At 37.9% G+C, this 922,746-nt stretch carries 805 protein-coding genes, 9 tRNA genes, 6 rRNA genes, 3 pseudogenes and 1 CRISPR repeat array (2 of these 824 only partly in view); of the genes and pseudogenes, 403 read left to right on the top strand and 420 right to left on the bottom strand.

Features of this window, described 5'->3' with window-relative positions; translation table 11 throughout:
- On the top strand, nucleotides 1–701 hold the 3' end of the coding sequence (locus ACFOOI_RS08775) for a DUF885 domain-containing protein (protein ID WP_379837131.1). It extends 1,072 nt beyond the left edge of the window; only the last 701 of its 1,773 coding nucleotides appear in the window; its start codon lies beyond the left edge, outside the window; its stop codon occupies nucleotides 699–701.
- 12 nt (nucleotides 702–713) lie between these two features.
- The gene (locus ACFOOI_RS08780; protein WP_379837133.1) at nucleotides 714–1,139 is read left to right on the top strand and encodes a GNAT family N-acetyltransferase; all 426 of its coding nucleotides are present in this window, start codon (nucleotides 714–716) and stop codon (nucleotides 1,137–1,139) included.
- Between the two features lie 960 nt (nucleotides 1,140–2,099).
- Here the strand turns inward: ACFOOI_RS08780 and ACFOOI_RS08785 are convergent.
- Complete coding sequence (locus ACFOOI_RS08785; RefSeq protein WP_379837135.1) at nucleotides 2,100–5,576, bottom strand: M4 family metallopeptidase; 3,477 nt, start codon at nucleotides 5,574–5,576, stop codon at nucleotides 2,100–2,102.
- Nucleotides 5,577–5,837: 261 nt separating this feature from the next.
- Between ACFOOI_RS08785 and ACFOOI_RS08790 the strand changes: the two genes are divergently transcribed.
- The 3 genes from ACFOOI_RS08790 to hpf all read left to right on the top strand — a co-directional run bounded on the left by ACFOOI_RS08790 (nucleotide 5,838) and on the right by hpf (nucleotide 9,448).
- The gene (locus ACFOOI_RS08790) at nucleotides 5,838–7,286 is read left to right on the top strand and encodes a TonB-dependent receptor (RefSeq protein ID WP_379837137.1); all 1,449 of its coding nucleotides are present in this window, start codon (nucleotides 5,838–5,840) and stop codon (nucleotides 7,284–7,286) included.
- Nucleotides 7,279–8,835: an Ig domain-containing protein gene (locus ACFOOI_RS08795; RefSeq protein WP_379837139.1), complete on the top strand. Its 1,557-nt coding sequence runs from the start codon at nucleotides 7,279–7,281 to the stop codon at nucleotides 8,833–8,835. Before ACFOOI_RS08790 ends, ACFOOI_RS08795 begins: the two co-directional genes overlap by 8 nt.
- A 265-nt stretch (nucleotides 8,836–9,100) precedes the next feature.
- A complete protein-coding gene (gene hpf, locus ACFOOI_RS08800) occupies nucleotides 9,101–9,448 on the top strand; it encodes a ribosome hibernation-promoting factor, HPF/YfiA family (protein ID WP_379837141.1) in 348 nt (115 codons plus the stop codon).
- Between the two features lie 17 nt (nucleotides 9,449–9,465).
- Here hpf and tsaB read toward each other — a convergent pair whose 3' ends face one another.
- Both tsaB and ACFOOI_RS08810 read right to left on the bottom strand, forming a co-directional pair.
- Entirely contained in the window at nucleotides 9,466–10,146 is a 681-nt protein-coding gene (tsaB, locus tag ACFOOI_RS08805; RefSeq protein WP_379837143.1) for a tRNA (adenosine(37)-N6)-threonylcarbamoyltransferase complex dimerization subunit type 1 TsaB, read from the bottom strand.
- The gene (locus ACFOOI_RS08810; RefSeq protein WP_379837145.1) at nucleotides 10,146–11,798 is read right to left on the bottom strand and encodes a S41 family peptidase; all 1,653 of its coding nucleotides are present in this window, start codon (nucleotides 11,796–11,798) and stop codon (nucleotides 10,146–10,148) included. Before ACFOOI_RS08810 ends, tsaB begins: the two co-directional genes overlap by 1 nt.
- A gap of 166 nt (nucleotides 11,799–11,964) precedes the next feature.
- Between ACFOOI_RS08810 and ACFOOI_RS08815 the strand changes: the two genes are divergently transcribed.
- Nucleotides 11,965–12,294, top strand: a complete 330-nt coding sequence (locus tag ACFOOI_RS08815) for a hypothetical protein (RefSeq protein ID WP_379837147.1) — start codon at nucleotides 11,965–11,967, stop codon at nucleotides 12,292–12,294.
- On the opposite strand, the gene rnpA is transcribed toward ACFOOI_RS08815, so the two are convergent.
- Together rnpA and rpmH are read right to left on the bottom strand one after the other, a co-directional pair.
- Nucleotides 12,278–12,652: a ribonuclease P protein component gene (gene rnpA, locus ACFOOI_RS08820; RefSeq protein WP_379837149.1), complete on the bottom strand. Its 375-nt coding sequence runs from the start codon at nucleotides 12,650–12,652 to the stop codon at nucleotides 12,278–12,280. The genes ACFOOI_RS08815 and rnpA overlap by 17 nt on opposite strands.
- Nucleotides 12,653–12,787: 135 nt before the next feature.
- Entirely contained in the window at nucleotides 12,788–12,943 is a 156-nt protein-coding gene (gene rpmH, locus ACFOOI_RS08825) for a 50S ribosomal protein L34 (protein WP_379837151.1), read from the bottom strand.
- A gap of 84 nt (nucleotides 12,944–13,027) precedes the next feature.
- Between rpmH and ACFOOI_RS08830 the strand changes: the two genes are divergently transcribed.
- The 4 genes from ACFOOI_RS08830 to glmS all read left to right on the top strand — a co-directional run bounded on the left by ACFOOI_RS08830 (nucleotide 13,028) and on the right by glmS (nucleotide 18,779).
- Nucleotides 13,028–14,449 carry a M61 family metallopeptidase gene (locus ACFOOI_RS08830; protein WP_379837153.1) on the top strand — a complete coding sequence of 474 codons (1,422 nt, stop codon included), beginning with the start codon at nucleotides 13,028–13,030 and terminating at the stop codon, nucleotides 14,447–14,449.
- 163 nt (nucleotides 14,450–14,612) lie between these two features.
- A complete protein-coding gene (locus tag ACFOOI_RS08835; protein WP_379837155.1) occupies nucleotides 14,613–15,422 on the top strand; it encodes a glycogen/starch synthase in 810 nt (269 codons plus the stop codon).
- Nucleotides 15,423–15,430: 8 nt separating this feature from the next.
- Complete coding sequence (locus ACFOOI_RS08840; RefSeq protein ID WP_379837157.1) at nucleotides 15,431–16,768, top strand: hypothetical protein; 1,338 nt, start codon at nucleotides 15,431–15,433, stop codon at nucleotides 16,766–16,768.
- A gap of 172 nt (nucleotides 16,769–16,940) precedes the next feature.
- Nucleotides 16,941–18,779 (top strand): glutamine--fructose-6-phosphate transaminase (isomerizing), encoded by a 1,839-nt coding sequence (gene glmS / locus ACFOOI_RS08845; RefSeq protein ID WP_379837159.1) that lies wholly within the window; start codon nucleotides 16,941–16,943, stop codon nucleotides 18,777–18,779.
- Nucleotides 18,780–18,838: 59 nt separating this feature from the next.
- Here the strand turns inward: glmS and ACFOOI_RS08850 are convergent, their stop codons facing one another.
- A complete protein-coding gene (locus ACFOOI_RS08850; protein ID WP_379837161.1) occupies nucleotides 18,839–19,441 on the bottom strand; it encodes a M23 family metallopeptidase in 603 nt (200 codons plus the stop codon).
- Between the two features lie 84 nt (nucleotides 19,442–19,525).
- Here ACFOOI_RS08850 and panC point away from each other — a divergent pair, with 84 nt between their 5' ends.
- Nucleotides 19,526–20,362, top strand: coding sequence for a pantoate--beta-alanine ligase (panC, locus tag ACFOOI_RS08855; protein ID WP_379837163.1), 837 nt, complete (start codon nucleotides 19,526–19,528; stop codon nucleotides 20,360–20,362).
- Between the two features lie 51 nt (nucleotides 20,363–20,413).
- Nucleotides 20,414–20,752, top strand: a complete 339-nt coding sequence (gene ytxJ / locus ACFOOI_RS08860; protein WP_379837165.1) for a bacillithiol system redox-active protein YtxJ — start codon at nucleotides 20,414–20,416, stop codon at nucleotides 20,750–20,752.
- Here the strand turns inward: ytxJ and ACFOOI_RS08865 are convergent.
- Entirely contained in the window at nucleotides 20,749–21,372 is a 624-nt protein-coding gene (locus ACFOOI_RS08865) for a 4'-phosphopantetheinyl transferase family protein (protein WP_379837167.1), read from the bottom strand. The genes ytxJ and ACFOOI_RS08865 overlap by 4 nt on opposite strands.
- A 62-nt stretch (nucleotides 21,373–21,434) precedes the next feature.
- Here ACFOOI_RS08865 and ACFOOI_RS08870 point away from each other — a divergent pair, with 62 nt between their 5' ends.
- The 7 genes from ACFOOI_RS08870 (at nucleotide 21,435) to ACFOOI_RS08900 (ending at nucleotide 28,992) form a co-directional block, all read left to right on the top strand.
- Nucleotides 21,435–22,340 carry a WD40 repeat domain-containing protein gene (locus tag ACFOOI_RS08870; protein WP_379837169.1) on the top strand — a complete coding sequence of 302 codons (906 nt, stop codon included), beginning with the start codon at nucleotides 21,435–21,437 and terminating at the stop codon, nucleotides 22,338–22,340.
- Nucleotides 22,341–22,477: 137 nt separating this feature from the next.
- The gene (locus ACFOOI_RS08875; protein WP_379837171.1) at nucleotides 22,478–23,674 is read left to right on the top strand and encodes a DivIVA domain-containing protein; all 1,197 of its coding nucleotides are present in this window, start codon (nucleotides 22,478–22,480) and stop codon (nucleotides 23,672–23,674) included.
- A gap of 4 nt (nucleotides 23,675–23,678) precedes the next feature.
- Nucleotides 23,679–24,035, top strand: a complete 357-nt coding sequence (folB, locus tag ACFOOI_RS08880; RefSeq protein ID WP_379837173.1) for a dihydroneopterin aldolase — start codon at nucleotides 23,679–23,681, stop codon at nucleotides 24,033–24,035.
- Complete coding sequence (locus tag ACFOOI_RS08885; protein WP_379837175.1) at nucleotides 24,035–25,207, top strand: MFS transporter; 1,173 nt, start codon at nucleotides 24,035–24,037, stop codon at nucleotides 25,205–25,207. Before folB ends, ACFOOI_RS08885 begins: the two co-directional genes overlap by 1 nt.
- A 79-nt stretch (nucleotides 25,208–25,286) precedes the next feature.
- Nucleotides 25,287–26,168: a bifunctional 5,10-methylenetetrahydrofolate dehydrogenase/5,10-methenyltetrahydrofolate cyclohydrolase gene (locus ACFOOI_RS08890; protein WP_379837177.1), complete on the top strand. Its 882-nt coding sequence runs from the start codon at nucleotides 25,287–25,289 to the stop codon at nucleotides 26,166–26,168.
- Between the two features lie 179 nt (nucleotides 26,169–26,347).
- On the top strand, nucleotides 26,348–27,184 hold the full coding sequence (locus ACFOOI_RS08895; protein WP_379837179.1) for a S1 family peptidase: 837 nt from the start codon (nucleotides 26,348–26,350) through the stop codon (nucleotides 27,182–27,184).
- Between the two features lie 146 nt (nucleotides 27,185–27,330).
- The gene (locus tag ACFOOI_RS08900) at nucleotides 27,331–28,992 is read left to right on the top strand and encodes an AMP-binding protein (RefSeq protein ID WP_379837181.1); all 1,662 of its coding nucleotides are present in this window, start codon (nucleotides 27,331–27,333) and stop codon (nucleotides 28,990–28,992) included.
- An 85-nt stretch (nucleotides 28,993–29,077) separates the two neighbouring features.
- Here ACFOOI_RS08900 and ACFOOI_RS08905 read toward each other — a convergent pair whose 3' ends face one another.
- Nucleotides 29,078–30,694 carry a sodium/sugar symporter gene (locus ACFOOI_RS08905; protein WP_379837183.1) on the bottom strand — a complete coding sequence of 539 codons (1,617 nt, stop codon included), beginning with the start codon at nucleotides 30,692–30,694 and terminating at the stop codon, nucleotides 29,078–29,080.
- Nucleotides 30,695–30,841: 147 nt separating this feature from the next.
- Here ACFOOI_RS08905 and ACFOOI_RS08910 point away from each other — a divergent pair, with 147 nt between their 5' ends.
- From ACFOOI_RS08910 to ACFOOI_RS08930, 5 genes are read left to right on the top strand one after another with little or no spacing between them, the layout of a single operon-like run.
- Complete coding sequence (locus tag ACFOOI_RS08910) at nucleotides 30,842–32,101, top strand: sensor histidine kinase (protein WP_379837185.1); 1,260 nt, start codon at nucleotides 30,842–30,844, stop codon at nucleotides 32,099–32,101.
- 8 nt (nucleotides 32,102–32,109) lie between these two features.
- Complete coding sequence (locus ACFOOI_RS08915; protein WP_379837187.1) at nucleotides 32,110–32,790, top strand: response regulator transcription factor; 681 nt, start codon at nucleotides 32,110–32,112, stop codon at nucleotides 32,788–32,790.
- Nucleotides 32,791–32,793: 3 nt separating this feature from the next.
- The gene (locus ACFOOI_RS08920) at nucleotides 32,794–33,138 is read left to right on the top strand and encodes a DoxX family protein (RefSeq protein ID WP_379837189.1); all 345 of its coding nucleotides are present in this window, start codon (nucleotides 32,794–32,796) and stop codon (nucleotides 33,136–33,138) included.
- Nucleotides 33,139–33,143: 5 nt separating this feature from the next.
- Nucleotides 33,144–33,608: an FKBP-type peptidyl-prolyl cis-trans isomerase gene (locus tag ACFOOI_RS08925; protein ID WP_379837191.1), complete on the top strand. Its 465-nt coding sequence runs from the start codon at nucleotides 33,144–33,146 to the stop codon at nucleotides 33,606–33,608.
- A 33-nt stretch (nucleotides 33,609–33,641) separates the two neighbouring features.
- Nucleotides 33,642–34,526 carry an SMP-30/gluconolactonase/LRE family protein gene (locus ACFOOI_RS08930; RefSeq protein ID WP_379837193.1) on the top strand — a complete coding sequence of 295 codons (885 nt, stop codon included), beginning with the start codon at nucleotides 33,642–33,644 and terminating at the stop codon, nucleotides 34,524–34,526.
- A gap of 78 nt (nucleotides 34,527–34,604) precedes the next feature.
- Here the strand turns inward: ACFOOI_RS08930 and htpG are convergent, their stop codons facing one another.
- The 5 genes from htpG to ACFOOI_RS08955 all read right to left on the bottom strand — a co-directional run bounded on the left by htpG (nucleotide 34,605) and on the right by ACFOOI_RS08955 (nucleotide 42,486).
- Nucleotides 34,605–36,404: a molecular chaperone HtpG gene (htpG, locus tag ACFOOI_RS08935; protein WP_379837195.1), complete on the bottom strand. Its 1,800-nt coding sequence runs from the start codon at nucleotides 36,402–36,404 to the stop codon at nucleotides 34,605–34,607.
- Nucleotides 36,405–36,557: 153 nt separating this feature from the next.
- Nucleotides 36,558–38,195 (bottom strand): amidohydrolase, encoded by a 1,638-nt coding sequence (locus ACFOOI_RS08940; protein ID WP_379837197.1) that lies wholly within the window; start codon nucleotides 38,193–38,195, stop codon nucleotides 36,558–36,560.
- A complete protein-coding gene (locus ACFOOI_RS08945) occupies nucleotides 38,182–40,728 on the bottom strand; it encodes a M14 family zinc carboxypeptidase (RefSeq protein WP_379837199.1) in 2,547 nt (848 codons plus the stop codon). Before ACFOOI_RS08945 ends, ACFOOI_RS08940 begins: the two co-directional genes overlap by 14 nt.
- Nucleotides 40,729–40,899: 171 nt before the next feature.
- Entirely contained in the window at nucleotides 40,900–41,751 is an 852-nt protein-coding gene (locus ACFOOI_RS08950; protein WP_379837201.1) for a pirin family protein, read from the bottom strand.
- An 18-nt stretch (nucleotides 41,752–41,769) separates the two neighbouring features.
- Entirely contained in the window at nucleotides 41,770–42,486 is a 717-nt protein-coding gene (locus tag ACFOOI_RS08955) for a pirin family protein (RefSeq protein ID WP_379837203.1), read from the bottom strand.
- 118 nt (nucleotides 42,487–42,604) lie between these two features.
- Here ACFOOI_RS08955 and ACFOOI_RS08960 point away from each other — a divergent pair, with 118 nt between their 5' ends.
- From ACFOOI_RS08960 to aspS, 4 genes are all read left to right on the top strand, one after another.
- Nucleotides 42,605–43,132 carry a DsrE family protein gene (locus tag ACFOOI_RS08960; RefSeq protein ID WP_379837205.1) on the top strand — a complete coding sequence of 176 codons (528 nt, stop codon included), beginning with the start codon at nucleotides 42,605–42,607 and terminating at the stop codon, nucleotides 43,130–43,132.
- 57 nt (nucleotides 43,133–43,189) lie between these two features.
- Entirely contained in the window at nucleotides 43,190–43,606 is a 417-nt protein-coding gene (locus ACFOOI_RS08965; protein WP_379837207.1) for a hypothetical protein, read from the top strand.
- A gap of 83 nt (nucleotides 43,607–43,689) precedes the next feature.
- The gene (locus ACFOOI_RS08970; protein ID WP_379837208.1) at nucleotides 43,690–43,887 is read left to right on the top strand and encodes a PspC domain-containing protein; all 198 of its coding nucleotides are present in this window, start codon (nucleotides 43,690–43,692) and stop codon (nucleotides 43,885–43,887) included.
- A gap of 136 nt (nucleotides 43,888–44,023) precedes the next feature.
- On the top strand, nucleotides 44,024–45,769 hold the full coding sequence (gene aspS, locus ACFOOI_RS08975; RefSeq protein ID WP_379837209.1) for an aspartate--tRNA ligase: 1,746 nt from the start codon (nucleotides 44,024–44,026) through the stop codon (nucleotides 45,767–45,769).
- Nucleotides 45,770–45,800: 31 nt separating this feature from the next.
- On the opposite strand, the gene ACFOOI_RS08980 is transcribed toward aspS, so the two are convergent.
- The 3 genes from ACFOOI_RS08980 to ACFOOI_RS08990 all read right to left on the bottom strand — a co-directional run bounded on the left by ACFOOI_RS08980 (nucleotide 45,801) and on the right by ACFOOI_RS08990 (nucleotide 48,361).
- On the bottom strand, nucleotides 45,801–46,178 hold the full coding sequence (locus ACFOOI_RS08980; protein WP_379837210.1) for a VanZ family protein: 378 nt from the start codon (nucleotides 46,176–46,178) through the stop codon (nucleotides 45,801–45,803).
- Nucleotides 46,175–47,299: a hypothetical protein gene (locus tag ACFOOI_RS08985; RefSeq protein ID WP_379837211.1), complete on the bottom strand. Its 1,125-nt coding sequence runs from the start codon at nucleotides 47,297–47,299 to the stop codon at nucleotides 46,175–46,177. Before ACFOOI_RS08985 ends, ACFOOI_RS08980 begins: the two co-directional genes overlap by 4 nt.
- A 78-nt stretch (nucleotides 47,300–47,377) precedes the next feature.
- The gene (locus tag ACFOOI_RS08990; protein WP_379837212.1) at nucleotides 47,378–48,361 is read right to left on the bottom strand and encodes an acyl-ACP desaturase; all 984 of its coding nucleotides are present in this window, start codon (nucleotides 48,359–48,361) and stop codon (nucleotides 47,378–47,380) included.
- A gap of 165 nt (nucleotides 48,362–48,526) precedes the next feature.
- On the opposite strand from ACFOOI_RS08990, the gene ACFOOI_RS08995 reads away from it, so the two are divergent.
- The 11 genes from ACFOOI_RS08995 (at nucleotide 48,527) to ACFOOI_RS09045 (ending at nucleotide 59,049) form a co-directional block, all read left to right on the top strand.
- On the top strand, nucleotides 48,527–49,279 hold the full coding sequence (locus ACFOOI_RS08995; RefSeq protein WP_379837213.1) for a lysophospholipid acyltransferase family protein: 753 nt from the start codon (nucleotides 48,527–48,529) through the stop codon (nucleotides 49,277–49,279).
- A gap of 109 nt (nucleotides 49,280–49,388) precedes the next feature.
- A complete protein-coding gene (locus ACFOOI_RS09000) occupies nucleotides 49,389–50,168 on the top strand; it encodes an alpha/beta fold hydrolase (RefSeq protein ID WP_379837214.1) in 780 nt (259 codons plus the stop codon).
- A 4-nt stretch (nucleotides 50,169–50,172) separates the two neighbouring features.
- A complete protein-coding gene (locus tag ACFOOI_RS09005) occupies nucleotides 50,173–50,832 on the top strand; it encodes a CBS domain-containing protein (protein ID WP_379837215.1) in 660 nt (219 codons plus the stop codon).
- 12 nt (nucleotides 50,833–50,844) lie between these two features.
- Complete coding sequence (locus ACFOOI_RS09010; protein ID WP_379837216.1) at nucleotides 50,845–51,732, top strand: NAD kinase; 888 nt, start codon at nucleotides 50,845–50,847, stop codon at nucleotides 51,730–51,732.
- A gap of 61 nt (nucleotides 51,733–51,793) precedes the next feature.
- Nucleotides 51,794–52,846 carry a hypothetical protein gene (locus tag ACFOOI_RS09015; protein WP_379837217.1) on the top strand — a complete coding sequence of 351 codons (1,053 nt, stop codon included), beginning with the start codon at nucleotides 51,794–51,796 and terminating at the stop codon, nucleotides 52,844–52,846.
- A gap of 67 nt (nucleotides 52,847–52,913) precedes the next feature.
- The gene (gene porG, locus ACFOOI_RS09020) at nucleotides 52,914–53,666 is read left to right on the top strand and encodes a type IX secretion system protein PorG (RefSeq protein ID WP_379837218.1); all 753 of its coding nucleotides are present in this window, start codon (nucleotides 52,914–52,916) and stop codon (nucleotides 53,664–53,666) included.
- A gap of 124 nt (nucleotides 53,667–53,790) precedes the next feature.
- Nucleotides 53,791–54,537 carry an isoprenyl transferase gene (locus ACFOOI_RS09025; protein WP_379837219.1) on the top strand — a complete coding sequence of 249 codons (747 nt, stop codon included), beginning with the start codon at nucleotides 53,791–53,793 and terminating at the stop codon, nucleotides 54,535–54,537.
- A 4-nt stretch (nucleotides 54,538–54,541) separates the two neighbouring features.
- Nucleotides 54,542–57,151 carry an outer membrane protein assembly factor BamA gene (gene bamA, locus ACFOOI_RS09030; protein WP_379837220.1) on the top strand — a complete coding sequence of 870 codons (2,610 nt, stop codon included), beginning with the start codon at nucleotides 54,542–54,544 and terminating at the stop codon, nucleotides 57,149–57,151.
- Between the two features lie 122 nt (nucleotides 57,152–57,273).
- Nucleotides 57,274–57,798: an OmpH family outer membrane protein gene (locus ACFOOI_RS09035; protein ID WP_379837221.1), complete on the top strand. Its 525-nt coding sequence runs from the start codon at nucleotides 57,274–57,276 to the stop codon at nucleotides 57,796–57,798.
- A 27-nt stretch (nucleotides 57,799–57,825) separates the two neighbouring features.
- The gene (locus ACFOOI_RS09040; RefSeq protein WP_379837222.1) at nucleotides 57,826–58,392 is read left to right on the top strand and encodes an OmpH family outer membrane protein; all 567 of its coding nucleotides are present in this window, start codon (nucleotides 57,826–57,828) and stop codon (nucleotides 58,390–58,392) included.
- Between the two features lie 57 nt (nucleotides 58,393–58,449).
- Entirely contained in the window at nucleotides 58,450–59,049 is a 600-nt protein-coding gene (locus ACFOOI_RS09045) for an IMPACT family protein (protein ID WP_379837224.1), read from the top strand.
- Here ACFOOI_RS09045 and proB read toward each other — a convergent pair.
- From proB to ACFOOI_RS09070, 5 genes are all read right to left on the bottom strand, one after another.
- Complete coding sequence (proB, locus tag ACFOOI_RS09050; protein ID WP_379837226.1) at nucleotides 59,044–60,078, bottom strand: glutamate 5-kinase; 1,035 nt, start codon at nucleotides 60,076–60,078, stop codon at nucleotides 59,044–59,046. The two genes, ACFOOI_RS09045 and proB, sit on opposite strands and share 6 nt — an antisense overlap.
- 6 nt (nucleotides 60,079–60,084) lie before the next feature.
- Entirely contained in the window at nucleotides 60,085–60,654 is a 570-nt protein-coding gene (locus ACFOOI_RS09055; protein ID WP_379837228.1) for a hypothetical protein, read from the bottom strand.
- A 3-nt stretch (nucleotides 60,655–60,657) separates the two neighbouring features.
- Nucleotides 60,658–61,746 carry a complex I subunit 1/NuoH family protein gene (locus tag ACFOOI_RS09060; RefSeq protein WP_379837230.1) on the bottom strand — a complete coding sequence of 363 codons (1,089 nt, stop codon included), beginning with the start codon at nucleotides 61,744–61,746 and terminating at the stop codon, nucleotides 60,658–60,660.
- A 19-nt stretch (nucleotides 61,747–61,765) separates the two neighbouring features.
- Nucleotides 61,766–63,208, bottom strand: a complete 1,443-nt coding sequence (asnS, locus tag ACFOOI_RS09065) for an asparagine--tRNA ligase (RefSeq protein WP_379837232.1) — start codon at nucleotides 63,206–63,208, stop codon at nucleotides 61,766–61,768.
- Between the two features lie 134 nt (nucleotides 63,209–63,342).
- Entirely contained in the window at nucleotides 63,343–64,389 is a 1,047-nt protein-coding gene (locus ACFOOI_RS09070) for a DUF4056 domain-containing protein (RefSeq protein WP_379837234.1), read from the bottom strand.
- Nucleotides 64,390–64,513: 124 nt separating this feature from the next.
- Between ACFOOI_RS09070 and ACFOOI_RS09075 the strand changes: the two genes are divergently transcribed.
- Nucleotides 64,514–65,464 (top strand): threonine ammonia-lyase, encoded by a 951-nt coding sequence (locus tag ACFOOI_RS09075; RefSeq protein WP_379837236.1) that lies wholly within the window; start codon nucleotides 64,514–64,516, stop codon nucleotides 65,462–65,464.
- Nucleotides 65,465–65,470: 6 nt separating this feature from the next.
- On the opposite strand, the gene ACFOOI_RS09080 is transcribed toward ACFOOI_RS09075, so the two are convergent.
- The 6 genes from ACFOOI_RS09080 to ACFOOI_RS09105 form a co-directional block, all read right to left on the bottom strand.
- The gene (locus tag ACFOOI_RS09080; protein WP_379837238.1) at nucleotides 65,471–66,427 is read right to left on the bottom strand and encodes an OmpA family protein; all 957 of its coding nucleotides are present in this window, start codon (nucleotides 66,425–66,427) and stop codon (nucleotides 65,471–65,473) included.
- 88 nt (nucleotides 66,428–66,515) lie between these two features.
- The gene (locus ACFOOI_RS09085; protein WP_379837240.1) at nucleotides 66,516–66,728 is read right to left on the bottom strand and encodes a PspC domain-containing protein; all 213 of its coding nucleotides are present in this window, start codon (nucleotides 66,726–66,728) and stop codon (nucleotides 66,516–66,518) included.
- A gap of 121 nt (nucleotides 66,729–66,849) precedes the next feature.
- Complete coding sequence (locus ACFOOI_RS09090; RefSeq protein ID WP_379837242.1) at nucleotides 66,850–69,270, bottom strand: endonuclease MutS2; 2,421 nt, start codon at nucleotides 69,268–69,270, stop codon at nucleotides 66,850–66,852.
- A 168-nt stretch (nucleotides 69,271–69,438) separates the two neighbouring features.
- Nucleotides 69,439–69,759, bottom strand: a complete 321-nt coding sequence (locus tag ACFOOI_RS09095) for a heavy metal-binding domain-containing protein (RefSeq protein WP_379837244.1) — start codon at nucleotides 69,757–69,759, stop codon at nucleotides 69,439–69,441.
- Nucleotides 69,760–69,880: 121 nt separating this feature from the next.
- Nucleotides 69,881–70,789: a DUF58 domain-containing protein gene (locus ACFOOI_RS09100; protein WP_379837245.1), complete on the bottom strand. Its 909-nt coding sequence runs from the start codon at nucleotides 70,787–70,789 to the stop codon at nucleotides 69,881–69,883.
- The gene (locus ACFOOI_RS09105; RefSeq protein WP_379837247.1) at nucleotides 70,790–71,281 is read right to left on the bottom strand and encodes a septal ring lytic transglycosylase RlpA family protein; all 492 of its coding nucleotides are present in this window, start codon (nucleotides 71,279–71,281) and stop codon (nucleotides 70,790–70,792) included. It lies immediately after the preceding gene.
- 241 nt (nucleotides 71,282–71,522) lie between these two features.
- On the opposite strand from ACFOOI_RS09105, the gene ACFOOI_RS09110 reads away from it, so the two are divergent.
- Nucleotides 71,523–71,867, top strand: coding sequence for a DUF3276 family protein (locus ACFOOI_RS09110; RefSeq protein ID WP_379837249.1), 345 nt, complete (start codon nucleotides 71,523–71,525; stop codon nucleotides 71,865–71,867).
- On the opposite strand, the gene ACFOOI_RS09115 is transcribed toward ACFOOI_RS09110, so the two are convergent.
- From ACFOOI_RS09115 to crtD, 14 genes are all read right to left on the bottom strand, one after another.
- Entirely contained in the window at nucleotides 71,864–72,496 is a 633-nt protein-coding gene (locus ACFOOI_RS09115) for an oxidoreductase (RefSeq protein ID WP_379837250.1), read from the bottom strand. The genes ACFOOI_RS09110 and ACFOOI_RS09115 overlap by 4 nt on opposite strands.
- Nucleotides 72,497–72,499: 3 nt before the next feature.
- Nucleotides 72,500–74,014 carry a GH3 auxin-responsive promoter family protein gene (locus ACFOOI_RS09120; protein ID WP_379837251.1) on the bottom strand — a complete coding sequence of 505 codons (1,515 nt, stop codon included), beginning with the start codon at nucleotides 74,012–74,014 and terminating at the stop codon, nucleotides 72,500–72,502.
- A 15-nt stretch (nucleotides 74,015–74,029) separates the two neighbouring features.
- Nucleotides 74,030–74,932 (bottom strand): glycerophosphodiester phosphodiesterase family protein, encoded by a 903-nt coding sequence (locus ACFOOI_RS09125; RefSeq protein ID WP_379837253.1) that lies wholly within the window; start codon nucleotides 74,930–74,932, stop codon nucleotides 74,030–74,032.
- A gap of 4 nt (nucleotides 74,933–74,936) precedes the next feature.
- A complete protein-coding gene (locus ACFOOI_RS09130) occupies nucleotides 74,937–76,991 on the bottom strand; it encodes a TonB-dependent receptor (protein WP_379837255.1) in 2,055 nt (684 codons plus the stop codon).
- Complete coding sequence (locus ACFOOI_RS09135) at nucleotides 76,981–77,628, bottom strand: gluconate 2-dehydrogenase subunit 3 family protein (RefSeq protein ID WP_379837257.1); 648 nt, start codon at nucleotides 77,626–77,628, stop codon at nucleotides 76,981–76,983. The genes ACFOOI_RS09130 and ACFOOI_RS09135 overlap by 11 nt, the downstream gene beginning before the upstream one ends.
- A 65-nt stretch (nucleotides 77,629–77,693) precedes the next feature.
- Nucleotides 77,694–79,436, bottom strand: a complete 1,743-nt coding sequence (locus tag ACFOOI_RS09140; protein WP_379837259.1) for a GMC family oxidoreductase — start codon at nucleotides 79,434–79,436, stop codon at nucleotides 77,694–77,696.
- A 150-nt stretch (nucleotides 79,437–79,586) separates the two neighbouring features.
- Entirely contained in the window at nucleotides 79,587–80,222 is a 636-nt protein-coding gene (locus ACFOOI_RS09145; RefSeq protein ID WP_379837261.1) for a hypothetical protein, read from the bottom strand.
- Between the two features lie 169 nt (nucleotides 80,223–80,391).
- Nucleotides 80,392–81,492 (bottom strand): DNA polymerase III subunit delta', encoded by a 1,101-nt coding sequence (gene holB / locus ACFOOI_RS09150; RefSeq protein WP_379837263.1) that lies wholly within the window; start codon nucleotides 81,490–81,492, stop codon nucleotides 80,392–80,394.
- Nucleotides 81,493–81,501: 9 nt separating this feature from the next.
- Nucleotides 81,502–82,668 (bottom strand): putative sugar nucleotidyl transferase, encoded by a 1,167-nt coding sequence (locus ACFOOI_RS09155; RefSeq protein ID WP_379837265.1) that lies wholly within the window; start codon nucleotides 82,666–82,668, stop codon nucleotides 81,502–81,504.
- Nucleotides 82,669–82,759: 91 nt separating this feature from the next.
- Nucleotides 82,760–84,343 (bottom strand): S8 family peptidase, encoded by a 1,584-nt coding sequence (locus ACFOOI_RS09160; RefSeq protein ID WP_379837267.1) that lies wholly within the window; start codon nucleotides 84,341–84,343, stop codon nucleotides 82,760–82,762.
- 71 nt (nucleotides 84,344–84,414) lie between these two features.
- A complete protein-coding gene (locus ACFOOI_RS09165; protein ID WP_379837269.1) occupies nucleotides 84,415–85,554 on the bottom strand; it encodes a trans-sulfuration enzyme family protein in 1,140 nt (379 codons plus the stop codon).
- Between the two features lie 162 nt (nucleotides 85,555–85,716).
- On the bottom strand, nucleotides 85,717–87,021 hold the full coding sequence (locus tag ACFOOI_RS09170) for a DUF937 domain-containing protein (RefSeq protein ID WP_379837271.1): 1,305 nt from the start codon (nucleotides 87,019–87,021) through the stop codon (nucleotides 85,717–85,719).
- 275 nt (nucleotides 87,022–87,296) lie between these two features.
- Nucleotides 87,297–88,097 (bottom strand): hypothetical protein, encoded by an 801-nt coding sequence (locus tag ACFOOI_RS09175; RefSeq protein WP_379837273.1) that lies wholly within the window; start codon nucleotides 88,095–88,097, stop codon nucleotides 87,297–87,299.
- Between the two features lie 253 nt (nucleotides 88,098–88,350).
- Complete coding sequence (gene crtD / locus ACFOOI_RS09180) at nucleotides 88,351–89,811, bottom strand: 1-hydroxycarotenoid 3,4-desaturase CrtD (protein ID WP_379837274.1); 1,461 nt, start codon at nucleotides 89,809–89,811, stop codon at nucleotides 88,351–88,353.
- A 218-nt stretch (nucleotides 89,812–90,029) separates the two neighbouring features.
- Here crtD and ACFOOI_RS09185 point away from each other — a divergent pair, with 218 nt between their 5' ends.
- Entirely contained in the window at nucleotides 90,030–91,193 is a 1,164-nt protein-coding gene (locus tag ACFOOI_RS09185) for a sigma-54-dependent transcriptional regulator (RefSeq protein ID WP_379837276.1), read from the top strand.
- A gap of 55 nt (nucleotides 91,194–91,248) precedes the next feature.
- Here the strand turns inward: ACFOOI_RS09185 and ACFOOI_RS09190 are convergent, their stop codons facing one another.
- From ACFOOI_RS09190 to ACFOOI_RS09215, 6 genes are all read right to left on the bottom strand, one after another.
- Nucleotides 91,249–93,747, bottom strand: a complete 2,499-nt coding sequence (locus ACFOOI_RS09190; RefSeq protein ID WP_379837278.1) for a glycosyl hydrolase — start codon at nucleotides 93,745–93,747, stop codon at nucleotides 91,249–91,251.
- A gap of 137 nt (nucleotides 93,748–93,884) precedes the next feature.
- Nucleotides 93,885–95,057, bottom strand: a complete 1,173-nt coding sequence (locus ACFOOI_RS09195; protein WP_379837280.1) for an AIR synthase-related protein — start codon at nucleotides 95,055–95,057, stop codon at nucleotides 93,885–93,887.
- A gap of 73 nt (nucleotides 95,058–95,130) precedes the next feature.
- On the bottom strand, nucleotides 95,131–95,421 hold the full coding sequence (locus ACFOOI_RS09200) for a winged helix-turn-helix domain-containing protein (protein WP_379837282.1): 291 nt from the start codon (nucleotides 95,419–95,421) through the stop codon (nucleotides 95,131–95,133).
- The gene (locus ACFOOI_RS09205; protein ID WP_379837284.1) at nucleotides 95,418–96,041 is read right to left on the bottom strand and encodes a hypothetical protein; all 624 of its coding nucleotides are present in this window, start codon (nucleotides 96,039–96,041) and stop codon (nucleotides 95,418–95,420) included. The genes ACFOOI_RS09200 and ACFOOI_RS09205 overlap by 4 nt, the downstream gene beginning before the upstream one ends.
- Nucleotides 96,038–96,400 carry a diacylglycerol kinase family protein gene (locus ACFOOI_RS09210; RefSeq protein WP_379837286.1) on the bottom strand — a complete coding sequence of 121 codons (363 nt, stop codon included), beginning with the start codon at nucleotides 96,398–96,400 and terminating at the stop codon, nucleotides 96,038–96,040. The genes ACFOOI_RS09205 and ACFOOI_RS09210 overlap by 4 nt, the downstream gene beginning before the upstream one ends.
- On the bottom strand, nucleotides 96,384–97,034 hold the full coding sequence (locus ACFOOI_RS09215; protein ID WP_379837288.1) for a DUF1361 domain-containing protein: 651 nt from the start codon (nucleotides 97,032–97,034) through the stop codon (nucleotides 96,384–96,386). Before ACFOOI_RS09215 ends, ACFOOI_RS09210 begins: the two co-directional genes overlap by 17 nt.
- A gap of 115 nt (nucleotides 97,035–97,149) precedes the next feature.
- Between ACFOOI_RS09215 and ACFOOI_RS09220 the strand changes: the two genes are divergently transcribed.
- The 3 genes from ACFOOI_RS09220 to ACFOOI_RS09230 all read left to right on the top strand — a co-directional run bounded on the left by ACFOOI_RS09220 (nucleotide 97,150) and on the right by ACFOOI_RS09230 (nucleotide 99,274).
- Nucleotides 97,150–97,665 (top strand): acyl-CoA thioesterase, encoded by a 516-nt coding sequence (locus tag ACFOOI_RS09220; protein ID WP_379837290.1) that lies wholly within the window; start codon nucleotides 97,150–97,152, stop codon nucleotides 97,663–97,665.
- Nucleotides 97,666–97,710: 45 nt separating this feature from the next.
- Nucleotides 97,711–97,782, top strand: a tRNA-Arg gene (locus ACFOOI_RS09225).
- Between the two features lie 199 nt (nucleotides 97,783–97,981).
- On the top strand, nucleotides 97,982–99,274 hold the full coding sequence (locus ACFOOI_RS09230) for a serine hydrolase domain-containing protein (RefSeq protein WP_379837292.1): 1,293 nt from the start codon (nucleotides 97,982–97,984) through the stop codon (nucleotides 99,272–99,274).
- 69 nt (nucleotides 99,275–99,343) lie between these two features.
- Here the strand turns inward: ACFOOI_RS09230 and ACFOOI_RS09235 are convergent, their stop codons facing one another.
- Together ACFOOI_RS09235 and ACFOOI_RS09240 are read right to left on the bottom strand one after the other, a co-directional pair.
- Nucleotides 99,344–99,859: a hypothetical protein gene (locus ACFOOI_RS09235; protein ID WP_379837294.1), complete on the bottom strand. Its 516-nt coding sequence runs from the start codon at nucleotides 99,857–99,859 to the stop codon at nucleotides 99,344–99,346.
- Nucleotides 99,860–99,996: 137 nt separating this feature from the next.
- A complete protein-coding gene (locus ACFOOI_RS09240) occupies nucleotides 99,997–100,527 on the bottom strand; it encodes a hypothetical protein (protein WP_379837296.1) in 531 nt (176 codons plus the stop codon).
- 183 nt (nucleotides 100,528–100,710) lie between these two features.
- Here ACFOOI_RS09240 and ACFOOI_RS09245 point away from each other — a divergent pair, with 183 nt between their 5' ends.
- The 3 genes from ACFOOI_RS09245 (at nucleotide 100,711) to ACFOOI_RS09255 (ending at nucleotide 104,943) form a co-directional block, all read left to right on the top strand.
- Nucleotides 100,711–101,493: a transglutaminase domain-containing protein gene (locus tag ACFOOI_RS09245; protein WP_379837298.1), complete on the top strand. Its 783-nt coding sequence runs from the start codon at nucleotides 100,711–100,713 to the stop codon at nucleotides 101,491–101,493.
- Between the two features lie 171 nt (nucleotides 101,494–101,664).
- Complete coding sequence (pta, locus tag ACFOOI_RS09250) at nucleotides 101,665–103,749, top strand: phosphate acetyltransferase (protein ID WP_379837300.1); 2,085 nt, start codon at nucleotides 101,665–101,667, stop codon at nucleotides 103,747–103,749.
- 9 nt (nucleotides 103,750–103,758) lie between these two features.
- Nucleotides 103,759–104,943 carry an acetate/propionate family kinase gene (locus ACFOOI_RS09255; protein WP_379837301.1) on the top strand — a complete coding sequence of 395 codons (1,185 nt, stop codon included), beginning with the start codon at nucleotides 103,759–103,761 and terminating at the stop codon, nucleotides 104,941–104,943.
- A gap of 208 nt (nucleotides 104,944–105,151) precedes the next feature.
- Here ACFOOI_RS09255 and ACFOOI_RS09260 read toward each other — a convergent pair whose 3' ends face one another.
- The 3 genes from ACFOOI_RS09260 to ACFOOI_RS09270 are packed head-to-tail and all read right to left on the bottom strand — an operon-like array spanning nucleotide 105,152 to nucleotide 110,185.
- Nucleotides 105,152–105,643, bottom strand: coding sequence for a hypothetical protein (locus ACFOOI_RS09260; protein WP_379837303.1), 492 nt, complete (start codon nucleotides 105,641–105,643; stop codon nucleotides 105,152–105,154).
- Between the two features lie 21 nt (nucleotides 105,644–105,664).
- A complete protein-coding gene (locus ACFOOI_RS09265; protein WP_379837304.1) occupies nucleotides 105,665–107,086 on the bottom strand; it encodes a SusD/RagB family nutrient-binding outer membrane lipoprotein in 1,422 nt (473 codons plus the stop codon).
- A 12-nt stretch (nucleotides 107,087–107,098) separates the two neighbouring features.
- Nucleotides 107,099–110,185, bottom strand: coding sequence for a SusC/RagA family TonB-linked outer membrane protein (locus ACFOOI_RS09270; protein WP_379837306.1), 3,087 nt, complete (start codon nucleotides 110,183–110,185; stop codon nucleotides 107,099–107,101).
- Between the two features lie 310 nt (nucleotides 110,186–110,495).
- On the opposite strand from ACFOOI_RS09270, the gene ACFOOI_RS09275 reads away from it, so the two are divergent.
- The 5 genes from ACFOOI_RS09275 (at nucleotide 110,496) to ACFOOI_RS09295 (ending at nucleotide 117,083) form a co-directional block, all read left to right on the top strand.
- The gene (locus ACFOOI_RS09275; RefSeq protein ID WP_379837308.1) at nucleotides 110,496–112,169 is read left to right on the top strand and encodes an APC family permease; all 1,674 of its coding nucleotides are present in this window, start codon (nucleotides 110,496–110,498) and stop codon (nucleotides 112,167–112,169) included.
- Nucleotides 112,129–113,622 carry an APC family permease gene (locus ACFOOI_RS09280; protein WP_379837310.1) on the top strand — a complete coding sequence of 498 codons (1,494 nt, stop codon included), beginning with the start codon at nucleotides 112,129–112,131 and terminating at the stop codon, nucleotides 113,620–113,622. The genes ACFOOI_RS09275 and ACFOOI_RS09280 overlap by 41 nt, the downstream gene beginning before the upstream one ends.
- 199 nt (nucleotides 113,623–113,821) lie before the next feature.
- Entirely contained in the window at nucleotides 113,822–114,847 is a 1,026-nt protein-coding gene (locus ACFOOI_RS09285; protein WP_379837312.1) for a glycoside hydrolase family 5 protein, read from the top strand.
- Nucleotides 114,848–115,582: 735 nt separating this feature from the next.
- The gene (locus tag ACFOOI_RS09290; RefSeq protein ID WP_379837314.1) at nucleotides 115,583–116,140 is read left to right on the top strand and encodes a hypothetical protein; all 558 of its coding nucleotides are present in this window, start codon (nucleotides 115,583–115,585) and stop codon (nucleotides 116,138–116,140) included.
- Between the two features lie 730 nt (nucleotides 116,141–116,870).
- Nucleotides 116,871–117,083, top strand: coding sequence for a hypothetical protein (locus ACFOOI_RS09295; protein ID WP_379837316.1), 213 nt, complete (start codon nucleotides 116,871–116,873; stop codon nucleotides 117,081–117,083).
- A 57-nt stretch (nucleotides 117,084–117,140) separates the two neighbouring features.
- On the opposite strand, the gene rrf (ACFOOI_RS09300) is transcribed toward ACFOOI_RS09295, so the two are convergent.
- The 15 genes and pseudogenes from rrf (ACFOOI_RS09300) to ACFOOI_RS09370 all read right to left on the bottom strand — a co-directional run bounded on the left by rrf (ACFOOI_RS09300) (nucleotide 117,141) and on the right by ACFOOI_RS09370 (nucleotide 138,083).
- Nucleotides 117,141–117,252, bottom strand: a 5S ribosomal RNA gene (gene rrf / locus ACFOOI_RS09300).
- A 112-nt stretch (nucleotides 117,253–117,364) separates the two neighbouring features.
- Nucleotides 117,365–120,182, bottom strand: a 23S ribosomal RNA gene (locus ACFOOI_RS09305).
- 209 nt (nucleotides 120,183–120,391) lie between these two features.
- Nucleotides 120,392–121,897, bottom strand: a 16S ribosomal RNA gene (locus ACFOOI_RS09310).
- The 16S, 23S and 5S rRNA genes sit together here, the layout of an rRNA operon.
- A 967-nt stretch (nucleotides 121,898–122,864) precedes the next feature.
- The gene (locus ACFOOI_RS09315) at nucleotides 122,865–123,896 is read right to left on the bottom strand and encodes a hypothetical protein (RefSeq protein WP_379837318.1); all 1,032 of its coding nucleotides are present in this window, start codon (nucleotides 123,894–123,896) and stop codon (nucleotides 122,865–122,867) included.
- 142 nt (nucleotides 123,897–124,038) lie between these two features.
- Nucleotides 124,039–125,364 (bottom strand): lysyl oxidase family protein, encoded by a 1,326-nt coding sequence (locus ACFOOI_RS09320; RefSeq protein ID WP_379837320.1) that lies wholly within the window; start codon nucleotides 125,362–125,364, stop codon nucleotides 124,039–124,041.
- 49 nt (nucleotides 125,365–125,413) lie between these two features.
- Nucleotides 125,414–126,868 carry a hypothetical protein gene (locus tag ACFOOI_RS09325; RefSeq protein WP_379837322.1) on the bottom strand — a complete coding sequence of 485 codons (1,455 nt, stop codon included), beginning with the start codon at nucleotides 126,866–126,868 and terminating at the stop codon, nucleotides 125,414–125,416.
- A 13-nt stretch (nucleotides 126,869–126,881) separates the two neighbouring features.
- The gene (locus ACFOOI_RS09330; protein WP_379837323.1) at nucleotides 126,882–127,013 is read right to left on the bottom strand and encodes a hypothetical protein; all 132 of its coding nucleotides are present in this window, start codon (nucleotides 127,011–127,013) and stop codon (nucleotides 126,882–126,884) included.
- A gap of 406 nt (nucleotides 127,014–127,419) precedes the next feature.
- Nucleotides 127,420–128,631, bottom strand: a complete 1,212-nt coding sequence (locus tag ACFOOI_RS09335) for an alginate lyase family protein (RefSeq protein WP_379837325.1) — start codon at nucleotides 128,629–128,631, stop codon at nucleotides 127,420–127,422.
- Nucleotides 128,631–129,803 carry a glucuronyl hydrolase gene (locus ACFOOI_RS09340; RefSeq protein ID WP_379837327.1) on the bottom strand — a complete coding sequence of 391 codons (1,173 nt, stop codon included), beginning with the start codon at nucleotides 129,801–129,803 and terminating at the stop codon, nucleotides 128,631–128,633. Before ACFOOI_RS09340 ends, ACFOOI_RS09335 begins: the two co-directional genes overlap by 1 nt.
- Nucleotides 129,804–129,857: 54 nt before the next feature.
- Nucleotides 129,858–131,363 carry a RagB/SusD family nutrient uptake outer membrane protein gene (locus ACFOOI_RS09345; RefSeq protein ID WP_379837329.1) on the bottom strand — a complete coding sequence of 502 codons (1,506 nt, stop codon included), beginning with the start codon at nucleotides 131,361–131,363 and terminating at the stop codon, nucleotides 129,858–129,860.
- 12 nt (nucleotides 131,364–131,375) lie between these two features.
- Nucleotides 131,376–134,729, bottom strand: a complete 3,354-nt coding sequence (locus ACFOOI_RS09350) for a TonB-dependent receptor (protein WP_379837331.1) — start codon at nucleotides 134,727–134,729, stop codon at nucleotides 131,376–131,378.
- A 215-nt stretch (nucleotides 134,730–134,944) separates the two neighbouring features.
- Nucleotides 134,945–135,985 carry a FecR family protein gene (locus ACFOOI_RS09355; RefSeq protein WP_379837333.1) on the bottom strand — a complete coding sequence of 347 codons (1,041 nt, stop codon included), beginning with the start codon at nucleotides 135,983–135,985 and terminating at the stop codon, nucleotides 134,945–134,947.
- A gap of 9 nt (nucleotides 135,986–135,994) precedes the next feature.
- Entirely contained in the window at nucleotides 135,995–136,588 is a 594-nt protein-coding gene (locus ACFOOI_RS09360; RefSeq protein ID WP_379837335.1) for an RNA polymerase sigma factor, read from the bottom strand.
- A 224-nt stretch (nucleotides 136,589–136,812) separates the two neighbouring features.
- A pseudogene (locus ACFOOI_RS09365) lies at nucleotides 136,813–137,217 on the bottom strand (malate:quinone oxidoreductase); the annotation flags it as partial.
- A gap of 11 nt (nucleotides 137,218–137,228) precedes the next feature.
- Nucleotides 137,229–138,083, bottom strand: a complete 855-nt coding sequence (locus ACFOOI_RS09370) for a hypothetical protein (protein ID WP_379837337.1) — start codon at nucleotides 138,081–138,083, stop codon at nucleotides 137,229–137,231.
- Between the two features lie 528 nt (nucleotides 138,084–138,611).
- Between ACFOOI_RS09370 and ACFOOI_RS09375 the strand changes: the two genes are divergently transcribed.
- From ACFOOI_RS09375 to ACFOOI_RS09385, 3 genes are all read left to right on the top strand, one after another.
- Nucleotides 138,612–138,935, top strand: a complete 324-nt coding sequence (locus tag ACFOOI_RS09375; RefSeq protein WP_379840214.1) for a PHP domain-containing protein — start codon at nucleotides 138,612–138,614, stop codon at nucleotides 138,933–138,935.
- A gap of 206 nt (nucleotides 138,936–139,141) precedes the next feature.
- The gene (locus tag ACFOOI_RS09380; protein WP_379837339.1) at nucleotides 139,142–139,855 is read left to right on the top strand and encodes a tryptophan-rich sensory protein; all 714 of its coding nucleotides are present in this window, start codon (nucleotides 139,142–139,144) and stop codon (nucleotides 139,853–139,855) included.
- 110 nt (nucleotides 139,856–139,965) lie between these two features.
- Nucleotides 139,966–142,131 carry a penicillin acylase family protein gene (locus ACFOOI_RS09385; protein ID WP_379837341.1) on the top strand — a complete coding sequence of 722 codons (2,166 nt, stop codon included), beginning with the start codon at nucleotides 139,966–139,968 and terminating at the stop codon, nucleotides 142,129–142,131.
- Between the two features lie 6 nt (nucleotides 142,132–142,137).
- On the opposite strand, the gene ACFOOI_RS09390 is transcribed toward ACFOOI_RS09385, so the two are convergent.
- Entirely contained in the window at nucleotides 142,138–142,557 is a 420-nt protein-coding gene (locus ACFOOI_RS09390) for a secondary thiamine-phosphate synthase enzyme YjbQ (protein WP_379837343.1), read from the bottom strand.
- Between the two features lie 4 nt (nucleotides 142,558–142,561).
- Entirely contained in the window at nucleotides 142,562–143,326 is a 765-nt protein-coding gene (locus tag ACFOOI_RS09395) for an alpha/beta fold hydrolase (RefSeq protein ID WP_379837345.1), read from the bottom strand.
- A gap of 401 nt (nucleotides 143,327–143,727) precedes the next feature.
- Here ACFOOI_RS09395 and ACFOOI_RS09400 point away from each other — a divergent pair, with 401 nt between their 5' ends.
- The 4 genes from ACFOOI_RS09400 to trhA are packed head-to-tail and all read left to right on the top strand — an operon-like array spanning nucleotide 143,728 to nucleotide 147,626.
- Complete coding sequence (locus tag ACFOOI_RS09400) at nucleotides 143,728–144,777, top strand: hypothetical protein (protein WP_379837347.1); 1,050 nt, start codon at nucleotides 143,728–143,730, stop codon at nucleotides 144,775–144,777.
- Entirely contained in the window at nucleotides 144,774–146,144 is a 1,371-nt protein-coding gene (locus tag ACFOOI_RS09405) for a hypothetical protein (protein ID WP_379837349.1), read from the top strand. The genes ACFOOI_RS09400 and ACFOOI_RS09405 overlap by 4 nt, the downstream gene beginning before the upstream one ends.
- 53 nt (nucleotides 146,145–146,197) lie before the next feature.
- Nucleotides 146,198–146,983, top strand: a complete 786-nt coding sequence (argB, locus tag ACFOOI_RS09410; protein ID WP_379837351.1) for an acetylglutamate kinase — start codon at nucleotides 146,198–146,200, stop codon at nucleotides 146,981–146,983.
- 7 nt (nucleotides 146,984–146,990) lie between these two features.
- Nucleotides 146,991–147,626 (top strand): PAQR family membrane homeostasis protein TrhA, encoded by a 636-nt coding sequence (gene trhA / locus ACFOOI_RS09415; RefSeq protein ID WP_379837353.1) that lies wholly within the window; start codon nucleotides 146,991–146,993, stop codon nucleotides 147,624–147,626.
- Here the strand turns inward: trhA and ACFOOI_RS09420 are convergent, their stop codons facing one another.
- Nucleotides 147,627–148,016: a hypothetical protein gene (locus tag ACFOOI_RS09420; RefSeq protein WP_379837355.1), complete on the bottom strand. Its 390-nt coding sequence runs from the start codon at nucleotides 148,014–148,016 to the stop codon at nucleotides 147,627–147,629.
- Nucleotides 148,017–148,154: 138 nt separating this feature from the next.
- On the opposite strand from ACFOOI_RS09420, the gene ACFOOI_RS09425 reads away from it, so the two are divergent.
- Nucleotides 148,155–149,228, top strand: coding sequence for a M20 family metallo-hydrolase (locus tag ACFOOI_RS09425; RefSeq protein ID WP_379837356.1), 1,074 nt, complete (start codon nucleotides 148,155–148,157; stop codon nucleotides 149,226–149,228).
- Between the two features lie 2 nt (nucleotides 149,229–149,230).
- Here ACFOOI_RS09425 and ACFOOI_RS09430 read toward each other — a convergent pair whose 3' ends face one another.
- A complete protein-coding gene (locus ACFOOI_RS09430) occupies nucleotides 149,231–149,989 on the bottom strand; it encodes an SDR family NAD(P)-dependent oxidoreductase (RefSeq protein ID WP_379837358.1) in 759 nt (252 codons plus the stop codon).
- A 252-nt stretch (nucleotides 149,990–150,241) separates the two neighbouring features.
- Here ACFOOI_RS09430 and ACFOOI_RS09435 point away from each other — a divergent pair, with 252 nt between their 5' ends.
- Nucleotides 150,242–150,691 carry a regulatory protein RecX gene (locus ACFOOI_RS09435; RefSeq protein WP_379837360.1) on the top strand — a complete coding sequence of 150 codons (450 nt, stop codon included), beginning with the start codon at nucleotides 150,242–150,244 and terminating at the stop codon, nucleotides 150,689–150,691.
- Here the strand turns inward: ACFOOI_RS09435 and ACFOOI_RS09440 are convergent, their stop codons facing one another.
- Nucleotides 150,692–150,883, bottom strand: coding sequence for a hypothetical protein (locus tag ACFOOI_RS09440; protein ID WP_379837362.1), 192 nt, complete (start codon nucleotides 150,881–150,883; stop codon nucleotides 150,692–150,694).
- 186 nt (nucleotides 150,884–151,069) lie between these two features.
- Here ACFOOI_RS09440 and ACFOOI_RS09445 point away from each other — a divergent pair, with 186 nt between their 5' ends.
- Together ACFOOI_RS09445 and ACFOOI_RS09450 are read left to right on the top strand one after the other, a co-directional pair.
- Complete coding sequence (locus ACFOOI_RS09445; RefSeq protein WP_379837364.1) at nucleotides 151,070–152,932, top strand: Nramp family divalent metal transporter; 1,863 nt, start codon at nucleotides 151,070–151,072, stop codon at nucleotides 152,930–152,932.
- Between the two features lie 125 nt (nucleotides 152,933–153,057).
- A complete protein-coding gene (locus ACFOOI_RS09450) occupies nucleotides 153,058–155,031 on the top strand; it encodes an Ig-like domain-containing protein (protein ID WP_379837366.1) in 1,974 nt (657 codons plus the stop codon).
- Here the strand turns inward: ACFOOI_RS09450 and ACFOOI_RS09455 are convergent.
- On the bottom strand, nucleotides 155,028–155,552 hold the full coding sequence (locus tag ACFOOI_RS09455; protein WP_379837368.1) for a YdeI/OmpD-associated family protein: 525 nt from the start codon (nucleotides 155,550–155,552) through the stop codon (nucleotides 155,028–155,030). The two genes, ACFOOI_RS09450 and ACFOOI_RS09455, sit on opposite strands and share 4 nt — an antisense overlap.
- A gap of 135 nt (nucleotides 155,553–155,687) precedes the next feature.
- Between ACFOOI_RS09455 and sppA the strand changes: the two genes are divergently transcribed.
- From sppA to ACFOOI_RS09485, 6 genes are all read left to right on the top strand, one after another.
- The gene (gene sppA, locus ACFOOI_RS09460; RefSeq protein WP_379837370.1) at nucleotides 155,688–157,451 is read left to right on the top strand and encodes a signal peptide peptidase SppA; all 1,764 of its coding nucleotides are present in this window, start codon (nucleotides 155,688–155,690) and stop codon (nucleotides 157,449–157,451) included.
- A gap of 154 nt (nucleotides 157,452–157,605) precedes the next feature.
- Entirely contained in the window at nucleotides 157,606–159,972 is a 2,367-nt protein-coding gene (locus tag ACFOOI_RS09465; RefSeq protein ID WP_379837373.1) for a TonB-dependent receptor domain-containing protein, read from the top strand.
- A gap of 6 nt (nucleotides 159,973–159,978) precedes the next feature.
- Complete coding sequence (locus tag ACFOOI_RS09470) at nucleotides 159,979–160,761, top strand: sulfite exporter TauE/SafE family protein (protein ID WP_379837375.1); 783 nt, start codon at nucleotides 159,979–159,981, stop codon at nucleotides 160,759–160,761.
- Nucleotides 160,762–160,889: 128 nt separating this feature from the next.
- Nucleotides 160,890–161,471: a PhnA domain-containing protein gene (locus tag ACFOOI_RS09475; protein ID WP_379837377.1), complete on the top strand. Its 582-nt coding sequence runs from the start codon at nucleotides 160,890–160,892 to the stop codon at nucleotides 161,469–161,471.
- A gap of 310 nt (nucleotides 161,472–161,781) precedes the next feature.
- Nucleotides 161,782–162,351, top strand: a complete 570-nt coding sequence (locus ACFOOI_RS09480; RefSeq protein ID WP_379837379.1) for a serine protease — start codon at nucleotides 161,782–161,784, stop codon at nucleotides 162,349–162,351.
- 9 nt (nucleotides 162,352–162,360) lie between these two features.
- On the top strand, nucleotides 162,361–163,881 hold the full coding sequence (locus tag ACFOOI_RS09485) for a flotillin family protein (protein ID WP_379837381.1): 1,521 nt from the start codon (nucleotides 162,361–162,363) through the stop codon (nucleotides 163,879–163,881).
- Between the two features lie 346 nt (nucleotides 163,882–164,227).
- Here the strand turns inward: ACFOOI_RS09485 and ACFOOI_RS09490 are convergent, their stop codons facing one another.
- The 4 genes from ACFOOI_RS09490 to ACFOOI_RS09505 all read right to left on the bottom strand — a co-directional run bounded on the left by ACFOOI_RS09490 (nucleotide 164,228) and on the right by ACFOOI_RS09505 (nucleotide 169,180).
- Nucleotides 164,228–166,345: a hypothetical protein gene (locus ACFOOI_RS09490; RefSeq protein WP_379837383.1), complete on the bottom strand. Its 2,118-nt coding sequence runs from the start codon at nucleotides 166,343–166,345 to the stop codon at nucleotides 164,228–164,230.
- A 73-nt stretch (nucleotides 166,346–166,418) separates the two neighbouring features.
- Nucleotides 166,419–168,146 (bottom strand): TonB family protein, encoded by a 1,728-nt coding sequence (locus ACFOOI_RS09495; protein ID WP_379837385.1) that lies wholly within the window; start codon nucleotides 168,144–168,146, stop codon nucleotides 166,419–166,421.
- A gap of 21 nt (nucleotides 168,147–168,167) precedes the next feature.
- A complete protein-coding gene (locus ACFOOI_RS09500; protein WP_379837387.1) occupies nucleotides 168,168–168,665 on the bottom strand; it encodes an energy transducer TonB in 498 nt (165 codons plus the stop codon).
- A gap of 146 nt (nucleotides 168,666–168,811) precedes the next feature.
- The gene (locus ACFOOI_RS09505) at nucleotides 168,812–169,180 is read right to left on the bottom strand and encodes a BlaI/MecI/CopY family transcriptional regulator (protein ID WP_379837389.1); all 369 of its coding nucleotides are present in this window, start codon (nucleotides 169,178–169,180) and stop codon (nucleotides 168,812–168,814) included.
- A gap of 256 nt (nucleotides 169,181–169,436) precedes the next feature.
- On the opposite strand from ACFOOI_RS09505, the gene ACFOOI_RS09510 reads away from it, so the two are divergent.
- The 3 genes from ACFOOI_RS09510 to ACFOOI_RS09520 all read left to right on the top strand — a co-directional run bounded on the left by ACFOOI_RS09510 (nucleotide 169,437) and on the right by ACFOOI_RS09520 (nucleotide 173,611).
- A complete protein-coding gene (locus ACFOOI_RS09510; protein ID WP_379837391.1) occupies nucleotides 169,437–170,147 on the top strand; it encodes a glycosyltransferase family 2 protein in 711 nt (236 codons plus the stop codon).
- Between the two features lie 187 nt (nucleotides 170,148–170,334).
- A complete protein-coding gene (locus tag ACFOOI_RS09515; RefSeq protein ID WP_379837393.1) occupies nucleotides 170,335–172,617 on the top strand; it encodes an FdhF/YdeP family oxidoreductase in 2,283 nt (760 codons plus the stop codon).
- 166 nt (nucleotides 172,618–172,783) lie between these two features.
- The gene (locus ACFOOI_RS09520; protein ID WP_379837395.1) at nucleotides 172,784–173,611 is read left to right on the top strand and encodes a hypothetical protein; all 828 of its coding nucleotides are present in this window, start codon (nucleotides 172,784–172,786) and stop codon (nucleotides 173,609–173,611) included.
- A 57-nt stretch (nucleotides 173,612–173,668) separates the two neighbouring features.
- Here ACFOOI_RS09520 and ACFOOI_RS09525 read toward each other — a convergent pair whose 3' ends face one another.
- Together ACFOOI_RS09525 and ACFOOI_RS09530 are read right to left on the bottom strand one after the other, a co-directional pair.
- Nucleotides 173,669–174,232 (bottom strand): YceI family protein, encoded by a 564-nt coding sequence (locus ACFOOI_RS09525; RefSeq protein ID WP_379837397.1) that lies wholly within the window; start codon nucleotides 174,230–174,232, stop codon nucleotides 173,669–173,671.
- A 27-nt stretch (nucleotides 174,233–174,259) separates the two neighbouring features.
- Nucleotides 174,260–176,794, bottom strand: a complete 2,535-nt coding sequence (locus ACFOOI_RS09530) for a TonB-dependent receptor domain-containing protein (RefSeq protein ID WP_379837399.1) — start codon at nucleotides 176,792–176,794, stop codon at nucleotides 174,260–174,262.
- Nucleotides 176,795–177,424: 630 nt separating this feature from the next.
- Between ACFOOI_RS09530 and ACFOOI_RS09535 the strand changes: the two genes are divergently transcribed.
- Both ACFOOI_RS09535 and ACFOOI_RS09540 read left to right on the top strand, forming a co-directional pair.
- Nucleotides 177,425–178,156 (top strand): sensor histidine kinase, encoded by a 732-nt coding sequence (locus tag ACFOOI_RS09535; protein ID WP_379837401.1) that lies wholly within the window; start codon nucleotides 177,425–177,427, stop codon nucleotides 178,154–178,156.
- Nucleotides 178,157–178,172: 16 nt separating this feature from the next.
- Nucleotides 178,173–178,925: a LytR/AlgR family response regulator transcription factor gene (locus ACFOOI_RS09540; protein ID WP_379837403.1), complete on the top strand. Its 753-nt coding sequence runs from the start codon at nucleotides 178,173–178,175 to the stop codon at nucleotides 178,923–178,925.
- A gap of 20 nt (nucleotides 178,926–178,945) precedes the next feature.
- On the opposite strand, the gene ACFOOI_RS09545 is transcribed toward ACFOOI_RS09540, so the two are convergent.
- The 10 genes from ACFOOI_RS09545 to ACFOOI_RS09590 all read right to left on the bottom strand — a co-directional run bounded on the left by ACFOOI_RS09545 (nucleotide 178,946) and on the right by ACFOOI_RS09590 (nucleotide 188,503).
- On the bottom strand, nucleotides 178,946–180,172 hold the full coding sequence (locus ACFOOI_RS09545) for a DUF3570 domain-containing protein (RefSeq protein ID WP_379837405.1): 1,227 nt from the start codon (nucleotides 180,170–180,172) through the stop codon (nucleotides 178,946–178,948).
- Between the two features lie 27 nt (nucleotides 180,173–180,199).
- Nucleotides 180,200–180,412, bottom strand: a complete 213-nt coding sequence (locus ACFOOI_RS09550) for a DUF4266 domain-containing protein (RefSeq protein ID WP_379837407.1) — start codon at nucleotides 180,410–180,412, stop codon at nucleotides 180,200–180,202.
- A gap of 18 nt (nucleotides 180,413–180,430) precedes the next feature.
- The gene (locus ACFOOI_RS09555; protein WP_379837409.1) at nucleotides 180,431–181,324 is read right to left on the bottom strand and encodes an FAD:protein FMN transferase; all 894 of its coding nucleotides are present in this window, start codon (nucleotides 181,322–181,324) and stop codon (nucleotides 180,431–180,433) included.
- A 32-nt stretch (nucleotides 181,325–181,356) separates the two neighbouring features.
- Nucleotides 181,357–181,788, bottom strand: coding sequence for a thioredoxin family protein (locus tag ACFOOI_RS09560; protein WP_379837411.1), 432 nt, complete (start codon nucleotides 181,786–181,788; stop codon nucleotides 181,357–181,359).
- Nucleotides 181,789–181,802: 14 nt separating this feature from the next.
- Nucleotides 181,803–182,384 (bottom strand): (2Fe-2S)-binding protein, encoded by a 582-nt coding sequence (locus tag ACFOOI_RS09565; RefSeq protein WP_379837413.1) that lies wholly within the window; start codon nucleotides 182,382–182,384, stop codon nucleotides 181,803–181,805.
- 194 nt (nucleotides 182,385–182,578) lie between these two features.
- Nucleotides 182,579–183,550, bottom strand: coding sequence for a DUF4382 domain-containing protein (locus ACFOOI_RS09570; protein WP_379837415.1), 972 nt, complete (start codon nucleotides 183,548–183,550; stop codon nucleotides 182,579–182,581).
- Between the two features lie 216 nt (nucleotides 183,551–183,766).
- On the bottom strand, nucleotides 183,767–184,228 hold the full coding sequence (locus ACFOOI_RS09575; protein ID WP_379837417.1) for a GNAT family N-acetyltransferase: 462 nt from the start codon (nucleotides 184,226–184,228) through the stop codon (nucleotides 183,767–183,769).
- A gap of 231 nt (nucleotides 184,229–184,459) precedes the next feature.
- The gene (locus tag ACFOOI_RS09580; RefSeq protein ID WP_379837419.1) at nucleotides 184,460–185,098 is read right to left on the bottom strand and encodes a hypothetical protein; all 639 of its coding nucleotides are present in this window, start codon (nucleotides 185,096–185,098) and stop codon (nucleotides 184,460–184,462) included.
- Between the two features lie 44 nt (nucleotides 185,099–185,142).
- A complete protein-coding gene (locus ACFOOI_RS09585) occupies nucleotides 185,143–187,314 on the bottom strand; it encodes a TonB-dependent receptor (protein WP_379837421.1) in 2,172 nt (723 codons plus the stop codon).
- Between the two features lie 136 nt (nucleotides 187,315–187,450).
- Entirely contained in the window at nucleotides 187,451–188,503 is a 1,053-nt protein-coding gene (locus ACFOOI_RS09590; protein ID WP_379837423.1) for a patatin-like phospholipase family protein, read from the bottom strand.
- 132 nt (nucleotides 188,504–188,635) lie between these two features.
- Between ACFOOI_RS09590 and ACFOOI_RS09595 the strand changes: the two genes are divergently transcribed.
- The 4 genes from ACFOOI_RS09595 to ACFOOI_RS09610 are packed head-to-tail and all read left to right on the top strand — an operon-like array spanning nucleotide 188,636 to nucleotide 191,912.
- On the top strand, nucleotides 188,636–189,385 hold the full coding sequence (locus tag ACFOOI_RS09595) for a glycosyltransferase family 2 protein (protein ID WP_379837425.1): 750 nt from the start codon (nucleotides 188,636–188,638) through the stop codon (nucleotides 189,383–189,385).
- 1 nt (nucleotide 189,386) lies between these two features.
- Nucleotides 189,387–190,151, top strand: a complete 765-nt coding sequence (locus tag ACFOOI_RS09600) for a methionyl-tRNA formyltransferase (protein ID WP_379837427.1) — start codon at nucleotides 189,387–189,389, stop codon at nucleotides 190,149–190,151.
- On the top strand, nucleotides 190,151–190,993 hold the full coding sequence (locus ACFOOI_RS09605) for a polysaccharide deacetylase family protein (protein ID WP_379837429.1): 843 nt from the start codon (nucleotides 190,151–190,153) through the stop codon (nucleotides 190,991–190,993). The genes ACFOOI_RS09600 and ACFOOI_RS09605 overlap by 1 nt, the downstream gene beginning before the upstream one ends.
- Nucleotides 190,994–191,018: 25 nt before the next feature.
- Complete coding sequence (locus ACFOOI_RS09610; protein ID WP_379837431.1) at nucleotides 191,019–191,912, top strand: sterol desaturase family protein; 894 nt, start codon at nucleotides 191,019–191,021, stop codon at nucleotides 191,910–191,912.
- 53 nt (nucleotides 191,913–191,965) lie between these two features.
- On the opposite strand, the gene pruA is transcribed toward ACFOOI_RS09610, so the two are convergent.
- From pruA to ACFOOI_RS09640, 6 genes are all read right to left on the bottom strand, one after another.
- On the bottom strand, nucleotides 191,966–193,594 hold the full coding sequence (pruA, locus tag ACFOOI_RS09615; RefSeq protein ID WP_379837433.1) for an L-glutamate gamma-semialdehyde dehydrogenase: 1,629 nt from the start codon (nucleotides 193,592–193,594) through the stop codon (nucleotides 191,966–191,968).
- Between the two features lie 138 nt (nucleotides 193,595–193,732).
- Nucleotides 193,733–194,932, bottom strand: a complete 1,200-nt coding sequence (locus ACFOOI_RS09620; protein ID WP_379837435.1) for a hypothetical protein — start codon at nucleotides 194,930–194,932, stop codon at nucleotides 193,733–193,735.
- 100 nt (nucleotides 194,933–195,032) lie between these two features.
- Nucleotides 195,033–195,416, bottom strand: coding sequence for a LytTR family transcriptional regulator DNA-binding domain-containing protein (locus ACFOOI_RS09625; RefSeq protein ID WP_379837437.1), 384 nt, complete (start codon nucleotides 195,414–195,416; stop codon nucleotides 195,033–195,035).
- A gap of 212 nt (nucleotides 195,417–195,628) precedes the next feature.
- Nucleotides 195,629–196,924 (bottom strand): M20/M25/M40 family metallo-hydrolase, encoded by a 1,296-nt coding sequence (locus tag ACFOOI_RS09630; protein ID WP_379837439.1) that lies wholly within the window; start codon nucleotides 196,922–196,924, stop codon nucleotides 195,629–195,631.
- Nucleotides 196,925–197,068: 144 nt separating this feature from the next.
- Nucleotides 197,069–197,461: a thiol-disulfide oxidoreductase DCC family protein gene (locus ACFOOI_RS09635; protein WP_379837441.1), complete on the bottom strand. Its 393-nt coding sequence runs from the start codon at nucleotides 197,459–197,461 to the stop codon at nucleotides 197,069–197,071.
- 30 nt (nucleotides 197,462–197,491) lie between these two features.
- Complete coding sequence (locus ACFOOI_RS09640) at nucleotides 197,492–197,926, bottom strand: hypothetical protein (protein ID WP_379837443.1); 435 nt, start codon at nucleotides 197,924–197,926, stop codon at nucleotides 197,492–197,494.
- A gap of 186 nt (nucleotides 197,927–198,112) precedes the next feature.
- Between ACFOOI_RS09640 and ACFOOI_RS09645 the strand changes: the two genes are divergently transcribed.
- From ACFOOI_RS09645 to ACFOOI_RS09670, 6 genes are all read left to right on the top strand, one after another.
- Nucleotides 198,113–199,501 (top strand): YfcC family protein, encoded by a 1,389-nt coding sequence (locus ACFOOI_RS09645; RefSeq protein ID WP_379837445.1) that lies wholly within the window; start codon nucleotides 198,113–198,115, stop codon nucleotides 199,499–199,501.
- 6 nt (nucleotides 199,502–199,507) lie between these two features.
- Entirely contained in the window at nucleotides 199,508–200,665 is a 1,158-nt protein-coding gene (gene argE, locus ACFOOI_RS09650; RefSeq protein ID WP_379837447.1) for an acetylornithine deacetylase, read from the top strand.
- A 126-nt stretch (nucleotides 200,666–200,791) separates the two neighbouring features.
- On the top strand, nucleotides 200,792–201,568 hold the full coding sequence (locus tag ACFOOI_RS09655; protein WP_379837449.1) for a polyphosphate polymerase domain-containing protein: 777 nt from the start codon (nucleotides 200,792–200,794) through the stop codon (nucleotides 201,566–201,568).
- Nucleotides 201,552–202,172: a DUF4956 domain-containing protein gene (locus ACFOOI_RS09660; RefSeq protein ID WP_379837451.1), complete on the top strand. Its 621-nt coding sequence runs from the start codon at nucleotides 201,552–201,554 to the stop codon at nucleotides 202,170–202,172. Before ACFOOI_RS09655 ends, ACFOOI_RS09660 begins: the two co-directional genes overlap by 17 nt.
- A 37-nt stretch (nucleotides 202,173–202,209) precedes the next feature.
- A complete protein-coding gene (locus ACFOOI_RS09665) occupies nucleotides 202,210–202,872 on the top strand; it encodes a DUF2490 domain-containing protein (protein ID WP_379837453.1) in 663 nt (220 codons plus the stop codon).
- A 106-nt stretch (nucleotides 202,873–202,978) separates the two neighbouring features.
- Nucleotides 202,979–203,446 carry a hypothetical protein gene (locus ACFOOI_RS09670; RefSeq protein WP_379837455.1) on the top strand — a complete coding sequence of 156 codons (468 nt, stop codon included), beginning with the start codon at nucleotides 202,979–202,981 and terminating at the stop codon, nucleotides 203,444–203,446.
- Here the strand turns inward: ACFOOI_RS09670 and ACFOOI_RS09675 are convergent.
- The 6 genes from ACFOOI_RS09675 to ACFOOI_RS09700 form a co-directional block, all read right to left on the bottom strand.
- The gene (locus ACFOOI_RS09675) at nucleotides 203,443–204,282 is read right to left on the bottom strand and encodes a mechanosensitive ion channel family protein (protein ID WP_379837457.1); all 840 of its coding nucleotides are present in this window, start codon (nucleotides 204,280–204,282) and stop codon (nucleotides 203,443–203,445) included. The two genes, ACFOOI_RS09670 and ACFOOI_RS09675, sit on opposite strands and share 4 nt — an antisense overlap.
- Before the next feature lie 126 nt (nucleotides 204,283–204,408).
- A complete protein-coding gene (locus tag ACFOOI_RS09680; RefSeq protein ID WP_379837458.1) occupies nucleotides 204,409–205,950 on the bottom strand; it encodes an acyl-CoA carboxylase subunit beta in 1,542 nt (513 codons plus the stop codon).
- A 4-nt stretch (nucleotides 205,951–205,954) separates the two neighbouring features.
- Nucleotides 205,955–208,072, bottom strand: coding sequence for a methylmalonyl-CoA mutase (gene scpA, locus ACFOOI_RS09685; protein ID WP_379837460.1), 2,118 nt, complete (start codon nucleotides 208,070–208,072; stop codon nucleotides 205,955–205,957).
- Nucleotides 208,069–209,544: an acetyl-CoA carboxylase biotin carboxylase subunit gene (accC, locus tag ACFOOI_RS09690; RefSeq protein WP_379837462.1), complete on the bottom strand. Its 1,476-nt coding sequence runs from the start codon at nucleotides 209,542–209,544 to the stop codon at nucleotides 208,069–208,071. Before accC ends, scpA begins: the two co-directional genes overlap by 4 nt.
- 21 nt (nucleotides 209,545–209,565) lie before the next feature.
- Nucleotides 209,566–210,588: a methylmalonyl-CoA mutase family protein gene (locus tag ACFOOI_RS09695; RefSeq protein WP_379837464.1), complete on the bottom strand. Its 1,023-nt coding sequence runs from the start codon at nucleotides 210,586–210,588 to the stop codon at nucleotides 209,566–209,568.
- Nucleotides 210,585–211,064 carry a biotin/lipoyl-containing protein gene (locus ACFOOI_RS09700; RefSeq protein WP_379837466.1) on the bottom strand — a complete coding sequence of 160 codons (480 nt, stop codon included), beginning with the start codon at nucleotides 211,062–211,064 and terminating at the stop codon, nucleotides 210,585–210,587. The genes ACFOOI_RS09695 and ACFOOI_RS09700 overlap by 4 nt, the downstream gene beginning before the upstream one ends.
- Before the next feature lie 644 nt (nucleotides 211,065–211,708).
- On the opposite strand from ACFOOI_RS09700, the gene ACFOOI_RS09705 reads away from it, so the two are divergent.
- Together ACFOOI_RS09705 and ACFOOI_RS09710 are read left to right on the top strand one after the other, a co-directional pair.
- Nucleotides 211,709–212,491, top strand: a complete 783-nt coding sequence (locus ACFOOI_RS09705) for a hypothetical protein (RefSeq protein WP_379837468.1) — start codon at nucleotides 211,709–211,711, stop codon at nucleotides 212,489–212,491.
- Nucleotides 212,492–212,608: 117 nt separating this feature from the next.
- A complete protein-coding gene (locus ACFOOI_RS09710) occupies nucleotides 212,609–213,664 on the top strand; it encodes a phosphotransferase enzyme family protein (RefSeq protein WP_379837470.1) in 1,056 nt (351 codons plus the stop codon).
- A gap of 11 nt (nucleotides 213,665–213,675) precedes the next feature.
- Here ACFOOI_RS09710 and ACFOOI_RS09715 read toward each other — a convergent pair whose 3' ends face one another.
- A complete protein-coding gene (locus ACFOOI_RS09715; RefSeq protein WP_379837472.1) occupies nucleotides 213,676–214,233 on the bottom strand; it encodes a lipocalin family protein in 558 nt (185 codons plus the stop codon).
- Between the two features lie 188 nt (nucleotides 214,234–214,421).
- Between ACFOOI_RS09715 and ACFOOI_RS09720 the strand changes: the two genes are divergently transcribed.
- Nucleotides 214,422–217,412 (top strand): PVC-type heme-binding CxxCH protein, encoded by a 2,991-nt coding sequence (locus tag ACFOOI_RS09720; protein ID WP_379837473.1) that lies wholly within the window; start codon nucleotides 214,422–214,424, stop codon nucleotides 217,410–217,412.
- Between the two features lie 9 nt (nucleotides 217,413–217,421).
- Here ACFOOI_RS09720 and ACFOOI_RS09725 read toward each other — a convergent pair whose 3' ends face one another.
- The 6 genes from ACFOOI_RS09725 to ACFOOI_RS09750 form a co-directional block, all read right to left on the bottom strand.
- On the bottom strand, nucleotides 217,422–218,108 hold the full coding sequence (locus ACFOOI_RS09725) for a YjjG family noncanonical pyrimidine nucleotidase (RefSeq protein ID WP_379837475.1): 687 nt from the start codon (nucleotides 218,106–218,108) through the stop codon (nucleotides 217,422–217,424).
- 6 nt (nucleotides 218,109–218,114) lie between these two features.
- Nucleotides 218,115–218,417, bottom strand: a complete 303-nt coding sequence (locus tag ACFOOI_RS09730; protein WP_379837477.1) for a (2Fe-2S) ferredoxin domain-containing protein — start codon at nucleotides 218,415–218,417, stop codon at nucleotides 218,115–218,117.
- A 77-nt stretch (nucleotides 218,418–218,494) separates the two neighbouring features.
- Nucleotides 218,495–219,232, bottom strand: coding sequence for a shikimate dehydrogenase family protein (locus tag ACFOOI_RS09735; protein WP_379837479.1), 738 nt, complete (start codon nucleotides 219,230–219,232; stop codon nucleotides 218,495–218,497).
- Entirely contained in the window at nucleotides 219,232–219,882 is a 651-nt protein-coding gene (locus tag ACFOOI_RS09740) for a VTT domain-containing protein (protein ID WP_379837481.1), read from the bottom strand. The genes ACFOOI_RS09735 and ACFOOI_RS09740 overlap by 1 nt, the downstream gene beginning before the upstream one ends.
- A gap of 9 nt (nucleotides 219,883–219,891) precedes the next feature.
- Nucleotides 219,892–220,716, bottom strand: coding sequence for a phosphosulfolactate synthase (locus ACFOOI_RS09745; protein ID WP_379837483.1), 825 nt, complete (start codon nucleotides 220,714–220,716; stop codon nucleotides 219,892–219,894).
- Between the two features lie 143 nt (nucleotides 220,717–220,859).
- Nucleotides 220,860–222,200 carry an MFS transporter gene (locus tag ACFOOI_RS09750; protein ID WP_379837485.1) on the bottom strand — a complete coding sequence of 447 codons (1,341 nt, stop codon included), beginning with the start codon at nucleotides 222,198–222,200 and terminating at the stop codon, nucleotides 220,860–220,862.
- A gap of 117 nt (nucleotides 222,201–222,317) precedes the next feature.
- Here ACFOOI_RS09750 and ACFOOI_RS09755 point away from each other — a divergent pair, with 117 nt between their 5' ends.
- The 8 genes from ACFOOI_RS09755 to ACFOOI_RS09790 all read left to right on the top strand — a co-directional run bounded on the left by ACFOOI_RS09755 (nucleotide 222,318) and on the right by ACFOOI_RS09790 (nucleotide 231,859).
- The gene (locus tag ACFOOI_RS09755) at nucleotides 222,318–223,709 is read left to right on the top strand and encodes a BamA/TamA family outer membrane protein (RefSeq protein WP_379837487.1); all 1,392 of its coding nucleotides are present in this window, start codon (nucleotides 222,318–222,320) and stop codon (nucleotides 223,707–223,709) included.
- A gap of 89 nt (nucleotides 223,710–223,798) precedes the next feature.
- Nucleotides 223,799–224,254, top strand: a complete 456-nt coding sequence (locus tag ACFOOI_RS09760) for a hypothetical protein (protein ID WP_379837489.1) — start codon at nucleotides 223,799–223,801, stop codon at nucleotides 224,252–224,254.
- Nucleotides 224,255–224,398: 144 nt separating this feature from the next.
- Nucleotides 224,399–226,243, top strand: coding sequence for a DNA mismatch repair endonuclease MutL (gene mutL, locus ACFOOI_RS09765; RefSeq protein WP_379837491.1), 1,845 nt, complete (start codon nucleotides 224,399–224,401; stop codon nucleotides 226,241–226,243).
- A gap of 127 nt (nucleotides 226,244–226,370) precedes the next feature.
- Entirely contained in the window at nucleotides 226,371–227,030 is a 660-nt protein-coding gene (locus ACFOOI_RS09770) for a rhomboid family intramembrane serine protease (RefSeq protein ID WP_379837493.1), read from the top strand.
- Between the two features lie 30 nt (nucleotides 227,031–227,060).
- Nucleotides 227,061–227,960, top strand: coding sequence for a rhomboid family intramembrane serine protease (locus tag ACFOOI_RS09775; RefSeq protein WP_379837495.1), 900 nt, complete (start codon nucleotides 227,061–227,063; stop codon nucleotides 227,958–227,960).
- A 154-nt stretch (nucleotides 227,961–228,114) separates the two neighbouring features.
- The gene (dxs, locus tag ACFOOI_RS09780) at nucleotides 228,115–230,052 is read left to right on the top strand and encodes a 1-deoxy-D-xylulose-5-phosphate synthase (RefSeq protein ID WP_379837497.1); all 1,938 of its coding nucleotides are present in this window, start codon (nucleotides 228,115–228,117) and stop codon (nucleotides 230,050–230,052) included.
- Between the two features lie 88 nt (nucleotides 230,053–230,140).
- A complete protein-coding gene (locus tag ACFOOI_RS09785) occupies nucleotides 230,141–231,052 on the top strand; it encodes an EamA family transporter (protein ID WP_379837499.1) in 912 nt (303 codons plus the stop codon).
- Between the two features lie 15 nt (nucleotides 231,053–231,067).
- A complete protein-coding gene (locus ACFOOI_RS09790) occupies nucleotides 231,068–231,859 on the top strand; it encodes an AAA family ATPase (protein ID WP_379837501.1) in 792 nt (263 codons plus the stop codon).
- 40 nt (nucleotides 231,860–231,899) lie between these two features.
- Here the strand turns inward: ACFOOI_RS09790 and ACFOOI_RS09795 are convergent, their stop codons facing one another.
- From ACFOOI_RS09795 to ACFOOI_RS09830, 8 genes are all read right to left on the bottom strand, one after another.
- Nucleotides 231,900–233,054, bottom strand: a complete 1,155-nt coding sequence (locus ACFOOI_RS09795) for an MFS transporter (RefSeq protein WP_379837503.1) — start codon at nucleotides 233,052–233,054, stop codon at nucleotides 231,900–231,902.
- 114 nt (nucleotides 233,055–233,168) lie between these two features.
- Nucleotides 233,169–234,719, bottom strand: coding sequence for a DUF1501 domain-containing protein (locus tag ACFOOI_RS09800; protein WP_379837505.1), 1,551 nt, complete (start codon nucleotides 234,717–234,719; stop codon nucleotides 233,169–233,171).
- 2 nt (nucleotides 234,720–234,721) lie between these two features.
- The gene (locus ACFOOI_RS09805; protein WP_379837507.1) at nucleotides 234,722–236,314 is read right to left on the bottom strand and encodes a DUF1800 domain-containing protein; all 1,593 of its coding nucleotides are present in this window, start codon (nucleotides 236,312–236,314) and stop codon (nucleotides 234,722–234,724) included.
- 211 nt (nucleotides 236,315–236,525) lie between these two features.
- The gene (tyrS, locus tag ACFOOI_RS09810; RefSeq protein ID WP_379837509.1) at nucleotides 236,526–237,842 is read right to left on the bottom strand and encodes a tyrosine--tRNA ligase; all 1,317 of its coding nucleotides are present in this window, start codon (nucleotides 237,840–237,842) and stop codon (nucleotides 236,526–236,528) included.
- 9 nt (nucleotides 237,843–237,851) lie between these two features.
- Nucleotides 237,852–238,037 carry a hypothetical protein gene (locus ACFOOI_RS09815; RefSeq protein WP_379837511.1) on the bottom strand — a complete coding sequence of 62 codons (186 nt, stop codon included), beginning with the start codon at nucleotides 238,035–238,037 and terminating at the stop codon, nucleotides 237,852–237,854.
- Nucleotides 238,038–238,183: 146 nt separating this feature from the next.
- Nucleotides 238,184–238,489 (bottom strand): hypothetical protein, encoded by a 306-nt coding sequence (locus ACFOOI_RS09820; RefSeq protein ID WP_379837513.1) that lies wholly within the window; start codon nucleotides 238,487–238,489, stop codon nucleotides 238,184–238,186.
- Nucleotides 238,490–238,631: 142 nt separating this feature from the next.
- Nucleotides 238,632–240,122 (bottom strand): hypothetical protein, encoded by a 1,491-nt coding sequence (locus ACFOOI_RS09825; RefSeq protein WP_379837515.1) that lies wholly within the window; start codon nucleotides 240,120–240,122, stop codon nucleotides 238,632–238,634.
- On the bottom strand, nucleotides 240,115–240,693 hold the full coding sequence (locus tag ACFOOI_RS09830) for an RNA polymerase sigma factor (protein ID WP_379837516.1): 579 nt from the start codon (nucleotides 240,691–240,693) through the stop codon (nucleotides 240,115–240,117). Before ACFOOI_RS09830 ends, ACFOOI_RS09825 begins: the two co-directional genes overlap by 8 nt.
- Nucleotides 240,694–241,126: 433 nt before the next feature.
- On the opposite strand from ACFOOI_RS09830, the gene ACFOOI_RS09835 reads away from it, so the two are divergent.
- The 3 genes from ACFOOI_RS09835 to ACFOOI_RS09845 all read left to right on the top strand — a co-directional run bounded on the left by ACFOOI_RS09835 (nucleotide 241,127) and on the right by ACFOOI_RS09845 (nucleotide 242,806).
- Entirely contained in the window at nucleotides 241,127–241,744 is a 618-nt protein-coding gene (locus ACFOOI_RS09835; RefSeq protein ID WP_379837518.1) for a PepSY-like domain-containing protein, read from the top strand.
- 67 nt (nucleotides 241,745–241,811) lie between these two features.
- Nucleotides 241,812–241,955: a hypothetical protein gene (locus tag ACFOOI_RS09840; RefSeq protein ID WP_379837520.1), complete on the top strand. Its 144-nt coding sequence runs from the start codon at nucleotides 241,812–241,814 to the stop codon at nucleotides 241,953–241,955.
- A 203-nt stretch (nucleotides 241,956–242,158) separates the two neighbouring features.
- Nucleotides 242,159–242,806: a carbohydrate-binding family 9-like protein gene (locus ACFOOI_RS09845; protein ID WP_379837522.1), complete on the top strand. Its 648-nt coding sequence runs from the start codon at nucleotides 242,159–242,161 to the stop codon at nucleotides 242,804–242,806.
- An 8-nt stretch (nucleotides 242,807–242,814) separates the two neighbouring features.
- Here ACFOOI_RS09845 and ACFOOI_RS09850 read toward each other — a convergent pair whose 3' ends face one another.
- Nucleotides 242,815–243,366: a cob(I)yrinic acid a,c-diamide adenosyltransferase gene (locus ACFOOI_RS09850; RefSeq protein WP_379837524.1), complete on the bottom strand. Its 552-nt coding sequence runs from the start codon at nucleotides 243,364–243,366 to the stop codon at nucleotides 242,815–242,817.
- A 108-nt stretch (nucleotides 243,367–243,474) separates the two neighbouring features.
- Here ACFOOI_RS09850 and ACFOOI_RS09855 point away from each other — a divergent pair, with 108 nt between their 5' ends.
- From ACFOOI_RS09855 to ACFOOI_RS09880, 6 genes are all read left to right on the top strand, one after another.
- Complete coding sequence (locus ACFOOI_RS09855; RefSeq protein ID WP_379837526.1) at nucleotides 243,475–243,978, top strand: hypothetical protein; 504 nt, start codon at nucleotides 243,475–243,477, stop codon at nucleotides 243,976–243,978.
- Nucleotides 243,978–245,183, top strand: coding sequence for an S-adenosylmethionine:tRNA ribosyltransferase-isomerase (locus tag ACFOOI_RS09860; RefSeq protein WP_379837528.1), 1,206 nt, complete (start codon nucleotides 243,978–243,980; stop codon nucleotides 245,181–245,183). The genes ACFOOI_RS09855 and ACFOOI_RS09860 overlap by 1 nt, the downstream gene beginning before the upstream one ends.
- A gap of 27 nt (nucleotides 245,184–245,210) precedes the next feature.
- Nucleotides 245,211–245,687 (top strand): hypothetical protein, encoded by a 477-nt coding sequence (locus ACFOOI_RS09865; protein ID WP_379837530.1) that lies wholly within the window; start codon nucleotides 245,211–245,213, stop codon nucleotides 245,685–245,687.
- Between the two features lie 107 nt (nucleotides 245,688–245,794).
- The gene (locus ACFOOI_RS09870) at nucleotides 245,795–246,139 is read left to right on the top strand and encodes a hypothetical protein (protein WP_379837532.1); all 345 of its coding nucleotides are present in this window, start codon (nucleotides 245,795–245,797) and stop codon (nucleotides 246,137–246,139) included.
- Nucleotides 246,140–246,267: 128 nt separating this feature from the next.
- Nucleotides 246,268–249,204, top strand: coding sequence for a protein translocase subunit SecDF (secDF, locus tag ACFOOI_RS09875; protein WP_379837534.1), 2,937 nt, complete (start codon nucleotides 246,268–246,270; stop codon nucleotides 249,202–249,204).
- Between the two features lie 158 nt (nucleotides 249,205–249,362).
- Nucleotides 249,363–250,640: a DUF5690 family protein gene (locus ACFOOI_RS09880; RefSeq protein WP_379837536.1), complete on the top strand. Its 1,278-nt coding sequence runs from the start codon at nucleotides 249,363–249,365 to the stop codon at nucleotides 250,638–250,640.
- A 1,185-nt stretch (nucleotides 250,641–251,825) separates the two neighbouring features.
- Here the strand turns inward: ACFOOI_RS09880 and ACFOOI_RS09885 are convergent.
- Together ACFOOI_RS09885 and ACFOOI_RS09890 are read right to left on the bottom strand one after the other, a co-directional pair.
- A complete protein-coding gene (locus ACFOOI_RS09885; RefSeq protein WP_379837538.1) occupies nucleotides 251,826–252,968 on the bottom strand; it encodes a TIGR03364 family FAD-dependent oxidoreductase in 1,143 nt (380 codons plus the stop codon).
- Nucleotides 252,968–253,699 (bottom strand): HAD hydrolase-like protein, encoded by a 732-nt coding sequence (locus tag ACFOOI_RS09890; protein WP_379837540.1) that lies wholly within the window; start codon nucleotides 253,697–253,699, stop codon nucleotides 252,968–252,970. The genes ACFOOI_RS09885 and ACFOOI_RS09890 overlap by 1 nt, the downstream gene beginning before the upstream one ends.
- Before the next feature lie 303 nt (nucleotides 253,700–254,002).
- Here ACFOOI_RS09890 and ACFOOI_RS09895 point away from each other — a divergent pair, with 303 nt between their 5' ends.
- The 9 genes from ACFOOI_RS09895 to ACFOOI_RS09935 all read left to right on the top strand — a co-directional run bounded on the left by ACFOOI_RS09895 (nucleotide 254,003) and on the right by ACFOOI_RS09935 (nucleotide 264,924).
- Nucleotides 254,003–257,224: a SusC/RagA family TonB-linked outer membrane protein gene (locus ACFOOI_RS09895; protein ID WP_379837542.1), complete on the top strand. Its 3,222-nt coding sequence runs from the start codon at nucleotides 254,003–254,005 to the stop codon at nucleotides 257,222–257,224.
- Between the two features lie 55 nt (nucleotides 257,225–257,279).
- The gene (locus tag ACFOOI_RS09900) at nucleotides 257,280–258,863 is read left to right on the top strand and encodes a SusD/RagB family nutrient-binding outer membrane lipoprotein (protein WP_379837544.1); all 1,584 of its coding nucleotides are present in this window, start codon (nucleotides 257,280–257,282) and stop codon (nucleotides 258,861–258,863) included.
- A 67-nt stretch (nucleotides 258,864–258,930) separates the two neighbouring features.
- Nucleotides 258,931–259,494: an HD domain-containing protein gene (locus ACFOOI_RS09905; RefSeq protein ID WP_379837546.1), complete on the top strand. Its 564-nt coding sequence runs from the start codon at nucleotides 258,931–258,933 to the stop codon at nucleotides 259,492–259,494.
- A complete protein-coding gene (locus ACFOOI_RS09910; protein WP_379837548.1) occupies nucleotides 259,491–260,561 on the top strand; it encodes an alkaline phosphatase family protein in 1,071 nt (356 codons plus the stop codon). Before ACFOOI_RS09905 ends, ACFOOI_RS09910 begins: the two co-directional genes overlap by 4 nt.
- Before the next feature lie 270 nt (nucleotides 260,562–260,831).
- Nucleotides 260,832–261,608 (top strand): YHYH protein, encoded by a 777-nt coding sequence (locus ACFOOI_RS09915; protein ID WP_379837550.1) that lies wholly within the window; start codon nucleotides 260,832–260,834, stop codon nucleotides 261,606–261,608.
- Nucleotides 261,609–261,684: 76 nt separating this feature from the next.
- Entirely contained in the window at nucleotides 261,685–262,233 is a 549-nt protein-coding gene (locus ACFOOI_RS09920) for a toxin-antitoxin system YwqK family antitoxin (protein ID WP_379837552.1), read from the top strand.
- A complete protein-coding gene (locus ACFOOI_RS09925) occupies nucleotides 262,230–262,862 on the top strand; it encodes an SCO family protein (protein ID WP_379837554.1) in 633 nt (210 codons plus the stop codon). The genes ACFOOI_RS09920 and ACFOOI_RS09925 overlap by 4 nt, the downstream gene beginning before the upstream one ends.
- Before the next feature lie 164 nt (nucleotides 262,863–263,026).
- Nucleotides 263,027–264,100, top strand: coding sequence for a serine hydrolase domain-containing protein (locus ACFOOI_RS09930; protein ID WP_379837556.1), 1,074 nt, complete (start codon nucleotides 263,027–263,029; stop codon nucleotides 264,098–264,100).
- Nucleotides 264,101–264,453: 353 nt separating this feature from the next.
- Complete coding sequence (locus tag ACFOOI_RS09935) at nucleotides 264,454–264,924, top strand: hypothetical protein (protein WP_379837558.1); 471 nt, start codon at nucleotides 264,454–264,456, stop codon at nucleotides 264,922–264,924.
- Between the two features lie 106 nt (nucleotides 264,925–265,030).
- Here ACFOOI_RS09935 and ACFOOI_RS09940 read toward each other — a convergent pair whose 3' ends face one another.
- Nucleotides 265,031–268,429 (bottom strand): DUF7133 domain-containing protein, encoded by a 3,399-nt coding sequence (locus ACFOOI_RS09940; protein WP_379837560.1) that lies wholly within the window; start codon nucleotides 268,427–268,429, stop codon nucleotides 265,031–265,033.
- 303 nt (nucleotides 268,430–268,732) lie between these two features.
- Here ACFOOI_RS09940 and ACFOOI_RS09945 point away from each other — a divergent pair, with 303 nt between their 5' ends.
- The 4 genes from ACFOOI_RS09945 (at nucleotide 268,733) to ACFOOI_RS09960 (ending at nucleotide 273,085) form a co-directional block, all read left to right on the top strand.
- Complete coding sequence (locus ACFOOI_RS09945) at nucleotides 268,733–269,473, top strand: DUF6503 family protein (protein WP_379837562.1); 741 nt, start codon at nucleotides 268,733–268,735, stop codon at nucleotides 269,471–269,473.
- Nucleotides 269,474–269,804: 331 nt separating this feature from the next.
- Nucleotides 269,805–270,761, top strand: coding sequence for a Fic family protein (locus ACFOOI_RS09950; RefSeq protein WP_379837564.1), 957 nt, complete (start codon nucleotides 269,805–269,807; stop codon nucleotides 270,759–270,761).
- Nucleotides 270,762–270,806: 45 nt separating this feature from the next.
- Entirely contained in the window at nucleotides 270,807–271,259 is a 453-nt protein-coding gene (locus tag ACFOOI_RS09955; protein ID WP_379837566.1) for a hypothetical protein, read from the top strand.
- 104 nt (nucleotides 271,260–271,363) lie between these two features.
- Nucleotides 271,364–273,085, top strand: coding sequence for a glycoside hydrolase family 13 protein (locus ACFOOI_RS09960; RefSeq protein WP_379837568.1), 1,722 nt, complete (start codon nucleotides 271,364–271,366; stop codon nucleotides 273,083–273,085).
- Between the two features lie 71 nt (nucleotides 273,086–273,156).
- Here the strand turns inward: ACFOOI_RS09960 and ACFOOI_RS09965 are convergent, their stop codons facing one another.
- Nucleotides 273,157–273,621, bottom strand: coding sequence for an Lrp/AsnC family transcriptional regulator (locus ACFOOI_RS09965; RefSeq protein WP_379837570.1), 465 nt, complete (start codon nucleotides 273,619–273,621; stop codon nucleotides 273,157–273,159).
- Between the two features lie 166 nt (nucleotides 273,622–273,787).
- Between ACFOOI_RS09965 and ACFOOI_RS09970 the strand changes: the two genes are divergently transcribed.
- The 6 genes from ACFOOI_RS09970 to ACFOOI_RS09995 all read left to right on the top strand — a co-directional run bounded on the left by ACFOOI_RS09970 (nucleotide 273,788) and on the right by ACFOOI_RS09995 (nucleotide 280,506).
- A complete protein-coding gene (locus ACFOOI_RS09970) occupies nucleotides 273,788–275,047 on the top strand; it encodes a cystathionine gamma-synthase family protein (RefSeq protein ID WP_379837572.1) in 1,260 nt (419 codons plus the stop codon).
- Nucleotides 275,048–275,180: 133 nt separating this feature from the next.
- Entirely contained in the window at nucleotides 275,181–275,393 is a 213-nt protein-coding gene (locus ACFOOI_RS09975) for a helix-turn-helix domain-containing protein (protein WP_379837574.1), read from the top strand.
- Between the two features lie 4 nt (nucleotides 275,394–275,397).
- Entirely contained in the window at nucleotides 275,398–275,727 is a 330-nt protein-coding gene (locus ACFOOI_RS09980; protein ID WP_379837576.1) for a HipA N-terminal domain-containing protein, read from the top strand.
- Nucleotides 275,724–276,704, top strand: a complete 981-nt coding sequence (locus ACFOOI_RS09985; protein ID WP_379837578.1) for a type II toxin-antitoxin system HipA family toxin — start codon at nucleotides 275,724–275,726, stop codon at nucleotides 276,702–276,704. Before ACFOOI_RS09980 ends, ACFOOI_RS09985 begins: the two co-directional genes overlap by 4 nt.
- 245 nt (nucleotides 276,705–276,949) lie before the next feature.
- The gene (locus tag ACFOOI_RS09990; RefSeq protein WP_379837580.1) at nucleotides 276,950–277,924 is read left to right on the top strand and encodes a hypothetical protein; all 975 of its coding nucleotides are present in this window, start codon (nucleotides 276,950–276,952) and stop codon (nucleotides 277,922–277,924) included.
- Nucleotides 277,925–278,208: 284 nt separating this feature from the next.
- A complete protein-coding gene (locus ACFOOI_RS09995; protein WP_379837582.1) occupies nucleotides 278,209–280,506 on the top strand; it encodes a DUF7133 domain-containing protein in 2,298 nt (765 codons plus the stop codon).
- Between the two features lie 83 nt (nucleotides 280,507–280,589).
- Here the strand turns inward: ACFOOI_RS09995 and ACFOOI_RS10000 are convergent, their stop codons facing one another.
- The 6 genes from ACFOOI_RS10000 to ACFOOI_RS10025 form a co-directional block, all read right to left on the bottom strand.
- Nucleotides 280,590–281,243, bottom strand: a complete 654-nt coding sequence (locus ACFOOI_RS10000) for an ATP-binding cassette domain-containing protein (protein WP_379837584.1) — start codon at nucleotides 281,241–281,243, stop codon at nucleotides 280,590–280,592.
- 454 nt (nucleotides 281,244–281,697) lie between these two features.
- Nucleotides 281,698–283,077, bottom strand: coding sequence for a c-type cytochrome domain-containing protein (locus tag ACFOOI_RS10005; protein ID WP_379837586.1), 1,380 nt, complete (start codon nucleotides 283,075–283,077; stop codon nucleotides 281,698–281,700).
- The gene (locus ACFOOI_RS10010) at nucleotides 283,074–283,985 is read right to left on the bottom strand and encodes a sugar phosphate isomerase/epimerase family protein (protein ID WP_379837588.1); all 912 of its coding nucleotides are present in this window, start codon (nucleotides 283,983–283,985) and stop codon (nucleotides 283,074–283,076) included. Before ACFOOI_RS10010 ends, ACFOOI_RS10005 begins: the two co-directional genes overlap by 4 nt.
- Before the next feature lie 19 nt (nucleotides 283,986–284,004).
- Nucleotides 284,005–285,504, bottom strand: coding sequence for a DUF1501 domain-containing protein (locus tag ACFOOI_RS10015; RefSeq protein WP_379837590.1), 1,500 nt, complete (start codon nucleotides 285,502–285,504; stop codon nucleotides 284,005–284,007).
- Nucleotides 285,504–288,182: a DUF1553 domain-containing protein gene (locus ACFOOI_RS10020; RefSeq protein ID WP_379837592.1), complete on the bottom strand. Its 2,679-nt coding sequence runs from the start codon at nucleotides 288,180–288,182 to the stop codon at nucleotides 285,504–285,506. Before ACFOOI_RS10020 ends, ACFOOI_RS10015 begins: the two co-directional genes overlap by 1 nt.
- Before the next feature lie 256 nt (nucleotides 288,183–288,438).
- Nucleotides 288,439–288,756: a hypothetical protein gene (locus tag ACFOOI_RS10025; protein WP_379837594.1), complete on the bottom strand. Its 318-nt coding sequence runs from the start codon at nucleotides 288,754–288,756 to the stop codon at nucleotides 288,439–288,441.
- Nucleotides 288,757–288,760: 4 nt separating this feature from the next.
- Here ACFOOI_RS10025 and ACFOOI_RS10030 point away from each other — a divergent pair, with 4 nt between their 5' ends.
- Entirely contained in the window at nucleotides 288,761–289,501 is a 741-nt protein-coding gene (locus ACFOOI_RS10030; RefSeq protein WP_379837596.1) for a hypothetical protein, read from the top strand.
- 10 nt (nucleotides 289,502–289,511) lie between these two features.
- Here ACFOOI_RS10030 and ACFOOI_RS10035 read toward each other — a convergent pair whose 3' ends face one another.
- Entirely contained in the window at nucleotides 289,512–291,212 is a 1,701-nt protein-coding gene (locus ACFOOI_RS10035) for a tetratricopeptide repeat-containing sensor histidine kinase (RefSeq protein WP_379837598.1), read from the bottom strand.
- A gap of 32 nt (nucleotides 291,213–291,244) precedes the next feature.
- Nucleotides 291,245–291,886, bottom strand: coding sequence for a response regulator (locus ACFOOI_RS10040; protein ID WP_379837600.1), 642 nt, complete (start codon nucleotides 291,884–291,886; stop codon nucleotides 291,245–291,247).
- Nucleotides 291,887–292,018: 132 nt separating this feature from the next.
- On the opposite strand from ACFOOI_RS10040, the gene ACFOOI_RS10045 reads away from it, so the two are divergent.
- The 5 genes from ACFOOI_RS10045 to ACFOOI_RS10065 all read left to right on the top strand — a co-directional run bounded on the left by ACFOOI_RS10045 (nucleotide 292,019) and on the right by ACFOOI_RS10065 (nucleotide 296,012).
- Nucleotides 292,019–292,525 carry a hypothetical protein gene (locus ACFOOI_RS10045; protein WP_379837602.1) on the top strand — a complete coding sequence of 169 codons (507 nt, stop codon included), beginning with the start codon at nucleotides 292,019–292,021 and terminating at the stop codon, nucleotides 292,523–292,525.
- Between the two features lie 150 nt (nucleotides 292,526–292,675).
- The gene (locus ACFOOI_RS10050) at nucleotides 292,676–293,848 is read left to right on the top strand and encodes an MFS transporter (protein WP_379837604.1); all 1,173 of its coding nucleotides are present in this window, start codon (nucleotides 292,676–292,678) and stop codon (nucleotides 293,846–293,848) included.
- Between the two features lie 32 nt (nucleotides 293,849–293,880).
- Entirely contained in the window at nucleotides 293,881–294,318 is a 438-nt protein-coding gene (locus tag ACFOOI_RS10055; RefSeq protein WP_379837606.1) for an SRPBCC family protein, read from the top strand.
- A gap of 101 nt (nucleotides 294,319–294,419) precedes the next feature.
- The gene (locus ACFOOI_RS10060) at nucleotides 294,420–295,316 is read left to right on the top strand and encodes an NmrA family NAD(P)-binding protein (protein ID WP_379837607.1); all 897 of its coding nucleotides are present in this window, start codon (nucleotides 294,420–294,422) and stop codon (nucleotides 295,314–295,316) included.
- A gap of 84 nt (nucleotides 295,317–295,400) precedes the next feature.
- Nucleotides 295,401–296,012, top strand: coding sequence for a class I SAM-dependent methyltransferase (locus ACFOOI_RS10065; RefSeq protein WP_379837609.1), 612 nt, complete (start codon nucleotides 295,401–295,403; stop codon nucleotides 296,010–296,012).
- Nucleotides 296,013–296,088: 76 nt separating this feature from the next.
- Here the strand turns inward: ACFOOI_RS10065 and ACFOOI_RS10070 are convergent, their stop codons facing one another.
- Together ACFOOI_RS10070 and ACFOOI_RS10075 are read right to left on the bottom strand one after the other, a co-directional pair.
- Complete coding sequence (locus ACFOOI_RS10070) at nucleotides 296,089–297,051, bottom strand: sodium-dependent bicarbonate transport family permease (RefSeq protein WP_379837611.1); 963 nt, start codon at nucleotides 297,049–297,051, stop codon at nucleotides 296,089–296,091.
- Between the two features lie 32 nt (nucleotides 297,052–297,083).
- Nucleotides 297,084–297,350: a hypothetical protein gene (locus ACFOOI_RS10075; RefSeq protein WP_379837613.1), complete on the bottom strand. Its 267-nt coding sequence runs from the start codon at nucleotides 297,348–297,350 to the stop codon at nucleotides 297,084–297,086.
- Nucleotides 297,351–297,481: 131 nt separating this feature from the next.
- Here ACFOOI_RS10075 and ACFOOI_RS10080 point away from each other — a divergent pair, with 131 nt between their 5' ends.
- Nucleotides 297,482–298,402 (top strand): LysR family transcriptional regulator, encoded by a 921-nt coding sequence (locus ACFOOI_RS10080; RefSeq protein WP_379837615.1) that lies wholly within the window; start codon nucleotides 297,482–297,484, stop codon nucleotides 298,400–298,402.
- Between the two features lie 16 nt (nucleotides 298,403–298,418).
- On the opposite strand, the gene ACFOOI_RS10085 is transcribed toward ACFOOI_RS10080, so the two are convergent.
- Nucleotides 298,419–298,907, bottom strand: coding sequence for a hypothetical protein (locus tag ACFOOI_RS10085; protein WP_379837617.1), 489 nt, complete (start codon nucleotides 298,905–298,907; stop codon nucleotides 298,419–298,421).
- Nucleotides 298,908–298,935: 28 nt separating this feature from the next.
- A complete protein-coding gene (locus ACFOOI_RS10090; RefSeq protein WP_379837619.1) occupies nucleotides 298,936–299,388 on the bottom strand; it encodes a DUF1801 domain-containing protein in 453 nt (150 codons plus the stop codon).
- 287 nt (nucleotides 299,389–299,675) lie between these two features.
- Between ACFOOI_RS10090 and ACFOOI_RS10095 the strand changes: the two genes are divergently transcribed.
- Nucleotides 299,676–301,001, top strand: coding sequence for a carbohydrate porin (locus ACFOOI_RS10095; protein WP_379837621.1), 1,326 nt, complete (start codon nucleotides 299,676–299,678; stop codon nucleotides 300,999–301,001).
- Between the two features lie 102 nt (nucleotides 301,002–301,103).
- Nucleotides 301,104–302,144 carry a PA0069 family radical SAM protein gene (locus ACFOOI_RS10100; protein ID WP_379837623.1) on the top strand — a complete coding sequence of 347 codons (1,041 nt, stop codon included), beginning with the start codon at nucleotides 301,104–301,106 and terminating at the stop codon, nucleotides 302,142–302,144.
- A gap of 2 nt (nucleotides 302,145–302,146) precedes the next feature.
- On the opposite strand, the gene ACFOOI_RS10105 is transcribed toward ACFOOI_RS10100, so the two are convergent.
- Genes ACFOOI_RS10105 through ACFOOI_RS10120 form a run of 4 tightly spaced genes read right to left on the bottom strand, consistent with a single transcriptional unit; the run spans nucleotide 302,147 to nucleotide 305,159 of the window.
- Nucleotides 302,147–302,884: a LytR/AlgR family response regulator transcription factor gene (locus ACFOOI_RS10105; RefSeq protein ID WP_379837625.1), complete on the bottom strand. Its 738-nt coding sequence runs from the start codon at nucleotides 302,882–302,884 to the stop codon at nucleotides 302,147–302,149.
- Nucleotides 302,881–303,933 (bottom strand): sensor histidine kinase, encoded by a 1,053-nt coding sequence (locus tag ACFOOI_RS10110; RefSeq protein ID WP_379837626.1) that lies wholly within the window; start codon nucleotides 303,931–303,933, stop codon nucleotides 302,881–302,883. The genes ACFOOI_RS10105 and ACFOOI_RS10110 overlap by 4 nt, the downstream gene beginning before the upstream one ends.
- A 6-nt stretch (nucleotides 303,934–303,939) precedes the next feature.
- Nucleotides 303,940–304,404 carry a LiaF domain-containing protein gene (locus ACFOOI_RS10115; protein WP_379837628.1) on the bottom strand — a complete coding sequence of 155 codons (465 nt, stop codon included), beginning with the start codon at nucleotides 304,402–304,404 and terminating at the stop codon, nucleotides 303,940–303,942.
- Between the two features lie 44 nt (nucleotides 304,405–304,448).
- Nucleotides 304,449–305,159, bottom strand: a complete 711-nt coding sequence (locus ACFOOI_RS10120) for a LiaI-LiaF-like domain-containing protein (protein ID WP_379837630.1) — start codon at nucleotides 305,157–305,159, stop codon at nucleotides 304,449–304,451.
- A 284-nt stretch (nucleotides 305,160–305,443) separates the two neighbouring features.
- Here ACFOOI_RS10120 and ACFOOI_RS10125 point away from each other — a divergent pair, with 284 nt between their 5' ends.
- The 9 genes from ACFOOI_RS10125 to ACFOOI_RS10165 all read left to right on the top strand — a co-directional run bounded on the left by ACFOOI_RS10125 (nucleotide 305,444) and on the right by ACFOOI_RS10165 (nucleotide 314,217).
- The gene (locus tag ACFOOI_RS10125; RefSeq protein WP_379837632.1) at nucleotides 305,444–308,014 is read left to right on the top strand and encodes a zinc-dependent metalloprotease; all 2,571 of its coding nucleotides are present in this window, start codon (nucleotides 305,444–305,446) and stop codon (nucleotides 308,012–308,014) included.
- A gap of 208 nt (nucleotides 308,015–308,222) precedes the next feature.
- Nucleotides 308,223–308,480, top strand: coding sequence for a hypothetical protein (locus tag ACFOOI_RS10130; RefSeq protein WP_379837634.1), 258 nt, complete (start codon nucleotides 308,223–308,225; stop codon nucleotides 308,478–308,480).
- Between the two features lie 39 nt (nucleotides 308,481–308,519).
- Entirely contained in the window at nucleotides 308,520–308,771 is a 252-nt protein-coding gene (locus tag ACFOOI_RS10135; protein WP_379837636.1) for a hypothetical protein, read from the top strand.
- A gap of 107 nt (nucleotides 308,772–308,878) precedes the next feature.
- Nucleotides 308,879–309,352: a hypothetical protein gene (locus ACFOOI_RS10140; protein ID WP_379837638.1), complete on the top strand. Its 474-nt coding sequence runs from the start codon at nucleotides 308,879–308,881 to the stop codon at nucleotides 309,350–309,352.
- A gap of 21 nt (nucleotides 309,353–309,373) precedes the next feature.
- On the top strand, nucleotides 309,374–310,489 hold the full coding sequence (locus ACFOOI_RS10145) for a sensor histidine kinase (RefSeq protein WP_379837640.1): 1,116 nt from the start codon (nucleotides 309,374–309,376) through the stop codon (nucleotides 310,487–310,489).
- Complete coding sequence (locus ACFOOI_RS10150) at nucleotides 310,486–311,172, top strand: LytR/AlgR family response regulator transcription factor (protein WP_379837642.1); 687 nt, start codon at nucleotides 310,486–310,488, stop codon at nucleotides 311,170–311,172. The genes ACFOOI_RS10145 and ACFOOI_RS10150 overlap by 4 nt, the downstream gene beginning before the upstream one ends.
- 65 nt (nucleotides 311,173–311,237) lie before the next feature.
- Nucleotides 311,238–311,969 carry an alpha/beta fold hydrolase gene (locus ACFOOI_RS10155; RefSeq protein ID WP_379837644.1) on the top strand — a complete coding sequence of 244 codons (732 nt, stop codon included), beginning with the start codon at nucleotides 311,238–311,240 and terminating at the stop codon, nucleotides 311,967–311,969.
- 7 nt (nucleotides 311,970–311,976) lie between these two features.
- Nucleotides 311,977–312,891: an AAA family ATPase gene (locus ACFOOI_RS10160; RefSeq protein ID WP_379837646.1), complete on the top strand. Its 915-nt coding sequence runs from the start codon at nucleotides 311,977–311,979 to the stop codon at nucleotides 312,889–312,891.
- A 3-nt stretch (nucleotides 312,892–312,894) separates the two neighbouring features.
- Nucleotides 312,895–314,217, top strand: a complete 1,323-nt coding sequence (locus tag ACFOOI_RS10165) for a hypothetical protein (RefSeq protein ID WP_379837648.1) — start codon at nucleotides 312,895–312,897, stop codon at nucleotides 314,215–314,217.
- On the opposite strand, the gene ACFOOI_RS10170 is transcribed toward ACFOOI_RS10165, so the two are convergent.
- Nucleotides 314,207–317,224 (bottom strand): aminotransferase class III-fold pyridoxal phosphate-dependent enzyme, encoded by a 3,018-nt coding sequence (locus ACFOOI_RS10170; protein WP_379837650.1) that lies wholly within the window; start codon nucleotides 317,222–317,224, stop codon nucleotides 314,207–314,209. The two genes, ACFOOI_RS10165 and ACFOOI_RS10170, sit on opposite strands and share 11 nt — an antisense overlap.
- 94 nt (nucleotides 317,225–317,318) lie before the next feature.
- Entirely contained in the window at nucleotides 317,319–318,887 is a 1,569-nt protein-coding gene (locus ACFOOI_RS10175) for a protein adenylyltransferase SelO (protein ID WP_379837652.1), read from the bottom strand.
- A 183-nt stretch (nucleotides 318,888–319,070) separates the two neighbouring features.
- On the opposite strand from ACFOOI_RS10175, the gene ACFOOI_RS10180 reads away from it, so the two are divergent.
- Nucleotides 319,071–320,414: an amidohydrolase family protein gene (locus ACFOOI_RS10180; protein WP_379837654.1), complete on the top strand. Its 1,344-nt coding sequence runs from the start codon at nucleotides 319,071–319,073 to the stop codon at nucleotides 320,412–320,414.
- 72 nt (nucleotides 320,415–320,486) lie between these two features.
- Here the strand turns inward: ACFOOI_RS10180 and ACFOOI_RS10185 are convergent, their stop codons facing one another.
- Nucleotides 320,487–321,023 (bottom strand): hypothetical protein, encoded by a 537-nt coding sequence (locus ACFOOI_RS10185; RefSeq protein WP_379837655.1) that lies wholly within the window; start codon nucleotides 321,021–321,023, stop codon nucleotides 320,487–320,489.
- 345 nt (nucleotides 321,024–321,368) lie between these two features.
- Between ACFOOI_RS10185 and ACFOOI_RS10190 the strand changes: the two genes are divergently transcribed.
- Nucleotides 321,369–322,106: a hypothetical protein gene (locus tag ACFOOI_RS10190; protein ID WP_379837657.1), complete on the top strand. Its 738-nt coding sequence runs from the start codon at nucleotides 321,369–321,371 to the stop codon at nucleotides 322,104–322,106.
- On the opposite strand, the gene menD is transcribed toward ACFOOI_RS10190, so the two are convergent.
- On the bottom strand, nucleotides 322,099–323,805 hold the full coding sequence (gene menD, locus ACFOOI_RS10195; RefSeq protein ID WP_379837659.1) for a 2-succinyl-5-enolpyruvyl-6-hydroxy-3-cyclohexene-1-carboxylic-acid synthase: 1,707 nt from the start codon (nucleotides 323,803–323,805) through the stop codon (nucleotides 322,099–322,101). The genes ACFOOI_RS10190 and menD overlap by 8 nt on opposite strands.
- A 246-nt stretch (nucleotides 323,806–324,051) precedes the next feature.
- Between menD and ACFOOI_RS10200 the strand changes: the two genes are divergently transcribed.
- The 5 genes from ACFOOI_RS10200 to ACFOOI_RS10220 all read left to right on the top strand — a co-directional run bounded on the left by ACFOOI_RS10200 (nucleotide 324,052) and on the right by ACFOOI_RS10220 (nucleotide 330,248).
- Nucleotides 324,052–325,467, top strand: a complete 1,416-nt coding sequence (locus ACFOOI_RS10200; protein WP_379837661.1) for a S41 family peptidase — start codon at nucleotides 324,052–324,054, stop codon at nucleotides 325,465–325,467.
- A 167-nt stretch (nucleotides 325,468–325,634) separates the two neighbouring features.
- On the top strand, nucleotides 325,635–326,702 hold the full coding sequence (locus ACFOOI_RS10205) for a branched-chain amino acid aminotransferase (RefSeq protein WP_379837663.1): 1,068 nt from the start codon (nucleotides 325,635–325,637) through the stop codon (nucleotides 326,700–326,702).
- Nucleotides 326,703–326,936: 234 nt separating this feature from the next.
- A complete protein-coding gene (locus ACFOOI_RS10210; RefSeq protein ID WP_379837665.1) occupies nucleotides 326,937–327,410 on the top strand; it encodes a thioredoxin family protein in 474 nt (157 codons plus the stop codon).
- 53 nt (nucleotides 327,411–327,463) lie between these two features.
- On the top strand, nucleotides 327,464–328,483 hold the full coding sequence (gene hemE, locus ACFOOI_RS10215) for a uroporphyrinogen decarboxylase (protein WP_379837667.1): 1,020 nt from the start codon (nucleotides 327,464–327,466) through the stop codon (nucleotides 328,481–328,483).
- Between the two features lie 151 nt (nucleotides 328,484–328,634).
- Nucleotides 328,635–330,248 carry an OmpA family protein gene (locus ACFOOI_RS10220; protein ID WP_379837669.1) on the top strand — a complete coding sequence of 538 codons (1,614 nt, stop codon included), beginning with the start codon at nucleotides 328,635–328,637 and terminating at the stop codon, nucleotides 330,246–330,248.
- Here ACFOOI_RS10220 and ACFOOI_RS10225 read toward each other — a convergent pair whose 3' ends face one another.
- The gene (locus ACFOOI_RS10225) at nucleotides 330,249–331,856 is read right to left on the bottom strand and encodes an acyl-CoA carboxylase subunit beta (protein ID WP_379837671.1); all 1,608 of its coding nucleotides are present in this window, start codon (nucleotides 331,854–331,856) and stop codon (nucleotides 330,249–330,251) included.
- Between the two features lie 152 nt (nucleotides 331,857–332,008).
- Between ACFOOI_RS10225 and ACFOOI_RS10230 the strand changes: the two genes are divergently transcribed.
- Genes ACFOOI_RS10230 through ACFOOI_RS10240 form a run of 3 tightly spaced genes read left to right on the top strand, consistent with a single transcriptional unit; the run spans nucleotide 332,009 to nucleotide 334,830 of the window.
- Nucleotides 332,009–333,148 carry an acyl-CoA dehydrogenase family protein gene (locus ACFOOI_RS10230; RefSeq protein ID WP_379837673.1) on the top strand — a complete coding sequence of 380 codons (1,140 nt, stop codon included), beginning with the start codon at nucleotides 332,009–332,011 and terminating at the stop codon, nucleotides 333,146–333,148.
- Nucleotides 333,149–333,197: 49 nt separating this feature from the next.
- Entirely contained in the window at nucleotides 333,198–334,040 is an 843-nt protein-coding gene (locus ACFOOI_RS10235; protein ID WP_379837675.1) for a hydroxymethylglutaryl-CoA lyase, read from the top strand.
- The gene (locus tag ACFOOI_RS10240) at nucleotides 334,033–334,830 is read left to right on the top strand and encodes an enoyl-CoA hydratase/isomerase family protein (protein WP_379837676.1); all 798 of its coding nucleotides are present in this window, start codon (nucleotides 334,033–334,035) and stop codon (nucleotides 334,828–334,830) included. The genes ACFOOI_RS10235 and ACFOOI_RS10240 overlap by 8 nt, the downstream gene beginning before the upstream one ends.
- A 2-nt stretch (nucleotides 334,831–334,832) precedes the next feature.
- Here the strand turns inward: ACFOOI_RS10240 and ACFOOI_RS10245 are convergent, their stop codons facing one another.
- Nucleotides 334,833–335,351, bottom strand: a complete 519-nt coding sequence (locus ACFOOI_RS10245) for an FKBP-type peptidyl-prolyl cis-trans isomerase (RefSeq protein ID WP_379837678.1) — start codon at nucleotides 335,349–335,351, stop codon at nucleotides 334,833–334,835.
- Nucleotides 335,352–335,471: 120 nt separating this feature from the next.
- Between ACFOOI_RS10245 and ACFOOI_RS10250 the strand changes: the two genes are divergently transcribed.
- The gene (locus ACFOOI_RS10250; RefSeq protein ID WP_379837680.1) at nucleotides 335,472–337,670 is read left to right on the top strand and encodes a DUF5916 domain-containing protein; all 2,199 of its coding nucleotides are present in this window, start codon (nucleotides 335,472–335,474) and stop codon (nucleotides 337,668–337,670) included.
- Between the two features lie 339 nt (nucleotides 337,671–338,009).
- Here ACFOOI_RS10250 and ACFOOI_RS10255 read toward each other — a convergent pair whose 3' ends face one another.
- Entirely contained in the window at nucleotides 338,010–338,924 is a 915-nt protein-coding gene (locus ACFOOI_RS10255) for an AraC family transcriptional regulator (protein ID WP_379837682.1), read from the bottom strand.
- Between the two features lie 227 nt (nucleotides 338,925–339,151).
- On the opposite strand from ACFOOI_RS10255, the gene exaC reads away from it, so the two are divergent.
- Together exaC and ACFOOI_RS10265 are read left to right on the top strand one after the other, a co-directional pair.
- On the top strand, nucleotides 339,152–340,675 hold the full coding sequence (exaC, locus tag ACFOOI_RS10260; RefSeq protein ID WP_379837684.1) for an acetaldehyde dehydrogenase ExaC: 1,524 nt from the start codon (nucleotides 339,152–339,154) through the stop codon (nucleotides 340,673–340,675).
- A gap of 69 nt (nucleotides 340,676–340,744) precedes the next feature.
- Nucleotides 340,745–341,095, top strand: coding sequence for a DUF779 domain-containing protein (locus tag ACFOOI_RS10265; protein WP_379837686.1), 351 nt, complete (start codon nucleotides 340,745–340,747; stop codon nucleotides 341,093–341,095).
- A gap of 83 nt (nucleotides 341,096–341,178) precedes the next feature.
- Here ACFOOI_RS10265 and ACFOOI_RS10270 read toward each other — a convergent pair whose 3' ends face one another.
- Together ACFOOI_RS10270 and ACFOOI_RS10275 are read right to left on the bottom strand one after the other, a co-directional pair.
- A complete protein-coding gene (locus tag ACFOOI_RS10270) occupies nucleotides 341,179–342,495 on the bottom strand; it encodes a TldD/PmbA family protein (RefSeq protein ID WP_379837688.1) in 1,317 nt (438 codons plus the stop codon).
- Nucleotides 342,496–342,582: 87 nt separating this feature from the next.
- On the bottom strand, nucleotides 342,583–344,220 hold the full coding sequence (locus tag ACFOOI_RS10275; RefSeq protein WP_379837690.1) for a TldD/PmbA family protein: 1,638 nt from the start codon (nucleotides 344,218–344,220) through the stop codon (nucleotides 342,583–342,585).
- 222 nt (nucleotides 344,221–344,442) lie between these two features.
- Between ACFOOI_RS10275 and ACFOOI_RS10280 the strand changes: the two genes are divergently transcribed.
- Nucleotides 344,443–345,216 carry a DUF3050 domain-containing protein gene (locus ACFOOI_RS10280; RefSeq protein WP_379837692.1) on the top strand — a complete coding sequence of 258 codons (774 nt, stop codon included), beginning with the start codon at nucleotides 344,443–344,445 and terminating at the stop codon, nucleotides 345,214–345,216.
- A 67-nt stretch (nucleotides 345,217–345,283) separates the two neighbouring features.
- Here ACFOOI_RS10280 and ACFOOI_RS10285 read toward each other — a convergent pair whose 3' ends face one another.
- Together ACFOOI_RS10285 and ACFOOI_RS10290 are read right to left on the bottom strand one after the other, a co-directional pair.
- On the bottom strand, nucleotides 345,284–345,877 hold the full coding sequence (locus tag ACFOOI_RS10285) for an OmpH family outer membrane protein (protein WP_379837694.1): 594 nt from the start codon (nucleotides 345,875–345,877) through the stop codon (nucleotides 345,284–345,286).
- A gap of 82 nt (nucleotides 345,878–345,959) precedes the next feature.
- Nucleotides 345,960–347,078, bottom strand: coding sequence for a flavin-containing monooxygenase (locus ACFOOI_RS10290; protein WP_379837696.1), 1,119 nt, complete (start codon nucleotides 347,076–347,078; stop codon nucleotides 345,960–345,962).
- Between the two features lie 77 nt (nucleotides 347,079–347,155).
- Between ACFOOI_RS10290 and ACFOOI_RS10295 the strand changes: the two genes are divergently transcribed.
- The gene (locus tag ACFOOI_RS10295) at nucleotides 347,156–347,929 is read left to right on the top strand and encodes an SUMF1/EgtB/PvdO family nonheme iron enzyme (protein ID WP_379837698.1); all 774 of its coding nucleotides are present in this window, start codon (nucleotides 347,156–347,158) and stop codon (nucleotides 347,927–347,929) included.
- A 13-nt stretch (nucleotides 347,930–347,942) separates the two neighbouring features.
- Complete coding sequence (locus tag ACFOOI_RS10300) at nucleotides 347,943–348,227, top strand: putative quinol monooxygenase (RefSeq protein ID WP_379837701.1); 285 nt, start codon at nucleotides 347,943–347,945, stop codon at nucleotides 348,225–348,227.
- Between the two features lie 97 nt (nucleotides 348,228–348,324).
- On the opposite strand, the pseudogene tgt reads toward ACFOOI_RS10300, so the two are convergent.
- Nucleotides 348,325–349,454 (bottom strand): annotated as a pseudogene (gene tgt / locus ACFOOI_RS10305) (tRNA guanosine(34) transglycosylase Tgt).
- A 127-nt stretch (nucleotides 349,455–349,581) separates the two neighbouring features.
- Here tgt and ACFOOI_RS10310 point away from each other — a divergent pair.
- Nucleotides 349,582–350,787: a glycosyltransferase gene (locus ACFOOI_RS10310; protein ID WP_379837703.1), complete on the top strand. Its 1,206-nt coding sequence runs from the start codon at nucleotides 349,582–349,584 to the stop codon at nucleotides 350,785–350,787.
- Here ACFOOI_RS10310 and ACFOOI_RS10315 read toward each other — a convergent pair whose 3' ends face one another.
- The 6 genes from ACFOOI_RS10315 to ACFOOI_RS10340 form a co-directional block, all read right to left on the bottom strand.
- Entirely contained in the window at nucleotides 350,788–351,873 is a 1,086-nt protein-coding gene (locus ACFOOI_RS10315) for an LptF/LptG family permease (RefSeq protein ID WP_379837705.1), read from the bottom strand. It abuts the gene before it with no gap.
- A gap of 149 nt (nucleotides 351,874–352,022) precedes the next feature.
- A complete protein-coding gene (locus tag ACFOOI_RS10320; protein ID WP_379837707.1) occupies nucleotides 352,023–352,610 on the bottom strand; it encodes a peroxiredoxin-like family protein in 588 nt (195 codons plus the stop codon).
- A 22-nt stretch (nucleotides 352,611–352,632) separates the two neighbouring features.
- Entirely contained in the window at nucleotides 352,633–353,043 is a 411-nt protein-coding gene (locus ACFOOI_RS10325) for an OsmC family protein (protein WP_379837709.1), read from the bottom strand.
- Nucleotides 353,044–353,152: 109 nt separating this feature from the next.
- On the bottom strand, nucleotides 353,153–353,701 hold the full coding sequence (locus ACFOOI_RS10330; protein WP_379837711.1) for a carboxymuconolactone decarboxylase family protein: 549 nt from the start codon (nucleotides 353,699–353,701) through the stop codon (nucleotides 353,153–353,155).
- A 90-nt stretch (nucleotides 353,702–353,791) separates the two neighbouring features.
- Nucleotides 353,792–354,640 (bottom strand): AraC family transcriptional regulator, encoded by an 849-nt coding sequence (locus tag ACFOOI_RS10335; RefSeq protein ID WP_379837713.1) that lies wholly within the window; start codon nucleotides 354,638–354,640, stop codon nucleotides 353,792–353,794.
- A gap of 64 nt (nucleotides 354,641–354,704) precedes the next feature.
- Entirely contained in the window at nucleotides 354,705–355,454 is a 750-nt protein-coding gene (locus ACFOOI_RS10340; protein ID WP_379837715.1) for a DeoR/GlpR family DNA-binding transcription regulator, read from the bottom strand.
- 55 nt (nucleotides 355,455–355,509) lie between these two features.
- Between ACFOOI_RS10340 and nudK the strand changes: the two genes are divergently transcribed.
- Nucleotides 355,510–356,082: a GDP-mannose pyrophosphatase NudK gene (gene nudK, locus ACFOOI_RS10345; RefSeq protein WP_379837717.1), complete on the top strand. Its 573-nt coding sequence runs from the start codon at nucleotides 355,510–355,512 to the stop codon at nucleotides 356,080–356,082.
- Here nudK and ACFOOI_RS10350 read toward each other — a convergent pair.
- Together ACFOOI_RS10350 and ACFOOI_RS10355 are read right to left on the bottom strand one after the other, a co-directional pair.
- Complete coding sequence (locus ACFOOI_RS10350; RefSeq protein WP_379837719.1) at nucleotides 356,079–358,478, bottom strand: TonB-dependent receptor domain-containing protein; 2,400 nt, start codon at nucleotides 358,476–358,478, stop codon at nucleotides 356,079–356,081. The genes nudK and ACFOOI_RS10350 overlap by 4 nt on opposite strands.
- Before the next feature lie 148 nt (nucleotides 358,479–358,626).
- Nucleotides 358,627–359,565, bottom strand: coding sequence for a hydrogen peroxide-inducible genes activator (locus ACFOOI_RS10355; protein WP_379837721.1), 939 nt, complete (start codon nucleotides 359,563–359,565; stop codon nucleotides 358,627–358,629).
- A 167-nt stretch (nucleotides 359,566–359,732) separates the two neighbouring features.
- Between ACFOOI_RS10355 and ACFOOI_RS10360 the strand changes: the two genes are divergently transcribed.
- The 15 genes from ACFOOI_RS10360 (at nucleotide 359,733) to ACFOOI_RS10430 (ending at nucleotide 375,852) form a co-directional block, all read left to right on the top strand.
- Nucleotides 359,733–360,275, top strand: a complete 543-nt coding sequence (locus ACFOOI_RS10360; RefSeq protein ID WP_379837723.1) for a peroxiredoxin — start codon at nucleotides 359,733–359,735, stop codon at nucleotides 360,273–360,275.
- Nucleotides 360,276–360,367: 92 nt separating this feature from the next.
- Nucleotides 360,368–360,955: a carboxymuconolactone decarboxylase family protein gene (locus tag ACFOOI_RS10365; RefSeq protein WP_379837725.1), complete on the top strand. Its 588-nt coding sequence runs from the start codon at nucleotides 360,368–360,370 to the stop codon at nucleotides 360,953–360,955.
- Nucleotides 360,956–361,213: 258 nt separating this feature from the next.
- On the top strand, nucleotides 361,214–362,854 hold the full coding sequence (locus tag ACFOOI_RS10370; protein WP_379837727.1) for a TldD/PmbA family protein: 1,641 nt from the start codon (nucleotides 361,214–361,216) through the stop codon (nucleotides 362,852–362,854).
- Nucleotides 362,855–362,914: 60 nt separating this feature from the next.
- On the top strand, nucleotides 362,915–364,252 hold the full coding sequence (locus ACFOOI_RS10375; RefSeq protein ID WP_379837729.1) for a TldD/PmbA family protein: 1,338 nt from the start codon (nucleotides 362,915–362,917) through the stop codon (nucleotides 364,250–364,252).
- Between the two features lie 93 nt (nucleotides 364,253–364,345).
- A complete protein-coding gene (locus ACFOOI_RS10380; protein WP_379840215.1) occupies nucleotides 364,346–364,525 on the top strand; it encodes a T9SS type A sorting domain-containing protein in 180 nt (59 codons plus the stop codon).
- Between the two features lie 2 nt (nucleotides 364,526–364,527).
- Entirely contained in the window at nucleotides 364,528–365,892 is a 1,365-nt protein-coding gene (locus tag ACFOOI_RS10385; RefSeq protein WP_379837731.1) for a S41 family peptidase, read from the top strand.
- An 82-nt stretch (nucleotides 365,893–365,974) separates the two neighbouring features.
- Nucleotides 365,975–366,589: a DUF4159 domain-containing protein gene (locus tag ACFOOI_RS10390; protein WP_379837733.1), complete on the top strand. Its 615-nt coding sequence runs from the start codon at nucleotides 365,975–365,977 to the stop codon at nucleotides 366,587–366,589.
- A gap of 5 nt (nucleotides 366,590–366,594) precedes the next feature.
- Nucleotides 366,595–367,566, top strand: a complete 972-nt coding sequence (locus ACFOOI_RS10395; RefSeq protein ID WP_379837735.1) for an AAA family ATPase — start codon at nucleotides 366,595–366,597, stop codon at nucleotides 367,564–367,566.
- Nucleotides 367,567–367,579: 13 nt separating this feature from the next.
- Nucleotides 367,580–368,440, top strand: coding sequence for a DUF58 domain-containing protein (locus ACFOOI_RS10400; protein WP_379837737.1), 861 nt, complete (start codon nucleotides 367,580–367,582; stop codon nucleotides 368,438–368,440).
- Nucleotides 368,431–369,552 (top strand): BatA domain-containing protein, encoded by a 1,122-nt coding sequence (locus tag ACFOOI_RS10405; RefSeq protein ID WP_379837739.1) that lies wholly within the window; start codon nucleotides 368,431–368,433, stop codon nucleotides 369,550–369,552. Before ACFOOI_RS10400 ends, ACFOOI_RS10405 begins: the two co-directional genes overlap by 10 nt.
- Nucleotides 369,539–371,722, top strand: coding sequence for a hypothetical protein (locus ACFOOI_RS10410; protein ID WP_379837741.1), 2,184 nt, complete (start codon nucleotides 369,539–369,541; stop codon nucleotides 371,720–371,722). The genes ACFOOI_RS10405 and ACFOOI_RS10410 overlap by 14 nt, the downstream gene beginning before the upstream one ends.
- A 1-nt stretch (nucleotide 371,723) precedes the next feature.
- On the top strand, nucleotides 371,724–373,337 hold the full coding sequence (locus ACFOOI_RS10415; RefSeq protein WP_379837743.1) for a hypothetical protein: 1,614 nt from the start codon (nucleotides 371,724–371,726) through the stop codon (nucleotides 373,335–373,337).
- A gap of 12 nt (nucleotides 373,338–373,349) precedes the next feature.
- The gene (locus ACFOOI_RS10420; RefSeq protein ID WP_379837745.1) at nucleotides 373,350–374,417 is read left to right on the top strand and encodes a DUF2891 domain-containing protein; all 1,068 of its coding nucleotides are present in this window, start codon (nucleotides 373,350–373,352) and stop codon (nucleotides 374,415–374,417) included.
- A 108-nt stretch (nucleotides 374,418–374,525) separates the two neighbouring features.
- Nucleotides 374,526–375,185: a peptide-methionine (S)-S-oxide reductase MsrA gene (gene msrA / locus ACFOOI_RS10425; protein ID WP_379837747.1), complete on the top strand. Its 660-nt coding sequence runs from the start codon at nucleotides 374,526–374,528 to the stop codon at nucleotides 375,183–375,185.
- Complete coding sequence (locus ACFOOI_RS10430) at nucleotides 375,178–375,852, top strand: DUF2461 domain-containing protein (RefSeq protein WP_379837749.1); 675 nt, start codon at nucleotides 375,178–375,180, stop codon at nucleotides 375,850–375,852. The genes msrA and ACFOOI_RS10430 overlap by 8 nt, the downstream gene beginning before the upstream one ends.
- Here ACFOOI_RS10430 and ACFOOI_RS10435 read toward each other — a convergent pair.
- The 12 genes from ACFOOI_RS10435 to aroB all read right to left on the bottom strand — a co-directional run bounded on the left by ACFOOI_RS10435 (nucleotide 375,849) and on the right by aroB (nucleotide 386,196).
- Complete coding sequence (locus tag ACFOOI_RS10435) at nucleotides 375,849–376,565, bottom strand: NRDE family protein (RefSeq protein ID WP_379837751.1); 717 nt, start codon at nucleotides 376,563–376,565, stop codon at nucleotides 375,849–375,851. The genes ACFOOI_RS10430 and ACFOOI_RS10435 overlap by 4 nt on opposite strands.
- Nucleotides 376,566–376,567: 2 nt before the next feature.
- The gene (locus ACFOOI_RS10440) at nucleotides 376,568–377,062 is read right to left on the bottom strand and encodes a hypothetical protein (RefSeq protein ID WP_379837753.1); all 495 of its coding nucleotides are present in this window, start codon (nucleotides 377,060–377,062) and stop codon (nucleotides 376,568–376,570) included.
- Nucleotides 377,059–377,766, bottom strand: coding sequence for a hypothetical protein (locus ACFOOI_RS10445; RefSeq protein ID WP_379837755.1), 708 nt, complete (start codon nucleotides 377,764–377,766; stop codon nucleotides 377,059–377,061). Before ACFOOI_RS10445 ends, ACFOOI_RS10440 begins: the two co-directional genes overlap by 4 nt.
- Before the next feature lie 8 nt (nucleotides 377,767–377,774).
- Nucleotides 377,775–378,221, bottom strand: a complete 447-nt coding sequence (locus ACFOOI_RS10450) for a DM13 domain-containing protein (protein ID WP_379837757.1) — start codon at nucleotides 378,219–378,221, stop codon at nucleotides 377,775–377,777.
- A gap of 68 nt (nucleotides 378,222–378,289) precedes the next feature.
- Nucleotides 378,290–378,982 (bottom strand): Crp/Fnr family transcriptional regulator, encoded by a 693-nt coding sequence (locus ACFOOI_RS10455; protein WP_379837759.1) that lies wholly within the window; start codon nucleotides 378,980–378,982, stop codon nucleotides 378,290–378,292.
- A 126-nt stretch (nucleotides 378,983–379,108) separates the two neighbouring features.
- Complete coding sequence (locus tag ACFOOI_RS10460; RefSeq protein ID WP_379837761.1) at nucleotides 379,109–380,131, bottom strand: hypothetical protein; 1,023 nt, start codon at nucleotides 380,129–380,131, stop codon at nucleotides 379,109–379,111.
- A gap of 12 nt (nucleotides 380,132–380,143) precedes the next feature.
- A complete protein-coding gene (locus ACFOOI_RS10465) occupies nucleotides 380,144–380,683 on the bottom strand; it encodes a YceI family protein (protein WP_379837763.1) in 540 nt (179 codons plus the stop codon).
- A gap of 135 nt (nucleotides 380,684–380,818) precedes the next feature.
- Nucleotides 380,819–382,366: a DUF1501 domain-containing protein gene (locus ACFOOI_RS10470; protein WP_379837765.1), complete on the bottom strand. Its 1,548-nt coding sequence runs from the start codon at nucleotides 382,364–382,366 to the stop codon at nucleotides 380,819–380,821.
- A gap of 5 nt (nucleotides 382,367–382,371) precedes the next feature.
- On the bottom strand, nucleotides 382,372–383,853 hold the full coding sequence (locus tag ACFOOI_RS10475) for a DUF1800 domain-containing protein (RefSeq protein ID WP_379837767.1): 1,482 nt from the start codon (nucleotides 383,851–383,853) through the stop codon (nucleotides 382,372–382,374).
- 62 nt (nucleotides 383,854–383,915) lie between these two features.
- Nucleotides 383,916–384,473 (bottom strand): DUF4136 domain-containing protein, encoded by a 558-nt coding sequence (locus tag ACFOOI_RS10480; protein ID WP_379837769.1) that lies wholly within the window; start codon nucleotides 384,471–384,473, stop codon nucleotides 383,916–383,918.
- A 1-nt stretch (nucleotide 384,474) separates the two neighbouring features.
- Nucleotides 384,475–385,029 (bottom strand): DUF4136 domain-containing protein, encoded by a 555-nt coding sequence (locus ACFOOI_RS10485; protein ID WP_379837771.1) that lies wholly within the window; start codon nucleotides 385,027–385,029, stop codon nucleotides 384,475–384,477.
- Between the two features lie 138 nt (nucleotides 385,030–385,167).
- Nucleotides 385,168–386,196, bottom strand: coding sequence for a 3-dehydroquinate synthase (aroB, locus tag ACFOOI_RS10490; RefSeq protein ID WP_379837773.1), 1,029 nt, complete (start codon nucleotides 386,194–386,196; stop codon nucleotides 385,168–385,170).
- Nucleotides 386,197–386,357: 161 nt separating this feature from the next.
- Here aroB and rsmG point away from each other — a divergent pair, with 161 nt between their 5' ends.
- The 4 genes from rsmG to ACFOOI_RS10510 all read left to right on the top strand — a co-directional run bounded on the left by rsmG (nucleotide 386,358) and on the right by ACFOOI_RS10510 (nucleotide 388,457).
- Nucleotides 386,358–386,978 carry a 16S rRNA (guanine(527)-N(7))-methyltransferase RsmG gene (gene rsmG / locus ACFOOI_RS10495; protein ID WP_379840216.1) on the top strand — a complete coding sequence of 207 codons (621 nt, stop codon included), beginning with the start codon at nucleotides 386,358–386,360 and terminating at the stop codon, nucleotides 386,976–386,978.
- A gap of 3 nt (nucleotides 386,979–386,981) precedes the next feature.
- Nucleotides 386,982–387,659 (top strand): hypothetical protein, encoded by a 678-nt coding sequence (locus ACFOOI_RS10500; RefSeq protein ID WP_379837775.1) that lies wholly within the window; start codon nucleotides 386,982–386,984, stop codon nucleotides 387,657–387,659.
- A gap of 96 nt (nucleotides 387,660–387,755) precedes the next feature.
- Nucleotides 387,756–388,094 (top strand): hypothetical protein, encoded by a 339-nt coding sequence (locus ACFOOI_RS10505; RefSeq protein ID WP_379837777.1) that lies wholly within the window; start codon nucleotides 387,756–387,758, stop codon nucleotides 388,092–388,094.
- A 24-nt stretch (nucleotides 388,095–388,118) separates the two neighbouring features.
- Nucleotides 388,119–388,457, top strand: a complete 339-nt coding sequence (locus ACFOOI_RS10510) for a hypothetical protein (protein WP_379837779.1) — start codon at nucleotides 388,119–388,121, stop codon at nucleotides 388,455–388,457.
- A gap of 179 nt (nucleotides 388,458–388,636) precedes the next feature.
- Here the strand turns inward: ACFOOI_RS10510 and tamL are convergent, their stop codons facing one another.
- The 4 genes from tamL to ACFOOI_RS10530 all read right to left on the bottom strand — a co-directional run bounded on the left by tamL (nucleotide 388,637) and on the right by ACFOOI_RS10530 (nucleotide 399,800).
- Nucleotides 388,637–390,946 carry a translocation and assembly module lipoprotein TamL gene (gene tamL, locus ACFOOI_RS10515; protein WP_379837781.1) on the bottom strand — a complete coding sequence of 770 codons (2,310 nt, stop codon included), beginning with the start codon at nucleotides 390,944–390,946 and terminating at the stop codon, nucleotides 388,637–388,639.
- Nucleotides 390,943–395,757, bottom strand: a complete 4,815-nt coding sequence (locus ACFOOI_RS10520; RefSeq protein ID WP_379837783.1) for a translocation/assembly module TamB domain-containing protein — start codon at nucleotides 395,755–395,757, stop codon at nucleotides 390,943–390,945. Before ACFOOI_RS10520 ends, tamL begins: the two co-directional genes overlap by 4 nt.
- Nucleotides 395,758–395,923: 166 nt before the next feature.
- Nucleotides 395,924–397,264: a xylose isomerase gene (xylA, locus tag ACFOOI_RS10525; RefSeq protein ID WP_379837785.1), complete on the bottom strand. Its 1,341-nt coding sequence runs from the start codon at nucleotides 397,262–397,264 to the stop codon at nucleotides 395,924–395,926.
- Between the two features lie 91 nt (nucleotides 397,265–397,355).
- The gene (locus tag ACFOOI_RS10530) at nucleotides 397,356–399,800 is read right to left on the bottom strand and encodes a DUF5686 and carboxypeptidase regulatory-like domain-containing protein (RefSeq protein WP_379837787.1); all 2,445 of its coding nucleotides are present in this window, start codon (nucleotides 399,798–399,800) and stop codon (nucleotides 397,356–397,358) included.
- A gap of 200 nt (nucleotides 399,801–400,000) precedes the next feature.
- Here ACFOOI_RS10530 and ACFOOI_RS10535 point away from each other — a divergent pair, with 200 nt between their 5' ends.
- From ACFOOI_RS10535 to ACFOOI_RS10545, 3 genes are all read left to right on the top strand, one after another.
- A complete protein-coding gene (locus ACFOOI_RS10535; RefSeq protein WP_379837789.1) occupies nucleotides 400,001–400,954 on the top strand; it encodes a helix-turn-helix transcriptional regulator in 954 nt (317 codons plus the stop codon).
- Nucleotides 400,947–401,417: a YdeI/OmpD-associated family protein gene (locus tag ACFOOI_RS10540; RefSeq protein WP_379837791.1), complete on the top strand. Its 471-nt coding sequence runs from the start codon at nucleotides 400,947–400,949 to the stop codon at nucleotides 401,415–401,417. The genes ACFOOI_RS10535 and ACFOOI_RS10540 overlap by 8 nt, the downstream gene beginning before the upstream one ends.
- Nucleotides 401,418–401,512: 95 nt before the next feature.
- Nucleotides 401,513–402,010, top strand: coding sequence for a DinB family protein (locus tag ACFOOI_RS10545; RefSeq protein WP_379837793.1), 498 nt, complete (start codon nucleotides 401,513–401,515; stop codon nucleotides 402,008–402,010).
- Nucleotides 402,011–402,073: 63 nt separating this feature from the next.
- Here ACFOOI_RS10545 and ACFOOI_RS10550 read toward each other — a convergent pair whose 3' ends face one another.
- The 5 genes from ACFOOI_RS10550 to ppgK all read right to left on the bottom strand — a co-directional run bounded on the left by ACFOOI_RS10550 (nucleotide 402,074) and on the right by ppgK (nucleotide 408,041).
- A complete protein-coding gene (locus ACFOOI_RS10550) occupies nucleotides 402,074–403,993 on the bottom strand; it encodes an acetoacetate--CoA ligase (protein ID WP_379837795.1) in 1,920 nt (639 codons plus the stop codon).
- Between the two features lie 9 nt (nucleotides 403,994–404,002).
- The gene (locus ACFOOI_RS10555; protein ID WP_379837797.1) at nucleotides 404,003–404,701 is read right to left on the bottom strand and encodes an MIP/aquaporin family protein; all 699 of its coding nucleotides are present in this window, start codon (nucleotides 404,699–404,701) and stop codon (nucleotides 404,003–404,005) included.
- Between the two features lie 862 nt (nucleotides 404,702–405,563).
- Nucleotides 405,564–406,160 (bottom strand): 3-keto-disaccharide hydrolase, encoded by a 597-nt coding sequence (locus ACFOOI_RS10560; protein WP_379837799.1) that lies wholly within the window; start codon nucleotides 406,158–406,160, stop codon nucleotides 405,564–405,566.
- A gap of 140 nt (nucleotides 406,161–406,300) precedes the next feature.
- Nucleotides 406,301–407,107: a mechanosensitive ion channel family protein gene (locus ACFOOI_RS10565; protein ID WP_379837801.1), complete on the bottom strand. Its 807-nt coding sequence runs from the start codon at nucleotides 407,105–407,107 to the stop codon at nucleotides 406,301–406,303.
- Between the two features lie 199 nt (nucleotides 407,108–407,306).
- Complete coding sequence (gene ppgK / locus ACFOOI_RS10570; protein ID WP_379837803.1) at nucleotides 407,307–408,041, bottom strand: polyphosphate--glucose phosphotransferase; 735 nt, start codon at nucleotides 408,039–408,041, stop codon at nucleotides 407,307–407,309.
- A 349-nt stretch (nucleotides 408,042–408,390) separates the two neighbouring features.
- Here ppgK and ACFOOI_RS10575 point away from each other — a divergent pair, with 349 nt between their 5' ends.
- Nucleotides 408,391–408,918: a septal ring lytic transglycosylase RlpA family protein gene (locus tag ACFOOI_RS10575; protein ID WP_379837805.1), complete on the top strand. Its 528-nt coding sequence runs from the start codon at nucleotides 408,391–408,393 to the stop codon at nucleotides 408,916–408,918.
- Between the two features lie 335 nt (nucleotides 408,919–409,253).
- On the opposite strand, the gene ACFOOI_RS10580 is transcribed toward ACFOOI_RS10575, so the two are convergent.
- From ACFOOI_RS10580 to ACFOOI_RS10610, 7 genes are all read right to left on the bottom strand, one after another.
- The gene (locus tag ACFOOI_RS10580) at nucleotides 409,254–409,613 is read right to left on the bottom strand and encodes a hypothetical protein (RefSeq protein WP_379837807.1); all 360 of its coding nucleotides are present in this window, start codon (nucleotides 409,611–409,613) and stop codon (nucleotides 409,254–409,256) included.
- 288 nt (nucleotides 409,614–409,901) lie between these two features.
- Nucleotides 409,902–410,912: a PDDEXK nuclease domain-containing protein gene (locus tag ACFOOI_RS10585; protein WP_379837809.1), complete on the bottom strand. Its 1,011-nt coding sequence runs from the start codon at nucleotides 410,910–410,912 to the stop codon at nucleotides 409,902–409,904.
- A 441-nt stretch (nucleotides 410,913–411,353) separates the two neighbouring features.
- Nucleotides 411,354–411,998: a DUF2490 domain-containing protein gene (locus ACFOOI_RS10590; RefSeq protein WP_379837811.1), complete on the bottom strand. Its 645-nt coding sequence runs from the start codon at nucleotides 411,996–411,998 to the stop codon at nucleotides 411,354–411,356.
- Nucleotides 411,995–412,615 (bottom strand): DUF4956 domain-containing protein, encoded by a 621-nt coding sequence (locus ACFOOI_RS10595; protein ID WP_379837813.1) that lies wholly within the window; start codon nucleotides 412,613–412,615, stop codon nucleotides 411,995–411,997. Before ACFOOI_RS10595 ends, ACFOOI_RS10590 begins: the two co-directional genes overlap by 4 nt.
- On the bottom strand, nucleotides 412,587–413,384 hold the full coding sequence (locus ACFOOI_RS10600) for a polyphosphate polymerase domain-containing protein (protein WP_379837815.1): 798 nt from the start codon (nucleotides 413,382–413,384) through the stop codon (nucleotides 412,587–412,589). The genes ACFOOI_RS10595 and ACFOOI_RS10600 overlap by 29 nt, the downstream gene beginning before the upstream one ends.
- Nucleotides 413,374–413,847, bottom strand: coding sequence for a hypothetical protein (locus tag ACFOOI_RS10605; RefSeq protein WP_379837817.1), 474 nt, complete (start codon nucleotides 413,845–413,847; stop codon nucleotides 413,374–413,376). The genes ACFOOI_RS10600 and ACFOOI_RS10605 overlap by 11 nt, the downstream gene beginning before the upstream one ends.
- 4 nt (nucleotides 413,848–413,851) lie before the next feature.
- Complete coding sequence (locus ACFOOI_RS10610) at nucleotides 413,852–415,336, bottom strand: CotH kinase family protein (RefSeq protein WP_379837819.1); 1,485 nt, start codon at nucleotides 415,334–415,336, stop codon at nucleotides 413,852–413,854.
- 196 nt (nucleotides 415,337–415,532) lie between these two features.
- Between ACFOOI_RS10610 and ACFOOI_RS10615 the strand changes: the two genes are divergently transcribed.
- Complete coding sequence (locus ACFOOI_RS10615) at nucleotides 415,533–416,615, top strand: sensor histidine kinase (protein WP_379837821.1); 1,083 nt, start codon at nucleotides 415,533–415,535, stop codon at nucleotides 416,613–416,615.
- A complete protein-coding gene (locus ACFOOI_RS10620; RefSeq protein WP_379837823.1) occupies nucleotides 416,608–417,288 on the top strand; it encodes a LytR/AlgR family response regulator transcription factor in 681 nt (226 codons plus the stop codon). The genes ACFOOI_RS10615 and ACFOOI_RS10620 overlap by 8 nt, the downstream gene beginning before the upstream one ends.
- 451 nt (nucleotides 417,289–417,739) lie before the next feature.
- On the opposite strand, the gene ACFOOI_RS10625 is transcribed toward ACFOOI_RS10620, so the two are convergent.
- The 12 genes and pseudogenes from ACFOOI_RS10625 to ACFOOI_RS10680 all read right to left on the bottom strand — a co-directional run bounded on the left by ACFOOI_RS10625 (nucleotide 417,740) and on the right by ACFOOI_RS10680 (nucleotide 427,726).
- The gene (locus ACFOOI_RS10625) at nucleotides 417,740–418,279 is read right to left on the bottom strand and encodes a hypothetical protein (RefSeq protein WP_379837825.1); all 540 of its coding nucleotides are present in this window, start codon (nucleotides 418,277–418,279) and stop codon (nucleotides 417,740–417,742) included.
- Nucleotides 418,263–418,733 (bottom strand): N-acetyltransferase, encoded by a 471-nt coding sequence (locus ACFOOI_RS10630; RefSeq protein WP_379837827.1) that lies wholly within the window; start codon nucleotides 418,731–418,733, stop codon nucleotides 418,263–418,265. The genes ACFOOI_RS10625 and ACFOOI_RS10630 overlap by 17 nt, the downstream gene beginning before the upstream one ends.
- A 241-nt stretch (nucleotides 418,734–418,974) precedes the next feature.
- A complete protein-coding gene (locus ACFOOI_RS10635) occupies nucleotides 418,975–419,331 on the bottom strand; it encodes a hypothetical protein (RefSeq protein ID WP_379837829.1) in 357 nt (118 codons plus the stop codon).
- A gap of 383 nt (nucleotides 419,332–419,714) precedes the next feature.
- On the bottom strand, nucleotides 419,715–420,119 hold the full coding sequence (locus ACFOOI_RS10640) for a hypothetical protein (protein ID WP_379837831.1): 405 nt from the start codon (nucleotides 420,117–420,119) through the stop codon (nucleotides 419,715–419,717).
- A 168-nt stretch (nucleotides 420,120–420,287) separates the two neighbouring features.
- Nucleotides 420,288–420,896, bottom strand: coding sequence for a hypothetical protein (locus ACFOOI_RS10645; RefSeq protein ID WP_379837833.1), 609 nt, complete (start codon nucleotides 420,894–420,896; stop codon nucleotides 420,288–420,290).
- A gap of 278 nt (nucleotides 420,897–421,174) precedes the next feature.
- The gene (locus tag ACFOOI_RS10650) at nucleotides 421,175–422,158 is read right to left on the bottom strand and encodes a PDDEXK nuclease domain-containing protein (RefSeq protein ID WP_379837835.1); all 984 of its coding nucleotides are present in this window, start codon (nucleotides 422,156–422,158) and stop codon (nucleotides 421,175–421,177) included.
- Nucleotides 422,159–422,694: 536 nt separating this feature from the next.
- Nucleotides 422,695–422,910 (bottom strand): hypothetical protein, encoded by a 216-nt coding sequence (locus tag ACFOOI_RS10655; protein WP_379837837.1) that lies wholly within the window; start codon nucleotides 422,908–422,910, stop codon nucleotides 422,695–422,697.
- 60 nt (nucleotides 422,911–422,970) lie between these two features.
- The gene (locus ACFOOI_RS10660; RefSeq protein WP_379834224.1) at nucleotides 422,971–424,335 is read right to left on the bottom strand and encodes an IS110 family transposase; all 1,365 of its coding nucleotides are present in this window, start codon (nucleotides 424,333–424,335) and stop codon (nucleotides 422,971–422,973) included.
- Nucleotides 424,336–424,746: 411 nt separating this feature from the next.
- Nucleotides 424,747–425,370: pseudogene (locus ACFOOI_RS10665) on the bottom strand (NAD(P)H-dependent oxidoreductase).
- On the bottom strand, nucleotides 425,370–426,230 hold the full coding sequence (locus tag ACFOOI_RS10670; protein ID WP_379837839.1) for an NmrA family NAD(P)-binding protein: 861 nt from the start codon (nucleotides 426,228–426,230) through the stop codon (nucleotides 425,370–425,372). Before ACFOOI_RS10670 ends, ACFOOI_RS10665 begins: the two are co-directional and overlap by 1 nt.
- A gap of 93 nt (nucleotides 426,231–426,323) precedes the next feature.
- Nucleotides 426,324–427,214 (bottom strand): helix-turn-helix domain-containing protein, encoded by an 891-nt coding sequence (locus ACFOOI_RS10675; RefSeq protein ID WP_379837841.1) that lies wholly within the window; start codon nucleotides 427,212–427,214, stop codon nucleotides 426,324–426,326.
- Between the two features lie 167 nt (nucleotides 427,215–427,381).
- On the bottom strand, nucleotides 427,382–427,726 hold the full coding sequence (locus tag ACFOOI_RS10680; RefSeq protein ID WP_379837843.1) for a winged helix-turn-helix transcriptional regulator: 345 nt from the start codon (nucleotides 427,724–427,726) through the stop codon (nucleotides 427,382–427,384).
- A gap of 213 nt (nucleotides 427,727–427,939) precedes the next feature.
- Between ACFOOI_RS10680 and ACFOOI_RS10685 the strand changes: the two genes are divergently transcribed.
- The 3 genes from ACFOOI_RS10685 to ACFOOI_RS10695 are packed head-to-tail and all read left to right on the top strand — an operon-like array spanning nucleotide 427,940 to nucleotide 430,024.
- Nucleotides 427,940–428,707, top strand: coding sequence for a type 1 glutamine amidotransferase domain-containing protein (locus ACFOOI_RS10685; protein WP_379837845.1), 768 nt, complete (start codon nucleotides 427,940–427,942; stop codon nucleotides 428,705–428,707).
- Nucleotides 428,708–428,724: 17 nt separating this feature from the next.
- Nucleotides 428,725–429,381, top strand: a complete 657-nt coding sequence (locus tag ACFOOI_RS10690) for a hypothetical protein (protein WP_379837847.1) — start codon at nucleotides 428,725–428,727, stop codon at nucleotides 429,379–429,381.
- A gap of 13 nt (nucleotides 429,382–429,394) precedes the next feature.
- Nucleotides 429,395–430,024 (top strand): NADPH-dependent F420 reductase, encoded by a 630-nt coding sequence (locus ACFOOI_RS10695; protein WP_379837849.1) that lies wholly within the window; start codon nucleotides 429,395–429,397, stop codon nucleotides 430,022–430,024.
- Between the two features lie 474 nt (nucleotides 430,025–430,498).
- Here ACFOOI_RS10695 and ACFOOI_RS10700 read toward each other — a convergent pair whose 3' ends face one another.
- The 10 genes from ACFOOI_RS10700 to ACFOOI_RS10745 form a co-directional block, all read right to left on the bottom strand.
- Nucleotides 430,499–431,392, bottom strand: a complete 894-nt coding sequence (locus ACFOOI_RS10700) for an NAD-dependent epimerase/dehydratase family protein (protein WP_379837851.1) — start codon at nucleotides 431,390–431,392, stop codon at nucleotides 430,499–430,501.
- 115 nt (nucleotides 431,393–431,507) lie between these two features.
- The gene (locus ACFOOI_RS10705) at nucleotides 431,508–432,218 is read right to left on the bottom strand and encodes a YqjF family protein (RefSeq protein ID WP_379837853.1); all 711 of its coding nucleotides are present in this window, start codon (nucleotides 432,216–432,218) and stop codon (nucleotides 431,508–431,510) included.
- Between the two features lie 453 nt (nucleotides 432,219–432,671).
- Nucleotides 432,672–435,191: a magnesium-translocating P-type ATPase gene (mgtA, locus tag ACFOOI_RS10710; protein ID WP_379837855.1), complete on the bottom strand. Its 2,520-nt coding sequence runs from the start codon at nucleotides 435,189–435,191 to the stop codon at nucleotides 432,672–432,674.
- Between the two features lie 70 nt (nucleotides 435,192–435,261).
- Complete coding sequence (locus ACFOOI_RS10715; protein WP_379837857.1) at nucleotides 435,262–436,251, bottom strand: 2-hydroxyacid dehydrogenase; 990 nt, start codon at nucleotides 436,249–436,251, stop codon at nucleotides 435,262–435,264.
- Nucleotides 436,252–436,333: 82 nt separating this feature from the next.
- Nucleotides 436,334–438,844: a cation-translocating P-type ATPase gene (locus ACFOOI_RS10720; RefSeq protein WP_379837859.1), complete on the bottom strand. Its 2,511-nt coding sequence runs from the start codon at nucleotides 438,842–438,844 to the stop codon at nucleotides 436,334–436,336.
- A gap of 463 nt (nucleotides 438,845–439,307) precedes the next feature.
- Nucleotides 439,308–440,585, bottom strand: a complete 1,278-nt coding sequence (locus ACFOOI_RS10725; protein ID WP_379837861.1) for a M24 family metallopeptidase — start codon at nucleotides 440,583–440,585, stop codon at nucleotides 439,308–439,310.
- 38 nt (nucleotides 440,586–440,623) lie between these two features.
- On the bottom strand, nucleotides 440,624–441,217 hold the full coding sequence (locus tag ACFOOI_RS10730; protein WP_379837863.1) for a hypothetical protein: 594 nt from the start codon (nucleotides 441,215–441,217) through the stop codon (nucleotides 440,624–440,626).
- Complete coding sequence (locus ACFOOI_RS10735) at nucleotides 441,207–441,677, bottom strand: RNA polymerase sigma factor (RefSeq protein WP_379837865.1); 471 nt, start codon at nucleotides 441,675–441,677, stop codon at nucleotides 441,207–441,209. The genes ACFOOI_RS10730 and ACFOOI_RS10735 overlap by 11 nt, the downstream gene beginning before the upstream one ends.
- Before the next feature lie 8 nt (nucleotides 441,678–441,685).
- Nucleotides 441,686–442,531: an alpha/beta fold hydrolase gene (locus ACFOOI_RS10740; protein WP_379837867.1), complete on the bottom strand. Its 846-nt coding sequence runs from the start codon at nucleotides 442,529–442,531 to the stop codon at nucleotides 441,686–441,688.
- A 396-nt stretch (nucleotides 442,532–442,927) separates the two neighbouring features.
- Nucleotides 442,928–443,587, bottom strand: a complete 660-nt coding sequence (locus ACFOOI_RS10745) for a hypothetical protein (protein ID WP_379837869.1) — start codon at nucleotides 443,585–443,587, stop codon at nucleotides 442,928–442,930.
- Nucleotides 443,588–444,115: 528 nt separating this feature from the next.
- On the opposite strand from ACFOOI_RS10745, the gene ACFOOI_RS10750 reads away from it, so the two are divergent.
- Nucleotides 444,116–444,592, top strand: a complete 477-nt coding sequence (locus tag ACFOOI_RS10750; RefSeq protein ID WP_379837871.1) for a hypothetical protein — start codon at nucleotides 444,116–444,118, stop codon at nucleotides 444,590–444,592.
- Nucleotides 444,582–444,791 (top strand): helix-turn-helix transcriptional regulator, encoded by a 210-nt coding sequence (locus ACFOOI_RS10755; RefSeq protein ID WP_379837873.1) that lies wholly within the window; start codon nucleotides 444,582–444,584, stop codon nucleotides 444,789–444,791. The genes ACFOOI_RS10750 and ACFOOI_RS10755 overlap by 11 nt, the downstream gene beginning before the upstream one ends.
- A 162-nt stretch (nucleotides 444,792–444,953) precedes the next feature.
- Here ACFOOI_RS10755 and ACFOOI_RS10760 read toward each other — a convergent pair whose 3' ends face one another.
- The 6 genes from ACFOOI_RS10760 to ACFOOI_RS10785 form a co-directional block, all read right to left on the bottom strand.
- Nucleotides 444,954–446,027: an ATP-binding protein gene (locus tag ACFOOI_RS10760; protein ID WP_379837875.1), complete on the bottom strand. Its 1,074-nt coding sequence runs from the start codon at nucleotides 446,025–446,027 to the stop codon at nucleotides 444,954–444,956.
- Nucleotides 446,028–446,341: 314 nt separating this feature from the next.
- The gene (locus ACFOOI_RS10765; RefSeq protein ID WP_379837877.1) at nucleotides 446,342–446,800 is read right to left on the bottom strand and encodes a MarR family winged helix-turn-helix transcriptional regulator; all 459 of its coding nucleotides are present in this window, start codon (nucleotides 446,798–446,800) and stop codon (nucleotides 446,342–446,344) included.
- A gap of 3 nt (nucleotides 446,801–446,803) precedes the next feature.
- Nucleotides 446,804–447,220 (bottom strand): hypothetical protein, encoded by a 417-nt coding sequence (locus tag ACFOOI_RS10770; protein ID WP_379837879.1) that lies wholly within the window; start codon nucleotides 447,218–447,220, stop codon nucleotides 446,804–446,806.
- 180 nt (nucleotides 447,221–447,400) lie between these two features.
- The gene (locus ACFOOI_RS10775; RefSeq protein ID WP_379837881.1) at nucleotides 447,401–448,285 is read right to left on the bottom strand and encodes a hypothetical protein; all 885 of its coding nucleotides are present in this window, start codon (nucleotides 448,283–448,285) and stop codon (nucleotides 447,401–447,403) included.
- A 158-nt stretch (nucleotides 448,286–448,443) separates the two neighbouring features.
- Nucleotides 448,444–449,025 (bottom strand): hypothetical protein, encoded by a 582-nt coding sequence (locus ACFOOI_RS10780; protein ID WP_379837883.1) that lies wholly within the window; start codon nucleotides 449,023–449,025, stop codon nucleotides 448,444–448,446.
- 338 nt (nucleotides 449,026–449,363) lie between these two features.
- Complete coding sequence (locus tag ACFOOI_RS10785; RefSeq protein WP_379837884.1) at nucleotides 449,364–449,633, bottom strand: hypothetical protein; 270 nt, start codon at nucleotides 449,631–449,633, stop codon at nucleotides 449,364–449,366.
- 246 nt (nucleotides 449,634–449,879) lie between these two features.
- Here ACFOOI_RS10785 and purB point away from each other — a divergent pair, with 246 nt between their 5' ends.
- Nucleotides 449,880–451,223 carry an adenylosuccinate lyase gene (gene purB, locus ACFOOI_RS10790; protein ID WP_379837886.1) on the top strand — a complete coding sequence of 448 codons (1,344 nt, stop codon included), beginning with the start codon at nucleotides 449,880–449,882 and terminating at the stop codon, nucleotides 451,221–451,223.
- A 45-nt stretch (nucleotides 451,224–451,268) separates the two neighbouring features.
- Nucleotides 451,269–453,314, top strand: a complete 2,046-nt coding sequence (locus tag ACFOOI_RS10795) for a hypothetical protein (protein WP_379837888.1) — start codon at nucleotides 451,269–451,271, stop codon at nucleotides 453,312–453,314.
- A 451-nt stretch (nucleotides 453,315–453,765) separates the two neighbouring features.
- Here the strand turns inward: ACFOOI_RS10795 and fabD are convergent, their stop codons facing one another.
- Nucleotides 453,766–454,650, bottom strand: coding sequence for an ACP S-malonyltransferase (fabD, locus tag ACFOOI_RS10800; RefSeq protein ID WP_379837890.1), 885 nt, complete (start codon nucleotides 454,648–454,650; stop codon nucleotides 453,766–453,768).
- A 531-nt stretch (nucleotides 454,651–455,181) separates the two neighbouring features.
- Here fabD and ACFOOI_RS10805 point away from each other — a divergent pair.
- Nucleotides 455,182–456,618 (top strand): NADP-dependent isocitrate dehydrogenase, encoded by a 1,437-nt coding sequence (locus tag ACFOOI_RS10805; protein ID WP_379837892.1) that lies wholly within the window; start codon nucleotides 455,182–455,184, stop codon nucleotides 456,616–456,618.
- A 36-nt stretch (nucleotides 456,619–456,654) separates the two neighbouring features.
- Nucleotides 456,655–456,828 carry a hypothetical protein gene (locus ACFOOI_RS10810; protein WP_379837894.1) on the top strand — a complete coding sequence of 58 codons (174 nt, stop codon included), beginning with the start codon at nucleotides 456,655–456,657 and terminating at the stop codon, nucleotides 456,826–456,828.
- A gap of 102 nt (nucleotides 456,829–456,930) precedes the next feature.
- Here the strand turns inward: ACFOOI_RS10810 and ilvC are convergent, their stop codons facing one another.
- From ilvC to ACFOOI_RS10845, 7 genes are all read right to left on the bottom strand, one after another.
- Nucleotides 456,931–457,974 (bottom strand): ketol-acid reductoisomerase, encoded by a 1,044-nt coding sequence (ilvC, locus tag ACFOOI_RS10815; protein WP_379837896.1) that lies wholly within the window; start codon nucleotides 457,972–457,974, stop codon nucleotides 456,931–456,933.
- A 303-nt stretch (nucleotides 457,975–458,277) separates the two neighbouring features.
- Nucleotides 458,278–458,811 (bottom strand): acetolactate synthase small subunit, encoded by a 534-nt coding sequence (ilvN, locus tag ACFOOI_RS10820; protein ID WP_379837898.1) that lies wholly within the window; start codon nucleotides 458,809–458,811, stop codon nucleotides 458,278–458,280.
- 98 nt (nucleotides 458,812–458,909) lie between these two features.
- Nucleotides 458,910–460,658: a biosynthetic-type acetolactate synthase large subunit gene (gene ilvB / locus ACFOOI_RS10825; protein ID WP_379837900.1), complete on the bottom strand. Its 1,749-nt coding sequence runs from the start codon at nucleotides 460,656–460,658 to the stop codon at nucleotides 458,910–458,912.
- A 21-nt stretch (nucleotides 460,659–460,679) separates the two neighbouring features.
- Nucleotides 460,680–462,365 carry a dihydroxy-acid dehydratase gene (ilvD, locus tag ACFOOI_RS10830; RefSeq protein WP_379837902.1) on the bottom strand — a complete coding sequence of 562 codons (1,686 nt, stop codon included), beginning with the start codon at nucleotides 462,363–462,365 and terminating at the stop codon, nucleotides 460,680–460,682.
- A 427-nt stretch (nucleotides 462,366–462,792) separates the two neighbouring features.
- Nucleotides 462,793–464,001: an argininosuccinate synthase gene (locus tag ACFOOI_RS10835; protein ID WP_379837904.1), complete on the bottom strand. Its 1,209-nt coding sequence runs from the start codon at nucleotides 463,999–464,001 to the stop codon at nucleotides 462,793–462,795.
- 134 nt (nucleotides 464,002–464,135) lie between these two features.
- Nucleotides 464,136–464,876, bottom strand: coding sequence for a glycosyltransferase family 2 protein (locus ACFOOI_RS10840; RefSeq protein ID WP_379837906.1), 741 nt, complete (start codon nucleotides 464,874–464,876; stop codon nucleotides 464,136–464,138).
- Between the two features lie 57 nt (nucleotides 464,877–464,933).
- The gene (locus ACFOOI_RS10845) at nucleotides 464,934–467,189 is read right to left on the bottom strand and encodes a TonB-dependent receptor (RefSeq protein ID WP_379837908.1); all 2,256 of its coding nucleotides are present in this window, start codon (nucleotides 467,187–467,189) and stop codon (nucleotides 464,934–464,936) included.
- A 107-nt stretch (nucleotides 467,190–467,296) separates the two neighbouring features.
- Between ACFOOI_RS10845 and ACFOOI_RS10850 the strand changes: the two genes are divergently transcribed.
- Nucleotides 467,297–467,953 carry a metal-dependent transcriptional regulator gene (locus ACFOOI_RS10850; protein ID WP_379837910.1) on the top strand — a complete coding sequence of 219 codons (657 nt, stop codon included), beginning with the start codon at nucleotides 467,297–467,299 and terminating at the stop codon, nucleotides 467,951–467,953.
- Here ACFOOI_RS10850 and ACFOOI_RS10855 read toward each other — a convergent pair.
- The gene (locus ACFOOI_RS10855; RefSeq protein ID WP_379837912.1) at nucleotides 467,943–468,389 is read right to left on the bottom strand and encodes a hypothetical protein; all 447 of its coding nucleotides are present in this window, start codon (nucleotides 468,387–468,389) and stop codon (nucleotides 467,943–467,945) included. The two genes, ACFOOI_RS10850 and ACFOOI_RS10855, sit on opposite strands and share 11 nt — an antisense overlap.
- A 177-nt stretch (nucleotides 468,390–468,566) precedes the next feature.
- Here ACFOOI_RS10855 and ACFOOI_RS10860 point away from each other — a divergent pair, with 177 nt between their 5' ends.
- Nucleotides 468,567–469,070, top strand: coding sequence for a GbsR/MarR family transcriptional regulator (locus ACFOOI_RS10860; protein WP_379837914.1), 504 nt, complete (start codon nucleotides 468,567–468,569; stop codon nucleotides 469,068–469,070).
- A 56-nt stretch (nucleotides 469,071–469,126) separates the two neighbouring features.
- Here ACFOOI_RS10860 and ACFOOI_RS10865 read toward each other — a convergent pair whose 3' ends face one another.
- From ACFOOI_RS10865 to ACFOOI_RS10880, 4 genes are all read right to left on the bottom strand, one after another.
- Nucleotides 469,127–469,270, bottom strand: coding sequence for a hypothetical protein (locus ACFOOI_RS10865; RefSeq protein ID WP_379837916.1), 144 nt, complete (start codon nucleotides 469,268–469,270; stop codon nucleotides 469,127–469,129).
- Entirely contained in the window at nucleotides 469,263–469,778 is a 516-nt protein-coding gene (locus tag ACFOOI_RS10870; protein ID WP_379837918.1) for a SixA phosphatase family protein, read from the bottom strand. Before ACFOOI_RS10870 ends, ACFOOI_RS10865 begins: the two co-directional genes overlap by 8 nt.
- Before the next feature lie 39 nt (nucleotides 469,779–469,817).
- Nucleotides 469,818–470,615 carry an SDR family oxidoreductase gene (locus ACFOOI_RS10875; protein ID WP_379837920.1) on the bottom strand — a complete coding sequence of 266 codons (798 nt, stop codon included), beginning with the start codon at nucleotides 470,613–470,615 and terminating at the stop codon, nucleotides 469,818–469,820.
- Between the two features lie 90 nt (nucleotides 470,616–470,705).
- The gene (locus ACFOOI_RS10880; protein WP_379837922.1) at nucleotides 470,706–471,983 is read right to left on the bottom strand and encodes a Glu/Leu/Phe/Val family dehydrogenase; all 1,278 of its coding nucleotides are present in this window, start codon (nucleotides 471,981–471,983) and stop codon (nucleotides 470,706–470,708) included.
- A 379-nt stretch (nucleotides 471,984–472,362) separates the two neighbouring features.
- Between ACFOOI_RS10880 and ACFOOI_RS10885 the strand changes: the two genes are divergently transcribed.
- The 6 genes from ACFOOI_RS10885 (at nucleotide 472,363) to ACFOOI_RS10910 (ending at nucleotide 479,982) form a co-directional block, all read left to right on the top strand.
- Nucleotides 472,363–472,749, top strand: coding sequence for a TraR/DksA family transcriptional regulator (locus ACFOOI_RS10885; RefSeq protein WP_379837924.1), 387 nt, complete (start codon nucleotides 472,363–472,365; stop codon nucleotides 472,747–472,749).
- Nucleotides 472,750–472,900: 151 nt separating this feature from the next.
- Entirely contained in the window at nucleotides 472,901–473,719 is an 819-nt protein-coding gene (locus tag ACFOOI_RS10890; protein WP_379837926.1) for a formylglycine-generating enzyme family protein, read from the top strand.
- Between the two features lie 468 nt (nucleotides 473,720–474,187).
- Complete coding sequence (gene atpD, locus ACFOOI_RS10895; RefSeq protein WP_379837928.1) at nucleotides 474,188–475,693, top strand: F0F1 ATP synthase subunit beta; 1,506 nt, start codon at nucleotides 474,188–474,190, stop codon at nucleotides 475,691–475,693.
- A 41-nt stretch (nucleotides 475,694–475,734) separates the two neighbouring features.
- A complete protein-coding gene (atpC, locus tag ACFOOI_RS10900) occupies nucleotides 475,735–475,977 on the top strand; it encodes an ATP synthase F1 subunit epsilon (protein WP_379837930.1) in 243 nt (80 codons plus the stop codon).
- 257 nt (nucleotides 475,978–476,234) lie between these two features.
- On the top strand, nucleotides 476,235–478,031 hold the full coding sequence (locus ACFOOI_RS10905; RefSeq protein WP_379837932.1) for a family 16 glycoside hydrolase: 1,797 nt from the start codon (nucleotides 476,235–476,237) through the stop codon (nucleotides 478,029–478,031).
- Between the two features lie 19 nt (nucleotides 478,032–478,050).
- Nucleotides 478,051–479,982 (top strand): hypothetical protein, encoded by a 1,932-nt coding sequence (locus tag ACFOOI_RS10910; protein ID WP_379837934.1) that lies wholly within the window; start codon nucleotides 478,051–478,053, stop codon nucleotides 479,980–479,982.
- 61 nt (nucleotides 479,983–480,043) lie between these two features.
- On the opposite strand, the gene ACFOOI_RS10915 is transcribed toward ACFOOI_RS10910, so the two are convergent.
- From ACFOOI_RS10915 to trpD, 3 genes are all read right to left on the bottom strand, one after another.
- Entirely contained in the window at nucleotides 480,044–480,397 is a 354-nt protein-coding gene (locus tag ACFOOI_RS10915) for a hypothetical protein (protein WP_379837936.1), read from the bottom strand.
- A 91-nt stretch (nucleotides 480,398–480,488) separates the two neighbouring features.
- The gene (locus ACFOOI_RS10920; protein WP_379837938.1) at nucleotides 480,489–481,400 is read right to left on the bottom strand and encodes a sugar phosphate isomerase/epimerase family protein; all 912 of its coding nucleotides are present in this window, start codon (nucleotides 481,398–481,400) and stop codon (nucleotides 480,489–480,491) included.
- Nucleotides 481,401–481,418: 18 nt separating this feature from the next.
- A complete protein-coding gene (gene trpD / locus ACFOOI_RS10925) occupies nucleotides 481,419–482,402 on the bottom strand; it encodes an anthranilate phosphoribosyltransferase (RefSeq protein ID WP_379837940.1) in 984 nt (327 codons plus the stop codon).
- Nucleotides 482,403–482,704: 302 nt separating this feature from the next.
- Between trpD and recJ the strand changes: the two genes are divergently transcribed.
- Nucleotides 482,705–484,432 carry a single-stranded-DNA-specific exonuclease RecJ gene (gene recJ / locus ACFOOI_RS10930; RefSeq protein ID WP_379837942.1) on the top strand — a complete coding sequence of 576 codons (1,728 nt, stop codon included), beginning with the start codon at nucleotides 482,705–482,707 and terminating at the stop codon, nucleotides 484,430–484,432.
- Between the two features lie 83 nt (nucleotides 484,433–484,515).
- Nucleotides 484,516–485,256, top strand: a complete 741-nt coding sequence (gene lptB, locus ACFOOI_RS10935; RefSeq protein ID WP_379837943.1) for an LPS export ABC transporter ATP-binding protein — start codon at nucleotides 484,516–484,518, stop codon at nucleotides 485,254–485,256.
- Nucleotides 485,257–485,328: 72 nt separating this feature from the next.
- Here the strand turns inward: lptB and ACFOOI_RS10940 are convergent, their stop codons facing one another.
- The 4 genes from ACFOOI_RS10940 to ACFOOI_RS10955 all read right to left on the bottom strand — a co-directional run bounded on the left by ACFOOI_RS10940 (nucleotide 485,329) and on the right by ACFOOI_RS10955 (nucleotide 489,813).
- On the bottom strand, nucleotides 485,329–485,925 hold the full coding sequence (locus tag ACFOOI_RS10940; protein WP_379837945.1) for an OmpH family outer membrane protein: 597 nt from the start codon (nucleotides 485,923–485,925) through the stop codon (nucleotides 485,329–485,331).
- Nucleotides 485,926–486,049: 124 nt separating this feature from the next.
- Entirely contained in the window at nucleotides 486,050–486,853 is an 804-nt protein-coding gene (locus ACFOOI_RS10945; protein ID WP_379837947.1) for a glycoside hydrolase family 16 protein, read from the bottom strand.
- Between the two features lie 122 nt (nucleotides 486,854–486,975).
- Complete coding sequence (locus ACFOOI_RS10950) at nucleotides 486,976–487,335, bottom strand: hypothetical protein (RefSeq protein WP_379837949.1); 360 nt, start codon at nucleotides 487,333–487,335, stop codon at nucleotides 486,976–486,978.
- Between the two features lie 27 nt (nucleotides 487,336–487,362).
- On the bottom strand, nucleotides 487,363–489,813 hold the full coding sequence (locus ACFOOI_RS10955) for a penicillin acylase family protein (protein ID WP_379837951.1): 2,451 nt from the start codon (nucleotides 489,811–489,813) through the stop codon (nucleotides 487,363–487,365).
- Nucleotides 489,814–489,915: 102 nt separating this feature from the next.
- On the opposite strand from ACFOOI_RS10955, the gene ACFOOI_RS10960 reads away from it, so the two are divergent.
- Nucleotides 489,916–490,422, top strand: a complete 507-nt coding sequence (locus ACFOOI_RS10960; protein WP_379837953.1) for a rhodanese-like domain-containing protein — start codon at nucleotides 489,916–489,918, stop codon at nucleotides 490,420–490,422.
- Nucleotides 490,423–490,476: 54 nt separating this feature from the next.
- Here ACFOOI_RS10960 and ACFOOI_RS10965 read toward each other — a convergent pair whose 3' ends face one another.
- The gene (locus ACFOOI_RS10965; protein ID WP_379837955.1) at nucleotides 490,477–491,958 is read right to left on the bottom strand and encodes a DUF4301 family protein; all 1,482 of its coding nucleotides are present in this window, start codon (nucleotides 491,956–491,958) and stop codon (nucleotides 490,477–490,479) included.
- Between the two features lie 497 nt (nucleotides 491,959–492,455).
- Between ACFOOI_RS10965 and ACFOOI_RS10970 the strand changes: the two genes are divergently transcribed.
- The gene (locus ACFOOI_RS10970) at nucleotides 492,456–493,139 is read left to right on the top strand and encodes a response regulator transcription factor (RefSeq protein WP_379837957.1); all 684 of its coding nucleotides are present in this window, start codon (nucleotides 492,456–492,458) and stop codon (nucleotides 493,137–493,139) included.
- Here ACFOOI_RS10970 and ACFOOI_RS10975 read toward each other — a convergent pair.
- The 4 genes from ACFOOI_RS10975 to ACFOOI_RS10990 all read right to left on the bottom strand — a co-directional run bounded on the left by ACFOOI_RS10975 (nucleotide 493,136) and on the right by ACFOOI_RS10990 (nucleotide 498,762).
- Nucleotides 493,136–494,506 (bottom strand): HAMP domain-containing sensor histidine kinase, encoded by a 1,371-nt coding sequence (locus tag ACFOOI_RS10975; protein WP_379837959.1) that lies wholly within the window; start codon nucleotides 494,504–494,506, stop codon nucleotides 493,136–493,138. The two genes, ACFOOI_RS10970 and ACFOOI_RS10975, sit on opposite strands and share 4 nt — an antisense overlap.
- A 25-nt stretch (nucleotides 494,507–494,531) precedes the next feature.
- Nucleotides 494,532–495,206 (bottom strand): response regulator transcription factor, encoded by a 675-nt coding sequence (locus tag ACFOOI_RS10980; RefSeq protein WP_379837961.1) that lies wholly within the window; start codon nucleotides 495,204–495,206, stop codon nucleotides 494,532–494,534.
- 122 nt (nucleotides 495,207–495,328) lie between these two features.
- The gene (locus ACFOOI_RS10985; protein ID WP_379837963.1) at nucleotides 495,329–497,953 is read right to left on the bottom strand and encodes an MGH1-like glycoside hydrolase domain-containing protein; all 2,625 of its coding nucleotides are present in this window, start codon (nucleotides 497,951–497,953) and stop codon (nucleotides 495,329–495,331) included.
- Entirely contained in the window at nucleotides 497,953–498,762 is an 810-nt protein-coding gene (locus tag ACFOOI_RS10990; protein ID WP_379837965.1) for an SDR family oxidoreductase, read from the bottom strand. Before ACFOOI_RS10990 ends, ACFOOI_RS10985 begins: the two co-directional genes overlap by 1 nt.
- A 190-nt stretch (nucleotides 498,763–498,952) precedes the next feature.
- On the opposite strand from ACFOOI_RS10990, the gene ACFOOI_RS10995 reads away from it, so the two are divergent.
- The 8 genes from ACFOOI_RS10995 (at nucleotide 498,953) to ACFOOI_RS11030 (ending at nucleotide 510,799) form a co-directional block, all read left to right on the top strand.
- Entirely contained in the window at nucleotides 498,953–500,914 is a 1,962-nt protein-coding gene (locus ACFOOI_RS10995) for a KUP/HAK/KT family potassium transporter (RefSeq protein ID WP_379837967.1), read from the top strand.
- A gap of 533 nt (nucleotides 500,915–501,447) precedes the next feature.
- Nucleotides 501,448–502,287 carry a polysaccharide deacetylase family protein gene (locus ACFOOI_RS11000; protein WP_379837969.1) on the top strand — a complete coding sequence of 280 codons (840 nt, stop codon included), beginning with the start codon at nucleotides 501,448–501,450 and terminating at the stop codon, nucleotides 502,285–502,287.
- A 176-nt stretch (nucleotides 502,288–502,463) separates the two neighbouring features.
- Nucleotides 502,464–503,012, top strand: a complete 549-nt coding sequence (locus ACFOOI_RS11005; protein WP_379837971.1) for a hypothetical protein — start codon at nucleotides 502,464–502,466, stop codon at nucleotides 503,010–503,012.
- 6 nt (nucleotides 503,013–503,018) lie between these two features.
- Complete coding sequence (locus ACFOOI_RS11010) at nucleotides 503,019–503,549, top strand: hypothetical protein (protein ID WP_379837972.1); 531 nt, start codon at nucleotides 503,019–503,021, stop codon at nucleotides 503,547–503,549.
- 157 nt (nucleotides 503,550–503,706) lie between these two features.
- Entirely contained in the window at nucleotides 503,707–505,071 is a 1,365-nt protein-coding gene (locus ACFOOI_RS11015) for a hypothetical protein (protein ID WP_379837974.1), read from the top strand.
- A 205-nt stretch (nucleotides 505,072–505,276) separates the two neighbouring features.
- The gene (locus ACFOOI_RS11020; protein ID WP_379837976.1) at nucleotides 505,277–506,536 is read left to right on the top strand and encodes a TolC family protein; all 1,260 of its coding nucleotides are present in this window, start codon (nucleotides 505,277–505,279) and stop codon (nucleotides 506,534–506,536) included.
- A 7-nt stretch (nucleotides 506,537–506,543) separates the two neighbouring features.
- Nucleotides 506,544–507,620, top strand: coding sequence for an efflux RND transporter periplasmic adaptor subunit (locus tag ACFOOI_RS11025; RefSeq protein WP_379837978.1), 1,077 nt, complete (start codon nucleotides 506,544–506,546; stop codon nucleotides 507,618–507,620).
- Nucleotides 507,621–507,685: 65 nt separating this feature from the next.
- Nucleotides 507,686–510,799 (top strand): efflux RND transporter permease subunit, encoded by a 3,114-nt coding sequence (locus ACFOOI_RS11030; protein WP_379837980.1) that lies wholly within the window; start codon nucleotides 507,686–507,688, stop codon nucleotides 510,797–510,799.
- A 77-nt stretch (nucleotides 510,800–510,876) separates the two neighbouring features.
- Here the strand turns inward: ACFOOI_RS11030 and ACFOOI_RS11035 are convergent, their stop codons facing one another.
- From ACFOOI_RS11035 to ACFOOI_RS11055, 5 genes are all read right to left on the bottom strand, one after another.
- Entirely contained in the window at nucleotides 510,877–511,554 is a 678-nt protein-coding gene (locus tag ACFOOI_RS11035; protein ID WP_379837982.1) for a hypothetical protein, read from the bottom strand.
- A gap of 271 nt (nucleotides 511,555–511,825) precedes the next feature.
- Nucleotides 511,826–512,563 (bottom strand): AcvB/VirJ family lysyl-phosphatidylglycerol hydrolase, encoded by a 738-nt coding sequence (locus ACFOOI_RS11040; protein WP_379837984.1) that lies wholly within the window; start codon nucleotides 512,561–512,563, stop codon nucleotides 511,826–511,828.
- Between the two features lie 34 nt (nucleotides 512,564–512,597).
- Nucleotides 512,598–515,222: a phosphatidylglycerol lysyltransferase domain-containing protein gene (locus tag ACFOOI_RS11045; protein ID WP_379837986.1), complete on the bottom strand. Its 2,625-nt coding sequence runs from the start codon at nucleotides 515,220–515,222 to the stop codon at nucleotides 512,598–512,600.
- A gap of 207 nt (nucleotides 515,223–515,429) precedes the next feature.
- Nucleotides 515,430–515,500 (bottom strand) — tRNA-Gln (locus ACFOOI_RS11050).
- A gap of 99 nt (nucleotides 515,501–515,599) precedes the next feature.
- Nucleotides 515,600–516,430, bottom strand: a complete 831-nt coding sequence (locus ACFOOI_RS11055) for an NAD(P)-binding domain-containing protein (protein WP_379837988.1) — start codon at nucleotides 516,428–516,430, stop codon at nucleotides 515,600–515,602.
- 291 nt (nucleotides 516,431–516,721) lie between these two features.
- Between ACFOOI_RS11055 and udk the strand changes: the two genes are divergently transcribed.
- Nucleotides 516,722–517,345, top strand: a complete 624-nt coding sequence (udk, locus tag ACFOOI_RS11060; protein ID WP_379837990.1) for a uridine kinase — start codon at nucleotides 516,722–516,724, stop codon at nucleotides 517,343–517,345.
- Between the two features lie 267 nt (nucleotides 517,346–517,612).
- Here the strand turns inward: udk and ACFOOI_RS11065 are convergent, their stop codons facing one another.
- On the bottom strand, nucleotides 517,613–518,599 hold the full coding sequence (locus ACFOOI_RS11065) for a ribonucleotide-diphosphate reductase subunit beta (protein WP_379837992.1): 987 nt from the start codon (nucleotides 518,597–518,599) through the stop codon (nucleotides 517,613–517,615).
- A 251-nt stretch (nucleotides 518,600–518,850) separates the two neighbouring features.
- Between ACFOOI_RS11065 and ACFOOI_RS11070 the strand changes: the two genes are divergently transcribed.
- Together ACFOOI_RS11070 and ACFOOI_RS11075 are read left to right on the top strand one after the other, a co-directional pair.
- A complete protein-coding gene (locus ACFOOI_RS11070) occupies nucleotides 518,851–519,642 on the top strand; it encodes a M48 family metalloprotease (RefSeq protein WP_379837994.1) in 792 nt (263 codons plus the stop codon).
- Nucleotides 519,643–519,790: 148 nt separating this feature from the next.
- Nucleotides 519,791–520,609, top strand: coding sequence for a mechanosensitive ion channel family protein (locus ACFOOI_RS11075; RefSeq protein ID WP_379837996.1), 819 nt, complete (start codon nucleotides 519,791–519,793; stop codon nucleotides 520,607–520,609).
- Between the two features lie 20 nt (nucleotides 520,610–520,629).
- On the opposite strand, the gene ACFOOI_RS11080 is transcribed toward ACFOOI_RS11075, so the two are convergent.
- Nucleotides 520,630–521,997, bottom strand: coding sequence for an MATE family efflux transporter (locus ACFOOI_RS11080; protein WP_379837998.1), 1,368 nt, complete (start codon nucleotides 521,995–521,997; stop codon nucleotides 520,630–520,632).
- 66 nt (nucleotides 521,998–522,063) lie between these two features.
- On the opposite strand from ACFOOI_RS11080, the gene ACFOOI_RS11085 reads away from it, so the two are divergent.
- On the top strand, nucleotides 522,064–522,480 hold the full coding sequence (locus tag ACFOOI_RS11085) for a hypothetical protein (protein ID WP_379838000.1): 417 nt from the start codon (nucleotides 522,064–522,066) through the stop codon (nucleotides 522,478–522,480).
- 7 nt (nucleotides 522,481–522,487) lie between these two features.
- Here ACFOOI_RS11085 and ACFOOI_RS11090 read toward each other — a convergent pair whose 3' ends face one another.
- The 4 genes from ACFOOI_RS11090 to ACFOOI_RS11105 form a co-directional block, all read right to left on the bottom strand.
- Nucleotides 522,488–523,732 carry a metallophosphoesterase gene (locus ACFOOI_RS11090; protein ID WP_379838002.1) on the bottom strand — a complete coding sequence of 415 codons (1,245 nt, stop codon included), beginning with the start codon at nucleotides 523,730–523,732 and terminating at the stop codon, nucleotides 522,488–522,490.
- Between the two features lie 110 nt (nucleotides 523,733–523,842).
- A complete protein-coding gene (locus tag ACFOOI_RS11095) occupies nucleotides 523,843–524,301 on the bottom strand; it encodes a redoxin domain-containing protein (protein ID WP_379838004.1) in 459 nt (152 codons plus the stop codon).
- Nucleotides 524,302–524,385: 84 nt separating this feature from the next.
- Nucleotides 524,386–528,177 (bottom strand): AAA domain-containing protein, encoded by a 3,792-nt coding sequence (locus ACFOOI_RS11100; protein WP_379838006.1) that lies wholly within the window; start codon nucleotides 528,175–528,177, stop codon nucleotides 524,386–524,388.
- Entirely contained in the window at nucleotides 528,177–529,232 is a 1,056-nt protein-coding gene (locus ACFOOI_RS11105) for a LuxE/PaaK family acyltransferase (protein ID WP_379838008.1), read from the bottom strand. Before ACFOOI_RS11105 ends, ACFOOI_RS11100 begins: the two co-directional genes overlap by 1 nt.
- Before the next feature lie 76 nt (nucleotides 529,233–529,308).
- Here ACFOOI_RS11105 and ACFOOI_RS11110 point away from each other — a divergent pair, with 76 nt between their 5' ends.
- The 3 genes from ACFOOI_RS11110 (at nucleotide 529,309) to purL (ending at nucleotide 535,023) form a co-directional block, all read left to right on the top strand.
- On the top strand, nucleotides 529,309–529,830 hold the full coding sequence (locus ACFOOI_RS11110) for a hypothetical protein (protein ID WP_379838010.1): 522 nt from the start codon (nucleotides 529,309–529,311) through the stop codon (nucleotides 529,828–529,830).
- Between the two features lie 129 nt (nucleotides 529,831–529,959).
- Nucleotides 529,960–531,168 (top strand): dipeptidase, encoded by a 1,209-nt coding sequence (locus tag ACFOOI_RS11115; RefSeq protein WP_379838012.1) that lies wholly within the window; start codon nucleotides 529,960–529,962, stop codon nucleotides 531,166–531,168.
- A 171-nt stretch (nucleotides 531,169–531,339) separates the two neighbouring features.
- On the top strand, nucleotides 531,340–535,023 hold the full coding sequence (purL, locus tag ACFOOI_RS11120; protein ID WP_379838014.1) for a phosphoribosylformylglycinamidine synthase: 3,684 nt from the start codon (nucleotides 531,340–531,342) through the stop codon (nucleotides 535,021–535,023).
- 60 nt (nucleotides 535,024–535,083) lie between these two features.
- Here purL and ACFOOI_RS11125 read toward each other — a convergent pair whose 3' ends face one another.
- Both ACFOOI_RS11125 and ACFOOI_RS11130 read right to left on the bottom strand, forming a co-directional pair.
- Nucleotides 535,084–535,299, bottom strand: coding sequence for a DUF4177 domain-containing protein (locus ACFOOI_RS11125; protein WP_379838016.1), 216 nt, complete (start codon nucleotides 535,297–535,299; stop codon nucleotides 535,084–535,086).
- A 90-nt stretch (nucleotides 535,300–535,389) separates the two neighbouring features.
- Nucleotides 535,390–536,988: a hypothetical protein gene (locus ACFOOI_RS11130; protein WP_379838018.1), complete on the bottom strand. Its 1,599-nt coding sequence runs from the start codon at nucleotides 536,986–536,988 to the stop codon at nucleotides 535,390–535,392.
- Between the two features lie 1,002 nt (nucleotides 536,989–537,990).
- Between ACFOOI_RS11130 and ACFOOI_RS11135 the strand changes: the two genes are divergently transcribed.
- Nucleotides 537,991–538,914 (top strand): fasciclin domain-containing protein, encoded by a 924-nt coding sequence (locus tag ACFOOI_RS11135; protein WP_379838020.1) that lies wholly within the window; start codon nucleotides 537,991–537,993, stop codon nucleotides 538,912–538,914.
- A gap of 173 nt (nucleotides 538,915–539,087) precedes the next feature.
- Here ACFOOI_RS11135 and ACFOOI_RS11140 read toward each other — a convergent pair whose 3' ends face one another.
- Nucleotides 539,088–539,906, bottom strand: coding sequence for an enoyl-ACP reductase FabI (locus ACFOOI_RS11140; RefSeq protein ID WP_379838022.1), 819 nt, complete (start codon nucleotides 539,904–539,906; stop codon nucleotides 539,088–539,090).
- A gap of 260 nt (nucleotides 539,907–540,166) precedes the next feature.
- Between ACFOOI_RS11140 and ACFOOI_RS11145 the strand changes: the two genes are divergently transcribed.
- Nucleotides 540,167–543,106 (top strand): DEAD/DEAH box helicase, encoded by a 2,940-nt coding sequence (locus ACFOOI_RS11145; protein WP_379838024.1) that lies wholly within the window; start codon nucleotides 540,167–540,169, stop codon nucleotides 543,104–543,106.
- A 182-nt stretch (nucleotides 543,107–543,288) separates the two neighbouring features.
- On the opposite strand, the gene ilvA is transcribed toward ACFOOI_RS11145, so the two are convergent.
- A complete protein-coding gene (ilvA, locus tag ACFOOI_RS11150; protein ID WP_379838025.1) occupies nucleotides 543,289–544,539 on the bottom strand; it encodes a threonine ammonia-lyase in 1,251 nt (416 codons plus the stop codon).
- Nucleotides 544,540–544,902: 363 nt separating this feature from the next.
- Between ilvA and ACFOOI_RS11155 the strand changes: the two genes are divergently transcribed.
- Complete coding sequence (locus tag ACFOOI_RS11155) at nucleotides 544,903–545,919, top strand: DUF4097 family beta strand repeat-containing protein (protein WP_379838027.1); 1,017 nt, start codon at nucleotides 544,903–544,905, stop codon at nucleotides 545,917–545,919.
- Between the two features lie 165 nt (nucleotides 545,920–546,084).
- Here ACFOOI_RS11155 and ACFOOI_RS11160 read toward each other — a convergent pair whose 3' ends face one another.
- The 10 genes from ACFOOI_RS11160 to ACFOOI_RS11205 all read right to left on the bottom strand — a co-directional run bounded on the left by ACFOOI_RS11160 (nucleotide 546,085) and on the right by ACFOOI_RS11205 (nucleotide 556,525).
- Nucleotides 546,085–546,732 (bottom strand): alpha/beta hydrolase, encoded by a 648-nt coding sequence (locus ACFOOI_RS11160; protein ID WP_379838029.1) that lies wholly within the window; start codon nucleotides 546,730–546,732, stop codon nucleotides 546,085–546,087.
- Nucleotides 546,733–546,744: 12 nt separating this feature from the next.
- On the bottom strand, nucleotides 546,745–547,626 hold the full coding sequence (locus ACFOOI_RS11165) for a restriction endonuclease (RefSeq protein WP_379838031.1): 882 nt from the start codon (nucleotides 547,624–547,626) through the stop codon (nucleotides 546,745–546,747).
- Between the two features lie 182 nt (nucleotides 547,627–547,808).
- The gene (locus ACFOOI_RS11170; RefSeq protein WP_379838033.1) at nucleotides 547,809–549,320 is read right to left on the bottom strand and encodes a hypothetical protein; all 1,512 of its coding nucleotides are present in this window, start codon (nucleotides 549,318–549,320) and stop codon (nucleotides 547,809–547,811) included.
- Nucleotides 549,321–549,332: 12 nt separating this feature from the next.
- Nucleotides 549,333–549,884 (bottom strand): RNA polymerase sigma factor, encoded by a 552-nt coding sequence (locus tag ACFOOI_RS11175; RefSeq protein WP_379838034.1) that lies wholly within the window; start codon nucleotides 549,882–549,884, stop codon nucleotides 549,333–549,335.
- A 153-nt stretch (nucleotides 549,885–550,037) separates the two neighbouring features.
- Nucleotides 550,038–551,078 (bottom strand): bifunctional diaminohydroxyphosphoribosylaminopyrimidine deaminase/5-amino-6-(5-phosphoribosylamino)uracil reductase RibD, encoded by a 1,041-nt coding sequence (gene ribD / locus ACFOOI_RS11180; protein WP_379838036.1) that lies wholly within the window; start codon nucleotides 551,076–551,078, stop codon nucleotides 550,038–550,040.
- Nucleotides 551,078–551,368, bottom strand: a complete 291-nt coding sequence (locus ACFOOI_RS11185) for a YciI family protein (protein ID WP_379838037.1) — start codon at nucleotides 551,366–551,368, stop codon at nucleotides 551,078–551,080. Before ACFOOI_RS11185 ends, ribD begins: the two co-directional genes overlap by 1 nt.
- 127 nt (nucleotides 551,369–551,495) lie before the next feature.
- Complete coding sequence (gene typA, locus ACFOOI_RS11190) at nucleotides 551,496–553,322, bottom strand: translational GTPase TypA (RefSeq protein ID WP_379838039.1); 1,827 nt, start codon at nucleotides 553,320–553,322, stop codon at nucleotides 551,496–551,498.
- A gap of 258 nt (nucleotides 553,323–553,580) precedes the next feature.
- On the bottom strand, nucleotides 553,581–554,756 hold the full coding sequence (locus tag ACFOOI_RS11195) for a glutathionylspermidine synthase family protein (RefSeq protein ID WP_379838041.1): 1,176 nt from the start codon (nucleotides 554,754–554,756) through the stop codon (nucleotides 553,581–553,583).
- Nucleotides 554,753–555,415, bottom strand: a complete 663-nt coding sequence (locus ACFOOI_RS11200) for a hypothetical protein (protein WP_379838043.1) — start codon at nucleotides 555,413–555,415, stop codon at nucleotides 554,753–554,755. The genes ACFOOI_RS11195 and ACFOOI_RS11200 overlap by 4 nt, the downstream gene beginning before the upstream one ends.
- A 144-nt stretch (nucleotides 555,416–555,559) precedes the next feature.
- Nucleotides 555,560–556,525, bottom strand: a complete 966-nt coding sequence (locus ACFOOI_RS11205; RefSeq protein WP_379838045.1) for a YpdA family putative bacillithiol disulfide reductase — start codon at nucleotides 556,523–556,525, stop codon at nucleotides 555,560–555,562.
- Nucleotides 556,526–556,605: 80 nt separating this feature from the next.
- Between ACFOOI_RS11205 and ACFOOI_RS11210 the strand changes: the two genes are divergently transcribed.
- The 3 genes from ACFOOI_RS11210 (at nucleotide 556,606) to ACFOOI_RS11220 (ending at nucleotide 558,564) form a co-directional block, all read left to right on the top strand.
- On the top strand, nucleotides 556,606–557,115 hold the full coding sequence (locus ACFOOI_RS11210) for a GNAT family N-acetyltransferase (RefSeq protein ID WP_379838047.1): 510 nt from the start codon (nucleotides 556,606–556,608) through the stop codon (nucleotides 557,113–557,115).
- Between the two features lie 165 nt (nucleotides 557,116–557,280).
- Nucleotides 557,281–558,024 (top strand): ABC transporter ATP-binding protein, encoded by a 744-nt coding sequence (locus ACFOOI_RS11215; protein WP_379838049.1) that lies wholly within the window; start codon nucleotides 557,281–557,283, stop codon nucleotides 558,022–558,024.
- Between the two features lie 42 nt (nucleotides 558,025–558,066).
- The gene (locus ACFOOI_RS11220; protein ID WP_379838051.1) at nucleotides 558,067–558,564 is read left to right on the top strand and encodes a DUF2911 domain-containing protein; all 498 of its coding nucleotides are present in this window, start codon (nucleotides 558,067–558,069) and stop codon (nucleotides 558,562–558,564) included.
- Between the two features lie 58 nt (nucleotides 558,565–558,622).
- On the opposite strand, the gene ACFOOI_RS11225 is transcribed toward ACFOOI_RS11220, so the two are convergent.
- Entirely contained in the window at nucleotides 558,623–559,567 is a 945-nt protein-coding gene (locus ACFOOI_RS11225; protein WP_379838053.1) for a D-2-hydroxyacid dehydrogenase, read from the bottom strand.
- A gap of 307 nt (nucleotides 559,568–559,874) precedes the next feature.
- On the opposite strand from ACFOOI_RS11225, the gene ACFOOI_RS11230 reads away from it, so the two are divergent.
- Together ACFOOI_RS11230 and ACFOOI_RS11235 are read left to right on the top strand one after the other, a co-directional pair.
- Nucleotides 559,875–560,723, top strand: a complete 849-nt coding sequence (locus tag ACFOOI_RS11230; protein ID WP_379838055.1) for a glycosyltransferase family 25 protein — start codon at nucleotides 559,875–559,877, stop codon at nucleotides 560,721–560,723.
- A 122-nt stretch (nucleotides 560,724–560,845) separates the two neighbouring features.
- Entirely contained in the window at nucleotides 560,846–563,227 is a 2,382-nt protein-coding gene (locus ACFOOI_RS11235; protein ID WP_379838057.1) for a glycoside hydrolase family 95 protein, read from the top strand.
- Nucleotides 563,228–563,385: 158 nt separating this feature from the next.
- Here the strand turns inward: ACFOOI_RS11235 and ACFOOI_RS11240 are convergent, their stop codons facing one another.
- Nucleotides 563,386–563,976: a hypothetical protein gene (locus tag ACFOOI_RS11240; protein ID WP_379838059.1), complete on the bottom strand. Its 591-nt coding sequence runs from the start codon at nucleotides 563,974–563,976 to the stop codon at nucleotides 563,386–563,388.
- Nucleotides 563,977–564,551: 575 nt separating this feature from the next.
- Nucleotides 564,552–564,968 (bottom strand): hypothetical protein, encoded by a 417-nt coding sequence (locus ACFOOI_RS11245; protein WP_379838061.1) that lies wholly within the window; start codon nucleotides 564,966–564,968, stop codon nucleotides 564,552–564,554.
- 202 nt (nucleotides 564,969–565,170) lie between these two features.
- Between ACFOOI_RS11245 and ACFOOI_RS11250 the strand changes: the two genes are divergently transcribed.
- Complete coding sequence (locus ACFOOI_RS11250) at nucleotides 565,171–566,820, top strand: ArnT family glycosyltransferase (protein ID WP_379838063.1); 1,650 nt, start codon at nucleotides 565,171–565,173, stop codon at nucleotides 566,818–566,820.
- 81 nt (nucleotides 566,821–566,901) lie between these two features.
- Here the strand turns inward: ACFOOI_RS11250 and rnr are convergent, their stop codons facing one another.
- Nucleotides 566,902–569,208: a ribonuclease R gene (rnr, locus tag ACFOOI_RS11255; protein ID WP_379838065.1), complete on the bottom strand. Its 2,307-nt coding sequence runs from the start codon at nucleotides 569,206–569,208 to the stop codon at nucleotides 566,902–566,904.
- Between the two features lie 83 nt (nucleotides 569,209–569,291).
- Here rnr and ACFOOI_RS11260 point away from each other — a divergent pair, with 83 nt between their 5' ends.
- Entirely contained in the window at nucleotides 569,292–571,604 is a 2,313-nt protein-coding gene (locus tag ACFOOI_RS11260) for a DUF5916 domain-containing protein (protein WP_379838066.1), read from the top strand.
- Nucleotides 571,605–571,612: 8 nt separating this feature from the next.
- Here the strand turns inward: ACFOOI_RS11260 and ACFOOI_RS11265 are convergent, their stop codons facing one another.
- The 6 genes from ACFOOI_RS11265 to ACFOOI_RS11290 form a co-directional block, all read right to left on the bottom strand.
- Nucleotides 571,613–573,103: an alpha-amylase family glycosyl hydrolase gene (locus tag ACFOOI_RS11265; protein ID WP_379838068.1), complete on the bottom strand. Its 1,491-nt coding sequence runs from the start codon at nucleotides 573,101–573,103 to the stop codon at nucleotides 571,613–571,615.
- 182 nt (nucleotides 573,104–573,285) lie between these two features.
- The gene (locus ACFOOI_RS11270; protein ID WP_379838070.1) at nucleotides 573,286–573,510 is read right to left on the bottom strand and encodes a hypothetical protein; all 225 of its coding nucleotides are present in this window, start codon (nucleotides 573,508–573,510) and stop codon (nucleotides 573,286–573,288) included.
- Entirely contained in the window at nucleotides 573,510–573,899 is a 390-nt protein-coding gene (locus ACFOOI_RS11275; RefSeq protein WP_379838072.1) for a rhodanese-like domain-containing protein, read from the bottom strand. Before ACFOOI_RS11275 ends, ACFOOI_RS11270 begins: the two co-directional genes overlap by 1 nt.
- Nucleotides 573,896–574,090: a DUF6132 family protein gene (locus ACFOOI_RS11280; protein ID WP_379838074.1), complete on the bottom strand. Its 195-nt coding sequence runs from the start codon at nucleotides 574,088–574,090 to the stop codon at nucleotides 573,896–573,898. Before ACFOOI_RS11280 ends, ACFOOI_RS11275 begins: the two co-directional genes overlap by 4 nt.
- Nucleotides 574,091–574,144: 54 nt before the next feature.
- Nucleotides 574,145–574,381, bottom strand: coding sequence for a hypothetical protein (locus ACFOOI_RS11285; protein WP_379838076.1), 237 nt, complete (start codon nucleotides 574,379–574,381; stop codon nucleotides 574,145–574,147).
- 70 nt (nucleotides 574,382–574,451) lie between these two features.
- Nucleotides 574,452–574,757, bottom strand: coding sequence for an ArsR/SmtB family transcription factor (locus ACFOOI_RS11290; RefSeq protein WP_379838078.1), 306 nt, complete (start codon nucleotides 574,755–574,757; stop codon nucleotides 574,452–574,454).
- 241 nt (nucleotides 574,758–574,998) lie between these two features.
- On the opposite strand from ACFOOI_RS11290, the gene ACFOOI_RS11295 reads away from it, so the two are divergent.
- From ACFOOI_RS11295 to ACFOOI_RS11310, 4 genes are all read left to right on the top strand, one after another.
- Nucleotides 574,999–575,466, top strand: a complete 468-nt coding sequence (locus ACFOOI_RS11295) for an META domain-containing protein (protein WP_379838080.1) — start codon at nucleotides 574,999–575,001, stop codon at nucleotides 575,464–575,466.
- A 19-nt stretch (nucleotides 575,467–575,485) separates the two neighbouring features.
- Entirely contained in the window at nucleotides 575,486–576,772 is a 1,287-nt protein-coding gene (locus ACFOOI_RS11300; RefSeq protein WP_379838082.1) for an LVIVD repeat-containing protein, read from the top strand.
- Between the two features lie 2 nt (nucleotides 576,773–576,774).
- Entirely contained in the window at nucleotides 576,775–577,416 is a 642-nt protein-coding gene (locus ACFOOI_RS11305; RefSeq protein ID WP_379838083.1) for a hypothetical protein, read from the top strand.
- A 160-nt stretch (nucleotides 577,417–577,576) separates the two neighbouring features.
- A complete protein-coding gene (locus ACFOOI_RS11310; protein ID WP_379838085.1) occupies nucleotides 577,577–578,113 on the top strand; it encodes a hypothetical protein in 537 nt (178 codons plus the stop codon).
- A gap of 152 nt (nucleotides 578,114–578,265) precedes the next feature.
- Here the strand turns inward: ACFOOI_RS11310 and ACFOOI_RS11315 are convergent, their stop codons facing one another.
- Nucleotides 578,266–578,442 (bottom strand): hypothetical protein, encoded by a 177-nt coding sequence (locus tag ACFOOI_RS11315; protein WP_379838087.1) that lies wholly within the window; start codon nucleotides 578,440–578,442, stop codon nucleotides 578,266–578,268.
- A gap of 234 nt (nucleotides 578,443–578,676) precedes the next feature.
- Between ACFOOI_RS11315 and ACFOOI_RS11320 the strand changes: the two genes are divergently transcribed.
- Together ACFOOI_RS11320 and ACFOOI_RS11325 are read left to right on the top strand one after the other, a co-directional pair.
- Complete coding sequence (locus ACFOOI_RS11320; RefSeq protein ID WP_379838089.1) at nucleotides 578,677–578,820, top strand: hypothetical protein; 144 nt, start codon at nucleotides 578,677–578,679, stop codon at nucleotides 578,818–578,820.
- A gap of 326 nt (nucleotides 578,821–579,146) precedes the next feature.
- Nucleotides 579,147–579,275: a hypothetical protein gene (locus tag ACFOOI_RS11325; RefSeq protein WP_379838091.1), complete on the top strand. Its 129-nt coding sequence runs from the start codon at nucleotides 579,147–579,149 to the stop codon at nucleotides 579,273–579,275.
- A 140-nt stretch (nucleotides 579,276–579,415) separates the two neighbouring features.
- Here the strand turns inward: ACFOOI_RS11325 and rrf (ACFOOI_RS11330) are convergent.
- The 5 genes from rrf (ACFOOI_RS11330) to ACFOOI_RS11350 form a co-directional block, all read right to left on the bottom strand.
- A 5S ribosomal RNA gene (rrf, locus tag ACFOOI_RS11330) occupies nucleotides 579,416–579,527 on the bottom strand.
- Nucleotides 579,528–579,639: 112 nt separating this feature from the next.
- Nucleotides 579,640–582,457: ribosomal RNA gene (locus tag ACFOOI_RS11335) — 23S ribosomal RNA — on the bottom strand.
- 106 nt (nucleotides 582,458–582,563) lie between these two features.
- Nucleotides 582,564–582,637, bottom strand: a tRNA-Ala gene (locus ACFOOI_RS11340).
- Nucleotides 582,638–582,659: 22 nt separating this feature from the next.
- Nucleotides 582,660–582,733 (bottom strand) — tRNA-Ile (locus ACFOOI_RS11345).
- Nucleotides 582,734–582,893: 160 nt separating this feature from the next.
- Nucleotides 582,894–584,399: ribosomal RNA gene (locus tag ACFOOI_RS11350) — 16S ribosomal RNA — on the bottom strand.
- 982 nt (nucleotides 584,400–585,381) lie between these two features.
- On the opposite strand from ACFOOI_RS11350, the gene ACFOOI_RS11355 reads away from it, so the two are divergent.
- From ACFOOI_RS11355 to ACFOOI_RS11395, 9 genes are all read left to right on the top strand, one after another.
- The gene (locus ACFOOI_RS11355; RefSeq protein WP_379840217.1) at nucleotides 585,382–585,774 is read left to right on the top strand and encodes a nuclear transport factor 2 family protein; all 393 of its coding nucleotides are present in this window, start codon (nucleotides 585,382–585,384) and stop codon (nucleotides 585,772–585,774) included.
- Between the two features lie 6 nt (nucleotides 585,775–585,780).
- Nucleotides 585,781–586,371 carry a GNAT family N-acetyltransferase gene (locus ACFOOI_RS11360; protein ID WP_379838093.1) on the top strand — a complete coding sequence of 197 codons (591 nt, stop codon included), beginning with the start codon at nucleotides 585,781–585,783 and terminating at the stop codon, nucleotides 586,369–586,371.
- A 200-nt stretch (nucleotides 586,372–586,571) separates the two neighbouring features.
- Nucleotides 586,572–587,378: a ThuA domain-containing protein gene (locus ACFOOI_RS11365; RefSeq protein ID WP_379840218.1), complete on the top strand. Its 807-nt coding sequence runs from the start codon at nucleotides 586,572–586,574 to the stop codon at nucleotides 587,376–587,378.
- A gap of 11 nt (nucleotides 587,379–587,389) precedes the next feature.
- Entirely contained in the window at nucleotides 587,390–590,548 is a 3,159-nt protein-coding gene (locus ACFOOI_RS11370; RefSeq protein ID WP_379838094.1) for a PVC-type heme-binding CxxCH protein, read from the top strand.
- 11 nt (nucleotides 590,549–590,559) lie between these two features.
- Entirely contained in the window at nucleotides 590,560–591,447 is an 888-nt protein-coding gene (locus ACFOOI_RS11375) for a sugar phosphate isomerase/epimerase family protein (RefSeq protein WP_379838095.1), read from the top strand.
- 21 nt (nucleotides 591,448–591,468) lie between these two features.
- The gene (locus ACFOOI_RS11380; RefSeq protein ID WP_379838096.1) at nucleotides 591,469–592,632 is read left to right on the top strand and encodes a mandelate racemase/muconate lactonizing enzyme family protein; all 1,164 of its coding nucleotides are present in this window, start codon (nucleotides 591,469–591,471) and stop codon (nucleotides 592,630–592,632) included.
- Nucleotides 592,633–592,685: 53 nt separating this feature from the next.
- Entirely contained in the window at nucleotides 592,686–593,171 is a 486-nt protein-coding gene (locus tag ACFOOI_RS11385) for a VOC family protein (protein ID WP_379838097.1), read from the top strand.
- Nucleotides 593,168–594,127 carry an NAD(P)-dependent oxidoreductase gene (locus ACFOOI_RS11390; protein WP_379838098.1) on the top strand — a complete coding sequence of 320 codons (960 nt, stop codon included), beginning with the start codon at nucleotides 593,168–593,170 and terminating at the stop codon, nucleotides 594,125–594,127. Before ACFOOI_RS11385 ends, ACFOOI_RS11390 begins: the two co-directional genes overlap by 4 nt.
- Nucleotides 594,124–596,763, top strand: a complete 2,640-nt coding sequence (locus ACFOOI_RS11395) for a c-type cytochrome (RefSeq protein WP_379838099.1) — start codon at nucleotides 594,124–594,126, stop codon at nucleotides 596,761–596,763. The genes ACFOOI_RS11390 and ACFOOI_RS11395 overlap by 4 nt, the downstream gene beginning before the upstream one ends.
- Before the next feature lie 5 nt (nucleotides 596,764–596,768).
- On the opposite strand, the gene ACFOOI_RS11400 is transcribed toward ACFOOI_RS11395, so the two are convergent.
- The 8 genes from ACFOOI_RS11400 to ACFOOI_RS11435 all read right to left on the bottom strand — a co-directional run bounded on the left by ACFOOI_RS11400 (nucleotide 596,769) and on the right by ACFOOI_RS11435 (nucleotide 607,518).
- Nucleotides 596,769–597,749, bottom strand: a complete 981-nt coding sequence (locus ACFOOI_RS11400) for a hypothetical protein (RefSeq protein WP_379838100.1) — start codon at nucleotides 597,747–597,749, stop codon at nucleotides 596,769–596,771.
- A 4-nt stretch (nucleotides 597,750–597,753) separates the two neighbouring features.
- On the bottom strand, nucleotides 597,754–600,048 hold the full coding sequence (locus ACFOOI_RS11405; RefSeq protein ID WP_379838101.1) for a kelch repeat-containing protein: 2,295 nt from the start codon (nucleotides 600,046–600,048) through the stop codon (nucleotides 597,754–597,756).
- Nucleotides 600,049–600,330: 282 nt separating this feature from the next.
- Nucleotides 600,331–600,915 carry a TMEM175 family protein gene (locus ACFOOI_RS11410; RefSeq protein WP_379838102.1) on the bottom strand — a complete coding sequence of 195 codons (585 nt, stop codon included), beginning with the start codon at nucleotides 600,913–600,915 and terminating at the stop codon, nucleotides 600,331–600,333.
- 463 nt (nucleotides 600,916–601,378) lie between these two features.
- Complete coding sequence (locus tag ACFOOI_RS11415) at nucleotides 601,379–603,985, bottom strand: TonB-dependent receptor domain-containing protein (protein WP_379838103.1); 2,607 nt, start codon at nucleotides 603,983–603,985, stop codon at nucleotides 601,379–601,381.
- A 1-nt stretch (nucleotide 603,986) separates the two neighbouring features.
- Entirely contained in the window at nucleotides 603,987–604,424 is a 438-nt protein-coding gene (locus ACFOOI_RS11420) for a MarR family winged helix-turn-helix transcriptional regulator (RefSeq protein ID WP_379838104.1), read from the bottom strand.
- A 157-nt stretch (nucleotides 604,425–604,581) separates the two neighbouring features.
- Complete coding sequence (locus ACFOOI_RS11425) at nucleotides 604,582–605,274, bottom strand: LytR/AlgR family response regulator transcription factor (RefSeq protein ID WP_379838105.1); 693 nt, start codon at nucleotides 605,272–605,274, stop codon at nucleotides 604,582–604,584.
- Nucleotides 605,264–606,328 (bottom strand): sensor histidine kinase, encoded by a 1,065-nt coding sequence (locus ACFOOI_RS11430; protein WP_379838106.1) that lies wholly within the window; start codon nucleotides 606,326–606,328, stop codon nucleotides 605,264–605,266. Before ACFOOI_RS11430 ends, ACFOOI_RS11425 begins: the two co-directional genes overlap by 11 nt.
- A gap of 161 nt (nucleotides 606,329–606,489) precedes the next feature.
- A complete protein-coding gene (locus ACFOOI_RS11435; RefSeq protein ID WP_379838107.1) occupies nucleotides 606,490–607,518 on the bottom strand; it encodes a sugar phosphate isomerase/epimerase family protein in 1,029 nt (342 codons plus the stop codon).
- Nucleotides 607,519–607,656: 138 nt separating this feature from the next.
- Between ACFOOI_RS11435 and ACFOOI_RS11440 the strand changes: the two genes are divergently transcribed.
- Genes ACFOOI_RS11440 through ACFOOI_RS11450 form a run of 3 tightly spaced genes read left to right on the top strand, consistent with a single transcriptional unit; the run spans nucleotide 607,657 to nucleotide 609,158 of the window.
- Complete coding sequence (locus ACFOOI_RS11440; RefSeq protein ID WP_379838108.1) at nucleotides 607,657–608,160, top strand: RDD family protein; 504 nt, start codon at nucleotides 607,657–607,659, stop codon at nucleotides 608,158–608,160.
- A gap of 26 nt (nucleotides 608,161–608,186) precedes the next feature.
- Nucleotides 608,187–608,759 (top strand): hypothetical protein, encoded by a 573-nt coding sequence (locus tag ACFOOI_RS11445; RefSeq protein WP_379838109.1) that lies wholly within the window; start codon nucleotides 608,187–608,189, stop codon nucleotides 608,757–608,759.
- A 27-nt stretch (nucleotides 608,760–608,786) separates the two neighbouring features.
- Nucleotides 608,787–609,158: a GtrA family protein gene (locus ACFOOI_RS11450; protein ID WP_379838110.1), complete on the top strand. Its 372-nt coding sequence runs from the start codon at nucleotides 608,787–608,789 to the stop codon at nucleotides 609,156–609,158.
- Nucleotides 609,159–609,166: 8 nt separating this feature from the next.
- On the opposite strand, the gene ACFOOI_RS11455 is transcribed toward ACFOOI_RS11450, so the two are convergent.
- The 7 genes from ACFOOI_RS11455 to ACFOOI_RS11485 all read right to left on the bottom strand — a co-directional run bounded on the left by ACFOOI_RS11455 (nucleotide 609,167) and on the right by ACFOOI_RS11485 (nucleotide 619,067).
- Entirely contained in the window at nucleotides 609,167–609,775 is a 609-nt protein-coding gene (locus ACFOOI_RS11455) for a DNA-3-methyladenine glycosylase family protein (RefSeq protein ID WP_379838111.1), read from the bottom strand.
- 61 nt (nucleotides 609,776–609,836) lie between these two features.
- Complete coding sequence (locus tag ACFOOI_RS11460) at nucleotides 609,837–610,187, bottom strand: DUF5655 domain-containing protein (protein WP_379838112.1); 351 nt, start codon at nucleotides 610,185–610,187, stop codon at nucleotides 609,837–609,839.
- A gap of 222 nt (nucleotides 610,188–610,409) precedes the next feature.
- Nucleotides 610,410–613,328 carry an FAD-binding and (Fe-S)-binding domain-containing protein gene (locus tag ACFOOI_RS11465; RefSeq protein ID WP_379840219.1) on the bottom strand — a complete coding sequence of 973 codons (2,919 nt, stop codon included), beginning with the start codon at nucleotides 613,326–613,328 and terminating at the stop codon, nucleotides 610,410–610,412.
- Nucleotides 613,329–613,473: 145 nt separating this feature from the next.
- The gene (locus ACFOOI_RS11470; protein WP_379838113.1) at nucleotides 613,474–618,225 is read right to left on the bottom strand and encodes a 3-coathanger stack domain-containing protein; all 4,752 of its coding nucleotides are present in this window, start codon (nucleotides 618,223–618,225) and stop codon (nucleotides 613,474–613,476) included.
- Complete coding sequence (locus ACFOOI_RS11475; protein ID WP_379838114.1) at nucleotides 618,222–618,503, bottom strand: hypothetical protein; 282 nt, start codon at nucleotides 618,501–618,503, stop codon at nucleotides 618,222–618,224. Before ACFOOI_RS11475 ends, ACFOOI_RS11470 begins: the two co-directional genes overlap by 4 nt.
- Nucleotides 618,504–618,558: 55 nt before the next feature.
- Entirely contained in the window at nucleotides 618,559–618,855 is a 297-nt protein-coding gene (locus ACFOOI_RS11480) for a LytR/AlgR family response regulator transcription factor (protein ID WP_379838115.1), read from the bottom strand.
- The gene (locus ACFOOI_RS11485) at nucleotides 618,852–619,067 is read right to left on the bottom strand and encodes a hypothetical protein (RefSeq protein WP_379838116.1); all 216 of its coding nucleotides are present in this window, start codon (nucleotides 619,065–619,067) and stop codon (nucleotides 618,852–618,854) included. The genes ACFOOI_RS11480 and ACFOOI_RS11485 overlap by 4 nt, the downstream gene beginning before the upstream one ends.
- Before the next feature lie 152 nt (nucleotides 619,068–619,219).
- On the opposite strand from ACFOOI_RS11485, the gene ACFOOI_RS11490 reads away from it, so the two are divergent.
- On the top strand, nucleotides 619,220–621,139 hold the full coding sequence (locus tag ACFOOI_RS11490) for a tetratricopeptide repeat-containing sensor histidine kinase (protein WP_379838117.1): 1,920 nt from the start codon (nucleotides 619,220–619,222) through the stop codon (nucleotides 621,137–621,139).
- On the opposite strand, the gene ACFOOI_RS11495 is transcribed toward ACFOOI_RS11490, so the two are convergent.
- The 8 genes from ACFOOI_RS11495 to ACFOOI_RS11530 form a co-directional block, all read right to left on the bottom strand.
- Nucleotides 621,119–622,792, bottom strand: a complete 1,674-nt coding sequence (locus tag ACFOOI_RS11495; RefSeq protein ID WP_379838118.1) for a T3SS effector HopA1 family protein — start codon at nucleotides 622,790–622,792, stop codon at nucleotides 621,119–621,121. The genes ACFOOI_RS11490 and ACFOOI_RS11495 overlap by 21 nt on opposite strands.
- A gap of 11 nt (nucleotides 622,793–622,803) precedes the next feature.
- Nucleotides 622,804–623,856, bottom strand: coding sequence for a phosphotransferase (locus tag ACFOOI_RS11500; protein ID WP_379838119.1), 1,053 nt, complete (start codon nucleotides 623,854–623,856; stop codon nucleotides 622,804–622,806).
- Nucleotides 623,857–624,198, bottom strand: a complete 342-nt coding sequence (locus ACFOOI_RS11505; protein ID WP_379838120.1) for a hypothetical protein — start codon at nucleotides 624,196–624,198, stop codon at nucleotides 623,857–623,859.
- Nucleotides 624,199–624,240: 42 nt separating this feature from the next.
- Nucleotides 624,241–624,897, bottom strand: a complete 657-nt coding sequence (locus ACFOOI_RS11510) for a response regulator (RefSeq protein ID WP_379838121.1) — start codon at nucleotides 624,895–624,897, stop codon at nucleotides 624,241–624,243.
- Between the two features lie 278 nt (nucleotides 624,898–625,175).
- Complete coding sequence (locus tag ACFOOI_RS11515) at nucleotides 625,176–626,459, bottom strand: 3-coathanger stack domain-containing protein (protein ID WP_379838122.1); 1,284 nt, start codon at nucleotides 626,457–626,459, stop codon at nucleotides 625,176–625,178.
- A gap of 2 nt (nucleotides 626,460–626,461) precedes the next feature.
- Nucleotides 626,462–627,505, bottom strand: a complete 1,044-nt coding sequence (locus ACFOOI_RS11520; protein ID WP_379838123.1) for a hypothetical protein — start codon at nucleotides 627,503–627,505, stop codon at nucleotides 626,462–626,464.
- 296 nt (nucleotides 627,506–627,801) lie between these two features.
- Nucleotides 627,802–628,719: a hypothetical protein gene (locus ACFOOI_RS11525; protein ID WP_379838124.1), complete on the bottom strand. Its 918-nt coding sequence runs from the start codon at nucleotides 628,717–628,719 to the stop codon at nucleotides 627,802–627,804.
- An 11-nt stretch (nucleotides 628,720–628,730) separates the two neighbouring features.
- On the bottom strand, nucleotides 628,731–629,015 hold the full coding sequence (locus ACFOOI_RS11530) for a LytR/AlgR family response regulator transcription factor (RefSeq protein WP_379838125.1): 285 nt from the start codon (nucleotides 629,013–629,015) through the stop codon (nucleotides 628,731–628,733).
- A gap of 138 nt (nucleotides 629,016–629,153) precedes the next feature.
- Between ACFOOI_RS11530 and ACFOOI_RS11535 the strand changes: the two genes are divergently transcribed.
- From ACFOOI_RS11535 to ACFOOI_RS11550, 4 genes are all read left to right on the top strand, one after another.
- Nucleotides 629,154–629,870: a hypothetical protein gene (locus ACFOOI_RS11535; protein ID WP_379838126.1), complete on the top strand. Its 717-nt coding sequence runs from the start codon at nucleotides 629,154–629,156 to the stop codon at nucleotides 629,868–629,870.
- Nucleotides 629,871–630,489: 619 nt separating this feature from the next.
- Entirely contained in the window at nucleotides 630,490–631,278 is a 789-nt protein-coding gene (locus ACFOOI_RS11540) for a sensor histidine kinase (protein WP_379838127.1), read from the top strand.
- Between the two features lie 6 nt (nucleotides 631,279–631,284).
- Nucleotides 631,285–631,929 (top strand): response regulator, encoded by a 645-nt coding sequence (locus tag ACFOOI_RS11545; RefSeq protein WP_379838128.1) that lies wholly within the window; start codon nucleotides 631,285–631,287, stop codon nucleotides 631,927–631,929.
- A gap of 195 nt (nucleotides 631,930–632,124) precedes the next feature.
- On the top strand, nucleotides 632,125–632,901 hold the full coding sequence (locus ACFOOI_RS11550; protein WP_379838129.1) for a glycosyltransferase family 25 protein: 777 nt from the start codon (nucleotides 632,125–632,127) through the stop codon (nucleotides 632,899–632,901).
- Nucleotides 632,902–633,036: 135 nt separating this feature from the next.
- Here the strand turns inward: ACFOOI_RS11550 and ACFOOI_RS11555 are convergent, their stop codons facing one another.
- From ACFOOI_RS11555 to ACFOOI_RS11615, 13 genes are all read right to left on the bottom strand, one after another.
- Nucleotides 633,037–634,569, bottom strand: a complete 1,533-nt coding sequence (locus ACFOOI_RS11555; protein ID WP_379838130.1) for a hypothetical protein — start codon at nucleotides 634,567–634,569, stop codon at nucleotides 633,037–633,039.
- Nucleotides 634,570–634,590: 21 nt separating this feature from the next.
- Nucleotides 634,591–636,201, bottom strand: coding sequence for a hypothetical protein (locus ACFOOI_RS11560; protein ID WP_379838131.1), 1,611 nt, complete (start codon nucleotides 636,199–636,201; stop codon nucleotides 634,591–634,593).
- 4 nt (nucleotides 636,202–636,205) lie between these two features.
- Complete coding sequence (locus ACFOOI_RS11565; RefSeq protein ID WP_379838132.1) at nucleotides 636,206–637,771, bottom strand: SBBP repeat-containing protein; 1,566 nt, start codon at nucleotides 637,769–637,771, stop codon at nucleotides 636,206–636,208.
- A 5-nt stretch (nucleotides 637,772–637,776) separates the two neighbouring features.
- Entirely contained in the window at nucleotides 637,777–639,264 is a 1,488-nt protein-coding gene (locus ACFOOI_RS11570) for a hypothetical protein (RefSeq protein ID WP_379838133.1), read from the bottom strand.
- A gap of 20 nt (nucleotides 639,265–639,284) precedes the next feature.
- Nucleotides 639,285–639,983: a hypothetical protein gene (locus ACFOOI_RS11575; RefSeq protein ID WP_379838134.1), complete on the bottom strand. Its 699-nt coding sequence runs from the start codon at nucleotides 639,981–639,983 to the stop codon at nucleotides 639,285–639,287.
- A 253-nt stretch (nucleotides 639,984–640,236) separates the two neighbouring features.
- On the bottom strand, nucleotides 640,237–641,067 hold the full coding sequence (locus ACFOOI_RS11580) for a helix-turn-helix domain-containing protein (RefSeq protein ID WP_379838135.1): 831 nt from the start codon (nucleotides 641,065–641,067) through the stop codon (nucleotides 640,237–640,239).
- A 40-nt stretch (nucleotides 641,068–641,107) separates the two neighbouring features.
- The gene (locus tag ACFOOI_RS11585) at nucleotides 641,108–641,653 is read right to left on the bottom strand and encodes a cupin domain-containing protein (protein WP_379838136.1); all 546 of its coding nucleotides are present in this window, start codon (nucleotides 641,651–641,653) and stop codon (nucleotides 641,108–641,110) included.
- Nucleotides 641,654–641,743: 90 nt separating this feature from the next.
- The gene (locus ACFOOI_RS11590) at nucleotides 641,744–642,244 is read right to left on the bottom strand and encodes an SgcJ/EcaC family oxidoreductase (protein ID WP_379838137.1); all 501 of its coding nucleotides are present in this window, start codon (nucleotides 642,242–642,244) and stop codon (nucleotides 641,744–641,746) included.
- A gap of 126 nt (nucleotides 642,245–642,370) precedes the next feature.
- Nucleotides 642,371–643,201 (bottom strand): helix-turn-helix domain-containing protein, encoded by an 831-nt coding sequence (locus ACFOOI_RS11595; RefSeq protein ID WP_379838138.1) that lies wholly within the window; start codon nucleotides 643,199–643,201, stop codon nucleotides 642,371–642,373.
- 470 nt (nucleotides 643,202–643,671) lie between these two features.
- Nucleotides 643,672–644,280 carry an arsenate-mycothiol transferase ArsC gene (locus ACFOOI_RS11600; RefSeq protein ID WP_379838139.1) on the bottom strand — a complete coding sequence of 203 codons (609 nt, stop codon included), beginning with the start codon at nucleotides 644,278–644,280 and terminating at the stop codon, nucleotides 643,672–643,674.
- A 10-nt stretch (nucleotides 644,281–644,290) separates the two neighbouring features.
- Complete coding sequence (locus ACFOOI_RS11605) at nucleotides 644,291–644,779, bottom strand: GNAT family N-acetyltransferase (protein ID WP_379838140.1); 489 nt, start codon at nucleotides 644,777–644,779, stop codon at nucleotides 644,291–644,293.
- Nucleotides 644,780–644,782: 3 nt separating this feature from the next.
- Complete coding sequence (locus tag ACFOOI_RS11610) at nucleotides 644,783–645,250, bottom strand: DUF6428 family protein (RefSeq protein WP_379838141.1); 468 nt, start codon at nucleotides 645,248–645,250, stop codon at nucleotides 644,783–644,785.
- Nucleotides 645,251–645,254: 4 nt separating this feature from the next.
- Entirely contained in the window at nucleotides 645,255–645,587 is a 333-nt protein-coding gene (locus ACFOOI_RS11615) for an ArsR/SmtB family transcription factor (RefSeq protein ID WP_379838142.1), read from the bottom strand.
- 324 nt (nucleotides 645,588–645,911) lie between these two features.
- Between ACFOOI_RS11615 and pckA the strand changes: the two genes are divergently transcribed.
- Both pckA and ACFOOI_RS11625 read left to right on the top strand, forming a co-directional pair.
- Nucleotides 645,912–647,498: a phosphoenolpyruvate carboxykinase (ATP) gene (pckA, locus tag ACFOOI_RS11620; protein WP_379838143.1), complete on the top strand. Its 1,587-nt coding sequence runs from the start codon at nucleotides 645,912–645,914 to the stop codon at nucleotides 647,496–647,498.
- A gap of 57 nt (nucleotides 647,499–647,555) precedes the next feature.
- Nucleotides 647,556–650,156: a KAP family P-loop NTPase fold protein gene (locus ACFOOI_RS11625; protein ID WP_379838144.1), complete on the top strand. Its 2,601-nt coding sequence runs from the start codon at nucleotides 647,556–647,558 to the stop codon at nucleotides 650,154–650,156.
- A 77-nt stretch (nucleotides 650,157–650,233) separates the two neighbouring features.
- Here the strand turns inward: ACFOOI_RS11625 and ACFOOI_RS11630 are convergent, their stop codons facing one another.
- The 3 genes from ACFOOI_RS11630 to ACFOOI_RS11640 all read right to left on the bottom strand — a co-directional run bounded on the left by ACFOOI_RS11630 (nucleotide 650,234) and on the right by ACFOOI_RS11640 (nucleotide 652,599).
- Nucleotides 650,234–651,631: an alpha/beta hydrolase family protein gene (locus tag ACFOOI_RS11630; RefSeq protein WP_379838145.1), complete on the bottom strand. Its 1,398-nt coding sequence runs from the start codon at nucleotides 651,629–651,631 to the stop codon at nucleotides 650,234–650,236.
- Nucleotides 651,632–651,715: 84 nt separating this feature from the next.
- Nucleotides 651,716–652,327, bottom strand: a complete 612-nt coding sequence (locus ACFOOI_RS11635; protein WP_379838146.1) for a hypothetical protein — start codon at nucleotides 652,325–652,327, stop codon at nucleotides 651,716–651,718.
- A complete protein-coding gene (locus ACFOOI_RS11640) occupies nucleotides 652,324–652,599 on the bottom strand; it encodes a DUF2089 family protein (RefSeq protein ID WP_379838147.1) in 276 nt (91 codons plus the stop codon). The genes ACFOOI_RS11635 and ACFOOI_RS11640 overlap by 4 nt, the downstream gene beginning before the upstream one ends.
- A 558-nt stretch (nucleotides 652,600–653,157) precedes the next feature.
- On the opposite strand from ACFOOI_RS11640, the gene ACFOOI_RS11645 reads away from it, so the two are divergent.
- The 5 genes from ACFOOI_RS11645 to creD are packed head-to-tail and all read left to right on the top strand — an operon-like array spanning nucleotide 653,158 to nucleotide 656,517.
- On the top strand, nucleotides 653,158–653,754 hold the full coding sequence (locus ACFOOI_RS11645; RefSeq protein ID WP_379838148.1) for a hypothetical protein: 597 nt from the start codon (nucleotides 653,158–653,160) through the stop codon (nucleotides 653,752–653,754).
- On the top strand, nucleotides 653,751–654,044 hold the full coding sequence (locus ACFOOI_RS11650; protein ID WP_379838149.1) for a winged helix-turn-helix domain-containing protein: 294 nt from the start codon (nucleotides 653,751–653,753) through the stop codon (nucleotides 654,042–654,044). Before ACFOOI_RS11645 ends, ACFOOI_RS11650 begins: the two co-directional genes overlap by 4 nt.
- 50 nt (nucleotides 654,045–654,094) lie before the next feature.
- Complete coding sequence (locus tag ACFOOI_RS11655) at nucleotides 654,095–654,469, top strand: ribosomal maturation YjgA family protein (protein WP_379838150.1); 375 nt, start codon at nucleotides 654,095–654,097, stop codon at nucleotides 654,467–654,469.
- Entirely contained in the window at nucleotides 654,462–655,223 is a 762-nt protein-coding gene (locus ACFOOI_RS11660; RefSeq protein WP_379838151.1) for an oxygenase MpaB family protein, read from the top strand. The genes ACFOOI_RS11655 and ACFOOI_RS11660 overlap by 8 nt, the downstream gene beginning before the upstream one ends.
- Before the next feature lies 1 nt (nucleotide 655,224).
- Complete coding sequence (gene creD / locus ACFOOI_RS11665; protein ID WP_379838152.1) at nucleotides 655,225–656,517, top strand: cell envelope integrity protein CreD; 1,293 nt, start codon at nucleotides 655,225–655,227, stop codon at nucleotides 656,515–656,517.
- A 172-nt stretch (nucleotides 656,518–656,689) separates the two neighbouring features.
- On the opposite strand, the gene ACFOOI_RS11670 is transcribed toward creD, so the two are convergent.
- Nucleotides 656,690–657,322, bottom strand: coding sequence for a hypothetical protein (locus ACFOOI_RS11670; RefSeq protein ID WP_379838153.1), 633 nt, complete (start codon nucleotides 657,320–657,322; stop codon nucleotides 656,690–656,692).
- 4 nt (nucleotides 657,323–657,326) lie between these two features.
- Here ACFOOI_RS11670 and ACFOOI_RS11675 point away from each other — a divergent pair, with 4 nt between their 5' ends.
- A complete protein-coding gene (locus tag ACFOOI_RS11675) occupies nucleotides 657,327–658,235 on the top strand; it encodes an RluA family pseudouridine synthase (protein WP_379838154.1) in 909 nt (302 codons plus the stop codon).
- Between the two features lie 29 nt (nucleotides 658,236–658,264).
- On the opposite strand, the gene ACFOOI_RS11680 is transcribed toward ACFOOI_RS11675, so the two are convergent.
- The 6 genes from ACFOOI_RS11680 to ACFOOI_RS11705 form a co-directional block, all read right to left on the bottom strand.
- Nucleotides 658,265–659,680 (bottom strand): hypothetical protein, encoded by a 1,416-nt coding sequence (locus ACFOOI_RS11680; RefSeq protein WP_379838155.1) that lies wholly within the window; start codon nucleotides 659,678–659,680, stop codon nucleotides 658,265–658,267.
- Nucleotides 659,681–659,828: 148 nt separating this feature from the next.
- Complete coding sequence (locus ACFOOI_RS11685; RefSeq protein WP_379838156.1) at nucleotides 659,829–660,926, bottom strand: hypothetical protein; 1,098 nt, start codon at nucleotides 660,924–660,926, stop codon at nucleotides 659,829–659,831.
- 10 nt (nucleotides 660,927–660,936) lie between these two features.
- On the bottom strand, nucleotides 660,937–661,983 hold the full coding sequence (locus ACFOOI_RS11690) for a hypothetical protein (RefSeq protein ID WP_379838157.1): 1,047 nt from the start codon (nucleotides 661,981–661,983) through the stop codon (nucleotides 660,937–660,939).
- Between the two features lie 22 nt (nucleotides 661,984–662,005).
- Entirely contained in the window at nucleotides 662,006–663,091 is a 1,086-nt protein-coding gene (locus tag ACFOOI_RS11695) for a hypothetical protein (RefSeq protein ID WP_379838158.1), read from the bottom strand.
- A gap of 12 nt (nucleotides 663,092–663,103) precedes the next feature.
- Nucleotides 663,104–663,415: a LytR/AlgR family response regulator transcription factor gene (locus ACFOOI_RS11700; RefSeq protein WP_379838159.1), complete on the bottom strand. Its 312-nt coding sequence runs from the start codon at nucleotides 663,413–663,415 to the stop codon at nucleotides 663,104–663,106.
- Nucleotides 663,416–663,486: 71 nt separating this feature from the next.
- Nucleotides 663,487–664,065: a hypothetical protein gene (locus ACFOOI_RS11705; protein WP_379838160.1), complete on the bottom strand. Its 579-nt coding sequence runs from the start codon at nucleotides 664,063–664,065 to the stop codon at nucleotides 663,487–663,489.
- A gap of 120 nt (nucleotides 664,066–664,185) precedes the next feature.
- On the opposite strand from ACFOOI_RS11705, the gene ACFOOI_RS11710 reads away from it, so the two are divergent.
- Entirely contained in the window at nucleotides 664,186–664,986 is an 801-nt protein-coding gene (locus ACFOOI_RS11710) for a response regulator transcription factor (RefSeq protein WP_379838161.1), read from the top strand.
- A gap of 13 nt (nucleotides 664,987–664,999) precedes the next feature.
- Here the strand turns inward: ACFOOI_RS11710 and ACFOOI_RS11715 are convergent, their stop codons facing one another.
- From ACFOOI_RS11715 to ACFOOI_RS11725, 3 genes are all read right to left on the bottom strand, one after another.
- Complete coding sequence (locus ACFOOI_RS11715; RefSeq protein WP_379838162.1) at nucleotides 665,000–665,659, bottom strand: response regulator; 660 nt, start codon at nucleotides 665,657–665,659, stop codon at nucleotides 665,000–665,002.
- A 50-nt stretch (nucleotides 665,660–665,709) separates the two neighbouring features.
- On the bottom strand, nucleotides 665,710–667,587 hold the full coding sequence (locus ACFOOI_RS11720; protein ID WP_379838163.1) for an ATP-binding protein: 1,878 nt from the start codon (nucleotides 667,585–667,587) through the stop codon (nucleotides 665,710–665,712).
- Nucleotides 667,588–667,743: 156 nt separating this feature from the next.
- A complete protein-coding gene (locus ACFOOI_RS11725) occupies nucleotides 667,744–668,067 on the bottom strand; it encodes a LytTR family transcriptional regulator DNA-binding domain-containing protein (RefSeq protein ID WP_379838164.1) in 324 nt (107 codons plus the stop codon).
- 384 nt (nucleotides 668,068–668,451) lie between these two features.
- On the opposite strand from ACFOOI_RS11725, the gene ACFOOI_RS11730 reads away from it, so the two are divergent.
- Nucleotides 668,452–669,201 carry a LytR/AlgR family response regulator transcription factor gene (locus ACFOOI_RS11730; RefSeq protein ID WP_379838165.1) on the top strand — a complete coding sequence of 250 codons (750 nt, stop codon included), beginning with the start codon at nucleotides 668,452–668,454 and terminating at the stop codon, nucleotides 669,199–669,201.
- Nucleotides 669,202–669,204: 3 nt separating this feature from the next.
- Here the strand turns inward: ACFOOI_RS11730 and ACFOOI_RS11735 are convergent, their stop codons facing one another.
- On the bottom strand, nucleotides 669,205–671,229 hold the full coding sequence (locus ACFOOI_RS11735) for a tetratricopeptide repeat-containing sensor histidine kinase (RefSeq protein WP_379838166.1): 2,025 nt from the start codon (nucleotides 671,227–671,229) through the stop codon (nucleotides 669,205–669,207).
- Between the two features lie 239 nt (nucleotides 671,230–671,468).
- Here ACFOOI_RS11735 and ACFOOI_RS11740 point away from each other — a divergent pair, with 239 nt between their 5' ends.
- Nucleotides 671,469–672,620 carry a hypothetical protein gene (locus ACFOOI_RS11740; RefSeq protein WP_379838167.1) on the top strand — a complete coding sequence of 384 codons (1,152 nt, stop codon included), beginning with the start codon at nucleotides 671,469–671,471 and terminating at the stop codon, nucleotides 672,618–672,620.
- An 80-nt stretch (nucleotides 672,621–672,700) separates the two neighbouring features.
- Here ACFOOI_RS11740 and ACFOOI_RS11745 read toward each other — a convergent pair whose 3' ends face one another.
- Nucleotides 672,701–674,059, bottom strand: a complete 1,359-nt coding sequence (locus tag ACFOOI_RS11745) for a M20/M25/M40 family metallo-hydrolase (protein WP_379838168.1) — start codon at nucleotides 674,057–674,059, stop codon at nucleotides 672,701–672,703.
- A gap of 1,832 nt (nucleotides 674,060–675,891) precedes the next feature.
- On the opposite strand from ACFOOI_RS11745, the gene ACFOOI_RS11750 reads away from it, so the two are divergent.
- The 5 genes from ACFOOI_RS11750 (at nucleotide 675,892) to ACFOOI_RS11770 (ending at nucleotide 679,505) form a co-directional block, all read left to right on the top strand.
- Nucleotides 675,892–677,346, top strand: coding sequence for a leucyl aminopeptidase family protein (locus ACFOOI_RS11750; protein ID WP_379838169.1), 1,455 nt, complete (start codon nucleotides 675,892–675,894; stop codon nucleotides 677,344–677,346).
- Nucleotides 677,347–677,600: 254 nt separating this feature from the next.
- Nucleotides 677,601–677,798 (top strand): hypothetical protein, encoded by a 198-nt coding sequence (locus ACFOOI_RS11755; protein ID WP_379838170.1) that lies wholly within the window; start codon nucleotides 677,601–677,603, stop codon nucleotides 677,796–677,798.
- A 4-nt stretch (nucleotides 677,799–677,802) separates the two neighbouring features.
- Nucleotides 677,803–678,315, top strand: coding sequence for a M23 family metallopeptidase (locus tag ACFOOI_RS11760; RefSeq protein ID WP_379838171.1), 513 nt, complete (start codon nucleotides 677,803–677,805; stop codon nucleotides 678,313–678,315).
- Nucleotides 678,316–678,368: 53 nt separating this feature from the next.
- Nucleotides 678,369–678,575 carry a hypothetical protein gene (locus ACFOOI_RS11765; protein WP_379838172.1) on the top strand — a complete coding sequence of 69 codons (207 nt, stop codon included), beginning with the start codon at nucleotides 678,369–678,371 and terminating at the stop codon, nucleotides 678,573–678,575.
- Nucleotides 678,576–678,632: 57 nt separating this feature from the next.
- Complete coding sequence (locus tag ACFOOI_RS11770) at nucleotides 678,633–679,505, top strand: hypothetical protein (protein ID WP_379838173.1); 873 nt, start codon at nucleotides 678,633–678,635, stop codon at nucleotides 679,503–679,505.
- A 41-nt stretch (nucleotides 679,506–679,546) separates the two neighbouring features.
- Here ACFOOI_RS11770 and ACFOOI_RS11775 read toward each other — a convergent pair whose 3' ends face one another.
- Entirely contained in the window at nucleotides 679,547–680,413 is an 867-nt protein-coding gene (locus tag ACFOOI_RS11775) for a LysR family transcriptional regulator (RefSeq protein ID WP_379838174.1), read from the bottom strand.
- An 89-nt stretch (nucleotides 680,414–680,502) separates the two neighbouring features.
- Here ACFOOI_RS11775 and hppD point away from each other — a divergent pair, with 89 nt between their 5' ends.
- The 6 genes from hppD to ACFOOI_RS11805 all read left to right on the top strand — a co-directional run bounded on the left by hppD (nucleotide 680,503) and on the right by ACFOOI_RS11805 (nucleotide 687,962).
- Nucleotides 680,503–681,627 (top strand): 4-hydroxyphenylpyruvate dioxygenase, encoded by a 1,125-nt coding sequence (gene hppD, locus ACFOOI_RS11780; RefSeq protein ID WP_379838175.1) that lies wholly within the window; start codon nucleotides 680,503–680,505, stop codon nucleotides 681,625–681,627.
- Nucleotides 681,628–681,638: 11 nt separating this feature from the next.
- Nucleotides 681,639–682,793, top strand: a complete 1,155-nt coding sequence (locus ACFOOI_RS11785) for a homogentisate 1,2-dioxygenase (RefSeq protein WP_379838176.1) — start codon at nucleotides 681,639–681,641, stop codon at nucleotides 682,791–682,793.
- Nucleotides 682,784–684,019 carry a fumarylacetoacetase gene (gene fahA / locus ACFOOI_RS11790; RefSeq protein ID WP_379838177.1) on the top strand — a complete coding sequence of 412 codons (1,236 nt, stop codon included), beginning with the start codon at nucleotides 682,784–682,786 and terminating at the stop codon, nucleotides 684,017–684,019. The genes ACFOOI_RS11785 and fahA overlap by 10 nt, the downstream gene beginning before the upstream one ends.
- 11 nt (nucleotides 684,020–684,030) lie before the next feature.
- Complete coding sequence (locus ACFOOI_RS11795; RefSeq protein WP_379838178.1) at nucleotides 684,031–684,873, top strand: flavin reductase family protein; 843 nt, start codon at nucleotides 684,031–684,033, stop codon at nucleotides 684,871–684,873.
- A 3-nt stretch (nucleotides 684,874–684,876) separates the two neighbouring features.
- Complete coding sequence (locus ACFOOI_RS11800; RefSeq protein ID WP_379838179.1) at nucleotides 684,877–686,499, top strand: aromatic amino acid hydroxylase; 1,623 nt, start codon at nucleotides 684,877–684,879, stop codon at nucleotides 686,497–686,499.
- Nucleotides 686,500–686,912: 413 nt separating this feature from the next.
- A complete protein-coding gene (locus tag ACFOOI_RS11805) occupies nucleotides 686,913–687,962 on the top strand; it encodes a flavin monoamine oxidase family protein (protein WP_379838180.1) in 1,050 nt (349 codons plus the stop codon).
- A gap of 248 nt (nucleotides 687,963–688,210) precedes the next feature.
- On the opposite strand, the gene ACFOOI_RS11810 is transcribed toward ACFOOI_RS11805, so the two are convergent.
- A complete protein-coding gene (locus ACFOOI_RS11810; RefSeq protein ID WP_379838181.1) occupies nucleotides 688,211–689,341 on the bottom strand; it encodes a PepSY-associated TM helix domain-containing protein in 1,131 nt (376 codons plus the stop codon).
- Between the two features lie 5 nt (nucleotides 689,342–689,346).
- Complete coding sequence (locus ACFOOI_RS11815) at nucleotides 689,347–691,677, bottom strand: TonB-dependent siderophore receptor (protein WP_379838182.1); 2,331 nt, start codon at nucleotides 691,675–691,677, stop codon at nucleotides 689,347–689,349.
- A 424-nt stretch (nucleotides 691,678–692,101) separates the two neighbouring features.
- On the opposite strand from ACFOOI_RS11815, the gene ACFOOI_RS11820 reads away from it, so the two are divergent.
- From ACFOOI_RS11820 to ACFOOI_RS11915, 20 genes are all read left to right on the top strand, one after another.
- On the top strand, nucleotides 692,102–694,894 hold the full coding sequence (locus tag ACFOOI_RS11820) for a TonB-dependent receptor (protein ID WP_379838183.1): 2,793 nt from the start codon (nucleotides 692,102–692,104) through the stop codon (nucleotides 694,892–694,894).
- Entirely contained in the window at nucleotides 694,891–695,760 is an 870-nt protein-coding gene (locus tag ACFOOI_RS11825; RefSeq protein ID WP_379838184.1) for a DUF4249 family protein, read from the top strand. The genes ACFOOI_RS11820 and ACFOOI_RS11825 overlap by 4 nt, the downstream gene beginning before the upstream one ends.
- A 671-nt stretch (nucleotides 695,761–696,431) precedes the next feature.
- Nucleotides 696,432–697,385, top strand: coding sequence for an arginase (gene rocF / locus ACFOOI_RS11830; protein WP_379838185.1), 954 nt, complete (start codon nucleotides 696,432–696,434; stop codon nucleotides 697,383–697,385).
- Between the two features lie 143 nt (nucleotides 697,386–697,528).
- Nucleotides 697,529–698,452 (top strand): tetratricopeptide repeat protein, encoded by a 924-nt coding sequence (locus ACFOOI_RS11835; protein ID WP_379838186.1) that lies wholly within the window; start codon nucleotides 697,529–697,531, stop codon nucleotides 698,450–698,452.
- A 157-nt stretch (nucleotides 698,453–698,609) separates the two neighbouring features.
- Nucleotides 698,610–698,828: a helix-turn-helix domain-containing protein gene (locus tag ACFOOI_RS11840; protein WP_379838187.1), complete on the top strand. Its 219-nt coding sequence runs from the start codon at nucleotides 698,610–698,612 to the stop codon at nucleotides 698,826–698,828.
- 2 nt (nucleotides 698,829–698,830) lie between these two features.
- Entirely contained in the window at nucleotides 698,831–701,170 is a 2,340-nt protein-coding gene (locus tag ACFOOI_RS11845) for an ATP-binding protein (RefSeq protein ID WP_379838188.1), read from the top strand.
- Nucleotide 701,171: 1 nt separating this feature from the next.
- Nucleotides 701,172–701,819 (top strand): hypothetical protein, encoded by a 648-nt coding sequence (locus tag ACFOOI_RS11850; RefSeq protein ID WP_379838189.1) that lies wholly within the window; start codon nucleotides 701,172–701,174, stop codon nucleotides 701,817–701,819.
- A gap of 2 nt (nucleotides 701,820–701,821) precedes the next feature.
- Nucleotides 701,822–702,421, top strand: a complete 600-nt coding sequence (locus ACFOOI_RS11855; protein WP_379838190.1) for an HNH endonuclease — start codon at nucleotides 701,822–701,824, stop codon at nucleotides 702,419–702,421.
- The gene (locus ACFOOI_RS11860) at nucleotides 702,414–703,988 is read left to right on the top strand and encodes an Eco57I restriction-modification methylase domain-containing protein (protein ID WP_379838191.1); all 1,575 of its coding nucleotides are present in this window, start codon (nucleotides 702,414–702,416) and stop codon (nucleotides 703,986–703,988) included. Before ACFOOI_RS11855 ends, ACFOOI_RS11860 begins: the two co-directional genes overlap by 8 nt.
- Before the next feature lie 60 nt (nucleotides 703,989–704,048).
- Nucleotides 704,049–704,414 carry a DUF2200 domain-containing protein gene (locus ACFOOI_RS11865; protein WP_379838192.1) on the top strand — a complete coding sequence of 122 codons (366 nt, stop codon included), beginning with the start codon at nucleotides 704,049–704,051 and terminating at the stop codon, nucleotides 704,412–704,414.
- 318 nt (nucleotides 704,415–704,732) lie between these two features.
- Nucleotides 704,733–708,815 carry a hybrid sensor histidine kinase/response regulator transcription factor gene (locus ACFOOI_RS11870; RefSeq protein WP_379838193.1) on the top strand — a complete coding sequence of 1,361 codons (4,083 nt, stop codon included), beginning with the start codon at nucleotides 704,733–704,735 and terminating at the stop codon, nucleotides 708,813–708,815.
- Nucleotides 708,816–709,191: 376 nt separating this feature from the next.
- Nucleotides 709,192–712,347, top strand: coding sequence for a SusC/RagA family TonB-linked outer membrane protein (locus tag ACFOOI_RS11875; protein WP_379838194.1), 3,156 nt, complete (start codon nucleotides 709,192–709,194; stop codon nucleotides 712,345–712,347).
- 12 nt (nucleotides 712,348–712,359) lie between these two features.
- On the top strand, nucleotides 712,360–714,171 hold the full coding sequence (locus ACFOOI_RS11880; RefSeq protein WP_379838195.1) for a RagB/SusD family nutrient uptake outer membrane protein: 1,812 nt from the start codon (nucleotides 712,360–712,362) through the stop codon (nucleotides 714,169–714,171).
- 260 nt (nucleotides 714,172–714,431) lie between these two features.
- Nucleotides 714,432–716,039 (top strand): endo-1,4-beta-xylanase, encoded by a 1,608-nt coding sequence (locus ACFOOI_RS11885; RefSeq protein ID WP_379838196.1) that lies wholly within the window; start codon nucleotides 714,432–714,434, stop codon nucleotides 716,037–716,039.
- An 82-nt stretch (nucleotides 716,040–716,121) separates the two neighbouring features.
- Nucleotides 716,122–718,674: a glycosyl hydrolase 115 family protein gene (locus tag ACFOOI_RS11890; RefSeq protein ID WP_379838197.1), complete on the top strand. Its 2,553-nt coding sequence runs from the start codon at nucleotides 716,122–716,124 to the stop codon at nucleotides 718,672–718,674.
- A gap of 113 nt (nucleotides 718,675–718,787) precedes the next feature.
- Nucleotides 718,788–719,909: an endo-1,4-beta-xylanase gene (locus ACFOOI_RS11895; protein ID WP_379838198.1), complete on the top strand. Its 1,122-nt coding sequence runs from the start codon at nucleotides 718,788–718,790 to the stop codon at nucleotides 719,907–719,909.
- A 27-nt stretch (nucleotides 719,910–719,936) separates the two neighbouring features.
- The gene (locus tag ACFOOI_RS11900) at nucleotides 719,937–721,352 is read left to right on the top strand and encodes an MFS transporter (protein ID WP_379838199.1); all 1,416 of its coding nucleotides are present in this window, start codon (nucleotides 719,937–719,939) and stop codon (nucleotides 721,350–721,352) included.
- Nucleotides 721,353–721,537: 185 nt separating this feature from the next.
- The gene (locus ACFOOI_RS11905; protein ID WP_379838200.1) at nucleotides 721,538–722,575 is read left to right on the top strand and encodes a glycoside hydrolase family 43 protein; all 1,038 of its coding nucleotides are present in this window, start codon (nucleotides 721,538–721,540) and stop codon (nucleotides 722,573–722,575) included.
- A gap of 457 nt (nucleotides 722,576–723,032) precedes the next feature.
- A complete protein-coding gene (locus tag ACFOOI_RS11910) occupies nucleotides 723,033–725,681 on the top strand; it encodes a sialate O-acetylesterase (RefSeq protein WP_379838201.1) in 2,649 nt (882 codons plus the stop codon).
- A gap of 19 nt (nucleotides 725,682–725,700) precedes the next feature.
- Nucleotides 725,701–727,374 carry a glycoside hydrolase family 43 protein gene (locus ACFOOI_RS11915; RefSeq protein WP_379838202.1) on the top strand — a complete coding sequence of 558 codons (1,674 nt, stop codon included), beginning with the start codon at nucleotides 725,701–725,703 and terminating at the stop codon, nucleotides 727,372–727,374.
- Between the two features lie 67 nt (nucleotides 727,375–727,441).
- Here the strand turns inward: ACFOOI_RS11915 and ACFOOI_RS11920 are convergent, their stop codons facing one another.
- Genes ACFOOI_RS11920 through ACFOOI_RS11940 form a run of 5 tightly spaced genes read right to left on the bottom strand, consistent with a single transcriptional unit; the run spans nucleotide 727,442 to nucleotide 732,017 of the window.
- Nucleotides 727,442–728,806 (bottom strand): hypothetical protein, encoded by a 1,365-nt coding sequence (locus ACFOOI_RS11920; RefSeq protein ID WP_379838203.1) that lies wholly within the window; start codon nucleotides 728,804–728,806, stop codon nucleotides 727,442–727,444.
- A gap of 12 nt (nucleotides 728,807–728,818) precedes the next feature.
- On the bottom strand, nucleotides 728,819–730,093 hold the full coding sequence (locus ACFOOI_RS11925) for a hypothetical protein (RefSeq protein WP_379838204.1): 1,275 nt from the start codon (nucleotides 730,091–730,093) through the stop codon (nucleotides 728,819–728,821).
- A gap of 4 nt (nucleotides 730,094–730,097) precedes the next feature.
- Nucleotides 730,098–730,985 carry a DUF4097 family beta strand repeat-containing protein gene (locus tag ACFOOI_RS11930; RefSeq protein ID WP_379838205.1) on the bottom strand — a complete coding sequence of 296 codons (888 nt, stop codon included), beginning with the start codon at nucleotides 730,983–730,985 and terminating at the stop codon, nucleotides 730,098–730,100.
- A 1-nt stretch (nucleotide 730,986) separates the two neighbouring features.
- Nucleotides 730,987–731,511: a hypothetical protein gene (locus ACFOOI_RS11935; protein ID WP_379838206.1), complete on the bottom strand. Its 525-nt coding sequence runs from the start codon at nucleotides 731,509–731,511 to the stop codon at nucleotides 730,987–730,989.
- On the bottom strand, nucleotides 731,508–732,017 hold the full coding sequence (locus tag ACFOOI_RS11940; protein ID WP_379838207.1) for an RNA polymerase sigma factor: 510 nt from the start codon (nucleotides 732,015–732,017) through the stop codon (nucleotides 731,508–731,510). The genes ACFOOI_RS11935 and ACFOOI_RS11940 overlap by 4 nt, the downstream gene beginning before the upstream one ends.
- A gap of 208 nt (nucleotides 732,018–732,225) precedes the next feature.
- Here ACFOOI_RS11940 and ACFOOI_RS11945 point away from each other — a divergent pair, with 208 nt between their 5' ends.
- Nucleotides 732,226–733,578 (top strand): glucuronyl esterase domain-containing protein, encoded by a 1,353-nt coding sequence (locus tag ACFOOI_RS11945; protein WP_379838208.1) that lies wholly within the window; start codon nucleotides 732,226–732,228, stop codon nucleotides 733,576–733,578.
- A gap of 72 nt (nucleotides 733,579–733,650) precedes the next feature.
- On the opposite strand, the gene ACFOOI_RS11950 is transcribed toward ACFOOI_RS11945, so the two are convergent.
- Nucleotides 733,651–734,367 (bottom strand): NUDIX hydrolase, encoded by a 717-nt coding sequence (locus tag ACFOOI_RS11950; RefSeq protein ID WP_379838209.1) that lies wholly within the window; start codon nucleotides 734,365–734,367, stop codon nucleotides 733,651–733,653.
- Nucleotides 734,368–734,444: 77 nt separating this feature from the next.
- On the opposite strand from ACFOOI_RS11950, the gene galE reads away from it, so the two are divergent.
- From galE to ACFOOI_RS12025, 15 genes are all read left to right on the top strand, one after another.
- Nucleotides 734,445–735,482, top strand: a complete 1,038-nt coding sequence (gene galE / locus ACFOOI_RS11955; RefSeq protein ID WP_379838210.1) for a UDP-glucose 4-epimerase GalE — start codon at nucleotides 734,445–734,447, stop codon at nucleotides 735,480–735,482.
- A complete protein-coding gene (gene galK / locus ACFOOI_RS11960) occupies nucleotides 735,479–736,588 on the top strand; it encodes a galactokinase (RefSeq protein WP_379838211.1) in 1,110 nt (369 codons plus the stop codon). Before galE ends, galK begins: the two co-directional genes overlap by 4 nt.
- A gap of 433 nt (nucleotides 736,589–737,021) precedes the next feature.
- Nucleotides 737,022–738,587 carry a sulfatase family protein gene (locus tag ACFOOI_RS11965; RefSeq protein WP_379838212.1) on the top strand — a complete coding sequence of 522 codons (1,566 nt, stop codon included), beginning with the start codon at nucleotides 737,022–737,024 and terminating at the stop codon, nucleotides 738,585–738,587.
- A gap of 4 nt (nucleotides 738,588–738,591) precedes the next feature.
- Entirely contained in the window at nucleotides 738,592–740,142 is a 1,551-nt protein-coding gene (locus tag ACFOOI_RS11970) for a sulfatase-like hydrolase/transferase (protein WP_379838213.1), read from the top strand.
- Between the two features lie 69 nt (nucleotides 740,143–740,211).
- Entirely contained in the window at nucleotides 740,212–741,651 is a 1,440-nt protein-coding gene (locus tag ACFOOI_RS11975) for an arylsulfatase (protein ID WP_379838214.1), read from the top strand.
- Nucleotides 741,652–741,830: 179 nt separating this feature from the next.
- Entirely contained in the window at nucleotides 741,831–742,166 is a 336-nt protein-coding gene (locus ACFOOI_RS11980; protein ID WP_379838215.1) for an L-rhamnose mutarotase, read from the top strand.
- 130 nt (nucleotides 742,167–742,296) lie between these two features.
- On the top strand, nucleotides 742,297–743,322 hold the full coding sequence (locus ACFOOI_RS11985; protein WP_379838216.1) for a zinc-binding alcohol dehydrogenase family protein: 1,026 nt from the start codon (nucleotides 742,297–742,299) through the stop codon (nucleotides 743,320–743,322).
- Between the two features lie 60 nt (nucleotides 743,323–743,382).
- Entirely contained in the window at nucleotides 743,383–744,666 is a 1,284-nt protein-coding gene (fucP, locus tag ACFOOI_RS11990; protein WP_379838217.1) for an L-fucose:H+ symporter permease, read from the top strand.
- Nucleotides 744,667–745,034: 368 nt separating this feature from the next.
- Nucleotides 745,035–745,361, top strand: a complete 327-nt coding sequence (locus ACFOOI_RS11995; protein ID WP_379838218.1) for a hypothetical protein — start codon at nucleotides 745,035–745,037, stop codon at nucleotides 745,359–745,361.
- Between the two features lie 8 nt (nucleotides 745,362–745,369).
- On the top strand, nucleotides 745,370–746,320 hold the full coding sequence (locus ACFOOI_RS12000; protein ID WP_379838219.1) for a 2-dehydro-3-deoxygalactonokinase: 951 nt from the start codon (nucleotides 745,370–745,372) through the stop codon (nucleotides 746,318–746,320).
- Nucleotides 746,283–746,948, top strand: coding sequence for a bifunctional 4-hydroxy-2-oxoglutarate aldolase/2-dehydro-3-deoxy-phosphogluconate aldolase (locus ACFOOI_RS12005; protein ID WP_379838220.1), 666 nt, complete (start codon nucleotides 746,283–746,285; stop codon nucleotides 746,946–746,948). The genes ACFOOI_RS12000 and ACFOOI_RS12005 overlap by 38 nt, the downstream gene beginning before the upstream one ends.
- Nucleotides 746,949–747,425: 477 nt before the next feature.
- Nucleotides 747,426–748,214 (top strand): DUF4393 domain-containing protein, encoded by a 789-nt coding sequence (locus ACFOOI_RS12010; protein ID WP_379838221.1) that lies wholly within the window; start codon nucleotides 747,426–747,428, stop codon nucleotides 748,212–748,214.
- Nucleotides 748,215–748,368: 154 nt separating this feature from the next.
- Nucleotides 748,369–749,412: a hypothetical protein gene (locus ACFOOI_RS12015; protein ID WP_379838222.1), complete on the top strand. Its 1,044-nt coding sequence runs from the start codon at nucleotides 748,369–748,371 to the stop codon at nucleotides 749,410–749,412.
- Between the two features lie 281 nt (nucleotides 749,413–749,693).
- The gene (locus ACFOOI_RS12020; RefSeq protein ID WP_379838223.1) at nucleotides 749,694–749,858 is read left to right on the top strand and encodes a hypothetical protein; all 165 of its coding nucleotides are present in this window, start codon (nucleotides 749,694–749,696) and stop codon (nucleotides 749,856–749,858) included.
- A gap of 98 nt (nucleotides 749,859–749,956) precedes the next feature.
- A complete protein-coding gene (locus tag ACFOOI_RS12025; protein WP_379838224.1) occupies nucleotides 749,957–750,391 on the top strand; it encodes a toll/interleukin-1 receptor domain-containing protein in 435 nt (144 codons plus the stop codon).
- 103 nt (nucleotides 750,392–750,494) lie between these two features.
- Here the strand turns inward: ACFOOI_RS12025 and ACFOOI_RS12030 are convergent, their stop codons facing one another.
- Nucleotides 750,495–750,665, bottom strand: a complete 171-nt coding sequence (locus ACFOOI_RS12030; protein WP_379838225.1) for a hypothetical protein — start codon at nucleotides 750,663–750,665, stop codon at nucleotides 750,495–750,497.
- A 304-nt stretch (nucleotides 750,666–750,969) separates the two neighbouring features.
- Here ACFOOI_RS12030 and ACFOOI_RS12035 point away from each other — a divergent pair, with 304 nt between their 5' ends.
- From ACFOOI_RS12035 to ACFOOI_RS12065, 7 genes are all read left to right on the top strand, one after another.
- Nucleotides 750,970–752,283, top strand: coding sequence for an amidohydrolase family protein (locus ACFOOI_RS12035; RefSeq protein WP_379838226.1), 1,314 nt, complete (start codon nucleotides 750,970–750,972; stop codon nucleotides 752,281–752,283).
- An 881-nt stretch (nucleotides 752,284–753,164) separates the two neighbouring features.
- Complete coding sequence (locus tag ACFOOI_RS12040; protein ID WP_379838227.1) at nucleotides 753,165–753,857, top strand: hypothetical protein; 693 nt, start codon at nucleotides 753,165–753,167, stop codon at nucleotides 753,855–753,857.
- 302 nt (nucleotides 753,858–754,159) lie between these two features.
- Nucleotides 754,160–754,525 (top strand): sulfatase-like hydrolase/transferase, encoded by a 366-nt coding sequence (locus tag ACFOOI_RS12045; protein ID WP_379838228.1) that lies wholly within the window; start codon nucleotides 754,160–754,162, stop codon nucleotides 754,523–754,525.
- Between the two features lie 2 nt (nucleotides 754,526–754,527).
- Nucleotides 754,528–754,791: a helix-turn-helix domain-containing protein gene (locus ACFOOI_RS12050; protein WP_379838229.1), complete on the top strand. Its 264-nt coding sequence runs from the start codon at nucleotides 754,528–754,530 to the stop codon at nucleotides 754,789–754,791.
- A 349-nt stretch (nucleotides 754,792–755,140) separates the two neighbouring features.
- Nucleotides 755,141–755,791: a phosphoribosylanthranilate isomerase gene (locus ACFOOI_RS12055; RefSeq protein WP_379838230.1), complete on the top strand. Its 651-nt coding sequence runs from the start codon at nucleotides 755,141–755,143 to the stop codon at nucleotides 755,789–755,791.
- A gap of 299 nt (nucleotides 755,792–756,090) precedes the next feature.
- On the top strand, nucleotides 756,091–756,234 hold the full coding sequence (locus tag ACFOOI_RS12060) for a hypothetical protein (RefSeq protein ID WP_379838231.1): 144 nt from the start codon (nucleotides 756,091–756,093) through the stop codon (nucleotides 756,232–756,234).
- 209 nt (nucleotides 756,235–756,443) lie between these two features.
- Complete coding sequence (locus tag ACFOOI_RS12065; RefSeq protein ID WP_379838232.1) at nucleotides 756,444–756,932, top strand: DUF2306 domain-containing protein; 489 nt, start codon at nucleotides 756,444–756,446, stop codon at nucleotides 756,930–756,932.
- A 235-nt stretch (nucleotides 756,933–757,167) separates the two neighbouring features.
- Here the strand turns inward: ACFOOI_RS12065 and ACFOOI_RS12070 are convergent, their stop codons facing one another.
- Nucleotides 757,168–757,491: a winged helix-turn-helix transcriptional regulator gene (locus tag ACFOOI_RS12070; protein ID WP_379838233.1), complete on the bottom strand. Its 324-nt coding sequence runs from the start codon at nucleotides 757,489–757,491 to the stop codon at nucleotides 757,168–757,170.
- A 129-nt stretch (nucleotides 757,492–757,620) separates the two neighbouring features.
- Here ACFOOI_RS12070 and ACFOOI_RS12075 point away from each other — a divergent pair, with 129 nt between their 5' ends.
- The 12 genes from ACFOOI_RS12075 to ACFOOI_RS12130 all read left to right on the top strand — a co-directional run bounded on the left by ACFOOI_RS12075 (nucleotide 757,621) and on the right by ACFOOI_RS12130 (nucleotide 766,866).
- Nucleotides 757,621–758,475 carry a CPBP family intramembrane glutamic endopeptidase gene (locus ACFOOI_RS12075; protein WP_379838234.1) on the top strand — a complete coding sequence of 285 codons (855 nt, stop codon included), beginning with the start codon at nucleotides 757,621–757,623 and terminating at the stop codon, nucleotides 758,473–758,475.
- A complete protein-coding gene (locus ACFOOI_RS12080) occupies nucleotides 758,472–758,831 on the top strand; it encodes a cupin domain-containing protein (RefSeq protein WP_379838235.1) in 360 nt (119 codons plus the stop codon). Before ACFOOI_RS12075 ends, ACFOOI_RS12080 begins: the two co-directional genes overlap by 4 nt.
- Nucleotides 758,832–759,386: 555 nt before the next feature.
- Entirely contained in the window at nucleotides 759,387–759,758 is a 372-nt protein-coding gene (locus ACFOOI_RS12085) for a hypothetical protein (RefSeq protein ID WP_379838236.1), read from the top strand.
- Between the two features lie 21 nt (nucleotides 759,759–759,779).
- Nucleotides 759,780–760,067 carry a hypothetical protein gene (locus tag ACFOOI_RS12090; RefSeq protein ID WP_379838237.1) on the top strand — a complete coding sequence of 96 codons (288 nt, stop codon included), beginning with the start codon at nucleotides 759,780–759,782 and terminating at the stop codon, nucleotides 760,065–760,067.
- A 213-nt stretch (nucleotides 760,068–760,280) separates the two neighbouring features.
- A complete protein-coding gene (locus tag ACFOOI_RS12095; RefSeq protein WP_379838238.1) occupies nucleotides 760,281–760,856 on the top strand; it encodes a zeta toxin family protein in 576 nt (191 codons plus the stop codon).
- A gap of 1 nt (nucleotide 760,857) precedes the next feature.
- Entirely contained in the window at nucleotides 760,858–761,022 is a 165-nt protein-coding gene (locus tag ACFOOI_RS12100; RefSeq protein WP_379838239.1) for a hypothetical protein, read from the top strand.
- Between the two features lie 121 nt (nucleotides 761,023–761,143).
- Nucleotides 761,144–761,656: a hypothetical protein gene (locus tag ACFOOI_RS12105; RefSeq protein WP_379838240.1), complete on the top strand. Its 513-nt coding sequence runs from the start codon at nucleotides 761,144–761,146 to the stop codon at nucleotides 761,654–761,656.
- A gap of 461 nt (nucleotides 761,657–762,117) precedes the next feature.
- Nucleotides 762,118–763,047, top strand: a complete 930-nt coding sequence (locus tag ACFOOI_RS12110) for an STM4504/CBY_0614 family protein (RefSeq protein ID WP_379838241.1) — start codon at nucleotides 762,118–762,120, stop codon at nucleotides 763,045–763,047.
- 158 nt (nucleotides 763,048–763,205) lie between these two features.
- Complete coding sequence (locus tag ACFOOI_RS12115) at nucleotides 763,206–764,747, top strand: S1C family serine protease (protein WP_379838242.1); 1,542 nt, start codon at nucleotides 763,206–763,208, stop codon at nucleotides 764,745–764,747.
- Nucleotides 764,748–764,873: 126 nt separating this feature from the next.
- Nucleotides 764,874–765,194, top strand: a complete 321-nt coding sequence (locus ACFOOI_RS12120) for a DJ-1/PfpI family protein (RefSeq protein ID WP_379838243.1) — start codon at nucleotides 764,874–764,876, stop codon at nucleotides 765,192–765,194.
- A 262-nt stretch (nucleotides 765,195–765,456) separates the two neighbouring features.
- Nucleotides 765,457–765,759, top strand: a complete 303-nt coding sequence (locus ACFOOI_RS12125) for a DUF1330 domain-containing protein (RefSeq protein ID WP_379838244.1) — start codon at nucleotides 765,457–765,459, stop codon at nucleotides 765,757–765,759.
- Nucleotides 765,760–765,972: 213 nt separating this feature from the next.
- The gene (locus ACFOOI_RS12130) at nucleotides 765,973–766,866 is read left to right on the top strand and encodes a sugar phosphate isomerase/epimerase family protein (protein ID WP_379838245.1); all 894 of its coding nucleotides are present in this window, start codon (nucleotides 765,973–765,975) and stop codon (nucleotides 766,864–766,866) included.
- A gap of 75 nt (nucleotides 766,867–766,941) precedes the next feature.
- On the opposite strand, the gene ACFOOI_RS12135 is transcribed toward ACFOOI_RS12130, so the two are convergent.
- Nucleotides 766,942–767,337, bottom strand: coding sequence for a hypothetical protein (locus ACFOOI_RS12135; protein ID WP_379838246.1), 396 nt, complete (start codon nucleotides 767,335–767,337; stop codon nucleotides 766,942–766,944).
- 233 nt (nucleotides 767,338–767,570) lie between these two features.
- Here ACFOOI_RS12135 and trxA point away from each other — a divergent pair, with 233 nt between their 5' ends.
- The 3 genes from trxA (at nucleotide 767,571) to ACFOOI_RS12150 (ending at nucleotide 769,213) form a co-directional block, all read left to right on the top strand.
- Nucleotides 767,571–767,897 carry a thioredoxin gene (gene trxA, locus ACFOOI_RS12140; protein WP_379838247.1) on the top strand — a complete coding sequence of 109 codons (327 nt, stop codon included), beginning with the start codon at nucleotides 767,571–767,573 and terminating at the stop codon, nucleotides 767,895–767,897.
- 364 nt (nucleotides 767,898–768,261) lie between these two features.
- Nucleotides 768,262–768,657, top strand: coding sequence for a hypothetical protein (locus ACFOOI_RS12145; RefSeq protein ID WP_379838248.1), 396 nt, complete (start codon nucleotides 768,262–768,264; stop codon nucleotides 768,655–768,657).
- A gap of 379 nt (nucleotides 768,658–769,036) precedes the next feature.
- A complete protein-coding gene (locus ACFOOI_RS12150) occupies nucleotides 769,037–769,213 on the top strand; it encodes a hypothetical protein (RefSeq protein WP_379838249.1) in 177 nt (58 codons plus the stop codon).
- Nucleotides 769,214–769,268: 55 nt separating this feature from the next.
- On the opposite strand, the gene ACFOOI_RS12155 is transcribed toward ACFOOI_RS12150, so the two are convergent.
- Nucleotides 769,269–769,604, bottom strand: coding sequence for a winged helix-turn-helix transcriptional regulator (locus tag ACFOOI_RS12155; RefSeq protein WP_379838250.1), 336 nt, complete (start codon nucleotides 769,602–769,604; stop codon nucleotides 769,269–769,271).
- A 104-nt stretch (nucleotides 769,605–769,708) separates the two neighbouring features.
- Between ACFOOI_RS12155 and ACFOOI_RS12160 the strand changes: the two genes are divergently transcribed.
- The 12 genes from ACFOOI_RS12160 to ACFOOI_RS12215 all read left to right on the top strand — a co-directional run bounded on the left by ACFOOI_RS12160 (nucleotide 769,709) and on the right by ACFOOI_RS12215 (nucleotide 784,498).
- Nucleotides 769,709–770,383, top strand: coding sequence for an NAD(P)H-dependent oxidoreductase (locus ACFOOI_RS12160; RefSeq protein WP_379838251.1), 675 nt, complete (start codon nucleotides 769,709–769,711; stop codon nucleotides 770,381–770,383).
- 622 nt (nucleotides 770,384–771,005) lie between these two features.
- Nucleotides 771,006–772,031 carry a serine hydrolase domain-containing protein gene (locus ACFOOI_RS12165; RefSeq protein ID WP_379838252.1) on the top strand — a complete coding sequence of 342 codons (1,026 nt, stop codon included), beginning with the start codon at nucleotides 771,006–771,008 and terminating at the stop codon, nucleotides 772,029–772,031.
- A gap of 353 nt (nucleotides 772,032–772,384) precedes the next feature.
- Nucleotides 772,385–772,939, top strand: coding sequence for a GrpB family protein (locus tag ACFOOI_RS12170; RefSeq protein ID WP_379838253.1), 555 nt, complete (start codon nucleotides 772,385–772,387; stop codon nucleotides 772,937–772,939).
- Between the two features lie 252 nt (nucleotides 772,940–773,191).
- Nucleotides 773,192–774,946, top strand: a complete 1,755-nt coding sequence (locus tag ACFOOI_RS12175) for a hypothetical protein (protein ID WP_379838254.1) — start codon at nucleotides 773,192–773,194, stop codon at nucleotides 774,944–774,946.
- 174 nt (nucleotides 774,947–775,120) lie between these two features.
- On the top strand, nucleotides 775,121–776,569 hold the full coding sequence (locus ACFOOI_RS12180; protein WP_379838255.1) for a S41 family peptidase: 1,449 nt from the start codon (nucleotides 775,121–775,123) through the stop codon (nucleotides 776,567–776,569).
- Nucleotides 776,570–776,929: 360 nt separating this feature from the next.
- Complete coding sequence (locus ACFOOI_RS12185) at nucleotides 776,930–777,484, top strand: GrpB family protein (RefSeq protein ID WP_379838256.1); 555 nt, start codon at nucleotides 776,930–776,932, stop codon at nucleotides 777,482–777,484.
- A gap of 349 nt (nucleotides 777,485–777,833) precedes the next feature.
- Nucleotides 777,834–779,186 (top strand): hypothetical protein, encoded by a 1,353-nt coding sequence (locus ACFOOI_RS12190; RefSeq protein WP_379838257.1) that lies wholly within the window; start codon nucleotides 777,834–777,836, stop codon nucleotides 779,184–779,186.
- A 123-nt stretch (nucleotides 779,187–779,309) separates the two neighbouring features.
- Nucleotides 779,310–779,909: a hypothetical protein gene (locus ACFOOI_RS12195; RefSeq protein ID WP_379838258.1), complete on the top strand. Its 600-nt coding sequence runs from the start codon at nucleotides 779,310–779,312 to the stop codon at nucleotides 779,907–779,909.
- A gap of 470 nt (nucleotides 779,910–780,379) precedes the next feature.
- Nucleotides 780,380–781,828, top strand: a complete 1,449-nt coding sequence (locus ACFOOI_RS12200; RefSeq protein WP_379838259.1) for an MBOAT family O-acyltransferase — start codon at nucleotides 780,380–780,382, stop codon at nucleotides 781,826–781,828.
- Nucleotides 781,829–781,830: 2 nt separating this feature from the next.
- Entirely contained in the window at nucleotides 781,831–782,838 is a 1,008-nt protein-coding gene (locus ACFOOI_RS12205; RefSeq protein WP_379838260.1) for a hypothetical protein, read from the top strand.
- 250 nt (nucleotides 782,839–783,088) lie between these two features.
- Nucleotides 783,089–783,829 (top strand): gamma-glutamylcyclotransferase family protein, encoded by a 741-nt coding sequence (locus ACFOOI_RS12210; protein WP_379838261.1) that lies wholly within the window; start codon nucleotides 783,089–783,091, stop codon nucleotides 783,827–783,829.
- 72 nt (nucleotides 783,830–783,901) lie between these two features.
- Nucleotides 783,902–784,498, top strand: coding sequence for a phosphatase PAP2 family protein (locus ACFOOI_RS12215; protein ID WP_379838262.1), 597 nt, complete (start codon nucleotides 783,902–783,904; stop codon nucleotides 784,496–784,498).
- A gap of 87 nt (nucleotides 784,499–784,585) precedes the next feature.
- Here the strand turns inward: ACFOOI_RS12215 and ACFOOI_RS12220 are convergent, their stop codons facing one another.
- Together ACFOOI_RS12220 and ACFOOI_RS12225 are read right to left on the bottom strand one after the other, a co-directional pair.
- Nucleotides 784,586–785,215, bottom strand: a complete 630-nt coding sequence (locus ACFOOI_RS12220) for a hypothetical protein (RefSeq protein WP_379838263.1) — start codon at nucleotides 785,213–785,215, stop codon at nucleotides 784,586–784,588.
- A complete protein-coding gene (locus ACFOOI_RS12225; RefSeq protein WP_379838264.1) occupies nucleotides 785,212–786,354 on the bottom strand; it encodes a glycoside hydrolase family 26 protein in 1,143 nt (380 codons plus the stop codon). Before ACFOOI_RS12225 ends, ACFOOI_RS12220 begins: the two co-directional genes overlap by 4 nt.
- Before the next feature lie 419 nt (nucleotides 786,355–786,773).
- On the opposite strand from ACFOOI_RS12225, the gene ACFOOI_RS12230 reads away from it, so the two are divergent.
- The 11 genes from ACFOOI_RS12230 (at nucleotide 786,774) to ACFOOI_RS12280 (ending at nucleotide 798,707) form a co-directional block, all read left to right on the top strand.
- Nucleotides 786,774–788,096, top strand: a complete 1,323-nt coding sequence (locus ACFOOI_RS12230) for a WG repeat-containing protein (RefSeq protein WP_379838265.1) — start codon at nucleotides 786,774–786,776, stop codon at nucleotides 788,094–788,096.
- A 525-nt stretch (nucleotides 788,097–788,621) separates the two neighbouring features.
- Nucleotides 788,622–789,773: a hypothetical protein gene (locus ACFOOI_RS12235; RefSeq protein ID WP_379838266.1), complete on the top strand. Its 1,152-nt coding sequence runs from the start codon at nucleotides 788,622–788,624 to the stop codon at nucleotides 789,771–789,773.
- A 405-nt stretch (nucleotides 789,774–790,178) separates the two neighbouring features.
- The gene (locus ACFOOI_RS12240) at nucleotides 790,179–791,543 is read left to right on the top strand and encodes an IS110 family transposase (RefSeq protein WP_379834224.1); all 1,365 of its coding nucleotides are present in this window, start codon (nucleotides 790,179–790,181) and stop codon (nucleotides 791,541–791,543) included.
- Nucleotides 791,544–791,589: 46 nt separating this feature from the next.
- Nucleotides 791,590–791,979: a hypothetical protein gene (locus tag ACFOOI_RS12245; protein ID WP_379838267.1), complete on the top strand. Its 390-nt coding sequence runs from the start codon at nucleotides 791,590–791,592 to the stop codon at nucleotides 791,977–791,979.
- Nucleotides 791,980–792,034: 55 nt separating this feature from the next.
- Nucleotides 792,035–792,979, top strand: coding sequence for a DUF5829 family protein (locus ACFOOI_RS12250; RefSeq protein WP_379838268.1), 945 nt, complete (start codon nucleotides 792,035–792,037; stop codon nucleotides 792,977–792,979).
- Between the two features lie 761 nt (nucleotides 792,980–793,740).
- The gene (locus ACFOOI_RS12255; RefSeq protein ID WP_379834224.1) at nucleotides 793,741–795,105 is read left to right on the top strand and encodes an IS110 family transposase; all 1,365 of its coding nucleotides are present in this window, start codon (nucleotides 793,741–793,743) and stop codon (nucleotides 795,103–795,105) included.
- A gap of 35 nt (nucleotides 795,106–795,140) precedes the next feature.
- On the top strand, nucleotides 795,141–795,788 hold the full coding sequence (locus ACFOOI_RS12260; protein WP_379838269.1) for a hypothetical protein: 648 nt from the start codon (nucleotides 795,141–795,143) through the stop codon (nucleotides 795,786–795,788).
- 107 nt (nucleotides 795,789–795,895) lie between these two features.
- Nucleotides 795,896–796,426, top strand: a complete 531-nt coding sequence (locus ACFOOI_RS12265) for a hypothetical protein (RefSeq protein ID WP_379838270.1) — start codon at nucleotides 795,896–795,898, stop codon at nucleotides 796,424–796,426.
- 539 nt (nucleotides 796,427–796,965) lie between these two features.
- Complete coding sequence (locus ACFOOI_RS12270; protein WP_379838271.1) at nucleotides 796,966–797,400, top strand: DUF4304 domain-containing protein; 435 nt, start codon at nucleotides 796,966–796,968, stop codon at nucleotides 797,398–797,400.
- A gap of 273 nt (nucleotides 797,401–797,673) precedes the next feature.
- The gene (locus ACFOOI_RS12275) at nucleotides 797,674–798,087 is read left to right on the top strand and encodes a hypothetical protein (protein WP_379838272.1); all 414 of its coding nucleotides are present in this window, start codon (nucleotides 797,674–797,676) and stop codon (nucleotides 798,085–798,087) included.
- Nucleotides 798,088–798,173: 86 nt separating this feature from the next.
- Nucleotides 798,174–798,707: a hypothetical protein gene (locus ACFOOI_RS12280; RefSeq protein WP_379838273.1), complete on the top strand. Its 534-nt coding sequence runs from the start codon at nucleotides 798,174–798,176 to the stop codon at nucleotides 798,705–798,707.
- Nucleotides 798,708–798,722: 15 nt separating this feature from the next.
- Here ACFOOI_RS12280 and ACFOOI_RS12285 read toward each other — a convergent pair whose 3' ends face one another.
- Nucleotides 798,723–799,613, bottom strand: coding sequence for an alpha/beta hydrolase (locus tag ACFOOI_RS12285; protein WP_379838274.1), 891 nt, complete (start codon nucleotides 799,611–799,613; stop codon nucleotides 798,723–798,725).
- Nucleotides 799,614–799,677: 64 nt separating this feature from the next.
- Complete coding sequence (locus ACFOOI_RS12290; protein ID WP_379838275.1) at nucleotides 799,678–800,115, bottom strand: GNAT family N-acetyltransferase; 438 nt, start codon at nucleotides 800,113–800,115, stop codon at nucleotides 799,678–799,680.
- Between the two features lie 629 nt (nucleotides 800,116–800,744).
- Here ACFOOI_RS12290 and ACFOOI_RS12295 point away from each other — a divergent pair.
- On the top strand, nucleotides 800,745–801,020 hold the full coding sequence (locus ACFOOI_RS12295; RefSeq protein ID WP_379838276.1) for a DapH/DapD/GlmU-related protein: 276 nt from the start codon (nucleotides 800,745–800,747) through the stop codon (nucleotides 801,018–801,020).
- Nucleotides 801,021–801,180: 160 nt separating this feature from the next.
- Here the strand turns inward: ACFOOI_RS12295 and ACFOOI_RS12300 are convergent, their stop codons facing one another.
- Nucleotides 801,181–802,149, bottom strand: a complete 969-nt coding sequence (locus tag ACFOOI_RS12300; RefSeq protein ID WP_379838277.1) for a hypothetical protein — start codon at nucleotides 802,147–802,149, stop codon at nucleotides 801,181–801,183.
- Between the two features lie 172 nt (nucleotides 802,150–802,321).
- Nucleotides 802,322–803,341, bottom strand: a complete 1,020-nt coding sequence (locus tag ACFOOI_RS12305) for a S66 peptidase family protein (RefSeq protein ID WP_379838278.1) — start codon at nucleotides 803,339–803,341, stop codon at nucleotides 802,322–802,324.
- A gap of 208 nt (nucleotides 803,342–803,549) precedes the next feature.
- On the opposite strand from ACFOOI_RS12305, the gene ACFOOI_RS12310 reads away from it, so the two are divergent.
- From ACFOOI_RS12310 to ACFOOI_RS12360, 11 genes are all read left to right on the top strand, one after another.
- The gene (locus tag ACFOOI_RS12310; RefSeq protein ID WP_379838279.1) at nucleotides 803,550–804,320 is read left to right on the top strand and encodes a LuxR C-terminal-related transcriptional regulator; all 771 of its coding nucleotides are present in this window, start codon (nucleotides 803,550–803,552) and stop codon (nucleotides 804,318–804,320) included.
- 345 nt (nucleotides 804,321–804,665) lie between these two features.
- Nucleotides 804,666–805,343, top strand: coding sequence for a DUF4386 domain-containing protein (locus tag ACFOOI_RS12315; RefSeq protein ID WP_379838280.1), 678 nt, complete (start codon nucleotides 804,666–804,668; stop codon nucleotides 805,341–805,343).
- Nucleotides 805,344–805,530: 187 nt separating this feature from the next.
- Complete coding sequence (locus ACFOOI_RS12320) at nucleotides 805,531–805,920, top strand: hypothetical protein (RefSeq protein WP_379838281.1); 390 nt, start codon at nucleotides 805,531–805,533, stop codon at nucleotides 805,918–805,920.
- A 102-nt stretch (nucleotides 805,921–806,022) separates the two neighbouring features.
- Nucleotides 806,023–806,517, top strand: a complete 495-nt coding sequence (locus tag ACFOOI_RS12325; protein ID WP_379838282.1) for a GyrI-like domain-containing protein — start codon at nucleotides 806,023–806,025, stop codon at nucleotides 806,515–806,517.
- 47 nt (nucleotides 806,518–806,564) lie between these two features.
- Nucleotides 806,565–807,170, top strand: a complete 606-nt coding sequence (locus tag ACFOOI_RS12330) for a class I SAM-dependent methyltransferase (protein WP_379838283.1) — start codon at nucleotides 806,565–806,567, stop codon at nucleotides 807,168–807,170.
- Between the two features lie 83 nt (nucleotides 807,171–807,253).
- Complete coding sequence (locus ACFOOI_RS12335) at nucleotides 807,254–807,820, top strand: Crp/Fnr family transcriptional regulator (protein WP_379838284.1); 567 nt, start codon at nucleotides 807,254–807,256, stop codon at nucleotides 807,818–807,820.
- A 52-nt stretch (nucleotides 807,821–807,872) separates the two neighbouring features.
- Entirely contained in the window at nucleotides 807,873–808,610 is a 738-nt protein-coding gene (locus ACFOOI_RS12340; RefSeq protein WP_379838285.1) for an SDR family oxidoreductase, read from the top strand.
- A gap of 931 nt (nucleotides 808,611–809,541) precedes the next feature.
- On the top strand, nucleotides 809,542–810,108 hold the full coding sequence (locus ACFOOI_RS12345) for a helix-turn-helix domain-containing protein (protein ID WP_379838286.1): 567 nt from the start codon (nucleotides 809,542–809,544) through the stop codon (nucleotides 810,106–810,108).
- 171 nt (nucleotides 810,109–810,279) lie between these two features.
- Entirely contained in the window at nucleotides 810,280–810,870 is a 591-nt protein-coding gene (locus ACFOOI_RS12350) for a hypothetical protein (protein ID WP_379838287.1), read from the top strand.
- Nucleotides 810,871–810,892: 22 nt separating this feature from the next.
- Entirely contained in the window at nucleotides 810,893–812,059 is a 1,167-nt protein-coding gene (locus ACFOOI_RS12355) for a serine hydrolase domain-containing protein (protein WP_379838288.1), read from the top strand.
- Between the two features lie 367 nt (nucleotides 812,060–812,426).
- A complete protein-coding gene (locus ACFOOI_RS12360) occupies nucleotides 812,427–812,864 on the top strand; it encodes a DsrE family protein (RefSeq protein WP_379838289.1) in 438 nt (145 codons plus the stop codon).
- 266 nt (nucleotides 812,865–813,130) lie between these two features.
- Nucleotides 813,131–813,553: direct repeats of the CRISPR family, unit length 30 nt; unit sequence GTCTTTATAGCACCACATTGGAATTGAAAC.
- 197 nt (nucleotides 813,554–813,750) lie between these two features.
- Here the strand turns inward: ACFOOI_RS12360 and ACFOOI_RS12365 are convergent.
- Nucleotides 813,751–813,824: transfer RNA gene (locus ACFOOI_RS12365), tRNA-Asn, on the bottom strand.
- Nucleotides 813,825–814,182: 358 nt separating this feature from the next.
- Between ACFOOI_RS12365 and ACFOOI_RS12370 the strand changes: the two genes are divergently transcribed.
- Entirely contained in the window at nucleotides 814,183–815,553 is a 1,371-nt protein-coding gene (locus ACFOOI_RS12370) for a tryptophanase (protein WP_379838290.1), read from the top strand.
- A 49-nt stretch (nucleotides 815,554–815,602) separates the two neighbouring features.
- On the opposite strand, the gene ACFOOI_RS12375 is transcribed toward ACFOOI_RS12370, so the two are convergent.
- Both ACFOOI_RS12375 and ACFOOI_RS12380 read right to left on the bottom strand, forming a co-directional pair.
- Nucleotides 815,603–816,847, bottom strand: coding sequence for an NAD(P)/FAD-dependent oxidoreductase (locus tag ACFOOI_RS12375; protein ID WP_379838291.1), 1,245 nt, complete (start codon nucleotides 816,845–816,847; stop codon nucleotides 815,603–815,605).
- A 114-nt stretch (nucleotides 816,848–816,961) separates the two neighbouring features.
- Entirely contained in the window at nucleotides 816,962–817,498 is a 537-nt protein-coding gene (locus ACFOOI_RS12380; protein WP_379838292.1) for a pyridoxamine 5'-phosphate oxidase family protein, read from the bottom strand.
- 520 nt (nucleotides 817,499–818,018) lie between these two features.
- Between ACFOOI_RS12380 and ACFOOI_RS12385 the strand changes: the two genes are divergently transcribed.
- Nucleotides 818,019–819,509 carry a GH3 auxin-responsive promoter family protein gene (locus tag ACFOOI_RS12385; RefSeq protein ID WP_379838293.1) on the top strand — a complete coding sequence of 497 codons (1,491 nt, stop codon included), beginning with the start codon at nucleotides 818,019–818,021 and terminating at the stop codon, nucleotides 819,507–819,509.
- Between the two features lie 48 nt (nucleotides 819,510–819,557).
- Here ACFOOI_RS12385 and ACFOOI_RS12390 read toward each other — a convergent pair whose 3' ends face one another.
- The 5 genes from ACFOOI_RS12390 to ACFOOI_RS12410 form a co-directional block, all read right to left on the bottom strand.
- Nucleotides 819,558–820,535: an alcohol dehydrogenase catalytic domain-containing protein gene (locus ACFOOI_RS12390; RefSeq protein WP_379838294.1), complete on the bottom strand. Its 978-nt coding sequence runs from the start codon at nucleotides 820,533–820,535 to the stop codon at nucleotides 819,558–819,560.
- Nucleotides 820,536–820,797: 262 nt separating this feature from the next.
- Entirely contained in the window at nucleotides 820,798–821,496 is a 699-nt protein-coding gene (locus tag ACFOOI_RS12395) for a hypothetical protein (protein ID WP_379838295.1), read from the bottom strand.
- A 169-nt stretch (nucleotides 821,497–821,665) separates the two neighbouring features.
- Nucleotides 821,666–822,469, bottom strand: a complete 804-nt coding sequence (locus ACFOOI_RS12400) for an anti-sigma factor (protein ID WP_379838296.1) — start codon at nucleotides 822,467–822,469, stop codon at nucleotides 821,666–821,668.
- The gene (locus ACFOOI_RS12405) at nucleotides 822,466–823,008 is read right to left on the bottom strand and encodes an RNA polymerase sigma factor (RefSeq protein ID WP_379838297.1); all 543 of its coding nucleotides are present in this window, start codon (nucleotides 823,006–823,008) and stop codon (nucleotides 822,466–822,468) included. Before ACFOOI_RS12405 ends, ACFOOI_RS12400 begins: the two co-directional genes overlap by 4 nt.
- A 150-nt stretch (nucleotides 823,009–823,158) precedes the next feature.
- Nucleotides 823,159–823,719 carry a fasciclin domain-containing protein gene (locus ACFOOI_RS12410; RefSeq protein ID WP_379838298.1) on the bottom strand — a complete coding sequence of 187 codons (561 nt, stop codon included), beginning with the start codon at nucleotides 823,717–823,719 and terminating at the stop codon, nucleotides 823,159–823,161.
- A 113-nt stretch (nucleotides 823,720–823,832) separates the two neighbouring features.
- Here ACFOOI_RS12410 and ACFOOI_RS12415 point away from each other — a divergent pair, with 113 nt between their 5' ends.
- Nucleotides 823,833–824,303, top strand: coding sequence for a hypothetical protein (locus tag ACFOOI_RS12415; protein WP_379838299.1), 471 nt, complete (start codon nucleotides 823,833–823,835; stop codon nucleotides 824,301–824,303).
- Entirely contained in the window at nucleotides 824,296–824,922 is a 627-nt protein-coding gene (locus ACFOOI_RS12420; protein ID WP_379838300.1) for a hypothetical protein, read from the top strand. The genes ACFOOI_RS12415 and ACFOOI_RS12420 overlap by 8 nt, the downstream gene beginning before the upstream one ends.
- 12 nt (nucleotides 824,923–824,934) lie before the next feature.
- Here the strand turns inward: ACFOOI_RS12420 and purU are convergent, their stop codons facing one another.
- The 5 genes from purU to ACFOOI_RS12445 form a co-directional block, all read right to left on the bottom strand.
- Entirely contained in the window at nucleotides 824,935–825,774 is an 840-nt protein-coding gene (gene purU / locus ACFOOI_RS12425; RefSeq protein ID WP_379838301.1) for a formyltetrahydrofolate deformylase, read from the bottom strand.
- A gap of 9 nt (nucleotides 825,775–825,783) precedes the next feature.
- Nucleotides 825,784–827,097: a ribosome biogenesis GTPase Der gene (gene der / locus ACFOOI_RS12430; RefSeq protein ID WP_379838302.1), complete on the bottom strand. Its 1,314-nt coding sequence runs from the start codon at nucleotides 827,095–827,097 to the stop codon at nucleotides 825,784–825,786.
- Nucleotides 827,098–827,323: 226 nt separating this feature from the next.
- A complete protein-coding gene (locus ACFOOI_RS12435; protein ID WP_379838303.1) occupies nucleotides 827,324–828,226 on the bottom strand; it encodes an EamA family transporter in 903 nt (300 codons plus the stop codon).
- Between the two features lie 3 nt (nucleotides 828,227–828,229).
- Nucleotides 828,230–830,578 carry a hypothetical protein gene (locus tag ACFOOI_RS12440; protein ID WP_379838304.1) on the bottom strand — a complete coding sequence of 783 codons (2,349 nt, stop codon included), beginning with the start codon at nucleotides 830,576–830,578 and terminating at the stop codon, nucleotides 828,230–828,232.
- Nucleotides 830,559–831,554 (bottom strand): hypothetical protein, encoded by a 996-nt coding sequence (locus ACFOOI_RS12445; RefSeq protein WP_379838305.1) that lies wholly within the window; start codon nucleotides 831,552–831,554, stop codon nucleotides 830,559–830,561. Before ACFOOI_RS12445 ends, ACFOOI_RS12440 begins: the two co-directional genes overlap by 20 nt.
- Before the next feature lie 70 nt (nucleotides 831,555–831,624).
- On the opposite strand from ACFOOI_RS12445, the gene ACFOOI_RS12450 reads away from it, so the two are divergent.
- Nucleotides 831,625–833,454, top strand: coding sequence for an ABC transporter ATP-binding protein (locus ACFOOI_RS12450; RefSeq protein ID WP_379838306.1), 1,830 nt, complete (start codon nucleotides 831,625–831,627; stop codon nucleotides 833,452–833,454).
- Nucleotides 833,455–833,456: 2 nt separating this feature from the next.
- Here ACFOOI_RS12450 and ACFOOI_RS12455 read toward each other — a convergent pair whose 3' ends face one another.
- From ACFOOI_RS12455 to ACFOOI_RS12470, 4 genes are read right to left on the bottom strand one after another with little or no spacing between them, the layout of a single operon-like run.
- Entirely contained in the window at nucleotides 833,457–833,828 is a 372-nt protein-coding gene (locus tag ACFOOI_RS12455) for a DUF423 domain-containing protein (RefSeq protein ID WP_379838307.1), read from the bottom strand.
- A gap of 11 nt (nucleotides 833,829–833,839) precedes the next feature.
- A complete protein-coding gene (locus tag ACFOOI_RS12460) occupies nucleotides 833,840–834,505 on the bottom strand; it encodes a YggS family pyridoxal phosphate-dependent enzyme (RefSeq protein ID WP_379838308.1) in 666 nt (221 codons plus the stop codon).
- Nucleotides 834,502–835,755: a peptidase T gene (gene pepT / locus ACFOOI_RS12465; protein WP_379838309.1), complete on the bottom strand. Its 1,254-nt coding sequence runs from the start codon at nucleotides 835,753–835,755 to the stop codon at nucleotides 834,502–834,504. The genes ACFOOI_RS12460 and pepT overlap by 4 nt, the downstream gene beginning before the upstream one ends.
- Before the next feature lie 6 nt (nucleotides 835,756–835,761).
- Entirely contained in the window at nucleotides 835,762–836,229 is a 468-nt protein-coding gene (locus ACFOOI_RS12470; protein ID WP_379838310.1) for a pyrophosphohydrolase domain-containing protein, read from the bottom strand.
- A gap of 134 nt (nucleotides 836,230–836,363) precedes the next feature.
- Between ACFOOI_RS12470 and ACFOOI_RS12475 the strand changes: the two genes are divergently transcribed.
- The 3 genes from ACFOOI_RS12475 (at nucleotide 836,364) to ACFOOI_RS12485 (ending at nucleotide 839,532) form a co-directional block, all read left to right on the top strand.
- Entirely contained in the window at nucleotides 836,364–836,996 is a 633-nt protein-coding gene (locus ACFOOI_RS12475; RefSeq protein WP_379838311.1) for a hypothetical protein, read from the top strand.
- 66 nt (nucleotides 836,997–837,062) lie between these two features.
- Nucleotides 837,063–838,187, top strand: coding sequence for a hypothetical protein (locus ACFOOI_RS12480; protein WP_379838312.1), 1,125 nt, complete (start codon nucleotides 837,063–837,065; stop codon nucleotides 838,185–838,187).
- A gap of 4 nt (nucleotides 838,188–838,191) precedes the next feature.
- On the top strand, nucleotides 838,192–839,532 hold the full coding sequence (locus ACFOOI_RS12485; protein ID WP_379838313.1) for a dihydroorotase: 1,341 nt from the start codon (nucleotides 838,192–838,194) through the stop codon (nucleotides 839,530–839,532).
- A gap of 40 nt (nucleotides 839,533–839,572) precedes the next feature.
- Here the strand turns inward: ACFOOI_RS12485 and ACFOOI_RS12490 are convergent, their stop codons facing one another.
- Both ACFOOI_RS12490 and ACFOOI_RS12495 read right to left on the bottom strand, forming a co-directional pair.
- A complete protein-coding gene (locus tag ACFOOI_RS12490) occupies nucleotides 839,573–839,776 on the bottom strand; it encodes a hypothetical protein (protein WP_379840220.1) in 204 nt (67 codons plus the stop codon).
- A gap of 108 nt (nucleotides 839,777–839,884) precedes the next feature.
- Nucleotides 839,885–841,108, bottom strand: coding sequence for a 4-hydroxy-3-methylbut-2-enyl diphosphate reductase (locus tag ACFOOI_RS12495; protein ID WP_379838314.1), 1,224 nt, complete (start codon nucleotides 841,106–841,108; stop codon nucleotides 839,885–839,887).
- Between the two features lie 140 nt (nucleotides 841,109–841,248).
- On the opposite strand from ACFOOI_RS12495, the gene ACFOOI_RS12500 reads away from it, so the two are divergent.
- Entirely contained in the window at nucleotides 841,249–842,955 is a 1,707-nt protein-coding gene (locus ACFOOI_RS12500) for a capsule assembly Wzi family protein (protein ID WP_379838315.1), read from the top strand.
- 227 nt (nucleotides 842,956–843,182) lie between these two features.
- Here the strand turns inward: ACFOOI_RS12500 and ACFOOI_RS12505 are convergent, their stop codons facing one another.
- A complete protein-coding gene (locus ACFOOI_RS12505; RefSeq protein ID WP_379838316.1) occupies nucleotides 843,183–843,794 on the bottom strand; it encodes an RNA polymerase sigma factor in 612 nt (203 codons plus the stop codon).
- Nucleotides 843,795–844,236: 442 nt separating this feature from the next.
- Between ACFOOI_RS12505 and ACFOOI_RS12510 the strand changes: the two genes are divergently transcribed.
- Nucleotides 844,237–845,700, top strand: a complete 1,464-nt coding sequence (locus ACFOOI_RS12510) for a hypothetical protein (protein ID WP_379838317.1) — start codon at nucleotides 844,237–844,239, stop codon at nucleotides 845,698–845,700.
- 9 nt (nucleotides 845,701–845,709) lie between these two features.
- Here the strand turns inward: ACFOOI_RS12510 and ACFOOI_RS12515 are convergent, their stop codons facing one another.
- The 7 genes from ACFOOI_RS12515 to ACFOOI_RS12545 all read right to left on the bottom strand — a co-directional run bounded on the left by ACFOOI_RS12515 (nucleotide 845,710) and on the right by ACFOOI_RS12545 (nucleotide 859,694).
- Complete coding sequence (locus ACFOOI_RS12515) at nucleotides 845,710–847,272, bottom strand: serine hydrolase (RefSeq protein ID WP_379838318.1); 1,563 nt, start codon at nucleotides 847,270–847,272, stop codon at nucleotides 845,710–845,712.
- Nucleotides 847,273–847,375: 103 nt separating this feature from the next.
- Nucleotides 847,376–848,683, bottom strand: a complete 1,308-nt coding sequence (gene rimO, locus ACFOOI_RS12520; protein WP_379838319.1) for a 30S ribosomal protein S12 methylthiotransferase RimO — start codon at nucleotides 848,681–848,683, stop codon at nucleotides 847,376–847,378.
- Between the two features lie 66 nt (nucleotides 848,684–848,749).
- Nucleotides 848,750–853,477 (bottom strand): hypothetical protein, encoded by a 4,728-nt coding sequence (locus tag ACFOOI_RS12525; protein ID WP_379838320.1) that lies wholly within the window; start codon nucleotides 853,475–853,477, stop codon nucleotides 848,750–848,752.
- Between the two features lie 11 nt (nucleotides 853,478–853,488).
- Nucleotides 853,489–854,319 carry a 50S ribosomal protein L11 methyltransferase gene (gene prmA / locus ACFOOI_RS12530; protein WP_379838321.1) on the bottom strand — a complete coding sequence of 277 codons (831 nt, stop codon included), beginning with the start codon at nucleotides 854,317–854,319 and terminating at the stop codon, nucleotides 853,489–853,491.
- 75 nt (nucleotides 854,320–854,394) lie between these two features.
- Entirely contained in the window at nucleotides 854,395–855,603 is a 1,209-nt protein-coding gene (porV, locus tag ACFOOI_RS12535; RefSeq protein ID WP_379838322.1) for a type IX secretion system outer membrane channel protein PorV, read from the bottom strand.
- Nucleotides 855,604–855,621: 18 nt separating this feature from the next.
- Nucleotides 855,622–858,876 (bottom strand): type IX secretion system sortase PorU, encoded by a 3,255-nt coding sequence (gene porU, locus ACFOOI_RS12540; protein WP_379838323.1) that lies wholly within the window; start codon nucleotides 858,874–858,876, stop codon nucleotides 855,622–855,624.
- A gap of 155 nt (nucleotides 858,877–859,031) precedes the next feature.
- A complete protein-coding gene (locus ACFOOI_RS12545; RefSeq protein ID WP_379838324.1) occupies nucleotides 859,032–859,694 on the bottom strand; it encodes a transcription elongation protein SprT in 663 nt (220 codons plus the stop codon).
- 120 nt (nucleotides 859,695–859,814) lie between these two features.
- Here ACFOOI_RS12545 and ACFOOI_RS12550 point away from each other — a divergent pair, with 120 nt between their 5' ends.
- The gene (locus ACFOOI_RS12550) at nucleotides 859,815–860,090 is read left to right on the top strand and encodes a hypothetical protein (RefSeq protein ID WP_379838325.1); all 276 of its coding nucleotides are present in this window, start codon (nucleotides 859,815–859,817) and stop codon (nucleotides 860,088–860,090) included.
- Nucleotides 860,091–860,171: 81 nt separating this feature from the next.
- Nucleotides 860,172–860,870, top strand: coding sequence for a hypothetical protein (locus ACFOOI_RS12555; protein WP_379838326.1), 699 nt, complete (start codon nucleotides 860,172–860,174; stop codon nucleotides 860,868–860,870).
- Here the strand turns inward: ACFOOI_RS12555 and ACFOOI_RS12560 are convergent.
- The 12 genes from ACFOOI_RS12560 to ACFOOI_RS12615 form a co-directional block, all read right to left on the bottom strand.
- A complete protein-coding gene (locus tag ACFOOI_RS12560) occupies nucleotides 860,865–861,431 on the bottom strand; it encodes an anthranilate synthase component II (protein WP_379838327.1) in 567 nt (188 codons plus the stop codon). The two genes, ACFOOI_RS12555 and ACFOOI_RS12560, sit on opposite strands and share 6 nt — an antisense overlap.
- Complete coding sequence (locus ACFOOI_RS12565; RefSeq protein ID WP_379838328.1) at nucleotides 861,428–861,886, bottom strand: hypothetical protein; 459 nt, start codon at nucleotides 861,884–861,886, stop codon at nucleotides 861,428–861,430. The genes ACFOOI_RS12560 and ACFOOI_RS12565 overlap by 4 nt, the downstream gene beginning before the upstream one ends.
- A gap of 24 nt (nucleotides 861,887–861,910) precedes the next feature.
- Nucleotides 861,911–863,335, bottom strand: coding sequence for an anthranilate synthase component I family protein (locus tag ACFOOI_RS12570; RefSeq protein WP_379838329.1), 1,425 nt, complete (start codon nucleotides 863,333–863,335; stop codon nucleotides 861,911–861,913).
- 336 nt (nucleotides 863,336–863,671) lie between these two features.
- Nucleotides 863,672–864,283 carry a superoxide dismutase gene (locus ACFOOI_RS12575; protein ID WP_379838330.1) on the bottom strand — a complete coding sequence of 204 codons (612 nt, stop codon included), beginning with the start codon at nucleotides 864,281–864,283 and terminating at the stop codon, nucleotides 863,672–863,674.
- A gap of 129 nt (nucleotides 864,284–864,412) precedes the next feature.
- Nucleotides 864,413–864,553, bottom strand: coding sequence for a hypothetical protein (locus ACFOOI_RS12580; RefSeq protein WP_379838331.1), 141 nt, complete (start codon nucleotides 864,551–864,553; stop codon nucleotides 864,413–864,415).
- A gap of 70 nt (nucleotides 864,554–864,623) precedes the next feature.
- Nucleotides 864,624–865,085 (bottom strand): nucleoside deaminase, encoded by a 462-nt coding sequence (locus ACFOOI_RS12585; protein ID WP_379838332.1) that lies wholly within the window; start codon nucleotides 865,083–865,085, stop codon nucleotides 864,624–864,626.
- A 94-nt stretch (nucleotides 865,086–865,179) separates the two neighbouring features.
- Nucleotides 865,180–866,088 (bottom strand): ROK family protein, encoded by a 909-nt coding sequence (locus tag ACFOOI_RS12590; RefSeq protein ID WP_379838333.1) that lies wholly within the window; start codon nucleotides 866,086–866,088, stop codon nucleotides 865,180–865,182.
- 41 nt (nucleotides 866,089–866,129) lie between these two features.
- The gene (yihA, locus tag ACFOOI_RS12595; RefSeq protein ID WP_379838334.1) at nucleotides 866,130–866,729 is read right to left on the bottom strand and encodes a ribosome biogenesis GTP-binding protein YihA/YsxC; all 600 of its coding nucleotides are present in this window, start codon (nucleotides 866,727–866,729) and stop codon (nucleotides 866,130–866,132) included.
- 10 nt (nucleotides 866,730–866,739) lie between these two features.
- Nucleotides 866,740–867,153, bottom strand: coding sequence for a Fur family transcriptional regulator (locus ACFOOI_RS12600; protein WP_379838335.1), 414 nt, complete (start codon nucleotides 867,151–867,153; stop codon nucleotides 866,740–866,742).
- The gene (locus ACFOOI_RS12605; RefSeq protein WP_379838336.1) at nucleotides 867,154–868,968 is read right to left on the bottom strand and encodes an ABC transporter ATP-binding protein; all 1,815 of its coding nucleotides are present in this window, start codon (nucleotides 868,966–868,968) and stop codon (nucleotides 867,154–867,156) included.
- Nucleotides 868,969–868,972: 4 nt separating this feature from the next.
- Entirely contained in the window at nucleotides 868,973–869,947 is a 975-nt protein-coding gene (gene gldB / locus ACFOOI_RS12610; RefSeq protein ID WP_379838337.1) for a gliding motility lipoprotein GldB, read from the bottom strand.
- Nucleotides 869,948–870,026: 79 nt separating this feature from the next.
- Nucleotides 870,027–871,085 carry a hypothetical protein gene (locus ACFOOI_RS12615; RefSeq protein ID WP_379838338.1) on the bottom strand — a complete coding sequence of 353 codons (1,059 nt, stop codon included), beginning with the start codon at nucleotides 871,083–871,085 and terminating at the stop codon, nucleotides 870,027–870,029.
- Between the two features lie 64 nt (nucleotides 871,086–871,149).
- Here ACFOOI_RS12615 and ACFOOI_RS12620 point away from each other — a divergent pair, with 64 nt between their 5' ends.
- On the top strand, nucleotides 871,150–871,515 hold the full coding sequence (locus tag ACFOOI_RS12620) for a DUF3127 domain-containing protein (RefSeq protein ID WP_379838339.1): 366 nt from the start codon (nucleotides 871,150–871,152) through the stop codon (nucleotides 871,513–871,515).
- Between the two features lie 173 nt (nucleotides 871,516–871,688).
- Here the strand turns inward: ACFOOI_RS12620 and tpiA are convergent, their stop codons facing one another.
- A complete protein-coding gene (tpiA, locus tag ACFOOI_RS12625; protein WP_379838340.1) occupies nucleotides 871,689–872,456 on the bottom strand; it encodes a triose-phosphate isomerase in 768 nt (255 codons plus the stop codon).
- Between the two features lie 215 nt (nucleotides 872,457–872,671).
- Here tpiA and ACFOOI_RS12630 point away from each other — a divergent pair, with 215 nt between their 5' ends.
- Nucleotides 872,672–873,073 carry a hypothetical protein gene (locus tag ACFOOI_RS12630; protein ID WP_379838341.1) on the top strand — a complete coding sequence of 134 codons (402 nt, stop codon included), beginning with the start codon at nucleotides 872,672–872,674 and terminating at the stop codon, nucleotides 873,071–873,073.
- Nucleotides 873,074–873,139: 66 nt separating this feature from the next.
- On the opposite strand, the gene ACFOOI_RS12635 is transcribed toward ACFOOI_RS12630, so the two are convergent.
- From ACFOOI_RS12635 to ACFOOI_RS12645, 3 genes are all read right to left on the bottom strand, one after another.
- A complete protein-coding gene (locus ACFOOI_RS12635) occupies nucleotides 873,140–873,862 on the bottom strand; it encodes a YebC/PmpR family DNA-binding transcriptional regulator (RefSeq protein ID WP_379838342.1) in 723 nt (240 codons plus the stop codon).
- A 103-nt stretch (nucleotides 873,863–873,965) separates the two neighbouring features.
- Nucleotides 873,966–874,577 (bottom strand): hypothetical protein, encoded by a 612-nt coding sequence (locus tag ACFOOI_RS12640; protein ID WP_379838343.1) that lies wholly within the window; start codon nucleotides 874,575–874,577, stop codon nucleotides 873,966–873,968.
- 51 nt (nucleotides 874,578–874,628) lie between these two features.
- Nucleotides 874,629–875,630 (bottom strand): NADP-dependent oxidoreductase, encoded by a 1,002-nt coding sequence (locus tag ACFOOI_RS12645; protein WP_379838344.1) that lies wholly within the window; start codon nucleotides 875,628–875,630, stop codon nucleotides 874,629–874,631.
- 200 nt (nucleotides 875,631–875,830) lie between these two features.
- On the opposite strand from ACFOOI_RS12645, the gene rpmG reads away from it, so the two are divergent.
- From rpmG to ACFOOI_RS12660, 3 genes are all read left to right on the top strand, one after another.
- Nucleotides 875,831–876,013, top strand: coding sequence for a 50S ribosomal protein L33 (gene rpmG / locus ACFOOI_RS12650; protein WP_379838345.1), 183 nt, complete (start codon nucleotides 875,831–875,833; stop codon nucleotides 876,011–876,013).
- Nucleotides 876,014–876,072: 59 nt separating this feature from the next.
- Nucleotides 876,073–876,225: a DUF4295 domain-containing protein gene (locus ACFOOI_RS12655; RefSeq protein WP_379838346.1), complete on the top strand. Its 153-nt coding sequence runs from the start codon at nucleotides 876,073–876,075 to the stop codon at nucleotides 876,223–876,225.
- A gap of 64 nt (nucleotides 876,226–876,289) precedes the next feature.
- Nucleotides 876,290–876,685: an acyl-CoA thioesterase gene (locus ACFOOI_RS12660; protein WP_379838347.1), complete on the top strand. Its 396-nt coding sequence runs from the start codon at nucleotides 876,290–876,292 to the stop codon at nucleotides 876,683–876,685.
- Nucleotides 876,686–876,770: 85 nt separating this feature from the next.
- Here ACFOOI_RS12660 and ACFOOI_RS12665 read toward each other — a convergent pair whose 3' ends face one another.
- Together ACFOOI_RS12665 and ACFOOI_RS12670 are read right to left on the bottom strand one after the other, a co-directional pair.
- Entirely contained in the window at nucleotides 876,771–878,249 is a 1,479-nt protein-coding gene (locus ACFOOI_RS12665; RefSeq protein ID WP_379838348.1) for a RagB/SusD family nutrient uptake outer membrane protein, read from the bottom strand.
- A 12-nt stretch (nucleotides 878,250–878,261) separates the two neighbouring features.
- Nucleotides 878,262–881,411, bottom strand: a complete 3,150-nt coding sequence (locus tag ACFOOI_RS12670) for a SusC/RagA family TonB-linked outer membrane protein (RefSeq protein ID WP_379838349.1) — start codon at nucleotides 881,409–881,411, stop codon at nucleotides 878,262–878,264.
- Between the two features lie 279 nt (nucleotides 881,412–881,690).
- On the opposite strand from ACFOOI_RS12670, the gene ftsY reads away from it, so the two are divergent.
- The gene (ftsY, locus tag ACFOOI_RS12675; protein WP_379838350.1) at nucleotides 881,691–882,647 is read left to right on the top strand and encodes a signal recognition particle-docking protein FtsY; all 957 of its coding nucleotides are present in this window, start codon (nucleotides 881,691–881,693) and stop codon (nucleotides 882,645–882,647) included.
- 81 nt (nucleotides 882,648–882,728) lie between these two features.
- On the opposite strand, the gene rocD is transcribed toward ftsY, so the two are convergent.
- Entirely contained in the window at nucleotides 882,729–884,006 is a 1,278-nt protein-coding gene (gene rocD, locus ACFOOI_RS12680) for an ornithine--oxo-acid transaminase (RefSeq protein WP_379838351.1), read from the bottom strand.
- Nucleotides 884,007–884,139: 133 nt separating this feature from the next.
- Here rocD and ACFOOI_RS12685 point away from each other — a divergent pair, with 133 nt between their 5' ends.
- Both ACFOOI_RS12685 and ACFOOI_RS12690 read left to right on the top strand, forming a co-directional pair.
- A complete protein-coding gene (locus tag ACFOOI_RS12685; RefSeq protein ID WP_379838352.1) occupies nucleotides 884,140–884,595 on the top strand; it encodes an Lrp/AsnC family transcriptional regulator in 456 nt (151 codons plus the stop codon).
- A 102-nt stretch (nucleotides 884,596–884,697) separates the two neighbouring features.
- Nucleotides 884,698–885,849: a cysteine desulfurase family protein gene (locus tag ACFOOI_RS12690; RefSeq protein ID WP_379838353.1), complete on the top strand. Its 1,152-nt coding sequence runs from the start codon at nucleotides 884,698–884,700 to the stop codon at nucleotides 885,847–885,849.
- Between the two features lie 47 nt (nucleotides 885,850–885,896).
- Here the strand turns inward: ACFOOI_RS12690 and ACFOOI_RS12695 are convergent, their stop codons facing one another.
- Nucleotides 885,897–888,299 carry a penicillin acylase family protein gene (locus ACFOOI_RS12695; protein WP_379838354.1) on the bottom strand — a complete coding sequence of 801 codons (2,403 nt, stop codon included), beginning with the start codon at nucleotides 888,297–888,299 and terminating at the stop codon, nucleotides 885,897–885,899.
- A 269-nt stretch (nucleotides 888,300–888,568) separates the two neighbouring features.
- Here ACFOOI_RS12695 and ACFOOI_RS12700 point away from each other — a divergent pair, with 269 nt between their 5' ends.
- A complete protein-coding gene (locus tag ACFOOI_RS12700) occupies nucleotides 888,569–888,874 on the top strand; it encodes an isoamylase early set domain-containing protein (RefSeq protein WP_379838355.1) in 306 nt (101 codons plus the stop codon).
- Nucleotides 888,875–888,939: 65 nt separating this feature from the next.
- Here the strand turns inward: ACFOOI_RS12700 and ACFOOI_RS12705 are convergent, their stop codons facing one another.
- Genes ACFOOI_RS12705 through fcl form a run of 4 tightly spaced genes read right to left on the bottom strand, consistent with a single transcriptional unit; the run spans nucleotide 888,940 to nucleotide 892,673 of the window.
- Nucleotides 888,940–890,310 (bottom strand): deoxyguanosinetriphosphate triphosphohydrolase, encoded by a 1,371-nt coding sequence (locus ACFOOI_RS12705; RefSeq protein WP_379838356.1) that lies wholly within the window; start codon nucleotides 890,308–890,310, stop codon nucleotides 888,940–888,942.
- A 2-nt stretch (nucleotides 890,311–890,312) separates the two neighbouring features.
- A complete protein-coding gene (locus tag ACFOOI_RS12710) occupies nucleotides 890,313–890,987 on the bottom strand; it encodes a TVP38/TMEM64 family protein (RefSeq protein ID WP_379838357.1) in 675 nt (224 codons plus the stop codon).
- On the bottom strand, nucleotides 890,984–891,739 hold the full coding sequence (locus tag ACFOOI_RS12715) for a class I SAM-dependent methyltransferase (RefSeq protein WP_379838358.1): 756 nt from the start codon (nucleotides 891,737–891,739) through the stop codon (nucleotides 890,984–890,986). The genes ACFOOI_RS12710 and ACFOOI_RS12715 overlap by 4 nt, the downstream gene beginning before the upstream one ends.
- 4 nt (nucleotides 891,740–891,743) lie before the next feature.
- Nucleotides 891,744–892,673: a GDP-L-fucose synthase gene (fcl, locus tag ACFOOI_RS12720; RefSeq protein ID WP_379838359.1), complete on the bottom strand. Its 930-nt coding sequence runs from the start codon at nucleotides 892,671–892,673 to the stop codon at nucleotides 891,744–891,746.
- Nucleotides 892,674–892,742: 69 nt separating this feature from the next.
- Between fcl and ACFOOI_RS12725 the strand changes: the two genes are divergently transcribed.
- The 3 genes from ACFOOI_RS12725 to ACFOOI_RS12735 all read left to right on the top strand — a co-directional run bounded on the left by ACFOOI_RS12725 (nucleotide 892,743) and on the right by ACFOOI_RS12735 (nucleotide 897,051).
- Nucleotides 892,743–893,717, top strand: coding sequence for a toxin-antitoxin system YwqK family antitoxin (locus ACFOOI_RS12725; protein WP_379838360.1), 975 nt, complete (start codon nucleotides 892,743–892,745; stop codon nucleotides 893,715–893,717).
- Nucleotides 893,718–893,760: 43 nt separating this feature from the next.
- A complete protein-coding gene (locus ACFOOI_RS12730) occupies nucleotides 893,761–894,972 on the top strand; it encodes a TlpA family protein disulfide reductase (RefSeq protein ID WP_379838361.1) in 1,212 nt (403 codons plus the stop codon).
- A gap of 276 nt (nucleotides 894,973–895,248) precedes the next feature.
- A complete protein-coding gene (locus ACFOOI_RS12735; RefSeq protein ID WP_379838362.1) occupies nucleotides 895,249–897,051 on the top strand; it encodes an acyl-CoA dehydrogenase family protein in 1,803 nt (600 codons plus the stop codon).
- 72 nt (nucleotides 897,052–897,123) lie between these two features.
- On the opposite strand, the gene fmt is transcribed toward ACFOOI_RS12735, so the two are convergent.
- Genes fmt through ACFOOI_RS12750 form a run of 3 tightly spaced genes read right to left on the bottom strand, consistent with a single transcriptional unit; the run spans nucleotide 897,124 to nucleotide 899,114 of the window.
- Nucleotides 897,124–898,065, bottom strand: coding sequence for a methionyl-tRNA formyltransferase (gene fmt, locus ACFOOI_RS12740; protein WP_379838363.1), 942 nt, complete (start codon nucleotides 898,063–898,065; stop codon nucleotides 897,124–897,126).
- Between the two features lie 9 nt (nucleotides 898,066–898,074).
- The gene (locus ACFOOI_RS12745) at nucleotides 898,075–898,548 is read right to left on the bottom strand and encodes a DUF4293 domain-containing protein (RefSeq protein ID WP_379838364.1); all 474 of its coding nucleotides are present in this window, start codon (nucleotides 898,546–898,548) and stop codon (nucleotides 898,075–898,077) included.
- A gap of 44 nt (nucleotides 898,549–898,592) precedes the next feature.
- Nucleotides 898,593–899,114, bottom strand: coding sequence for a cupin domain-containing protein (locus ACFOOI_RS12750; protein ID WP_379838365.1), 522 nt, complete (start codon nucleotides 899,112–899,114; stop codon nucleotides 898,593–898,595).
- Between the two features lie 62 nt (nucleotides 899,115–899,176).
- On the opposite strand from ACFOOI_RS12750, the gene gldG reads away from it, so the two are divergent.
- Complete coding sequence (gldG, locus tag ACFOOI_RS12755) at nucleotides 899,177–900,829, top strand: gliding motility-associated ABC transporter substrate-binding protein GldG (RefSeq protein ID WP_379838366.1); 1,653 nt, start codon at nucleotides 899,177–899,179, stop codon at nucleotides 900,827–900,829.
- 45 nt (nucleotides 900,830–900,874) lie between these two features.
- Here gldG and ACFOOI_RS12760 read toward each other — a convergent pair whose 3' ends face one another.
- The 12 genes from ACFOOI_RS12760 to ACFOOI_RS12815 form a co-directional block, all read right to left on the bottom strand.
- Entirely contained in the window at nucleotides 900,875–901,252 is a 378-nt protein-coding gene (locus ACFOOI_RS12760; protein ID WP_379838367.1) for a hypothetical protein, read from the bottom strand.
- A gap of 288 nt (nucleotides 901,253–901,540) precedes the next feature.
- On the bottom strand, nucleotides 901,541–902,092 hold the full coding sequence (gene nusG, locus ACFOOI_RS12765; RefSeq protein ID WP_379838368.1) for a transcription termination/antitermination protein NusG: 552 nt from the start codon (nucleotides 902,090–902,092) through the stop codon (nucleotides 901,541–901,543).
- 15 nt (nucleotides 902,093–902,107) lie between these two features.
- Entirely contained in the window at nucleotides 902,108–902,299 is a 192-nt protein-coding gene (secE, locus tag ACFOOI_RS12770; RefSeq protein ID WP_379838369.1) for a preprotein translocase subunit SecE, read from the bottom strand.
- A gap of 50 nt (nucleotides 902,300–902,349) precedes the next feature.
- Nucleotides 902,350–902,420, bottom strand: a tRNA-Trp gene (locus tag ACFOOI_RS12775).
- A 53-nt stretch (nucleotides 902,421–902,473) separates the two neighbouring features.
- A complete protein-coding gene (locus ACFOOI_RS12780; RefSeq protein ID WP_379838370.1) occupies nucleotides 902,474–903,685 on the bottom strand; it encodes a TCR/Tet family MFS transporter in 1,212 nt (403 codons plus the stop codon).
- A gap of 62 nt (nucleotides 903,686–903,747) precedes the next feature.
- Entirely contained in the window at nucleotides 903,748–904,935 is a 1,188-nt protein-coding gene (gene tuf, locus ACFOOI_RS12785) for an elongation factor Tu (RefSeq protein ID WP_379838371.1), read from the bottom strand.
- Nucleotides 904,936–905,035: 100 nt separating this feature from the next.
- Nucleotides 905,036–905,107 (bottom strand) — tRNA-Thr (locus ACFOOI_RS12790).
- A gap of 18 nt (nucleotides 905,108–905,125) precedes the next feature.
- Nucleotides 905,126–905,198 (bottom strand) — tRNA-Gly (locus ACFOOI_RS12795).
- A 19-nt stretch (nucleotides 905,199–905,217) separates the two neighbouring features.
- Nucleotides 905,218–905,300, bottom strand: a tRNA-Tyr gene (locus ACFOOI_RS12800).
- A 365-nt stretch (nucleotides 905,301–905,665) separates the two neighbouring features.
- Nucleotides 905,666–906,721, bottom strand: a complete 1,056-nt coding sequence (locus ACFOOI_RS12805; protein ID WP_379838372.1) for a hypothetical protein — start codon at nucleotides 906,719–906,721, stop codon at nucleotides 905,666–905,668.
- Nucleotides 906,722–907,636, bottom strand: a complete 915-nt coding sequence (locus ACFOOI_RS12810; RefSeq protein WP_379838373.1) for a hypothetical protein — start codon at nucleotides 907,634–907,636, stop codon at nucleotides 906,722–906,724.
- Nucleotides 907,620–908,201: an RNA polymerase sigma factor gene (locus ACFOOI_RS12815; RefSeq protein WP_379838374.1), complete on the bottom strand. Its 582-nt coding sequence runs from the start codon at nucleotides 908,199–908,201 to the stop codon at nucleotides 907,620–907,622. The genes ACFOOI_RS12810 and ACFOOI_RS12815 overlap by 17 nt, the downstream gene beginning before the upstream one ends.
- A gap of 82 nt (nucleotides 908,202–908,283) precedes the next feature.
- Here ACFOOI_RS12815 and ACFOOI_RS12820 point away from each other — a divergent pair, with 82 nt between their 5' ends.
- The 4 genes from ACFOOI_RS12820 to trpB are packed head-to-tail and all read left to right on the top strand — an operon-like array spanning nucleotide 908,284 to nucleotide 911,597.
- Complete coding sequence (locus ACFOOI_RS12820) at nucleotides 908,284–908,862, top strand: Crp/Fnr family transcriptional regulator (RefSeq protein ID WP_379838375.1); 579 nt, start codon at nucleotides 908,284–908,286, stop codon at nucleotides 908,860–908,862.
- 40 nt (nucleotides 908,863–908,902) lie between these two features.
- Complete coding sequence (locus tag ACFOOI_RS12825; protein ID WP_379838376.1) at nucleotides 908,903–909,718, top strand: indole-3-glycerol phosphate synthase TrpC; 816 nt, start codon at nucleotides 908,903–908,905, stop codon at nucleotides 909,716–909,718.
- A 7-nt stretch (nucleotides 909,719–909,725) separates the two neighbouring features.
- Complete coding sequence (locus ACFOOI_RS12830) at nucleotides 909,726–910,361, top strand: phosphoribosylanthranilate isomerase (RefSeq protein WP_379838377.1); 636 nt, start codon at nucleotides 909,726–909,728, stop codon at nucleotides 910,359–910,361.
- 39 nt (nucleotides 910,362–910,400) lie between these two features.
- The gene (gene trpB / locus ACFOOI_RS12835) at nucleotides 910,401–911,597 is read left to right on the top strand and encodes a tryptophan synthase subunit beta (protein ID WP_379838378.1); all 1,197 of its coding nucleotides are present in this window, start codon (nucleotides 910,401–910,403) and stop codon (nucleotides 911,595–911,597) included.
- 4 nt (nucleotides 911,598–911,601) lie between these two features.
- Here the strand turns inward: trpB and ACFOOI_RS12840 are convergent, their stop codons facing one another.
- Nucleotides 911,602–913,095 (bottom strand): ComEC/Rec2 family competence protein, encoded by a 1,494-nt coding sequence (locus ACFOOI_RS12840; protein ID WP_379838379.1) that lies wholly within the window; start codon nucleotides 913,093–913,095, stop codon nucleotides 911,602–911,604.
- 111 nt (nucleotides 913,096–913,206) lie between these two features.
- Entirely contained in the window at nucleotides 913,207–914,217 is a 1,011-nt protein-coding gene (locus ACFOOI_RS12845) for an acyltransferase family protein (RefSeq protein WP_379838380.1), read from the bottom strand.
- A gap of 197 nt (nucleotides 914,218–914,414) precedes the next feature.
- Between ACFOOI_RS12845 and ACFOOI_RS12850 the strand changes: the two genes are divergently transcribed.
- The 3 genes from ACFOOI_RS12850 to ACFOOI_RS12860 all read left to right on the top strand — a co-directional run bounded on the left by ACFOOI_RS12850 (nucleotide 914,415) and on the right by ACFOOI_RS12860 (nucleotide 916,774).
- Nucleotides 914,415–914,756 carry a Dabb family protein gene (locus ACFOOI_RS12850; protein WP_379840221.1) on the top strand — a complete coding sequence of 114 codons (342 nt, stop codon included), beginning with the start codon at nucleotides 914,415–914,417 and terminating at the stop codon, nucleotides 914,754–914,756.
- A gap of 3 nt (nucleotides 914,757–914,759) precedes the next feature.
- A complete protein-coding gene (locus ACFOOI_RS12855) occupies nucleotides 914,760–915,341 on the top strand; it encodes an alpha-ketoglutarate-dependent dioxygenase AlkB family protein (protein ID WP_379838381.1) in 582 nt (193 codons plus the stop codon).
- Between the two features lie 521 nt (nucleotides 915,342–915,862).
- The gene (locus tag ACFOOI_RS12860) at nucleotides 915,863–916,774 is read left to right on the top strand and encodes a hypothetical protein (RefSeq protein WP_379838382.1); all 912 of its coding nucleotides are present in this window, start codon (nucleotides 915,863–915,865) and stop codon (nucleotides 916,772–916,774) included.
- On the opposite strand, the gene ACFOOI_RS12865 is transcribed toward ACFOOI_RS12860, so the two are convergent.
- Both ACFOOI_RS12865 and tnpA read right to left on the bottom strand, forming a co-directional pair.
- The gene (locus ACFOOI_RS12865; RefSeq protein WP_379838383.1) at nucleotides 916,771–917,652 is read right to left on the bottom strand and encodes a DNA-3-methyladenine glycosylase family protein; all 882 of its coding nucleotides are present in this window, start codon (nucleotides 917,650–917,652) and stop codon (nucleotides 916,771–916,773) included. The genes ACFOOI_RS12860 and ACFOOI_RS12865 overlap by 4 nt on opposite strands.
- A gap of 232 nt (nucleotides 917,653–917,884) precedes the next feature.
- Entirely contained in the window at nucleotides 917,885–918,322 is a 438-nt protein-coding gene (gene tnpA / locus ACFOOI_RS12870) for an IS200/IS605 family transposase (RefSeq protein ID WP_379838384.1), read from the bottom strand.
- Between the two features lie 252 nt (nucleotides 918,323–918,574).
- Between tnpA and ACFOOI_RS12875 the strand changes: the two genes are divergently transcribed.
- Nucleotides 918,575–921,520, top strand: coding sequence for a DNA polymerase III subunit alpha (locus tag ACFOOI_RS12875; protein WP_379838385.1), 2,946 nt, complete (start codon nucleotides 918,575–918,577; stop codon nucleotides 921,518–921,520).
- A 188-nt stretch (nucleotides 921,521–921,708) separates the two neighbouring features.
- Here ACFOOI_RS12875 and ACFOOI_RS12880 read toward each other — a convergent pair whose 3' ends face one another.
- Nucleotides 921,709–922,401 (bottom strand): DsbA family oxidoreductase, encoded by a 693-nt coding sequence (locus tag ACFOOI_RS12880; protein ID WP_379838386.1) that lies wholly within the window; start codon nucleotides 922,399–922,401, stop codon nucleotides 921,709–921,711.
- Between the two features lie 53 nt (nucleotides 922,402–922,454).
- Here ACFOOI_RS12880 and ACFOOI_RS12885 point away from each other — a divergent pair, with 53 nt between their 5' ends.
- Nucleotides 922,455–922,746, top strand: partial view of a S9 family peptidase gene (locus ACFOOI_RS12885; protein ID WP_379838387.1) — the 5' end (the start) only. Its footprint extends 1,868 nt past the window's final position; the window shows 292 of its 2,160 coding nt (coding positions 1–292); it begins with the start codon at nucleotides 922,455–922,457; its stop codon lies off the right edge, out of view.

Below are 922,746 nucleotides of genomic sequence, written 5' to 3' on the forward strand. Positions count from 1 at the left end.
TTACACCAAAGACCAAGTTTGAAATAAGAAGAACAGAAGCATTTAGAGAGGCTTCGGCAAGTGCAGAGTATATGCAAGGCTCGGCAGATGGAAGCCGTCCCGGCATTTTTTATATTCCAATACCTGACGCAAAAACATTTAATGTTACCTCTGGTATGGAGTCACTGTTTCTTCACGAAGCCATCCCTGGCCATCATTATCAAATAAGCCTACAACAAGAAAACCAAAAACTACCAAAGTTTATGCGTTTTGGTGGATACGGAGCCTATGCCGAAGGCTGGGCTTTATATTGCGAGTCACTGGGTAAAGAACTTGGACTTTACACAGACCCTTTTCAGTACATGGGAGCACTCGGTGATGAAATGCACCGTGCAATCAGATTGGTGGTAGACGTAGGTATACACGCCAAAGGTTGGACCAGAGAAGAGGCACTAAAATATATGATGGAAAATGAGGCTATTTCAGAACAAGGAGCAACCGCCGAAATAGAGCGATACATGGCATTGCCTGGCCAGGCACTTTCATATAAAATAGGAGCTATAAAAATAAGGGAACTTAGAAATAGATACACGAAACAAATGGGCGACAAGTTTAATTTGGCTGAATTTCATGACCAAATACTAAAAAACGGATGTCTGCCACTTAGTGTGTTAGAAGAAACAATGGATATTTGGGCTGGCACAAAAGGAACAGTTCAATAAATAAAGATGAAGATGAACATTCGGGAAGTGCAAGTTGGAGATTTGGAAACAGTGAAAGTTATGATTGAAGAACTGGAAGAGTTAAAGTTTGACTCTTTAGTTTTCGAAAAATACTTCATTTCAAATTTAAACGACCCGAATGTTCATTATTATATAGTTGAAAATCAAAATCAAAGCTTAGGGTTTCTAGGAATGCGGGTATTTTATCCTTTACATCATTGCGAGCCCTTACTTGAAATTACGGAGCTAATCGTGATGCCTGGTTTTAGAAATCAGAAAATTGGGGAATTGTTAATAAAGTTTGCAGTTGGTTTTAGTAAAACCCACAATTGTAGCCAAATAGAGCTTAGCTCTAACTTAAAACGTACAAAAGCCCATGCATTTTACATTAGAAATGGTTTTACAAAAGGGCATTTTAAATTCAGTAAAAGACTATAATTTAAACACTACCCTAAAGGCATATTTTTTAATACCTATTATAGGTTATAAGGTATTTAATTCCTTATATTTACTATGTATTCCATAAAGAATTATTTTTTTCTAAAATAAAAATAGCCGCTTAGGAAAAATTAATATACTACCAAAAAGCATTAAAAGGTTTCAAATTGATGAAACCCGTTTTTTTTATTTCATTCATAAAAAAATAATGAACAGGTATTATAGCACCCTAGACAGCCCTTCCAGAAAAGTTCTAAAATTAGCCTTTTTGCTAGTTTCCTTAGAAATTATCTTTTTATCCTTTTCTCAATTTAAAATAAGCTACCTGATTAGGGCTACTACATTCTTTTGCTTTTCATTACTACTTTCAAGGCTAAATAGCCTACCCAAAAGTGCTCGAATATTATTTTCTATTTCTTATTTACCATTGGTAGTGGGTCCATTACTACTATATTTTTTTTCAAGTAAAAATGCATACAACAACATCCAACTAAGCACAAACGGACTAAACTTATTATTCCAAACGGTAGGCTTAATTTTGATAAACAAAAAGTTTAAACCTGTTACAAAATTCAACCTGAAGGTATTAAACCAATATTTGTTATTTATTTCTTTGCCTATTATTTATTTCATCACAAACTTCTTGTTTATACTACCCGCTAAACAACTGACCGTAATAGTAATAATGCATACTATTTTTATCATTTGGACCATAAATTTATTAAAGCTAAACTACTTGCAAGTAAGTAACAATTTGATTTGTTTAACCTTATTTTTCTTGTTCTTTACCTACCTATTTGGTTCACAACACATATTTTCAGATGACTTTAAATTTGTATTACCAATGGTAAGGACCGCTCACTTTTGTTTTGACTTTTTATTTTTTTATACCATAGCCGAACTCAATAGCCTTAGCACAAACATTCTCACAAAAAAGTGAATTCAGCTTTTATTAAATCATTACTTTTTAATGACTTTTACCGAATAGTTTCCTACTTCAGTATTAATATTTAACAAATACACACCAGTCGATATATCTTTTAAAATCATTTGGTTTGTTAATGTTTCGATTAGTGCCTTCCCGTTTTGATCAAAAAGCACAGCCTTTATTAATTTCTCATTATTTGGTATTTCAAAAAACAGTTTCTCTTCCGTAGGGTTTGGCCAAACATTGACTTGAGGACCATTTTCCGGCTCATTAGCTAAGGCCGTAACACCAATTAAATTTGAAAAATCACTCAAGCAGCCATCTGCAGTTACATTTCTAACCGAATACGAACCAACAAAATCTTTCTTAAAAGTAGGATTAGTAGTTTGACCACCAATTGGGCTATTGTTGATATAAAACTGATACAGAGTACCTCCTGAAGCCGTAACAGTGGTGCCATTATCTACCAAACTTGGCTTTGGCGGAACTATACAAAAAGAAACCTGAGCACTTGACTCTGAATATTGTGAATTACCTAATTGGATTACCTGAATGGTAACTTTCCCTGGCGTATTTCCCAGTTTTATGGTAGTTCCGTTTATAGTCGCATCGCCTGATTTTACCACATAATTTAAGGCTAATTTAGAAGTTGTGGTTGCAACTATATTAAAACTTGCTCCGGGCTGTTTGTCTGTAATTGAGTTTACAGTTATTACTTGTTCTACTTTACTAGGCAATGCTCGGGTTCCTGCTGCAAACCAAACTGCCCATTTGGCATCAGTAAATAAAGTAACCGGAGTTCCAGAAACTGTAATTTTATCGGAGGCCATTGTAGCCGCTTTCACTATAAATGTATTTCCGTCTTTGGCATTAAAGGCCAAAAGTTTATCTGATTTATTAAAATCCGGATATCCAATCTCATTATTCTCAGCCACTACTTTAATATTGTCTGTACTTTTACCAAAGTTTATAGCCAAGACATAAAATTGATCGTCAGTAGAACTAAAATAATCAAATGCATAAATATTAGAATTGGTCTTTGCTAATGCAGGATTTCCGATATTGTCGCCTTCGTCTAAATTGGTAAACATTTTTTCGATACTACCAGTACCAAAGTCTTTTTTGCCTGCATCCCATGCTTTAAGAATACCCACATCCCAGAATTCGATATTTGAAAACAAACTTTTGGCACTATTAAAGGCATCGTAAACTATATATTCGCCCGTGTAGTCCCACTCAAAAGAGTCGGCATACTGCACCTCGCCCGTGCTAACACCGGTAGAGTATGTTGGGTTAAATAATTTAAACTTCGCATTCTTTCCATTCTCAAGATTAAAAACATACACGTTATTATCAATTTGACTTGACAAGGCCGCCAGTCTTTTCCCATCTTTCGAAATAGCCGCATTTCTCCATGAAGGAGAATCAGTAAGTTTAACCGGATTTCCTCCTTTAACAAGGTCTACTCTATAAATATGTTTGTCGTTACCAACAAAATACACGAAACTGCCATCATCTGTAACGCTTGGCTTATTTAAACATCCCAAAGCGTTTGTGATTTTTGCATAATTGGCATTATTTGTAAATGGCCCTGAATATAAACTTTGATCCACATTTCTAGGGTCAAAAACCACCAATGATTCTGTACCTGGATTTACAGGCAAAGTATTCTCATTGGTATTGTCTGTGGGAGCCGTGGTTCCACCTGTGTTTCCATTTGTATTACTCGGATCTAAAATACCTACGGCATCGAAAGCGGCCTTTGCAGCAGCAAACTCCTGTCCTTCTCCATACAGATCTTTGGCAGATTGTACCACAGCAAGTCGTAGGTCTACAAACTTAGACGTACGCGTTAGGTAGTTAGTCAAAACCCTATAATATACCTTTTCGGCTTTGTCTTTGTTCATGCCAGCAGCAGTGGCAAATCTATAAAAAGCATAGTTGGGTATACCACTATTGATATGCACACCTCCGTTGTCTTCGCTCGGTGTATCTCTTAAATATTCATATTGAGCCATGGTTTTAGGTTGATAACCCGGGTCATTTTTGCCACCTTGGTTTGGATTTTCTAGTGATCGCAATGCCCCCGAAGGAAACACATTTGATTTCACAACATCCTCGCCAAGTGTCCAATCGTCGCGGTCAATTAATGCCCCAAAAATATCTGCAAAAGATTCATTTAAAGCTCCTGACTGATTCCGATATTCTAGTTTTGCAGTATTCTCAACCACTCCGTGTGTCATTTCATGGCCAGCCACATCTAATGCTCCAGCCAAGGGCTTAAAGCCATCGCGACCATTTCCATAGCCCATAAACTGCCCATTCCAATAGGCATTGTCCATACCCTTACCATCTTCATCCGCAATATTTATCACAGAAATAATGTTTCCGCCTGAGGCATTGAGTGAGTTTCTGTTAAACTTGCTCAAATAATAGTCGTAACAAACAGAGGCATTTGTATGAGCAGATACCGCAGTAGGGCTCCAGGAGATACCATTTGAAGAAGTTATCTGCGAAAGTTGCATATTATCATCGCTAATTTTTGAGTTAGAAGCGTCGATTGTCCAAATAGCTCCCACGGGTTTATTAGGCAAAGAAGATTGCGTAGCTGCATACATTTTTTTTGTAGGGTCTACCATAAAGTAGTTTTGCCCACTTTGCACAATATTAAAAGTTTGATTTATTCCATTTAAATCTTTCGCTGTGGTTTTAAAAGTACCGTCTAAAGTACACGTATGATTATATTTTGAAAGCACTTTCCCACTTTTGGCATCTATCATATATACCCATCTTTCTAAAATATTAGGTTTCACAAAAACTTCGTAAACAAGCGTTGGTTTCTGATTTTCTATTAAAATCTTTAGCTCTGCTTTATCGGCTTCCATTTCAAGAAAACTATTGACCATACCTTTTTTTTGTACGATTGTTATCTTCTTTAAATCATTAATAGCATAGACAATAGCCTTATTTTTAGAAAACATAGGTTCTACATTAAGCTTAGGTGTTTTAAATATTTTTCCACTTAAAATCTCTAAGTTTCCTTGTTTATTGGTATGTAATATGGCCTCACCTCCATATATGGGTAGCCCTTTATAAGCTTGATTTATTCTTATGTGGGTAATTCCATCCGCATCGGTATTTTCAGCAACAAGTCTAAATTCATCTTGCGGTTTTCCGATTTTCAAATCAGCCTTTATACTTTCTAAAAAATCGACTCTTTGCTGACTTATATTTACTTTCGCATTTTTTATGTTTTTTGAAAAGCTCGGATAGCTCACAAAGATTACCGAACCGTCTTCCGGGTCTCTGATCACATTTTTCGTATTAACAACTGGAAGCGTTTTGCTAAATTTCGGACTTAAAACGGCTTCTCCTCTTCCATCGATACTTAAAAACTCACCCACAGGTTTTGTGCCAGATGAAGTCCTTTTCTTTTCTTTAAAACTATTTTGAGCAAATAATAAAGAAGTATTTAAAATGTAAAAGGTGAAGAATATATATTTTTTCATAATTTTCAATTTAAATTGAATTTTCTAAAATTATAGTATTTTTTATTATTTTTATATTTCCAATAAAATAAATAGAGATTGTGAGCTTTACAAAAATAACATATTTGTATTTGAGAGAATACATCAACTTCGATATTTATCAAATAGTCTACAAATTAGAGGAACAAATAGTGGTATTTTTCACATAAAAGTCAAATTATAGTATATTTGCATACCTTCAAATACAAAGATTTTGAATTCAAAAACTCCAATTATAATTATATGACTTTAATTCACGACGTAGGTCTCGGCACAAATCAAAAAGCATTAAAAATAAACTTAGATAGCAAAATCTATGGGACATTTGCAGAAATAGGTGCTGGACAAGATGTGGCGGCGGCTTTCTTTAAGTCTGGTGGGGCTTCAGGTACAATAGCGAAGTCGATGTCAGCCTACGATATGAAGTTTTCGGATGCCATTTATGGTCCTGTAAAAGACGGCCGATATGTATGCGAAGAGCGATTAATAAGCATGCTTGACCACGAATACAATCTTTTGATTGAAAGACTGGATGAACAGCGAGGCTCAGATACGCAGTTTTTTTCTTTCTCAAATACCGTAGTAGCACTAAACTACCACAAAACCAACCAACCGCATGGCTGGATCGGATGCAGATTTCAACTGGAACCCCAAGGCAAGTTTCACGACATCGTGATTCACGTCAGAATGTTAGATAACGACACCCTAATGCAGCAGCAGGCATTGGGAATAATAGGAGTTAACCTAATCTACGGCTGTTTTTATTACCACAAAAACCCTGAAATTTTATTAGAGTCGCTAAGAGATAACCTTTCAAAAGATAGGATTCAAATAGATATGATCCGGTTTGATGGGCCCGAGTTCAAGGATGTTGACAGTAGGCTGATGTCACTAAGATTGGTAAAAAATGGTTTTTGCGACTTGGCACTTTTTGGGCCAGATGGCAAAATCTTACAACCATCGGATTCTTTATACAAAAAACACATATTTGTACTTAGAGGTAGATTCCGCCCGATCATCAATGTGCATCTGGACATGCTCGAAAACGGCGTAAAACAGTTTATTCAAGAACCAGATGTAGACGAGTCGAAATTGGTGGTAGTTTCTGAACTTACTCTTCAGTCTCTGCAAGAAGGTGCCGAAGACCGAATCGACGAAAAAGACTTTTTGGACCGGGTAGACATACTTTGCTCGCTGGGCCAAACCGTTATGATCACCAATTATGTAGAGTATTATAAATTGGTGGCATATCTTTCAAAAATCACTCGCTTAAAAATAGGCCTTGTGATTGGTTACCCTAACCTAGAGTATATTTTTGAAGAAGAAAACTACAAAAATCTTCCAGGTGAAATTTTAGAGTCATTTGCAACGTTATTTAGCAGGAAAGTCAAACTGTTTGTGTATCCTACCATGCGAAATAACTTAATTATGAATTGCATGAAGTTTTCACCACCTGCACATTTGAATGATTTATATAGATTTTTAATAACTAACAATAAAATCGAAGATATATATCATTACAACAAATCAAACCTTAGCATACAAACCGACAATATGCTAGGCTTGATACAAAAAGGAGAAAGTGGATGGGAAGAAAACGTACCAAAAGAAGTGGTAACCATGATTCAAGACCGCTGCTTATTTGGCTTTCCGTGTGTAGTTATTCCTAAAAAAACCGAAAAGAATGCATAAAAACTTAATAAAAACACTTGTTTTTTTAATATTCATAACCTTTAATTCAATAGCTCAAAATCACCCTGTACGAATAGAACTTCCGACTCAGCCTAAATGGAATTATATACCAGAAGGCAAACTTTTTTCATTTAACTGTGCCTCACCTGTAGACACCCTAGACAATGAAGTGAAGTATAGCATTCAGCAAGGCAAACAGCCAGGCATGAGTTTAGATAGCACGGGGCTTTTTAAATGGACACCAGGTTATCACTTAGTAGATAGAATCGAAGAAGAACGAATTTTTCAAATAATTTTAGAAAGGATTTCGGGAGAAGGTCAAAAAACCACAAAAAACGTAGACTTGCACGTATTGCATGTAAATAGACCTCCGATTCTAAACGATCTGCGACCTTTCTATTTGAAATATAATACCACTAATACCTATAACATTAGTGCCGAAGAAGCCTACGACGAAGACAATGACCCCATAGCATTTATACCTACATTGGAGACACTGCCAGAAGGCCTAACCATGAGTACCAAAGGTGAAATAAAATGGTCGCCTTCGTATAATCAATTTAAGGCCATCAAAGATAAGCCTACTTATATTGAGTTTTTTGTACAAGACCAACCCTCCAAAGCTCAAACTAAAGGTAGGATAAAGCTGGAAGTAACGCAAATGGACCTGCCACCGCAGATAACCATCATACCTAAAAATGAGTATCTGAGAATAAAAGAAAATGAAAATGTCAATATAAGATTCTACCTATCAGACCCAAATGGCGATGAAGATATCGAAGTTTTTGATTTTCTAACTAATCAACCCGGATTAGATAAAGCCTCTTTGGTAAAAAACACAAACAATCAGTACGAGTTTATCTGGATGCCGGGGTATGATTTTGTGCAAGACCCAAAAGATTCCGTAAACTTTGAAATTGACTTTTTTGTATTAGACAAAACTCAAAAAAGAGAGGTAAAAAGAATGCAATTTTCGGTAAAAAACACCATAAACGAAGCCGAAACTGACAAAAAACTATATAGCCTTTATTTTGGTACTTTAACGCGTTCTTGGGAATTATTAGAACAACTAAAAGAAAAAGAAGAAGAGCTAAAAAAAGCATATAATAAAGCCAGAAAAGGAAAGAAAAACAGATCTGTGATAAATGCATCGTTGGGAGCTACCACTGGTTTGTCTTCTATATTTACTAAAAAAACACCCGATACCCAGCGTTTAATATCAACAGTGGGCGGCACTACTGTTTTAACAATCGGAACATTAGAAGCCACTGAAGTAATCGGTAGGTCTATGAAAGACCTAATAGACAGACTCAACTATGTGATAGAAAAGAAAAATGAATTACAAACCAAAGGCGACATATTTGCGAGGGATTTTTCATTGAAATCGGCAAGAAGAAATCAAGACTTTATTAGAAAAGTAGATGATTTTATGGCAACAATGAACCTAAAAGGGCTAGTTGCATTGGAATTAAATGCTACTTGGGAGGCCAAACACAAAGCCACAGAAGCAAACATTAAAAAGTCATTTAAAGATTTCAATCCTTGGTAAAACTACAGTAATATAACTACTGCCACTTATATAGCTTCTCAATGGGTAGTTCTTCAAACCAAAATGCGTATTTTATTGATTCTAAATCGATTAAATACGCATTTATTTTTAAGCTAAAAACCAACCCTACCGCTTAACTATTTTATGATAAAAAATAGCAAAAAAAGCTTGCTTCAAATTACATAATTAACTACCTTCAATTATGCGAATCACCAAAAGGTTCGTTAAAATAAATTAGTGTTTCACTTAAAAAAGAATCGCAAATATGAAGATCCAAGTTAATGCAGTGCACTTCAGTGCCGACAACTCTCTAAAGTCATTTATTGAAAGAAAATTAAATAAATTAGAAACATTTTACGACCGAATAATCGGAGGAGAAGTATTCCTCAAATTAGATAAAGGAGACAAACTTAACACACATAAAAAACAAATAGAAGTAAAGCTAAACGTACCCGGCAATACTATATTTGTAAAAGAAACCGCCGACACATTTGAAGAGGCAACAGACATCGCACTGGATACATTAACCAGAAAAGTTAAACAGTTTAAACAAAAAACAAATAGCGTAAGTAGAGAAAAACCAGAGATAGCATTGATAGAGGAAATAGAATAAAAAAAAGCCCTGAGAAATCAGGGCTTTTTTGTTTTAAACATATATTCTTTTAAATAGAATGGCTCGAACGTCACTAAATCTTCAAACTCTCCATTTTTATATTTTTCATACAATATCTTACCTGAAAACTTAGCATTAGGACTTATATTTTCACCATAAAATACGGCATTAGAATGTGTAAGTGTAGTTTTACATTTAGCAGAACCTTCGCCGAAAAATACAATTTTATTTCGAGCTAAAATATCAGCAAAACTTTCAGCATCAATAATATTTGCTGACACTTCTTCCACTACTTCGAAATTGTCCTTTTGGTAAATTCCCGAAAAAACCTCCATCCGACGTGCATCTATCATTGGGCATAACAAATAAGAGTCTAAAGGTAAATCAGCAACTTGATGCAACATCCCTTCTAATGTACCAAAAGAAAGCAATGGCTTGCCTAGGCCTACACAAAGCCCCTTAGCTGTGGAAACTGCTATACGCAAGCCAGTGTATGAACCCGGGCCTTTTGCCACCCCTATGGCATCTAACTGAGCAAACTCCACTTTAGAGATTTGCAAAACATGCTTAATCATATTAGTCAGAGACTCGGCAGAAGACCGCTCCACATTAGACTCAAAAGACGCTAGTAAAGAATCATTTTCAAAAACCGCAACCGAACACCCCTGAGTAGAGGCATCTATAGAAAGTACAATCATTACTTACCAGCTAAAATAGATTTATATTTATTCATGTCTTTAAATAATAGCAAGGCTTGTTGTACTTCCTCATCTTTTTCGAAAGAAACAAACTTCATTGCTTTTTGGTAATAAAACCTACTCAATATCTCAAGTTCAAGCTGTTCCTTTATTTCACTTCTATACTTGACCGTAAGTTTACTAGCTGATGCATCTGCAATTTTATTTAACTCTGCTATTTTGCCTTTCATAGCCTCATACTCACCTTCTTTTTTGGAAACCTTCTCAAGTTCTTCTACGGCCTTTTGATTTCCGGTTTTGTATTTATTGGGCTGAGAATTGTACCAGGCATCAAATTCATTCATATCAGCATTCGATAGCGAAAAGTTTTGCTCAGGTTTTTTATCAATGTGCGTAAAATAATATTTGGTGGCGAAATCAAACAAAACCTTTTTACTGATAAGAAATTTAGTAAAATCAGACATCTCGGCACCTTTGGTTTTAATATCTGGGTCTACTCCACCACCGTCTAATACCAAACGACCATTTTTAGTTTTAAAAACACTTCTTAATGAATCAGGAAGTTTAGAAACCGACCCATCAGCACCTCGATGCCCGTAATCTACAGCTTGAATACATCTGCCCGAAGGAATATAATATTTAGAAGTAGTAATTTTCATTTTAGTATTAAAACTCAAATCGCGGGTAACCTGCACAAGGCCTTTACCAAACGAACGCTGCCCGACCAGCACACCCCTGTCGTAGTCTTGAAGGGTACCGCTTACTATCTCAGAGGCAGAAGCACTCTTGCCGTTTATTAGCACTATCACAGGCATTTCAGTATCAAGTGGATTTGCATTGGTTCCGTATTTCTTGTTCCACTCTTTTACTTTACCTTTGGTTTCTACCACTACCACACCTTTAGGAATAAAGAAATTACAGATTTCCACCGCTTGGTTTAATAGCCCACCCGGATTCCCTCGCAAGTCAAGTATAAGTTTTTTCATTCCCTTATCTTTCATTTCGAGTGTAGCGGACTTAATGTCCTTTGCTGCGGTAGCACTAAATTCCGAAAGATACACATAGCCAACTTCATCGTTTATCATTCCAAAGTGAGGCACATCTGAAGTTTTGACCACTCCCCTTGCAAGCGAAAAGTCAAGTATTTTTTTCTCTCCAAATCTCTTTACTTGTACTTTTACTGATGAACCCGTTTGGCCTTTTAACAACCTCCCAAACTCAGCATCGTTTTTGTCTGTAACATCTACATTGTTTATTTTTAAAATATCATCGCCAATCTTAATCCCCGCTTTATCAGCAGGCGAACCTTCAATTAGCATCACCACAGTGTGCTTTCCTTCAAAAAACTCCACAGTGGCTCCTATACCGTTATAAGTACCGGTATTCATAGTGAAATAGTCTTCTATATCATCTTCTGCGTAAAAAACTGTGTAAGGGTCTAATTCCTTCAGCATAGCCACAATACTCGTCTTCATGGCTTTTGTAGGATTTATCTCATCTACGTAATATGCATTTAGTTCCTTATACATGGTAGAAAAAACATCCAGATTTTTGGCTATTTCAAATAGTCTGTCCTCGACTTTATACGCCGAAAAAGCTAAACTAGCCACCAAAAAACCTACAATTATTCCTACTTTATTTTTCTTAAACATATAATTTTAATTCAATTGAGCTATTTACAGAAAACGACAAAAAAGGCAGATAGTTATTTAAACTCATATAAAATATCTGCTTTGAAATAGTTTTACCAAAATTCAGACCATTAGTGAAATTTGAATTAACTACTTTTGTGATTATTACACAAAGTAGTAGCAATCAATGAAAATACCAAAAAACAATATAGGAACTAATATTTTTATCACGGTAATTTTGAGTTTAATCCAATTACCGATTATCCATTTTGCCACAATCGTATACGTGCCGTTGTTTTTTATGCTAGTTTTTGCTTTTTTCTATGGTCTTTTGGAGCCAAAATGGGGCTGGGTGCTATCGTTTTTGCAGGTCATCATTCTGATTTCAGGCTATTGGGTCATAAATAAAATGGGATTTGAAGCTGCAAATAAGGATTACGCCATTTTTGCTACACATGTAAGTATTTTCCCCTCATTTGTTGCGGCGTTTTTCGGCAGCTTTATTTATCGGCTTTAAGTCGAGCCAATACTTTTATCATTGCTTTTTCTAAATCAGTAAATGGCAGAATTTCCTTGGCAACATAGATAAATGCGATGGCAGTAGATTGCTTGACCTCTACTTTGTTAAGACGATAAGTTTCTTTTATCCTTCGTTTAATCAAATTTCTATCTACTGCTCTTTTGAAGCGTTTTTTTGACACCGAAATAAGAACTTCAGGAAACAAACCCTTAATAGCTTCTGCGTCTTTGGTTTGGATAATCACTTTATATGGGAATACCAAAAAATCAATCTTGGCCTTACTGGTCCTGTCAAACAGACTGTCAATAGTTTGCTTGCTGCAAATCCGCTCGAGCTTACCGAAAGATTGGTCCATTTAAAAATATTGATTTGACTTGATTACAATTTCACTAAAATACAAATAAACTAGATTAAAATGAAACCAAAAAAGCCGCACCAAAAGGGCGGCTTCCATATAAGTATCAAAGCTGTCTTTTAAATAAGACTGTGCTTATTTGTGAGTTTTCTCATCAGATACTGTAAGCTTCCATCTGCCTCTAGCACGACGGGCTTTCAATACTCTGCGACCACCTGGAGTTGAGCTTCTCTCACGAAATCCATGTTTGTTGGCACGCTTTCTATTTGATGGTTGGAATGTACGTTTCATCTCTTTTTTATATTAATTTTGTCCTCGATTCGAAATAGGACTGCAAAGGTACAATATTTTTTAAAATAAAAAAACTTCCTACTAATGATTAAGTATTTTTTTTCATTTGACTCTTCAAAGCACATCGCTGAGGTGCAAATAATCTTTCCTTCAAACACTAAAAACTCACTTGAAATCAACCTTCCGGCATGGAGACCAGGCAGATACCAACTGCAAAACTTCGCAAAAAACATATTAAATTTTGAGGCATTTGACGGTAGCAACAATCCATTAGAGTGGAGAAAAACTAGCAGAAACGTATGGAAAGTAGAAAATGAGTCACAAAGGGAAGTAACTGTAAAGTATAAATACTACTCCACCGAACTAAACGCAGGAGGGAGTTTCGTAGATCAATACTTAAATTATATAAATCCAGTAAACGCTTGCATGTTTTTACCCGAATTGATGGACTCGCCTATTCAATTGCAAATTTCGAAAACCGAAAGTGACAAAATTGCAAGTGGACTTACCGTAAATGAAGACAAAGACAAATTTATCATAGACATAAAAGACACATACGAACTTTTTGACAACCCTTTTATAGTGAGTCCATACTTAGAAAGACTTGAATTCAGAGTTCAAAATGTTGATTTTTCATTTTGGATACATGGGAGAATAGACATAGACACCAAGCAACTCATAGCAGATTTAACAAAAATAGCAGATTATCAAATCACTTTGTTTGGTGAATTTCCTGAAAAGAACTACCACTTTATGCTAATTGTGCCTGAGCACACCTATTACCACGGCGTAGAACACGCTAACTCTACAATGATGGTTTTGGGAGAAAATGGTGTTTTGCCTAATAATTATTATAACGATTTATTGGGATTGGCTTCGCATGAGCTTTTCCATGCTTGGAATATCGCTAAAATAAGACCTGTGGAACTCACTCCGTACGATTTCACAAAAGAAAACTATTTTGAGACCTGTTTTGTGGCGGAAGGATTCACAACATATTATGGAGACAAGGTATTATTTGAAAGCGGAGCTATTGACCAAAAGCAATACATAAAAGAACTAGAAACCACTTATAGAAGACATTTTGAAGAAGCTAACGAAACCTCGCAATCAATTTTAGAGACTTCATTTGACCTTTGGGTTGATGGCTATGAAAAAGGAACACCTGGCAAAAAAGCTTCGGTTTATAGCAAAGGAGCGGTAGTGGCCCAGATTTTAGATTTAATTATTAAGAAAAACACAAATCAAGAAAAATCACTCGATAATGTAATGCGAATCTTATGGGATAAATTTGGAAAAACAGGAATTGGGTATAGCTACCAAGACGTGAAAGCAATTTGCGAAGACGTAAATGGAGATTCTCTTGAAGAATATTTCAATATTTGCATAGAATCTGGGGGTTCAATATTTGAGCTTTTAGCTTCATTATTAACTGAAAAAGGAGTATCATTGCAATTTACAGCTTCGAGAAGTGTGCAACTATCTATCCAAACACCAAATCATTAAGCACATAAAACACTGATAAACAACCAATAAAGACTCTAACACAATAGTCCAACTACATCTATTTGTAGATAGCCTTGGTATTTTATAGATTTTTTTTTAGTATCTTTGCACCCGAAAGATATAGTGATCGCTAAATCGCGTAAATATTATTTAGAGTTTTTTTATGAGCAAATTGCGTATTTTGTACATCTCCAGCGAAATCGACCCCTTCTTAGAAATTTCAGAAATTGCATCTTTACTTCGTAAGCTTCCGCAAGAAATGCAGGAAAGAGGTATGGAAATAAGAATATTGGTTCCAAGGTTTGGATTAATAAATGAAAGAAAAAATAGACTTCATGAAGTTGTAAGATTATCTGGAATAAACATAACTATAGGAGAAGAGGAAAAGCCATTGATTATCAAAGTTGCCTCTATTCCTTCAGCAAAGCTCCAAGTATACTTTTTAGATAACGAAGATTATTTCCAAAGAAAGACAGTTTTTACTGACAAAAAAGGAAAATTCTACGATGATAATGACGAACGTGCAATTTTCTTTTGCAAGGGTGCGTTAGAAACAGTGAAGAAATTGGGCTGGGCACCAGATGTAGTGCATTGCACAGATTGGATGACATCACTTATACCATTGTATCTTAAAACAACATATAAAAACGATCCGATTTTTAAAGATACCAAAACCATTTTTACGGTTTACAACAATGTATTTGAGCATACTTTTACAAAAGACATGCTACCAAAGGTGAAAATGATGGATATCAGCGACGAAAACCTAGCAAACTTGAGATCTCAAGATTTCTTAGGCTTTATCAAAATCGGCTGTCAATATGCAGATGTAGTGGTTACGGCCAATCCTTCGCTTAGTGACATCGTTAAGGGAGCTATAGAAGAGTCTACAGGAAAGAAAATAGATTCTTACATTGACGATGAAAATTCGCTAGAAACATTTTATAACTTATACACAGAGTTGGCAGATTAATTCTTTTTATGAAAAAAACTTTTTTAAATGTACAGATATTAACGCTTGCGTTATTGTCTGTATTTTTTTTGGCTTGCGAAAACCCTACAGAAATTGGGTACGATTTTGATGGTACTTCTTCTGGAAAAGCCTATTTCTCAGACACCTTAACTTTAGGTGCTTCTACTATTTTGTCAGACTCAATTGTAAATGGCAAAGCCAACTATTTGATGGCCGGAATTACTGAAGATCCAATTTTAGGAAAAATAAAGACAACTGCGTTTTTCCAACCGAGTTTGGTACCTGGAGCAGATGGTGTAACACCTCTCCCATTTAAAGTATTGCCAACCGCTATTGCTGATTCGGTTGAACTTAGGTTAATTAATTTTGGGCTAATTTTTGGAGATACTGTTCAGCGTCAGACTTTTTATATCCATAGACTTAACAGTTCTATGAATTATTCAAAAAACTACAATGGAGACGAAGGACTGGGTTATGAAAGCACCCCATTAACTCGTTTTATAATAAATTCTAGGTCTTTCAAAAACGATACTTCAAATGCTCCACAAGCATTTTACGTAAAGTTACCAAAAGCTTTGGCGGAGGAATTGATAAAAATAGACACCACCACTGGTAAAACAAAAGAAGCATTTAACAATAAATTCAGAGGATTTGCGATAGTGCCAGACAATAATTCCAAAGGTATTTACACGTTTAACACGGGATTATTAAATTCCGCCACTTCCACTTTTATTACCTATTGGCATTATCCCGGAGAAACCGAGGTGTACAACTACCAGTTTGACCTAAATGGCCCTCGTCATACACAAGTCATTTCAGACAGATCAGCAACGGCTTTGTCTAAGCTAACCAAAACTAACAAAGAAGTAAAAGCAAGCCTTACGAGTTCTAAAACTTACGTACAGGGTGGCACAGGCATTGGCACAAAAGTAGATTTCAGTAATGTAACATCTTATGGTTCTGGCATAAATGTAAGTAAAGCCACACTTTCATTAAAATTAGACCAAACGACATTAAATGTCTTACACCCACAAGTGTTCAATTTTGTGGTTTCAGAATTAGACGCAAATAATAATCAAGTAAGAAACAGCAGTAATAACCTCACGTACTTGACTCCATTGAGCACAAGTGCTGAAGGCTCAATAGCATCTGTAGATACTACCCAAACTATTTATATAGATGTCACCAACTTCATTCAAAAATTAATAAGTAAAAAAACTATATATAAAAGTCTTTTGATTTCGCCGGCAGCAGTTACAGCTTCGGGTGGAGGAATCTTATCAAATGACCAAATAAGAAGAGCGGTATTTTTAAAGCCCAAGCTCGAAATATACTACGCTAAATAAGTTTTTGAGTAATTTTATTCAATTAAGAGCCAGATTCAAACGTCTGGCTCTTTTTTTGTCCCTACCTTTTTTATTAAATTTATTTAAAATATCATTCCGATATTTTACCAGTATTATTTAATATTTTTGTATCTGAATATACACGAAAATTGTACTTTATAAAGAAAAAAATATGTGCGGAATAGTAGCTTACGTTGGGCATAGAGAGGCAGCCCCTTTGGTTTTAAAAGGATTAAAAAGACTAGAATATAGAGGATACGATAGCTCGGGTATAGCCCTGCTAAATGGAGACGGACTAAAAGTTTATAAAAAGAAAGGAAAAGTAGCCGACCTAGAAGGCATTTTACATGACAAAGTGCTTCATGCTACCGTAGGAATTGGCCACACCAGATGGGCCACTCATGGAGAACCAAATGACGTAAATGCTCACCCACACCAAAGTAATGGCCATAGATTGGCGATTATTCATAATGGCATTATAGAAAACTACAATACTATAAAACAGAGTTTAATCAATAAAGGCTATACGTTTCAAAGTCAAACGGACACGGAAGTTTTAGTAAACTTTATAGAAGAAATACAAAAAAGCAAAAACTGCGGAACACCAGAAGCTGTCAGAATTGCACTACAAGAAGTAGTTGGAGCTTATGCCATAGTGGTGATGGACGCTGAAAATCCGGACCAATTGGTAGCCGCAAGAAAAGGAAGTCCTTTGGTTATCGGAATTGGAGAAAACGAATATTTCTTTGCTTCAGATGCTACACCAATAATAGAGTATACCAAAGACGTAGTTTATCTAGACGACTTAGAAGTTGCGGTGGTAAACAAAGACGGCTTAAACATCACGAACCTCGAAAACGTAAAAAAGGATCCTTTTATACAGAAAGTAGAACTAGAATTAGAAGCCATTGAAAAAGGCGGATTTGATCACTTTATGTTGAAAGAGATATTTGAGCAACCAAAGTCAATCGCCGACTGCCTTAGAGGCCGTCTTTTGCCAGAAGAAGCACTGATTCAGCTAGGTGGAATTCATAATAACCTGAGCAAATTGGCCAAAGCCAAAAGAATCGTTTTTGTAGCTTGTGGTACTTCATGGCATGCAGGTTTGGTTGGTGAATATTTATTTGAAGAACTCGCGAGAATTAACGTAGAGGTAGAATACGCTTCTGAGTTTAGATACCGAAACCCGATTATAAAAGAAGGCGACTTCATAATAGCAATATCGCAATCTGGAGAAACAGCAGATACCATGGCTGCCCTGGAGCTTGCAAAATCAAAAGGAGCAATAATTCTTGGTGTGTGTAATGTGGTGGGCTCATCAATCTCGAGAATAACAGACGAAGGCGTTTATACGCACGCAGGTCCAGAGATAGGTGTAGCTAGTACTAAGGCATTTACAGCTCAAGTAACTGTACTTACTCTTATGGCACTTGCCACAGCCAAAGCAAAAGGCACTATAACAGACGATGTATTTAGAAGAATCATATTTGAACTAGATGCCATTCCAGCAAAAGTTGCAGAGATATTAAAAAAATCAGAAGAGATAAAAGACATCTCTAAGCTGTTTACATTTGCTCAAAACTTCATATTCTTAGGCAGAGGTCTTAATTTTCCTGTAGCCTTAGAAGGAGCTTTAAAGTTAAAGGAGATATCGTATATCCACGCTGAAGGCTACCCAGCTGCGGAGATGAAACATGGACCGATTGCCTTGATAGACGAAGACATGCCAGTTGTATTTATTGCTACAAAAGACAGCAGCTACGAAAAAGTAGTTTCTAATATACAAGAGGTAAAAGCGAGAAAAGGCAGGGTAATAGCCATAGTGTCTGAAGGAGACGTAGACGTTAAGAAAATGGTGGATTTTGCGATAGAAATACCAAATACCCACGAAATACTTCAACCATTACTTACGGCCATTCCTTTACAATTACTTTCGTATTACATTGCTGTTTTAAGAGGAAGAAACGTAGATCAGCCTAGAAACTTGGCTAAGTCAGTAACAGTAGAATAAATAACTCAAGAAGTATAGATTATAAAAAGTAAAAGCGGCGATTGCCGCTTTTTACTTTTTCAGAAACTCATAAATAAGAAATCAAAAGGATCTAGATATCCTTCATTTTTCTTTAAGGTATAATGCAAATGAGGCCCTGTTACTTTACCAGTCGCCCCTACTTTTCCTATTACCTGATTCTTGGTCACCGGTTGTCCCTTCTTTACATTGACCTTACTCAAATGCCCGTAAATAGCTTCAAATCCATATTTATGACGGATTTTTATATAATTTCCTAAATCGGCTTTGAAACCTGTTTCCAAAACGTATCCATTTCCGCTAGACACCACTTTCTCGCCCATCTGCCCAGCGAGATCTATTCCTCTATGAAACTTCACCACATTATGAATTGGATGGTTGCGTGCTCCATAAAAAGAATTAACCGAAATATCTCTCATAAGTGGATTCCCTGCGGGAATATTGGAAATAAAATAGGATCTAAAAGGGTCGCTATGAATGTATTGTACCACAGAATTTAGATCCGTCATATCCGTCAATTCAGTTTCCCAATAGTCTTCTTCAAAAAGCAAACTATCTAATTTTGGATTAAAAATATCAGTTTTGCTTAATTGAGCTTGAGCGAATTGTAGACTAAAGAAATAGAGAATTATAAATTTATACATTGGCATTCTTAATAAAACATACAAAAATACGGTGCATTAAAGAATTAAAGTTATTTTTAGGCACAAAACTTCAATAAAAGAAAAATGATTATTGCCCGTACTATACTAGAGACGAAAAACTACTTAAAAAGTCATTGCACCAAAACCATTGGCTTTGTGCCCACTATGGGAGCTCTGCACAACGGCCACATTGAATTGATTAAAAGAGCAGTGAATGAGAACGAAATAAGTGTGTGTAGCGTATTTGTAAACCCAACTCAATTTAATAACCCTGATGATTTAAAAAAATACCCAAGAACTCTGGAGGCGGACCTACTACTACTTGAAGCAGCCGGATGTGACTTAGTTTTCGCTCCATCGGCGGAAGAAATGTATAGCCAAAACCCAATTTTAAAACTAGATTTTGGCGACTTAGAGCACATCATGGAAGGAGAATTTAGGCCTGGACATTTTAATGGAGTAGGCATAGTGGTCAGCAAACTTTTTCATATTGTAAAACCTACCAAAGCCTATTTTGGTCAAAAAGACATTCAGCAAGTGGCCGTGATTAATAGGCTGATAAATGATTTAAGTTTTGACCTCGAAATGGTGGTTTGTGAAACCATTAGAGAAAATGACGGCTTGGCTATGTCATCTCGCAACAGACGCCTTTCAGATGATGCTCGAAAACTGGCTCCTAAAATATACGAGTCTTTATTACTAGGTAAAAAACTCCTTCAGGAGGGCAATTCGCCGGATAATACATTTTCTAAAATCAAAGAATACTACGATAACATTGAGGAAATAGAACTGGAATATTACAAAATAACAAGTGCGGAATCTTTGGCAGAACTAAGCAATTTTGACCCAAAAAATAAAACGGCATTAATATTAGCGGCATATTTAGATGGCGTTAGACTAATTGACAATCTGATTTTTTGAACCTAAATAATTTAAAAATGTTTTACCATATAAGAATATTTTAATATCAAAATGAACTGGAACACATTAAATACAATAGGACAATTAGACGAGATTAAAAAAGAATCACTAGAAACTCCCGTAGTGATTTTCAAACACAGCACCAGATGCTCGATAAGTGCAACGGCACTCGACAGATTTGAACGTGCTTGGGCTAAATCAAACCCAGACAGTACCGTAAAGCCGTATCTTTTAGACTTGATAAGCCATAGAGACATATCAGGATCCATAGCTGAAGTTTTTGAAGTTGAGCACGAGTCTCCTCAAATAATTTTGGTAAAAAACGGTTCTTCAGTGTATAATGAGTCCCACTACGGCATCAGCCTTGACGATGTATTAGAAAAAATCTAATACGCAATCACCATTAGATATTGGTCTAACATTTCAATATAAAAAGAATGCTCGGCTTCATAGTCGGGCATTTTAATTTTACCTTTCCACTGCTCATTTTCTCGCCACACTAATAGGTTTTCTTTAAAATCAACTTTTCGTTTCCCGTATAATTTATACAAAGCCTCTTTGGCAGACCAAAAAATGGTGGCATATTCTAAACTATCACCCATAAGCTCAATCTCAGAGTCAACCATCAACCTAGGAAGAACTTTTAACATCTTGTTTTGTGGCTTCTCGATGTCCATGCCTAAAGGTAACTTTTCTCTAAAAACCACTCCAATAAAGTCTACAGTGTGTGTAATTGAAATCTCCCAATGTGAATTTATCAAAAAAGGCTTTCCATGTTCGTCTTTACCTATTCCTGAAAAATCAATATTTAGACGACTAGCTAATTCTTTAATTGCTATCCTGCTAATCAAAAATTCGATTCGCTTTTGTTCGTTGGCAATACTTTCTAATTCTTGTTTTCCAAGTTCAGACAATTTGGCCAAAACAAGGGCTTCGTGATAGGTTTCTCTCACTTGCCAAACTAAAACATGAATTTGATTGTCAATTATTTTGTTAATAAAAACAGGCATTCCGACTTTTTTTATTGGAAATTTGCAAAGAATTGCCAAGATTTTAAAGCATTACAGCAAAAATGAATTTTAATATAGAAAAAATAGACAACTTCACAGGCCATAGAGATTGCATTTATAGCTTGGCCGAAGGTACTTCATCGAATACATTTTTCTCATCTGGAGGCGACGGCACGGTTGTAGAATGGAACACAGACAGCCCTGACTTAGGTAAACCATTTGTAAAAATACACAACTCAAGCTACGCCATGCACCACGACACCCATATTGGCAGGCTGTACTTGGCGAATAATTTTGAGGGGATACATGAAATAGACACCCGAACCAAAAAAGAGGTAAGATCGCTTAACTTAGGCAAGGTTTCGTTTTTTTCGATAAAATCTCATGAAGGCAACTTGTTTGTGGGCGACCTCTCAGGAATTATTCAGGTAATAGACAAAGAAAGTTTAAAGCTAAAAAAACAAATAAAAGGCAGCGAAAAAAGTGCCCGTAGTTTAGCAGTAAACACAAAATCAAACGAGTTGGCAGTAGCCTTTAGTGATCACAAAATCCGGATATTTGACCTAAGCTCTTTCCAATTAAAATTCGAATTACAAGGACACACCAATTCGGTTTTTGCTTTGCAATATACCAAAGATGGCGAAGATCTGATTTCGGGCTCACGTGATGCACACCTAATTGCATGGTCGGTCAATCACCATTATGAGATGATTCAGAATGTACCCGCTCATATTTATGCCATAAATGATATTATTTTATTAAAAGAAGAAAATTTGATTATCACTGCAAGTATGGACAAATCCATAAAGGTTTGGGATGAAAAAAACCTAAAACTCTTAAAAGTAATAGATAAAGCGAGACATGCTGGTCACGGAACATCAATAAACAAGCTTTTGTGGCTTCCTGAGAAAAAAAGATTGTTGTCTGCAAGCGACGATAGGTCTATTTCAATGTGGAAATTATTTTAAATTGTTTTCATTTTTTTGTTATTTTGTAACTTATTAAATCGTGTAAGAAATTTTATTCCTTTTCTTTCACGATTTTCTCCGAAAAACACGTTAATTAACCCAAGGCAGGTATTAGGTTTTCCTAAATAAAAAATAAAATGAAAATAACATCCTTAGAAATTAAGCAGCACGAATTCGAAAAATCTTTTAGAGGATATGATATAGAAGAAGTAAACAGTTTCTTGTCAAATCTTGCTGCAGAATGGGACCGCATGCTAAATGATAGCAAGATGTTAAAAATGCAACTTGAAATTGCAGAAAAAGAGGCTTCGAAACTAAGAGAAGTGGAGATGACCTTAATAAAAACACTTAGAACTGCCGAAGACACGAGCACTCGTATTACGGAATCTGCTGAAACTGAAGCATCTAAAAAACTTGCAGATGCCGAAAACAAAGCGAAAATAATATTAGCTGATGCCGAAAATGCTGCGAAAAACATCGTGGAAGAAGCCGAACAAAAAGCAAGCGAATTGATTCAAACATCGAAGAAGGAATTCAGTGGATTGGAAAACGAATTCAATGCTCTTGAAGCAAAAAAAGCAGCCATTCTAAATAGTTTGGCGGCAATTGCGTCTGAAACCTCAGAGGTGATTCAAAACCACGGCGGTAAAATAGAATTGCCTGTTTTTGAAATAGAAACTAAGCAGTCATTTGCACCTCAAGCAGAAACTTCTTTTAAACCAGAAATTGATGAAGAGATTTTCGTAGAAAAAGAGCTTCACATGGAGGCACCTTCACTAGCAAATGAAGAAGAGGAAGAAGAAGAAAACAGCCAATCGGTAAGTTTTTCTTCTGCTGTAAATGAAATAAATCTTGAAACTCAAGAAGAGAAAACTAACCTTGAACTAATAGAAGGTATTGGGCCAAAAATCAAAGAAATTTTAAATTCGGCAAGAATATATACATTCAGAGATTTAGCTACCACACCTATCTATCGTATCAAAGATATATTGGCAGCCGCTGGGCCACAGTTTGGCATGCACGACCCAAGCACATGGGTAGAGCAAGCACTTCTTGCCGAAGAGGGACAATGGGAGCAACTTACCGAGCTTAAAAACTATTTGGAAGCCGGCAGAGTTCCTAAAGAAGACTTGCCTAAAGAAGACATGCATGTTAGCAGACTAGAAAACTCTGAAAGTAACACAGAGGAAATGCTAGATAAGGTAAACAAAGTGAAAGCTGCAATAAGAAAGGCGATGGTTGAAAAAAATGCAGAGCCAAAAGAAATCAAGCCGGCAAGCGAATACTTAGACGAAAAAAAACAAGGCGGATCGTTTTTCGATAACCTAAACTAAAATAATGGGACAAATTGCCTTAGAAGGTATGGAGTTTTTTGCCTATCACGGGCACTTTGACGAAGAGCAAAAAATTGGAAATAAATATTCGATAGATGTTACAATAGAGGCCGACTTGTCGGCCCCTGCTTCTTCTGATAGCCTACGAGACACCATTGACTATGGTGATGTGTATCAAATGGTAAACGCCGTCATGAAAAAAAAACACCGACTGCTTGAGCACGTTGGCCACGAAATAATAGCATCGGTAAAAGCTAAATTTAAACACATCGAAAAAATAAATGTTGTAGTTTCTAAATTTAATCCTCCCATAGGTGGCGTGTGCCATAAAGCCAAAGTAGTGCTAGAGGAGGTATTTTGATGAAAGAGAAAAGTATTTTCACTTTGCAGTTTTGGCTTCTATGCCTAAGCTCATTCCTGTTTTTTTCGAGCTTTAATATGCTCATCCCCGAACTACCCGATTATCTTTCAAAAATGGGCGGCGGGCAATACAAGGGGCTTATTATAGCCCTTTTTACTTTAACAGCAGGTTTATCCAGACCTTTTAGTGGCGTTTTAACTGACAAAATCGGACGTGTACCCGTAATGGCATTGGGCTCCTTGGTATGTTTTGTCTGTGGTTTCATTTACCCCATTACCACAACTGTTTTTCCTTTTTTATTATTACGACTTTTTCATGGATTTTCTACTGGTTTTAAACCCACCGGCACTTCAGCGTATATAGCCGACATAGTTCCGGCCAACCGCCGGGGAGAGTCTATGGGCGTTCATGGGCTTATCGGAAGTCTCGGAATGGCATTTGGACCAGCTATAGGCAGCTGGATAGTATTAAAATTTGACATGAACACCCTCTTTTACACATCTTCTGCTTTGTCTTTTCTGTCAATAGCCATATTGATAAACATGAAAGAGACCCTGCAAACCAAAGAGAAATTCCAATTTTCAATTTTACTAATAAAAAGAAAAGAAATAATAGATAAGTCGGTTTTCCCGGTGGTGGTGGTTATATTCTTTACTTATTTTTGCTACGGCACAGTGGTCACTCTAGTACCTGATTTAAGCAAAAGCATTGGCATTGCAAACAAAGGATACTATTTTCTGATCTATACTTTTGCCTCTATTTTGATACGAATAGTGGCAGGCAAATGGTCGGACAAAAATGGCCGAGTTCAAGTTTTAATAATCGGCTGTTGGCTACTGATTATTAGTATGACCTCTATTGCATTTGCAAGCAACATTTATATCTTAACATTTTCTGCTATATTTTTTGGATTAAGTATGGGCATACTCTCTCCTATTTTACAGGCCTGGACAATAGACCTGTGTGAAGACCACAAAAGAGGAAAAGCCGTGGCAACTATGTATATGGCCTTAGAAGCCGGAATTGGCATCGGTGCATTTCTACCTACTTTTATTTACCAAAACAATACAGAACGATTGCCCCAAACGTTCCTCTTTTCGTGCTGTTTTATATTTATAGCACTCGTTTATTTGATTTCTTATAAAAGAAAGCTCAGGCTGTCAGTCAAATAACTTCATAAAATTTAAGCAAAACACATTTCCAAATTGACAGTATACATCAAAGAATGTATCTTTGTAAAAAAACTCTTCAATGCAGATAATAGACGGTAAACTTATTTCGGCACAAGTAAAAGCTGAACTTCAAATAGAGGTAGATAAAATTAAAGCAGAAGGTGGTAAAATACCACATTTGGCAGCGGTTTTAATAGGAGACAACGGGGCGAGTGAGACCTACGTTTCGAGCAAAATAAAATCTTGTGAGCAGATTGGTTTTAAATCGACGTTAATAAGAAGAGACTCTAGCTCAACCGAAGAGGAAGTTTTAGAAATAATAGAAGACCTTAACAATGACCCCGACATAGACGGCTTCATTGTTCAACTGCCACTACCTGACCATATCAATGTAGACAGAGTAATAGAAGCTATTGACCCTAAAAAAGACGTTGACGGTTTTCATCCGATAAATATCGGTAGAATGGCCAAAGGTTTGCCAGCATACGTATCAGCTACACCGTATGGAGTTTTAGAATTAATTAAAAGATATAAAATAGAAACCGCCGGCAAGCACTGTGTGGTAGTAGGCAGAAGCCAAATAGTGGGTTTGCCTATGAGCATTTTGATGCAAAGAAATGCGTATCCGGGCAATTGCACAGTAACGTTGGTTCATAGTCGCACCCAAAATCTAAAAGAAATATGCCTTCAAGCTGATATAATAGTAGCAGCACTAGGCAAACCTGAGTTTATCACCGCCGACATGGTTAAAGACGGAGCGGTAGTAATAGATGTAGGTCTCACACGCGTAGTAGACGAAAGCAAAAAAAGTGGTTTTGCACTCAAAGGTGATGTCAAGTTTGACGAAGTTGCACCTAAAACCTCATTCATTACACCAGTACCTGGTGGCGTAGGCTTAATGACTGTGGCGGCACTTATGTACAATACCTTATTAGCTTCTCGAAAAGAAATTTACGGATAAAATAAATCCGAAAACATATACGAAAGAGTGAATTTTATTTGAAAAAATTCACTCTTTTTTGTTTTCTTTTGTAAACAAAACAACCTTAAGCACCTAAATATTTAAACTCAAAAACCTATGGGCTTTTATTGATAAAATGGCGAGGTTATTGTTTATAGATATACAAAAAGACAAATACAATGTTTTCCGAAGCGTTTAAATTAGCATCAAAATATACATTCCCGGTTTTAGTTTCGAGCAGATTCTTTGACGGCACCGTAGAGAGCGGCATAGGTAGTTTTATTATCATCAACGAAGAAGGTTGGATACTTACTGCTGCACACATTATCGGCGGCTTAAACACACATAACCAACACCTCAAAGAAATACAAGAATATCAGAATCAAAACCAGCATTTTACAAGAACCAGCAAAGTAGTGGCTAACCCAAAATGGATGACCCATCACTCGCTTTGGTTTGGGGCCGACCATCATCAAATTAGGCAATTTCATGTTTTACCTGAAAACGATTTGGCTATAGGAAAAATAGAAAACTATGACCCCAGTTTTGTAAAAGACTACCCGGTTTTTATTAACCCAGATGATATTCATCCCGGCACGAGTTTGTGTAAACTTGGATACCCTTTTTATGATGTAAAAGCCACTTACAATTTAATCCAAAATAGATTTGTATTTGACCCGTCCATATTTCCAATCCCCACGTTTCCGATGGATGGCATAATGACCCGAAACGTAATAACTGGTCATAGCCAAGACAACGAATACACTTACAAATGGCTGGAAACCTCCACTCCTGGCTTAAGAGGCCAATCAGGCGGGCCTACATTTGACAAACAAGGAAGAGTTTGGGCCATTCAGTCGCAAACTCGGCATTTGCCTTTGGGCTTTTCGCCCAGTGTAAAGAAAGGAAACCAGGTAGTAGAAGAAAATCAGTTCTTAAATGTTGGCTGGGGAGTGCATATTGAAACAATCGTTAAATTCCTGAATAAAAATAACGTAAAGTTCAAATCTGCTTGAAATTCGCTTGTTTCTAAAAGTATTTTTTTTCAAAATGGACTTTATTTAGAAAAAATATTGTTTTATTTCGAGATAAAATCCTAATTGATAATGGAAATATCCCCTAAAATAATTAGCTTTAAGCAAATCTTTAACCTTAGAAATATATGAATTTCAACAAACAAAATACAATTCTCGATTCATTTTATCATTGGGAGAAAAACACACCCGATGCTATTTTTTTAAAACAACCTTTTGGCGACACCTTCAAAGATTTCACTTGGAAAGAAGCCGTAGGGCAAGCCAGAAAAATAGCCGCATACCTAAAGTCTTTGGGTTTACCCCGAAAGTCAAATATAGCCTTAGTTTCTAAAAACTGTGCCGAATGGATCATCAGCGATATGGCCATTTTGATGGCAGACCACGTTTCGGTGCCGCTTTACCCTACACTTACTGCCGAGCAAATAAACCAAGTTTTGGTTCATTCTGAGTCAAAAGTCGCCATTTTTGGAAAAATAGACGATTGGGAAGAAATGAAACCGGGAATCCCGAAAGATTTAAAATGCATATCGTTTCCAACGTATAATCCTGACCCCGAGCATATCCAATGGAATGCTATATTGGCAAACACAGAAGGTATCAAAGAAGACTTCAAACCCAAATTGGAGGATTTGATGACCATCATATACACTTCAGGTACCACGGGCAATCCCAAAGGCGTAATGATGGATTTCAATGCCCATACCCAAGTAATGTTAGGAGCTCGTGAATATTCAAAAATGGACAATAGAAACACCCGTTTCTTTTCATATTTGCCGCTTTGTCACATAGCTGAAAGAAACTTAGTAGAATCTACCGCGATAATATCAGGAGGAACCATATATTTTGCCGAAAACTTAGATACTTTTGCTCAAAACTTAGTTAACGCCCACCCTACTCATTTTTTGGCTGTTCCAAGAATCTGGACAAAGTTCCAACAAGGAATATTAGGAAAGCTATCACAAAGCAAACTGGATATTTTACTTAAAATCCCAATTGTCAGTTCATTGATAAAAGCCAAAGTAGTAAAAGGTTTGGGGTTACAAGATGCCTATTTGACCCTTACAGGAGCTGCTCCTATGCCTATTTCCACCATATTATGGTTCAGAAAACTGGGAATTATTATACAAGAAGCATACGGAATGACTGAAAACATGGGGGCTATGTCATGCATGCCACGTGAAAATATCAAAGACGGCTATGTAGGTAAAATTTACCCATACCAAGAAGTAAAAATAGACGAGAACTCAGGTGAAATATTAGGAAAGTCACCTTGGAATATGATAGGCTATTATAGAGAACCCGAACTAACCAAAAAGACACTAGACGATGACGGCTGGCTACACACAGGCGATGTGGGAGAACTAGACAGTAACGGATACTTAAAAATAACAGGTCGAGTAAAAGAAATGTACAAAACCTCAAAAGGTGAATACATAGCTCCTTCAAAAATAGAAGTGCTTTTTGGTGTTGATCCGGTGATAGACCAAATATGTTTAATAGGCCAAAGCTTACCTCAACCGATTGCGTTAGTGGTTTTGTCAGAAGCTGGCTTAAAACTTTCAGAAAAAGAAATAAAAGCTAACTTCATTAAACTTTTAGAAGAGATCAACCCTGTTTTAAAGACTTATGAAAGAGTAAAGAAAATAGTGATTGTAAAAGAACAGTGGACAGTAGAAAACAACAAACTTACGCCTACATTCAAAATCAAAAGAAACTTCATTGAGAAGGAATTTGCACCAAGATCAGAAGGATGGTATGAAGCCCCCGAAACAATTATTTACGAATAAAAATAGCACACAAAAATTATAAAAAAGGCACGTTTTGCAATAAAAACGTGCCTCTTTTTTATTTCTTTCAACAAGCTTCTTACTCTTACCAGAAATAAGAATAAAGGAAAGCGATAATTGCTAAAACTATAACCATACCTACTCCGAAAGTACGATCAACTTTAAACATTTGAGCGTCAATCTCAAGTCCTTTGTTTTCTTGTGGAAGTACGTATCCAAGGATAATCATAACCAACACACAGATAACGAACACCAAGCCCATTCTGTCTAGAAAAGGAAGTTCAGTCATGAAATTGTGCATTAAAAATGCCAATATAAATCCGCCTACAATCGCAAATAAAGCTCCTGCAGAATTTGTTCTTTTCCAGAAAAAACCCATAATAAAGGCTGCAAAAACTCCTGGAGAAACCAAACCGGTCATTTCTTGAATAAACTGAAAACCACCTTTTTTGTCGATTCCCATAAAATCAGAAACAGCAATAGCCAAAACCATAGCACCTAAAATAACGAAACGTCCGATTTTTACCAACTCAGCTTCTGACTTGTCTTTTCCTAAATATTTTTTGTAAATATCTAAAGTAAAGATTGTGGAGATACTGTTTGCTTTACCCGCCAACGATGCCACAACAGCAGCTGTAAGAGCAGCAAACGAAAGTCCTTTAAGACCTACAGGCAATAAACTCAATAACACCGGATAAGCCTTATCTGGATCCAAAGCTCCGTCTTTACCCAACATTTCAGCTTGAAAAAGTCCTTTGTTATATAATGCATAAGCCGCAATACCAGGTAACACTACGATGATAGGCATAAGTAGCTTTAAAAACGCAGCAAAAAGAATTCCTTTACGAGCCGTCTTTAAATCAGCACCTAAGGCTCTTTGCGTAATGTATTGGTTACAACCCCAATAGTTTAAGTTTACAATCCACATACCGCCAATTAAAACCGTAAGACCCGGCAGCTGCGAATAAAACGGATCACCTTTCTTAAATATCATATGAAAGTGATCGTCATGCGAGGCTTTCATTTGATTAAATCCATCTAAAATACCGTTAAAGCTATCACCAAAAGATTGGGTTGGGTCAGACACCAAATTAATAGCCAAATAAGTAGTTGCAAGTCCTCCAATGATCAAAAATAACACTTGAATAACGTCAGTATAGCCGATTACTTTCATACCGCCAATGGTGATAATAATGGCAAAAACAGCCAATCCCCACATACAAAGCCAAAAATCTAAACCTGAAATACCCGAAACAGCCAATGCTCCCAAATACAATATGGAAGTAAGGTTTACTAAAATATATAAGCCTAACCAGAAAATGGCCATAATTAAACTTACCGTGGGATTATACCTCTGACTCAAAAACTGAGGCATGGTAAAAATCTTGTTTTTTAAATAGATAGGCATAAAAAATACCGCCACTACAATCAGAGTTGCGGCAGCCATCCATTCATAGGTAGAAATAGCCAAACCCATAGAGAAGCCATTTCCTGACATACCTATAAACTGCTCAGCAGAAATATTAGAAGCTATCAGCGATGCTCCAATGGCCCACCAGGTGAGTGAACCTTCCGCTAGAAAAAAATCTTTGGTTGATGTTTCTGCTGTTTTCTTTTTATTGTAGATCCAATAGCCATAGCCAGCTACTACTACAAAGTAAAACAAGAACACTAGATAATCGAGTGTTTGGAGTTGTTGCATATATATAAGGGTTAAATAGTTTTTTAAAAACGTACAAAGAAAGTATTCTAAATGCACTATTTCAAATATTAGTAGGTATTCTTACAAAAACAACTACTATCTTTGTTAATATTCCTGATTTTGAACAAACTATAAAACATTACCCAATTGAGTAGAAATACAATACGGTTAGTAATAGTTTTAGGTGTTGTGGCCATAAGTGGAATTATTGCAGTTCAAGCCTACTGGGTAAAAAAAGCTTTTGATCTCAAAGATCAACAGTTTAGACAAACCGTAATGATTTCGCTACGAAATGTAGCAAACCAAATATCTAAAGCGTACAAACTCTCGTCCATCGAAAATCCAGTCAGCCAACTATCATCTGACTACTACGTAGTTAATTTACGTATTCCGCTAGAGCACAGCACATTAGAATATCTTTTAAAAGAAGAATTCAAAAAAAATAACATCAATACTGATTTTGAGTATGGCATCTATGATTGCGAAACTGACAAGATCGTATTTGGAGCCCACATAAACGAAAACTTTAAAGTAGAGCCCGTAACTGGCGATATTTTCCTTCCAAAAACTGACGAATTTTTGAATTACTTTGGTGTAAAATTCCCAAAACAAAAATCATATTTAACAGGCAAACTTGACTTTTGGATCATATCCTCCATGATTACATTGGTGGTGATGGTATTTTTCGCGTACGCCATGTTTGTGATTTTAAGACAAAAAAGACTAAGCGAAGTGCAGCGTGATTTTATAAATAACATGACGCACGAATTTCAAACGCCTATTTCTACTATAAAAATAGCAACGGATGTATTGGCACAAGCCAAAATAAGGGACCAACCTGAGCGATTAAAAAAATATGTGGAAATCATAAAACACGAAAACAATCGCTTAAAAAACCAAGTTGAGTCCGTGCTGGCAACTGCGAAAATTGGAAAAGGAAAATTAGAAATAAATACTGAGCTTCAGGAAATACATGAGCTACTCAATGATGCTACCCAAAGTGTAAGAATGGAGATTGGCGAAGGATTAAGCTTGAATCTAAAAGCTACCAAAACCAGTATATACGCCGATCGCATGCACCTTATGAACGTTATCAGAAACTTGGTAGACAATGCGATCAAGTATTCAGGAGCTAGCCCTAAAGTAACCATCAGCACTGAAAACAAAGATAAAAACCTCATATTAACCATAGCCGACCAAGGAATTGGAATAGCACCGGAATATATAGGCAAAATTTTTGATAAGTTTTATCGTGTACCTACTGGTAACTTACATAATGTAAAAGGCTTTGGGCTTGGACTTAATTATGTAAAAGAGATCGTCAGAATTCATAATTGGACGATTAAAGTGGAAAGCGAAAAAGGAGCTGGCACAAAATTCAGAATATTCATACCAATACCCGAATAAAGAAAACTATGGCAAAGATATTTTATGTTGAAGACGATCCAAACTTGGGTTTTGTTACCAAAGACAACCTAGAAGAAGAAGGATACGAAATTCATCATTTTTCAGACGGAAAAGAAGCATGGAAGCAGTTTAAAAAAGAAAAATTCGACCTTTGTTTATTAGATGTCATGCTTCCTGAACTTGACGGATTTTCGCTTGCAGAAAAAATCAGAGAGCAAAATCAACAAATTCCGATTATATTTTTGACTGCAAAAAACCTCCAAGACGATAAAATAGCAGGGCTAAAAATAGGAGGTGATGATTATATTACGAAACCGTTTAGTATAGAAGAACTCGTACTTAGAATCAAGGTTTTCTTAAAAAGAAATGCGGTTTCTGACGCTACTACCACTACTGATGTTTTTTCTATAGGAGAGTTTGAGTTCTGTTTTTCTCAACAAACACTCACTATTGATGAAAACACACAAAAGCTTACACACAGAGAGGCAGAAGTATTAAAGTTTTTGTGTGAAAGAAAAAATCAGATAGCTAAAAGAGAAGATATCCTGACCGCAATTTGGGGTAGAGACGATTATTTCTTGGGAAGAAGCATGGATGTTTTCGTGACGCGTATCCGTAAAATGCTGACACCAGACCCAGAAATAAAAATCGAAAATATACACGGCGTAGGATTTAAGTTAAACTGCTAAAACATGGTTTGGCATAAAATACTTGCATCTGTAGCATTCATATTTGCGGGCTGCTACCATTTCATAAAACCCAAGTTTTTCTTGGCCATTATGCCACCTTACCTTCCCCTTCACAAAGAAGCGGTGTTTTGGAGTGGCGTTTTTGAGGTACTTTTGGGAGTCGGGTTACTTTTCCCTTTGACACAAAAAATAGCAGCCGCGGGTTTAATATTACTTTTGATTTTAGTTTTTCCAGCTAATATTTACATGGCTACGGCCCAAAAATTTCAATATATGTCTCCTTGGATTCGTTATGGGAGATTACCTTTACAATTATTACTTATTTATTGGATTTCGAAATATTATTAATTTTTATGAAAAAAATCATTCTATTCTTTAGTTTGGGACTTATGTTATTTGGATGTAAAAAAGACGAAGGATACACATCTCCTTTTGAAGGCACCGAAGATCAACAAATTGATGCGTACGTGGCAAGCAAAAACCTGACCGTCACTTTTAAGACTGTAAGCGGCTTACGATACATACTTACAAAACCAAACCCGAGCGGAACATTGGCTACAAGTGGCAAAAAAATAACCGTAAATTATGTAGGCAAACTGTTAAACGACAGCATTTTTGATCAAGGAAATTTTGACTTCACACTTGGTGTAGGTAGTGTAATTAGAGGTTTCGACGTGGGAGTAGCCATGATGAAAGTAGGCGAAAAAGCTACGCTAGTATTTCCGTCAACATTGGGATATGGCTCTGCAGGTTCTGGATCAAAAATCCCTGGAAATGTTCCGCTAATATTCGAAATTGAAGTAGTTGCGATTAATTAATATTCAAAATCACTATTTTTAATATTTAGTCATATGAAAAAAATATTTTTAGGCATTTGTGTACTTGCGGGTTTACAAGCTTGTAACAAGGCAACCGAAGACACTACGGAAGTTGCGACAGATTCGGAATCGTTGGTTCCTACACTGACTCTTGCTTGGGAAACAGACACCATCAGTTTAATAACGCCCGAATCGGTTTTACTTTCACCTGACTCACAGTTTTTTTATGTGAGTTGTATTGGGGCGGTTCCACCAAACCAGAAAGACAACGACGGCTACATAGCCAAGGTTTCGCTTTCAGGTGAAATAATGACTGTAAAATGGGCAAACGGCATGAGTGCACCCAAAGGAATGGGGATATTTGAAAACACACTTTATGTGACAGATATTGACCGCATTTTGATGATTGATACCCAAACTGGCATGACCACAAAAGTGGTTGAGGTACCGGGAGCAGGTTTCTTAAACGATATAGATGTAGCCGCTGACGGAACCGTTTATTTCACTGATTCTGACTTTCATAAAGCATATAGCTTAAAAGATGGAAAGATTACGGAGCTTTTTGAAAATAAAGACCTAGAGCGAGTAAATGGCGTTTTTGTAGACAATGAACAGTTGGTATTTTCGAGTTCAAAATCTGGAAATGTAGTCACGTATAACTTAGCTACCAAGTCGGCTACTGTAGTGGCAGATAGTATAATGGGTGGCGATGGCGTTGAGAAAATATCAAATGGATATTTTGTTTCAAGTTGGAATGGAGAGTTATTTTATTTGGACAATGCCTGGAAAAAGACGCTTTTGCTTGACACTAAAACTCAGAATCTAAATGCTGCAGATATTGAAGTAGTGAATAGTAAAAAACTAGTAGTAGTTCCAACATTTTTTGGAAACAAACTAATGGCTTATACTTGGAAATAATTTTTTTATTGAAAATAAAATACACTAAAAAAGCCGCTTTTCAGCGGCTTTTTTGCTATCCTACAAATAAGTAATTCCTTACAATTTACCTACAGTTCTTTCGATGAATTGTGTAAGTGCATTTCCACTTAACATTCCTTGTGAAAGCAATGCAAGGTCATAGAGTTGTTTTACTAAGCCATTTTCGTTTCCTTCGGTAGCTATTTTGCTTACCAACGGGTGGTTTCCGTTTACTACCAAATTGTACATCATCGGCATATTGCCAAACATACCGCCTTGGCCGTTTACTTTTGACATATCGGCATATCTACGCATAAACTCAGGCACTACAATAGAAACCGGAATTTCATCAACTGGAAGAGCCTCTATTTGCACTATGTTAGTACCAACAAACTCTTTAAAAGCTTCTTCTACTTTCTTTTTTTCGTCTTCACTTAGCACAACTTCTGACTTTAAGCCTTTATCAATCAGCTTGTCAAAAGTATCTGCATCCACTCTTTTAAACGAAAATTTCTCGATTTTGGACTCAATGGCATTTATAAAGTGAGAATCTAAGACATCATCAAAAACGATAACATCAAACTCACGTTTTTTAGCACCCGAAATAAACGAATCTTGCTTTTCTACGTCGTTGGCATAAAGACCTACTAGGTTTCCGTCTTTGTCTTTTTGGTTTGCTTCTAATTTAGTCTTGTATTCTTCAAGCGTGAAGCACTGACCGTCAATATTTTTAAGCAAAATAAAATCTTTTGCTCTGTCATAAAACTTCTCGTCAGAGATAATTCCATATTTCACAAAAAGTCCGATACTCTCCCACTTGTCTTCAAATGCCTTACGGTCATTGTTAAACAGTTCGTGAAGTTTATCTGCTACTTTTTTAGTGATGTGTTGGTTAATACGCTTCACATTACCGTCAGACTGCAAATAACTACGCGATACGTTAAGCGGAATATCTGGAGAATCTATAACTCCGTGGAGCAGCTGTAAAAACTCAGGCACTACGTCTTTCACATCATCTGTGATAAATACTTGGCGGCTGTAAAGCTGAATTTTCTCTCTGTTTAGTTGGAAATCTTGTTTTACCTTAGGGAAATAAAGTACGCCGGTAAGGTTAAATGGATAATCTACATTAAGGTGAATCCAGAACAATGGATCTTCGCCATACGGATATAACTCTTTGTAAAATGCGATGTAATCTTCGTCTTTTAGTTCAGAAGGAGATTTTACCCAAATAGGATTCGGGTTGTTTATTATATTTTCTTTAAACTCAATTTCTACAGGTAAAAACTTACCGTATTTTACTAAAATCTGCTCAATTTTAGATTCTTCCAAGAAGTCTTCGGCATCGTCGGCTACGTGAAGTATTATGTCTGTTCCTCTTTCTGTTTTTTCTGCAGCCGAAATCTCAAACTCGGTGCTTCCGTCGCTAAACCATCTTGCTGCCGGCTCGTCTTTATATGACTTCGTGATTATTTCTACTTCTTTGGCAACCATAAATGCCGAGTAAAAACCTAAGCCAAACTGTCCGATAATCTGGCTTTTATCTGTCTGCTCGTTGTATTTTTCAACAAACTCCTTAGCACCAGAGAATGCTATTTGATTGATATATTTCTTGATTTCTTCGGCGGTCATACCCAAGCCTTTGTCCGAAATCGTGATAGTTTTTGCCTCTTTGTCTACCGAAACACCTATTTTTAAATCTCCTAGTTCGCCATCAAACTGGCCCATAGAAGAAAGTTTTTTGATCTTTTGTGTGGCATCAACAGCATTTGACACCAACTCACGAAGAAAAATCTCATTGTCAGAATACAAAAACTTCTTTATTATCGGAAAAATGTTTTCGGTATTAATCGAAATCGTACCTTTTTCTGTTACCATACTTTTACTGTTATTTTAATATTTTACACTAACCATATTTCATCAAAGGACATTCCAATGTGTTTTTTTCTGACAAATTGACAGAACTAGACTTTAGCCCACAAAAAAAGTGAACCATCTCTGATTCACTTTTCGACTGATTTAATCCAAAAATCAATATACTTTTTCGCCTGCAATAAATGTATTCACCACTTTAGTGCTTCTTATTTTATTTGGCTGAATGGTCATTATGTCATTTTCTAAAATCACAAAATCTGCCATTTTACCTTTTTCTATACTTCCTCTTTCTTTCTCTTCAAAATTAGCATAAGCACTCCAAATAGTCATAGCTCTCAAGGCCTCTTCTCGGCTAAGTGCATTCTCCATTTGAAAACCGCCTTTCGGAAAACCTGAGTCGTCTTGACGAAACACTGCCGAATGAAACCCAAAAAGTGGATTAACCATCTCTACAGGGAAGTCGCTCCCATTGGCCAAAAGCCCATTTTGTTTCATCAGTTCTTTAAACGGATACGCATGTTTCACTCGTTCTTTTCCTAACCTTGCCTCAGCCCAATACATGTCAGAAGTAGCGTGTGTAGCCTGAATAGATGGTATCACTGAATATTTCCCAAACTTGCCCATGTCCTTTGAATTAATAACTTGACAGTGCTCTATCCGCCATCTTCTATCATTTTTTCCTTTTAGATATTTACCATAAATATCCAAAACTATTCGGTTTGCAGAATCCCCGATACAGTGTGTATTGGCCTGATAACCGGACTTATAAATCTGACTCATATACAAATCCATTTCTTTTGGACTGGTAAGTAGAAAACCAACTTTGTCTTTCTGGTCATCATATGGTTTTAACATACAGGCTCCACGCGAACCAAGTGCCCCGTCAGCGTAAATCTTAAACGACCGCACATTTAACCTATCCGTTTTTATTACGCCTTTTTTTGTAAAATATTCTATATTTCTTAAGCCAATAGAAACCATCGCATAATCTCTAATTTTTAGCGATTTGTCTTTATGCATTTTGTCTAAAAGCTCAATATCACTTTGGCTAATTCCGGCATCTGAAACCGTGGTAAGTCCGTATTTTAAACATTCTTTTTGAGCAGCCAAAATCATGTTTCTTTGTTGTTTTTCATCAGGCATCGGCATTACTCTTTTGATTAGCCCCATGGCATTATCAATCAAAATGCCCGTCAGCTGCCCGTCTATAACCTCCACAGCACCACCGTCTACATGACTCGCCGGCGATATTTTGGCCAGTTGCAATGCCTTTGTATTTGCCAACAGTGCATGACCATCTATTCGGGTTATCATAACAGGTTTGTTAGGAAAAAGTTCGTCAAGAGCATCTTTGGTCGGAAACTCCTTTACGTCCCAATCATTTTGATCCCACCCTCGGCCTATTACCCAGTCGTTTTCAGGATTTTCTTTACTAAACTTTTGCAACCTGTCCAAAACCTCATTAAAAGAGGTAGTTCCTACCAAATCACATTGGCTAAGCATATAGCCCAAGCCCACAAAATGTGAGTGCGGGTCATAAAACCCTGGAAAAACAGGCTTATTATTTAAATCTAAATTTTGCGAACTGCTGTATTTGGACTTGATGTAGGCGTCAGTGCCCACATCTACAAACACACCTTTTGAAACCGCAAAGCTTTGAGCTTTATCGAAGCCTTTGTTTACTGTATACACATTGGCATTGTTTACAATCAAATCTACTTTTATCTTTTGGCTATACGCCTGAAAGCTTAGGCCAAGACCTAACACTAACCATTTTAAATTATTCTTCTTCATTTCCAAATCTTGTATTTTCGAGGGTTGATGACATAAATAAAGCGTTAAAAAAAAGTTTATTGGTTCCGAACCACGTGCCTCTAAAGTTGGGATTATCGGCAAACAATACCACGGTGCCGCCGCCAATCGATTCAGAGAAAATCGCTGTACTGTTTTTTATTTTTTTCAAATTATCGGGATGCAGATACCCCGTAAGCCAAGGCTCAGCGGTGTACACAGAAACATTTGTGCCGGGCTTTTTGCTTGTTTCAAAAGCCAAATTGCTATTTTTATAAACTGCCAGTTTTCTTTCTCCCAAACCATAGCCAATCGGGTGCGTGATGTCTACATCTGTTTCAAAAATAGCACCGCCTGTGTTTTTAGCTCCCGCCTGATTTGAAACATCTTCGAAGTTGGTTCTCGCCACAGCGGCATTTGGATTAGCAAAATCAACTAATTTTGTAGCTGCAAGTCCATTTTTTATCGCCCATTCAGCTCCCGATTTTATAGCGATTAACACACCGCCCTTTTTGACCCAATCTTTGATATGTACCACAAATTCATCACTCAGTTCGCTGTAGTTTCCGCTTACCATAACTAAGTGCGTATAGCCAAACAAATTTACTCTATTGGCTTGTCCCAAATCCACTTTAGTTATCGGCAACGAAAGTTTTGTATCTAACAAATGCCACACTTCCCCTACTTCGTATTGGCTAGTGCCTTGGCCAATCAGCATAATGGGCTTGATTGGTTTTACTGCTTTAAAGTTATTACTTCCCAAATCTATTCCAGACTGACTATATCCGGTAGAAACAGGCACAAATGGCACCTGGGCATATTCTGAGACACTTTTTAAGAAATTAAACAGTTGCTCCGAATTCATTTTTTGGGGCTGAACCGGAATCATAACGGTGCCTTGCGGCCAAGCCTTTTCTGCCAATCCGAAACTACGAGCCGCCGTTTTTGCAATAATGCCGTTGCTCAATAAAATAGAAAGGGCTTTCGGCGAATTATATAACCGCCAGTCTAGCAAATAAGCGTAGTTGCTCGGTTTAAAATCCTTGTCTATTAACTGCGTAGTTTTTATTAAGCCGTCTAGTTCAGGTTTAGCTTTCACTTCAGCATGCGGCAAACCGTAGGCCAAGGCGAGGTTCCAAGCTGAGGTATCATAAAAAATACTGTCAGCAAAAGACTTCGGCCTTTCAAAAATAGACTTTACAAACAGGTTTTTGTCTTGTTCTAAAGGAATATAAATCCCTTTGCCTTTTTCAAAAACTTGGTCGCCAATTTTTAATTCTTTTCCCAACTCATACGATTCTATCTGATGAAGTTTTAGATACGATCTAAATAAATCATTTCGGTTTACATCCAAATTATGCCCAATTATATAACCTTTTATAGCTTCTTTACTCGCTTTTTGCTTTATTTCTTTAAAAAAGTCTACTTGGTGTTTTAGTAAAAGTTCACGCTGTTCGGCTACTGCTTTTATGGTGGCAATGGCATTTACCAGTTGATTTCTTACTGCAAAGTTAAATGTCAAAACTCCGTTTTCGGACTCTTGGGCGTGGCCTCTACTGCTGCCTTGCTCAAAGAGCAAACCCAGCCCACCCAATAAATCTGGATAGGTATTTCCATAACCCGGATAAAAATTATCGAAGGCTTCTTTTGAAAAATATAGTGAGCCAATATCGTTTAATGCTTTTTCAAAATACTTGGCAAAAGTTTCATTTAGCACGCGGTAGTTACTCTGCGGCACTATTGGATTTTCGGCGTTTAGTTTTGTTGGTTCAAAGAAATGCGTGCTATTGGTGCCCATTTCATGAAAATCAGTAACTACGTTTGGCAGCCATTTGTGATAAAACGCAATGCGGTTTTGAGTTTCTTTTTGGGTAGAAAGATACCAATCTCTATTTAAGTCAAACCAATAATGGTTTACTCGGCCAGAAGGCCAAACTTCATTGTGTTCGCGGTCCAATGGGTCGGTCACGAAAGGATTACCTTTGTGCATATTTACCCAGTTACTGAATCTATCTCTACCGTCAGGATTAACGACTGGCTCCATCAGAAATACGGCATTTTTAAAAATACCAGCAGACTCTTGTCCATCTATAGCGGCTAAATAATAAGCCGTAAGTATAGCCGCTTCTGCACCTGAGGCTTCATTGCCATGTACATTGTAGCCGAGCCACACCACCACTTTTTGTTCATTAATTTCGGATTTCTTCCCGGCTACAAAATCTAAATGCTGCTCCCTGATTTTTTCAATATTCTGAAGGTTTTCTTTCGTACCAAAATGCACAATTATTTGGTCTCTATGCTCATTGGTTTCGCCAATTTTCATAACTTTCAACCTGTCTGACAAGCTTTCAAGCAGTCGCATATATTCCACCAGCTTGTCGTATCGGGTGTGGTGGCTTCCCATTTTATATCCTAAAAACGCCTCGGGCGTAGGTATTTTATCGTTCAGTTTTTTCGAAGGAAAAAAATAATCATTTTGGGAAAATGAGGAAATTGAAATGAGCACCAATGTGCAAAAAAAGAAAAGTTTTTTCATGTAAATAGGTTTGGCTTGGTTTGTAAATGAATGTTTCTTTATTCGATAAATAAAGGTATTCGAAGATAGAAAAAAAGTAATACAAATACTGATTAAATATATTCAAATGGGTCAAAAAGCAAAAAAGCCACCTTAAATAAGTGGCTTTTGGTATAAATATAAAGGACCAAATTACATAACTCCCATTTTTCCCATTTGATAATCTCGCATCGCTTCCAATATTTCGGTGGTAGTATTCATCACAAATGGACCTTGCGAAACCATTGGTTCATTGATAATATCACCCGAAGCTATTATGTACCGAGCATCTGTTTGTGCTTCTACCTCAATGTCTGCTCCTTCGGTGTCAAAAATCACCAATTGATGGTCAATCACCAGTTTTCCGTTAACTTTTAACTCCCCATTTAAAACATAAAACAAGATATTTTTGCCTGCTTCAAATGAGTAAGAATTAACGCCACCTGCTTGTGTGGAAACATTAAAAACCTCGAGACCAGTAAGCGACCGTGCGGCTCCAATTGTCCCTTGATATTTTCCTGAAACTACGGCAACTTGTGTTTTCTTGTCTGCAGTTTCTACTACAGGAATATCTTCTTTTTGCAAACCTTGGTAGTTAGGCTTGGTCATTTTGAGCGAAGCCGGGAGATTCATCCAAAGTTGAATAATCTCCATTTTACCTCCATGCTCTCGCTGATTGGCCGAAAGGTTTTCTGAGTGCACTATACCTCTGGCCGCGGTCATCCATTGCACACCACCTGCTTTTATTATGCTTTTGTAGCCTTGACTATCTGCATGTTCTATTTCTCCATCGTAAATAAATGTCAGCGTTTCAAAACCTCTGTGCGGATGCGGCCCAAAAGGCAAACCTTGATTATACGCCTGGAAATCGTGCGGCCCGTGGTGATGAAGTAACAAAAACGGATTCAACTGATCTAACCCCTGGTCAGGCAAAGGTTGATACATGCGGTGCTCGCCCATATTTTGAGCTGAACTACTTGTTATTTTTTTTATTAACTTTTTCATTTCTTTTAATTTTTTAAATCAAAAACTCATTGGAATCTCCATAAGCAAAACTTCCGCGTCTTGGCTTGATGTTATTGTCACCGCTTCCGTTTCCGTTATTCCCAATCCATCTCTTTTTGAGAGTTTTTGTCCATCTATTTCTAATTCTCCTTCTAAAACGAAAACATAAACCCCATTGTTTTTATCTTTCAGATTATAGGTTAGAGTATTTTCATTTGCTAAATCTACCAAAGAAAACCAGGCATTTTGATTTATTTTTACGCCTTCGTCAGTAGTTTCTAGGGGCGAAACCACCGTTTGAAACTTATTTTTCCGAGCTGCTAAATCAAATATTTTCTGGTCATAGCGTGGCTCAATATTTTTCTTGTCTGGAAAAACCCAAATCTGCAGAAACTTCACAGGAGCTTTGCCACTTTCATTTTTCTCCGAATGAAAAACACCTGTTCCGGCCGACATTATTTGTACTTCTCCTTTTTTAATTAAAGTTTTGTTGCCCATGCTGTCTTGGTGCTCCAATCCGCCTTCTAGAGGAATAGAAACTATCTCCATGTTGTCGTGTGGGTGTTTACTAAAGCCCATGCCAGCGTTTACGGTATCGTCATTTAAAACACGCAAAGCTCCAAAATTCATTTTGCTTGGATTGTGATATCCTCCAAAGCTAAATGTATGATAACTATTTAACCAACCATGATTGGCATGTCCCCTATCGGTGTTTGAAAAAAATATTGTTTTCATTTTAATTTACATTTGTATATAATGTAACTACATATTTAAATAATCTTAAGTTCATTTTTTTATAAAAACTAACAAATACTTTACATATTTGTAGTATCATCATTTAAACAACCAAAGCATGTACAAAATCGCCATTATCGCCTTGTTTTTATCATTTTCCGCTGCAGCACAAAAAACTTTTCCGGCAATTCAGGGTTTTGGGGCTGTATTTGAAGTACCAGAAGCCGAAGCTCTAATAGACGTAAATCAAAAATACAAAATTGTAGTAGATATTACACAAGGAGAAAAGAACCCGACCAAAGACATAAACAAAGGGTACGAGTCTGTGGCAAGGCTTTACAATTTATATGCGTTGGCTGGACTAAAAAAAGGAAACTTAGACATCGTAGTGATTATTCATTTCGAGGCTACCCCAACTATATTGAGCGACGAAGCATTTCAGTATGAATTTCAATCCGCTAATCCAAACACGCAGATAATAAATACACTTGGTGAGGCAGGTGTAAAGTTTTATGTTTGTGGGCAGTCACTTAGAGCCAGAAAACTTGTAGAGCACAAGAAAAACCAACACATAAAAGTGGCTCACGGTGCACTTTTGGCCTTATCACATTTTCAATCTCAAGGCTATAGTTTGATAAAATTATAATATTGATGCAACTATTTGCGTTTCGAAATCATCTATTTTTAAAAATCACAAAAAACTATGAAAAAATTACTTTTTGCTCTTTTATTAATCCCTAGTGCTTCATTTGCAGCAGGAGAATTTGATTATAACAATGCCGTAGAAGAAAATGCTTTTGCTGAATTATCAGATTTAGAAAAATTTGTTGAAGCAAATCCAAATCAGAGTATCACGAGCATAAAAAACAATCATTCTGAATTGGTTGAAGGGATTAACTTAGAAGAAAACACAAGTGCTACTTTAACAGCATTTACAGAAGAAATGCCGTTAGCAGGTGGCTTTTGGTGGGGATGTTGCTTAGGGATAGTTGGACTTGCCTTGGTTTACTTTATAACTGACAACGACAAAGAACAAGTAAAATCTGCTTTGATAGGCTGTGTCATTACAACAATTTTGATTGGAGTAGGTGGAATAATAAACCCTTTTGGCTGGTTCTAAAAATTAAAAAAGCTCAAATATTAACGCTTCCAATCGACATTGGAAGCGTTTTTTTTTATAACTTGAATAAAAAATAAACCCTTATGAATAAAAGACTTTTTAGAGTTACAGGCAAAGAAGCCATGTTTTTAGGAATATGTGGCGGCCTTGGTAAGTATTTTGACCTAGACCCTACTTTAATCCGAGTAGCGGTAGCCTTGATTACATTTTTTAGCTTTGGAACACTCATTATCGCCTATTTTATTTTGGCCATGATAATACCCAAAGAAGGTACTGTTTAACTTTTAATACATTTCAAAAATTAGACAAGCACTCTTTTGCGACAGGAATTAATAGCTAATTCTTACCTAAGATTAAAAAGATTATGCCTTTTGTAAAACAATTGCTTAATTTTGCATCCTAATTTTAAGAAATGATATGTTAAGAACGCATACGTGTGGTGAATTGAGATCTTCTGACGCTAACTCAGAAGTAACGCTTTGTGGTTGGGTACAACGAATTAGAGACAAAGGCGGTATGATTTGGATTGACCTAAGAGATAGATACGGCATTACCCAATTGATTTTTGAAGAAGGCAAAACTGACCAACAATTGGTTGAAAAAGTAAGGACTCTTGGAAGGGAGTTTGTGATTCAAGCCCAAGGATTGGTTGTAGATAGACTTTCTAAAAATGACAAAATAGAAACAGGCGATATAGAAGTACAAGTTAAAAGTATTGAAGTATTAAATCCTGCAAAACTTCCTCCTTTTTTAATAGAAGACGATACTGACGGTGGCGATGAGCTCCGTATGAAATATAGATATCTTGACTTAAGAAGAAATATCGTTAGAAAAAACCTTCTTTTGAGACACAAGGTTTCGCAGCAGACCCGTATTTTTATGGATGCTCAAAACTTCATAGAAGTAGAAACTCCAGTACTAATCAAGTCTACACCTGAAGGTGCCCGCGATTTTGTGGTGCCAAGCAGAATGAACCCAGGTGAGTTTTATGCATTGCCTCAATCGCCACAAACTTTTAAACAACTTTTGATGGTTTCTGGCTTTGACAGATACTACCAAATTGTAAAATGTTTTAGAGACGAAGACTTAAGAGCTGACCGTCAACCTGAGTTTACACAAATTGACTGCGAAATGTCATTTGTAGAGCAAGAGGATATCCTAAACATGTTTGAAGGCTTAATTAAGCACCTTTTCAAAACAGTAAAAGAAATCGACCTGCCGGAAGTACCAAGAATGACATATGCAGATGCTATGAAGTTTTACGGTTCTGACAAGCCTGATATCAGGTTTGATATGAAGTTTGTAGAAGTTAATGATCTTGTACAAAACAAAGGTTTCCAAGTATTTGATGACGCCGAACTTATTGTAGGTATAAATGCAACAGGCTGTGCAGAATACACACGTAAACAAGTAGACGAGCTTACCGAATGGATGAAAAGACCTCAGATTGGGGCTAAAGGCTTGGTTTACATCAGATTCAATGCAGACGGCACAATTAAGTCTTCGGTAGATAAATTCTACTCAGAAGAAGACCTTAAAGCTATCGGCGAGAGATTTGGAGCCCAAAAAGGTGATTTGATTTTATTGCTTTCAGGACAAGCAGATAAAGCAAGAAAGCAACTAAACGAACTTCGTTTAGAAATGGGAACAAGATTGGGCCTTAGAAACCCGAACGATTACAAAGTACTATGGGTAGTTGATTTCCCGCTTTTAGAATACGGCGAAGAAGAAAAACGCTGGTTTGCTATGCACCATCCGTTTACTTCACCAAAACCCGAAGATATACCTTTGTTGGAAACAGACCTTGGCAAAGTACGAGCAAACGCCTATGACTTGGTAATTAACGGAACCGAAGTAGGTGGCGGTTCGGTAAGGATATTCCAAAAACAACTTCAACAAAAAATGTTTGAAGTTTTAGGATTTACCGAAGAAGAAGCTAAAAAGCAATTTGGATTCTTATTAGATGCCTTTGAATACGGTGCACCACCACACGCAGGTATCGCATTTGGATTTGATCGCCTTTGCTCACTTTTCGGAGGAGTAGATTCTATCAGAGACTTTATAGCATTCCCGAAAAACAACAGCGGAAGAGACGTTATGATTGACTCTCCTTCGAGTATTTCGGAAGCTCAATTAAAAGAATTAAGTATCAATACTTTATAAGTTTTTTTTTAGAAAACCTAAAAGGCTGTTCTTACAAAAGAGCAGCCTTTTTTAGTATATATTGGATAGAAAAGTAAAGTAAAACTCCTATAAAAGCTCCAACGGCATCAGCCAAAGCATCAAAATGATCAAATCCTCGATGAAAACTTTCGGGCAAATTTAACTGAACAAACTCAATAAAATACCCAAAGAAAAACAAAGACACCCAAACCCAAACTGCTTTCCGAAAATACCACATCCAAAGAAATGCCATCGTGCCAAAAGATATAAAATGGGCAGTTTTATCGCTGGTTAAATCCGGAATATTAACAGAGGGCATAAAACACAGATACGCTACGGAAACTATACAAATAATGGCCAAATACGGTTTTAAGAGCCAAGAATTAAAAAGCGAAACAGTAGTTTTCATTTAATAGCTATATAATTTTCCCCATCCGAAAATATCTGAAAGCTATTTGCTCCAGCTTTGTTCGGAATCGTATTTCGGAGAGCATCTCCTTCATAAAAAGGCAAATTTAAGACTATACTTCCAGTTCCTACGTTACTGATACGCCAAATTTTTCCAGTTCTAAGATTCGGAAGTGGCAAGGTGTAAAGCACATCTCCGCCCTTATGAATATAAATCTCAACGTCATCCTGTAGCGTATGACTAGCTGTGGTAACTATAAAAGTGTGCTGCCTATCAGATAAACTAGACTTAAAAACCTCACCATCAGCATTAACGGTTAGCACTTTATTCGGCGATGATTGATTAGCCAACCCTCCTATTTTAAGAGGATTACTTTCGGCATTTATGGTGAGTTTATGCGTCACATTGGTGGTGCCCACCCCTACACTTCCTCCAAAATAATTCTTCAGCATGGTGGGTTTTATATAAACGCCCCAACCATTCTTTATTATTTGAAAATTATCACCGCGTAGGTCTTCCAGTCTGATGCCATAAAAATTATCAATTTGAGCGGTATTCCCAGGAGCAGAACCCGTAAAAAAACGAAGATTTAATAAGTCAAACTCGGTATTTCTGTAAGGCAAACCATTTTTTGCAAATGCACCTGTAACCTTCAAAGCAGAGGCTTTCGCTAAGTGCCCACCGTCATAAAACCCAAAAAGCGTGTCTGTACCTCTGAAAAAATTAATCTCACTTGTACTCGTATGCACATCAGAAAAGTACACCCCCTCTTTAAAATTGGCATAATGGTTTACCCCTAATGTCAAATGACTTTCAGAAGGAGACCTAGCCATACTTACCAAAGATGAATCAACTGCTGGACTAGGAGGAAAACCGAGATCAAAACGAGGCTCATTTAAACTTACATACATAGCTTTGTTTGACATACCTTTGTAGCGTTCGTTTACCATAAACTTATTTACATCGGGTGTGGTGAACACATCGGAAATAGCCACATTGCCATATCGATAGATATTTGAGCTGTCGGTGATGCTGTAGGTTGAGGTATTTTCTATTTTCCAGGCAGACTGACCTGAAGTGTAGAAACTGGCTAGAATAAATATAAAAGTTAGGTGTTTCATTTTTTTAAATTAACCCTAAACATAACAAAAAAGCACCGCCATTAGTAATGACGGTGCTTTTTTCTAACTCTTTTTTTATTATCTGGTAATCCAGCTAAACTCATATTCTAACTCAGGTACTTTCGTACGCTCTGCAATTCTTTTTAATCTGTTTGGCAGTGCCATCAAATAGTCTCTCGCTTTTTCAGCTGAGTCATTTAGTCCTGAAATATTTTCGATTTTCCATTCGACTAACAAATCATCCAAAATTTGAATGTAATCATTGGTAGTGTATACGCCAAGTCTTTGAGCTGAGTCAGAAAAGTGAGAAAACACCGCCCCCATTTTTTGACCTGTTTCTCTCAAAAAGTGAGCAGGCATAACTATTTTCTTTTTCATCATATCTTCAAATGCCAGCATCATTTCTGAAGGGTCAACTTCGAAAAACCGCTGAACAAACGTTTTATATGCCTTTGCATGTCTCATTTCGTCCGCAGCTATAACACCACAAATTTTCGACAAATGCTTATTCCCAAATTTCTTAGCCAAGCTTGCTGTTCTTCTATGTGAAACATTAGTTGCCAATTCTTGAAAAGAAGTATAAACAAAGTTTCTATAAGGATCCACGTCAGTTCCGATATCAAAACCATCTGCGATAAGCCACTGTGTAGAGGTTTCCATTTCTCTCATATTCACTCTTCCCGAAAGATATAGATACTTATTAAGCAAGTCTCCGTGTCTGTTTTCTTCAGCAGACCACCATCTCACCCACTTTGACCAACCTTCTTGTTTTTGATTTACTTGATCCACTCCTTCTATATTCATAAGCCAAGTAGAATAGGTAGGAAGTGCTTCTTCTGTAATACAATCACCTACTAAAACTGCCAAGTAATCATAAGGTAAATCTTTACATGCTTCTTGTAACTCTTTAATGTCTGGAATAAAATTATCCTTTGTAGCATCTGGCAAAAAGTCAGTTGGTTGCCAATTTGAATCTATTGGATTCAGAAATTCTTCCAGAAGTTCGTCGATTTTTTGACCTACAAACTTCATCACTTCAATTCTGGAATTTGGTATAAACATATTTTTATTTTTATTCTATTTTGAAAACAAATTTAAACATTAAAGTGGTATGATTTAGATTTGAGATATAATTTCTACCATAATATAAAAAGGTATTCTTTTATTAATGTTCTTAAATTTAGCAATAACCCATTAACTTTGCAGAAAACTAAAAAAGCTTTTCACTTGAAAAAAGGTCTCGACTATATACTGAGTTGTATTTTTTTACTGTATTTCGGCCTCATTTTGCTCATATTTCATGTGGTACAATATGTGGTTTACAATCTTTGGGGACAAAAAGCCCACCAAAAAATAGTAGAAGCACTAAATTTTTCTATTATCATGGGTTGGCATTTGACTGGTTCAACCTATTCGCTTACCCAACAGCAACCACTTAAAACCGACAAAACCATAATTTTCGTGGCCAATCACCAAAGTATGTTTGACATTGTTGGTATTATTTGGCTTTTAAGAAAACATACGCCACTTTTTATTTCAAAAAAAGAACTCTCTAAAGGAATACCTAGTATAAGTTACAACTTAAGAGTGGGAAAAGCAGCATTGATAGACAGAAAAGATCCAAAACAAGCCATTGGAGAAATCTTACGATTTTCTAAATACGTATATGAAAACAATTTTTCAGCTGTAATTTTTCCAGAGGGAACTCGTTCACGAAATGGACAGTTAAAGCCTTTTGCAGTTGGCGGTGTAGCTACTTTATTGAAAAAATGTCCAGAGGCACTATTGGTTCCAATTGCCATTGAAAATACTGGATTATTTAATCCCAAAGGGTTGTTTCCGTTGAGAAGTTTCACAAAAATGAGCTGGAATACCTTGATGCCAATTGCGAGAGAAGGAAAAACGGCTGAGCAATTAGTAGCTGAAGCAGAAACTCAGATTGCAACTTTTCTAAAAAAAAATCAAAAACAAATGGCATAAAATATGCTAATTATTAAAAACTTGGGTTTTTATTTATAACAAAAACCTTAAATTTTGATAACTCAAATTTTAAACTGTATTTTGTACATTAAAGTATAAAAACTTCAATATGAACTATCAAGTAAATCAAAGCGGAGAATTTAAATATATAGACGAAGGCCAAGGCCAACCGCTAGTAGTATTACACGGCCTTTTTGGGGCTTTAAGTAATTTCGACGATGTAATTTTAGGATTCAAAGACAATTTTAGGATAATAATTCCTGTTATGCCAATTTATGACATGCCCATGAGAGAGGCAAGTCTAGATGGCCTGAGAAGTTTCATTGAACGTTTCATAGCATTCAAAAACCTTGAAAACATTATTTTACTAGGCAACTCGCTTGGAGGACACGTAGGTTTACTTTACACCTTGGCTCACCCTGAAAACGTAAAGGCTCTAATTTTAACTGGTAGTTCTGGACTTTTTGAGAATACTATGGGAGGTTCGTTTCCAAAGCGAGGAAACTATGAATACATCAAAGAAAGAGTTGAATACACTTTCTATAACCCTGCTACAGCCACAAAAGAACTACTTGACGAAGTTTTTGAAATAACATCAAGTATTCCTAAGTGTATGAATATCGTTCAGATTGCGAAATCTGCACAACGACACAACATGGCAAAAGATATAACAAGCATCACTATACCAACATGCTTGATTTGGGGATTAAACGACACCATTACTCCGCCGCACGTAGGACATGAGTTTAATCGACTAATGCCTAACTCTGAGTTACACTTTATAGACAAATGTTGCCATGCCCCTATGATGGAGCAACCCGAACAATTTAATAAAATAACCAAAGTGTTTTTAGATAAAATAATGAGCTCAGAAGCCATTTTAAAATAATATTATGACCGCCAAAAAACTTATAAATAGAGATATCCCTACACTTAAAAGTAGTGATAATGTAGACAAAGCCCTTCAGATTATGTCTGAGGATCGCATGTTTATATTACCCTGTGTAGCTGAAGATACGCTCATAGGTTTTTTTTCGGAAGAACTTTTACTAAATTTTGATTACGACACCTTATTAAAAGACATAGCCCCAATACTCGAAGATGCAAGAGTTTCTGAAGAGGTACCTGAATTGGATGTAGTGCGGTCATTTATGATGTCTGAAATAGAGATACTTCCAGTTTTTGATTTAAATAAAAAATATCTCGGGGTAATAGAAAAAAATCAACTTTTATCCGACTTTATCAAAAAAATGAACCTACACCTTGTAGGAGGTATTATAGAACTTAATGTTTCCAAAAAAGAGTATTCTCTAACGGAAATAGCTCGCATAGTAGAGCAAGAAAATGCTCATATAATTTCTTTGTTTTTCAATGAGAATGAAGCAGATGGCTCAGAAAGTTTAATCTTGAAACTTGACTCTACCCAGATTAGTGCCATTCTACAGTCACTCACAAGATTTGGATACGAAGTAGAAGCATATCAATCTTCGGAACCTGTAGCTAATTTAGAAAAAGACAGATACGACCTGCTGATGAAATATCTCAGTATTTAAAAACCCTTTCTTATGGACTTTGTCATACATGGTAGACCCTTTAAGCCAGAATCTACCAATTATATCCAAGAGATATTTGATGAGCTTGCATCTAAATCTATCCCTTATCAAATCTCCCATTCATTTTCAGAAATCCTGAAAGAAGCCAACATTACCTTTAATCCTGGACAAACCTACCAAAAGCCTGCTGAAATAAAAGATGCAGACATCGCGATTTCGCTTGGTGGCGACGGTTCGTTTCTAGAAACCCTTAGCTATGTGGCAGATAGAGAAATACCTGTATTGGGAATAAACTTCGGCAGACTTGGTTTTTTGGCAGATATTCAGCCCGAAAACATCAAAGAGATAATCAATAAATTATTAGCCCGTGAATACAAAATAGACCAAAGGCTTATGGTCCGTGCAGATTCTGATACGCCTATATTTGAATCAGGCATGAATTTTGCTCTTAATGAAATAGCCATATCGAAAACAGATACTTCGTCTATGATTATTATACATGCGTATATAGACGGCGAGTTTCTGAATAGTTATTGGGCAGATGGATTGATGGTAGCCACCCCTACAGGTTCTACCGGATACAATTTGAGTTGCGGAGGGCCATTGGTGATGCCCGATTCCGAGAACTTCATAATTACGCCTATTTGCCCCCATAACCTGTACGTGAGGCCGATCATTGTTTCTAGTCAGAGTGAGATACGACTAAAAGTAGAAAGCCGAAGCAATAACTTCCTGATTTCTATGGATTCGAGAGCACAAATAGTGGGAGATGAAATAGGAGAATTGGTTATAAGTCTAGAGAAATTTAAGGCCAAATTGGTTAAAATAGATGGTTTCGATTTTCTAAATACTTTACGCGAAAAACTCAGCTGGGGCAAAGACGTCAGAAATAGAATTTAATATTTATTAAATAAAACAGAGAAGTTTTTCGTTTAAAAATAGATTTTCAAAAACTCATAATATGATAACGTCCATAAAAAAGCCAATAATCGCTATATCTTTATTTCTGATTATGATCGGCTATGCATCTTTTGCCCAAAACGGCCTCTTTAGTCGCAAAAAGGTAATAAACCAATATGCTACCGTAGGCTTAGGTGGCGGAACTTCTCACTATTTTGGAGATTTAGCACCGTATTCTTATGCATATTATGGTATTTACACCAATGTTAGGTGGAATGCAAACATAAATTATACTAGGTTTCTAACAAGCAATTTTGCTGCTAGAGTTTCACTTTCTTATATCAGGTTAGCTGGAGATGATAATACTTTTGCCAAAAGAAACCTAAATGCATTATCAGCATTATATCTAAGAAATTTATCATTCAGAAATGATCTTAAAGAATTTACTTTGACTGGATTATATAATCTATTACCCACTTATAGCAAAGGAGCAAAAGGAAGAGCACAATTTATGCCCTACATTGGAATTGGTATTGGTTTATATGGCCACAACCCATTAGCAAGAAAGCCAGTTGATTATAATACCGGAGAACTAATCAAAGGAGATTGGGTCGCTCTAAAACCTTTAAATACTTCGGGTCAAGGATTAATAGGAAGTACAATAAAACCATATTCGTTAGTACAACCTGTAATTCCACTAGTTTTTGGTCTTCGTTTTAAAATCAACCAAAACTTTGATTTCACTGCTGAAGCAGGATTCAGATATACGCCTTTCGACTATATAGATGATGTCGGCTCAACTGGCTATCCAAGCCAAACAGCACTAATTAATTCTCCAAATGGCGGAAAAGATGCTGCAAAATTCAGTTATAGAGCAAATGAATTATATGCGGCAAATACCTTGGCAAACAGATTACTTGATTTTAAAAATGCTGCTATTATCGCAAACCCTGGAAAAGCATTTGGAGCAATAGACCCCGAAAACAATGCAGGTGATGCTTATGATATTTCAAGACAAAGAGGAAACTCAATTAGGTTCGACAGCTATATCGTAACTCAGTTTACCATCAGCTACGTTTTGAGTAATAACATTAAATGCCCCGTTATTAGATAAGAGGAATTTTACGTTTTCATGTTTTTCAAAAAAAAATAGCGAACTTCGCAGTTCGATTAAAAAACGTATGCCCAAAAAGTCTAACCTATTACTTCTTTTAATACTTGTTTCATCTAACCTCTTTTCACAAAAACTAGAGGTCGGCATGGGTGTAGGCCCCACTTACTACAAAGGAGACTTACAACCAAATTTCAGAGTATTTGCACCAAGTGTAGGCACAAATGCATTTGTGAGATACAATTTTTCAAAAAGTGTGTCTATAAAAGGAAATGGAGCTTTTTTGAATATAAAAGGTAACGATGCCAAATCTGGAAACCAATACAATACCGAAAGAGGCTTTAAGTTTTCCAATACCCTCATTGACTATAACGGCCAAATAGAATACAACTTTCTTAACTTCAGAACACACAACGGCCGATACGAACACAAATGGACTCCCTACCTTTTTGGTGGCTTTGGAATGTATAAAGTTTTAGATAGTAAATTAGAAAGCCCAGAAGATACGACACCATCAGATGGAAAACAATCTCAATATAAGATGTTACCATTCGGAATTGGATTCAAAAAAATATATAAAGGAAAATGGAACTTTGGTGTGGAATTCTCTACTCGTGTTTTATTAGATAAAAACTACCAAGATAAATTTGATGGATTTGGAGGAATAAATACGAATACAAACAATCCAAATAGTAGATACAGATTACCTTCAACTGCAACACTAACTGACTCTTTCAGATACCCCAATTCTCCCCAAAAAGACCTCTATTATCACGTGAGTTTTTCGGTGAGCTATTTGTTTTATAAAGTCCACTGCCCGTAAGTTTAATAAGCACTTATTTCTTAGCATATTACTATTTAGTCAATTTAAGACATCCTCCTTTTTATTGGTGTTTCTTTTTTGTACATTTGCATTCTTTTTTGTTGCATAAAATAATAAGTTTTTGGTGATACAAGATATTGACTTAAGCAATTTACCGAAGCATGTTGCCGTTATTATGGATGGAAACGGCAGGTGGGCCAAAAAACAAGGTGCACTTCGAATTTTCGGACATCACCATGGCATAAAAGCCGTGAGAGAAACAGTTGAGGCCTGTGTAGAATTAGGCATCGGATATTTAACCCTATATACATTTTCTACAGAAAATTGGAATAGACCAAAAGCCGAAGTAGACGGTATCATGAGCCTACTAGTAAAAACTATTGGGGAAGAAATACCAGATTTACACAAAAACAACGTTAAACTAAAATGTATTGGAGATTTAAGTCAGCTTCCAGCAAAAGCCAAGAAGGAAATGGAAGATGGTGTGGAGAAAACCAAAAACAATACAGGCATGGTTTTAAACCTTGCTTTAAGTTATAGCGGCAAATGGGACATATTGCAAGCGGTTAAAAAAATAGCCGCTCAATACAAAACCGAGGAGATAAATCTTGATGATATAAATGAGAAACTTTTTGACTCACATTTAGCTACCTCGCCAGACCCTGACGTAGACCTATTGATTAGAACCGGCGGTGACCACCGCATAAGTAATTACCTGCTTTGGCAGTCTGCATATGCAGAATTACTATTTATGGATGATATATTTTGGCCAGAATTCAGGAAAAATCACCTGTTTGACGCAATCAAAACCTATCAGCAAAGAGAAAGAAGATTTGGAAAAACTGGCGAACAAGTAAAAGATAAAAAATAACTGCATGTTAAAAGATTCGAGATTTAGATTTATTGTTTTATTCATTTTTAGCACATCACTTGTTCAAGGAGTTTTTGCACAAAGAATAGGCGTTGGAAGATCAGCAAACAATACCCCTCAACCCTCAGAGCTGGTTGACTACGCAAGACCCAAAAATTACACCATAGGTGGCATTAATGTAACAGGAGCAAAATTCCTTGACCCTAATACCTTAATATCAGTTTCTGGCTTAAACGTAAACGACCAAATTACCATACCGGGTGAGAAAATTTCTACTGCCATTAAAAGATTAATGGACCAAGGGATTATTGAGGATGTACAGGTTAATATCGAAAAAATAGAAGGTAGCAAAGTGTTTCTTGAACTTAACCTTAGAGAAAGACCGAGACTAAATAAAATAGTACTCAACGGTATAAAAAAGGGTGAACGTGAAACTGTTGAAGAAAAACTTAAAACCTACAAAGGTAAAGTTATAACAGACGCAATGGTTAAAAACCTTCAAACCACTATCAAAAAACACTTTTTAGATAAAGGTTTCTTAAATACTACTGTACAGGCTCAGCAGATAAATGATACGCTTCGTGTAAACAATGCAGCAATAGTCTTTAATATCAAAAAGAATGGAAAAGTTAGAATCAACGATATTCAGCTTAATGGTATAAAAGAAATGCCTGAATGGAAATTGCTTTCAAAAATGAAAGGAACCAAAGAAAAAGCTCCTTTGAGAATATTTACTCCTTCTAAGTTTATTGCAAAAAAATACAAAGAAGATAAAGCTAAATTAGTAGCGTTTCTAAACAAAAACGGATATAGAAACGCACAAGTAGAAAGTGATTCGATAATAAAAAGAGAAGATGGTAACATTGACATAGTCCTAAATGTGATTGAAGGAAATAGATTTTACTACCGAAACATAACATGGTCAGGAAATTACCTAAGAAATACGGACACCTTAAATCTTATTTTAGACATTAAAAAAGGCGACTTATACAATCCAGAAGAATTGGAGAAAAAGTTAAGTGGGAAGCCACAAAACGATATCAGTTCATACTACATGGATGATGGTTACCTTTATTTTAGCTGTACACCGATAGAAACCGCGATTGTGGGCGACTCAATCGATATCGAATTGAGAATAAACGAAGGCAAGCAAGCCACGATCAATAAAATTATATTGAACGGAAATACTAAAACGAGTGATCACGTAGTTTTAAGAGAAATCTTAACAAAACCAGGTCAGAAATTTAGTAAAACCGACTTAATTGAAACCGTTCAAATGTTGTCAAAACTTGGATACTTTGACCCACAAAAAATTGATCCACAGCCCAAACCTCAGTCTGATGGAACAGTGGACATAGAATATAATGTAGAAGAAAAATCGAATGATAACATAGAACTATCCGGCGGATGGGGAGGTTTACAAGGGTTTATCGGAACTTTTGGTATAGTGTTTAACAATTTCTCAATAAGAAAAATAGCAAAACTAAAAGAATACCGCCCTCTACCAAAAGGAGATGGACAGCGATTTGCAATCCGTTTTCAAGCCAATGGAGGTTTCCAAAACTATTCAGTTTCATTCACAGAACCGTGGTTAGGTGGTCGCAAGCCAAACTCATTCTCAGTAAGTTTGTTTCACTCGGTGCAAGATTATAGAAAATACTACCAAAGACTAGAGAAGTATTACGCAAATTCTAGCTATGGGAGTTTCTATTCTGGAAATTCAGCTTATACTTCAGGATATTTCAGAAACACGGGAGGGTCAATTTCTTACGGAAAAAGACTTAACTGGCCTGACAGAAACTTTAACTTAAGTGGAGCTTTTTCATACCAATACTATGATGTTAGTAACAGTTTCTTGTTAACTAACTTCCAAAATGGACAAGCACATGATGTTTCACTAAACTTTACTTTATCGCGTTATAGTTTAGATAATCCCCAGTTTACACGTAGCGGATCAAACATTTCATTAAACGGTACATTTAATCCTCCATATTCAGCTTTTGGATATAAACCTAAAACAGAAAAACTTTGGATAGAAGGTCACAAGTGGATGTTTGACGCAGATTGGTATACACCAGTAGTAGGGAAATTAATTTTCCACGCCAAAACAAACATGGGCTTTTTGGGAAGATACTCAAGCAGCAACGCATACAGTCCATTTGGTAGATTTGTATTAGGAGGAGCAGGTATGGGACTTCAAAACACAAACAGTATCGGAGTTGAATTAATTGGTTTAAGAGGATATGATGAAGGTATTGTATACGAACCAACATATGCTCAAAAGCTAAGCCAAACAACTAATTCAGGGTATTTGTCAAGAACTGGAGGTATCATTTATAGCAAGCACTCTGTAGAATTAAGATATCCGGTATCTCTTAACCCACAGGCTACTATATTCGTACTTGGATTTGCAGAAGCAGGAAATAGCTGGGGTAGTTATAAAGACTATAATCCATTTAAGCTAAGAAGGACAGCAGGTGTAGGTGCGAGAATATTTATGGCGGCTTTTGGACTACTTGGACTTGACTATGGATACGGGTTTGACCCGATACCGGGATTGCCAAACCAAGGAAGAAAATCGTTTACCTTTAGTATTGGTCAGCAAATTAGATAATTATCGAAATTTGTTAAGTAGCTGTTAATGCAGCACCTTGAGCGAAACCTTTAAAAGAACATTTAGTCAAATAGCATGTAAACCATTAAATAAAATTAGTGGGACACAAAAAAATAGAGCAAATGAAATTAAGGATATTTTTTTTACTTTTGATTTTTGCAAATTCTAGTGTTATCGCTCAAAAGTTTGGGTATATCGACAGTGAGTATATTTTGAGCAAAATGCCAGAATACAAAACTGCCACTGAGCAGATGAACCAAGTTACTGAGAAATGGTCAAAAGACATTGAGACCAAATACGGTGAAATACAAAAGCTAAAAGAGAAATACCAGCAGGAAGAAATATTATTGACTGCTGATATGAAAAAAGAAAAATTAGCTGAAATAGAAACAAAAGAAGAAGACTTTAAAAAACTAAACAATAGTGTGTTTGGTGTAAATGGACTCTTATTTCAGAAAAAAAAGGAGATATTGAAGCCAATAATGGAAGAAATATATAAATCGTCTGAAAAAATTGCTCGAAAATATAAACTTAGTTTTATCTTTGACAAAGCTTCTGACATGAGTATGATGTATGCCGACCCGCGTCATGACTATACAGATTACCTTATAGAAGAGCTAGGGCTAAACTTAAAAAAGGAAAAGTAAACCAATTTAATTATTAATTATATCAAAATGAAAATCAAACTATTTGTTACTGCTTTAACTTTATTAGCAAGTTTAAGTATTAATGCACAGTCTTTTAAATTAGGCTATACCAACATAGAGTATATTTTGCAAAACATGCCCGATTCGAAAGAAATTCAAGCGAAACTTTCGACCGAAAAAGGTCAATATGACAAACTATACCAAGATAAACTTGCTGATGCTCAAAAGCTTCTAGAAGATTATCAAAAAAACGCAGCTTCTATGTCTGCTGTAATCAAAGCTGATAAAGAAAAAAGCTTACAAAATAAGCAAAACGAACTTCAAGAGTTACAACAAAATGCTGAGAATGCATTGTCTCGTAAGCAACAAGAGCTAATTGCACCAGTTATGGATAAAATCCAAGCCGCAATTGACGCTGTAGCAAAAGAGCATGGATACACGTTTGTTCTTAACTCAGATGCTGGATATGGTACAACTCCTGTAATCTTGGTTGCTCCTGAAAGCGACAACATCACACCTCTTGTATTCAAGAAAATGGGTGTTGAAGCTCCTAAAGAAGAAGTAGCAGCTCCTGCTGTAGCTCCTAAGAAATAATATTTTAGCGAATATATTTGCCTCTATACCCAAAAGGTATAGGGGCTTTTTTATTATATGGAATACCAATACACCATACTTTCAAAAACAGCTGAGGCCGAATTTAAAGACAAAGGAAGTAAATTCATTGCATATGCATATCCGTTTGAAAACGAGAAAGAACTTAAGCCTATTTTAGAAAAACTAAGACAGGAACATTTTAAAGCTAGGCATTTCTGTTTTGCATATAGCTTAGGTGAAAGCCAAGATGTATTCAGAGCAAACGACGACGGTGAGCCTTCAGGTTCAGCCGGTAAACCTATTTTGAATGCTATTTTATCTCAAGAGATTTCGGATATTCTAATAGTGGTAGTAAGGTATTTTGGAGGAACGCTACTCGGAGTACCCGGCTTAATTAACGCCTACAAAACAGCAGCTTTGATGACCCTTGAAGCATGTGAAAGAGAAACGAAGTTTATAACAGAGCGGTATAGTTTTAGATTTGGTTTTGATAACTTGAATGACTTGATGCGGATTGTAAAGGATTTTGACCTAAAAATAATCACCCAAGAATATCACCCAGACTGCTACTTTGAATTAGAAATGAAGAAGAAACAAAGTGAGCAGATCATTCAACTTTTCGAAGACTTTAGAGCTTTTGAAATTACCGAATTATAAAAGCACCAAGTCATCGGCGTGTACCACTACCCTATTTGTTGGCCCATTTTGCAACTTTAAATCTCCTGAAGAAATTTTGGCTTGACCTACCGCGATAGTTTGAGACTCATGATTTAATATTTCAACCACTTCTCCTGACTCAAAGTCACCTTCAATACCTTTAATACCTACAGAGAGTAGACTCTTACGCATTGATATTGCCTTGCTTGCACCTTCGTCACAAATGATTTTACCGACGCTTAAACCGCCACTAGCCATCCATTTGTTTTTTGCAGATATTTTTACTTTTTGAGGTAAAAATGTAGAACCCGACTTTTGATTTAAAGCTGTTAATATCCCATCAGACTTACCCATACCAAAAATAACCACTTTAATGCCCATTTTGGTAGCTAGGTTAGTAAACGTAAGCTTAGAAGCCATACCGCCCATACCCAAGTCAGATTTAGACTTATTTACCATCCCTAGGGTTTCCTCCTCTATTTTGTTTATCAATGGCACTATCTGCCCGGCTTTATCTAACAAACCTCCAGACACTGTGCATAGCATCAAAGCTTTGGCTCCAAAGCCACCGGCTATTAAGGTAGCCAACTCGTCATTGTCAGAAAATTTCAGCTCTCTATTACTTACTACATCATTTTCGTTGGCGATAGGAATAATGTTGTTTTTCCAGAGTTCTTGATAGGTTTCTTTTAGCTGAAGAAATTGCTGGCGGTTAGCGAAATGCTGTCTTTCGCAAAGACTTTGAGCTACACGCACGCCGTATTTCTCAAACTCGTCTGCATACATTTTCAGGAGAATCGGATTGCCAATGGCAGCTGCGGCTTTTCGCTGACTGATGGTGGCTTCGTAGTTTTTTATAAAATGCTTACCCGCACCCACCGCACCCGAAGACACAATTACGATCCTAAAATGCTGTTGCAAGTCAGAAACTTGGCGGGCGATATCTGCTAATATGGCCACATCTGGCTCACCATTTACTTTGGTGATAGAGGCAGTACCAAACTTTAAAACTATTAATTCTTTTTCCATAAACACTTAAAAAGAAAACTCTTTGGGAATACTAAGTTGCTTGGCCAATGGAGCCATTAGGCCATTGTTAATATTATGCAAAATTCGATTTAAATCCGATTCAAATTCTATGAAATAATCTTCGTGCAGTTTTTCTATTAATTTCAAAATCGCCCAGACTTTTTTCAGAATATAGGTATATGCTTTTTCGTAATAAAAACTAAAGTTCCCCTCTACAAAAACGAGCTTATTGGTTTCTAAAACACAGTCTACCAAAAAAACAGCTAAACGAACCTCGCCTATTTTGTCAGATGTAATGCGTTTGTGATGCGTAATAGTGGCATTGGCTTTTCTAATGTTTTGCAGCATTGCCTTCTCTTTTTGCCCTTTAGAAATAAAAATAAGAGTAGAAATGTCAGCTTTTGCTTGTTGAAAACGCTCCTCTAAGTCTAAAACGGGATCTTCTAAAAGTTTATAGTGGAGCTGCTCAATCAAAATTGGCTTTTGTGAAATAAGTCGAAGCAAAAGTCGATCTTTCTCTTTTTGAGGTAAAGTCAAAATACTATGTTCGAGTTCTTTTACAATTGCTTTCGGCATAATTTATATAATCATAAGGATTCGCCAAAAAGCAGAAATAAGCACCAAAATCAATGAGATAGGCGTTAGCACTTTCCAACATAAATACATGAGCTGATCGATACGTAAACGTGGCAAAGTCCACCTCACCCACATTTGTAGAAACATACCAAAATATGCCTTTACAAACAGCCAAAACGCACCCCAAATATGAAAAGTCAATGTATCGGGCTGGCCGCTAGTCCAAGTGGCAAGTTTTAAACTTCCGATGTTAGGCAAGGGGGTATTCCAACCACCTAAAAACAAAACTGCGGCCATTAAGGATATTAGAAGCATCATGCCGTATTCGGCTAAAAACAAAATGGCCCACCTAAAACCCGAATATTCGGTGTGGAAACCCGCTATTAATTCCGATTCAGCTTCTGGCAAATCAAAGGGTGCTCGGTTAGCTTCAGCCAAACCTGCGATAAAAAATATGATGTAACCAATAAATAAAAATGGGCTTCTGAAAATATTCCATGTCAAAAATCCACCAACGTCTGTGGTGTTTATGCCCAAGGCTTTTATGCCCAAAAGATAATTGGCGTCAGGAGAGAAAATACCTTGCTGTGTACTGATTTCTTGCAGATCTAAACTAGAACAGGTTATTGCTACACATAGGACTATCAAACCCATCGGAACTTCATAAGAGAGCACTTGAGCCACACTTCGCATAGCACCCAAAAGTGCATATTTGTTGTTAGAAGCCCAACCTGCCATCAAAATTCCGACTATATCTAAAGATATTATTCCGAGTAAAACAAACACTCCGGTCTGTATGCCAGATCCTTGCAAGCCACCCGAAATAGGTATAAATGCAAATCCTGAAAAAATAGAGGCAAAAATCAGGTACGGAGCTAACTTAAAAAGAGTCTTGTTTACACCTGTCGGAATAATATCTTCTTTCTGAAATAACTTAAGTAAATCGGCAATTAGCTGAAGTAATCCCCATTTCCCTACTTCCATAGGCCCTAACCTGTCTTGGATAAAAGCAGAAACCTTACGCTCGAGATACACGCTCACGATTACGTTTGCTCCTACTACAGCCAAGAAAATCAGAAGTGGAATATACATATTTAGCTATTTGAGATAATTAAAATTCAGCAGTTTTTGGTGCTCTTGGGAAAGGAATCACGTCGCGAATGTTCCCCATTCCGGTTACAAAAAGAACCAAACGCTCAAAGCCTAATCCGAAACCTGAGTGAGGAGCCGAACCAAATTTACGTGTTTCTAGATACCACCAAATATTTTCTGGGTCAATACCTACTTCTTCTACTCTTTTTAGTAGTTTTTCGTAGTTGTCTTCACGCTGCGAACCACCAATTATTTCTCCAATGCCTGGAAATAGAACATCCATTGCACGAACAGTTGGGCCAGGAGCCGCTCCGTTGTCATCATCTTGCTTCATATAAAAAGCCTTGATGTCTTTCGGATAATTAGTCAAAATAACGGGCTTCTTAAAGTGTTTTTCAACCAAATAACGCTCGTGTTCTGACTGAAGGTCAATGCCCCAAGCCACTTCGTATTGAAACTGCTTCTTTTGAGCTGGCTTAGAACGAATTAAAATCTCAACCGCTTCTGTATAGGTTATTCTTTCAAAATCATTTTCGACCACAAACTTTAACTTATCCAATAGGCTAAGCTCCGAGCGATCGTTTTGTGGTTTAGATTTTTCTTCTTCCAACAAGCGTTTTTCTAGGAATGCTAGATCATCCGCACAGTTTTCTAAAGCGTATTTGATCACATATTTTACAAAATCTTCGGCCAAGTTCATGTTGTCTTCTAATTCATAAAAGGCAACCTCTGGCTCTATCATCCAAAACTCTGCAAGGTGACGTGTAGTATTTGAGTTTTCAGCTCTAAAAGTAGGTCCGAAAGTATAGATTTTAGAAAGTGCCAAAGCACCCAATTCACCTTCTAACTGACCTGAAACGGTGAGTGAAGTCTCTCTTCCAAAAAAGTCTTGTGTGTAATCTATGGAACCGTCTTCCGCCAATGGAGCCTTGTTGGCTTCAAAAGTACTTACTCTAAACATTTCACCTGCACCTTCGGCGTCAGAAGCCGTAATGATAGGCGTATGTAAATAAAAGAAACCGTTATCGTTGTAATATTTGTGTACGGCAAATGCCAAGGCATGTCTGATTCTAAAAATAGCACCAAAAGTGTTGGTTCTGAATCTTAGGTGTGCTTTTTCTCTTAAAAATTCAAGACTATGTTTTTTGGGCTGCATCGGAAAAGTCTCGTCGGCAATACCATAAACCTCTATTTCAGAAGCAATAATTTCTACAGATTGACCTGCTCCAGCAGAGGCCACAAGCTTACCCGTTACGGCAATACATGCACCTGTCGTGATTTTTTTAAGGATATCTTCTGAAATAACTCCGTCTTCTACTACCGCTTGGATATTAGAAATAGTGGATCCGTCATTTATATTTATGAAAACTATATTTGCCTGTCCTCTTTTAGTTCTTACCCATCCCTTAGCTACTATATCCTGACCATCAGGCTTTTGCAACAAAATCTCTTTAACTTGCATATACTCTTCTATCTGTTTTGTTTCGAATAAAATAATGAAATTACGAAACCGCAAAATTAAGGGTTTTGAGCCTTAAAAACTAAGAAGAATTACAAAATCGAGTTTGAATCTTAAAAAAAACAAATTATCGAATACTACTTTTTATAATTCTCCAAAAGATCTTTTTCAGAATCTTCTTTGGCGTAGGCAATTAATGCAGGAAAATCTAACTGAGTAATCACCTTTTCTTTTGAGACATCTCCAAAAATCTTATCGTAAGGTATTTTGTAGTTTGGCTTAATATTAAGCGAATAAAGGGCATTAATATCTTGCTGTGTAGAAGTTTCATGAGGTACTACTAGGCCATTTTGATTGGCATATTCAAAACGAGTTTCGTCAACAAGTAAAGGCAAAACTTTGCCATAAACTTCAAATTGTCTTTTGATAAGCACTTTTCTGCTCGGCAACTTGGCTTTTCCTGACCACCAAATATCTCTGACGGCTATCATAGCATCGTAGGTATCTTCTCTGCTCGGCACTACCTCTAATTTCTCGAGGGTTTCACTAATTAAGTCAGTCATACTTTCTTCGAATGGCTTATCAGACAATAATGATTTTATACCCAAGTGAACACCTAAAAGGTTAGAATACGCGTCTTCCAATGAAAAACTCGAATATCGCTCAGGGACCATAGGAATATATGAAGCACCATAATAAGTCGATATTTCGTGCCATACAGATAGATCATATGCGATTTTTCCAGCCAATTGGGCTGCATCATAATTTGAAATATCTGCGTCTATTTTGAATAAAACTGTTTTCATTCCGGCTTCATTTCCAAGTTTTAAGGAAAAGTTTTCATTTTCTTTTTCACTTTGAATATAGCTATACAGATACCCTGTAAAATCCGCAATGTCTCTAAGGTGACCTAAATCAATGAAACCACCGTTTTGTGTATAAACTATGCCATTATTTTCTTCTTTTGCTCCCAAAAACTTATGAGCACCTATTTTAGAAACTTCTGTTATTTCGGTGATTTTTAGAAAAGGAATACCCGCCACTTTCACATCAGCACCAAATGAGCAACAGGTGCGAATAATGCGAGGAGGAGGCGTTTTGAGGTTTTTATTTAAAATAATTGGGGCCTCAGCAAACGCATTGAAAGATAGAGCAAAAAATAAAACTTGTAAAAAGTACTTCATTATTAAATATTTATGGACGCATTTTAATAAATAACGTTTTTAAAATACAAATATTAGATGTTTTTTGTTCAAATATTACGGTTTATCTTTGGCCTTAAACACCGAACAAAGAAAACTTTTGATTATGAATCAGCATATTCCTCAACAAACCGATATAGTTGCAGCACATCAGCGAATAAAACCCTATATAGTTAAAACACCAGTACTTAGGTCTGATTTCTTGGATGAACTGTGCGGTGCTGAATTATTTTTTAAATGTGAAAACCTACAAAAAATTGGAGCTTTTAAGGCTAGAGGTGGCCTAAATGCGGCACTTTCTTTACCAAAAGAAAAGCTTTCAAAGGGAATTTGTACACATTCCTCTGGAAATCATGCCCAGGCGATAGCATTGGCCGCCAAACTATTAAATACAAAGGCTTATATAGTTATGCCAAAAAATGCTCCAGAAATAAAAATTAATGGGGTAAAAGAATTGGGTGCTGAATTGATTTTTTGTGAGCCAAATCTGGAAGCAAGAGAAAACGGTGTAAAAGAAATAATTGAAAAATACGGAGCGGAGTTTATTCATCCATTTGACAACTATGATGTGATAGCGGGTCAAGCTACAGCTTCGAAAGAGCTAATGGAAGAACAGGTAGATCTCGACTGTATTTTTGCTCCTGTTGGAGGCGGTGGTTTGTTAAGTGGAACAGGGCTTTCGGCCAAATATTTCGGCAAAAAAGTACAAGTTTACGCTGGTGAACCTGAAGGTGCAGCGGATGCTATTTTGTCTTTCAAGAGTAAAAAAATAGAGAAGGCACCTTACATAAACACCATAGCAGATGGCTTATTGACGAACCTTTCTGACAAGACATTGGAAATTATACTTGATACCGTCATTGATATTTTCACTGTGAGTGATGAAGAAATATTGGCGGCTTTAAAGTTGATATACGATAGACTTAAAATTATAATAGAGCCTTCATGTGCGGTTCCTTTTGCGGCTCTTTTGAAAAACAAAGCTGCTTTTCAAAACAAAAAAATAGGGATTATTCTTTCTGGTGGAAATGTAGATTTAGCCAAACTCAAATTTTAACCCGATTTAATTGATAAAAATTAGCTCTACGCGTCTGTTTTTACTACGGGTACTTTCTGTGGCATTGCTGGCTATGGGCTTCAAACTGCCGTAACCTTTGGTTTTGATTCTTTTGGCATCTATTCCACTTTTTACCAAAAACTCCTTAACAGCTTCTGCTCGTTCTTTTGACAGTTTCAGGTTGAGGTTAAAGTCTCCTTGGTTATCGGTATGGCCACTTAACTCGATTTTTAACTTAGGGTTTGTTTTCAAAAAACTACTCATTACCTCAAGTTCAGGGCTAGACTCCGGCAACAAAACCGATTTACTTTGTACAAAATAGAGATTTTTAAGCACACCCTCTATTTTAGATTTCTGAAGTTCTATTGGATTAGAAAAAACTTCAAATTGGTTTTTAGCAGTTTCTTCATCTATAAAAAAGTCGTAGAGTTTAATCATGGCTACCGCTCCTGAAGTAGTTTCGCGGCCCTCTTCTCTAAAAAAACTTATTTTCGCGGTGTTGTCAATCTCCATGTTATTGTCAACATCTATAAAACTAAACTTTAGTTTACCTTCCAAATAAATATTGAGCCTTTTGGTGGCGGCATCTCGTGTGGTTACCAGATGCACGTATTTACCCTGCTTTGCACCCACTTCGTCTCCAAGCAACTGACTGTAAAGCAAAAGTGAGGCTTCGTCATACCTAAAGTACATTTCGATACCATAAGAGCCGGAAATGAAATTTTTGATTTTTGAATTATCGAACATCAAACCCGAATTGCGTGGAATCAGATATACCACACGTGGTTCTTTGCCTAGTTTCTCCACTACTTCCTTTTTAAAACTTCCTCTTTGACCTTCTACAAAAAGCTCAGGAAACGCATACGAAAACTCAGCTAAGCCTTTGTCAAAATAGTATAAAGCCTCTCGCTGCGACCAGGAAGAATGAGAAATAAAAATCAGAAGGAAAGCGAATAGACGCATTGAAAACAATATTTTTGTGACCAAATATACATTTTTTTGGCGTAGCTATACTAAACAAAATCCCCGATTTTTCAACCGGGGATTTAAATTAGCTCACCACTATCGATGCGTGATCATATTTTTTATTAGGCATAACAGCCCACATAATCAGATACATAAAAACTATAGGCACGGGAGTGAAAAACATTCCAACTGCTATAACTCTTAGCAAAGTTACGTCTATCTCGAAATACTCTGATAAACCCGTCATAACTCCACCCAACATACTTTCTTGTCCTTTTATTCTGAATAACTTTTTCATTTTTTTGTTTGTTTTAATTTGATACTTCAAAACTAATACCAAACATGGTACTGTGCAATGCAAAGTAGATGAATGGTTATTTTTATTTAAGAGTGGAAGCCAGACTATTTGGCCAAAACTTTTATTTCATTTCTATTAGTGTTACGCCTTGCCCACCTCTATCTGCGTGTTCGTCTGCCACACTTTTTATCTGCGAATAGAGCTTAAGGTGGTTTCTTATGAGGTTTCTCAATATTCCGTCGCCTTTGCCGTGTACGATTCTCAGCTGCGGATACCCGAGCAAAATGGCGTCATCCATGAGGTTATCTACCAAACCGAGTGCCTCTTCGCCACGTTTTCCTCTAATATCGAGATTAAAGCTAAACTGAGACATACGCTCATTTATATTAAAACCCTTTAGGTTTTCTTTGGCTGCTTCTTTTAGTACCTCTTTAAATTCTTTCTTTGACACCTTCTCCAAACGCACCAACTTAACATTAGATTTGAGTTCTCCAATAATTATTTCTGCGTCTTTGCCTTTGAGTGCCCCTACGGTTCCTAATGTGGTTTGCCCTTTTATTCTAACCAAGTCGCCTACTTTTATTTCGCCGCTTTCTTTTTTAATAATCGGCTCTTTATTAATAAGCTTTGGCTTTTCTACCACAAGTTCTTTTTTCTCAAAATCTACCAAGTCTTCCCTTAATAACTTGGTCAGTTCTTTATCCGCTTTTCCCTCTTTAATTTCGCGAATAGTACTTTCAATCTTCTTGTTGGCTTCTTTTAATATATTCTTTGCTTGGTCTTTGGCGTCGTTTACGAGTCTTTTCTTTTCCGATTCCAGAAAATCCTTTAGTCCGTTATATTGTTCTATTTTAGATTTGAGTTCTCTTGTTTCTTTTTGCAAATCGGCATTTTGCTGCGAGAAAACCTTTTTTTCGATCTCAAGTTCCTTTAATAACTTCTCAAAATTAACTTGATTCTTACCCAACTTCCTTTTGGCATTTTGGATAATACCACTTGGCAAACCAATTTTTTGTGCCACTTCTAAGGCAAAAGAGCTTCCCGGCTGACCCGTTTCGAGTTCATAAAGTGGCTCGAGATGCTCGGCATCAAATTTCATGGCTCCATTTATCAACCCTTCATTTTTATCGGCAAAAACCTTTAGGTTAGTATAGTGCGTATTTACCACGCCAAAAGCCCTATTTTTTACCAATTGCTCCAAAATAGATTCAGCAATAGCTCCTCCCAAATTTGGCTCGGTTCCTGTTCCAAACTCATCTATCAAGAAAAGTGAACGGCTATCGGTATTCGCCAAAAAATGACGCATATTGGTCAAGTGAGAACTATATGTACTCAAATCGTTTTCTATACTTTGCTCATCGCCAATGTCTATGAAAAGGTTTTTAAAGACACCCACTTTAGAGTCAGGAGCTACAGGCACCAACAAGCCACACTGGGCCATATACTGAATGAGACCAATGGTTTTTAGCATTACAGATTTACCACCGGCATTTGGACCAGAGACAATCAAAATACGATTTTCGGCCGTCAAATTAACCTTTAGCGGAATTACAGACTTGCCTTGTTTTTGGTGTGCCAAATACAAAACAGGATGCTTTGCATTTTGCCAGTCTACTACGGTGTCTTCTACCAATAGTGGATTGGTGGCGTCTATTTTTTGTGCAATTCGGGCTTTTGCTCGTATGAAGTCCATTAACCCCAAAAAGAAATATGATTTTTCAAGAGCCGGAATATGTGGCCTAAGTCTGGCGGTGAGCTGTTCCAATATTCTGATAACCTCTCTTCGCTCTCTAATTTCGAGATCACGAATCTCATTATTGGCCTCTAAAACTTCACCGGGCTCAACAAAGGCAATCTGCCCAGTAGAGGATTCGTCATGCACGAAACCAGAAAGTTTACGCTTATGCTCTGCCAAAAGTGGCAAAACCAAACGGCCATTTCTGACCGTGAGTGTCATTTCTTCGCCTATCCACCCTGAGTTTCGGGCTGTTCGGTATATTCTCTCTAAGGTGCGTTTTACGTTTTGCTGCTCTACCGCTAGTTTTCTTCTGATTTCATAAAGTTCGCGTGAGGCATTGTCTTTCACTATACCCCGCTCGTCAATCACACCGCCTATTTCGGCAATTAAGTCGGCCCAACCAGAGGTATTATACTCTGGAATGGCAGTTTGCATTAACTCTTTTAGCCTAGGGTATCGGCCATCTTCTTTATTTTTAAAGAAATGAATAATTTGCTGAATAGTAGTTAACGAAAGTTTTATATCAAAAAACTGCTCTTCATCTAAAAAAGCACCTTCAAGGGCTGCTCTTTTGAGCGAAGCCGTCACATCTAAGTAGTTTTGATTTGGAAACGAGGACTCCAGCTGAATAATAAGTCTAAACTCAGCCGTTTGGTCAATCATTTTTTTAATCTGATCAAACTTATCTGAGAATCTGATTTTATCTACAAACGACCTTCCAAGTGAGCTCACACATTCTTCTGAAAGGAGTTCTCTTATTTTGTCGAAACCTAATTTTTGTTCTATATTTTTTGGATAAAGCATCCTAAGTCTTAAATGTTTGGTAAATTTTGTTATTCCTTAAGCAAACCAAAACTAGGCGTGTAGGGTTTGTTTTTTTGAAATAAAACACAAAGTTACGCTTTAATAAAATAAAAAGGACGATTCAAAAGCTTTGAACCGTCCTTTTTTAAATATTTTTTTGAATTACATTTAGCTCAACATAACCGCTGTACCAGAGGCCGTAACCATAAGCATACCTCCGTTTTTACCTAAACTTTCGTAGTCGAAATCTATCCCCACCACTGCATCTGCACCGAATCTTCTCGCACGGTCAATCATTTCGTTCATGGCGGTATCTTTTGCTTCTCTGAGTACTCGCTCATACGAACCTGACCTTCCTCCTACTATATCTCTAATACCCGCTAAAAAATCTTTGAAAATATTGGCTCCAATTATGGTTTCACCCGTAACTATGGCTTTATATTCTGTAATGCTGCGGCCTTCAATTGAATTTGTCGTTGTTAATAACATAGCTTTTATTTTGATTTATTTTAATGATTCAAAATAAATGCAAAAAGCATAATCCCACATTACAATTGGGATAAAAGGAAAAAAGGGATTGAAATATTTGACAAAGTCAAAGATGAACGAATTAACGCATCTTGGCTCTTTTGGCTAAAAAACTAGCCAGAATCTGATCAAAGCCTAAATTGATGTCTACCTCTATAAAATCTATCTTATACTGCCCACATTTTATTTTCAAATCGTGGGTGTAGCTATTCAAGGTATTAACGTATTGCTCTTTGACTTGATTAGGTTGCAGTTTTACTTTTTCACCAGTTTCTAAATCTACAAATTCATAAGGTCTGTCGTCAAAATCAAAATCGTGCTCGGTTTTCTTATCTACTACATGAAATAGCAAAACCTCGTGCAAGTTATGTTTTAGGTGCTGCAAAGCAGAAAATACTTTCTCAGCGTTATTAATATCCTCAAACATATCCGAAAAAATAACCACCAACGAGCGTTTGTGAATCTTTTCTGCAATGAGGTGTAAGGTTTCTACCACAGAAGTTCCTTGGTTTTTCTGAGTTCTGTCTAACACATTCTCTAATTCTACAAAAATCTTGTGAATGTGATTCGAGGTAGATTTACATTGTGTTTGCACCTCAATATGATCCGAAAAAGTGGTTAAACTCACGGCATCTCGCTGACGCTGGAGCATGTTAGCCAAAGCCGCAGAAGCCAAAACCGAGAAGTTTAATTTACCGTTGTTTTTTACGGGATAATACATCGACGATGAAACATCTAAAATGATATTACATCTTAAGTTTGTTTCCTCCTCATATCGCTTCACAAAAAGCTTATCTGTCTTGGCGAATACTTTCCAGTCCATGTGACGGGTACTTTCGCCATTATTGTACAATCTATGCTCCGCAAATTCCACAGAAAACCCGTGAAAGGGCGACTTGTGTAAACCTGTAATAAATCCTTCTACTAATTGCTTAGCCAAAAAATCTAAATGGCCATATTCCCGTACTTTAGATAAATCTAAATTTTGCATTTAATTTAAGCGTTTTGTAGAATCTAAAAGTTTCGAACTCATATCGTTTTTAAAAGGGACTTTAACTCGGGTAGAATCTCCATAAAAGAGCTCCTGCATTAAACCTGACTCAGGCCTTGTATTTAACAAGACTTCGCCGTTTTCGCCCACTATTTTAGCCTTAATTTTAATAACACCCATCATAATCATCCCCAAGCGTTTGGCGGCACCGTAAGATACGTCAATTACGCGAGCTCGCGAATAAGGGCCACGGTCATTTACGCGTACTATTACCGACTTCCCATTTTTTAGATTGGTTACTTCAAGCATCGTACCAAAAGGTAAGGTTGGGTGTGCACATGTGTAATCGAGGTTGTTCATGAGCTCCCCGTTGGCGGTTTTACGGTTATGAAACTTGGTGGCATAATACGAACAGCTACCACTAAATACCTTTCCTAACTCCACGCCTTGAGCCACAGAAATTTGGAATGAAAATAAGACTAAGAAAAACATCTTAATTCTTAAAAAATGTTTTATTGGGGTGAAGTTCATAACGGCAAAACAATGAAAAAAATAAAAATTTATTGTGATGTAAATCTAAAGTAGAACAAATAGGTCAGCAAAATACAAATATTTATTAGTTTAATTCTAAAAATCAACCATTCACGCTTCTTTTTTTAGTTTAATATTTTTTTTTTGAGTTAATAAAAACTTATTTTTGATTACTATAAAATAAACCCTAAATAACCATAAAGTGGACAGAGAAGAGCAAGACAAGATTTTTTCGAAAAGAATCCGGGCAGGAAAACGCACGTATTTTTTTGATGTGAGAGCCACCCGCTCTAATGACTATTATCTGACAGTAACCGAAAGTAGAAGATTTCTCAAAGAAGGAGATTTTGTTTACGAAAAAAGCAAACTATTTATTTATAAAGAAGATTTTGAAAAAGTGGTGGAAGCTCTCCAAGAAACCGTAGACTACATAAAAAATGAATTAATGCCTGAGGTAGACTTTTCTCAATTTCGAGATAAAGCAGAATTAGGCGATCACAAAAGCTTTGATGAAGAAATAGGCGGCTCGGACCTAAAATGGGTTTAATACATACTACCCGAAGGTATCACATTCAAACCTTTTTTATCTGAAATTGAAAAAGCCATCATAGCCTTAGCTACTTTAGTAGCCGTGATGGCTTTATAGTTTTTTGGAGTTAAAAAATCAAAAAACAACATCACTTTCTGACCTACAGACTCCATAGTTCGCTGCTCTTTGCGGTCACCTAATAACATTGAAGGTCTAAAAATGCCCAATTGTCCGAAATTAAAATTGGCAAGTGAGTCTTCAACCTTTCCTTTTACTTGATTATAAAAAAACATAGAGCTGGCATTGGCACCCATTGCAGTCACTATCAGATAGCTTTCGCAGCCATTTTGCTTGGCTAACTGAGCCACTTCCAAGGGTATTTCTTGATCTACTCTTATAAAGGCCTCTTTGCTCCCTGCTTTTTTGATGGTGGTTCCGAGGCAACAAAAAACTACGTCAATATCTTTAAAAACGGGATATGGCACATTTTTTTCGAAGGAATAAACCACCTGTTTTAACTTGGAATTTGAGATTTTAAGCTCAGAACGCGACCAAGTTTCTATTTTAGAAAACTTTTCGTTTGCGAGTAACATCTCTAATAGATTACCTCCCACCAAACCCGTAGCACCTAATACTAAAGCTTTCATATTTTATAAAAATTTAATTAGGTCGTCTATATATTCTCTTGTATTGGCTAGCCTAGGCACTTTGTGCTGCCCACCAAGTTTGCCTCGGTTTTCCATCCATCTATAAAAAGTACCGGTTTGAGCAAAATGCATTTTCGGAATATCCAAGGCCATATCATTTCTTCTTTTGGCTTCATAGTCTGAATTTAGTTCCTTTAGCTTTTCATCAAACTTAGATACAAAAAGTTGGGTATCTGCCGGATTTACCGAACACTCCACCACCCATTCGTGGCCACCTTTGTTATCGCTCTGCATATATATAGGAGCTCCCGAATATTCTTTTACGGTAACTTCACAAACCTTCGCAGCAAACGAAAATGCTTGATCTGCGTTTTCTACCATCAGTTCTTCGCCAAAGGCGTTAATAAACTGTTTGGTACGTCCACTAACTTTTACCCTAAACGGATAACGCGAAGTAAACTTGACGGTATCGCCTATTTTATATCGCCAAAGTCCGCCGTTTGTAGAGATTACCACCGCGTAGTTTTTGCCTATTTCTGCATCGTCTAAGGTAATTGCTTTAGGAAATTCCTTGTCCCATTCTTCCATGGGTAAAAATTCATAGAAAATACCGTAGTCAAGCATAAGGAGCATTTGGTCTTTAAGGTCGAAGTCATCTTGAATACCGAAGAAGCCCTCGGAAGCATTGTAGGTCTCCATGTATTTGACCTTGTTGCCTGGAAAAAACTTGGTATTAAAGAGTTCTCTGTAAGGTGTAAACGAAACCGCTCCATGAAAAAACACCTCAAAATCAGGCCAAACCTCCAGTATATTTTTAGCTCCTGTGCGTTCCATAATATTTTCTAAAAGCACCACAGTCCATGTAGGAACACCCAAAATACTGGTAACGGGCTCTTTGGAACAAACCTCTATCATATGTTCCATCTTGTCTTCCCATTTTTCTAAAAGGGCAAACTCCGCACTTGGTGTACGCATGTATTCGGCCCATTTGGGCAAATTACGCGTTATCACTGCCGAAATATCGCCTGCAATGGTATGCGTATTAAATGGATTTGGATGCAGTGAGCCACCGATAGACAAGGCTTTGCCTTCAAAAAGGAGGTTTTCCGGGAAGTTTTCTACGTATAAAGTCAAAAGGTCTTTGCCGCCCCGGTAGTGGCACTCCTCCAGTGACTCTTCGGAAACGGGTATAAATTTACTTTTGGAATTTGTAGTTCCCGAAGATTTAGAAAACCAAAGGATTTCCGAAGGCCAGAGCACATTTTTTTCGCCTTTGAGTACACGCTCTATATATGGATAAAATTCCTCATAAGTAGAAACGGGAACTCTTTCCTGAAAATCAGCGACCGAACGAATGTCTTTGAAGCTGTGCTTTAATCCAAACTCGGTATATTTCGCTCTGTCTATTAAGCCAAAAAATACTTCGTTTTGCGTCTCAATCGGAAATTCTTTGAATTCCTCGATTCGAGTTCGCCTTCGTTTGATAAAATAGCCAAGTACATCGTTAATCAGACTCAATTTTCAAAAATAAGGTTATAGGTTTATACTTTTTGCTCTATTGGGATAGTCCGTAATTAATCCATCGCATCCCATTTCTTTTACTTTTCGCATATCGTCGAGCGTATTTACCGTCCAGGGAATCACCTTGATATGCTTTTCTTTAAGTTCATTTACCATTTCTGGCTTCAAAACTTTAAAATAAGGACTCCAAATATCGGGTTTAAATCCGAGTTTGTCAATATTGTAAGTTATTTCATTGTTTTCCATAGGTTCAAGCAAAACCGAAATATCAAAAGGCTTTGTTTTTGATTTTAGTGCACACTCATTTAAATACTTCAAGACGTTAAAATCAAAGCTCTGAATAGTCAAGTTTTCTGGTTTTATTTTTTTGCCAATCGTTTTCAAAACCAAATCACAGAACTCCTTGGGCTTTGGCTGCGAAATGCCATATTCCTCCACCAAACTTTTAATTTCAATATTGTATTTTATTTCAGATCTACCTTTTGTTTTCAGATGTGCATTTACTGCTTTAATTACATCGGTGAGTAAGGGCTTGTAAACTGCCATTTTTTGTTGCTCAGGGTAGCCCGAATGCCCTTTTAAACCAACATCGTACCTTTTTATTTCATTATACGTGAGTTTGTGTAAATTCGAGTCTTGCATTTTCACAAAAAAACTCCCATCGGGTTTGGTCGTAATTTCAGGATTAAACTGTGGCTCATGGCTTACTACTACTTTGTTATCTTTTGAAATGATAACATCAAGCTCTAGCGTTTCCACGCCCTCGTCAATTGCCCGCAAAAATGCCGGTATCGTATTTTCGGGCATCAGCCCTCTACAACCTCGGTGTCCTTGAATTTCAAATTGTGCAAACCCAATATTCATGTTTAAAAAACTTAAAGAAATGAATAAAATAAATGTTTTTATCGAATACATTTTATTAAAATTTAAATGAAAGCTCTACACCACCGTTATAGTTTCGGAGCGGTGCTGGGTTATAAAATCTATTGCCGAAGGCATTAAAATCATACCCAAAACTATATGCTTGATTAAATAAATTCTCAGCTCCTACGTATACTTTGGCGGCCAATTTCCTGAAGTCCTTTTTATAACCTAACCTAAGCTGTGACATCCAAGCGGCATCGGCATAAACCGTATTGTCGTCTTTTAGTGGCATTTTTGAGAGATAATTAATTGCCAAATTTAGATACACCCCACTTTTTTGAACAAGAGAAGCACTGATAAAAAGATTCTGCTTGGCTACACCGGGAAGGTTTTTATCGTTATAATTTACAGTTGGGCTAAGTTCGTATTTTTTATAAGTAAAATCATTTAAAGTCAACGAAGCAGAAACGCTCGCATCTTGAATAAACTTCTCGGTATTTTGATTTACAATTTGATACCTAAACTGCGTCTCCAAGCCCTGTTGTACCAAATTACCTAGGTTTTTAAAATATTCGTTTCCCGTAAAATTTGTAAATCTAACCAAACCGTCTTGCACCTCAAGCGAGAAAACGGCCACATCAAAACTCAACTTTTTATCTGAATATTTTATCCCAAATTCAGTATTATTTCCTTTTTCAGGCAAAAGATCTACGTCTTGAGCGTATTGGAGTGTCGAGGTGATTTCTTGAACGGTGGGCGAAGAAAATCCAAAACTGTAACTCGCATAGGCCGAAAAATGATTACCAAGCGGCTTCAAAATCGCTATTCGCGGTGCCACGGGCACTTTAGCCGCGTAGTTTAATTTTACTAACTCCTTACCTGCCACCAAATGATCTACTTGGCTTTTTTGAGCATTAAAACTTAGGCCAGCCGTAAAAATCAAATCAGAAAAAAGCGTTTTCTCAATCTGACCAAATAGCGAACCTTGAAAAGATTTTACATCGTCATATCCTTGTAACTTTCCTTTTTGGCCTGCATTGTTATCAAAAACATCAAAACTCGAGTTGGTTTGCATTCCTTCGAAACCAAAAACTAGGTTAATACCCGTCTCTTCAAAATTCTTTTTCAATACTGACCTCGCTCCCAGCGAATGTTCTTTTCGATCTTCGAAATTGGTAATAAATGGGTTTTGCAAATGGCCCGTATTGAATGTTAGCGTAGACTGCAGCGACCAATTATTTTTAAAAAAAACCAAATCAGAAAGAGCCAAATAGGCAATCTTCTGGTCAATAGCCGCTTTTTGAGCTTCTGCACTAGGTAAGGTAGCAGTAGCCAAACGTGCCGCTTTTCTATTAGCCTGCATTTGAGCAAGGGTCAATCCTCCCGGAGTTTGATAGTTGGTTTGGGCCAAATAAGAAAAAACCGAAAGCGTATGATTCGGTTTTAAGAAAAAATCAGAATGAAGCGTAAGTCCTGCTCTTTTTAAAGCTGAATTTGCTCGATATCCATCCGATGTATTTTGAGAAAAATTAATAGTGGTATTGTTTTTTGCAGAACCAAATTGATAGCCAATTCTGGAATTGACAATACCATAACTTCCCACATGAACACCCGCAGAGGCGGTTTGACCGGCACTTGCGGCTTTGGTTTGTAGGTTTAAAACACCGCCAATACCGGCTCCGAAAATACTCCCTGAAGGCCCTTTTAATATTTCAATGCTTTGGAGGGCGTTCATGTCTATTTGGTTAAAATAGGTGATTCCGTTAGCATCCGAAATCGGGATTCCATTTAGGTACACTTTGACATTTCTAACCCCAAAAGGCGACCTTAGCGAACTGCCTCTTATAGCCAGCCTGTAACTACCCGGCGAGCGTTCTTCCATTCTGACACCCGCCTGTGAATTTATAGCATACGTCAGATTGGTATTGCCAAACTGTTCGATTTGCCGAGTCGAAATCTTTAAGACCGAAGCTGCGGTTTTTAGGTTACTTTGGTTTGTTTCAAAACCTCTGACGAGGGTTTCTTCTAAAACTATGGTAGAGTCTTTTTGTCCGAAAACAAACGAAGGCAAAACCACTAATGCTCCAAAAAATATAAATTTACTTTTCAAGATGTTTCTCCCACTCATTATAGTTTACATTGTATTTTGCCAAAACGTCGTCAGGAACCCCGTCCCACTTATTGGCTTGATTCCCGGCATAGCCTAGGTCTTTAAGCCCCATTTCTGAGGTAAAAAAGCCCGTTGCGGTCAGATTTCGCAATAAATTAAAAAAAGCAACGCCTTGTGAATGCTCAGGTTTGGATTTTTCTGGATAGGCAATCAGGTCAATTATTTGAATTCTTTGAGCGGCACTTAAAGCTGTAAACTTAACCTTAAACATTTTAATGGCCATGTTATCTACCCACATCAAACCTCCACGCATAGGCGTTTGGTGAGACGGAATATCTTTCACAATAAACTCTATAAAATCAGGCACACCTGCTTGCGTAGCCGACCCTGAAGTAGCGTCAGCAGGAATAATAATATCGACCAAAACCTTAAGCGAATCCATTTCAGCTTTTGAGAAAAACTTTTCGGCTTTTAATTTATTATCGAAAATTATTTCTTCTCTTGTTCGGCCATTGGCAGCTTCCGGAATCTCTTTTTCAACCGGAGTTTTGGGTTTGGTTTGTGCACTTGCAGTGCCAGCTACTACCACTCCGGCAGTACCTAAACCTATGTTTTTTAATATATCTCTTCGTTTCATATTTCTATATTTTTTATCCAAATGGTCTTTATTAAAAAGCTCATTTGATCAGAAAGGTTTGAAAATTATAAATTCTTGGCTTTTACTTGTTCCAAAATATAATCTGAAGTTCGCATAGATAAAGCCAAAATGGTCCAAGTAGGGTTTTTGTCTGCTTGAGAAACAAACGCTCCACCATCTACCACAAATAGGTTTTTGACATCATGAGATTGTCCGTATTTGTTTAAAACCGACCTGTTTTTATCACTTCCCATCCTTACAGTTCCCACCTCGTGAATAATTCTACCAGGAGCCAAAAGGCCGTAGTTGGTATCAGCACCTGGTTTGGGACCGTTCGGAATACCGCCCATACTATGGATAATTTCTTCGAAAGTGTCTTGCATGTGCTTGGCTTGTTTTATCTCGTAGTCGCTCCATTTGTAATGGAACCTAAGCACCGGAATCCCCCATTTGTCTACAACCTTTGGGTCTATTTCACAATAATTATCTTCTCTAGCGATGGCTTCGCCTCTACCTGCCATTCCGATATTTGCCCCATAAAAGAAACGATAATCGTCTTTGAGCGAAGCTCCATATCCTCCTGCATCTTTGGTTATACCGTTTCTGCCCGGATATTTACCGTTTTGATTCTCAATTCCAAAACCGAAACCATATGAAGGCATACCCATACCACCACCATATTCGATGTGATAACCACGAGGAAAATCTAGTTTTGCGTTGTCTAACCACCAGGGCGAATACACGTGCATACCACCCACGCCATCTTCGTTGTATCTTTTTCTATCAACCAAAGAAGGTACAAACGCTGACCTGCCAGCCCCAGTAGAATCGTGCAGATATTTACCAACCACTCCTGATGAATTCGCTAAGCCATTTTGAAAACGTGAAGACTTAGAATTTAACAACAAACGAGCTGATTCACCCGCAGAAGCTGCTAATATTACTATTTTGGCATTAACTGTGGCTTCTGTAAGTGTCAATTTGTTTACATACGAAACCCCAGTTGCTATTCCGTTTTCGTCGGTTAAGACTTCACGAACCATGGCGTTATTAATCAAGGTGAGATTACCCGTCTTTAAAGCTGGTTTCACTAAAACCGATGAAGATGAGAAATCGGCATAGGCCATACATCCGCGACTGCACTGCCCACAATAAAAACACGACCCACGCTCATCGTTGATGGGTTTTGTAAGCATTGACATTCGAGAAGGGATAGTGGTAACGCCTGTTTTTTTGTTTGCTTCCAAAAGTAAAAGTTCATGTAAACGAGGTTTTGGAGGAGGCAAAAATATAGAATCTGGATCATTTGGCAGGTTTTCTTTTGTTCCAAAAACACCTATTAATTGATCTACTTTATCATAGTACGGAGCTACATCTTCGTAGCTAATCGGCCAATCTTCGCCTAAGCCATCTATGCTTTTCCTTTTAAAATCCTTTGGTCCGAAACGTAGTGAAATACGCCCCCAGTGATTGGTTCTTCCACCAAGCATTCTGGATCTAAACCAGTCGAACTCGGTGCCGTTTTTGCGGGTATAGGGTTCCCCTTCTATTTCCCAGCCACCCCAAGCGGCATCAAAATCACCGAAGGCCCTTCTTGTACTTGCCCCTCTTCGTGGCGACTCATACGGAAACTTGAGTTGGGTGATATATTTTGGATCTGCCGGGTCATAAAATCCACCTGCTTCTAATAAGCAAACTTTGGCTCCGGCTTTTGTAAGTTGGTAGGCTGCCATACCACCACCTGCACCAGACCCCACTATGATGACATCAAATACTGTGGCTTGGTTTTTAATTTGAAAATCTTCCATTTACGTATAGAGTTGAATTATGATATACTAAAGTAGGAAGTAATTCTTATAAATGGCAGAATTAAGAGAACGAAAATAGGAGAATTATTAATTTATTTAAATAAATCAAAAAAAGCAGAAGTGGCTATTAAAAATTAAGAGAGCAAGGACTTACGGTTTGGCCTGAACTTTACTATTTTTCCGTGTAGCTCTCCATTTTTTAAAATCAGGCCACATGGGGTCAGTAAACAAAGAGATTCCATAACTGTAATATGGCCCACTAAAGGCATTGCTCAGTTCATAGATTTTAAGACTATGCCTATAACCGGCCATTACGTTAAGTCCAAGATATCGGGTTGCTTTATAGTCAACCCTAAGACCCAACTGAAGAGGCACAAACAAATCTTCTTTTTTCCATATTTGCAAATCGCTCCCAAATGACTCTTGGCTAACATCGCCAGTGCCAATACCTACCTCTACGGGCAAACTCAGCTGCCACCTGTAGGAGTTTATGAGATAATGATAATACATCAAATTAAAATAATGCAGGTCTATTTTGGTATAATAATCTAGATTAATTAAGGAAGCCCTATTTTTACTAAAATCAATAAAACGCAGATTACTTTTATAGTTTGCCCAATAATAACCCAATAGCAATTTAGATCTTTTTCGACCAAATGATATACCTCCACTTACCCCATTGATATTTACAATCTTACTATTCGAAAACGAATTTCGAGTATCTAGTTTTAGTGCCACTGAGACCTTACTATTAAGGGTAGTATCAGGAGTTAATAAAAACTTCACGACTCCTTGACTAAAGGAACCAAATGATATAAAAAATAAAAGAATTAAAAGTCTCAAAATTATGCATTGTTTAGGAAAACTGTAACAGGAAGATAAAAATAATACGACCTAAATCAAGCATTTAAATCAAATAAATAACTCAGAGGCAGTTAAAGACAAGAGGTGAAACCTATTTAATGAGCCTTGCAATATTGAGCGAAGTATCTAAAAAGACCAATTTCCCTCTGGCGTTTCGCTCAATATGAAACTGTGCCTCTGAAATTTCTTGCGTGATTTTATCGAGGTTTTCAAACTTAAATACCTTTGAAAATTTCTGTACAAAAACTAACTCTTCTCCTTCGAGTTTTATCAAAGAGTCCATTCCCACACATTGCAAATATATCTCTCTAATGATTTTTAAACCGTAATCTAAAAGGCTCTTCTGAGCCTCTTTGGTGAGTGAGTCAAAACTATCTGCCAATGGCACCAATTTAGACAAATCAAAAGCATAGCAATACCGCATCCAGTTAGCAAACCACTCTTTCTCGTTTTGGTCTTTTTGGTTAATAATAGATTTTGCATAGGCTATATTCCCTTCCGAAAGAAAGGCCACTTCTTGGGCTCTTAGCTCAGGTAGTCCCTGCGATTTTATTAAATATTCTTTGAGTTCATCGTCAGTCAAGCTCCTGACGGCAATTCGCTGTGTTCTGGAAATAATGGTGGTGAGCAAACGCTCCGTGCCATTGGAAACCATCAAAAACAAAGTTTTAGCTGGTGGTTCTTCCAGAATTTTTAAAAGTGCATTGGCAGACGCAATACCCATGTATTCGGCCATCCAGATGATAACAATTTTGTAGCCTCCTTCGTATGATTTTAAACTCAAGTTTTGAATCACCTGACGTGACTCCTCTACCGGAATATTGCCTTGTTTGATGTCTATGGCCTCCAGCCAATCCGAAATACCACCAAATGGATTTTCATTTAAAAACTCTCTCCATTGGGTAATGAAGTTTTCAGAAAGTACTTTTTTCCCTCCTGCTGTAGGGTAAACATACGTGACGTCAGGGTGGGCTAATTTCGACATTTGCACACATGAAGCACAACTTCCACAGGCGTCGTCTGCTTGCGGGTTATGGCAGTTTACGTACGTAGCAAAAGCCATGGCCATAGGCAATGCACCTCCACCCTCGGCTCCATCGAAAAGCTGAGCATGAGCTACGTGATTGTTATTCACAGCAGCAATCAGACGTTTTTTTATTTCATCTAACCCGGGTATCGCACTAAAAAGCATAGTTTTTACTTAAGATTTATTGATATTTTCTAGAATTTTTAGATCTATTTCTGTCAGTTGTTTGCCTCTGCGGGCCATTGTAGCGTTAATAACTTCTATGGCTTTATCAAATCTATATGCTTGGTATCCTTCGGAAGCTCCACCCCACGCAAAGCTCGGTATGAATTTTTCCTGAAAACCAGAACCATACACGTTTGAACTTACGCCAACTGAAGTTCCGGTGTTAAACATAGTGCTAATGCCAGCTTTAGAATAGTCTCCCATAAATGTACCACAGAAAAGTTCACCTGTAGAAACCAAACCATTGGTTACATAACTGTGTAATTTCACTTCTTTATAGTCGTTTTTGAGGTTTGAATTATTGGTATTTGCACCCAAATTACACCATTCGCCTATATATGAATTTCCTAAAAAACCATCGTGGGCTTTGTTTGAATATCCATGAAAAATAGAATTCCCGACTTCGCCCCCAACTCTACATACGGGACCTAAAGTGGTATTGGGTCTAATTTTGGCACCAAAAGCCACCATAGAATCTTCGCAGATAGCGGCTGGTCCTATTACCAAACTGCCTTCCTGTACTACCGCATTTTTTCCGATATATACTGGACCCGTTTCGGCATTTATTATAGCAGCTTTAATATTTACGCCTTCTTCTACAAACACGTTTTCTTTGCCATAAACTACGGTATGCTGATCATTGATTTCAGCAGAAACTCTTCCTTTAGTTAATAACTTAAAATCACTTTCTATCTCTTCGGCATTATTAAGAAACAAGTCGGGTAGCTGAGCAATTAACTTTACTTGGCCTACAAACTCCACTACTTCTAAACCTACGGGCAGCTCGCCAAAGGCAAATTTCAGTTCGCTTTTCCAAGCCAAAACCTTTTCGTTGTTTTTTAAAACTTGACCAGAATTTAAACCCAAAATAGCCTGCACCAAAATATCTGTTGCCAACAATGAGGCATTGACATAGAGGTTATCAGACGTATATTTTACTGGAAATTTATCGCTCAAATACTCCTCCGTCAAAAACGAAGCAGTGACAGCAAACCTTCTCTCCCATTTTTCGTGAAGACAAAGAATACCTGTTCGGATACCCGAAATTGGCCTCGTAAGCGTTACTGGCCTCAGTTGTTGGTGAACTTTTGGTTGGTCAAAAAGAATCAGATTCATTCGAAAGTGTTTTGATTTCGAATGCAAAGTTATTCCTACCTTTTAATTATCAGGTAGGAATAGCTTTTAATTTTATAAAAAAGGAAAAAACTTATTGCTTTTCCGTTATTTCAATTGCCATTTTTACGGCATTATATACATTTACAACTCCGGCAGTTTTACATAGTTCTGCAAAATCTACATCTATTTTTTCGCCTGGAAGTCTTACTTCTGTACCTGCTAAACTAACGGCCGACTCCAATATGATTTGCTTAAGTTGAGTTGCCGTTAGGCTTGGAAAATACGATTTCAACAAAGCCGCCACACCTGCTACTGCCGGTGAAGCCATACTTGTTCCTTGTTTTTCTTCGTATTTTGACCCTGGAACTGACGAGTAAATAGCTACTCCTGGAGCAAAAACGTCTACGTTCTTTTTTCCATAGTTGCTAAATTCTGCCGGCAGACTCTCTCCTTCCTCGAAATTTTGAGCTCCTACCACTATCCAGTTTGCTATTTCTTTTCCATTTTGAAGCAAACGCGTAGGAAAATGCACTTTCTCGTCTACATTAAGATTATCATTTCCAGCCGCAGAAACTAATAGCACGCCTTTGTCTTGGGCATATTGCATGGCATCGTCTACCCATTTTTTATCTGGTGAATACGGCTTTCCAAAACTCATATTAATCACTTGAGCACCATTGTCTACTGCGTATTTTATGGCATTTGCCACGTCTTTATCACGCTCATCGCCATTTGGCACACATCTGATTGTCATTATTTGAACATTATCAGCCACACCTAACACGCCCTTATTATTAGTTCTGTCGGCTCCGATAATACCCGCCACGTGCGTTCCGTGCATGGCATCTGGACCTGTCACCTCATTATTTCCATAAGTACCATATTCTAGTTTCGCTGGGTTATCGCCTATAATTGCTCTTGCGTCAAAATTTTCGTTTAGGTTATATTCCAACTGATCTTTAAAGTGATTTACCCCATCTTGAATATCAGCACGGGTTGCTCCCATGGCTATTAGGTTCAAATAGATTGCTTTTGCTTCTCTAATATTACGTGCTACACTTTCGGTTTTAATGTCCGCAACTTCGTCTTTTGAAAAGTCTTTTTTACCCAAATGCTCTGCCAAAACCTCCTCAGCCTTGCTGATTTTTTCGAGCATATTGTTGTAAAGAGGCAAATATTGCTGAGCTTCTTTTTTCTCCTCTTCTATTTCTTTTTTTAGTTTTTGAAGCAAAGCATAATCTTCTTTGTTTCTTTTAATAAGTCTTTTCTTTGGGTTTGTTCCAAACTTAGATTTTAGGTTTTTGTAAATCCTTACGCTTTCTAACTGTTCTTGATCTACATCTTTACCGTTTGCTCCACCTATAAAATCCCAGCCATACACATCGTCTATGAATCCGTTTTTGTCATCGTCAATTCCATTTCCTGCTATTTCTTTGGTATTGGTCCAAATTACCCTTTTTAAGTCTTCGTGGTTAATATCTATTCCAGAATCAATAACACCTACTATTACGGTAGTAGACTTTCTATTTTTAAGCAATTCTTGGTAGGCTTTTTCGGTGCTCATACCTCTTACGCCATCGGCTTCAAGGTCTAGGTTATGCCAGTTAAATTTGGTTTTAAGGTCTTGGCTAAAAACAGATGTAGATATAAGTGCCAAGAAAATAACTTTTTTCATTCGTTGATTTTTCGGTTGATTATTGATTTAAAAGAAAATAAACGTCAAATTAAGTACATTTATTCTATAATTTATACAAGTGCTTGGTCAAAATCCGCAATCAAGTCGTCGATTGATTCAATTCCTACTGATATTCGTAACAAATTAGGCGGACTAACAGAGTGCTCTCCTTCGGCTGACCTCCTGTGATCTACCAAACTTTCTACTCCTCCCAAACTGGTGGCGTGCTTAAATACCTTCAGTTTGGAGGCTACTTTAAGGCAATTGGCTTCGTCTCCTTTAATTATCACTGACAACATTCCTCCAAAACCATTTTTCATTTGTTTTTTTGACACCTCATATCCTTCGTTGTTTGTTAAACCCGGATAAAAGACTTTTTCTATGGCGGAATGCGAATTTAGGTATTCGGCTAAAGCGATGGCATTTTGACCATGAACAGGCATACGTACATGAAAAGTACTCAACGAACGAGACAACAACCAACAGTCTTGAGCCGAAGGGACTGCCCCACCCAATACTTGAAAATTACGAATGGCGGCTAACAATTCATTTGGAGTATTTTCGGAAGCAATTATCGCCCCTCCCAAAATATCAGAGTGCCCTCCGAAATATTTGGTAGTGGAATGCATAATTAAATCCACCCCAAAATCAAATGGTTTACAAAAATATGGCGTAGCCCAAGTGTTATCGCAGGCAGTTAGTATCCCTTTGGATTTAGCTAAAGTTGCCACAGCTCCTATATCTGTAACTTTCAGACTTGGATTTGAGGGTGATTCTATCCAGATAAGTTTTGTATTTTCTTTTACTGCAGCCTCTATGGCCGCCAAACTGGTCATGTCTACCGCGGTGTAGCTCATCCCCCATGATGCATAAAGCGTTTCGATGAGCACCTTGGTACCGTAGTAAATATCATCAGGTAAAATAACGTGGCTATTGGCTCCTAAACTGTGAAAAACAGACATAGTAGCTGCTTGACCCGAAGCAAAAGTTACCGCCTCTATGCCACCTTCTAGCAGTGCCAATTTTCCTTCTAAAGTCCTCCTGTTGGGGTTAGATGCTCGCGTATAAATATCCCGTCCTTCCGGAAAGACACCTTCTCTATTTCGCTCAAATGTGGTTGACATCACAATTGGCTCTACTACGGCTCCGTAGCCATTTTCGTCACTGGTGTTCGTTAGGTTTTGAATTATGGCAGTATTGACTTTGGGCATTAGTTTATTTTTAAGTGTTGATACGAAAATGTAAATATAAGTGAGTTTTCAAAATATCATTAAACTCAACTAGTCTAAAACCTGATTGTTTGAATTATTCGTACATAAAAAAAAGGATGCTTTTGGAGCATCCTAATTTAATATTTTTGTAAAAAAAACGAATTAATTCAATTTATATACCACACCGTTTTCGTCAGAACCCGATACCGAACTACCAACTTTAACCTGACTTTGAGGCAAACCAAGTTCAATCATTTTTTCTCGGATGGCATAAGCCCTATCTTCAGCAAGTCTAGCGTTTCCACCTTTCAGTGGCGAAATTGTAACTATCTTATTTGACTCTTTGGCTTTGTTCATAATATTTTTAATATCAGCCAAAGCCGAAACCTCCGCACTGTTTCTTTTAAAGGCAGAACCATTTAAACCAGAAAACCCACTCGGAATATTCTTTTTGGCAGGTTGCTCTTTGACAGTAGCCTCTACTTGAGGTTTATAGGCAGGTTTTGTAACCTCTTTTGGGGCTTCCACCTTTTTCTGAGGTGGAGCAGGCAAGGTACTTACCTCAGGAACTGCATTGGCTGGACTTGAAGCCTGTGCATCATTATTATCAAGTGGTTTTAAAGCATTATCTGCATTAGCAGGGTCAACTACATTTTTCTCAGGCAATTCGCCTAAAGTAGAACCATCTGGCAAAAAGTCTTCTGGCACCAAATCCTCTTCCTTTTCTTTAACTACCGTTATTTCAGACAAATCAACCTTACTATCTTTGTTTTTTTGGGAATAAAAATAAAGCGAAATTATTCCTGCTAGAATCAACAACACCCAAGGCAAGACTTGTTCCATTTTGATGGAAGATTCTTTCTTTACAGGTTTTACTTTCTTTTCTACTTTAACTTCTTTTTTAGAAGCCTTTACGGTAGATGAAGTTACTTCTTTTTTCTCTTGAAAAATATTGGTAAATACAGGCGGCAAGGCATTGATGACCCCTTCGTTTATCTCTTGAAAATAGGCAAACAAACCTGCTGCATTTAAATTATTCTCTTTTACTTTTTTACCTAAAAAACCCAATGCTATAGGAGCCGAAATACTCAACAGTGACGATGCGGAGGTTTTTTTTATTTCTGCTATGTCAGATAGTTTTTGAATAATCTGATTTGACTTGTTGCCTAAAAAATGATTGGCTATGTTGTTTCCGATAGTCACCAAGAGCTGCGTTTTCTCGAAATTTCCGGTGAAACCTTCCAAGTTATTTAGTATTTCGCCTGTGTGGCCACCGTCTTCTAAAACCTTGATTATCTTCTGTGCGTCAGCTTCGGTTTTGGAACTAGACAATAAGCCTGACATAAAGGTATTGAGCGAAAGATTGAGCCCAGATGATACGTCAGCATCTTTTTCTCCTAAATAAGAGCTAAGATTAGCGAGCGTCTTTTCTGATATTTTTTCTTTAATTGAATTTAAAAAGCCCATGACCATTATTGAATATTAATATTATGATAATTCCGATGTAAGCGAGAGTATGTCTCTTTTACACAAAAAATGTTATGTATCTATTTTGCCTGCTACAATTGATTTTCCAAAAATCATGCCTATTATTTTAAATTCAAATAGGTTTTATAAATAGAACGAAAGAATTAAAACGATAATATTTGAAGTAAACACAAATGCCTATAAACAAAAGAAAATCCCCGAATTTCAAGGATTTCTTTTGGACCACTAGGATTATTAGTCTTTGCACAAAGCCATTACTTACATCCAAATTGGTAACTGTTTACCTCCAATTTAGATTTACCGTTTTTCAACGATATGGTTTCTGATTGAACAGGCAAACCGCTGGTGTTATATACATAATTGATTTGAGTTTGTTGGTCCACACGGCCTTTGCCATCGTAAACTTTTCCCTCAATCATATTATTCTCTCCAAAATAAGAAAAGAAGTTATTTGCAATACCTACAAAACCAAGGGCCGCAGTTTTGTATACTTCTGGGCAAAACTGAAGTTTGTTGTCGTATTTGTCACCAGTAAATGCAAGCGTCTCAAGATCATCGCCGATTGCCGAATAAACTTTAGATACGTTGTTGTTTGTATATTCTATTCTTGTTTTTCCTGTTACTTTTCTTCCGAAAAGCTCAACTGTAGTTTTGATACTTGTAACCGCATATTTTTCATTGTATGAGAATTCGTTTGTCATAAACTGAATTCCGTTTAATGTTACAAGACTTTTTGTGATTGAATTTTTATCGCCGTATTGAAAAGTTACTAAATATTTTTCAGAAGAGTTTTCTGTGATCACTTCCATGGTCTCAGCTAGGTTTTTGTTATTGTATCTAAAAACCAAAGTTGTAGGAATAGAATCGTTACTGAATACTCGTACTAGTTTGTTGCCTACCCACTCATAGTTTCTGATGTTTCCTTTCGGGCCATCAACTTTCATAAGTGGACACTGAACGTTTGCAGAAGCTGGACTTGCGTTTTTCTTTTTACAAGAGAACACAAGCGTTGAGAAAAATATGATTCCGAATAATTGAATTGCTCTTTTTTTCACCTTCTTAATTTTTTATAAATTCACTCAATAACAATGATTAAACGGTTACAAAAACTATACCGCTTAATAACTTTTTATTTAATCTATGTTAGCGAATGGTGTCATAATGATTTTAAACCCTTTATTTTCAACTCATTAGATTAAGATATCTTTTTCTTTTATTTTTCTCTTTATCTAACTGGCTTCTCAAGAATTTAAGCTTTTAAGTAGCTGTAAATTAGTCTCTCAAAGTTATAAGTCGGGCTTACAACAATTATGCCAAAAAATCAGTAGTGATTTTTGCAGATGATAATGCGAGTGGTATGCCACCTCCTGGGTGCACACTTCCTCCTACGAAATATAAGTTCTGGATCTTTTTTGAAAAATTTGGGTGACGAAGGAAGGCCGCAAATTTATTATTGGAGCTATTTCCATAGAGAGCTCCTTGGCTGCTGGAGGTGCGGCTTTGAATGCGTCTTGGGTCTAAAATATCCTCACAAACTATCAGTGATTTGAAATCAACTTTTAGCACATGCGAAAGTTTCTTAATTACATTCTCTCGGGTTTCTTTTATTATTTCGTCCCAGTTTTGGCCTTTATCAGAAGGAGCGTTTATTAGCACAAACCAGTTCTCCTGACCCTCTGGAGCGTCGTTTTGCTCTATTTTAGACGTGATATTGACATAAACAGTAGGATCTTCATATATTTTCCCTTCCGAAAATTGCGATTTAAATTCAGCTTCATAATTGTTAGAAAAGATAATATTGTGAAGCCCCAGTTCCGAAAAATCGTTTTTTATACCCCAATAAAATATTAACCCCGACCCGCTTTTTTCTTGGTTCAAAATTTTATTCGGAGCTTTTTCTTTTGGCATAAGCTTTCTGTAGGTTGGCGTTACATCCATATTGCTGACCACATTCTGGAACGGAACAAATCCTTCGTTTGCCACCACGCCTGTTACTTTTTCTTTTTCAATTTTTATTTCTTTTACTTTATTATTGAAATGAAACTGCACGCCTAAATCGATTCCAAGCTTATAAATTGATTGTGGAATGGAAATCATTCCATTTTTTGGAAAGAAAGCTCCGATGTTATATTCTAAATGAGGAATGATGCCCATAGTGGCTGGAGCTTGGTACGGATCAGAACCATTGTAGGTAGCATACCTATCAAAGAGCTGCACCATCTTGTCTGACGAAAAGGTTTTACGGTTTGACTGATGGAGTGTACCAAATATCCCCATCTTACTCAAATTGAGGTAGCCTTTAAATGCGTCTTTGGAAATCCAAGTACTTAGTTTGTGCAAACTACTTTGAAGAAACAGAGCGTTGAGCGATTCATATTTAAAAGCACTCTGTTTTAGATATTCTACTACGGCTCCTTTTTTTTCCCCGAAAGTCTCGCATACGTCCGCATCAAACTTTTGTATATCTGAGGTCACGGTAAGCCTTTGGCCGTCGTCCCAAAAGTAGCGACACACCTCATCTAGTTTTTGGTATTCAAAATAATCGCTTGGATTCTTACCTGCTAAAACAAAAAGCTCGTCGACCAAACTGGGAAGTGTAAATAAAGACGGACCGGCATCAAACCTAAATCCTTCTTGCTGGATTTCACCGAGTTTACCTCCCGGATAAGCATTTGCTTCATATACATGCACCTCATGCCCTTTTACTGCTAACCTTATGGCGGTTGCTAAGCCACCAATTCCACTTCCTATTATTGCGGTCTTTGCCATTTTTGTTTTTTGTAGAATAAAATTAAATATAGAAATAAAAACTTCGCCTTGCTCTTGAAAATCAAAAATGAGAAAACAATGTTTTAGAATGAACAAAAAATATTCAAAATCGGGCTAGAAATAGATATTTTTTGCTTTTAAACCACAATTATGAAAGTTTTTGGGTAAATTGCATTTTGTATTAATAAACCTAAAACAGCAAAAACTACTCTGCACCGATGGCAAAAATTCTAGTTATAGATGATGAAAAAACAATCCGGGATGCTCTAAGAGATATCCTTGAATACGAAGGCTACGAAGTAGATGAAGCCAAAGATGGTCAGGAGGGTCTAGACATGGTTTTGGCAAGTCTTTATGATGTTGCTCTTTGTGATATCAAAATGCCAAAGATGGACGGTCTTGACGTTTTATTAAAAGCAAAAGAAGAAGGCGTAATCACTCAGTTTGTGATGGTGTCTGCTTTTGGAAATGTAGAGAACGCCGTGGAGGCTACTAAACGTGGTGCCTTTGATTTTATTACGAAGCCACCTGATCTTAATAGACTATTGGTAACGGTAAGAAACGCCATTGAGAAGAGCAATGACGTGGAAGTTATAAAAACTCTGAAAAAGAGGGTTTACAAGCTCAACGAAATAGTTGGCGATTCTCAGATTATCACAAAAATCAAAGAGACGATAGACAAGGTAGCTCCTACCGAAGCTAGAATATTAGTTACTGGGCCAAATGGTTCGGGTAAAGAAATGGTAGCGAAGCAAATTCACGAGAAGTCAAATCGTTTGAAAAAACCTTTGGTGGAAGTAAACTGTGCGGCTATTCCTTCAGAGCTAATAGAAAGTGAACTTTTTGGTCACGAAAAAGGGGCTTTTACATCTGCGATAAAGCAACGTATTGGCAAATTTGAACAAGCAGACAACGGAACTTTGTTTTTGGATGAAATAGGCGACATGAGCCTTTCAGCTCAAGCGAAAGTGTTGAGAGCTCTTCAAGAAAACAAGATTACACGTGTAGGCGGCGAAAAAGAAATAAAGATTAACGTCAGGATTATCGCGGCAACAAACAAAGACCTTAAGAAAGAAATAGCCGAAGGAAACTTCAGAGAGGATCTTTACCACAGACTAAACGTTATTCCGATTTATGTACCTGCTTTGGCCGACAGAAAAGAGGATATTCCGTTATTGGCTGAAAAGTTTTTGAGTGATATAGCTGACGACTACGGCGATCAAGTAAAATCATTCTCAAATGAGGCGATGGACTATATGGTAAATTTACCTTGGACCGGAAACGTAAGAGAGCTTAGAAACGTAGTTGAGCGTTTGGTGATCATGTGTGACCAAGTAATAAGCGTAGACGAGGTGAAATTATATGCTGGCCTGGGCTTGTAATAATTTCTAAAATATATGTATTGAGACGATTCCACCGAATCGTCTCTTTTTTTTGTCAATATTGTAGGCTCACAGGGCCCAAAAGCCCCGAAAGCACAGGTTCCCAAGCAGAAGAATCAAATGGTTTGTAATTAATATCCACCATGTTAATGTCATAAAACTTCTGCCAGTTCACTTTATTTTTGTCCAAATACCGCACTCTATTAATCGACAGGTTTTGAACGTATATTTCTATCTTGTTTTGTTGTTTCAAAATCCCCTGAGGAATATCCAACTCAAAAGGCAATGACCAGGCGGTCCCTAACTCGACGCCATTGATGACAACTTTGGCAGATTCTCGCACATCGCCCAGTAGTAGTTTTACATGTTTATTTTGAGCATCAGTCGGAACTTCAAAAGTAGACGAATATTTGCCCACACCCGAAAAATACTGAACTGTAGAATCCGGCAGTTCTGTCCATGAGCCTAGACTAATGTTTTTCTTCTCAGTTGGCATAAAAGGAGCACCAGACACAAACTCCAAGTTCCAGTTATTTGAGAGTAAAACAGTTTGTTGCAGCTCTTGACTCTCAACTTTGGCGGGTTGAATAAGTTCTTTATTTCCTAAAATCACAAAAGTACTTTTACCTGGAGCCAAATCTAAGTCAAAGCTAACTTTACCTGCACTTTGAGTGAACGAAACGTATTTTCTGGTATTGGCTAATGCGTCAAACACCTCCACCGATTTTGCCGTTCCTTTTAGACTTACCGTTCCTTTTTTGAATTCATTTTTTAGATTTGAAATAAAATAAATAGACTCGTCATTTTTGATTTTTCGTATAAAAGTCAAACCCAACGTACTAAGCTCTTCGATTCTTACATCGGCAGCTTCTAGGTCTTTTATAAGATTAGTAGAAATCGAAAAACGAGTCAGGCATTTCTCAAAAACCTTTTGGTTGTTTTCAAAATCTTTAAATCCACTTGCTAGAACAGGCTTTTTATCTGAGAATATAACTTTCATTCCTTTTCGCTGAAGTTTCTCGATGATTCTAAGCGTAGCCAAAGGCATAAACTCCATTGGAGGCAAAACCAAGGCTTTGTATCTTTTGTCATTTGCCTTAGAAATATACTCCAACTGCCTATCCGAAACAAAGTCATACATAACGCCATTGGACTGAAGCTTATCTATTACCCCTCTAAAACTTGGTGTAAAAACCCCGCTTTTTTCGATATTATGAACGTCAATCATGTGAATGGCGGCGTCAGGCATATGCCATAAATCGTGAATAGGAAAATACAGCAAGACGTCGTTGTCTGCCTGCGAATTTTGCAATTCCTCCTGAGCACGGGCTATGTAGGCATTTAGCAGTGGAAGCTGCCCCCAAAAATGACTATTGAAATTAAAATTGGTACTAGCATAAAAAAGCCAGCCGGGAAATGCCTCAGCAGGTGGCGTATAAGGTACTCCATGAAAAAACACGTGATTAATTCCACCCAAAAACGATTCGTCTATGATGGGCTTAATTTGGGATAACGAAACCTTAAAATGATTGCCAAGCCAAGTAGCGGTTTCTGAAGAGACTAGTTTTTTGTTGAAAATATGTGCCGGCGAAGATGCCAACTTCAAAACCGCAATATTGGGTTTACCAAACCTACTTTCCTCATAGTCGGGATCTTGTCTGTAACCCGGAATACCATACGGTTTTGAACCAAAAAACTCACTTTCTGGAATATCAGAAGCTGCGTATAAGTCCAAAATATTAGCAGGCGAGCCGTGTGATTCGTTCCTATTTAGCTTTTGGTATTTATGAGCAAAACTTGTATAAGGCTTTGTGAAGTTATTAAGAAGTAAATCTGACAATGTTTCAAGGTAATCGGCTTTTATTCTTCTTTCAGAAATAGTAAAGTTGTCTTTTTTTGATAAAATATTTATTAAAGGTTCAAAGTCATATCCCCTGTATTTTTTAAATTCTGTATAAAAATCGTTGGTCCAGTTTGCTCCATATACTTCGTATGAGTCGTTATAAAAAGCACGCACACCGTAGTTTTTTAAATCAAAAACCTTATCGAACCTTTCGAAATATGCACTTATTCCCGATTTTGAAAAATGATCTACCACCAAACCTTCACCGCCCGGAGCGGCTCTTTTTACCATTTGTTTGGTCAAACTCACTTTGGGCTGCAAGTTCCCATCCGAATCCTTTTCGAATTTCAACTGCTTGGCTGCATGCTCTTGGCTTACATTTGGCCCGCCATATGGCCAGCCCGTACCCAATGACATGTCTATCCCCAAGCCCAATGCTTTGGCGTCTTTTACTGTATAATCTAAAATTTGAAGCCAACGAGGACTCAGGTATTCTATAAATTTAGACTCCTCCCCTTTTATGCCATAAATGGGAATGATATGCAAACCCCCAAAACCAGCATCGGCATATTTGACCAAACTTTCGTGGATGTCTTTTTCATTAACTGCACTGCCAAGCCACCACCAATAGGCCCAAGGCTTGGCGGTATTTTGAGCAGAAGCACCTTTAAAAACAAAAAGAATTAAAAAAAGGAAAACGTATTTTTTCATAAATATTAAATAGAGCGGTTGATACTCCAAAGTAGTTAAATTCTATTTAAAAATTATCAGCTACTCTCATGCTATTGCACAAAAAAAGGCCAAATCTTTTGACTTGACCTTTTCTATATCACTATTAATATTTTTTCTTAATATTCAAACTCCCCAAACTCACTTTTGATAGTTAGTTTTTTACCTTCAAATGCCTCTACTCTTCCTATTACTTGTGCATCAATATTAAAGCTTTTCGATACATCTATTACAGTTTGAGCGTCTTTTTCTGAAAGGTAAACTTCTAAACGGTGTCCCATGTTAAAGACTTTATACATTTCCTGATAAGAAGTACCGCTTTGCTCCTGGATAAGTTGAAACAAGGGAGGCACCGGAAGCATATTGTCTTTGATTATGTGAACATTATCCACAAAATGCAAAACCTTGGTTTGAGCTCCGCCTGAGCAATGCACCATGCCGCTGATTTTACCTTTTAGTTTATCAAGCAAAACTTTTACCACTGGAGCATAAGTACGCGTAGGCGAAAGCACCAACCTACCAACATTTACCGTAAGGTTATCCGTTATTTCGACTTTGTCGGTCAGTTGTTTTTTACCACTGTAAACCAGCGAACTGTGAATATCTGAGTCAAAACTTTCTGGGTATTTCTCTGCATAACCGTTGCTGAGCACATCGTGCCTTGCTGAAGTTAAACCGTTACTACCCATTCCGCCGTTGTACTCGGTTTCGTAAGTTGACTTTCCATATGAAGCCAATCCTACGATTACATCGCCGGGCTTTATGTTATCGTTTGAAATTATATCTTCTCTTTTAGTCCGGGCTATTACCGTAGTATTTACCGTTATGGTTCTTACCAAGTCTCCCACATCGGCGGTTTCGCCACCCGTGCTGTATATTTCTACACCGTTTTCACGGAGCATAGCCAAGACTTCTTCGCTGCCGTTTATTATTTCAGCAATCACTTCACCCGGAATCTTGTTTTTATTTCTATCGATAGACGACGACATCAAAATGGGACCCGTAGCCCCTACACACAGTAAGTCATCGGTATTCATGATGATAGAATCTTGGGCAATACCTTTCCAAACTGACAGGTCGCCGGTTTCTTTCCAATATAGATACGCCAATGAAGTTTTTGTGCCTGCACCGTCAGCGTGCATAATATTGCAGTAGGCCTCATCGCCACCTAAAACATCGGGAGATATTTTACAGAAAGCCTTTGGATACAAGCCCTTATCTAGCTTTTCAATGGCTTTGTGCACATCCTCTTTTGAGGCAGAAACACCTCGCATCATATAACGGTCAGACATATTCTTATTTTTATTGAAAGTACAAAGTTAAGGATTCAGACCTTTAAAGCATGAAAATATTACATGTTTCGTTTTAAAGTCCTTTTATGAGCTTTTCTAATACGTTTAAATGTTTTTCGAAGGCTTCCTTACCCTCAGGCGTAACCGCATAATTAGTATTGGGTTTTCTGCCGATAAATTCTTTCACAAAACTTACATATCCGGCTTCGTCGAGGGCTTTGAGGTGGGTAGCCAAATTGCCGTCGGTCAAATTCAATAGCTCCTTCAAGGCACTGAAACTTAGGGTTTCATTGACCATAAGCACAGACATGATTCCCAGCCGTGCTTTGCTTTCAAATGCCTTATTGAATTTCTCTAAAATCATTTTTCGTATTTAAAATACATGATGGCTCCATATAAAATATGCAAAACACCAAATCCAAACGCCCAAAACAAAAGGGTATAACCCGTAAAAAACATGGAAACAAGACCTAAAATCACCTCAAAAATACCTAGAAAATAAACATCCCTAACTGTAAAGGTGGAGGCATTTACCAGAGCGAGACCATAAAATATCAAAGTAGCCGGAAAAGCTATCCAGATATATCCATGAAAAACCAAGCCCACAGAAAAAACACCACCAGCTAGCAACGGTACCGCCAAATGGAGCAAGAGTTTTTTTGAAAGGTTATTCCAAACCGATACGTTTTGTTTTTTGGCTTTTCTGATTGTGAAGTATACACCAAAAACCAAAGCAACCAAAAGTGTAACTACGGCTATTTGAAGCAAATAATATTTAAAATTTTGATCTGCAGGATAAGCTTGCAAAATGCCTTTTGGGTCTGTATTACCTGTAATCTCTACTTTTTTTGAGTACACCAAAAAAGCAGAAACCAAAGCAACTATACCAGCAGAAACACCTGAAAGTCCACTAAGCGATAAAAACTTAGACGAACGCTCCATCATAGACCTGATTTCTTTCAAATGCTCAATGTGCTCATTCATATCGATAATATTTTAGGTAAAAATATGATTGCGGCGGCTACCAAAGCCCCCAATGCAAAAAACAAAACTCCAGCAGCGGCCATATCTTTGACCATACCTATTTGTCTATTTTGAGTTCTATCTACTTCGTCACAAAGCTTCTCTATAGCCGAATTAAAAGCCTCAGAAGCCCAAACCGATGAAACAAACAAGAGTATAATGAGCCATTCGAAAGCAGAAATACCGTAATAAAAGCCAGCAGCCACAACCAAAAAACTCGCTAATAAATGTACCCGAGCGTTATTTTCATTTTTCACCAGAAAATAAATCCCTTGAAAGGCAAATTTAAAACTCCGAAACATTTTACGCAGATCTATCATCTTTTTGGAAATAATAAAAGGACAAATATAAGCTGATTAATACAATACTGAAAATCAAAGTATATTGAATAGCGGCCGGATTGCTTAGACTAAACCATGAATGTACCAAAAACGCCTTTGGATTTGAGAAAATATCCCAACTATTAAGCCTAACTACGCGACCCAAATACAAGCCAAAGCCACTCATAACCAAACTACTCAAAAGGGCCAACCAGGTTATTGCTTTTCCTAAAATTTGATTCCAGATATTTTGAAAAATCAATAAGGAATAAAAACCCATAGCTAAGCCTGTGAGTGCCGTCACAAAGATGCAAATAGAGTCAAACCAGATTAAGTTTTTGGGTAAATGGCTCAAATGAATCAAATCAGTGATGATGTAAGGCGAGTTTGGGAAAAATATTAACCAAAGAAATGTCAAGCCAAATACTATGATTCTGTTAAAACTGCTAGTTGTAAAAAGCCTTTTTTGGAAAACACGTTTTGCTAAAAGTATAAATACCAAAGGAAGCCAAGCTAGAAACAAATTCCAGATAAGTGAAAATCCAAAAATGCCGCCAGATAGCTTTATTCTGAATAAAAACAGCACCAAACACAACATACATAATATCAGAATCCCGGATGTTGACTTACTCATTTTCATAAAAAGTACTTTTTATTACAAAGTAAAAGATTTTTCCCTTCCTAACCAAAAAAATATTGATTTATAGCTTAACCGAAAAGTATACGTATTTTTGCAAAAAAAATACACGATGCCGAAACCGAAATCAATAAAAGAATCGATTACCATAATGACCGAAATGGTAATGCCAAACGACACCAACACACTTGGAAACCTGATGGGCGGAAACCTCATGAGAATGATGGATATAGCAGGTGCCATAACTGCACAAAAACACTGCAACCGCATAGTGGTGACGGCATCGGTAGATAATGTATCGTTTGTAAATCCTATTCCACTTGGAAACGTGGTAACTTTGGAAGGCAAAATAACGCGGGCATTTACAACCTCTATGGAGGTGGTGGTCAATGTATTTAGCGAAAACATTCCGGCTGGAACCAAAACCAAAACCAACCAGGCATTCTTGACATTTGTGGCGGTAGACCAAACCGGTAGGCCGATAGAAGTACCTGAGGCAATCATAGAAACAGAGGAAGAAAAAGAACTCTACGACAGTGCACAGCGAAGACGCGAGCTCAGACTGGTATTGGCTGGCAGGTTAAAACCCGAAGAAGCCACTGCTTTAAAGTCGATATTTAATTTGTAAATAAGATACGCTAGCTGCAAAAAATACCGTATTTTTGCGGTATATGCCTCCGTAGTTTAATGGATAAAATGTTAGATTCCGGTTCTGATGATGGTGGTTCGATTCCACTCGGGGGTACTTTTTTCTTCACACACACTTTACAATCCTTTCACTATTTCATTTTTATTTAATTGAAATAAATTCACTTTCGAAACAAATCGAAACCTAATTCACTTTCGTTTTACTAATTTTATTAACTTTATTTTATCTTTCATTAGACACTAAAACGTCTAAAGTGATTTGAGGATAAAACAATATTTTAATTCAACCATAAAGCATGAAAAGAATCTTACTAGTGGCCTTAATGGCTATTTCGCAAATAACAGTTGCCCAAACCCCGTCGCTTAAAAAGTCAAAACCGCTAGAACCTGCCACCGCCACATCACAAGGCTTGTCTGAGGAGAGATTGGGCCGCGTAACTAAAATGATACAAGGTGCCATAGACGCCGACGTGATACCGGGTGCGGTAGCTATAATATGTAAAAATGGCAAAATAGTGTACCAACAAGCGTTTGGCTATGCTGACGTACAAAACAAAAGGCCTTTTAAAACCGATGATATTTTTAGAATAGCATCACAAACCAAAGCCATAACTACCACAGCCGCTATGATGCTGTGGGAAGAAGGAAAATTTAACCTAGACGACCCGATCTCTAAGTACATTCCTGAGTTTAAAAATCCGGTGCTTTTAGATAGGTTTTACATGAAAGACAGCAGCTACACCACCAAACCCGCCGGAAAAGAAATAACCGTGAGACAGCTAATGACACACACATCTGGCTTGGGATATGGCGTAATAGACGGTGACGAAAGATTTAAGGCTATTTATAAAAAAGCAGGTATTACTGATCTATTCACCTCAGAAAACATAAGTATTGGCGAAAGCGTAAAAAAACTGGCAACCCTTCCCCTACACCATGTACCGGGTGAAGCATTTGTGTATTCTGAAGGCCTTGATGTATTGGGATATTTGATAGAGATTTGGTCTGGACAGCCGCTCGATACTTTCCTAAGTCAACGCATATTTGCACCTCTCAAAATGAACGATACGCATTTTTATTTGCCGGCCAACAAAGCCAACAGACTGGTGCCTATTCAAACCAAAAACGATAAATGGCAGCCGTTTGAAGATAATTTCTATGACCCAAATTACCCTATTAAAGGTGCCAAAAGATTTTTCTCTGGCGGTGCAGGCCTTTCAAGTACGGTGTTTGACTATGCTACGTTTTTGCAAATGTACCTCAACGAAGGCGAACTAAACGGCACCCGACTGCTGAGTAGAAAAACAGTTGAATTTTTGCTACAAAACCAAGCGGGAACACTTTTCGGTGGTCCAAATAGCGACAAAGGTTTTGGGCTAGGTTTTTCTATTTTGAATAAAAACGGCGTAATAAAAGGAGGCTTAGGCTCAGAAGGAACTTTTGATTGGGGTGGATATTTCAACACGAACTATTTTGCTGACCCTAAAGAAAAAGTGATTGGAATTATAATGAAACAAACTCAGAAAATATCTGGCGATTACACCACCGAAAAATTCAGACAGTTGGTGTTTCAAACTATTGATGATTAAATCAGAACGAATTCGATTTCAGACTACAGATTAAAATAAAAGAGGAGCGTTTTGCTCCTCTTTTGTTTTTTAGATAAACACCATTATCAAGGTCAAAACTATACCCACAAGTGTAAATATGAGGCCTTTCTTAAAAATATTAGTATTGGGTCTGAACATCCAAAAAGTAGATATTACGAAAAATAATAGCGAAGCACCGAAAAATAAATTCAAGAAATACAAAGGACTGTCTGTAGTTGCCTTGTGCATTTTCTCCATTTTCCCCAATATAAAAGGAAGCTCTTTTGTTTCATAAGCTACTGAACCTGTTGCAATCACATAGGTTCCATCTTTGAAATACATAATTCCATCCTCGATTTTATCTTCTTTCAAATTTTTCTTTCTTATTTCCTTACCCACAGCTTCAGCACTTAGGTTAGGAGCCAAAGTTTTTTCTATATGTTTAGTTTCTTTCAAAAAGTCGGTATTTCTAAAAACCATCAACATACCAGATATGGCATAAACAGTCATAATACCAGCTAAAAAGAAACCGAGGTAGCGGTGTAAAACACGCATAGAAAGAGAAGAACTTGATTTTGATGCCATAAAATGTTTTGGTTAGTTATTTTTTACAAAATTAGCCTTCAAATGGTCAAATAAAAACTACTTACTGCAGATTTTGGATAAATGCCCACTTTTAATCGACAATTAAATATTACATTAAAAAGAAACAGCAATACAGCTTATTTCTTCACGAAATATCCTTCTAAAGTTACTTTGGTGTATAAATCAAACTCGTTTTTTAAACCTATGTAGGTATTTGGTCCTAAAGCATCTTTGTTGTCTTCTAGGCTTTCTTTAACCAAAGACAAATCCTTCGAAATTTCTAACTCAGTGCTAGTCGCTTTTATGATTTTGTATTTTTGATTGAAGACCTTGCCGTTTTTTGTAAAGGTTATAAACAAAAATGAATTCAAGGTTTTCCAAGTACCGTCTATGGTTTGGATAGTAAAAATATTAAAGCTTTTATCATCTAAACCCAAGTTTATCATTTGGGCTGTTCCATCCGCTTTGAGGTTTAACACGTTTTGCCCAGGCATTGCATTTAAAGTAGCTTGTAAGGGATCAGTATTTGCTTGTTTTCTATAACTGAAATAATAATCTAAGGACCAGTTTCCTTCTACATTAAATGAAGTTTCGGGTGATGGATCAGAGCTTTTTTTACAAGAAAAAGTAAGCGTTAAGAGTAGTGCTAAAATTAAAATCTTTTGCATAAAATATTTAAGTGAATTTTACTGCAAGTAAACAAAAAAATAGACTCGAAGGGATTTTAAAAAAAATTAAATCCAAATAGCTGAATTCTAAATTATTACCGAAACTAGCGTGATAAGCTTTGAAACTAATGCCCAAAAGGCGTTTTTTTTAGCGTATCTTTGTATGAAAGAACCAAAGACAAGATGTTATTAAAAGCGAGAGCTTACTTCACTTATGAAATAATATACCCTACGCATATTATAGCCTTACTGAGCCCAAGAATTGATGTAAATGATCAAGTAATAACCCGAAACTTAGATATAACTCCCTCTACAGAAATAGATTTTTATTTCGACGTATACGGAAATGAATGCCATAGATTCTTACTAGAAGTGGGCCGTGTAGAAATCACCTCCACTTGCGAAGTAGAAGTACACGACACCATAGAGAAAAACTTTGAGGCCGCATATATTCCCATCGAATTTTTACCCTCAGAGCTGTTCCAATATTTGCTACCAAGCCGATACTGTTTTTCTGATACTTTTGAAATCAGAAACCTAGCAAGCCAAATAGTAGCAGGCCTACCAAACGGATATGCCCAAGTAGAAGCGATACGTACCTGGGTACACCAAAACATCAGCTACCAATATGGTTTCAGTTTGGTAACCACACACTCAAACCACATCTTAAAAGACAAAGTTGGTGTTTGCCGTGACTTTGCACACCTGGCAATAGCCTTATGTAGAAGTTTAAATATCCCAAGTCGAATAGTGGTGGGCTTTGCCAAAGACCTACCATTTGCTGACTTACACGCTTGGTTTGAATGCTACGTAGGCGACCATTGGTACATTTTTGATGCCGTTCAGGCCGAAACCACACCCGGCAGAATAGTACTTGCCTACGGACGAGACGCCAGCGACGTGGCATTTATCACCCAATACGGCAGCTCCCTGATGGTGGGCATGCATGTAGAAGTTACCGGGTGATACGTTTTTTTTTAGCAAAAAAGACAGTACTCCTTTTTTCGATTTTCTTTTCAATTTTACAAGAAAAACGCAAAGTCATTTCTATTTTTATGACCAAAGACGTTTTATTAAATGATATCTATTATCGAAAATGGGTATATTGAAGTCTAAATTTGCCGAAAACCAAAGAACATGACCAAAGGAATATATATAGCCACTGTAGAAGACCACAGCGGAAAATCGCTCATATCACTCGGACTGATGCATAAAATGCTCGGAAAGATGCCGAAAGTTGGATTTTTTAAACCAATCGTGGAAGACGACATATTGGACGCTCACACACAAATGATGCTCGCCAATTTTGATCTAAAAATCACCTACGAACAAGCTACGGGTATTACACGTTCTACCGCCATTCAGATGATCAACCAAGGTAAAACGGGTGAAATCATTGATATTTTAATCGAAAAATATAAGCAACTTGAAGACCAATCTGACTTTGTGTTGGTAGAAGGCACCGACTTCAAAAACGAAGGTGGATTAGCCGAACTTAATATAAATGTACTTATAGCCAAGAACTTTGGCTTACCGGTGATTCTAATCGGAAATGGCATAGAGAAAACCAAAACTGAACTTCAGGACATCATGCAGATGGCCTACAATAGCTACACCGAGAAGGATGTTCAGGTAATCGCGATAATAAACAACAAGATTCTGCCTGAGAACCGCGAGGTGGCCATAGCTGCCATGAAAGAGTTTTTACCAACTAATATTGAAGCATATTCTATACCGCGAATAGGTACTTTACTTAACCCCACCATGCGTGAGATTGTAGCAGAACTTGACGGCAAGGTGCTATTTGGTGAAGAATACCTCGAAAACCAAGTGGGTTCTATGGGCGTAGGTGCTATGCAGCTCCGCAACTATTTGCCACAAGTTAGACCTGACAATTTGGTAATAACACCCGGAGACAGAGCCGACATTATCCTCGGGGTTTTACAAGCGAATATTTCAAAAAACTATCCGCAAATAGCGGGGATAATATTAACTGGCGGCATTATTCCCGAAGAACCGATCATTAGGCTTATTGAAGGTTTATCGCTTATTGTTCCTATTATTTCGGTGGAAGAAGGCACTTTTCAGATAGCCAATGAAGTGGGTGCCATTAAATCTAAAATATTTGCGAATAGCCATAAAAAAATCCAAACTTCTATTGAGGTTTTTGAAGAGAACGTACCGATTAGTCCTTTGCTAGAAAAGCTGATGAATTTCGAAAATCAGATTTTAACTCCTAGGATGTTTCAGTATAGTTTAATCAAAAAAGCAAGAACTAGCAGAAAGCACATCGTATTGCCTGAAGGCACTGACGAACGGATAGTTTTGGCAGCTGCCAGACTTATTACCGCTAACTTGGTAGACCTTACACTTTTGGGCGATGTTCAGAAAATCAAAGATAAGATTCTTTCATTGGGCATTATATTGGATTTCGATAAAATAAATATCGTTAACCCGGTTGATTCTGAGCATTTTGATGACTACGTAAAAACTATATATGAGCTAAGAAAACACAAAAACATCAACATGGATGTAGCCCGAGATTTGATGTTGGATGTTTCGTATTTTGGCACCATGATGATTTACAAAGGACATGCAGACGGCATGGTGTCTGGTGCGGCTCATACTACCCAACATACCATACGACCGGCTCTTCAGTTTATCAAAACCAAACCGGGCATCAACTTGGTTTCGTCGGTATTTTTTATGTGTTTAGAAGACCGAGTGGTGGTCTTTGGCGACTGTGCCATTAACCCCAACCCTACCGCAGCAGAATTGGCAGAAATAGCTATATCATCAGCTGAAAGTAGCCTAGCGTTTGGTATTGAACCCAAAATCGCCATGTTATCGTATTCTTCGGGCAGCTCAGGCAAAGGCGAAGAAGTAGAAAAAGTAAGAGCCGCCACCGAAATAGTAAAAGCCAAAAGACCTGACTTAAAAATAGAAGGACCCATTCAATATGACGCAGCAGTGGACATGGAAATAGGGCAAAGCAAAATGCCAAATTCGGAAGTGGCAGGCCAAGCGAGTGTGTTGATTTTTCCTGATTTAAATACTGGAAATAACACCTACAAAGCCGTGCAAAGAGAAACCGGTGCTGTGGCGATCGGGCCAATGCTGCAGGGACTCAATAAACCTGTAAATGACCTCAGCAGGGGCTGCACGGTCGATGATATTTTTAATACGGTTATCATAACGGCCATACAAGCACAAGGAATATAAAAACTGACTATGAAAAAAATACTCGTTATAAACGCCGGAAGTTCATCGCTTAAGTTTCAGTTAATTGCCATGCCTGAGCGAGAGGTTTTAGCCTCAGGCTTGGTAGATAGAATTGGTCAAGAAACTTCTACGTATTCATTTCTGACAACTGATATTAAAATAGAAGAATCTGAGATAATTCCTGATCACGAATATGCCATGGCTTTGGTGGCGGAGCAACTCCTTGACCCCATTTATGGCGTTATTGACACACCTTCACAGATTGACACAGTAAGCCACAGAGTGGTGCACGGAGGAAGCATCTTTAAAGAACCGACTCTGATAAACGAAACGGTCAAAGAAAAAATCAAAGAATTATTTAGCCTAGCTCCTTTACACAATCCTGCAAATTTAACAGGAATTGAGGTTTCGGAACAAATTTTTCCAGATGCAATTCAGATTGCGGTATTCGATACGGCATTTCACCAAACGATACCCGAGCATGCATTCAGATACGCTATTCCGAATGAATTATATGAACAGCACCAAATCAGAGTTTATGGTTTTCATGGTACAAGCCACAAATATGTAAGCAAAAAAGCTATCGAATATTTAGAAAACCCAGAGGCCAAATTGGTGGTTTTGCACCTTGGAAATGGATGTAGTGCCACAGCTATTGTAAATGGCGAAAGTGTGGATCATTCGTTGGGATTTGGTCCAGTGCCGGGCTTAATAATGGGAACACGAAGCGGCGACATTGACCCTGCAGCGGTTCTGTATTTGATAGACAAACTTGGTTATTCTGCTGAAGAAGTCAATCATATTCTAAACAAAAAAAGCGGGCTTTTGGGATTAACTGGCCATAGCGATTTGCGAGAAATTCAAAAAGGAGTAAGCAATGGAGACGCGGCCTGCATATTAGCTTTAGAAATGACCGCCTACCGAATACGCAAATATATAGGGGCATACACGGCAGCCATGAATGGCATAGATGCTTTGGTTTTTACGGCAGGCATAGGCGAAAACAGTGCTCTATTGCGTGAAAAAGTCTGCGAAAACTTAGATTTCTTAGGCATATGTATAAACAACGATAAGAACGAAAACACGGAGAAGGGAATTAGGGAAATTCAAAATGGGTATACCAAAATATTGGTAATACCAACCAACGAAGAACTAGAAATAGCGATACAAAGCTACGAGCTCATGGAAGCCTAAAGTCCTGCTTGCGATAGGGATTGGAGCGGCATCCTTTTATTGTGCGGCTGCTTTGTGTGTCGGCCAAATAAAAGATATAGCGGAAAGCCCGGTTTCTTTGTTTTTTTTTGAGAAAAACAAAGAAAATCGCCCAAATAAAAACTTGCTAAACACGAAAAAAGGCCATCCTTCGAAAAGAATGGCCTTTTGAAATTAAAGCAAATAAGGCTTAATTGGTTCTTATAGTAATTATTTTCTGATTTGAAATCAATCCGTTAGAAGTTGTAATATCGCCTGCAATTTGTAAAGTAGCTTTTGCGGTCGAAGGGGCAGTTACATTAAAAACTGCGACCATGTTTCTTAAATCTGCATTGTAGGTAGGTTTAGCTACCTCGTTTGCTACCTTGGTCAAAGGCACAAATGTACCCGTAGTGCCTGGTCTGCTATACAAATTAAACTCCTTAATAGGCTCTTCGGAGATGTACTCGATAGTGACCGCCACCGTGGCTCCCGGATTTACCGTGACCGTGGTGGGAGGCTGAGAAGTAGCCGTGGTACGAACTGGACCTGTCCACATGAGGGCAATATTGGCAGTGCGACCCATACTTGTTAACAAGCCTGGCACTACCTCGTCTTGGGTGTAGCAAGACATTTGGCTTAAAGCCACGCCTGCTAACAACACAAGGTGTAAGGTGTATTTTTTTATTTTTATTAAATTCATCTGTATCAATATTTTATAAGATTAAAACAACCACATTTTGTCAGTTAAGTTCTTAAAGTTTTTCTGAGCTACTGCTGAGTTCCTAGCAGTTTCAGAGGATGGGTAACGCATTCTTTGAATCCATTTGCCGTTAAGATCTACATTGTGCTGCTCAGGCAATGACAAACTAAAATAGTCATATCTGCGGTAGTCTGTCCAGATATCGCCGATTAAAAACATCGCCACAAACTTTTGATTTAGGATATTTTCTAATTTCAGCTTTTCGGCTTTCACTGCTACGGCTTCTTTGGCAAGAAATGCCGCCTTTGCTGTAGCCGAAACCCCTAGTTTGCTCATGCTAGCGTCTATCATGGCTATGTATGCATCGTATGCTTTTGCGGTAGAACCCACAGAAGTTTTGGTACCACCGTTTAGTATAAAGTTAGCTTCTGCTTCTATGGCTTTTGCTTCAGCAAATGTAGACATTTGAATAGGTGAGTTTACGTTTGAGTACCAACCTGCTGTAGTGAAGTCTACCGTAGCACCTGAGCCTCTACCAGGCAAAACACCCGCATATACCGTCTGATTCTTACGTAAAGTGGCCATAATTGGCAGACGTGGATCAGCTAAATCGTTCATTTTAGAAACCAAGGTATTACTAAACGTGACTGTAAGGTTCCCCGTATTGTTTGCCAACGCCACACGGCTGTACCATGGACTTAGGTTTCTAGAATTATACATCAATTGGAAATCATCTGCATTACTCGTAAAACCTTTGCTCAATGCCGCAAGGGCATCTGTAGCTGCCTTTGTAGGGTTTTTAGCCGATTGATGCATGGCATATCTGGCTTTCAACGTATAGGCAAGTTTGGTCCATTTGGTCAAATCACCACCATATATCAGGTCATCGGTAGTTGGTTTTGAGCCTGTGTTTTTTGCTAAGTCAGCTATTCCCGCATCTAGCAAAGTATTTATTTGGCCATAGATAGATTCTTGTGAATCATAATTTGGGGCAAAGTTTAACTTATCTGCTTCAGTAAAAGGAATATTTTCCCAGTTTACAGTTGCTATGCCTAAATTATACGCTAACAGTACTTTGGCAATACCACCATACGCAGGGGATGCTTGTGCATCGCTTTTCTTTATTAGCGTATTGAGATTTGGCAATACGTTCAAATAAAAATTTGACCATCCGCCGCTATTGTCAGTCTCAGCTTGAGCGTCAATGCCGTTTTGACCAACATTACTTCCAATTTGCTGAATATATTGACACGTAATGTACGCCTGCGAATAGCTCAATTCACTGGTATAAAACTGGGCCGTGGGCAATATCTCGGCCATGGTTACATCGCTTTTTAGTATTGGATTTACATTGATATCCAAGTACTTTTCGCAACTGCTCATGCCTAGCAGTAAGCTTAGGCCAAGCATTGTTTTTAGTGTTTTCTTAAATCTATATTTCATAAAATCTCTAAATTAAAGTGTGATATTTACTCCAAACTGATAGCTTTTGGTCATTGGCGTGGTATTACCTACAAAGCCAATGATGTTAGAACCAGAACCAAACGAAAGCGACTCAGGGTCATAACCACGGAATGGTGTATTTACCCAAAGATTATTAGCTGTTAGGCTAAATCTGATACCACCTTTAAATGGTGTTTTAGCTGCCAACTCTTTTGGAAGTGAATAGTTAAAGTTTACGTTTCTAAGTCTCAACCAAGAGCCGTCTTGCACAGTATAGCCTTTGTATCTATAAAACTGAGCCGAACTTCTGTAGAAGTTATCGTCTAAAAACACAAGGTTAGTGTTTGGCGAGAAAGAACCGTCTGCGGCTTTAACTACACCATCAAAAATCACTCGTTCATAACGCTGACCAGTTAAAGCCGTTATACCGTTTCTTACTGAGTTATTTTCAGAATTATCGGCTACATCGCCTCCATGTCTTTGTTCTAATAAAAACGAGAACGACATATTCTTATAGCTAAATGTGTTTGTTAAACCTCCCAACCAATCTGGCATTGCATTTCCAGCCAACACTGTTTTAGAGAAATCTACGTTCGGGAATCCGTTTGAGCCAATTAGCACTTGGCCGTCAGGAGCTCTTTGGTAATCGTAGGCATACAAATCTCCCAATCTGCTACCTTCTTGCACCCTAAGTTGCACACCGCCGTTGTCATAATATACAATCTCTTGTAACTCTTTCGGCATCTCTATAACAGTTCCACGCTGTTTTGACCAGTTTAAACTAGCCTCCCAACCAAACTTCTTGTTTTTAATAATTTTACCCGTAATCAATAGCTCAACACCTTTGTTACGAATAAGACCAATATTAGTAAAGTATCTCGAATAGCCTGAACCATTGCTCACAGGAGCATTAACAATTTGATCTTTCGAATCCATGGTATAGTACGTGGCATCTATCAATATTCTGTTTTTCAAAAGTCTCAGTTCGGTACCAATCTCTTTCGAGGTAGTTCTTTCTGGCTTTAGGTTGGGATCTGCCGTGGTAGAAACTCGGTTATATCCCGGCACTGTGCCTCCATAAGGGAAGTTATCAACCACATTGTAGTAAGACCCCGTTACGTAAGGCGATGTACCTTTACCTACTTGTGCCCACGAAGCTCTGATTTTACCAAAAGTCAAGAAGTTAGTCTTTGGAAGTAACTCTGTAAAAATAAAACCAAGGTTAGCTGAAGGATAGAAAAACGAATTGTTTTGAACAGGAAGTGTTGAAACTTTATCGTTTCTACCGGTTAGGTTTAAGTAAATCATATCCTTATAGTTCAGTTTTGCATCAGCAAAAACACTCACAATACGGTAATGCTCAGGAGAATAAGGTCTGTTTGTGACATTTCGATAACTGCTTATATTTCTATCAAAAGGAGCTTTCCAACCTTCGCCACGCTCAAAATAGCTATCGGGAGACTGACTATCAACAATAGAGTTACCAAACATAAACGAACCGCTAAAATCTTCATTGAAGGTTTTTTGTGCGGTCAAATAAAGGTTAGAGTTAACTTCTCTAAAATTCAAATATTCGTTTACTAAAAAACCTTTAACCTGGGTACCTACGTCAAATGTGCTGTCTACTTGACGGCTGCGGGTTTCTTTGTAGGTATCTAAGGTAACCTGATACTTAGCAGTTAACCAAGATGTTAAATCGTAGCTCAGGTTAATATCACCGATAAAACGGTTGTTATTATCTACCCTCGCACTTTTAGCCATCAAATATTTGGGATTATCCACTACTCCTAGTGTAATGTTATTTTGAGAACCATCGGCTTTGATGTAGTCATTTACATCATAAGAGTTTGGCCAATACGATAGTGAACTATAGATTGACTTGTCGCCTGATGGGGGTCTATTTCCGCCAGAGTTAACATAGTTTAAGGTTGTTCCTACTTTAAACTTAGAGGTTACATTATAATTAACCGCCGCCTTGGCTGAATTACGCGAAAAATCAGAAAAAGGCACGATACCTTTTTGGTAGTTTCTTCCCAAAGAGAAATACACACTGTATTTGTCAGTTCCTTTCGTAAGTGTAATGTTATTGTTGTTTCTTAGACCATTTTGATAAAAAGTTCGGAAGTTATCATATACTTTGTCATTTGAACCTTCAACTAAAGGACCAAACGACCTAAAGATACTACGTGTTGTAGGGTCATTTTCAGCAATAAACTCTCCGTTTCTACCTTGAATAAAACGATCTTGAATATACGGTGATTTGCCCAATTGGTCTAAACCTATGCTTGAAGATATTGAAACACCCAATTTTCCTGACTTTGCCCTTTTTGTGGTAATAATAATAGCTCCGTTAGAAGCCCTAAGACCATAAAGAGCGGTAGCTGCTGGTCCTTTAAGAACCGAAAGCGACTCAATATCATCGGGGTTTATATCTGCACCTCTGTTGGTGTTAGAAAACTGCTCGCTAGCCCCTGGTGAGTTAGAACCCGCACTTGGAAGTGGATTTCCGGCCACAGTATTGTTACTGATAATGATACCGTCAACTACGAAAAGCGGCTGATTACTAGAACCACTACTCAAAGATGTGATACCTCTAAGAATGATGTTTGTACCACCACCTGGAGCACCACCTGAGCTCGTAATAATAGCACCTGCAATTTTACCTTGCATGGCATTAATCACATTTGGCTCGCCCGAATTTTTAATACTTTCGGCTTTTAGTTCTTGTACCGCATATCCCAATGCTTTTTTCTCTTGTGTAATACCTAAGGCAGTAACCACCACTTCGTCTAAAGAAGATGTAGCACTATTCATTACCACATTTAGAATTGTTTGTCCATTGAGTTTTATGGTTTGGCTTTCCATTCCAATAAAACTAAAAGTAAGTGTAGCACCGTTTTCTACAGAAATAGCATAAAAGCCTTCTGCGTTTGAGGTTGTACCTATGGAGGTTCCTTTTACAGAAACACTCACTCCGGGCACGGCCTGTCCGTCATCTGATGAAGTAATTTTACCTTTAACATTTATTTTTTGACCAAAAGCAAGTATGCTTAGCATCATAAATGGAAAAAATAAAACCTTTTGTAGATTTTTTTTCATAAAAAACATAATCTGTTTAAAGTGTTTGACTAAGTGATAAATATAGGCACAAATTGACTTTCTAAAATAAATTAATAAATAATTAATTTCATTTTATTCATAATATTTATAATTCTGTTTATTAAAATTCCCCTTAAGCAATTGTTAAAAAACATTTTAAACTCAAAATAAATCCATAAAACATTTAGATTAAATGAGCGAAATCACAAAAAAGAGGATAACTAAATAAAAAATAAAGCGATTATGTGGTTTACTTTATCGATTTTTGGAAACAAATAGTTTTATTTGAGTTTATATTCATCAATATTTTATGATAAAAGATATATTTAGAAAGAAGCAAATTGGTCAAATTCTCATAGAGTCTGAGAGCAGCAAAAACAGCCTTAACAAAATACTTACCCTTAGAGACCTCACTTTTTTTGGTATAGCGGCAATCATTGGTGCCGGAATTTTTAGTACCATCGGTCGAGCAAGTTTTAATGGCGGACCTGCCGTTTCTCTGCTTTTTGTATTTACTGCTATCGCATGCGTTTTTACTGCATTGAGCTATGCACAGTTTGCATCTACAGTTCCTGTGAGTGGAAGTGCCTACACTTATGCATACGTGTCTTTTGGTGAGCTTTTCGCTTGGATAATAGGCTGGGCCTTAATATTAGAATATGCGGTTTCAAACATGGTAGTGGCCATTTCGTGGTCCGAATACTTCGTCAGTATGTTGCAAAACGTTTTTCATGTCCATTTTCCAAGGTATTTAGCTATAGATCACGGAACAGCCAAAACTGCATTTGAGCAAGTAACAAATGCTGTAGCAGCTGGCACCACCTCTAGTTTGCCTTCAAATACATTTGAACTAGCCAAAATCTATGAGATAGCACCTATGATTGGTGATTTAAAAATTATATTTAATCTTCCGGCAGGCATAATAACTACACTTGTAACTGCACTTATCTATATCGGGATAAAAGAGTCTAAAAACGCAACCAACATATTGGTATACATCAAAATGGGAGTAATACTTTTGGTAATAGTGGGAGGCGTATTTTATGTAAAAACAGACAACTGGGTTCCATTTGCACCTAACGGCATGAACGGCGTAATGCTCAGCGTGGCCTCCGTTTTCTTTGCATTTATTGGTTTTGACTCTATTTCTACCACTGCCGAGGAATGCGTAGACCCGCAGCGAGATCTACCAAGAGCCATGATATATTGCTTAGTCATTTGTACTATTCTGTATATCGTTATTTCGCTTGTATTGACTGGCATGGTGAGTTATAAAGAACTTGGTGTTAATGATCCGCTAGCTTATGTTTTCGAAAAATTAGAAATAAACTGGATGGCAGGTATCATTTCAGTAAGTGCCGTTATTGCTATCACAAGTGCACTTTTGGCATACCAATTGGGACAGCCGAGAATCTGGATGGTTATGAGTAGAGATGGTCTTTTACCAAAAAAATTCTCTAGCGTACATCCAAAATATAAGACTCCTGCTTTTGCTACAATTATTACTGGACTTTTGGTAGGTATTCCTTCATTGTTTATGAATATGCAGTTTTTTATAGACTTAACTAGTGTCGGTACTTTCTTCGCGTTTATATTGGTTTGTGCGGGTATCTTGTTCATGGATTACAAAGGATTGAGCAAAGAAAGCAAATTCAAAGTGCCTTATTTAAACGGAAAATATATCATCGGCACATTATTTATATTAGCCGCAGTTTGGGTACAATATAGCTTTGGTTTTGATACGCTTCTTGCTGAAAAACCACTTCTTGGAGTTTTCTGGTCTGCTTGGCTTATACTTTCTATTCTTGGTTTCAAATATAACTTCTCAATAATTCCTGTTTTGGGTATTTTAACTAACCTGTATTTGATGTCAGAACTAGGCTGGACAAACTGGCGTATGTTCTTAATTTGGTTAGCAATAGGAATGGTAATTTACATTTCTTATGGCCATAAAAACAGCAAACTCAACCTACCTAAATTATAAAACCCAAATGGCGGAATTTAAACGAGAATTTAAACTTTTTGATGCCGTCATGCTTGTAGCGGGCTCAATGATTGGCTCTGGAATCTTTGTAGTAAGTGCCGATGTAGCCCGACAAGTTGGCTCCACAGGCTGGCTTTTAGTGTCCTGGTTAGTGGCTGGAGGTATCACCATGGTAGCCGCCTTGTGTTATGGAGAACTCACCGCCATGTTTCCTCAAGCAGGAGGCCAATACGTATTTCTATCAAAAGCATACTCAAAACTAGTGGGCTTTTTATACGGCTGGTCGTTTTTTGCGGTTATTCAAACAGGCACTATAGCTGCCGTAGCAGTGGCATTTGCCAAGTATACGGGTGTTTTAATGCCAAAAATCATCAACGATAACATCACTTTTTTTACATTAGGAGATACTTCATTTAAACTAACCTCTCAGAGACTTTTGGCCATAGGTAGCATATTGTTACTTACTTGGGTAAATACTCGAGGAGTAAAAGAAGGGAAAATACTTCAGAATATTTTCAGCAGTACCAAATTATTGGCTATCGCGTTAATTATCATCATCGGCTTGTTTTTAGGAGCAAATATGGAAGTGGTCAAAATGAACTTCTCGCACCTTTTTGAAGGAGAGCAGCTCACTAAAATCGGCGACGTATGGAACAAAGTACCACTATCAGGAATTGGAATAATTTTGGCCATCGGCGTTACACAGGTAGGTACGCTCTTCTCAAGCGATGCTTGGAATGGACTAACATTTGCGGGTGACGAAGTAGTAGAACCGCACAAGACTATACCAAGAGGAATGGCTATCGGTACATTATTGGTTACCGTGCTTTACCTTTTAGTCAACATTACGTATTTATGTATTCTCCCATTAAAAGGATCCCCAGATGGTATAGACGCTTTTAGTAGAGGAATCCAGTTTGCTTCAGAAGACCGAGTGGCAGCAGCAGCCGCAACTGTGCTGGGTGGCGAGCAGTTCTCTATTGTGGTAGCTATTTTGATTATGATTTCTACTTTTGGCTGTAATAACGGCCTGATACTTTCGGGTGCAAGGGTATATTATCAAATGGCCAAAGACGGCATATTTTTCAAAAGTTTCTCTACTTTAAATTCAAACGGTGTACCTAAAACCGCACTTTGGTGGCAAGGGATTTGGGCGAGTTTTTTGTGTTTGACAGGTAAATATGGCGATTTACTAGACTTCTTGATGGGAGTCGTTATCTTGTTTTATGTATTTACAATTTTGGGTGTTTTTGTTTTAAGAAAAAAAATGCCCGATCAACCAAGACCTATCAAAGCTCCACTTTATCCGATATTGCCTTTGATATATATAGTGGTAGCCTCAGCTTTGGTTGTAATTTTAATTATAGAAAAACCGCAATTCACTTTCCCAGGATTGGGAATAGTGGCACTCGGAGTGCCGGTGTATTATGCATTTAAAAGAACTGCGAAATAGAAATAATCTTCCTATTGAAATTTCAGAAAACAGATGCTCACGTATCTGTTTTTTTTGTTTAAACTATTATTAAGTTCAAAAACACAAGGTTTCACATTTTTCAATAAAACTTTAATTCTATTTTTAATTTATATTATTATGTCAAAATTCATTTTAAACGTATATTTATGCAAATTCCTTTGTTCAAAAAAGTAAAAAAATGCATAAAATTTATCTACTTGCCCTACTAACCTTTGTTTTCTCTTGCACTACAAAAGAAGTAAAAAAAGATGTATTTGTACCCGTAACAGTAGATACAAAACCCACTATAGATACAGATACAATACCCGTAAAGGCTGTTGCTGAGTATGGTCAACTAAGCATAGTTAATAATAAAATAGTAGACAAAAATGGCAAACCTGTTCAACTTAGAGGAATGTCATTATTTTGGTCGCAATGGATAGGAAAATATTACAATGCAGACGTAGTAAATTGGCTAAAAAAAGATTGGCAATGTAATGTGATACGTGCAGCTATGGCCATAGAAAGCGGTGGATATCTGGAAAACAAGGCAGTGGAAAAAGCAAAAATATATACCGTGATAGACGCTGCCATAAAAGAAGGCATTTACGTAATTGTGGATTGGCATGATCACAATGGCGAAAAACACCTTGAAGCAGCGAAAGCATTTTTTAGCGAGGTGGCACAAAAATATAAAGATGTTCCTAATATTATTTATGAACCGTATAACGAACCCTTAAATGTTTCATGGACAAGTGTATTAAAACCCTACCATGAAGCCGTAATAGCGGAAATTAGAAAACATGACCCCGATAATCTAATCATCTGTGGAACTAGAAACTGGTCGCAAAATGTAAATGATGTCATTAATAATAAAATCGCTGACCCAAATGTGGCCTATACGCTACATTACTATTCGGCTACCCACAAACAAAACCTTAGGGATATAGCCAAGGCTGCAATAAACGCTGGAGTACCCCTATTTGTAACAGAATACGGAGTTTCTGAAGCCTCTGGAGATGGTTCAATAGATACTGAAGAAGCAGCCAAATGGTGGGCTTTTTTAGATGAGAATGGAATTTCTCATTGCAATTGGTCCATAGCCGATAAATCAGAACTGTCAGCAGCCCTAAAACCAAACGCAAATCAAAATGGCAGTTGGGCTCTCAGCGACCTAAGCACCTCAGGATTGATGGTAAGAAAAGAAATTCGAGCGAAGAATTAAATGAAATATTAAAAGCGAAATTTTCTACACGAATAGTTATTTCGCGTTTTTAAATTTATCATAAAAAAAAATTATAGTGCTGCAAATCAAGTTAAAGAAGTAACAGTTTTGCGTTCAAAATCATATTAAAGAATTGCAGTTTTCTTCTATTTCCTTATCAAACAAATTAATATTAAGAAGGTTGTTTTAGTATTGAATTAATGGTAAAAAAAACAAACACCGTAGACCATTTTTTGTAAAAAAACTAGAAGCATGTATGGCTCGAGTATCCAGCTTTAGCAAACAAAAAATTACAAAAAAACTCCACTAATGATTGGAAAAAGCGATTTGAAAAATCGCTCTACTCTCTTCTTTACTCCACTCTTACTAAATAAATAAGTTCTATCAGCTGAAAATCATCATAGCTTAAAACGCTCCAAGCGAAATAATCCCAATACCCACAGATCCAAACTAGGCATGTGTAGGCCAAAATATTACATTAACGGGTACAAACGCCCCAGCAGGCTACATCTACAAATGGTACGTACTCAAAGACGAAGCAGCAAAAGAAACCTTTAGGCAAAACTCCGCTTCGGTAAATCTTTTTGAAACCGCCGGTCATCTGTTTAACACATACCTTACTCCAACTATAACCGTCACCGGACCTGGAACGTATTATTTGCAGTGCATTAGCCCCAACAACTGGAAAAATTCCGTGAGGGAGTTTAAGGTGGCCAATTTGATACTACCAACTGTGTGGCAGAAGCCCAAGTAAACGCCAAACCCTGCAATAACTACGGTGAAGTGGCATGCGGAGCACCGGTAGACGTACACCTGCCCGACATACAAGCGGCCGGAGTTAGCCTAGCCCCGGGCGACAAATTTACGGCAGGAGACTACACCGTAGTAATAACCGAAATAAGCTCAGGTGACCCAAGTGGCTACATAGGCACCGGTTATGTAGAGATGCGACTGGTAGCCGAAATAGTAGCCAAAAAAATAGCCGTAGACTTCACAAATCTAGTAGTAAACACCTGCTACGAAATGGCAGCAGGAGATGTGGTTACGCAGTATGATCCGAATTGGGGTAGGATTTTGGATGTGGATTTGGTTATTGCTGACGCTTTAACCGCTTATGAAAAAGTATCCAATATATTGGGAGATTTATTTTCAGCTTTAAATGGCACTTGTGCAGAAATAATTAAAATAGAGAAAGAAATTAATAATTTAGAAACAGCTTTTGCTTTAGATCCTACTCAAAGTAATGATGTATCAACATCAATAGCAGAATTAAAAGCTTCCCCCAATCATTAAAAGCTTGTGCAAGCTGTGGAAGTTCATATATAAATCAAAATACATCATCTGGAAGAATAAGTGCAACTCAAAATTGTAATTCTATTTTTAAAACCTGCGAAGAAAAGAAGGCGGTATTTGATCAATTAACTATTTTGAATTCAACATTTATTGCTAATATTACATGCGAGAAGCTTACCAAAATTTTAGTTATACCTTGTTCACAAACAGATAATGATAATTGTGTCTTAAAAGGAGAAGTAAGGGTTAATATTTCAAAGAAATACCGACCCGATATATTAAAATGTGCATTTTGGCTTGAAGATGGACAATGAATTGTTTGGACAGATACAGGTTCTAAGTTATTCAACGTTCCAATTGGAGATAATTATGATGAAGAACCAATTTCATTTGATAAAGCCGCAAGGTATAATATTGCAAATAATTTATACCTTAACTATCCAAATATAGGTAGTAGACATGCTTGGTACAGTTGGGCTGATAAAATTACTAAACCGAGCCCACACCGTCAAATCGAGCGGAGACTAGATTCATTGGCGATTAAAGTACCGCAGCTCTAGACTAACGCTCGAGCAGACAAGATTGCCAAACCGAGCCCACACCCTCAAATCGAGCGGAGGCCCTTGTCAAATCGAACGGAGACGAGATTAATTAACGATTCAAGTACCAAAAACTCTCGACTACTACTTGCTTCGAAAAAGATTCAGTATAACCTATAAACAAGCACTAAATGGGAACCAAACTTAAACAGCGATTTAAAAAATCGCTTTACATTTTAGGCACAAAAAAACTCACCATTTCTGCTGAGAATTTTGACCTTAATAAACTACCTGCCACTTACTGGAATGCCACACCACTGATACACCAGCACGTTACTCTCCTGGATTTAGCTCAAAATATAACTTTTAAAATCCCTACCCAGCGAATAAAAAAATCGCAGTAGTTTTTGGGCACAAAAAAACCCCAACATTTCTGTTGAGGTCTTTGTTCTTCAATAAATAACTGGCATCTACCTACTCTCCCGGGTTTGATCCAAGTACCATCGGCGGTGCGGGGCTTAACTGCTCTGTTCGAAATGGGAAGAGGTGTTCACCCGCCCTATTGACACCATGAAGGTCTTCAATAGTTTCTAAATTTCTTTAGAAGCTTTTAATATTTTTGACATTGCTCTGTACTACAATTGCTTGTAACACATTGCCAATAGAAAAGACTGAAAATTAAAAAAGTGAGAGTTTATCGGTTCATTAGTACTACTCGGCTGCATACATTACTGCACTTTCACCTGTAGCCTATCTACGTCGTCGTCTCCAACGTTCCTCTATGGAAGTCTCATCTTGAGGTGGGTTTCACACTTAGATGCTTTCAGCGTTTATCCCGTCCATACTTAGCTACTCTGCCGTGCCCTTGGCAAGACAACAGATACACCAGCGGTATGTCCAATTCGGTCCTCTCGTACTAAAATCAGAGCCCCTCAAACTTCCCACGCCCACCACAGATAGGGACCGAACTGTCTCACGACGTTCTGAACCCAGCTCGCGTGCCACTTTAATCGGCGAACAGCCGAACCCTTGGGACCTTCTCCAGCCCCAGGATGTGACGAGCCGACATCGAGGTGCCAAACCTCCCCGTCGATATGAGCTCTTGGGGGAGATCAGCCTGTTATCCCCGGAGTACCTTTTATCCTTTGAGCGATGGCCCTTCCATGCAGAACCACCGGATCACTATACCCATGTTTCCATCCTGCTCGACTTGTAGGTCTCACAGTCAAGCTCCCTTTTGCTATTGCACTCAACGCACGGTTACCAAGCGTGCTGAGGGAACCTTTGGAAGCCTCCGTTACTCTTTTGGAGGCGACCACCCCAGTCAAACTACCCACCAAGCGATGTCCCCCGTTCGGGGTTAGGAACCAGATATTCAAAGGGTGGTATTTCAACGTTGACTAAACTACGCCTGGCGACGCAGCATCGAAGTCTCCCACCTATCCTACACATCAAATATCCAGTCACAACGCTAAGCTATAGTAAAGGTTCACGGGGTCTTTCCGTCCCGTGGCGGGTAGACGGCATCTTCACCGTCACTACAATTTCGCCGAGCTCACGGCTGAGACAGTGCCCAGATCGTTACACCATTCGTGCAGGTCGGAACTTACCCGACAAGGAATTTCGCTACCTTAGGACCGTTATAGTTACGGCCGCCGTTTACTGGGGCTTCGATTCAATGCTTCTCTTGCGATGACATCCCCTCTTAACCTTCCAGCACCGGGCAGGTGTCAGGCCATATACGTCGACATTAATCTTCGCATAGCCATGTGTTTTTGTTAAACAGTCGCCTGGGCCATTTCTCTGCGACCAACATTGCTGCTGGTTCCCTTTATCCCGAAGTTACAGGGTTAATTTGCCTAGTTCCTTAGCCGTGATTCACTCGAGCACCTTAGGCTTCTCGCCTCGACTACCTGTGTCGGTTTGCGGTACGGTCAGTATATACCTATTCTTATTGGCTTTTCTTGGAACCTTATCCCCTCATTCGACTTGTCCGAAGACGCATCTCAACGCAGAATTCCGTCTCTACGTATGAAGCTTTAAAATCCGTCCCCACTTCGAAGTATACACTGGTTCAGTAATATTAAACTGATTCCCATCGGCTTCTGCTCTCGCATTATCCTTAGGGGCCGACTAACCCTCCGTTGATTGACGTAGCGGAGGAATCCTTAGTCTTTCGGTGTGAATGGTTCTCACATTCATTATCGCTACTTATTCCTACATTTGCTTTTCTGTACGCTCCAACACTCCTCAAGGAATATCTTCGCTGCATACAGAATGCTCCCCTACCCAAAGTATTGCTACTTTGACTATGCTTCGGTATTATACTTTATGCCCGCTTATTATCGATGCCCGCCCCGCTCGACCAGTGAGCTGTTACGCACTCTTTAAATGATTGCTGCTTCCAAGCAAACATCCTGGCTGTCTCGGCAGTCAGACTTCCTTTGTTCAACTTAGTATAAATTTAGAGACCTTAGCAGTAGTTCTGGGTTCTTTCCCTCTTGGACTCGGACCTTAGCACCCGAGCCCTCACTGCCGGCTATATCTTATCGCATTCGGAGTTCGTCTGAATTTGGTAGGATGTGACTCCCCCGCATCCAATCGGTAGCTCTACCTCGATAAGACTCAACGCCGACGCTGTACCTAAATACATTTCGGGGAGTACGAGCTATTTCCCAGTTTGATTAGCCTTTCACCCCTACCCACAGTTCATCCGAACACTTTTCAACGTATACCGGTGCGGTCCTCCAGTTGGTCTTACCCAACCTTCAACCTGACCATGGGTAGATCACTAGGTTTCGCGTCTACTCCATCGAACTACTCGCCCTATTCAGACTCGCTTTCGCTTCGGCTACGTTCCTTAAAAACTTAACCTCGCTCGATAAAGTAACTCGTAGGATCATTATGCAAAAGGCACGCCGTCACTACACAAAGTAGCTCCGACCGCTTGTAGGCGTACAGTTTCAGGTTCTATTTCACCCGGGTACTCCCCGTGCTTTTCACCTTTCCTTCACAGTACTAGTTCACTATCGGTGTCTCAGGAGTATTTAGCCTTGGCAGATGGTGCTGCCGAATTCAGAGGGGATTTCACCGGTCCCCACCTACTCAGGATACTGCTCGTCCTAGATTCTTTACGTTTACATGACTCTCACATTCTACGGTCAGGTTTCCCATCCTGTTCAACTTAAAATCTATTTCTAAATGCAGTCCTATAACCCCTAACATGCCGTAACATGCTAGGTTTGGGCTGGTCCGTGTTCGCTCGCCACTACTTACGGAATCACTCTTGTTTTCTTCTCCTATGGGTACTTAGATGTTTCAGTTCCCCACGTTCGCCTTTATACTTAGTATAAATTCTCATCCTTCAGATGAGAGGGTTGCCCCATTCGGAAATCTTTGGATTAACGGTTGTGTGCACCTCCCCAAAGCTTATCGCAGCTTATCACGTCCTTCTTCGCCTCTGAGACCCTAGGCATCCTCTGTACGCCCTTATCTAACTCTCGTTATTTCTTTTCTCAGTCTTTTCCATCATGTCAATGTACGTTCCTCTAGTTCGTTGTATTCCTACAAAACCACTAAAATTGTGATATAATATCGCTACTATACCAACATAACTTGTCGGTGGGAATATAAACTCTCCATTATACCTTTTTTTAGTCTTCAAGACCCTTCCTTTGTTTATTTCATCAATCTTGCGACCGATTATCTCTAAAAAGGAGGTGTTCCAGCCACACCTTCCGGTACGGCTACCTTGTTACGACTTAGCCCCAGTCGCTAGTTCTACCCTAACGAAGTCTTTTACCTTCCGCTTCAGGTCTACCCAACTCCCATGGCTTGACGGGCGGTGTGTACAAGGTCCGGGAACGTATTCACCGCATCATGGCTGATATGCGATTACTAGCGATTCCAGCTTCATAGGGTCGAGTTGCAGACCCCAATCCGAACTGTGATTGGCTTTTTGTGATTCGCTTACTATTGCTAGCTCGCTGCACTCTGTACCAACCATTGTAGCACGTGTGTCGCCCTAGGCGTAAGGGCCATGATGACCTGACGTCGTCCCCTCCTTCCTCTCTACTTGCGTAGGCAGTCTTGCCTGAGTCCCCAGCATAACCTGATGGCAACAGACAATAGGGGTTGCGTTCGTTGCGGGACTTAACCCAACACCTCACGGCACGAACTGACGACGGCCATGCAGCACCTTGTTTCGCGTCATTGCTGACTTATCCATCTCTGAATAATTCGCTCACATTCTAGCCTAGGTAAGGTTCCTCGCGTATCATCGAATTAAACCACATGCTCCACCGCTTGTGCGGACCCCCGTCAATTCCTTTGAGTTTCACCGTTGCCGGCGTACTCCCCAGGTGGATTACTTATCGGTTTCCCTTGGTCACTGAGTCCGAAAACCCAACAACTAGTAATCATCGTTTACGGCGTGGACTACCAGGGTATCTAATCCTGTTTGATCCCCACGCTTTCGTGCATCAGCGTCAGTATATTTGTAGCAACCTGCCTTCGCAATTGGTATTCCTTCCGGTATCTATGCATTTCACCGCTACACCGGAAATTCTAGCTGCCTCCAAATAACTCAAGCTCAACAGTATCGGTGGCATGTAAAATCGTTAAGCGACTACCTTTAACCACCGACTTACTAAGCCGCCTACGCACCCTTTAAACCCAATAAATCCGGATAACGCTCGCCACCTACGTATTACCGCGGCTGCTGGCACGTAGTTAGCCGTGGCTTATTCTAATGGTACCGTCATTACCCCTCGCAAGGAGCACATTCTTCCCATTCAAAAGCAGTTTACAATCCAGAGGACCGTCTTCCTGCACGCGGCATGGCTGGGTCAGAGTTGCCTCCATTGCCCAATATTCCCTACTGCTGCCTCCCGTAGGAGTCTGGCCCGTATCTCAGTGCCAGTGTGGGGGTTACTCCTCTCAGAGCCCCTAAGGATCGTCGCCTTGGTGTGCCGTTACCACTCCAACTAGCTAATCCTACGCATGCCCATCTGTATCCAATAAATCTTTCAAATAAAAATGATGCCATTCCTATTATTATGCGGTATTAATCCCAGTTTCCTAGGGCTATCCCCCTGATACAGGTAGGTTGCATACGCGTTACGCACCCGTTCGCCGGTCCTATTGCTAGGCCCTCGACTTGCATGTATTAAGCCTGCCGCTAGCGTTCATCCTGAGCCAGGATCAAACTCTCCATAGTAAATTACTTTAATACGAAAAGATCTCCTAACTTAAATTCTTAGTATAATTTCTTTGTTTATATCCCCAACAAGTTAATGAACTTTATTCCACTCTATATCGTGAACTTGTGCTATCTAATAGCTCCTTATTTTTTCCCTATCTCTCAACCGGGGTGCAAAGGTAATAACCTTTTTTTACATTCCAAATTTTAAGAGAAAAAAATTTAAGAATTATTATGAACTTTATTTCCCTCTTTCCGCTTTAACTCCAAGGCCTCTGCCGTTTTGGGAGTGCAAAGATACCACTTACTTTTCCGCATTTCCAAATTATACTTGCATATCTTTTTTACCCCTTTTATTAAACTTACTTAACCCCAATTACTTACATTTTTAAATACTTCATATCTCTATAAACCTTCTTTATTTAATCCTATTCTTTAACTCGCCACTTTTTATAAAATTCTTGCCTTTTTAATCCAAAATAGCGTTCTCCTACCTTTTTGGCCTTGATATTTTAACTTCAAACTTTTTTGAAAGTATTTTCTCTAACCATAAAAATAATTATACGTGAGAGCTTTTGCTCTTTCTTTTATTCATAATGCCAAATTCCAAAAATATAAGAGCCTTTTGTATTTCAAAAAACTCGAACAAACTAAAAATCTTGGTTTATATATAACTGAAATTAATATCCATATTTTAAGATATCCTTGATTTGTGACTCTCTAAATTATAATAGCTAATTAATAGATCTTGGAGAAGGAAATTTAGCTTCAACTTATTTTGCAAAAAACTAATATATATAGGTAAGGCAAATTCGATATATAGGTTAGTATTTTCATTGCCTCTCTTAAACTCCTACATATATATAAGGTCTATCTTTCTATTCTGTATTTATACAATCAATAATTCTTTAAAAGGTAACTAATCTGAAAACAAAAAAGACAGACCCAAAAGTCTGCCTTAAAAACCATGTATGATTTAGGGGATTTATTTCTTATATAAATAAACAGATGAAGCAGCGGCAAGACTTTGGTTCATTTTGGGGGCCATGTCGCCATTGGCTGTAATGTTTGTGTATGACAATATTCTACCTCCGCCATTACCAGCTTCTGCTATATAGACTGTTTTGGTTTCTCCATCGTAAGCTACATCTACAGGATTGCCCAAGTTAGACATAGGGCCACTTACTCTAATCATATCTTTTGCGGCTATTGTTCCACTATTTGAAACTGAATTGAATTTTGATTTAAAACCTGTGATAACCTGAAAGCCTCCGTCTGATTGGGTATTTGTGGCGTCACCTATATCGGTTAACACCATTGTGTCTGTACTCGCGTCATAATCTAAGCCATGCGTTCTAACTATTCCTTCAATCGCTACTTTTTTAGATGTAGTCAACGTCATATTTGAGGTATTACTTAAGAAGTTGGTGTAAACCCCAAGTTTATTGTCAGCATCTGCTACTGCATAAAGGTCATTGCCTATAAATGTGATACCCCAAAGCTTAATATCTGTTGTGATTACATTTCTTAAAGAAAAACTATTTCCATTTCTTTGGTAAATAAATAGCCTTCCGTCTGGCGTAGCGGTGTTTTTGTCTACATCGGCATTGTCTGCAACTACATAGAAGTTTCCACTGACGGCCATTTCTCTTGGACTTTCCATGTCTTTTGATCCGTCAATATCTAAGGCTACGTTTAAAATGCCTCCTAAATTAACTGAAGATGTAACTTTAAAACCTTCAATACCCTTAGATGAACGAGAAACTTGAAGGAGTGTGCCTGTACTTCCATCAAAATAGACACCGTCTGCAGCAGTAGAACTGGTGGCAAATGTGGTGGTCATCATATTTGAGCTTTTTAGATCATATGCCGAAATATCGCCGTTGGAATTATTAGTAGCATATAATACCGCTGACTGGGAAGGGGTAACCATGGATTCCATGGAATCGGTTTTTTCACATGCTGAAAATGCCAATGCTGTGGCGGCTAGGAAAAATAGTCTTGCGTGTTTTTTCATTTTTTAGCGAATTAATGTTTGTCAATTTTTTAACTTGAAACATCTACGCTTTTGAAAAAGAAAAAGATTGAAGAGTTTTAAAAAAAATGAATTATTAAAAGAGAATTATGCTTCTATACATTGAAATTTCACTGTGGAGACCTTAATGTCCATTTCTATTTTGTTTCGAAATGGTCACTTCTTGAGAATAGGTATTGTTTTTCCTGTTGCTTTCTTTATATTTTTTTTCTGGATCTATTTCTATTTCCAATGTATACACCCCGTTTTTAAGGTTTTTGGGCAAATCTAAATATTGCCCTTCATAGAGCATACCGTAGGTATCATAACCTCCAACACTGATACCTTGATTGCCAGACTTACAATCGGCGAAGCTACCGAAGCCATAGTTTAATAGATTTTGAGAAGTATAAACTTGCCCTTGAACTTTGCAAAGACTGTCTACACCGTTACAAATACCATTATCAAACAAGCAATAACTTACTTTTGTACCTTCACAAATGATTTTGCGTTTATTGAAAAACGTCTTTTTTAGCAGCCTAAATTCTACCCATGAGTCTACATGGAAGTGATTATGCCCTGGTTTTGAATCATAATAATTTGAACCTGCTTCTACTAAAGTGCTTGTTATTTTTTGATTGTGTAACTCATAAACTTTTTGCGTTAACTTTTGTCTTGAATATTCTCCATTAGGGCAAACTATTGAACCTTCCACTTTTTGATCGCCGCAAAACCATTGATTATTTCCACTTACTTCTATCGGACCTGAACCAATGTTGGCAATGGTGGCGGCAAAACGCAGTTGACCCGGATATTCTTTGTCATCAAAGGCATATTCTTTTATTTGACTTTGAGTAAATCTTTCTAAAATAGCCAAATCAGGTAATAATACGCAATCAAAAGTGCCGTCTGGGCATTTGCATGCTGCTGGGTTGGTTTCACTGCATCCCGATTGTGCAGAGTTTGGATTAGGGTCTTTTTCGAACTGTAAAGAGAAATAATTTAAACTTCCGGTGTTCCCTTCTCTAAGATCGGCAATCAGGATTTTCCATTCGCCATTTGGGTTTTGTCCGTTATTTATAAATTCTAATCTGCCGTCTGGAATATATTCACCTGTAAAAGGATATTTACCTTGGTGAACAAAGCCTGAGAAACCATTTGAAGCAAAACAGGTATTAAAATAAAGAGTGGCACTTTCGTCGCCGTTTCTATTTGTTAGCCATACTCTGGTGCCATCTGGAGCAAGAATTTCTATTTTTAGATCGGAAATTTTTTCGTGATAAATATTGATGCAGACTTTTGACAGGCCGAATGTTGGGCTTAAGTTTTCTTTTACATTATTTACTTGTACTCTAAAAGTGTCGGTTCTGACGATACCATTGAAATCAGTAATGGCTCCACCTTGTGAAAAAATCACTTGAGAAAACGAGCAAAAAGGCAAGAAGAAAAAGAGAAATACAAATAGTTTCATAAAAAAAGTTTGTCTGAAAATCTAAATTAGAGATTTTCAGACAAACATACTATTCAAAAATCAGCCTTTTTGAAAATGATTCATACAAACCTCCTATTTTTAAAACCAATAATGTAGGAGAAGTTCTTTGGACTGTTAATTCAAAGCCATTTGAAGTTTGCTTATATACATAAAAAACCTCTCTACCGATAATGTCTCTTAACACTACAGTTGGGTTCTCAATATTGGTTTTTACGCTAATCGTTCTGTTTTGAATCGGATTTATGATTTCGACAAATTCATTGAATTCGTTAAACCTTTCAGAAACTATTTTAGAGTAATCTATTATGTTGTTTTTGCTAAGAAGTTTAAGTCTGTAATAGTTTACGCCATACTTTGGATTTAGATCAAAAGTAGAATAAGCAGCTTTATCGGCATCATAATTTACACTTTCTATGGTCTCAAAGCTTTTGGCATCAAAGGATTTTTGAACTTCAAAACTTTCAAAATCCAAAGCATCAGAGGTAAACCACGATAACTTAACCTTATCTTTCTGATTTTCAGCTTTAAAACTTTGCACTTTTATAGGAAATGCAGAATTAGCGGTATAAAAACAATCAACAGTGGCATTATAAGTCCCCGCGTTAGCACACTGAGAATCAGGACCATTTCCTGCAGTATTTACATCACAAAATTTAAGATTTGTTCCGAAATACTTACCACCACATTGAATGGTGGAAGTTCCAGCGGCTACATGTATCCAACCATTGGTACCTGAAATTTCTTTTGATATATTTAAGTTTCCCCCTTGTATATCGATACTGCCATTATTAACCATATTACCGGCGATATCAGCACCTCCAGTTTTAACAATAATGAATTTATTATTTGTCATGGGAAGTGCTTTATCCGTTACTTTAAGGTTATTTACCTCTATTAGACCATTGTTAATTAGACCTCCGTGGTTATAATATTCGGTATTTACTTTTAAATATGAATAGTTATTAACTTGTCCTTCTGCATTTTCCATCTTTGAAACATACATATTTCCATTATTTGTGACAGTGGCAGCATTTCCAATATTAAACAAAGAAGTATTTAAAGCATTTAAAGTTCCACCTGCTTCATTACTTAAAAGCATAGTTTGGCCGCCATTCTGAGAGAAGTTTATGGCGTTGGTAGTAGTGAAATTAAATGTTCCTCCTGATTTATTATTTAATATTAAAGTTCCTTGCCCCCCATTTAAGGAAGTATTAATAGTTCCATAATTGTTTATAGTCCAACCTGAATTGGCACTTAGGCCGTCCCACTGTAAGGTAACACCCGTAGCTACGCAAATGGTACCATTGCCACCATTGATAGTAGGATTTGTCAAATTTGAAGTAATACACAAAGTTTCTCCAGTGTTCACAGTAAAACTGGTCCCTGGGCCTCCACTATATGTATATGTACAAGAAGTACATTGACCAAATGAATTTTCACTAAGAATTAGTAATATTCCGAATATGAGTAATATTTTCTTCATTTTATGCGATATTTTATGGTGTATACTTATTTCCTCCAAAGTCAGACAAAGAGCCTGTTTTGAGTGTGAGATTATTTACACTTCCTAGCTTTTTAAGTTTCGGTTTTGTGTATTTTTTTTTGCTTGGGGCATCTTGATTTTTCATACGGAAACATTTTTATTAAAGTATATCTTGGTAAAACCTCCAAGTATTTGAATGTCAGACAAATAAACAATGAAAATTTTATTAAATAGTTATACAATTTAAATGCCAAAAAGTTTACTTCAGACACCAAATAAATAAAATATTTATAAAAAAAAGAAAAAAAAACAAAAGTATAATATGCTAATATCCAATAGATTATAGCAAAACATACCCATTTAATAATTTTATTTGGAATATTCTAAAATAATTATGTCAAAAATAAATTAAATATAAAACACCTGTTGGAAATAATCCATATTTTGGAAAACATTCCAAAATATAAATAAAAATCCTTTTTGTGGACTTTTCCCGAACGATAAAAAGAAGAAAAAAAGTATGTTATTTTTAGATAAAACAAGAAATAGAATTAGGGAACAAAAAGAAGAATATCACTAGAATTACCATTCCGTAAAAAAAATAAAGATTGAAGGATTTGATTGTAATGATCAGATTTATATCTAAGTGAAGCAAATGTCAAAATATTAGAGGCTACATCAAACTCCACTTTTTTGATTTGTTGGTGGCTCCATTTTTTCTCATTGGTGTAATATGGAATCATCCAATCTAAGGCACTTTTAATGCTCTTTTCGTTTTCAGTTTGATAGCTCCATAGGTCTACACCTAGGTTTTCGGCCAATCTGGCGATAGTCATAAAGCCCAGCAGGTTCATGTTTGCGTAATTCCACGATGCGGTTCTTGCCAATTCGTGTGGTTGACTTCCGTCTTTTTCTAGTTGTGTTTCTAATCTTTTCTTACTGATTTCTATTTGCGATTTTGCCAGCGAATTATTCCCCACAAAAAGAGCATAATCTATCACTTGAACGTCATAATAGGTACCATGGTTGTTGTGTTCGTCGGATTCGTCTATACCAATTGGACTGGTAATTAGCCAGTTTAAGTATTCTGAAAACCATTTTTTCAATAAAACATCGTCATTGTTTGACCAAAACTTTGAACCTTTGATTAAAATAGAAGCATCAATGGCTTTGGTGAAATTTCTAGATTCAATAATTCCTATACCCCTACCGGTGTTAATTCCGGGAATGCCTTGACCAAAATTCAAATTCGGATTCTGCCTCGTATTTTCATCTAAAAACCATGTTTTTAATAATTTGGCTGCATGTGAAGCATATTTATCTTTCTCCGAAAAATAATAAGCTAATGCTAAAATTTGGGCGTCGTCTATCATGTAATCCATATAGTCAGTATCTGTAATGGTATGATATTCTGGGTTTACCTGTCCATCTTTTCTGATATAGGGTAGCCCATTTGCTTTGGTGGTGTCTGGCCACCAATATGGCCCAATACTCATGTAGTCGTGCTTATCTCCGCTTGGAGGAACTTGGTTCTTGTCCATCACCGAATACACCTTATTTTCAGCCAAAAGTTTATCTGCTTTTTTAATCAAATCATTGTATTGAACAGATAAATCAGCTGAAATTGCGTTTTTAATGGCTATCAAATGATTACCATCTAACTCAATGGTTTGTGGAATTTGGGCAAAAGAATCGCTTTTTTGAATTATAAAAAATAATAAAAGGACAATTACTTTTGAATAAAAACTACACTTTGTTTTCATTATTGCTTCAACGATTTACTTCTTAACAGTGCTTCTAAATAATAATAATCTGCATATACGATAGGTACATTTATTTCATGATTGCCGGGCAAATGCCCGGTACTGTTGTCTAAAAGAAAGCCGCCTTTTGTACCTATTTTGCACCAATGTTTGGTATCAATATTTTTTAATATCAGCTCCGCTACGTTTCTATATTTTTTACTATTGAGAGTTGTAAACGTACTCAACTCAAACAGTGCTGAAGCCGTTATTGCGGCTGCTGAAACGTCTTTGGGGGCATTCGGGATTTTGGGATCATTGTAGTCCCAATACGGAATAAGGTCTTGGGGCAATGCCGGATTGTTTAATATAAAATCTGCGATTCGTTCGGCATGCTGTAGGTATTTCATGTCGCCGGTTTCTCTGTAACACATACTATAGCCATACAAACCCCAGGCTTGCCCACGAGCCCAAGAAGACTCATGACTGTAGCCTTGGTGGGTGTTTTTTTGGAGCACCTCCCCGGTTTTAGGATTATAGTCTATCACATGATACGAGCTCCCGTCTGCCCTAAAATGATTTTTCATGGTGGTGTTTGCATGACTTACAGCCACTTTATAAAAAAGCGAATCGTTGGTTTCTTTAAACGCCCAAAACAACATTTCGAGGTTCATCATGTTATCGATGATTACCGGAAATACCCATTTGTCGGTGCTGTGATTCCACGATTTAAGTGACCCAACAACTGGCGAAAACCTAGAACAAAGCGTATATGAAGCTTGAATAATAATGTCTCTGTAAGCTTTATTGGGTGCTATTCGGTTTCCGTTTCCGAAACTGCAAAACAACTTAAAACCAAGGTCGTGGGTGGTACTGTCAAATTTCTCTTTTTCAATCGGAGCCGTAAATTCTATTGCTTTTTGTTTCCAAAATGGATTTTGCGTTAGCTCGTATGTATACCAGAGGTTTCCGGCATAAAAACCCGAAGTCCAGTCTTTTGAAGGAACCATAAAAAGTGTATCTTCTCTCATTGACCTCGGACTTACGCCTTTCGGGTTTCGTTTTTGAGATTTCTCTATTTCGGATAAGGAATACTTTAATTGACTTTCTATTTTACTTTCTAGTTTTTGGGCAAAGCCAAAACCTGAAGAAATCAGAATAAAGAGAAAAAAACAAACCGTTTTTTTAGACATTTTATATTGACAGTTAAGGTTTTAATTAAAGTTGTGTGGAAATAAATAGACTATTTAGTACCCTGGGTTTTGTGGACCCAAGTTTGGATTTATTGCGATTTCGGTGCTTGGTATTGGCATCAGGTAGTCTCTGCTGGCGTCAAATGCAGAGCGTGGCTCGAGCGAATTTGGCCCTTTAAAAACTACGTCACCGAGTTTTCTTCTTTTTATGTCGTACCATCTTTTAAACTCAAACGCAAGCTCAAGCCTACGCTCCTCCAAAACTAAATTAATAAAATCAGCTTTGTTAAGGTTTGTGGGCACATTTTCGGGAAAAGTCCTCAGTTTTCCTGCTGCATTTCTTGCTCGGCTTCTTATTTGGTTTAAGTATCCATAGGCTTCTTCATTTGGGCCTGAAAGCTCTCCGATAGCTTCGGCAGCTATTAAAAGTACCTCTGCATAACGCATGTCGTTATAGTTAAAATCAGAATATCTGGCTCCTGCACCGGCATTTCCAGGGAAACGTCTCCATTTGTCTATGTGTGGTCTTGGGTCAGGAAAACCCGTGTATGGCACAACTTTGGTAGGCAAAACAAGTGTATCTTGAAAGCTTACTTTTTTTCTATAATCTCTGCTGTCCCAAGTACTATAAACCTTAAGAGAAGGCACCAATACACCAAAACCGCCCACTTCTGGCAGCCTGTTTCCTACCATTGGCCCCATGAGGTCGTCATTAAAACTTCCTGAGTTAATATTCCCCAAAAAATCTACCGCAAAAATGGTCTCCTTGATTACATCGGCCTTAGTAGCCACAAATAAGTCTTGGTAGTCGGCCTCCAACCTGTAACCAAATTTATCTTTATTATCTATTACATATTTAGCTTCTGCATAGGCTTTTTGATAGTTTCCTAACGTCATGTAAATAGAAGCCAAATATGCCGCCGCTGCACCTTTTGAAGGTCTACTTCTTACATCGCCTACTTGCTTGTCAGGAAGCCATTGCTTCGCAAACTCAAGATCCGTAATAAGTTTTTTGTAGATTTCTTCTTCTGAAGTTTTGCCTACGGTCTTTACGCTTTCAGGATCACTTACGAAACTATCGAGATACGGAAGTGCACCAAAACACCTCACCAAATGGAAGTAACTAAAAGCCCTGATAAACTTGGCTTCGCCAATGAGCGGGTTAATTTCGTTTTCTGACAAACCCAAAGATTTGGCCCCTGCCTCGGCAGAATTGGCAGCACTGATAACCTGAAACCAAATGGGCCAAAACCTAGCCACCATACCGTTTGAGGCATCCATCGTAAAGTCATTTACTTGAATACGCTCAGCTGATGTTCCCCTGTTTCCAATATCTACCATGTCGCTTCTCAGCATTAGAGCAGACAAAAACTGTCTTCCAAAAAGTGGCTCAGAGGCAATGCTGCCATAGGCTCCGAAAATAGCACTTTCTACGTCTTTTTTTGATTTATAAAAACCCTCAGGAGAAAGTAAACCTACCGGATTTTCGGCCAAGTCTGCACAAGAGAAAGTCAGATTTGACACAAAGGCGATTACGAATATATATACTAATTTTTTCATTTTTTTCTTTGTTTAAAAACCAACATTTAATCCTATTGTATACGACTTTGCATTTGGATAACTGCCGTAGTCTAGCCCCAAGTTTCGGTTGGCATTACTTCCGCTACCCGACGAATTATAGTTAACCTCAGGGTCATAGCCCGGATATTTGGTAAACGTCAAAATATTTTGAGCACTACCGTATAGCCTAATTTTGTTTACGCCGTTTATTTTGACTTTGTTCATCGGTAGGTTATATCCAAGTGCAAGGTTTTTTAGTCTGGCGTAACTGCCGTCATACACCCATCTGGTAGACACACGTTGGGTTCTCGAAAGCGAGCGTTTGGGCACGTCAGTGTTGGTATTGGTTGGCGTCCATCTATCGAGGGCCCTCGTGGTAGAATTATATGGACTCGCCATAGATTCTATCTCTAACAATGTAAAACTCAAGAGGTCGTTTCCTTGCGAACCCTGAAAGAAAATATTGAGGTCAAAGTTTTTGTATTTAAAATCACTGTTTAAGCCCCATATAAACTTAGGATTTGGGTTTCCTACAATCTGGCGGTCATTGGCATCTAGTTTTCCATCGCCGTTTAGGTCTTTAAACTTCTCTCCACCTACCACAGTTTCAAATCCCCCACCAGGCAAAAACGCATCGCCGGTTTGATAAACGCCGTCATACACCCAGCCGTAAAAACTACCCACAGGCTCCCCTACTCGAAGTATTTGGGTATTTCCCAAACCAATCATATGGCCAGGACCTGCTCCATATTGTATGTCTGCATTGTCGGGCAACTCGAGCACTTTGTTTTTGTTTGCCGAAAGGTTTACGTCTACATTCCACTTAAAATCTCCCGTAAGTATTTTAGAATTTAGACCAATCTCAAATCCTTTGTTTTCTACTTTACCGATGTTTTTTAGCTGTGTCTGAAAACCAGAATATTGTGGCAATGGCACACTAAAAAGAAGGTTACGTGTTACTCGGTTGTAATAGTCAAAAGTAAGATTGAACCTGTTGTTTAAAAATCCAATATCGGTACCGATGTCAAACTGAGCAGTGGTTTCCCATGTCAAATTATCGTTGGCAACCGTAGTTGGACGAACGGCATTCACCTGTTTGCCATTTATGATGGCCAAAGTAGAAGAGAACCTCGCCAAGGTTTGATACGGACCGATAGCCTGATTACCCGTTAAGCCATAACTTGTTCTGATTTTCCAAGAATCGAAGATTTTTACGTCTTTCATAAAGTCCTCGTTCATGATATTCCATGCAGCTGCTCCAGAAGGGAAAAACGCCCATTTTTGGTTTTTACTAAAATTAGAAGAACCGTCATATCTGGCATTAAAAGTCAGTAAATATTTATCTTGAAAACCGTAGTTTATTCTTCCAAAATAAGAAGACAACTGGGTTTCAGAAAGGTTAGAATTTGGTGCCTGAAAAACAGCCGCAGACCCTAAGTTCCAAAACGAAACGGCATTGGTGATAAACGACTGAGCTCTTGCTCCCCAACTTTCACCCGTAAACTTCTGGAATGAATAGCCACCCAAAACACTTAAATTATGAACTCCGCCTATTGTTTTGGTATAAGTCAAATAATTTTCATTGATTACATTGGTATTTTTATCGCCGTCTTGAGTGGCATCACCACCGACTGTTCTCCCTTGATTAAGCGTAGTTGGCTGAAAACTCGCGTCTCTTTGGTTATTGATAGAAGCACCAAAAGTAGTTCTGAATTTTAGGTCTTTAAAAACATCATAATCCAAAGAGAAATTTGCTTGCAGCCGGTCATTCACTGTTTGGTTTTGCAACTCCGTCACAATTGCAAAGGGATTGTCGATAGGGTCACCCTGTAAAGCCAATGTATATGTGCCGTCGGCATTGTAAATTCCCTGGTTGGGCATAAATTTAAACGCCGAAGAAACCGCACCGGCAGTATTGGCACCACCCGAAGCTTCTTGCGTACGGGTACCGTTTCTATTGGTTCTTTGGGCAAATAAATTCATGCCGATCCTCATTTTTTCATTTACCTTAAACGATAAATTGTTTGTCAATGAGTATCTATTAAAATCGGTTCCTTTTATGATTCCATTTTGGTCAAAAATAGAACCCGAAACGTAGTATTTGATAGAAGAATTTCCACCTGAAAAAGACAACTGATGATTTTGAATGGCTCCTGTTTTGAAAATTTGGTCTTGCCAATCTGTGTTTTCACCGGGTGAAACATAGTTTGGCAGCACTTCTTTCATGTAGTCTGTATACTGCTGTCCGTTTAGTAAGACTAGTCTATTTATCTCATTTTGAAAAGAATAAGAAGTATTAAAATCTACCCTCGTTTTACCTTCTTTTCCTTGTTTGGTGGTTACCATTACCACACCGTTTGCTCCTCTTGAACCGTAAATGGCCGTAGCCGAAGCATCTTTTAGCACTTCTATGGACTCGATGTCTTCGGGAGGAGGCAGTGTGCCACCCACAAAACCATCAACCACAAAAATGGGATCACTGCTGGCATTAATCGAGCTACCACCTCTAATTCTGATTTTAAATGAAGATCCCGGGTCACCGTTATTTGACTGGATTTGCACTCCAGCCGCTCTTCCTTGCAAAGCTTGGGTAAGTCCACCTGCCGGATAGGCCGATATTTGTTCGGCTTTAACAGAAGAAACCGAACCCGTCAAGTCACTCTTTTTCACGGTGCCATAACCTACTACCACCACTTCTTCGAGGGTTTTGTTGTCCACTCCCAAAGACACATTTATGACGGTGTTTGCACCTACCACCACTTCTTTAGGCAAATAACCTACAAAACTAAAAACCAACACCGACGAATTGTCAGGTACACTTAAGGTATACTCTCCGCTACTGTTTGTGGTGGTACCTTGCGAAGTACCTTTTATACTGACACTTACGCCCGGCAGACCGCCGCCATTGTCGGCATCGCTAACTTTTCCGCTTATATTTTTAGCTACAAAAAGTGGACTCGAATAAGTGTTTTGATTTGTGATTAAAGACACCTTCTTTTCGTTTTTTTGGTATCTCAATATAATCTTATTGCCTGTTAATCTATATTTGATTTGAAGCGGATCAAGAAATGAATCCAACACCTCTTTGAGAGTTTTGTTTGAGACATTTACAGACACTTTTCTGTTGGCTTCTATGGCCGTTGGGCTATATACAAACTTTACCTTTACTTCAGATTCTATTTCAGAAAGGACAGTTTTAATGGTTTTCTCTTCAGCTTTTAACGATAGCCGTTTCTCTAAAAATTCCTGAGCACTAAGGTCTTTAGCGTAGGTAATTCCGATAAACATCACCGCCAAGCAAATTTGCGTAATTGATATTCTCATGATTTTGAGGAATACTCCATTCCATTGTAATTTTTTTTTCATTACTTTTGATTGTTTTTGTAAGGTTTCGTAAGAATTTAAACAAAGACATCTCTTATCTTTTTTGGGAAATTGAGATAAGAAGAAAGCCTAAGTCGGTGATGGTGCAAACATCATCGACTTTCTTTTTTTTAAGGTTGTTATTTTTTAATCATACTGACTAATTTTAGGTTAAAATGATTGAACGATCGTTTATTATTCTGTAGGTTTTCCAAAAATCATTTGCAGCCTCTAGCATAAATAACTATCTGACCATCAGCTATTTCGTATTTAGCTTGAATAGTTTCACAGATAATATCTATTTTGTCATAAAGGGGTTCGTTACCGAAAGCAGCAGTGAGGTTACAGTTTGCCAAAAGCTCGGCATCAAATACCATTTTTACGCCATAAGCGTCTTCTAGTTGGCTCAACACGGTTACAATCGGTGTCTCGTTATAATCAAATTTGAGTAGCTCTTCTTTTTTGTTTAAAAGCATTGGTTTTTCTACCAAAGTCTTAACTATTTTACCATTTCCTTTCTCAAAAATCGCCTGCTGATTTGGCGTCAACAAAATCTGATCGGGATGGTTGCTTTGCTTCATACTTTTTTCTTGGTAAACTGTTACTTTTCCAGTTTTTACGGCTACCGAAGTTTTGGTCTCGCCTTGGTATGCCCTTACGGTAAAGCTAGTTCCCAAAACCTTCGTAACCACACCCCCCGCAATCACTAAAAATGGATGTTCAGGGTCTTTTTTTACTTCAAAAAACGCTTCTCCGCTTAAAGTAACTGTTCTAAACTGCCCGCCAAAATCTTCAGAAACTTGCAGTTTACTGTCTTTTTTGAGTGTAACCACTGTGCCATCCGAAAGCGTCATTACCAAAGTGCTTGGGCTTTTATTTTCGGTTTCATTGTTACTTATTTGTTTGTTAAAGGGCATGTTTAAACTACCGGAGTATTTCAGGAAAACACCCAAAACAATAACAACAGAAGCGGCTATTGCAACAATCTTTCTGTATTTCAGCCATTTATTTATGGGCTTTATTTGGCTCATTATATTAGCAATACCTTCTGTATTTTCATGGTTATAATGTTCCAATTCATTTATACGAGTGGCCACCACCAAGGTTTTGGCTTCTTCTACCATACTTGCTTTTTGAGGGTTATCTGCCAACCAGTCTTCCCAAAAAGTGTCTTTTTGAGGCAGTTTGCCCAGTACCCATTTCCTGAAATTGAGGTCTTGGACGAAATCTTCAGTGGTGTAAAAATTTATATCTTTCATGTTTTTTAACTACAAATTATGGAAGGCGATGCATACCGGAACTAACACAGACATTACCCAATTTTTTCGCATAGATTTTAGGGCTTCATACACTAGATTGATGGAAGAATGATGATTAATATCCATTATTTTTGATATTTCATCGTATTCTAATTCTTGGTAAAACCGAAGGTAAAGTGCCTCTCTTTGTCGCTTGCTGAGGCTTGCGAGTTCTTTTTCGAGCCTAATGAGGGTTTCATGCTCTATCTCGTTATTTATTAAATAAGACTCAATATTAAATTGGACTTCAATATCTATATCGTCGTTAAGTTGGGTGGTGTTTTTATTCCAAAAATTCTTGCCTTTTTCTTTAAGTAATCTTCTTTTATAAGAAGCCAACAAATAGGCTTTTATAGACTGAGGCGTGTCCAAAAACTGGCGTCTATTCCAGAGTTCCACAAAAAAATCTTGGATACAGTCATAGGCAAGGTCTTTGTTTTGAACCAGACGATACCCATAGTTTAGCATTGCATGATAATGCTGCTCAAGAATCTGCTCAAATGCACTCCTATCGCCCGATTGGAAGGATTGCCATAGTTTGCTATCAGATTGTTGATTTAACATACGCTACTAAATACTATTCGTTTAAATTTTGTTTAAAAATTGCAATATTTTGAGTAAATATAAAACTATTTTAACGTTTAAACAGATAGAGGCGATGCACTATAATTAATCCTCAAAAAAATTTACTTTTTTTTATAAATACCTACAAAAACAACAGCAAACTTCAGCAAAGACAAAGCTAAATTTCTGATAATAAATAAATTACAGAAAGCTAAACCTTCACATTAATTTTCAAACAAAACCTGAGAGATAGCTCTGGCTTTTGATACGTTTTCAGGAGTTGCTATTAAATCTTTGGCTCTGTAAGGAATCATTTGGGTGAAGATATCTTGCCATTCTTTGCTGTGATATTCTGGAAAACATTTTTCTAGCACATCGAGCATAATAGAAACCGCTGTAGACGCACCCGGCGAAGCACCCAAAAGTGCAGCCAAAGTACCATCAGCACAGTGAACAACCTCCGTTCCGAAACCTAAAATACCTACTTGCTCATCATCTTTTTTAATAACTTGCACACGCTGTCCGGCCACTTTTATTTCCCAGTCTTGGTTTTTCGCCTCCGGAAAATACTCCCTAAGAGCATCCATGCGGTCTTCAAACGAAAGTCTAACTTGGTCTATGAGGTATTTGGTGAGTTTAACTAACGAATTGTAAGCTCAAAATAAGGGCAACTCTTGCCGAGTTTTACCCATTTATTAAGTTTATTGGTAATAAACACCGGATATTGGTCTCTGGACTCAATTGTCCCGATTAGGGGGCTATATTTTTCATTTAAGATTAAATTTCCTGTACTAGGATTAATGAGCTCCAAAGCCACACAAAGCTTATCCTGATTAAGGAGCAATTCTTGGTTTTCCAGATCCACACTTTTCCATTCGTACTTGTTTGTAGTGGGAATGATGACCTCTTTTTTCAATAGGTTCTCTTTCGGGAAGCCCCTTTCATCCAAACTAAATACACCCAATCTGAGAGCCAAGGGAGGGCTACCACGAAAACCGGCTTTAAAGCGAACGGCAAGCAATTGTTTATTTTTTAAGCTTTTATTCAAGTAAACAGTGCCATGCCAAAAATTACTAGTCATCCTATAGCCATGCCTAATAATTCGTTTCTTCCGTGAGTTTAGAGTTTCCATCGGTGCATTTGTCACGACAAGCTCTCCCAAATTATAGGAGATGCTATCAAGTACAATAATATTGTTATTCTTGGTAATTTCACTCACACTTTTACTGCTGTGCACATATCCCACAGAACTAAAGTACAAGCTGTCGTCTAGACCAGCATTAATTATAAATTCACCCTTCTCATTCGCTATGCAGCCATATTTGTTTTTTGTTGAAACGGAGGCAAAGGGAATTCCTACACTACTTGTATTTAAAATTTTACCTTGAACTCGAATCAATTCTTGGGTAAAAACATTACCGTAATGCAACAGCAATATGATGATTAAAGTAAACTTATTGATATGCACCTTGACACTCGACTGTATTCTCATCATTTCTTGTACGGAAAACTATTCCAAAAAAAAACCTGTATTCTTGAGGTTGATAAACCACACAATTGCCATTTGTTCCATTTCCGTTACCCTCAAAAGTTACTGGTGGTGCCGAGTCACACCATCCAAACCAACAGGAATCTTACCTAAAACTACTCAATATCACTAGAAGCAATAGACCAACAAAGATAATCACTTTACCAGACGGCAACTTACTTTTTTTTCATAATGAAAGATTTTTATTTCAGCACATTATATATATCGGTGATGTATTTTTTTAAAATATTTTCAAAATATTTTATTTTTCAGTAAATAACTGAGTTAATAATATTCATCTTAGACTCTGATTATATGATAATTAAAGTAGAAAAGACAAAATATTTAGCAATAAAAGCTAAATATTTGAGCTAAAGGAACACCTCAGTACATTTGCTTCGAAACAAGAAATAGGGGCTGAAATGGCCTTATCTCACAATAACTTTTAAGAAGTCTTTAATCACTTGTAGATGAGCCTTTGGAAGCTCGCTTATTATATATCTCAATTGTCACACATACTACACCCTTCGTTATGGTACCTTCTCTGAAAAAGAACTATTGGTCATGGGCCAAACTCATGGTTTGGATGTGATGGCTTTGACCGACATCAACAACACCTCGGCTTGCCTGAGCTTTGTGAGGCTTACCTCAAAGTATGGGATTCAGTCTGTGCTGGGTGTTGACTTCAGAAATGGAGCAAGGAGGCTTTATGTCGCGTTGGCCGAAAACAATACGGGCTTTGAAGAGCTTAACCGCTTTCTATCAAAGCACTCTCATCAAAAAACAGAATGCCCGCGAATATTTATTTCAAAAAAATAGTGTCTGATATATATTGAACCTTAAAAAATGGCACGATCGGTTTAAGTATTTTTTCCAAAAAACATCTTAAAAGCTAATTTAAGTTTATGCCTTATGGATTTTAAACTTGCATAGACTTCTCTAAAATTAAAATAATGCCTTTTACAACAAAACCACAACCAAATAAGTATACTTGTATATTGTCAAACCTTAAAACCTTAAAACTAATGGGAAATAGAATCTTATTGAGCATCGCATATATAGTCATGTTGGGCTGCAACGGCTTGGCAAACGGACTGCCGCTAAATGGCAAAAACACAGGCGAACTTTCAGATCAATACCCCAATCTCTTTGTTCCGGCAGGACTAACGTTCTCTATTTGGGGCGTTATATATTTACTATTGCTGGCTTTTGTGGTAAATGTTTGGATAAAAAAGAAAGAAGTCAGTAAATGGATAATTATCAACTTTTTCGCAAATGCGAGCTGGATATTTGCTTGGCATTATGAAATACTTTGGCTCTCGCTTGTCATAATGTTAGTGATTCTCGGTTCATTAATATTGATAAATCAAGAAAACAAAACCTCCGATACGCTCTCAAAAGCATCCTTTGGTGTATATTTAGGATGGATTTGCGTAGCAACAATTGCCAATGTAACTGCACTTTTGGTTGGTTCAGACTGGCAGGGAGGTTTTATGTCAGAAGCAAACTGGACGTTTATTATGATAGCCATCGGCGGAGTCATTGGGGCATTTGCAATCACCCAACTGAAAAACTCGTTTATTGCAGCCGCTATTTTGTGGGCTTTTTTGGGTATTTATATCAAAAGAAGTGCGGCATTAGAACAATATCCAATTATCACCATCGGCATATTATTTGGTGGAGCTTTTGTGTTAGTAGGCGTATTTCTTCACTTAAAAAACAAAAGACTAAACGTGTAGATTTTGATATCAGCATATATGAAATGTGGCTTGGATAAAACTTTAGGTTTGGGCAACTGACTTTTTTGCTCTAAATTCAAGCTACATTTCATCCTTTAAAACTCTGATCTATGTATAAGACCATTCTTTTAGTCCTGATTTCGTTTGTGGGTTTTTCCCAAAAGTTCACAAAAAACGAAGTTGAAAAATGGAAAGAACAAGCTCAAAACGTAACTATCACCCGCGATAACTGGGGTATTCCACACATAGAGGGTGTTACTGACGCCGATGCCGTATTTGGCCTTATGTATGCCCAATGCGAAGATGACTTCAAAAGAATAGAGCTCAATTACCTCGAAAAACTGGGAAGACTCTCAGAAATATATGGCGAAAGCAAACTCTACGACGACCTTCAAATTCGTATTTTGATAAAAGAAAGCGATGCCAAAGCAGACTACAAAAATGCACAACCTTGGATGAAAAAACTCCTCGATTCTTTTGCAGCCGGCATGAATTATTACTTATATACACATCCCGAAACCGCTCCAAAGCTTTTAACGAGATTTGAGCCTTGGTACCCTTTACTATGGACAGACGGGAGCATCGGAGCCATCAGCACCGCCGACTTGAGTATTGGCGACTTAAAGGCATTTTATGCTGGAGAAAGCAAAGTGGGTGCAGTTAAGAAATTAAATGAAGACTACGAACAAACTGGCTCAAATGGCTTTGCGATAGCACCAAAACTCAGCAAAAGTGGCTATGCAATGTTATATATAAACCCACATACTACGTTTTATTTTAGGCCTGAAGTACACGTAAAAAGTGGCGAAGGGCTTAACGCATACGGAGCCGTAACTTGGGGGCAATTCTTTATTTACCAAGGCTTTAACCCCTACTGTGGGTGGATGCACACCTCATCAAATGCCGATGTGGCAGATACTTATTTAGAGAAAGTTACCACTCGTAAAAATAAACTTTATTACCAGTACGAAAACACGCTTAAACCCATAAAAACAGAGGAAATACAGATAAAATATTTGGAAAATGATAAAATAAAAGTTAAAATCTTCAAAGAATATACCACCCATCATGGCCCAATAATGGCCATAGAAGGCGACAATTGGGTAAGTTTGAAATCATACAACAGGGCGGCCAAAAGCTTAGAACAAAGCTGGATTAGAACCAAAGCCAAGGGCATGCAAGACTACATGGCAGCCATGAATTTAAAGGCGAATACCTCAAACAACACCGTTTTTGCAGACAATAAAGGAAATATTGCCTATTGGCACGGAAACTATATGCCGATTAGAGACTTTAAACTCAATTGGTCGAAACCCGTAGATGGAAGCACAAAAGAGACCGAATATAAAGGCCTACACGAGGTTTCGGAAACCGTGCACGTTTACAACCCAGATAACGGCTGGATACAAAACTGTAACTCTACACCTTTTACTTCTGCCGGAAACAATAGTCCCATCAAAACCAACTACCCCTCTTATATGGCTCCAGATGGCGAAAACTTTAGAGGAGTTAATGCCACAAGATTGCTCAGCAAAGTGGACAGCATAAACCTCGATGAGCTTATAAAACTTGGTTACGATAACTTTTTGCCGGCTTTTGAGGTACTGATTCCGGGTTTTGTAGAAAAAACCAAAGACAAAGTAGACCTTGAGATTATGCCCATCAGAGACATGTTTAAAGATTGGGATTATAGGGTTGACGAAAACTCCATTGAGGCACTATTGGCTATAGAATGGGCACAAAGATTAAACCCCAGTATCCGTAAAATATATGTAGACCAAGGCGAAATGGACCAAGTGGAAAGCACCAAGTATTTTATAGCCAACGCCTCACCCGAAGAGCTGATAGCCGCTATGAAAGATGTAATTAACACCTTGAAGCAAAACTTTGGAACATGGGGCGTAACCTGGGGTGAGATTAACAGATTTCAGCGATTAAATAACAATATCCCAACCGAAAACGACGATAGCCAACCAAGCTTTGCTATGAGAAATGCGTCGGCACTGTGGGGTTGCTTGCCATCATTTAATAGCAGGACAGTAAATGGCTCAAAAAAACGCTACGGCTATAGTGGAAACAGTTTTGTGTGTGCGGTAGAATTTGGAGAAAGAATAAAAGCGAAGTCGCTATTGGCAGGTGGTGTGAGTGGCGATGTAAACTCAAAAAACTTCAACGACCAAGCCGAAATGTTTGTAAATGGGCAGTTTAAAGATGTGCTTTTTTACCCAGAAGACATAGAGAAAAACGCAGTTAGAAAATACAATCCGGGGCAATAATGATCCTCAACTCATCAGTGTGAGCACCAGCGTTCTGCCTGTGTCGTGGTTGCGGTGTTCACACAGATATATTCCTTGCCAAGTGCCGAGATTTAATCTTCCTTTGGTGATTGGAATCATCACTTGGCAGCCCAAAGTCGAAGATTTTAAATGAGCAGGCATATCATCTGAACCTTCATAATCGTGCTGGTAGTGCTGTGCATCTTCAGGAAAAAGCAAATTAAAATGCCGCTCAAAATCGCCTCTTACGGTGGGGTCGCAGTTTTCGTTTATCGTTAAACTCGCAGAAGTATGTTTAATAAAAACTTGAAGAAAACCCACCTCAATAGTTTTCAGCTCAGGTAGGTGACCCACGATGGTGTCGGTGACGATATGAAACCCTCTTCGGTAGGCTGGCAGTCTTATTTCTTTTTGATGAAAACTCATGAAATTACGCTTTTATAAATCTCACCACATTGCTTACAAATTCCGCTGGTTTTAAGGCATGTACCCAATGGTTAGCACCTTCAATGGTGACAAGTTCGGCATTTGGAAAACTTTGTTTGAATTGTTCAAAATCATCTTCTTTTACATAGCCAGAATCGCTCCCTCGCATGATCATGGCTGGTTTTTGAGATATTCTGTCGAATGTAATTTCCTCTCCAATTTTATATATCTCTTTGCTTATTACCGGAATATTTATTCGCCAAGCAAATTTATTATCGTCTGTTCTGTATAAGTTTTTGAGGATAAATTGTCGCTCGCCAAAGTCAGAAACATATTGAGAAAAAATATCATCCGCGTCTTTTCTACTTTTAAGTTCGTCGAGTTTAATAGCCGCAAGTCCTGCTAAAATGTGATTGTGGTGGGTTGGATAAAACCTCGGGGCTATGTCTACAACAATAATCTTTTCGAAGTTATCGTACTTGGCGGCGAAGTTCATAACGGTTTTCCCGCCCATTGAATGCCCTAAAATTACGGGATTTTGAATATCGTGCTGATTCAAAAAGTCATTCAAATCTGCTGCCATCACATCATAATCAAATACGTCAGACCAAGGAGATTGCCCGTGATTTCGGGCGTCGAGGGTGTAAACGGCATAGCCTAGATCTGCAATGTTTTTTGAGACTGTATATAAATTATCAGACGACCCAAATACGCCATGCAATACCACCAATGGTTTTCCCTCACCTATTTTCCTAAAAAAAAGCTCCATGTCTTTCAGTTTTTTTGATTCGGTACAAATTTAAAGGGAAAGGCTTAGAAAAGGGTTAAATCATTGAAAAAATACTTTTTTGCACTACCCTTGTTATTAATGGTTAATGCTGAATGGTTAATGCTCATTACTTGTTTCACTACTACTCGTTACATTGTACTAAATACTTGCTGCTTTATACATGCTACTCAATGATCACTTTTTTTCTCCCCAAAAAACAGTTTAGCTTATACTCAATACATTAACCTAGGGAAATTTATAACCTAACTAAGTTTATTTAAGATTATTTTCAAGAAAAAGTCTACGCAAAAGCCATTCATCACAAATAGTTCGCCTCGTATATACTTTTATGGGCACCTTTATGGTTATAATTTTTATTAAGAATAAAAAGCGAGTTAAAAATGACTATACTAGATAAATTACAGGCATTTTTTTCGAAAGAAAATAAAGAAGAAAGCTTGGAGACTGACACAGTTTTCACCCAAGAAATCCTCCCTGAAGAATTGCCTAAACTTTCACAAGAACCCATCGCAGAGGTTAACTTTCCGCATTGGTTGGCCAACGAAGAAGCCCTTCGCGACGAAGGCGTACTTTTTGGTTTGTCGGAGGCAAACATGGACGATAAACTTCAGATCATAAGTGCGTATTTCAACCAAAAGACGGCTAAACTGCAGAAAACCAAAGAAGAACTGGCAGAAAAAATAGGTGAGCTAAATCTTTTTATTGAAAAAAAGCACAATGAATTGCAGGCCATTATCCAAAAAAGCGAAGCAACTACTGCGGCAGATTTTCAAGACGAGCAACTTTGGCGTGTGGCTATCGGCCTGTTAATATCGCTCGGCATGTGCTTTGGAAACTATTTTTTAATAGACCAAAGTCTCCAAATCAGCTTTCCTGAATCGCACAGATATATTTCGTGGGGTGTGTTTTTGACGGGTATGTTTTCGCTTTATAACCCACTTTCAGTATTACACCAAAGTGAGCAAAAACTGACTTGGAAATCGCTTCTTGAAGAATTTGGGGTGCCTTTTGCGGCATCGTTATTTGTATTTGTGCAGGTTGTAGAAAATCAGGCCATCTACAAGGCCATCGCACTTTTTGTTTTTGTGTTTTTCATGTTTATGGTTTCGGGAAAAATACTCCTGAGCAGCATAACTAAACTCAAAACAGAATGGCGATTGTTTGCAAAAAACAACACACTCAAAGGCGACAAAAAAGCAGTGAGCACCACCTGGACCACAGACAAAAACAAGCTGGAAGACGAAATAGAGGCACTTAGAATTAAGAAATGGAAAATAGTGCCTGAACTAAATCATGCAGAAGGGGAAATAAACGCATTGCTGAGTCAAAAAGAAACGCTAATAGGCTTATTTGTAAGTGAATACAATTTAGCCAAAGCATACAAAAATAAATTAAGCAAGTCACAGATATCTAATATTTTAGAAAAATGACATTAGAAAATAACAACGAAGATTTTGATAAAGGCTTTGAAAATGGGCTTGAAAACCTCGAAAAGTCAAATTACGAAGGGTTCCTGTCGAGCGAAGTGAGTTTTGATTGGCTCACAGAAACCAAACAGTACTACCAAGAGCAGCTTGTAGAAACAAATGAAACCATAAGCAAAACAAAAGCAGAGACTCTTGAAATATTAAAAGAAAAACAAGTCAAAGGACAGCTTTTTGAAGAACAGGACCATTTGGTAAAACACCAAGAAAATGAGATTGCGTTTCACCAAAACCGCATAGCAGAAATTAAAGAAGAAAAAGCAAAGACCCATACTTCGTATCCGTTTTTGGCTGGCATTCTATATTTCGTGGCTGGGGCTACTTTTATTGCTGGCGATTTAATCATTTCACATGAAATTGTGGCTTATGCACTTAACATCCGAAATACCTTTGAGGCCTGGGCTTTTGCGGTAGGTTTGGCATCGGTTTCGGTGTTACTAAAACCGGCTTACGAACGCCTCATAGAACAGCCGTATTTGAATAACTACAATGAAAAAACTAAAAAGAATTACGGTTATTTTCAGATTATTCTCTTGGTGATTTCTATCAGTACACTTACCATTTTAGGTTGGTTTAGGTACGAAGCCTACAAAACCGACAAGCTAAAAGAAAGTATAAACAGAGAAATTAAGTCGCTGCAGTTAGAAAATACGCCTTTGGTGGCGGATGCGGGTGCGGTAGCGAATCCGGTTATCACTCAAAAAATAGAAGAAAAACTAAAAGCATACGACCTACTGAATCAAAAACTAGTGGATAGCCCTTGGGCACTGCTTTCTTTTGTGCTAAGCGGGGTGTTATTTGCCCTAGCGGGAGCCATTTGCTTGGGCATTGCCTTTCCTATTTTGCACGTATATTGGAAACGTTGGCTACAGCTGCACCCTGTCCGGAACCGAGCCCAGCGAAAAATCAGAAAACATACAAAGGTTTTAAATGAAATTAAAAAACCATGGATAACGGCAAAAAAAGCCTTGGAATATGAAGACGCACGCTTGGCACTTTTCCCTAATTTAGAAGAACTTTCGGTCAAAAAACAGAAGTTAGAAGCAGACCTATTGGCCATAAACGAAAAAATAAAACTAACGATAGAATCTGGCAGAGTGAGCAGCTACAGTGACGGCTACGACAGTGGCGTAAACAACCGAAATAGCATGAGCAACGAAGAATTTGAAGAATATCGCAAAAAGCTCCTTGAAAAAGTACAAACTGGCAGAGAAAATCGAGACGAAATAACACCTAGAACAGTCAGAAACAACGGTTTAAGACCTCACCAAGCACTAAGAAAAGCTATATCTGAAGGTTTTAATGAAAATTAAAGCCTGATTTTAAATCTAATTTCCGATTTTTGTGAAAGAAAAGAATTAGAAATATGCAGATAAACGTAATAAAAATAGGAGGAAACATAATAGATCACGAAGAAAAACTCGCTTCTTTTCTTCGTGATTTTAGTAAACTACAGGGCCCCAAAATATTGATACACGGCGGTGGCAAAATAGCCACAAAATTAGCCGAACAACTGGGCATAAAAACCACCATGGTAGAAGGCCGAAGAATCACCGACGAACCAATGCGAGATGTGGTCACGATGGTATACGGTGGCTTAGTTAATAAAAAAATAGTGGCTGCACTTCAAGGAAACAATTGTAACGCCATAGGCCTTACTGGAGCTGATGCTCAGGTAATTATAGCAAAAAAACGACCCGTAAAAACCATCGACTACGGTTTTGTGGGAGACATAGAAAAGGTAAACGACACTTTTATCCTTTCACTTATCAATCAAAACATCACCCCTATTTTTGCTCCACTAACATTTGACCCACAAGGTTTTATGCTAAATACCAATGCCGATACGCAAGCGTCAGCGGTGGCTACAGCGTTAGCTTCGCATGCAGACGTAAATCTGGTATATTGTTTTGAGAAAAAAGGCGTTTTGTCGAACCCCGAAGACGACGACTCCGTTATATCAAAGTTGGTGCCCGAAACCTACGAAAAATACAAATCTGAAGGGGTGATTTATGAAGGAATGATTCCTAAACTTGACAATGCATTTGCAGCCGTGAGAGCCGGTGTAAAAAATGTTATCATTTGTCAGGCGGAGCAACTTCATGAAGCCATAGAACAAGGGCAGGCCGGCACATACATTTCGCTAAAATAACAAGAAATTGAAAGAAGAAAAACCAGCTTCACTAAAGGCCGAAATCGCAAATTCACTTTCGCACGGTTTTGGAATACTATTTGCCGTAATAGCGAGCCCACTTTTGATAAGCTTGGCAACCAAAAACAACAACGATTCTTTTGTGTTTGCTGTGGCGTTTTATTCCTTTACGATGCTTTTGGTTTTTACCACCTCCACACTTTACCATGCTTTTGACAATCCCAAAGTCAAAAAAACACTTCGGATGTTTGACCACATCAGTATATTTTTCTTAATAGGAGGCTCCTATGTGCCTTTTGTAGTTAAATATACCCCAAACAACACGGCGGTTTGGTTTCTAAGTATTCAGTGGACGCTCATTGCTTTGGGCATAATCAAAAAGATATTTTTCACCGGAAAATTCAGATTACTCTCTAGCCTAATTTACATTTTCATTGGCTCTATGGTGGTGTTTTTAGGTACCGACTTTTGGCACAGCATACCGCAGAAAGCCATTTATTTTATACTAGCTGGTGGGCTTTCCTACCTAATAGGCGTAATATTCTATCAAAACAGAAAGATTCCGTACAATCATTTCATTTGGCACATGTTTGTATTGGCGGCCGCCATACTTCATTGGGTGGGTGTGCTTGTTATTCTGTAATTATTTTGCTCGCACATAGGTGTGCCCAAAACCATCATAAACCTCGTCAAATAGATATAAAGTATCGCTCGAGATGTGATATGACATTTTTCCTATTCCGTTTGAACTAAGTTCTATGAGCGGCACAACTTCGGTGCTTGTGATTGATTTTCCTGTGGTTAGCTTATAGGTACCTGAACTTTTTTCTACCCCATTTTCAAAAAAACGGTAGGTTAAGTCACCTCCGTAAAACATAGTTCGCTTGTTGTTTTCGTTTGCTTTTATGGTTACTCCGGCTATTCCCCCTTGGCTTTGTACCCAATTCCAGTTTCCTACAATCCCATCGGCGGCAACTTCTACTTTGGTGCAAGCCACCATTCCCAATAACAATACGCCAATTAAATACTTCATTTGATTTTGGATTTTTATTAAAAAAATAATTTCAACAGCTGTTATTAAAAAACTTTACTGATATACTATAGATTCTTTAAGAAAGAAATAGGTTGGAATGTAAGTAAATTTTACTTTTGCCAATAAAAAAAATAACGAATGGATAGTCAAAGATTAGAAGAATTAAACAGTTTTGCAGTCGATTTTCTCAAAAAATTAATAGAAACACCCTCGCTTTCTCGCGAAGAGTCACAAACTGCAGATCAGTTTACCGATTTTTTTAATCAAAAAAACATACCATTTGAGCGTATTAAAAACAATGTTTTTGCAAAAAATAAAAACTTCGATGCTGCCCTTCCGACTATACTTTTAAACTCTCACCACGACACCGTAAAGCCAAATATTTCTTATACCAAAGACCCGTTTAAAGCTCAAATAGCAGACGGGAAACTTTTCGGACTTGGTAGCAACGACGCAGGCGGACCATTAGTAAGCCTTTTGGCCACTTTTTTATATTTTTATGAGAAAGAAAATCTAGCATTCAACCTCGTGTTTGCGGCATCAGCCGAAGAAGAAATATCGGGAGTAAACGGCATGGAATTGCTGGTAAAACACCTTCCCAAAATAGACCTCGCCATAGTGGGCGAACCTACTTTGATGGATATGGCTGTAGGCGAAAAAGGCTTGCTAGTCTTAGATGTTACAGCAAAAGGAATAGCGGGGCATGCCGCCAGAAATGAAGGCAAAAATGCTATTTATGAAGCTCTAGAAGACATTGAGTGGTTTAAGAAATACGAATTTGCTAAAGTATCCAAAAGCCTTGGGCCCATAAAAATGAGCGTAACCCAAATAAATGCAGGCAGCCAGCACAACGTGGTGCCTGACGTTTGCAGTTTTGTGGTAGACGTAAGAGCCACTGACGCTTATACACTTGAAGAGACTTTAGAAATAATAAAAAGCAGTGTAAAATCTGAAGTGAAACCTCGCTCAGTACGTTTACAGCCTTCAGGAATAGCCATGGAGCACCCGATTGTGCAAAAAGGACTAAGTCTCGGAATGAAAGCATACGGTTCGCCTACGCTGTCTGACCAAGCTTTGATGCCTTATAAAAGTATAAAAATTGGCCCAGGAGATTCTGCTCGCTCACACACAGCCGATGAGTTTATCTACCTACAAGAAATCAAAAGCGGAATTGAAAAATACATCGAATTGCTAGAAGCTCTCTCACTGTAAAATCAATCAGGCTGAATGCCCACGCTGGTCCAGCCGCCGTCTACCACGAGGCTTTGGCCGGTGATGTGTTTTGCGGCATCTGAACAAAAAAAACAAACGGCCTCTGCTATGTCATTTACCTCTGCAGGTATGCCCAATGGCGTTATTTGTGACCAGGTTTTATGATAGGCTTGATCTTCCAAGGTGCGTTCGGTAAGTGTAGCTCCAGGTGCTACCGTATTTACCCTTATTTTATATTTAGAAAGCTCCACCACTAGGTTTTTAGCCAGCATTTCTATGGCGGCTTTGGTCATGGCATATGCTGCCAAGTTTTTATGAGCCAAGTGTCCCACCACGCTAGACATCAGCACGATACTGCCACCTCCGCCTTGCTTAATCAATTGAATAGCCGCTTTTTGGCATAAAAAAAATGTCCCTTTTAAGTTAACCTCACTCACGTCTTCAAAGTCTTTTTCGGAGAAAGTCAAAAAATCGCCGAAACGAGTAATTCCCGAATTTGCAACTACAATATCTAGGCGACCGAAGTTTTTTACTGCCTCAAAAATCATGGAATCAATCACTGAAACCTCGGCACTATTTCCTGCAACCGCAAGGGCCATATTTGGGTAGGTGTTATTAATAGAATGGCATGCAGTCGAGCACAAATCAGCATCAAGGTCATTTAAAACCACTTTTACTCCCTCAGAAGCAAATTTGAGAGCCACCGCCAAGCCGATACCTTGCCCTGCCCCTGTCACTATCGCTACTTTTTGAATTCCCAATGCGTGTTATATTTTTTAGGTTGAAATTAATGCTCAATTTAAAGAATTAATCGGAATTTCCGTGATGCTGCTTTCCTAAGTTAAAGGTGATTTTTAACCTAATTTTTTGAAATATCATATCGGCTAAACCAAAAAAGATAATACATTTTTTTTACCCAAATTAGAATTTGAAAACGATTTTTGAAATGAAAACTGGAATTTAAACTTCAAACTTTAGATATTTGGCATTTTAAAAATTAACCCATCGAATAATTGGACACTTCTCTTTTAGTAAAAGCTGCGAACTACTGCGTTTATCAAGAACGCACACAAGCAGAAGTGAGAAAAAGACTCCGCGAGTGGGAAGTGTTTGGAGACAAAGCAGAACAGGTGATTGCCTACCTAATCACCGAAAACTACATAAACGAGGAGCGATATGCGAAGGCTTTTGCAGGAGGAAAATTTCGCGTAAAAAAATGGGGAAAAAGAAAAATACTTTTTGAGTTAAAAGGCAAAGGCCTAAGTAAGTATTGTATAGAATCTGGCATGAAAGAAATAGACGACCAAGACTATTTTGACACGATAGATCAGTTAATCGCATATAAAAAAAACGACCTTAGAAACGAGCCAAACCGCTTGATTAAAAAACAAAAGACGGTTAAATATTTGGTAGGAAAAGGTTTTGAAATGAACTTGGTTTTAGACCAATATCAAGACGATTAATCAATCTTTATTTTTGAGTACTTGCCAAAACCTCCCCATTATCGGAATTGTGATAATGGCCAACATAAAAGCCGCCAACACCTTTTTTTCTATGCCAAAGTCTCCTAAAAAAAAGTACTTTACGGCAGCATAAAGCAAGCCTACAACTATTGCAATGGCAATTCCCACAAAAAACTTAGCAACAAACTTCATTTATCTTTTTTCTTTCAAAATTACGATTATTTACCAATATAGTAAACTAGAGTTTCTGAAACAGCGAATTTTAAAATTTAAGTACTATAAAATAAAAGGCATTTGGATAAAAAATAAGGCGAACTTATTTGTTAGACTCATCTAAGTTTGTATTTTTACTGAAATAATTTTAGCAAAGCGATATTCATGAAGTCAGAGTCATTAAGCGAGGTACATTCGAGTGTAAATACTAATAAAAAAGGCTGGAGAAAAATATTGGCGTTTTTGGGACCTGCATATTTGGTCAGTGTGGGATATATGGATCCGGGTAACTGGGCCACAGACATTGCCGGAGGTTCTCAGTTTGGTTACAAGCTCATTTGGGTTTTACTTATGTCAAACCTCATCGCGGTGCTTTTGCAGTCTTTGAGTGCCCGTTTGGGCATAGTCAGGGGCTTAGACCTCGCCCAAGCCTCAAAATATGCGTATCCAAAATGGGCGAACATCCCCCTGTATATTCTGGCTGAAATAGCAATAGCGGCCTGCGACTTGGCCGAAATAGTCGGAATGGCGATCGGACTAAATCTTCTTTTTGGCTTTCCATTGATTTGGGGAATAGCCATAACTGCCCTTGACACTATTCTTCTGCTGTTTTTATTAGACAAAGGCATGCGGGTAATGGAAATTTTCATTATTTCCATGGTTTCCATTATCGGATTTTCGTTTTTGGTAGAAATGTTTATTGTCTCGCCCGTATATTCCGATGTTATCACGGGTTTCGTGCCTTCTAATCTTTCAGGAGATGCACTTTATATCGCCATCGGAATCATTGGAGCTACTGTGATGCCGCACAACCTGTATTTACACTCTTCGCTGGTACAGACTCGGAAATTTGACAAAACGAGCGAAGGAATGAAAAACGCCATAAGATTCAACTTTTTTGATACTGTCATAGCCCTAAACTTGGCTTTTTTTGTAAATGCCGCCATCCTGATTTTGGCTGCAGCCGCCTTTTATGTAAACGGATATTATCACATCGCTGAGATTCAGGATGCTTCAAAACTCTTATTTAATCTTTTTGGAAAAGCAGCACCTATGTTTTTTGCGATAGCCCTAATAGCAGCCGGACAAAGTTCTACCATAACCGGAACATTGGCAGGCCAAATAATAATGGAAGGCCACTTAAATCTAAGAATACGCCCTTGGCTAAGAAGACTGATAACGAGACTATTAGCTATAGTGCCGGCCATGTTTACCATTTTATATTTTGGAGACGAGGCTTTGGGTAGTCTACTGATATTAAGTCAGGTGGTGTTGAGTTTACAACTAGGCTTTGCTGTGATTCCGCTGATACATTTTAATTCAGACAAAAAACTCATGAAAGAGTTTGCCATCAAAACCTGGGTTAAAGTTTTGGCATGGCTTAGTGCTGCTATAATAGTATATTTAAACATTCACTTGGTTATAGACGAAATATCAGGCTGGATAGGCAGTGCAGGAGAAAACAAAATCTGGATTTACCTTTTCGTAATTCCGCTTGCATTGGCATGCTTTGCCTTATTGGTTTATGTTTTTGTGCATCCATTTATCAGTAAAACCGGAGAAAAAGACATCACCATTCCGCATGGACAAGCTCTAAATCTGGAAGTAATAGAGAAAATGAGTTATAAAAATATAGGTATCGCTATTGATTTTACTGGAAACGATCAGGAGATAATAAGAAGTGCCTTAAACCAAGGAGGAAAACAATCACAATATATATTTATTCATATAGTAGAAAGTGCCGCTGCTAGGTATTTGGGAAAACACACCGACGACCACGAAACCCAACTGGATAAAGACAGCCTACTCAAATACCAAGAAACCTTAATAAACTTAGGCTATCAGGTAAAAATAGAGATAGGCTTTGGAAACCCTTCGAATGAAATCTCAAGAATAGCAAAAGCGAATGAAATAGACCTACTTATAATGGGTGTGCATGGCCACAAGGGTATCAAGGACCTGATATTTGGAAGTACCGTAGACAATGTACGCCATAGACTAAAAGTACCGCTGTTAGTAGTTGCATAACTTATAGATGACTTTATAAAATAAAGCAGAGGAAATAATACATATTGGAATGATTTTGGCTTAGGTAATTTGACCGTTAAATCAATTACCCATAAAAATTGAAGGCTAAAAAAAGACGCTTTCCAATGAATAAAACTCTCTTTAAGACACTACTATTATTATTTAGTATGCTGTCTACTTATTTATTTGCTCAATCTGTAGAGCCTTGTGGCACCGACCTCGTGCATAAAGAACTGCTAAAGTCGTCTGAAACTTACAGAAGTAACTTTTTAGATGGACAAAATCAGATAAAAACTTTTATAGAAAAAGCTAAAAAATCACGTGTAAACGCTACCGAAACTGTTTATACCATTCCATTAGTGATTCACATTCTTGAGCCATCTAACACCAGCACCTTGCTGACCGATTCCGAAATAAATACCATAATAGCAAACCTCAACAATCAGCTTAGGGCAGGTACAGGATATACCCTTAGCCAAAATATTAACGTACAGTTTGCTTTGGCCAAAAGAGACCCAAACTGCCAAGCCACTACGGGCATAAACCGCATAAACATGAGTAGTAATGCCGGCTATGTGGCAAATGGCCTAAACTATGCAAACAGCAACGGCATTGACGAAGAAGTGGCAAAAGCGGTATCGAACTGGGGAAATGTAAACTATTATAACCTATGGATAGTAAACGAAATAGATGGTAAAGTAAACAACGGCGTAGTAGGTTATGCATATTTTCCAGGTGCTCCTGCAAGTGTAGATGGAGCCATTATGATAGCCCCTAGACTGAAAGATAACGGAAGTACTTTGCTAATTCATGAACTTGGTCATGCCTTCAATATTTATCATACCTTTAATGGCTCTGGAGGCACAAAACCTAACTACACTTGCCCAGCAAACACAAACCCATACAGCGATGGCGACGCTTGTGCAGACACAGACCCCATGCATGTAGGCGGTACTTTTATTAGCTCAAACTGCCAAACATCATACAATGCCATAAACCCATGTACTGGAAATCCGTATGGAAATTTGAGCTATAACATCATGAACTATACCTACGATGCTTGCTCCCTGTTATTTACAGCAGATCAAAAAGATAGATTTAGGGCAAGTTTATTAACAACGCGATCAAGTCTTTTAACTTCACAAGCGTTAACTCCTCCTCCGAGCACTGCTATTGCAGCGGCATGCATACCAACTGTAGGAGGGTCAACCAATTATTCTTACGGAGTAACGGAGTTTAGTTTTAACAACCAGGTGATTTCAAAGAGTTCTGTAACGGGCGTAGACGGCTATTTCTATATAGACAATGCCTGCAATCAGATGATAACCGTATCAAGAGGGCAAAGCTATCCGGTTACAGTAAAAACATTAAATCAAAACCCCGTAAGAGTATATATTGACTACAACAACGATGGCGATTTTACAGATGCCAATGAAACCATTGCGTCAGGAACCACCTCGGGCTCTCCTAGGCAACTGGCATTTACTTACACGCCACCCAACTCGGGTGTATTGACCAACCAACCCTTAAGAATCAGAGTGATGAGCGACCCTTCCTCAACTTTAAATTCTTGTTCGCTACCCGGAAACGCTACAGGATCAGGCCAAGCCGAAGATTATAGCATCATGATTTCGGTACCATGTACGCCACCATCGGCACCAACCGTAAGCTCCACCACCGTAAACAGTGGTCAAACGGCCACATTAACAGCAACAAACTGTACCGGCGGAACAGTAAAATGGTATTCGGCAGCTACAAACGGCACACTATTGGCCACTGCAAACTCGTATACAAGCCCCGCATTGGGCCAAACTACGAGCTATTATGCAAGCTGCACCGTAAACTGCGAAAGTACAACTCGATCACAAGGTACTGTGACGGTTATAACCTGCCCTACAAATTTAACCCTGGCTTCGTCTGTTGACGACATAAAGGGAGGAGTAGTTACAAAAGAAAGTTCGAGCAAAATTGCCGCTACAAATGCCATACTGAGTGGAAAAGCGACCTACTCGGCAGGCAAAACAGTGGAATTATTACCTGGATTTAAAACAAATGAAGGAACAGTTTTTACGGCTACCACAGGAGGTTGTGTAAACTAAAGTTCTTTATCTTTTTTAGCTTTATAATATCGGATCATTTCTCCATAGCCCAATTCTCGGTTTAGGCCTTCAATGGCCATAGAGATTCGTTTTGTTCGGGTTTCGATGGTTTTGGCTGAAGAAATCCAATTACTAAAATATCTTTGGTGCCCTTTGGGCAAAGTTTCAAAAAAACGCAAAGCGTGTGGCTCTAACTCAAGAGTAGCTAAAAAATCACCGTCAAGACTTCGCTCCTCTGTGTCTTCTTCTAATGAAAGAATAACTTTTTCACCTAAATTAACGTGCAAGGTTTTTCTAATTTCGGCATTCAAGGGCAATATAAAATCCCCGTTGCCCATCGGCAATAACGCCAAAAATGAGATTTTGGTGGAGCCAATAAACCCTTTTACTCTAAAACTGGTCTTGGTATCGGGCTTTATTTGTCTCGCAATTTCGGCTTCAACCTCCAGGTACGTCCACCCAGTTTTCTCCCCCATTTTCTCAAACTTTTGAAAAACCGATTCAAAACTTACTTTTGCCATAATTCATTGAAAATTTACAAATACTTATTTCGCCACTTATATTATCATCTTACCTTTTGATAAATAATATAGTTTAGCTACTTTTCGCCTTCCTACTTTTGATTTACTTTTAAAAATAACACTAATAATTATCACATGTTACAGTTTTTGAAATATGTTTTGGCCACCATCATAGGCATGTTCCTATTTTTTGTGGTTTCAGTTTTAATCCTGGCCGGAATCGGCTCAATGCTATCTAGCGGTTCAGACACAACTACAGTAGATGCAAATTCAGTCTTAAAAATAGACTTAAACAGTACAATAACCGAAACTTCTACAAAAGACGACCCTTTTACGGAGTTATTGGGAAATTCAGATCCAAAAATTGGCTTAACCCAAATAAAAGAAGCGATTGCCAATGCTGCCCTTGACCCCAACATCAAAGGTATCAGCATAAAACTAGAAAACCCAATGGCGGGCTTTGCGGCTTTAGAAGAGGTTAGAAGTGCACTAATAGACTTTAAAAAATCAGGGAAATTTGTAAATACCTATGCTGAAATAATGACCGAAAAAGCGATTTATTTGGCATCTGTGGCAGACAAAAGCTACATAAACCCAGCAGGAGGCATCGAATTTAACGGACTTGACTCTGAAGTAACATTCCTGAAAGGCATGTTTGACAAGTTGGGTGTAAAACCCGTAATATTTAGAGTGGGAGAATTTAAAAGTGCTGTGGAGCCTTATTTCTTAAAACAAATGAGCCCTGAGAGCAAAATGCAGGTTTCTTCTTACCTTAATTCAATAGCAGACCGTATTTATGGACAAATAGCCGAGTCTAAAAAAATGACTCGTGCCGAAATAGATGTGATTCTAAACAAAGCCTTGATACAGTCTCCAGCTGACGCCGTAAAATATAAAATATTGACAAACGTAGGCTACGAAGACGAATACGAAGCAAGCATTAAAAAAGAACTTGGCGTTAAAGATTCGGGTAAAATATCTTATGTAAAACTAGGTGCTTATGCCAAAGCCAAAAAGTTTGTAAAAGAAGGTTCAAGAGACAATAGAATAGCCGTGATAGTAGCCGAAGGAGAGATATTTTCAGGGGAAGGCGAAAACGGAAGCATAGGTTCTGAAAGCTTTTTGAAAGAAATAAGAAAGGCTCGTAAAGACAAGAAAATCAAAGCGATAGTACTTAGAATCAACTCTCCGGGAGGGAGTGCATTGGCCTCTGACGTAATGTGGAGAGAGATAGAACTTACCAAAAAAGTAAAGCCAGTGATAGCTTCAATGGGAAATGTGGCCGCTTCGGGTGGATATTACATGGCGATGGGCTGCGACACTATAGTGGCTCAACCAAGCACTATTACGGGCTCTATCGGAATTTTCGGAATGCTGTTTAATGCCCAAGACTTGCTTAATAATAAACTTGGATTAACCTTTGACGGTGTAAAAACCCACGAGTTTGCGGATAGCCCAGCCCTAACGAGAGAAATGAGCGATGCCGAAAAAATGATGATTCAAAACATGGTAAATAGAGGCTACGAAACCTTTACGAGCAAAGCCGCTATGGGAAGACACATGCCGATAGACAAACTGAAAGCCATAGCAGGTGGCCGAGTTTGGACAGGTGCCCAAGCCAAAGAAAACGGCTTAGTGGATGTATTGGGCGGCATAGACGACGCCATTGCGATAGCAGCCAAAAAAGTAAAACTAAAAGCAGGCGATTATCAAGTAAAATACTATCCGTATCCAAAATCTGATTTTGAGCAAATAATGTCAAAAATCAACAAGTCGCAGGAAGATGCTAAGGTGAAAGAATACTTAGGGGTATTTGCTCCATTGGCCACTGAAATCAAAAACTTACAACGTATGGATAAGCTACAGGCGAAACTTCCGTATAGTTTTGAAATAAAATAAACGTATATTTTTATTGATATACATTTTGCCCGAGGATTAACATCTTCGGGCATTTTGTTTTTTTGGTAGAAAAATAATGGGTATGTGTCGATAATACACTTAAAATCAGCCAAAAAAATAATATATTTACAACTTATATATTCAACCAAAATACATGTTCTATTCTAAAAAACTACTTCTTTCGTGGGGAGCCCTATTTCTATTGAGTCTTAATGTCTTGGCTCAAAACTCCGGAATTCTAAAAGGTCAAATTGTGGACAGTCAAACCTCCGAACCTATGAGTTTTGCGAGTGTAAAAATATTTCAAAATCAAAAACTTATCACCGGCAATGTTAGCAACGACAAAGGAGACTTTGAGTTTACACTTCCAAAGGGTAAATATACTTTCGAGATAGAATTTGTGGGCTACAGAAAATACACGAGCCCTGAAATAGAACTCAACTCATCCATACTAGAAGTAGGTCAAGTAAAACTATTTAGCTCAGACAAAGCTTTAGATGAATTGGTAGTGCAAGCCGAAAAGAGCAGCATGGAGCTTTCGCTTGATAAGCGAGTGTTTAATGTAGGCAAAGACCTAGCCAACCGAGGAGGCTCTGCATCAGACATACTGATGAATATCCCGTCAGTTACGGTGGAGCCAGATGGCGGAATAAAGCTTCGCGGTAGTCAAAACGTACGAATACTAATAGATGGCAAACCTTCGGGAATGGTTTCGTTTAAAGGTGGAGCAGGCCTAAGACAACTACAAGCCAGCATGATAGAACGTGTGGAAGTAATCACCAATCCATCAGCAAGATACGAAGCAGAAGGACAAGCCGGAATTATAAATATTATTCTAAAAAAAGACTCAAAAAGTGGTTTTAATGGCTCGTTTGAAGTTATTACGGGCAATCCTGCAAACTTTGGAATTGGAGCGAATGTAAACTACAGACACAAAAAGGTCAATTTCTTTGTAAACTATGGCCTCGCCTACCGCAAAAACCCATACCGAGGCGATACCTATCAGGAAGTCACTGTTCAGGATTCAGTGAAAATTTTAAGCCAAACAAACTCAGGAACTGTATCTGGTTTTGACAATAACATCAGAGGAGGTTTAGATTATTATTTCTCCGAAAAAAGTATACTTACGGCTTCATACTTATTTAGTAGAGCTGGCGGAAAAAGACATACACTCAATATTTATGACGACTATTTAAACACTCTAAGTAATCCATTGCGATCTATCGGCAGGATACAAAACGAGCAAGAGAAAGAGCCAATGTCAGAATATGTGCTGAGCTACAAGAAAGAATTTAATAAAAAAGGACAAGAGCTAAATGCACAATTTCGATTTTTAGATCACTTCGAAAATTCAGACCAAGTTTTTACTCAAAATAGCACGCTTCCAAATGGAAGTATGGATACACCCAATACATTTGTGCAAACTTCGGTAAACGACGAGTTTGAGAAACAATATTTGCTTCAGCTAGATTATGTTCATCCGTTTGCCAAAGACGGAAAATTTGAGATGGGAGCCCGAACTTCGCTACGAAACATGGTGAATGATTATGTAGTAAACGACGTCACCCCTACCGGCGAAGTGCCCATAGCTTGGCTTGATAATTATTTTATTTACAAAGAAGACATCAGTGCGGCCTACGGGATTATTTCAAACAAAACTAAAAAGGTGTCGTATCAGATAGGCCTTCGAGCCGAAACCACCAACGTGAGTACCACACTGAGAAAAACGAATGAGGTAAACCCAAGAAACTACGCCAATTTGTTTCCCAGTGCACACTTTACCTATTCCCTAAATAAAGACAACTCTTTACAGCTATCGTATAGCAGACGCATCAGAAGACCCGTTTATAACGACTTAAGTCCATTTATGACGCTTTCTGATAGCCGAAATTTCTTTTCAGGAAATCCAAATCTTAATCCCGAATATAGCGACGTAATAGAACTTGGGCATTTGGTGAATTTTGAAAAAGGATCGGTAACATCATCGGTATATTATAGAAACACCAAAGACAATATTTTCAGCATAAGAAGAGTAGACAGCAATGGCTTTTCAACCTCAATGCCCGAAAACTTGAATTCTGAGAAAGCCTATGGTCTGGAATTTACGAGTAATTATGCCCCCGTAAAATGGTGGAAACTGGACTTCAACTTCAATTTGTTTCATGCCGACATTGACGGCAGCAATATTGAAGCTCAGTACGTAACAAAAACTAACAGCTGGTTTGCTCGCCAAACGTCGAGGTTTATATTGCCTAAAGGATTCGACATGCAGCTGAGAACCAATTACGATGCCGCCCAAAAAACGGCTCAAGGAAGCAGAAAAGGGATCTTGTTTTTTGATTATTCACTCAAAAAAGACATATGGAACAAAAAAGGCTCGCTTAACTTCTCTGTGTTAGACATATTTAACAGCCGTTGGATGCGAACCATTAGCAAAGGCCCTGGGTTTTATACCGTAAGCAACAGGCAGTTTAGACCTAGACAAATCAACCTAACTCTAAGTTACAGACTTAAACAATAGTTTTATTTGGAACATTTATTTAACATAGACCTCAATCTCTGGCAGTTTCTCATATTTATGGTGGTAGGTGTGCTAACTGGCATTATCAATACCATTGCGGGTAGTGGCTCACTCATTACGCTCCCGATTTTTATTTTTATGTGCGGCCTTAGCCCATCTGTGGCCAATGCTACAAACCGGATTGGAGTTTTTCTCCAAAGTTTAGTTGCAACTACTACTTACGCCAAATCTAAACCTGAGATATTCAAGGATTCGCTTTGGCTTATCATACCCTCGGTGTTAGGTGCTATTTTAGGTTCGAAAATAGCGGTAGACTTAGACGAAAAAACCATGAACTACACCATAGGTGGCCTGATGGTTTTCATGTTGCTTATTTTACTTTTCAAACCTGACAAATGGCTCATTACAGATAAAGACATAAGCAAAAATCAGAATAAGACCATCGGTTCTTTTATCGTGTTTTTCTTAATAGGAATCTACGGTGGTTTTCTGCAAGCCGGGGTCGGTTTCTTTTTGTTGGCGGGCTTAGTTTTGGTCTCTAAATATTCCCTCACACAAAGCAATGGGCTCAAACTTGCTTTAGTTTTAGCATTTACAGCTCCAGCACTTGCACTTTTTATTTTTTATGGAAAAGTGCACTTCGGTTACGGCATATTGATGGGTGTTTTCCAAGCCATTGGTGCATGGATTGGGGTAAAATACATCTCCAAAATCCCAAACGCAAACCTCTGGATTTACCGACTTCTTATTGTGATCGTAGCTGCTTCGGCTTTGAAATTTTTCTTGTAGAGCAGAAAATAAAGCCTTGATAAGAGGAGAAATAAAACTTCTTTTTTTATGAAAGGAGAATGAATCACCTATTCACTATGCCAAAAAATAAACGTAAATTACGCCTCGAAATAATAAACACGATATAAATGGCAGATTTTGAGAAAGAAGTAAAGGAAAGAGGTGCGGGAGTATGTGAATTATGCGGAGCAACAGACAGCCTCCAAGTATATGAAGTGAGCCACGCTCCTTCTGATTCAGCAGACAGCTATGCTTTACTTTGCGAAACATGCATTGAGCAGATAGACGACAAAAACCTCACAGATGCCAACCATTGGAGATGCCTAAACGACAGCATGTGGAGCACCGTGCCTGCAGTACAAGTTTTGGCTTACCGCATGCTCGACAGACTTAGACCAGAAGGCTGGTCGGGAGATTTGATAGATATGATGTATCTGGAAGATGAAAATATGACATGGGCACAAGCAGGACTTGACGTACCCGAAGGTGAAGGCGACCCTGTGCACAGAGATAGCAACGGAGCCTTACTTACCGACGGCGACACCGTCGTTCTCACCAAAGACCTTAACGTAAAAGGAACGACATTTACCGCCAAAAGAGGTACAGCCGTAAGAAACATTAGATTAGTATTTGACAATCACGAACATATCGAAGGAAAAGTAAACGGAACACAAATTGTGATTCTAACGAAATTCACTAAGAAATCATAATAGGAATATCAAAAAGGGCTTCGGCCCTTTTTTTTATGTTAGAGTGGACAAACTCCGTAAAGTCGAGCGTAGACGAGACTCAAGCAAAGGTTCAATTTTATTAGGCTTTGCTAAACAAATCAGATTCTCAAATGCCAAATGAACGGACAGAGAATTACAAAAAATTAATAGTAATTCCCAAGAAAAAAAATTTTAATTAATAGCCTTACACATTGCTTAATTTTTGAATAAAATATTTCGAACAAAACGCTTTAGATTTAAACTTTAGGCTTAAATTGGGGTACAATTTCGCAAACTTATTTTTTCATAAATGGATTTTTTAAATACCCTAGAACCACTACTTCGCACTTTTTGGTATATCGCGATACCCATAAGCCTAATTTTTGTAATTCAAACCATCATCACTTTTCTTGGTGCAGACGCCACAGATGGCTTAGAACCAGATTTTAATGGCGATATGGACGGAGCAGATGCCCCATTTCAGTTGTTCTCTCTTCGAAATCTTATTAACTTCTTATTGGGTTTTAGCTGGACAGGAATCTCTTTTTTCTCATTAATCCAAAGCCCTATATTGCTTATTTTGATTTCCATTTTAATTGGAGTTTTATTTGTGGCTGCATTCTTTTTTATCATAAAACAACTACTCAAACTTTCAGAAGACAATAGCTTTAAAATAGAAAACACGCTAAACAAAACCGCAGAAGTTTATCTCAACATTCCGGCAAACAAAAGCGGACATGGCAAAATATTGATAAGCGTAAATGGCTCAAGCCATGAGCTGATGGCAATGACAGAAAATAATGAGGAAATAAAAGCCAATTCTTTGGTGGTGGTTTCTAAAATAGAGCACAATGACCTTGTAATAGTAAACAAAATATAAACCTAAAAAATGAGCAGTCCACTAATTATTATCGTAGTATTCGCGGTAGTTATTTTCGTAACTATTACCGCCCTCATCTCTCGCTACAAGAGATGCCCTTCAGACAAGATTTTGGTAATTTATGGTAGAACAGGTGGTACCTCTGCCAAGTGTATTCACGGTGGTGGAGCTTTTGTGTGGCCCGTTTTCCAAGACTACGCGTTTTTGGATCTAAAACCACTTTCTATTGAAGCCAATTTAACGAATGCATTAAGTCGCCAAAACATCAGAGTGGACGTTCCATGTAGATTTACTATCGCTATTTCTACCGAATCTGACAACATGAACACGGCTGCAGAAAGACTATTGGGCCTATCATATGAGCAAATTCAAGAATTAGCCAAAGACATTTTATTTGGTCAGTTGAGATTGGTTATTGCCACCATGACTATCGAAGAAATAAACTCAGACAGAGACAAGTTTTTAGATAATATTTCGAAAAACGTAGACAGCGAACTAAAGAAAATCGGCTTAAAGTTAATAAACGTTAACGTTACGGATATAAAAGACGAGTCGGGTTACATAGAAGCATTGGGTAAAGAAGCAGCTGCAAAAGCCATAAACGAAGCCAAAATTAGCGTAGCCGAACAAGAAAAAATCGGTGAGACAGGTAAGGCACTTGCTGACAGAGAAAAAGATACCCAAATAGCTGAGACGCACAGAGACAGGGACGTAAAAATTGCCATCACGCAAAAAGATAGAGAAATAAGTATCGCTTCGGCTGCAAAAGACGAGTCGATAGGTAAAGCAGAAGCTGAAAGAGACACGAGAGTGAAGATTTCGGAAGCAAACGCTATAGCCGTAAGAGGAGAAAACGAGGCCAAAATAGCAATTGCACAATCAGACGCACTCAGAAGAGAAAGGGAAGCAGAGGCCATGCGAACCGCCATAGCATCAGAAAAAGTACAACAAGCTAAGGCCTTAGAGGAATCATACGTGGCAGAGCAAAAAGCAGAAGCCGCAAGGGCGGAAAGAGAGCGTTCTACTCAAAATGCCAACGTGGTAATACCGGCACAAATAGCCAAACAAAGGGCCATAATAGACGCACAAGCCGAAGCGGAGCGAATCAGAGAACAAGCCAAAGGTGAAGCCGATGCTATTTTTGCTAAAATGGAAGCAGAGGCAAAAGGACTTTTTGAGATATTGACCAAACAAGCAGAAGGATATAAGCAAGTGGTAGAAGCAGCAGGCGGTGATCCATCAAAGGCTTTCCAGTTGCTATTGATTGAAAAGTTACCTGAGCTTGTAAAAACGCAAGTAGAAGCTGTTAAAAACATCAAAATAGACAAAATCACGGTGTGGGACTCTGGAAATGCAGACACAGGAAATGGCCAAGGTTCTACCGCAAATTTTGTATCAGGCATGATGAAAACCGTACCACCGCTAAATGATTTGTTTGAAATGGCAGGCCTTAACCTACCCAATTACTTAAAAGGCGACCCAAAAGAAATAGAGAAAACAGACACCGGAAAAGGTAAAACTGAGAAATAAGTAATTCTTAAAAAAAGCGAGCAAAAGTACCTTCATTATCCGCAGAGTTTCCGGAAGAGACTTTGCGGATTTGAATTTATTTACGGTTTCATTGAAGCTATTTCGAACGGACGAATTTCCGTCAAGTCGAGCGTAAAAGAGACTCACGCAAAGGTTTGATTATTATTGGTATTGAAAATCTCACATAGTTCTCGGCTACCGCTCAAACAAACAAACTCCGTCTAGTCGAGCGTAGACGAGACTCATGCAAAGGTTTGATTATTATTGGTAATGCCAAACTCATCTGGTTCTCGTCTTCGCTCGAACAGACAGAAGACGCCACCTCGAACAGACAAAAATAAACTCATTAAGGCATCACTTTCATTCCTTCCATTTTTACAGTCCAGCCTTTTGGAAACATGGGCGTTGGCTGATCTTTTGAGCCAGCAGAAAGTAAGGCCAATGCAGTCAAAAAACCGCCGTTTCCGGGTAAATAAAGCCTTAACCTTTCGTCTTGGTAATTATGTCCGTTTTTTAAATAAGTATTGGTTCGTATTGGCATCAGCAAGGCTTCTATTGCTTTTTCGGGATTTTTAAGTCTTGCAGCGGTCAGTGCCGCTAAAGGAAAATCCCAGCCCCAGGTGTCGTTCCAATGCCACGACTTCCATATCAAATCAAAGGTATTTTGCATGATTTTGGGGTCTAAGTCTTTTGTGGCAGGCAACATACCGTATGCACCCAGCACCGAAGGGTGGTCTGTCATTAAATATGGGTTGGTATATGAATCTGTAGCACTTTCAGCACCTAAATAAATATCTTCTTTAACTGGCAAAACCGAAAGATTATCCAGCACTTCATCCCATTTTTGATTTCTTTTTTCGCCTAGTTTTTGTCTAAAATCTTGTGCTTTTTCTAACGCCCACCTCCAGTATGTCAGTTCATAAGTAGGATTAAAAGTCACCTTTGGGTCAAAGCGTTCTTGGGCGGCAATCACACCGGGACCTAAAATGTACCGCTCTAACTTAGGATCAAAATAGGCAAAGTCAGTCATAAAATCGGCCGTTTTTTCTACCAAACTTTGATATTTCTCCAATACCTTTTTATCTGAATTTTCATTATAAAGCAAATCCACAAAATAGATGAGGTGTGGCTGCTGCCAAATCAGATATGACCCTACTGACGAAGGCGTCTCTTGGCCTTCATTGTCTGTCATTTTTTGCCACCTTAGGCCCACAAATCCCTGCCTTTGAGCTATTTTTTTAGCACCTTCTTCTGCTCTACCATACCACGAAATTTGCTTTTCCAATATTTGAGGTCTACCCCAAAGGGCAAAATGTACGCCATGCCACCAAATCATTTCCATGTGCGGCTTTCCATACCACGAGTTATAGGTAAGGCCAGTTTCTTGGGGAGGAGAATCTCCACCGCAGTTAATTTTAGTCAAATAAAGCGAAAGCACCATTCTACGTTCTATCTCGTGAGCTCTTGGGTCTTTTGTTTTTCCAAAATCTAACATGGCTCCAGTATTCCAGAAGTTTTTATAATATGTCTTTGTATTATTTCTGATAGTCTCAAAACTTTGGTTCGTTGTACCTTTCGTACCTTTTCTAAAGTCACACGAAAAAGCCCATTCCTCAGATTTGGTTTTAGGTGCTATTACATACCCATATTTACCCAAAACAGGATCAATAGCTACATTTTCAGAATAAATTTGAATAGAATAACTCAAATCATCCAGCTTTCTGGAAAGAGTAAGATTGGAGGTATTTTGCATTGAAAACGACAAACGCTTAGGCTCGTTTGTATCATAAAAAGCGGCTTCGTCTTCAAATTTGTTAGTAGGATACGGAAATTTGACTTGCAGTTTTAATCGGCCCGCTTTTAGCAACGGACTGTTTACTTTTACAGCCACAAGGTCATTGTTTTGGTCTACCAAGGTAATTACCCGTACTTTTTCTCCTTCCACCTCAAATTCACTGATAAGCTCACCCGACCACATGTCTAATCTTTGGTTTATAGCTTTTATATCCGGTGGCATTGCAGCGGTTCCGTCTTTTTTAATTATTTGCCAACCTATATTAGCCAAATGTATACGATGCGGATTTTGTCTGATGTAATTAGTAGCTTCGGCCTCAGCACTGCCAGCAGGCCATTGTTTGGCATAAAGCACCTCACGCCCGTGCGATTTTATTGGAGCGAGTGTTTGTTCAATCGTATATTTTTTTGAGGTAGGAAAACTGTGCCATCCCCACTCCGACTGCGTGCCGAGTGGCATACCTTTTTTGTAAAATTCTGGAAAAGTCTGTAGGCCGGTCACGTCCATAGTCATAGCAAACTTACCATTTCCAAGGCTCAGGCTGTTGAGCGTATCAACTTCGTTAATGTGAACTTCGTGTCTTTTGAAAACCTCTTCTCGGTTTATTTTTTGAGAAAATACTACCGTAGACCATAAACAAAAACCCAAGAGTGTTACTTTACTGCACATTCCTTTTCATTTTTTTTAAATAAAAATAAAGAAAAGCAAACACTAAACAGTTAGGTACTCTTGGGTTTCGTTTTTATTTCTTTTTGGTGGTTATGTATATTAAGCCATTGGCCCCTTTTTCACCTTTGGCTTTTATAGCATCTTCGCCTTTTAAAACCGATATACTTACGATTTCATCCGGATTTATCTTTTTAACTTCTTCATTCGAAATCTCTTCGTTATTTAAATAATATACCGGATTTCCGAAATTGTTTCCTCTTATGCTAAATGAGTTAGCGTCTGTTCTAAGTTTTATAGTGGACTCTTCGGGTTGTTTATTGGGTTCATCGAGTTTTGAATTTACCGATAACTTAAACACTACGGGCATGTTATAATAGACCGCTACAGGTTTCCCATTTTGATATCCTGGCTTCCACTTAGGCATAGATTTTATTACACGAATAGCTTCCTCGTCGCAACCGCCTCCTATTCCTTTCAACAAATATACTTGGCCAATTGACCCGTCTCTTTCTACCACAAACTTCACAAAAACACGGCCTTCCACACCATAAATTTGAGCTTCTTTCGGGTAGTTAATATTGTTTCCCATCCATTTATACATCGCTGAGGTTCCTCCCTCGAATTCCGGATTCTGTTCTACAGCCGTAAAAATTTCATTATAGCCTTTTGGCGAATCAGACGGATTTTTCTGAGGAAAAGTGTCCGCCTTTATACGAGGCATTGTTAAGTTTTTTGCCAACAATTTCATACCTGAAAACATGTCAAAAAGCTTATTGGAACTTTCTTCTTCCACATAATCTATCTTTGCCTCTTCCTTAAAACTTGGCGAAGGCAATAACTCCCCTAAACTCACTTTCTCCGGAACACCATTTACCGTTATCTGAAATCGAGAAATGGGTATTCCTGCCATTTTATCCTGCATTTCTATTTCCATGGCACTCATTCGAGCCAAACGCTTTACGTTTTCATCTTTTAAAACAGTAAGCGAACTGAGTGTCATCAGAGCTAAAAACAAAGGTAAAAGAAGGCCATACTTCAAGACCGAGGCCTTCTTTGAGGGATTTTTCATGAGCATCCCGATGCGTGTTTTCAGTATTGACTGATTAAAAAAGGGTTGTATAAAAATAGTAGATTTTGGAGTATTAAAATGACTTTGAAACAACAACCCGGCGTAGTCGGCACGGTTATCTAGCATTTGACAGGCTACTTGGTCAGCCAAAAACTCATGGATGATACCGATACTTTTGTGAGCAAAATGAACTACTGGATTAAACCAGAATACCACCTTGGCTATTTCAAAAAGGATAAGGTCTACATAGTGCATTTGAGCACTGTGTGTATATTCGTGCATCCAGATGGTGTCTTCTTCGCTTAGGTTTTCTTCTAAATATACGGTGCCAAAAAACGAAAAAGCAGGTTGCCCATTAAACTTGCCGTTTTTAACCACCAATATAGTTTTAATCAATTTATAAAGAGATATTGAGGCAAAAACCACAAAGCCTGAGAAATAAATGATCTGTAAAACATCTAAAATACTAAACGTACTTACCTGCGGACTGAGCACCATAACCTCAGCCAAAGTATAATAATTTATTACTGGTGCTTGTACTTCTGACTGAAAAAGCCAAGCCAAAATACTGTCGAAATGAACGGTAGGAAGCACCACCGAAATAAGTAAAGAACCTACTAGGAACACCCTATTTAGCTTGTGAAAAGTTTCGTTTTTCAACAAAAAATAATAAAAAGCATAAAAAGCCAAAAGAAAAACATTGACCTGAATAAAGTAAACTAAAGTGCCCATAGTATTGTCGTGTTAAAAATGTTACTTTGCTATTTCCTCTGCCGGCTGAAAAGCCACTTGTAAATTGTGATATACTGCCACCGCCTTGCCGTTTTGCTTTCCTGGAATCCAGTCTGGCATGGCTCTGATAACTCTAACTGCCTCAGCATCACAACCGAAGCCCAATCCTTTTTTAATGTAAACGTCTTTTATTTTTCCGTCGGTATCTACCAAGAATCTCACAAACACCAAGCCTGATATATTGTTATCTGCGGCTTCTTTGGGGTATTGGGTCTGAGACTTCATAAACTTATACATGGCACTTCTACCCTCTGCATATTCAGGTTGGTTTTGCGAAATTTCCAAAGCCTCTATGCCTTCTATTTTAGTAGGGGCATATCTTACGCCTTTTTCGGTAATTTCTTTACCTTCTTCTAGTTTTTGAGCGTCCGTCTTTTCGGCGGTTTCGCCACAAGCAGACATAACAAACAAACAAAGCACTGAACCCAAAAAACCTAAAACCGAACTTCTTTTTAGCATAATCTTTTTATTGAAATGAATAATTATTTTTTGGAATATACAGCATTATCTCAAAATTTTAAAGGCATTTTGGCTTATCCTTTTAAAATTTCAGTAAACCTAAAAAATACACACACTGTTTTTCTCACAAAAAACGATTAATAAAGTCATTTCTTATTTCTCATTTCTTCTATCATTTTCAAAATCGCGTCAGCTTCTTTGAGGTTTATTTGCTCGTTTTCCACAAAAAAAGACATCATGGCTCCCACGGAGTTATCAAAGTACCCTGACTTTAATTTTTCTGTAACAAAACCTCGGTACTCTTCTTTGCTTACTTCAGCAAAATATCGGTGAGTTTTGCCAAAAGCTTCGTGACCCACAAAACCTTTCTGAGCCAATATTCTTACTATGGTAGAAACCGTATTGTAAGCGGGTTTTGGTTCGGGCATAACCTCTATTATGTCTTTTACATAAGCCTTTTCAAGATCCCACAGTATCTGCATGATCTCTTCTTCTGCTTTGGTTAATTCTTTCATTGTTAAGCTTTAAATATTAATATTGAGTCAAACATAAAACTATTTTTTTAGTTCTACAACTAAATACTTAGTTTTTTTTCTAAATTTATTACAATTAATGTTTCTTTTAATTCTATTCTTTGCTTAAAAAGCAACTGCTTTTCTTAATTTTCAAATAGAGCAAATAGAAATAAAAAGTATTCATAAAAAAAACTTAATTTTGCCAGACAAACAAAAAGTTGTTTTACAAAAAACAACGGTACTCTAAACGTTAAGCATGCAGACATTATCTATCGTAATACCGGCTTATAATGAAGCCAGAACCATCCATTTGATATTAAATAAAATCAAGAACGTTTCTTTGATAAATGAGATCAAAAAAGAGATTATAATAGTTAATGACTTTTCTACCGACAATTCAGACGAGGTAATAGCAAACTACCAATCTGAAAATCCCGAAGTTCAGATAAAATATGTAAAACATCCAGAAAACAGAGGCAAAGGTGCTGCATTGCACACCGGAATAGCCTTTGCCACAGGAGACTATATCGTAATACAAGACGCTGACTTAGAGTACGATCCAGAAGAATACAACTTATTGCTTAAACCTATAGTGAATGGCCACGCCGATGTGGTATTTGGCTCAAGATTTATGGGTGGCAAGCCGCACCGTATTTTGTTTTTCTGGCACACGCTGGGAAATAAATTCCTTACGTTTTTGTCTAATATGTTTACCAATCTGAACCTAACAGATATGGAGACTTGCTACAAATTATTTAAGTCTGACATCATAAAAAATATCGATTTAAAAGAAAACAGATTTGGGTTTGAGCCTGAGGTGACATCTAAAATATCACGGATTCCGAACATCAGAATTTATGAAATTGGAATATCTTATTATGGAAGAACTTACCAAGAAGGCAAAAAAATAAACTGGAAAGACGGCTTTAGGGCCATCTATTGCATTTTGAAATACAATTTATTTTAAAAAACACGCAACAAAATCTAAATCGCTACAAGAAAACTGGTACCCAAACCACTTGACATTCTGATTTAATGATATAATCTCTTAAATTTATAATTCCATCTAAATTAATACTCAATAGATGGCTTAATTATTTTTTTAAATAAGATAAACCCTTCGTTGGTTTTACTTTTTTTAGATATTTATCAATATGTCATTAGCCCAAGGTCCGAGTGAACTAACTGGTATAAAACAAGAGTCTCAAACTCCAAAAATGGCCGTAGGAACACCTGCGATTTGGTCAAGTGTAAAACACGTGTTTGGAGCAATGTCGGTTGGCAATGGCCTAAAAGCCCTCCTAAATCTTAATCAAAAAGGCGGAATAGATTGCCCCAGTTGTGCATGGCCCGACCCCGACAAGCACCGCTCACCAATAGGCGAATTTTGTGAGAATGGAGCAAAGGCAATTGCCGAAGAAGCTACCAACCTTAAAGTGGGCCCCGCTTTTTTTCAAAACTATACGGTAAACCAAATGGCAGCCAAGTCCGACTTTTGGATAGGCAAACAAGGGCGACTAACCCACCCCATGTACATTGGCGAAGGCAGTCAACACTACGAGGCCATTAGTTGGGAAGAGGCATTTAAGCTAATAGCAAAAGAACTTAATACTTTAAACTCACCAGACGAAGCGGTATTTTACACCTCCGGAAGGTCGAGCAATGAGGCGGCGTATCTATACCAACTATTCGTAAGGGCATTGGGCACAAACAATCTCCCCGACTGCTCCAATATGTGCCACGAGTCAAGCGGTGTAGCCCTAACCGAAACCTTGGGATTAGGAAAAGGTTCGGTTACACTTGATGACTTTAACCAAGCAGAAGTCATTATAATAATGGGGCAAAACCCCGGCACCAACCACCCCAGAATGCTGACGGCATTAGAAAAAGCCAAACAAAATGGAGCCAAAATAGTGAGTATAAATCCTTTAATAGAAACGGGCTTATTGGGCTATAAAAACCCACAAACCATACAAGGTATGCTAGGCGGCGGTACTACATTGACGGACATATACATCCAAATAAAAATCAATGAGGACTTAGCTCTGCTTCAGGCTTTATCAAAAACATTGATAGAAAAACACAGTGTAGTAAACCAAGTATTAGATACCGATTTCATTGAAAAAAATACGGAGCAGTTTGAACTATATAAAAGCCATTTAGAAAAATTAGACACTAAAGAACTTTTGGCTGACTCGGGAGTACCTCAGGAACAATTTACCGCTTTGAGCCAATTACTGACAGAAAAATCAAAAATAATAGTGTGCTGGGCGATGGGCCTTACACAGCACGAAAATTCCGTGGCTACTATACAAGAAGTAGTAAACCTTTTGCTACTCAAAGGCTCCATAGGCAAGCCAGGAACAGGTACTTGTCCGGTTAGAGGCCACTCAAATGTGCAGGGAGATAGAACAGTAGGCATACTGCATAAACCCTCGGAAGCATTAAATGTGGCACTTGAAAAAAAATATAATTTTACACCTCCACAAAAACACGGATTTGATGTAGTGGAAGCCATAGAAGCCATGTACAATGAGAAAGCATCTGTTTTTGTGGCCTTGGGTGGCAACTTTCTTTCGGCTGCACCTGACACTGAATACACAGCCGAAGCTCTTAAAAAATGCAGCTTAACTGTTCAGATTTCAACAAAGCTAAACCGCAGCCATTTGATCCACGGCAAAAAAGCCTTGATATTGCCGTGTCTTGGCCGTACAGACCGTGACCTCCAAAATGAGGTTTCGCAGTATGTCACCACCGAAAACAGTATGGGAGTGGTTCAAAAATCAGAAGGGGTTCTTACGCCTCCGTCTGAGCACATTATGAGCGAACCGGCTATTATTGCCAACTTGGGTCATTATACATTTGGAAACCGTTTTGAGATTCCTTGGCTAACCTATGCCACCAACTATGGCAAAATAAGAGCAGATATATCAGAAACTATCAGTGGGTTTAAAGACTACGAACAAAAACTGAAGCAAGACGGCGGTTTTTATCTACCGAATGGCCCACGTGAAGGTGTATTTACTACCGATACTGGCAAAGCTAAGTTTACGGTAAACAACTACGCTAGGAAAGATTTAAAACCAGGTGAGTTTTTGATGATGACCATCAGAAGCCACGACCAGTTTAATACCACCATTTATGGTTTAGATGATAGATATAGAGGAATATTTAACGAAAGAAGAATAGTAATGATGAACCCGGAAGATATGCTCCAAAAAGGTTTTTCTAACTACCAAAAAGTGAATATATTTAACCGTTTTGGAGGGGTAGAAAGGAAGGCAGAAGGATTTATAGTGGTACCTTATAATATTCCGAAAGGGTGCGTAGCCACATATTTTCCAGAAGCCAATGTGCTAGTGCCATTAAAGCAAATAGCTATCGGAAGTCAAACTCCTGCAAGTAAGAGTGTTGTGGTATCAATTATCAAACAATAATCAAAAAAAAAGCACTAAGTAAACTAGGTTACAAAGTGCAGTTTAACGCTTTTTTACTTTTTGGATTTTTGTGCGAGAAAGAACCTATTAATTATGGTTTTACAAAGTTATAACTTTAATTTGTACAAAAAGAAGGAGAGTCCTTCAAATTAAAAAAAATCCCAATATGAAGCTCATAGAAATTTACAAAAATGCAATGTCTATTTTAGACAGTTTTTATCCAAATGATTCTAATTATACGCCTCTAATTAGCCCAGAAACCCAATTTGAGGAGTTAAAACAACTAAACCAAACCATCAAATACGAGCAATTTTATTTCGTCTTGGACCTTGTAGATAAAAAAATAAAAAACGTATCGGGACTTTCTGACTGGTTAGAATATCCCAATGAGACATTTGACATCATGGAATATTTGAGAATAATGCATCCAAGGCATAGGCTATCTATTTTCAACTCCGCCATTTCAGCTTTTCAGCTAGCCAATTCCTCAGACTTCATGCTTAAATTCATGAATCAAAGATTGGTGGCACAACTTCCACTATTACATAAAAACGGCAAATATTATGTATGCAAACGCTCACTTTACCCATTTCAAATAAGTGACACAGGGCAAATAATGGCATATCTAAACCACTTTGTGATTATCAAAGAATATGATGAGTTAGACACCCTCGATTTAAGAATAGGCAATAATGCCGTAATAAAACAAGGCTTTGAGATGGATGCCTACCAAAAAGGTTTAAGCATATTTAATAAAGAAGCGAGTCTGAATTTTGGATTTAATAAAAAAGAAATTTTGATTTTAGAAGCACTAGCGAATGACGCAAGCCTCGGGCATGCTGAACTAGCAAAACTTTTAGATATCAACCTTTCTACATTAAAGAAAACTTACAACTCTAGGATTCTGAACAAAGCCAGAAGTTATTTTAACATTGAGTCTTTTTCTAATATCAAAGAAGTGGCCCAGTTTATGCGAAGAGAGGGTTTATTCTAACAAAAAAAAGAGTAGACCATAAGCCTACCCTTAATTAATATACCTATGAAAGTACTTTTAGTTTAAAACAAACTCGGCACTTGTTCTCAACTCTACCTCGTCGCTAACTACGGCAGAAGGCATAGCTCCTACTCCAAAATCAGTACGATTAATGGTTCCGGTAGCTTTAAATCCTGCCAATTTTTTCCCTTGACGGTTTACGCCATTTCCTATATGCGTAAGTTCTAAAGTAATAGGCTTAGAAACACCTTTGATTGTCAGGTTTCCTTTAAGCTCATATTTTTTTCCACCTAAACTCTTGATAGAAGTACTTTTAAAACTCAAAGTCGGAAACTTCTCGGTGTTAAAGATGTCTTCTTTTTGAAGGTGGCCATCACGCATGTCGTTATTAGTAGTTACTTGCTTAAGGTCAGCTGTAAGTTCAAAAACAGCGTCAGAAAAATCTTCTTTTGAAGAAGTAATGTTGGCATCAAAAGACTTAAAAACACCGTCTACTTCTGACATCAGAAGGTGAGTAACCGTAAAGGTCATTTTTGAGTGAGCCTTGTCCATGCTCCATTTTTGAGCGGAAACAGAAGCTGAAATCAACAAAGCAACTAAAAACACACTGATTTTTTTCATAAAAAAATATTTAATTAAATTAAAAAATTAATTCCCCGTATCTCCACCCGAAGACATCACGTCGTCATTGCTAACGCCTTTGGTTTTCTTTTTTTCTACAAACTTCATGTTACCGATTTTGTAACTAAACGTAACTCTTACATTCGAATTGTACATATACTGCGTGGTGTTTTGTTTTAGCTGAGGGCTCAACAGGTTAGATCGCATGGTCATTCCGCCAAAGAAGTTGTCGGCCGAAAGCCCAAGGCTCGATTTTTTATTAAACTCTTTTCTAGCTCCTAGCGAGTACATGCCCATACCGCCTTGCGAACCCAAAAGGTTCACTCTATTTCCTCTCATTCCACCATTTGCTTGCACTGCCCAACCGTTTTTGAGTTTATATGTACTCATCACACGGCCACTTATCACAAACCCTTGATTACTTATAGTTTTGGAAATTCCATCTAAGCCCGCTTGCTGACCTTCAAGGTATCTGTAGTATATATCTACTCCACCGTTTAGCGTCCAGTTTGTGTTCAAGAAAATATTCCCGAACAAATTGGTTCCCACAGTTTGTTCTTTTCCTGTATTGAAATAGGTGGTTTGTATGGCCCCAGCCAAAGTGTCGGAAGCAAAACTTACGCGGTTAATTGCGTTATTTGACTGACGAGCAAATACTGCTACTGTCAAATACGATTTTTTAATAGCTCCACTCACCGAAAACTCTACATTGTTTGTCAATTCAGGCGATAAACTTGGGTTACCATAACTTATATCGAATGGATTAGATAAGTTAAAATTGGGGTTTAATTGCTGTAAACCAGGCCTTTGAATTCTTCTGTTATACGCTAGTTTTACGGTTGATTTTTGAAGTTTTTTCGAAATATTTATGCTAGGTACAAGGTTATTATAGGCCGGAATATTAATATTTCCAGTCCTATCTTCTGCTGTAATAGAGGTCAATTCGTATCTCAAACCAGACTTAACGGTGTATTTGTTTTTTGTGGTAAACATATACGAAAGATATCCTGCAAAAACGTTTTGGCTGTAATTAAGAAAACCACTTGGTCTGCTATTATCAACTAAATACTCTTGTGAAGGCAAAGCTTTTAAATAGTTAAAATCTGAATTAACTTGACGCAACACTCCTTTACCACCAAACTCTATTTGTTGTCTTTTTCCTATTGGAGAAACAAAATCAGACTGAAGTGTCATTTCTTTGTTTGTGTTTCCATTTATGTTTCTTTGCATATTAAGCACCATGTTATCAGGGCTTAAAAGGTCAGAATCAAAGTTATTTATCAAGTTATTTAAACTATATTGAGAAGACACATACCACTCTTGGCCCGGCTTAAATGTCCTCAAATAATCTAAGTTAATATCATACGAATCCGAATTGTCGATACTATTTACGTCTCTAATAGACTTTGAAAACTGAGCATCGTCTTTAAATGTAGTAGACGTTAATATTTGCGTTCTATCAAACCTACGAGTACCAAAGGCCACACCAGCTGAAAGCGATTGTTTACTTGAAATATCGTAGTCAAAACCGAGGTTGTATCTTCCGAACATACCAAAGTGTTTCCCGGTATTATCTTGCACGGTATTTAGATTATTAGCAAACGTAAACTGCTCCGAAGTTCCCGCAGATTTGTTATAGAATGCTCTTCCGTATCCACCAATAGTTACGCCTAACTTACCAGTTCTATAGTTTCCATTAAGACCCAAGTTGGAGCCTCTTAAACCCGCACCTGTGTCAAGGTTAAGATTTAAACCTTTTAATGTTGATTTTTTAGTGATAATATTTATAATACCGGCAGTTCCTTCTGCATCGTATTTTGCAGATGGCGAAGTGATTACCTCCACACTTTTAATCAAATCAGCTGGGAGCATTTTAAGGGCATCTGCTATACTGCTAGCTACTATAGTTGAGGGTTTATTGTTAATTAATACTCTGATATTTTCGCTTCCTCTCAATGACACATTTCCTTCTAAGTCTACGCTAAGCATGGGTACATTTCTAAGTATATCGGCTGCGTCGCCACCTTTAGCTGAAAGGTCTTTTTCGGCATTGTAAACCAATCTATCTACTTTTTCTTCGATCATAGAGGCTTGGCCTGACACCACCAATTCGTCTAGCTGCTTGGTGCTTTGCTTGAGTTTAATAACTCCCAAATCCAAATCATTTCCTTTTTCAATCACAATATTAGGGATAATCAAAGGCTCGTAACCAATAAACGAAACTTGGATACTGTATTTACCATCGCCAATTTTTTTCATCTCAAACTTACCGTTTTCGTCGGCCATTGTACCGTCTACTGGCTTTTTGGTTTTGGTATAAATAAGGGCAATATTAGCAAACTCTACAGCTGTAGTAAGAGCTTCGTCTACCACGTTACCGTATATTTTAGCATTGCCTTTAGGTTTGTCACCTTCAAGGTCAAGCGAAGTGGCCTGCGAGTTTTGTGGGCGAGAGCGTTCGCCATCTCCACCACGGCCGCCACCTGGGCCATACTGAGCATAACCACCTAAGGATGAAAGTAGTAAAGTGAGTATAATTAAAGTGTAATTTGCCTTTTTCATAAAACTATATGTCTTTTGTACCTTTAGAAATTTTAAGCTTTCGTAGATTAAGACACAAAGTAACCCATAAAGTTTAGGTCAGTTTTTTTGCAATAGACCAAAAGGGTAATTAATTCGACAACTCCCCTTAAAACCTATAAAAATCCAAAAAAAAGCTTAAACTGGCTTTGGTCGAAAAAAAAGGCGTAAGTATAGTGTTTTTACCGAGAAGCAAAGAATAGCAGAGTCCATTATCTAAACAGAAACAAATCCAAGGGTTATATTCGTGTCTACTTTAAAGAGATGCTAAAAAACTTTATAAATTAAGGTTAAGTAAAAATGCCAAAAGCAATTGTCAAAAATCGTGTAATTCTGATATTTCACCTGTCGTTTTGGTGCTTATATTTTTCTTTCTTTTTTTACCAAATTACTTTTTTTAGACATAAAGAAAATATTGACTGGATTCGCTCATTAATTGATGCCGTTTCTCATGTATTATTTATGGCTTTGGTAAGTTATCTTAATTATTTTATTTGGCTGCCGCGTTTTTTAAAACGCCGCAAAATAGGTCCTTACCTCCTCGAGTTTTTTGTATCCTTGATCATTATCGTTAGTTTACATATTTGGGTTAAAAGGCTCATTTATGCCGATATGATAAATTTCGGAAAGCAATTTTTATACTCCGAAAAATTCGTATTCCAACACATCGTCATTACGCTTTTCATTGTATTTTTTGTGGGTATGCTAAAATTTGTAGAGGATTGGTTTGCCCTTGAAGCCAAGAAAAAAGAAATAGAAAACGAAAAACTAAGCACCGAATTAAGATTCCTGAAAGCCCAAATTAACCCTCATTTTCTGTTTAATACGCTCAATAACCTCTACTATTTGGCTATGACAAACTCGCCAAACACTACGGAGGTAATAGAGAAACTTTCGCACATGATGCGGTACATGCTGTATGACTCTAACCACAACAAAGTGCCACTAGAGAAAGAAATAGCCTACATGCAAAACTACATCAGCCTAGAAAAGCTCCGCCTTGAGAATCAGGTTCCGGTTGAATTTGAGGTGATAGGCGAAACCAACGGCGTGCAAATATTGCCTTTGGTATTCATTACTTTTCTTGAAAATGCCTTTAAACATGGCGTCAGCAATGAATTTGAAGGCTCATTTGTATCTATTAAAATAGAGGTTTTTCCATCCAAGATTATTTACAGCGTAAAAAACAGTAAACTCCCCAAAGAAACGCTTTTAGAAAAGTCAGGAATAGGCTTGGTAAATGTTAATAGAAGGCTGGAGCTTTCGTACCCTGATAAATTTACCTTAGAAAAAAAGGAAACAGATACAGTATATGAAGTAAAAATAAGCTTAGATTTAAGTTGAAAAAACAAGCTAGAGTATGAGGAAATACACCTGTATAATATTAGAAGACGAACCACTTGCCCGTAATTTGATAGAAGCTTACGTATCTAAACTATCTCAAATAGAGCTAGTTAAATCTTTTGGCAGGTCCATGGCAGCCTTAGATTATTTGAGAGAAAACGAGGTGGACCTTTTGTTTTCAGACATACAGATGCCCGAAATAACGGGAATATCCCTACTTAAACTCTTGAAAAACAAGCCGCTTGTGATTTTGACCACTGCATATTCTGAATATGCCCTGGAAGGTTATGAACTCGAGGTATTTGATTATTTGTTAAAACCAATCAGTTTTGAGCGTTTTTTGAAGGCTACAGAAAAGGCTATTATCAGGCTAGACGAAATTCAGGCAGCGAAAGGAAATACGCAGTCGGCTACAATAATAGCTGAACCAACGCTTTCACCAGAAAGCCAAATAATATTTGTGAAAGACGGCACCAAGCTGGTAAAAGTTAGACTAGATGAAATCCAATATATAGAAAGCCTGAAAGATTATGTTTGCATACACACCCCTAGCAAAAAAATAGTAAGCTTACAAACCATGAAGTCGCTGGAGGCAAGTTTGCCCAGTAGCCGATTTATACGTATTCACAATAGCTTCATCATCGCTTATGATGCTATTGATATCATAGAAAAAGATAGGATAGTAATCCAAAAAACTACTATCCCTATCAGTGATTCTTATAAAAAAGCCTTTAAAGAATTTGTAGATTCTAAAAAACTCGGCATTTAATTTATTCTTAAAATACCCAATTATTTAAACTTCGTGCTCAATGTTATGATATTGGCAACCATGCCGTTTGTTCGGGTATAGTGCCCGTATCTGATTTCCATGGTATTCCACCATCTGTTACCTAATATTCCACCTGGAGGAGCTATTCGAAGACCTGCTCCATAAAATGAGCTACTGAAAGCCGAAATGTCAAAATCTGAGGTATAATAAGTTTGGCTTAATATATGTTTTTGGTAGTCTGCAAAATACTTAACAGCCGTTTGAGTATTATACCTAATATGTGGCGTAACTGACAAAAATGAATTGATTTTGTACGGGATTTCTATACTTGCCGTATGGGCTTTCATGCCCCAGTCGTCTACATAAAATCTATAAAAAGATCGGATAATAAACTTGTCTCCCAAAAAATAATTGGCCCTAATGCTCATCGGCAGTTTCATTCTTTGGCCGGGCAGTTTTTCTATTTTCATGGTATTGTCAGTAAAGTATACCCTATGAAATGGTGTGCTCAACAGCCCCTCTTGATAAGCCGGCTCAACCATAAGCATCATTTGGAGGCGTTTGGTCATAACATGTGAAAGCCCAACAGACAAATTGTACGAATTTCGAGGTTTAAAGTCTACATTCTGATCTCCCTCTGCCCCTGACCCATAGCCAGCTGGCCGAACTTCATAAGGCAAAATGGCCATCCAAGTATCAAAAAACGCTCCTGCACGTAAGGTCAGCTCGGTATTATTGTCTTTTGATGACTTCGAATAATTTACATTTCCGCCATAAGACTGGTAATCCCATTCGGTAGAATAGGCTACACCTGCACCTATTTGAGAATGCGTTTTGTCGTCTTTTCTACTCCACGAAAGACTCGGGTAAAAGTGGAGATCACTCATAGAAGCCGAAGAAACCGAACGAGGGTCTATTTTGTCAGAAGAAGCCGACGAATAATAGTCCATAGCAGCATCAAAAACCAGTGAATTTATACGTTGGGCTTTGTCTTTGTATGAAAGTTTAAGATCTATCCCTTGGGCTATATCATAGAGCTTTTCTGTACCAATACCGCCTGTTACAGCAGAATGGTTACCATTTTGTTGGTAATAACTCGACACAAAATTCACTTCGTCAAGCTGCAAGGTTCTAAAACCCGACGAGGTGGAGTCTTCGCGAGCGGCTTTGGTGCCGATTCTAAACTGTGCCTGAGCAGCAGACCATGCCATGCAGTATATGCCTACGCTTATGAGTATTTTTTTCATTTAGGGGAATTTAGATTTTAAATAGAATTAGTTACACCCGCAGCCACCGCCGCTTTTACCGCCATTGGCACCTGCTGCACCCTCGCGATAGAGGTAAAAATTGGTCTCAAACTTTTCTACTTTTCTATTTGCCAGTTCCATCTCTGAGTCGTTTATTCTGCTTTTTTGGTATTCTTTCACCGAAACACACGAACTCATTCCGAGCAAAACTCCCGCACTAATTATGATTACTTTCTTCATTATATTATCCAATAGATTTTATACAAGATTTATGTTTTTAGAGGTGTGAAGCGTATTGGTATCGTCTATGATGACACAGGCAATTCCCTTCATTTGATTTATAAGCCCCAAACCTGCCTTTACTCCCAAAATGGTAACTGGCGTAGCCATGGCGTCAGCAAGTTCGGCTGATGTACATATCACACTTACGCTTTTTATGCCGGTAATGGGCAAGCCCGTTTTGGGGTTAATAGTGTGGCTATATTTTTTGCCGTTGATCATCACAAACTTTTCATAGTTGCCCGAAGTGGCCACTGCCAAATTACTGATATCTAGACTCGAAAATGCCTTATTTTTTATGTCAGGATGTGCCAATGCTATGGTCCAAGGCTTACCGCTTGCTTGGTTCCCCCAAGTAGTGAGGTCGCCACTTGCGTTTACTATTCCGCTGTTTACGCCGTTTTCTATCAGAATAGCTTTGGCTTTGTCTGCCGCATATCCTTTTCCTATTCCACCAAAACCTATTCGCATTCCTTTTTCTTTCAAAAAAACAGAACGGAAGTTTTCGTCTAAAACAATATTTTGATAGTTTATCAGCTTTACCATTTCAGCGGCTGTTTCATCGCTCGGTAGGGCAGTCATGCTTTGGTCAAAATTCCAAAGACTTTTTTCTAATGACCCATAACTAAGGTCAAATGCCCCATCTGTAAGTTTCGATATTCCTTGAGCACGCTTGATTAGTTCAAAAACCTCAGAATCAACCACTACGGGTTTTATACCCGCATTTAGATTTATTTCGGCAGTTTGACTATCGTCTGTATAAGTCGTTAAAAGCTTTTCTATTCGGCTTATTTCGGCTACCGCAAGGTCTATTTTTTCATTTGCCCAAGTTTCGGTAGGCCCCACTACGGTAATCGTGAATCGGTTTCCCATGAGTTTAAGGGTTCTCGAAAAACTCCTTTCCGTCATAAATACGCCTTAATTTCTTCTTTTAAAGAAGCTATGCTCAGGTCTTTCGGGTAGCCGTCCCATTCTTTTAGCACTTTGCCATCGGCATTTATTAGTACACTGAAAGGAAACTTGCCTTTATTGTTATATTTTTCGGCGAGGGCCTCGTTGTGTTGCGTTTGTTTTTTATCTAATTGATTCTTTTTTTGACGGGGAAAATCCGCTTTTACCAAAACCAAATGCTCGTTTGCAAACGCACCAAATTCCTCTGACTCGTAAATGTCTTTTTTGAGTTTAATGCACGGCCCACACCAATCTGAGCCCGAAAAATAGAGTAAAATAAGCTTATGCTCTGCTTTTGCTTCAGTTTTGGCTTGCTCCATGTCAAGCCCCCAACCTGGTGAAAACAAAGCGAAAACAGAAAATAGGGTTACAAATAAGAATTTCATATTTTTTATTAAAATCAATATACTACAACTTTGTTACCGTTGGTTGCCACTTTATATACCGTCAGGCCTTTGGAGCCTTTAGAGTTTAAACCTACGCCTGCCTGAGAAAAACGGGCACTGTGAGCGGTGCAATACCATTCTTCGTTCGAAAAAATTACTTGTTTTTTAGGTTCGTGGGTACACGTAACGGTGGCCGCAACCAGTTTTCCCGATTTGTTTAAAGCCACTACAATGTTAGAAGCTATCACATATGCATTTCTATTTTTGAGGTTTGCATAAGTAGACGAGCTCAAATCGAGGACAAGTAAGGTGTTTTTTATACTATTAAGACTCTCCGTTGAAATCAAAGTAGAGCTATCTATTCCCGTAGTTGAACTTGTTGTTGTTGGCGTGGTGGCGGTTGTCGTGGTAGTCCCAGTAGTGCTGCTTGTACTGCCAGTTTGACTACCTGAAACTGCTGATGCCGAGGTGCTTCCGTCCGGGTTTTGGACCAAGGCTTCTATATAGGTATCTTCCTTATTTACACATGAAGCCAACAAAGCAACCAATGCACCTCCTGTAAAGCCAGAAGTCTTCAAAAATTCAAACCTGGTCATATATGTTTATATTTTTCGTCTTTTGATTATCCATACGAAATAGGCTATCAAAATGTTGCCTTTCCGTTAGATAAAAAAAACAATATTAATGTATTTCACAGAATATTATTCTACTTATTAGATAAATCCCAAACAAAAAAAATGAGGGAACCAATACGGAACCCTCATTTTGAATATTGATTATATTTCTGTTTTTACAAACCCAATAAACCGCCAATCTTTATAGAAAGTGATAGATTTGTTTGAGCTCCTGCTCCTACTCCAACAGCCTTTAAATTTGTGCTACTGCTGGCCTCTAAAAGTGTGTTTACACCTAAAGCTAAATCAGAACCTGACTTTGGCTTGTCGCAATAAATCTCGTATTCGCCTTGTTGTAAAAATGCTAAAGTAAAGTTGCCTGAGCCATCGCATTTGCTACTTGTTACAGCATTGGCAAATTTAATATCGCTAGAACCTTGGCCTTTGATTTCGCTGCTTTGGTTAAATGTACCTTTCTTGTACACATACACTATCACGTTAGACCCTACTGCCCCGTAGTTTTCTACTTTTCCCTTAATCATACCAGTATTCGACTTGTTTTCAGCTCTTACCGCAGCCGAAAGCTCACTTTTACTTACAAACGAATAGTCACTATTGTTAGACTTGATTGCTTTTCTTAAGTCAAAATCCACCACGATTTCGGTATTTCCATTTTCAGAAATTACAAAATTCTGTGGTTTCATCTCGATTTCGGTTTGCGTACCGCTCGAAAACTCAAGTTTTTCTTTTGTACCATCTGACTTTAAAACATAACAACCTGGACCAGACGAAGCTGCATCTTTTTCTGAATCTAACACAAATGAAATTTTAGAATAACTATCGGCCGCCACTGAACTTTGTCCCAAGTTAAGGGCATTCCCATTTTGAAGCTCCAACACGTTTACAGTTTTAGGTCCTTTAAATCCATTAAATACCTGACCATCTATTTTTACTTCTGTAATTGTCACAAAGGCACCTTTTACTTCAGCATTGTCTATTGGAGCGTCGGTGATACTTACCGTTAAATTACCTTGTGCTGCATTAGGATCATTGATGTCAGTTTTTGGTCCAAAAATGCCATTTTCGCATGACATATTTACTAGTGAAACCAAAAGAGCAAGTGAAAGTGTTTTGCTTACGTTTTTCATAATTAAATGGAGTTTTTGTTTTTACTTTTTTTAGATATTGAAATAATGAAACAACCTATACCTGAATGTTTCGATACCCAAAAGTGAGCTCACAAAATTAAACCCTTATTAAATAGAAATTAAATTAGCCTTAAAATAACTAATCAACTAATAATCAGTAATTTAAATTAAAATAAAAATGAATATATTAATAGAAAGCAATAAAGAAGTTAAAACTTATGCAGGATTTTGAAGGACTTTTTTGAAGCAAATACTACTGCCAAAACCTTGATAATGACCATAATTAGGGATAATATGATATCCTCTTTTAAAATATAATTTGACCGAATCATTTTGGACGATACCGGTTTCACAGATAGAATTTTTATATCCTAGTTCTACCGTCCATTTTTCTAGTTCGTCCATTACCTGACTGGCAGCTCCTAGCCTTCTGGCCGTTTCAAGTACAAAAATTCGTTTTATTTCCATGGTTTCGGCATCAAAACTCTCCATGGCACCACTGCCTATACATTCGCCATCTTTGTAGGCTAATACTACGTAGTCGAGGTTATTATTGTGATTAAACTGCGAGAAGAAGTCATGCTCGTCTCCGTCTATTTCCTCTAAATAGTTATCAAGTAACGTAACTAAACGTTGAAAATCCAAATTTGAAGAATCAGTACGAGTAAGCGTAATCATCAGATAGTATTTTTTTATATTTAGGGACACAAAGAAAAGCACAAAATACCGTATACCGCAATATTATAAACTACAAAAAAATAGAACTGCCAAAGGTATATAGGTATTTTAATATTTTTAACAAATATTATGCTATTAGCTTCAATATAAAAAAAATATTTTTTCTCTAATACAAAATAGCCCAATCCGGAGAGGAATGGGCTATATAGTAATATTTAAAATTCGTTCCGCTTATTTACACTGTTCCAAAAAATAATTAGATTCTACTTTTCCCCAGTTTGGGTGCAAATTAGACTGCGACTTAAAGGCTTCAAACTTCATAAGTGCTTTTTCGAAAAACGGTTTAGCTTTTGCTTTGCCACCACCAAAGTTTTCGGGTGTATAAAACATATTTGTTCCTTGTAGATAATAAATTCTCGGGTTTTCAGGATTCAGCTTTGTGGCTTTTTCAATGGCCTCGCTGTACTTTGCACCGTATGTTTGCCACCTGTCCATCGGACTTACAGACATTCTCGCTGAGGCATATTGAGCCGTCAAAACCTCCAATTCGTCATTTTCAACCAAAGCTTTCGCTTTATTTAGAGCTTTTTCAGCCAAATCTAACACTTGATCTTTTTCGCCCGGAGTGGCTTTTTTAAACGAATCAGAAATATAACCGAATGCCACCCAATAGTTTGGCAGCCATTCTGTTGGCTCAGCTGCGGCTATTCGCTCTAACTTGTTTACGGTTCCCTGTAGCGGTGCCTCATAAGAAGCAGTTTGCATTTCAGCTACAAGGCTGGTCATCGCTTTTTCATAAGCGGGCTTTTGAGCAAACACAACAGACTGAGACAAAAAACACATGGCGGCGATAATGAATACTTTTTTCATGATAATTATCTATTTTATTTTATGTTTTAAAAAAATTAATGCGATTAAAAATTAAGATCTGCTTCTTTTGAGCGGCCATTTAGCTTACCCAAAGTCCAACTCACCCCAAAAAACACCGTACGATACATCGGAGGCTTAACCTCAAACCTTTGGCTTCCATCTGGTGAATACCTGTAGCCAAACACATTTTTTCGACCCAAAATATTGTCCATGATAAAGTAAAATACCACAAACTGTTTTTTGATTTGACGCACGTGGCTGCCCATAAAACTGAAGTTTTGAAAAGCTTTGGTATAGCTAGCCGTCTGAAAAGTTTCGCCCATGGCGTATATAGGCCTGCCAGAGGTATGCGTAAACGTGAAACCGATATTGGTAGAAATTGGTGTTATAAACTGCTTATAAACCAGACTTAAATTATGTTTTGTGACAAAATACGGCGTGGTCATGACTGGGTAGTTTTTAAACTTTCTTTCAGAATCAAGAAAAGAGTAAGTCAACCAAATGTCACCATTCTTCAATGATTTTTGGTCTCTAAAAAACACATCGAACCCTTGGGCGTAACCTTTACCCGAGTTATTGGTAAGTCCGGTTGGAAACCTGTATGGATTAGGATCAAAAGATGGCGTTTGTTCTACTACTAAGTCGCTGTATTTTTTATAGAAAGTTTCTATTCTAAAGGTGCGTTGGTCTTTAATAACTTGATAGTTAAGTATCAAATGGTCGGCCATTTCGAAACCCAGGTTCTTGTTTATATACAGATATTCTTTCTCTGGATTTTGGTAAAACCTACCCGCTGCCAGCGAAAACTGAGCAAATTCGCCAGACTTTACTGCTACCGAAAACCGAGGAGCAAGGTTAAATTTATTTAAAACCGAAGTGTGCTCTGACCTAAGGCCAAACCTACCTGCTATTTTAGAAGAAACATAAAACTCAGACTCTGCAAATAAACTGGCGTAGTGGTCGGTTAAGCTAAGCGTGTTAGCACCATACATATTAGACAATGCTATGTTGTGGTATTCGGCTCCTAAAGTTAAAGTGTTTTGTTTTTGCCCTCCAAAAAGCTTATTTACCACCGACCGCAACTGCGTTCTTTTGTCTGAGCGGTTGGCATCTACACCGTTTAGCTTAAGCAAATCGCGATTGTCAGATACCGAAATGCCGGATAGCCACACCATGTCTCCTTCGCCAAAAATGTGTTTGTAAGAAGCATTGCAGAAGAAATTTTTGTTTTGATTGCTAAACACATACGAACTATTCTCAGCATCGAAAGTTGGAAGTTTAATAGCAGACGAATTATCAGAATAGGTGGCGTAGGCCTTTAAAACCCCATTTTTAGATACATTTTGATTTATGGTCAAAGACGAACCGATACCTTGAGGCACCTTATCGAAGTTGAAATTATTTTTTACCAACCCAATAAAAGGTTTGATGTTAGAATAATTAATGGATCCCGTTATCCAGCCTTTGTGGGTATAAGAAGCCCCAAGTCCGGCTAGATTGGCAGAAAGATTTAGATTTGAATTAGAACTGACTTTGTCGACTGTATTCAGTAACAAAACCGACGAAAGTGCTTGGCCATATTGAGCCGAATAACCTCCGGTGCTAAATGCAGTGCCTTTAAACATAAACGGGTTAAACCTACCTCGCTGCGGAATATCGGGCGTGCTACTAAAAAACGGATTTTGGACAATCATGCCGTCAATCACCGTTTTGGTTTCATTGGCAGAGCCACCTCGCACAAACAGCCCCTCCTGCTCCCCTACTCGGTTTGCACCTGGCAAAAACTGCATTACAGCCACTATATCGGCACCTGCACCGGCCGTGGTCACGATGTCCATAGGCTTGAGCATCACCATTTTTTTCTCGTCAGAGGCTTCAAACATCCCCGCCGAAACCACCACAGCATTAAGTGAATTGATGGACTCTTTGAGTTTGACATCTATTATCAAAGGCACCTTAGTTTCTAGTGTTATCTCTTTTTTGAAAGGCTCATAGCCCATCATGGTAACCGATATCACTTGAGGACCCACTTCTTCTGTAATGAACTCAAAATTTCCGTTTTCGTCTGATGTGCCGCCGTCGTAAGTTCCTACTAACGAAATATTTGCAAACGCAATGGCTTCGCCTTTGGCATCGGCTACTTTGCCCGAAATTTTGGACTGACCAAATGCCAGCGATGTGCTTATGAGTAATAAAAGAGTAAATAGCTTTTTCATATATTCTTGTGATTTGATGTTACAAAACTGCATCAAAGCACCTCCAAAAAGGAGAGAATATCGATAAGCTATATGTTTTTTGGGGTTAAATAAATGTTTTACTCAGGTAAAAGAAATCTTAAGTTACTTGTCGGCATTATTTGCCTGTTCTAATATAATATTCAATTACGCCGTGACAGCCAGCGGCCATCATCAGTTGTTTTTCGTTTTCTGGCACTTTTCTTACTCTGGCACTCATTCCGAGGTCATTTATAAAAATGGTGCGTTCTATATCTCTTATGTTAGGCGGGCTCACGTTTCGCATAATAATGGCCGAAAGGGCATCCATATACGTACCAAAGTCAGAGATATCGTGCGGAGCAAGGCCTTCTTTCTGGTATAATTCGTGGTCTATTTGCAGGCAGCTTTCTAGTCTAAACCCTAAAGTCTGAGGATTAAAAATAGGCTCACTTTTAGCCGAGTCCATGTATTTTGTATTATCAAAAATATCAATTGGAAAATTGGCTAACAAACCGCCGTCTACATATAAACTGCAATTTTCACCTTTTTGAGGTTCATTAAATACCCTTCCGTCATCGGTTAGCCACACGCCTTTGTAGTATAGAGGAATAGACATTGATACCCGTACGGCATCTGCTATTCGCATATTCGGGTGAGTTTCGTGAGAAAACACCACGAGTTTTTGTTTAGAAAGATTAACACCTGTAACATACAAATCTCGAAATGGATAAGACGAGGCCAATTTATGTAAATCCGCAAAAGTTAGATTAGCATTTCCTGTTCTGTTGAAAATCACCTCTTCCATTTTGGCCAAAAAACTATCTCCCCTAAACCAACCGAACTCTTTAAACATCCGCTTGGCACCACGCACCACAAAGCCGTCGTCGTTAAAAGACTCCACGGGGGTGTTGGTAATAATTTCAACGATTTCTTCGGGCGTATATCCAATGGCAAGTAAACTCGCCTGAATGGCTCCTGCCGAAGTACCTGCCACACGTGTTACATCTTTTAGCACACCACGGGTTTCTAATTCCAAAAGTGCCCCTCCATAGGCAATACCTTTTATACCTCCACCTTCAAGCACGAGGTTACGGATTACTTTTTGTTGAGCAAATATTTGTTTACTGAAAACTACATTTAAAAGAAAAAATACTAAAACTATAGAACTAAAATGTATGCTTTTTTTCATGGGAATTATGACTTTTTATCAATCTTTACAAATATCCTAAATTATAAACGCATTAGCACAAGCAAAAAAGGTCTTTGAGACAAAAAATTGGTAAATTGCACCCCAAATTAAAAGTGGCGTTTACTCATAAGCATGAAATTTAGTATCATCACGGTTTGCTATAACAGCAAAGACACCATTGAACAGACCATAAATAGTGTTCTTAATCAGACTTTTAAAGATTTTGAATACATCGTTATAGATGGCGGTTCTAAAGACGGCACGGTAGATATTCTACAAAAATATCAAAACCAAATCACCTTCATTTCAGAAAAAGACAAGGGCATATACGACGCCATGAATAAAGGCCTCAAGTTGGCAAAAGGCGAAGTAATAGGCATGATAGGTGCCGATGATTTTTACCCAAGCAATGACGTCTTGGAAGCTGTGAACGCGGCATTTGACACTTATAAAACAGATGCCATATACGGCGACAAGCAATACGTAAACCCGGAAGATACCGAAAAGATAGTCCGCTACTGGACCGTAGGCAGCTACAAAAAAGAAAACTGGCTAAACGGCTGGATGCCACCACACTTGTCATTTTATCTAAAAAAATCGGTATACGACGCCTACGGACACTATCGCACTGACTTTACGTGTTCAGCAGACTATGAGCTAATGCTCAGAATGTTATACAAAAACAATGTATCGGCTCACTACCTACCCAAAGTAGTGATGACCATGCGAAACGGCGGCACAAGTACTGCCTCGTGGAAACACCGCATGGTAGCCAACCAAGAAGACAGAAAAGCCTGGAAAATTAATAATCTAAAACCAAGGTGGTACACACTTTGGTGGAAACCACTCTCAAAAATCACTCAATTATTTATCAAAAAATAATATGCGAATTGTAATCCTTACCCAAGACGACCCTTTTTATTTAGCCGAAAATATTGATTTTTTAATCAAAAACCTGCCTCCGTATGCCGAGGTGGTGGGCACTGTACTGTTTGAAGTTTCTCCTTTCGGAAAAAGAGAGTCTTTTACTGACAAAATGAAGAAGACGTATTCGGTCTTTGGACCCACGTTTTTTGCATATTATGGCCTTAAATTTTTGGGTTCAAAACTAAATTCTAATAAGTCTATCGTAAAAGTTTTGGCGAGACACAATGTGCCTTTGATTCAAATAGATGGCAACATAAACAGCAAAGAAAACAGAGCAAAAATAAAGTCGTACGATCCAGACCTTTTGGTCTCTATCGGTGGCAACCAAATATTTAAAAGACCGCTGCTTGACCTTGCCACCAAAGGTTGCATAAACCTACACACGGCGTTATTGCCTAAGTACCGTGGCCTGATGCCCTCTTTTTGGGTATTGAGACATAACGAAAAATACACGGGAGTTTCGGTATTTTTTGTAGACGAAGGTATTGACACCGGCCCGATATTGGTACAAGAAAAAGTGGAGATTGGCAACCGCAGCCAAGAGGCACTAATCAAACATACCAAGCAAATAGGCATGGAATGCATCATTAAAAGTGTGGAAAAAATCAACAGCGGCGACTACACGCTCATCCCAAATCCGGACGAAGACATGACCTATTTTACGTTTCCTACAAGCGAAGACGTTAAAGCATTTTATAAAGCAGGCAAAAAGTTTTTTTGATGAATATCCTCAGTTTCGACATAGAAGAATGGTTTCATATACTAGACAATGACGCCACCAAGTCTGAGGCAGACTGGGCGAATTTTCCGGAGCGAATCTATCAAAATATGGACCTCATCCATGAGCTTTTGGGCGACCAAAAGGCTACTTTTTTTTGCATAGGCTGGGTGGCACGTAAATATCCCGATGTGATAAAAAGAATAGCAGCCGCTGGCCACGAAATAGCTACGCACTCAGACTTACACCAACTGGCCTATGAGCAGTCGCATCGTGTATTTAACGAAGACCTTTCGCGTTCCATCCAGCATTTGGAAGCCCTAACGGGCAAAAAAGTAAAGGCTTACAGAGCTCCTGGGTTTTCTATTATGGAAGAAAACAAGTGGGTATTTGAAAGCCTCATTAACCACGGCATAGAAATAGACTGTTCGGTTTTTCCAGCAAAAAGAGCCCACGGAGGCTTTGAAAACTTCGGAACAGCGGAACCCTGCTGGATAGACATAGACGGTCATAAACTAAAGGAATTCCCGATAAACTTAGAAGTAATAGGCGGCAAACCGATGATTTTTTCGGGCGGTGGATATTTTAGGCTTTTGCCGTACGCAGTGCTTAATCATTTTTTCAAAAAATCAGATTATGTGATGACGTATTTTCATCCGAGAGATTTTGATGCTCAGCAGCCTATGGTGCCGGGTCTTAATGCCTTCCGTAAATTTAAATCTTATTACGGTCTAGCACATACAAAAGGGAAACTTGAAAAACTCATAAAAAACCATAACTTCGTAGACTTAAAAACCGCTGACAGTCAAATAGATTGGTCAAAAGCGAAGGTTGTCCGAATTTAAACAATTAACCAATAATTATTATAAAATGAACTATGCTTTGCAGTTGGAGCAAACGCTTATTAAGCTCTCCATTCCATTTTATGCCATTCTAATTTTAACCGAAATAATTGTAAGTAACTACCAGCATAAAAAGTATTATTCTATCAAAGAAACACTAATGAACGCTGTTTTGACAGTTTTTAACGGTGGCATCGACTTACTTTTTAGGGGCGTGTATGTGTTGATTTTACTTTGGTTTTACGAGCACAAACTCGTTTCTATCCAAAACCCCTATTGGTATTGGTTTGCTTTATTTTTCTTTCAAGAGCTGGCGTTTTATACCCTGCACTATGTAGACCACTATTGTCGTTTTTTCTGGGCGGCACACGTAACCCATCATTCTTCTGAATATTTTAATATCACGGCGGGTTTCAGGTCGTCGGTTTTTCAGCCCTTGTATAGGTTTATATATTTCATTCCTTTGGCAGCGGCGGGGTTTGAGCCAGCAGATATTATTCTAATGTATGCAATGACCCAGCTGTATGGGGTTTGTGTACATACCAAATACAAGATTTCATATGGGTGGTTGAGTTATATTTTTGTGGACCCTTCGCACCACCGTGTGCACCATGGCTCCAATGTGGAGTATCTAGACAAAAACATGGGCATGTGTTTGATAATTTTCGACAGGCTTTTTGGCACTTACCAAGACGAACTTGAAGAAGTACCCGTAACATACGGCACCACGCAAGTAATAGAAGACAAGTCTATTTTGAATACCATTTTCCACGAATACAAAGCCATAGTGCGAGACTTCAGGGCTGCACCTGACTTACTGACGGGACTGAAATACGTATTTTTCGCTCCGGGCTGGTCACACGATGGCCACACTTTAACGAGTAATCAGTTAAGAAAACAAAAGGAATCAGGAAAGGCATAAAATAGAAAAAGCAGCTCGATGAGCTGCTTTTTGATTTTAAAACTACTTAATATTTATTCTGCCAAAAACGGATATTTATAATCCGTAGGCGACACAAATGTTTCTTTAATAGTTCGGGCATTTACCCATCTCAACAAGTTCAATTTAGAACCCGCCTTATCGTTTGTACCCGAGGCTCTTGCTCCACCAAATGGCTGCTGACCCACAACTGCCCCCGTTGGTTTGTCGTTGATATAAAAATTACCAGCGGCGTCTACCAATTTAGCTGTTGCTTGGTTAATTGCATACCTGTCTTGAGAAAACACAGCTCCAGTTAATGCGTATGGTGAAGTGGTATTTACCAACTCAAGTGTTTCTTCCCACTTGTTTTCATCATAAACATATACGGTAAGTACCGGTCCAAAAATCTCCTCGCACATGGTCGTGTATTTTGGGTCTTTGGCTTGAATAACAGTCGGCTGAATAAAGTAACCTTCTGATTTATCGAAATTACCACCGGCTATTATCTGCACATCAGCATCTGTTTTAGCATCTGAAATATATTTTGAGATTTTATCAAATGCTTTTTCGTCAATAACGGCATTTACAAAATTAGAGAAGTCTTCTGTAGGCCCCATTTTAATTTCAGCCAGGTCAGCTAGCATATATTTTTTAACGTCTTCCCAAAGATTAGAGGGAATATAGGCACGTGAAGCCGCCGAACATTTCTGTCCTTGAAACTCAAATGCTCCCCTTACTAGGCCAACGGCTACGGCTTTTGCGTCAGCAGATTTGTGTGCAATCACAAAGTCCTTTCCGCCTGTTTCGCCTACTATTCTTGGGTAAGCTTTGTATTTATTGATGTTTTGACCAATGGTTTTCCAGATACTTTGAAACACCGCCGTGCTACCAGTAAAGTGAATACCCGCAAAGTCAGGATGAGAGAAGGCGATATCGCCAGCCAAAGGGCCGTCTACATAAATAAGGTTGATAACCCCATCAGGCAGACCTGCTTCTCTGAATACCTCCATGATAACTTGAGCCGAAAATATCTGCGTGTAAGCAGGTTTCCAAACACACACATTACCCATTAAAGCCGCAGAAGCTGGCAAATTACCCGCAATAGCCGTGAAGTTAAATGGCGTTAAAGCATATACAAAACCCTCAAGAGGACGGTATTCTGACTTATTCCAAATACCTTTGGCAGACTGTGGCTGCTCGGCCATTATCTCTTGATAAAAGGCAACGTTAAATCTCAAAAAATCTATTAGTTCACATGCCGCGTCTATCTCCGCTTGGTAAGCATTTTTAGACTGACCCAGCATAGTAGAGGCGTTTATTTTCGCTCTATAAGGCCCTGATAACAAGTCAGCTGCTTTTAAAAATATAGCAGCACGCTCGTTCCAAGGCAAACTTGCCCAGTCAGTTCTCGCTGCCAATGAGGCATTTATAGCCGCGGTAACGTGCGAAGCATCTCCTTCAGATGCATACCCCAATATGTGTTGGTGATCATGCGGGGGAGAAAGTTTTATTTTTTTATCGGTAAATACTTTTTCTGAACCTATGTACATAGGCACTTCTATCTGCGTAGCTCTCATTTCAGCCAAGGCTTTCTTTACACTTTCTCTTTCAGGAGAACCCGGTGCGTAGTTAAGTACAGGCTCGTTTTGAGGAAGCGGAACTTGATAAATGGCATTATGCATAATATTCTTTTGTGTTTTATTGATGAATGAATATTGCAAGTTCGGAAGTATTGGGTATTTAAACAAAAAAAACACCTTTCATTTTGATTTGAAAGGTGTTTTGATTAAATCTAATACTTACATGGAAGTTTTATTTGATTATTGTTCATAAGTTAAAAGAACTTTATAAGCTCTTCCTTGCAAACTTGATCCAACAAAGTTCAATTCTATATTAGCTCCATTAATTTTCCAAGCAAAATTAAATCCTGAACCATATGCACTATTTGGGCCATAATAATCACCTGTACTACCAAGAACATGAACATCTACTGACAATATTTTTGAATCAGTTAGCCCATGTGGGATAGTTGTAGTGGCAGTTGCGGCAGTTGTTCCTGTTAATTTCTTCATTTTTATAGCAGGTGCACCATCGCCTAAGTTGCTAAAGCCGTTAACATCTAAATTTCCCGTTGAACCATTTCCAATTTGTACCTTAGCATTACTGTAATAATTTAGATATAAAACAGAACCTGATGTATTGTTCCAAGCCTCTATATTATTTCGATCAAAGGTAGAGTGAAAACTATTTGTTTCACCAATTGCAAAAGCACCCGTGGTACTACTAGTAGTAGAAGTTGATGAAGTCACATGCAATGGAAAGTCTGGACTATTGGCAGCAGAACTTCCTACACCCACTCTACCATTGACAACCGACATACCCAAAACACTCCCAGTTTTGTTTGCAGAGGTAGTTCCGTTTGTGAAAAAATCTAACCTACCTGTAAATGTGCCATTGTCCCCACTTTCTATATATCCTGGTCGCCATTCATTCACAGTGTTTCTATCAGACCATATACTCAATCTACCACTACCAAAACCAGCTCCTAATTTAGAAATATTAATTCCATTATCAGCAGAACTACTTGCAACTTCAAATGTAGTACCTGGGGTAGCAATTCCTATTCCAATTCTTCCTTGGTTAGTAATCCTCATTCTTTCAATATTACCAATAGTTTCAGCAGTCGAAAATCTTATAAAAGCTGGATTTACTGCACCATTCCAGTCCGAACTAGCTACCATTTCGATGCTAGCACCATCATCAATTAAACCACCTGATCCCCATTGACCTTTACCTTCAATTCTCAATAGCGTTTGATTGGCTAAAGTAGTAGTGGGTGCCGCCAAAGTACCGTTTCTCCTTAAACCTATAATTACTGGATTAGAAACACTCTCCAATACCAATTGATCTGAAGTGGAAGACTTATTCTGAATATTTTGGGGAAGTATAGTAACACTTTGCGAGAAAGCAAAATAGGAAACACCGAAAAAGATGCTTACAAATAATAAATATTTTTTCATAGTTGAAAACATTTTAAGAGTAAAGAGATATATAACTTGATTCAAATGTATATGGTAAAACTATAGACCCAAAAGAGGTTTTATCTAATGGCGAAGTGTTTTATTTTATGGTATACACCAAGTTATCTAATTCATTACTAAGCAAATACTCCACAAATGCACGTCCCTTCCTACGAGAGAGCATGTGCTGATTCCCGTCTTTCATTTTGGCATAATACACCCCGTCTTTTTGAAAAACGTTTTCTAAATAATCGATATTTATGAGTAAACCCTTCCGCGGAGAAAAGAAATTTTGGAAAGAACCCAGGCTGTCAGAAAACAGCCTCAATGTAAACGAACTGAGCAAAACTCCTTGGGTCTTGGTGGTAATTGAACTGTAATTGCCATCGCCCACTATGTATTTAATTTCTTTGGTAAGCAAAGCCTGTTTTCCGTAGTTCAAAACAAGGCATGGATTTCCGGCGTGAGTAAAAGTAGTTTTCATAGCATTCTTTTTGGTTATAATTGTGTTAATAGAAAAATCGAACTGACTTAACTATGAAACAAACCTAAAAAATAATGAAACGCCAGATTTCACAACTTCGTAAACTGTACAAAAAAAGGAGTAAATGGTATCAAATTTAAAATAAATGGTAAGTCCCAAAACTAGCAAAAGGCTTTTTCGGGACAAACCCATTACGTAGAAATACCTAATAATCAATTAGATAAACCAGCCTCTGCAACCAAAATCAGCATCGCCAATTTGATGGCAAGTGCCCCCGTCTCGTCATTGATATACCATTCGTCAAGTGCGTGTGCATTGTCAGATTTACCTCCTCTGCCAATCGTAATAGCAGGTACGCCCAAGGCAATCGGAATATTAGAATCTGTGGAACCACGTGTTAGCGTAGGCTGAGCATCAAAATATGAAGTAGCGGCTATGGCTTTTAGTATCAGCGGCAGGTTTTCACCCAATTCGCCTGAGGGTCTTTCGCCTATTTTTTCCAAGTTTAAAGTCAAAAGGTCTCCCTTTTTAACTTTCTTATTATAATCATCTAAGGCTCTCTGCATTTGCTCTTTCAAAATTCGCTCTATACCCAATAGCTTCTCTGGACTCACCGATCGCATGTCTATTTCCATCCAAGACTCAAAAGGTATGGAGTTCACTGAGGTTCCACCACCTACTCTACCCACGTTATATGAGGTCTTAGGTCCATTCGCCACATAGGCTCCAGCAGCAGTATCAAAATAGTCAATAGCTTTACCAATAGCATGGTGCGGATTTGCAAGTCCAAAAGCTCCCCACGAATGACCACCCGGGCCGTTAAAAGTGGCTCTATATCGCAAAGAACCCAAAGCCATATTGTTTATTCTACCAATGTCTCCACCGTCTATGGCTATATATGCGTCTATTTTTCTGTTTCCGTTTTTAAACAAATGCTTAACCCCTCTCAGGTCTCCAAGGCCTTCTTCGCCAACTACACCAATAAATATCACGTCGGCGTTTGTCATTACTTTAGCTTTTTTCATGGCTTCCATAATAGTCAAAACCATGGTCAAACCTCGGGTGTCATCACCAATACCGGGAGCGTAAAGCGTATCGCCTTTATATTTTACTTTCACATCGGTTTCTATCGGAAAAACCGTATCTAAATGTGCCTCCAAAACCACCGTTTTGCCTTTTATTTTTCCTTTTCTAAGTGCCAAAACATTGCCCACTTCGTCTACCCAAATAGAATCCGCTCCCGCGGCTTTCATCATTTGCATAAAACGCTCTCCTCTTTTTTGTTCCATAAATGGCGGAGCTGGAATCTCAGTAAGCTCCACGAGGTTTTTCATGGTTTGAGGTTCCAAATCCTGAATAATCTTAAACGCCGCTTGCACTCTTTTGTCTTTGGCGATGGCTTCTATTTCAGACTTATAAACGGCTTGAACCGAAACTTTTTTGTCGTCTTGAGCTTGAGAATAAAAACATACGAATAGTAAAATAGAGAGCAGGAGAAGTTTTTTCATGTTTAGGGTAAATCTTTGATTGATAAAATGGTTGGTCAAAAATAGAAATTTACTTTAAAAAACATACCTACAAACAAATTCATTTTGAAAAAAAAGAAAATTTCAATCCAAATGAAGCATTCTACTCTAAATGAGAGAAAAGTATTACAAAAAACGAGAAGTAAGTTTGGGGTCTGGCATCATGCAGCTCTCTTGCTTACCGAACCAGCGATAGCGGTTTTTAGCGATAATGTCGTAGACAAAATCTGTGACAGAAACAGGTAAAATAGAAAAAACCTTCAGGAACCGATAGTTTGGAAGGGAATCGATTATCTTAAAAACAGCTTGTGACTTTACGTAAACTTTGTTTTCATCCAAAAGAATAATGGAGTCGAGGGATTGTGGTATATTGGGTAACGACTTACGTGCGTTTTGGGAAAAATCAGATTGAAGTGAAGAAAATTTAAAGACGGAATTTGTGTCTTTTTTGATGATAAACTGCACAGCCCCGTTGCACAGGTTACAAACGCCATCAAATAATATTACAGGACTTGACATAAACAAAAAAGCCCCTTGCGGGGCTAATAATTAAAATAACTTTTCGAATGGCAATCTACTCAAAATCAAAACTAGAGCAAGACCAAAAAATATCATAGATACTTTAAACTTACGGCCATTGCCTATCGCTTTTTTAGACTTAGCATTACCAATTGTAGCTAACACCACCGCAATAATATTTGTAAACGGATGCTCTACCACAGCTTTTCTTAGTACGCTGTCTTTCATGGCAGCTCCCATGTCAGCAAAAGCAACTTCCGCAATAGGCGAAACCGCCAAAAGGATCAAACCTAGCAGCAACATGGTGTGGCAAGAAATCAAAGCAAAAACGTTTATTTTGCGGTGAGACTCTTCAAAAACTTTCTCCGAACTGGCACCAATGGCACCGTTTATGGTAGCATAAGCTAAAAGAAGTATCGCAATAAAAGCAATATAATGATGAAGCATCAAAATGGTACTGTACATATTTTGTTGGGTTTAAATTTGAACCAAAATTAAAGTTTTATTTCAAAAAACTCGACTAATGATTATGTTTTAGCTTAAAATTTAAATTAAAATCTATAAATCGGACATAATTGGCATTTATTAAACATATTTGAGTAACCAATGTTCGAGTTTTATTTAAAATTACCCTAAAAGAAATACGCTTATATGAAAAAATGGTATGAGTACATTCCTCATCCAGTCATAATGCTTTTTGGCATGGTGGTCATGGCCACATTATTGACACACCTAATACCAGCAGGAACGTATCAACGCACCGAAGTGGATGGCCGAATGCTGGTAGTGGCAGGTTCGTTTGGATATATTACGGGCAAAGGTTTATCTATTTTTCATCTATTTTTTGCTTTTCCAAAAGGATTTAAAACCGCAGTTGATGTGGTTTTTATTATACTTTCTAGCGGCATAATGTTTGGTTTCCTACAAGCCTCAGGTGCCATAGAAAACGCAGTTGGTACTCTGGTAAAAAAACTCGGAGACAAAAACAAAAACACCATTGTGGTGCTCATGACTTTGCTTTTTGGTATGCTGGGTGTGTTTATGGGTTATGAAAACAATATCGCCCTAATTCCGATTGCCGCACTTTTAAGTTTAGCCATCGGTGGCGACTTGGTTTTGGCGGCGGGCATAGCCGTAGGTGGCGTAACCATTGGCTTTGGCCTTTCACCTTTTAACGCCTACACCATCGGTACCGCTCACAAAATAGCTAACTTACCCATGTTTTCGGGTGCAACATTGCGGAGTGTGCAATGCGTGGTGGCATTAGTGGCTTTGGCTTGGTACAATGTGCGGTACTATAAAAAACTACAGCTAAACCCCGAAAAAGCCATAGGTTTTGGTTTAGACCAAGAGGGTTTATCGCTTTCGAAAAGTGTAAGTGAATATCATTTAAGCACAAAAGACATCCTAATTTTGCTCCTTTTTGTGGGCATGATTGCAGGCATGCTCATAGGGGTTTTTAAGTACAATTGGTATTTATCCGAAATCTCAGGTTTGTTTTGTTTTATGTCTGTGGTTATTGCCGCAATAAGTAGATTAGACACCGACACAATCGGCGAGATCACCTTAAAATCCGTGGCTGTGGTAGCACCTGGAGCATTTATGGTGGGCTTTGCTTCTACCATAAAAGTAATATTAGAGGATGGTCAAATAAACGATACTATCGCTCATCATTTGTCGCAAATACTAGTTGGTTTACCTACTTATTTAACCGCCATTGGCATGGTAATTACACAATCTATCATGAACTTTGCCATTCCTTCGGGTAGCGGACAGGCATTGGCTACTTTACCCGTGCTATTGCCTGTGGGCGAGGTTCTGGGCTTAACCAGACAAACTGTGGTATCGGCTTTTCAGATGGGCGACGGGCTCACAAACCTCATAAACCCGGCTTTGGGAGGGCTAATCGCCATGATAGGCATGTGTAGAGTTCCTTTTGACAAGTGGGTCAGGTTTATTTTGCCACTTTTAGGATTACTTATAATTTTAGGATTTATATTTATTTGCATAGCAGTAGCTATTGATTTTGGACCAAAATAAAAAAGAATGAAACTTCAAAAAACTAAAGAAATATTAACAGACCTCGTAGCTTTTGACGTCTTAGGAGGCCAAAGTAACTTGAGTATTTTAGCATATATAAAAAACTTTTTGAGCGAGCGAGGCATTGACTTTCAGTTGGTACCTAATCCCGAAGGAACCAAAGCATCACTGCATTGCAGAATAGGACCTGCTGTAGACGGCGGCGTGATACTCTCTGGTCATACGGACGTGGTGCCCGTAAAAGGCCAAGACTGGCAAACGGCTCCCTTTGAGCTCATTGAAAAAGAAGACAAACTGTTTGCCCGCGGCTCATGCGACATGAAGGGTTTCTTGGCGTGTTGCCTTGCCTCGGTAGAACTGTTTCAAAAAACAGACCTAAAAAAACCAATTTACTTTGCGTTTTCGTATGACGAAGAAATAGGCTGCTTGGCAGCACCAGAGCTAGCTAGAGCCATAAAAAGTCATTACACAGAAAATATAAAATATGCACTCATTGGCGAACCTACTATGATGGTGCCCATGGTTGGCCAAAAAGGGATTTGTGTATTAAAAACTACCGTAAAAGGCTCGGCAGGGCATAGCAGCAGAATAAAACAAGAAGTGAGTGCCATACATGTGGCGGCAAAACTGGTGGTTTGGCTGGAAAACAAAATGGACGAATTGGTAGCCAAAGGCGAAACCGACGACCGCTTCAAACCCAATCACACGTCTATTCATATTGGTAAATTTAACGGTGGCATTGCACCCAACGTTATTGCAGACACATGCACCTTTTATTGGGATGTACGCACAATTCCCAAAAGTAGCCTAACCGAAATCATGGCGGACTTTGAGGCGTATTGTGAAACGCTAAAATCAACGCTAAAAGAAAGGTTTGCTGGTGCTGAGATTATTACCGAAATAGATCATCCGGCGGTGCCACCTCTTGACACACCCGAGCACCTTTCGGTGGTAGCTTTGATAAAGAAAATATCAGAAAACAATACTTTAGATACTGTATCTTATGCAGCAGAGGCGGGTCAATTTGCCGAAGTGGGATTTGAGGCCGTGATTTGTGGCCCCGGAGATATAGCTCAGGCTCACCGTGCAAACGAATTTGTGGCTATTTCTCAATTGGAGAAATGCCTAAAAATGTTAGAAAACTTGGCGGTAGAGCTTTCATAGTCTCAATCCATTTAATAAATATGTAAAGAAAGTGAAGGTATCTAAAGCCTAAAAGGCCAATTTTTCGTATTTTCAATATTAAATCACTTTAAAAAATACGTTCTTAAGTACGCCATAAATAAATTGATGACTGATTTTCAGGAAATAAATGATATAATAAATAGATTTGAACCCATTTTTTTGGAAGAGCTCGGTGCGGCCAATCTGCAAAACAGAGTAGACACCAAATACATGATTCCTTTCGTTGAAATACAGGATATATTGCTCCAATGTGAAGGAAAGTTTAAGATTTTCGAAATAAACAAACAGCGGCTGTGTGGTTATGAGTCCCTATATTTTGACACCGAAGATTTGCTTTTTTATCAGCACCATCAGCGACAAAGAGCAAACCGATACAAGGTTAGAAAAAGGCGGTATTTGAGCAATAACTTGAGTTTTTTGGAAGTAAAGTTTAAAAATAATAAAAATAAGACCTCTAAAAAGCGAATAGAGACTGAAACTGAAGAGATAGGGATTCTAAATTCAAAACAGCTCGATTTTTTAGACCAAACGGTGAATCATGAAGCCTTAGATTTAAAAAAACAAATCTGGGTTAACTATAACCGCGTGACCTTGGTAAACCCTGAAAAAACCGAACGAATAACCTTAGATTTTAATTTAAATTTCAAAAACAGTACAGATACTATCACGCTTTCGGATATCGTGATTGCTGAAGTAAAACAGGCCAAAGTTTTTGACTCTTTTTTCCCTAGTTTATTAAAGAAAAAAGGAATCAGACCGGGAGGTATTAGCAAATATTGCCTCGGAACCATTAGTCTTAACAAAGATATAAAGCATCATACTTTTAAACCGAAATTGCGAATTTTAAAAAAAATAAGCCAACAATATGCTCAATACGTTTAATATACTTTTACAAGGAACAGACATTTCCTCTAGCATTTTCTCAGATTTGCCCAATGCTTTTTTCCTTCGGTTTGCGATAGACCTAGTCACGGTTTTTGTACTAATCAGAGGGATATATTACACAAGCTATAAAAAAACTGACCTTTTCCTTACGTTTTTCTCTTTTAACCTTGTCATTTTTTTGGTGACATTTATGCTTAACAAAGTTAACCTCAGCATGGGAGCTGCGTTTGGTTTATTTGCGGTATTTTCTATTCTTAGATTTAGAACAGAGGGTATCGGCTCCAAAGACATGACCTACCTATTTTTGGTGATTGCTTTAGGCCTAATTTCCGCCGTAAGTGTAGGTACGCCGCTTGAGCTTTTGCTGCTCAATAGTGTAATATTAGTAGTGGTAGTTTTCATAGAAAAGAAAATATTTTTTCAAAGAGAAGCACATAAGAAGCTGATATATGACCGACCAAAACTATTGGCTCCAAACCTCAAAGCTGAACTTTTAGAAGACATAAAAACCAAAACTGGGTTTCCGATTCACCGGGTAGAAGTTTTGGAAATTGATTTAATAAAAGACTCGGCACATATTTTGATTTTTTACTACGATTAAGTTTTTTTTGGCATTAATTAAAAATACGGACACAATAATGAAAACTACAAATTTCAGTTCTTGGAGAATGTTGACAGTGGCACTTGCCCTAATGACGTTTTCGGCAAAAGCACAGTTGGGCTCTCGGTTTGTGATAGAAGCAGATAAGCGGATTACAAAAAAAATAAAACTAGATGGAAACTTACAGATGCGAAATGTGGACTTCGCATTTCCTGCTGACAAATACATTGGCGAATTGGGTGTTGTATTCAACCTTCCAAAGGGATTTGAAGCCGATGTGTACTACAGATATATTCACGACTATAAACCCAAAAAGGAAACCTACAGCCCCAAGCACCGTTTTTATGGCGATGTGAGCTATAAAAGAGACCTTACAAAGAGTATAGAACTTCAATATAGAGTTCGTTATCAAAATCAGTTTAAAGACACTGACGGAGAGTTTGCTAATGATAAAAGTTATGTTAGAAACAAACTGGAGATAGCCTTTCCAAATAAATCAAAATTTAAGCCTTCGCTCTCAGCAGATTTGTTTTACCAGTTGGGATATACCTTTGACCAAGTCAGAATTAAAGCAGAGACCAATTACAAAGTAAAAAAGGGTCAAAAAATTCATGCAGCGTTTTTTACAGACCGCTCACTTAACAATGATTTCAACACAAACTATGTGATGCAGCTCGGCTATAGTTTTAGTTTCAAATAAATTTCATTGTACTTTATTGAAAAAATAACACCACTTAATTATTTTTTATTCAAAATATTGCTAATCAGCGAATTGCTAGGTATATTCAGCATCAAAACAGATGAATATGCAAGCAAAATCTACCCTCCAATGGTTTTTAGTGACCTTAGTGATTTCAGTTTTGGCTTTAGTGGGCATGCTCGCTATTTTTCCTGAGCTTGGCCTCCATGACAGACTCCGGTTTATCAGCAGCGGAATCTACGGAAAAGATGCCTTAGATGGCCCTTTTAGTATGGTTACCCAAGGTTTTTTATTTCACTTTATCATCACATCTATCTGGACAGGAAGTTTCTTTATGCTTTACCCGGGTTTTAATTTTCAGCAACCAAACTGGATTAAAACAGGCGTAGTATTTGGCTTGTTGGTTTGGGGAATCATGAATTTTGCGGTTGTGCCTATTGCCATCACCAAAGACTTCCCTAAAGCATTGGATTTTCTCGGTAAAAGCCTCGCCATGCATATCTTGTTTTTCGGCCTGCCTTTAGCTTTAATTTATATCAAATATTTATATCCCAAAAAACTTAAGATAAGTTAATCTTTCGGATTAAAAATATGCACATCTCGCTGAGGGAAAGGAATAGAGATTTTGTGTTTCCTAAATTCATCATCGATGTCAAATCTGAGTTCAGACTTAATAGAAGGTGCCGAAAACGCATCTGCTACAAATATATACAACACAAAAATCAGGGCAGAATCACCGAAGTCGGAAAACTCCACTTTGGGACTTGGTGTGTTTAATATATAATCGTGTCTTGTAGCAACTTTTAACAGAATCTCTTTAACCAATTTCGTATCTGAACCATAAGCTACCCCGATTGTAAGGTCTTCTCTTACTATGGCACTATTTTGTGTCCAGTTAAAAAGCACTTCGGTCAAAAACATGTGGTTTGGAATCACCATTACTCGTTGGTTACGCGTAACGGCTTTGGTAGACCGCAGACTAATTTTTTCAACTTTGCATACTTTCCCGTTAATTTCTATCACATCGCCTACATGGAGCGACTGATCGATAATGATCAAAACACCTGAAATAAGATCTTGGAAAAGCTGCTGCAATGCAAAACCCAAACCTATGAAAAGAGCCGCAGAAGCAGTCAAAAACACGCTAATGTTTACCCCTGTGGCGTTGAGGGTAAACATTATCACGAAAATATAAACGAGATACTGAATAAACTGAAATATACTGATAAACTTATTTTTGTCTTCAGCAGGCAGATTTCGCGTTACAACTAAGCGAATTAATTTTAGAATCAAATTAGTAAGTACAAATGCTACAATCAAAGCAGTCACAAGACCAATCGTAATGTTGATGTTGCTGGACTTGTAAATACTGTAACTTAAAATACTTTTTATTTGATTCAAAAATTCCATGTTTAGGGGCTTTGGATTATAGATTAAGAAAATCAGTTTAGCGATCTTCAACAATTAAATAAAGCCAATTTAAATCAAAAAGTTCTATTTTAATCTTATTTCTACGCTTTCGTTTATTTTTAAAAATCACAAAGGGATGTTTCCGTGTTTTTTCTTTGGTAAATGGTCGACTTTGTTTTCTAACATAGTAAAGGCCTTTATGAGCTTGGTGCGGGTTTGACTTGGCAAAATCACTTCATCAATAAATCCACGCTCGGCTGCTTGAAAAGGAGTAGCAAACTTCTCGGCATATTCATGTTCTTTCTTTATAAGCTTTTGCTCCGGATTCTCAGCTTCCGATATTTCTTTTTTAAATATAATTTCAGAAGCACCTTTGGCACCCATTACGGCGATTTCGGCTCCCGGCCACGCAAAGTTTAAGTCTGCTCCGATATGTTTTGAGTTCATTACATCATACGCACCACCGTAGGCTTTTCGAGTGATAACCGTTACTCTTGGCACTGTGGCCTCACTTAGGGCATACAATAACTTGGCTCCGTTGGTGATAATTCCGTGCCACTCTTGGTCGGTACCCGGCAAAAAACCAGGAACATCAACCAACACACAAAGCGGAATATTGAAACAGTCGCAAAAACGAGTGAATCTCGCTGCTTTTTTTGAACTGTCTATATCTAAAACCCCCGCTAAACTTATCGGTTGATTAGCCACTATACCGATGCTTCTTCCGCCTAAACGAGCAAAACCAACTACTATATTTTCTGCGTAGTCTTTGTGAACTTCCATGAAACTTTCGGCATCAAAAACCTCCGAAATAACCTCACGCATGTCATAGGGTTGGTTGGCATTTTCGGGTAAAATAGTATCTAGAGCAGGTCTTGTTTCGTCTTTGAGTTCATAAGGTAATTTAGCAGGCGAGTCCTCACAGTTTTGGGGAATATAACTGATTAACTTTTTGATATTCTGAATACACGCATAGTCATTGGGCGAAGTAAAATGCGTGACGCCAGACTTGGTAGCATGGGTACTTGCTCCACCTAGTTCTTCCGAGCTTACTTCTTCATTCGTTACGGTTTTTACCACATTGGGCCCTGTCACAAACATGTAACTGGAGTTTTCTACCATCATAATAAAATCTGTAATGGCTGGCGAATACACCGCACCACCCGCACATGGCCCCATTATGGCAGATATTTGGGGGATTAGACCTGAAGCACGTACATTTCTATAAAAAATATCGGCATAGCCGCCCAAAGACCGTACTCCCTCTTGGATTCTGGCACCGCCCGAGTCATTTAATCCGATTATGGGAGCTCCATTTTTCATGGCCATGTCCATAATCTTACATATTTTTTCGGCGTGGGTTTCTGAAAGTGACCCTCCAAAAACTGTAAAGTCTTGTGAATACACATATATCAAGCGGCCGTCTACGCTTCCGTATCCGGTAACTACTCCGTCGCCATAAAAAACCTGATCTTCCATGCCGAAGTCTTTGGTTCGGTGTGTGACCAAGGCACCAATCTCTTCAAAAGAGTTTTCGTCGAGCAAAACTTCAATTCGCTCCCTGGCAGTCAGTTTGCCTTTTTTATGCTGCGAGGCTATTCTTGCTATGCCTCCACCAAGTTTTGATTCTGCTAACTTTGACTCTAGTATATCTATTTTCTGCTTCATTTTCTTAAATTTCTTTTAGCAATAAACTAATAATATCAACCCCTGCTTGTGCAATAGGCGTACCCGGGCCGAAGACCCCTTTTACCCCTGCTTTGTATAAGTAATCATAATCTTGCGGCGGAATAACCCCACCAACAATTACATAAATGTCTGGTCTACCCAGTTCTGCCAATTTGCTTATTACTTCAGGCACTAAGGTTTTATGCCCCGCCGCCAGCGAGCTAATACCCACCACGTGCACATCGTTTTCTATGGCTTGATTTGCCGCCTCTTCGGGGGTTTGAAACAAGGGACCTAAGTCTACATCAAAACTAATATCTGCAAAACCAGTAGCAATTACTTTGGCTCCTCTGTCGTGACCGTCTTGCCCGAGTTTAGCTATTAAAATTCGAGGCCTTCTGCCTTCTTTTTCAAAAAACTCAGCACTCAAAGCTTTCGCTTTTTCAAATACTTCATTGTTGTTCATAGCTTTTGAATATACCCCTTTCACTGACTGAGAAATAGCTTTATATCTTCCAAAAGAAACTTCAAGTGCATCTGAGATTTCGCCCAGCGTACATCTGTGCCTGGCGGCTTCAATGGCAAGTGCCAACAAATTCCCCTCGCCGGTGCTGGCCGCCTGCGTTAAGTTTTCCAAGGCACGTAAACAAGCCTCTTGATTTCTTTCTTTTTTTATTTTTTCTATAAGAGCTATTTGACCTTCTCTTACTGCTACATTATTTACTTCTAAAGTACTTAAAACAGTGTCGTCGTTTGTTTTAAAACAATTTACACCTACAATATTAAGCGAGCCGTTATCTATACTTGCTTGTTTGCGGGTAGCTGCTTCTTCTATTTTTAGTTTCGGAATTCCCTTTTCTATGGCTTCTGCCATTCCACCTACTTCTTCTACTTCCTCTATTAAATCCCAAGCCTTTTTTACCAGTTCTTCGGTAAGTTTCTCTACATAGTAGGAGCCCGCCCATGGGTCTATGGCGTTTACAATTCCACATTTGTCGCTTTGTAGATATTTCTGAGTTTCTCGGGCTATTTTAGCCGAAAAATCTGTTGGCAAAGCAATGGCCTCATCTAGGGAGTTAGTATGCAAAGATTGAGTTCCACCAAAAACGGCTGCCATGGCTTCTACCGTGGTTCGGGCAATATTATTGAAGGGGTCTTGGGCCGTTAGACTCCAACCCGAGGTTTGGCTGTGGGTTCTAAGTGCCATCGACTTTTTGTTTTTCGGACCAAAGTCACGTACGATTTTTGACCAAAGCAAACGTGCCGCACGCATTTTGGCTATTTCCATGAAAAAGTTCATGCCTATTCCCCAGAAAAACGATAACCTAGGAGCAAAATCGTCGATATCAAGACCCGCTTTTACGCCTGTTTTAAGATATTCTAATCCGTCTGCAAGCGTATACGCCAGCTCAATATGAGCAGGAGCACCAGCCTCATGCATGTGATATCCGCTTATACTAATTGAATTATATTTGGGCATATTTTGAGACGTAAACTCAAAAATATCCGCAATGATTCGCATAGAAGCTTTGGGAGGATATATGTAGGTATTCCGTACCATAAACTCCTTCAAAATATCGTTTTGGATAGTTCCGCTGAGTTTGTCCATCGAAACTCCTTGCTCTTCGGCTGCTACTATAAAAAACGCTAGAACCGGCAGCACAGCCCCGTTCATAGTCATAGAAACCGACATTTGATCCAAAGGAATTTGGTCAAAAAGGATTTTCATATCCTCTACAGAATCTATCGCCACACCTGCCATTCCAACATCACCTTTTACACGCGGATGGTCAGAATCATACCCCCGATGCGTAGCTAAGTCAAACGCCACAGAGAGCCCTTTTTGGCCTTGAGCCAGGTTTCTTCTGTAAAATGCATTGCTTTCTTCTGCCGTAGAAAAACCTGCATATTGACGGATTGTCCACGGTCGGTTTAGATACATACTGGCATATGGACCACCCAAATAAGGCGGAACGCCAGACTTAAACCCCAAGTGACCGAGACTTTCGAATGTATAGTTTTTCTGAATATCTATACCTTCAAAAGTATCCGATGCTTTGCCCATTATAATTTCTGGAGCAGGAAGTGTAATGTCTATATGTTCGAAACTTGGCCTTTTCATCTTGTTTTCCATTTTGAATCGCCCATTTCAGGAACAACCACTTTTTTGTTAGCGGCATTCCAATAGGCAAAAGCTAAGAGAGCGGCTTGTTCGGCTTTGCCTTTTTGCCAAGCTTGTGCCTGCTCTTTACTAAAATATTTTTTAACAAAATGCGTATCAAAATCTGCTGAAATAAACGCCGGATGGTCCATCACAAAGTGCCCAAAAGGCAGCGTAGTGAAAAAGCCCTCTATTTTGTACTGACTAATTGCTTCCTTCATTTTTTGAATAGCCTCATTTCTAGTGCTGCCATAGGTAACCAGTTTTGCTATCATGGGGTCATAGTATATCGGAATATCCATGCCCGACTCGTACGCATCGTCAAGTCTGATACCTTCGCCTTCGGGTCTCTCGTATTTGGTAATGGTACCCGTAGATGGAAGAAAATCGTTCAGCGGATCCTCGGCATAAACCCTTAGTTCCATCGCATGTCCTTTGATTTTTAAGTCTTCTTGTTTAAAAGCCAAGACTTCACCTTGAGCTACTTTTATTTGTTGCTCTACCAAATCTACACCTGTAATATACTCGGTAACAGGATGTTCTACTTGAAGTCGGGTATTCATTTCTAAAAAATAAAAATTTAAGTTTTCATCTAAAAGAAACTCTACGGTGCCCGCTCCCACATAATTACATGACTTGGCTACTTTAACAGCCGCCTCCCCTATTTTTTTTCTTATTTCTGGGGTCAAAATTCCTGAAGGAGCTTCTTCTATTACTTTTTGATGCCTACGCTGAATACTACACTCTCGCTCAAATAGATGCACAATATTGCCGTGCTTGTCGCCCAACACCTGCACTTCTATGTGCCTTGGTGAGCCTACATATTTTTCAATAAAAACTGAGCCATCTCCAAAAGCAGAAACCGCTTCAGAAATAGCTCGGGTCATTTGTTCTTCAAACTCTGCTTCGTTTTCTACCACACGCATACCTTTACCTCCGCCACCGGCACTCGCTTTTATCAGTATTGGAAAACCGATTTCTTTGGCTATTTTTTTAGCGGCAGGTATATCATCAATGGCTTGATCGGTGCCCGGCACCATCGGTATATCGTATTTTTTGACGCATTCTTTGGCGGCAAGTTTTGAGCCCATCAGGGTGATAGAATCAGGATTTGGCCCAATAAACGTAATTCCCGCTGCTTCTACTTTCTCTGCAAAAATGGCATTTTCACTTAAAAACCCATAGCCAGGATGGATACCGTCTACCCCAAGCGAGAGAGCTTCTGCGATGATTTTATCCATGTTTAAATATGACTTGCTAGAAGCGGCTTCGCCCAAACAAACGGCCTCGTCTGCAAAACGAACATGAAGGGCATTTTGATCAGGTTCTGAATAAACGGCAACCGTTTTAATACCCAGCTTTTTTATGGTTCGCATTATTCGCAGAGCTATTTCACCCCTGTTTGCCACCATTATTTTTTTTAAATTCGTCATATATAATTTTCAAATTAAATATTATCCTAATTTTCTAAATTCAGCCCAGACTTTTTCATTGAGTTCCGATGCCAAATTGTCTATAAAATAACTCCCCACTGAAGCATCTATTACCTCTTCTATGAGGCTCTCTTGTTGCAAAACATGTTGGATATTTCGGGTAATTCTACTTGCAAACTGAGACCCATATTGGGTTTGATCATAATTTAAGTCTTCAAAACTGAGCATATCGGCTCCACCGATAACCGATGAAATGGCGATTTGAGTATAGGCGATGGCTTGAGCATTCGGGTCGGCTTCTTGGTTATTGGCTTCGATTATCACCAATAGATTTTGTACCGTAGGTTTATTATACGTTTCTGCGATTTTGAACCACAAATGCTTCAGAACTTTTACTTGAACAAGATTTAAATAAAAATTCTCTCTTGATTTTAAGGCTACAATTGGTTTTGAAATAGATTCGGTAAGTAAGATATTTTTTTCTAACTGAAACAAAACCTGAGCTAAATCTGCATGAATGTTATCAGTTTGAGGCATAGAAACTTCTAAATTTACCTTTGTATCAAAAAAAGAAAGATTGCTAAATGAATAATTTAGAGCATCAAGTTTTAAGTCATTACTTTTTATAAAATCTAAAAAGTTATTAGAAAATTCTTGGTGCCAATTAGCTTCTGAAACAAATACAAATCTCAAATATATAAACTCTAAAATCACACTATCAAACACTTGCTCAAAATCCTGAACGGACCAAAGTTTATCTATTTTAATGGCTAACGCTGAAGCACCGCCAGCCAGCGATTCTAGAATAGTTGCGTTTAAATTTCCTAAATCTACTGGGTCAATCTCTTGGCAAATCCACCACGGCTTGGCTCTACTTATAACTCTAATCGGGTTTTCAACACGCTTCTCAAAACTTTGAGCCCCGTTGAGACTCAAACCCTTCACCGCTGGTTTTTCTCTGTAATCTGAGCCTAGCTCTTTTTCTAAAATAGTTTCCCATTTGGCGAGTGGCATATTTTCAAAATCTACAAATAAGTCTCTCATGCTAACTCAATCATTATTTGGCCTTTGGTAATTGCCTGCCCTTTGGCAACATGAATTTTCTTCACTACGGCTTCATGCGGCAACTTGATCACATTTTCCATTTTCATGGCTTCCAAAACCAAAACGTTTTCATTTTCAGCTACCGTTTGACCTTCTTCTACAAAAACATCTATAACCAGTCCCGGCATTGGAGCTTTAAGTACTTTTATTTTGTTGGCTTTGGCCGAATTAAAACCTAATGTTTCAATCATCAAGTCAGTTTCTGATTTTATTTCCACCAAAAACTCTTCACCATTTAAATCTACTAGGAGCTGACGAGCCACCATAGCGTCCACACTCACTTTTCCTTTTATTATTCTTTTATCAACCAAAACTTCAGTTGAATCTGCGGAAGTCTTTAAAATACCCATTTCATTAATCTTTTGGGTATCAAATGAAAACTCATAGCCTCCAGATTTTATTTTTATTTGATTCATCAGTTAAAATTTAACTCGTTTTGAAATCATTTCTCTAAATACATTACACCGCTAAGGACAAAAAAACTAGAATTGACAGCTAAAATCAAGATTCAAGAAAAACTACTGCTTTCCTTCTTCAACCTCAACCGTTGTATTATTCACATTTAGTCAATTTTATCTATTTATCAGATTTTAAGCCATTTACATAAAAAACAGAAAATACCAACTTGTCATTTATTAAAATAATACAATTTTAAAATTATATTAACCTGTTTTATTATTGCCAACAAAAACTCTTAATCTTTAAATAAACAGAACAAATATTAGTAAAATCATATTTAAAAACAATATTTTTTGAATAAATGTTTAATTTATGCTAATAGCGAAGTTTCGCAAATACCAAAAATATAAAAAAAATGCAACTTTGAAAATGACAATTATCATAAAACCTTTGTCATTAAATTCAAAAAGTATCGAAATGATCTTCGTTCGATTTTCATTTTTAAGAAAACGCAAAAAACACAGATTGTAATACTATAAATTTAGCCAAATATTTAAAATATCCAACTTCATACTTCAAATATTAATATTTAAAAATAAAACAATTGAATAAACAAAAACTTGCATTATTATTGTAGCGTGCAAACTATAAAACAAGATAAATGAGCACTATTTCTTCATTGAAAAGTTACCGTTATTTATCCCTCATACTTTTACTTAATTTGGCGTTTTTCATATTCAATTTGATATATGATACGCACGGTGCTATTCAAGTAATGTGCAACTGTCTTGTGGTTTTCTTGACCCCAGTGGCATTTAATTTAAGCACTAAAAACAAAGACCAGCAGTTATTAAAAAACACGTTCCTATTGCCAACACTTTTCTGTATCACAGAAATCCTGCTTAATACCATAGTGGATGGACAATACTCGAGAACCTATATCATAGTAAGAATGATATATTTCATCGTATTTTTAATAGTTTGGATATCCACGTTTTTTAAAGAGGGCATTAACTTTTCGAACAGAAAACGTTTTGGCACACTTAAAAATCTAGTAATGGTTTTGATTCCATTATCAATACTTTGGCTAATGATTTCTGAAAACCAAAACGACGAATTGATTTATTTATTAGCGATGACAATAGCAGTTCTATCTACGTTTAATTTTAACATTATTTTAAACAGAAAGTATACAAATAGGGCAAATTACTTCTTCGGACTATTAGGAGGACTCTCGCTTTTAAGCATTTCTTTCTTCTCTGCAACCTATTTTTACCTCTATAATGAAATGACTGTAATGCATTTCACTAAGTTCATGTTTTACAATACTATAATTTTCTACATGTTTGGAATTGACTGGAAAGTTGTTCTCATAAAAGAAAATGAAAAAGTAATAAATATTACCACTGCGGAAATAATTGGCGAAAAAGATTTCTCCTTGTGAATTGTTTTTTTTATTAGGCCTAATGTAAAAATATCCATTTTTAATCGTAAAAGAATATTCAGAAATTAGGCCAATTTGTTTTAAATTGTGTTTTTAATTAATAGAAAAAATACACTAGTGCAGCATATACTACAAGCATTTAGTTTAGAATCAAATGATTCGGAAATCCAAAAATTTGGGTCTGGACTTATAAATGACACTTTTTTGATTGTAGCTGCCAATGAAAAATATATACTTCAGAAAATAAACACAGAAGTCTTCCAAAATCCTGAAATAATAGGTAAAAACCTCTATGAGGCTGACAAACACTTAAAAACACTTTACCCAACGTACTTATTCATATCTCAGATAAAGACCTCAGACGGAGAAAACTTCTTTGTGGAAAATGGAAATTATTGGCGTTTAACCAAATTCATAGACAATTCGTACTCCATAAACACTGTAAATGAGCCCGAAATGGCTTTTGAAGCTGCACGTGCATTTGGAGAACTGACAGTAAAACTACAAGGCTTAGATTTAACTAAACTCAAACCAAGCATCCCCCGTTTTCATGATTTGTCGCTGCGATATGAACAGTTTAAACTTGCTTTACAAAATGCCAGCCCAGCATTAAAAGCCGCTTCCAAAACGGAAATTGACTTCTATGAATCTAACAATGGATATGTAGAAACCTTCCGAAAAATCCAACAAGACGAAACTTATCCGAATAGGATGATTCACCATGACACTAAAATAAACAATGTGCTTTTTGATAAACAGACTCAAAAAAGCCTTTGTGTATGCGACTTGGACACACTTATGCCCGGCAAAATAATTTCGGACTTGGGTGATATGGTCCGAACGTATTCTTCAGCGGAATCAGAGGAGAGCACAGAATTTGAACATGTAAAAATCAGACTAACTTACATAGAAGCACTCATGAATGGCTACCTAGGAAAACTTAAAAAAAACCTTACGCCTTCAGAAAAAGAAAGCCTCATATTTGCCGGTCCATTTATGATTTATATGCAAGGCTTAAGATTTTTGACTGACCACCTGAACGGTGATGTTTATTATCAGATTTCATACAAAAACCAAAACTTAAATAGGGCAAAAAACCAACAGGCCCTTTTGGAAGACTACCAATTGAACCAAACAAAAATAGCGACCATAATAGCCGCTACATTGTCTTAAAAAAGGAAAACTTATTTCTTGTAACGTGTTATTAAATTAAACTTTATAACCGAGGTTTCTATTTCAGCCATCACTTGTTCCACCGTAAACCCAAAGGCTTTCAAATAGTCTTTTTGTGCCTCGACTTGTTTTCTCACTGAAGCGATATAAAGTGGCCTATCAACCTCCAAGGCAAGTGTATTATCGGTTCCGTACGTAATTTTGTATAAATTATCTAAGGCCGGGTTTGTTAATTTCACTGCCATCATACCGTTTGTCAAAGTGTAAGTTCCTTTGTTTGAGTCGAAGAAATTTTTGTAATCTAGTCCTAAACTCTCCACTTCAGCTTTCGCTTTGGCATCTGCCGTAAAATCTACATTGCCATCTTGTGTAAACGAGACCGTGGCTTTACCTTCTTTCATAAGCAGGGTTACATTTTGAGAAGGTTCGTCTTTTATTTCAGCTACCATTTTGGTACTTACAAACTGCCAAGTACCTACCAAAGCGTCTTTCTCTGAGACTTCGTTTGACTCGCATGAACTTAATAAGAAGGTGGAAACAATAAAAAATACCAGTGTGAATGATTTCATTTTTTTTGATTTAAATTTCCAAAATACGCTTCAAAAATTATACCATTTCAAACACAAAACATTTAGGTTAAACAAATTATTTCTTAGCCAAATCCTATGGGACTTAGAACAAAACGATTTACCTTCAAAATCCCGTTTGGGTTAGCCATAAACACGTAGTATCTTTGTATAAAAACTATCCAAGTTTAATGTTAAAATATACTTTTGCTCTCCTTTCAACCTTATTTTTTTGGTCATGCCAAAAAAACGAAAACGATAAATTTGATAGATTTCCAGAAGGAAAGACTAAAAAATTTATTACGAAAGAGGGTATTCAGCTAAACGACACAGATTTAGAGCTCACGTTGTTCGCATCTGAGCCTGATTTTGCAAACCCTACCAATATGGACATTGACCATAAAGGAAGAGTGTGGATTTGCGAAGCTTATAACTACAGAAATGACGTAAACAACGTGCCTTACAAAAAAGAAGGCGACCGCATATTAATATTAGAAGACACCGACGGCGACGGCAAATCAGATAAAACCAAGGTATTCTATCAAGGAGAAGACATTAACTCCGCACTCGGAATCGCTATTTTGGGAAATAAAGTAATAGTTTCGTGTAGCCCTAACGTATTGATTTTCACAGATACAAACAACGACGACATACCCGATAGTAAAGAAATCCTATTTAAAACCAAAGGTGGCTACCAAAGTGACCACGGTCTCCACTCCTTTGTATTTGGACCAGACGGAAAACTTTACTTTAACTTCGGAAATTTTGTAGAAGAACTTCTTGATAAAAACGACCAGCCCATAAAAGACATTTACGGCAATGTCATTCATAACGACATGCACCCTTACCAAGACGGCATGGCCATCAGGTGTGATATAGATGGCAAAAACTTTGAGGTTTTAGGTTCGAATTTTAGAAATAATTATGAACTAGCTGTGGATTCCTATGGCAGAGTTTGGCAGTCAGACAACGACGACGACGGCAAGAGAGGCAACAGACTAAATTACGTATTGCCACATGGAAACTATGGTTATAAAGACGAAATGACAGGAGCCGATTGGCGTGTAAGTAGAACCAATATAGAAGATAGCGTATATCTAAGACATTGGCACCAAAACGACCCCGGCGTTATACCCAACTTACACCAAACCTACGCTGGCTCGCCAACGGGTATCATTTTTTATGAAGGAAACCTACTTCCAAGCAGATACAAAGAGACTATTTGGCTAGGCGATGCCGGTACAAATGAAGTAAATGCTTTTGTGCCAGAAAAATCAGGAGCTGGTTTTAAACTAAGCACTCATACGGTATTAGACGCAGCTCAAAAAGACAAATGGTTCAGACCCTCGGACGTATGTGTATCGCCCGACGGAGCTGTTTATGTGGCCGACTGGTACGACACCGGCGTGGGTGGCCACTTTATTGGTGACCTAGACAGAGGTCGTGTATATAGAGTTGCTCCCAAAGACTACAAAACCAAGAAAATAACTTACGACTATACCAAAACAGCAGATTGCATAGAAGCACTAAAAAACCCTTCGGTTTCGGTTAGATATTTGGCTTTTACGGCTTTAGAAAAACAAGGCAAAAAAGCAGAAGCGGCACTTTATGAATTATTCAAAAATAAAGCTGAGCCTACTTTTCAAGCCCGAGCACTTTGGTTATTGGCCAAAATAGACTCTAAGTATGTGATAGAGGCATCAAAAAATAGCAACGAAGACTTACGAGCAACAGCCGCCAGGATATTTAGTCAGAAACCAAACGAAAACAAGAATGCACTTTTGGCTTTAGCGGCAGACCCATCGCCTCAAGTAAAATTGGCGGTAGCAACTGGGATATTTAACTCAAACCAAGTGGATACATGGACTACCTTGGCAAACACATACAAGTCGGGCGACAGATGGTACTTAGAAGCACTGGGAATTGGAGCAAATGGTCAATGGGACAAATACTTACCTAATTATTTAGCTCAAAAAGGCACAAACTGGCTCAACAATCAAGAAGCCAAAGATATAGTTTGGAGAAGCAGAGCTTTGCAAACCTCCACATTATTGGCCCAAATAATAAAAAATACGAATTTCCAAGATGCTCAGAAATATTACCGAGCATTTGACTTTCAGAAAGCTGAGGAGAAAAACATAGCACTTTTAGACTTACTTACTTTTGTAAAAACTCAAGAAGAGAAAGTGCTTATTTTTAAACTTTTTGACCAAAACCTAATTAGTCAAAACCGACGATTCAAAGAGCTTTTGCCCAAAATATTGAATCAAATTACGAATGACAAAGATTTCATTGAGATCGTGGCCAAATACGGCATTGCTGAACAAAAACCGCGACTGACGAAAATCATGATGAATTCAAAAGATAAGCCTGTTATAGAACTTGCGGCAAATACCCTCACCCAACTTTTTGGAATAAGTCCTATAAAAGATGTATTGAATAAAAAGCCATTTGTGACAAGCGAGGTCGTGAATTTTATAGAACGCATTGGTTTGGTTGATAATGAAACCATAACCCGACAATTAATCCTGATTTTTTCTAATTCGAAATACCCATTTAAAGTTAGGGAGGCCGCCATGCTAGCCATGGAAGGTTACCATAGCGATGTGAAACTTTGGAATCTCATAAAACTAAACAAAGTAAGTGTTGATTTGATGCCCGCGGCTAAGATAGTTTTAGCTAAAACTTTCCATGCGGATTTAAAAGTGGAATTTGAACAGAAATACAGAAAGCCGAAACAAAATATAAAACCTCTGAAAGAAGGCTTTTTAGCAAAAAGAGGCGACATAGAAAAAGGGAAAGAATTATTTAGCATGTATTGTACGGCCTGTCATATGGTAGGTAAGCAAGGTATGGACTTTGGACCTGCACTTACCCAAATTGGCAAAAAACTTACCAAAGAGAGCATTTACAGTGCAATTGTAAACCCAAGTCAAGGCATCAGTTTTGGTTATGAAGGGTACACCATTAACCTAGCAGACGGCTCACTGATGCAGGCAATAATCACAAGTCAAACCTCAGAAGGTTACATGATAAAGCAACCAGGACAATCAGAAGTTATTTTTTATGAAAAAGCTAAAGTTAAGTCTGTAGAAAAAATGACAGAATCGATGATGCCGGCGTTTCCATTACAAGAAACAGAATTCACGGATTTAATTGAATACCTGATTAGTTTAAAATAAAGAGGATCTTTATAGGTGAAGATGTAAGTCTTCTAACTTATAAATAACGTGTGCCCCTTCGGCCTGTTTAGTTTCGTCTAGATGTATCGCCTTTAGGCCTGCTTTGTTAGCACCTTCAATATCGGCAATGGCGTTGTCGCCTATCATGAGAGCATCGGAAACAGAAGCTCCTGAAACCTGCAGGGCAAAGTCAAAAATAGCTCGATCTGGCTTTCTAGCGTTAGCCACATCGTTGGTTACAATCTTGTCAAAAAAGTGCAAAATACCGCCACTTTTCATTTTCTTGGTTTGTATTGGCAAATAACCGTTCGAAATAATATGGAGTTGATACTTCCCTCGAAGGTTTTCTAACAAGTCTTCGGTACCCAAAATCAAATGAGATTTGGTGGGCAAAAGTTCTAAAAAAGTATCGTTCATAGCCAATGAGGCCTCTGCCGAAACTTTAATGTCAAGTTTTTCGAATGCCGTAAGAAAACGGGTGGTTCTGAGGTAGTCGTGTGTGATTAAGTTTAAATCTAACTGATGCCAAAGAGCTTTATTTACCACCGAAAAAGTGGAGAAGAAATCAGCAAAAGTTAAAGAAGGACTAATATGATGCTGAAAACGGAGGAAAATCTCTTGTAGACATTCCTCCGCATTTTTTTCAAAGTCCCACAAGGTGTGGTCTAAGTCAAAAAATAAGTGTTTGTATTTCAAAATATCTTAAGCAATTACCAAACGCTCCACCGGCTTGTCACCCACAAGGTGGCTTTCGATTATTTCGTTTACGTCATCTAAAGTTACAAAGCCATAAAAAACACCTTCAGGATAAACCACCACAGAAGGGCCTTTTCCACAGGTATCTAAACAACCAGCTCGCTGTGCTCTAATTTCGATATTTAGTCCACGCTCTGTCAGTCCAGCCTTAAAAGCTTCAACTAACTTCATTCCGTTTTCGCTTCCACAGCATTTTTTGGGAGCATCTTTATCGTTTGTACAAACAAATACGTGTTTTGTATATTTCATATTAGAATTTTATTTAATGTTGATTTTAATGACTTTTATATTCGATATGTCATTGCTAATTAGACAAAAAAACTTGCTTAAGAATTCCAAATCTCCCAAGACTTTTCGGCTTGGTGCACGAGCATCTCATATCCATTTTTTGCTTTTGCACCTCTTTTAATTCCATTGGCCATAAACATAGTCACTTCCGGATTATAAACTAGGTCGTGCAAGAAATGTTCTGAAGTCAATGCCTCATAGTCAATATCAGGGCATTGGTCCACATTCGGATATGTACCTAAAGGTGAAGTATTTACGAGCAAATGATGGGTAGGTAATAGTACGTTAGCCTCATCGTAGGTAATGGTAGTTTCGCTTTTTGTGCGAGAAACCAATTTATATTCAATTCCTAGATCTTCTAATGCCACCATTATAGCTTTGGCTGCCCCTCCATTGCCCAACACCAAGGCTTTCATATTTTCCTTCGGGCCAATGAATTCTTCTACCGATCGCTTAAAGCCGTAATAGTCCGAGTTGTATCCTTTAAGTGATTTATCAGGATTGACTTTTATTACATTTACTGCACCTATTTTTTTAGCTGCGGGGTCTATGTCGGTCAAAAACTGCATTACATTTACCTTATGAGGAATGGTAACATTGATGCCAACTACGTCTGCATTCTGAGCCAAAAGCTCAGGAAATTTAAGGATATCTGAGAGTTCGAATAAATCATATTGATTAGAACCAGAAATACCTAAATCGGCGAACTTTTCAGTAAAATATTTTTTAGAAAAAGAATGAGTAAGCGGAAACCCAATCAATCCAAACTTCTTCATTATGCTTCTTTCTTTTGAAATTTCATTTTAACTACCCCAATGATCATAGGTAAAATAGAGATAAATACAATTCCTAAAACCACTTTTTCGAAGTTAGCTTTCACAAACTCGTTGGCACCCAGAAAATACCCTAAAAGCGTAATAGAAGTAACCCAAAGTATAGCTCCAATCACACAATTAGTGATGTATTTTGTATATTTCATGCTACCAGCACCTGCTACAAATGGGGCGATGGTTCTGATAATGGGCATGAAACGAGCCAATATTACGGCCTTACCTCCGTGTTTTTCATAAAACTCTTCGGTTTGGGTGATATATTCTTTTTTCAGGAAGAGAATCTTTTCTTTTGATTTTATCAAAGTACCAAAACGTCTGCCAATGTAATAATTGACGTTGTCGCCTAAAAGAGCGGCAAAAATCAACAATGGAATTACAATCGAAATCTCAAGTTTTCCGGTAGTGGCTGCCAAAAGTCCAACTGCAAAAAGCAATGAATCTCCAGGTAAAAGTGGCATTACAATTAAGCCGGTTTCTACAAAAATCACCAAGAATAAAATCGCATAGGTAAGCGTATCGTATTCGGCTAAGAAACCCTGCAAAGTAGTAAGTGGGTCCTTTAAAAACTCAAGTAAGAAGTGAATTAATTCCATGGTTGCTATTTAGTCGTTTTGTCTGATTCTATCGTCTTGATAGTATTTTCCTAATTTGTATTTTTGCTTAACGTCATCAGTCAAAAAAGTTGCGAAAGTATCGCCTCTTAGTCCCAAACGAATGGTTTCTAAAGGAATAATCTCGTTTGGAGCTATGTTTCCTAAGTTTACGTTAGTTCCTACCAACTTCACAAAATACACTTGCTGCGACTTCTGAGGAGCCTCCCAAATGATTTTTTCGGCCGAAATGGCATGAATTATTTCATCTACAAGTCCTTGACGCACCTCTCCTGAACTTCTGTAAAGACCGATATTACCACCTTCTCTAGCTTCACCGATAACTTTCCAAGCACCAGCATCAAGTTCTGCTTGCATCATTTCTATCCATTTGTATGGAGCAAAAATCTTCTCAGCGTCTTTTGAGCCAACTTCAGATAGCACTTTGCCCCTTTCTGCTAATCTTTTAATATACATGCATTTTTCGTCATGAGGCAAGGTTATAGAACCGTCAGAAACTTCGGCATATTCTAAACCAAACTTATCTAAGACCCTAATATAATCTTCAAACTGACCTCTAACTACAAACGCTTCAAAAAGCGTACCACCAAAATAAACTGGAATATTGGCATTTTTATAAATAGCGAGTTTATCCTGAACATTAGGCGTTACAAAAGAAGTAGCCCATCCTAATTTTACAATATCTATATAATCTGAAGAAGTGCTAAGCATATCTTCGGTTTCGCGTAAACTAAGCCCTTTGTCCATAACCATGGTTAATCCAGAGTTTCTTGGCTGAGTTGTACGTTCGGGTACTTGCGAAAGCGAGTAATTCATCTATTAAATCGACTTTTAGTTTATAATCGGCAAAAATACTAAATCTATACTAAGGAATCATTTTTTGGCGTACAAAAAGCTTTTGTGTTATCATAAATTATATTTCATAACGGTATTGTGCTATTACCAAAATTAGCCGCTTATCAGTGTCCGCCTCCAAAATTTATATTTTCATTAATTTCTTTGGGCGGTTTTGCTTTAATTAAAACGGTGGCAACAGCAGCAATCAAAAGCAACACACCGGCAAAAGTTATGGCTTTTCCTGGGTCATCATTTAGGAAGTTTTCTAAAATATATCCGAATGATACCGTTTGCAAAAGCATCGGAATCACAATCATCATGTTGATAATTCCCATATAAACGCCGTATCGCTCCTTCGGAATTTCGCTCACTACGATCAGGTAAGGAATACCCATCATACTGGCCCAACCAATACCAAAACCTGTGATTGCGGGAAAAAGCAAGTATTTATTTTCTATCATTGGGAATGCCAAAAGGCCTATCCCGGCCAACATCAAACAAAACACATGGACCATTTTGGGTGTATATTTTTTGGCAAAATAAACCAAGCTAAAAGCCACAATAAACATTACGATGTTGTACCAACCATTAACCAAACCCGACCAACTGACAGCCTCACTGTAAGTTGGATTGTTTTGATACACATTGGTTTTATATACTGACTGAGCGATGCTTTTTGCAGAATTTTGCCAAAAACAAAACAAAGCATACCACTGAAAAAGGTACACCAATGCAAGCTGCCAAAGTACTTTGGGCATGTCTTTGATAGCAGAGGCAATGTCAATAATTGGACTAAAAATACTCAGAGGTGAGTTTTTCATTTCTTCGAGTTCTTCGGGCGTAGGTGGAATCTCGGGAGTGGTTTTCATACTCCACCAAACAGACCCAATGGAGCAGGCAGCACCGAGAAAAAACGAGGCATAAATCCAAGTAGGCAAGGAGCCTGTGGTTCCTAAAAATAACATTGGAAAAATAAAAATGGATAAGTTAACCAAGGTTTGCCCAAGTCCTGTAAAAAAACTTTGTGCCTGAAAGCCAGTAGGCTGTTGGTCGTCATTTAACTTATCTGCAATAAAAGCCCTGTAAGGCTCCATGGCGGTATTATTTCCAACATCTAAAATCCATAGCAAACCTGCGGCCATCCAAAGTGAGCTACTAAAAGGATAAATCAAAAGTGCGATGCTGCACATCAAAGCTCCAATGAAAAAGTAAGGTTTTCTTCTTCCAAACCTTGGCGACCAAGTTTTGTCAGAGAGTGCTCCAATAATTGGTTGAATCAAAAGGCCAGTCATAGGCCCAGCTAAGTTTAAAAGTGGTATTTCATGAGGGCTGGCTCCTAGCATGTCGTAAATTGGATTTACGGCTGACTGCTGAAGCCCAAAACTGTATTGGATACCGAAAAAACCGACATTCATATTTATAATGTCGATAAATTTTAATTTAGGCTTTATATTCATATTCATAGGTAAGTAATTGTATTTGCACAAAACAAGTAAATTTTATTAAATTCTTAATGCTATTCTTGAATTATTATTCATTTAAATAATCTATTTTTGTATTTTTTGGGTCGAAAATTATTTATGTCTACTACTAAAAAACTTCTTGTCTGTTTGGCTATTTTGAGTGGGTGCTTTTTTAAAGCAAGTGCTCAAAAAGTGACGGTGTGCAACATTCTGGTAAGTGGAAACCACAAAACCAAAACGGATATAATAATAAGAGAATTGGGATTTGACAATGACGATAGCCTTACGGTAAATAACCTCAAAAAAACACTTGAAAGAAGCAAGCAAAATATCATTAACACCAACTTATTTTTAAATGTAGAATATACCTACACCGTAAAAAACGACACATTAGACTTACATATAGGCGTAAAAGAGCGACTTTACACAATTGCACTTCCCATATTTTATTTAGCTGATCGAAATTTTAATGAGTGGTGGTATGACAGAAACCGAGATATAACCCGGGTAACCTATGGCATAAATGCAAAGCACTTTAACCTAACCGGAAACAACGATCAGCTCCGAGTTAAGGCCTACGGAGGCTTTATTCCCTATTTTGAACTTTCTTATGGCAAACCGTACATAGACAAGCGAAAGCGGATTGGGCTAAGTGGTGGGGTATTTTATTCTACCCAGAGAACAATGCCTTACCAGTTAAAAAATGACAAACTCAATTTTTACAATTCTGAGGAGCGAATACGAAAACGCGTGGGTGCTTTCACTGAATTTACCTTGAGAAATGCCCTGTACCATTTTCATTCCATATATGTGGGTTTCACCTCTATTTCTATATCAGATAAAATTGCCGAATTAAACCCAAACTACTTCGGCGATGGCGATGTAAAGCAAAACCTAGTTTCGTTTATTTACGATTATAAATTTGACAAAAGAGACAACCGACAGTATCCGTTGCACGGTCATGTTTTTTTGGCAAGGCTATCAAACAATATCATAAGAACGAGTAAAACTTACGACCAAACATCCCTTTACTTGCTTTATAGTCAATATTTTCAACTAAAACCACGCTTGTTTTTAGAGAGTAGCTTGCGAGGCCGAGTGTCTAGCCCGAGAGAGCAACCCTTTGCCATACAAGGCGGCTTAGGATATGGCAATAACCTCGTGAGGGGATATGAATTGTATGTAATAAATGGCAATCAAAGTTTTGTTTCAAAAACCACCTTAAAGCACCAATCCTTTAAGAAAACCTTCGACATCAGCAGAATTATTAAAATGAAGCAATTTAATAGTTTCCCCTTGGCGGTGTACCCCAATGTGTTTTTTGATTTTGGGTATGTAAAAAACAATTTTAAAGAAGCTCAGTTTTCAAAACTTTCTAATAAAACACTGACAGGCAGTGGCTTTGGCCTTGACTTTGTCACATGGTATAACACCAACATAAAAATGTACTACTCATTCAATAACATTGGCGAAAAACGTTTCTTCTTTGGTATTCAACAAGATATCTAATTAAAAACGAGGATTTATTAGTTAGAAATTCAAAAAAAAGTTAATATTGCTATTCCATTTTTCTATCCAAAAAGTAAAAAATAAAAAGTTTGGCTACCCCTAAGCTAAAGGCTACTCGTGTTAGCCCTAATATTAAGAAGTTCTTTGATAAAATCATTGAGCCCAAAACAGCATTTTTCAGAGGATTTCACCTAGGAATCGAGACGAAAGAAATAAAGACAAAAGAGAAGTTTAAGCTTTTCGAAAAAGACTCCGACCATGTAGGCTACTCCTACGAAACCTCCAATTTTGAGATGGTGGATATCTTGTATTTTGAAGACGTCTTTAAGCGTTTGCACAAAATACATGTAGACATATATATGAACGATGAAAAAACCTCGGGTGAATTGTATGGCCTGTTTTACGCCCATTTTGAAGAAGCCCATGGCACACCTAAAAAATATAAAGACCAGCAAGTTTTTGTAAGCGAAGAATACGGCACCGTGCGACTCACACATATCATCAGCAGTGTAGAGCATGGCATAAGCATAGAGTTTTCGAAATGAAAAAAAATATAAACCAATGAACAGCCTTTGACAAAAAAATCAAAGGCTATTTTTTTTAGAAATAACTCAAGAATCTATTTTTAATTGGGAATTAAAAATCAAAAGCCCCAACTTTGCAACTTACTTTTTTGAGAAAACTTCGCTATGGATATTATTCAATTACTTTCTGATTCTATCGCCAACCAAATAGCTGCCGGGGAGGTAGTGCAGCGACCTGCATCAGTGGTAAAAGAGCTGATGGAAAACGCCATCGATGCCCATGCAAAGCATATTCAGCTAATAATAAAAGAAGCGGGCAAAACCCTCATTCAGGTAATAGATGATGGCTCAGGAATGTCAAATACTGACGCCAGAATGTGTTTTGAAAGACATGCTACCTCTAAAATCAGAGAATCTGGTGATCTTTTTGCGATAAAAACCATGGGCTTTAGAGGTGAAGCTTTGGCCTCTATAGCCGCTGTGGCTCAAGTAGAACTAAAAACAAAGTGTGCCGAAGACGAGCTTGCTACCAGCATACGAATAGAAGGCTCCGAATTTAAATCTCAGGATTTTGTTCAAGGACCAACCGGCACAAATTTTATCGTAAAAAATCTCTTTTTTAATGTACCCGCTCGAAGAAACTTTTTAAAGAGCAATCCGGTGGAGATGAAACACATCATAGAGGAGTTTCAACGTGTAGCTTTGGCACATCCCGAAATCAAGTTTTCGCTTTATCACAATGACATCGAAATCTATAATTTGCCCGAATCCAAACTGAGCAAAAGGATTATAGATACTTTAGATAAAAACTACAGAGACCAGCTGGCCACTTGCCAAGAAGACACGCCGCTAATAAAAATCAGCGGCTACGTAGGCAAACCACAACTGGCGGCAAAACGCCGTGGCGACCAATATTTTTTTGTAAACCATCGGTTTATCAAAAGTTCATACCTTAACCACGCAGTTACCAGTGCCTTTGAAGCTACTATAGCCCAAGGAACTCACCCATTTTATGTGATATTTATGGAGATAGACCCAAGTCATATTGATATAAATATTCACCCGACCAAAACCGAGATAAAGTTTGACGACGAAAAAGCAATTTATGCGATTCTGAGATCCGCGGTTAAACAGGCCATTGGGGTTTACAATTTAACGCCAACCATAGATTTTGAGTCAGACATTAACTTTGGAAACATTACGCCACCGCCGGCATTGAAGTCTACCAAATTTGATTTTAACACTTCGAGTTCAATCTCAAATTTTGAGAGTAGGCCTAAGTTTGAGAAAGACCCACTGCAGACCGACAACCGCGACAACTGGCAGAAAGTATTTGAAGGCTTACCAAACAGAAGAGACCACGAAACAGAAGACTCTGAAAATCAGCAAGTCATATTTGGAAGCAAAGCCAACAAATTGGCTGAAACCTCTCGCCTACCCATAGATGGCAAAGAAATTAATGCGATTCAGATTCATCAGCGGTATATTTTGACCCAAGTAAAAAGTGGCATTATGTTGATAGACCAACTGTATGCACATGAGCGGATTTTCTATGAAAAATATTTAAAAGAAATAAATACTCAACCGGGTGTATCGCAGCAGTTGTTGTTTCCCAAAACCGTTACCTTAAGCCCGATAGACTATGAAGTCAGCTTCGAAATCATCGATATGATCAGAATGATTGGATTTAATGTGGAAGAATTTGGTCAAAACACCTACTTGATAAATGGCGTGCCCATAGAATATATGGACGAAGACGAGGCGGTGGCGTTTAAGGGAATAATAGAGCAATATAGAATAAACGAGAACCAAAAAGATACGAAAGAGGCACTTTCAAAGACTTTGGCAAAACGGGCCGCAAACAAATCTCAAAAAACGCTAAACAAAGAAGAAATCTCAAATTTGATAAATAAACTATTTGAAACTTCTATGCCTTCGATAAACCCCGAAGGTAAGTCCACTATGAAAATATTGGATTTAAGTCAGATAGGAGCTTTAATTTCAAATTAATACTATTTTTTTGTGTGAGTGAAAGCCAAAAAGAACTTATAAAACGTTATATTGTTTTATAAACAAGCAATTTAATATTTAAGGACAAATTCCTTCAACAAAAAAATCAAAAACAGAACAACAAGGCATGTTTGATAGATTAACCCCCTTAGTAAAAAACCTATTATTAGTAAACGTAATCATACATGTAGTAAGCATGATGTTACCCAGAGAATTTGTTTTCTCTCAGTTTGCGTTTTTTAACCCTTTACTACCAAACACGGCAGATATTATAAACCCAAACTTTAAACCTTGGCAGTTTATATCGTACATGTTTTTACATGGAGGTTTTAATCACCTTTTTAGCAATATGTTTGCTTTGTTTATTTTCGGTCCGGCTCTAGAGGCCTTTATGGGCTCCAAAAAGTTCTTTGTTTATTATATGCTAACTGGTATTGGGGCTGCGTTTTTAAACACTACGCTCAATTTTTATGAAATGAGCCAAATGATGGTTGACTCCGAACAATATTGGAGAGAAGCCGTAACACCAATGGTAGGGGCTTCTGGTGCGATTTTTGGTATATTGATGGCATTCGGTTTTTTGTTTCCAAATGTAGAAATGATGCTTTTGTTTTTTCCGTTTCCGATAAAAGCCAAATACTTTGTAACAATGTACGGTGTATTTGAGTTAATTCAGGGCACCGCAGGACTAGAATCTGGCATCGCCCACTTTGCACATTTAGGCGGATTATTAACCGGTTTTATTTTATTGAAGTTTTTTGGTTTTGGCAAACGATTTTATCATTAAATTCGTACATAATAATATACAATTAAGAAAATGAGAAGTGTCTTTGATGACATATTAAACGCATTTAGAAGAAAAGATAATCAAGTCATGCAGATTATCTTAATAGGACTATTTGTGTTCCTTCTAAAAACCATTTTAGACTTCGCGGTATCTTTTATGCCAGAGCCCGGCGTTTATCTTACTTTTTTACAACAAAACATAATACTCAACTCCAATGCAAAGACTTTTCTAAGTCACCCTTGGACTTTGGTATTTTTCCCTTTTACCCACCACGGAGTTATCGATTTTCTATTTTCGGCATTGGCTTTATATTGGTTCGGTAGTCTTTTAAGTGATTTTTTGGGTGGACGAAAAACATTAGTCATCTATTACTCTGGGGCCATTTTTGCCGCCTTGGCCTTCATTGTTATGCATTATATAGGCAATCTAATGAAAACTACCCCACAGGTTGACTTATATTTATATGGAAGCTCCACGGGTATGTATGCAATCCTTTTTGCTGCTGTTGCACTATTGCCCGATTATGAGATTAGTTTTTTTAGAATATTTATTAAACTAAAATATCTAGCCTTAGCATTCTTATTGCTTTCATTTTTAAACCCAACTAGTGGTTTATTAAATTTAATGGCAGCTACCTTCGGGTATCTACATGTTAAATTTCTGAGAACAGGCTGGAACCTAACTTCGCCTTTAGAATCCCTTATTGACTGGTTTAATGGACTGGGGAAGCCTAAGAAAAAAACGATGCATAAGAGTTTTTATAAAACTACCGTGGGAGGAAACCAAGCCAATATGCAACTAGAAAACGAAGATTTATATCCCAATCAAGAACAAGTTGATTATCTCCTTGATAAAATCAGTGTAGGCGGGTACGACAGTCTTAGCAAAGACGAAAAAAACATTTTGCACAAAGCCAGCCAAAAAAAATAAGGCTAAAACTTAGCCGTAAAATCAAAATATTAGCACTTTACTAAGACAGGTACAAATTTATATTTTATATATTGTACTTTTGCCTACATTTGTTTAGTTATTTTAAACAAAATCAATAAATTTAAAGTTGATTTGAAATAAATAATACATTAGTATGCTTATCAAACAAGGACCACTTCTCAACAATATTCAGTACCCTGAAGACCTCAGAAAACTAAAGCCCGAACAACTACATGAAGTAGCTGAGGAGCTTAGACAATATATCATCGATATGGTGTCGGTTCACGGCGGTCATTTCGGTGCGAGTTTGGGAGTTGTGGAACTTACAGTAGCACTTCACTATGTATTTAACACACCAGATGATCAGCTGATCTGGGATGTGGGGCACCAAGCCTACGGACACAAAATACTTACTGGCAGAAAAGACAACTTTTACAGCAATAGAATTTATGGCGGTATTTCGGGTTTTCCGAAAAGAAAGGAAAGCGAATACGATGCGTTTGGCGTAGGACACTCTTCTACCTCCATATCGGCGGCATTGGGAATGGCCATGGGCTCTATGCACAACAACGAACCCAATAGACAACATATAGCAGTAATAGGCGACGGAGCATTAACAGCTGGTTTGGCATTTGAAGGTATGAATCACGCTGGGTCTATTAAAGACGCTAACATACTGATTATCCTTAACGATAACTGTATGGCCATAGACCCTAATGTGGGAGCCTTGAAAGAATACCTAACGGATATAACCACCTCTCCTACTTACAACAAAGTAAAAGACGATATATGGAATTTGCTTGGCAAAATGAGTCGTTTTGGTAAAAGTGCAAGAGATATAGTAGGCAAAGTAGAAAATGCCATGAAAGGGGCGTTATTAAGTCAAAGCAATTTCTTTGAAGCCCTTAACTTGAGATATTTTGGCCCGATTGATGGACATGATATTGATCACCTAACAGAAGTACTAAAAGACCTAAAAGATATACCAGGACCGAAAATATTACACTGCCTAACCGTTAAAGGCAAAGGTTATGGCCCTGCAGAAGTAGACCAAACCAAATGGCATGCACCAGGCCTGTTTGACAAAGTAACAGGTGAAATCCAGAAAAAAGTAAACGACAAACCTGTAGCCCCTAAGTTTCAGGATGTGTTTGGTCATACGATAGTAGAACTTGCAGAGAAAAATAAGAATATAGTAGGAATAACTCCCGCAATGCCTTCTGGCTCATCGCTCAATATAATGATGAAAGCAATGCCAGACAGGGCGTTTGATGTGGGTATAGCGGAGCAGCATGCAGTTACACTTTCGGCCGGAATGGCAACTAGAGGCCTTGCGGTATACTGCAACATTTACTCTACATTTATGCAAAGAGCCTACGACCAAGTAATACACGATGTATGCTTGCAAGAATTGCCGGTTATTTTCTGTTTAGATAGGGCGGGATTTGCGGGAGCTGATGGTCCAACGCACCACGGAGCATACGACATCGCCTATATGAGGTGTATTCCAAATATGATTGTGGCATCGCCTATAAACGAAGAAGAGCTAAGAAATATGATGTTTTTGGCTCAGTCAGACGAAGTACAAACAGGCAAACAAGCCTTTACGATAAGATACCCAAGAGGAGAAGGCGTGATGCCGGATTGGAGAAAGCCTTTCTCTAAAATAACAATTGGTAAAGGTCAAAAACTTAAAGATGGGGAAGATTTAGCGATATTGAGTTTCGGCCCAATCGGAAACCAAGCTACTTTAGCTATCAAAGACCTTGAAAAAGAAGGCATTTCTACCGCACACTACGACATGCGATTCGCCAAACCACTTGACGAACAAATGCTCCATGAAGTATTCAGAAAATTTGATAAAATCATTACACTTGAAGACGGTTGCCTACAAGGTGGAATCGGATCTGCTGTCTTAGAATTTATGGTAGATCATGGATACACGGCTCAGCTAAAACGCCTTGGAATGCCCGACAGACTAGTAGAGCACGGTGAACAATATCAACTTTATGCAGAATGTGGCTACGACGCAGCCGGAATTTTCAAAACTGCAAAGTCATTGACAAAGAAAGAACTTACTGTAAAATACTAAGTTTAGACGCACTTTAATGGCTTGACAGACCTAGTACGGTAATATTATCACGATATTTGTGCATAATTCTATTGTTCAAATTCTGCTGATGAATATTTTTCGTACTTATAAAAGCAACCTTTTCTTAAATCTCTTACTTGTATACATAGTTTGGGGTAGCACCTACCTAGGTGTCAAAATAGGCATAAAAGAGCTTTCTCCTATGTTTCTGACGAGCCTTCGTTTTTTAGGAGGGGGAGTTTTACTCTTTATATTTACCCTTTTTGTAAGTGGTTTACCGAAATTTAAAGAAGCCAAAGGAAGTATTTTCATCGGAATATTACTTACAGGTTTTGGCACTACGGCAGTTTCCTACGGTATCAAATACATACCTTCGGGTGTAGTAGCACTTTTAGTGGCACTTTTACCTATCTGGACTTTCCTTCTCGACTTTTTTTTCTTTAGCAAAAAAGGCCCAAGTAAACTTGCTGCCAGCGGAATGCTACTCGGACTTTGTGGCGTACTTTTGTTATTTAACCCTTTTAAACAAGGCGACGACGCCGGACTCACACAAGTGTTTCCTATTTTGGTTATATTTTTAGGTTCTATCGCTTGGGGCTTGGGTTCATTGCTCACCACACGCATAACACAGTCAAAAGGATTAACAGGCGTAAGTCTCCAAATGATGGCAGGTGGATTTGTTGCACTTTTGGCTTCTTTTATATTTGAGAATAACCACATCGAATCCTTAAAAAATATTCATCTTGAGACCATCGGGGCATTAACTTATCTGATACTCATTGGTTCATATGTGGGTTACACGGCATATATTTGGTTAATAAATAATGCTCCACCCTTACTGACTTCGTCATACGCCTATGCCAATCCGGTGGTGGCCATGATTTTGGGTTATTACTTAGCAGATGAAGAGTTGAGCACCATGTCAGCAATGGCGGGTGTTTTGATACTAATAGGCGTGGTATTTATGACTTTAGGAAGAAAGAAAAAAGGAGAATTTTAACCTGAATATAAAAATATGATTATACAATCAGTAGGACTTAGGAATTTACCAGAGACAGAGGCATTTCCTTTTAACTTAGACTTAATCAAAAACTTAGAAACCATAAAATTCAGCTCAAATGTAACATTTTTGGTTGGAGAAAACGGATCAGGCAAATCCACACTTTTAGAGGCAATCGCGTATGCATCGAGAGTGCCAACAGCAGGAGGAATATCGATAGAAGACGACCCCCTAATGGAAGCAGCACGGAGCCTAGGAAATATGCTTTCGATACGCTATCAAGACCGAACAAGTGCTGGCTTTTTTACCCGTGCAGAAGACTTTATTGGTTTTGTAAAAAATATCCTTCGAAACTTGGCAGAGATAGACACCGAAATGCAGGAGATAAAAGACACCTGGAATGGAGGCGACCTAAACTTAGCACTTAAGCCATTTTTAGGCGAAAGAAAAGCCATAACCGATCGCTACTCGGAAAACCTCGATGCGATGAGTCACGGCGAAGGATTTCTTAAGTTTTTTATGGCTCGAATAACCGGAAAAGGCCTTTACCTGATAGACGAACCTGAAGCGGCCCTTTCGCCTCAGAGACAGCTTTCGCTTATCTCGCTAATATTAGAAAAAGTAAAAACCGTAGACGCCCAGTTTATAATTGCTACGCACAGCCCACTCATAATGGCCATACCAAACGCCAATATCCTAGAAATAAAAGAAGGGAAGATAAGCCCAATAGCATACAAAGACACCGAACACTACAAACTTACTCGCTCATTTTTAGACAATCCGGAGGTGTTTTTGAGGGAGTTATGAGCGTGGAGCAAATAAGAAATCATAAAAGATGAACAATTCTTCACCCTAAATACCTGTTGCGATACCCAGCAAATGCTGCAAACAGAAGCATAATGAACGTAAATATAAAGCCTAGTGAAAGGGTGTATTGCTCCGAAATAAAACCTATGATTGATGGCCCAGCTAAAAAGCCAACCAAACCGCCCGTGGTTATCATGCCGTAACCTTGCACGGCGGGCACATTCGGAATTTTAGAGGCAGTGGCAAACAAAACCGGCACTATGCAACAGCAGCCAATTCCGGTTAAAATAAAACCAAAAATCACAAGGGGTATTATACTATTGATGGCTACCATCAAAATACCAAAAGCGGCTATCAGGCTACCGTAAATTATTATTTTCTTGTCTCCCAATTTAGGAATAATGATATCGCCGTTTAGTCGGCCTAAAGTCATGGCCACAGAAAAGCCCCCGTAACCCAAACTGATATAGAATAAAGGAGCCAATAGCTCTCTTTTCATATAAATGGAGCTCCAGTCTACAATACTCCCTTCGGTCATGAAAATCACCATACAAATAAACGACAAGCCCAGTATACTTTTGTTTGGCAACTTAAAGCCTGATTTTGAGTGTATAAAATAGTCGTGCTTGAGGTAAAAAGGTCGAAGCGAAAAGACTGTAATGGTAACCAAAACATACATGCCCAATATTTGGTATAAACTTTTGATTTCAAAACCGAAAAGTATGGCCGTGTAAGCTGCTCCAATGGCCCCGCCTATGCTATACATGGCATGACAAGTACTCAAAAACTTTCGATTATATTCATTCTCTAACCGCGAAGCCACCATGTTGTTTGCTACGCCATTTAAAAAACCAAAATAACCCCTCAAAAACAACGCTCCACTAAACCAGATAACATTGGGAGAGTAGACCTCTAAACAAAACAGTGTGCACTGAGCCAAGTTGCCCATGCCGAGCCAGTTTCCAATTTTTATTTTAGAAAAAACAGTGGTAGATGTCAAAACGCCCACAATAGATCCCAATGGGGCAAATAGTAACAAAAGACCCAATTGGGAATCGTTGAGCCCTAGTCGAAGTTTAATAAAAGGCAAAGCAGAGGCCCAAACAGCCACCAACAAACTAGAAGTAGCAAACAAAAAACCAACCGCTACTACGGGTTTTAACCTAAAAAACTGAATGGTATTTCGAAGGAGCATCAGAAATATTTTTCTCTTAAATAAACCGCAAAGGTAAGCGAAATATTAAAGTAAAATAAAATAAAAAAAATGCTAATATTTGGAAAAGAACGCCTCTTTATTTTGTCTTAAACATTAATTTTTAATGATTCGAACTACCTCCTGAAACTCCCTAGTTTTTAGGCGAAGGAAATAAATGTCATTTCTCAACTGACCAAAACTAAGCTCAATCTCAGCCTCTCCAGGTGTAATACCTACGTGAGTTTCCTGAATTACTTCACGGCCTTTTAGGTCAAATAATTGATATGAAACTTCGGACGATAAACTTCTAAACGAAAGCGAAATACGCTCCACAAATGGATTTGGAAAGGCTTTTACTTTTACATTTAAGTCAGGTTCTGTGGCTGTCAAATACCCACACACCGAAGGCGAAACTATCGCGAGTGTTTCGAAGTCTTTGAAAAGTACATTTTTCAATTCTGTATTTTCAGAACAAAACCAATACTTAAGCACTGATGCATATACCGCCCTGAAATCAAACTGCATCGGTATGTTGTCATTATTACTCACCGTGGCAGATATGCTCATTGGCTTACCAAAATACGCCGGATTTACTTTTTCTCCGAAGAAAAACATAGGGGCAGCTGCTCCGTGGTCGGTACCGAGACTGGCATTAGATTTTATACGCCTTCCAAACTCCGAGTAAGTCATACCAAGCACTTTGTTTTGAATACCTAAAAACTTCAAGTCGTCTTGAAAAGCCTTTATGGAATCACTCAAATGAGCCATAAGGTTTGCGTGCGTTCCCGTAGATGTATCCGAAGCATTTGCTTGAGCACTGTGGGTATCAAAACCACCAAGTTTTACGTAATATATCTTGGTTTTTAAGCCCCCTGCTATCAACCTAGCCACCGTCTTTAATTGGGTAGCCAAACTCAAATTTGGGTATTCTTTTTGTTGTTTTACTTTCAAAGCGGCATTTTGAACCGTATCAAAATAGGTGTTCGATTGTTTTGAAATTCGCTTTAAAAAACTCAACTCTTTACTCGCCAAGGCATTTAAAGTAGGCTGGTCAGGATTTTCGAGCAAATCGTAAAAGTTACTTGTATCTGAAATAGACATACCCATGCTATAGATGGGCCCCTGAAGTGCTGTGGTAATTACAGAGCCAATTTGAATTGCAAGCGGATCTGGGTATTTGTCTGAAGGATATCCATTCGGAAAATTTGGATGTTTCAAAGCTAAATATCTCCCTGCCCAACCCGATTCCAATGTTTGGTTTGAGTCCGAAGCTGAATTCCATATATCGGTTGCCTTAAAATGCGAAAAACTAGGATTTGGATAACCTACATCCTGCACAATTCCCCCTTTACCATCTTTCATCAGTTCAGCCAAACCGCTCAATGACGGATGTAGCCCAATTAAGTCAGACTGAGGTATTTTCAGAACTTTGTTTTCGGCAATGGCAATATTGCTACGGGCGTTTTTATAGTTTGCATATTGACTCACCGGAATAACGGTATTTAAGCCGTCATTTCCTCCGGTCAACTGTATCACTACCAAGACGTTATCATTTTCAAGAAGCATAGGACTAATATTCCCCATCCCCCACATACTCTGCTTACCTATCACAAATGGACTAAGAGCTCCCAAAGCCGAATTGCGTATAAAATCTCTTCTTTTCATGTTTAGCTTAATTGAAATTCGGGTAAATCCATCAAATAGGTAATCAGCTTTTTGAGCCTCGTAGTGACCATTGCAAGCGAAGCATTTGTTGGTTTATTTATGGCTTCGTCCCATATTTCTGTCCAATAATAATCAGATGCTTGGCCTTCCAAAAGAATATCTTTCTTAAGGTCAAGCAGTAGTTTGGGCGAAAGTGGCACATGGAAAAACAAAAACACCAACTCTGATATTAAGGCATTGGGATCAGCGGGCTTTTTTAGCTTTTTAGCCATACTAAATGAATCAAACACGATAGCCTGATTATTTCGTTTTAAGCCTTTGGCTATCATATTGTCGGTAAACTTGGCTCGCTCGGGCAGTGTGCTTGCATTAATCCAAATTTCGTGGAAAACAGGTGCTTGGTAATAAGCCGGCCAACCTGCCACATTAGGAGGATCAAGGAGCGACTGTTGACCTTTGTCAGTAACAGCTACTAGGTCGTTTGCCAGTAAATAAGACTCATAAATAAAATTCTGAAACACAGGCCACGACGGTTCCAAGAGCTTCATTGAGCCTACCAAATGATCTACAGGGCTTTTGATAAGGCAACCTCTAAGTTCTAAATCAAAAAAATGCTTACTGGCAAACATCACTTTCAGAACTGGTAAAATTTCGTAGTTACTGTCTTTAAATATTTTGGCCAATGGCACTATAAAATTCTTCTCTACTTCGTCTGTAATGTCATAATAAAAAAAGAAAATATATAACCTCCGCATAATATAAAGACTTACCTCGTTAGTGGCAAATATCATCGTCAGCAGTTCGTCTAATTCATTTTTACCCGCATCGCCAGACTGGCCTTTTATTACTTTATTTCCAAAAAAATCAGAGAAAGTTTTATCGGTAGTATCGTGTTTTGTGGAATCAAAATATGAACTCACTGGCTCTCTAAGCACCCGATAACCCGTTAATACTTTGGCCGCCATTTTTACATCACTTTCGGTATATTTTGAGTTGGGTCCTTTACCTAATGTAAACAGCTCTTGCAGTTCCCTGCCGTAGTTTTCGTCTGGGGCAGTCTTGGTATTTGAGTTACCGTTGAGGTAGAGCAGCATTGCTGGGTCAAGCGTAATTTCTTTAACCATGCTCTTAAAATCTCCCAAGGCATTCTTACGAATCACCTCCAAAAACTTATACCCCATGCGGGCATCTCCATAGGAATTCAATTCTGTTGAAAAATGATTTTGCCAAAACAAGATCATTTTTTCATTTATGGTAGTTTCTTGATTGAGCATTAGCTGCATCCACCAAGCTTTAAGACTTATTTTTCTTCTGGTATTTATTGTGCCGTCGCCATAAGTAGCATTTACCCAGGTTTGACCCAAAGCTACGCCGGTGGTATCTTTGGTTACACTTTCATAATAATTTATGGGCGGAAGTGCCGTCGGGCTCTTTTTAATTATAGCGTCGATAGCCTGCGTCAAGGTGTTACCCGAGAACTGCGTTATATTTTTAGGCGAAAACCCAAAAAGCGTCCTACTAAGCAGGTGTTTAATGGCATCATCGTCGAGTTTTCCTTGAAATTTATCAATAGAAACACTTCCGAAATTCTTCATGTTATAGAGAGTTTTGGCTTAGACGTATTTATGGGTAAATAGTTTAAAAACAGTGCCAAATATAATTCAATGAACTCAAATAAATATAAAATTATTTTTTCTTGAAAAATTAACATTTTGAGTTCAAATAAACATCCAACACATCCTCCTAAAACACAAAAAAAGGCACCAAGTGCCTTTTTTATAAATTTTATATTTTTCAGAAAAAACCTTAAGCCGTAATCTCCACTATATGGTTTTTCTTTCCTTTACCTATTAAAATAAAGCGACCATTTAACAATGAAATTTCCGAAACCGGCATTTTCTCGTCTTTAACTTTTTCTTTATTAATACTCACTGCATTTCCTTGCAATGCTCTTCTAGCCTCTCCTTTCGATGCGTATATTTCATTGTTTGTCAATACCGAAATCAAATCTATCAGGCCTTCACAGGCATCAAAATCGGCTTTCGAAACCGAAGTTTGCGGCACACCATCAAAAACCTGTTGGAAAGTCTTAATATCTAAACTTTGTAAAGTCTCCAAAGTAGCTTTGCCATATAATACTTCCGATGCTTTCACTACTAATTCGTAGGCTTCTTGCCCATGTACCCTTACAGTCACGTCTTTTGCTATGGCTTTCTGCACCGCTCTTAGGTGCGGAGCTTCTGCTTGTTGGGCTTCCAAAGCATTGATTTCTTCCTCTGACAAAAGCGTAAACACCCTAATCAATCGCTTACAGTCTTCGTCTGCTTGGTTTATCCAAAACTGATAAAACTCATACGGCGAAGTCATCTCAGGATCTAACCACACATTTCCAGCCTCTGACTTACCAAACTTGGTGCCGTCTGACTTCGTAACCAAAGGTGTAGTCAATGCATAGGCCGAATATTGAGCGTCTTCGTTGTTATCCGAACCATCGTTTGCTTCTTTTCTTCTGATTAGCTCGGTACCGGTAGTGATATTTCCCCACTGATCCGAACCTCCCATTTGAAGTTTGACACCGCGGTTTTTATACAAATGATAAAAATCGTAACCTTGAAGCAACTGATAGGTAAACTCCGTGTAGGATATTCCAGTCGTAATTCTGTTTTTCACCGAATCTTTTGAGCTCATATAGTTAACCGTCAGGTATTTTCCTACCTCACGCAAAAACTGCAAAAAGCCCATTTCTTTAAACCAGTCATAGTTATTCACCATCTCGGCAGAATTATCACCACAGTCGAAATCCAAAAATTTCTCTAACTGTTTCTTAATTCCATCCTGGTTTTCTCTTAGTATACTTTCATCCAGAAACTGCCTCTCAGCAGCTTTCCCTGACGGGTCGCCCACCATTCCGGTGGCACCACCTACCAAAGCAAACGGCTTATGACCGCTTCTTTGCAAATGCACCAAAAGCATGATTGTGGCCAAGTTTCCGATGTGCAGCGACTTTGCCGTTGGATCAAAACCAATATATGCCGATGTTAATTCTTTTTTGAGTTGCTCTTCCGTACCTGGCATGAGCTGATGGAGCATACCTCTCCACTTTAGTTCTTCTATAAAATCCATGAGAGTAAATTATTTCTTTTTAACGCCAAACTTCTTTTTCCAAAGGTAGTATTCCGAAAAAGTATACGTAAACGAAAGCTGAACGCTTCTGTTTCTGTAGTCAAGTGGCGTAAGTCCTGATTTTGAAGTGGAAACGTTTTTAAGGCCATGTGTGTATCTGATGTTCATACTCACAAGCGAAAACATATCCAACATATTTATTCTGGTGCCAACTACCCAAGAATAATCTCTTGCGGCGTCAGGTCCATAAATAGAAACCCCTTCTTTTTTGTAGCCTTGGTTTAAAGCTAAGCTAAACTCAGGACCAGTCTCAAAGTAAATTCCTTTTAGTGGCGTATAGCCTAACAGTATCGGTGTAGAAAAATACTTATACGAATATTTAGCCGAAGGAGTGGTAAAGGTCCCCCTTTTACCTGATAAATAAACTCGGGCTGGAGGCTAAACTTTTTATAGTTAAATCGTGTAAAAATACCTCCCTGATAGTTAAAAGACACTTTTTTGTCTACGGCTACGGTATCAAAATTGGCTATCCCTGTCACTTGAACACCTACTTTAGGTCCAAACTCAAAAAGCCTCGGAGTGATCTGCCCATACGACTGCGAAGCAATCAATACTATACTAAAAATCTTAAGTGCGTTTTTTATCATTTTATTTAGTTTTTTCTGAAACGCTGGTTTCCGAATAAAAAGTCTGCAAATGTACGAATTTTTAACCCTCAATTTCAGATTAAATAAAAAATCCTGCCTTTTGAAAACCAAAAAAGCAGGATTCTTTAAATATTAAGCCTTCTTATTTTTTCAAACCATATTTTATAGAGAAGTTAACACCTACTCTTTTGTTATTTAACAAACTATTGGTAGACCTAAACGGAAACTCAAAGTACGGATTAACCTGTCCATAGAATCGGCCTTGCTGATACTGCAAACCCATGCCATAAAACAGACTGTTAAAAAACTTCGGCTTGTACGAGTTCTCAAATTTGGCAAAATAAGTCTCGCCAGCAGTTTCGGTTTGATACTTCACTCCTTCTATAACAGACAAGTCAAACTTGGTGCCGGTAGTCACCAAAAACGTCAGTTTGTTTCTCAGTGGTACATAAAAATTAAAGTATAACGGCAATTTTATAATCGAAGTCTCAATTTCAATGTTCTTGATTTTAGGTGGCGGTCCAACGGGGTTGAAATGTTTCACATACCTATCTTCAAATCTATTTCCGGTGTTATTATTAAAATCTTTCGGTAGACCAAATTGCATTTGTCTTCCCTTCGAAATCAACACACCTGAGTTTATACTAAACTTATCGTTTAAAAACACCTCAAGTGTAGGCCCCAAATTAACCCCTCTGTTTCCGGCCATTTCTGCTGACATTCCAAACCTGGCGTTAATTTTCTTCAAAAACGAAGACTCTTTTTTAGGTTCTTGCTCAGGAAAAACTCGCTCAGGCACCACCAATTCTGCCACTTTTGGCGTTTCTGCCTTTGCTGTCTCTTTGGCATTATTTACTTCATTATCTTCATACGAAGTTTTAGGCAATTCCGACTTAGTATAGCTATTGGCACCCTCATTTTTGGGCTGAGCATCGCTCACTTGGTTACTTATTGGGTCTTCATTTTTGGTTCCTTCTGGCGTAGACTTACTGTAAGTCTCTGCTTTAGATGTGGTATTTAGACCTGTATTTTCTGCCTTATTACCTTTAACTTCACTTGTGCTAGCCTTATCACTGATGTTAGCTTTACTTTTCTTAGAGAACACCACCTTACTTTCATCCTCAGTTTTTACACCCGCCTTTTGTGACCCAACACCTTTTCTAAAGGTATTGCTGCGTATAGCGTCAGTGGTATTTTCATTACCTGTAGTGGTTTGCTCTCCATTTTTATTTAAAGCAAAATTTTCGTCCGTATTATATGCCGACGGTCCACGTTGCGTCCTGTCCACGTATACTTTTTGGGTAATTACCTTAGTAACCCAAACAGTATCTGTCTTCTGACTTTGCAGGTATACGGTATCCGTTTTTACTTCTGGCGTTTGAACACTTAGTGTAGAAATCTTATCATTCAGTAATTCGTTTTCTTGTTTTAAATTATGGTAAAAATAGTAAGTTGTCAGCAGTGCCGTAGTGGCTACTCCGCCATATATCCACTGACCGAAGTCTCGAAATAGTGCCACATACCAAGGCACCGGAAGCGACTTTCGCAGCTTTTCCCATGCGGCTTTCTCAAACTCGGGTCGTATAGACTCCAGTTTTTGCCGTATTTTATTATCAAAATTTTGTTCAGACATGATTATCTTGATTTACAGTCTCATCTAAATATCTTTTTACCCACTCTTGCAGTTTCATTCGAGCCTTGGCTAGGTTTGACCGCGAAGTCCCCTCATTTATGCCAAGCATCTCTCCTATTTCAGCATGTGAATATCCCTCCACCACGTTTAGCGAAAACACCATTCGATACGATGGGGGTAATTTTTGTACTAATTCTAAAATTTCCTCTGCAGACAGCCGCTCCAAAAGGTAGTCGTTTTGCTCTAAGTACCGGGCCTCCTGCACATCTATAAAACTCACTTTCGGACTATTTTTTCGGTAATAATCTATACAAGTTCTTACCAAAACCGTCCTAAACCAAGCCTCAAAAGATTGCTTGCGATCGTAAAATGAAATTTTAGCGAAGATTTTCAAAAAACCATCATTAATCATTTCATCTACTTCGTCGCTATTAGCGGCGTACCTCAGACAAATCCTTTTTGCTAAGCCATAGTAATTCTCGAAAAGTTGTTTTTGAGCAGACGCTTTGTTTGCTTCACAACCCTCCAAGACTTTTAGCAGATTAAAAGTTTTATCTTTTTTAAATAACACTAAAACATTTTTTTTTACGAAAGTAGCACATTCTACATTTTTATATACGAAAAACTCAAATTGATTCGTTGCCTACCTTCTGTTATTAATTTATTTTTAATTAAAAACCTCCTATTTATATAGGGCAGCCGGGCAGGCTATCCGCACTCGCTCTTTTTTTTCGGCCAAGGCCAGAACAAAAAAGGAGCTCAAACAATGCTCCTATCCTTGCTGCAACATACCAGATCTAAAAAACCTGACTCAAAAAAAATATTTTTTAAAAAAAACAGAACATCAAGGCAACGAACAAAAAAACAAAGGCGTATAGTATTTTAGAAAGCAACACAATCACATTTTGATTTCAAAACAAAACATTTTTCTATTAATGATTTAACTCTACCTGTAAGCACGCTTACTCTAAAACTTATTTTAAAACTAAAATTTATTAATTTTTATGAAAAATCTAAAATTTTTAATTCTCTCATTATTTGCAATCTCAATCGGTTTCACATCATGCGACAAGTCTGACGTATCACCAAGCACAGACGAGTCAGCATATGTAGACTTTATGTTTTTAGCCACTACTGCCGATAGCTCAAAAACTACCCATAATGGCAAAAAATGCAACCTTACCGAAGTAGCTGTAGCCTCATTGCCAGCGACAATCACGAGTTATGTTAGCACAAACTATGCAGGTGCTACCATAGACAGAGCAGGCACTACCACTGAAGGTAATTATGTACTACATATTGTAAAAGCAGACGGCACTCACGCTGGCTTAATTTTCGATAGCAAAGGTGCATTTGTAGAGGTAAGACAAGGCAAAGGCGGCAAAGGAACCGAAGTGGCTTTGGCAGATCTTCCAGCAGCAATCACGAGCTATATTTCTACTAACTACGCGGGTTCTACTACCGTAAAAGCAATGACTAACCCAGAAGGCAAGTTCGGTGTATTGATAACAAAAGCAGATGCAACCAAACTTATGTTAGGCTTTAACGCTGATGGATCTTTCGTAGGTGAACTATCTATGGACAGGAAAGGTGGAAAAAGAAAAGGCGGAAAAAGAAATTAATAATACCCCAAAATTTGAGCTGCCATCAGAACTGGTGGCGGCTCTTTTATTTATATACACAATCATCATGGAAATTAGAATCTCTCAAACAGACCAATCGCTGAGCGAAAACTCAAGAAGAGTTTATGAGGTCCCTAAAACAGCCATAAAAAAAGGGCTGATTATTCAAATTAAAACAGACGACAATCACCAAATAAAAGTGGTGCTATAAGTCTCATTCGGCTATGAGCGGGATTCATTCCGCTCAAAAATCTCTTCATTCATATTTATTATAGAAGCAATTTCTAGAAAAAAATAATTTCGGTAAAAAAAAGGTTAAATTTGTAATCTAAATAACCCACTTATTTCATTTTTAGGTTTAGTATCAAGAGTTTTAGAACTTAAAATGAGATTTTACATGTATTTACTATTTTGATGAACACCGAAGAATACTCCTTTGAACTAAGCAAAAATCGCTGGTCAAACCCAATTCCACTTGAATTTAAGTTTGCAACCGACGGAACACCCTCAGAAAGCAGAACCGAACTCAGCCTAAGCTACACCGGAAATTTCTTTCATATAGATTTTAACTGCTTTGACAACCCAAACGTTGACGAAAACTATTATAAGGTATCTAACGAGCCACTTTATAACCAAGAGGTTTTTGAGGTTTTTATATCAGGAGGAAGCGAAGACCCAAAGTCATATTTAGAAGTAGAAATAAACCCAAACAATGCGATTTGGGTAGGCGAAATAGACAATCCATCGCTTGGCGAGCAAATGCAAAGCATCAAGCAGATGATTGACCCCAAAGAATCTAAAATAGAACATACGGTAGAAGCCACAAAAGATTCATGGAAAGGCCGTTTGAGTATTCCGTGGGACCTAATCGGTAGAAGCGAAGACAATCAATATCGTATTAATTTTTATCGTGTACGCTCTATTAAAGCTCAACACAACAAAAGAGATTGGGTATGTGATTTAGAAAACTGTGAGTTTCTGTGCTGGAGCCCGACCCTGTCGGGAGAATCGCCGGCGTTTCATAGACCAAAAATGTTTGGTCACATGAAACTAAACGGTTAAAGAAAACCTCACTTACGAGGTTTCCACGAAATTTCGGGTGCATTTTGCTCCTGAGTAATCTTTCTAGAAAGCATAAAAAGATAATCAGAAAGCCTATTTAAATATTGGATTACCAACGGATTTACCTCCTCTTGCTTGGCTAATTTAATTACCTGTCTTTCTGCTCGCCTACAGACCGTGCGGGCCACATGTGCCCACGACACTGCCGGATGACCGCCTGGCAACACAAATGCACGCAAAGGTGGCACTAACTTGTCCATTTCATCCATCAGTTTTTCCAATGCCTCCACGTCTGACTCAAATAAATCGGGTAGTTTTTTCTTGGTATAAGTGGTTTCTGAAGCTAAGTCTGCACCTATAGTAAAGAGTCTGTCCTGAATTTCCTTTAGATCAGCTTGTCTTTGGCTGTTTTCAGGCGAATCTGACAAAACACCTATCCATGCGTTGAGTTCATCAACTGCACCATAAGCTTCTATTTTATCATGATCTTTGCTCAAACGTGTGCCTCCCACCAATGAAGTAGCACCTAAATCTCCTGTTTTTGTATAAATTTTTGACATTTTTTTTGATTAAAAACCTTATGCAAGCCACAAGTGTTCTAACTTTGCGAAATATTTTAAAGATAAATATAAAATAACTCCCTGAGGTATTTCAGGGCATATTATACAATGATAAACATATTCTTTGGATTCTGGAAAAAATTTTCAATTGTACTTTTAGCCATTGTGGTCTTATACTGTTACGCAAGTTTACCCGAATCTATCGCCATTACGCACGATAGCCAAGGCAAGCCTATACGATTTATAGACAAACAAGTCTATTTTTATGTGGCAAGTGCAGTTGGTTTTCTATTCAATTTATTAATGACGCTTTTGGGCAACCAACTTCAAAAAGCCGAATTTTCTAAAATATTCCCAAACAGCGAATGGGCTCAAAAGCCCCTGGCACTAAGAGAACTTTTAAGAGGATGGCAAAGTGCGTTTGTTGCAATCATTAACACGTTTTTGATTTTTGCTATTTTGGGACTAAACAATATCAACGCAGGCAAAAACCAAACGTTAGATTTTAACTACAATTGGATGTTACTATTAGGCGGAGCCTTATTGATGATATTGATATTTGTAGTGCCTCTTCGTTTATTATTTTCTACCCCTAGAAACATAGAAGACTAATGGCTGACTTTAAGGCTATTGATATAAAAACCTACACCTACGAGCTCACAGACGACCGAATAGCCAAAAAGCCCGTAGAACCTCGCGATAGTTCAAAACTTTTGGTCTATCAAAATGGTGAAGTTAAACATCAGCAGTTTACAGACCTTTCCGACTTTTTACCTTCAAATAGTACCTTGGTATTTAATGACACCAAGGTTATTCCCGCACGTTTGCATTTTTCTAGAAGCACAGGAGCCCTCATTGAAGTATTTTTGCTTAACCCAATGTTGCCAAGCTCGGTTATGGCAGTGGCCATGGAAGCAAAAAACACCGCAGTGTGGAAATGCGTAGTAGGAAACAAGAAAAAATGGAAAACAGACGAAGTACTTACCATAAGCCATCAAATTTCTGATCAAGAAATCACACTTTCGGTTTCGTGGGAAAACCAAGACGAGAATCGAGTAAGGTTTAGGTGGAATTCAAACCTGCAGTTTTCAGAAATAATTGAAGAATTTGGCAAAATACCGCTTCCCCCTTATCTAAATAGAGCAGCCGAAAATTCGGATATAGAAGACTACCAAACGGTTTATTCCAAAATAGAAGGTGCTGTGGCAGCCCCCACCGCAGGCCTACACTTTACCGACAGCGTGCTTAACAAAATAGCCGCGAAAGGCATAAAAAACGTATACATTACGCTCCATGTGGGTGCAGGTACATTTATGCCCGTCAAACACGAAAATGCCTTGGAACACCCCATGCATAATGAGCAGTTGGTATTTACAAAGGAGGCTATTCAAGGCTTAATTGAAAACATTGATTCGTTAATACCCGTAGGCACTACTTCTATGCGTTCGCTTGAGAGTTTGTATTGGTACGGCGTAAAACTGATTCAAAACCCGGGCAGTGAGTTTTTTATTGAAAAACTATTTCCCTACGAAGATCAAATATTACCAACCTCAAAAGAAGCACTTGAAGCTGTCTTGGCTAAATTTGACGGACAAAACACCCTAGTGGGCCAAACCGAAATTTTGATTTTCCCTGGATACGAATTTAAACTTTGCAAAGGATTGGTTACGAATTTCCACCAACCGCAATCTACCTTATTATTATTGGTAGCGGCTTTGGTTGGCGAACCCAAATGGAAAGAAATATACCAAGAAGCCTTGCAAAATGACTATAGATTTTTGAGCTTTGGCGACTCTAGCCTTTTAATTCCTGGGTGATTTTTTTTACCAAAAAAAAGAAGAAATATGAAAAAGATAGGTGTTTTAATAATTTCTTTAGCGTTTACAGCTTGTGGCAATGTGCAACGAGTAGATACCGCCGCAGTGAAACAAAAAATGGGCGATTATAAAATAAAAAAAATCAACCAAGAAGAAATTCAAAATCAAGTTAATTTACTTGGCAGCAGCTACGCAAAAGCCATTGCTCAAACCAATGTGTGCGACAGCACTCTTGCGATAAAAGAAGCAAATACAGTTACATTACTTAACAACGAAGAACTAAGTAAAGGATTGAACCTTACGGGAAAGGCAAAGGAAACCATGGAAGCACTCAGCTATGGTGTTACACACGGCGAAGACATTGGCTTAAATACCCAAAGGATAAACGACACCACGTATATGTTTTCGTTTAGCTTAACCAACCTAAAGCCCGAACTGAACCCATGTAAAAAGACAATCGGCTTGGTGTTTTTCGAAAAAGCAAAAATAATAAAGTCACTTTAAGCCCTCTAAAACAGAAGCAAAATTTATAATTCTGTAATTTTTCAATTACTTTTTTGGCATATTTATTGATTTTTCAACTTAAATGGTTGTAAATTCGCAGCTTGTTAATGAAGAAAAAGAATATCATATCGAGTTTTTTTAGCGTCATGCTTCTCATATCTGTGTTTTCGGCACATGTTATGGGAAATCTGTATGTACAGCCTGAAGTAACAAAAAAAGCCAAAGCAGACACTGAGAAGCAGCAAGAGCAGCCTCAACTGCAGCAACTTAGTCATGAAATAGTAGTTCCTACGTTTGATTTTCATTTTGGCGAAATCACTTTTCAAGGATTTAATAATCTTGTCATATTTTATGCAGAATGTGTCCCAGGCACTATAATTCAGCAGTTTGTTTATCATCATTCTTTCTTTGATAAACTATTTGAGCATCATATTGCCATAAATGCCCCTTGAGGCACCTTCTCTTCGTACTTTTTAATTCTTAATCATTTTATATTTATTTAAAAAAATTAGACACACGTCAATTTTGTGTGCTACCCTATAATAAATTTCTCTGAAGGGGCAGAGAGTAAATTATTCATATGAAAAATAAAGGTGGAATATTAGCACTTTTAATCACTTTTGTACTCATAAGTGGTTACTACCTGATCAGAACTTGGAAAGTAAACCAGATCAGAAAAGAAGCTTCTGCATTTGCACTTGGAAAAGATGGCAACGTAGATACAGCAAAAAAACAAAGGTATTTGGACTCACTTTGGAAACAAGACGTATTCTTGGGTTCATCGCTTGAAGACCTTACCAAACAAGAACTTGGACTTGGTCTTGACCTTCAAGGAGGTATGCACGTAATCTTAGAGGTTTCTCCAACCGAAATCGTAAGAACACTTGCAGCTGGATCGCGTGACCCGAGAATCGGCCAAGCAATAGCTAAAGCAAAAGAACTATCAGTAACGAGTAGTTCAAATTTTGTAGACCTATTTGTAGGAGAGTACAAAAAATTAGCTCCAGACGTTAAGTTAGCTTCTGTATTTTCAACTACCTCAAACCGTGACGTACTAAACCTAACATCGAGCGATGCTGAGGTTATTCGTTATATCAAATCTGAAGTAGACGGAGCATTTGATAGATCATTTAGAGTTATCCAAACCCGTGTTGATAAATTCGGAGTTGCTAACCCTAACCTGTCTCGTATACCAGGAACAAACCGTATTCAGGTTGAGCTTCCGGGTATTGATAACCCTGAGCGTGTTCGTAAATTATTATCAGGAGCTGCAAAACTACAGTTTTGTGAAGTATTTTCTATCCAAGAAATCGGACCATCACTTGATGCTTTCTATGGTGTTTTAAACAAAATAGAAATTGAAGAGAAGCTTGCAAAAGGTCTAAGCAGTGCAAACAAGAAAGATACTACTTCGAGTGCTTTGGCTTCGGCTCTAAAAAGCACAAGTGATTCATCTAAAACAGATTCACTTAACCGTTCAAACAGCTTGACAAACATGTTGATCATGGGTCAAAATGGAGAAATGAACATTCGTACAAAAGATACTGTAAGATTCAACGGACTTCTTAGAAGACCAGACGTTCAGAATCTTTTCCCTGCTAACCTTTCGTTTATGTATGACGTAAGTCCAGTTGTAAACGAAACTACGAAAGAAGAATTTGTGGCTATCTACCCAGTTAAAGACGCAGGAAACGCTCCATTAGAAGGAGACGTGATCACAAACGCAAAGCAAGACTATGACCCTACTACTGGTAAGCCAGATGTAAGTATGCAAATGAATGCTTTGGGTGCTAGAAAATGGAAAGCCCTTACAGGAGCAAACGTAGGCAGAAGAATCGCGATATTACTAGATAACTACGTATACTCTGCACCAAACGTAAACGGTGAGATTGCAGGTGGTAACTCAAGTATCTCAGGTGGATTTAGCATAGAGCAAGCAACTGACCTTGCAAACGTATTGAAAGCAGGTAAATTACCAGCTCCAACTAACATTATTGAAGAAGCCGTAGTAGGTGCATCAGTAGGTTCAGAGGCTTTAAATGCCGGTGTTATATCTTCATTAGTAGGTTTATTGGCTGTGTTATTATTTGTATTGATTTACTATAGCCAAGCAGGTTGGATAGCTAACGCCGCTCTATTGGTGAACTTAATATTGCTTCTTGGAGTAATGGCTTCGTTTGGAGCTACTATGACTTTACCTGGTATTGCAGGTCTTGTACTTTCGGTAGGTATGTCGGTTGATGCCAACGTACTAATTTATGAGCGAGTAAAAGAAGAACTTGCAGCTGGCAAAAGTTTTATAACGGCTATTGCAGAAGGTTTCAGAAACGCCATGCCTTCTATCATTGACTCTAACGTAACTACTTTAATTACGGGTATTATCCTTTTTATATTCGGAACAGGTTTAGTTAAAGGATTTGCTACTACGTTATTGATTGGTATATTCACTTCGTTATTCTGTGCGGTATTTGTATCTCGTTTGATATTTGATTATTTCATCAAAAAAGGAAAAACTGTAAACTTCAAAACAGCTTGGACTGAGAAACTTTTCAACGATTCGAACATCGACTTTATCAAAAAACGTAAAGTATTCTATTCTATCTCTGCTATCATCATCATTGCTGGAGCTATCTCTATCGGTGTAAAAGGATTTGGATTAGGAGTAGATTTCAAAGGTGGACGTACATACGTAGCACGTTTTGAGAAAACAGTTAAAACTGAAGACGTAAGAGCAGCGGTGGAAAAAGCATTTGCGGGTGCTGCTGTAGAGGTTAAAACATTTGGTGGATTTGACCAAGTGAAAATCACTTCAGCTTTCAAAATTGAAAACACTGAGCCAGAAGTAGAAGAAACAATCAAAACAGACCTAAACGCTGCATTGAGCTCGATACCTGGAAACAAGGGAACGGTAATGTCATCATCAAAAGTAGGTCCTACTATTGCCAATGACACCATCTGGTCATCTTTAAAAGCCATCCTTTACTCAATCTTGCTAACATTCCTTTATATCTATATCAGATTTAGAAGTGTAGCCTTTGGTTTTGGTGCGGTAATGGCCCTATTGCATGACGTACTAGTGATTTTAGGTATATTCTCGTTACTAAACGGTTTATTGCCATTCTCACTTGATATCGACCAAGCATTTGTGGGTGCAGTGTTAACTTTGATGGGTTACTCTATGAACGATACAGTCGTTGTATTTGACCGTATCAGAGAGTATCTAAGCGAAAAAGGTGCTAAAAAAGAGCCAATAGAAACAACAATTAACAACGCCCTAAACAGCACGTTAAGTCGTACAGCTGTAACAGGTGTGGCTACGTTATTGGTACTATTGATCTTGTTAGTATTTGGTGGAGAAACCATTAGAGGATTTATCTTCTGTATGTTCTTAGGTGTAATAGTAGGTACGTACTCGTCGCTATTTATTGCGGCTCCTATCGTAGTAGATGCTATGCAACGTAGATTAGAATCAGAAGGTGACGCTTTAAAAGTAGCTCCTGCTGTAGATAAAAAATAAGGTTTTATCAAACCTATAAAATATGAAGAAAGGCTAGCCATTGCGGTTAGCCTTTTTTTTGTTTCGAAAACAATTTTAATTCCAAGCTTAACACAAACTTAAGCCACACATAACTTTTTACTAATTTTGGTTTTCGACTTTTGGAAAAACAAAGCCGAATGCTCGAAAAAAAACTAGCCGAAAACAACTTACTATTTATTACCTGGACCATCATTGCCGCCTTTGGGGCATATTTTTGTACATACGCATTCCGTAAACCTTTCGCTGCTGGCATATTCGAGAATCAATATCTGTTTGGAATATCGTATAAATCTGTCTTGATAATTTCGCAAGTAATCGGCTATGTTTTATCTAAATTTATTGGAGTAAAAATAGTTTCAGAACTGAAAGCCTCAAACCGTAAAGGTCTTATCATACTTTTGATTTCTGTAGCACAGCTATCACTTATTGCTTTTGGATTGGTACCGAAGAAATTCGGCTTCATTTTTTTATTTCTAAACGGTTTACCACTGGGCATGGTTTGGGGCATAATCTATAGCTACTTAGAAGGTCGCCGATTCACAGAACTACTCGCCATGGGTCTAAGCCTAAACATGATAGTAACAAGTGGGATATTAAAGACATGCTATAAATTCCTGCAAGGCAAATTTAATATTTCAGAGTTTTGGATGCCTTCTTTTATAGGTTTTATAGCATTTCCTTTATTTTTAGGGTTTGTTTGGATGCTCTCAAAAATCCCACCTCCCACTTCGAGCGACGTTTACCTAAAAACTAGCCGAAAACCCATGAGCAAAAAGCAAAAACGCTTGGTACTCAAAAAATACTTCCCAGGCATAGCTTTCGTAGCTATTTCTTATACCTTTTTAACCGGAATCAGAGACTTTCGCGACAACTTCATTATTGAAATTTGGAATCAAATAAACCCCGAAATTTCATATACTATTTTTGCTAAAACAGAATCTATAGTTGGTTTAGTTGTCATGATTGCCATCGCAAGTTTGGTAATAATAAAAAGTAACAAAAAAGCCTTTCAGCTTTCGTCAGTCTTAATGCTTATTTGTATGGCACTGCTTGGTGTAGTAACCAATAACTTTAAAAACAACCTACTCGACCCTGAACTTTGGATGGTACTTTCCGCAGTGTTTTTCTATTTGCCTTATCTCATTATTCAAATTGCTTTTTTTGATCGAATAATTGCTTACTTACATATAAAAGCCAATGCGGGCTTCTTTGTCTACATCTGTGATTCTATGGGGTATTTGGGTAGCGTGGCCATCATATTGTATAAAGAATTTGCTGCCGCTGAGCTAAACTACCTCGACTATCTCATCACATATGCATTTGTTGTGGCAATTTTAGGTTTTTTGTTTATAGCTCTACAGTTTTTATTTTTTACAAGCAAAGACTCAAAAGTCAAATTTAGCATGGAGTATTAATATTTGCGATTTCTTTGATTCTCCTTATATATATCGGCTTTAAAAATGTCGCCCCGCTGGGGCTTTTGTTACCCTTTCAACATCTCTTCTTTACTATTAATATTTAGCCCCGATGGGGCTATCGTTATTCACTTCTTTTCTATTAATGTTCCGCCCCGCTGGGGCTATCGATAATACTTAGATTTCACTCTTTACTATTAATATTTAGCCCCGATGGGGCTATCGTTATTCACTTCTTTTCTATTAATGTTTCGCCCCGCTGGGGCTTATGAATAATGGTTGATAGACTAATCAAGGCCCATCGGGCCGTAATTTTGGTAACTATGTAAAATAGAAATGGATATATAGCCCCAGCGGGGCGGCACTTCCTTATTTACATTAATCTTTTATATGGTATTCGCAAAAAAATATCGCCCCGACGGGGCTATGATGACTTTGTTTGCATAAGATTATTTACCATAATGTCGCCCCGATAGGGCTTTTGTTTCTATTAATATATCGCCCCGATGGGGCTATCGTTATTCACTTCTTTTCTATTAATATTTAGCCCCGCTGGGGCTTGTGAATAATTATTGGGTAAATAATCAAGGCCCATCGGGCCGTAATTTTGGTAACTATGTAAAATAGAATTGGAAATATAGCCCCAGCGGGGCGGCATTCCCTTTTTTTTTATATTCTTTTTATGAGGTATTAGCAAAAAATGTGGCCTCGATGGGGCTTTTGTTACCCTCTCAACATCTCTTCTTTACTATTAATATTTAGCCCCGATGGGGCTATCGTTATTCACTTCTTTTCTATTAATGTTTCGCCCCGCTGGGGCTTATGAATAATGGTTGATAGACTAATCAAGGCCCATCGGGCCGTAATTTTGGTAACTATGTAAAATAGAAATGGATATATAGCCCCAGCGGGGCGGCACTTCCTTATTTATATATTCTTTTTATGAGGTATTAGCAAAAAAAATGTCGCCCCGAAGGGGCTTTTGTTACCCTCTCAACATCTCTTCTTTACTATTAATATTTAGCCCCGCTGGGGCTTTCGCTACACTCATACCATCTCTTCTTTTCTATTAATATATAATATATCGCCCCGCTAGGGCTTGGAATATTATTTTGAAACCACTCAATACATTACTATTCTTTAGCCCCGATGAGGCTATTTTACTTTTCTAAAATAAATATTGCTTTAAAATCCGGCTGCCTCTATTTTCATTTCTGTATATCCGGCTCCTGAAGTCATGCCTTTACCACCTATACCCGTGCAAATGTGAATCCTTTTTGATACATCATACTCAAAAACTTCGTCTTTGTGTTGACTGTATCTCCCAATCCAGCGGCGAGAAATGGCAGACTTTGGAAAATCTAAAATTCGCTGAGCTTCAACTATCATCAACTCGTCAATGATCTCTTTTGAACCTAAGCCAAGCTTCTCCATTTCATTACAAGAGGCATATTCGTGCGAATCACCAATAATTACGCTGCCATCCGCTTCTTGTTTAAAAAGTATATGAATACCATATTTCTGCAGCAATGCATAATGAGAAAGCTTACTCAATTTCGAAAACGAAGGACACTCCTCAAATGCTTCGTACCTCCTAATAGTTAAGCCCGTAAGGATATTTGATTTTAAGTTATAATTATGCAGCGGCAATGTCTTTAGCATTTGAAGCTGACTAACTACCAAACCACTATTTTGAAACACTTCGGGATACAATAAATTAAACACATAGCCAGAATGTACCCAAACGCGGTCGCCCAAAAACTTTTTGCCGCTTGAGGTTTGCACACCCACCTCTGCCGAGGACTCTTCAATAGCAATAACCGTTTCATTACTTTTGAAAACCAAACCCATTTGAGCCACCATATATGCTTGCAACTTGTGTATCATTTGGCTTGGATCTACACTTGCGTCATCTCTAAAGAAAAGTCCTTCTCTACCATAAGTTGCTTTAAAGTCCGGAAAACGATGAGCTAACTGCTCTTTTGAGAGTAGCTCAGAGGCATATCCGTTTGTATCTTGAATTTGATGCAACTCATGTATAAGTTGACATTCCTCAGCATCAGAAGCGATGTAAACACTACCATTTTGTGTGAATGTAATATCCACTTTTTCCTGAATCTCCCCATAGGTTTCCAAGCTTCGTCTGCCTATATTACACCATTTTTTTCCAAATCCTGATGGCACCACTTGCCCAAAGTTTTGAACAGTAGAGCCCGATGCTTGATTATCTTTTTCTACCAATAAAACTGAAAGCCCTTTTTTTAGAGCATGATAGGCACTAAATGTACCCAAAACACCTCCACCTACTACTATTAAGTCGTATTTCATCAGTTGTTCAAAGATTTTATTTCCGTGATTAATTCTGAAAGATTAGACAAAATACCATCATTTTCGGTGAAACTTAGTTGCTCAAGCGTATGTGTTCCGTTTGATAAGCCATAACTTTTTAAGCAACCCGCATTTATACCAGACAACAAATCAGAAGGAGTATCGCCAATATTTATCACTTTTTTGGGATCTTCTACCCCTAATTGTTTCATAACCTTTTGAATCATATATGGAGCTGGTCGGCCTTTTTCTACCATATCAGAAGTAACCGAACAGTCTATAATGCTTTGTTCACCTGAAACAGACAGATAGTTCTCATCTAAGCCTTTAAGCCATCCTAGTTTTTCTAATATTATATCTGCAACTTTTCTATAAAAACCAGTAGTGAGTCCTATTTTTATGCCTTCTGTATTTAAATATTCAAAAACTTCGAGACAGCCCAAAGTTGGAATTACTGGGCTTTTGTAATAATGTTCTTCCAAAATTTCACAGAACAAGTCATACGATGTAAAAACATTTTCTACATATTCGGGGTGGTCTGAGCCAATTTTTTCATCCCATAAAAGTCTAAAAACTTCGATTTTAGAATATCCCTGCAAAGCCAATATTCGCTCCTCACTTACCGCCAACCTACTATTTTTGCATGCTTCTGCAAAACAGCTTTCTACCTCTTTCCTGTCTGTAACGGTAGTTCCTGCCATATCAAAAACCACCAACTCTATCTTTGCCATACTATCGTTTGTTTTGTAACGCAATGATAAACACACCAAAAAGAAATTCGGCATTTCCCTTGTTAAGAAATGGTTACCAAAAAAGGCTAATTCTTAAAAAGATTTAAAAATTACTTTACATTAAAAAAACATTGGCTTTGCAATAGTTTAAGACTTTTGTGGCGACAAAAAAAAGGGCTAGACTTTTGGCAAAAAGTAATAACAACATGAAGAATAAGACATATAAAACCTTCATTTACAAAAACTTAAAACCATTCTTTAGCTCACCTGGATTTTGAATCTTAAACTACAAACCTCTTTATTATGCAAAGAAAACTATTACTTCAATTTTTAAATACTGCAAAAAAAAGCACGTATTTATTCACTTTTCTTTTTTGCTTTTCGGCAAGCGTTTTCGCTCAAAAAACCATTACAGGAAAAGTAAGCGACATCAAAAACTCGGAGATTCCGGGTGTAAGTATCTTAATAAAAGGTACCTCAAACGGTACTACAACAGATGCTAGCGGAAACTACAAAATCAGTATACCTTCTACCGAAACCGTATTGGTGTTTTCATCTATTGGTTTTACTACGAAAGAAGTAAAAGTAGGCAACCAAAGTATTTTAAACATAAATATGGCAGAAGACGCCAAAGCACTTGACGAGGTAATCGTTACAGCTCTTGGTATCAAAAAAGATTCAAAAAGAATCGGGGTATCCATACAGTCGGTTGACGGATCTGCGGTGATAAAAGCCAGAGAACCAAACGCGATCAATGCATTGGTAGGTAAAGTGGCTGGCTTGACGATAGGTGCTCAACCTGAGCTCTTAAGAAAGCCAAACATCTCACTTAGAGGAAACTCTGACGTGCTATATGTAGTAGACGGTGTACCTGTAAACTCTGACACATGGAACGTAAGCCCTGACGATATCGAGACCTATTCGGTACTTAAAGGGGCTTCGGCATCTGCACTTTATGGTTTTCGAGGAAAAAACGGAGCTATCTTGATTACCACCAAAAGAGGTTCAAAAAACCAAAGGGGATTCCAAGTAGATTTTAACTCTAGCACCATGATGGACAATGGCTTCATAGCCATACCGAAAGTGCAAGACGAATATGGCCCGGGAGACCACGGAAAATATGCGTTCGTAGATGGAAAAGGTGGCGGTCTAAACGACGGCGACTACGACGGTGGATGGGGACCAAAATTTGACGGTCAGCCAATTGCTCAATATGACTCACCGATTGACCCAATTACCGGCCAAAGAATCCCTACGCCATACATAGCAAGAGGAAAAGACAATTTGAAGCGTTTTTTACAACCGGGAATCCTAAGTACCAACAACGTCTCTATCTCGGCTTCGGGCGAAAAATATAACATTCGTCTTTCGGGTTCTAACACCTTTCAAAAAGGATTGGTACCTAACACAAAGTTAGATATCGTGAACTTTAACATGACGACAGATTATAAGTTTTCAGAGAAATTGAAGTTCGCTTCGAGTTTGCAATATAACCGCCAAATGTCTCCGAACTTCCCAGACATCAACTACGGTCCAAACTCCATAATCTATAACATGATATTTTGGGGTGCAGCTGACTGGAGTGTAGACGATATGAAAAACTACTGGCAGCCAGGCAAAGAGGGTATCCAACAGATATATGCAGAATACCAAAGATATAACAACCCGTATTTTATGAGTTACGAATGGCTTAGAAGTCATAACAAAACTGATATAATTGGCCAAGCATCTATGAACTATCAGATTGCCCCTTCATTAGATGTAACGCTTCGTAGCCAAGTGACTACTTGGGACTTAAAAAGAACCGAAAAACTTCCTTACTCGGCGGGTGCATATGGCAGAGACGAACGCCGAGGTGACTACAGAGAAGACTCAAGAAGTTTATTTGAAAACAACACAGACATCCTTTTCAAGTTTGATAAAGACATAGTTTCGGGTTTAAATGCTAAAATATGGGCCGGTGGAAACATACGTACCTTTAATTATACGTCACAGTTTGGTACTACAGATTACCTAAACGTGCCGGGACTTTATAACTTTAATAACTCAGCCAATCCAGTAAAAATAGCCAATTTTAACTCAGACATGCGTGTTAACTCGGCGTATTATTCGGCTGACTTTTCTTTAAAAAACTACGTAACGCTTTCTACCACAGGGCGTATGGATAAACTTTCTACACTTCCTCAAGGAAACAATACGTTCTTTTACCCATCTGTGGCAGTTGCTACTTCTTTGACTGACTACATTAATTTACCTGAGTTTATCAGTTATGCCAAAGTTCGTGGATCGTATGCAAACGTGAAAGACGGTTTAACTCAGTCGTCTATTGGAGCTACGCCAGTTTCGTCTTATCCATTGGGCTATGGCGACCAATATTACTCGCCTTACGACGGACCTTCTTACCAAAACTCAGCGGTATATTCTATTTTGACTACCTATAACAATGAACCTTCGGCTGTATTTACAAATGCACTTAACAATCCAAACCTTAAACCAAGTTCTACTTCACAAACGGAAGTGGGTATTGATTTAAAATTCTTGAAAAACAGATTGTCATTTGACGCCACGTATTTTATTTCAAACGAAGGACCAAAAATATTCCAATTGCCTATCTCGAGTATGTCGGGATACACTTCGGCTTTGGTTAATGGAATCAAAACGCGTAAAAACGGTGTAGAACTATCACTTTCGGGCTCGCCAATCCAACATGCCGGTGGTTTTAACTGGGACATAGTAGCAAACTGGTCTACCTACAAAGAAATCTTAACAGAGATATATCCAGGAGTAGATAACCTAAATACATTCTTAAAAGTGGGCGACAGAGTAGATAAGTTTTACGGAAGAGCATTTGTAAGAACTCCGGACGGTCAAATCATAAATGATGCTTCTGGAAGACCGATTTACGCTCCAGTAAACCAATACTTAGGAAACATGAACCCCGATTTTGTATTCGGAATAAATAACAAATTGAACTACAAAAACATCAGTTTAAGCTTCCAGTTTGATGGGCGTATCGGTGGTGTAATATCTAACTATGTTCAAAAACAAACATTTAGAGGCGGTAGAAATATTGCAACTGTAGAAGGCGAAATGGGTGTGGCTCGTTATCAAGACTATTTAGGTGTAAAATCTTACGTAGGCGAAGGCGTACAAGTAGCAAATGGTGCGGTTATTAACTTTGATTTAGACGGAAAAGTAACCAACTACAACGAGCTTACTTATACACCAAATACCACAAAACAATACCTACAAGACTGGGTAAGCCGCTACTACAACTCAGACGAAGGAAACCTAATGAGCCGTTCGTTTGGCATGCTTCGCGAAGTGGTGATTGGGTATAACATTCCTACAAGTTTATTCGGAGGTAAAATCCAAAATGCTTCGGTATCATTAGTTGGTAGAAACCTATTGTATTTTGCTGAGAAAAAAGATATCGACCTTAACCAATACATTGGCGGTGGTTCTTCGAGCGTGCAAACCCCTTCTACCAGAAGATACGGTATCAACTTAAACTTTACATTCTAAAAAACTGAAAGTAGCACCAGCTATAAGTAAGCAATACATTAACATTAAAGTAGATATGAAAAACAAAATAATATTATTAGGACTAGTACTGATAGCTTCCCTTAGTGGATGCGAAAAATCTTTCTCTGACTTGGAGCAAGACCCTAACAGACCGGTATCGGCACCTGCATCGCTGGTTTTGAAACAAATACAATTTGAGATGTATAACAACACTGGAAGGCCGTTTAGCGACGAGATGATCTGGAACCAGTTTTACTGCTCAAACTATAACTACTACGGCACCAATGAATACGATTGGACCGAAATGCCCAATCATTTTTTAACCCTAAAAAATGTAGTTAAAATGGAAGCAGAAGCCAAAAGAGCAGGAGCAAAAGACATAAACCCTTACGCTGCTTTAGGTAAATTCTACAAGGCATTTTATTATGACCAAATGAGCAAAAGAGTGGGTGATTTACCATTGACGGAGGCTCTGAAAGGAACCGAAAACTTTACGCCGGCCTATGATAGCCAAAAAAATATCTATGTACAGATACTAAACTGGCTAGACGACTCAAACAGCGATTTAACCAAACTTATAGCAGCTGGAGAAAACACGGTAGCTGGAGATATATATTTTGGAGGAGACCTAAAAAAATGGCAAAAAGTGGTCAACGCATTCCAGTTGAGAATCTTGACCACTTTAAGTGAAAAAGTAAGCGATACAGACCTAAATGTAAAAGGCCGTTTTGCCCAAATAATTTCGAATCCAGCTAAATATCCATTACCAACTGCAAACAGCGAAAGCTTACAGTTTATATGCAACAATGTAAACAAATACCCTTCTAACCCAGATAACTTTGGTTTTGATGCTACACGTCAAAACATGTCTAAAGCATACATAGAAAGACTAACTGAACGCAAAGACCCGAGAGTATTTGTAACGGCAGAGCCAGCGGGTGCGAGTTTGAAGGCAGGCAAGTTACCAAGCGATTTCACGGCATATATAGGAGCTAGCTCAGGCGAAGACCTTGCCGACATGTCGTTTAAAGCGGGGGTTGACAATGGTACATTTGCTCCAGGTCAATATTCGTTTCAAAGCCGTAGCAGATATTACACCAACTACATCGGTGAGAGTGTATTTTTGGTAGGATACCCTGAGCTTTGCTTTAACATAGCCGAAGGCGTACACAGAGGCTGGGCAACAGGAAATGCAGACGAATGGTACAAAAAAGGAGTTAAAGCTTCGCTTGATTTTTATGGAATCAAAGAAGGTTCAAACACCTTCACCTATTCAAAAAACGGAGGAAGAAACGCATCTGATTTTCAGACTTTTAGCTACACATTTAGCTTAAACGACTATTTAGCACAGGCAAATGTTAAATATACAGCAGACTCAAAAGGTTTAGAGCAAATCATCACGCAGAAATACTTGGCGTTTTTTATGAACTCAGGTATGGAAGCTTACTTTAACTGGAGACGTACAGGCTTCCCTACTTTTTATGCAGGCGTGGGCACGGGTAACTCGGGCCGAATCGCCACCAGATGGCAATATCCGCTAACCGAAAGAACCACCAATGCCGTAAACTACAAAAAAGCCATTGACAATCAGTTTGGCGGCAAAGATTCAATTTTAGACAAGCCATGGATTTTAAAATAAACCTTAAAACCACAACTTATTAAATCGGGGTATATGGCCCCGATTTTTCTTTTTCAAATAAATAAAAATGGTAAAAGTAGACATTCTATCCGAGATAAGAGAGTTATTTATTTCGCAGGGAAACGAGGCATATTTTGGAGAAGAAGTAAGTCAGTTTCAGCATGCTGCTCAGGCTTTAGTTTTGGCCAAAAACCAAGGCGAAGACTTAGAAATGCAGACGGCGGCTTTTTTACATGACATTGGCCACCTTTTGACAGACCCAACTAAACAAAACAGCACAAAATATGGACGAAAAGACCACGAATGGGCGGCTTCTGAGTGGCTTAGAAAAAGGAAATTTTCGGAGCGAATAATAAAATCCGTAGAAAACCACGTAGCAGCAAAAAAATACCTGTGCTTTAAAGAGCCCGACTATTTTCATGAACTTTCGGATGCTAGTAAAGCCACTCTGCTATTTCAGGGGGGAGTTATGACGGAAAGCGAGGCAGAGGCTTTTGAAAAAAAGATGTATTTTAGAGAAATGATTGCCCTCAGAAAATGGGACGACCAAGCCAAAGAAGTGGATTTTGAGACCCCCACATTAGACGAATGTCTGGACATTATAGAAAAATATTTTATACAGAAATCATGAAAAAACTAATAATCTTAACCGTACTATTGGGCTCATTGAACACCTCAGCTCAAAAAGTAGAAAACATAATAATAGTAACCACAGATGGCCTTCGATGGCAAGAAGTGTTTGGAGGAGTTGATAGCAGTTTGCTTCACAATGCAAAATACACCCAAAACCCAGAAGGCCTCTACAAAAAATTTGGAAACGAAAACCCAAAAGTCAGCAGAGAAATGTTATTGCCATTTTTTTGGTCAAAAGTAGCATCTGAAGGCAGCATATTTGGCAATAGAAATTTCGGAGCAAACGCCAACATCAAAAACCAGTATGGGTTTTCATATCCTGGATATAACGAAATACTAACCGGATACCCCGACGACACCGTAGACTCAAACGATAAAAAATACAATAAAAACTTAACCGTTTTGGAGTATTTAAACCAAAAACCAGCTTTTAAAGGCAAAATAGCGGCTTTCGGCACTTGGGATGTTTTTCCGTATATCATTAATGACCAAAGAAGCCAAATACCTGTAAATGCAGGTCAAATGCCTCAAAAAGCTCCTTTAAACGAAACGCAGGCATTGCTAAACGATATACTCAAAATGGTGCCAAGCCACGCCAGTGACCGCAACGACTTCGTGACTTATTTTATGGCCAGAGAATACCTCAAAAAAGAACAGCCCAAAGTCCTTTACATTGCATTTGACGAAACCGACGAGTTTGCTCATGAAGGCAACTACGGGCAGTACCTACATGCCGCACATAATTTTGATACATTTTTAAAAGACCTTTGGGATTATGTGGAGTCAAATCCAAAATATAAAGGTAAAACAGCATTGGTGCTCAGCACTGACCACGGCAGAGGCGACGTAAACAAAGACCAATGGACCAGCCATGGACAAAAAGTACCCGATTGTAACCAGATTTGGATGGCATACATGGGACCAAACCTCAAAAACCTGGGCGAGATAAAAACAGAAACACAAGTATACCAAAATCAGATAGCAGCCACTGTAGCGAAAATTTTAGGCGAAAACTTTAAACCAAAAACCGAAACAGGCTTGCCTATCGTACAAATATTCAAATAAACCCCTATTCTATTTTAAGTTCGATCATAGCCGGCATTTTGCCGGCTATTTGTGTTTTCAAGGATATACTAAGTATTTTAACCTACTTTAAATTAGTACTTCTACTTCTTTCTATTCAAATAAAAATAAGTATCAAATAAAAAATGTGAAGTGTTAATCATAAAGTATTTGCAATTATATCACATGAAATAAATAAAATCTTTTTCACCTAGGCCACAAGTTTTACTAATAAAACGTATCTAACCTGTAAACGCGATAAAAGATACAATTATGAAAGATTTCAAAAACAAACGATCAACTATCACTTACTTGGGACTTATTGCTACTGCTTTGACAATGGTTTCTTGCTCTACCTCTGAAGACGCAAGCCCAGAAACTGAAGTAAGTACATCTTCTACGATTACAGAAGTTGTAAAAAGTAACTACAAAAGCATGGTAACGGTGTCAACTAGTGGCACAAGTATAACACTAAAATCACAAGGAATTCCTGACCACAAAACCGCATATTGGGGAGTAGGAAATTCACTTTACGAAGCACAGGTAAACGGCCAAACGGTAACACCTGGGAGCCTAACCACCCAAAATTTTGTAATGACCTTAACTACTAACCCTTCCGAAGCAAGCACCAAAGAAGCCACTTCACTAGGACCAATAGGAATGGCACTAAATGGCGTAGCCATTTACAATGACCGTGAAGGTGGAAACGTAGCCGTAGATGCTGGCACACTTACTACTTTTGACTTAGGCGGTGGCCACAGCGGACCAGGAGGATTATATCACTACCACTTTGATGGTAAATACACGTCTTATGACGACGCCAAACTAATCGGATTTTTAAGAGACGGTTTTCCTATTTATGGTAGAAAAGACAAGGACGGCACATACCCTTCTAACTTAGACTCAAATGGCGGTCACGTGGCAGCAACGGCAGATTTCCCTAGCGGAATTTACCACTATCATTCATCTAAAACGAGCTATTTGAATTCAGCTTTTTATGTTTTAAAATCAGGCAGTTATCATGGAACCAAAGGCACGTTTACATTTTAATAAATTAGGGGTATTTCTGATACCCCTAATGTTTTTTGCATGTAATAATACTCCGAAAAAAGAATCAAAAAAATCAATGGAGCAGGTTTCACTTTTGGTAGATACTAGCATGATACCCAATGACACGGTTTTGGTTTCAAATAAAAACTTGGTATTAGACAATGGCGTTTATTTTTTAAATAAAGTGGCGTTTACGGGTTATATCAAAGAATTACACGAAAATTCGTCGAAAATAAAAAGCGTAGGTGCTTACCTGAATGGAAAACAAGAAGGCGAAACCATAACCTATTTCTTAGACGGTTCGCTAAGAGATAACCGCAGCTACAAAGAAGGAAGAGCATACGGAAGACACATAGGCAATTGGGAAAATGGAAACCCAAAATTTGATTTTGTATATATCAACGACAAAAGAGAAGGCCTACAAAAACAGTGGTATGAAAGCGGAGCGAGATATGCGTTTTTGACATTTAAAGATGACACCGAAGATGGCATGCAAAAAGCATGGCGAGAAAACGGCAAACCGTATATCAACTACGAAGCCAAAAATGGTTTTAGATATGGATTACAAAAAGCGGCTTTATGCTACACGCTACGAGACGGAAAATTAAAAACAGAACAAAAATGAGGGGACTATTTCATATCATACTAAGTATTGTTTTTTTGGTTTCTTGCACAGAAAAAACAACCGAAGTCAGAAAACTCCCTTACTATAACACCTCCGATTTCACCCCGGTTTGGGAGCTGCCTAAAGACACGGCTTTTCACAGTATAAGACCATTTAGTCTGGTAGACCAAAAAGGAGAAGAATTTACCGAAGCAAACTTGGAAGGAAAAATATGTGTCGTAGATTTTTTCTTTACTACTTGCCCCGGCATTTGTCCCAAAATGACAAATAATATGGCAATCCTACAGAAAGAATTCTTGGAGGACGACAATATTTTATTGCTTTCGCATTCGGTCACTCCTGAGCGAGACAGCATTTCTGTTTTAAAAAAATACGCCATAGCAAAAGGAGTAGATTATAATAAATGGAAGCTATTGACAGGAAAAAAAGACGAGATTTATGACCTTGGCCGCAAATACTATTTTGTAGAAGAAGACCTAGGCGAGAATAAAGACGTCTCTATTTTTCTTCACACCGAAAACTTCGTTTTGATAGACAAAAACAGAATAATCCGCGGCATCTACAATGGCCTCGACCCAAACAGCATAACAGCCTTAACCGCTGATATTAAAGAACTTGAAAAGGAATAAAACCAAGAACATTTAAATTTAAAAGCTTTATTAATTTTATTGACTTAGGCACATTATTTGTCAAACATTTAATGTGCCTTTTTTCGTAAAAAAACAGGCTATTTTTTTATTCTAAATAAACCTTAACGCGTTTATTGAATCAAAGGTCAAAATATTCGAATGTCATGAATCTAAAAAAACTAATCTTGGTTGTTTTTCCTTTTGTACTATTAGCTTGTGCCAAAAGTGATTCACCAATTCCGAATGAGAATAATTCTGCATTTTACTTCCCTTCTATTGATGGTTCTAAATGGGAAACAACCTCACCAACATCGCTTAAATGGAAAGAAACCGAAATAGTTGCTCTCAAAACATATCTTAGGCAAAAAAACACCAAGTCTTTCATGATTTTGGTAAATGGCCGCATAGTGATGGAGGAATATTTTGATGGGCATACTGCCTCAGATACTTGGCAGTGGAACAGTGCTGGTAAAACCCTCGTGGCCACAACCACCGGCATAGCCCAGCAAGAAAAGCTACTCAACATAAATACTAAAGTATCCCAATATTTGGGAGAAGGCTGGACAAGCGAAACGCTCGAAAAAGAAAACCTAATTACGCCCAAGCACTTGCTCACCATGACCTCAGGAATAAACGACGAAAGCGACTTGATCATAAAACGTAACCTCACCTACTTAGCTGACGCAGGCAAGCGATGGTCATATCACAATGTTTTTCAGCGACTTATGGACGTAGTGGCCGCAGCCAGCAAACAAGACTTTGAAGCTTATTTCAATTCAAAACTGAAAGAAAAAATTGGCATGGAGGGCTTTTGGAATAACGGCCTGATTTTTAAAATATACCACAGCAACACCCGCAGCATGGCCCGCTTTGGCCTTTTGGCCCTCAACAAAGGAAAATGGCAAAACGAACAAATCATTAACGAGGCCTATTTCACGGAAAGCACAAACACTTCGCAAAACATTAATCCTTCGTATGGGTATTTGTGGTGGCTCAACGGAAAAACCAGCTATATGATACCCGGGGCACAGACGGTATTTCAAGGTCAATTGATACCCAATGCCCCCAAAGACATGTATGCCGCCATGGGAGCCGAGGACCAACGCCTCTATGTGGTTCCGAGTAAAAACATGGTGATAGTCAGAATGGGAAACTCATCTGACCCTAAAAACCCGAGTTTCGCCGTTTCAGGATTTGACAATGAACTCTGGGCTAAAATAAATGCGGTTATTCAATAGTCTAAAACTGAGAAAGACCTGAAAATCAGCATTTGACCTAATTTAATCCTCAAAAACATCATTTGAAAAAATATCGGGAGATAACCTTTATTATTTAACAGAAAAATATTTAAGTTTACCTGATTGAAAAAAACATAAACCATCTAACACAATCCAATACCATGAGCTTTTTATTCCCTTTTTTCCCAATCGTGTTAATACTAATTTATCTCTCGCTTATATTTGGTGTATTTTATTTGATATATAAATGGGTAAACAGATTCATTTCGCTCAAGGAAGAACAGAACGATTTATTAAGAGAAATAATAAAAAAAATGAACTCAAATTCTTAATAAAACTTAATTCCTAAACACATGACAACTTTACTTTGGGCTTTGCTAAACACCGCTTTTTGGTTTTATTTTATTTACCTTTTGATTGGTTTCATCTTTATTAAAAGCAAGGTTTTTCCACAGAAATTTAAAACTTTATCCAAAAGTGTATTTGCTATTGGCTTTGTAGGAATACTCATAAGTGCCACCTCAAAAGAAAGAGAATCAAATACGCTTCATTCTCCTTCATCAGAAAAGTTAATTAAACTAAATATCAAAAAAGGAGCTTCCTTGTCTATAAACGGCGTGATAGAGCTAGCTCAAAAAGACAATAAATGGACGGTAAAAAATGAAAAAACTTGGCTGACAGGAATGGTAATGGGCTTTCACTTAAAAAACAACACCGTTTTAATAAAAGACTCTACGTATACTTACCAAAGAGGACTTGTGTGGAAGTTTTTAAACATTCCCATTTTCACTGAGAAAATTATACAAACTGGCAGTTTGGAGTAACACTGATAGTGCTATCATAAAATGAATTTCAATCTATTCTTTTTCTCATAAAAAAAAGGCTTACCCTCGCGGATAAGCCTTTTATTTTTTTTGTTTAAAACTTAAGTTATTTCAAACTACTCAAAAACTCTACTACGTCTCTAATCTCTCTTTTTGACAGTAAACTACCCATTGGAGGCATACTAGACGGCATATTGTCTCTTTTTGCAATTCTAGTTTTCTGTATTTTAGTCGGCTCAGCATCCGAAGTCGTGATGATAATCTCATCGTTGGTTTCTCCGGCAAGAGTACCGTAAATCTCCTGTCCGTCTTTGAGCGTGATGTTCACTTGACCAAAACCAGGGGCTATTCTACCACTTGGATTTACCAAAGCCTCCAATAGACTTTCTCTGTCTAAACTGCCGCCAATGTGTTGCAGCGAAGGCCCTACATTTCCGCCCGTTCCGGGTCCGATAGCATGGCACCTCACGCACTGAGCGGTAGAGTTTGTATTGAAAATCTTACGTCCTTCCCAGGCGTTTCCGCCAAACAGAGCCGCAGAAAACTCTTCTTTCCAATCCCCAGATTTTTGATTTTCTTTAAACTTATTTATCAAAGTTTCAGACTTACTGTTATTAATTGTTTCTGACAAGTCTAAAAGCACTTCTTTGTCTAATTTACCCGCATTTGACATATCAATAATGCTCGAAAGAACTTTCTCCGTTTTCTGAATCGGCAATGCCGAAAGAATATTGATCAGCCTTTGTTTTTCTCTGATACTGCCTTTTGCAAATATTGGCTTTACTACTTCTTCTAATCCGTTTTCGTCCAAATCTAAACGATTTAAAGAACCGATTGCAGCCGTTCTAACATCGCCTTTTACGTCTTGCATTCCTACTTTTACGATATCCGCTATTTGGGGATAATTAAGGTTAGCCAAGGCTTCCAGTGTAGCTATTCTCACTTTTTCGTCGGCAGATGTTCTGAAAATTTTCGCTAGGTCTTCATTAAAGTCTGAGATTTGAAGGTTGTTTAACAAACCACTCACGGCTATCAGGGTTGCTCCATTTTTTTCTTTCAAAAACTCAGGTATAGAAGCCATAACTGCACCCTTTACCACCTGAGGATCACGCGAAACCGCTCCTCTAAATCTGCCATCTACCCGATCTAAAACCGAAGGCTCAGACCAAGTAGCCAAAGTAGCGATGGCCTCAGCACGCATATCGTCCGAAATATTGTTGTTTTGAGCATATTTCACCAGCATTTGCATGGTTTCGTTTGTACCCACTCGCAATGCCGCATTAATGGCTCTTCTTACCAAAGGCTCACTTTTAAACTTCTCTTGCTTTAGCATATTGGCCAAAGCTGGCAAAGCCTCTGGAATAGAAGTATCGTCATTTATTCCTCTAGCGGCTTCGGTGGCGATATACTCGTCTGAATCATTTAAAAACTGTGCAATAGCCGGATTCTTGGTTCTTCTCAACACCAAAACCGCTGCCGTACGCAAAGCAATACTTGGGCTATTTTTAAGATTTATAGCCGCCTCATCTGCTCCAAAACGCGACAAAGCCAATACACCCGCATGACGCAAATACACATCTTGGTCGTTGTTTACTTCTATCATTTTAATTATATCTGCCGTAGCGGCTGTGTACTTTAGTCTACCCAAAGCCTCCGCTGCAAAAAACTTCACGCGGTCGTTTGCATTAGTAAGTAAGGGCACAAGGTCAGCAGCTGCCGCCTGATATTTAACATCGCCTATTAGTTTAGCAGCCTGAGCAATAATTTCAGCATCTTTGTCTTTCAAAAAAGTCGTAAATACCCCGCCCAATGCATTGTTTTCTCTGGCCAACTGGGCCATTCCCCACATGGCGTGAATTCTAGCAAATTGGTTATTTGAGTTTTGAGCAACCGATTTCAAAATATCAAAACCCTTCACTCCCCTATCTACAAGTTCAAACTGAGCTTTTTGTCTAATTCTCATATCGGCATTCGCCAACAGTTCTTCCAACATTTTCTCTGTCAAAAGTGGGTACTTCATCTGCATGAGCCTTTGCGTTTCCACCCTTTCTGCTTCTAAATCATTTTTATCAGCCGAAACGTCTATTTTCCAAACTCTACCGTAGTTTTTAGTATCCCAACCGTTAATCCAGTCTGCCGCATAAAGAGCACCGTCTGGACCAAACTTAATACCTGTAGGCAAAATGCCACTCACCACGTCGGTTTCGCCGTCGAGGTCAAAAGACGCCCCTTTTGGTTTTAGGCCAAATGACCAAATGTGAGATTTTGAAGGATTACCCACAAACTCTACCAAGAAAAACTTATTCAACCAGTCTTTGCCCAAAGCCGTGCCGGGGTTAAACTGCATACCTGTAGGCCCATTGTGATAGTTCATAATCGGCGGAATAATATACGCCGCTTGACCTTCCCATCTAGGTTTAAACAGTTTTTCGTCCATCCAAACCTTATATTTGTTATTCTTAGGATCGGTATATTTTCCATACTGCCAGTTGGCTCTCCAACCCGCGTCTGAACCTTCCACTATATGTACCAAACGCTCGCTTTCGCCCGGGTGATCGCCGTCATTGTCTGACGAAATAATGTTTCCGTAGGCATCAAACACAAACTCGTGGGTGTTTCTTAGTCCTGAAGCAAACACCTCAAAATTAGACCCATCCGGATTGGAGCGTACAATAACGCCTTCGTTTGGATACTCATGTTTTTTGCCGGTTTGGTCTACCAAGTTGGCTCCAATATCCCCGATTCCCCAATAAATCCTACCGTCAGGTCCTTCTATGGCACCGCTCATGCCGTGGCCACCAAAACCGATGTGAACCGCATAACCATGCGATATTGACTTCTTTTTGTCCCAAATACCATCTTTGTTGGTGTCAGTCAATCGCCACATGTCAGGTCCTACACCTATGAATGCATCTTTTTCTCTTACCAAAAGTGCACCCGCTACGTCGGTTATTTCTTCGTTGAATCCTTTAAATACGCGTTTTGACACATCCGCGATGCCGTCTTTGTTGGTGTCTTCTATTTTCCACACTTCCTCTTCTTCTACGGCTAAGTCTTTCCAGTCGTGCGAGCCATCGCCGTTTAGGTCTTCTAGCCACGCGTTTTCCTCGCTTTTTTCTGGAGCAAAAGTCTCCTTCAAAAACTTACGACGCTCTTCTACACTTTGTAAAGAAATAGAAGCCGTCATCCAATTTTGATGCCCTCTGATATCAAATTCTGAATGTTTTTGTCTGTTTGTTCGGGTCAAATAAACGGCACCGGCATCGTCAATAGACATAGCGATGGGGTCAGGAGCAAGCGAATCTGTGGCCCAAAGGGTGATTTCTAAACCGTCGGCAATTTTGATGGGTGTTTTGGTCCTAATTTCTTTGACACGTTCGGCCAAACCTTGCTGGATTTCTGAAACTAGAAGGGCCGGCGACTGCTTGGTTTTCTGAATACAAGAGAGTATTCCTACACATACCAACGCACCCAAACCTAGCCTTTTTGTAAAGGGAGTGATCATGTTTTTTATGTTTATCGGTTGAATTTTCTGTTCTAATCCCAAAAATATCAAAATTTAAAGAATATAAGCGTCTAATTGACATTAATTTAGGATAGTTTTTTGTGCAAATATTTGCAATTTTAGGCTTTACTTAAAAAATGTAGATAAAGGCTAAATGTATGCCTCCTGACTTTTAGAGCTTTTTTTTAGTTAAAATCAAAACCATTTTCTCCGAATATCTGTAATATTGTGAAATCAACAGTCTAATAACAATTAAAAAACAGAGAAGCTACTTGAGCTTTTTAAAACATACCAATTACGAACATGAAAGCTATTTTTATAAACAAATTGTTCTTTTTGCTAGCACTTTCGGCAAGTATTATCTCGTGCAAACCAACTGCCGAAAGCATTGTGGAAGAAACCATTACGGCTCATGGAGGGCAGAAATACGAGCAATGCGACATAGAATTTGACTTTAGAGATATGCACTACCGCATACAAAAAAATGGAGGCGACTACACCTACACCCGCACGCAGAAAGACAGCACCGGAAATGTAATAATGGATGTGGTGAACAATGCTGGTTTTGAGCGATTAATAAACAACGAGAAAACCACAGTGGCAGACACCATGGCGGCCAAATATATGAATTCTGTGAACTCAGTGGCGTATTTTTTCTTACTTCCAAAACCGCTGCAAGACCCGGCGGTAAATAAAACCCTACTGGGCGAAAGCACCATAAAAGGCCAAACTTACCATAAAATAAAAGTAACGTTTAGCAAAGAGAATGGAGGAAAAGACTTCAATGACGAGTTTTTGTATTGGATAAACAAAGAAACCAAGTTTGTGGACTATTTGGCTTATTCGTATGAAACAAATGGCGGCGGAGTTAGATTTAGAGAAGCATTTAATCCACAAACACAAAACGGAATCCGCTACGTAGACTACAGAAACTACGGCTACGAAGACCTAAAAACACCGATAGAAGACCTAGACAAAGACTTTGAGTCAGGCAAAATGCCCCTAAAGTCAGAGATAGTTAACCAGAATGTGGTGGTGAAGTAAGTTTGTCTTTGACCAATTTTGGAGAGAGATGATAACGAAATGAGTATAATCCAAAGGTATTCTTTCATATGTTTTGTTAGGAGAACTACAATGCTAAATAGATTTTCTTTAGTCTAGACTAGTTTAGTTTTTTTTCAAAAAAAAGTTGATCTGCCAAAACAATATTTTAAAAGTTGTTTTCTGGACAAAATCTATGATTAATGTAGAAATCCTGAAAATCGCGTTGATATTAGGGAAAAGTTTAGGAGCGAAAGCACCTTAAAAAACTTGAAAATAATTTTGATTTAACTTACCTTTGATAGTATCATATGATACTATCAAATATTTTCAAATGAAACCTCCTTACGAAATTTCAAATACAATTCTGAGCTTAGTAGCAGCAATTTCCGAAAAAATTGGAGAGGTAAATGCGGCCCATTTATACAAACCACCTACCGAACTCCGAAAAAAAAACAGAATAAAGACCATTCAGTCTTCACTAGAAATTGAGGGAAATACACTTTCAGAATCTCAAATCACAGATTTACTAAATAACAAAAGGATTATAGCTTCGCTAAAAGATATAATTGAGGTAAAAAATGCGATAGCGGTATATTCAGAACTAGAAAAACTAAATGTATTAAAAGTTAAATCCCTGTTAGAGGCTCATCGCATATTGATGAAAGACCTTATAAAGGATGCCGGAAAACTAAGGGACAAGGCCGTGGGAATAGTAAAAGGAGATAAAATTACCCATATGGCTCCTCCCGCCCACTTGGTTCCTACCCTTTTAGAAGATTTGTTTCAATACCTAAAAAACGACGAAGACCTACTGCTCATAAAGAGTTGCGTGTTTCATTATGAATTTGAGTTTATTCATCCTTTTTCGGATGGAAATGGTAGAATGGGAAGGCTCTGGCAAACTTTGATACTAAAAAAACATGCTCCTGTTTTTGAATTCTTACCCATAGAAAGTTTAATAAAAGAAAGACAAACGCAGTATTATGGAGCTCTTTCAAAGTCAGACAGCATAGGAAAATCAACGCCGTTTATAGAATTTATGCTTGAGGTTATCAAAGATGCACTTGAAGATTTACTACAAAACCAAAACATAAGCTTTACAAACATAGAAAGAATTGAAACCTTTAAGTTGAATATTGGAACGGCTACATTTTCACGACAAGACTATTTACGTGTGTTTAAAAATATTTCTGCTCCAACTGCCAGCCGAGACCTCAAGGAAGCGGTAGACAACGGAATACTTATCAAAAGTGGTGACAAAAGAAATACTACCTATTCGTTTAAATGACACTTTCTCTTCTTTTTAAAAAAAACACAAAACTAAAATAAAACTATGTTTATACTAGATCTACTTTGGGGCAAAAAAAGCATAATTCATGACGGCTATTTTGGAAAAATGACGAGCAATCGCTCTAAACAAAAGGACTTAAACAAGGAAGTTACGTGGTATTGTGAAAAACAAATTCACCCATTTAATACAGCTACTTTTATTATTTTAGAAGGAAACTATTGCGAGCCAAACCCGACGCAAAAACAAACTTTCTATGACTTTTTCGAAGGCTTTAACGCTACACATTCAATCCAAATAGATGCATTGATAGCCAAAGATGAGAGATTTAATCCTATAAAAAACTGGAGGTCTACGTATTTTCTTAGCCAAATAACACCAATAATTAACACCAAAAATCAATTTGAAATTTGCTTTGAACATAATGACACGAAGAACAATCTCGGCTTTTTTAGCTTCCAATTACATGACAAATCCATTCTGAATTTAAGTTTATAAAATCCTCCTTTGCAGATACTTATTCCACGATTTATACTAAATTTGAATTCACTTTAACACCTTGGCAAAAAGCAAAAAAAGTTTTAGCCAATAAAAATAAACCTATGAAAAATAAAACTTTGGCAGCCCTATGCCTTGGAATCGCCTTTTTGGGCTGTTCCAAATCTTCCCAAAACAAAAAAACAGACTACCCTTGGTGGAAAGAAACGGTTATTTATCAGATCTATCCGAGAAGTTTTAAAGATACAAACGGTGACGGAATAGGTGACCTAAAAGGTATCATCGAAAAACTCGATTACATCAAAGACTTGGGTGTGGGTGCGGTTTGGCTTAATCCAGTCTATAGCTCACCAAATGCCGACAACGGATATGACGTAAGCGACTATAAAAACATAATGACAGATTTTGGCAGTATGGATGATTTTGATTTACTGCTTTCTGAAATGCACAAAAGAAACCTCAAACTTATAATGGATATCGTGGTAAACCACAGCAGCGACGAGCATGAGTGGTTTAAGAATTCCCGAAGTTCGAGAAACAACCCCTACCGTGAATATTACCATTGGTGGCCAGCAGAAAAAGGAAAACCAAACTACAGATATAGCTTATTTGACGTTAAAGGCGATGCATGGAAATACGACTCACTTACCAATGCCTATTATTTACATTATTTTTCTGAAAAACAACCCGACCTTAACTGGAACAACCCTAAACTGAGAAAAGAAGTTAATGACATTATGATTTTTTGGGCTAAAAAAGGTGTGGATGGTTTTAGACTAGATGCATTTCAGTTTGCGGCAAAAGACCCAAATTTCCCCAAATTTCCGGATGGATACGAGAAAAATTTCATCCAATATTACGCCATGCAAAACGGCTTGCATGGCTACTTAAAAGAAATGAATTCAGAGGTTTTTACACCATTTAACACCATGAGTGTTTCAGAAGGTGCTGGCCGAAATTTTGTCGATGCACATGAATTGGTAGATGAAGACCGAAATGAATTAAATATGGCATACGCGTTTGAAGGTGTGGATATTGCAAAATACGAAGGCTACAAATTGACTGACCTAAAAAAGGTATTTTCCAAATGGGACAGTGCCTTTGCTGAAAAAGGATGGCTTTCTGTGTTTTTGGCAAATCACGACCAAGCACGCATGCTGAGTAGATTTGGAAACGATAGTCCTGACTTTAGAAACCCTTCTGCCAAAATGCTCCAAACCTTTATCTTGAGTATGAGAGGTACGCCGTATTGTTATTATGGAGATGAACTGGGCATGAGTAATTTGAATTTCAATAAAATAGAACAATACCAAGATATTCAAGCCAAAAACTCTTATGCAAAGGCACTTTCTGAAGGGCAAGACATGGGGTATTTTATGAAAAAACTAAGTTTTGAGTCAAGAGATAATGGTCGCTCACCTATGCAGTGGACCTCAGAACACGAAGCAGGTTTTACCACAGCAAAACCCTGGTTACCAGTGAACCCAAACTTCAAAACGGTCAATGTAAGCTCAGAGGAAAAGGATGCCGCATCAAATTTGAATTATTTCAAAAAAATGGTTAACCTTAGAAAAGAAAACCCGATTTTGATTCACGGCAAATACGAACTATTGTTAAAAGACCATCCTAATATATATGCATATACACGTACTTTAGGAAAAGAAAAAATACTGGTTTTGCTTAATTTTTCTAAAGAAAAAAGTAGCGTTCATATAAAAGAAATGAGCCAACAGCCTGATATTTGGATTAATAACTACCAAAGCTTAGAGTCTAAAAATCAAACAGTTAGCTTATTACCTTACCAAGCATGCATAATGAAATTATAAATAACTCAATTTTGTATTTTAAATTTACGAGAGGCATTCAGTCTCTCGTTTTTTTTTTAAGCAAACATCTTTCACAACAAAGGAAAAACCGTGGACCGCTTCACTTCGTTGAGCACAAATGTGCTTTTGATTTGAGCCACGTTTGGTAATGCCGCCAACTTACCTGACGAAAATTGGTGGTAGGCGTTGAGGTCTTCTACGGCTACTTTTAGTAAAAAATCATTGGCTCCGCCCATCAAGTAACACTCCATCACCTCCGGAATATTCTCAACTGCGGCACTAAATTTTTCAATCTCTTCCAGCTTTTGGCTATCCAAAGAAACCGAACAAAAAACCACCATCGGTGTCTTGATAGATTCCTTGTTTAAAACCGCCACATATTTCTCAATAACGCCCTCTTTTTCAAACCGCTTTATCCGTTCATAAATTGGCGTTTTGGTTAATTTTAACTTTGCCGAAATCTCTTTAACGTTCAGCTTAGAATCTGCCTGAAGAATTTCGAGAAGCTGCTTATCTATCGAATCTAATTTTACCATAGGAAAATTTCCTTTTTTGAGTTATTTCACCCTAAACATAAAACACTATTTCCTAAAACAAATACACATTCAGGAATAATTAACGATTTAAATACAAAATAAATAGTATTTTCCTAAAGTAAGTACTTTTGTAGTAACATCAACATTCACTTTAAATATACCAATCATGAAAGACAATATGCATCCCGAAAGCCTTATTATGAGCCACGGATACCAATCCGCTTTGTCAGAAGGAGCAGTAAAACTCCCTTTGTTTTTAACGTCCACGTTCGTGTTTCAAAATGCCGAAGAAGGCAAAGCTTTTTTTGAGATAGCGTATGGCTTACGCAAGAAAGAAGACAACGAGCAACTTGGACTAATTTATAGCCGAATAAACAACCCAAACCTAGAGGTTTTGGAAAACAGGCTGTGCCTTTGGGACAAAGCCGACGACTGTGCGGTTTTTGAGAGTGGCATGTCTGCTATCAGCACCGTGCTGTTGGAGTTTCTAAAACCCGGCGACATGCTGCTTTATAGCTCGCCTACCTATGGTGGCACCGATCATTTTATCCATCATTTTTTGAATACCATCGGCGTTGACTGCGTATGTTTTACAGCAAATGACTCCAAAGAAGACATCATAAACCGGATTAACGAAACACAAAAGGCAGACAAGCTGAGCTTTATATATTTAGAAACACCTGCAAATCCGACCAACGACCTGATAGACATAGAAATGTGTAGGAAAATAGCCAACCACTTTGGCACCGAAACAAAAAAAGTAATCGTTGGCGTTGACAATACCTACATGGGGCCGCTTTGGTGCAGTCCCTTAGCCCACGGAGCAGACATCGTGATGTATTCTGCTACCAAATACATAGGCGGCCACTCTGACCTAATAGCGGGTGCGGTACTCGGCAATGCTGAAAACATAAAACGTGTAAAAACCTTGCGTACGTTTTTAGGCAATATGGCAAGCCCACATACGTGTTGGCTCCTGTTGAGAAGCTTGGAAACTCTTAAAATACGTATGGAACAGCAAGCTCGAAATGCGGCCGACGTAGCCAAGTTTTTAAGTGCTCAGCCTAAAGTCAAAAAAGTACTTTACTTGGGAAATATCCGCGATAATCATGCTTCTTATGCTTTATTTAAAAGGCAGTACAGCTCGCCGGGAGCTATGATATCTTTTGAAGTAGAAGGAGGCGAAAAAGAGGCATTTAAGTTTTTGAATAACTTAAAACTGATAAAGTTAGCGGTGAGTTTGGGCAGCACTGAAAGTTTAGTGCAGCACCCTGCCACAATGACGCACGCAGGAGTAGATCCGCAAACTAAAAAAGAAATGGGCATATCGGAGAGTTTGGTGAGGCTGTCAGCAGGTGTAGAAAACAGCGAAGATCTAATTTGGGATATCAATCAGGCACTTGAAGCCGCCTATAAGGTTTCGTAAAAGTATTAGGCTCTTTGGCTTGTTTGGTAAAGGCAAGCTGAAGAGCTGATTTACAATAAAAAGTGCAATAAAATACACTAAAATTAGATTTAATTAAAATATTGTTTATTTTTACATAAAAAAATGCAATATAATGCACTTTACAGAATTAGTTTTAGAAATAAAAAGCCGACGGGAAATGCTACAAGTGACTCAAGAAACACTTGCAGAATTGTCTGGTGTCAGTCTCAGGACTTTAAAGCAGTTTGAGTCTGGCAAAGGAAACCCCACCTTACTTACTGTCAAAAAACTAGCAGACGTACTTGGTTTAGAATTGCATCTGAAATTAAAAAATCTAAACGCATAAAAAGATGAGAGAAGCTAAAATTTATTTCAAAAATGAGGAGGCTGCTACACTTAGGCAGCTAGATGACGGCTCATTTGTCTTTGAATATAACAAAGCATGGTTTATTGATAATTCGAAACCTGCGATTAGTCTGACTTTGTCCAAAAATAAAATCAATTACACGTCTGCTTTCTTGTTTCCATTTTTCTATAATATGTTACCCGAAGGCATAAACAAGCAACATATTTGCTCTCGATTTAGAATAGAAAAAGACGATAACTTTAGTCTCTTATTGCAAGCAGCCAAAAATGATACAATAGGAGCCGTGACCATTCAAAAAGTTAAATCCACATGAAAATCCTAGATATTAAATACTGTCCGGGCACTTTGGCCGATGGTTTTGAAACCTATAGTAGACTATGTCTAACGAAAATGTTTAATGGCAAAAAAGTGTCTCACATTTTACCCTACGACTCCCCTACCCATACTTTTTCAGAAGACGATATTTATGAAAATAACCAAATTCAGATTTCGATTTCGGGTGTACAAGAGAAGTTCTCTGTAATACTAGAAAAAAACAAACTAAGACTTACCCTTGAAGGAGAAAAAGGCACTTACATACTAAAACCTGCACCGAATTTCGGAAAAAATGCAGAGCAAATGCCCGCAAACGAACACCTGACTATGCAAATAGCCAAACAGGTCTTTGGGATAGAAACAGCAGAAAACGCTTTGATTTTCTTTAAAAATGGAGCCTCTGCTTACCTTACCAAACGCTTTGATGTTAAAGCAAATGGCGAAAAATGGGCACAAGAAGATTTTGCATCTTTAGCAAATAGAGCACCGCAAACACACGGTGAGCATTATAAATATGCAGGAAATTATTTGGAACTTTTTGACCTCATGAAGGCCTATTTACCTGCTTACACATTAGAAGCCATAAAACTTTTGAAGCTTCTGATATTCAACTACCTTTTTTCAAACGGAGATGCACATTTCAAGAATTTTTCACTTTTGGAAACACCCTTGGGCGACTACCGATTAAGCCCAGCCTACGATTTATTAAATAGTCGAATTCATATAGAAGACCAAGACTTTGCTTTAGAGGACGGTCTCTTACCAAAAAACATTACCCAAGGAAAAATAAAAGACCAATTTGCAAGATTAGCAAAAGAAGCTGAAATAAAGGAAACTACATTTATCGCAATCTTAAATCAGTTGACATCAAGTTCAGACAAAGTCACAAAACTCATAAACGCCTCGTTTCTCTCAGATTCACCAAAAAGAAACTATCTACAGGCTTACCAAACCCGACTGAAAAAGCTAATGTAGCGTTTCAATATATTCCTTCAGAATATTCCATCATAGCTTATCAAAATGCTTCGTAAATATTTGCAGTATATACTTCAAAGAACATAGATATTTTATATATATTATTGGGTATGTTAAATCTAAATTAACTTGAATTTCTAAACCTAACAATCTGTCTTCGATATCGAGAAGTTGTCGATAATTAAAAAGTTGAGAATTCTATTTTTTGGCATATTACTTGATAAAAAATAAAATAAAAACCACATTTGAAAAATAGACTTCCTTATTTCCATGACATCCTTATCCTTCTTCTACTATTTACATTAGGAGTTGTTGCTGTTTTTATATCTTTTAAAATATTCCAAAATTCTGATCAATTATTTTCATTAAGTTATCTAACATTAATGATCGGCTTATTATATGAAAGCTTTAGAATCACAAAAAACTGGAAAACCTTGTTATATATTTTATTGGGGTCTTATATATTAAGTTTCTTTTTTTTATTACCCGGAAAAAGGGAAATTGATTACAACTTTCATAATCGATTACTTTCATTGCCTTATGCATTTACATGTACATTTTGTTTTATTATTGCGATAACCTATGAAAAAGTTACAACTATTAAGCTTACTGAGGGCATCACCTTACTCCAATCCATGGCATTTTTATACTGGACAATCGACACAAACATTTGGTCTGCAAGTAATATTTTCATAAAAGCATTGGTCGTGATATCTATAATCCTATCTGTCTTTTCAATCTTTAATTCCTTAACCTATTTTATACTTTCTAAAACCATAAGGCTTTTACTTAGTATTTGGAGTTCATCAATAATGCTTGTTTTTTCAGCAGAAAACATTTTTAGAATATATAGAAATGAAACAATTATTAAATCAACTTTCACCTTTAGTACTATTGGGGAATTACTTCAGTATTTCTTACTAGGAATTTCAGCTATTTATTTTACTCAAAATTTAATCCTGCTATTACGTTTTTTACCTGGAAAAGGCTATTTTTCAGACCTCGAAGAGTTAAAAAAAGCTCACATTGATAGATATTCTGATCTTCAAGTACATTTCATTGATTCCCTGATTTGTATTTTATTATCTTCTTTATATTACTACTTAAACTATAAAAAACAATTCTTCACAATTCATACCGCAATTTGGGTTTGGTTTATTATGTTCCCAATAATCATAAACTTAAAATCTGTGGCTTTTTCATGGTTGAAGAAAATTTGAAAAAGTAATATATTTCTGAGTGCCTAGTAACAAAACTCATAAACGCCTCGTTTCTCTCAGATTCACCAAAAAGAAACTATCTACAGGCTTACCAAACCCGACTGAAAAAGCTAATGTAGCGTTTCAATATATGCCTTCAGAGCTTATCAAAATGCTTTGTTAATATCCACAGCACATACTTCAAAGAACATTTACTCATATTAAGTATTCCCAAATATATTACGCTGTCGATTAGTAATAGTAAATGGTCTATTTTTATTAAAACTGTCGTAAATATTTATAAAATGCTCTTATTTTTGAAGTTAATAAACAACCTTCATATTCTGAGTTACATGAAATTAAGTACGTCTAAGTTTTCTCTCAAAGTTATTGTATCAGGGCTATCATTGTTATTATTAGGTTTTAGCATTGTAGCTTTTGAAGAACCAAAAATCTCTCTCGATGGATATAAAATAGAGGAGGGTTTTGATCTACAAATAATTGCGGCTGAACCAAACCTGAAAGCTCCTGTGAGCATGGATTTTGACAACAAAGGGCGAATGTGGGTAGTAGAAATGATAAACTACATGCCCAACTTAGAAGGCATCGGCGAAGAAGAACCCACCGGCAGAATCTCTATTTTAGAGGACTTAGACCACGATGGCACTATAGACCACCGAAAAACTTTTCTGGATAAACTAGTACTGCCCAGAGCCTTGGCTCATGTATATGGCGGCTTGCTGTATGTAGACGGCCCGAAGTTATATTTTGTAGAAATAAAAAATGACAAGCCCGGCAAAAAAACCTTGGTAGACCCACTCTATGCCGATGGAGGCAATGTGGAGCATTCCTCAAATGGCTTGATGATGAACATAGACAACTGGATTTACAACTCCAACTGGAACTTCAGATATCGCCTAAAAAATGGTGTTTGGTTAAAAGAACCTACCTCAAACCGGGGTCAGTGGGGCATCACAAAGGATAACTTTGGGAGGTTATACTACAACAACAACTCCACTAACCTACAAGCAGATTTTGTGTTACCAAACAAAGTCACTAGAAACAGATTTTACAAGCCTTCTGTGGCAGAAAACAAGAAAATAGCGAGTGATTTGGTGTATCCAATCTCTAAAGCAGACGTGAATAGAGGCTACCAAAAAGGCGTTTTGAATGAGGAAGGATATCTAGTAAGCGTAACTGCGGCTTGCGGGCCCTTGGTTTACAGAGGCGGAGCATTTCCGGCAGGATATAAGCAGAATGCCTTCGTATGTGTGCCTGAGGCAAACCTCATCAAACGTAATATTTTAAATTTTGGAAAGACCCAAACCGTGGCCATCCAAGCCGAAGTGGGCAGAGAATTTTTAGCTTCTACAGACGAAGGGTTTCGCCCAGTCAACTTATTCACTGGCCCTGACGGAGCCATGTATGTAGTGGATATGCACCGCGGCATAATTCAACACAAAGCGTACATTTCGCAGTTTTTGGCAGAAAAACTCGCATTAAAACAAATGGACACGCTTCAGAATGCAGGGAGAATACTTAAAATAACAAGCAAAGAAATTAAAGGATTTCAGATTCCGGACTTTTCAAAAGCGAGTTCAAAAGAACTAGTGGGATACCTGAGTCACCCGAATGGCTGGTTGAGAGACCGCTCGCAGCAACTGCTCATACAAAAGAAAGACCTTTCGGTGGTAAAAGATTTGATTGCCCTCAGCAAAACTAATAGCGAAACCGGAAACGGTCTTCACGCACTTTTTGTATTGGAAGGCTTAAATGCACTGAATTTCAATATCATTTCAGATATAATTACCAACAGCACCCAGCCCGAAACCATAGCCCATGCTTTGGGTTTGGCGGAGCGTTTTGCCATTGCCGCCAATGTGCCTAAAATGAAAACTATTTGTGATAATCTTTTAGCTCGAAATGATGAGGTAGTTGATTTATACATTCCATTATCGTTACAAAATTGGTTGAAAATATCGGAGAAGACTTTCATGCCTATTTTAGCTAAAATAGACCAAAAATATATCGACCAAAAAATATATCAAGAGGCCATTGTGAGTAACCTAGAAGGTAAAGAAGAGAAATACCTGAGCACAATGAACCCTTCTAAAAACCTAAAGAATTTCTTAACCACAGCCATAGACAACCACAAGAAAAACGAGATGAACAGCATCTACGTTAAAGTCAAAAAAGACACCGACAACAGAACCAAAGGCTTGATGCTATTTAGGTCAATTTGTGCTACTTGCCATGGAGCAGACGGCAAAGGAATCCAAGATTTGGCTCCTCCACTAAAAGGCTCAGAATACATTGACGGCTCCATTCATCGTTTGGCGGCTATTATTTTGCACGGAATCAGTGGGCCAATAAGTGTGGGCGGAAAACAATATTTGCTAAATAACGACATGCCAGGTATGATCAATAACACCTCAGTTAGCGACGAAGATATAGCTGATATAATAAGATTTACCCAAAACGCTTACGCCAAAGAAGGAAAAAACATAACAGCCAGTGAGGTCAAAAAACTAAGAGCCCAAAAGCCCGAAGGCAGCGGCATATTTAGTGAAAAACAATTATTGGAGACTGAGTTTGAAAGATAAAAAAAATGGAAAGAGCCTGATGTAAAAATAAATAGCATCCTCCAAACTTCAGAGTCCCTGATGGAGACGCTGAGAAAGCATTTTCAAATGATATACATAAAATTTTGGAGCTGCTCTAAGACATTTTCAGGTTTAAGCAAATGTGTTTTTCCAGCATTTAGCAAATATATTTTATCAGAGATATCTATAACATGTTGGTATTGATGGTCTGAAATAATGATACCTTTTGTTGATGTATATTCTTTGATTTCAATTTTTAGGGCGTCAATTTGTATTGGCGATAAATGGGTAAAAGGCTCATCCAAAATTACAAATGGGCATGAACAATTTAATATTATTAAAATTTCCGCCATCCTTCTTTGCCCCCCAGATAAGTCATAGAATTTACTGCTTATCGGGATATGGAATTTATCAAACTTCTCCGAAATATTTTCTATATCAAGTTCAAAATATTCAGCCGCATTACTTAAACGCAGGTTTGATGGAAAAAGAAAAGTTTGAGGCAAATATTTCAATAAATTCGACTTAAATAATGAAGGATAATAGCATTTATCTACTCTTACCGAAGCATATTGCGATTTGAGCGAACCTATAATAATATTAAAAAGACAGGATTTACCTGTACCGTTTCTGCCTAACAAACTACCAACTTCGCCAGTTTCGAAACCCATATATACATCACTCAATACTACATGATCTCCAAATCTTAGATTTACGCTATCAACTTCTAGTTTCATGTTTAAAAAAGTAAGATAGAAAATGGAAAAATGAATAGATCAACAGAAAAAGTGATAGCCCATAAAAAGGTTTTACTGATACCTAAGTTATTATAAAAAAGAAAAATATTTTTGGATTTCATCAAACTGAAAATCCCAAAAATAGCAGCATTGGTGAGTATTTTAATTAAAAGTAAAATAGAGAGAAATGAACGCATGCTAAATTCGTTTTGGAAATAAACCGTGGACCAAAGAATCAAAGAAAGCAAAAATGTAAACACCCAAATCATTTTACAAAAACTGAAAATAATTTTAGACTTAAGTAATAGGTTTGAAAGCATACAATTGTTTTTTTTCTAAAATTGCATCTTTTAGCATTATCAAAAAAATCAAGTGCTTGTTTTTAGGAAAATTTAACTAAACGCTATTAGTTTCGAAATCAAGCAATTATGAAAAAACCAACCAATCATTCCCCTCACTCCGAAACCAAATCTTCTTTCTTTAATATTAGCGTGTCTTTCTCAAAAGTGGGCACTTGATAGTTTCCAGAGTCTAGTTGTGTTTTCGGGAACATCGCCTTTAGTTTTGGCCAATCTGTTTTGCTTATTTTTGAGCTAAACAAATAGATACTGCGTAGGCTTTTGAGGTTTTTTAATGCTTCTAACCCTTGCAAACTGACGTTTGTGTAGTTTAAATTGAGAACACGAAGATTCTTTAATTCAGCAAGTTTAGACAAGTCTTCATTTTTAATATCTGACCCACTCAGGTCTAATTGACACAGGTTTTTCATTGACTGTATAACTTCCAAATTCCCATTGCCTACAGTTAAGTTTTTGGCTTTCAACCAAACTACATTATCCCCTATTTTTTTGAGATTCTCCCAAACCGTCTCCTTCACTTTTCGCCCATTGAAATTAACCAACAGATAATTAGAATTTATCGCCACTGGCACTATCGCCACCCCCTCGTTTTTAATCAAGGCTATCACTTTTTCGTCTGCGGCATCTATGTTTTCTTTTGGCACATCAGGCTCAGCCTGAGAGATTGAGGGTGTACTTAAATTTGCTAAAATCGATTTTATTTCGGCCGTAGCCTTAAGTTCTTTGACTTTTTTATTAAAATCAGCACCTTCGTTTATCCACCATGCTATTAACTTTATTTCTTTCTCCGTCAACTGCGGCTTACCTGCAGGAGGCATATGTTCCTCGTCTTTTTCGTTTAGTTGAGCTCTTAGTATTATTCTACTTTTGGCCGCCTGATGTGCTAAAAATGCAGCACCATCTTCACCGCCTTTGGTGATAAACGCTTTGCCATCCATTCTCAATCCGCCTTTTTGTTTTTTGGCCGAATGGCAAGACCAGCATTTTTCGGCAAAAATTGGTTCTATTATCTCCGTATAAACTTTAGCTTCAGGCAGATTTACGATTACAGGTTTTTGATATTTTTCTTCTGAAAAACTCAAGAAATTTTCGCCGTGCGTGAGGCTTCCGCCTAAATGCCCCGTAATTCCCAACAGCCCAGCAGATACTATCCAAAACACGTTCTGAAGGGATTTTATTTTATTTTTGGTCACCAAAAAATACAACACTCCCGTTAAGACAGTCAGTGCTATTCCGGCCCATTGGTGGTAGCCGAGCAGGTCTTTTTCATAACCGCCAGAGAGCGAAAGCAAATAGCCACTCCCAGCCGAAAACACGCTACTCACAAACGAGGCAAGCAACACCGCCGGCAGTATAGCTTCATAAATAGGATTTTCGGATTTAAGGCTAATGGCTTTAAACAAAAGACCCACAACCAAAATACCGATGGGTAAGTGAACAAAAAGTGGATGAAAATGCCCTAAAAATGAAGTCATGCGTATCTTTCTTTTAACAATTTAAGCATATACACATTTATTTCCCATTGGTTTGCCACGGGCTGTTTGGTGTATGGTAAAGTGGGCATATAGTTTGGCGGGCCAAATTCAGTCAAAAATGTAATGCGTTTATCGCCCGATTTTTCGCGGTGTTTGATTACACTGTCCCACCAAGTGAGGTGCCGCTCCATAGCGGTTGCCCATTCGGGAGCTCGCGGGTCGCTTACCTGCGGACCTTCCTGATGGCCTACCCGAGCGTGGATATGTTTTACCCTACTAAAAGCCAAATCCAAGGTTTCGGATTGGTCTTCCAAAAGCGACTCGTGTACATTGCACCAGTGCGAAATATCTAGCGTCAGATTCATTTTGGGGTGTTTTTCTAAAAACTGACGCGTAATATGTGCCGCAAAACACATACGACCTCTGTGCGTTTCATGCAAAATCTCGATTCCGCTTTGCTGCGTTTTGTCAATGGTGTAGGCAATAATCTGACTATTTTGGTCTTGCGAAAAATAGTCTTTCCCCGAGTGGCAATTGATATATTCTGGTTTTTCGGGCCAATTGGCCAAAATATCATCTAAGTTATTTTTAAAACTTGCAAGGTGTGCATCAAAGGTTTGCCCGGAGCCACTGACCAAAAAACCGATTTTTAAATTATGCTTTTTGAGCAATTCAAAGAGCGACTTTTGCTCCTCTTTTTTGGCTGGCCACCAAAGTTCAACACCGTCAAATCCTTCTTTTTTTAGTTTAGAAAAAAGCAAATCATTTCCGCCCTCAAAACCCCAGCTGGTACCCATCACTAATACTTCAAGGGAGGTTTTGTGCGAAACACTTTCTACAGTTTCTGATTTAAAACCCAAAGCAGGAACAGCCGTTACTGTATTTTTTATAAAATTTCTTCTCTTCATTTATCTTTTCTCTAAATATTTAGGCCAATATTTCATTAATGACTCTACCTTCCACATCGGTCAGTCTGAAGTTTCTTCCCTGAAACTGGTAGGTCAGTTTTTCATGATCAAAACCCAGCTGATTCAAAATCGTAGCTTGAATGTCATGTGGGGTTACTTTTCCATTCACCACGGTGTAGCCTATTTCGTCAGTTTCGCCAAAAGTGGTCCCTTTTTTTACGCCTCCACCGGCCATCCACATCGTAAATGCCTCCGCGTGGTGGTCACGGCCTTTAAAGGCGTTTGGCTTGCCTTCTCTGTTTTCGGCCATGGGTGTTCTCCCAAATTCTCCACCCCATACTACCAAAGTATCTTCGAGCATTCCTCGTTGTTTCAAATCCAGAATGAGGGCCGTAACTGCCTTGTCAGAAGCCCGGCATTTGTTTACCAAACCTATGTCAATGGCTCCGTCTTCTGCAGTGCCGTGGGTGTCCCAGCCCCAATCAAAAAGCTGCACAAATCGCACGCCTTTTTCTACTAATTTTCTAGCCAAAAGCAGGTTATTGGCGATTGATGCTTCGCCTGGTTTAGTACCATACATTTCGTGGATGTAGGCAGGCTCGTCGTTGATATTCATTACCTCAGGCACCGAAACCTGCATTTTAAATGCCATTTCGTACTGACTGATTCTACTCAAAGTCTCGGGGTCACCGTATTCTTTAAATTCTTCTTGATTTACTTTATTAATGGCTTCAATAGACGCTTTTCTCAAGTCTCGGGTAATGCCGTCGGGGTCTTGCAGAAATAAAACGGGATCGCCCACAGACCTACACTGAACTCCCTGATAAACAGAAGGCAGAAATCCACTCCCCCAAATACTTTTACCCGCATCGGGGTTGTTTCCGCCTGAAGTCAACACCACAAAACCCGGTAAATCGGAATTTTCGGAGCCGAGGCCATACGTGACCCAAGTGCCTATGCTCGGCCTGCCTAAACGGGCACTTCCTGTATGCATCATAAGCTGAGCAGGAGCATGATTAAACTGATCGGTGCTTACACCTTTCAAAAAAGTGATTTCATCGGCTATGGTCTGCAAATGCGGCATATAGTCGCTGATATAGGCTCCGCTTTGACCGTTTTGTTTAAAACTTGCCGTGGACGCTAACATTTTAGGTACACCTCTTATAAATGCGAACTTTTTCCCTTCCAAAAACGACTGCGGACAGTCCTTCCCATCCATTTTTGCGAGTTCAGGTTTATAGTCAAAAAGCTCCAACTGAGAAGGTGCTCCGGCCATGTGAATATAGATAACCGAACGAGCCTTTGGAGCAAAATGCGGCGGCCGAGGCATCATCGGATTAGCGAAATCGATATCGAAGTTTTTGGCAGCCATGCTTTTTCCTCCGCAAGAAGACAGCAGTGAGCCCATAGCCAAACCGCCCAGTCCCAAAAAAGATTCTTTCAGGAAATTTCTACGTGTTTGCTGTTCCAGTTTTTGTCTAATGGCCTCTTGGGCTATTCGGTCTATGTAGTCTTTCATTAGCTTTTGGTTAAAACTTCGTCTAGATTTAAAATAGCATTTGTAACTAAAATAAGAGCCTTTTTCTCGGGTTCAGGGGTCTTTTTCTTTTTATATGATTTCAAAGACTCGTCATACAATTTTATCAACACCTTCAACTTAGCCTCATTTATCTTTCTTCCTGAGGCCAATTCATATGCTTTTGTTATACAAATTTCAGGCTTTGCAATACCCGTTTTATTTACAAATTTGGCAAATAGGTCAATGTAAACCGAATCGTTTAAAGTGGTAAGAGCCTGCAAAGGTGTATTGGTAATAATCCTCCTCGAAGAGCAAGTTTCACGTCCAGCGGCATCAAAGTTTGTCATAGACGGATACGGACTCGTGCGTTTCCAATAGGTATAAATGGCCCGGCGATATTGCTGATTGCCTTCACTGATTTTCCATTTTTGACCATCATAAGGTGACCCCCACACCCCAGCAGGCTGATACGGCATAACGGGCGGCCCAAACATCTGAGCATTTAGCATTCCATACGCCACCAATGCCTGATCTCTAACTTGCTCAGCACTTAAGCGAACCCGCGGACCTCTCGCCATAAATCTATTGGATGGGTCTTTTTCTAACTGTTCAGCATTAATTTTAGAATCTTGTCTGTAACTGGCACTCATAACCATTTCTTTAAGCACTTTTTTTAGGCTCCACTTGTACTCATTCATGAGTTTATAGCTCAAGTAATCCAATAAGGCTTGGTTACTCGGTGCGGCTCCTTGGGTGCCTATGTCTTCGAGGGTTTCCACTATGCCTACTCCCCAAACTTGCTCAAAAAGCCTGTTAATAATGGTTCTCGAAAGAAGTGGATTATCGTTTGCGGTCATCCATTTGGCTAATCCTAATCTGTTTTTTTGGGCAGAAGCAGGAAATTTATTCAGCGAAGCCGGCACATCGGGACTCACTTTTTTGCTTTTGGCTAGCCAACTTCCACGCTCAAAAAAATAGGTCTGCCTAAACATCCTCTCCGTGTTTTCTAACATTATGGGCGTGGTTTCAGTATTGGCATTTAACAGGCCCCAAAAGTTTCGTTTCGCCTCTGCTGATTGCTTTGAAGCCACATTTGGCCAAGACTCCGTAAAATGAAACCAGTCGAACACAATTCCCGTTTTGAGCGGATCCGTTAGTTCTTTGCTTTCAAATGTGAGGTATATATCATATTTGCCTTCCACTTTTTTAAGTGGAATCTCGGTAATTTCCCAGCTTTGGGTTGGTTTTGTGATGTTAAATTGCCCTAAAACTTCCCCTTTTGTATAATTTAATCTAAATTTCAGATTACCAGACTTAAGTCCCGACCTATATCTAAATATTAAGGAATTCTCATTTTTTAAAACAAAACCGGGTAGCCTGGCTTCGCCCCTGTTTCGCATGGCCAACCATTTGGTATCTGACAATTCACTGTTTATAAAACTATCGGTTTCGAGCGAATTAATGGCCGGTTGCAAAGTCTTAAGAAAATGTAAAACTTCGGTAGTTTTCTCAGGGCTTGTGTTGGTTTTCAGCCAACCATTTAGAGCCGAAAGTTTGATTTGAAGTGAATCATTAAAATGGCGAAAAATGGGATAGTCGCCGTTGCTATCGGCATCACGGGTATTATTAAAAAACGCCATAAACTTATAATAATCGTCGTGTTTAAATGGGTCATAGGGATGGCTGTGGCACTGCACACAACTGTAAGACGTACCCAAAAGGGTTTCCCAAGTGGTATTTACACGATCCAAAACAGCGGCGGTTCTAAATTCTTCATTGTCTGTGCCGCCCTCATCGTTTGTCATGGTGTTTCTATGAAATGCCGTTGCCAAATATTGATTTTCAGTTGGATTCGGCAAAAGGTCACCAGCTAGCTGTTCGGTAATAAACTGATTGTAAGGCATATCGGCATTGAAAGCATTTATGAGCCAATCTCTGTATCTCCAAATAGACCGCGGCCCGTCTCTTTCGTAGCCTTTGGTATCGGCATACCGAGCCAAGTCGAGCCACATAGAGGCCCACTTTTCGCCATATTGCGGCATACTAAGCAGTTTATCCACCATTTTTTCATAATTCTTTTCGGTCGGATTTTTCAGGTATTCGCTCTTGATAGAATCCGGTGCGGGTAAACCAATTAGGTCCAACGACAGCCTCCTAGCAAGAACCTCAGGACTGGCTTTTGGCGAAACTTTTAGGCCTTCCTCCTCTGCTTTTGCTAACACAAACCTATCTATGTCGTTTATGGCCCAATCGCCTTTTACCGTAGGAACTGCTTGTTTTTCAACGGGCAAATACGCCCAGTGCTCGCCCCATTTTGCACCTTCTTTTACCCATCGGGTTAGCAAGTCTATTTCATTTTCGGTGAGGGCTTCGTGCTTGTAGGGCATTCGCTCTTCGGGATCTTCTGAGGTTAATCGCGTTATGAAGCTACTTTCTTCGGGTTTCCCGGGTACTATTGCATAGTTGCCGGCTTTGAGTTTGGCTTTGGCTTCTTCTTCAAAAAGCAAAGAGAAACCGCCTTGTTTTTTAACACCACCATGGCAGGCGATACATTTTTTGTTTATGAGTGGTTTTACTTCGGCACTAAAGTCTACAGCTTGGCTGGTTTTACAAGAAATTGTAAAATATGAAGCCGCTAATACAGCCAAAAATGAAAGTAAGAATAGTATTTTTTTCAATTCAAATGCCTAATTACAAAAGTGGAGATAAATGCTTTTTAAATAAGTGATTATGATTCAAATTTTCTAAAAGAAAAAAATATGAATCAAAGATGCAACAGTCTAAAAGTCGCCGTAGCTCACCTTACAGAAATACTATTTGGATGTTTTCTAATGCTTTCATGAACTTATGGTTAAGGTTGAATAATTCTTCCCTAAATCAAAGAAATAAACATCATTTTTTCAAGAAAAATCAACAAAATACATAGTTGAGTTTTTATAGAAATACGTATTTCTGCGTATTCCTTTCCATGATATTCCCTTCTAATTTTGTGAGAAACCAAGAAATCAACATTATGAAATTAAATAAAACATTAACTCTAAGTATTTTTTCGGCACTTGCGTTAGCGGCCTGCACCACGGCTGACATCACTCCTGACCCAGTGACTACTACGCCACCTACTACCACTACACCGCCGACTACCACCACGCCGCCGACTACCACCACGCCGCCGACCACTACCCCACCGGCAACCACAAGACCTGAGTTTTTGCCAAAAAACTTTGATGAAAAACCTTCTTGTCTGTTGAGCAAAGTAATGATAGAGGCAAATACAGTGGGCACTATAACCAAAACCACAAACACCTACAGCTATGACACTTACAATAGATTCACCGAAATAAAGTCGAATACGGAGGGGGTATCGGGAACGGCAATTACCTCTTATGTGTACAAAGACTCCGAAAAGAAAATAGAAGTTACCTACAAAGGATTTGAGGCGTCGCAAAACTACACGGCAGTGGCGGTTTTAAACGCTGACTATACCATAAAAGAAATAACGATAAACGGAAGCGGCGAAACCAGCAAAACAAGCTACACCTACAATGCCGCAGGCGAGGTGATATCGCAGAAGTTTGACAGTAATTTGAAAAGCTACGAGGTGGCTTATACTTATGGAGCAAAGGGAATCATAAAAAGTGAGCGTAAAAACTACGTAGCAAAGTCAAACACGGCACCTGAGAAGGAAGACATGGTTTTGGAATGGAGCTATGGCAATGCCTCGTCTCCGGCATATAACTCTTTGGTGTTGTCTGAGCCAAACTTCCCGACGGGTTATTTAGGAAAACTGACAAGCAATTTACCGAGCCAATCTAAAGTGAGCACTTCGGCAAAAATATCCACTCCGATAAGTTATGAATACAGCAGCAATTCGGTGACAGACTATGTGTATACAAACAACGCTGCAAACAAAGTAATAAAAATAGAGACGAACAGCAACGCCGTATCGAGTGGAATAACGGTAAACGTAAAATCCAAAATAGACATAGAATACAAGTAAGATATTTTACTTAATCTTTCACAATAGAAATGAGTGGTACTGAGATTTTTATTTCAGTACCATTTTTATTTGAGGAAATATCGAAAACCCCATTTAGCTCCTCCACACGCTCTTGCATATTCCGAATGCCATAGCCTCTAGGCACCGAATCTACATCAAAACCGCCACCATTGTCTTTTAACCTTATTTGGATATTTTCAGCACAGCTCATTTCCAAAACCACGCGTTTTGAATTGGCATACTTGGCAGCATTATTTATGGCTTCCTGACACACGCGGTAGAGGTTTAGAGCTTGACTTGGACCCAAAATCACGTCTGCATTGCTACAAATATCTTGAAATTCAATGCCGTAATCTTTCAGTCTTTTTTGGGCAAATTCTCTAACTTTAGCAGCAAAGTCAGCAATGGTTATGGCTTCGCCACGGATAGACCAAATGGTGTCTCTCAGCTGATCCATAGCACCTCGGGTATTGTTGGCTAATTGTGCCAAATTTCCATCTTCGGTTTCGTTTTGTTTATACGAAAGCATATCTAATTTTGAACTCACCTGTGCCAACTCAGGCCCGAGATTATCGTGTAAGTCTCGTGCTATCCGGATTCTTTCTTTTTCTAATTTGGCTATAGATTCGGCCTCCAAAATCTTCTTTTGTTCTTGTTTTCTTTTATAAAAATAAAAAGCTACACCACTCGCAAAAAGTAAGGTTACCAATCCCAAAAGACTCAAGAATTTCTGGTTTTGATAGGCCAATTCTTTTTCGGCTAAAACCCGCTCTTTTTCGGCCAAATTGTATTTCCCTTGTACATCGGCCAATGATTTAGTCATGTTTTCAGAAAAAATACTATCGCTCAAAACCCGCTGACTTTCGGCATACTCTAAGGCTAAATCGTACTGCTTTCTTTTTTTTGCGAAATCTATAAGAATGGTATAAATATAAGATTCCAAGTCTCTAAAGCCGATTGTTTTACTTAAGGCCAAAGCTTTCAAAAAATACTGCTCGGCTTCTTTGTCCTTGTTTAGCAGCCTGTATGATTCGCCCACATTATTTATGGAAATTGCCAAGGCATATTTATCTCCCAACTTTTCTCTAATCTGCATGGCTCTCAGTTGATTTTCAAGGGCTAGTTGTGGTCTATCGGTTTGCCCCATGAGTTGACTCAAAAAGTCATAACTATAAGAAGTACTCAATGAATCTTTTGATTTTAAACCCAAAGTCAAGGCTGTTCTGAAATTTTTCTCTGCCTCTGTAAATGCAGAATCATTTTGGAGGATTTTGCCCAAACCGTGCAAGGCATTTATCATGTTAAAGGTGTCTTTTACCGCTATCGCGAGATCCTCACAGGTATTGAAATATGCGACGGCTTTGACTTTTTGATTGGTTTTTGAGGCATTTAAACCCAAAAAATGATAAGTGTCCGCCAGTTCGCGGTTCATTTTGTGTTTCTTTAGTTGATCCGAGGCCTTTAGCAAAAGTGCCATACTTTTATCTAAAACACTTTTAGAAAAATACCTTTTACCAAAAATATAATTGGCTTCTGCTGCCCACTTGGAGTCGTTATCATAGCCTTTTTTTTGAAAATCTTTAAAAGCAGAATCAAGCTTGGCGATAGAAGTAAATTCGAATTCATTTAACTTCTTATTGAATTCTTTCTGAGCATTTTGCCCAAAAACATTTATAGAAAAAAGTAAAAGAATAGGTAGTAAATATTTCATAGGATAAGGGGAAATTCTAAGCTTATGGGTTTTTAAATCAAGTTCTCATCTTTGGCCTTATTTACAGCCTCCAATTTATTGTGAACCTGCATTTTTTTATAAATGTTTTGAAAATGTGTCCGGACCGTTCCGTAGCTAATAAACAGATTGTCAGCTATTTGCTCATAGGTTATACCTTTAGAGAGTTGTTCCAAAAGCTGAAGTTCCCTTTCGCTCAAACCATAATCCACTTTTTTTTGTGATGCAGCCGGAGTAGCACGAATCATTTTGAGGGCTTTGCGGGCAATTAGCGGGTTCATGGGAGCTCCGCCGTCGAGGGTTTCGTAGATATAACGGTGTATGCGAGCCGGACTTTCGTCTTTTAAAATATAGCCACTTGCACCCGCCTGAATGGCCCGAAAAATATTCTCCTCGTCGTCAAAAACCGTGCACATGATAATTTTTATCTGCGGGTGATTTTTGGCAATAAACTCGGTGGCAGCCATGCCGTCCATGATGGGCATATTGATATCCATAAAAATAACATCTACGAAAAGAGCATCTTTGATTTGCTCCAAAAGTTCCTTGCCATTGGAGGCCATTAATTTTACCCCAAAGTCTACGTTTAGTTCTATTTTCTCTTTTAAAGTTTCGGCTATTACGTGCTTGTCTTCGGCTATGGCTATTTTAATCATCTATTCGGTTTTTATATATGTAAAAATAGATTTTTATCGGGTCATAATTATACGCAGAACTGCGTAATTCTTGAAAGGCTAAAATACCGAAGTTTGTGATATTATTAAACACTAAACTAAAATTTTATAGCCATGAAATTGTATTTCACTTTGGTATTAGCACTTGTATTCTTAAATTTTTCTTGCACAAAAGACGGTGACGTAGCTGCTGAATCAACCTTGGCAGCAGGCACAGCCACAGCCGAAGTAGCAGGCAAAGGCGTTACTTTCAATACCGCTTCGGGTGCATTTAACACCGCCTTAAAATCATTCTCAATAGCCCTAAACGGCACGCCAACAGCAGGCGGCACATCGGTTATTACCACCGTAGCTTTGAATTTGACTAATTTCAAAAAAGGCGACGTGGGTGTTTTTCAGTGTGTAGAAAAAACAAGTGGCAGTGCCACACAAGCATTTGGTTCTGCGATACAAACCACATTGAGCGGTAGCACAGGCGGTGTGATTTTGGGTGGACAGGTAGAGATTGTTAGCTGGACGGAAACGGGCGTAAATATCAAATTTGCCGTTAACTCTAAAGGCTCAAACAACTCCACTGTAGACGTGACCAAAGGCCAAGGAAACATAAAATTGCTAAACTAAGTAACTCAATTTTTCGAAAATCCAGTAAGCCCGAGAATCTATTTTTCGGGCTTTTTTTATGCAAAAAAAATAAGTTTAAGAAGAAAACACGAATAAAATCGAACTAGAAATTCATAGATTCGCTTTCAAAATAGGTAGACCAAAGCCAGAATGCGAAAAATACTCCCGATTATTGTCCTCTCTCAGTTTTTGTGCACCACTTTGTGGTTTGCCGGAAACTCGATAATAGGCGAAATAGCCAATGAACTAAACTTAAGTGCTGATTTTTTGGTGCAGGTTACTTCGGCCATACAGTTTGGGTTTATTTTTGGCACCTTATTTTTCGCCATTTTTACTATTGCCGACCGCTTTTCTCCTTCCTTGGTGTTTTTTGTGAGCTCCATTTTAGCTGGCATATTTAACATCGGCATGAGCATCGAAAGTTTTAATGCCACGGAGCTGTTGGCACTTCGGTTTTTAACTGGTTTTTTCTTAGCGGGCATTTATCCGGTAGGCATGAAAATCGCCTCCGATTACTTTGAAGCTGGCTTGGGCAAATCACTCGGTTTTTTGGTGGGAGCCTTGGTGTTAGGCACGGCTTTCCCTCATTTGCTTAAGACTTTCATTAGCAATTTTCCATGGCGATACGTTATATACGTTACCACGGCCTTAGCTTGGTTAGGTGGCCTCCTGATTTTTGTATTTGTTCCAAATGGACCGTTCCGAAAAAAAGGTCGAAAAATAAAACTAAACGCTTTTTTAGATGGATTCAAAATTCCGCAATTTAAGGCTGCCGCCTTTGGATATTTTGGGCACATGTGGGAACTTTATACATTTTGGGCGTTTGTGCCTTTGATGCTAAAAACCTACACCACGAAATACCCAGAAACAACCTTAAACATACCTTTCTGGTCGTTTTCTATCATCGGAATGGGAACAATCGCCTGTGTTGTAGCAGGAATATTTTGTCTAAAAATGGGCACCAAAAAACTTGCTTCATTGGCATTGGGTGTTTCAGGTATATGTTGCTTACTTTCACCGTTTTTCCTAGAAAATTCTTCTTTACTTTTATTCCTGATTTTTCTATTCGTCTGGGGTTTTTCAGTGGTAGCTGACTCTCCATTGTTTTCAACATTGGTTGCCCAAAGTGCACCGCCTGAGTCGAGAGGAACTTCACTGACACTTGTAAACAGCATTGGGTTTTCTATCACGATTGTGAGCATTCAGTTTCTTGATTATATTTCAAAATACATAGACACACAGTACCTCTTTTCCTTTTTAGCTATTGGCCCTGCTTTGGGTCTGTGGGCTTTATTTTTAGAGAAAAAGACTATGAAGTTATAAGCCAATTGAAATTCAATTTTTAAATCAAAAAAATGAGCAAAAGTATCACCCATAGTTTTTATTTCGAACACGCTCCCGAAAAAGTGTGGAAACACTTGACAGACACCAAACTATTAGGCGATTGGCTAATGCCCACCGACTTTAAGGCGGAAATGGGTCATCAATTTCAATTTAAAACCAGGCCCAAAACAAAATTTAGTTTTGACGGAACCGTCTATGGAGAGGTTTTGGAAATTATACCGCAGCACAAACTAATTTACACTTGGCAAGGAGGAAGTTCAAGAGATAACATTACCCTCGACTCAGTGGTCACCTGGACCTTAAGCCCCAAAGAAAACGGCACAGAACTGATGTTAGAACAGAGCGGATTTACGGGCATAAAAAACTATTTGGCTTATGTAATTATGAACATGGGTTGGGTAAAAATTAGCAAAAGATTACGCAAGCAAATGGACGAAACAGCGTTTTGATATTATTTCAGGATTATATTAAAGTTCTTATCCCTCTGTTTATATTTTTTCCCTAACAAAAAGTAATTCTCAATGTTGTATCTTTAAATAAAAAAAAAGAGATGCGAAATATGATATTGGTAGCAGGGGCCACCGGAAATTTGGGAAAGCGAATAGTGAAAGCTTTGGTAGAAAAAAACGCCGAAGTTAAAGTTTTAATAAGACCCAATACCGATACCGAAATCATTAATGCACTTTTTAAAATCGGAGCCAAAATACACGAACTAAACCATTGGAACAAAGAAGAAATAGCCATAGCGTGTGATGATGTAGCCTGCGTAGTTTCGGTATTGGCAGGACTAAAAGACGTAATCATTGACGCCCAAAAAATCCTTTTAGATGCCGCAGTCTTGGCAGGAGTACCAAGGTTTATCCCTTCTGATTATTCACTTGATTTTACCAATTTCAAACAGGACGAAAACAGAAACCTCGACCTCCGTCGTGAGTTTCACACGTATTTAGACCAGCAAAACATACGAGCCACCTCTGTTTTCAACGGAGCATTTATGGAGTTAATTTTAGATGAAATGCCATTGATTGTATTCAAACCGAAACTCGTAATTTATTGGGGAAAAGCCGATTACAAATGGGGCTTTACGGCCATAGATGACGTAGCAAAATACACAGCAAACGTAGCATTGGATCCAAATACACCCCGATACCTCAATATAGCAGGTGACCAAATAAGCCCAAGGGAAGTTAAAGTAGCGGTGAGCGAAGTCACCAAAAAATCATTTACGCTAATCCGATTAGGAGGAAAAACTTTACTCGGAATCATGATAAAAATAGCCAAAAAAGTCAGTCCCGCCGAAAACGAACTTTACCCCGCTTGGCAAGGCATGCAATACATGCACAACATGATAGATCCCCGCTCAGAAATAAAACAACTCGACAACAACAGGTATGCCGGCATGAGCTGGTTTTCGGTAAAAGATATGCTGTACGCCAATAAGGTTTAGGGTGATCACTGCTCCTACTTTGGAGATAACACAAATGCAACAAATATCACACAAATAATCAATTTGAAAATAAATATTTGTATCATGGAGAACGCTATACAGAATCATTGGGATACGGTTTATAAAACCAAAAATGCAGACCAAGTAAGTTGGACACAGGATACTCCTGAGACTTCATTGTCGTTTATTCGTTCATTTGGACTTCCTAAGTCTGCCAAAATCATCGACATTGGCGGCGGCGACAGCAAGCTCGTAGACTTTTTAATAGAAGAAGGCTACGAAAACATCACCGTTTTGGACATTTCTGAAGCTGCTTTAGAGAAAGCCAAAATCAGATTGGGCGACAAGGCAGCCAAGGTAAATTGGGTGGTGAGTGACATCACCGATTTTGCTCCCGAGCAAATTTATGACGTGTGGCACGACAGGGCCGCTTTCCATTTTTTAACAGAAGAAAACCAAGTACAACAATATCTTAATATCGCAAAAAAAGCAGTAAATGGCTTTATGACCATCGGTACTTTTTCGGAAAATGGCCCCGAAAAGTGTAGCGGCTTACACATCAAACAATACTCAGAAAGCAGCCTTCAAACAGCTTTAAATGACGGTTTTGAAAAGATGAAATGTATTACAGAAGATCACATTACACCTTTTAACACTGCTCAGAACTTCGTTTTTTGTAGTTTCAAAAAAGCTTAAACCTAAACTTCCCCTATAAAGCAAGCCCCCAAACAGTTAACCGTTTGGGGGCTATTTTTTTGATACATTTTTACAATCAAAAAGTACTCACCACATAATAATATATAGGAAAACCTATTGTGATATTTACAGGAAATGTAACCGCTAAGGCCATCGGCAAAAACAAACCCGGATTGGCTTTAGGAACGGTTATTTTCATGGCTGCCGGTACCGCAATATAAGATGCTGAAGCTGCTAATATTGCAAAAATAAATCTACTGGAAACATCATCGGTTATGGCTCCGCTGAGTAGTCCAATTAGGCTACCGTTAAAAAGAGGCACCAAAATGGCGAACACAAAAGGGAACCATCCGTTTGACAGCAGCGTGTTTAATTTCCGACCGCTCACGATACCCATATCTAATAAAAATATGGCTAAAAAACCTTTGAAAATATCGTCGGTAAATGGCTTGATACCTTGGGCTTGCTTGTCTGAGGCTAAAAAACCGATTACCAAACTTCCAATGATTAACAAAACACTCCCGTTAGTAAGCGAATGTTTCAGTGCGTTCGATTTCTTAATTTGAGTTTCATTGTCTTTGTCGAAATACGAAATCAAAACCAAGCCCGCTATGATAGCAGGAGATTCCATGAGTGCCATAATGGCCACCATGTGCCCATGCAAAACTAGCTGAACAGACTCCAAATATGCTACTGCAGTAACAAATGTAACGGCACTCACAGAACCGTAAGCCGCTGCAATGGCACCCGCATCGTATATATTGAGTTTTTGTTTTAGAATAAAAAACGTGTAAAGCGGTATCAATAAAGCCACCATCAAACCGAAAACGATTGACCACATGATTTCAAAAGAAAAGCTCTCATGTGAGAGCTCCTGACCGCCTTTAAAACCAATAGAAAAAAGTAAATAGAGTGAAATGAATTTTGAAGAATTTGGCGGAATTTCTAAGTCGCTTTTTAGATAAACTGCCACTATTCCTAATATAAAAAATAACAACGCTGGGTTTGTTAGATTTTCAAAAAGTAAATTTAGATTCATTAATATAATATTGGATTAAAAAAAAATGGTCTTTAGCTTAATTTGATTGAAGAACTCAAAACCAGTTTTCGGTTTTCTTTTTCGGCAAGAGCCAACAGTTCTAAAATCTCCTTTTTGCTTTCTTTCAACTCCGCTATCCGTACGTCTGCGTGTTCCTCTCTTTTACCGTATCGCTCCTCGTAGCTTATTTGCTTTTGAGCATGAAACGCAATTTTATCGTCTAACAAACTCGTTAAAATCTCTTTAGCATCCGCAGCCTCAAACTCACCTGCTAGTAGTTTAAATTCGTTTACAATCATCTTAATTTGTTTAAGTAAAAAATCTTTTAGTTTTGATAAAAAAAAACCGGTTAGTTTTCTTTCTGCAAAATTACTTTGGCTTATTCATAAGTTTTTATTTATGTTTGTAATGTATATTATAAAAGATATTTATGAATTATACCCTAAACCAATTACAGATTTTCTTAAAAATCGCGGAACTAGAGAGCATCACAAAAGCTGCCGAGGAACTTCACCTGACGCAGCCTGCGGTTTCTATTCAGCTCAAAAACTTCCAAATGCAGTTTGATATACCGCTTACTGAGACTTTGGGCAGGAAAATTCATATTACCGACTTTGGAAATGAGATAGCCGAAGCCGCCAAGAATATATTGGAGCAGGTAGAGCAGATAAATTTCAAAACCTTAGCCCATAAAGGCCAGCTGACGGGTAACCTTAAAATATCGATTGTTAGCACAGGCAAGTATATCATGCCATTTTTTCTTTCTGAATTTGTAAAAAAGCATCCCGGTATTAAACTCATAATGGATGTCACAAACAAAGAACGCGTTATAGAAAGCTTAGAAAATAACGAAGTAGACTTTTCATTGGTTTCGGTTTTGCCTCCTTCGGTACAAGTAGAAACACTTGATTTGTTCAAAAACAAACTTTATTTAGTTGGAAAAAACGAGCTGAAAATAAAAGTCAAATCGCCAGAAGCTATTTTCGAAAACCTGCCGCTAATCTACAGAGAAAAAGGCTCAGGCACCCGCCACGCCATGGAGGCATTTATGAAACATAATAATATAGTAGGCTTAAAAAAAATGGAATTAACCTCAAATGAGGCCGTAAAACAGGCGTTGTTGGCAGATATGGGATATTCTATAATGCCATTGATAGGCATCAAAAACGAGCTTCAAAACGGAGCGTTAAAAATAATTCCAGTGCCAGGTTTGCCCATAGAAACCAATTGGCAGATTATATGGCCTAAAGGAAAAAACCATGGAATAGTAGCCAAAACTTATTTGGAATATTTAACAGAAAACAAAAGCGAGATTTGCACAGATTTGTTTAAATGGTATGAAAACTATTGAAAAATAATACACTAACTCAGACTTCCAATATTGTGAGTTTGTTTAGCAGCATTTTTAACTCATCTGGCTTTTGAGTTCCGAGACAAAACTCATCACCAGACTTTAAAACCACGTGCAGCCCTATTCTGCCTTTGATATTATAGACGGTACCGTAATTGGTAAACAAACGCACACCATAACCACCCACAAAACCATAGTCTATCACTTCAGCGGTTAACACTTCGGACCACAATATTTCTTTGCTTGAAAAAGGCAAAAAATCAAAACTGATGCCTTTGGCGTCTACTGTAGTATGAAGTTTTATGAGTCTAAAACCGATAACTAAACCTAAAATAGTAACAAAAAACACAATAAGGCCGATGTTAGAGGTTGGATTGTCGCCAAAAGGCTCTCCAAGAAACATCTGCTTGTAAATGCCGTAAATAGGAATCAATAAAACACCGATTAAAATTACCCAAAGCCACCACTGCGTGAAACGCTGCGTTTCCGTAAATTTTGTTTCCATTTTTGCACTTTTCGTTTTAATTGAATTATTAGGTTCTTGCACTTGTATAGGTGTCTATCCATTGCTGTGGGGTGATTTTCCTGACCAATTCACCCAAAAGCTCGTAAGGTATTTGATCCATTTTTTTAAATCTAATGCAACTTTTACCCATGTCGAGTTTAGCACTGGAATACTTGGGATATTCGCTCAAAAACCATGCTAATAAAGTTGGCATGGCATAAATTCCCATATGATAAAAAGCGATAAAGTTTTTTTGAGAAGCGATGTTAATAAAGGGCAAAGGTAGCTTCGGGTCACAGTGGTAGCCACTCGGAAAAATACGATGCGGCACCACGTAGCCAATCATACCGTAGCTCATGGTTTCTTCAAAACCTACTGGTAAGTTTTCTAATATTATTTGTCTCAATTTCGCCATCGGTTCCTTTCGGTCATCGGGCACATTATTGATGTATTCCTCAGGTGAATTTGCTTCTATTTTCATTTCTTTATCCCCTTTTTTTAAGACTCAATAAATCTACTTTAAATCACATTTTAAGACAAGATTAATAGCGTTTTAATTCATAAAAAAACATTAAAAATAAACACATTTTATTCAAAAATATACAATTACTTTTGGTCGGAAATTTAAAAAAACTTGTCAAAAAGCATTGTATTTCATCTATGTATAACAATTATATTTTTGATATAAATATTTTCATTTTGAAACAATAAATGCAGCATTTAAACTTTAAATATTCCAAATAAACCTATACCAACACATTCAAATTTATGTTTAAAACTAAGTTCATTTTGTTATCTATTATTTTAGCAAGTACATGTCTAAATGTTATGGGGCAAAAATCATTATCAGATTCATCTGAAAGGTTTTCGGTGCATGTGCAAGCAACGGTGGCAAATCAAACCAAGCCCGAATTTTCGGCTCCTTACTCGGGTCAAAATAGCTTACAAACGCTAAAGGAAAACAGGACCTCCATAACCTCCACTTTATATTTAGGAGCCCGCCTATGGCAAGGAGCAAGTGCCTTCATTAATCCCGAAATAGCAGGCGGATCGGGCTTAAGCGATGTACTCGGCTTGGCTTCTGCCACCAATGGAGAGACCTTTAGAATAGGAAGCTCATCACCAAAAATATATGTGGCTCGCCTTTATTTCCAACAAAGAATAAGACTAAACAGCGAAAGAGGCAGCAACGTAGAATCAGACTTTAATCAACTGAAAACAGTTTTGCCTGAAAAGTATCTAAACTTTACGGTAGGAAAAATAAGTATGGCTGATTTTTTTGACAAAAACACCTACAGCCACGACCCACGTACGCAGTTTTTGAACTGGGCACTAATGAGTAACGGTGCCTGGGATTATCCCGCAAATACACGTGGATATGCTCCAAGTGCTATTTTGGAATATGTTTCTCCAAAAAACGAGCTTCGCTATGCGTTTTCGTTGCTCCCAAAAATGGCCAACGGAAACGATATGGATTGGAACATCAAAAAATCAGGTTCGCATACTTTGGAATATACCCATAACCACGCTATTGCCAATCTAACTGGGGCGGCCAGAATCTTAGGTTTTTATACATCGGCAAATATGGGAAGCTACAACGAGGCCATCGCCCAAAACCCGAGCAATCCTGACATATTGCTAAGCAGAAGTTATGCACATAAAAAATATGGCGTTGGCATTAACCTGGAGCAACAAATAAACCATGACGCCGGAGTGTTTTTTAGAAGCAGTATAAACGACGGACACAATGAAACATGGGTATTTACCGAGATAGATCGCAGCATAAGTTCAGGCTTGGTATACAATGGCACTAAATGGGCCAGGCCTTCTGATAAATTTGGAGTTTCGTATGTAATGTCGGGGCTTTCTAGTCCTCACCGAAACTATTTAGCAGCGGGCGGATACGGCTTCATGATTGGCGATGGCAAAATCAATTACGCTGCGGAAAAAGTAGGTGAAATATATTACAAAACTGAACTAAAAGAAGGCATATACGTAACCGCAGATTATCAAAATGTAAGAAACCCAGGATATAACCACGACCGCAAAGGCCCCGTAAATGTATATTCCATCCGAACGCATATTAGAATTTAAATTTTGCTTATTTAATCGCAGGCTGGCAAATATTTCAGCAAGCGAAATCTAAGAAAATTAGCTTTTTTTGATACTCATAAACCAATGGTCTACATTTGATTTATGAAAGGTCAAGGTGCGGTTAGTAATGTAAAAAACAAGTTTGAATCGCAAGAGGTTTTTGCGGCTTGGCAAGACGAATGGGAGCCCGACGATAAAAAACATAAAACCGAACTAAGGCCGATAGTTTCTAAAACAATTGTAAACGAAGTTAAAAGTACCGACCTTCCTTTTATTTATTCACTAAATCCATACCAAGGTTGCGAACACGGCTGTAGTTACTGTTTTGCTAGGCCTACCCACGAATATTGGTCGCTAAATGCAGGCGTAGATTTCGAAAGAAAAATATTGTACAAACCCGATGCCGCCAAGCTTTTAGAAGCACTTTTCAGAAAAAAAAACTACAAACCCAGCACCATTTCCATTTCAGGTAATACAGACTGCTACCAACCCGCCGAACGTAAACTTGAGCTTACTAGAAAAATTTTGGAAGTATGTGTAAAATACAAACACCCAGTAGGCATAATCACCAAAAACGCCTTACTGCTTAGAGACTTAGACTTATTACAAGAACTTCAAAAAGACATGCTTATAAGTGTGGCTTTGTCTATCACTACCTTGGATGAAACTTTGAGACAAAAACTAGAACCGCGTACATCGAGCATAGCCAATAGACTAAAAGCCATGCAGGTTTTGTCTGAACATAATATACCTGTAATCGGGATGATGGCACCGATTATTCCGGGATTAAACTCTCATGAAATATTGAAAATGGCCGAAGCCTTTAAAAATCATGGAGCAAACGGATTTTCGTATGCATTGGTGAGGCTAAACGATTCGGTGGAGCCCATTTTTTCGGAATGGGCACATACACATTACCCAGATAGGGCATCCAAAATTTTGAACCAAATAAAAGAAACACATCAGGGAAAACTGGGAAGCAAAACTCCTATGGAGCGTATGCGAGGAACAGGGGCTTTGGCAGAAACTATCAGACAAGAAGCGGCATTGGCGAAGCTAAAATTCTTCCCTGATTTTTCTTTTCCAAAACTCAGTACTGAAGCATTTGAAAAAAACAGAAACCCACAGCTAAGTTTATTTTAAAATTACCAACCCAAGGCGTCTTTTAGTTCCTTATAGCCTGATTTACTTATGGTTAGCTTAGCTCCATTTTTCATAAGAGCCACATATGAGCTTTTTTCATAGAGCTCTAGTTTGAGGATTTGCTCCGAATTTACCAAATATGAGCGGTGAATTCTGATAAAATGAGCCGGCAGTTGCTGCTCAAACTCTTTCATGGTTTTTTGTTTTAGGTGCTTGGCCTTTTCGGTGTGAATCCAAACATAGTCGCCGTCCGTTTCTAGATACATGATTTCTTCAAAAGGAATCACTTCTATCTTGGTTCCGTTTTTTACCACCACCCTTTCCAAAACCTTATCAGGCTGATTCAGCAGCTTTGCTATATCTTCTTTGGTGTCGCTTTTTTCAGCAAACTTTGCTTTTACTTTTTCTAATGTTTTCAAAAAACGGTCTTTCGAAAAAGGCTTTAGCAAATAATCGATCGCGTTTTTCTCAAAAGCCGCTATGGCATATTGATCATACGCCGTAGAAAACACCACAATCGGTGGGTTTTCGATAAGCTCAAGCATCTCTAAGCCAGTGATTTTGGGCATTTGGATATCCAAAAATATCACATCGGGTTTTAGCTCCTGAATCATTTTCATGGCCTGAAAACCATCTTCGGCTTCACCAATAACCTCAAAATCGGGGTCTGCTTTTATAAAATTTTGTACCAATGCACGAGCTAACTGCTCGTCGTCTATAAGTAAGGTTTTTATTTTCATGAATTTAATGGAATATTTATCCAAACCACAAATTTCTCATCTATGGTTTGGGTCTCAAAAATAGCCAAGTTTTTATAATTTAACCTGAGCCTCTCTTTTATGTTTTTCAGTCCGGTTTTAGTACCCACTGCATGGTTTTTACCCGATGAATCAAAGGTATTTTCCATGATGAGTTCCAGTCTGTCGTTTTCTATTTTTGTTTTAAACAATATCACTTCTGGCTTAAGTGAGTTATAGATTCCATGTTTTATGGCATTTTCAAACAGAGTTTGCAACAGCATGCTTGGTACTTCCACTTCAAGCGACTCCGGGTCAATCTGCAACTCTACAGATATCTTATTTCCGAACCGAATTTTCTCTATTTCTAAATACGCCTCACACATATCCATTTCTTTCTGAAGCGGCACTTTGTTTAGCTGTCCATAACCCACCGTATATCTCAAAAAATCCGACAATTTAATAATCATGTCGTGGGCTTTTTCGGGGTCTATAATAGTTAAAGAGCTGATGCTGTTAAGGCTATTAAAAATAAAATGTGGGTTCATCTGATTCCGAAGCAAGGTCAGTTCGGCTTCTTTGATGGATTGACTAAGCTTACTTTCTATTTCCTTTTTTTCTATGTACGAATTATAATACTTTAACAAATACACCGATATCACAAAAACGATATAAGCGAAAAACGAAAACGGAATTTTATACGCGATTGCGTTTGAGATATAGTCGTTTATTTCCGAAACTGGAAAGACTAACTTTAGCACCAAATGGATCAAAAACACCCAAGTAGAAGCAAAAACAGCATATAAAAGCACATGATTCAAAATCAACATAGGCAGCTTTTGATTTTCCCACGACATAAATTTTATTGGGTACCAAAGGCCAATCATTAGCCCCGCCATTATCATATTTTGCCCTAAAATATCAACGAAAAGAAACTTCTTATTTGCTGGCGTAAGGTTAGACATGGTAACATAAAATATGAGCCCCATAGCTATCCAAATAGCCAAAAAACGCAACAATCTAAACTTCCCCGATAATATTGGATGCTTCATCTAGTTCTAGTTTCTTTCGATATTTAACCCACCCATAAAAATGGATCCATAAATATGTAAAACTGGACCTTCGGCAGGGTTACCTTCTTCTGATTTGTCTTCTACTCCACCCAAAAATGCGGAAGCACCAACGTCTATTCGCATGTCTTTTGGCACTATAACCTTAACACCACCCATCATGAGGCTTACATCTAAAACTTGGTCAGAGGCAAGTGTGGCATTCGAAAGGTCAAGCTGAACGCTCCCCATCATGTTATTGATTTCTCCTCCACCAAAATCTCCGCTGATGCTTTTTTTGCTCCCTCCCATAAAATTATCAATACCTACTCTGCTCCCTTTTCCGTCTGACTCTATTTGAATATGCTCTTCTTCTTCATTTTTTTCGTCCGCAAAGCTCCCTATCACGCCCAGCACTCCAAAAACCACCATGATGATCACAAAGTATTTCAAAATCTGTCTGCTATTTCCCATAGTTTTATATCATTTTTAGTTAAAAAAATCCTTGAATTTTTATTTTAAAATCTTTTTATTTCTACACCGCCCATCACTACATTTCCAGTCAAAAACAGTTTCTTTTCTTGGTTTACTACAAACTCCGGAAACTTCGTGATTTGGTCGTCTACACCACCCATAATCGGCAGCACGTCTATCTGCACATTCCACTCTTTGGGTACTTTTAGTTCTAAACCACCCATGAGCAAAAACACATTTAAAACAGCTCCTTCGGCCAGTTGAGCCTCGGTTAGGTCAATTTGTGCTCCGCCCATTACGCAGTTTAATTGCCCGCCTTCAAAGTGCTTCGAGAATATTTTCTTGTTGGTTCCGCCCATTATATTGGACTCATTTATGTAGTCAGACTCGTCACCTTCCGGTCTAAAAATACGTTTTGGTTTATCAAACTTCGGGTTGAAATATTTAAACAAAATCATACCACCAATACCTACCAAAAGCAGCGGCCAAAGTTTAAAATAGGTAACCGTCTGGGCTTTATTCAAAAAATCAGGAATAAAAAATACCACGGCGATTCCTACCCCTATAATTCCTTCAAAATTCTTGCCTTTCAAAAACGCATTGATACCTATTATGAGTGGAATCAGACGCCAAGTGAAAATTTTCACCGGAAAATTAAAATCTAAAAGGCCGAAATTTTTCAAAAGGAAAATACCTCCGGCTGTTACCAAGAATGTTGCCCAAAAGAGCACTGAGTTTTTATTATCTTTCTTCATGTTTGTCTTTATTTTTCTTCAAATTTAAGAGGCTTTTGCCCCTTCCACTTACAAGTATTCGGTAAGGTTATTTTAAAAGTCCGATGAGTGGTCGTTTTTTACCGATAAACGATTTTGTTCCAAACTCTCGAAGACAGATAATAACCATTGGTCTTCTTAAATTTACCTTTCAGTAAACAATTTAACCCTAAAATCATTTTTAAGTAAAGAAATAACTGAGAAATGTTATTTTTGATGTCTTATTCATCAGTACAAACGGTTAATAACACTTTAAACTAATCTTAATGAAAAAAATCTCTCTAATAGCGGGTCTCACAATCTGCGTATTGTTTGGTGCTCAGGCCCAACGAAAAAAGAAAAACAAAGAGCCAGAAAAAACTGTGGCAGAAGCTCCCAAAAAGGCAGAAGCTCCGAAAAAACCTGAAGTAAAAAAAGGTCCTAAGCCTTACAAAGAAGTTATTGACAGCACCGCGGTAACTCAGAAAGGATTAATGACGGTTCACAAACTAGACGACAAGTACATGTTTGAGATTCCGGACAGCTTAATCGGAAGAGAAATAATGGCGATTACGCGTTTTTCTAAAACTGCTGCCGGTGGCGGTATTTTTGGAGGAGAAGAAGTAAACCGTCAGGTAGTGAGATGGGAAAAAGGCCAAAACGACAACCTTCTTTTGCGTTCTATCACCTATGTAATAATGTCGCCGGATAGCACCAAGCCTATGGCACAGGCCGTTAAAAACTCAAGTTCTGATCCAATTATCGGAAATTTTGAAATAAAAGCTTACAAAAAAGACAGCAGCGGTAAAGTTAAGACAGCATACGTTATTGACGTTACTAGCACCTTTGACGCCGACATGCAAACTTTCTCTTTGGACCCAATACGTAAGCAGTTGCTTAACATCGTAAGTTTCCAAAAAGACAAATCGTTTATTCAGAAAATAAGCACTTACCCAATAAACACGGAGATTAGAACGGTAAAAACATTTGCTACTACACCTCCAAGAATCTCCCTAACCCCAATGCCGCAAATCGGCAGAAACCTTCCGTCGGCACTCGATGCGGGTGTGGTAACTATGGAGTTTAACACGTCTATGATTTTGCTTCCAAAAGTACCGATGCGTAAACGTGAGTTTGATGCTCGTGTAGGATATTTTGCAAATGAGTACGATGTATTTGAGGAAGAGTCTCAAAAATCTAAAACAGACGTTTTTGCGGTTAGATGGAAACTAGAGCCGAAGTCAAAAGCGGATGCTTTGAAACAAAAAAATGGAGAATTGATTGAGCCATTGAAGCCAATCGTTTACTATATAGACCCTGCTACGCCCGATAAATGGAAAAAATACATAAAAGCGGGTATCGATGATTGGAAAGTGGCATTTGAAAGTGCTGGTTGGAAAAACGCCATCAGTGGCGAATACTGGCCAGAAAAAGACTCTACAATGAGCCTGGAAGATGCGAGATTCTCGGTAGTGAGATATTTTGCAGCAGATATTCAAAATGCTTACGGACCAAACGTACACGATCCACGCTCGGGCGAAATTATCGAGAGTCACATCGGTTGGTATCACAATATCATGAGCTTATTGCGAAATTGGTATATGATTCAAACTGCGGCGGTAGACCCTGCGGCTAGAAACAAGCAGTTTAGCGACGAGCTAATGGGCGAATTGATTCGTTTTGTGTCTTCGCACGAAGTGGGCCACACCCTTGGCTTGAGACATAACATGGGAGCGAGTTCGGCTACGCCTGTAGAAAAACTGAGAGACCCTGAGTTCCAAAGAGTAAACGGACATACCTCTTCTATAATGGACTACGCCAGATTTAACTATGTGGCCCAACCAGAAGACGGCGTGAAAGATTTCTTCCCAAGAATAGGCGACTACGACAAATGGGCCATTAAGTGGGGATATAGCTATTTTGCCGACGCAAAATCTGCGGACGAAGAGAAGGCCACATTGAACGAAATGACCAAAGAAGCTTACAAGAACCGTAGACTTTGGTTTGGTACTGAAATAAGCCCATATGACCCAAGATACCAAACAGAAGACATCGGCGACAACGCCATGAAGGCCTCTGAATACGGTATTAAAAACCTTAAGCGTATTTTACCAAACCTAGTTACCTGGTCGAAAGAAAACGGAGAAAGTTACAGTGAGTTAGATGAGCTTTACACGCAATTGGTAGGACAATACAGACGCTACATGGGCCATGTTATTAAAAACGTAGGTGGTATCTATGATTCTCCAAAAACGTATGACATGACCGGCGACCAGTTTGAGATTGTACCAAAAGCTACGCAAAAAGAAGCAGTTGCATTCTTAAACACGCAGTTGTTTGACACACCTACATGGATGTTAGACCAAAACGTATTGGCTAAAATCAAGCCTGAAAATGGTGTTGAGGCACTTAAATCTATCCAAGACTATGCCCTTTCGAGCCTTTTGGCTGGCGACAGATTGGTAAGACTTACAGAGGCTTCTTCTATGAGTGCAGCTAACTACAGTGTAGACGACCTGATGTCAGACCTTAAGTCGGGCATATTTGCTGAGCTTCGCGGAAAATCAAGTATTGACATTACAAGACGTAACTTACAAAAAGTATATGTAGACAAACTAATAGACATGCTTAAGCCTGGCAAAGCCATGGTTAGGTCTATTCCGGTTGGGGTTACGTATGGTTTCAATACACGTACGGTTAACTTAGAAGAAACTGACATTCCTTCTATAGCGAGAGGTATATTGACTTCGCTAAAAGGCGAACTAAGTGCTTCTTCAGCAAGAATGACAGACAAAGTAAGCAAATACCATGTGCAAGACTTGGTGGCTCGTATCAACGACGCCTTCGAGAAAAAATAATAATTTAAGGAGTTCTTTTAAAGGCCTGCATCGAAATCTCGGTGCAGGCCTTTTTTTGTGTTTATAGCAATCTGCAAAAATCCATTTCACACGCTTTTTTGAGTTTATCCCACAGTTTTGCTAGTTCGTCACTTTCGTTTTCAGGTGCCGCCTGGTGGCTATACTTTTGAATCATCAAAGCGAAACAAATACATTAAAAATTAAAATTATGAAAGCATTAAAAATCACAGCAGCAGTTTTAGTTACCATCCTTTCATTGGCATCGTGCGAAAGCGAAAATATTATGCCAAACAACGAACTAAACCCGACTACGGAGTTTGCAATAAACGAAAATTATAACACGCTAAGCCCTAGAAACCCTGACATGATACCGACCAAACAAAGCACTGAACAGACCATTGAAAACAATGACCCAAAAGTGGAGGAGGCTCAAGCAACCGCAGACAGACGCTCACTTAATAAATAATACAATCATTAATACAATCACATTTAAACACTTACAAATATGAAATCTTTAAAAATAACAGCAGCAGTTTTAGTTACTATTCTTTCATTGGCATCGTGCGAAAGCGAAAATATTATGCCGAACAATCAGATAACACCTAAAACCGAAAATATCACAAACAGCCATGAATTAACCCAAAAACCTGGCAGAGGAGACTTCACAAGTACCGAGAGCCAAGACCAACCCACTTTAAACAACCCATCGCTACCTGTAGAAACCTTTTCTGTTACTGATAAACACCCCACTTTATAAAACATACTTGGGATAGTTCGTCACGCGAAAAGGCGAGTTCGTCCCACTTATTAGAAACTTATCATTAATAAAAATAAATTTGAATTATAAACTAAACAAATAACAACATGAACTTATTAACTATCACCCTTCCAAACCAAGACGTAATCAATGTTTCAAATGATTTTTTCGGAGAAGAAACCATAACATTTAACGATAAAATAGTTTCGCAAAAGAAAACCTTCTGGGGAGGCAAACATAGTTTTACTATTAACGAAAACGGAGAAAACAAAGACTACCGCCTCGATATAAAAATGGACTTACTAGGCCGCATTTATATTAAACTCATAGAAAACGAAAAAGAAATTTACAACGACAAGGCCCAAAAAACCAATCAAAATCTAGGTGCTTCGCTATTTATGTTTGTCGTTGGTATCGTATTTGGGTTTACGGTGGTGTATTTACTCAAACAAGAAAGTGTTGCATTAAAACTTGGTGCTTTTATAGCTTTATTGATAGGCTTATATTTATTTGCGAACAAATATTTCAAAAAACCTGACACTACCAAAAACGTTTGCCATCAAAACATCACAATAAAGTAAAAAGCCCTATTAATTTTCGACATGAATAAAGCTCAAACAATATCCTTTCTTAAGAAACATTGGTTTTGGATCGTATTAGTACTCACCCTACTTTCTATTAGCCATACTTATTGGTTTTATTTTATTCATAAAACAGACGCAGATCTTAGAAAATTATTTAAAGGAGTGGAGGAGTTTCAACTGAAATCAAAAAATATATATTATTCAACTGGACTTGGAGTAGGTGCTCTTATAGGCAATTTCATAAAAAGTAAAACTTTGTTATTCTCAGTTTTAGGATTAGGAGTTGTTTTGAGTCATTTAAACTACAAATATCTCTTTATACCAATTTTTATTGAGGAAGGAAGGGTGGGCAAATTTTTATACTTATTGGTTTTCACCTCTCTCTATTTTGTTCTTTTTTGGGGATTTAACAGTGCTCTTTCTGGAGTGTTAGTTGAAAAAAACTTTGACAACAGGTTCACTAACTTCTTTGCTGCGTTTATCTTAATTTATGCTTTCATTTCTTATGGAAACATGTCTTACAAGAAGATAAAAGACCTTTCTTTAGAAAAAACAAAAGCAGAACTAATAGCCTTAAAAGCACAAATAAACCCGCATTTCTTGTTTAATGTACTTAATAATCTCTATGGACAGGCCATAACAGAGGATAGCCCAAAAACGGCCGACGGCATTCAGAAACTTTCGAGTATCATGCGACACGTGGTAGAAGAAACCAAAACCGAGCGATCGCCGATTCATAAAGAAATTGTATTTTTGGAAGACTACATCGAACTTCAAAAAATCAGAATCCCAGAAAGGGAAAACATAAAACTAAAATTTGAGATAGAATGGGACGAAACTCCTGTTGAAATAGCCCCGCTTTTGTTAATTCCTTTTGTAGAAAATGCTTTTAAATACGGCATTAGCACTAGCAAAGAGTCTTTTATAGATTTTAAAGTGAAAGTTAAAAACAAAACCCTGAGCATGATTTGCCGAAATAGTATAGCGAAAAAATCGGAGACGTTAGAGATAGGAACTGGCACTGGTTTAGAAAATACCAAAAAGCGACTTGAACTATACTATCACGCCAAACATACGTTAAACATAAGCCAAACCGAAGATATTTTTGAAGTAAAATTAGACATACAACTATGATAACCGCAATAGCAATAGACGACGAACCGATGGCATTAGAAGTAGTAAAAGCACATGCCAAAAAAGTAAGCCTGATAGATTTAAAAGCCACTTTTGTGAATGTATTTGAGGCTTTGGAATATCTCAAAAACGAATCGATTGACCTGGTTTTTTTAGACATAAACATGCCTGATATTTCAGGTTTAGATTTTTCGCAGCTATTGCCCAAAAACTGCCAAGTAATATTTACAACCGCCTACTCCCAATACGCCGTAGACGCTTTTAACCTCAACGCCACCGACTATTTGGTAAAACCCTTTGACCTTTTGAGATTTACAAAAGCCTGTCAAAAAGCATCCGATTCTTTACAAAAAGATGAAGTAAAAAAAGAGTTTTTGATGGTAAAAGACGGTTATGACGTGGTAAAAATCACCTTGACCGACATACTATACATACAGTCTGAAGGAAACTATCTGACTATTAAAGAAACTGACCGCAAAACCATAACCCGCATGACAATGTCAGAAGCAGTAGAAACACTGAGCGGCAGCGGCTTTATGAAAGTACACAAGTCGTATGTGGTTAACCTCCGAAAAATCAAGAAAATAGAACGCCACCAAGTTACACTGTCAGACAAAGACCAAGTGCCCATAGCACCAAACTACCACCCTGAACTTTTGGAAGAACTAAAAAAATTAGGCTAAAAACAGCGATTTAAAACCAAACATGGCTATATTTTGTATTGAAAGTATAAAACCTTGAATACAATATGAAACGATTGGGCTTATTGATTTGCCTTTTGCTAGTTGTAATTTCGCTAAAAGCTCAAGATACCTTTGTGCTGGTACACGGAGCATGGGGCGGAGCTTGGCAATGGAAAAAAATAGACAGTTTACTTACCTCAAAAGGCCATACCGTTTACAGACCCACCTTAACGGGTTTGGGCGAACGCGTGCATTTGGCAAACAAAGACATCAACTTGGATGTACACATACAAGACATAGTCAACACCATTTTATTTGAAAACCTCCACGACATTATTTTGATTGGCCACAGCTATGGCGGCATGGTGATAACGGGCGTGGCAGACAAACTCCCAGAACGAATAAAGAAGGTTATCTATATGGATGCTTTTTTGCCCGAAGACGGCGAAAGTGTGGTGAATCTAAACTCATCCAAAACTAAAAGCTCACTTCCAACAACTATAAAAGACGGTTTTATAATACCGAATTGGGTAAAACCTGACAAACCCTATCCCTATGATGTGCCACACCCAATAGCTACTTTGACTCAAAAACTAAGTTTAAAAAATCCAGATAGATTAAAAATAAAAGGTGGGTTTATATTGACTGTAGACGAAGGCAAAGAGGCTCAAAACGATACCTTCTATGAATCTTATCTGCGAGCCAATAAACTTGGATATGACAGCTCAATTATGACGGCAGACCATAACCCGCAGTGGTTTAAACCAAATGAACTTTTACCTTACTTAACCAAATAAAAACCAAATGGCATTGACTGAATATTGGGAAGGCTCCCAAAAATATATTTGTGACTTAGAGTTGGCTCAGGCCTTTCATATGGCCCGTGTGCTGGGCATGCCTTTACTGATTGAGGGCGAACCCGGAACCGGTAAAACCGAATTGCCGATTCAATACGCTGCCGATCAAAAACTGCCCATTTTTGTATATCCAACTGGCTCAAAAAGTAACGTAGAGCAGTTTGTGGCGAGATTTGACCACGTAAAATACCTCAGAGACTCACAAGTAGAGATACTAAATGCTCAGCGACAAGCAAAAGGACTAGAAAATAAACTTTCTACAGGTGGCAGGAGCACCGAATCACTACCTGATTATGTAGTAAAAGGTCCTGCTGCTCAGGCATATTCGGTACCCAATTCGGTATTATTGATAGACGAAATCGACAAAGCCCCTCGTGAGTTTCCGAACGATTTACTGTATGCACTCAGTCACCGAAAACTAGTGATGCCGGAGTCTGGTGAGGTGATTGAGATTTCAGAGGAAAATATGCCCGCGATAGTGATTACTTCAAACCGCGAGCAAGAATTACCTACGGCTTTCAAAGGCCGCTGCGTGTATCACTATATTCAATTTCCGGATGCAACACTCATGCGAAGTATCATCGAGAAACACCACCCAAATACGCCAGAAAGAGTAATAGAGGTAGCATTAGACATGTTTTATCAACTTCGCAATCTCGGACTAGAGCGTGCTCCTACCACACGAGAACTCTTACATTGGCTTAAGTATATGCAAACCTTTGGTGGTGCTGAAGCCATAGAAAAAATCAAAAACTTAGATGGTTTGGGAGTTTTAATAAAAACCCAAACAGACATAGAAAAAGTAAAAAAAGCACTAGTAGAGAGTGGCAAACTGATTAAAACTTCCAACTATTTCAACTAAAATATGTTTGAGACACTGCCCGAAAACTTCCGCTCATTTGGCTTGCATGCAGACGTACGCACTTTGCTGATTTTGCGTAAAGCCATAGAAAAAAATCTGGTGAGAACTATCGGCGACTTGCATAATGTTTTAAAAAACATAATAGTGAAAGAACCTCGCCAAATCGGGCCTTTTACGCAAGCATTTTATGCTTATTTTCTTGAAATAGACATAAAACAAGGGCAAAACCTCCAAGACGCCATACTTAGGTCTGAAACCTTTAGACAGTGGCGAACCAAGCAAGAAGACCAAGAAATATTAAATGACGAGGAGCTTGCAGTAAATACGTTTTTAGATGAAATTCATTTGAGTTCGTATGATATTCAAAAAGTAATAGACGGACAAGAGATTTGGGACAAAGACAACCCAAACCTAGTAGACCAGGATGCCCAAGACGAAAACCAAACGGAAGCCAAAAAACTTGACCGTATGGCTGACTATTCTAAGTTGAGTTTAGAGGAACTTTTGGAACGAATGAAACAAGTAGCTAAAAACCAAAAAACTAAACACTCAGGCGGAAGCCACTGGATTGGTACAGGCGGAATTTCGCCTTACGGACACGGTGGAGCGGCAAAAGGAGGTATTAGGGTAGCAGGAGCAGGAGGCGGCAAAATGGCTAGAGCGGTTTTGAGCGACAAAAATTATTACCCCGTAGACCAAGACACACTCATAAACGACAACAGCATAGATGCAGCTTTGGCTTCGCTGAAAGGCATAGTGGAAGAGTCCGCACAGGAAAGTTTAGACATAAAAGAAACCATAAAACTGGGCTTAAAACGAGGGGGGCTATTTATTCCCGAAATCAGGAGTGTGCAGCAGGAAAAACTGCAAGTGTTACTTTTTATTGACAATGGCGGCTATTCGATGTCTGCTTATGTTAAAATCGTGCAGCAGCTTTTTAAGAAAATGAAAACACGTTTTGCTCACGACTTGGAAACGTTTTACTTTCATAATACCATATACGACAAAGTGTATGCTGATGCTAAACGTACGCAGCCCGTTTCTTTAAAACAGATTTTAGCCAAAGACCCCAACTACAAAATTTTCATAATGGGCGACGCCAGCATGGCAGACTATGAACTCAATCAGATAAGCATAAAAACCTACCAAAGCCTAATTTCAAAATTCAAAAAAACGGTATGGCTAAACCCCGAACCTGAGAAATATTGGGCGTACACGACCACCATCCAAGTTATCAAAAAGCTAATTCCGATGTTTCCTATGACCCCGCGAGGCATAGAAAACGCAGTAAAAGAAATTAACAAAAAAAAAAGCCTCAGCTCATAAAATCTTCTGAAAGCACCCTTTTAAGGCATTCAAGCATATATTCAGCATTTTCTTTAGAAAAACACATAGGTGGTTTTATTTTCAAAACATTGTGATCTGGTCCGTCTACACTCATCAATATTTTAAAATCCTTCATTCTATTTGCCAAATAATTCGTTTGAGCCGCCAAGGGATTCAATTGATCATCGCATAGCTCCACTCCTAAAAACAATCCTTCGCCTCTAATATCTTTTAAAATAGGGAATTTAACTTTCAATGCATTTAGTTCTGCTTTTAAAAACTCGCCAACTTCTGCTGCATTTTCTTGTAGTTTTTCATCTTTTATTACAGCCAAAACCTCACGCCCAATGGCACATGAAACCGGATTTCCTCCGAAGGTATTGAAAAACTCCATGCCATTTGCAAACGCCTCGGCCACTTCTTTGGTACATGCCACAGCCGCAAGCGGATGCCCATTTCCGATTGGCTTGCCCATGGTCACGATGTCTGGCACTACGCCGTGCAACTCAAACCCCCAAAACTTGGCTCCTACTCTACCAAAGCCAACTTGCACTTCGTCAGAAATACAAACGCCGCCTGCTTGTTTTACGAATGCATAAGCTTCGCCCAAAAAACCATTTGGCAAATCTATTTGACCACCACAACTCACTATACTTTCGGCTATAAATCCGGCTACATTTCTACCTTTTGACTTTAACTCCTCGATGCTTTCCTCTACATGCTTTGCGTATTTTGCACCTGCACCTTCGCCTCTATAAATCCCCCTAAAAGCATCAGGAAGCGGAATTATGTGTGTATGTTCAGGGCAGCCGCTGCCACCTTTTCCATCAAATTTATACGAACTCACATCTATGCAGGCTTGGGTGTTGCCATGGTAACCATGTTCAAGGGCAATCATGTCTTTTTGACCTGTAAAAGCCTTGGCCATTCGCATAGCAAGTTCGTTTGCCTCACTACCCGAATTCACAAAATGCAATACCGAAAGTTCCTCAGGCAAAGTCTTGAGCAAAGCCTCCGCAAAATCTAAAATTTCTGAATGTAAATATCTCGTATTGGTATTCAAAACCGCCATTTGCCTTTGTCCGGCTGCTACCACCCTAGGGTGTTCATGGCCCACATGAGCCACATTATTAACCGTGTCTAGGTATTTTTGACCAAAATCATCTATCAAATACTGCTGCTGTCCTCTTACTATTTTCAACGGATTTTGATACGACAAACTCAAACTTTTACCCAAGTGCTCCTTTCTGAATTTTAATAAATGTTCGTTTTCTGAGTTGTTTTTAGGTTCTAAAATAGCCAATTTAAAAAACAAATTTGGATCCGGACAAATACTCGAAAAAACAGGCCAATGGCTGGGTAAACTAACCCCATAAAAATCATTTTGTAAGTTAAGCATGTCCAATACCACCTGAAAATGAAGATGCGGTGCCCACGCACCATTTTCATGAAAGGCTCCAATCTCTCCTATTTTTTGACCTTTTTTTACTTCTTGACCAATCGTCTTATTTTCTAAACTTTTAACAGTCAAGTGACCGTAAAGCGTATAATATTCCAAATCACCCACTTGGTGTTTGAGTATGAGCGTAGGGCCATAGTCTTTGTGCTGATCATTGTTGTGCGAAGCAAATATTTCGCCGTCTTCTATGGCACAAATGGGCGTCTGAGCGTGTGTCCAGAAGTCTACGCCCAAGTGTCTGGTCCGGTGCTCAAAACCTTCATTTTGCCTAATTTTATACGCATCTGTCGTATAAACGGGCCGTGCTTCTCCGTATCCACCAACCAAAAGTTCTTCGTTTTTCTCAAATTTTTCAGAGATTTTATCGTAGATTTTCTCAGAAGAAATATACTCCGAATAGTGCCCAACAAACTGAGAACCAATAGACAAGTCGAGATCTGCCAATGTCAAATATTTAGCTTCGGGAATTAGATCAGAAATTTCCCAAGAACGAGAGGCCGCATAAGATTTAAAAGTAGCATTTTGCTCACAAGGCTCTAGCCCACAGGCATGTCTAAATGTATAATAGGCAAAATCGGGAGAAAGCTCTTTCCACTTTTTCAATAAAGCCCAAGCAGGTTTTTCACTTATTTGGAGGTAGGTATTTTCAGGTTCTTTTTGTTTATTTATTGCTGATTTGGTTACACTTATCAGCAGTCTCATGGCTATTGTAATATATAAAACCTTCAGCTCGATATCTAAAAGCGGAAACGCAGCATGGTAGCCAGAAACCGTAGGCACAGCCGCCTGTAAAGGCTGCTCGCAGTGCATCATAGCATAGGCCAAACTAACCGATAAATCATTGATGGTTTGACTATAAACGGCATCACCGTAGTCGATAATGGCCTTTACCTCGGGACTTACCAAGTTTTCATCCACCACGATATTGTTATCGTTTGCGTCGTTATGAATTACTGATTTTCGGAGCGAATTATATATAGGTGCTATTTCTTTAAATTTCTCTAAAAAATACGCCACTAATTCTTTTTCTTCCTTCGAAAAAAGCGAGAAATAGTTTTCTACCCATAGCCCCTTGGCGATGTCCCAATCAAATGTTTTTTGTGCTAAATGAGAATCAAAACCTAAAAGTGCTTGTGTTATTTGACCGCCTTTTTGTCCCAAAGTATACCTCAAATGCTCCGTAACGGGCTTTACATCTGCAAACAGCCTTCCTGAAATCCACTTAAGCATCTTTACCGTGCGAATAGTTCCGTTAGCACTTTTCCAATTAAAAGAAGATTCCCCGGCAAGCGTATAGACTATTTCAGGAAAAATAAAATTTGTATTCTGAGTAGCAAGGTATTGTAATATGTCTTGTTGCAAATCACCCTCAGCGGCAATTGCCGCAGATCGCGAAACTTTTAAAATATAGCTTTCGGTATCAGCAGTAATTTTGAAATTAAAATCTATCTCACCAGCAAGCAGACTCGCCTTTCCGGCGATACCGTAATATTTTAAGGCAATTTGTTCGGCCTCTTCACATGCTATCAAAAGGTTTTTATAGGTCATCCTCAGGGCTTGTTGAATATCACAAATATCTGTTTTTTTAGTCAAAAACCGCAAAGACTATTACGAGCCTTTTAAAATAAAAAATAAAGCAAAATTATGAACTACACGAAAGCATCGAACAGCCCACTTTCACACGTGCCCACTCAGGTCTTTTTGCAAACCACTTTTGAGCTTCAGGTTGCTCATCATACGGTTTTTTGAGAATTTCATGAAGTTCAGTCATCACCGAATAGTCGCCCGCATCGGCAGCGTCAATGGCCAATTGGGCCATATAGTTTCTCAGCACATACTTCGGATTTGTTTCCGCCATTTTGGTTTGGCGTTGGGTTTCGTTTTCTTCTGCTATGCGGTAAATATAATTTTGCAAAAAGTTCTCCCAAGCGGTTTTTACGTCTCCCACCAAGTTTTCAGGAGCATAAAAGGCTTCATTTAAGGGATGGTTCTGCCAAAAATCAGCGTCCAATTTTGTATTTCTATCTATTTTTGAAAGATTTCGAAAGAAAATAGTAAAATCAGTTTCGGTCAATTTCAAAACATTTTCTAGTTCTTCTATTAGTTTCACATCGTCGATTTGCTTGTTTATGATACCCAACTTTGCGAGCATCATACGCTCATAATCTACATAATACGCATCGCGATATGCCTCCAAAATCTCCTGAAGTGGCTCTGCTTTTTCTACCAAAGGGAAAAGAGCGTTAGCTAACTGAAAGAGATTCCAAACCGCTATATTTGGCTGATTGCCAAACCTATATCTCCTATTTTCTCTATCCGTAGTATTGGGCGTCCATGACGGATCGTAGCCTTCGAGCCAGCCGTATGGGCCATAATCTATCGTTAAACCCAAAATTGACATGTTATCGGTATTCATAACTCCGTGCACAAAGCCTACACGTTGCCATTCTACTATCATTTTACGTGTATTTTCGGCAACTGCCTTCAATAACTCCACATATTTCAGTTCCGACTTTTCGGTTATTTCGGTATAAAACTGCTCGATAACATAGTCGGCAAGTAATCTAAGATTTGGAATATCTTGTCTCGCTGCAAATATTTCAAAGTTGCCAAATCGCACAAATGAAGGTGCAATCCTACACACTACCGCTCCTTTTTCGTATGCAGGATTTCCATTGTAAAGCACATCACGCAATACCAAATCGCCCGTTTCTATCAAAGATAAGGAACGCGTGGTGGGCACACCTAAATGAAACATGGCTTCGCTACACAAATGCTCCCTCACAGACGAACGCAACACCGCCAAACCGTCTGCTGTACGCGAAAAAGGCGTTTCGCCTGACCCTTTGAGTTGCATGGCCCATCTTTTATTATCAAAAACTACCTCTGCTAAGTTTATAGCACGTCCATCGCCAAGTTGCCCTGCCCAGTTGCCAAACTGATGCCCCGCATAACACATCGCGTAAGGCTTTGAACCAGTCAATACTTCGGCACCCGAAAACACCTTTAAAAACTCATCCGACTTGCAGTCTTCTTCCGAAAGGCCTAACAATGCAGCCGCTTCTTTTGAAAAATGTAAAAGTTTGGGGTTTGAAGGAACTCGTGGCGTAACATAGGCAAAAGCCGCCCCTTTGACTTGCCTTCGGGTGTTAGAAGTGTCTTTGTCGGCGGGCAATGCGGTAGAGAAAGTATCTGAAATATGAAGATTCATCCGTTTGTTTTTTTTATCAAAACAAAATAAAGGTAGGTTTTCGTTTCAAAAACTTTTTTGGAATCTAATAAGGTAAAATATTGCATGTATTTATAATTTTAAAAACTTGAGTATTAAGACTCAATCTTTAAAATAAAAGCTTAAATTCGTAAGCATTTCTTCAAACCAAAACTATAATTAAGCATGAAAAGAAAAATTACCTTTCTCATTATTTCAATCTACTTTTTGGGGCTTTTCACCCCAGTTTTTTCTCAAAAAATAAAAGCATTGGTAGGCGGCACACTGATAGATGGTTATGGCGGAGTTCCGATATTGAACTCTGTGGTGATTATTGAAGGCAAAAAAATAAAAGCAGTGGGCAGAATTGGCGAATTGGCAATTCCTAAAAATGCTGAAATAATCTCGACCGAAGGCATGAGCGTAATGCCCGGTCTGTGGGACATGCACGTGCACCTCATGATAAATGGTCACAGCGACTACGCACATTGGGACAGCACCTACATCAACGAATTTGAGTCCATCATAATGCCGTCTTCGGCTCACCAATTGCTAATGGCTGGGGTCACCAGTGCCCGAGATTTGGGTGCCCCGCTTGAGGCGAGTATCAATGTTAGAGATAAAATAAATAAAGGGCAGATTCCCGGACCAACAATTTATGTTTCGGGGCCATTTATTCAGCATAAACCTTACCCAAACACGGAGGCGTTTAGGTGGGGCGTAACAGGCGTAGCCGACGCACGAGCAAAAGTAAAAAGACTGGCAGACGCTGGGGTCGATGTCATCAAATTGATAGACCACGATGAAATGACACTTGAGGAGGCAAAAGCGGTGGTAGACGAGGCCCACAAGTACAATTTGCCCGTGGTGGCACACAGTCACAGACCCGAAGAAATAAGACGTGGACTCGAGATTGGAGTAGACTGTTTCGAACATACAGGACTTTCGTCTTCGCCCGAGTATCCGGCAGATATCATGCAAAGCATTAAAGAGCGTACAGCCAAAATGAACCTTGGACCTATGTTTTGGACGCCAACCGTTGAAGGACTTTTTAACTACGAATATATGCGTGACAATCCAGAAAAATTGGACGATCCATCGTGGCACTTGGGACTACCGCAAAGGATCATTGACGACATAAAAGGCTCATTGAAATATCCGGGCAGGATGCCATATTTTCAGTTAACACCCATCAGAAAGCCGACATTGGCACACAAAGTAAACCAACTAAAAGACGCCGGTGTAGTGCTCATGATTGGTACCGACAGTGGAATTCCGATGAAATTTCACAGCCAAAGTACCTGGAATGAGCTAGACGTTTGGGTAAACAAACTTGGTTTTGACCCGCTGTATGCAATCAAAGCCGCCACCTATTGGCCAGCAAAAGCCATGAAAGTTGACGACCAATACGGCACAATAAGCGAGGGCAAATACGCAGACATCATAGCAGTAAAAGGCGATGTGTTGCGATACATTTCCTTACTTCAAGATGTAAAAATGGTGATCAAACATGGCGAGCGAGTGAAGTGATTTTAGGCATTAATAAAAACGAAAAGCCGAGTGAAAATTAATTCACCCGGCTTTTTTCATTTGTGTTTTTTGTTACTTCCTAAGCCACCAACCGAGCCACACACCTACTAGGCCATAACTGACCACAGCATCAATCATAGAGGTCACAACATGGTTTTCAAACCAAATAGAATTGGTGTAAGTTTCGGAAATGAACCCTATTAATCCTACAAAAACAGAGGTCAAAACTATGGTTTGCATATTCGGGCTACCCATTTTCAAAATAATCCAACAGAGCATCCAAATGGCAATAATATCTACTAAAACACCACGTGTCATATTCATTCCCATATTTGCATTATACGATTTATGGTAAAAAACCTGTGCCCAAGGTTTACCAGCTTGGTTTGTCATATGTTCTTGAGCAGCTTCGGCTGAGGTACCCGGTGGCACTGTGGGTAAAAAATACTGTCCCGGTTCAAGATTTTCATCTAAAACTTTCATAATAGCGTCTTGGTTTGGGGTGTAGGCTTGCTCAGATGCATGCAGATTTAAAGCCGCCCACGACAAAAACTGCCAGATAAATAAAATCAAACCACCTACAATGGCTCCTATCAATGTTTTTTTCATAATAAATTAGGGTTTTGTTTAAAGATTTACCGAAATTAACAATAAAACATTAAACACAAAAATCTCAATGAAATTTCTATTACAACACCAAACTACTTCAAAATAAAACCGTTTCATTATATTTCAAGGCGAAAATAAAAAACCATTTCTTTCCTTAAAATCTAACTTTAGCACTTTAAATTTATCGTTTTTGGAGTCTCACGACGTTTTTTGTGTTAAACAAAAATAAAATTCTAAAATTTTTAGCCTAAATCCACCGTTAATGATTAGTTAAACTTTACCCGACATACTTATATGTTGGCAATAAATAATTTACTTTGGTACATAAATTAAATACAAAACCGAATGACAAAATCCAATTTTAAAAAAATAAGCCTTTTAGCACTATCAATCTTAAGTTTTAATGCCGCTATAGCTCAAACTGCAGATGAGGTTATCGCCAAGTTTGAAGACAGCATTGGTGGAAAAGAAGTGCTTTCAACTGTAAAGAGCTACTCGTACGAGCGTTCATACAAAGCAAATGCCGCTACTGATTACGACGAAGAAGTGAGTGCAGTAATAGCTGAGAACAAATTCACCAGAAAAAAATCGATACTTGGAAGAGACTTCTTTTATGTGTTAAACAACAACAGCGGTTGGATAAAAATACCAATGGGAAGTAGAGACAAAGCCCCTACATATAGCGTAAAAGACCTAAATGCATCAGAAAGAGGAGCATTAGCTGACGAACTTGCGGAAGGTTTATATCCGTTTATAAATTATTCAGCAAAAGGCCTAAAGTTAGTAGGAAGTGTAAAATCTGCGAACATTGAAGGCAAAGCATGTTATCAGTTGAGTTTTGAAAAAGGAGATAGCAAAAGAGAATATTATTTCGACAAAACTACGGGACTGTTAAATAGAGAAGTGGTTTTAGAAAATAATATCACAATAACTACAGATCATACCAAATACAGTACAACAGCCGAAGGCTTAAAATACCCTTCTGAGTCTAATCTGTATAGCACTAAAGACAAGAAAAACACTGCTGTAACTACGAAACTAAACACTGCTCCGTCTTTTGACGCAGCCATGTTTGTTAAATAAGCGAAAAACCATTTTTAAGATCTTTGAAAATGCGAACGTCGTTTTCGGGATCAGTGAAAACCTCCAATATAGATGCCTTGTTAGCCTCATAAAGAGCTTTCAAGGCATTTTTCATTTCCTCCTCATTGCTCGCTTTTAGGTATTCCAAACCATTCTCTTTGGCCAGCAACTCGGCAGTTTTTGTTTGTTTCCCTACAAAATAATCGGCGACCTCCGCCTGTTTAGAAGGGCCATCTATAATTCTGAAAATGTTGCCGCCTTCGTTGTTGATTAAGACTATCTTTAGGTTATTGGGCAAGTTTGCATTCCAAAAGGCATTTCTGTCATAAAAAAAAGAAACATCGCCAACTAAGCACGTCAAAACTTTATCTGTCTTCTTGGCCTGCCCTACAGATGTGCTGACTATGCCGTCAATGCCACTTGTGCCTCTGTTGGCGTTTACTTGTATTTTTTTAGACGATTTTGTACCAAAAAGATTCGCATATCGGACCGGCATACTGTTTCCAAGGTGCAAAATACTGCTTTCAGGCAATTGCTCTAAAAGTAACTGGGTAGCTTTTAGTTCTCCAAAATCAGCTGAAGCAAGAAACTTGTCTACATATATTTTGGCTTTTTCATCTGCGACTAACCAATTGGTTTTAAACTCACTTTCTTCGGCTTCATCGGCGGACCGCATTCTCCTTATTGAGCAAGTTTCAGAAAGTTCTCTCAAAAACTCTTTGGGATCCATTTCGATTTTCATCGTAAGCGACTGCAGAGGGTCAATCAAATCAGGGTGATTTTGAATGTGCCAATGGTGTGTGGGCTTATTTTTTCTAATAAATTGCTTTAGATTTTTTGAAATAAATGATTTACCAAACGTCAATAACAAGTCTATCTCGCTTTCGGCCTCGCCTAGTTTAGCTATAAAAGTATCGTGCGACTTTATTGCTTTCTCGGTATTTACATTCGAGATAACATCAGCGATAACAATAACTTCTTCTTCTTGATCCAGTGCCGTAAGTTCAGCATCCAAATCTTCCGAATTTTGCCCAATGGCTATTATTTTGTTTTCAGCAGCTTCCCAAATCTCCAATAACTCCGCCCAAACCACATTGCTTAGGGTGGGCTTAATTTCAGGATTTTTCACTACCCGTACATTACCATTAAAGTCATATTGTTCATTAGCATCTGGATAGAAAGGCTCTCTGATGGGCACATTGATGTGCACCGGACCTTTGGGGTGCTTTTGGGATAAAGAAATAGCCTCGTTTACTACTCTTTCTATGTGCCATTGAGCATCAGGATGTGCGTAATCGGCTGGCAATTCGTAGGATTTCTTTACATGTTTTCCAAAAATATCACGCTGAAAAATGGTTTGTCCGTCGTACTGATTTATCCACTCTGGAGGCCTATCTGCTGTTAAAACTATCAAAGGAACCTCTTGAAAATAAGCCTCTACCACCGCTGGAGAAAAATTATAGGCAGCAGAGCCTGAGGTACAAACCATTACCACGGGCGTATCGGTCTGTATGGCCATGCCCATCGCCACAAACCCAGCAGAACGCTCATCGCTCAAAACCTCGCAGCTTATTTTTGGATTTCGGGCAAAAGCAAGGGTAAGTGCAGCACTTCGAGAGCCGGGACATAGCACTGCGTCTTTGATTCCGTGTGCAACACAGATTTCCGAAATTCCAAAAAGTGGTTTGAGTAATGGCATTGGATAAATAGTTTTTACAAAAATAACGGCAAAATGCCTTCAATTCTAAAACAAAGAAAGTATTCTTAATTTTCTAAACCTTTAGATTTAGCATTTCGTTTTATATATCATCAAAAGTTTTCTGTAATTTTTAATCAAAAAACGAGGATTATCAACAAGCAATTCAAAAAAAGCTATTAGCAAAAAACAACTTTTGTACCTAGTTTTACGTATACATATACAAACAATGCCAAACCAAATCATAATATGAATAAAGTACGTGTTTTATTGTTGGGTGTTACCGTCTTGGTTTCTTTTTCATGCAAAAAATTAACAGAGGTTTTCCCAAAAGAAACTGAAGTAGTTACTACTCCGAACCCCAATGCAGAAGTCAATGCTTGGATTTATGAGCAACTAAAGACTTACTATTTATGGGAATCACAAATGAAAACTGAGGCAAATTCTAACAAACTTTTGGCTCCGGCAGTATATTTTGATTCCTTACTGGTGAAACCGGGTGTTTTAGATCGTTTTTCTTGGATTCAAGACGATGTGACTGCTCTTACAAACTCACTAAATGGCGTAAATAAAGTATTAGGAGTTAGGTTTACACCTTTTTATGCCAACAATGCTCAAACCAAAGTTGCCCTTTCTATCGCGTATGCTATTAAGGGCTCTCCCGCAGATCTGGCCGGTATAAAAAGAGGCGACTTTATAACTAAGGTAAATGGAGTAGAGTTAACGATAGACAACTATTCCACTGCTTTAAATAATGACAACCTCAAACTCACTTTAGGAAACTATGTAAATGGAGAGGTAGTAAGCGGAACCACCGAACTAAACGTTACAAAAGCCGAAGTGCAAACTGACCCGATTCAATACAGCACTGTTTTGACCGTAGGTACCAAAAAAGTAGGATATTTGGTATATACTCAGTTTTTAACTCAATATGACAATGCAATTCGTGCGGTTTTTAAAGAATTTAAAGACAAAGGCGTAAATGAACTTGTGCTTGACTTGCGATATAACGGTGGCGGATACATTTCTTCCTCAAACATCATAAGCTCTCTCATTGTGAAAAATTTAAAACCAGGTACACTTATGAGCTCGCAAGAATGGAACACCGCACTTACCAAAGCATATAAAGCCCAATACGGACAAAATGTTTTTGATACCAACTGGCTCAATGAACCAAATAACTTGGGAACCTTAAATAGAGTATATATTCTTACTTCAAGAGGAACCGCGTCTGCTAGTGAACTGATTATAAACAATCTAAAACCATTTATGGATGTGATTTTGGTTGGAGACAACACCTATGGTAAAAACGTAGGTTCGATTACATTATCTGACGATAAAAAAAGATGGGCTTGGGGAATGCAGCCAATAGTACTAAAAACAACTAATGCACTTGGCCAATCAGACTACGGCACTGTGGATGGTTTTACTCCAACCATAAAAGTAGAAGATAGAACTATTCCATTTAAGCCTTTTGGCGACCCGAACGAAACATTATTAAAAGCAGCCCTAGGGCATATGAACGGAAACACGATGGCTTCCGTACCAAATGCCAAAATAAGTGCCGCCAAACAAGTAAATGTACTAAGTAGAACTTCTATTTTGGATAATCCTAAAACGGAGATTAACGATATGTGGATAGATAAACTTCCAGGTCATAAATAATTTAGAAAGCGTTTAAAAACTTAAAGTCCGGATGTCTCATTCGGACTTTTTTTGTGCCTTTATAAAACGAGTTTTAAAGAAATAAAAAATATTAGTAAAAAAAATTAATTGTTTTGACAACTAAATTAAAATAAATAAATAAATTGCAGACTATAAACAATTTAAAGATGGCAACAGAAACATTAAACATTAAAGTAACAAAGACAAAAGAGAGTAAAATCAGTCAATTTGATCCAAATAACATTTCGTTTGGAACAGTATTTACAGACCACATGCTGGTCGCAGACTGCATTAACGGCGAATGGCAAACACCCGAAATAGTCCCTTACGGTGAGATTGCTTACAACCCTGCTCTGGCTTCGCTACATTATGGTCAGTCGATATTTGAAGGAATGAAAGCTTTCAAAAACGAAGCTGACGAGGTGTTGATGTTTCGTCCACTCGAAAACTTTAAAAGATTCAACATTTCGGCAGAACGTATGTGTATGGCACAGGTTCCAGAAGAAATTTTTATCAATGGCTTAGAAGAATTATTGAAAATAGATGCTGCTTGGGTACCTAAAGGCGAAGAAAACTCACTTTACCTAAGACCGTTTATGTTTGCAAGTGACGTATATTTGGGCGTTAGACCATCTCAAAACTACCGCTTCATGATCATCATGAGCCCTGCAGGCCAATATTATGCTACACCACCTAAAGTTAAGGTAGAAACGGAATTTATCCGATCGGCAGAAGGTGGAGTTGGATATGCAAAGTGTGCAGGTAACTATGCCGCATCACTATATCCAGCCAAATTAGCAGCTGAGCAAGGTTACACGCAGTTGCTTTGGACAGACGCAAAAGAGCACAAGTACTTTGAGGAGTCAGGTACTATGAACGTAATGTTTGTTAAAGAAGGAAAAATAGTTACGCCAAAAGTAAGTACTACAATTCTTAAAGGAATCACGCGTGATACCCTTTTACAACTTGCCCAATCTATGGGTATTGAAATAGAAGAAAGACAAGTATCTGTGGCTGAAATTATAGAAGGCATTACTGCCGGAACCGTAAGCGAGGTATTTGGAGTAGGAACTGCCGTTGTGGTTTCACCATTTGCAGCTATTGGTTTTGAAGGAACGGACTATAAGTTGGCCGAAATCAACGAAAATTCGGTTTCAAACAAACTTAAAAAAGCACTTAACGACATCAGAACCGGCAAAATAGCAGATACTTTTGGATGGGTTTGGAAAGTATAATAGAAACTTTTCTAGATAAAAAAAGGCTCCGTGGAGCCTTTTTTTGTTTACACAAACGCCTGAAAATAAATATATTACAAAAATCACACAGCCGTTAGATAACAAAATCAAAAACTATTTACATTTATGGCAAGGAAATTGTCTATTTGTTAATTGAAGATAATTAAAGGTTTCTTTTCCCCAATTAAAATACCTAACAGAAGCCTTTTGTAATACATTTAAAAGACAGAAAAAATGAAAAAGTTTACCTCATTGTTTATAATCGGATTTGCGGCCTTGTGCTTAAGTTCATTTGTAATAGGCCCACAAACCTCAGCGGTTAAATTTTACTCAGGTACGTATGATAACTTTTTGAGAGAGGCAAAAAAACAGAATAAACCTATCATACTAGACTTTTGGGCTTCATGGTGTGGACCGTGTCAAAAATTAGAAAACGAAACTTTCTCAAACAAAGAGACGGCAGATTATATCAATAAAAACTTCATGGTTTTCAAAGTCGATATAGATACATTTGACGGTATGGAAATCGTTGATAGATTTGCGATAGACGTTTTTCCTACCTTAATGGTTTTAGATTCAAAATCCAACCCAAAAGACAGACTTAAGGGCTTTTATTCAGCCACTTATATGGAAAAAGAATTAGAAAAAATAATTCAAAAACATGGCATCAAAAACGCCTCTGAATCAAATTTTGTAGTAAGACGATAATTTTTCTTACTCCTACTCATCCGAAAAGGGCATCTTATACGTAATTTTGTCCTATGGAATTAAAAAACGACCTTTTTTTGAAAGCCGCCAAAGGCGAACAAGTAAGTAGAGTACCAGTTTGGATGATGCGTCAAGCAGGTAGAATTTTGCCCGAATACCGCAAAGTTAGAGAGCAAGCAGGCAGTTTCATCAAACTAGCCACCACTCCCGAAATGGCCGCCGAGGTGACCATTCAGCCCGTAGATATATTGGGTGTAGACGCAGCTATTATTTTTTCAGACATTTTGGTGGTACCCGAAGCCATGGGACTTCCTTACGAAATGTTGGAAGCAAAAGGTCCAAATTTTCCCAAAACCATTCATACCCAAGCAGATATTGACGCTTTAGTGGTTCCAGACCCTGAAGATCAACTTTCATACGTTTTACAAGCTTTAGACATCGTCAAAAAAGACCTTGCAGGTAGAGTTCCTCTAATAGGATTTGCGGGTGCACCATTCACTATTTTTTGCTATATGGTAGAAGGAAAAGGTTCAAAGACTTTCTCTTTAGCTAAAAAAATGCTCTACTCTGAGCCTACTTTAGCACACCAGTTATTACAAAAAATTACAGACACTACCATTGCCTACCTTAAAGCTCAGTTGGCTCACGGTGCAGACTTGGTTCAAATATTCGATTCTTGGGCTGGCATCTTAAGCCCAGACCAATACAGCGAGTTTTCGAGTCCATATATTTCTCAAATATGTGATGCCATCACTACGCACCCAGTAACAGTATTTGCCAAAGGTGCGTATTTTGCGAGAGAAGAAATAGGGAAAATGAACTGCGAAGTAGTGGGACTTGACTGGAACATGAATATCGCCGAATCGAGAAAATTGATTCCTAACAAAACGCTGCAAGGAAACATGGACCCGTGTGTGCTTTACGCCTCTTTTTCTGAAATAGAAAAACATACGGTAGCCATGCTAGATGCCTTTGGAAAACAAAGATATATAGCAAACTTAGGCCACGGCGTATACCCTGACACTGATCCTGAAAAAGTAAAATGCTTTATTGAGACAGTCAAAGCGTATTGATATTAACTGAAATTCGTTTTTTTAATTAAAGAAAGGGCTATCAACCATAGTTTTCGGAGAATATTTTTGTTTTTTTGTGGTAGAACTAAATTGATTCGTTCATTTATTTCGTTGATAATAAAAAAACAGAAAATCCCTTTCTCATAAAAAAATGAAGATTCGTTTACTCGCACTTTTATTATGTTCGTTTTATGGCTTTGCTCAAAAAGTTGAACCTATAGGTTCTGCCGTAAATACAGAATTTAATGAAATCCACCCATTGATATCGCCCGACGCCCAAGTATTATATTTTTTAAGAGAAAACCACCCCTCTAATAACTACGGCAAGGAAGGAAGCAACGACGTGTGGAGCTCAGAAAAACTCAACGATGGCAGGTGGGGAATTGCTCGAAAAATGCCAAATACCATCAACAAAGACAGATACAACGATATTTTTAGCATTTCTCCAGATGGAAATACGGTTTTAATACGTGGCGTATATAACAAAGGCAGAAAAGAAAACGAAGTAGGAATCTCGATTTGCAAACGCTCAGGCTCGGGCTGGACACAACCCGACAAACTGGACATTCCGAAACTCGACCTAATGTGCAAGGGGCAGTTCCTTACTGCTTTTTTAAGCAATAACGGAAAAGTGCTATTGCTGGCATTTAGCGAAAAGAAAAACTCCAAAGAAGACGATATTTACATTAGCCTTTTAGAAAAAGACGGAGACTGGTCAAAACCCGTGAGTATAGGAAAAGACGTAAACACTAACGCATCAGAAACAACCCCGTTTTTAGCAGCAGACAATAAAACGCTCTACTTTGCTTCAGACAGAAAAGGTGGTGAAGGCGGTTTTGATATTTGGGTATCAAAAAGAAAAGGCCGTAACTGGGACAGCTGGACAGAACCTGTGAACATGGGCAAACCCACTAATTCGGATGAAAACGAACTGTATTACACTATCGCCGCTTCTGGCGAATTTGCGTATATGTCAACCCGAAAAAACTCCCTGGGCAAGTCTGACCTTGTACAGATTAGACTCATAGAAGAAAAGAAAAAAGTAGTAGAAGAAGCCGCATTGCAGGCCTCCACAAATACACCAACAGGTAAAAAAGTAGAAGAAGAAGACTCCAAAGAATCGCTAACGGCTCCTACTCCTGTGGTTTTGTTAAGCGGAATAGTAAAAAACCAAAAAACAGGCAGACCTACAGAAGCCAAAATCATCTATGAAAACCTCGAAGACGGAGAAGAACTTGGGGTGGCGTATTCAAATCCAAATACAGGAGAATACAAAATAGTGTTGCCTTACGGAAGTAGATATGCCATCAGAGCTGAGGCAAAGGACTTTATTTCGGTTTCAAAAAATATTGACCTAACGGTAGTGGGCTCATTTAAAGAAATAAAAGGCGAAGATCTTGGATTGGCTCCTATTCAAACTGGGGTTACAGTTCAGCTATTTAACATTTTCTTTGAATTTGGAAAAGCAGCCTTACAGCCACAGTCGTTTTTTGAACTCGACCGAATGATAGCCGTGATGAACAAAAACCCAAACATGGTGATAGAAGTACAAGGGCATACCGACAATGTAGGTTCTGATGAAAATAACCTCAGGCTTTCGCAGCAAAGAGCCGATGCAGTACGTGACTATTTCGTGAAAAAAAATATCCCACAAGAGCGAGTGCAAAGTGTGGGATATGGAGAGTCTAAACCTATCGCATCAAACGCTACCACCGAAGGCCAAGCCAAAAACAGAAGGGTAGAATTTGAGATAAAACGCAAATAACTAGGTCTGTATAACCCCTACATTGTATCTTTTTTGAATCGGAGCCTCATTGGCTGCTGTTATTCCCATGCTTATTATTTTTCTTGTTTCTACAGGATCTATAACACCGTCAACCCACAGACGTGCCGCTGCATAATACGGACTTAACTGCTCGTTATATTGCTCATTAATTTTATCCAGCATTTCTTTTTTATCTGCATCAGACATTTCCACTCCTTTTGCTTTTAAACCAGCTTCTTGAATCTGAAAAAGTGTATTTCCTGCTGCAGCACCGCTCATTACAGCCATTTGGGCTGTAGGCCAAGCGTAAATCAAACGCGGGTCATAGGCTTTGCCACACATGGCGTAGTTGCCGGCTCCGTATGAGTTGCCAACCAAAAAAGTAAACTTAGGCACCACAGAATTGGCCATGGCATTTACCATTTTGGCACCGTCTTTTATTATGCCGCCGTGCTCTGATCGGCTACCGACCATAAAACCCGTAACATCCTGAAAGAACACCAAGGGTATTTTTTGTTGATTACAGTTCATTATAAACCTCGCAGACTTATCGGCTGAATCAGAGTAAATCACTCCACCCATTTGCATTTCAGACTTATTTCCTGGCTTTTTGGCTTTTACTACCTCACGTTGATTGGCCACAATACCAACCGCCCAGCCGTCTATTCTTGCTAAACCACAAATGATGGTTTTGCCATAGTCAGGTTTATATTCTTCAAAAGTACCTTCATCTACAATGGCCTTCAAAATCAATTTCATATCGTAAGGCTTGGTGCGGTCCAGCGGAAGGTTAGCATAAATAGACTCCGGCAAAAGTTCCGGCTTCTTACTTGCCTTTTTACTAAAACCCGCTTTTGGCGTATCTCCAAACTTGTCTATCACATTTCTGATTGCCTCTAAACACGAAGCGTCATCTGGATAAACATTGTCAGTTACTCCCGAAATCTCGCTTTGTGTGTGTGCACCGCCGAGGGTTTCGGCATCAACATCTTCACCTATTGAAGATTTTACTAAATAAGGGCCCGCTAAAAACACAGAACCCGTGCCTTCTACTATAAATGCATAATCAGACATAATAGGCAAATAAGCACCACCGGCCACACAACTGCCCATTATGGCCGAAATCTGTGGAATACCTTCGGCAGACATGTGTGCGTTATTTCTAAACACCCTTCCAAAATGTTCTTTATCAGGAAAAATCTCACTTTGAAGCGGCAAAAACACACCTGCAGAATCAACTAAATACACGATTGGCAACTTGTTTTCCATCGCAATTTCTTGTGCTCTTAGGCATTTTTTACCCGTAATTGGAAACCAAGCCCCCGCTTTTACTGTGGCATCGTTAGACACCACCACGCACAATTTGTCTTGAATATACCCCAATACTACTACCACGCCACCATTTGGACAGCCTCCCTCCTCTTCATACATCCCATCTGCGGCAAATGATCCCACCTCTATAAATTCTTTGTCTTTGTCAAGGAGTCCATATATCCGCTCCCATGCCGTAAGTTTACCTTTTGCTTTGTGTTTTTTTATTCGCGATGCTCCTCCACCCAGCTTCATGGCTTCGGTTTTCACTCTCAATTTTTCTAATAACTCCTCCATTTTTTATGTATTTCTTCAGTTTGTTGATTTTTATTTTCTACAATTAAACAATTTTTCGATAAATATGATTAAAATTATAATAAATATAAAATTTTTAAAGATATTTGTTAAAATAATATTTGTCTTAACAAACAATTACACTTCAAAAAAATATGGAAACCTTGATCAGCAACAATTTAGAATTAATTAGAGAAAGTGCACGCGATTTCGCAAAAAACTACATAGAACCACACGTAATGGAGTGGGACGAGGCTCAGACTTTTCCAGTAGAATTATTTAGAAGACTTGGCGAATTTGGCTTCATGGGCGTGCTAGTACCCGAAAAATACGAAGGCTCAGGCTTAGGCTACCAAGAATATATTACAATTATAGATGAGATTTCGCAAGTATGTGGCTCTATCGGGCTATCGGTGGCTGCTCACAATTCACTATGTACCAACCACATTTTGACTTTCGCCAATGAAGAACAAAAAAGCAAGTACCTACCAAAACTAGCAACTGGCCAATGGATAGGTGCATGGGGATTAACAGAAACTGGTTCTGGATCTGACGCCGGTGGCTTACAAACCACAGCTGTAAAAGATGGCGACTATTATATATTAAATGGCTCTAAAAACTTCATTACGCACGCCATCAGTTCTGAAGTAGCAGTGGTGATAGCCCGAACTGGCGAAAAAGGAGCAAAAAACAACGCAACAGCATTTATAATAGAAAAAGACACCCCTGGTTTTTCTTCAGGCAAAAAAGAAAATAAACTCGGAATGCGAGCATCAGAAACAGCTTGTTTGTTTTTTGACAACTGCAAAGTACACAAAGACCAAGTTATGGGTATAGAAGGCGAAGGATTTGTGCAAGCCCTAAAATTATTAGATGGTGGCAGAATTTCAATCGCCGCTTTATCATTGGGAATAGCCAAAGGAGCTTACCAACATGCATTAAGATATGCTCACGAAAGAGAGCAATTCAACCAAAAAATAATGGGCTTCCAAGGTGTTTCGTTTAAACTAGCCGAAATGGCCACAAAAATAGAGGCTTCGGAATTATTGACTAGAAATGCGGGAGACTTGAAAAACGCAGGAAAAAAAGTAACCAAAGAAGGTGCTATGGCTAAACTTTTCGCTTCAGAAACAGCTGTAGAAGTATCAAATGATGCGGTTCAGATTTTTGGAGGATATGGTTTCACGAAAGACTATCCGGTTGAAAAATACTTTAGAGATGCCAAACTATGTACCATTGGCGAAGGAACTTCGAACATTCAAAAAATGGTTATTGCGAGAGAAATCAGCAAGTAATTCATCACTATTTCAAGGTAAAAGAGTTTTAAAAAATAGGTTTTGATACATGACAAAAGTAAAATTAGTTGACTGTCCGAGAGATGCCATTCAGGGGCTACATGATTTTATCCCTACCGAAAGAAAGGCGACATACATGAATGCAGTTTTACAATCCAATATTTTTGATAGATTAGACTTTGGGAGCTTTGTTTCTCCCAAAGCTATTCCTCAAATGGCAGACACCGCACAACTGATAAAACTACTTAATCTCAAAGATGTAGACACCCAACTTTTAGCGATTGTGGCCAACCAACGCGGAGCTGCTGAAGCTTCCGCTTTTGAGGAGATATCCGTTTTAGGATATCCATTTTCTATCTCTGAGGAATTTCAGAAAAGAAATACTAACAAAAACCTCGAGGAATCATTTGAAGCTGTAAAACAGATTCTTGACATTGCTCAAAAAAACAATAAAACCTTACTGGTTTACATTTCAATGGCCTTCGGAAATCCGTATGGCGAGCATTGGGATAGCGAAAAAGTAACGCATTGGATAGACCAATTACAAAAAATAGGTGTATCCGAGTTTTCATTAGCAGACACAGTTGGCACCGCTGACGCCACGCAGATAAAATCTGTATTTGAAGCCACAAGTGAAGCTTTTCCCGATATGAACATTGGAGCACATTTTCATGCGGCCCCATTTGAATGGCAGCCCAAAATAAAAGCAGCTTACGAAGCAGGCTGTAGGAGTTTTGACGGAGCCATGCAAGGTTTTGGCGGATGCCCAATGGCAAAAGACGAATTGGTAGGCAATGTGCCAACCGAGGGCCTTCTCGAATATTTTGATTTGGCAAACAATGAGATGATTACTAACTTCACGACCCAATTTAATAAACTGATAAATGGCTGATTATATTTATATAAAAACTCAGAAAAAAGACCACGTATTTACGCTTACACTTGCCCGCTCTGAAAAAAGAAACGCATTTACGCCCACCATGGTCAATGAAATTCATCATGCTTTGGCAAAGGCCAATATCGACAAAGAAATTTGGTTGGTTTTGATAAATGCCGAAGGGCCCGTTTTTTGTTCGGGAATGGACTTAAAAGTATTTCAAAACCCTGAACTAGACCAAAAAAATCCTGAAATAGAAAACCTAAATATATCGCTTAATGATGCCATTGGGCAGCTGAATAAACCCAGCATAGCGGTAGTAGAAGGCGATGTGATGGCTGGCGGAATGCTGCTAACGCTAAACACCACCTATGTGTACGCAAAACCTGATGTGAAGTTTTCATTGCCGGAAGTAAAACGCGGCATTTTTCCTTTTCAAGTGATGGGAGCTTTGTTAAACTTTATTTCGATAAAGAAAACTTTGGATCTGTGTATCACTGGGAAAGTATTGGACAGCAAAGAAGCGATTGGTTTTGGATTGGTAAGTGACGTATTAGCGGCAGATTTTGAGTTTAAAAAAATGAACGATGAAGGGCTTAATAACCTCATATCGGTTATCCTTTCTAACTCGCCGAGTGCCATTAGAGCCGGAATGCTCACTGCCAAAGAACTGAAACAAGTGTATGAAACCGAGAAAAACTCTTATTTATTGAGCCAACTAGAGGCCCTTAGAAGCACAAAAGATGCCCAAGAAGGAGCAAAAGCGTTTTTTGAAAAAAGAGCTCCATCTTGGACAAACGAATAAAGTTAGTCGTGTTGAACGCCACCCTCGCCGTGCACATGACCGTGGTCAAGCTCGTCTTGGGTTGCTTCTCTCACATTAAGTATATCTCCTTCAAATTTCAATGATTTACCAGCAAGTGGGTGATTGAAATCTATTCTAACTGTATCTGCTAAAACTTCGTAAACACGGCCCGTAATTTGGCTTCCATCGTCATTCGTGAACGGAATGAAGTTACCAATTTCAAGTAAGTCGGCAGGCACCTCCCCTTCTTCTATTTTGAACATATCCATCGGAAAATCGGCGATATCTTCTTCTGAAAACTCTCCAAAACCAGCCTGCGGCTCCAAAATAAAATCAAAGTCGTCTTCTTCCTTAAGTCCTTCCAGATTCTTTTCAAAATCTACAGGTAAACCGCTGTGGCCAAACAAAAACACCATCGGGTTATCTTCACCCGCTACTTCCACAATCTCAAATTCGTCTTCTTCTCCTATTACATACAGTTCATATGTAAGCGTAACTACCTTTTTTTCAGATATTTGCATTATTAAATAAATTTATAAAAGTAGATATAAGCTAAGAATTAAAAGATAAACCTTCACTCAAACTGCGAATATTACCCTACCTTTGTGTTTGAAAATTTCAGCAAAACTACAAAATATTACATGTCAAAATACATTTTAGGTTTAATTATAGTACTTTTTAACCTCAATGCCTTCGCCCAGAAAAAAAACGACAATTATAAGTATTTCATAAAAAAAACTACCGAAAAAGTAAAGATAGACGGTGTGGCAGACGACGCCGTTTGGAGCAAGTGCCAAGTAGCTTCTGATTTTTTTCAAGTGCTACCCATGGACACCAGCAAAGCCAAGGTAAATACCGAGGTAAAATTTACATATGACGACAAAAACCTATATGTACTTTTTATAAACTACAACTACTACAAAGGCAACAACATCGTGGAGTCGATGAAACGCGACTGGAACTTCAGCAAAAACGACAACGACCTACTTTTTATCGATACGTTTAATGACCAAACCACCGGTTATACTTTTGGCTCAAATGCTCGCGGTGGGCAGTGGGACGGTTTGATGTCGGCGGGTTCTAATATCAGTTTAAGCTGGGATAACAAATGGCAGTCTGAAGTCAGTTTTGATGACGACAAATGGACGTGGGAAGCTGCTATTCCGTATAAAACATTGCGTTATAAATCAGACGTGATGTCTTGGGGATTAAACCTTAGTAGACAAGACTTAAAAACCACAGAAAAATCGGCTTGGACCCCAGTACCGAGACAATTCCCTACCTCTTCATTGGCATTTTCAGGAAATTTGGTGTGGGATATGCCTCCTCCAGCTCCGGGAGCCAATATTTCTATCATACCTTTTGTGTATGGTGGTGTAGTGAGAGATTTTGAAAAAAAACTACCTGCTGCATACGATAAAGGCGTTGGTTTTGATGCAAAAATAGGGCTTACCTCTTCTATGAATTTGGACTTAACGGTAAACCCTGATTTTTCTCAAGTAGAAGTGGATGTACAGCAAACTAACCTTGACAGGTTCGAATTATTTTTCCCCGAAAGAAGACAGTTCTTTTTAGAAAACGGTGATATTTTTAATAACTATGGCACAGACAATATCCGTCCTTTTTTCTCTAGAAGGATAGGCTTAAATGCCCCCATTTTTTATGGAGGAAAAGTGAGTGGCAAAATCAACAACAATTGGCGTTTAGGAGCCATGAACCTGCAAACAGGCAAAAGTGCTAGCAACGACCCCGGCTCAAACTACTCCATACTTTCGCTCCAAAGAAAAGTATTTAAGCGTTCGTACGTTTCTTTTCTATACACCGACAGAGAAACTATTTTATCTAAAAGAAATGAGGACTCGCTCAATAACATACCGAGCTATAACCGCACCGCAGGTTTGGAATATAACCTCGCTTCAGCAGATAACAAATGGAAAGGAAAGGCTCTATACTTAAAGACCTTCTCTCCAGATTTTATCTCACAAAACAATGTTTCGGTTTTTAATATTGCCCGCTCATTGAAAAAATACAGTGCCTCTATTACCCTCGAAAACGTAGACAAAGACGTAAAAGGGAATGAAATTGGCTTTATTAGAAGACAAAACTACGTATACGGAAAATTTGATTATGGTTATTTATTTTTCCCGAAAGGAGGTAAAATACTTTCTCACGGACCGAGCATTATGACTGCAAACTACGTGGACAAGGCAAGTCGTAAATTAGTAGAAAACACCCACTTTTTGTCATACAACGTTGGTTTCAGAACTCAGGCTTCATTTACTATTTGGACGGCCACAGATTTTGTAAGGTTACAACGCAAATTTGACCCAACCAACTATGTAAAACAATATTTAGATTCAGCTCAGGTGCACGCGTGGGCTTCGTGGGGAACCATATTTGCTTCACGCCCACAGAAGTTATTTACCTACAGTTTTGAAACCAGATATGGCGGATATTACGCCCAAGGAAAACGCCTACGACTAGATGCCGAAGTAGCGTATAGATTTCAGCCGTATGTAGCCTTGGCATTTAAGAGCAACTACAACAGACTTAGCTTTTTTGATGGAGAACAACTGCCTGAGGCACTGAAAAATACGACGCATAACTTGTGGTTATTGGGGCCAAGAATAGACGTTACGTTTTCTAACAAACTGTTTTTTACCAATTTTGTGCAGTACAACAAACAGACCAACAACGTAAATATTAACACACGTTTTCAATGGAGATACAGTCCGGCGTCCGACTTGTTTTTGGTATACACAGACAATTACACTTCTGACACCTTCCAGGTTAGAAACCGAGCCATTGTATTGAAATTTACATATTGGTGGAATGTGTAGTTTTTTTGAATAAAAACTACAGTTAAACGGTTAATTTTTATTTTTAAAGAAAACATAGCTTAAACCTACCAATGAAGCCATTTTTTAATCATTTTGAAAAACACCCCCCTTTCATTAACTGGGTCGCCTGCCAGCGGGGCCTCCATTTTTTTTCGAAAAAAAACGGAGCAAAAAAAACTGCACCCTGCAAACTCGCACAATTAAAATTCTTATTGTCAATGTTCTAATAAAAATATACTTCCCAAAAGAATTTTAATAGTGCTCAAACAGTGCAGGGCGATGTAAAGAATTATTTTCTATTTTTTTACCCGTTTGACGGTGAATAAAAACTACAATTCATCAAGCCATAAAATTTGACTTTACTTTATATTCCGAAGGCGAAATATTCTTTTTCTTTTTAAAGATTCGGGAGAAATACGAGAAGCTATTGAAGCCACTGGCCAAATACGCCTCTTTTATACTCACTTTGGGGTCTTTGAGAAGGCTTTCGGCTATTTTTAGCCTTTCTTCTATTATGAAATCATTGGGCGAAGAGCCCAATTCATGTTTAAAAGTTCTGTAAAAATTAGAAGCACTCATAAATGCTTTTTGACTCAACAAATCCACGTTTAAGTCTTCCGTTATATTGTCTCTGATATACTTTATCACAAAAGAGATTCGGTCGTTATTGGGGTCTGTAGTTGCCTTTTGCAAATACATCGATTTACTTTCAACTTGCAAAATCCGAATGACGAGCTCCTGAATGAGTAAATCAGAAAAAATATCTTTAGAAGGATGATTTTCGGTAAAAACAAACATAAGCCGCTGCAAAATCTGGTAAATGGCGATATCATTTGTGAAATGATAATTATAGTCCATCACCGACCATTCTTTGCCGTTTTGTTTTAACCCTCTATTGTTTAGCAGATTCACGGCTTCTTGTAATTTTTCTTCAGAAAGAGCCAAAGCCAAACATTGTGTAGGATTCTGAAAACTTGCTTCAGGAAAATCAATACACATAAGCTCGTTTGCAGGTAAAATCACTGACTCTCCAGGCAAAAAGCCAAAAGCGGGCGAATCTGCCAAATGCATTATCTTTTTTCCTTTTAACATACTCGCAAGTACCGGCTGCTGAAATTTCAACAAAACCTGCGAAGCCTGCAGATGTGTCTCGAAAATATTGAGCTCCGCATTTTTTAGGGTATGCACAGTTCGGTTTTCCACGAGATTTTCGAGTTTCCGATTTTGATAATGAGCCGTACTTAAGTCTAACATCTTCTCTTTTTTATTAAAGCTAAATAATATTATTATTCCTTCAAAAAATAGTGATAATCAAATTTGACTGAAAGATAAAAAACGATAGAATAGTGACACAGATTGCAGAAAAGTGCAACTGATTGATAGTAAAATGAAAACACACGATAGAAAAGTACAATTTTTTAACCCAATTGTTAAATTTATTTGTATTCAAATCTTTTCAAGAACCTTTTAAATATAAAACAATGTCAGAAGTAACAACCAAAAATACAAACTTGGTAGAAAAACCAACGTTTAAGTCACATTATGAGAACTTTATAGGAGGCAAATGGGTGGCACCCGTAAAAGGCGAATACTTTGATTCTATATCACCAGTAGATGGCCAAGTGTTTACGAAAGTGGCCCGATCTACCGAAGAAGACATCAACTTGGCACTTGACGCGGCTTGGGAAGCAGCTAAAACCTGGAACAAAACCTCCGCCACCGAAAGAAGTAATATACTATTAAAAATAGCAGACCGCATGGAGCAAAACATGCCTTTGTTAGCAAAGATAGAAACCTGGGACAATGGAAAGCCAATCCGTGAAACGATGGCGGCAGATATGCCTTTGGCGATAGACCACTTTAGGTATTTTGCGGGTGTGGTAAGAGCAGAAGAAGGCTCAGCAGCAGAACTTGATGCAAATACACTTTCGCTAATCATACATGAACCTCTGGGTGTGGTAGGTCAAATAATCCCTTGGAATTTCCCGATTCTGATGGCAGCGTGGAAACTGGCTCCAGCACTAGCAGCAGGAAACTGTGTAGTCTTAAAACCTGCAGAGCAAACGCCCGTGGGTATTTTGGTATTTGCCGAATTGATCCAAGACATCCTCCCTGCAGGTGTGCTTAATATTGTTAACGGTTTTGGAATAGAGGCCGGAAAACCTTTGGCTTCTAGCCCAAGAATAAACAAAATAGCCTTTACAGGAGAAACCACTACCGGGCAGTTGATTATGCAATATGCATCCAAAAATATCATTCCGGTAACTTTGGAGTTAGGCGGAAAATCGCCGAATATTTTCTTTAAAAGTATAATGGATGCTGACGATGACTTTTTTGATAAGTGCCTAGAAGGTGCCACTATGTTTGCCCTCAACCAGGGCGAAGTCTGTACCTGTCCATCTAGAATATTGGTAGAGGAGTCTATTTATGATGCATTTATGGAAAGAATGCTGGAGCGAGTGAAAGCCATAAAACTAGGCCACCCACTAGACATGGACACCATGATGGGAGCCCAGGCCTCAAACGACCAATACGAAAAAATACTAAACTATATAGAAATTGGCAAAGAAGAAGGAGCAGAAGTGCTGACTGGAGGCGGAGCCGCTTATAACGAAGGCCTCGAAGGCGGCTATTACATAAAACCTACTGTTTTGAAAGGAAACAACAAAATGCGGGTTTTCCAAGAAGAAATATTTGGGCCAGTGGTATGTATAACTACGTTTAAAGACGAAGCCGAAGCGATAGCCATAGCAAACGACACACTTTATGGCCTAGGAGCTGGGGTGTGGACGCGTGACATGCACCAAGCGTACCAAGTCTCTAGAGCTGTAGAAGCAGGCAGAGTGTGGGTAAACTGCTACCATGCATATCCGGCTCATGCTCCATTTGGGGGGTATAAAAAATCAGGTATAGGCCGCGAAAATCACAAAATGATGCTTGCACACTACCGTCAGTCAAAAAACATGTTGATTTCATACGACAAAAAAAGACTTGGGTTCTTTTAAAGGGAAATATAAACTAAGAGATAAAGGGAGAGTTTTTGGCTCTCTCTTTTTATTTAAATACAACCAATTATGCAACGAATAGATGCCACAGATGCAGCCAGAAAAGTGATAGATGATTTAAGTGAAAAATACGGCCCGCTGATGTTTCACCAAAGCGGTGGTTGCTGCGACGGCTCCGCTCCTATGTGTTTTGAAGAAGGCGAACTCATGATAGACAACAACGACGTGAAACTTGGAAGTGTGCACGGCTGTGATTTTTTTATGGCCAAAGACCAATTTGAATATTGGAAACACACACACCTCACACTCGATGTAACCAAAGGCCGAGGAGCAAGTTTTTCTTTAGAAATACCCTTAGGTATCCGCTTTGTGATAAAATCGCGGCTTTTGACCGAAGCGGAATACGGAGAAGAAAACTGAGTCTTTCATTTCCTAAAAAAAACAAAAAAGCGTGGGGATAACCCGCACGCTTTCGTTTCTATATGGTTGACAAGTGTTAAATCTTAAACAGCATCACTCAGACTTGAGAACGTAAAGTCTCTGATCTTAAGTGGTGGTATTAGGTTTCCTCCTACTCGTACAGGTTTACCCATTTCTTCTAAGTTATTTAGCATAATAACCGGGCTTTCATTAAACCTGAAGTTTTTAACAGGAAACTTAATTTTACCTTTTTCTATATAAAAAGTTCCGTCTCTGGTAAGCCCTGTATAGAGCAAAGTTTGCGGATCTACCGAACGTATGTACCACAGTCGGGTTACCAATATACCTTTATCAGTGCCTTTGATGAGGTCAGCCAATGACTTGCTACCACCCACCATAATGAATGCATCAGGCGACGGCGTAGCTTTTACACCTTTTTTATCAGCCCAAAATCTCGAGTACGTCATATTTTTAACCACACCGTCTTTTATCCAGTCGATTTTTTCTTGTGGTCTTCCGTCTCCACTAAATGGAGAGCCTGGAATCTCGGCATTTTGAGGATCAGAATATATATGAACACGTTCGTCAAAAAGCTTTTCGCCTAGTTTGGTGTCGCCACCTTTTTTACTTAAAAAACTACGGCCTTCGTCTGCACTTCTGGCATCTAGATTTCTCATCATATTTTGAAGCAAATCTACTGCTGCTGCAGGCTCTAATATAACGGTATACTTACCCGGCTCCAATGCCTGAGCTGACGCCGAAGCCTTCGCTTTTTGCATCGCAACTTCTGTAACCGATTTAGTATTCAGCAACTTAACATCGTTAAAATCTTGTATTCCATATCCCGAACCAAGCCCATCTTCGGTTCTTACGGTAATTGTAAAATCTACCGAAGTGGCTTTATTGTAAGCAAAAAGCCCTTTGCTATTTCCCATCGCCGAAAAACCAGCAGAATCTTCCATATACCCTGCAGCTACAAGTTTGTTTTCTTTACAAGGATTTATACTATTAATAGCGGCAGTAGCCCTTAAAGTTGGGTCAATATCTGCGGTACTTTTGGCAAAACTATTGGTTTCAAGATAAGTCTGAGGCCCTAACATGGGCATATATTCTGAGTTTTCGGGAGCAAGTCTTGCTATTTCCTCTGCTCTTCTAACAGTTTTTTCTAGCGAGGCGTCATCAAACTCATTGATGGTAGAAGTACCTGATTTTTTCCCAAAAACAGCTGTGACTGCCAAAGACATATTTTCAGATTCGCCACTGGTAGAAACGGTATTTCTTGCGTAACGAATATTGCCTGTGCGTCTTCCGCCTAGCGAAACACTCATCTCATCGGCTTTAGAAAATGCCAGCACCTTGTCTATGATTTGCTTGGCTTCTTCTTTTGATAATATTTTCATAAAAAATTATTTTTCGTTTTAAAAATAGAATGGTTTTGATAAATAGATTTTGAATAAATCATGAACAGCAAAAACTGCCATACTCTATTAACCTATTTTCCTTCCCGTATTTATGACATTTACCCCGTTAAATCTCGTGGTAGCACTTCCGTGAGACACTGCCGAAATCTGAGAAGGTTGTCCTTTTCCATCAAAGAACGACCCAAACGTGCGGTAGTCATCTTTGTCGCAAATCTGCACACATGAGTTCCAAAACTCCTGGGTGTTAGACTGATACGCTACATCGTCTAGCATACCTACTACTTCTCCATTTTTTATTTCATAGAAAACCTGACCACCAAACTGGAAGTTATATCGCTGCTGATCGATCGAATACGAGCCTCTACCGATAATATAAATTCCTTTTTCTACGCCTTTGATCATGTCTAAAACTGAGCGTTTTTCTTTGGCTGGCTCCAACGAAACGTTTGCCATACGCTGAAACTGTACCGAATCCCAATTGTCTGCATAGCAACATCCATGCGATTCTTTTTCACCTAAAATATTAACTTGATCTCTTATAGCCTGATAGTTAACCAATATTCCATCACGAATCAAATCCCATTTTTTACACGGAACTCCCTCATCGTCAAAACCTACCGTACCGAGTGCATGTGGCTGCGTTTTGTCTGCAACTATGTTTACTTCTTTACTTCCGTAGTTAAACTTCTTGGTTTCCCATTTGTCTAATGTGGCAAAACTTGTACCCGCATAGTTTGCTTCATAACCCAACACACGGTCAAGCTCAAGCGGGTGCCCCACTGACTCATGTATAGTTAAGCCAAGGTGATTTGGATCCAAAACAAGATCATATTTGCCTGCTTGAACACTCTTTGCTGTTAGTTTTTCTTTGGCTTGTTTAGCTGCAGTAATTGCATCTTCCACCATGTCGTATGAGTTTCTATAACCCACCAAACCGTTTGGCCCTGCTATTTTCTCTGAGCTTAATCCGTCCAAATATTCGTATCCCATACCCATCGGCGAACTGATGGCATCGCGGGTTTTAAACTTACCTGCGGCTTTGTCTATTGCTGTAACCGTAAACGTTGGCCAAATACGGTGTACGTCTTGGTCAATATATGAACCATCTGAAGAAGCAAAATACTTTTGTTCGTTAACTAAAAACAAGTTTGAAGTCACAAAACCAGCACCATTTTTCATGGCCTCGTTATTTACATTCATCAAAAGATCAATTTTCTCTTGAATCGGAATTTCAAATGCATTTTTGGTCAAAGGAGTTTTCCAAGAAACCTCACCTAAGCCTTTCTGAGGGGCAAGTATAACAGGATCCGTTTGTATTTTTGAGTTGGCTTTGGCGATAGCTACTGCAGTTTCAGCACATTTTTTGATTCCTTCTGGCGTAACATCACTTGTAGCCGAAAAACCCCAAGTTCCGTTTGCGATAACTCTGATACCTACTCCATAAGACTCGGCATTTACGATATTCTGAACTTTGGTTTCTCGCGTAAACAAATATTGCTGTAGATATCTGCCTATACGCACATCGGTATAAGTAGCACCGTTGCTTTTGGCTGCATTGAGAGCTATGTCAGACATTTTTTTCTTCATAGCTACATCTGCAGGATTTTCGAGAAGCTTCTCAAAAGTGGTGGCATTTCCTAAAATAGGAACTGACATAGCACCTAAGCCCATTCCCGAAAGTTGAATAAATTTCCTTCTATTCATAAATTGGTTAGTTTGATGATATTTTAGATAAGATTATTAGATTTTTTTGATGTACTAATATAGTAAACATACCAATTTTTTGAAAGAAATAAACAAGCAAAATTACCATAACACTAATTTTGAAGTCAAGAATAAACTTTGGGTAGATATGAGTAAAAAATGAAATGATTTTTAAACTTTTAGACGGCACAAAACGTAATTAAAAACAAAATAAAAACCATAATGAACAAAATAGAAGAGATAGAATTGGCGATTCAACCTTTGAGAGAAAAATTAAAAAATCATGAGCTATACGCAAACTTAGTCCAGATAGAAGATATCCGGATTTTTATGGAAAAACATGTGTATGCGGTATGGGACTTTATGTCTTTACTTAAGTCTTTGCAAACTACACTAACCTGTACTCAAGTGCCTTGGAAACCAGCCCAGAACCCAACTTTAGCACGTTTTATTAACGAGATAGTGTGGGGCGAAGAAAGCGACATCAACGAAATAGGCGAGCCTAAAAGTCACTATGAAATGTACTTAGATTCGATGGTAGAAATAGGTGCTTCAACTGGTCATATTTCGCGTTTTTTAGATAAAATAAATACTTTGGAATCTGTTTCTGATTGCATAAACAACTTTGATTTATCTCCTGAGGTTAAGCAATTCCTGAAGTTCACATTTGAGACCATAGAAACCAAGCAAAGCCACAAAATAGCATCTGCATTTACGTTTGGGAGAGAAGACCTGATACCTGACATGTTTTTTGAAATATTAAACAATGGGGACAAACCCTATCCAAAACTTAAGTACTATTTGGAGCGACACATAGAAGTTGACGGCGGCGAACACGGACCACTCTCGCTTAAAATGATTGAAGAATTATGCGGAAACGATGACCAGAAATGGGAAGAAGCCAAGCAGGTTGCAATCAGTGCTTTAGAAAAAAGAATTGAACTGTGGGGTGGCATTTGCGAACACATAAAAAGCCGAAAATTGGTGCTTGCATAAGCACAAAAAAATGGGGCTTAATTTTCATTAAGTCCCATCCATATATTTGTTTGTGTAATGCCTTTAATTATTTTTTCTTTGCGTTCATTTTGGCAATCACCAGATCCGACAAGTCACCTTTCCCAGCATCACCGGCATACAAAACTACCCTATTGGGGCTCATCGGCCCGTCAGATTTATTACGTGAAAGCACAAATCCGTATCCTTTTTCTTTGGCTACTATTTTTGCTGCTTCCAATATTTCCTCTTTAATTTTCATTACACCTTCACCTGTCAAGGCTTGAAATTCTTTCTCGGCTTGGCGTTGGTAATTTTCTGAAGCTGACTTTATTTCTTGTACTTTTTTCAGTCTTGCGTTAAGGGTTTCAGTTGTTAAAGTGTCTAAGTTTTTTAGGCTATTTTGATAGTCTAAATACTTCGTTTGATATTCTAAAGCCAACTTGTTGTAATTATCCTGAAAAAATTCCTGCTTGCCTTTAATTAAAGAATCTAATTCTTTCACCATATTGGCATTGTCAAAAATATAGTCTTCAAAGATATAACCAATTTTAAAACCTGTAGTAGTTGTTGAGGCCGGTGCAGTTTTAGCTGATTTTTTGGTTTGTGAAAAAACCGAATTTGATACGACAAAAAGTATAGCTAACGCGAATATTTTTTTCATTAAATAATAATAGTAATTGATATTTTCTCAAAGTAACCCAAATATAAGGAATTCTGAAAGCGGTTTTTATTTATTGGAAAATTTAGTGTGGTTTAATTTTATTAAAAATTAACGCAGAGTCTGTAAATATAGTACCTAGCAAGCCACCCAATTTGTAATTATCATAGCCCAAAAAATACAAGCCTTTGTGCTCGCCATAAGCAGTTGCTGGCGTAGGAAGTCCGAATTTGTCCCAAGCAGATGTTGGTAAATCTATTTGCTTTTGCAAGTCTGAAGTATATCCAGTGGCCAAAATTATCTTTTCTGCCTCCACAAAATCTCCATTAACTAAATATGCTCCGCCTGCATGTAAAGCTTTTATATCTCCCAATACTTTAATATTCCCTTTTTTTATTTGGTTTATGGTACCCAAATCTATAGTGGGCGACTTACCGGTTTCGCGAAGCATTTTAGCCGGATATTCGTGTGAAACAGGCACATTATATTTGGCCAAGTTTCCAAAAACCAACTTGCGAGTTTGAGCACCAATCCAATCGCCTAAACCGAAGGGCAACTTCTCCAACTTTTTGGCGGTCAGCTGCACCGGGCTACCAAATAAATCTCTCGGAACCACAATAATCGGACTTCGAACCGAAATACTGACCGAAACACCTGCAAGAGCCAAGTCTAGGGCAATTTCGGCTCCGGTGTTTCCCATGCCTACTACTATCGTTTTTTTACCCAAAAAAGGCTCTGCGTTTTTATACAAACTCGCATGCGAAATATCTCCTTTAAAATTCTCTTGTCCTTCCCAATTTACCAATTTGGGAGTTTTGTTAAGTCCTGTGCATACAATCACATTTTCGGCTTCAAGTATTTCGCCATTGTCGAGTGTGAGTTGCCAGCCATTTTTTATTTTATAGATTTTTTCTAAACCAACCCCAAACCTAGGCTTGATTTTAAAGTGAGCCGCATAATTTTCATAATAGGCCACCAATTTGTCTTTGGGTACATAAACAGGATAGTCAGCAGGGAATGGCAAATGTGGCAAATGCGAAAGGTCTTTGACTGTATGCAGGGCCAATCTGTCATAATGAGCATGCCATTTTGAAGCAATCTGATTTGTTTTTTCTATTATTTCAAAAGCTTCCCCTGCATTTGCGAGCCTACCCGCTATGGCCAATCCGGCTGGGCCGGCTCCTATTATTATGTTTTTTATCATCTTAAAAATCTATTTCATCAAGTTATCCCATTTTTTTTAAATAAAAATTTTTAGTTTTGAATATTACGATGAAACTCATGAAAAATATACTTTTCGCTGCTTTTGCTCTACTGATTTGGTCTTGTGCCAAACCAAAAAAAATAGAAGAAAAAGATGGAATGGTGCTTTTGGAAGGCCAAGGGAACATCAAAAGTTTTTGGATAGAAAAAACGCCAGTTACCGTAGCAGACTTTGACAGGTTTGTGTCTGCTACCCATTATATAACAGAAGCCGAGAAGTTTGGAGATGCTGGATATTTTGACTTCAAAACAGGAATTTGGGGACTAAAAAAAGGTTGTACATGGAGATATCCGTTGGGAACCGACACCACCGCAGCACCTATGGACCACCCAGTCACACAGGTTTCTTGGAATGACGCCGTGGCGTATTGTAAATGGGTGGGCAAACGCCTGCCTACAAGTGAGGAGTTTGTTTTTGCCGAAAAAAATGGAGAGGAAGATTACGAACAAAACTACACTTGGGGACAAAACTACGAAGAGGAAGGCAAGTTTAAAGCCAATTTTTGGCAAGGTTCTTTTCCATTTTATAATACCGTAGAAGATGGATTTTTAACGACTTCCCCTGTTGGTTATTTTGGATACAATAAAATCCACTTGGCAGATATGGGAGGAAATGTATGGCAATGGTGCTCTGACCAAAACCCCGAAAAACCGGGCGAATGGTTTCAACGAGGCGGCTCCTATTTGTGTGACCCGAAAGTCTGTCACGGTTTCAAAGTAGGTGGCATATCGTCTTCTACCCAAGAGACCTCGCTGCCACACGTAGGATTTAGATGCGTAAAGGATATTTAATAAAAATAAAACAATGGTAACACTTATTGCAAAATTAGAAGCAAAACCCGGCAAAGAAGACGAAACACTTACTGCCCTACAAATATTGGTTGAAAAAACCACCCAAGAACCTGGCAATATAGATTATATATTACACCAAGAAAAAGAGAACAAATGTGCGTTTGTGTTTTATGAAAGATTTAAAGACATGGAAGCATTTGATGCACATTCGGCTTCTTCGTATATTCAAGAGTTTAGAGCCTCGGCTGCTGAGCTTCTGGAAAGACCCGGACAAATTACGTTTTTGGAGAGAAAGTAAATTTTGTTTTTTTCAATAAAAGCAAAGCTTTAAGACCAAGAAAACCCATTTTGAAGGCAAAGTGGGTTTTCTTTTTTATTTCAATGAAGTGGTTTTATTATAAACGCTGCATCAGTTTTTTGATAGCCATTGGCTTCCAGGTGGCAAAATCTCCTGCTAAAATGTGCTTTCGGGCTTCGCCTACTAGCCATAAATAAAACCTTAGGTTATGCACACTCGCTATTTGAGCACCCAACATTTCTTGGCACTTCATGAGGTGTTTCAGATAGGCTTTTGAGTAAAAAGTACTCACGTAACCACCTAAACCTTCGTCTATTGGAGAGAAGTCGTCCTCCCATTTTTTATTTCTGATATTGATAATGCCTTCTGTGGTAAACAACATGCCGTTTCGGGCATTTCTGGTTGGCATCACACAGTCAAACATATCAGTTCCCAAGGCTATTCCTTCCAAAATATTCTCTGGAGTACCTACTCCCATCAAATACCTTGGTTTTTCTATAGGTAAAATATCATTGACAACCTCCAACATTTCGTACATTTCTTCCGCTGGCTCACCCACCGAAAGCCCCCGATGGCATTGCCGGGCATGTCTTGGCTGGCAATAAACTCCGCCGACTGTTTTCTCAGGTCTTTATATACGCTGCCTTGCACAATAGGAAAAAGTGCCTGCTCATAACCATATTTACCTTCGGTTTCGCCAAATCTTTTGACACATCGCTGAAGCCACCTATGCGTGAGGTGCATCGATTTTTGGGCATAATTAAAGTCACACGGATATGGCGGACATTCATCAAAAGCCATGATAATATCGGCTCCGATAATTCGCTGAATGTCCATGACATACTCAGGCGTAAACAAATGCTTGGAACCGTCTATGTGTGAATTAAAGTGAACGCCTTCTTCGGAAATCTTTCTGATTTCTTTTAGGCTAAAAACCTGATAGCCACCCGAATCTGTCAAAATGGGTTTATCCCAACCGTTAAACTTGTGTAAACCACCTGCTTTTGACATAATATCAAGACCCGGCCTCAAATACAAATGATAGGTATTTCCTAAAATAATCTGTGCCTCCACCTCATCTTGTAGTTCTTTTTGATGGACACCCTTTACTGTACCTGCAGTGCCTACCGGCATAAAAATAGGGGTCAATATTTCGCCATGAGCAGTGGTAATTTTACCTGCTCGGGCCTTAGTTTGTTCGTCTTTTTTCTGAAGCTCAAATTTCATGATACAAATTTCTACTAAGTATTACTCGAAAACAAGTCCTTTTAAATAATTTCATTATTGTATTTTTTCAATATTCTTCAAATGAATGCTTACTTTTGTCTTTTAAACCATAAACCAAACAAAAACCTTGGGCGTAGTTTTATCTGCTATATTTTTTGGAGCCGTGGCTGTTCAGTTAGTATACATCTTGTTTATTTTCACAAAGGTGATTAAACATGAAGACTTAGAGACGCCTTCAATCCAAACCAAATTACCAAGCGTATCGGTCATAATTGCGGCATCAAACGAACTTGAAAATCTAAAGGAGTTGTTGCCAATGCTGGATCAGCAAGACTATCCCAACTTCGAAATTTTGGTTTCAGACGACCGCTCAGCAGACGGAACCTATGATTTCCTGCTCAATAACGAGGCTAAAATCAAGCATTTAAACTTTCTACGCATCAAAGACCTTCCGGCACATTTTACTGCAAAAAAATATGCTGTAACGATGGCCGTTAAAAAATCCAAAAACGACGTTCTACTATTTACCGATGCCGACTGCAGACCTTCTTCTGACCTTTGGATTAGAAACATGGTCAATCAACTTACCGATGACAAAGATATCGTGTTGGGTTTTTCGAGATACGACTTGGAGCTTGGGGGCTTAAATGCCTTAATCAGATACGAAACATTCCAAACTGCACTTCAATATTTCTCTTTTGCTTTAGCCAAAGCACCGTATATGGGTGTAGGCCGTAACCTGATGTACAGAAAAGAATTGTTCTGGAATAACAACGGATTTGCGAGTCACCACGGGCTTTTGAGCGGCGACGACGACCTGTTTGTAAATCAAGCGGCCAATAAAAACAACGTAGCCATTTCCATTTCAGAAGAAACTGTAACGAACTCAGTACCCAAGAAAACTTGGGATGAATGGTTTGTGCAGAAACGAAGACACCTTTCGGTAGGAAAAAAATATAAATTAAAAGATAAAGTAAACTTAGGACTACTTTGGTTTAGCCAATTGTTGACTTGGTTTATGTTTATTCCCGCGTTCTTCATTCGTGCCGATTGGTTTGAAGCACCCGAATGGTCAAGAATACCCAATGACTTCTTAAAACAATATCACTTGGCACATTGGTACCCCTTCAATGACTGGATGAGACTCGTTTTGGGCGTGTTTGTCGTTTGGTTATTGGTAAAATGGTTGGTGCTTTCTAAAGTAAATAAGAAACTCCTAAACACCATTTCTAACTCCAAAATACCGTATCACGATTTCCTTTATACCGTGTATCTTTTTGTGTTTGGAATAATAACTTTATTCTCAAATCCGAAGAAAATCAAGTGGCGTTAATTACCTCGGAACTGTAAAATACATCACCGTAGCGATGCTTCCAAAAACAATATTTGGCAACCAAACAGCCAGCAGCGGTGGCATATTACCAGACTCGGCGATACCTTTTGACATGATATAAAACAGGATATACACAAAGGCCAACACAAAACCGACGGCTATCTGCACACCCACTCCTCCTCTTGCCTTTCGGGCTGACACTATGAGCCCCATTAAAGAAAGAATAATTACTGCAAATGGTGTAGCAAACCGTTGATAATATTCAATCTGAAAAATCTCAACGCCTTCGGCTCCCCTACTGTTTATCAAGTCTATTTTGGCTTGCAGCTGCGGAATCGTCATGGTTTCATGCACATTGTTTGCATTGTCAAAATCTGACGGAAACATATTTATGGCAGAATCGAGCGGTGTGGTGCCTGAGCTAAAAGTTAAATCGTCTTTCAGAATCCCCAGTTTCCTAATTTTGTAATCGTATAGCTGCCATGTTTTTAGACTGTCCACATAAGTGCCCCTTCGGGCATACAGTTTTTCTACTAACTTATTGTCTACAATTTTTTCTAAGGTGACGTCATAAGCGGTTTTTGATTGGGTATCATAACTAGAAAGATACGCGTACACGTCTTTTTCTACGGCCATGTGCAGGTCACGGTCGTTGAAATAGTATTTTTCATGAATAAATTCATTTTCGAAAGCAATTCTAATCTTATTTGCCCTTGGCAATATCCAGCCAACCATCAGAAATGAAAAAACAGCAACTACTGAGGCACCTAAAATATAGGGATACATGAGCCTTCTGAAGCTAGTCCCTGAACTCAGAATGGCGATTATTTCGGTATGACTGGCAAGTTTTGCAGTAAAAAACACCGTAGAGATAAAAATCATCAATGGGCTGATGTAGTTTGCCCAATACGGAGCTAAGTTGGCATAATAAAGCAACAAAATATCTTTGGTGACTGCGTTATGCTCAATAAAGTCGTCGTTTTTCTCAACAAAGTCAATTACCACGATGACCAATACAATCACAAATACCGCGAAAACGTATGTGGTAAGAAATTTTTTGAACAGGTATTTGTCGAGAATTTTCATGCTTGAATTTAAATGAAACACCAAAATTAATCTAAAAATAGAAAGGATGTGGATTTTAACTTTTTTTAAATGAATAAAAAACGCATTTACACAAAAAAAAGAGGCTCAAAAAACCTCTTCTTTCCATTACCCCATAAATATAAATCCTATTATTTTAGACCTTCTAAAACCGAAAGCAAAAGCTTTCCGGGAATTCTTTTTGTGATATCTGGCTTTAAATATTCAAATAACACTTCCGAATTTTTATCTATTACAAAAAGTGCCGGCACAGGCAAAACCTCGGTGGTTTCCCCTTTGGTTACGCCGCTGATATACTTTTTGGTTTTATCGCTGGCTAGGTAACCTATGCCAAGACTTTGAATAACTGCTGCTTTTTTGTCTGAATAAATCTTATACTTTACATCTAACTTATCTTCTAAACCTTCTACATTTTCAAAATCATCGGGACTGATGGCTACTATTTGATATCCCAAGGCAATAATCTGATCTTCTATTTTTGCCAAATCGGCTAAATGCACATTACAATACGGACACCACCCACCTCTAAAAAACACCAAAACCGTTGGTTTATTAAAAATAGATGCCAAAGAGACTGCCTTATTTTGCTCATCATAAACCGAAAGGTCCGGCACTTTTTCACCAATCAAAATAGGCGAAATTTCGGTAGCTGAGGCGGCCACTTGTGCGTGTGCACAAAAACTCAAAAATGCGAAAACTGTGATAAAGAAAGACTTCATTCTGATATATTTAAATTGTTAATTATGCTAACGTAGTAGCTTCTGTAATGTCCCATTCTCCCTCTATCATGCGGTGCACATAGCATCGGTCTGCTTGGTGTAGCAGTTCGGCTCGCTGCTCGTCGGTTAGGTCTCCCTCTATTTTGATGGCTACTTGTATGCTCGTACTTAATTTTCCGGCTTCGCCTCTTTTTACTACTTGTTCTAGGTCTGCGTTTACTTCGCCTATTTCCCAGTTATTTTTTCGGGCTATAAATCTAACTGTTGCCACTTTACACATAGCCAAGCCCGCCAATACAAGGTCTGTTGGAGAAAACCCCAAGTCAGTACCTTTGCTCGCAACAGGCTCGTCGCCTACAATGCTATGACGGCCGTTACTTATAATCGATTGATACCCTTCTTGTAAATTCTTAATGTTTATTTTAGTTGCCATGATGTCTTTTTATATGTTACAATATTAATTCTATTTTTTTTTACCAAAGAAAGAAAGTCGTCGCCAAAGAAAGCAAGACGACATTTCTTTCAAATCTTCTACGTTTTACTTAAACCAACTCCGCTTCTAGAGCTACCGCAGCTGGGAAATCTACCGGTACTTGCGTAAAGTTATGCACGTAGTTAGTAACGGTAATGTCACTGATAACGATTACCACATCTATAAAATTAGCTTCTGAATATCCGGCATTAAAAAATTGTTCTTTTACCGTGTCTGCTACTTTTCCTCTTCCGTTTACTAAGGCTCTCGTTAACAAAGCCAAGGCTTCTATTTTTGAATCAAAATCTACGGATACGGCTCTAATTCCTAAAATTTGCTCATCTGTAAATCCGTTCATTTTTCCGATAGCGGTGTGAGCGGCTAAACAATACGCACATCCATTTATTTGACTTGTGACTAGATTTACCACCTCTTTTTCTTTAGCTGAAAGGCTACTTTTACGATTTTGGTAAGCTAAATAGTCACCTAAAGCAGTATCATTTTTAGCGATGTAGGCATATAAATTTGGAACAAAACCTAATCCTTTTTGAAGGTTTTCGAATATCGTTTGGTTGTTTGTTGAAACTTGGTCTTTTGTTGGTACACTGAAATTTTGCATGATCATTATTTGTTTAAATTGTTACGGTTATTCCGTTTTGATGATGCAAAGTTGGGGCATTTTGACCCCGAGGTGTTAGACCTTATTTCCCTATGAGTTGGCAATTTTTCCCGAAGTCATTTTTTCTTTAAATTCTGTGGGCGAATCGCCTTCATTTTTCTTAAAAAAACGGCTAAACGTCTGAATATCGGCAAAACCGAGCTCATAACCCACCTCTGCTATGGGCTTGTCAGTGTAGACAATAAGTCGCCGTGCTTCTAACATGATGCGTTCATGAATGTACTGAAGTGGAGTCTTAGTACTAAATTTTGAGAATATATTGGCGATAGTTTTGGGAGATTTATTAAGCAAGTCGGCGTATTCTGCCACGGTGTGTTTGTTTTTAAAGTTACTTTCTACCAAAAAATTAAACGAACGAATCAGATCAACCTTGGCACTGTCAAAGTCTGCAATGTTGTGCTGTTTCTTATAAACTCTTGTGCACAAAATCAGCAAACGCTTTAACATCATTTGGAGCATTTCGAGCTGTAAGTTGTCGGAGCTGTTTAGTTCTATGATGGCCATTTTCCAGACCGCGTCTAGTATTTCTATTTCTTCCGTATTGGGCAAAAGCACCGGCACACTCGATGCTCCAAAAAACAATGCACCCTTACAACCCACCTCACTGTCGTGGTCTATAATACAATAAAACGGACGATTAAACTTCAATAGCTTAAGCGACTTGATATTGGTGAAGTCTATTTTATGAAATTCGGTGAGGCAAATAATCTGATTTTTATCAAACGTATAGGGTTTGGCATCTATCGTGAGAGAATTACCGTCAGAAGTAAACCAAGCCAAAAGAAGCTCGCTCGCCCCTATTTCTTTGAGGTGATGGCACGAAGTAGCGTCCACATCTAGCATTTCGAATATCTCTCCTGTTTTGCCTTTAAACTTCATATTGTCTATTTTGGAGGGAAACAAAAAATAAGTTTTCGAAATTCCATTTCAAAAAAAACTGCATTTAAATAACCTCAATTCCCGCAGAAATATATGGCTTTACCAAACTTTCTGATAGCTTGTTTTCTAGTATTAAATTTTTGACTTTTTCTATTTCTAAAAAAGGCAAATACTTATCAGAATTGAGCTTTTGGGAAACACCTAAAAAATAGGTTTCCGAAGCACAATCGTACATGGCTTTTGTTATTTCCACTTCTTTTTCGGAGTTGGCACTTATGCCATTAGCAACAGAAATCCCATCAAAACCCAGAAAGGCTTTTTGAACTCGATAACGTGAGATATGTTCCACGGCCATTTGGCCGTGTGCGGCTTGTCTTTCTGCGTCTATTTCTCCTCCCACAAAATTTAATTGAACCGCCGACCCAGCCAAAGCAAAAGCAACCGGAAGCGAGTTGGTCACCACCTTTATGGATTTGTTTTTGATAAATTCACACATTTCAAAAACCGTGCTGCCACAGTCCAGAAAAATCACGTCACCGTCAGAAATAAGCTGTGCGGCCTTTAAAGCCACTTCTTTTTTAGCCGCCACGTTTGCCACCACTTTTTGGGCAAAAGCTACCGGAGCCGTGGCCAAACTTATTTTCATGGCTCCACCGTGGGTTCTATAGACAAGCCCTTCGGTAGCCATTCGGTTTAGGTCACGCCTGATTGTGATTTCGGAGGTGTCTAAATACTCCGCCAAAAAGGGTACTTCTACAGAATCGTTTTTTTCTATTAATTCTAAAATTTTATGCTTTCTGGTTGGATAGCTCATTTCTTATTGCTTACATTTGTTCAAAATTAATCATTTTCAATCAAAAAAAAACAAAATGAACATTAAAAATATAGAAACAGAAATATTGTCAGACAACTGGTATACCCTAAACAAGGTGAGTTTTGACCATCAAATGAAAAACGGCGAATGGGTCAGACAAAGCCGCGAAGCGTACGACAGAGGCAATGGAGCCGTAATATTGCTTTACAATTCTACCACAAAGAAGATTATATTAACTCGCCAATTTAGGATGCCCACTTACCTAAACGGAAACGCAGACGGCATGCTGATAGAAGCCTGTGCAGGATTATTAGATGCCGATAACCCCGAAGACTGCATAAAAAGAGAAACTGAAGAAGAAACCGGATATAAGCTTAGCGAGGTAAAAAAGATTTTTGAAACCTACATGTCGCCTGGGTCTGTTACAGAGATTCTTTACTTTTTTGTGGCAGAATATGACGACTCTAAAAAAGTAAACGACGGTGGCGGCGTAGACAATGAAAACATAGAAGTACTAGAACTGGACTTTGAAAAAGCAAAAAGCATGATAGCCACAGGCGAAATAAAAGACGCCAAAACTATCATGCTCATTCAGTATGCAGAGATACACAATTTGCTGAAATACTAGAGTTTCCTACTGTATCCTAGCCTAAAAACTTGAGTTTCGTTGTAATCTGTACTTACATACGAAAACCCTTGACCTTGGATGTTCTTTTTGATAATCATGGTATTGAAAATATCGTTGGCATTAAAACTCAACTCACCTTTTTTGTATGCCTTTTTAAGTCCAAAATCTACAGAAAAACGCTGTGCAATTCGCCCTTGCGGAATAAGGTCAGGAGCCAAATAAATAGCCGAAAGTTGCATTTTAACGCCATTATTGAGGTTAAAATTATTATTAATTTTTACATTACCTGAAATAATCTCGTCTTGAGCTGCTGTAAAAATACTTTTAACCGGATATAGGTTTTCAACCGAAAAAGCACGGATGATATTTTGATAAACCGTTAGGCTAGCATTAAGTGTATAGACTTTAGAAACTTGTTCATTTAGCACCAATTCAGCTCCAAGGTTTTGGCTTTTGCCCGCGTTCTGAAAAATATTATAAATCAGTGTACTTCCTGGCACCGTGCTCGCTATTCGGGTAATCGTACCCGAGGTTTGTCTATCAAAAATGGCCGCATAAAAATATCCTTTGGCCAAGTTTAGTTTATACGCCAGTTCTAGAGCATTGGTAAACTGTGGTTTCAGAGCAGGGTTACCCACTTTGATGATTTCGGCGTCGTCATATTTTGGAAAAACCCGAATATCTACCTCGTTTGGCCGGTCTACTCTTCTATTAAAAAACAAGGAAAGTTTTTGGTCGGCGTTGATTTTATAGGCCAGTCGCATGTTTGGAAACGGCTGAGCATAACTGTAGCCGTTGCTGGTATAGGTAGGGTGACCCGGACCCACTACATAATCTACTTTGCTATATTCCAATCTCAGACCTAATTCAGCCTCCACTTTTTCGTTTTCGTACACATAGTTTCCATACACCGCCGGAATGGTTTCGCTGTATTTGGCGTAACCACCAGCCGAAACGTCAAGCGGCGAATTTAAACCCGGAAAAAACTGCATGTTTGTGGGTATACCTCTTTGTCTAAACTTAAGGCCGGTTTCTATTTTTCCGTAGCGAAACGGCTGCACATAATCTAAACTTAAGTCAAGCACTTGCTCGTCAGAAAGCAACTTAAAGGCGTCTTTGCCCGTGTAAGTAGGCAATATATTATCGAAGAAATACTTCTCGTTTTCACGGTGAAAAGTATAGTTAGCACCCAAGTGGAGGGTTCTTCCGAGCTCAGCAAAGCTATGTTGATAATCTGCCATGGCCATTGCGGTAGTTTTTAGTTCGTCTTCTAAAAATTGCCACAACCTCAACCTTTTGGTAAAATCAGCATTAAAAAATGGTTCATCGCCGTTGTCCAAGATTTTTTCACCACCATATACACCCGCTATCGTAAATTTATCTTTGTCAGAAATATACCAATCTAAGCCTGTTTTTACATTAATAAAATGCGTGTTTCTGTTTCGTTTAGTTTGCTGTTGAATCACCGTGCCGTCGTCGTAGGTTCGGGTCACAAACTCATTTTTATTTAATGTTTCGGTATATAAGTAATCGGCGTTTAGAAACACATTGACTTTGTTTTTCCTATAATTCAAAAGCACCGAAGGGTTCACTTTTGGCGTACGTTTGTATTGTGGCCTGATGTCTGGCAGGTTGGGGTTTCGTTCCCACAGAGCACCCAAACCTCCTACTAACCCGACTTTCCCGGCGAAGCCATTTTGATCTATTTTTTTGTAAATAATATTGATAATTCCCGCATTTCCGTTGGCGTCATATTTGGCCGAGGGATTGTTGATAATTTCTATTTTTTCAATGTTCGAGGCAGGCAAATTGTCTAAGCCCGACTGACTACCAAAACCCGTAAGGGCAGTTTGCTTTCCGTCAATCAACACCACCACCTTATCATTTCCTCTAAGTTGTATCTTTCCATCTGAAACAGATACACCGGGTAGGTTTTGCATGGCTTGTAGCACCGAGCCACCCGTTTGGCTGACATTGTCGCCAATAGAGAAAACCTTCTTGTCCATTTTATTTGAAACCTCGTCTTGCTTGGCCGAAACCGTTAGTTCATTTAAAAGAGCCACATCTGAGGCCATTTCTATGGTTTTTAAATCTAAAAAAGCAGATAAACTACCTACAAAAACCTTTTGCTCATAGGCTACATAACCCACAGATGTTACTTTTAAGAGGTAATTTCCTGGAGCTACTTTTGACAACACAAACCTGCCGTTTTCGTCGCTTACAGTTCCCAAAACAAACTTTTGGTCTTTTTCGGCAAGCAATAGCACGTTAGAAAACATGATCGCCTCTTGGTTATTTTTGTCTTTTATCAAACCTGAAATACTGACGCTCGTTTGAGCATTTGATATTTTAGAAAAGGAGAAAATTGCGATAATAACTAATAGATATTTAAACATTTTTTTGAAATCTAAAATCATTTATACTAATAATTAATTTTAACAAATGTAAGACGCAAATCTGTAGCAAATCTGTAAATCAAACAAAAGGCAAAGACAAACCTTACTAACTATTATCTATGCAGAAATCAATAAACGAGTGTTTATGCTAATAAATTTCCAATACTTTTTGTTTTGTTTCGCTCAAATAATCCGTTGGCAAACAGGCCAAAATTGCACCTTTCAAGGCTTCTACGATAGTTTTTCGGGGATAAGAAGCTTCACAAACTAGACTGATCTCTCGTTGGGGTTTTGGTCCATCAAACCTTCTTACTTTACTTTTTTGTGCATCGGTCATATCTAGGGTCACCAAATCAGGTATTAAGGTAATGCCGCGGTATTTGTCAACCAACTTTATGATGGTTTCTAAACTTCCGGTCTTAAAATTGAGCTGTGAAACGATATTTTGTTTTTGTTTTAATTCACAAAAATTCGCGATTTGTGTCCGCAAACAATGCCCTTCTTCCAGCAGCCAAAGGTAGTTGAGGTCTATGTCTTCACTCAAAATATATTTTTTCTCAAAAAGCTTATTTTCAGCCGAAACGTACACTTTCAGTTCTTCAAAATACAAATGATGCTCTTTCAGATTTTTGATGTGTAAGGGTGTAGCTAAAATTCCCAAATCAAGCTCACCATTGTGTAGGCCTTCTATTATTTTCTGAGTGGTCAGTTCTTCTACAATCAGGCTTACATCAGGAAAATCAGCATTTAATTTCTTTAGAAAAAGCGGCAATAAATAGGGAGCCACAGTTGGTATTACCCCAAGTTTTACTTCACCTGCTAATCCGTTTGATTCTTCTAGCACCAAATCATAAATCTGATTAAAAGACGTGAGCGTTTGTTTAGCTTTTGCTAATACTTTTTGGCCAATAGCCGTAACCGTAACTGGCGATTGACTCCTATCAAAAATCTGGATATTAAGATGTTCTTCAAGTTTTTTGATTTGCATGCTGAGGGCAGGCTGCGAAACATGACACGTCTCGGCAGCCTCCACAAAATTTCGGTATTTTTCTACGGCCAATATATAGGCTAATTGGGTGATGCTCATGCTTTATAACTTTTACTTATATACAAATAAAATTTATCTATTTGTGTTATAAAAGAAAAGGCAAGACCTTTGTAGAAAAATAATACTATTTCAATGACGATATGTCATTTTATAGTAAAATTGAATCAATTTATTGTACTATTTAAATATTATAACCAAATAAAATTATGTTAGGATTAGGAGCTAAATTCCCAGAATTCAAAAAAACTTCAGTAGTATCTCTTGAAAAAGGAAACGAATTTTATGAGATCACTTCACAAGACCACGTAAACGCAGGAAAATGGATGGTAATGTTTTGGTGGCCGAAAGATTTCACTTTTGTATGCCCTACCGAAATAGCAGCATTTAACAACAAAAACGAAGACTTTGCAGACAGAGACGCTATCCTAATTGGTGCATCTACTGACTCTGAGTTTGTTCACTTAGCATGGAGAAAAGACCACGACGATTTGAGAGGGTTACAATTCCCGATGTTGGCAGATACGTCAAAATCTTTGGCTGAATCGTTAGGAATTTTAGAAGAAAACGAAAAAATCGCGTACAGAGTAACTTATATCGTAGATCCACAAGGAATCATTAGATGGGTATGTGCAAACGACCTTTCGGTGGGTAGAAACGTAGACGAGGTTTTAAGAGTTTTAGACGCTCTTCAGACAGACGAACTTTGCCCATGTAACTGGAAAGCCGGAGAAGAAACTATTGCTGCTTAATTTATACGTAAGCATATAAAACCAAAGGCACAAGTGTACACAGACTTGTGCCTTTTTTGAATCTTTATCCTTCATTTAAAACCAATAATAAAATGTTCGCAACTGCATCAAATACAAAAAATAGCCTTTTCGAATCGCTTAGACTACCGGGCGAAATGGAAAGCGTGCTTATCGACAGATTTAATGCTGTGGATGCTCGTTTTTTGAAAGACCTAAAAATAAACGTAGGAAACGTATTAAAAGGACAAAATCTAACGGAAAAAGAAGCGGCCTTGTTGGCACTTTCGGTAGCCATCAATGAAAAAAACGCAGCATTAAGAGAAGCATTAGAAAGCCTAGCTACAGAGCACGGAGCCACAGAAGCCGAAATTCAAGAAACGGCTGCATGTGTGTCGTTAATGAACGCCAACAATATTTTTTACAGGTTCAGACACTTTATGCACAAAAACGAAAACTATCAAAACATGCCTGCGGGAATCCGTATGTCAGTTATGATGAACCCAGTTTTGGGCAAAGAGTTTTTTGAACTAATGAGTTTAGCTGTTTCGGCAATAAACGGCTGCGAGCAATGTGTAACTTCACACGAAGCCTCTGTAAAATCACACGGTGGATCAGAAGCAAGAATATTCGACGCCATTCGTTTGGCAGCAGTATTGAAGAGCTTTGTGGTAATCTTATAAAATAATTTACCGCTTAATAGAAAACCCTCTGTTATTGGCCGAGGGTTTTCTGTTTTAATGACCAACATCTCTTTCAAATCAAACCTTCATTAATAGTCAAAACAGGCCTATTTCCGCTATTTCGCATATTTCAACTCTCTGTATCTCGATATTAAACCGTTCATCACAATGAGCCATTCGGCATTTTGATTTTCGCCCAAAAAAAATAATATTTACATCAGTAACTTTATTTTCCAATCCTATAAAAGCTATTAAATTTTGAAAAGAAGAGATTTCCTCCAGTGGTCCGGCTTGGGTTTAGGAGCAGCAATGCTACCTAATATTCCAGTGATGGGCAACCCAGTGTCCTATGAAGCCATGTTAAATGGTTCAATGGACGTATCTATAAAAAAACGACTTGCCGATGCAGCTCTTACGGCTGCGAAATCAAAAGGTGCAAGTTACACCGACGTCAGAATAGGACGCTACCTCAATCAGTTCGTTATTACCCGTGAAGACAAAGTACAAAACATCGTAAACACCGAGTCGTATGGTGTAGGCGTGAGGGTTTTGGCTGATGGTTGTTGGGGATTTGCGGCCGTGGTAGACGCCAAGTCTGAAGCAGACATGGCACGTGCAGCCGAAGAGGCAGTTGCCATAGCGAAAGCAAATGCTCGCTTACTGAAAGAACCCGTGATACTTGCTCCACAAAAAGGATATGGAGAAGTCAGCTGGAAGGCTCCAATAGTTAAAAATGCATTTGAAGTGCCTATTCAGGAGAAAGTAGATTTGCTATTGGGAGTAAATGATGCAGCCCTTAAAAACGGAGCAAACTATATAAACTCATTGCTATTTTTGGTGAATGAACAAAAATATTTCGCCAGTTCTGACGGCACTTACGCCGACCAAGACATCCACAGAATTTGGCCAATATTCAATGCCACGTGCATAGACCCCAAAAGTGGAAAATTTGAAACCCGTCAGTCTCTAAGTGCCCCTACAGGCATGGGCTACGAGTACCTACAAACTAATCCAAAAGATAAAATAACGGGCATAACAACCCGATACAACAAAGGATATGATATGCTAGAAGATGCAATTTCGGCATCTCACCAAGCAAAAGAAAAACTAACTGCCAAGTCTGTAGAAGCAGGCAAATACGATTTAGTACTTGACCCTTCTCACTTGTGGCTTACCATTCACGAGTCTGTGGGTCACCCCCTTGAGCTAGACCGTGTATTGGGTTATGAAGCAAACTTTGCCGGAACTAGCTTTGCTACTTTAGACAAATGGGAGACGAAAAACTTCAACTATGGAAGCAAAGAAGTAAACCTCTTTGCAGACAAAACCCAATTAGGTTCACTTGGAGCTGTAGGTTGGGACGATGAAGGCGTAAAGACGAAAAAATGGGATTTGGTAAAAGACGGAACTTTGGTAAACTACCAAGCTATCAGAGACCAAGTGCATATTTTGGGTGAAAACGAATCGCACGGATGTTGCTATGCAGACAGCTGGAGTTCGGTTCAGTTTCAGCGTATGGCCAATGTTTCTTTGGCACCGGGCAAAAAGCCACTAAGCGTAGAAGAAATGATAAAAGATGTCAAAAAAGGTATTTATATCATCGGCGATGGTTCGTTCTCTATCGACCAGCAACGTTATAACTTCCAGTTTGGAGGGCAACTTTATTATGAGATCAAAGATGGAAAAATTGGAGAAATGCTGAAAGACGTAGCATACCAATCAAACACGCAGGAGTTTTGGAACTCATGTACACAAATTTGTGACGACCGCGACTATCGCCTTGGTGGGTCATTTTTTGACGGGAAAGGACAACCATCGCAGTCAAGTGCGGTATCACATGGAAGTTCTACCACGCGTTTTGATGGCGTAAATGTGATCAATACAGCTCGTAAAATTTAAAATCTTTTTTCAAAAAAAAACTACGGCTGAAAAAAGTAAGCCTTAAAATATTAAAATAATATGTCAGTAATATTAACAGAAGAAGAAGCCAAGGCACTCTGCAAAAAAGTGCTGAGTTTTTCGAAGGCAGATGACTGTACCGTAAATATCTCTGGAGAAATAAGAGGAAATATACGCTACGCCAGAAATGAAGTCTCTACAAGTGGAGCTTTGACAAACAAAAATCTCGCAGTGAGTTCTGCATATGGCAAAAAAGTAGGTATAGCGACCATCGACGAATTTGATGATGCTTCGCTAGAAAAAGTAGTGCGTAGATCTGAGGAATTGGCCAAACTAGCTCCCGAAAACCCAGAATATGAAGAGCCAGTAGGCCCACAAACCTATTTGAAACCAAAAGGGTATTTTGAAACTACAGCCAAAACAAACCCAATGAGTAGAGCAGAGATGGTCTCTAAAAGTTTGGATTTATGTAGAAAAGATAATGTAGTGGCAGCGGGTTTTATGGAAGACCGCCATGGATTTAGTGCCATGATGAACTCTAAAGGCCTATTTGCTTATTACCCAGAGTCTAATGTAAACTTTTCGCTTACCGTAAGAACCGAAGATGGAAAAGGCTCGGGTTATGTAGCCAAGGGATTTAGCGATGTAAGTAAACTAGATACCTCAGCAGCTACCAAAGTGGCTATGCAAAAAGCCAAGGCATCAGCCGCAGCACAGGCCATAGAGCCAGGAAAATATACCGTCATTTTAGAACCTACGGCGGCGGCGGTACTCTTAGAAAATATATTTTTCGGAATGGACGCCCGCAGTGCAGACGAGGGTCGTTCGTTTTTTAGCAAGCCAGGTGGCAAAACCAAACTAGGCGAAAAAATAGTAGACGAAGCCGTCACTTTTTATTCTGACCCCATGCACCCCGAGCTACCAGGTTCGCCATATTCGGGTGATGGTCAGTCGCTCAAAAAAATGAGTTGGATTGAAAAAGGTGTAGTTAAAAACCTTTCTTATTCTAGATTTTGGGCTAAAAAACAAGGCAAAGAGCCTGTTCCTTTCCCGAGCAATATGATTATGCAAGGTGGCACTGCTACATTAGAAGAAATGATTAAAAGCACCAAAAAGGGAATATTAGTTACTAAACTTTGGTATATCAGACCTGTGGACCCACAAACGCTTTTGCTTACAGGACTAACCCGAGACGGAACTTTTTATATAGAAGACGGAAAAATCAAATTCCCGATCAAAAACTTAAGATTTAATGAAAGTCCGATCATTATGCTAAACAACCTCGAAACCATTGGAAAGTCGGAGCGAGTAGTGAGCACAGAATCAGACCAAAACTATTTCTTGCCGCCGCTTAAAATTAGAGAATTTACGTTCTCAAGTTTGAGCGACGCAGTTTAAGTAAAAAAACAATTCTTTCAGACTACAGTTTTAGCTGAAAGCAAACATATTTAAGGTGAAGCAAAAGCTTCACCTTTTTTATTAAACAATCTCATATTTGAAAAAACAAAAGCCTACCAAATAATAAATATTAAAGGCCAAAAAGTCGCTAAAACTCAGGTTTCGGATGCAAATTCCATTGAAATTCAAATAAGTGAATTATCAGATGGAATTTATGTTTTAAATTTATACCTCAATGACAAAGTCAAATCTTACAAATTCATAAAAAACTAATTTTGAGACACATACTTCTATTTTTATTTATTGGCACAAGTATTTTTTTTTCTTGTAAAAAAACGATAACTGAACCCACCGACCCTACGAGCCCTACAAAAGACTCAACCGTAACCGTGGTGCCGCCAGTAATAACACCAGCAAAATATGAGAAAGAAGATACTTGGATTTACCAACAAATGAAAAAATATTACCTCTGGGAGTCGCAAATGCCCGAGGAAAAAAATACAAATAAAAATTTAGCCCCTGAAGACTATTACAGGTCAATTTTGATAAAAGTGGGAGACTTTGACCGTGTATCTATCATGAAACTTAAGGCAGACGAACTGATAGGCCAACTAAGTGGAAACCAAAACTCATACGGTTTTAAATACATTAAATATCAAGCAGATCCTACTTCCCCTAATATTAAACTGGCAGTATCATTGGTTTTTAAAGATAGTCCGGCCCAAAAGGCAGGAATAGAGCGAGGAGACATTATCGATAAAATAAATAATACTTCGCTAACTGTCAGCAATGTAGATGCACTTTTAGAACTAAACGCCGCTACATTTGAGGTTTCGCATGTTAATTCATCGGGTAAAGCAGAACCTAGTCTAAAGGTAAATTTGCAGAAAGTGCTGTTTCAACAAAACCCAATACCGCATTTTTCGCTGCATCAGGTTGGAACTAAAAAAGTGGGTTATTTGGTGTATACGCAGTTTCAACCGCTTTTTGACAATGACCTAAGAAATGCTTTCTTATTATTTAAACTTCAAAAGATAGATGAGTTTATACTCGACCTTAGGTTTAATCCGGGTGGTTTCACGCCTTCGGCAGAAGTATTGGGCTCACTTATAGTACCTAACTTAAAACCCGGAAGTGAGATGTTTCATGGTATATGCAATGCTTCTCAGACTTCGAAACCCTATAACCCAACAGACCCAAGCACTTACAGAGGTTTTGTGGCAGAAGCTAACAACATCAATTTACCAAGAATCTATATTTTAACTTCTCACGCCACATCTTCGTCAGCAGAGTTGGTCATAAACAGCCTAAAGCCATTCATGGAGGTAATTTTGGTAGGAGACAACACCTATGGCAAAAACGTAATTTCGACTGTAATCACCGACGAAACTGGCGTGCAACCATTCGGACTTTTGCCTGCCTGGTGCCAAATATTTAACATAAAAGGCGAGTCAAATTACGGTACAAAAGACGGTTTTATACCCAACAAAAAGGTATTAGACGATGTAATGCCACTGCGACCATTTGGGCATCCGGAAGAAACCTATTTTAAAGCTGCTATGGACTTAATTGCGAAAAATTATGGTCTTAGAAAGATGGCAGACGATGGCAATTTTAAAAAAGTAAAAATCGTCGATTAATTTCCGCCTCTTGGCATATAAAATACAAAAACAAAGGCATTTTTTAGTAAATTGTATCTTTAAATCAAAAAACTAAAAACGCTTGAAACCCTTCGTATTTACAAGAATACAATATAACTCTGGAGACTGGGATACTGACCAAAGGATGCCTAGTAATGTATTGAATTCGCTCGTAGAATACACTACAATTCCGATAGACGAGAAGGAAAAAATCATTTTTCTGACGGACAAAAATCTATTCAGAAGTCCATTCTGTTATTTGAGCGGCCACAAGCTTGTAGAATTTACCGTAGCCGAAAGGGCCAATCTGAAAAAGTACGTAGAAAACGGCGGTTTTTTGTTTGTAGATGACTGCAACCACGACATAGACGGCCTTTTTGCAAAATCATTTGAACAAGAAATGGGCATTATTTTTGGTCAAAAAGCACTAAAAAAAATACCGAACACCCACGAAATATATACAAATTTCTTCAAATTTGAAGGTCCACCCACCACTAGTTTTGAACTTAACGGCTGGGGAGACGACCTCGTGCATGACTACCTAAAAGCCATAGAAGTAAACGGAAGAATTGGACTGCTTTATAGCAACAAAGACTACGGCTGCGAGTGGGACTATGACTTCAGAAACAAGCGGTGGCTAGCAGAAGACAACACCAAGTTCAGTGTCAATATTATCAATTATGCATTAACCCTTTGAGCACTTTGGAAACAAAAGAAAAATACAAAGCATTAGTAAATAAACTACCCGAACTAAAGTCCGAAATTGCGAAAGTGATAGTGGGACAGTCGGAGGTAATAGACGAAATTTTGATTTCGTTTTTAGCAGGTGGTCATTGCCTTTTAGAAGGAGTACCCGGCTTAGCTAAAACCCTGATGGTAAAGACACTATCAGAAGCACTCAACATGCAGTTTAAGCGAATTCAGTTTACGCCTGATTTAATGCCAGGTGATATATTGGGTACTGAAATATTAGAAGAAGACCACGAAACAGGTAAGAAATTCTTTAAATTTAACAAAGGGCCCATTTTCTCAAATATAGTGCTAGCGGATGAAATAAACCGTACCCCACCCAAAACTCAGGCGGCTCTTTTGGAAGCCATGCAAGAGTATAAAGTTACCTATGGCGGCACAAACTATGACTTAGAGAAACCATTCCTCATTATAGCTACCCAAAACCCGATAGAACAATCGGGCACTTATCCCCTACCTGAAGCTCAGTTAGACAGGTTTTTGCTATACATAAAACTCGCATATCCTTCTGAAAATGAAGAACTTGCAGTACTAAAATCTACTACAGGTACAGCCAAACCAAAGGTAGAAAAAGTATTTTCGGCCGAAGATATGATTGAGCTTCAAGGACTAGCGAGACAAGTACATATTGACGATGATTTGATTATTAAAGTTAACAAAATAGTAAGAAATTCGAGACCAGAAACCAGTACATCTGAATATGTAAAAAAATGGTGCGAATGGGGTGCAGGACCACGTGCCGGACAAGCACTTATTCTCTGTTCGAAAGCACGAGCGGTGCTGAAAGGTAGATTTTCGGTTACACCCGAAGACATCGAAACGTTGGCTTTCCCGATTATGCGTCACAGAATCACACTCAATTTTAGAGCGGAAGCAGAAGGAATAACGACCGACGACGTAGTCAGAGAATTGATTAAAAATTAAGTAAACCCTCAAAATGTCCTTAGCCAAAGACCTTATAAAAGTAAAAAACCTACAAATCGCTTCCAAATTGGTAAGTGAGCAGGTTACTTTGGGTTTACACACCAGCAAAAGGTCTGGCTTGGGCGTGGAATTTGAGCAATATAAACACTATACACCGGGCGACGACCCCAGCAAAATAGACTGGAAACTATATGCCAGAACCAACAAACATCAAGTAAAAATATCGGCTACAGAAAGTACGCTTTTGCTCAACTTTGTGTTGGACCTTTCGGGCTCTATGAACTATACCGAAAACGGCGTAGTGAGACTCGATTATGCTAAAATACTGTTGGCCTCCATAGCGTATTTAGGATATAAACAAGGAGATTTTATGAATCTTTTTGGTTTAAAAAACAGCAAACTGGAGCCTCTAGCACTACAAGGAAAACAAACATTTCAACGGATATTATATACCCTCGAAAATGCAAAAGCCAGCGGCCCGCTAAGGTTTGAAACACTACCAGACTTTGGTGGCAAACAAAAAGAACTGCTAATTTGGGCTACTGACTTCCTGCAAATAGACGAGGAAATGCTTCAGCTCATTAAAAAATGGGCAAAGCCAGGAAAAGAAATACTTATTTTTCAGATTTTGGGAGAAAACGAAGTTAACCTAAACCTCAAAGGGATGAAACGCTTTGTGGATTTAGAAACAGGTAAAAGCGTAGAGTTAGACGCAGAAAGTATCCGAAAAGAATACCAACAAAACATATCAGCATATATAGAAAATATTGAAAAAGAACTGCTGATTCCTCATGTGCATTTACAAAAATGCATGCTAAATCAGCCAATAGCTGAGGTAATAAAAGAAGCACTTAAAAAAGTAAAATGGAATTAATAAACAATCAATTGCTATGGGGACTGCTGGCATTGAGTATTCCATTAGCAATACATTTTTGGAACCAGAAAAAAGCTCAGCCGCTGCCTTGGGCTGCTACCAAGTGGCTTACAGAAAAAACAAAAACAAGTGCCAAAGGCATAAAGCTAGATGAGATTCTATTGTTGATTATTAGGCTTTTGATATTTACCCTAATTTGTATTTTTTTAGCAAGTATATTATTGAAATCAAAAAATGGAGTCGATTCAAAAATTCATATTTTAGAATCAAACCAAAGCGTGCTTGAGTCCTTTAGATTTGAGATTTCGGAAGCCCTAAAAAAAGGCGAGAAGGTAGTATTAGTTGATGGGACAGAGATTCAAAACATAGATTTCGAAATCGTAGAAAAGCCTCTTGACATAAAAGAATTTCAGAAAACACTTAACGCTCAAGACAAGCCTAATTTTGAGGTTTATTTAAACCATTCAAATATTTTGAATACTGCACCCGAAATTTTCATTCCCGGAAAATCAAAGATACATTTGATTGATTTACAAAACATTACAAATACGACTTGCCTTAAAATTTCAGAAAACGAATATCTAATTTCTGAAAAAGGAAAGCTAAAAATATCAAAAACACCGATAGGCAGAATCGCTGTAAGTAACCCAATAAAAACCAAAATAGACAAATCGGTTTCAGACATAAATGTATTAAAAGCAGGACTAGGAGCTTTAGAAAAAACCTACGGATTACGTTTTGATTACGCGACAACCGAAACTCCAGATTTGTATTTTTCAAAAGACCTAAAAAATGAAAATACGATTCTAATTGGCGATTTTGAATCATATACCAATCCAAGTTTAGCGATTCCTGAAACGCTAAACATTGCTGAAAACTTAGAGATTTACGAAGGAAAGCTGCCTGAGATTTTAGGACAAATGTTATTTGAAAAATGGGGCGTAATTTCTTCATCGAATGTTAAAACAAAAGGCCAAGTTTTGGCATTGTTCAAAACAAAAGAAAACACTAACGAAAAACGAAATCCTTTGCTTAATGATATAATCGCAACAGTGCTATTACTGTTAATTGGACTGGAACGCTACCTAAGTTTAAGAAATGCAAAACATTAATAACGTCATACATATTCAAGAAAGGAAGCTAAAACTTAGGCTTCTGGCAGAATCTATTTTGCTTGGCGGCAGTGTGTATTTTTTACTTTCTATTTTTGACCTAAACTTTAGTATTCGTCTCTTTATATCACTTGTTTTTTTTAATGCTTGGTTCATTTATTTTTGGATAAAAAAACCAATACATCCGTCTGCCATTCAGACTCTTCATGCACAAAACCCAAACCTGGAGCACAGTCTTTCTTTGGTAAATAAAAAAGACAAAAACTTAGCCGAGGAACTTCAGTTAGAGAGAATAGAAAACTTAAAACTCACCACTAACTGGGGAGCTTTGCGATATTCAAAATATCTATTAATTGCCTTTTTAAGCTCTTTGAGTTTGTTTTTTGGTGTAAAAAATCTAAAATTCTCTCAAAAGCAAAACGATATTATTTCAGAAGCAAAACGTATAAGTTCAACTAAAAGCACCCCGACTTTTCCAATTTACAAACAAAGCAGCGTACATATATCACCTCCAAACTACACAGGTCTGCCACAAACAGAATCCGGAGATTTAAATATTTCGACTTATGTGGGATCGCATGCAACTTGGACAGTAAAATTCGAAAACACAGAGAACCTAACGGTAAAATTCGCGAATCAGAAAAACCAGCAATTAAACTTCAAAAAAACGCAAAACGGTACTTATGCATTAAGTGAAACCATAATTTCATCTGGCTTTTACAGCATAAAAGCCTTTTACTTGGATTCCTTGATCTATCAATCAGATTTTTATAGAATCGAGGCAAAAGTAGATGAATCACCCAAAATAGAGCCGACTAGCAAAGAACTTTACAAAATGCATTTTTTGAAAGACCCGAAAACCTTTCAGATTTCTGCTAAAATATCCGACGATTTTAAAGTAAAACAGGCTTACTTGGTAGCAACCGTAGCACGTGGAAGTGGCGAAAATGTAAAATTCAGAGAATTGAAAATTCCGATTTCTGAACAAAATTTCAAGTCGGCACAAATAAAGAAAACTATTGACCTAAAAGCATTGAAGTTTTCGCCCGGCGACGAGCTGTATTACTACTGGGCAGCATTTGACAACAAGAGTCCCGAGCCAAATTTTAGTAAATCGGACACCTATTTTGTGGTCTTTAAAGATACAGCAGCCAATGAAGACACGGAGCTATCTACCATGGCGATGAATATACTTCCAGAATATTTTAGAAGCCAAAGACAGATAATAATAGACACCGAAAAACTGATAAAAAAGAAAGCCAAAATAAAAAAAGAAGCGTTTAACAGTGAATCAAATGAGATTGGCTTTGACCAAAAAGTGCTTCGTATGCGTTACGGGCAGTATTTGGGCGAAGAATTTGAAACAAACATAGGACATTCAGAACCAGGACATGACGCTGACGAAGGCAATATGCTAAAAGGTTTTATGCATGCTCACGACAGCGAAGACCACGAAGACGACCAACATTCGGCCGAACCTGAGCATCACCATGCTCCCGACAACCCTATGAGTGGCGACAAGGACCCGGTGGCGGCATTGTTAGAAGATTATGTGCATGCTCACGACGACGGCGAGCTAAATACCTATTACGAGCAGTCTACCAAAAGTTTGTTAAAAATGGCCTTAGAACAAATGTGGCAAGCCGAGTTACATTTAAGATTATATGAGCCCGAAAAAGCCATTCCTTTTGAAAACAAGGCCTTGGAATATCTAAAAAATGCACAACAAAAATCACGGGTGTATGTTAAAAAAACAGGCTTTGACCCGCCTCCAATTAAGGAAAAAGAAAAACGCTTAACTGGAGAACTGAACAAATTTAATGAAAACCAGAAGTTTGAGAAAACACTGAGCGAAAACCAAGTAAAAACACTTGCAGCAGAAGTTTTGACATTTTTAGACTATAACACTTTAAGTACTTATCAAGTCCAAAAAGTATTGCTTTTAGGTCAAAACTTGGGTGTTTTGATAAGTAACGGACCAAGGGCAGACTTGAGTATTTTGGGCACTTTACAAAAACTAGCCAATCAAAAAAGCCTAAATAACCAAGAAAAAAACAAGGCGAAGACAGTTTTGCTTCACGTTTTAGGTGGAGAAAAAAAGGGTGAAACTTCTTTTAAAAACACCACGAGCAATCCAAAGTTAAAAAAGGCATTCTGGGACGCACTATAATATGAGTAAACTACAAAACATATCATTTTTGGGAACTATCCAATTGATTTTACTTGGCTTACTGAGTGCAAGTTTGGTGTATTATTTTTGGAATAAAAAAGATCAAAAACGAAAGGGATTAAAAATCGCATTACATGTTTTACTGATACTCTCATTGTTAAATTTACTCTTTCCCTTTTCATGGTATGTAGAAGCAAAATCTGGTAAAATCATAGTCTCAAAAGAAAATGTACCTACTGAAGTAATTATTAGAATCAGCGACAGCCTTAAAACCAAAGCCATATTTACCGAGTCCGAAATAAAGTCTAGAATCAAAGAAAATGCAGATTGGTTAAAAAACATAGGTGAAGTTTATGTGGTCGGAAATGACTTTGAAACAAAATACTTGAGTGACTTAGTCCCAAATGGCGTTTCGTTTATTCCTTATTTTGAAAAAGACAGCATTCAAAACCTTAAATACCCGGCGGTAGCCCAACAAGGGGAAACTGTTGAGGTTTGGGGAAAAATAGCAAATATTGGCACACTCACTGCAAAAAGTGTCAACACGACACTAGACAGTATACAAACAAATGGAAATGTATTTCGCCTTTCGTTTCCGCTTTTGGGCATAGGTAGAAATAAGTTCGAACTGTTTTTTAACCAAATGCCAATTGAAACTTTAGAGATATTTTCATTTAGGCCAAAGCCCCTCAATGTGCTGATGCTTTTGGATAATCCTGATTTTGAGAGTAAAACTTTGGCCAATTGGTTTGCCAAAAATGGCCATACAGTAGAAATAAAAACCCAAGTAGCTAAAGACATAAAATCGTCCACAAAAATTAATAAACCTGCTGCCGACTTTGACCTTTTGGTCATTCACCCTTCAGACTTAAGAAATGCCATAACAAAAAGTTTTTCAAATCAAAACAAGAGCGTATTGGTAATGGGGCTAAACAACCCTGCAGAAGATCTACCTAATATCAACAAAAACCTTGGAACTGCATTTTCAATTAAGAAAATAAGCTCAGAATCAGAAATAGAAACAAATGAAGGAGCCTTGGCTTTTCCGTATTTATTCGATAAAAACAACAGAGTTAAAACACTAAGTGGAGATATAATGGCGGCCGAAAATCAGAAAATCGGTGTGAGTTTATACAGTGAAACGTATCCACTTTATCTTTCAGGTGATAGTCTGGGATATGCCAATATATGGCAAAAAATAATTCGACAAATTTACCCAAGCCAAAAAGACATCTATGACATTAAAGCACCTATAATTAAAGGCTTATCCCAAAAAATAACACTCTCAAATGCTACAAAGTCAGTTGATAAATTAGTAACTCCTACTAAAGACACGCTATTGTTTACCCAATCAGAATTTAATGAATCTACCTTCGAAGGTAGCCTTTCGTTTCAAAAACAAGGTTGGCAAAAACTGAATGACAGCCTAGAGGTATTTGTAACTGATAAAAAGGACTATGCAGAAGCAAAACGCACTTCTGAATATGTCAATAGCTTTGCTGAAACGCTGACTGGAAGTAAAGCTGAAAGAATAGAAAAAGAAATTTCACTTTGGTGGCGATTTGCGTTTGCAATCTTTATTTTTGGATTTATTTGGCTCGAACAAAAACTTTAAAATAAGTTACCCATGAAAAAAATCGTCTTATTTGTTATGCTACTATCAGTTAGTTTTGAGGGTCATTCACAAGAGCTTTTTTCAGAAAAAATAGCGTTGCAGCTTTCTACTTTACCTTTACATTGCATCAGTCAGGAGTTTCCAAATAAAACTGGACATAGTTCAGACGGTCCCGAGGACCATAGACTTTTGCCTTCGGAACTGCATCCGAGTTTTTATGGCTGTTTAGACTGGCACTCAAGTGTGCATGGACACTGGATGCTAATAAAACTGCTCAAAACCTACCCGAACATTGCGAACAAAGACGAAATAATGGCTACGCTGGAAAACAGTTTACAAGCTGATAAACTAAAAATCGAAGCCGAATACTTTAAAAAATATAAAACTACCAAAACATTCGAGCGGACATATGGCTGGGCCTGGCTCCTTAAACTCGACCAAGAACTGCTCACTTGGGACAACCCAAAAGCAAAAGAATGGCATCAAAACCTACAGCCCTTAACCGAAAGTATCGTAAGCCTTTGGTCTGATTTTCTGCCGAAACAAACCTATCCGAACCGCACTGGCGTTCACCCAAACACGGCTTTTGGCCTTTGTTTTGCGTTAGATTGGGCTCGTGAGGCAAAACAAACAGCATTTGAAAATGCGATTACAGAAAAAGCCAACACATTTTACAAACACCAACAAAACGCACCGGCTTACATGGAACCCGATGGTTCTGACTTTTTATCCCCTAGCCTTGAAGTGGCCGACTTGATGAGAAGAATTATGTCTGCGAGAGAATTTGAGAAATGGTTTAAAAAATACTTGGACAAAACTTCAATAGAAAACTTACTGAACCAACCGGTGGTGAGTGACAGAACTGACTTTCAGATCGTTCATCTCGACGGCCTAAGTTTAAGCAGGGCGTGGTGTTTTAAAGGAATAGCAAAATCTCTTTCCCCAAAAAACAAATACAAAGCGATTTTTGAGAAAACTTCATCAGATTTTTTAACAAAAACATTACCCAATGTAACCTCAGGAAACTACGGCGGCGACCACTGGCTAGCCTCATTTGCGGTTTATGCTATTTTCGACTGAGTAATTTAGGCGACATAATCTCCAAAAAAAAAGATGTTTTATTAAAATTCGCCAACTATATGGCGGGTTTAGCCGTTATTATTGTACGCTTTAAAAGTTAATACAAATATGAAAAATCAAATCGTACGGATTTCGGCATTTATACTAATCGGAATTTTTAGTTTCTCTTGTACACAAGCTCAAAAAAAGAAAAATAAGGAAACAACAAAGTCAGCTGCACAGCTAAAAGGACTCTCAAAAGCCTATTTTGCTTCGGGTTGTTTCTGGTGCGTTGAGGCTGTCTATGAATCACTTACAGGCGTAGAAGAAGTGATTTCTGGGTATTCGGGAGGTACGCAACAAAACCCTACTTACGAGCAAGTAGGAAGCGGCAGAACCGGCCACGCAGAAGCTGTAGAAGTATACTATGACCCAAGCAAAATCGATTTCAAAACCTTGGTCGAGGTGTTTTATGATTCCCAAGACCCCACAACCATCGGCCAAAAACCAGATTTTGGTTCACAATATCGTTCTATCATATTTTATCAAAATGATTCAGAAAAAAATATAGCAGAAGCGTATATGGACTCACTTACGAAGGCTAAAATATATGCAAAGCCAATTGTAACTGAAATAGTACCTTTTGAGAAGTTTTGGGAAGCTGAAGGATACCATCAAAACTACGAAAAACTGAACCCATATCAGCCTTATGTGGTTGGTGTAAGTATTCCCCGTTTGAAAAGATTTCAAGCCAAACGCCCTGAATTACTAAAAAAAGAACATGAATAAGATTGTTTTTGATTACCTCAAAACTTTAGAAAAAAATAATAACCGCGAGTGGTTTGGAGAGCATAAAGATCAATATGAGGAAGCCTTAGCTGAAATGAAAGTTTTGGCAGAGAAAGTCTATCAAGAATTAACAAAAACAGATGTACTCGAAACCCCTTCGGGAGCCAAAAGCCTACATAGAATATACCGAGATGTGCGTTTCAAAAAAGACAAAACGCCATACAAAATAAATTTTTCTTCGAGTTTTAAGAGAGCCACTGCTACCAGACGGGGCTCTTATTATTTTCATATTCAGCCCGGCAATAGTTTTGTGGCGGGTGGTTTTTGGGGACCAAATCCCGAAGATCTGAAGAGAATACGGGAGCGAATATTAATAGAAAATGCAGATTATAAAGCGATAATCACATCTAAGGAATTTATGGAGACTTTTGGAAGTGTCTACGGCGAGCAAGTAAAAACTGCACCTAAGGGATTTGATAAAGAAGACGAAAATATAGATTTAGTGAAACCAAAACAGTTTATTCTAAAACACGATTTTGCAGACAAGGAAGTGCTCGACCCTAATTTTCATCTTAAAATAGTGGCTATTTTTCAAAAAATGAGGCCCTACTTTGACCTCATGTCTGATTTTTTGACTACTAACTTAAACGGAGAACTGGAAGTTTAATAAATTCTGTAAGATTTAGAAATACCTTGAACAAGGTCGTTGTATTGGATCATTTTCGTATTTTCTTTGAGTTCTATCTGTGTCATACTTACAGTTCTGATACCATTTTCTCTAGCCATCAAAAAACCATTTTCTTTGTCGGTGCTTCCGCCGCAATGATGCAATTCCAAAAGATCATCGGCAGAAATTTCGTCTTTATTTTCGGTTAAAAAATCAGTAAACCACGCTTCTCTTTTTTGGCGAGCTTCACGATTATAAAGAGTGGAAGAAGACCAAATTCTAGTTTGCGTATTGTCTATTTCCGTTTTGATTTTTTCAGTTCCAGTCCATACTATCTCCAAGATTGGGCTTTGCTGATTGTTATAAAAAATAACTAAAGTAAAAGGTTCAAAACCCGAAAAATCAAACTGCTCATAAAATTCAATAGGCTTGTTATATTTTATACATTCTAAAACCACTTGCCCCCTACTCATTTTGTAAGGTGGCGTAGCAATGTGCTTTTCCAAGCCGCCATTGAGCAAAACCACTGTATAGCAGCTAGAAGTACCAATCCATGTACCTTTTGAAACCGGATCTACCGGACAAATCAGCTCTTTATCGGCAACTTTTAGCCTTTTGGGAGCCAACGCCCGCTTTCTGTTTATGTGCTCGTCTCTGTTTGAGGTAACCACAAAACCACCGTTTGCATAAGGAATATACGTTAACAAACACATAATTATTTTTTTTGAAGATGTCTTACTGTAGAGTCTGCCACTCCAAAGTTTTGAGGAAGTTTTATATCAGGAAAATGTTGAACAATGCCAATTTTTATCAAGGCAAAATGATGCACTGTATGCTCAGCCAAATAGAGCAACTCTCGGGCAATCGTGCTGTTTACTTTTGCCACAGAATCGCAAATTATGTGTTCTAAAACGAGCTCTTTTTCAAAACAGACATTATTTAAAACACCTTGTATTTCGCTGATTTTTTCTAGTACAAAAGCAGGGACAGTTTCTAAATCAAGGTCCCTTTTTCGTTTTTCGTAGTTTACTTCAGAAGCCGATATTCCGTCTACAAGACACACATAAAACTCCACAATGTGCCGCACATGTTGCCCTAAACTAGCACCTCCCAAAACCGAGAGCGGCAAAGTAAACGAGCAAGAATCTGTTTTTGAGACTAAATCTGCAACTTGCTGAATTACAGACAAATGATAGGTTCTTTGATTCATTTTTTAAAGGGATTAAAACTATACGCTACAAACGGCATCAAGGTTTTGAGTCGAAACCTGTCGTTTTCAAAAGTCAGAATTCGGTCGGTGGTATATTCCACAAACTGAAAACTCAAGCCAAACCGTAACGCCGATTTTTCGTTGATATATCTTTTATAATAAAGTTCTGAGTTTAAGCTTCCACGGTCGCTATCAGAAATTAGCAGGGCATTAAACAAGGTTGGCTTTGCTGACACTGAAAGGTTATTGAGGCTTTTTGATTCGGAGGCTTGAAAAACACCCGTTTGTTTGCCACCAAACGTAAACCCAAACAAGTCGATATTAAATCCAATCTCAGACTTTTTAAAATTATATGCGAGAGCAAGTTTAGAGTTTAACGAAAAAGTAGCAGTCTGACTTAAACGTAAAGTATCGAGTTTGTCAGGCTTATATTCGGTAAAAAAAGCTACAAGGCTTCTTTTACCCGAAGTTAACAGTGCCGGGGCAGTGATATAGTCAGTTGCTCCTCCAAAATATGCATTCGCTCTGGCTCCATAGGCTATTGAAAGTCTTTTTTTTGCTCCAAAGTTATATTTGTTTTCAAATGAAAAAGAAGGTGCTACACCGTTTTTTGCCGCTAAAGCAAAATCCAACGACTTTACCTGAGCATACCCTGCCATGGTGGAGATAAAAATCGCCACTATAGTTAATATTTTAAACCTCATATCCTTAGTTATTTAGCTTTTAAGTCAGCTGAACCAAACAATACCGAAAACTGCTTGCACCAAATGAGCACCTGGCGTTGCTTGGCACTGTCCCAGGTTTTGGGCAATACATACGACTTGTTTCCATTCTCCACTTTATTGGTGATTTCTATAAAATTTGAAACCGATTTGTCTTCGGCCATGTAGATACGAAGATCTGGACCCGCATCTGTCTTAAAGGAATCGAAAACCAAGGTAATTTCCCCCATGTCATCTTGATAAATACCAGCTTTTCCTGAGGTTGGGTGTGCTCCATTTGTAAAACTCCCTTCAAACAAAAGTTTCTTTCCGGTAGTGTTTACGGCACCTCCATCGGTCATGTTGTTAGTTTGAGTAGAGCCACTTGAGTCAGCAGCAACCTCAGATTTACTACAAGAAATCAGAGTGAAAAGTAAAAGTGCTATTGTGTATTTCATATTGTTTCATTGTTTATAATGTAAAAATACGAAAACCAAAAAATCTAAATGTCGGCTAAAAGACCTAACTATTTAATTTTTAAAGATGCCTTGATTTTCGGCAAATTGACTGACATTTCTTTTCTCGAATAGTCAATCATCTCCTCGCTTTTGAGCGTATTGAGTAGCGAAGTTACCGTTTGGCGGGTTGAGCAAATCAAACTTGAGATGTCTTGGTGGGTAAGATAATTGGGCAAAACCACTATTCCATTTTCGTCTATTTCTTGATCTTTTGCAAAATCATAGAAGAAATGTAGCAACCTACTTCTTACATCTTTAAACATGATATTCGAGAATCGATTTTCGAGTCTTCTAAACCAAAAACCTATCCATTTGGTGTATTTAAGGGCGAGGTCAGGGTTTTGTTGAATAAATTTTTCAAAATCGGAAGACTTAAAACTACAAAAAACCACACTCTCGGATATCACCACAGCATATTCGTCTTCCGAATTGTGACTGAGAGCCAGCTGCCCAAACATATCCCCTTTTTTGAGAATGTCTTTTACCAGTTCATTGCCTTCCTCGTCTACTTTCACGATTTTTATACTTCCTTTTTTTAAAGTAAAAACTCGATCTTGATTTTCCTCTGAAAAGAAAATAATTTCACCTTTTCGAGCAGTTTTATATTTACTTATGTAACAAATCTCCTTAAGGTCTTGCGAGCTAAGTGCATCAAAAAGTGGGTGATCGTGTAGATACCAGTATTGGGAAGTTTGGAGCATAGGTTTTAATAGTTTAGGTATTTCAAAAATAAGCAGGAATAGTCTTTTTTCAAACCTAAACCCCACTTAAATAAAAGCTTAGGGATAAACTCTCGATTGCGAGGTTTAGTTTAAATTATTTTTCCATCAAGTAGCTAGTGCCGACTCTTTGGGGAAAACTATCTTATAAAAACTAAATAAATTATGAGCACTTTTGATCCTTTCACCATTTTTAATATTGGCAAGTGAGATTTCGCTAAGCCTGTTCCAGTGCCACATCACATCGCTATAGGCCTGAAAAAGCGAGTAATTTGGATCAAAAATATGTGCCGCATCCGCATTTACGCCATTCAGCTCCAAAACCTGAATGCCTTTGCCAGCATACAACTCAGAAACCGAACTCACTTTCATATCGAATCTACCATAATGAAACCCTTCAAAATCTTTCAAAATCTCATCGCAAACATTGGCCAGTTTTTCTTTATCAATATTTTTTTCGTTTAAAAAAACCGTACCTCTGCAGTGGTTACCGATGGGTTCGAGCAGCTTTTTCTCTCCTTTATCAAGTATTTGTTCCCAATTAATTTTAACATTCTTTTGAAGAGTTTCCCAAAGCATTGCTGTACGTGGTTTTTCTAATACCAATTCTTTGATGGATTGTTGCCCATCGCCTTCCATAGTCAAAAACTCCTTTGATGTTACAGAAGAAACAATACCCTTAGCCTGACCCGGCAACCGCGAATAAAGCACCGCAAGCTCAATTGGATAATCGACAAATTCCTGAAGCACAAAGGGTTCAATGGAACTTTTCTGGTAAACCGAAAGCTGCGAATTATCCAAAATTTTAGTTACCCCTTTACCTCTTTGACCAGAAACCGGCTTTGCAACCATCGGGAAGTTTAATGCTGAGGTATCTATTTGAGCATGCGTATTCTCGACTAAAATAGACTTAGGTAGGTATTTTTCCGAAATATTAAGTAATACTTCTGCTTTGTTTTCTTTAAAAAAACCACCCGCTTTTAAGGAGGTATTTACGTTTGCTGGGAAAAATAAATCCCTGTTTTTTAAAGCTAAATAAAGGTAATAGGGAATAAGTGGCAAATAGAAAACTTGCCACGGCCAAAATTCAAATTTAAAAACCTTAAGAGCCCAAATCTTTAATTTCATCATATTCCCTAAAACTTACTTTACTACATTTAATAGTAAACTAACTTTCACATTATCAGCCATTCCGAGCGTATTCCCCCCGAAATTCCAACTTTTACGGTTTATCACAAAATCAGACTTCAATACACCCTGATTTCCTGATTCAGAAAAAGTAAAAGGAACTTTGATTATTTTGGTTACATCTTTAATAGTTAACCTAAACGTACCTTGATATTTGCCATCGGCAGTTTTTCCTATTTGGGTACTTGTTAAAGTTAGTGTTGGATATTTATCTACCTGAAAAAACTCTTCTTTCTCTTTTAAATGTTTGTTTCTAAGGCTATTGTCAGTATCTAAAGTAGAGGCATCTACAGTAGCTGATATGTAACTTGGGTCATTTCCACTAAACCTCACGTTGGCTTTTAAGTTTCCAAACTTACCGTCTACGTTGGCTCCTAACATTCTAATCGTAAAATTGGCTTTACCGTCGGTGGGCTTCCAATCTTGGCCAAAAATAACCGACGAAGTAACAAGTATTAATGCTAAAATGGAAATTGATTTATTGTAGATTTTCATTTTCTTTTTGTTTAGTGATGTTTAAAATTTTCAAAAGTAAAATTAACAGATGGACATACAGCACTTTGTCGTTTAGATTACAAAAAAGCACATTTGGTCTTCAAAATCTTTACTTTCAAAAGAACAAAAAGCACATTATACCCAAATAATTTTATGTGTATTAATGTTTTCACCAACACGAATTATTACCAAATAAAGCCCTGACCCTCCCCATAAATTCATAGGAAATTGCTGTTTTCCTGCACCAAAAGGTACCTCAGAAACCACATTAAAGTTTACTCCCCTTGCATTTGTAAAAGATATGGAAACCAATGCTGGCTTAGACAAATTCAATTCTACCACCACATTGCCATCTGGGGTAGGGTTTGGATAAATCATACTTTCGTTGCTCCGCTCTTTTCCTAAAATTTCGCCTGGCGAAAACTTTTTACGAAGTACTTCTCCCGGCAAAAAGTCAAACGAATCTTTTAATATGGAATTTCCTTTAGATTTTTCTTCGCCAAACCATTTGTATAATATCTCGGCATATACGCTTCTGAAGTCAAACTGATATTTGAAATCTTTGTTTGCATCTAAGTTTGAAAAACCAAAAGATTCGCCGAAAACCGTAGGATTTACCTCTTCTCCAAAAACAAACATAGCTCCTGCTGCACCGTGGTCTGTGCCGCCACTGTCGTTTTGGTTTGGCCTTCTGCCAAACTCACTCACGGTCATTCCCAATACTTTTTTAGAAAGATTTTGAGCTTTTAGATCCGCCATAAATGCACTCACGGCCTCACTTATTTCAGTCAATAGGGCCGCCTGTTTGCCATCCACTGTGCCTTGGTTGGCATGGGTATCAAAACCATCGATACTTAATAAATAGACTTTTGATTTTAGTCCGCCAGATATTAGACGAGAGACCAATTTTAGTTCATTGCTTAGTTTTGTGTCGGAATATGAAGTTGTGTTTTTACCAGCGTCAAAAGCATCTTTAACTATCTTAGAGTACTTATTAGACTGAATGCTAAGGTCTAACAAAAAGTTACGCTCCGTCACATAATCAGACTCGCCGCTCAAAAAACTTTCTCCAGAAAGCAAGTCTTTGCCTTGTTCATAAAAATCCTTTGGGTTTTCGAGCCCGATACTTAAATCTTCACTTCCGGTTTGAAACAAAAGCGACGAAGACTTGCCAATGTTCATGCACTTTGGATGCTCGCTACCCAAATTCGCACCTTCAATATATCTCCCTAACCACCCGGACTCTAATCGCTCCGCGTCGTTTTTGGGTAAAATTCCACTTAACCAAATATCGGTAGACCTAAAGTGTGACAGGTTTGGATTTGGATAACCCACTCCCTGAATAACCGCCAAATTTCCTTGTTTAAATAGGCCATAAAGGCCATCATTGGTACCATAGCCCAAGGCCGGATGCAGATAAGAAGTGGTATTAGAAAGTCTAAGTGCTTTATTTTTTGGAATATTTAAGGTTCTTCTGAATGAAGAATAATACAAGTCATTGTCTGCCGGAATAATGGTATTGAGAGCGTCATTTCCACCAAACATTTGAATGATAACTAAAATATTTTCTCCCGGATTTGCCATGTCTATACCACTAGCTAAAACGGGTATTTTGCCAAATGCGAGACTCGAAGTTAAGAGCGAACCTGCGGTGCTATATTTTAAGAATTTTCTTCTATTCATAATTCTTAACAAAGATGAAAATCAGGAGATTTAAAAATTGCCACCATCAATAACTTTAGCCTAAAAGCGGCTGACTCCACAGTTTCTAACATATTTGGCCATTCGTATTCAGGAATTAAACCCAAAAGCTCTTGTTTATATTTTAATATTTGTGCGGCGGTGGGTTCTTTTGCAAAAAACAAACTTAAAATCTGGGGCAGCAGCGTGTTTACATCTTCTGGATTTTGAAATTGCTTGACCCAGTTCACCATATTGACGTTGGTTTGACTCCAAATAAAACTTGACATTTGCTGAATAGCAAAAGGCAACGTACGGGTATCCATCCATTTCCTATACCCGGGCCAGCCTGCCACATTTGGCGGGTTGAGCAGCTCCTGCCCCATGGTAAGCATTACCCACTCTTTCCAGTCTTCTTTTACATCAAAATGTTTGGTAATACCCACCACAGTTTCGCTTGGTGTTTTTATTTGAACTCCTTTAACTTTTTCAGAAAAGAAAAACTGAGATTTAAAAAGCAGGTCTAAAACGGGTCTAATTTCCCAGTTACTTGATCTTAATTTACTCGCAAGTTGAGCTATCAAGGCATCATCCTCTTTTTTGGGGTTGCTATACACAAAATACCGGAAAAGTTTAGCGGCAATAAAAGTAGACACCTCCACACTTTTTTTCCTCAAAATAATATCAACCAATTGCTTAACCTCATCTTTAACCGCATTTTCTTGTGACAAAGTACTTGACGGACGTATGGTTTCTCCTAAATATTTTTTATCGCCAAAGTCATGGTCGAGGGCAAAAACAAATGATTTAAAAATAGGAACAGACTGCCATTCTTCGGTAAAAATATTGACTTTCCAACCTGTAAACACACGTGCTCCTTCTTTTACGTCGTCTTCGCTATAGTGCCCAATGCCAGTGGTATATAATTCTAATAGTTCTCTTGAAAAATTTTCGTTTGGGGCATTTTTAGTATTGTCTTTCCCGTTCAAATAAACGAGCATGGCCCCATCCTCAATGATAGATTCAATCAAAAGTCGAAGATTCCCTTGATGAAAGTTTCTAAAAAGCTCTAACTGCTTATACATCAAAGATGCTGGAAACAAATCGTCGATAGCGAACTTGGTGGTGAAGTGCCCGTGCCAAAACAGAGCCATTTTGTCTGCAAAACTTATGGGCTGAACCGTCATCTGCTTCATCCATTCTCGCTTTAGCTCATAGTTTTCTTGGTACATCCGTCGGAAAGAATCGTCAGAAAGTCTTTGCCTTTCCTCACCCGAAAGCTTCCAAAAAGAAGGGAATCCAATATCTAACCAAAGGAATTTTGTTAGTGCAGGCGGTTTTTGGGCAGCATTAAGAATTTGCTCAATAACAGCATCTGAATTTTTACCCACAAAACCTTGAGCGGTTTTCCAATCCACAGAAAAAGAGAGCCTTCTCAGCAGATGAAGTACGTCAGGCAAACTTAAAACTTGCGAATATGGGGCAAACATTCAAACGGGCATTTCTTGATAAATAGTAAAACTAGAATCGAAGTTACAAAAAAAGCCTTGTTTTAGATGCTCTTATTTAATTTTGACCTTCTCCAAGCTACATCGGTGGCAAACAACGGGTATTCCGCAAATATGGTGGTGACAATATTTTTGAAGTAACTTTTCCTATTCGAATGGTCGTTAAATATACCCGTGGCATAGCCTCGCCAAACAATTTCAGACGACTGGCCTTCTATCAATGAAATCATCAGTGTGCCTTTTTTGAGGCTGTATTTCACTTGTTTATATTTTTCTTCTTCATTGAGGTCGTTTAACCAAAAACCCATAGTGGGCTGGTCATATCCGGTATATTTTATGGCGTCATAATACACATGAAAATTTACAAACAAGTCAGGACTACTACCCGAATATCGGTATCCCCTGGCTTGCATTTGGGCCATAATGGCCTGCTGCACATCTTCACATAAAAAATTGGTATCTCGCGGACAGTCCACAAAACTATAGGTGAGGTAATTTTCAAAACCCAAAGAATACCTATAATCGTGCTCCACAAAAACACGATTTCGGAAACAAGAAGACAGACTAGCTAATAGAATGAGGCTGAATATAATTCGCTTCATTTTACATATCGGTTATTCTTCGTGGTTTTTCGCCTGCCGCAAAGAGCGGATATTGATCAAATATGCTCCTCACTACGCTTCTGTAGTAGTTGATGGGCTTGTTTACTTTTTTATTAAAAACACCCGATGCATATCCTCTCCAAATTAATCTGCTAGACTCGGCATCGAGCAGCGAAACTAAGATCATGCCTCCACCAAAATTAAAGTTTTGGACCTTGTAGGTGTCTTCATTGTCATATTTATTTACCCAGCGATCAAGCGATGGCTGAAAGTAGCCTTTGTAGCCTACACGCTCTTTGATGATGCTGTAACTAACCAAAAGTCCAGGAGCTTCATCTGAGATTTTGTAGCCACGGGCTTTCATTTGTCTTCTGATTGCGTCTTGAATTTCAGAACAAATATTGGAGGTGTCAATTTCGCAGTTTAAGAAGTTGTATGAGCGGTATGTGGTGAAGTCGGTATCGTAACTGTAATCATTGTCTACCATTACTCTTGAAGAATTGCAGGCAGAAAGTGAAACGACTAACACAGAAGCAATAAATAGTAATTTTTTCATATAATAAAAGTTTAGGTTTCTACAGTTACGTAATTCTTTACTAATCAGTTGACTAAAGTAAAATAAATTTACAAAGTTTTTTGATTTTGCAAGAACAAAAACTAAATTCTATTTCAATAATTACTAAAATACTTTCAATTACAACCCTGAATAGTATTTAAGAGCCTTTTTCATATCTGCTTTGGTAATCACCACATCGTAAGCACATGAGCCTAAGCCGTTAAGAACTGAAGCTCTCACTTCGGTTCCTTTGTTTTTCTTGTCTTGCAATGTCAGTTTTATGATACTGTCAAAATCGGCCTCCGAAATAGAAACATTTCCGTACACTGAAAAGATAAACTCCTCAATATCAGATAATGTTTTCTCCGAAATCATATTTTTAGCAAAAGCAATATATGACTCAGCTACCATGCCCGCAGCAATGGCCTCGCCGTGCAATAATCTATTTTTTCCTTGATCAAGAAAAAACGTTTCAATGGCATGGCCAAGCGTATGTCCGAAGTTCAAAATTTTTCTTAAGCCTTTTTCTGTTGGGTCAGCTGCTACCACTTTTTTCTTTATTTCTACCGAATGGGCAATCAAATCAGCCAAGTTTTGGTCTGCAAGATCTTTTACTTTTATTTCGGACCATTTGTTGGCGTCTTGTATCAAACAATGTTTCACTACTTCTGCAAAACCCGAACGGAGCTCTCTTTCTGGCAGTGTTTTCAAAAAATCGGCATCGATAAGCACCGACTGAGGCAAAGTAAAGACCCCTATATGATTTTTGAACCCGTGAAAATCGATACCCAACTTACCTCCTACCGAGGCGTCTACCTGAGCCAGAAGCGTAGTGGGTACCTGAATAAAGTCAATGCCTCTTTTGTAAGTGGCCGCACAAAACCCTCCCATATCGCCTACTACACCACCGCCGAGGTTAATCACTAAGGCATGTCTGTCAAGGTTTGCGTTGGTCATGGCTTCCCAAATGAGTTCGCAGGTAGCCAAAGTCTTGTTCTCTTCTCCGCTTTTGATAGTAAAATGTACGTGCTTTGGCAACAAATCTCTCACTAAAGGGTAGCAATACTTTTTGGTATTGGTATCCGTAATAACAAAAACACTTGAATAAGACTTATCAGCCAAGTAAGTGGCTATGGCACTAGAAAACGGAGCGATTTGAACAGACATATAAATTGTATTTTTTTGGTGTGCAAAAATACGGTTTATTTACGAAAGTCAACGTTTAGACTTTCTAAAGAAACAAAAAATAGCCTTAAGGCGGCTTTAAATAGATTGCTTTTTGATACTTACAATTATCTTTGTAAAAAAAACGCATCAAATTGGACAGCATAGACATTATCATCAAGTATTTTCCTGAGATTACCGAAACTCAAAAAAAGCAATTTGGACAGTTGAGAGAGCTTTACGAACTCTGGAATGCCCAAATAAACGTGATTTCGAGAAAAGACATGGATCATTTATACGAAAAACACGTCTTACATTCACTGGGCATCGCCAAGGTTTGTAATTTTGTGGCTGATTCAGACATTCTCGATGTGGGCACAGGAGGTGGCTTTCCGGGTATTCCGCTTGCCATTATGTTTCCTGAGGTAAACTTCCATTTGGTAGATTCTATCGGAAAAAAAATTAAGGTGGTAAACGAAGTAGCGGCTGGCTTAGGCTTAACTAATGTAAAAGCAGACCACGAAAGAGCCGAAAAAATACAAGGCTCTTATGATTTTATCGTTAGCCGTGCCGTAACTCGCATGGAGCCTTTTGTGGAGTGGATAAAACACAAAATAAACAGAAACCACTTTAATACGCTCGACAACGGCATTTTGTATTTGAAAGGCGGAGACTTAAAAGAAGAAATGGCAGAAACTAAACGTAAGTACAAAATATATGACTTGCCTACGTTTTTTGAAGAAGAATTTTTTGAAACAAAAAAAGTGGTTTACGTACCCTTTTGATATATGTCTGCAATTGCCAAAATAAATCACGACACAAAAAGCATTACGATATCGGCTACACTAAATTTTTACGGAAGTTTTGCGGAGCCTATTTTGGCAGAAAAGATAATTTTAGAAATAAATACGCTTTGGAACGAACCCAAAGCAATCTTTGAAGTAAACGAACTCCCATACGAAGTAATATTTTCGATAGATTATGTGTGCCATTCGGCCGAAACTATCTTAGAGAAATGCATTTCAAACCTTAGTTATGCTGAAAACTTCATTCGAATAGAAGAAAAAAACACCGCCGAACGCTCTATGATGGGCTTCGGAATTGGTCAAAACTCTGGGCATTGGCTCATCACAGACAACCTCGGAGAGTCTACCACCGCGGCCCATGAATTTGGACATGCTATCGGACTCCCACACCCCGACCATCTGGACTATAGAAACACAGGCTTGCCGCCCATAATGGCCCCTAGAGGAACGCTTGTAGATGCCCAATACCAATGGAACCCATTGGCAGAAACTGGCAGCTACGGCGGCACCATGCGTCCGATATGGCGTAGGGTCAGAGACTACGAAATAGTGGCAGTTTTGCGGCCATTTGACCTTGCAGATGTATCCGAAATTAACATCGGAAGCCTGACAAATAATTTATATGATGAGATTGGCAGGCCAGTAGGTATAATCTCTTAACATCTTCATTAACAAAACCTTCGTATATATTGCTATCTAATGGTTTGTAATATCGAAAGTTAATACGCAGATTTGTATTCAATCAAAACTAAAAAAATGAAAGCACGAAGCTTATTTCTAGGGATGTTTATTTTGTTTTCGGCAGTGGCGTGTGTCACTACTCCGAGCAGCAGCATTTTGAGTTCAAAGTCTAGCACAGAAATGGAAGCAAGAAGGGTTACCTCAGAAATGAAAACCGTATTAAACCTCGACAATACGCAAGAAGAAAAGGTACTATTGATAAATGTGGTGAATTTTGCAATTTTAAAAAAACTACAGGACAATAACCAAACTCAAGAAATAGTTACAACTAAAGAAAAATACAAAAACGAGATAAAGCAGGTATTGAGCTCAAATCAATATTCGAAGTTTTTGGAAAAATATGGAAACATTTAAATCACTATTAAATAGCGAATTACTATGAAAAAATTACTTTTTATATCCCTTTTGTTTGGTACTATTGCATGTGCACCAGGGACAGTTCCAAACACCGGTACTCAAAGTGCTACGATAGCTAGCCCAGAGGCCGAAGCCAAAGCTCTCACAACCAAAATGACTTCGGTTTTGAGCCTTGATGCAGCCCAAGAGGAAAAAATACTCATGATAAACGTAGTGAACTCCAAGGTAATAAAAAGACTGAGAGAGAGTAACGATACGGCGAAGTTATCAACTACAAAAGAGAAGTATCACAATGAACTTAAAGAAGTGCTAAACGAAAATCAGTTTGCCAAGTTTTTGGTAGAGTTCAAAGATCTTTAATCTTACGCCTTTTCCGAAATAGAAGAGAGACATCGTTTAATAGCGATGTTTTTTTTTGTTTTAAACAGACCTATGCACAAGAAAATCTATTACAACCTTAAATTACTAAAAATCAGTACGTAAACCCTCTTAAAATTAAGCCATAATACCGAAATCCTAATGCTTAAAACGGGTTTAAATTAGAATGGAAGTCCTACCGCAAAATTCCAAACCATGTTTTCTTTTCTCCATGTTTTATTAAATGGCTGCACATTTTTCAGAACCCATTTTTCGCTTGAGTCTAACCACGGTTTCACTACTGGCGTGGCCAAATCTATTCTGAATATAATGAAAGAGAAATTAAACCTAAGCCCGAGACCCGTACCTACTGCCATTTCTTTATAGAAGTTTTTGCTAAATAGTGCTCCCGGTCCGTAGATATATTCGTCTTTAAACATCCATACATTTCCCATGTCAACAAACAAAGCCGTGCTAATAAAGTTACTGACTTTGTATCTTATCTCTGTATTTGCTTCTATTTTGATATCGCCGGTATTGTTTCCTAAAAACTGCTCAGCAAGTGAACCTGTACGTGCATAAGTTCCGGGTCCAACACCTCTGGCTCTAAATGCACGAAGGGAGTTGTTTCCTCCTACATAAAATTGACTCACAAAAGGTAACTGAAGCGAGTTGCCGTATGGCACACCTACGCCCACAATGGCTCTATTGGCCCAAGTAACGCGTTGCGAAACGTCTCTTTTATACCTCAAATCATTTTCAAATCTCAGGTATTGAGCATAATATTCTCCGAAAATACGCCCAGTTTTTTCAGGGTCATTGCGTATTTTATCCACTAAACCGAAGGCATTTCCGGCAAAATCAAACGCACCTCTGTAAGTCAAGTACCCTTTATGGTGTGTTTTAGGATTTACCGATATTTCGTAGCCACCACCTGCTATAAATTGATTTTCTAAGATTATCAATAAGCGAGGGTCATTAAATATTTCATCGATAAATACCGTACTAATGTTGCTTGACTTTACCAAGTTTACTCCAATCGGCTTTAAGGAATGCTCTATTCCTCTGCCTCTGGTCCAAGCATAGTTTAGCGACCCTCTGGCAGAATTTAGGTTATAAAGTCCTGTTTTTATAAAGCTTTCGTAACCGAGTTTGATTTGTGTTTTGGGCAAAACTTTACTTTCTTCTGGGTCAATTTTAATAAATGGAGCTAAAAAACGCGGAAAACTCAGTAAACCATCAAAACCCAAACGGTAGTTATCTCTGTATTCGCTACCGGTGTTTCCACCTACTTGAAGCTCTAAGTTACCGTTTACAGAGAGTTTCAAAAACTCAGCACCTTTAAAAGTATTGATATTTTGCCAGTTGATACTCAGCTGCGAACCCGCCAAACCACTCGAACGCGAAATGGCGTTTAGCTCCGCACGCAAAGACTTCGGCTTTTGGGTTTGGAGGTTATAATACACATCTAAAAGCGTAGAATCTAGTCTATTTACCACTTCAAAATGCGACCTAACAAACTTGTAGTTTGCCAAGCCCACCAGCCTATTATTTGTGATAGATTGGAGTTCTGAATTGTAATAAGTACCCGGTCTAAAAGCAATGGCGTCTTTAAACATTTCTTCCTTGTAGCTATTTTTTGGGTCATCCAAAATCAATCCTCTAAAAAAGTCAAACGAATTTGGGTCGTCGTTAGACACTATTTTAGTTTGGGAATCAATATTTACAAAAATATCATTTATTTGATATTGCTTTTGAGCACTATATGGCATATCGGTGGCCGGGAAAATCCGAATATAAATACCTCCCTCGGAGATCAGCGTATCGGCCTCAATGGCCACATAGTCAGGTTTAAAAAAGTAATACCCGTTTTTACGAAGCTTACTTTCTATGCCACTTCTAACGGTTTTGATTGTTTCTAAATCAAAATATGCTCCTAAATCAGACTTGTAAGCGGCCTTATAAAAATCTTGTTCAAAAGTGGTTTCGCCTTCGTAAAACCACACCGAGTCTATTCTTTTTCTGCTGTTTAAAACTGCCGTATAATCAGCACTAGCCGAAACTTTTCCTGTCTTTAATTCTCCCTTTACACTTGCCTCAAAATACCCTTTTGTCTTTAGATAATCACGTAAATTGTCGGCGTTTTTTTCAATCGTTTTTTCATTTATAAATACCGGTTTTTCACCTAACTTTTTGCTTAACCACGCACGTAAACCCTTCTCAGACTTTGGCTCACCTATCATATAACCAAACGCCACTTTGTATGGATACGGCTTTATAAATGTGGTGGTGTTGGGCTGTGGCCTCAAGACTCCATCTAAGTTTTCTTGCAAATCAAGCGGTGCTTTGGCTCCTGTAGAGTCGTTTTCCACCATTTTTATAGCAGCACCTACATATATCTTTTCGCCTTCGGGAAGGTGCTTCGCTATTTTGCAGGAAGAAAACCCCAAAGCCGAAGCCAAAAGAATCAATATGTATGTAGAAATTCTCATTTTCTCTTTAAAAGTTCTTTCCAAGTTTCATAGTCGATGGCAATCACAAATCCGAGTCCTGTCTCAACCACAGAACCTTCTATCACCATTTGGTTTAAGTTTTTTCTAAAAATATTCAGTCGGTAGCGTCCATCTTTAGTGATGATCCAGTTGGCGGTAATGTTGTCAAAAATCTCATCTGACCTCAGATCTTTATTTTCTAGTTCAAAGTTTTTACCTACCGAAATTATCAGTCTGTCGTTGGCCAGTTTTTTACTTACACCGAGGTTCAGGTTGGTATTTCGGCTGTCGTTGGTTGAGTTATAACCCGACTGTAAACCCAAGTTTAGGTCTATACCTTTTATAATACCTCCTGCGTATCGGTTTAGCTGCGAGGTTATGAGATCACTGGCGGTTTTGCGGGCCAAGTTTTCGTAACTCTCTGCACTCGTAATGTTGCTTATCAAAGACTCTGGACTAAATGCCCCAGTTACTAACATAATGATGGCTTGGTCTTTGATTTTTTCTTCTTTGTCTTTCGATGTAGAACCCAAGGTCTTTATGCCTTTGCTGTCTTTTACAGCAAAACCTTGCGACTGAAACTGTTTGCTATAGCTGCCAATATCGTCTTCATTTACAACCAATTGGAAGTTAATGACTGGACTCGAAAGTATACCTGAAACCACCAAATCAACTTCAAGTGGGATGTTAAACTTAGCGTCTTTAAGCTCAGAAACTGTGGCGTCAAACGGATATTTATCTAATGCTTTTCTACCTAATTTATATTCGGCCGAAATAGACAAATCGGCATTCATAGGATCACCCGACCACGAGATATAGCTCTTGCTGTTTTCGTTTATCAAAAACTTCTTTTGAATAATCTGATACGTCAAATTATACGATCCGTCTACAATGTCATATTTACCCAAAATAAACAAGTCGCCGTTGTTGTCAAAACCCACGTTGAATTTACCACGGCCTTTAACGGTCATTAAATCGCCAGTTACGGGATCCATCAAAATATTAAGTTGAGCCTCTTCGGGCACGTCAATATTAAGATTTACGGCATTCGAAAAGTTTATCCCACTTTCTTTTTTCTTAGCTTTTACGGCACCTTCTTTGTCGTTGTTTTTAAAACTCACAAAGTCTACAATACTTTCTAATTCACTAGCTGCCTGGCTTTCGTCTTCGAGCAGTAGCGTCAAATTAGTTCGGTCTTTAATATTGATATCTCCCGTCAGAAAGAAATCCATGCCTTTACCTTTTAAATTCAGCTTTGCATCAAAATAGCCTTTTCCATAAAACAATTCTGTCTCGTCTTTTTTGGAATCGATGAGGTTAAATTCCTTGGTATTAATATCAAAATCATAACTGAAGTCAGGCAGGTGATTTATGTCAACTTCTCCGTTCATTACGAGTTTTTGATTGTTTACATCTTTCAGTTCAAACTTATCAAAAAGCACCTTTTGGTTATCAAACTTAATTTTCTGGTTTTTAACGCCCATTTTGGCACCGGTCTGAAGGACCTTAAAACTTAAGGTATCTAAAGCCATAAAACCGTTAATATTTGGACTGTCTGCCGCACCTTTAATCACCAATGAGCCGTTTACTTTTCCATCGAGATTGCCCAATATATCTTCCATATAAGGCTGTAGGGCTTTTACATGTAGCTCCGTGATATCAAGCACAAAGTCTAAAGCGTCTTTTTTATTTTGATTATAATTACCATTAAGTTTCACGTCTGCACTTGGGCCAAAAAGCGTAGCGTTTAAGGTAATATTTCCAAGTTTATCGGTTTGTGTATTTCCTTTGAAACCACCCAAGTAAATCTGGTTCACTTTTAGGTCGTCTATGTTTATATCTCCTGAAACAGAAGGCGTCTCTTCTAAAATATCGCTCAGAACCAAATCCGAATTTAGCACACCACCATATAGCGTAGAATCTTGTAAAATGGCGGTGGTCAAATAATTTATATCTATGCCTTTTGTAAATAAGCGAATAGGGCCATTTGGCTCAGCATCGATAGAGTTTATTCGTAATATTTGATTTCCAGAGGTAAAAACTACATTGTTAAACAGGACTCCTTTAGGTCCATAGTCAATAAAACCATACGGATTACCCGCCCACTGCTCATAAAAAAGCTGCATGCCATCTTCGTCAAATGACAACCTCAGATCCTCGTTTATACTGGCCACATTTCCACGCAAAGCGTGAATAACTTGTGCCGTAGTATCTCTTACCGAAAGGTCAAAATAGGCAATGTTATTTTCTAAATTACCTACCAAAGAGGCATTTCTAAGTCTAAACGAGGAGTTTGAAAGCCTGTCGGTGCTCAGTTGATAATCCAATGATTTGCTATCGCCCGAAAAATCGAGTGAGGTATTTTCTATTTGTATAGAATCATAAAGCATATACGGTATGGTAATATTTCCAGCAAGGGGCACTTCGCCGTCGCTCCTTAAAACCGTAACCACATGAATAGGTTCAAAATTTATGATACCTGGCACAAGAGCCGTAAAAATTGGATCGTAGGTTACATTTCCAACCACCTGCATGTTATAATCTCGCTGGGCTATTTTTGGAGTAAAACCAGGGAGTTTAAAATACTTATTAATTTCGGTCATGATGACCTCCTGCAGCTGATCGTATTCGAAATTTCCGTCAAGTGAAATCTTAGCGAAGGCGGTTTCTAAACGTAATTGTTTTTTATTTTCAGTATTGAGCGACTTCAAGTATAAATCTCCCAAAGCGTACATTTTTTTGTCTACATATACATTGATATTTTTTCCGTTCAAATCAATCTTCGGATTTTTAGGGTCAAGTTCAAGTGTACGCAAATCTAAATCGCCCTGAATCTGAATATCTTGGGTAACAAACCCCATTTTTTTCAAGTCCAAAAAAGAAACTTTGGTATCACCCGAAATAGCCAATGTGGGATTTCGAAGGTCAATGTCCCCTTTCCACGAAACCTTAGCCGCTGGGTCGTTAATGTCTAACTGAGTTTTAAAAATCTGATCTTTTAGCTGCCCATCTACGCTTATTTGCTCATAGGTTTTACCTTGATAGTAGACCTTGGCTAACTCGCCTGAAAGGTGAGCGTTTATTTGGTCAAGAGCAAGCCCTGAGCCGTTAAAGTCTAAATGCCCGGTGGTTTTACCGAGACTGGTGTCGCCCAGTGTTTTACCAAAATCAAAGTTATCGATAGACACTTGGCCAGTGTATGCAGGTTTTTTGTTTCCAGTAAATCCTTTCAGATTAGCCACCACACCGGCATTACCGAAGTCAGAGCGGAGCTTTAGGTTTAAATTCAGGTCTTCGACTTTACCTTTCACCGTACCATTTAGAGCGATTGTATTTGGCAAATTAATGTTTTCTGGCAGTTGGTCTTTCGGCACAATGCTAAGAATGTCTTTGCGAGAAGAACTGAAGTTTTGAATATTTAAATCAAAAATAGGCTCCGAAAAATTAGCAACAGAACCGCTTAAACTTAGATTCGTATTTTGAGGTGCCAATACATTTACTTTCTCGAGGTTTACTTTTTTGCTGCTCCCCGATATTTTTCCATTGGCCAGTATGTTTTGCCCTTTTAGGTTTTTGAGGTACGCATTCTCGAATATTTTTTTATCAAAAAATAACAACTCGTCTAAACCTAACTTGGCTTTTTGTAGATTTAGGTCAAAGGTAGAATTGGCAATGTCTTTTTCATTTAAAACAGTTTCTGCCTCAAAACTCAACGTAGATTTTGGAGTATTGGCCACAAAGTTTTTGACCGAAACCTGTGAACCCACTTTTTTCACTTCGGTGCTTAAGTCTTGGAGTTCAAAACCGCTTTGTTCTTTGGCAGTAAAGTTATCAACCAGCAAGCTGAGGTTATCTTTAGAAACCAAAATTTTACTAAAAGTACCTTCAAAGTCTTGAACAGCTATATCATCAGCATTAAATACGCCCGGAGTTTTGTTAGTAAGACTTTGTGTTTGATAGCTAATACTTTTTGCGTTAATGCTAAACTTAGAAAGTTCAAAATTCCCTTTAGGCAAATCGATGTCTTTTGCAGAAAGACTTGCATTTAAATTCTGTCCTTGGGTGTTTTTCTTTAAAGCAGGCATGGCCAATCGCCAGTTGACATTTTTTAAATCTAGTTCTGAAAATTTAAGGTCTAACGAACTTGACTCTTCTACTTTGGTTACTTGTGAGGTATCTGTCGCGGAGCCTCCTATGGTTCCATTTACCGTCAGGCCGTTTACGTTGGCAGGCTTGAGCACAAACTTAAGTTTATCTAAATCAAATACATCAAAACCAGTTTGGAGGTCTTTTAGATTTGCCGAAATAGCGTGCCCGGCCTGAGAATCAGCGTATTTGGCTTTTAGGTTCTGTATTTTTATATTTCTTAGTTGATAGGTAAAAGGTGCAGCGGTTGTATCTGGTTCTGAAGCCAAAGCGTCTATTATAAACTGATAGTTTGGCTTATTATTTTTATCATAAATATTGACATACGCAGCACTTAGGTCTACTTGGTTAATTTCTATTTTATTATCCAACAGTTTCCAAAGATCTAAGTCTACCTTTAGTTTTTGAGCAAAAAGCAAGGTGTCTTTTTGTTCATCCAAAACTTTAAGGTTTTTGATATTTACCCAGTCAGGTATACTGTAGGAAACTTCTCCCGAAACGGGGGCTTTGATTTGTTCAGAAAGTTTGGAGAAAACCCAATTGCCGAGAGTCTTTTGGCCTGTAAGTGAATTTAGGAAAATATAAACACTTAAAAACAACAAGCACACGCCTAAAAATAGACCTGCCAATATTCGTAAAGTTGTTTTTTTTGTCTTTTCCGTCATATAAATCGATGCTCGCTGACTCTTTGGTTTATTTTTAAATACAAAAATAACCTATTTAAGTAGTTAAATAACGAAAAAAACGGTCAAAAAGTGGAAAGCCCACAAATAAAAAGCAGCCCAACCCAAAGGATTGAACTGCTTTGCTTAAAATCAACACCTAAAATTCTTAGATGTATTGGTTAATTATCATCTCAAATAATTCTTGTTTTCCACTGATTTGAGCCGGCTCCCCTACTTCCTTCGCTATTTTAGCCAAGTCCTCTAGTGTAAGCTCTCCTTTCTCAAACCTTGCTCCATTTCCTGAGTTAAACGAAGCATATCTGCTGTCTCTCATGCTTTTGTATTTCGACTTAGTAAGAATGTCGTTTGCAACCAATAAGGCACGAGCAAAAACATCCATACCGCCAATGTGAGCGATGAATATATCCTCTAAATCTGTTGAGTTTCTTCTAGTTTTAGCATCAAAGTTGATACCACCTGTAGTGAAACCACCGTTTTCAAGGATAATCAACATAGCTTCAGTTAATTCAAATATATCAACTGGAAACTGATCTGTATCCCATCCGTTTTGGTAGTCGCCACGGTTAGCATCTATAGACGCAAGCATACCTGCATCTGCTGCCATTTGCAACTCATGAGCAAACGTGTGACCCGCCAAAGTAGCGTGGTTAACTTCTAGGTTAAGACCGAAATCTTTGTCTAGTCCTTGCTCTTTTAAGAAACCGATAACTGTTTGTGAGTCAAAGTCATACTGATGCTTAGACGGCTCAGCTGGCTTAGGTTCAATATAGAATGTACCTGTAAATCCGTTTGCACGGGCATAGTCACGAGCAGTTCTTAAAAACTGACCCATGTGGTCTAACTCTTTCTTTGTTTTTGTGTTAAGAAGCGACATATATCCTTCTCTTCCTCCCCAAAACGTATATCCTTTACCGCCAAGAGCGATCGTTGCATCTATACAGTTTTTAACCTGTAAACCTGCGTGAGCCACAACCTCAAAATTTGGGTTTGTAGAGGCTCCGTTCATATAACGTGGGTTAGAGAACAAGTTTGCAGTACCCCAAAGCAACTGAGCACCCGAAGCCGCTTGTTTTGCTTTAGCGTAGTCTACTATTTTAGCAAGGTTGCTTTCGTATTCAGCAAGCGAATTTCCTTCAGGCGACATGTCAACATCGTGAAAACACCAGAATTCTGTTCCTAATTTTGTGAAAAATTCAAAAGCCGCATCCATTTTATCATGAGCTGCTTCTAGAGCATTTGCTTTAGCATCCCAAGGGAATACCTTAGTTCCTGGGCCAAATGGATCACCACCTGTTCCACAGAATGTGTGCCAGTATGAAATAGCAAAACGAAGATGCTCCTTCATGGTTTTACCAGCTACTACTCTATCAGCATCATAAAATTTAAATGCTAATGGGTTATCAGACTCTCTGCCTTCAAACTTTATGGCTTCTTTCACAAACGGAAAGTACTCCTTATCTCCTAACGTGATGTTTAACTTTGACATATTATTTTATAAAGTAAAAATATAACTATACTTAATTAAGTGTCAAAAGTACATTTAACTAAAAACATTCCCAAATAATATTTGAAATATTTTAGAAACTCCACGAATTATTATTTCGATTGTAAGGTTCAAAGCTAAATTTGAACATATTTCGCACTCCAAATTCTTTAGACTGCCCCACCACGTAGTAGCTACCCACTCTAAAATAAAACCGCCCGACATTAAAAACCCGATTAAGGCCCACATAAACTTCCGAATATTGATAATTTCGCTCAGGCACATACAGAAAACCCGCACCGGCTACTTCTCTGATTTTGGTTTTGTTTAAAAGTGGAATTTTGGAGGTAAAAAAGCCATTGAACTGGTGCTGATAATGAGATTCTAAAAACCAGTCGAAGGTGGAGAAGGTTCTCGGTATTAACTGAAAAGTAGACATGGCTGGAGAGAAAAAATAAGAGTCGCCCCCACGCTGATATTTATAGTCCATTATGGCCAAACGTGTGGTATCCAAAAACTTTCCGGTGCTTATTTTGTATTCTGAAATCCCGAAAATACCTACGCCAAAGCTTTGCTTGATATCGGCAGAAAGATAGGTAAACGAGCTGGCGTTTTGGCTTGGCCACGCTTTTTCGAGGTTTACACTAAAAGTCGGAAACTTGGAGCCCAATATTTTCTTTTCGTAGGGCTCTTTTAAGTAAAGTTGGCGAGGCGTGTACGAAAGCCCAATGCCGGTTTTATAGATTCTACTTTCAGGAAAAACCTCAGGTTTATTATCGCTAAAAAGCTGGTCACCAAAGTTGCCAAACTTAAACGTCGACAGGTCATTTCGGTTTTCTATTTGTAGCAAAGTGTTCACATACAAACCATTTACAAGTTCGGTTCGGTGCCTAACGGCCACTACTTTTGACTCATAAAAGTTACTTCTACGGGCCACATCACGCAGCGTGGCCGAGCCATTTATGACATTAAAATTAGAAGAAATCGTAAAATTGAGGGAAGAAACCCGCTGCGGATTATAGAAAAAATAGGTATTGAAATTGCCCCGCAGGTCTTTGTTAAGAAAACCATAGTTAAAGTTGGGCGAAATATTTACTACTTTCCGATTTTCAAAAACCTTTCGGTAATACATGCCGTAGTTTACACGCCAGCCTCCAAACCCAACAGGGTTAACCATTAAACCCACCGGATTAAAATACCACTCTGTTTTTTTGAACCTATTGATATGCCCAATGCCCAAAAACGCCACTTTGGTAAATGTGATTTTGTTAAACACTTTATCTACTGAGTCAAGGTAAGTTTTGGAGCTGAGTTTCAGCTTTAGTTTATCATCCGCTATTATGGCGTTTCGCTCCAATGAATCCAAAGGTTTTGGCCGTATAGCATCCCAAAAGGTGCTGTCTTTTTTGTAGGCTTCTTTCTCGGTTAAACCAACCTCTACTCCGAAGAATCGCTTTGGCAACTCGATATCAAACTTAAAATCAGACTGAAGCACTTCGGCCTTGCCTTCTTTTTTGCTTTTCCCTTCTTTTATGTCCCAAAAATAAGTGGTATTAGTCGGCATCCATTTACCATTTACGAGTTCGTGTTTTTGAGTAAAACTAAAAGAATCATAGAGCATCAGCGAGCGTTTGTTTAGGCTCAGGTTACAGCTTCGCATCAGCCAAAGGCCATCTAATATTTCCACTTCGCCTTCATAAAGGGCGTTAGCTAGCTTTTTGGGTGTTACTTTTATTCGATATATCTTTTGATTTCCTTCATAAAAAACAGACATCATCTCAAATTTATAACTCAAAAACGCGATGTCGCTAAAAGGCGAAACCAGGGCATTATCGCCTATTTTTTTTACCCTTTGGGTGTTTTGGTAAAGATTAAAATCTCCGTCGGTAATCGACTTGTAGTACAGACTGAGCTGCTCGCCTACTTTTTTTACGGCTTCTTTTACCTCTTTTTGGTGGCCTTGCACATCTTCGTGTTTAATGAGCTCGGCCTCAAATAGGTTTATTTTTATGGTATCTTTTAATACCGTTTTCTTGTCGGGCTCGTCTTCTTTTCCTGTACTAACTTTTGCTTTTTCGTGCATGCGTTCTGTGCTCAAAATGTACACTTTGCTGCTGTAGTTTTGATACTGATTGAGCATGGCACTTTTGTTAGCGATTACATTTTGAATAACCTCGTACGAAAAATCTTTTTTACGGACTTTAACCACCAAGTCTTCCAACATTTTGTGGTCCAGTTTCATTATAAAGTTTTTGACTTTGTCTACATCTAGCACTATTTCTACCACCTCGGTTTGGTAAGCGGTGTAACTCACCGAAATTCGATTTAAGCCTTCTAAAAGTCGCATTTCGTATTTGCCGTCGGCGTCGGTGGTGGTGCCTAGGTTTAGGTTTACCACTCGGATATTAGCTCCAGCCAAAGGCTCATTGGCTTCGTCTAAAACATAACCTCGGAGGCTAAAGTAGTTTTGGCCAAAACAAAACGTACAACAAAAGCTGACCCAAACCGTGAGTATGGATTTTAAGTAAAATAGTTTCAAAAGGGAGTAATTAGTTAAGTCTGAAACGAAACAAGTGTATTATTATTTTTAAGTTCAAAAACTCATTTTTCGGCCTATATGCTACAATGAAACGTATAGGCAGAAATCTTAGCATTTTAAAACCTAACACAAAAATGAGACTTTTTTTGCTTTAATTGCCAATAAAAGTACGCCTACTATTAATAAAGACTCTCAAAAACATGAACCGCCTAGACCGCCTCTCCGCTATCTTGATTCAGCTTCAGTCAAAAAGAGTGGTAAAAGCTCAAGAAATTGCCGACCGATTTGAGATTAGTCTAAGAACCGTGTATCGAGACATCCGAAGTTTGGAACAAGGCGGAATTCCGATATTGAGCGAGGCGGGCATCGGATATGCATTGATGAAATCGTACAAACTGCCACCGGTTCATTTTACTACCGAAGAGGCTCTTTCATTTATTACGGCCGAAAAACTAATAGAAAAACAAGCCGACGCACAAACCCAAAAGGCGTTTTCTGCCGCACTTTTTAAAATAAAGGCGATTTTAGGACAAAATGACAAAGACAAACTCGAGGATGTAAACAGCTATATAGAAGTAAGGAAGCAAGTACCCAAACAAGATACCGACAAAAAAGCGGCGAATTTTCAGGAGATTTATGAAGCCATAAGTGAGCGACGCATCATCGAGATAGAATATGAAGGACTTTCTGACCTTGAAAGTCAAAAGCGAGAAATAGACCCGATAGGCATTTATGTGCAAGGCGAATATTGGTATTTGGTAGCATATTGTAATTTGAGACAAGACTACCGGCAGTTTAGAACAGACAGAATTTTGGATTTTAAAATCACTTCGAAAAAATTCAGCAAAAAGCACCCGAGTGTACAGTATTTTACGGAGCTAAAACCTGACACCCGTCCGCTAACGGAGGTTATTATAGAGGTAGACCAAAAAGCCTATAAACTAATAGGTAACCAAAAAGATTTTATGGGTTTTGTGAGCCAAACCAAAACACCAAGCAGTGTCCGGATGCGTTTTTTGTCGCCCTCACTGTTGGGTTTTGCACATTGGTTTTTGTGGCTAGGTGCATCCGCTGACATTGTTTCACCTGTTGAATTGAAAGAATTGGTCTCAGAACAACTTCAAAAAATAAAACTTAGACTGGCACATGAGTAAACCTGTTTTTGATAAGAAAATCACGGTTCAAAAATACCCCGGCAAGGGCGGCTGGACGTATATATCTATTTTCAATCCAGCCTTAAAAGGAGCACCTTGGGTAAAAATAAAAGGCACCATAAATGATTTTGAGCTAGAAAACCAAAAAATGGCGTCGATGAAAAACGGCAACTTTATGCTTCCGCTCAATGCTCAATTCAGAAAAAAAACGGGCATAATAGAAGGAGACGTCGTGCATGTGGTTTTGTTCCAAGACCAAAGCGAATACATAGTACCTGAAGATGTGCTGATTTGCCTCGAAGATTACCCAAAAGCAAGGGCGTTTTTTGAGACACTGACAGAATCAAACAAAAAATACTATGTGGACTCGGTAATGGAAGCTAAAACCATGGAAACCAAAGTGTCACGGATAAATAAAATGATAGACAAGCTAGAAGAAGGCAAAAAGTATTATGACCTTTAATAATGCCTACTGACATAGGGCTGTCACACGAACTGCTGATATTTGAAAAAATATAAAAAAACGGGTTTTCTAAAAACTCATAAATCAAAAAAAACATGATCACATTTATTGAAGCATTTAAGAAAGAATTAGAAAACGAAGCGGTTCAAACCAAAAGAATGCTCGCCATAGTGCCAGCCGACAAAATGGATTGGAGACCTCACCCAAAAAGCATGGATATCAGAACGCTCGCTACGCACTTGGCAGAAATACCCCAAATGATATCGATGGGCCTAACCAAAGACAAGTGGGATTTTGCAGAGCCTACTGAGCCAGCGGCGGTGATTAATACTACAGAAGAATTGCTGACGAGGTTTGAAGAAAGTTTGGCTGAGGCGAGAATTGCCCTTGACGAATCTACTGACGACATATTGCAACAGCCGTGGGTGATGTGCTCGGGTGATCAAGTATGGTTGACTCTAGAAAAATGGGAGACTTTCAGACATGCCATGGGGCAAAACGCCCACCACAGGGCTCAGTTGCAGGTATGCCTACGCCTTCTAGACATTCCGGTACCGGGACCATACGGCCCAAGTGCTGACGAAATGGGTTGAGTTACCCAACAAGCAAAAAGCACCTTCGAGGTGCTTTTTGCTTATATTTTACCACTATACTTTTCACACTTTTCGATACTCCAAAAACCACTGAATACTTTCTGGGTTTCGCATAGCGTCTAGCGATACTGCTTTTTCTAAAGGATAATTCATCAAAAGTCTTTTCACCGGAATCTCCATTTTTTTTCCCGAAACTGTATATGGAATATCCTTTACGAGAAGAACCTCATCGGGCACGTGCCTTGGACTAAACTGCGAGCGAAGTTCCGTTTTAATTCGTTTTATCAGGTCTTCGCCAAATGCTTCCTCCGCTTTCATTTTTATGAATAGTTTCATTAGCGAACTGCCATCTTTATAATCAATACAAACCACCAAACTGTCTTGAATTTCGGAGATGCCGTCTATAACTTTATAAATTTCGGCCGTACCTATTCTTACTCCACCTCGGTTAAGTGTGGCGTCTGACCTTCCGTGTATAATCACACCGCCAGTTTGGTTAATTTCTACCAAATCTCCGTGTGACCAAATCCCTTCAAAGTTACCAAAATAGCTGTCGTGGTACTTTTGGTTATTTTCGTCATTCCAAAAATAAACGGGCATAGAAGGCATCGGCTTGGTTATGACCAATTCTCCAGGTTCATTGACCAACTCTTCTCCCGAATCTGAATATGCAAACACAGCCGAACCCAAGGTACGGCACTGAATCTGCCCCGAATAAACAGGCAAAAACGGGCACCCCGACACAAAAGCCGAGCAAACGTCTGTTCCGCCAGACAAAGAGATAATTTGGGTAGTAGGAAAATTAACATTTAACCAGTCAAAAGCCTCTTCAGAAAGTGGTGACCCGGTAGAACCGATAGTTTTTAAATTCAGCGATATGTCTGAAAGCTCCAACTTTGATTTCATGGAATGGATGTAATAAGCCGCTCCGCCTCCAAAGTGGTCTATCTGATTTTCTGCTGCAAAGTCCCAAAGTGAGGTGTTTTCAGGAAAAGAAGGCGAACCTTCATATAAACAAAGCGTGGCTCCAACCAAAAGCGATGAAATAGAATAGTTCCACATCATCCAACCTGTGGTAGAATACCAAAAGAAACGCTCCCCAGACTTTAGGTTTTGATGAAAAGCCAATGCTTTGTAGTGCTCCAGCAGGTTACCACCCGTGCTGTGGGTAATCGCCTTTGGCTTGCCGGTAGTACCCGACGAATACAATATCCAGATGGGATGCGAGAAAGGTACACGTTTGAATACCAAAGTCTTACCTTCGGTATTTTCGGTTAATATTTCATTCCATGTTTTACCGCCAATTTCTATGGCATGCTCTACACTTGGCAGTTGCTTAAGCAAACTTTCAATAGCCGAGGACTTATCGAAAAGCTTTCCGTTATATGTGTATTTTTGATCAAAAAATAAGAATTTAGGGGTAATCTGCTGAAAACGGTCAATGATGCTCTCCAAACCAAAGTCAGGCGAAACGCACGACCAAATACCCCCACAGGCATTTACCGCTAAAAATACGGCCAAAGTATCAGGAGAGTTTGTCAAATATCCCGCTACCCTATCGCCTATTTGTAAGCCATTTTTTAATAAATAATGTTGAATAGCTCGAACCTGCTTACCCAGTGTTTCCCATGAAATGTGCTGAGCGGCTTGTCCTTCTTTTTTGAAAATAACGGCAGGCCTTTCGGCTGTAGCATTTCTAAAAATATGCTCAGCATAATTGAGCGATATTCCCTCAAACCACTTTGTGCCTATCATGCCGCTTTCGGGCATTATGAGAACCTCCGTAAAACTGCCTGAATATTGAATATCAAAAAACGCTAAAACTAAACGCCAAAAATCCGCAGGCTTATCGATAGACCATGCCCACATCTCTTGGTAATTATTAAAAACAAGCTGCTGCTTTTTTTCTAAAAAAACCTGAAAACGATATAATTCTGACTCCGACATATACGATTCTGTCGGAGACCATAAAAGCTTTGACATATTAAAAATTTAAAACAACAATGTGGCTAAAACAGCCCCAACAATAGGTGCCACCACCGGAATCCACGAATATGACCAGTCGCTGCTGCCTTTGCCTGCTATTGGCAATATGGCGTGTGCGATTCTAGGACCAAGGTCACGAGCAGGGTTAATGGCATAGCCCGTGGTGCCTCCGAGTGCATTACCGATTACCCAAACCAACATACCCACAAGGTACGGGCCTACGCCTGTGCCTGTTTCGCTATAAATGGCAGAAACGCCCAAAAACAACACAAATGTGCCGGCTAACTCACCAAAAAAGTTTGAAGGTGTATGTCTGATGGCAGGTCCTGTTGAAAACACCGCTAGCTTTAGGCCTTTGTCTTCGGTGGCTGCAAAATGAGGATAATAAAACAACCACGTACACACCGCACCTAAAAATGCCCCGATAAACTGAGCAGAAATAAAGGAAGCAACATTGGACCAGTCGCCCGACTTAAAAGCAAATGCGATGGTAAGGGCCGGATTGAGGTGTGCGTCTGGGCTTCCAAATTTTTGGGCCACAAAAACACCCATGGTAACGGCAAGTCCCCATGCGGTGGTAATCATGATAAGCCCTGAATTTTCGCCCTTGGTTCCTTTGAGCAAAACGTTGGCTACCACGCCTTCGCCTAAAAATATAAGAAGAAAAGTGCCAATAAGTTCACCCAAAAAAGGAGATGGTGTCATAGTTTGTTTGGTTATTGTTAAGGTTGATAATTGTAGCAAATTAAGGAATTATTGCATAATTCCCGAATTAAATAATTAGTAAAAAATTACTGGTATTTGACTATTCTTAAATATTATTAAAAATTAGGCTTAAAATTTACAAAACGGTGTATTTTCGACATCTTCACAAATGTACTTCCTAAAATTCACTAAGCGTCACCTTGCCGGTGGGGCCCTTCTTTTTTTTGAAAAAAAGAAGGCAAAAAAACACTCTTAAAACAATGATCCTCTAAAAAAATTTGATTTTAAATATTTTATAATATTCCAAATTACCGTGTTTCAAATTTTTTAAACGGACTGTTTTAAGATTTTAAGGAATATTAATTTTACTGTCATACGGAAAAAAAAATAGACAAATAAATCTTTACATCGCCCTGCACTGTTTGAGCACTGTTAAAATTCTTTTGAGAAATAAATTTTTATTAGAACATTGACAATAAGAATTTTAATTGTGCAAGTTTGCAGGGCGGAAGGCCGCCACCGTGCTGTTTTTTTTGGTGGTACGCCACTCCGATTCGTTTTTTTTTGAAGGGTCCGGCCTAACGGAAAAATGGAGGCCCCGCTGGCAGGCAACACAGTTAATGAAAGGGGGTGTTTTTCAAAATGATAAAAAAAAGGCTTCAATGGTAGGATTAAGCTATGTTTTCTTTAAAAGTAAAAATTAACCGTTTGACAGTATAATATTTTTACTTATTTTTTCTCGAATCCTAATAGTAAAAAATCAGTTTTCTAATTTCTACATATATTCAGAATAGATATTCAAAAAAAAGCACCTATTATTTCGGATTAATAATAGGTGCATATTGAGCTGAAGCGTAAGGTTTTACAGTTCGGCCAATTTTATATTTCTGTATTTAATACTCATCACATTGCCTGGGTGCAGTTGAATTCCAATTGGGCCTTCTTCTGGTATGGTTTCAGAGGTATAAGAGTTAACCGCCACACCATTTAACCAAACCACGTAAGTATTGCCCACCACCTGGATTTTAAGTGTGTTCCATCCTTTGTCGTTTAGGCTATTTCCAAGTTTTGCTTCTTTGGGGTACCCTTTGCCCGGAATATAGGGCGAGCCCGTCAAGTCTCTTTTAAGTGAACCCGAAATACCGATTTGAATCTGGTCTTTGTCTGAGCGAAGAAAAATGCCAGAATCTACCACTCCACTGATGTTTTGATACTCGGCCTCAAACACAAAATTCTTGTACGATTTCTCTGTCCAGAGATTGCTGCCTTTGCGGTCTTCGCTGCTAGTTACGATGAGTTCTTTGCCTTTGACCACCCAGTTGTCGTTATTGGGCTGTGGCACCACCCAGCCACTGAGGTCTTTGCCATTAAATATCTTTTTGAAATTTTGAGCTTGGACTTTTACATTAGAAATTAAAAACACAAAAGCCGCTAAGAGGATAACATTCTTCTTTTTCATTTTATTTTTTATTTGGTTGAATAATCAATCAAAAATAATGAATAATAAACCCAAATTGCTAATTTTCATAAAACAAAAAAGGGCCCTTAAATCTAAGATTTAAAAGCCCCTAAACAACCCCTAAAATTAAGCAACCCTATTTACAAATTTTTTATTTTTCGTGTTGGATAAGCCACTGGTATTCCTGCCTCACCAAATGCTTTTTTGATTTCTCTGTATGAATTAAAGTAAACATCCCAATATGACTCTGGCGTAGCATACGGTCTCACGGCTAACAAAATATTATTCTCATCAAATTTTTCGATTTCTATCGTAGGCTCGTCTGCCACCATACCTTTTACTTTAGTCAAGGCCGTTTTAATAATTCCTTGCACTTTTTCAAAGTCTTCTTCATAAGGCATAGCCACATTTAAGTCTACCCTAAGTTTTCCGTTAGCTGATATATTGGTCATGATACCCGAAGTAGCCACTCCATTTGGTATGATTACTTTTTTATTATCAAGTGTATTTATAATGGTATTGAAAACCTGAATCTCACTTACAGTTCCCACAGTCCCTTGAATATCTACTAGGTCTCCTACGCGATAAGGCTTAAAAATAAGAATCATAACTCCTGAAGCAAAATGACCCAAAGTACCCGACATGGCCGCACCAATGGCCAATCCTGCTCCTGCCAATAAGGCCGCAAATGCCGTAATCTCGATTCCGACCACACCAGCTGCGGTTATAACTACCAAGATCTTAAGCAAAACACTCACCAATGATTTTAGGAAAGGAATGAGATCACCGTCTATTTTAGATTTTTCCAGAGACCTGCCTACCATCTTGGAGATAACTTTGGCAATCCAAAAACCGATAATGAGTACTAAAATGGCACCTACAATACGCGGTGACCATGCTAAAAGTGTGTTCCAGAGTGAGCTTAAATTGAATCCTGAGAGTTCCATAGTTTAATTTGTTTTGTGTTATGAGATACGTTATTGATACGTAAGCCTTTCTTGGCAGGTCACAATATTTTTTAGATTTTTTTGAAAAATACAAACTAAAAACCCAAACAAACAACTAGAAATCAGACACTTATAGACAAAAAAAAGAAGCACATCGCTGCACTTCTCTTTTGAAACATAATACGTTTATTTTTTAACATCAAGGCATAGACGCCAAAGCTGCACCTATGATACCCGCCTCGTTTTTTGACTCGGCCACTACTACAGGCACGTCTACAATAATATGTCCATTTAGTTTATCCCACAGCTTGCTGCCGCCTCCGCCAATAATGATCAAGTCAGGCGAGCACACTCTATCTACATATTGCAGGTAATATTCCAACCTTTCAGCGTATTGCTTATCAGTAAGTTCTTTTCTCTTTCTTACAGAGTCTGCGGCGTACCATTCTACAGGTTTATTTTTTTTGTAGCGAAGGTGTCCGAGTTCAAAGTTCGGAATGAGTTTTCCGTCATGAAAAACACCCGAACCGATACCTGTACCCAAAGTGATGGTTAAGATCAAGCCTTTTTTGCCTTTTCCAGCTCCGAAAGACATTTCGGCCAAACCGGCGGCATCGGCATCGTTTACAACTTTAAAGTCATTGCCACATACCTCTTTCAGAAAAGCTTCAATGTTTACATTTACCCAATCGCCGTGCAAATTGCTCTGAGATTTGCAGAAACCATTTTTGACGATGGTAGGAAATCCAACACCTACGGGGCCTTTCCAGTCAAAGTGCTCCACGATTTCTTTCACCACCTCGGCCATGGCCTGCGGCTTGGCATGTTTTGGGGTGGGAAGTCTAAATCTCTCCGATTCGAGCTCGCCCGTTTCCGAGTTTACCAATGCACCTTTTATACCCGACCCTCCAATGTCCAAACCCAATAATATCATAGTGTTGTTTTTTCTCAAAAATAAGAAATTAGAATTTAATACTTAAGCTAAACCACCGCCTAAAATCAAGAATCTTGTTTTTGTACAATTTCGTGTTTCATCAAATACCGAGTAGCAAAGCAGATTGGAATAATAGGCTCAAAAAAACTTTTGAAAAAAAATTACGCTTTTTTTAGGAGTGATTATATTTTTTTATAACTTTAAAAGTTAATCCAAAAAGGCAAAATCTACGCGTTTTTTCTCTTCAAAATTTCACATTTCCAATATACTGTTGCACTATTCCTTCTATTAGGCTAATTTTAAGGTTATTTTAAGCCCCAAACCAAGATACATGTATTTGTTTTGCAGCATGGAAAACAAAATAAAGTATTCGTTTCGATTGTTGTTACCTGCCTTCACCCTCTTGTTTTTGTCATCATTAACATTTGGTCAGAGTTTAAAATCTGGAAAACCGTATAAAGGAATTGCCTCTTTTTATGCAAAAAAATTTCATGGAAGATTAACCGCCAATGGTGAGACTTTCGACAACACAGAGTTTACGTGTGCCCATAAAACATTACCATTTGGGACTATTCTGGAAGTTGAAAATATCAGAAATGGCAAGAAAGTTATCGTTAGAGTAAACGACCGCGGCCCATACATAGCAGGCCGAGAAATAGATTTATCATTTAGAGCGGCCAAGTCATTGGGCTTTATAAAAAAAGGAGTTTCTAAAGTAAACATTACGATAGTAAACGAGGATCAGCCGATAGGTCCTGTTCAAGACGAGAGCCTTGAGCCCATCGAAAACCCGGTATTTGACAAAGACACGGCAAATATCATTTACTCAATGATATCGGAGGGGAGTAACAAAAGGAGATATTTTATAAAATATTGATCCGAAAAACATAAAAAGGCAAACAAAACAATCGATAAAAAGCCGGTCAAATCATTTTGGCCGGCTTTTGTTTTTTTTAGAGGTGGGATTGGAGGGAGGGGTTGGTTGATGTTTTACAACCGCCAGAGCAATAAGTAATGTGATTTTATAGACCTGTCTCTCGCATAGTTTATAGCCAAATCTTTGATTTGATTCCTTTTAGTTTTTGTTAAAGTGTGCCAAATCAAAGGTTTGGTGGTATATCATATGGCGATAAGTTGTCTAAATTCTGTTCTACCAGCATTACTTAAAACCTCTTTTTATAGCATGTATTTTACTTAAGAAATTGTTTTTGATCACTCTAAGTAAATAGGGCATAAATATATTTCATCCTTATTTAAATCTGACTCTGATTTTTTCCAGCCCTTTTGTTTTATGAATAATTCTCTAATTTCTACTAAGTCTTTTTCATTTGAAACTGTTTTAATACCTTGAGACAATAAACATGTATCACTAATTAAACAGAAGCTTACTTCATTGTTTTTATCCTTTGAGTATAAAACACCGTTTACACTTTGCTTTTCAATAAAACTACCAATCTTAGTTAGTTTTCTAAGAGTTACTCTATCAAATAAATAATGAGCAAATTCTCCTGTGCTTTCAGAATTATTATTGGAACTGTACGTCCATTTTTTTATGCCATCTTTTGTAACCAAAAGTGTTACATAATCAGTGCTATTTTTTTATAAAGAACTATAAAATTTTTAAATTTAGATTTATCACAGCCTAAACAGATAATAGCAATTAATAAAAGATGAATTTAAAATATTTAATTAATTCTACCATAAAACCTTATTTACACTGAACGATAAAATTTTACAATATGAAACGATTGGGTTTTCGGGTTGAGTATCTGTCCACCGACAAGAATGCTGAAGCGAGAACCAAAGCCTTGCAAACCACTGAACCCCACCTGTTTTATATTGTATGTTGCCAGATTGGCTTTATTCTGTCATCATCTCTTTTACTTTTTCTTCTAATACTTTTTTATCTGGTAAATACAGTTGGTATTTGGAAACAAAGATATTATTTGAAATACCTCCAATTGCATATTCTACCAATATGTCATTTTTATCAGCCCCAAGAACAATCCCTATCGGTGAATTATCACCTTCAGTATTTTCTTCAGCTTTAAAATAATTCAAATACATATTCATTTGTCCAATATCCTGATGTTTTACGTGCTTAGTTTTAAGGTCTATCAGAACAAAACACTTTAAAATCCTATGATAAAACACTAAATCTACATAATAATGGTCATTGTCGAGGGTTATGCGATATTGTCTACCTACAAAGGAAAATCCTTTACCTAACTCAAGTAAAAAAGTTTGCAAATTATCAATAATTCTCTGTTCTAATCTGCTTTCTGTCATTCGGTGTTCTTCAGGAATTTGTAGGAACTCAAGCACGTATGGGTCTTTTATAATATCTTTCGGCTCTATAATAATTTGTCCCCTTTCGGCCAATTTCAGAACTCCTTCTTTGTCTTTGCTTAATGCCAATCTTTCAAAAAGTGATGAATTAATCTGTCTTCTAAGCTCTCGAACACTCCAATTCTCATTTATTGCTTGTTTCTCATAAAATCCTCTTGGATTGTCATCCGATACCGCTAATAATTCAGCGTAATGAGTCCATGTCAATTTTCCAGTCACTGACTGGAAAATTTGATATTTGAGATAAAACTGTCTCATCAGATAAATATTACTTTTGCTAAATCCCTTACCAAATCTAGCTTTAAGGTCTTTCGCTAAATTTGTCAATAAAGCACTGCCATACTCAGCTTTTTCGTTTCCATGCTGTTCATACTCTACAATATATTTACCAATCTCCCAATTCGCTTTAAGCAACTCATTATTTACGGCTTGAATTGCTCTTAATCGAGCACTTTCAATTGTGGTTCCAATTGTATCAACGAGTTTTTGATAAATCGCTTGTTTTTGTAATTGCTTATCCATGTTTTAAAAATACAAAATCAAATCAAGAATGCTAAATTGTTTGTAATATGTCTCTAAGCTTTGCTGGCAACATTAATTAGATATCCCAACTCCCACCCAAACCATCATCCATATCGCTTAAGTAAGCCGTAAGTTTTCATGCAGCAAAAGTTTTTTTAAATGGATTTTGGCTGCTTGGATCTTTTAAATTATAGGTAAATCTAAACAAAGGTTTCATTATTCACAAATGCCTTTATTTAAAGGTGAAATGTAGGAAAAAGTACTCAAATTTAGGGCTTGAATCCTGATGGAAGTAAATCCTTTTTCTTGAAAGACAAAAAAGAAGAACTGAGCAAATGATTATTTTCGAAATACGAAACCCAACGCATACTTAAAACACAAAAAAGCCGGGCCAATTTCTTGGTCCGGATTAAGGTTTATAGGGATTTGGGTCTAATTGCTTTAAAACTTCAGCTTATACCCTACCACAAAGGTGGTTTGACTTACGGCTGTGGTATTTATGGCTACGTCTTTAAATACGCTCAACTGCAGGGCGTTTTTCTTGTTAATTTTATAGCTCACCCCTGCTTTTGGCCTTATTTGGTTAAAACCTCCACCAATTTGGTAAAACAGATCGGCAGATACAAAAGGTGTAAAATCTGATTTGCTGTCGTATTCTACTTCTATTTTATTTCTAAAATAACTTTTGTCGTACCCAATCTCGCCGTCGTTGTCTTTAAACTGATACTGGAACCTCAGCCTGTCTTCTACTTTGAACTTGCCAAACTTTTTGCCATAAGACACATTGTAGTAGAATCTGTGGCGGTTTTTCCAATCTTTGGTTTCGTCTTTTCTTTTATTTATAAACCTGTAATAGGCAGACACCTCCATGCCTTTTAGCGGCTTGTAGTAAACCCCGAGCTCGCCGAGGTAACTTTGGGTGTACGACACGTTGTCGGGCATTCTGACCTGTGCTCCAATATTAAACCCTAGTTTTTTGGTGATTTTTTTCTCTACTGTGCCTCCCGTCCAAAGGCCTACGTCTGACTGGGCATGGGCAGCCCAACCGGCACAGATAAACAAGATAATTAGACTTATTTTTTTCATTTCTTGGTATAATAAAATATGATGATCTTGGTTGAGTCTTTCAGAAAATCTACCTCCTGAATATTTACACGGTGTATATCTAGGCCTGTTCGTAGTTTGAGGTCTTCTATCAACTCTTCGTTTTTTTCGGGGGTGATGAGGCCAATCTTGTCGTATACTATTTCTTTGGTTTGCTCTTTTTTCATCAGCACGCCACCCTCTAGCAGAGCCGTAAGGGCTAGCATAATGACACACATGATGCCGAGGTCGTCCCAACTGCCCTTGCTAATGGCCGTTATGAGCCCCAAGGCTATGGCAAAAAACAAATACGTCATGTCTTTGGCTGAGATATTTTCGGTACGGTAACGAAGCATCGAAAACACGGCGAATAGCCCAAAAGCCGCCCCCATGCTCATTTCTACTTTGTTAAGTAAATACGTGATGAGAAATATGATGATATTGAACCCAAAAAAAGTAAGAAACAGGTCGGTGCGGCGATAGTGTCTGAAATATATAAATCTTACGAGAATAATTACCGAAATGATGTCTACCAAAAAACGGGACAAAAACTTAATGGAAACCTTATCGAACCATTCGAAGGTATTGGTTTTAGCTAGTAGCTCTTGCAAAAGTATCATATTGACGTATAATTTTGTTTAGGTGTAAAAAATTAGGCTTAAACCGATTTGCCTTTACTTCGTTTTCGGTACTCATAACGCCCAGGCAGTATTTGCTAATGGAGCCAGCACGCAGGTTATATTTTTTAAAAATATCTATAATGGCCGAAGCCCCAAGTCGCTCTTGCTTGACCTCCGCTACCACTACCTGACTGTAGGTTTTTTGTTTTTCTGCTTTCAAAAAAGTCAGGTTGAGATCCAAGGTTAGCCGCTCTTTCGAGCATTTGTTTACCAAGGTCATGCGGTCGTAGTTTACCTTTAGGTTGCCTACGAGTTTGTGAGCCCTCATTGGCGTAGTTTTCTCTAAAAAAGCCGCCTCTTCGGCATTTAGTTTTGGTTCAAAAACATTGGGTTGCTTTATCCTGGTTTTGAGGGTTCTGCCTTTGTTGTTTTTAAATTTTATTTCAAAAAAAGACAGATTAGACCCCACATAGTTTCTAAAACGCACCTTGTATCGGCTACCTCTGCCACGCTGATGCGTGTGGTAGAGGTCCAAACTTTCGGTATCGTAATAGAGTGTTTCGTAAGCACAGAGGCGTTCTTGGTTAATTTCCAGTAGTTTATAATGGGCTTTGGCATCTTCCAAAATTGGTCCTAAGATGTGCAGCGGTATCAGATATTTGACATCCATTCTGTCCATGAGTTTTACGCCGTCCATTTCTTCCAGCGTGATTTTATCGAACTCTTGGGCTATCGTTTTTATTTCTTCCAAAAGGGCTTTAGTATTCATATTGGTACATTTTAGTTTGAATCAATACGCCTTTGGCATCAAAGGTCTTTTTTAGCACTTTTTGACCTTTTTTATTAAAACTATACGTCGCCTTAGAAACCAAAACATTGCTGCCGTTATATTCAAGCTCCTCAATCTTTTGTTCGTCTGCATTGTATTTATACACCTCTCTTGAAAGCAATTTGCCGCTTGGGTCAAAGACCGACTTCTCACTTTTTTCGTTTATGGCATTGTACTTATACGTTGCTCGATCTTTGGTTTTTCCGGCCTTGTCAAAACTTATTTCTTCCGATACATTTCCGTTTTTATCAAACTTTTTAAATGAGTCTTTTACTGTAGAGCCATCGCTTTTTACTACAAGTTCGGTAGCCGACTTTATGCCGTTCTTTTTTACTTCTTTTTTTGACTGAGCAAAAACTAGCAAGGGACTAATCAAAAGGAGAAACACTATGATTTTTTTCATGGTATTACTTGTTTAAATAGGTGGTTACGGCTTGGTTTCTTGTTACTATATGTTGCTTTAGCGTAGCGGTAGCAGTAGTGAAGTCGCCGTAGCTGGTCAAGTAACTATATGGAGCCACCTCTTGAGCCACAGCCGCCGATATCAAGTTCACTTGCTTGTCTATGATGCCATTCATGCGGCTCGACTGAAAATAGTTCGTATTGAAATCTTTAACGTAGGCTTTGTATTTGGTTAAATAAGTGGCGTCGTCTGCCAAATATCTGATCAAAGGCCACTTGGTGCTTACCTCGGTCATTTCGAGCGAAACGGCATTGCCTGACTGCCCACCCGTAGCGGTGCCGCTGATCATAGAGAGGTTAAAGTCCCACGGAATCCATGTTACTTTTCCGGTCTTTTTTGGTGTATATAGGTAGTAGTTATGGGCCATGGCACCGTAGGCATCCCAGTTTACGATGGTGTTGTTTATGGCTAAATATTTCAAAAAATGGTCTACGTCAAACGTCTTTTCTAAATTTGCACGCCATGCCACCGGGTCAGAGGTGCGGTTTGTGGCATTTAAGGCCGTTATGGCTGCTTGCACGTCTGAATAGTCTGCTGCAGTTTCGTTGTTTTTCTTTTCAAATGCACTCTGTAAAAACGATACGAAGTCAGACTCAGGCTTGTACATATTGCCGTCTTCTTCGCCAAACTGATCGTTAATCATGGTGTCGTTAATCATTTCGTCCATGGTGTATACACCGCAGTATTTTACGCCATTGCCAAAGTTTATCGAGATTTTGTAAAAGGCAGTTCTAGCTGCCGGAATACCTGCTTCTCTAAACAAATCCGCTACGATTTTATCTTTTATCAGCGTGTTGTCGCCTTGGCCAGGAGCCATAGAAACCTGCTTAAAGCCATAAAACCTCTGATTTTTGATTGCCGGAATTTCATCTTCAAAATGATCAAACTCTAACTTAAATGGCAGCTTGTAAATACCTGCTCCCCACGACTGAGCTAAACTTGAGTTTCCTTTTAGTCTAAACCCAACGTTTTGCCATTCTTTACCACCAAACTTAACAGTTGACTTCACCCAAACGGGTGTACCCGTTATCAGGTCTAAACTAGCACCATTTCCGCCCGGAGCTACGCCACCCATACCACCCGCTTGCCCGCCAGTGCCGGTTGGAGGAGTGCCACCCATGCCACCAGTTGGAGGAGTGCCACCCGTGGCACCACCACCTTGGGCATTGCCCCCCGCAGTTTGACCCGCTTTGGTGCCGAAATCATATCCAGCCTTTGTGACCATATCCGCCTTTATGGTTGCCCACGACTCAGCCGTTAGGGTAATTTCCAATTCATTGACTTTGTCTTGAGGAAAAACCATTTCATAATTGGGTGCGGCATCACTCGAGGTAGCAGGGTCGGCGTCTATTATGCTGCTGTTAAAATCGCACGAAGTGGCCACAAACACGGTGGCAATAGTCAAAAGACTTCTTAGGATATGTTTCATTGATTCATATTGGTAAATGTAAACAGGTATACGACCGATGTTAGGTGGGTGTTGCCTAGCAGTAGCTAAGTGTCTATTATTAGTACTTATGTGTAGATTTTTAATAAAATATGTATCGAATTATGAAAAAAAAGTAGTTTTCTCGGCTTTTTGGGTAAATGTTTGCGTATTAGAAAGAAACGAAACACATTTTTAAATGAAACTGACCAAGGCGTATTCTGTAGTAATTCAAATAGTAGGTTGGCTGCTGTTTTTTTGTGTGCCGCTGTTGGCTATTCCAAATTTTGAAATTTCTGATACACAGAAACTACGCTATCTGATGCCCTCTTTTTTGGTAAACAACCTGTTTTTAGTGTTCGTGTTTTATTTTAATTTCAACTTTTTAGTCCCAAAGTTCATTTTTAAGCACCGCCTCTACGCCTATTTTTTCTATATATCGTTGCTCATTCTGTTTTGTCTTTTGGTAAATCATTTTGTAAAAGAATATTTTTCTCTTGAGCAAGAAATACGAAATGCTCCGCCAAGGGGATTTGATAGAAATCTGGGGCATCCGCCACCACCAAATTCGTTTTTTGGCAAATTATTTGGGCCAATACTTTCCTATTTTTTGATTGTACTGTTTAGTTCGTTGATAGCCTTGCTTTCAGAAAAAATCAAAAGTGATGAAGAGAAAAAGCAAATTCAGCTTGAAAAATCGGCGGCAGAACTGTCGGCTTTAAAGCTGCAAATTAGCCCGCATTTTTTGTTTAATACCCTAAATAATATCCGTTGGCTGGCCCGTAAAAAATCGGACGCAACCGAAGACGCCGTAGTAAAACTCGCCACCCTGCTGCGTTATATTATCTATCAAACTAATGACGAAAAAGTAGCCCTGAGTAAAGAAATAGGGCATTTAAAGGATTTTATTGGGCTACAAAAAATGCGGATTTCGGAAAACACTCAGGTAAATTTTGAGGTAATTGGCGACATAGCAAACAAAACCATAGAGCCGCTTTTGTTTATTCCTTTTGTAGAAAATGCCTTTAAATTTGGCACCAACGAAACCCTGGAATCTCAGATAAGTATTAGAATAGAAATAAGAGGAAATTCTTTGAGTTTTTTGACCGAAAACAATGTCTTTGAAAACAACGGTACAAAAGAAAGCGAAAGCTCAGGCCTCGGTATAACCAATGTAAAACAAAGACTTAACCTACTATACCCAAACGCCCACACACTGACTGTAACAGAAACTGCCGGCATATATAAAACTACACTTAACATAAAACTAAGCGATGGATAAAATAAAGTGTATCGCGATTGACGACGAACCTTTCGCCTTGGAAATTATAACGGACGACATCAGCAAGGTGCCCTACTTAGAGCTTATGGGCAAGTTTGCGAGCCCCGCCGCGGCTAGTGCTTGGGTAAGCAAAGTAGATTTGATCTTTTTGGATATTCAAATGCCCAGCCAGTCGGGCATCAGTTTTTTGAGGGGATTGAAAAATCCGCCGATGGTGATATTTACCACTGCCTACGAACAATACGCCCTAGAAGGTTTTGAGCTAAAAGTGATCGACTATTTGGTAAAACCCATTCCTTTTGAGCGTTTTCTGCAGGCAACCCGACACGCCAAAGACCTGTTTACTTTAAAAACGGAGCGTCCTTTTGTGATAGTATATGCCGAATACAAGCAAGTGAAGATATTTGCGGATGATATTATTTACATAGAAGGCTTAAAAGATTACGTGAAACTGCACCTCAAAAGCCAAGAAAAGCCCGTAATGACTCGCCTAAACATGAAAGGGATATTGGAGAAGCTACCTGAGCCCTATTTTTGTAGAGTTCATAACTCATTCATAGTGGCCTTAGACCAAATACAGTCCTTTCAAAAAAACCAAATAACGCTACAAAATATCCAAATACCGGTTGGCTTACGCTTTTTGGGGGGCTTTATGGAGAAAGTTAGGGGGTGAGATGGGGGATTGTTTTATATCAAAAAGAATTAGTTTTATATATGGATAATGATATCGAACTGCCTTTAAATTTCAAAGCAAAATCTACTCAGGTATAATAAGAGCTTTTGATAATTGGTCTAAAATTTCATTTTTACTTTTAATAGTAAAACCACTATTTTCACCTTTTTCCAAATTTGCCCGAACCCAGTCAATTTCATCTTGTTGTTTCCGAGCTTGCCAAGTCAAGTCATTTACGAGTTTACGCTTACTCGAATATCCTTTTTTCCATTTGAGTTTTCAGCCATTCATCATTTGGCTCTGTTGGCATGCTTTTCGCCCTGAAAATGTAATTCAACACTCCAAAACCCACAAATAATGAGAATTTTGTTACTTTTTTGAAAGTGAAATATTAAAACGTTTAGTTATGAGACTCATTTCACATTAATGGAACCTAATTGGTAAATTACATTTATACTAATGCTTCACTTAATTTCACCTCTTTTTCAAGCCTACCTCTCCATTTCTCTTGATTTGCCATGGTGTCGCATACTTTTTCGTGGAAATATACTTGATACCACGTTCGCTTTTGAAAATCACATACGTTTTTGTAAACCTTTTCAGAATGAATCATCAACTTCATTATAAACTCTTCCTTAGGATCTCGATGATTATTAATCACTTGACTAAGCCTAATTGGCGTGATATTAATATCCTGAGCAAACTTACTTCTTGAAGAATAAATTGTATCTACATATACTTTTAAGAAATCTGAAAAATGATTTTGGTCGTCGTACATAGGCTCCTTTACATACGCTTCCATTTGCAACTTTAGCTGCATTAGTTTTGCCCTGATGATTTGATCTTTAGATAAATTCTTAATTCGCTCTAAGCGGGCTTCTAATAAAGATACCGCTTCTGATTCTTGCTCCTTTTTTGAAATATATCTTAAATCCAAGCCATATTCAATATCTTCAATTAAATCTTTATTTGATTTACTTTTCATGGTCATAGTAATTTATTAAATCTAAAATTTCGGGAACCTCTATACTCAAAGTAACGCCCGTCAATCTCATATTATATTTATCAATGTAGTGTTTTACAATTTGAGTTTTAGGCCTTAGTGACACACAGGCAAATTCCGCATATTCTTTTATCGCAATTTTAGCAGCAAATGCTATTAAATTACCAGCAATTTTGTCGTATTTTTTTTCTTTTCCTCTGTTTTCTTTTGAAACGGTTAAAAGTCTAATATGTACCCTCCATTCCTCCGGAATTTTCTCTAAAGATATTAGGCCTATGATTTTGTTTGTTTCTATAATCTGCATTTTATAAACCTCAAACTCTTGTTCAGCCTTCCAATCAAAGAAAAAACGACTTTTGCTAAGAACTTTATAATCACCATCTGCAATGGGCTTTATTTCAACATAAAGTTTTTTCCCTGAAATGGTTTCAATAACATTCATAAACAAATTTACAAAATAGTTTCCACAAAACGGAAACAATTACATACCAAGTTTACTTTTTCGGGAAACAATTATTTGAATATTCAAATATCAATTTAGCTATTTGCAAATCCTACTCCCACATTTAAAAATGAACTTTATCTTATAAGTCAAAAGTAAGTTACCAAGCAGCAATGTAAGATTCAAATTAACGAATTGGAGCTTATCGCTATTCAGTCCTTTAGATGTTTGACTGGTGTGCTTAAGCCACGTTTTTTTGCTTAACCAAGTCGATAAGATAAACGGGAATCAACCCGAGGATCATGCCAATTAGATAGTTGTAGTCAAGTAGTGATTTTCCATTAAAGTATCTAAAGGTAGACTCTACAATGATCATTACTAAAATGAAAATCGCAAACTGGGATACTTTATAATCTTTTTTAAAAAAGAAGCTAACCAACAGAAAAATCCCAACTGGTCTTAAGGCATTTTCGATTACCTTAAAAAGATTAATATGATTTAAATCGTCTGAATAATTTGGATCCGCGAATTTCCTCATAACTACATTTAGCAAGATGACGATAGCAAATCCGATGAGGTAATAATATCTTTTATTCATAAATCTTTGTGGTTATAATTTACTAGTAATGTTTAATGTTTTTCAGGCAGCTAGTCGTTTTTGTAATTGGATTTTAGCTGCTTGGATCTGTTTTATTTTTTGGTAAATGTATGTAATGTTTTTTTGATTTACAAGTGGTTTTGTTTTAGGATTTAAGGCTTCTCAAAGTACTTTCAATTTTAAGTTTTAGACTGAATTTTACTTCTCTTTTTGTTTGAAAGAAGATGAAGGTTTTTTTTGTTTATTATTAGCTACGTTAGTAAAATTTTGAAGCGGAGTGCGTGTGATTCCATCTCAAGCTACACCGAATTACGACTAGATTACATAATCTCGAAAACCACAAAAACAGCTTTTGAATTTATACAATGTTACCAACCTTAATTTCATTTTGTCTTGAAATTTATCTCAATATATTTTATCAGTTCTGAATTATCAACTCTTATTACACGTCTTAGTCTGTTGTTTTTAAGTTTTATGTCCAGAAATTTGTTTTTGAAACGTTGTCTAGCCGTTACTGATTTTACATCATTCAAAGATATTTCACTCTGTACTGTCCGGAAAAGAGTTAATACAAAAATAAAAAGATGTCCTAATCCAATTATTAAGCCAGTCCAAAGTAAAAACTGGTCACCTGTTTTTAAATACCTTAATACAGAAAATATCCCAAAAATTGTCCACATGCTTGAAGATGTCAGAGTTAGCCACTTTTGCTTCTCGGCATCGTCCACAATAATAATTTTATCACGTGCAAATGTTATCTCTCCTTTTATGAGTTTGAATGTCTGCATTGTATCTAGTTTTATTATGGTTGGTAACGTTTTGCCACTTGGCGAGGTTGCGAACTTCGTTACTGTTTATTTTCTATTAAAGATAAAAATTCTTACGAAACGCAAACGTGATTTTACCACAAAATCCGCAATATTGCCAAATGGCTTGGCTGTTCGAGCAAACGTATTTTATGAAATCCACGTGTCCTCGACTTTAACGATAACCCATTTATTTTTAATTTTCTTAATGTAAACCGTATAACCCAATCCACACTTTCCGCCACATCGATAGCCGACAGCTAAACTTCCAGATTCTTTTTTTGTATCAAATTTTATATGGGAAAAAGACATAACTCCAGCAAACTTATTCTCAGTTTTCCAACCTGTATATTCTAAGTCTTCGCCTCTTGGATGTTCACTTAAGTGTCTAAAAATGAATTTTGAATTATTATATTTACTTAAATTAGTTTCTTCATTAAGCAATCCTTCATCTTCTATTGCGATTATGAGGTTTAATGTATCTTTTTGGAAAGCAGCTCTTTTGATTTCACATTCCAAATCTCTCTGATGTTGACCGACAGAATCCAAGCCAATCCAATTTCCTTTTTTGTCGTAGATTGGTTTGCCTTGTTCTGGAAAACAAGTATAAAGTCTTTGGTCTGTATATGTTGAATCAACAATTGTTATAAATAATTTATCAAAAATCTTTTGTTCGAATTCTTGTTCTGTGATTTTCTTTTCACATCCAAAGAAAACAAAAGTTAATATTATAAATATGGTTTCTGTTATGCGTCTCATAATATACTTGCTAACATTGTCATATATCCAAGCCACCCCAAAACTAGCGTCAATATCGCTTAAGTCTTTAGTGAGTTTTCAGGCAGCTAGTCGTTTTTGTAATTGGATTTTAGCTGCTTGGATTTGTTTTATTTTTTGGTAAATGTATGGAATGGCTTTTTGATTTACAAGTGGTTATGTTTTAGGGTGGAAGGCTTCTCAAACTACCTCCAATTTTAAGTTTTAGACTGAATTATACTTCTCTTTTTGTTTGAAAGACGAAGGAGGTTGGCATATTACTAATCCATGTTTTCATTCATTACAAAAAGTTCGTGAAGTCGTTTTTGCAATATTTTTTTGTCTGGAAGTTGAGTTTTATACTCTGAAACTAGCGTTGGCGACATATTTCTACTCATTGCATATTCAACTACCTCATTATCCTTGTCTTTGCATAGTAAAACTCCAATACTTGGATTTTCATTTTCTTTCTTTACATCTCTGTCTAATGCTTCCAAATAAAAATTTAACTGTCCCAAATGTTCGGGTTTAAATTTCGTTGCTTTAAGTTCAAATGCTACTAAACATTGTAACCCCCTATGGTAAAATAATAAGTCAATATAAAAATCACTATTCCCTACTTCAACTTTATATTCTTCTCCAATAAAAATAAAATCCTTTCCCAATTCTAGTATAAAGCTTTTCATTTGCTTTAATAGGCCTTTTTGCAACTCACCTTCGTTATGGTTTAAATTGAGATTTAAAAAATCAAACACATAACTATCTTTAAATGAATCCATTAAACCAGGATGCTTTTCTCTCACCACTGGTGAGACATTTACCTTATCTAACATGGTTCTTTCAAACAGACTTGCAGAAATCTGTCTTTCAAGTTCTCGTTTACTATATTTTTCTTGTTTGCAAATGTTTAAATAAAACTCACGTTCCTCTTGAGATTTAGCCCTTGCAATAATTACCAAATTATTAGTCCAACTAATTTCTCTCACCAGTGGTGAGAGTTTTGGAAAGTTTATATATGTCTCATAGAATTGCTTCATCCGCCAAAGGTTTTTATCAGAAAAACCCCTCAAATCAGGTTCTTGCTTTGCAATATATTTAGCTAATTCCTCGACAATTGATGTCCCCCATTGATTAGTTTCAATTTGTTTGTGTATATACTCTCCCACATTCCAATAAAGGTTTATTAGTTCGGCATTAACAGCTTTTATTGCGTTTGTTCTAGCATCCTTAATGAGATAAATAATACTCGTAAACCTTTCATCCATATTTAAAAAAAGTTTCAGGCAGCTAAAGGTTTATGTAAATGGATTTTAGCTGCTTGGATCTGTTTTATTTTTTGGTAAATGTATGGAATGGCTTTTTGATTTACAAGTGGTTTTGTTTTTGGGTCGAGGCCTGTATAAACTGTACACGTTAGGAATTGCCACGAATGCACGAATGAAAGCAAAACGTTTTTAAAACCAACTTAAATTTCACTCGATAACCATTTGAGGAATGAATGAAATCATTGTTATTGTCTTAGAAGGTGGTTCAATCCTACGCGGCCCGATTGCTTTCATCGCATGTCCTGCGGACACGACGAAAGCTTAGCTGTTAGCGGCTGGTTTTCTTTTTGTCAAAGGCTTTTCTATGCTTCCAAGGTCAAACATATTTTATTAGAAAATTAGGTTAACGAATAAACTTCCACAAGGTCTGTCTTTTCAAAGTTTGATCTATCAATCTGGTTATTGTTTGTCACTATAGATCCGTTATAAAATATATTTTCGGGATAGTCTACCAAACAAGTTTGTAAACTATCATTTCATTTTGGACAAGCTTTGTTACCGCAAATTGTCTGCAAGTCTGCATTGGCTTGATGCATTAACTCAAGTTCAAGAACAAATATTTCTCCGCATTTTTTACAGCAAAAAGATTTAAAGTCGTATCCGTGTCCTGAACTAATAACAAGTCCAGGAATATTAAAAACTCCATCTATTAAATAATAGTTTGTTTTAAATCTGTATTGTCGTCTTTCCATTTCTTGCTCGATTGCTCTGTGTTTTAAACTTCTGACTAACGTTTTTTTATGCGTTGAATATCAATTGATTATCACTTCGAGGTCTTCGCTTGTCAATCCAAATTTATCAATTTGTTTTTGAATTCTTTTGACCAAGCCTAGCTTTCTTTTTTGATCTAAAAACAAATAGCCTTCGGGGTTTATGTATCTTGTACCTTTTGTTACCATATTCCATACTATTACCGCCAATTTTCGTGCAGTAGCACTAATTGCTGATACTCTTCCTTTTTTAAAGTTTATTCTCTGAAAAAAATCTCTTAAAGGAGTTGAGTCTTTTAAATTCCCAATTGCATTCGCAGCGTTCCTTAAGGCTATTTTTAGTCGATTACTTCCTTTTGGAACCTTACTTGATATTATTTTACCACCAGTTTTCTTATTATTGGGAGCTAACCTTAACCAACTTGCAAACTGTTTGGCTGTTTGGAATTTCTTTATACCTTCTAAGCCAACTTCACTTATTAAATGCAGGATTGTTCCATGCGAAAAACCTTCAATTTCCATGAGGTCAACGCCTTCAAAATATTGGTAGCCTACTATGTTTAAATCTATGTTTTTGGGAGTATTTTTATTGATCCTTTTATGTGATTTTTTGTCAATATAATGTTGCCTTTTATTATCGTCTTGATCAATAATCTTATTCAGCATTTTCTCTATTTCTGTATCACAAGCTGTGATTTTTGTTTGAATGATTTTATACATATCAAGTTCTTGCTGAAGAGCAAATAAATAGTCCATTCTACCATTAGTTTCAAGAGCTTTAGCTATTTCAGCTTCTGATTTTCTACAGTTCCCATGTCTAAGCTCTGCTAGTTTTTCAGGTTTTGTTTCGCCTTTGCAAATTGCTTCTATTATTGCCATTCCTGTAAGTCCACATATGTCATTTACTACCACGTCCAGTCTCAAATTAAGAAGTCGCAGGTATTTTTGCATCTTCTTTTGAGTGCTTGCAGCCATGTCAAGTAAGTTGGCTCTGTGTCTGCAATAAGTCCGTAGTTGCTCGGTGGCTTCATCGGGCAGAAAACTACCTGATAAAAGACCAATACTGTGGAGTTTTTGAATCCAAGCACAGTCTTGAATGTCCGTTTTACGGCCTTTAATGTTTTTGGTAAATTTACCATTACACAAAATCACCTGAAAACCGCGATTTATCAAAACTGCATAAAGTGCCTGCCAATAAGTACCCGTGCTTTCCATGGCTACAGTGGTTACTTTGTTTTCGTCAAGCCAATCGGCAATGGACTGAAGGTCTTCATTAAAAACACCAAACTCTTTGATGTCTTTTTCTTTTTGACCTACTGAGACCCAATGAGAGCGGCTACCTATGTCAATTCCTGCGGCATTAGGATTGACAATTTCCATGGATAATGATTCAGTTTTTTGATCCATAAAATTTGAGTTTTAATTTAAAAAATACTCAAAGGGAGTGCTCTTTTGGAATAATAAATATTCTGAACGGGGTTTCGTATTCTGATAGTAACCGGAACAGAACCGCCACTTAAGTTATGACACACACTCCAACCAGGATTGCCCTCGTGCTATTACGCAACAGTTTAAAAATCGGCCTTGCAATGAGTTTTCAAATTTAAGGAATTGTTTCATAAGTGCTTCCACGTTAGCATACTAAGTTAATGGGCGAGGCTTATATGCTGGATTGCCGCTAACGTTTTACAGCTACCCGAAGGTGGCGATTTCGAAACACTTCAATGTCAACCAAGCACAAACTTTGATAGAAGCACAAAGCTTGATTTAACCACTGAATCGTCACTTTTGGGTAGGTGCTGTTAGGCAATGTATTTCTTATTTCACAATTTCTGTCAGCCGTTTTTTATAATTTTCAAAGATAGTTTTTTTGTCCATTTCGGAGTGTCTTTTTGCACCATAAACGATAAAAGGTTCAAGGTTTTCCATTCCACATAGTCCAAAAGTGCCGACAAATAAATGTTTGAAAATGTCGTTGATTGTACAGCGTTTTTCTGGTGTCCAAGCAAAATCAGGTGCACCTGTGGTCATACTTACTAAAATTCTTTTTCCTGCCAAAGCTTGTCCGCCACCATACGCCCAACCCATACTAAAAACTCTGTCAATTTAGCCTTTTAAAAGCCCTGGCATACTATACCACCAAAGCGGAAATTGAAAAATAATCAAATCTGATTCGTTTAATAGTTGGTGTTCTCTTGTAATGTCTGCCGAGTAGGTCTGTCTTTGAGAAGCTGGTTGTTGTTCTACCTGCAAATCAAAAAAATCAACCTTGTAAAGGTTCGTGAAGGCGTCTTCATCTGCCGATGCTTTGAATTTCATTTGATACAAGTCACTAACGGAAACAGACCATCCAAACGCTTCAAGCGTTTGGATAGCTGTATTTCTTAGTTGTCCGTTGTAAGACTGCAAATTAGGATGTGCGAATACAATGTATGCCTTCATTATAAAAATGCTTGTTTGTTATTGGTGAAAAATGTTTCTGCATTAGTGTATTCTCTTCCTGTAATGTTTTTGAAATCGTCAGAATAGCCTGCTGTCCAACCTTGTTTGGTGATATAGTTTAGCTCCATCATGGCATTGACCATCCATTCGGGCATATGGTTAGAAAGCATACTTTGTTTTGCCTTTTCTTCTGGAACATCAATATAAGTTATCTTTCTGCCTAAAATGGTACTTAATGTTTCTGCTAAACCTTCGTTGGTGTACGTCAAGCCACTCAATTCATACGTTTTACCAAAATGTTCATCACTTGTTAAAGCAATAGCTGCCACCTCGCCCAAATCATTGATATCCAACATTGATAACTTTGCATCCCCAACAGGAAGATAAAATCCATTGTATGCTTTGATGGTTTGGCTGTGAAAATTGATGAAGTTTTGCAAAAAACTGTATGGTCTAATGATGGTATAGTTTAAACCTGATGCTTTGATTAAATCTTCGCTTGCACCTGCCCAACGAGCCATTTGAATTTGTCCATTGCTGTCTGCTCCTGATGCGGTACTTCTTATTAGGTGCTTTAATCCGTTCAACTTGGCTGCTTTGATAAGCATTTGCGTTACGGCTTCTGGGTTTTGCATTAAAGGTGTAACCAAAAATACACGGTCTTTGCCTTTTAACGCTTGGTTCAAACTGTCTTGGTCGGTAAAGTTTACAACGATTGGCTTTGCACCCAACTGGCTTACTTTTTCAAAATCTTTTTCTGATTGAACACCCGCAAAGACTTCTACATTTCTATTTTGCAAGTTTTTTAAAACTGCTGTGCCAATATTTCCGGTGGCACCTAATACGACTACTTGTTCCATTGTTTTGTAAATTTTAGTTGTTATTTGATAATGCAAAGATGAGCCAATGGGACGCCTTACTGATAACCAAAAACAATGGGATAATGACCAAAATTACATTTGACTGTTTCTGTACTCTTTTGGGGTGGTAGCTGTTTGCTTTTTGAAAAATCTAATGAAGTGCGTTGGTTCTTCAAAACCAATGGAATAGGCAATTTCTGAAACATCGTCTGTTGAATACTTTAATCTCTTCTTACTTTCTTGAATGATTTTTTCTGAAATTAATTCTTTGGCTGTTTTCCCTAAAATTTCTTTAACTGTTTGATTGAGTGTGTTTGCCGATATATTTAATTCTTTTGCATATTCGCCAACTTGTTTGTGCTTGATGTAACAATTGGTCACCAAATTTTGAAATTGAAACACCAATTCTTGTTTTTTTGATGGTTTGTTATTGGTTCTGCCGATTACTTCCTGCAAACTTTTGTATTTGAACAAAAGAGATAATAAAAATGACTGTAAGATTTGAACTCGGTAAGGATTTGGGGTATAATATTCTTTATGTATTTTTTCAAAGTCAGAAGCCAATTCGGCAGCTTGTTCATTTTCAAGTTTCAAAAAGTTTTGTTCTGAAAGGTTAAAGAATGAAAATTCATTTTTGAAATTTCCACTAAAAAAATTCAAAAAGGCTGTTTTGAAATATACCACAAATCCTGTGGTTTGGATATTGCGTTGCCAAGAAAAAATATGTTCTGGTGAAAGGAAATATAACGTGTTTTCAAGTGTCTTGTTTGATTGTTCGTTGATGTCAGCAACTGCATTTCCTGAAATCATAATTAAAGAAACTTGATAAAAATCTTTTTGATAAGGTGGCATTTTCAACGCGTTGTCCTTAGGCAGTTCATCAAATCGAAAGACAAAAAAGTCGGCAATATCTGTCCGCTTCTCAAAACCTGTGGTTTCAAAAAACTCGTTGATTTCTAAAAAGCGTCTGATGTGCTGTTTCAATGCTTCCAGTGTGTCTGTTAATATATCGCCTAATGGTTAGTATATGAAAAGTGGGCGATTTCGAATCACTAAAGTTTCGGTTAAGCACAAAGTTTGATACGAGTCTAAACCCTTGATTTTAATACTATTTCGCCTATTTTTTATATACATTGTTCTATGCCGTTTTATTATTCCTTCAGTCCTTCTTTTTCCATTAATTCAAGTCCATAATTTCGGATTGTCTCGATTATTGGAATTGCTGTCAACCCTTTCTCTGTTATTGAATACTCAACTTTTGGTGGTACAACCGCATATACTTTTCTGTTTATAAATCCTTCGTTTTCCAATTGCCTTAACTGGCTGGTAAGCATCTTATCCGTAATGTGCGGAATGTCCTTTTTTAATTCGCCAAATCGGAATACTCTCTCCTTTAGACGCCATAGAATTGGCATTTTCCAAGTACCACCAATTCTGTCCATTGCAAACTCGACTGGATTGTAATAAACTTTATTGTTATAGATAAAATCAGGCATAAAGTGTTGATTTATATATTACTTTCTTAAAAGTTAGTACCTCTCAAATGAGTAAGTATATTGTCAAAGGTAAGTAATTTTGTCAAATTTGCAGTCGAAACAAATAATATTTTAAAAATGGTAAAAATAAATTTTCTAATCGCACTATTAAGTCTAATGACTTTCAATTCGTGTCAATCACAATCGTCTAATCAATCAAAAATAAAAGAAGAAATGAAAACGCAAGTAAAAGAAACAAGCAGTTATGTGCATTCGCACGGTATGCCTTTTAGAGGAAAAATATTAATGGTTGCAAGTAGTCCTACTGTGTCAAAGCAAACGGGTTGGCCTATTGGTTTTTGGGCAGCAGAATTGACACACCCTCTACACGTTTTTCAAGAAGCAGGATATGAAGTAGAGTTAGCGTCAACAGAAGGTGGAAAAATTGTAATGGATGGGTATTCTAATCCTACAGATGAAAGCGGTTATTCTGCTCACGATGTTATTTCTTTAGGATATATGCAACAAGAATGGTTCAATCAAATGTTAGATAATACCAAAAAATTAACAGATGTAAATGCTAATGATTACGATGCCATATTTTTGGTTGGCGGTCAAGGTCCAATGTACACATTTAAAGGAAACGAAGATTTACAGAAACTCTTTGCAAACTTCTATGAATCAGGAAAGCCAAGTGCAGCTGTCTGTCATTCAGCTACATTGTTATTGGAAGCTAAAAAATCAAATGGTGAGCTTATTGTAAAAAATAAAACTTGGACAGGCTTTGCAAATGCTGAAGAAGAATACGCAGATAAAGCGGTTGGAATGAAAATACAACCTTACCGAATTGAAGATGAAGCAAATAAATTGTCTAATACAAATTTTAAGGTTGCAGCTCCATTTTCTTCATATGCAATTACTGACGGTAATTTGATTACAGGTCAACAACAAAATTCAGGTGCAGCAGCAGCTAAAATGGTTGTTGAGTTATTAAACAAATAAGAAATCAATAAAAACTGATGGGCAAATTGCAAAATTTGCCCTTTCCCATTTTGCAGAGTTTGGATATGAATGTTAAAATACTTCCGATTATTCTTTTTATTTTTTGGTCATCAAAAGTTTCAGCACAAAGTTTTGAAACTATGTTAGGTACAGAGCGAATTTTTATAGATGCACAGTACTTGAAATTTTTTGATGAAGATAGGAAAATATCACTTTTTAGTAGAGCAAGGGCAACTGCTGAATATGACCATCAAAACACTAATTTATTTACAGGTGCTTATCTGAACTATACAACAAAGAAAGGAGTTGGTGGAACAGTATTGGGTCGTATTTCTACTATTGGTTCTGGCGTAGATGTTGGGATACACTATTTCAAGGCAACAAAAACAGTTATGATTTATGCTTTGCCTTCTATCAATATCAATGATGAACTTTTGTATAGTTGGTTTTCAATTATCAGATATACGCCAACAATAAAAAACGATTGGAAAATGTACACAAGTTTAGAATTATTCTCTGCATTTAGCGAGATTGGTCATTTAAGTAGCGTACAGCGAATACGTCTGGGTATTGATAAGAAAGGCTATCAATTTGGATTGGCAGTTAATTTAAACGAAAGTAGGTTTTCAGATACAGATATAAATCCTGGCGTATTTTTAAGAAAACAGTTTTAAAGGAAAAGTAATTATGAAATTAGCATTTATTGGAATTGGTAATGTGGGTTTTGCATTAGCCAATAATTTACAAAAAAAAGGACGCGACATTGTTATTGCTCATAATGATATAAAGAGTGAAAGTGTTTTAAGTGCACAAAGGAAGAATAGTGATTTTAAGGCTTTACCAATTCAAGAAGCAATAGATATTGCAGACGTCATATTTTTGGCAACACCTTTTAAATATAATGAGGATATTCTTAAACCATTAGATTTTAGAGGTAAAACATTAGTCGATTGCACAAATCCTGTTGGTGCAGGAATTTCTCACGGATTGCAGAGTCAAATTTCTGGTGCAGAAAAAGTCCAAGAATGGGCTTTAAATTCAAATGTTGTAAAGTCGTACACAATTTATGGGTTTGAGAATTTAGAAAATTCAAACTTCTCGAAATATAATGTAAAGCCCGTAATGATGATTGCTGGTAATAATGATGAAAGTAAAAAACAAGTCAGTTTGTTAAATTCAGATTTAGGTTTTCAAACTTTAGATACTGGTAACTTATCACAGTCTCTCCATTTAGAACATATGACTTTACTTTGGGTAAAAATGGTTAGAGCCAATGGTCATCATCCACATTTCACTTGGGCTTATTTGGAACGGTAGGGTTTTTTCAAATGGCATAGAACATTGTCATAAATCCAACTTCCACCCCAAAACTAGCGTCAATATCACATAAGTCTGTAGTGAGTTTTTAGGCAGCTAGACGTTTTTGTAATTGGATTTTAGCTACTTGGATTTGTTTATTCTTTGGTAAATTTATGGAATGGTTTTTTGATTTACAAGTGATTTTGTTTTAGGGTTAAAATGGGCTATTTGTGGCTTATTCGCTGTTTTTTTTAGTGAATGTCTGTAGTGTTTTTTTTATTGCTTTTTTTGGTGTTGCATTGCGTAGTATCGTTTTTAACCGTTACAAACGGCTGTCTATTTTTAGTTCATGGATTTTCCTTTTTCTCCCAAACTAAAAAAAGAGCCGGATGCATGTAAACATCCGGCTCTTTTGGTATAAAATCGTATTATCGACTACGGTTATTCTCCATATTTTATTTTTGCTAACTAACAAAAAATGTGATGCTGCTTTTATTCGGCTTTTACATACTTTCGCCAGTTGTGTTGCTCCTTGAAGCCCAACATCTCTCTGATTTTCAGGTTTGAAAATAGGGCTTCATGCTCGCCCATTTCTCGGGTAAATGGCACACCGGGAAAGAACTTTTCGGCCAAATCTTTGGTAGGCAATATGGCTCCGTTGTGGTCGTTTCCGGCATTGAAAACCTGATACCCTAGGCCGTCTTTTTGGAGACACAAATCTACTATTTGTCCCAAGTCGCGGGCGTCTATGTAGCAAAACGCATTTCGGCGTCTCACCTCCGGGCTCTTAAAATAATGAGGGAAATTAATGGCGTATTCGTGCGGCTCAATCACATTGCCGATTCGGAGGGCATATATATCAAACCCCGAGCGACGCTGAAAACTCCGAGCAGTTTTTTCGTTTACCACTTTAGATAAACCGTAGCTATCCATCGGGTCCACGTCGTAGTCTTCTTCTAGCGGAAGCGACTGTGGGTTGGTTTCGCCATCAGAAAAACAGATGCCGTAGGTGGTCTCTGAAGACGCAATAATGATCTTTTTGATGCCGAGTTTCACGGCTGCTTCTATCACATTGTAAGTACCGATGGTGTTGACCCTAAACGTCTCATTGTCAGGCTTGATTAAGATACGGGGCACCGCCGCAAAGTGCACCACGGCGTCAAACTTAGGTACGCCACTGCAGGCCTCCAGTTCGTCTAGTCCAGCATAGGAGCTCATGGCATTAAACATTTGGCCTGAGTCGGTGATATCGGCTATCAGGTTGTCTACCCCTGGGTGGTTTAGCGGTGTCAGGTCTACATTCATGACCCTGTGCCCCTGCTCCAACAAATATGGGATCACGTGTTTTCCTGCTTTTCCTGAGCCTCCCGTAAAAAATATTCTCATAATGCGTATCGGTTTTAAGGTTTTATTATGGGTTCTTCGTTATTTTAGTATTGCTAAAAAACTACTTGCCTCCACAAAAATACACGAATTGGGCTTTTGGCCTTTGGAATTTGTATTATTTTATTGTCTTTTTGCCTTCCACGGTTATCTCGGAGCCTTCTGCTAGCATCACCGAGTTGGGTTTCATGGTATTTAAAAACTCAAAGTTTGCACCGTACACCAGCCCAAAGTCTACGTCTATCGTGGTATCTTTCACCTTATATTGTCGCCATTTGGGGTGCGTCACTTCATATTCGTTGCTTACGGTTTCGCTCACTTTGGCGTAGCCCCAATAGTGTTCGGTGATAAACTCGGTTTCGCTGTTTGGCTCTATTTCAGAAGAGGCCAATTCTGCCACAACTTTAAAAGACTGCCACTGTTTATTCTTTTTCCAAAAATAGCCCACCGTTCTTTCGGTTTCAGTTTCTTGCCATTGGTGCCGCATAGGTAGCGTTTGGTAGTGCTCTTTGTAGACCGCATTTGCAATAATAGTCAAAGCCGGTTTCGGAACTATTTCTTTGATAAAAACCACGCCGCGTTTCCAGGTGCCGTGCTCCAGTCTTTTGACATAAAACCTCAGGTTAACCTCCTCAAAATCGGTATGAAAAGGAATTTTGATGCCTAACAACTTGGTATTGACAAACATAAAACCAATCAAGCTCACGAAGCATTTGCCTCCCCACAAATCGAGCTCAGTGCCGGCCGGAATGTAAGGGGTAAGCACTTCTGGTTGTATCGCATAGTTAGCAATTGCCAATTTTCGCCATTCGGCGTTTAAAAAACTCATTCTATTTTTTTGATTTTAATATACTGTTAAACGGTTAATTTTTATTTTTAAAGAAAACATAGCTTAAACCTACAATTAAAGCCATTTTTTAACCATTTTGAAAAACACCCCCTTTCATTAACTGGGTCGCCTGCCAGCGGGGCCTCCATTTTTTTTCGAAAAAAAACGGAGCAAAAAAAACAGCACCCTGCAAACTCGCACAATTAAAATTCTTATTGTCAATGTTCTAATAAAAATATACTACCCAAAAGAATTTTAACAGTGCTCAAACAGTGCAGGGCGATATAAAGATTTATTTTCTATTTTTTTACCCGTTTGACAGTATTTTTATTGCACTTCCTAATTCTTAACAGCACAACACCTCCATGCGGCAATTTGTTATACGACTTTACCCTTTTAAGTGGCCAAAAATACAGCTACAATCTTTTAAATTATATGTAAGTTTGACCCGACTTAAGCGTTCTGATATTTTTTAAAAAACCATACTTTTAATACGTCAGCCGTGAAAATATAGGCCGCCACTATCAGCAGCATAGCTCCCAGGTTTACCATTGGCAGGGGCGTTAGGCCAATGTCATTGGCAATCGGCAAATAAGGTAAACCGATGGTCAGAGCCAAGGCAATAAAACTTAGAATAAATAGATACTTGCCTGGTCTGCTTTTAAAGAAATTTTTGTGTGTTCTGATTATAAAAACAATAAAGAGTTCTGACAAAACCGACTCAATAAACCAGCCCGTTTGAAATTCCGATTCTTTGGCCTTTAGCACAACATATAGTGTCATAAAAGTCAAGAGATCAAACAGCGAACTGTGAATACCAAAAATGACCATATAACTGCGAATAAGTTTCAGGTTCCATTTGCCCGGCCTGTCTAATTGCTCTTGGTCTACGTTGTCAGTGGTGACGGTTAAAAATGGAAAATCTGTCAGGAAATTTGTCAAAAGAATTTGCTTGGGAAGCATGGGTAAAAAAGGCAACACCAATGAGGCTGCGGCCATACTGCACATATTGCCAAATGTAGAACCAGTACTGATATACAGGTACTTTAAGGTATTCGCGAAAGTTTTTCGACCTTCTTTAATACCGTCTACGAGCACCATTAGGTCTTTCTCCATCAGCACAAAATCGGCCGCTTCTCTAGCCACATCTACCGCGTTTTCTACCGATATGCCTACATCGGCGGCGTTAATAGCCGAAACATCATTGATGCCGTCGCCCATGTAAGCTACAGTATACGTTTGCATCAGTGCTCGTATGACCCGTTCTTTCTGCTGCGGCTCCACTTCCGCAAAAATGTGGGTTTGCTTAACAAGCAATTTTAAGGCTTCTGAACTGGTATTAAATAGTTCTTTTCCGGTCATAACCACTGGATCTTTAATGCCAATTTGGAGTGCAATCGACTTGGCGATATGGATGTTGTCTCCCGTGATAATTTTTAGTCCAACTTTAAGTTTGCTCAATTCGCCAATTATTTCCTCGATGTCGGGTTTGACGGGGTCGTTCATCAAAATAAAACCGGCAAAAACCATTTCGTTTTCATCTTCTTTGCTTATTTCAGAAGTAGAAATCACTTTGTAACAAATAGCTATGGCTCGCAAACCATCAGAGCCATATTGGTTAAACTTGTTCGCTAGTTCCGCTTCGTGCTCTGCGATGTTTTCTACAGTGTCATTTCCCAAATTTACTTTGGTACATATACTGAGTATTTGTGTAAACGCCCCTTTGCTGATGAGTATGTTTTCTTTTTCGGTGCGGACCGCAATGCTCAACCTTTTTCTGATAAAATCATACGGCACCTCTCCTATTTTTTCAGCTACTTTTTGGGTTTCAAATGTCAGTTTTTTGAGGGCGTCGTCTATCGGGTTTGAATACCCGGCCTCCATTGAGGCGTTCCAATATGCCAATTGTTTCACTAATTCACTCTCATTGCCCAGTCCATCTACCAAACCCGCTACTTTTATGAGCCCTTCAGTGATGGTGCCCGTTTTATCCGTACATAACAAATTTACTTCGCCCAGGTTTTGTATCGAATTGAGTTTTTTTACGATTACTTTTTTGGCCAATAACCGCTTTGCTCCAGCACTCATAGCTATAGTGGTGATAGCGGGCAATAGTTCGGGAGCCATACCTACGGCCAATGCCAATGCAAAAAGTGCAGATTCTATTATGCCTTTGTGGCTCAAGAGATTCACAAAAAGTATAAAAACCGCCAGCGAGAGCGTGATTTTCATCAAAAAATAACCAAAGTCTTTTATGCCCTTTTCGAAAGTAGTTTCTACCGTAGCTGAGGCACTGTTGGCAATACTCCCAAATATTGTCTGCTCGCCTGTCTGTATCACCAAAGCTTTTGCGTTTCCGCTTACAATATTGGTTCCTTCCCACAGGCAATTGGTGCGTTTTGAAAGCTCGGTTTGCTCATCCAAAACGCCCGATTCTTTTCTGGCAGGGTATGATTCACCTGTCAAACTCGACTCATTGGCGTAAAGCTCATCCGACTCAATAATCAGGCAGTCGGCCGGCAGCATGTCTCCGGCTTTCAATATGATAACATCTCCCGCCACAATAAGCTTTGAGGCAATTTCCTGTGGTATGCCATCACGCAAAACAGTGGCTTTTAGGGAAATCATCGACTGGAGTTTTTCTACTACTTTTCCAGCATTTCTTTCTTGAAAAAAACTTAAAAGACCTGTAGATAAAACTATAAAAAGAATAATAAAAACATCGGAATTGTCGCCGAGGAAGGCCGAAATAATCACTGCTCCGATAAGCAGCAGCATAAGTGGGCTTTTAAACTGATTTACAAACAGCAAAACATCCTTTTTAAATCCGGATTTATTTTTTGGCCGAAGACCCTGACTTTGTAAAATACGCTCCGAATCTGATTTCGACAAACCTGACAATGAAGCATTTAGCTGTTTTAGCCAATATGAGGAATCATACTTCCAAAACTGATTTTCTACTTTAGTTTGCATACGATAACTTTCGCTAATATTTTGAGTTAAATCGACGACACTAAGCTACATCTATTTCAGAATATCCTAATCAAAGCAGCTCATTTTTTAGAGAAACGCCTGACTCAAATTCCTTGATGTTGTTTAAGGTCGTGAGGGTGATTTCTTCCATGGCCTCTTTGGTAAAATACGCTTGGTGGGCGGTTATCAACACATTCGGAAAACTTATTAGTCGCAATATCATATCATCGGGAATGATGCTTTCTGAAAGATCTTTGAAAAATAAATTTTCTTCTTGCTCATATACATCAATGCCCAAGTAGCCGATTTTCTCATTGGCCAATCCGTCAATAATATCCGCGGTATTTATCAGGCCTCCCCTACTTGTGTTGATGATCATTATGCCATTTTTCATCAAAGCTATGGCTTCTTTATTGACGATGTGTTTTGTATCAGGATTAAGCGGACAGTGCAACGATATGATATCGGCTTCCTGATAGACCTCATCCAAAGTTTTGTATTGCACCCCGAGCTGTATCAACTCCTCAGATTTGTACATGTCAAAGGCAATAATATTACAGCCAAATCCTTTTATAATTTTACAAAAAGTAGCTCCTATTTTTCCGGTTCCTATTACGCCCACGGTTTTGCCGTGTAGGTTAAAACCAATGAGTTTGTTCAACGAAAAGTTGCCTTCCCTTACCCGGTTGTATGCTTTGTGCGTTTTTCGGTTTAAGGTCAAAATCAAAGCCACAGCGTGCTCAGCCACCGCCTCGGGCGAATATGCGGGCACTCGCACCACTTTTATCTGATTCCTTTTGGCCGACGCCAGGTCCACATTGTTGTAGCCCGCACAGCGTAAGGCAATTAAGCCAATGCCGTTTTTTTGAAGAATTTTGATGGTGTTGTCATCCACTTTGTCATTTACAAAAACACAGACCACATTATAACCCGCCGTGAGGTTGGCGGTAGTTTTGTTTAGCTGTGTTTCAAAAAAAGTGAATTCAAAATTGTGGCTTTCCATATACTTTTCAAAGTACTCTTGATCGTATGGTTTAGTGCTAAATACAGCTATTTTCATGGATACTTATTATTAATTTATGAACTTATTTTTTGACAAAAAACAAACACTTTTGCCTTTGGTGAAATATTAGTTTTTATACCTACTTCTCTTTATCCCCACTTATCCTTTTATACAATTTCACTCCTTCAAACCAAATGACCGAAATGAAACCTATGCCTACGCAAATGCCAAGTTGGGTGATATTTATAGTTTCGAATTCAAAAAAAGTGGTTAAAGCTGGCACAAAAAGTATTAGCCCAACTAATGCCACAGTGAGGGAAATGATGAGCAGCACGAGGTTATTTTTATACATCAAGGTAGTAAATATCGAATAATAAAATGAGCGATTTATCAGCGTCAAGAAAATATTGGCGGCTATCAAAACTGTGAAAGTCATGGTGCGGGTCAGGGCTTCATCGTAGCCATTTGTAACCGCATATTGGTACACAAACAGTGTGCCTGCGGTAATCATTACCCCTTGCAAAATACTCATAGAAAGCTCTTTCCAGTTAAAAAAAGTAGTGGTAAGGGCCTTGGGTTTATGTATCATGGTGTTTTTTTCCATGGGCTCATTTTCATAAATAATAGAACAGGTAGGCCCCATTATAATCTCTAAGAAAATGATATGTATCGGCGAAAAAATATTGGGGTAAATCCAGCCCAAAGCCAAAGGAATAAACACTGTAAGGATGATCGGAATGTGAATAGAAATGATGTATTGGATGGCCTTTTTGAGGTTGGTATATATCTTTCTGCCCATGGCCACGGCATCTACCATTTTAGACAAATCGTCTTCCAGCAGTATCAAAGAAGCCGCTTGTTTGGCTATTTCTGTCCCCTTTTTGCCCATGGCTATGCCTATGTGGGCGGCCTTAAGTGCAGGTCCATCGTTTACGCCATCGCCTGTCATGGCCACTATCTGATCATTAGCCTTTAAGGCATTGATAATCTTTAGCTTAGCCTCAGGAAACATGCGGGTAAATATCGCCGTTTCCATCACTTTTGTTTTCAATTCTGGTTCTGACAACTCCATCAACTCATCGCCCGAAATGGAGTTTTGATACCCACGGAAACCAATTTGTTTGGCTATGGCTCCGGTGGTGGCGGCATTGTCGCCGGTAATGATTTTTACGCCGATGCCTGCGGTATAAAAATCTTCGAGGACTTTTTGGATGTTCTTTTTCGGTGGGTCATTAAAGGCCACCAAACCAATGAACTGGAAAGGAAACTCTTGTTGTGTCTCCGGATATTTCTCTCCCGAAAAAGTAGAAATACCAACTCCCAACACCCGATAACCCTCAGAGGCTAAAAGCTGAATGGCCGCGTGAACCTGCTGTTTTTCAGTATCCGAAAGCTTTGAAACTTCAATCAGAGCCTCGGGAGCACCTTTGGCCGCGATTATGCGATGGCCCTCTTTATTTTTAAAAATGTGGGTCATCATGGGTGGTTTGCCACCTAGCGGATATTCATGTACGAGCGAATAATTTGGGCGTTCGTCTTCTTTGATTAGGTCTTTGTATGTCTTGTGCAGTGCTACCTCCATCGGGTCAAATGGAATGGGTTCGCTGGCCCACATAGATATAGTAACCAAGTTTTTTTCGTGATCGGTCAATGCCCCTTTTATCTCCACAACCTTATTTGAAGCAAGTAAAAAAAGCTTGGTGAGTGTCATCTTGTTTTCGGTGATGGTGCCGGTTTTGTCGGTACAAATAACCGTGGCACTGCCGAGCGTCTCCACAGTTTTCATTTGCTTAACCACTATGCCCATTTTCATGAGTCGCCAAGCCCCCAAAGCCATAAATGTGGTGAATGCCACCGGAATTTCCTCAGGCAAAATACTCATGGCCAGCGTAAGCGATTGCAACAGACTATTCAGCAGGTCGTGTGAATGCCAATAATTGATACCCCAAACGATTAAAAAAACGATAGCACCGACAACGGCCATTTTCTTTACAAAATTCTCTATTTGTATCTCGAGCGGTGTTTTTTCTTCGCTGATGCTTTCTAGACTTGAGCCTATTTTGCCCAGTTTGGTGTTATTTCCAATGGCCGTAATGGTGGCAATAGCCAAGCCGCTTGCAACTGTGGTGCCGCTATAAATGGCGTTGTCTTCGTGGTCTTTGTCTTTAAAAACTGCAAACGATTCACCTGTAAGAATGGACTCATTTACCGAAAAATCATTGGAATGCACGATGATTCCATCCGCTGTTATGGAGGTACCTTCTTCTACCATCAGGTAGTCGCCCATTACCAAATCTTCACTCAATATTTCCACGATTTCGCCCTCGCGAATTACCTTACACTGTGGTTGAGAAAACACCTTGAGTTTCTCCAAAGCATTTTTGCTTCGCGAGTCTTGATACAATGAAATGGAGGTAATGAAGATAATGGCCACCACCAGAAAAATGCCGTCGCCGGTTTCGCCACTTATAAAATATATAGACGCCGCCACCAACAGCATGATGGTCATGGGTTCTTTAAAAATGTCTTTTAAGGTCTCTAAGAAGCCATTTTCGTTTTTAAACTCCAGTGTGTTTTGTCCAAACTTTTCTCTCGACGCCAGCACCTCGCTGCTGCTAAGCCCCGATATATTAAAATGATTTTCAGTCATTCCCAAATATAAGATTTATTGCCTGCATTTTGGTTTGGGGCTTGAGTGTATTTCTCTAATTTATAATTAATGGTGCCTGAAAAAGTATATTTCAGTAACAAATCGCACAAGAATTACCTTTCAGTAACTTTTTTTTGAATTGAGTGAAAATAACCCCATAATTACTTTGTGTCGGCTGCCGCCTGGGCCTCCATTTTTCCGGTAGGCCGGACCCTTCAAAAAAAACGGAGCAAAAAAAACTGCACGGCAGCGGCCGACCGTCCTGCAAACTCGCACAATTAAAATTCTTATTTTCATTGTTCTAATAAAAATATACTTCCCAAAAGAATTTTAACAGTGCTCAAACAGTGCAGGGCGATGTAAAGATGTATTTTCTTTTTTATTACCCGTTTGACAGTAATTTATAATTATTATTCTTTACAAATTATAAAAAGAAAAACACCCCACAATATAGCTTTCACTTTCAGCCAAAAGGCTCAAAAATAGACTTACTAGGCTCCGAAAACCACTTTGGGCCATTTTCGGTCATGTAAACGCAGTCTTCTAGTCGCACACCAAACTCGCCAATAATAGAGATGGTAGGTTCAATACTGAAGCACATGCCTGGTACTAGGAGTTGTTTGTTGCCTTTCACCATATTGCCCCATTCATGGCCATCTAGGCCAATGCCATGCCCGGTGCGGTGTGGCAAACCTGGCAGCTGGTATTCCGGACCAAAACCTGCATCGGTTATTACCTTTCGGGCGGCGGCGTCTACGGCCTCACACGGTGCTCCAATTTGTGCTGCCGCAAAACCCGCAGCCTGTGCTTGTTTTTCGAGCGACCAAATTTCCTGCTGCCTTTTGGTTGGCTCGGCACCGAAAACAACGGTTCGCGTAATGTCAGAATTATACCCATGTAAGGTGCAGCCGCAGTCCATCAACACGATGTCGCCTTTCTGGAGTTTCTGCGGTTGCTTAGACCCATGCGGAAACGCCGATGACTTGGCAAACAAACACAAGGCGAAGTCGGCATTGCCCCCAAGTTGGTTTTGAGTTTTCATGATCAAAGAAGAAAGTTCTCCCTGCGTCATGCCCTCTCTCAAAAGCCCAACGCTGTGTTTTATGGCCGCCAGCGTAATATTAGAAGCCTGCTGCATCAGTTTGATTTCGGCCGCTGACTTAATCATGCGGCACGGAATGGTGATGGAGTCTCCGCTGACCAAGTTAAAACTCGGCCCTTCTTTGCGAATGCCATTTACTATAAAAAAACGGACGTTTTCTTCTACTGCTATATCGCCAGCTGCTACGCCGGCGTCTTTGATGGCCTTAACCGCCAACCTAAAAGGACTCTCGTCTTCTTGCCAGGCATACACGTCTTTGCCTATGGTTATTTGCTCACGCAAGCGGGCTTCTTCAAATGCCGGGCTGATGTATTTTACCTCTCCTTTGGCTGGTATTATGACTAGCATTGACCTTTCGCTCGGCCACCAGCGAAGCCCCGTAAAATAATGCATGGTGGTGCCTGCGTCTAGCACCAAGGCTCCTATATTTTGTTCGGAAAGTAATCGCTGTGCTTTGGCTATTCTCGCTTCTCTTTCGGCTACCGAAATCGGCACCACGTCGGCCGCCATTGGCTTCAAGGTGCTAGTGCTTGGCGTATCTTTTTTGTTGGTGGTTACACACGAGGTTAAACCCGTAACCAAACTCGTGGCTGCTGCAAGGCCACCTAAGCGGAGAAAATCTTTCCTGTTAATGTTCATAATGCTAATGCTGGTTGATGATGTACTAAAATTAAACCTTACCCATTGTTTAATTGGCCTTGTATATCTTCAAACTTAGCAATTATTTCATTAAGTTTTGCCTCTTGTTTTTTAATTTGTTTGGGACGTAAATAAAACCAATTGAACAAAAACCACAGTGCCGTAACACCACAAACCACTACTGCCATCAAAGTGGACATACGAGAAACGTATTCGTACATGTAAAGCGAGAGGCCCACAGAGAGAAATAAGAAATACAGGTTCAGCATGGTGGTTTGCATAAACTGCTGCTTTTCTTTTATCAAAAGTAGGGTTTTCAAATACTGCTGATTGCTTTCGCCGGCATCAAGTTTTTTATACAACACCAAGCTGCTATTTGAGGCTACAATGAATGACAACATCGCCAAAACCATCAACACGATTCCTATTTTGGAGGTAATGAACTGCGGCTGATAATAATACCAGATAAAACATATAAATACCGAAGTAAGCACCAAGGTAATATTGGTATACACTATCCTTTTTGTGTTAGCTTTTTTGAGTTTATCCACTTTCAAAATGAGATCATCTGGGTTTGGCTGCACTATTTTTTGGCCTGACCACAATTCATTGAAATTTATATTATTGTCCATTTTCTTTAAATTTTTGCGTTAATTTCTCTTTTATTCTATGAATTTTCACTCGAATGTTGGCTTCAGAAAGCCCCACAATGTTGGCTATTTCTGCCTGCTTGATATTTTCTAATTCCAGCGAAATAATGATACGGTCGGTTTCAGAAAGTTCGGAAATAAACTTGTACAGCAGCTGAATCTGCGGCTCAATATTCTCTTCTTCGTTTTCTTTTACATCCATGGGCAAGTCCGCCTTCGGAAATCTACGTTGTTTTTCTATTTGTCTGAGGCAATTATTAGACGCTATCCTGAAAATCCAAGTGCTGATATTGGCCTCGTTTCTAAACTTTGGCAACTGCTGCCACACTATTATAAACGCCTCCTGGGCCATATCTTTTGCGAGGTCGGCGTCATTGGTATATCCCATACACAATCTGTATATCCGCTGCCAGTAGGTTTTATATATCTCTTCGAAAACCATGTTTTATCTTAATTTATAAAATTATGTAGCTGAGCAAAATACCATTCTTTATCGTCATACATAACGAAATGAAGCCCTTTGGTAGAATATTGGATATTTGCGTTTTCAAGGTTTTTGTATTGATCGTCAATATTAGTTTTAATGTTTTTAAAATATGCTTCGAGCAAAATTAGGCTCGGACATTTGATATTTTTTATTTTTTCTCTTAAATCGGTATTCGAAAAATCGCAATACATCTCGGCGAAGGTTTTGCGGTCAGACTGTACACTCCACCTGACCACCAACTCCTGCTTAGCGGTGTCGGCCAAAAGGCTCGAGATTCCCATTTTTTGCATTTGATAAAACTGCTCTTTTGAGGCGGCAGTCAACTGATTTACCATAGCCGAGCAGTCGGGCTTGGGACTTGGCTTGAAGTTTGGGTTCATCAAGGCCGACAAGCACGGCAGGGCATCTACCACCACTATTTTTGAGATGAGTGCAGGGTAGTCGGCCGCCAGAGCAAGGGCCAAGCCACCGCCCATGCTGTGGCCGATTATGATTGGCTTTTCTATTTTGTTAGAGATGATAAAATCTGCGATACTTTTTTCCCAGTTTTCAAAACTCGCATTGGCCTGAGGTTTGGCATTTGCAAAACCCGCCATGGTGAGCGTGTAGCAAGTAAAGTCGCTCTCGTAGGCAGCTTTGGTTTCGTCCCAAACTTGCCCCGAGCACGCAAACCCTGGTATAAAAATGATAGATTTATTTCCTTTTCCGGTCTTGTTAACCTCAAAGGAGTAGGCATTGGTTTGAGCGAAAGCATTGCTGCACAAAGCGAACATCAGAAACAAAGCGAAGGTGATTATTGATTTTTTCATTTGTGTATTTTTTTTGTTTTTTCGCCTTTTAGAGACAAGCATTTCCAAAATGTTACAGAAATAAAAAAATATTTTTTCAGCGTATTTTATTGAAGTGTGGCATAGAAGCATTCAGCTACCTAAGATGATATAACATGCATAAATGTTTTAAGAATTCTCATTATCAAATATCCCATCTAAAACTAAGCTAAAAGCTCTATTTATACTTTTTTGAGGGTTATTTTTTTTTGGGGGGGAGGGAGATGTTTTTAAGTTTAGAGTTTTGCGGATTTCGGAGCACAAAGAATATTTTTGTGATTAGTATTATATAACGATTGCGGTATGCGAAGGCTTTTCTTGCATTGGCTATGTTTGGCTGTAAAAGCTCTCGTATACCGTCTTGTTGTCTTTCCGCTTTTAGTCAACACAAAGCCCATCTTCTTCTGGATTTTCGTAGATTTTTCTTTTTTCAATCAAACGAATGTTCCCATTATAATCCACGAAATTCTTTACCGAATAGTGACTATGCGGTCCACAGCCGAATAAATCGTAGTCAAATGTTAAAGTCTCAAAACCGTTTTTAACTTTAATGGCATATGACCGATTAATGGTTTTTACAAAAGTTCTATATCTAAATTTAATATCAAACTCATATTCGCAACTTGTCCCAGTTATTATAGAAACATAAGATAAGGCCTCCTCTTCATCTGAAATTGGTAGAAAATAGTCGTTAAACTTTGTTTTAGTATCAATAATTTCGAATGTATCTCTGTTCTTAACTAAAATGTTAAAGCCAAAAGGTAAAAGTCCTTGATTTAACCATAACGAATTAACGGTCGTCGAATCAGTCAGTAATTGTGTAACATATGACATTTCATATTTCGGTTTGAGCCCACCATAAGTTTCCGAAACTTCTTCAATATTATTCAAATTAAATCTTTCCGTTAAAAGTTGAAATTTGGTAGAATCTATTTGCAAAGGTTTATTGAAAATATAAGTTGTAGGTTCGTCCAAAACTTTGATTTTTGAACAATTTGATAAAGTAATGGCTAAAACTAAAAGTATGATTTTTTTCATTTTTTGATGGAAGACAACATTATTCACAAATCCCACTCCCACCCAAACTAGCCTCTATATCGCTTAAGTCAGCAGAGAGTTTTTGGCAGCTAAAGGTTTTTGTAAATGGATTTTGGCTGCCTGGATCTGTTTTATTTTTTGGTAAATGTATGGAAAGGTTTTTTGTTTTACAAATGCCTTTGTTTTAGGCTTGAAGACCTGCTTAAAATGTACTCGTTAGGTATTGCCACGAATGCACGAATGAATTCGAAATGTTTTTAAAACCAGCTTAAATTACACTCGATAGCCATTTGAGGGATGAATGAAGTGTCTGTTTTTGTCTTAAGGGATAAGGAGGAAGTGATTCAAGCTTTCGCATACAGACCGCTCTTATCGCTTGGCTGTTGGCTTATTTGTAAGTGAACGTATTTTATTTCATATAAACAAAATGCCTCATAAATAGACACTTTCATATGCCATTTTGTAATGCTTACTTGACATTATGACTTTTACACCTTACATTTGAAACATGACTTTAAAACAATTATTATGAATACAAATTATTTATTCCCAAATCGACACAAAAAACTTGGTTGGCTTCTTTTCATTCCAGGGATAATAATTGGAATAGCATTTCTGATTTATCAATCCGATATTAATCTTTTTAATATTAAAGCCTTTGCTTTGGCAGAGGAAGCATTATTTAGTGACAATTCTTTCTTTTCCATTTCCGGGAATAATTTTTTAGACGATATATCTAGTATCTTAATAATCATTGGAGCTTTACTTATTGCTTTTTCAAAAGAGAAGTTTGAGGATGAATTTATCTCTAAAATCAGGTTAGAATCTTTAGTCTGGGCTACTTACATAAATTATGCAATTCTGACACTTGCTATAATACTTGTCAAAGACATGACTTTCTTTTGGGTACTTGTATTTAATATGTTTACTCTGCTTGTCTTTTTTCTAGTTCGTTTCAATTGGGCTTTATATAAAACCAAAAATCAAATCTACGATGAAGAATAGTATTAAAGTGGAAAGAGCAAAAAAGAATATTACACAAGCTCAATTGGCTGAATTAGTAAATGTCAGTCGACAAACTATCAATGCGATTGAGTTAGGAAAATACAATTTATCAACTATTCTCGCTTTAAAAATTGCTAAAGTTTTTAATGAATCCATTCATAATATTTTTGACCTTGAAGAATCAGACTGGGAATCCTGATATGGCCACTAACGGTTAACAATTTAAAACGGCTGGATTTTCGGACTACATGGATATTCATTGAGGAAAAAGTTAATGCTAGAGCCAAAGGTTCGTAAACTACGGAACCCCCACTTTATTATATTCTGCATTAACTTAGGGCATTCATCCTTCTTTTTCCACTTAATAATTTAATCCAAAAGCCCAAAGTGGAATCACATTGAGGTAGCCATATTCAATATCATCTTTAACTACAAATGACTTACCGTCCTTGTTTATTTGGTCCTGTTGTTTATTCTTTCCTCCAATTTCAAATGTGTAATTTTCTATTACAAAATCTGCTTTACTTGAAGATATTACGTCATTTTTTACTCGCATTTGATTAAAAAAGAAGGTTTCTCTCAAATTTCCAACATTCGATTTATCTCCAACTATATTGAAAATGATATTTGTATTATCCAAATACACCTTGTCGACTTTTCCCAAACCTCGAATACCACTTGTTTCATTTCTTAACTGACCGATAAGTCCAGCTTTTTCCATATGTGAAAAATAATCGTCTAATGAATTCCTACTTACATTTATTATTTCTGCGATCTTTGAAAAATTGGGTTTAAATGGTACACTTTCAGCAATTATAGACAGTAACCTTTTAAGTTTTCGGCTTGTTCCAACATTTAGATTCGCGTATTGAGGAATATCTGACTCTAATGTTTGTACAATAATTTGCCCTAAACGCAAATTCATTTCATTTTCAATTCCAAAAGGATAGTAACCCCGCTTTAGGTAGTCATTAAATAAGGGTAGTGGATGTTGGATATTTTTCAGTTTCACCTCATTATTTACAATTTGTTCGAGAGAATATGCTTCTATTTCATATTTATGATAAAACTTCAAGTACTCCCGGAAAGATAATCCTTGTAATTTGTAAATTATTGCTCGACGACTTAAATCAGCTGAACCTTTTAGTATGTCAAGTACCGAGGAACCAGTAAATACAACTTTAAGCGTTGGAAATGAATCATATATGTTTTTTAATTCCCGAGACCAATCTGTGTATTTATGGATTTCATCAATAAACAAATATTCTCCCGCATTTTTATAAAAACTATCAGCTAAATCAAGAAGCCTTTTTTCACTAAAGTACATATCATCAGCTGAAACATATAATGCTTTCTTGCTATCTAATTTTTCTTTGATATGTTGTAAAATCATGGTTTTCTTACCAACTCCACGAGCACCTATAATTCCAATCATGCGGCTATCCCAAGCGACATTTTCATACAAATACCGTTTAAAATCGGTGGTGGTACTTTGTAAAAGCGTTTCAAATTTCTGATATAGTGTTCTTATAATTTTTCTGTACTATTTTTACAAAGCACATAAATGCACAACGTATTTAACAAAAAATTTACTATTTGCTCAATTAAATGTGCATTTTATGGTGATAACGTTTCGCAGCTACCCGAAGGTGGCGATTTCGAAGCACTTCACTGTTAGCCAAGCACAAACTTTGATAGAAGCACAAAGCTTGATTTAACCACTGAACCGCCACTTTTGGGCAGGTGCTGTTATGTGCCGTTTTTTTTGTCAAGTAGTGTCGTCAATTTGTTGTTAAAATCCTTTGTTTCATTGTCAAGTGAGCCGAAAAATTGTCTGTCAAATTGTTCAACAGTCTTGATTGCTTGTTTAATATTTTTTAGTCCAATTTCAGTAAGTCCCACTGTTTTGGCTCTTGTGTCTGTTTCGTGTTCTTGTCTTTTGATAAGTCCTTTTGTTTGCAAGGTTCTCAAAACTGTTGAAGTCGTCATTGGGTCTATTTTAGTATGGTTGGATAACAAAATTTGCGTTACATTTTGTTTGTCCAATGTTAGCCAATGAATACTTGCAAGTAATACAAATTGAGAATGTGTCAACTCGTATTTCACTAATGCCTTTTTGATTTCTCGTTGCCACAAGTTTGTCACTTGCCACAATAAAAAACCTGTGCTTTCTTCTGCCTTTTCAATACTAAAATCTGTCTTTACCATTTTTTATTTTTTTTCAGCAAGTTCAATGAGTTTTTCAACAGCAATAGGAAGTCCAACTTTGATTTTGCTACCAATCACTCTTGAAAACAAAAAAGTCATAAAACCTGTCATTACGATTTTGTGTGTAATTTCAAGACCGTTTTTGGCTTGGTTGATTGTATGAATAAAGTCCATTTTGCAAAGAGGTAAAAAACTTCTACTTGTAAAAGATTTCAAGTTAGTTAGTTCGGTAATTTCAAATTTTGCTTTTGGTCCATCTGTTGGTTTTAAAATACCTTTTGTTTCTTTTTTAAATGGTCCAAAAAGTTCAGAGGTTTCAACTTCTTTGTCCCAAATATTCCAATTAGGAACGTCTGCCCAAAGTTTCCAAATTTGCTCTTTTGTTGCTGTCGTTTTACGACTTACTTCTGTTGTCCACATACTAAAATTATTTACTTGACGAAATTGTCGGTGCAAATATAATATGTGTACTTATAATAAGTAAATTTATTTTTAATTTTCAGTCAGTTTGTCGGTTTTGGGTGTTTCGGTAAAATGGCACATAACGTTCTATGTATGGTGTCGTAGCATCCCGTAGGGTGCTATGCACTATACATTTTGTTAGCTGTTTTTTATTATTTCAAATGGTTCCATTGTTTGTTGCTCCATTTCACTTATTGATGCATTTATTTCATCCATTATTACACCGCTTTCAAGTTCATTTAAGCTCCTTATCGCTGGAATTACTTTAGGTTTATTCAATGAGGAATCCTTTGATAGTGTTTTTAAACCTGAGTTCCTCAAATGAAAACTTAATCCTTTTAATGTCGTGTCTGCTGTTGAACTAGCATTTTCCAATAATGCATTAAAGGCTCCAATTTTAGCTTTCTCCTTAGAATCATAGTTAGTTTTTCTTGAATCATAAGGTATTGCTTCAATGAATCGGAGAAATGAATTGCTAAAAGGTGAAATTTGCGTTTCTTCAAAAAAGTCCCAGTTATAGAACACGCTAAAATTATCTGAGTGTATTTTTTCAGGTTCGATTACCCTAATTAGTTCTAGTTTTAAATTTGGTTGAATTACAGATTTGTAGTCTTCGAAATTTAGATGTTTTCCTAGTTGGAAAGTGGGATGATACTTTTTCTTTAGTTCATCATCAGACAACGCAAAGAAGAAAGGTGTTTGATACTTTTTTTCATAATAATCTTGAATTACTTGAGCATCATTGTAAAATTCAGGATATCTGAAATGAGCGTGTTTAGTGAAAAATATCTGGAATTTAATCAGCTCAATTTCTGATTCAGAGAAGAACAAGGCATTTTCAAAATATTCATTTGATAATTCATAATTATACTCTCCATCATATTCTTGCAGTGATTCCAATCTGGCAGAATCAAGTTTTCCTTCAGCCAGATTAAAGTTCAATATTTTGAAATATATCTTATCAGACTGTTTTTTAATTCCTGTTTCTGTTTTCGAACTAAATATGTTTTTAAAAATGCTCATTTCATTCTTGGTGATTACAGCTAACGGTGGTGGTATGAAAAGCTGCCGATTGCGGGAGAATTATTTATCAAGCTAAACGAGTGTTGATGCGGGTGATAAACCTGCAAATTGCACTAACTCGGCAGTTTTTTATACCACGTGTTGCCAACAGTAAGTTTTTATTCGTTCATTTGTTTTGCCTTAATAATCAATTGACCTTTTACTTCCTCCAAGGTTTCAAGATTTGATAGGCTTTTGTCAATTAATTTCATTTCTGCTCTTTCGATATACTCGTTAATATCTGTCTCGTAATCAATTCCTGATGCATAAAACTCATATGCAATGTATTCTAAAAAGGAGTCCTTTTCCTTTAATTCAAAACTTTTTAGTTTCTCAATGCAAAAGTCTGGGTTAAGTTCAAAAAAGGTCTTTATTATTCCACAAATCATTTCACTTAATGCTCCGTCTGCATTTTCGGATATCTTTCTGTAAACGCTAAAATAGAAATCTAAGTCGTTTTGATTTTCTGCAATTAATTCCAATAAGCAATTGTAAGTTGCTTCATTATCTGTTGGTTTTACTTTTCCATTTAGTATTAATTGTCCGTATTCTTTAGAAGATATAGAATCCGCTTTTGTCTGATTTAAAGATTCTGTCTTTGAGTTTGAATCATTTGAAATCAAGATTCTTTCTTGGTTTCCTTTTACATTACAAGAAATCAAGAATGTCGTTAAAATCAAAATGAGTATGTGTTTTTTCATTTTCTTCTTATTGTTGGCAACATTAGTAATAAATCCCACTCCCACCCAAACTCGCGTCTATATCGCATAAGTCAGCAGAGAGTTTTTGGGCAGCTAAAGGTTTTTGTAAATGGATTTTGGCTGCTTGGATCTGTTTTATTTTTTGGTAAATGTATGGAAAGGTTTTATGTTTTACAAATGCCTTTGTTTTAGGGCTAAATCGAGCCGCATTGGCTTATTTCTAAGGTTTATTGTGGTCCAGTTTTTTGTATTGCCTGTTGCTCTTTTGAGTTAGAAACCTGCCACTAAACGTTTCTAACCGTTACAAACGACTGCGGTATTTCTATGTACATTCTGTTTTATTTTTCGGCAATTCCAGATTTCTTAGTCGCTTGTTTGTATGATTTTTTCAGAATCACCATTTTAGTTTTAGGAGGTTCAAAAGCGGGCTGGAGTTCGAGTGCTACATTTTTTTGGGTTTTGGCTAAAACTAAAGTTTGATTTCCTTCTTGCAATGCCAATTTAATATTCTCAAATCTGTAAGCTTTGGTGAGTTCTAATTTCAACTTCAGTTTGGCGGGTTTATCAGCAGATTTTTCAATGAGTTTTTTTAGGCCCTTTAAAAGCAAATAGATTCGTCTGAAAAGTAATTGCAGTAATAAAGCTTATTAATTGGCAAAGTCGGATATGTTAACTTATAGTTTTGTTAAATACGCAGATACTTTTTTTTATTAAAATGTCCATCAACATTCTTATCAAACGCGGTATCCTCGAAAGAATCATTCTGAAAGAAAACACAATTATTTATTCATTAATGAGGAAATTAAGATATAGTAAAAATCATTTTAGTAAATTTGCACCTTAAATTTCAAATTATGTCTTTAAATTCTCTCAATGCAATCTCTCCGATAGACGGAAGATACCGAAAACAAGTTTCTGATTTAGCCGAGTACTTTTCGGAGTTTGGTTTGATCAAATATAGAGTACGCGTAGAAATCGAGTATTTCATAGCTTTATGTGAACTGCCGCTCCCTCAACTCGCAGATTTCGATAAAAAACTGTACGGAAAATTGAGAGAAATCTATCAGAACTTTAGCGAAGCAGACGCTTTGGCTATTAAGGAGATAGAAAAAACCACCAACCACGACGTAAAAGCCGTGGAATATTTTATTAAAGACAAGTTTGCTACTTTTGACATCCTTAAGTTTTCGGAGTTTATTCACTTCGGACTTACGTCTCAAGACATCAATAACACTGCTATCCCGCTTTCTATCAAAGAAGCTCACACCGCTGTGATTTTCGAGAATATGATGGAAGTAGTATCTCAAATAAAAGCCCTAGCAGACGAATGGGAAGACATACCGATGTTAGCTAAAACCCACGGACAGCCGGCCTCTCCTACCCGCTTGGGCAAAGAACTTAGAGTTTTCGTGGAGCGTTTGGTGGAACAAATCGGCCTGTTGGCGTCTATCCCTTATGCCGCAAAATTTGGGGGTGCTACGGGCAATTTTAACGCTCACCACGTAGCATATCCGACTATAAACTGGGTGGGATTCGGGAATGCTTTCGTAAACGAAACACTTGGACTATCGAGAAGCCAAACTACTACCCAGATAGAGCACTATGACTACCTAGCTGCCTACTGCGATAACCTAAAGCGTATTGATAATATTCTGATTGATTTTTCGAGAGATGTATGGCAATATGTTTCTATGAATTATTTTAAACAAAAAATAAAAGCAGGCGAAATAGGCTCTTCGGCAATGCCGCACAAAGTAAACCCTATAGATTTTGAAAATGCAGAAGGAAACTTAGGAGTAGCTAACGCACTTTTTGAGCATTTTGCAGCCAAACTACCAATATCAAGACTACAACGTGACCTGACCGACTCCACCGTTTTGCGTAATATGGGTGTACCACTAAGTCACTTACTGATAGCACTTAAGTCGCTTAAAAAAGGAATAGGCAAACTAGAACTTAACCGAGCAGCCATAGACCACGACTTAGACGAAAACTGGGCAGTAGTGGCCGAGGCCATCCAAACCGTGCTAAGAAGGGAAGGTTACCCAAAACCATACGAAGCACTGAAAGATTTGACCCGTAAAAACGAAAAAATCACGGAGCGTTCTATCAAAGAGTTTATAGAAACATTAGACATATCAGACAAAGTGAAATTTGAGCTTAAGCAAATATCTCCGTTTACATTTACAGGAGTATAACTTTAGCGAAGCGTACAATAAAAACCTATTAAATTCTACATAAATATGAATTTCAAAAATGGATTTGTAGTTGGTATTATTTGTGTTTTTTTAGCGTTTTTATTGTACTTACAATCCGACCTCTTTATCAACTTCCCTATTGCTGACGACTTTGGGGCAATCATAAATTTCAATTTAGATTACCTAAATACCCACACCCTTTCAGACAAGCTCACTTTACTTTTCTCTCAAAATAACGACTTCAAACTAGTAGTACTAAAACTCGTAGATCTCACCTACCTCACCATTTTTGATAATGTAAACTTAGGGCATCTCCGTGTGTTTGGTTACTTCATGTTTTTGAGCACCATGTTTTTCTTATATAAACTAGGCGATTTTAGAAAAACCAACATCCTATATTTCCTACCGGTGCCGCTACTGATGATATCTTTTGCGTATAGCGAAATCAATGCCTTTGCCATGGAGTCTTTATCTCATTTTTTGGTAATCTTTTTAGCTCTGGCTACCTTTTATTTCTTGTTTCAAACCAAATATTTCGTTCTTGCCATTCTTTGTTTGTTTTTAGGGGTATTTGCCAACGGAAACGGCCTCCTGCTTATTCCACTTGGTGCCCTAGGACTATTATTTCTAAAAAAATACAAGCACCTCGTCATCTGGATATTAGCTTCTTGTGTGTTTTTATTCTTGTTTTTCTTTAATTATAACCGAGGCGAAAGCACCCTTAACGGCTCGGTATTAAGTAGAGTGGCCCATGTATTCCCCATTTATTTTGGTGGCATAGGAGGCTTAGAAAATATTAAGTTAAATTTTGTAATCGGCTGCATTGGAATAGCAGCTACATTTTATTTATTTTTCTTCAAAAAAACATATCAGACACACCTGGTTTTAAGTTTATTTATTCTGTTTTTTGGAGGTACGTATTTGTTAATATCAGCCAAAAGAGCCTACACCCATCCGAGCGAAATACTAAGAGGTGCGTATTTGGTAAATAGCGTGATGATATTTATCACACTTTATGTACTGAGTTATAGCATTTACATAAGCAAATGGTTAAAAAACAACAGTAAAAAAGCCACTAAAGCAATCGCTGCCGTGTTATTTATATGCGGAATTTATCAAGCACGAAATATTACAAGGTGGTATGGCACCCACAGGTATTTTATAGAAACCATTGAGCAGCAATCTTTTGATATGCTTGCAAACAATGCCAACCTTTACAAAGAGCAACAATCACACTATAATATACCCATAATTAATACCAATTTGTTACATACGGCTATCGAAAAGGGCATTTTAGATCCCACCGAAATGTTACACACTTTCTTGGCAAAGCCCATTTCAGAGGTTCCGGAAATCTCAGTACTAAAGACCGATCAACTTTTAGAAATTACAAATATTAATGGCCAACAAATTAAGGAAAACCCGTATATTGCTATATCGGGTACTATCCAAAATTATCCGGTTTCTGGAAGTCATCAGCTTGGAATTTGTATTGAAAAAAACGGGAAGAAAGACTACTTTAAAATACCTCTCAATAAAGATAAAAACGCCTGGTTTAGGTTTAAAAAAAGTTCGAACATTTCATTTAACTTCCTGATAAACAAAGTAAAATATTTAAATACCGAAATAGAAATCACGATTTTCACTTTGGAAAAAAATCAAATAATAAGTAGTAGCGATAGTCAAACCATATACGTAAACGGAACCACACCTTCACCCAAAGCTGAAGAAACTCCGATTGTTTTTTCGAGCAAAAGCATCCCAACTGATAGCACCTACCGACCGACACTTTTAGCCGCTTACACACACAAACAAATTAGCCAAATATTGGTCAATATTCCGGCTGAGTTACAGCACAATCCAGAGTTATACTTAGGATTTGAGAGCACCGAAGACTCGCCATCGTTTATGCTTAAACTAGAAACAGACAGCACTTCGCCCAGCCTGGCTCGTTGTGTTTTTAATCAAAAAATATTAAAAAAGAAACACCCATTAGACAATACGTATCTTTTAAGACTTGTCACTTCTGGTACCAAACAAACCCAATATACAATGAAGTCGTACTTTTTTATTCCAGCTGAAAAATATTAATTATTGTTGGTAAATGATGAATCATTGTTGGCTAACGGTAAAACGTTTATTTAGCTATAAAGACTCAATTTTTTTCACAAAAAAAACGTCTCAAAATTACTTTGAAACGTCTTTATAATATTTTTTAACTATCAAACGGTTATTTTTTATTTTTAAAGAAAACATAGCTCAAACCAACCATTGAAGCCATTTTTTTATAATTTTGAAAAACACTCCCCTTTCAATAACTGGGTCGCCTGCCAGCGGGGCCTCCATTTTTTTTCGAAAAAAAACGGAGCAAAAAAAACTGCACCCTGCAAACTCGCACAATTAAAATTCTTATTGTCAAGGTTCTAATAAAAATATTCTTCCCAAAAGAATTTTAACAGTGCTCAAACAGTGCAGGGCGATGTAATGATTTGTTTTCTGTTTTTTTACCCGTTTGACAGTACTATTTTTTCCTTTTAAAAACTTACACGCCAGCAGTTTCTGCCTCTGGTGCAATCTTTTTTACCAAGCCTTGCAAAACCTTCCCAGGTCCACATTCCACAAATTTTGTAGCTCCGTCGGCTACCATATTTTGCACACTTTGTGTCCATCTAACCGGCGAAGTTAGCTGGTGAATAAGATTAAGTTTGATGTGTTCTACATCCGTAAATGGCTTTGCATTCACGTTTTGATACACTGGACAGATAGGCGTACTAAATGTCGTATTTTTTATAGCTTCTGCCAGTTCTTCACGTGCAGGCTCCATCAATGGTGAGTGAAACGCCCCCCCAACTTGTAGCACCAAAGCACGTTTTGCACCCGCCTCTTTCATTTTTTCGCAGGCCACATTTATTCCTTCTACCGAACCCGAAATCACCAATTGACCCGGACAGTTATAGTTGGCCGCCACCACTATTTCTTTAGTGTCGGCATGCACTTGGGCACATACTTCTTCCACTTTTTCGTCAGATAGGTTAAGCACAGCCGCCATAGTAGAAGGTTGAAGTTCACAGGCCTTTTGCATAGCTGCAGCACGCTGAGCCACAAGCCTAAGTCCGTCTTCAAATGACAACGCACCCGCAGCCACCAAAGCAGAAAACTCACCCAAAGAGTGCCCAGCTACCATGTCAGGTTTAAAATCCTCAACGGTAGTAGCCAAAATAACCGAGTGCAAAAACACCGCCGGCTGGGTTACGTTGGTTTGTTTGAGTTCCTCGTCGGTGCCCTCAAACATAATTTTGGTAATATCAAATCCTAAAATCTCATTTGCTTTCTCAAAAAGAGCCTTCGCCTTGGCGTTAGTTTCATAAAGCTCCTTTCCCATTCCACTAAACTGGGCACCCTGTCCCGGAAAAACGTATGCTGTCATTTATTTTTCAGTTTTGTTTGAATAGCAAAATTACGTTTTTTTTTCGAATTGTAGCACCTACACTTCCACCGCCATAAAATCCGGAACGCCAACTTTACGCACACAACCAAAATTATTCATACCCCATCAATAATAAACTAGTATTCAAATTGAATTACTTTTATTCTATTGTTTAAAAAACATTTGGGCGAATCCCCGTCTTCGCCAAGGATCTCTCGCTTTTCGTCAGGCCGACGTCCAGCCAAAAGAGCTCCGCTAGTATCCCTTTCGTTTTATTTGATCAAATACCATTTTCGATAATAAAATAGCTCAAATTCACTTTCCAGTGATTGAAAATAATTTGATTTAAGGTATTAAACGCCTCAAAAATGGCTAAAATCTCCGCACTACCTGAAAATTGGTAAGCCTATTTCATTAACAAATACATTCCCTTCTATAAAAAATACTTATGATTTACATAATAAACATAAATAAAAACTTATGAAATAGAATCCAGAATTTTGCAGTGTTAAACATAAACAAATAATCTTTATGACTAAAATAACAGTTGCAAAAGGAGACGGAATTGGACCCGAAATCATGGATGCTACCTTAGAAATATTGAAGGCTGCAGGGGCCCAAATAGAGGTAGATGAAATTGAGATTGGCGAAAAAGTGTATTTGTCGGGAAACACCTCAGGTATCGCCCCCGAATCGTGGGATACCATAAGGCAAAACAAGGTAATCTTAAAAGCCCCCATAACTACCCCACAAGGCGGCGGATACAAAAGCCTGAATGTAACCACACGAAAAACCCTTGGGCTATATGCTAACGTGAGACCAGTCATGAGTTTGTACCCATTTGTGGAGACCAAACACCCACTTATGGACTTGGTGATAGTGAGAGAAAACGAGGAAGATTTATATGCGGGTATAGAACACCAACAAACAGACGAAGTGGTGCAATGCCTTAAGCTCATCAGCAGACCGGGATGCGAAAAAATAATTAGATACGCTTTTGAATACGCCAAACAGCAAAACCGTAAAAAAGTGACTTGCTTCACAAAAGACAACATTATGAAGCAAACTGATGGCTTGTTTCACAAAGTGTTTGATGAAATAGCCAAAGAATATCCAGAAATAAAAAATGAACACTGGATAGTAGACATAGGTGCTGCTAAAGTGGCGGAGTCGCCCGAACTGTTTGATGTAATCGTAATGCCAAATCTCTATGGCGACATAATATCAGACATAGCCGCCGAAATAGCGGGCTCGGTTGGTTTGTGCGGTTCGGCAAATATCGGCGAAGAATGTGCCATGTTTGAAGCAATTCACGGTACTGCACCAGACATCGGCGGCAAAAACATTGCGAACCCTTCAGGTCTATTACAAGGAGCTATTATGATGCTCAACCATATCGGCCAATCTACGGTAGCTGAAACTATCCAAAATGCCTGGCTGGCAACCCTCGAACAAGGCGTACATACCGCAGACATTTACAAAGAAGGCACAAGCAGCCTAAAAGTGGGCACAAGAGAATTTGCTCAGGCGGTAATTACCAATTTAGGATTAAAACCTAAACAACTAAAAGCGGTATCATTTGCCAATAACAAAGCACTCCATTTACCTAAATATCAAAGAAAAACAGTTTCTAATAAGGTGCTGGAGGGCGTTGATCTTTTTGTACAGTGGAATGATCACGACCCCAACGAATTAGCTGAAAAGCTAAAAAGAATAACTGGAAAAGGAATAGAGTTAACGATGATTACAAACCGAGGAATAAAAGTTTGGCCCAATGGATTTAAAGAAACGTTCTGTACCGACCACTGGAGATGTAGATTTAACCCAACTAAAGGTACTCAGATTGAAAAATCGAATATAATAGACCTTATGAAAAATGCCCTAGATGCCAATATAGACACCATAAAAACAGAAAACCTATATTCATTCGATGGCAAAATGGAGTATTCGATGGGCCAAGGCCAGTAATTGTGAAACTTTTCTAATTCAAATATTTATAGCAAAATGAATAAAGTAGCAATCAAATTTACCATTAGTTTAATCTTGATGATCACATCTCTGATAATGGCAGTCACAAGCAAAGATGGAGTAGACAGTAAACTTTACTCTTCCGTTTCAATCCTAATAGGGGCTTATCTGTCTCACAGTTTGAGCACCAAAAATTTCGGAAAGGGCTAATATTATCCTTCTTTAATGAAACATGGTAAAATTCCATTAAAACCCAAAAAAAAATCCCCGAATTACTTCGGGGATTTTTGTTTGCTATAGAATTTGTAATTCTTAGTTATTTTCTGGTCTTAGACTTCTAACAGTTCTACCAGCTCTCCACATTTCAGAGTCACGTAGTTCTGCTAATTCTACCTCAAGTTTCTCGCGGTAGTCTGGCTGAGAGTTACGCTCGATAGAGATTGCAGCTTCGTTTTGAGTGATTACTGAGTTGTAAAGCTTCTCAAAAATAGGCTTAGTAGCATCTCTGAAAGGCTTCCACCAGTCCAAAGCACCTCTTTGAGCTGTAGTAGAACAGTTGGCATACATCCAGTCCATTCCGTTTTCAGCTACAAGTGGCATAAGCGATTGTGTCAATTCTTCTACTGTCTCGTTAAAAGCCTCAGAAGGCGAGTGACCGTTTGCTCTTAATACTTCGTATTGAGCAGCGAATATCCCTTGGATAGCCCCCATCAAAGTACCTCTTTCACCTGTAAGGTCAGAAGATACTTCTTTGTAGAAATCTGTTTCGAACAAGTATCCTGAACCTACACCGATTGCCATAGCGATACACTTCTCACGTGCTTTGCCAGTAGCATCTTGGTAAACGGCAAAAGATGAGTTCAAGCCCTTTCCTTCTACGAATAATCTACGTAGCGAAGTACCCGATCCTTTCGGAGCAGCCAAAAATACGTCTACATCAGCAGGAGGAACGATTCCTGTTTTCTCTTTGTAAGTGATACCAAAACCATGAGAAAAATACAATGATTTTCCAGGAGTAAGGTATTTTTTAACTGTTGGCCAAAGCTCGATTTGAGCGGCATCAGATAGCAAATAACAAATGATAGTACCTTTTTCAAGAGCCTCTTCGATTTCGAAAAGTGTTTCGCCAGGAACCCATCCGTCAGCTACTGCTTTGTCATAGGTTTTTCCTTTACGCTGACCTACGATAACCGGTAGACCATTGTCACGCATGTTCATCGCTTGACCAGGACCTTGCACACCATATCCAATCACAGCTACAACCTCTTTACCTAATACTTCTCTTGCTTTTTCTAAAGGAAATTCTTCTCTTGTTACAACTTCCTCTTCTACGCCACCAAAATTTAATTTTGCCATTTTTTAACGTTATAAATTATTAATTTTTATTACTAAGCTTAAATCAACTCCTATTTTAATTTTGCTCTTTCAGTTACCTTAAAGAGCCTTTTGATTTTCTGGGTTAAACCTCTTATTTAAAGAATATTACCCTTTCTAAAAACCGCTGCAAATTTCCGAATAAATAATACCAAAACCAAGGTTTTTAAAACTTGAATTTGTTTATAACTGAATTTTGATCAGCCTATATTATTTTGAAATTATTCTTTTTCGAAAATTACAAAAAATAACTACTTCTGAGATTCTTTCCGAATTTTCAAACTATCACAAATAATACTCCCAGTCTACCTCATCGGGCAAAAACTCTACTAGTCCTTGTGGTGTTTTGCCAACTGCTACCCTACCTGACCTTACGAACTCTATGATTCCGTATGGTTTTAGGTATTTAAAGAATTCAAAAATCTCTTCTTCGGTACCAGTTTTTTGTATGGTCACATAGTCAAGTTCCCAATACACCACCCACGCTCGGTACACCCTATTAATGGTATCTATATCCAAAGGTTTGGCTCCAAGTGGTGTAGAGACCTTAAATAAAGCTATTTCGTTATACACGATGTCTTCATTTAAATATCCGAACACAGCCAAAACCTCCACAATTTTACGGATCTGACGCACCAGTTTTTCTACCTCTTCACGTTTGTCGTGCTTGATCACGATGGTGAAACGAGAAACTCCAAGACGTACAGTTTCAGAAACTGTAAGACTGTCGATATTTATTCTCCTTCGAGTAAAAATTACCGTTATCTTGTTCAATAGCCCGATGCTATTCTCTGTAAATACGCAAATAGTATATTGCATTTTATAAAATCTTATGACTCATTAAAATTTCTTTCAAAATCTATTCAGAGCCTTATTTTTTAAATTTTTATCAAAAACTAAAACAGAAAATCATTTTCTTATTTCAGTCTAATTTCACTTACGCTTCTACCAGCAGGAACCATCGGAAATACGTTTTCCTCTTTTTCAACTACCACTTCTAACAAGTATGATCCGTCATAATTAAGCATATTGTCTATGGCTTGGCTCAAATCTTGTCTTTCAGAAATCTTCTTTCCTTCTATTCCAAAACCTTTACCAATCATGATAAAATCAGGATTTTGGAGCTCCACGAAAGAATATCTTTTTTCGTAAAATAGCTGCTGCCACTGACGTACCATTCCCAAATAGTTGTTATTCAGAATGATAAGTTTTACCGGCAGTTTGCTTTGTGCAATAGTACCAAGTTCTTGTATGGTCATCTGGAAACAACCGTCGCCAATAAAAGCCACTACTTGCCTGTCTGGTGCCCCCATTTGTGCCCCCAAAGCGGCAGGAATAGCAAAGCCCATGGTTCCAAGGCCACCCGAAGCGATGTATGAATGGTGCTTACGATATTGATAGTATCTGGCTGTCACCATTTGGTGCTGACCCACGTCTACTACTACACAAGCCTCACCTTTGGTTTTTTCAGAAACCATGCGGACCACTTCCGCCATTTTTATTTCACCTTCTTGTCTTAGATCACGATCAGAAACCGCCTCTTTTTCTTTGGGTTCAAGCTTACGGAACTCATTTTTCCAGGCCGTAAAATCGTTTTTCTTTACCAAAGGCATCAGAGCTTTTAAAACCTCTTTTGCATCGCCCACCACAGGAGCCTCAGCTTTTTTGATTTTATCTATTTCGGCAGGGTCTATTTCGATGTGAACGATACGAGCCTGCTTAACAAACAGGGAGGCATCGCCCGTAACTCGATCGTCAAAACGCATACCAATCGCAATCAAAACGTCGCATTGGTCAGTCATGACATTGGGTGCGTACATGCCGTGCATACCCAACCAACCCATATAATTTGGATGGTCGATAGAAATAGCAGAAATACCCAAAAGCGTGCTCGCAACCGGTATGTCAGTTTTTTCTACAAACTCTCTAAACTCTTCCATCGCCTCCGAAATCAATACGCCGTGACCAACCAATATATATGGTCTTTTGGCCGAATTGATAAGCTCTGCAGCTTTCTCAACTTGTTCTTTTTTGGGAGTTCTTCTCGGATGATAACCAGGAAGTTTATCAATTTTTCTGTACGCAAATGGCACTGTCATTTGTTGCACCTGAGCGTCTTTTGTAATATCAATCAAAACAGGACCTGGCTTACCGGCCATAGCGATATAAAACGCCTTTGCTAGGATAAGTGGAATTTCGTCAGCACTGGTAATTTGGTAATTCCATTTACATATCGGAGTAGTGATTCCGATTACGTCAGTCTCCTGAAACGCATCGGTACCCAATAGATTTGATGCCACTTGACCTGTAATGGCCACCAATGGTGTACAATCAATGATGGCGTCTGCTATACCCGTAACCAAGTTAGTAGCCCCTGGCCCTGAAGTAGCCATACAAACACCTACTTTGCCACTTGTGCGGGCATATCCTTCGGCAGCATGCGAGGCTCCTTGTTCGTGTCTCACCAAAACGTGATTTATACGATCGGTGTAATCATAAAGAGCATCGTAAATAGGCATAATGGCTCCACCTGGATACCCAAAAATAGTATTTACATTTTCTGCAACCAAACACTCCATTAAAGCCTGCCCTCCAGTCAAAAACTTCGGCTCAGAAACTAAGCCGTCTTTAACACTCGGTTCCATGATTTCTAATTCTTTACTCATGGTAATTTTTATTTATTTATGTTATTTGTCTGTAACGCAACCTTCATCGGCTGGCGAAACATTCTTAAAGTATTTTCTCAATATTCCATGCTCAATAAACGGCGGTGTAAGTGGCTTCCAAGTCTTTCTTCTTTCTGCCAATTCTTCATCCGAAACATGCACCGTTAGCTCACGCGACTCTGCGTCAATTGTGATTCTATCGCCGTCTTTTACCAAGGCAATAGTACCGCCCTCGTAAGCTTCTGGCGAAATGTGCCCAACCACAAATCCGTGTGTTCCTCCTGAGAAACGCCCGTCAGTTACCATGGCTACTTTGTCGCCCAAACCTGCACCCATTACAGCTGAAGTTGGTTTTAACATTTCTGGCATACCTGGTCCACCACGTGGTCCTTCGTAACGAATCACGATTACTTGACCTTCTTTTATTTCGCCTTTGGCAAATGCCTCTAGCATCTCTTCTTCTTTGTCACAAACTTTGGCAATACCCTCAAACTTAAGGCCTTCTTTTCCTGTTATTTTGGCTACACTACCTCTTGTGGCTAGGTTACCATAAAGTATCTGAATGTGTCCCGTCTTTTTGATTGGATCGGAAATTCGATGTATGATTTTTTGGTTTTCAAATTCTAAATCTACCACGTCCTCTAAGTTCTCAGCCATAGTTTTACCACTAATAGTCAAGCAGTCACCGTGAATCAAACCTTCTTTCATCAAGTATTTGATAATGGCCTGCACGCCACCAAGAGCCAAAACATCTTCCATGTAATATTTACCAGAAGGTTTTAGATCGGCAATAAACGGTGTACGATCTGAAATATCTTGTATGTCTTTATAGGTAAGTTCGATACCCGCAGAGTGGGCAATAGCCAAATAGTGAAGTACTGCGTTTGTAGAACCACCCAAAGCCATAACTAAAGTCAGTGCGTTTTCAAGTGATTTTTTAGTAATGATATCTCTTGGCAAAATCTGCTTTTCTAGAATAACTTTCATAGCTGCCCCTATCGCCACACATTCTGCTACTTTGCCTTCGTGGGTGGCAGGAAAAGATGAACTGTTTGGCAATGTTAAACCCAAAGCCTCGATAGACGATGCCATGGTATTAGCCGTATACATCCCCCCACAAGCACCTTGACCAGGAATAGAGTTTTGAATTACTCCTTTATAGTCTTCTTCAGATATAGTACCTGTTATTTTTTGACCGTATGCCTCAAATGCAGAAACAATATCTAATTTTTTTCCTTTCCAAACTCCCGAACGAACCGTGCCGCCATATACCATGATAGATGGACGATTCACTCTTGCCATGGCCATGATGGCTCCCGGCATATTTTTATCACAACCAACTACGGTAATTAGGCCGTCGTACCATTGAGCTGAAACTACGTTTTCAATGGAATCTGCAATAACGTCACGGCTTGGCAACGAATAACTCATACCGTCGTTTCCGTTTGTCATACCATCAGAAACCCCGATTGTATGAAAAATCAAACCCACCATATCATTCGCCTGAATCCCTTTTTTAACATGAACCGAAAGTCCATTTAGGTGAATATTACATGGATTCCCTTCGTATCCCGTACTCGCAATTCCGATTTGTGGCTTTTTCAAGTCTTCTTCTGTAAGTCCGATAGCATAAAGCATCGCCTGAGCAGCTGGGTTACTTACTTCTTGGGTGAGGGTTCTACTGAATTTATTGAGTTCGTTTGCCATTAAAATCTACTTTAAAATATTTTTGAACAAAAAATGAAAATTTCTCTATTAGCGAAATTTCGCTCTATGTTTGTTTTTAACTATACAAATCAAAAAATTTTAATTTAATATTCCAAGAAAAAAGAACGGTATGTAAGCAGAGTAGATTATTTAAAGCTACATATTGTATTTTTCAAAGAAGAAATCAGGTTAACGTTTAATTTCAAACGTTTCTGACTATACATAAACAAGAATACTCGTTTTAAAAAAAGCAAAATATCGATTTCGAATTCCTTTAGTTCAAAATTTTTACTTTAGAAAAAGAGCAACTCACCCTTAATCCAAAAACAAAAAAAAGCTAAAAAAGCAACTTTCGATTTTTACGAAACTCACTTCTCTAGCTTTTTTTAAAAATTCCTTCCTTTTATAAGGAAAAATATCCCTTCGCTTATTTCTTATTTTCCTTCTCGGCCAGCTCAGCCACTTTTTGATAAATCATCACTTGATTAGAGGCTATTTTAGAGAAACCTCTCACGTCATCACCTGACCAAGCATTGTTCATTTCACCATAAGAACCAAATATTGGCGACATCAAATCATACTTAGACTCGATACCTAACAACTGGAAGTTATATGGAGAAAGCGAAACCCTAACAATACCCGACACGTGTCCTTGTGTACTTTCAAAAAACTGCTCGATATCTCTTAAAACAGGCTCATTAAATTGACCTTCGTGAAGCAACATGCCGTACCACTCTGCCATGTTTTGTTTCCAATACTGTTGCCACTTAGACAACACGTGTTTTTCTAGCAAATGGTGAGCTTTTATTATAATCAAAGGTGCTGCAGCCTCAAAACCTACACGGCCCTTAATCCCAATAATAGTATCGCCTACGTGAGTATCTCTACCGATACCATAAGGCACCGCCAGCTGATGCAATCGCCTGATGGCATCTACCGGGTTTTTAAATCTTTTATTGTTTACAGCTTTTAGCTCTCCTTTTACAAACTCAAGCGTAATTTCAGAAGGCTTCTTTTTGGTAACCGGATTTGGATACGCCTCCTCGGGTAAACTCTCCCATGAATTCAGGGTTTCTTTGCCGCCAATAGAAGTTCCCCAAAGGCCCTGATTGATAGAATAGGTCGATTTATGCCATTCTCTCACTACACCTTTTGATTTCAAAAACTCGATTTCAGCCTCTCTCGATAGTTTCAAGTCTCTGATTGGCGTAATAATCTCCGCTTCGGGCACAATTATTCTGAACGCCATATCGAATCTTACTTGATCATTTCCGGCACCAGTAGATCCGTGAGCGATAGCATTAGCATTTAGCGACTTCGCATATTCAGCTACTGCAATGGCCTGAAAAATACGCTCGGCACTTACCGACAATGGATACGTATTATTTTTTAATACATTACCAAAAATCAAATATTTGATACACTCTTTGTAATATTTATCTGCAACACGCGACGTAAAATGCGATTTAACACCTAGCTCATACGCTTTCTTTTCAATATCCGCGATTTCTTCGTCTGTAAATCCACCGGTATCAACCAAAACAGAGTGAACCTCCATTCCTTTTTCTTCGGTGAGGTATTTTACACAAAATGAGGTATCGAGACCTCCACTGTATGCCAAAACAACTTTTTTCATTTTAATCTTTGAGGTGTTACAAAAAATTGAGCCACAAAATTAGAACTAATTGCTTTGAAATAGAAAAAAGAAGGCAAACTTTTAGAAAATATCAAAAAGCAGCCTTCTTAGCACTAATATTTTATCCAATTATTTTATTTAAAAATGGGGTATTTGGCGAGTCCTTTATTTTGTAGCCAATACTGAATAGAAGTCTTAATACAGCCAATTCCGTAAATCATACTTCTTTTGAAGTTTATAGAAGACGCCTCCTCAAAATATTTAGTCGGGCAGGTTATTTCGGCTATTTCGTATCCTTTATTGAAGATCTGACAAAGCATTTGATTATCAAAAACGAAGTCGTCAGAGTTTTCTAAAAAATTAATATCCTGGATAACTTTAGCCGAAAAAGCACGGTATCCAGTGTGATATTCTGAAAGTTTTTGATTGATTAAAATATTTTGCGTTAGCGTCAGAATCCGATTGAAGAAATATTTATAAAGTGGCATTCCGCCTTTTAAAGCCCCCTTTCCCAATATTCGAGAAGCTATCACCACAGGAAACAAGCCTTCTGCAATGATACTAACCATAGAGCGGATTAACAATGGAGTATATTGATAATCAGGATGTAACATAATCACAATATCTGCCTTAAGCTCCAAGGCTTTCAGGTAGCAGCTCTTCTGATTTCCGCCGTAGCCTTTGTTACTTTGGTGTGCCACTATGTGCTTTATACCGATCTTATTGGCCATCTCGATAGTAGAATCCGTACTGGCGTCGTCGACCAAAACTACTTCATCCACCAAATCAAAAGGTATTTCGTCGTATGTTTTTTTTATAGTCTGAGAGGCATTGTAGGCCGGAAGCACCACTACCACTTTCTGGTTATTATACATTAGGAATCCTGTTTTTGGGTACGAATATACAAATGTTGTACCAAAACAAGACAACTGCTACAGTTTTAGCCTAAAACCTAAAAACATCCTACGCCCCTGCAAAGAGGCAAATACGTACGATGGATCAAAATTTAGACCGTAAGGATTTTCCTCATTGGCCACAACTCCACCTTCATTATTGTAGGTTACGTTTTTGTTAAAAGGATCCTCGCTTCGGGCGATTAGGAAAGGCAGATTTTTATACGGCAAAAAATTGAAGATATTTTTCACTCCACCAAACACTTCTAATTTATCCGAAATAAAAGGTTTAGTAAGTTGCAAATTTTGGACCGACCAAGTAGGCGAAAACTCTGGACGAGGATCTAGCTCATTTTGAGTAGGCAAACGCATTGGCCCAACCAGGTTGCCCGTATAGTCTATTTTGAGGCCTTTTTTCCCAATTACATAAGAGAGATTCCAAACGCCATTTACCCTTTCAGAAAGCACGGGCCTAACTTTTTGTTCACCATCGCTTATTTTTGAATCCAAAAATGTTACCCCAACATTTGCCGTAAATCTTGAATCAGTTGCTAAATCTAAATTCAAACTAAAACCACGTGAATAGGCGTAGCCTTTTAAGTTGGCATATATTATTTCGGCAGGATTTACATCGTAATTGGGAATAATTTGATTGAAGAAATGCGTATAAAAAACCGAGGCATCAAAACCCACAAAACCTCTTGAAAATACAAATTGTTTGTCAAAGTTTAAGTTTACATTCCAACTCTGCTCGGGCTTTAGGGTTTCTTTGACTATAACTTTACGTGCTCCCGATAGTGCCGCGTGGTCTTCAGAAAAGAGATTCACCACCCGATACCCTCGCCCTATGTTTAACCTTACGGTTTGCTTATCATCTTTAAACTTAAGTGCCAAACGAGGACTCCAAATAGCCCCATGAACGCTGTTATAGTCAAACCTTATCCCAGCCAAAGCCGTAAAGCCATCGCTCACTCGCCATTGATCTTGCACAAAAACACCAGGCGTAGACATATAAACAGGTTTATTCTGGTTGTTACTTTCGGTGATAAAAGTATTGTCGTCATACAGGTTTAATCTGAGTGGCGTACCTACCAAAACCTCGTGCGATTTGATTTTAAAATACTTTTTGGCCAAAAAATATACGATTTTATCGTCTCCTAAAAACTTGGTGGTGCCGTAAAACGAGTCTTGATTATGGTGAGTATAAGACAAATCTAAACTCAAATCATTTCCCAAGTCTTGATTGGCAATAAACTCAAACCTTTTTGTGAAAATACTCTCCCCGTATTTTGTCTCTTTTCCTCTATCAGACAGCTGCCAGCCCATTTGTCCACCCCACCTGTTTTCATTTAAATATCTAAGAGCTACTTGAGTTTTATGGGTTCGCCCAAAACTAACTTTACTAAAAAAAGAAGCCCTTTGCTGAAGTGTCAAATCCGTAAAACCATCGATATTTAAATCCTTCGGCTTATTATAATTGAACAAATTAGCTCCCAACAGCACCCCAACATTGTTTTTAGAATAGCTAATAGCAGCATCTAAATTGGTATCAAACCACGAGGTGGTATTGCTCTCCAAGTATAATCTCGGAGCTTTTTCTGCTTTTTTAGTGATAATATTTATAAGACCTCCCATGGCTTCAGAACCATAAAGTGTAGAAGACGGCCCCTTCACTATTTCAATCTTATCTACAATTCCCATCGGAATTCCAGACAAGCCATACACCGAACCTAAAGCCGAAACGATGGGCATGCCGTCTATCAAAACCAAGGTATACGGCCCTTCAAGGCCATTTATATGAATATCGCCTGTGCTACAGATATTACAATTGATTTGTGGGCGAACGCCGTTTACATTTTGCAAAGCATCAAAAATACTCGGACTAGGATTTTTCTTAAAAAAAGTAGCCGACAAAACCTCAATAGGAACAGCACTTTCTGACTTAGAAATAGGCTTTAGTGTACCGCTTACCACCAATTCATCCATTTGCCGAAAACCAGCTTTTAGTTTTAACTCCACCAAAGTATCACTACTTACCTCTACATCCCCTTCTAGCGTCTGCATAGACACATATGTGACTTTATAGGTATATTTTCCTTTTGTTAATGCATTCTTACGAGCCATTCCATCAAAATCTGTCAACAAAGATTTACCCGCCACATACACCACTGCTCCCGGAATAACCTCATCGCTAGCCGCATCTACCACCCGTATGGACAACGAAAATTGTGCAAATGAGACCACAAAGACCCCCGAACTTAGAAAAAACAGCAATGCAAGAAAATACTTATTCATCCTCGAAAGTTAATTATTAGAAATACAAAATTACAAAGTTAGATTACTCTAACAAAATATTTACATATAATTTAATCAGAAAATCAGACTTTAATTACCTTTGTAAAATGCTATCGTTTACTGAAGAAAATTATCTAAAAACTCTCTACCACCTAAGTTTCCATAACACGGAGGTGTCTGTGCATGAACTGAGCCTTAGTTTAGACATAAAAATGCCTACAGTAAACAGTATGGTAAAAAAACTTGCGGCTAAAGGTTTGGTGGCGTATGAAAAATACAAACCTCTCTCGCTAACCGAAAACGGCAGCAAAGCGGCAGGGCTTGTCATAAGAAAACACAGACTTACGGAAATATATTTGGTAGAAAAAATGGGATTCGCCTGGGATCAGGTGCATGAAATTGCAGAACAGGTGGAGCATATTAAGTCTCCTGAGTTTTTTGACAAGATAGCAGAAATATTAAACCACCCAACGGTAGACCCGCACGGATCGCCCATACCTGATAAAAACGGAAAACTCCCAGAGCTTAACTATATAAAACTCTCGGAGTGTTCAATTGCTCAAAAAGGCGTTTTAGCCTCAGTTGGAAATTCTTCAGATAGTTTCCTAAAATTACTTGGTAGTTTGGACCTCAAACTTGGCGACAGCCTTGAAATAGTAGAAGTACAAGACTTTGACAAAAGCATGAAAGTGACAGTCAATCAAAAAACTACGTTAAACCTAAGTAGCCTAGTTTGTGAAAACTTACTGATCGTTAAATCTTAACGGCCATAAAAACGGTAGACAATCCGTTAAATTCCGTCACAAGTTTGAATTTATTACTCGTAACCGAACCAAATTCCACATTTCCGTTCATGAGCGAAATAGATCCGTCAGTTTTTTTAATTAAAACCAAGCCACTCTGAAGCTCGCTGTCTTTTGTAGCTACTCCATTTGTAGTTTGAGTTAAAACTTGCTCCACATCCATGGTATTATCAGTTTTACTCGTAATTATAAACGACACGTCTAACTTAGTCTGATTGTCAGTAATAGGCATAGGCACCACTGTGCCCCCGATATCAATAGAAACGGCATTATAAGTACCTTCTACTTGCTGAGCCAAACTCAGCTCTACTGTTTCTTTTTTACAAGAAAACTGAAACAATGCCACTGTTAATATCAACAGGAAAGCCGCTTTTCTTTGAATAGATGTCTGAAACATAGTTGGCATAATTTTAGTATTAATGTTATTTATCCAAATAAATAGTATCAAAAAATGTACCGAGTAGCACGTGGCGGAACTTTTTTTTATAAAAAACTTTCAGAATATTTTGAAAATTCAAAAAGACTATTTTAATTTGGAACTTATTACGTGCGACAGAATATATAAAAACATTTTATGGAATTAAAAGAAGCGAAAGACCGGTTTATCCATACTTGGGGCACCCTTGCTACGCAGTGGGGCATAAACAGGACTATGTCGCAAATTCACGCCCTACTATTGTTAGCCACAAAGGCCCTGAATGCCGACGAGATCATGGAAGAACTCCAGATTTCGAGAGGAAATGTAAACATGAACCTAAGGGATTTAATGAGTTGGGGACTTATTTATAAACAACTATTGCCCGGCGAACGAAAAGAATATTTTATTGCTGAAAAAGACATCTGGAAGGTAGCAAGACAAATAGCAAGAGAAAGAAGGAGAAGAGAAATAGCTCCGATATTAGATACCATGGAAGAGATCAAAAAGAACCTTCCGGCAGACAATGAAGAAAACAAAGAACTTTTAAAGATAATAGGCGACATCAGCACTGTGGCTGGTTTTGCAGACAACACCATAGAAATGGTGATAAAATCTGAAGAAAGCTGGCTCAAAACCAACTTTCTAAAATTATTCAAGTAGTAAATTTTGGGGTTTAGGTATACTGTATTCTGCTTTTAGTAGGATACAGTTTTTTTTTATTTAGGAATTGCCCGCTCCAATTGCTTCTTTTTATTCCACGGAGCTGTAGTTTGTCTGGCCATGTCGTATAATACATAGATAACAATTGCCAAAAACAAGAAAAACACTGCCCTAAATATATTTCGATTCCTTTTATTCATTTTCAAAAAGTTTTTTAACGTCTAACCTACTTATAAAATCTGCTGATTTTTGAGAAACCTCTGCCCAATTAAGATTTTCAAATCTAAAATGAATAAGCGTTCCTTTTTTCATACTACCTCCCACATCTTTGGTACACAAATATTCAGCAAAAAACGTAATATCAGGATTATGCCCAACCAATGCAACTGAATGAACCTCCTCCGAAAGACTATTAACTAAAGCCAAATAACCTCTTGGTCCACCTCCATAGAGGGTTTCATTAGCCTTAACTGCTTCATCGTTAAGTTTCATTTGTTCGAAAACCAATGTGGCAGTCTTGAGGGTTCTCGCAGCTGGACTGCAATGAACCTCCTGCGGCACCAAACCTTTGTCTGCCATATATTTCCCAAGCCTTGCAGACTGCATTACCCCTTTGGAAGTTAACTCGCGGTCAAAATCACGCAACATTGCAGAATTACCCGCATCTTCGGCGGTAGCGTGTCTTATTAAATATAAATCTTTGACCATAATTATGCTTTATTATCCATTAAATTTTCGAAAAGTACATCATTTAGGCTGCTGTTTCAAAATAATTTTCTCTAAAAGTTTAGGGAAAAAACGCTTCAAATAAACCCCTAACACTTCTTTACCTCCCATATAAATCTCACTCTTCCTGTTTTTTAAGCCTGAAACGATCTTTTCGGCACACTCCTGAGCCGAAAGTCCATTCGCTTGGTTCACGTCCTTTTTACCATATTTTGACCCATCAGCTGCCAATGCATTGAGCGAAATATCAGTATTGATATAACCTGGACATACCAAAAGCACGTGGATATTATGTTCCGTAACTTCAGCACGAAGAGAATCAAAAAAGCCGTGAAGGGCATGCTTGGTAGCACAATATCCCGATCGCTTTGGCGTACCCAGCTTTCCCGAAAGGCTGCTAGTTACAGCTATTTGACCCGACTTTTGGGCAATCATATACGGCAAAACAACTTTAGTTAGAGCCACAACACCGAAAAAGTTAACATCAAAAAGCGTCTGATACACTTCCATTGAGGTTCCTATCACATCGCCCCTTTGCGAAATGCCGGCATTATTAAACAAGACGTCGATTCTACCAAACTTATCAATCACTTGCTTGGCCAAACCCTCAAAACTAGCAACCGCAGTTACGTCCATCGGCAAAACCAACACATCGGCTTCTGCCAAACCTAATTCTTTCTTAACTCGCACAAGCTCCTCTACTCTTCTTGCAGACAGCACTAACTTGCCGCCTTCTTTTGCCACTTGATGAGCCGTAGCTTCTCCAATACCCGCCGAAGCACCGGTAATCCAAACTACTTTATTATCTAAAAATCCCATATTATTTTAAAAAGACAAATATACATTCAAAAACAAAAAAGGGCACAAACTTGTTAGTTTGCACCCTTAATTTTATTAAAAAAATACTTATCAACCGTAACCCCCTCTAAATTTGTACGAGCTAGAAACCTTGTCAATAGCAAGAATATAAGCCGCAAGCCTCAGCGAAACGTCGTGTTTTTGAGAAACCTCAAACACATTGTTAAATGCATCTTTCATGGCTCTATCACATCTTCTGTTAATTCTATCTAATGTCCATTTGTATCCGATTCGGTTTTGAACCCACTCAAAATACGAAACAGTAACCCCTCCGGCATTGGCCAAAATATCAGGCACTACCATAATGCCTTTTTCATTGATTATATCATCTGCTTTTGCTGAAGTAGGACCATTGGCTCCTTCTACTATTAATTTGGCTTGAATTTTAGATGCATTGTTTTTTGTGATCACATCTTCTTTTGCTGCCGGAACCAATAAATCTACGGGTAAAAACAACAACTCTTCGGGGTCAATTAACTCAGCACCTTTAAAACCTTCTAAGCTACCTTTGTTAGCATCTCTATATGCAATCGCTTTTTCGATATCGATACCTCCGTCATTGTAATAAGCACCCGAAATATCAGAAATACCGTTAATGTTAACCCCTTTTTCTTTTAACAAAGCCGCGGCATGTGAACCCACATTACCAAAACCTTGCACAGCCGCCGTAGCTCTGTATGGATTAAGTTTAAGCTTATCCATAGCCGCCAAAGCCGAAACCATAACACCTCTACCCGTAGCCTCAGTCCTACCCAATGAACCTCCTAGCACCAATGGCTTACCTGTAACCACAGCGGGACAATTGGCACCTTTAGCTTTTGAGTATTCATCCATTAGCCAGGCCATCTCTCTCGGACCCGTACCCATGTCTGGAGCCGGAATATCTTTGTCAGGACCAAAAATATCGAGCATAGCGATGGTGTAAGCACGCATCAAACGCTCAATCTCCCCAGAAGACATATTTCTTGGATTACAAGCAATACCACCTTTGGCACCGCCGTAAGGAATATCCACTACAGCACATTTCCATGTCATCCAAGCGGCCAAAGCACGTACCTCATCTAAAGTAACATCTGGATCAAAACGGATCCCGCCTTTTCCTGGACCAAGAATAGTGGAGTGAATAACCCTGTAGCCTTCAAATACTTCTACACGGCCATCGTCCATCGTTACGGGCAGGCCAACTATCACTTGTCTGGCCGGAACTTTTAATATATTGTACATTTCGTCCGATATACCGAGAATTTTGACTGCTGCGTCAAACCTCGACATCATCGACTCCAAAGGATTTTCTTTATCCTTTATGGGAGCAGGCTCTAAATATGCCATATCTACTACTTTTTGTTTGTTGATTCAAAACTTAAACGCAAAAATACTTAACAATTGTCAATTCCAGAAATAGTATAATTTTTTATAAATAAATTACTATGGCTAAAAACAGAATTAAGCATATAAACTCCATGCAAAATTAAGGAAAACCACATTTTTGTTTTGTGTTTTAAAATTAAGTTTTCCTAAAATTTTTTTAAAGAAAGTCATTTATTACCGTTAAATAAATATTTAGTCTAAAAAGCCAAGTAAATCTTCTTTTATCCTAATTACTAGCACGTTTACTAAAAAAATAAAGGTTGCCTTTTTTTAAAAAATGCGTTATCTTTGCACCCAAATTTAACTATACTATTTATTCTTTACCCAAAACTTTAAAATTATGGCTACCTCAGACGAAAAAACAAGATATTCAGAAGCTGAATTGGCTGAGTTTGAAGAGATAATCTTAAAAAAACTTGCTGCTACTAACACCGAGGTAAACTTTATTAAAGAGACCTTAAGTAGAAAAAACGACAACGGCACTGACAATACAGCTGTAGGATCTAAAACACTAGAAGACGGAGCTGACGTGAGAGAAAAAGAGCAACTGAGCCAGTCTGCATCAAGACTACAGAAGTTTGCCTCTCAACTTGAAGCTGCTCTCATTAGAATTAAAAACGGAACTTACGGATTATGTAAAGATACAGGCAAGTTAATTCCGAAAGAGAGACTAAAAGCTGTACCTCATACACAGCAGACTATTGAAGCTAAAATGAAAGCGAATTAATTTAGAATCGATTTTAATTGAAAATATCCTTAAAGCGATGCATTTAAAATGTATCGCTTTTTTTGTGATAATCTTTCCCTCGAAAAAATAATTTGAAATAAAACCCGTTTTTTTACAATCTAATCATTCACAATTGCAAAAATCCATTAAAATGAAAAAACTATTATTTCTTTTACCCATACTAACACTTTTTTCTTTTAATAAGGAAAAACTATCAGACCCAATCAAAAAGCACCTTAAAGCTTATGCTAAAATACCTGAAGGAGATGCATTTATTAAGCAAAGAAAAGTACATGTAGACGAATTTTATATTTCAAAAACAGAAACTACAAATCAAGAGTACGTTGCTTTTCTTGAAGATATTAAATCAACAAATCCAGAATTGTACCAAAAATCACTTCCTGACACTACAGTCTGGTCAAGCAAAGAAAACGTTAACCAAGGGTTTGTAAACGCATATTTGAGACACCCTGGTTTTAGAACCTCCCCTGTGGTTGGCATCAGCTATAGACAAGCTGAAAACTATTGCAAATGGATAGAAACAAAATTGAACGAAAACCTAAATGAAGGACTTAAAATAAAAGTTTCGCTACCAACTGAAGCAGAATGGGTAAGAGCAGCTAGAGGAGATGAACACACTAAAATTTTTACCTGGGGCGGGCCTTACTTACAAGACAGTAAAGGGAAAGCATTAGCAAACTTCAAAAAAGAGAACATTAAATACCTGAATGAATTAAGAACCTCAGCTCCGGAGCGAAATTTATTCACTGCAAGTGTATTTTCATTTGCACCAAATAAGTTTGGTGTTTACCAAATGTGCGGAAACGTAGCAGAGTTAACAAAGGAGCCAGACACGATAAAAGGAGGAGCATGGGATACCAATGCGGATGAATTACAAATCGATGCAAAAAACGACCTGAAAGCCCCATCCAAAAGCGTAGGATTTAGAATTGCGGTGAAAATATTATGAGGAATTGAACATCCAAAACCGCCTATTGAAGCTAAAATGAAAGCGAATTAATTTAGAATCGATTTTAATTGAAAATATCCTTAAAGCGATGCATTAAAAATGTATCGCTTTTTTTTGTGATATAAACTTCATTAAAAATACTTTGAGAAAAATATCAGTTTTAACAAAAGCTTAATCACAATAATATTTTTTTTTAAAACGATACCTTGGCTAATTTAACTAAAAGCAACACCAGATCTAGAACGCAATTCGAGTCTTTTGCGACTAATTCTTACAAAGAATACACTTTTTTGATTGCTCCGTAAATATTTTAAAAACATAAATCATACTTTCTTCCAATAAAAAAGGCTTTTTCGTTGGATTTCTCTAAAAAAAATACAAATACTATGTATTCTAATTTGTTTTGTAATACAGAATTTATAATTTTGCAGTCCGAAATCAATAGATTTAATTAAAAACAAAACATAAATGGCAAATATTGGTAAAATCTCACAAATAATCGGACCAGTTGTGGACGTAAGTTTTGAGGGGGAAGCCGCTTCTCTACCTGCAATATTAGACGCTTTGTCTGTAACTAAACTTAATGGTCAAAAAGTAATCCTTGAGGTACAGCAGCACCTTGGAGAAGATCGTGTACGTGCAATCGCAATGGATAGTACTGACGGACTTCAAAGAGGACAAGCAGTTACTCACTTGGGTACTCCTATCACTATGCCTACTGGCGAGGAGATTAAAGGAAGACTTTTTAACGTAGTAGGCGAAGCTATTGACGGTTTAGGAGCAGTTAACACTCCGGGCCTATCTATTCACAGAGGTGCACCTAAGTTTGAAGATCTTGCCACAGCTACTGAGGTACTTTTTACAGGTATCAAAGTTATTGACTTATTAGCTCCATACGTAAAAGGTGGAAAAATTGGTTTATTTGGTGGTGCCGGTGTAGGTAAAACGGTATTGATCCAAGAGCTAATCAACAATATCGCAAAAGCATATGCTGGTCTTTCGGTATTTGCAGGTGTAGGTGAGCGTACACGTGAAGGAAACGATTTGCTTCGTGAGATGATCGAATCAGGTATTGTAAAATACGGTGATGCATTTAAACACTCAATGGAAGAAGGCGGATGGGATCTTAGCGTAGTAGACAGAGAAGCTTTGAAAGAATCACAAGCCACATTTATATTTGGACAAATGAACGAGCCTCCAGGTGCTCGTGCTAGAGTAGCCCTTTCTGGTCTTACAGTAGCGGAACACTTCCGTGATGGTGACGGCGAAGGCAAAGGACGTGATATCCTATTCTTTATCGATAACATTTTCCGTTTTACACAAGCGGGTTCTGAGGTTTCTGCCCTTTTGGGTCGTATGCCTTCAGCGGTAGGTTACCAACCAACTTTGGCAACCGAAATGGGTGTGATGCAAGAGCGTATCGCTTCAACAAAAAGAGGATCAATTACCTCGGTACAGGCCGTTTACGTACCTGCCGATGACTTAACTGACCCTGCTCCAGCTACAACATTTGCTCACCTTGATGCCACTACCGTATTAAGTCGTAAAATTGCTGAGCTTGGTATCTACCCAGCGGTGGATCCGTTAGATTCTTCTTCTAGAATTCTTTCTGCTGAAGTTTTAGGTGATGCTCACTATGACTGTGCTCAAAGTGTTAAACTTCTTTTACAACGTTACAAAGAACTTCAAGATATCATCGCTATTCTTGGACTTGAAGAACTTTCTGAAGATGACAAACTAGTAGTTTCTAGAGCTCGTCGTGTTCAGCGTTTCTTATCTCAGCCATTCTTTGTTGCTGAGCAGTTTACAGGATTAAAAGGAGTACTTGTAGATATCAACGATACTATCAAAGGATTTAACCAAATCATGAATGGAGATTACGATCACCTTCCTGAGGCTGCGTTTAACCTTGTAGGTTCTATTGAAGATGCAGTTACTAAAGGAGAAAGACTAATTGCTGAAGCAACTAAGTAATTTCACAATTGGTTTTTAAATAAAACTTAAGGTTTAAAAAAATGAATTTAGAAATAATAACACCAGATAAAAAAGTCTTTGAGGGCGAAGTAGATTCGATTATTCTTCCAGGAAAAAACGGACAATTTCAACTTTTAAAAGACCACGCTCCAATGGTAAGTACATTACTAAAAGGAGACCTTACTTATGATATCAAAGGCAAAACCGAGACTATCATAGTAGACGGAGGTGTATTAGAAGTATCAAAAAACAGAGTGTTGGTTTTGGCCGAAGCTGTTATTTGATAGATTTTATAAAAACTTATAAAGGGCTAATGTTTCAAACACATTAGCCCTTTTTTTGTGCCCAAATTAAAAAATATTTGTTACCAAATTAACCATCCTTTCTATTTTCAAAAGCCTTGTTTTACTTCCAACTTATATAAATTTTCAAAAAATATAGCTTACAGAGATTTAGAGTTTATAATTTAATTTAATAGTTACTATCTTTATTTCACTTTTGGGCATAAACTAATCCCTTAATATTAAACAACCTGTACTTTATGAAAAAAACATTTTGGATATTGGTTTTATGCCAAATGTCGCTCTATGCTCAAACAACAACCACGGCAATCGATTCGCCTTTATTTACCTCAAAGTCTTCAAACTGGAAAATAGTAAAAGATGTCAACGTAAACATTGACGAGAAAAACTCTTTGTCATATACCCCAGGATTGGGAGTTTTACTTTGCGAGCATCAGCAAGGCAAGTACGGCATGGAATACGAACTATTCTCAAAACAAGAACATGGTGACATGGACATTGAATTTGATTTCATGATGGCCAAAGGCTCTAATTCGGGATTTTATTTACAATCGAGATATGAAATTCAACTTTTTGATAGCTGGGGCGTGAAAACCCCAAAATATTACGATTGCGGTGGCATATATGAAAGATGGAAAGAAAATAACCCTGAAGGCGAAAAAGGATATGAAGGTTATGCCCCGCGAGTAAATGTATGCAAAGCACCGGGACTGTGGCAACATATGAAAATATCATTTCAAGCACCACGATTTAACCCCGAAGGAAAAAAAATAGCCAATGCTAAAATATTATTTATCACGCTAAATGGCGTATTGATCCATGAAAACGTAGAGCTTTCTGGTGTAACAAGAGGAAGCATATCAGAAACTGAAGTTGCTAAGGCACCCTTTAGAATTCAAGGCGACCATGGTTCCATTGCATTCAGAAATATTTACATCAACGATTTTGATAAAACACCGGGCTCCTTAACCGACCTAAACTACAAAGTGTACTATGGCAGCTATATGCACGACGCCGACCTTTCAAAAATAAAGATAGACGAAAGTGGCAAAACCAATGAACTAACCTGGGAAGTAACCAAAAACACAAACGATTATGTATTTGTAATAAATGGAAAATACAACGCTCCCACTGCCGGAAAATATACATTTACCACCCAAATGGCAGGCAATAGCACTTTAAAGGTAGACGGCAAGCAAATATTAGGTAACAATTGGACGGTTTCAGGCCAAACACGAGAAGCGAGTATAGACCTTACAGCAGGAGAACATAGCATCGAACTATTTAACAATAAAAGAGACGGTTGGCTCAAACCCGTATTGGGATTTTGGTCAGCCGGACCAGGATTTAGAGCAACTGCCCACCACAGTTTAGGCTCAACCATAGCCTCAAAAGGAGCAGATCCTATTATAATAAATGCCAATACCAATACAACTTTGAGGAGTTTTATGGATTTTAAGAAAAATCCTACTGATAAAAACTTCAGAATTGTGCATGCCATTTCAGTAGGCTCACCTAGTCAAATACACTACACCTATGACCTTGACAAAGGCACTATCTTACAAGTATGGAAGGGCAATTTCTTAGACGCTACACCAATGTGGAATGACCGAGGCGATGGCTCATCGGTGCCTTTAGGGAGTGTCACAGTGTTTAATCATGATTTAACCTTATCAAAACCCAATTTGGCATTGCCAGTAGATACAAGCGGTTCAGCTTATAGACCCTTAGGTTATACGCTAGACGAAAATGATTTACCGACATTCAAATACGAGATTTATGGTACCAAAGTAAGTGACGCCATTAAAGTGGTGGAAGAAAAATATTTAGCAAGAGAAATCAGCCTCAGCAATGCAAATGACTTAGTAGCAAAGGTTGCAGAAGGCAAAATAATAGAGGAAGTGGCGAAAGGCCTTTATGCAATAGACGACAAATCTTATTTCATAAAAACTAGCCAACAAGCAGAGGTTAAAAATAATAACGAATTATATATTCGACCAGAAAATAATAAAATCTCATACCAAATCTTGTTTTAACCTATTCACTTAAGAGATAATGAAAAATACATTTAAAATATATGGTTTGATTCTAATGTTTACGGCACAACTATTTGCCCAAGAATCACCCAAAGAAGAAGATTTTTACAAAATAGTAACCTTACCGGTTCCAGAAGGCATCATATTAGAAATAGGCGGCCTAGCTATGATGCCAAATGGATCTATGGCTTTGGCTACCAGACGTGGAGAGGTTTGGATTGTAGAAAATCCCAGTTCAAAGAATCCATATTTTAAGAAATTTGCTTCTGGTTTACATGAGATTTTGGGTTTATCTTACAAAGAAGGTTCCCTAATCTGTGCTCAAAGAGGTGAATTAACAAAGCTAACAGACAAAAATGGCGACGGCAAAGCAGACAGTTACGAAACCGTATACGCATGGGATATTTCAGGTCATTACCACGAATATTCTTTTGGACCAAAAATAGCACCTGATGGTAGCTTTTTTGTGAGCGGAAACGTAGCTTTTGGCGACGAAGAATGGTGGAGAGGAGAAGCAAGGGCAAAGACTAGAGGTACTATATTTAAGATTCATCCCGATGGAAAATATGAGCCTTGGGCAGCAGGAATGCGTTCGCCAGCTGGTTTAGGAATGATAGACGGCGAACTGTTCTACTCAGACAATCAAGGCGACTGGATGGGTTCGGGAGGCATTTGGCATGTTAAAAAAGGAGGTTTTATGGGGCATCCGGCAAGTTTAAAATGGGCGGAACAAAACGGAGTAGTAAAACTGACAGAAAAAGAGTTTTTTGCGGAACGAGATAACCGACAAAACCGCACAGCTACAGGCGTGGCCATCAAACCTGAAAATGTAGTAGACGAAACAGCACAGACTTTATTTGAACTAAAAGAAAAATATCCAATGGTGCAAACCCCTGCTGTTTGGCTTCCTCACGGAATTTTGGGAATATCAAACTCAGAAATAATAAAAGATGAAACATCTGGAGATTTTGGGCCTTTTGCAGGCCAAATATTTATAGGTGACCAAGGCCAATCGAAGATCATGCGTGTGTATATGGAAAAAGTCAACGGCGAGTATCAAGGGGCAGCCTGGGACTTTAGATCTGGTTTTCAGTCAGGCGTGTTAAGAATGGCGTTTGCTACTGACGGGTCTATGTTTGTGGGTGAAACCAACCGAGGCTGGGGATCTGCTGGAGATGCCAATCAAGGTTTACAAAAACTGGTATGGAACGGTAAAATCCCTTTTGAAATGATAAACTGCAAAGCAATGGCCGATGGTTTTGAAATAAACTTCACTTTGCCCGTTGATAGAAAGTCAGCGGAAGATCTATCCTCCTATGTTGCAAGTAGCTTTATCTACAAACACCACCCAGTGTACGGCTCGCCTCCGATAAATACTGAGGACTTAAAAATTAAAGGCGTTAACCTAAGTGCTGATGGCAAAAAACTACGAATCGTAATAGAAAACCTAAGACCTTATTATGTACATGAACTAAACTTAAGTGGAATAAGATCGGCAACTGGCTCATGGACTTTGGTACACCCAACGGTTTATTATACCCTAAATGCGATTCCGAGCGGTGATAAACTTGGAGCAAATGAACTAATAAAAACCAATTCGGGCAAAAATACAGCCTCGGTCCCGAGTAAGGCCACCAAAGAATTGGTTTCGCCTGATGGAAAAAAATCAGCTAGTACTTCTACTAAAGCTACACCCGTGACATTTGAAAGCATAAAACCATTGTTACAAAAACATACGTGCCTGGCGTGCCATGCTCAAGACAAAAAAGTTATAGGGCCTGCATTTAAAGACATAGCCAAAAGGAAATATTCGGCCACGAAAATAATGGAGTTAATTTATAACCCAAAACCAGAAAACTGGCCGGATTTTGCAACACCAATGGCTCCTATGCCGCATGTTCCTAAAAAGGACGTAATGCAAATTGCCTCTTATATAAATTCATTGAGATAGAGAAAACGAAAAAAGCCGACTAAGAAGCCGGCTTTTTTTTAATGATCATCCAATTTGATTTTTATTTCAAAACTGTTTTAAAAGGCTCTATGCTTTTAAGTTTTTCATAATTAGCAGCACTTACTTTAAACGAAAAATTATCGCTCGAAGGGCATGTGCAGGCCATGCAATAGATATTACCGTCTTTGGTATTTTTAAAATCTACCAATTCAGTAACACCATTATCTTTTAAAAACGAAGTAAATCTAGCTTCACGAGATAAATTGCCTGAATCTGTATATTTTGACACATCCCATGGCTCAGAACACTGTGTGGGCTTATAATTTATGGTTTTCAATTCTTCAGCTATAACTTCTGCTTTTTCACAAGAGTTAATGCCTATGGCAAGAAGGATACAGATTTTTATAAAATTCATAATACTTTAATTTTGTTTTTCTTTTATGACCCCGATTTGAAAATATTGGTTGGAAATCATTCTGAAAAAATAAACGTTTACGATCTATTTTTTAGTCTAAAAACTGCTTCACATAGTTCCTGGCAGTTCTGATAGCAGCCGTTACATCTTCGGTAGAACCTTCAAATGCCTTGTCTTCTACTTCAATCACCACCGGCCCTCGGTACCTCACGTCAGTTAAAGCCGCAAAAAACGCTCGCCAATTTACATCTCCCAGTCCGGGAAGTTTAGGAGAATGATATTCCAAAGGATTAGCCAAAATACCCACATTGTCGAGCTTATCTTTATAAACTTTTACGTCTTTAATATGAATATGATGCAGCCTATCTTTGTATTTATAAATGGGCTTAATTTCGTCCATCATCTGAAAAACCATATGTGATGGATCATAGTTTAAACCAAACAAAGGCGTTGGAAAAGTCTCAAACATAATGTCCCAAACGGCTGGTGAAATGGCCAAATTCTTACCTCCCGGCCACTCGTCATTGGTAAAAAACATCGGGCAATTCTCTATTCCTATTTTTATATCTTCTTGCTTAGCGGTTTCTATAATCGGCTGCCATAGTTTTTTAAATAAGGCCAAATTGTCCTGCATGTTTAAATTTTGATTCCTACCGATAAAGGTATTCATCACAGGCACGTTTAGCTGATTACAAGCCCTTATGATTTTTTTTATGTGTTCGATATAAAACTCAGACTTAGCCGTATCCGGATCTAGCGGATTGGGATAATAACCTAATCCAGAAATACTTACATTACGCTCTTTGGTATAGTGCTGAATATATTTGGCATCCATTTTTTCTACGTCAATATGCGTAACGCCTGCGTATCTACGAGTATCTCCACTACCTCCTGGCCAACACATCATTTCCACACATTGAAAATCATTTTTGGCGGCATAGTCTACCACATGTTCGAAACCAAAATCTGCTAATATTGCAGACACAAAACCCAGTTTTAACATAGTATTTTTATTTAAATATTATTCGACAAGTTTTTTAAGGCTGTTTAAAGCACGACCTGACTCCAGAGACTCTTTGGCCATAAGAATACCATCTACCTCAGAAATATCGTTTGCAATGCTCAAAGCCAAGCCGGCATTTGCTAATACCGCAGAGGTTTGGGCTACTGTGCCTTTATTGGCCAAAACCAATTTAACTATTTCTGCGGACTCTTCTAAACTTCCGCCTCCATGAAGTTCGATTTGTTGACATTGCTGAAAACCTAAGTCTGCGGGTGAAACTATTTTATTACTATTTTTTGTCGCAAATTTAAAATCACTGGTAAGCGAAACTTCATCGTAAATATCGAGAGAATGCACCACTCCAAATTTGGTTTCTGATTGATTAAAAAGAGCCTCAAATATCTCAAAGGTCTTTAGGTCAGACACTCCCGTTAATTGTTTTTTTACTTTTGCTGGATTAAGAAGTGGTCCCAGAATATTAAAAAAAGTACGAATCCCGAGCTCTTTCCTTATCGGTCCAACAAAACGCATAGCCGGATGAAACAGCGGAGCGTGTAAGTAACATATACCTGCTTCAGATATTTTCTTTTTCAAATAGTCTGCATCGTTTGTAAACTTAACGCCGAGATACTCCAAAACCGTGCTACTCCCAACTGCCGAACTTACACCATGGTTGCCGTGTTTGGCAACTTTTTGACCCGCCCCCGCCACCACAAAAGCCGAAGTAGTAGAAATATTAAACGTGTCTTTTCCGTCACCACCTGTACCACAAACGTCAATGGCATCAAACTCCTCAAAATCAAGCGGTAAAGCTAAACTTAGCATAGCTTCTCTAAAACCAATAAGCTCTGCGGTAGTAATACCTTTTTGTTGAATAGCAACCAAAAAACCAGCTATTTGTGAAGGGTTAACTTCTCCTGACCCAATTTTTAATACCGCTTCGTAGGCCTCTTTTTGACTCAAAGATTTTCCCGAAATCAAAAGACCCAAATATTCTTTCATATATAATTAATTATGCGTGCTGTACTATTTTTTACACACCTTAAAATAAGTACAATCTAAAGGATTATTCAAGAGAAGGTAGTTTTTTATTAGAGTTTGTATTAAAAAAGAATAATATTTTACGGAGAAAAAAGGCAAAAAAAAAGGATGCCTCCACGACATCCTTTATGAGTTTATATATGACAAATTTAGCGATCTACATTTTTTGGATAATACCTGAAAGAAATCAAAGTGTCAGATTTAAATTAATATTATAGAATCAATTTCAATTTCTGTGCCATTCTTTTTACTTTTGAGTCACAATGGAAAAAATCTGGAATTTTAAACCTACACCCGCAACAGTAGAAGAGCAAGCAACTGTACAAACGCTTGAAAAAGAGCTTACTGTAAACCAAGCTATGGCTACCATGCTTTGGCAAAGAGGCATTCATTCTTTTGACGAAGCCAAGCATTTTTTTAGACCGTCACTCTCCGACCTCCACGACCCATTTCTGATGAAAGACATGGAAATAGCGGTTAACCGATTGCTGTTGGCAATTGAAAAAAATGAGAAAATTGTAATATTTGGCGATTATGACGTAGACGGAACCACCGCTGTGGCACTATTTTATGGCTACCTTTTTGAGCACTACCAAAACATAGCCTACTATAACCCCGACCGCTACAAAGAAGGTTACGGAATCTCTACTATGGGGATAGACTGGGCAGCAGCAGAAGGTGCCACGCTAATGATTAGCTTAGACTGTGGCATAAAATCAATAGATAAAATAGCCTATGCAAAAGAAAAACACGGCATAGAGTTTATCATTTGTGATCACCACGAACCCGGCGATGAACTGCCAGATGCAGTAGCGGTTTTGGACCCCAAAAGAACCGATTGCCCCTACCCTTTTAAGGAACTTACTGGAAACGGCGTAGGCTTCAAATTGCTCACTGCTTTTTGTTTGAAAAAAGGAATCGCACTCGATGGCCTCTTTCAGTATTTAGACCTTGCAATGGTGAGTATAGCCTCTGACATAGTGCCAATAGTAGGTGAAAACCGGATTTTGGCTTATCACGGATTAAAAAAAATAAATGAAAATCCGCGAATTGGCCTTAAAGCACTCAAACAGGTATCAGGTTTTATGGGCGAAATGACCATCGAAAATGTGGTATTTGTGTTAGGGCCAAGAATAAATGCCGCAGGAAGAATAAAGCACGCAAAAGCTGCAGTAGAACTTTTACTTTCAGATAACCTAGAAGAAGCCATAGAATTTGCCTACGCTATACAAGAACACAATACCCAAAGGCGGGAATTGGATGCGAGCATAACCGAGCAGGCACTGGCCATGATTCAGAATGATCCATGGATTTTTAGCGAAGCCAAAAGCACGGTTTTATTCAATGAAGGCTGGCACAAAGGCGTAATTGGTATTGTGGCATCTCGTTGTATAGAAAATTACTACCGCCCAACCGTGATTTTTACATTATCAAAAGAAAATGAAGCCGCTGGCTCAGCTCGGTCAGTTCCAGGTTTTGATTTATATAAGGCCATAGAAGCTTGCTCGCAGCACCTAATACAGTTTGGTGGCCACATGCACGCCGCCGGTATGACAATTGCGGTAGAAAACATCGAAGCATTTAGGCGAGCATTTGACGAGCAAGTGGTTAAAAACACCAATGAAGAGATATTAACTCCGAAAATTAACGTAGACTTAGACCTTCCGATTTCAGAAATTAGCCCGAAGTTTTATCGGATACTGAAACAAATGGCACCTTTTGGGCCGCACAATATGCAGCCTGTGTTCGTTTCTAAAAACCTTACACTGGCAAGCGACCCGAGGATATTAAAAGAAAAACATTTAAAATTGGAGATTTTGGACGAAACAACCGGTGCTGTTTTGTCAGCTATAGGTTTTGGAATAGCAGAAAAGTATTATTCGGGCTTAAAAAACGGCGATAACTTTTCGATGGCGTATTCCATTGAAGAAAATACATTTAGAGACAAAACTACTCTTCAGCTATTTATACGAGACATCAAATTTGAATAATAACAAACCGTAAGTTTTTTTAACAGTTTCTATTCATATTAATGTTGTAATTTTACGGGATAGAAAAACAGGGTTTAACGCATATGATACTTCGAACCGAGAATTTAATAAAGAAATACGGCCAACGTTTGGTAAACAATCAGGTGAGCTACCAAGTGGCACAAGGCGAGATTGTGGGTTTGCTAGGACCAAACGGAGCCGGAAAGACCACGTCGTTTTATATGGCTGTGGGACTGGTAAAACCCACTGAGGGCAGTATCTGGTTAGACGATGTAAATATTACTAGCCTCCCCATGTACAAACGTGCTAAGTTGGGAATCGGATATTTGGCACAAGAGGCTTCTATTTTTAGAGACCTTACGGTCGAAGAAAATATATTGGGCGTAATGGAACTAGCAAAGCCCGATATGACTCAAACCGAAAGAAAAGAAAAAACGGAGTCCTTATTAGAAGAATTTAGTTTGACTCATGTCAGAAAAAATAAAGGTATTGTGCTTTCAGGCGGTGAGCGTCGCCGTACCGAAATAGCCCGAGCATTGGCGGTAGACCCTAAGTTTATTTTACTAGATGAGCCTTTTGCGGGAGTTGACCCCATTGCTGTAGAAGAAATTCAAGGAATAGTGGCCAAGCTAAAACATAGAAACATAGGCATACTTATAACAGACCACAATGTAAACGAGACTTTGTCAATCACAGACAGAGCCTATTTGCTTTTCGAAGGAAAAATATTAAAACAAGGATCGGCAGAAGAACTAGCCGCAGACGAAATGGTACGTAAAGTGTACCTCGGCATGAACTTCGAACTTAAGCGTAAGTTCCTGTAAATTAAAACATAAGCACAAAAAAAAGACGTGAGTGATCACGTCTTTTTTTATATCTCAACTATTTTACTAGTCTTATTTCTTAGTAGAATCTGCAGGAGTTTCTGCTTTTTTACCAGAACCTTTATATTCTTCGTTTAAGCCTTTCAATATTTCGTCTGTAATATCTAAATCTTCTTTGGCGTATAATACACCACCACCTTTCGAGTATCCAATAACCATGTCATACTTATCACTAGAATTATATTTCTTCAAATAAGCATTGATGTTAGTCAACAATTCGTCCGTCTTTTTTGCTTGCTCTTCTTGCAAGTTACCAGCTGCATTGTCTCTAAACAACATGATGTCCTGCTCTTTTTTCTGAAGTTGCATTTGCGTAGTTTTTGCTTGCTCTTCCGTCATGCCACCAGCTTGTGCTCTTCTTTGAAACATCGAAACTTCGTTTTGGAAAGATTGAGATCTTTTAGCCAAATCGTTTTCTAAAGCGAAACGCTTGTTTTCAAATTCTTTAACTACGTCTTTGTAGTATTCGTAATTGTTAAGAAGCGTGTCTGTGTTCACATAAACGATTCTTCCTGAAGGTTGACCACCAGCTGAAGTTTTTTCAGCGGCTTTGTTACAACTCATGATAGCCACTGTAAGGGCAAGAAATAGGACGGTTATTTTTTTCATTAAATTTTGTAAGTTTCGAATTAAGGATGCAAATATAGGTAATTTACTGATTATTATAAAAAAGAGAACAAAATGGATGTGTTAAAACACAAAAGATGGTTAATCTAGGAGGTTTTTTGAAGTTTTACTCAATCTCAAAAGGCACAAATTCCATCCAATCTACCTCTAAACTAAAATTATGCTCGGGTTTCTCAGATGCTTTTGGATTTGAAATAGAAATAAATTTATCCGAATGCCAAATATTCGCTCTAAACCTCGACTCATCTTGCGGAATTCCTTCTGACACCTCGGTATAGTCCCACAAGATTATTTTTTCGTTCGAAACCGGGTGAATCACCCACCAAACGATTCGCTCAGGCATCCAATCAAATCCATAGGTATAAAAATCAGAGGAGGCATCGTAATTGTCTACAGGAAGAATATTATTCGGAGTAGTTTGCGATACTTTTAACTCTTTAATGACCGGCTTTTCGTTTACTGTAATTTCGGTATTCAGTAGCTCACCTGTATCTAACTTTATGATACGCTCTACACGTTTTAGCTTTTTGCCTTTTCCGGTATATGTGCCAATATAAAGTAGCGTTGGGTCAGTCAGGTGCCATTCAAAATCTATTTCGCTGAGGCCATTTGGGGTTTCATTATAGGTAAACAAACCCACTAAAGCACCCACATTGGGCTGCAGGTCATCTACCTTGGGTATCTTAAGACTAGCCGAATAGGTGCCAAAATGGGTGATATTTTTAGAAATAATTTGTGGCCCTTGCCTAGGTCCTACCTTATCTTCTTTGTGTAACGTGAGTTTTAAAACTTTTTTATTTGAGGCAAATGATGAATACTCACCCTGTCGATATTTGAAAGGGAGTTTTTCTCCGTGTGTCATGTAGTCAAAAAAAAGAGACTCTTCTGACTCAAAATTTTCTCTAAACATAGGTTTTAACTGAGCACAAGTAGTAAAAGGAAAGCAAAACAGACAAATAAATACTTTTAAAGTCATTTTGTATAAAAAAATGGGCAGAGAGATTTAATCATTTTCCCTGCCCAGCATAAAAATTAAGCTTTAAAAAATTGTCTGATATGTACACCTGCCATACCCGAAAAACTACTTACTGTACTTATTATTAAAGTCATAATTGTAAATATAAACGCCACTTTGGGCACTTTAGACAAAAAACCTACACCACCCGTAAATAGGTCAGCGATTTTTGCAGACAAGTCAACCTCTGCCACAACATTTAGATAAGTAGCATAACCAACCCAAAGCGTTACCGCCGCCGCTGCCGCAGTTAAACCGGCCTCTTTTGCATCTTTGGCTTTCCAGGCACTTAGCACTAAACAAACGGGGGCTATAACCCACCAAGGCCCAAAATATGAGAGAATACCTCCTACAACAATTATTAATATATATAACATAAGATTTTGAATTAAGAATGATGAAAATTATTTCTTTGGTTTTATTACGATTCGCTGCGTGCTGCCTTTTAAAACCTCTTTGTTATTCTTTAAAAATATCAAAGTATCGAGCTTACCTGCTGCCCAGGTATCTACCATGTTATCAAAGTATTTACTTCCTGGGTTTCCAGACTGACCACCCGGATACAATCCGTAGCCTTTTGGCCATTCTTTGTCTAACTGCACCACCATTCTCCACGATGGTCCCGTAGTGGCCGTGGTTGCATTTACTATACCTGCTCCACCGCCCGTGTTTATATCGTTTCTGCTAAAACTCGAGAAAGCCGGAACCAAGTGTTTGATTTTAGTTGATTTCGCTTTGCCCCATGCCCAAGTCTCAGGACTTTGAGGTCCCAAATTCATGGTTAAACTATCTACAGTTGCTTTAAAACTTCCCAATACAATATCCGAAATTAGCTCTTTCTTGTCTTTAGTATTCACATTATCGAACCAAACTGCTTCAGGCTGGTTTTGAATCATCAACCACGTACGGTCTTCGGCTGGGTACATCATTTTTCTTTCGTCAGAAAACTCATCGTCCCATATCCATCGCATTAGTTCTTTGACCCAACGCTCATAAATAGTAGCACCAACCGCATCTGCTCCGTTTACCTTATCCCAAGTTTTTATTGCGTCAAAAGCTACCTTTGCACTTTTGTCTGTTTTTCCTTCTAAATAAGGCAATAGTAAAGGTAAAACTCTGCGAGCAGCTACATTGTAATTGTCGTTTTGAAGCATCCTTAAGCTATCCACCGTTGCGTTTTTCATGGCAGTTAGTCTTTCGTTTATCCTAATTCCACGATACGCAGGAGCAAATTTCCACCCCAAATAATACGGATAAGTAGGGTCAGTAGAAAACTGATTGGCAGAGCTCACAAATCCTCTCGATGGATTTTTAACCGTTGGGTTCTGGTCTTTCGGAATCCACCCTTGCCAGTCGTGCGAGGCCAATGAACCATCCAAAATATACTTGCCTTGCTCCTTCCATTTAAGAGGCAACTTACCATTAGGCGTAATCGAAATATCATTTTGATTGCTTGCAAAAATAAAGTTCTGAGGCGGTGAAGTGTAATAAGTCAAAGCCTTGCGGTAGTCGTCGTAGTTTTTAGCTTTGTTTAAATAATAAAATGTGAGCAGATCTGAACCATCAGTTTCGAGTGTCAGCCACCTCATGGCGTGCCCTGCGGGAGCATTTTTACTAAAGTTAGTTTCTTTGTCTTCGTTATATAAAACCGGGCCATGATGGGTATAAATAACCGTATCTTTAATGACTACTCCAGACTTCAGTTTAAATTCCTCGATTCTGGTTTTGGTTGGTTTCCAAGCCCCTTCGTACCAATAGGCAGATTTTTGAGCATCTTTAAATTTGATTTTATAAAAATCCATTACATCACTACCTACGTTGGTAACACCCCAAGCGATATCTTTATTAAACCCAATTACGATTCCCGGCGAACCTGGCAAAGCAACTCCGTAGACATTCATAGTTGGTGTGTGCAATTGCATTTGATACCAAATAGACGGCAAACTAAGCGTAAGGTGCGGGTCGTTAGCCAATATAGGCAAACCAGTTGCAGATTTTTCTCCACTTACCGCCCAGTTATTTGAACCAATCTCAGGGCGAGCCGCAGGAATATTAAGCGAAACTTCTTTGGCCTCAGGCATGGCCATGATTTGGTCAGGGGTATTTACCGCTAAAGGTGTAAAATTCCATTCGGTGCCTTTCGGTATTATCGGGCTATCGTCTGACGGATAATCCGGAAAAAGGTCTTTGACCGTATCTAAGCCATAGGCACTTACAATGTTTGACACTCGGTAGTCATTGCTTCCGCCACTAAGGGTATTTCTCATGTTCATGAGCATCAAAATGGTTTTGTACGGGCTCCATTTTGAAGGCTTGTAACCAAGTATTTTATATTCTAAGGGTAAGTTTTTGTAATCAATTTGATCAATATATGCATTTACTCCCTTTGCATATGACTCCAAAATCTTGCTAGACAAAGGGTCCTTTTTTAGCCCTTCGGCTATTTCCGCTGCGGCTTTTGCCATACCCAATCTACGATTATACCGGTCGTATTCCAGTGCTCGCTCGCCCACTACTTCGGTAAGTCTACCTGCTGCCACTAAGGTATAAAACTCCATTTGCCAGATTCTGTCTTTGGCTATTACATACCCTTGGGCAAAATAAAGGTCTTCTTCGTTTTCGGCAAAAATGTGAGGTACGCGGTTAGCGTCAAATTTCACCTCCACAGGAGCAGAGACACCCGACATCTCCAAGTCCTCGTTGATCTCAAACCCTTTCTTTTCCGTATTTTGAAGAAATCCCTCAAACGGACTAAAGAGCCTGCCGAGTGCCGGAATAGACCCGTGGGGGTTGTGCAACAGGAAAACTAGAGCCACCGTGACCAGCAGACTCCAAAAGTGTTTGATAAATTTCATCTTATATTTGGTTTTTGTTATCTCGAAATTTATGAAATTTTATTTAATTTTTTGTGTTAATTATATATACCTCTGATAAAAAATGAGCGAAACGATTTTAAAATGAAATTTAACCTTACGATAACTTTAATATTTATGTCTTTTTTTGGCGTTTTTCAATCAAAAGCTCAAGTAAACAGCAAGGCTTTTGACTTGTTATTGAGAAATATGATCAAAAAGACCATACCGACTATAAGTGTAGCCGAACTGAAACCCAAGGTCAATAAAGTTATGCTACTAGATGCCCGCGAGACAAAGGAATTTGAAGTGAGCCACTTAAAAAATGCTCGAAATGTAGGATTCGACAACTTCGATATAAAGCAGGTTTCGGATTTGCCGAAAGATGCCGAAATAGTGGTATACTGCTCAATAGGTGTTAGAAGTGAAAAGATAGGCGAAAAATTAAAAGCTGCCGGATTTACGAATGTTAAAAACCTATATGGAAGCATTTTTGAATGGGTAAACCAAGGAAATACAGTTTACGACAGCAATGGAAAACCCACCCTAAAAGTACACACCTACAGCAAAACGTGGGGAATGTGGCTAAACAAGGGCGAAAAAGTGTATTAAAAAAGGGCACTTCCAGTAAAGAAAGCACCCTCAAATATATTTAAATCAGACAACTTAGGCTGGCTGATGCTCTTTTCTTAACAAGTCATTCACTGTTTTTACGGGGTTAAAGGTGATCAAAGGCACCTCCACAAATAGCGTGTTCCAGTCAGACATGGCACCATTCCAAAGGCCTGGTAGCTCTTGGGCTTTGAGAGATTTCCCACTTTGAGATTTCTCGGTAATAAATCCTGTTTTGGAATCTCTAAAATCTAACAATTCAAACTTCTCTTTCTTATAGTTTTTAACTGCACAAATAAGATCTACAGGATTAAAGTGAGTAGCATTTTCAAAAATCTCTTTTTGTTTTTTGTTGCCCATGTTAATTTGAGCAGACTCCACTACTTGTAGCGAAACCGACCCATCGGAGTTCTTTGCCCAGAAAGGCCCACCTCCTGGCTCACCTACGTTTTTTACCATTCCGCATACTCGCAACGGGCGGTTTAGTTTGCTCAATGCATACGCCAATTTATCATCATACGACCAAGCTCTAAAGCCTTTTGGTGGCTCCACATTTAAAGAAGTACGCACAAAACGCAAGGCTTTGTTAAGCATATAAACCGAAACCTCTGGCTTTTCAAGTCTTTTGAGGTAATAAAAAATATCTTTTTGGATTTTCAGAAGCACACCTGCAAGTGCTTTTTTGTAAATAACTGTTTCTGCTTTAAGGTGATCAGGCACTACGTTATCTATGTTTTTGATAAAAATAACGTCTGCATCTTGATCATTGAGGTTCTCTAACAACGCTCCGTGACCTGCTGGTCTAAACAGCAGATTGCCAGAGGCATCTCTAAATGGTTCGTTTTGCATATCTACAGCTATGGTGTCTGTAGATGGCTTTTGCTCTGAAAATGTAATGTTATATTTTACCTGATATTGATCTTCATAAGTTTTCAAAACTGAATTAATCAACTCTTTAAACTTCTTTTTGTGCTCTGGCGAAACCGTAAAATGAAGCCTTACTTTTCCCTTATTGTTTGCATAAAGAGCTCCTTCTACCAAATGCTCTTCTACCGAAGTACGGGTAGCATCTCCATACCCATGAAACTCAAGCAGCCCTTTTGGCATGCTGCCGTAGTCAAGCCCATCGGCTTCTAACAGTCCCTTCAGTATATCTTGTTTTTCGGTTGATTTACATACTTTGACAAGACTTGGGTAAAATGCAAACGACTTAAGGTTCTCAAAAAACTGATCCACAGACTTATCTGCCTTGCCTTCGTCTTTGGCCGAAAAAAGAGATTTAAACATTCTGCTGGCCGCACCAGATGCCGGCACAAACTTGAGCAGCTTTTTCTTAAGGGCCTCTTTTTCAAAAATCTCAATATATTCTGCTTTGCTTTCATCTGTCAGTTTTATCATACCGGCTTCTATAGTGGCGGCTTGAATAACATGCATAAAAGGAAAACCTGTTTTAAAATTTTCTATCTGTTGTTTTACAACATTTATATTGCTGCCTCTTTTGGCAATTTGGCTAAGGTCTTTGTCAGAAAAACTCATATCTGTGGTTAAAAGGGACGCTAATTTTTTAATATTGAAATAATCAAACAAGTATAAACAAAAAATATGCTTATAGAAAACCTTAGCAATAGGAATTTATAAAACTAAATGAAAAATGGTGCTTGTTGAATCTAAATTTTTAGAATATTAATTCTTTTTTAATCTTAAATTAAGTACCACTTAAGATCATTTAGGCAGTTTTACACATGGAATTAAGGAAGGGCAAAAACTGAAATTAGTTTTTTGTTTTTTTTATTGCGTACAAAAAAAAGAGCAATAAAAAAGGCTTTGAAAACATACAACAAAAACAAAATAAAAGATTTAGTTAAAGGGATTTATAAGATTAGTTAATAGAAAAAGCTTTTTCCATTGGAAATGGCTTTTCTTGGTTTTAGTAAGACTATAAAAACCTTGTTTGGGGGATAATAGATTCAAAAACAACATTTTTAGATATAAAAAAGCTAATTTTGTTATAAATACTACCAAAACAGATTTAGATGAATGTATTGATCATTGAAGATGAAATAAAATTAGCGAAGTTTATATACCAAGGATTAACCGAAAACGGTTATCAGTGTGAAATGACACATGATGGCAAAACAGGCTTAAAATTAGCCTACGGCAAAGAGTATCAGATTATATTAATGGATGTAAACATGCCTGAAATCAATGGATTTGACCTCTGCGAAAAACTTCGTGAAAACAATATAAATACACCTGTACTGATGCTTACCGGAATGGCGAACACCTCGTCGAAGGTAATGGGGCTAAACTCGGGAGCGGATGATTATTTAGCCAAGCCTTTTGAGTTTGATGAGTTATTGGCAAGAATAAGAGCTTTGCTAAGGAGAAATAGCCTGTCGGGAACAGAAATAAAGTCTCAACTCTTAAAAATAGCGGACCTTGAAGTGGACACACATGCAAAAGTTGTAAAAAGAGCAGGAAACATCATCCCTTTGGCGGCAAAAGAATTCTTTTTGTTGGAATACTTGATGAAAAACAAAAACAGGGTGGTCTCTAAATCTCAAATTTTCAGCGAAGTGTGGGACCTGAACGCCGACTTAGACGGTGGCAAAGTAGAAGTATATATTAGCAAATTAAGAAATGCTGTAGACAAAAACTTCCCCGTCAAACTGATACACACCATAATAGACCTAGGCTATATTATTAAGGAAGCCTAGGCGTTTATTTTTTGGGGTAAAGTTACCGTTACTTCAGTACCTTCGCCCACTATAGATTTTATCTCAGTGTAGCCTCGATGTAAGTCCACAATCTGTTTTACCAAAGGCAAACCAAGTCCGTGTCCTTGAATAGTATTGGTATGCGAAGCACGATAAAAGGGTTCGAAAATAGACTTTAGTTCAGTAGCAGGAATACCCATTCCTTTGTCGGAAAACACAAATATCAGCCTGTTTTCATCACCTGTAATTTTCACATTTACATATTTTATCTCGGAGTATTTACACGCATTGTCCATGAGGTTTAAAAACACGATTTTCATTAAATCTAGATTTACTCTTTCCATTAAAAAAAAATCCTCCCTTTCGATATTTTCAGGAAAATCAATGACTATCTCCGCCTCTGGCATTTTCTTTTTTACCAAAGATTGAGCCTTCCAAATGGCTTCTTCAACGTATCCCTCTGAAAACGGCACTTGGGTATTGGCCACATTTACACTAGCGAGCAAAAGAAGGTCATTTACTAACAAAATAGTGTCTTTCACTTCACTTTTGATATCCTTAAGCACCCTTATGTACTCTACTTTGTCGCGTTCTTTAAAAAGAGCTACCTCTGACTGACCTTGAATGATGGCCAACGGATTTCTCAACTCATGGCTCACAAACGAAACGAAATTTTGCTGCTGTACTATATTTTTTTGTAGCCGGTCTAACACGCCATTAAAGGCCGTCACCATAGCCCCCACTTCATTTTCTTTATTTACCAAAGTTACGCGTTCGCTGAGGTTTTCGAAATTAATATTACCCATCTGCTCGGAGGCTAACTCCAATGGATACAGGTCATTTTTAGCTACTCTTGAAACCAAAAAATAAGTAAATAAGCTGAGAATTAAACTCCCGATAAACATTACTCTAAGAAGGAAATTTTGCCGCTGCTCACCAATTAAGTCATATGCACTTGAGTAGATAATATACTTTTCTTTTAAATTCGCAATACTCACCAATTCATAAACTTCTTGCACGTCACCATTTTGACCTAAATGAATACCCTTTGCGTTTACTTGCAGTGCATACAATAAGGCCTTATTTATTTTAGTTGGGGAGCCTGGTGAACTATAAATTGCGTTTCCATTTATATCAAAAATTGCATATTTTTCATTGGTAAGTATCAAGTGATAACCCGACGGATTTAGGGCACCAATGTTGTTTTCAAGAAGTTCTTGATGACTTTCTATTCTATTAATTAATAAATCATAAAAGGTACTTTCTCTATTTGTACTATAAAAGAAATATACCACAGCCGAAAAAAAGACTAAAATCAAGCCTACTAAAACACCTATTTGACGTGGTCTTCTTTTACTAATTTTCATACTTTTTCCTGCTTTTATTTTTTAATTAACGAAAGATATAACCCATACCGATAGCGGTCTGAATTAACTTTTCATCAAAACCATGATCTATTTTTTTACGGAGAAAATTAACATATACATCAATAATATTGGTACCCGTTTCGAAATGCACGTCCCATACTTTTTCTGCAATTTCGGTTCTTGACAGTACCCTTTCTGGGTTTTTAATAAAATAACTTAAAAGCAAAAACTCTTTAACCGAAAGGTCAATTTCGTGGTCAGCTCGGTACGCTTTTTTTAAGTTTAAGTCAAGTTTTAAATCTTTATAAACCAAAGCACCCTTTGACTGAGGCGGAGCAGATACACCACGCTTTAAAAGTGCATTAACGCGAAGTAATAGCTCTTTAAACTCAAATGGCTTTATCAGATAATCGTCAGCACCTGCCTCAAACCCTTCAGTTTTGTTTTCGATACTTCCCATGGCGGTTAGCATCAAAACCGGTATTTGGTTTCCTTCTGCCCTAACGGCACTCACTATTTCGAACCCTGAAATTTTAGGTAAGTTAACGTCTAATATCAATAAGTCCAAAGGTAGCGTTATAGCCAAATGCTTCCCGATGAAGCCGTCGAAAGCCACCTCTACCTCATATCCATTTTCTTCCAAGCCCTGTTTTAAAAAAGAAGACATGCGTTGCTCATCTTCTACTACTAATATTTTCATTTATTTATATTTAATATCATAAAAATGAAACCTTAAGCTATGTGTGGTCTTAAAAAGAAATTAAAAAACGATTAAAGCTAAATTTAGAATAAAAAACATGTGAATTTTACTTTTTTAGATACTTAAATTATATCCGAAAGTAACTCTGCAACTAGAGCCGTCCAGCCTGTTTGGTGTGAAGCCCCTACTCCATGTGCGTCATCTCCATCAAAATACTCATAAAACAGCACGAGGTCTTTATTCTCGTCTTTAGCATAAAAATCTTTAAACCTTCCATGCACGGGTCTTTTCTGTTCATTGTCTATTTCAAAAATCGAAACTAGCCGAGCAGCAAGAATTTTATAAAGTTCTATACAGGTAATTTCAGTACCCGAACCATTTGGGTACTCAACCGTAAGTTTATCTCCATAAAAATTCCCGATTTTTTTAATCGATTTTAAAATTAAATAATTAATGGGAAACCAAACTGGCCCTCGCCAATTAGAATTACCCCCAAAAAGGTCGTTGGTAGACTCCGCCCTCTCGTAGTCTATGGTATAGTTTGAGCCTCCAATTGTGACCGTGTAAGGTTTTTCTTTGTAGACTTTAGATAATGCTCTTAGCCCACCAACAGACAAAAACTCATTTTCGTCTACCAGGTAATTGACTATTAACTGCAGTTTTTCTTTATTTAAAAGCGAAATTAAAATATCGCCATTTTCGGCCACTTCTTCAATGGGCAAAAACTGATTCTCTTTTTTTCTTTCCCTTTTAAACCATTTTATTCTCTGCGAAAAATCATTCAATACATCGAGGGTGTTTCTTTCTAAAACCGTTACCCCAAACAAAGAAATTAAACCCACTATTGACCTCACTTTTAGTGCGACGGACTCGCCACTTTTAGATTTCAAAACATCATAAAAAAAGTTGTCTTGATTATCCCAAAGTCCTTTGTCATTTAAAGCCTCGGCTATCAAGCAATAGTGTTCATAAAACCTAATAACCATGTCTTCATACGACTTGTCATATTTCGATATCTCATGGGCCATTTCCAGCATATTTAGAGCATAAAGTCCCATCCAACTGGTAGCGTCGGCTTGCTCTAAACTGGTATTGTCGTTAATGGTTTTACTTCTGTCTATCACCGAAATATTGTCTAAACCCATAAATCCACCCGTAAAAAGCGTATTTCCGTCTACGTCTTCACGGTTTAGCCACCAAGTGAAGTTTACGAGGAGTTTTTGAAACAGCCTTTTCAGAAAATCTATGTCATTTTTACCATGAAGTTCCTTTTCTATTTTATATACATTGAACCCCGACCAAGCCAAAATAGGCGGATTGAGGTCTGAAAAATTCCATTCGTAGGCCGGAATTTGCCCATTGGGACTCATGAACCATTCTCGGGTGAGCAGTATAAGTTGATTTTTGGCAAAAACAGGATCAACCATAGCCAATGGAATGCAGTGGAAAGCCAAGTCCCAAGCCGCAAACCACGGGTACTCCCAAGTGTCAGGCATACTCAATATATCAGCGATTTTGAGGTGTTTCCAATCTTTGTTTCTGCCCTCGTATCTACTTAGAGGTGGAGATATTTGCCCTGAGTCGCCTTTTAACCATTTCTCTACGTCATATTGATAGTATTGTTTGCTCCAAAGCAGGCCACCAATGGCCTGTCGCTGAATGGCCTTTTTGTCAACTGAATCAATATTTCCGGATAGCGATTCAAAATATGCATCAGCTTCGGCTTTTCTTTGATTAATGATGCTGTCAAAAGAAGTTCCGAACGGTGTTCCATTCTTTTTGCTGCTTAACCTTAGCTTAAACACCTTTTGAGACTTAGCGGCAATATTTTCCGAAAAAACCACACCACACTTGGTGCCACTTATTAGAGCGTCATCATAAACTTCGTGGTTTATAATAACCCGATTAAATAAATCTTTAGTTGGCTGGTTTGGCCGGCCAATATCGTATAAATCAAAGGTATTAGTCTCGTTTTCAGTAAAAAGTACACGGTCTGCATTTTCGTAATACAAATAGTATTCACCTGGGTTTTGTGAAGACACATTTACTTGTTCAGTACCATTCTGGTTTTTGACCAATGAAATCTGTGGCTTTTTAATTACCTCGCCTGACAACCATGTATTTCGAAACCAAAGTGTAGGAACTAGCGTAATTTGAGCATCGGAGTCTCCTCTGTTTATGACCGTAGCCTGAATGGAAATATCGTCGCTCGACTTTTTGGCATATTCAATGTAAATATCAAAGTAGGCATTTTGATCAAACAAACCTGTGTCAAGCAGTTCAAACTCATCTGCATTTTTACCAATCTGTGCATTTACGTCTCTTAATTTTTGATACGGATATTCGCCTTGCGGATATTTATAGAGAAACTTCATGTAGCTATGCGTTGGTGTATTATCTAAAAAATAATACAACTCTTTTACGTCTTCCCCATGGTTTCCTTCAGGGTTGCTGAGGCCAAACAGACGTTCTTTCAAAATAGGGTCTTTTCCATTCCAAAACGAAAACGCAAAACAAAGATTTTGACGTAAATCAGAAATACCCCCGATACCGTCTTCACCCCACCGGTAAGCTCTTTTAGACGCATGATCAAAAGGAAAATACGGCCACGCCATACCATCTTCTGAATAGTCTTCTCTGACTGTGCCCCACTGCCGTTCACTCAAATATGGCCCCCAATTTTCGATAGGTACCATTTTTTCAGCATTGCTGGCTAATCTTTTGTCTTCTTCTGTTATTTTTTTCATTATCCGTTTGTAGAAAAACCAGGGTATAGTGTCATGCCACCATCAATAAAAACGGTGGTGCCCGTAATATAGTCTGCCTCATCAGAAGCCAACCACGAGGCCAAACTGGCTACGTCTTCGGGCTGACCGATGCGTTGATATGGAATTAAGGTCATTAAATTATTTAAGGCTTCGGGAGTTTCCCATGCCTGACGATTTATCGGAGTTTGGATGGCACCCGGTCCAATGCTATTTACTCTGATTTTGTGCGGAGCTAACTCTTGAGCCATACTTTTCATGAGTAATTCCACTCCGCCTTTTGAACAAGCATAGTTTACGTGCCCACCCCAAGGAATAACTTCATGCACAGAACTCATACATATAATTTTACCCGCAGCTTTTGATCTGCCAGCTATAACGCCATTTTTAAGGAATTCCCTAACTGCAGCCCTTGAGCATAGAAACTGACCCGTAAGATTTACATCAATTACTAATTTCCATTGAGCCAAAGTCATATCTTGAAAAGCCGCGTCTTGTTGTAAGCCCGCATTATTTACCAAAATATCTATACCTCCAAATTTGGATATCAGGGCCGTAAACATAGCCTCCACATCTTCTTCATTGCTGACGTCTGCATATAATTTTATGGCTTGGCCGCCATAAGATACTATCGTTTTGACTACTTCATCTGCAGCTTCAGGATGACTTACAAAGTTTATGCCTACTTTGGCTCCTTGTTTTCCTAACTCTATGGCTATGGCTTTGCCAATTCCTGAATTGGCTCCAGTTACAAGAGCCACCTGATTTAATAATCTCATATTGTTTTTCATTTTTTTAAATGTTTTACCAAAAATGAGCTTTTAGACTTAACTCTGCTTTGAGAATAAATTAAAAAACAATTAATAGTCTATTATAAACAGAGAATGATTTAATTGAAATTTAATTTGGATTAGGGTCAATATTAATGTTAAAGTAAGAAAATTGTATAGGTGTTTTTTATAATTTGATTTTAAGTAATATATGGCGAATCTTAGCAAAAAGAAGGTAACGGCAGCAGGTTTATTAGTAGCATTAGGAATCATTTACGGAGATATTGGCACAAGTCCACTTTATGTTATGAGTGCCATAGCAGGTGACAAAATACTCAGTAAAGAATTAATTTATGGATCGGTCTCTTTAGTTTTTTGGACTTTAACTTTACTTACCACCATAAAATATGTGTGGTATACTCTAAAAGCCGATAACCACGGCGAAGGCGGGATTTTTGCTTTATATAGTTTGGTAAAACCCTATGGCAAATATATGGCCATACCTACTATTATAGGAGCTGCGAGTCTTTTGTCAGATGGGCTTATTACGCCCCCTATTTCGGTTTCTTCTGCCATAGAAGGGCTCCAAATTATCCCAAGTTTACATAATTTAAATACTTTGCCTTTAGTTTTGGGCATCATCACTTTACTATTTGCATTTCAACGATACGGCACCGAAAAAATCGGTGGCATTTTTGGGCCAGTGATGGTCATTTGGTTTTCTATGATTGGAGTTTTAGGTTTACGATACATTTTAATTTACCCCGAAATCATAAATTCGCTCAACCCTTATTTTGGATATAAACTTTTGTTTTATTATCCCCAAGGATTTTGGCTGTTGGGTGCGGTTTTTTTGTGTACTACTGGAGCCGAAGCACTCTACAGCGACATGGGCCACTGCGGTTTAGAAAACATCCGCACCTCTTGGGTTTTCGTAAAAAGTATGCTGATAATAAACTACTTAGGACAAGCAGCATGGATGATAAGCAAAATAAACCAACCACTCGGCGACTTAAATCCGTTTTTTGAAATAGTGCCCGATTGGTTTAAAATTCCATCAATTGCTATCTCCACTTTGGCCGCCATAATAGCATCTCAAGCTTTAATTAGCGGAAGTTACACCCTCATAAATGAGGCTATCAGTCTCAATTTTTGGCCCAGATCTAAGGTTATTCATACCTCTATTCATAAAGGCCAAATCTATGTACCCTCTATAAACACCATGCTATTTGTGGGCTGCATGTTTATTATTATTTATTTTAAAAAATCTGAAAACATGGAGGCCGCCTATGGACTTGCAATTACTTTAGCCATGCTTTCTACTTCGTTTTTACTTTTCTTTTTTATATTGAAGAGACTAAAATGGAACTCTTTATTAACCACACTCTTGATTTCTATTTTTGGATTTATAGAAATATCGTTTTTTTTATCAAATATTCGGAAATTCCCAGAGGGTGGATACATTACAATTTGTATTGCACTGATATATATCGCCATAATGCTTACCATTTTTTATGGAAGGAAACTTAAAAACCAACTCACCAAATTTATAGAAATAGAACCATACGAGGACTTGTTTATTAAATTAAAAAATGATAGCACAATTCCACTGGAGGCTACTCATTTAGTGTATTTGACAAAGTCAAAAATTGAAGACCAAGTAGAGGAAAGAATTATTAAATCAATTTTCTCGAAAAAGCCTAAACGAGCTGAAATGTATTGGTTAGTCCACGTAAAGCGTACTTCAGAACCATTTACATGTAGTTATTCGGTCAAAGAAATCGCCACAAAGTCGCTTATTAAGGTAAACCTCCATTTGGGTTTTAAAACACCTGTCCAAATTGAGGCTTATTTAAAAACAATCATAGAGGAGTTAACTAAAAATGATGAGTTTGAATTTGTACAGACAGAGTCTGCATATAGCGACTTCAACAATGAAGTTGACCTAAAATTTGTAATCATTAAAAATATACTCTCGATAGAAAATAAACTCACTTTTTTTAAAGAGGTATTACTTAATTCTTATTTTAGACTTGAAAAAATGGGGTACGATTATGCCCAATATTTTGGTTTAGAAAACCGAGATGTAGAATTTGAAGAGTATCCACTGATATATGAAACTGAAAAAATACCACATTTAAGAAGAATCAAAAGAAAAAGCACTGAGTTATGAAAACACCAATTAAGATTAATTACTGAAAATCAAAAATTTAGACCAATGAAATAAACAATACGCCCAATTAAGCATGGGGGGCAAACTAATATTTATCCATAGCCTATTATTTTTCTAATTGCCCAAATCAATCAGAAAATTTTGATAAAGAAACTTTTGAAAAACAAACTGTAATAAGAAATATAAAAGCGTTTTAAATTTAAGCTTTGAACAAAAGGTTGGGAAATTCCTTATCGATAAAGACACCCAAAAGACACCCAAGATTCCTATTTATTTAATGGTCAACATTGCCCAACTTTACTACCCATAAGTATAAGCTTACGCTAAATTTTGTTAAAAAAAATGACTTGAATAATCGAAACCAATCTTCAATTTAATGGCTTTGAGGTAGGCCAAGAAAATTTCGTTAAATGAACCCTACTTGATACACAGATTTGTGTATCACTCCTATATCAGGACATGAAGAATAGGTTATGATATCCATAATTGAGAATATAAACTAGTGTTTAAAACACTTCAATTTTTTATACGAAATGAACAAAAATCAAATTACTCTATTTTTATTACTCGTGTCAAATTTTGCATTTGGCCAAACCAACTTGTATCCAAACACTAGTTTTCTAAAAAACTTACATTTGGATTCTGATTATAATTCACTCAAAAGTAAAATATCACAAGAATTTGCTAATGTAAAGCCGGGAAAATGGGGAGAGTTTGTAAATGGTGTGGATGAGGACCTCATAACAAAAAATAAAATCGTTGCCTTAACTTTCGATGCCTGTGGTGGTAAAAACGCAGACGGCTATGACAAAGATCTAATTGATTTTTTAAAGAAAGAAAAAATACCAGCCACCCTTTTTGTTACAGGCAAATGGATAGATGCCAATTATCTAACATTTATTGAACTAAGCAAAGAGCCTCTTTTTGAAATAGAAAATCATGGCCTAAACCACAAGCCATGCTCAATAGATGGAGAAAGTGAATTTGGAATAAAAGGCACGCCAAATATTGGAGATGCCATAGACGAAATAGAAGCAAACGCCATTAAAATCGAAAACATTACCCATACAAAACCGATCTTTTATAGGTCAGCCACAGCCTACACAGACGAAGCCTGTGCCAAAATAGCCACTGCATTGGGAGTTACCATGATAAGTTTCGATGTGCTTTCTGGTGATGCTATCCCAAACACTCCAAAAAATGTTATTGAAAACAATGTACTGAAAACCATAAGGCCAGGTGCAATCATAATTATGCACTTTAACAGACCTAATTGGAATACCGCGGAAGCACTTTATGAACTTATACCAAACCTCCAAAAACAAGGCTATTCGTTTGCAAAACTTAGAGATTATCACCTCAAAGCAAAATAATAGCTATTGGCACAGGCACACTGTATAGTACACAAACTTCTATTTATTAATCGCTTACATCACTTTTTTTAATAGCCAATTAATTTCACATTTAGATAGCATACAACTCATGGTCCCACTTTTGATTCATAAACAACACAAAAAGTGTAGAACAAAAAAATCAAAATACTAATATCATGAAAAATTTAATTTTGGCATCTGCAATTTTGGCTTCAAGTGTTGCCACAAACGCTATGGCTCAAACTACAACAGAATTGTTTACTGCAAAACTTGAAGAGAGAACGATACCTATTGAGTTAATCTCGAAAGTAAAAAAAGACTTCCCTGACAATAAAATAGTTGAATATAGGTCGTTTCCAATGGAATTGCTAGGTGAAAATTGGGTAGTTAAAACTAATCCTGACGCAGACCCCAATACCCCTGTGGATACTTATCAGGTAGAAATGCTCGGCAAAGACTCAAAAGTAAGTGCCATTTATTCTCCAAATGGAAATCTAAATAGCTATAGAGCTAAGTTAAAAAATGTGGCTTTACCTTTAGAAATAGACAAAAAAATAAGCGAAATGTATCCGGGATGGATTGCGGCAAAAGATCATGAAACTATTACGGTAAATAAAAAAAATGAAACCAGTAAATACTACAAAGTCGAAATCAAAAAAGGCAAAGAAAAAATGCATCTACTTTTTAATAAAGACTTAGAATTAGAAAAATCAATTAAAATATAAATGACAATGAAAAAAATTCTTTTAACTGTGGCCTTAGCAAGCAGCTTGTTAGCCGGATGTAATAAAAAAGTTGAGCATAAAGCAAACGAAAAAACAGAGCAATCTGCAGATTTAGCGAACCCTGAAATGGTGATAGAAGAACACACTATGGAGATACCTAACAAATCTGACATTGCTTTTGAGGAAGCTCTAAATAAGTTTGACACCAAAGACTATAAAGCCTCAAGTGAAAAAATAAAAGAAGCCATCGGTTTTTTAAAAACTGAAGCCGATTCACTTAAAGGCACCAAACATGAACACTTTGAAAAAAGTATAGAAGCTCTATCGAAACTTGACAAAATGCTTTTAGAAAAACCAAGTTCAGAATCAGAAAAATCTTTAGTTACTGCCTTTGAAAACGCAGAGACTAACCTTGCACACGATTACTTTTATATAGCTGATTATTATATTATGGATCAACCAGCCACTAGCAAAGCTTTTCTAAAAAATGGTATTAAACACCTCGATAACCAAAAGAAAAGAGCTAAAAAAAATTAATTTATTATTTGTTTTAAAGTCATAAAGGCTGTCGAATTATTCGATAGCCTTTTTTTTGAAAATAAAATTAAAAACAATGGCTTTAACCTCTTCTTAATTTAAAGTTAAACCGGACTAAAGATGGTCGAGCCACATTTGATTATAAAAAAACAAAGCAATGAAAAACATTAATCAAAAATCAAGAAAAGCACAAATTCGAGGACTTTGGAAAAGGTCTATCGGTGGCTTAATGGTTTTGTTAGTTAGTTTATTAACAAACACCCAAGTTTTTGCTCAGAAAACCACTACGCTGGAAACAGAAAAAGGAATATCTGCCGCTATAGCACCTTACAGTGCCGATGTCAGGAGTTACATATTATTGGCAAGTCTTCAGCCCGACGTTTTGATGCAACTCAAAGAGGAGCAAAAACAAACAGCGGAAAGCTTCAGAAATATCATGAATAATTTTGACCAGACCGAGCAAAGTCGGTTCTATACATTGTCGAGATATCCTGATTTAATGGAGCTTCTTAGTTCACTACCAAAAGGCAAATCGAACAATGAGATAATGGCGATTTTGCCATCTCAAGATCAAGATCTGCAAGAAGCGGCTTGGAAAATCTATAAAAACAACAAGTCCGAATTGTTGGAAATGGTCAACATGTATAGCCAAGCCGACATTGAGTTTCAAAATAGCATAAAATCTCTCGACCCAGATTCGCGTATGGCTTTTCAGAAACTTGCTCAAATGCCCGATGTGTTGACTCTACTAACTGACAACATAGACTTAACAGCCAAACTAGGTGAACATTTTATAGCAGATAAAAACGGATTGACTTCAAACTTGGTTGCTCTTCACGATAGCTTAAATGTACAAAACCAGTATGAATATACGAAGTTTAAAGATGAGGTAGGAAACAATCCGGACGCAATGAGTGAACTCTCAAGAGCAGCACAAGACTATGCAAACCAAAACGGATATAACGTATCCCCTCCAAACAACTATAACAATTATACACAAAACATGTATAATAACCCTTATTCTTACTGGTTTGGTTATCCATCGTGGTATGGTTCGCCTATGTGGTACCCAAATTCATTCTGGTATAACATGGGGCTTTATAGCGGCAACGGATTTGGCCTTTATGGTTTCCCCTCTTACGGCTTTGCCAACTGGTTTTTTAGTCCAAGTGTGTATGTAAGATACCCAAACTTGTATAACAATTTTGGCAACTATTATAGAAACCAAGTGCATACACAAAGATTTGTGAGTCCAGCAAGCAGCGGCTTCATGAATGTAGCTCATAGCCACTTTAGTCCAAATGCTCCAAGAGGCTTAAACTACCTGAGTTCGGCATCTCACTACTCAAGACCTATAAACTCAAATGTTACGCCATACAGAGCCACTTCAAGAGGAGATGCAGGCGGATACCATGGAGACTCATGGAGCAACTTTTCGAGAGAGAGTAGCTTTAACTCAGGTGCTGGTTTCAGAATGCCTTCTGGTGGTGGTGGATCAAGAGGCGGCGGCGGAAGACATTAATCCTGAATAATATTTTAACCTGTGAACCTGGAGTCGCTTCATTTTTGGAGCGGCTCTTTTTTTTATTCAAATAATAAACTTCTGTCTTTTCTTTTACTAAATCTCATTTAAATGAAACTTTCATTGCTCTTTTAATCAATTTTTAATTTAGAATTTAATCTAAATATATGTTAGCATCTGACTTTTGGATTATAAAAATAACAAAATGAAAATTTTAATTATCCCATTTGTCTTTCTGATGTCACTCAATGCTTTTGCTCAAAAAGACACCCTAAAGTTGAGCCTTGAAAACGCAGAAAACACATTTCTCGATAAAAACCTGCAACTGATAGCCAACAAGCTAAATATTGAAGAAAGCAAAGCCTACGAAATACAAGCAAAACTAAGGCCGAACCCAAACTTATATGTGGAGCAAATGCCATACAACTCTCAGAAAAAAGAGATTGTAGGTCTAAAACAATCAAATTCAGAGCAAATTGTTCAGTTTCAACAATTGTTTTTGTTGGCTCAAAAAAGACAAAAACAATTTGACTTGGCACAAGCAAATACGGAGCTAACAGGTCACATGATGGAGGAGTTACTTAGAAACTTGAAATTTCAATTGAGAAGCTCATTCTATGATGTTTACTATTACCGCCAGGCTATAAATCTATACAATATAGAAATAGCTAAAATACAAGAAACTCTAAACCTATATCAGTCTCAGTTTGAAAAAGGCAATATCCCTTTAAAAGACATGAATAGACTAAGGGCGTATTTGATTTCTTTAAATACAGAAAAACAAGGCATCGCGAGCAACTACATAGATGCTCAGCATGACCTTGGTATCTTACTTAACCTTCCACAAGGATTAATTGTGGAACCAAAGGTAACACCAAACGAAGGAAATAGCGATAAATTGATTCCTGATTTCAAACAACTTTTTGACTTGGCTTTGGCAAACCGTCCCGACATGAAAATCGCGGATTCTTACCAAAATATTGCAAATAGAAACCTTAAGCTTCAAGAAGCACTTAAAACGCCAGACCTGAACATGCATCTAAACTTTGACCGTAACGGTAGTTTTATTGCAAATTATGTGGGCATTGGTGCAGATATGACTTTGCCTATTTTTAACAAAAACCAAGGGAATATTCAGGCTGCAAAAATCAGAGTTTTGGAAGCAAATAAAGGAAAAGAAATAACTAACCAAACGATTACCAAAGACATAGAAAGCAGCCTTGACAAAGCCCTGCAATCTGACAAACTCCTTAAATCGTTTGACTTAGCATTTACATCTAGTTTTACCGATTTTATTGATGGTGTGATAAAAAACTATGAAAAACGTAATATCGACGTGGTAGAATTTATTGATTTCTTTGATTCTTATAAAGGAACAATTCTTCAAATCAATCAGCTTGAACACGATAGAAAATCGGCATTCGAAGGTCTCAATTTTACAGTAGGAACAACAATATTTAATTAATATAAAAATGAAAATCTCACGTATTTTATTCAGTGTTATCATATTTGGAACGACGGCCTGTGGTTCAGCAAAAAAAGAAACAGCTACACAAACTGCCGCTGAAGAAGCTCCCGCTGATTCTTTGAGTTTATTTACAGTTGGAGTAGACCATGTAAAAAACAAACTAAGTTTATCGGGCAAAGTATCATACAATCAAGACAAAATCACCAAAGTATTCAGCCTAGTGAGTGGGCACATGCAAGACGTAAAATCAGTGCTTGGCGACTACGTAAAGGCCGGACAAGTATTGGCGATCATACAGAGTGGCGACCTTGCTGATTTACAACAGAATGCAGTAAGTGCAAAAAGCCAATTGTCAGTGGCTCAAAAAAACTTACAAGTAACAAAAGACATGTCTGACGCTGGATTGGCTTCGCAAAAAGACTTAGTAGCCGCACAAGAAATGGTGGAGTCAGCAAAAGGAGAAGTTAGAAGAGTAGCGGCTCGTCAAAACATATTGGGTTCATCGGCTTCAACTTATTACATCAAAGCACCTGTAAGTGGTTTTATAGTAGAAAAAAATGCACAACCTGGCATGGAACTTAGATCTGATGATCCCGAAAGTTTATTTACAATCAGCAACTTAGACCCGATTTGGATTTTGGCAAATGTGTATGAAAACGATGTTTCTAAAATTAAACTCGGTCAAGAAGCTAAAATCACTACGCTGTCTTACCCCGACAAAGTTTATACAGGAAGAATAGATAAAATATTTAACATGCTAGACCCCGAAAGCAAAACAATGAAAGTCAGAGTTACGCTTTCTAACGCCGATTTTTTACTTAAACCCGAAATGTTTGCTAAGGTAAACTTGGAGTACGGTTTTAGCGAAAACAAGCTGATTGTACCTAGTGAATCTATCATTTTTGATAACAACAAAAACTACGTTGTGATAGGCACCAATTTTAAGGATTTAAAAATCGTACCGGTTGATGTATTTCAAAAAGTAGACGACATAACATTTCTAAACGGAGGTGTAAATTCAGGAGATAAAATAGTGAAAGAGAACGCTTATTTGCTTTACAATTCACTTACTAAAAACTAATAGTCTTTTTCACAAAGAGTCTTGATTTTAAATAAGATTTAACACCAGAAACTCTGGTTAAAAACATGAACAAATTCATTGAAAGTATTCTTTCGTTTTCCCTAAGAAATAAATATTTCGTATTCTTTCTGACCATTTTGGCCGTGGTGGGAGGATATATTGCCTATCAAAACACCCCAATTGATGCCTTTCCCGATGTAACGAATACCCAGATAACCATAATAACCCAATGGCCCGGTAGAAGTGCAGAGGAAGTTGAGAAGTTTGTAACGATTCCGATCGAAATTGGACTAAACCCAACTCAGAAAAAAACGGATATTCGCTCCACTACGGTTTTTGGTTTGTCGGTAGTTAAAATCATATTTAACGACGACGCAGACGATACTTTTGCAAGGCAGCAAGTTAATAACCTAATTGGGAGCATATCGCTGCCTGACGGCGTGGATCCAGATATTCAGCCGCCTTATGGTCCTACAGGCGAGATTTTTAGATATACACTTGACAGCAAAACCAAAACACCAAGAGAGTTAAAAACCCTACAAGACTGGGTGATTGACAGGCAACTAAAAGGCGTACCTGGAGTAGCTGACGTAGTGAGTTTTGGTGGTGAAGTAAAAACATATGAGATAAGTGTAGATCCAAACAAATTGTTAGACTACGGCATATCGCCTTTAGATGTTTATCGTGCGGTTTCTAATTCAAACATAAATGTAGGTGGAGACGTAATCCAAAAAAATTCGGAGGCTTATGTGGTTAGAGGCCTTGGCCTTTTAACAGACATGGACGATATCAGGAAAATTATTGTCAAAAATGTAAATGGCGTACCGATTTTTGTAGAGCAAGTAGCCAATGTCTTTGAAAGTGCACTACCAAGACTAGGACAAGCCGGAAGAGACAAACAGTCTGACGTAGTGGAATGTATAGTGGTGATGCGTAAAGGCGAAAACCCTACGGAGACTATTGCCAAAGTAAAAGCAAAAATAGAAGAACTAAACACCTCTATTTTGCCAAAAGATGTACAAATAAACACGTTTTATAACCGCGAAAACCTAATAAATTTTGCCACGCACACGGTGATTCATAACCTGATAGAAGGAATTCTATTAGTGACCTTTGTGGTTTTAATTTTCATGGCAGACTGGCGAACCACCATTGCAGTTTCTATCGTGATACCACTGGCCTTGTTGTTTGCTTTTATTTGTTTACGACTCAAAGGTATGAACGCCAACTTGCTTTCCATGGGAGCCATTGACTTTGGTATTATCGTAGATGGGGCCGTCGTTATGGTGGAGGGAGTATTTGTGATGCTCGATCACCTCGCAAACAAAGTGGGCATGGATAAGTTTAACAAACTTGCCAAAATGAAACTGATAAAAAAGACAGGCACAGAGCTTGGAAAGGCTATTTTCTTTTCAAAACTAATTATAATCACCTGCTTAATGCCGATTTTTAGTTTCCAAAAAGTAGAAGGGAAAATGTTCTCTCCGTTGGCATGGACTTTGGGTTTTGCCCTGATGGGAGCTTTGATTTTTACACTTACTTTGGTTCCGGTTTTAGCAAGCATTTTGCTCAAAAAGAATGTTAAAGAGAAGCATAATCCTTTTGTTATTTTTATTGAAAAAAATGTAATGAAGGCTTTTAACTATACATTTCACCACAAAAAAAACGCACTTTTAGTCACATTGGTAATAATGGTGGTTGGCTTTGGGTCATTTAAGTTTTTGGGTACTGAGTTTTTGCCAGAGCTAAACGAGGGTTCTATTTATGTAAGAGCCAATATGCCAATGGGTATTTCGCTCGACGAGTCGGTAAAATATACCCAAGGCATGAGAAAACTATTCGGTTCGTTCCCAGAGGTACATGCGGTTATATCACAAACAGGAAGACCAAATGACGGAACAGACGCCACTGGTTTTTATAACATTGAGTTTTTGATAGATATTTATCCAAAAGAAGAATGGAAAAGGCCCATCAGTAAAGAAGAATTAATAGCAGAAATGCAGAAAAAACTGGAGGTTTATAAAGGTGTAGACTTTAACTTCTCGCAGCCTATCATGGACAACGTAGAAGAAGCAGTGTCAGGCGTAAAAGGCTCAATAGCCGTAAAAGTTTATGGACAAGACTTTAATACACTTGCCAAAATCACGAATGATGTATATGGCCAGCTTCATACTGTAAATGGTATAGAAGACCTTGGAGCTATCAAAAACATAGGTCAACCCGAGCTTAGAATAGAACTAGACAAAGACAATTTGGCCCTATATGGCGTAAACAAAAGCGATGCCCAAGCCGAAATAGAAATGGCTATCGGAGGTAAAGCTGCCACGCAGATATATGAAGGAGAGCGTAAATTTGATTTGAGAATCAGATTTCAACCCGAATACCGAAACTCTGAGGAGGCGATTGGTAAACTTATGATTCCTACCATGAATGGCAATCAGGTGCCACTATCAGAAATCGCGAAAATATATACGCAAACTGGCCCAATCTTGATATTTAGAGAAGCCAACCAAAGATACGGAGCGGTTAAGTTTTCGGTAAGAGGAAGAGACATGGGCAGTGCCATTGAAGAAGCCCAAGCAAAAGTGAACAAAAACGTAACTATTCCGGCCGGTTATACCGTTAAATGGGCGGGAGATTTTGAAAACCAGCAGCGAGCTTCGGCCAGATTAGCTCAAGTGGTGCCTATTAGTTTAATTATCATCTTTTTGATTCTGTTTACACTTTTCGGAAATATCAAAGACGCTAGTTTGGTATTGATAAATGTGCCTTTTGCAATTGTGGGTGGAATTGCCGCTTTGCTCATAACCCAAACCAACTTCAGTATATCAGCGGGTATCGGCTTTATCGCACTATTTGGTATCTGTATCCAAAACGGCGTAATTCTGACCTCGGTATTTAACTCGAATATTAAAGCCAAGATGCCCTTTGACCTAGCCATAAAAGAAGGAGTAAGGTCGAGAATTAGGCCGGTTATTATGACTGCACTGATGGCGGCAATTGGGCTATTACCTGCCGCAATCTCAACCGGAATAGGCTCTGAAACCCAAAAACCACTGGCTAGAGTAGTAATCGGAGGTTTAGTTTCAGCCACATTCCTAACACTTTTAGTGTTTCCGATTATTTACAAATTTTTCAATAGACACCATGATTTAAATATCAAAAATCTAGAAGACTAAAGTATAGTTAGCATATAAAAAGAGCGGCCATTTTAAAAAATGGCCGCTCTTTTTTTTACCAAAACCAAAATCTAAAATCACTTTTTTTCTTTTCGTTTAAGTCTCCATTTTTTCAAATCCCTGCCCATAGTGTCGGTATAAAAAGAAAACCCATAACTATAATAAGGCCCACTAAACTCGTTACTTAGCCTATATGCTTTTAAACTTTGCCTATAGCCTGCCATTAAACTAAATCCGATGTATCGAGTTGCCTTATACTCTACATAAAAACCCAATTGAATCGGCACAAACACATCTTTCTTTTTCCATATCAAAATATCATCTTTGAGCGAATTTCTAGTTACGTTTCCGGTCCCTATGCCTATTTCAACCGGCAAACTTATACGCCATCGGTTTGAATATTTCAAATAAGGAAAATACATTAAATTATAATAATATAAATCGGTATGCGTGTAGTAATCTACGTTTACCAACTTAGCCCTATCTCTTCTCAAATCTATAAATCGCTGTTTGTTATTATAGTTTACCCAATAGTATCCCAATGTTATTTCTGAGCGATTTTTGCCATACGCAATACCCGAATTTATCCCGATAATATTCACGAACTTTTTGTTAGCAATAGAGCTTCTACCGTCCATATTTATGGTCCAGTCAAGTTTGGTATATTTGGTAGTATCAGGCGTTAAAAAGTATTTTAAGCCACTTTGAGCAGAGGCAAAAAAAGGTATAAAAACAAATGCAAAAATATATCTCAAGTTGAACTTATTTTTTTTTCTTTAATTCAAAAAGACGTCTAAATGTAGCAAAAAATAAAATATTTAAGTACTTAAAGCACTAATTTGTAAACTTTAAAAACTCAATAATACAGTTTCACAGGTTTAAAACAACTAAACACGTAGCCCCTTTAAACGCAAAAACAGGACTCATCATCCATAGATAAATCCTGCTTCAAAATAGGTTTTACTTTTTTAGAACCAATAAACCATGTTAGTAATCGAGGTTGGTACTTAAAAACAGGCTAATCGTTTATTTCAAACGTTCATTTATTATTGCCACCATGCCTTTATAGTTTTCTTCGTAATGGTGACTTCCATATAGTATTTTAACTCGAACTCCTTCATTTTTAAACCCTTGAATATCTACTTCGTCTTCGTCCTGACCAAATACACACGTTAAGTTCGCATCTTTAATTTTCTTAGCTTCTGCCAATACATTGTATTTTCCTTCTTTACCCAAATTGAGCATATCTGCCAAATGAATTTCAAAATCACCCGTTTTATTGGGAGAAAACATGATTATTTCATTTATTCTACTTTTTATATCTGCAGGCAGTAAATTACCCACAAAAGGTACCACATTGGCCCCAAAAGAAAACCCTACCAATATCACCTCCTTATGTTTCCACTTTTCTTGATATATGTTTATTAATTTTTGAAAATCTTTGGTGGTTTGAGCTGGAGTTTTTTTACTCCAAAAGTATTTCTGAGCGTCTAAACCTACTACCGAATACCCCTCTTTTTGTAAAGCCAAAGCAAATGACTCCGCAAAGGTGGTCCAGCCGCCATCGCCAGAAATAAAGAACACAAAAGGCTTGTTGGCACTCGAATAAAACTCATGAATGGGAAAACCTTTTTCAGCGGATTCTAGGTCTGAAGAAACTACTATATAATTAATTTGCACATCCCCAATCGGTTGAGCGATATCTGTATTCGCTTGAGTGCTGATAGAAACCAGCAAACAAAAAGATAAAATCACATTTTTCATTTTTAAAATAAGTTCTTAGTTATTATATTATAAATCAAGGCTTTATCACATTGGCAAGCACTCTTGGAATATTAAACAAATCGTAATCGTGTTGATAAATCAAATATTCATTTTGCCACACAGGCGAAAACTTATCTTTAAAGTCACGCAAGCCTTTAAAGTGCGAAAACGATTTGATTTTTTCGTATGCAAACTTCATTGACTTTTCTGGAAAATTAGTAGGAGCTTCTAAACCGCTCATTGCTGCCAAACCTAAGTTCAAATATTGACAATTTTCTTGTTTCAAAAGATCAATTAAGGCCACCAACAAAAAATCCATTACGCCACTTGGAGCGTCTTTAGTTTTTCTGATTAAGTCGTAAGTCCCTTCATTTTCTCTAAAATCAGGAATAACATTCAAAAAAGCCACGATTTTGTCTTCTTCGTTTTCTACCGTTATTACTTTTTGAGTTTTTATCTCTTTCCAGTCAAACATGCCTTGCGAAAACACAATCTCGGTTCTCTCCGTGTCTAACAACCACTCGTCGCTCACCGATTTTAGTTTTTGAATTAGGCCGTCTTTTAGCGGCGGATAATAAACCTTCGACTGGAAGCCTTTTTCCTTTACTTTTTTGAGTCCATTTCGCATCGATTTACGGTCGCCACCTTCTAACTTAAAGCTCATCACATCCACAATCGCCTCTTGCCCAATCAAAAGTTTCTTTTTGCCTCTCTTTAAAAAAAGTGACAAGGAAGCCTCAGGTACTCTATAATATACACTTCTTAGCCCCGAAACTATGCAATAACTATCAAACTCAGTTATACATTTTTCTACTTCCTGTAGATTTTGTCCCACAGGACACTCAAGCACCACAGCGAAGTTGCCCACAGGTCTAAAAGAAACAAAGGCAGCGTTAGAAGCTGAAAAGAAAAATTGCTTCTCTGAGGAAGTTTTAAAATAGTCTAAGGGTGAACTTCCATTGGTTTCAATTAATTCTTTGGCCTTAAATAACTCTTCTTCGGTTTGAAGCACATGCTCAGTGAATGGCTTAACGAGCGTATAAACCAAATAGCCAAGTGTAACCAAGCCGCCCAACTTTATACTCATCAAAAAACGATTGGCAAACAGATCTTTCGGAAATAGATTTTCGCTACCTACCAAGAAAAAGTTCTCAACAGAATACCGAATAGATTGGCCAATACTAAAGTCGATATCAAAATGGTTTTTATCTAAAAAATAAAACCCAACCACGCCGTAAATTATAATGGCAAGCATACTTAAAGCTGCCGTTCCGAATCCCAAAACCTTAAGTCTTGGGTTGTTTCTAATGTAGTATTCTTTTCTAGAAAATATCAATATCACGATAACTACAAATGCCACCAAAGCCTCTTCATAGTCAATACCTTTGGTCATGTGACCAAAAAGCGACAGCACGCTCAAAACGAGTCCAAACCACCACGCAGAGCGAAGCCCTTTAAGCATAAATGCGGCTGTAACTAACAAAAACAAACCTGTAAACAATACCAAGTAATTCGACAATTCGATAGCCTCGAAAGGCAGAAAACTCTCTATTAACTTTAACCTAGGAGCCAATGCGGGCGAAAGCATAGAAACTATGTTTAAAATGCCCAGTCCAAACAATAATAAAGCAGGTGCTATACGCAAAAGTAACTTACTGGCTTTCACCAAAAAACTACCCGCTCCCACAAACAAAGGCACCCAAAACTCAAAGAAACGATACAAAAGCGTGATAGACATGGCCTCCACATTTCCAAATCCAAATCGTATAAGCACATAGGTCATTGAAAACTCAATGACCCCGATACCGCGTAAAAAGGGAGAAACAATCAAAAAAATCACAGAGATAATATACGCCATAATGGACCCAAATAAACTAGGCGAAAGATGTAAAGCCTCCATGGCCACGTATACATGCCCAATGCCCACCACCTCAATTATAATGGAGTAAAATAGACTTTTAAGAAACTTGTCTTGTTTTATTTTATGCTCAAGCATTTCTTGTATGTAAACCTCTGCTTTGGGTGATATTTTAAGCATTAACTTATACGCTCTACCTTGATTAAGTATTGATTTATAAAGCATCCAAAATCCATAAATAAGTAATATTACGGTACCTAGAGTAAGCCACTCACTTGAACCCACGGTATTGATAGAAAACGAATAAACAAATGCAGGTATAGCCACTATAACCACAGAAAGAATTCCGATGAAACCATATAAGGAAGAAGCAAAAATTACTTGTGACTCTTTAACACCTTTTTTTTGGATTGGCTCCGAAAAAAAAGCCAATGAAGAAATTCCTCCTGCAGGTAAAAAAACAGAGATAAAATTTCGCTTAATAAAGAGTAGCATACAGTCTGCCAACGAAGCCGAGGAGTTTACAGCTTCAAAAGCGGCTTTATACATAAAGCCGTGTAAGGTAAAGAGAGATAAAGTTAAAATTAAACCTAGAACCAACCACTCAGGCACTGCGGTAGATATTGCCTGTTTTACTTGTACTATTTCAGCACCTTCATGCTTAAAAAACCAAATGCCGATCGCAATAAAAAAGAGGGTGAATATGATTTGTAAAGTTAATTTCTTGTTTTCATTAAGAAAGGGTTTGATTTTTTCTAAAAAGTTTTTTTTAAGTGCGTCTGTAAATTGTCTTAATTGCATCTAATAGAGATATTTAATATTTCAAAGAAATCACCTAATCCTGCATCTTGAATTAATTCAAAATTAAAAAGTAATTAAAGCCCAAATTTCAAGTACAGGTAATTGTAAGGTCCGAAATAAAAGAGGAAGGTTAGGTGTGCCTGGACCCATGAGGAGACCCTCAGAAACAAAAAAAACGCAACCATAAATGATTGCGTTTTGAGGATGTTGGCTTACAAGGACTCGAACCTTGAATAACGGCACCAAAAACCGCTGTGTTACCATTACACCATAAGCCAGTCCGTAATGTGGGTGCAAAAATACGCGTCTATTTGAATTTCTCCAAACAGATTGAGAAATATTTTTACACAAAATTAAAAATATTTTTCATCTACAGTTTAAAAATAAACTTCGCCTTTACTTAAATACTTGAAATCCAAAGGGTCTGCATATTTAAAGACAAAATGGCTATCGCTCAAAAACTTTTCCACACTGACCATTTTGAAATCTTCTTTTTCTGAATCAATTTCAAAAACTGGCGAAACGTACCCATATTTTTCACATCTACCAGTTAAAATCTCGGATCTGCTTGGATGCTTGGGACTACAAATGTTATACGTTTTATTCCAAAGTCCTTTTTCTATAATGCTACAGATAGCGGCTACGGCGTCATCGAGGTGAATGTAATTTACAGGTGTGTCGCCGTTAGTTAGTCCTGATTTTCCGTCAAAATACTTGCAGGGGTTTCGTTCATAACCCATCAATCCACCAAAACGAACAACGGTTATTTCCGAGTCATTGCTTTTTGCGAAATCAAAAAGCATATTTTCCGCTTTAACTAAAAAATTATTTGGATCGGCATTTTCTTCACTTACTACGCCGTTGTTATTGGCGTAAACCGAAGTAGAACTCACAAAAATTATCTTTCTGTCTACCTTATTTACCTTGAGCTGATCAATAAGATTTTGTATTTGTGTTAAATGAAAATCTTGCCCAAGGCTTCTGGCTTTTGGTGGAATATTAATAACCAATACTTCTGCATTAAAAATAGAAGCATCACCTTCAAATTTCGGGTTAAATGCTCCCAAATAGGCCTGTATGTTTTTTGAGCAAAGTCGTTCTATTTTACTTGGGCTAGTGGTACTTCCCTTTACTGCATGCCCGTGGGCAATTAGCTCCACCGCCAAAGGCTCTCCAAGCCATCCACACCCAATTACTGATATTTTCATTTATATATTTATTTATCGAAAAGTCATTTTAGCTATCCAAAGGCAACAGAAGCCATAAAAGTTTTAAAAGTATCTAAAACCGAAACAATTATTACCTAAACCCAAAGAAATTAATTTCAGTTTTTCTTAATGATTTATTTACATAATAAGATAAAAACAAGTTCAAATCCTTATTTTTGTGTCAAAAAACAAATTAAAAACCTTCATTTAGCTCGTCTGTCAAAAAGACTGTGGAATGGAAAATGCGAAGCGGCTAAGTTTTAGCGGTCTTTATCAATCTGAATTTTTAGGATGAAAAAACCTTATATCATTGGGATAACTGGAGGAAGTGCCTCTGGCAAAACTTTTTTCTTACATAGCTTATTGAGCCATTTCACCAGAGATGAGGTTTGCTTAATTTCGCAAGACAACTATTATAAAGACATAGACCAAGTGCCGATTGACATAAACGGCATTGAGAACTTTGACTTACCCGAATCTATTGATTTTAAGCTTTTTGCAGAACACATCAACTTATTAAAGGCTGGTAAAACTGTTTTGAAAAAAGAATATGTTTTTAATAATACGGCCATAGAACCAAGTATATTGGAGTTTAGACCTGCACCAATAATTGTGGTGGAAGGTATCTTTGTTTTCCATGATTTCTTTGTTTCGAAACTACTTGACCTAAAGGTTTTTATTGATGCTGCCGAGCACATAAAAATCAGAAGAAGGATAATCAGGGACAATAACGAGCGTGGCTACGACCTCGAAGATGTACTTTACAGATGGGAAAACCATGTGGCTCCTACCTACGAACGTTTCATAAAACCAACCAAACAAGACGCCGATATTATTATCAACAATAATCAGCATTTTGAAAACGGCCTTCAGATTTTAACATCTTATCTAAAGACAATTTTAGAGAAAGAGTAACTTCTCTTTTTATATGTTTTTTTTTTAAAATGGTTTTTTTTCAAAATCAAGTCGTATTTCTATGTTTAAAAATAGTTTTTTTTAGACAAAACACGAATTGCAATGCTGCCACACTCTACCGCGGGAAGGATAGAGCCGACACCCCACAGCTGGCGAAGCCGCGAGGAGTAAAGGCGAAAGCCTGTGCCGATAGGCCCCGCCCAAAATCAAAAAGCCCCACTCAATGAGCGAGGCTTTCGATAAAAAATCTGAAGTATATTGGTCTAATCAAAAATCCTCATCTAATGAGAATGACATCTTGTCTCTGTCAGAAGTCACTCCGGCTTTTTGGTACTCCCCTACTCTCTTCTCGAAGAAGTTGGTTTTTCCTTGAAGCGAAATCATGTCCATGAAGTCGAATGGATTGGTGGCATTGTATACTTTTTTGAGCTCAAGTGACTCTAAAAGGTGATCCGCGACAAACTCTATATATTGACACATTTGCAGGGCGTTCATTCCGATAAGTGACACCGGAAGTGCGTCAGTCACAAACTCTTTCTCTATTTCTACAGCGTCTTTAATGATTTCATACACGCGATCTTCAGGCAGCCTGTTTTTGATGTGCTGTGTGTAAAGCAAACATGCAAAGTCGCGGTGAAGGCCTTCGTCACGCGAGATAAGCTCGTTTGAGAAGGTTAAACCTGGCATAAGGCCACGTTTTTTCAACCAGAAAATAGAACAGAACGAACCTGAGAAGAAAATACCTTCTACGGCCGCAAATGCAATCAAACGCTCAATAAAGTTTCCGTTTTCGATCCAACGCATGGCCCAATCTGCTTTCTTTTTAACACACGGAATGTGGTCAATCGCATTCAGCATTTTGGCTCTTTCGCTTACGTCTTTGATGTAGGTATCTATTAAAAGCGAGTATGTTTCAGCGTGAATATTTTCGATCATAATCTGAAAACCGTAGAAACATTTTGCTTCGGCGTATTGTACATTTGACAAAAAGCCAACCGCAAGGTTTTCGTTTACGATACCGTCAGAGGCCGCAAAAAACGCAAGTACATGCGAGATAAAGTGTCTCTCGCCGTCGTTAAGATTTTCCCAGTCTTTGTAATCTTGAGAAAGATCAAGTTCTTCGGCAGTCCAGAAAGATGCCTCAGATTTTTTATAAAATTCCCAGATATCCAGGTGTTTAATAGGAAAAATTACAAATCGCGAAGGATCATCCATCATTAGAGGCTCACTCAGCCTTAGTTCTTCATCAGTCATCTTATAGATTCAATTTATGGTGTTTAAAAAGTGCCAAACGGTATACAGTTTGGCGTTTAAGTAGTTATTCAAAATTAAAGGAATTTTATTGCAATCGCAAAAGTCAACGCCCCTAGTTTTGATATTTTTTTAAACCCCGAAATTCGAGATTTTGTTCGATTAAATTTTTTCAGAACCAAATTTGATTTAATTTTAAATTTGAGAGGAATCTCAAGGCATTGTTTTAGAAGAAATTAAAATATTTTTGGCGGATGAATAGAAGTGGACTTAAACTCAGATTGGTGATAGGCCTTGTGATGGCTGCGATGGCATTGTTTAGTTACTACAGCAAAACTCAGGCAAATCCTATGACTGGGGAGAAGCAGCAAGTGAGTCTATCGCCACAAGAAGAAGTGGCCATGGGCCTGCAGTCTGCACCCGAAATGGCCCAACAATATGGTGGCCTATACCCAGACCAACAGGTTCAAAATCAGGCACAACAAGTGGGAGAAATGATTGTGCGGGCATTTAACCGCGAGCTAGAAGGAAAAAATATAGCGAATCCTTATAAATTTAACTTTCATGTACTGAGAGACGACAAAACCATCAATGCATTTGCACTGCCAGGCGGTCAAATTTTTATAACGGCGGGATTATTGGGCAGGTTAAAATCTAAAGATCAACTAGCAGGTGTATTGGGACATGAAGTGGGCCATGTGATCTACCGACATTCGTCAGAACAAATGGCTAAAACAGAATTTTACCAAGGACTAGCAGGAGCTGCCACAGCTGCAGCTGGCGACATGGGAGCCTCACAAATAGCGAACTATGTGGCTCAGGTCAAGCTAATGAAATTTGGCAGAGACGACGAATTAGAATCTGACGAGTTTGGAATAAAATATATGATAGAAGCGGGTTATGAACCCAGTGCCATGATAGAAGTTATGGAGATATTGGCAGCAGCTGGTGGTGGCAAACAAAGAGACGAATTTATGAGCACGCACCCGAGCCCAGATAACCGTATAGCGAAGATCCAGGAACACATACAAAAATACAAAAAATAAGATTTATCATTTATAGACACTATTTTAAGAGCGAGACATATCGCTCTTTTTTTGTGTTAATTCTTATTTGAGTATCAAAAACTACCTAGAAAAACATCAGAAATAAGGCTAAATCAGCTATTTTTGCTTTTACAAATAAAAACCAAAGATGTCTTCTTTCGAAAATTACCTGAAAACCTTAATTGACTTAGTCATTATCTACACACCCAAATTAATAGGGGCAATTGCCATATTATTGATTGGTTTTTGGGCAGCAAAAAAAATAGAAAATCTAGCGATAAAAAAACTTAAAAACTCAAATTTCTCACCTGAGATAACCTCGTTTTTGGGTTCAATGATTGGTGTTTCTATAAAAGTGATTGTGTTATTAATGGCAGCGGGCATTGCGGGTTTTGACACTTCCGCTTTGGTGGGTATGTTGGCAGCGGCGGGTTTTGCGGTTGGCTTAGCTCTGCAAGGTGGCCTTGGAAATTTTGCTTCGGGCATATTGATTTTGATATTTAAACCCTACAAGGTTGGCGACTGGATAGACATAGAGGGCAAGTTTGGCAAAGTAGAAGAAATTCAGATTTTCAATACGCTATTGGTCACGCCTGGCCTAAAGACGCTAATAATACCCAACGGAAAGGTTACTGAAAATGTGGTGACAAATTTTTCTAAAAAAGGATACATCAGACTCGAGATATTAATAAACATGGGCTATGACGACAGTTTTCCATACATCAAAAAGATAATAGAAGACGTAATAAGCCAAACGCCACTCATACTGAAACAACCACAAGCCATGATAGGCATCGAAAATTTCGATAGTTTTTTTGTACAAATTGGGGTAAAACCATACGTAAATCCAGATGATTTTTGGGAAGTAACCTATGACCTTAGAAGCAGAATAAAAGCTGCTTTTAATGAACACAAAATAAAAGTAACTTACCCCGAAGTGGTTTCTCAAGGAACTATCGGTGCATAAAATTAAATTCCGAAGACTATTTATTTAGCTCCGGTCACAAATCTCCTTCTTAATGCAGCTGAACTGGTGAGGTTATTAAACCTGGCGTATAAAAACACGCCAGACAAACTCAGGCCAACCAACAATCCCCACCAAATACCCTGAGCTTTGAAACCAAACTTGAATCCTAAAAAATACCCAAGTGGTAACGCCACACACCAATACGCCACAAAAGTGATTATGGTTGGGATTTTTATATCAGAAAGCCCCCTGAGTACACCCAAACCCACAACCTGAAAACCATCAGACAATTGGAAAAATGCGGCTATGGCAAGCAAAGGTAAAGCAGCCGTTATAACTTCTTGGTCGTCTATATAAAATCCGAGCAGGGCATTATCAAATAATAAAATTAGCATCATGGAAATACCCATAAATGCCAAAACTAAAAAGTAAGAAGCATAACCAGCCGTGCGAATACCTTTCGGGCTTCGCTGCCCCCAAGCCTCTCCCACCCTAATACCACCTGCAAAGGATATTCCGGTAGCCATCATATAGGTGGTAGAAGCTATGTTAATCGCTATTTGGTGAGCTGCCAAAGCAGTTTCGCTGATCCAGCCCATCATGATAACCGCAAACGAAAACGCAGCGATTTCAAAGAAAAACTGTGAACCGCCAGGAATACTTCTTTTGAGAATCTCAGATACAAGGCCTTTGTTAAAAGTAAAAGAAAGGTGAGAGAAATAATGACTGAATGATTTTGAATATTTAAAATAGACAAACAACAAAACCGCCATAAGAATCCGAGTTAAAAAAGTGGCATACGCTGCTCCTAACAAGCCCATAGGTGCCCACCAAGCAGTGCCCGTAATCAAAAAATAGTTTACTATGATATTAAACCCAAGCCCAAAAGTGGTGATTACCATGGCTATTTTAGCTTTTGAGAGCCCATCAGAAAACTGTTTTAAGGAAATAAAAAAGTAAAGTGGAATATTTGACAAAATCAAAATCCATAAAAAATCAGAGCTAGTCTGGTTGATAATGTCAGGCTGCTGAAACCACTGAAAATTAGCATAAGCCACATACCCCATGCCAGTTAAAACCACACTGAAGATGCCAGTCACCCACAGGGTGCTTACATATAATTCTTTTAAACCACTTGAGTCTTTTTCGGCGTAATATTTAGAAACCATAGGTGCCACCACTGACATGCCACCTACTGCCAAAGACGAGATTAAGAAAGCAATAGAGTTGGCAATGCCCGATGCACCCAAAGGTACTTTCCCAAGCAACCTACCCACCATCACATTGTCAGTAACTCCCATTAACACCACGCCCAGCTGTGCAATAATTATGGGTACCGCAAGCTTAATTGTGGTTTTTAATTCTTTTTTAAACCTATCTTTGAACATAATTTTGAATTTCAGCACAAAGTTCAGAATTTTAACCCAGAACTTAGATTAATATTTTGTTTAGAAATGCGTGTTTCAATTATTTTATATAGTGTTTTCTTAATTTTCGGTTGCCAAAAAGAAGTTACTCGCCCCGACTTTAACGGGACTTGGGTGGCCAAAGAAATTCTTATTGAAGGTAAAATCAAACCCGAATTAATGGAGAAAAATGACATTTATCTCCCCATCTTGGTTTTAGATACCAATAAAATAAAAAGCATCCGGTTAGTCTTTAGTGCCGATAGTGCTATTGATGTAGAAGCTTTTATTAAGTATGATTCATTTAATGCCAAAGTAAATAATGAACGAGAGTCAACAATTATATATGACTACAAAGGTGACGACATGTTTTTTCTAGATAAAACCAAGAAAAGATATTATCACTATCTGAAGTACAACAATGATGTATTAGAATTAGAAGAAGCCAAAGAGCTATTAAAATAACTCTTACTTAGGCTCTCTTAAGTTCGAAAACAGCAATCTCTGGCAGAATACCTACTCTACCCGGATATCCAAGAAAACCATAGCCGCGGTTTACATACAGTTGCTGATTATCTTCTTTGTAAAGGCCAGCCCATTCTTTGTAACGAAACTGAGAAGGGCTCCACTTAAAACTACCGATTTCGATACCATATTGAAAACCATGTGTGTGGCCCGCAAAAGCGGCATCGATGTCTGTTTTGCCTAAAACCTGAGCTCTCCAGTGACTAGGATCGTGAGAAAGTAAAAGCTTATTGGTGAAGTGTTCGGTGTTTTGAAGTGCCTTATTTATATCTCCTTTTTTGACAAAACCACCCAAGCCCCAGTTTTGGATTCCTAAAATACCCAATGAATCTCCACCGAGTTTAATCTCGCGGTTTTCATCCATCAAAATATCCCAGCCTAATTCTTTATGACCTTGTATCAACGTGGCCAAATTTTGCCTTTTTTCTTGCTCCGAGCCCCACTCTTTATAGTCACCGTAATCGTGATTTCCTAAAGTAGAGTAAACACCAAGTGGAGCTTTTACTTTTTTGAAAATGTTAAAATAATCGTTAAGTTCTTTGGCTTCATTATTAACTAAATCACCCGTAAAAAACACCATGTCAGGTTTTTGAGCCAATAGCATATCTACTCCACCTTCTACAGCAGTTTTATTGAAAAAACTACCTGAGTGAATATCAGAAAGTTGGGCTATTTTCATTCCCTCAAATGACTTCGGAAGGTCTTTTAAGTATAATACAGTTTTGCGTACTCGGTAATCATAAGCACCCGAAACAATGCCATAGGCCATCAAACCCAAGTGTGCACCTCCAACTGCGACAGCACTTTTTGCCAAAAACTCAGAACGAGTGATGCCATTTGCTTCAGTAGCCGCTTCGGGAGTTTTAGTAAACTTTGAACCCACCCATCTGAAAAACGAAACGATATCGCCTATCAAAAGGAATACAATCCCTACAAGCTTAGATATATAAATAATGAAGAAAGTAGCCGTAATGAGGTTTCTAACTTTAGCACTTACATAACCCGGAAATACCGCAAAAAGGGCCACTATACTTATTAATGATATAATAGGAATGGCCCAATATATAATCTTTATCCATTTCTGAAGGTCGGGACTTAGGTTTTTAACCGCTGTTTTTACAGCTTGGAAAAAATAAAAATCTATTATTAAAAAAAAGAGGATTGCTACCCCTAGACCAAATATTCTGTTCATTGAAAAGTTTTCTTTCGATTAAAACTATGGTTAATTTCAATTGGTTCATAAAAAACGAAAGCGAACTCATGATAAGCTCGCTTTTGCAAAAAAAATATTTAGAAAACAGCTTACAAAGCCGCCTTAACTTTATCAAAATCAGGCACTTGACCTGCATCTTCTAAAACTTCAGCATACGTTAATATACCTTCGCCGTTTATCACAAAAGCCGAACGCTTAGAAACGCCTTTCATACCTAGCACAAAATCAGCGTACAATGAACCATAAGCATCAGATACATTTTTGTTAAAGTCAGACAAAAGAGGAAAAGGTAATTTTTGGTCTTCTTTGAATCTCTCTAAGGTAAAAAGTGAATCTACCGAAACAGCCAAAACCTCAGCATTTAAGCCAGAATAAGTCGCGATATCGTCTCTCATGGCACACAATTCGGTGGTACAAACACCTGTAAATGCCAATGGAAAAAATAAAAGCACTACGTTTTTGCCTTTAAAATCTGATAAACTTACGGGTTTCTTTTCGGTTGAAAAAAGTGTGAAATCTGGGGCTACATCGCCTACTTTTAATGTCATATTATTTTGAAATTTTTATTAATTGTTAAAACCAAATTCATTAGAAAAAGGTTTTTCATTGGCTCTAAAACCTAAAAAATGGCCTTATTCTTTTACAAAATTACGACTCCAAAGTCGTTTAAACTCCCAGCCTTTTTGCAGCATCAGTTGCGGTTTATACACAAAAAACTCCTTTGAACTTATACTTTGAAAAAATCGCTGATCGTCAGTCACAGCTAAATGTTGGTTTCTGACCAAATCCGCATGGGGCAGCACACACGCTGCATATTCTCCTTGCTCAATCAGTCTTGTCTTAAGATTTAAGCCCCAATTTTTGCGAATTGGTGGCGGTGTAAACTCAAAGTCTTGGTGCTGAAGTTCTTCTACAAAAACCAAATATTTACGTAAAAGCTCAGGGCCATAATTAGCCAAATGGCTGGTATTTAAATCTCTAGAAGAAATACTTGTGACCACATGCACCTGTTCTTTTGCTCGTGAAATCGCCACATTTAGTCTATTTTCGCCCCCTTTTTGATTTAATAAACCAAACTGAAAACGTAAAACACCCGAAGAGTCAGGGGCATATCCAACAGAAAACACCACCACATCGAACTCATCTCCTTGGATATTCTCAATGTTTTTAACTTTAATATTTTCGGTTAAAAGGCCATTTTCTTCGAGCAGTTTATAAATAAGATCCGCTTGCTTAAAGTTGAAAGCCACCACGCCCACAGACTTTTCAGAAGGTATTTCTTTAATAATCCGAACTACTTCTTGTGCTTCCTCTGTATTGGTTTGGTCTTGCCAAGTTCCATTAATTTTATGTAAGAAAACCGCTTTTTTGTCGACATCCACAAACCGCGGTAGCAGCTCCAGCTCGTTTTCATAAAAATGTAAATTAGAAAACGCAATGAGCGACAAGTTTTGACTTCTATAATGACCGGTGAGTCTAGTTTTAGGCAAAAAACGGGTAGCCAAATCCATCAAAGACTCTATTTCTAAAAGCTCTTCTTCGGCTTCATTTTGGTCTTCAAACCGTACTTTATAGAGGTCATTGGGTTGTAATTGCTTGCTATCACCCACCACCAATACTTGCTTGGCTTTCGCGATGGCCGGCACGCCTTGCTCAGGAAAACACTGAGATGCTTCATCAAATATCACAAGGTCAAAAAGTGCCTCATCAGTAGTTTCAAAAATTGCGGAGGCGGTTTCAGGCGAAACCAACCAACATGGCATAAGTTTAAAAATTTCTTCTGAAAACTCACTCAAAACCTTACGCAGTGGCCAAATAGCACGTTTTTTAGTAACCTGATGCAGGAGGTCTCTGTAGGTCAAAACATTTCCCAGTCTATTTTTTTCTAAATCGGCAAACGTATAATCACGCAACTTTAGGCCTAAAATCTCTTTGCTCATGGCACGTTTTCTCGCAACCAAATCCGTAAGCCTCGCTTCTTGCTGCTCCATTTTAAGTGTACTTACACCCTTCAATATTGGATTCCGAGACTCTATGAAGTCAATCCAACGATAAACCAAACTCTGGGTAAAAACAGCGTCGCCATTTTCAATTTCGCTTAGAGCTTTTGCATATTTTAGTTCAGAGGCATTCAACCTCCCTATCAACTGGTCTTGCTCCTGGAGCAAATCAAAGTTTTGATCAAAATAAACCGAAACACTAGATATATCTGACTTCCAAAAATTCGCTACTTGTGTCTTTGAAAACACAACAGACATTTGCGAATCGAATTGCTGCACCTCGTTTACAAGGTTTACAAAAGAATCGCTTATTTGCTTTGAAAAAACTTCGGATTCAAAAACAAAGCTTAAGCCCAGGTTTTTATGAAGGTACTCAAAAGCGAGCGTGGCATCATAAAATGCAAAAAAGTCAGCCCTAAAACCTTTGCAAGTACTGTTTTGAAGGTAGTTGCTATATTTTCTTCTGATACCCTGAAATACTCTAAGTGTGGCCTGTTCATTTATTAAAATCTGAAGGTCTTTTTTAGAAAAAACAAAGCCAGCTTGCTTTAGTACAGAGTCAATGCTTTTAAACTGTTTTGAAAAAAGGCTAAAACTCAATTTCTCTAAATATGAACCTGATTTCCGCAATGCTACTTCAAGTTCAAGCTCCTCAAAACCAGCGATTTCAAAATACTTACATTTCAGTTCCCCCAAGGATTCAATCTCTTGAATATCAACACTTAAATCGGCGGACTTTAATGTATTTTTAGTATTTAAAAAGGAAACAAAAAACTCCCAAGTCCGTTTATTTTCAAGGCTTTTGAAGCTCTCCTGTAGCTTTTCGCTATCTATTTTTTTTATATTTTCAAATGACTCTTTAGGGAAGTTTTCTTTAAAATTTTCAAATAAAGCTCCTCCTTTTTGTAAAAAAGAAGAAATATTACTTTTCTCTGTAGCTGTAGTTTGAGCTAAACTTTTTCTATCCTTCCAAAAGTGATACGCGTCGCCATTTGTCTTCAATCTGTTTGTGTATTCTTCTAGGTCTTGAAGGGTATTTAAAAAAACAGAAATGTCATTAAATTTATATTGTACAAAGTCCTCATCGAGCGTAATCTTTGGAATAGATTCGTCTCGCATAAGATAGAGTTCTTTTATACTTTTCTGACAAATGGACTCATCGTAAAGGCTTGTTTTAAAATCGTCTAACTCTCTACAAATCTGCTCAATATGTCGGCACACTTGGTCAAATTCACGTTGAATAAATACCGCATCAAGGCTCTCGTTTTCTTTTTGATAGTGCTCTATTTGCCCTATTTGAGTAGCTATTTTATCGAAAACTGTTTTTCTGTCTGCTTTAAAATCATGCACCAAAGCCACATAATTGTTCATATGAGCCTGCGAAAGTCGATCAAAAACAGTATCTAAAGCCGCTCTTTTCTGACAAACCACCAACACCTTTTTTCCGCGTGAAGTAAAATCAGATATCAAGTTGCAAATCACCTGTGACTTACCTGTGCCCGGAGGACCTTCGATGGTGAGCGAGCCACCTTTTTTGACTTCAATTATGGCATTTTCTTGGCTGGCGTCAAGGTCAAAGGGCGTTATGAGGTCTTCCTCCTTTATTTTGGTTTCATTTGCTACACTCCCTATGAGCTCTTCAAAAGAAAAATCTTCGGTGTAGTTTTCTAATAAATGTTCGTAATCTTCAATCAAATAGGATCCACCTTGTGGAAAAATGCCAAGCACAGCCTGATTGAATATTTTCAGTTCACCCGTTTGTGTTTTTGCTTCGAAATCACTTTTGGCAATTGCCTCAAAAGGCAAAATATTTTCTTGAAAAGTATCAGAATTAAAATTTATTTCTAATGGACTTTCTTTCAGTAATTCATAGAATTTTGTCTTAAAATCTAGGGCATTTTCGGCAAAACCGTTGAAACCCATTTCAGAAAATTCGTCGGAAAACTTGACTTTATTGTAGTGGCTATAAGCCGTCAAAAACATATAGTTAAACTGAATTTCTTCAGGCCTACTTTCTAGCGACCACGTGTTTTGATTTTTGGTAAGATTTACGGGCAAAAAAAGCAAAGGTGCACGCACAAGTGTGTCGTCAAGCAACCTGCCTTCCACAAAGGCATATCCGAGAAATAAACTGACGTTCCCAGACTCTTCTTCTATTGTTTTGGCCGTTTTAGCTATAGCGGCCAACTGCTTACTCACCAAATTAGATGCCTCAAATCGAGGGTCAATAACTGCACAAACCTCAATCTTTTTCTTTTTAAGTAAAAGCTCTTCTAAAATAGCAAAATCAGTCTTATTTACTAAAAAACTGAAGGCTTTTAGGTCAATATATTGTGACTTTGGTGGCTTGAGTAGTAGCAACGAGCGATTGCCGGCACCTAGGTTTATGAGCCTCTTTAAATATGTCTTTAAGATTTCTTGCATCAATTTACCAATAAATTACAGCCTCTAAGGTCAGAGTTATCAAAACGTCCCACAACCCTAAATTGCGTATAATCTTCGGAAAAACTTCCTAAATCTTTTGTTTCTATAAATGAGCAGGTATCAATATTTGCCAAATCAATGACATTAATACCGCCACTTTTGCCTCTATACTTTACTTGTACTTCGGGATTTCCCAACAAAAAACTAGGCAAATATGTGAACGGGTCATTTACCTCACGAAGCAGCACTCGCATGGTATTGGGCAAATCAAAAAGCCCTTCGCCTTTGGAATAGCCCTGAGAGAGCAATTCCGTCATACCATACTCAGAATGTATGCTTTTTACGCCAAAAGCCGAAGTCAATATTTCGTGCACATCCTCTCGTATCATTTCTTTTCTGCGGCCCTTCATTCCACCGGTTTCCATCACAATCAGTTTGTCAGACACATCTTTCATCATATTAGAAAGTGCTTCGTTTTCGGCTAAATCTAACAAACCAAAGGTTACTCCTAAAAGCAGGATTTTACGATTATCGGATGCAACTGCCCGAATGTTTGCTACTAGATCACTAAAATTATCGAGATAAAAACCACTCGCACTGCTATATGTATGATAAATAAAGTTTTGAACCATATACACCAACGAAGAGTTATTTCGTTCGAGATAAGAGGGTAACAGTGCAAAAACGTGGTAGTCGGTCAGCGGGCCATAAAATTGCTCAAAGGTTTTTCGGCTGAGGTGCTCATAAAAAGGCAAATCAGACACAAAATGGTGGCTAGTTTGGCTCGATGTGGTTCCCGAGCTTTGGAAAACATGAAACTCTTCCATTTGGCCAGTTACAACCTTATGACTTTTAAAAAACTCTATAGGTAAAAAAGGTATTTTTTCGAGTCTATCAATCTTATCGACATCTCTATTAAGAGAATTTACGTAAGCTTGATATACCAAATTATTGTTATATTGAAATCGAAATACGTCTAAGGCAAGTCGTTCGAAATTGAGGGGGTTTTGATCTAAAGATACTAGCGATGCTTTTAGTTCGTCTCGAGTTAACATAATAGTTTTGTCTTTTTGATGAGACAAATTCTTTGATTTTAATTATTTTTACAAAAATAAGTTTTAGACCGTGAGAATGTTTAAAAATACAGCAAAAGCTTTGATTTTTTTAATTGTAGGTGCTACCATGTTGAGTTCTTGCTACAAAGAGCCCAATTTTTCGATGACACCCGAAATCTCCTTTGCCTCTATAACCAAAGATATGCGACTCGACCAGTTTACAGGAGCGAGAAAAGATTCGATTATCGTAAGCATAAATTTCAAAGACGGCGATGGCGACTTGGGTTACAACACCGAAGAGATTGGCTCCATAATTCCGAGAACTGACTACAACTTTGTAATCAAATCTCTACGAAGTAAAAATGGCAAATTTACCGAATTCAAGCCTGAGGAAACCCTTTCTGGTTTTTTCCCAAGACTAAAAACAGACGACAAAATAGGACCTATAGAAGGAAAACTCAGTTATAGAATTCAGATAGAAACTGCGTTTTGGCCATTCAAAAAAGACACCGTTAAGTTTGAAATTTATATCAAAGACAGAGCCGGAAATGTCAGTAACACAACCGAAACTGACCCGGTAATCATTAAAGAATTTTAAAAACTTTGTCTTGTAATATTCTAAGTTTGTAGAGCACCACACTTTTTTCTTCTGGGTAAATAATTATATTTGTTTAGTTCAATACACTAATTCAAACCCGTTTACCTTTTAACTTCATTCTCTCAAACCATGAAAAAACTCCTTATTTCTTTAAGTTGTGTGGCTGTTTGCTCTTGCAAAGTGTCACAAACAACTGACCTCAACCAAAAAGCCGACCAATTAGCTCACAAATACATCATGACGGACGGTCATGTTGACTTGCCATTTAGGCTAAAAGTCAAAAACTTTAGACTCGACAAAGAGTATACAGGCATACCTGTAGAAAGTCAAGATGGAGATTTTGATTATAAAAGAGCCAAAAAGGGCGGATTAGACGCCCCTTTCATGTCGATTTACATTCCGTCTTCATACGAACCCAAAGCCGCTCAGCAGCTGGCAGACTCACTGATAAACATGGTCAACTTCATAGCAGACCAAAAAAGTGAGTATTTCGAAGTAGCCAAAACCCCAGCAGAAATTAAGACCATATTTAGCAAAGGAAAAGTAGCCTTGCCCATGGGGATGGAAAACGGCTCCCCGATAATTAACATAAGCGATGTGGGCAAATACCGCAAAAAAGGCATTAGCTACATTACGCTTACACACGCTAAAGACAACCTGATATGCGACTCAAGTTATGACACCACCCACACTTGGAAAGGCCTGAGTCCCTTCGGAAAAGACATGGTAAAAGAAATGATTAAGCAAGGCGTCATGATAGACGTTTCGCATATTTCAGACGATTCGTTTTACCAAGTTATAGGGCTTACAAGCGTACCCGTAATTGCCTCTCACTCGTCAGCGAGGAAGTTTACACCTGGTTTTGAACGAAATATGTCAGACGACATGATTAAGGCCATGAAAAAAAATGGCGGGGTAATAATGGTCAACTTTGGTTCTACTTTTTTAGATGGGAAAGTGGCTGACTACCGCAAGGAACTACAAAAAGAGATAATGGCCGAACTTGACAAAAAAGGACTAAAACCAAGGGACGAAGCAGCAAAACCAATAATGGCGGCGTTTTTTGAAAACAACAAACAAGCTTTTTCAGACATCCCGATGGTGGCTGACCACATTGACCACATTGTAAAACTTGCGGGCATAGACCACGTAGGTATGGGCTCTGATTTTGACGGTGTGGGCGACAGCCTTCCGACGGGTTTAAAAGATGTTTCAGATTACCCAAACCTAATTGCGGAGCTGCTAAAAAGAGGATACAAAGACACCGAAATAGAGAAAATATGCTCAGGCAACCTCTTTAGAGTATGGAATAAAGTATTAAAGGCAGCAGAAATGTAAGCTGTTTATAAATTTCAAAAAATCACAGAATCGAGTTTGGCTATTTTAGTCAAACTCTTTTTTTTGAACAATTCCCAAATTAAGACACAATTCCCTCATATTTTTCTCCTTTTCCTCAGACAATTAAATTAAATTTGCACTTTCAAAACTATCAAAAAAATCACTTTTCCAATGATTCATTTCTTCGGCGGCAAGTCCAACACTGTTTTTGCGGTTCAAACAGAAAACCTTATTTCAAAAGAAGACCTACCTAAACTATATTGGCTATTTAACAGTGCCGAAGACCATGAGCTGACGCTTACAAACTCCCAAGAGGCTAGCCTAGAGCAGTTTTTTGTGGGGCCAAGAGCAGCCATGATAACCCCATGGAGCACCAATGCTGTAGAAATAACCCAAAATATGGGCATTTCTGGCATAATCAGAATCGAGGAATTTAAACTTGTAGACAGCGACTTCACAGATTTTGACCCGATGCTATCTCAAAAATATAGCGTTTTGGACCAAAAGATATATACCATCGAAGTTAAGCCGGAGCCCATTAAGCAAATAGAAAACATAGCCGCATATAATAAAAGTGAAGGGCTTTCGCTTAGCGATGACGAAGTTCAATACTTGGTTGATTTGGCTAAAAAACTAAATAGAAACCTAACAGACTCCGAAGTTTTCGGGTTTTCGCAGGTAAACTCAGAGCACTGTAGACATAAAATATTCAACGGTGTTTTTGTAATTGACGGACAAGAAAAGCCAAGTTCGCTTTTTAAACTTATCAAAAAAACATCGATAGAAAACCCGAACGATATAGTTTCGGCATATAAAGACAATGTAGCCTTCATAAAAGGGCCTGTGGTTACACAGTTTGCTCCTTTGTCGGCTGAAAAGCCTGATTTTTATGCTGAAAAAGAATTTGAATCGGTTATTTCATTAAAAGCCGAAACGCATAATTTCCCTACCACGGTAGAGCCATTTAACGGTGCTGCTACGGGTTCAGGTGGAGAAATCAGAGACAGACTTGCGGGTGGGCAAGGTTCGTTGCCATTGGCCGGAACTGCAGTTTACATGACCTCATACAGTAGATTAGAGGCAAACCGACCTTGGGAAAATGGCGTAGCAGAAAGACCGTGGCTATACCAAACGCCCATGGATATTTTGATAAAAGCATCAAACGGAGCCTCTGATTTTGGTAACAAATTTGGACAGCCCTTAATCACAGGTTCCCTTCTGACTTTTGAACATGAAGAAGACGCTAGAAAACTAGGCTTTGACAAAGTGATAATGCTTGCCGGCGGAATTGGTTATGGAAAAGCCTCTCAAGCACAAAAAGCTACCCCAAGCAAAGGGGACCAAGTGGTAATATTGGGTGGTGAAAACTACCGCATTGGTATGGGTGGAGCTGCGGTTTCATCTGCTGACACGGGAGCTTTTGGCTCAAGCATTACACTAAACGCTATTCAGCGATCAAACCCTGAAATGCAAAAAAGAGCGGCTAACGCCATAAGGGGCTTGGTAGAAAGCGAAGAAAATCCAATTGTTTCTATCCACGACCACGGTGCAGGTGGGCACTTAAACTGCCTTTCTGAATTGGTAGAAGAAACTGGCGGACTGATAGATCTCGACAAACTGCCTGTAGGTGACCCTACGCTTTCGGCAAAAGAAATAATAGGAAACGAATCACAAGAGCGTATGGGACTTGTGATTGGCCAAAAAGACTTGGATACCCTGCAAAAAATAGCAGACAGAGAACGCTCTCCTATGTATACAGTGGGCGAAGTTACCGGAAATAATAGGTTTACATTTCAGTCAAAAACCACAGGAGCCACTCCAATGGATTTTGCGATATCTGACATGTTTGGCAGCTCGCCAAAAACTATCATGGACGATAAAACCATAAACAGACCATACACAGACCTAAGTTATAGCAGCGATAAAATAGTTGAATATCTAAACCAAGTGCTACAAATTGAGGCCGTGGCATGTAAAGACTGGCTCACAAACAAAGTAGACCGCTGTGTGGGTGGCCGAGTAGCCAAACAGCAATGTGCCGGACCGCTACAATTGCCGCTAAACAATGTGGGCGTTATGGCCTTAGATTTTAAAGGAAAAGAAGGAATCGCTACCTCTATCGGGCATTCGCCTGTGGCCGCCTTGGTAGACCCGGTTGCTGGTTCACGAAACGCTATTGGCGAGTCGCTTTCTAACATTATTTGGGCTCCGCTAAAAGACGGCTTAAAATCAGTTTCACTTTCGGCAAACTGGATGTGGGCCTGTAAAAACGAAGGCGAAGATGCCAAACTTTACGAGGCTGTAGAAGGATGTTCTGACTTTGCGATTGCCTTAGGAATAAACATACCAACGGGAAAAGATTCGCTTTCGATGAAACAAAAATACCCGAATGAAGAGGTTATAGCTCCTGGAACGGTAATTATTTCAGCGGGAGGAAATTGCTCAGACATAACGAAAGTAGTAGAACCCGTTTTACAAAAAAATGGTGGAGACATTTATTATTTAAACCTTTCGAATGATGCCCTGAAGTTAGGCGGTAGCTCATTTGCACAAATACTAAACAAAATAGGTACAGATGTGCCTACGGTAACTGACGCGGCATATTTCAAAACTGCGTTTAATTTGGTTCAAGACCTTATCAAAGCTGAAAAAATAGAAGCAGGTCACGACGTAGGCAGCGGTGGACTTATCACCACCTTGTTAGAAATGTGTTTTGCAGATGTAAACCTTGGTGCAGATCTTGACCTTAGTGGCCTAAATGAAGTAGACTTTGTAAAAGCACTTTTCAATGAAAATATCAGCATCGTTTTCCAAGCAAAAGAAGACGTAAGTCCACTATTTGCAGCACAAGGCATTTCACTAATTAAAATCGGTAAGGTTACTTCTGAAAGTACAGTAACCGTTAAAAACGGTACAGAAAGCCTAAGTTTTGATATTCCGAGCCTTCGTGATACGTGGTTTAAAACTTCGTATTTATTAGATAAAAAACAAAGTAAAAACGAAACTGCAACCGAGCGTTTTAATAATTACAAAAATATAGCATTGACTTATGCTTTCCCTGCTCAGTTTGATGGCAAAAAGCCGCTTACAAGCAAAAGCAGACCAAAAGCGGCCATCATCAGAGAAAAAGGAAGTAACTCAGAAAGAGAGATGGCAAACGCCATGTATCTGGCTGGTTTTGATGTAAAAGACGTTCACATGACCGACTTAATAACGGGCCGCGAGACATTGGAAGATATACAGTTTATTGGAGCCGTAGGCGGATTCTCAAACTCAGACGTGTTGGGTTCGGCCAAAGGTTGGGCCGGAGCGTTTTTGTACAACGAGAAAGCCAACACCGCACTGAAAAACTTCTTTAAAAGACCCGATACTTTGTCGGTAGGAATCTGTAATGGTTGCCAATTATTTATGGAGTTGGAGCTAATAAACCCCGAGCACAAAGTGCATGGCAAAATGCTCCACAACGAATCGCACAAACACGAGAGCATATTTACTTCGGTAAAAATCCAGAAGAACAACTCCGTGATGCTTTCTACCCTGGAAGGAGCCACTTTGGGCGTTTGGGTGTCTCACGGAGAAGGTAAATTTAACCTACCTGAGGCCGAAGAGAATTATAATATAGTAGGTAAATATGGCTACGAGAGCTACCCTGCAAATCCAAACGGATCGGATTTTAACACCGCCATGATGTGCGACGCCACGGGCCGCCACTTGGTCATGATGCCACACATTGAGCGTTCTACTTTCCCATGGAACTGGGCTCACTATCCGAAAGATAGAGCTGATGACGAGGTTTCGCCGTGGCTAGAAGGCTTCGTAAATGCAAAAGCATGGATAGATGCCAAAAACAAATAAGAGTATCTGACTTAGAAAATAGTGAGGTGGGGCTTTTGCTCCACCTTTTTTTATGCTTCATTACCACCTGTCGGTAATTTGTCTTTTAAATACAAACATGATATCTGTGGTATCTGTAGCTTTAGAAAAAAAAGAGGACGTGTTTAAGCCTTCTGTGCTTGCCAACTCCCAGCCCTCCTGCCCCAAACCATTTATTTTAGCCAAAAACTCTGACTGAAAACTCTCTTTGTTTAGATGTACTCTAGAAACATTTAAGATTTTGTATTCGAATTTCATAAAATATAGGGTTTACTTATTTATTTGATTTAAATATTTCCGATAGAGAACTTAGAAAGTTGACTTCCCGACAAAAAATCAATGTTTTATTTATTTCGAATAATAACCATTCATTGTAAAGCTATAACTTTTCTCCTCATCTAACTTTTCCAAATATTTTAATACTTTAGGATTATTAGAAAGATCAGTATAAAAAAGAACTAAAATATTCGCATTTTCCATATTTGCGTCTGCGTCACCATCATGAATTTCAGCATAAACAATTGCTGAGTTATATACCATAGTTATCTGGTCGCTAGTCTCTACTCTATTATCGTCCAAATAATAAACCACTTTAGGCAAATAGTATTTAGTCAGTCTATTGTTTATATATTGACTAAAAAAATCATCAAATCTATTAACCCTTTGTATTTTATCTTTATATATTACCTGCGAAGGCTCTGACTTAAATTTAATGTTTTTATCTCCCTCTATTTTCTTAGCTTTTACTATGGTTTCATTTAACAAAATTGATTTCTTATTCTCTGATTCTTTTAAAATCTCAATATAAACCGAATCAATTTTTTGTTTTTTTGTAACATCAAACTTAGACCAATCAATTTTTCTTGTTTGAGACAAAAACGTCGGAGTTACATCTTCTTCTATTTTAAAATTATACGCAGACCCTTTCGCTACACACTTTAATTTTAATTCATTTTCCCCATAAAATTCCAAATCTTTAAACTCAAACATACCTTCTTTATCAGTTTCAGCCACGATAAACTGCTTACCAAGGCTATCTTGTAATGGATTCACAACAAGGCTAATTTTTAACTTGTCAGCTTTTCCTTTTTTTAAGTCACCAGCAACTTTCCCTTTAAAGCAAATCCCAAATTCATTTTCATAAATCATCTTTTTATTTCCGAATATATTTTGGTAGTTAAACAATATATTCCGATTTGAAATCAATTCTACATTTTTAAGATACAGATTATCAGTATTCACAATTGGCTTTTCAAGTTCAGCATTATCTAATATGGCATTAAGTGAGTCCACCGAATTAGAAAGTACTCGTTCACTCAAAACCTCATTTTTATCATTAATTACAGCCAAATTTATTATTCCTTTAGGAAACGAATCGTTTTCGATGTAGAATACCGTACTAGCAGTATTTGCATCAAGTTCTTTTTGAAAGAAAACATTTCCCCTCAAATGGGCTAAAACAAATAGTTTTTCCAATTCTTCACTTTTTTGAATTACAACCCTCCATTGGTTTTGAATAGGCAAATAATCTGCAGCTAAAATCACACCTGTTTCTAATATTTCAAGTTTGACTTTTTTGTTTTCCAAAACCAAAAAATATTGGAGATTAAATTGAGGCACAAATGAAAAATACCCAATCCCATTTTGACCGATTTCTATTTCCCTAAGAACTTCATTTTTATCAGTCACTAGTTGCAAACTAGCTTCGGTATAATTACCGAACTCGTCTTTAATTTCAATCAAAAACCTACATTCTTTGCCATAAAGAGCTTTACCACTTTCGGCAAATACATCTATATTTTTGACTTTTAAAGGCTGAGACTTTTGAGTGATCTCATTCCGATAATAACTTGATAGAATTAGAATGTTTTTTGTGGGAACATGGTCAAATTGAAAATTTAAAGACCATTTGGTATATACCCTAAGTTGATAATAGTCAGAAAACAAATCAGGTGGCAACGTAAACGTATAGCTATTTTTCTGTCCCAAATTTTTAACCACCCAGCGTTGAACTACAATATTATGAGAAACCAATTCTACATAAACCGGGACTGAAACATTAGAAGCCTCATGTGATTTGGCATTTAAAATCTCGAAACTCAAATCTAGGTTTTCTCCCGCTAAGTATTGTTTTTTATTGGTATCGAAAATGATTTTTTCAATAGGAGGAGTCTCAATAGATTTTGTTTGTGAAAAAAGATTAAAAGAAAGGAAAATCAATAATAAAGTGAGCTGGATTTTTTTCATTTAAAAGTTATATTAGTGAAGTAATTTAATTTCTAAAAATGATATTAGCAAACATTTAACTCTTAAAAAATCAAAATATAAGACTTGAATAATTTCCAATCTATAACTATGATATGCACCTTTTGCAGAAGCTAAATGACTTAGAAAAAAATTACTGTCAAACGGATAAAAAAATAGAAAATATATCTTTACATCGCCCTGCACTGTTTGAGCACTGTTAAAATTCTTTTGGGAAGTATATTTTTATTAGAACCTTGACAATAAGAATTTTAATTGTGCGAGTTTGCAGGACGGTCGGCCGCTGCCGTGCAGTTTTTTTTGCTCCGTTTTTTTTTCGAAAAAAAATGGAGGCCCCGCTGGCAGGCGACACAGTAAATGAAAGGGGGTGTTTTTCAAAATGATTAAAAAATGGCTTCAATGGTAGGTTTAAGCTATGTTTTTAAAAAAATAAGAATTAACCGTTTGACAGTAGAAATAAATTTAAAAATATAGTTTCCTTTACTCAATACCAATAGCTAAAAACCTCTTTTAAACAGAATCAAACAATCATATTTAGTGCATAGATTAACCCTCTAAATCACAAAACATCAACATTAGATTTTTATTAGAATTCAGTTTTTTGGGGTAGAAAAACGATAAGTCAATAAACATTTTGATAAAACGAAAGATTAGACCACCAAACAAACCAAATTTATATCAATCATGAAAAAGAGAAATTTAAAGCTTCAATTGTTTGCACTACTTATCGCAGGCTTTTCTTTAACTTCTTGTGAAGAAGAGGAAATGAAAACTAACAATATTGTGGATGTAGCCACTTCAGACAGCCAATTTTCTACATTGACGGCTGCTTTGACCAAGGCAGATTTGGTTTCAGCACTACAAGGCACGGGTCCATTTACGGTTTTTGCACCTAACAATGCGGCATTTGCTAAAGCGGGCATCACAAGCTTAGATGGTTTGACCAAAGAGGCCCTCACTCCCATACTTACTTCACACGTTATAGCTGGGGAAGTGAAAGCTGCAAGTGTAAAAAGCGGAAGTGCTACCACGCTAAACGGTGCAAATAATATTTATCTATCAGTGAACTCAAGTGGTGTGTATATCAATGGAAACATCAAAGTTATTGCAACTGATGTTGACGCTTCAAACGGAGTAGTGCATGTGATAGACAATGTGATAGTGCCACCGAGTCAAAACTTGGTACAAGTAGCATCGGGCAATACTAACTTTTCGGAATTGGTGTCCTTGGTTTTAGCAGCCGACCCAGCAGTAGCCACGGCTCTTTCAACGGCATCTCAAAACGGACTAACGGTATTTGCACCAACCAATGCGGCATTTACCGAACTGTACAAGACAATCCCGAAGTCCACCTTGCTAGCTGCTTCAAATAAAACACTTTTGACCAATGTGTTGCTGTATCACGTAGTACCAGGCAGAGTATTTTCTACAGACTTACCCAACGTAAGCGGAGATGTGGCGACAGCCTCAACTGAAAAAGTGAAATTTGATTTGACAGCAGGTGCCAAAGTGATAGGAAAAAGTAGTGGATCGTCTACTATAACTTCAGCAAACATTTTAGCCACAAATGGTGTCATTCATGTGATAGACAAAGTTTTATTGCCGTAAGTATTTGTAAATAGAATCTAAAAAGACTGCCATTGGAAACCCAATGGTGGTCTTTTTTTTGAGTAAAAGTCTAAAAAAAAACTTAATTGCACGAAATGCATGATAATTTCACCCAACAAAAAAAGCCACGCATAAAATGCATGGCTTTCTGTATAAAATCGAACGATTAAATCTTATTCTCCTGGCGTAATCATATCCAAAACTTCTGCTGAAATACCCGTCATAGAGTATCCGCCGTCGTGGAATAAATTCTGCATAGTAACCATACGTGTATAGTCTGAGAACAACGAAATGATGTAGTTTGCACAGTCTTCAGCTGAGGCATTGCCTAGCGGAGACATTTTTTCGGCATACTCATAAAACGCGTTGAAACCACCAATGCCCGTGCCGGCAGTTGTTTTTGTAGGCGACTGAGAAATAGTATTTACACGTACATTTTTAGCTTTTCCATAACGATATCCGTAGCTTCTACCGATAGACTCAAGCACCGCCTTAGCATCTGCCATGTCAGTGTAGAAAGAAAACGTACGTTGAGCCGCAATATAGCTTAAGCCTACTACCGAGCCCCATTCGTTAATGGCATCAAGCTTTTCAGCCACGGCCATAAACTTATGAAATGACAAAGCTGATACATCGATACTCTTCATGTACCAATCGTAGTTAAGGTCGCCATACTCTTTTCCTTTACGGATGTTTGGAGACATACCGATTGAGTGAAGCACAAAGTCTACACCACCACCGAAGGTATCCATTGCTTCTCTGTAAAGTTTCTCTAAATCGGCCACATCAGTAGCGTCAGCAGCAACTATTTTGGCATCACACATTTCTGCCAATTTATTTATTTCTCCCATACGCATCGCGATGGGTGCATTTGTCAAAATTATTTCTGCTCCTTCTTCTTTGGCTTTAAGTGCAGCTTTCCAAGCGATAGAGTTTTCGTCTAATGCCCCAGAGATGATTCCCTTCTTACCTTTAAGTAATCCGTATCCCATAAAAAATTGATTTGATATCGTTAATAAAATATTCTGATGACAAAAATATCATTTTTTTTCGAAGTAATTATTTAAGAGCCGCCTAATTGTTTCGAGTTTAGACTAAATAAAACTAAAAAATCGCCTTTTCCAATCAGAAAAATTAAGATAAAGTTAAAAACATTAAAAGTTATTCACATCCCGTAGTTTTGCTTTGAAGAGCGGATTCAAAGCCTTATTTTTGATTCCGTTTTTCTAAATTTAAGTAGCCAAAAAAATAAATGTTTGTTTCTCCAGCCGAGCCCTTTAAAATAATTTACAGCCTTTTTGAGCACGAATACTTGGGGTATTTGCTGGAATCGTATGTAGTTCAGCTCAATGCGAAAGGAGAAATCACCTATCAAACCCAAAACGTTTCTTCAAAAAACATCAAGGAATTTGCTTCAGGTCTTGACCAGCTAGATTTTGATTTGGTAAAACTGATGGACAATATTCAGCAAGATGTTATTTTGAAAAAATTCAATACCAGAAAAATAACCCCCCAAGAGTTTTTCACCCGGGTATTTGATTCTGAAAAAGGCGATAAACTTCTCAAAGAGACCATAGAAAGCTACCTAGACAATCACCGAAAAGAGATTTTTTCGAAGATCAGGACCAAGTCATTTTTTATAATGAGCAATGACGGCATACCGACCTGGAAAGAAATACAAATAATGCAGGAGCCCGCCAAAGCGTATTTTCATTTTGAACGACAAGAAGAGCAAACCATCTACTACCCGATTATAAAGTGTGGCCCTGACAAAGTAAAATTTCAGTTTAAAAATGCCACCATTATCAATGACCTTCCGGCAGCCATGCTACTCGAAGACAAAATGTATCTGTTTGATAAATATGCCGATGGTAAAAAAATAAAACCTTTTCTAAATAAGCCGAACATCATTATTCCGAAAAAAATAGAAGATACCTACTATCACAAATTCATAGTGCCATTGGTGGCCAATTTTAATGTTTTTGCGAAGGGCTTTGAAATCATAAACGAAGAGCACGAAGGCTCACCTCAGCTAATTATTACCGAAATAGAAAACCAACTTTTGCAGCAAGAAGAACTATTTGGTAGCCAGAAAAAAATACAAATTGATAAGGCGGAGGAAACCAAAATGTATGTGGACCTTTCGTTTAAGTACGGTTCTTTTGAGTTTAGGTTTGACAATTTTAGTAATCCCTCTTATGTAAATCTCGAAAAATCAGAAGACAGTTGGGTTTTTCATAAAGTAAAAAAAGACCTCGACCGTGAAAAAGAGGTACTGTTAGCCGTTAAAAAACTGGGTCTTAACCTAAAAAATGGCCGATTAACGCTACCGAAAGATGAAGTGTTAGATTGGCTTCATGCCAACAGAAATAGCTTAGAACAGGCGGGACTAGAGGTAGTTCAAAATCTAAAAAACAAAGTCAGGTATTTTCTTGGAAACAGTAAACTGGAACTAAAAATAGAAGAAAAAAATGACTGGTTTGACATTTATACACTCGTAGAATTTGGCGACTACAGCATCCCTTTTGTAAAACTTCGTAAGTATATTTTGAATAACATCAGAGAGTTTGAGTTGCCAAATGGCCAAATGGCCGTAATACCCAAAGAGTGGTTTGTGCGGTATTCGGAGCTTTTTTCGAACCTCGAAATGGACGATAACGAAAACCCTACCCTGCATAAGCAGCACATAGGCATGGTAAATGACCTCGAGGTTCAAGGATTGGCGGTGACTATGATGAGCAGAAAACTTCAGACGCTAAAGAACTTTGAAGAAATAGCCGAAGTGGAGCTTCCTAAGCACTTTAAAGGAGAACTAAGACCTTACCAAAAAGCAGGATACGACTGGCTGCATTTCTTAAGAGACTTTAAGTTTGGCGGCTGCTTAGCAGATGACATGGGACTAGGAAAAACCGTAACCACGCTGGCTTTTTTACAAAAAATAAAAGAAGAAAAACCCGACGCCCCGAGTTTATTAGTGATGCCCACTTCACTTATTTACAACTGGCAAAAAGAAGCCCAAAGATTTACGCCTTTGATGCGGGTTTTGATACATTTTGGAGGAAATAGAGCTAAGTCTACCGAGTTTTTTGGTGCCTACGACCTTATTATTTGTTCATATGGAGTGTTGAGGTTAGACATTGATTTTATCAAAAACTTTAGATTTAACTACGCCATATTGGATGAATCGCAGGCAATAAAAAATTCTACCTCCATTATATTTAAATCTGTGATGAAGTTAAATACCCAAAACAGGTTGATATTGACTGGTACTCCGCTCGAAAACAGCACCACGGACCTGTGGTCTCAGATGAGTTTTGTAAATCCAGGATTGTTGGGATCGGCATCATATTTTAAGAATCAATTTCAAAATCAGATTGAAAAACAAAAAGACGAAGCAGTCTTGCATAAGCTCTTCGCCAAAATAAAACCGTTTATGCTCCGCAGGCACAAGTCCCAAGTAGCCAAAGACTTACCTGAAAAAATAGAGGCCGTGCAGTATTGTCAAATGACAGACGAGCAAGAGCGTATTTATGAAGAAACGAAATCGTATGTTAGAAATCAGCTGCTAAACGAAGTAGGCAAAGAAGGCATCAAGAAGTCGAACATTATGGTGCTGCAGGGCTTAAACAAGCTACGACAGCTGGCCAACAACCCGCTCATGATAGACGAAAACTATGAAGGCGGCTCGGGCAAAGACGAAGATGTGTTTTATAAACTGCAAGATGTGGCCGAAGAAGGATACAAAACCCTGGTATTTAGCCAATACGTAAAGCATCTTACGCTTATCCGAAAGAAACTAGACGACGCCAAAATTCCGTATTATTACTTAGATGGAGCTACCAAAAACAGACAAGACTTGGTAGATAAATTCCAGACAAACCCTGACGTAAAGGTATTTTTGATATCACTTAAAGCCGGCGGGGTGGGTCTAAACCTTACTGCGGCCGAATATGTATTTATATTGGACCCGTGGTGGAACCCCGCTATAGAAGCCCAAGCGATAGATAGAGCTCACCGAATTGGGCAAACTAACACGGTATTTAGCTATAAATTTATTACAAAAAATACGATTGAGGAGAAGATATTGGATCTTCAAAATACAAAAAAACAACTATTTAACGACCTCATTACTAACGAAGAGGGCTTCATGAAATCGCTTAACTCAGATGACATTTTATCGCTTTTGGATTAAGAACAAAATGAAATTTTAAGCCAAGAATAATTTCATCCTTTTTAGATTGTTGAATAAAAACATCGGGCTTTACCCCTTATTTAGAATGCATAGACAATTGGAAAATACATAATATGCAAAATGCCCCTTTTGGGGCATTTTTTTATGGACAACAACTAAATTTCTTACTAGAGTTTTAGTTTTTAGATCAAAAACTCAAAAAGATCTGGCTTATCGTTTATGTAGGTAAACTGCACATTAGCTTTTTCCATTCGCTCCAAAAGGGCGGCAAACTCTTCTTTTTTGGCAAGTTCAATGCCCACCAATGCCGGGCCCCGCTCACGGGCTGTTTTTTTAGAATATTCGAAAAATACGATATCTACCGTAGGCCCTAAAACTTCCTCCAAAAACTCTTTCATGGCTCCAGAACGCTGCAAAAACTTGATGATAAAATAGTGCTTCAGTCCTTCATATAGCAATGAGCGTTCTTTTATTTCTTCGGTACGGGTGATGTCGTTATTGCCCCCTCCTATTATACAGACTACGTTTTTGCCCTTGATTTTGTCTTTAAGCCCATCGAGTGCCGATACCGAAAGTGCACCTGCTGGCTCGGCTACTATAGCCTCTTCGTTATATAATTGTAATATGGTAGAGCAGACCTTCCCTTCAGGTATCAGCCTGATTTCGTCAAGTTTGTCTTTCACGATTTCAAACGTGATTTGGCCTGCTCGTTTTACGGCCGCCCCATCCACAAATTTATCGATGTGTTCTAGCGGCGTAACTTTGCCGTTGGCAATAGACACCTGCATGGTGGGCGAACCTTCGGGCTCTACGCCTATTAATATCGTTTTGGGACTTAGGGCTTTAAAAACCGTGCTAACACCTGCTGCTAAACCGCCACCACCGATGGCGAAAAGCAAATAATCTATCTTAAAGTCAGCGTCTTTAAATATCTCTAAACCCACGGTTCCTTGGCCGGCGATTACGTCTGGATCGTCAAATGGGTGTACAAATACGCCCCCGGTTTGGTCTATGAATAGTTTGGCGGCATCGAAGGAGTCGTCGTAGGTGTCACCTATTAATTTTACTTCTACCCATTCTTTACCAAACATTTTCACTTGCTTGATTTTTTGGGCGGGTGTAGTAGTGGGCATAAAAATAGTGCCTTTCACTTTGATTTTATTACAGGCATACGCCACTCCCTGGGCGTGATTGCCCGCACTGGCACATACTACGCCGTTCTCCAATTCTTCTTTGGTGAGCGTGGCCATCTTATTGTATGCTCCTCTGATTTTATATGAACGCACAACTTGCAAATCTTCTCGCTTAAGGTATACGTTGGCACCGTATCGCTCAGAGAGATTTGTGTTATATAGCAAGGGCGTTTTGTTGGCTACATTTTTTAGTATGGTAGCCGCCGCATAGATGCTTTCGAGTTCTATGGCTTTTGTCATGATTGTCTTGATGAAATTATATAACAAACCTACAAAATTTATGGCCGAAGTAATAAATAGGCTTGATTAAAAATAATAAAAATGTCTTATCGGAATGGTCCGTTGGGTTTTATTTAAAAATCAGGAATGTGAGTTTGTGAGATATAATTAAATTTAAGACAAAGTATGAGCAGCAGGGATAGAGCCATTGTTTGAGCTCCTTTGTGTGCATGCCTTAGCATGTACACAAAGAGCGAGTGGCGAAAGCCCGCCCGGCTGCCCAAAAAATACATTGCCACTGTTTCTAAATAAAAAATGGGTATTTTAATGGTAGGGTGCAACTTTCGAAGAGTTTTTGCATCTATTAGGAAAAAACTATTAAACATGAGAAAACTAAATATTTTATTATTGGCCTTATTGAGTACGGTGATGTGCTTGGCACAGGATGCTGCTTACCAAACGAAAACTTTCAATGCGGAATCGTTTATGAAAGTGGATATCAAGACCTCGGGCGGACACATAAACGTAGAGGGAGGGGCCGACAAAAACGCAACTGTAAAGGTAAAAATAAAAGGCAACAACGGCTTAAATGGCCTTTCTAAGTCTGAAATAGAGGATCGCCTTCAACAATATGACCTAAAAATAGCAGTGGAAAATAACACTTTGATATGCGAGGCAAAACCGAAAGGAAAAATGGATTGGAGAAACAGCCTCTCGATAAGTTTTGAATTAAAGGTACCGAGCGAAATAAACTTAAATGCAATCACCAGCGGTGGGTCTATAAGCTTGATGGGGCTAAACGGGCAGTTGGACTTTAAGACCAGCGGCGGCAGCTTGGTTTTGGAGAATTTGAAAGGAAATGTGATGGGTAAAACCTCGGGCGGATCGATATCGCTGATGAATGGAAAAGGTGACGTAAACCTGAAAACGAGCGGCGGAAGCATACAAGTAGAAAACGCCAAAGGCAATATAGACCTGATGACATCAGGCGGCTCACTTAACCTTAAAAACCTGAAAGGCAAGGTGGTAGCAAAAACAAGCGGTGGTAGCATAAGAGTAGACAATGCTGACGGCGGCTTGGATGTGGCGACCTCGGGTGGCGGCATAAACCTAAACATGATAAAAGGCAACCTGTCGGCTACCACAAGCGGGGGCGGCATTGACGCAAAAGACATAACATTGGGAGAGACACTAACTTTAAAAACCAGCTCTGGAAACATACACGTAGACTTGCCGTTTAACAAAGGAATGGACTTAAACATCAAGGGTTCGAGAATAAAAAGTGCCAAACTTAAAGAAGTTTCTAACTCGCTAGACAAAGGCTATGTGAAAGGACGCGTGAATGGCGGCGGCACCGCAGTGACGATTTCGGCAAGTAGCGGAACGGTTTATGTAGATTGAGACTTGGAGTACTTATTTTTCTTAGTACTTATTCATCTTATTTAGCAGTTTGTATATAATATTTCACGAAAATGGCTGAGCAGTTTTGCTTGGCCATTTTTAATTTTCACCTAATCGTTGCATATTTTGCGACGATTAGGCGGTTTATTCGTTGCATTTGTGGTATTATTGTTTCAAGTGGGTATTTAATATTGCTTCTATTTGTACTGCTTTATTTAGTATCATAAAATGGCCTCCCCTAGGTATTAAAACGTCAGGTTTAATATAGAGCGAGGGCAAAATGTGGTCATTGTTACCGTGAATATGATATATATTATTCAATATTATTTCGTTTTTCCACATAACAATTTCATTAATGGCCCATTTTAAAAATTGGGGATTGGTATCAAAAAGTATTTGTTTTAAAAGCTGCTTATCTATTTTAGTTTCTATTCCGAAAAACCAATAGCTCAAAAAATTGGCAGTTTTCAGGAATTTGGTAGGCAAAAGCCGATGAAGTTTAAACTTACCTGCAAGCCGAAAATAGGGCGGAATTTCATACTTACTTTTAATTGAAGAAATTAAAATCACCTTATTGACTTCAATGATTTTAGCCACCTCTACAGCCATAATTCCACCAAAAGACAGGCCTATTAAAACAGGATTTGGCGTTTTAATTTGACTTAGCAATCTCTTTGCATAAGCCGCAATTGATTCATCATTTAGTGGTGGAATCCACAAAATATGATTTAGGTTAAAATCATTTAATTCTATATTTTGAAATACTCGATAATCGGCACCAAGGCCACTAAATACGTAAACTTCTGTTTTCAACTTTTGGGTTTGTTATTGATCTTCAAAGAAATCGTTATCAATTTCTTTGACTTCATACGTCTGTTTTATTTGAACACCAACTGTATATAAATGCATTAACTCTACTAGTTTAGGGCCATCAATCAATATAATGGTATGATGAGCATCATGAGCTTTTTTAGTTGCTCCAATATCAAAACTTGAAGTCGTCACAAAAACACCTTTCTGTGTATCGCCACTCATTGCTCCAATAAAGTTGCGGATATCTTTTTCTCTAACCTTACTTTCTCCATATCTTTTGGCTTGTATATAAATTTTATTTAAGCCTAATTTATCTTCATTGATTATTCCGTCTATTCCGCCATCTCCTGATTTAGAAGTTTCTTGATATTCTCCATATCCCATTTTTTTCAATAAAATCAAAATCACTCTTTCGAAATAAAAGGGATCAATTGTTTTCAATTTATCCAATAATTCAATCTTAACTTCAGATTCAATCTGTTCAAAACCAGCATCTATTAAGTCTTGTGGGGATGCATTCTCAATATAAGTTTTAGGAGCAATTACTTTATCGTTTTCTTCATTATAAAACTCCAAAAAATCTTCGGTATTTTCTACATCATTTAGAGACAAATTTTTTGAAATAGAGATTTTACCTTTTTCAGTTATTTGAACCAAACCTCTTTTGGGAAACTGAATATAACCGCCTTTTTTCAAATAAGACTTCCCCCATGCTATCCTATTAAAAATTAATAAGTCGCCACTTTTGGTCTTTTCTTCAAGTTGTTCTTTTGTTAGTTTAGAATAAAACCTATCCACCACCAATTGACTCATTTCTCTGTGATGCATAACTTCTCCATCACTCAAAACGGTCAATATTGGAGTAAATGTCTGATGAAACTTTGGGATTTCCATTTGAAAAAAATAATTAGATTAAAAAGAAGTGCCACTAAAACTATCCCCCAAAACTAACCCATTTCAAACAAAAAAATCTCAAACATCCCAACTTGTTATTTATCGGTAAAAACAAGCGAAAAAGGCAACAAAAAAGCCACCAAATGGCGGCTTCTTTGTGCTTAAACATCTAAAACAAATTATCAATGCAACTTATATTTTACGCCATAGTTGGCTCCAAACATTCGGGGTTTAAAACTTAGCGGGCTGCCATTGTCTAAGCCTGAAAACAAGGCATGCTGATATCCGGCTCCAAAGTTAAGCTCCCAGTTTCTACTTACGGCATAGTTAAGCCTTAGACCTTCTAAGCCACTTAAGTTCAGGGCATTAAATTTTGAATTCTGAGCATTTAGTGATTGCTCCATGCTACTCGAATTGTTGATTCTGCTCTGTAAAAACAAATCGGTAGATACGCCTGCCAGCACCTCTACTTCTAAAACTGGCAAAATAGGAATGGCATAGGTCAACTGAAAAGGAACATTAAGATAATTATATAACTGCCTATCCGAAGACTGGACCGATATAATCGTATTGGTATTTACCGCAGCATTACTTAAATAATTAGTCTCAAAAAATGACCTAACTTCACCAGTTTCGTTATTTACGGCATATACGTTTGAGTTTAGGGTAGAACTCCCCCTAAGCAACCTCAAACCAGACTCAAAGCCCAGTTTTTTAAATATCTTTTTCCCAACCGAAAAGCCCAAGTTAAGCGAACGGCCGTTTTGAAAACTACTATTTGGTAAGGCATTGGGAAGTACATTATTGCTAATTCCCTGTCCCGTAATTCCCATATTATCTGCCACGTCAGCAGATTTATTGGTAAATGCAGTCGACTGATCTCCTCTAGAAGCAGAAAGTGCTTCTCCTCTGAAGTTAGACGAAGCGTAGTTTGGGTTAAAAGGAGCCACACCCGACTGAAAACCTAAGTAGATTTTTTGTTTCACCACTTCATTGACCTCTGCATCTTCTTTGAGGTCGTAATATTCCAATTTAGATCGTTTGTTTACAAACCGAGAACCAAACGGGTCAAATGGCAAAGATGCCATGTATTCAACTTTTGTTTGTAGCCGCTTTTGGTTATTTGTAGCAATGGCCTGAGAACCAAAAAGCATGCGGCTATTTGCCAAAGGCAAATTTGCTTCTGCTACTCCAATTCCTGAGTTATCAGGATTTCCTATTACTGATTTATCATTTCTCAGGGCAGCCACCTGGCCTACAGTAGAAATTTCGTTTCTTATTTTTTGCTTGAATGAAATGCTTCCTTTTGCAGTTTTTGAAATTGATTCGTCTTTTAATTTGTCTAAAGCAATGGCTTCATTAGCGGCCAATTGCTCTGTTTTAATAGTATTCCCTAATTCTTTCGGTTCAAGTTTAGCGTTTTTGTCATTTGCATTTGAAGCAAAAACTTCTTTTGAAGCTTTTGTTTCACCAAAATATTCAGGCCCAACAAATACAGCCAAAGCCAAGATGAGCATAGCCGCCAAACCGGCCTGCACGCCTCTATGTCCAAGCCAAAACACAAAGCCCCGCTTGGACTTCTTTTGGTCGAGTTTTTCTTCTATTTTCTCCCAAACCATAGCAGGCGGCGTCTCAGAAGCCTCATTGAGAGCTTCTTGCCACTGCTGTTCGAAAGATTTATGATTAGATTCCATATATTTCAATCCTTACTTTTGTCCACTTAAAATTTCTTCTTTCCTTATTTTTTCTACCAAAAGTTGGCGTGCCCTCGAAAACTGCGATTTAGAAGTTCCCTCCGAAATCTGTAACAAATCCGCAATTTCATGGTGCTTAAACCCTTCAATGGCATACAGGTTAAAAATCGTCTGACAACCGTCAGGCAAGTCTTGTATATATCCCAAAAGTGTTTCCATTTTCAGGTTTTCTAAACCCAAGTTGTGCGGAGTATCCCCCAATTCGCCATGGTAATCTTCAATGTCAGTTTTAAACATTTGTCCGTTTTTCTGAATGGCTTTGAGTGCGGTGTTGATTACAATCCGTTTCATCCAAGCCTCCAGCGGGCAGTCAAATCTAAACCCACCGAGATTACCAAAAATCTTCACAAAAGCGTCTTGAAGCACATCTTGAGCTTCGTCGGCATTTTTCATGTACCTTTTGGCCAAGACATAAAGCTTTGGTGCGGCAAGCTCATAGAGCTGACGCTGTGCTACCCGATCTTGCTGGATACAGGCATTCACTATTTGCTTTTCGTCTCGCATAACTTGAAATAAGGGAGCTAATTATTAGCTCAAAGGGTATTTTAACTGATTCAAAATAACGAAAAAAGGTTGGAAAGTGTGTAAAATTAAAATGTTGAAATTTTTAAAGTGGTGTTTGTATAAAGTTTTTGAACCTATAAACCGAATCCAAATCTATTTCCGATAAATACGGAGGTTATCATTTATGATTTGGTGGTTTTCTTTTAAAACAAAGCCCGCGGGCACATGCGGTGCTGCTATTCCATCTTTGAGAGCCTTATCATTTTTAAACACTCGAACTTCATCTACCAGTTTTGCATCAAAAAAAGCCTTGATTAAAGTCGGTCCTCCTTCCACAAAAACAGAATGAATCCCTTTGGCTTTTAAATCTCTTAGAACAGCTAGTAAAAATTCAGTATCCGCATTAATTTTAATATGCTGCAGATTTTCCTTTTCTGACTCTTTAACTAAGTTATAAACCAAGGTTTTCTGAGTTTGGTCAAATACCTTAAAGTCTCCACCAAGTGAATTGTTTCTATCTAAAACTACACGAACGGGATTTTTTCCCTCAGGCCAATTTCTGACATTTAAACTGGGGTTATCGGTTTCTACCGTGTGCTTACCTACCAAAATAGCGTCTTCTTCGGACCTCCACTTGTGCACAATCAGGTTAGATGTAGCGGTTGTAATAGCCAAAGGCGAATAGTCAGCATTTGCTACAAACCCGTCTGCGGTTTCGGCCCATTTTACAATCACGAAAGGCAAACCTGCTTGCATGGCTTTAAAAAAACGCTTATTTAACTCCAGTCCGGCCTGTTCAAGCAATCCAACTTGTACATCTATGCCTGCATCTCGGAGCTTTTGTAGCCCTTTGCCCGCAACCAATGGATTGGGGTCCAAGTTACACACAATCACTTTTTTTACTTGATGCTTTATAAGCAAATCTGCACAAGGTGGGGTTTTGCCAAAATGCGAACAGGGCTCTAGCGTTACATAGACTTCGCTTTCATTTAAAAGAGATTTATCTCTAACTGAACTTACGGCGTTAACCTCGGCATGGGGTCCACCATATTGGGCATGGTAACCTTCTCCTATTATCTCGCCATTATGCACTATCACACAGCCCACCATCGGATTGGGGCTTACAGACTCTATAGCCAAACCGGCCAAGTCTAGAGCCCGCTGCATATATAAAGTGGGAGAAGTTACCATCATCAAACAGCTGCTACTTTAAATGGAATCACTTTATATTCGCCCCAAACACCTTCTAATATGTAGGGTTCATTTGCAAGGTATTGCTGCAGATCAGCTTCGGTTTCAAACTGTAAAATTATAGCAGAACCATTCATGGTTTCTTCCTCCGAAAGTTGAGCACCGCCAATCACGAAGTTTCCGCTGGCCTTCATTTTTTTAATGTATTCAAAGTGCCTAGGCCTTACTTCCATTCTTCTTTCTAGGGCTTTTTCGTCGGTGGCATCGTTGGCAAAAATCAAATATTGTTTCATGTGTATTTTGGTATATATTTCTTTTAATATTAAATCATTTTGAACCGAACAATTCGGATTCAAAGCTAAAAAAAAAACCTCAATGTAGAGGTCTACACTGAGGTTTTATAATAGTATAAGTTAAAACTTATGCCAATGCCGCATTGGTATCAGACATACGCTCCATACGTTTTCTTTCGTTTTCGTCTAGATATATCTTTCTCATTCTAAGCGACTTAGGAGTAACCTCTAAGTACTCATCTTTTTGGATATATTCCATACACTCCTCAAGAGAGAATTGCGTCTTAGGTTGAATCTTAACGTTATCGTCTGATCCAGAAGCACGCATGTTAGTTAACTTCTTAGCAGTTTGAAGGTTAACCACTATATCGTTTTGACGACTGTGCTCACCCACAACCATACCCATGTAGATGTCTTCACCTGGCTCAATAAAGAACTCACCTCTTTCCTGAAGTTTGTCAATTGCATAAGCAACTGCTGGTCCGTTACCCATAGAGATCATTGAACCGTTGATTCTTCCTGGAATAGCACCTTTGTAAGGCTCATACGCTTTAAATCTGTGGTTCATGATAGCCTCACCTTGAGTAGCAGTAAGTACGTTTGAACGTAAACCTATAAGTCCTCTTGAAGGGATATTAAATTCTAAGTGCTGAAGGTCTCCTTTTGGTTCCATAATCAAAAGCTCACCCTTACGTTGTGTAGCTAATTCAATCACTTTACCTGCAGTTTCTTCAGGAACGTCAACTACTAAAGTCTCGATTGGCTCAAGTTTCTCTCCGTTTGGTCCTTCTTTGTAAAGTACCTGAGGCTGACCTACTTGAAGCTCGTATCCTTCACGACGCATAGTTTCAATCAAAACTGACAAGTGAAGAATACCTCTACCGTAAACGATAAACTTATCTTCAGAATCACCTTGTTTTACTCTAAGAGCAAGATTTTTCTCAGTTTCTTTCATTAATCTTTCTCTTACGTGACGAGACGTAACGAACTTACCTTCTTTACCATAAAACGGTGAGTTGTTAATAGTAAAGAGCATGTTCATAGTAGGCTCATCAATAGAGATTCTTGGAAGTGCCTCTGGGTTTTCGCCATCAGCAACAGTGTCACCGATTTCGAAATCGTCAAGACCAGTAACCGCACAAATATCTCCACACGTAACTGAATCAACTTTTACTCTACCAAGACCTTCAAATGTTTGAAGTTCTTTGATTTTCATTTTCTTAAATACGCCGTTGTCTTTACACAACACAACGTTCATACCTTCTTTCAAAACACCTCTCGCTACTCTACCGATGGCAATTCTACCTACGAAAGAGTTGTAATCAAGTGAAGTTATTTGCATTTGAGGTGGTCCTTCTACGATTGGGGTAGGAGGAATATTCTCAATGATTGAATCTAAAAGAGCCGTGATATTATCTGTAGGAACTTTCCAATCTGTACTCATCCATCCTTGCTTAGACGAACCATAAAGACAAGGGAAATCTAACTGATCTTCAGTAGCATTTAGGTTAAACATTAGATCAAACACGTTTTCGTGTACTTCGTCTGGTCTACAGTTTTCTTTGTCTACTTTGTTTACTACTACAATAGGCTTAAGACCTAAGTCAATAGCTTTTCCTAATACAAAACGCGTCTGAGGCATAGGACCTTCAAACGCATCTACCAAAAGGATTACTCCGTCAGCTAGTTTTAAAACTCTCTCTACCTCACCACCGAAATCGGCGTGACCAGGAGTGTCAATAATATTGATTTTAACGCCTTTGTATCTAACCGAAACGTTCTTAGATACAATAGTGATTCCACGTTCACGTTCAAGGTCGTTGTTGTCAAGTATTAAGTCTCCAAACTCCTGATTCTCTCTAAAGATTTTAGAAGCATGGATAATTTTGTCAACAAGGGTAGTCTTACCGTGGTCAACGTGAGCAATGATGGCGATATTTCTTATTTCTTGCATTTTTTTCCTTACAAAAGGATTTTAGTTTTTTCGATATTCTGAGGCGTAATACACCTAAAAAGTCCGCAAAAGTACGAATAATATTTTTAGGTTTACTTATTTTAATATAAATATTTTATTAAACTATTGATTGTCAAATAATTAATTAGTAGAATACAATTTCACATTAAAAAACCCAAATTATACTTTTTCAACGAAAAAACTACCAAAATATGCGTTTTGGAATACCTAAACAGCACATTTTAAATAAATCAAAAATCAATCAACTATGACATGGCCACAAAACTGAGCCAAATTATCTAATATTTTGCCTCCTTTTCTGAAACCTAAGCCACAAGCTTCGCCCGCAAAAAACACGCCCGCTTGATAGCAGCTTCCGTAGGCATCTGTAGGAAAATCGGTGAAGGCCTGATACACCTTTGTTTGCTCTTGATATTCGCCTGTGGTGAAACTTAAGGTTTCATTTTGGCTACTTACAATTCTAACATTGGCTCCTTCTCTGCCAAACATTACTTTCTCTACAGAGTCTTTGCCTTTTATTGGACTCGCTTTAGTTTCTAAAAGCAACGGATGGTTCGGATTTAAGTCCCAAAGTATTTTAAGGATGCCTTTTGATTGAAAAAGCATGGTATATGCCGGATTAAGAACAATGGCTTTCTCGTCCATACATATGTCTGAAATTATTTTACAAAGCTCAGGCTCATCCCACGCGATAAACTCCCACGGAATCAGCTTAAACCAATAATCGAACTTTTCGAATGATCCGTCTTTGGTGTTTTGTTTAAAAATACCCTTTGAAGAAGAAAAGTCAACTTTCACAATACTTTCAAAATCAACCTCAAAACCTGCCTCAGTGGCGGCTTCGGCAAGCACTTGCATGTTGGTATCGTCTTCTGGTGAACCTGGCAAAGTGCTGATTAATAAAGAAGGATGATAGGTAGGATTTTCGCCGATTAACTCTTCAAAAGCCGCAACCAATGATTCATAGAGTGTATTAAACTGCTTTGCCTCGTCTAAGCCATTTGCTTTTAGCGAAGCCCACTGCACCACGGCAGTTTCGGGAATACAAGTTGCCGTATCGGCATTAAATTCTATAAGTTTTATGGGTTTCCCATCTATACCACCCGCAAGGTCAAATCTACCGTAGAGGTGCCATGAGGCGTCTTTTTCCCAAGAATGTTTGATTAATGGCACCAAATTAGGCGGAATGCCTAGCTCTTCGAACAAATCATTTTTTAATACATGCTCGGCTGCCTCCACAAACATATCATAGAGCTCATTGGCGGCTTCATAATAGGCTTCCGCTTCTTTTTCAGAAACTACCACCATGTCTTTGGTTACATAAGGCAAAGTGTCTTCGCCCAACATCCATTTCCAACCTTTTTCTTCAAGTGTTTCTAAAGGCGAGTTTTCAAGTGTTTGTAATTTTATCATCCGCCAAAACCTGATCTACTTCCTGAGCCAAAAAATCCGCTTCTGCTTCCACTTGGACGAGAAACCGAAGTTCTCGACCTCGAAACTGTACTTTTTACTTCGTTTGACTTCGCGAAGCTTTCGTTGCTTGAATAAAACTTACTCATTTCGCCTTGGTCTCTTACGCCTCCACGAGGCACCATGCCTGTGCTGCTGGTAGACTGGCGGTCGTCCCTTCTAAAATCTGGCCTGTAGTATCCGTAGTTGGGACGCATAGTTCTGCCCAAAAAATACCCAATACCACTATATAAAAGCACATTAGACAAACCATTGTTGTGACCAATATGACTTTCGTTATTGGCTATTTCATCATCTATAAGTTTTTGAGAAGCCTCTTTGGTGAGTATTTCTTCTCTACCATCCAAATACGTTACGATAGCCTTTGAGCTATCAGCAGGAACGGCTATTTCTTCTGTTATTTTAAATTCTCCTTTAGCTACCTCTTTTATGTAGGTTCGTGTGCCTTGGGTGTATACTTCTTCTGTTTGCCCGTAATCGCTACCATCTGAACCCGAAGAACAGCTGTAAAGCCCTGCACTCAAAATAAGCATAGACAAGGAACCGCTGATGGTGATATCCTTTACTTTTTTGATAAATGTATTTTGTTTTATTGGCGTCATTGCGTTTTTTTTGTGTAAAGATTCCAAAAGATATTCAGTGAAAGCAAACGAAATATGGAGGAATCAAGCAAAAGATATTATGAAAGGAAAAGTTTAAATATCGAAGGAATAAATTTGAAGAAATATAAGAACAAAAGATTGCTCTTATTTACCCAAAATCTTATTCATAATTAATTCGGCATGCACTCTGGAGTTTTCTATAAACAAGCTACGGGTATCCATTCCTCCACAAATCACGCCAGCTAAAAACACATTGGGCATGTTGGTCTCCATGGTGGTTCCATCAAAAAATGGTTTCTTTTGCTGATCATCAGAAAGTTGAATGCCTATCTTTTCAAGAAAACTCAAGTTCGGCTTATAGCCCGTCATGGCCAAAACCCAATCATTTTCTAGGGTAACTTCACCGTTCGGGGTCTTTATTTTCACTTCGTGCTCACTTACTTCTATAATTTCTGATTCAAAATATGCCTTGATAGCACCTTCCGCTATTCTGTTTTCAATGTCGGGCCGCACCCAATATTTTACTGATTTGCCTATTTCTTTGTCTCTTATCACCATGGTTACTTCGGCACCTTTACGGTAGGTTTCCAAAGCCACGTCTACGGCAGAGTTATTAGCTCCAACCACCAACACTTTTTGAAAAGCATAAAAATGCGGGTCTTTGTAGTAGTGTGTTACTTTCGGCAGGTCTTCACCTGGCACGCCAAGTGTATTGGGTAAATCGTAAAAACCGGTGGCCAATATTACGTGTTGAGCCAAATAACTTTCTTTTATAGTTTCTATTTGATACTGATTATTTTCTTGTGGAATAAATACTTCCATTTTTTCAAATAAACGCACATTCAGTTTTTTACTTTGCACCACCCTTCGGTAATATTCAAGAGCTTCGGCTCTAGTGGGCTTGGCAGCAATAGAAACGAATGGCACTTCTCCTATTTCGAGTCTTTCTGATGTACTAAAAAAAGTCATGGTGGTGGGATAGTTGTAAAGCGAATTCACCAAACATCCTTTTTCCAAAATAACGTATTCGAGCCCTGCTTTTTGGCATTCTAAACCGCAGGCTAGGCCTATCGGGCCCGCTCCTACTATCAATACATCAACTTTTTTCATAAATAAAAACAAAGGTTAATCTGCAAGTATAAAGGATTTTTCGCTTATTTAAATTCATTTTTTTACCTAAAAAAACAATAATGATAATACTGGAAACAACCAGACTCATATTGAGAGAAGCCAACATTGCTGACGCCGAATTTATGCTCGCCCTACTAAACTCGCCCGGCTGGCTTAAATACATTGGCGATCGAAACGTCCATACCATAGCAGAAGCTGCCGCGTATCTGGAAAACGGAGCCATAAAAAGCTACAGAGAAAATGGATTTGGACTATACACGGTAGCAGAAAAAGCTAGCCAAAAGTGTATCGGAAGCTGTGGTTTCATCAAACGACCCGAGCTAGAACTTCCCGATTTGGGCTTTGCATTTTTGCCTGATTATTTAGGAAAAGGATACGGTTTTGAAGCTGCAAATGCCTGTATTGATTTTGCTAAAAACAAATTAAAAATAAATGAATTGCTGGCCATCGTAAATCCAGAAAACGAACCTTCTAATGGGCTATTGGTAAAACTAGGCTTTGAATTATTAAAAAAAGAAGTGGTTTATGAAAACGGAACCGAATTAAATATTTACAAAATTGGAATCTAAAAATAGGCCATTTTAAAAAATAACGTTTTCTAAATAAAACCAATCTGAAACATGTGTATTCTGATATTCTACCACCTATCCTTTAAATATTTCGTTGATAGAAAAATAGGAGATTGCAGCATAGAAAACTTTACCTTTGTTTAAATCATAAACTAAGGTCTTCGCATGGTTATAATTGAAACTAAAAATATATCTAAAAGGTACGTAATGGGCTCTGAAGTGATAGATGCACTTAAAGACGTGACCATTACCATAAACAAAGGCGAGTATGTGGCTTTTATGGGCCCTTCGGGTTCGGGAAAGTCAACACTCATGAACATCATTGGGTGTTTAGACTCGCCATCGGGTGGAACCTATATTCTTAACAACAAAGACGTAAGCGGCATGTCAGAAAACGAATTGGCGGCTGTGAGAAACAAAGAGATTGGCTTCGTGTTTCAAACCTTTAACTTGCTTCCTCGTCAGTCATCTTTAGAAAACGTGGCCCTACCGCTTATATATGCGGGCTACGGAAAAGCTGCCAGAACCGACAAAGCCCAAAAAATACTAGAAAGTGTAGGCCTAGGTACACGTTCGCTACACAAACCAAACGAACTCTCGGGTGGACAAAGGCAGCGTGTGGCTGTAGCTCGTGCCTTGGTAAACGACCCTTCTATACTCTTGGCCGATGAACCTACGGGTAACTTAGACACCAAAACTTCGTACGAAATCATGCAGTTATTTCATGATATTCATGCAAAAGGAAACACCATCATAATGGTAACCCACGAAGAAGACATCGCTAACTACGCTCATCGGGTAATCAGGCTTAGGGATGGTTTGATAGAGTCAGACACAATAAATGACAACCCAACCAACCCCGAGGAGATGACTAAAAAACTATTAGAAAAAACTAATTCGGAGAAATAGGCGTTATTATGCCGAAATCAATTTTAAATAAATTCTAAAACAATGAAAAAATCATTATTCGTACTGTTAGGCTTTTTGTTTGTAGCCTCTGCTTCTTTTGCTCAAAAAGCACCTGCTAGCCCAACCATCACTACCGAAAGCGAAAACGTAAAAGTAGTATATGGCCAACCGTCTAAAAAAGGAAGAGAAATATTTGGTAGCCTAGTGCCTTTTGGTCAAGTTTGGAGAACAGGTGCCAATGCTGCAACCGAGGTAACTTTCAAAAAAGACGTAAATTTTGCAGGAACTAAAGTAAAAGCAGGTACATATTCATTATTTACGATTCCTTCTTCTACTGAGTGGACAGTAATACTAAACTCTGAACTTAAGCAGTGGGGAGCGTATGAGTATGACAAAATAAAGGGTAAAAACGTAGCAGAAGTAAAATTACCTGTAAGAGGAACTGAAGGTGTTATGGAAAAACTAAGCATCACTGCTTCGGATAGCCAAATAGCTATTGAGTGGGACAACGCTAGAGTTATGATTCCTTTGAAGTGGTAATCTGAACAAAAACACAGACATGAATAGGCCTCAAAGCAAACGTTTTGAGGCCTATTTTTTATTTAACCACATTCTGAGGCGAACCTGCCAAAAATGCTTTGATGTTATCGTAGACTATCTGAATCAATTTCTGTCTGGCTTCTAAACTAGCCCATGCTATGTGTGGACTCACCTTGCAGTTTTTGGATATCAAAAGCGGATTAGAAGGCTTTGGTGGCTCTTCGGTAAGTACATCTAAATATGCACCAGCTATGCGTTTGGCATTTAATGCATCCGACAGGTCGTTTTCGTTTATCAAACCTCCACGAGCCGTATTGATTAAAACAGCCGATGATTTCATTTTAGAAATTTGATTGATGTTAACCAAACCTTCGTTTTCGGGTGTGAGCGGACAGTGCAAACTTAGATAGTCGCTTTTGCTGAAAAGTTCATCTTGACTTACCTCAGTGATGCCCGCAATAGGTTCAGCAAAGGGAGTCTTTTTATGGACAATAATCTGCATACCAAACGCCATTCCTATCCGTGCTACCGCTTTGCCTATATCACCAAAGCCGAGCAGCCCCAGTACTTTCCCTTCTAACTCAGTGATGGTGTAATCGTAATAACAAAAATCAGGCTGCGAAGCCCACTTTTTGGGATTGTCATGCTCTGCCAGACGGTTTGAGAAGGCTAAAATCATGGCGAAAGTCTGCTGAGCCACAGACATGGAACTGTAGTTTCGGGCATTGGTAACGGTAATACCCTTAGCTGCAGCCGCGTGAACGTCTACAATGTTATATCCCGTGGCAGTTACACCAATATACTTTAACTTTGGGAGTTTCTCTAAAACATCAGCGGTGATTTTAACTTTGTTTACAAGTAAAATATCTGCGTCTTGAGCCCGCTCTACAACCTGTGTAGCTGTGGTACGGTCATACATTTTAAAATCTCCAAAATCTTTAAAAATCTCTAAATCTATTTCTTTCGGATTTACGGTAAAGGAATCTAAATAAACTATTTTCATAAGGCTAGGTTTGTGTTTCTCAAAAATAAGCTAATTGTGGGGAAACCATTAACTATACGCATCTTTTTTTCAAAACACTTTTATTTTTAAAAATGAATTTCCTTTTAAAATTATACTTCTCAAATTTCGTTTAAATGGAAATCGCACAATTCTGCAAATAGAAAATTTCAAGGAATTGTTAAACCATTTTAAGGTTTTGCCCAAAAAATCACGTAATAAAATTACAGTCCAATTAAAATAATTTTATTTCGAAATAGAAAAAGAACATATTGATATAAATCCAAAATTAGACCTACCATATACACACATGAAAACACAAAAATATAACCTAAGCACCTCCATTGCCCAGCAGGCAATTTTCATTGTTCATGCCAAACGTGGGTACGAATATCATGAGAAAAGGATCATAGATTTATTCAAAGAAAAAAAACTCAATTTTGAATTTATCACAGACGGCGACCCATCTAATTTCACACCCGAACTAATCGACAAATATTTTACAAAAGGAATAGAGAATGATTTATCTCGCGGGGTGCTCTCGTGTACCTTAAATCATATTTTTATTTATGAACAAATAGTAGCCCGAAAATTGCCTTTTGCATTGGTTTTAGAAAATGACCCGTTCTTTCTAAAAGACTTAAGGGAGGAGTTAGATTTAATGAGCGAGGAGATTTTAAATCTACCGAGTGGATTCATCATTTCTTTAGAAAACTCAACGCTTAGGTTTCCTTCTTATTGGCAAAAAAAACAAGGCAAAAGTCTCTACAGTGCTATTGACGGCCGAATGGCTGGAGCATACTTAATTGACTTCGCGGCCGCAAAGCGGATATTGGAAGACCTAAAAACCACCAAATGCCATACGGTAATAGACTGGTGGCACAACAGCCTGATAGACAGAAAGGTGGTGCGGATGTATTGGGCACACCCCGCTATTTTCGAACAAGGCTCTCACAATGGACAGATGAGCTCCACCATTTCTACCAAACCCAAAAACCGTGGAAGGCAAATAAAATGGAAGATTCAGAAATACTATAAAATGCTGATCGGGAGGTTAATTAACAGCAAATGCCTAATTCCGGACTCAGAAGTTGAGAATAATGAGCTTAATCACGAAGCCCAAATAGCGGTTTTGGAGATGAGTGAGTTACGGGACTGAGACTAGAAGGTTTTTTTTCAAAAAACTCATCAGGAATTAGAATTATGTTCTTGGGTTTAAAAAACACAAATGCCTATATTTGAGCACCGTTTTTATTCGACCAATTCAATATAAGTTCTTTCATGAAAAAAATCTTTTGGCTTTTTGCACTCTTACCACTTCAGCTTTTTTCTCAAAACCTAAAACTGTGGTATGAGCAGCCCGCTGAACACTTCGAAGAAGCCCTCGTGATAGGAAATGGCACGCAAGGTGCTACCATATTTGGAGGCACACACTCCGAAAAAATATTTTTGAATGACCTCACGCTGTGGTCCGGCGAGCCCGTAAACGCCAACATGAATCCCGAAGCCTACAAGTACCTGCCCAGTGTAAGGGAAGCATTAAAAAACGAAAACTACAAATTAGCCGATTCTTTAATCCGAAATTTACAAGGAAAATTTTCCGAGTCATACGCTCCTTTGGGCACCTTATATTTAGATTTTGACACCGAAAATGTAAAAGATTATTACCGCGAACTTTCACTTGACAACGCCTCGGTAAACATAAAATACACCGAAGGCGACAACGAAATCACAAGAAACTATTTTTACTCATACCCAGACAAAGTGATGGTGATACGCCTAAGCAGCAAAACTGCCAAAGGCATAAACTTTACGCTAAGGTTTGACTCACAGCTAAGCCACACCGTATTTACAGGCAAAAATCAACTACTAGCTTCTGGCAGAGCACCCACAGTAGCAAAACCCAGTTACGTAAAAGCAGGCGAAGAGGCCGTACAGTTTGACTCAGAACACGGAACGCGTTTTGCAACCCAAATAGAAGTAATAACCGACGAAGGGAAGATAAAAAATAAAAAAGGCTACATAGAGGTTAAAAACGCCTCAGAAGTTATGCTGTTGGTAAGCATAGCAACTAGCTTTAATGGTTTCGACAAAGACCCCGAACGTGAAGGAATAGACGAAACTGCTCTGGTAGACGAGCGAATAGAACGTGTAAAATACAAGACTTTTGAGATACTAAAAAACAGACACGAGGAAGACTACAGGCCGTATTTTGAACGCGTAAAATTAACACTTGACGGAGCAGGAACTGCAGACGAAATGCCGACTGACAAACGCCTAAAGGCTTATGCAACTGGCAAAGTTGACAAATATTTGGAAACGCTTTATTTTCAATATGGACGCTATCTGCTCATCAGTAGCTCACGCACACCCAAAGTACCAGCCAACCTGCAAGGCCTTTGGAATCCATACATCAGACCGCCGTGGAGCAGCAACTACACCATGAACATAAACGCTGAGGAAAATTATTGGTTGGCAGAAAACACCAATCTATCTGAAATGCACCAGCCGTTTTTGGGTTTTATAGAAAACTTAGAAAAGACCGGAAGCGTAACCGCAAAGACTTTTTATAAGGCCAAAGGCTGGGTTTGTCACCACAATTCTGACATTTGGGCGATGACCAATCCGGTGGGGGATTTTGGAAAAGGCGACCCTGTGTGGGCCAATTGGGCCATGGGTGGCACCTGGTCTAGCACACACCTGTGGGAGCACTACATGTATACCAAAGACAAAGAGTTTCTGAAAAACAAGGCTTATCCGCTCATGAAAGGGGCTGCGGAGTTTTGTTTGGATATGTTAGTCAAAGACAAAAATGGCAAATACGTTACCTCACCCTCCACTTCACCCGAAAACGTGTATGTCACCGACCAAGACTACAAAGGAGCTACGCTATACGGAGCCACGGCAGACTTGGCCATGATCAGGGAGTTATTTATGGATATCATTGAAGCCGTAAATGTCTTGGGTGGAGACTACGACTTCAAAAACAAACTGGAAGAAGTGTTGGTAAATATGCATCCCTATCAAGTAGGTAAAGACGGCAGCCTGCAAGAGTGGTACTACGACTGGAAAGACAACGACCCCAAGCACAGGCATCAGTCGCACTTGTATGGGCTATTTCCGGGGAGACACATAAACATGGACGAAACGCCGGGTTTGGCCGCGGCATGTAAAGAAGCATTAGAAATAAAAGGCGACGAAACCACGGGCTGGTCAAAAGGCTGGAGAATAAACCTGTGGGCGAGACTATGGGACGGCAACAGGGCCTACAAAATGTATAGGGAATTGCTGAGATATGTGGAACCTGACGCCACTAGGCCAAAAGATCAAAACGGCGGCGGCACATATCCGAATCTTTTTGATGCCCACCCGCCCTTCCAAATAGACGGAAACTTTGGTGGAGCAGCTGCCGTGGCCGAAATGCTGGTGCAGTCTACACCTGAAAAAATATACCTTTTGCCTGCATTGCCTGACGCTTGGGCTACGGGTAGTATAAAAGGATTAAAAACAAGGACAGGCTTAGAAATAGACCTCACATGGAAAGACGGCAAACTGAAATCATACACCCTAAAAGGCACACCTGGCACCCAAACAACAATTACCTACAAAGGCAATTCAAAAACGGTGAAGTTAGAAAACGGGAGTTTGGTTGGGGGAATTTGATTGGTGGAAATTCTTAATTGATTTTATTTACTTTTTTTTCTAACTTAAAAAAACATTAGAACGATTCCTAAGCTGAATTACGACTAACAAGTTAATGAAGACATCCAAGAGGAAAGAGATTGACTCAATATACTCTGAGACAGCCTCTTTGATTATTTTTAAAAGTTATAATCCAATCCAAAACTTGAGAAATAAATCCGATTGCTCATTTGCCCATTCATCTTAGAGACAGGCGTAAAACTTAAATCATATTTTAAAACTATTTTTGATGTTTTGGGGAATGGTTGGATGCCACTCCCTATACTCCAAAAACTACGGTTTAACTTAGAGAAGTCTCCCTCACTAACTGAATTTGAAGAAATTAAAAAATTATTTTCTAATTGAAATTGCAAGATAATTTTTGCTAAGTTCAATGCCTTTATACCTAATCCATTATTTATATAAAATGAAGTTTTATGGGTGTCAATAGCTTGTTTATCTTTAAGGCTTACCGAAAAATAAGACCCAACTCCATGCCTTATGAAAAACCTGCTATCATCTTTTGCTCCTAAACTAAAGTAGTTAACGCCGATATTGAAAACTTTCTTATTATTCAATGACAGCTTATCAAAGTTTACAATCTCATTTCGATCAGCATAAAGATTTCCGTTGTATGCACTTGAATATTTCATTGAAACTCCAAAATTAGACTTTTGAGCATAAATATTAATTGAACTCAAAAGAAAGAAAAGAAAAAAAATCTGTTTCATAATATTAATATTTTATAAGTATAATTGTCTAGCAATACTATCATCACAATTAAAAGCTGCACTTTTACCACTGAAATTATTATAACATCCACTACCGCCAAAATCTGCATTTGCTTCGCTGCAACCTGTACAACTACTATAAGCAGGAATATTTGAATAATAAACACGCTTCCATATCAAGAGAAACTAACAGTTCTTCCATTTAATAAAAACAAGACTTTAAAAAGTATTTCTTGAGAATTTGCTTTCCTACAAAACTCTGAATATTTCAACTTAGAACCAGAACGAATAGAAAGAGAGGAAGATAGCAGTGTGAAAAATTGCATTATAATTTGATTTAAATTGTGAATTCAAACGTAAACATTTATTTCTTTTTGAAATCAATTTTCTTAATAAATTTCGGAAAAAACTTATTTACAGGCAATTACTACTTCTTAAGTATTCACCAGAGGCAAAAAAAACTTTCTCTAATTTTAAGCAATTAAGACGAAGTTCTGAAAAGTTGCGAACAAAGCTTACAATACCGATTTAATCAAGTGCTCGTAATTATTTGTAAAGTTTAAAATGCAAAAAAGCTACTTCCCTCTCAAATACCTCACCTTGGTATAATGTTGATTTATCTCTAAAGTGTCGTTTTTAAGGCGTTCTATAACCCAATCTTTGTATTCAACGCAGTCCACGGTTTCGCAACTACTTGTTCCCGACGAATAAGCAATCACATTTCCTTTTTTAATCGTGTACGTTCGAGGCACACAACAGAAGTCGCTTTGTTTTCCATCCCAAAGGATTTTACCATCTGTGGTAAATTCTAATGTAGGCAGGGCCACCAAAGTATTGATAGTGGTCCATTGGCTCCACTTACCATTTTCGTCTTTTGACTGAATCTGATACGCATTATTCCATTTCCCTATAATGTCTTCGGGCGAAATATGAGCGGTTGTACAACCCATAAAAAGCCCCGCAACTATCAAACTCACAAATAATATTTTCATAACGTTTAATTTAAAATTGGATTGATATTTTAAAAGGCAAAATGGTTGGGAATCTTTCATTTTTAATTCTAATTACTATTTAAATTCTTAAATTAAAAATGCATTTTCTCACAAAAAAACTATTCAAAAAGCATAAGAAAAGTAAATTCGATTGGAAAGATAAAAAAAGCGTAGGTTATTGCACACAGAATTGAAAGAACACATGAAAATAAACAACGAAGCTACGCTTTTCAAAATCTCATTGGCGGCTATTATTATAGTTTATGTCCTGTTTATGATGCTCGACATCATGGAAGTAGACGCCGCCCAATATGCCACCATAGCCTGGGAAATGATGAAGAGCAAAAGCTATCTTCAGGTTTATCACCGTGGCCTAGACTACCTCGACAAGCCGCCTTTGTTGTTTTGGATGAGCAGCCTATCTTTTAGTGCTTTGGGAGTCCATAATTTTGCGTACAAACTGCCTGCCGTTTTGTTTTTGTTATTGGGTTTGGTTTCTACTTACAAGTTCTGCGAACTCTGGTATAACACCACCACCGCAAAGTTCTCTACCTTGATTTTGGCCACTTGCCAAGCCTATTTTTTGATGGTAAACGATGTCAGAACAGACGGACTTTTGACCGGAGCGAGCATATTTACCATATGGCAAATATCGGTTTATTTAAAATCAGACAAAAACATCAATTTGGTTTGGGCCGTAGTGGGCCTGGCATTGGGCATGATGGCCAAAGGAGCCATTGCCTATATCATCATCATTTCTGCCATTGGCGGTCACTTGCTTTTGACCCTAAACTGGAAAGCGATATTTAATTACAAATGGCTACTTGGGGTAGTGGGAGTTCTGATTTTATTGAGCCCGATGTGTTATGGCCTGTATCAGCAGTTTGACTTGCATCCCGAAAAGTTCGTTTATGGCCTCCAAGGACCTTCCGGACTACGATTTTATTTCTGGATTCAAAGTTTTGGACGTATTACGGGCGAAAACTATTGGCAAAACGACACAGGCTTTTTCTTCTTTTTCCATACTATTCTATGGGATTTTCAACCTTGGATATTCTTATTTATACCGGCACTATTTTCTGCCATCAAAGCCATTTTTACAAAAACCTACAAAGAAAGCATTAGCCTTTTTGGATTTGTGTTGCCATTTTTAGCCTTGTCTACTTCACACTATAAACTGCCGCATTACATATTCGTTTTGTTGCCATTCGCAGCCGTTATCACGGCAGATTTTTTGATTTCAAGAAAGCAAAAAACAATGGAATTAATAAGCAAAATCACCATTGGTTTTTATACGGCTTATTTCACTTTGGGAGGCTTGTGTATCTTTTACTTTTTCCCCGAAAAATCAATTTTATTGATCTCAGTATGGATAATTGGCTTCGTACTGTATTTCTTATTTTTTTATAAACTTCCCAAAAACGCACCTCAAAGGTTGCTATATCCGATTGCTTGGGCGGCTATTTGTTTAGGCTTCATTATGTCGAAATCATTGTACCCAAACCTACTCCAATACCAAGCAGGAGCCATGGCAGGCAAAACTTACCATAAAACGGGGGCAGGAAATCCATTCTATTTATTTAAAGAAGGAGAAAGCTTTGCGTTAGATTATTACAGCCAAAAAATAGTTAATCCTGCCGACAGCACAAAAATGGCAGACTATCCAATAGGCACCTTACTTTATGCTAGTGCCGAAGGCAAAGCCCGCTTAGACCAGGAGTTTGGTGATACGTACAAACAAGAAAAAGAATTTGATTATTTCCCCGTTACTCGCTTAAGCATAAACTTCTTAAGACCTGAGAAAAGAGAAAAAACACTTGAGAAAAAGTATTTGTATAGGAAAGTAAAATGAAGTAATTGATTGAATTTTGATACCTTTTAACACAAAAAAAGCCCAACCAAAGTTGAGCTTTTTTTGTGAATATTTAAAATCTTATTTCCTTCTTTTTTTAGAGCTTGATCGCTTTCCGTCTGCTCTTCCGCCAGAAGTTTTTCTGCCGCCTTTTGACGACTGCCCTCGGTGTGAGCTTTTGCCAGAACCACCTTCTTTGATTGCGAAACTACTACCCTCAACCGAAACCAACTCAAGGTCCATACTTCTACGCTCCAGATCGGTGGCTTTTATTTTTACTCTTACAGCGTTACCAAAACCAATAATCTTATTTTTGCGACGGCCCACTACCCTAAAGTTATCGGCATCGTATTCGTAAAAATCGTCTGTTAAGTCTGCCAAACGCACCATGCCTTCGCAGCCAGTGTTTTCTATTTCAACAAAAATACCGAAGTCTGCCACGCCCGTTACCACGCCTTGGAATATATCCGTTTTAGACTGATAACTCATAAACTCTACTTGCTTGTACTTAATAGAGGCTCTTTCGGCTTCAGCGGCTAGTTTTTCCATGTCTGACGAATGCTTACATTTCTCCTCAAAATCTGCAACGGGTAGCGACTTGCCACCATCGAGATAGTGCTGTAGCATACGGTGAGCCATCACGTCGGGGTATCTTCTGATGGGAGACGTAAAGTGACTGTAATGATTAAAGGCCAAACCAAAGTGACCGAGATTTTGAGTAGTATATCGGGCTTTGCTCATGGTTCTTACCGCGAGCGACTCCAATACATTTTGCATTGGCGTGCCTTCTATTTGGGTCATCAAACCATTCAGCGACTTCGAAAGCGAAGCCGTAGAGCCGGTCTTTATCGGAAAACCCAACTTGTTAGCAAAAGCTGCGAAAGTCTCTATTTTGGTAGGATTAGGCGGTTCGTGCACCCTGTATACCATCGTAAAAGCATCGTCAGGGTTTGGGTGATCCGACTTCAAGTTCATTTTATACACAAATTCGGCCACGTGCTTATTGGCCAAAAGCATAAATTCTTCAATCAATTTGTGAGCATCTTTACGCACTTTTTGATATACACCAACGGGTCTACCTGCTTCGTCGAGGTTAAACTTAACTTCGTTTGTTTCAAAGTTAAACGCCCCTTTCTCAAATCTCTTTTTCCTTAAAATCAAAGCTAATTTATTCAGATTTTTCAAAAGTGGCCCATACACAGGTTCAGTTTCATTGTCGCCTTCAATCACATCTTGGGCTTGCTCATAGGCAAACCTACGGTCAGAATGTATCACAGCCCTACCAAACCACTCTCCTACTACTTCAGCCGAAGAGTTTACTTCAAAAACAGCCGAAAACACCAATTTGTCTTCATTTGGTCGTAATGAACATAGGTTATTCGAAAGTTTCTCAGGAAGCATCGGTATTGTTCTGTCTACCAAATAAACCGAAGTCGCTCTTCTAAAAGCTTCCTCTTCAAGTTTGGTATTGGGTCTCAAATAATGCGAAACATCCGCAATGTGTACCCCAATTTCGAAATTACCATTTTCTAAATTCTTGTAGCTTATCGCATCGTCAAAATCTTTGGCGTCAGCGGGGTCAATCGTAAACGTAAGCGTTTTACGCATGTCTTTTCGCTTGGCTATTTCTTCGTTGGTTATAACTTCCGATATCGCCTCCGACTCTCTCAAGACATCTTCTGGAAACTTCACAGGCAAGCCAAACTCAGCCATGATGGCGTTCATCTCGGCATTGTTATCTCCCGATTTTCCGAGTACTTCTATTATTTCGCCCGTAGCCTGTATTGAACCTTTGGGGAAAGTTAGTATTTTCACGATAACCAAATCATCCGTTTCGGCACCGTTCATTTTATCTTTTGCTATAAAAACCTGCTCATGAAAACCCTTATTATCAGGCGAAACGAGAGCATACGTGCTGTAGACTTTAATTTTTCCGACTATTTCATCGCGGCCACGTTTTAGTATTTCTACTACTCGGCCTTCTGGGTTTTTACCATTTTTTCGTTCTCCAGTTATTTTTACCCTAACAGTGTCGCCGTCGAGTGCTCCCTGAAGGTCTTCGGCAGGCACAAAAATGTCTGACTGCTGATCGTTATATCTGATAAATGCAAATTTTGGATTCACAAAATCTACCTTTCCGTCAATCAAATTGGACGACTTAGTGTCTTCATTTATAACGTATCTAGCTCTACCTTCTGGTTTTAGTTTGCCTTCATCTACGAGGTCTTCCACCATCAATCTCAAAAACAGTTTGTCTTCTTGGTCGATGATATCAAAATGATTGTACAAATCATTTAAAGTATATATTCTATCTCTATTTTCTTTAAAAAAGTCGTGAATTTGCTCTTTTTGCGAAGCAATCTGAGTTTTTTTTCTTCTATTTGCCATTTATATAAATTCTTAGTTCTAAAAAACATAAATCTACCATATTTGTGAGAATTATGTCTATATGTATCAACAAAATAAACCCTATGAAGTTTCCTTCTCTACTAAAAATCATTTTACTGTGTTTTTTATTTCAAAATACGTTTGCCCAGAGTGGTTCTAAAGAGATCGTAATTAGAAAATCAAAAAATGAAATTAAACTGGATGGAATATTAGACGAAGCCGCTTGGACAATGGCCGACTCTACCGAGCCTTTTTTCTTAAACAAACCCTACGACAGCACATATGCCACCTATCAAACATACGTAAAAGTAACCTTTGATGAGAAGTTTATGTACGTAGGTGTAGTAGCCTTTCAGCCGAGAGAAAGCTACACAGTGAGCTCTTTTAAACGAGATTTTGAAAGCGGAACAAGCGATGTTTTTTCGGTTTATGTAGATACTTTTAAAGACAAACTGAACGGCATGCAGTTTTCGCTTTCGCCTCTCAATGTGCAGCGTGAAGGACTGATATCGCTGGGTGGAGAAACTGATATTACCTGGGACAATAAATGGTACTCAAAAGTGGCCAATTACGACGACCGCTGGGTGGCCGAAATAGCGATACCCTTTACCACATTAAGATACAAAGTATCTACCAACCAAAACAGTTGGAGAGTAAACTTTGGGCGATATTATATGAAATCAAACGAAGTATCTACTTGGTCGCCAGTGCCTAGAAACTTTCCTCCAGCTAGTTTGGCATTTACGGGCACCATGCATTGGGACGAAAACCCGCCAGTGCCAGGGGCAAACATTTCATTGATTCCGTATTTGTCGGCAAATACAAACTCAAATTTTCCTCGAACAGATAATTTAGAGGCACTTCCCAAAGTATCAGAATCAAAAATGGGAGCTGGCCTTGATGCAAAAATTGCTATAACGCCTTCTTTAAATTTAGACTTGACTGTAAATCCCGATTTCTCACAAGTAGAAGTGGATGCTCAACAAACTAACTTAAGTAGGTTCGAATTATTTTTTCCCGAAAAAAGACAATTTTTTATAGAAAACAGCGACTTATTTGGCAAATTTGGATATCCAGGTTCACGTCCGTTTTTCTCAAGAAGAATAGGCTTAACCAGAAACAACTTTACGGGTTTGGTGGAGCAGGTGCCTATTTTGGGCGGTGCTAGACTAAGCGGAAAACTCAACAAAGACTGGCGAGTGGGAATTTTGAATATGCAAACCGCCAAAGTAAACAAAGGAAATGACCAGTTTTTGCCTGCTACTAACTATTCGGTGGGGGTTATTCAGAGGCAACTTTTTACCCGCTCATATATTGGAGCCATAGTGGTAAACAAAGAAAACATGTTTAAGAACATCCCTGAATCTGCCAAAGCAGGGGTAGACAAATATAACCGTGTGGTGGGTTTAGAATACAACTACTATTCGCCCAATAACCGTTTAGAAACCGAAACCTATTATCACCAATCTTTTAGCCCTGGAGGAGGGAAAGACGCCAGTTCCATAAACCAATATATTGGCTACCATCACCCAAATGTGGACATTAACCTTGGCATGGCTCGGATAGGAAAAGACTACAAATCAGAGATGGGATTTACACCAAGAAATGGCGTTTATACACTATATAGGCCTATTAATTTTATTTTAAATCCAAAAAACCAACGGATAGCAAAGAAAATAAATGCGTTTGGAATAGGGATGGACGGAAACGATGTTTTTGACCTTAGTGGAAAAAGATTGGATACCGAAGCTCCAATTTTCATGTTTTTAAATACACCTGCGGGCGGAGAATTTTCGGTTGGGTACTATATGGCGTATTCGTTTTTATACAACCCATTTGACATTACAAATGCGGCAGACAATCCGAACCCTGATTTTTCAAAAGACGTAACGCCATTGCCAGTTGGCGAATACAAAACTCGCACACCATTTATAAATTTAACAACGCCACAAAGGCATAATTTTTATGTGAGTGTTTTGGTATATGGTGGCCCCTATTACAGGAACAAAAAACTAACAAACGGTACAACTTTTGGGGTGGAATCGAGCATGAATTATAGAATTCAACCTTACGGAAAAGTAGCCATGGATGTATTCTATACAGACATTAGCTTGGAAAAACCGTACAATTCGGTTAAGTATTGGTTAGTTGGCCCAAAGGCAGAACTTTCGTTTTCGAAAAGTGTATTTTTGAGCACCTACTTCCAGTATAATTCTCAAACAAACAATACCAACATAAACGCCCGGCTTCAATGGAGATACAAACCGGTGAGTGATGTATTTTTGGTTTTTACGGATAACTATTTTGCCCAAGATATCAGAAACTACAACATACAGCCATGGACTCCAAAAAACAGAGCCTTGGTTTTAAAAATGACGTATTGGTTAAATGTGTAAGTGAAGTCTTACTTCCTAAGCATCAACACCAAACAACCGTAGGCATTTAAGACCACATCGTTTCCATCGAGAGATTGAACTTTGTAGCTAAAAAGCTGACTTTCAATCGATTCTTTGATATAAAATCTTTGCGAAGAATCTGTAATATTTTGAATAACCAAAACACTACCTTCTTGGTGAGGACGAATAAATGAGAGCAAACCCGTGCTTTTTACACTTGAAACAGATAAGTTTGGCTGATATATCTGAGCCAAAGCTGCTGTACTTTTACGTAGACTAATCAGGTTTTTATAGTGCCAAAAAAGCGAGTCTGAGTCTTCAGTCTGCAAACGCAGCGGCTTTACTTTTGAGTCCGTATTGTATTTTGGCTTTCGCCAGTTTGAGCGGTCGCGGTCTTGGTTTCGGGTGTTCCACAAAAACGCTTCTCTGAGGTTTTCGTCAGGTTTTACACCTTTCATTCCCAACTCTTCGCCATAATAGATAAAAGGATTGCCGGGCAAGGTCAGTAGAAGCGTAGCGGCCATTTTTAGTTTATCTTGATGCCCGTCGGCAATACTTCCAATGCGGTTTTGGTCGTGATTGGTGAGCATGGTGGCATCCACAAAATCAGGCACTATTTGTTCAAACATCTTGTAGTTTGCTATCAGCATTTCTACTATTTTTAGTTTGTCTTTTCCAGTTTTAACTATATTTTGAAGGGCATCGCTAAGGTCAAAATTAAAATTGGCTTTCAGTCCTTTAAAAAACGGAGCCACCTTAGCGGCTTTGGTCCAAACCTCACCTACTACATAAATATCAGGTTTAACTGCTTCCATTCGCTGCCGAAACTCAAACCAAAAATCATGGCATTTTTCAGCTTCCCATTCGGGGTAAATGTGCTTTGCGGCATCCATCCTGAAACCATCCACGCCTTTTTCTAACCAAAATTTCCCTATGGCATAAATTTCTTCTCGCACTTTGGGATTATCCATATTGAGATCGGGCATTTCATTCCAAAACATGCCGTAGTACTTCTCTGAATCACCTTTTTGAGCCCAATGCCAAGGATTAGTTTCACCGCTATCCGCCGTTTTTTCTCTTATCTCTATGCCACGCTGTTTAATTTGGGCAGGCGTCATCCACACATAATAGTCTCTGTATGTATTGCCTTTCCCTTTTTTTGCTTCCAAAAACCAAGGATTCTTTTTGCTTGTATGGTTTATCACAAAATCAATAAGCACTTTAATGCCTCGCTCATGAGCCTCATGTATCAACCGTTCGAAATCTGCAAGGGTGCCACATTGTGGATCAACCTGATAGTAGTCTATTACGTCGTATTTGTGATAGGTATCTGATTTAAAAAAAGGTGTAAGCCAAATTCCTTCCACACCTAAGTATTGTAAATAGTCGAGTTTTGACGTTATTCCGTTTAGGTCGCCAAGGCCATCTTGATTTGAATCACAAAATGAGCGTACAAAAATTTCGTAGAAAACCTTAGGGGGTCGGTCTGCTTGATTCAATATATAAGGTGTTAGTTTTTAGAAATTTATATCACAGGTAGGTCAAAGGTAAAGTAACTAAAAGCGAGAAAAAGTTTGTGGCTTATTTTTTTGAGTGAATCTAAAATGAGTTAAAGAAGAAGTTTAAATAAGACAAAAAAGGCCCACTTAATAGTGAGCCTTTGTAATATCGAAACGTTTACTTATTTCTTTAAAATGAATACTTTAACTAAAGTATACATCAGCCAGAGCCAAGGAGCACCGTGCATAAGTAGGTCAAAATAATCCATGGGATTCATGCCCACAGCACCACCCATAAGCCATTTTAGTTTGCCCCACACGTGAGGTTCTGGCACAAATGGTGCAAGACCCAAAGTCAGCGAAGCCATCAAGGGCGTAAGTAAACTTTTAAATTTTTCGTTTTCCATTATTTTACTCCCTTTGCAGCCAAACCGCTGTAACCGGCCCCACTTAGGTTAATTACTTGTTTAAAGCCCGCTTTTTCTAACATTTTAGAGGCCGAAGCACTTCTGCCACCCACTGCACAATAAACAAAAACAGGCTTGTTTTTATCTAATTTAGAAGCTTTAGCGATAAATTCTGGATCCTGAATATTGATCGTGTTTGAAGATGCAATTTTACCTTGTGCCCACTCACCCGGCGTACGCACGTCTAGCAGCTGAGCTTTAGGAGTCGCTTTTATTTTTTCTACAAAGGTATCGAGGTTGACAGTTGTGACCTGTGAATTAGCATCTGAACAAGACACCAAAACTAAAGAAAATACCAGACTAAGAACGAATTGATTAAGTTTTTTCATTTTTTTCTAATTATATCAAATATTAAATCAAACAATAAATATCCCATAATGGCACCATAAATGGTGGAATTAAAAGGCTTGGAGGTAATCATACAAGTACCAGAACTGCAACCCACTTGCTGCCAGTAAAAATAACCCGAAAGTGAGCCAATTACAACGCCTAGAATCGGTACTATATACTTGGTTTTCATATTTAAAAATGGGTTTAAAAGTACAAATATTAAAGAAATAAATAATTTTCAGTTTTATTTAATTTCCTCAAAACTTACTTCGTCGGGATTTGAATTTGGGTTTACTTTGGCTGCTGGAGTTGCGGCACAAGCGGCACAACCCATATTCATAACAGCCTGAAAAATAAATAAGCCCCCCACAAAAGCCAGCATATATTGAGCATTAAGCAAACTCTGGATTAATACATAAAGGCCTATACCCAAACGCAGAAACCGCATAAAATTCCAGCCTGTCAAAATCGTATCTTTCATAATTACTTATATTTTTTACTTGAATTCAAAGTTATAAAGTTTATATCCAATCTTATGTGACATAAGTCATCTACATGATGCAGTCGCAGTTTTCTATACAAGAAATCAGTTTGAGTACATCTTTTTCTTTGAGGCTGTAAAACACATTTTGCCCTTCTTTTTCGGAAATCAAAATACCTCTCAGTTTCATATTTATCAAATGGTGCGAAAGCAAGGACTGCTCACAGCCCAACATTTCAGACAAGCTGCCTACCCCTAGTTTTTCGGTTACACCCAAAGCCTCAATAATGGCCAAACGCGTAGGGTGTGCCACTGTTTTGAGGATATATGCCGCTTTTTCGAGCTTTTCTTTAGAACTTTTTTGTGATAAAACCATAATATCAAATATATGAACATTCATTCATATAATACCAAAAGCCCCTATTTAGTTCATTTGTATATATATACTATCCGAAGCGAAATAACCAAAAATTAAAAAAAGACAGAGCAATTCCAACCAAATCTAAAAAGTAGGTATCTATAAAAGTGAATAAGGGTTAGGGGTAACAAATGGCATCAGGCTTCCTTCATCTTCGCTTTGAAGGGAGTCAGGGCCATTTTTAATAAAGAAATAACAAATGAAACTTACCAAGTACATCCTATTATTAATATCTATGCTTTGCTACGGATGCCGCTCTTCAGATTCCGCTTATGATACGCTTGCACCTTCAAACTCTGTAGCAGGCTATACACAACCATTTTTTTCTGACTGGGTTTTGTATTCATTTGAAAATAATATTCAGCCTGCATTTGATTGTTCATTGGAGTTAAAAGACAAAAAAAACGAAAAAGGACTATATGTATTAAATGGAAAAGGACCTGTAAACTTTGCGTTTGCTACATATGATATTGATTTTTCTACCCAAAAAATAGAAATCAAAGAACTCTCCTATACCGAAATAGCTGGAAGTACGGCCCAAAGCAGTTTTGAAAACAGTTTTTTTAAAAAATTAGCTAAAGTGACGTCATTCGAACTAAATCAAAATACGCTAACCTTTTATTTACCGAAAGAAACAGGACAAAAATTGATCTTTAAAAAAAGATGAAAATCTAAAATGATTTAAAATGAAAATAAAATTTACAAATTCGCTCCTATGGTTTGCAGTGCTATTTCCGGCCTTAATAAGTAGCTGCACCGATGATTGTACCCAAACCCAAACCTACAAAACCACGGTATCTTTTCAGATTGGACAGGAGTCACTCTCAAGTAATATCAAGTTATTGGCAGCTCAAGAACTCAAAAATCCCGGAAAAATATACACATATGGTAACTATTTATTTATAAATGAAACCAAAAAAGGGATTCATATCATAGACAATTCAAATCCCGAAAGTCCGAAAAACCTTTCATTTATTCAGATTCCGGGCGTAATAGATATTGCCATTAAAGACCAAAGTTTGTATGCCGACAACTATACCGACCTTGTGGTGTTAGATATTTCAAATATTTCGGCCATAAAAGAAAAAAGTAGACTTAAAAACATGTTTACAAACGGACTGGTAGATGGATTAAGCTGGTATTTTGACCCGTATTCTAAGATTATAACCGACTATGAATACAAAATGGTTACGAGAACTACCAAGACTAACTGCGGAAATAACCAGGGGATTTGGCCTGTTAACAGAGGCGGAAACCTCGACTACGTAGCGTTTAATAGCAGCGGAGGCACCTCAGGAACTGTAGCTACCACAAGTGGCCAAGGTGGCTCAATGGCCCGATTCACCATCGTAGATGACTATTTATACACGGCCACCCAACAAGACCTTATCGTATTTAACATCAAAAACAGTGAAAAACCGGATTCGATAAATAAAATAAAATTAGGCTGGGGTGTAGAGACTATTTACCCGTATCAAGACAAGCTATTTATTGGTTCAAACACAGGAATGTATATCTACGACAATGCAAACCGAGAAAAACCAGAAAGGCTTTCGGTATTTCAACACGTAAGGGCATGTGACCCAGTAGTGGTAGAAGGCAACCGAGCCTATGTAACGCTAAGAGAAGGCTGGTGTGGGGCAGCTCCAAACCGCCTGGATGTGCTAGACGTAACGAATCTAACAAATCCATTTATTCTAAAGTCATATGAAATGCAAAATCCACATGGACTATCGATATTGGCCAATACCCTAACGGTGTGCGAAGGCACTTTTGGACTAAAAAGCTATAATGCAGCTGACCCGATGGATCTTAAGCTAACTCAACATATAAAAGATATTAACGCCTACGATGTTATACAACTATCAACAAATCATCTACTGATGATTGGAAAAGATGGACTCTATCAGTACAACAATTCAGATAAAAGTAATCTTAAACTTTTAAGTAAAATAACCGTAAACAGAGACTAAAAATGAAAAAATATATACTTCTTTCGTTCGCTTTAATTTCGATTATATTTGATGGAATGGCTCAAGAGAAAACCATTTCTTTGAAAAAAAAATCATTTGTAAATCAGACCGAATTTGCTGTATTATTGGGCAGAAGTCGCGAAAATATTTATTATTACTATTACGACATTTACCCGGGATATGGCCCGAACTACCCTGCAAGCGAAGATTATTCGATGCGAAACGTGGCGGCATTGAGCCTTCAGACATTTAATGGTTTTTATTTAAACAAAAAACTAGCCGTAGGTATCACCACAGGAATAGATTCATACAGCGACTTCTTGATCATTCCAATTTTGGCAGGAGCTAGATATCAATTAGCCCAAAAATCAGAAGAGGGCTCAAAGTTTATTGCAGGCTTGGACGCGGGTTTTGGAACACCTATATTGACCTCTAAAAATCAATACACGACCTACAATGGCGGACTAACCTTAAACCCGAGCGTGGGCTTTAAATTCCCAACAAAGTCAGGGTCTTCTTGGCTAATAAATTTTGGGTATAAATATCAATATGCTACTATTGATTCTAATTATGGAGAAGAAAATTTTGGTACGGAAAGCCGGAACTACAAAAGACTTCAAGTTAGACTAGGCTTTGAATTTTGAGAAGAAAATTTTTCAATTTAAGAAGTTTTCATTCTTTTCCTATTTCAAAAAAAACTTCTTATGACAAACTGGCTTAGTTTTTGCCTATTTTTAAATCGCCTACATGATCACACTCATGTGAGTAATTATTTTTATTTAACAACAATATAAACACAAACAAATGCTTAAAAAAGTATTATTACCACTCCTTATCATTCCAGCTTTTATTTTTTCATGTTCAAAAAGTGACGATGTAGTGCCTGTAGCTTCTTTAGAAGGAACATACAAATTAGAAAAACTTGAATTAGTTGTGGACGGAAATGCATTGAGCATTCCTTCATCAAGTTTAAACTCAAGTGTTAAGTTTAAGTCTGACGGTACTGTCGAAGTAGATGACGAATTAGTTTTCTTCGAAGGAAAGTATACCTATGACGCCACGAATAGCAAAGTTAGTTTTGAGGATGATTTTGATCCAAAAGATGTAATCAAAAGTACAGTTGACATCGAAAAAACAAGTGAAGGCAAGTATATATTCAAAACTGCCAAAGTTTCATTTGATGAAACTATAGACTTTAACAATACTACCTTAGAGCAAGAGCTTATTTTCTTCTCTTTGTTTGAAATTGATGAAGAATCGGCAACTTACAAAGCATTTGCTGCGAAAGTTGGAGATAATCCAAAAGATTATAGTTTGCACTATACATTCGCGAAACAATAAATATTAAAAACTCTTTTGTTTTGAGCCGTCTAGATTAGACGGCTTTTTTTATGGTTTCTTTATGGCATTATGCGTCTTTAACCACTCCTAGCCTTTTTTATCTAAAAAAAAATCCATCCAAACGTAATACATCTTTTTGCCCTCCTATACCTTTACAGAATGGTTAGAACCCAAAGGAATATGAAGTAAAGAGTAAGCCGCAAAGTAGGCTTGGGCATTGTCTGCAAAACCACCACCTCATAGTCTGTTAGCCCAAGAAAAAACTGTTCTAGCATGCCATGCTCATGTGGAGCTACTTTGTCTGGACCTCCGGTCTGAGCAGTCCCCATGGCAATTCTTGGTATATATTTATTTGGAAAAATAATCCTACTGATAGTATCTGGGTTTTTAATTGGTTCTGTATACGCCTCGCAATCCGTAAATTTTCTAAAATAAATAGCCCCTATATTTTCCCTCGGGAACCCCTTTAAAGCTAAACAAACTAGTGAATCAAAGAGAGCATTAGAGACTTTATATTAGGCAGTATTTATCTGAAGGACTATAGCTATTAAAAAAAGCAATTGATGCTAAAAAGAAATAGTGTAAACAAGAATAAAATAGACCACAGATACAAAAACAACAAAAACCTAAACGATATGAGACATGCTTTACTTACCTTATTGTGCCTTTGGCCCATATTAGCAGCCGCCCAACAAGTAGAAAACTGAGCAAATAGTAATCAAAGAATTCCACAAAGGTGACTACGTGGTAAATGCCTACAAAGACATTGAGTAACAAATAGCTCCGACTAACGCTCAAGCAGACAAGAATGCCAAAAAAACGAAACCCTATCGTCAAATCGAGCGGAGAAGAGAATCATAAGCGAATCGAGTACCGAAGCTCTCCTCTATCGCTCGAGTAGACAAGAATGCCAAAACGAAACCCTATCATCAAATTGAGCGGAGACAAAATTAATAAGCGATTATAGTTCCAGAAACTCTCGACTACTATTTGCTCCGAAAAAGATTCAGTATAACCTATAAACAAGCAATAAATGGGAACCAAACTTAAAAAGCGATTTGAAAAATCGCTTTACATTTTAGGCACAAAAAACTCACCATTTCTGCTGAGAATTTTGACCTTAATAAACTACCTGCCACTTACTGGAATGCCACACCACTGATACACCAGCACGTTACTCTCCTGGATTTAGCTCAAAATATAACTTTTAAAATCCCTACCCAGCGAATAAAAAAATCGCAGTAGTTTTTGGGCACAAAAAAACCCCAACATTTCTGTTGAGGTCTTTGTTCTTCAATAAATAACTGGCATCTACCTACTCTCCCGGGTTTGATCCAAGTACCATCGGCGGTGCGGGGCTTAACTGCTCTGTTCGAAATGGGAAGAGGTGTTCACCCGCCCTATTGACACCATGAAGGTCTTCAATAGTTTCTAAATTTCTTTAGAAGCTTTTAATATTTTTGACATTGCTCTGTACTACAATTGCTTGTAACACATTGCCAATAGAAAAGACTGAAAATTAAAAAAGTGAGAGTTTATCGGTTCATTAGTACTACTCGGCTGCATACATTACTGCACTTTCACCTGTAGCCTATCTACGTCGTCGTCTCCAACGTTCCTCTATGGAAGTCTCATCTTGAGGTGGGTTTCACACTTAGATGCTTTCAGCGTTTATCCCGTCCATACTTAGCTACTCTGCCGTGCCCTTGGCAAGACAACAGATACACCAGCGGTATGTCCAATTCGGTCCTCTCGTACTAAAATCAGAGCCCCTCAAACTTCCCACGCCCACCACAGATAGGGACCGAACTGTCTCACGACGTTCTGAACCCAGCTCGCGTGCCACTTTAATCGGCGAACAGCCGAACCCTTGGGACCTTCTCCAGCCCCAGGATGTGACGAGCCGACATCGAGGTGCCAAACCTCCCCGTCGATATGAGCTCTTGGGGGAGATCAGCCTGTTATCCCCGGAGTACCTTTTATCCTTTGAGCGATGGCCCTTCCATGCAGAACCACCGGATCACTATACCCATGTTTCCATCCTGCTCGACTTGTAGGTCTCACAGTCAAGCTCCCTTTTGCTATTGCACTCAACGCACGGTTACCAAGCGTGCTGAGGGAACCTTTGGAAGCCTCCGTTACTCTTTTGGAGGCGACCACCCCAGTCAAACTACCCACCAAGCGATGTCCCCCGTTCGGGGTTAGGAACCAGATATTCAAAGGGTGGTATTTCAACGTTGACTAAACTACGCCTGGCGACGCAGCATCGAAGTCTCCCACCTATCCTACACATCAAATATCCAGTCACAACGCTAAGCTATAGTAAAGGTTCACGGGGTCTTTCCGTCCCGTGGCGGGTAGACGGCATCTTCACCGTCACTACAATTTCGCCGAGCTCACGGCTGAGACAGTGCCCAGATCGTTACACCATTCGTGCAGGTCGGAACTTACCCGACAAGGAATTTCGCTACCTTAGGACCGTTATAGTTACGGCCGCCGTTTACTGGGGCTTCGATTCAATGCTTCTCTTGCGATGACATCCCCTCTTAACCTTCCAGCACCGGGCAGGTGTCAGGCCATATACGTCGACATTAATCTTCGCATAGCCATGTGTTTTTGTTAAACAGTCGCCTGGGCCATTTCTCTGCGACCAACATTGCTGCTGGTTCCCTTTATCCCGAAGTTACAGGGTTAATTTGCCTAGTTCCTTAGCCGTGATTCACTCGAGCACCTTAGGCTTCTCGCCTCGACTACCTGTGTCGGTTTGCGGTACGGTCAGTATATACCTATTCTTATTGGCTTTTCTTGGAACCTTATCCCCTCATTCGACTTGTCCGAAGACGCATCTCAACGCAGAATTCCGTCTCTACGTATGAAGCTTTAAAATCCGTCCCCACTTCGAAGTATACACTGGTTCAGTAATATTAAACTGATTCCCATCGGCTTCTGCTCTCGCATTATCCTTAGGGGCCGACTAACCCTCCGTTGATTGACGTAGCGGAGGAATCCTTAGTCTTTCGGTGTGAATGGTTCTCACATTCATTATCGCTACTTATTCCTACATTTGCTTTTCTGTACGCTCCAACACTCCTCAAGGAATATCTTCGCTGCATACAGAATGCTCCCCTACCCAAAGTATTGCTACTTTGACTATGCTTCGGTATTATACTTTATGCCCGCTTATTATCGATGCCCGCCCCGCTCGACCAGTGAGCTGTTACGCACTCTTTAAATGATTGCTGCTTCCAAGCAAACATCCTGGCTGTCTCGGCAGTCAGACTTCCTTTGTTCAACTTAGTATAAATTTAGAGACCTTAGCAGTAGTTCTGGGTTCTTTCCCTCTTGGACTCGGACCTTAGCACCCGAGCCCTCACTGCCGGCTATATCTTATCGCATTCGGAGTTCGTCTGAATTTGGTAGGATGTGACTCCCCCGCATCCAATCGGTAGCTCTACCTCGATAAGACTCAACGCCGACGCTGTACCTAAATACATTTCGGGGAGTACGAGCTATTTCCCAGTTTGATTAGCCTTTCACCCCTACCCACAGTTCATCCGAACACTTTTCAACGTATACCGGTGCGGTCCTCCAGTTGGTCTTACCCAACCTTCAACCTGACCATGGGTAGATCACTAGGTTTCGCGTCTACTCCATCGAACTACTCGCCCTATTCAGACTCGCTTTCGCTTCGGCTACGTTCCTTAAAAACTTAACCTCGCTCGATAAAGTAACTCGTAGGATCATTATGCAAAAGGCACGCCGTCACTACACAAAGTAGCTCCGACCGCTTGTAGGCGTACAGTTTCAGGTTCTATTTCACCCGGGTACTCCCCGTGCTTTTCACCTTTCCTTCACAGTACTAGTTCACTATCGGTGTCTCAGGAGTATTTAGCCTTGGCAGATGGTGCTGCCGAATTCAGAGGGGATTTCACCGGTCCCCACCTACTCAGGATACTGCTCGTCCTAGATTCTTTACGTTTACATGACTCTCACATTCTACGGTCAGGTTTCCCATCCTGTTCAACTTAAAATCTATTTCTAAATGCAGTCCTATAACCCCTAACATGCCGTAACATGCTAGGTTTGGGCTGGTCCGTGTTCGCTCGCCACTACTTACGGAATCACTCTTGTTTTCTTCTCCTATGGGTACTTAGATGTTTCAGTTCCCCACGTTCGCCTTTATACTTAGTATAAATTCTCATCCTTCAGATGAGAGGGTTGCCCCATTCGGAAATCTTTGGATTAACGGTTGTGTGCACCTCCCCAAAGCTTATCGCAGCTTATCACGTCCTTCTTCGCCTCTGAGACCCTAGGCATCCTCTGTACGCCCTTATCTAACTCTCGTTGTTTCTTTTCTCAGTCTTTTCCATCATGTCAATGTACGTTCCTCTAGTAAATAGCATTTATCTATGTACTAAAATTGCGGTACAAAATAAATTTTGTACCGATGTGGAGAATATCGGAGTCGAACCGATGACCCCTTGCTTGCAAAGCAAGTGCTCTAGCCAGCTGAGCTAATCCCCCATTAATTAAATACAGATTGAAGTGGGCCTGCCTGGACTCGAACCAGGGACCTTTACATTATCAGTGTAACGCTCTAACCACCTGAGCTACAAGCCCTCAATAAATGAGGCTAATCATTACTCACAATTACCCTAAAATCAATCAATACTTAATTAACTTGTTGATGAGAATATAAACATTTCCATTATACTTTTTTTTTAGTCTTCAAGACCCTTCCTTTGTTTATTTCATCAATCTTGCGATCGATTATCTCTAAAAAGGAGGTGTTCCAGCCACACCTTCCGGTACGGCTACCTTGTTACGACTTAGCCCCAGTCGCTAGTTCTACCCTAACGAAGTCTTTTACCTTCCGCTTCAGGTCTACCCAACTCCCATGGCTTGACGGGCGGTGTGTACAAGGTCCGGGAACGTATTCACCGCATCATGGCTGATATGCGATTACTAGCGATTCCAGCTTCATAGGGTCGAGTTGCAGACCCCAATCCGAACTGTGATTGGCTTTTTGTGATTCGCTTACTATTGCTAGCTCGCTGCACTCTGTACCAACCATTGTAGCACGTGTGTCGCCCTAGGCGTAAGGGCCATGATGACCTGACGTCGTCCCCTCCTTCCTCTCTACTTGCGTAGGCAGTCTTGCCTGAGTCCCCAGCATAACCTGATGGCAACAGACAATAGGGGTTGCGTTCGTTGCGGGACTTAACCCAACACCTCACGGCACGAACTGACGACGGCCATGCAGCACCTTGTTTCGCGTCATTGCTGACTTATCCATCTCTGAATAATTCGCTCACATTCTAGCCTAGGTAAGGTTCCTCGCGTATCATCGAATTAAACCACATGCTCCACCGCTTGTGCGGACCCCCGTCAATTCCTTTGAGTTTCACCGTTGCCGGCGTACTCCCCAGGTGGATTACTTATCGGTTTCCCTTGGTCACTGAGTCCGAAAACCCAACAACTAGTAATCATCGTTTACGGCGTGGACTACCAGGGTATCTAATCCTGTTTGATCCCCACGCTTTCGTGCATCAGCGTCAGTATATTTGTAGCAACCTGCCTTCGCAATTGGTATTCCTTCCGGTATCTATGCATTTCACCGCTACACCGGAAATTCTAGCTGCCTCCAAATAACTCAAGCTCAACAGTATCGGTGGCATGTAAAATCGTTAAGCGACTACCTTTAACCACCGACTTACTAAGCCGCCTACGCACCCTTTAAACCCAATAAATCCGGATAACGCTCGCCACCTACGTATTACCGCGGCTGCTGGCACGTAGTTAGCCGTGGCTTATTCTAATGGTACCGTCATTACCCCTCGCAAGGAGCACATTCTTCCCATTCAAAAGCAGTTTACAATCCAGAGGACCGTCTTCCTGCACGCGGCATGGCTGGGTCAGAGTTGCCTCCATTGCCCAATATTCCCTACTGCTGCCTCCCGTAGGAGTCTGGCCCGTATCTCAGTGCCAGTGTGGGGGTTACTCCTCTCAGAGCCCCTAAGGATCGTCGCCTTGGTGTGCCGTTACCACTCCAACTAGCTAATCCTACGCATGCCCATCTGTATCCAATAAATCTTTCAAATAAAAATGATGCCATTCCTATTATTATGCGGTATTAATCCCAGTTTCCTAGGGCTATCCCCCTGATACAGGTAGGTTACATACGCGTTACGCACCCGTTCGCCGGTCCTATTGCTAGGCCCTCGACTTGCATGTATTAAGCCTGCCGCTAGCGTTCATCCTGAGCCAGGATCAAACTCTCCATAGTAAATTACTTTAATACGAAAAGATCTCCTAACTTAAATTATTAGTATAATTTCTTTGTTTATATCCCCAACAAGTTAATGAACTTTATTCCACTTTATATCGTGAACTCGTGCTATCTATTAGCTCCCTATTTTTTCCCTCTCTCTCAACCGGGGTGCAAAGGTAATAACCTTTTTTTACATTCCAAATTTTAAGAGAAAAAAATTTAAGAATAATTATGAACTTTATTTCCCGTTTTTTGCTTTAACTCAATCGCCACTGCCGTTTTGGGAATGCAAAGATAGCACTCTGCGAATTAGATTTCCAAATATATTTTGAAAATAAATTAAACTATTTTGTAAGTAAATAGTTATCAATGAGTTTTGTTTAAAAAAACTTTGTGAAATATCCGACAATACGCCTATGAGAACCTACTTAGGATATACGAGCAGGTAAAAACAGCCTAAAAATTTTAAAAAAAATATTCACTTTATTAAAAAAAAAATTTCATTTTACTGCAAATAGGCGATTGAGTGGCTATAATGGATGCAATAAAAATCTGAAAATAATATTTGTGATGTTCTGAATGTTTTAAAATTCTATGTTCTCCAATCCTAAAAAATGTATTTGATCAATAGAACCAACCTAAAATGGGTAATTGATACAAAGAGGTTCAAATTATCTCTATATCATTTGTAGGAATTGACTAAACCATGCATAAAGAAAGAAGGAAATAGTACATTTACTATATTCTAGAAACACTTGTTTCCTCTGAAATGAAAATCGATAATATACTTATGTGTGTCCTTATTGCGGCAGGGACAGAAACGGTTAGCCCACAGCTGGCGAAGCCGCGAGGACTATGAGTGGATGGCCCGACCCCTTGTGGGTGCCGCCCTAATAATGAAAGAAGATAAATGATGAACTACATTAAAGATGACTTTGGGGATTCTTTGATTAAAGAAAAGCAATTAGATTTGTGTAAAAAATTAACTGAGTATAGAATGGATGCGAAAGAGATTGTGAAAAACTACTATGCGTGTTTTAACGCGAAGGATTGGAATGGGATGCTGGCGTTGGTTTCGCCCGAGGTAAGACATGAAGCAAATCAGGGTGGTGTATATATAGGTAAGGAGAAATTTGTGGCTTTTGTGAAAAGAATGGAGGAATGCTATGACGAGCAGCTAGAAGAGATGGTGATAATGGGAGAAGGAGACAGAGTGGCTGCGGAGTTTGTGGTACATGGTGTTTATAAACTAGCAGAAGAAGGTTTGCCTGTGGCTAACAATCAAAAGTATGTGTTGCCTGCTGGTGCTTTTTTGGAGGTGAGGGATGGGTTGATAAGTCGGGTTACCACGTATTACAATTTACCTTTATGGATTTCGATGGTTTCTTGATAGCTTATGAATTTGAGATATGAAAAAGTGACGGGTGCTTCTATTAAAGATATAGTAAACCAACTTGCCAAAGTGCGGATTGAGGTTTTCGGGGCTTACCCGTATCTATATGAGGGAAGCTTGGAATATGAGCAGGCGTACTTAAAGACTTATTGGCAAAGTGAAGGTGCCATGGTGTTTTGTGTGTATGATGAAAATGTGCTAGTAGGGGCGTCTACTTGTATACCTTTAAAAGATGAAACTGATGAAGTGAAAGCTCCTTTTGAGGCGGCAGGTTTGGATATTGAGACTATATATTACTTTGGAGAGAGTGTTTTGTTGGAAAAATATAGAGGAGAAGGGATTGGTAACCGTTTTTTTGAGGCGAGGGAAGAACATGCGAAACTGAGCGGTGAATTCAAATTTGCGTATTTTTGTGCGGTGCAGCGACCTAGCGACCACCCTCTTAAACCTGAAGGATATAAACCTTTGGATGTTTTTTGGCTAAAAAAAGGGTATCAGATGAGTACCTTGGAGAGTAAATTTAGTTGGAAAGACATAAACGAACCTAAGGAAACAATGAAAAGTATGCTTTACTGGTTTAAAGAATTAGGCTAAGTCTAATAGTATTTTTCGTTTTCTAATGAATTAATATCGGAAACAAATAAAAGGCATTTTTCTAAGAAGAAATTTGCCTTTTTTTATTTTAAAATATTTCAAAAATTACAATCAAATTAATATCTTGTAGTTAATATTCAACCTACTACAAGATGTATAAAATCATAAAAATCAGTTTATTGATACTGGCCTGTGCGAGTATGTATTCGACTTTTGCTCAAAAAAAGCCTTTGGTGGTCTTTGTGTGTGGCGACCATGAGTATAGTGGGGAGCAAACCCTCCCTTATTTGGCAGCCGAATTAAGTAAAAACTATGGCATAGAAACCAAAGTGCTTAGTGCATACCCTAATCAAAATGCCGAAAAAAACATACCGGGCTTGGAAATATTAGAAAAAGCTGACTTGGTGGTGTTTTTTTTGAGATGGAGGCAGCTGCCCAACGACCAACTTCAATATATAGAAAAGTACTTAAAAGCAGGAAAACCTGCAATAGGGTTGAGAACAACCTCGCACGCGTTTAATTTTCCTAAAGGTGATGTATCAGAAAACTGGAATGCATTTGGTGAATGGGCATTTAATGCTCCGCCCGGTTGGGGTGGAAAAGCCAACCACACACACTACGGACACAAAAGCAGTACAGACGTACGAATAGCTCCAAAGGCAAGGAAGCATCCTATAGTAAAGGGCGTATCTTCTGATTTCCATTCAGAATCGTGGCTATATAAGGTACAGCCCGATTATCCGTCGGGGGACTCGGAGTGGATATTGATAGGCAAAGCGGTGAATCCTGACAAAGAAGCAATAGAGAGCCCTGTGGCTTGGATAGGGACCAATAGTTTTGGAGGGAAAATATTTTTCACGACGCTCGGGCACCCTGCCGATTTTGCTATTGAAGATTTCCAGAAGTTGCTTGTTAATGCTATTCACTGGGTACTTGGGCTAAAAGCTCCTAAAAAGTGGAAAGGAAAGATAGATATACAAGTACCTTATAGAGGTATAGTTAAATAACTACAAAAATCATGAAACTAAAACTTATACTTTCGGGGCTTACTGTTGCCTTGGTACTGGTATTTGGAAGTTCTTTTCAAGAGAATAAAACAAATGCTATTCAATTAAAAAAGGGTCAGAAGATTGCCCTTATTGGTGGAAATTTAGGTTCAAGGATGTTAAACTACGATCACTTTGATACGGAAATGCAACTTAGATACCCGGATAGCTTGCTCACGATACGTAACTTATGTGATGGTGGAGATACTCCTGGGTTTAGGCCGCATTCGGCGAGGTTTTCACCATGGGCATTTCCTGGGGCAGAGATTTATCAAACCGAATATGCAAATAACTCAGAAAGTGAAGGCTTTTTTCCTACGCCTGACCAATGGTTGGGAAACTTAGAAACGGATGTGGTCATTGCTTTTTTTGGATTTAATGAATCATTTTCAGGAAAAGAAGGGCTTATAAACTTCAAAAAAGAACTTGAGGCATTTATAAATCATAGCCAAAACCAAACCTATAACGGCCATTCGGCACCGCAGTTGGTGCTGGTTTCGCCCACCGCTTACGAAGATTTATCTCTGGAAATGGATGTGCCCGATGGAAAAAAAGAAAACATTGACCTTTTAATGTATAGCCAAGCCATGAAAGATGTGGCAAAAAAGAACAGCGTTTTGTTTTTAGATGTGTTTTCAGCGTCAAAAAGTTGGTATAAAAACTCAGAGAAAGCATTGACCACAGATGGGCTACAGCTCAATGACGCTGGTTATTTGCTTTTATCTCGTTTTATGGCAGATGAAATTTATGGTAAAAAGCAGATTCTAAATGAAGAAAGAAGAGATTTAGTAAAAGAAATGGTGCAGGAACGCAACTGGATGTGGCAAAATGATTACAAAATCCCGAATGGAGTACATGTTTATGGACGCCGTTTTAATCCATTTGGCCCTGACAATTACCCTTATGAAATAGAAAAAATAAGGGAAATGACTGCGATAAGAGACCAAGCGATATGGCAGGCGGCACAATTAGGTACCAAAATGGACATAGCCGCGGCTGATAAGTTAACGAGAACTCTGCCTCCTGTAGCTACAAATTTTAATCCTGACCACAATGGAAGTTTAAAATATCTATATGGCGAAGAGGCTTTAGCGAGTATAAAAGTAGCCGATGGATATAAACTTGAGCTGTTTGCGTCTGAACAGGAATTTCCAAATTTAGCAAATCCGGATCAAATGACATTTGACAACCGAGGGAGACTTTGGGTGGCCACAATGCCAAGTTACCCGCATTACAAACCCGGGGATGCTCGGCCGAATGATAAAATTCTGATTTACGAAGACACAAACAATGACGGAAAAGCTGATAAAGAAACGGTGTTTTTGGATGGACTACATGTGCCTGTGGGCATGGAGTTGAGCCACGACGGGGTGTATATTTCGCAAGGAACTAACTTGATGTTTTATAAAGACACTGACGGCGATGACCGAGCAGACTACAAAGAAATAATTTTTAGTGGCTTCGATGACCACGACACCCACCACGAGATATCGGCATTTACAACAGACGAGTCTGGTGCGATTTATATGGGCGAAGGGACTTTTTTGCACACCAATGTAGAGACGCCATACGGAACAGTACGAGGCACAAACGGAGGTTTTTATAGATTTAATCCAAAAAGAAGACACTTGGAGCGTGTGGCTCAACTTGCGATTCCTAACCCATGGGGAATTGCTTTTGACGGTTGGGGACAAAACTTTTATGCTGAAACCTCAGGCCCAGATGTGACGTGGATGCTACCGGGAACCATAAAAAGTAGATATGGTGAAGCTAACCCTAAAGGTAAAAGTATAATAGAAGAAGACCACAGGGTAAGACCTACGTCGGGTTTAGAGTTTATTTCGAGTCGACATTTTCCTGACGAAGTCCAAGGTGACTTACTGATAAACAACACGATAGGTTTCTTGGGAATGAAACAGCACCAAATATTTGAGGACGAAAGCGGCTATAAATCTAAACATAGAGTTGACTTGGTGGTGGGCAATGACCGAAACTTCAGACCGGTAGATATGGAGTTTGCTCCTGATGGTTCTTTATATTTTATAGACTGGCACAATGTGCTCATAGGCCATATGCAGCATAGTGCCCGTGACCCACTCAGAGACCATGTGCATGGAAGAATATACCGAATTACGAATACCAAAAAGCCACTAGTAAAACCTGCACACATATTTGGGGCAAGTATAGATGTGCTTTTAGAAAATTTAAAACTGCCAGAATATAGGTCTCGCTACCGAACTCGCAGAGAACTAAGGGGTCGAAATGCTAATGAGGTTTTGAACAAAATGAATACTTGGTTAAGTAAACTTGATAAAAACGAAGCTGCTTATGAACACCACAGACTAGAGGCTCTTTGGGTAAGTTGGGGTTTAAATAAAGTAGAGCAAAAACTACTTCGTGAATTGTTGGCATCGAAAGATTATAAGGTGCGTGCGGCGGCTGTAAGGGTGGTTCGCTACAACGGCCACCAAATAAAAGACCAGGCAGCATTGCTCATGCAAGCAGCAAAAGATGCAAACGGAAGAGTAAGGTTGGAGGCTATGGCCGCAGCGTCATGGTTGCCCAAAGCTCAGGGTTTACCGATTCTTTTAGAAATTAAAAAAAGACCAATAGATAGCTGGATGACGAAACCACTGGATGCTGCAATTGCTCATATCAATGGATTAAATATCACAAAAGACAAAGAAATAGTAAGCACTTCGCATATTCAAGGGAAAGATTTGGAGCTATTTAATTTGGGGAGAACGATATTTTCGAAAGAAGGATACTGTATAACCTGCCATCAACCCGACGGAAAAGGCCTGAAAGCATCGGGTTTCCCTCCGCTCGCCAAAACTCCTTGGGTTACCGGAAGTGAAGATAGGCTCATCAAAATAGTACTTAAAGGTATGATGGGAGAAATAGAAGTTAAAGGCACCACTTTTTCTGGGCAAGTACCTATGACGCCTTATGGAGGCATGCTTAATGACAAAGAAATGGCCGCAGTACTTACCTATGTCAGAAACTCATTTGGAAATAAAGCCTCAGTGATTCAACCCGAAAAAGTAAAACAAGTGCGGGCTCAGGTGGCAAATAAAAAAGGTTTATATAATTCAAGTAAACTATTGGAGGAACATCCGATGGAAAAATAAAACACGAAACGATGGAATTATCGATACACAATTGGATGCGAGCAGAGAGCATCGAAAAAACAGTAGAACGAATAGCGAGGCTGGGTTACGAAAAAATTGAGATTCAGGGAGCACCCGAAATGTATGACACCAAAGCCGTTAAGAGGCTATTGGACACACATCACATAAAGTGCTGGGGCTCGGTGACGCTTATGTTAGAAGACCGCAACTTGCTAGCAAAAGACATAAAACAAAGAGCAAAGTCTGTGCAATATGTAAAAGATACCGTACGGATGGTAAAGGAACTTGATGGCCAAATGGTGTCAGTTGTGCCAAGCACCGTGGGAAAAATAATACCTGACGGCAGACCAGAAGATGAATGGCGATGGGCAGTGGAAAGTATGCAAGAGATATATGAATATGCAGAAAGCCTTCAAATAAAGATTGGCATAGAGCCCATCAATAGGTTTGAAACTTACTTCGTAAACCGGGGCGACCAAGCTATGGCATTGGCAGAAGCCACTGGACCAAACTGTGGCGTTTGCCTCGACGTGTTTCATATGAACATAGAAGAAGACAATATGTATGCGGCTATAAAAAGGGCTAAAGATAAGCTCGTTGGTTTTCATGTGGCAGACAATAACCGCATGGCACCCGGAATGGGGACTTTTGATTGGGAAAAAATAATTTCAACTTTAAAAGAAATCGACTACGACCAGGTATTATCGGTAGAGTTTTGCTCGCCGCTTGACAGAACACCGGCAAATCCGTATCCAAACTCGATAGATGAAAACCCATCTGACATGACCGCAGAGCAAAAGAAGTTTTTGGAAGACCACGGAAGTTCAGCTGTAACCGAAGAATTCTATACGTTTTTAAGTCAAAAATCAGTAGAAACTCTACGACCACTTATCGCATAATATCACAAAAGAAAATTAGACATGAAAATAACAAATGTGGAAGCTTTTTGGCTTCAATGCCCGATACCTAAAGAAAAACAACACTTCTCAGACTATGGATTATTAACAGACTTTGACATGACCTTGGTGGTTATAACCACAGATACTGGCTTACAAGGATTTGGCGAAGCAAAAGCTGCCGTAGGTTCATCAGGTGTGTGTGCATCTATAGTGAGATGTATAGAAATAGAAATTAAACCCAAACTAATAGGACAAGACCCTGCAAATATCACGAAGATTTGGGAGCAAATATATAACGGAACAAGAGATCACTATGCACTATCAAGAGGTAGAAAATTTCCGATTTTAGGTAGAAGAGGGCTAACTATTTCGGCCCTTAGTGGCATAGATACCGCACTTTGGGACCTAAAAGGAAAAGTACTCGGAGTGCCTGTAGCAACACTTTTGGGAGGAGCATGTAGAGACAAAATGGAAGCGTATGCAAGCGGCGGGTGGGCAAAAGCTGACGCTATTGGCGAGCAACTGTTGAGTTATACAGCCAAGGGATTTAAAGGAGTAAAAATGCGTGTAGGCATAATGGACCAAACCGTAAACGAAAGCATAAAACGCGTAAAAGCAGCACGAACGGCACTCGGAGACGACATCAAACTCATGACAGATGCTCACGGAACATTTAGTGTGCCTGAGGCCAAAAAGTTTTGTAGAGGCGTAGAAGACTGCGATTTATACTGGTTTGAAGAGCCCATCAGCCCTGACAATCGCCACGGAACTGCCGAAGTGAGAGCCTCCACAACTATACCGATAGCTGCTGGAGAAAGTGAGTACACCGCCTTTGACGTGCGAGACCTCATAGAAGTACGGGCATTAGATGTGTTGCAACCTGACTCGGCTATAATTGGCGGCATCACCGAAGCCATGCGAGTAGCCCACTTGGCACATACCTACCAACTTGAGTTGGCTCCGCATTGCTGGGGCTCTGCGTTTTCGTTTATGGCAGGGGTAAATGTAGCGTTTGCGTCACCTGCTGCGGTAGTTATCGAGTTTTCGTCAGGAGGAAACCCGATGATGTATGAGCTGGTAAATGAAAAAATAGAAGCAGTGGATGGAAATATATTGGCACCGACGGCACCCGGTTTAGGCCTGAGTCCAAACTGGGATTTTGTAAAAGAATATACGGTAGCTTAATTTTTTTCTCCCAAAAAAAAAACTAAAAATCAAACCTTAAAGAATATAAAACAATGGCAAAGGCAATCGGTATAAATCATGTAGCATTGGTGGTTTCAAACCTCGAAGAGGCATCTGCTTTTTATGAAAAAGAAATGGGCTTAGAGGTTATCCCGGCCTTTTTATTTGATTACCCCACGGCATTTTTTAAGTTTAACGACACCCAGCAACTGCACCTAACCGAATGGGACGACAGCTACTCATTTAGAGGGCACGTTTGTATAATCATGGATGATATAAATCCGATTTATTGGCGAATGAAAGAACTGGGAATCATAGACACCACCCCTTGGGGAAAAGTCAGGGTATTGCCCGGTGGCAACTTACAAATGTTTGTACGGGACCCCTCAGGTAATCTTTTGGAGCTTTCAAGTCCTCCCGGATACGAATTAGACCCAAAAATATTAGAAGATGAGCTTTTTAAAGAAGGGATATATGTTTCGGGACGAAATGATTATCGCGGGTATAAATCAAAAGACGCAACACTTTATCATTCATGAAAAAAAACATTCTTTTATTAGAAACCATTGCTCCAGAAGCCATGGAAATACTTGAAAAGGCCACGGATGTAGCTTTACATTTTGGCTTTGATTCAAAAACTATTAAAGAAATAACCGATCAGAATGAGATTCACGGCATAATAACCCGCGGCATTGGTAAAGTAAACGAAGAACTAATGACTGCCTGCCCAAAGCTAGAAGTAGCCGCAAGGTGTGGCGTGGGTTTGGACAATTTGGATGTAAAAACCGCTTCTGAAAAAAATATAAAAATAGTAAACACGCCCGGAGCAAATGCCAATACAGTTGCCGAACATACCATAGCCTTGATGCTAATTTTGCAAAGGAATATGTACACCGCAATAAATGATGTAAAGTCTGGCAACTGGGCTGCGAGGGCGACTTTTAAAAGTGATGAGTTAAACGAAAAAACCATAGGAATAATGGGCCTTGGCAACATTGGGCTTAAAGTGGCCAATATAGCCCAAGTGTTAGGCATGAAGGTTATCTATTGGTCGCAAAATCCAAAAGACGTGCCTTATGAGCGAGTAAGTCAAGCTGAAATATTTGAAAGATCGGATGTCATTTCGCTTCATTTATCATTAAACCCCGAAACGGAAGGAATAATAAGTGCTGAAAACTTAGCCAAATGTAAACCTACGGCAATCATTATTAATACTGCTCGAGGCCAATTAGTAAACAAAGAGGCAATGGTACAAGCACTTCATGCCAACAAACTCGGGGGTTATGGGGCAGATGTACCCACTACGCCTCCACCCACAAAAGACGACGAGTTGACCAGCCACCCGAAAGCCATAATTACGGCTCATGTAAGTAGCCTAACCGCTAATACCTACAAAAACATGAGCATTACTACTGCTAATAACGTATTGAGCATTTTACGAAATCACGCTATTGATTCTAAATTTATTTTTAATCTGAAAGACCTCAAACTATGAAAACTATAACAAAGCTCTTGGCTTCCGCACTTTTTTTTGTTTTGGCTTTTGCCTTGGTTTCGGTAACCTATAAACGGTACTACGCCTCTGAGGAAAACCCAAAAATAAGTAAACTAAAACTGCAGCCAGGCTTTGTGGCAGAGCATATTATGAGTCCTTCAGAAGAAGGCTTGGGGTCGTGGGTAGCCATGTGTTTCGATGATAAAGGCCGCCTGATTACCTCAGACCAATACGGTGGTTTATACAGAATGAAAATACCAGCTGTAGGAGCCGAAAGTCTAAAACCTCAAATAGAAAAAATTCAGTTAGAAAACGACAGTTTAAACTTCGGAGCCGCCCAAGGCTTACTTTATGCATTTAATAGCCTCTATGTAATGGTAAATAATAGGCCAAGCAAAAAACTACCAAAAACAAGCGGCCTTTATAAACTAACCGATACCAATGGCGACGACCAATATGACCAACTTACGCTTTTAAAAGAACTGGTTGGCGAAGGCGAACATGGCCCTCATAGCATAAAACTATCTCCCGATGGCAAAAGCCTATATGTGGTGGCTGGCAACCATACCGATTTACCAGTGATGAATCATTATAACCTACCAAAAAATTGGGCGTACGACAATCTTTTTACCGAAATAAAAGACCCGCGAGGACACGCAAACGACAGAAAAGAGCCCGGTGGCTGGGTAGCAAAAGTAAGTCCGGACGGCTCAAATTGGGAGTTAATGGCAGCGGGTTTCAGAAATCCTTTTGACCTTGCATTTAATGCCGAAGGCGATCTTTTTGTGTATGATTCTGATATGGAGTGGGATTTTGGCACTCCGTGGTATAGACCTACCAGAATTTGCCATGTGAGCAGCGGAGCAGAGTTTGGCTGGAGAACGGGTGATGGAAAATGGCCCGAATATTTCCCTGACAACTTACCTCCTGTTTTAAATATCGGGCAGGGCTCCCCTACCAACTTAATTGACTTGAGAAAAGCAAAGTTTCCGGCAAAATACAAAAATGCCTTTCTGGCTTTTGATTGGAGTTTTGGGATTATGCACGCTGTGTATCTTTCGCCAAGAGGAGCTACTTATTCCGCTCAAAGAGAAGAGTTTTTGTCTGGAGTTCCGCTTCCACTTACCGACGGGGTTATAGGACCAGACGGAGCTTTGTATTTTATGACAGGCGGCAGAAGGCTTGAGTCAGATTTATACCGCGTTTATTATTCTGGTTTGGTAGAAAATGAAGAAGAAAAAACACCCGAACTAAATACTGAAAATAAACTTAGAAGGTCTTTGGAGAAATATCATGTAGGACCTGACCCCGAGGCGATTGAAGCCGCTTGGCCACATTTAAGTCATCCGGAAAGATTTGTGAGATATGCAGCGAGAATAGCCATAGAGCAACAACCTGTGGCTCAATGGCAGGCGTTGGCCTTAAACGAAAAGAATGCAGAAAGACTGATTCAAAGCAGTATTGCATTGGCCAGAAATGGAAATGCTGAAATTAAAGATTTGATTTATAAAAACTTGGTAGATATAAATTACGCATCGCTCACACAAGAACAAAAAATAGACCTTTGGAGAGCTTATGAATTGGTTATCAGCCGAATGGGACAGCCAAAATCAGAATTTAAAACACAAATAATTAGGAAACTAGAAGCAGTTTTTCCAACTGCAAATCTAAGCGAAAACCGATCCATATTTAAGCTATTGGTAAACCTCGACGCCCCCAATGCCGTAAAAAAAGGCCTCATGATGTTAGAGAAAAAAGAAGCTCTGAATACCGCGATTCCTACCGCCACGGCATCTGAAGACCTAATATTCAGAAACCCGCAGTATGGACTTGACATAGCACAAATGTTAGGAAAAGTGCCGCCAATGGAGCAAACATATTACGCGATTATGCTCAGCAAAGCAAAGGTAGGATGGAGTACAAATGCCTACGAGAGGTATTTTTCTTGGTATAAAAAGGCATTTGAATATAAAGGAGGAAACTCGTATGTGGGATTTTTAGACAGAGCCCGAAAAATAGCTCTTGCAAATGCTCCAAAGGAAAAAAAAACCTATTATAATAAAATATCAGGGGGCGAAAACTTGAGTAAAAGCGGCAATGACCTCGCCGACGATGACTACCCAAAAGGTCCTTGGCGAAACTGGAAATCTGCTGATGCTTTGGCACTTTTTATGGAACCATTGGCAGATAGAGATTTTAAAAATGGCAAGGCGATGTTCCAAGCCACAACCTGCCTAAAATGCCACGAAATGCAAGGCGAAGGCGGCAACATTGGACCTGACCTCAGCTCTGTTGGTACTCGTTTTGGCACAAAAGATATCTTAGAAGCCATAATGGACCCCAATAAAAGTATTTCGGACCAATATGCGGCCACTTCATTCCAACTAAAAAATGGTGAAACTCTGGTAGGCAGGATTATTTCAGAAAATGAAACCGCGTATCAAATCTCTCAGAATCCGTTTGCTCCTGATATGCTACAGAAAGTCTTGAAAAAAAATGTAACCTCCAAGGAGTATTCAAGTGTTTCGCTGATGATGCCGGGGCTCATAAATTCGCTAAATGAAGAAGAGCTCAAAAACTTAATGGCCTATTTGGTTTCAGGCGGAAATCCCAAAAGCTCGGTGTTTAAACAGTAGAATTATTACTTATTACAACCTGAATATACGTAGCTAGTGATAGCTGCCGAAGGGTCACTTTCATTTATAGCACTCACCATATTTCCTTTGGTATTAATACTGTGGGTTATTTGATTTTCAAACACTTTCACGGCGGTATTGGTATCGGCGTTTATGGTGTATTTGGTTGTTTTGTTGATATAAAACTTATCGTCGCCAAGTGGGTTTTTAAAGTATGGCATCCCTTTGTAACTATCTACAAACTCCGAACCTACTTTGGTTCGCTTTACATTAGAAATTTCAAATTGATCTTGCAGCACTTTTTTACCTGGTTTTTCGTAAACTTCTTGCTTTAAAAGCATGTCATTGCTGTCGTACGTATACAGATTAAAGGTTTCAGTGCCCGAAATACTTGAAGATTTAGTTATTAAGCCTTTTTCATTTAGTTCAAAATTAATGAAAGGGTTGGTCCTATTTATGGCTTTGCCGTTCCTAAATTCCGTTATGGTTTCGCTAATATATTTTTCTGACATCTTAATTAACTCATTAGATGCATTGTAAAAATACGTAGTGACGTTTGGTAAAGCTATTCGGTTACTTTTATGCGTTTTTTTTACCAAAAGTCCATTTTCGTATTCATATTTGATATTAAAACCAATGTCCGAACTATTGTTAATTTCTATCAAAAAACCTTGATTATCATACGAGTATGATTCAGACTGGTTTGAAAGGAGATTTTTTTTGAGCACCAACCTATTTTGTGAATCATAGGCGTACGTAACCTGTGTCACACCGTTTACCTTTTCTTCCATAAGCTTACAATCACCAACTACCGTTTCCCTTTCGTTTTCAAAAATATCAGCGTATTCTTTTAAACAAATGCCACTTACAGGTTTTGAAAAGCTATTTAAGCTAATCAAGGTTATGGCAATCGAAAGCGTTATTTTTTTCATTTTCAAAAAGTAAAATCTAAAACTAAGAGCTTGTTTTTTTTCAAAGTACTTCATGTTCTTATGGTTTAATAGAAGGTTTCCAACCGTAATTTAAGGTGGCAAATTCACTATTGAAAGTAGTATAAATTTCGGTTTTGATGTTAGACAAATTTACGGCTGAGTTAGCTGCACGAAGTTTTACTTTTATTCTCCTAATGGGCAAATACTGCCCCTCTGGAAATAAGACCACATATTTTTGAGTACCGTCAGAGGTGGTGTTTCCAAAATTTAAGCTACTGGAGTTAACATTGACTAACTGCACAGTTGTGCCACTTGCTACCGCATATTCACCAATAATATCAGTCAAAGAGCCATTTGCCAAATATACATTTTGAGGCAATGTAATATCTAATCGAGCTTTGCCTTTCGGAAAATCACTCCCCAAATTTTGATTGTTGCTAGGGTTAGCGTAAGTACCCGAGCCAAGTTCTATTGTAAATAATTTTGAGCCTTCGCCTGCATTTAAAGTTGGTATAGGAGCCTTATATTCATACCAATTGAAAGAATCTAAGGTTTTGGTTGGGGCATTTGTAATAAGATCTAAATTGTATTTTTCACCTGCATAATCTCCATATGAAACCTGAGCATTCCAATGATTCCAAGAATAAGTATTTGATGTAGGTGTATCAAAATTTGCCATACAGTGATTCACCAAGGCTAATACTTTTACTACTTGCCCTGCCTCTATTTTAGGAATAGTGATTTCGAAAGCCGACTTATAATAAGCGGTATCATAACTACACAAAGAGGTACCAACAGGGTCGGGACCAACATACGGACTCGCGGTTATTTTTACCCCTGTTTTGGGGCTATTTGCTCCGTCTACTATTTTGAGGTTATTAATATGCGTAGCCGAGTATGTATTCTGCGTAGTCTTACCAAATTTCAGCACTACATTTATAGCCGTTTGTTGGGCCACATTCGTAATGGTAATTTCTCTGTTAGAAGTTTTATAAGGCGAAATTCCATTTGGCACAAAGTCATCTTTGGTGATTGCAAACTCTAGTTTAGCCTTTGGATTGGGCTCAAGGTCATATTTCCACAAAGCCCCCATATAACTCCACTGATTATTTGCCCCTAAGCCATAGCCATTAAATAAATATACCGAACTGTCGGTTTTAATGTGGTCAAAAGTAGTAAACTGTGAGCCTGCAATATTATAGTCATTTGCTTCAAAAGGCTGGTTGGTTGGCAAATATGGCGGTCCCCAATCTACATTGAGATTTCCAGTTTTTTGCCATGCCCCATTCATAAACTTCCAAATGGTTCTGTTTGGCAGTTTCATCCAGGGTAAGCCGTCATTTCCTAACCAACAAAGTGCTTCTGCCTGTGAACCCGGCGATGTGTCTGACATATAACCCTCTATGGCCAGCAGAGTCCATGCTTTAGTTTTAGGATTATACCTCCACGTGTCGGAAAGCTGAATTGCACCAGAATGCACCTCTCCGTTATATCCTCCATAAAACCAGAAGTTCCCTTGATTGTCTACCCAATAATTATAATCTGACCTTGCCCTCAGTTTATAGGTAGTTGACGTTTGGCCAGTTGTGCTCGGATATACGCCACCTGGTGTATTTGGCGGATTTAGGGCATTACAATCTCCGGTTTCGCAGGTCCATTTTTGAGAAGAAACTGTGTATTTCCACATGTCATTTAAAGGATAAGGAGCATTTACACCATCATAAAACACACCTCCAAATACCCAATAGTTTCCATCAGTGTCAAACCAGCCTCTGGCTCTGTAGCGAGCTCGAGGCCAATCAGGAGCTGAAGTTCCAAAGCTACCCGCCGAAGAATGCGAGGTGCTTCCGCCTAACCAAGTCCATTTATTGGTATTGGTGTTATATTTCCAAAAATCATTCCAGGCAGTGTGATAGCCAAGATCTTGGGTTTCTCCTCCGAAAATATACATATTCCCACTTTTGTCAATAGCAGATGCCATTCTACTTCTTTTGCCCATGTGAGCGGTTGTACTTTCACTTAATTTATCGGTATAAACGCCATTACCGCCACTGTCTCCTATGTATACCCACGCTTTTTGATTTATATCATAATACCAAACATCCGAACCTGAAGTATAGCCATCACCCCCGTAAATCCAAATTTTCTTGTTGTATATTCCTGAGCCACAATGTTCCCTTACGCCTGGTCTATTATTAGCATTTGGTACTCCGGCCGTGGTGAACTGATTCCAGCTATCACCATAAGTGCTTAAAAATCCTCTTAAAAAAGACCACTGGTTTTGAGCAAAAATATTCTGAGCAGAAAAATAAACGAAGGCGAAAAGTATAAATTTTACAGCACGATTTCTCATTCTAATTTGACTTAAATATTTAAAAAGTAAAACCTTTAAAATATCCTTCTAAAAAAAATACGGTTATTACTGGTATAAGCATAATAGCAAACCAGTTAATCAATTGTTCTTTTAGGATAAGTAAATTGATATATTCAAAAACTAGTCCAAGACTGTGAGTGAGAGAAGATATTTTTTGTGTGGGTACAAAAGAAGCTTATGCACTTAATAATTAGGGCTTAAAAAAAGCATATGAATGCTTTTTTTTACTTTGGCCTTGAAAAAAAACAACAAATCAGCGTCTTAATGCTCGCTAGCTGCTAGTATTCGCTCTATTCTAGCATCGGGGATGAGCCACATGAGAGCTACAATAATATAAAAAACACCAGACACCCAAGGCAAATACCATGAAAAAGCAATTCCGATTACATAAAGTGCAGGGGATATTTTGCCTTTAATATCAGTACCTAGTGCTTTTGCTAAAATGGCGTCTTTGCCCTGTACTTTGATAATTTGTTTTTGAAGAATAAAATATGCGATAGCCGCCATCAGTAGCACGATTCCATACAGAGCAGTGGGTTGTTTTTCGAAATGGTTTTCGCCCATCCAACCTGTAACAAATGGAATCAAAGACAACCAAAAAAGCAAATGAAGATTGGCCCAAAGAATACCTCCGCTCACATGTTTTACCGTATGCATCATGTGGTGGTGGTTATTCCAATAAATACCTATGTAAATAAAACTCAAAATGTAACTTAAAAACACCGGAATTAACTTTTCTAAATCTGCCCACTGGTGGCCATGAGGCACTTTAATTTCTAGCACCATTATGGTGATGATGATGGCCAAAACGCCATCACTAAAAGCTTCAAGTCTATTTTTGTTCATGGTGCTGCCTATTTTTCTATAAATAAACACAGTCCAATTTTTAAATCAAAATCAAGCCTTACTTAAGTGTATTTTCTTAAAAAAAAACTACTGTTAAACGGGTAACTTTTATTTTTAAAGAAAACATAGCTTAAACCTATCATTGAAGCCATTTTTTTAAACATTTTGAAAAACACCCCCCTTTCATTTACTGGGTCGCCTGCCAGCGGGGCCTCCATTTTTTTTCAAAAAAAAACGGAGCAAAAAAAACTGCACCCTGCAAACTCGCACAATTAAAATTCTTATTGTCAATGTTCTAATAAAAATTTACTTCCCAAAAGAATTTTAACAGTGCTCAAACAGTGCAGGGCGATGCAAAGATTCATTTTCTATTTTTTTAACCGTTTGACAGTAAAAAAAAACAAAAAAAAGAGCCACTTAAAAAATGGCTCCTTTCTGGTTTTAAAATTTGCTATTACTATCTTTATTGCATTTGCATGCCCTCCATAGAATTGTTCTTTTTAAACATTTTAGCATCCATTTGACCAAACCTCAAAGAGAAATTAAGTTTAATCATTTGTGGATTCGTAAGTCTATAATATGACTGCGTGAAACCTTCTCCATAAGATACTTGCGTGTTTCCTCTGGTACGGAAAATATCATTTGCCGAAAGGGTCAACGAGGCGATGTCTTTTTTCAAGAAGCTCTTTTTGATGGCTATGTCAACTCCATAAAAAGGCATAATATATCCCTGAGAAGAACTCTGTGCTTGGCTCATTGGCCCAAAACCCTGGCTTTGCGAAATCGGCATGTTGGTTTTTCCTTGGTAGTCGCCCGATAGCTGAACCACCCATTTGTTTTTCAGATTAAAGTTATTGTTAATTTTTCCGAAGACCGTCCAAAGTGGAGCTGCTTGCGTGCTGTTTTCAATATTTTCGGTATTAATTCTAGAGTTATACGTGTTTACGTTTGCCGTAAAATCCCACCATTTCTTGATTTTGTTGGTATACGTTAACTCCAATCCGTAGTTTTCGCTTGAGTTGGCGTTTATGTACGTATTAATCAAATCTTGTTTTCCACTGATGGGGTTAACCTCTTGGTTCAAATACCTCGTAATTAAGTTGGTTGTATATTTATAATAAACCGAGGCCAAAAACGTACCAGCACCTTTGGTTTTGCTGTAAGACATCTCGCCAGAAGTGGTAAACTCAGGAACCAAGTTGGCATTTCCTCTCGTAATATTAAGACTGTCGCTGTAGTCCACAAACGGCACCAACTGGAAGAAATTAGGTCTGTTGACTCTTCTTGTCACGCTCAATTGAAGCTGGTCTGTGGTGGTTAATTTTTTACTTAAAAATATCGAAGGGAAAAGACTCACGGGATAGGTATTGCTAAATTTCGCTCCGGTATTTAATAGCTTTCCGTCATACATTGAGCTTTCTGCTCTTAAGCCTGTTTTGTACGAAAACAAACTCCCAACCTTGCCACTCACCGACACATAGGCTGCATATACCTGATTTATGCTTTCATAATTAATAGACGCCGACGACACATTTTGAAAAACATCAGAACCCACACGTTTGATCTGGTTATCGTTTATGTTTGTGATTCCATTAAACTGGCCCCTAACGCCCATTTCTAGGTTTCCATCGTTTTTAAGTGGACGTGTATAATCGGTTTGAAATGTCATAAATTTCATTGTACCGTTTCCGTTGTTATTCTGAATTTGTACGCCTGTAATCTGGTTGCTGCTGTTCAAATAATTGGTCGTATAGTTTCCTGAGTTGCCGTTTGTGCCACCGAAGTAGTTAAAGTCCATGGTCAGCTGTTCGCCTGCTTTCGGGAAATTGTGCATCATACCCAGTTGCAGACCAAGTGGACTAAATTTCCTTTCACTGTTTGACAGCCTATTGCTTGTGCTAGTGATACCATTTACTGTATTTGTGATTAAGATATTCTCGGCTGGTTTAAATAGCCCGCCACCCACAACTCCACCTACCGAAAGGGTAGTACGGTTAGTCAAATAATAATCTAAACTAAGTCTACCAAAACTCATCATTCCTTTGGTTTTACTTTCAATGTCTTGCGTAGTAAGGCTCGTGATGTCACTAAAAGTACTGCTCCTTTCCGAATCGCCATTGGTGTTTGTTCGCATACGCATGTTCATTCCCATCAACGAAAGGTTAATTTTGTTTTGTCTAATACTAAAATTGCCCATGGTGTTAGAGCCACCAAATCTGTCGGCACCGATATTAACCATTCCGTTATATCCTTGCTGTTTGTTTTTCTTCAAAACAACATTTAATATACCCGCCATGCTACCTGAGGCATCGTATTTAGCAGAAGGATTGGTGATAACCTCCACTTTTTCGATAGCGTCAGCCGGAATCTGATCTAAACTAAGCGTGGTTGGTCTGCCGTCAATAAACAGCGTAGGCGAAGCATTTCTCAATTTCACATTTCCGTCTATGTCAACTTGAAGCGAAGGAATGTTACGCATCACATCTACCGCAGTACCACCTGCAGTCACGATATTTTTTTCTACATTAAATGTCTTTTTATCGATATCCATTTCCAAAAGGGCCTTAGTGGCCGAAACCGTCACTCCTTCCAGCATTTTGCTATCGCTTTCCATTTTTAGGTTACCCAAATCTTTCTCAAATGCGGCCGCCATTTTGGCCATGGTGGCTGCGTCAGGCATTTGACCTGGCTTTGGAGCCATCGATACGTCCATTTTTGGTGGAGCAAAAGACACAGGAACCTCTAAGTTTTTAAAGCCAATCGAGCTAAATTTTAGGGTAATCTTAGACATTATTGGCAATTCGGTGAAGTTAAAATCTCCATTTGCCTCTGTGGTTTGGGCTTTTAGCATCACGTCTTTAAAGCCATTTGAAGCCGAATCTTTCACTGCTTTCATTACGATTACAGTAGCAAACTCTACCGGCTTTCCTTCGCTGTCTACTAGTTTTCCGTACACGTGTCCTTTGTTTGGGTCCTGCATTTTAGCTCCTGCTGCCATACCCGGATATTGGGCTTGGCTGCCCATGGTTGCCGCAAATACGGCGAATACAATTAAAAGTAACTTTTTCATTTTATGTATTTATTTTAAATTCGTTATTGTTCTGTATCGTAATTAATGTCTCTGACAATACTTTTAGGTTTTCTTCTGGAATATCCCTTAACATTTCCTCCCAAATCTGCCCTTGGTAGGCTTTCATTTTTGTCATCAACGTTTTTCCTTTTGAAGTCAAAACCAGCAGCTTTTTTCTTTTATCTTGTTTGTCTTCTAATCTTTCTATTAGGTTTAGTTGGGTCAAAACCGCCACCTGTCTCAGCACCACAGACTTGTCTTTTCTGAGTTCTACAGACAGTTCTTGTTGGGTTATCTGGTGGTGATGGTTCAAAAAACCGAGCAACATAAACTGGTCAAAACTGAGGTTAAGCTCTTGCTCCTGAAAAGCATCCATCATAGACTTCCCCATTATTTTGAGGGTGCTTACGAGCTGTATACCTATTGATTTACGATCCACTTATTTTGCTTTTTTGATTAACTTCGAAACAAAGATATGGCGAAGTAGTTGACCGGTGCAACTTCTTTGAGGGGAGTGTATACGCATACACACTTAGTGTATACCTATGACATAAAAAAGATTCTAAATTTGACTAAAAGATTGAAAATAAAGTACTTTACAACTGCAACAGACAGTCGGCGAACTTCTTGCCAACGGGTATTTCGGCACCGGATATCTGTACTTTGGCTTGGGTAAATGCCTCCACTTTGGTTTTATTAATAATGTAGGAGTTGTGTATTCTTAAAAACGTAGCCTCTGGCAATTTGCCCTCCATGCCTTTTAAGTTACTTCGTGTAAGCAGCGGGTGCACACGATTTTGCAGGTAAATTTTCACATAGTCTTTGAGGCCCTCTACATATAGTATTTCATCAAAAAACACCTTCACTTTTTTATATTCAGCAAAAACATGAATGAAGTTTTCTTCAGAAGGATTATCGTTTGACTTTATGAGTGCAAGCTGGTTTTCTACTTTTTGCAATGCCTGCCCGAGGCGTTCTTTTCGGATGGGCTTCATGAGGTAATCAATGGCATTGAGCTCAAAACCCTCTACAGCATACTGATGAAAAGCGGTGGTAAATATCACCAAAGGCGGCTCTTTTAGCGACTTCACAAAGGCGGTGCCGAGCTGCCCTGGCATCTGAATATCAGAAAATATGAGGTCTACTTTCTCTTTCTCTAAAAAATCGAGGGCTTCGTGTGGTGTTAAGAACTTGGCTACAACTTCGAAATTGTCAAAATCATGGAGGTCATCTTCCAAAATATCTAGAGCAAAAGGCTCATCGTCTATTAAAATACATTTAATTTTCATTCAAATGCAAATTTAAGAGTACCTCAAAATAGTCTTCGGATGATTTAATTTCAAGTTCATACCGACCGGGATACAGCAGTTCTAACCTGCGTTTTATATTGGCCAAACCCACACCTTCGTTTTCAAGGGTATTTTTCGGATTTAAAATTTTATTTTTTGAAGTAAACTTAATTCCCTTTTCTATTGGGCTTATTTCAAAATGAATTTCAGGCACATTTTTCCCATCGATACCATACTTAAAAGCGTTTTCTACAAAATGAATAAAAAGCAAAGGCTCTATAAGCGGATTGCCGATTGCATCAGAAACCTCAAACCTTATGTGTGTACCATCAGAAATACGGAGCGTTTGCAACTCAATGTAGTTTCTGAGGTGCTCCACTTCTCTGCTTAGGGCTACTTTGGTGTCGTCAACCTCATATATAATGTATCGCAAAATCTCCGAAAGTTTGAGGATAGATTCTTCTGCATTCTCCGATTTTTTTCGCACCAGCCACCTGATATTATTTAAGGTATTAAACAAAAAATGTGGGCTAATTTGAAGTTTTAGCATGCTAAGTTCGGTGGCCACTTTTTCGAGTTCCATTAGCTGCCGAGACTCCGACTGCCTACGACGCTCGTTTAACAAATACAAAATAGTACTTACCAAAACACTGAGACTATAGACGATGCTTGGCAATATAAACCTTGCAAAAAACTGCCAGTTTTTATCTGGTTCAGGGCGTTTGGGGGCTTGGTCTATTTTGGCAATAGTCTTAAGCAAAAGCTCATAAATCAACAGGTGATTATAGGCAAAAAACACACCCAAACCCAAAAAAATCAGAACCACAAAAAGGAAGTTGCGGCCTTTGGAAAGGAATTTCGGAGCTAAAAAAAGCAGGTTAAAATAAAAGGTGACAAACAGAAAAAACGTGAGCGAAAATGGAATTAAAATAAAACCCCAATTGGTAGAAATGAACCTTTCGGGCTCAAAAATATAATTTATGTAGGGCAAAATAAAGATGATAGCCCACGAAATGAGATGTATCCAAATGGCTCTACTACTTCTTTTTTTCATTAATTACTCAAAATTATAGAACACGCAAAGTAAGGATTTATTTCGAGCCGATTACGGCAAACGGTTAAAAATTGCATTACTGATAATTCAATTCAACATCTTTCAAAAAAAAACAAAGCCTCAAAACAAGTAGTGAATTTGAGGCTCTGGAAATATCTGATTTATGCTTCCAACATAGTGCGACACAGGTCCATACATTTTTTGACTTCTTTGACTGAATCTGAGCCTTCCGGAATCTTGTATTCCAACTCTATGGTGGCCGGAAACTTATATTTCTGATCTCGCATCATCACCAAGGCCTCCTTGATGGGCGTGTCTCCGCTGCCCCAAACCAAGTTAGCTCCCCCGTTAGCTTTCGACTGCCTGTCTTTGAGGTGCATACTGCTAATATTGGCGTGTTTTTGGGTAATGATATCTAAAGGATTCGGATTTCCTGCTGCCACAAAATGACCCAAATCTAGATTTAAACTGTTGGCTGGGGACTGGCTGAGGGCGGTATCCCAGAAACCAAACGTTTGCTGCTCATGACCGTGGTACCCTACTTTTAAGCCGTAGGTTTCTGCAATTTTTCCTAGTTTGAGTGTATGGGCGTCATCAGCAGGATGCTCCAGCGTAACCGACTGTGCACCAAGAGCTTTGGCGGCACGCATACCAAAGTGAATATCTGAATCGGGATTTCTAACGCCAAAGGCATCGGGCTTAAATGCGTAAATGCTAACACCCGCTTTTTTATACATTTTCCTTAGTTTTTCAAAGTCTTTCATATCGGCAGTTTTTCGCCATTCCGTCCTTTGAATTCCGATAGCTTCGCGTTCTTTCATGAAAGCTACGAGTTGTTTTTGTTCATCGCTCGAAAGCTCTTGTTTGGCCTGTCTTTTTCTAAAAATATTAGACATCACCCTAAAGTCTATCGTGCTTTTTGGTCCACCGGCAAAAGCTTCGGCTGGGTCGCCCATCAGCTCAATGGCCGAAATGCCACACGAGCGAACATATTCCAAAACCGCCTCGGCAGACTGATCGGCCATTTCTCTAAACGAATAGGTGATGGCACCCACCTGCACGCCACGAATAAGTGAACTTGGGGTATACAAATTTTGAATAATGGCGGGCATTCCAATCACCTTTTGAGTGGCCGAAAGTGCCGCAACCGCACCAAGTGTTTTAAAAAACTTCCTCCTCGAATTTTCCATGCGTTATATTATATTTTTTGGTTGAATCTCAATTCTTAAAAGTAGCAAATATTCTGGAAATTTGGATTATGGAAAGGTTTTTGGAGAAAAAATAATATCTTCGAAAATAATTAAACCCATACCCCGAAATTTTTCTTTATGAACAAATACGACACAGGAATCGCACGCTTTTTCGCTAATATTTTTGATACCACTCTATTTATTCCTGTTGCATTTCTCGATAGATTTATTTTAACGGAAAATAAGCCTCTTTCCCTTGTCATAATTTGGATACTCATTTCGAATTGTCTCCTAATTGCTTATAATTTGTATTTTCATACCAAAAATGGACAAACCCTTGGTAAGCGACTCATGGGAATCGTAGTTCTGGATGTTACTGAACAAAGATACCTCACTTTAAAACAAGCATTTTTAAGAGATAGCATTTACATTTTATTCCAAATTGGAACCGTTTTTTTGATAGTTATAAGGCTATTTTCAATTGGAAACTACAGTGAAAGCAGTATTTCTACCTACAATTTATACCTTTCGTATTTTTCTTTGATCTGGTTATTTGTAGAAATAATCAACATGCTTACAAACAAAAAAAGAAGAGCATTTCATGATTTTCTTGGCACATCAGTAGTAGTAAAATTTCGATAAATATCTATATAAAACTACCTATGATATTGAAAAAACTACTTGTTGCATTAATTTTTTTAGCTACAATCTCATCATGTAGTTTTGGGGAAAATGAGCAATTATACTTTGTCATAAAACACCCTGAGAAAGATACCGCAACATATACAGACGATAACCTACCACCACCACCGCCGCAAATAATTACGTATTACAGCAAATATAATTTCATCTTACTGGATAATTCAGTTATCTATTTTCATAATAATTATAAATATTACAATTGCTATACAGGCCTTGATATGGAAAAACCTCCAAGAATCGATTTACAACCCAAAGATTTGAAAAAAATAGAGATAGAAGATTTATATAGTTTCCTTTCAAAGGAAATTACCGACAGTACCATAAAAAGTAAAACATTTGGCATTACGGTAACTTCCCCCACAGATAGCATCAAAAACCCTGGATTTTGGGTAATAAAAAACTATTTGAAAAGTAAAAACATTAGGTATTATAACATCAAAAATTGGACAGAGGAGGAAGAATATAGCCTAAAAGCAAAACTTCAAAATATACCCTACAAACCAGAAAACATTAAATGGAAAGTAGGATTTGACAGCTAATCATAGTGAAAAAAATTAGTATAAGAAATGCTATTACTCAAAATTACAAAATTTGCATTAGTAGGCCTAATAGGGGTCGCAGTTGATTTTTCAACTACCTATTTTTGCAAAGAAAAACTAAGTATCAACAAGTACATTGCCAATATTTTTGGTTTCATATTGGCAGCTACTGCAAATTTCCTCGTAAATAAATATTGGACTTTCTCTGACCATAGTACAGTTACTTTTACCCAATATTTCAAATATGTATCTGTGGCATCAACTGGCTTACTTATTAATCAGTTAGTGATCGTAATATTGCATGAAAAATTGAAATGGGAGTTTTACTGGTCCAAAATATCGGCTAATCTGCTAGTGACCCTATGGAATTTCTTACTCATTTTCTTTTTGGTATTTTAATACTAGTTTTACATTCCTCCCTTTTTCAAATACTCTTTGTACCCCAGCAAATATTTAACAGCAAGAGATTTTTGTTTTCCCCAATTTTCAGAAATATTGAGCATCTGAGCTTTTAACTTTTGTTTTTCGTTTAGTGCGTATTCCGAAACCATGATTTGTTTCAAATGAAAGTCATCAAATGGAAATACATTGGGCCGCTCTAGCGTATACAATAAAATCATGTCTATCGTCCATTTGCCTATACCTTTTATACTGCTAAGTTTTTCAATCACCTCAGAATCAGGCAAATTATTCCACTCAGGTTGATTATTAGAAAAGTATTCTATTACCCTCAAAACTGTCTCATATTTGCTTTCTGAAAGCTTTATAGAGGAAATTCCTTTTTGTTCAAAAACATCAAAATTATCGAGGCTTAATTTATCTATTTCAGCTCTTTGGAGCATTTTTTTGAAAATATTTTTGGTACTTCTGTAGTGTATTTGCTGCTCTAAAACACAGCTCATGAGGTCGTGGAAAACGTCTTGGCTACTTTCGATCTTAGGGGAGGGAATGGCCTGGATGATTTTAGACAGCACGGCATCTTTCGCTGAAAGCTCTTGTAAAATCGTATCTCTCATATTTCAAAAATGGGAATTTACCATATGAAACTTAAGAAGGAGAAAAAGGTTTAATTTGAGCTTAGGAAAGTGAATATTCAAAACCTATTTTTAATAGTCTAAAAAACGCTGAATCAAGCTCTTCCGGCCTTTTAATGCGGATGTGGTGGGCAAATTTGCCGTTATAATCCTGGATTTTAAAAATCCTTTCTTCGTCAATTGCCTTTTCGGCATAAAACTTTACGTCCAGGTCCTTTTTCATAGGGCGAATAATCAACCACGCCTTTTTAGAAGTAAAAACAATGGTATGTACAGAGGCTCCATAAGTATTTGGCGTCCATTTTACTATAACAGTCAAAATATCGTCAAAAGCCAAAACCAGTTCGTCGGGTTTATCTACAAATAGCTCCCCAATATCTTTGGTGGTGCACATATGCGACTGGTTGTTAACCTTAAAATTCCGGTTACAATTTGGACAATTCCACATAGAGTTTTTATTAATGGTGAATACTTAATGGTGAATGGTGAATGGTGAATGGTGAATGATGAATGGTGAATGGTGAATGATGAATGGTGAATGGCGAATGATGACTACTACATAACTCCTTAACTCACAATCTATTATCTTTATACTTCCCAACCCTTTGCTCACTACTCATTTGCTCAACAACGCATCGTACAAAATCTCAATTGGGTGCATCGATTTTCTGCCTGTGCCGTCTTTTATTTGGTGGCGACAGCTGGTTCCGGCTGCTGCTATTAGTACGCTTTCCTCGGTTTTTCTTACTTCTGGAAAAAGCACCAACTCCCCTACTTGCATAGACACTTCGTAGTGTTCTTTTTCGTAGCCAAATGAGCCCGCCATGCCGCAGCAGCCCGAATTTATCATTCTTACTTCGTAGTTTTTGGGCAACGAAAGTGCCTTTTTGGTCGGCGTCATGGATGCCATCGATTTCTGATGGCAGTGGCCATGCACTTTTATTAGTTGAGGCGTTCCTACAAACTGCTCTGAGCGTATATTCTTTTTGTCAATCTCCTGACTAAACCATTCGTCAAAAAGAAAACTATTGCCCGCAACTCTTTGTGCATCAGCCAATAACTCAGCAGGCACCAGCTCCAAATATTCATCTCTCAAAGTCAAAATGGCCGAAGGCTCTATTCCGATAATAGGAGTGTTAGCATTTACCAAATCCTTTAATAATTTGGTGTTTTTTATCGCAATCTGTTGAGCTTCTTTTATCAAACCCTTCGAAAGGTAAGTTCTGCCACTCTCAATATGCTCTGGAATTTCGACTTGGTAACCCAATTTACTGATAAGCAAAATCATTTTTTTGCCCACCTCCACATCGTTGTAGTTGGTAAATTCATCACAAAAAACATAGACTTTTTTGTCAGTCCTAAGCTGTTTAAATTCAGACTTATACCAAGCCTTCAGCGTCTTAGATGCCAAATGAGGCATGGTTCTCTCCGGGTGAAATCCTACTAGATTATTGAACGTTTTTCGGAGTGAAGGCGTGTCTACAATAAAGTTGTAAACAAACGGAGCAATAGACGCCAGTTTCATTTGTTTACTAAAATTACCAATCAGCTTTGCTCTAAAAGGCACACCATGTGTATCGTAATATCCTTGCAAAAACTCGCCTTTCATTTTGGCCACATCTACACTCGACGGACACTCAGACTTACAGGCTTTGCACGACAAACACAGATCCAAAATCTCTTTAACTTCATGCTCACTAACTGCCGCCACAGTTTCCTGACTCAGGTACTGCCTCAGCATGTTGGCACGTGCCCGCGTGGTGTCTTTTTCGCTTCGGGTTGCCATAAAACTCGGGCACATGGTACCACCCGTCACTTCGGTTTTGCGGCAGTCGCCCGAACCGCTACATTTTTCAGCCAAACGCAAAAAACTCTCCTGTTTTGAGAAATCGTAGGTGGTTTTCTTTTGCACAAGCTTTGCCGCCACATTATATCTCAGATACTCATCCATGGGAGGCGTATCCACTATTTTTCCTTTATTAAAAATACCATTTGGATCAAAAACAGCCTTCACTTCCTTAAAAAGTGCATAGTTTTTTTCGCCCATCATAAACGGAATAAACTCACCCCTTAGTCGGCCGTCGCCATGTTCACCCGAAAGTGCCCCTCCAAAGCTCTTTACCAATGCCGCCGTTTCGGTTAAAATAGCTCTAAACTGCGTCAGCCCCTCTGCGGTTTTGAGGTTGATAATGGGCTCCACGTGCAGCTCGCCGGCACCCGCGTGTGCATACATCGAATATTGCACCTTGTGCTTCTGTAGCAAGACCTCCAACTGATGAATATACGCTGGCAAGTCTTTGGGCTCCACGGCACAGTCTTCTATCAGGTTTACGGGTTTGGCATCGCCGGGCAAATTTCGCAAAAGTCCCAAACCGCCCTTTCTGACTTCCCAGGCTTTTTTAGCGTAGTCGCCCTTAAGAATCGGGAATGCATACCCCAGGCCTTTGGCTTCCAATCCAGCCACCAAGTTATTGCACTTGGCCAGTAGATCTTCGGCGGTAGCCTCCATAAACTCCACCATCAAAATAGCCTTGGGCTCACCCTCTATAAAAAACCGATTTTTAGACTGCTCGGTATTCGTTTTTGTAAATTCAAGTATAAAATCATCCACTAGTTCAGAAGCCGCACAGGCATGTTCCAAAGCGACCAAATTAGCCTCTAGAGCCTCATTGAGCGTGTTTGTATGTACCGCTACCATGCCCACATGTGCAGGAGGAAGGTCTATTAACTGCAGTTTGGCTTCGGTCACAAAACAGAGCGTACCTTCCGAACCGGCTATAAGTTTTGAGAGGTTATACGGAGCAGAAGACCCAAAGTCAGACATCTCCAGCACAGCATCTAAGGCATAGCCCGAATTACGTCTTTTTATGGCTTTTCTGGCAAAACCATTCTGAATAGCCTCCTGATTTTCGGTATTCGTAATCAGCGTATCTATGGCCCGATATATTTCCCCTTCGTGGCTCACTAAAGCCAATTTTTCTAGGTGTTGGGTCTTATTTAAATCCCCGAAAATGGCGGTAGAGCCATCAGAAAGAATGGTTTTCACTTCCAAAAGGTTGTCTCGTGTGGTACCCCAAATAATGGAATGCAGTCCGCACGAATTGTTACCGATCATGCCGCCTACCATGGCACGATTAGCGGTAGAGGTCTCGGGGCCAAACATCAGTCCGAAGGGTTTTAGGTAGGCATTGAGATCGTCTCTGATGACACCCGGCTGCACCCGCACCCATTTTTCGGCGAGGTTAAGCTCTAAAATCTCCTTAAAATATTTTGAAATATCTACGATAACACCACTGCTGACCACCTGCCCCGCCAAAGAAGTTCCGGCGGCCCGAGGCACGAGCGTGAGGCCATTTTCGGTGGAAAAAACCACAGCGGCCCGTATATCCTCCTCGGTTTTTGGGATGATCACCGCCAGCGGTTTCTCCTGATACTCAGAGGCATCGGTGGCATACACAATTCGAATAGCCGCATGCTCCACCGAGTTATCAAAATACAATTCACCCGCCAGTTTTTCCTTCAGTTCTGAAAACATATTCATATATAGCATAAAAAGCGAAAATTAAGGAAAATTAGGGGGATTTTTAGGGATTATTTTTTGGGGGGGGCTAAAACCGAGTAGGGTTTTTATTAATAAGAAGACTTTTAAGTTATTTTTTTTCAAAACCCCAAATTAAAATTTAATTACATCCACCAAATTCTGTCTTAAACACAACTCCACTATCAGCTTTGAATCCAGGGTCTAGCTGAATACTTTTACCCGCTCGGTATGTAACTTTTGCATTCCCAGTGAGTTTATTGGTTGCTGCTATCATACCTGTGATGGCGTTGGCTTCTTTGGTTAAGGTGCCTGTAGATATGTCGTCGGATGGGTTATTGATGCTAGTAAGGATTAATGCTGAGCTACATGGATTCCCTGTAAGCGTTATACTTAATTTAGAGAAGCCATTTGCATTACTATTATCGTCCACTACAAGAATACTTGACCCATCACTATCAATAGCACTTAAGTAAGTATCTAAGCTTTGACCGACAATTTCTGGTAGTGTTTCTACGGTTAAATTATTTCCTGCAATAGAAAACTTTATTTTATAATTTCCCGCTGCTGTATTATTAGAAGCCAGTGCTGTCTTGAAAAAGTAGGTTTTACCATCAAAAACCAAACTAAACCAGTCTGGATTGTCAAATCCGTTGAGACATAAAACAGGGCTGGTAAATGTATTATTTCCGATTGCCGTAGATGTACCAAATGTATTATTTGGTTCATATTCATCCAGACAATCATAAAGTACTGTAACAGAACTTGAAGGACTTTGGCAACCGCTTGCTTCTTCATTACAAAAGGCTGTGTAAGTTGTGTTTTTATTTACAAAAGATGTAAACGAGGCCAAATTACTTGTTTGCATATCTGAACTTGTCCAAGTGATATCACCTACGCAACCCACTGCAGTTAAAACTACATTTTGGGCACTATTAACTGACAAACTACTGGCCGCTACTGCAGGTGCTGTACCAACTGTTTGGTTACTAACAGTGATTATCCCTAAACTAATAGCCGAAAGGTTATCTGGCCCAATTAATTTGATTTTGTAAGTACCTGGGCTAACTGAACTAGGGATTGTCAAGTTTTGGCTGTATAAATTCAAGTTTGAGGTAATAACTGTAGCAAGATTCGGTACAGTTATGGCTTCAGTATTTGCATTTACCAATTGTAAGGATAAGTTATGATTTTGTCCTCCGGAGTATTCAAAAGGCACGATTATACTTGAGCCTGCACAAATGGTTTTTGAAGCCAAGTTTATGTTTGCTTTACAAGTATGCACTGTATTTGATTTTACTTCGCATCCTGCGTTGCTAATTATAGCTTGATAGTAAGAAGCGATAGTGGCTGTTAAAGTAGGATTTGTTGCACCCAAAATTGGCGAAAAGAATACATTGTCAGTAGATGAATACCATTGATGACTCATCGTACTGTTTGGCGAGGTAATTATCAAGCTGCCGTTACCGTTGCAAATAGAACCAGTACCTAAGGTAATATTTTTGCTAATTTCTTCAATCGCCACATTAAAGGCAGATGATGTAACATCTAAGCCGGTTCCAGCATTATTTATTTGAACTGTATATGCACCGTCCGATAGGGCAAAGTAGGATTCAGAAATTGCTCCTATAATGGGTGCAGAGTTTTTAAACCACTGGTAAGTATAACCATTTCCCGAAGGGCTGGCAGTTAATTGACTACTTGCACATTGGGTTTTTGATAATATTGTGGCAACAGGTAAAACACATTCTGTGGTAGAAACAATAACATTTGGACTAAATACTGAACCTTCAATAAATGGCTTTGTGCTCGTTAATTTTACCTTGTAGGTTCCAGCAGGTACATTTAATGGCACATAAAATAAAATAGGATTGGTATTGAATCCCTTTTGAAGAGTACCAGTTATTGAAGCATTTGTACTTGCATTGACTAATTCTGCAGTAAATTCTCTATCTGCGGTCCAATTTCCTGATATAGTATAAGCCACTGAAATAGAACTACCTGGGCAAATATTTGTAGAGGATTGAATTTGATTATTACCATTTCCATTTTTAGAACCAGAAATTGAAGAAACTCCAGCAGAAGCGATTGTAAACGAAGGAGGCGGCGAAACTATAATCAATACACTGCCAGAGACAGAACCAGAACCACAACTACTCGTTAGATTACTTAAAGAATAAGACGTATTAACAGTCGGCGAAACAGTGATATCGTTACTAACAGTAGTGATATTATTAAAATATCGAATACTATTATCACTACCTACTAACTCAAAACTCCATGGACCGCCTCCAGTTAGATTAACTTTTAGTGTAGTACTAGTTCCACCAGCAATAGTTTCTGAAGCATTCGTGTTGCTATTATTTGTGAGTTTTGCAGTTGCCGTATTTCTAACTTCAAAACCTGTATTTGCTACTAAATTTTGATTAACATCTACTAGGCTGAACTTAGAATTTTGTAAGCAGGAACCGTCAAAAACTTTAACGGAATAAAAACCAGAGCTTGTTGCGTTGTAAGTAGATCCGGAAGCACCAAAAATCGGTATTTGTCCTACCGAACCATTACTAAAACTACGGTCTTTGTACCATTGGTAGGTATAGCCAGCTCCGGTATAGGTTGTACTTATTGTGGCACTTGTATTTGAACCGCAAATAACAGGATTTGAAGAAGTAACAGCTGGAATTATCCTATTTATTCTTATTGATTTTGCAGCAGAAGTTTGATTGTAACTAGTTGCAGCATTAATTACTTGAACAGTATAATTTCCTGATTCATATGCTGTAAGTGATGTGTTAGTTTTGCCTGTTAAAGCTACTCCATTTTTAAACCATTGGTACGTATTGCTGCCTGGGCCACCAAATCCTTCGAAAGGTGTTGCGATTAGATTTATAGACTCGCATCCACTTGATCGGCCCGAAATTGTTGGTGCAGATATAGGAGGGCAACCTGTATTTACTACGTTGATAGCATAGGAACTCCATAAACCCTGAATCGAATTTCCTAATCTTAAACTTGGATTAAAAGGAGTAAATAAAATTGCATAAGATCCTAATGAAATGTCATTCGGAATATAAATAGGTATGGTTCCAGAGGCTTGTAAGGGCTCTGCTGTTATATTGGTATAAGTATAAACCCCTCTTGATTCACCTCCTGTAGGGTCACCTAATAATATTGAGAAATCTAGTTTGTTTCCAATGTTTCCAGTGATAGAATATGGTACTTCAATTATATTCCCTTTACAGACATTTAGATTTAAAGGAGTAGGAAAGATAATATTAGGTGCCGGAGCAATCCCCACTATTACGTTTCCATTATTAAGAGTATTTACGCCACAACTACCAGAAACATAAGCTATAGAATAACTTGTTAGGGAGGTAGGTGAAACTGGAATTATCAAAGGGCTAGTGGCGGAATAATACGTCCTTACTGTAGTTCCATCGCTTAGTCCTACTTCCCAAGGTCCCGTTCCAGTAAGATTTACTTTTAAGTTCTCTGTAGTTTGTGGGGAGGATAGAAAAACACTCTCATTAGTATCATTCGAGTTTAACAATGTTCCTACACCGTTATATGTAACTTTAATAGATTCAGTTGATAAGTAACAGCCGGTATTGTTAACTATGGCAACATAATACCTCCCAACATCTGATACAGTAATTGATGAACTAGTAGCTTCTGGAATTATTACCCCGTTTTTATGCCAGGTATAAGTAAAACCCGCACCTGTGTAGTTTGATATTATTGTCGCAGATATATTTGACCCACATAGAATAGGATTAGGACTAGAAATGGTTGGTTCACTAGCATAGACAACTACAGACTTCGACGGAGAAGTAGAAGTATACCCTAAACCAGTGTTTTGAATTTGAACAGAGTAGTTACCAGACACTTCAGGATAATATTGACTTCCATTTGCCAGAGGAATGTTAACACCATCTTTTTTCCATTGAAATGTAAAACTAGGACCATTTGGTGACGCCTTTAACGTTGGAAGATAACAAGGACTATTTTGTTCATCAATAATTGCACTTGGAGGGGCGGGGCAAGTATTTGAAATTGTGAAATCATGAATAGAAGGAACCACATAAGGAATGGTAGAATATACATAAAGTCTATAAGTAGCTCCAACAGTTAAATTTGAAGGCAATTGTACATTCAGAGTTGGGTCTGAATATGGGCCAATATTTGTAATATAAGCTCCTGAACTTGTATATAAACTTACCCTTTGTGAGACAAATCCGCTTGTTCCCCAGTTTCCAGTTCTTGTGGTGGGAATTTGAATAAAACCGCCCGAACAAGCTGTAGTTGAGGCAGAACCAATCGTCAAAGTAGGGTTTGGTGCAACATTGACAGTGATATTATTGTTTCCATAACCTGAAGTTTGGCATCCTGCATGGCTTATCCCACTTAAATGGAATGTTCTTGATGATTCTGGAGTAACAGTTTGTATTTTTTGATTTGTGTTACTTGTAATCACAGTAGAAAAGTTTCCGTAATCACCTAAGTTTGCTGTAAAAGGAGGGCTTCCAAAAAAATCAATGTACAAATCAGCATTTCCTCCAATGGCATCAATAGGATTTGTATTTCCATTGGCGTTTTTTATTGTAGCATATGGTGTATTTGCAACTTTGTAAGCAGGCGATAAAATACCATTCACTGCTACCTTATAAAAACCAAGTGTTGTGGTCGTATGAAAACTTGACGTAGCTCCAGATATATCGGTATAAGTTCCATATTCAGTGGCACAAAATTGCCATTGATAATTCGTGCCCGAACTTGCAGTCAAAACGGCATATGTATTACTTCCACAAATAATAGGATTTAGGGAGGAGATACTTTGAGCTGACAATTTATATACTAGGCTATTAATGATGAATAATAGTATTACTTTTTTCATATTTTGCTGATTTGTTTTCTTTTAACTTCTCCTAATATTTCCTTCCTCCTTCTACTTACTCTTAGTTTATTTAAATTCGAATTATATTTTGCCACATAAAAATCGGCTCCACCATTACTTGCTAAGTTATATGAACTATTTCCTGGCTCAATATTTACTGAACCATTGAAAGTATTTGCTACATAAAAATTTGATTGTGAATTAACTGCGGTAAAGCATCGAAAAACTTGACTCTGTGAGCTGTATTTTTCTAAGTCATAGGAAAGTTGTGCTTCCATTTGAATACTTGTGAAGCAAAACAATATTAGGAGGTGTTTATTTAACATTTTCATTTTATAAGAAAAATATATTTTTAACATACTCAATCCTCCTTCTCGAAACAGTCAGTCTTTTGCCATCATTTAGCTCGACTTGAGCTTTTGCACCCTCAACAGCCACCTTTCTTACAAAATCCGGATTCACCAAATGCTTCTTACTCACTCTCAAAAAGCCTTCTAGGTATTCTTCGTGCTTTTTTAGTGTGAAACTTGACACTATCATTTTGCCATCTACCAGATGAAATTCAGTGTAATTTATATCCCCTCTCAGAAAGAGGATTTCGCTACTTTTGGGATAGTTTATTTTATTCATGGTGTTACTTGTTTTTGATCCCAGCCACTAATAAACCAGTGGTTGTTATCTATGTATACTTTGTTTTCTTTTAGTAAATCAAACAGTATCCTAAACTCTTCTTTAGAAAGCTGCCCAAAAGCGTGCGATTCATTGTTTTCATCTATTGCTGTGAGGTAGCCTCTTTTGCCTTTTGTATCCCAGCCTATGGTGTAGCTTATGACTTTTTTCACAGTTTGTTTTTTCTTATCAAAATTAGGCTGAAGCAGTGGCTAAGGAAATACTGTGTTTTAGGTATTTTTCAGAGATCTGGGTACTGTTTGGACAGTAGAAACCACCTTCAATAATGAAATTTTTCTTAAATTCACGCTACTAAACCTGTTTTATGAAGAAAGTCATTATTTATTTATTTTTCTTATTTTTTGGTTCTTTGGTTTTTGGTCAGGCGAACTCAAAATTGGATAGTTTAAAGAGAGTTTTGGCGAAATTACCAGAGGAGGGAAAGTCTTTTGCAAAGGATACTTTGAGGGTGAATTTATTTTGCGATATCGGGGAAGAGTATAGGAAGAAAAAAATTGATTCCTCTTTTTACTTTGGAAAAGAAGCTTTGAGTTTAACACAAAAAAGAAATTTTAAGAAAGGAAAGGTCAAATCGTACATACTTATAGGTAATTACTATTCATCGCAATCTTTGTCTGTAAAAGCAACAGAAAATTATTTAAAAGCCTTAGCCATTGCTGAAGAACTTAAACTTATTAATGAACAAATATTATTAACAGCAGAGATTGGAAGTGATTATTTGTCATTAAATGACTTTAAACAATCTTATTTATACTTCAAAAAACATACAGAGATATGTAAAAAATATGGCTCAAACGAAGATTATGCATTAAGCATTAATAATCTTGGAGTTTTGTTTTTTGATCAAAACAAGTATAGTGAGGCATTAAAATACTTCTTAGAATGTGAAAAATGGAGTAAAAAAACAAATAATCCAAAGTTAATTAATGCTTCACTCATTAATGTTGGGAAAGTTTATGTTGAACTGAATAAATTTGACGAAGCTCTAATAAGATTTAATAAAGCATTGGTAATAGAGGATGGTTATTTGGATAAATCAGCTTTTGTTAATAATGAAATAGCAGTTATTTATCTTAAAAAGAATGACTTAAAAAAGGCTCTAAAAAGTGCCAAAATTGCTTTTTTTAAATCTAATTCTTTGAACAAATCAATGATAAAAGATGTATCTCTAACTCTTTCTCAAATTTACGATAAGCTTGGCAATGAAAAAGAAGCCTTAAACTATTATAAGCTATATTCAGAAATTAGTTTAAAAGAAGATTCTGTTAAAAATAATCAATTAGTCAGATTTATGAATCTTGATTATGAAAATGAGAAACAATTATTTAAAATAGAGGGTCTTAACACCTCAGTAAAAATAAAAGAAAATCAAAATAAAATTCTATTTGGCAGTGTATTAATGGCCTTAGTAATTATTATTTTGACTTTATTTTTAAATAACGCCATAAAAAAGAAAAAAAAATTTATCGAATGCCAAAAACTAGAAATAGAGGATCTTAACCAAAATTTGGAAATAAAAATTAAAAAAAGAACCGAAGAACTTTCAGAGGCCAACAAAGAACTAATAAAGAAAAACTTTGAGATAACTGAAGCTTTATTTAAGGGTCAAACGATTGAACGAAAGAGAGTGGCATCAGAACTACATGACAATCTTGGAAGTACACTCTCGGCTTTAAAATGGCGACTTGAAGCACTTAATTCAGAAGCATTGACCTCGAAAGAAAAAGAAATATATGATAGCATTAAAGTAATGATGGGAACTGCTTACCAGGAAGTAAGAAATATTTCTCACAATTTATCGCCAGCCGCATTTGAAAAACTTGGCTTGATCGGTTCATTAAATAAATTCATCAATGAAATCAATGAAAATAAAGAAATAAAATTTGATTTTTTTTATTCGGGAGATTCATTAAATGTAAGTAAAAAAACTTCATTAGACTTATATACAATAACCTTAGAGTTAATAAATAATATAATAAAACACTCTAAAGCTTCCGAGGCTAAAGTAAATTTAATATTTCGTTCAGTATCTGAAATTTACCTAGTTGTAGAAGATAACGGAGTTGGTTTTTCAAAGGAAGCTAACTTGAAAAAGGAATTCCAAAGTTTTAATAGAATTGAATATCCTTGGAAATTTACATCTGAAATAAATAATTTGAATCCTGGGACTCAAGTAAAAATTCTTGTAATAAATCAAAATAATTTAAATACTACTAACTTGTAAGTCTTCCATTATTTGAGCTAAAATGTTATCCAAATATTGAGGAAAATATTCTGAATCATTGAGTATATGAAGTCCAATACCAGAAAAGCCATTTTTTATTGTAGGGTTTATTGCAATATTTTTTTCATTATCATAAACTTTTCTTCGTTTTATACTTCTAACAATCGAATCAATATTAAAACTATCAATAAATACTGGTGTGTTTAATGCTGCACTTAATCCATTGGTCTTTTTTTCTAAATAGTTAAAACAATCTAACTCAAAACCTTCAAATTCATTTACAGATAATTGGTTTAAAATATCTATTGTTATTGATTTAAAAATTATCTCATTTGGGATTTTCTCAAAAAGAGAAAATAAAAAGAATGCAATACCTAGTCGACCTGATAAAAATGAATTATCAACAAATTTATATGAAAAATCATTAATGTCATTCATTTCTGGACTTATCCAATTTAAATTTCTTTTTCCATTTTCAAAAGTTAAAATTACATTTTTAACAATCAACTTTCCAGCGAAAAAAGCATACTTAAAATATGTAAACCTTTTAATTTCAATATTAAATGGCTTTTCATTCGAAGGATTTTCTAAAAGTGAAAAATCGTATGGATAACTAGTGTAGGGATTTCTATACAATTCATCATGATTTAGTCCAATTTGGCTAAGTTCTTTAGATAATTCAAATTCAGTTGTATTTAATTTATATTTTTGGTACAGACTCGCAATAACCTCTGAAATGTTTTCGCCAAAACTTTCTTTTCCCTGTCCTATATCTTCAGCAAAACCAATTCCATTAAATAATTTTTTAGTAAATAGAGGTATATTAGTGTTTAATATTGAGGCTGGATTAAAGTAAGTTTCTGTTTGTGACCTAAAAATTTTGGAAGAAAAAATCTTTAAAAATTTATGAAATGTATTATTTGGGTTTCTTGCCTGATTTTGATTAAACAATTTATTAATTACATAAAATACTGCATACATATTTGTTCTCTGAAAGTATAATACAGCAGAGTCCGACCTATTTCCATTGAAAGGAGACAACTTCAACTTGAAAGGAATAACTCTATTATTTAGTTCATCAACTAGCCTTGCTATAACAATACAAATTTTATCAAAACCTGATTCTTCTGGAGTAAATATAAAATTAAAATAGATTCTTAAAATTGAATTCTCACCAAGTATATTTTCGCCGTTAATAAAAAACCAATCCGAATTTTCATCTCCTTCTAAAAGGCATACTCTAACATCCACTACTTCGGTGCCATCTGAAGTATTTTTCCTTTTTGAAATGAAATCCATCGGTGAGACCAGTCTATATTCTCCACCTTTAAAAAGTAAATATTGCCCTAAAATTTGTGAAAAATTCCGCGAAGAATCCTCAAATTGCCATCCCTTGTTCCAAAATATTTGATTTCCTATAATCTTAACGTATTTTTCCAAACATCTAAGATTTGCTTTTTTAATTTTTACTAATTCGTCAAACGAATAATTTATATCTAGGTTAAGATTCGGATTTACATATATTTTATATATCTTTTTTTTAAACTTTATTTTATATGAAATTAGCTCCGCCGTCGAAATGGTTTTCCAGTTAATTGTGGCGAATTCTACATCCAATATTTGGAAAATTTCATAAATTTTTTCAATGTTCATAAACCTCTGTTTTACATTAAAAAATCTGGATTGTTACTTTGATATTTGCTAGCACAGATTGCGTTTTTCGTTAGCAAAACCTCAATTTCATAAATATGCTTCCTAAATTCTTGCAAAGTAAAGTCAGCATACCTTAATCTTTCAAGTTTTTTCAATCCCCAAAATTTAAATAATCTTTCTATAAATGAAATGTCCCTTTCGAAAGAATAATTTTTAATAATACTTTGTAAAATTTCGAGCTTTTTAATATTATTCTCTTTACGATATAAAATTGCTAAAGTGTCTTCTATAAGGCAAGCCAAATCCCATGAATTATCACCGGGACCAGCTAATTCAAAATCTAAAAAATTCAATTCTTCGCCTTTAAAACCAATATTGTTGTATTTTATATCACCATGAATTAAACAGTTGGTTTTGTCTAACGATTTTAGTTCATTAAAAGCACCTAACACTTCTTTAGAACGGATAAGATTATACAACAATGGCCGAAATTCAGGACTCTTTTCCTTATATATTTTTAGAAAAACTACCTCATCAAGAAATAAATCAGAATGAATTCCAAAACTAATTTGGTTTAGAAATGTTTGGTAGTGATTTAAGTTGTTTAGGCCATTATATAATACGAACTCGTTGATTTTTTGCCTATTTTTCCCATTTAAACTATAAATTTCATGCATTTTAGATAAATGAATAACTGCTTCTTCTACACAATCTTTATAACTAGATCTAAGGTTTTTATTTCTCCTAAGGCAGTCCATAACTAATACCCTATTTATGTCATCATAAAAAAAAGAAATATTGTTAAAATCTAAATGTTTATTTAATTCAAAAAATTTTGCTTCATTAATAATTGGCCAAGATGTACCTGAAATAAAAAACTTAGGCTGTTTTATGAAAAAATTTTGATCTTTGATACTTAATTTCAATAAAGTATTTCTAATATTCTTTATGTCGAAATTATAAGTTTCCCCAAAATCAGTTGAAAAAGTATTTAGACTTTCAAACTCATTCTCCCATTTTTTTGACAATAAATAGTCAGTTATATTTAAAGCTGAAATATTCATTTATGCCCAAAAACTATGACCGTTTGGTGTATAAGTTTTTGCTAAATCTTCATCATATGCAAGAACGTCAGAAATTGAAAATCCTTCTTCAAGTGTATTAACAGCTGTTTTAAAGTAACATTGCTCTTGATCATCAATTTCAATTGTTACTGGCGAATAACTGCCATTCGCATCAGGAATTGGCTTAGTGAAATTCAAGATTTGGTTACTTTCTAATCCAATAAGTTTGCACATTCCAGTGCCATCTGAAGGAAGATAAAAAAAGTGTCCATTTTCAAAATAATAACCGTCGTTTAATTTAGAGGATGGTCTTAACTCTCCGGTAAGTTTAATGATTGCCATATTGTTTTTATTTTGTAATTAAAGAAATATTTAGATTTATAATTAAACTCCCACCACCCCATTCCTAAGCCCCCACCTCATCAATCCAATCGCACTATTCACCCCCAATTTCTTCATAAGGTTTCGTCGATGTGTTTCTACTGTGGTGCTGCTTATGTAAAGGCGTTCGCCTATTTCTATGTTGCTGAGGTCTTCAGATACTAGTTTTAGTATTTCTATTTCACGCTTTGTGAGCAGGTTTACGTCTTCAATGCGTGTTTTGCCATTTGGGCTATTTAATTCTGGTATTTCCGCGAGTTTTCTAACTATGGTTTCACTAAAATATTTTTCGCCTTTGGCTACAGTTTTAATAGCATTTATAAGCTCGGGCTTTTCTGCACTTTTTATTACGTATCCGTATATTCCTACTTTTAGGGCTTCCTTAATGAGAGCGGCGTCTTCGCTCATGGTAAGTATAATGCTTTTTGTGTTGGGCGAAGTCTCCTTCATTTTCATGGTCATCTCTATGCCAGTGAGCAGCGGCATGTGGTAGTCTGCCAACACAATGTCAACTTCATTTTTTTCAAGGAAACTAAGGGCTTGCCATCCGTTGTTTACTGCACCCACAATTGTAAACCCTGGCACAGAGTCTAAAAGCATGCTTAGGCTTTCAGCTACAAGATGATGATCATCGGCAATCAATATCTTTGTGTCTTCCATCTTGGGTTTATTATTGGGTTTTATAAATAAACTTCGAAACAAATTTTCGTATTTCCTATAATCTACATTCGAAATCTTTACAAATTTGCTCCGATTAATCTGATAATAAAATACTGTCTAGACAGTATTTTTATTGGAATGAAAGAAAAAGAGGGGTAGTGTATTTTTTAATATAATTGTGGGTATTATTTAATTAGATTAATTGTGAGATTTCAAAAAGAATTACTCGTTATAAATCTTTAATTATCTATGGATTTTAATCTTTAAGGTCTTTGTAGCTAATTACTACATCCACCCATCTCCACCAGGAAAACAGTACCATTGGCAGCTGTGAAACCAGGTTTCAAAATCACCGAACGTCCAGCAATATACGTAACCTTGGCATTGCCCGTAATTTTATTGGCTGCTTCCATGATTCCGGTGGTGTTGCTGACCTCTTTCAGCACGATACCCGAACTGTAATCGTCAGCGGTGCTTTGGAGTGTGAGTGAGGTGGTACAGGGCGGCGGACAAATGGCGAGTACCTCAAACACTTTGATGGGTTGTTCATCGTCTGTAGGGTCAGAAGCTACTATTCTAAGGCGATAACCAGGAGCTACTGTAATGCCTGCTGGAATAGAGGCATTTATAGTACCTGACGTATTTCCAGTAAATGTCCCCAATACGGTTGGAGATGTAAAATCACCAGATGCGTTACTAAGTTGCAACGTAAATACATTATTTACCCCAAAGGTACCTGATACTACAAAAGGCACATCAAAGGCAGTTTCTCTACAAAAGGCAGCAGGAACACTCCCGATAGAAACAATATTGTCTTTCTTAGTGAAAGCATCTACCGTGGTGGAACTCCACTGATTATTGGCGTTTTTGGCACGGACAGACAACAAGTGAATACCGTTAGACAAGCCAATCACATCTACGTTAAACATAGCATTGTCTACGCTTTGCCCCGCCGTGATAGGAATAGCTGTACCGTTGCCCACGCCGGGGTCTGCATCTACAAAATATTCCATAGCTACAATATCTGCGGGCATGCTTCCCGACCCACCGCTCAGGTTAAACTTAACAAATGGACGATACGTAGTAGCACTCCAGTTATTATCTGCATTTTTTGCCCGAATGGAAAGCAAATGAAAGCCATCTGTTAAACTCGTAACTGGAAAGTTGAAGGTTACGTTCTCAACGCTTTGCCCCGCCGTGATGGGAATGGCCGTACCGTTGCCCACGCCGGGGTCTGTATCTACAAAATACTCCATAGCTACAATATCTGCGGGTGTGCTGCCCGAACCAACGCTCAGATTAAATTTCACAAAAGGACGGTAAGTAGTGGCACTCCAGTTATTGTCCGCATTTTTTGCCCGAATGGATAGTAAGTGAAAGCCATCTGACAAACTCGTGACGGGGAAATTAAAATTAGCCGTGACGGCTTGCCCCGCCGTGATGGGCACGTTAGTGGCGTTATCTACGCCGGGGTCTACGTCTATAAAGTATTCTACTTTGGTGATGTTGGACTGGGCAAATGCTACAGAACTTATAAATAGTAAAAGTAAAATCTTTTTCATGATTAATTGGCTTTAAAAGTGGCGGTGGCGGAGATGTTGGTGGTATTGTCACCAACACCTGAATTATAAAAAGTTGTGATTTGTGGATAACGAGGTAGACCAGAAAATGTAATCGGATTTACACTCCCATAAACTCCTATATCCACACCATTCATTCCTGCTCCAGAAGCAATTGAGCCATTTTTTAAAACTCTGTCTAAATCACCTTGATAGTCTGTAGTTGAGTAACTAGTACCGCTAAATATCTGGTCGTAAGTTGCATTAGAGATATTATTATTTGAATTTGGCAGTGAGTGGAAGCTAATACAGTAACTTATATTTGAACTTGTAGTATATTCAATACCTTGAAAAATACAATTCACAAAACTACTAGTAATTACTTCAGTTATATTTCCATAAATCTGACAATTCTTAAATATGGAGTTTGAAATCACATTATTTACGCCTCCACCAGAAAAAAGTATTCCAAATAAAACTGAATTTTCTACGAGCAAATTAGTAGAAGTAAGGGATCCATTATTTCTATATTCTCTAATAGTTTCATTAACACCATTATACCCAACTAAACACCTTCGTACTTTTAAATTTGTACCTTCTGAAACTAATATAGATTCATCAAATTGATTCCCAATCCATATAGAGTGGCAATAAGAATCTTCAATTGAAATATTCGATTCATTTACATAAATAGTACCTGTTCTTGCATGTTTTACAGTACTACCCTCACTTCCATTTTTAAAGGTTATATTACCTAATTGAACAGTACGAGTATCTAAAGGTTTAAAGCTCAACTGTGGATTATTTAAATTAAATCCATTTCCTCTAAAATGTATTCGCTTTGAAGTTTCCACGCTAGAGTAGTATACATAATTGCTATTTCCATACGGCTCAATCAATATCACATCATCCGTATTCGCAGCATCTACGGCGGCTTGTATGGTGTTATAGACATTTACGCCGGTGATATTTGGGTCTCCGTTTACACGGCGGGTGGTTTGGGCATTTGTATTAAAACTGCAAAGGAATACACATATACCTAGAGCCAATAATTCTTTTAATTTCTTCATTTTTTAAATAGTTTATATTTTCAAAGTTGATTAATACCTTTTTTTGACGTCTACTTATTTTCTTGAATTTTCCACACTTCAATTCTATCTCAAGATCATTACCAGAACAAATTATTATTCCCTTTTCAAAAAGGGTAGTCAGTTATTAGTTTTACCGTTCGAAAATGAATCATATGTATCAAAAAAGTCAGTGCATTTTTCAACATCTTATTAAATAATTCGTGAAAAACTTTAATTTGTATATCAAAGTTTAACTCAACTATTTTAGCTCCATTTTAAAAACTCCTAACTGCTCTTACCTTTAATGAAGGAATATTGAATTCAGTAGGTGGGAAATGTTGATAATCAGCAGCAACCTGAATTCGAGTAATTCCTGGAGCAGGTGGGACCTCTCCAAATCTATGTCCATAAAAGCCTCCTGGGCCGATTGTTGAGCTCCAATAGATAACTCCATATTGACTTTGATTAAAGTTCCCGGAAGTTACAATTGGGTTATTGTAAAGGTTATTAAAGAGTTCTATCAACTCGTCATTACTTGGAAGATACCAGTCAGATTTCCCATTTATTATTAAATCATTGCAGTTTTTTGCGGCAAAATCATTTATATATGCGAAACTTTCGGAATTATATTTTGTCATTATATTTGTTGTATTAGCCTGACCAGCACCATTGCTTGAAGAAGTACTTACGCCAGTCAATGAGCCCATGAAATTCCAATATCCCCAATGGCTGGAGCCTCCTGCCTGATTCAAAATGTCATTATCCGTACAAACCATTCCTGTTCCTGTAGTTGTATTTAGATAAAATATAAGCCCACCCTCATAAGTTTTGCCATAGAGAGAATCTAAAAGTAAGTTGTTGCTTTGATAAATTTGAAAAGGTGTTTCTGCCGTATCTAACCTAGCTTGAACGGAAAGTGGAGTAGGATTGGCGGCACATAGACCCGGTACTATCAAGTAATTATTAGTACTGATATACAAGGTATCGCCAGGGCACTTAATATAGGGTTCAAATAGGTAATCATTTGCCGATGCTGCCGCCAAAGTTCCATCAGAATTTATTTTCACAATGGGATTGGTGAGTCCTGTGGGGTCAATAGTTTTAGATTTAATTTTACCTGTCACCTCCAAGTCTTGGCCACAAGTAACTTTCCCAATCAGAAAAAACATAATGAATAAATAAATTGCTCTCATAAGTACTAGGGTTAAATATTAAAATGATACATTCTTCTCCTCGAGACCCACAAATGCGAGCCATTGTAAAGCGAAATACAGGCACGGTTGCCATCACGCTCAATAGTTTTTATGTGTGAAGGATTCAAAAGAGTTCCTCTGTTTATTCTTATAAAATTGCTGTGTTGTTGTACAAATGTTTTCAAAGTGTACGACGAAACTATCTTTCGTCCATCCACTAAATGAAACTCTGTATAGTTTATGTCAGCTTTAAGAAACATTATTTCTTTACTTTCAGGGTAAGTTTTCATTTTCATGGCTTGCTTGCTTTGGTGATACACAAAGGTGGCCAAAGCTCTTGATGCTTTATAGAGGGATATTGCCCTTTTTAAAAAGGGTGTTTTTCACGGAGGATTTGCAGTTCTAAAGCTCCTTCTTTGTAAGAAAAAGAACATATGGTAAATTTTAAACAATTGATATTAAATAGTCTCCCATTTTTTATAGGAGGAGCTGGAGTATTTGGGGCATTATTTTATGAGGAAATAGGCTTTGTAAAAGCCAAAAATATGATTATTGATGATAAAAAAAAGATAGTGGCAGCTCTCAAATATGATGTTTATTACGATTATGAATCGACTAACTTTTCAATTGATTCCACCAAGTTAGATTCTATCCTTTATAATTTAAGAAATAGTGAAGATTATGATGTAGAATTTTTGTATTTAAAATATGGATTTAAAGAATCTGTACCAAATAAATTTTACAATTTTACTATGGCAATATCCGCTTTAGATAAAGATAAGAAGGAGATAAAAGAAATTTCTGATTTTCCTCTCAATGGTTGGGATTCAAAGGATTTTTCTATTTACAAAAAAGCATATAAAAAATTAAAGGCTGCTGGATTAATTGGGGCATATGGTCATAGAGACAACGTTTTTGGAGGAGTAATTTTCCCATTGGATTCTGCAATTGCATATATAAAAGAAAAAAGAGCTGAAAAATATTTTTTATACCCTTCTTTTATGATCGAGGAAAGTTTATTTAGCCCTAATTTCACAACTGTAATTGTTTCAAATGACTCTTTATTAAGAAAAAAGGCATTTTCACCTGAAGGTATTTCAAAAAAAGACAACAATTTCTACGGCGACAAAGGCACCACCTGTTGCCAATAAATAAAATGACTACCTTATTGATTTACTTAGGTGTCCTTTCAGTCTGTTTTCTGGTAGGCACCTTGTTTTTTTATAAACTTAATAGAGAAACCAAAATCATTTACTTGCTGGTCTTATTTTCTATAGTTGTTGAATTTTTAGGATTTTACAATAAGAATTTATCAATTGAAAAAAGAATAGTACCCATTATTCATCAAATATATTCTCCTTTGGAAGCTGTTCTAATTGGACTATATTTTTACAGAATCATAGAAGAATCTTACTTAAAAAAAATTGTTTTTATCTTAACTATTATTGCCCTAATTATATTGGGATATGACCTTTATTTAAACAATTCTGCGTCCTTACAAAATTTTAAGTTTTACCTACTACCCATGGCATTTTATGCTATATTCAGTATACTTTATTTAAGGCAGTTATTAAATTCAAATTTAGATTTACTAAACAATCCTCACTTTTGGATTGTCACAGGCATTTTGTTTTTCAATACTTCCTTTTTCTTTTTGTCAGGTTTTATCAATTATATTAGAGAAAAAGATTTGGATCTTGCAAAAAAAATGTTCTCCATCAACCACATTATTAATATTTTCTATTACTCACTTATCACCTACGGTTTTATATGTCAACGGAACTTAATGAAGTCGTCATCATAGTATTGGCAGGGACATTTTTAATGATGCTCTTAGTGATCTTCATCATTTCCTTTTTCTTCATTCATCAAAAACGCCAGCAAGCCCACAAACTCGAAAAAGCCACCCTCAAAGCCCAGTTTGAACAAGAGATAGTAAATGCCGAAAATGAGATTCAAGACACAACGATGAAGTATATCAGTCGAGAATTACACGATAATGTTGGGCAGATGCTTACTTTGGTCAAAATTCAACTCAATAACTTGGCGGAGGAAGTGCCCGGAAACATAAGAATCAAAGATTCCAAAGAATTTATACATACTGCATTAACAGATATTAGGGCTTTGTCTAAAAGCCTAAACAGTGACAATATACTGAATGAAGGTTTAGAAAAAGCTATATCTTTTGAACTTGATAGGGTTAAAAAACTAGGAAATTATAAGGTCGTATTTAATAGTAATTTGGATATTTTAGCATTAGATACAAAGATAGAAATATTGATTTTTAGGATTTTTCAAGAATTATTACAAAATATTTTAAAGCATGCCAAAGCAAAAAATATTGAAGTTAACTTGGAAGAAACTTCACAATGGCTTATTTTGGAATTAGTTGATGATGGCATTGGATTTGACTTTAAGGAAAAAGTACAAAAAAATGGCTACGAAAGTGGAGCAGGACTAAAAAACCTCTTGCATAGAGCTAGCTTAATGAATGGTACTTTGGTTTTCAAAAAAGGCAAAACCGATGGCACAAAAGCCATTTTAAACATACCCCTTTAATGCATTATGACAACCATTGCTTTAGCGGACGACCACCATCTTATTCGCAATGCTCTTGTAGAGCTCATAAATAAATTCGACGGTTTTAAAGTTATATTTGATGTAGCCAATGGGCAGGAATTTGTAGAGCATCTAAAGTTTAATGACGCTCCGGACATAGCTCTTATCGATATAAATATGCCAGAAATGAATGGCTTTGAAACTACATTATATTTGGCTCAAAATTATCCAACTATTAAAACATTGGCACTTTCTATTGAAGATAATGAGGAGTCAATAATTCATATGTTAAGGTGTGGAGCAATTGGTTACTTACTAAAAGATACCGAAACCCTAGACTTCAAAACTGCTCTAGAAGAAGTTAAAATTAAAGGCTTCTACCACAGTGAGCTTGTTTCTAATACTTTATTAAAAAGTCTTCAAAAACCAAATGGTGTTGCAAATAAATCTGAAATAGTCTTTCAGGCACGTGAGCAAGAGTTTTTAGAGTTTGCTTGCTCCGAACTTACCTATAAAGAAATAGCAGACCAAATGTGCCTTTCGCCCAGAACGATTGACGGATACAGAGAAAATTTATTCATCAAATTTGAATTAAAATCTCGTGTAGGCTTGGTACTATTTGCCCTTCGAAATGGCTTAATTCAGCTGTGAGTTCGTTTCTAAAAAAAGGACCATTCTCAAATTTCTCTCTCTTCACTATTCAAGCTATATCTTATACTTTTTGTATCCGTTTTTATTTGTTAAAACTAAGTTAAAAACAAATTAATTGGTTCTTAAGCGAATATTAAGGTGGCTTATGTTGTTTTGTGTACTCCCTAAACATAAAACTATAAAACTTAACCGCGTATGGAAAGGCAATCGCAGATTCTAACGGAGCTTTTTAACAAAGGCATCTATGTAATTCATGCACTAAAAGGATACGAATTTCACGAAAAACGGATAATTGAACTTTTCGGAAAAATGAATATGTCGTTTGAGTTTGTAACGGATGGTGACCCACAAAATTTCGACAAAATCAACCTCGAAGACTATTTCGTTAAAGACATCAAATCCAAACTTTCTGAAGGGGTTTTGTCGTGTACATTAAACCATATTTATGCGTTCCAAAACATAGTGGACGACAGTTTGCCATATGGCTTAATTTTCGAAAATGACCCGTTTTTTTTAGGAGATTTCAAGCCTAAACTTTCTAAGGTAATTAATGAAATGATGGATTTAAAACCGGGTTTTATTATTTCATTAGAAAACACTTCGTTTAGACAACCCTCGGTGTGGGATACCAAAAAAGGCAAGCACCTTTACCAAGCCACCAACTGCAGGCATACCGCAGCATATATCATTGACAATGCGGCCGCTCGGGCTATTTTAGAAGAGATAAAAACCAATAAATGCAGCAATGTAATAGATTGGTGGCAGGACGAACTGATTGCCAAAAAAGTTGTAAAAATGTACTGGGCGTTTCCCTCTTTAGTAGAAGAAGGCTCGCACAATGGACAAATGTGTTCAACTATTTCGACCAAAAAAAGTAGTCTATTCAGAAGGATTTCGTGGTTTCTTCAGAAACAAATGAAAATGTCGGTTTCTAGGTTATTTCCAAATAAATACATAGTCAGAACTTCCTAAATAATAACCCAAATCTATCTCAAACCAAAGAAAACGCATACCCGATTCCGGTAGCGATTTGACGGCTTCTCTCCAGATACGTTTGCTTTTGGTGTGGGGTGTTGTCTGAGGCTGATACTTAAATAATTGGTTAATTTATTCATCCAAATTTTGCAAAAAAACATTGGCATTTCCACTTCCTGAAAAAAGTATGAGCTTATCGAAGAATCCTTTACCAGAAAAGGTACCAAACACCCTGATTTTTGAACCACCTTTAACTACTCTAGAGCCAAAGTCATCGGCTGTACTCCCTCCGTTTTTAACCCAAAGAAAAGCTCCCGTTTCATCATATTTGGCTATAAAATAATCTTTTGTGCCGAAAGGATTAAGTGGTTTTGTTCCGAAAAAGACGGTTCCTGTATAATAGCCAGTTTGATAAATATTACCACTGGCATCAATAAAAATTCCTTTTGCTTCATCGTCCACTTGCCCACCTGCTTTTGTAACCCATTGGCTCGCTCCTGCTGAATTAAATTTTGCGATGTACGCATCCAGGTAGCTGTTGGTTGCCACAATATTCGTTGTGCCAAAAGTTGCTACGTCTGCAAAACCTCCTGCCAAAAAAGCATTTCCAGATCCATCAACTGCAACAGCATTACCTGTATCTGCATAATTACCGCCACCACGTTTTACCCATGAGACGGTACCGCTAATGCTATGTTTAGCAATAAAAGCATCGGAGGTTCCTACATAAGGTGGGGAGATGGCGTTTCCAGCATAGCTAAATGCACTACTGAAATTTCCTACCACAAAAACATCATTCGCTGTGTTTATGGCAATGTCTTTGGCGATGTCTTTATAACTGCCCCCATACGTATTTACCCATTGAATATTACCGGCATTATCATATTTTGCAACAAAAATATCCTCATCGCCTGCGGAAGTGCGAGAGTTAGCTCCAAAATTGGCAGTCCCTCTAAATGAGCCGACAATATACACGTTTTGACTACCATCAAGAGACAAACCATAACCGTATTCAAAATTTGAATCGCTACTTCCTGCTTTTTGTACCCACTGCAAAACACCTGCTGAACTATATTTTGCCACAAATATATCCGAGCCTCCTGCCGCGGTAAGGTTACCATTTCCGAAATTGACAGTTCCAGAAAAATGACCTGTTACATAAACGTTTCCGCTGGCATCGGTTTTGATATCGTAGGCTTCATTCCAACTACTTGTACCGAAGGCCTTTGCCCAAACTAGACAACCTTTAGAGTTAAGTTTGGCAAAATACATATTTAACGAACCAGTTGCTGTTAGTGTGGTATCACAAAGACTGATGTTGGTTCCAGAAAATGAACCTGCTATGTAAGTAAAATCATTATCTGCCGCTAAACCATGGGCATAATGCAAAAAACCGCCTGTAATCGGCTGAGAAATAGTGGCTTTAGCAACCGAAGTACTTTTAGTAATATCGGAGCATTTCCACTGGCTTCCGTCATAATAACTCAGGCAGTTGGTGCTTAGATTGTAAGCTAGCATTCCTTTTTGAGGCGAAGGAATTGCAGCCAACTGACTGTTTGTTAGCTGCGGAACATGCACATTGTTTTGAGTAACATTGGCAAATTGGGCTTGGGTTTTGATTGCAAAAGACAAGCACAAGAATATATATAACTGTTTTATTTTCATAGTTTTAAGCTTTTTTAATACTTATTCAAAAATCCTTAATAGAAAAATATCTTCGCCCGAAGGATTGATATTAGAATAATTATTGGCTTGTAAATACTGCTCATCAAAAAAGACAATTCCTCGAAAAAAACCCGTTGCGTAGAGATTTCCAAATCCATCTACAGCAATGGCATTGACACTTTCGTCGTATTCTCCACCCGACTTTTTAAACCATTGGAGTTCACCGCCCGTACTGTATTTTGCATAAAAAATATCTCTGTTGCTATTGGGCGAAGGCACTATCATATAGCCATCTAACGACGGGGCGAGTGTATAATTGGCTGCTACATAGACATTCCCAATGGCATCAACCGCAAGGCTGCGACCTTCTTCTTCTCCGCCACCGTTTGTTTGTTTGGCCCATTGAGCCACACCAACACTATTGAATTTTGCCACAAAAAAATTGCCGTAGTCATTCAAGTTTGGCGTAAGCGTAATGCCATTACCAAAAGTTGAACCGTAGGCATAAGTGCCCGTAATGTAATGATTACCAGATCCATCAAAAATTATATCATTCACAATATTGGTGTAACCCGCCACCGATTGTGTACGAAAAACCGATTGAAAAGTACCATTCAAATCATATTTTGCCACAAAACCATCCGTCTGATTATTGCCCGTAATGGTATTTCCGCCAAAATCGGCTGGACTTATATACATACCCGTTATATACACGTAGCTGCCATTTATCGCTACTTTTCGACCTGCATCATGGCTGTTTCCTCCTGCTCTTCTGGCCCATTGCTCTATTCCTGACGAGCTGTATTTAACTAAGAAAATATCATCGTAAACATTTGAGTTTGACGACACAGATGTGAGAGATAAACTACCGAAAACGGATGTTCCTCTAAATGTTCCACTGGCGTAGATATTGCCAGTACCGTCAATTGCCAAACCATAACCAAAGGTTTTATTGTCGTAGGTATATGGCGATGCTCCACCTTTTCTCGACCATTGCACAATGCCATTTGCATTATATTTTACTAAGAAAAAATTATTTTCTCCAAACGAATTAAGTGTATTACCATTTAAAGAAAATGACCCATTAAAATTCCCTGAAAAGTATACATTTCCGACATTGTCAACTACTATTGCCATACCTTCGGCACTTTGACTAACGCCCAATTTCCTGGTCCATAGGCGTTGACCGTTTGCATTATATTTGGAAACAAACGCATCAACATTCGTGGCTGTCAGAGTGGTATCTCCAAGGGTTGCCGACTGAAAAAATGTACCTGAGAGATACATATTATTATTGACATCGGTATAAACTTCGTAGCCTTTTTCATTATTGTTGCCATTGCCTCCCATTTTTTGAGGTGTGAGAATCGGAGAGTTATTTCCTTGTGATTGATTAGTACATTTCCAAGATGTACCATCATAGATTTTCAGGCAATTAACGGTTTTATCAAAGACTGTCATTCCTGCTTGTGGTGATGCAATGGCTTTGATTTGATTGATGCTCATCGAAGGAATTTGGATATTTCCTGCATTACCAGGTGTAATGGTGATGGACTGTGCTAAAGCCTCCCCTGCCCCCGATGGGGGAGCTAAGAAGCTAAATAAAAGGAAAATTAATGTTAGTTTTTTCATGGTTTTATTCTTTGATTTTGTAGATATAAAATCCTCTTTGTGAGCCAGTTGTAGAAGTTAGTAATGTTCCACCCAGTGAGGCCGACTGTAAGAAATAACCAGTGGCATAGATTCCGCTGGGTGTGTAAGCGATGCTCAGACATCGGTCGTTATTTGCTCCTCCACCTTTTGTTATCCAATCAATTTTTCCTTCGGAATCATATTTGGCAATGAAAATATCTAATTTCCCAAACGTAGTGAGGTCGTTTGTACCAAAACTAACACATTTCTGAAAGGCTCCCGCCACCACACAATTCCCCGAATTATTGGCCGAGACATTCAGAAAAACTACGCCCTCTTCATTGGTTCGGCCAGCATGATTGAGCCAAGCTAAAACTCCAGTCGATGAAAACTTGGCAATGAACGCCCCTTTGGCCAAACCATCGGGGTCTTGGGTAGTATTGAAATAATTATCGACCGATAACGCCGAACCACCGTAAGTGCCAACCAAATAGACATTTCCCTGATTATCAACGGCTACATCACGACCAATGTCATCGCTGTTTCCACCGATTCGGTTTTGCCAAATCACATTTCCATCGGTATCATATTTTACAATAAAAGCATCGTTTTGAAGTATGGTAGTTACATTATGGGTCGTGGCATTATTGCCAAAATTGGCCGAGCCATTGGTGCTGCCCGTAAGATAAAAATTTTCGCCCTCAACTTCGAGACTTTCGGGGCGGTCGTTGGCAATTCCACCTGCACGTTTTGCCCAAATTTCACTACCATCAAGCGAAGATAATTTCAAGATAAAAATATCATCTTGCCCGATTTGATTCAACGTTGCGGTATTGAAACCAACAGAAGTTGTATAAATGCCCGTTACAAAAATCATGAGTCCGTTGGAAACGCCAATTTCTTTTACTTGCACAAAATCAGTATAATCCACTCGCCAACCATAAGTACCGTTGGCGTTGCGTCGTTGGATGCGATTTACGTGAACAATGTTATTCGGAGCTGTGGCATATTGTTGAAAATAAGCAAAATAGATATTTCCGTAGGCATCTACTTCCAAATCTATCATCGAAGCCCCTACTTCCGAAACTGCCCAAAGAATACTGCCTTCGGGCGAAAATTTGATGATAAATACACCTTCGGTATATTGTTGAAGCACGGCATCGTAAGAGGTAAAATTATAGCTCCCATAAGTGGCGGTTGCATAAAAACTTCCTCCAACATAGACATTTCCAGCTGCATCGGTGGCTATGCTTACCCCAATATCATCGTTTGAATTATTCCCGATTCGCTTGGCTGATTGGTTGCTTGGTGTAATGCCTTTGGTAGAACTCGTACAAATCCATTCGGTGCCGTTGAAATATTTGATACATTTCGCATCGGTATCGAAAACCATCATGCCTTTTTGCGGAGAACTGATTGCCAAAACTTGGTTACTCGTTAGACTCGGCAAACGCATATTGTTGGGTTCAAAAACGCCCTGCCCAAAAGCCCCGAAGCGTCGGTCGCCCCAGCCCCCGATAAAGGAGTTTATTATGATGTTTAATGTTAGATATATCAATAGTTTTTTCATGGCGTTTATTCTTTTATTCTCAGCAAAAACATAGAGTTTGCTTGAGAAGTGGTGAGCGAAACTGACCCAAAAGTGAGGTTCCCAGTCGTAAAACTTCCTGCAATCCAGACAGATTTCCCTCTGCTAGTGGCTATTGCATTGAGCGTTGCTTTTGTTTTAGTTGCCCAGATAACCTCATTGGCTTTATTTCGTTTGAGAATAATGGCTTGCGGAAGAATTGGTGGACAGACTTCATTACTTAGTGGGCAGGGCAAAGCTTTGATATTGTAGATATTGTCATTAGTAATCATGGTTTGTTGCTCTGAATAGTACCCAGCATTTGAAAAACCTTGTTGAGTTGAATTCAAAAAACCATTTGAAGGGTTGATTTTAAGCTCGATTGCATTTCCGTAAGCAATATAGTTTTGAGGGCTAACGCAAGAATTGGCATTTACAATAACACTCTCATTGTAATAGAGGTCATTAGCATTGAAACCCAACAAAAGTATCAGATTACCTTCGGCATCAATTCTGTGAAGTGAGACATGCGTAATAGCATCATCGATAGCATTAGCTTTAAGGTTTTGAAATGTTTTTATCCATTGAAAAGTGCCGTTAGCGGTTATTTTCCCCACAAAGTGTTTTATATTGACAGTTGAGAGAACAGCCGTGGGGTCTGTTCCGCCCGAAAAATCAAAACTTCCATTATAAAAGTAACCCGTGAAATAGCAATTATTGGCAGCATCAGTAAACGTTCCATCAATAAAAATATCGCCTGCACAGGCATATTTTACCCAAAGTAGGTTTTTATTGACATCGTAGGCAAATACTCCATTATTGTTTGGTGGGTTTGTTCCATTTGGGCAACCAAAAGTGATATTATTGATAGTTTGGCTATAACCATCGATTCTTTGATAGCCATAGGCATTGCCGTTTGGAGCGAAAGTTGGCTTAGAAAAAGGCAAATCATTGGTATTATCACGTAAACCATTTGCCAAAAACTTATTACCTCCTACAAATACATTTCCAACATTGTCGATTGACAAAGGCCCATAGCTCGTACCATTTCCCAAATCATTTGCCCAAAGTATTTGCCCATCGGCGTTAAATTTCACCAAAGCCACATAAGAGGCAATCGGGTGGCTATTGGTAAATGTCTGACTGCCATAAGTTACCGTACCACGGTAGGTTGTCAGCACATATACATTGCCGTTGGCATCGGTTTTCATATCAAAAACATTATCGTTATTGTTGGCGTTTCCTCTGAAAAGTGCCATATTTTGACTTTCAAAATTGGAACTTTGGGTATTTCCACTTACCCATTTTGTACCAACAAAGGTGCGTAAGGTTTTCAGTTCATAATCAAAAACTATCATGCCTTTTTGTGGAGAAACGATAGCATTTATCTGCGAACTATTTAAGCTCGGAATCTGCAAATTGCTGCTTGAAATGGTGGAAGATTGGGCGAAGCAAACAATTTGAAAAAGAAAAAAAATTATGAGTAGATTCTTCATAGCAAAATAATTATTATCTATTACATATCTCGATATTCTATGCTTACGCCTCGTAAATTCAATAACTCCCAATCAGTAGTAGGAAAAATTATAAGAGAATAATAATAGTTTTGATTATCAATCTCAATCAGATTTAAAGATGCATTTGACACAACAATTTGATAGTTTACAGATGTTATTGTATTAAAATCGGCGATAATTGCCGAAGATGTGCCATCAAAAGAAGACTTTCGTATTCTGACTCGTAATGACTTAGGCGTGTTGCTTCCAAATGAAAAACCGATTTTTATATTTTCTAACTTGCTTTTATGTGGTACTTGGAGTGGTGCTATTATTGCAAAATATTGGCCTAATACAAACGGTACCAGTAAATCTTCTGAGTAAAAAATAATAAATGGTTGAACCGCATTCGTTTCACCAAAAACTGAGAAGCTTTGCTGAAAAGCTGCATGAGGAATACTATAAAAGCCTATTTTATAACCAGTTATTAAGTTTCCAGAAACATCTGCATATATAGGGTTTGCTGCAAACTGATTTCCAGTAGCCAAGCTATTCACCCTAAGACTCCCCCCTTCTACTAATCCGCTTGCTTTAATGTTACCTTTTACATCGGTCGTGTTGGCGTTCGGTGTAATGGTAACAGAATTTGTTGGCTGATTTCCTTGAGAAAATACAATAAGACAGCTACTAAAAAACATTAAAAAAAGAAAATATTTCAAGACCCTATATTTCATGTGTATATAATTTACTAAAATACTTATAATCAATATCTTAACAATATTGATTGTGTATTTCAAGACATAGATATTTCTTATGTTTCGATTTATAAATACTTAAGGTACCTATCTAACATATACAAAGCCTTCCCCTCGGAGTCGTTTTCACTCACGTCAATAATAGTAGTTCAAACAAGGCTTAAAAAACAAAAATGGGAAGACTCCACGAATTTGAATAAACAACGAAGGCACAGGATCACACCTCCACAATTCCAAACTTACGCTCGGGCGATTGAGTATCTTGCTCATAAAAATTAGCGGGGGTCATGCCTGTAAACTCTTTATAATCTCTTACCAAATGTTGATAATCATAGTACCCACAGTCCAAAGCGATACTGAGCCAATCTTTATTTGGCATAGCATTTTTTAACCTAAAAGCCTTATCAAACCTGATTATTCGAGCAAAATATTTTGGATTGATACCGATTCGTTCGTTAAAATTTCGTTCAAATTGTTTTGCACTTAAACATGCTTCTTTTGCCAACCAATCAAGAGAATAATGATTGACATTCTGGAGCATAGCGATTCCCACTTTATCAATCGGGCGAATTTCGTAGGCTGATTTTTTGACCATCCCCAACAAAAACTCTTCTACAACTGGAATCATCTTTGGGTAATCTTCGATACTACTCAGACGTTCGTTCAAAGCCTTTGCTCCATTGCCCAAAACCGCTTCTGCATCAAAATACTGATTATTCAAATCAATTGTTGGAATGCCAGTCATCCGATACAGCCCACCAGGTTGAAAGACAATCTGTACCATCAGAAACTCTTTTCCGACATACCTGTGGCTCACCACACTTTGCTGCCCAATGAGTGCCGACCGCACAGAAGGTAGCACTCGGCCATCTTCATAACTTACTTTTTCGGAGTCTCTTGGATAAAAACTCAAAGTTACTTCTGGTCGAGGCGGATATGCTTTGGCAGGCGGCAGGGTCCTGTCGGTAAATGCCAAATGCATAAACCGATACATCCTGACGTGTTGCCGCAATGCGAGGCTTGGAATCAAATCATAAAAAAAAGGCATATATCTATGTTTAAATATTCGATACACAAACTTTGAATTCTTAGAGCGTTATTGGCGGACCCATTACTTTCATTCCATGTGCCAAATGAATTTGCTGAATTAATTCTTGGGATGGAGGACCTTTTAACTCATTCATTTTTTTAAAAAACTCCTCCATCTGACCCGAAGGCTGCAAAAGGTAGAGTAATTTGCCTTTTTCGCTCAATTGCAACCAAGTGTGAGGTATTGCTCTAGGCAAAAAGACCGTATCTCCAGCTACCAAAGTCATACGTTCTGTGTCAATCTGAAACAAATACTCTCCTTCAACTACATAAAATATTTCGTCTTGATCAAAATGCACATGAAGCGGGGGGCCAATCTTTTCATATCCAACATATTCCAATAAGGTGAGTTGTCCATCAGTATCTTTAGACGAAACCTTTACATCATTTGGATTTATTCCCCGATATTTTATTGGCTGATCAAACCTGTCTTTTCCAGCATTTACCTTGAATCCTTTTTTATTTCTCTTTGCCGGAAATTTGTCATAAATGACCGCTGCTGGTACTGTGGCCAATGTAGCCTGAATAAAATTTCTGCGTTTCATTTGTTAAGCTTTTTTTAAAGTTTTAATTCATGTTCCGCTACAAAGATTCAAGTATTTAAACTGAATTTAGTGGTAAAAAATCGACAAAATTTAGTTTCTTTTGGGCATATTATTAATAGGATTACTCATTTGTGCTTGCTCCACCACTACCACATTTTCTACGGCAGTTAAAAGCCAGTTTCCTTCTTTTTTCACAAAAACCATTAACTTCATATTGTCTGCTTCTGGATATATTGAACCACTAGGCGTAGTGTAAGCACCAACACGCTGCAAAAGATGTACAACCATCACGTCTTTGGCAATAGACCTAAAGTGTATGCTTTTTTTGGTGAGTTTTACATTCTTAAACATTCCATTATGAAATACTTGGTGAGCATACTGTACCTCATTTCGGTTTTTCCACCACATACCCACCACATTTACCCAATCACAGTCTTCAGTAGCATAGTTAGATATGTCGTCGTAGTTGTGGTTATTCCAACTCGCAATCAAAGCATCGATCTGTTTTTCAACCTCAGCCTCATCGGTTTTACCTTTTTCACTAAAAATCATATTTGTGCTTATTAAAATAGGAAAAATTAAGTGTTTCATAATCGTAAATTTTTATACATTAATCTAACACAAAATTAAAGGCAAACTAATTTTTAAAATAGTACAAATACGACAAGTATCGAACTAGGAAAAACTTTCATTTTTAATGATTATTAGATATTCCAATTAATAAAAAACTTGATTTTTTAGCAAAAAAGGAGCGGCATTAAACTCATTTTCGATTACTTTAGGTAAAACACCACAAAATACTTTAAAATCTCTTATAAGATGCATCTGATCAAAATAACCACAAGAATGAGCAATTTGTGTCCATTTAAGATTGGGCAAATTTTCTTTCATAACCCATGCTTTTGCAAAACGGCACTGCCTTACAAAAAACTTTGGTGAAACTCCAACCCTTTGTAAAAACAATCGCTCCAATTGTCTGCTACTCACACAAGCAAGTTCTGCAATATGGTCTACATGAACTAGGCCATTTTCTTTTAAAACAAGAGGTAAAACCTGATCTATTGGTAGCCTATTTTTTAAAACTTTTAGCTTTTTAATCAAAAAGACCTCAATGATTTCCTTTAACTTATCGGGGTTTTGAACTTCGGCCATTTGCTCGTTAATACTACTAATCTCTTTATCTAAAACATATGCACTATCCAAAGACTCATCCAAAGGAAACTCGTTCATAGAAACGCCCATTAACCGATATAAACCTCCAGGCTGAAAACCAACTTTAACTGTAAAGTTTGAATGGTGCATTTTTAGTTTAATTCGGTTTACTTGAGGACCAACCACTATATTTTTAGCCAATTTTACTTTTTTATTTAAGGTGAGATATTCGCTATCTGGTGATTCAAACGGATAAAAATATAGACACTGCTCTGGCAAGGGAGGAAAAGAAAACTCAGGACGTGGCAAATATGGATCTAGTTCAAACCTAAACACCATGATATTATTCACATATTCTAGGAGGGCGGGGTGTGGTTTGTAAATATTGTGAAACATAGATTTTCCTCGGTTTTTTTTGAAAATTTATTCTCAATATTAATAGCAAATTACTTTCATAGTTGAGAAAAAAAATATGTATCCCCATTTTGCTCCTTAATTATAAAAGAGACTATTATAAATGAAAAATATCTATATAATATTACTAGGATTGGTTTGCTTTTTAAAAAAAAAACTAAGTATTCTATCTAATGGAAAAATCGAATGTGGATTGCAAAAAATGAAACTTTAACCCGTTTTGATTATTTGGACTTTATATTGAGAGCTTAAATTGCAATAAGTCAGGAACTTAAATTAAGTTAGCACATCAATTTACCCTGAGAGTAGTCGAAAGACTAAATTTATTAAATTTATTAGAACTGAAGTACTGACTTTCAGTAATTTAAAGCTGCATAAATCAGATTAAAATCTTAAAAAAAATTTAGCTATGCAGCTCTTTCACATAACTATTTAAACAAAAATTACCTATCTCAAACCAAAGAAAACGCATACCCGATTTCGGTAGCGATTTGGCGGCTTCTCTCCAGATACGTTTGTTTTTGGTGAAGGGTATTGTCTGAAGCTTTGGGGTCTTCAAATTTTATAGGGAATCGTGCTTCGGCACCCAATACCAGCGGACAACCTTGGTCAGCATTTGAGCAGGTCATTATGGCTGCGAAGTCGGATTTGGGATTAAAAGCATCGTCGTATTTTTTGGAAAAACAAATAATTGGAGCCAGGTTTTCACCATATTTAAGAGCATAAACCGGATTACTACTTTCCGAGAGCTTTAATAATTCAAAACCCTGACTTACAAGCGTTTCACCCACTACTGGATACATTACGGTTGCTTCAGTTCCTCCAGAATAGCCATATACATTCGGTACTTTGTAGTAGGCGGCCATTACCTGAGTCCACACTTGAGACAGGTGACTTCTGCGGGAATTGTGGGTGCAAATAAAATTCAAATTAATGGCCTTCTGATTCGCTTTTTTATAGCGAATATAGCCCGCAAACTCCTGCAAAAGTGTCTTCCTTTCCGCCGGAATACTCGAAAAATCTAAGTTTTCTATTTCAGTTTTTATTTTTTCAAAAAGCATATATTTTGTTTTAAACCCCCACTATTTTTGACCGCCTTTCCATTAAAGTATTGTCGGTCCAAACGCCATTTAGCAACGCTACTTTTTCTCTAAAACCTATGGTTCGGAAACCACATTTCTCGTGCAGTTTTATGCTTGCGAGGTTTTGGCTCATTATGCCCGATTGCAGCGTCCATATGTTATGCTGCTCGCTTATTTCTATAAGTTTTTCGAGTATTAAAGTTCCACATCCTTTCCCTTGTGCCTCACTTGAAACATACACGCTTACCTCGGCTACTCCTGCATAAGCTTTTCGTTTCGAAACCGGAGTCAATGTTCCCCAAGCTTTCAGTTTTCCTTCACAAAAAAGGCCGATTCTGCCAAACGGAAGGTGATTTTGATCCCAGTGTTCCCAGGTAGGCACTTGGGTCTCAAAAGTAGCCATACCCGTCTGAATGCCCTCAAGATAAATCTGGGCCACAGCCGGGTATAACTCTTTATATATCTGTACGAAATCCATTTTTTAGCAACATCCTGAGCCCGGTGTGCAACTTTCAGCCGCAGGCATTTCCAATACCTTAAACTTCGATTTTTCAGCAGGAATTCCACAGTTGTCTTTTGCCAAACAATCTGTTTGTTTGGTAGTCAAAAGGAAATTTACTCCGTCAAAACTCAAACCGTATTTCCCGATAGTTTCTGCTTGGTATTCTACTTCTATTTCGAGATCGCCCATGCCCAAAACTTTCTCTGAAAGCTCAATAATACTCAGTAGTTTACCAGGGTTCAGTCTGTGATCGTAGTCGTTAGCATTCCAAAGTTGAAAATTGGCCACTTTTTCGTGTCTAACAGTACCGCCACAATCTATAAAGTGCTTGGTGATTTCTCCCACTTCGGTTACATGAAAATGACTAGGCACTAGGCTGCCATCTGGCAATTTAAAACCTATTTGAGCCAAACTGCCCAATGCGTTTTTTACTTCTGATAGTTTCATATTTTTAACAACATTTAGTATTTATAGTAATATCCTGATTTAAAAACTCTCCAAAAATCTGTTTAAGCTCCGCCCACTTTTCAAGGTCGATACAATAACATACGCTCGTACCTTCTATTTTACCTTTTATGAGCCCTACAGACTTCAGCTCTTTGAGGTGCTGCGAAATAGTGGCTTGTGCAAGGCCGATTTCAGTAACCAAGTCGCCACATATACAGCCCTGAATCTTAAACAGCTGCTGTATAATAGCTACCCGAGCCGGATGACCCAGTGCTTTTGCCAAATTCGAAATTTCGTTTTGACGCTCTGTAAATATCTCTGATTTAACTAAACCCATGCTCTTTCATTGTTTCATTGCAATATTACGATAGATTAATTTTAGAAACAAAATATTTTAATGAAAAAATATGCGTACAAGAAATTAAGTATTGAATTATTCCTTAAAAACCAAAAACAACTATCTTGAAATATTGCAATTATTAAGAAAAGACAAATATTGTATTAAATGTCAAAATAACACTAATTTATCTAGAAGTAACATTATACAAATATTCATAATCAATTATTTATAAGCATATTATACTAAATATTATTTTTTTGATGAATATCATAGTAATATTAAAAATGAATTTCTAATTTAGCAAAAAATACAATTTCATCAATGTCAGAGACTTTCAATTTATTAGCCTACGGAATTAAGCCAAAAGAAGTAATACGAAATGCTTCGCCGGCAAAACTTTATGCTCTTGCGATCAAATTTGAGCCAGAAGCAGACATTACGAGTGTGGGGGCCCTCTCACTAAAGTCAGGTCAAAAAACGGGCAGAAGCCCCAAAGACAAACGAATAATAGAGCGACCTGAAAGTTCTCCTGATATTTGGTGGGGAAATGTAAACATCAAAATGGACGAGCACACGTTTGACATCAATAAGCAGCGTGCCACTGACTATTTTAATACCCGAACCCGCATATATGTGGTGGATGGCTACGCAGGTTGGGACCCAAAATACCAAATCAAAGTTCGGGTGATTTGTACCCGCCCCTACCATGCATTATTTATGCACAACATGCTCATCAGGCCCACTGCTGAGCAACTCGCTACTTTTGGCGAGCCCGACTATGTGATTTTTAACGCTGGCGAATTTCCGGCAAACCCATATACTACCCACATGAACTCACGCACCAGCGTAGACTTATGTTTTGAGCGTAAAGAATTCGTGATTCTGGGTACCGAATACGCCGGAGAAATGAAAAAAGGCGTATTTACGGTCATGAACTACATAATGCCCAAGCAGGGAATTATGAGTATGCACTGCTCGGCAAATATGGGCGAAGCAGGCGACGTATCGCTGTTTTTTGGCCTAAGTGGTACCGGAAAAACGACACTTTCGGCAGACCAAGACCGTAAACTTATAGGCGACGACGAGCATTGCTGGTCAGCAGACGGCATCTTTAACATAGAAGGCGGCTGCTACGCCAAAGCCATTGACCTTTCGGCTGAAAAAGAACCTGAAATATTTAACGCCATAAAGTTTGGAACAGTACTGGAAAACGTGGTGCTAAACCCCGTAACAAACGAGGTAGATTACACCGACACCAGCATAACCGAAAACACCCGAGCGGCGTATCCGATCGAATATATTCCAAATGCTCAGATTCCATGTATGGGCGGCCATCCGAATCACATTATCTTCCTTACAGCAGATGCCTATGGGGTGCTGCCTCCGGTATCTAAACTTACGCCTGAGCAAAGCATGTATCACTTTATCAGTGGCTACACGGCTAAAGTTGCGGGCACAGAAATGGGCGTTACAGAACCTCAAGCCACGTTTTCGGCGTGTTTCGGAGCGGCCTTTATGGTGTGGCACCCGAGCAAATATGCCCAACTATTGGCAGAAAAAATAAAAGAAAATAATACCAAAGTATGGCTAGTAAACACAGGCTGGATAGGTGGAGCGTATGGTGTAGGAAGCCGGATAAAGCTGAAATATACCCGTGCCATCATCCATGCCATTCACAATGGCACCTTGGAGCAATCCCCTACTCTCAAAGACGACATTTTTGGATTTGAAATACCAACAATCTGCCCAGAAGTGCCCGACGAAATACTGGTACCTAAAAACACCTGGGCAGACAAAGCGGCCTACGACGCAAAAGCGAAGCACTTGGCAGGCCTATTTATAGAAAACTTTAAGACGTTTGAAGCAGGCAGTTCGCCCGAAATCATTAACGCCGGACCGAAATTATGACCTATGATTTTTATTTTCAAAAATTGGGTATCTTTGTTTAGATATCCAATTTTTTTTATGCCTAAAAAATCCATAATAACCCCTTTAATAAAATCAATAGTAATTGTTGGTTTATACTTTCTCTTTCAAGAACCTATTGAGTTGCTCTTAAATAAATTGATCATCAACCCATTCTTAATTCATTTCCAAGGAAGTATTCTGAAAGATTTGATAGTGCTTACCTTTATATTAATCTTGGGTTGGTTAAAATTCCAAAACAAACTTGGATCATTTGAGCATTTAGTAACCATACTTTTGGTTTCGTTTGTTATTTATTTACCATATAGATTGAATTATATTGATATATGGAGCTTTGAGCCACTAAAAACATTTAAAGTACTAAAGTATTCAGACGGCTTATTTTTACTCTTTTTGATTTTAGTTTACCCCAAAATGGAAATCATAAAAGACAATTCAAAAAATACTTTATTTGAAGACCTCCCTCTTAAATCAAAAAATGGAGATACTGATATTTTAAACCACGAATCATACGCTAATGAAATAGCAGATAGAATTAAGGAAAATAACTTTGAGAAATCATTTGCTGTAGGAATAAACGGAAAATGGGGATCTGGTAAGACTTCATTTATTTCCATGATTCGAGAAAACTTAGAAAAAAATGACGCAGTTACAGTGGAGTTCAACCCGTGGTCATCAAAAAATGAGGAATCTATTTCAGTGGATTTCTTTGAAGAATTAGACAAAAAATTAATTGAAAATCAATTTTTATTTGGAAACTTGATAAAGTCTTATTCTAATAAAATTATAAATAAAAACTCAAACCAATTTTTTAATTGGCTCAACCCTTTTTATTCGTCAACGCAACCTGAAAGCTACCTAAAAACAAGGTTAGAAAAATCAATTAAACAAATAAAAAATAAAGTAATTGTAATTATTGATGATCTTGATAGGCTAAATAAAAGTGAGATATTGGAAGTTCTAAAGATTATTCGAAACACTGCAAATTTCCAAAATTTGATTTTCGTAGTTGCTTATGATAGAGAATTTATCAGGATTCAATTAAATGACAATTCTAATGGTGAGTACAATCAATACCTTGAAAAAATATTCCAATTAGAAATCAACCTGCCTCATTTTGGTAAAGAAATCCTTAGATCAAAGCTAATAAGAAATGTTAAAAAAATGTTAGAAAATCAGTTATTAGTGGAAAGCAATCAATATCGGAAAACAATAATCATTACCACCTTAAAAAAAATAAATGAGTCTGTAAATGAAATTATTCCAACTAAATTAAATCTAATAGACACCTTAAGAGATGTATCAAGGTTATCAAACTCCATCGCTCTTAATATTATTCCACTAATTGGAGAGGTGGACTTGAAAGACTTCATTATTTTAGAAACAATTAGAATAAAAGAACCTGAAATTTATGATTTAATAAAAGATAACAAATTAGGGCTTTTGACTAAGCAAAATATAAATGGTAAAATCTTTTACTATTTTAAATCCAGTACTGAAACAAAAAGAAGACATCTCAATGACCAATTTTTAAAAAATCTCAATGAACAAGATCAGCAAGATGAAGTATTTCAATCACATTTACAGATGGTTTTAAAACACAAATACAAAAATGATGCAATAACAAGAGAAAAAACAGGATTAATTGAATCAAATTTAAACCTTTTATTCGGTGAGGCATATAGCATCAGTGACCTTATGCAAGTAAACAAAATAGATGAAGTTTTAGCAATTAGAATTCCAAGTAGATTTGATATATATTTTCAATTCAGCTTATCAAAAAATGAATTACCAATTTTAAGGCTAAAAAATGAAAGAAGGAATAATTTAGAAAATTATAAAGGACTAATTAATAATTTGGTTGAAAACAAGCTTCAATTCCAAGTGAATGAGCATCTTGAAGGGATAAACGCATTCGATAGTTATTATGACTTTCAAAATGTAATTTCCGTAATTTTCTTTTTCGCAACTCTAAGGTCAAAGATTCAATATCATCATCACAATAATTTAGTTTATTTTGACATTGGAAATATATTTCAAAAAATATTTAACTATTACGAATTAGTAAGAAAGCAAGAAACAATAAATGAGGAAAAATATCGGAGTTTTTTAAAGCATATTTTTGTACCCAGAGAAATAAATGAATCTGCGATTTTCAACTCCTCTTTTCTAAATTATTCATATGCAAACATAAAAGAAATAGGTTTTTCAAAAGAAGAAATTCTAGATATGAATATTGAAATTTTAAGAAGATATTCTTTTAAAATAAACCAAATCGACCAAACACTAATTGGATTATTTAGAAATACAAATACAAAGTTGGAAATTGGAAAAGAGATAATGCCCGAAAAAGCCATTGAAATAGTAAAAGTAGTAATTCGGAAAGACATAAAACATTTTGTAGAAAATACTTTTGGAAAAGAATCTCGAACCAATAATTACTATTATATAAACCCACACATTCTTAATATCTTTATTTGCTGGGAATCTTATTTGACATTTATTGGTGAATACAATAAAGAGGGTTGGTTTTTCGAATATTCTTCTTTTTTAGAAAAATCTAAAAAAAGCGACTTCAACAAAGCCGTCGAATTTGATTTCACTAAACTTAACCCTGAAAACAATAAAATAACATTTTGAGGTGACCTATGATTAAAAAAAATGCCGAACTGACATGTGTTAGTTCGGCTATTTTTTTACCTTATTTTTCAAAGAAATCACTTCACTCGCTCCAATATCCACGATGTCATGGTATCTAAAGCTACTGGGGCGAAAGTCTGCTCTATTTTTCCATATTCTTTTGGTGAACCGGTGGTACATTCTTGGAAAAGGTGGTTCAGGTTCGGCAGTTCCACTATTTTGAAGTCTTTGTTCTTGCCTTTTTTCAATGCCTTTTCTATAGCTCCTAGGTCCTCTTTGGGTGGCACTTGAAGGTCTTTTGAGCCATTGAGTGCCAATACCGGGCATTTTACTTTTTCTAAAGTAGGTCTTGGGTCATATTTTAGGAAAGTCAATAACCACGGGTCGGTCAATGCTACAAGTTGCGTTTTCAAAAACTCTTCTTCAGTTCCTGCTTTGGCTAATTCTTCTTTTGTGGCGTTAGCATAAATTTCTTTTAATTCTACCGTCAACTCCGCTTTTAATTTCTCCGTATCTGTACTTTCCCCCGCCATTTTAAACAACTTGGCGTTGAGTTTCTCTGCTTTTTGCACCTCTTTTGTCGAAGCTCCGTCTGCTAGCTGAATTAATGAAGATTGAATAGGTAGCAACTCGTAACCCGGTATGCCAGGACCCGCCAACAATACTATAAATGCCACATCTGCATTTTTTGATGCCACCAAAGGAGCTATTAAACCGCCTTCGCTATGCCCCGCCAATCCGATTTTATTTGGGTCAATTTCCTTTCTTGTCTTTAGATAAGCCACAGCTGCGTCTACATCTTTGGCAAAATCAAAACTAGTGGCTCCTTTAAAAGTACCCGTAGAGCCAAACATGCCGCGGTCGTCGTATCGCAACACGGCGATTCCGTTTTTGGTCAAATGGTCAGCTATTACTAAAAATGGACGGTGGTTCATCAGTTCTTCGTCGCGGTTTTGTGGGCCACTTCCGGTTATAAGCACCACCACCGGAAACTTACCTTCTTTTTTGGGCAATGTCAGCGTACCGGCCAACGTGATTTTATCTACCGAATTTTCAAATTTCACCTCTTCGGCATAGTAGCCCAAAGGCTCCACTGGGTCTTGCGGCCTCGCAACTTTTTTAACCGCTTTTTTCTCTCTACCGAGCTCCATTGGAGTTTTAAAAGTACCCTGAGAAAAAGTCCCTGATATTTTAGAATCGTCGGCCAAAGTACCTTCGTATTTTATGCCTGCGTTTGCCACCTCTAAACTAATTTTTGTACCATCAAAAGTAGTATTTGTTACGGCTATGCCTTTGGCACCTTGGTCAGGGCTGTCCATGGTTGCGGTATAGGTATCGCCTGTTTTTTGAATATTAAAAACCAAACGCAACTGTGTGCCTTGTACCGAAAGCACGCCGTTCCACTGGCCTTCGATATTTTGCCCAAAGGCAACTTGAAAACAAAGAAACAAGAATAAAAATGATAACTTTTTCATGATTTTTTAATTTAAAATTTTGACAAAAGAATGACTGTCAACATTACACAAAATGCTGATTTATAATAATTTAACTGATTTTATTTATAAAAATAAACGAACTACATTTACCTTAAAAAAGTAAGAGACTACCATGGATAACAAAATGGCTACCACAAACAAGAAAGCTGATTTTTCGCCTTTGATATTGGTAGAAACACGGAAGGCATTATACATGAGGGCGATGATCCAAATCACGATGGCTATGCTCAATAAAGCAAAGCCAGCCAAAAACAAAAGACCGACAAATGGCAGCTCAGAAATCACTTGAGATTGAGGGCCATCTTTTTGCAAACTTTCGGCAATTTTGTTAAGCGTATCATTAAAATCGGCGAAGCCCAAAAAAGTAAAAACCAAATAAGGAATGCGAGCAAGGGCTTGAGTTCCGAAAACATCAATGGCTCTGATGTGCGACTTGCCAGCAAAAATACCGAATAGTAAAAGTATACTAGAAAAGATAATCCAGTTACCTAAGTTTTGGACAATCAGATACAAAAACGAGTGCTCCTTACCGCTAATTTTCGCTCCTAGAATATCCGGAAAAACTACATTGCTATAGTGTGCAACAACAGAAATCAACACCATAACCACAAGGCCGATACCGAGAGCCTCCACTCCTGCTATTCTCTCAAACGGGTTGTAAATAAGTTTCTTCATGATTTTGTGTTTTTTAGTTTTTCTATTTTGTTAATCAAGTCGTCGAGCATGTTTCTCACCGTTGGGTAACTCATATTAAGTTGCTGAGCCATTACTTTCAAACTTCCGCTCGTTTGAACAAAATCCATGATGAAGTTTTGCTCCTTTAAATCGAGCTTTAAAAAGACAGGCAATTCAAAAGATCCGTTGATATTGGTTTGACAACTGTCGCAATGTAAGCTCTGAACTTTTAGTTCGGCTTCGCAACTCGGACATATAATGGGTAGTTTCATATAATTATTTTTTCTTTGACAAAAGTAATAACGAAATTCATAAAAGCAATAAATATTTAAATAAAATTAAACTTTACTTTAACTTTATTTAAAATTACTTTAAAATTTAGCCTTTGGGGGCGTTAAAACTGCATTTTGAAATATGAGGGGTGAATTATTTATTTTTAAAGGCGTCCGACTAAAATATCCTTTAGAAACAAATCGGCCCCGAATTGTCATTCAAGCTACTTTTTTTGTCTTGAGTAAAAATGACCCCCTATTTACTTTGTGTCGGCTGCCGCCTAGGCCTTCATTTTTTTTCAAAAAAAAAATGAAGCAAAAAAAACAGCACCCAGCAAACTCACGCACTCAAAATTCTTTTAATCAGAAGTTTACCTTAAGACTATATTCGAAAAAGAATTTCGATTGCGTTCAAACAATGCTGGCTGATATAATGACCCATATTTATTTATTTTTTTCGGATACCAGTATTTTTTTTTTACAAAAAGCATTAAAATATTTTGAAATGAAAAATAGAATAAAGTACTTTGTAATTCAAAGTACTTTAAAAAAGCAGATATGTCAAATCATATAGAAGACTTAAAGGCCATTCGCCAAATCATGGAGAAATCTTCAAAATTTCTTTCATTGAGTGGAAAATCAGGAATCGCAATTGGGATAACGGCCCTCGTCGCTTCATTGTATGTATATAATGCTACAGGCCATTTTTCTTTGGCAGAAAGCCAAGGACCATCACAAGATATTGAACTGCTGCTTATCGCACTTTTAACTTTAGTGGTTTCCTTATCGCTTGGGCTTGTTTTTACTTTTAACAAAACCAAAACCCGAAAAGAGAAACTTTGGACCAAGCAGTCAAAAAAACTCTTGGTAAACCTTGCTGTTCCACTTCTAATTGGAGCCATAGCCTGCGGAGCATTTATATACCACGAAACCATTTGGCCCATTTCTAGCTTAACTTTAATATTTTATGGGGTAGCATTGGTAAATGGAGCAAACTACACCTACAAAGACATTTATTTCCTTGGCTTGATAGAAATCAGCTTGGGTTTACTGAGTCTTTTCTTTATCGAATATGCACTACTATTTTGGGGACTGGGCTTCGGTATAATGCATATTCTGTATGGTGCGATCATGTACACAAAGTATGAAAAATGAATCTGAAAAAATTTAATAAGGCATTTGAAAACAAGGCAAGGCTTGGCATAATGGCCATGCTGATAGCCAATGAAGAGGTGAGTTTCACGGAGTTTAAGGACCTGCTTGACCTTACGGATGGAAATCTGTCTTCACACCTAAAGGCCTTAGAAAAAGAACACTACTTAGAAGTAAAAAAAGAGTTTGTAGACCGAAAACCAAAATCAACGTATTTAGTGACCGAATCCGGCAAAGCGGCTTTTCAACTACACATAGAGCAGCTTGAGGCCCTTATAAAAATGAACAAATAATTTTTTTTGTACCTATACTTTGTAAAACAAAGTACTCTGAATTAATAAAAATGATGACATTTAAGAAAACCTACTTCCTTATATTTCTGGGATTGTTGCTTACCGAAATATGCATCGCACTTTTTGTAAATGACGCCTTCATAAGGCCCTACTTCGGCGATTTTTTGGCTACCATCTGCCTCTATTGTTTTTTCATGACCTTCATAAAACTAAAACCACTACACATAGCACTACTGAGCTTGCTCATATCGGTGTTGATAGAAATTTTTCAATACCTAAACTGGGGGCATAGCACCACCATAAAGTCTAACAAAACATTACAAGTGGTATTGGGAAGTTCATTTTCTTGGGGAGATGTGGTGGCGTATGTGCTTGGATTTTTTGTGGTGATATATGTAGAATTAAAAACAAGAGAAAATGCCTGAATATTTTGTAGAACCCGACTCATTAGTAAGAAAAATTTGGGGCAGAACAGACAGCGTACTGCTGATATTTGCGGCTTCGGCAGCTGAGTTTTCGCTCAATAACGCGGTAGACTGGTTGTTTTTCACAGGAAAAATACCAGCAAAACCTATAGCACGCATGATGTCTACCGTAGAATACGCCTGGCACATTTTGTTTTCGGAGGAAAAAACAGCCTTGGCCACCATAAAGGCAGTAAGGCAAATACACGGAGGTGTAGAAAATGCCCGAAAAATGAACATCCCCGATGCGGCCTATCGCGACATATTAAACATGCTGATTGACTATTCTATAAAATCGCACGAGCTAATACATGGTGCAATATCGGATGCCGAAAAAGCAGAAGTATTTACAGCTTTCAAACGATTTGGCACCGAAATGGGTATTCCGGGCATCCCAGACACCTATTTTAGATGGGAATTAGAAAGAGCCCAAACATTGAAATCAAATTTTAGCCGGAGTACGTACACTGTTAAACTACAAGAATCGTATCGTAAAAACTTGGGTGAGTTGAGGCATTGGATTTTAGTAGAAATTCAAAAAATGATGCTAGACCCAAAACTCCTAAGCATGCTACAACTAACCAACAAAAGTTGGCTACGAATGCCAATCGGCGTATACACGCTTATAAAAAACTCAAAAGTAGCCTTGTGGCTGATCATGCAAGTGATACCCAAAGAATTTCAAAAAAATCTAAAACAAATAAATAAGTACTAACATGGAAAAACTATCATTTTTTAAAACCAAAGTGGGAAAAGGACTCTTAGTGGGAGCATTTGCCCTGTTTATGTTTATCCCTTTACTGATCGTACAAAACCTTGTAAACGAAAGACAAAACAGAAAAAATGAAGTAGTAACGGAGGTAACCAACCAATGGAGTAGAGGTCAAAAAATTAGCAGCTTAATATTTCAAATTCCTTACGAAGAAAACGTAAAACAAGAAAAAACCGTAAATGGAAGCCAAGTAATTTCTATCGTAAAAGAAAGCCGAATGTTATACGTAAGTCCGAAAACCTTTATTTTAAAAGGGCAAATAATACCTGAAAAACGAAAGAAAAGTATCTACGAAGTGGTCGTTTACAACAGTAACCTTAAGATAACCGGGAGTTTTGACCCGCTAAACTTACCCAATAAAGAAACCCGAATTTATAACTTAGAAAAAGCAAAAGTGCTTTTTGAAGTAAATGACATCAGGGGGCTTCAAAAGGAAATCATTATAAATATAAACAAAGCACAACTTACTTTAGAAAACAGTGGCCAAAACGGCTATTTGGCTCAAAACATAGACTTAAGAGAGGCGGGTTTGAGCAAACTAGACTACTCTTTTGACCTTGCCGTGCGGGGAAGCACCAACCTTAAATTTAACCCTACGGCTGCAAACACCACCGTGGAACTTACCTCTACTTGGCAAGACCCCGGATTTTTTGGAGCATTTTTGCCGAGTTACGATTTAGACAAAAACGGGTTTAATGCCAAATGGAATGTATTGGAACTTAACCGAGATTTCCCTAGGGTGTTTTATAACCTCGAGGTCATCAATATTGCGGATTATCAGTTTGGGGTAAACTTAGTGGAAACTGCCAATAATTATCAAAAAAACGAGCGAGCGGTTAAGTACGGACTCCTGATTGTGAGTCTTACATTTTTGGTGTTCTTTTTTATGGAAATGCTCCTTAGTCTAAAAGTAAACCTAATCCAATATGGGCTTATCGGCATTGCATTGATATTGTTTTACACGTTGCTGCTGTCCATTTCCGAGTTTTTAACATTTAATATCGCTTACCTGATAAGTTGCATCGCCACTATAGGCCTCATATTTTCATTCTCCAAAAGTCTGTTTATTCTTAAGCAGCCTGCGTTGGCTTTGGCGGCCCTTTTGAGTATATTATATGGATTTATTTTTATCATCATTCAGCTGGAAGACACAGCCTTACTAATTGGCAGCATTGGCCTGTTTTTAATACTTGCCACCACCATGTATATTTCTAGAAAAGTAAACTGGGATAATTAAAGTGGGCTTTCGAGTTTGCTTTTTTGCTTCGAATGAAACGTTTTATTAATGGTGAATTTTGAATGGTGAAGGCTCGATTTTACTTGCATTATTCGAAAAAATCGCATTTGATATTTGAGCAAATTATGATAGTCTCAGGCATTGGCTAGAAAATTGAAATTCTGGTCAATGCCTATTTTTTTATTCTTACAAATACCAAATATTCGTTTGAACCATTGCTGAGAGACAACTGGTCGTTACTATCCTTACCATATCCAATATTGAGCATAAACGCAGAGGATGATTGAAACAAATTTTGGAATTTCCCATCGGCTTCGGTTTCGTATGGTTTATTCATAATCTGTAGTTTATCAATGGATATTTTACCTGAAAGACTATTTTTTTCTGATTTTAACTCAGAAACAGCATACAAACCTTCGGCTATCAAGAGGTTGATTCTACCATTAAAAACTCCTTCATTTTTGAATGTGACCTTATAAATACTTTCCTCGATTTTAAAATCTGGACATACATAACAAGCGTAGTTGGCCCTATTGTCAAAAGTGCCCACATAGACCCAATCTCCCGAAATATTATCGGGATAAACTGCCTTTTCGCTCTCACATCCAAAAAGCAAACAGACAAAAACGAATAATTTCAAAAACCTCAACATAGCTATTCCTTTTATTGCTAGATAAATAAAAACACATTTTGGTTGGAAATACACTAAAAACAAATCAAAACTAGTCTCATTGGAACGCATTTTAAACTTAAGTCGGTATTGATTTGAACTAATAGCTGTACTTTTGTAAAAAAACAAAAGCATTTTTATGAGGCAACCGGCAAGACACAGAAAACCAATTCAACCGAAAACTCCAGCACCTTTAAAATTTGAGATAGAAGAGGCAACCGAGTTATTGGTCTTTTTGATTTCAAAAATGCCGCACAAAAGTAGGCACAATGTGAAGGCCTTACTCAAAGAAAATGTTTTTGTGGATGGAAACCAAACGAGCCAGTTTAACCAAAACCTACGCCCGGGCCAAGTAGTAGAAATAAAGTACGACAAGGTTTCTGTCAAAACAAAACTGAGAGGACTGAAGCTTATTTTTGAAGACGAATATCTGATCGTGATAGAAAAAGAAGCGGGTGTGCTATCGATAGCTACAGAAAAACAAAAAGACAACACGGCCTACAGTATACTGAGCGAATATGTAAAAAAAGAAGACCCGAGTAACCGCATTTTTGTGGTTCACCGCCTTGACAAAGAAACCTCCGGCATCATGATGTATGCCAAAAGCCAAACGATACAGAAATTGCTTCAAGAAAAATGGAACGACAACATATTGGAGCGAACTTATTTGGCAGTAGTAGAAGGCAAACTGCACCAAGCCAAAGGCACTGTGGAGTCATATTTGATAGAAAGCAAGGCCCTGATAGTTTATTCTACAAAAGACGAAGCAAACGGCCAAAAAGCGATTACACATTATGAAGTTATGCATACTTCTAAATTTAATCAATTACTAAAAGTAAACCTCGAAACAGGCCGTAAAAACCAGATTCGTGTACACATGCAAGACCTCGGCCACCCGGTTATTGGTGATGAAAAATACGGAGCAAGAAGCAACCCAATCAAACGCCTTGGCCTCCACGCATGGGTGTTGGCGTTTACGCATCCGGTTACGAAAATAGACATGCGTTTTGAAACCGAAGTACCATCGGAGTTTGATCGGATGTTTTGAGGTGAGTTAAAATCCAATTAAATAAATCATTATTCTTCATAGGTAATTAAAACTGTAAAAGCTTTACTTAGAATGTTGTAACTATTACTTGGAACATTATATACTTTTAACTGTGAGTTAATACATATATATTGACATTCAAAACCATTTTCAAGCGTATAGCCGTTTGGAATAGAAATTGGCAAATTGAATGGCACATTTTGCGTATTTATCAAAATAGAAATATCTAAAATCTTAGACTTACTTATACCTGTATTTAAAATCACATTTCCGCCATCTGAATTAGAAGTTGTCCCCACTAATTTAAGAGTTTTTATGGCTGGAGCAGAAGCTCCTGACTCAGAACCCGAAGGGATATCATTTCCCAACTGGGTAAATCCAGAATTAACCACATTTCCATTATTTTTTACCCAAAATCGCCAGTTATTTCCTATAAAAATCCCTGTCTCCGTATCACTTTTATTGCCATAAAAAGCTCCATCTGCTATACTAAGACTATTACTAGAATTACTCATCCATACACCTGAAGTATATTGAGTGTCAGAGACAACAGTATGCCTAATTCGCATTCTTCCGTTTACATCTAACTTATTTGCTGGACTTATCCCTACACCTACAAAACCGGCATTATTCATTGTTATTAAATCTTGTGTAATTACATTATTGCCCGCAGTATTACTAGAATTGGTATTATATAAGACCATCTGTCCATTAATAGGATTAAATCCCAAACCACCTAAATAGCCATTAATCAGAGGTTTTCTCCCACTGTTCCAATATCCATTAAATGAAATACCTGGATAGTCGCTTTCAATAGCAACACCCGAGGTGTTTTCGCCAAAAATGGCGTGTGTGGCACCAATTTTTCCATCCACAACCATATATGCTTTTGTTGGCGTTTCCGTTCCCAAGCCAACTTTACCTCCTATGGCAAGTAATGAATAAGCCATTGAACTCGAAATAAAATAACCACCAATACCAGTTAAAGAAAACCCTTTGATACCAATACCTCCAATACTCTTTCCATAAACTCCTACTCCAGAGGGCGTCTCACCATAAGTGGCAATACCAGATCCAGTATGATAGCCGAAAAGTCCATAACCATTTGAATTCAAGGACCTATTTACTGCTGAAACCCCATATGTAGTACCAGTAGGATAAAAGTTATCAGAAACACCATAAATCCCACTTCCGCCAAAAGCTGAATTAGTTATACCTTTTATAGCACTCTTATCATTTGCAACATTTGAATTGCTTACCGAAAATAAAGTATTATCCGCATTACTTTGGGTTGCAGAAAATGGCAAGTTTAATTCAGATGAGTTAGAAATATTTAACCAACTAGTACCATTGCAAACCCTTAGTGAATTATCCGGCCCATAAAAAACGACTTTCCCTTTATCAGCAACTGTACAAGTGCCTAAAGTACTTACATTAGGTATCATCACAAAGCCATTTGAGCCTGGACGAAGCTCAACGGATTGAGCCAGTGTTTTGAAACAAATAATTAATAAAAAGAATATTTTTTTTTCATTATATTTTATTTAAAGCACTATAAACAAATTAGTTATATATTAAAAATACCACAAAATATTAATAACCCATACTCACCTTTATTGCACCAAAGCCCATTGACGAATTCCAAACTCCACTGCTACTGGTATTACTCAAAGGTTCTACTCTTAACACGTAAGAATAGGCTTGATTTTCTACTATTATATTTAAATCATTTTGAAAGGAATAAGGGAGATTATTAGGTGAATTTGTGTTGGTAACAAGGCAATAAGAGTTTGAAGCACCTGTTGAAGAGTTTATAATTTGGAGGCACATACTCATCCGGTTGTTAGCATCATTATCCGTTAGATAAGCTGTAATATTTTTTATGGTCGATCCCTCTGGTAACAACAACGCTTTTTCTACGAAATGATAACTACCATAAGGTATCCAGACCGATTGCGAAAATGAAGGATAAAAACCCACGTTTGCATTTGCTAAATTGCCTTGATCGGAAAATGTAAAAGAAAATGGTGAAATTGACTGAGTTGGGCTGGTATTTGATTTAATTAAAACAGAACTTGTATTTGTCAATACCAGACTTCTTGTAGAGCCACCAAGGGAATTGAATCGCATGTCTCCGTTTATGTTTAATGTCTGGTTGTCACTTACATCGCCAAGACTTATTCTTGGCTGACTTGATATTTCCATGAACCTTATTTCCTCAAGATTAGTGGTTAAAGACTTAAATGCCAAACCATTGAAAATACCCGTGGAATATCCAAAAAAAGCTTTAGAATTAAGTCCGGCATCATCCGTAAAGACTATTCCATTTGGTTTTATATTTGACTCCCAACCGCTGAATCCAATACTTCCATTTTTTATTTCGAGTTTTTCGGTTGGCATTATTCCATCCGGCAGATTAATTCCTAAGTTACCGTTTAGACCTAATACCACTTTTGGGGTGCTATTATTTGTACCAAAATATAGCGGATGATTGCTATGCGTTTGTATATATGTCTGTAGCGAGGATGAGAAAACACCTAGGCGTATAGTGCCATCTGTATGATCTAATACTATACCATTTTTAATTGTTTCAATGCCATTTCCCGGATCATATGATATAGATTGTGCCATTAATGTACCTGATACCAGAAAAGCACAATTAATAACTAATAGAAGAATAGAGGTTTTCATTGTAAAATTTTTAATAATTGTAATCAAAAACTAAGTTTCCAACTTTTGTTGAACTTGACCAGGCCGCAGAAGAATCATCACTGGCTTTCCGAATGCTTATTTCATAAAAATAAATTATGTTTTCAGCATCGCTTTGGTGTAAAAGAGTATCGGATATTTTTTGAACATTCACACTAGATATCAATGATTTAGAGTTTAAAGAAGACTGAAGAACTGTATTTCCTGTTAATGCGTTTACCCCTACAATATAAATTTGGATGTAATTTTGAGTGGAATTGTCAATAATATCAAATGAAAAACTTTTTAATTTGACTTGGTTTGGAAAATGCAAGGGGGCACTCAAAACTGCACTCGCTGGTGTATTTATATATCCGAAATTATTAGTTATTACAAAATTATTGGAGCCGTTTCCAAACCTTGTAATGTTCCAAGGAGTGGTAATAAATTTTGTAGATGGTGATTTTATCAAGGTACCATCAATGGTTGAGAGTAAAATATTGATTTTATTGTCTACATTTTCAAATTGCTTATTTGAAACACTGCCTGCTACCGTCAGAGCCTCCGCTTGAGGATCTACATTTATTCCAACGTTTCCGTTGTTAACATTCATTTGAAAAAGATTTAATGAACTTTGTACTGAGAAAATTCTCATCAAATCGTCATTTTTCATTTCTAATCTGTAGTTCGTTCCATTATTAACATCTCCAAACCTTAAACCCGATGGGTTTCCCGGGCTTTTTTCTCCATTGAATCTGATTCTGCCATTTTTTATATCTAATCTTTCTGCAGGGGAGGAAGTGCCTATACCAAAATAGCCGTTGGTACTCAAAAGCATTAAGGTGGGGCCATCATTTACAGTAAATGCCAAATTGGAATTGGTAATACTCTGAATAATTGCTTCGTCACTTGACGTTTTCATTTCCATTGTTGAGCTATTGGAAAGATTTGACGCCCTATATCCTTTTATTTGTGATACCGATATTACTGGAGAAGTACTATTTGGAGAAAGTAATAAGGATTGTGCTTGGATACTTCCAAAAAGTAGCAAAAAGAGCATTGTTTTAGCTATTTTTAACATATTAATAAGAGTAATAAAAATTAGATCTATAAAACTTAATATTTTGGGCGGGCCAATTAGTGTTTGTGTTGGCAGGGGTCAAAACCCTTAACCTCAAATTGTATTGAAAAGCATCGTTGTTAATATTGATAGTTGAAGGAAAAATGAGATTTGTTTTCCTTCGGCTTGCATCATTTCCTGAAGTGATAATACATCCCAGATTTGTCAGATTATCTCCGTTGAGGTCATTTCTGATTAGACAAGTCTCTAAATTATAGTTATTGTCCATATCTACATATACCACATCAAATTCGGTCAAGGCTACCTCGTCGGGCAAAAGAAGGTTAGCATAAAAAGTCGGAGTACCTGTACTTACACTCGAAAAAAACAAACCGTATGGGGTATCAACGGGATTGCTAACAGAACCCACTTTATAGGTTATATCTGCTGATGCTAAAGTATAAATTTCTACTATGTCTTTAGTCCCTAATGTTCCTTGGTCATTTGCAGTTAAAACTTGATTTTTTAGAGGGGATCCAAAACCTGCAGCAATTATTTTCATTGTACCATTTACATGTAATCTGGCTTGGGGATTAATATTTCCGATGCCCAAAAATCCATTTTCCACATTCATTCTTATATTCCAGGAGTTATTTCCATAGCCCCAAAGTCCTAAATGAAGACCATTGTCTGCCATCCCGAAAAAACCCCTCAACGCTGTTCCTGAAGTATTGGTAAACTCAATTCCAGAAGATATTCCAGCTGCCTTAGATCCCGTAAACTTCAACCTTCCGAAGTTTATTCCAAAGTTTTCATAGCCAAAAATACTAGGGCCGATTTTAAATTTATTATCATAAATATATACTTGATTTGCAAGACTAGAATTTGTTCTAAATAAAAGTGGCAAATCAGAATGAGATTGTAAAATAGCTTTGCCGTCTCTTATTGAAGTACCAATTTTGTTTCCAAAACCGTCTGAAATATCAAGTCCAATCCCAGCTTTATTAATTAAAATCCCACTTAAAGAATTGTCTAAAGTGACACTTTGGCAGAAAGCAAGATTTTGATATAAAAATTGAATTAGTAGTAATAAAATCTTCTTGTTCATATTTTTAATAGATTAGAAACCATAATTTTGCATATCAGAAAGCCTTCTTCTTGAAATATTAAGTTCTATATTAGCAATAGTGAGCGTTTTTTTATTGAAAGATTTTATGTGATTACTATTTACTACCAAACCTCTGTTTATTCTTAAAAAATGAGCAGAACTGCTAAGTCTAGCTTCAATGGTTTTTAGTGTAGTTGAAACCAGATGCATTTTGCCGTTTATAGTATATACCTTAGTGTAATTAAGGTCTGATTGTAAATAAAGAATATCCTCAGAGAGAATTCTTTTTCGGCTGCCGATGTGAATGATTTGTGAAATATGCATAGCATTTAGTTTTTCATCAAAATTATAGCAATTTAAAAGCCGAGACAATGGCATAAATATGCCATATAGAATCAAAAAGTACTCCCAGAAAATTTATGTCTAATCCTAAAATTCCCTTTGAGCACGTAGTCTTTTATGGCTAGATCATTTTTCTTGTTTTCGCCACCTAAAACCTTCACATTTAGCTTTCCTGTAATAATCCTAGCTTTCCCTCCGGACTCCAATTCACTTTTGGTGATTACAATAGCATCAGAAACTGGGATGGGCTTGGGATTTTGGAGGCCATCGTAGCTATTAAATGTAAAAGCTTTGTCTGGATAGTCTTGCAATGAAACACTGCCTTGAAAGAGCTTATGAACAGGACTTGGGTCGCCCGATGGTGTAGAAGATGGTGCTGACATATCGTTTATAATAGTAAGCGAAAGCTGCGGGCCGCTGTCTTTGCCTACATAGATTTTAAACTCGTGGTCGCCTTTTCCAAAATCATTATACGTAGTAAGAATATCTTCTGATTCAAAACTATAGGCTTTGCCGTCTATGGTATAATTAAAAAAATAACCCGAAGGTAATTCAGCCGTATCTTCGGCGTTTTGTGAAACCGAATTGCATCCAAAAAACAAAACGACACTAAACCAAATCGCAATTTTCATCTTATGCTTTTTTTTTGTCAAAATTATAGCCCTATTTGCCTCCGCACAATGACACATATGTGCTATATGGCTACCATTAAATAAAACATTTTGTATAATTTGAATTAAAAAACCAATGCAATGGAAATGCAAGAGCTAAAGCCATTAAATCCTCAGGATTTTAGAAAAAAAATAAAGACAACGAAAAGCCAAGAAAAGGTAGATTTTGAAGTGTTTTTTCAACAACAAATTATTAATTCTAGCAATTTTGCAGTTGGTCCATTTTATTGGTTCATCCCCGACAATTCGGTGCCTAATACCGTAGCTGCAAGTGCTTCTTTTGAACTTTTGACTCCACACAGCGTATCCGAATTGCTGGATAAAAGCACAGATCCAAATTTTTTCTCGAATAATATATTAGAAGAAGACAGACAATACGTGCTGGCAGCTATAGAAATAGCGATGAAGACATCTGATGAATATTATGCCGCTCAAAAAGCGATTCCGAAGTTTAATATATATTGTAGAATGCCTAATAAATACTGGAAGTTTGTTTGGAGGCTGATTCAGTTTCCTGCTATATATTTTAATGAGATTGGGCAGGCAGAAGGTGTATTTGTGATGGTTACAGACCTTTCGCATTTGCCCTATATAAACAAACCGATGATGACTATCATTGACAATGACAATAAGGTGAATCAATACTTTTCGGTATCGGTAGAAACCCAGTTTTTGAAGCCACTGAAACTTCCCAAAATAACCATCCGCGAACAACAACTAATAAAACTCATCGTAAAAGGATACAACAATCCGCTAATATCAAAAGAATTAAAAATCAGCATAAATACCGTACAAAACCACAAACGAAACCTCCGAGAAAAAACAAACACGAAAACCTCTGCTGAACTAATCGCTTATGTGATGCAGCACAATTTGGTTTAGCTCTTGTTTTTTTTTATCCAAAATACAAAAACAGAATACCAATAAATCCAACAAGTTTATCTCGCAGTGCCTTAGTAATAGCCTCGCCTTTAGAGTTAACATGCAGTTTTTGATAAATATGAACAATGTGTTTTTGAACTGTACTGATACTAATATCATAATAAGCGGCAATAAGTTTATAGCTATCTCCCTCAACTAACCGCTTTAGCACTTTTATTTCGCGTTCGGTTAGTTCGTAAGGATTAAACTTGGGCTCTTGCATAGAGCCCAAAACTTTTAATGCAATAGATGGACTCATGGTGGCACCTCCGGCATTTACTTCCTTTATGCTCTCAATGATTTTTTCGCTCGGTGTTTTTTTAAGTAGATACCCTACAGCTCCAGCTTTTATGGCTTCAAAGATTCTACTACTATCATCAAAAACGGTTAACATCAAGACTTTCGGTGGATTTTTGAGTTGTTTGTTTAATTGACTAACTGCCTCTATTCCAGTGATGTGGGGCATCTCTATGTCCATTAAAATAATATCGGGCATTTCTGATTTTACTTCTTGGATGACGTTGACGGCATCTAAGTGAGTACCCACAAGCAAAATATCAGGAGACGTTTCCAAAATCCAAACTAAGGTTTCGGTTAAGTTTGGACTGTCTTCATAAATGGATACTCGAATCATCTTTTTTTATACAAAATTAGCTCATTAATAATAAAACCGAAATAGCATAATTATGCCATTGGCATCACTAGCATTATTTTTGTACCCTTTTCTGGTGAAGACTTTATTATTAAATCGGCTTTTATATCTTTAGCTCTCTCTTTCATATTTTTTAGGCCATTTCGGCTTGTTAGCGAATCTATGGTAAAGCCCTTGCCGTCATCTCTGATTACAACTTGCAACATTTTCTTTTCAGAAGAAATAAAAACGGAAGCCTTCTTTGCTTCCGAATATTTCATCAGGTTATTAATAGCCTCCTTTATGATCAAGTATAAATTTCTTCTCTGTTCTATTTCTAACTTAGCGTTCAGTATATTTTCATCGACAGAAATCACAAAATCCATCTTTTGACTTATAGCCATTGGCTGTGCAAACTCTCTAAGTCTCACCAAAATCTCTTGTAAACTGTCATTACTCGGATTGATAGACCAAATGATTTCATCCATAGACTCCATCACATTTTTTGAGTCGGCATTAATTTTCATAAACATTTTCTTAGAGTTTCCTTCCTCATTTTTAGCCAAATCACTGATAAGCAAAATACTACTGAGCGTACTCCCGATTTCATCGTGTAAATCAGAGGCTATCTTATTCCTAATATTTTGAGACTCTTTTATTCGCTTTAATTTGTTTTTATTATTGATAAATAAAGTAGATAAAACACCAAGTAGAATAACAAACACAACACTGGCTACTAGGCCTTTATTTTGTAGTGATGCCTTCTCATTTTTAACATTCAAAAGTGCTATTTGTTGTTCTTTTTTTTCGGCCTCGTATTTTCGAAGGAGGTCTTCTGTATTTTTTGCAGTTTCGAGTTTAAATATAGAATCCTTAGCTGCAATCGCCTGGTTTTGATAAAAAAATGCTTGCTTAAAGTCCCCCCTTTTTTCATATAATTCTACCAAACTATTATTCGCTTGATAAATAAAATCAGGATCCGATATTTCTTTGCTCAACCTGAACGATTCCAAAAAATAATAGTGTGCTTTTTCTAATAAATTTTGTTCAAAATATATGGTTCCTAAGCCCTGATTGGCCTGTAACTGAGTTTTAACCGACTCCAATTCTTTACTCAATCTTACGCTTTTCAAAAGGTGTTTTTCAGCTTCTTTAAAGTTTTTTACTAGGCGATTCATTCTCCCTAGATTTATCAAAACTTCGGCTTCTAAAAGTTTATAATTTACCTTTTGAGATAGTGTTAAGGCTTTTTGAAAGTGCACTTTTGCAGCTTTAATATCACCCGTAGTTTCTTTCAGATTCCCCATCCTGTTTTCGCCAATCGCCATATTGATTTCGTTCCCATATTTGGTTTCAATATCTAGTGATTTTTGATAATACTTTAGAGCTTCCTTGTATTTTCCATAAAACTTAAGGTTATCTCCAATTTGGTCATAAGGGCTAGTTTTTAAGGGTTCAAGCCTGTTTTTCTCTTGAAAATCTATCAACTGAAGAGCAAACCTAGTGGCGTTTTCGCGGTCACCCAATTGGCCATAGATGATTCCGATATTATTAAGTGAGTTTTGAAATATTTTTTTAGGAAGCTTATACTTTGCTATTATGTCATTGCATTTCAAAAAATGCAGCATTGCTTTTTCAGGCTTTTGTTTTGTGTATTCTATCACGCCACGCATGTTTTCGGCTTTATAAAAACCCGTCCCAAAACCTATTTTATCAGAAAGAACCTCCATCTGGTTTATGGTTTTGTTGGCTTCGTCAAATTTGCCTTCTTGCACCATAAAATTGGCGTAGCCATTTAGTGCCAACACATAGGAACTGTCTTTGGGCTTGGATTTCAAAAAAATTTTAAGGGAGTCAAGCGTTTGGGGTATTTGTCCAAAAACTGACACAGAAAAATATAAAAAAGAAAGCAAAAGATAGAACTTCCTCATTGGTGTGATGGTTACATGACTTTCGTAAATGTAAATAAAAGTTTTATTTTTGAATAATAAAAACCATCCAAATCTATAAAACTCACATTAATATAACCCGAGATAAAACACTTACATTCTGAAACTTATAACACCTGACTCATTTAAAACATTCGCTTACATTTTACCTAAAAAGAACGATTTCCTTTTCTCAGCAGAAAGTATCGCGAGTTTTCGACGAGCCACCTTAATTCGATACCCATTAGTTAGCAATACTGAGCCCGTGTCTTTTACTCTTAAAAACTCAACAAGGTATCTTTTGTTGATAATTGTAGATTTGCTGATTTTTAGAAAATCGCCTACATCTTCTATTTCTTTTTCAAAAACTCCGAGGTTGTATGAAGAAACGGTTTTAGTGCCATCTGCATAAAAAATAGAGGTGTAGTTAGTGTCTGCTTCCAAAAATAGAATATTTGAGAAGTTGATTTTTCTTAGTTTCATGTATTACTTATTTAGAAAAGTTTAAACAAGCACAAAACCTCCGGCAAGCCAAGGCGGAAATTCACAGTGCTTAATTTTTACTTTTTTGGGTTGTTTTTTGCTCAAAAAAATGAATCCTCAAATAGAAATAAAATGTAGTGAAGCAATCTGCCCCACTACATTATAATTTTCATGGTTACATTATCCCTTTTTTATTCAGAACTCTAATTTCTTTATAACTGAGGACCTCATTTTTTTTTAACATTCGAATTTGCATTAAAAGACCATCCTTAGAAAATTTAGTTGAGCAGTGATACCAAAAAGTAGATTTAGTGATTAGCTTTATAGATTAAAATATTTGTAGAAATTCAGACTGCATTTGTTTTTTAACTCTACCCATAAAAAATGTATACTTGTATAGTAGTTGACGATAGTCTGATCGAGAGAGACTTGATGGCCATACATGTCTCAAAAATAAAAAACCTCCGCCTTTTGGCCGAGTGTAGCAATGGACTTGAGGCTTTGGAGATAATCCAAACCCAGGAAGTAGACATTGTATTTTCAGACATAGATATGCCAGAACTTTCGGGTATAGCATTGGTAAAAAACCTCAAAAAAGCACCCGTTTTTGTGTTTATCACGAGCTATGCTGACTATGCCGTAGAAAGCTACAACCTAGATGTGATAGACTTTGTGGTGAAACCCGCGGGTTTTGAGCGAATAGTGAAAGCGGCAAACAAAGCCATGGAATATATCGACCTCAAAAGACACCAAATAGGAAGTGAAACGCCAGCCATAGCTGCCCCAAAAGTGGAGCAAGACTTTTTCTTTGTGAAAGAAAACAACGGCTATCTCAAAATAACTCACCAAGAGGTGGCTTTTATAGAAAGCATGGGTGATTTTTCGAAGATAAATACCTTAGACGAAAAAGTGCACATTGTGTTGGTTAGTCTTAAAAATATTGCAGAGCAGCTCCCTGATGCGATATTTAAAAGAGTACATAAACAGTATATAATCAACATGCAGCACATAAAGTCCATAGCACCTACCGAAATAACCCTCAGCAACCAAAAGGTGGTACCCCTAAGCAACAGCTACAAAGCTGAAATTATGGATAAAATGGTGGACCAAAACACACTAAAAAGATTTACCTAAAAGTTAGGCACGCTTTGGAAGCGAAAGTTTAAACTCGCTGCCATTTCCCGGTTGACTTTCTGCTATCAGCTTGCCATTTATTAGCTTTGCAAAGGTTTTACAAAGCATTATCCCTATCCCCGTTCCTTTCTCGTTTTGAGTACCTGCGGTGCTTTCTAAGAGTGCGTTTTCATAGGTATTTATCTGACTCAGTTTATCGGCGGCAATCCCCATACCTGAATCTTTAACACTTATCACCACTTGGTCATTTTCGTCTAGGTCATAAAGCTCTACCGTCCCATTTTTTTTACTGAACTTTATGGCATTGGCCACCAAATTTCGGATAATCAAAGCAAACATCTCGGTATCTACACTTGCCTCAGTTTCTTTTCTGATGGTATTTATTATGGTGATTCCTTTTAGAGCGGCATGCTGACGCATATTTACCAAAACATCCTCTGATAGCATGAAAATATTTGCGTCAACAAGCGTAGGTTTATAGCCTTGCATTTGGCTGGCGGCCCAGTTAAGCATGTTTTCCATGAGGTTAGTGGTTTGCGTCAGCTGATTTTTTAGTTCGGCTGCATACAGGCCCAGTTTCTCCTGCGATATCTCCTTGTTTTCTAAAATCGTGATAAACGAAATCAGGGCATTTACGGGCGATCGCATGTCGTGGCTCACCAAACTAAACATCTTGTCTTTGACTTTTCCGAGCTGCTCAAGTTCGGTTTTTTGTTCCGAAATCAAGACATTCAGCTTTTTAGTTTTTCGTTGATTTAAAAATATTATTACCAACAGCCCCAGCAAAAAAGTAGATGCTATAGCCAAAATCCATTTTATTTTTTCATCAAATTCTTGCTTGATTTTGTAATCATATTCTTTGATATCAAAATCAATCTTTAACTGCTTCCGCGTAATTTCCTTTTCTTTGTCTTGGTCTAAAATCTGGTCTTTTACGAGCACATACTTTTGATGATTTTTGTAAGCTGATTTGTAGTCGCCCAATTGCTCATTTGCCAAACTAAGTTTTTCAAGAGCTTCTTTTTGAAACTCTAATAGTTTTGAAGCCTCACTTAATGAAAGGCTCTTCTCAAAATAATATTTACTTTTCTCAAAATCCTTGCCTTCTAAATAATGCGAGCCTAAACTCAAATAAACCTCCGAAAGGCTGTAGTTATTCTCTTCTGAGGTGGCAATTTTTAAGGCTATGTTATATTGTTCTAAAGCTTTTTTAGCATTACCCTGAAAATCATGAAACTTCCCTATTTTGGTATGGGTATCCCCAATCAAATCTTGAGCCTTCATCCCTTTTGAAATCCGGAGAGCTTCATTTAGGTATTTCAAAATAAGGTTCATTTGCTTTGTCTTACTGATCCCCAAAGTTTTCAAGTCAGAAGGTCCGCAAGACAAATAAGCTTCAGCCAAGTTAAGATTAGCTTCGTAGGTGCCATAATGGATTCCGTTTTCGAACTTCACAAAAACCGCGTTTGCTTTGTTTATATATTCCACCGCTTTGGGGTATTGCTTTAGCTCTTTATATATGTTGCCCATGTTCATGTAGCAACTACTCATATCATCTAAACGGCCCAATGATTTATACAAATCAAGGGCTGTTTTGTTAGACTCCAGGGCTTTGTTATAGTCAGCAACTGTGGTATAAAGGGCTCCCAAGTTTAAATGTAAATTAGCAATTTGGAGCTTGTCATTATTTTGCTTCGAAATATCCAGAGCCTTAAGGTAAGGTTTCTCAGCTTCAATGTATTTGGCCGCACCGTGGTAACACAAACCAAGACGCTCATAGACATCAACTGTGAGCGAATGATCTTTATAGTTTTTTGCAGTTGCGAAGGCTTTCTCTGCATACTCTTTGACTTTTACAAAATCATTTTGCTTGGCATAGGTTTTAAAAATCCGAACATAATGTCGGGTCTTAATGGAGTCGGTTTTAAGGTTTTTTTCTGGAACTGCTAAGAGACTGTCTAAGTTAAGTTTTTGGGCTTTACTCAAAAAAGAAAAACTCAAAAGTATAAGGAGAAAAAATCGCTTCATTTTATCAAAAATCTGTTATCAAATAACTTCTAAATCTTCTAATAAGTTATGTAAAAAACAAAGCCTATATTTTGGTGAAAACATAGAGATATTGGCTATCAAGTACTTAAAATTACTTATATTTTTATCCACTAAATATCCATAAACAAAGCGACAATAATCTTAAAAATGTTGGTTTTTTTTCGGTTATTTTGCCACCGCAAAACTTTTAAATTAAAACAAAACTCAATACACTCAAAATGAAACAACTCTGCACATTTTTTTGCATTATACTTAGCACCTACTTTGCCTCAGCCCAAGACAGATATTTGCCAGGAAATATTATACTAACAAGCAATGAATCAAAAGATGTAGAAATATATTATGAGGATTGGAGTGCTTCGCCACAACAAATAAAAGTAAGAGAAAATGGGGTGATAATAGCATACAAACCGGAACAATTAAAAGGATTTGAAATTCCTTCATTAGAAAAAAGCTACATTTCAGAAAAGCTGACGTTAAACTTCACCGCCCAAATTCCTATTACTTCATATTCTGAATTATTTACGGAAACCAAAACCGAATCTTTTTTCTTAAAAAAACTTGTAACAAGCAACATATTGAGCCTATACGTTTTGATTGATCATGAAGAAAGAACACGTTTTTTTATAAGAAAAGACACGGACCTCATAGAATTAATTAAGTATTCTTTTGTGATGTCAGAAAAAGGAATTCTAAATAAAAAAGAGAACAATGACTATAAAAATCAGCTTGCAAATATGTTTGCTGATGAATTGGACATACTAAAGCCAATGCCTAGTTATGAGCAGGCTTCACTGATTAAATTTGTTAAAAAGTACAACGAATCTAAGGGAGAAACAACAAACAACTATATAAATAATGTTACGGATGAAAGCTATGTGAAATTCGGAATAAATACGGGATTTGAGTCAGTAGAAGCTACTAAATACGATTTTTCGAATAAAAAAATAAACTTTGGATTAAGTGGCATGTATCTACTACCTCATAAACACAACAACCGTTTTTTAGTGATAGATTATTATTCCACAACCAATTACCCGACGAAGATATATTCCTCTAATGAAGAATCCCGAAAAAATACATTCAGTGCGTTTGTGGGGAAATTTATAGGCAATAAGCCGCTTCAGGGGTATTTTTCGGTAGGACTTACATATTCTAGTCAAGTAGTAAATACCACTTATGGAAATTATGGTTCTCAAAAACTGAAAATTTTATCAACCAACATTGGTCCAAATATAGGCATCGCTTACAAGAAACAATTTGTGTTAGAATTAAGCAAAACCGTATTGTTTTTAGGTGGCAGTGGAATCATTTCCGACCCACAGATTCATTTTAAATATTTCCCAGTTCAGAAGAAACTTAGGCAATAAAAAAAAGGGTTTGGTAGAACTAGAATTTCTTAGAAAAATTTAAATCCGAGCCAAACCCTTAAAAAAAACTAATTATTAGATTATCGCTTAAAACTTACTCGTGGTATTACGGGCAAACTCTCGTGCCCTCCCGACCCAACGGCCTGCACCGCAAAGATGTAATTGTCTTTGGAGTAAGGTAATTTCAATTCAAGGTTTTCGGTATAAAATTTCTTTTGCCAAAACGACTGATGCGTTTCTCTCATAAGAACATAATAGCCCGCAGCTTTGCCAAATTTAGGAGCAGACCAATGCAAGTTTGTAGAATTACCGAGCCCCTGTACGTCAATCATGACGTCTTCAGGCACTGCCGGAGCCTGAGCCAAAGTTGCCAATGAAGCGAGGTTTACCGCCACATTTTTTCGCAGATATTCAAAGTCCATAAACTTTTCTAAGTCGCCATACTCAACGCCATTTTCAGTTCTGAGGTCCTGGTGTTGATGCAAATAGTTCTCATTCATTTCAGAAATTCTGACAGCAGCAAACCCCTCCGTTACAAACGGCGTATGGTCGCCACCACGTAAAAAACGATCATTTCTATAGATCATCACCACCTCCAGGTTATCCACATATCGTTCGCCCAGTTCTTTTACATAGCGAGCCACCTGACGAGCACCGCCGTCTGCCTCATAACCAAACTGACGCATTGCTCCCACTTTTTTGTCGGTTTCAAACGCCGGAATTCCTTCACTAAAAACACGTACGCGGGTGTTGTCTATAATATTGGTTTCGTTGGAATTATTGGAACCCATAATATCATTATTGAGCAAGGCCACCAAATTCCAGCTTTCGGCTTTTGCTTTCTCAGCTAAATATTTTGCACCTAAAAGCCCCTGCTCTTCTCCACTAAAAACCGCAAAAATGACCGTTGCAGGAAACTTAGAAGCAGATAGCACCCTTGCCAGCTCTATTACAGCCACTGTGCCACTGCCGTCATCGTTTGCTCCAGGAGCATCTGAGGTTTTGTCCATTACATCCGTAACGCGACTGTCAATATGCCCACTGACCATAAAAACCCGTGTATCAGTAGGGTCAGTTCCCTTCAAAACTGCCATCACATTCTCCATTTTTATTTGTCTATCCACACGTTTTCCGTCAGGTTCTAGGGTCCACCTATCTAAGTAAGCGGTCATGCGGCCGTTTGAGTTTTTAGCAAAAGACTCAAACTTGCTTAGCACCCATTTACGAGAAGCACCTATGCCTTTAGATGGAGTTTCGTCAGTACTCAAAGTGCTTCTTGTGCCAAAATCTACCAAAGTATGAACATATTTTTGAAGAGAATCCGAAGACACCTCTTGAATATATTTGCTAATAACAGGGTCACGTTTGACAATCTCCTGAGCTTGAGAAAACTGACAAATAGCGAGTAAAGAGAATACCGAAAGAAGCGTTTTTTTCATATGGGTTTTATGTTGATTGAAATTTGTGTTAAATATAAAACTAGGCATATAGATTTTACTATACAAACTGTCTTAATGTTTTAGAAAGTGGATGAATAGAATCTTTCTGTAGGTCAATATCTAAAAAATTGGGTGAATGGGGGTTTGATTATAACTCAGTTGAAAAAACTAAAGCCTAAAAATGTCGCCCTGATGGGGCTTAGATACCATTGCTATTTCTTATAGTTACCAAAATATTGGCCCGATGGGCCTTGCTTAACTTACCTGAAAAAAACATACGCTTCAGAGAAGCGAAACATTAATAAAAACAGTCCGTAAAACGATAAGTAATTGCTCCAGAGGAGCAAAACATTAATAACAAGGTCAGTCACCTTTCCTAACAAAAAAGCCCCAGCGGGGCGACATTTTGGTAAAACAAAAGCTTAAAAATAAACCCTCAGCCCCAGAGGGGCGGCATTTTAATACATTAAAACTAAAAACAGATAACAACTCAAAACTCTCTCTAAGCAAAATTTCGCCCCGATGGGGCTTTATTTCCATCGTTATTTATTCAATTACCAAAATTTCGGTCCGATGGGCCTTTATAATTAACAAAAAATTGCCTCAGAGAGGCTAAATATTAATAAAAACCGTCCGCAAAACGACAACCAGTTGCTCCAGAGGAGCAAAATATTAATAACAAAAGCATGACACTTTTCAAACTAAAAGCCCCAGCGGGGCGACATTTTGGTAAAACAAAACCTTAAAAATAAACCCTAAGCCCCAGAGGGGCGGCATTTTAATACATCAAAACTAAAAACAGATAACATCTCAAAATTCTCTCTAAACAAAATGTCGCCCCGATGGGGCTTAGATACCATTGCTATTTCTTATAGTTACCAAAATATCGGCCCTATGGGCCTTGCTTAACTAACCTAAAAAAAACATACACTTCAGAGAAGCGAGATATTAATAAAAACAGTCCGTAATACGACAAATAGTTGCTCCAGAGGAGTAATACATAAGTTACAAAGCCTGACACTTTTTCAAACTAAAAGCCCCAGCGGGGCGATATTTTGGTAAAACAAAACCTTAAAAATAAACCCTCAGCCCCAGTGGGGCGGCATTTTAATACATCAAAACTAAAAACAGATAACATCTCAAAATTCTCTCTAAACAAAATGTCGCCCCGATGGGGCTTTATTTCCATCGTTATTTATTCAACTACCAAAATTTCGGTCCGATGGGCCTTGCTTAACTTACCTAAAAAAACATACGCTTCAGAGTGGCTAAATATTAATAAAAACTATTTGTAAAACGACAACCAGTTGCTCCAGAGGAGCAAAATATTAAATACAAAAGCCTGACACCTTTCCTAACAAAAAAGCCCCAGCAGGGCGACATTTTGGTAAAACAAAACCTTAAAAATAAACCCTCAGCCCCAGAGGGGCGGCATTTTAATACATTAAAACTAAAAACAGATAACAACTCAAAACTCGCACTAAACAAAATGCCGCCCCGATGGGGCTTAGATACGATTGCTATTTCTTATAGTTACCAAAATATCGGCCCGATGGGCCTTGCTTAACTAACCTAAAAAAAACATACGCTTCAGAGAAGCGAGATATTAATAAAAACAGTCCATAAAACAATAAGTAGTTGCTCCAGAGGAGCAAAACATCAATAACAAAGCCAGTCACCTTTCCTAACAAAAAAGCCCCAGCGGGGCGACATTTTAGTAACCAAGACACTTAAATAACGAAACAAAATGCTCCAGAGGAGCATAAGTTCAATAACTTTACCGCTCTACAAAATAAACCTTAACTTTGCACGGCAAAAAACACTTTGATAATATGAAAATCACAATTAACAATTCAGATTCATACGCTACAATAGTTATTCCTTTCTTTGAAAATGAAAATCTTGAACAGCAACTGAATGATATCAGCAAACAAATAAATTTCGAGCAAAAAGCACTCTTGAGCGATTTTTCAGCCAAAGCAAAAGAACAGGTTTTAGGCTTAACACAATCAGGAGAAAAAGTATATTTCTTGGGACTAGGAAACGGTAAAAATCCAGGAGAAGTAAGTAAGATTTTCAGAAGCTTTTTCAATGCCAACAAAGAGAAATTAAAGTTGGGTGCAAGTGTCATTCTACATAATGAATCAATACAAAATATAGCAAGAGATATTAGTAACGGCATATTTTTGGCGGAATATCAGATAGCAAAACTTAAGACTGGACAGAAAGAAAGTACCACCATTTTCAATTCTGATTTTACATTAAATTTCCAAACAGAAAACTCAGAAAGCATCTCCAATGCGGTAGCAAAGGGAAGAGCGATGGCAGAAACTCAAATGAAGATGATGGCATGGGTAGACGCCCCCGCCAACTACAAAACCCCTCAAATGATATCGAGCTGGATACGGGAATCGGGTTCTACTAATGGCTTTGAGGTAGAGGTTTACACAGAAAAGGCCTGTGAAGAAATGGGACTTAAAGCTTTACTTGCTGTTGGAAGAGGAAGCATTGACAATCCGGCGGAATTTGTGGTGATGAAATACAGCCACCCAGATGCTACTAAAACTGTAGGGCTAATAGGAAAAGGTGTAACTTTTGATACGGGTGGTGTGTCGCTGAAACCAGGCGATAACATGAACTACATGAAGTCTGACATGGGCGGAGCGGCGGCAGTTTGTGGCACGATAGAATTGGCAGCGAAATTAAAATTGAAGGTAAACATAGTGGCGGCGGTGCCATTGACCGAAAACTGCATAGACGGCAAAGCGATTAAGCCCGGCGACGTAATTGGCACATATTTGGGAAAAACAATCGAGGTTATAAACACAGATGCTGAGGGCCGCCTTATATTGGCAGATGCACTCGCTTACGTGAAGAAAAATCACCATCCAGATATATTAGTTGACTTGGCAACATTGACTGGAAACTGCATACAATCGCTTGGATATGCGGCAGCGGCGTTGCTCTCAAACAACGACGAACTGGCGGAGTCGCTTAGCAAATCTGGTTATGAAACTGGCGAAAAAGTTTGGAGAATGCCACTCTGGGACGACTATAAAGACATGATGAAGTCTGACGTGGCCGACATCAAAAACCTATCGTCGGCACCCTTAGCTGGTGCCATTACGGCAGCAAAGTTCCTAGAAGAATTTATAGACGGGCACACTACTTGGGCTCACTTAGACATTGCCGGAGTGGCTTTTGGCGACTCCGAATACGGAAGCATGAAATCATCCACGGGTTATGGTGTAAAACTTTTGACCAATTGGCTGGAAAGCATCAGTTAAAAAACACAGTTGAGAAATGATAATTTTAGGGATTTGGGTTGCTTTCGTAATCTAAATCCTTATTTTTTTTAAAAAAAATTAACCTAGTCTGCTTTTACTGTTTAATTAAATGTGGTTAAAAAAAAGGCAGTTTTAGCCAAAGTTGTGGATTAAAAAAACATTACATAATTTTAGTTCTAAAATAAAACCATTTAAATCTTAATTCAAACGATCAAATTTCACACTTTTATTTTCCCAAAAATCAAAAGAACACTATGAAGAGAATCTCCTTTAGTTTAATCATTGGCCTTTTAGCAGCGGTAAATGTTATCTCCACTTTTTTTACAGAAAACATATCTTCTAAAATCTTATTCCTAGAAGTAAACATCTGGTTTTACAGGTTTTTCTGGTCGGTTATTGCCATTAGCTTAATCTTTAAGCATTTCGAAAAGTCAAGAAACACGCCCAATTAAGACTATGAAAAAGAGAAATATAATTTTACTTTTCATTTTGGTGACTTTCGTAATTGGACTTTTGATACCACAAAACTTACAAATGCCGGTCTTAGGTGCTACCCAAGCAGATTTTAACCCCAAATCTTTTTGGTATTACCCATGGGGCAAATCCATTACGCACAAAGGAGTAGACATTTTTGCAAAAAAAGGAACGGACATAAAATCATCAACGATAGGCTTGGTATTATTTGCAGGAGAAATAAGCATGGGCGGAAAATTCATTTTAATTCTTGGCCCAAAATGGAGATTACATTATTATGCACATTTAGACCAATCAAAAATTTCTCCCTTATCATTTGTAGGTAAAAAAACAGTCATTGCCACGGTAGGTACAAGCGGAAATGCTGTAGGCAAAGCACCACACTTACACTATTCTATTTATACGTTAATTCCTTATGTATGGAAAAAAGACTCGGATAGGCAAGGGTGGAAAAAGATGTTTTACTTGAACCCAATTGAGTATTTAAACAATTGAAAATAAACCTTTAAGCAAACTTTAGATAAATAAAAAAAATAAACTTTACACACATGGAAGTATTGAAGAAAAAGGAATTTTGGATTAATTCTTTAATTTTATTTTTAACGTTAGCATTTTGCGACTGGCTTTTTGGAAAAGGCTGGAGTTTCATAAAAGGAGCGGTCTCTTTTCAAGAGTCCCTTAAAGATTTCACTGTTAGGACAGTTTGGGTTGGCATAGCCATAGCTGTTTCTTTTTATGGAGTTAGTAAAAAATGAGGTATTGAGATTAAGTAAGCATATTTTGAAATTTACATCACCTAAATAGAAGGTATTATGAAATACAATCCTGAAATTCACAATCGAAGATCAATTCGCCTTAAAGGCTATGATTATTCAAAAGCGGGCCTTTATTTTATTACAATTTGTGTGCAAGATCACAAAATGATGTTCGGTGAAGTTATTGAGGGAGAAATGGTTTTAAATGACCCAGGCAATATGCTGGAAACTGAATGGAAAAAATTAAAAACCCGGTTTCCCAATATTAAATTACATGAATTTATTGTCATGCCGAATCATTTTCATGGAATTTTAGAAATCGTATCAGCAACCGAAATGATTAACCAAACCGTAGGGTCAACCCTCGTGGTTGACCAAATCAACCAAATTGACCATAACGACCAAATAGATAGAAAAGAACAGGTAAACAAAAACGAAAAAGGTAATAATTATTATTATGGGCAACCACAAGGGATTGCCCCAACATATAGGACGGATAAAAATACCAAAAACCAAAGGATTAACCCAACCTATAATACGGATAAAAATACCGAAAACCAAGGAAATAACCCAACCTATAATACGGATAAAAATACCGAAAACCAAGGAAATAACCCAACCTATAATACGGATAAAAATACCGAAAACCAAGAAATTAACCCAACCTGTAGGACGAAAAAAAATACCGAAAACCAAAGAATTAACCCAACCATAAAAACAGTGGGCGATATTATTGCGGCATTTAAATCAATTACGACGGTTGAATATATTCGAGGCGTAAAGAAATCTGGTTGGAAACCATTTAATCGTAGAGTTTGGCAGCGTAATTATTATGAAATTATCATGCGTACTGAACAATCATACATAAACATATCTAATTACATTGTAAATAACCCCCGTAATTGGAAAGAGGACAAGTTCAATAAATAAACCACAAAAAAGTATTATCAGCCAAAAAATACCTAATCCATTCACTCCCCATCAATCCTAAATTTCCCTGATTTTAGGAAAGCAATGCATTGTTCAAAAACCAAGGTATCACCGCTAAGTTTTTTCTTGATTACATCTGGGTATTTAGAAGTATCAAAAAATGAAGGCACAAACGAAATCCCTTTCTTTAGACTTACGAAATGACACATAAGCTCAAGTGAAGACACCTCTTGCACGATATGACCCGTCCTGGCGAAACCGGCATTTTTGCAGAAATTTTCTATCGTTTCATAAATCGGATGCACGCTCGCTTTTATCTCTACCCAATCTTCTGCTTTTAGCTCACTTAAGGCCAAACTTGCTTTTGTGGCAAAAGGATGCTCCGCATGCATCAATATTTGTAGTTCGCTATCTTTTAACATAAGAAAATCTAATTCTTCAACATTTACAGGCCCTACCGTTATCCCAAAATCGATATTTTCATTTTGAACCGCCTCTTGCACGTCCAGGTGTGTTTCATATTCTTCCAACTTAAACACACGATTGGGGAAGTGTTCCGAAAGAATTTTAATACTGTCAATCACTCTTTGGTTGTGAATCATGCGATAAGAGCCCAATTTTATCACTTCCTGCGACTCCTTATTGCTTTTTAGCTTCTCTTTGGCTTTTTCTGCCAAGTCCAATATTTTTTTTGCGTCTTTCAAAAACACCATTCCAGCTGCCGTTAGCTCCACTATCCTGTTTTTCTTTCTTTTAGCTTTATCAAAAAGATCAACCCCAAGTTCGCCTTCAAGATGTGCAAGCTGCTGACTCAAAGCAGACTGAGACACAAAGAGTTTTTCGGCGGCCTTCACAAACTGACCCTCGGTGGCAATAGTTACAAAATATTTAAGCTGACGAAGTTCCATTAGTATAAGTTTTACTTATTCAAAAGTAGAAAAAACTATTTGACTTCACCTTCAATTATTTAAATATTTGTTAAAAAAATTGCACTTTTATGATATCTCAAATAGAAGAACTTACACAAACTGAAAAAGAATTTCTCCCTCTTTTGGGCACAGACCATATTGAGTTTTATGTAGGAAACGCCAAACAGTCGGCTTTTTTCTATGAAAAAACGTTCGGTTTCGAAATAGTTGCCTACAAAGGACCTGAAACCGGAAACAGAGAAAGTGTGAGTTACATGCTTCAGCAGGGAAAAATTAGACTGGTGCTTACGGCGTCTTTAAATCCCAACTCCGAAATAGCCAAACATGTGTACAAACATGGCGATGGCGTAAAAGTCTTAGCCCTTTGGGTAGACGATGCCGCAGACGCCTATAAACAAACCACAAGCAGAGGTGCAGTGGGCATAATGGAGCCACAAACTATCAAGGACGAAAACGGAGAAGTAAAAATGGCATCTATCAAAACATATGGCGAAACCATCCACACTTTCGTGGAGCGAAAAAATTATTCAGGTGTATTTTTACCCGGATTCATACCGCGTAGTTCGGGTGCTTTTAAAAAATCAGTTGGTCTAAAATACATCGATCATTGCGTGGGCAATGTGGGCTTGGGTGAAATGGATAATTGGGTGAAGTTTTATGAAGACGTAATGGGCTTCAAATTACTGCTCACCTTCGATGACCACGATATTTCTACCGAATATACGGCCTTGATGTCAAAAGTAGTTTCAAACGGAAACGGCTACATCAAGTTCCCGATAAATGAACCTGCAGACGGACTCAAAAAGTCGCAGATAGAAGAATATTTAGATTTTTACCAAGGTGCAGGTGTGCAACACATCGCGGTGGCTACTGATGACATTATAGCCACCGTGGCCGATCTACGCAGCAGAGGCGTGGAGTTTTTGTATGTACCCGAAGTATACTACGACGACCTCCTAGACCGCGTTGGAGACATAAAAGAAGACATTGAAGAGATTAAAGCGATGAATATATTGGTAGACAGAGACGAAGAGGGCTACTTATTGCAAATATTTACAAAACCAGTGGAAGACCGCCCAACTTTGTTTTTTGAGATAATTCAAAGACGTGGTGCACAATCATTTGGAAAAGGAAATTTCAAGGCACTATTTGAGGCTTTAGAGCGTGAACAAGAACTAAGAGGAAACCTTTAATTTACAGCAACATGCCATTTTATCACACATTAGGACAGATTCCAGCCAAGAGGCACACGCAGTTTAGAAAACCAAACGGTGAGCTGTATTATGAGCAGCTATTTGGTACTATTGGGTTCGATGGCATGTCGTCGCTCATGTATCATGTGCACAGGCCTACCATGATTCAAGACATTCTTATTCAAAAAGATGTATCGCCAAAGGTTGCAGTGGCCAAAGACATAAAAGCAAGGCTACTTCAGGGTTTTCAGGTGCCGAGAGAAGTAGATTTTTTAGAAAGTAAAAAAACACTATTCGTAAACTCAGACCTTCACCTTGGCTTGGCAGCACCCAAAGGTTTAAAAACTTCGTATTTCTGCAAAAATGCCGATGCTGACGAAATGTGGTTTGTGCACGAAGGCAGCGGCACTTTAAAATCCCAGTTTGGCCAAATAAAGTTTACCGATGGCGACTATCTGATTATCCCCAGAGGCGTTATATACCAAATGGAGTTTGATACCGAAGCCAATAGACTGCTTTTTGTAGAATCTTTTGTACCCATTTACACCCCAAAACGCTATCGCAATCATTTTGGACAATTGCTTGAACACAGTCCCTACTGCGAGCGAGACATAAAACGCCCTGAACTTTTGGAAACAATAGACCTCAAAGGCGAATTTGTGATAAAAATAAAAAAACAAGGTATTGAATATGATGTCCTCTATGGCAATCACCCGTTTGATTTGGTCGGTTGGGATGGCTACAATTTCCCTTATGGCTTTTCTATTCATAATTTTGAACCTATCACAGGTCGCATTCATCAGCCACCACCGGTGCACCAAACATTCGAGACCTCAGCATTTGTGGTTTGTTCGTTTGTGCCTCGTATGTATGACTACCATCCACAGAGCATTCCGGCTCCATATAACCACTCAAATATCGACTCCGACGAGCTCATATATTATGTAGATGGGGACTTTATGAGTAGAAACAATATAGAAAAAGGGCACATTACGCTACATCCGGGCGGCATACCACATGGACCTGCACCGGGTGCTTATGAGCGGAGCATCGGACAAAAAGAAACGCAAGAACTGGCTGTAATGGTAGACACATTTAAGCCACTCATGCTTACCGAAGAAGCACTAAAACTAGACGACGGCAAATATTACAAATCATGGATATGATCACAATAGATAAAAACTCAGACTTTTCGATTCACAACCTCCCTTTCGGCGTATATTCTATAAACGGAAGCGAAAAACACGTTGCAGTGGCTTACGGCGATTACATTTTAGATGTTTACGCATTGGCAAAACTCGGGCTTTTTGAGGAGTTTAAAATTGACATTTCGGTTTTTAAAAATGCCTTTCTCAATGATTTTATAGCCTTAGGAAAAATAAAGACATCAGCAGTACGACTAAAAATACAACAATTGCTAAAAGAGGAAGACCACCCCTTTTGGCAAAAAAACGCAACTTTTCTATATAAACAGGTCGCAATTACACTTCATCTTCCAGTAAAAATCGGTGATTATACAGATTTTTATTCATCCGAATCTCATGCCCGAAATGTGGGCATGATGTTTCGGGACCCCGAAAACGCTCTTTTGCCAAATTGGAAACACATGCCTATCGCCTACCACGGAAGGGCAAGTTCTATTTTCGTATCAGGCACAAATTTTAAAAGACCAAAAGGACAAATCAAAGCCAAAGACCAAGAGCTGCCCAGTTTTTCGAGTACAAAACGCCTTGACTTTGAACTAGAAATGGGAGCTATAATAGGCAAAGACTCTGAGTGGCAGTCTGGCGTAGATGTCAACAAAGCATCAGACTATGTATTTGGCTATGTGCTATTTAACGACTGGTCGGCCAGAGATATTCAGCAGTGGGAATATGTACCACTCGGGCCATTTTTGGGTAAAAATTTCTTTTCATCTATGTCTCCATGGGTAGTTACTTCTGAGGCATTAGAGCCTTTTAAAATTCCGACCAAACCACAAGACCCAGCCCCTCTGGACTACCTAAAAGAAAAAGAAGGCACTCAGTTTGATGTAAATTTGGAGGTATATTTTGAAACCAAGGAAGGACAAAGTAAGTTAATTTCAAAAAGTAACTTCAAACACTTGTATTGGACAGTTTCGCAGCAAATAGCTCATCATACGGTAAACGGTTGTAACCTAAAAATAGGCGACGTGTTAGCCTCAGGCACTATTTCAGGCGATACAGCAGACGCGTTTGGCTCACTTTTAGAAATTACGTGGGGAGGCAAAAATCCGATCACCTTTGATGACGGCAGCTCCCGCACTTTCGTAGAAGACGGCGACAGTATAGTCATGCGAGGGTTTGCACAAAAAGATGATATTAAAGTTGGCTTCGGTGCCCTAAACAACACCGTGCTTGCCACTGACTAAAAGATAATTTTATGGTAACCATTAATCCCAAACACACCAATTTGGTAGACCTACAGGCTCTCCTGCAAAGTGCCGTAGCTCCTAGACCAATCGCCTTTGCGAGCACCATAGATGCCGATGGGCATGTAAACCTCAGCCCATTTAGCTTTTTCAATATATTTGGTACCAACCCGCCGACCCTAATTTTTTCTCCAAACAGAAGAGTAAGGGACGGATCAAACAAACATACCTACGAAAACGTGACCGAAACCCGTGAGGTGGTCATTCACATGGTAGATTTTGATTTGGCAGAGCAAATGTCTCTGAGTAGCTGCGAATACCCGAAAGGTGTGAATGAATTTGAAAAAGCAGGCCTAACCCCGATACCTTCTATGCAAGTAAAACCACCGAGAATTAAAGAGGCAAAAGTCGCTTTTGAATGTGAGGTGAAACAAATAATAGAAATGGGCTCAGAAGGCGGAGCAGCCAACCTGATTATTTGTGAGGTGATTTTAATGCATGTTTCGGAATCAATACTTGACAAAGACGGCAAAATAAACCCTTTAAATACAGATTGGATAGCCCGAAGTGGCGGAAGTATGTATGTACGAGCCAACGTGGATTCCATGTTTGAGATACCTAAACCAAACGTACAATTGGGTGTAGGAGTTGACCAAATACCAGAAAATCTAAAGATTCATTTTTCAGGAAATGAACTGGGGCGGTTAGCTAACATTCAGAAAATACCAGATGAAACCACTCAAAAAGAATTCCAAGCTAAGCAAGCTCAAAACACTGATTTTATTCAACTTACAAAAAAACACCTCGCCAAAGGACAAATAACCGAAGCTTGGTGCAGCCTTTTAGCCATTTAAAATATGGAGATAAACGATATCATAGCCAAACTACCCAAGCACCTTATGCAATATGTGCTTGACCAAGACTACAGCCAATATTCGCCTATTGATCAGGCAGTATGGCGACATGTGATGAAAAAAAACGTGGCCTATCTACCAAAAGTAGCCCACGAATCATATGTTTCGGGTCTTGAATTAGCGGGCATTTCTACCGAAGAAATACCCACTATGTATGGTATGAATCGAATTCTTCAAAACATCGGCTGGGCAGCTGTTGCGGTAGACGGCTTTATACCCACCTCGGCCTTTTTGGAGTTTCAGGCATATAAGGTTTTAGTGATTGCCCAAGACATTCGTCAGCTAGAGAACATCAGTTACACGCCCGCACCAGACATTATACACGAGTCGGCCGGACACGCACCCATTATTGCCAACGCCGAATATTCAGAATACCTCCGTCGTATGGGCGAAATTGGCTGTAGGGCCATACCATCTGCTGAAGACCAAGCACTTTATGAAGCCACACGTTCTTTAGCCATTATAAAAGAAGCTTACGGCAGCGACACTAAAAAAATAGCCGAAGCACAAGAAAAGGTTGATTACTTACAACAAAATATGGGGCCGCTGTCTGAAATGGCACGACTCAGAAATCTGCATTGGTGGACGGTAGAATACGGCCTTATCGGCTCACTCGATAAGCCCAAAATATACGGAGCGGGGTTGCTTTCTTCTATTGGCGAAAGCATCTCATGTCTAAAACCTGAAGTCACCAAACTGCCTTATACCTTAGCAGCGGCAGACGTTTCGTTTGATGTTACCCGACCACAGCCACAGTTATTCGTCACGCCAGATTTTGCACATTTGAGTTTTGTTTTGGAAGAATTTGCCAACCAAATGTCTATCCGCAAAGGAGGGGCAAAAGGCATAGAAAGACTAATTGACTCTAAACAGATGGGCACCCTAACCTATAACACGGGCTTACAGGTTTCGGGAGTTTTTATGGAAATAATTAAGGACGACCAAGGAAAGCCAATTTACATAAAAACCACGGGTCCAACCGCTCTTTCTTACCACGAAAAAGAGTTGATTGGCCACGGAACCAACTACCATGCACATGGATTTGGATCACCGGTTGGCAAACTGCAGAACATCAATATTCCGATAGAAAGGATGTCGCCGTTTGACCTTGAAGCATATAAAATAAAGGAAGGAAAACATACTACGCTTAAGTTTGAAGGAGGCATAGAGGTATCAGGCGAAGTAATTACAGGTGTGAGGACCGTTATGGGAGAAATCATTTTGATTAGTTTCAAAAACTGCACGGTAAAATACCACGAAGAAATACTTTTTAGACCTGAATGGGGTGTGTTTGACATGGCCGTAGGAAACGAAATAGTTTCTGCTTTTGCGGGAGCGACAGACTTAAATTCGTTTGAGGTAGTTCCTCAAAAAGAAACCGAAGTAAAGACAGAAAGCATTTCGAAAAGTGCAGAAAGGCTTGAACTAGAGGGGCTTTATGCTGAGGTGCGTGAAATGCGAAATGCAAACAAAATAAACCGCGAGCGACTAAAAGAGATTTCGAATGAACTTGAAAAAAAACACCCTGAAGACTTGCTTTTGAAGCAGGAAATAGCCGAGTTTTGATTTTTGATTGCCAAAGAAGAAGCTTCTTTTTAATGGAGAATTAGGAATGGTTAAAGGTGAATTGTGAATGGTTAAATCAATTCGCACTTCTCAAAAAATTGCCACGAATGCACGAATAAATTCACAGCCAAGCAGCACTTCTAAAACTCATAACCCCTATGAAATCAAGCGACTGAAATTAAATTTATTAAGATTACAAAAGCTTTCAATCAAGCATTCATTCATTCAGTCAATCAATCAAGCATTCAAGCATTCCTTCAGTCATTCATTCAAACATTAAATCATTAAGTCATTAAATCATTAAGTCATTAAAAACCTTCGAAAAAAATAAACAAAAACTATCTCTACCAAATCCTTGTTTTGCTTGGATAAAGAAAATACTAGACTAAATCATTGGTCTACTGAAAGCACTTATGGAAGAAATTATAATTATTGGAGGAGGAATTAGCGGACTTACAACTGCCTATTATTTACAAAAAAACAATATCCCATTTGTATTGTTAGAAGCACAAAATAGGCTCGGTGGACGAATAGATACCGTTTTAGGCAAAAACCAAACACCTATAGAAATGGGTGCAACTTGGTTTAGCGATGCCCACCAAAACCTCATTGGACTATTAAATGAATTAGAAATACCCTATTTCCAACAATTCACCGAAGGAAACTCATTTTTCCAGTCGCACTCCTTTATTCCGCCTCAAGTATTTTTTACCCCACAGGCGAAAGAAGCCTCTTACCGCGTGAAAGATGGCACCCAAGCTATAATAGAAAAAATAGCGGCAACCATTCCTTCTGAAAAGATAAAACTAGATACCAAGGTTATAAAAATAGCGGACAAAGCCGATTTCATAGAACTTACAGACAATGACGGAAATCTATTTCAAGCACGAAAAATAGTCAGTACAATACCGCCACAAATACTGGCTGAATCGGTGGAATTTGCACCAACTTTGCCTAAAGAAGTAAGCAACTTAATGGCAAATGTGCAAACTTGGATGAGCGGATCTATTAAGTTTTCACTCGAGTATTCGGAGGCATTTTGGCGTAAAAACGGTTTTTCTGGCACCATATACAGCCAGTCGGGAATGGCCGTAGAAGTATATGATCATTCCAATTTCGAAAATGACAAATTTGCACTAACGGGCTTTTTAAATGGCTCAGCAGCAATCTATTCACCACAACAAAGAGAAGAAATAGTTAGCGGAGAAATCAAAAAGCTTTTTGGCCCCGAAACACCAGAGTATCTATCCTACACGGACAAAATCTGGGACAATGAATTCATCTCGATTAAAAACCCGATTGCACTCAGAGCACACCAAAACAATGGCCACCCCTACCTTCTTGAAAGCTATTTTAACAACAAACTCCACCTCGCTGGCACAGAAACCGACACCCACTTTCCGGGTTACTTAGACGGAGCAGTTGCATCCGCCATGCGTGTTTTTGGTACATTAAGTTCTTGATTATGTAAAAAATGAATGGCCGGATAAAGCGATTTCTAATACAAAATGTAGGTCAGCACCGAAGGCAAAACCAGTCTAATCTGGACTTTCTCAAAAAATCGCCAGGAATGAACATTACTTTAATGCTGAATTTATAATGGTGAATAAAATACTCTCTGTTTACTACTTTACCAAAAAAAATAGGAACCAAAAAAACTTTGATCCCTATCCGGCTTCAATCTTCCTTTTAATTTATCAAACTATACAATTCACGGCTTTAAAGTTTTTTGTTTATTTCGTTTCCCCCACCACATTAAAAAACCCGTAACTGGCAGGCTGGCAGCCACTAACGAAAGCAAAAAAGCAAGAATTTTGCCCGGCAACCCCCATATTCCTCCTGTGTGAATGTCGTAGTTTAGCCGCAACAGTTTGTCTGCTCCTTTGGCGTCTTTAAATCGGCCATATATATTGTTTACACTAAGTTCTTCAAGCGAATATTGGTCAAAATACCGGTAATCCATTTTCCAATAGGTGCCTGCTTGGGTGTTTACATTTGCAGCTATCACCGAGCTGTCGGTTTCGGGTGGATGTACTTCCAGTGCCAAAGCATCCGGATGCTCATTTTTCATTTTCTCCCAAACCATGTCTATAGCAGGTTTATTAAAATCGGCAGCCATATTTTTGCCTGAAACAGGCTCCACAAAAAGCAAGTCTTTCTCTCCGCCACCGAGTTTATAAATGCCATAAGCCACCCATTGAATCCCAAACACTATGCCCGTAATGGCCACTATCAGCAACAAAACCGAGCTATAAAAGCCCAAAATACTGTGTAAATCAAAGTTTTTACGCTTCCACTTTGTGTTGTTTTTCCATTTAAACCAAAACCTTTGCCCGGCCGCTTTCTTGTTTTTAGGCCACCAAAGCACTATGCCACTTATGAGCATAAATACAAATATGAGGGTAGAATACGCCGTTATCGGCTGCCCAATATTGGGTGGCAACCACAAGTAATAATGTCCATTTATCACCCACCTAAAAAAGGCCTTATCCATGTTTTGAACGTGAAGCTCTGCTCCCGAGTATGGATTATAATACACGATATAATAGTGCGAAACCGGCTCCATTCCATAATAAATAGCCTCTACGCTCCGCCCCTTCCCGGGGTAGTTGATAGCATGCAAATGGCACTTGGGCAGTCTAAGTTTAGCTTTCTCTTCAAATACCGATGGTGGCAATATGGGTTTATTTTCAACTTCCGAAAAGCGATACGCCTGCAAAGCATCCTGTATTTCAGCCTGAAAAGCATACAAACACCCCGTTATACTGATTATGAAAACCACCAGGCCGGTGCCAAGACCGAGCCAAAGGTGGATTTTCCGAATTGTAGTTTTAATATTCAAAACTTCTAAAATTTATAATTGATACTCAAGCGGGCATTTCTAAGAGCTTCGGCTTGCCAATAATAGTAGCCTCCCCACGAATAATACGCCCCAGAGTACAAGTACGAACTCAAGATATTGTTGACATTTAGAGCCACCCCAAACTTACCCGTTTGATACGAAACCGCTCCGTCTACCCGTGTGTAGTTGGGCATCGTCTGTAGCGAATTATCATAGGCACCGTACCAAGCTGACCTTCCGCCCAAATATTGCACCCCAAGCGATGCACCTAAGCCTGTCAAGGCCGTGTTACTAAATTTGTAGCTCAACCACGCGTTTGATATATGTTTTGAAGTTCCGGCTATTTGCTGGCCCACCAGTATAGCTTCCGTATTTTTGGTTACTTTTCCATCAGTGTAGGCATAGTTTAGCGTCAGGTCTAAGCCGTGCAGCAGCTGCCCTCTCAGGTCTAACTCCAGCCCTTTGGTCTGCGTTTGTCCTACTTGAATAGAAAAATATTGATGCTCAGGATCAGCCGCTAACACATTATTTTTGGTGATGGCATAGGCCGAAACCGTAGACGTCCAGAGGCCACCGAGCCATTCTTTTTTAAGTCCAATTTCTTTATTTCCACCCGTAATCGGGTCAAAACTCTTACCATCAAACGAGGCACCCGCCTGAGGCACAAATGCCTCATCTATAACCCCATACAAGCTCGTGCTTTTGTTTAACGAATAACTCAAACCTACTCTCGGCGTAAACTTAGAGGCTTTTCCCATGCCCGAATACGCATCGTAGTTTTCGGCTGTGGTATACCTTCCGGCCAGTGTAACCCGCAGTTTTTCATCCAAAAGTCTAATCTCATCCTGCACATACAGAGCCGAGTATTTTTGACCATACAGCACACCTCGCTCTCTGAGACTAAGGCTACGGTCATATTTTGGATAATCTGCAGCAGCTACGGTATTGTAAACCGGGTCATACACATTCAATTTACCAAATGCCCCACCTTGGTTCCAGTCATGAAAAAAGTCTTTGTTGCCCATATCAACCCCTGCCAATATTCTGTGATTAAGCACGCCTGTTTTCATGTCGCCATTCACAAAAAACTGTCCCACTTTGGTGATTCCCTGCACATCCCAAATAGACGCCGTACGGGTTAAGGTATCGCCATTTGCCGAAAAACCACCCGCCCAAAGGCTCTGTCCTATTTGTTTATAACTCATATAAGCCAGTTGCCCCGTAAACTTCCAGTTGGCATTTATGGTGTGAGCCAAAGTCACAAAAAGCGAATTGTCATTGATGTTGGTAGGCGACATATTAGCCTCCGCAGTAGTAAAATTTACAGGCAAGTCGCCCAGACCATTGTTAGAAAAAGCATAGTTGGAGCCAATCACCGACATTTGGTTAAACTGATACGTATATTCGGTTGTCAATGAAGTTTTGGGAGTAAACTGAAACTTCAGCACCGGAGCCACAGAAGCACGGTTATTAAACTCAAAGTCGCGGTGAGAGCCTTTTTGTTGCCCCATCAGGTTCAGTCGGTAAAGCACTTTACCTGTTTTGTCCAGTTTTCCATCAAAATCTAAAGTAGACCTATACGTGCCAAAACTCCCCACCGTGAGCCCAACTTCACCCTTTGTAAAACCCGTAGGTTTTTTGGTAACTACGTTATAAAACCCACTCGGCTCGCCATTTGCCAGCATAAATCCGGCAGGCCCTTTCACAAATTCAATCCGCTCCACCATACTCATGTCTTCGGCCAGTGGTCCCCACGTAGACTGCACATTCATCCCGTTTCTAAAACCCGCTATTTGCGAGCCACGCATATTTATTTGGGCGTAATTGTCCCAGTGTTCCACCCTACTAGCACCGCTCACATTTCGAGTTACACCCTCTAGCATATCAAAAATCTGCTGATCCTGTAGCACCTGCTTGGTTATCACTTGTATGTTTTGTGGCACTTCCAAAAGCGGCGTTTTTAATCGCAGTGATACCGACGGATAATCCGTTACATACTTACTTGGATTGGCCAACACCACCACCTCCATAAGCTCATTGGCATCTACTTCAAGCTCAAAATCCAAAACTGCAGACTCGTTTTCTTTCAGCACAACTTGCTTATTTTGAGCCTTCAAACCCACATAACTGGCTTGCACCGTATACGTTCCAGCCTTTAAATCATTAAATACATATCGGCCATTTTCGTCAGCTACAGTACCTTTGGCTAGGCCTTTTATCACCACATTTACAAACTCCGCGGCTTGGCCATCTGAGGTAGAAACCTTTCCTTTTAATGTAATATTTTGGGCAAAAACATACTGCCCGATTAGTAAGAGTAAAACTATTTTTTTCATTAATTTTTATTTAGACTAATTATAAATAAGACCCAAAACTATAACGACATTTTAGAAGAAGCAAGTATTATTTAGAATTATTTTAAATAAGGAGACGAAAGCATATAATTTGGAGATTTCTGAAAACTAATTTTACATACCTCCCAGACGCATATTAAACACAAACATTAATTCACTCATATAATTTTTGGGCAGCCGGGCGGGCTTTCGGCACTCGCTCTTTTTGTTGCGGCTATCGCCACCAAAAAAAAGGAGCTCAAACAAAGCCTCTATCCCTGCTGCAAGCGAGCTCACGAGCATTTTCCCCTCCACATATAATTTCAAAAACATTACACATTGAAAGCAACAGCTTGAAATTTTCTCACGTATCCACAGAGAACCATTTGCCCAAAGACCTAATTCCTTTTTTTTAAACCCTGCTCAAATGAAAAAAACATGTACGCATAGTTTGTACAAAAAAAGCCTAAATCTCATCGCGTTTATGGTGAGTATGATAGCCGCACATGCACAAACGAAAACTATCAAAATCAAATCGGAGAATTTTACAGAAACCTCCATCTCCAAAATTTTGACGGATGTACAGTGGAAATACGGCTACAAAATAACCGTAGACCCTACACTCATTCCCGATAAAAAAATGACGCTTTGGTTAGAGGATATTACCCTACACGAGTTTTTGGACCTAATAATCAGCCAAAATCAGCTACCGTATGTGGTAGTGATGGAAAACCCAAATGCCGCAACCGTAAAAATTAGAGAAGCAGCAAAACCAAACCCCGCCGATGTGCCCTCAAACCATAAACCCACTCGCACAAACTTCAGTATCTCGGGAGTTTTAAAAGATATGGCTACTGGGGAGTCGCTGCCATTTGCTACAGTGGGTGTAAAAGGTAACATTAAATCCTTCACCCAAACAAACGTAGACGGATACTTTACCCTACAAAATGTACCAAACGACACTTTAATTCTAGAAGCAACCTATGTGGGATATTTGGTGAAAAGATTCCGATTAGAGCCAAGCATGAACTTCTCCAAACTACTGATAGAAATGCAAGGTGAGTCGCAAAACCTCGACGAGGTAATAATTTCAGCCGAAAAAACAGAAATGGTACAGGCCAATCAGATAGTCGGGATGATCAAAATGACACCAAAAAACATTGCCAAACTCCCAAACATAGGCGAAAAAGACCCCTTCAGAGCATTTCAGCTGATGCCAGGCGTAAGTGCATCTAACGAAAACTCGTCGGGATTGTATGTGAGAGGAGGTACGCCAGACCAAACATTGGTACTGTATGACGGTTTCACAGTTTATAATGTCGACCACCTTTTTGGGTTCTTTTCGGCCTTTAACTACAACGCCATCAAAGACATTCAACTTTATAAAGGCGGTTTCGATGCACGCTTTGGCGGCAGAATATCGGCCGTGGCAGAAATAACCGGAAAAGAAGGAAACACCAAAAAACCAAATGCCGGATTTGACTTAAGCCTACTAAGCACAAACGCCTACTACGAATCACCAATTGGCAAAAAACTGACGGTTTTGGTAGCAGGCAGACGCTCATACAAAGGCCCGCTTTACACCAAAATATTTGATAAATTTACGTCTCAAGCCGACAATTCAACCCAGGCAGCCCAACAACCGCAAGGCGGTGGTGGCCGTTTTGGTGGCAACAACCTCCAAACCACTACCAAAGCCAACTCATACTTTTACGACATAAATACCAAGCTTACCTACAAGCCTACCAAAAAGGACATTATCTCATGGAGCATATTTAACGGAACAGACAATATGGACAACTCCTCAACTGCTAGTTTCTCAGGTTTTGGCAGATTCCAAGCTGCGGGCATAGGCCTCGGCACTACCACAAACGACATCAGGCTGTGGGGAAACACGGGTTCAAGCCTCCGCTGGTCACGAAACTGGGGGAGCAAGTTATACTCAAACACTTTGGTGAGTTTTTCGAACTATTACAGCGAAAGAGACAATTCACAGAAGCAAAGTGTAACCCGTGGCGACTCTACTTTTACCACCCGAATAGGTCGTTACGAAACCAACGACTTGAAAGATTATTCGTTTAAAACCGACTGGGAATACAAACTAAATGGCAGTAACCAAATAGAGTTTGGAGGCATGTCGACCTATAACCGAATCAAGTTTAACTACACCCAAAACGACACCACGACGGTACTAAACAGAGACGATAACGGAATCATCAGTTCGGTTTACGTACAAGACCGATTCAGAAGCCACAACGGAAAACTTGAGCTAATACCGGGCATGAGAGTGAGTAATTTTAGTGTAACCAAAAAGATATATTTCGAGCCTCGATTTACATTTAATTACTTAATAAACAGAAGATTAAAATTAAAAGGAGCAGCAGGTATTTATAACCAGTTTATCAAACAAATAAACCGAGAAGACATCACCCAAGGAAACCGTAACTTCTGGATATTGGCAGATGGCAATAACCTTCCGGTAACAAACTCAAAACACCTTACTTTAGGAGCGGCTTACGAAAAAGCCAATTATCTGTTTGATGTTGAGTTTTACCAAAAACAAAACACGGGCATAACCGAATACACCCTCCGATTTGTACCTCAGTTTAACACCCCTGGAACTGCCGGACCGGGTGGCCCTGGCGGAGGCGGAAACCAAGGACTTGCCGTGGCCGAAACGTTTTTTAACGGAACGGAAACCATCAGAGGAATGGATGTTTTGGTACAAAAGAAATTTGGAAAATACACAGGTTGGCTGTCCTACACTTTAGCCGAGGCCGTTAGAAACGTAGCCGCTTTTTCTGATAAACCGTATTTCTCAGACCAAGATGTGAGACACCAGTTTAAAGCTGTGGGTACATATTCCGTGCAGAAATGGGACCTTGCCGCCACATGGATTTACGCTACAGGAAGACCCTACACGAGTATCATTGGAACATATAACCTCACCTTGCTAGACGGAACCACCAAGACATTCACCAATCCGTCTGACAAAAACGCAAACCGATTTATACCCTACCACCGCATGGACGTATCGGCTACCCGAAACTTTAAATACGGCAGCGTAGGCCTATCGGTATTTAACCTTTATAACCGAACCAATATTTGGTATAAACGATACGAAATAGTGCAAGAAAACGGTGTTTCGGCACTGCACACTACCAATGTAACTTATTTGGGCATCACACCTAACATTACGCTAAGCTTAAGATTAAAATGAAAAATATATTAATAATACTCTCCTTCGTATTAAGTTTTACGTCTTGCATAGATGTAAACAACGTAATAAACCCAGGCGATAAACCGATCGTAGAAGCATACTTGGCACCAAACCATACCGTCAGTATGAAAGTTTTTACCGAAATTCCATATTCCGAAACGGACTCTACGTTTTCAGTGCCTATTTCTGGTTTAAGTATCACCATCAAAAACCTTTCGGGTGCGAGTTTTACATTAACCGAATCAGAAACAAAAGGCACTTATGTCTCCACCGCCAAACTTGGTGCTGCAGGCCAAACCTATAGCATGAGTTTTGTTCACAACGGCCGAACAGTTTCAGCAACAACCATTTTGCCAGTTAAGCCAGTAGGTTTTAAAATGAGCGTATCCGAAATAGAGCGAATCTACAGAGATCTCAGCTCGGGTTTCCAAAGCGGCGGCGGCCCAGGTGGCCCTCCACAGGGTGGTGGATTTCAGCAGGAAGCCCGAGTTAATATTGATCTTTCGTGGACCAACCCCGACGAGATTTACCACTTTGTGGCAGCCCAATATTTAGAAACCACCTTGTCGCCTATTGTGCAGTTTCCGACCAACGAAACAGGCTTCACAAGACCAGCAAGGAGGTTTACAAACCGCCCAATCAAAACGAGTACATCGAATTTACAATCGCAGCAGTTTGAGTACTTTGGGCGTTATGCCATCATCTTGTATCGCTTAAACCCTGACTATGCAGCTCTTTACGAAAACGACAATACCAGTTCACAAAACTTGGTAACGCCAGTGAGTACCATCGAAAACGGATTAGGGATTTTCACTGGAGTAAATGCCGATACTTTGATATTAAATGTAAAAAAACAAGTACTATAAAAACAGAATTTTCGTTTTAAAGCACATAGATTAGTTATTAAAAAAGCCAAGCCAACCGCTTAATTGAGGTTTGAGTTTGGCTTTTTTTTGTTTGATTTTATTCTACTGCCAAACGGTTAATTTTTATTTTTAAATAAAACATGGCTTAAGCCTACCATTGAAGCCATTTTTTTAACCATTTTGCCCCCCCTTTCATTTACTGGGTCGCCTGCCAGCGGGGCCTCCATTTTTCCGGTAGGCCGGACCCTTCAAAAAAAAACAGAGCAAAAAAAACAGCACGGCAGCGGCCGACCGTCCTGCAATCTCGCACAATTAAAATTCTTATTGTTAATGTTCTAACAAAAATAAACTTCCTAAAAGAATTTTAACAGTGCTCAAACAGTGCAGGGCGATGTAAAGATTTATTTTCTATTTTTCTTACCCGTTTAACAGTAATTTTATTCTAAGAACAACACTTAGTTTTACGAAAACCACATGCTTATTTCTTTGAAACAAACACTCTTCACCTTTATACAAAAACCAAATAGACGAAAATCCAAAAATTCATATTTAACTTTTAAACCCAAATTTTATTCAAAACTCCAGCATTTTGATTAAAAAAGAAATATATGACTCTTTGGTATTAAATTTAAGTAAAACTTGACTATTTGCGAAAATCAACAAAACCAGATATGAATATAAAAATCCTTAAAAATAGATCAGATATTGGAGCCGGCACAAGAGGTTCAGACTTAGGCATAGATGCCATGGAAATAGCCGCCATAGTAAAAGGAAACCACTATTTTAACGAGTTCCCATCAGAAGACATTTCGACGCACAACGAGTCCATATATGACAAAGACCACAATTCGTTTGCGAAACGAATCGGGCATGTGGCAGAGCAGTGCATGCGAGTGTCAAACGCAATAGCCAAAAACTTAAAAGCAGACTACTTCCCAATCTTACTTTCGGGCGACCACTCATCTGCCTTGGGTACTATCAGCGGCATCAAAAATGCTTTTCAGGACAAAACCCTTGGTGTTTTTTGGATAGATGCTCATGCCGATATTCACACGCCATTTACCTCGCCTTCGGGCAATATCCACGGAATGCCTTTGGCGGCAGCACTGGGATTAGACAACACGCACTTACAAGTAAATGAGCCCATAGCAGAAACCAAAGACTATTGGGAAAACATGAAAAACATCGGCATAAATGGCCCAAAACTTCGACCGGAGCATTTGCTATATTTTGGAGTGAGAGATACCGAAGAGGCTGAAAATAAAACGATTGAGAAATTAGCTATAAAAAACTACAAAGTAGAAGAGGTTCGATTTAGAGGTCTAAAAAACTGTGTTGCAGAAGCCTTAGAAAAACTCAGCGATTGCGACATTATTTACATCTCTTTTGACGTAGACTCCATGGATAAAGACTTGGTTTCGGATGGCACCGGCACACCGGTTTCCAAGGGATTTGACCAAGACGAAATCAACCAAATATTAGAACAAATAGTAGCCTCCAAAAAAGTGGTGTGTCTCGAAGTAGTAGAAGTAAACCCGCTGCTAGACACAGGAGGCAACAAAATGGCCGAAGTAGCGTTTGAGATTTTAAACAAAGTAACCGAAAAGATAAAGCGTAATTTATAAGTCATAAAACCTCATTTCAACAATATAGATTAGCCCCAAGACGTATACGTTTTGAGGCTATTTTTTTAGAATAATTATTTAGTAAAAAGCAGAACTTACCAAACAATACACCAATCTTTGCGGAGAAATTTAAACAGACATAAATGAAACAGGTCTTAATATACATTTTATTCACTTTTTTGACACTTTCGGTACAGGCACAGGCCGTAAAAAAAGAGAGAAGGGCCGTGCAGGTAGTACCGCAACAAACGTTTTTTATAAATGGCGGAGCCAGGGCCACTTTCGATGGAAAGTCACGGGCCTTGTTTAATTTTACACTGCCCCCAAACACCGTGGAGTGGTACTATTCATTCTCAACCACAAAAGAAGAAGGCTCTAACGCCGCCATTGGTTTATTGTCGCAGATGACCAAACTATATGACCCCACCGGCATAACGGCCTTTGCCACCAACTCTATATTAACCCCCTCGGGATCAGGCGTGTGCGACATCTATTTGATGGACAAAAAAAACGCAGACATATTTAATGATAAAGTAGAAAACTGGCGTACCCAGTACTTTTATAAAGGAAGCGGCTCGAGAGAAAACTTCAAAAACGGAACCGTTCAGGTCAAAGATATTCTATCAGGAAACTGGTATTTGGGATTTAAAAATCCGAGTGCCACAGAAGGTTTTGCGGTGACTTTTGAGATAGTGGCCATAGTAGAAGAAACTAAAACGGTTGAAAAAACCGTGAACGAGTCAAAAGCCGAAATGTTTGGCAACTTAGGCAGAAAAGCGTACGAAAAAGGCGAGTACGATAAATGCATAGAACTAAACAAAAAGGCCATAGAATTAAACCCAAACATAAGCGAAACCCACAACACATTGGGCCTCGCCTACTTGGTAAAAGGCGACTACATATCCGCGATAGATAGCTATTCCACGAGTATTGCCCTTTTTAAGAAATCAGACAATGCGAAAAAAATGTTTGCCGACGCCATAAAAGACCTAAACGCTCTAATAAACAAACACGGCCAACTAGACGGAGCCAGCGATATTTTGGAGATGCTAAAAACAAATAAATAAAAGAAAACAGGGGAAAAACCACCCCAAAATTGCCACTCAAAACACATGAAATCCTCCAACTAGGAAATCCTAAGGAATACCGACATCTTATAAAACATCCCGAAAATCTAAATATTCATCCCAATATTATATATTTGTATCAAAGAATTCTAAACAAATGACTGAAATAGGTAAATTTTTAGATAAAAAGTCAGTTAACAAAGCTGAAATTTCTAGACGAACAGGAATAAGTACTTCTCGACTTAGCGAATTAAGCTTGAAAGAATCAACTAGACTGACGGCTGAAGAATTATATCTAATTGCGTTAGCAATTGACACAAACCCATCTTTGGTTTTAGAAGAAGTATGCAAGAATTTAAAACTAGAGAGTCAATAAAAATGGCAAATATACCTTTTACAGTTTCGGCAAGAACAGCAAGATTAATTGGACGTGAAAATGTCGCCAATGCTGAAGGAGCATTGATTGAACTTGTAAAAAACTGCTATGATGCAGACTCAGAAAATTCTATTATCCTTCTTGATAAAACTAATAGTTCTATCCTAATAATTGATACTGGTGATGGAATGGATGATAAAATCATTACGGAACAATGGATGACTATTGGCACTGATGATAAACTATATAATGCTATTACCAAATCAGGGCGAATAAAATCTGGAGCAAAAGGAATTGGTCGATTTGCATTAGATCGTCTCGGTGAAACTTGTTCAATGATAACTTTCCCAAAAAAGGAAACAGGTAAAGGATTTAAATGGGAGGTAGATTGGAATAAATTTGAAAAAAAAGATAAAGAAGGCAGAAATGTTAAAATCAATGAAGTATTTGCAGAAATAAATGATATTGAAAATTCTAATTATTTTAATCAGTTAAAAGGAAACATTACTAATAAAAAAGTAATTTCAATACTTGATGAAATCAATAGTAAAAAACCAATTATTAATGGAACCGCACTTTTTATAAATAACTTAAGGGATGATTGGACTGATTCAAATATTTCAAAAGTTTTTCAAACCTTAGAATTATTAAACCCGCCAGAAGGCCTTAGTAAAATAAAAATATGGTTATTAAGCAATGAAGAACCTGAAAAATACGGTTTAGTTGAAAATGAAGATTTTAAAGATTATGATTATAAATTAGTTGCAAAATACACCAAAAATGAAAATTTCAATATTAAAATTAAAATTCATAGAAATGAATTTGATTACAACATGATTCCTAAGGCACTGTTCAGTTATGAGGATATGACTGAATTTCCTTTTGATAATAAGACTTTTAAGGAAGAAAAGTTTGAAATTAATAGAACATTTAATGAAATAATAAAAGGTGTGACGAATGAAAATGGAATTTTTCAAAATATCGGAGATTTCGAGTTTACTTTTTATTTCTTAAAAAACACTTTATCAACAAATGACAGAGAAAAATATTATCAGAAAGAATTTTTAGGTAATAGAGGTCAATGGATAGAAAAATTTGGTGGTATAAAATTATATAGAGATGATTTTAGAATCAGACCATATGGTGAAGTAAATACACATTCTTATGATTGGCTAATGTTGGGAGAACGTTTTGGTCAAAACCCTGCAGCTTTTTCAAGAAAAGGAAGTAGAGTTAGACCAAATCAAGTTGCTGGAGTTGTAAAATTCTCTCGAATCGACAATCATCATTTAGAAGATAAATCTAACAGAGAAGGCATTAGAGAGAGTGAAACATTTGAATTTTTCAAGAATCTTCTGAAAGGTTTAATAAAAGTACAAGAAGACGATAGAAGCACTGTCGCTTTTAATCTTAATGAACTATATTCAGATTTAAACAAAGAAGAAGAAGCTATTAAAGAGAGCGGAAGTATAGCTGATGAAGAAAATGACGAAAACGAAACTCAAGAGGACACTAAATCTAAAAATAAAAAACTTAAAAAAGGTGTAAAAGCAAGAGACAAGAAACTCTCAGAAAAAGAAGATGAATTAGCTACTTCTAGAGCAATGGCTTCAGCAGGTATTATGATTGCTAGTTTTTCACACGAATTTCACGGAATAAAAAACAACTTAACTTCAAGGATATTTCTTCTTAAAAGAAAATTACATAAAGTAATTAATGAAGAAAACTTAAATAGTATAGAAGATGGAATCAATCTAAATAATGAAATTGATAAATTATACAGACAAGACCAAAAACTAAAACAATGGATTGATTTTGCTATTGGGTTGACAAAAAAAGACAGAAGAAAAAATAAGAAAATAAATTTAGTAGATTATTTCACAAGTTTTAATCAAGATTGGGATAGTAATCTATTCAAAGAAAGAGATATTGATTTTTCATATGAGTATGAAGAAGAATCAAAAAATTTATTTACAACGAATATATCTGAGTTAGACTTAGACACAGTTTTCGACAATTTAATAACAAACTCAATCGAAGCGTTTCAAAGAAATGGAGTTAAAGGAGATAGAAAAATCACAGTGCAATTAACCCTAGAAGATAAATTTATAAAAATAAAATATTGTGATAATGGTCCTGGAATTGTAAAAGACTATACTAAAATAAATGATATTTTCAAGCCATTTGAAACTTCTAAAACTGATGATTTAGGAAATCAGATAGGAACTGGACTTGGAATGTGGCTTGTAAAATCTGCAATAGATAGTAATAAAGGAAAAGTGTTATTATCAAAACCTAAAACCGGATTTGAAATTAACTTTTGGTTTAAAAAAATAAATTAAAATGAAATATACATTAGGTGTTCTTGATGAAGAATCTGAACAAATAGAGACAATTGAAGCTATATTTGAAGATGTTTTCAAAATCGTTAAAATCGAATTCGCAAGTTCAATTGAAGAACTTATGGATATAATTAAATCAGAAAAAATTGATGTACTTTCAATTGATTACAAATTGAAAGATCATAATAGCGGATTTCCTTTTAATGGAGATTATTTTTTTAATGAATTATGGGATAAATTTGGAGATTTTCCAGCTTTTGTTCTTACGCAAGATGTTGATAATGCGAAAAAGGAAAGTAAAAAAATAAACCCTCGCTTTGTAGTAGATAAAGCTCAAATTTATTCTTTCATAAATCCAGAATATGCTGCTCATAAAAAAAAGTTTGTAGAAGAATTAATTTTAGAAATCGAAGTACATCAAAATAATATTGAAGAAGATATTGCTGAATTAAAAGTCTTAGAGGTTTTAATTGAAAATGGAGAAAAATTAGGAGATAAAGAGAATCGCTATATTGAATTGAATAATAAATTATCAAAATCAATTTCAGGTTATGATGCTATTCCTCAAAAATATTTTAGTGAAGGTACAAATGAACGATTAGATATTTTAATTAAACATACTGAGGCACTTTTAAAAAAATTGGATTAACAATGTATATTTTTATTGAAGAAACCCCCAAACACAGAGCTAATCCTCCAATTTACGCTACATATTCTCAATATAGAGATATACTCAGTATTGATTTCAAAAAAAGGTGTGCTTATTGCAATGATAACCACAACTATAGAATCAGAAGTTTTGCGATTGACCATTTTGTTCCTTGTACACCAAAAAACTTTACTCCTACTATACCAAAAAATCAGTATGACAATTTAATATATTCTTGTTCATATTGTAATAGGGCAAAATGGGACAAATGGCCTACAGATGATGAAAACAAAGAAAATGATGGTTCTGTTGGTTTTTTAAAACCAACAAATGATAATTACAAGAATCTCTTTTTTAGAAACTCAAATGGAAGAATAATTCCATTTGCAGGGAATGCTCTAGCAATTCATATAAAAGATGAATTGATGCTGTGGCATCCTATTCATTCATTAATGTGGAGAATTGAAAAATTAATGGTTTTAGAAGAGAAAGTAGATTTAAAATTAAAAGAAATTAATAATCAAGAACTATCTAACATTCATAACAAAATAACAAAAGAAATAACAGATATCTTTAGACAAATTTTTAGCACAAATGACTAATCAGAAAAGTACAGGTTCTTATTACACGCCTTCATATTTGGCGAGTTTTATTTCAAAAAGAGTTCTATCTCATTTTGAAAACAGAACCCGTATGTCAATTTTGGAACCAAGTGTTGGTGATGGTGCTTTCATTTCTGAATTAGATAAGGAAGAAAACCTAAACATCAATTTAACTGCTTTAGACATTAACAAGGTTGAATTAAAAACAGCTTCTAAAAAGTGGAGTAAAAAAACGGCTTCTTTTGAAAAAGTAGATTTCTTAGAATATTTAACTGAAAAACAATTTTCAGTTGTTATTGGGAATCCTCCGTATGTTAAAAAAAACATACTTACATCAAAACAAATTGAACTTAGTAAAGAAATACATGCCAATGAAAATTTAACTGAAGCATCAGTTAAAAACATTTGGACTACATTTTTAGTCAAAGCGAATACTTTACTAGCCAAAAACGGCATTCTAGCATTTGTTCTTCCCTCAGAATTATTGCAAGTTAAATTTGCAGAAGAAATTCGAGAATATTTAAAAACGGAGTTTGAAAGGATTGAAATTTTCACTTTTAATGACTTAATGTTTGAATGCAAAGGACAAGATACAATTGTTCTTTTTGCTTATAAAAAAGCAGTGCAAAAAGGAGAATTCTTTACTAATATTTTGTCTAGAGAATCACTCGAAAAAAATAATTTCGTTCTGAGGAAAAACAATTTACTAGTTGAGTCAAATGTGAAGTGGACACACCATTTTTTAACTTCAGATGAATTAACTTTTATAGACAACTTAAAGAAAGAACTTAAAACAGTTAATGATTACTCCGATTCTAAACCGGGAATAGTAACAGCTGCTAATAAGTTTTTTATTATAGATAAAGAAACTGAGGAAAACTATAATTTATCGAGTTATACAAAACCAATAATCCAAAAAGGTTTTTTTGTAAATGGAAGTGTTGTATTTAATGAGGACGACATTCAAAAATTGGAAAAAAACAAACGCCCTACAAAATTATTACAGCTTAATGAAAATGACAAGATATCTAAAAAACTAAGAGAATATTTAGACATTGGAGAATTAAAACAAATTCAAGAAAGATATAAATGTAAAATTAGAAACAAATGGTATGTTATTCCAAACATTTCAGAAAAACCTGACGCCTTCTTCTTTAAAAGAAGCCACTTATACCCAAAGTTACTTAAGAACTCATCTAATGCTTTAGTAACCGACTCAGCCTATAAAGTAAAAATGAGAAATGGTTATGATTTAAATAGTTTTATTTATTCATTTTACAATACTTTAACACTTCTACTTTCTGAATTAGAAGGCAGATACTATGGCGGTGGCGTCTTAGAACTAATTCCTAGCGAATTTAAGAAATTACCAATTCCATATAAGGAAATCAGTGAGGAGCAATTTGAAAAATTCACATCTGAATTTGAAAAAAAAACAAATATTGAGGAGATACTTTCAGCGAATGACTTTAATATATTAAATCCTACTTTAGGAATTAATAATGAAGATTTAAATAGGTTAACAGATATAAGAAATAAACTTAAGAAGAAGAGGCTAAGAAATTAACTTCTACATTAAATCTAAAATCATTAATAGTCTGATTTTTAATATTTATAACAAAAAATAATGCAAGTAACACCCGAACATAACGAAAAAGTAGCGAAGTTGACCTTTGCTTCGGTTTTTCCGCATTATATAGTAAAAGTAGAGAAAAAAGGCCGCACCTTGGCTGAACTTTATGAGGTAATCACTTGGCTTACGGGCTTTGACCAAAAGACCATCCATGAGCTTATAGACAAGAAAGTTACGTTCAAAACCTTCTTTGAAAAAGCTACTGTAAATCCAAATGCCGGGCTCATAAAAGGCGTAATTTGCGGTTACCGAATAGAGGATATAGACAACACCCTCACCCAGCAAGTCAGATACCTCGACAAACTCGTGGATGAATTGGCCAAAGGAAAAAAAATGGAGAAAATTCTACGTACTAGTTGAGAAATCGAGCTTATTTTTCTCCGAAAAACCCAATCGTTTTATTGAAAAATAGCTGATTATTTAATCTTCAATTTTTACAAAAACTAAAGCTCGAAAAAAGCTTCATTCATATTAGCAGACCTTTAAGGCATTTTTTGCAGCGATTTTAAAAATCGCTTTACTTTGGATTTCTCGGTCATGAGCCAAAACCTTATCGCACTTCATTGGCTTTGAATGAAAGATTGTATGAAAGTTTTGCCTAATTTTATCATTGAAAAAACAAAGTGCTTTTTTTGATAAAAAAGAAACTTTGGATTTCAATAACCTTCCTGTTTTTCAATGAAAGCTAAAATATTACTGATTCTACTCTTTTTGACTGTCCAATTCGGCTTTGGGCAGCAAAAGGTGTATAATTTTACTAACTATAACAGCAAAGACGGACTCGCATCTAATACCATAAACGCCGTTTTGAAAGACAAATATGGCTTTATGTGGTTTGCCACAGAAGATGGTTTGAATAAATTTGACGGCCAAAATTTCAACATCTACAGACACAAAGAAGGTGACGCCAATAGCCTAGGCCGTGGCTCAGTAATGGCACTTGAAGAAGACAAAAACGGCAACCTTTGGGTGGGCACGGGCGACAAACTTTCGCTTTACAACAGGGGACTAAACAATTTCAAAAACTTCGATTTTAATAACTACGGCTGGATCAGGAGTTTGGAAGCCGACCATTTGGGAAATATTTGGGTGGGCACCTACACGGGGCTCTATTATTTTGACCCAAAAACAAACAAACGAATTTCATATAGAGCCAACCCATCAGACCCCAATAAGCTAAACTCTGACATAGTATTATGTATTTTTGAAGACAGTAAAAATCGCGTGTGGGTAGGCACCACCAACGGCCTTCATCTTTTTAACAAAAAAACAGGTGCTTTTAAACGCCTTTTGCAAAACCCCAGCAACCCCAAAACGGTAAGCAACAACGGCATCAGAACCATAGCCGAAGACCGCCAAGGCAACCTTTGGTTTGGAACAGACGAAGCGGGCATTATCCAATTAAACCCAAAATCAGGAAATTTTTCTTTCCTAAAAAACCAAGCCAACAACCCAAATAGCATTAGCAACAATCGGGTATTCAAAATCGCATTTGACAAAGACCAAAAACTCTGGATAGGCACCGAAAACGGCTTGAATATCTATGACCCGGTAAGCCAGCATGTAACCCGAATAAAAAGAGCAACCAAAAATCCCAATAGCCTCACAAACGGAATAGTGGGCTTCACCATTCGTGATTTATACATAGACAACGGCGGCATATTTTGGTTTGGAACCCACCAAAACGGCATCAACAAATACGACAGCAACCTGGCGTTTTTTAACTACAAACAACATAACCCACTCGATAAAACAGGGCTTAGCGGAAGCTCCATTACCTCATTTAAAGAAAGGCCTAACGGCGAAATATATGTGGGAATATTTGGCGGTGGACTAAATGTATTTAACCCAAAAACAGAAGTATTTCGGAAAGTAGCGGTTTCAAACAGCAAGGGCTCAGTGGCGGTTTTTTCGGCCTTAGAAATGACAGACAATACCCTCTGGGCAGGCACCTACGAAGACGGACTATATGAAATAAATGGAGCCGAAAGAGTAGTAGGCAAAATAGAGATCCCTAAAACAGAAGCGGCAAAAGCCAACCCTGCTATAAACTGCCTCAAAGCAGACCAAAAAGGCAATATATGGATAGGCACAAACGGCGGCGGCGTTTTTTTGTATAACCTACAAACTAAAACACTTAAAAGACTGAGTGAATCTTTTCCGCAAATAAGCAAACTAATAAATGGCTACATCACAGACATAGAAATAGACCGAAATGGTAGATTCTGGTTGGGCTCGAATGGATCAGGCGTGGCGATTTTAGATACGGCCACCGGAAAAATAGAAGTCAGGAACAACAGCAACAGCAAGCTGCCCATGGACAAAGCCCTTGACATTTATTGCAGCAAATCGGGTCAAACTTGGGTGGGTGTGCTCGGTGGTGGATTATGCCTATACAACTACAAAACCCAAACATTTAGCCAATTTGGTGAAAACCAAAACCTCGCAAACGACGTCATTTACCAAATACTAGAAGACCGAAATCAGAAGCTTTGGGTAAGTACAAACAAGGGCATCAGCTCATTTGACATAAAGAATCAAATATTCAAGAATTACAACCACCACAACGGCGTGCAGCAGAGCTCGTTTAATGCCGGAGCGGGCTTGGCCTCAAGCGATGGCGTATTGTACTTTGGTGGTTTAGAGGGCTTCAACTATTTTAAACCCGAGTCGCTTTTTCAAAACAAAAATACGCCTACCTTAATAATAACCGACCTCAAAATAGGAAACAAAAGCATAAACCCCGAAGATGATTCCGAAATAAAGGACCACATATCGGTGGCAAAAGAGATTACACTCAACTACAAACAAAACTTCTCTTTGGACTTTGTGGCCCTGAATTACACGGCACCCGAAGAAACCCAATATTCGTATAAATTAGATGGCTTCGAAAAAGAATGGAACCACGTGGGCTCTAAACATACGGCGGTGTATACCAACTTGGACCCCGGCACCTACACGTTTAGACTAAAAGCCAAAAGCGAAGACGGTGCTTGGCAAACTCCTGAAAAACTGATTGAGATTACAGTAGAACCTCCTTTTTATAGAACCTATCTGGCTTATTTTTTATACCTACTGACATTTGCATTTATTTTCTATACCATCCGCAGAAGAGGTATTGAGAAACTCAGAAACGAATTTGCACTCAAACAAGAACGCCTAGAGGTGAAGCACCTTATAGCCTCGGAGCGAAAAGAAGCAGAACAAAAAATGGAGCTCGAAAAACTAAAAGTGAAGTTTTTGACCAACCTCAGCCATGAGCTAAAAACACCTTTGACTTTGGTGCTTAACCCGAGCGAAAGTTTAATAAACCAAGAGCAAAGCACCGAAAAACTGGAGATGCTAAACATCATTAATAGAAACGCAAAGCGACTGCTCAATTTGGTGAACCAATTGCTAGACTTTAGAAAAATAGAAGACCACGAGCTAAACCTAAACTTGACCGACGGCGACCTGATTCAGTTTACCAAAGAGATTTTTGATTCATTTAAATATATCTCTGACCGCAAAAACATTCACCTCGATTTTGAAAGTTCTATTTCGGAATATTACACGGCTTTTGACAAAGACAAAATAGAGCGAATACTGGTAAACCTGCTGGCAAATGCCATAAAGTTTACCCACGAAAACGGAAACGTGAGCCTACAAATAAAACCGAAATCTGCAAAAGGCGGAATCGTAATTGCGATAGAAGACACCGGCATCGGGATACCTGCAGACAAAGTGGATCAGATTTTTGAGCGGTTTGTACAACTCAACGACGACGAGCAAATGCTAAACCAAGGCAGCGGCATAGGCTTGAGTATCATACAGGAATTTGTGAAACTGCACGGAGGCACCATTTCTGTCACGAGCAAAGTAGGCTTGGGTAGCACATTTAGTGTGCATTTGCCTTTGGCCGAAAAACCCATGCAGTCTAAAACGGCATTGCCCGAAATAGAAAAACCAAGGAAGTCTAAAACAGTAAGCGTAGAAACCGACGAGCAGTCGGCCTTTGAAAAACCCGTGCTGCTATTGGTAGACGACAACGACGACCTCCGCAGGTATTTGACCGAAAACCTAAAAGAGAAATACAAAATAATAGAAGCAGAAGACGGTAAAAAAGGGTGGCAAAAGGCCTTGTCTCACCACCCAGACATCATAGTGAGTGATGTCAACATGCCAAATATGGACGGCATAACGCTTTTAAACAAAATAAAAAATGACCCACGTACCAAACACATTCCGATAATATTGCTGACGGTGATGTCAGAAGAGTCTGACGAAATAAAAGGACTCGAGATGGGAGCCAATGACTATCTCACTAAGCCGTTTAGTTTTCAGGTGCTCAACCTCAAAATCGCGAATCTTTTAAACCTAAACCTGGGTCTAAAAAATACCTACAGCAAACAAATAAAAATTGAAACTCCGCTACAAGAGATAGTCTCCGAAGACGAGAAACTGCTCCTTAAGGTTTCGCAATATGTAGATGAAAACATAGGCAATGCAGAAATATCGATTGAAGACATAAGCAAAAAAATGTTTATGAGTAGAGGCACCCTTTATAACAAGATTTTGAGCCTTACTGGCGAAACCCCGGTAGAATATATCCGCTCCATGAAGCTAAAAAAAGCGGCGGTGTTATTAGAAAAAAGCGATATGAAAATATCCCAGATTGGGTATGAAGTGGGCTTCTCAAATCCCAACTATTTTGCACGTGCATTTAAAGCAAAATACGACATGACCCCAAGCGAATTTGCCAAACAAAAAAGAGGAGAATAAGCCATAGACCCAAAACCAAAGAACTTTAAAAGCTACATCCTTTTTATCTAAAAAATAGCCCTCCCACTTAAGCCCTCGATTTCTTCAAATCGGGGGCTTCTATTTTATTTCCCTGTCAAATTATTTATACCGTACTACTATAAATTAGAATACTTATATTTTTATTAAAAAAATTTATTAATTGTCTTTTTTACACTTTTTTAAAAAACACAGCTCACAGGCAAGAAAAATACCTCAATTTTTAAACATTTGGAATATAGATTTGGCGATTTGTGCTACTTAAAGAATTTGCCTTAACCTTACTTTGTCCCTGAAATTAATAGGTTCCTATAAGCAAGTTTATATTATTTATCAAATCAATCATATTTCCAATTTTATGAAAAAACTCAACCTTAATTATTTAATTGATCAAAGCAGAAAGCACTACTTCAGGTGGGCTATCCTGTTTCTGGTGACTTGCAGTTTCAATGTGGCTGCACAAACCATAAAAGGAACTGTAAAGTCTACTACAAATGAGGCTATTCCTGGGGCGTCTATTCAAGTAAAAGGGACTACTATCGGTACTACAGCGAATGGCGAAGGAAGCTACACGATTGCAGCTAAACCAACCCAAACTTTGGTGATAAGTTCTATTGGTTACAAAAGCACAGAAGTAACAGTGGGCAACCAAACTGTGATTGACATAACTTTAGATGAAGACCTTTCGGCTCTAAACGAGGTTATTGTGGTAGGATACGGTACTCAGAAAAAAAGAGACATCACCGGAGCCGTAACATCGGTAAGTGAGGCTACTCTAAAAGAAGTACCAGCACCTAACCTATTAAACGCCCTAAAAGGTCGTGCAGCAGGGGTTTCTATAGTGAGTAATGGCTCTACACCGGGAACTCAGGGACAAATTAGGATCAGAGGTAACCGTACACTTACTACCGGAAACGGCGACGGACTAGACGGCCCACTGGTAGTGGTAGATGGAATTCCATTTGGTGGCCTAAATGATATCAACCCAGACGATATCGCCAGCATGGAAATCTTAAAAGACGCATCTGCTACGGCCATTTATGGTTCAAGAGGTGCGGGTGGTGTTATCTTAATCACTACCAAAAGAGGAAAATCAGGTAAGCCGGTATTGTCATATGATGGTTACTATGGAATAACCAATGCCATGGGCAAATACAACATTATGAACGCCGAGCAGTACTCGAAATTCAAGCAAGACGCAGCTGCTCTAAACACGGTTTCACCGGGTTCTTCGGCGTATCCATTGACCAATATCGAGCAAGAAAATCAGGCTTTGGGCATAAACACAGACTGGCAAGACCTGCTTTACAAACAAGGTTTTAACACCAGCCATCAGTTAGGTCTACAAGGCGGAACCGAAACTACGCAATACGGTATGGGATTGGGATATTTCAACGAAACGGGAATTATGCCAAACCAAAATTTTGACCGTATGAACATTAGAGCTACATTGGATCAAAAAATAGGAAAACGTGTAAAAGTAGGCTTAAACACCATCAATACCCTTAGCCATACAAACACTCCCGGTGGTGGCGGAATCCCTACTTTCTTAGCAGGACTTTCTCCTTTGGCAAAGCCCTACAACGAAGATGGCACCGTAAACCTTTACCCAAAACTTGGAAGTATAGATGCAGCTCAGGTTTCTCCACTTACTTTGATTTCAAGAGAAGCAGACATACTTAACAACTCAAGGTCGATACGTACATTTAACAGCCTTTATGGTGAAGTAAATATCATAGATGGCCTTAAATATAGGTTCAATGCAGGTCTTAACTTTAGCCAGTCGTCATTTAATGGCTACGGACCACCAAACACGTATGTAAACAACGCTACGGCACAAAGTGCATCAAACGGCGACATCAGCAATACCGAATATTGGGATGTAAACATTCAGCATTTGTTATACTATGACAAAACCATTGCTAAAAAACACAGATTAGGTGTTACAGCTCTTTATGAGTTGACAAAAAACCACAGTTTGGGTTCAAACTTTAACGTAAAAGGAATACCAGCTGACTATATCAAAACATCGAACTTTGCTTTGGCATCGGGTGCGGTTACAGCAAATGCAAACAATGGCAATTTCTTCTCTGAAACGGGTCTGTTGTCGTACATGGGAAGAGTAAACTATACCTACAACGACAAATACATGATTACTGCTACACTTCGTAGAGACGGCTCATCTACCCTATCTCCAGGAAACCAATATTTTAACTACCCGGCTATCGGTTTGGGATGGAATATCATAGACGAAGATTTTATGAAAGACCTGCCATTTATATCTAACTTAAAACTAAGAGGAGGATGGGGTATTTCAGGAAACAGAAACGTAGGAGCTTACGCTACTTTGGGTGCTTTATCTTCTGGATATTACAATTTTGGAACTACAGTGGCGGGTCAAGTATTGGCATATACCGTAACTAACTTACCTGCTACCGACTTAGGATGGCAGTCAACTTCTCAGTCAGACTATGGTTTAGAGATTGGCTTATTTAACGACCGTATCGTGGGTAATTTTGATATTTATCACCAAAAAACAAAAGACATTTTGCTTTCGGTAAACTTACCTCAAAGTAATGGAGCGAGTTCTACACTTAAAAACCTTGGAAAAACAGAAGGTAAAGGTTTTGAGTCATCGGTGACATTTAACATCTTGAGAAATCCAAACGGATTTAACTGGAGCACAGATGTGACGTATTTCTTTAACAGAGAAAAAATTACGCAACTTACTACTCCTACGGAGTTAGACAACAAAGGAAACGGATGGTTTGTAGGCGAGCCACTAACGGTTATTTATGACTACAAAATGTTGGGTATTTGGCAAACTTCTGATGCTACTGACGGCTCTTTAGGTAAGCAAACATCACCGGTGCAGTTACCTGGACAAATCAGAGTAGAAGACGTAAACGGAGACGGCAAAATAGACGCAGCGGACAGACAAATATTAGGAAATTTCCAACCTAAATGGGAAGGCGGTTTGACAAATAGAATTTCATACAAAGGTTTTGATATGTCAACTGTTGCATATGCTCGTATCGGACAAAAAGCCTTGGTTTCATACCTTTCGGGTACTTCAGGTGGTGGCTCTGGCTATAACTTCTTTAACCAAGGAAGACAAAACCAATACGTAACTGACTATTGGACATTAGACAACCCAAGCAATACATTCCCTCGCCCAGATGCTAACGCAGGTGTTAAAGATTTCCAATCTGTATTGCAGTATCGTGACGGTTCATTTATAAAAATGAGAAGTATAAACTTTGGATATACAATCAGTCCAAAATTGCTTAAGAAAACGGGTATTAGCAGCACGAGAGTATACTTAAACACTACTAATCCTTTTATTATTTATGCTCCATTGGTACGTGACAACTTAGGAATAGACCCTGAAGGAAACAACAATTCTTCATCAGGTAACGTGATTGGCACGGGTGTACCAGGCAGACAAATTACTGTCAACCTAAACAACCCTCCTGTTCGTCAATTTACACTTGGTTTAAACCTTAAATTTTAATTAAAAGAGAAAATGAAAAAAATACAATTATTAATAATAACAGGCGTATTGTTTTTGGCCTCAGGGTGCGAAAAAATACTTGAAGAAAATCCGCAGTCTCAAATCGTACCTTCATTTTTTAAATCTTCTGCAGGAGTTTTAGGAGGAATAGCCGGAGTTTACAATGACATAAGAAACTATTGGGGCACCGAAGGATTTACAGTAGAAATGCAAGCAGGTACCGACGAGTTTTTGCAAGCTGCAAGTAGTGGTGGCGGCCCATTGTATACCTACAACGGCATAAACGCCACAAACTTTGGAGCGGCGTGGGGAACTGCATTTACAGACATAAACACCCTAAACGGTGTATTGAAATACGGACAGTCGCTCAATGAGCCTGAAGCAGTAAAAAAACAATACCTGGCTCAAGCCAAATTTTTAAGAGCATTCTGGTATTTTTATTTGGTCCAAACCTTCGGAGATGTGCCTCTTCACACAGAGTTTATCGAAGTGGCTTCTCAAGCGGCCAAAAGAGACCCTGTAGCTGACGTTTACAAGCTAATCATTCAAGATTTAAGAGACGCAGCGGCTGATTTGCCAGAAAAACCTACGGCACCATTTTTAGGGAAGGCCGCTACTAAGCCTGTTGCTCAGTTTTTCTTAGCCAAAGCCCTTTTGACCAGAGGATGGTTAACTAACTCGCAACCAGATTACGCAGAAGCGGCTAAAATAGCAAACGACATTATTGTAAATAAAGGTACGTATGGCTTAGACCTGTGGCAAGACTTTGGTGACGCATTTGTGCCAGCAAACGACTACGGCAAAGAAACGATGTTTGTTTCAGATCATACAAATGACGCCAAATACGGATATTACACAGTAGGTGGTGGTGCATCAGGCGGAAACGCCCAAAACCTCTCGCCTTGGTTTACTAACTGGAACTACCCCGCAGTAAGTGGTTTAAATTCATACCTAAACTCAAATGGGGTATTGACAAACAGCGGTACAGCAGGTATGGTGAGAGATTCATATTATGGCCGCCCGTATGTGCGTATGAGACCCAATAGCTTTAAATGGACCAGCGGACAAAACTCAGGAAAGAACTATTTCTTAGACCAAGTTTTTGTAAATAGAGCCAATGATTCTCGTTTTGCAAACTCGTTTTACACGACTTATATCTCGAATACCGCCATCACAAACTCGGCTACTAGTGCCAATAACAAACGTGGAATTACATATACCATGCAAGTAGGTGTAGACACGGCCGTATACTTCCCTGACTTTGAAGTACCTGGTGCCCCGCAATTTATCGGAACAAGACCTTTCAAAGGAATAGTGGTACCACCAAGCATGTGGAAATCAGATATTTTCCCTTCGCTTAAGAAGTTTATGGACCCAAGCAGAGGATCAAACTTTAACGATCCGTCTACACGTCCAGCAGTAATCACGAGATTTGCTGAGGTGTATTTAATTGCAGCGGAAGCGTATATGCAAGCAGGCGACAAAGCCAAAGCGGCAGAACTTTTAAATGTAGTGCGTCAAAGAGCAGCTTACAGAAAAACCAACACTTCGGCACAAAATGCAGCCGCAGCTGAAGCAATGAAAATTACAGCTAGCGACGTGACCGTAGACTTTATATTAGACGAAAGAAGTCGCGAACTATTTGGTGAGTGGATGAGATGGAACGACTTGGTTCGTACGAAATCATTGGTAAGAAGAATCCAAGCTTGGAACCCTGAAGCAGCAGCTAACATAAAGGAATTCCATGTGTTGAGACCGATTCCTCAATCACAAATAGACAGAACAGTAGAAGGCCCAGCCTTCCCTCAAAACCCAGGATATTAAGATACAGAATAGGTTAAAATAAAGTCTAAATAGAAGGGGGCCAATTTCCCCTTCTATTTTTTTAGACTAAATTGTATAGAATTTCATTTTTAAATTTTTAAGTAAAAAACTTTAAGCATTTATTTATAGTAAAAACTCAAAAAAAACTAAGTCAATCATCCGCCAATAAATACATAAAATACCCAAAAGAAGAAAGTAGAAAACAAAAAGGATATACGTTTAAAAATCTATTTATTTCAAAACCTTATTTATTTAAAAAAATGTTCAGAAAGCTTCTATTTATATCATTGGTGGCATTGTGCTCATGCAGCAAAGAAGAAATCACCAATACGCCCGCAGTAACTCCGCCTACACAAATATTAGATTTTGACCCCGCCAAAGCTACTTCTACCTTGCGAGACGCAACGGATATTCCGATCGGAATGGCCATTTCTTATGACGAGGTAGTAAAAAACGACGCCACCTATTTAAATATCTTAAAATCAGAATTTGACAACATCGTTTTTGGCTATCACATGAAACACGGTGCTGTAGTCAAAAATGACGGCTCCATGGACTTCTCAAAAGTAGACGAGATAATGGGTAAAGTGGGCATGCAGACCTTTGGGCATGTGCTAGCTTGGCATTCCAATAACAACGGCGACTACCTCCGCTCACTTGAAGTAGGTGCAGCTGTGCCGTCGGGAGTCAATTTATTGAAAAATGGAAATTTTGAAGATGGCTCGGGAGCTACTTTTACAAACTTCACTAACCTAGTAGGTGGCACCGCCGAAGGCAAATACGAAGAAGAAACCAAAGACCTACCAGCAGGCAGCAAGAGAGCACTAAAAGCTACGGTAACCAAAGCCGGAACAAACGCTTGGGACATGCAGTCCCTTGGGCCTGAGATAGCCGTAGAAGCAGGAAAAAACTACCGAGTTTCGGTAGCAGTAAAGTCACTCACAGGTTCGGGCAGTTTCAAGCTGATCATTCAAAAAAATAACTATACAGAAAATAAACTGACGTTTACAAATTCAAATTGGAACACCTACACTTGGAATTTCACTGCCACAGAAGCACCTACGGAATTCAAAATGCACTTTAACGCCGAAGGCAGCTACCTCATAGACAACATCGTGATAGAATCGGTAAGCACTTCGGCCAATACCAGCACTGCAGATATAACCAAAAAAGTAGATGCCGCCCTAAAAACATGGGTACAGGGAATTGTAAAAAAATACCCTGCGGTTAAGTCTTGGGATGCCATAAATGAGGTTTTTACCGACGGAACTCCTAACCTAAGAACGGGCTCGTCTACGGGAGATACCTACTATTGGCACACCTATTTGGGCAGAAGTTATATTTACAAGACATTTCAATATGCCAAAGAAATGTGCAGCGACTGTGAGTTTTTCATAAACGATTATAACCTCGAATACAACCCCGCAAAACTAGACTCTACTATAGCCCTCGCCAAAGAACTTAAGGCTGCAGGAGTGCCAGTAGCCGGCATAGGTACACAAATGCACATGAGCATAAACTCCTCAAGAGAAGGCATAACTTCTATGATGAAAAAGTTAGCCGCAACGGGCATGAAAGTCAGAATTTCGGAATTAGACATTAGCATTAACCCAAATAACACGCCCAACTATACGCCAAGCAAGGCCGATTACGAAGCACAGGCCGCTATGTATTATTTTGTGGGAAAAGAATATATTACCCATATACCTCCGGCACAAAGACACGGCATCACAATTTGGGGAATATCAGACAAAGACACCTGGATAGTAACCACATTTAAAAGACCAGACTATCCACTTATGTGGGATGACAAATTCGCTAAAAAACCAGCATACATGGGCCTTTGGAGGGCTTTGAAAGGACTTTAATAGTCCTTTCTTTTTTTTAATTTTTAAAAGAAATAGTACTAAGCCTTTTGGGCAGTTATTTCTAAAAAACCTTTATCTCTAAATGAAAAAATATACAATTCTTTTACTCTTCTTTTCTTGGTTAAAAGGCTACTCGCAAGACGTAGTTTTTAAGTCTGAGGCAAATACCTTTCCTTTGGTAACCCAAAAAGAAGCCAGTGCTATCTATTATGATAAAAATGATTTTGAAGGGGTAGAAATTGCGGTCAAAAATTTACAAAATGACATCGAAGCTGTTACAGGCAAAAGGCCTTCGGTTTCTACTTCGGCAATAAGCAAAACCGTGGTAATCATAGGCACCTTGGGGCACAGCAAAATCATAGACCAAATGGTTCAAAAAGGCCGTTTTGACACCAAATCATTAAAAGGAAAATGGGAAAAATTTCAACGATTTGTGGTTAAAAACCCAATAAAAGGAGTAAAAGAAGCCCTCGTAATAGTAGGCTCAGACAAGCGAGGAACTATTTATGGCGTTTATGATTTATCCGAAAAAATAGGCGTTTCGCCGTGGCACTTTTGGGCAGATGTACCCACCAAAAAACACGCAGAAATTTACGTAAGCAAAACTATTTTCACCCTAGATGAACCAAAAGTAAAATATAGGGGGATATTCTTAAACGACGAAGCCCCTTGCCTTTCGGGTTGGACACACGAAAAAAACGGCGGCTTTAACCAAAAACTGTACACCTCAATTTTTGAACTAATATTACGCCTAAAAGGCAACTACCTTTGGCCCGCCATGTGGGGAAATGCATTTCATGTAGACGACCCCATGAATCCAGTTTTGGCAGACAAATATGGCGTAGTAATAGGCACCTCACACCACGAACCGCTCATGCGAGCTCATGACGAATGGCGTAGATACGGCAAAAACAAAGGCCCTTGGGACTACAGCAAAAACGACTCTACCCTGCGTGAGTTTTGGAGAGAAAGCGTGCAGCAACGATATAAATATGAAAACATATTTTCGGTAGGAATGCGTGGCGATGGAGACGAACCCATGAGCAACCAAACCGCCACTACGCTTCTGGAAAAAATAGTGGACGACCAACGTAAAATAATAGCCGAGGTGTCGGGTAAGCCTGCTTCCGAAAAACCGCAACTTTGGGCTTTATACAAAGAAGTGCAAGACTATTACGACCAAGGCATGCGAGTGCCTGACGACATCACGCTATTGCTCTGTGACGACAACTGGGGCAATATCAGAAAACTGCCTGCTCTCGATGCAAAACCACGCAAAGGCGGCTACGGCATTTATTATCACTTTGACTATGTGGGTGGCCCACGAAACTACAAATGGGTGAACACCAATCCACTGCCCCGAATTTGGGAACAAATGCACTTAGCGTATGAATACAAGGCCCGAGAGATTTGGATTGTGAATGTGGGAGACTTAAAGCCCATGGAGCTACCCATTTCATTCTTTTTAGACTATGCTTGGAATCCTGAAAAAATAGGAACGGCAGAACTACCAAATTATACTCAAAAATGGGCTAAGGCTACTTTTGGAGAGGCTCATTCAACCGAAATAGCTTCTTATTTAGATAAATATGCCAAATACAATGCCCGCGTAAAACCTGAACTACTAAATGCAAAAACGTACAGTTTGGTGGGCAGTAACAGTGAATGGAGTAGCGTAGTAAAAGAATACACAGACTTGGCAAACGCAGCCTCACAAACCTACGAATTGATAGAACCTGCCTACAAAGACGCCTACTACCAATTGGTTTTATATCCTATTTTGGCTTGCTCAAACTTATACGAAATGTATTATGCACAAGCTCAAAATCAACATGCAGTTGAAGCAAATTGTACGGATGCAAATAAATGGGCAGACAAAGTGGAAGAACATTTTAAACGCGATCAAGAACTCAGCGATTATTTTAACCACACCCTCGCAAACGGAAAATGGAACCACTATGCAGACCAAACACATATTGGCTACACCTATTGGCAGCAACCAAACAAAAACACTATGCCCAAAGTAACCCGAATAGAAGATGGCGAAGAGTCTACAGGGGAATTTCCTTCAGTTTTAGAAACATATAGAGAAGCACCTGCCGACTTTAAAGGGTTTATTGAAGAAGGCGGTTATGTGAGCATGGAGGCTGCACATTTTCAAAGAAAGACAGCACAAGGCAATATTTCGTGGGAAACCATACCCGACATAGGCCGAACTGGCGACGGCGTAACTATTTTTCCGGTGAATATTCCGGCTATTACCCTAAACAAAAACAGTCCGAAATTAGAATACGACATGTATTGGTTTACTAAAGGCGAAGCCGAACTGAGCCTTATCCTTTCACCTACTTTGGCATTCAATGCAAACAAGGGCCTCAAAATAGCATTTTCAATCGATGACAAACTCCCGCAAATACTCGAAATGCACGCAGACGCGAGTATGAAAGAATGGGAAAATATGGTTTCTGCTAACGCCAAATATTTAAAGACAAAAGTAAATATCAACGAACCTGGAAAGCATATGCTGAAGATTTGGGCGATGGACCCTGCGGTGGTTTTACAAAAAATAGTGATAGACGCAAAAGGCCTTCCGGCGACACACCTTGGGCCACCCGAAAGTAAAATAATAAGATAATTTTTTCTAAATAAAAGAATATTTTATTGATTTATGATAATAATTGTTAAATTGACGCTTATTTTTTACAAATAAGCAGAAAACCTTGTTGTTCAATATTTTAAATACTTATAATGAAAATTAACTTCTCAAAAAACGCATGGATGGGCTTTTCATGTGCGGTAATCATCTTTAGCCAAAGTTCGTGTGCTCAAAAAGAGCCAAACTCGCTAAAAAAAGCCTTTCATGACGATTTTCTTATTGGAACAGCTTTAGGCACTTCCCATATTTTAGAGAAAGACTCAGCAGCAAACAAATTAATCATTAGTCAGTTTGACGCCATCACGCCCGAAAACATCATGAAGGCAGAAGTGATTCACCCTGCCCCAGGCAAATACGATTTTAACTTGTCTGACAAATATGTTGCCTATGGACAAAAAAATAAGATGTTTATTGTAGGTCACACCTTGGTTTGGCACTCTCAAATGCCTGCCTTTGCTCAAAAAATACAAAACGCAGACTCGCTTAGAATGTTCATGACAGACCACATCAATACGGTGGCCGGTAGGTACGCTGGCAAAATAAACAGCTGGGACGTAGTAAACGAGGCACTTAATGAAGACGGAACCATGCGTGAGTCTATTTATTATAAACTTTTGGGAGAAAACTTCGTAAAAGAAGCCTTTGATCTAGCCGCAAAAGCAGACCCAACGGCGGAATTATACTACAACGATTACAACATCGAACAGCCCGCAAAACGAAAAGGAGCTATAGCCCTAATCAAAAAATTACAGGCGAGCGGCACCAAAATAGACGGTGTGGGTATTCAAGGGCACTGGAACATAAACGACGACAACCTCAAAATCATAGAAGATGCCATCACTGAGTTTTCGGCATTGGGTATCAAAGTGGCCTTTACCGAACTTGACTACACGGTTATACCAAACCCATGGGACCTAAAAGGTGCTGATGTAAACCAAAAATTTGAGGAGAATCCTTTATTGAACCCTTACCCAAAGGCCCTACCTGACTCTGTAGACACAAAATTGGCTATGCGTTACAAAGACCTTTTCGCATTATTTTTAAAACATAAAGACAAAATCAGTCGTGTGACTTTTTGGGGTGTAAATGATGGCCACTCGTGGTTAAATGGCTGGCCGATTAAAAACCGCACCAACTATCCCCTACTTTTTGACAGAAACTATAAACCTAAAAAAGCCTACAATGCTGTTTTAGAACTCAAAACCAAAATGTAAGTAAACCTTAACCATAACCTATTTTTTATGAAAGATGTATCACATAAGCTGTCTGTACTCGAAAAAGTCGGATATAGCCTAGGAGACCTTGCTGCCAATTTGGTGTTTCAAACTTTAGTGACCTATTTGGCCTACTTTTATACGGACATTTACGGCCTAAAACCCGAGCACGCTACTTTAGTTACACTATTTGTAGGTCTATTTGCGGCCTTCGTTTTTAATCCGGTTATGGGTGCTATTGCCGACAGAACCATCACCCGTTGGGGAAAATTCAGACCATGGATCCTTTGGACAGCCGTACCACTTGGTGTAGCTGCACTTTTAGCTTTCAGCACACCTGATTTTTCGTACCAAGGCAAGGTGATTTATGCGGTAGTGACTTACAGCTTATTGTTATTGCTATATGCAGCAAACAACCTCCCTTACTCGGCCCTCAGCGGTGTTATCACAGGCGACATGGCGGAGCGAAACAGTATGTCGGCGTATCGTTTTGTGGCAGTTATGTTTTCGCAGTTTTTTGTGCAGGTTTTTATGTATAACCTTATCCTAAAAGCCGGAAATGGAGACAAAGCCGTTGGAATAGAAAAAGTAATGACGGTGCTTGCCATAGTAGGTACTTTGATGCTTTTGGTAACATTTTTCACCACCAAAGAGCGAGTAGTTCCGAAGCCCGAGCAAAAATCATCTTTGAAAGAAGACCTAGGCGATTTGTTTAAAAACATCCCTTGGATTATCATGTTGGTGACCACCACTTTGGTATTTATTACCCTTGCCATGAAAGGCGGATCGTATGTGTATTATTTCGAAAACTACGTAGACAAAACACAATTGACGGCGTTTTTAGAGCCTATGAAAGCGTTTCTACCTGCCTTTGAAAACGACATTTCGATGGGCTTGGGCGTATTTAACGGAGGCGGTATCCTTATTGGATTGATAGGTATCATGATGTCAAAAAACTTAGCCGACAAATACGGAAAAAGAAACGTTTTCGGGGCATCACTTTTTGTGTCAACCCTATTTATCATCTTCTTTTATTTCTTCCCTCCACAGTCGGTAGGCCTAATGTTTGGTTCGCAGATTTTACACATGTTTTTCTACGGAATCAGCACGCCAATCCTATGGACCATGATAGCCGATGTAGCGGATTATTCAGAATGGAAAAACAACCGTAGAGCCACAGCCATTATTTTCTCTGCCATGATGGTAGGTCTAAAAGGCGGCTTGAGTATCGGAAGTTCACTTTTAACCATGATTTTAGGCATATTCGGATATCAGCCAAACGCTGAAGTAGCCCAGTCGGCCGAAACAATAAATGGTATAAAGTTATTGGTAAGTATTTTCCCTGCCATTCCTTTTTTAATAGCCGTAGGTTTATTGTTTTTCTATGAAATAAATAAGAAAATGGAACTTCAAATAGAGAAAGAACTGAAAGAGAGAAGATAGTTTTTTCAATAAATGAATGTCTGAATGTTTGAATGAATGAATATTTAATTGTTTGAATGCTTGAATGCTTGAATGTTTGAATGCTTTCACAAAATCTATTCATTAATATTTTAACAATAAATACTAGCAAATACGCTAAAAGACAAATAACTAATAACAAATACATTAAAAGACAAATAACCAAAATGCCTGAAGATAGTATAGAACACATTGATTTTAATGATTTAAACAAGAGAGCTATATCGCAGCCTCTTGTTAAGCATATTTATACGGCAGATCCTTCTGCTCATGTTTTTAACGGAAAAATATACATTTACCCTTCACATGATGTAGACGCTGGAGAAGCATTTGACGACCTTGGAAGTCACTTTGCTATGGAAGACTACCACGTAATTTCGATGGACTCCGTAGATAGCGAAGCCATAGACAATGGCGTGGCACTGCATGTAGACGATGTGCCGTGGGCTGACAAACAAATGTGGGCTCCCGACGCCAACGAAAAAGACGGCAAATATTACCTTTTCTTCCCGGCAAAAGGATACGATGGTATTTTCAAAATAGGTGTTGCCATTGGAGATTCGCCTGTTGGGCCTTTTACGGCACAGCCAGAAGCCATCAAAGATAGTTTCTCTATTGACCCTGCCGTATTTAAAGACGACGACGGCTCGTACTATATGTACTTCGGTGGTATTTGGGGTGGGCAGTTACAACGCTGGAGAGAAGGTAGCTTTAATGCTTCAGAACCAGATAGTCCTGTAGCACATTTGCCTGCGGATAACGAACCGGCACTTTGTCCGAAAGTAGCAAAAATGACGGATGATTTATTGGAGTTTGCCCATGAAGCCAAAGACGTTTTAATTTTAGATGAAAATGGTAATCAGCTTCTAAACGGCGACAATGACCGCAGGTTCTTTGAGGCAGCATGGATGCATAAATACAATGGAAAATATTATTTCTCGTACTCCACCGGCGACACGCATTTTATTTGCTACGCCATTGGCGACAACCCGTACGGTCCCTTTACATACGCAGGCAGAATACTTGAACCCGTAGTTGGCTGGACCTCACATCATTCTATTTGCGAAGTAGATAGCAAATGGTATTTATTCTACCACGACTCAAGCCTATCAGAAGGTGTAACCCACCTGAGAAGCATAAAGGTATCGGAGATTACCTATGATGCGGATGGAAAGATAAATACTTTGGTGCCGTATAGGTCTTAAAAGACATATGTGATATTTTAACACATAGAACACATAAGGAAATACCACATAGAAGCATAGATATAAAACTAATGTTTCTATGTGAAAAATATAGAAAAAGCAAAGCTATGTAAACTATGTGGTTATCAAAAAACTACGATTTTAACACATAGAAAACATAGGAAAATACCACATAGAATCATAGATATCAACCTTATGTTTCTATGTGAAAAATATAGAAAAAGTAAGGCTATATGAACTATGTGCTTATAAAAAAAATATAGTTTCAACACATAGAACACATAAGGAAATACTACATAGAAACATAGGTTTTAATCTTATGTTTCTATGTGAAAAATATAGAAAAAGTAAGGCTATGTGAACTATGTGGTTTTTAAAAAAAATATAGTTTCAACACATAGAAACGTAGGATTTAATGCTATGTAATTTTAAAAGAACCATATTCAACCAAAAAAACATGAGAGCATTTAAGTTTGTTATTCTTCTTATTTTCATCAATATCCTCAATGTTGATGCTCAAATACGCTTACCGAAACTCATATCTGACAATATGGTTTTGCAGCGAGACAAGCCCATTAGAATTTGGGGTTGGGCTTCGCCAAAAGAGAAGATAACACTCACGCTCAACAAAAATAAATACAAAACCACCACAGACGTTTCTGGCAAATGGGAGCTAATGCTACCCGCTCAATCTGCTGCCACAGCACAGGAAATTACCCTCAAAGGCAAAAACGAAATCACAATAAAGAATATAGCCTTTGGCGACGTGTGGTTTTGCTCAGGCCAAAGCAATATGGAGCACAACATGGAGCGTCATAATATTATCTATGCCAAAGAAATAGCAGAAGCAAACAATGAAAACATCCGTCAGTTTCGCATTCCGAATACTCCAAATGTTAGCGGCATAGCCGATGATTTTAACAGTGGATCTTGGTTGGTGAGTACACCAGAAAACGTAAACCAGTTTTCGGTAGTGGCGTATTTTTTCGTAAAAAAACTATATGACACCTACAAAGTACCACAAGGCATAATAAACGCCAGTTACGGCGGCACACCCATAGAAGCCTGGACAAGCGAAGAGGGCTTAAAAGACTTCTCTAAAATTTTAGAAACCGTACAAAAAAACAAAGACACCGCCTACGTAAACTCATTTGCTAGGATAAAAAGACCGGCCACAATCTCACAAGACAAAGGCCTTAGTGAAAGCCCAAAATGGTACGAAACCAGCTATCAACCCAAAGGATGGAAGCCTTTCACTTTACCCGGTTTCTGGGAAGACCAAGGCATAAAAGACCTCGATGGCGTGGTGTGGTTTAGAAAAGAAATAACAATTTCCGCCGAAATGGCCAACAAGCCTGCAAAGGTGTTTTTAGGTCGAATAGTAGACGCCGATGTGTTGTACATAAACGGCGTGCAAGTGGGCCAAACCACCTATCAATATCCGCAAAGGCGTTACCCCGTGCCAGCAGGAGTACTGAAAGCAGGCAAAAACATAATCGTGGTGAAACTGAGCAATTTCGGAGGCAAAGGAGGCTTTGTGCCGGAAAAACCATATAGCTTAATAGCAGGGAATGACACTTTGGACCTAAAAGGAACTTGGCAGTATAAAGTAGGCGAAGCATTTACTCCCCAAAGGGGCTATTACCCTAGTTTTGGAGCACAAAATCAGCCGACGTCCCTATTTAATGGCATGACGGCACCGGCTACCAAATATACCATAAATGGCTTTCTGTGGTACCAAGGCGAAAGTAACGCTGGCCGTGCCTATGAATATGCGGCTCTACAAAAAGCCCAAATATTGGACTGGCGTAAGCAATGGAATCAAGGCGAATTGCCATTTATGTTTGTGCAGCTGCCCAACTATATGGAGTCTAATTATTTGCCAAGTGAAAGCAACTGGGCAGAACTCCGTGAGGCACAACTAAAAGCTGCAAATACACCAAACACCGCCATGGCGGTAGGCATAGACTTGGGCGAATGGAACGACATTCACCCCGACAACAAAAAAGACGTGGGCGAAAGATTGGCTCTAGCGGCCTTGCGAATGGTGTATAAAGAAAATGTGGTTTCATCAGGGCCGATTTTTAAAAGTGCCGCTATTGAACAGAATAAAATAGTGCTGAGCTTTGACCATGTAGGTGGCGGACTTAAAAGCAACGACGGCGAAGAACTGAGAGAATTTGCGATTGCAGGGGCCGACAAGAAGTTTGTTTGGGCTACAGCCAAAATCGTTGGAGACAAAATAGAGGTTTCGAATACCAAAATATCGCAGCCGTATTATGTTAGATACGCATGGGCAGACAACCCCAATGTCAATTTTTATAACGCCGAAGGATTACCCGCTTCGCCTTTCAGAACTGACGCCCAAGACCTAGATGAAACCAAACCATGGAAAGGCAAAAAAGCTGCGGTAGTTTTAACCTATGACGATGCCCTCAATGTTCACCTCGACAATGTAATTCCAGCCTTAGATTCTTTGAGTTTAAAAGGTACGTTTTATATAACCTCATCATTAGACGCAGCTCGAAACCGAATAAACGACTGGAGAAAAGCCGCTCAAAATGGCCACGAACTAGGCAATCACACCGTATATCACCCTTGCGATGCGAGCGGACCTGGTATGGATTGGGTAAAACCAGAATACGACATGAGCAAATACAGCATGGCTCAGATTCAAAACGAGATAAAGATGTGCAACGCCTATTTGAAGGCTATCGACGGAAAAAATAAACGAACATTTGCCTTTACGTGCGGACATAAAAAAGTGGCCGAAGGCGAGTTTATAGAGACCCTTGCGGACGAATTTGTGGCAGCAAGATCGGTGAGGCACGAAATGCACAGTTTTGCAGACCAAAAGCTGATGGACATAGACTGCTACAGCATGGTAGACAAAACGGGAGCCGAACTGATAGCACTAGTAAAACAAGCTCAAGCCGAAGAAAAACTATTGGTGTTCTTATTTCACGGTGTAGGCGGCGAACACGCCCTTAATGTCACTAAAGAAGCCCACAGCCAGCTGCTCCACTACCTCAAAGAAAACGAAAAGGATATTTATATAGACACCATGCTTAACGTGGCGGAGCATATTAAGATGGTGAAGAAGTAAAAATTAGCATTAAACAAAAATGAAAAAACTTAGATTTATTATTGGCTTAATAGCTCTTGCATTTGCTAGCCAAGTTACTGTAGCACAAACCATTACCATCCAAAATCCGATAATGGCGGGCTATTACCCCGACCCAAGCATAGTAAAAGTAGGGGAAGACTATTATTTGATAAACTCTACGTTTTCGTATTTCCCGGGCATACCGGTTATGCACAGCAAAGACCTTAATAGTTGGAAGCAAATAGGAAACGTGATTGACCGCCCCTCACAAATGGATTTTATGGGCGAACAACTCACCCGTGGGCTTTTTGCCCCAGCCATAAGCTTTTACAAAGGCCTCTATTATGTAACCTGCACCGATGTGGACCAAGACGGCAACTTTGTGGTAACCGCCACCAATCCTGCTGGTCCGTGGAGTAACCCCACAAAATTGCCCGAAGTAAACGGAATAGACCCTTCCCTATTTTTTGATGAAGAAACCGACAAAGCATATATCGTTTACAACAGCGATGCTCCTGACAACAAACCCTTGTATTCGGGACACAGAACGATTAGAATGTATGAATTTGATTACAAAAACTTAAAGGTTATTGGAGAAAAACAGATACTAATTAACGGAGGGGTAGACCTAAGCACACAACCCGTATGGATCGAAGGTCCGCATATATTGAAACGCAACGCTTGGTATTATTTATATGCCGCCGAAGGAGGCACATCGGTAAATCACTCCGAGGTGGTATTGCGAAGCAAAAACGTTTGGGGCCCCTACATTCCCTATGAAAAGAACCCCATATTGACCCAAAGAGATCTTTCACCCGACCGTAAAAACCCCATAACTTCCACTGGACATGCTCAAATAGTAGAAGGCCCAGATGGCAAAGACTATGCGGTATTTTTGGCGGTTCGCCCATACGAAAGCAACTATTACAACACCGGCAGAGAGACTTTCATAGCCCCCGTAGAATGGGTGGACGAATGGCCTATAATCATCCCTAAAAATCAAGAAGTTAAGTACGCTTACACGTTTGATTTTATGGAAGTCAAACAAAAAGGTGCTTTGCCTCAAAGTGGAAACTTCAGTTATACCTTAAATTTCAAAAAAGGTTTAGACCCAAGTTTGCTTTTTATGCGAACCATGGATAAAACTTCTTTTTCTACTTCTAAAAAGAAAGGCTTGACCTTAAACCTAAAACCCGAAACGGTTTCTGAGTACGGCAATCCGTCTTTTATCGGAAAAAGACTGCAACACATGTATAGCTCGGCAGAAACGAAAATCACTTTTAGTCCAACGAGTGAAAACGAAAAAGCAGGTTTACTTATACTTCAAGACGAACGTCATTTCTATTTTTTGGCTAAATCAAAAAAAGAAGGAAAAGACATGGTGCAACTTTATAAAAGTACAGCAAACGGAACCGAACTCTTGGCCGAGAAATCACTTGACCCAAATACAAAAAGCATAAACTTAAAGATAAATTCAGAAGGAGCATTCTGTAGTTTTTATTTCTCAGAAGATGCCAAAACCTATACATTATTGAAAGACAAAGTAGATGGGAAGTTTTTAAGCACGGAGGTAGCAGGTGGCTTTATAGGCAGCCTATACGGCATGTACGCCACCTCAAACGGAGCAATAAGCGATAACAAAGCCTCATTTAAATTCCTAAAATACAGCGGAAATGACCCTGTGTTAAAGTAACGTTTTAACTGATTTTTACCAAAAAGGCCTTTCTCACACTGCGAAAAGGTCTTTTTTTATGGTCATATTATTTAGCAAAACCAAGTTTAAGAGCTCCGGTGTAATATATGGCTTGTCGGGCAGATGGCTCGGATAAATAAATTGTTTGAGATGATCTAGAAAAGTTGTTTGAGTTAGATTTTAGCCCAAAATTATATATAATACTTAAAAATGCATTTTTGCTTAATTTGACCTGATAGCCCCATTCTATGCCGTAATATTTCTGAGTGGCTAGCTTATCAAAGCCCTTAATTTGATCATAACTATCACGGTTAAAATACCGCGACATCAGTGTAAGTTCACCGAAAAGACCCACAAAAAAACCATTGAGGTTATTTCCCGACTTGCCTTTTAACATCCGCTTTTTCATACCCGGATAGTACCTCAGTTCCTGGTTAAAAGCCGTCATTCCTTCCCAAACCCGCATGGCATTATTTTCAAAATCGATGAGCAAATATTTCTTCCCAATATTACTGTAATCTTTAATAATAGTATCTCGCTCGCTAACGCCAATAAATTCTTTGTGATTGCTCAAGCCTACTTTTAGGTTAGAAACCAATGAAAAAGAGCTCTGCTTAATTTTCCTTTCGTAAGCCAAATCTGCTGCGAGGTTCAATTTGTATGAATCTAAATAAATCAAATTTAAAAGATTGACCCGCCACATGTCTTTCATATTTTGTTGAGAGCCTATTACCTCATGCCTATCGAGTGTAAACTTATTTTTTAAAGGAAAAAGAAAACCGAGTCCCACCTCCGAAAAACTCGAAATAAAAGGTGTAAATACAATATTAGAGCTTCTATCATAAACCCAATTTTTTTCCGAATTAACAGTTCCCTCCTTTCCAAATCTTAGGCCACCTTTTATACCGAAAGTTAAGATATTGCCTAACTGTATGCCTTTTGAAACCCCAATTGCACCTAAACCATAGAAGAAATCTTTTCTATTTAAAAACATTTTATTTGCCCCACCAAATTCTGAAATCTCCAGGAAGTGAGCATTTTTATCAACAAAAAAACTCACATACTCACCTACTATATTTGACTTATAGGTACTGGGGCTTTTTTCTATATTATACCTCCTAAACTCAAATCCTAGGTTGGTGTTCATACTATTTGCATGACCATATTTGAGTGTAAGGGTATTTCTTTTAAACACTTTTTGCTCGAACTGAAACTGCGGCACTATGGTATTTCCAGTCATCGGATTAAAGACTATACGAAACCTCAATCCGCTCGTAAATTCACTTCCTCCCCCAAAGGCCTTTTCATACTCGTCTATAAGCGTCGTTTTTTCAAATACTTCCACTTTTTCTTCTGAAAAGGTAACATTTAGGCTGTCGGATTGTGCGTGTAGCGATAAAGATATGCTGAGAAATAGGATTAGTTTTTTCATTGTGATGGGGATTTATTTGGCGAGACCGAGTTTAATTCCAGCGTTTAACATATTTCCTTTTTCTTTATAACTTTCATTATTTCCATAAAGCAAACTTTGGGAATTAAATCTATTAAAAGATGCAAAAACATCTAAAAAAGTATTTTTTGTAGCCAAGGTTTGATAACCAAGCGAAACTCCCACTTTATTGCTATTTAACGGTTTATTAAAATCACTTATGATTGTTTTACTGACAGTACCTTCAGCCGCTATGTATAAACCATTCAAATTTTTAACGCCATTATAATTGGCTTTAATTTTAGGTAAATAGTATCTCAATTGTTGATGAAAACTTGTTGAGAAAAAACTGCGTTTAACTTCGATCTTTGTTGGTACTATAAAAATTCCAGAATTTGGGTCATAGTTATTATATCGGTATTCTTTTTCTCTCGAGAAACCAAATAAACCACCAGAATTTGTGGTAAATCGGGAATTAAATATTCGTTGTTCATATGAACCATTCGCTGATAATGCCTGATAGTTCCTATCTAAATAAAATATATTATTGAGGTTAAATTTTAATAATCTATTTACTTCATAGTTGCATTTTAAAAATTCACAGCTGTTTTTCAAATCTTTTGTTTTGGGAAATAACAAACCTAATCCAACTTGACTATGTGTAGTTAAATAAACCTTATTGTGGGTATCATAAAAATTGGAATACTCATACCTTTTATTCGATTTTATAGTCTTAAACCCTCCTATTAAACCAAATTCAAAAACATTTGCAAATTGCCTTCCATATATTATCGAATACGTTCTTTCATAATATCTACTAAAACTTCCAAATAAACCGATTAGGTTGGTCCTATTTAATAAGGACGAATTATTATCTGGTGTGGAAAACTTAAAAGAAATAAAATCTCCGGTAATATTTCCTTTTTTGCTTTTCAATTCTATGTCTTTTTTCATTAAAAAGTACCATCGGCCTTCTATCTCTGAATTTAACTGAAATTTAGTATTGGGTTGAAAACCTGCATTGACCGACCCAATAATGGAAAAAGCATCTCCAAACTTCTGCTCATATTGTAAAAAAGTATTACTCCTTTTAGAAAAGGAACCACTTACAAACCTCACCCTCAACCCGCTCTTAACTTCCCGATTGCCCCCAAAGGCCTTTTCGTACTCGTCTATAAGCGTCGTTTTTTCAAATACTTCCACTTTTTCTTCTGAAAAGGTAACATTTAGGCTGTCGGATTGTGCGTGTAGCGAGAAAGGTATACTGAGAAATAGGATTAGTTTTTTCATGTTGTTAGAGTTTTTCTAAAGTGATATTTCCTGATTTATTATGGATTTTTATATTCGAATTCTCCTTGGAGTTTATTTCTAGCATCTGTCCATTTTTTTGAGTAATTGCTTTACCCAATTCTGATGGCAAATAAATTTGCCCAGAAGAAGTACTCAGTATTAATTTATGGCTCTTAAAATTTGCCATTTTTAGCGATACCATAGATTTTTCGGCCATACACGTCAAACTACTCAGTGTCCGCGGTTTGGTCAGCAAGACTTCGCCATAATAGCTTTTCATGGCTATAATCCCCGAAAAATCACTAAGGTTGATATTCGTTCGCTCCGACTCCAGGTTTAAATCCCCTGAAATGCCGGAAATATTTGCCTCGCCATATTTGGTTTTTATTTGGCTCACTCCACCTATTTGACCCAAACTCACATTACAAAACTCAGTTTTTAATATCAACTTCTCTGTTTTGCCCAAAACACGCACAGTACCGAAACTATTCTTGACTTCTAAGAGCTTATCCGCCGGAATTTTGAGTACATATTTGGTTTTAAAATTTGACTCTGGCTTTTTGTCCTTTTGGCTTAAAAGCAAATAATTCCTCAAAAACAACACCCCGTTTTTAGCCTCCGCTATATACTTCAAAAACTCAATGTCATTTGCCGCAGTGGCCTTACTTGGGTGTTTGGCACTTATTTCCATCGATAAACTCACCGTCGAGTTCCCCCAAACTTCTATTTCTATATCTGCTTTTTCGGCGTTTATTTCTATCGCTTTTATATCCGAAAAATCTTTGTTTATGTGCTTGGTGGCCACATACACCATGGTCTGAGAAAAAGACGTGGATATCCCTATCAGGGCTATGCAAAGTGCTATTAGTAATAAATGCAGGTACTTTTTCATCTTAAATTTGGTCAGCCATTTTCTTGATCACCTCCGCCTTTTGACTTTCTATTTCGGCCAACTGACCCAATAGCTCCGGTTCGGTATTGTACTTTCCGATGGCCTCTTGGAGTGCCACACTTGCAGTGTTCAGATCTTCGAGTTCCGACTCCAACACCCTAAACTCTGGTTTTTCGCATACTATTTTTTCTTGTTGACACACCTTCTTTATTTCGGCGTAACTAATTTGGCTTTTAGCTACCGTTTTATTCAAAAAACCTTGTTCTATTTCTTGTTTAGAAAACTGAATTTCATTGGTATCTCTAAAAAAATAAAGGGAAGAAATAATTAGCAAAGACGCCGCGGCCAGCCATTTTAAGTAAAAAAACTTGGCAGGTTTCAGCTGAGCGGCTATATGACCCCAAACAGCCGCATTTGGCTCATATTCAGGCATTTCAGCCAAAACTTTCGCCTTGTTCTCATCATTCAGCTTGGCTTCTATGCGTTGCCACACTTTATCGTCGGGGTTATATTCTGGTAGATTCATGATTTTCTTAGCGTTTCTTTTAATCTTTTTTTAGCATGGAAAAGTTGTGATTTTGAGGTGCCTTCGGCAATACCCAAAAGCTCCCCTACTTCTTTATGTGTAAAACCCTCAATTTCAATCATTACAAAAACCGTTCGGAAGCCATCCGGCAAGTCCAAAATCGCTTTTTCGAGATATTCGGCATTCATTTGTTGGTCCCAAAGTATCAGCTCTGAGTCATTAAAATCTTCTCGGATTTCCAAAAACTTAACTTTCTTAAATTTCTGATAGGCTTTTCTGGCCACAATGGTTTTTATCCAAGCCCCCAATAAGGAATCTTTACGGAAATTTGAAAGGTTTTTAAAAACTTCTAGAAACGCATCTTGAAGCACGTCATTGGCATCGTCAAAATCGCCCGTTAACCTATACGCTAAGGTATACATGGCTTTTTTGTAACGATCGTAAAGTGTGCGTTGAGCAAACCTATTGCTTATCAGGCAGGCTTCTATCAGCTCATTTTCAGTCATAAATGGACGTTTTCAAGTGTTTCTATATTAAAGTGTACTAAATGCTCGTCAATGGTTGTACGGAGATAAAAAAGTTTTTCTTTTACCCAAAATAACCTTAGAAAAAGCACCCCAATTGCGTTATATTTATGGCTATTTTAAAACATCCAAAAGTAATTACAATTTGATGTTTTTTGGTATAAAAATATTCAACCTTTATAAAATTAAAATGAAAAAAATACTGATTCTCATTTTGGTGTTTCAGGCATTTGCCCAAGCCCAATTTGGCCTAACTCCTGCTCAAAGAGACAGTCTTAACAAACGAACGGCAGCAGACTACGCCAATATGCTCACTCAAATAGGAATCCGTGCTGATCAACTTCGCCGTGGCCCCTCTGGTAACCCAAAAGATGCCAATGCTGCCAACAGTTCAGAAGAAAATGTAAAACCTTACACACTACCCGATGCATTGACTTTTAAAAATGGAAGGAAAGTAAGCACTGCAAAAGACTGGTATTCGATAAGAAGAGGTGAGCTTATTGAAGATTTTGAAACAGAGATGTACGGCCGATTGCCTAAAAACATTCCGACGGTAAAGTGGCAAATAGTGTCTATAAAAGATACCACAGTTGGCAACTTCCCGATAAAAGAAAAACTACTAAAAGGCATAGTGGATAACTCGGCATACCCCAACTTAAAAGTGGAGATTGAGCTGTTAGTAGCCACACCAGCCTCCGCCAAAGAGGCAGTGCCCATAGTGATGGAATTTGGCTGGATTTCGTCACTATGGGCCACCGAACCTACCAAAGCTATGAGTTTAATAGGTTCAGGCGAACCGACTTGGAAGGAGCAGTTGCTTTCAAAAGGCTGGGGATACGCGATATTGGTACCCGGAAGCATACAAGCCGACAACGGAGCAGGCTTAACCGAAGGTATTATAGGCCTCACCAACAAAGGAGCACACCGCAGCCCCGAAGACTGGGGTGTGTTAAGGGCATGGGCGTGGGGAGCCAGCCGAGCACTCGACTATTTAGAAACCGATAGTGACGTAATATCAAGCAAAGTGGCCATTGAGGGCCTTTCGCGATATGGAAAAGCGGCCTTGGTAGCCATGGCCTTTGAGCAGCGATTTTCCCTTGGTTTTATTGGCTCATCGGGAGCAGGAGGAGCCAAGGTTTTACGGAGGGTTTTCGGAGAGCAAATAGAAAACTTAGCCAGCTCAGGCGAATACCACTGGTTTTGTGGAAACTTCATAAAATATGCCAGTATAAAAACACAAGACGACCTGCCCGTAGACGCACACGAACTCATAGCACTGTGTGCACCACGACCAGTATTTATCAGTGCAGGCTCACCTTTTGTAGAAGGCCAATGGATAGACGCCAAAGGCTCATTTGTAGGAGCCACAAATGCCGGAGCTGTGTATACACTTTTTGGTAAAAAAGGCCTAAAAACCTCCACCTTTCCACAGTTAGGTGTGGCACTTGTAGAAGGCGACATCGCGTTTAGGCAACACGCAGGCGGCCACAGCACGGGTCCAAACTGGAGCACCTGGATTCCGTGGGCGAGTAAATATTGGTGAAAATTTGGGGATTACAGCCGAAATTGAGCAATCAGAATTTCGGCTATAATTTTTTTGTTCAGTTAACAATTCCTAAAAAAAGTCAACTTTCGCTCCGTCTTCTAATAGAGCTTTGTATTTCTGTTCGTTGAATTTATAGAGAAACGCCCCTTTTTTGGAATTGGCCTTGTCCTTTTCTTCCATTTTATCGAGTATTTTCATACCCAATATTTTCTTTCTGAAATTGCCTCTGTCGAGTGTGTAACCATAAATGGAATCGTATAAGGCTTTTAGTTCGGTTAGTGTAAATTTTTCATTGAGAAGCTCAAAACCTATGGGCTGAGTTTTTATTTTTTGTCGAAGTTTATTTAGGGCATCGTCCACCATTTTTTTATGATCCAAAATCAAAATTGGCATGTCTGACATATTAAACCACTGCGACTCAAACTCGTCAGAGGTAGAAAGTTGAAATTGATCAATTTTGATAAGAGCATAGTGGGCAATCGAAATAACCCGAGCTCCCGGGTCTCTACTTACGTTTCCATAGCTTCGCAGTTCTTTCAAATATACGCCTTTCAATCCTGTGATTTCTTCCAAAATCCGATTGCTCGCCTCCTTTATATTTTCGCTTACTTTCACAAAACTTCCTATCAGCGACCATTCTTTTTCGAAAGGAGCAACTTTACGTTTAAACAACAGAATTTTGAGGTTTCCATCTTGGAATCCAAAAATAATACAATCTATTGCTACTAAAATCTTATCTACGTCCGTGTAAGAGCTTTGAGGGCCGTATATATTTTTATTACTCATAAAATTTTGAAAGCTCAAAATTAAGCTTTTATTTTGTTTCACAATATAAAGAGTAAAATTTACTCTTATTAGTTTATATGCATAAAATTATTGTTACCGGCGGAGCAGGATATATAGGATCACACACAGTGGTGAGCCTAATAAATAGCGGCTTTGAACCTATCGTGGTAGATGATTTTTCTAACTCGCAAAGAGACAGCATAAAGCGAATAGAAAAAATAGTAGGACAAAGCATTAGGTTTTACGAGGCCAATACTGCTGACATTAATTCATTTGAGAGGGTCTTTGCCGAAAACGAGCAAATTGCCGGCATTATACATTTTGCCGCTTTCAAGGCCGTAAAAGAATCGGTAGATAAGCCTTTGATGTATTACAAAAACAACTTGGTTTCGCTTTTGAATTGCATAGAACTTTCTGAAAAATACAAAGTCAAAAATTTGGTATTTTCATCTTCGGCTACAGTTTATGGCAATCCGGCTGAGCTGCCCGTAAGTGAGCAAACGCCTACGCAAAGACCAAGCTCACCATATGGCAACACAAAAAAAATAGGCGAAGAAATATTAGAAGACTATTGCAAAGCAAATCCTGATTTCAATGCCATCATTTTAAGGTATTTTAACCCAATTGGTGCCCATGTATCTGGTCTTATTGGGGAGTTGCCAAATGGCGTTCCGAATAACCTAATGCCATTTATAACCCAAACGGCCTATGGCCTCAGAGAAAAGCTCTCGGTGTTTGGCAATGACTACGACACAGCAGACGGAACTGCCCTGCGAGACTACGTACATGTAGAAGATGTAGCAGACGCACATGTGCTTACCCTGCAGCGACTTGTAGACAAAAAAAACACTGAAAACTACGAATTTTATAACCTTGGAACAGGCAAAGGCACTTCGGTAATAGAAATCATTGCCGCTTTTGAAAAGGTTAATGACCTAAAGCTTAACTTTACATTTGAACCACGAAGAGCCGGCGATGTGCCTGAGCTTTTTGCGAGTACAAAAAAAGCAAATGAAATATTAAAATTTAAGTCAAAGAAATCATTAGAAGACATGGCAAGCTCGGCTTGGAAATGGGAAAAAAGATTTAGAGACGCACAAAAAAACAGTAAATGAAGATAGTAAAAACTAGCTCGCCAGGCAGAATTAACATCATTGGAGAGCACATTGACTATAACGACGGCTACGTGCTACCGGCAGCTATCAATTTGGGTACCGAAATAACCCTTGAACTAAACGAATCAGCAGACAGCTGCACGTTTACTTCAAGAGAACTGAATGAGCATTTTACTATTACCTTAAAAAACTTAGAAGAATATACGCCCGGCTGGGGACGATACTTGGTAGGGGCAATAAAATCTTTGGGTGACAAAAAAGAGAAGCTAACTGGTTTTACCTGCGAAATAAGCAGCAAAGTGCCGCTTGGGAGTGGTCTAAGCTCATCGGCATCGCTTTTGTGTAGTTTTATTGGAGCACTAAACGAGCTTTTCGAATTAGGTTTAGAAAAAATGGATATCGTAAATGCAGCCGTAAACACCGAAAGAAAACACGTAGGTGTAAACTGCGGCATTATGGATCACTTTACGAGTGTGATGGGTAAAGCTGATCATGCTATATTTTTGGATTGCCTTACGTTGGAATATGAATATTTGCCCCTTGACTTAAGCGAATATGAACTGTTGATAATTAACACCAATGTAAGTCACTCGCTTGATACTTCAGAATATAACAAACGCCGCGAAGAATGTGGACTTGCATTATTAAAGTTGAAAGAAAGATACGCTGAAATTTCCAATTTTAGAGATATAACCGAAAGCCAACTAGCAGCGTGTAAGGATATATTGACAGCCACCGAATTCAAGCGACTGTCGCACGTGATAACCGAAACGGCCAGAGTTATTGAAGCCAAGAAAGCAATTATCGAGAAAAACTTTGTGGGCTTAGGAGAGTTGTTGTTTAAGTCACACGATAGTTTAAATCTCGACTATGAAGTAAGCTGCGAAGAGCTCAATTTTATAGTAGAAAGAGCAAAAACAGATGCTAACATACTGGGCAGCAGAATGATGGGCGGCGGCTTTGGCGGTTGCACGATTTCGATAGCGGCCAAAGGCAAATCAGAAGATTTTGTAAAAGAACTAAAAGGTGCATATAAAAGCCAGTTTGGCATCAATTGCACGCCACTTTCACTTGGCATAGGCGATGGTCTGAAAGTTTTGTCTTAAAAAAAAGCTTAAAGTAATACTTTGGCTGTAGATATAAAGAAATTTAAACTTATGAAAAGGCTTTCAAACAAAGCACTTCTCTATGTTTATGAAGATTATGATTTATTATCATAGGTTAAAATGATTAAAAATGCCTCCTTATTTTAGGAGGTTTTTTTTTGAAAGAAAAATGCATTTTGCCCAATAAGGAATTCAATACTAGAATATGCTAAAATCATATAACAATATGGTAAAACATAAAAAATAGGTCCTTAAAAAAACATGTAACTTACATTTAAGTCTTGCAAGGATTTTTTTATGTTTTTTTTCATTAAGAACACTATTTTTTTTAGTAAAAGAGAAACCCGAATTTAAACTTAATAGAAAAATACACTTTAGAAAAAGCATGCAAGTGGTTATCACAAAAATCTAATATTCAACCTTTTATAAAAAAATGAAAACTAAGATATTTATCTTTTTAATGGCTATTGCATTTAGTCAAAGCATAGCTCAAAACAATTCTCATGAAACTTCGCTCGCTGTTTCTGAAAAACACACCAAGGAATTCAGCAAAAAACGAGAGGCCGAAAATCTACCGACAAACAAAAAACCTAATATCATTTGGCTCATGGCTGAAGACATGAGTTTGGACTTGGCGTGCTACGGAATGCCTTCCGTAAAAACCCCCAACTTAGACAAAATGGCGGCCTCAGGTGTGCGTTTCGACAATTGTTTTGTGACAAATCCAATCTGTTCGCCTAGCCGCTCTGCCATGATGGTGGGCACGCACCAAACCAAAATAAACGCTCAAAACCACCGCAGCAACAAAGATATTCCGCTTGACCAAAACTACAAACCGTTTACCTATTGGTTAAGAAAAGAAGGCTACACTACCATTTTGGGGCATCATGCTGTACAAAGCAAAGGTCGTAAAACAGACGTAAACTTTAAGCATCAACCCATTGGCGAATGGGACGGTGTTAGCAAATTTGGACTTTTCGACAAATACGACACTTTTGAAAACGACGGGAAGCCGTTTTTTGCCCAAATACAACTCAATGTAACACACCGCGGCGACTGGTGGAACGAAATAAGAGCGAAATCTACACATCCCGTTGACCCCAATAAAGTAGTGATGCCGCCTTACCTAGCAAACGATCCCGTAATTAGACTAGACTGGGCCAAATACCTCGACCAAATAGAATTTATGGACGCCGAAGTAGGTATGATTTTTAAAGAATTAGAAGAAAAAGGATTGGCAGAAAACACCATTGTGATTTTTATAGGCGACAACGGCCGCTGTAATATCAAAGGCAAAGGATACCTCTACGATTCAGGCTTAAAAATTCCGTTGATAATACTTGACCCTCGCTCGAAGGCAAATGGCACTGTACGAAAAGATGTGATTTCTTCGACGGATATTACGGCCACTATTCTCGACTACGCAGGCATCAAAGTGCCTGAATATGTAACAGGCTCCCCTATTTTTAGCCCTAATTTTAAAAGAGAATATGTGTACGCCACGCGTGACCTTTGGGACGAAATACAAGAGCAGTCGCGAGCCGTAACCTCTGGTAAATGGAAATATATTAGAAACGACAAACCAGAAATTCCGCTTGATGCCCACCAAGCCTATTTGGAGTTTTATAGACCGGCATTGCACATAATGAGGCGATTAAAAGAAGAAGGAAAACTAAATGAGGTAGAAAGTCAGTTTTTTTCTAGTACAAAAGCCAAAGAAGAGCTTTATGATTTAGAGAAAGACCCAAATGAGTTTATTAATTTAGCCTCAAATAAAAAACACAAAAAACAGCTAGCGAAACTTCGTAAAGAAACCTTAAAAAACGATTTAGAAATGAAAGCTTCCAGCGATGTATTTGTACCCGTAACGGCCACTTCTGTAGAACTGCTCGCTTGGATAAAAAAAGAGAAACCAGAGCTATACAAGGAAATGTTAAAAGGGGTAGAGATAGGTTACCATTGGCTTTCTAAACAATTCGACCAAAACAATAAAGACTAAAAACATGAATTCGAAACAAAAAACATTTGCTTGGATAGCCATTCTTTTGATACTGACCGGCTGTGCCACTTCCTCTTCTGTAAAAACCAAAAGTGATAAAAAACCAAACATTATTGTCATTTACCTAGATGACCTTGGCTTTGGCGACATCGGTGCATATGGTGCAAAAGCCATAAAAACCACAAACATGGACATGCTGGCCAACGAAGGTATAAAGTTCACCAACGGATATGCTACTTCAGCTACCTGCACGCCAAGCAGATACGGGCTTTTGACGGGCGTATATCCTTGGCGAAACAATGACGCGAAAATTCTCCCTGGCTCGGCTCCTTTGATTATTGACACGGCCCAAATGACCATCCCCAAAATGCTAAAAGGAGCGGGATACCGTACGGCTATAGTAGGTAAATGGCACCTTGGCTTAGGCTCAGGCGAAACCGACTGGAACAAAAAAATAGACCTTGGCACAAATGAATTGGGCTTTGATGAATCCTATATTTTAGCCGCTACGCAAGACCGAGTACCTACAGTTTATATTAAAAATGGAGTAGTAGAAAACCTTGACCCAAGTGACCCAATAAAGGTTAGTTACGAGAAAAACTTTGATGGGCAGCCTACTGGGAAAGACAATCCGGAATTGTTAAAAATGAAGTGGCACCACGGACATAATAACAGCATAGTAAACGGGATTCCTCGTATCGGATTTATGAAAGGTGGCGAAAAAGCCAAGTGGATAGACGAAGAAATGGCAGACAACTTTTTGGGCAAAGCCCAAGCCTACGTAAAAGAAAACAAAGAGCATCCGTTCTTTTTGTATTATGCACTACAGCAACCCCACGTGCCACGCACACCTAACCCGAGGTTTGTTGGGGCCACTAACCTAGGACCAAGAGGTGATGCTATCGCCGAGGCTGACTGGTGCATTGGCCAACTGATTGAGACTTTAAAAACAGAAGGATTGTTAGAAAATACGCTCATCGTACTATCAAGCGACAACGGCCCCGTGTTAAACGACGGATATTTTGATGATGCTGACACAAAAAACGGAAATCACACGCCAGCAGGAGTTTTGCGAGGTGGCAAATACAGCCTTTATGACGCAGGCACCCACGTACCATTTATTACCTATTGGAAAGGAAAAATTACGCCTAAAACTTCAGATTTGTTGGTATGTCAACTTGACTTACTTAACTCTTTTGCGGCATTGGTAGGCAGCGATATTAAATCACAAGACGGCGAAGACATGTCGAAAGTATTATTGGGCACAGCCAAAAAAGGCAGAGAAAACTTGATACTGGAAGCATCGAGTAGAACCTCACTTCGTCAAGGCGACTGGGTGCTAATACCGGCCTATGATGGCCCTGCCCTAAACAAAGAAGTAAACATAGAACTAGGAAACTTGAAAGAAGACGGGTTATTCAACCTAAAAAATGACCCGAGTCAAATAAATAACTTAGCCCAAAGCGAGCCAAAAAAACTGTCCGAAATGAAAACCACTTTTGTTAAACTAAGAGGCGAAGGTTTCGGTAAAACGGAGAAGTTGGAATTGAAGTAGAAAGGAATTTTAGTCTAATTAAGGTATATTTATACTCTTTCAAATCATTTATTCAAAAAACTTTAAAATATGAAAACTAACAAAACCTTTGCCTTATGGGCTGTACTGGCACTTTTTGGACTAAATTCTTTCGCTCAACAAACCCAAAAACCAAACGTAATCTATATTCTGGCAGATGACTTGGGCTATGGCGATCTTAGCTGCTACGGTCAAAAAAAGTTCCGCACACCTAATCTCGACAAACTAGCGGCAAAAGGCATAAAACTCACACAACATTACAGTGGATCCACAGTTTGTGCCCCGTCTCGGTCCTCACTGATGACCGGGCAACATACGGGCCATACACCCATTAGAGGAAACCGCGAACTACCTGACGAAGGACAGACGCCCATTCCCGCGACGTCTGAAACCATAGCAGAAGTATTTAAAAAAGCAGGCTATGTCACTGGAGCATTTGGCAAATGGGGACTAGGGTTTGTGGGTACCGAAGGCGACCCCAACAAGCAAGGTTTCGATGAGTTTTTTGGATACAATTGCCAACGCAAAGCCCACAGATATTATACGCCCTACTTGTGGCACAATGCCGAAAAAGTGCTTCTCCCCGGAAACGATTACATGCATACCGTAACTTTTTCGCAGGATGTTATCCAAGACGCTACATTAGAATTTATTTCAAAAAATAAGGAGAATCCGTTCTTTGCATATATCCCTTTTGTGTTGCCACATGCCGAAATCATTGCTCCGAATGACTCTATTTATACTATGTTTAAAGGTAAATTTATAGAAGATAAACCTTACGCACCACCAGCAAACTCGGGTAACGACTATGGCCCGGAATTAATAGAAGCGAAATACGCATCTCAAAAAGAGCCACATGCGGTTTATGCTGCCATGGTAACCCGAATAGATGTGTATGTAGGCCAAATAATGGCAAAACTTGAAGAACTCGGGATTGCAGAAAACACTTTGGTAATATTTACCAGCGACAACGGCCCATCGGTAGAAGGAGGAGCTGACCCAACTTTTTTTAATGGAACTGCAGGCCTCAGAGGAGTAAAACGAGACTTATACGAAGGCGGAATTAGAAGTCCATTTTTAGCCGTTTGGCCAAATAAGATTAAACCCGGAATAGTGTCTGATCATATTTCAGCCTTTTGGGATATGAAACCTACATTTGCGGACATACTTGGCGAGGAGAATATTCAAACCGACGGCATTTCTATGCTTCCAACTCTGCTAGGCAAAAAAGGACAAAAGAAACATGCGTATTTGTATTGGGAATTTACGGAAGGAAAACCCAAAACGGCTTTAAGGAAAGGAGACTGGAAAGCCATCTATTTTTTAGACGAAAAAAATCCCAAAGAGGCATTTCAATTATATAACCTAAAAAATGACCCTTACGAAAAAGAAAACATTGCCGCCCAAAACCCCAAAATGGTGGATCAAATGAAACAAGTCATGAAAGACTCTCACGTAGAGTCAGCACTATTTCCTTTGGTCAAAAAGTAGTAGTTATTTTAGTTTGTGTAGGTACTTTTTTAAAATCAATAAGTTTTGATTAACATAAATAAGAATGACCTAAGCCTTAAAAACAGTAAAAAAAAATTTAAAGTACTAACTTGGTTATCCAACATTAAATAGAAATACTAAAAAGTAAATAAAAGCTCCTTATAAAAAATTAGAACCAAATGAAAAGATACTGCCTCACCTGCGACCTAATAGACAACCCGGAGTTGATCGAAAAATACAAATGGCACCATCTGCCTGAAAATCAGTGGCCTGAAATAAACGAAAGCATAAAAGCAGCAGGGGTTTTGAGTATGGAGATATATGTTTTTGGCAACCGAATGTTTATGATTATGGATGTTTCAGATAGCTTTACATTCGAAAAACAAGCCGAAATAAACAAAGGCCCAAAGTCAATAGAATGGGAAAACCTAATGTGGGGATTTCAGCAAGGAGTGCCTGGCAGCAAACCCGGTGAAAAGTGGGTACTTATGGAACAAATATTTAATCTAGTTTAAATACCTATCGGTTCTTAAAGTTTTCACAAATGGATTATTAAAACATTTTTTAAAAAAAATAATGATACTTTTAAAACGTGAAATAGCATTTTTGAAATAAAAAATTATAAAATTACTCAATATCGAATACGTGAAAGCCATTGAATTAACTTCGCCCGGAAATTTTTTGATACTAGAAAAAGAAATAAAAGACCTATTGCCAGAATCTGTCTTGGTAAAAATCCATACTATTGGTCTATGTGGCACAGACTTTCATGCTTTCAGAGGAAAGCAACCTTTTTTTTCTTACCCTAGAATTTTAGGGCACGAACTAGGGGCCGAAGTTGTAAAAATAATGCCAGAAACTTCTGAAAAATATAATATAAAAATCGGTGACAAGGTCTCTATCGAACCCTATCTAAATTGTGGCACATGCCAAGCTTGTCTCTCAAATAGGCAAAACTGTTGTGAGCAAATCCGCGTTTTGGGGGTTCATCAAGACGGCGGAATGTGTGAATACCTCCAAGTACCTGCCTCAAAAGTTCACGTATCAAACAAACTCTCGTTTGATCAACTGGCTTTGGTAGAAACCTTGGGAATTGGCCTACATGCTGTAAAACGTTCCCAACTAAGACAAGGAGATACGGTACTTATTGTAGGTGCTGGACCAATAGGGCTTGGAATAGCAAATTTTGCAAAATCTTATGGTGCAAAAGTTTGCCTCGCCGATTTTTCAAAATCAAGACTTGACTATGCAGAAAAAAAAGGCTTGCTAGACTTTCCATATTTAGTAAATGCACAAATAGAGCCTGAAGATTTAAAAAGCTTAATGAATGATAAGCTCCCCGACGTAATTTTTGATGCCACAGGCAATAAAAACTCCATGGCAAACACTTTTAATTTAATTTCACATGGAGGAAAAATAGTCTTTGTAGGGCTATTTACAGGAGAGATGGAATTTAATGACCCAAATTTTCACAAAAGAGAAACCACCCTTATGGGCAGTAGGAATAGCCTTCCTGAAGATTTCGAGGAAATAATAAAAGATATGGAAAATGGAAAAATAGATAGCCAAATTTGGATTACACATCATGTAGCTTTTGATGATTTACCAAAAGAGTTTTCGAGTTTTATTGATTCCAAAGATTCTGTCATCAAGGTGATTGTCAACGTATAAGTGACTCTTGCTTCAAAAAATAATAACCCAAAGATTTACCTATAAAACCTTATTATAAATATGTTAAAAAATACCGCTAAACTCCCCTTTATTCTCATAACGGCACTTTTTGCCCTGTGGGGATTTGCAAACGACATCACTAACCCCATGGTGTCGGCATTTAAAACCGTTTTACAGATGTCTAATTTCCGGGCATCTTTGGTGCAGCTGGCATTTTATGGCGGGTACTTTACGATGGCCATTCCGGCGGCACTTTTTATTCGAAAATATTCGTATAAAACCGGCATCATGATAGGTTTGGGGCTTTATGCCTTAGGAGCCTTATTGTTTTATCCGGCTGCCAAATATCAAGCGTTTGAGTTTTTCTTAATGGCACTATACATCCTTACTTTCGGATTGGCGTTTTTAGAAACCACCGCCAACCCGTATATATTGGCCATGGGGGACGAAAAATCGGCTACGCAGCGACTCAACTTTGCCCAGTCGTTTAACCCCATTGGTTCACTTACAGGAATGTTTATTGCTCAGAAATATATCTTAGAAAAACTAAACTCTGACGACACTGATGCAGCAGGAAACTCACTATTTACCAGTTTGGCAGAAACTGAGCAGGCTGTGGTAAGAACCCACGACCTCGAAATAATCAGAAATCCGTATTTGTATTTGGGCATATTTGTATTGCTCTACTTTGTGATTATTGCCTTGTATAAAATGCCCAAAATCACCAAAACGGAGAAGTCGCTGGAGCCAGCCAAATTTGTATTTGCTAGGTTATTAAAAAATAAAAACTACGTTTGGAGTGTAATAGCACAGGCATTTTATGTGGGAGCACAGATCATGTGCTGGACATTTATTATCCAATATGCCGAACGCCTAGGCCTAAGCAAAGCCGATGCACAGTCGTATAACATCGTGGCCATGGTAACCTTCTTGTTTAGCCGAATCATCTGTACCTTCCTTTTGAGATACATCGAAGGCAGCAAATTACTATTTTTCTTTGCATGCGGAGCCGTTTTGAGTACTACGGGTGTCATTTTCATAGACGGAATGACGGGCCTTTATTTCTTGGTAGCTACTTCGTTTTTTATGTCATTGATGTTCCCAACCATTTACGGTATAGGGCTAGAAGGCTTGGGCGAAGACGCTAAATTAGGCTCAGCTGGCTTGGTTATGGCCATAGTTGGTGGAGCACTTATGCCGCCATTGCAAGGTGCACTTATTGACATGGGTGGCGTAGGAAGCCTTTCAGGCGAAAACTTTTCGTTTGTTTTGCCTTTCATTTGTTTTGTGGTAATCGCATATTACGCTTTTACGGTAAATACTAAAAAAGAAATAACGGCCTAGCAAGCCACACACCACTATCGTTTTTTGAAATTAAAAATTACCCCACTTAAACACATTTTTATAAAAAATTACTGTCAAACGGGTAAAAAAATAGAAAATAAATCTTTACATCGCCCTGCACTGTTTGAGCACTGTTAAAATTCTTTTGGGAGGTATATTTTATTAGAACATTGACAACAAGAATTTTAATTGTGCGAGTTTGCAGGACGGTCGGCCGCCGCCGTGCAGTTTTTTTTGCTCCGTTTTTTTTTGAAGGGTCCGGCCTACCGGAAAAATGGAGGCCCCGCTGGCAGGCGACCCAGTAAATGAAAGGGGGGGGGTGTTTTTCAAAATGTTTAAAAAAATGGCTTCAATGATAGGTTTAAGCCATGTTTTCTTTAAAAATAAAAGTTAACCGTTTGATAGTAATAAAAAATAAAATTAGAAACCAAATTATGACCGATAACGAACTTTATGCTATAATGACACTAGACGATCTGCTTATAGAACAAAAAAAGATCAAAAAGACAGCAAGTTTTTTTAACATTCTAACCGCAATAATGATAGGTGTCGCGATTTATGGTTTTATCAAAAAAGGCTTAGAATTCTTGGGGCCCTCTATCTTGTTGCTATTATTTGTAGTTATATATTTCAAAAATTCACGAAAACTCAAACAAATTCAAATAGCGATTGATGCTCGAAAAGAAAACCTTTAAAAACCTTCATGATACTACCCGAATATTTTATAAGCTGCGACTGGGGCACGAGCAATTTTAGGCTGCGTGTGGTAGAAACTCACAGCCTGAAGGTATTGGACCAAACACAAACCAACGTAGGCATAAAAGCCCTCAACGAGCAGTTTTTAGCATCAGATACACAAACAAGACTAGACGTATTCGGCGATTACTTAGCCACCCAACTGCTTAACTTCAAAACCGAGCATCGGAAGCATTTGGTAGTTATATCGGGTATGGCATCATCTAATATCGGGCTAGAAGAACTCCCCTACGCTCACGTGCCTTTTGACGGAAGCGGAGAAAATCTGCTTTGGAAAAAAATAACCTTAAAAAACGATTTAAACATACTGTTGATTTCGGGTGTAAAAACACAAAACAGCATGATGCGAGGAGAGGAAATTCAAGCCATTGGCCTAGAAGACCTCCTTAAGCCGTACACATCGGGTATTTTGCTTTTGCCCGGCACCCACAGCAAACACCTCGCCTACCAAAACGAGCAGTTTACCGCCATGAAAACCTTTATGACGGGGGAGCTTTTTGCCCTGCTGTCTGAAAAGAGCATTTTGGCGGGTTCGGTAGCGGCTCATGGGTTTGGTGAGAAAGAAAAAATAACCTTTGGCCAAGGCGTAAAATTAGGGCTTTCAGAAAACTTCAGCGAGCACCTTTTTTCGGTACGGGCAAATACCGTTTTGCACCAAATGCCACACACCGAAAACTATTATTTCTTGAGTGGCTTACTGATAGGAAACGAGCTCGCTTACCTGCAAAACAAGGCCGAAACCCTATTCCTATGTGCAGCTGAGCCTGTTTTTAGTTTATACAAAATGGCTTTGGAGATTATCGTACATTCAGAAAAACTAATTCTTTTTGACGCATCGCATATAGTAAATGCCTTGCTCAATGGACAAAGAAAAATACTCAAACTATATGTCGCCTAACACTTCATTTTCATTCGAAAAATACGCTCAAATGCCAGTGGTGGGTATCATCCGCGGATATGACTTGGAAACCGTAAAATGGATTGCGGACAGCTATCAGGCCTGTGGATTTTTTACCTTAGAAATCACGATGAACACCGCCGGAGCCACCGAAATAATCAGTGCCTTGGTGAAGGATTATCCTGAAATGAACATCGGAGCGGGTACCGTTTGTAACCTCAAAGATTACCAAAACGCCCGCGATGCCGGAGCCCAGTTTATAGTAACGCCCATCATAGACGAGGCCGTCATAAAAGCTGCGGTGGCAGACAAGTTGCCGATTTTTCCGGGTGCATATACGCCTTCTGAAATATACAAAGCGTGGTCATTTGGAGCCATGGCGGTCAAGATATTCCCGGCCACACAATTGGGGGTTTCGTTTATAAAAGACATAAAAGGGCCACTCAAGCAAATTAAGGTTTTGCCCACCGGAGGCGTAGCTTTGGAAAACATCCGATCGTTTTTTGAGGTGGGGGTTTACGGTGTAGGAATGGGCAGCTCACTGTTTCCCAAAAACCTGATCGGCCTCAAAGATACCGCCGGACTCAAAGAGCATTTTTTGGCGATAAAAGCCGAGCTAAAAGGTTAAATCTAGTCCTCCACTCAGCCGAGCAGCCATAGAACCCCAATAAACCGCAAGACGCTATCAGGATTAGGATACAGATACAAAACGATAAAGAACCCCAAACTTTGCCCTACCAAATAAAGCAGTTTTTAAACACGCATACTTCCCATACATTCCCCCGCTCCGCTTAATACCAACACCAAGCTGAGCGGCTTATTTTAAAACCAAAAAACCCAGCAAAACTCACAAACTTTACCGATAAATCAATAGTGGATGAGTTCTGATTTATTATTTGAGAAAATGGTGTAAATTGGGGTGCGAATGCAAGAGGAGTGATTTTGATAGATTAACATAATAAACTATCTGGCAATAAATACTTATAAATCCATATATTACTTAAAACTAAATACTTAATAAAAAAACAAACAATAAAGATATAGATGTTACTTTGGAAAATATGGGGTAGGACTATGTAATCAGATATTTTAAAACAAACAACTTATGACTAATGACCCTCAAAATTCAAATGAAATAATAAATGAAATAAAAGCATTAACTCCTGAAGTGTATAAAGACATTGCAAAGCCTGTACTTCAAGAAGTGGGAAGTGTTGCTGGTAGATCAACTAAAGCTTTATTAGCACCTTTAAGAGGTTTATTATGGGGTTGGGAAAGAATTGAAGAATTTGTTGAAAGTGAAGTAAAGAAACGGTTAGACAAAATACCTGAGGAAAAGAGAAAATCACCCGAACCTGAAATTGCTGTTCCATTGATACAAGCACTGACTTACACAGCCCAAAATGAAACACTGAGAGAAATGTATATTAATTTACTTGCGAATTCTATGAATTCAGACAAAATTAATTTAGTACATCCATCCTTTGTAGAAATCATTAAGCAAATGAACTCTTTAGATGCTAAAGTATTTGACGAACTTGCTAAGTCAAATGCGTATCAAAAAATTATAAATCCAAAAATTATGCTAAAAGGACAAGATAGATTCATTTCTAATGCTACACCTGAATGGTATGCTGGATGGTCAATTGAAGGCTATACTGAATTTGATGTTTCTTCTAGTATGATAAGATTAAGAAAATTTGGTCTAATTGAACTTATGTTTGATAGAATAACAGATAATGACTACACCAACATCAAGAGTACGCCTTTCTTACTATCAATATTGAATAAATATCAAATTGCAAATAGCGATACAGAGTTAGTAATTGAAGGGACAGAAAGTATAGTTTACGTTAATGAATACGGTAATCAATTTAAAGATGCTTGCAAATAAAAATATAAGGTAATAGCTGTTTTTAGTTAGCTAAAGTTTAGTAAAATTGCCGTTTTAAATCAAGTTTTCATCGAGCTGAAATTTGAAAGTTTACAAACTTCAAGTCATCACATATCAGCAAAAAATTTCCATTCATCTGAAATAATAAGCAATTATGACAATAGTCCCAATAGATTTTGAAGTAGAAGATGGTTGCGAAATTTCTGATTTATTAGAAAGAACAACCAATAATGGAATTGTTTCTGTTAAGTGGAAAACACTTAATATTGAAATTCTATTTACAGATTCCGAAGAGAATCAATATTGGCCTAATGTTGATGATATTAAAAAACACACTTCAAATTTTAAATTATACAAGAAACTTGGATTTACTATTGATAATTATAGTGAATTCTTGATAGTTGCGTTTGACTGGAAGCATGTTCCAAAAATTATCATTGAAGATAATAACGGAGTTGAAATCACAATTGGAGAGTTGACTCCCATTGGACATTATATTTTTGATATTTTTCATGAATATAGGTACCATGGTGATTTTGAATACTTTCAATCTATCAGAATCTATGGTTGTGATTCCGAAAATGTTGAGGTAGTGTTGCTTAATGTATTAAATAAATTGATTTTTGAATATAATTTCTCTTTCAATCTACTCTCATTAGATATACCAGATTATGAATATCCTGAAGAAAAAAGAGAAGACGAAGTCAAAATTGAAAAGATAAAGTTAAAAACGAATTTTGATCTTATTCCCAACAGATTTTTTTATAAAGGGCTTAAAGAAAATGACAGTTCAAATGCCTTCTTAGATTTTTATAGAATATTAGAATATTACTCAATAATCATACTAGAAAGTGATGTAGATAAATTAAGAAATGATTCTACAATCTCAAAAAGGGAATTTGTTCTTAAAATGAATAGAATCACAAATGACAATGAAAAAGCATTATTGGGTAAATTAATTGACAGAATATCAGATTCTATATTATTAAAACATTGTGAGAACCAAGGTTTAATAGACAAAGATAAACCAGAGTTGCTCGCTACTAAATTATATGAATTTAGAAATTCGATTGTGCATTCAAAAATGAATCAAAAGCTAATGCCAATCGATATATCGATTTTAGAGACTGATGAAAAATTAGAAAAGTGGGAATTTGTTTGTCGCGATTTAGCACATAAGGCAATGAATAAAACTTAATAAAAACGAAATGCCAACAAATTACATATTATATAATGTGCTCAGTGGTTTAGCACCATCGTATATCCACCTTTGCTCTAGGCATTTCCCAACCAGTGAACTTCATGCAAAACCATTTATAAAATGCAATTTGCCAATAGCGGTAACACGTGATAAAATTCACCCGTCTCCAGAATGGATTACCCAATTATAAAAACATTTGAATTCGTAAAAATTTACCGTTCAGTTTCATTTAACTATTAAAAAAATAAAAGATATGGCAAGATGTACAGCACCAAGAAATGGCCATCGGACAACAAGCGGGCGAGAAGCATGCCCTGCATGCGGTGGTAGGGATTACCGGGGATATAGCAGTAATCAATACAATTCATATTCGTCTCGGCCAAGCTACTCCTCAGGAAGTGGTGGTGGAGGAGGCAAAAGTAGCGGTAGTAACAGAAGCGTAAAGCCAAGTTGGTCGCAAACAGGTTCCTCCATTTTTTATACGCCTGCTGAGGTTCAGACACTCACACCAATTCGTGAAACATTTGAGCACCGAGCGACTATGCCTGCCCTTAGGGATATTTTTCTCTGCCACGCATGGGACGACCGGCAAGGTTCTGCCAATGAACTGTACAATTTACTTATATCGAAAGGTGTCTCTGTATGGTTTAGCGAAAAAGATGTTAGTCTAGGACAACCTTTGATGCGAGCAATTGACAAAGGCTTAGCGAACTCACGAATTGGATTAGTGCTCGTTACTCCCGCATTTCTTCTTCGCCTACCAAAAGAAGGAATTGCAGACAAAGAACTATCTGCTTTACTTCATCGTAATCAACTTGTTCCAATTGTACATAACACCACTTATGAGGCTCTTCGAGAAGTTAGCCCTTTACTGGGCTCCAGAAGCGGCTTGGATACTTCAGAAGAATCATTATCGGACATTGCTGCCAAACTTGCCGAATTAGTTGCATTCAACCCTACCTGTGAAAATTCATAAAAATTTCACAAGTTGGTTTTGTAGTACTCCTTTCATTGGCATGTTCCTATTGGTATGTCGAAGCTAGATACAATAGAATTTCCAATCCTATTGTTAGCCCTTGTCAGACCTGCACTTCCGAATCTGTCTCTAGGCAAAGATTTAGATTCCGGTAGAATCCCGTAAAGTCAGGACATGTTTTAATACCTACTTCACCGAAGTCTGTATATGTTGTTATTGTTTGTTTTACTATGAGCATAGCCACAGAGTCAGAATAAACAGCGTGGCTATGCATGGCTGAGACCCGCAACCCGAATTTTTCAAACAACTGAATCACATTTGCCACCTACTAAACTCGCAACAGCCACTCCCCTGCTTACAGAACGGTTAGGCCAAGGCTTTCACCCTTTGGATAATTCTTTTTTTGGATATAAATTTGCCATTCAGGACACACTCAGCGTGTATAAGAAATAGTGGCTTGAGTGCTAAATCAAAGGTCAATGCTTTTAATAAAAGTCAGTGTCAGCCCGAAAGTGAAGTGCTTTTAATCCACTACTTCTCTTATAACCAAGCCGATAGCTCTACCCTAAAAAAAGATTATGAATAAAAAATTATTAATTTGTTTAGTTCTAATATTTAATTTTTACTTTGCCTCGGGACAAGAAATTAATTTAGCAATAACGAATTGCAATATTATCACGATGAATTCCGACAGGGTTCTAAAAAATAAAACTATTTTAATTTCAGGAGACAAAATCCACTCGATTGTAAGTAGTGCTAATTGGAAAAACACCAATAACATTAAAACTATTGATGCTACTAATAAATTCGTTATTCCTGCATTAGTTGATATGCACATACATTCAAACGCATATATTGATGAGTTTTCAATGCCGATGTTTTTAAAGCACGGAATTACTACTGTGCGTGTAATGGCAGGAAATACATACATATTAAATAAGAGAGATAGCGTAAAAAATAATCTTTTGCCTAATTATCCTGATATATTTGTTGCATCTGAACTGATTGATGGCGACCCTCCTTCATTTGGAAATGACCATGTAGGACCAATCGTCACAGATGCTAGCGACATTCAAAAAAAGATTGATGAGCAAATGCAAAGTGGGTACGATTTTATTAAAATGTATAGCAGACTAAATAAAGATGTTTTTCAAACAGGATTAAAGTATTGCAAAACCCAAAAAATCAAGTCTACACACCATATGCCTACCTCTATTGATAAAGAAGATTACTTTACCAAATTCACTGGAGAGATACAGCATTTAAGTGGTTATGCAAGATACTCTACTAAATATGATACCTTACCAAAAAGCGTTTTACTGAAAAATTACGACGTTCCTTTTGATCAAATTTCCGCCCAAGATATTGATGAAAAAAAATTGCGTAGAGCTATTACTAAAACTATTAAATACAAAATATGGAATTGTCCCACGCTTGTTCTCTTTTACAATCAAACAGATTCTCTTTTCTGTAAATCAATACTTGAAAACAAAATTGGTGAAGGATTAAATGAACTATTGGGTTGGTGGCAAAGCGTAGGTTATGGAGGTTCAGAAAAAATAGAAAATTATAATAATTTCCAATTGCAAACGGTCAATCTACTGAATAAAAAAGGAGGTTTACTATTAGCAGGAACTGATTTTCCAAATCCTTGGCTTGTTCCTGGATTATCTCTGCACCAAGAACTTGAAAGGTTTGTAGCTGCCGGATTAAGTAATTTCGAGGCATTAAAAACAGCAACTATTAACCCTGCAAAATGGTTTGGAAATAATTATATTAAGGGTACTATAGAAAAGAACAAACAAGCGGACTTGTTGATTTTAGAAGACAATCCACTTGTTGATATAAAAAACACCCAAAAAATTTATAAGGTTATATATAAAGGGGAATAAGGCTTCAGCCAACATTTAGCAAAGTAGGAGAAAGCCGATTTGTCGGACCACGCTGACCGCAATTAAAGTTTGGGAGCTTTTAATTAAAACAACTCAAACTTTACCAATAAGTACAGCTTATGCGGTGTGAACTGGAATTGGAGCAGTTGGAACTGTTTTGGTAGGAATTTTGGGATTTAAATAGCTCGCTTTTTTTTTGCGATTGGTTTTTATTACAACTTTAATAGGGTCTATAATCGGACTAAAAGCAGTTTCGCACTAGATAAAACTGACCAATCACAAGAATACCAGCCACCAACAAATAAGCTTTAATAGTGGCAAACGGCAAAGCGATAAGACCAATCTAGCCACAAATAGGTCAGTCAACCAATCAAAATTTATACTTGATTAAGCACGAAACCTCCAAACTCATAAACAACAGCACCAAAAAACAAACCAACCCATAAATATTCTAAGATTATACCCAACAGGTAAACCTTTCTTTGAAAAAAATCCTTGTAATTTCATTATAGACAATTACTGATATCCGAATAAAAATAAATAAATTTTGTTCATTATATCAGCCAGCACTGTTTGAACGCAATCGAAATTCTTTATCGAAAACACTCCTAACTTAAACTACTGATTAAAAGAATTTTGAGTGCGTGAGTTTGCTGGATGCTATTTTTTTTGCTTCGTTTTTTTTTGAAAAAAAAATGAAGGCCTAGGCGGCAGCCGACACAAAGTAAATAGGGGGTCATTTTTACTCAAGGCAAAAAAAATAGCTTGAATGGTAATTCGAGGCCAATTTGTTTCTAAAATATACTTTAGTCAGACGCCGTTAATAGACAATTCCATTTTTTAGGTGTAGTTAAATCAAAATTATTCGTTCGTAAAGCATTATGAAAGACCAATTGCAAACAGCAACTCAGATAAAACGTGTCACGCAGTTTCAGGACCTGGTGTCGGAGCCTTTTAGTGGCAACGTAAATGCCATGTGTTGGTCGCGTGAACTTGTTGGAGATTTTGCTGAGATTGTAAATAAAGTAGAACTGACGGATAACATTACGGTATTGGAAGAAGCCGAACTGCGTGAATTAGACTTGAGCGAAGCCGGGCAACTCGCCCGCGAAATCCTTTTGCATGACATGCAGCTTTTGACCGCCCACGGTGCTGCTCCTACGCTAAATGTGATCAAATACTACGAGCGAGACGACTCCTTTCCGCTTTTCCCTACCGACGTATATTCGTATCATGTAGACCGATCGCCTGTGGCTACCGACACATTTTTGTGCACCTATTTCGGTGAGGCAAGCGATATTTTACCAAATAATGAAGCCATTCAAAAAATATTAATTCCCGAGTTAAGAACAGAACTCAAAAAACTATTCGACGGCCCAGAGGCAGACTTTGCGTCATTTTTAAGTGAGAACTTCTTTGACTTACACTATCAGGCTTTGCCAAATGCTCGCCCAATAAACTTAGGAATCGGTAATTTGTGGCGGTTGGCGGTGGATCATCCTGAAAGCAAAGTGCTGCCCTGCGTACACCGTGCCCCAGCTGAAAAAACCAACCGCTTGCTACTCATTTGTTGACTAGCCCGTAAATTTCCTTTGTTTCAAATTTTTATTGACCAAGTTCACTCGTGTTTATCTTTAAAGCTCTTTAAGGTTTTCAGGGTAAAAGTTCATCCACAAAACCACTGAAACAAATTCAAAACCTGTAACCTGAAAAAGCCAAAACACACCGCTGTCGAGTTATGGTATAGTACCATACTTACCGTTTTTAAACAATAAAAATCATATTGGGGTAATAAAAGAGTAGCCTAGGTTAATCTATGATTAATGAGCTGCCTATTTATTTAGTCGCTTTGTATCACGTTAGTTCAACCTCATATATGAAAAAAATCGTTTTAACACTTCTGATGGCGATGCCATTGTTAGGCTTTTCTCAAAAGCAGCCTAACATCATTTTGCTTTTTGCTGACTACGCCGACTTTGGTTTTCAGGGAAGCAAAGAAATCAAAACTCCCAACCTCGACAACCTCGCCAAACAAAGTATGCGATGCAAGCAGGCCTACGTTTCTGACCCAACGTGCGGCCCTTCACGAGCAGGCCTTTTAACTGGAAAATACCAGCAGCGTTTTGGTTTTGAAGAAAACAATGTGCCCGGCTACATGAGTGCAGTCTCAGCCGCAGATGGCATAGAAATGGGCTTGCCCGTAGAAGAAAAAACATACACCTCAACTACCACAAAAACCTGAGTGTGGCCCAACTGGCAGCAGAAGTCCACATAAACGAGGACTATTTTAGTAGGCTGTTTAAGAAAGTGACGGGCTTTTTGCCCAATGCTTACCTCTCCAAAGTGAGGCTCGAGAAGGCCCAACAGCTGCTGCTATTCTCTGACGAGTCGGTGACCGAAATAGCCTACAAATCAGGATTTAACAACCGCACGTACTTTGCGAAGGTATTTAAAGAAGCCACCAACAAAAGCCCCAAAGAATATAGAATGCGGGAGGAGATTGGATAATAGTTTTTTTTGAAAGATTTTATAAATCATTTGGGTAACGAAACAGAGTAAGCCGAACCACCTACGAAACACGCAAAATACAGGCAGATTTTGCCTGGCAACCCAGATTTTATGATATTATTATTAGAAATGAAGAATCATATTTTAGGATTTCGGAATATATAAAAAACAACCCCTCAAAATGGCAAAAGGATGGATTTCGGTAGGTGTGTGAAAACATTTACAAAAAAACAGAAAGTGGCTTTTAGTATATTTGTAACTCCGTGTTATTAAAGATTAAAAAAAATAGCGGATATTGATTTTTAGACCTAGAAATAGAAAAAAAGCAAACATAAACCCTAACAAAACCATGTATAGACCACGAGTAAAAATATGCTGTATAAGTAGTAAAGAAGAAGCCAAAATGGCCATCAAATATGGAGCCTCGGCATTGGGTTTGGTTGGCCACATGCCCAGCGGACCAGGCATAATTGACGATGCACTTATCGGGCAAATTGCCATGTCGGTGCCCCCTCCTATCGCTACGTTTTTGCTCACAAGCGAAACCAAAGTAGATGACATTATTAGGCACTATAAAAAAGTAAACACCACCACGATCCAAATAGTGGATACCATAGATAAAAACGACTACCAAACGCTTCGCAGCGAACTTCCGCATGTGAAATTGGTACAGGTTATACATGTGATTGACGACAAATCGGTAAAAGAAGCCATCGAAATATCAAACTATGTGGATGCCATATTACTAGACAGCGGAAACCCCAACTTGGCGATTAAAGAACTGGGCGGAACCGGCCGTACACACAATTGGGACCTGAGCAAAACTATCAGAGCATCCATTTCTATTCCGGTGTTTTTGGCTGGTGGGCTAAACAAAGACAACATAAAACAAGCCATAGCACATGTAGAGCCTTTCGGAGTAGACCTTTGCAGCAGCGTAAGAACCAACGGAAAACTAGACGAAAGCAAACTTCGAGCATTTTTTGAGGAGATTGGGTAGGTGATAAATCAAAACTCAATCCCAACCCCCAACCCAAAAAACCACCCACCAAAACCAAAAACCTGACCGATAAATCAATAGTGGAAATGCGAATGTTTTATTTTGAAAATATTGATGTAAATTGTTAAATTATTAGGGTATGCGTAACCATCACGATTTATCCTGCTGTGAATGCTTACAAATGGATATATATCTAATATTTAATGCAAAAATAAGCACTCAGGATTTGGATGCTACTTCTGGATTGGGGGAGTGGATACTTATGTTTGCCGTCAGTTTAATAGAACGTAGAAATAACAATGAAGAATTATAAATCAGTTTTCTTAGCATTTTTTACATTAATTTCTTGTAACCAAATAGTAAATCACAAAGAAGACAATCTAGATAGCGTAACAACTATTTCAAGTAAAAAAACCGAACGGCTAACCGCCATTTTGACCTAGTTGAAATCTAGAGGAAATATCATTTCGTATCAAGTTTTCGTAAAGCCGAAATCTGAACGGTTACGAACTTTTAGCCATCTCAAAGTGCCAAATTCCGTTGGTATACATTAAAAACACCTCATCCTTAATAATCTGCAATTCAAAATTAATAGAGTTTTAATTCCAAAAAATAGTTCGATTTTTGATTTATAATATCAATCAATAATTAAATGGAAAACTTAGTTGGAGATACAATCGGATTGGTTCACCTTTTATCGTCTTTATTTGCTTTAATATTCGGAACATTCATCTTGATATTGAAAAAAGGAACTAAAAGACATAAACAAATTGGATATGCCTATGTGATAAGTATGGCCATTTTATTAACTACATCTTTAATGATTTATCGGCTATTCAACGGTTGGGGAATTTTTCATTATGCAACCATCGCAAGTCTTCTAACAACTGCCTTCGGAATGATACCTGTTTGGACTAAAAAACCAACAAAAACTTGGGCATTTAGGCATTTTAGTTTTATGTATTGGTCAGTAATAGGATTATATGCTGCATTTGCATCAGAAGTTTTAACCAGAATACCTGAAACACCTTTTTTTGGAATGGTTGGGGTTGCCACAGCAATAATAATGATCCTTGGTGGAGTATTCTTTAGCATCAATAAGCCGAAATGGATTAAAATATTTGGAATAAAAAATGAATAACGAAGTGGCAGCAACGTCTATAAAACTTAGCTAGCAAAGGCTTCCCGAGAGGATTTCACATATTTTCAAAGTACGCCAAATTTTTAATTTGGTTATATTCCTAAAAGAAAAAAGTAAACTTAAAAATTAAAAATTTGGATATGTGTTAATCCGAATAACTAGTGTGATTTTTGCACGCTTCGTTTCGTACACAAAACCGCTCCAAACACACCCCATCACCCTGATCAGGTAAGTTTCAGTTTGTTGACATTTGCTTTTCACCCCAACTTCTCATTTGACTAATAAACGGTATTAACTGCATTCCTGTTTCAGTAAGTGAATATTCGACTTTCGGTGGAACTTCCAAATATACCTTTCTAGCAATTAGTTCGTCGGCTTCCAATTCTTTTAGTGTTTGCGTAAGCATTTTTGGAGTTATACCCACCACCGCTCTTTTTAATTCCCCATATCTCAAAAAGCCATCCCTCAAAACCCATAAAATTCGACCCTTATATTTTCCACCTATTCGTTGGAACGCATAATCAACTGCACAATGTGCCTTTTTAATTTTATTCTTCATTTATTAACAAATTTAAAATATTGATAATCAGCAATACTATAGTTTTGGTATGTAGGGTACTATATTGTACGTACTTGCCACAAAGGTATTAAATACATTTATTTGCATAAACTTCAAATAAAAAAAATTATGAAAGCGACTATCAAAAGAGTACTTTATTTTCCATTAACAAAAATCATCATTGGAATTGTATTCTGTTTTTCTCTTTTTGTCTTAATTCAAAACTTTGTATTAAAACCTTTTTTTTACACCATTATTCAAGATGAAAATATTGCAAAACCAATCATTCACTGTTTTTCTTTTTTAGTTTTATTAGCCGCTTATTACTATTTATTCCGTTTATATGATAAAAGAAAAATTACAGAACTATCCCTGAAACATTTACCTAAAGAAATGTTCGGAGGGTTTTTCTTTGGTTTTTTTACAATTTCATTATCAATATTCATTTTATACTTAATAGGGTATTATCAAGCTTTTAGTATTTCAACTGCTCAATATTCTATAAAATTTTTCACGGTATTAATGGTTGCAGCCTTAGTTGAAGACCTATTTCATAGAGGGTTAATAGTTCGTGTCTGTGAAGATTGGTTAGGCACTAATATAACCCTTGTCATAGCAATGCTAGTAGAACTTCAACATATTTTCAATCCCAATTCCAACTTGTTTAGTCTTTTTTATTATCTGATTTGGGGCTTTACTATGGCCACGATGTTTGTCTACACCAAAAGAATTTGGCTACCATTTTTCTTCCATTTAGGATGGAATTTCGCACAGCCTTTTTATGGCTCGAACCTCACAGGGCTAAATGATATGGGCAGTATCATTCAATCAAAATTTAATGGCCCTGAACTATTAACAGGCGGTGCCGTTGGGATTGAAGATTCAATTTTTACAGCAACTTTTTTATTGTTAATTGGAATCGTACTTTATTATCGAGCAAAAAGAGAGGGTAAAATTATAAAAGGCAAATTGTTTAAAAAATGAATTTAAAGGATGCATTTTTAAGTCTTACCACCTATTTTTCACCAAAAATCATAGGTGAAGTAAATGACCAATACATAAAAGTCGTAAAAATAAAGGGGCAAGAAGTCCCTTGGCATAATCACGAAAATGAAGATGAATTGTTCTACATAGCAAAGGGGACACTTCTAATGGAAATTGAAAATCAATCGGACCTGGTATTAAAAAAAGGCGACCTATTTGTTGTGAAAAAAGGAAAAAATCATAGAGTTTCCTCAAAAAAAGAGTGCCTTATTATGCTTATTGAATCTAAAACCACGGAACACACAGGCAAAATAAAGTCAGCAATAACAAAGTCAATTGGGGAACAGATTCATTAATGCCACAAAATACATATTTGTGACGCCACTATGACAACTTAAATTTTAGACGCATGTTTCCTATATATAAATCGTCTGACTAAGAATGCCAGCCACCAGTCGCGTACATCGCCGTAAGTCATAAAACCTACCGTACGCTATTGCTTCGCCAGCCCGGGCACACAACACGCACGGCACTAGCCACCCTAATCATTCCAAATAAATACCCCAATCAATTAAAAAAGCCAAAAAGTAAGTGTTCAGAATTCACCCTGAATACATTTCATTAGCTACAAGACCAAAACACCTTACCCAAAAAACCACCCTCCCAAACCAAAAACCTGACCGATAAATCAATAGAGGAAATGGGAATGTTTTATTTTGAAAATATTGCTGTAAATTGGGAAATATTAGAGCACAGGTAACCAACATGATTTATCCGACAGCGAATACTTATAAACCTATATGTGTCTAATATTCAAAGGTTTAATGCAAAAATAGACACTCAGGATTTGGATGCTACTTTTGGATTGGGGGGGATACTGTTAGGTTGGCGGTAATTTTAAAAACTACCACGTGAAACAGAAGTTCATATATCTATTGACAATTTTCGTTTATGCTTCTTGTAATAATGAGAAAAAAGTAGACAATATCAAAACTATTAACACTTTTGCAGAAACGGCAAATAATGTAAAGTTTGATTGTCCTTTATTTAAGTTCAAAAATGCAAAAGAGCAAGCTGACACACTATCAAAATACTTTGACAAAAAGGAAATAGCTTCTGACGAGAGATTTTTCTGTGCATTCCCAAATTCATTTAAAGAAATGCAAAATGTCTTTGGTTTTGACGAAAATAAAGGTACGGCTCCACTTTACGACTATCCGAATGGGGAAAAAATGATTAAGTATTTTGCAAAATTAAACTCCATTCAAAAAGACATTTATTAAGACAAATACATCAACATATGCTTGGACGGAGTTTGGGAAGCTGACAACATTAAAGAAGCATTTGGGTTTGCAGGCCGACTAACCAATGATACGAATGCAGCTTGCTTAGCATTATCAAAAAGAACAGACAAGGAAATTAAAAGTGTTTTCAACTTTATTTTTGACGGACCACATCCGAAAAACGAACAAAATGAAAAAATCTATAAAAACCTTCTTCCAATATTGACAAGGCAAAACGAAAGAATTGGTAAATTATTAAAAGAGTCTTATAAAAAAGTAATGACAAAAGGTAATGACCACGGACATTAAAAAAAGAGAGCTAGCAGCCGTTAGACAAGATTGCGTATTTTGTGAAAAATTAACGTTTTCATTACGCACGAAATTTATCTTTATCGAAAAATAATCGGTTACGAAGCTCGTAACCTCGCCAAGCGTCAGAACATTATGAATATTGAGTGAAAATATCTACATAATTAGCATCCTCTATATGAAATTGGTATTTTTGTTTAAAATAAAAATGAATTGAAAAGACTTTTTATTATATCGGGTTGCAATGGAGCAGGAAAAACAACTGCCTCTTACACGATTTTACCTGAAATATTGGACTGTGACGAATTTGTGAATGCTGATGAAATTGCTAAAGGGCTTTCCCCATTTCACCCAGAGTCAGCTGCAATTCAGGCTGGAAAATTAATGCTTGAAAGGATAAAAAAATTGATTGTAAAAGAGCAAGATTTCGCTTTTGAAACTACATTAGCAACAAAAAGTTATAGAAATTTTATTCTAAAAGCTAAAGAGAACGGATACCAAATTACATTACTTTTTTTTTGGTTACGGACCCCTGACTTAGCCGTTAAAAGGGTTGAGACTCGGGTGAAAGAGGGTGGGCACAACATCCCAGAAGATGTAATTAGACGACGATATGAAAATGGATTGAAGAATTTCTTTGGAATATTTGAATCTATTGTCGATCAATGGATGTTTATTGACAATTCTGGTGAGCCATATGAAATAATTGCTCGAAAAAATAGTACAGGAGTGATTCTGAAAAATACTGAAAAGTGGAATCAATTGTTAGAAACCTACAAATCAAACTGACATGGATAATAGCGATAAAATAATTGAGGGATTAGAGATAGCATATAAGAAACTAATAGAGTTTAAGAAATACAAAAAAACTCCACTTATAGTCTCTAGGGATGGGAAAGTCATAGAGATATATCCTGATCAAATCACAAACCGGAAGAATGTGTATAATTCATAAGTGCTTCAGAGGGCATCTAGTGAATCGCGTCACTTTGAGGTGGTAACTTGATACGTTTCAACCCCGCTATTTCTTTCGAAAACATAGACCTAATGTTGGTAGTCATATATACTCACACTAGATGCACGATAGAGAAAAAGTAGAAAGTTTTCAAATCCGAATGGAAGAAATAATTAAAAAGCACGATACTGAAGATGCTTTTGAAATAATTGTTTCAGAACTAAACAAATGTGAGAATCGATACTTGGCTGAATTTATGGCACCACTTAATTTTCTCAAATATGAACCCGTTCTAGATTGGGTGGAACAAAACGTGCATAGAGTGAATAATGTGACGCAGGATTGGGGACATTTATCCGCTAGCTCGAATTTCACATGGGAAAGAGCGGAAATGTGGCTTGAAAAGGGACGACCTTGGAGTTTAGTTGCTCTTGACGCTACAATGTTCTGCACGACTCAAGGCGAAAGGTTAAATCAATCGCCTTGGATGAGAGAATTAAGGCCAAAACTTAAGGACGATCCTAAACTGGAAAGTATTGCAAACGGACTGAAAAAATATCTGGACGCTGACAATGTACCAAGAACAAAGAAAATAGTCAACCGAATTATTAATGACATATTTGAAATTGAATAAAAAAAACAGCCAATCAAATAGACGGCCAAAGACCGAAAAGGCTACAAAAGACCTCTCAATGGCACACCAGCCCCAGTAACCCCATTATACGCACGGCAATAGCCACTCCAATCAATTAAAAAAGCCAAAAAGCAAGTGTCCAAAATTCACCCTGAATAAATTTCATCAGCTACAAGACCAAAACACCTTACCCAAAAAACCACCCTCCAAAACCAAAAACCTGACCGATAAATCAATAGAGGAAATGGGAATGTTTTATTTTGAAAATATTGCTGTAAATTGTCAAATATTTAGGGCATAGGTAACCATCAAGATTTATCCGACAGCGAATGCTTACAAACCTATATGTATCTAATATTCAAATGTTTAACTAAAAATAGACACTCAGGATTTGGATGCTACTTTTGGATTTGGGGGGGTACGACTATGTTAGGTACAATATAAAGCAACACCAAAGAACTATGCCCATATTTGACTTATTTTCTAAACGACAAAAAAGATTAAGGGGAGAAATTCCTGAAATATTTACTTATGACCAAATTCCAAATGGATTAAGAGTAAAAATCGTACACATAATCAAAGATATGTTTGGTGAAGACATCTACGGAAATAATAATATAATTCAAAGTTCTTACGAGTCTATACAAAAAACACTATGTAGAGAATATGGACTATTTGAATTAGGAGAATGTGATTATAATGGAAGATATGAAAACCAAGTCCTAAACTTCTTTCTAAAAACAGAAGAAAATGATAAAGTTCTCGATGTTATAGAATTGACTTTTAAATATGCTGACAGAATAATCAGGACAAATAGAGAATATAATTACTATGCTAAACCTAAATTAAATCCAGATGATGCAATAAGTGAATTAAACGATAGATTTAAAGAAGAGGGAATTGGATATTCTTTTGATGGTGGCGAAATTATTCGAGTTGATTCAACTTATACACATTCGGAAATAACTAAACCAACAATTTCGCTGCTTTGGAATAGAAAGTTTCAAGGTGCCAATGAAGAATATTTAAAAGCTCACGAACATTATCGACACGGCAGAAACAAGGAATGCTTAGCAGAATGTTCAAAAGCATTAGAAAGTGTTATGAAAACTATTTGTAAAGAGAAAGGATGGGAATTTAAGGAAAGAGATACAGCTAGAAAATTAATTCAGGTTTGTTTTCAAAACGAACTTGTTCCATCTTTTACACAGAATCAATTCACTTCATTGCAAAACTTACTTGAAAGCGGAATTCCAACTATTAGAAATAAATTAGGAGGACACGGACAAGGTCAAACGCCACAAATAGTAGATGATGAAATGACTAGATACGGATTGAATTTGACTGGAACGAATATAATCTTCCTGATAAAACAAAGTGGAATTGAATAAATACTGTACCAAACACTGTATATAATTTATTGCTAGTTCTGGCCCACTCACGAAAATACTCGCGGATTTTCTATTCGGTTTGTATTTGCTAAATTAGGTACTTAAAACACGCAACAACCCTTTTACTCCGGTTAAGAGCAATAATAAATAAAAATGATATGAAAAAGATTTTACAAATTTTTGGTTTCTTGATATTAATTCAAATTCAAGCTTTTCCTCAAAGCATAATTCAAAATTTGAATGGTTATAAATATGTTTATGTACCATCGCTTCGATATAATGACGGTACATTTGACAAATGGGGAATTAGGCAAACTGTTATCAGAAATTTAGAAAAATCCAAATTTCAAATTATAGAAGAAACAGGTATAACTGAAGAAATTAAAAATAATCCATGTTATACGGTTTCTTGTATGATTGAGCACACAGCAAATTTTTATTCCTCTACACCTGATTATGTTACAATAAAATTTATTAACTGTAATAATGAAACAGTTTATTTAACACAAGGAAATACAGGTTCTGTGGTTATGTCTTATAAGTCAGGATTTCAAAATGCAACGAAACGTGCTATGGCTGATTTTAATTCCTATTATTTCAAATTTGACTACACTAAATCAGTACAAAACAAACTGTTAGCAAATCTTCCAGAAGTTGAATTTACAAATGAAACAGAAAAATCAATTAAAGAATATTTGTCCAAAAATAAATTAGATATCATAGAAGGTATTTATGAGTCTTACCAAAGTGAAGTTATGCCATATTACAAAATTGGAATTATACGTAAGGATGATAAATATAAAGCAATTATTATCGAGTGTGAATATAATCATTGGAAGCCTGGTGAAGTAAAAGCAATTTTTGAGCAAAGCTCAATGAAAGGATTTTATTCAGCAAAATGGTATATGGGAAATAAAAAACCATACCAATCTTTCGCCAATATAGAAAATGAGGCAATACTTTCAATTGAACTAAAGGATATAAACACAGGAGAAAAAACTCAGGATAAATTCATAAAAATGTATCCTCTAGTAGACGGTGATATTTCATTCAATAAAGTCCAAAAATCTTCTGGCAGTGGTTTCTTTTTGACTCCCAATGGAATTATAGCCACAAATGCTCATGTAGTTGAAAATGCAGAGACGATAAATATTCAAATTTCAAATGAAATTGGGGATTTTGGATATTCCGCTAAAGTTTTACTTGTAGATAGTAAAAACGATGTTGCTTTAATAAAAATTGAAGACGATAAATTTAAAGGATTATCTGAAATACCATATTCATTAATTGAAAAAGCCGATATAGGAGAAAAAGCATTTACAATTGGTTATCCTTTAAATGATGTTATGGGAACAAATTATAAAGTAACTGACGGAATCGTAAGTTCTATTTCAGGTATTGATGACGATATGAGGTATTATCAAATATCCGTTCCATTACAACCTGGAAATAGTGGTGGTCCACTATTTAATAATTCAGGGGATGTTATTGGAATTACATCTGCTCGACTTAACAGCAAAGCGGTTGGGATGGAGGTGGAAAATGTAAATTATGCTATTAAAATTTCCTATTTGCTAAATTTGTATGACATGCTACCGAATTCTAAAAAACTTAATTTATCACCATCGCAATCGAGTAAGGAACTAAAAGACCAAGTTAAAATATTAAAAAATTATGTCTGTTTAATAAAAGTCAATTAAAAAAACTAAATTGACTATACTAACCAATAAATTATTAACCATTAATACTATGGACTTTCCAATGATGTGTGAAACAATTACTAGAACAATTATTGTGCAGAAGAAATAGAAATCAAGAATAAAAACGTGCTTGATTGGATTAACAAACAGTATGCACAAGTAAATATCCTGGCTTCGGTTTGCACGGGTGCATTGCTGCTTGCCGAATGCGGCATCCTCAACGATAAAAACGCAACTATACACTATATGGATTTAGACAGGCTAGAAAACGACTATCCGCGGGTTAAGGTAATTAGAAAAGTGAAATTTGTGGACCAAGGAAACCTTCTGACTTCAGCCGGAATATCTGCGGGTATCAACATGTCCTTTCATATCATTAGTCGCTTATTCGGACTTGAAATAGCCAAGCAAACAGCAGAGAGAATGGAATATGACATCGCATTATAAATTAGTTTTTTGGGAGAAAAAAAAATATCGCATATTATTAAATATAGCACCCTTAATTTCAAGTATTTAAGTAATTTTACACACCCATAAAAACGTAAGATTTTCGCTGTCACAATAAGCAGAACTGCTAAAAACAACACCCGCGAAACCTTAGCTACAAACACAAGCTCAGGAATAAAAGCAACAGAAAAAATGATTTTTAAACATAACCAAAAAGCCAAAAAAGCAATTGGCAATTACTCAGAATAAAACAACTATTGATATGATTCATTTAATTCAACTTATATATGTTATTGAAGGCCAGGAAGAGATTTTTCATCAATTTGAAGACGTTGCAATTCCAGCCATTTCAAAATATAACGGCAGACTTACTTTAAGGATTCGACCAACAGATAACTGTATTATAGAAAAAAATATTGAAAAGCCTTATGAAATTCATCTAGTAGAATTTGATAGCCAAGAAGACTTTGACAATTTTAAAAAAGACGAAGAAAGAAAAAAGTTTTTGCATCTCAAAGAACAGTCAATTAGAGCCAGCATTTTAATTCAAGGAAGCAAACTTTAGGCAAAACAACATGCCGATTTACGGTTATAGCAGGTGTTAGGATCTAATCACAAATTGCCTTTTAAGCTTTATTTTTCTAAAACAAAAAACACGAAGGACTGAAACTTAAGGGATATCTTTATCCCCTTTTAGAAGGGATAGCGTTTAGAAAAAGTAGCTTTACTAAGCCACACGCTTGATAAACAGATTTTAATCAAAATTCAACCTTAGAAAATGAACAGACGTAAATTTATCGAGAATTCGGGACTAATCGGCCTTGCTGCTATGTTGCCGGCATCGGGTTTTGGCGAAGTGGCCAAACCAAAGTTCAAAATGGGCTACCAACTTTTCTCTATCCGAGACGAAATGGCCAAAAATCCCATAAAAACACTCGAATTTTTAAAATCGGTAGGATATCAAGACTTCGAAATCTATGGATATGACAACGAAAACGATAAATATTACGGCTATAAATCGGCGGAGTTTAAACTAATATTAGACGACCTAAACCTCTCAGTGAGTAGCGGGCATTATGGATTTTATCCGTATTTAGAGAAATCAAACGACGAGCTGAAGCGTTTTGTGGACCAGTGCATAAGCGGAGCCAAAACACTAAACAGCAAATACATAACATGGCCGTGGATATCTCCGGAGCAAAGAACGCTCTCAAACTTTAAGCTGATGTCCGAAAAACTCAACCGCATAGGCGAACAAGTCACAAATGCCGGACTAGGCTTTGCGTATCACAACCATGGCTTTGAATTTGATGACCACGACGGCCAAAATGGTTACACCATAATTTTGAAAGAAACCGACCCCAAATTGGTCAAACTGCAGATGGATATGTATTGGGTGATGCACTCGTCAAAATCTACCCCAAAGGAGCTGATAGCCGCACAGCCGGGCAGGTTTGTGATGTGGCACGTGAAAGACATAGACAAAGTTACCCGCGACTATACCGAACTGGGAAATGGCTCGATAGACTACAAAAACATTTTGCCTGACCCAAAAAAGTCGGGCCTTGAATATTACTATTTAGAACAAGGTGGAAATTTTGCAAGTAACTCAAAACAAAGTGCGGCAGACAGTGCTAAATATTTCAAAAATACCCTTCAAAAGTTTCTTTGAGGGGTTAGATTCAAGTAACAATTATTAAATCAAAAGAAAATTTAGAAAACTAAAACCCAACCAAAAGTCAAAAAATCACGAAGGAAGATAAAAGTTAACCAGTTTAATGTGAATAGCAAATAACGTTTCGCTTCCTATTACTTCGGCTTTGTGGCCGTGCTTTGTTGGGTCAAAAATCACGCCTTCCGAAAGATTATCCGCGGCGATAAACTGAGAACCCGCACCAAAATCTTTAAAACTTCCGTTTTGAAGCCAAATCCGTAATGTTCCTTTTTGTATGATAATCAAAGTAGGATCTCCAGCCAAGTGCCAATCTGTGGTATAACCCGCCTCACTCTCTCGAAATCTAAAGTTTATAACGGCAATCTGTTCGGAAAGTAGCATACCACCTCGCTTGTTTTTGGGGTATTCGGCGGTAGAAAAAAAAGAAACACCACGCTGATCGGCAAGTAAACAAGGAATTTCAAACATAAGATATTGATTGTTTTGACCTCAAAAATACACTTTAAATCTGAAGTTTATAAAAGACCCGCGTACCAAAATGCTATTCAGTTGGCCTTTTATTTCCTTTAAAAAGCACTTATACCAAGCAGTATAACAGGAGAATTTCAAAAAAGGGAATAATTGCAAACTTATCGGGCAAAACTGCCTATCACCTGCCCCTGTGCTTGCCCCATCTTTGCATTATCAAATTATTAAAAAACATGATACAGCAATTAAACAAAACGAATTTTACGGAAACCATAGAAAACAACCACGTGGTATTGGTCGACTTTTACGCCGATTGGTGCGGACCCTGCAAAGCCTTGCATCCTACACTAGAGGCTTTAGATGAGGAGTTTAAAGACAAGGTAAGCATCACAAAAATAAACATCGACAAAAACCCAGAACTCTCGCAACAGTTTGACGTAAAGAGTATTCCGGCCTTGTTTTATTTTAAAAATGGCAAAATGGTAGGCAGACAAAATGGCCTACAACCCAAAAATGTATTGAGCAAAAATTTAAATAATCTTTTACTGGTATCTGAATAAAAATAAATAAGTTTTATTCATTATAACAGCCAGCACTGTTTGAACGCAATCGAAATTCTTTTCCGAAAATATTCCTAATTTAAACTACTGATTAAAAGAATTTTGAGTGCGTGAGTTTGCTGGGTGGTTGGCCGTTGCCGTGCTGTTTTTTTTGGTGGTACGCCACTCCGATTCGTTTTTTTTTGAAGGGTCCGGCCTACCGGAAAAATGAAGGCCTAGGCGGCAGCCGACACAAAGTAATTACGGTGGCATTTTCACTCAAGACAAAAAAGTATCTTGAAGGCAATTTGAAGCCAATTTATTTCTAAAATTTACTTTAGTCGGATGCCAAAAATAATCTTTTAACAAATAATCAATTTTAATAATGAAAAAAACAATTTTCACATCCGTATTGGTAGCAGTAAGTGTCTTTTTGGGAAGCCTAAACGCCTCGGCACAAACAACAGAAAAAGACGTGACCATCATAGAATTAACACAGACGTCACGTGAGTTTTCGACCAAAAACTTAAACTTAAAGCCTGGCAAATACCAGTTTAAAGTAACCAACGCTAACGTAGCGAAGGATCTGGGGTTTGTAATCCAAAAAGCCGCAGACGCTAAAGGCGACGTAATGAAAACCGCGGTGCCAAATTCATTTACGACCAACTTAGTCAAAAAAGGAGAAACCCAATACACCGGAATAGTGGAACTAAAAGCAGGAGAATACGTGTACTCGTGCCCGCTAAACCCTACCCCACATTACAAACTCACGGTAAAATAAGCAGAAATCAGATGCGTATTTTCGGTTAAAAAACTTACGAAGTAATAAAAGCAAAAAGGAGTTTCTCTCAGCACTGAGAAACTCCTTTTTTGGTGATAAACATATATAAAACCACACCCTTCCCATTCAAAAAAGAATCATATATTTCTGAAACAGCAAGTTTAAATTTTGTAAAAAAACTAAGAAGAAGGCCTGGTCATATTTTTCCAAAAGCTCGTAGTCTAGAAAAAAATCAAGCATTATTTTCAAAAAAAACCTAAATTTACTTTTCGAATAGAAACATTACTTTTAACTGAATCACATAAGCACTTTTAAATCAATCCAATACCAAATAGTAAGTTCTTCTTTGAAAATATATATAAATAAACAATCACTTTAAATGGAAACAATTTTTTGGATTTGCGTAAAACTTATGCAGGTAGTAAGCAGTGCCATAGGCATCACATATCAGCAGCTAAATGTCATTTTGTTTGTCATCATTCATCCCATAATAACCGTAGTTTTGTATAAGAAATACAAAAAATACAAAAAACTATGGAGCGAAACGCAAGTTTAATTCAATGACTCAAAATCAGTAAAACCGATCAAAAAACATCAATTTGCTCAGGAAATTACTCCCCATAGTTTTCCACAGCAAAAACACCCCAATTCGCAATAGCCTCTATTACGGGCACCAGTGTTTTACCAAATTCGGTCAACGAATATTCCACTTTCAAGGGCGGTTTAGAGGTATAAACCGTCCGGCAGATTATGCCGTCATCTTCCAAGGTTTTTAACTGCAAGCTTAAGGTCCGCTCGGTTACAGTAGGCATTTCTTTTCTCAGCTCATTGTAGCGGAGTTTGCCCGCTCGCAAGTGAAACAAAATCACCGTTTTCCACTTGCCTCCTATCATGCCCATGGTTAAACTCGCACAGCAGGGGTATTCTTTTCCTTTAAAACTATACATAATCTGAATGAATATTAAACTATCCTTTTTGACCGTTATTGCAAAGGTAAAATACTATACTTACTTTTGCAACTATAAAAATTATAGTAACAAATTTTAAACCGATGCATACACCAAATATTTCGAAAGAAGACATTATCAATGCTTTTCAATTTAGACACGCCACCAAAGAATTTGACCCCACAAAAAAACTATCGGACGATGAAATAAATTTTATTTTAGAAACCGCCCATTTGTCTCCAAGTTCGTTTGGGTTTGAGCCTTGGCATTTTGTAGTAGTGCAAGACCAAGAGCTTCGCGAATTGATTAAACCCGTGGCCTGGGGAGCACCCTTAAAACTTGATACCGCCAGCCATTTTGTATTGGGCCTAAGCATGAAAGCACCCATGACCAAGTGGGACTCTGAATACATCATGCACATGATGAAAGAGGTGAAGTCACTTTCTGATGAGAGAATTGAGGGTTACTTAAAATTTTACAGGGAGTTTCAGGAGCGTGATTTTAACTTAGATACCGACAAAAAACTGTTTGACTGGGCATCTAAACAAACCTACATAGCCTTGGGCAACATGATGACCGCCGCAGCTTTGACAGGAATAGACAGCTGTCCGATAGAAGGATTCCACGAAGAGAAAGTCGAGGAACTGTTGAGGGAGAAATTTGGCATCGACACAGACAAATATGGCTTATCATATATGGTGGCTTTTGGCCATAGAAAAGCAGATCCGCCTTTTGCAAAATCGAGAAGAGACATTAGTGATATCGTGACTTGGAAATAAGTCATTAGACACCCAATTTAACCAAGTGCGAACCATTGCCCAAATCGAAGGTTCGCATTTTTTTTTGGTATAAAAACTGACAAAAAAAGCTATTATGTTAACTATCAAAACACAATTATGCTCAATTAAAAACCACAGGCGACCCACTAAACTTTTTTAATCAAAAAATGGCCTCCAAATTAGTAAAAGGGTGCATTTTCGACTTTTATTTAAAAGTACTACTAAAAATCACTAAGCGTCACCTTGCCGGTGGGGCCCTACTTTTTTTGAAAAAAAGTAGTCAAAAAAACACTCTTAAAAGAATGATCCTCTCTAAAAATTTGATTTTAAATATTTTAAACCAATTTTACTTACTGTGTTTCAAATTTTCAGAACGGACTCTTTTAAGATTTTAAGGAATACTATTTTTATTTATTTTATTGTATGCCGACAATAATTAAAAACCACCGACTTTAGTGCTAGTTTTAAAGAATGTTTTTATTTTTGAAATAAGACGATAAACCGTAAGGCTTAGGTTTGCATTTTGGTTACCAAGAAAACTAAGTGTTTTGTCCAAAATTAAAACTGTAATTTAATAGCAGTTATGCGAGAAAAAATTACGGTTTCCTCATAAAAACATGCCATGAAACAAACAAAACGTATTCTCAAAATCATCTTTATTCTCGCTAGTATTGGCTCCCTATATTTTGTGCCGTGGGTATTGGTAAAAGCCTGGATTATGCCCTTGCCAAACACCGTTGAGGAGCAATTGCAAGATACCATCGCCAACGGATTTGACGGCATTATCGTGTATGTGGACAAAGGAGGCAAACCACCCGAATACTACACCGCAGGCTGGCACGACCGAAAAAACAAGATTCCGGCTAAGCCAAATGCCCTGTTTGAAATAGCCAGCATCAGTAAGTTATACAACGCCTTGGCCATCGCAAAGTTGGTACATGCCAAACGCCTCTCGCTAGACAAAACCCTCGCCGAGTATTTTCCCGAATTGGCCACACGCATAGAGCACGCAGACAAAATCACCCTCAGAATGATGGTGCAGCACCGCAGCGGCATACCCAACTTTACAGACTATCCGAACTTTTGGGTTAACCCGCCCAAAACCACAGAAGCAACCCTAAAACTCGCCCTCGATTTGCCCGCCAAGTTTGAGCCCGGCACAGACTACGAATACTCAAATACCAACTATCTGCTGATTTCTCAACTTATCGATAAAACAGTAGGTTACAGTCACGACCAATACATCAAAGAGGCTATTTTGACCCCACTTGGCCTCACTAACACCTACGCTTCGCTGAGTGAAGTAAACATCGCCGACGTGATGAGTGGCTACTATGTAGGCTACGACGAAGACTTAAAAACCAATGATTTTGGTATGTTGGCCACAGCCGAAGACGTGGGCAAATTTATACGAGCACTCAATGACGGCTCGGCCTTTGCCCCTGGTGAGCAGGAAATATATTCGGCTATTTATGAATACGAACACACAGGCCTAATACCTGGCTATCAGAGCTTTGCCAAATATTACAAAGACGCCGACATGGTGGTGGTGCAGTTTAACAACACCACCAATTTTAACGGTTACGATTGGAACCTCGCCGAAATAAACCTTAGCAGAGTAGTTAAAATTGTTAGGAAAAGCATTTGAAATAAACCTAAAGGCTTTTAAATCGGATTTAGATAAAAACCAATACAGTTCTCAATTAACTTTCATAAAAAAAACGCCTCTCTTCATCCTTACTTTTTTTACGGCTCTTAGCACAAGTCGACACCCTGATTTTTGATTGACTTGCTTTAGCAAAGTCTCCGATAGGGACTCTGCGGAAGTTTCATTGAGAAATTGACTTGCTTTAGCAGAGCCTCCGATAGGGACTCTGCGGAGTTTCATTGAGGAAGTGACTTGCTTTAGCAGAGTCTCCGATAGGGACTCTGCTGAAGTTTCATTGAGAAATTGACTTTTTTCCCCAATTTGCACATCTAAAAACCCCTCGCCAAAGCATCATGTTAATCAAGAAATATACCGCCGATTGGGTCAAAGACTTTGAAGACTTAAAACACGAACTTGAGAAAGGGCTGCACGGGATCAATTGCCAAATAGAACACATTGGGAGCACCTCTGTGCCCGGTTTAGACGCCAAAGCCATCATAGACTTGGATATTATCTACGAAAACCAAAGTGATTTTGAGCAGATAAAAGAGGCCCTGATACAAATCGGATATTACCACAATGGCAACCAAGGCTTGGCCCAAAGGGAGGTTTTTAAACGCACCGAAAACCAACACCACGCCGTTTTAGACCGTATCTTACATCATCTTTATGTGTGCCCGGTTGGCAGCAAAGCACTGGAAAGGCATATTTTGTCACGCGATTTTTTGAGGAAAAATGAATGGGCAAGACTGAAATACCAAGAAATGAAATACGAACTAGCCGAACAGGCCCAGCAAGACAAAAAAACCTACGCCACCCTCAAAGAACTACACGCAAACACTTTTATAGATGCGATCATAGAACTTGAAAAAAGTGGACAAAAAACCCACGAAAAACCCAAAACCTGACCGATAAATCAATACTTGGGTTTGTTTGATTTATGATTAAAAAAAATAATGTAAATTGGCATATTGTAAGAATAAAAATGGAGTAAACACACATGAAAATTATCCAACAACGGAGGCTTACAAATGAATAAATTACTTATAACTAGACAATTAATACAAAAATAGATAAGCGATATTAACGTTACTCGAAAAACAGTAGCGTTAAGCCACTCGTTAGCAAACATAAAAAAACTACATCACCGAAATCAAAAAATGAACTTAAAGGAAGGGATAGACATAAGTATTAAGGAGGTCTTAAATGAAGACTTTATAAAATCAATAACAGAATCTGGTTTTGTTTTTTTTGAAAAGCAAAATAAATTCAAAATTGAAAACGGAGAATTTAAATGTGATATCAAATTTAATTCTTTTTTAGACCATGTTTATTTAAATAGCACCGGTGGAGTAAGGTTTAATGTACATTTTGATACTGATTTATATTCTAGTAAACTGAGGGCTTGGTTGGATAAAAATTTAAAATCAATTTATCCTGATAAATCCTTAATGAGAATTCATGAATCATTTGTAATTTATTCCAAAATTTTTGATGAAAACCACCATAATTTTAATGAAATTGAAAAAATTAAAACCTATATACTTTCTAAATCTTTATCAATTTTTAGCCAATTTTCCAATTGGAATATAATCCTTTCAAATCCGGAACTTGCCAATAAAATTGATGAATTGGAGAATGTATATCTTTTTTTGAATTTGAAAGAACAAGCTTCTCAAATTCTAAACAGTAAAAAGGCAATTATTCTTGAGAAAGAAAATATAACTAACAACCACCATTTTAATCGAATAAATTATACGCTTCAAAAAATATTCGGCGAAAAAGAAGATAATATAAATACCAATTACAATAAAATTAAAACTAATGAAACTTTTAAAATTGAAGGTAATATTTTTATAAATTCCGAATTCAAAATTACAAATTTACCAAAATTAGAAAATCTATTCGCTTCAGAAAATGGACAAAACTTCATAACAGTCCATGAAAACGGGAGAGGAATTTTATGGGATAAAAATGGTGATAAAATTTTTGAAAATAAAATTATTAAAATAGGAGAATCTGCTTATACAGAAATTAGAGCAGGCTTTATCGAAAGTTTGAATCTATGGTATTTAGACCAATATTTTTATTCAATTATTAATGGCGAATTAAAATTCAAGATAGAGTTAAATGATGATAAGAAACCTTCCAAACAATTGCGAATTTATGAACATTTTTTCTTAAAAAACAAAGAAGTAATAATCGGCCAATTCGACGATAAAAATCTAGGTTTTTTTGACAAAAAAGGTGATTTGATTAACAGATTTAAGATCAATGGGAAATTAGTAAATATCAATCAAAAAAATGAGGAGCTATTTATTTATAAAGACAATATCTACTCAATTCTAAGCATTGATAATAGTGTTAAATCAACTCTTCCTAGCGTTACGTTTAACAGTATCCATAAATTTACTGAAGATTTTTCGTTATTTTTCACAGGAGGCCATCAAACGAAACAATATCTATATGACTTAAAAAATAATAAAAAAATAACAGTTTGGGCACATCCTACTTATGAGCCAAATTATAAGGAACAATTTAAAGTATCTCATAATTTTGGTTGTAATAATATGGTTTTCAGTACTGATGAAAATAAAATTGCCATATGTTCTAGCCACGGGCGACATACCATTTTTACATTACCTAAACTTGATAGAATTGAATTAAAATCTCGAGAACATTTTGGGTATGAATGGGAAACAACTGAATTTAAATACATGATAAAAAGTATGGAATTTTTCCAATCAAAATTGCTTTTTACTACAATTGAAGATAATTTGATGATATGGAGTTTAGATGGAAATTTACTATATAAAATTGAAGGTATTTGCAAATTTATATTGACAGAAAATCCAAATTATTTGATAGGAGTAGATAAAGATTCAAACCTAATAAAGTTAGTCTTAGAAGATTAAAGTTTGCTAACACCTCCTTGTGTCAAGTGGGGCTGAGGGAAGTGTTTGAACAATAGGAACTTTAACATTCATTTGTACTATGGCTTAACATAAGGAATTCTATTTCCCCACCTGCCAAAAGCCCAAAACTTTACTTGCAAGCGTAAAACAACGATTCGTTAAATTAACAACATTATGACAAAAAGAAATTTAATTCTAATCATTTTACTGTTTACAACAACATTCTCTTTTGCCCAAGACTGTGATTGCAAAACCAACTATGAATGGGTAAAGAAAACCTTTGAAGAAAATGACGCTGGATTTCAATATGCCCTAAAAACCAAAGGTGAACAAACATACGAAGACCATAATAAAAGAATTTTAGAAAAAGTACAAAATGCTAAGACTCTTAACGCGTGCACACCTATACTCTATGAGTGGCTAAAATTCTTCCGTTCGGGTCATATTGCAATAAGGCTTAACGAGCAACCGCAACAAACCAATCCTATAAAATCGGAAAAACAATTTTCTGATTGGGAAACTTACACTATCAAAACAGAAGATTTCAAAAAATATTTAGACCAAAAGAAAACTTCTGATTATGAGGGAATTTGGGAAACCAAACCATATAAAATTGGAATCAAAAAAGAAGGCGATAAATACATTGGTTTTATTATAGAATCTGGTGCAGAAACTTGGACAAAAGGACAAGTAAAACTAAAATTCAGCATAACAGAAGACAAAGCAAATTCTGTTTTCTATGTGCGTGACCATTCCGCTGTGGAATCCAATAGTTTAACAATGACGGGAAACAATCATCTACAAATAGGCAATTTTAGTCTTTCAAGAATTTATCCTAAAATTGAAGATGAGCCTAGATACGTACAATACTTCAAGGCGTTAAATGCAGGACAACCATACCTAGAAAAACTAAACGAAACTACATTATATCTGAGGATACCATCGTTCAACAAAAGTTACAAAAGAAGTATTGATAGTGTCCTAAATGTAAATAAAGATAAAATACGTGCAACAAAAAATCTCATTATTGACATCAGAAACAACGGTGGCGGAAGTGACGCTTCTTATAGTTCAATCATTCCATACTTGTACACCAACCCCATAAGAACAGTCGGCGTTGAATTTTTATCTACCAAACTTAACAATCAAAGAATGTTGGATTTTATCAATAAACCTGAATATGGCTTTGATGATGAAGGTAAAAAATGGGCGAAAAAATCGTATGACAAATTAGAAAGTAAGTTGGGACAATTTGTAAATCTGAACGAACACATAGTTTCGGAAGATAAAATGGATGCGATTTATCCTTTTCCTCAAAATGTTGGTGTTATTATTAACGAAGCAAACGGTAGCACAGCCGAACAATTTCTTTTAGAAGCTAAACAAAGTAAAAAAGTTAAACTGTTTGGAGTAACTACATTTGGAGTATTGGACATTTCTAATATGTATTTTGCAGAATCGCCTTGTAAAGAATTTCAATTAGGTTATTCGCTTTCAAGAAGTATGCGAATACCAGACTTTACGATTGATGAAAAAGGCATACAACCAGACTACTATTTAGACAAAAGTATTCCACAATACGAATGGACAGAATTTGTAAGCAAAATTTTGAACGGACAATAAAACGCCAGCCACCAACAACCAAGCTTTCGTCGTGTCCGCAGGACATGCGATGAAAGCAATCGGGCCACGTAGGATTGAACTTAACCTTCGCACTAGGCGTGCCCGTAGTTTTTAACCGCTTTTACCCACTATGGGTTTTTCGTTATGTTAGGTTTTGGTTTTACTAGTAGTGCTTTTCGAATTTTAGTAGCTCTAGTGTATCATTTGCTATTTTTTAGTCAATAGATACTTAATCTCCGAAGTTTCATTGGGAAATTGACTTGCTTTAGCAGAGTCTCCGATAGGGACCCTGCGAAGTTTCATTGTAGAATTGACTTTTTTCCCCAATTTGCACATATAAAAACGCCTCGCCAAAGCATCATGTTAATCAAGAAATATACCGCCGATTGGGTCAAAGACTTTGAAGACTTAAAACACGAACTTGAGATAGGGCTACACGGGATCAATTGCCAAATAGAACACATTGGGAGCACTTCTGTGCCCGGTTTAGACGCCAAAGCCATCATATACTTGAATATTATCTACGAAAACCAAGGTGATTTTGAGCAGATAAAAGAGGCTCTGATACAAAACGGATACTACCACAATGGCAACCAAGGCTTGGCCCAAAGAGAGGTTTTTAAACGCACCGAAAACCAACACCACGCCGTTTTAGACCGTATCACACATCATCTTTATGTGTGCCCGGTTGGCAGCAAAGCACTGGAAAGGCATATTTTGTCACGTGATTTTTTGAGGAAAAATGAATGGGCAAGGCAGAAATACCAAGAAATGAAATACGAAATAGCCGAACAGGCACAGCAAGACAAAAAAACCTACGCCACCCTAAAAGAACTACACGCAAACACCTTCATAGATGCGATCATAGAACTTGAAAAAAGTGAACAAAAAACGGACAAAAAACCCAAAAACTGACCGATAAATCAATACTTGGGTTTGTATGATTTATGATTAAAAAAAATAATGTAAATTGGCATATTGTAAGAATAAAAATGGAGTAAACACACTTAAAAATTATCCAACAACGAAGGCTTACAAATAGATAAATCACTTATAATTAGACAATTAATACAAAAATAAATAACTAACAAAAACACTACTTAAAAAACAGTAGCGTTAAGCCACTCGTTACCTTCTAGTAAAATAAAAAACACCTATTTATTAACAAAATTTAGAATAATTAAATATGCCTCCCAGAACACTTTTAAGTATATTTTTTTTAATTTTTATTTTCAAAACTGCTTTTTCACAATCAATTAACGAAATGAATATTCAACAAGCATTTGAAGCCTCGAAAAAGGAAAAAAAACCTCTACTAATAATTAGATATGATCAAAGTTTAATTGATTATCAAGATATAACAGATGATAAAAAACTTGACTCAATTTTAAAAATTCAAAAAAATAGAGAACTATTAGAAAATGAATATGTCATTTATAAGTTAAATACAAATTCTGAAGACTTAGTTAATAATGCTATTCAAAAAACCTTCATTCTTTACTATACCCCAAATTTTATATTATTTGATGAAAATGGAAATGCTTTAGATTTTTATAATCCTATTAATTCAGCACATATAGGAGTAGATATTTTTGAGGTTCTTAAGGATACACTTAGTAAGGCTAAAATAAAATTAGAAAAAAGACAAATATTAGAAGAGAAATTAGACAATAATTCCATCACAGATAAAGAATTATATGAATTGGTCTTGCTAAATTCTGAAGTGCATTTAAAATCCCAAAACTTATTTAATGAGTATGCAAAAAGGAAACTTGAAATCACAACAGAAATAATTCAGATTATTAATAATCAAGAATTTAAAACAGATGACCCAATCGTAGAATATATTTTACAAACTGAAAAACCAGAAGATGAAAATTGGGAATATTATCAATTAGTATTAATTCAAAACATTTCTGAGGCAGCTCAGATGTCTATGGACAAAGAAGAATTTGAAAAAGCAACTTTTTTACAGGAAAAATACAATAGAAAAGTTATTAAAAACAATTCTTTTGAATTTGAAGGTATTCCATTATACGACGATAAACTGAGTTTACACATAATTAGCGAGCAAATATTGGAAGAAAAAATTAATTTTTACTCGCAAACTAATGACACCGAAAATCTAATTAAATATGGCAATCAATTCGCTGAATTCTTTTTAAAAGATTACTCAATAAAAAAGAATGAATTTGTTGAAAAAGAACTCATTAATGGTGATTATATTTTTAGCTTAGTATCAAAAGAAAATTTGGACACTTTAACTTCCAAGGTGATTGAAGACAGAAAGGATAAAGATAAATTAAGAAAAATTGAAGAAAACAGATATGATGAATATACCGCTGATGCCTTAAACCGAGTATCATGGGTATTTTATCTGTTAATAGATGATATATCAGAACTGGAAAAAGCGACAGATTGGTCATTACAATCAACTGTATTGAAACCTAAATCATATTTTTATGACACCCATGCCCATTTACTTCTTAAAACTGGAAGACCAAAAGAAGCTTTAGAGTCTGAACAGTTAGCTCTGGATTTAGCCACAAAAGAAAATGACATAAAATATATAGAAGAATATAAAATTGAAATTGAAAAAATAAAAAAGAAATTATAATTGAACTGAATAAATAAAACCACCAGGTAACACATAGCTATACGCCAGCCCGCCTATCGGCAGCTCCGATCGCATAGCTTCGCCGTTATGCGGCACCATAGGACGACAGCCAATGATTAAAGAATGACTGAAGAAAAAGACATATTCCTTGACAAAGATTTAAGATGCGGTGGCTTCTATGAACTTGCTATTCAGGTTTGCCCAAGTATTGACAACACCCCGATCAAACTTTATACCGACTTTATTTGGACACTGAATAATGTTTCAGGACCTTTTGACGAAGACTTTAAGGTAATTGAGACAAACATTAAAAATTTTCAACACCGCGGACTTATAAGACTTGAAAATTTTGATATTCCATTTATGACTTATAATATCTGGGAAGACGAGCCTATCGAAACTGGATTCAATTGGTTTGACATATGCTTCTACACGGCAGCAATTGAAAAGGTCTTTGGGTCAGAATATGAAACTTGGACTGAAAACCCAAAAGTACCTAAACAGTTAACCGACTTTTTTACAAGTGTATTGAAAGCATTGTATAAAATTTATCCATTTGAACTTGCAATGTTGGACTTTGAAGTTTCAGGACAATATTACTTTGAAGATTTAAAGAGACCGACTAACACTTGGGCTTATTCAGCGTTTTTTGTCGGACAGAATAAGTGTGACTTAGTTGCAGTTGAAAACAGAAAATATGTAAAGAAAATTGAAGAACTATAACGAAAATGAAGAATGGTGACCGCATAACATTCAGCAAAGTAGAAGAAAGCTGATTTGTCGGACCACCCTGACCGCAATCAAAGTTTGGGTGGTTATACACTTAAACTTTTTGCTTCTTTAGAGACTTTTACCCTTACTCGGAGAAACGGTTATCCAGCATTATTGTCAGCATTTTCCACCTCACCCTTCTAAGCCCCTCTCCCCCACCCTAAAAACAACCCTTAAGAGAAAAATAGCTCAAAAAATACAATTTGCCCAGCACTTGCCCAAAGGCCCATAATCCCCTCCGATAACACAAAAACGTAACCGAGAAAAGCCTTAATTTCAAGGGTAAATTTGCAAGTTTTTTATGTGCAAAAAACTCAATATTAAATTCGGATAAGAGACCAATTAGATTACTATTAGAATTTGAAATTGGCTTTTTATTTACAAAAGACTGACAATATTTTTACTTTAAAAATAGGTAAAAAATGTCCTTTGTATCATTTGCGTTTATTCCATTTTTTCTGGTTGTGTTCATTACGTATTGGTTCGCATTTAAGAAAAATCTACGAAACCAAAACCTGCTGCTCTTTGCGGCCAGCTATTTTTTTTATGGTTTTTGGGACTGGCGGTTTACATTTTTGTTGCTCTTTTCTACTCTTTTAGATTATTTTCTTTCGCATCTTATTCATAACAGCCGCTCTGATTCTCAACGTAAAAATTTATTTATACTAAGCCTGATCGTCAATTTGGGCCTATTGGGTGTCTTCAAATATTTCGATTTTTTCTCTGCCTCTTTTGCTCATTTTTTGGGTTATTTTGATGTGAAAGTTGACCCCATTTTCCTCAATCTTTTACTTCCGGTAGGCATTTCTTTCTATACATTTCACGGCATTTCTTATATTTTTGATGTTTACACCCGCAAAATATCGCCCGAACAAGACTTTGTAGTATATGCAGTTTTTGTGAGTTTTTTCCCTTTGCTAGTAGCCGGGCCAATCGAAAGAGCGACGCACCTCTTGCCCCAAATTCAAAAACCTCGCAAGTTTGATTATCTGATGGCCAAGGAAGGTGTCCGTCAATTTCTTTGGGGACTTTTCAAAAAATTAGTCATCGCTAATAACTGCGGTTTTTTTGCAGATATCATTTTCAATGATACACAAAACCTTTCGGGGAGCACCTATTTTTTAGGGGCTATTTTTTTCTCATTCCAAATCTACGCCGATTTTTCGGGATATTCAGAAATGGCCGCCGGCACCGCCAAGTTATTAGGCTTTAACCTTATCCGCAATTTTGCTTATCCCTATTTTGCCAAAAGTTTAGTAGAGTTTTGGAGGAGTTGGCACATCTCTCTGAGTTCTTGGTTTAGAGATTACCTCTATATACCGCTGGGAGGGGGCAATTTGGGGAGCCTCAGGAGGATTTTTAATGTTTTTTTTGTGATGTGCGTGAGTGGGCTTTGGCACGGAGCCAGCTGGAATTTTGTGCTTTGGAGCTTAGCAAACTGGCTTTTTCTAATTCCAAAACTTTTTACTGGCCGACTGGATGAAAGCATAAACAAGTGGCTTAAAAATGACTTACTGCTAGGTGTTTTTGACTTTTTTAGAATAATAAAAACCTTTCTTTTGGTGTCTTTAATTTGGATTTTCTTTAGGGTTACGTCAATCACCAAAATCAAACTAATATTTACACAAATTTTCTCTCTGTCATTCTTTACTACTCCAGCGTTCGCACATATCGAAAACTCTTATGTTGTGGGAGTTTTGGTGCTATTCTTTTTAGTGATAGAATGGTATGGAAAAGATGGAGACTTTGCCCTACAAAAATTGCTCAAAAGACGCTTAAAAGTAGTCAGATGGTCATTTTATTACTTTTTGATATTGCTAATGGTATACGAAAGTGGTAATGAACAAACCTTCATCTATTTCCAATTTTGACCATGAAAAACTTTCTCCGGGATATCTACAAATTTTGTCTTATCGGTGGTGGTTTTTTGACCATTTTGCTTGTTGCATACCTTATTTTCGATCCTTTTTATGTGGTCAAAGAATACGATGATTTTTCAAGCAAGATTACGAGCGGAAACAAGGATTATATCTCTACCACCATTTTTTTGAGAAATTACCGCAAGGAGAACTACGATTCGTATATTTTGGGGAGCTCTCGAACCGTTGCTTTTCAACATTCGGCATGGCAAAAGCACCTTCCAGATTCTTCTACAATCTTCACCTATGATGCTTACAGTGAGACCATTTATGGCATTTATAAAAAAATAAAGTTGATAGATTCTTTGGGATTGAAACTGAATAACGTTTTGATCATCGTTGAAAAAGATGAGACTTTCATGACCGAAAACAACTCCAAGGGATACCTTTTCATAAAACATCCGGTCTTGTCGGGTGAAAATTTTTACAAATTCCATTGGGAGTTTCTGAAGAGTTACTTGACTCCAAAATTCCTGTTTTGCTATTATTCACGTTTGATTTGGGGCAAATACTCACCCTTTATGTTAGGGGTTATAGAGCCTTTCAAAACCAAAATTACGCCTGTAAGTAATGAAACCCAATGGGTAGAATTAGACCAAATGTTGGCGGAGTCAGTAACCGAATATTACAAAAAAATGAATCACTTATTTCCGGTGCGAGATGGGGTATTCCGGACTGAAACCAAGCCAAAAATTTCAGCAAAACAGAAAAAAATGTTACATGAAATAAAGTCGATTTTTAATAAGCACAACACTCACTACAGGTTTGTTATCAGCCCTTTATATCAGCAGGTCAAATTCAACAAGACAGACCTCGATATACTGAAAAGCATATTCGGCAGTGCATACGTTTATGATTTTTCTGGCATAAATGATCTCACAAAACCCAAGACCAATTACTACGAATTTTCACATTACAGACCCAAAGTGGGCGAGCAGATTATGCAGCGTATCTACAGGTAGCGGAAGAGGTGATTTGCTGTTTTACTCCACTATGCTCCCTAAGGTTTTTCGCCCTTCAGACCGATTATAAAACAAGAAATTGCTCAAAATACGCCTAAAACCTAACAAAAACACGTTTCACTGGCCTAAAAGCCCATAAGCCTCGCATCTCTGCCTGAAGATAAAGCGGAGCGTATGAGATTGTTTGGTAAAAACATTTGCATAAATTGTACATAAAACTCAAGACAGTATCTCAAAATAAGGCTATTGCATGAAACTACTAAAAGACCTTTCGCTCGTAATTGTATTGGTGATGGTGATGGCGAGCTGCCAAAAGAAAAAGGAAGTTTTCAAGATTCCGAAGGGCTATGTGGGCATGTTTGGTTTTGGCTGTCTGATGTCCAAAAAGTTTATAGAAACGGGCCTACTCGTCAATCAATATGACGGGCCATTTCTATCGGCCCACCTGAGTAAGCACAGGCGGTCGTGGACATTTGCGTGGCCCGCTGACTTGCCTTTGGTGCAAACCGACGGCAAATATTACAAGAATTTTGTGGTGATGGCCGGGGATACTATTTTCCCTCAAAACCTACTCTATCTAAACATCAAAGAAGACCCAAACTCAAGCGTAAATGGGGTGTTATATATCGTAAAAGAGGAAGACTTGCCCACTTACGACGGCTGGGAGCTGGGCTACGAGCGGTTTGAAGTCACGGATTTAATCTCAGATTTTGTGATAGAGGGCGGCCCCGTGTTTGCGTACAGAGCCCTTCCCGAATTTACACTTGCCCCCAGCAGCGACATCAAAAGAAACGTGATCGAGCAGGAATATGTGGACATCATAAAAGACGCGTTTGGGTATTGGGGAGCTGACTTTGAGGCCGAATATAAAAAGGAAATCGCACCGTTTGATTCTTCTATAATCCAAAAAACGCAGCGGGTATTGTGGGAGAACCCACCCATGGAAAAAGTGAATGAACTAAAAGCGAGTTTTAACTATTCTAAAAAGTAAGAATCCGGATAGTTAGAGCTTTAAAACCACAAAAAACCGCATAAGTGGCTTAACACATATAATTTCTAGAAAATGAAAATCGCATTTGCATGTATTACATTTTTAGCCCTCTCATTTTTAGCTTTTTCGCAAAAAACAGACATAGAATTACTGAAAAACATAAATCTAGATCGGAATAGAAACTATGACCCCATTTTTCGATTAATAACAGATAGTGTCAGTCCATTTAATATTGGGCTGGCCCTTTTGATTTTAATTTTTGGTCGTATACAAAAAGACCGTTTGATAACCTCCAAAGCCTACACTATTTTGGGCACCATTTTGCTCGCCTCCTTGATTTCTACTCTACTCAAATATTCGATAGACAGGCCCCGCCCATTTATTACCTACACATTTATAGAAAAAGTGACCTCCGGTGGCAGTCCGTCGTTTCCTTCGGGGCATACCACCGATGCCTTTGCCTTGGCCGCCGCACTGAGCCTTGCTTTTCCAAGATGGTACGTACTGATTCCTAGTTTTTTATGGGCTTTGGCAATCGGCTACTCACGAATAAACCTGGGCGTACACTACCCGAGCGATGTGCTAGCCGGAGCACTTATTGGCGTAGGCAGTGCGTATTTGTTTAGGTATTTAAAGGCTTTTTTCAGTAAAAACACAGCCGTACAGTAAGCCTTGCCGAGCTTACGGTTTATATAGAAATACCGATTTTGTTTCTCCCAAAAAAATGAACGAAAACCCGCACGAAAATTCGGTCTTTTACTTCACCTCAGCGAAAATTCGGGTGTTTTGGAAAGTGGCTTTCTCGAGCACGTTTTTGTTGTGGGCACACACAAACAGCCCCACCATAAGTTCGGCCGGAAAGTCAAAGTCGGGTATTTCAACCGACCAAAAAGGCTGCCCCAACTTGGCCACCGAAACGATGTAACTTCTGCCGCGGCGTTCCAGCTGCAGCACGTCGGCTTGTAGCATCGGAATCTTTATTTCTTCTATGTTACCGCCCTTAAGTTTGCGATACTGAAACGCCGTGAGGCCATCGCCATGCACAGTCAAACAGACCATGGCCGAACTCGAGTCGGCATCTACGCGGGCCATCCAACCTGACTTGCGGTGTGGGTCTACCCCCTGCCCCACAAGGCTCGGCTGGGTGCTGACCAAAAAGTTGTCTTTCATGGTTTTATAGGCAAAATGCAGGGCGTCTTTTCTAAACCAAATGTTTTCGCCCGAACCGCTGAGGGTGTAGGTTTTGGTGGCGTTATCGTACGTGGCGGAGCCTTTTAGCAGCACCGTGCCCACGTCAGCGTGGTTTTCAAAAACTCCGACCGGGTTTTGGGCATTTGCCAAAACAGAAAACGAGAATAATGCGATCAGTACCAATAGCTTTTTCATAGTATTCCTAAAAATTTTCGTTTGTATATTTTTTTCAAATCAGCTTCAAATAAAGTGTACGGGGCATTGTAAAACTTCATAAAATCTGCCACACTCGCATGCTCCGGATATGGGGCATAGTAGTGCATGGGGCTGCGGCTGTCGTTTCGCCAAACTAACACATACGCCAAGCGGAGTTTCTCTGTTTGCAGGGTTTTTAGGAGGGTTTCTGTCCACCAGGTGGTGTTAGGTATCGACTCCAAGCCTGTCTCGGTAAGGGCCGCTAACTTTTTGACTTTCAGGGCATAGTCTGACACTATTTTGAGTTTCATTGCGGCTGCCTCGAGGTTATATTTGCCATATCTGCCAAAGTCGCCGTAGTTATCCATGCCCACCATATCTACGTAGGCATCTCCCGGATATCGCTCCAAAAACTCCGCTTCGGTAGTGAAATTATTATCCGGCGAAAACGTGTAGATGAAATTGTGAACGCCGAGGCTGTCGCGTAAATACGAAACCGTAAACTGCCACACCGACACAAAGTCTTCTTTGGAGCAGTGCGACTTTCCCCACCAAAACCAATCGCCGTCAAACTCGTGGAAGGGCCTGAAAAGCATGGGTGCCAGTTTGCCGTCTTTGCCCTTCACCGAGTGAGCCAATTCGCCGATGGTCTGTAAAATTTCCTTGTATTGCTCGTGGTGCGTGCCGCCTACTTTTATCAGCGAAATGGCATTGGCCGAAACCGAGTCTACCCAATAAAAACCGCCCTTGGAGGCCGGATTGGCAAAATGCCAGGCAACCGTAGTGACGCCACCGCGGTCGTAGGTATCCACTATGTTTTTACGTAGACTTTCCTTTGTTTTTTCTATGGCCTCCTTGGGTCTGCCCGACAAGCCGCTAAAGTCTACCCCGATAACCGCAGGGTGCGACCCCGTAACCGACTTTACGTCTGAGCGGTTGGCGTCTCCATACCAGCCGTGGCCATATTCGGTGGCGTGCTGATGCCCAAATAGGATGTTAGAACGAGAGATTTTCCGGAGGTTTTTATACAGAGCCTTGGTTTCTTTGCTGGCTTTTTTGTCTATTTGGGCTACACCCTCAGACACCAAAACCAAGCCTAACACACAGAGCAACAAACAGATATACCTTATATTTTTCATAGACTATAGTTTCAAAAAACGCTGCTAGTAACAGAACCCCAAACCGATGCCCATAAGGCGACATACATAAATGTAATACCAATTTGGCGGTTTCAAAAAACAAAGAGAAAATTAGACCCAAAAGCAAATTTTTAGCCGTTAAATCAATAGTGGAATGTGTTGTGTTTTTTATTCGGGATTTTGAGGTAAATTGGCATATTGTAAGAATAAAAATGGAGTAAAGAGACTTCTAAATTATCCAACAACAAACGCTTACAAATGAATATGTTACTTATAACAAACCAGTTAACTAAAAAATAGACAATAACGATATAGATGCTACTTCTGGATTTGGGGGGGTATACAAATGTTGGCAGAAATTTAAAACATTACCACAAAAAACGAAACTTAATTATAAAGGATTCAGCATTTTATAAATTATGAAAAATATACTAATTATAATATTTCTTTTTCTTGAATTTAAATCAACCGCTCAAAAAATATCAACATTTAGATATTCTAAAGTTTATTTCAACGATGAATGGAGGTTCATAGATCAAAAAGGCGATTTTTTTTTGGAAAAAGAAATTGGAAAAGACAAAATCGAAAACCTGTGTGTTTCAAATGGACTAGCAATAACTTTTGATGGAACAAAATATGGCTTTATGGATTTTAATGGTATTCAAATTGTGCCAAATATGTATGAGGATGTCTCGTGCTTTCAATTTGGATTTGCATCAGCCAAAATTAACCAACGATGGGGTTTAATTGATATGGCAAATATATTTGTAATTGATCCAAAATATGACTTAATCGGACCGGTGGGAGTTGATGGAGTGGTTCCCGTTGTAAATAATGAAAAATTAGGCTTAATTGATACTAAAGGTTATATTATTTCAGATTTTAAATATTCATGGTTTCCAAATATTACTCCTCAAATTATACCGCCAATTTTTACTAATGGATTATTGCCAATTTTTAAACCAGATTCAATACAAAATTTTCTAAATTGGAAATTAGGATATATAGATAGTAAAGGGAACCTAAAGATTAATACTGACTTTGAATTTAGGGGAACACTACCTTATTTTTTTAATGGGAGGGCTAATGTTGCAAAAAATGGAGTTCAAGTTGTTATTGATACGTTAGGAAATGTAATTCCAACGTCCAAATTAAATAATAAGGCTATACTTTTCCATGAAGGATTTTCAACTATTGCAGACGAAAATGGAAAACAGGGCATTATAAATGATAATGGTCAAATAATTTTAGATCCAATTTACAATGGAGTTAATCCATTTTCAGAAGAATTTGCAGCAATACAAATAGGACTTAACAATACTGGTGGTGTGATTTCAGCATTTGTTAATAAAAAAGGAGAATTTGTCTTTGATAAAAAATTTGGTCTTATTCGTGATTTTAATGAAGGTTTTGCAGCGGTTGAGGTAAATGGAAAATGGACTTATATAGATAACAAGGGCAACTATTTAATAGAGCCTCAATTTGATGTGACTGATTTTTTTAGCGAGGGACTTGGAATGTTTGGAGTAAAAAAAGGGAAAAATTTAAAATTTGGATTTCTTAACAATATGGGGAAAGTGGTAATTGAACCAATTTACAATGAAGTTAAAGATTTTAAATTTGGATTAGCACCGGTTAAAGTTGGGAATAAATTTGGATTTATAAACAATAAAGGAGAAATGGTTATAAAGCCAAAGTTTCAAAACGCATTTAGTTTTATAGAAGAAGAAATAATCAAATAAAAACTTCTGCCAACAGCTAAGTTTCCGTCGTGTCCGCAGGACATGCGATGAAAGCGATTGGGCCAAGCAAGAATGCTCCCCTCTAATCATTCCTCATCCTAAGTAGCCCCTCCTTCGGTCTCAAGGCTGCAGATAAGAAAGAGAAAAAAACATGACTTAAAAACATAACATATTATCTCTAACAACGGGACGATGACAATCTTAGCGTACATAAATGTATCACCAATTTGGCGGTTTCAAAAAACAAAGAGAAAATTAGACCCAAAACCGACCCAAAAGCAAATATTTAACCGTTAAATCAATAGCGGAATGCATTCTGTTTTTTATTCGGGATTTTGAGGTAAATTGGCATATTGTAAGAATAAAAATGGAGTAAACAGACTTGTAAATTATCCAACAACAAACGCTTACAAATGGATATATTACTTATAATAAATTAGTTAACTCAAAAAAAGACAATAACGATATAGATGCTGCTTCTGGATTTGAGGGATATATGTTGTGAGCGATGTAAAAAAACTGACTATGAGACAAAAAACACTTCTGATTTTAATTCTAATAACAATCATTCTTAATGGTTGTAGAAATGAACTAGCTACTCAGGATAATTCAAACAACGACAAGCAAACGAAACCAGTCAGAATAAATCCACTCAATAATTTGAAACAAGTGGACAAGTTGTTGGCAGAGATAGCGGAAAAACCCCAGCGTTTTACTGTTACTTCTAATAAAGTAACATTAGTTACAGGTTTAAAAGGAACTATCATTCATGTTGATCCAAATCGACTTGAAACAATTGACGGCTCTCCACTGGGGGACAATATTCAAATTGAACTTTTGGAAATGACAGATAACTGTAGTATGCTTTTGAATAACGCTCAAACAGTTTCAAATGGACAAATTCTTGTGACAGGTGGTGCATATTACTTTAATATGAATTCTAATGGAAAACAGCTTAAAATGAAGCAAGGAAAAGGTATTAAAGTAGAATTCCCAAAGCTGACTGAAAATGAAATGGAACTTTTCCTTGGTGAAAGAGACAGTCTCGGACAAATCAATTGGATACCAACCAACAAGAACTTTAAATCAAAAGTTATCACAGACGCTAAAGAGCCTGCAAAACCAATCAAAGAAGAAGTATTACCGATTGAAATTGTTTCTGAACTTGACAATTACTTATCTGATTCGTTAGCAGCACCTGAAAAAGTAAATAAGGAAGATGTTTCTGAAGAAGAGTACAAAAAATATCTAAAGAAAGTAAAGGAATACGAAGAGTTAAAAAAAGAAATTGAATACCAACGTCAAACATATCAAGCAGTCGAACTAATGAATTTTGGGTGGATAAATTGTGACAGATTTTATAATGACTCAAACCCAAAAACCGACATTCAATTAATTGTGAATAGTGATTCGTTGCAAGGAGCCCGTATTTTTGCCGTTTTTAAAGACATTAGGAGTGTAATGACTGAGTATTATTTTAAAGGTAGAAAAGAGTCTGCTTCTTTTAGAAACATACCGAAAGGGAAAGAACTCACAATAATTGCTCTGTCAGCTAAAGATCAAACGCCTTATATTTTTGAGACAACAATTAACACCGAGTCTGATAGACAAGTTCAAGTTGAATTTGTAAGAACAACTCAGATCGAAATAAAGGAGAAAATGAAAAGAATGAATTAAACACTGCTCACAACACACGTTATAAAAAATTGCCAGTTTGGTAGTTTATTCAAGGGTTGTAGCCCGCATTAATTTTGTCACGGGGGATAATAACGCAGTCCGCAATGGCAACTTTTCATACCGCCAAACGTTGGCGTTAATCCAGCATATAAGCCTCGCCCATTAACTTAGTATGCTAACGTGGAAGCACTTATGAAACAATTCCTTAAATTTGAAAACTCATTGCAAGGCCGATTTTTAAACTGTTGCGTAATAGCACGAGGGCAATCCTGGTTGGAGTGTGTGTCATAACTTAAGTGGCGGTTCTGTTCCGGTTACTATCAGAATACGAAACCCCGTTCAGAATATTTATTATTCCAAAAGAGCACTCCCTTTGAGTATTTTTTAAATTAAAACTCAAATTTTATGGATCAAAAAACTGAATCATTATCCATGGAAATTGTCAATCCTAATGCCGCAGGAATTGACATAGGTAGCCGCTCTCATTGGGTCTCAGTAGGTCAAAAAGAAAAAGACATCAAAGAGTTTGGTGTTTTTAATGAAGACCTTCAGTCCATTGCCGATTGGCTTGACGAAAACAAAGTAACCACTGTAGCCATGGAAAGCACGGGTACTTATTGGCAGGCACTTTATGCAGTTTTGATAAATCGCGGTTTTCAGGTGATTTTGTGTAATGGTAAATTTACCAAAAACATTAAAGGCCGTAAAACGGACATTCAAGACTGTGCTTGGATTCAAAAACTCCACAGTATTGGTCTTTTATCAGGTAGTTTTCTGCCCGATGAAGCCACCGAGCAACTACGGACTTATTGCAGACACAGAGCCAACTTACTTGACATGGCTGCAAGCACTCAAAAGAAGATGCAAAAATACCTGCGACTTCTTAATTTGAGACTGGACGTGGTAGTAAATGACATATGTGGACTTACAGGAATGGCAATAATAGAAGCAATTTGCAAAGGCGAAACAAAACCTGAAAAACTAGCAGAGCTTAGACATGGGAACTGTAGAAAATCAGAAGCTGAAATAGCTAAAGCTCTTGAAACTAATGGTAGAATGGACTATTTATTTGCTCTTCAGCAAGAACTTGATATGTATAAAATCATTCAAACAAAAATCACAGCTTGTGATACAGAAATAGAGAAAATGCTGAATAAGATTATTGATCAAGACGATAATAAAAGGCAACATTATATTGACAAAAAATCACATAAAAGGATCAATAAAAATACTCCCAAAAACATAGATTTAAACATAGTAGGCTACCAATATTTTGAAGGCGTTGACCTCATGGAAATTGAAGGTTTTTCGCATGGAACAATCCTGCATTTAATAAGTGAAGTTGGCTTAGAAGGTATAAAGAAATTCCAAACAGCCAAACAGTTTGCAAGTTGGTTAAGGTTAGCTCCCAATAATAAGAAAACTGGTGGTAAAATAATATCAAGTAAGGTTCCAAAAGGAAGTAATCGACTAAAAATAGCCTTAAGGAACGCTGCGAATGCAATTGGGAATTTAAAAGACTCAACTCCTTTAAGAGATTTTTTTCAGAGAATAAACTTTAAAAAAGGAAGAGTATCAGCAATTAGTGCTACTGCACGAAAATTGGCGGTAATAGTATGGAATATGGTAACAAAAGGTACAAGATACATAAACCCCGAAGGCTATTTGTTTTTAGATCAAAAAAGAAAGCTAGGCTTGGTCAAAAGAATTCAAAAACAAATTGATAAATTTGGATTGACAAGCGAAGACCTCGAAGTGATAATCAATTGATATTCAACGCATAAAAAAACGTTAGTCAGAAGCTTAAGACAACACCATGATAAAATGTAAATTAATAGCTAACATCTTAGACTTGTTGCTTGACGGAGATAATGACGGACTAACACTCAGAAATCAGATTAATTTCTTGACAGATACAAGGTACAACTATACTGGAGCTGGCGTATTTGTTACATTTTCTCACTCAGACCAAATTTCTAAATACAAACTGGAAAGACACGAACTTGTAATTAATGGTGTAGACATTAAAGATGAAGCAGGAAATATTGACGCAGACGCACAAGTATTTGTAAAAAATGGACTCATTGATTATTTGGAAATTTGGTCAAGAACTGGCGATTACCCAGACAAAGAACTTGACAATTATACATTGACACAAGTTTGGGACAAATCACCAAGCAGACAGATAAAAAAAGCCAACGCATAATAAGGGTTTTGCATAAGGCGGGGTGACATGTTAAATTCAACATATCTGATTCTATTTGGCTTCAGTTCATGAGTGCCGAATCGCAGCAGCCCCAACACAGCCAAGCCCTAAACTTAGACATCAGTTTTATATGAGACATTACCTACTTATACTGTTAATAATAACGCGTTTATTTTCCTTTGGACAAACAAAGCCAAATAATAAAACTGATGTCAATACAATTTTCATTTGTATTGACAGTATTACCTACAAAAATTTATTTCAAAACAAGTTTCTAATAGACACTTTGTTTTTTTGTAAGGAGAGTCATCAAGAGACAAATGACAATTCGTATACAGGCAAATACTTTGTTGGAGAGTCTTCTACAATAGAATTTTTCCAACCAAAAAAATCTGATAAAGTTGGAGACAATTTGGGCGATTGGGGAATTGAATTTAAAACTCGTAAAATCGGCACCCTAGACGACATAATCGGAAAATCAAAATTGCTTAAATATCCAATTGATACTTCTACAACTACTTTTTTTGACAGTTTGACCATTATTCCTTGGTACAAAACTTTAAGCTACAAAACGTCCAAAAATGAATTATCGATTTTAGAATATCAAAATGATTACTTGGAGTATTTAGGGTTTACAAGTGACCAAATAAGTAGGTCAATGCCGTATTCTGAGTTTAATAGTATTTTGTCAAATGGGAAAAAATATCCCCGACAGTTCGCAATGGTAACCTATATAAAACTCTTTGCAGACAAAAAACTTATTGACGATTTGCAAAAGTTTGGTACGATAAATAATTGTAAAAAATTTAAAAATAAAATTTCTAATGGTGAAACAACAATTGAATTTATAGAAGTACAAAAGTTGCCAAAATTTCAAATAAAGGAAATAACAATTTCACTTTTGAATGAACAGAGTAATCGAAGTGTAAAAATTAGCGATAATCTCTGTTTAAAAATAAAGGGTAAAAGAGCTAAACTTATTTTTATGGACAACAAATAAATAACTTCTGCCACCACCTAAGCTTTCGAAGTGGCCAGCGGCTAAGCGATGAGAGCGAATGGCTCTTCTCAGCCCCAATACTAAGAAGCCCCTCCTTCGGTCTCAAGGCTGCAGATAAGAAAAGAGAAAAAAACATGACTTAAAAGCTTAACATATTATCTTTAACATTGGGAGAAGGGCAATCGTAACAAACATAAGTGTAACACCAATTTAGTGGTTTCAAAAAACAAAGAGAAAATTAGCCCCAAAACCGACCCAAAAGCAATTATTTAACCGTTAAATCAATAGTGGAGTGTGTTGTGTTTTTTATTCAAAATATTGATGTAAATTGGCATATTGTAAGAATTATATTGGAGTAAAAACACTCTTAAATTATCCAACAACAAACGCTCACAAATGAATATGTTACTTATAATAAACCAGTTAATACAAAAATAGACAATAACGATATAGATGCTACTTCTGGATTGGGGGGGTATACATATGTTACCAGCAATCCAGCATATAAGCCTCGCCCATTAACTTAGTATGCTAACGTGGAAGCACTTATGAAACAATTCCTTAAATTTGAAAACTCATTGCAAGGCCGATTTTTAAACTGTTGCGTAATAGCACGAGGGCAATCCTGGTTGGAGTGTGTGTCATAACTTAAGTGGCGGTTCTGTTCCGGTTACTATCAGAATACGAAACCCCGTTCAGAATATTTATTATTCCAAAAGAGCACTCCCTTTGAGTATTTTTTAAATTAAAACTCAAATTTTATGGATCAAAAAACTGAATCATTATCCATGGAAATTGTCAATCCTAATGCCGCAGGAATTGACATAGGTAGCCGCTCTCATTGGGTCTCAGTAGGTCAAAAAGAAAAAGACATCAAAGAGTTTGGTGTTTTTAATGAAGACCTTCAGTCCATTGCCGATTGGCTTGACGAAAACAAAGTAACCACTGTAGCCATGGAAAGCACGGGTACTTATTGGCAGGCACTTTATGCAGTTTTGATAAATCGCGGTTTTCAGGTGATTTTGTGTAATGGTAAATTTACCAAAAACATTAAAGGCCGTAAAACGGACATTCAAGACTGTGCTTGGATTCAAAAACTCCACAGTATTGGTCTTTTATCAGGTAGTTTTCTGCCCGATGAAGCCACCGAGCAACTACGGACTTATTGCAGACACAGAGCCAACTTACTTGACATGGCTGCAAGCACTCAAAAGAAGATGCAAAAATACCTGCGACTTCTTAATTTGAGACTGGACGTGGTAGTAAATGACATATGTGGACTTACAGGAATGGCAATAATAGAAGCAATTTGCAAAGGCGAAACAAAACCTGAAAAACTAGCAGAGCTTAGACATGGGAACTGTAGAAAATCAGAAGCTGAAATAGCTAAAGCTCTTGAAACTAATGGTAGAATGGACTATTTATTTGCTCTTCAGCAAGAACTTGATATGTATAAAATCATTCAAACAAAAATCACAGCTTGTGATACAGAAATAGAGAAAATGCTGAATAAGATTATTGATCAAGACGATAATAAAAGGCAACATTATATTGACAAAAAATCACATAAAAGGATCAATAAAAATACTCCCAAAAACATAGATTTAAACATAGTAGGCTACCAATATTTTGAAGGCGTTGACCTCATGGAAATTGAAGGTTTTTCGCATGGAACAATCCTGCATTTAATAAGTGAAGTTGGCTTAGAAGGTATAAAGAAATTCCAAACAGCCAAACAGTTTGCAAGTTGGTTAAGGTTAGCTCCCAATAATAAGAAAACTGGTGGTAAAATAATATCAAGTAAGGTTCCAAAAGGAAGTAATCGACTAAAAATAGCCTTAAGGAACGCTGCGAATGCAATTGGGAATTTAAAAGACTCAACTCCTTTAAGAGATTTTTTTCAGAGAATAAACTTTAAAAAAGGAAGAGTATCAGCAATTAGTGCTACTGCACGAAAATTGGCGGTAATAGTATGGAATATGGTAACAAAAGGTACAAGATACATAAACCCCGAAGGCTATTTGTTTTTAGATCAAAAAAGAAAGCTAGGCTTGGTCAAAAGAATTCAAAAACAAATTGATAAATTTGGATTGACAAGCGAAGACCTCGAAGTGATAATCAATTGATATTCAACGCATAAAAAAACGTTAGTCAGAATTAAATGAAAGAAATTAGTGAATATACTGAACTGAAATTCTATGAAGTCTTGAAACACAAAATAAGTATTCAGGACTTTGAGCAGTGGGTATATGAAACTAAAGAGCTCGAATCAGAATTACCTGAAGATACATACACAGATCTAATATCTTTAAATTACAAAGACAAGTACGCATACAATGAATTGGAAAAAATAGTTGAACCGTTTATTGATAACGGTAAATTTGAGATTAAACGGATTTCAAAATACTTAGAATCAATAATTGACAGGGATGAAAAATGTGCTGAGTCAATTGAAATGACTTATGATTTGTATTGTTCAGGCTATGCTTTTCTGAGACGACTTGGATTAACCTATGGACTTTTAATTTCTTGTCCGCCTGCAGGAAATTATCAAAAATCATGGAACGAGATTACCAAAGCAGTACAAGACGAATTATTAGATAAACTATATCCTGAAATTATTATTGATGCTAAAAATGCTTTGGAGTGGATTAATAAAGGAAAAATAATTATCAAAGACACAGTTAATGAAATTGGTGATTATGAATATGACGACTTGAGGAATCAAGAAGAAATCAACCAAGGCGAAATTGAAGTGATTGATTTGGATAAAAAAGAAAAGAAGAAAGGGTGGAAATTTTGGAAATAAAAAAAGCTGGTAACACTGTATATGAAATCATAGCACCCTGCGGGATACTACGCTTCATACACGTCACCGTCGGCTGCCAGCTTCCCGAAACACTAAAACTTTAAACTATGATGTATTTATTATGGGCTTTAATAAACATAGGACTGTTTCTTTTCTTTATTGCAGTTTCCTTTAAAGCGACGATACTCCTTAGAGAAAAACTTGGACTTTTTGCATCAGTCATCTTTGTGTTTGGACTTTTATCTTTTATTGGCCACTCTAGCAATGACAATGAAAACAAAGAGTCTAACTCTACCCAAATTAAGACTTGGGAATTTGCAAATGGGGATAGTTTGAAAATTAATGGAACAGATTTTCTTCACATTGATTTAGAAAAAACCTTATTTTCAAAATATGAATTAAGATTAAAATATGGTAAAGACAAAGAAAGAAATTTGGTTATTCCAATAAGTGCTTACTCTTCAAATAGTGGGTTCATAAGTGGGACAAACTGGAAACCATTTTCTATAAATATTAATGCAACGAATGACAAAAATAAATTTGAGTATATGGTATTGGGTATTGTTGAATGGAAAATACTTGGTATTGCATTTTATTTTGAACCAAAAGACTATACGGGTTTCTTGGTGACAAAATAAGCGGGAGGTCACCACCTAAGCTTTCGAAGTGGCCAACGGCCAAGCGATGAGAGCGAATGGCTCTTCTCAGCCCCAATACTAAGAAGCCCATCATTAGGTCTTAAGGCCGCAGATAAGACAAGAGAAAAAAACATGACTTAAAAACATAACATATAATCCCTTACAATAGGAGAAGGGCAATCGTAACAAACATAAGTGTAACACCAATTTGGCGGTTTCAAAAAACAAAGAGAAAATTAGACCCAAAACCGACCCAAAAACAAATATTTATCCGTTAAATCAATAGTAGAATGCGTTGTGTTTTTTATTCATAATATTGATGTAAATTGGCATATTGTAAGAATAAAAATGGAGTAAACACACTTCTAAATTATCCAACAACAAACGCTTACAAATGGATAAATTAGTTAACTCAAAAAAAAGACAATAACGATATAGATGCTACTTCTGGATTTTTTTTGGGGGGGGAATACATATTTTAGCTGCAAGTGTAGCGGACGACACAATAACCAAACGACTGACAAAAAAAGAAAGAAAATATGAGTAGTTCGGACAGAGACGAAATAAATAAGAACTTGAATGAAATTGTTGTTCCAGTATTGCGACAATTGAACTTCAAGGGTTCATTTCCGCACTTTAGACGACAGACAATTGAACGAATAAACCTTTTGACATTTCAGTTTGACAGAAGTGGTGGTGGTTTCGTTATTGAAATTGCAAACTGTAAACCAGACGGTTTTACGACTTCTTGGGGACTTGAGATTAAACCCAACAAGGTGACTGCACACGATATGAATAAAAGAAAGCGAATCCAATCAAATATGAATACAGAAAGTAGTTTAACTGAAGACTGGTTTCGTTACGACAAAAAACATTTATTTGGGTTAGGCGACATTTATAAAAAAGTTTGTAAGGACGTATTATCAAAACTTGACATTGCAAAAGACTATTGGGAAAATGGAGAACTTAACTAACGGACAAACACCAGCAGCTAACAGCTAAGCTTTCATCGTGTCCGCAGGACATGCGATTAAAGCAATTGGGCCAAGCAAGAATGCTCCCCTCTAATCAGTCCTCATCCTAAGAAGCCCCTCCTTTGGTCTCAAGGCCGCAGATAAGAAACAAGAAAAAAACATGACTTAAAAACATAACATATAATCCCTAACAACGGGACAAGGGCAATAACACCCTTTTAGTCTCAAGAACTAAGCGGAGCTAACAAGTTAACAACCATATAGCATAAAAAAATGAATCAAGCCGACATAAATGCAATACAGGAAAAATTGGGAATAGAATTGCCAACTTTTTATGTAGAAACCATGCTTAATTACCCATTCCCGAAAGACTCTTTTGGTGAGGAATTTATGCTGCCCAATAGTCCCGACATACTCTTGGATTGTAATGGAGTGTTTAGCAAAGAAGACAAGTGTTTTGCGGTTGGTTCCGATGGAGGAGAGTTCCTATATTACATAAAGCTTAATGGAAAAGAAACGGTTTACGTTTTTGACCTAGAAAAATCAGATGTTCACAATTCTATTGAGGCCCATAGCTGGAAGGCTTATTTGAAGAAAATCAAGAAAGTCCAAAAAGAAATCGAAGAAGATGAAAGACAAGAGGCAGAAAGGAAAAAAAATAAGAAATGGTGGCAGTTTTGGATATAAAAACGAATAGATGAAAACTAATAAAAGTATGAAAAGCACACGATGAAGTGAGACAATAAAACTCAAATTCACGAACCTACCACCCTATGTTACCGAAGTTACAAAAGATAGAATATCCAAAAACCTCGACTTTTATTACCAACTCCATTTTAGCATTTATTGGAGCTTATTTGGATTATAAACTTGATTCATTTTACCTATTTCCAATTCTGTTTTCCATTGGTACACCTTTGATAAACTTAAAAGGCAATTTCTGGAAGAAACTAAAGCTAACATTTGTAATAGCTATAAGTATAACTTCTATTATTTTACTAACAATTGGATTTTCTTTTGCTTTTGGATTTATACTTATACCCGTACTTTTGACTGGTTTTGCAGGAAGTTTATCGTTATGGATTTTTAGCTTAACTATAGAAAAAGTTAAACCACCCTTTTTAATTTATCTAATCACTTTTATTTTATATTTGGCCCCTTTAGTTGTAGCTGAACAACACCTCAATCAAGCAATATTCCCCAAGGTAGTAAGTTTAAGGATCGCAGTCTTGTGGTCATGGAGTCTAATAGTTTCACTTGGAGTAAGTTTTAGCATTAATCCCCGCTCTTCATTGTCTACAGACTAAGACCCAAACTTAACTCTACAATTCTTTCACAATATCCACTATTTGGTTCAATGCTTTTTTGGCTTCGCTCATTACTGGTAAAAATGGCCAAATGTGCGGCATGCCTTCGCCTTCAAAAACTTGAATTGGGATGTTTTCTTGTTTTAACTTTTGAACAAAAATTTCGGAATCTGGGTACATGATATCTCGTGTGGCCGTAAACAGGTAAGTGGGCACGAAACCTTTGAAACTACCAAAAAGCGGAGAGATGACTTCACTTTTGAGGTCTATGCTGCCCGCACACATTTGTTTGGCAGAAACTACGCCTTTTTTAGATAACATGATGTCTGTTTTATCTATTTCGCCTATTGCGGGGTTCGCCAAACTAGCATCTAACACCGGCGAAACCAGGACGATAGCCTTTGGCAAATCTTGGTGGGCTTTAATGAGACTTTGAACCAACAAAAGCATCAACGTGGCACCGAATGAGTCTCCCAAGAGTATTATGTTTTTTGAATCATACGTGGAGAGCGTGTCTCTATATACGGCTTCTATATTATGGTTAATTTCCGTAATTTGATGTTCGGGTGCTTTCGGGTAATCTATCAGTAAAGCCTTGGTTTTTGTATGCTTTACGATGTGAGCTAGGCTGTTCCAATGCAAATCAGATGGACCAGAAATAGAAGCCCCACCGTGGCAAAATAAGATAATATTTTCCGAAGATACCTGCAGGTCAAAAACCTCTGTAACTTTTGATTTTTCGATATTAAAAGACCTAAAACTTAGCCCTAAAACATCCTTAGTGGTAGGTGTATGCTTATCGTCTTTTCTCAGTTTCAAATAATCAATGGGCTCTTGCGAAAAGTCTTTTTTGATGCCTTTTAGTTTAATTACCAAGGCCGTGAGGTAGTAGGAGATGCTTTTCATGCTTATAATATTAGTCTTCGCAATGTCATCAAATTTTATATGAATTCAAAAAGATATGCAGGCACTATTTTTTCGCCCAAATTTCATACGGCATCTCAAATTTTATTTCATCTTCACCGTATGAGCCCATCGGCATCCACCCCGCTTGTCTATAAAAATAATCCGCCCTAGTGTTTGCTGTGGTACTAAGCCAAACCGTGGTTTTTGTTTTAGAAAAATACCAATCGAGCATTAATCGATGAAGCTCATATCCTATTCCTTTTTTCTCAAATTCTTGCTTTAAAAACAAAGCCCAAATATTATGGTCTACGAAGTCAACAATAGCAAAACCAACAATTTTGTTTTCTATTTCACAAACCCAGCCTTTGCCATTTTGAGTGATAAAGCTGTGGTAATCGGCGTAGGTAACTTTGTTAGGGTCTAACAATACGTTTTCATTTACAGAATTTCGAATAGTCTGCATTTGGTAAATGTCCTCCACTTTTGCTTCTCTAAAAATCATATTAAAACTAAGAATTTTTTGCCCTACCTCATTAATTCACGCGTATACAAAACTATAATTTTCGCCGCATATCCAAAGCACCTGCGGGCGTATGTTTTGGTATTTTGGTTTGTATTTTCTGTTTGGTTGGTATAAAATGACGTCTTTGGAGCCGTATTGGGAAATAGGGAAACGCTTATTAAAGTATTGCACTATTGTTTTTAATTTTGCTAAAGTTCAATAACCACCGCCTTCGGGTATGAAGACCTGTTGGTGGAAATAAATATAGTTTTTCAAAAAATGACGAAAGACTTAAGTAAACTATATATAAATTGAATCTGAATAAATTATATCAAAATTCTCAGTTAATGAATAAAACGATTTTTGACCGGATGCTGGATGGAGGTGTCATTCAAAACAGTGACCCTGATTTTCCGAAGGTTTTTGAGCAAGTAAGCCTCACTAAGAAGTTGAGCCTAAAATAAAATACAGAATCCGACGCTGAAAAAATTAGAGAAATATTAAGTGAAATTATAGGAAAAGAAGTCGATACTAGCACTACGGTTTTCACACCTTTTAATACCAATTTTGGCAAGCACATTACCATCGGAAAGAACGTATTTGTAAATCAAGGCTGTACTTTTTTAGATTTGGGAGGAATACATATTGAAGATGATGTGCTGATAGGGCCTAATGTGCAGTTAATTACAGAGAACCATGCTATTAACCCTGCCGAACGAAAAGCTCTAATTTTAAATAAAATAATAATAGAAAAGAATGTTTGGATTGCCGCTGGAGCAATCATTCTGCCGGGCATTACAGTGGGCCAAAACTCAGTTGTGGCGGCTGGGGCAGTAGTAACCAAAGATGTGCCTGCCAATACCGTTGTGGCTGGAGTACCTGCCAAAGTAATTAAGAATTTGTAAGAAAGGGATTATTCCACTTCTCCTTTTTCTCCTGAATAAGTAGCCGCATCCATCGAACTTTAGGTCTTTCTTTTAAAAAAAAACACCCCTCCATAAACCAAAAAAATGGCGAAAGAACCATTACGTTCTTCCGCCATAAAATGTTTCGTGTTAAATAATTTTAATTTCCGCGTTTTGTGCTTTTTTTGGTGGTAGGCGTAGTGGAACTTGGCGTTGAGTTTCGCGACCTCGACGAACCTGTGCTCGGCGTAGGATTTGCTCTTTTTTCTCCTCTTGAAGTTCTCGTTTCTGGTGTGCTCGGGTTTGTCCGTGCTGGGCTCGACTGCGTGCCTCTACTCCTATCGTTTCGATTGTCACGCGTGTTTGGAGTTCGCGTATTGTCCATTCTTCGACTTCTGTCCAAATCCGCCTTGTTTCTAACGTCCTTGTTTCGGTTGTCAAACGAGCCGTTGGGCTGCTTGCTCGAGTAGTCGTCTCTCCGTACCTGACTTTGTAGTTTTGGGGCAAGGGTGCTTCTTCTCTCGTTGGTAAAATTGTACGTGTTTTTTACGTTTCGTCTTACCACCACATGATTTACATACCTATTTACAGGCCATGGATTCCAAGGGCGGTAGTAGCTCGGATAATTTGAATAATAAAACGGTGACTGCCAGGGAGCATAATAGGGCGACCAAAACAAATCCATATAAAACGGTCTGCCGTAGTAAACGGGATTTATGATGTAGTTGTTCCCATAAAAATACGGGTTACCAATCACCTGCACATATGGGCTGCTGTTGTAGTTTCGGTCTACATCGATGGTGGCCACGTCTTGAAATACGTTATTACCCAATGCCGCTTGGATGGTTATCAGGTGGGCGGTTCCTTCTACCGACTCTACCACTCTGAGGTAATCTATGAAGCCGTCGTTGTTAAGATCAAGGTTAGACAAATGCTCGTTTTCGTCGTTTAGTATTCGCTCAAACTCCTCCAAGTTTCTGACCTCACCAAACACCGATGCCACGGCTTGCAGGTCTAAATTATCGGCAATATCGGGGCTCGTTACCTGAATATTTGTATTTTTTTGACTTACGCATCCACTGAAAACCAGCAGCAGAATAAGCAAATACGGAATTGTGTTATTTTTCATAATTATGCTATTTATATAAGTAAACTTAAGCTATAAAAATATCATTCCCTATGACATTGAGTAGGTTTTGGGGTATTACTCCGATCGTTTTTAGGCGAGTGAAGTTATTAAAACTCTTATTTTATACTCCTAAAAAAATCAGAAACTTCAATATATCCGTGGCTTTTGACCTTTAAAGCACCGCAGCTTCTAAAAACTGAATAATACCCATGTCGGCGTTTATTTCTGCTTCTAAGCCAACTGGCATTGTAAATTTATTGGCAATATGACCGATCATGGCACCTGCAAAAGCCGGTTTTTTAGTTGGTTTTAAGTGGTCTTCCCAGAGGTCTTCGAGAGTAAGTGAGCCATAGCTGCCAGAGCCGGGTTCACACTTAGTACATTTACCAAAAACAAAGCCGTTCATTTTGTCAAAAGCCCCACAAAGTTTTAGGTGATTGAGCATTCTGTCTATACGATAGGGGGCTTCTTCCACGTCTTCACAAAACAATATGGCGTTTTTGAAATCGGGCACATAGTCAGAACCCAAAATATGACAAAGAACGGTCAAGTTGCCGCCCACCAATTTACCTCGACTGCTGCCCTTGTTTATCGTGGTGATGCGGTCGTCTACCTGTGTGAGGTTGTCGCCCTTACTTTTGGGATTTTCGTATTTAACTTTTTCGGCGTTCATCAGTACACTTTTAAAGTAATTCACCGAAAACTCATTCCAGGTGGAGCTGCCCACAGGCCCATGAAAAGTCACGAGCCCCGTTTTAGCATGTATACCGAGCAGCAAAGCCGTTACGTCAGAATACCCCACTATTACCTTCGGATTCTTTTTTATGACATCGTAGTTTAGCAAAGGCAAAAGCCTCGCACAGCCCCAGCCGCCATGCACACACACAATGCCGCTTACATCCGTATCGGCAAACATGTCGTTGAGGTCGGCGGCACGATCCTCGTCTGTACCCGCCAAATATCCGTATCGCTTCCAAATGTTTTTACCCAGTTTAACTTTAAAACCCAAAGCCTCCATAGACTCCACCACCACCTGCACGCCCTCTTTGTTAAAAGCCGGTGCAGCCGGACAAACCAACCCTATGGTGTCCCCTATTTTTAGCCGTTTGGCTTTTATAATAGCTCCAGTTTCTACAGACAGCCCCAGTGCGGGAGCAATAGCGATGTTTTGAAGGAAGTTTCTACGGTTCATGGTTTTTTATGATTGTTTAAAAGCAAGTAAAAATATACCAATAAAATCAAATTACCGATTGCATGAAAAAGTAAATTGAAGCGATAGGGTAAATTGGAGGTAAGCTTTGGGCAATTAAACAGATCTTGGGGAAATAGTAAAATTATCGTCTAAATTTGTCAGATTAATAATCAATGAAAACTTAATTAGCAATAGCTCTTCCATAAATATGGCTGAACAGAATAGTATCGAAGACATATTTTTAAAGTTTCTTAATGAATTTCAATTTGATGAAGAAGCTCTGGATTACTCATTGGTAAAAAAACACGCCCAAATTTTACAAACGCTATCTGACATTGGCAACTCAGGCACTGGGATATTTGATTTTAGTAAAAGAAAAATTATTTTTTATTCTTCAAACTATGGCGGTTTACTCGGCTATAGACCAACGGATTATGAAAAAACGGGACAAACATTTTTTGCGGAGAAGATTCACCCCGATGATGCCCATAAATTGAGCAAAAATGGGGTTACTATTTTAAAACTAATGCGTAAGTTTTCGAATGATGAAAAACTAAATCACAAACATGTCTACGAATACAGAATACGTAATGCTGAAAACAAATATGTAAGATTAATAGAACAATATCAGGTTTTGGAACTAGATGCCAAAGGCCAACCTTGGCTAATGCTCATCATCCAAGATTTATCTCCAAGTCAGAACGAAGCCGAAGGCTGCAAATGTCAAATGCTTAACTTCAGAACAGGCCAAATAATACCAATAGAAGTACCAGCTAAAGTCGAATTTGAGCTTACAAAAAGAGAACTAGAGATTTTAAAATTTGTCAAAGAAGGATTATTAAGTAAGGAAATTTCGGATAAATTATCGATAAGCGTTCACACCGTAAACACACACCGCCAACGGTTTTTGGAAAAACTAGGGGCAAACAATTCTCTGGAAGCCGTTATTTTTGCTTCCAAATTTGGGCTTTTAGACTAAACAGTACTGATAAATCAGTATTGTAGGAACTCAAATATCAAGTGAAATTTGTGGAATAATTCACTTAATATTATTTAGATGCTCTACAAAAATCTCATCTTTCTATTTATTTATGGTTCGCCATATGCTCGGTTTTCTTCCGAAGCTACTTGCCGTGTAGTTTTTAGTTGCTCCGCCAAAAAGCTCACTTAAAACCACGTGAGAGTAAGTTCTTTATACAGGTAAAAACCAAGCTTTAAAGAACAACAATAAAAATCAAATAGAGGAAGAAAAACAGCATAATACCCTCCATTAGTCTTCAAAGTAGAATTTTAGAAATGATTACACGTAAAAATAATCGTAACCATGAACGCAAAAAGAAAATCAGCTTTTAGAATCGGGGCTTTATTTATCATTGCCGCGGTAACTTCAATTATTGGCCTGAATTTGTATAACCCAATACTACAAGATTCGAACTTTATTATAAAGAGCCCAAGTTCTGGGAATCAAATTTTCTGGGGAGCTTTTATGGAAATAATTTTGGTATTTTCAGTGATAGGCACATCCGTAACTTTCTATCCTGTACTAAAAAAGCACAACGAATCTCTTGCTATCGCTGCGGTATGTTTTAGAGTGCTAGAAGCAGTTATTATAACTCTTGGTATCATTAGTTTATTGGCTATCATTAGTCTAAATAACGAATATATTTCAGAAGGCGAATCTCAAAGCTCTACCTATTTAATTATAGGCAAGCTGATGGTTTCAATCCATAATTGGACTTTTTTATTCGGACCCAATATTGCCTTAGGGCCAAGTACTTTTATGACATCTTATATACTTTATAAAAATAATCTTGTGCCAAAGTTTATTGCCATATTGGGCTTAATCGGTGGGCCTATGATTTGTTTGAGTGGAATATTTGTAATGTTTGGTCTTTTTTCACAACTTTCTATTTGGGGTTTAATAACCGCCATTCCTGTATTTTTCTACGAAATGAGCTTGGCAATTCGGTTGATTGTGAAAGGTTTTAAAACCCAGGATTAAATAAAAACCAGCAATTTATCTGCTAAATGCGACAAACCTTATCAAACCACACGATGCATCCTAAAAGTCAAGCAACAAAAGTATTGGAATAAAGAAAAAAAGGTGTTGATTTGGCGTAAAATTCAAAAAAGCAACCGAAAAGCATTCGTTTACAAACAAGCAATGAAAATAAAAACCTCTCTTATCTATGACTACCCATATTACTTTTCTGCGGATTGGGCTTGCGGTTATATTTATGTCACACAGCGTACCTGGCATGTTCAATAACGGAGTCAACGATTTTGGAAACCTATATCTTAACGAAGTAGGATTTTCGCCCTTTGGCCTACCTTTGGCTTGGGCCATAAAGCTATCCCATGTTGCTTTAGTGATTTCATTGCTTACCAATAAATACCTTAAAATAAATGCTATTATAACTATACTTGTGCTTTTGTTCGGTATCGGAATGATACATGTGCACGAGGGTTGGTTTGTAGTTGGTGGCGGTCGAAATGGGGTAGAGTTTAACTTTATACTAATTATGTGCTTGCTACACCTAATGTATCCAAATTTTTTAAAAGTTATAAAAAAACACTAATTTCTAAAAGATAAAAATAAAACGAAAAACAGCTAAATTTGAATGAAAACAGTTGTTAATAATTATAATTCCAAGCACCTTAAAATTTAACAATTAAAGAAAATGGCAAATTATAAAGCAGTAATATCAGAAAATGCCGAGAAACCATATGCAGCTCTTCGCAGAGAAGTTGCACAACAAGAAATCCCAAATGAGATTCCTCCCTTAGTTGATGTTTTGTTGAATTTACTTCAGGAAGCTAATATCAAACCAAACGGAGAATGTTTCTTCAGATATATATCATGCTCGAACGACGGGCAAATGGTGATAGAAGCGGGTTTTCCTGTTGAAAAAGTAGACTTAAAATCTGAAATTATCCAATTCGGTTCTTTCCCAGAAGGCAAATACCTAAGCGTAATCCACGATGGAGACTATGGAAATTTAATTGAGGCCCACAAATATTTAGAAAATTACGCCAAAACGAATAATTTGACGCTAGACGAAAGTAAAACTGAATCAGGCGTTGTATGGGGAAGCAGAGCAGAAATTTATTTGACCGAGCCTGACTTGACCCCAATTGAAGACTGGAAAACAGAAGTTTCATTTCTTCTAAAATAGAAAGTTTCCTACACGAGTGAAATTTTGGAAGAAAAAATTTGTAAATAATGGGTGAGTTTTGGGAAGAAGCATTTAAAGACAAAAAAGAAATGTGGGGTTTAGAACCCGCTAAGTCTACCGTTTTGACAAAAGATTTTTTTGTTGAACATAAAATTAAAAACATTCTAATTCCAGGAATTGGATACGGAAGAAACGCACAAGTTTTTGTGGACAGTGGAATGAATGTTACAGGAATTGAAATTTCACAAACCGCCATTGATTTAGCTCACGAACATTTTGGCACTGACATAAAAATTCATCACGGATCGGTAACCGAAATGCCTTTTGATGACAACTTGTATGACGGAATATTTTGTTACGGGTTAATTTACCTATTAGACCAAGACGAAAGAAAAAAGCTAATTCAAGACTGTTTTAAGCAACTAACTAAAAACGGATATATGGTTTTTACGGCCATAACAAAAGATGCCCAAACATACGGACAAGGAACACAGATAAGTAAAGACCGATTTGAAATGTTTGGTGGGGTTAAAATTTTCTTTTACGACCAAGAAACCATAGAGGAAGAATTTGGAAACTGTGGACTTTTTGAAGTATCAGAAGTGATGGAGAATTACCCGTTTTATTTAATAAAGTGTGAAAAAGTTGTGTAGGAATTTGATGAGAATCTGCCCATTAGAAACACTTTTTACCAAATGGTAAATCATAGCAGTGTTCAATTACTAATTTTGCCAAAATGGAAGAATTGATAGCATATATTTTGAAATTCGGCAGCCTCAACAAACAACAAATAGACCTAGTTGCCAGTAAAGTCAAACAAATAGAGCTTGACAAGGACGAGTATTTTTCGGAAGCTGGTAAAATCCCCAGACAAGTCGGTTTTGTTCTGAATGGCGTGGTTCGTGGTTGCTATTACAACAATAAAGGCGAAGAAATTACACGTTGCTTTATTTCCGAAAATAATTTAGCCGTAGATTATGCAAATTTTGAAACCAACACCGCATCTGCCGAATACATACAAGCCAGCACCGATTGCAAACTCATTGTATTTTCAAAACAAGATTGGGACGAACTTTCACACACGATAGTGGGCTGGGACAACATCAAAAACAAAATGGTCCAACAGTGCCTTTATCAAAAATCTAGAAAAAGTCCGGTAATTTCACAAGACGCAACCACTCGATATTTAGAATTTTTAGAGAACTACCCTACCCTAGCAAACCGTGTTGCCCTTTCTCATATTGCTTCCTACTTGGGTGTTACACAGCAATCATTGAGCAGAATAAGGAAAAACATTAAATGACTTCATTTTTTATAGTGAAACCTTTGTACATTAAATTTTAAAACAAAGAAAAATGAAGTCCGCATTTATCACTGGAGCCAACAAAGGCATTGGCTTTGAGACAGCCAAACAACTCTTACAAAAAGGGTTTTACGTTTATCTCGGAAGTCGAAATTTGGAGAATGGCACAAAGGCCCTTGAGAAATTGAAAGCCGAAAACTTAACAAACGTTGAAGTTATTGAAATTGATGTAAGCGAAAGTGATTCGGTAAAAAATGCCCGAATTGAAATCGGAAAGAAAACAGATGTTTTGGATGTATTAATCAACAATGCTGGTATAAATGGCGGAGAACCCTATACCGCATTGGCAGCAAGTAGCGATCAATTTTTAGCCACATTTAACACGAATGTATTTGGCGTGGAAAGAGTTACCCAAGCATTTATTGATTTATTACGGAAATCGCCCGAACCTAGAATTGTGAATGTGAGCACGAGTGTTGGCTCACTTACACTGCAAAGCGACCCTTATTGGATGGCTTATGACTTCGCAAAATATGCGGTGTATGGTGCATCAAAAGCGGCTTTGAATATGTTTACCGTTCATTTAGCTTACGAACTTCGTGGCACAGCTTTTAAAGTAAATGCCGTTTGCCCAGGATATACCAAAACAGATTTTACAGGCTATAACGGTGGAGAGGTCGCAGAAGCAGGACAACGCATCGTAAAATATGCCTTGTTAGACAAAGATGGGGTAACGGGCAAATTCATCAGTGAAGAAACTAACCCAACAACAGGAGAAATTCCTTGGTAAAAGCCGCTGCCGTGCTGTTTTTTTTGTTGGTACGCCACTCCGAATCGTTTTTTTGAAGGGGCCCGCCGACAAGAAAAATGAAAGCCTAGGCGGCAGCCGACACAAAGTAGATAGGCGGCCGGTTTTGCTAAAGGAAAAAAATAGCTTGATTGGCAATTCGAGGCTAATTTGTTCATTAAGAATACTTTAGTCGGACGCCATTAATTGGGTTTTATTTTTTAGAACTATTTGCCGTGCTCTCAACATTAGACCGTTTATCAAATATTGGCCAGGCTAAGTTGGGTAGCAAATCTAATTTTGGTTACTTTATACTTTGAAAAACTCGCAAACTGAGATAATCAAAAAATTAGGCGTTTGCCTTGTTGTCAATAAAGAATTTATGCAATATATCATTGGTGTTTTTATATCATTTTTTCTTTCAATTATTCTTTTTACCAAAAAAGGAAGAAATCAAGCAGATGTCATTTTGGCTATATGGATATTTTGTATTGGAATTCACCTTCTTTCCTATTATTCGTTTATATCTGGCCTTATAAATGTTTATCCGAGCATTGTTTGGGTAAACTTTTCTTTACCTTTTTTACATGGCCCTTTGCTGTTTTTGTATGCTACCTCATTAAGCTATAATAGAAAACTAAATTTATCTATTTCTGCACTGCATTTCTTTTTGCCTTTGCTTGTGCTCTTTTTGTTTTCACCCTTTTTATTCAAAACATATACCGAAAAGTTAGACATCATTAAAAATAATGGAGCGGACTATAAACTATTAATTTTCACAACTTCTATAATGTTAAATGTTTCCGGCCTTATATATATTTTTATTACAAATAGAGTGCTTCAGCGGCACAAAAAAAGAATTTTGGATGAATTTTCATACCAAGAAAAAATAAACCTCAATTGGCTTAGGTTCTTGTTTTATGGGATGGCCTTATTGTGGTTTATAATAATAATAAATGGAAGTGATGAATTAATTTTTTCAGTAACTGCTCTTTTTATAATATTCATTGGGTATTTCGGTATCAAACAAGTTGGGATATTTACCAACAAACAGGGCTTAGATGTAGATTTGGAGTCGAAAATTCTCTTTGATTCTTTACTAGTAGAAACAGTAATTGAAAAACAAAAATATGCTAAATCAGGATTAAGTAAAGAAGCCGAAAACGAATTACACAAAAAATTGACTTGCTTGATGAAGGCTGATCGATTGTTTACAAACCCAGAACTTAATTTAAGTGAGCTAGCAACTCGACTTAATATCCACCCCAATTATCTTTCTCAAACTATAAATGAAAGAGAAGGAGTAAACTTCTATGATTATGTAAATAACCTTAGGATAGAAGAATTTAAGCGTTTAATCTCAATTCCTGAAAACCAAAAATATACCTTTTTAGCACTGGCTTTTGACTGTGGTTTTAATTCTAAGTCTGCGTTTAACCGCTTTTTCAAAAAATCAACTGGCCTTTCACCTTCTGAATATTTAACAAAAAATGTGAAATAGTTAACCACCATGGGGTCGATTCTCAGGGAGACTAAATTTCTTTAATTATAAATTTCACATAACTAGCTTACTAAAAATAACTTACAAAATAACTTGTGCCTCCTTACAAGTTGGGGCGAATACCCGTTTTAAATCTCTGAATATTGCAATTCAATTTTTAAAACGTAAAAAATGCTCCAAAAAAATTATTTCAAAATACTGTTATCTACAGTTTGCTTGCTAAATCTTTCAACCGTACATGGTCAGTTTAGCCCAAAATCTATCCGTTTTTCATTTGCAAATGAAGCCTTGATTTTGCCCTCTTGGAAAATTTATCAAAGTCCCATTAATCCTACATTATTAATTGGAATTGACACCAAAATAAAGTCAAATAAAAACTGGCAAACAGCCAAAGGAATAGAACTGGGTTATTTCTATCAACGCAGCAATGAAAGTGCCTTAATGCTTGATATAAACTATGCAAAAGGATATAAAATTGGAAGAATACAACCCATGTTTTTGGCTGCAATAGGGGCAAAACAAATTCTACCCTACAGTGAAGCTTTTCGGCTTAAAGACGGACAATATGAAAAGTCTAGGGCATTTGGAAGGACCCAACTCGCCACTAAACTTGGCTTAGGCTTAGCGTATGCTGTTTCTGAAAAAGTGAGTATAACAGCAGACTACAAAGTGATGCTCTCTCTTCCATACTCAAAAAACTTCCCGTTTTCTCCTCACACGTTTTTAGGCGTAGGATTAAGAATAAATCTCCAAAAAAATTAAGAATTTTTAAAATAATAATAAAATGAAATTGATAAAAAACATAGCCATTATAAGTATTTTGACTGCTGGCGTTTCGTGTGAAAAAACCGAAAATATAGTTCCTGATTTTCCTTGTACAAAAGAAATAAATAACCACCCAAATGCTGCAAAATATCAAAAACTTATGGAAAGATTATTGCAAATAGGTATTCCTGGAGTAACAATGACCGTTATAACGCCTGAAGGAACTTTTAGTAAAACTGGCGGAAAAGCAGATATTAAAAACAATATTAGCTTATCCCCTTGCCATACCATGCGAGTAGGAAGTGTGACAAAAATCTTTACGTCAGTTGCAATACTCAAGCTACAAGACGAAGGCAAATTGAATATTGATGACAAAATAAACAAATACCTACCCAGCACAATCACAGATAAGTTGCCCAATGGAAACGATGCTACAATAAAACAACTCTTGCGGCATCAGTCTGGGATTCCAGAATATTCAACAATTTCCAACAATTTATTAATCTCCAATTATTCTATAAAAAGGCAATCCGCGGCTGAAATTATATCAAACATCCTTGAGAAAAAAGCCGTTTTTTCAGCAGGAAAAGGCCAAGAATATTCCAATACCAACTACATACTTCTTGGAATGATCCTAAAATCAATTTCTGGAAAATCTGCAAATGAAGTACTTAAAGAAAAAATAATTTCCCCACTTGACTTACAAAACACTTTCGTAAGCAATGAAATCCCTAGTTCACTTTCGCGGGCATACAATGATATTCATGATAAAGGCTTGATGGTAGACAGGACAGAAATAGAAAACAATGCTGTAGGTGGCGAAGACATTTTAGATGGGGGTATTATTTCAAACTCTTTCGACTTAGCCACATTTTTGCATGCTTTAACTTCGGGTCAAATACTCTCTCCAAAAGCGTTTGCTCAAATGAAGGAATTCATTACGATCACCCAAGACTTAGGCGACTTAACACATATAAAAGAATACGGCCTTGGCCTAATGAAATTAGAAACAGACCATGGAATAGCTATTGGGCACTACGGAAGTGTGCAGAGTTTCAATGCCTTACTTTATCATTTTCCAGACCAAAAAGTTACAGTTGCTATAATTCGAAATGGAGAATCGACTGAAATCAAAAAAGTCTTTGAAAGTAAGGAGCTATTCAATTACTTATTCGAAAACAAATAAACCGTCACTTTGTGTTACAGACTTCCTATACCGTTCAAAGCACACTAAAATTCAGTATAAAAAGTAATCTATTCTTAATCGCTATTTTAATGCTTTATTTTTCCGCATCATGATATTTGTATGGTATTTATGACTAGATAGGACTTTGAGTTTCATCAGTGAGTAATTACAATTGGAAATAGCCCCTTAGGCAACTAGGCAAAAATAGTTTGTATGGGATGCATGTACTATTTTAGGGTGATTAATTTATAGGCTTTCCTTTTGCTAAAGCTTTTATTCAGCTAAATTTGAATAAACAGGCCTTATTAACTTAAACGTTCATACCTTTTAACTACGAATTTTTAAATTATTTGAAAAAATGTATAAAATGAAAAATATATCCCCTATGGTATTTATAATTTTATTGTTTGGGAATTATCTCGCTTTGGGACAGACTACTGAAACGATAGATAAAATCGAAAAATCAATAAAAGCTGATGGAAAGTATGCAATTCTTGCTGGTAATTATAAACATTTTGAAGGGTCAGTAAGAACCGGCCTGAGAATGCGAAATGGGAATCCTAATCTACAGTTTCAAATTGTTCTAATAGGCATGGTAGTGAAAGAAATAACGACAGATAAAAACTTGTTGGCCTTGGTAGAAGACTGCAAAACTGCAGGAATACAGATAGTTATTTGTCAAAATGCCATGAAAGCCTTGGGAGTCTCTAAGTCGGACCTTCATCCCTACCTAGAAACAACCTCTAGTGGATTCCTTTACATGTTTGGTTTACAAGAGAATGGCTTCAAGGTGATTACGCTGTGAAATCAAAACTCCTTAAGATGATTTATTCGGGTTGATTCCAAATGGCTTTCCTTTATTACTTCGTTTGATTTCAGTTTTAGAAATTCAAATTTATAGATCGATTTAACCATTTCGATTGGCTGCAGTTTAGAAGCCGTTGCATTTATGAGTTCCTGTGGCTTTTCAGGCCTTCACTCAGACCATTCATTGAAGCTACAATCTAATAATTTGGTTTCTAAGCTCTTTAATTCCCCAGCACCCATTTGTACATTCCACTTCGTAAAACAGTCTTTATAGCACCACATTGGAATTGAAACTTAATGTATAGCTTAATCTCATCCGCACGGGTACTGTCTTTATAGCACCACATTGGAATTGAAACTCATGTATATCCGAGCAATATTTCACATAGATAGCCGTCTTTATAGCACCACATTGGAATTGAAACCGGATTACACATAGTTTGTGAGGGATCGGCTCTGTGTCTTTATAGCACCACATTGGAATTGAAACGACGCCGCCTTTGTAGATAAACTTTGGCAAGAAGAGTCTTTATAGCACCACATTGGAATTGAAACCAAGCTGTAGGGTCTAATAATGATGCATTACCATTTGTCTTTATAGCACCACATTGGAATTGAAACCCCGAAGACCTAACACTAACAGATGAAGAAATGCAGGTCTTTATAGCACCACATTGGAACTGAAACTTTGGTAATCTTATCTTTCTGTCTTAAAAATCAAAAAAGAAAAGCATACTTTTCAAATAATCCGAAATTCTCAAATAAGAAGTTCAATAGGTAAATCATGAAATTATAGAGAATGAAAACCGAAAATGTTTTGCACATTGTTTTGCACATGGGCATAAAAAAAAGAGCTACATTTCTGTAACTCTTTGATTTTCAGGCTCCCGAAGCTGGGCTCGAACCAGCGACCCTCTGATTAACAGTCAGATGCTCTAACCAACTGAGCTATTCAGGATCGTTTCATCTAAAACGTGACGCAAAAGTAGAAGGTTTATCTTTAATTGTCAAGCGTTTCTTAGAAAAAAATTTAACTTTTTTTTCAACATCTCCTCTTACTTGACCTAATCTTTTACAAATCAATAGCTTACATTTTCCTTTCTATTTTAATTTTTTTATCACTAATTTTGTCACACTCCCTCATGGGATATTTGAAAATGAAAAACGTCTTCAGAAATATCAAAAATCGCGATAACTTCTCTTAAAGAGTAGCAAATCTGCTACGCCCTTACTTTTTGCAATTTTATTATTTTAAAACATTACCCTTCCAAAAATCGGACAGGGTGCATTTTTCATTTACTTAATTCAAATATTTTATGAAAACTATCATAGAGCCTTTCAAAATAAAGACTGTAGAACCTATATATTTCACCACCGAGTCTGAAAGAGAAACTAAACTCAAAGACGCAGGAAACAACCTTTTTGGACTAAAAGGAAAAGACGTAATCATTGATTTGTTAACCGACAGCGGCACCTCAGCCATGAGTGCACAGCAGTGGGCCGGAATTTTGAATGGAGACGAAAGTTACGCAGGTTCTGAAAGCTTCTACCGTTTTGAGGCCATTATCAAAAAAATAATGGGCTTCAAACATGTAATACCTACGCACCAAGGAAGAGCCGCCGAAAAAATCTTATTTTCGATAGTAGGAGGCCCAGATACAATTATACCGAACAACACGCACTTTGACACTACACGTGCTAACATCGAGTTTAGTGGTGCCAAGGCGGTTGATTTACTAAACAAAGACGGTAAAAACCCTTCTTTAATTGCGGACTTTAAGGGAAATATGGATACTGAGCTACTTGAGGCTTTCCTAAAAGAAAACCACGAAAAAGTACCTTTGGTGATGCTTACTATCACTAACAACTCGGGTGGCGGGCAGCCAGTTTCTATGCAAAACATCAAAGAAGTGCGTGCTATTTGTAAAAAATATAACAAGCCGATGTTTTTGGATGCATGTAGATTTGCAGAAAACGCCTATTTCATAAAGATTAGAGAAAAAGGCTTTGAGAACAAAAGCATTCTGGAGATTTGCCAAGAAATGTTTAGCTATGCCGACGGCATGACCATGAGTGCAAAAAAAGACGCTTTGGTAAACATAGGTGGCTTTTTAGCCCTAAATGATGACACCTTAGCTATGGAGAGTAGAAACGTTTTGGTGGTTACGGAAGGTTTTCCCACTTACGGCGGACTTGCAGGAAGAGACCTTGAAGCGATCGCGATCGGTCTTGAAGAAATTTTAGACGAGGCCTACCTGCAATATAGAATCCGTACGATCTCGTATTTGGGAGAAAAACTAACCGAAGCTGGTGTTCCTATACTTTTGCCTACAGGTGGTCATGCAGTTTATATAGACGCCGCAAGTTTTTGCAAACACATACCTGCAGAAGAATTTCCTGGCCAAGCGATTGCTTGTGCACTTTACTTGAAAGGAGGAATTCGTTCATGCGAAATTGGCTCTGTAATGTTTGGCAAAAAAGACGAAAACGGCAAGCACATTGCACCTGACCTAGAATTGGTAAGACTGGCGTTTCCAAGACGTGTATATACCCAAAGCCATATTGACTACGTAGCTGAAGTTATTTTGGAGGTATTCGAAGAAAAAGAAAAACTGAAGGGATACAAAATCACGCAAGAGCCGCCTTTCTTAAGACACTTCACAGCATCTTTTGAAGAGATAGCATAATCATAAAAAACGAGAGGCTGCTTCATTTTCTGAAACAGCCTCTTTTTATTTAAGCCTTCCCGGTTAATATTCTATTCCAATATAACCACGGCAACACGTATTTTTTCAAAATAAACATACTCCAACGCTCCTTTGCTTGATTAAAAGGAAAAGTCTCGGTTGGGTTGTTGTCATAATCAAACTCAGCCAAAATCAGCTTTCCGTAGCCTGTCACCAGTGGACATGAACCGTAGCCGTTATACGAGCCAGCCATTTCGTTTCCTTTTTTGAGAGCCAAAAGGTTTTCTACCAAAACGGGCACCTGCTTTCTGATGGCAGCACCTGTTTTTGCATTTGGCGTGCTGGCCACATCGCCACACGAAAATATATTCGAATACTTGTTATGCTGAAGCGTATGCTTATTTACGTCTACCCAACCCAAATAACCGGGCGGAATATGGTCTTGGCCCAAACATGGGTTCATACCTGTGGTAGAGTCTACTACTGCCAGCGGACTTTTTTTGATAAAATCAGGAGCAGACTGCGGCGGCGTAATATGAATCATGTCGAATGTTTCAGCTACACGCTCTCCCTTTTCATTCTCAAAATACGCGATTTTATTTGCCCCATCTACTTCTACCAAGTTATGTTTCCAGTGGGTTTTAATGCCGTATCTGTCAACTACTTTTTGTAAAGCTTCGGCATATTTTTTAACTCCAAAAATCACACCTCCACCAGAGTAAAAATGTACGCCTGTTTCTTTTAAAATACCTCTTTTCCTAAAATTATCAGCCAGTAAATACATGATTTTCTGTGGAGCTCCTCCGCATTTTATTGGCGTATTAGGAGCCGTAAACAAGGCCTTGCCCCCTGCTTTTACAAGTTTAGAAGCTTCGTATGTGTAAGGGGCGTATTGATACAAATAGTTAGTTGTAACTCCGTTTTTGCCTAACCATTCCTTTGCTCCCTTTATTTTAAACCAGTCAAGCTGAATGCCCGGGGCTACTATCAAATAATCATAGGTATATTTGGTCTGATCGGTACAACTAACTTGATTTTGCTCAGGTTCAAAAGTCTCCACACCTTTTTTGACCCAAGTCACGCCATCGGGCATTACTGAGGCCTCCGTGCGTTCAGTATCTTCAATATCGAAGGTGCCTCCTCCCACTAACGTCCATGCAGGTTGGTAATAGTGTTTTTCGGATGGATCAAGAATTCCGATATCGAGAGAACTGTCTTTTAACAAAAGTTGCGACGCAGCCGAAAGTCCTGCGTTTCCGCCACCAACTATTAAGATTTGAAAGTGAGTCTTCATTTATAATAGGTTTAAAATTTTATATTTAAACACAATATTATACAATTTCAAGCTCCTTATTTGTGAGATATGTTACAAAGCAACTCAATCACTCTCCACCTTAAATACAAATACTTAGGTCAATGTTTGGAACCCATCTAAGCTAACTTGGTTTTTCTCATTCCAGTATTCTTGTATACCCTCCTCCCCTTTTTTATCGGCCCAGTCTGTCAAAATATCACGCTGAGCTTTAAAATCCATTAAGGGTACTGCAAAACCACACGAAGACTGCACCAAGTTAATGTCCATTTCTATGATTTGGCGTGCCCCTGGCGTATTTGCAAATATCTCTTTTAGTCTTACAAATTCCTCATCTCTTGGATGGTAAATTTTAGCTTTCCCATATAACCTCAAAATAAGCGGAGCCCCCTCAAAAGCACAAAAAAGTATTGTCATCCTCGGGTTTTTAATCAAATGTGCAGCAGTTTCGTTGCCACTTCCGGTCAGATTAAGCCACGCGATTTTGCTATCAGAAATAACCCGAAATGTATCAATTCCTTTTGGAGAGACGTTTACACTACCTTCAGCTGTAGCTGTGCCCACAAAAAATAGTGGTTGTTTTTTTATAAATGAAATCAAGTCATCATTTAGTTTATCTAATTTCTTACCCATTATTCTTTTTTTTAAACCTGAACCTTAATTAATTACGATACTCAATCTTTCCTAAAATTAGATTTTTTAAAATTGTGAGCACAGGGTTTGTATTGTTTTTATTCCAAATAATCTACAGGCAGCTAGAAAAAATGCTTTAAAACATAATTTTTAAATATCCTCTTTCAATATTGACTACTACTATTAGGAGCGAGCAACTTAGAAGTACATGTTTTTAATAATTACCATCACTTATTGAGTCAAAAAATACCGTAAATTACATATCTAAGTTGCATCTTAGCAAGAGGGATAGAGCCGGCACCCCGGAGCTGGCGAAGCCGCGAGGAGTATAGGCGAAAGCCCGGGCCGATAGGCCTTGCCCAAAATATATATCGAGAAATCTATAGAAAAAATGCAATTCTGCGTGCTAAAACCCAAAAAAATACGTTTGGCTCAACTGATTCTAGTTTTTTGTGGGATTATAGCGATTTGAGCGGTTTGGTATTGGCTATTTTATTAGATTTGCAGTAAATAGTACAGTATGGGAATAAAATCGTTTTTGAGTAAACCGCTTGCGGCGTATTTCGCTAATCAGACCAAAAAATGGCTTAAGGATCCGGTTGGCCGTCAGGAGGCTTGGATGCATAAGTTGGTCAAAACTGCCGAAAACACGGCTTTTGGGAAAGACCATGGCTTTGCGAATATCAAAAACTACGAGGACTATAAACGTGCGGTGCCGGTTAGAGACTACGAGGACCTAAAACCGTATGTGGAGCGTATGGTGAAGGGCGAGCCGGATGTACTTTGGGTTAAAAAACCGCTTTATTTGGCCAAAACTTCGGGCACCACTTCGGGTGTTAAATACATTCCGATTTCGAAAGATTCTATTCATAACCACATAAATGCGGCGAGAAACGCCATATTGGCCTATGTGCACGAAACGGGCAAATCTGATTTTCTTGACAAAAAATTAATTTTCTTGTCTGGTAGTCCTGAATTAGATAAAAAAGCGGGCATATTGACGGGTAGACTTTCGGGTATTTCGAACCACCACGTGCCGGCGTATTTGCGTAAAAATCAGGTGCCGAGCTATGAAACCAACTGCATAGAAGATTGGGAAACCAAACTTGACAAAATAATAGATGAAACCATAGATGAGCCGATGTCTTTGATTTCGGGGATTCCGCCGTGGGTACAGATGTATTTTGATAAAATAGAGGCCCGAACTGGCAAAAAAATAAAAGATGTTTTTCCTGATTTTGACTTGTTTATTTACGGGGGCGTAAACTTTGAGCCATACAAAGCCAAGTTGTTTGAGTCTATCGGAAAAAAAGTGGACAGCATAGAGCTCTACCCAGCTTCAGAAGGATTTATAGCTTACCAAGACTCCCAAAAGGAGGAAGGAATGCTGCTTTTACTCGACGCGGGAATATTTTTTGAGTTTATCCCAGCCGATGAGTATTTTGACGAAAACCCCACCCGACTACACATTGGTCAGGTAGAAATGGGCAAAAACTACGCTTTGATAATCAACAGCAATGCGGGCCTTTGGGGCTACTCGATTGGCGACACCATAAAGTTTGTGTCATTGGCACCACACCGAATAGTGGTGAGCGGCCGTATCAAGCATTTTATATCGGCTTTTGGCGAACACGTGATAGGCGAAGAAGTAGAAAAAGCAATGAAACATACCTTGGCGAAACACCAAGAAGTAGAAATAGTGGAGTTTACAGTAGCTCCGATGGTAACTCCAGAAACCGGGCTCCCCTACCACGAATGGCTAGTTGAGTTTGCGAACCCTCCATTTAATTTAGAAGAGTTTTCGAAAGACCTCGACGAGGAAATGGTTAAGCTAAATGTATATTACGAAGACCTGATAGTGGGCAATATTTTGCGACCATTGGTGGTGAATCCATTAGCACCGCATGCGTTTATAGATTACATGAAATCGATAGGCAAATTGGGCGGCCAAAACAAAGTACCGAGGCTATCAAACGACCGCCAAATAGCGGATAAACTGGCGAGCCTCTAAAGTGCTTTTCTGAATAGAAACCAAAAAAGCACTTCGAATAGCTTAGCCTTATAGTTTTAACAAAACCTTACCTGCAGACATCTGCGAGGCGTACTGCTTTAGGCCTTCTGTAATATTTTCAAGATTGATTTCGCTCTGAATCTGGGTTTCAAAGCCACTTTTTAGCATCTTTTGAACTTGTTTTACGTCAGACAATATCTGCCAGATTGATTTCTTCTGGGCTTCTTTGCTTAGCCAATACCCTTCTATGGTGTTTTGGTTAAACAAAATCAGTTGCGGCTCAAATGCCGCCGGAGTGCGGTCCAGCCGGCCGTAAGTAACCATGTGCGAGTTTTCGGGCAAAGCACTCAATACCTGATAGGGTACTGAACCTCCACCTACGGCATCAAAAAATATGGCTTTTTTATAAGCCTTCGCGAAGTCCTTCACTTCCTTTAAGTATTCTGTAGATTCACTAGAAATCACGCTTTTATATCCAGAATTAGCGAGTGCATTTTTCCCTTTATCTGATCGTACAATTCCCAAAACTGGGATATTGGCCAATTTTGCAAAGTATAGCAACATTTGCCCAAGGGCACTTCCTGCTGCCGAAAACACGATTAAGTCGGCTCCGTGTTGTTTTGCTTTTTTAGAAAATGCCAAGGCCGTAAGCGGATTAACAAACAACATGGCACCTTGGTCTAAACCTACCTGCGGGCTCAAGTCTACACACTTGGTGGCCTCTGTTACCATGTATTCAGCCCACGTACCATTTCCGGTTGTTGGAGCCGAGCACGCTACATTTTTGCCCTTTAGTCTGTTGGCCATAAAACCTCCGCCAGAGGCCTCTACCACGCCACTACCCTCTAAACCCGGCACTATCGGAAAGCCTTTTTTAAGGCCATACTCGCCTGTGAGAAAGGCAAGGTCAGATGGATTTATAGGCGAATACGCCATTTTGATTAACACTTGACCTTTTTGAGGTATTGGTTTTGGAACTTCTGATACTTCCCAAGTATTGGGTCCGGTAAGAACTACTGCTTTCATATTGGTAATTGTTAAACCCGTTTTATGCATTAGGACTTCGTTATTAGAGCTTAAATTGCAATAAATCAGACACTTAAATTTAATTAGGATAGCCCTTCGGCTACTCTCAGGGTAAACTGCTATGGTAATTAAATTTAAGAGAGTTTACGTGCTGATTTTCAGCAATTTAAGGTCGTAATAGATTCCTTAATGCATAAACCGGGTTAAAATGCAAAAAAGGCCTCAAATTGAGGCCTTTGCTTATATTTAGGTCTTCTATAGATTATTTTACTTCAAAAATAGAATCTGCTAGGTTTTGGTTCATTTTGATAGTTTTCACTGTCAATTCCATCGCCATAACGCCCATGTCTTGCTTAAGAGTGTGAGGAAACATGATATCACCCACTTTTTTGTAATCTTTATAGTCAATCGTGATAGTGGTAGCTCCCATTGGAGTTTCCATTTCGTTAATTTGACGTATTTTTAAGCCTGAATCAATGCTATAATATTCTTTGGCTTCGCCCACTGCGTTTTGAATCGTAAGTACGTTGCAGTTTTGTCCGTCAATAACCTCAGTGCCTTCAAAGGTAAGTTTTTCTAGGTCTTTCAAGTATTCTATTTCGCCGATGATGCTACTTTGAGCCTCTAACTGCTTAGTAGCTTCTCCTTCAAGCACTTGCTCATTTCCCATAGAAGATGACAAGCCTTTGGTGCCGTCAAAAACCATTTTCTGAACTTCGCCCATGCCGCTTACATTTACACTTGTAAACAATTTGTTCGGCAGTTTTTTCTGTACCACCATGCTCATATCTTGGCCTTGCACGCTACCTTCTACCTCCATATAAAAATCTTTGATACCCGCTACAGCAGTTTGACCACCGATAGCCGTGATATATTTTTCTATGACAGACTTAGGCGTAACTTCTTGAGCACTTACAGCCACAGAAAACAGGAACAAAACCGGGAAAATTATTTTTTTCATTGTTGTTTTTTTTTATTTTTTACAAAAGCAAATCACGTTACTTTTCTTATTCTCTCCAAATATATTTTCTAAATCCCATATTTTCAGTGTTAAATGGCTTAAAAACCATTTAAACCAAAAAAGCACCACGGCCTTACGACCATGGTGCTGGGGTTTTTACTGATTACCTCTAAACATTTCCGAGCACATACATCTCCTCCAACGTAGGTGACGGACTTCCCCCTTGCTTTTCGAGTGTGATGGCAAATGCCGCCACATTCCCTTTTGCTGTCTTCATAGAAATTACTTTCTCTCTAAAGTCGTTATCGAGCATTCCCATGTCTACCGGCACACCGTCTACGATAGTCCATAGTTGGTATTGCTTGCCGGTGGGGGCTGCGGGTAAGTTTTGAACCAAGAGCTTTACCTCGCTTGTATTTTTATTCCAAAAAACGGTCACTTCACTTTCGGGCGATTTCTCCACGCCTTTCATTACGACCTTTTGGTTATTATTGTCAGTAAATAAAGCCAATAGTCCTTCTGACTTTTGGTTTTGTTCGGCCACAGTTTCCATTTGCCCTTTCAATTGAGCCATTTCGTTTTTGAGGCTATTGTTTTGGTTCCAAGACCAAGCAAACATAGCTCCTAACAGTAGCGAGGCTGCAATAGAAAGTTTAGGCCAAAGTGGCAAAGTTTCGCGTTTGGGTGCTGCGTCTAAAGTCGGTTCGTCGGCTATAGCTTGCACCTCTTGTTCGGTTTCTTCATCATCTGCAAAAGTCATTTGAGCAAAGATTTTATCTTTCAAATGCTTCGGCGGTGCTTTATCGTAAGTGGTTACGTAGGTATCCATGGTGTCTTGTAGAGCGGTAAGTTCGGCTTTAACTTCAGGGTATATTTTTGATATACACTCCACCTCTTGGCGTTCTTGTGGGCTCACAGAGCCTAGCACATATGCTTCGAGTATGCCGGATGATATATATTCTGTAGTGTTCATATGTTAAAGAATGTTTTTAGGTCTTGAAGAGCTGTTCTGATTCTGGATTTGGCAGTACCCAAGGGTATTTTTAAAATCTCCGCCGCTTCTTCTTGCGTGTACCCTTGTAAGTATACCAGATCTACCAACACTTTTCGTTCTGGTTTTAGTTTCTCCAGCAAACCTCTCAAATCTATGAGGTTTGTTTGAGGTTGAAAATTAGATATTTTATCAACCTGACCTACTGCTTGATCAATATCATCAAACCAAACATTTTTTTCTTTTCTCAATTGGTCAATCGATGCGTTTCGGGCTATGTTTACCATCCAGGTAAACAGTCTGCCTTTAGATGGATCATAATCGCCAATTTTTTTCCAGATTTTCAAGAATACATCTTGCATAACATCCTCTGCTTTTTCCTCATTTTTGAGAACTTTACAAATAACTCCGAATATCGAAGCCGAATAATTGTCGTACAAGTATTCGAATGCTTGTTTACTGTTTTTTTTTAGCGACGTCACCAGTTCTTCTTCCGAGTACTTTGTTTTTAGTGTTGTCAAAATTTTAATATTTAGAGGTTTTTAAAAGAAATATCAATAAAATACCTTGCGTTAAAGATACTAATCTAAAAGAGCAAGTAAATGTTTTGGAGGAAAACATTTTAAAATTTTCGGAGAACCCTAGAGCCCTCCGAAATATAGTAGGCTAACTTATTTTGGTAACAATACCGTGTCTATGCTGTGTATCACACCGTTTGATTGGTACACATCGTAGGTAGAGATATTGGCAATACCACCTTTTTCGTCTTCAATGATGACATTCATGGCACCATTCATTTTAGCAGTAAGGGTATGACCCGAAAGCGTTTTCAACTTGGCTGTTCCTTTACCTTTAGTTATTAACTTCATCAGCTCTTTGGCATCGTATTTCCCAGCTACCACGTGATAAGTCAAAATGCCGGCTAAAGTACTTTTGTTTTCTGGTTTAAGTAGGGTAGTTACTGTTCCTGCTGGCAATTTATCGAATGCCGTATTTACCGGTGCAAAAACCGTAAACGGACCTGCTCCCATTAAAGGCTCTACTAAATCTGCTGCTTTTACGGCTGCTACAAGTGTGGTGTGGTCTTTAGAGTTAACTGCATTTTCTACAATATTTTTCTTTGGATACATCGCTTCTCCGCCTACCATTACGGTTCCCGTTTGGGCAAAAGTTGTAAAAGATGCGGCCGTAAGTCCTAATACTAATCCGAGTGTTTTGATTGTGATTTTCATTTTGTTTTTGTTTTAAATTTCTAATGTACCATTTACGCCTATAGATTTTTTTTGGATCATTTAAATCAAACATTTTTTTATAAATCGAGTTTTTATCTAAAAATCAAATCAAAATGGCAAAAGCAAGTATAACTGTAATAGAAGCACTTAGAACTACCGCTCAAAACCTAGAAAATAACCCTAACTATATGTGGGGGCACATGGGGGCCTGCAACTGCGGACATTTGGCACAAGTGGTTACAAAAAGAACCAAGGCCGAAATACACGCCATAGCTATGCAAGGCAGCGGTGACTGGAATGAGCAGGTAAACCACTATTGTGGCGAAACCAAAATGCCACTTGACCTTATTATATTCGAATTGATGAGTTTTGGTTTTTCGAGCGAAGACCTCAAGAACCTAGAAAAGCTATCAGATGGCGAAGTTTTGAATAAAATAGGAAGCAAAAAATTTGATTTAAAACACAATCGTAAAGAAGATGTGGTCGTTTATTTGAAAGCATGGGCAAATCATTTGGAAGAAATTCTTCTAAATGAGGTAAAAATACCGAACTTTGCCTTTGATCAAATACCCGAATATGCTTAAATATATCTTTCTTTTATTAATATCTACTTCTATATATGCTCAGATAATTCCGCAAGTAGAGCCCATCGAAAACGAGGAGCCTACTAAGGATGAGCCTGTAATGTTTGAAGAACCAAAGCCTCTTTGGAAACAAAAAATGCACTATGGCGGTAACCTCTGGTTGGGATTTTGGGGTTCTTTTTATATTGACGCCTCGCCAATGGTTGGATATGACATTTCAGAAAAAGGTACTGTAGCTGGTGTGGGAGCGTCAATTATATATAGCGGCACATTTAATCAAGGGGGGTACTTAGCCACTGGTGGAAGAATATTTATTAGGCAAGCGGTTTGGAAATCGATATTTCTACATGGTGAATATGAATTAATGAATGCCCCGAGTTCAAGTTTTTATACGTATGACTTCACCGCCCAAAACAATCCCAATCAAACAGTTCCTAGAAAATGGGGAGGTTCGCCGCTCATAGGTGCGGGATTTTACCAAGGTGGCGGTGGTCAGCAAAAAGGAAGTTTTATTTCCGTAATGTATAACCTCGGATACCCTACTTTTGGATACATTAGCCCACAAGGATTAGGAGGAAACAACTCTCCTATTGTTTTACGTTTTGGATATTTCTTTTAAAACAGAATAGCTTTAAAGTATAATTGTACGATTTCCGAATATAAAAACGCGGTCATTTAGCACGAGTTTTAGTGCTTTTATCAAAACCATTTTTTCTACATCGCGGCCATCGCGAGCCATGTCTTTGGCTGAGAAGCGGTGATCTACTTCTTTTGTATCTTGGGCTATTATGGGTCCTTCGTCTAACTCATCGTTTACAAAATGTGCCGTAGCTCCAATAACCTTTACGCCACGCTCAAAGGCTTGTTTATATGGATTTGCTCCAATAAAGGCCGGCAAAAATGAATGATGAATGTTAATGATTTTATTAGAATACTTTGAGACAAAATCAGGCGATAGAATTCGCATATATTTGGCCAAAATCAAAAGCTCCGGATTGTAAATATCTAAAGTCTTTATAACGGCGGCCTCATGCTCTTCGCGGGTTTTGCCTTCTGTAGATATATGGTGGAAAGGAATTCCGAATTTGCTAACAAATGGCTGAAGCGTGTTATAATTACTCACCACGGCGAGCACATTGGCGTTTAGCTCTTCAAAAGCATAGCGAATTAGAATTTCAGACAAACAGTGGTGCTCCTTTGTACAGAGCAACACTATGTCTTTTTTACGATCGGGATTAATCGTAAACTTTATATCGGTATTTGGCACTTGCTTGCGGAGGTCGCTCAATACTTTTTCAGAATCAAGGTTATCCGCACTCACAAACTCGGTTCTCATGAAAAACAAACCTGACGGACTTACGTACTCGTCTTGTTTGTGAATATTGCAAGCGTTGTTAAAAAGAACACTTGTTACATGAAAAATAAGACCCTTGGCGTCGGGTCCTTCCATTAGGAGTGTATGCTTTGCCATTTTTTATACTTATTTTTTTCTAAAGAAAACCGTAATTACCGACCCTTCGAATCCGAAGTGATCTCTAATTTGGTTTTGAAGGAAACGTTGGTACGATTCTTTAACATATTGTGGCAAATTACAGAAAAACACAAACGTAGGCGAAGGCGTTGGAATCTGAACAATATATTTGATTTTAACCATTTTTCCTTTGATAGATGGAGGCGGCGTACGCTCAATAATAGGCAACAACACGTCATTCAGCTTAGAAGTAGTAATTTGACTTCTACGAAGCTCATATACCTCCATGGCTTTTTCTACTACCTGAAAAATACGCTGCTTCTCTGTAGCTGATGCAAAAATGATAGGCATATAGTTCATAGGAGCCAAACGATCCAAAATTTCTTTTTTCAGGTTATCTGCTGTTTTTGAATCTTTCTCTACCGCATCCCATTTATTGACCATTATCACGATGCCTTTTTTGGCATTGTGTGCTTGAGCTATTATGCTGACATCTTGTGCTTCAAGTCCACGTGTAGCATCCAATAATATGATACAAACATCTGAGTTATCAAGGGCTTTGATGGCTCTTAAAACTGAGTAGAACTCAATATCCTCATTAACTTTAGCTTTTTTACGAATACCGGCAGTGTCTGTCAAAATAAACTCTTGACCGAACATTTTGTAATGCGTATCTATGGCGTCTCTAGTAGTACCTGCCACGTCGGTAACGATACTTCTTTCTTTGCCCAATAGTGCATTTAAGAAAGAGGATTTACCTGCATTTGGTCTTCCTAATATCGAAATCCTTGGAATTCCTTCATGTGGGTGCTCTTCGGGGTCATCTTCTAAATGTTTGATAACTTCATCTAAAAGCTCACCTGTACCTGACCCGTCCATTGACGAAATCGGGAATACCTCTGAGTCTAACCCTAAACCGTAAAACTCGGCAGAAACTAACTTAGCTCTTTCAAAAGTCTCGGCTTTGTTTGCCACAACAAATACTGGTTTTTTTGACCTACGAAGAATATTCGCAAAATCTTGGTCTAATTCAGTAAGACCTACCATGGTATCTACCACAAATAAAAGCACGGTGGCTTCTTCTATGGCAAGTTCTACCTGGCTTCTAATGGCTTCTTCAAACTTATCTTCAGAGCCAACTACGTATCCACCCGTATCAATAACTGTAAAATTCTTATTTGTCCAAAAGGCATCACCGTAGTGTCTGTCTCTGGTTACACCTGACTGGTTATCAGTAATGGCCACTCGCTCTTCTATCAACCTGTTAAACAGGGTAGATTTTCCTACGTTAGGCCTTCCTACTATCGCAACTATATTTGACATATGAAAGATTACCCGCTTTGGGGCAATAAATAATTAATAATCAATCCTTTCTAAACACTAAAAAGGACGCAAAGATAGCTATAATAATGGTTTTATGGAAATAAGAGTTCATTATCCTTGAAAAAATCATACGCGATACTGTAGAAACCACACGAAATACAAATCTTTGATTTAAACTAAGTCATGAATATGAAATATTTACAAACAAATACGACTTAATTAACTATTAAAACATCTGAAAAACTTCTTGATATGAAATCAAAAATATAGCTAACAATGCCAAGCCCAAACCGAGTTTATTTATTAGACTTAATTTTTCTTTAAAAAACAAAATAGATATAAAAGTAGAACCCAAAATAACGCCCATGTTATAAATCGGATATACAAATGCTCCGCTATTTCCGAAATGCGTCAATGTTAAAATCAAGAGATAAAAAGAAAGGAAATTTGGCACGCCAAGGGTAATGCCTGCCAGTATATTTTTAGGCTTAAAGGATTCTTGTCCTCTAATAATTCTATAGGCAAACAAGACAATTCCACTGATAGCCGCACCCAAAACCATCACCAAAGTAACAGGAATAGCCAAACTCGGATCGGGAATGTAATGGATATTGAGGTAGTTGATGGCCGTATTGGTGATACCGTACATCAAAAACACCGCCAATGCCAAGCCACCTTGGGTCCAAAAACTTTGTTTGCTTTGGCTTTTGTCAGACCTAAACGTAGCAATGGCCACTGCCACAAGAGCCAGCAACAGTCCCAAATAATTTAGAGTGTCAAATTCTTTTATTTGCCCCTTGAAAACAAACAAACTCATAGAAACCGGAATAACCAACGAAACATTGTTGGCCATTGAAGTGAGCGTCATTCCTATTTTTTGGGTGGCGGCACCACTCAAAACAAAAGTTAATATAAACCCAAAACCCAAGGCGAGGCAATACCAAGTCCAGTTTTGACTCAAGTCTAAATCAAAATGCTGACCAGCAGGCATTAGCAGCAAGCCTGTAATAAAACAAACGGGATAATTAAATGCGATGGCTTGCAAAGTGCTAATTTCGTACTTGGGAAATACCCTGAAATTTACTAGTAAAAGCACTGAAAATAATATACTTAACAAAAGGTAAAGCATGACTTATCTGGTTATTTGGGCATAGGTTTGACATTCTTTTAACACTTGCTTTTGGTATTGCGTATCCTGATAGTTTTGCCAAAGTTTGGTAAAATATGACCTAAATTTTGGAAGTTCTTGAGCTTTCATTTTGGCAATATATGCTTCTTCTTTCTCATAATCTTCGGGATACCCTTCATAAAATTTCACCAAATATTGGTTTCGCTCACAAAGAGCTCCAGCATAACAAATTTTAGCTGCCAATTCTTTTTCAGGATTCATGCTTAATGCCTTCTCAAAACTAGCAATGGCTTCCTTGTTTGAATAATAATTTCCGCTAATATCTTCTGTGTATCTGAGATCCAGCTCACTTTTCTCTCTTTTTTGCAAAAGCCAACCATTTCCAAAATACCCCAAATTATATTGCATTTTGCCAAATGCGTAAAGCTCATCTGCAGTTGCTTTGTTTGCTTTTATTTTGGCATTTATGTCAGCTAAGTTTCTTAAAAAATATTTTGGATCAGCTCCTTTTGTTTTTTTGTTAAAATTAAAATCTTTAGCATCTGAGTAGAAATAATCAGTAAAACCATTTAATACTAAATAAGCGTCAGAAACCTTAGAGATTTGAGCGGAGGCATCGGCATAGTCTCCCTCCGAAACCAAAGCCCTAACCAATGCCAACTCCAAATATTCGGGCTCAAGGTGGGCATAGTTAACCAGTTTTTTCTCTGCCGGATTAAGTTTAGAAGAATGCACAAATGCGATGACTTTTTTCAAAAAACCAGACGAACATGTGTCTACATAAAAATTCTGAGTTTTACTCAATTCATAGCCATAGTCACCTCCTGTAGTAGCACCCATTTGCAATGCCAAAAATCCTTTAACATCCTGATTTTCAAAATGCTCGTCTTGTGAAGAGCAAGAAGTTAGCCAGCCCCAAGTGCTCCGTTTTTGGGTTTTGGGTTTGGTATAAAATGTATACAGGCTTTCCGATATTTTTTGCCTGAAATTATTGTCTCTAAAGGTCTTAACCTCTGCAAATGCCACGGCTTTGTCCATCAAAATACTTTCGGTTTCGGGCGTATAGACTTTGTCTAAAAACTCAAATTCAAGAAACGTGGCTTGCTTATTTATAAACGGATTCTCCGAAACTTTCATTTGGGCAACCAAAGCAGAACCTTTTTCAATATCGCCTTTGAGGTAATACAAATACGCCAAAGACAACCTCCAAAAATCCAAGGATTTGTTTTTCTCTTCTGACAGCACCGTATTGGCAAAACCTTGTAATTGAACAATATACTGTTCGCCTTCTTTTTGAGCCTTATCAATTTTTATCTCGTCTATTTTTCCTTCATCGTCGGTATATTTTGTGTCAAAAATATAGATTCTCGCATTTCTCTCTGCGAAAAACGTCTTCTCGTTCTTGTTGATTTCTCGAGCAAAAACCAACTCCAGCATCGGATGATTAGGGTTTAATGCGTATATTTTTTCTCCCAAATGCAACCCATCTTGAAATGGCTGAATGGCCCACAAGGCATACACATTGGCTTTTTCGTCATCACTTTTAGCAAAAACCAAGCTCTCTTCAAACCACTTAGTGCTCAACCTCCTTACGCTTAAGTCTGCCTGATAACGTCGCGTTGGGCTTTTGGCAAACACCTGAGCAAATTGGCAAACTGCTTCTGCAGTATCTCCCATCGCCATTTTTATGCCCGCTAAGCGAGACTCCGACCACTCGCTTATAAATGTTTGGTCTTTTACAGAAACCGCTCCTTTTTTTGAAGCATCTAACACTTCTTTATTTAATCCTAAAATAGCCCCAAGTTTAATAAACTGAAACTCATATCGCTCTTTCAAAAACGCCGAACTCGCTTGTGACTTTTCGCTCAATGCCTGGTTGTACAAAGCCACCAATTTGCTACTATCAACCGGCACAGGCTCTTCCCAATAATATCGCTGCACGGGCGAGTTGCCATCTACTTCGGCACAAAACTGCAAATAACTTGCAGCCTCGGCATCTATATACTTTACTTTTTTGACCAAACCCGACAACATACCTGACTCATACAAACCCATCTGAAGTTCTTTGGCCCCTACTTTATTTTTCAAATAGCCCTGCCACGCCTCCACATTTAGTTTTTGTTCCAAAGACTCCTTTGACTTACCTTCTTCGGCAGCCGTATAATAGGCTTCGGTGTTTTCGTTAAGAACCAAAGGAGTATAAAAATATGGATTAGTTTCTGTTGGCGAGGTGGCATTTTCAGGATAAAAAAGAGAGAAAAACTCTCCCAAGTCGAGCGGCATAGGCCCACAAGCAAGAATCACAAAAACTACTAAAATCTTAACACTTGTCTTACTTATAAATTTCCGCATATTCTTTCGTACTGTAGTATTTGTAGTTTTCTAAATGGTATAAAATCAGCCAAAACTCTTTGTTTTTTAGCTTCTCAAAAATGGTGTTTTTAATTTTTAAAAGATCGGCAACTTCTGCTTGCTCTATTTTTACAATGTCTCCTTTCCGAAAAGACATTTCCTTAAAAAAGACGTTTTCAGTACAAATATATTCTCTTTGCTTATCTGTTTTTTCAAAAAAGCCATTATTCTCAATTTCGCTCTCAGTAGTATTCTTCAAGAAATTCAAAAACAGACCCGAACGATAAATCAAAGTTTGAGAAAATATCGGCAAAGCCACATTTAATTTTAACGGATAGGTACCCAAATTATCGAGATATTTCAAAATGACATTGGGCTCAAAAAGCGAATTATCGGAGCTATATTTTTGCCACTCGCCGGTATTATAAACCATCAAAACGCCTTCGTCTACTGGTGGAACTCCCGTTTTCTCTAAATATTTGACCTGATGAAGTCGAATAGTGGCCGAAACCCTTTTCATTGATTTGAGCTTCAATGTTTTCAAAAAATCAAAATACATGGCCTTCGTTTTCAATGTCCAATCGCAATCAATCTGAACTTCATTAAAAACAAAGTCGTTTTCTTGGCTTATTGATTTTACTTGATCTAAAATGTTTTGAACCAATTCAATATTTTTTTCTTTGGTTAAAGCATAAAATGTACGATTTGTGATAAAAACAGTTGGGACTATTTCTCGGTCGGGCATAGACAAAAACTTAACTTTCCCTTTTGGAATTGCTTTTCCTTGGCTAATGTCAACATCAAAAAAACGCAAGTAAATTCGCATTACATGATTAGAATCTAAAAATGCATGCTCGGTATTCTGGAAAGAGGTTTTCCAACTGTAAACGCCATGCGAAACTTTATAATCAACCGACTTTGATTTACACGTCCAAAAAGCACTTAGAGAAAAGAAAAATACAATAAAACGTAACATTGGCTATTCTGAAATACGAAATACAAACCTAATTGAAAAAAAACCGAATTCCCTTTCTAATTTTGTCCCAATGAAAATTTATTTCAAAATATTGAGGTACGCAGGAAGTTTAAGGAATTTCCTAGTGCCATTTACTTTTACGTCATTGCTTTCGGGCATATTCGGAGCATTAACTTTGGTACTACTAAAGCCACTTTTAGACGTACTTTTTGGGCAAATGACCGACCCGCAAATAGCCGAATTGGCAGCAAAAGAAGTCAGCGGTTTTAATTTTTTAGATTATTATCAAAAATACCTTGCTCAGTCAGTACTTGACAACGGAAAGTTAGGCGGTTTAAAATACGTTTGTATCACTATTTTAGGAGTGAGTTTTACGGCAAACATCACCCGTTATTTCAGCTTAAGACTACTTGAAAAGTTTAAAACTAATATGGTGGCTAACCTCAGACAGGCGGTTTTTAACAAAACCATAAACTTACATCTAGGTTTTTTCTCGAATGAAAAAAAAGGCGACCTTATTTCTAGAATCACCACGGATGTACAAGAAGTGGAAAATTCAATAGCAAATTCGTTTTCAGCAGCCATTAAAGAGCTCATTATGTTAGTAGCTTACTTGGTAATTTTGTTTTATATCTCTTGGCAGCTCACCATGTTTTCGCTTATCGTAATTCCGATTACGGGGGCTTTTTTGGGAGTTATGCTAAAACGTATGCGACACGATGCCGGGGAAAGTCAGGTGCATTTGAGTAACCTAATGAGTATCATGGACGAAGCCTTTGGTAGCATGCGAGTTATAAAGGCATTTATTGCTGAAAAATTTATCTCAAACAAATTTGAAGACGAAAACCAAGCATACCGTAAATCGCTTTACTCGTACTCTTCGAGAAGAGAGTTGGCAAATCCTTTTTCTGAGTTTGTTGGTGTGACCATGGTGGCATCCTTATTGTTTTTTGGCGGAAGCCTTATTTTAACTGACAGTAGCTCACTTTCAGCCTCAACTTTTATCGCATACATCGCGGTTTTTTCGCAGGTAGTACGACCAGCCAAGGATATTTCGCAGGCCATCAGCCAAGCTCAACGCGGCTTGGTTTCGGGGCAGCGAGTTATGGACCTCTTAAACCAAAATACAAACCTAGAAGACGCTCCAAACGCGATAATTCTAAGTAGTTTTGAAAATGAAATAATCTTCGAAAATGTTAGTTTCTCTTACATAGACGAAAAAACTACGTTAAACAACATAAATCTACGAATTCCTAAAGGTAAAACGATAGCTTTGGTAGGCAACTCAGGTGGTGGAAAATCTACATTGGCAGACTTGGCCATACGGTTTTATGACCCACAAAGTGGTGCCATTACAATAGACGGACACAACTTAAAAAACATAACACAAGAGAGCCTTAGAGACAAAATGGGAATTGTTACGCAAGAGGCTATTTTGTATAATGACACGATATTTAACAACATAGCTTTTGGAAGAAACTCCACAAAAGAAGAAGTGGAGGCGGCAGCGAAAATAGCAAACGCTCATGAGTTTATTTGCCTTCAAGACCAAGGCTACCAAACTAACATTGGCGATCGTGGAACCAAACTTTCGGGTGGCCAAAAGCAGCGACTTTCGATTGCCAGGGCCATATTAAAAAACCCTCCGATATTGATCTTAGACGAGGCCACTTCGGCATTAGATACGGAGTCGGAAAAGTTGGTACAAGAGGCACTTTTTAACCTTATGAAAAACCGCACCAGCTTAGTGATAGCTCACAGACTGAGCACCATCCAAAAGGCGGACATGATTTACGTGGTTCAAAACGGCGAAGTGGTAGAAACCGGAAATCACCAGTCCCTTTATGAAAAGGAGAACGGTTATTACCGAAAACTAGTTAATATGCAGGAGTTTAACTGAAACTAAGCTTTTAACACCGTATAAAACAAAAGTGCCCAGCCTACTAGCATAAGTGTGCCTCCGATAGGAGCCACCTCTCCGAATATTTTTATTCCAGTAAAGCAAATTAACAATAAGCTTCCTGTGAATATTATTGTACCAAAAATAAAGCTATACCCACTGTAGGTCAAAGTTTTGGCAGTGAAATCTTTGGCCAAAATACCCACCAAAACAAGGGCAAGGGCATGATAAAACATGTATTTGATACCTGTTTCGTAGGTATCTAACCTTCCGGTTGACTCCAGCATGGCTTTAAACGCATGAGCACCAAACGCACCCAAACCTACTCCTAACATCCCCAAAACTGAGCCTGCCAATAAAAATAACTTATTCATTTTATTACTATTTATCTATTTCCAAAAATTGCACTTCCCACCCTAATCATGGTGCTGCCCTCTGCCACTGCAAGCGGCCAATCACCACTCATCCCCATCGAAATCTCTTTAAAATCGGCACCCAAATCTCCTATATTTTCTTCTCTGATTTTATCAAAAATCGTTTTTAGAGACTTAAATTCTGTTTTTACTTGGTCCATATTTTCGGTAAATGTACTCATGCCCATTAAGCCAACAATCCGGATATTTTTCAAAGACAAAAACGCCTCACTTTTTAACAATTCAAATAACTCGGCTTCATCTATACCCGTTTTGGTATCTTCTTGGGCTATGTAAACTTGCAACAAGCAGTCAATCACACGTTCATTTTTTTCGGCCTGCTTGTTTATTTCTTTTAAAAGTTTAAAACTATCTACAGAATGAATTAAACTTACAAACGGAGCAATATATTTGACTTTATTCGACTGCAAATGTCCTATAAAATTCCATTTTATATCTTTGGGCATTTGTTCGTATTTTTCTACTAACTCCTGCACATAATTTTCCCCAAAAACCTTGAAGCCAGCCTCATACGCTTCCATAAGCATTTCTACAGGCTTAAACTTTGACACTGCCACTAGCTGAACGCCCTCTGGCAATTGCTCGCTAATTTTTAATATATTCTGTTGTATACTCATGCTTTTTCTTCCCAAATCTGGGCTAAATTAATTATTACTTCTACGGCCTTGCTCATGTCTTGTACAGAAACCCACTCTTCTTTTGAGTGAAACGCATGTTCACCCGCAAAGATATTTGGACACGGAAGCCCCATAAACGACAGCCTAGAGCCATCGGTGCCGCCGCGTATACTTTGCAGCTTTGGACTCACCCCAGCCCGCCTGACGGCCTCTACTGCGTTTTCACTAACCTCAGGATGAACATCCAAAACCTCTTTCATGTTTCGGTATTGCTCGGTTACATTAAACTCAAAACTAGATTCGGGGTAGTTTTCTAGAACTTCCTGACAAATACGCTCTAAAAAGTCCTCTTTTTGTTTTAAACCATCCGTTTCAAAATCTCTAATAATAAAATGAAGCGAGCATTCTTCTTGCCCTCCGACAAAATCTGTCGGGTGAATAAACCCTTCCTTACCCGAAGTGGTCTCTGGCGAAAGCTCATTTTTAGGTAACTTAGCGATTATCTCAGATCCAATTTTTATAGCATTTTGCAATTTGTCTTTCGCAAAGCCCGGATGTGTACTCACACCTTTTATGATAACTTCCACTCCATCGGCTGAGAAAGTTTCGTTTTCTACCAATCCAAGTGTTTCCCCATCGATGGTATAACCAAAATCTGCACCTAATTTATCCAAATCAACCTTTTCGGTACCTCTACCCACCTCTTCGTCTGGGGTAAAAAGCACTTTAATATCGCCGTGTTTTATTTCCGGATTTTCTACCAAAAACTTCATAGCAGTCATAATTTCTGCAAGACCCGCTTTATTATCGGCACCCAAAAGTGTGGTTCCACTGGCAGTTATTATGTCATTTCCTATTTGGTTAGGCAAGTCCGGATGGTTTTGAGATTTCAAAATCACCGAAGGGTCATCTGGCAAAACCAAGTCTTCCCCTTGATAATTGACATGAATGATGGGTTTCACATCTTTTCCAGAGCAGTCAGGCGAGGTGTCCATGTGTGAGCAAAACATAACTTTAGGAACAGTCGTTTTCTCTGAATTTGACTCAACGGTAGCATACACATAGCCATTTTGGTCTAACTCCACCTCTTTTATCCCTATTCGCTTTAGATCACTTACCAAAACCTCCGCCAGGTTTTTCTGTTTTTCGGTAGAAGGAAAACTTTTAATAAAAGGATCAGACTGGGTGTCGATTTTGACATACGCCAAAAAACGCTCTACCAAAAAATCAATGTATTTTTGCTCTAACATAAATGCTTAATTTTCTAAAATACCTTTTATATCCGCAGGAGAATAATTGATATTTTTAAGTGTTTTGTTGTCCGCGGTTCTAAATACCAACCATCGGTTGCCGTCTTTTTTATGATAGCACGGAAACCCTTTTGCTTCATAATGTTTCACAGTAGCTTCTGCTTCTTCGATGGTTTCACATGCTTTACTCATGTTTGAGCGTTGTACTTCGTCAAAAAGCGTTTTAAACTTATCGCCCAGACCAAACTCAAGCACAGCACCAGCAAGCACATATTGAATATCGCAAAGGGCATCAGCAACTTCTACCAAATCATTATTTTTTATGGCCTCTTGCAGTTCCTTAAGTTCTTCTGCTATAAGCTCCACTCTTAAATCACAACGCTTAGAATCAGGAATAATGGGGGTTTTCTCTATTGGGTGATGAAATGTTGTATGAAATTCCGCTACTTGGTTGAGACAATCTAGTTTGTCCATATTTTTGACGTATGTTAAGTTAAAAAATATATTGCCGTAAAATAAATATTCATTAGGTTTGATTTGCAAAGTTGTCCAAATTTCAATAATATTGCTAAAAATCTCGAAGTCAAATAAATCTTAAATTCAAAATTATGAAGAAATTAGTAAAGCTACTATCAATTATTGCACTATCGGCTTCAACAGCTTTATGGTCATGTAAAGGAGACCAAGGTGAAGTAGGTCCAAAGGGTGATACTGGTGCTGCTGGTGTTGCTGGAGCAAACGGAACTAACGGTAAAGATGGTACTAACGGTAAAGACGGAGTTAACGGAACTAACGGTAAAGATGGAAATGCTAACGTAGTAAGTTTCCAAGTTACAGTTAAGCCTGAAGATTTCAAAGAAGTAGACGTAAGCGGTATTGGAAGCGGAGTAACTAGCAAATGGGGTGCCGTTGCAGTTCAAAACGCTCTAGTATCTACAGATAAATTCGTTATGGTTTTTGTAAAAAATGTAGATCAATTAAAAGCTCTTCCAATCACTTTTACGAAAGACCTTGACAACTCTCTTGAGCGTTTAGATTACGGTTACAAAACTGGTCAAGTAGAAATTTTCTATCGTTACCAAACTAACCTTTTCGGTGGTACTACTACTCTTAAGCCAGGTCAAGACCTTACTTTTGATATCGTAGTTACTTCTAAAACTACTGGAGCTCTTCTAGAGAAAAGCGGCGTAGATACGAAAAACTATGATTCGGTAATGAACTTCTTGAGCACTAGTCTGTAAGAACTACCTTTACACGAAATTTAATGCCCTTCCTTACCTACGTAAGAAGGGCATTTTTTATAACCTATGAATTTTAAAAACTTAACTTTTCTATTATTTATACTGGTTGTCACAAAAACTCAAGCTCAGTTTCTGCAAGACAACACAGCTCGCGACGCCACAAAGGCGGGACTCGACTACATATACAACCTTGAATTTGACAAAGCGGACCGTGTGCTTGACCCCGTAAAAAGAAAATACGCCAATCACCCTGTAGTTTATTTATTAAACGCCGTGGAACTTCAGTGGCGATATTTGCCCATCGACCAAAACCCAGCAATGCTCAAAAAATACACTTCTGAACTAGAGCAGTGTATTTCTTCAGCGAAAAAACTTTATAAAAACCCCGCTTATACCAAAGAATGTACGTTTTTTTTATTAGCCTCTTATGGCTTTATCGCACTTTCGCACAACTACCAAAAGGAATATTTGGAAGCTGCGAGTGAAGCAAAAAAAGCTTATTCATATTTTTTGGAGGGGAAAAAGCTTAAAAATGAAATTCCTGAGTTTTTGTTCGCCACTGGCCTATATAATTTTTATCGGGTGCAATACCCCGAAAACCACGGCATGGTAAAACCTGTAGTCATGTTTTTTGAAGGTGGAAATAAAAAACTGGGCCTACAAGAACTTGAGCAAGCCACTAGAAGCTCGGTTTTTAGCCGTGTAGAGGCATCTATGTATCTCACCAACATCAATATTAAATACCAGAGCAATTTCAAAAAAGCCCTTTATTATTCCGGTGATTTATATGCTAAATATCCAGAAAACGATATATTGAAGATTAAATATATCGAGTGCCTTTTGCTTAATGAACAGTTTGAACAAGCCAATAACCTCAATAGATCTTTAGCGAACAGTACAGATAGAATATCGAAAATATCGTATTTGGTTTTTGATGGATATATTGAAGAACACTACAGAAACAACCTTAGCAAAGCACTAAACAGCTACGCAAGGAGCCTTCAACTCAAATCAGACGACAGATACACCAAAGAGTATCACAGCATGGCATACTTGGGCATGGCACGTGCCTTTGCCAGCCAAAACGAATTAGGCAAAGCACAGGCCTTTTATAAAAAATGTAACGAAGTAGCAGAATACAAATGGGTGGCAGAAGCCGCCCAAGCTGAATTAAAAACCTTAAAAAAGTAATCTTATGAAGCGAACACTTATTATTAACTGTAAAATAATAAACGAAGGTAAAATTGAAGAAAATGACATCCTGATAGAAGATGGCATTATTCAAAAAATAGGTAAAAACCTAGGCACAGAAGGCTTAAGCGAAACCATCGACGCCCAAGGAAGGTATTTAATGCCAGGTGTAATAGATGACCAAGTGCACTTTAGAGAGCCCGGCCTTACACACAAAGCAGATATCGCCTCTGAGTCGAGGGCGGCGGTGGCAGGTGGCACTACCAGTTTTATGGAAATGCCCAATACAGTTCCAAATGCCCTTACACAAGAGCTTTTAGAAGACAAATACCAAATAGCTAAGCAAAACTCTTGGGCAAACTTTTCGTTTTTTATGGGTGGGTCAAATGACAATTATGACGAAGCCATGAAAACCGACCTGAAAAACGTTTGCGGGCTTAAACTTTTTATGGGAAGTTCTACTGGAAATATGCTCGTAGATAACCCAAATACTTTAGAAAAAATCTTTGGTAACTTTAGTGGTCTTATAGCTACCCACTGTGAAGACGAAGCTACAGTAAAAGCAAACTTAGAACACTTTAAAAGTCTCTACGAAAACACTACGCCACCTTTTGATATTCATGCTCAGATCAGAAATATAGAAGCCTGTTACCTTTCATCTAAAATGGCAAGCGACCTAGCAAAGAAGCACAAAACAAGGTTACACATATTGCATATTTCTACGGGAAAAGAATTAGAACTTTTTGATAATTCCATTCCTTTGGAACAAAAACATCTAACCTCAGAAGTCTGCGTGCATCATTTATATTTCGATGCTGAAGACTACAAAAAACTTGGCGTCAAAATCAAATGTAACCCAGCTATCAAAGCAAATCAAAGAGACATGCTTTTTGAAGGATTACTGAACGACAAACTTGACATAATTGCCACTGACCACGCTCCCCACACCCAAGAAGAGAAGTCGCAAGACTATTGGAGTGCCCCTGCAGGACTACCCTTGGTGCAGCATAGTTTACAAGTTATGTTAGACTTTTATAACAAAGGGAAAATTAGCCTTGAAAAAATAGTTGAGAAAATGGCTCACGCACCTGCAAAGTGCTTTAAAATAAACAAAAGAGGCTTTATAAGAGAAGGGTATTGGGCTGACTTAGTTTTACTTGACTTAAACAAACCCCAAACCGTAGAGCCAAGTAATATTTATTGCAAAGCTGCCTGGTCGCCGTTCGAAGGAAAAACTTTTAAGGACCAAGTATATCTCACGATGGTTTCGGGACAGATAGTTTACAAAGAAGGGAACTTTACTCCAAGTCAAAACTCACAGAGGTTGACATTTGATAGAAATTAAAAATAAAAAGGGGCCGATTATCTAAAATCGACCCCTTTTTTTATGTATTTAAGAAAGCCGGACGCCTTCTAAAAACTTTGTTTAAAACGCTTTGATACAAACTCCCAAACTTCTCATAACACCAACTTTTAAGTTCTTTAATTTCATCTGGAAGCAGGTCTTTAAGTCCTTTTTTAAGTTCTTTTTCAAAAAGTTTCTTATCGAAACTGACTTTGTCAAGAATCATTTTTACATATTCTAACATCTTCATGGTAACCTATATTGTTTTTTTGTTGCGATTTATATTATAACGTTGAAAATAATAAAAATTTTACAAGTGTGGCAAAATTTTACATTAAAATTGTATAAAAAATTATAAACTACTCAATACTTTTTCTTCATTCAACTCTACCTCATAAAATGATAATAACTTCAATAAAACAGATTCTACTACAGCGTCAGGACAAGAAGCCCCACACGTCAATATGATTCTTTTTTTATCTGTTCCATTAAAAACTTCAGTACTAACTATTTCTTTTTTCTGATGAATATCAAAGTGTGAAATTTCAGTTTTAGAAATCAACTTATCTTGAGATTGTATAAAAAATGTAGGCATTTGCTTTTCCAAAAGCTCTACTAAGTGTGTAGTATTGGAGCTGTTGTAGCCGCCAACTACGATGGCAATATCCGCATCCGCTTTTAGAAGAGCATAAGTGGCATCTTGATTATCATTCGTAGCATAACATAATGTATCTCTGGTACTTGCAAAATAAGCAGGAACTTGCTCCTCACTAAGATTTTTATAATCAATCAACACTTGTTTTAAATAATCAGCTATAGCCTGAGTCTCAGTAGCAAGCATGGTGGTTTGGTTTACCACACCAAATCGTTGAAGATCTTTGGCAGGATCAAACCCATCTGAATACCGACCCTCAAAAACCTCAAAGAAATTAGCAGCCTCACGTTTCCCAGTAATAAATTCAGCCAAAACTTCCGCTTCTTTCATATCTTCAATTATGACCGTAGCCGAACCTTCTTTACTGTGCGAAAATGTGGCCCGGGTCTCTTCGTGGTTTGGCTTGCCGTGAACAATTACTGAATATCCACGCTCCCCTATTTGCCCTGCTCGGTTCCATACTTTTTCTACAAACGGGCAAGTGGTATCGTATTTATATGGATCAATACCCAAAGCCGAAAGTTTATTCTGAATCTCAATGGTGGTTCCAAAGGCGGGGACTATAACGGCATCTTCAGGAGTAAGCTCCGAAAAATCAATAATGGAATTTCCCTTAGTATCCATCAAAAACCTGACCCCACGCGATAGCAAATCCGCATTTACATCAGGGTTGTGAATCATTTCACTTAATAAAAAAACACGCTTTCCTTCATTTTCATTTATGGTTTTATAGGCAATTTCAACTGCGTTTTCTACACCGTAGCAAAACCCAAAATGTCTAGCCAAAAGTATTTCTACTTTTCCAAAATCAAAAACGGACGGACTAAAGTCTTTTTTCAGTTTATCCTTAACCCGTCTTTGTTCTTTTATTTTCCCAATTAAGTTACTCTTGTAAATTTCAGGAATATCAAATGTTTTCATAAATATGTAATGAGTACGTGCAGTAATAAAACCAAGTAAAACAGGCCAATGTTCCAAAATTATTAATAATTAGCGTGATTCTAACGAAAAGGAAAATTTATAATTAATTTCGTGTTCTCAAAAAACAGAACGAAAGCTGGATGAAAAAAAAGATTGTATTGTTTCTATTAACCGTTTCACTAGTCCACTCGTACAAATCAACTTTAGCTCAAGGGGCATATATGCCCATAGACGACCAAACTTACGCCAACATGGAGCGTTTAGAAGTTAAGTCAGGCAAACTCTCAAACAGTTTTCACACAAATCTGAAACCATTTGAAAGGGACGACATTGGAGCATTTTTAGATTCATTTGACACCTTAAGTTATATAAAGCTTTCAAAAAACGACAAAGTTCTTTTTGATAACCTTCAGGCATCAAATTGGGAATTTTCGAAAAATAAAATATATAAATCAAACGATTCCAAAAAGCCACTTTTTAAGTATTTATTCCAAAAAAATAGTGATTTCTATCAAGTAAGTACCGATGATTTTGATGTTCACCTTTCGCCAATCGTACATTATTCGCAAGGAAGTAGCAATGGCGGAGACCTGGGGGCAACCAAAAAAATGTTTATTAACACACGCGGAATAGAGATTCGTGGAAGAATAAACAAAAAACTCGGCTTTTATACCATGATGGCTGATAATCAAGCCACAAGCCCAGTGTTTTTAGCTCGATATTTTGAGTCTTATCCTGGCATACCTTATCAATCGTTTGTAAAAATAAAAGACGAAAACTTTAAAGAGCTACAAGCAGACTATTTTCAAGCCTTTGGCTATATCAGTTTTAAGCCCATCAAAAGCCTCACCATGACTTTTGGACATGACAAAAACTTTATAGGTTCGGGAATTCGCTCCATGATCTTGAGCGACTTTAGTGCTCCATATTTACAACTGAAGTCGAGACTTAAAATTGGCAGGTTTGAGTATCTTTCTATTTTGGGACAAATGACCAACTTGCAGGTCCAAAACCTAGGAAATAGCACCACGAGTTTCCCTCCGAAATACATGGCGTTTCACCATCTGAATGTCAACATTACTAATAAACTAAACGTAGGAGTATTTGAAAGTGTCTTTTATGGAAAACGTGATCATGGATTTGAATTTAACTATCTGAATCCTGTCATTTTTTACAGATTCGTAGAAGGATTTTTGGGAAGCACAGACAATGCCATGGTTGGAGCTGACTTCAAACTCAACCTGTTTAAGTCAATCAGCACTTACGGACAGTATGTTTTGGATGAATACAACTCCAAAGAGTTTAAGAAAGATGGTTGGTGGTCAAAAAAATACACCTGGCAGCTGGGAGCAAAATATTACGATGTATTTAAAATTAGAAACCTAGACGCTCAGGTTGAGTTTAACCGAGCAAGGCCATATTCGTATTCACACTTTACCACAAGCACAAATATGGTAAACTACAATATGCCTGTAGCTCATCCGCTAGGAGCCAATTTCAAAGAAGTAATAGTTAAAACGAGTTTCCACCCAATACCAAACCTACAGGTATCTTACATATACATGAAAGCCCTCAAAGGGGAAGACAAGGATTCGCTAAACTATGGCGGCAATTTGATGTTAAACAACCGATATAACCGTGTAGGCGACTACAATAACTACATAGGGCAAGGTCTTGAAAACACTATACGCAACTGGAAGATAGAGGCTTCGTATATGGTATATCAAAACATGTTTTTAGATTTTGGTCTTCAAAGACGTAAAGACGTGTACACAAAAAGCAAGGCCGAAACCATCATGGAGTTTTCGGTAAGATGGAACATCTCCCGTAAAAGATTTTTATTCTAAAAGGCACAAAAAAAGCCTACGAATAAATCGTAGGCTCATAATTTTTTGAAAAATCCAGTATGTTATTAATCGTCTTATCTTTTGGACTTAATACTATTAGATTTAAATCTTCCTTGATGTAGATACATTCAAGATAAAAATTAAGCATTTCTTCGTCGCTCGAAATAGACTTTTCAATTAAAACATTTTCAGATGCAGATGTTTCATTATAAACATAACGAATAATCTCATTCTGTGTCGAGGTACAGGTTTTTGTCATAGGCATATTTTGTTTTACTCATCAATTTTCTAAGATTGATAAGAGCATAACGCATACGACCCAATGCAGTATTGATACTCACTCCCGTTGCTTCAGCAATTTCTTGAAAACTAAGGTCTTCGTAGTGACGCATCACCAAAACCTCTCTCTGTTGCTGAGGCAATAGTTTAATTAAACCTCTCAAATGCTCGTGAGATTCTTTTTTGATCTGATTAGACTCAATAGAATCTTCGGCAAAATTTAAGGAATTAAACACGCTACTTCCATCTTCAAACACTACACTAGGATAACGCTTTGCTCTCCTGAAATAGTCAATGGCAAGATTGTGGCCTATTCTTAATATCCAGGGTAAAAACTTGCCTTCCTCATTGTACCTGCCTTCTTTTAAGGTTTTAATAGCCTTAATAAAAGTATCTTGCGTCAAATCTTCTGCAACATAGGTATCTTTTACAACAAGATAAATAGTGGTATATACTCTGTTTTTGTATCTCTTAACAAGCGTGGCGAATGCCTTTTCATCTCCACGTATGTACGCTGATATAAGCTCACTTTCGCTAACTAGAACTTTGACTTTTTCCATTCTTATAATACAGATTAGTTAACGTAGAGTTTTATACCATATTGTACACTTGGGGGTTAGAAGTTTAAAAATATTATTTCGAAAGATAAAAAATAATAAAACTAAAAGTCAAATTTTTCTTTCAAAAAATTAGTTAACGGTTAGTTAATGTACGTTTTATTACTTCCGACGGTTGCAATCTAGTCATTTTATTTCAAAAAAAACACAACAAATATTATTCCATAAGTTAAAAAAAACTAAAAAACGCAGCATTTTAATAGAAACATACCTTGTAATGTAGGTTTTTCAAAAAATCAATAAACGGTATCATTTTTGCACAGAAGTTTACTGATAGATAAGTTTTAAGTGAAATGATTACATCAAAAATCAGTTCAAATTCTAAGCTTATTTGTATTTTTGCGTTAAGAATTGAGTGAGACAAAAGATTATCGATAGAAACAAAATGGCAAAGCACCTTTTAAAAACACTAATATTAGGTTTATTTTTAATATTATCTGCACAAGCGTATGCACAGCGTGATCTTATTATAACACAGGCTGGCGAAGAAATTCGTTGTAAAATACTAGATGAAACTCCTACTAGGTTTATATATGCGTATTTGGGACCAAAAAAGAAGGTACTTAGAAATGAAATATTCAAAAATCTCGTGACTTCTTTTAAATACAATCACTACGACAACGATATTTTAATTAACCCAAAACTTGAGTCGAAAAATAAGAATACGGCCACACCAAGAGTAGATACAAGAAAAGGCAGTGAATCAAAAAAAATAAGCAAAAAAGAGGCGAAAAGAATGAGACAAGCGGAAGAAAAAGCCGCTGAAAGTGAAGCCAAAAAAGAAGAACCAAAGAAGGAAACACCAAAAACAAAAGAGCCTACAAAGAAAGAAATTGAACAAAAAAAAGAGGAGATAGTAAAGGTTGAACCCATTAAAAAAGAAAGCGAAGCTGCAAAACCAGCTTTAGAAATAGCAAAAAAACCAGAGCCTGAACTTATTAAAAAAGCAGAACCGGCCGTCAAAGAAGCCATTTCCACCAAAAAAACAGAAGATAAAGCCATCACTCAAGAAAAGGCATTAGAAACTAAAGTTGAGCCGGTTAAAGTAGCTTCAGAAGAAACTAAAAAAGAAACAGAAAAGAAAGCTGAGGTAGTGGCTGAAAAGCCAAAAAAAATAGAAGACAAAGCAATTGCTGAAGTAGAAAAAACAAAGAAAGAAACAACTGAGAAATCGCCATTTGCTGAGCCTGAAACTAAGTCAGAATTTAAAAATTACTTAAAATATAGAGTTGGAGTTAAAGGTGGATTAGGAAATATAATCACAAAAACAACCGACACTAGCCCATTTGGTTTATTTAAAGAAAAATTAAATAGAGGACGTACATTTGGCGCTGATGCTGCATACTTCATCACCGATAATTTTGGTATGGGTGTTACTTTTACCAACTATCAGGCTTCAAACAAAAACACAAATTTTGACTATCCAAACCTATTCACTGGCGAAACCATCAAAGCGGGATCATTGAATAGCAGAGTGTCTCACAAGTTTGTAGGGCCAACCTTACTTTATAGAAAGCCAATCGACTTCAAAACATTTGCGATAATTACCATAAGCCCGGGCATGCACCTTTATACAGACAAAGGGCAAACCAATGCCGCTAACTATAAGTTTACAGGCCAAGGATTTGGTGGAGCAGCCACCCTAGGGTTAGATTTTCTTTTAGGAAATGACATCTACGGCAGAGATATCATATTGAGCCTTGAAGGTGGCTATAATTACGGTCAAATAACCGCATTAAACGACGGTACTGGAGCAGGAACTAAAAACATAGCGACTCCCATAAACCTTAACCGTTTAGATTTCACTATCGGGTTAAGATTTACGAGGTTCCCGGCTTATTTGAGATAAATTTTATTTTTACTTTCGAGAAAAATCTAAGTCTTGAAAATCAAAACTAAAGTCTGTTAGTGGAGAAATAGCTTCCATGGTAAAACCAGAAGCCTTTCCTTCTGTATTTAAATTAAACTTTACAAACGCATCAGCCTCAAAACTTCTGTCTATCCATTTGACCAAATAGGTATTGGCATTATAATAGGTCATGGGCCCTTGTAAAAGCAAAGACTTTTGAGATGTAAACCAGAGCTGATTGTCTTTCATTGAAATAGTCACTAAGCCAAACCATGGATCTTGATATTCTCCCAAAACTTGAGCTGACTTTAGGGCAATATTTGATTGATTCTTGGCCTGTGTTTCTATCTTTGAATTTATCTCAGAAACAATCTTATTTGCCTCTTCAAAATTAGCTCGTTCTTTATCCGAATATTCCTTTACCCTGTCAATTCCCTTAATTCCCAAATAACTGTCTTTTATAGTGGCTGTAATGGCGTTAAACGCTGCACCTGACTGTTGGTTGGTATAGACCATAATAGCCAAATTGAGCTCAGGCAAAAGTGTAGTTTGGGTAACTATGCCTGCAAGACCACCGGTGTGTGTTAGTTGTTTATAGCCTTTGACATCACTGATAAACCAACCAAGTCCATAACTGGCAAAATGCGTATTGTAACTTCCAGGTGACTTTACAGGGATAATAGTTTGCGGTGTCCATAGTTCCGTGAAGTTTTTCTCTGAAATCAATCTTTTCTCAAGGTTTGCTCCGTATTTACCTCCGTTTAGTAAAAGTATCATCCACTTACTCATTTCGCTTACGTTGGTATAAATACCTCCAGCTGCGTTGGCGTTATTGCTCCAATCTCGCCTTACTACATTTATTTGGCCATTTACGGGTGCGTGAGGGTCTATCACGTTAGACCAGTCTTTCATTTCTCGAAAGGTAGTATAGGTGTTTTTAATATCAAGTGGCTTAAAAATCCGCGTTTGAATAAAGTTTTCCCACGATACTCCCGAAATTCTTTCTACCACTTCTCCTGCCACAATATAAAGTAGATTATCGTAGTCGTATTGCGTTCTAAAGCTACTTACGGGTTTTAGGTATCTTAAATTATGGATAATTTCGGCTTTAGAAAAAGTATTAGAATCTGGCCAAAACATTAAGTCGCCTGCACCCAAACCTAGCCCCGAACGGTGGCAAAGTAAATCTCTGACCGTAAACTCAGACGTGACATAAGGGTCATACATTTTAAATTCAGGAATAATATCCGTTACATGTGTATCCCATGTAAGCTTATTTTCGTCAATCAACATACCAAGTGCAAAAGCTGTGAAAGCCTTCGTGTTTGAGGCTATTCCAAATTCAGTATTGGCATCTACAGGCTGCTTGGTGTTCAGCGAGCGTAAGCCATAGCCTTTGGCGTGTATGAGTTTCCCGTCTTTAACAATCCCGACTTGAATACCGGGCACATCAAAAGTCTTAAGCGTTTTATTTACCAAATCGTCTATTTCGTTTGGTTTAAGCTGAGCATTTGCCGAAGCAAATTGTAAAGCGATAAAAGCTACAGTAAACAGCAGTTTTAAAAATTTCATAGTTTCTAGTTTTTTATAAATCTAACATACAAAAAAATGGTAGCAAAACCTTGCTACCATTCAATATCGTTATTCTAATTTAATACTTTTTTCGGATATGATTTTAAACTAAATCACCGTATAAGTCAAACTCGGTGGCTGACTTTATTTTCACATTGGCAAAGTCGCCAAGTCTCACATACTGATCTGCCGGTACAAGTACTTCGTTATCTACTTCTGGCGAGTCAAATTCGGTTCTACCGATGAAAAAGCCACTTTCGTGTCTGTCAAATAAAACTTTAAAAGTTTTTCCTATTTTTTGTTGGTTTAGCTCAGCCGAAATCCCTTGTTGTAAGTCCATTATGATGTCCATACGTTCTTGTTTAACTTCAGGTTCCACATTGTCTTCCATACCAAATGCATGCGTATCGTCTTCATGCGAATATTGGAAAATACCCAGGCGATCAAATCGCTGTGACTCTACAAACTGATACATTTCCTCAAACATTTCTTCGGTTTCTCCTGGGTGACCAGAAATAAGCGTAGTTCTAAGTGCAATTCCAGGCACTTTTTCTCTAATGGTATCCAGCAGCTGCTCGGTCTTTTGTCTGTCTATACCTCTACGCATAAGCTTAAGCATCTCAGAAGATCCGTGCTGAAGTGGCATATCTAAGTAGTTACAAATGTTTGGCTTGGCCGCCATTACGTCTAATATATCTAAAGGAAAACCGGATGGGTAGGCGTATTGTAAACGTATCCAGTCGATTCCTTCCACATCTGAAAGTTTATCTAAAAGCTCTGATAAGTTTCTTTTTTTATAAATATCTAAACCGTAATAGGTTAAATCTTGAGCTATCAAAATCAACTCTTTTGTTCCTTTGGCTGCCAAGTTTTTAGCTTGAAGCACTAACTCGTCCATCGAACGTGAAACATGCTTACCACGCATAATCGGAATGGCACAAAACGAACACGGCCTGTCGCAACCTTCGGCTATTTTTAGATAAGCAAAATGTGCTGGCGTAGTTAACAAACGCTCTCCTACAAGCTCTTTTTTATAATCTGCCTTTAGGCTTTTAAGCAAACGTGGAAGCTCGTTTGTTCCGAACCAAGAGTCGACCTGAGGAATCTCAAGTTTTAGTTCGTCTTTATATCTGTGAGAAAGACAGCCTGTCACATACACTTTGTCAACATGGCCAGCTTCTTTGGCGTCTACATAGCGAAGTATGGTGTCAATTGACTCTTGTTTTGCATTGTCTATAAAACCACACGTATTGATTACTACTATTTGCGAATCGTCTTTTTCAGATTCGTGGGTAACGTCCATGCCATTACCTTTGAGTTGAGTAAATAGCTCCTCAGAGTCCACTAAGTTTTTAGAACAACCGAGTGTTACAATATTTATTTTACTCTTTTTATTTCCTTTTGTCTTCATATTTGCAATTTCGAAACACAAAGGTCGACAAAATAATTTAAACTAATCTTTTAGATTATATGAAAATCAAAAACCATCTTTTTCCTCGGCTTTTTTGGTTGGCGACTTGCTCGGTGGCGTACCCGGCAATTTATTAGGGTCTGAAGGTTTTTTTGCAAAATCTTCTTCTTTCATTCCTCTATAAACCTTCAAAAAGTTTTTACGGAACCTAGTGGCTTCTGCCACATCCACAAAGTTGAGGTCTGATTTTTTATCTTTAGTGGTTTCGGGCACGGCTATAGCCTTGTTAAAGTCCTCGTCTGCCGAAGTTACCCCTAACTGACCTGACCTATATACAAAGAAATACCACTGGGTGGGCGATATCTCTAAAAAGACGTACACCTCGTCGCCAGTTGCTGGGCTTTTCACTATTTCCACGTAACCATTTACCATGGCGTTTACGTCTACATCACCGATGTTTGAAATACCGATTCTTCCAACACTATAATACGCATTAGAAATAGGATTCCAAGCTAGATTAACGTCAGAGAGTATCATGGTGCTCAAAAACTTATTAGAAAACTTATGCAAAGGCAGGTGTTCTTTTAAGCTCTTGTTTTTATAATCTACGGTTTCTTTTGGTCCCAAATATTGGTTTACCTTCGCCATAAAAACAGGAGAATCAGGCAAAATAGCAGGGTCAGAGTTTCCTACGTCGAGGTTGGCTTTTACTATATTTTGACCCAGTTTTTGAGTAACTGGAATAGAAATAGGGAAGTCTAATTTCAGCATAGTAGCAAACTGATACTTCATAGAGTCAAGCCTTACATTACCTATACCCACTGTCTCTAAAATCTTAGAAGGACTTCCGAGCAAGTTAAACTTACCTTCCATGGCTATTATGCCCTTGTCGTCATAAAATTCTAGTACGTTTCCTATGGTGTTTGGATCAGCGGGGGCGACCACAAACTTTTTATTAGGCTCATCTCTTTTGAAAAGCCCCGTAGCTAAAAATATATCCGAATCATCGCCTGACTTTTTAGCTGACAAAAATGTAGGATAAATAGCATCCGTTTGTTTTCCAGTGCTGATGTGCAATCCGACAAACAGCGGTTTACCTCCGTCTTTTAAGGTATTATCCACATTTATGCTGATGGCTTCAGATTTATTCCCTTTATAATTTATCCAACTCCCTCCAAGCATAGGGTATCGCTTAAGGTCAGGGAGTACCATACCATTTAGAGCCAAATTTTTGAAAGGAGAAAGCATCATAATTTCACCTTTATAAAGCATTTTGGGAGATAGATAAATACTGTCTTTCTCGCTTACTTTTGCTCGTGCTATGGTAGACAACTTATTAGAGGACTTAGAACTTAGCAAATCTCCTTCGGGCGAAACCTCCGAAAATTCAAAGTTTCCAAGTTTAATGTTAAAAGTATCAGAACTCACATTTACAAACTGATAGTCTGCACTTCCCACAAATGAGAGTTTAGAATTTACCGTGACGTTTGCATTGGTTAATACGTGATATTTATTGAGCGTGTCGGCTATAATCTTGGCATTTTTAAATGGCTCAAGTTTTCCGTCTCTCATAACCGCCACAAGGCCTTGGGTAGGCACAATAGAGGCATCCACACTATTAATAGCCTCTACGCCCGAAATCTTAAGATTCATTCCTGCCAAATCGTAGGTAGCGGCCGTCCCGTTAAATTTCAGCCCAAACTGAGTTAGGTGTGTAGATCTAAATACGGAAGTGGCAAGTAGACCCTCCATAGTAATTCGCTGTTTTTTAATATCCCAAACGGCTTTGTCGATGGTGGTGGCATACGATGAATATGGAAATTCTAATTCAGATTTATAGGTTTCAGTTAAAAGCTCTTTCTGTCCGGCTACATTTACCATAAACTTCTGAATATTGAAATCTATATCAACGTGTTTTGCTCCAAAAACTGGTTTTGCATCTTTTTCGCCTGACTTAATATTAAACGTTGAGTTATCGGCCAAGAAACCACTTTTATTAAACTTAAACTGATTTGATTTTACATCCGAATCGGTTCTATTTAGCAAACCGTTACCGAAAAGACCCGTTTTTCTTAAAACTAAACCTCCCGTTAGCAATGATGACTTGTTATAAAACTCAAAGCCTTTTGCAGAAACAACCGACATACTATCTGCCTCAGGCACCCAAGCCAAATCATATTCGCCGATGGCAACATCTGGAAAATATGCCCCAGTGACAGTCTCTTGAATTTTCCCGAAGTCACCTTCTGCAGTAAGTTCATCGGTTAAGAAAGACACCTTCTTGGTTTTAAACTTACCCGCCAAGTGGGTTATTTCACCAGAAGAACTTATTCCTTTTTTGTTTAATACAATAGCCGAATCGGTTTTTATACTGGTTTCGGTACCGTAAATTTTATACGGAGTTTTAGCAATGTGACGAACCCCCAAAGAAGTATCAGCCATTACGACTAAGTTTTCTTGTATCGGCTTAAAAATACCTCCTGAGTTAAACACCCCCGCAAATACAGGGTTGACAGTATTTAGGCTGTCGATATTTATAGGTTTAAATTTAAAGTTTACTTCGTTTTCAAACTTCTGTTTTCTGCCTTTTTCGTTAAAATATACCAACGCACCACCCGGAATCTCGAGTTTCGGATACTCCGGCAAGTTTTTCCTACCTGATTTATTGTCAGGACTATTGAGATATAAGGTGCCCGTTTGACCAAATAAGATATTGGCTCCAAGTTGAGCTTTCCCTCCTTTTTTATATATTTCTAAAGGAATAAACTTTATGGAATCTATTCGCTTAAGGTTTACTACAAACTGCTCATATTGCACCTCAAAGTCTCCATAAAACGTAAAGTTTTTTACACCTATTTCTCCATTAAAAGTAAAAACTTTGTTTCCAACAATTTGCATCGACTGGCCTTTTGGCACAAAACTGATTCCAAGTGAATCACTAAACTTAAAGTCTTGTGTACCTTTTATATCTAATGATTTTGAAGCCAAATCTATAGAGGCGTTTCCGCCGCCAGTACCGCCTTGAGAAATAGACGAAAGTACCAGGTCGTCAAAATCAGTTTTACCCAAATATGAAAGAAAATAGTGCTTTCCTTTTCTACTTAATGAATAGGTTGCCGACAGCGGATCATAATCAAAAAAGCCCATTTGGTGACCAATGAGCATACCGTTACTTACAAAAAACTTTTCTTTCTTGGTAGCGGCTTGCATTTCAGAAACCGTAATGCTGTTAACCTTTTTTCTCGCCACAATATTCCCCGCTGCTATGAGCGGATTATAGCCTGCAGCTGAACTTAAATATCGAATTCGATCTGGATTATAATAATTAAATGACTCAAAAAGTGCGGGAATTTCAGTTTTTCCTGCTATGATATTAAAATCTAACTTAGATGCATTTAGATCCCACGACATTGCATCGCAGCGGATGTCTACTTGATGAAAAGTATCCGAATACATACTGTTTCTAAAACCGCCCTTACTTAGTTTGTATAATCCCAAATGGTTTTCTTTGAGATTAAATACCATTCGGACAGCTGGGTGAGAAACAGAATCTGTTCCAAAACGAGTCACAAAACTTACCCGGTCAGCAGTTATGAGTGTATCCGTAATTTCAAAACTTCGTGACCTAACTTCAAAAGCATTTCTTTTGCCTTTGTTGGCAACTATATTGGCATAGGGTTCCAATAAAGACGAAGAATACACCTTAGCTCCAACCAACGAAATACCCCCATAGTAACTAAATGAAGGCATGTTTAAGTTTACCTGAGCGTCATTTCGGTAAGATTTAAAACGAGGGAATGTACTTTCTATACCTTTGGGTCTATTTTCTAAGCGAAACTCAACTACGCCTTTCACATTATTATTTAAGGTACTCGGAAAATTCAATTCTGCTTGTTCGGCAATAAACTTGGAGCCCTGAACTTTAATAAAATACTTATCTAAAGTGGCCGAGGCCTCCTTATGATTTAGGTTCCAAACCACTTTTCCGCCTTGGCCCAAAAACACGTTGTTTGTAAAGTCAAATGCACCAGAAGTTTGAGCAACCACAAGTGAATCTGAAGGACCCACAAGAGCCAAGTCTACAGACTTAAAAGCTATATAAAAACCCTTAACACTTGGCAACACAATGGTTTCTAAGCTATTAGTTGTGGTTTTACCAGAAACTTCTAAACTTGGATCAGACCATGGGTCATACTCCTCTTCATTCCCTATTTCGCCCCAACCGATATCTTCATCAACTATTTTTTCTTCTACTTCTTTTAACTCAACTTTAGGCTCAAAGTAGTTTCGTTTTTTGTCAAAAAAACCGAAAGAATACTCCGCATTTAAGACGTACACCTTATTAAAACCAGAAGTATGAAGCAGACTTTTGTTTAGAAAATCATCAAATACGGCCAAAACCTCATTAACTTTTTTGGAACTTTGACCATCTATACTTTTTAGGAGATAGGTGGTTATTTCATAAACTTTTTCAGAAGAAAAATCTGCAGACGAACTTAAGCCACTGTAAATAGAAAACAGCCTATAAACTTCTATGGGGCGGTACCCTTTTTTGGTGAGTTGCTGAAACAAACCAATCACTTGAGCTTGTGCTTCAGGGTTAAGTTTTGTTTTAAAATTATCATTAAAAGCACTTATAACGGGCTTTACTCCAGAGCCAAGTTGTTTCGAAAACTGTTTTTGAAGGTCCTCGGTAAAATCAGCAGGGTTGGAAGAAAAGAGCATACTCTGCCCCCACGATTCAGAAAATCCAAAAATTAAGACTAGAAAAAGTACTTTTACGAAAAATTTCATTTGATTATCTATCAGCCTTTTATAAAAACGACGGCCGCCCAGTTATTCTTACTTATTTGTGTTTGTTTTTTTAGTCCCACTGCTTCAGCTGCAGCTACGATATCCTCCACGTCGGTTACGTAAAACCCACTTACTATCAAAATACCAGCTTTTGCCATAAATTTCTCATAGGTTGGAATTTCCGCCAAAAGGATATTTCTATTGATATTTGCCAATACTATGTCATAGCTTTTCACTTCTTGATCGGCTATGGTTCCTTGGTTAATGGTGATAAAACTAGTTTGGTTTAGGTCAAAATTTTCAATCGAATTTTCTACAGACCATTCGTCAATATCAAAAGCATGGATGCTAGTAGAACCCAGCTTGGCTGCCATAACGGCCAATATGCCCGTGCCTGTGCCTACGTCTAAAACAGATTTGTTTTGGTGGTCAATATCAAGTTGCAGCTCCAAAACCTGGGAAGTAGTTTCGTGGTGACCGGTTCCAAATGACATTTTGGGTGTTATTATAATCTCATGCAAATATGAATCAGGAGCAGCATCGTGAAAAGTAGCCCTCACGTAGATTTTGTCTGAAACACTAATTGGCGAAAAGTTTGATTCCCAAGTCTGATTCCAGTTCTCTTTTTCTATTTTTTTAAGGCTGTAAGAAATTGCCGTTTTTTCGGCATATCTTTCCATCAAAACCTTAAGGCCCTGCTCCTCAAAGTCTTCTTCTACCACAAATGCCTGAATACCGTCTTCAGTATCTATAAAAGAGTCGAAGCCTATTTCGGCAAGTTCAGCAACTAAAATATCGGCAAAGTCAGATTCGATAACGAGTGTAAGTTCTATATAATGCATAAAATATGAGGGTCTTTAAGTTTATAAAAAAAAGCCCGAAACCGGGCTTTAGAGGTAATATTGGGAAATAAAATCTTATTCTTCGTCTTCTAAATTGGCATTCTGACGTGACTTTAACAATGAGTAAGGCATTGCAAAATTAAGCGTGATTCTCCATGTATTGGCTAATGGATTGCCAGTTTTGGCAGGTATCAAATACGCCAAGTCTATATTATACGTATCTTTTAGTTTAACGCCGATACCAGTTGTGAAATACTTGCGATCTCCTTTTGACCTTGATTCGTAAAAATACCCGGCTCTTAGTGCCACCATTTCGTCGTAGTTGTATTCAGCACCAATAGAGGCCATAACTTCTCTTAGCTCTTCGGCCATACCACCTGGGGCATCGTTAAACGAGCCAATGATAGAAGGTAAAACCGCTAAATCTAACTCCGAACGATCACCTTGAGGAGTTGGCACCAATAGTTTATTGAAATCAACTAAAAACCTGAATGTATTGTGCTCATCTGGTTTGTGTGAGATCTGAGTACCCACTTTAAGATTGGCAGGAATAAAATACTCTCCGAAACCGTAATTAACTTTTCCTCCTAGATTTTGCAACCAAAGTCCATAAGAGAAATCAGTTTTATGATCTGAGTCTGAAGGTCTATTTTTGTTATAATAAATACCTAAATCTATAGCAGCAGTTTGGCCTGGCTTACCTGCAGTTCCGTTTACCACATTACTACCTACTAAGTTTGAGTTAATATACTTTAAATTTAGACCCATCGAAAAGTCAGAACTAAGTTTTTGGGCAATACCAGCAGTGAAAGACATCTCTCTTGAGTGAAATCTATCCAGATCATCGCCATTGGAGTTGGTAAACTGAATGAGCCCTTGGTCAAAATAGGTTAAACCCATAGTTAAGGCCTGCTTGTCAGATATTTTATAATACCCCGATAGGTTCATTAGTCCCATGTCTTGCACAAGGTCTCTCAGCCATGGAGCATACGAAAAACTCGCACCGTATTTATTAGGAGCAAAAGCAAGTTTGGAGGTGTTCCAATAGATGGAATTGGCGTCTGGATTAGAAGCCACACCGGCATCTCCAAGTGCAGCTGCTTTCGAATCTGGCGAAATGGTCAAAAAAGGTACTGCTGAGGTTACAACTTTGTAATCTTTGGTGATGCTTTGTGCTTGAACAAAAAACGGTAAGCTGCTTAGGAAAATCAAAAAGGCAATGTTGCTCTTTTTCATAAATGGAATATTGAGTCGAATATCGAAAAACATTATTTCAGGGTTCAAAGTAATATATTTTAATTGTCATTTCCAAAATATCATCTTGCCAGAAGCCTCAGATTTTGAGCCGTCGGAAAGAGATTTTAATACAAAACGAAAAAATAGGGGTGTATTAATATAAGTATCCCCCTCAAAATCTACGCCGAACTCAATTTTTGCGTTACAATTTTCGCAATTTAAGTCTTTTTCTAGAATTTTCTTACCTGATAAATCACCAATCCACAATTGTCCCGAAAGGTTGTCGCCTTTTCGGTTATGTAAAAACACCAAATTAGTAAAATCGGTGAATGGATTTGGATAATTCAAAAAGCTCGCAATTTCTAATTTCGGTTTCGAAATGTTAAATTCAAACGTTTCCTCATATTTATTATTATGAGTGTCATAAACTATTAAACGCACGGTATGCTTGCCCTCAGATAAGTTTCCCACGAAATAATTGATTTGCCCTTGGGTATTTTCTTTGACTAAATAAAAATAAGGCAAAGCACTAATACTCGTAGAATCATCAATAATTAACTTCATGGCGTAAGCCGGATTTACAAATCCAAAATTAAACCCGCTTTGGTCAAGTAAATCAAAAAGCAATACATTGTCTTTATCAAAAGTAAAATTAACTTGAGGGGCTTGTTTGTCAGTAACTGCCGGGTTTGCATCTGAACTAATATTTAAGCCTGAAAAACTACCATAAATCTGACCCACACTGTCCGCATCTATTCCATATAGTTTTATGCTTGCAACACCTGCACTTACATCTTTTGGAATCACAAACTCTCCCGAAAACTTACCATTTTTGACCTCTAAAACCGTTTCAGAAATTTTTAAATCTTTCTGTAAATACGCAAAAGAAGGGCCATCATCATATATTCCTAAGGTTTTTTTATTAATTGGTGGGCTAAATACCGAAACCAATACCCTGCCGTTATCAAATTCACTTACCTCGCCCGTCACATTAACTTTATTAGTAGGCTTTGCCTCAGATGCTTCTTTGCCTGCTATTTTAATCGAGGTGATTTTTACCTTATCGTTAAAAATTGGAAGTCTTAGGCTTGGGTCGCCCAAAAGGCTAAAGTTTCGGTTTATTTCTCCTTGAATAGATGCATTTTTTGTTTTCAAAAATACTTCTCCGAGCGTGTTAAATTTCTGCAAATTTTGATAGAACGCCGTGTTTATTCTTTCATTGGTAGATGAATAAACGGGCCTTGTGGTGGTCAAAAGGGCTATTGCCCCCTGATTTTGCCTTAAAATAGCCAACTCTGCACCAGACACTATCGCCGGATTATCAAACTTACCAAACTGACAAGTGGCCGTAAAAAAGATAGGCAGTCTCGGATTATTATTCCAAGAATTTATACTCCCCAAAGTAAGCAATTTCTCTTGTGCCCAACCATCTTCTGCACCATGGCCGTTATAGTTTACCAAAAAACTCCCGCTCTCTATAGTTTGGTTTAGCTTGGCAGTTGCTAAGGGAGAAACCGCCGCTAGGCCTTCGCCTTCTGCAGGAAAATCATCGAGGTAGATTTTAGAAACTTCGTATCCGCCAAAATTATCGAGGGCCAAGTCAGACAAATTTTCTGCATCTCTTTGATGAATATTAAAATCTCTATTATCTGCTACGAAAGTCAATTTCCTTTTCCAAATATTGGTATTTTCTGTGCTCGTTTCATACGCAATAATCTTGTCTACCACGCTTTTAGCTTCTAAAACGGACTTAACGGGCAAACGCCCCACTGCTATATCGAGTGTGTGATCATTTGTTTGGTTTGACCGCCAGTATCCATCCACCGAAAATCCCTCCGCCCACTCGCCTTCGTGCGGTTCCATGAAACCATAAAAATCATCTGAAGAATATGAATAAATAGGCTCCAAAGATTCTCTTGATTGATAACTGGGCACCAAGTTGTTTGTATTGATAAACGAAAAGTCATCGTTGTTTTTATAATCAAAACTTCCGTCTCCAAATAGTAGCACCGCTGTAAGCTTACCGGGAGACTTATTGAAAAAATAGCGACACGCATCTCTTATAGCCGAAGGGTCTACTTTTCCGGAGCTAAACTCATTGTAAATTTGCTCGGTAGTGACAGCGAGAGCCTCCACGTCCATTTTGGTTTTTTTATGCAACACAAACCGCTCTACCTGACTTTTAAACTTCGACGGATAAACCACCAAAAGCTGTGGACTAATATTAGATTTGATATCTTGATTTTCGAGTGTTTTAACAAAACTAGGATTAGGCACCGAAGCTAAATTAAAAACGACAACCTTAGCAAAATCAGCGTCGAAATTTAAAGAAAACTCAGCTTCGCCAGTATCCGAGCTTAAAGCCAAGTTTTTAACTAAAAATGGATTTCCAACACTCCATATTCGTGTATTTGCATTTATCCCTTTTACTTTAAAATTAGAATTCGAAACCAAATCTTGTTTTCTAAAATAAGAAAACTGCTGTTTAGTATTTAAATCGGCTAAAAACTGTTTTCCATTAAAAGAAACATAGTCTATATATGCACCTGCATTGGCTGAGTTGGCGGTTTTCAATCCATATTTGATGGTCAGCTTATCACCTTCAGGATTTATTTGATATTTAAATTTTTGGAGGTTTGAATATCGGTTATACCTCGCCAAACTGTTAGAAGGATTATACGAACTTCCGGGAAGAAGCTCTTCTTTAAACGGCTGGGAGTTAAGCGAAATAGTCATGATTTGGTCTGCCCTACCTACGCCCAAAACCTGCAGATTTATAGCTAAAGGTTGGGACTTGTCTAATTCGGGAAAATCAAAGGATTGCTCTAAGAAATTATAGAAAAAATCTCCCAGCCAGAGCCTTCCTGAGTTTAAAACATTCTTTTGCTCTTTTTCAAAAAACGTATAAAACTCTCCTTTATCGATAGCCGCATTACTTTGTTTATGATACAAAACCTCCGACATTTTATTGGTGCTTTCACAGTCTAAACAAACAAACAAATATGTGGAATCGGAGTAAGGATTAATTTGATGTTGAAACTCTGAAGTAGTTGCATCTAAAAAAACACTGTGAGCACTAGGAGCATAAAAATAAAGGGCATCGGCCGAGTCCCAAGATTGGTTATTGTCGGTATTTAAAACCGGCACAGGTTTTAGGTCAAAAACTCTTTCTGCGGCATTTGCCTGAGGCAAAACCCCTACTTGGCCCATATAAACGCCAATTTTTGCAGGATTATATTCTTTATATTTCGATACGTATTTTTTAAAAAAAGCTTGATCCAGTTTATATACCCCTCTTGGCTCACCCCTATTTTTATCCATTTCCCTTTTGCCAATACCGAGGACTGCCCCCAAGCTATTTGACAAGAAAAAAAGAAAAGAATGAGAAGTTTATTCATTATAAATTTAAAAAAAACATCATTTAAAATCGCTATTTGCTAACGAACAAAATTTATATTCGGTATCGAAAGCATCACTTAATCTACCAATTTGACTTTGGCATGACTTAAAATTGTAAAGCGTTTATTGGTTTTATCAAGCTGAACCAACGTTCGGGTTCTTCTATCTGCTATTTTCTTATATTTTTTTTGATTAAAAATAAAATCCGAACCTTCAGGTATTTGTTCTAAAACCTCCCCGTTTTCTTCAAACTCAGCAGAAGAGTCTATGCCCAAGGCGTGCATTAATGCAGGGTCTTTGGTAGATGAGGCGGCTGGGTTTTGCATGTGAACTTTCAGAACGCTAAGTATATTTTCGGGAAATACCTGCTCAGTGAGTAGTGGCTGCATAAGCTCCGTAAAACATGTTTTCCACTCAATACCGTGCGGCAAAACCTTGCGTCTGGCATACTGAATCTGTATATGTTGATGGGCGATTTCATGCACCAGTGTCACCAAAAAAGAATAAGGATTTGAATTGCCATTTACACTGATAATGTGTCTTTGGGCTTTGTAGGTATAGTTTCCTAAAACAGATTTTCGAGGCCTAGAAACCACAAAACTAAAAGGGTGCTTTTGCCATAAACTAACCACATAAGGAATGGCCTCAGTAGGAATTTTCAGTGAAAGTATTTTCTGAAAAGTATCTTCAGAAGACTCTTTTTGAGTTTTTGGTTTTTTATTTAAAAATCCGAATAGCACTGCTCTTAACTGGTTTTATATATTTACAAATATACAATTTACCGTAATATAAAATTCTATTCCTTAATTTGAATCTAAAGAATATTGCGAATAATTTTAGGCCATAAACAAAGTATAATCATGAAAAAACTAGTCCTATTTTTATTCGGAGCAGTAGCTTTAAACAGTTGTATTTCTAAAGTGGTAGACCCCTTGAGCGGTTGTGCTACATTTGCCGAAAAATACACTACAGCTTACACGGAATTCATAAATGACTACACCAATGTAAAAAAATGCGAAAATTTTATTGACGTGACAAAATCGTATCTGAAGTCTTGCGGAATATTGACAGCAGCACAAAAAAAAGAATTAGAAGATGCATATAAGGATATTGATTGCAAAAGCGTAGGTAACTAAGAAAATGGCAAAAAAATTGGTAGGTAATATTTTTGTTAGTTAATAAAAAAAATTACTAACTTAGATATAATAACCTATGTCATGAACAGTAGCAACAAAACCTCAATTTACTTTTTGGTTTATTTGATGTTGACATTTATAAAAATTCACTATCAAATAATTGAAAAAGAGTTAATACAAGTCTTTATTTTATTATGTACAAATACTCTTTTGTGGGTATATATGTTTGATAATAAAGACACCGAAACCAAAGGAATAAATTATGCAAAGCTATTTTTGGCTTTCATTACTTTAGGTGAGACTTATATTATCTTTTATAAAAACATGACCTTTCTTAGATTAGGTATGATGTTTTACTTATTTTCCAGACTTTCATTATTATTAATTATAAGTAAAGGGCTCACTAGGTTTAAACTTTACACACCATTTGATTATCTAAAGGTTTTTGGCCCTTTTGTATCCTCTTTTATCCTATGCTTTTTTACCTATAATCAATATCAGCTAGATTTCTCTCTTGTTATTTTGATAATTTCTTATGGCGTAATAGGTTCGCTTTTAGTGAGTTTTTTGTTTTACCAAAAACAAAGCTTCTCCAATATTTATTTGATAACAGCTATTCTCTTTTTTACTATTCATGATGCATTGGGAGGTTTCAGCTTCTTTAATTACAATTTCGACCCCACCTTTACTATATCCTACATATTAATTGCACTTGGCAATGGCCTCTTTGCTCTATGGTTTAAATACACATTCAAAACCTACATCAAAAGCCAATTATGATTTCATCCAGTTTTCTACCATTTTAACACCGTGTTGAGTTAAATATGCCTCCGGATGAAACTGAACGCCTCTGATATCGTAGTTTTTATGTGCCTCTGCCAATACATAGTCGTTGGCATCTTTGGCCGTTACTTTAAGGTCAGATGGCATAGAGTTTTCTAAAACAGTCCATGAGTGATACCTACAAACATCAAACTTTTGTGGAATACCTTTAAATAGCAACTCCTCTGAATCTGTCACCAAACACTCGGTAGTAACACCATGAAGAACCTCGCCCATGTTTAAAAGCTGCGAACCAAAAGCCTCTGCTATGGCTTGGTGACCCAAACATACACCAAAAATACTTTTTGAAGTCTTATATTCAGCCAAAAGATCCATCATGATACCGGCCTCTTCAGGAATTCCAGGCCCTGGCGAAAGCATTATTTTATCGTAGTTTTTTACGGCCTCTACCGATATTTTATCATTTCTAAACACGTCAACTTTTGCCCCAAGGTCTTTGAGGATATATACCAAATTGTATACAAATGAGTCGTAATTATCTAATACTAATATATTCATTGCTTACTTGTTTTTTGTTTTCCAATTTCCGTCATAGCGAAATCTTGGCTTCTTGTCATTGTTTTTATTAATTCGGCCTTTTTAAATCTTAAGGCACTCCAGTCGGCATCTACCGCCACCATTCTGACGGGTTCGTAGCCCAGCTTGCCTAACACCTGCCAACCATTGTCTCTGTTAAACTCACACTTATATTTCTTAGAGCTTCCTTTTGGATAACAAAACCAAAACAAAGCGTCGGGTGTCAAAATATTATCCAATGCGGTTGCATATTTTTCAACTTCATCAAGTTTCGTGCAAAAAATCAAACAAAATGGTACTGCCTCACTTAGGTCTTCTTTAAGAATACGCACATCAACTCCTAACTCATCCCAAAGGACATCTAAGTCTTGGGGAGCGTTAAAAACCACTAGTTTTTGCTGGGTCTTGAGGTTTAGTTTTTTTAATAAAGCATGCATAACTTTTATAGGTTTAAACTGAAACTATATATCTTCTGCCATTTCTATGGCTTTTCTTAGTGCTCCAAGTTTTAGGTGAATCTCGTTCATCTCGGTATCTATGTCTGACTTGGCCACTACGCCCATACCTGCTTGATAAAACAACGTATTGTTTTTGCTCAAAAATGTACGGATAGCGATAGCATGATTAAAGTTTCCTTTAAAATCCATGAAACCAATGGCTCCTCCGTAAATACTCCTATTAGTTGGCTCCATTTTATTTATCAAACTCATGGCCATGTGTTTCGGCGAACCCGAAAGTGTTCCAGCAGGGAAAGTATCGGCCACAAGTTGCAGCGGATTGGTACCTGCGGTCATTTGTCCGGTTACTTTCGACACCAAGTGGATTACGTGGCTGTAAAACTGCACTTCTTTAAAAATATTAACCTCCACATGATCTGAACTTCTCGAAAGGTCATTTCTAGCTAAATCGACCAACATTACATGCTCCGCTGATTCTTTTGGATCTGCGTGCAGTGCCTTTGCTAATTCCGTATCTTTTTCGTCGTCGCCGGTTCTTCTAAACGTTCCCGCTATCGGGTGAATCTCCGCCACTCCGTCTTTAATATATATTTGCTTTTCGGGACTTGAACCAAAAATATGGTAGTCGCCACCGTCAAAATAAAACAAATAAGGCGACGGATTGATGCTTCTCAATGCTCGGTACACGTTAAAATCGTCACCGGTAAAAGCTTTGGAGAACCTACGAGAAGGCACTATTTGAAATACATCGCCACGTAAACAATGGTTGATACACTGCTGCACCACTTTACGCATTTCGGGGTCGGTAAAGTTGGTTTGCTCCTCACCTACCACCTCAAATTTAGAAGACGTTCTTTTCGGATTTTTAACAAAAAACTCTAATGTTTCTAATCCGTCGGCTTTGAAAGCCGGCTCTTGGTTTTCAGGAGCATAGGCATGCTCAAATAGGTAAAGCTCGTCTTTGAAATGGTTAATAGCCACTACGTATCTATATACCCGATATAAAATCTGAGGAATGGCCGTCTCTTCTGACTTTTCCTGAATATCTATGTCTTCAAAATAAGCTACAGAGTCATAGGTGATGTGCCCAAAAAGCCCATTCGAAATAAAATTATGGGGATTTTCATCTAATGGCTGAAAACGAGAGGCAAATTTTTGCAAAGCAGCTACTGCGTCTTTTGGGTTTTCTAAGGTAAACTCTTCTTTTGACCCGTCTGGAAATAGTTGCGAAACTACTTTATTATCAAGCTGAAAGGAAGCAATGGGATCACACGCGATATAGCTGAAGCTATTGTGCATGGCATGATAATCTGCACTTTCCAATATTACCGAAAGTGGAAACTGCTCCCTGATTCTTAAAAAAATACTTACTGGTGTGAGGGTGTCTGACAAAAGTCTTTTGCTCCTAGTCGAAATCTTAAAATTCATTATAATGTTTTTTTTAAATAATTAGAAAATAAAAAATGTTTTGGGTCAAATTTTACTTTCGGAGCAATCCACTACGACAAAAAAAATCGGCTTGCCGTAGTTGAACAGCAAGCCGAAAAATATGTTTATAAACACATAGCATGACCGATGCTCAACTCAAAAGAGAAGAACGCCACCAACCGTTGTTTGCTATATTGTTTTGAAAATTCATATCGCAAATGTAATGATGAATTTTAAAATTAAAAATGATTGCATGGAATTAATTACAAACCCCACAAAAAAGCATAAAAAAAGCCCGACAGAAGCCGGGCCAAACAAATCTCTAAAACAAAAATATTATTTCGCTGCTGCAAATCTCTCCGCAACGCCGTTCCAGTTTACAATATTCCAGAAAGTTTCGATATAGTCAGGGCGTTTGTTTTGGAACTTCAAATAGTATGCATGCTCCCAAACGTCTAGTCCTAAAATTGGCGTTCCTTTCACCTCTGCGATGTCCATTAATGGATTGTCTTGATTTGGAGTAGAAGTAACAGCCAAAGAGCCGTCTTCCTTAACTACTAACCAAGCCCATCCTGAACCAAAACGAGTAGCACCAGCGGCTTTGAAAGCAGCTTTAAACTCATCTACAGAACCAAAAGCTGCTTCGATTGCAGTTTTAAGCTCACCTGAAAGCTCACCGCCAGTTCCGGCTGGAGCTAATATATTCCAAAATAAATCGTGATTGTAATGTCCACCGCCATTATTTCTAACTGCTGGAGAAGCTGAGCTAATGTTGCTCAAAATTTCTTCGATAGTTTTTCCTTCTAAATCAGTACCAGCCACAGCGGCATTAAGATTAGTTACATATGCATTGTGATGACGATCATGGTGTATTTCCATAGTCATTGCGTCAAAATGTGGTTCTAATGCGTTGTTCGCGTAAGGTAAAGGTGCTAATGTAAAAGCCATAATGTTAATTTTGTTTACTGTTTAAAAACGATACTTAATCATTAAACATAAGATTGAATAAAACTGTTCGCAAGGCAGTAATATTTTTTGAAATAACTGTCAAATAAACAATTAACTAAATCAAGACTTTCATTTTTCTAAATCTTCTAGAGGCACTTTTTCTTCTATTTTTTGGGTGGGTTTCGCTGTATTGATTTTATAAACCAAATACCCAATGCCAATCAAAAAATGAAGGATAACTACAGCCGCGATGATATAAGGTAGTGTCATTTTTTTATTTCAAAATTCTAAAACTTAAAGGAGTTTATCAATGACTTTTATCACAAACCCCAAAAAGTGCTTATTCTCTTAATTTTTTAAAAAACTCTTTTAATAGGTACTCCGACTCATATTCTAAAACTCCACTTACGATATCTTTTTTGGGGTGAATAATAGGTGGAGACTGCATTGAAAAGCCTTTTTTCTTATCAAAAGCTCCGAAAACCACACGGTCAATCTGTGACCAAGCGATGGCTCCCGCACACATTACACATGGCTCGAGTGTAACATAGAGCGTGCATTCTCTTAGATACTTGGCTCCAAGATAATTAGACGCGGCCGTAATGGCCAATATCTCGGCGTGAGCCGTAATGTCATGTAGCAGTTCGGTTTGGTTAGAGCCCTTCCCTATTATCTTTTTGTCTTCAGACACCACCAATGCCCCAACAGGAATTTCGCCTCTCTCAAAGGCATCAGCAGCAAGCTGTAGGGCTTTCTGCATAAAATATTCGTGCGAAAAAATTGGATATGTGACTCTTTTCATGCGACAAAAACTTTAAATCAAATCTTTCTTTACATCAAAAAAGCCCTGAAACTTCAGAGCTTTTATATATTTTTAAACTAAATAAACAGTATTTTTAGAAACAAAGACTAGCCGCACCTAAAAGGCCCGCATCGTTTGCCAAAGTAGCCCTTTTAACCAAAAGTGTTTTTAGATAGTAAGGCGTCAACCAATAGCTTAACTGACGGTTTACGGCTGGCATAATGTAGTCAAATGAAGCAGACAAACCTCCGCCAATTAGTATGGTGGTGATATCTAAAATACGAATCATAGAAACCAACCCATCGCCTAACATAACGCCAACTTCGTCAAAAATAGCAAGAGCCAACTCGTCTCCGTCTGCTGCTGCTGCCACCAACCCTGTAGTAGAGATAGTTCCATCGCTTGCCAATTGGGTAGTTCCTTTATAGGCTGCTCGCATAGATGTAGCTAAATCCAACAATTCGTTTTTGCCGATATTACGCTCCAAAACTTTACCATTTTTAGAGGGCATGTGACCCGGCTCCATGGCGTTTCCGCCACCGCCTTTAAATACCAATTTATCTATAATGGCCGCCCCACCTACGCCTGTGCCGAGTGTTACGAAAATATAATCTTCTGGCAGTTTTTCTTCTCCAAAATAATACTCACCTAGAGCTGCTGCGTTAGCATCATTTTCTAAATAAAAATCACAATCAGCAAAACGCTTTTTCAGCATTGGGATTATCGGTGTCCCATCTATTTCAGGAATTGCTGTAATTTCCACGAGGCTATTTCTATCTCTAGTAATAAGGCCAGGCACACCAATACCCACCTTTTTCACTTCCGGGTTTTCTTTCAATTGCACTGCAATGGCATCGCCGAGGTTATCTACAAAATGACCCGAAGTTCTCCATTTACCTGTATCGTGGCTATAAAAATTGGTAATGTTTCCATTCTCCGCATTTACGATTCCCATCTTTACATTAGTGCCTCCTACGTCAATCCCCAAATATTCTGTTGCCATTCTTAGATATATTAAAATTTTTGCAAATATACTTTAATTTATTAAATATCAGCTTCGAAAATTTCACCTAGAAGCCCTAATAGTTCCACTTTGCCTGTTCTACGCTCAGCTGAGGTGATAAAATATTCTGGAATAATAGCCCAATCTGCTGTTAAAGCCTCTCTAAATGCATTGATATTTTTCTGACCTTCTAAGGTTTTCACCTTATCTGCCTTTGTAAAAATAATTTTTATTGGAATATCACTTTGCCCTAACTTCTTCACAAAATCCAAATCTATCTTTTGTGGCGGTATACGCATGTCAATCAATACAAAAACGTACATCAGGTTTACTCTGTTAAGCAAGTAATCCCATGTCATTTTTTCCCACTTGGCTTTTTCAGAAAGTGGCACTTTGGCAAACCCATACCCCGGTAAATCCACGAGATACCATTTGTCGTCAACAATAAAGTGATTAATCAACTGAGTTTTTCCTGGCGTAGACGAGGTCTTGGCCATGTTTTTTATCCCAGTAAGCATATTTATTAGCGAAGACTTACCCACATTTGATCTCCCAATAAATGCCACTTCAGGCAGATTGGCTGGCGGGCATTTTTCATAATTTGCAGAGCTTTTTAAAAACTTCGCTTCTTTTATTTTCATAGTGTTAATTTTAGCTGCACTTTGGGCAGGTACCCTGCACAAGCACATTTACGTCTTTTCTAGAATAACCCGAAGGCAAGTCTATGTTTGGTATCGATACTTTTTCTAAGCAAGTGGTATCGCCACAATCTGAGCATTTAAAATGGATATGATCGTGCTTATGCTCCTCAGTAGAGCAGTGATGTGTACACAAAGCGTACTTAACTCCTCCTTGATCATCTAATATTTTATGCAAAATTCCTTTGTCTACAAAAGTCTTGAGGGTTCTATAAATCGTAACCCTATCGTAGCCGTCTTCTAAAATTGTTTCTAAATCGCCGTGCGACAAAGCCGCCTCTCTGCCTAGAAAGCCATTGAGAATATGCTCGCGAGTTTCGGTATGCCGAAGCTCAAACCTTTTGAGTATGTCTACAGAAACCTCCATTTATATGATTTCTAAACTTGCGTTTTCGAATTGCATTTTTATCAAATTTGCATAAATCCCGTCATTTTTCAAAATTAGGTCTTCATGTTTGCCACTTTCGGTAATTTGGCCGTCTTTGAGCACACATATCTTATCTACATTGCGAATAGTAGAAAGTCTGTGAGCAATAATTATCGATGTACGGTCTTTCATAAGCTCGTCTAAGGCACTTTGCACCAGTTTTTCTGATTCAGAATCGAGAGCCGAAGTGGCTTCGTCTAAAAGCAAAATTGCTGGGTTTTTCAAAATAGCCCTTGCGATGGCGATACGCTGACGCTGCCCACCCGAAAGTTTCACGCCTCTTTCTCCTACAATAGTATCGAATCTTTCTGGAAACTTCTCGATAAATTCCATGGCATTTGCACGCTTGGCGGCATCTTCTATCTCTACCAATGTAGCACCAGGCTTACCATAAGCTATATTTTCTAAAATGCTTCCGCCAAAAAGAATTACTTCTTGAGGCACAATGGCTAAATTTTGTCTGAGCTCTGTTACATTTTGATCCGAAATATCTTTTCCGTCAATCGTGATTTTACCTGACTGAAGCGTATAAAACTTCATTAGTAACTGTACTATGGTAGACTTACCCGCACCAGAAGCACCTACCAAGGCTACTTTTTGACCAGCAGCAACTTGCAGGTTAAAACCTTTCAAAACCTCCACATCGGGTCTCGATGGATAGGCGAAATCGATATTTTCAAACGAAATATCACCTGTAATTTTTTGAACGTTTATTTCTGCATCTAAGTCTACTTCTGACTTTTCTTCTAATATCTCAAGGATTCGCTCTGACGCTCCGATGGTACGTTGAAGCTGAGCATATAACTCGCCCAAGCCACTCAGTGAACCTCCCACAAATATGGTTAAGGTCAAAAACGTGATTAAGTCTGCAATTAAAATTTCTTTTTCAATAACTAAATTTCCACCAAACCAAATCACAAGCACGATACCTCCAAAAAGGCCCACGATAAAAAACGTAATAAAACCTCCACGCAAAGTAGCAGCCTTAAGGGCCAAAACAACCGACTCTGAAATAGTCTTACTGAAACGCTTCGATTCTAATTTTTCGTTGGTAAATGCCTTCACTATAGAAACCGACTGTAGGGTTTCTTCTACTATAACGTTTGCTTCTGCTAATTTTTCTTGTACTTTTTTAGATAATACTCGAATGTATCTACCAAAAACTATCGCTGCTATAACGATAATAGGAAAAGTAGCGAGCATAAACAAAGTCAGTTTCCAAGAGATATAAATCAAAATACCGATACCGATAATCAACGTGGCTATCTGTCTGAAAAACTCAGCAAGCGTGGTAGACAAAACCGCCTGAAAAGCCGAAACATCCGAAGTGATTCTACTTAAAAGATCCCCTACTCTGTTGTTTTCAAAAAACGAAATCGGGGTAGTGATAAACTTGTCATAGATTTTTTTTCGTAAATCAGCCGAAGTTTTTTCACTCACTATAGAGAAAAAATAAACCCTGAAAAATGAGAATATTCCTTGCAAAACCAGAATTGCACCAAAAAAAATAGCCACCTGATTGATGGAATATTCAGATTTACCTTCCATTACTTTGGTCATTTCTCCTATCAAAATTGGAAACATCATGGTGGTAGCTGTAGACAATACCAAAAATACCATTCCGACTATAAAAATCCCTTTGTATGGCAGTGTGTATTTAAACAAATCCATGGCCTTTTTGAGGCCCTCCTTACTTAGTTTACGTTTATCTTTTGGTGCTACATCGTTCCAAAACTCACTCTTTCCTTTTGCCATAAAATTAATCTTCTAACTGTCCTCTATATTTTGATTCATTAAAAATCTGAAGAGCATTTTCATTTGCCATCAGTTCTTGAAACGTCGCATTGGTGTTTTCGGTTCGATATTTCTTCACGATCCTCCAGCCTAACCATTGGCCTACTCTGCCTGGGCATTCGGGCCCAATCTCCACTACCGCAGGCCGCTCACCAAAATACTTTTCTTTCACACCTACGTTCTCAGTGTACAATAAGTTTTTTTCTACCAAATGTGCCCAAATTAAATCCTGAGCATTCCATGTGTCTTGTAACACTTTTTCAGGATAACCCACTATTAACGAATCCGGAGTATCGGGCATCATGGTTTTGGTAAACTCCAGCGACTTCCCAAAAAATATCATGTCAGCCATAAAACTCTGATCACTTGTGGACACTTTGTTATAACTATTTGATAAAAAACGAATAATTGTTGGCACCAAATACTCAGGCGAATATCTCCTTAAAATATAATCGGGCTGATCAGGTCTGTAAAGTGCCTTTGGTCCAATAAAAGCCTCCAATGCAACTATAATCAATGTATCTGAAACAAACATGTCGTTTTCGAGACCCGTAAAAGTTGTCATGATACGCGGCTCTTTAAACTCCGGATAGTAGTGTTTGATGTGCTTAAAGGCGGTACCAAACTGAGCTTTAAGCTCCGAAAGGTCGCCAAACACCTGCTGCCCTTGCTCGTATAGTTTACGGGTTTCGGGGTGTTTTACTAAACCATAAATATGAGAAACAAACGCCGTATCTTCGGGAAAAGCCCTGTATAATGACTTAACATAAACTTCGTTTTCCTTCAAAAGTTTTGTCAACTCTTCTTTGTCTTTGACGGCCATCAGTTTTTGTTCAAACCGATCTATTTCTACCGTAACCGGAATATCCGAAACATTGTCAGAATTACAGGCCGATAAGCCGGCAAGAGAAACAATTAATACCAAAAAATATAAACGCATATTCATTTCTAAAATAATAATTTGGGTGCAAATTTAGACATAAAATATTTTTTTCCTTCGAAAAAAGCCACATTAGCCTCTATATATGTTTTGAAGTGCTACAGTTTTCAAAAAACGACAGGTATTCTAATAGTATAGCGTTTTCATGCAAATCTGATTTCCAATATATGTGAGTCAACGAAGATGCGGCTATTTTAGAAAAAAAAGACGAATTAAATTTTGCCTCAAATGGTCCCAAAGGTGCTCCTATGAAACTATAAAAACCCGTTTGCCAATCTAGCGGTATAGCGATTTTAGATCTTTCAATCCCCCATTTTATAAGTGAGGTTTCGAGCAATACAATATTTAAAAACACGCTTTCCTTTAAAATCTGCTCTTTTGTTTTCTCAATTAAAATTTCTTTTAGCTCATTAAAATACCCCAAATTGTCATTTTCCATAAATCTGGCGTAGTGGTACAGTATAAGTGGAACATTTGCATAATGCCTCGCCGCCCAAAATGGCTGATAGAAAATCCTACTTGAAACAACTTCTTGTTTTAGAAAAAGTATGGTATTGTCTACAATTTCACCCGAAAGTTCGTGGTGTTTTTGAAATAAAGTGAGGAGATTTAGCAACGCACAGACGTCTATATCCGCTGGCATATTTTTGCCAAACCAAGTTGAAAACACCCTTTTGGGTTGAGAATTAAGACTTACGGTCACAGCATGACTTTCTGCCAATTGCTTTAATTGAGACACTTCTTGCTTGGGTTTGTTAGTGCTCAAAAAAACCAAAGCGGTGTCATCGATATCGTCTGCTAATCTGAAATGGTCGAACCGGTGCATTAGGCAGCCATTTGGAAAGTGCCTACTTGGCTTGGTTTTATAGAAGTTATAGGTTTCTCTGTCGTCTTTGTTTTTATATGCCTCAAAAAAAGTATTCAACTTTAAAATTTGGGATAAAAGTCTTTCTTGTTGTTCCAAATTTAGTCGAGGGGCACTTTGACTAAGCAACAAAGCGGCACTGGCCAAAGCAAAAAGATTATCGTCATTTCTTTGGTATGCCCACCTGTTGTTAAACCTTATTGATGAAGCACTTAGGCCTTTGGCTAAATTATTTAGCAAGTCGTCTGTTTGAGAAATAATTCGGCTTATCATTTTTTAAACGGCCCAATGCCCCTATATTTGTAATCGTTTTTCACAAATATAAATAATATTAGAGATGGAAGTTTCTGGAACTATAAAAGTTATCAATGCAGAGCAGCAAGTAAGTGCTAAGTTTAAAAAAAGAGAATTGGTGGTCACAACTGATGAGCAATACCCTCAGGACATCATGATTGAGTTCACACAAGACAAATGTGACTTATTAAACAGCTATGCAGTAGGTGATGGTGTAAAAGTTTCTATTAACTTAAGAGGTAGAGAGTGGGTAAGCCCACAAGGCGAGACCAGATACTTTAATAGTATTCAAGGATGGAGAATTGAGAAATCATCAGAAGGAGGTGACTCGGCAGCTAGCTATGCAGCACCTGCGGCACCAACTCCAGTTCCTGCGGCTTTAGAAGGAGAAGACGATCTTCCTTTTTAATTAGAAAATTAAAAAACGCATTATTATATCAAAAGCACCTTTCGAGGTGTTTTTTTTATGTCTTAAAATGAATCATTATAAACAACCAAAGTTTAAACTCTTAGTTGATAAAAACCAAAAAGGCCAAAACTCGAAAATTTTGACCTTTTTAATTATAGATAATAAGCTAATTATTAAGCTGGAAACGACTTAGAAATATCTGTAAAATCTCTTGATTTAAGAGATGCTCCACCTACAAGACCTCCATCTACATCTGGTTGAGAAAATAGCTCCACTGCATTGCCTGCACCTACGCTACCACCATAAAGTATAGAAATTTCATCTGCAACTTCTTGTCCGTATTTAGACGCCAAGTGATCGCGAAGTACTTTGTGCATTTCTTGAGCCTGAGCCGAAGAAGCCGTCACACCTGTACCGATAGCCCAGATTGGCTCGTATGCGATAACCACTTTTTTTATAGCATCTGCAGACAAATGGAAAAGTCCGTTAGTTAACTGACCCGACACGAAATCAAAATGGATACCCGCTTCTCTTTGAGAAAGAGTTTCTCCACAGCAGAAAATCGGAGTTAAACCTTCAGCCAAAATAGCATCAACTTTTTCAGCAATGAACGCATCTGACTCACCAAAATACTCACGACGCTCAGAGTGACCGATGATTACATATGTAACACCTACCGACTTAAGCATAGAAACCGAAACCTCGCCCGTGTAAGCTCCTGAAGGCTTTGGGTGACAATTTTGAGCAGCTAATGCTACTTTTGGCGTATTTATCAATTTGCTAAATGAACTCAAATAAGGAAACGGAACTCCAAGTACAACTTGTACATTAGGATTAGTTAGCTCATCGCCTACCATGTTTACCACTTCTGACAACAATATTTGACCTTCTTCAAAGGTTTTGTTCATTTTCCAGTTGCCTGCTGCGTATTTTTTTCTCATAAAATATGTTAAAATTTTTCTACCACAAAGATAGAGTTTTGAAAGGAATGATTGCTAAAAGTAGGATTAATATTCATTTTAGATTGAAAAATAACCCAAAAAGCAAATATAATTCCCTTTTAATTAAAAATCTGAGCCTTGAATATAAATCTAGCTGAATAAACCTTTTATGATTTGTGAGGTCAAAGAACCGAAACAAAACAAATAACAACAACATGAAAAAGTTAATAATTTTAATGGGTTTAGGCTTAGCAGTTAGCACAGCCACTATTGCACAAAACAAAAAAGATTTTGACCCTCAGAAGCGAGCAGAAAAAATGAGTTTGAAGCAAAAAGAGGAATTAAAACTGGACGATCAGCAATATGCAAAGGTTTTAAAACTAAACACTGAAAAAGCAACCGCCATGCACAAAGAACGTATGGAAATGCAAGAAAAAAGAAAGGCTGAAAGAGAGCAGTATGACAAGTCGCTAAAGGGGATTTTGAGCAAAGACCAATATGCGAGCTTAGAAGCTAAAAGAGCAGAACACAAAGAAAAAATGAAGGGAGAAATGAAAAATAGAAAAGGCAAAAAAGGCCATATGCCACGAAAGAGAATGAATCCTGACAATAACTAAAACTACGAAAAAAGGCCTTCAAGCGAAACTTGAAGGCCTTTTTATTAATATTCAAGAAATAGATGATTAAGCAATCACCATATTGTGATAGACGTTTTGAACGTCGTCATCTTCATCTAATTTTTCTAGTAACTTATCTAAATCCGCAGCTTCTTCTTCTGACAGTTTTTTAGTATCTGTAGGAATCCTCTCAAAGTCGGCATGCAAAAGCTCAAAGTTTTTCTCCTCCAAAAACTTCTGAATAGCTCCATAAGAAGTAAACTCACCGTAAATATTGATTTGGTTGTTTTCTTCATCTAAAAACACATCGTCAGCACCGAAATCAATTAACTCAAACTCAAGCTCTTCAAGGTTGATATCTTCTGTGTTGGCTATTTTGAAAATACATTTTCTCTCAAAAATAAAATCCAACATGCCGTTAGTACCTAGGCTACCGTTGCACTTCGTGAAGTAACTTCTTACATTAGCTACAGTACGGTTATTGTTATCTGTGGTGCATTCTACCAAAACCGCTACGCCATGCATTCCGTATCCTTCAAGGACCATCTCCTTGTAGTCTTCTTGGTCTTTCGAAGATGCTTTTTTGATCGCATTTTCTACATTGACTTTAGGCATATTTGCCGCTTTGGCGTTTTGGATGACCGCTCTCAAACGTGAGTTGGTACCCGGATCAGGCCCGCCTGACTTAACCGCCATTACGATATCTTTACCAATACGTGTGAAGACTTTGGCCATTGAGCTCCAACGCTTCATTTTACGTGCTTTCCTAAATTCAAATGCTCTTCCCATATTTTTTATGAAGTTTCAAGCCGCGAAATTAATTAAATTCAAAATTCATTCATAATGACAGACAAAAAAATCTTCAAATTATTATTAAAAAATAACCTTAACCTTAATTCTGTCTTGGATTATATGGCAAAGACCTTATCAATTGATCTACTGTTCGGGTGGCCAAATACTGCGGAGAGTCCATTCGGTTACTAATAGTTTGAAAATCAGACTGCACCCAAAGCGGAAAATTAGAGGATCCATCGTATAAACTTAGGCTCGATTTCATCCCGTTTCGCGAAGTCATGCCCCACTCCATGGTAGACTCACCCCACAATACAGCATCTACCATTAATATTCTGGCCAACTGGTCTTTATTCATAGTGGCTAGTTGCGAAAACCGGATTCCTTCCCTTTCCAGTGTTTTGTTTGTAGTGATAAAATCCTGAACGGTTATTCCTAAATGTTTCTTTTCGGCTCGCTTACTCAGATTCAGAAAAGCGGTTTTCTGCATATCCAAACCCGCCACTCGCTCTTGCTCTCTCCAATTATTAGCATTCGACCTGGCATTCAATCTCTTATAGTTGTCATCAAAAGATACTTTAAAAGGCAAAATGGCAACACGAGTATGATTAGCCAAGGCTTCTGCAGCACCTTCTGCCAAAAATGGCTGTGTGGTTTTACAAGCCTGAAAACTAATCAAAACAGCGAGAACTACTAATATTTTGAATTTCATGAAAGTGAATTTTATGGTTTGTATGATATAACGAAAAGTCTTTTTAAAAAATTACGCTTGAATTTTCAAAACCAACTTACCCGTATTTTCACCTTTAAAGAGTTTCATCAATACCTCAGGAAATGCCGCAACGCCGCCTTCTTCTTCTTGGAAATTAATATTGAGTTTCCCTGCTTTTATCCATTCTATCATTTGGGCAATGGCCTCCGGATATTTTTTATAGTTATCAAAAACTACGATACCTTCCATACGAGCACGGTTTACCAATAGTGACAGGTAGTTTTTTGGACCTTGTGGCTCAGTGGCATTATATTGAGAAATAGCACCACAAATTACAATTCTGGCTTTCTTGTTTATTTGCCCCAAAACCGTGTCTAAAATATCGCCTCCTACGTTATCAAAATATACATCTATACCTTCAGGGCATTCGGTTCTGAGTAATTTTCTAAGGTTACCCGATTTATAGTCAACACAGGCATCAAAGCCTAGCTCTTCTACTACATATTTACATTTATCCTCGCCACCCGCTATTCCAACTACTTTACATCCTTTTATTTTGGCTATCTGCCCAACTACACTCCCTACAGCTCCAGCAGCACCTGACACCACTACGGTTTCACCTTCTTGTGGCATACCAGTATCCAAAATACCGAAATAAGCCGTTAGCCCTGACATACCTAGTGTACCCATATACACAGGCAAAGGCAATGCCTTGGCGTCTACTTTTACTAGGTCGCTTGCATCCGAAATGGCAAACTCCTGTACGCCCACACTTCCAGACACATGGCAGCCTACTTCAAAACGGTCATTTTTAGAAGCCACCACTTCACCCACACCCAAGGCACGCATGACATCCCCAACCTCCACAGGCTTTATGTAACTTTTACCGGCATTCATCCATCCACGCATGGCAGGGTCAATAGATATATATAATACTTTAATGAGAACTTCACCATCTGCAAGCTCTCTAACTTCTTCCTGATCTGCTTTCCAACTTTCGGCATTTGGTTCTCCTACCGGTCTTTGATTTAATAGAATTCTGTGATTTAACATGTTTTATATAAAAGGTTTTTAGTTTTTTAAAATTCAAAAATAGTTAAATATATGCTGCATGCATACTAAAATAACACGTTTAATACGTGTAGGTTACCCATAATAAAAAACATTTGGAAATTTAAGCAAAAGGTTTTTGAATAATTAAAAATATACTTATCTTTGCAGCCCGATTTAGAAAAAAGATAATATTTATAATAATGGCAAAGAAAGGAAACAGAGTTCAGGTTATATTAGAATGTACCGAACACAAAACTTCAGGACAGCCTGGTATGTCAAGATACATCACCACAAAAAACCGTAAAAACACAACAGCTCGTATTGAGTTGAAAAAGTACAATCCGGTTTTGAAAAAGGTAACTGTTCACAAAGAAATTAAGTAATTTGTTTGAAAAAGGACAATGTCCGGTATCGAACATCAAACATCTAACATCATAATACAATGGCAAAGAAAGTAGTTGCAACCCTTCGTGATAAATCTGCTGCGAAAAATTACGCAAAGATTATCAAAGCGGTTAAATCAGAAAAAACTGGAGCATATACATTCAAAGAAGAAATGGTTTCTTTGGACAATATCGCTGAAGCTCTTAAATAATAGCTTAAAACATTAGCACATAGCCTTACCAGAAATGGTCAAGGCTTTTTGTGTTTATGCCTATATGAAACCTAAAATCTACATACATACCGTAACTGTAAGTCAAGATGACCTTGATGAGCTTTTGCATGTAAATAATGTAAAGTATCTCAACTACCTCCAAGAGGCGGCTATTTTGCACTGGTATAACACTGTGCCCGAATATATATCAGAATCGCTCCGATGGGTAGTAAAAAAGCATGAAATTGAATACTTCAAAGCTGCATTCCTAAACGACAACTTACAAATAAAAACGTGGGTAGATAGCTTTTCGGGTGTAAGCAGCGACCGCCACTACGAAATATACCGAAACGACCAACTCATCGTAAAAGCACGCACGCTTTGGGTGGCTATAGACCCTATCACATTAAGGCCCAAACGCCTACCAGAAGACCTGCAGCGGGTTTATTTTGAGGAATAACCAAAGCCTTCTTTTGATTAGTAAAAAAAAACAGACCAAACGAATTAACATTTGGCCTGTCTTGATTTAAAACGATATGTTTTACTTATAATGGATTTTGAACCATCGCTTTGTTAGAATCTAACTCTCTTCTTGGGATCAAAAACTCCCATTGAACATCCCCAGCCGGCACATCAAAAATAACTGCTACACCCGAGTTATGGTTAGCCCCATTTCTGTCTAGTGCTTGATTCATCCTTTTCAAATCAGTGAATCTAAATCCTTCGCCCCAAAGCTCAATTCTTCTATTGAAAATTATTTCTTCAATTAAACTAGCTCCAGTATTAGTAGATAAAGTGGCAGAAGCATCTCTTTTCTTAGTTAGCTCAAAAAGAACTTTCGCGGCGTCAGCATCTTTGCCTTGACGAGCCAAAGCTTCAGCTTCAATCAATACCATTTCGGCTGCTCTCATATACGGTATATCTCCCATGGTACTAGTAGAAGGCGTACCAGGTAATCTAAACTTCTGAACCATATAAGGCACTCTAACACCACCTGGAGGAGCTATAGAGTTTGCAGCAGTTGGAGCTTTTACCCACATTTTAGACCTAACATCAGTAGGAGAAATTTTATTATATAGCAAACTGTTGATACACTTTGGTGTTTGACGGTTTACCGATGAGTTATAATTTACAGAAATGTAAGAAAAATAAGCTCCAAAGAACTCCGATTGATCTTCGAGATGGTCAAATCCCCAAATCCACTCTGAGTTACCAATTTCAGCAAAACCTTCTTGATATTGAGCTTCTGACATCAATGCATAACCTTTTCTAGCATCTGCAGCAAACGTGGCTGCACTTGCCCAGTTTTGCTGAGTAAGAGCTACCCTCGCCTGAAAACCTCTAATAACCTCAAAGTTAATGTGAGACTTTGCTGTCCTCGAAGACTTTAACAAAGCCGCAGCTTCAGCCAAATCTTTGTTTATTTGTGTATATACTTCTTCAACTGTGTTTCTTGCCAAACCCTCTTTGGTAGGCTCTAAAACAAGCGGAACAGCCAACTGCGTATTAGGAGAACCCGCCACGTATCTTTTGCCGTACAGCTGCACCATATTAAAATATGAGAAAGCTCTTAAACCCAAGGCCTCACCTTTGATACGGTCTTTGTCTGCTTGGTCGCCTATTGCATTGTCAATATTGGCAATAGCAAGGTTGGCGTTACCTATAATTCTGTAATACATTTCGTAGGGTAGTCTTGCCAAGTTTCCTTGGTCAGACCTGTGACTTTGCCATCTACCTTCACCAAAATGCCATGAATTAGATGAATTTCCAAATACCAAGTCTTCTCCCAATACATCCAATATAATCATCATAGCTGGATGCCCGAAATGCCCTTGAGAACCTAAATATCTAACAACCATAGCTCTATAGATACCATTAATGGCAGCATTTGCATTTTTTGTAGTTGCAAAAGCTGAGGCTGCATCAATACTACCTGTCGGGGTAGCATCTAAATAATCTTTTTCACATGAAAAAGTGGTCATACTTAGACCAAAAACTAAAACTGATATTATTATTTTTTTCATTTGTAATCGATTTTAAAGAGTAAATGAAATACCGGTAACAATACTTTTTGATAAACTGAACACGTTTCCAGTTGTACCAGCAAAGTTTTGCTGAACATTCATACCTTTTCTTCTAGAAGCAATAAAGAAGTTCTCAGCACTTACATAAACACTTGCGTTTTGTAAAAATGCTTTCGAAGCGAAACGTGGAGGCACGCCATAGTTTAAGGTAATAGACCTAACATTTAAATAGCTAGCATCAATTAACCATCTATCAGAAGCTCCATCAAAATCACCAGTTCTTCCAGCATCCATACGAGGCACGTCAGTTACGTCACCAGGCTTTTGCCATCTATTTAATATATCTACGTGTTTTGCACTTCCGTAGCCACCTGCACCCATTAAACTTGCATAGGCACCATCATACACTTTACCACCGATTTGATATACAATTAAAGCAGAAAGTGAGAAACCTTTGTATCTAAACGTATTTGTAAAACCTCCAGTTAATTTTGGAATAGCAGAGCCATTAAAATGGTATCTGGCATTGTTTAGTGAAGTAGTTAAAGTATCACCACCATCAGTAATGGTTGAGTTTGAAGCCACATAATTTGCCGCTCTGTACAATACCTCCCCTGTTTCAGTGCTGATACCCATATATTCTCTCAACCAAAAATCATAAATAGAACGCCCTTCAACCAATTTTTTGGTTCCATTGATGATTTCTTTATTTTCATCTGGCATTTTAGTTATTTGGTTTTTATTTTTTGTAGCATTTAGGCTCAAATCCCAAGTGAAATCTTTGAGTTTAAGTACTTCTAAGTTTAACTCTACTTCAACTCCTCTGTTAAACATTGTTCCAATGTTTCGAGTCTCAGTGCCAATTCCAGCTGAAAGTGGCAATGGAACATCAAAAATTAGATTTGAAGACTGTCTGTTGTAGTACTCAACTACACCTCTAACTCTATTTTTAAATAATCCAAACTCCAAAGCCACATCTGATGCATCGCTTGATTCCCACTCAAGTAGTTTGTTACCAAGACTTTGTTGAAGTATACCTGCTTCTGAAGCATTGTTCCAACCCAGTCCGTACAACGGTTGCCATGCATAGCGGCTAATGTCACCATCGTTTCCAGTTTGACCGTATGAAGCTCTTAACTTTAATGAACTAATAAATGGAAGCTCTTTTACAAAATCTTCTTGATCTAACCTCCAAGCACCACTAACCGAGAAGAATGTTCCCCAACGCGTATCTTTATAAAACTTACTAGAGCCGTCTCTACGAATAGAGAATGAAGCGAAATATTTTTCATTAAAATCATAATTTACTCTAGAGAAATACCCTTCCACTCTTCTTGTGTCTAACTGCGAGTTTAGATTTGTTGTAGTAGTAAAATTCACTAATTCTACATTTCCATCCAAAATCTGCTGTGATCTAGACCCCGTAAGGAAATTTGTATTTTCTTGGTAGTTCTCATGACCTAACAACACGTCTACATTATGTGAACCAAATGACTTATTGTAATTCAATAATTGGTTTAGGTTATAACTGGTCAAATTTGAAAACTCATGGGTAGCTCTTCCGGCAGGAGCTCCGTCACCAATTTCAGGGTTACCAAAAGTTACGAAGTTTGAGTTTGTTAAGTCAACGCCTAAATTATTGGTAAATGTAAAATCTTTTAAGAATTTAAATTCAGCATATGCTCTTGTTCCTAAAACGTTTCTTCTGAAATAATTTTGATTTAACAAAGTCTCAGCCACAGAGTGTCTACCACCATATTGAGGACGGTTAGGAAGACCCAAGGCATTAAGGTTACCATAGTCAAACCTTCTACTTCCATCAGCCAAAGTTAGATATTGACCTGGATTGGCAGGGTCCAATGCATAAACTGGATAAATAGGACCCATTCCTCTTGAGAAAAAGAACGGATTCACAAATGAGGTGTTTCCATCTGCATCAGCCTGATTTGATTTAATGATGGTAGTAGAAAGATTAGCACCAGCTTTCATCCAAGATTTAACTTGGTTATTTATACTCAAACGGCCCGTAAAACGCTCATAGTCGGACCTAATGATAAATCCTTTGTCTTTTAGATATGCTGTTGACAAATAATAGTCCCCTTTTTTAGTTCCACCCGAAAAATTTAGGTTTATTTCATCTCTATTGCCTTGACGCATCATTGGGGCTGCCCAATCAATATCAGCATCTGAATATAACTGTCTAGCAGCAGGATTTAACTTTCCATCCGTATCAACCAACTGATTGTTAGGTACATCATAGATATTATACCCCAACAAGCCCACAATTCCATTAGTAGCTGTAGTATTCGCAGTGGCCATGGCAACCGGATTGGTAGCTCTATATGCCAAACTATTTCGGTATGATTCCCACATTACAGGATAATAGTCAGAAGCTCCAATTCTGTCATACTCTTGTAAACCTCTGGAGTTCATACCTTTGGTATACTTAACATTAATTTTACTCTCTCCGTCCTTACCTTTTTTGGTAGTTACCATCACCACCCCATTGGCAGCTCTAGCACCATAAAGAGAAGTAGAAGCCGCATCTTTTAGGATTGTAATAGACTCAATATCATCTGGGTTTAAATTAGCGATATTGGCACTAAACGGCACACCATCTACAACATAAAGCGGATCATTTGAAGAGGAAATTGAACCAAAACCTCTGATTCTGATATCAGGAGCTGAACCAGGCTGACCGCTACCAGCAGTAGCAATAACCCCAGAAGTGGTACCTGCAATAGCTGATCCAAGGTTAGTAATTGGTCTTTTTCCGATTTGTTCTGCGGAAATTTTTCCGGCAGAGCCAGTAAATGAACCCTTTTTAGCGGTTCCGAAGGCCGTAATTAATACTTCGTCTAAAATTCCAGCACTTTGTACCAAGGTAACATTAACGATACTTTTGTTACCCACAGAAACGTCTTGGCTATCAAAGCCCACAAAACTAAAAATAAGACTTCCACCTGAAGGAACACTTATTTTGTAACTACCATCGGCATCACTACTTGTACCTCTAGTGGTTCCTTTGATTGTGATACTCACACCGGGGAGGATCGACCCATCGTCTGCTGATACTTTACCAGAGACCATTTTTTCTTGAGCTTTTGACTGAAAAGCCAATAACGCCAAAGAAAGAAAAACTAAGTAAAAAGTTTTCTTCATAGAAGTTTTTGATAATAGTTAGTTGATATTAAGAGGGCGTTAAATTAGTATTAAATCTAGATTAAAGATTTCCTTACAAACGAAAGGTTAAAAATCGTAGACAAAAGTCAATAAATTAGAACATCAAGTGGTCCGATAAATCAATAAAAAAGAGAGTAACTGGACTACAAAATGGAAGTGAAAAATTATTAATAAATGTAGTTTTCGCTTTATCAAAGCTTTTCCCTTTGAATTAAAATTAATTTGTAAATTTGCAATAGCTAAAAACAAAATAGGTACATGGGTATTTTTGATTTTTTCAGTAAAGAAAAAAAGGAATCTTTAGATAAAGGTTTAGAGAAATCTAAAAGCAGTATTTTCGATAAGTTATCTAGGGTTATTGTAGGTAAATCTAAGGTAGACGAAGAAATACTCGACGAATTAGAAGAGATTTTGATTAGCTCTGACGTAGGTGTTGAAACCACACTTAAGATAATAAAACGAATAGAGGCTCGTGTAGAAAGAGATAAATTCACCAATACCAGCGAGTTAGACACAATTTTAAGAGAAGAAGTAGCCGCACTTTTGGCTGAAAACAACTCTCAAGATGTGCAAAACAGTTTTGAGACAGCCAACCTCCCAAAACCATATGTACTAATGGTAGTAGGAGTAAACGGCGTAGGTAAAACAACCACAATCGGTAAGCTTGCCTACAACTTCCAGAAAAATGGCAAAAAAGTAGTACTTGGAGCAGCAGATACATTTAGAGCAGCGGCTGTAGACCAACTAAAACTTTGGGGAGAGCGAGTGGGCGTAGTGGTAATAGATCACGGCATGAACACTGACCCATCGTCAGTAGCGTATGACGCCATCAAAGCTGGAATAGAACAAAATGCAGACGTAATAATAATAGACACCGCAGGGAGGCTTCACACCAAAGTAAACCTAATGAATGAATTGGGTAAAATAAAAAGAGTGATGCAAAAAATTCTTCCTGAAGCCCCACACGAAGTTATGTTGGTGTTAGACGGCAGCACAGGCCAAAATGCCGTAATACAAGCTCGCGAGTTTACTAAGGTAACCGAAATAAGCTCTTTGGCAGTAACTAAACTAGACGGAACCGCAAAAGGTGGTGTGGTAATCGGTATTTCAGATGAATTTAAAATTCCAGTGAAATACATAGGAGTAGGAGAAAAAATGGAGGACCTTCAGGTGTTTAATAAAATGGCATTTGTAGAAACCTTATTTAATAGATAAGTTTCGATAAAAATCGGAACTTACCAAAACAAAAAAACCGCCCTAAAGCGGTTTTTTTTCGTTTTTATAGATGAAGTGTAATTATTCAAAAGTATTAATTGTGTTTTTGATAATAGCCAAAGCATCTCTAAGCTGAGCTTCGGTGATTACCAATGGCGGTGCAAATCTAATTTTGTTGCCATGAGTAGGTTTGGCCAAAAGTCCATTATCCTTTAAAGCCACACAGATATTCCAAGCCAAATCTGACGATTCGTCGGTGTTAACTTCAATGGCATTTAATAATCCTTTGCCTCTAACTAAAGTTACGATTGTACTTGTTTTAATGAACTCATTGAGCTCGGATCTGAAAATTTCACCCAATTTTCTTGCTTTAAGCGACAGACCCTCTTCATTTACAACTTCTAAAGCGGCCTTTGCCACTTCACATGCCATTGGATTACCACCATAAGTAGAACCATGCTCACCTGGCTTAATTACCAACATGATGTCGTCATTGGCCAAAACAGCCGATACCGGAAAAACACCACCTGAAATGGCCTTTCCCAAAACTAAAATATCTGGTTTAACATAAGTCTCTTGTCTCTCACATTTGTTTTCACATGAGCAGTTTCCACAAACAGCTAACATAGAACCCGTACGAGCGATTCCCGTTTGGATTTCGTCTGCTATGAAAAGAACATTTGCTGCTTTACATAACTTAGCCACTTCCGCCAAATAGTTTTCATCTGGTACTACCACGCCTGCCTCACCTTGTATAGGCTCCACAATGAAACCCGCAATAAACGGATCAGACAGAAGTGCATTTTCTAATGCTTCAATGTTGTTGTATTCTATAACGTCAAATCCTTCAATGAATGGCCCAAAACCCGTTCTACTTGTAGGGTCAGTTGATGCCGAAATTACAGAGAGTGTTCTACCGTGAAAATTATGCGATGCAAATAATATCTTGGCTTTGCCTTCTGGAATCCCTTTTTTGGTATATCCCCATTTACGTGTGATTTTCAATGCCGTTTCTACAGCTTCTACACCACTATTCATCATCAAAGCCTTGTCAAAACCAAACTCTTTGGTAACAAACTCTTCGAAAACACCCAAAGGAGCACTATGAAAAGCACGTGAGGTTAAGGTAAGTTTGTGTGCCTGCTTTACTAAAGCATCTATAATTTTTGGATGACAATGCCCTTGGTTGACTGCTGAATATGCAGATAAAAAGTCATAGTACTTTTTTCCTTCTACATCCCAAACAAAAGCACCTTCACCTTTTTCTAAAACTACAGGCAATGGATGATAATTGTGTGCTCCAAATTGCTCTTCAAGTCCTATGTAATGTTCTGTCTTTGTTTGTTCGGTAGTGTTCATATATTCTATGGTTATTTTTACAAAAATTAAAATTTGATTTTACAAATACACTTTATGCGTATTATTTTTTATTTTTATTCAAAAAAACGACAATACCACTTTATATATCAAAAAAAAGTAAAATATAACTTATATGCAACTAGACAGTTTCGATATCAAAATCTTGAAAGAACTAGAAAAAGACGGTAGAAAACCGTATTCAGAAATAGCTAAAAAGCTAGAAATATCGAATACAATGGTGCATCAGCGTGTAAATAGAATGCGAGAAGGCGGCTTAATAAAAAAAATGGCCATAGAGCTCGATGAACGCAAAATGGGATTTGAGTGGAGTGCCTTTACAGGACTAGTTTTAAAAGAAGATTCAAACTCGGAGTCGATTATAGAAGAATTAAAAAAAATACCCGAAGTGGTAGAGTGCTATTACATTACGGGCCAATACACCTTATATATACGGATAGTAGCCCGAAACAACGAGCACATGAGAAAAGTCCTTTATGAAAAAGTGGACCATATACCAGGCGTACTAAAAACTGAGTCATTGATAGACTTTGGCACTGCTTTTAAAAGAAATGTACCCATTGAAGAATAACTATATGGATAGATTTTGTAATAAACTCAAGTCTATTCATCCATAAATCAGATTATTAGTCAAAAATTTTTAAATTTGCAGATACAAAAAATCATCAGCAAAATGTCACAAAGAATATTTTTAGATAACGCCGCTACCACCCCCATAGACCCAGAAGTGTTTGAAGCCATGCTTCCATACTTCAAAGATTTTTTTGGGAACCCTTCTTCTATACATGCACACGGAAGAAAAGTTAAGGCGGCTCTAGAAACTGCCCGTAAGACAGTTGCCGGTATTTTGAATACATCTCCAGGCGAAATATTCTTCACTTCTGGAGGAACCGAAGCAGACAATACGGCCATTCAGCAATCCATAGATTCGCTTGGCGTAAAACATATCGTGACCAGCAAACTGGAGCACCATGCGGTTTTGCACACTGCTGAACATTTGGCAAAAGCAGGAAAAGTCAAATTGACTTTACTTACAAACAAAGCAGATGGAAGCTTAGACCTAAACGAACTTGAAGATATTTTAAAAGAAAACCCGAACACATTGGTTTCGCTAATGCATGGAAACAATGAAATAGGAAATCTTTTAGACCTGAATAAAGTAGGCGAGCTGTGTAGAGCAAATGGAGCTTTTTTCCATTCGGACACTGTTCAAACTATGGGACATTATAATTTTGACCTGCAAGCATTGCCAGTAGACTTCATAGTAGGTTCTGCACATAAGTTTCATGGACCGAAAGGCGTAGGTTTTTTATATATAAATGCCAATTCTAAAATAAACCCATTGATACACGGAGGTGCTCAGGAGCGAAACATGCGTGGTGGCACCGAAAATATCTATGGAATCATTGGATTAGCAAAAGCTTTGGAATTAGCCTCAAAAGGTATAGAAAGCCACAAAAACCACATTATGGGCCTAAAGAGGTTGATGATAGACCAGTTGAAAGAAAAAATAGAAGGCATAACATTTAACGGCCAGTCTGCTCAAGTAGAAAACAGTTTATACACGGTATTAAACGTAAGTTTTCCTCCTCACCCAGACAATGAAATGTTATTGTTTAACATGGACATAGAGGGAATCTCTTGCTCGGGTGGAAGTGCGTGTTCGAGTGGCACAAACTTAGGTTCACATGTATTAAACAGCCTAGGCGGTCTTGACCCTGAAAGAGCTAACGTTCGTTTTTCTTTCAGTAAGTTTACTACCGAAGAAGAAATACTAAAAACAGTAAACGCCCTAGCGGGAATATTCGCTACAAAAGAAGCTTAAAAAAATCTCCTCAAGACTTTTTATGAATTTTGAGGAGAACCTCAATATCACAAAGGCATCATCACTATGGTGCCTTTTTTGTTTTTCATCACATCGGTTTTTTCAGTGTACTCCGGTCTTTTACCGCCTTCGGCAAACATTTGTGCTTGATCTGAGTAATGTTTACTCATAAAATAGCCACTCTGTCCCGTAGGGTTTACACTAAACGCTTTTCTGGGAGTACCAAAATCAACAATTCTTCTCAAAGCTGGACCGTAGGTAACTTTGTAAGTTCCAGTAGAATCCATCATAAAATCTAAGTTGTTGATGGTTTCTCGACCGCCGTTTATGGCTATTGGGCCTACATTAAATAACTTACCGACCACCGGCAATATACCCAGTGGATGTTTATGCTCAATGGTATGCACTTTGCCCCATTGCCAGTTTTGTTTGTTATCGCCAAGTTGTTTTTTCAAGTCAAGACTTGCGGTTTCTAAACCAGCCTTAAAAATATCCGCACGTTTTTCGATCGCAGTAGTGTTTTTATTGTCCCACCATTTAGAAGTATCATTTTCAAAAAACTTGGCAGCATTTCTTTTAAAGCTAAAATTGTGCTCAAAATCACCAAAGACTTCTTTACCTAACTCATCTTCTAAAGCACCTTTATATATCTGATAAATAACTTTGTAAAAAACAGTAGGCTCCACGTTTTTCAGCCCATGAGTTCCATCCCATTTACTTAACAAATCCAAATTTTCCTTAGCAGCGTTACTCAGTTTTGCACCACCCAAACCTCGGACTATACTAGCCACCATGTCTGGATATGTGCTACTTTTTACATCATTTATCACCTTTCTGACTTCTTCTTCTGTCCAATCAGTCCTGGAGTTAATAATCAACTCCCCTATTCGCTTGGCTCTATTGGCAGGCACATAATAGCCCGGCACCAAACCATTTCCCATATCGGCAGGTTGGTTATTGGCCGTGTAGAGCACTCCACTTTGAGGGTTTAATATTTGAGGGTTTAAAGCAAAAGGATACCAGCCTTGGGGATCATCTAAACCAGAAGCTCCATCTAAAATCACTTCAGGGTCTACGTGTTTTGGCCGAATAGGCAATTTGCCAGCAGCCCACCAAGCGATATTGCCTGTGGTATCCGCCCACATAAAGTTTAAACCCGGAGAAGTAAGTGGAGCCACAGCTTTGCCCATATCCCCTGCATTTTTTGATTTACAGATATTATAAAAAACCTCTAAATGGCGAGCCGGAAACTGGTGATACACCCACCAAAGTGCAATCGGGTTTTTCTCATTTATTAATCCATCAAATGCCTCATTTAATATATAACCGTGTCGCGTCTTTTTGACATCAAGCAAAACGTCCGACTTTCCTTTAACTTTAATGCGTTCATTTCTAACTTTCATGTTTTCCCAAGTGTCTTTATATTTTACTTGGTTGGCATTGCTCGGATTTAGGGTTTCTCTGAAAAAATCAGCGTCGTCGTTTTCAAACATGGTTAATCCCCAACCCCCAAAGTCTGTATGTCCCAAGGCAGGCACTGGAGTACCGGCTAAAAAATTGCCATAGACCTTAAATCCGGGGCATTCTAAATGGGCCTCGTACCAAACCGAAGGCTGCGAAAATGCAATATGTGTATCATTTGAAAGTATCGGTTTGCCTGACTTGGTTTTAGAACCCGAAATAACCCAGCCGTTAGAACCATGAAATGGAGGAAAAGGTAAATTGTCACTTATGTCATTTACTTGCTTGGCCATTTTAGCCAATGCCAACGCTCCACTCTCTTTTGCATCTACCGCAATTTTATATTCACCTTCGGGCCATGCATCCATCACATCGTGGTAATAGTCGGCACCCAATCTATTTAAAATATCAGTAGCTATAGGCTCCCCCTTAAATGCCCCAACAAAGGTGTAACCCATATAGCCCACAATTATTTCCATGTCTTCAAGCGTAAAATCTGACTTAGGAATACCAGCCAAAGTAAACTCAATAGGAGTTTTGCCCACTTTTTGATAGTGGTTTATACCTTTAATATACGCCTTTGCTGCTTTTACAAAAGGAGAGCTTGGGTCTTTATATACCGAATCGAGGGTGAGCTTAGCATGCTCTCTAAAACTTAGGGTTCTAAAAAACTTATCGCTCGGCACCGCGGCTTCGCCAAAAACCTCAGACAACCTGCCGTCGGCAAGCCTTCTTAATACTTCCATTTGAAAAAGTCGCTCCTGAGCATGAATGTATCCAAAAGCATAAAAAAGGTCTTCCTCGTTTTGGGCATAAATATGCGGAATGCCATAATCATCAAAGTTCACTTCTACTTTTTCCTTTAAATCTGGAAGCAAAAGAGCTCCCTCATAGCTGGGTTTTAGATATTGTAGATAAGCATATGAGCCGCCTACCAATGCCAACACAGTAAGAATTAAAAAAATGAGAATCTTTTTTAGAATTTTCATGCTTGATGTTTTGAGTTGAAAATAATGCAATATAAAAATAACACAAACTATTTTAGAAATAGGACAAAAACATTGAAGTCGTTCAAATAAAATTTTTAACAAATATTTAATCAAAAAGAGAAAAACACAGATTGAATTTTCGTTTTTTTTGAATACTACGATATTTTTATTGCACTTTACTAAGATTTTAGAAAATTAAGTAACTAACAACTATACACTTATGATTGCCGATATAGTAAATTTGTAATGTAATCAAATACTTTAACAGAATGGCATTAGCAAAACAGTTTTTAAAAACAAAGCCCGTATGTAAGGTTTCTTTTGAATTAACACCTGACGAGGTTCAAGGAACAGCAGTTTCAATTTTAGGAGATTTCAATGATTGGAAAGCGTCTGAGACGTTGTTGAAAAAACAAAAAAATGGAAATTTTAAAACTACTTTAGAGTTTCCTGTAGGACAAGAAATTCAGTTTAGATATTTGGTTGATGGCCAAAACTGGTTAAACGACCAATCTGCTGATAAGTTTGTAGAAAGTGGAGTATCAAACGACCAAAACTCTGTGGTTGTTTTATAATAATTTTATATTTAAGGTTGAATAGATTTTAAAAATAGCGGGCACTTGTCCGCTATTTTTTTGTTTCATCCAAACTCCGGGGTCTGAATCCCCCTAAGTTTTCTGTACAAATCCATGGCGTAATCATCAGTCATACCCGAAATAAAATCCACGATTTTTAGTAAATTCTGATACAGCGTATCTTCTTCCACTATAGAATATTGAACAGATAGTAAACGCAACACTTTATTAGATTTAGCTTTTTCTGGAGCAAACAAAGCCGCCACAAAATCTTCTAAAAGGCCATAAATAACATGATATCCAGCCAGCTCTTTCTCTATAACCGAAGGATGGTTGTATATTTTTTCAAAAGAAAAAGAATCTATTTTTTTCAAAAGTTCAGTTGTTCTAGCATCTAAAAGTTCTATCAATGACCTATTAAGTTTGCCTTCCAAAAGGTACTTTTCGTTTTCTAAAAACACGTCCGTGCATTTCTTTGTCAACAAATCAACAAGCATGGCCCTCAGCAGCGAGAGCTTTTGGCTTGGGTCTGCGATTTCAGGAAGTTTTTTATCTAAATAATCTTTTCTCGAATCGTTCTCAAAAAATGGCAAAAGCAAAGCCAATGTTTCATCAAGAGAAATAACATTTAGCTTAAATGCGTCTTCTAAATCTATGATGCGGTAACAAATATCGTCTGCGGCTTCAACCAAAAACACAAACGGATGGCGGGCATACACGTCAGTTTCCTCATTTAAAACCGGAATATCAAGTTCTTCGGCGATTGCTTTAAAAAACACAATTTCGGAGTCAAAAAAACCTGACTTTTTTGTACTTAACATACCCGTACTTTTATTAAAACCCGCCGTAGAGTTACTCGGATATTTAATAATAGAGGCCAATGTAGTATGCGTAAGTTTAAGCCCTGAATTCAAAAACAGTGACGTCAAAATTCGAAAAGCATTGGCATTTCCTTCAAATTTCACAAAGTCGTTTTGTTGATTTACCGTCAATTCTTTCACAAATCGAGACTTTGGATCACTTTTCATTTGCTCAAAAAACGAGCGAATGGCCTCTTCTCCAAAATGCCCAAATGGCGGATTGCCAATATCGTGGGCCAAACATGCAGTCTGAATAACGTCAGAAAGCTCAAACCTATAAAAATTCAGAATATTAGTAGAAAACTCGTACTCGTATTTGTTATAAAGACTTTCTCCTACGGCTTTTCCAAGCGACCTACCTACCGAAGCGACCTCTAAACTATGCGTAAGCCTATTGTGAACAAACACAGCACCTGGCAATGGAAACACCTGCGTTTTGTTTTGTAATCTTCTAAAATGAGATGAAAAAATCAGCCTATCATAATCTCTCATATAGTCTCCTCTTACCTCATCGCGAGCACTTAAGTTTGTTGTAGAAAACCTTTTATTAGAAAATAGTGTATTCCATTTCATCATAGTCATAGTTGATCAGTTGGCTTCAAAAAAGCCTTTTTTAATATTATCACTAAACCCCACACCGAAATCAAGACCAAAGAAAAAATAACGATTTGGGTAGTGAAATTTTGATTGGGGTTCTCTAGTAAACTTTGTAATTCTTTGGCTTGTGCTCCGGTATAAACCGCCACCAGCGTGCGGGGAATCATGCCTAAAAACCCAGCAAAGAGTATGTTTTTAAACCTTGCACCGGAAATAGCAAAAACTAAGTTAGTAAGTGCAAATGGTAAAACTGGAGAAAGTTTGGCAAAAAATATAAACTTAAGCTCCTCTTTTTTTATTTGGGTCAAAACGTGCTTTGCCTTTGCGTTTTTATCAATTAAGTTTTCAAACCAAGCGGTGTTAAGCAGTTTACTCAAAAAAAAGATGATAGCAATGGCACCCATGTTAATAATTAACAAATAAGGCATGGCCCAAAAACCTTTAAAATACCCTAAAATGATAGCCAAAAAAGTAGGAGGGCATAAAGCCAAAGCCGAACCGAACGTTAGCAAAATACTTAAACCCAGCCAATGAATAGGAGTTAAATCAAAGAAAAAATCTTGGTATTTAAGGGCATAAAAACTCAAAATAGAAGTACTCAGCAACGGAAGCACAGTAAACATAGCAAAACTAAACCAAGAAGAAATATTTTTCATTTACTAATATTTACACCTAAATGCGTTTTTTTACAAACCATCACCATTCGGTCAGACTGGTGCTCGTCATATGACTCAAGTTGATAGTCGCCGTAAACATTTACCAGCTCTAATCCTGCAGCCTTGAAGAACATCTCAAAGTCGTCGAGAAATAACAGCTTTACTCTTTCTTCAAAAGAAAAGTCTTCTCCTTTGTCTGAAAAACTAATCTTTTTAAAGATGAATCCTTTCTCTATCTTTTTGTCGATGTTAAAAAGTATATCGTTTACTTTTTTCTCATAATGCGTATTGAAATCTTCAATAGCTTTTCGGCTGTTCATATAGTCAATGACCATCGTGCCGCCAGGCTTGATATTTTTTGCCATGGCAACTACCGCCTCTTGATTTTCCAATTGCTCTTCAAAATACCCAAAACTGGTAAATAGATTAAGCATAACATCAAACTCATTTTCTCTAAAAACCTCTCTAATGTCATGCTCAAAAAACTGAAGGCGATTATTTTCAGATTGTTGGGCGTGCCAAACGTTATTTGGTGAAAGGTCAAGTCCAATAACGTCATATCCTTTACTATTTAAGTAAACCGAATGACGGCCTTTGCCACATGCCATATCACAGAAAAGCCAATCTTTTTTAAAACCAAGGTGCTTTTCTAAATTATCTATTAACTTTTGTGCCTCCTCGTCTCCCCTACTTTTATACAAAATATGGTAATACGGAGTATCAAACCAGAGCTCAAACCATTCTGCTTTCATCTGGCTATTTGTGCTTCTCTTTATATTCGGCGTACACCAACTTAATCCCCTCAGATAGATCCAACTTATGTTTCCAGCCGAGGCCATTTATTTTACTTACATCCATAAGTTTTCTAGGCGTTCCGTCAGGTTTGTCGGTGTTCCAATAAATTTCGCCTTCGTAGCCCACCTCTTTTTTGATGGTCTCGGCCAATTCTTTTATGGTAACGTCAACCCCAGTTCCAATATTCACGAACTGTTTGTCACTATAGTTTTCCATCAAAAACACACAAGCCTCGGCAAGGTCATCTGCATGCAAAAACTCACGCATTGGCGACCCCGTACCCCAAAGTTCTACTTGAGCATCTCCTGCTAACTTAGCTTCATGAAATTTCCTAATCATAGCCGGAAGCACATGTGAGTTCTGAAGGTCATAGTTATCATTTGGCCCATAGAGGTTAGTCGGCATCACCGATATAAAATCACAACCATATTGGTCACGATATGCCTCACACATTTTTATGCCCGAGATTTTTGCAATGGCATAAGGCTCATTTGTTTCTTCTAAAAGGCCCGTCAGCAAATATTCTTCTTTGAGTGGCTGCGGGGCCATTTTAGGGTAAATACATGAAGAACCCAAAAACATCAGTTTTTTAATACCGCATTTGTAAGCCGCATGAATTACATTATTCTGAATTTGAATATTTTCATAAATAAAATCTGCTCTGTAGGTATTGTTAGCAACTATTCCTCCTACTTTAGCAGCAGCTAAAAAAATATAATCTGGTTTTTCGGTATCCATAAAAGAAAAAACATCCTCCTGAACCCTTAGGTCCAATTCTTTTGACGATCTTTTCAAAATATTCGTAAAACCTAAGCTTTCTAGTTTTCTGACTATAGCCGAGCCTACCATGCCGTTGTGCCCTGCTACATATATTTTATCGGAAGTTTCCAATTTTTTTATGATTTTTGCGTTTTAAAATGAACCATTTACTACACAAAAGTACAATAGTACAAGCTTAAAATGAAGTTATTTTTAAAGTTATATCTCTTAATATTGGCGGTTTCTACCCAGAGCTTCGCCCAAGATGTGGTGCCCAAGGCAAAAACCAAAGAGGAAAGAAAAGCAGAAAGAAAAAAAATGTCGCTCGAGCAAAAAATCGAGAGCGTAGCTCCGGTAGATATAAGTTTACCCAAAGCCTCTGTGTCTTTGCCTGGCGACAATAAAATTAGTTCAATAGAAGATGCCAAAAAGTTCTTTAATGAGTCGCTCCCCGACTTGGCAAATAATGCAAAAGCAAAAGGCAGAAAGGCAAAAAAAGCAATAAAGAAAGCCAAAGAGGAGATTTTTGATGGTAAAAACTACGAAAAAACTCCGGTAGAAAAACGCGTATTTAAACGTGGCTCTGGAAGCAGATTGCAATACATTGAGTTTTATGTTTTAAAAGAGTTTGAAGACCCTAATCCCTATCACAGACTGTTAACTTGGTACGATAGCAAGACTAAAAAAATAGTGGAAGCAGTAGCCCGAGACAAACGAACCAATACGCTTTTGCACGGCCCATACAAAGAATACCGCGGTGAAAACCTCATGAAAGAAGGCTTTTACTACAAAGGGGTAAAAGACGGCAGATGGGTAGAATACGACAAAGACTTCATGCTATTAAACAAAGAAACCTACAAGAGAGGCTTTTTTGATGAGTCAATCATCACCTATCATAGCTCCGACTCTAGCAAAATAGACGAAGTGATTCCTGTAATTTATGGTAAACAAACAGGCGATTATTGGAGGTTTTTCGATTCTGGCGTATTAGCCGAAGAAGGCCGATACGACGAAGGCAAAAAAGTAGGCAAATGGGTAGAATACTATCCGACGGGCAACCGTAGAAAAAAAGAGATTCAACATCCAAGAGATATTTTTGACGATTCAGAATCATATACAATTCGTGAATATAGCCCAGACGGAAAGCTTATTTATGAGCATAATTCTCGCAAATAAAAATTATTAGCTTTATTTGCGTACTCAAACCAAAGGTATTTAAATGAATATATTACGCATACTTATTCTCTCATTAATCGTATTTTCTTGTAAATCAGATCCAAAGCTAAATGCTGGCCTTTGGCGTGCCGAGGTTCCAACAGTGGCAGGTACATTGCCGTTTTTTTTAGAAATAGAAAAAGAGGAGAACACCTTAAAAGCTTTCGCAGTAAATGGAGATGAGAAACTGGCCTTTGATACCTTATTTATTTCAAATGATTCGCTTCATCTTAGAATGGAACTATTTGATGCTGAAATAATCGCAAAAATATCAGACAGCACCCTTCACGGTGTTTTTTCAAAGAAAATGGCAGATTTAAGTATCCGTCAATCGGAATTCACGGCAGTTTTAGGTGAACCCAATCGTTTTAAAACCACACAAAACTCAGCCGGAATAAAGGAAATAGCTACTCAATATGCTGTTAATTTCATTGATGGCGACGTTACTTATCAAGCCGTTGGACTATTTAAACAAAATGGCGAAAAAGTTACGGGTACGTTTTTAACAACTACTGGAGACTACAGATACCTAGACGGTGTAATAGATGGCGACAGCTTAAAATTATCATGCTTTGATGGAAACCACGTTTTTTTATTCACTGCCAAAATTGAAGGAGATAAATTAGTAAATGGAAAATTCTGCTCAAGTATTACCTATTTAGAAACTTGGGAAGGCATAGCTGATAGTAATGCAAAATTGCCAGATGCCAACACTTTAACTTATCTAAAACCAGGTTACACAAAACTTGACTTTAGTTTTGCTGACGAAAACGGAAAACAAATTTCTATAAACGACGAGGCTTATAATGGTAAAATAACGATTGTTCAAGTATTAGGTTCATGGTGCCCAAACTGCATGGACGAAACCAAGTTTTTGGCAGACTTTAGTACAAAACATCCAGAAATTAAAATCATCGGTTTAGCTTTTGAAAAATCAACCGATCCGGCATTTGCTTTACCAAAAATAGCCAAAATGAAAAAACGCTTTGGCGTTACCTATCCTGTTTTGATAGCAGGAAAAAATGACAAGTCTGACGCTTCAGAAAAACTTCCAATGCTCAACAAAATCATAAGTTTCCCTACCACTATCGTCATTGATAAAAAAGGAATTGTAAGAAAAGTGCATACCGGCTTTAGCGGACCAGGTACCGGAGAATATTACATTCAGTTTGTAGAAGAATTTAATAGATTCATCGATAAACTTGAAAAAGAATAAATATACATAATTTACTAATTGACGAAGAAGTCTGTGAGTAATCATAGACTTCTTTTTTATTTAAACTCAAAACTAAAGCAACAAAACATTCAACTTTATATTTGGCAGGATAATATTTGTACCAAATTTTTGACTCCCATTCCTCATATTTTGAATTAAAATTGACTTTTTACTAAAATAAATATTAGTATGCTTGCATAATATTATTTTTTGTTTTTAATTTGTAAAAGGTATGCAAGCATACTAATATTTTCGATCTTAAATACAAATTACAATATGTCAACAACAGCCGAAAAATCATCATTAAAAGGAGGAGAATTTTTAATTAAAGAAACCTTAGCTAGTCAAGTTTTTATACCTGAAGAGTTTAATGAAGAGCAGCAAATGATTGCTGATACATGTAGAGATTTTCTTAAAACTGAAATTCATCCAATACTAGACGAAATAGACAACGCCAAGTCGCCTGAGTTAATCTCAAGTCTAATGGACAAAGCAGGTGAATTAGGGCTTTTAGGAACTGCTGTTCCTGAAGAATATGGTGGCTTTGGAATGAATTTTAACACTTCTATGCTAGTAGCTGAAGTATTAGGTGCTGGACACTCATTTTCAGTAGCACAAAGTGCTCATACAGGAATTGGTACCCTTCCTATTCTATACTACGGAAACGAAGAACAAAAACAAAAATACTTGCCCAATCTAGCTTCAGGAGCTTGGAAAGCAGCCTATTGCTTAACTGAGCCAGATTCGGGTTCAGATGCAAACGGAGGTAAAACCAAAGCGGTTTTAACTGAAGACGGAAAGTACTATAAAATCACTGGACAAAAAATGTGGATCACTAACGGTGGTTTCGCAGAGATTTTCATTGTTTTTGCTAAAATCGACGACGATAAAAACCTTACGGCTTTTATAGTTGAAAAAGATTTCGGCGGAATTACAATGAATGAGCCTGAGCACAAACTTGGGATCAAAGGCTCTGATACGCGTCAAGTGTTTTTTAACGACTGTATGGTTCCAGTTGAAAATCTACTTTCTACTAGAGAAAATGGTTTCAAAATAGCAGTAAATATTCTTAACATAGGCCGTATCAAACTTGGTATTGCAGCAGTTGGTGGTTCAAAAGGTGTTTTAAATCACGCTATTAACTACGCAAACGAAAGAAAGCAATTTGGAATATCAATTGGTAGATTTGGAGCTATCAAGCACAAGTTGGCTGAAATGGCAACCAAAATATGGGTTTGTGAAACAGCATGTTACAGAGCCGGACAAAATATCGACGATTTAATAGACACCTTCAAAGAAGAAGGAATGAACGATGCAGAAGCAAAACTTAAAGCATTGGAACAATATGCTATAGAGTGTGCTATCATGAAAGTTCACGGATCAGAAACTTTAGATTTAGTTACAGATGAAGGGCTACAAATCTATGGTGGAATGGGTTATTCGGCAGATGCTCCTATGGAAAGAGCCTACAGAGACTCAAGAATCAATAGAATATTTGAAGGAACAAACGAGATAAACCGTATGCTTATCCTTGACATGTATCTGAAAAGAGCCATGAAAGGAGAGTTAGACCTTATGGGACCTGCTACTGCAGTTGGAAAAGAAATAATGTCTATTCCAGATTTCAGTAGTCCTGACGAAGACGAAGTTTTCGGAGCTGAAAAGAAAGTGCTTAAAAACCTTAAAAAGGCAGCCTTAATGATCGCAGGTTCTGCAGTACAGAAATTCATGATGAAGCTATCACATGAGCAAGAAATACTAATGAACGTAGCTGATATGATTACCGAAATCTATGTAGCTGAATCAGCACTATTGAGAGTGGAAAAGCTAATCGGAATGAAAGGAGATGAAGCAGTAAGCTTACAAAAAGACATGGCTATGGTTAACTTGCAAAATGCCGTGTTAACGTGTCAATCAGCAGGTAGAGAAGCCATACAAGCTTACGCCGAAGGCGATGAACTAAGGGTAATGCTAATGGGTCTAAAGAGATTTACGAAAATAGAACCTATGAACACAAAAGACGCAAGAAGAAGAATAGCTGACGCAATGTTGTCAGAGAATAAATATATATTCAATTAAGAATTTGGCTTAGAATCAACAATTAAAAACCAACAAACCGGCTTTAAACTTTTAGAGTCGGTTTTTTATTTTTTATTCAAACCGATAGCCTCTCAAAAACTCCTCTACTCCCATTCTCTTTTTGCCTTCTAACTGCAACTCTAAAATTGACAAACAGCCATCTCCAGTTTTAGCAATTAACGCTTTTTTGCCATCACTAAACATTTTTAGGCTTTCATCTGCAAAATCATATTCCTTAAAATCTTCAGTTATTTCAGCTTCTGCACATTTTGCTGTTTTAAAAATCTTTAATTGCTTATTTCCCATCAAAGTCCAAGCTGATGGATACGGACTTAGTCCCCTGATAAAATCAAATATTGTAGAAGCACTTTGTGTCCAATCTATTTTACAAGTTTCTTTAAATATTTTCGGAGCCGCTTTTAAATCCGAAGAGAAGTCTTGAGGTGTTTGGGTATAGTTACCTTCTTTTATAGCATTTACTGTTTTTAATAATGCTATCCCTCCGATTTCCATCATCCTATCGTGCAGACTTCCAGCATCTTCGGATTCGCCAATTTCTATTTCTTCTTTAAAGATAATTTGACCCGTATCTATTTCTTTTTCAATAAAAAAAGTAGTGACGCCTGTTTTTTGTTCACCATTTATAATCGCCCAGTTTATGGGTGCTGCACCTCTATATTGTGGCAATAGTGATCCATGCAAGTTAATAGTTCCAAGGCGTGGCATAGCCCAAACTACCTCCGGAAGCATTCTAAAAGCTACCACAACTTGCAGGTCTGCATTAAAGCTTTTGAGTTCTTCAATAAAGGCCCCATTCTTTAATTTCTCTGGCTGTAGAACTGGAATATCATGAGCCACAGCATACTTTTTCACTGCAGACTCACTCATCTTTTGCCCTCTTCCCACCGGCTTATCGGGGGCCGTAATAACAGCAACTACCTCAATTCCGCCCTTTACCAAATGGTCTAAACTTGCCACAGCAAAGTCGGGCGTACCCATAAATACTACACGCATATTTTTTGATTAACGCATTCTATCTGCGTCTTTAACTAACTTTTCGTCTCTTTTTATAAATCTGTTTGCTATCCAGTTACATGCAAGTGCTATAAAAGCGGCCCACATACCGTAGCTGTACGCACCCTGATTACTCGGGTCACCGATCACTAATGCGTCTTTTTGGATATGCCAAACTGTAGCAGCTAATGCTACACCAATCAAAAGCGAATTAAGAGCAACCAAAAGCATTTGTCTTAATCTATTTTTGTATTGAAAAATAGTAAATATAGACAATCCAAAAGCCAAAACTCCCAATACTGCAATATAGTAAAGCGGCTTATCATACATAGCAAGTTGACCTTTCGCATGAAAAACATGGTAAGGGTTAACTACAACATTTTCATTTGGCCCCAGTTCTTTCACAAACGAGTTTGTTCCCAAAAACACCACCATAGCTATAGCAGCTACCAATAAAAATAAAGATTGAATTCTCTGTAACATATTTCAATTATTAATAAAGCACAAATTTAATATAATGAATTTAATTATTGCTTCGCAGGGTAAGTATTATGCGTTAGTGCAGTAATTATTTCAGCATGTTGGGGATAAATAGCGATTAATTCTTCTCTATTTGCCATTTCAAAATCTTCAAAATCAAACCCCGGAGCCACCGTACACCCCATTAAACTATAGGTGGAATCAGTGGCAGGTTTACTTGCAAACCAACAATTAGAAAGCACTACTACTTGAAAACTATCGTCAGCATCATAATTATTTCCAAGTCTATAAACGGTTAGCTTTCCATCTAAATCAATACAAAAAACCTCCAAAGTTTGCCCCGCATAAAAATGCCAAAGTTCATCAGATTTAATCTTATGGAAAACAGAAATATCACCTTGTTCTAACAAAAAATATATTGCAGTTGAAATTGACCTATCAACACCGAACCGTGCGGGAAGGCTATCTTTTGAAATAACTTCACTTGCCTTATATGTTTCTTTATAAAAACCACCTTCGGGATGAGGCAGTAAATCGAGTTTCAATTTCCAATAATCAGCCGTTTGCATTTTATTATATTTAATTTATTCACAAAATTAATGTAATTTTGGGCTTAATTTGAATGTAATTCATGCCCAATAATTTAAAAAAGAATTTTTCTATAACACTCTTGGTATTAGCTGTAAATCTAATATCTGTATATTTTTTTTTCAGAATTGATTTAACCCAAGACAAGAAATATTCATTATCTGAAGCCACCGAAAATATGCTTCAAAACTTAAGCGGTCCTGTGCAGGTTAATGTCTACTTAGATGGCGATGATCTACCCGGTGGATTTGAAAGATTAAAAAAAGCGATAGAAGAAACTTTAGTAGAATTCAAAATAGAAGGAGGAAAAAACCTCAACTATCAATTTATAAATCCGTACGCTCAAAGTACCGAGGAGAAAAGAAATGCTTTGTTCAAAGAATTAATTGACAAAGGCATGCAACCAACCAATATTTACGAGAATGTGGGAGGTAAAAAATCTGAGAACCTAATCTTTCCATATGCCACTGTCAGTTACGAAGACAAGGAAAAAGTCGTGCTCTTATTAAAATCAAACCAAGCCGCAGATGCCCAAACAAAGCTAAATCAAGCCTACGAAAATGTAGAGTATACTTTAGCATCAACTATAAAGAAACTAACCAACACCGAAAAAAAGAAAATTGGTTTACTTACAGAATTCACTAGTTTAAAACCCATAAACTTTGCAGGACTAATAACAAGTCTCCAAGAAAACTACGATTTGTTTATTATCAATGCAACCCAATCACCCACTTTTGAAGGCCTAGACGCACTGATTTTACCGAAACCAGACAGAACTATAGACGATAGCACAAAATTCAAAATAGACCAATATATAATGTCTGGAGGTAAGGCATTATTTTTTGTTGATGGTTTAAATGTGGATACAATGGGCTTAGAAGGTTCTTTTGCCAAACCTTTAGACATAAACATGGATGACATGTTTTTTAAATATGGTTTAAGAATCAACAAAAACATAATAAAAGATGGCTTAAATGCTGCTGTAATACCCCTGGTAGTTGGAAATATGGGAGATAGGCCAAACATTCAACCGGTTCCATTTAGGTATTTCCCTTTAATCAATAACTTTGGGGATAGTCCAATCACAAAAAATCTCGACATGGTTTATGCCAAGTTTTCGGCGGACATAGATGTAGTTAATAAAAATGATGGCTTAGTAAAAACTCCATTATTAAAAACTTCAGAATATACAAAGGTTTTAAATGCTCCCGCCCTTATCACTTATAACGAAGCAAGGTCAGATACAGATCAGGCAGAATACAACAAAGGGGTAAAAACTATAGCATACTTAGTTTCTGGAGAGTTTAGCTCATTGTTTGCAAATAGCTTTTCGAGTTCTGGTATATTGAAAAAATCGCCACAAACTCAAATAATGGTGTGCTCAGACGGGGATATTATAGTAAACGAGGTAGATAAAAAATCAGGAAATCCATTTCCACTTGGGTTTGATAAGCTAAGCCAACATCAATTCGGAAATCAAGACTTCGTGATGAATACGATAGATTATATGCTCAACGAAAATGGCCTGATAGCTTCTAAAAACAAAAGTGTAGAGATAAGACCTTTAGACAAACTAAAAACACGTGACGAGCGAAATAAATGGCAATTGATAAATACTATATTACCTTTAAGCTTGCTAGCATTAATCGGTTTTGTGAGGTTTTATATAATTAGAAAAAAATATAGTTTAAAATAAACAAAAGGCGGCTAAAAGCCACCTCTTGTATTTCCTAAACCTAAACTATAAAATAATCTTCTTGTCCAATTGGACAGTTTTGCCTTTTTTAACTTCAATTTCCTTAATGTAACTTTCATTTTTAGTAGAAAATTCCATTTGATACTTGCCATTTTCTAATGCTTCAAGATCAATTTCCATTCCTACTTTCTTATCTCTTTTGCCAAAGTATTGATTTAAAACAACATCACCGTTGACATTTTTGATTTTAAGGCATAAAACCTCACGAGATTTTTTTTCAACAAATACCTTTAAAAGGTTAGAGTTTTTGACATTATACATTCCTACTTCAAAAGAAGTTGGCTGTTTAGTGGCTATCTCAGTAGCAAATGATAATGAAACTGATAAACATACAAGAACGATTGACTTAAATAACTTTTTCATAACTGTAATTAATTTTAATGTAATAGCTTTATTTATGATTCAAAATTAAAGTATTATGCATTACAAGGTATTAGCTTATACATAAAAGGAAACCATAATACATGAATGGCTAAAAAAATATTTAAAGGAACTACGAAAAATAACAGGCCTGAAATCTGGAGTAGTTGAGCAAAAGATGCTCTTAAGGTCAATTTAGTTGCTTCATAAATGTTAAAAAAGTAAAAAAAAACATAAAAAAAAGGATAAACATTTTATGCCTATCCTTTTTAAAACTCTTATTTAAAAATATTATTGTTTTTCAACTTGTAAATAACCCAGTTCAACTGGAGTTGATCTACCAAATATCTTAACACTAACACTCAATTTCTTTTTATCGTCATAAACCTCTTCAATATTACCTTCAAAACCATTGAAAGGCCCGTCGATAACTTTCACAGATTCACCTTGTACAAATGATACACCTGAATCGATTGACTCTTCTTGGTTTTCAACTTGTATACCTAAAATTCTATTTACTTCAGATTGTCTTAAAGGCTCAGGTTCGATAGAAGCTCCACCGTTTTTACCCAAAAAACCAATAACACCCGGAATACTTTTAATTAAGTGAAGAACCTCACCATTGTTAAGGTTAGCATTAACCAAAATATAACCAGGGAAAAAATTCTTTTCTCTTACCGTTTTCTTACCATTTTTTACGGTAACAATCTTTTCAGAGGGAATTAATATCTCAGGGATAAAATCCGTCAATTTTCTTCTACTAGCTTCATTTTCGATATAGTTTTTTATCTTTTTCTCTTGTTGAGAAACAGCTCTTACTACATACCAGTTAAATTCACTCATAATTTTACTTAAAACTTATATGGATTGATATAACAGCCTTAAGGCATTATCAATAATAAAATCCATACCACCTACTACCAATGCAAATATGATAGACGCTATCAATACTAGCGTGGCACTAGATTGTAATTCACTCATTTTTGGCCAAGTAACTTCGTGCATTACCTCGTGCCAAGAATCTTTAAAAAACTGAACTACTTTATTCATTATACATTAATTGTTTTTCCGAAACACCAAAATGCGTTTCTTTAATTTTGCACAGGTACTAGGACTCGAACCCAGACCGACGGTTTTGGAGACCGTAGTTCTACCTTTAAACTATACCTGTATATGTACTTATTCGGGCTGCAAATTTAGTCTTTTTTTTCTTTCTAACAACGTTTACTTTAAATTTTCTTTTTTAATTGTTCGAATTGTTAAAAATAAACTAATAACTGACAGTATACTCCCTACAAAAAAAGGTGCTCCTGGAAAATACAATACCGCATTTTCTTTGGTAAATACTCGAAACAAACCTAGCATTAAGGGTTGGCCAATAATAGCTGCCACACTCATTAGACTAGTTAATGCACCCTGAAGCTCTCCCTGCTCATTACTATTTACTTGACTTGAGATAATCCCTTGAAAGGCAGGATTGGCAATACCACCCAAGGCAAAGGGAACCATAATGGCATACATCATCCAGGAGGAACTAGCAAAAGCAAATGCTAATAAACCAATAGAATTAATTGCAAGTCCAAAAAACAATGCCTTTTCTTTACCAAATTTAGGGATAATGACCCTTATTAAACCGCCTTGAACAATCGCCACCATCAAACCAACAAAACCCAAAGATAAACCTATCTCCATCTCCGACCAACCAAATTTTTCAATAGTGTAGAATGACCACGTACCTTGAGTGGCATATCCAGACACATATACCAAAAACAACGATGCCACAAGTGTTAGTATAAACGGATACTTCTTAAGATTCATTAAACTACCAATAGGATTTGCTCTTTTGAAGTCAAACTTCCTTCTATTCTCAGGCTTTAATGATTCAGGAAGAATAAAGTAGCCATACAACCAGTTAATCAGAGATAACCCAGCAGAAACCCAAAAAGGCACCCTACTACCAAACTCGCCTAATATACCACCCAAAGATGGCCCAATGATAAATCCAAGTCCAAATGCGGCTCCTATCATACCAAAGCTTTGAGCTCTTTTTTCGGGCTCAGTTATATCTGCTATATAAGCACTAGCTGTAGAGAAACTTGCACCAGTGATACCGGAAATCAACCTTCCCGCAAAAAGCCAACCTACTGTAGGAGCCAAAGCAAGCAAAATATAATCAATACCGAAACCAAAAAGTGAGAATAGCAAAACGGGTCTTCTTCCATACTGATCACTTAAACCACCAATAATAGGTGAAAAAATAAACTGCATGAACGAATAAATGAAGACAAGAATCAATGCATACGAGGAAGCCTGACTAACATCACCGCCGGTAAGCTCTTGAATGAGCGAAGGAATAATAGGTATGATGATACCAATACCAATAACATCAATCAGTACGGTTATTAGTATAAAAACGATTGCGTTTTTTTTCTGCATTTGAATATAAACAAAAAAAGCACTCCGTAAAGGAGTGCTTTAATATATAATAAGAATAATTATTATTCTAAGATTTCAGTAACCTGACCAGCACCTACTGTACGTCCACCTTCACGAATCGCGAAACGAAGACCTTTATCCATTGCAATTGCATTGATAAGGTTTACAGTGATAGTAACGTTATCTCCTGGCATAATCATCTCAACGTTTTCAGGCAAGAAGATTTCTCCAGTTACGTCAGTTGTTCTGAAGTAGAACTGAGGACGGTATTTGTTAAAGAATGGAGTGTGACGTCCACCTTCTTCTTTCGAAAGTACGTAAACCTCAGCTTTGAATTTCGTGTGAGGCTTAACAGAACCTGGCTTACAGATTACCATACCACGACGAATTGCTTCTTTTTCAATACCTCTTAAAAGTAAACCTACGTTATCACCAGCTTCTCCTCTGTCAAGGATCTTACGGAACATTTCCACACCAGTAACAGTAGATTTAAGGTTTTCAGCACCCATACCTAAGATATCAACAGGATCTCCTGAGTTGATAACTCCAGTTTCGATACGACCAGTAGCAACAGTACCACGACCTGTGATCGAGAATACGTCTTCAACAGGCATAAGGAAAGGCTTATCAGTAGCTCTAGCAGGTAGTGGAATGAATGTATCCACAGCTTCCATCAACTCTTCGATTTTAGCAACCCATGAAGCTTCTCCATTAAGACCACCTAATGCTGAACCTTGAATAACTGGGATGTTATCACCGTCAAATTTGTAGAACGAAAGAAGTTCTCTGATTTCCATTTCAACTAGTTCAAGAAGTTCTGGATCATCAACTAAGTCAACTTTGTTCATGAAAACTACTAGTTGAGGAACACCTACCTGACGAGCAAGAAGGATGTGCTCACGAGTTTGTGGCATCGGTCCATCAGTAGCAGCAACAACTATAATAGCACCGTCCATTTGGGCAGCACCAGTAACCATGTTCTTAACGTAATCGGCGTGACCAGGACAGTCAACGTGAGCGTAGTGACGGTTAGCTGTCTCATACTCAACGTGAGAAGTATTGATAGTAATACCTCTTTCTTTTTCCTCAGGTGCATTGTCAATTGAAGAGAAATCTCTCAATTTAGCAAGACCTTTTCCTGCAAGAACCGTTGTGATCGCTGCAGTCAATGTAGTTTTACCGTGATCGACGTGACCAATAGTACCAATGTTTACGTGAGGCTTACTACGGTCAAAATTTTCTTTTGCCATTTTATTTGATAAAATTTATGTTGTTCAAAATTAAAATTCCAATAAATCAATGTAGCCTTATTTTTCAGACTACGAAGCAATATTCCAATTTTTACAGAAGAGCCTTTGAGCAGAATTGAACTGCCGACCTCTTCCTTACCAAGGAAGTGCTCTACCACTGAGCTACAAAGGCTAATGGAATTTTTTTTAGAGCGGGAGACCGGGCTCGAACCGGCCACCTATAGCTTGGAAGGCTATCGCTCTACCAAATGAGCTACTCCCGCTTTATACTTGCATTTTTTGTGGGGGCGGATGGATTCGAACCACCGTAAGCGTAAGCTAGCAGATTTACAGTCTGCCCCATTTGGCCACTCTGGTACACCCCCTTATTTGATATCAATGAACAAACCCTCTTCGAAAGGAGATGCAAAAGTAGAACGTTTTTTTTTAACCACAAAATATTGACTGAAAAAAAATGGAATATTTTATTGTCATCAACAAAGATTGTTAAAAACGAGTCTAAAAACCGCCAGAAAGTCGCATTTTAATTACTTAGACGAAGATATTTTTTTTTAAAAATATTTTTTCTCGTTAATTTTTTTTTGTTCCAATGCCTAAATGTTAACAAGTTTGAATTACCATAGTAAAAGATATGTATCACAAAAAAACACGTTAAAGTTTAAGCATCACTATTAACAATAGGTATATACAAAAACCTTAACGTGTTTAAAATTATTTTCCTTCCTTACATTTATAGTCTCAACCCCACACTGAATGCTTGTAGGTCTTTGGCATAAACCTGATTGTCTTTAAACAATTTATTTAAATCATATCTCATAAAAAACGTAAGCCCATTTCTTTTACCAAACTCTGTAGTTAAGCCATAGATAACATCATTGAATCCAAAATCTCCTTTTACTTTATTTTTACCTCCAGACACATACTTTTCCTTTGAATAGCCCCCTACACGATATCCCACATATCCGCCAAAACCTAGTTTGAATTTATCTTCTTTAAACCCTAAATTAAGCATTAAAGGCAAGTTAATATAAGGCATCACAAGTTTTGATTTTTGGGTTGGCTTAGTATTATCTACAAATGACACTTGTTTTCCATCATAAACAGCCAAGTTACTATTCTCAAGCATGAAGTTATACCAGGCTATCTCGGGTCCGTAACTAAACGCTAAGTCTACTTTATCCCCTTTAACCAAAGTTGCATTTTTTCTAAATGACAATGCAACGTATCTCGACCTGAAGTCTCTTAGGTTATATTGCATATTGGGTTGTGCTGGAGTACCATTCACAAAGTTGTTTATTCCAAAATAAATGGCGAAGTCGCTTCTAGGAAAAAACTTCTTTTCCTTTTTAGGTTTAGGATTTTGATAGTTTTCGTAGTTTCCATCTTCGTCTTCTTCTTCAAATGATTCTATTCGCTCTTCTTTTTCAATTTGAGTCTCTCTGATGGTAGTATCTTGAACTGCCACAGCCCTTTCTCTAGTCACTATTTTAATTCTTGACCCCTCCTGTGAAACCACAAGTACAGTATCAGACTTTGAGCCGTTAGCACCTTTGGTAACTAACACAATCGCCTTTTCTCTTTCAGAAGAGTCTACCCCTACTGCTTTAAGTATATTATTGAGGTTCAATATCTTAGGCAACTCTATCGTTTTATTAGAATTTTCTATAACCTTGACTTTCGTATTTGAAGTCTTATCGTTAAACTCAATAATGGTCGTATCGCTTTCATATTTGGCTTCGGCTACGTGGTAGCTCAATAATCCAATTAGTATAATTAACTTTTTCATTTAGTTATTAATAATTTTCGTTTTAATCCAATTTAACTTTTGTTTGATTTGTCTCGATTCTGAAACTAGGAACCCATCTTCACTAAGAGCTAACTCTTCAATAGGCTTAAACCCAAGTTTACTAAAATCTACTTTTTCGCCTTTCTTTAGTTGCTTTACTTCCTTTAGCACTTTGGCTACTAAAGAGACATCTTGCTCAAACACTATTCTGTCCGGGGCAGCGTAGTGGTCAAACTCACCGGGTGGTCTCGATAGCTCCGTAAATGTTGGAGTTTCGGCAGGAATGGGCGAGATAAGAATATAAGTATCGTCTATACTTCTTGGCTCGTAGGCAATCTGAACTTCTTCATAGCTTTGTTCAGTAAAATCAGAATTGCCAGAATTAGATTTGTTTTCTATAAATTCTATTGAATCATCAACATTAATATGTGAATACCTTTTTAGTTCTGCTAAGGCGTTATTATTTTCATTAATAGCCAAATTAGCCCCAAATGTGTTTTTATCTTTTGAAGAAGTGGGAGCTAATATTTTTACATTTGATGCCTCTATGGTTTCCTTCACTAAAGCTGAAGTCTCAGCCAATGAACTACTTTTTAAATATTTTTCATTATCCACATTTACAACTTCAGGAACTTGGTTAGCTGCTGATTTTTGAGTAGGGATATTTACAGACGCTAACTCTGTAGGTTTAACGTCTGAAGTATCACTAAAATACCACCATCCTAAACCTAAGAATAGCAACATAGAAGCAGCCATGCTAAAGTATTTAAAGACAAATATCCCAGCGGGCTTATGCTCTTTTTCTTCTAATTTACTTAAAAACTTTTGACGAGCTTCGCTTGAAGGTTGAACCTCAAAGTCACCCAATTTTGACAGAAAATACTCGTCAACCTGATGTTTATTTTCTTTTCTCATTATATTTATTTTCAATATCTCTTTGTTCATTTTTCTTTAACTTTTCCTGTAAAATAGCCCTGGCCCTACTCAATTGAGACTTTGAGGTACCTTCCGAAATATTTAACATATTCCCTATTTCTGCATGACTATATCCCTCTATAGCGTATAAGTTAAATACTGTTTTGTAACCCACCGGCAACTCATTTATGATCTTCATCAACTCCTCTGCTTCAAAATCTTCAAGCGGACTTACGTCAGTTGGCAGCTGAACCATTTCATCAATATCTACTTCAATCATTTTTTTACTTCTCAAAAACATCAAAGCTTCATTAACTACAATTCTTTTTACCCAACCTTCGAAACTCCCAGTAAAATTAAACTGTCCTATTTTCTCAAAAATTTTCATGATTGACTCCACCATTACGTCTTCGGCGGTCATCTTATCAGAGATGTATCGAAGACAAATGGCTAACAACTTACCAGAATACCCATCATAAAACGTCTGATACGCCTTACGATCTTTATTGGCTAAAGCTCGTGCTAGTTCGTACTCGGTTTTAAAAATTGGTAATATTTTAGTCATAAATTTCGGTTTCGAATAATAGATGCACAAAGATTATGTAATGGTTGCATTATATTTGCAAAATAAATAACATAATCCTAATATGTATACCGCTTTCGTAGAGTCGATAAAAACAATATACCCGATTTCAAAGGATCTTGAAAATCAATTGTTAAAAAGATTGAAGAAGTTTTCGGGTAAGGCTGGCGATATTATTATTAGAAGTGGCGAAGTGAATGACACCCTCTATTTTATAGATAAAGGTATGGTTAGGTCATTCTATTATAACGACGAAGGCAACTCCAAAAACGAAGTTACAGCTTGGTTTGTAGGAGAGTATGGATTTATTTATATACCTCACAGTTTTATTACACAAGGGCCATCGCTTGAGTCAGTAGAATTACTAGAAGACTGCGAAATGGTTTCAATCTCTCACAGGAGTTTACACGAACTGTATAGCCTTTATCCAGAAGCAAACTTGATAGGAAGGGTACTTACAGAGATGTATTTAGTGATGTACGACGATAGAGTGCGATTTTTGAGAATGATGAGTGCACAAAAAAGAAACGAGGTATTTCAAAACATGTTTCCGGAAATTTATGAGCGAGCACCCAAAAAACATATTGCTTCATTTTTAGGTTTAACACCCGAAACACTGAGCAGAGTACGTAAAAAGAGTTAATATTAACAATAGCGAAATAAGGTTTCAAATTCCTATATATTTGCACAAAAAAGAAAGACCATTGACTATTTTAGATAAAATCATAGCAAATAAAAGTATTGAGGTGGAAAGAGCAAAGCAAAGTATCAGCGAAGCTTCTTTGACAAAAAGTAAATACTTTGACCGTGTTTCAAATTCTTTGGCCAGAGCTCTAAAAAATCCAGAAGGCACAGGAATAATAGCCGAATACAAACGTAAATCTCCCTCAAAAGGAGACATAAACATTGGTGCAGGAATATCCGAAACTACCATCGGGTATAGTGAAGCAGGTGCAGCAGGTATCAGTATTTTGACCGACACTGTGTTTTTTGGTGGATTTAAAGAAGATTTAGAAATAGGAAGAGATAAAAATCCAAAAACGCCACTCCTCAGAAAAGACTTTATTATAGACCCTTACCAGCTTTTAGAAGCCAAAGCATGGGGAGCAGATGTGATATTGCTAATTGCAGCAAACCTAGAGTCGAAGCAAATTATGGATTTAAGTAAAAAAGCTCATGAACTAGGCTTAGAGGTTCTACTGGAAGTACATGACAAAGCTGAAATAGACAAAAGCCCAATGGATTTTGTGGACATTGTAGGTGTAAATAACAGAAATCTAAAAAACTTTGCAGAAAACAATGTCAATGCCTCAATAGAACTCATCGAATTTATACCAAAAGATAAAGTTAAGATTTCGGAGAGCTGTATAAGCAAACCCGAAACCGTAATAGAACTAAGAAAAATAGGCTACCAAGGTTTTTTGATGGGAGAAAATTTCATGAAAACGATTAATCCAGCCGCGGCTTTGGCAGATTTTGTTTCAAAAATAAAAAGCTAACCCTATCATGGATAAAACCTTAGAAATAAAAGTCTGTGGCATGCGTAACACCCAAAACATATTGGAGGTGGCGGCATTGAAGCCCGACTATATGGGTTTTATTTTTTTTGAAAAATCTCCAAGAAATGTTACTGAAACAGCAAGTTTAGAAACTATACTTTCGCTTCCAAAAGAAATAAAAAAAGTAGGCGTTTTTGTGAATGAAAGCCTAGAAAATATAGTAAAAACGGTCAGAACATTTGGATTAAGTACCGTACAGTTACATGGTAACGAGAGCCCAGATATTTGTAAAAGACTAAAAGTGTTAAAACTTGAAGTTTGGAAGGCGTTTTCGGTGGATCAAAACTTTGATTTTGAAACATGTAAATCCTACGAAAACACGGTAGACAGGTTTCTGTTTGACACAAAAGGTGATGGATATGGCGGACATGGAAAAACGTTTGATTGGAATATTTTAAAAAAATACAACCAACATGTGCCTTTTACGCTTGCGGGAGGCATTTCGTTAGAAAACCTCACTGACCTACAACTACTAGATGGCCTAAACATAACCGGAATAGACGTAAACAGTAAGTTTGAAAATTCGCCTGGCGACAAAAACATTGAAAAACTACAGACTTTGTTTGAGAAAATAAAAGCCTGAAATAAAAAATATAATTTTTAGATAAAGCATAAAGTCAAAATGAAAGATTTAAAAGTGGATTCGTCATTTGCAGTAGATGAGAGAGGTTATTACGGGAACTTCGGAGGTGCGTTTATTCCGGAAATGCTATACCCAAATGTAGAGGAACTTCGTGAAAACTACCTTAAAATAATGCAAAGTCCCGACTTCATTGAAGAATTTGAAAGACTATTGAAAGACTACGTGGGCAGACCTACACCTTTGTTTTTTGCGGAAAGGTTATCAAAAAAATACAACACCCAGATATATCTAAAAAGAGAAGATCTTTGCCACACGGGGGCTCATAAAGTAAATAACACCTTAGGTCAAATTTTACTTGCAAAAAGACTAGGCAAAAACAAAATAGTAGCAGAAACTGGTGCTGGACAGCACGGTGTAGCCACAGCCACTATGTGTGCCTTGATGGGCTTGTCGTGCATAGTTTACATGGGCGAAATAGACATAGAACGTCAGGCTCCCAATGTAGCTCGTATGAAAATGCTGGGTGCAGAAGTAAGACCTGCAAAAAGCGGCTCAAAAACCCTAAAAGATGCTACAAATGAAGCAATGAGACATTGGATAAATAATCCGGTAGATACACATTATATCATTGGCTCAGTGGTAGGACCGCATCCATACCCCGACATGGTGGCTCGTTTTCAATCTGTAATTTCGGAGGAAATCAGAAAACAACTCTTTGAACAAACTTGCTCAGAAAACCCCGACTACGTGGTTGCTTGTGTAGGAGGCGGATCAAACGCTGCGGGCACATTCTTTCACTTTTTAGATGAACCTTCTGTAAAAATAATAGCAGCAGAAGCAGCAGGACACGGCGTTAAAACCGGAAAATCAGCAGCCACGACTTTCCTAGGCAAACCCGGAATTTTACATGGCAGCAAAAGCTTACTGATGCAAACTTTTGACGGACAAGTAGTGGAACCTCATTCTATATCTGCGGGTTTAGACTATCCGGGCATCGGACCGCTACATGCACATCTGTGGGAAACCAAAAGAGCCACGTTTTTTGGTATCACCGATGACGAATCTATTGAGGCGGGGTTTGAATTAACTAAGCTTGAGGGAATTATTCCTGCTATAGAGTCTAGTCATGCTTTGGCTGCAATCAAATATATCGGAGCAAAACCAAACGAAACCATCGTAATAGGACTGTCAGGCAGAGGCGACAAAGATTTGGCAACCTACATGAAATACCTCTAATGCTTTAGAGCTTTTCAAACCTACCAGTTTGGCTATCAAATTGCATTTTCTGGATGTCCCACTTTCCGTACGCGGCGTCTCGCTCCAGTTTTTGAGCAATAATCATTTTGTTCCCATCAGAACGAAGGTTTATCATGCCGTATCGGGTCAGAAACGAATTTATCTCTTTTTCGTTATTAGTAAGTTTATCTTTAAGTTTTTTAAGCTCTTCAGCTTGAGATGAGTCAGATTTGATAGCTTTTATTTGAGCCAACAATAAAGCATTCTCAGTGAAATACTTCTCGATGGCCTTCATATTATTGCGAGAAAGGTCTTTATTAGATCGAGCTAGTTCTGTACTATAAATCAGCGGTTTATCGCCATAACTACACTTACCAATGGCACCTAAAGTGTCAGGCCTTGGATGACAAAAAGGCTCGTCGTCGCCACTAGAAATCACAGTAGCCAAAGGATTTAGACTTTTCAGGAAGTCATAGTCAAAATGTGTGGAACCGTGGTGGCAGGCCTTGGCCACATCAACTTCTAATTCTTTTGTGGCGTTTGCGGCTTTATAAAAATCCATCATTATTTTACCGTACTCTTCATTGAGGTCACCACCTAATAATACTTTAAGGTTTCCGTATTCTAACCTAAAAATAACCGAATGTCCATTTTTATCTTTTCCCGTATCGTTAATGGACTTTAGAGCCTTTTTGCCTCCCACAGTTTCGGTGATAGGCCCCAATAGCTTCATAAAAAAAGGCTTATTATTTATTTGATTATTAGCATCAAAAGTAGGCACGTAGTGGTCTTCAATGGAGAGCATCCGAAATTCGACCTGCGGATTATTTTTGGTAGCCTGCGATAGTGTTTTTAAATAATTTGAACCTGTTCCTTTTAAATTGGCAGGATCATTTACTAAGTCTAAAATCCCAGTAGTATCTTCTATCAAAGTGGTAATGTAGCCATTTGTAACATTTCCAAAAAGGTGACCTTTTCCTGGTCTTTCTACTATTCCATTGTGATAAACTTTTGTGAAACGCAATGCCGGATTTTTGAATATTGTGGAGAAACCGCCGTAGTGGTCAGCATCTGAATGGCTAATGATAGCCTTAAAGTCTATGTCGATAGGTTTGGTTTTTTTATACAAATAAAACCTCCACACCAAATACCGGTTCATGTTATCGCCTTTGCCGGCATCTACCAATATGTGCTGATCGTCAGGCGTAACAATATGGCACCCGTCTCCCTGCCCGATATCGATAAAATTCACCTCCAATACTCGTTCGGGCTGAATGCTGTCAATTTTAACCCAACCTACCTTGTTCCTAGATTTAACTTTTACACGATTATTTTTTATTTCAAGGTCTAAAACCGTGATATAATCTCCAAAAAGCAAATGTTGATTCCACTTACTGCCGGTTTCAGCTTTGTAAATTTTACAGTCAGGAAAACCAGCAAACGTGTAAAACCCACCAGAAGGGTTAGTATGGTAAAGTGAAGCAGATAAAATACTCATATACAAGGCATTGATAGTTAATCTAAGTTAACGAGCTTTGTAGCGAAACCAAAATCAATTTTATTAAATGGAAGAAAAAACTAAAAACTTAATATTCGGGTTTCGTTTGACTTATGCTTTCGCTTTTAGATTTTTACCCCAACGTATAGCAGGCTTTTCTATCAATAAATAATAGAGATATGATAAAAATACTGAAACGAAAATGCAGGCAATTACAACCAATATTTTACCCATTTCGGGCAAATCTGGCATTAAATATCTGAAAAGTCGCATCGAAATATCAACGCCGAAAGTCCAATGCATCAGATAAAGTGAATATGAAATAGTACCCAAAAAGTACATGGGCTTAAACTTAATATCAAAATCAAAGTAGATTACCGTTACCACAAAAATGGTAGAAACTACATAAGAAACACCCATGTCTACAAATATTAACCCGAGCACCAGGAGGATTATACCCCAAAACCAAGCTATGGGCATAAGGCCCTCTTTGAGTTTAAACGTAATAATCCCAGCCATAAACAACGGAATATGCCTGAAAATGATACCCGGATGAGTGAGCTTAGACAAACCAAATGATACCGCAAGCAATATCAGAATAGTGGCCAGTCGGATATTAAAAGACTTGATAAACAAAAGTGGAAACAAAAGGCTAATTACCAAATAATATTGAAATTCGACTCCAAGAGTCCAATAAACACCTAAAATCCAACCTTTACCATCTATGGCATTTAAGTATCCGAGGTGCATCAATATATTTTTCCAGTCGATAGTGAATGTTCCGCCCTCTACATGAACCCGAATAACATACCAAGTAGCTAAGCAAAATACAATAGACAAAATATATGGCGGCTCAATACGGGTAAAACGTCTGGCCAAAAAGTTCTTGAGTTTTTGAGGGAAAACATACCCGCCATTATACATACTAAAAGGGATAATGAACCCCGAAATCACGAAAAATACGGGAACGCCCAGCCTACCGAGTATTGTTATTTTACTCAAAACCGAGGTAAAAATGGGATCAGAAGCTGTAAAATAGTCCGTTGCATTAAAAAAATGCATCACACAAACACTCAAAGCCGCCAAGCCTCTAAGCCACTCAATGGCGTATAGTTTCTTCATTTATTAAAATTTCTCTTCCTTTCCTAAATTCGGGGTTTTCTGAAAAACATACTAATATTTTTAAATAAGTCTGCCAAACATGTTAACCAAATGTAAAGTTATGTTTTAAATTTTTAATGTTAGAAGAGAAAACTATATTTGACAAAAAATATAAAACAATGAAAATATTCAGCCTAATCTTATTTACATTTTCTATTATGGCCATTAGCACCTTAGAAACTTCTGCTCAAAAAAAGGAACTTCGCCACGTGGTGATGTTTAAATTTAAAGACAGCAGCACCCCTGCTGACATCAAGTCGGTAGAAGATGCATTTAGAGCATTGCCAACCAAAATTAAGCAAATAAAAGGTTACGAGTGGGGCACCAACAACAGCCCAGAAGGTCTTGACCAAGGCTTTACCCATGTTTTCTTTTTAACATTCAGAAGCGAAGAAGACAGAGCGATTTACTTACCTCATCCTGACCACAAAGCGTTCGGTGCATTATTAGGACCACACCTAGACAAAGTGATGGTACTTGACTATTGGGCAAAAAAATAAACCATGAGCTTCCTGTTTCCAGACCAAAATCTTTTACCGTTTGACGGCGAAGTGTTATACTTCCCAAATTTTATTTCAAATGATTTTTTTGAAAAACTAAAAGAAGAAATAAACTGGAAACAGGAAGGCATGAAAATCTTCGGTAAAGAAGTTGCCTTTCCGAGGTTAACAGCTTGGTATGCCGAAAATGGCAAAACCTATACCTATTCAGGACTAAAAAACATACCCGAAGAGTTTACAGAAAGTTTATTGTTAATTAAGAAAAAAGTAGAAAGCCAAGCTGGGGTACGTTTTAATTCGGCATTGCTAAACTATTACCGCCACGGAAATGACAGCATGGGCTGGCACACCGACAATGAGCCCGAACTCGGAGAAAACCCTGTGATTGCATCCATATCATTGGGTGGCAGTCGCAAACTCCAGTTTAAACACAAGGCCACCCCAAAATCAACACAAAACATAATACTAGAACCAGGGAGTTTGCTACTTATGCAAGGCAGTACTCAGCACCATTGGCTGCACCAGATTCCTAAGGTTAAAGAAGCAGAAGGAAGAATTAATATTACTTTTCGGAGGATTTTTTGAAAATTTATCATACTTCAAACACTCTTTAGAAAAATAAAAAAATATTTTGAGAAATATTTGGATTTACCCCCCCTTTATAACTTGCCCCAAAATAGATAACAACCTATTTACTAGAGCGTTACTTCTTTAAAAGAATAAATTTATCAAATATACTAAGGCACATCAGTCTTTACTGATAGGATATCGCTATTCCTCCTTTATGGAAGCACAAACTTTTAAATTATTGAAAAAATGTTTAAACTTTTTTTACGAAAGAATACAAAAAAGATTGTTTCAAGTCTTTTAATTATTACTTTAATAATCGGATCCGTTTAAGAGGCAGATGCCAAAATGATTGGCTCGGGAGACTGAGTGGCTCGGTTCTCAATATGTAGCATATGTGAATACCTGTCAGAGGTTTGGTACGCATATGTATTATGTCTTTGGAATAGCAGTTAAGTCAGAAATGGTATTTGAAACTTATTAATGCCAATGATTAATGTACCAAGGGTAGATATCTAAATACCTCACCTAATATTTTTATGAAAATCAAAATAATTTTGTTCTTTATATCAATTTCATTTGCTAGAGCACAAAGTAAATGTTTTATAATTTTTGACAAAACCAATAATTCTGCAATTCCATATGCAACAATTTATCAAAGAGAAGTGTATTATGGTTTTTTTGCTGATGAAAATGGCAGGTTTTGCTTAGATAATTTCGAAGATTCGATTGAAATAACTGCACTTGGCTATGAAAGAAAAATTATCAATAAAAATACATTAAATAAATTGGATACAATTTTTCTAAACATCAAAGCTGTTGAATTAAACGAATTGACAGTATCCATTAAAAGGAAAAAACACAAAACAAAAACTCTCGGATTCTATCACAGAGACCCGTTAAAAATACTTTCGAGTGGATTTACACCAAATTCAAGTTTTAAGGTTGCTACCTTTATTCAAAATAGCATTGACGATGAAGCTTTAATAAAAAAGGTTTTTTGTGACTTAATCCCAAAGGAAAACGAACATGTAAAAACTTTTAGAATTAGATTGAGAATTTTTTCAAATTTAAACAATTTACCAAACGAGGATATATTAATTGAAAATACAATCCAAAACGTTGAAGTCAACAAAAAGAAAATTGAATTTGATATTTCAAATATTGGTATAATATTACCAAAAGACGGCATTTGGGTTAGTTTAGAATGTATTGGATACACTAATAACCAAAATAAATTTATACTAATCGGAGATAAACAATTTGGTAAATACACATTGAAAGATTCTAAGAAATTTAAAGTAAAATCGATAGAACGAATAAGTCCGTGCTTTAAAACCATTAACGACAAAGTTGGAAATTCAGCTGACTCAAATTGGAGTGGAAATTGGAAACATATTAAATACAATCCAAAATTAACTTTTTGTATAGGAGTAATGGTAGAATATTAATTCCCACTCAACCACCTCCACAAATACAACGTCAAATAGCCCTCCCAGCCTTTAAAGCGGGCATAAAGAGCTTCTTGTTCGGCACGCCCTCCTTTTTTCGGAATGTTTTTTAGCCCAAAAAGAGCTTGGTTTATACCTGCATCGCCATACGGAACTGCCTCAGGACTTTTCAGGCATTTCATTAGTGTATATTGTGCCGTCCACTCCCCTATTCCTCTAAAACTGGTCAAAAACTTTAGCATTTCGCTGTGTGTTTCTTTTTGCTTTATTAGCTCAAGGCTCAGTTTTCCTTCAGCAAAAGACTTTGCTAGGTTTATTGTGTAATCAATCTTTTGTCTCGAAAACTTCATTTCTCTAAGTAGATCTTCGTTTACCTCACAAAGCACTTCGGGTTTGGGGAACAGATAATATAGTTTATCCTTATAGGTAAGGCTTTCGCCAAACTGCTCTACTAGAGCCCGCTTAATTTTGTAAGCAAAAGTGAGGTTTATCTGCTGCCCAATAATACTCCAGCACATAACTTCAAACAAGTCAGGGATAGCCATTAGGCGTAGGCCCGTGTAGTTTTTTGCTAAAACATGGAGGTCGTTGTCTTTTGCCAAAAGCTCATAAAAAGGCTGTATTTCTCGATCTAAATCAAACCATTCTTTCACTTTAGAAATGACCAATTTTTCATCTTTCAGTTCCCCCGCAAGCACCTCCACGTTTAGCTCTTGATCGTCCTGACTGACTTCAATCAAAACCTTTTGCCCAGAAAACTCAAATAGTTTCCTGACGCTATCTGCGGTCACTTCGTGCATTATTTCATCAAAACCCCTATCGAGAAACCACAGGCACTCGGAGAAACTAAAATCGGGAGGCGTACTAATTTTTATCATTTTATAGAAGAATTGCCCCAAATTAAGGCTTATAATCTAAAAAGTCTTTATCTATTTTCGTTAAAAAATTAAAAGTGAAACTACGGTTAAGAGAGAAAACAAAAACTCCAACCTCGCTAATAAAAAAGAAACTCCAACTTCAGTTGGAGAAAAAGAAAAGAAAGAAAATCTATTACCCCCAACTTTAGTTGGAGGGGAGACAAACCAACTTTAGTTGGCGAGAAACAAACCCTCAATCACTATACTTCTCAAATCCGTGTTTAAGAATCAATTCGTCACGCTCCATTTCCCAAGTCTTCTTTCCGTGGTGAGCCTCCTGCCTTTTTATATAATTACGTACTGTTTCTATTCTTGATTCACTTACACCTATCGCGTAATATTCGTCTTGCCATTCAAAATATCCATCGACAAGCTGTTCTTTATTAATCCAAAATGCCGATTCACCCTTAATCAGTTGCATGACCTTACTTATTGTTTGTTTTGCTCCGAGAGAAACCAAACAATGACAGTGCTCCGAATATCCATTTACAAAATCAACAAATATCCCTTTTTTCTGAGCATTTTCCCAGATATGACGCCAGACTTTGGCCCTAATTTCTTTGGTATTCAAATACGGCACACGGTTTTTTGTAGTCCAAACAAAGTGGATGTAGACTTTTATATACGGCATAATCGATGAATTTAATTTCCATAAAAATATAAGATTAGATTCTAAATTCAAACCAGCCCCCTCCCCACCTCCAACTTCAGTTGGAGAAAAAAGAAGAAAAATCCAATAAATCAATTACCCCCAACTTTAGTTGGTGGGAAACAAACCAAACTTTAGTCGGTGGGGAAACAAACCCAAACTGCTAAAAAAACAAGCAATCAATTGCCAATATTTTAACCAATTTTGTAACGAACAATGTGCAAGCAATAAAAAATGTATCTCAACTGTCACTCATTCTACTCCATGCGTTACGGCACCATCTCGCCGGAGGCACTCGTAGCACATGCCAAAAAACTCGGCGTGAAGAGACTGGCATTGACAGACATCAACCTTATTTCGGGCGTATTCGACTTCGTAAAAGAATGCCTTGCGGCAGATATTTCGCCCGTGGTGGGAGTAGAATTTCGCAACGGCGACGAGCTCCGATATATCTGCTTGGCACAAAACCACGCCGGCTATGCCGAAATAAACCAGCACCTCACTGCCCATTTGTTAGCACAAAACCCATTTCCTAGTCAAGCACCAAAATTCAAAAACGTATATGTCATTTACCCACTTGAAATCCTCGAATCATACACCCAGCTCAGCTCTCACGAATACGTGGGTGTCCGCCACTGGGAATTCAACCGCCTCTTTCGTTACAGACAAAAGTTGGATGTCGCCAAACTCGTACTCTGGCAGCCCGTCACGTTTCTGGACCGCCCAAATTACAACCTGCACCGCCTGCTGCGAGCCATCGATCACAACGTCTTATTGAGTCGCCTCTCTGTCTCGGGTCATGCCTCAGCATACGAAAGCTTCGTGCCACCGACAGAACTACGGCAGCTATTTGCTGCATACCCCGACCTTATCAAAAACACCGAGCGACTACTTGAGCAGTGCAGTTTTGTCTTTGACTTTCCCAGTCCAAAAAACAAAAAAATATTTACCACCACACAAGAAGACGACCTCGACCTACTCCGAAAACTCACCTACGACGGCCTCCAATATCGCTACGGGCGAAACAACAAAGAGGCCACCAAGCGTGCAGAGCGAGAGCTAAAAATCATTTATGAACTCAATTTCGGATCCTATTTTTTGATTACCCACGACATCATCCGTCATGCCAAATCACGGGGATACTACCATGTCGGAAGAGGCTCGGGAGCAAACAGCATGGTGGCCTACTGCATCGGCATCACAGACGTAGACCCCATAGAGCTCGACCTGTATTTTGAGCGGTTCATTAACCCCCACCGCACCTCGCCACCAGACTTCGACATCGACTTCAGCTGGGACGAACGCGACGAGATCATCGACTATGTATTTAAACGCTATGGCCGTGAGCACGTAAGCCTCATGGCTACGTACAATACTTTCAAAGGCCGCTCCATTTACCGAGAGCTAGGCAAGGTTTTTGGTTTGCCCAAACCCGAAATAGACGAGCTCATAAACAACCCAACGGCCAACCACCGAAACGAGCATACGCAATACATCTTTAAGTACGCCCCCATGATGGTCGACTTCCCCGAGCACCTCTCCATTCATGCAGGCGGTATACTCATTAGCGAAGAGCCTATGGCCGCATATTCGGCATTGCAGCCCATGCCCAAGGGCTTCCCTATCTGCCAGTTTGATATGTACGTGGCCGAAGAAATCGGCTTCGCCAAGTTTGACGTGCTGTCGCAGCGAGGGCTCGGACACATCAAAACCTGTGTAGACATCGTAAGAGAAAACCATAAAGTAAACATAGACATACATGCTATCCAAGATTTCAAAAAAGACCCCGCCATCAGGCAGCAACTCATCGACCACGAAACCATGGGAGCGTTTTATGTAGAATCGCCCGCCATGCGGCAGCTGATATGGAAACTCCGGTGCGACAACTACCTCACCTTGGTGGCCGCCAGTTCCATCATCAGGCCAGGGGTGTCTAGCAGCGGCATGATGCAAGAGTACATCAAACGCCACCATAACCCAGCAGCCACCACCTACATACACCCAAAAATGGAAGAACTCCTGCAGGAAACCTACGGCGTAATGGTCTATCAAGAAGACGTTATCAAAGTTGCTCACCATTTTGCAGGGCTTACACTGGCAGAGTCAGACGTGCTTAGGAGAGCCATGAGCGGCAAGTTTAGGTCCAAAAAAGAGTTTGAACGCATAGTAGAAAAATGGTACGCCAACTGCAAAGAACGCGGTTATCCAGACGAAATAGCCAAAGAAGTATGGCGACAAATAGAAAGTTTTTCAGGATATTCATTTAGCAAGGCCCACTCGGCCAGTTTTGCGGTAGAAAGCTACCAAAGTCTCTACCTCAAAGCACATTATCCGCGTGAGTTTATGGTAGCAGTTATCAACAACTTCGGAGGGTTTTATAACACCGAAATGTACGTACACGAGGCCAAACGCTACGGAGCTGAAGTAAACGCACCCGACATAAACGACAGCACCTACCTCACACGCATCGAAGGCGTCACTATCTGGCTAGGCTGGATTCACGTGCAAGGCCTCGAAAGCCGCACCATCGAAGCCATACTGCAAAACAAAGACGTCCAAGGCCCATTCCTCAGCTTCCAAGACTTCATCCATCGGGTGTACCTTGGCCTCGAGCAGCTGACTTTACTCATCCGAGTGGGAGCATTTCGCTCATTGGGTTTAAGCAAAAAAGAACTCCTTTGGGAAGCTCATTTTTTTCACCACAAAGCCCCCAAGTCTGTGGCACAAAGTCAGGAACTATTTGAGTGGGAAGAACAGAGGTTTGAACTACCCGTGCTCGTCAGCCACGACCTCGAAGACCGCTACGACGAAATCGAGCTACTCGGTTTTCCTCTTGAGTCAGCCTTTACCATGATCTCCGAAACTCCCGTATCAAAGCTCACCGCCAAGCAACTCCTCGGGCTTATGGGCCGAAACGTCAAAATATATGGATACATGGTCACCTACAAGTCTATCCGTACCAAAAACCACAAAAATATGGCCTTTGGCTATTTCATAGACCACGACGGCGAGTTTTTCGACACCACGCACTTCCCACAAGTGATAGACCGCTACCCCTTCAGAGGCAAGGGCGTCTACTACATGGAAGGCAAAGTGATAGAGGAGTTTGGGTTCCCCAGCATCGAAGTTTATAACATGCGAAAGTGCGGCATCAAAATGGACCCACGGGCTATCGGATAACACTTTTTTACTAATTCATTCGGGGCTTACCCACAAGGGGTCGGGCCTTCGCTACTCGCTTTTTGAGCCCGGCAATGCCAGGTCTCAAAAGAGCTCAAACAAACCGCTCAGTCCCTAAGCCAAAAAAGGCCTAGAAAACATGACATTTCCTAAGCCTCTCCTAATTACAATATGTGTCATACATATAATTAACACTCCCCCGACTCCACATTGCAGCTATCTCCAGCAGCTATTGGAGTTTCAGCTAGCATTTCCCGCTGAATCTGTCTAAGAGTATCGGCCAATATATGCGGCGGCTGAGCACCACTAACGCCATATTTTTCATTAAATATAAAAAACGGAACACCGCTCACTCCCCTCGACTGATAATATCTGATTTTGTCTTGAACCTCCGTCATAAGAATCTGATTGTCCAAAACCTCATTCACCTTCTCTGCCGACCAGCCAAACTCGGCCATAATTTCTATAATATTTTCACGCTTTGTTAAGTCGGTAGCGTCCTCAAAATACGCCTTAAAAAACCTATGTTTCAGTTCAGCCTTTTTTCCGTCTTTGTCAGCCTCGTGCATAAGCATATGAAGCGGCAAGCTGTTCATCGTCTTATCCATTTTCAAAAAGTCGAATTCTATATTTTCATCTTCTCCAACGCGTTGCATATGTTCAAAAACCTCCAACGCCTTCTCTTCAGAGCCAAACTTTGCCTCATAATACGGCTTCAATTCTCTGCCTTCGGCAGGCACAGTAGGGTCAAGCTGAAAAGGCTGCCATGTAATGTCAACCCCTATTTCGGGCACCATCGCCAAAGCCTTATCTAGCCTTCTGCTTCCTACATAACACCACGGACACGCCACATCAGAAACTACCTCTATTTTTATATTCATTTTAATCACTTAAATTAGTATTCGCTTTAAACTATTTCAAAAACAAACTAGACATGAGAAAAATTCTATTTCTACTCTTACTATGTAATATTTCCTTTGCCCAGCAATCGAAAATTACGGTAACTGACCTCACCAAAATAAAAACCGTAGAGTCCTTTAGTGCCTCAGCCGACGGTCAAAAAGTGGTTTATACCCTCAAAACCATAGAACCCACACCCGGCAAAACCTTCGAATACGACTACCTGACGCACACCTATTTGCTTAATATGCAGTCACCTACACAGGCACTTGCACTTACCCGAGGCTCAGAAAGTGCCTCGCAAGCCGTAATTTCGCCAGACGGCA

It is taken from the genome of Lacihabitans lacunae (genome assembly GCF_042649125.1).
Taxonomy (GTDB): Bacteria; Bacteroidota; Bacteroidia; order Cytophagales; family Spirosomataceae; genus Leadbetterella; species Leadbetterella lacunae.

Excerpts from the sequence above, each read along its gene's own strand:
- ACFOOI_RS08780 (WP_379837133.1), top strand. The coding sequence starts at position 714 with ATGAACATTCGGGAAGTGCAAGTTGGAGATTTGGAAACAGTGAAAGTT.
- ACFOOI_RS08785 (WP_379837135.1), bottom strand. The coding sequence starts at position 5,576 with ATGAAAAAATATATATTCTTCACCTTTTACATTTTAAATACTTCTTTA.
- ACFOOI_RS08790 (WP_379837137.1), top strand. The coding sequence starts at position 5,838 with ATGACTTTAATTCACGACGTAGGTCTCGGCACAAATCAAAAAGCATTA.
- ACFOOI_RS08795 (WP_379837139.1), top strand. The coding sequence starts at position 7,279 with ATGCATAAAAACTTAATAAAAACACTTGTTTTTTTAATATTCATAACC.
- hpf (WP_379837141.1), top strand. The coding sequence starts at position 9,101 with ATGAAGATCCAAGTTAATGCAGTGCACTTCAGTGCCGACAACTCTCTA.
- tsaB (WP_379837143.1), bottom strand. The coding sequence starts at position 10,146 with ATGATTGTACTTTCTATAGATGCCTCTACTCAGGGGTGTTCGGTTGCG.
- ACFOOI_RS08810 (WP_379837145.1), bottom strand. The coding sequence starts at position 11,798 with ATGTTTAAGAAAAATAAAGTAGGAATAATTGTAGGTTTTTTGGTGGCT.
- ACFOOI_RS08815 (WP_379837147.1), top strand. The coding sequence starts at position 11,965 with ATGAAAATACCAAAAAACAATATAGGAACTAATATTTTTATCACGGTA.
- rnpA (WP_379837149.1), bottom strand. The coding sequence starts at position 12,652 with ATGGACCAATCTTTCGGTAAGCTCGAGCGGATTTGCAGCAAGCAAACT.
- rpmH (WP_379837151.1), bottom strand. The coding sequence starts at position 12,943 with ATGAAACGTACATTCCAACCATCAAATAGAAAGCGTGCCAACAAACAT.
- ACFOOI_RS08830 (WP_379837153.1), top strand. The coding sequence starts at position 13,028 with ATGATTAAGTATTTTTTTTCATTTGACTCTTCAAAGCACATCGCTGAG.
- ACFOOI_RS08835 (WP_379837155.1), top strand. The coding sequence starts at position 14,613 with ATGAGCAAATTGCGTATTTTGTACATCTCCAGCGAAATCGACCCCTTC.
- ACFOOI_RS08840 (WP_379837157.1), top strand. The coding sequence starts at position 15,431 with ATGAAAAAAACTTTTTTAAATGTACAGATATTAACGCTTGCGTTATTG.
- glmS (WP_379837159.1), top strand. The coding sequence starts at position 16,941 with ATGTGCGGAATAGTAGCTTACGTTGGGCATAGAGAGGCAGCCCCTTTG.
- ACFOOI_RS08850 (WP_379837161.1), bottom strand. The coding sequence starts at position 19,441 with ATGTATAAATTTATAATTCTCTATTTCTTTAGTCTACAATTCGCTCAA.
- panC (WP_379837163.1), top strand. The coding sequence starts at position 19,526 with ATGATTATTGCCCGTACTATACTAGAGACGAAAAACTACTTAAAAAGT.
- ytxJ (WP_379837165.1), top strand. The coding sequence starts at position 20,414 with ATGAACTGGAACACATTAAATACAATAGGACAATTAGACGAGATTAAA.
- ACFOOI_RS08865 (WP_379837167.1), bottom strand. The coding sequence starts at position 21,372 with ATGCCTGTTTTTATTAACAAAATAATTGACAATCAAATTCATGTTTTA.
- ACFOOI_RS08870 (WP_379837169.1), top strand. The coding sequence starts at position 21,435 with ATGAATTTTAATATAGAAAAAATAGACAACTTCACAGGCCATAGAGAT.
- ACFOOI_RS08875 (WP_379837171.1), top strand. The coding sequence starts at position 22,478 with ATGAAAATAACATCCTTAGAAATTAAGCAGCACGAATTCGAAAAATCT.
- folB (WP_379837173.1), top strand. The coding sequence starts at position 23,679 with ATGGGACAAATTGCCTTAGAAGGTATGGAGTTTTTTGCCTATCACGGG.
- ACFOOI_RS08885 (WP_379837175.1), top strand. The coding sequence starts at position 24,035 with ATGAAAGAGAAAAGTATTTTCACTTTGCAGTTTTGGCTTCTATGCCTA.
- ACFOOI_RS08890 (WP_379837177.1), top strand. The coding sequence starts at position 25,287 with ATGCAGATAATAGACGGTAAACTTATTTCGGCACAAGTAAAAGCTGAA.
- ACFOOI_RS08895 (WP_379837179.1), top strand. The coding sequence starts at position 26,348 with ATGTTTTCCGAAGCGTTTAAATTAGCATCAAAATATACATTCCCGGTT.
- ACFOOI_RS08900 (WP_379837181.1), top strand. The coding sequence starts at position 27,331 with ATGAATTTCAACAAACAAAATACAATTCTCGATTCATTTTATCATTGG.
- ACFOOI_RS08905 (WP_379837183.1), bottom strand. The coding sequence starts at position 30,694 with ATGCAACAACTCCAAACACTCGATTATCTAGTGTTCTTGTTTTACTTT.
- ACFOOI_RS08915 (WP_379837187.1), top strand. The coding sequence starts at position 32,110 with ATGGCAAAGATATTTTATGTTGAAGACGATCCAAACTTGGGTTTTGTT.
- ACFOOI_RS08920 (WP_379837189.1), top strand. The coding sequence starts at position 32,794 with ATGGTTTGGCATAAAATACTTGCATCTGTAGCATTCATATTTGCGGGC.
- ACFOOI_RS08925 (WP_379837191.1), top strand. The coding sequence starts at position 33,144 with ATGAAAAAAATCATTCTATTCTTTAGTTTGGGACTTATGTTATTTGGA.
- ACFOOI_RS08930 (WP_379837193.1), top strand. The coding sequence starts at position 33,642 with ATGAAAAAAATATTTTTAGGCATTTGTGTACTTGCGGGTTTACAAGCT.
- htpG (WP_379837195.1), bottom strand. The coding sequence starts at position 36,404 with ATGGTAACAGAAAAAGGTACGATTTCGATTAATACCGAAAACATTTTT.
- ACFOOI_RS08940 (WP_379837197.1), bottom strand. The coding sequence starts at position 38,195 with ATGAAGAAGAATAATTTAAAATGGTTAGTGTTAGGTCTTGGCCTAAGC.
- ACFOOI_RS08945 (WP_379837199.1), bottom strand. The coding sequence starts at position 40,728 with ATGAAAAAACTTTTCTTTTTTTGCACATTGGTGCTCATTTCAATTTCC.
- ACFOOI_RS08950 (WP_379837201.1), bottom strand. The coding sequence starts at position 41,751 with ATGAAAAAGTTAATAAAAAAAATAACAAGTAGTTCAGCTCAAAATATG.
- ACFOOI_RS08955 (WP_379837203.1), bottom strand. The coding sequence starts at position 42,486 with ATGAAAACAATATTTTTTTCAAACACCGATAGGGGACATGCCAATCAT.
- ACFOOI_RS08960 (WP_379837205.1), top strand. The coding sequence starts at position 42,605 with ATGTACAAAATCGCCATTATCGCCTTGTTTTTATCATTTTCCGCTGCA.
- ACFOOI_RS08965 (WP_379837207.1), top strand. The coding sequence starts at position 43,190 with ATGAAAAAATTACTTTTTGCTCTTTTATTAATCCCTAGTGCTTCATTT.
- ACFOOI_RS08970 (WP_379837208.1), top strand. The coding sequence starts at position 43,690 with ATGAATAAAAGACTTTTTAGAGTTACAGGCAAAGAAGCCATGTTTTTA.
- aspS (WP_379837209.1), top strand. The coding sequence starts at position 44,024 with ATGTTAAGAACGCATACGTGTGGTGAATTGAGATCTTCTGACGCTAAC.
- ACFOOI_RS08980 (WP_379837210.1), bottom strand. The coding sequence starts at position 46,178 with ATGAAAACTACTGTTTCGCTTTTTAATTCTTGGCTCTTAAAACCGTAT.
- ACFOOI_RS08985 (WP_379837211.1), bottom strand. The coding sequence starts at position 47,299 with ATGAAACACCTAACTTTTATATTTATTCTAGCCAGTTTCTACACTTCA.
- ACFOOI_RS08990 (WP_379837212.1), bottom strand. The coding sequence starts at position 48,361 with ATGTTTATACCAAATTCCAGAATTGAAGTGATGAAGTTTGTAGGTCAA.
- ACFOOI_RS09000 (WP_379837214.1), top strand. The coding sequence starts at position 49,389 with ATGAACTATCAAGTAAATCAAAGCGGAGAATTTAAATATATAGACGAA.
- ACFOOI_RS09005 (WP_379837215.1), top strand. The coding sequence starts at position 50,173 with ATGACCGCCAAAAAACTTATAAATAGAGATATCCCTACACTTAAAAGT.
- ACFOOI_RS09010 (WP_379837216.1), top strand. The coding sequence starts at position 50,845 with ATGGACTTTGTCATACATGGTAGACCCTTTAAGCCAGAATCTACCAAT.
- ACFOOI_RS09015 (WP_379837217.1), top strand. The coding sequence starts at position 51,794 with ATGATAACGTCCATAAAAAAGCCAATAATCGCTATATCTTTATTTCTG.
- porG (WP_379837218.1), top strand. The coding sequence starts at position 52,914 with ATGCCCAAAAAGTCTAACCTATTACTTCTTTTAATACTTGTTTCATCT.
- bamA (WP_379837220.1), top strand. The coding sequence starts at position 54,542 with ATGTTAAAAGATTCGAGATTTAGATTTATTGTTTTATTCATTTTTAGC.
- ACFOOI_RS09035 (WP_379837221.1), top strand. The coding sequence starts at position 57,274 with ATGAAATTAAGGATATTTTTTTTACTTTTGATTTTTGCAAATTCTAGT.
- ACFOOI_RS09040 (WP_379837222.1), top strand. The coding sequence starts at position 57,826 with ATGAAAATCAAACTATTTGTTACTGCTTTAACTTTATTAGCAAGTTTA.
- ACFOOI_RS09045 (WP_379837224.1), top strand. The coding sequence starts at position 58,450 with ATGGAATACCAATACACCATACTTTCAAAAACAGCTGAGGCCGAATTT.
- proB (WP_379837226.1), bottom strand. The coding sequence starts at position 60,078 with ATGGAAAAAGAATTAATAGTTTTAAAGTTTGGTACTGCCTCTATCACC.
- ACFOOI_RS09055 (WP_379837228.1), bottom strand. The coding sequence starts at position 60,654 with ATGCCGAAAGCAATTGTAAAAGAACTCGAACATAGTATTTTGACTTTA.
- ACFOOI_RS09060 (WP_379837230.1), bottom strand. The coding sequence starts at position 61,746 with ATGTATATTCCACTTCTGATTTTCTTGGCTGTAGTAGGAGCAAACGTA.
- asnS (WP_379837232.1), bottom strand. The coding sequence starts at position 63,208 with ATGCAAGTTAAAGAGATTTTGTTGCAAAAGCCTGATGGTCAGGATATA.
- ACFOOI_RS09070 (WP_379837234.1), bottom strand. The coding sequence starts at position 64,389 with ATGAAGTACTTTTTACAAGTTTTATTTTTTGCTCTATCTTTCAATGCG.
- ACFOOI_RS09075 (WP_379837236.1), top strand. The coding sequence starts at position 64,514 with ATGAATCAGCATATTCCTCAACAAACCGATATAGTTGCAGCACATCAG.
- ACFOOI_RS09080 (WP_379837238.1), bottom strand. The coding sequence starts at position 66,427 with ATGCGTCTATTCGCTTTCCTTCTGATTTTTATTTCTCATTCTTCCTGG.
- ACFOOI_RS09085 (WP_379837240.1), bottom strand. The coding sequence starts at position 66,728 with ATGAAAAAGTTATTCAGAATAAAAGGACAAGAAAGTATGTTGGGTGGA.
- ACFOOI_RS09090 (WP_379837242.1), bottom strand. The coding sequence starts at position 69,270 with ATGCTTTATCCAAAAAATATAGAACAAAAATTAGGTTTCGACAAAATA.
- ACFOOI_RS09095 (WP_379837244.1), bottom strand. The coding sequence starts at position 69,759 with ATGTTATTAACAACGACAAATTCAATTGAAGGCCGCAGCATTACAGAA.
- ACFOOI_RS09100 (WP_379837245.1), bottom strand. The coding sequence starts at position 70,789 with ATGCAAAATTTAGATTTATCTAAAGTACGGGAATATGGCCATTTAGAT.
- ACFOOI_RS09105 (WP_379837247.1), bottom strand. The coding sequence starts at position 71,281 with ATGTTTTTCTTAGTCTTATTTTCATTCCAAATTTCTGTGGCTCAAGGC.
- ACFOOI_RS09115 (WP_379837250.1), bottom strand. The coding sequence starts at position 72,496 with ATGAAAGCTTTAGTATTAGGTGCTACGGGTTTGGTGGGAGGTAATCTA.
- ACFOOI_RS09125 (WP_379837253.1), bottom strand. The coding sequence starts at position 74,932 with ATGTATTCGATAAAAACATTTATTTTATTCATTTCTTTAAGTTTTTTA.
- ACFOOI_RS09135 (WP_379837257.1), bottom strand. The coding sequence starts at position 77,628 with ATGAAACGAAGAGATATATTAAAAAACATAGGTTTAGGTACTGCCGGA.
- ACFOOI_RS09140 (WP_379837259.1), bottom strand. The coding sequence starts at position 79,436 with ATGGAAGATTTTCAAATTAAAAACCAAGCCACAGTATTTGATGTCATC.
- holB (WP_379837263.1), bottom strand. The coding sequence starts at position 81,492 with ATGCTTTTTAGTGCGATACCCGGGTTAGATGAAATAAAAAAACGTCTG.
- ACFOOI_RS09155 (WP_379837265.1), bottom strand. The coding sequence starts at position 82,668 with ATGAATCTGATTCTTTTTGACCAACCAAAAGTTCACCAACAACTGAGG.
- ACFOOI_RS09160 (WP_379837267.1), bottom strand. The coding sequence starts at position 84,343 with ATGAAAAAAGTTATTTTCTTGGCACTTATATCTACATCTGTTTTTAGC.
- ACFOOI_RS09165 (WP_379837269.1), bottom strand. The coding sequence starts at position 85,554 with ATGCCCAAAGTCAATACTGCCATAATTCAAAACCTAACGAACACCAGT.
- ACFOOI_RS09170 (WP_379837271.1), bottom strand. The coding sequence starts at position 87,021 with ATGGGCTTTTTAAATTCAATTAAAGAAAAAATATCAGAAAAGACGCTC.
- crtD (WP_379837274.1), bottom strand. The coding sequence starts at position 89,811 with ATGGCAAAGACCGCAATAATAGGAAGTGGAATTGGTGGCTTAGCAACC.
- ACFOOI_RS09185 (WP_379837276.1), top strand. The coding sequence starts at position 90,030 with ATGGCAAAAATTCTAGTTATAGATGATGAAAAAACAATCCGGGATGCT.
- ACFOOI_RS09190 (WP_379837278.1), bottom strand. The coding sequence starts at position 93,747 with ATGAAAAAATACGTTTTCCTTTTTTTAATTCTTTTTGTTTTTAAAGGT.
- ACFOOI_RS09195 (WP_379837280.1), bottom strand. The coding sequence starts at position 95,057 with ATGTCTGACCGTTATATGATGCGAGGTGTTTCTGCCTCAAAAGAGGAT.
- ACFOOI_RS09200 (WP_379837282.1), bottom strand. The coding sequence starts at position 95,421 with ATGATTTTAGAGAAATTCAATAAGGCATTTGAAAGCAAAGCACGGCTG.
- ACFOOI_RS09205 (WP_379837284.1), bottom strand. The coding sequence starts at position 96,041 with ATGAATGAGCACATTGAGCATTTGAAAGAAATCAGGTCTATGATGGAG.
- ACFOOI_RS09210 (WP_379837286.1), bottom strand. The coding sequence starts at position 96,400 with ATGATAGATCTGCGTAAAATGTTTCGGAGTTTTAAATTTGCCTTTCAA.
- ACFOOI_RS09215 (WP_379837288.1), bottom strand. The coding sequence starts at position 97,034 with ATGAGTAAGTCAACATCCGGGATTCTGATATTATGTATGTTGTGTTTG.
- ACFOOI_RS09220 (WP_379837290.1), top strand. The coding sequence starts at position 97,150 with ATGCCGAAACCGAAATCAATAAAAGAATCGATTACCATAATGACCGAA.
- ACFOOI_RS09230 (WP_379837292.1), top strand. The coding sequence starts at position 97,982 with ATGAAAAGAATCTTACTAGTGGCCTTAATGGCTATTTCGCAAATAACA.
- ACFOOI_RS09235 (WP_379837294.1), bottom strand. The coding sequence starts at position 99,859 with ATGGCATCAAAATCAAGTTCTTCTCTTTCTATGCGTGTTTTACACCGC.
- ACFOOI_RS09240 (WP_379837296.1), bottom strand. The coding sequence starts at position 100,527 with ATGCAAAAGATTTTAATTTTAGCACTACTCTTAACGCTTACTTTTTCT.
- ACFOOI_RS09245 (WP_379837298.1), top strand. The coding sequence starts at position 100,711 with ATGTTATTAAAAGCGAGAGCTTACTTCACTTATGAAATAATATACCCT.
- pta (WP_379837300.1), top strand. The coding sequence starts at position 101,665 with ATGACCAAAGGAATATATATAGCCACTGTAGAAGACCACAGCGGAAAA.
- ACFOOI_RS09255 (WP_379837301.1), top strand. The coding sequence starts at position 103,759 with ATGAAAAAAATACTCGTTATAAACGCCGGAAGTTCATCGCTTAAGTTT.
- ACFOOI_RS09260 (WP_379837303.1), bottom strand. The coding sequence starts at position 105,643 with ATGAATTTAATAAAAATAAAAAAATACACCTTACACCTTGTGTTGTTA.
- ACFOOI_RS09265 (WP_379837304.1), bottom strand. The coding sequence starts at position 107,086 with ATGAAATATAGATTTAAGAAAACACTAAAAACAATGCTTGGCCTAAGC.
- ACFOOI_RS09270 (WP_379837306.1), bottom strand. The coding sequence starts at position 110,185 with ATGAAAAAAAATCTACAAAAGGTTTTATTTTTTCCATTTATGATGCTA.
- ACFOOI_RS09275 (WP_379837308.1), top strand. The coding sequence starts at position 110,496 with ATGATAAAAGATATATTTAGAAAGAAGCAAATTGGTCAAATTCTCATA.
- ACFOOI_RS09280 (WP_379837310.1), top strand. The coding sequence starts at position 112,129 with ATGGCCATAAAAACAGCAAACTCAACCTACCTAAATTATAAAACCCAA.
- ACFOOI_RS09285 (WP_379837312.1), top strand. The coding sequence starts at position 113,822 with ATGCATAAAATTTATCTACTTGCCCTACTAACCTTTGTTTTCTCTTGC.
- ACFOOI_RS09295 (WP_379837316.1), top strand. The coding sequence starts at position 116,871 with ATGGGAACCAAACTTAAACAGCGATTTAAAAAATCGCTTTACATTTTA.
- ACFOOI_RS09315 (WP_379837318.1), bottom strand. The coding sequence starts at position 123,896 with ATGAAAAAACACGCAAGACTATTTTTCCTAGCCGCCACAGCATTGGCA.
- ACFOOI_RS09320 (WP_379837320.1), bottom strand. The coding sequence starts at position 125,364 with ATGAAACTATTTGTATTTCTCTTTTTCTTCTTGCCTTTTTGCTCGTTT.
- ACFOOI_RS09325 (WP_379837322.1), bottom strand. The coding sequence starts at position 126,868 with ATGAAGAAAATATTACTCATATTCGGAATATTACTAATTCTTAGTGAA.
- ACFOOI_RS09330 (WP_379837323.1), bottom strand. The coding sequence starts at position 127,013 with ATGAAAAATCAAGATGCCCCAAGCAAAAAAAAATACACAAAACCGAAA.
- ACFOOI_RS09335 (WP_379837325.1), bottom strand. The coding sequence starts at position 128,631 with ATGAAAACAAAGTGTAGTTTTTATTCAAAAGTAATTGTCCTTTTATTA.
- ACFOOI_RS09340 (WP_379837327.1), bottom strand. The coding sequence starts at position 129,803 with ATGTCTAAAAAAACGGTTTGTTTTTTTCTCTTTATTCTGATTTCTTCA.
- ACFOOI_RS09345 (WP_379837329.1), bottom strand. The coding sequence starts at position 131,363 with ATGAAAAAATTAGTATATATATTCGTAATCGCCTTTGTGTCAAATCTG.
- ACFOOI_RS09350 (WP_379837331.1), bottom strand. The coding sequence starts at position 134,729 with ATGAAAAAAAAATTACAATGGAATGGAGTATTCCTCAAAATCATGAGA.
- ACFOOI_RS09355 (WP_379837333.1), bottom strand. The coding sequence starts at position 135,985 with ATGAAAGATATAAATTTTTACACCACTGAAGATTTCGTCCAAGACCTC.
- ACFOOI_RS09360 (WP_379837335.1), bottom strand. The coding sequence starts at position 136,588 with ATGTTAAATCAACAATCTGATAGCAAACTATGGCAATCCTTCCAATCG.
- ACFOOI_RS09370 (WP_379837337.1), bottom strand. The coding sequence starts at position 138,083 with ATGATGAGAATACAGTCGAGTGTCAAGGTGCATATCAATAAGTTTACT.
- ACFOOI_RS09380 (WP_379837339.1), top strand. The coding sequence starts at position 139,142 with ATGGGAAATAGAATCTTATTGAGCATCGCATATATAGTCATGTTGGGC.
- ACFOOI_RS09385 (WP_379837341.1), top strand. The coding sequence starts at position 139,966 with ATGTATAAGACCATTCTTTTAGTCCTGATTTCGTTTGTGGGTTTTTCC.
- ACFOOI_RS09390 (WP_379837343.1), bottom strand. The coding sequence starts at position 142,557 with ATGAGTTTTCATCAAAAAGAAATAAGACTGCCAGCCTACCGAAGAGGG.
- ACFOOI_RS09395 (WP_379837345.1), bottom strand. The coding sequence starts at position 143,326 with ATGGAGCTTTTTTTTAGGAAAATAGGTGAGGGAAAACCATTGGTGGTA.
- ACFOOI_RS09400 (WP_379837347.1), top strand. The coding sequence starts at position 143,728 with ATGACTATACTAGATAAATTACAGGCATTTTTTTCGAAAGAAAATAAA.
- ACFOOI_RS09405 (WP_379837349.1), top strand. The coding sequence starts at position 144,774 with ATGACATTAGAAAATAACAACGAAGATTTTGATAAAGGCTTTGAAAAT.
- argB (WP_379837351.1), top strand. The coding sequence starts at position 146,198 with ATGCAGATAAACGTAATAAAAATAGGAGGAAACATAATAGATCACGAA.
- ACFOOI_RS09420 (WP_379837355.1), bottom strand. The coding sequence starts at position 148,016 with ATGAAGTATTTAATTGGCGTATTGTTATTGGGAATGGTGGCTTGCACC.
- ACFOOI_RS09425 (WP_379837356.1), top strand. The coding sequence starts at position 148,155 with ATGGATAGTCAAAGATTAGAAGAATTAAACAGTTTTGCAGTCGATTTT.
- ACFOOI_RS09440 (WP_379837362.1), bottom strand. The coding sequence starts at position 150,883 with ATGAAGTTTGTTGCTAAGTTTTTTGTGGGAATTGCCATTGCAATAGTT.
- ACFOOI_RS09445 (WP_379837364.1), top strand. The coding sequence starts at position 151,070 with ATGAAGTCAGAGTCATTAAGCGAGGTACATTCGAGTGTAAATACTAAT.
- ACFOOI_RS09450 (WP_379837366.1), top strand. The coding sequence starts at position 153,058 with ATGAATAAAACTCTCTTTAAGACACTACTATTATTATTTAGTATGCTG.
- ACFOOI_RS09455 (WP_379837368.1), bottom strand. The coding sequence starts at position 155,552 with ATGGCAAAAGTAAGTTTTGAATCGGTTTTTCAAAAGTTTGAGAAAATG.
- sppA (WP_379837370.1), top strand. The coding sequence starts at position 155,688 with ATGTTACAGTTTTTGAAATATGTTTTGGCCACCATCATAGGCATGTTC.
- ACFOOI_RS09465 (WP_379837373.1), top strand. The coding sequence starts at position 157,606 with ATGTTCTATTCTAAAAAACTACTTCTTTCGTGGGGAGCCCTATTTCTA.
- ACFOOI_RS09475 (WP_379837377.1), top strand. The coding sequence starts at position 160,890 with ATGGCAGATTTTGAGAAAGAAGTAAAGGAAAGAGGTGCGGGAGTATGT.
- ACFOOI_RS09480 (WP_379837379.1), top strand. The coding sequence starts at position 161,782 with ATGGATTTTTTAAATACCCTAGAACCACTACTTCGCACTTTTTGGTAT.
- ACFOOI_RS09485 (WP_379837381.1), top strand. The coding sequence starts at position 162,361 with ATGAGCAGTCCACTAATTATTATCGTAGTATTCGCGGTAGTTATTTTC.
- ACFOOI_RS09490 (WP_379837383.1), bottom strand. The coding sequence starts at position 166,345 with ATGTGCAGTAAAGTAACACTCTTGGGTTTTTGTTTATGGTCTACGGTA.
- ACFOOI_RS09495 (WP_379837385.1), bottom strand. The coding sequence starts at position 168,146 with ATGGGCACTTTAGTTTACTTTATTCAGGTCAATGTTTTTCTTTTGGCT.
- ACFOOI_RS09500 (WP_379837387.1), bottom strand. The coding sequence starts at position 168,665 with ATGCTAAAAAGAAGTTCGGTTTTAGGTTTTTTGGGTTCAGTGCTTTGT.
- ACFOOI_RS09505 (WP_379837389.1), bottom strand. The coding sequence starts at position 169,180 with ATGAAAGAATTAACCAAAGCAGAAGAAGAGATCATGCAGATACTGTGG.
- ACFOOI_RS09510 (WP_379837391.1), top strand. The coding sequence starts at position 169,437 with ATGCAGACATTATCTATCGTAATACCGGCTTATAATGAAGCCAGAACC.
- ACFOOI_RS09515 (WP_379837393.1), top strand. The coding sequence starts at position 170,335 with ATGTCATTAGCCCAAGGTCCGAGTGAACTAACTGGTATAAAACAAGAG.
- ACFOOI_RS09520 (WP_379837395.1), top strand. The coding sequence starts at position 172,784 with ATGAAGCTCATAGAAATTTACAAAAATGCAATGTCTATTTTAGACAGT.
- ACFOOI_RS09525 (WP_379837397.1), bottom strand. The coding sequence starts at position 174,232 with ATGAAAAAAATCAGTGTGTTTTTAGTTGCTTTGTTGATTTCAGCTTCT.
- ACFOOI_RS09530 (WP_379837399.1), bottom strand. The coding sequence starts at position 176,794 with ATGAAAAAGGCAAATTACACTTTAATTATACTCACTTTACTACTTTCA.
- ACFOOI_RS09535 (WP_379837401.1), top strand. The coding sequence starts at position 177,425 with ATGATAAATTTCGGAAAGCAATTTTTATACTCCGAAAAATTCGTATTC.
- ACFOOI_RS09540 (WP_379837403.1), top strand. The coding sequence starts at position 178,173 with ATGAGGAAATACACCTGTATAATATTAGAAGACGAACCACTTGCCCGT.
- ACFOOI_RS09545 (WP_379837405.1), bottom strand. The coding sequence starts at position 180,172 with ATGAAAAAAATACTCATAAGCGTAGGCATATACTGCATGGCATGGTCT.
- ACFOOI_RS09550 (WP_379837407.1), bottom strand. The coding sequence starts at position 180,412 with ATGAAGAAAGTAATCATAATTAGTGCGGGAGTTTTGCTCGGAATGAGT.
- ACFOOI_RS09555 (WP_379837409.1), bottom strand. The coding sequence starts at position 181,324 with ATGGGAAACCGATTCACGATTACCGTAGTGGGGCCTACCGAAACTTGG.
- ACFOOI_RS09560 (WP_379837411.1), bottom strand. The coding sequence starts at position 181,788 with ATGAAATTCTTATTTGTAACCCTATTTTCTGTTTTCGCTTTGTTTTCA.
- ACFOOI_RS09565 (WP_379837413.1), bottom strand. The coding sequence starts at position 182,384 with ATGACCAGGTTTGAATTTTTGAAGACTTCTGGCTTTACAGGAGGTGCA.
- ACFOOI_RS09570 (WP_379837415.1), bottom strand. The coding sequence starts at position 183,550 with ATGAAAAACGTAAGCAAAACACTTTCACTTGCTCTTTTGGTTTCACTA.
- ACFOOI_RS09575 (WP_379837417.1), bottom strand. The coding sequence starts at position 184,228 with ATGATTACGCTTACTCGTACTGATTCTTCAAATTTGGATTTTCAACGT.
- ACFOOI_RS09580 (WP_379837419.1), bottom strand. The coding sequence starts at position 185,098 with ATGAAAAAAGTATTCATTATCGCCGCCATGTGTTTTTTGTCTCAGTCT.
- ACFOOI_RS09585 (WP_379837421.1), bottom strand. The coding sequence starts at position 187,314 with ATGAAAAAGCTATTTACTCTTTTATTACTCATAAGCACATCGCTGGCA.
- ACFOOI_RS09590 (WP_379837423.1), bottom strand. The coding sequence starts at position 188,503 with ATGAAAAAAAGCATACATTTTAGTTCTATAGTTTTAGTATTTTTTCTT.
- ACFOOI_RS09595 (WP_379837425.1), top strand. The coding sequence starts at position 188,636 with ATGAAATTTAGTATCATCACGGTTTGCTATAACAGCAAAGACACCATT.
- ACFOOI_RS09600 (WP_379837427.1), top strand. The coding sequence starts at position 189,387 with ATGCGAATTGTAATCCTTACCCAAGACGACCCTTTTTATTTAGCCGAA.
- ACFOOI_RS09605 (WP_379837429.1), top strand. The coding sequence starts at position 190,151 with ATGAATATCCTCAGTTTCGACATAGAAGAATGGTTTCATATACTAGAC.
- ACFOOI_RS09610 (WP_379837431.1), top strand. The coding sequence starts at position 191,019 with ATGAACTATGCTTTGCAGTTGGAGCAAACGCTTATTAAGCTCTCCATT.
- pruA (WP_379837433.1), bottom strand. The coding sequence starts at position 193,594 with ATGCATAATGCCATTTATCAAGTTCCGCTTCCTCAAAACGAGCCTGTA.
- ACFOOI_RS09620 (WP_379837435.1), bottom strand. The coding sequence starts at position 194,932 with ATGAAAAAATATTTATTATTTGTAAGCATCTTTTTCGGTGTTTCCTAT.
- ACFOOI_RS09625 (WP_379837437.1), bottom strand. The coding sequence starts at position 195,416 with ATGAAAACTACTTTTACTCACGCCGGAAATCCATGCCTTGTTTTGAAC.
- ACFOOI_RS09630 (WP_379837439.1), bottom strand. The coding sequence starts at position 196,924 with ATGAAAAAACTTCTCCTGCTCTCTATTTTACTATTCGTATGTTTTTAT.
- ACFOOI_RS09635 (WP_379837441.1), bottom strand. The coding sequence starts at position 197,461 with ATGTCAAGTCCTGTAATATTATTTGATGGCGTTTGTAACCTGTGCAAC.
- ACFOOI_RS09640 (WP_379837443.1), bottom strand. The coding sequence starts at position 197,926 with ATGTACAGTACCATTTTGATGCTTCATCATTATATTGCTTTTATTGCG.
- ACFOOI_RS09645 (WP_379837445.1), top strand. The coding sequence starts at position 198,113 with ATGAAAAAATGGTATGAGTACATTCCTCATCCAGTCATAATGCTTTTT.
- argE (WP_379837447.1), top strand. The coding sequence starts at position 199,508 with ATGAAACTTCAAAAAACTAAAGAAATATTAACAGACCTCGTAGCTTTT.
- ACFOOI_RS09655 (WP_379837449.1), top strand. The coding sequence starts at position 200,792 with ATGACTGATTTTCAGGAAATAAATGATATAATAAATAGATTTGAACCC.
- ACFOOI_RS09660 (WP_379837451.1), top strand. The coding sequence starts at position 201,552 with ATGCTCAATACGTTTAATATACTTTTACAAGGAACAGACATTTCCTCT.
- ACFOOI_RS09665 (WP_379837453.1), top strand. The coding sequence starts at position 202,210 with ATGAAAACTACAAATTTCAGTTCTTGGAGAATGTTGACAGTGGCACTT.
- ACFOOI_RS09670 (WP_379837455.1), top strand. The coding sequence starts at position 202,979 with ATGCAAGCAAAATCTACCCTCCAATGGTTTTTAGTGACCTTAGTGATT.
- ACFOOI_RS09675 (WP_379837457.1), bottom strand. The coding sequence starts at position 204,282 with ATGGAATTTTTGAATCAAATAAAAAGTATTTTAAGTTACAGTATTTAC.
- ACFOOI_RS09680 (WP_379837458.1), bottom strand. The coding sequence starts at position 205,950 with ATGAAGCAGAAAATAGATATACTAGAGTCAAAGTTAGCAGAATCAAAA.
- scpA (WP_379837460.1), bottom strand. The coding sequence starts at position 208,072 with ATGAAAAGGCCAAGTTTCGAACATATAGACATTACACTTCCTGCTCCA.
- accC (WP_379837462.1), bottom strand. The coding sequence starts at position 209,544 with ATGACGAATTTAAAAAAAATAATGGTGGCAAACAGGGGTGAAATAGCT.
- ACFOOI_RS09695 (WP_379837464.1), bottom strand. The coding sequence starts at position 210,588 with ATGAGAGACTTATTTGTAGATTTTGAAAATATGCCACTCGCCAAATGG.
- ACFOOI_RS09700 (WP_379837466.1), bottom strand. The coding sequence starts at position 211,064 with ATGAATCAAATAAAAATAAAATCTGGAGGCTATGAGTTTTCATTTGAT.
- ACFOOI_RS09705 (WP_379837468.1), top strand. The coding sequence starts at position 211,709 with ATGAGCACTATTTCTTCATTGAAAAGTTACCGTTATTTATCCCTCATA.
- ACFOOI_RS09715 (WP_379837472.1), bottom strand. The coding sequence starts at position 214,233 with ATGAAATCATTCACACTGGTATTTTTTATTGTTTCCACCTTCTTATTA.
- ACFOOI_RS09720 (WP_379837473.1), top strand. The coding sequence starts at position 214,422 with ATGTTAAAATATACTTTTGCTCTCCTTTCAACCTTATTTTTTTGGTCA.
- ACFOOI_RS09730 (WP_379837477.1), bottom strand. The coding sequence starts at position 218,417 with ATGAAATATACAAAACACGTATTTGTTTGTACAAACGATAAAGATGCT.
- ACFOOI_RS09735 (WP_379837479.1), bottom strand. The coding sequence starts at position 219,232 with ATGAAGAAGTTTGGATTGATTGGGTTTCCGCTTACTCATTCTTTTTCT.
- ACFOOI_RS09740 (WP_379837481.1), bottom strand. The coding sequence starts at position 219,882 with ATGGAATTAATTCACTTCTTACTTGAGTTTTTAAAGGACCCACTTACT.
- ACFOOI_RS09745 (WP_379837483.1), bottom strand. The coding sequence starts at position 220,716 with ATGAATTACTCGCTTTCGCAAGTACCCGAACGTACAACTCAGCCAAGA.
- ACFOOI_RS09750 (WP_379837485.1), bottom strand. The coding sequence starts at position 222,200 with ATGAATATGAATATAAAGCCTAAATTAAAATTTATCGACATTATAAAT.
- ACFOOI_RS09755 (WP_379837487.1), top strand. The coding sequence starts at position 222,318 with ATGTCTACTACTAAAAAACTTCTTGTCTGTTTGGCTATTTTGAGTGGG.
- mutL (WP_379837491.1), top strand. The coding sequence starts at position 224,399 with ATGGATATTATTCAATTACTTTCTGATTCTATCGCCAACCAAATAGCT.
- ACFOOI_RS09770 (WP_379837493.1), top strand. The coding sequence starts at position 226,371 with ATGTTTGATAGATTAACCCCCTTAGTAAAAAACCTATTATTAGTAAAC.
- ACFOOI_RS09775 (WP_379837495.1), top strand. The coding sequence starts at position 227,061 with ATGAGAAGTGTCTTTGATGACATATTAAACGCATTTAGAAGAAAAGAT.
- dxs (WP_379837497.1), top strand. The coding sequence starts at position 228,115 with ATGCTTATCAAACAAGGACCACTTCTCAACAATATTCAGTACCCTGAA.
- ACFOOI_RS09785 (WP_379837499.1), top strand. The coding sequence starts at position 230,141 with ATGAATATTTTTCGTACTTATAAAAGCAACCTTTTCTTAAATCTCTTA.
- ACFOOI_RS09790 (WP_379837501.1), top strand. The coding sequence starts at position 231,068 with ATGATTATACAATCAGTAGGACTTAGGAATTTACCAGAGACAGAGGCA.
- ACFOOI_RS09795 (WP_379837503.1), bottom strand. The coding sequence starts at position 233,054 with ATGCTCCTTCGAAATACCATTCAGTTTTTTAGGTTAAAACCCGTAGTA.
- ACFOOI_RS09800 (WP_379837505.1), bottom strand. The coding sequence starts at position 234,719 with ATGAAAAGAAGAGATTTTATACGCAATTCGGCTTTGGGAGCTCTTAGT.
- ACFOOI_RS09805 (WP_379837507.1), bottom strand. The coding sequence starts at position 236,314 with ATGAAGAATTTCGGAAGTGTTTCTATTGATAAATTTCAAGGAAAACTC.
- tyrS (WP_379837509.1), bottom strand. The coding sequence starts at position 237,842 with ATGGATTTTATAGAAGAACTAAAGTGGAGAGGTATGCTCCATCAGCTC.
- ACFOOI_RS09815 (WP_379837511.1), bottom strand. The coding sequence starts at position 238,037 with ATGTTGGATATGTTTTCGCTTGTGAGTATGAACATCAGATACACACAT.
- ACFOOI_RS09820 (WP_379837513.1), bottom strand. The coding sequence starts at position 238,489 with ATGATAAAAAACGCACTTAAGATTTTTAGTATAGTATTGATTGCTTCG.
- ACFOOI_RS09825 (WP_379837515.1), bottom strand. The coding sequence starts at position 240,122 with ATGTCTGAACAAAATTTTGATAATAAAATACGGCAAAAACTGGAGTCT.
- ACFOOI_RS09835 (WP_379837518.1), top strand. The coding sequence starts at position 241,127 with ATGAAAAATCTAAAATTTTTAATTCTCTCATTATTTGCAATCTCAATC.
- ACFOOI_RS09840 (WP_379837520.1), top strand. The coding sequence starts at position 241,812 with ATGGAAATTAGAATCTCTCAAACAGACCAATCGCTGAGCGAAAACTCA.
- ACFOOI_RS09845 (WP_379837522.1), top strand. The coding sequence starts at position 242,159 with ATGAACACCGAAGAATACTCCTTTGAACTAAGCAAAAATCGCTGGTCA.
- ACFOOI_RS09850 (WP_379837524.1), bottom strand. The coding sequence starts at position 243,366 with ATGTCAAAAATTTATACAAAAACAGGAGATTTAGGTGCTACTTCATTG.
- ACFOOI_RS09855 (WP_379837526.1), top strand. The coding sequence starts at position 243,475 with ATGATAAACATATTCTTTGGATTCTGGAAAAAATTTTCAATTGTACTT.
- ACFOOI_RS09860 (WP_379837528.1), top strand. The coding sequence starts at position 243,978 with ATGGCTGACTTTAAGGCTATTGATATAAAAACCTACACCTACGAGCTC.
- ACFOOI_RS09865 (WP_379837530.1), top strand. The coding sequence starts at position 245,211 with ATGAAAAAGATAGGTGTTTTAATAATTTCTTTAGCGTTTACAGCTTGT.
- ACFOOI_RS09870 (WP_379837532.1), top strand. The coding sequence starts at position 245,795 with ATGAAGAAAAAGAATATCATATCGAGTTTTTTTAGCGTCATGCTTCTC.
- secDF (WP_379837534.1), top strand. The coding sequence starts at position 246,268 with ATGAAAAATAAAGGTGGAATATTAGCACTTTTAATCACTTTTGTACTC.
- ACFOOI_RS09880 (WP_379837536.1), top strand. The coding sequence starts at position 249,363 with ATGCTCGAAAAAAAACTAGCCGAAAACAACTTACTATTTATTACCTGG.
- ACFOOI_RS09885 (WP_379837538.1), bottom strand. The coding sequence starts at position 252,968 with ATGAAATACGACTTAATAGTAGTAGGTGGAGGTGTTTTGGGTACATTT.
- ACFOOI_RS09890 (WP_379837540.1), bottom strand. The coding sequence starts at position 253,699 with ATGGCAAAGATAGAGTTGGTGGTTTTTGATATGGCAGGAACTACCGTT.
- ACFOOI_RS09895 (WP_379837542.1), top strand. The coding sequence starts at position 254,003 with ATGCAAAGAAAACTATTACTTCAATTTTTAAATACTGCAAAAAAAAGC.
- ACFOOI_RS09900 (WP_379837544.1), top strand. The coding sequence starts at position 257,280 with ATGAAAAACAAAATAATATTATTAGGACTAGTACTGATAGCTTCCCTT.
- ACFOOI_RS09905 (WP_379837546.1), top strand. The coding sequence starts at position 258,931 with ATGGTAAAAGTAGACATTCTATCCGAGATAAGAGAGTTATTTATTTCG.
- ACFOOI_RS09910 (WP_379837548.1), top strand. The coding sequence starts at position 259,491 with ATGAAAAAACTAATAATCTTAACCGTACTATTGGGCTCATTGAACACC.
- ACFOOI_RS09915 (WP_379837550.1), top strand. The coding sequence starts at position 260,832 with ATGAAAGATTTCAAAAACAAACGATCAACTATCACTTACTTGGGACTT.
- ACFOOI_RS09920 (WP_379837552.1), top strand. The coding sequence starts at position 261,685 with ATGGAGCAGGTTTCACTTTTGGTAGATACTAGCATGATACCCAATGAC.
- ACFOOI_RS09925 (WP_379837554.1), top strand. The coding sequence starts at position 262,230 with ATGAGGGGACTATTTCATATCATACTAAGTATTGTTTTTTTGGTTTCT.
- ACFOOI_RS09930 (WP_379837556.1), top strand. The coding sequence starts at position 263,027 with ATGAATCTAAAAAAACTAATCTTGGTTGTTTTTCCTTTTGTACTATTA.
- ACFOOI_RS09935 (WP_379837558.1), top strand. The coding sequence starts at position 264,454 with ATGACAACTTTACTTTGGGCTTTGCTAAACACCGCTTTTTGGTTTTAT.
- ACFOOI_RS09940 (WP_379837560.1), bottom strand. The coding sequence starts at position 268,429 with ATGATCACTCCCTTTACAAAAAGGCTAGGTTTGGGTGCGTTGGTATGT.
- ACFOOI_RS09945 (WP_379837562.1), top strand. The coding sequence starts at position 268,733 with ATGAAAGCTATTTTTATAAACAAATTGTTCTTTTTGCTAGCACTTTCG.
- ACFOOI_RS09950 (WP_379837564.1), top strand. The coding sequence starts at position 269,805 with ATGAAACCTCCTTACGAAATTTCAAATACAATTCTGAGCTTAGTAGCA.
- ACFOOI_RS09955 (WP_379837566.1), top strand. The coding sequence starts at position 270,807 with ATGTTTATACTAGATCTACTTTGGGGCAAAAAAAGCATAATTCATGAC.
- ACFOOI_RS09960 (WP_379837568.1), top strand. The coding sequence starts at position 271,364 with ATGAAAAATAAAACTTTGGCAGCCCTATGCCTTGGAATCGCCTTTTTG.
- ACFOOI_RS09965 (WP_379837570.1), bottom strand. The coding sequence starts at position 273,621 with ATGGTAAAATTAGATTCGATAGATAAGCAGCTTCTCGAAATTCTTCAG.
- ACFOOI_RS09970 (WP_379837572.1), top strand. The coding sequence starts at position 273,788 with ATGAAAGACAATATGCATCCCGAAAGCCTTATTATGAGCCACGGATAC.
- ACFOOI_RS09975 (WP_379837574.1), top strand. The coding sequence starts at position 275,181 with ATGCACTTTACAGAATTAGTTTTAGAAATAAAAAGCCGACGGGAAATG.
- ACFOOI_RS09980 (WP_379837576.1), top strand. The coding sequence starts at position 275,398 with ATGAGAGAAGCTAAAATTTATTTCAAAAATGAGGAGGCTGCTACACTT.
- ACFOOI_RS09985 (WP_379837578.1), top strand. The coding sequence starts at position 275,724 with ATGAAAATCCTAGATATTAAATACTGTCCGGGCACTTTGGCCGATGGT.
- ACFOOI_RS09995 (WP_379837582.1), top strand. The coding sequence starts at position 278,209 with ATGCTCTTATTTTTGAAGTTAATAAACAACCTTCATATTCTGAGTTAC.
- ACFOOI_RS10000 (WP_379837584.1), bottom strand. The coding sequence starts at position 281,243 with ATGAAACTAGAAGTTGATAGCGTAAATCTAAGATTTGGAGATCATGTA.
- ACFOOI_RS10005 (WP_379837586.1), bottom strand. The coding sequence starts at position 283,077 with ATGACTTCATTTTTAGGGCATTTTCATCCACTTTTTGTTCACTTACCC.
- ACFOOI_RS10010 (WP_379837588.1), bottom strand. The coding sequence starts at position 283,985 with ATGAAGAGAAGAAATTTTATAAAAAATACAGTAACGGCTGTTCCTGCT.
- ACFOOI_RS10015 (WP_379837590.1), bottom strand. The coding sequence starts at position 285,504 with ATGAAAGACTACATAGACCGAATAGCCCAAGAGGCCATTAGACAAAAA.
- ACFOOI_RS10030 (WP_379837596.1), top strand. The coding sequence starts at position 288,761 with ATGATAGAGGCAAATACAGTGGGCACTATAACCAAAACCACAAACACC.
- ACFOOI_RS10035 (WP_379837598.1), bottom strand. The coding sequence starts at position 291,212 with ATGAAATATTTACTACCTATTCTTTTACTTTTTTCTATAAATGTTTTT.
- ACFOOI_RS10040 (WP_379837600.1), bottom strand. The coding sequence starts at position 291,886 with ATGATTAAAATAGCCATAGCCGAAGACAAGCACGTAATAGCCGAAACT.
- ACFOOI_RS10045 (WP_379837602.1), top strand. The coding sequence starts at position 292,019 with ATGAAATTGTATTTCACTTTGGTATTAGCACTTGTATTCTTAAATTTT.
- ACFOOI_RS10050 (WP_379837604.1), top strand. The coding sequence starts at position 292,676 with ATGCGAAAAATACTCCCGATTATTGTCCTCTCTCAGTTTTTGTGCACC.
- ACFOOI_RS10055 (WP_379837606.1), top strand. The coding sequence starts at position 293,881 with ATGAGCAAAAGTATCACCCATAGTTTTTATTTCGAACACGCTCCCGAA.
- ACFOOI_RS10060 (WP_379837607.1), top strand. The coding sequence starts at position 294,420 with ATGCGAAATATGATATTGGTAGCAGGGGCCACCGGAAATTTGGGAAAG.
- ACFOOI_RS10065 (WP_379837609.1), top strand. The coding sequence starts at position 295,401 with ATGGAGAACGCTATACAGAATCATTGGGATACGGTTTATAAAACCAAA.
- ACFOOI_RS10070 (WP_379837611.1), bottom strand. The coding sequence starts at position 297,051 with ATGAATCTAAATTTACTTTTTGAAAATCTAACAAACCCAGCGTTGTTA.
- ACFOOI_RS10075 (WP_379837613.1), bottom strand. The coding sequence starts at position 297,350 with ATGATTGTAAACGAATTTAAACTACTAGCAGGTGAGTTTGAGGCTGCG.
- ACFOOI_RS10080 (WP_379837615.1), top strand. The coding sequence starts at position 297,482 with ATGAATTATACCCTAAACCAATTACAGATTTTCTTAAAAATCGCGGAA.
- ACFOOI_RS10085 (WP_379837617.1), bottom strand. The coding sequence starts at position 298,907 with ATGGAAACAAAATTTACGGAAACGCAGCGTTTCACGCAGTGGTGGCTT.
- ACFOOI_RS10090 (WP_379837619.1), bottom strand. The coding sequence starts at position 299,388 with ATGAAAATAGAAGCAAATTCACCTGAGGAATACATCAATAATGTGCCC.
- ACFOOI_RS10095 (WP_379837621.1), top strand. The coding sequence starts at position 299,676 with ATGTTTAAAACTAAGTTCATTTTGTTATCTATTATTTTAGCAAGTACA.
- ACFOOI_RS10100 (WP_379837623.1), top strand. The coding sequence starts at position 301,104 with ATGAAAGGTCAAGGTGCGGTTAGTAATGTAAAAAACAAGTTTGAATCG.
- ACFOOI_RS10105 (WP_379837625.1), bottom strand. The coding sequence starts at position 302,884 with ATGAAAATAAAAACCTTACTTATAGACGACGAGCAGTTAGCTCGTGCA.
- ACFOOI_RS10110 (WP_379837626.1), bottom strand. The coding sequence starts at position 303,933 with ATGAAGCATCCAATATTATCGGGGAAGTTTAGATTGTTGCGTTTTTTG.
- ACFOOI_RS10115 (WP_379837628.1), bottom strand. The coding sequence starts at position 304,404 with ATGGGAAATAGCAGACAGATTTTGAAATACTTTGTGATCATCATGGTG.
- ACFOOI_RS10120 (WP_379837630.1), bottom strand. The coding sequence starts at position 305,159 with ATGAAGAAAGATAATAAAAACTCAGTGCTCTTTTGGGCAACATTCTTG.
- ACFOOI_RS10125 (WP_379837632.1), top strand. The coding sequence starts at position 305,444 with ATGAAAAAAATCTCTCTAATAGCGGGTCTCACAATCTGCGTATTGTTT.
- ACFOOI_RS10130 (WP_379837634.1), top strand. The coding sequence starts at position 308,223 with ATGAAAGCATTAAAAATCACAGCAGCAGTTTTAGTTACCATCCTTTCA.
- ACFOOI_RS10135 (WP_379837636.1), top strand. The coding sequence starts at position 308,520 with ATGAAATCTTTAAAAATAACAGCAGCAGTTTTAGTTACTATTCTTTCA.
- ACFOOI_RS10140 (WP_379837638.1), top strand. The coding sequence starts at position 308,879 with ATGAACTTATTAACTATCACCCTTCCAAACCAAGACGTAATCAATGTT.
- ACFOOI_RS10145 (WP_379837640.1), top strand. The coding sequence starts at position 309,374 with ATGAATAAAGCTCAAACAATATCCTTTCTTAAGAAACATTGGTTTTGG.
- ACFOOI_RS10150 (WP_379837642.1), top strand. The coding sequence starts at position 310,486 with ATGATAACCGCAATAGCAATAGACGACGAACCGATGGCATTAGAAGTA.
- ACFOOI_RS10155 (WP_379837644.1), top strand. The coding sequence starts at position 311,238 with ATGAAACGATTGGGCTTATTGATTTGCCTTTTGCTAGTTGTAATTTCG.
- ACFOOI_RS10160 (WP_379837646.1), top strand. The coding sequence starts at position 311,977 with ATGGCATTGACTGAATATTGGGAAGGCTCCCAAAAATATATTTGTGAC.
- ACFOOI_RS10165 (WP_379837648.1), top strand. The coding sequence starts at position 312,895 with ATGTTTGAGACACTGCCCGAAAACTTCCGCTCATTTGGCTTGCATGCA.
- ACFOOI_RS10170 (WP_379837650.1), bottom strand. The coding sequence starts at position 317,224 with ATGACCTATAAAAACCTTTTGATAGCATGTGAAGAGGCCGAACAAATT.
- ACFOOI_RS10175 (WP_379837652.1), bottom strand. The coding sequence starts at position 318,887 with ATGAATCTTCATATTTCAGATACTTTCTCTACCGCATTGCCCGCCGAC.
- ACFOOI_RS10180 (WP_379837654.1), top strand. The coding sequence starts at position 319,071 with ATGAAAAGAAAAATTACCTTTCTCATTATTTCAATCTACTTTTTGGGG.
- ACFOOI_RS10185 (WP_379837655.1), bottom strand. The coding sequence starts at position 321,023 with ATGAAAAAAACATTGATAGGAGCCATTGTAGGTGGTTTGATTTTATTT.
- ACFOOI_RS10190 (WP_379837657.1), top strand. The coding sequence starts at position 321,369 with ATGACAAAATCCAATTTTAAAAAAATAAGCCTTTTAGCACTATCAATC.
- menD (WP_379837659.1), bottom strand. The coding sequence starts at position 323,805 with ATGCCATTACTCAAACCACTTTTTGGAATTTCGGAAATCTGTGTTGCA.
- ACFOOI_RS10200 (WP_379837661.1), top strand. The coding sequence starts at position 324,052 with ATGAATAAAGTACGTGTTTTATTGTTGGGTGTTACCGTCTTGGTTTCT.
- ACFOOI_RS10205 (WP_379837663.1), top strand. The coding sequence starts at position 325,635 with ATGGCAACAGAAACATTAAACATTAAAGTAACAAAGACAAAAGAGAGT.
- ACFOOI_RS10210 (WP_379837665.1), top strand. The coding sequence starts at position 326,937 with ATGAAAAAGTTTACCTCATTGTTTATAATCGGATTTGCGGCCTTGTGC.
- hemE (WP_379837667.1), top strand. The coding sequence starts at position 327,464 with ATGGAATTAAAAAACGACCTTTTTTTGAAAGCCGCCAAAGGCGAACAA.
- ACFOOI_RS10220 (WP_379837669.1), top strand. The coding sequence starts at position 328,635 with ATGAAGATTCGTTTACTCGCACTTTTATTATGTTCGTTTTATGGCTTT.
- ACFOOI_RS10225 (WP_379837671.1), bottom strand. The coding sequence starts at position 331,856 with ATGGAGGAGTTATTAGAAAAATTGAGAGTGAAAACCGAAGCCATGAAG.
- ACFOOI_RS10230 (WP_379837673.1), top strand. The coding sequence starts at position 332,009 with ATGGAAACCTTGATCAGCAACAATTTAGAATTAATTAGAGAAAGTGCA.
- ACFOOI_RS10235 (WP_379837675.1), top strand. The coding sequence starts at position 333,198 with ATGACAAAAGTAAAATTAGTTGACTGTCCGAGAGATGCCATTCAGGGG.
- ACFOOI_RS10240 (WP_379837676.1), top strand. The coding sequence starts at position 334,033 with ATGGCTGATTATATTTATATAAAAACTCAGAAAAAAGACCACGTATTT.
- ACFOOI_RS10245 (WP_379837678.1), bottom strand. The coding sequence starts at position 335,351 with ATGCAAATATCTGAAAAAAAGGTAGTTACGCTTACATATGAACTGTAT.
- ACFOOI_RS10250 (WP_379837680.1), top strand. The coding sequence starts at position 335,472 with ATGTCAAAATACATTTTAGGTTTAATTATAGTACTTTTTAACCTCAAT.
- ACFOOI_RS10255 (WP_379837682.1), bottom strand. The coding sequence starts at position 338,924 with ATGTTAGACTTAAGTACGGCTCATTATCAAAATCGGAAACTCGAAAAT.
- exaC (WP_379837684.1), top strand. The coding sequence starts at position 339,152 with ATGTCAGAAGTAACAACCAAAAATACAAACTTGGTAGAAAAACCAACG.
- ACFOOI_RS10265 (WP_379837686.1), top strand. The coding sequence starts at position 340,745 with ATGCAACGAATAGATGCCACAGATGCAGCCAGAAAAGTGATAGATGAT.
- ACFOOI_RS10270 (WP_379837688.1), bottom strand. The coding sequence starts at position 342,495 with ATGAAAATATTATCAAAAGAAGAAGCCAAGCAAATCATAGACAAGGTG.
- ACFOOI_RS10275 (WP_379837690.1), bottom strand. The coding sequence starts at position 344,220 with ATGAATAGAAGGAAATTTATTCAACTTTCGGGAATGGGCTTAGGTGCT.
- ACFOOI_RS10280 (WP_379837692.1), top strand. The coding sequence starts at position 344,443 with ATGAACAAAATAGAAGAGATAGAATTGGCGATTCAACCTTTGAGAGAA.
- ACFOOI_RS10285 (WP_379837694.1), bottom strand. The coding sequence starts at position 345,877 with ATGAAAAAAATATTCGCGTTAGCTATACTTTTTGTCGTATCAAATTCG.
- ACFOOI_RS10290 (WP_379837696.1), bottom strand. The coding sequence starts at position 347,078 with ATGATAAAAAACATAATAATAGGAGCCGGCCCAGCCGGATTGGCCATA.
- ACFOOI_RS10295 (WP_379837698.1), top strand. The coding sequence starts at position 347,156 with ATGAAAAATATACTTTTCGCTGCTTTTGCTCTACTGATTTGGTCTTGT.
- ACFOOI_RS10300 (WP_379837701.1), top strand. The coding sequence starts at position 347,943 with ATGGTAACACTTATTGCAAAATTAGAAGCAAAACCCGGCAAAGAAGAC.
- ACFOOI_RS10315 (WP_379837705.1), bottom strand. The coding sequence starts at position 351,873 with ATGAAAATTCTCGACAAATACCTGTTCAAAAAATTTCTTACCACATAC.
- ACFOOI_RS10320 (WP_379837707.1), bottom strand. The coding sequence starts at position 352,610 with ATGAAGTCTTTCTTTATCACAGTTTTCGCATTTTTGAGTTTTTGTGCA.
- ACFOOI_RS10325 (WP_379837709.1), bottom strand. The coding sequence starts at position 353,043 with ATGGCAACTAAAATAAACATTAAGAATTTACAAGAAGGGTATCAATCG.
- ACFOOI_RS10330 (WP_379837711.1), bottom strand. The coding sequence starts at position 353,701 with ATGCAAAATTTCAGTGTACCAACAAAAGACCAAGTTTCAACAAACAAC.
- ACFOOI_RS10335 (WP_379837713.1), bottom strand. The coding sequence starts at position 354,640 with ATGAAGTTTAAAGGCAAAACAGGAGAGATATTCGAAATGCTAGATGTG.
- ACFOOI_RS10340 (WP_379837715.1), bottom strand. The coding sequence starts at position 355,454 with ATGAGCTATCCAACCAGAAAGCATAAAATTTTAGAATTAATAGAAAAA.
- nudK (WP_379837717.1), top strand. The coding sequence starts at position 355,510 with ATGAACATTAAAAATATAGAAACAGAAATATTGTCAGACAACTGGTAT.
- ACFOOI_RS10350 (WP_379837719.1), bottom strand. The coding sequence starts at position 358,478 with ATGTTTAAATATCTATTAGTTATTATCGCAATTTTCTCCTTTTCTAAA.
- ACFOOI_RS10355 (WP_379837721.1), bottom strand. The coding sequence starts at position 359,565 with ATGAGCATCACCCAATTAGCCTATATATTGGCCGTAGAAAAATACCGA.
- ACFOOI_RS10360 (WP_379837723.1), top strand. The coding sequence starts at position 359,733 with ATGTTAGGATTAGGAGCTAAATTCCCAGAATTCAAAAAAACTTCAGTA.
- ACFOOI_RS10365 (WP_379837725.1), top strand. The coding sequence starts at position 360,368 with ATGTTCGCAACTGCATCAAATACAAAAAATAGCCTTTTCGAATCGCTT.
- ACFOOI_RS10375 (WP_379837729.1), top strand. The coding sequence starts at position 362,915 with ATGTCAGTAATATTAACAGAAGAAGAAGCCAAGGCACTCTGCAAAAAA.
- ACFOOI_RS10400 (WP_379837737.1), top strand. The coding sequence starts at position 367,580 with ATGTCCTTAGCCAAAGACCTTATAAAAGTAAAAAACCTACAAATCGCT.
- ACFOOI_RS10405 (WP_379837739.1), top strand. The coding sequence starts at position 368,431 with ATGGAATTAATAAACAATCAATTGCTATGGGGACTGCTGGCATTGAGT.
- ACFOOI_RS10410 (WP_379837741.1), top strand. The coding sequence starts at position 369,539 with ATGCAAAACATTAATAACGTCATACATATTCAAGAAAGGAAGCTAAAA.
- ACFOOI_RS10415 (WP_379837743.1), top strand. The coding sequence starts at position 371,724 with ATGAGTAAACTACAAAACATATCATTTTTGGGAACTATCCAATTGATT.
- ACFOOI_RS10420 (WP_379837745.1), top strand. The coding sequence starts at position 373,350 with ATGAAAAAAATCGTCTTATTTGTTATGCTACTATCAGTTAGTTTTGAG.
- msrA (WP_379837747.1), top strand. The coding sequence starts at position 374,526 with ATGAAAAATCAAATCGTACGGATTTCGGCATTTATACTAATCGGAATT.
- ACFOOI_RS10430 (WP_379837749.1), top strand. The coding sequence starts at position 375,178 with ATGAATAAGATTGTTTTTGATTACCTCAAAACTTTAGAAAAAAATAAT.
- ACFOOI_RS10435 (WP_379837751.1), bottom strand. The coding sequence starts at position 376,565 with ATGTGTTTGTTAACGTATATTCCTTATGCAAACGGTGGTTTTGTGGTT.
- ACFOOI_RS10440 (WP_379837753.1), bottom strand. The coding sequence starts at position 377,062 with ATGAATCAAAGAACCTATCATTTGTCTGTAATTCAGCAAGTTGCAGAT.
- ACFOOI_RS10445 (WP_379837755.1), bottom strand. The coding sequence starts at position 377,766 with ATGAGGTTTAAAATATTAACTATAGTGGCGATTTTTATCTCCACCATG.
- ACFOOI_RS10450 (WP_379837757.1), bottom strand. The coding sequence starts at position 378,221 with ATGAAATACACAATAGCACTTTTACTTTTCACTCTGATTTCTTGTAGT.
- ACFOOI_RS10455 (WP_379837759.1), bottom strand. The coding sequence starts at position 378,982 with ATGCTCCAAACTTCCCAATACTGGTATCTACACGATCACCCACTTTTT.
- ACFOOI_RS10460 (WP_379837761.1), bottom strand. The coding sequence starts at position 380,131 with ATGATGAAATTAAAGATTTGGGCTCTTAAGGTTTTTAAATTTGAATTT.
- ACFOOI_RS10465 (WP_379837763.1), bottom strand. The coding sequence starts at position 380,683 with ATGAAAATCTACAATAAATCAATTTCCATTTTAGCATTAATACTTGTT.
- ACFOOI_RS10470 (WP_379837765.1), bottom strand. The coding sequence starts at position 382,366 with ATGAATAGAAGAAAATTCTTAAAATATAGCACCGCAGGTTCGCTCTTA.
- ACFOOI_RS10475 (WP_379837767.1), bottom strand. The coding sequence starts at position 383,853 with ATGTTTGCCCCATATTCGCAAGTTTTAAGTTTGCCTGACGTACTTCAT.
- ACFOOI_RS10480 (WP_379837769.1), bottom strand. The coding sequence starts at position 384,473 with ATGAAGCGAATTATATTCAGCCTCATTCTATTAGCTAGTCTGTCTTCT.
- ACFOOI_RS10485 (WP_379837771.1), bottom strand. The coding sequence starts at position 385,029 with ATGAAAAAATTACTATTTATTGCTTCTGTGTTAGTCGTTTCACTTTCT.
- aroB (WP_379837773.1), bottom strand. The coding sequence starts at position 386,196 with ATGTCTGTTCAAATCGCTCCGTTTTCTAGTGCCATAGCCACTTACTTG.
- ACFOOI_RS10500 (WP_379837775.1), top strand. The coding sequence starts at position 386,982 with ATGTCTGCAATTGCCAAAATAAATCACGACACAAAAAGCATTACGATA.
- ACFOOI_RS10505 (WP_379837777.1), top strand. The coding sequence starts at position 387,756 with ATGAAAGCACGAAGCTTATTTCTAGGGATGTTTATTTTGTTTTCGGCA.
- ACFOOI_RS10510 (WP_379837779.1), top strand. The coding sequence starts at position 388,119 with ATGAAAAAATTACTTTTTATATCCCTTTTGTTTGGTACTATTGCATGT.
- tamL (WP_379837781.1), bottom strand. The coding sequence starts at position 390,946 with ATGAGAATTTCTACATACATATTGATTCTTTTGGCTTCGGCTTTGGGG.
- ACFOOI_RS10520 (WP_379837783.1), bottom strand. The coding sequence starts at position 395,757 with ATGACGGAAAAGACAAAAAAAACAACTTTACGAATATTGGCAGGTCTA.
- xylA (WP_379837785.1), bottom strand. The coding sequence starts at position 397,264 with ATGTCAAAGTTAAACATCACGTTAGGAGATAAGGAGTACTTTCCGTTT.
- ACFOOI_RS10535 (WP_379837789.1), top strand. The coding sequence starts at position 400,001 with ATGAACCGCCTAGACCGCCTCTCCGCTATCTTGATTCAGCTTCAGTCA.
- ACFOOI_RS10540 (WP_379837791.1), top strand. The coding sequence starts at position 400,947 with ATGAGTAAACCTGTTTTTGATAAGAAAATCACGGTTCAAAAATACCCC.
- ACFOOI_RS10545 (WP_379837793.1), top strand. The coding sequence starts at position 401,513 with ATGATCACATTTATTGAAGCATTTAAGAAAGAATTAGAAAACGAAGCG.
- ACFOOI_RS10550 (WP_379837795.1), bottom strand. The coding sequence starts at position 403,993 with ATGTCAAAGCTTTTATGGTCTCCGACAGAATCGTATATGTCGGAGTCA.
- ACFOOI_RS10555 (WP_379837797.1), bottom strand. The coding sequence starts at position 404,701 with ATGACACCATCTCCTTTTTTGGGTGAACTTATTGGCACTTTTCTTCTT.
- ACFOOI_RS10560 (WP_379837799.1), bottom strand. The coding sequence starts at position 406,160 with ATGAAAAAGAAGAATGTTATCCTCTTAGCGGCTTTTGTGTTTTTAATT.
- ACFOOI_RS10565 (WP_379837801.1), bottom strand. The coding sequence starts at position 407,107 with ATGGAACTCTCAGGATTCAATTTAAGCTCACTCTGGAACACACTTTTA.
- ppgK (WP_379837803.1), bottom strand. The coding sequence starts at position 408,041 with ATGATATTATTGGGTTTGGACATTGGAGGGTCGGGTATAAAAGGTGCA.
- ACFOOI_RS10575 (WP_379837805.1), top strand. The coding sequence starts at position 408,391 with ATGGAAAACAAAATAAAGTATTCGTTTCGATTGTTGTTACCTGCCTTC.
- ACFOOI_RS10585 (WP_379837809.1), bottom strand. The coding sequence starts at position 410,912 with ATGGATAAGCAATTACAAAAACAAGCGATTTATCAAAAACTCGTTGAT.
- ACFOOI_RS10590 (WP_379837811.1), bottom strand. The coding sequence starts at position 411,998 with ATGAAAAAAATAAGTCTAATTATCTTGTTTATCTGTGCCGGTTGGGCT.
- ACFOOI_RS10595 (WP_379837813.1), bottom strand. The coding sequence starts at position 412,615 with ATGATACTTTTGCAAGAGCTACTAGCTAAAACCAATACCTTCGAATGG.
- ACFOOI_RS10600 (WP_379837815.1), bottom strand. The coding sequence starts at position 413,384 with ATGAATACTAAAGCCCTTTTGGAAGAAATAAAAACGATAGCCCAAGAG.
- ACFOOI_RS10605 (WP_379837817.1), bottom strand. The coding sequence starts at position 413,847 with ATGAAAAAAATCATAGTGTTTCTCCTTTTGATTAGTCCCTTGCTAGTT.
- ACFOOI_RS10610 (WP_379837819.1), bottom strand. The coding sequence starts at position 415,336 with ATGAAACATATCCTAAGAAGTCTTTTGACTATTGCCACCGTGTTTGTG.
- ACFOOI_RS10615 (WP_379837821.1), top strand. The coding sequence starts at position 415,533 with ATGAAACTGACCAAGGCGTATTCTGTAGTAATTCAAATAGTAGGTTGG.
- ACFOOI_RS10620 (WP_379837823.1), top strand. The coding sequence starts at position 416,608 with ATGGATAAAATAAAGTGTATCGCGATTGACGACGAACCTTTCGCCTTG.
- ACFOOI_RS10625 (WP_379837825.1), bottom strand. The coding sequence starts at position 418,279 with ATGACCATGAAAAGTAAATCAAATAAAGATTTAATTGAAGATATTGAA.
- ACFOOI_RS10630 (WP_379837827.1), bottom strand. The coding sequence starts at position 418,733 with ATGAATGTTATTGAAACCATTTCAGGGAAAAAACTTTATGTTGAAATA.
- ACFOOI_RS10635 (WP_379837829.1), bottom strand. The coding sequence starts at position 419,331 with ATGAATAAAAGATATTATTACCTCATCGGATTTGCTATCGTCATCTTG.
- ACFOOI_RS10640 (WP_379837831.1), bottom strand. The coding sequence starts at position 420,119 with ATGCAGACATTCAAACTCATAAAAGGAGAGATAACATTTGCACGTGAT.
- ACFOOI_RS10645 (WP_379837833.1), bottom strand. The coding sequence starts at position 420,896 with ATGAGACGCATAACAGAAACCATATTTATAATATTAACTTTTGTTTTC.
- ACFOOI_RS10650 (WP_379837835.1), bottom strand. The coding sequence starts at position 422,158 with ATGGATGAAAGGTTTACGAGTATTATTTATCTCATTAAGGATGCTAGA.
- ACFOOI_RS10655 (WP_379837837.1), bottom strand. The coding sequence starts at position 422,910 with ATGGAAAGACGACAATACAGATTTAAAACAAACTATTATTTAATAGAT.
- ACFOOI_RS10660 (WP_379834224.1), bottom strand. The coding sequence starts at position 424,335 with ATGGATCAAAAAACTGAATCATTATCCATGGAAATTGTCAATCCTAAT.
- ACFOOI_RS10670 (WP_379837839.1), bottom strand. The coding sequence starts at position 426,230 with ATGGAACAAGTAGTCGTATTAGGTGCCACCGGAAATATTGGCACAGCA.
- ACFOOI_RS10680 (WP_379837843.1), bottom strand. The coding sequence starts at position 427,726 with ATGCCTGATTTTATCTATAACAATAAAGTTTATTACAATCCAGTCGAG.
- ACFOOI_RS10685 (WP_379837845.1), top strand. The coding sequence starts at position 427,940 with ATGAAAACGCAAGTAAAAGAAACAAGCAGTTATGTGCATTCGCACGGT.
- ACFOOI_RS10690 (WP_379837847.1), top strand. The coding sequence starts at position 428,725 with ATGGGCAAATTGCAAAATTTGCCCTTTCCCATTTTGCAGAGTTTGGAT.
- ACFOOI_RS10695 (WP_379837849.1), top strand. The coding sequence starts at position 429,395 with ATGAAATTAGCATTTATTGGAATTGGTAATGTGGGTTTTGCATTAGCC.
- ACFOOI_RS10700 (WP_379837851.1), bottom strand. The coding sequence starts at position 431,392 with ATGAGAATATTTTTTACGGGAGGCTCAGGAAAAGCAGGAAAACACGTG.
- ACFOOI_RS10705 (WP_379837853.1), bottom strand. The coding sequence starts at position 432,218 with ATGAGTTTTTTAAACGCCGAATGGCGAAAATTGGCAATTGCTAACTAT.
- mgtA (WP_379837855.1), bottom strand. The coding sequence starts at position 435,191 with ATGCAAACTAAAGTAGAAAATCAGTTTTGGAAGTATGATTCCTCATAT.
- ACFOOI_RS10715 (WP_379837857.1), bottom strand. The coding sequence starts at position 436,251 with ATGAAAATAGCTGTATTTAGCACTAAACCATACGATCAAGAGTACTTT.
- ACFOOI_RS10720 (WP_379837859.1), bottom strand. The coding sequence starts at position 438,844 with ATGACTGAAAATCATTTTAATATATCGGGGCTTAGCAGCAGCGAGGTG.
- ACFOOI_RS10725 (WP_379837861.1), bottom strand. The coding sequence starts at position 440,585 with ATGAACATTAACAGGAAAGATTTTCTCCGCTTAGGTGGCCTTGCAGCA.
- ACFOOI_RS10730 (WP_379837863.1), bottom strand. The coding sequence starts at position 441,217 with ATGGACAATAATATAAATTTCAATGAATTGTGGTCAGGCCAAAAAATA.
- ACFOOI_RS10735 (WP_379837865.1), bottom strand. The coding sequence starts at position 441,677 with ATGGTTTTCGAAGAGATATATAAAACCTACTGGCAGCGGATATACAGA.
- ACFOOI_RS10740 (WP_379837867.1), bottom strand. The coding sequence starts at position 442,531 with ATGAAAAAATCAATAATCACCTTCGCTTTGTTTCTGATGTTCGCTTTG.
- ACFOOI_RS10745 (WP_379837869.1), bottom strand. The coding sequence starts at position 443,587 with ATGAAAAAAATCATACTTTTAGTTTTAGCCATTACTTTATCAAATTGT.
- ACFOOI_RS10750 (WP_379837871.1), top strand. The coding sequence starts at position 444,116 with ATGAATACAAATTATTTATTCCCAAATCGACACAAAAAACTTGGTTGG.
- ACFOOI_RS10755 (WP_379837873.1), top strand. The coding sequence starts at position 444,582 with ATGAAGAATAGTATTAAAGTGGAAAGAGCAAAAAAGAATATTACACAA.
- ACFOOI_RS10760 (WP_379837875.1), bottom strand. The coding sequence starts at position 446,027 with ATGATTGGAATTATAGGTGCTCGTGGAGTTGGTAAGAAAACCATGATT.
- ACFOOI_RS10765 (WP_379837877.1), bottom strand. The coding sequence starts at position 446,800 with ATGGTAAAGACAGATTTTAGTATTGAAAAGGCAGAAGAAAGCACAGGT.
- ACFOOI_RS10770 (WP_379837879.1), bottom strand. The coding sequence starts at position 447,220 with ATGTGGACAACAGAAGTAAGTCGTAAAACGACAGCAACAAAAGAGCAA.
- ACFOOI_RS10775 (WP_379837881.1), bottom strand. The coding sequence starts at position 448,285 with ATGAGCATTTTTAAAAACATATTTAGTTCGAAAACAGAAACAGGAATT.
- ACFOOI_RS10780 (WP_379837883.1), bottom strand. The coding sequence starts at position 449,025 with ATGAAAAAACACATACTCATTTTGATTTTAACGACATTCTTGATTTCT.
- purB (WP_379837886.1), top strand. The coding sequence starts at position 449,880 with ATGTCTTTAAATTCTCTCAATGCAATCTCTCCGATAGACGGAAGATAC.
- ACFOOI_RS10795 (WP_379837888.1), top strand. The coding sequence starts at position 451,269 with ATGAATTTCAAAAATGGATTTGTAGTTGGTATTATTTGTGTTTTTTTA.
- fabD (WP_379837890.1), bottom strand. The coding sequence starts at position 454,650 with ATGACAGCATACGTTTTTCCGGGACAGGGTGCCCAGTTTAGTGGAATG.
- ACFOOI_RS10805 (WP_379837892.1), top strand. The coding sequence starts at position 455,182 with ATGACTAAAATAACAGTTGCAAAAGGAGACGGAATTGGACCCGAAATC.
- ACFOOI_RS10810 (WP_379837894.1), top strand. The coding sequence starts at position 456,655 with ATGAATAAAGTAGCAATCAAATTTACCATTAGTTTAATCTTGATGATC.
- ilvC (WP_379837896.1), bottom strand. The coding sequence starts at position 457,974 with ATGGCAAAATTAAATTTTGGTGGCGTAGAAGAGGAAGTTGTAACAAGA.
- ilvN (WP_379837898.1), bottom strand. The coding sequence starts at position 458,811 with ATGCAATATACTATTTGCGTATTTACAGAGAATAGCATCGGGCTATTG.
- ilvB (WP_379837900.1), bottom strand. The coding sequence starts at position 460,658 with ATGAGTAAAGAATTAGAAATCATGGAACCGAGTGTTAAAGACGGCTTA.
- ilvD (WP_379837902.1), bottom strand. The coding sequence starts at position 462,365 with ATGGCAAACGAACTCAATAAATTCAGTAGAACCCTCACCCAAGAAGTA.
- ACFOOI_RS10835 (WP_379837904.1), bottom strand. The coding sequence starts at position 464,001 with ATGAAAAAAGTTGTTTTGGCATACAGTGGAGGTCTCGATACCTCATTT.
- ACFOOI_RS10840 (WP_379837906.1), bottom strand. The coding sequence starts at position 464,876 with ATGTATAATAACCAGAAAGTGGTAGTGGTGCTTCCGGCCTACAATGCC.
- ACFOOI_RS10845 (WP_379837908.1), bottom strand. The coding sequence starts at position 467,189 with ATGAATAAGTATTTTCTTGCATTGCTGTTTTTTCTAAGTTCGGGGGTC.
- ACFOOI_RS10850 (WP_379837910.1), top strand. The coding sequence starts at position 467,297 with ATGCTATCGTTTACTGAAGAAAATTATCTAAAAACTCTCTACCACCTA.
- ACFOOI_RS10855 (WP_379837912.1), bottom strand. The coding sequence starts at position 468,389 with ATGTTTCAGACATCTATTCAAAGAAAAGCGGCTTTCCTGTTGATATTA.
- ACFOOI_RS10860 (WP_379837914.1), top strand. The coding sequence starts at position 468,567 with ATGGAATTAAAAGAAGCGAAAGACCGGTTTATCCATACTTGGGGCACC.
- ACFOOI_RS10865 (WP_379837916.1), bottom strand. The coding sequence starts at position 469,270 with ATGAATAAAAGGAATCGAAATATATTTAGGGCAGTGTTTTTCTTGTTT.
- ACFOOI_RS10870 (WP_379837918.1), bottom strand. The coding sequence starts at position 469,778 with ATGGTCAAAGATTTATATTTAATAAGACACGCTACCGCCGAAGATGCG.
- ACFOOI_RS10875 (WP_379837920.1), bottom strand. The coding sequence starts at position 470,615 with ATGGGATTTTTAGATAATAAAGTAGTTTGGATTACCGGTGCTTCGGCG.
- ACFOOI_RS10880 (WP_379837922.1), bottom strand. The coding sequence starts at position 471,983 with ATGGCATATTTAGAGCCTGCTCCCATAAAGGATAAAGAAAATCCTTTG.
- ACFOOI_RS10885 (WP_379837924.1), top strand. The coding sequence starts at position 472,363 with ATGGCTACCTCAGACGAAAAAACAAGATATTCAGAAGCTGAATTGGCT.
- ACFOOI_RS10890 (WP_379837926.1), top strand. The coding sequence starts at position 472,901 with ATGAAAAAACTATTATTTCTTTTACCCATACTAACACTTTTTTCTTTT.
- atpD (WP_379837928.1), top strand. The coding sequence starts at position 474,188 with ATGGCAAATATTGGTAAAATCTCACAAATAATCGGACCAGTTGTGGAC.
- atpC (WP_379837930.1), top strand. The coding sequence starts at position 475,735 with ATGAATTTAGAAATAATAACACCAGATAAAAAAGTCTTTGAGGGCGAA.
- ACFOOI_RS10905 (WP_379837932.1), top strand. The coding sequence starts at position 476,235 with ATGAAAAAAACATTTTGGATATTGGTTTTATGCCAAATGTCGCTCTAT.
- ACFOOI_RS10910 (WP_379837934.1), top strand. The coding sequence starts at position 478,051 with ATGAAAAATACATTTAAAATATATGGTTTGATTCTAATGTTTACGGCA.
- ACFOOI_RS10915 (WP_379837936.1), bottom strand. The coding sequence starts at position 480,397 with ATGAATTTTATAAAAATCTGTATCCTTCTTGCCATAGGCATTAACTCT.
- ACFOOI_RS10920 (WP_379837938.1), bottom strand. The coding sequence starts at position 481,400 with ATGTTAAAACTGGGTTTTGTGTCTGCAATATTAGCAGATTTTGGTTTC.
- trpD (WP_379837940.1), bottom strand. The coding sequence starts at position 482,402 with ATGAAAGAATATTTGGGTCTTTTGATTTCGGGAAAATCTTTGAGTCAA.
- recJ (WP_379837942.1), top strand. The coding sequence starts at position 482,705 with ATGGAAAAAATCTGGAATTTTAAACCTACACCCGCAACAGTAGAAGAG.
- lptB (WP_379837943.1), top strand. The coding sequence starts at position 484,516 with ATGATACTTCGAACCGAGAATTTAATAAAGAAATACGGCCAACGTTTG.
- ACFOOI_RS10940 (WP_379837945.1), bottom strand. The coding sequence starts at position 485,925 with ATGAAAAAAATAACCGTCCTATTTCTTGCCCTTACAGTGGCTATCATG.
- ACFOOI_RS10945 (WP_379837947.1), bottom strand. The coding sequence starts at position 486,853 with ATGTTTAGAGAAAATTTTGAGTCAGAAGAGTCTCTTTTTTTTGACTAC.
- ACFOOI_RS10950 (WP_379837949.1), bottom strand. The coding sequence starts at position 487,335 with ATGTTATATATATTAATAATTGTTGTAGGAGGTATTCTCTCATATTTT.
- ACFOOI_RS10955 (WP_379837951.1), bottom strand. The coding sequence starts at position 489,813 with ATGAAATTTATCAAACACTTTTGGAGTCTGCTGGTCACGGTGGCTCTA.
- ACFOOI_RS10960 (WP_379837953.1), top strand. The coding sequence starts at position 489,916 with ATGAAATTTAACCTTACGATAACTTTAATATTTATGTCTTTTTTTGGC.
- ACFOOI_RS10965 (WP_379837955.1), bottom strand. The coding sequence starts at position 491,958 with ATGAGTTTTTCTGACAAAGACCTTAGCCAAATTGCCAAAAGAGGCAGC.
- ACFOOI_RS10970 (WP_379837957.1), top strand. The coding sequence starts at position 492,456 with ATGAATGTATTGATCATTGAAGATGAAATAAAATTAGCGAAGTTTATA.
- ACFOOI_RS10975 (WP_379837959.1), bottom strand. The coding sequence starts at position 494,506 with ATGAAAATTAGTAAAAGAAGACCACGTCAAATAGGTGTTTTAGTAGGC.
- ACFOOI_RS10980 (WP_379837961.1), bottom strand. The coding sequence starts at position 495,206 with ATGAAAATATTAGTAGTAGAAGATGAGCAACGCATGTCTTCTTTTTTA.
- ACFOOI_RS10985 (WP_379837963.1), bottom strand. The coding sequence starts at position 497,953 with ATGAAAAAAATAACAGAAGAAGACAAAAGATTAGCCAGCAATGCTGAA.
- ACFOOI_RS10990 (WP_379837965.1), bottom strand. The coding sequence starts at position 498,762 with ATGAAAAACAATATGAGATTATTAAATCAGGTGGCTCTTGTAACTGGA.
- ACFOOI_RS10995 (WP_379837967.1), top strand. The coding sequence starts at position 498,953 with ATGGCGAATCTTAGCAAAAAGAAGGTAACGGCAGCAGGTTTATTAGTA.
- ACFOOI_RS11000 (WP_379837969.1), top strand. The coding sequence starts at position 501,448 with ATGAACAAAAATCAAATTACTCTATTTTTATTACTCGTGTCAAATTTT.
- ACFOOI_RS11005 (WP_379837971.1), top strand. The coding sequence starts at position 502,464 with ATGAAAAATTTAATTTTGGCATCTGCAATTTTGGCTTCAAGTGTTGCC.
- ACFOOI_RS11010 (WP_379837972.1), top strand. The coding sequence starts at position 503,019 with ATGAAAAAAATTCTTTTAACTGTGGCCTTAGCAAGCAGCTTGTTAGCC.
- ACFOOI_RS11015 (WP_379837974.1), top strand. The coding sequence starts at position 503,707 with ATGAAAAACATTAATCAAAAATCAAGAAAAGCACAAATTCGAGGACTT.
- ACFOOI_RS11020 (WP_379837976.1), top strand. The coding sequence starts at position 505,277 with ATGAAAATTTTAATTATCCCATTTGTCTTTCTGATGTCACTCAATGCT.
- ACFOOI_RS11025 (WP_379837978.1), top strand. The coding sequence starts at position 506,544 with ATGAAAATCTCACGTATTTTATTCAGTGTTATCATATTTGGAACGACG.
- ACFOOI_RS11030 (WP_379837980.1), top strand. The coding sequence starts at position 507,686 with ATGAACAAATTCATTGAAAGTATTCTTTCGTTTTCCCTAAGAAATAAA.
- ACFOOI_RS11040 (WP_379837984.1), bottom strand. The coding sequence starts at position 512,563 with ATGAAAAATGTGATTTTATCTTTTTGTTTGCTGGTTTCTATCAGCACT.
- ACFOOI_RS11045 (WP_379837986.1), bottom strand. The coding sequence starts at position 515,222 with ATGCAATTAAGACAATTTACAGACGCACTTAAAAAAAACTTTTTAGAA.
- ACFOOI_RS11055 (WP_379837988.1), bottom strand. The coding sequence starts at position 516,430 with ATGAAAATATCAGTAATTGGGTGTGGATGGCTTGGAGAGCCTTTGGCG.
- udk (WP_379837990.1), top strand. The coding sequence starts at position 516,722 with ATGAAAAAACCTTATATCATTGGGATAACTGGAGGAAGTGCCTCTGGC.
- ACFOOI_RS11065 (WP_379837992.1), bottom strand. The coding sequence starts at position 518,599 with ATGACTGATGAAGAACTAAGGCTGAGTGAGCCTCTAATGATGGATGAT.
- ACFOOI_RS11070 (WP_379837994.1), top strand. The coding sequence starts at position 518,851 with ATGAATAGAAGTGGACTTAAACTCAGATTGGTGATAGGCCTTGTGATG.
- ACFOOI_RS11075 (WP_379837996.1), top strand. The coding sequence starts at position 519,791 with ATGTCTTCTTTCGAAAATTACCTGAAAACCTTAATTGACTTAGTCATT.
- ACFOOI_RS11080 (WP_379837998.1), bottom strand. The coding sequence starts at position 521,997 with ATGTTCAAAGATAGGTTTAAAAAAGAATTAAAAACCACAATTAAGCTT.
- ACFOOI_RS11085 (WP_379838000.1), top strand. The coding sequence starts at position 522,064 with ATGCGTGTTTCAATTATTTTATATAGTGTTTTCTTAATTTTCGGTTGC.
- ACFOOI_RS11090 (WP_379838002.1), bottom strand. The coding sequence starts at position 523,732 with ATGAACAGAATATTTGGTCTAGGGGTAGCAATCCTCTTTTTTTTAATA.
- ACFOOI_RS11095 (WP_379838004.1), bottom strand. The coding sequence starts at position 524,301 with ATGACATTAAAAGTAGGCGATGTAGCCCCAGATTTCACACTTTTTTCA.
- ACFOOI_RS11100 (WP_379838006.1), bottom strand. The coding sequence starts at position 528,177 with ATGCAAGAAATCTTAAAGACATATTTAAAGAGGCTCATAAACCTAGGT.
- ACFOOI_RS11105 (WP_379838008.1), bottom strand. The coding sequence starts at position 529,232 with ATGTTAACTCGAGACGAACTAAAAGCATCGCTAGTATCTTTAGATCAA.
- ACFOOI_RS11110 (WP_379838010.1), top strand. The coding sequence starts at position 529,309 with ATGTTTAAAAATACAGCAAAAGCTTTGATTTTTTTAATTGTAGGTGCT.
- ACFOOI_RS11115 (WP_379838012.1), top strand. The coding sequence starts at position 529,960 with ATGAAAAAACTCCTTATTTCTTTAAGTTGTGTGGCTGTTTGCTCTTGC.
- purL (WP_379838014.1), top strand. The coding sequence starts at position 531,340 with ATGATTCATTTCTTCGGCGGCAAGTCCAACACTGTTTTTGCGGTTCAA.
- ACFOOI_RS11125 (WP_379838016.1), bottom strand. The coding sequence starts at position 535,299 with ATGAAATTCGAATACAAAATCTTAAATGTTTCTAGAGTACATCTAAAC.
- ACFOOI_RS11135 (WP_379838020.1), top strand. The coding sequence starts at position 537,991 with ATGAAAAAGAGAAATTTAAAGCTTCAATTGTTTGCACTACTTATCGCA.
- ACFOOI_RS11140 (WP_379838022.1), bottom strand. The coding sequence starts at position 539,906 with ATGGGATACGGATTACTTAAAGGTAAGAAGGGAATCATCTCTGGGGCA.
- ACFOOI_RS11145 (WP_379838024.1), top strand. The coding sequence starts at position 540,167 with ATGTTTGTTTCTCCAGCCGAGCCCTTTAAAATAATTTACAGCCTTTTT.
- ilvA (WP_379838025.1), bottom strand. The coding sequence starts at position 544,539 with ATGACAAAAGCCATAGAACTCGAAAGCATCTATGCGGCGGCTACCATA.
- ACFOOI_RS11155 (WP_379838027.1), top strand. The coding sequence starts at position 544,903 with ATGAGAAAACTAAATATTTTATTATTGGCCTTATTGAGTACGGTGATG.
- ACFOOI_RS11165 (WP_379838031.1), bottom strand. The coding sequence starts at position 547,626 with ATGGAAATCCCAAAGTTTCATCAGACATTTACTCCAATATTGACCGTT.
- ACFOOI_RS11170 (WP_379838033.1), bottom strand. The coding sequence starts at position 549,320 with ATGGAATCTAATCATAAATCTTTCGAACAGCAGTGGCAAGAAGCTCTC.
- ACFOOI_RS11175 (WP_379838034.1), bottom strand. The coding sequence starts at position 549,884 with ATGCGAGACGAAAAGCAAATAGTGAATGCCTGTATCCAGCAAGATCGG.
- ribD (WP_379838036.1), bottom strand. The coding sequence starts at position 551,078 with ATGATGGTAACTTCTCCCACTTTATATATGCAGCGGGCTCTAGACTTG.
- ACFOOI_RS11185 (WP_379838037.1), bottom strand. The coding sequence starts at position 551,368 with ATGAAACAATATTTGATTTTTGCCAACGATGCCACCGACGAAAAAGCC.
- typA (WP_379838039.1), bottom strand. The coding sequence starts at position 553,322 with ATGCAAGAAATAAGAAATATCGCCATCATTGCTCACGTTGACCACGGT.
- ACFOOI_RS11195 (WP_379838041.1), bottom strand. The coding sequence starts at position 554,756 with ATGATAAAATTACAAACACTTGAAAACTCGCCTTTAGAAACACTTGAA.
- ACFOOI_RS11200 (WP_379838043.1), bottom strand. The coding sequence starts at position 555,415 with ATGACGCCAATAAAACAAAATACATTTATCAAAAAAGTAAAGGATATC.
- ACFOOI_RS11205 (WP_379838045.1), bottom strand. The coding sequence starts at position 556,525 with ATGAAAAAAGTTGATGTATTGATAGTAGGAGCGGGCCCGATAGGCCTA.
- ACFOOI_RS11210 (WP_379838047.1), top strand. The coding sequence starts at position 556,606 with ATGATAATACTGGAAACAACCAGACTCATATTGAGAGAAGCCAACATT.
- ACFOOI_RS11215 (WP_379838049.1), top strand. The coding sequence starts at position 557,281 with ATGGTTATAATTGAAACTAAAAATATATCTAAAAGGTACGTAATGGGC.
- ACFOOI_RS11220 (WP_379838051.1), top strand. The coding sequence starts at position 558,067 with ATGAAAAAATCATTATTCGTACTGTTAGGCTTTTTGTTTGTAGCCTCT.
- ACFOOI_RS11225 (WP_379838053.1), bottom strand. The coding sequence starts at position 559,567 with ATGAAAATAGTTTATTTAGATTCCTTTACCGTAAATCCGAAAGAAATA.
- ACFOOI_RS11230 (WP_379838055.1), top strand. The coding sequence starts at position 559,875 with ATGAAAACACAAAAATATAACCTAAGCACCTCCATTGCCCAGCAGGCA.
- ACFOOI_RS11235 (WP_379838057.1), top strand. The coding sequence starts at position 560,846 with ATGAAAAAAATCTTTTGGCTTTTTGCACTCTTACCACTTCAGCTTTTT.
- ACFOOI_RS11240 (WP_379838059.1), bottom strand. The coding sequence starts at position 563,976 with ATGAAACAGATTTTTTTTCTTTTCTTTCTTTTGAGTTCAATTAATATT.
- ACFOOI_RS11245 (WP_379838061.1), bottom strand. The coding sequence starts at position 564,968 with ATGAAAATATTATTTGTGAGTTTGATAGTTGCGGGGCTTTTTATGGGT.
- ACFOOI_RS11250 (WP_379838063.1), top strand. The coding sequence starts at position 565,171 with ATGAAAATAAACAACGAAGCTACGCTTTTCAAAATCTCATTGGCGGCT.
- rnr (WP_379838065.1), bottom strand. The coding sequence starts at position 569,208 with ATGGCAAATAGAAGAAAAAAAACTCAGATTGCTTCGCAAAAAGAGCAA.
- ACFOOI_RS11260 (WP_379838066.1), top strand. The coding sequence starts at position 569,292 with ATGAAGTTTCCTTCTCTACTAAAAATCATTTTACTGTGTTTTTTATTT.
- ACFOOI_RS11270 (WP_379838070.1), bottom strand. The coding sequence starts at position 573,510 with ATGGAAAACGAAAAATTTAAAAGTTTACTTACGCCCTTGATGGCTTCG.
- ACFOOI_RS11275 (WP_379838072.1), bottom strand. The coding sequence starts at position 573,899 with ATGAAAAAACTTAATCAATTCGTTCTTAGTCTGGTATTTTCTTTAGTT.
- ACFOOI_RS11280 (WP_379838074.1), bottom strand. The coding sequence starts at position 574,090 with ATGAAAACCAAGTATATAGTACCGATTCTAGGCGTTGTAATTGGCTCA.
- ACFOOI_RS11285 (WP_379838076.1), bottom strand. The coding sequence starts at position 574,381 with ATGAAAGATACGATTTTGACAGGCTGGAATTTTATGCGGTTTCTGCGT.
- ACFOOI_RS11290 (WP_379838078.1), bottom strand. The coding sequence starts at position 574,757 with ATGGTTTTATCACAAAAAAGTTCTAAAGAAAAGCTCGAAAAAGCGGCA.
- ACFOOI_RS11295 (WP_379838080.1), top strand. The coding sequence starts at position 574,999 with ATGAAACTTACCAAGTACATCCTATTATTAATATCTATGCTTTGCTAC.
- ACFOOI_RS11300 (WP_379838082.1), top strand. The coding sequence starts at position 575,486 with ATGAAAATAAAATTTACAAATTCGCTCCTATGGTTTGCAGTGCTATTT.
- ACFOOI_RS11305 (WP_379838083.1), top strand. The coding sequence starts at position 576,775 with ATGAAAAAATATATACTTCTTTCGTTCGCTTTAATTTCGATTATATTT.
- ACFOOI_RS11310 (WP_379838085.1), top strand. The coding sequence starts at position 577,577 with ATGCTTAAAAAAGTATTATTACCACTCCTTATCATTCCAGCTTTTATT.
- ACFOOI_RS11315 (WP_379838087.1), bottom strand. The coding sequence starts at position 578,442 with ATGGGGACTGCTCAGACCGGAGGTCCAGACAAAGTAGCTCCACATGAG.
- ACFOOI_RS11320 (WP_379838089.1), top strand. The coding sequence starts at position 578,677 with ATGCTAAAAAGAAATAGTGTAAACAAGAATAAAATAGACCACAGATAC.
- ACFOOI_RS11325 (WP_379838091.1), top strand. The coding sequence starts at position 579,147 with ATGGGAACCAAACTTAAAAAGCGATTTGAAAAATCGCTTTACATTTTA.
- ACFOOI_RS11355 (WP_379840217.1), top strand. The coding sequence starts at position 585,382 with ATGGATGCGAAAGAGATTGTGAAAAACTACTATGCGTGTTTTAACGCG.
- ACFOOI_RS11360 (WP_379838093.1), top strand. The coding sequence starts at position 585,781 with ATGAATTTGAGATATGAAAAAGTGACGGGTGCTTCTATTAAAGATATA.
- ACFOOI_RS11365 (WP_379840218.1), top strand. The coding sequence starts at position 586,572 with ATGTATTCGACTTTTGCTCAAAAAAAGCCTTTGGTGGTCTTTGTGTGT.
- ACFOOI_RS11370 (WP_379838094.1), top strand. The coding sequence starts at position 587,390 with ATGAAACTAAAACTTATACTTTCGGGGCTTACTGTTGCCTTGGTACTG.
- ACFOOI_RS11375 (WP_379838095.1), top strand. The coding sequence starts at position 590,560 with ATGGAATTATCGATACACAATTGGATGCGAGCAGAGAGCATCGAAAAA.
- ACFOOI_RS11380 (WP_379838096.1), top strand. The coding sequence starts at position 591,469 with ATGAAAATAACAAATGTGGAAGCTTTTTGGCTTCAATGCCCGATACCT.
- ACFOOI_RS11385 (WP_379838097.1), top strand. The coding sequence starts at position 592,686 with ATGGCAAAGGCAATCGGTATAAATCATGTAGCATTGGTGGTTTCAAAC.
- ACFOOI_RS11390 (WP_379838098.1), top strand. The coding sequence starts at position 593,168 with ATGAAAAAAAACATTCTTTTATTAGAAACCATTGCTCCAGAAGCCATG.
- ACFOOI_RS11395 (WP_379838099.1), top strand. The coding sequence starts at position 594,124 with ATGAAAACTATAACAAAGCTCTTGGCTTCCGCACTTTTTTTTGTTTTG.
- ACFOOI_RS11400 (WP_379838100.1), bottom strand. The coding sequence starts at position 597,749 with ATGAAGTACTTTGAAAAAAAACAAGCTCTTAGTTTTAGATTTTACTTT.
- ACFOOI_RS11405 (WP_379838101.1), bottom strand. The coding sequence starts at position 600,048 with ATGAGAAATCGTGCTGTAAAATTTATACTTTTCGCCTTCGTTTATTTT.
- ACFOOI_RS11410 (WP_379838102.1), bottom strand. The coding sequence starts at position 600,915 with ATGAACAAAAATAGACTTGAAGCTTTTAGTGATGGCGTTTTGGCCATC.
- ACFOOI_RS11415 (WP_379838103.1), bottom strand. The coding sequence starts at position 603,985 with ATGAAAAAGTTACTTTTAATTGTATTCGCCGTATTTGCGGCAACCATG.
- ACFOOI_RS11425 (WP_379838105.1), bottom strand. The coding sequence starts at position 605,274 with ATGAAAATTAAATGTATTTTAATAGACGATGAGCCTTTTGCTCTAGAT.
- ACFOOI_RS11430 (WP_379838106.1), bottom strand. The coding sequence starts at position 606,328 with ATGAAAAAAAGAAGTAGTAGAGCCATTTGGATACATCTCATTTCGTGG.
- ACFOOI_RS11435 (WP_379838107.1), bottom strand. The coding sequence starts at position 607,518 with ATGGAAAATTCGAGGAGGAAGTTTTTTAAAACACTTGGTGCGGTTGCG.
- ACFOOI_RS11440 (WP_379838108.1), top strand. The coding sequence starts at position 607,657 with ATGAACAAATACGACACAGGAATCGCACGCTTTTTCGCTAATATTTTT.
- ACFOOI_RS11450 (WP_379838110.1), top strand. The coding sequence starts at position 608,787 with ATGCTATTACTCAAAATTACAAAATTTGCATTAGTAGGCCTAATAGGG.
- ACFOOI_RS11455 (WP_379838111.1), bottom strand. The coding sequence starts at position 609,775 with ATGAGAGATACGATTTTACAAGAGCTTTCAGCGAAAGATGCCGTGCTG.
- ACFOOI_RS11460 (WP_379838112.1), bottom strand. The coding sequence starts at position 610,187 with ATGTGCACCACCAAAGATATTGGGGAGCTATTTGTAGATAAACCCGAC.
- ACFOOI_RS11465 (WP_379840219.1), bottom strand. The coding sequence starts at position 613,328 with ATGTTTTCAGAACTGAAGGAAAAACTGGCGGGTGAATTGTATTTTGAT.
- ACFOOI_RS11470 (WP_379838113.1), bottom strand. The coding sequence starts at position 618,225 with ATGAAAAAAGTAATACTATTATTCATCATTAATAGCCTAGTATATAAA.
- ACFOOI_RS11475 (WP_379838114.1), bottom strand. The coding sequence starts at position 618,503 with ATGGAAGCACAACTTTCCTATGACTTAGAAAAATACAGCTCACAGAGT.
- ACFOOI_RS11480 (WP_379838115.1), bottom strand. The coding sequence starts at position 618,855 with ATGAATAAAATAAACTATCCCAAAAGTAGCGAAATCCTCTTTCTGAGA.
- ACFOOI_RS11490 (WP_379838117.1), top strand. The coding sequence starts at position 619,220 with ATGAAGAAAGTCATTATTTATTTATTTTTCTTATTTTTTGGTTCTTTG.
- ACFOOI_RS11495 (WP_379838118.1), bottom strand. The coding sequence starts at position 622,792 with ATGAACATTGAAAAAATTTATGAAATTTTCCAAATATTGGATGTAGAA.
- ACFOOI_RS11500 (WP_379838119.1), bottom strand. The coding sequence starts at position 623,856 with ATGAATATTTCAGCTTTAAATATAACTGACTATTTATTGTCAAAAAAA.
- ACFOOI_RS11505 (WP_379838120.1), bottom strand. The coding sequence starts at position 624,198 with ATGGCAATCATTAAACTTACCGGAGAGTTAAGACCATCCTCTAAATTA.
- ACFOOI_RS11510 (WP_379838121.1), bottom strand. The coding sequence starts at position 624,897 with ATGGAAGACACAAAGATATTGATTGCCGATGATCATCATCTTGTAGCT.
- ACFOOI_RS11515 (WP_379838122.1), bottom strand. The coding sequence starts at position 626,459 with ATGAAAAAGATTTTACTTTTACTATTTATAAGTTCTGTAGCATTTGCC.
- ACFOOI_RS11525 (WP_379838124.1), bottom strand. The coding sequence starts at position 628,719 with ATGAGAGCAATTTATTTATTCATTATGTTTTTTCTGATTGGGAAAGTT.
- ACFOOI_RS11530 (WP_379838125.1), bottom strand. The coding sequence starts at position 629,015 with ATGAAAATGAAAACTTACCCTGAAAGTAAAGAAATAATGTTTCTTAAA.
- ACFOOI_RS11535 (WP_379838126.1), top strand. The coding sequence starts at position 629,154 with ATGGTAAATTTTAAACAATTGATATTAAATAGTCTCCCATTTTTTATA.
- ACFOOI_RS11540 (WP_379838127.1), top strand. The coding sequence starts at position 630,490 with ATGTCAACGGAACTTAATGAAGTCGTCATCATAGTATTGGCAGGGACA.
- ACFOOI_RS11545 (WP_379838128.1), top strand. The coding sequence starts at position 631,285 with ATGACAACCATTGCTTTAGCGGACGACCACCATCTTATTCGCAATGCT.
- ACFOOI_RS11550 (WP_379838129.1), top strand. The coding sequence starts at position 632,125 with ATGGAAAGGCAATCGCAGATTCTAACGGAGCTTTTTAACAAAGGCATC.
- ACFOOI_RS11555 (WP_379838130.1), bottom strand. The coding sequence starts at position 634,569 with ATGAAAATAAAACAGTTATATATATTCTTGTGCTTGTCTTTTGCAATC.
- ACFOOI_RS11560 (WP_379838131.1), bottom strand. The coding sequence starts at position 636,201 with ATGAAAAAACTAACATTAATTTTCCTTTTATTTAGCTTCTTAGCTCCC.
- ACFOOI_RS11565 (WP_379838132.1), bottom strand. The coding sequence starts at position 637,771 with ATGAAAAAACTATTGATATATCTAACATTAAACATCATAATAAACTCC.
- ACFOOI_RS11570 (WP_379838133.1), bottom strand. The coding sequence starts at position 639,264 with ATGAAGAATCTACTCATAATTTTTTTTCTTTTTCAAATTGTTTGCTTC.
- ACFOOI_RS11580 (WP_379838135.1), bottom strand. The coding sequence starts at position 641,067 with ATGCCTTTTTTTTATGATTTGATTCCAAGCCTCGCATTGCGGCAACAC.
- ACFOOI_RS11585 (WP_379838136.1), bottom strand. The coding sequence starts at position 641,653 with ATGAAACGCAGAAATTTTATTCAGGCTACATTGGCCACAGTACCAGCA.
- ACFOOI_RS11590 (WP_379838137.1), bottom strand. The coding sequence starts at position 642,244 with ATGAAACACTTAATTTTTCCTATTTTAATAAGCACAAATATGATTTTT.
- ACFOOI_RS11595 (WP_379838138.1), bottom strand. The coding sequence starts at position 643,201 with ATGTTTCACAATATTTACAAACCACACCCCGCCCTCCTAGAATATGTG.
- ACFOOI_RS11600 (WP_379838139.1), bottom strand. The coding sequence starts at position 644,280 with ATGCTTTTTGAAAAAATAAAAACTGAAATAGAAAACTTAGATTTTTCG.
- ACFOOI_RS11605 (WP_379838140.1), bottom strand. The coding sequence starts at position 644,779 with ATGGATTTCGTACAGATATATAAAGAGTTATACCCGGCTGTGGCCCAG.
- ACFOOI_RS11610 (WP_379838141.1), bottom strand. The coding sequence starts at position 645,250 with ATGAAACTATCAGAAGTAAAAAACGCATTGGGCAGTTTGGCTCAAATA.
- ACFOOI_RS11615 (WP_379838142.1), bottom strand. The coding sequence starts at position 645,587 with ATGGGTTTAGTTAAATCAGAGATATTTACAGAGCGTCAAAACGAAATT.
- pckA (WP_379838143.1), top strand. The coding sequence starts at position 645,912 with ATGTCAGAGACTTTCAATTTATTAGCCTACGGAATTAAGCCAAAAGAA.
- ACFOOI_RS11625 (WP_379838144.1), top strand. The coding sequence starts at position 647,556 with ATGCCTAAAAAATCCATAATAACCCCTTTAATAAAATCAATAGTAATT.
- ACFOOI_RS11630 (WP_379838145.1), bottom strand. The coding sequence starts at position 651,631 with ATGAAAAAGTTATCATTTTTATTCTTGTTTCTTTGTTTTCAAGTTGCC.
- ACFOOI_RS11635 (WP_379838146.1), bottom strand. The coding sequence starts at position 652,327 with ATGAAGAAACTTATTTACAACCCGTTTGAGAGAATAGCAGGAGTGGAG.
- ACFOOI_RS11640 (WP_379838147.1), bottom strand. The coding sequence starts at position 652,599 with ATGAAACTACCCATTATATGTCCGAGTTGCGAAGCCGAACTAAAAGTT.
- ACFOOI_RS11645 (WP_379838148.1), top strand. The coding sequence starts at position 653,158 with ATGTCAAATCATATAGAAGACTTAAAGGCCATTCGCCAAATCATGGAG.
- ACFOOI_RS11650 (WP_379838149.1), top strand. The coding sequence starts at position 653,751 with ATGAATCTGAAAAAATTTAATAAGGCATTTGAAAACAAGGCAAGGCTT.
- ACFOOI_RS11655 (WP_379838150.1), top strand. The coding sequence starts at position 654,095 with ATGATGACATTTAAGAAAACCTACTTCCTTATATTTCTGGGATTGTTG.
- ACFOOI_RS11660 (WP_379838151.1), top strand. The coding sequence starts at position 654,462 with ATGCCTGAATATTTTGTAGAACCCGACTCATTAGTAAGAAAAATTTGG.
- creD (WP_379838152.1), top strand. The coding sequence starts at position 655,225 with ATGGAAAAACTATCATTTTTTAAAACCAAAGTGGGAAAAGGACTCTTA.
- ACFOOI_RS11670 (WP_379838153.1), bottom strand. The coding sequence starts at position 657,322 with ATGCTTTTGTTTTTTTACAAAAGTACAGCTATTAGTTCAAATCAATAC.
- ACFOOI_RS11675 (WP_379838154.1), top strand. The coding sequence starts at position 657,327 with ATGAGGCAACCGGCAAGACACAGAAAACCAATTCAACCGAAAACTCCA.
- ACFOOI_RS11680 (WP_379838155.1), bottom strand. The coding sequence starts at position 659,680 with ATGATACCTAATGTAAGTACTTTAGGCACTTGTACAGTTGCTGATAAA.
- ACFOOI_RS11685 (WP_379838156.1), bottom strand. The coding sequence starts at position 660,926 with ATGAAAACCTCTATTCTTCTATTAGTTATTAATTGTGCTTTTCTGGTA.
- ACFOOI_RS11690 (WP_379838157.1), bottom strand. The coding sequence starts at position 661,983 with ATGCTCTTTTTGCTACTTTTTGGAAGTATCCAAGCACAATCCTTATTA.
- ACFOOI_RS11695 (WP_379838158.1), bottom strand. The coding sequence starts at position 663,091 with ATGAACAAGAAGATTTTATTACTACTAATTCAATTTTTATATCAAAAT.
- ACFOOI_RS11700 (WP_379838159.1), bottom strand. The coding sequence starts at position 663,415 with ATGCATATTTCACAAATCATTCACATCGGCAGCCGAAAAAGAATTCTC.
- ACFOOI_RS11705 (WP_379838160.1), bottom strand. The coding sequence starts at position 664,065 with ATGAAAATTGCGATTTGGTTTAGTGTCGTTTTGTTTTTTGGATGCAAT.
- ACFOOI_RS11710 (WP_379838161.1), top strand. The coding sequence starts at position 664,186 with ATGGAAATGCAAGAGCTAAAGCCATTAAATCCTCAGGATTTTAGAAAA.
- ACFOOI_RS11715 (WP_379838162.1), bottom strand. The coding sequence starts at position 665,659 with ATGATTCGAGTATCCATTTATGAAGACAGTCCAAACTTAACCGAAACC.
- ACFOOI_RS11720 (WP_379838163.1), bottom strand. The coding sequence starts at position 667,587 with ATGAGGAAGTTCTATCTTTTGCTTTCTTTTTTATATTTTTCTGTGTCA.
- ACFOOI_RS11725 (WP_379838164.1), bottom strand. The coding sequence starts at position 668,067 with ATGAAACTAAGAAAAATCAACTTCTCAAATATTCTATTTTTGGAAGCA.
- ACFOOI_RS11730 (WP_379838165.1), top strand. The coding sequence starts at position 668,452 with ATGTATACTTGTATAGTAGTTGACGATAGTCTGATCGAGAGAGACTTG.
- ACFOOI_RS11735 (WP_379838166.1), bottom strand. The coding sequence starts at position 671,229 with ATGAAGCGATTTTTTCTCCTTATACTTTTGAGTTTTTCTTTTTTGAGT.
- ACFOOI_RS11740 (WP_379838167.1), top strand. The coding sequence starts at position 671,469 with ATGAAACAACTCTGCACATTTTTTTGCATTATACTTAGCACCTACTTT.
- ACFOOI_RS11745 (WP_379838168.1), bottom strand. The coding sequence starts at position 674,059 with ATGAAAAAAACGCTTCTTTCGGTATTCTCTTTACTCGCTATTTGTCAG.
- ACFOOI_RS11750 (WP_379838169.1), top strand. The coding sequence starts at position 675,892 with ATGAAAATCACAATTAACAATTCAGATTCATACGCTACAATAGTTATT.
- ACFOOI_RS11755 (WP_379838170.1), top strand. The coding sequence starts at position 677,601 with ATGAAGAGAATCTCCTTTAGTTTAATCATTGGCCTTTTAGCAGCGGTA.
- ACFOOI_RS11760 (WP_379838171.1), top strand. The coding sequence starts at position 677,803 with ATGAAAAAGAGAAATATAATTTTACTTTTCATTTTGGTGACTTTCGTA.
- ACFOOI_RS11765 (WP_379838172.1), top strand. The coding sequence starts at position 678,369 with ATGGAAGTATTGAAGAAAAAGGAATTTTGGATTAATTCTTTAATTTTA.
- ACFOOI_RS11770 (WP_379838173.1), top strand. The coding sequence starts at position 678,633 with ATGAAATACAATCCTGAAATTCACAATCGAAGATCAATTCGCCTTAAA.
- ACFOOI_RS11775 (WP_379838174.1), bottom strand. The coding sequence starts at position 680,413 with ATGGAACTTCGTCAGCTTAAATATTTTGTAACTATTGCCACCGAGGGT.
- hppD (WP_379838175.1), top strand. The coding sequence starts at position 680,503 with ATGATATCTCAAATAGAAGAACTTACACAAACTGAAAAAGAATTTCTC.
- ACFOOI_RS11785 (WP_379838176.1), top strand. The coding sequence starts at position 681,639 with ATGCCATTTTATCACACATTAGGACAGATTCCAGCCAAGAGGCACACG.
- fahA (WP_379838177.1), top strand. The coding sequence starts at position 682,784 with ATGGATATGATCACAATAGATAAAAACTCAGACTTTTCGATTCACAAC.
- ACFOOI_RS11795 (WP_379838178.1), top strand. The coding sequence starts at position 684,031 with ATGGTAACCATTAATCCCAAACACACCAATTTGGTAGACCTACAGGCT.
- ACFOOI_RS11800 (WP_379838179.1), top strand. The coding sequence starts at position 684,877 with ATGGAGATAAACGATATCATAGCCAAACTACCCAAGCACCTTATGCAA.
- ACFOOI_RS11805 (WP_379838180.1), top strand. The coding sequence starts at position 686,913 with ATGGAAGAAATTATAATTATTGGAGGAGGAATTAGCGGACTTACAACT.
- ACFOOI_RS11815 (WP_379838182.1), bottom strand. The coding sequence starts at position 691,677 with ATGAAAAAAATAGTTTTACTCTTACTAATCGGGCAGTATGTTTTTGCC.
- ACFOOI_RS11820 (WP_379838183.1), top strand. The coding sequence starts at position 692,102 with ATGAAAAAAACATGTACGCATAGTTTGTACAAAAAAAGCCTAAATCTC.
- ACFOOI_RS11825 (WP_379838184.1), top strand. The coding sequence starts at position 694,891 with ATGAAAAATATATTAATAATACTCTCCTTCGTATTAAGTTTTACGTCT.
- rocF (WP_379838185.1), top strand. The coding sequence starts at position 696,432 with ATGAATATAAAAATCCTTAAAAATAGATCAGATATTGGAGCCGGCACA.
- ACFOOI_RS11835 (WP_379838186.1), top strand. The coding sequence starts at position 697,529 with ATGAAACAGGTCTTAATATACATTTTATTCACTTTTTTGACACTTTCG.
- ACFOOI_RS11840 (WP_379838187.1), top strand. The coding sequence starts at position 698,610 with ATGACTGAAATAGGTAAATTTTTAGATAAAAAGTCAGTTAACAAAGCT.
- ACFOOI_RS11845 (WP_379838188.1), top strand. The coding sequence starts at position 698,831 with ATGGCAAATATACCTTTTACAGTTTCGGCAAGAACAGCAAGATTAATT.
- ACFOOI_RS11850 (WP_379838189.1), top strand. The coding sequence starts at position 701,172 with ATGAAATATACATTAGGTGTTCTTGATGAAGAATCTGAACAAATAGAG.
- ACFOOI_RS11855 (WP_379838190.1), top strand. The coding sequence starts at position 701,822 with ATGTATATTTTTATTGAAGAAACCCCCAAACACAGAGCTAATCCTCCA.
- ACFOOI_RS11860 (WP_379838191.1), top strand. The coding sequence starts at position 702,414 with ATGACTAATCAGAAAAGTACAGGTTCTTATTACACGCCTTCATATTTG.
- ACFOOI_RS11865 (WP_379838192.1), top strand. The coding sequence starts at position 704,049 with ATGCAAGTAACACCCGAACATAACGAAAAAGTAGCGAAGTTGACCTTT.
- ACFOOI_RS11870 (WP_379838193.1), top strand. The coding sequence starts at position 704,733 with ATGAAAGCTAAAATATTACTGATTCTACTCTTTTTGACTGTCCAATTC.
- ACFOOI_RS11875 (WP_379838194.1), top strand. The coding sequence starts at position 709,192 with ATGAAAAAACTCAACCTTAATTATTTAATTGATCAAAGCAGAAAGCAC.
- ACFOOI_RS11880 (WP_379838195.1), top strand. The coding sequence starts at position 712,360 with ATGAAAAAAATACAATTATTAATAATAACAGGCGTATTGTTTTTGGCC.
- ACFOOI_RS11885 (WP_379838196.1), top strand. The coding sequence starts at position 714,432 with ATGTTCAGAAAGCTTCTATTTATATCATTGGTGGCATTGTGCTCATGC.
- ACFOOI_RS11890 (WP_379838197.1), top strand. The coding sequence starts at position 716,122 with ATGAAAAAATATACAATTCTTTTACTCTTCTTTTCTTGGTTAAAAGGC.
- ACFOOI_RS11895 (WP_379838198.1), top strand. The coding sequence starts at position 718,788 with ATGAAAATTAACTTCTCAAAAAACGCATGGATGGGCTTTTCATGTGCG.
- ACFOOI_RS11900 (WP_379838199.1), top strand. The coding sequence starts at position 719,937 with ATGAAAGATGTATCACATAAGCTGTCTGTACTCGAAAAAGTCGGATAT.
- ACFOOI_RS11905 (WP_379838200.1), top strand. The coding sequence starts at position 721,538 with ATGCCTGAAGATAGTATAGAACACATTGATTTTAATGATTTAAACAAG.
- ACFOOI_RS11910 (WP_379838201.1), top strand. The coding sequence starts at position 723,033 with ATGAGAGCATTTAAGTTTGTTATTCTTCTTATTTTCATCAATATCCTC.
- ACFOOI_RS11915 (WP_379838202.1), top strand. The coding sequence starts at position 725,701 with ATGAAAAAACTTAGATTTATTATTGGCTTAATAGCTCTTGCATTTGCT.
- ACFOOI_RS11920 (WP_379838203.1), bottom strand. The coding sequence starts at position 728,806 with ATGAAAAAACTAATCCTATTTCTCAGCATATCTTTATCGCTACACGCA.
- ACFOOI_RS11925 (WP_379838204.1), bottom strand. The coding sequence starts at position 730,093 with ATGAAAAAACTAATCCTATTTCTCAGTATACCTTTCTCGCTACACGCA.
- ACFOOI_RS11930 (WP_379838205.1), bottom strand. The coding sequence starts at position 730,985 with ATGAAAAAGTACCTGCATTTATTACTAATAGCACTTTGCATAGCCCTG.
- ACFOOI_RS11935 (WP_379838206.1), bottom strand. The coding sequence starts at position 731,511 with ATGAATCTACCAGAATATAACCCCGACGATAAAGTGTGGCAACGCATA.
- ACFOOI_RS11940 (WP_379838207.1), bottom strand. The coding sequence starts at position 732,017 with ATGACTGAAAATGAGCTGATAGAAGCCTGCCTGATAAGCAATAGGTTT.
- ACFOOI_RS11945 (WP_379838208.1), top strand. The coding sequence starts at position 732,226 with ATGAAAAAAATACTGATTCTCATTTTGGTGTTTCAGGCATTTGCCCAA.
- ACFOOI_RS11950 (WP_379838209.1), bottom strand. The coding sequence starts at position 734,367 with ATGAGTAATAAAAATATATACGGCCCTCAAAGCTCTTACACGGACGTA.
- galE (WP_379838210.1), top strand. The coding sequence starts at position 734,445 with ATGCATAAAATTATTGTTACCGGCGGAGCAGGATATATAGGATCACAC.
- galK (WP_379838211.1), top strand. The coding sequence starts at position 735,479 with ATGAAGATAGTAAAAACTAGCTCGCCAGGCAGAATTAACATCATTGGA.
- ACFOOI_RS11965 (WP_379838212.1), top strand. The coding sequence starts at position 737,022 with ATGAAAACTAAGATATTTATCTTTTTAATGGCTATTGCATTTAGTCAA.
- ACFOOI_RS11970 (WP_379838213.1), top strand. The coding sequence starts at position 738,592 with ATGAATTCGAAACAAAAAACATTTGCTTGGATAGCCATTCTTTTGATA.
- ACFOOI_RS11975 (WP_379838214.1), top strand. The coding sequence starts at position 740,212 with ATGAAAACTAACAAAACCTTTGCCTTATGGGCTGTACTGGCACTTTTT.
- ACFOOI_RS11980 (WP_379838215.1), top strand. The coding sequence starts at position 741,831 with ATGAAAAGATACTGCCTCACCTGCGACCTAATAGACAACCCGGAGTTG.
- fucP (WP_379838217.1), top strand. The coding sequence starts at position 743,383 with ATGTTAAAAAATACCGCTAAACTCCCCTTTATTCTCATAACGGCACTT.
- ACFOOI_RS11995 (WP_379838218.1), top strand. The coding sequence starts at position 745,035 with ATGTTTTCTTTAAAAATAAAAGTTAACCGTTTGATAGTAATAAAAAAT.
- ACFOOI_RS12000 (WP_379838219.1), top strand. The coding sequence starts at position 745,370 with ATGATACTACCCGAATATTTTATAAGCTGCGACTGGGGCACGAGCAAT.
- ACFOOI_RS12005 (WP_379838220.1), top strand. The coding sequence starts at position 746,283 with ATGGACAAAGAAAAATACTCAAACTATATGTCGCCTAACACTTCATTT.
- ACFOOI_RS12010 (WP_379838221.1), top strand. The coding sequence starts at position 747,426 with ATGACTAATGACCCTCAAAATTCAAATGAAATAATAAATGAAATAAAA.
- ACFOOI_RS12015 (WP_379838222.1), top strand. The coding sequence starts at position 748,369 with ATGACAATAGTCCCAATAGATTTTGAAGTAGAAGATGGTTGCGAAATT.
- ACFOOI_RS12020 (WP_379838223.1), top strand. The coding sequence starts at position 749,694 with ATGGCCATCGGACAACAAGCGGGCGAGAAGCATGCCCTGCATGCGGTG.
- ACFOOI_RS12025 (WP_379838224.1), top strand. The coding sequence starts at position 749,957 with ATGCCTGCCCTTAGGGATATTTTTCTCTGCCACGCATGGGACGACCGG.
- ACFOOI_RS12030 (WP_379838225.1), bottom strand. The coding sequence starts at position 750,665 with ATGCATAGCCACGCTGTTTATTCTGACTCTGTGGCTATGCTCATAGTA.
- ACFOOI_RS12035 (WP_379838226.1), top strand. The coding sequence starts at position 750,970 with ATGAATAAAAAATTATTAATTTGTTTAGTTCTAATATTTAATTTTTAC.
- ACFOOI_RS12040 (WP_379838227.1), top strand. The coding sequence starts at position 753,165 with ATGAAAGACCAATTGCAAACAGCAACTCAGATAAAACGTGTCACGCAG.
- ACFOOI_RS12045 (WP_379838228.1), top strand. The coding sequence starts at position 754,160 with ATGAAAAAAATCGTTTTAACACTTCTGATGGCGATGCCATTGTTAGGC.
- ACFOOI_RS12055 (WP_379838230.1), top strand. The coding sequence starts at position 755,141 with ATGTATAGACCACGAGTAAAAATATGCTGTATAAGTAGTAAAGAAGAA.
- ACFOOI_RS12060 (WP_379838231.1), top strand. The coding sequence starts at position 756,091 with ATGAAGAATTATAAATCAGTTTTCTTAGCATTTTTTACATTAATTTCT.
- ACFOOI_RS12065 (WP_379838232.1), top strand. The coding sequence starts at position 756,444 with ATGGAAAACTTAGTTGGAGATACAATCGGATTGGTTCACCTTTTATCG.
- ACFOOI_RS12070 (WP_379838233.1), bottom strand. The coding sequence starts at position 757,491 with ATGAAGAATAAAATTAAAAAGGCACATTGTGCAGTTGATTATGCGTTC.
- ACFOOI_RS12075 (WP_379838234.1), top strand. The coding sequence starts at position 757,621 with ATGAAAGCGACTATCAAAAGAGTACTTTATTTTCCATTAACAAAAATC.
- ACFOOI_RS12080 (WP_379838235.1), top strand. The coding sequence starts at position 758,472 with ATGAATTTAAAGGATGCATTTTTAAGTCTTACCACCTATTTTTCACCA.
- ACFOOI_RS12100 (WP_379838239.1), top strand. The coding sequence starts at position 760,858 with ATGGATAATAGCGATAAAATAATTGAGGGATTAGAGATAGCATATAAG.
- ACFOOI_RS12105 (WP_379838240.1), top strand. The coding sequence starts at position 761,144 with ATGCACGATAGAGAAAAAGTAGAAAGTTTTCAAATCCGAATGGAAGAA.
- ACFOOI_RS12110 (WP_379838241.1), top strand. The coding sequence starts at position 762,118 with ATGCCCATATTTGACTTATTTTCTAAACGACAAAAAAGATTAAGGGGA.
- ACFOOI_RS12115 (WP_379838242.1), top strand. The coding sequence starts at position 763,206 with ATGAAAAAGATTTTACAAATTTTTGGTTTCTTGATATTAATTCAAATT.
- ACFOOI_RS12125 (WP_379838244.1), top strand. The coding sequence starts at position 765,457 with ATGATTCATTTAATTCAACTTATATATGTTATTGAAGGCCAGGAAGAG.
- ACFOOI_RS12130 (WP_379838245.1), top strand. The coding sequence starts at position 765,973 with ATGAACAGACGTAAATTTATCGAGAATTCGGGACTAATCGGCCTTGCT.
- ACFOOI_RS12135 (WP_379838246.1), bottom strand. The coding sequence starts at position 767,337 with ATGTTTGAAATTCCTTGTTTACTTGCCGATCAGCGTGGTGTTTCTTTT.
- trxA (WP_379838247.1), top strand. The coding sequence starts at position 767,571 with ATGATACAGCAATTAAACAAAACGAATTTTACGGAAACCATAGAAAAC.
- ACFOOI_RS12145 (WP_379838248.1), top strand. The coding sequence starts at position 768,262 with ATGAAAAAAACAATTTTCACATCCGTATTGGTAGCAGTAAGTGTCTTT.
- ACFOOI_RS12150 (WP_379838249.1), top strand. The coding sequence starts at position 769,037 with ATGGAAACAATTTTTTGGATTTGCGTAAAACTTATGCAGGTAGTAAGC.
- ACFOOI_RS12155 (WP_379838250.1), bottom strand. The coding sequence starts at position 769,604 with ATGTATAGTTTTAAAGGAAAAGAATACCCCTGCTGTGCGAGTTTAACC.
- ACFOOI_RS12160 (WP_379838251.1), top strand. The coding sequence starts at position 769,709 with ATGCATACACCAAATATTTCGAAAGAAGACATTATCAATGCTTTTCAA.
- ACFOOI_RS12165 (WP_379838252.1), top strand. The coding sequence starts at position 771,006 with ATGAAACAAACAAAACGTATTCTCAAAATCATCTTTATTCTCGCTAGT.
- ACFOOI_RS12170 (WP_379838253.1), top strand. The coding sequence starts at position 772,385 with ATGTTAATCAAGAAATATACCGCCGATTGGGTCAAAGACTTTGAAGAC.
- ACFOOI_RS12175 (WP_379838254.1), top strand. The coding sequence starts at position 773,192 with ATGAACTTAAAGGAAGGGATAGACATAAGTATTAAGGAGGTCTTAAAT.
- ACFOOI_RS12180 (WP_379838255.1), top strand. The coding sequence starts at position 775,121 with ATGACAAAAAGAAATTTAATTCTAATCATTTTACTGTTTACAACAACA.
- ACFOOI_RS12185 (WP_379838256.1), top strand. The coding sequence starts at position 776,930 with ATGTTAATCAAGAAATATACCGCCGATTGGGTCAAAGACTTTGAAGAC.
- ACFOOI_RS12190 (WP_379838257.1), top strand. The coding sequence starts at position 777,834 with ATGAATATTCAACAAGCATTTGAAGCCTCGAAAAAGGAAAAAAAACCT.
- ACFOOI_RS12195 (WP_379838258.1), top strand. The coding sequence starts at position 779,310 with ATGACTGAAGAAAAAGACATATTCCTTGACAAAGATTTAAGATGCGGT.
- ACFOOI_RS12200 (WP_379838259.1), top strand. The coding sequence starts at position 780,380 with ATGTCCTTTGTATCATTTGCGTTTATTCCATTTTTTCTGGTTGTGTTC.
- ACFOOI_RS12205 (WP_379838260.1), top strand. The coding sequence starts at position 781,831 with ATGAAAAACTTTCTCCGGGATATCTACAAATTTTGTCTTATCGGTGGT.
- ACFOOI_RS12210 (WP_379838261.1), top strand. The coding sequence starts at position 783,089 with ATGAAACTACTAAAAGACCTTTCGCTCGTAATTGTATTGGTGATGGTG.
- ACFOOI_RS12215 (WP_379838262.1), top strand. The coding sequence starts at position 783,902 with ATGAAAATCGCATTTGCATGTATTACATTTTTAGCCCTCTCATTTTTA.
- ACFOOI_RS12220 (WP_379838263.1), bottom strand. The coding sequence starts at position 785,215 with ATGAAAAAGCTATTGGTACTGATCGCATTATTCTCGTTTTCTGTTTTG.
- ACFOOI_RS12225 (WP_379838264.1), bottom strand. The coding sequence starts at position 786,354 with ATGAAAAATATAAGGTATATCTGTTTGTTGCTCTGTGTGTTAGGCTTG.
- ACFOOI_RS12230 (WP_379838265.1), top strand. The coding sequence starts at position 786,774 with ATGAAAAATATACTAATTATAATATTTCTTTTTCTTGAATTTAAATCA.
- ACFOOI_RS12235 (WP_379838266.1), top strand. The coding sequence starts at position 788,622 with ATGAGACAAAAAACACTTCTGATTTTAATTCTAATAACAATCATTCTT.
- ACFOOI_RS12240 (WP_379834224.1), top strand. The coding sequence starts at position 790,179 with ATGGATCAAAAAACTGAATCATTATCCATGGAAATTGTCAATCCTAAT.
- ACFOOI_RS12245 (WP_379838267.1), top strand. The coding sequence starts at position 791,590 with ATGATAAAATGTAAATTAATAGCTAACATCTTAGACTTGTTGCTTGAC.
- ACFOOI_RS12255 (WP_379834224.1), top strand. The coding sequence starts at position 793,741 with ATGGATCAAAAAACTGAATCATTATCCATGGAAATTGTCAATCCTAAT.
- ACFOOI_RS12260 (WP_379838269.1), top strand. The coding sequence starts at position 795,141 with ATGAAAGAAATTAGTGAATATACTGAACTGAAATTCTATGAAGTCTTG.
- ACFOOI_RS12265 (WP_379838270.1), top strand. The coding sequence starts at position 795,896 with ATGATGTATTTATTATGGGCTTTAATAAACATAGGACTGTTTCTTTTC.
- ACFOOI_RS12270 (WP_379838271.1), top strand. The coding sequence starts at position 796,966 with ATGAGTAGTTCGGACAGAGACGAAATAAATAAGAACTTGAATGAAATT.
- ACFOOI_RS12275 (WP_379838272.1), top strand. The coding sequence starts at position 797,674 with ATGAATCAAGCCGACATAAATGCAATACAGGAAAAATTGGGAATAGAA.
- ACFOOI_RS12280 (WP_379838273.1), top strand. The coding sequence starts at position 798,174 with ATGTTACCGAAGTTACAAAAGATAGAATATCCAAAAACCTCGACTTTT.
- ACFOOI_RS12285 (WP_379838274.1), bottom strand. The coding sequence starts at position 799,613 with ATGAAAAGCATCTCCTACTACCTCACGGCCTTGGTAATTAAACTAAAA.
- ACFOOI_RS12290 (WP_379838275.1), bottom strand. The coding sequence starts at position 800,115 with ATGATTTTTAGAGAAGCAAAAGTGGAGGACATTTACCAAATGCAGACT.
- ACFOOI_RS12300 (WP_379838277.1), bottom strand. The coding sequence starts at position 802,149 with ATGAAAAATAACACAATTCCGTATTTGCTTATTCTGCTGCTGGTTTTC.
- ACFOOI_RS12305 (WP_379838278.1), bottom strand. The coding sequence starts at position 803,341 with ATGAACCGTAGAAACTTCCTTCAAAACATCGCTATTGCTCCCGCACTG.
- ACFOOI_RS12310 (WP_379838279.1), top strand. The coding sequence starts at position 803,550 with ATGGCTGAACAGAATAGTATCGAAGACATATTTTTAAAGTTTCTTAAT.
- ACFOOI_RS12315 (WP_379838280.1), top strand. The coding sequence starts at position 804,666 with ATGAACGCAAAAAGAAAATCAGCTTTTAGAATCGGGGCTTTATTTATC.
- ACFOOI_RS12320 (WP_379838281.1), top strand. The coding sequence starts at position 805,531 with ATGACTACCCATATTACTTTTCTGCGGATTGGGCTTGCGGTTATATTT.
- ACFOOI_RS12325 (WP_379838282.1), top strand. The coding sequence starts at position 806,023 with ATGGCAAATTATAAAGCAGTAATATCAGAAAATGCCGAGAAACCATAT.
- ACFOOI_RS12330 (WP_379838283.1), top strand. The coding sequence starts at position 806,565 with ATGGGTGAGTTTTGGGAAGAAGCATTTAAAGACAAAAAAGAAATGTGG.
- ACFOOI_RS12335 (WP_379838284.1), top strand. The coding sequence starts at position 807,254 with ATGGAAGAATTGATAGCATATATTTTGAAATTCGGCAGCCTCAACAAA.
- ACFOOI_RS12340 (WP_379838285.1), top strand. The coding sequence starts at position 807,873 with ATGAAGTCCGCATTTATCACTGGAGCCAACAAAGGCATTGGCTTTGAG.
- ACFOOI_RS12350 (WP_379838287.1), top strand. The coding sequence starts at position 810,280 with ATGCTCCAAAAAAATTATTTCAAAATACTGTTATCTACAGTTTGCTTG.
- ACFOOI_RS12355 (WP_379838288.1), top strand. The coding sequence starts at position 810,893 with ATGAAATTGATAAAAAACATAGCCATTATAAGTATTTTGACTGCTGGC.
- ACFOOI_RS12360 (WP_379838289.1), top strand. The coding sequence starts at position 812,427 with ATGAAAAATATATCCCCTATGGTATTTATAATTTTATTGTTTGGGAAT.
- ACFOOI_RS12370 (WP_379838290.1), top strand. The coding sequence starts at position 814,183 with ATGAAAACTATCATAGAGCCTTTCAAAATAAAGACTGTAGAACCTATA.
- ACFOOI_RS12375 (WP_379838291.1), bottom strand. The coding sequence starts at position 816,847 with ATGAAGACTCACTTTCAAATCTTAATAGTTGGTGGCGGAAACGCAGGA.
- ACFOOI_RS12380 (WP_379838292.1), bottom strand. The coding sequence starts at position 817,498 with ATGGGTAAGAAATTAGATAAACTAAATGATGACTTGATTTCATTTATA.
- ACFOOI_RS12385 (WP_379838293.1), top strand. The coding sequence starts at position 818,019 with ATGGGAATAAAATCGTTTTTGAGTAAACCGCTTGCGGCGTATTTCGCT.
- ACFOOI_RS12390 (WP_379838294.1), bottom strand. The coding sequence starts at position 820,535 with ATGAAAGCAGTAGTTCTTACCGGACCCAATACTTGGGAAGTATCAGAA.
- ACFOOI_RS12395 (WP_379838295.1), bottom strand. The coding sequence starts at position 821,496 with ATGAAAAAAATAATTTTCCCGGTTTTGTTCCTGTTTTCTGTGGCTGTA.
- ACFOOI_RS12400 (WP_379838296.1), bottom strand. The coding sequence starts at position 822,469 with ATGAACACTACAGAATATATATCATCCGGCATACTCGAAGCATATGTG.
- ACFOOI_RS12410 (WP_379838298.1), bottom strand. The coding sequence starts at position 823,719 with ATGAAAATCACAATCAAAACACTCGGATTAGTATTAGGACTTACGGCC.
- ACFOOI_RS12415 (WP_379838299.1), top strand. The coding sequence starts at position 823,833 with ATGGCAAAAGCAAGTATAACTGTAATAGAAGCACTTAGAACTACCGCT.
- ACFOOI_RS12420 (WP_379838300.1), top strand. The coding sequence starts at position 824,296 with ATGCTTAAATATATCTTTCTTTTATTAATATCTACTTCTATATATGCT.
- purU (WP_379838301.1), bottom strand. The coding sequence starts at position 825,774 with ATGGCAAAGCATACACTCCTAATGGAAGGACCCGACGCCAAGGGTCTT.
- der (WP_379838302.1), bottom strand. The coding sequence starts at position 827,097 with ATGTCAAATATAGTTGCGATAGTAGGAAGGCCTAACGTAGGAAAATCT.
- ACFOOI_RS12435 (WP_379838303.1), bottom strand. The coding sequence starts at position 828,226 with ATGCTTTACCTTTTGTTAAGTATATTATTTTCAGTGCTTTTACTAGTA.
- ACFOOI_RS12440 (WP_379838304.1), bottom strand. The coding sequence starts at position 830,578 with ATGCGGAAATTTATAAGTAAGACAAGTGTTAAGATTTTAGTAGTTTTT.
- ACFOOI_RS12445 (WP_379838305.1), bottom strand. The coding sequence starts at position 831,554 with ATGTTACGTTTTATTGTATTTTTCTTTTCTCTAAGTGCTTTTTGGACG.
- ACFOOI_RS12450 (WP_379838306.1), top strand. The coding sequence starts at position 831,625 with ATGAAAATTTATTTCAAAATATTGAGGTACGCAGGAAGTTTAAGGAAT.
- ACFOOI_RS12455 (WP_379838307.1), bottom strand. The coding sequence starts at position 833,828 with ATGAATAAGTTATTTTTATTGGCAGGCTCAGTTTTGGGGATGTTAGGA.
- ACFOOI_RS12460 (WP_379838308.1), bottom strand. The coding sequence starts at position 834,505 with ATGAGTATACAACAGAATATATTAAAAATTAGCGAGCAATTGCCAGAG.
- pepT (WP_379838309.1), bottom strand. The coding sequence starts at position 835,755 with ATGTTAGAGCAAAAATACATTGATTTTTTGGTAGAGCGTTTTTTGGCG.
- ACFOOI_RS12470 (WP_379838310.1), bottom strand. The coding sequence starts at position 836,229 with ATGGACAAACTAGATTGTCTCAACCAAGTAGCGGAATTTCATACAACA.
- ACFOOI_RS12475 (WP_379838311.1), top strand. The coding sequence starts at position 836,364 with ATGAAGAAATTAGTAAAGCTACTATCAATTATTGCACTATCGGCTTCA.
- ACFOOI_RS12480 (WP_379838312.1), top strand. The coding sequence starts at position 837,063 with ATGAATTTTAAAAACTTAACTTTTCTATTATTTATACTGGTTGTCACA.
- ACFOOI_RS12485 (WP_379838313.1), top strand. The coding sequence starts at position 838,192 with ATGAAGCGAACACTTATTATTAACTGTAAAATAATAAACGAAGGTAAA.
- ACFOOI_RS12490 (WP_379840220.1), bottom strand. The coding sequence starts at position 839,776 with ATGTTAGAATATGTAAAAATGATTCTTGACAAAGTCAGTTTCGATAAG.
- ACFOOI_RS12495 (WP_379838314.1), bottom strand. The coding sequence starts at position 841,108 with ATGAAAACATTTGATATTCCTGAAATTTACAAGAGTAACTTAATTGGG.
- ACFOOI_RS12500 (WP_379838315.1), top strand. The coding sequence starts at position 841,249 with ATGAAAAAAAAGATTGTATTGTTTCTATTAACCGTTTCACTAGTCCAC.
- ACFOOI_RS12505 (WP_379838316.1), bottom strand. The coding sequence starts at position 843,794 with ATGGAAAAAGTCAAAGTTCTAGTTAGCGAAAGTGAGCTTATATCAGCG.
- ACFOOI_RS12510 (WP_379838317.1), top strand. The coding sequence starts at position 844,237 with ATGGCAAAGCACCTTTTAAAAACACTAATATTAGGTTTATTTTTAATA.
- ACFOOI_RS12515 (WP_379838318.1), bottom strand. The coding sequence starts at position 847,272 with ATGAAATTTTTAAAACTGCTGTTTACTGTAGCTTTTATCGCTTTACAA.
- rimO (WP_379838319.1), bottom strand. The coding sequence starts at position 848,683 with ATGAAGACAAAAGGAAATAAAAAGAGTAAAATAAATATTGTAACACTC.
- ACFOOI_RS12525 (WP_379838320.1), bottom strand. The coding sequence starts at position 853,477 with ATGAAATTTTTCGTAAAAGTACTTTTTCTAGTCTTAATTTTTGGATTT.
- prmA (WP_379838321.1), bottom strand. The coding sequence starts at position 854,319 with ATGCATTATATAGAACTTACACTCGTTATCGAATCTGACTTTGCCGAT.
- porU (WP_379838323.1), bottom strand. The coding sequence starts at position 858,876 with ATGGATAAAAATAGGGGTGAGCCAAGAGGGGTATATAAACTGGATCAA.
- ACFOOI_RS12550 (WP_379838325.1), top strand. The coding sequence starts at position 859,815 with ATGAAAAAACTAGTCCTATTTTTATTCGGAGCAGTAGCTTTAAACAGT.
- ACFOOI_RS12555 (WP_379838326.1), top strand. The coding sequence starts at position 860,172 with ATGAACAGTAGCAACAAAACCTCAATTTACTTTTTGGTTTATTTGATG.
- ACFOOI_RS12560 (WP_379838327.1), bottom strand. The coding sequence starts at position 861,431 with ATGAATATATTAGTATTAGATAATTACGACTCATTTGTATACAATTTG.
- ACFOOI_RS12565 (WP_379838328.1), bottom strand. The coding sequence starts at position 861,886 with ATGCATGCTTTATTAAAAAAACTAAACCTCAAGACCCAGCAAAAACTA.
- ACFOOI_RS12570 (WP_379838329.1), bottom strand. The coding sequence starts at position 863,335 with ATGAATTTTAAGATTTCGACTAGGAGCAAAAGACTTTTGTCAGACACC.
- ACFOOI_RS12575 (WP_379838330.1), bottom strand. The coding sequence starts at position 864,283 with ATGGCTTTTACATTAGCACCTTTACCTTACGCGAACAACGCATTAGAA.
- ACFOOI_RS12580 (WP_379838331.1), bottom strand. The coding sequence starts at position 864,553 with ATGACACTACCTTATATCATCGCGGCTGTAGTTATCCTTCATTTTTTG.
- ACFOOI_RS12585 (WP_379838332.1), bottom strand. The coding sequence starts at position 865,085 with ATGAAAAGAGTCACATATCCAATTTTTTCGCACGAATATTTTATGCAG.
- ACFOOI_RS12590 (WP_379838333.1), bottom strand. The coding sequence starts at position 866,088 with ATGGCAACAGAATATTTGGGGATTGACGTAGGAGGCACTAATGTAAAG.
- yihA (WP_379838334.1), bottom strand. The coding sequence starts at position 866,729 with ATGAAAATAAAAGAAGCGAAGTTTTTAAAAAGCTCTGCAAATTATGAA.
- ACFOOI_RS12600 (WP_379838335.1), bottom strand. The coding sequence starts at position 867,153 with ATGGAGGTTTCTGTAGACATACTCAAAAGGTTTGAGCTTCGGCATACC.
- ACFOOI_RS12605 (WP_379838336.1), bottom strand. The coding sequence starts at position 868,968 with ATGGCAAAAGGAAAGAGTGAGTTTTGGAACGATGTAGCACCAAAAGAT.
- gldB (WP_379838337.1), bottom strand. The coding sequence starts at position 869,947 with ATGCGTTTATATTTTTTGGTATTAATTGTTTCTCTTGCCGGCTTATCG.
- ACFOOI_RS12615 (WP_379838338.1), bottom strand. The coding sequence starts at position 871,085 with ATGATAAGCCGAATTATTTCTCAAACAGACGACTTGCTAAATAATTTA.
- ACFOOI_RS12620 (WP_379838339.1), top strand. The coding sequence starts at position 871,150 with ATGGAAGTTTCTGGAACTATAAAAGTTATCAATGCAGAGCAGCAAGTA.
- tpiA (WP_379838340.1), bottom strand. The coding sequence starts at position 872,456 with ATGAGAAAAAAATACGCAGCAGGCAACTGGAAAATGAACAAAACCTTT.
- ACFOOI_RS12630 (WP_379838341.1), top strand. The coding sequence starts at position 872,672 with ATGAAAAAGTTAATAATTTTAATGGGTTTAGGCTTAGCAGTTAGCACA.
- ACFOOI_RS12635 (WP_379838342.1), bottom strand. The coding sequence starts at position 873,862 with ATGGGAAGAGCATTTGAATTTAGGAAAGCACGTAAAATGAAGCGTTGG.
- ACFOOI_RS12640 (WP_379838343.1), bottom strand. The coding sequence starts at position 874,577 with ATGAAATTCAAAATATTAGTAGTTCTCGCTGTTTTGATTAGTTTTCAG.
- ACFOOI_RS12645 (WP_379838344.1), bottom strand. The coding sequence starts at position 875,630 with ATGTTAAATCACAGAATTCTATTAAATCAAAGACCGGTAGGAGAACCA.
- rpmG (WP_379838345.1), top strand. The coding sequence starts at position 875,831 with ATGGCAAAGAAAGGAAACAGAGTTCAGGTTATATTAGAATGTACCGAA.
- ACFOOI_RS12655 (WP_379838346.1), top strand. The coding sequence starts at position 876,073 with ATGGCAAAGAAAGTAGTTGCAACCCTTCGTGATAAATCTGCTGCGAAA.
- ACFOOI_RS12660 (WP_379838347.1), top strand. The coding sequence starts at position 876,290 with ATGAAACCTAAAATCTACATACATACCGTAACTGTAAGTCAAGATGAC.
- ACFOOI_RS12665 (WP_379838348.1), bottom strand. The coding sequence starts at position 878,249 with ATGAAAAAAATAATAATATCAGTTTTAGTTTTTGGTCTAAGTATGACC.
- ACFOOI_RS12670 (WP_379838349.1), bottom strand. The coding sequence starts at position 881,411 with ATGAAGAAAACTTTTTACTTAGTTTTTCTTTCTTTGGCGTTATTGGCT.
- ftsY (WP_379838350.1), top strand. The coding sequence starts at position 881,691 with ATGGGTATTTTTGATTTTTTCAGTAAAGAAAAAAAGGAATCTTTAGAT.
- rocD (WP_379838351.1), bottom strand. The coding sequence starts at position 884,006 with ATGAACACTACCGAACAAACAAAGACAGAACATTACATAGGACTTGAA.
- ACFOOI_RS12685 (WP_379838352.1), top strand. The coding sequence starts at position 884,140 with ATGCAACTAGACAGTTTCGATATCAAAATCTTGAAAGAACTAGAAAAA.
- ACFOOI_RS12690 (WP_379838353.1), top strand. The coding sequence starts at position 884,698 with ATGTCACAAAGAATATTTTTAGATAACGCCGCTACCACCCCCATAGAC.
- ACFOOI_RS12695 (WP_379838354.1), bottom strand. The coding sequence starts at position 888,299 with ATGAAAATTCTAAAAAAGATTCTCATTTTTTTAATTCTTACTGTGTTG.
- ACFOOI_RS12700 (WP_379838355.1), top strand. The coding sequence starts at position 888,569 with ATGGCATTAGCAAAACAGTTTTTAAAAACAAAGCCCGTATGTAAGGTT.
- ACFOOI_RS12705 (WP_379838356.1), bottom strand. The coding sequence starts at position 890,310 with ATGATGAAATGGAATACACTATTTTCTAATAAAAGGTTTTCTACAACA.
- ACFOOI_RS12710 (WP_379838357.1), bottom strand. The coding sequence starts at position 890,987 with ATGAAAAATATTTCTTCTTGGTTTAGTTTTGCTATGTTTACTGTGCTT.
- ACFOOI_RS12715 (WP_379838358.1), bottom strand. The coding sequence starts at position 891,739 with ATGAAAGCAGAATGGTTTGAGCTCTGGTTTGATACTCCGTATTACCAT.
- ACFOOI_RS12725 (WP_379838360.1), top strand. The coding sequence starts at position 892,743 with ATGAAGTTATTTTTAAAGTTATATCTCTTAATATTGGCGGTTTCTACC.
- ACFOOI_RS12730 (WP_379838361.1), top strand. The coding sequence starts at position 893,761 with ATGAATATATTACGCATACTTATTCTCTCATTAATCGTATTTTCTTGT.
- ACFOOI_RS12735 (WP_379838362.1), top strand. The coding sequence starts at position 895,249 with ATGTCAACAACAGCCGAAAAATCATCATTAAAAGGAGGAGAATTTTTA.
- fmt (WP_379838363.1), bottom strand. The coding sequence starts at position 898,065 with ATGCGTGTAGTATTTATGGGTACGCCCGACTTTGCTGTGGCAAGTTTA.
- ACFOOI_RS12745 (WP_379838364.1), bottom strand. The coding sequence starts at position 898,548 with ATGTTACAGAGAATTCAATCTTTATTTTTATTGGTAGCTGCTATAGCT.
- ACFOOI_RS12750 (WP_379838365.1), bottom strand. The coding sequence starts at position 899,114 with ATGCAAACGGCTGATTATTGGAAATTGAAACTCGATTTACTGCCTCAT.
- gldG (WP_379838366.1), top strand. The coding sequence starts at position 899,177 with ATGCCCAATAATTTAAAAAAGAATTTTTCTATAACACTCTTGGTATTA.
- ACFOOI_RS12760 (WP_379838367.1), bottom strand. The coding sequence starts at position 901,252 with ATGAAAAAGTTATTTAAGTCAATCGTTCTTGTATGTTTATCAGTTTCA.
- nusG (WP_379838368.1), bottom strand. The coding sequence starts at position 902,092 with ATGAGTGAATTTAACTGGTATGTAGTAAGAGCTGTTTCTCAACAAGAG.
- secE (WP_379838369.1), bottom strand. The coding sequence starts at position 902,299 with ATGAATAAAGTAGTTCAGTTTTTTAAAGATTCTTGGCACGAGGTAATG.
- ACFOOI_RS12780 (WP_379838370.1), bottom strand. The coding sequence starts at position 903,685 with ATGCAGAAAAAAAACGCAATCGTTTTTATACTAATAACCGTACTGATT.
- tuf (WP_379838371.1), bottom strand. The coding sequence starts at position 904,935 with ATGGCAAAAGAAAATTTTGACCGTAGTAAGCCTCACGTAAACATTGGT.
- ACFOOI_RS12805 (WP_379838372.1), bottom strand. The coding sequence starts at position 906,721 with ATGAAAAAGTTAATTATACTAATTGGATTATTGAGCTACCACGTAGCC.
- ACFOOI_RS12810 (WP_379838373.1), bottom strand. The coding sequence starts at position 907,636 with ATGAGAAAAGAAAATAAACATCAGGTTGACGAGTATTTTCTGTCAAAA.
- ACFOOI_RS12815 (WP_379838374.1), bottom strand. The coding sequence starts at position 908,201 with ATGACTAAAATATTACCAATTTTTAAAACCGAGTACGAACTAGCACGA.
- ACFOOI_RS12820 (WP_379838375.1), top strand. The coding sequence starts at position 908,284 with ATGTATACCGCTTTCGTAGAGTCGATAAAAACAATATACCCGATTTCA.
- ACFOOI_RS12830 (WP_379838377.1), top strand. The coding sequence starts at position 909,726 with ATGGATAAAACCTTAGAAATAAAAGTCTGTGGCATGCGTAACACCCAA.
- trpB (WP_379838378.1), top strand. The coding sequence starts at position 910,401 with ATGAAAGATTTAAAAGTGGATTCGTCATTTGCAGTAGATGAGAGAGGT.
- ACFOOI_RS12840 (WP_379838379.1), bottom strand. The coding sequence starts at position 913,095 with ATGAGTATTTTATCTGCTTCACTTTACCATACTAACCCTTCTGGTGGG.
- ACFOOI_RS12845 (WP_379838380.1), bottom strand. The coding sequence starts at position 914,217 with ATGAAGAAACTATACGCCATTGAGTGGCTTAGAGGCTTGGCGGCTTTG.
- ACFOOI_RS12850 (WP_379840221.1), top strand. The coding sequence starts at position 914,415 with ATGGCCATTAGCACCTTAGAAACTTCTGCTCAAAAAAAGGAACTTCGC.
- ACFOOI_RS12855 (WP_379838381.1), top strand. The coding sequence starts at position 914,760 with ATGAGCTTCCTGTTTCCAGACCAAAATCTTTTACCGTTTGACGGCGAA.
- ACFOOI_RS12860 (WP_379838382.1), top strand. The coding sequence starts at position 915,863 with ATGAAAATCAAAATAATTTTGTTCTTTATATCAATTTCATTTGCTAGA.
- ACFOOI_RS12865 (WP_379838383.1), bottom strand. The coding sequence starts at position 917,652 with ATGATAAAAATTAGTACGCCTCCCGATTTTAGTTTCTCCGAGTGCCTG.
- tnpA (WP_379838384.1), bottom strand. The coding sequence starts at position 918,322 with ATGCCGTATATAAAAGTCTACATCCACTTTGTTTGGACTACAAAAAAC.
- ACFOOI_RS12875 (WP_379838385.1), top strand. The coding sequence starts at position 918,575 with ATGTATCTCAACTGTCACTCATTCTACTCCATGCGTTACGGCACCATC.
- ACFOOI_RS12880 (WP_379838386.1), bottom strand. The coding sequence starts at position 922,401 with ATGAATATAAAAATAGAGGTAGTTTCTGATGTGGCGTGTCCGTGGTGT.